The following is a 670,420-nucleotide window of genomic DNA, read 5'->3' as shown; positions in this document are numbered from 1 at the left end:
GCCGGTGCGCAGGGGGCGGGTATTCGGGTCAAGGGCGAAACCTAAGGCCCACACGGCCCCCCCCCCCCCCCAGTAGCCGATCTCGATCGGCTGACCGTCGCGGGAGAGCACAGTGCACTAGCCGCGCCCTGAGAGCAAAAAACAGTCCCCAGTAGTACTGCGCGTGTCCTGAAACCTCAGTCGTCACTGTTGCCTCGGTATCGCGCCGGCTTGCTGGGGGCCTGAACCACATCCTGTCCAAGTCACTAGCCGGCTAGACGTCCTCATCGACTTTGCAACTCTTTCGGTGTTATGGCCTACTAATCACGATGCACGCCGGATGCCGTAAGTCAATAGCCTTTCGGTAAGTTTCGAAGGAAACCTCTCGCGATCACCTTCGTGCGGCCGACGTCTCGTCAGCGGGTCGACGGGGAACCGGTCGCGGCCGAGCGATTACCCAGGTCAGCCCACCTAACTGACGAAGGAGCCTGCGCATGCGCATCGCCGCGTCAGGCAAGGTTGCTCTCCTGGGAGCTGCCCTGGGCGCGGTCACGGCCCGGCGTGCCAGTCCCGCCCCAGATCGCCTGGGTCGAATACGCTGCGAAGACGTCCGACCTGGCGGCCTCGACAACGCGGATGCGCGGGAATGCCGCCCGCTATCGGCTTTTCACGTAGGCCGGGACGGCGCAGCTGCCGGGCGGAAGGGGTGTGGCATGAGATCCCCGAGCGTGCACCTACGGGAGATCACCGACGACAACCGCGATGCCGTCCGTGCCCTCCGCGTCCGACGTGACCAGAAGCAATTCGTCGCCTCCGTGTCCCACTCCCTCAAGGAGGCGGCGAAGAAACCGAAGGCCAATCCCTGGTACCGCGCCGTGTACCGCGGCGATGAGCCAGTCGGCTTCGTGATGCTCTCGTGGAAACCGCCGGCCGGTCCTTACAAAGCGCGACACTTCCTCTGGCGCCTCCTCGTCGACAAGCGGTACCAGGGGCGAGGGATCGGCCGAGAGGCGCTCACGCAGGTCGCCACCCTGGTTCGCGCGGACGGCGCCACCGAGCTGCTGACCAGCTACGAGCCCGGCGACGGCGAGCCGTGGCCCTTCTACCAGAAGTTCGGCTTCGAGCCCACCGGGGAGATCGACGACGGCGAGATCGTTCTGCGACTCATCTTCCCCGCTCAGTAAGCTCGTACGGGAAACGCAGGCAGTTCGGCACGAGCCGGACTTCCTCCGCCGGCCGATTCTTAAGTCCTCGGTCATCGCGGTCTCGCCAGAGTCGGTCCACTGCTTGCCGACACTGGGACGCGTCCGGTTCAACAGTGCCGTCCCCAGCCAGCCTCAGGCAGCTTCACGTCCGCACTCGTGAGGCCCACGGCTTCAGCTGGACGCAAGGGGCCGTAGTACATGCAGGCGAGCAGGCCGACGAGTCGACGTCCACGCGCCCGGCTGTACCCACCGACGTACGAGACCACAGTCAGCAGGGACCGAGCCTGCTCGGGATTGGCGTCGCGGTGGCGCTTGACTGGGTCGTTAAGACACCACCAACCTAAGATCACAGCGAGCCCAGGCGGGCCCTCTCCATGAGATCAATGACGTAATGCACCAAATCGACCGGTATCGTAGTGGCTGCGAATATTCTTCGGTCAACACCTCTCTCGGGATCGAAATCTCCCGCATAGATCAACACCGGCGCATCGATGTTGTACTGCTCCAGCATGCGCAGCATGTTTATCCCTGCTTGCGGATCACCGTCTCGGTCGATGTCGCTGATCACGATGTCGTACGGCCTCCGGCGAAGTAGGGGTGTTGCTTCATCGGTCGAGACGACTACGTCGACATGCATTGCAGCGGCACGAAAAAGCTCCACAAGCGAGGCGATAGCATCAGGGCGATCATCGACCCAGAGAATCTTGCCTCCCCGCAGTAACTCGGCGGCATGCTCCAGCCGACCAAGTGCCGTGCGCCTAGCAATCGGGGTTACGGTCGTCTGGCTGACATCCTGGGCTCGATCCAGCAGCTCAGCAGCGAGTTCGACCTCCACACCCAGTGCTCGTACGGCAGTCAAGCGGGGAACCATGCGTTGGATGATCGTGCGCCGGAGGGTGAAGTACACCATGGCGGCGAAGGCCACCCAGAGTATGGCGGGCACCGTTCCGATGAGCTTGATCCAAAGAGCGTCAGGCATCTGAACATCATCGAGTTGGATTGCCAAGAGCGCAGCCACTTCGCGGAACGTTGTCGCGTGACAGGACGGCAGGGACTCTGAGCGATCCGTAGCTGCCGCCGGAGTCTTGAGAAATCTGCCGGATCTGTCCGGTCAGCTCGGTGTCATGGCGGCGCCGTTCCTAGGGTTCCTTCTCGGACCGGCGCAGCGGTAGTAGGTGGAGGAGGGGATGTGCAGTTCCCGGAGTACGGGCTTGACCCCCAGGTGCGGGTGCTCGTCGAGGAGCGCGGTCACCTGGGCCGGGTCGGGTCGAGCTGCGCGGCGAAAAAAACGAGGCCGTCCGCAGTACCTCGTTGGCACGACGCAGTTCCCGCACCTCGCGCCGCAGCTGGGCGATTTCTTCCTTCTCCTCAGTGGTGAGCAGGCCGTCCCGCTCGCCGGCGTCCGCCTCGGCCTGGCGGATCCAACCCCGCAGGGCCTCGTAAACACACCAAGTTCCTCGGCCATGCGACAGATCACGGCATCGGCTCGGCCTTCCAGTACATCCGCACCGCACGCTCTGCAACTCCAGCGGGTACTTCCTCGGGGCAGGCATCGTCAGGGCTCCTCTCATGAAACCCATCTGACCTGTTGTCACCTTTCCCCGCATCTCGGGGGAAGCTCAGTAACGCCAAGGCCCCTGGACACCTCCAGGGGCCTAAAGGCTTGCAGTCTTCCATCGATCGCTGGTCTATCGTTCGGCAGACAGGACCCTAGCCGGGGCACTTCTCTTGGTTGGGAACGACCTCGAAGACCACGCTGTCTTCGATCACCTCTCCCGCTACGGGAGTGGTGGTGCAAACTCGCCAGTCGTTCTCATTGTCCGTACTCCGCCCCGCCCCAGTGGCGTCCACCGCGGTTATCTCGCCAGTCAGGGCTGCCATCTGGTCCATCGCATCCATAAGATTGCGTCCGACGTAACCAGGCATCTCGTCGCCCGGCATGGCTAGGTAGCCATCAGTAGATGCAGGGCACGACTCGCCTTCTTTCACCACCGAGAAGACCACCAGGGTCTCTGGGTCTGCCTCGCCAGGCTGTGGGTCTTGCGAGCAGACGCGCCAATTACGATCCCAGAGCTGCGCTCGTCCCTGCCCCGTCGCATCCTCGGAACTGAGGTTGGTGAAGCCCGCACTTTGCGCCCGGTCTTGTGCCGTTTGGAGTTGCGAACCGACCGAGTTCGGCAGCTCCTTAGCCGACGAGCACCCGCTGACCGCCGCCAGAAGAAGTACCGTCATTGCGCCAGCGCCTGCGAGTCTTCGAGCATGCCTGCTCACCATCATGGCCCCCCCATGATCGTCGTTGCCTCGGAGCGGCGATCTTAGCCCCATCCGCGGCACTTGTGATCGCTAGGGAAGGTGGCAATCTTCGAACCATGCACGGGTCGATGGAGATCACTCGTACTCGCGCAACAGCTCCTCAATCTTGCGGTTGGCGATTTCCTGCCGTCCATCGATGCACTTGGCGTAACGGCTCAGCAGGACCTCGACGCTGTTGCCCGCGCGCTCGGCGACCTCGGTCGGGTCCACCCCAGAGTTGAGCCAGGTCGACAGGGCCGAGTGCCGGAGGTCGTACGGCCGAGCAGCGAGCGGCGAGACGACCGCGGTCGGCGGGAGCGCCAGCGCACGGGCCTCCTGCCAGACGCGGTAGTACGTGGACGACCCCACCACTCCCCCACGCTCGTTGGTGAACAGCCGCCCGTCCTCGGCGGTGCCGAAGGTGTCGAGGTGTTGCCGAAGGATGGCGACGAGCTGGGGCGGGATCGGCACGATGCGGACCTCCTCCGCCGGCCGGTTCTTCAGGCCCCGGTCGTCATGGGTCTCGCCGGAATCCGTCCACTGCTTGCCGACACTGGGACGCGTCCGATTCAGCAGGACGGTCCCCCAGCCGACCTCGGGCAGCTTCACGTCCGCACTGGTAAGGCCCACGGCCTCAGCGGGACGCAGCGCGCCGTAGTACATGCATGCGAACAGGCCGACGAGCCGACGGCCACGGGCACGACCGTACCCACCGACGTACGAAACTGCGGCCAGCAGGGAACGAGCCTGCTCGGGATTGGCTACCACCCGGGGATCGACCTCCCCGGCGACCTTCGGCTTCTTCCAGCGGATGCGCGTAACCGGGTTCTCCTTGAACTCACCGAGGTCCACCGCGTAGTGCAGCGCATTGACGAGTGTCCGACGCTTGCGCCGGACGGTCTCCGCGGCTGCCGCCGTCCCGTCAAGCTTCAGCCTGAGCGAGTCCAGGACGGCCCTGCCGATCGCGGCGTCCCCAAGGTCCGAGAGCGGGCGCGACACCTTGGCCACCCAGTGCAATACGTTCGCGACCTCGGTCGGCAATTCACGCTCGTCCGGACCGGGAAGGACAAAGGCCCAGTTGCGAAGCGCCTTCCTGAGCAGTTCCTCGGACGGCTGCCCCGGACGCTCGTCGAGAAGGGCCATCGTCACGGCAGTCAGCGCTTCATTGATCCCGTTCCGCGTGTTGGGCGCCGCGTGTGGCCACTTCATGGCGAGGTACTTCAGAGCGAAGGCGTACCAGGTCATCGAGGCCGCCTTCTCGACCATCGATTCCGGCAGCCCCGTCACCGTGTCGAACTCTTCGCCGGCATGGGTAGCGCGCAGCAGCTTGGAGCGGTAGTGGTCCGCCAGCCCTTTGGTGCGGAACTGCTCGGAGAAGACCTTTCCGGCGACCATCCACCGGACGTCATAGGACGGATTCTTGGTGTTCCGCTTTCGGACGCTCCACACCTTCACGTCGAGCGACTTCACGCCGCTGCCTCCAACTGCCGAAGCCAAGCGGCGAAGTCAGCACGCCACACGCGGAGTTCGCCGTTGGGCAGCTTGAATGCAGCTGGACCCTGGCCCAGTTCACGCCATCGGTAGAAGGTGCGGCGAGACACCCCACCAAGCTCCGCGAGGATCTGCGGGACGGTCATCAGTTCGTCGCGCCGGTGGTCCACGTCAGCGCTCCTTTCGTGTCGTCGTCTGCCTGTCCTGCAGGGGCACCAGTGCCGTGAGTGATGAGGTGTTCTGCTGCAGTTAGGCCCGTCCCGGCGAAGACCCAGTGGGAGAGGACGAGGACGGTGTCCGGGTCGGGCAGCGGGTGGCCGCCCTCGGCCGCGCGTTCGCGGGCCAGGGCTTCGTTGTGGTCGGCGCGTTCCTGGCGGAGGGCGCCGAGGGTGACGGAGTAGGCGCGGGACTTGGTGGAGAAGTGGCCGCGGAAGCCGAGCATGTGCGCCCACTTGCGGAGACGCAGAGGCTCGAGTTCGGGCAGGGCGCCGAGGTGCCAGCAGGTGAGGATCATCTGCCGGGCGTGGTCGGTGACGCCCGAGCCGATCAGGTCGGTGATCGGGTTGCGGATAGGGCGGTCCAGGGTGCCGGCGGTTTCAGCGCCCTTGGTGGCGTACTTGGCGATGTAGGCGGCCACGGCGCGGCTGGACAGTTCCGAGGTGCCCGCGAAGTCGGCCGAGCGGATGGGGCGGATGTCGAGCTGTCCGCCGAAGCGGAAGGCGTAGGTCTGGCCGTCGAGGACGGGGCCGGGTGCTTCGGCGAGGTCGACGGCGGAGCGGATCGCGTCGGTGAGTAGTTCCGTGGTGGCCCAGGCCGGCGGGGCATCGTCGGCGCCGTCCGGGCCGTCGAGGCGGATGACGGCGTGGAAGTGGACTGCGCCGCGCCGCTGGTACTCGGCGACCTTGGCATAGGAGACCTTGAGGTAGTGGCGCAGTTCCGTGCGCTTGATGCCTGCGCGGGAGGCGAGGTGCTGGCGCAGGTAGGTGGTGAAGCGGGCCCACAGTGCCCCGGCGTGCGCGTTCCACAGGACGGCCGCGCGGTAGTCGTAGCGGTCTGGGTCGAGTGGGGTGCCAAGGGCGGGGTCGTCGTCGGGGTGGAGGCGTCCGCAGCGGCACCGGCCGCCGCCGGGCCGGTTGTGGACGGGGCCGAAGGACGGGGCGGTGAAGGTGGCGAAGACTCGCGGGTGTTGGGCGACGGCCGGGCCGATGCCCTTGCCGCCGCTCAGTCCGGCGGTGACCAGGTGGAAGGTGTCTTTGCGGTAGGTCTCGGCGCAGGAGGCGCATCGGGTTGTGCGGCGGTTGTTGCAGCGGATGAGGAGCTGTCCGGCGGGGAGGTCGCGGTCGGCGATCTCGCGGACGATCTCGCCGGTGGCGGCGTGGACGTCGAGCCGGTGGCCCTCCATCCGGACGGGCCGCTCGCAGCCGCCGAGGCGCTGGATCTGGCGTGCGTAGGAGCTGAGGTCGCCGTGCTGGGCGAGTGCTGCCAGCTGGCGGATGGCTGCGGTCGGAGCCGCAGGGCGCATGTGCGGGTTCCTCCTTGCAGGGGCGGACATTCGGTACGGGCGCCCGACCTGTCGAGGGGGCTAGACAGGGAGGGCGGGCCGAGCGCGCGGAGCGATGAGGTCAGCGGCGGGTGAGGATGGAGCGGATGACGACGGCGCAGACGGCCACGGACGTGGCGGTGATGGCGACGGCGAGGAGCATGCTGACCAGGACGGCGCCGACGATCAGGACCACGGCGGTGCCGCCGCCGACGAGGGCGAGCGCGGTGCCAGGCGTGAGCCGGTTGGCCGAGCGGAACGGGGCCGGTGCTGCGGTGGCCGGCGGCGGAGCGAGCACGCCCGGCGCGATGGTGGACGGTTCGACCACGGCGGACGGGACGACGAGGCCGGTGGGCTGAGGCATGGTCGGGACCTTCGGACGGAACATGAACGGATCTCCTTCGCGGGTCACTTGAGGAAGCTGTTGATGACGGGGGCGAGCAGGCTGTCGGCGAGGAGGTAGCCGCCGAGGAGCAGGACGGCGATGAGCCACCAGGGCGGGCGGATGAGCTTGACGCCGAGGACCCCGACGACGAGCAGGGCGAGCCAGAGCGGAACGTTCATGGCAGTGGCCTCCTGTCAGGCCGGGCAGCGGTGGGTACGGGCGGCGAGTTCGGCGGCGGCGTGACTGTCGTACTCGGCGGAGAAGTCACAGCGGGGTGCGGTGCAGGCGGCCAGGTGGCGGTTGCGACCGCGGTCGACGTAGGAGGCGACGTTGACGGGGCCTATGCGGCGGACGTTGCGGAAGCGCCGGTTCACGGTGGTGCTCCTCTCAGAGGTGCGCGGCGACGGACGGGGTCATGGACGGAGGCAGGCCGAGCCGAGCGCGTACGGCGTCGGGGTCGGCCGGATGGCCCGTAGCCGAGCGGTGCTCCTCGGCCAGGGCCCGGACGCGGTCGACAAGGGCGGGCGGCAGCGAGACGGGAAGGGAGGGAGCCAGGGGCGGAGTGGTGACCGGCTCGGTGTTGGTTTCCGCAGCCGGTTCGGGCTCGGGGGAAGGCACCGGAAGTGCGTCGCGGTCGGGACCGTCGACGGCCGCCGGGGCGGGGTGCGGTTCCGCATCCGTGTGCGTCATCGAGGAGGAGGCCTGGGCCGCCGGCGCTTCCGCGACATGCGGAGCGTGGGCTAGCAGCGTTCCACCGAAGAAGGCGACGGCGGGCCAGCCCGCGACGACCACGCGAAGCGAGGCCGGTACCTGGTCCAGGTCGAGAAGCCCGGCGGTGGCGACGTTGGCGCCCAGGGATGCGGCCAGGGCCACCAGGAACCACAGCCGTGGGCTCCCTGCCGTCTGGCCCGCTTGCTGCTGCTGGCGCATCCGCCGCCAGGCTGCGACCAGCAGCAGGTCGACACTCACCGGGTAGGCCCACGCCTTCCAGCCGCCCTGTCCGGCGGCGGCGGCGAGGTCGTGCAGGTGGGAGAAGGACAGGGCGCCCGCGATGACGGCCTGGACGACCACGGCGTCCACTCGGGCCAGGTGGGCTCGCATCGGCTCGGCTTCCTTCCGGTTTCGGGCATGGGAGGGGTAGGGACGTGGCGCGAGGCAGTCACGCCGGCCGTGGGAGAGGGAGCGCGGTTACTCGGTCACCGGGCGAGTGGTGGGCGCGATGGGTGCGGCCAGGGAAGGACCGGCGAGCTCTTTGGCGGCGACGGGCCGGAAGGAGTCGAGCCGGGGCAGTTCCGGCACCAGGCCCGAAGTGTCGCGGCAGACGGCCGCCGCGTCGTTGAGGGTGAGGTAGGGCGAGCGGACGCGGGACCAGCCGCCGGAGGAGTCGCCGACGACCGCGACGCCGGGCCGTTCGGCCGGGATGGAGGTAGCGGCAAGCGCCGCTTCGGGTGCGATGTCGCCGAGTGCCATGTTGGCGGAGGTCTCGTCGTTGACACGGTGGCAGACCCGCCCGGTGAGCTGGGCGCGGAGCATAGTGGCGCCCTTGCCGAGTTCGGCGCCGAAGCGCTGTCCGCACACCTCCAGGTAGATGCCGGCTGCCCGGCCGAGCTGGGCGAGGCGGATGAGCTTGGTGACCATGGCGTCTCGCCGCTTCTCGTCGTCCTTGCTCGCGGCGAGGAAGAGTTCGGCGACCTCGTCGACGACGACCACGAGCGGCACCGGCCGCACTTTCTCCGGCAGGCCCCACACGTCCGAGGTGAGAACGGTGTCCGGACCAGCCCCGCCCGTCATGCCGATCAGATGGAACCGCGCTTCCATCTCCTCCACCAGGACGTCCAGGAGGCCGTTCGCACGGTCGGGCGTATCGGCGAGCGCCGACAGACGGGGCGCGAACGGGGCCAGTTCGACGCCCCACTTGCAGTCGATGCCGACGAGCGCAACGGGCTGCCGGGCCAGCCCACACAGCAGGTTGCGCAAGTACACGGACTTGCCCGACTGCGTGGCGCCGAGGATGAGTTCGTGCGGCACGGTGCGGAAATCCCGGACGTGCCAGTGTCCGTCCTCACGCAGCGCCAGCGGCAGGGACAGCGGTCCGGTCTGCAGCCACCGACGAGCGGGCCGGACATCGGCGAGGACGTCCCAGCCGACGAGCCGCAGTTCCAGCCGCCCTGGCTTGGTGGGGCGGACGTGCACGGCGTGCGCGCCCCAGGCGTGCCGCAATCGGTCGGCCGAGGCGGTGAAGTCCTCGGGTGCCTGCCCGGCCGCCATGCGCAGCCGCATCACGAGCCCGGACCCGGTCGGCCGGGGCAACGACCGGCGCGGTGGTACTGGGGCCGCCTGCCGCCCCATCATCCGGGCGGTGGCCTGGCGAACTGCTGAGGCCGGCACCGTCAGGCCGCAGGCATCCATGGTGGCCCGGTACGAGGTGAGCACCCGCAGTGTGACGACCGGATACCCAACCAGCCACCAGAACAGGACCGGCAGCCGACGGCGCACCGCGACCAGCACGGCCGCCGCCAGCAGTAACAGCATCAGAACCCACAGGGCATCGGTCATGGCACTCAGCCCCGCGCCGCCGCCGGGGTACCGACCATGACGGCGTCAGCCCGGTAGGCGATGCCGTGCCGGGCGCGGCCGCCGAACTCGCTCTCCCACGGCCGTGCCACCAGGCCGGACAGGAAGACCGGCGAACCCATGACCAGGCCCTCACCGATGCCCTTTTCGGGAACGGTGACCTTGATCATGTCCGAACCGCCCTCTGCGATGAACACCAGCTCCAGGACCATGAGCCGGTCGTTGGTCACCGGGTCCACGGCCACCTCACCGGTCTGCCGGTCCTTGACCTTGACCTCGGGCAGCTTCGTGACGAGCAGAGTGGCGGCCGAAGTGTCGACGGGGATGACGCGCATGGAGTGAACCTCACTTGGGTCGGGCGCCCTTTAGGGTGCCGAGCCGGGTTGGATACCCCCCTAGACAGCGAGGGGTGATCCCGCTGAACTGTCTAGGGGGGTTGACGACTACCGTAACCGACGCCCCGTCAACTGTCTAGGGGGGTATACGAGCGTGTCTCGAAGGTGCCCGGCGCGCTAGGACATGACCCAGTGCAGCGCGGTCGCGTCATCGCAGGTCTTCCCTCGCGGCCAGCGCCGACCGTTGGGATCGTCGGCCTCGGCTGCGCGAACGCAGCGGATCAACCCATCCGGCCCTGAGGAGTTGAGGATGGCCAACGCCTCTTTCCAGTCGGCGAGTTCGAAGCTGTCGACGAGGCGTGTCGCGCCATCGCTGAGCAGCGTTACGGAGGCGAGTGAATCGAGCGGCACCGTCCCCGTCAGGGCATGCTCGGCCGCTCGCGGGTCGGGGCCGGCGATCCAGAAACCGCCTGGCCGGTTACGCAGGCTGGTGAGTGCGTCCCGGTATTGCGCGAGGGCAGCGGAGTGTTCGGGTGAGCCGGTGGGCAATGTGTCGACCGGTCCACGCAGCCGCTTGCCCACGCAGTCCAAGCGCTGGTCGGTGATGGCGGCCGTACTCCCGTCCGTCTCGGCGAGGAGGAGGGTCGAGTCACCGAGGACGAGGTACTCCAGAGCTCCCGCCTCGGCCCGGACAGCGACGACCGTGCTGGTCGGACTGGCCCGATAAGCCAGGTCGCATGTGTTCTCATGCAGGGAGCGGACCGTTCGGATCGAGTCGGCGAGACAGTCGGCGAGCGGCCGGGCGGGGTGCGCCGCGATGTCAGCCAACAGCAGCCCGCCCAGCGTGTAGGAGAACCAGGCGACGCCGTGCACGCATCCGGTCTCCGCCCCGGCCACGCCAGCTCCGTCGAGGAGAACGGCCGCGCCGAAAGAGGCGGCGGCGAAGTCTTCGTTCTCCCGTCCCAAGTCGGCCGGCTGCGAGCCGAGGACGACGTTCACGCCGTCGCCTCCTCGTCGTGCAGGTAGAGGGGGCAGAGCAGTTCCACGGATTGCGGCTCGTCGGTCTCGGGGTCGTACTCGACGCTCACCAGCGTGGAGTAGTGACGCTCGCCCACCTGCCCCCAAAGCGTGTTGAGGTCCGAGGTGAGCAGGTGGACCACGCCGAGGGAGCCTGCCGTATGGATGCCGGCAATGGCGAGCACCGAACCGTTGCCGTCCGGTCGGGGAAGCCTGCCGAGGTACCCGACGTCATGCGGGCGGTGCGGCTCGATGTCCGCTCCGGCGTGGTACTTGGCGCCGGTGCGCCGATCGACCAGCGCCCAGGGTTCACCCTCCGTACGCTCCCACCCGAGTACCGGGTCCTGGGCGTACAGGTCGCTCATGGCCTGGGACATAGCCGGCCCGCAGACGACGATCAGGCCGTCACGGTTCAGGTCGATCTCACCACTCACCAGCACGTGACCGGAGCTGACGGCAAGCCCGTAGGACTTGGCCAGCTCCTCCAGTCGCTTCCCGGAGTTCATATCGGCCATGGCGACGACCGGACGCTTCTTCTCGCCGTCCCACCGGAGCGGAGTCACAACGGTGACGGCGCCCACCCCCAGGAACGCCCCCTCCGGTGCCGGGCCGGTGTGCCGGATCTGATGGATCCGCCCACGGCTCAGGCCCGCCTTCTCCGCGATCTGCGCATAGGAGAGCCCTTGCGCGTGGAGGTCCTGGACCACACGGCGGCGGAGCCGGGCAAGCTCGGTCACCTCCTGCTGAGCGTCGGCCAGCCTCTTCGTGACCTCACGCAGCAGCAGGTACGGATCATCGATCGCGGTGATCCTTTGCAGCTCGTCCGACATGACCGCACCTCCTAGAAGTAACCAGGAGTCTAGGGCCCTAGACGGAATGGGTGGGAGGTGCCGTCCTGTACGAACGCCGATCACGAAGAACCGGGACCGCCGCCGAGGCACACCACGAGGGCTCACCCACCACCGCCCGCGGGGAGACCGCCGACCGCCGCCGAACAGAGCACTATCACGCACCCTCCCGCGCCAGCTCGGCCCACACCGAACGGCCATCCGGCCAGGTCTTCACGCCCCAGTCCTTCGCGCAGGATGCGATCAGCAGCAGCCCGCGCCCGCCCTCTTCTTGACTGGTCACGTCACACAGATGCGGCACGCGTTCGCCGCCCTGGTCCACCACCTCGATACGCACGAGATCTCCGCCACCGAAGCAGACGACCACGAGGAACCAGCCGCCGGCCGAACCACTCAGCGAGTGCCGCACAGCATTAGTCGCAAGCTCGCTCACGACCAGGACGGCATCCTCGACGGGGCCGTGCCCGTCGAGCAGGGCAGCGACGAAGTGACGGGCATGCGCCACCTCTTCAGCCACACCAGGAAAGGCACGGCACCACTTGGACCGCATAGGAGACTCCTCCACCATCGTCTAGGGGACTAGACAGCGCAGCGGCAGAGTATTCCCACGAACGGCTCGCAGGCCAGGCATCTAGAGGAATTATTCCTCTAAGGGGTGAGGGTGTCTCCCAAGTCGCGGAACTCCTTCATCACCTGCAACAGCAGTTCCCGCACCTCACCGCCGAAGACCGCAACCTCCTCGAAGCGGCCGAACGTCTCCTCGTACGAGGCCACCTCGGCGGAGTCGGCCGATACCCGCTCAGCGCCGAACGTCTCGACCACGACCGCTCGCCGGTCGCACAACGTGAACCCATGGCGAGGCAGGACCGGCACCGGCCGACGCCAAGGGATGACCCCGAGCCGCACGGTGCTCAGACTCTCGACGGCCAGCAAGCGGTCTAGTTGAGCGAGCATCAGCGCCGGGGTCCCCGGCCACGTCCGCAGCACAGCTTCGGTCAGCACGAACACCGACTCCCGCCCCGGTTCGTACAGCACGCTCTGACGCTCCACACGGGCAGCAACAGCCCGGCCGACCGACTCAGCCGTCGCGTTCGGCGCACTCTCGAAGACGTGCCGGGCGTACTCCGCGCTCTGGAGCATGGCCGGCAGAACGACGCACTGGAACGAGCGCACGAGCCGTGCGGAGCGAATCTCATCATCAACGGCGGCACCAGCCGGGATCGCGCTGTCTGCCAGTTGATCGGAGTCGGCAGCTGCCTCCACCGCGGCCAGGAGGTCACGCACCTCACGGGCGGTCGACTCATCGAGGCCGAGGGCAAGCGAGAGCCGATCCAGCACATCGAGGCTCGGAACCATGCGCCCGGTCTCGACCTTGGACACCGTCGGCTGCCCCACATGGGCCCGCTGTGCCAGCACAGCACCCGTCAGGCCGGCCTCTGCACGAAGCGCACGAAGCCGCGTCCCAAGCACCCTCATCCGCTCTCGCCGTTCACTCCCCATGCCCAGGGTTCTACACCACGAGCCAGCAGACACCGGGACCACCAGCAGCAACAGCCAGCAGTCCGAGTGTCTAGTCCCAGGTGATGCCTGACGTTCTGGTCCCAGGTGATGCTTGACGGTGGGCCTAGACAACATCGGAAACTTCACGGGGCCTGTTCGCTTTCACGTTGCGGACCGGGACGTCGGTCGTGCGCCGGATGACCCGGACCTGGCCGTCCAGCTCGACGGTGAGCGTCGTGTCCGAGACGTGCACGGTCACGGTCTGGCCTGCGTAGGGGCGGCCGAGGGAGACGACCTGCCGGCAGACCATGACCGTGCCCACCGCGCTGATCCGCCGCTGCACTCGCACGGGCTCGACTCCGGGCCGTGGCGGCGGTCCGGCTGGCCGCAGGCCCCGCAGCCTCCGGACTTCCTCGCTGGTCAGCGGGTTGGGCCGCACCCGCAGCAGTTCCCGCGAGGACGGATCGAAGAACGACAGCGTCTCCTCATCGATGCGGACACCCACCTGGCGGCCGCCGAGGATCTCCGCCGCCAGCACCTGGTGCCCGCCCAGGCCCACCAGGCCGCTGTTGTTCACGACCCGGTCCACCTCGAACGCGGCCCCGTCACCGGCCGGCAGCGGGGCCGGTCCCGCCGCACGTCCGCCCCGGGCCGCCAGCCGTCCCAGATCCGCCGCCGACAGGTGGGACCGCACGGTCTTGATCCGCGTCCCGGCGATCAGCAGATGGATCACCTGCGTGTCGGCCCAGAACGTCACCGTCAGTCCTGAGCGGGCCGGACCCAGCCAGAACTGCTTGCCCGCCACCTGCAGATTCCCACTCGCAGGCACCACCCGCTCGAACTCCACCGGCCCACCGGACTCCACCGGCACCACCGCCGGCACCTCAGGCAAGGCGGCAGGAACCTCGCAGGCTTCGGTCGCAGCCGGCTCCGGATCCTCTCGGGGTGTCCGCTGCTGCGGCACCAGCGCCAGCACTCCAGGGATCTTCAGGCCCAGTACGTCCCGCTCCTGCTCGGCAACCGGGGTGAACCGGTCTCCCGGAGACTGCATGTCCAGGGCCTGATGCGGCCGCGAGGAGTTGTACTCCTCCACCCACGCATCCAGTGCCGCCTGAGCCGCCTCGATGCTCTCGAACGCCCCACAGTCGTCGAGGAGTTCACGCCGCAGTGTCTGATGGAACCGCTCGACCTTGCCCGTCGTGGTCGGCGACGCCGGCTGGGTGAGGCGGTGCGCGATCCCGTTCTCCCGGCAGATCCGGTCGAACAGCACCTCACCACCCTGCCCGAACCGGTCGGTGAACTGCTTGCCGTTGTCGGTCAGCACCTCCTCCGGCACCCCGAACCTCTGCAAGGCCCGGACGAAGGCCGCGCAGACCGCACGTCCGGTCGCCCGCTCGACCACCGACGCGATCACGCAGTACCGGGAATGGTCATCCACACCGGTCACGACCTTCGCCTCGGTCAGCTCGCCGGTGACCGGGTCGACGAGCATCACGCCGCCGACGATGTCCATCTGCCACAGCTGCATCGGGCGGTCCCGCTGCCAGCGCTTGTAATCCGACCGCTTCCGACGCCGCACCCCCGGCTCCACCAACCCGTGACGGACCAGGATCCGATACACGGTCATCCGTGATGGCACCGGGCTCACCGTCCCGGACCGCTCCAGCACATGAGCGATCCGCCGCGGACCCCACTTCGGGTGCTTGCGCCGCAGCTCACACACGGCCGCCTCGACCTCGGCAGAGGCCTGATGCGGACACGACGCCGGCCTGCGCGAACGATCCGCCAACCCCGCCAGACCCGAAGCCTCATACCTCGACTTCCAGCCGCTGACCGTCTGCCGCGACACCCCCAGCGACGCGGCGACCTCGGTCACCGTCGCACCCGCCAGCACCGCCAAGACAGCCCGGTATCTCTGCTCGACAACCGACAACTCCACCAGCGCCAATCCCGGCCTCCCCACACGCACCGCAATGACGCGCACAGAAAAGCCGATCACGGCCACTGTCAACCATCAGCTGGGACCGAAGTGTCAAGCATCTCCCGGGACCGGACAAGGCCGCGGGGACCTGTCGAGTAACAACTTCCGTCACGGGTTCAAGGCGGCTCGCTCCGCTCACCGCGCGCGGCCCGGCCCCCGGCCGGGCCTGCGCTCCTGTCTCCGCCCCGCTCCAGCCCGGCCGGCGCCCGGGCCGCGCTCAGAACAATCAGCCACTTGAGGTGAGAGAAGAAGTACGTCGTGGCTGGGGCGGTCGGCTCCACGGCTCTACGGAGCCACTTTGGCGCGAGCCTCGAACATCATGGCCCCCAACGTCGTGCTTCACCAGGCAGGTCCACAGACTGCCCGACACGCCGGAAGCTTACGGGGCCATGATCGCTCGCGCCAAAGCAGCGCCACCCCAAAGCCGTTCCCCCGACCGCTGCCTCATCCTGTCGTCTTTGATCGGACATAAGCGCTTCCCGCCGCGTGCCCTCACAACGTTCATGCCCCGAGCACGAACGACCGGGAGTAGCATCGGCACCGCAGGATCACGTGAGGTGGGGGTAAATGAACGGGTCCCAACGTCCCTATTTTCTTTTGATCGGGACAGATAATAGGGAATTCTCCGATAGTAAGCTGAAGGTATCTGGGGCTCGCTACCGTCGGAAGAGCCTCTACTCCGATGCCGCGAACTGGGAAAAGATCATCGAGATCCTTGAGGATCCCAGCTTGACTGCCGTGATCGGAAAGCTGACAGGTAACATCTTCAATATGATGGCGGCGCTCCGATATCGCGATGTCGCCGCGCGCCTCTTCGCCGCCATTGGAAAGAAACCTAATCTAATCATGGTTCACAAGCAGGTCCTAGAAGGGGAGGAGGTGATCCCGGAACCTCTCGTGGTAGCGATAGACGATGATCTAACCTTTAATTCCTCCGAAGAATTCCGCCGCGCGTTCCTCGCCGTGCCGAGCCCGGAGGTCCGCACACTCGTCCTGCAAATGATTTCCGCTGCTGGCGTTTCACTGCTCCCGTATACGACCAATGCAGAAATGGCCACTCTATCCGGGTCTTTCATAGATGACCATGAGAACAATTTGTTGTTTCGAATCTACGTTCCGACGGGACGCCTCTACGCATCAGAAGCGGATCGACTTCTATCGCTCTTCCATGATTGGTTGACGCAAGTGGGCCGCCACTCCGTGAGGCAAGACGGCTACAGCACCGCTTCAGGGCACGTCTATGAATTCTATGGCGATGAATCTCTCTTGCCCCAGGAGATGTCTCGCCAGTTCAGTGATTTTTCCGCTTTCCTCGATCTCTGCGCGAAGGACCCTGACACAGCAGAAGATGAGCTACGGGCGAAGGGCATCGAGAGGGTTTCAGCCTCTAGCATCGTTACGCGATACGGAAAGTCGGTGCGAAGGATTAATACGGACCTGCGTCACGAGCGTGAATCTCGAATGCTGGCCATCCGCCACCGCCTAGAATCGGAACTCCTAGAGCTTTCAGAAGATGGAGCAGTAAGCTCCAGCGATGTTGAAGCTTGGGTTGATTCCCTCACTCCGGTGGCTTCAGCTACCATTCCAATGGGAGCTATTTCGAGTATTCCGGCAGCTCGGGTATCGAATGGTACCGTCGTGACGATAAACCAACAAATCTTTCATGGTCTCCAAGGGTCTGTCGTTCAGAATATTCAGGGGACTGTCAACCTGGGGGCAGAGGCTAAGGAGCTTCTTGAGTTGATTTCCACCCACGGGGGTGACAATGCAGCATCACTTGAAACGTCCGTGCATGAGCTTGAGGACCCGGATGCGCGTCAAGCGGATCGGCTCAGTGCCAGGGCGAAGCTAAGTGCCTTCCTGTTGCGGTTGGGTGGAGCAATCGAATCGGCAAGTATCGCCGCTCTGCAAAAATACGTGGAATCAAAGCTGGGAGTGTGACTCGGCAGCAGCCTGGTGATCGCCCGAGCACAACAGTGAGGTGCAAGAGCCAGGGGGCTACTGAGCGGGCTGCGCACCACATCCGCACCGTAAGCAGCGGCTAGCTACCCGTGGGCTTTCTCCTTGTAGTGCGCGCTCGCGTTCGTGTGGCGCTTCGCATGCTCGGCGCCGACCTGTCGTCCAGCCCGGCCGGCGCCCGGGCCGCACCCTTGTCCTGCTAGCGGGTAGCTATGATCAATGCAATCAAGGCCAAGCAGACTAGACCTATACGCAGAGCTCGGATTGCATGGTTAGCCCATAGGTACTTCCTATTCGCGACGAGAGAGTTCGCGTGAACCTGACGAGCGATGTGATCAGTGATCTCTCGGTCGTTGCCCGTAAGCGCGGCCAACACCTGCGCGTATGTCGGTGCATCGTGCTCGTATAGACGCTTAACGTCGCCGTAGAACAGCAGGTTCGTGGGGCTGCGCTCAGCCTCAGACTGTACGGACTCGGTCTCACCTTCGCTAGGAGGCGTATGTCGCCCCGCCCACAAACCGCGCAATTTCGTGCGCAGCTCACCACTCAGAGGAGGTTTCAGCTGGGGCGCAAGAGCTGCCATGGCAAGCAATCCGGCAATGAAGATTGCCAGACAGCCAACAACCGCAACGAGGTCAAGGATGATTCCGGGGTTGCTCTGGTCCTTGAGCAGGTTGTAGGCGACCCCTCCGGCGACACCAGCAGCGGCCAGTGTCGCAACGCTCTTAGTCTCGGCGTGTTTCACCCAATCGTTGACCAGGCTTAGCGCCTTCCACGCGTGCTCCGGTTGGAGGGTACTCGGGGCAGAGGTGCCTTGCTCAGCCTCTCCGCCAGATGGGGGGCCTTGCCGCGGCATCACGAGGTGAATCCGGCACGTCGCGCTCGGAGCGCCTCGCGTTCGTGTTGCGCCTTCGTCCAGATTGCCTCACGCATTCGCGCTGAAGCGGCCGCCTTTTTCAAGTGACCGACATCGTCACGCTTTTTCTCACCTCGCAGGACGGCGGCGCAGTACTCCTCTCCATGGATCGCGCACCAAGAGGAGCTCAATACGCGCCCCTGAGCCTCCGGATCTCCGTCAGGGAGCCGATCAATGGTGTGGTCTACCCAGAGCGTGTCGGACGGACCCTCACCGCACGGACAGGTGTAAGCCAGGTAATCGTTCTTCTCGACACGGTCCCACACGCTGCCGGTAACGGCCATGAGGTGCCGATCGACCGACTGTGCCGCTTTGGCCGCATAGTTGACAGCCTTGCCTGCCCAGACCGGCTCTTGCTGATTGACGTTGCGCGGCGTACCGACCCGCTTGACTAGGAGACGACTGGAGGCGATGCCGACTTTGAATCCCGTGCTCGGCAAAGCGGAGTCGTTCGGCCACCGAGCTTCAAGCCGCTTTACCAAGTCAAGACTAAATCTCTTGACCGTGATTCCGGCGGTCAGCGCGCGCTCGTACCGGCGGTCCCCCCAGAAGAGGGCAAAGGCTCCGTCACCCTGAATCGCCAGGAAGTCGGCCTCGAACTCGTCAAAGATTCTGACGACTCCACCTGTGCTGGCTTCGTAGATGCTGGCGGTGCTTGCAGCCCATTTCCCGGTGCCCAACTTCGTCGAGCCCTTCAAGTCCGCCACGACGGCAACCGCGTCGGTGACCTTGTGCCATTTCCGAGCGGTGATCGGCAGCGCCGACACATCAAGGCTGTGCCCCTTGTCCACCACTTCCGGGGTGGACGCGAACTCGTCCTTCGCCTTCTGGTCGAGCTCCTCGATCAGGTCCTCGAGCTTTACGTCAGTCACGGGCGTCCCCTCCCACTCGGTCCTACGGCTTCTACGGTACGGGAGGGGTATGACAAAGCCTGGTGAGTGCGAACCAGCCCGTCTCAACCAGCCATGGACCAGGAGGCCACGGCCCACTACGTCATTGGCCGGCCGTCGTGGCTTGCTCTGGTCGACGGCACCGCAGCGTGGCTGAGGCTGGTGGGGGTGCAGCGAGGCACACGCGCGCCAGGTCGGTCGGCGCCCTCGCCGTCGTGGCTAACTGTCGTCGGCTGAGGCTCAGACGGGCGCATCGGAGGTGCCGACCGTACGTCGAGCCGCCGAAGCTGGGCCGTCCGAGGTCGCTCAACAGTGGCCAAGGACGACCAACGACAACCTGCAGCCGGTCAAGCACGCCACTCCTAATGGGACGCATACGGGCCGGAGGAGAGACTGCGGTCCGCAGCCGCCGGCAGGTGAGCACTACCTGCTCCGGAGCCGTTCGAGCTCTGCTGTCAGACCGTGCCCCTGCTGGTCGGCCGGGAGGCCGTGACTGTCCGATGAGATGGCGTTGCCCGCCGGGTTGTTGGGCGTGAGCACTGGATCCATTAGGGCGCGAGCCGTGTCTGACAGCAAAACCCCGGCTTCCTAAGATCCCCGACAAGACCCAAGGCAAGAAGAAGTAGCCAGCCCGACCCTGCCTCCTGACTACAGCGTTCGCGTAGGCAGGAGGCTAGAAGGGTCCTGCGCGAGCCTCAGCACGCCGAATCAACCAGTCGGCGAGTTGAGCCGATTTCGCGTCCTCGTTGTCCCTGAGCCGCCGGCCAATCGCGGGTCGGCTCAGGCTAGCCCTCTGGCCGGCTGCGCGTAATACCAGTGCTTTGGCATTCGCTCACGCCCGGCTGGTCAGAAGTCGTCGTCCTCGACCCGAACGCGTGCACCTGCCTGTTGTGCCTTCTGCTCGATAGCCCCCTGGGCGCCCTCAGACGTAATTAGCGTGACGCTCAGACTAATGAGCTGGTGGTTAGTTCCAGGTGCATCAATGACCTTGCTCAGTTCCTTGAGGAGTTGCCAGACCTGCTCACGAGAATCCGGAGCGGTGATGCTGCGGTTGGTCAGGTCGATGATGTACCGCTTAAAGGAGGTGAGCTCCGGGTTGCTCGGAGCGGCATCTTCGGTGCTGGCCTCGCTCGCCTGTCCCGTCGTGGCCCGGTACTCCTGGTCGTCGACGCCAAACAGCTTGCTGGGCTCTCCGCCGCTGACTGGCCCGGCTGGCTGCCTAGGGATCGAGATCGTCGTGGTGCTCTTGGACGCACCACCGGCTGCGGGCACGGTCTCGGCCACTTTGACCGCGCGGCGAAGATTCTGGCTAATGGAGCCGATCGAGATATGTTCCGGAGAGGCGATGGCGAGCTTGTTGCCGTCGGAGTCTGCCAGTTCCCAGCCGTTGCGAAGCAGAGCAAAGATTGCCTGGCGTATCTCGTCGGTCGCGGCAACCAGGGGGAACATGGGGTTCTTGTAGAAGGACTGGACGACTTCGCGCGGCGTAAGGGTGCGCTCGAAAGTGTCCAGCAGGGCTGCCAGATAGTCCGCCGAGAGGCCTGCCGTGTTCGTTGCGCGACCAGCCTCGATGAGTGCTGCCCACACCTGGTCCCCGCGCAGGGATGACTTGCTGTCGTCGTCGAACCGCTTGAACTCCACATGCAGCCCGTCCGAGGCGCGGACGAGGTAGGCGTAGTGCTGGAAGGCCTTCTCGATGTCCTTCTTGAGTTTGTCCTCAGCCTCGGTCACCTTGGTGGTGGCCTCGCGGAACTCGTCGACGTCCTCGGGGTTGATCTGCTTAAGGACACTGCGCCAGGCAAGGACCTCCCTGGCGCGCTTGCGCGCCACGTCCCGCCGCTGTGTGTTCACGCAGGCCACGACACAGCTGGCGGCATTATCCACGCGCAGCGCGTCGGGTCCGAGCCCGAGCAGAGCTGTAATCTCAGCGCGGCTAAGGGTGTCCTTGCCGTTGAGCAAGGTCCAGCGACGCGAGTCGAGCACGACGAGGCGGGTGACGGCCGAATCCACTCCGTCGAACGTGCGCTGGAGGTCGATATCCCCGGTCGCGGACGGCGCGTCAATAAAGCGAATCTCGTCGAAGATACCGCGCCGAGCGAGTCTCTGCGTCTGCTCCCAGACCAGCTTTCCGCAAGAGGGTGGGTCCACGAGCGCGAGGGAGGCCGTGAAGTACATCCTGAGCGTCTGCCTGATGGACAGGTAGTAGCGCCCGGGTGCGTTGGTCGGCTGAGTGATCTCAAGAGCGCCGAGCCCGTCCTCGCCAGTAAGGGCGTTGAAAATCTCCTCGGCATCGGTGTAGGGGGTACCGGGGGCCGGAGTCGGCTCGAAGATGGCCGCAAGCATCTCGGCCTTTGTCGCCCCCCGACCGCCGCGCGGGCGGGCGACCATCGAGTAGCAGAACAGGGCGGTGGCCATACGCACGCCCGCGTGGTCCTGGCCGGCGGTGACACCGGCAGCGCGCAGCCGCTGGTCGATGGCAACGGCGCGTCCTGCAGACCCGTCGGTGCTGGTGATGTCCGTGGTGGCGACGGAGCGATAGCCCTGGATGGCCCGGTCGTTGCCCATGAAGAGACCAGAGGACAGCAACTGCTCAAGGGCGGTAGTGAGGGGGATGTCGCCGACGCCGATGAGGGCCGGCGCCCAGCGCCCGGCTTGGTGCTCGGTGACCCAGTGCAGCGCGGTCCGTGCGAAGATCGCGACCGTGGAACGAACACGCTGGAAGTTCTGGACCTGGGACCACTCCTCTCGCACGAGTCGCATGAGCTCGGGGTGGAAGGGGTAACTTGCCTCGACTCGCTCGGCGAAGCCGGTCAGCGCGCGGTTCGGACCGAGCTTGTCAAGCACCTTGTCTCGCCAGGCCGTATCGCTCGCCGTGTCGTACCGCCTGGCCACGTCCGACGCTGCAGCGCCCACGTTGGCCGGCTCGAACAGACGGCGCTGGATGATCGAGGCGAAGTCGTGGGACTCAGTCACCGCGACTCTGCCGTCCGGGCCGTTACGCACGAGCCGGTCGGAGACATAGCTGCGGAAGTCATCAGCTAGCGGTGGGTAACCACGCTCATCGAGCTCGCTGCGTATCATGACCACGACACATACGACGCGGGGAACGTCGTCGCAGGCGTCCATGAGGGCGTTGAGGAACGCCTTCTCGTTGGGCATGCGGTCGACGTTGGTCGCGTCCGCGAGCTGCAGCACGTAATCCATCAGCTCGTCGAGCAGGATGAGTACCGGCCGTCCCGCGTCACTGAGCGCCTGCTGCAGCGTCCCCTTATTTGGGCCGCTCTTGACGTAGCGCTTATAACGGTCCATGTCGCCGCCGGTCAGCGACCAGAGGAACCGCTCGAACAGGTTCGTGGCCGGGCCGAATGTCTCGCTGGGCCTGCCCGGGCTGAAGTAGTCGGCCGTGAGGACAACGGCTTGGGCACCGGTGAGGTCTACATCGCGGCCGCCCTGCCCCGCTTCAGTGCGGACCTTACGGCCTAGCTCCGTGGCGAAGAACTCTTGCGGCGAGTTGGCCATGTGGTAGAGCCCGACGAGGGCATGGCTCTTGCCTCCGCCCATGCCTTGGTCCAGGTGGAACAGCGCTGTGGTCTCGGCGTCGGTACCCAGCCGACGGGCGACACGGCTAAAGAAGCCGACGAGGTTCGGGGTGGGCTGGGTGATGTCGCCGTAGTAGTCAACCTTGCGGTAAGGCACTTCAACGGTCTGGTAGACGGCCTTGTGCAGGCTCATCTGCAGCTCGCCCACTGAGCCGTCGGACGCAGTGACCTCGGGCCGGAGCGTGAGGACGTCGGCCCAGTGCGAAGCGGTGCCGGTCGACATGCTCAGGACTCCTTAATGGTGAACGGAAGGGTGGGCTGGTCAACGCGCTCGCTGGCGGCGAGCTCGGTGGCGACGCGGTGCGCAAGGTTGGCGATGGTGCCAGCGTTGCGCTGAACGGCTGTGAGAGCCTTGGCCACTGTGTCGCTGGGAGGCAACTGCGCGAGGATCTCCCCGACGACGGCCCACAGGTGCGCGTCAGTGGGCTGCCGGTCAGACTCAGCGACGACAGCGGCAACGCCTTCGGTGGCGCCCTGGTCCCAGGCGGCGGCCATAGCCCGGACCACCTCGAACGTCGAGGACTTGTCGCTGATAGCGCTCGGGGCGTCGAGACGCAACTTGAAGCCACTCTTGCTCTCCGTGAGCAGCGCGCCGCGCAGATCCTCCAGGCGCAGGTTATCCGCCTGCGCCTGAAATCGGGCCTCACCCTTGGGAACGTCCGAGCGTGCGAAGAGCCGCTGCCAGAAGACCGCGAAGCGGGTGGGCGCGTCGAATGTCTCAAGCGGCAACTCGTCCAGCTTGAGCGCTGTTGCGTCGCGGACCGCGGTGCGCGCCAACTTGAGGTAGCGGTCGAGTTCGGCCTGGCTGCCGTCGGGCTTGAGAATTTTGGCGTAGCGGCCGTAGACCTCCATCGCCGGTCCGTAGGCTGCCATGAGCTGGTCAGTGAGGGCCAGGCCGTCACGGTCCCATTCCCGTACGGCGGTCTTGACCCGCTCGGCAACCTCACGGTCGACCTGAGCGGCGGTTGCGACTGGCCGGTTCGAGGCGGCAACGCGGCAGCCGATCGCGACTGTGACCTTGATGCTCGCCACCCCGGTCGAGGACGTCTCGGTCCTCGACGGCCAGGAGCTGGTCACCACGAAGCCGGCATCGCGCAGGGCTCCAAGTAGCCGTCGCCACGCGTCAGGGTCGGAGTGCCCGAACACAACGACAAGGTGGCCATCCGCGCGCAGCACGCGCCGTGCCTCGCCGAACGCACGGCTAAGCATCTGCTCGTAGAAGTCGCGAGTCCGGTGCTCACCTGGGGCGTTGCCGCGCTTGACGATGATCTCGTCGGCCTTGTCCTGCAACCCTGGAACATCGAAAAGATCGGGGAACACGTCGAAAAGGCAGCGCTTCAGCCAGACGTGAAAAAGATCCGACGCGTCGGCGTAGTCGATCATGTTGTAGTACGGCGGGTCAGTTACGACCGCATCCACCGACCCGTCGCGGAAGGGGAGGGCTATCGCGGAAGCTCGACGGAATCGGCCCGGTCGTCCTGCATCACTTCCCTGGATGACCTTCTTGAGCGCCTGCAGGCCGCTGTCAGTGACGCTGTCCCAGGTACCCGGCCCGGTGCCCGGCCCGGCCTCAAGGTAGTCGAACTGGAAAGACACCTTACTCTCGTCCGCGAAGATGTCGTGGACCTGGACCCACGTGCCCTTGCGCGAGGCGTTGCCACCGAATGCGGCGAGCTTTGCACCTCGAGTCGAGCGCCGGAGTCGTCGCTGCATGTTCGCTGCAGCGTAGGCCGTGAGCGCGTCCGCGTAGTCGGTGGTGAGTCGCGCAGCCAAAAGGTCGGTGCGAATACCGCGGATGGCGCGGACTGTCTCTACGAAGAGAAGGGCCTGTCGGTCGTTCATAAGAGCGCCGTAGGTGCGGTATCCGTAGCCACTGGCCCGGATTGTGTCTTGATTGCCAGGCGGGATCGCCTCGTCCGGAACAGCAGTGAAAGGGCCGAAGCCGTCGAGCCGGGCAAGGTCGACGGACTTGGCGGCTGTAATCTCGTCAGCCGTCGGGGCGCGGAATGTCTTGCCGACCCCCTCGTTCTCCTCACCAACGGCAATGATTTCGTCCTCATATTGGCCGGCGAAACCCTTCGCCTTGACGGTGTCGAGCGTGTGGACGTGTCCGCAGGACGGAAACGGGCAGCGGGCGCTCTTACCCTTGCGGCCCGCCGCGGCTGAGAACGTCGGCTGCTGGGCGGGGTCCCCGTCCACCACCTGGGAACGCCATCGGTCCCCGTCGATGACGAGCTCGAGCGACTGCCCGAAGTCCCCCTCACGCCCGGAAGGAAACTGCAGCCGCATGCTGCCGATGAGCGGGAAGCGCCGACGGCACTGGTCACAGGGGATGCTGACGGCCCACAGATAGGCCCAGGGCACCTTGCCGCGGCTATTTGCCGGGTAGTAGGGCGCGACAGCCTTGGCCACACGCTTGTTCACTTCAGCGAGTACGGCGCGGACGTCGCGCAGCAGTCGAGGCTCATCGTCGCTGAAGAGTGTCTCTTCCGACTCAGCTCCGCTGGCGAAAGGAACGGCAGCCTCGGTCGACCAGTCGCGCAGCGGGTAGTCGGCCAGGAGGCGCCCACCCATTGTTGCGACCGGGCTGAGGTCCGTTCCGACCGCGGTCACGCCGAGGCGCGCTGCTTCGAGGGGGATGATGCCTCGGCCACTGAAGATATCGAGTACGACTGGGCGACCGGTGGGGTACTCCTCCGCGATGGCTTCGCGCAGACGACGCAGCGCAGTGGGGTTGCCCGCTTCGATGGCCGATCGGACATCTGCGTGAAGATCTTCGCGGTCAGGCAGCAGGGTGGTCAGAACGGCGGCGCGGGCCTGCGCGATGGGACGAGAGGCAAACCAGGTGAAGAGTGCCTTTTCGCTGCGGCCGGATCCCGCGGTGGTACCGACGGAGGCGTCGACCGATGAGCACGGGAACCAGTGGTCGATGAGGCGGCTGTGCACGTCACTGACGCGATCCGAGGTGGCCGCTGTGTCCGTCGACGGCGCCTTGGTGGTTGTGGTCACCGCTGCTCTCCCATCAGCCGACGCAGGTCGGCAACCTTGATCTGGAACCGCTCGATGCGCCGTGGCCCGGTGGCTAGAAGCTTGGCTGGGTCCTGGGCGCGGACGAGGACTGTCGGGGATGTGGCGCAGTCGGCCACGACGTAGAGCCAGTAATCTCGACCGCGCTGCTGCGCCTGAGCCCACTCGTGCTGCTCCAGCCACACCGGTTCCAAGCCCGCATGGAAACCCTTGACCTCGACAAGGCGTTGCTCTCGGGTCGTGCGGTGCCGGGCAAGCAGGTCGTAGCCGATACCAGCGGACTGTCGGTCGTCCACGTCGAAACCGAGCCGGTCAAGCTCGGCCAAGACTGTGGCCACCGCGACTGCTTCGCTGTCGGGGTCGTAGCCAAGCTGGTCGACGAGGGCCTCACCGACAACGTGTGCCCAACCGACCAAGCGGGGAGCGCTCTGCCCGATCTTGCTGATGTCTTCAAGCTGGGCGAGACGGTGGCGCTTAAGCTCCTCGAAGCGGGACATCCGCTCACGCCGTTCCGTGGCTGGCAGCTCTTCGAGCTCGTCCATATATCGGTACTCGACCTGGTCGAGCTGCTGGCGCGCCTTGTCGACCCACGCCTCCCGCTCCGCGCGGGCGCGGGCGACCTCCCGTGTAAGCGCCGCCCGGGCTTCCAGCGCACTGTCGTGCCGCAGCGCCGGAGATAGGGGCGGCGCGACATGGCTGGAACCGGTGGGCCTGAGCAACATTAGGGACTCCCAGGCGCTCTCGAATGCCCCGGCGCCGGAGTACCGAATGAGGACCGGGGACTTGCGCCGCTGCCGGCGGATGCCGTCATGTACCTCGACCTCGGCGTCGTAGACCAAGACGGTGTAATTCGTCAGCGACGCGGGGTCGCTGAGGACCGTGCCCCGAATGAGCTCGCTCTCGCCAGTACGCAGGGCGAGGTCGGTCAGTTCGGCGAACGACTCCTCGGTAGGCCCAAGCACAACGACGTCATCCAGCCCCTGAGAGCCGTCGTTGATCGCCTGCCTAACAGAGGCACCGTCAGCAGCAACGAGCGCCTCGTGCGCACCGCCGAGTGTCGGCGGTAGCAGCCGGGCCGAGGTGACGCGGCGGATGCCCTTGGCCGGCCCCGGACCGAGACGCCACTGCTCTGCACGGGCGAGCTGGTCGACGAAGCCATCGACGATGACCGGGTTGATCGCTTCCAGGCGGTCGCTACGGAACCGGTCGAGGGCGGCCTCGGTGTTGGCGGGCGTGTGGAGCCGATCCTCGTCGCTCACCAACTCTCGTGCTTTGGACAGCAACTCGGCTGTGCCCGGAACGGTGACGGCCTGACCGGCTTGAGCGTCGATGAGCGCGCGGGTGTAGTCGAAGCCAGCTCGGGCGGCGGTTGCGTCGAGCAGGTCGAAGATCCGTCCGTCGAGCGCCTCTCCGGCGGCTTCCAGGTTGCCGAGCATGACCTCCTGGACCCGGCCCTCACGGGTATCGGGCGCAACGAGGTGGTAGATATGCACCGGCTTGGTCTGGCCGATGCGGTGCAATCGGCCCATGCGCTGTTCGAGGCGGACCAGGGACCACGGAATGTCCCAGTTGATCATGACGTGGGCAGATTGCAGGTCGATGCCCTCGCCGCCGGCGTCGGTCGAGACCAGAACCTGGAACTCACCGGCAAGGAAACGCTGCTGAAGCTGGTCGCGCTCATGGTGCCTGACTGCACCCTCGAGGGTCTCGACGCTGTACCCGGCGTGCGTGAACTGACTGGCGAGCCAGCGGGCAGTGTCGGCGAACTCGGTAAAGATGAGCAACTGACCCTGGCCCGGCACGATGCCATGCTGGGTGAGGAGCTTCTGGCTGCGTAGCCACTTCGTGGACGGGCCAACAGTAGTGGCAAGTCGAATGGCGTCGATGACCCCGTCGATCGCCGTGAGCTCCTCGCTCTTGCTGCGGCTGCGGGCGTTGACGACGATCCCCTCGGCGCGCTCCCACACCTCGTCGTCCTCGACGGCAAGGTTGACCGACCCGTCGCCCTGCGTGAACTCGTCAGGTATGGGGCCATCGACCCGGCTGGACGCCGGCCCCTTGAGGGCCTCGTGCCGTCGCGTGATCGTAGCGGCGGCAGCCACCAGTGCAGAGGCAGCCCGCTTGCCGTAAATCGAGCGGGCCAGGGTCGCATTCTCGCCGTAGTACGTGTCGACGTAGTCCATCACCGCGGTGTAGGCCGCGAGTTCGTGGCCACTAAGGTCGACGGACACCGTCTCGGCGTACCGAGGCGGGAAGAGATCATTGCCGTCGAAGTCCTTCAGTTCCTCCTTCATCCTCCGCAGGAAGGACAGAGTCGAAGGCCTCAGCGCAGTGTCGTACTCGGTCTTCCGCGGGTCCCAGGGGTACAGCGTGGGATCCAGGAGGCTCAGCAGGCCACGGAAGAAGTGCTCCTTACCTCGGTGCGGCGTAGCGGTGAGCAGCAACAAGTGGTGGGTGCGGTTCGCCACTTCCCGTGCGGCGCCGAGGTATTGGGACGTAGGCGTCAGCCGGTGCGCTTCATCGAAGACCGTTAGCGACCACGACGCCCGGGCCCCAGAAATCTTGCGCCTAACGTCCGGGTTGTAGGTGTACAGATCCACGCTCACGACCCACACGCTGACGCGCGGATCGAGGTCACGCGGGTCTCTGGCGACGTCAGGAGTGACTGTGGCCGCCTCGATCGCGAAATAGCGACGCAAGTCCCGCTTCCACTTCTCCACGAGGTGCGCAGGCACGATGATCACGGTCCTGCCAGGTATCAAACCTCGCCGCGTACCCTCGGCGATGTACATACCTGTCATGATCGTCTTGCCGGTGCCTGGTTCATCAGCGAGCAGGAACCGCAGGCGTGGCTGGGCCAGCATGTGGCTGAACACCGCCTCGTCCTGGTGCGCGTAAGGCCGCAGCGGGCGTGTGGCGAGGACAGCGGACCGGATGCGGGGGACGGCGTACTGCATCCACCGCCCCCACAGTGCGGCGAGCGCCCGGGCAGGATCACCACCGGCGTCGTTGACAGGCACAACAGCCGCATGCAACTCAACGAGGCTCAGAGCAACGTCAGTGAGCGTGCCGTCACTGCGGCGCACGACGAGGTCGGCTCCATCGCCAGCGCCGGTAGCCGCGACGACGGTAGCCATCCCGCCGTCGATGAAGAGTTGGCTACCAGGGGACGGTAGATCGTTCAAGTCCGTCCCGCTCATAACTAACCCCGCTCGCGACTTACAATCCCACCCGACAACACACCTGCTAGAAGTCCCTCGCGGCGCTCACTACCCCCTGAACACCAGAGAAAATCGTACCGAACTGTACGTGTTCCTGGGAGAGTTGGTGACCACAGACCTCTGGACCGCCGCCCTTGAGCATGTCGCCGACGTACCCAGCGGCGACGAACATCGCTGGTGAGCGGTTATGTGGATCATCATGCACGCCGTGGAGGTCTCGTGGTGATCACGTGATCAAAGTGTAATCTACATGAAGCAGCATCACGAGAACGACGGACCTGCACTCGTGAGCATTCGTCAGCACGGATGCCCCGGCGACAACGAGTGCACCTGCGGGTCTCTGAACGTGAGCTGCCAGCCCTCCCGGTATCGGCTTGGACTGGCCGACACCGTCGAACCTGGAACCCCAGTAGCTGGCGCTGACCAACTCGGTCGTCCGTGGACCATCCGTGGACGGGAGCAGGTCATAGCGAACTCTGAACAGCTGTGACCAGCACAGATACTGTGGAATCAATCGCCCTCCGGAGCCGTGTGCGCAGGTTCGAATCCTGCCGGGGGCACCCAGCATGAGGTGCCCAAAGACCCCGTCACCAGCGGAAACGCTGAGGCCGGGGTCTTCGCGTATGTGCCGGCGGTAGGCCGCCTGCAGCAGCCGTGTGCCGAGGTTTCCAGGTGGAGGGTGGACGGGATCTTGATTCATTGCCTCAGGTGACACCCTTCAAGTGCGACAACCAATCCCTCGAGTGCCAAGCCCGGTCGCCACCGCCGCATCTGTCGTGCCGTCTTCTGTCCGCACACTGCCACGATGCGCGCGCCGGGAACGCCGGAGGGGCGGTGCCGACCGCCTCCCCCATTCAGCGAGACTGGTGGTCCGGTGCTCAGCGCACCAGCCATGGCACCTGCCTGCGACGCTGACTACCGGTAGAAGACAGCTACGCCGCCGTGATGCGAGCAGGCCCCCTGATGGTGAGCGGCGTACGAATACGTACCGTCGTTGCACAGAGCCGTCGCACCGCCGCCCGCGGAATTGGTGCCGCCCGACGAGCTGGACCCGCCGCTGGACGACGATCCGCCGGACGTTGAACTGCCACCCGTTCCCGACCCTGCGGCGGCGTGCGCGGTGACGGTCACCTTCACCTTGACCTTGACCGTCTTCGTCACTGTCGGCGCCGGCTTCGGCTTCGCGGTCTCCGTCGCCGTGGCTGTCGCGGTGACCGTGGCCGTGGCCGTCGGGCGCGCCTTGTGGTCAGCCACCGTCTTCGTCGCGTTCGGGTTCTGACCGTCGGCGCCGGCGCTGCCCACGCCGATGATGAACGCAAGGCCCAGAGCAGGCAGTACGAATCGCTTGCGCGCCCACTTGGGTGCGGGACGGACGGCCGGCGGTCCGGGCGGAGGCTGGAACGGCGGCGGCGGTTGAGGTTGGTAGTAGCTCACGGGGCCCCCCGGGTTGAGTACGTGAGGGTCGAAACTACTTGCGCCGCCGCTCCAAATGTGAGGGATCAGTGAAGAAGGTGGCCTAGTTGTGACATCGCAGCTCCCGATTTGCCCCGCAGGTCACCAATTCGGGGATGAGGGGCAGCCGTTCATCTCGGCCCTGAACCGGTCATCGGTCCCATTTATCCGCCCCATGTAGAGATAGTTGGGGAGCCGGGACGCCAAGTCAGTCGATGGCAAGCCTAGGAGAATTGATGGTGCACAGATTGCGGTGATAGCCGATGTGCGCCTCGTCTATCGGATGCCTTGGGTCGCGACGGAGCGGGCGGGGCTCTCTGCTGTTTCTCGTCCCCCTGACCAGGCCGTCAGGGTCGACATAGATCTCCAAGCCGTCGAAGAGAACGTGGCAGTTGGCGCACAGACACAGGAGGTTCTGCAGTTCGTCGGGGCCGTGGTGGGGTCTGCCCAGGCCTCTTATGTGAGCCGCTTCGCTGTACGGGCGGTTCAGGTAGCGGAGCACCGTGCCGCAGATCTGACACCGATCGCCCTCGAGTTCCTTGACCTTCCTGGCCAGTGCTTCGTCGCGGACGATGACGGAACGGATCTCATCACGGCGCGAAGCGGGGCCGGTCGCCCGCCCGTACTCGTCCACACCGCCGCCGCTGCTCGCGTCATCCGACGGGCTCAACAGACCACCGGCTGTGGTGTATCCGCCCAGGCCCACGCGCTCGAACAGGGTCTGGCGGTCGAGGTCCTCGAGATAGGTGTCGCAGATGGTGGCGATGGCGTCGAGGCGGACCACCGGGTCCCGGAGGAGATCAGCGGTCTTTTTCGTCAAGCCTGCCTGCGGGTGGTGCGCGTCGAGAATGCTCTTCTTCGGCATCGCCTGGGCCGACTCTGTCGGCACGCCCTGGACCTCCCACAGTCCGCTGCTGCGGAGATGCCAGAAGGGGTACTCCGGTGTGGCCTTCGCGTTGGGAAGGCCGAACTCGACGAGAAGGGGCCCCACCACGTCTCGGAACTGGGGCCACGGGGTCATGCGGGGCTGCTCGTCGGCTTGGCGGGATATCGCCCACAGGAGGCTCAACGGCTGGTGTCGGCTGGGGGCTGGGTTTCCCGGGCCGCGGGAAACCCGGAGTGCCCTGAGGCGCTCCAGCAGAGCTGCGCGGTTCCGGGACGTCTCCCCGGTCTCCCCGGTCTCCACCACGAAGCCGAGCTCGCGCAGGCGTCGTGCCACCGTGGCCGCGCCGCCACTGAAGTCCCCCGCGCTCAGAAAATGGCCGGTGGCATGCCCGTGGGCGACACCGGCTATCGCCTTCGAGTCGTATCGAAAACCGTCCAGGACCAGCTCATACGACTTGGCCCGCCCGAAGCCGTAGGTTTGCAGGAAGTTGTCCCGGCCCAGATGGCGGAACTCCTCGGTCGCCGCGACTATGTCTTCGTACTTGATGTCGCCAAGCCCCATGCTCCGAAGATTAGTCGGACAGTACGACAAGACACACGCGCACGCCACGCTCAGCGACGTCCCTGACGGGCCGTGAACCCCGTCGAGCGCCAGCCGAGACGGCCAGAGGCTTCTACAACCCCCACTACAGCCCGTGAGTCTCATCCCGTGACGGGGTGTGGAGGCGTAGATGGATGAGCGCGGATCCGTGCTGGGCGGCGGCCGGGGCGAGTACGGCTCTCAAGTGGGGTGGGGGGTCCTCGCGGGCGGCGTGGCCGTCGTGGTGTGGGTGGTCTTCGGGCCGCTCGGGTCCCTGTGGCTCTATGTTCTCGGCTGGGCGGCCGCGCTGGCTGCAGTGGACGGTGTTTTCAGGCTGGTGCGACCCCAGGGCCTGGCCGTTCCGCCGCCGGGGCGGCTGGTGGCCGGGCTGCTGCGGCTCGGGCCGGAGTCCTGGCTGGTGGCGCCCCGCTGGGCCAAGGTCCGGTTGGCCGCCGGGGGTTTCCTGGTGTTCTCCACCATTGCTGGAGTCATGGGGTGGCAGGCCGCTCAGGAGTACCAGGTGCTGGCTGGTCTCCGGGCCCAGGGCCTCAGGACCGACGCGATCGTGGTCGAGATCACCGGCCGGTCGGAGGAAGGCTGGGTGACCTCCGTAACCGTGCGCTTCAGTACACCTTCCGGTTCCGTGCGCGCGGATGTCGATGTCCCGTCTGGCTCGGCGGACGCCGCGAAGCCAGGGGCGTACATACCCCTCGCGTACAACCCGGCTCACCCCACCGAGGCGCGCGACGTTGCTTACCTCGACGGACGTGAGGCCGACGGAGCACGGCAGGGGGCGATCGTGATCGGGTCGGTCGCCGCGGGTTTTCTGGTGGGGACGGCCATGGAGGTGTTCCGTGTCAGGCGGCGAACGGGGGAGGTGCAGGACACCGGGGCCGGGGTCGCTGAATAGTCCTCGTCACTCCGGCCGCGGCGGCCTTCTGCCGCCGTCCGGGCAGTTCGCGCGACTGTCCGCGAGGCCTCGACGCCCACGCGCTCGGACGTGACCGCGCGGACCTGGCCGAGGCTCGCTCCTTGGCCGGTTGGTGGGCCGGCAGCACGGCTCCGCCGAACCCGAGGGCGAGGTCAGGCGGGCTGCCACAGTTCGATGCGGTTGCCCTCGGGGTCGGTGACCCAGCCGAAGCGGCCGACGCCTTCCATGTCCTGCGTCTCGTCGGACACGTCGGCACCGCCGGCGCGTAGTTGGGCGAGCATGGCGTCCAGGTCGCGGACGCGGAAGTTGAGCATGGTTCGCTGAGCGCGGGAGCCGAAGTAGTCGGTGCCGGACTCGAAGGTCGCGAACACCGTTGGGCCGGCTTCCTGTCGCCACATGCCGTGCTCATCCGCGTCCAGGCCCAGGCAGTCGCGATACCAGGCGCTCAGGGCCGCTGGGTCGGCGGCCCGCAGGAAGTAGCCACCGATTCCAAGTACACGTTCCATGGCGTCATCTTGCCAGGACGGCGATCGAGCACGGGCCGTATCTGATCGGCCTCCCCTCCCGGTCGGCCTCCTCGTGCGTGTCTCCATCAGCTCGGGAGGCCGTCTTCTCGTGTCGGTGGTCGGTGGTCGGCGGTCCGTACGCGGCGCAGACGAGGCCCCGGTCGGTGCCCGGGGCCTCGTGGCATCGGCCGGGGTGCCCGGCCTCAGTTCGTCGTGGCCGGTTCCCTGGTCGGGGCTCGGCGGGGTGCCGGGCGGTCCAGGTGGATCATCACGGACTTGTGGAAGCGGTGTACCGCTTCGTCGACGCTGCGGATGAAGCCGGTCTCGGCGTTGCCGCGGCCGCTTCCCATGCCCTTGAGCAGGGTCAGGCGGAAGCCGGTGATGCGGGTGCCGCTGTCCTTGGGGAGGAGGTCCGCGGGCTCGGGGCGGAGGCGTTCCAGGGTGCCGCGGGGGCCGCCGGTCTCGCCCTCGACGAGGGTTTCGATGTGGAGGTCCGCGGGGGCTTCGGCCAGGCGGCGTACGAGCCGCTTCGCCCATGACAGGGGGTAGCCCTGCTCCGGCGCCGGTACGTCGATGGAGGTACGCAGTTTGCCTGTGCGGAGGTCCGCGCTGACCGCCAGGACGCCGGGCGTTGCGTCGATGCGCAGTTCCGCGTCGAGCCTGCCGTCCTGGCAGAGCTGGTCGGCGAGGCGGCCGCGGCGTTCGCCCGGGTCCGTTCCCCGCCTGGCGCGCTGGACGGGCAGGACCTTCTGGCCCAGTTCGCCGCCCAGACCGAGACACACCTGCCGGATGAGCCGCTCCCAGCTCTCGACGACCTCCAGGGCGCGCGCGTCTCCGTGGCACAGGGTCTCGTCGTCGATTCCGTTGCGTACGGGGACCCAGGCGGGCCCCATGTTCTGGAATCCGTGGCAGCCGGAGTTGTCGTGCTGGAGGTAGTGCAGCAGTTCCTGGAGGAGCCAGGCGTGTGCGGCGTTGCCGACGCCCTCGTGGCGGATCAGCATCTGGGCCTGGTGGGTGACCTCCGCCCAGGAGAGGTGCCAGAGCGCCACCTTGTGCTTGCGCCGTCGGTCGATCTTGACGTCGACGAGCGGGCTGCCCTCCAGCGCGACGTCGTTCGAGAGGGTGATCACGGCTTCGTACCCGCGGCGGGCGGCGATGTCCATGTACGCCTGCACCTGATCGGCCCTGAGGGCGTTGCCGTTGGTCTTCGTCTCGACCAGGGCCGTCCACAGCTTGCCGGCCCGCTCGACGCGAATGACTCCGTCGGGGCGCCGCGGTGAGTCGCCGTGCGGCAGGGTGACCTCGGCGAAGGTCTCCCTGCGGCCGGCCGGCGCTCCGAACGCGGCGGTCAGTCTCCGGCCGAATTCCGGCACCTGTGCCATCACCGACAGCAGCACCGAGGTGGCTCGCATCTCCCGGTCCCGGTCGCTCTTGAGCGCCGACACCGGGAAGAGCCGTGCCTCTCTCCAGGACTCGTTCTCCGCCAGCGTCTTCCTGGCCACCTTGGGCAGGGTGATCTTCTTCTTGGCGGTACGCGGACGGGTGGCCGGTTTCCGTGACTCGTCGGCTTCGGCCGGCCGGCGGGGAGGCGGGACGGCTTCCGGCGTGCTTCGCGGGCCCGGTTCGTCGGCGGGGGCCGGGGCGGTCATGGCCTCCTGGTCGTCGGCCGCCGCGTCGTCCTGTGCCTCGACCGCTTCCGCGTCGTCCTCGATGTCGACGCCGAAGTCCGTTGCCAGGCCGGCGAGACCGGCGTCGTAGCCCTGGCCCACAGCGCGGAACTTCCACTCCTCTCCGCGCCGGTACAGCTCGCCGAAGATGATCGCGCTCATCGAGTCGACGTCGTCGATGGGAAAGTGCAGGAGGTCGTCTCCGGCCCCGTCGGCCAATGACAGGTGGACGTCCTCGAGTTCGCCGAAGCGCGCCGCGTTGTAGCGGCTGGCGGCGACGACCATGCGGTCCACGTCTGCCGGGACCGCGGTGAGGTCGAAGCTGATCCGGTCCTCGTTCCCGTCCGCCGTCGGCGTTTTGCCCAGTAGCTGCACGCTCCCGTCGGCGGCGACCGGGTTGTTGTAGAAGTAGAAGTCGGTGTCGCTGCGGACCTTGCCGTTCACGTCCAGCAGCAGGACGGAGACATCCGCGTCGCCTTCGCCGGTCGGGCTCCCCCAGCCCAGACTGACGATGACCGATCCGACGTTCTCGCTCAGAGATGCAAGAGCCACGTTCGAGCCCTTGATCATTTCATTCATACTGCCCCCAACCGGCGCGAGTCAGGCGCGAAGGTGGCTGGCCCCAACCGCCCGACGCACGACACAACGTGACGTGTCGCACACATGTAACTGTAGTGCCCATGGAGTCGGCGGACTTCTGGTCTTCGAAACTCGGTCACGGCAACTCAAAGGCCCCGGACCGGTGACGGTGCGGGGCCTTTGGTCTCCACCTTGAGATGAGAATCTCTGCCACAGATCGGTGGAGTGGGCGTGGGCTTTGTCAGCCAGGTGCCCGGACCTATTCGGGTGCGCTTGGAGGTGGTCTTACCAGCCTCCGCAGTCGGAGCCGACGTCGGTCCACTGGCCGCCCGGGCTGCCCTCGCCGTTGATGAAGTTGCCGAGCACGCCGTTGCCGACGCCCACGTTGCCGAGGATGTCGAGGTTGAAGTCGTGGGACCTGCAACCGCCGCCATGGCCTCCTCCCATGGGCAGGGCGGTGGCGGGGGCGGCTCCCATGAAGCCGACGCCACCGATGAGGGCGGCCGCCGCAACGGCCGTTCGGAGCTTGCGCATCTGTCGTCCTCCTTCGAATCGGAAGAGCGCACCATCGGAAGATCCACTCGGCGCTCGTTTCGAAGCTAGATCGACTTTCCGCGCGGCGCTCATCGGGGAAGCCATCCGGGGGGTCCGGGAGTTCTCTCGGCTCCCGTCATCGGCTCCCGTCATCGGCCCTGGAGGGACTCCTCGTCGTCGTTGGTGGCGTACGGGTGGACGTGGCTCTCGGCGTCGAAGGGGGCGAACCAGTTCTCCACTCCGGGCGGGGCGTGGTCGAGGGGGTCGTGGGTGGGGTCCTCGGCGAGGGTGTCCGTGAGGGTCTCGAAGGCTGTGGTGACCTCGTCGGTGAGGAGGTCGTAGAGGTCGGCCGCGACCTCGGCCTGGGTGAGCAGGACTCTCAGCAGGATGTCCTCGGCCACGCAGTGGGGGCCGGTGAAGTGGGGCTGGGTGAGGCGGGCCGTCAGGGTGACCGCCGTGACGGTGAGGCGGCGGGCGAAGAGCACGGTGTACTCGTCGGCGTACTGCGAGGGCAGGTCGTCCAGGAGCATGAAGGTGGCGTCGCTCTCGGCCACCGTGGGGCCGTCCTCCTCCAGGCCGGCCAGGTCGGTGAAGAGTTCGTCCACCAGGAGGTCGATGGCGAAGACGAGGGCGCCCGCGGCGATTTCGGCCGCTTCACGGGACACGGTGCGCTCGTTCTCGTCGTCGGAGAAGCCGAAGTGGTCGAGGGGGAAGGCCCTCAGGGCCGGCGCCAGGGTGCGGAGTCTGGTGCGCATGGCCTCGACCTCGGCCCGGTCGAGACGGCCCTGCGCCGGTGCGGGTTCGGCCGCGGCGTGACGGCGGGCGCGTTCCGCCGGGTCGGCGGGCGGGGCGTCGGGGCCGTCGGCGGCGTCGAGGCTCTCCTGCAGGAGCGCGGAGTTCAGTTCCACCGCGCATCGGGTGATCTGCCAGTCGGCGAGCGGTTCGGTGCGTTCCAGGAGTTCCGCCACGACCTCGCGCGCGGCGTCCTCGGCGAACTCCAGCGCCGGTGCGTCCACGAAGAGTTTGAGCAGGGCACCTCCGGGATGGGCGGCTATGACGTCGTCCATCAGCTCGATCTCCATGCCGTCCGGTCCCTCGACCGCTTCGAGCGAGTCGAACCCTTTCCGCAGCAGGAAGATGACGCCCTCCCGCTGCAGCGCGTCGAGTTCCGGAGCGCCCTTGGCAGGGGCCATGGTCACGGTCACCACGTAAGTCACGCCCACATCGTGCCCGAGTCGTCCCACATCAGGGGAGGGAATACCGGTCCATCCCCTGCCCAGGGCCCGCTCCGGGCCTGCTCCGGCCCCGCGCCCGGCCCGCCGTCAGGCCGAGCGCTTGCGGGAGGCCGTCTTCTTCGCCGGTGTCTTCTTCGCCGTCTGCTTGGCCGAAGTGGCGTTCTTGGGTGTGGACTTGGCGGCGGTCTTGGCGGTGGTCCCGGCAGTGGATTCGGGCCCGGAATCGGCGGGGGGCTCGGACGTCGTCCTCGCGGGCGTGCTCTTCTTCGCGCTCCGGGTGGTCTTGGCCGTCGATTTCTTCGAGTCCGCGGTCTTCTTGGCGGGGGCCTTCTTCGCGGTCGTGACGGTGGACTTCTTGCCGCCCGTCTCCTTCGGTGCGGAGCGGCGGCGGGTGAGGGGCCTGACCTCGGCCTCCTCGGCCTCCTCCTTCTCCTCGGTGGCCGGGCGCCCGCCCCGGGACTCGCGGGCGGCGCGGACGCTGTTCTCCAGGGCCGCCATCAGGTCCAGCACCTTGCCGCCCTCGGCGGGCTCGGGGGCCTCGGGCGGGGTCTCGCCGGCCGCCTTGGCCGCGATGACCTCCTCCAGCGCCTCGCGGTACTCGTCGTGCAGGTCCTCCAGGTCGACCTCGCCCAGGGTGTCCATCAGGGCGTCCGCGAGGTCGAGTTCCTTGTCCCGGACGGTGACGTCGTCGTCCGGGGCGACACCCTCGGGGGCGCGTACCTCGTCCGGCCAGAGCAGTCCGTGCATGGCGATGGCGTCGCCGACCACGCGCAGCATCCCCAGCCGTTCCCGGCCGCGCAGGGCGTACTTGGCGATGGCGACCTTGTTGCTGCGCTTCAGCGCCTCGCGCAGCAGGGTGTACGGCTTGGCGGCCGGGGCTCCGCTCGCGGCGAGGTAGTACGCCGCGTCCATCTGGAGCGGGTCGATCCGGTCCGCCGACACGAAGGCGACGATCTCGATCGCCCGGGCGGTCGGGATCGGGAGGTGGGACAGGTCCTCGTCGGAGATCGGGATGATCGTGCCGTCGGCGTCCTCGTACGCCTTGCCGATCTCCGCCTGGCTGACCTCACGGTCCTCCAGCTCGCACACCTTGCGGTAGCGGATGCGGCCGCTGTCCTCGGTGTGGATCTGGCGGAAGGAGATCGAGTGGCTCTCGGTGGCGTTCATCAGCTTGATCGGGATGCTGACGAGTCCGAAGGAGATGGCGCCGTTCCAGATGGATCGCACGTGCCGCGGCCTCCGTTCCGATCGGGCGTTATGCGTGCTGCACAGCTATATGCGGCTACCTGTCTGGGATTGTCATCTTATGACTCCAATCACAGAGGTGGAGGGCCGCAGGGTCCCGCTCAGCAACCTGGAGAAGGTGCTGTATCCGGAGACCGGCTTCACCAAGGGGGAGCTGCTGCACTACTACGCGACCGTCGCGGAGGTGATGCTGCCGCATCTGCGGGACCGGGCGGTGTCCCTGCTGCGCTACCCGGACGGGCCGGACGGGCAGGTGTTCTTCACCAAGAACGTGCCGCCGGGTACGCCCGACTGGGTCATGACCGCCGAGGTGCCCCGGTCGGAGGGACCGGCGCGGATGGTGGTGGTGCGGGATCTGCCGAGCCTGGTGTGGGCGGCGAACCTGGTCGCCGAGTTCCATACGCACCAGTGGCTGGTGCAGTCGCCCGAGGAGGCCGACCGGCTGGTCTTCGACCTGGATCCGGGGGCGCCGGCGACGATCGTCCAGTGCTGCGAGGTCGCGCTGTGGCTGCGGGACCGGCTGGCGGCGGACGGGATCGAGGCGTACGCGAAGACGGCCGGGTCGAAGGGGCTGCATCTGCTGGCGGCGGTGCGGGGCAGCTCGTCGGAGCGGACGAGTGAGTACGCGAAGGCGCTGGCGGTGGAGGCGGAGCGGGCCATGCCGCGGCTGGTGGTGCACCGGATGGCGAAGAGTCTGCGGCCGGGGAAGGTGTTCGTGGACTGGAGCCAGAACGCGGGGCGGAAGACGACGGCGGCGCCGTACACCGTGCGGGCGCGGGTCGCTCCGCTGGTTTCCGCGCCGGTGACGTGGGAGGAGGTCGAGGGGTGCCGGGGGGCGGAGGACCTGGAGTTCTTGGCGGGGGATGTCGTGGCGCGGGTGCGGGAGTCGGGGGATCTGATGAGGGGGCTTGTGGAGGGGCGAGGGGCCGGGTTGCCTTAGGGGCGGTGCCCAGGAAACGAGGGGGAACTGTGCGGGGGTGGCTTCAGGGCTTCTTTCGCCCGCGCCGCCCCTTCCCGCCCCTTCCCGCCCCTGGGAGGGACTCCGTCCCCTGTGACCCCTGCTGGGGGCTGCCGCCCCCAGGCCCCCGCTTCGGCCCTGCGGGCCTCGTCCTCAAACGCCGGACCGGCTGATGATGCCGGCCCCGGTGCTCAGACGGAGGACCGGCTGATGATGTCGGCCCCCGTCCTCAAGGCACCGGTCGGGCTGGTCCGGCCCACGCCGCCTACAGCCTCGCCCACGTTCTCCTGTCGCGGGCCATCGCGTGGAGGGCCTCGGCGTCCGCCGGCTTCAGTACGGCGCCCAGGCGGGCCAGGGTCGGGAGGTCCTCGGTGCGGAGGATGCGGACGCCCCGGAGTGGGGCGGGGGTGCGTATGTCGGTGGGGTCCAGGAGGGCCAGGACGGGGTGGACCTCCGCGGTCAGGGCGTAGGAGGCGCGGTCGGCGTCGGCGCGGAGGCGGCGGAGGACGGGCTCGGGGTCGTGGCGGCCCAGAGTGATCATCGGGTCGGCGACCAGGACCCGCTGCTTGCGGGCGTACAGGGCGTGTACGGCGAAGAGGCCGCCGGGGCCGACGAGCAGATGGTGGATGCGGTCGCCGCCGGGGAGCGGGACGGAGTGCAGGGTGTGCCAGCCTGCGCCTTCCAGGCGGTCCAGGGCCTCGCCGGTGGTCTGCTCGGCGGTCAGGGCGCGGCGGCGCGGGTCGGGGCGGAGCCGGCGGGCGGGGGCGGGGTCGCGGTCCAGGGCGACGAGCAGGGCCTCGCCGGGGCGGTTGGGGGCGAGGTCGTCGTCGGGGTGGAGGGTGAGCCGGGCCAGTTCGGCGGGGGTGGGCACCGGGGGCGGGCCCACGGTCACCGGGCCGGTCAGGAACGGCTTGAGGGCGTCCATCACGTCCGCCTCGCGGTCCGCCGCGATCAGGTTCACCCGGCCGGTGTCACGGTCGTACCAGGCGGCGTTCGCTCCGTCCGGTCCGCACACGTACAGGCGTTCGTGGCCCTGCCGCCGGGCCGGCACCACGCGCAGTCCGTTCATGCCGCCCTCGCCGCCCATGCCGCTCGTGCCGCTCATGCGTGCGTCACCCCCTGAACCATGGGAACAGGCGGGCGCGGTGACGGCAAGAACAAGGTCGGCCTCGGCGGGCAGGGCCTGGGCGGGCGGGTGAGAAGGCCGCGGTCCCGGTGGCGAGCGGCATCCGCGGCCGGCCGGGGCTCCGGTGCACACAGCCGGGGCTTCGGCGCACAGAGCCGGGCCTCGGGTGCGCGGAGCCTGGGGCTCGGGGCCTCCGGTGCACAAAAAGGACTTTCCTACGAGTTGCGCATAGGGTGTACCGGCCTCGGCCGACGCCGTCGCCCTCACTGTCCCCTGAAGCACCAGGAGCCCCGTGTCAGCCCGCAGGCCAGCCCGTCGCAGCGCCCGCGCCGCGGCCGTCGTCGCCCTTCTGTCGGTGGCGGGGGTGGGCTGCGGGGACCGGGGCGGGCTCGAGGGCGCCGGGGCGACGCCGACGGCGGTCGGCCCGGCCCGGCTCTGGCCGGATCTGCGGCCGGCGTCCAGCCCCGCGTACCCGTACGCCGTGGCGACCCGGGAGACCGTCAAGGGCGTCACGGTGCCCGGCGACGACGTCCGGAAGGTCGATCCGGTGGACGTCGTACTGGCGGAGATCGCCGCGCACCTGGACGACTACGGGTCGAAAGGGGCGTACCACGCGACCGTGGACCGGGTGCGCGAGTGCGCGCCGGGCGGGGTGCGGGCGCGGTGTCCGCTGCTCAGTGCGTACTACCGGGATCTGACCGGGGACGGCCGGGACGACATGACGCTCGGTTTCCGGCTGTACCCGACCAACCAGACGGCGGTACGGGTCTACACGGTCGAGAAGCACCGGCTGGTGCGGGTGCTGGCCGACAACGACGCGATCATCGGGGTGGAGCTGGCCGGGCGGGCCCTGATCGAGCGCTCTCCGGCCGGGATCGCCGGGTACGAGTACCGGACCACCTGGATCTGGGATCCGGACCGGCGCGCCATGGTGTTCTCCCGGGACGAGTTCCTGCGCACGGGCAGGGTCCCGCACGGCCGCAAGCCGTCCCCGTCGGCGTCCGCGGCCCCGCCGGCATCCGTATCCGCAGCCCCGCCGGCATCCGTATCCGCGACCCCGTCGGCATCCGCGACGGCGTCCCCCGGCGCGTCCGCGAGCGGCTCATGAGGCTCGCGCTGCCCCGGTGGGCCGGGGCGCTGGCGGTGAAGGCGGCCGCGTTCATCACGGTGATGAGCTGCGCGCTGGCCGCGCTGCTCGGGGTGCTGGTGCATGTGTCGGTCACCAACCAGACGGTCGGCAGGGCCCGCGACCTGGCGCTGTCCCGGCTGGACGACGCCACCGCCGCGTACGAGGCCGGGGACGCGCTGCTGCCGGGTGCGGGCCTGGACCCCGAGGGGCTGCCCGGGCGGCTGCGGGCGCTGGCGGTGGCCGGGAAGCGCGGCACGACGGTCTCCTCGCACCAGGGGCGGCCGACGATGTGGGCGGCGGGTCCGGCCGACGGGCACCGGGCGCTCGCGGTGGAGGTCGACTACTCGCAGCAGGCGCGGACGATCGCCGGGCTCGACCGGTCGATCCTGTGGTCGTCGGCGCTGGCGATCGGGGCGACGGTGCTGGTCGGCGCGTTCGCGGTGACCCGGGTGACGCGGCGGCTGAACGGCACCGCGCGGGTGGCCCGGCGGATCAGCGCGGGTGATCTGGACGCCCGGGTGAACGACCCGCGGACCAAGGATCCGACGCGGCCGCAGGACGAGGTGGCCGTGGTCGCCGCCGCACTGGACTCCATGGCGTCGTCGCTGCAGGGCAAGCTGCTGAGCGAGCAGCGGTTCACCGCGGACGTGGCGCACGAGCTGCGCACGCCGCTGACCGGGCTGCACGCGGCGGCGGAGCTGCTGCCGCCGGGCCGGCCGACCGAGCTGGTCCGGGACCGGGTGGCGGCGCTGCGCACGCTCACCGAGGACCTGCTGGAGATCTCCCGCCTGGACACCCGGCGGGAGCGTCGCGAGCTGGACTTCGAGGAGCTGGGCTCGCTGGCCCAGCGGGTGGTGCGGGCCTCGGGGACGGACACCGAGGTACGGATCGTGCGCGACGCCCGGGTGGAGACGGACCGGCGGCGTCTGGAGCGGGTGCTGGGCAACCTGGTGGCGAACGCGCACAAGCACGGGCGGGGGCCGGTGGTGCTGACGGTGGACGGTCCGGTGGTGACGGTGCGGGACCACGGGGACGGCTATCCGGAGTACCTGGTGGCGCACGGCCCGCAGCGGTTCCGGACCGAGGGCGGTGCCAAGGGCCACGGGCTGGGGCTGACGATCGCGGCCGGACAGGCGGAGGTGCTGGGCGCCCGGCTGACGTTCGGCAACGCGGTGGACGGGGGCGCGGTGGCCGTTCTCACCCTGCCCTGAGCTCTCACCCTGCCCTGAGCGAGGGAGGTGAAGGCCGGCGCGTGCCCGGTTCCGCCCGACGGTCGCCCGCTGACGCGCCCCGCTGGGGCGCCTGCCCGGCCGGACTGTCCTGTTTGGGTAAGTTCCGGACATGACGAAGGCCGGAACCGCCGTGGCCGAGCCGCGGGCCCCCGCGCACGGCCCACGCCTGCCCCGGCGCCGTGGCGTCGAGCTCGCGCTGATCGTGCTGGCCGTCCTGCTGTCCGTGTACGGCTACTGCGCGGTCGGTCTGGCCAGGAGCGGCAGGGTTCCGCCGGGGGCCGCCGGTTACGGTGCCGGGCTCGGGGTGCTCGCCCTGTTCGCGCACTTCGTGGTCCGCAAGCGGGCGCCGTACGCCGATCCGCTGCCGCTGCCCATCGGTGTGCTGCTCAACGGGCTCGGCCTGGTGCTGATCTACCGGCTGGACCTGGAGACCCCGGGCGACCGGGCGGCGCCGGCCCAGCTGGTGTGGTCGACGCTCGGGGTGGGGCTGTTCATCCTCGTGGTGCTGATGCTGCGCGACCACCGGGTGCTGCAGCGCTACTCCTACGTGTGCGTGGTCGCCGCCCTCGTCGCGCTGCTGCTGCCGATCCTGTTCCCCGCGGTGAACGGCGCGCGCATCTGGATCAGGATCGGCGGATTCTCCATCCAGCCGGGCGAGTTCGCGAAGGTGCTGCTCGCGGTGTTCTTCGCCGCCCATCTGGCCGCGAACCGCAACGCGCTCGCCTACACGGGCCGGCGGCTGTGGCGGCTGCAGTTCCCGACCGGGCGGGTGCTCGGCCCGATCGTGGCGATCTGGCTGCTGAGCGTCGGCGTGCTGATCCTGGAGCGGGACCTCGGTACCTCGCTGCTCTTCTTCGGTCTGTTCGTCGTCCTGCTGTACGTCGCCACCGGACGCACCGGCTGGATCGCGGTGGGCCTGCTGCTCGCCGTGCTCGGCGCGGTCGCCGTGGGCCGCCTCGAACCGCATGTGGGCGGCCGGATCGAGGACTGGCTGCACCCGTTCGCCACCATCGAGGCCGGGCAGGGCCCCAACCAGCTCTCCCAGTCCCTGTTCGCCTTCGCCGCGGGCGGGGTCCTCGGCACCGGGCTGGGGCTCGGCCACTCCGTGCTCATCGGCTTCGCCGTCAAGTCGGACTTCATCCTGGCGACGGCCGGGGAGGAGCTGGGCCTCGCCGGCCTCGCCGCTGTCTTCCTGCTGTACGCCCTGCTCGTGGAGCGCGGCTTCCGGGCCGGTCTCGCCCTGCGCGAGCCGTTCGGGCGGCTCCTCGCGGTCGGGCTGGCCTCGATCCTGGCGCTCCAGGTGTTCGTGATCGCGGGCGGGGTCACCGGGCTGATCCCGCTGACCGGCATGGCGATGCCGTTCCTCGCGCAGGGCGGCTCCTCGGTCGTCACCAACTGGGCGATCGTGGCGCTCCTGATCCGGGTCAGCGACTCGGCCCGCAGCCAGTACGACGGGCGGGAGGCGTCGTGAGCGAGTACGGCGGCGGGCTGGTCATGACGCGGTACATCCGGCACGCCTCCGCGTTCTGCGCCCTGCTGCTGGCGGCGCTGCTGGTCAACGCCGCCCGGGTGCAGGTGTTCCAGGCCGGTGCGTACGAGTCCAACCCGGCCAATCGCCGTGCCACCATCGCCCGTTACCAGCAGCCGCGCGGTGACATCCTGGTCGGCGGCGAGCCGGTCACCGGTTCCACGGACACCGGTGAGCAGCTGCGCTACGAACGCACCTACCGGGACGGCCCGTTGTACGCCCCGGTCACCGGGCACGCCTCGCAGCTCTACGGCACCACCTTCCTGGAGGACGCGGAGGACGGGGTGCTCTCCGGCGCCGACCCGATGCTGGCGCCGCTGCCGCTGTGGAACGACGTGACGCGGGGCGCCGGTCCGGGCGGCAACGTCACCACCACCCTCGACCGGAACGCGCAGCGGGCCGCGTACGACGGGCTGCACGGACGCAAGGGCGCGGTCGCCGCCATCGAGCCGGCCACGGGCCGCGTCCTGGCGCTGGTGTCGACGCCGTCGTACGACCCCGCGGAGCTGTCCGGCAACAGCGAGGCGGCGGCCTCGGCGTGGGCCCGGCTCAACCACGACCCGGAGAAGCCGATGCTCAACCGGGCGGTACGGCAGACCTATCCGCCGGGGTCGACGTTCAAGGTGGTCACCGCGGCGGCGGCGCTGGACGCCGGGGTGGTCCGGGACCTGGACGCGCTCACCCGCTCCCCCGACCCCTACCGGCTGCCCGGCACCAGGACCCGGCTGACCAACGAGGGCGACGGCTGCAAGGACGCCTCGTTGCGGGAGGCGTTCAAGTGGTCGTGCAACACGGTGTTCGCCAAGCTGGGCGTGGACGTCGGGGTGTCGGGCATGTCTGCCACGGCGCAGGCGTTCGGCTTCAACGACACCCGGCTGCGGGTCCCCTTCGCCGTCTCCCCCAGCACCTTCGACACGCGTGTGGACAGGGCGCAGCTGGCGCTGTCCTCGATCGGCCAGTACAACACCCGGGCGACGCCACTGCAGATGGCGATGGTGGCGGCGGCCGTCGCCAACGGCGGCCGGCTGCGGACGCCGTATCTGGTGGAGTCGACCACCCGCCGGGGCGGTGAGACGCTCACGGGCGGCGGGATGCGGCCGGACCGTCAGGTGATGCGCCCGTCGACGGCCGCGCGGCTGAAGGAACTGATGACCGACGTGGTCCGGGCGGGCACCGGCACCAACGCGGCCATTCCCGGCGCCACGGTGGGCGGCAAGACGGGCACCGCCCAGCACGGCCTCGGCAACGCCGGTGTGCCGTACGCCTGGTTCGTCTCCTGGGCGCAGGGCGACGACGACCTGGAACCGAAGGTGGCGGTCGCCGTGGTGGTCGAGAACGCCTCGGCGGACCGGGGTGAGATCAGCGGCGGCGGGGACGCGGCTCCGATCGCGAAGGACGTGATGCGGGCGGTTCTCGGCCTGTGAGACGGGGGTACCGGGAGCGTCGCCGGTCGACCTAACGTCCGGTCATGACGGATTCGGAGCCCGTGCACCACCTCGCCCAGGTGAACATCGCCCGCCTCAAGTACCCACTCGACTCGCCCCGGTTGAAGGACTTCGTCGACGGCCTCGATCCGGTTAACGCGGTGGCGGACGCCTCGGACGGCTTCGTCTGGCGGCTGCAGAGCGACTCCGGCAACGCCACCGACATCGCCTTCCTCGGCGACGCCTGGCTGATCGTCAACATGTCGGTGTGGCGGCACCTCGACGCGCTCACCGCGTTCATGTACCGGGGACGGCACCGGGAGTTGCTGGCGCGGCGCCGGGAGTGGTTCGAGCGCCCCGAGGACGCGGTGACCGCCCTGTGGTGGGTGCCGGCGGGGCACCGGCCCGAGGTCGCCGAGGCGGAGGAGCGGCTGCTGCACCTGAGGGCGCACGGCCCGACGCCGTACGCCTTCACGCTGCGGACCTCGTTCCCCGCTCAGGAGGGGGTGGCGGTCAGCCGATCGGTTTGATCATCTCGGAGCGGATCTTCAGGGCGTTGCGCGCGGCGGTGTCGAGGTCGATGTCGGCGGAGCCCTTCCGCTGCAGGTCGACCTCGCCCACCACGGCCGCCGTGTTGCCGTCCGCCCAGGTGCAGACCGGGTAGGTGATCGTGACCAGGGCCTGCTTCTGGGTGAGCACCTCGCAGGAGACGGTGACGTCCGCGCCCGCCGGGGTGACGTCCCGCGCGGGCTGGGCGACCGTCACGCCCTCGGCCTCGCCGGCGCCCTTGAGCATGCCGCTGCGGACGTCCGCCTCGTTCTTGAACCGGCCGTACATGCCGGAGACCAGCAGCATGCCCTTGGTGTCGTCGCCGCCCGGGCTGTAGCGGCCGACCACGGCATGGATGTCCTTGGCGTCCCAGGCGCCGTCGGCCTCGTCCTCGACCTTCTGCCCCTCGGTGTCGGAGAGGTCCTCGGCGAGTTCGTATTTCTCGTCCATCAGCTTGTGGGGCAGGGCCAGTTCGTTCTCGGCGGCGGGGAAGCCGCTCTGGAGCACCGCCCCTACGCCGATGGAGCCGAGCACGACCAGACCGATGACCCCGCCGACGATGCCCAGCGCCAGACCGGGCCCGCGCTTCTTCGGGGGCGGACCCATCGGCGGCACGCCCCAGCCGGGGTACGGCTGCTGGGGGTTGGGCTGCGGCGGGTACGGCTGCGCTTGCGGGTACGGGGAGCCGTACGGGCCCGGGGCCGGGACCGGCGGAGTCTGCGGGCCGTAGGGTCCCGGGGACTGCTGACCGTAGGGCCCGGGCGGCTGCTGGCCGTACGGGTACTGCGGCTGCTGAGGGGGCGGAGGCATGGACACGCCAGAACCGTACTGCACCCGAGACGGGGCTCAGGCCTCGGCCGCCCCCGACTCGATCGCCTCCCCCACCTCGGCCACCCTTTCCCGTTCCTCCGCGGCGAAGCGCTCCGCGTCCAGCCGCTCGGCGATCTCCTCGTCCTGTGCCATCAGCAGGTCCAGGCTCGAGTCGCCCATCTCGAGGACGCCCATGTCGACATAGGCCCGCTGGAGCCGGACGCCCCACAGGCCGATGTCCTTCACACAGGGCACGATGCGGCTGAACAGCAGCTTGCGGAAGAGCCGGAGGAACTCGGAGTCCTCGCTGATCCGCTCGGCCTCCGCGCGCGGGATGCCGAAGTTCTCCAGCACCTCGACGCCGCGCAGCCGGTCCCGCATGAGGTAGCAGCCCTCGATGACGAACCCCTCGCGTTCGCGCAGTTCGGCGTCGGTGAGCTGCTTGTAGTAGTCCCGCAGGGCCATGCGGCCGAAGGCCACGTGCCGGGCCTCGTCCTGCATGACGTAGGCGAGGATCTGCTTGGGCAGCGGCTTGTCCGTGGTGTCCCGGATCATGCCGAAGGCGGCGAGCGCCAGCCCCTCGATCAGAACCTGCATGCCGAGGTAGGGCATGTCCCAGCGGCTGTCGCGGAGGGTGTCGCCGAGCAGGGCCTGGAGGTTGTCGTTGATCGGGTAGAGCATCCCGATCTTCTCGTGCAGGAAGCGGCCGTAGATCTCGGCGTGCCGGGCCTCGTCCATGGTCTGGGTCGCCGAGTAGAACTTGGCGTCCATGTCGGGCACCGACTCGACGATGCGCGCCGCGCAGATCATCGCGCCCTGCTCGCCGTGCAGGAACTGGCTGAACTGCCAGGAGGTGTAGTGCTTGCGCAGTTCGCCCTTGTCCCGGTCGGTGAGCTTGGCCCAGTAAGGGGTGCCGTAGAGCGACATCGCCTCGTCGGGGGTGCCGAGCGGGTCGTACGGATCCACCTCCAGCTCCCAGTCGATGCGCCGCTGCCCGTCCCACTGCTTGTCCTTGCCCTTCTGGTACAGGGCGAGCAGGCGGTCACGGCCCTCGTCGTACTCCCAGCTGAACCTGGCCGCCCCGCTCGCGGGCACCTGCCAGGGGGAGTTTCCCGGCTCGTCGGTGTACAGGTCATGCGTCGGCATACTTCGCAGGCTCACACGTAGACGCCGAGTCAACAAGTCTTGCGCGAGGGATTGACTGGCTTGCTGACAGGCAGTCTCATAAGAAGCGGAACGTACCCCCGGGTAACGAGGTGAGGGAGCCATGACGACCCTGACGGAAGCGGACGCGCTGGACGGACTGCGCGACGCGCTCGGCCTGCTCAAGGACCGTGAACAGGTGGCCGAACGGCTGCTCGTCTCTTCCGCCAAGCACTCCTTCGACCCGGACAAGGAGCTGGACTGGGACGCGCCCTTCGAGGAGGGCAAGTGGTTCTGGCCGCCCGAGCTCGTCTCGCTCTACGGCACGCCGATGTGGAAGCGGATGAGCGAGGAGCAGCGGATCCTGCTCTCCCAGCACGAGGCCGCGGCGCTGGCCTCGCTCGGCATCTGGTTCGAGCTGATCCTGATGCAGCTCCTCGTCCGGCACATCTACGACAAGGCGGCGACGAGCGCGCACGTGCGGTACGCCCTCACCGAGATCGAGGACGAGTGCCGGCACTCGAAGATGTTCGCGCGGCTGATCTCGCACGGCGGCACGCCCTGGTACCCGGTGAGCCGGGTCCACCAGAACCTGGGCCGGCTGTTCAAGACCATCTCCACCACGCCCGGCTCCTTCACGGCCACACTGCTCGGCGAGGAGGTGCTGGACTGGATGCAGCGGCTGACCTTCCCCGACGAGCGGGTGCAGCCGCTGATCCGGGGCGTCACCCGCATCCACGTGGTGGAGGAGGCCCGGCACGTGCGGTACGCGCGTGAGGAGCTGAGGCGCCAGATGCTGACGGCGCCGAAGTGGTCGCAGGAGTTCACCCGGGTCACGTCCGGCGAGTTCGCCCGGGTGTTCTCGGTGGCGTTCATCAACCCCGAGGTCTACACGAACGTGGGACTGGACAAGCGGGAGGCGATGGCGCAGGTGAAGGCGAGCGGCCACCGCCGGGAGGTCATGCAGACCGGAGCCAAGCGGCTCACCGACTTCCTCGACGACATCGGCGTGCTGCGGGGCGTGGGCCGCCGGCTGTGGAAGTCCTCCGGGCTGCTGGCCTAGGCGGGAACCGGCCGCGCCCGCACCCCGCGCCCGTTCGCGCGCGGGGTGCGGGCGCGGCCGGGTGTGGCCGTGCCTGCGCGGCTTCTTCACGGTCCGATTACGCTGCTTGGCATGACCCCGCAGGCCGCCACCCCCGCCTATCGTCGTCTCAGTGTCGAGGAACGGCGCAGCCAGCTCCTCGACGCCGCTCTCTCGCTCTTCGCACACCGGGCGCCGGAGGACGTGTCGCTGGACGACGTGGCCGAGGCGGCCGGGGTCTCCCGTCCGCTGGTGTACCGGTACTTCCCCGGCGGCAAGCAGCAGCTGTACGAGGCCGCGCTCAGGTCGGCCGGCGAGGAGCTCCAGCAGTGCTTCGACGAGCCCCGGCTCGGTCCCCTGCTGCCCCGTCTGTCCCGCGCGCTCGACCGCTATCTGGCCTTCGTCGACCAGCACGACACCGGCTTCAGCGCGCTGCTGCAGGGCGGCAGCGTGGTGGAGACCTCCCGTACGACGGCCATCGTGGACGGCGTACGGCGGGCCGCGGCCGAGCACATCTACAGCCACCTCGGCGTCTCCGCGCCGGGGCCGCGCCTGCGCATGACCGTCCGGACGTGGATCACGGCGGTGGAGGCCGCGTCGCTGATCTGGCTGGACGAGGACAAGCAGCCGCCCGTCGAGGAGCTGCGCGACTGGCTGGTCGAGCAGTTCGTGGCCGTCCTGACGGTGACCGCCGGGCGTGATCCGCAGACGGCGGACGTGGTCGGCGCGCTCGCCGAGGAAGGCTGAGGGCCGGACCGGTGAAGAGTGAGGACACCCCGTTCGAGGGCGGGCCCCTGGACGGACGCGTGCTGCCGGTGCTGCTGGGCCTGACCGGCCATCCCCCGAAGACGTACAGCGTGCCGGTGCCGGACGCGGGCGGCGGCCCGCCCACCGTGCACGTCTACCGGCGCGTGCCGAGGGGGCACAGCAAGCGGCTCGGTCTGGTGCGGGGCTGGAAGTACCGGTACGACCCGGAGGGCGGGCCCGGTGAGCGGCTCAGGTGGCCCTGGTCCAAGCCGGACAGCGCGCCGTCCCGCGAGCCGGGTGACCCGACCGGGTGAGAGCGTTGGGCCGTCTCGCCCACAATCGGCACACAAGCCCATGAACACGTCTGAATATCACCGTGCGGATGCGGACGGAGGGACCGTCCGCCCCGCACCGGAGGTGATGACGTGCCGGCAGTACTCCTGCGCCTGGCCTGTGCGGCCGCGGTGGCGGCCCAGGCCGTCCTCGTGCCCGTGCCCGCGGCGGCCGAGCCCGCACCGCCGCGGTCCGTCTCCCAGCTGCTGACGGACCTTCAGCGGCTGTACCGGCAGACCGAGGAGGCCACCGAGTCCTACAACGCGACCGTGGAGCGGCTGAAGCGGCAGCGTGCCGAGGTGACCCGCCTCGACGGCGAACTGGCCCGCGCCCGGCTCGCGCTCCAGGGCGGCAGGAGCGACGCCGGGCGCCTGGCCCGGCAGCAGTACCAGAACAGCAGCGACCTCTCCCCCTACGTCCGTCTGCTGCTCGCCCGCGACCCGCAGCACGCTCTGGACGAGGGCCATGTCATCGGCCGGCTCGCCCATGAGCGCGCCGAGACCGTGGACCGGCTCACCGGTGCCGAGCGGAAGCGGGACGCGCTCGCCAGGGCGGCCCGCAAGGCCCTGGACGAGCAGCTCACCCTCACCGGGAAGCAGCGGAAACAGCGCGACGACGTCACGGCCGGGCTCGGCGACATCGAGCGGCTCCTCGCCCGGCTGACCCCGCGGCAGCTCGCCGCGGTGGCGGCGCTGGAGCGGACCGGGACCGCCGAGGCCCAGCAGCGGCTCACGGCCTCCGGCGCCCTCGGCGACGACAAGCCCCCGTCCGGCGAGGGCGACCGGGCCGTCCGCTACGCCCTGTCCCAGGTCGGCAAGCCGTACCGGTGGGGAGCGCAGGGCCCGGCGTCGTACGACTGCTCGGGGCTCACCTCGCAGGCGTGGGACCACGCCGGCACCCCGATCCCGCGCACCAGCCAGGAGCAGTGGGCCCGGTTGCCGAAGGTCCCGCTGAACGGGCTGCGCCCCGGTGACCTGGTCGTCTACTTCCCCGGGGCGACCCATGTGGCGTTGTACGTCGGCGGCGGCCGGGTCGTGCAGGCACCGAGGCCCGGCCGGCGGATCGAGGTCTCCCCGCTGGCGTCCGCCCCCGTCCTCGGCGCCGTACGTCCGGACGGCCCCCTGCGGGATCAGGTGACCGAGGCCGGGTAGGCCCACGCCTGCCGGTGCGCCATGAGTCGGTCACCGCATGGAGCGGCCCACGGCCTGGACGATGGTCGCGGACGCCGCCCCCTCCGGAACAACGCGGAGACCACCCGTCCGGCCGGGGTGGTCTCCGCGTTCCAGGGCCTGTCCGACGGGTCGCGTCACCGATCCCGCACCCGACCGCACTGTCACCCGAATGGCCCAACGTGACGTGCCACCCATATGGGTGAAGATCAAGCTGGTTAATGCCCCAACCGAGGCAATCCGTGAAAGGCGAACCACATGCGCATTCGACGAATCCTCGCCGCCGGCATAGCCACGGCAGCCCTCGCCGGACTCGGCCTCACAGGCGCCGCCACCGCCACCGCCGCCACCGCACCGGGTGCCCCATCCGTGGTCACCCCTTCTGAGTGCAAGCAGGGCGGCGGGATGCCCGATCTGACGGACAACGTCTGCAAGGGCGGTATGCACGACGGGGAGCAGGTCGACTGAACCCCACAAGGCGCCCCGCGGCCACGCGCCGCGGGGCGCTGACGTGTCCGTCGGACTCCCGCCGCCGAGGCACGAGTTTCGACAGCGGGCGGAGGCTGTGCCGACGTGGGACAGACCGTCGTGTCCGTTCGATTACGAGGACTCCGGGTTTCGGGGTCGAAGTTGCCGTTGCGGCAGCTTCTACCGTCGTGACCAGGGCCGGAGCGACCGGCCCGGCGACACATACGTGCGGGAGTGGTGATGGACCGGCCGATCGCGGAGGTGGCCCGGATGTCGGGCGTGACCGCCCGGACACTGCGCCACTACGACGAGACCGGCCTGTTGCCCCCGGCCCGGATCGGCACCAACGGTCACCGCTACTACGGGGAACGCCAGCTCCTGCGACTCCAGCAGATCCTCGTACTGCGGGCGCTGGGTGTCGGGCTGCCGGAGATCGGCCGGATCCTGTCCGAGCAGGTCGACGAGGTGGACGCCCTGCGAAGCCACCACCGGCGCTCCTCGCGGAGCGGGACCGGATCGACGTCCTGGCCGGCACCGTCTCCCGCACGATCGCCGAACTGGAGCAGTCCAGGAAGGACGACCGTCCCATGACCATCAACCGCCTGGAGAACCTCTTCGAGGGCGTGACGCCCTCCCACTACGAGGGCAACATGCGCGACTACCCCGAACTCGCCCACGAGGTCGGACAGCGTGCCGCCACCATGAGCCAGGCCGACGCCGACGCCGCGCACCGTGAGCGCACGGCGCAGATGATCCGGCTGGCCGAACTCATGGCCGCGGGCCACCCGGCCGACGCCGCCCCCGTCCAGGCCGAGATCGACGCCCAGTACCAGGCCCTGACCGAACTGCGCGCTGTCTCGGCCGAGGACTACCGGGCCCTCGCACGCTCCATCGTCGCCAACGAGACCTGGCGCGCCGCATACGAGGCCATCACGCCGGGGCTCGCCGTGTACCAACGCGACGCCATGGTGGCCTACGCCACCACCCGGCTGAACTGAACCACCAACTGGACGCTCCAGCCGAAAGTCCGTCTCCACCTGGCGAAGGCGCCGCCAACTCACCATGACACCCTGGATCAGAGACGGCCCCGGTGCGGCCGGGGCCGTCTGTGGGCCGTCCGAGGGCCGTCCGAGGGCGGCCGACGTCGACCAACAACGACAGACGACGACGGCCGGAGCCCAGGTCAGAGGCCCGTCAGGCTCCGGCGACCGAGGCCAGGTAGGCGTTCGTCTTCTCCGGCTCGTAGAAGAAGTTCTCGAAGTCGGCCGGGTCGTTGAAGGCGTTGGCGAACCGGTCGGCGACGGGCTGGAGCTGGCCGGCCGCGCCGATGAGGTTCAGAATGTGCTCCGGCGGCGGCGCCAGCATGGCGTTCGTCCACTTGGTGACGTGCTGGGCCGTGGCCCAGTACCGGTCGAAGGTGGCCCGCATCCAGTCCTCGTCGAACGGCTTGTCGCCCTGTTCGAGGATCGAGGCGAGGTACGCGGCGGCGCACTTGGACGCCGAGTTGGACCCCTGGCCGGTGATCGGGTCGTTGGCCACGACCACGTCGGCGACGCCGAGGACCAGTCCGCCCGAGGGGAGGCGCCCGATGGGGTTGCGCACGGTCGGGGCGTAGCGGCCGGCGAGGGTGCCGCCCGCGTCCGTCAGCTCGACCTTCGTCGCGCGCGCGTACTCCCAGGGCGTGAACTTCTCCATGAGCCGCAGGGTCAGGGAGAGGTGCTCGGCCGGGTCCTTGACGCCGTTGAAGACGTCCAGCGGGCCGCCGGGGATGCCCTCCCAGAACAGGATGTCGGCGCGGCCCGAGGTGGTGTAGGTCGGCATGATGAACAGCTCGCCGACCCCGGGGACGAGGTTGCAGCGGACCGCGTCGAAGTCCGGGTGCTCCGGGCGCGGGCCGAGTCCGTGCACGTAGGCCACCGCGAGGGCGCGCTGCGGCTCGCTGTACGGGGAGCGCTCGGGGTCACGGGCGAACATCGACACCAGCTCGCCCTTGCCGGCGGAGACCAGCACGAGGTCGTAGGCGCGGGAGAAGTAGTCGAGGTCGCCGACGGCCGCGCCGTGGATGACGAGCTGGCCGCCGCGCTGGGCGAAGGTCTCCATCCAGCCGGCCATCTTCACCCGCTGGTCGACGGACTGCGCGTACCCGTTCAGCTTGCCCACCCAGTCGATCGCGCGCTGGGAGGGACCCGGGTCGAAGGAGCCGGGGGCCGCGACCGAGACACCGAGGCCCTCGATCTTCGGAGCCTGTGACTCCCAGAAGTTGAGCTGGAGGTCGCGCTCGTGTCCCAGGGCCGTGTCGAACATGCACTGCGTCGACATGACCCGGCCGGAGCGGATCTCGTCCGCGGTCCGGTTCGACATCAGGGTGACCTCGTAGCCGTGCGACTGCAGGCCGAGGGCGAGCTGGAGTCCGGACTGGCCGGCTCCGACGACGAGTATCTTCCGCATGCGGGTGGTGCTCCTAGGTCGGGACTACTCGGGGGTTTCGTCCAGCGCGTGGCCCACGAGGGCCAGCAGGGTCTCGATCGCCGAGATCCGGCGCCGCGCGTCCATGATCATGACAGGGATGTGCGCGGGTATGGTCAGCGCCTCGCGTACGTCCTCCGGCTCGAACAGCTCGCTGTCGTCGAAGTGGTTGACCGCGACGACGTACGGCAGTCCGCAGCTCTCGAAGTAGTCCAGTGCGGGGAAACAGTCCTTCAGACGGCGGGTGTCGGCCAGCACGACGGCGCCTATCGCGCCGCGCACCAGGTCGTCCCACATGAACCAGAACCGCTGCTGGCCCGGCGTGCCGAACAGGTAGAGCACCAGGTCGTCGTCGAGCGTGAGGCGGCCGAAGTCCATGGCCACGGTGGTGGTCGACTTGCCCGGCGTGGCGGTGAGGTCGTCGGTGCCCTCGCTCGCCTCGGTCATCAGCGCCTCGGTCTGCAGCGGCGTGATCTCCGAGACGGCCGTGACCAGCGTGGTCTTGCCGACGCCGAAGCCGCCCGCCACCACTATCTTCGTGGCTATGGGGGCCTGCGTGCGGTCCTGCTGCCAGGCCTTCAGGTCCTCGTCGGGTTCGCTGAACCCGGCGACGAGGGGGGCGACGCCAGTGGCGTCAGAGACGGCGGAGTCCACTCAGCACCCTTTCCAGCAGAACGCGGTCCGGGCGGCCGGTGCCGTGACCGGTTCCGGTGCCGTACACACGGATCTTTCCCTGGTCCGCGAGGTCGCTCAGCAGCACGCGGACCACGCCGAGCGGCATCTTCAGCAGCGCGGCGATCTCGGCCACCGTGCGCATACGGCGGCACAGTTCGACGATGGCCCGCAGTTCGGGCATGACCCGGGTGGTGAGGGAACCATTCGTCAGTTCCTTGCGCTCCTCGGGGGCCTCCAGCGCGGCCACGAAGGTCTCCACGAGGAGGACGTGGCCGAAGCGGGTGCGGCCGCCGGTGAGCGAGTAGGGGCGGACGCGGGCGGGTTTGCGCTCGCCGCCGCGCACGGGAAGTTTCTTCGGTGTGCCGCTCATCGGGCGCTCCCCGTCGACTCGGCTTCCAGTGATTTGCGCAGCTCGCTGCGGAGTTCGGGGGTCAGGACATGGCCGGCCCGGCCGACGAAGAGCGCCATGTGGTACGACACGACGCTCATGTCGCACTCCGCGGAGCCGTGCACGCCGAGCAGCGAGCCGTCGCTGATGGACATCACGAACAGGCTGCCCTCGTCCATCGCGACCATCGTGTGCTTGACCCCGCCGAACTGCATCAGCTTGGCGGCGCCGATGGTGAGGCTGCCGATGCCGGAGACGATGGTCGCGAGGTCGGCGGCGGAGCCCCGGGGGCCCTTCACCGGGCGGGTCCTGCGGGACTGCTCGGCGTGGCCGGGGTCGGACGACAGGAGCAGCAGCCCGTCCGAGGAGACCACGGCGACGGACTGGATGCCGGGGACCTCCTCGACCAGGTTGGTCAGCAGCCAGTGCAGGTTGCGGGCCTCACTGCTCAGTCCGAAGGTACTGGGCGCGGTCAACTGCTTGCCTCCTCGACGGTGCCCCCCGTGCTGTCTTCGGTACGTTGCGCGATCTCCGCCTCTACGTCCCGGTAGCCGGCCTGCGCTCCCTGGCGGAAGCCGCCGAGCCTGCGGCGCAGGGCGTCGGCGTCGACGGACGTGCCGCGCCGGCGGGGCTGTGCGGCGGCGGGAGCGGTGATCCTGGGTGTGCGCTTGGGCAGGCCCTTGCTGGTGAGCCGGTCCTCCGCCTCGTCGGCCGCGCGGTCGTGCACCGCCTCGGCTTCGCCTTCGGCGGGCCGGCTCCCGACCGCACCGCCCGTGCGGCTCTCGTCGTCGGGTGCGGACGGCGCCTGCGGGGTGTCCTCGCCGTCGGCGGCCGCGGGATCCGTCGCGAGCTCCGGCAGCAGGAGCTCCATCGTCGTCTCGGCCGGCGTCTCCGCGTCCGGCCGCTCCGCCCCCGCCGGACCGGCCCCGGCCTCGGCCTCGGCCTCCCGGGCCGCCTTTTCGGCGAGGGCGACCAGGGGGTCGGTGTCCTTGGTGCGGGCGTGCAGGACGTTGGAGTTGACCTCGGCGTCGGCGCCGGGGAGGGAGAAGCTCTGGGTGTCCGAGAGGCCGGCCGGGCGCGGGGCCGCTGCCGCGGGTGCCTCGGCGAGCAGGGTCCGGGGCAGGACGACGACCGCCGCCACGCCGCCCTGCTTCTGCTCGCGCAGTTGCACGCGGATGCCGTGGCGGTGGGCGAGGCGGGCCACGACGTACAGGCCGAGACCGAGGCCGTCCTCGCCCTCCTGGTCGTACGCCGACTCGGGGTCGAACTCGGCGAGGCGGGCGTTGAGGCGGTCCAGGCGGTCGGTGGTCATGCCGATGCCCCCGTCCTGGACGGACAGCATCACCTCGCCGGACTCCAGCAGCCAGCCGGAGACCTCGACGGGCAGGTCCGGCGGGGAGAACGAGGCGGCGTTCTCCAAGAGTTCGGCGAGCAGGTGGGACAGGTCGTCGGCGACGAAGCCGACCACGTGGGCGTGCGGGGGCAGGGCGGCGATGCCGACGCGCTCGTAGCGCTCGATCTCGCTGACCGCGGCGCGGACCACGTCGACCAGCGGGACCGGGCCGTGGGACTGCTGGACGTGCTCGGTGCCGGCCAGGACCAGCAGGTTCTCGCTGTGCCGGCGCATGACCGTGGCGAAGTGGTCGAGCTTGAAGAGGGTGGCGAGCCGGTCGGGGTCCTGCTCGCGCTCCTCCAGGCCCTCGATCACGGCCAGTTGCCGCTCGACCAGGCCGAGGGTGCGCAGGGCGAGGCTGACGAAGGTGCCGCCGATGCTGGTGCGCAGCCGCTCCAGCTGGGCGGCGGAGGCGTCGAGTTCGGCGCTCAGTTCCTCGCGGGCGTCGGCCATCTTCTGTCGCTGGCCGACCAGGTGCTTGCGGTCGGCCTCCAGGGTGGCCACCCGCTCCTGCAGGGCGGCGGCGCGCGCGTGCAGGGCGTTGACCGAGCGGACGACCTGGGCGAACTCGTCGTTGCGGCCGGTGAAGGCGATCGGCTCCTGGCCGACCGGGTCCTCCGCCTCGGCCAGCCGCGCGGAGCCGCGGCGCAGCACCGACAGCGGGCGGGTGAGGGTGCGGGCCATGGCGGTGGCGATGCCGACGGCGAGGATCATCAGCGCGCCGAGGACGGCGATGCGGATCTCCAGGGCGGTGACGTCGTCGTCCCGGAGCTGCTCGAGGTCCTTGGTGCGGTGGTCGTAGAGGGCCGACTCGGCGCCGCGCATCAGGTCCACCCGGGCGGACAGGGCCGCGTCCAGCTTCCTGGAGTTGGTGGCGGGGTCGCTGCCGGTGAAGGTGGGCTGGTCGGTGAGGGTGGCGAGGTACTTGTCGGCGGAGTTGACCTCGGGGCCGGTGACCGTGGAGTCGTAGGAGGCGACGGACGCCTTGGGGGCGCCGGCCCGGAAGTCGGCGAGGGCCGCGTCGGCGCGCAGCCGGGCCTGCTGGGCGGCGGCGGTGAGCGCGTCGCGCTGCTTGCGGCCCTCCTCGGTGGGCTCGCTGGTGGTGCTGGGCAGGCCGGTGGCGGGGTCGATCACCGTCCGCGTGGTGGACGGGATGCCGAGCGCGGCCAGCAGCAGGCCCCGGGCGGCGGCCGACTGCTGGACGGCGGAGTCCAGTTCGGCGAGCGCGTGGCCGCCGGAGCCGGCCCGCGGCGGCATCAGCTCGGCCAGTTCTCCGGCGAGCCGGTGCAGTTCCATGATGGTCCCCGAGTACGCCTGGTGCGTCTCGAGCGCGTCGGACTTGCCGGTGAGCGCGGCGTGCCGGACGGCGGCGATCCGGTCGAGGGCGGTGCGCAGGGCGGCCGGGGTGTCGGGGTCGGCGCGCAGGTCCTCGGCCTGGCGGTCGACGCGGGCGCTGCGCTGCTCGGTGGGCGCCTTGGACTTGGGACGGCCCGCGGCTATGTAGGCGGTGACCTCGTCGCGTTCGTCGGCCAGCGAGTGGGCGAGCGCGAGGGCGTCCTGGGTGCGGGCGGACAGGGTGACCAGTTCCTGGGAGTCACTGACGTCCTGGGAGGCGGTGAGCAGCGAGGGTGCTCCCGCTCCGGCGATGGCGGCGGCCACCACGGCCACGGCCACGATCAGCCGGGTCCGCACGTGACGGGGGCGGCCCGCGCCCACGGGGGTCTGTTCGACGCCTCCTTCGGGAGCCGTCCGCCTGCCTGTGCGCCGAGGCCACTTCTTCTGCACCGGTGCTCGCATTCCTGAACTCGTCTGCTCAAGGGCCCGGGTGGCGCCCCGTCGTCTCGGGGCCAAGTGGTGCGTACACCCGGTTCATACGGTTCCCGACCCTCCCAGCGCCGGTGGGCAGGGGTCGCGCATCACCTGACCCGCCACTCGAAGGAGTGAACATCGGAGGGGAGTTGGCGGGCAAGTTCCGGCGGCGCGTGCACCACGCGGGCGCGGCGGGCCGGTTGGACGCGCGCGGCAGGCTTTGGCAGTATTCGCCACCACGCGTTGCCGGAGTACGTCATTTACCCTCAAAGCAGGCACCTGACCTGCGGGCCCGTGCCAATTCGGCGGCGGTTGCCAGCCTTTGGCGGAGGCTGTGAAGGGCTGGTGCAGACTGGCCGGATGCGAACCGATCTCGTTTCGGAACCCGGCGACGCGAACCGCCCCAATGAGGACTTCGCGGGCATCGGACTACCCGCCTCCGGTCAGGGTGGTTGTGTGATCTTGCTGGACGGAGTGACGCCGCCGCGCGGCGCCACGGGTTGTACACACTCCGTTCCCTGGTTCACGTCACGGCTCGGCGGCGCGCTGACCGAACTGGCCGTTTCGGGCCGAGATCTGACGCTGCCGGAGGTCCTGTCACGGGGTATCGCCCGGACGGCCGGGGCCCACGCGGGCACTTGTGACCTTTCTCACCCGCGCACTCCGCAGGCAACCGTGGCCCTGGCACGCTGGTCCGCCGACCTGGTGGAGTACCTGGTGCTGTCCGACGCGGCCCTGCTCCTGCGGGCCCCCGACGGCACGGTCACCGCGGTGCTGGACGACCGGCTGGCACGGCTGCCCCGCTCCGCCCTGGCCACCGACGCGCTGGTCGACGCCAATCTCCGCAACCGGGAGGGCGGCTTCTTCACGGCCGCAGCCGACCCCTCGGTCGCCGGCCGGGCGGTCGCGGGCACCCTCCCGCGCGGCCGGGTCCGTGCGCTGGCCGCGCTGTCGGACGGCGCGACCCGCTGGACGGAGCGGTTCCGGCAGGGCGACTGGGCGGACCTGTTCGCCCTCGTGGCCGAGGAGGGCGCCCGCGCCCTGGTGGACCGGGTGCGCGGGCTGGAGTCGGCGGACCGGGAGGAGCGGGCGTTCCTGGGCCGCGGCAAGACGCACGACGACGCGACGGTGGTGTACGCCGAGCTGTGAGCGCGGGCGCTCAGCGCTCCATGACGCCGTTCAGCTCGTGCAGGAGCCTCGCCAGTTCCGCCACCTCGCGGCGGTCCCAGTGGGCGAGCTGGCTGACGTAGCGGGCGCGGCGGGCCTCGCGGACCGTGCCGACGCGGCCGCGGCCCTCGTCGGTGAGGGTGACCAGCCAGGCGCGGCCGTCGGCCGGGTCGGGCTCCCGGGCGATCAGCCCCAGTTCCTCCAGGGCGCGCAGCTGGCGGGACATGGTGGCCTTGCCGACGCCGATGTAGGCGGCGAGTTCGGTGGCGCGCTGGCCGCCGTGCTCGTCGAGGCGGATGAGCAGACCGTACGCGGAGGACTCCAGATCGGGGTGGACCTCGCGGGCCATCTCTCCCTGGTTGGCCCGCGCCCGCCTGAGCAGCACGGTCAACTCGCGTTCCAGTGACAGGAATTCCTGGTCTGCACCACTGGGCGTCACCTGTCCGGTGACACGGCGTACGTCGCCGTTTGCGTCCTCGTGCACGTCAGCACCCCTGCTCGGTTTCGCCGTCCTGAAAGTTTCTGCCAACCGCCGTCATAGCCGCAGCTCTTCAAGTATTTCGCAGGCTTAGACCAACGGCAGCATCCGGATCCCCTTCCCACGGTGTCATCTACGTGCGTAGCTTCTTTATCAGGCCAGCAATGACATGCCCACGCCAGTGGTCAAGCGGTCACCCCACGATCCCCCCACCCCTCTCCCCGGAGGCACGTCATGCCCGTGCACAGACCTGGTTCTCTTCGTCCGCGCCCGCTCGCCGTCCTCGTCACGGCGCTGCTCACGGCGCTCGGCCTCGCCCTTCCGCTCACCTCCGCCCAGGCGGCGACCACCCCCAGCCGCGGCTCGGCGTCCATGGGCATGGGGGTGGCCGCCCACGACGGGCAGCACGGCACCCCCAGCACCGGTGACGCCACCCAGACCGAGGGCGTCGACGTCTCCGGCCACCAGGGCAACGTCGCCTGGTCCACCCTCTGGAACAGCGGCGTCCGCTGGGCCTACACCAAGGCCACGGAGGGCACGTACTACACGAACCCGTACTTCGCCCAGCAGTACAACGGCTCGTACAACGTCGGCATGATCCGCGGCGCGTACCACTTCGCCACCCCCGACACCACGAGCGGCGCGACCCAGGCCAACTACTTCGTCGACCACGGCGGCGGCTGGTCGCGGGACGGCAAGACCCTGCCCGGCGTGCTCGACATCGAGTGGAACCCGTACGGCGCCGCCTGCTACGGCAAGACCGCGAGCGGGATGGTCAGCTGGATCGCCGACTTCCTGAACACCTACAAGGCGCGCACCGGCCGGGACGCCGTGATCTACACGGCGACGAGCTGGTGGACCGACTGCACCGGCAACTACGGCGGCTTCGCCGCCAACAACCCGCTGTGGATCGCCCGCTACGCCTCGACCGTGGGGACGCTGCCGGCGGGATGGTCTTACTACACGATGTGGCAGTACACCTCGTCCGGCCCGACGGTCGGGGACCACGACAAGTTCAACGGCGCACTGGACCGGGTGCAGGCACTGGCCAACGGCTGATCCACACCCGTGTTCCGAGACGGCGGCCGTCCCCGCGGACGGCCGCCGTCCCGCTGCGTTGGTGCTCCGCGCCGCCCGGGATCATGCTGGTCAGGGAGAGCCTGCCGGACAAGGGCGAGATGAGCGGCGATGGAGCGACAGTCGACGTACACGGCCACGGCCACCATCGATGAGCAGGGCATCCTCACCGGCTGGAGCGAGGGTGCCCGCCGGCTGCTCGGCTACGAGGCGGCGGCCGTCGTCGGACGGCCGGCCGCCGCGCTGCTCGCCGCCGCGGACGGGCCGGCGGTCCGGCACACCCTGGCCGGCCGGGACCGCTGGCACGGCACGGTTCCGCTGCGGCACCAGGACGGCCGGCGACTGGAACAGTGGCTGCTCGTCCACCGCCGGCCCCCGCGCGCCGGGGAGTCCGACTGGCTCGTGGTCACCGCCGTGGCGGACCGGCCGCAGCCGCGCGGAGAGCCGCTGGAGGAGTGGACCTTCATCCAGTCCCCCTTCCCGCTGGCGATCTTCGACACCGAACTGCGGCTGATCCGCGCCAACCGGCGTCTGGAACGGGCGCTGTCCCTGCCCGAGACGGCGATGCGCGGGCTGCGGCTGACGCACATCGCGCCCGGGCCGGCGCGGGACGAGGCCGAGCGGACCATGCGCCAGGTGCTGGAGACCGGCGAGACGCGCGAGGTGCAGTCCGTCCTCGGCCCCGACCTCGACCGGCCCACCGTCCTCACCCCGCTCAAGGACGGGACCGGCGCGGTGCGCGCGGTCTGTCTCGCGACCCACCGGAACGCCCCCGGCCCCGCCGCCCGGCAGCGCGCCCCGGACGAGACCACCGCGCGCGATCCCATCGCCCCCGGCCTGCAGCGCACCGCGCGGGAACTCGCCGACGCCACGGTCCCCCGGCTCGCGGACTTCATGGCCGTGGACCTCTTCGACTCCCCGCACGACCCCGGCGGGGCGGAGGACACGCCCGGCACCGGCACCCGCCCGGTCGTCCTGCGCCGCGCCGCGGTACGGGCCGAGTCCGACAACGGCGGCCACCCGGCCGGGCCCGGCGTGGGCGGTACGGTCGCCTACGAGCCGGGGACGCCTCCCGCCGAGTCCCTGGCCACCGGCCGGTCCGTGCTGCACGACGCCCCGGACCCGGTGATCTCGGGGTGGGCGGCCGTGGACCCGGGCGCCGCGTGGCTGAGCGCGTCCGGGACGCACTCGCTGATCGTGGTGCCGCTGCTCGCCGAGGGCAGCACGCTCGGCGTCGCCCTCTTCGGCCGCGACCGGCGCGCGGAGCCGTTCGGCCCGGAGGACCTGCGGCTCGCCGAGGAGCTGACCGCCCGGGCGGCCACCGGCCTGCACAACGAGCGGCGGTACTCCCGCACGCACGTCACCACCATGAACGCGCAGCGCGGCCTGCTGCCGCACCCGCTGCCCGACCAGGCGGCACTGGACATCGCCGGCCGTTATCTGCCCGCGGCCACCCCGGCCGGGGTGGGCGGCGACTGGTTCGACGTGATCCCGTTGTCCGGGGCACGGGTCGCCCTGGTCGTCGGCGACGTCGTCGGGCACGGGACGCGCGCCTCCGCCACCATGGGCCGGCTGCGCACGGCGGTGCGCACCCTGGCCGACGTCGACCTCCCGGCGGACGAACTGCTCACCCATCTCGACGACCTCGTACTGCGGCTGGCCGCGGACGAGGGCGGTTCGGACCCGGGCGCCGAGACGGCGGGAGGCATCGGGACCACCTGTCTGTACGCGGTCTACGATCCGGTCTCGCGCCACTGCGCCCTCGCCAGGGCCGGCCACCCCCCGCCCGCCGTGGTCACCCCGGACGGCGCCGTCCGCTTTCTCGACGTGCCCGCCGGCCCGCCGCTCGGCCTCGGCGGACTGCCCTTCGAGGCCCTGGAGACCGAGCTGCCCGAGGGCAGCCTGCTCGCGTTCTACACCGACGGCCTGCTCGAGGCCCGCGACCACGACATCGACGAGGCGCTGGACAAGATGTTCGACGCGCTCGGCCGGCCCGCGCCGACCCTTGAGGCGGTCTGCGACCGGGTCCTGACCGAACTGCTCAGCCACCGCCCCGACGACGACGTCGCCCTGCTCGTCGCCCGCACCCGGGCGCTGCGCCACGACCGGGTGGCCTCCTGGGAGCTGACGAGTGATCCCACGGTGGTGGCCCGGGCCCGCAGGCACGCGAGCGACCAGCTCTCCGCGTGGCGGCTGGAGGACGCCGTGTTCACCACCGAGCTGATGGTCAGCGAGCTGGTCACCAACGCCATCCGCTACGGCCGGCCACCCATCCGGCTGCGGCTGATCCACCAGGACGCCACCCTGATCTGCGAGGTCTACGACGCCAGCGGCTCCACCCCGCACATGCGGCGCGCCCGGATCTACGACGAGGGGGGCCGGGGGCTGCTGCTGGTGGCCCAGCTCTCCGAACGCTGGGGCACCCGGCACGACAGGGTGGGCAAGACGGTGTGGGCGGAGCAGTCGCTCACCGCGGGCCCATGACGGCGCCGCCCCGCCGCCGGACGCGGTGAGGGCCCGGGCCCCGCACGGGGACCCGGGCCCTCCCTCATCCGGGGGCGTCCGTCACGCCGCCACCGGAACCTCCGGCTCCGCGCCGTTCGCGGCGGGCGCGAGGGCCAGCTCCAGGACCTGGCGGACGTCGGTCACGGTGTGGACGTCGAGCCGGTCCAGCACCTCGGCCGGGACGTCGTCCAGGTCGGGCTCGTTGCGCTTGGGGATGATCACGGTGGTCACCCCGGCGCGATGGGCGGCGAGCAGCTTCTGCTTCACCCCGCCGATGGGCAGCACCCGGCCGGTCAGCGAGACCTCTCCGGTCATCGCCACGTCGGTGCGGACCAGCCGGCCGGAGAGCAGGGACGCGAGGGCGGTGGTCATGGTGACGCCCGCGCTCGGCCCGTCCTTCGGGACCGCGCCCGCCGGGAAGTGGATGTGCACGCCCCGGTCCTTCAGATCGCCCACCGGCAGCTCCAGTTCGGCGCCGTGACTGCGCAGGAAGCTCAGCGCGATCTGCGCCGACTCCTTCATCACGTCGCCGAGCTGGCCGGTCAGGGTCAGCCCGGCCGCGCCGGTCTCCGGGTCGGCGAGGGACGCCTCCACGAAGAGCACGTCGCCGCCGGCACCGGTGACCGCGAGGCCGGTCGCCACGCCCGGGACGGAGGTACGGCGCTCGGCCGGGTCCTGGGCGGACTCGGGCACGTGGTGCGGGCGCCCGATCAGCGCGCGCAGGTCCTCGTCCCGGACGGTGAACGGCAGCTCGCGCTCGCCGAGTTCGTGCTGGGCCGCGACCTTGCGCAGCAGCCGTGCCAGGGACCGTTCGAGGGTCCGTACGCCCGCCTCGCGGGTGTACTCGCCGGCGAGCCTGCGCAGCGCGCCCTCGTCGATCGTGACCTCGTCCCGGTCCAGGCCGGCCCGCTCGAGCTGGCGCGGGAGCAGGTGGTCGCGGGCGATGACGACCTTCTCGTCCTCGGTGTAGCCGTCCAGGCGGACGATCTCCATACGGTCCGCGAGCGCCTCCGGGATGGCCTCCAGGACGTTCGCGGTGGCGAGGAAGACGACGTCGGACAGGTCGAGTTCGACCTCCAGGTAGTGGTCCCGGAAGGTGTGGTTCTGCGCGGGGTCGAGGACCTCCAGCAGGGCCGCCGCCGGGTCGCCCCGGAAGTCGGAACCCACCTTGTCGATCTCGTCGAGCAGCACCACCGGGTTCATGGACCCGGCATCCTTGACGGCGCGGACGATCCGGCCGGGCAGCGCGCCGACGTACGTGCGCCGGTGGCCGCGGACCTCGGCCTCGTCCCGTACGCCACCGAGGGCGACCCGGACGAACTTGCGTCCCATGGCGTGCGCGACGGACTCGCCGAGGCTGGTCTTGCCGACGCCGGGCGGGCCCACGAGCGCCAGCACGGCACCCCCGCGCCGCCCGCCGATCACGCCCAGGCCGCGCTCACCGCGCCGCTTGCGCACGGCCAGGTACTCGGTGATGCGTTCCTTGACGTCCTCGAGCCCCGCGTGCTCGGCGTCGAGCACGGCCTTGGCGCCCTGGATGTCGTAGGCGTCCTCGGTGCGCTCGTTCCACGGCATCTCCAGGACCGTGTCCAGCCAGGTCCTGATCCACGAGCCCTCGGGCGACTGGTCGCTGGACCGCTCCAGCTTGTCGACCTCCTTCAGGGCGGCCTCACGGACCTTCTCCGGCAGGTCGGCGGCCTCGACGCGGGCCCGGTAGTCGTCCGACTCCTCGCCGTCGCTCTCGCCGTTCAGCTCGCGCAGCTCCTTGCGGACGGCCTCGAGCTGGCGGCGGAGCAGGAACTCGCGCTGCTGCTTGTCGACGCCCTCCTGGACGTCCTTGGCGATGGTCTCGGCGACGTCCTGCTCGGCGAGGTGGTCGCGCAGCTGCTGGGTGGCGAGCTTGAGCCGGGCCACCGGGTCGGCGGTCTCCAGCAGCTCGACCTTCTGCTCGGTGGTCAGGAAGGGCGAGTAGCCGGAGTTGTCGGCGAGCGCGGAGACGTCGTCGATGGCCTGGACCCGGTCCACGACCTGCCACGCGCCGCGCTTGCGCAGCCACGCGGTGGCCAGGGCCTTGTACTCCTTGACCAGGTCGGCGACCTGGGCGGGCAGGGGGTCCGGCACGGTCTCGTCGATCCGCGCGCCCTCGACCCACAGGGCCGCGCCCGGACCCGTCGTACCGGCGCCGATGCGCACCCGGCCGCGGCCCCGGATCAGCGCGCCCGGGTCGCCGTCGGCCAGCCGGCCGACCTGCTCGACGGTACCGAGCACACCGGTCTTCGCGTAGGTGCCGTCGACGCGCGGCACCAGCAGGACCCTGGGCTTGCCGGGCTCCGAGCGGGCGGCGGCCTGCGCCGCCTCCACCGCGGCGCGCACCTCGGCGTCGCTCAGATCCAGCGGGACCACCATGCCGGGCAGCACGACCTCGTCGTCGAGCGGCAGCACCGGCAGTACGAGCGTGAACGCCGTGGACTCAGCAGCCATGATCTCCCCTTAGGCAGTCAACTTGAGCTATGCCGACTCAATGTCCGACGCCCCGCCGTTGTTCCCGGCTCGCCGTTCGCTGTGAGCGATCACCGAAATCGCGGTGCTCCTGACGCCGGATCAGAGCAGGATGGGCACATGACTGCCGTGTACGACTCCCCCGTGGTCCTGGACCGTCGCGAAGGCCCCTACGGCGAGGTGGTGCTGCGCAGGCACGGCGCGCTGCTGCAGATCATCGCCAACGGCTGCTTCCTGATGGACACCTCCGACGGCCGCTCGGAGCGGCTGCTGGTGGACGCCGCGTACGACGCGCTGGACGGGCGTCCGGCGCCCGGGGTGCTGATCGGCGGGCTGGGCGTGGGCTTCTCGCTCGCGCACGCCGCGGCCGACGGACGGTGGGGGCGGATCACCGTCGCCGAACGGGAGCCGGCCGTCATCGACTGGCATCGCGACGGGCCCCTGGCGGAGCTGTCCGCCGAGGCGCTCGCCGATCCGCGCACCCGGATCGTCGAGGCGGATCTCCTCACTTACCTCAAGGAGACATCGGACACGTTCGACGCCCTGTGCCTCGACATCGACAACGGGCCGGGCTGGACCGTGACCGAGGACAACGGCGGCCTCTACTCCCCGGCCGGACTCGCCGCGTGCGCGCGGGTGTTGAAGCCGGACGGGGTGTTTGCAGTATGGTCGGCCGAGCCCTCTCCGGAATTTGAAGGAACCTTGCGGAATGCCGGATTCCGTCAGGTGCGTACCGAAGAGGTCCCCGTTGCCCGGGGCGTTCCGGACGCTGTACACCTCGCCGTCCGCCCTGGATAGCGACGGCGCGGCCTGTCCCCGTAATGTGCTGCCCTGGCGCGGATCATTCAAGCGTCAATCGCAGTCATGGGATCACCCCACTGATTCCGGAAAGCAACAGGGGCGGGCGATGGAGCAGACACACACCTCCCAGACCGGCGCGGCCACGACCACCCCCGGCGCACAGCGCCGGGTGCTGGTGGTCGAGGACGATCCCACGATCGTCGACGCCATCGCGGCCCGGCTTCGCGCCGAGGGATTCCTCGTGCAGACCGCGGCCGACGGGCCGGCCGCGGTGGACACGGCCGAGGCCTGGCAGCCCGACCTGCTGATCCTCGACATCATGCTGCCCGGCTTCGACGGCCTGGAGGTCTGCCGGCGCGTGCAGGCCCAGCGCCCGGTGCCGGTGCTGATGCTCACCGCGCGCGACGACGAGACCGACATGCTGGTCGGACTCGGGGTCGGCGCCGACGACTACATGACCAAGCCGTTCTCGATGCGGGAGCTGGCCGCGCGGGTGCACGTCCTGCTGCGGCGGGTGGAGCGGGCGGCCGTCGCCGCCTCCACGCCCCGCTCGGGCATCCTGCGGCTCGGCGAACTGGAGATCGACCACGCCCAGCGCCGGGTGCGGGTGCGGTCCGAGGACGTCCACCTCACGCCCACCGAGTTCGACCTGCTGGTGTGCCTGGCGAACACCCCGCGCGCGGTGCTCTCCCGGGAGCAGCTGCTGGCCGAGGTGTGGGACTGGGCGGACGCCTCCGGCACCCGGACCGTGGACAGCCACATCAAGGCGCTGCGCCGGAAGATCGGCGCCGAGCGGATCCGCACGGTGCACGGCGTCGGGTACGCGCTGGAGACGCCGACGCCATGAGCGAAGGGCGGGAGGCCGCACGGAGGAGCCCCGGGAACCTCACGGAGGAGCCCTGGGGCGGCGTACGCCCGTTCTCGATCAAGACCAAGCTGGGCGCGCTGGTCGTCATCTCGGTGCTGATCACCACCGGTCTGTCGATGATCGCGGTGCACACCAAGACGGAGCTGCGCTTCATCACGGTCTTCTCGATGATCGCCACACTGCTGATAACGCAGTTCGTGGCCCATTCGCTCACCGCTCCGCTGGACGAGATGAACACGGTCGCCCGCTCGATCGCGCAGGGTGACTACACCCGCCGGGTGAGTGAGGGACGCCGGGACGAGCTGGGCGACCTCGCCGTGACGATCAACGTCATGGCGGACGAGCTGGAGGCCCAGGACCGCCAGCGCAAGGAGTTGGTGGCGAACGTCTCGCACGAGCTGCGCACCCCGATCGCGGGCCTGCGCGCGGTGCTGGAGAACATCGTCGACGGGGTCACCCAGGCCGATCCGGAGACCATGCGGACGGCCCTGAAGCAGACCGAGCGGCTCGGCCGGCTCGTGGAGACCCTGCTGGACCTCTCCCGGCTCGACAACGGCGTCGTACCGCTGAAGACGCGACGCTTCGAGGTGTGGCCGTACCTGTCCGGCGTGCTGAAGGAGGCCAACATGGTCGCCTCCGCGCGCGCGGGCATCGCCTCGGGCTCCGGCAGCCACACCCGGACGGACGTCCATCTGCACCTCGACGTCTCCCCGCCGGAGCTGACCGCCCACGCGGACCCCGAGCGCATCCACCAGGTGGTCGCCAACCTGATCGACAACGCGGTCAAGCACAGCCCCCCGCACGGGCGGGTGACCGTGAAGGCGCGGTGCGGGCCGCAGCCGGACTCGCTGGAGCTGGAGGTCCTGGACGAGGGGCCGGGCATCCCGCGGTCGGAATGGCACCGCGTGTTCGAGCGGTTCAACCGCGGCGCGGTGACCCGGCCGCACGGCCCGGGCAGCGACGGCGGCACGGGCCTCGGCCTGGCGATCGCCCGCTGGGCCGTCGATCTCCACGGCGGCCGGATCGGCGTGGCCGAATCCGAGCGGGGCTGCCGGATTATCGTCACTCTTCCGGGAGAGACTTCCATCTGGAGTTGACGTAGGGTCCGAACCGGAACCTCAAGATCCACGAGCGTCCGCGCAGCGGGACACGTGTGATCAGGGGCGGGCCCCGAAGACGCGCGCGGGACGGCGCCGCCGGGCCCCGCTCGACGATCCCGCATATCCACTCGCGCATCCGGAACCACACTTGTTTCCCGCCATATCAAGCCCTGAAACAAGATTTCTGATGTGACTTTCGCGACGATGGACGGGCCCGACCTGACCTTCACGGTCTTGGAGGCGTAGCCTTTATTCCCGCTGTCCATCACCTTGTGAAGCGGAAGAGGGCGGTTGCCGCCGTGTCGCCACAGTCCCCCAGTAACTCGAGCATCTCGACCGACACCGACCAAGCCGGGAAGAACCCCGCGGCCGCGTTCGGTCCCAACGAGTGGCTCGTCGACGAGATCTATCAGCAGTACCTCCAGGACCCGAATTCGGTAGACCGTGCCTGGTGGGACTTCTTCGCCGACTACAAGCCGGGCGCGCCTGCCGCGTCGGCTCCGGCGGGTACTGCGGCCGCGGGGGCCGCAGGGACCACCACTCCGGCTCCCCAGGCCCAGCCGGCCGCTCCCGCCCAGGCCGCTCCCGCGCCGGCGCCGGCGGCCGCTCCGAAGCCCGCCGCGGGCCCCGCCGCCGCTCCGGCTCCCACGCCCGCCCCCGCGGCGAAGGCGCCGGCCCCCGCTCCGGCCAGGCCGGCGACGCCCGCACAGGCGCCGGCCCAGCCGAAGCCCAAGGCCGCCCCGGCCGCGGAGGCCCCCGAGGGCCCGGAGTACGTGACGCTGCGCGGTCCGTCCGCCGCCGTCGCGAAGAACATGAACGCCTCGCTGGAGCTGCCGACGGCCACCTCGGTCCGCGCGGTCCCGGTGAAGCTGCTGTTCGACAACCGGATCGTCATCAACAACCACCTGAAGCGCGCCCGGGGCGGGAAGATCTCCTTCACGCACCTGATCGGCTTCGCGATGGTGCAGGCCATCAAGGCCATGCCGTCGATGAACTACGCGTTCGGCGAGAAGGACGGCAAGCCGACCCTCATCAAGCCGCCGCACGTCAACCTCGGCCTGGCCATCGACCTGGTGAAGCCCAACGGCGACCGCCAGCTCGTCGTGGCCGCCATCAAGAAGGCCGAGACGCTGAACTTCTTCGAGTTCTGGCAGGCCTACGAGGACATCGTCCGCCGCGCCCGTGACGGCAAGCTCACGATGGACGACTTCACCGGTGTGACGGTCTCCCTGACCAACCCCGGCGGTCTCGGCACCGTCCACTCCGTGCCGCGTCTGATGCCCGGCCAGGCCGTGATCATGGGCGTCGGCTCCATGGACTACCCGGCCGAGTTCCAGGGCACGAGCCAGGACACGCTGAACAAGCTCGGCATCTCGAAGGTCATGACGCTCACGTCGACCTACGACCACCGGGTGATCCAGGGCGCCGCCTCCGGCGAGTTCCTCCGCCAGGTCGCGAACCTGCTGCTCGGCGAGAACGGCTTCTACGACGACATCTTCGAGGCGCTGCGCATCCCCTACGAGCCGGTCCGCTGGCTCAAGGACATCGACGCCTCGCACGACGACGACGTCACCAAGGCCGCCCGGGTCTTCGAGCTGATCCACTCCTACCGGGTGCGCGGCCACGTCATGGCCGACACCGACCCGCTGGAGTACCAGCAGCGCAAGCACCCCGACCTGGACATCACCGAGCACGGCCTCACCCTGTGGGACCTGGAGCGCGAGTTCGCCGTCGGCGGCTTCGCCGGCAAGTCGATGATGAAGCTGCGCGACATCCTCGGCGTGCTGCGCGACTCGTACTGCCGCACCACCGGCATCGAGTTCATGCACATCCAGGACCCCAAGCAGCGCAAGTGGATCCAGGACCGCGTCGAGCGCCCGCACTCCAAGCCGGAGCGCGAGGAGCAGCTGCGCATCCTGCGCCGCCTGAACGCGGCGGAGGCCTTCGAGACCTTCCTGCAGACGAAGTACGTCGGCCAGAAGCGCTTCTCGCTGGAGGGCGGCGAGTCCGTCATCCCGCTGCTCGACGCGGTCATCGACTCGGCGGCCGAGTCCCGCCTGGACGAGGTCGTCATCGGCATGGCCCACCGCGGCCGCCTGAACGTCCTCGCCAACATCGTCGGCAAGTCGTACGCGCAGATCTTCCGCGAGTTCGAGGGCAACCTCGACCCGAAGTCGATGCACGGCTCCGGCGACGTGAAGTACCACCTGGGCGCCGAGGGCACCTTCACCGGCCTGGACGGCGAGCAGATCAAGGTGTCGCTGGTCGCGAACCCCTCGCACCTGGAGGCCGTCGACCCGGTCCTCGAGGGCGTCGCCCGCGCCAAGCAGGACATCATCAACAAGGGCGGCACGGACTTCACCGTGCTGCCGGTGGCGATCCACGGCGACGCGGCCTTCGCGGGCCAGGGCGTGGTGGCCGAGACCCTAAACATGTCGCAGCTGCGCGGCTACCGCACCGGCGGCACGGTCCACATCGTCATCAACAACCAGGTCGGCTTCACCGCGGCCCCCGAGTCCTCGCGTTCCTCCATGTACGCGACGGACGTGGCCCGCATGATCGAGGCCCCGATCTTCCACGTGAACGGCGACGACCCGGAGGCCGTCGTGCGCGTGGCGCGGCTCGCCTTCGAGTTCCGCCAGGCGTTCAACAAGGACGTGGTGATCGACCTCATCTGCTACCGCCGCCGCGGTCACAACGAGTCGGACAACCCGGCCTTCACCCAGCCGCTGATGTACGACCTGATCGACAAGAAGCGCTCGGTGCGCAAGCTCTACACCGAGTCCCTGATCGGTCGCGGCGACATCACCCTGGAAGAGGCCGAGCAGGCGCTGCAGGACTACCAGGGCCAGCTCGAGAAGGTCTTCACCGAGGTCCGCGAGGCCACCTCGCAGCCGGCCGCCGGTGACACCCAGGCGCCGCAGGACGGCTTCCCGGTCGCGGTCCCGACCGCGATCTCCTCGGAGGTCGTGAAGCGGATCGCGGAGTCCCAGGTCAACGTCCCCGACCACATCACCGTGCACCCGCGTCTGCAGCCGCAGCTGCAGCGCCGGGCGGCGATGGTCGAGGACGGCACGATCGACTGGGGCATGGGCGAGACCCTCGCCGTCGGCTCGCTGCTGCTGGAGGGCACCCCGGTCCGCCTCGCGGGCCAGGACTCCCAGCGCGGCACCTTCGGCCAGCGCCACGCGGTCCTGATCGACCGCAGCACCGGCGAGGAGTACACGCCGCTGCAGTACCTCTCCGAGGACCAGGCCCGCCTGAACGTCTACAACTCGCTGCTCTCCGAGTACGCGGCGATGGGCTTCGAGTACGGCTACTCGCTGGCCCGTCCCGACGCGCTGGTGATGTGGGAGGCCCAGTTCGGCGACTTCGTCAACGGCGCCCAGACGGTCGTGGACGAGTTCATCTCCTCGGCCGAGCAGAAGTGGGGCCAGACCTCCGGCGTCACCCTGCTGCTGCCGCACGGCTACGAGGGCCAGGGCCCGGACCACTCCTCGGCCCGCCCGGAGCGGTTCCTGCAGCTCTGCGCGCAGAACAACATGACGGTCGCGATGCCGACCTCGCCGGCGAACTACTTCCACCTCCTGCGGTGGCAGGTGCACAACCCGCACCACAAGCCGCTGGTCGTCTTCACCCCGAAGTCGATGCTGCGCCTGAAGGCGGCGGCCTCGAAGGCGGAGGAGTTCACCTCGGGCGAGTTCCGTCCGGTCATCGGCGACAGCTCGGTCGACCCGGCGGCGGTCCGCAAGGTCGTCTTCTGCACCGGCAAGGTCTACTACGACCTGGAGGCCGAGCGGCACAAGCGCGGTGCCACGGACACGGCGATCATCCGCATCGAGCGCCTGTACCCGCTGCCGGGCGCGGAGCTCCAGGCGGAGGTCAACAAGTACCCGAACGCCGAGAAGTACCTGTGGACGCAGGAGGAGCCGGCGAACCAGGGTGCGTGGCCGTTCATCGCGCTCAACCTGATCGACCACCTGGACCTGGCGGTCGGCGCGGACATCCCGGCCGGCGAGCGGCTGCGGCGTATCTCGCGTCCGCACGGCTCGTCCCCGGCGGTGGGCTCCGCCAAGCGTCACCAGGCCGAGCAGGAGCAGCTGATGCGTGAGGTGTTCGAGGCGTAGGCCTCCGGCGGTTCAGCCGAATGCCGGGCCCGGCTCCGAGTTCTTGTGGACTCGGAGCCGGGCCCTTCGCCTATTGGGTGGGGTTGTCGGGAGTGTGTGCGACTGCGGGGGGCGTGGGGGTTGTTCGCGCGGTTCCCCGCGCCCCTTCGGGCGCTCAGCCCAGGTAGGGCTCGAAGTCCCAGTAGGGGCGGGTTCGCTGGCGGGCCGAGATGGTGTGGGGGTGTTGGGCGCCCAGGGTGCGGGTGAGGCCGAGCAGGCCGTCCTCCTCCAGCTTTCCGGCCTCCTCGTGCTCCCGCGCGGCCCGCAGGTCGGCGGCCAGCGCCACCTGGCTGGAGAGCGTGAGCGGATGCTCGTGCCCCAGCGTGTGCCGGGCCCGGCGCAGGGTCTCCCGGCTCAGCTCCACGGCGTCGGTGATCCGGTCGGCCAGGTTGCGGGCGCTGGCCGCGTTGAGGGCGCAGCCGAGGACCCATGGGTGGTCGGCGCCGAGGGTGGCGGTGAGGCCCGCGAAGGACGCCTCGAACATGGACAGGGCCTCGGCGCGTTCACCGGCGGCCTGCATGACGAGACCGGTGTTGGAGAGCATGCCGGTGGCGACCGGATGGGCCGGGCCGAGCAGCGCCCGGTAGCCGGCCTCGGCCTGGTCGATCAGCTCCCGGGCCTGCGAGAGGTCGCCGTGCTCCCGCAGGTAGTTGCCGTAGTTGGTGGTGAAGGCCAGGGTGCGGTAGTGCTCACGGCCGTGCACCTGCGCCAGTTGCTCGAGCAGGTTCGCCATCTCCGGCCCCAGGTCCTGGGTGTGGCCGCCTTCCCGGCGGCGGCACATGACCAGCTGGCCGCGGGCCGAGAGGGTCTGCGGATGCCGTGCGCCGAGCACCTGCAGGCTCAGCCGGACCACGGTCTCCTGACGGGCCAGCGCGTCCCGATACCGGCCCAGCATCCGCAGGTCGTGGGCGACGGCGCCGCCCGAGTTGAGGGTGCTGATGTGCCGGGCGCGCAGTACGTTGTCCCGTCTGGCGAGCGTGTCCAGGTCGAGTTCGTACGCCTCCTGGTAGCGGCCGAGCAGCCGCAGGCCGACGCCGTGGTTGTGCCGGGCGATCAGGGCGGGGCCCTCGTCCGGGCCGAGCAGTCTGCCGTAGCCGTCGAGGACTTCGCTCTGCAGCTCGTGCGCCTCGTCGTAGCGGCCCAGGTGGCGCAGGCTGGCGGCCATGGCGCCCTTGGTGGACAGCTCGGCCAGCTCGGAGCGCGACCCGGCGGCGCCGAGGCGCTGGTGGACGGCGCGGTCGAGCTCGTAGGCGTCGCGGAACCGGCCGCTGGCCCGCAGGATGTTGCTCTCCTGGGTGGTGAGGTCGAGCATGGGCTGGGCCAGCGGGTCCATGATCCGGGACCAGTGGTCGCGGATCCGCCGGGCCAGGTCGAGACCGCCCTTGTACTCGCCGCTGCGGTAGCAGTAGCGCAGACAGTTCAGCACGGTCTCCTGGACGCGCGGCTGGGCGCTGCTGAGGGCGCCCGAGGGCTCCAGGTGGGGCAGCAGTTCCGCGTACCGGGGCCAGTTGCGGCTGTCCAGCGGGTTGCCGGGGTCGGCCTGGGCCAGCAGGGTGCGGACCGCCTGGCGGTGCACGACCCGGCTGTCCTCGCTGGTCAGCTTGGAGACGATGTCGTGGACCAGCCGGTGCATGTGGACCGACTCCTGGTGCGGGCCCATCTCGACGCCCACCGGGCCGCGGGTCTCCCGGGTCAGCACCGAGTAGTTGACGAGCGTGTCCAGGGCCCTGGTCCAGGCGGTCAGGTCGCCGGACATCCAGCGCAGTTGCTCGGGCAGGTCGGCGTGCGGGTAGGCGCGGATGAGACCGAGCGGGATGCGTCCGGGGGCGAACGAGGTGCACAGGCCCAGGATGTCGATGGTCTGCGGCTGGGCGCCGCGCAGCCGGTTGAGCAGTATCGACCAGGACGTCATGGACGACCGCGGGAAGCCCTCGCCGGTGGCGGGCTCGTCCACGGTGGACAGCCGGCGCTCACGGACCATGCGCAGGTACTCGGGCACCTCCATGCGTGACTCGCCGAGCCAGGAGGCGGCCTGGACGAGCGGCAGTGCCACGTCGCCGAACTCGGCGGCGACCTCGTCGGCCTCGGCGGAGCTGATGTGGGGTGCGCGGCGCAGCAGGTAGGCGGTGGACTCGGCGCGCAGGAAGGCGGGGATCTCGAGGATGTCGGTGTGCTCGCCCCAGCCGCGGTTGCGGGAGGTGACGAGGACGTGGCCGGCGCCCTGCGGGAGCAGCGTGTCGATGCCCTCGGTGTCGTCCCAGCCGTCGAAGATCAGCAGCCAGCGGCCGTAGGGCTCGCCGCGGCGCAGTGCCTCCCGGACGGCCCGGATGCGCTCGCCGGGCTCGTCGCCGACCCGCAGGCCGAGCTCCACGGCGAGTTCGCCGAGCCGGTCGCGCTGGATGTTGCGGTCGTCGGAGTTGACCCACCACACCACGTCGTAGTCGGTGCTGAACCGGTGCGCGTACTCGGCGGCGAGCTGGGTCTTGCCGATGCCGGACATGCCGAGCAGCGTGCAGACGGCGGCGCCCCGGTCGGCGTCGGCGAGTTGCTGGTGGAGGCTGGTGAGCAGGTCGTCGCGGCCGGTGAAGCGGGGGTTGCGGCGCGGGGTCTCGCCCCAGATCTCGCACCGGTTCTCGGGGTAGCGGGCGCGGTGGGCGGTGAGCCGCGGGACCCGGCGGCGCTCCAGGCCCAGCCGGCGCAGCAGCCGCTCCTCGGCGGCCTCCTCGCTCAGGCCCCACAGGCTGGCCGGTTCGAGGACCGCGGTGGCCGGCAGCAGTGAGCGGTTGGTGAGGTTGACGGCGGCGAACCGGTCGGCGTTCGCCGCGACGAAGCCGCGCAGCGCGTCGTTCCACTCCCCCGCCGGGCGCGGTCCGAGTTCGAAGAACCAGTCGTCCAGGACGAGCAGCACCGGGCCGGAGGCCAGCAGCAGGTCGGCGAGGGAGTCCTCCAGCGGGGTCTCGCGCGGGGGGTCCCAGCGTTGCAGCGTGGCCTGATGCCCGTGGCTCTCCAGGCACTGGGCGATCCAGGCCGCCCAGGCCCGGTGGTAGCCGGGGAAGACCACCAGGACCCGGTCGGATGCCGGGGCCCCGTCACCGCCCGACCGCCGCTGTTCCGCCATCGCACGCTCCCTGTTCCCGCCACCGCACCACCACGGCACACGTTAACGCACAGAAATTACCCCTCTGCGGAGCGTCACAGAGCATTTTTGGCCGTCATGCCGAGACCGGCGTGGTGGCGCCGCATGCCTTGGACGAACTCCCGCCCCGCTGGAGTCAGTTCATCGGATTCCAGGAGCAGGGACAAGGCCTGACCCACCTCCTCCCGGAACAGCTCGAACCGCTCACCGGCCCGCCGCCGCCACGCCGGTGCGGCCCCGGCGCCGGCGCGCACCCTCGACCACAGGTCGGTGAGGGCCAGATGGGCGTACGCGCCCTGCAGCACGGCCGGTGCCGGTCGGGGGTCCGGGCGCCACCCGACCCGGTGCACCGCGCTCCCGCCGGGTCCGCACAGCGGGACCAGCTCGTCCAGGGCCGCCAGCTTGGTGTGGTGGGTCTCGTGCACCAGTGACTCGGCGAGTTCCCGCGCCGTTCCCGGGAGCTGGAGCAGCGCGGCACCGGGCGCGGACCTGAGCGTGGCTCCCACCGGGGTGGCCCCGGTGCCCGCGGCGGACAGCGGTACGACGGCGCGCAGCACGGCCCCGGTCTCGGCGGCGCGCCGTCCGTCGACCGCGGTCAGCAGCTCGCGGGCGCGGCGCCAGCGGCCGGTCCAGGTCTCCCAGGGGCAGTCGGGGCGCTCCGCGGTGCGCAGTGTCTCCGGGGCGGTGCCGGGTGGGGGCGCCCGGTACGGGTCGAGATCGTCGAGGCTGACGGTGCCGCCGGGCAGCGTCCGCAGCGCGCTCCAGCCGGCTCCGCCGGCGGCCCGCCCGGACGCGCCGGACCCGGGTCGCCCCGCCGGGTGCGGCAGGACCACCGCTGTGTGCCCGCCCCGGTCCTCGATCCGCGTCCCGTCCGGTCCGCCGTCCAGCCGGACCCGGCCCGACGGGCAGCGCAGCACACCGAGGCCGGGCAGCACCAGCAGACCGGTGGGCACCGCCAGGTCCGCGGTCGCCGGGTGGCCCGCGCGGACGGCCGCCGCGACGGCCACACCGGCCAGCTGGGCCAGTTGACGTTCGAACGCGGCGCCCTGGGGCGCGGCGAGCGCGGCGGCCAGCCAGGCGCCGGTCATCGGGTAGTCGAGCACGTCGTGGACCGCGGCGGGGGCGGTCCTCTCCGCGGCCGCCAGCAGCGCCCAGGCCCGCTCGAAGTCTCGGCTCGCGGCGGGGCCGAGGAGATGGCGCTGCCGGTCGGCGCGCACCAGGAGGGACTTCAGGAGCAGCATGCGACGCGCGTGGACCGCGGCACGCAGTGTCGCGGTACCCCGGGGTGTGGGGCGGGTGCCGGCGATCGCCGTGAAGACGTCGGCGGGTATCGGCGCCGAGGTCATCCCCGCTCGTCCGGGGACCGGCCGGGCTCGGCGAGTCCGGCCGAAAACGTATGCCCGGCGGACGGCTGTACCTCGCCCTCGGTGGTGCTGAACCAGACCTGCTGGCACTCGGTGGCATCACGGAGGACGAGGTCGACGGCGGCGGTCAGGGCGGGATCATCGAGAAAGCGCAGGGTACGCAGGTCCACGCCGCCAAGGTCGGGCAGAGGCGCGGCGCGCCCGGCGTCCCGGCCGGGGACGGCCACCCCGCTCAACTGCTTCGCCACACTCGACTCCTCCCTGCCGGCGAACGGCCCGCTCCATCGCCATGGCTGCCGAGTTCTTCCCGGCAGCCCGGAAGTGAAACCCTTACCAGATCAACTTCGGTCAAATTCCGACCAGTTCGCCCACTCTCCGGTCCACGGCCACCAGGGCGGAGCGATCCGCTCCCATTCCTCGTCCGGCAGCCCTCGTACCGCACGCGCCGGCCCCTCCCCCGTCGCCGGCTCCGCCGCGGCCCGCCGGGTCAGCTCGACGTCCGCCCAGTCGACCTGGCGCAGCGCCCCGGCCAGCCGCTGCCACTGCTCCCGGGCCGCCCGGTAGGCGCCGCGCGCCGCTGCGGGCCGGCCCATCAGGGCCAGCACCACCCCGCTGCCGTGCCGCGCCCGGGCGGAGGTCACCGACCCCGGGTCCTCCCCGTGCGCGGCCCGCGCCTCCCGTTCCGCGTTCTCGTACGCCTGCAGGGCGTCCGCCAGCACCGGTGCCCCGGCGCGGCGCCAGCCCTCCAGCCGCACCCGTCCCAACTGCAGCCATACTTCGGCCCGTACGGCCGCGTCGGCGGCCGCGCGCGCCGCCTGGCCGAGCAGGTGCCGGCTCTCGAACAGGTCGGGAAGGAAGCCGAGGTGGCGGAAGCGCTGGGCGAGCGCGCTGCCGACCAGGCCCTGCAGCCGTCCGCGGTGCGCGGACCGGGCGGGCAGCGCCTGCAGCGCCTCGCGCAGTACGTACTCGGCCCGGTCCACGATCCTCGCGCCGTCCCGTGCCGAGGCCCGCCGCAGCAGCGACTCGCCCCAGGAGGTGAGGAGTTGGCCGCGCAGGGCTCCGTCGCCGGGGGCGAGCAGCGCGGCCCGCTCGTAGGCCTCGTCGGCTTCCGGGGCCTCGCCCGCCGTGTCGTGGAAGGCGGCCAGCGCGGCCAGGCTGGGCAGCAGCAGACCGGGGTCGTCCCCGGCGGCCCGCCGGGCCCGCAGCAGCGCCCGCCGGGTCTCGCCGTCCTCGGCCCCGGCCTCCCGCAGCGCCCGCGCCAGGTCGAGCAGGGCGGGCCCGCGTACGGCGTCGGGGGCCCGTTCCAGGTCCAGCGTCGCGCAGGCCTCGCGGAGTTCGCCGACGGCGGCGGCGGGGCGCCGCAGGTCGAGCAGGATCCGGCCGCGCAGCAGCAGCCGGGAGCGGTGGGCGGTGACGGGCCAGGGTGCCTGGCCCGTCCCTGCCGGCACGCGGTGCGGTGCCTCGGTTTCGCCGCGCGTCGTCTCGTCCCCGTCCGCCGGGGCAGCCGGGTCCGTCCCGCCGGGCGTCCCGTCCCCCGGGCCCGGGCCGGCCCCGGCGTCCTCCCCGGTGCCGTCGGACCGCGCGGAGGCGTCGTGGTCGTCCCGGTGCCCGGCGCCGGACCAGGCCCGTGCCCGTTCGGTCAGGAGCGGCCAGGGAGCGGTCTCGGCGTCGAGGACGTCCAGGGCGTCGCCGAGCTGGCCGCCCTCCCCCGTCAGGCGCCACAACTCACGACGGCAGGAAGCGAGTTCCAGGGCTGCGTCGGCGCGTTCGCGGCTGCCGGCACCGGCCGCGGCGTGCGCGGCGGCGAGTTCGGCCACCGCCTCGCGCAGCAGCTCGGCGCGGCGTCCCGCCGTGCGCGCGGCCGCCGTGCCCGCCTCGGCGCGCAGGATGCGGCCGAGGACCAGGTGGGGCCGGACGGCGGCACCGGCGCCCGGAAGGACCGTGGGGGCCGGGGCGGTCGCCGCGCGGGCCTGTTCACGGGCGCGGCGCAGCACCTCCGGATCGGCCAGGTGGTGCCACTGGTCGAGCAGGCGCTCGGCCTCGGTGAGCGGGTCGGGCGTGACGAGGTCCGGAAGGTAGAAGCGCAGGACGCGGGCCGGGATGCGGGCGAACAGCTCGGCCTCGACGCTGCCGCCGTCCTCCGGCGGGACGCCGTCCGGCGCGAGGCGGCCGGCGCCGGCGGACGGGTCGTGGTCGGCGAGCCGGGCCGCGGCGAGGGCGGCGAAGTTGCGGGTGCCCCGGCCGAAGTGCCGTTCCACATAGGCCGAGCAGTGTTTCAGGACGAGCCCGGCGGTGTCCTGGTCGAGGGAGGACAGCAGCAGGTTCTGCACCCGTCCCGAGTAGGCGAAGCAGGGCTGCTCCCCGGTGCCCGGAAGCTGTCTGAGCAGTCCGCCGAGCAGCACCTCGGCCAGTTCCATGGGCCCGGTGTCCGGCAGCATCGCCCGCTGGACCAGTTGCATCACGGGCAGGGTGAGCGGGGCCGCGGCCAGGTAGACCGCCAGCCGTACCGCGCCGGGCGAGGCTCCGGCGCGGAAGGCCCGCAGCAGTTCGTCGTCGCTGTGCGGCTCCTCGTGGACGTGCGATCGGCCGTCGTGGACGTACGACCGGTCGTCGCCCTGCGGATCGCCGTCGCCGTCCGGTCGGCCGTCGCCGTACGGGGCCGCGCCGGCGAAGGCCGTGGCTGCCGGGGCCGTACCCGGGCGGGTGAGCGCCGCCCAGGCCCGCTCGCGGACGGGGCCGCTGCCGCCGAGCAGCCGGGCGAAGGCCTCGAAGGCCTCCGGGGTGGGCTGCAGCACCGGTACCGGCCGGGCGTGCGGCGCCGGTTCCTCCCAGGGCTCGTCGTCGGGCTCGAAGTTCAGCCGTCCGCCCACCCCGGCGGGGCGCTCCAGCAGGCCCGGCTCGGCGGGCAGCTCGGTACGGCCCCACAGCCGGGGCGGCAGTGGCTGGACGACGGCCAGCGGGGCGGTGCGCGGCCACTGGTGCAGCAGCCGCTGCGCGCTGCCGTTCTGCCACAGCGGACCCACGCAGTCGCTGATGACGAAGGTGAGCCCGCGGCCGGTGGGATCGTGCAGCTCGTCGGCCGGGCGCAGCCTGGTGCGACGTCCGGGACCGGCGGTCGTACCGACGAGGAGGGCGCCGGAGTCGTCGGCGTACAGGTGGTGGACGCGGACGGAGGCGAACGCACCGGACTGCTGGCAGGCCTGCCGCAGTTCCTCGACCAGTTGTCCCCAGACGGCCATGTTGGGCCCGGTGTCCATGAGCAGCTGGACGTCGCAGCGCCGGCGGCGGCCGGGCCGGACGACCGGGAGCAGGATGCCGCTGGCGGCGGCCTGCTCGGCGGTGGCCTCCTCGTCGATCCGCTCGTCCCGGGGCGGGGCGGCGGCGACCTGGTAGCCGCCGAGGGCGCGCAGCGCCTTCTCCAGGCCGAGCAGCCCGGGCAGGGCGCCGGCGGCGGGCGCTCGGACGGGAACGGCGGTGGGGGTGCCGGCGTCACCGTGCGGGCGCGCCGGAAGGCCGGGGGTGAGCAGAGGCACCGGGGCGGCGGGGGCGTCCGCCCGGGGCCGGGGCGGTTCGGCGGCGGTCGTCGCCGCGTCGGCACCGGCGGGTGATGCGTCCGGTCCGGTGGCGGGCGGGTCCGCCGGACCGGTGCCGGGCTGCCGGGCGGGTGCGTCGCGGGGCGGGGCCGCGCCGAACCGCCGGGCCAGCCAGACCGCGTCGGCCACGTCCTCCGCGGTGAGGTCGAGCCCGCCCTGGCGCAGCTTGCCGATCAGCTCGTCCAGGCGCATCCCGGGCATCCGTCCCTCACCTCGTACGGTCGAGCGGCTGCATGAGCATCTCGGCGATCCGCTCCCGGGTGAGGCTCTGCGCGCGCGGGTCGTGGCGGGTGAGGAAGAGGGCGTTGAGGAGCTGGTCGGCGGCGAGCACCTCGCCGGGTTCGCGCTCCAGGAACCTGCGGATGAGATCGGCCCCGCCGGCGACACCGTCCGCGCCGAGGTGCGCCTCGACCATCGCGGTGAGCTGCTCCTCACCGGGCGGGTCGAGTTCGAGCTGGACGCAGCGCCGCAGCAGCGGAGCGGGGAAGTCGCGCTCCCCGTTGGAGGTCAGGACGATCACCGGGAAGGCGGTGCAGGCGATCCGCCCGCCGTGCACGGCGACCCGGTCGCCGTCGTGGGTGAGCACCTCGACGACGGGTTCGCGGTCGGCCAGCCGCTCCAGCTCGGGGATCGAGAACTCGCCTTCCTCCAGGGTGTTGAGCAGGTCGTTGGGCAGGTCCAGGTCGCTCTTGTCGAGTTCGTCGATGAGCAGTACGCGGGGCTGCTCGGCGGGCAGCAGGGCGGTGCCGAGCGGGCCGAGCCGGATGTAGGACCCGATGCCGGGCGCGGCCGTGCCGCCCTCACCCCCGCGGGCCCGCTCGAGCTGGACGTCCTGGAGGCGGCCTATGGCGTCGTACCGGTACAGCCCGTCCTGGAGGCTGGTACGGCTGACGATGGGCCAGCGCAGCACCTTGCCGAGCCCGAGTTCATGGGCGATGGCGTACGCCAGGGTCGACTTGCCCGTGCCCGGGTTGCCGGTGACCAGCAGCGGCCGGCGTAGATACAGGGCCGCGTTGACCGCGTCCACCTCGGCCGGCCGGGGCGCGTAGCTCTCCACCAGACGGCGGCGGACACCGAGCCGGCGGGCGCTGCTGGGGTCCTCGGGGCCGGCCTCCGCGTCATCGCCCCGGGAGGCCGTGAAGTCACGCCAGGGCGGCGGGGGCGGCAACCGCCGCATGCCGTCGTGCGGCTGACCCACTCCGCAGTAGATCCGCCAGTCGTTCACCTTGGGCTCCTCCCAAATTTGGTGATCATGCAGCGGGCCCGGCCATTTGACCTACGAGGCTACCGTCAGGCGGCCGTGTCTGCCGAGGTTCGAGCGGCCCGGCGTTCACTTCCGGACCTCCGAACAGCCGTGTTGCGGACGGGGTTTGACGGGTGGTCCGGGCGTGCCGGGCGGATCGGGTGCGGGGCGGTCGCCGGAACGGCCATCGGATCGGGGGTCGGCCCGGCCGTAGGACCTTTCGCCGGGCCGTCCGCCGGGCCGTCCCCCGGATCAGCCGTCGGGAGCGGCCAGTGGCGGCGGCCGCATCGTTCCGGCGGCGCGCGGTGGGCGGTCCGGCGGGTCGAACAGCACGGCCAGTTTCCCGCGCAGGCCCCGGGCCCGGGCCGACTCGGGGTCGTACAGGCGGATGCGCAGGTCACGCACCGGTTCGTGCAGGTCCTCGGCGTGCCGGGCAGCGCCCACCGCATGGGCGGCCTGCTCGTGGAAGGCCTTGCACTCGTCGTGGTCGTGCCGGTCCCGGCGCCACAGCACCACCGGATGGCCCGCCATCAGCGCGTCCCTCATCGCCGCCTGCCCCTCCCCGCTCGCCACGGGGCCGCAATAGACAAGAACACAGGTGTCGTCCAGCGCCGACAGGGTGCCGTAGTACAGGTAGCGGCTCCCGGAGCGGGACGGGGCGGCATGGCCGTCGGCCGGGGCCCGGCCGTGCAGCGGCTCGTGCGTGAGCGGCCCGCGGGCCACGCCCCGCCAGCGCCTGCGCCACTCCGGAGAGGGCGGCCGCTCGCTGCGCCGCAGGTCCCGGATGACGACGGTCCGGCGCATGCCGAGCGGCATGGACCGCTCGTCCACGAAGTCGTCGTCCTCGTCGTCCTCGTGGGCTTCGCCGTCCCAGTCGCCGGGGCCGCGGCCGTCGCCATGGCCGCGGTCGTCGTGGTCGTCGCGGAAGGCGCCCGGGTGGTCGGGCAGCAACTGCCATTCGTCCACCGGCAGGTCGAACAGCTTGCGGGGCAGGAAGACCTCGATCCCGGCCAGATGCTCTCCGTGGTCCCCGAGGTCCAGCGCACGGTCCAGCGGGCCGCGCAGCACCGCCGCGAGCCGGTCGACGCGCACCCCCCGGTCGTCGGCGGCGACCGGGGTGACGTCGAGGCCGTCGTGGATCAGCTCCACGCTCCAGGGGTGCAGCCCGCCGTACATGGCCGCGCCGACCCTGACGAGGACGTCGGTACGGCCGGTGGTCACCGCCTCGGCGGTCACGGCCGTCGGCCCGGGGGCGCCCCGGGGGTCGGGGATGAACGGGGGTTCGGGCGCGGACCGGAGCTCGGACGTGGCCGGGAGCACGGGCGAGAGGTGGGACGCGGGCGGGGCCTGGAGCTCGGAGGCGGGCGGAGCCACGGTCACCCGGGCGGGCGCGGCCGTGGTCGCGGCAGCGGTCAGGGGCGTGATCGCGGCGGTACGGCCGGCGGCCGGCCCTCCCTCGATCGCTCCGTCCGGCCCTTCGTCCGGTCCCCCGTCCGGCCCGCGGCCGTCGATCCCGTTCAGCAGTCCCCGGATGGCCCCGCTCACCGCCCAGTGCCGATGCCGCCCGGCCTGCGCGCCGAGCCATTCGGTGAACGCGCCGAGCCGGGCCGGGTCGATCTCGCCGGAGCGCTCGCGCGCGGTCTTCCGCACCACCTTCGCCGCGTACAGCAGGACGGCGTCGAGATCGACCAGCGTCCCGCCGCCCTCCGTGTCCAGGGTGCGCAGTCCGTACAGCAGGGCCGCGCCCTCACGCCAGGTCCGCACGTTCCGCGGCACCAGCGAGCGCAGCCGTTCGCCGCGCACCCGCTCCTTGACCTCCTCCACCAGGTGGACGATCTCGCCCGCTCCGGCGGGCGGCGGCAGCTCGGCGAGATGGCCGTAGAGCCGGGCGCGCAGTTCGGCGGTGATCCCGGAGACGGGCGGCGCCAGGGCGGGCAGCCCGGCCTGCAGCGTGGTCCAGTTGGCGTACGGCGACGGGTCGTCCAGGAGGCGGAGATGGTGCCGGTCGTGTGCGCGCAGTACCTGGCGCAGGACGCCGGACGTGTCGCGCCGGTCCAGCAGCTCGTGCAGCGCGGTGACCGGGACGGCGACGCCCTCCTCCCGCCGGCGGCCCTTGATGACACCGACGACCGAGCCGTGCCGCAGGTCGAGCACGGGTCCGCCGGACAGTCCGCCGATCGGCAGGCTGCCGCCGAGCAGCAGCGCGCGGGCGTCGGAACCCGCGAGTTCACCGGTGCCGTGCCGGACGCCCAGCTCGCCGGTCTGCAGGGACCAGCCGTACAGCCCGATCGGGGCGCGGGCCCCGGGCTCCCGGTCGCCCAGCCAGAGGCACCGCGCGTCGTCCGCGCCCTCGACCCGGACGAGCGCCAGGTCGGGGAACGGCCAGGGGTCACGGAGCGTCTCCGGCTCCTCGGGCCGGGGTGCCAGGAGTACGGCGGTCCCGGTGCCGGAGCGTTCCTCCCAGGCGTCGGTGGCGGCGGGTTCGGTGGTGCGTTCCTGCCAGGTCACGCGTAAGGCGCTCTCCCCTCGGCACACCGCGGCTCCCCCCTTCCCCACGACATGGGCGCAGGTCAACAGCCAGCCCGGGGCTATGAAGAACCCCGATCCCCAGTACGGGTCACGGTCCGTTGCATACCCGTCACCCGCTGCGCCGATGCGCGCGAGAGAGGGGCGCACCATCTCGTCGAAGGCGCTCATGCGGAGCCGGGGGCCGGCGAGCGGGGCGGTGCGACTCCGCCCCCGGATGCCGCGGGATCCGCGCCGTCCCCGGCCGTCGCCGGTTCGGTCCAGGTCAGGGACACCGTCAGGGAGGACGTGCCGCCGCCCTGCGCTATGGCGCTCACGATCCTGCCCGACTGCGCCGTCAGTTCGATTCCGAAGCTGACGGACACCTCGACCGCGGCGGGCGTGTCCAGACCGGCGCGCAAGGAGCGCACGACACCACCGACCGTGCCGGCCAGCCCGCCCGCCATGTCGACGACGCGGTCACCGAGCCCCGTGTCCCAGTAACCGCCCTCGTCGAGCGCCTCCTGGTCACGCCCGCCGATCCTGGCCCAGACGACCGTTCCGTCGTCGAGCCGTACGCGTTCGACTCCTCCACCCATGACGCCCCCGTTCACCGAATGGGAGAAGAAGGCTAACTCCGGTGACAGGTGAGAGGGAGGGGCAATGGACGATACGGCCGACTCGACTTGCCGCTCGCCCTACTCGTCCTACTCGTCGTCCTCGTCGTCGAGCCGGGCGAGCCAGGTCGCGAGCCGCTCGACGGGCACCTCGAAGTCCGGGTTGAGATCGACGAACGTGCGCAGTTGCTCGGCGAGCCACTCGAAGGTGACCTCTTCCTCGCCGCGCCGCTTCTCCAGCTCCTCGATCCCGCGGTCGGTGAAGTACATGAACTGCCTCTCCTGCGAATCCACCCGGCCCCTGTGGGCCCGCCTACAGCCTATGCCTTGACTTTCCGCATCCACGATATATCGTGTTTCACAGAAGACGCGATATGGCGTGTCCGCGCCCCGGCCTAGGAGGCCCCATGTCCGAGTGGTCCATCGCCGACCCCCAGAAGCTGACCTTCGACACCCCGGTACGCGACCTGCACGTCCGCATCGTCAACGGAACGGTGAACGTCGTCGGTACGGACGAAGGTTCCGCCCGCCTGGAGGTCACGGACATCGAGGGCCCACCCCTGATCGTCACCCACCAGGGCGGCACCCTCACCGTCGCCTACGACGACCTGCCGTGGAAGGGCTTCCTCAAGTGGCTCGACCGCAAGGGCTGGCGCCGCAGCGCGGTCGTCTCCCTCGCGGTCCCCGCGGACACGCGCGTGGAGGTGGGCGTGGTCGGTGCCGGCGCGGTCGTCTCCGGGATAAGCGGCGCCTCGGTGATCAAGGGCGTCACCGGTGACACCACCCTCGTCGGCCTCTCCGGGCAGGTCCGCGCCGACACCGTGTCCGGCAACCTGGAGGCCCAGGCCGTCACGGGCGACCTGCGGTTCCACTCCGTCTCCGGTGACCTGACCGTGGTCGAGGGCTCGGGCCCCTCCGTCCGGGCCGACTCGGTCAGCGGCTCCATGATCATCGACCTGGACCCGGACGGCCCCACCGACGTCGGCCTGACCAGCGTCTCCGGCGAGATCGCGATCCGCCTGCCGCACCCGGCGGACGCGGAGGTGGAGGCCAACACCGCGAGCGGCACGATCTCCAACGCCTTCGACGGACTGCGCGTGCACGGCCAGTGGGGTGCCCACAAGATCACCGGCCGGCTCGGCGCGGGCAACGGCAAGCTCCGGGCCACGACGGTGTCCGGCTCCATCGCCCTGCTGCGCCGCCCGCCGGGTGAGGACGAGCCCGACACCCCCCGCGACGCCGGCACCGGCTCGCCCGCCGACGGCACGACCGACGGCACGACCGACAAGAAGGTGCTCTGACATGCCTCCCGTCTTCGCCCACGGCCGCCTGCGTCTGTACCTGCTCAAGCTGCTCGACGAGGCCCCCCGCCACGGCTACGAGGTGATCAGGCTCCTCGAGGAGCGCTTCCAGGGCCTGTACGCCCCTTCGGCGGGCACGGTCTACCCCCGGCTGGCCAAGCTGGAGGCCGAGGGCCTGGTCACGCACACCACGGAGGGCGGCCGCAAGGTCTACGCCATCACGGACGCCGGCCGCGCCGAACTCGCCGACAGAAGCGGCGAGCTGGCCGATCTGGAGCTGGAGATCCGCGAGTCCGTGGCGGAACTCGCCGCCGAGATACAGGCCGACGTGCGCGGCGCGGCCGGCGATCTGCGGCGCGAGGTGCGCGCCGCCGCGTCCGAGGCCCGCCGGGGCTCGGGGAAGAACGGCGGCGATGCGGGGCCCCTCGGGGAGAGCGGCGACCTCGGGGACAAGGAGGCCTGGCGGGCCGCCAAGGAGGAGATGCGCCGGGTCAAGCAGGAGTGGAAGGAGCAGGCCCGCCGCGCCAAGGACGAGAGCCGCCGGGCCCGCGAGGAGGCCCAGCGCGCCCGCCACCAGGCCCAGGAGGCCCAGGCACGGGCACGGGCCCAGGCGCAGGAGGAGATGCAGCGCATCGCGCACCGGGTCCAGGAGCGCGTGCAGGACCACTTCACGCGCGGCGACTGGCCGACCGGCGTACGCGAGGGCCTGACCGAACTCGCCAAGGAGTTCGGCGAGTTCGGGAAGGAGTACGGCAAGGAGTTCGGCAAGGACCGGGGCTTCGGCCGCACCGGGGACGGATCGGGCGCCGGCTCGCGCAAGTCGGCCCCCGCGACGCCGGAGTACTCCGCACCCCCGGAGGACTTCCCGGCCGAGTACGAGCCGTCCTGGGCGCACGAGGCCCCCACCGGCGAACCGGCCCGCGACCTGGACCGCCTGCTGGACCGCTTCCGCGACGACATCCGCGACGCGGCCCGCGACCACGGCGTCAGCGCCGACCAGCTCAGGGACGCCCGCGGGCACCTGTCGGCGGCGGCGGCCCACATCGGCGCGATACTGCGCCGCCCGAGGGTCTGACCCATCGGCGGCCGGGGCCCGCACGGCGGCGTGACCCCGGCCCTCACCTGGGACACGCCGCGACGGGCACGGTCACTCGTTCGTCAGGACGATCTTCCCGAACTGCTCGCCGGACGCCAGCCGTTCGAAGCCCTCACGGGCCCGGTCCAGCGGCAGGACCTCGTCGATGACGGGGCGTACGCCGGTGGCGGCGCAGAAGGAGAGCAGGTCCTCCAGCTCGTCCTTGGTGCCCATGGTGGAGCCGACGACCTTCAGCTCGAGGAAGAAGATCCGGGTCAGTTCGGCGTGCGAGGGCCGGTCACCGCTGGTGGCGCCGGAGATCACGAGCGTGCCCCCGGGCCGCAGGGACTTCACCGAGTGGGACCAGGTGGCGGCGCCCACGGTCTCGATGACGGCGTCCACGCGCTGCGGCAGCCGGGCCCCCGACTCCACCGCCTCGACCGCGCCGAGTTCCAGCGCCCGCTTCCGCTTGGCCTCGTCCCTGCTGGTCGCGAAGACCCGCAGTCCGGCCGCCTTGCCCAGCACGATCGCGGCGGTGGCGACACCACCGCCGGCGCCCTGGACGAGGACCGAGTCACCGGGCCGCACCCCGGCGTTGGTGAACAGCATCCGGTAGGCCGTCAGCCAGGCCGTCGGCAGACACGCGGCCTCGGCGAAGGACAGCTCCTTCGGTTTGGGCAGGATGTTCCAGGCCGGCACGGCGACCTGCTCGGCGAACGTGCCCTGGTAGCGCTCGGTGAGGATGGAGCGGGGCTCCTTGGGGCCGACCCCGTGGCCGCTCTGTCCGATGACGGAGTGCAGGACGACCTCGTTGCCGTCCTCGTCGATCCCGGCGGCATCGCACCCGAGGATCATCGGCAGCTTGTCCTCGGAGAGGCCCACACCGCGCAGGGACCAGAGGTCGTGGTGGTTCAGGGAGGCGGCGCGGACGTTCACCGTGCTCCAGCCCGGCCGGGCCTCGGGGGCCGGACGCTCCCCCAACTCGAGTCCGGTGAGCGGCTGGTCGCGGTCGATTCGGGCGGCGTAGGCAGCGAACATGGGCTCGACGATAGGTGCGTCGTGCAGCCGGCGGAACCGCGGGGGGCTGTGACACATGCCCTCTTGCGCAAGGGCACCCGAGCGGAGCAGCCCGGCGCGCGGCCACGGGCGGCCCACCGGCACCGCCGCGGAGAACACCCGGGACGGACGGGCGGCTGGGCGGCCGGACAGAAGAAGGGCCCCGCCCGAACGGGCGGGGCCGTCCTGCGCGACGTCAGCGACGGGCGACGCCCTCGGCCCGGGCGGCTGCCGCCACCGCCGCCGTCACCGCGGGAGCGACCCGCTCGTCGAACGGCGACGGGATGACGTAGTCGGCGGCGAGGTCATCGCCCACGACGGCGGCCAGCGCCTCCGCGGCGGCGATCTTCATGCCCTCGGTGATCCGCGAGGCCCGCACCTGCAGCGCGCCCGCGAAGATCCCGGGGAAGGCCAGCACGTTGTTGATCTGGTTCGGGAAGTCCGAGCGCCCGGTCGCGACGACCGCCGCGTACTTGTGCGCCACCTCCGGGTGCACCTCCGGGTTGGGGTTGGCCATCGCGAAGACGAAGGCACCCTCGGCCATGGAGGCGACCGCCGCCTCCGCGACCGTACCGCCGGAGACGCCGATGAACACGTCCGCACCCGCCAGGGCGTCCTCCAGCGACCCGCTGATGCCGGCCTTGTTGGTGAAGGAGGCGACCTCGCGCTTGACCGGCGTCAGGTCCTCCCGGCCGGCCGACACGACGCCCTTGCGGTCCGCCACCGCCACGTCCCCGATGCCGGCCTCGATCAGCATCTTGGCGATGGCGACACCGGCCGCGCCGGCGCCCGAGATGACGGCCCGGAGCTGCCCGATCTCGCGGCCGCTCAGCCGGGCCGCGTTCCGCAGCGCCGCGAGCGTCACGACGGCCGTGCCGTGCTGGTCGTCGTGGAAGACGGGGATGTCCAGACGCTCCTGCAGCCGGCGCTCGATCTCGAAGCACCGGGGCGCCGAGATGTCCTCCAGGTTCACCCCGCCGAAGGAGGGAGCGAGCCGGACCACGGTCTCGACGATGTCGTCGACGTCCGTGCAGGCGAGCGCGATGGGCACCGCGTCGACTCCGCCGAACTGCTTGAACAGGATGGCCTTGCCCTCCATCACGGGGAGGGAGGCCTCGGGTCCGATGTCCCCGAGTCCCAGCACGGCCGTGCCGTCGGTCACGACGGCGACCACCGAGGACTTCCATGTGTAGTCGTTGACCAGGTCCGGCTGCTCCGCGATCGCGGTGCACACGCGCGCGACGCCGGGCGTGTACGCGAGGGACAGGTCGTCCTTGTCGCGGACCGGAACGGTGGCCTGCACGGCCATCTTGCCGCCGCGATGGAGCGCGAACGCCGGATCGAAGGAATCCAAGGGCTCGGCCCCGTCCTGATCCGTTGTGTTGTCGCTGCGAGGATTGACGATCTCCGCTGCCACTTTGTCTTACCCCTTAGGTATGCATGGTTTGAGGGTCGACCACTCCTGGTGAGGGGTGGGCGGGCACCGCGCAGGCCCGGTTACCGATACGTACGAGCGGCTGCGCGACGGGCGCGCCGCACACGCGCCCTGAGCCCCGGATGAGGGGTGTAAAGAACCTTCTTACCGGACGGACGGCGCTGACGACGAGTCCATTAGGTGCAAGGTCACATCTGGGAACCAGAAAGCCACACAGGGGTGACACGCGGCTGACAGGACGGTCACGCGGTTGGCAAGGCCCCTGCTGGATGGGAAGGACCACGATCTTCACCGACCACATGGTGAGACGGGTAGAAGTTTTTACGGCTGAAGGCCGGGATCACCGCAGATGGTCCGGGGTGCGGTGCCGGGCAGGGGCCGTCCTGACGTGGTTGGGGGATCACCCGTTATCCGATTTTGACATTGCGACTCCCCTGAATGGGCGAACCCGAATGGCAAGATGCCGTAAACCCACGAGGTCGCGACACCCGAAGGTGTGTGTTTCCGTCGACCCATCGGCACCTCTTTCCACCCGCCGGAGGAACCACCATGACCGCAAGCTCCACCCGTCGTACTCCCGCCCGCGCCCGGACTGCAGCGGTCGGTGCGATCGCGGTCGCCGGCGCCCTGATCCTCACCGGTTGCGGTGACCAGACCAAGGACAGCGGCAACGACTCCGGCAGCTCGTCCGCCGGCAGCGCCCCGCTGGCCGGCAAGCTTCCCAAGGACATCCGCAGCAGCGGCGTCGTCCGGGTCGGGTCGGACATCGCGTACGCCCCGGTCGAGTACAAGGACAACTCCGGCAACGTCGTGGGTCTCGACCCCGACCTGGCGGCGGCCCTGGGCAAGCAGCTCGGGGTGAAGTTCCAGTTCGAGAACGGCACCTTCGACGGCCTGCTCACCGGTCTGCGCTCGGACCGCTACGACATCGCGATGTCGGCGATGACGGACAACAAGAACCGCCAGGAGGGCGTCGACCCGGACACCGGCAAGAAGGTCGGCGAGGGCGTCGACTTCGTCGACTACCTGACCGCCGGTGTCTCCATCTACACCCGCAAGGGCGACACCAAGGGCATCACCACCTGGGAAGACCTCTGCGGCAAGAAGCTCGCCGTGCAGCGCGGCACCACTTCGGAGGACCTGGCCAAGGAGCAGGCCAAGAAGTGTCCGAGCGGCAAGAAGCTCGCCATCGAGGCCTTCGACGACAACCAGCAGGCCCAGACCCGGCTGCGCTCGGGCGGCGCGGACGCCGTGTCCGCCGACTTCCCGGTCGCCGCCTACGCGGTGAAGACCTCCGGCGGCGGCAAGGACTTCGAGGTCGTCGGCGACCAGGTCGAGGCCGCGCCGTACGGCATCGCCGTGGCCAAGAAGGACACCCAGCTCCGGGACGCCCTCCAGGCCGCGATGGACGCCGTCATCAAGAGCGGCGAGTACGGCAAGATCCTGGAGAAGTGGGGCGCGCAGGACGGCGCCGTCAAGCAGTCCGTGATCAACGGCGGTAAGTGACCCGCGGACCCGAAGCGGCCACTGAGAGGCAACACCCGTGACTGACATCGACAAGTCGGCGGCCGGGGAGCAGAGCACTCCCCCGGGCGGCCCGGAAGCCATCAAGGCGATCCCGGTCCGGCACTACGGGCGGTACGTCACCGCCGTCATCGCCATCGCGATCCTCGTCGCGATCATCTACGCGTTCGGCCAGGGCCAGATCAACTGGCACGCGGTACCGGACTACTTCTTCGACGACCGGATCATGAAGGGTGTCGGCAAGACCCTTCTGCTGACGGTCCTGTCGATGCTGATCGGCATCGTGGGCGGCATCGTCCTCGCCGTGATGCGGCTGTCGAAGAACCCGGTGACCTCGTCGATCGCCTGGTTCTACATCTGGTTCTTCCGCGGCACCCCGGTCCTGGTCCAGCTCTTCCTCTGGTTCAACCTGGGCCTGGTCTTCGAGTACATCAACCTGATGCCGTTCTACAAGGACCACTGGTCGAACTTCATGACGCCGCTGCTGACGGCGCTGCTCGGCCTGGGTCTGAACGAGGCGGCGTACATGGCGGAGATCTGCCGGGCCGGCCTGCTCGCGGTGGACGAGGGCCAGACCGAGGCGGCGCACGCCCTCGGTATGAGCCACAGCAAGACCCTGCGGCGGATCGTCATCCCCCAGGCGATGCGCGTGATCGTGCCGCCCACGGGCAACGAAGTGATCAACATGCTGAAGACGACCTCGCTCGTGGCGGCCGTCCAGTATCCCGAGCTGTTCCGCTTCGCCCAGGACATCGGCCAGAACTCCGGTGCCCCGGTGGAGATGTACTTCCTGGCCGCGGCCTGGTACCTGATCATGACCTCGGTGCTGAGCGTGGGCCAGTACTACATCGAGCGCTACTACGCCCGCGGCTCCAGCCGCCAACTGCCGCCGACGCCGTGGCAGAAGGTGAAGGCGAACGTGCTGTCGCTGGGTGGCCCGAGGGGAGCGGTGGGCGCATGACCGACAAGCTGAGCAAGAGCGACGCCGTCCCCACGGGAACGGCCCCGATGGTCAAGGCGGAGGGCGTTCACAAGTCCTTCGGCCACGTCCAGGTGCTCAAGGGCATCGACCTGGAGGTCAAGCAGGGTGAGGTGTTCTGCCTCATCGGCCCCTCCGGCTCCGGCAAGTCCACCTTCCTGAGGTGCATCAACCACCTGGAGAAGGTCAACGCCGGCCGTCTCTACGTGGACGGCGAGCTGGTCGGTTACCGCCAGAAGGGCGAGAAGCTCTACGAGCTCAAGGACAGCGAGGTCGCGCTCAAGCGCCGGGACATCGGCATGGTCTTCCAGCGCTTCAACCTGTTCCCGCACATGACGGCCGCGGAGAACGTCGTCGAGGCGCCGGTCCAGGTCAAGGGCGTCAGCAGGGCCCAGGCCAAGGAGCGGGCGATGCAGCTCCTGGAGCGGGTGGGCCTCGCCGACAAGGCGGGGAACTACCCCTCGCAGCTCTCCGGTGGCCAGCAGCAGCGGGTGGCGATCGCCCGGGCCCTGGCGATGGACCCGAAGCTGATGCTGTTCGACGAGCCGACCTCGGCCCTCGACCCGGAGCTGGTCGGTGACGTCCTGGACGTCATGCGCGACCTGGCCGAGTCCGGCATGACGATGGTCGTCGTCACCCACGAGATGGGCTTCGCCCGCGAGGTCGGCGACAGCCTGGTCTTCATGGACGGTGGCGTGGTGGTCGAATCCGGCCATCCGCGTGAAGTCCTGACGAATCCGCAGCACGAGCGGACGCAGTCGTTCCTGTCCAAGGTGCTCTGAGACTCCGCGGAGCCTCGACCGGAAGAGGGGCGGTGCGGGATTCTCCGTACCGCCCCTCTTCCGTCGTCCCGCGTCGGCTCACTTCACCGCGAGCAGCAGCGTGTCCGAGGGCGAGCACCACACCGGCCGTGCCTCCTCGAAGCCCTTCTCGCGCAGTGCGCGCGCGTGCCAGGCCGGGGCCGGCATGTCACCGTCGGCGTGCTCGCCGTAGATCTCGAAGCGGCGGGCCGTCGGCTCGGCAAGGACCGGGTCCTCGGCGGCCACCCGCCACCACTCGGCCCAGTCCAGCGCGCCGTCCCGTCTGGCCTGATCCATGCGGGCGTGCCGCTGGGCGCGCTCCGCCGCGTTGATCCTCGGGGTGCTCTCGTCGATCATGTGGTCCGCGTTCATGAACACACCGCCGGCGCGCACCAGTTCCGCGAGCCGTCCGTAGAGTGCCGCGAGGGGTTCGCTGTGCAGCCAGTGCAGGGCGGTGGCGGTCAGCACCGCGTCGTAGGAGCCGTACGGCAGCCGCGCCGGCCAGTCGGGGTCCTTGAGGTCGGCGGTGACGAAGGAGACGCGGTCGTCGCCCTCGAAGGTGCCGCGGGCGATGGTGAGCAGGGCCGGGTCGAGGTCGACCCCGGTGCTGGTGGCGTCGGGGAAGCGGGCCAGCAGCCGGGCGGTGATGGTGCCGGTGCCGCAGGCGAGGTCGAGTACACGCGGTGCCGTGCCGACGAGCGCCTCGACCATGTCGAGCATGATCCTGAACCGCTCCTCGCGGTCCGGCATGTACCACTCCTGCTGCCGGTCCCAGCTCTCCTGCCAGGCGGCCCAGTCGGTTCCGGTGCTGGTACTGGTGGTCATGGAAAACCCCGTCTCCTCACGCACGCGTAATACCCTGGATGCACGACCGGCTGTTACCCGACCGCAGACACGACCATAGAGCGCCTCGGTAAGGACTACAAGTGGAACTGGCCTATTACTCGGATTACGCCGTGCGCCTCGTCAACAGCGAGGAGCCGGTCCGGGGCAAGGACTCCCTGACCTCGGTCGAGGCCGTCCGCGACCTCTTCGGCGCCAACGCCTCGGCGGCCCGCCGCGCCGCCGACGCCGACGTGACCCGCTTCCGCTCGGTGCGGTCCCGGCTGCGTTCGGTCTTCGAGGCGGCCGACAGGGGCGACGAGACCCTCGCCGTCGATCTCCTCAACTCACTGCTGCTGGAGTTCCCGGTCAGCCCGCAGATCTCCGGCCACGACCACCGCGACGAGGACGGCCGCCCGCTGTGGCACATGCACCTGGCCGACCACCCCTCCAACGCCACCGCCGGCTACGCGGCCATCGCGGCGATGGGCCTGGCCTTCCACCTGACCGAGTACGGCGTCGACCGGCTGGGCCTGTGCCAGGCGGCCCCGTGCCGCAACGCCTACCTCGACACGTCCACGAACCGCTCCCGGCGCTACTGCTCCGACCGCTGCGCGACCCGTGCCAACGTGGCCGCCTACCGGGCCCGCAAACGTCTGGAGGCCGACCGGTCGGTGAGCAGCGGTCTCGCCGCGGAGAACACCCAGCGCGCGAGCGCCAGCGGCGAACGCTGACCGGGCCGCGGCGGCCGGTAGCGCAGCCGCGCCCTTCCCAGGACCAACTCGTCGGGCACCACCCCGTAGTCGGTGCTGTCACCGCCGGCGTACGGGTTGTCCCCGAGCACCCACCAGCCGCCCTCCCGCCGCTCCACCGCACGCTTGACGACGAGCAGGTCCTGCTGGAAGGGATGCCGCAGCACCACGATGTCCCCCGGCCGGACCGCGGCGCCGTACTGCAGGAGCAGTAGGTCCCCGTGGTGCAGGGTGGGCACCATGGAGGGACCCGTCACCTCGGCCAGACCGAAGGGCGCCCCGGTTCTCCCCCGCTCGCTCTCCTGCGACAGCTCCGGCATCCCGGCACCTCCCCGGTCCGTTCCTCCACCAGTCCCAGTGTGACCCTGGACTTTTGTCCTAAGCCCTAGGGGGCACTCACGAAAACAGGTCCGTCAGGGAGTAATGTCGCACCTGAGAAGACGATCACGAGGAAGGAATGCTCCATGCTTTCCCGCCTGTTTGCCCCCAAGGTCAAGGTCAGCGCGCACTGCGACCTGCCCTGCGGCGTGTACGACCCGGCCCAGGCCCGCATCGAGGCGGAGTCGGTGAAGGCCGTCCAGGAGAAGATGGCCGGCAATGACGACCCGCACTTCCAGGCGCGTGCCACCGTCATCAAGGAGCAGCGCGCCGAGCTGGCCAAGCACCACGTCTCCGTGCTGTGGAGCGACTACTTCAAGCCCCCGCACTTCGAGAAGTACCCGGAGCTGCACCAGCTGGTCAACGACACCCTGAAGGCCCTCTCGGCCGCCAAGGCGTCCACCGACCCGGCGACGGGCCAGAAGGCGCTGGACTACATCGCGCAGATCGACAAGATCTTCTGGGAGACCAAGAAGGCCTGATCTCACGATCACGCCCTGTGACCCGTTTTTCCAGGTCGCCAGGTCCGCCTCCCCGCACCCGGATCGTCAGCATGCCCGCGAGGGCGTCCTGACGGTCCGGGTGCGGTCTTTGGCGCGCCTTTTCCGCGCCGGTCGCGCCGGTCAGACGGCGGGTGCCGGGTCCTCGCCGAAGACCCAGGGCGCCAGCACGACCTGCCAGCCGTCCGGGTCCTCGAAGAGGACGGCGCCGCGTTCGGTCCAGTAGGGGTTCGCGGCGGGGACCGGGCTGTGCCCGTGGCCGGCTAGCCGGCGGGCGGCGACGGTGACGGCCTCGGGGCCGCGCAGATAGAGCACCAGCTGGTTCTCGGGGTGCGGCTCGGGGATGCGGGGCGGGTCGCCGTGCTGGAGGAGTTCCATGTGCACCGGGGTGCCGGGCAGACCGAGGACGATGCCGTCGTAGCCCGCGTGGCCGCGCCACTGGGCGAGCACGGGCAGACCGAGGACGTCGCGGTAGAAGACCACGACGTCGTCGTAGTGCGCGGTCGGCCGGGCGAACCGGACCGCTCCCACATCGAGGTGACCGGGCCAGGAATGCGTCATGGGACGAGGCTGGCACGCGCCGGCGGGAGACGGATCGGGCCGCGGACCTACAGCGGGAGACCGATGCCGCCGGGCGGGCGCACCATGAACACGTCGACCGGGTCCTGGGCTTCCAGTACGAAGCCGTGGCGCTCGTAGAGCCTGCGGGCGGCGCTGCCCCGCAGGACGTTCAGGGCGACGGTCGCCCCCTGGGCGTCGGCGCGCTCCAGCAGGGTGCGCAGGACGGCGGAACCGAGCCCCCGGCCCTGATGGCGCGGGTCGAGGTAGAAGTGCTCCAGCCACTGCCTGTCCCCGGCGCCGGGCCGGACCGTGACGCAGCCGGCGAATTCGCCGCCGCTCAGCACGATGGACGTGTACCGGGTGGAGAAGGAGTCCCGCAGCCGCTGCCGTACCCGGTGCTCGTCGTAGCGTCCGAGGCGTTCCAGGTCCGGGCGCATCACCTCGGCCCGCAGCTCGGCGATCGTCTCGATGTCCGCGGTCGTCGCGGCCCGCGTCGACCACTGCGCGGCGCTCGCCCGCTCGGCCGGGTCCGTCCGCCGGCCGCCCGCTGTCGTCCCCGTGTTCATGGCTGGAGTATCGCAGCCGCGCCGTGCCAAGCTGTCGGGATGAGCCTGGAGGACCTGGTACGGCTGCGGCGGGTGCGCGACCGCATGGACCGCGAGTACGCCGAGCCGCTCGACATGACCGAGCTGGCCAGGGGCGCCCACATGTCGCCCGGCCACTTCCAGCGCAGCTTCCGCAAGGCGTACGGGGAGACGCCGTACAGCTATCTGATGACCCGTCGGGTGGAACGGGCCAAGGCGCTGCTGCGGCGCGGCGATCTGACGGTGACCGAGGTGTGCTTCGCCGTCGGCTGCACCTCCCTCGGCTCCTTCAGCTCCCGGTTCACCGAGCTGGTCGGCCTGACGCCCAGTGCCTACCGGGCCGGCTCCCACGAGGAGAGCGCGGTGATCCCGTCCTGCGTGGCCCGCTCGCTCACCCGGCCGCGCCGCCGGCCGTACTGAACGGTTCCGGCCCGCACCTCCGCGATCGCTCCGGCCGGGAGTTTCCGCGCACGGCGGCCCGGCTGCGCCTAGCGTGAGGCCATGGACCTGAAACTCAAGCAGTGCTTCATCGCCGTGGACGACCACGACAAGGCGCTCCACTTCTACTGTGACGTGCTCGGCATGGAGGTCCGCAACGATGTGGGCTTCGAGGGGATGCGGTGGGTCACCGTGGGCTCGCCGCTGCAGCCGGATGTGGAGATCGTGCTGGAGCCGCCGGGTGCCAGCCCGGACATCTCGGCGGCCGACAAGCAGGCGATCGCCGAACTGCTCGCCAAGGGGCTGCTGCGCGGCGTCATCTTCACCACCGCCGACTGCGACGCGCTGTACGAGCGGGTACGGGAGGCCGGCGGCGACGTGCTGCAGGAGCCGACGGACCAGCCGTACGGGGTGCGGGACTGCGCGTTCCGCGACCCGGCCGGGAACATGCTGCGGTTCCTCCAGCGGCCCGCGGAACCGGACACGGGTCGCTGGCCCGTGGACCCGGAGTCGGGCTGAGACTCCGCGCGCTCGACGCGGCCGGCGCCCTACGATCCCGGCCATGGACACCATCCGCTGGACGTATGCCTTCGCCGACCGCCCCTTCGGCCGTCTCGCCGAGGCCCATGCCTTCTGGACGGCGGTCACGGGCACCCGGCTCTCCGGATTCCGGGGCGAGCGGCAGGAGTTCGTGACGCTGCTGCCGGACGGCGCGGATCCCTGCCTGAAGCTGCAAGGGGTCCTCGACGGGGGCGGCGGGGCCCATCTCGACTTCTTCGTCGACGACGTGCGGGCGTTCATGGCGGCGGCCACCGGACTCGGCGCTGTGACGGTCGCCGATCACTCGGACTGGGCCGTGCTGCGCTCGCCGGGCGGGCAGCCGTTCTGCGCCGGGCTCTGGCAGGGGGAGAAGGTACGGCCGCCGGTCGTCGACGGCAGCCGCCTGGACCAGGTGTGCCTGGACATCCCGCCCGCCGGTTTCGACGCCGAGAGCGCCTTCTGGGCGGCGCTGACCGGCTGGGACCTGCTGACGGGGTCCAGGCCGGAGTTCCGGGTGCTCAGGCCGCCGGCCGGTCAGCCGGTGCGGATCCTGCTGCAGCGGCTCGACGACGACCGTCCGGCCTCCGCCCACCTGGACCTCGCCTGCGCGGACATCGGGGCGGTCCGGACCCGGCACGAGCGGCTGGGCGCCACCCATGTCCAGGACGGGCCGCACTGGACGGTGATGCGTGACCCGGCCGGCGGCACCTACTGCCTGACCGGCCGCGACCCCGGCACGGGCGCGCTGCCGACGGCGGTCGGGGAGCCGTAGTCGGGTACGCGCGGACGGACCTCCCCACACGGTCCGGCGTCGACGGCGCGCGCCCTCCTGCCGGTCACCCCCAGGGCTCGACGTCCACCACGGCGTCGACCGGGACGGGCCCGTACACGTGCGGGAACTCCTCGCCGTTCGGCGGCATGGCCTCGTACCTCACCGGCACGCCGAGCAGGGCCGGGTCCACGACCAGCACGACCAGCTCGTCCGGACCCTCGTACCCGCCGTACAGGAAGGCCGCGATGCGCGGGAGCTGCTCGCGGGTGGAGAAGTGGACGAACCCCTCCTCCTGGAGGGTGCGGCCACGGGTGGACACCTCGTAGGTGCCGCGTGCGCGGGCTTCGTCCCACAGCGCGCGTTCGGTGATGTGGACGATGTGCGGAAGCTTCGGCATGCGGCCACGCTACGGCCCCGGCCGGGCCGCGCACACCGGCGAGAAGCGGCCGGTGCGCGGGCTCGGCACGGGTTCAGGACTGTCGCGCGGTGGACCCACCGGGCCGTGACGGCTCGGTCCCGCTGTCCGGGGCGGCCGGTACGGCGGGCTCGGTGTGCTCCGCGCGGGACGCGCAGTCAGGGTTGTGGCAGGGGCCGGGGCCCCACTTCGGCACCCACGCGCCCAGCGTCTTGTGCCGGCCGACGACGGTTTCGACGGGCTGCCCGCAGACGGGACAGACACTGCTCTCGCTGCCCATGTCCTCAGGGTAGGGCGGGCGAGGACTCAGCGCTCCCTGCAGTACGTCCGCACGATCACTCCGTTGCCGAAGGTGCGGGCCGAGTCCAGGGCGAACTGGGTGATCCCCTGGCTGGTGCCGAACATCGGCATGCCGGTGCCGTAGACGATCGGGTAGCTCTTGACGACGAGTTCGTCGATCTCGTCGAGCAGGGTTCCGGCGAGCCGCGAGCCCCCGCACAGGTAGATGTCCAGGCCGCCCTGCTCCGCCTTCAGTTCGCGCACGCGGCCGACCACGTCGTCGGCGACGATCTCGACGTTCGGATCGGGCGAGGTGCCGAGGGTGCGCGAGGCGACGAACTCGCGCATGTGGGCGTAGGGGCTGGTGATGCCCTCCTTCAGCGCCAGTTCATAGCTGCCGCGGCCCTGGATGACCGTGTCGAACCGCCGGTTCTCCAGGTGGTCGAGGCCGAGGTGCACCCGGCCCTGACTGGCCAGGGTCTCCGGGAACTCCTCCCGGAGGAAGCCGAGATATTCCTCGTCGAGGAAGCGGAACATCGCGGTGGCATCGCCCTGTTCGTCGCCGATGAAGCCGTCGAGCGAGCAGGCGACGAAGTACGTGAGCTTTCGCAAGCGGGTCTCTCTTCTCAGGTTGCGGAGCGGCGAGTTGACCACTGCGCTTGTAGTGCTCCATTTGTAGTACTCCAGTCGTAGTGACTGCAAGGCGTTTCCGGGACGGAGTGCGGTCCGGGACCAAGTGGGAGAAGAGGTTCCGCATGGCGGGCGATCAGGAGCGGCGCGCGGCGCCTGGTGCTGGAACGGGCAAACGGCGGGTCCCGCGCACGGTGGGGGTGCGCGGGGCCCGCCCGGGGCCGGAGCCCCGGTGACCGCGCGGGGTCAGGAACCGCACGGTCCCGGTGGCTCCGGGGTCCTCGGCCGGCCGTCGGGCGACGGCCTGCTCAGCTGCTGCGCCGGGTCACGAACTCGGCCAGGGCCAGCAGTCCGCCCGCCGTCTCCGGGGCGGGGACGGCGCGGGCCAGTTCCTGCACCGCCCGGGCCATCCGGTCGGCCGCCTCGGCCTGTGCCCAGTCCCGGCCGCCGGCCCGCTCGACCGCCAGGGCCGTGCGCGCGATCTCCCCGCTGTCCCCCTCCTCCCCGTCGGCGTACGGCCTTCCGTACAGCGCGGCGAGTTCGGTTCCCGCGGAGGTGCCGGAGGTCAGCGCCGCCACCACCGGCAGGGACTTCTTGCGGGCGGCGAGATCCGCACCGGCCGGCTTGCCGGTGCGCAGCGGGTCGCCCCATATGCCGATCACGTCGTCGATCAGCTGGAAGGCGAGCCCGGCTTGGCGCCCGAAGCCGTCCAGCGCCGCCACGTCCTCCTTCCCGGCACCCGCGTACAGCGCACCCAGCGCACAGGCGCAGCCCAGCAGTGCGCCGGTCTTCGCCTCGGCCATGGCGAGCACCTCGTCCAGGGCCACCTCCTCGGGAGCGCGCCGCTCCAGTGCCGTGTCGGTGTGCTGCCCGGCGCACAACTCGACGACACAGTCGGCGAGCCGGACGACGGACGGTCCGGAAGCCGGGTGCGGATCCGCGGCGAGCAGCCGCAGCGCCAGTGCCTGCATCGCGTCCCCGGCGAGGATCGCGTCGGCGTCGCCGAAGACGGTCCAGGCCGTGGGACGGTGTCTTCGGGTGGTGTCCCGGTCCATCACGTCGTCGTGCAACAGCGTGAAATTGTGGACCAGTTCGACCGCGACGGCGGCCCGGACGGCCGCCGTCCTCGCTCCCGGGCCACCGAGTGCCGCGGCCGCGGCCAGGACGAGCGCCGGCCTGATCGCCTTGCCCGCGTTGCCCGCCGCCGCGGTGCCGTCGGCGTGCTCCCAGCCGAAGTGGTAGCGGGCGATCCGGCGCATCGGACCGGGCAACGAGTCGACGGCCGCGCGCAGTTCCGGGTCCACGACGGCCCGGGTCCGCTCCAGCAGCACCGCGGCCTCCTGCCCGTCCGGCGGGCCGGCCGCGGCGCCACCGGTGGACTCGCGCGGCTCACGCGGTCCGGGTGCGCGCTGTCTGGTCTCCGTCATGAAATCGGCCATGGCTCCCCCTCGCGATGCCCGCGGACGGCGGCGCTCCCGCCCCGGGTGAACGCATACCCCGAGGATGTACCCGCCCCGGAGGGCGGGGACACGGCGGCGCGGTGCGCGGACGTCACCTCCACCGGCCGATCTCGACGTTCTCCAGCACGCCGAGCGCGTCGGGCACCAGGACCGCGGCCGAGTAGTACGCCGTCACCAGGTACTTGATGACCGCCTGTTCGTTGATGCCCATGAACCGGACGGACAGGCTCGGCTCGATCTCGTCCGGGATACCGGACTGCCTCAGCCCGACGACGCCCTGGTCGGCCTCGCCGGTACGCATGGCGATGATCGAGGTCGTGCGCTCCGCGGTGACGGGGATCTTGCTGCACGGGTAGATCGGCACACCCCGCCAGGTGGGGATGCGGTTGCCGCCGATGTCGATGGTCTCCGGAACCAGTCCGCGCTTGTTCAGCTCACGCCCGAACGCGGCGATCGCGCGCGGGTGGGCGAGGAACAGCTTGGTGCCCCGCCGGCGGCTGAGCAGCTCGTCCATGTCGTCCGGGCCGGGTACGCCGTCGTGCGGCTGGATCCGCTGGTCGTACTCGCAGTTGTGCAGCAGCCCGAAGTCCCGGTTGTTGACCAGCTCGTGCTCCTGGCGCTCCTTCAGCGCCTCGACCGTCAGCCGCAACTGCTGCTCGGTCTGGTTCATCGGCTGGTTGTACAGGTCGGCCACGCGCGAGTGGATGCGCAGCACGGTCTGGGCGATGCTCAGTTCGTACTCGCGCGGCCGGGCCTCGTAGTCGACGAAGGTGTGCGGGATGTCCGGCTCGCCGCTGTGGCCGGCGGCCAGCTCGACCTCCTTCTCGCCGAACTTGTTGGTCCGCTGCTCGGGGATGGAGCGCAGCCGCCGGAGGTGTTCGCGCAGCGAGTCGGAGCGCTCGGCCACCTGCTCGAAGTCCTCGCGGCCGAGAACCAGCACCGTGCACGCGGTGTCCGCGCGGGCGGTGTACTCCCAGATGGAGTCCGGGTCCAGCAGCGCTGCCTCGCCGAAGTAGGCGCCGTCGGCGAGGACGCCGAGGACCGCGTCGTCGCCGTACGGACCCGAGCCGATCTTCTCGACCCTGCCGTGGGCCAGCAGGTAGACCTTCTCGGTCCGGGCGCCGAAGGAGGCGATGACCTCTCCCGGCGCGAAGTTCCGCTGGCGGCAGCGCCGGGCCAGTTCGGTGAGGACCTCGTCGTCCTCGTACGAGCGCAGCGCGGGCAGCTCGCCGAGTTCGGCCGGGACGACCTCCACCTGGTCCCCGGTCTTCACGAACGTGATGCGGCCGTCGCCGACGGCGTACGTCAGCCGCCGGTTGACCCGGTACGTGCCACCCTGGACGTCCACCCAGGGCAGCGTGCGCAGCAGCCAGCGGGAGCTGATCTCCTGCATCTGCGGAACGGACTTGGTGGTGGTGGCCAGGTTCCGCGCTGCCGCCGTGCCGAGAGACTGCTGCGGCTTGCCCTGCTCCGTGCGGACCTCTTCGCCTACCGACATATGGGGATGCCCTCTCATGTATGCCCGGCGCCGAATCGCACACCGGTCTCACGAGCAAGCTTCCATTACGTAACGTGTCCGTGCCATTACCCGAAAGAGCGGGAATGGATCATCGCACTACTGGGCAGAAAGTGGGATCTTGTCCAGCGGCACCCGGGATGCGCCACCTGTCCGGATCGGCTCGCACGGCGTGCGAAGGAGGTGGTCCGGGACGTCCGGTTTCGATAGAAGCAGCCTTACGAGTGGGCCGCGACCGGCGGCCGACCGGGCACAGCACGAAGGAGGCGGTCATGGCCCCACCCATGTCCGCGAGCGCGTTTCTGGCCGCACTGCGAGCGGAGGGCGCGACGGTCGTCGAGGTCGGCGACTGGCGGCACCACAACCGCAATCACAAGGGCCCCTGGGGCCCGGTCCACGGCGTGGTGATCCACCACACGGTGACCCGTGGCAGCGCCCACACCGTCGAGGTCTGCCGCGACGGGCACGCGGCGCTCCCCGGCCCGTTGTGCCACGGCGTGATCACCAAGGACGGAAGGATCCACCTGGTCGGCTACGGCCGCGCCAACCACGCCGGGCTCGGTGACGACGAGGTGCTGCGGGCCGTGATCGCCGAGAAGCGGCTGCCGCCGGACAACGAGGCGAACACCGACGGCAACCGGCACTTCTACGGCTTCGAGTGCGAGAACCTGGGCGACGGCGACGACCCGTGGCCCGAGGCGCAGCTGGAGGCGATCGCGCGGGCCGCGGCGGCCGTGTGCCGCCACCACGGCTGGACGGAACGGTCGGTGATCGGCCACCTGGAGTGGCAGCCGGGCAAGGTGGACCCGCGCGGCTTCTCGATGGCGTGGCTGCGGGAACGGGTGAGGGATCGCCTGAAGTCGTAGCCGTCCGCGGCCCACGCCGGGCGACAATGGGGGCGTGACCAGCACCGACCCGCTCGCCCCGCGCCTGCCCTCGCCCCTGCGGGAGGTACGGGACGACCGGTTCGGCCGGCGCGGCCTGCGCCTGCTCCTCAAGCGGGACGACCTGATCCACCCGGAGCTGATCGGCAACAAGTGGCGCAAACTGGCGCCCAACATCGAGGCGGCACGGGGACGGGCGCTGGTCACCTTCGGCGGCGCCTACTCCAACCATCTGCGCGCGACGGCGGCGGCGGGCCGGCTGCTGGGGCTGCCCACCACCGGCGTGGTCCGGGGCCAGGAGCTGGCCGGGCGGCCGCTCAACCCGTCGCTGGCCCGGTGCGTGGCCGACGGCATGCGACTGCACTTCATCGACAGATCGACATACCGTCACAAGCACGAGCCGGAGACCCTGGCCGCGATCCTGCGCGCGGCCGGAGCCGAGGACGCGTACGTCGTCCCCGAGGGCGGCAGCAACGCCGCGGCCGTGCGCGGCTGCCGGGCCCTGGGCGAGGAGCTGGGCGGACGGGCCGATGTCGTCGCGGTGGCCTGCGGCACCGGCGGCACGCTCGCCGGACTCGCCGCCGGGCTGCCCCCCGACAGCCGGGCGCTCGGCATACCGGTGCTCAAGGGCGGCTTCCTGGCCGCCGACGTACAGGCCCTGCAGGAAGACGCCTTCGGCGCCCGCAGCGGGAACTGGTCCGTGGACGACCGCTTCCACTTCGGCGGCTACGCCCGCACGACGCCCGCACTCGACGCCTTCGCACAGGACTTCGAGCAGCGCCATTCCCTGCCCGTGGAGCGGCTGTATGTCGCCAAGATGCTCCACGGACTCGTCTCCCTGGCCGAGGAGGGCGCCTTCGCGCGCGGGACGACGGTCACGGCGGTGGTCACCGGACGGCCCTTCCCGTAGCCCCGCCCCCCCCACCAGCCGGTCGAGTCGCCCTACGCGGCCTCCCGGTAGGCGGCCGCCTCCTCCAGGTCGAGCCTGCGCAGCAGCGCGCGCAGCATCTCGTCGTCGATGTAGCGGTGGTCGCGGAGCCTGACGAACACCTCGCGCTCGGCGCTGATCATGTCGCGGGACAGGCGGCGGTAGGTGTCGTCGACGGACTCGCCGGTGACCGGGTTGACCTGGCCGAGCCGCTCCCAGACGGCGTTGCGACGGCGTTCCAGCACCAAGCGCAGGCGGTCGGCGAGCGGCGGCGGCAGCGCGTTGCGCTCGTCGGAGAGGAGTTCCTCGAGGCGGCTCTCCGCGGCCCGGGAGGCCTGCGCCTGGGCGTTGGCCTCTGCCAGCGTCTCGGCCCGCCGGTCACGGCTGGGGAATTTCAGCAGGCGGATCAGCGGCGGCAGGGTCACCCCCTGGAGGACCAGCGTGCCGATGACCGTGGTGAAGGTCAGGAAGAGGATCAGGTTGCGCTGCGGGAACGGATGGCCCCCGTGCACGGTCAGCGGGATGGAGAAGGCGATGGCGAGGGAGACCACTCCGCGCATCCCGGCCCACGAGGTGACCATCGCCCCCCTCCAGGTCGGGTTCTCCTCACGCGTCCTGATCCGCTCCGACAGCAGGCGGGGCACGAAGGCCGCCGGGTAGACCCAGATGAACCGGGCCAGCACGACGACCACGAAGACCGCGATCGCGTACCAGGCGGCCGTCACGCCCTCGTACTCACCGAGGCCCTTCAAAACGACCGGCAGCTGGAGGCCGATCAGGGCGAAGACCGCGGACTCCAGGATGAAGGCGACCATCTTCCACACCGCGTCCTCCTGGAGCCGGGTGGCGAAGTCGACCTCCCACGCGCGGTGCCCGAGGTAGAGGGCGACGACCACGACCGCGAGGACGCCGGAGGCGTGCACCTGCTCGGCGACGCTGTAGGCGACGAACGGGATCAGCAGGGACAGCGTGTTCTGCAGCAGCGGTTCCTTCAGGTGCGTGCGCAGCCAGTGCAGGGGCGCCATGAGCAGGAGGCCGACACCGACACCGCCGACGGCCGCGATCAGGAACTCCTCGATGCCGCCCGCCCAGGTGGCGCCCTCGCCGATGGCGGCGGCCAGCGCCACCTTGTAGGCGGTGATCGCGGTGGCGTCGTTCAGCAGGGACTCCCCCTGCAGGATCGTGGTGATCCGGGACGGCAGCCCGACCCGGCGGGCGACCGCCGTGGCGGCGACCGCGTCGGGCGGCGCCACCACCGCGCCCAGCACCAGGGCGGCGGGCAGCGGCATCCCGGGGATGACCAGATAGGCGGCCCAGCCGACGACGACGGTCGCGAACAGCACGTACCCCACCGACAGCAGCGCCACCGGCCTGAACTGGGCCCGCAGGTCGAGGTAGGAGCTGTCGCTCGCCGAGGTGTACAGCAGCGGGGGCAGTACGAGCGGCAGGACCACCTCGGGGTCGAGCCGGTAGTCCGGCACCCCCGGGATGTAGGAGACCGCCAGGCCGACCGCGACCAGCAGCAGGGGCGCCGGCAGCGGGGTGCGCCGGGCCGCCCCCGCGACCGCGGCACTCCCCGCCACCAGCAGAAGCAGCGGCATCACGTCCATGGTCCTCGCCCACCCTCGTTTTTCCGCGCGGCCACCCGCACGCCCGTCGTAACCTGGCAATCATGAAACAGTGCACGCACTCCGACGCGCTGCCGCACCCTCAACCCGAGCCGCTCACCGAGACGTGCCCGGAGTGTCTCGCGCAGGGCACACATCCCGTTCAGCTGCGGCTCTGCCTGACCTGTGGCCACATCGGCTGCTGCGACTCCTCGCCGGGACGGCACGCCACGGGGCACCACACGGAGACCGGCCACCCGGTGATGCGGACGTTCGAGCCCGGCGAGGACTGGCGCTGGTGCTTCGTCGACCACGTACTCGTGTGACACTTCAGGGAGCGGCCACCGCCGACGGTTCGGGCGTGTGACGCCGGGGTACGTCAACCCGGCGCGCGCTCTTCCCTTTTGGGCCCGCAAACCCCCTAGACACGGAGCGTGTCCGCAGCTTTACTGTGAGTGACGCCAGGGGGTTGGGGCCCCGGGGACAGAAACGTTCGGAGCGCGATAGCGTCACCGCGGAACCACGTATGCGTTAGCCCGGGGGGCGACCCTCGGCCCCGTAAAGCTTGTACCACCATGGAGGTGAGGGTGTCCCAGATCGCAGGCGAGCCCGCGACCCAGGACTTCGTGGAAGTCCGGCTGCCGGCTGCGGGTGCCTACCTGTCGGTGCTGCGGACGGCCACGGCCGGTCTCGCGGCCCGCTTGGACTTCACCCTGGACGAGATCGAGGATCTGCGGATCGCCGTGGACGAGGCCTGCGCGATCCTGCTGCAGCAGGCCGTGCCCGGCTCCGTGCTCAGCTGTGTCTTCCGCCTCGTCGACGACTCGCTCGAGGTCACGGTGTCGGCGCCGACCACCGACGGCCACGCCCCCTCGCGGGACACCTTCGCCTGGACGGTGCTCTCGGCACTGGCGGGGAAGGTCTCGTCCGCCGTCGACGAGGACAAGACCGTGTCGATCAGCCTCTACAAACAGCGCGGCGCGGGCCCCGGGCCGGCGTGAGGAACGGGGACGGGCCGGTGCGGGACGAAGAGCGCGGCACACGGGAGCTGCCGGCGGAGGGCCGAGGCCCCACGGACGGCGCCCGACGCATGGCGGACGGCATCGACGGCATCCCCGAGCAGGCCAGGCCGCACCCGGAGGACGACTCCGCTGAGGCCGCCGGCGACGGTGCCGTGCAGAGCGCGCCTCCGAAGGCACGCGGCGGATCCGGGTCCGCCGCCCGCGCGGAGGCGGCTCGGGGAAGGGCTACGGGCGGGACGATGAGCGAGCACGAGCGAAACGCGGAGGACGACGCGGTGGGCGCCGAGGCCGTGCACGCCACCCATCACGATCCCCAGGACCGCAGCGGGGCCCGTGCGATGTTCCTCGAACTGCGCCGGCTGAACGCGGGGGGCGCGGAGTACGCGGAACTGCGCAACCAGCTCGTCCGTATGCACCTGCCGCTCGTCGAGCATCTCGCGCGCCGCTTCCGCAACCGGGGCGAGCCACTGGACGACCTCACCCAGGTCGCCACGATCGGCCTGATCAAGTCCGTCGACCGCTTCGACCCGGAGCGCGGCGTGGAGTTCTCCACGTACGCCACCCCGACCGTCGTCGGCGAGATCAAGCGGCACTTCCGCGACAAGGGCTGGGCGGTCCGGGTGCCGCGCCGGCTGCAGGAGCTGCGCCTGGCGCTGACGACGGCCACGGCCGAGCTGTCCCAGCTGCACGGCCGCTCGCCCACGGTCCACGAGCTGGCCGAGAAGCTGGCCATCTCCGAGGAGGAGGTCCTGGAGGGTCTGGAGTCCGCCAACGCGTACTCCACACTGTCGCTGGACGTCCCCGACACCGACGACGAGTCCCCCGCGGTGGCCGACACCCTCGGCGCCGAGGACGAGGCGCTGGAGGGCGTGGAGTACCGGGAGTCCCTCAAGCCCCTGCTGGAGGACCTGCCGCCCCGCGAGAAGCGGATCCTGCTGCTGCGTTTCTTCGGGAACATGACCCAGTCGCAGATCGCGCAGGAGGTCGGCATCTCCCAGATGCATGTGTCCCGGCTGCTGGCCCGGACCCTGGCCCAGCTGCGGGAGAAGCTGCTGGTGGAGGAGTGAGCGGACCGGAGCGGGCCGCCTACTCGGCCCGGCCCGGCCCCTTGATCCCGAGCGCCCGGGTCGTCGCGGGGCTCACCAGGAGCACCAGGGCGACGACCGCCACGACGGCGAGGGCGATACCGCCCGGAATGGCCATGCTGTCGGCCTGGAGCAGGTTGTAGGCCACCGGCAGGGCCATGAGCTGGGTGATCACCGCCGGCCCGCGGCTCCAGCCGCGCCGCAGCAGCAGGCCGCGCGCGGCGAGCAGCGGCAGCAGCGCCAGTACCAGCAGGGTGATCCCGCCGGTCACGGCCTGCTGACGGTCGTCCGGGTCGCCGGTGAGCCCGAGGACCAGGATCCACACGCCGCCGATCACGAGGGCGGCACCCTCCAGCGCGGCCAGCGCCGCCGCGTACGTCAGCCGGCGCGGGCGCGGTCCGGGAGTCGCGGGGGCTTCGGCGGTGTCCGGGGCGGGGTTCTGCTCACTGCTCACCCCTGAAGGGTATCCGCCGGACGTCCGGGGCAGCCGCGGGGAGGTGCAGCGCGCGGACCGCCGTGCCGGGGCCCCGTGGGCAGGCTCACGTCCTCTCCTCTTACCGGATCCCTACCTCGGTCTGGGCCGGGTACCCCCCAGTAGGTACGCTGCCATCCATGCGTGCACTTCTCGTGGTCAATCCGGCGGCAACCACCACAAGCGCACGCAGGCGTGACGTTTTGATCCACGCGCTGGCGAGCGAGATGAAGCTCGAGGCGGTCACCACCGAGTACCGCGGCCACGCCCGCGACCTGGGCCGGCAGGCCGCGCAGAGCTCGGACATCGACATGGTCGTGGCCCTCGGCGGCGACGGCACCGTCAACGAGGTGGTCAACGGCCTGCTCCACGCGGGCCCCGACCCGGACCGCCTGCCCGGTCTCGCCGTGGTGCCGGGCGGTTCCACCAATGTCTTCGCCCGAGCGCTCGGTCTGCCCAACGATCCGGTCGAGGCCACCGGCGCCCTGCTGGACGCCCTGCGCGAGAACAGCGAGCGGGTCGTCGGCCTGGGCCTGACCTCGGGCACGCCCGGCACCGAGGACGAGTCGGTGCCGTCGCGCTGGTTCACCTTCAACGCGGGTCTGGGCTTCGACGCGGGCGTGGTCGGCCGGGTGGAACAGCAGCGCGAGCGCGGGAAGAAGTCGACGCACGCGCTGTACGTACGTCAGGTGATGCGCCAGTTCCTCGGCGAGCAGCACCGCCGGCACGGCACGATCACGCTCGAACGGGCCGGCGAGGACCCGGTCACCGATCTCGTGGTCGCCATAGCCTCGAACACGTCCCCGTGGACGTATCTCGGCAATCGCCCGATGTACACGTCACCTAAGGCCTCGTTCGACACGGGCCTCGACGTACTCGGTCTCAGCCGCCTGTCCACGGCCGCGGTTGCCCGGTATGGCACCCAGTTGCTCACTTCGTCCCCCGAGCGGGGACCCCATGGGAAGCATGCCGTCTCACTCCATGATCTGGACCGCTTCACCTTGCATTCGAAGGTGCCGCTGCCCCTTCAGATGGACGGTGACCACCTGGGGCTGCGAACCAGCGTGACGTTCACAGGCGTACGCCGCGCACTGCGTGTGATTGTGTGAGCGGAAGAGGCGAAAGTCCTTTCACTCGAACGTTTAGGCCAGGATCCACCCCATGGAAGTACGGCTGTGACCCAGTCGACACCGAGGAATCAAAAAAAACTTTCCGGAAGGGGTTGTATCCGCCGCTGAGGTTTGCGAGTCTCTACGTGGCGATCGGGACGGCCCGCAACACCGGCCTCCACTGATCACCGGAACCCCTCTTCAAACCAAAGGACCACGCCGGGGAAGACTCGGCGCTCGGCCCTTCACTTGTTGAGGGATTCGTGAAAGCGTTCACATTCACAAGCAACTTGCACGTAATACCAAGGAGAGGTAGCAGCCATGGACTGGCGTCACAACGCCGTTTGCCGCGAGGAAGACCCCGAGCTCTTCTTCCCCATCGGCAACACCGGTCCTGCGCTGCTGCAGATCGAGGAAGCCAAGGCCGTCTGCCGTCGCTGCCCCGTTATGGATCAGTGTCTGCAGTGGGCGCTCGAGTCCGGTCAGGACTCCGGCGTCTGGGGTGGTCTCAGCGAGGACGAGCGCCGCGCCATGAAGCGCCGCGCCGCCCGCAACCGGGCTCGTCAGGCCTCCGCCTGACATCCCCACCCCGATGACAGCCTGAGCTTGGCGGCGCGTACACCGCGTACGCATCTCCCGCCCCCGAGCCGCAGCGCGCAGTACCCCCGATGCGCATAGCTTCGAGCTTCAGCCCCGGATCACCAAGTGGTCCGGGGCTCAATGCTGTTCGGGCCCGGACGGGCTCACTTCTGCGCGAGCACCGGGATGTCGAGGATCACCCGGGTCCCCCGCTCCGGCGCCGGGACCATGTCGAAGGTGCCGCCCAACTCGCCCTCCACCAGCGTCCGTACGATCTGCAGGCCGAGGTTGCCCGAGCGGTGCGGGTCGAATCCCTCGGGCAGTCCGACGCCGTCGTCCTGGACGGTGACCAGCAGGCGGGCCTCCTTGCTGGTGCCGCCGCGGATCGCGGAGACCTCGACCGTGCCGGTGTCGCCCTCGCGGAAGCCGTGTTCCAGGGCGTTCTGCAGCACCTCGGTGAGCACCATCGACAGCGGGGTGGCGACCTCGGCGTCGAGTACGCCGAAGCGCCCGCTGCGCCGGCCGGCCACCTTGCCCGGTGAGATCTCGGCGACCATCGCGAGCACGCGGTCGGCGATGTCGTCGAACTCCACGCGCTCGTCGAGGTTCTGGGAGAGCGTCTCGTGCACGATCGCGATCGAGCCGACCCGGCGGACGGCCTCCTCCAGGGCCTCCCGGCCACGGTCGGAACCGATGCGCCGCGCCTGCAGCCTGAGCAGGGCCGCGACCGTCTGCAGGTTGTTCTTCACCCGGTGGTGGATCTCCCGGATCGTCGCGTCCTTGGTAATCAACTCACGTTCGCGGCGACGGAGTTCGGTGACGTCCCGGCACAGCACCAGCGAACCGATGCGGGTGCCCTTGGGTTTGAGCGGAATGGCCCGGAACTGGATGACCCCGTCGTTCCCCTCGATCTCGAACTCACGCGGCGCCCAGCCGCTCGCCACCTTGGCGAGCGCCTCGTCCACCGGGCCCCTGGTGGGTGCGAGTTCGGCGGTGGTCCGCCCCAGGTGGTGGCCGACCAGGTCGGCGGCGAGGCCGAGCCGGTGGTAGGCGGACAGGGCGTTCGGTGAGGCGTACTGGACGGTGCCGTCCGCGTCCAGCCGGATCAGTCCGTCGCCGACCCGCGGCGAGGCGTCCATGTCGACCTGCTGGTCGGGGAAGGGGAAGGAGCCGGCCGCGATCATCTGCGCGAGGTCCGAGGCGCTCTGCAGATAGGTCAGCTCGAGCCGGCTCGGGGTGCGGACCGTGAGCAGGTTGGTGTTGCGGGCGATGACGCCGAGGACCCGGCCGGCGCGGCGTACGGGGATGGACTCGACCCGGACGGGCACCTCCTCGCGCCACTCCGGGTCGCCCTCGCGCACGATCCGGCCCTCGTCCAGCGCCGCGTCCAGCATGGGCCGCCGGCCGCGCGGGACCAGATGGCCCACCATATCGTCCTGGTAAGAGGTCGGGCCGGTGTTGGGGCGCATCTGGGCGACCGAGACGTACCGGGTGCCGTCACTGGTCGGGACCCACAGGACCAGGTCGGCGAAGGAGAGGTCGGAGAGCAGCTGCCACTCCGAGACCAGCAGGTGGAGCCACTCGAGGTCGGAGTCGTCGAGGGCCGTGTGCTGGCGTACGAGTTCGTTCATGGAGGGCACGATGCGAGCGTACCCGGGGCCGCACGGGTGACCGAAAAACACCCGCGGGCCGCGGCGCCTGGAAGGGACCCTCAGCCCTTCCGGCACCGCAGCCCGGAGCATCATCGGCCGCGGGGTGTGCGGTCCCGGTCGGCCGAAGGCCGAGGAGCCGGGGCAGTCAGGGCAGAGAGCGCCGGGTCCTCGGTCCGCCTTCCTGTGCGGGGAAGACGGAAGCTGTTCATTTTTCCCTACGGGATCCCCTTACGCATTGTGGACTAGACCACGAGGGCGTGTCCATGCGCGCGGGAGCATGCGTCGATACGGCACACGATGCCACGCAGCCTAGCCCGCCCGGCTCAGCCGCGGGGCCAGATGGCCATGGCAATTTCGGCGAGCGCCTCCAGCTCCGTCCGCGTCGCACCGTCCCGGGCCTGCTGGGACATGCCGTGGAGCACCGCGGTCGCGTGCCGGGCGAGGGCCGCGGCGTCGGTACCGGCGGGCAGCGCACCGGCCGCCGCGTCGGCCCTGATCCGGGACTCCAGGGCGGCCAGGGACGCGTCGCGCCGGTCCCGCAGCAGCCGCTCGACCTCGGGACTCGTGCAGTTGGTGGCCGCGTGCGCGACCAGGCAGCCGTAGGGGTGCTCGGGATCGGTGTACCGGGCGGCGGCCTCGCGCAGTGTGCGCTCTACGGCGGCCCGGGCGGTGGACTCCTCGGCCAGGGCCCGGTCGGCGAAGGCGCCGTGGGTGCCGACATAGACCCCGACGACCTCCTCGAACAGGGTCCGCTTGTCACCGAAGGCCGCGTAGAGGCTCGGGGCGCCGATACCCATGATCCGGGTGAGGTCGGAGACCGAGGTCGCCTCGTAGCCGTGCCGCCAGAAGGCCGTCAGCGCCTTCTCCAGGGCGGTCGCCCGGTCGAAGGAGCGTGGGCGTCCACGTGATTTCGACGGCCTGGCCTGCGCGTTCGTCCCCTGACCGGTCTCCATGGCGGGCATTCTATAGCGATCCCTAAAGAAATGTCGGCTTGGCGTAGTACAGTTTTAATGTAGCGATCGCTAGAAAACAAGGGTGAGGGGACCCCGAACCACTGCCACCGGCCGTCCATTCTGTTAGATTGGTCTAAACCACATGGCGCGTTTCACAGACTTCAAGCCCTCTTGAGAACGGCAGGCCCAGCGTGGAAGTTGTCATCGTTCCGGACGCCGCGGCGGGCGGCGAGCTGATCGCCGAGGCCATGGCCGGGCTGCTGCGACGCAAGCCCGACGCGCTGCTCGGTGTGGCCACCGGTTCCACTCCGCTGCCCGTCTACCAGGCACTGGCCCTCAAGTGGCGCTCCGGTGCGGTGGACACCTCCGGAGCCCGCATAGCCCAGCTCGACGAATACGTGGGGCTGCCCGCCGACCACCCCGAGTCCTACCGCTCGGTGCTGCGCCGGGAGGTGCTGGAGCCGCTCGGCATCGGAATGGGAGCCTTCCTCGGACCCGACGGCACCGCCGAGGACGTCCAGGCGGCCTGCGAGGCCTACGACCGCGCGCTCGCCGAGGCCGGCGGTGTGGACCTGCAACTGCTCGGGATCGGGACGGACGGGCACATCGGGTTCAACGAGCCGTGCTCCTCGCTCGCCTCGCGCACCCGGATCAAGACGCTGACCGAGCAGACCCGGATCGACAACGCGCGCTTCTTCGACGGTGACATCGAACAGGTGCCGCACCACGTGATCACCCAGGGCATCGGCACCATCCTGGAAGCCCGCCACCTGGTGCTGCTCGCCACCGGCGAGGGCAAGGCGGACGCGGTCGCCGCCACCGTCGAGGGGCCGGTCGCGGCCGTCTGCCCGGCCTCGGCGCTCCAGCTGCACCCGCACGCCACGGTGGTCGTCGACGAGGCCGCCGCGTCCAAGCTCAAGCTGGCCGACTACTTCCGCCACACCTACGCCAACAAGCCGGACTGGCAGGGCGTATAGGGGGCGTCCGGCGCGTCCGCCCCGGCGTGCCAGGGGGTGGAGCCGGGGTCTCTGGACTAGACCAGCAGAGGGTGCGCCGGTATACAGAGGAGATCACGGAGCGTGCGGGTGGAGCCCGCCACACGAAGCCGTGCCACGATGTGAGCCGTGGCCGACGGTCGGTCGGTCGCTTTCGGCATCCGGAGCCGGGAAGGCAGAGCATGAGCACCGACGTCAGCAGCGCGGAGCACGAGACCGGCACGACGGTCCGCACCGCGCGCGTGCCCAAGTACTACCGCTTGAAGAAGCACCTGCTCGACATGACGGAGACGCAGGCGCCGGGCACGCCGGTCCCGCCGGAGCGCACGCTGGCGGCCGAGTTCGACACCTCCCGCACGACCGTCCGGCAGGCCCTGCAGGAGCTCGTCGTCGAGGGCCGGCTCGAGCGCATCCAGGGCAAGGGCACCTTCGTCGCCAAGCCGAAGGTGTCCCAGGCGCTGCAACTGACCTCCTACACCGAGGACATGCGCGCCCAGGGCCTGGAGCCCACCTCGCAGCTGCTGGACATCGGGTACATCACCGCCGACGACCGGCTCGCCGAGCTGCTCGACATAACGGCCGGCGGCCGGGTGCTGCGCATCGAGCGGCTGCGCATGGCCAACGCCGAGCCCATGGCCATCGAGACCACCCATCTGTCGGCCAAGCGCTTCCCCGCGCTACGGCGTTCGCTGGTGAAGTACACGTCCCTGTACACCGCGCTCGCCGAGGTCTACGACGTCCATCTCGCCGAGGCCGAGGAGACCATCGAGACCTCCCTGGCCACCCCGCGCGAGGCGGGTCTGCTCGGCACCGACGTCGGTCTGCCGATGCTGATGCTGTCCCGCCACTCCCTGGACCAGGCCGGCCGGCCGGTGGAGTGGGTGCGGTCCGTCTACCGGGGTGACCGGTACAAGTTCGTCGCCCGCCTGAAGCGCCCCCAGGACTGACCATCGCCCAAGACCTTCACGCTCCGCACGCGAAATCGATATGCCGATATGCGGACGAGGTCTTCCGCTGCCGTGACGGCGTCACCTAGATTGCCTGCGCATTACACAGGTGATCAGCGAGGGGACGGAGCCGTGGCATGTCCGAAACGCAAGAAGTGAGACCACCGGTGGTGACACCGGTCCGGGTGGTCATCGGCCTGTGTCTCGCCGCACCCTTCGTGGCGATGCTGTGGGTCGGCTCGTACGCCAAGACGGACCCCGCGTTCATCGGGATCCCGTTCTTCTACTGGTACCAGATGCTGTGGGTGGTCATCTCCACCGCGCTCACGATGCTGGCGTACAAGCTGTGGCAGCGTGACCAGCGCGCCCGTGGTGCCCGGAACGGGGGTGCGACGAAGTGAACGACGGCGTCAACGGCGTCGCGCTCGGCGTCTTCATCTTCTTCTTCCTGGCCGTCACGGTCATGGGCTTCCTGGCCGCACGCTGGCGCAAGGCCGACAACGAGCACTCCCTGGACGAATGGGGCCTGGGCGGACGGTCGTTCGGCACCTGGATCACGTGGTTCCTGCTCGGCGGCGACCTGTACACGGCGTACACCTTCGTCGCCGTACCGGCGGCGATCTACGCGGCGGGCGCGGCCGGCTTCTTCGCGGTCCCGTACACGATCCTCGTCTACCCGCTGATCTTCACGTTCCTGCCCCGCCTGTGGTCGGTCTCGCACCGCCACGGCTACGTCACCACCTCGGACTTCGTACGCGGGCGGTTCGGCTCCAAGGGCCTGTCGCTGGCCGTGGCGGTCACCGGCATCCTCGCGACGATGCCGTACATCGCGCTCCAGCTCGTCGGCATCCAGGCGGTGCTGGACGTGATGGGCGTCGGCGGCGGCGAGAGCACCAACTGGTTCGTGAAGGACCTGCCGCTGCTGATCGCCTTCGGCGTACTGGCCGCGTACACCTACTCGTCCGGTCTGCGTGCCCCCGCCCTGATCGCGTTCGTGAAGGACACGCTGATCTACATCGTCATCGCGGTGGCGATCATCTACATCCCGATCAAACTGGGCGGGTTCGACGACGTCTTCGCCAAGGCGGGCGACGCCTTCAGCCAGGTCAACCCGGCGACCGGCAAGCCGCGCGGCGCGCTCGCACCGCCGGAGGCGGGCCAGTGGACGTACGCCACCCTGGCGCTCGGTTCCGCGCTCGCCCTGTTCATGTACCCGCACTCGATCACCGCGACCCTGTCGTCCAAGAGCCGTGAGGTGATCCGCCGCAACACCACCCTCCTGCCGCTGTACTCGCTGATGCTGGGTCTGCTGGCCCTGCTGGGCTTCATGGCGATCGCGGCCGGGGTGAAGGTCACCAACGGCCAGCTGGCGATCCCGCAGCTGTTCGAGGACATGTTCCCGGACTGGTTCGCGGGTGTGGCCTTCGCGGCGATCGGCATCGGCGCCCTGGTGCCCGCGGCCATCATGTCCATCGCGGCGGCGAACCTGTTCACCCGCAACATCTACAAGGACTTCATCAAGCCGGACGCCACGCCGAAGGAGGAGACCCGGGTCTCCAAGATCGTGTCGCTGCTGGTGAAGGTGGGCGCGCTGGTCTTCGTCCTGACGATGGACAAGACGGTCGCCATCAACTTCCAGCTGCTGGGCGGCATCTGGATCCTGCAGACCTTCCCGGCCCTGGTCGGCGGCCTGTTCACCCGCTGGTTCCACCGCTGGGCGCTGCTCGCCGGCTGGGCGGTCGGCATGGTGTACGGCACGCTCGCCGCGTACGGGGTGGCCTCGCCGACCCAGAAGCACTTCGGCGGCTCCGCGAAGGAGATCCCGGGCATCGGGGAGATCGGCTACATCGGTCTCACCGCGTTCGTGCTCAACGTCGTGGTCACCGTGGTGCTCACGTTCGTCCTGAAGGCCGTGAAGGCCCCGGAGGGCCTCGACGAGACCCGGCCGGAGGACTACACGGCGGACGCGGGCGACCCGGGGGTCGAGGTGGAACTCCCGCCCGCCACCGCGGGCAGCGCCCACTAGCGCGAGCCGGCCACGAACCACCCCACAGCGGGCCGCCGAGGGCACCACCCACGGCGGCCCGCTGTCATGCGAGTTGACCCTGCGGAGCCACCACAACACGCAACAGGCACAACATGTGGGGGTGACACGACAGCCCGGCACTAGATGTATGCTCATGCTCGCTGTCGCCGCAGGGGAATCCGGTGCGAATCCGGAACTGTCCCGCAACGGTGTACTTGCGTGTTTCCGCACGCCTGTTTCAGTCCGAGGACCTGTCGGCAGCGCGCGCCCGGCCGTCCGGTCCGGGTGCTCATCGACGTCCGGGCCTCGTGGAATGGGCCGGGGACGCGACGCCGTGCGCGCTCGCGCTGACCCCTGCCCTCCGCAAGGCCCCGTGCCGAGCGAGGGAGAGCCCCACGTGACCATCGCGCCAGCCGACCCGGCTTCAGCCATCCCGGCGAGCGGAGCCCCGGTGGAGACCGACGGTCCCGGTACCGCGCTGCTGCGGACCCTGACCGAGCTGACCGCCGACCTCCCCGACGCCGATCCCGGCCGAGTCGCCGCGGCCGCGCTGCGCGGCCGGTCCGCCCGGGCCGACGAGGCGGAGTTGCGCGAGCTGGCCACGGAGGCGGCCGCCGGACTGATCTCCGAGGATCCCGCCTACTCCCGGCTGGCCGCCCGGCTGCTGACCGTCTCCGTCCGCGCCGAGGCCGCCTCGCAGGGCGTCACGTCCTTCACCGGGTCCGTCGCCGTGGGCCACCGGGAGGGTCTCATCGCCGACCGCACGGCGGAGTTCGTACGGCTGCACGCCGAACGGCTCGACGCGCTGGTCGACCCGGCGGCCGACGACCGCTTCGGCTACTTCGGCCTGCGCACGCTGCACAGCCGGTACCTGCTGCGCCACCCCATCACCCGCCAGGTGATCGAGACGCCCCAGCACTTCATGCTGCGCGTCGCCGCCGGGCTGGCCGAGGACGACACCGCCCGCTCCGTGGACGAAGTCGCCGCGCTCTACGGGCTGATGAGCCGCCTCGACTACCTGCCCTCCTCCCCCACTCTCTTCAACTCCGGCACCCGGCATCCGCAGATGTCGTCCTGCTACCTCCTCGACTCCCCGCTGGACGAGCTGGACTCCATCTACGACCGCTACCACCAGGTCGCCCGCCTCTCCAAGCACGCCGGCGGCATCGGCCTGTCGTACTCCCGTGTCCGCAGCCGCGGTTCGCTGATCCGGGGCACCAACGGGCACTCCAACGGCATCGTGCCGTTCCTGAAGACGCTGGACGCCTCGGTGGCCGCGGTGAACCAGGGCGGCCGGCGCAAGGGCGCCGCCGCCGTGTACCTGGAGACCTGGCACTCCGACATCGAGGAGTTCCTCGAGCTGCGCGACAACACCGGTGAGGACGCCCGCCGTACGCACAACCTGAACCTCGCGCACTGGATCCCGGACGAGTTCATGCGCCGGGTCGACGCCGACGAGCGGTGGTCGCTGTTCTCCCCGGCTGACGTGCCGGAGCTGGTGGACCTGTGGGGCGAGGAGTTCGACGCCGCGTACCGCAGGGCGGAGGCCGCCGGGCTCGCGAAGAAGACGATGCCCGCCCGGGACCTGTACGGCCGCATGATGCGCACCCTCGCGCAGACCGGCAACGGCTGGATGACCTTCAAGGACGCCGCCAACCGCACCGCCAACCAGACGGCGACCGCCGGCCACGTCGTGCACTCCTCGAACCTGTGCACCGAGATCCTGGAGGTCACGGACGACGGCGAGACCGCGGTCTGCAACCTGGGGTCGGTCAACCTAGGCGCCTTCGTGGACACGGCGGCCGGCGGCCTCGACTGGGAGCGGCTCGACGAGACGGTCCGCACGGCCGTCACCTTCCTCGACCGCGTGGTCGACATCAACTTCTACCCGACCGAGCAGGCGGGCCGGTCGAACGCCAACTGGCGTCCGGTGGGCCTGGGCGCGATGGGCCTGCAGGACGTCTTCTTCAAGCTGCGGCTGCCCTTCGACTCCCCCGAGGCCAAGGCCCTGTCCTCCCGGATCGCCGAGCGGATCATGCTCGCCGCGTACGAGGCCTCCGCGGACCTCGCCGAGCGCAACGGCCCGCTGCCGGCCTGGCGGAAGACCCGTACCGCGCAGGGCGTCCTGCACCCCGATCACTACGGCGTCGAGTTCACCTGGCCGGAGCGCTGGGCGGCCCTGCGGGCACGGATCGCCGAGGTCGGCATGCGCAACTCGCTGCTCCTGGCCATCGCGCCCACGGCCACGATCGCGTCCATCGCGGGCGTGTACGAGTGCATCGAGCCGCAGGTGTCCAACCTGTTCAAGCGCGAGACGCTGTCCGGCGAGTTCCTTCAGGTCAACTCGTACCTGGTCAGGGAGCTGAAGGAGCTGGGCGTGTGGGACGCCCGCACCCGCGAGGCGCTGCGCGACGCCAACGGATCCGTGCAGGACTTCGCCTGGATCCCGGCGGACGTACGGGCCCTGTACCGCACGGCGTGGGAGATCCCGCAGCGCGGTCTGATCGACATGGCGGCGGCGCGGACCCCGTTCCTCGACCAGGCGCAGTCGCTGAACCTGTTCCTGGAGACGCCGACCATCGGCAAGCTGTCCTCGATGTACGCGTACGCCTGGAAGTCGGGCCTGAAGACGACGTACTACCTGCGCTCGCGCCCGGCGACCCGGATCGCCCGCGCCGCCCGGGCGCAGACCCAGACCCCCATCCCCGTGCAGCAGGCCGCCGACCCCGACGCCGTCGCCTGCTCCCTTGAGAACCCCGAGTCCTGCGAGGCCTGCCAGTGACGACCAACGAAGCCAAGCCTGTGCCGTCCAAGAACCTGCTCGACCCCGGCTTCGAGCTGACTCTCCGCCCGATGCGCTACCCGGACTTCTACGAGCGCTACCGGGACGCCATCAAGAACACCTGGACCGTCGAGGAGATCGACCTCCACTCGGACGTCGCCGACCTCGCGAAGCTGACGCCGGCCGAGCAGCATCTGATCGGCCGTCTGGTCGCCTTCTTCGCGACGGGCGACTCGATCGTCGCGAACAACCTGGTGCTGACCCTCTACAAGCACATCAACTCCCCCGAGGCCCGGCTCTATCTGAGCCGCCAGCTCTTCGAGGAGGCCGTCCACGTCCAGTTCTACCTGACGCTGCTGGACACCTATCTGCCCGACCCGGACGACCGGGCGGCGGCGTTCGCGGCGGTGGAGAACATCCCCTCCATCCGGGAGAAGGCCGGGTTCTGCTTCAAGTGGATCAACGAGGTCGAGAGGCTGGACCGGCTGGAGTCCAGGGCCGACCGCCGCCGCTTCCTGCTGAACCTCATCTGCTTCGCCGCGTGCATCGAGGGCCTGTTCTTCTACGGCGCCTTCGCGTACGTCTACTGGTTCCGCAGCCGGGGTCTGCTGCACGGTCTGGCCACCGGCACCAACTGGGTGTTCCGCGACGAGACGATGCACATGTCGTTCGCCTTCGACGTGGTCGACACCGTCCGCAAGGAGGAGCCGGACCTGTTCGACGACGAGCTGCGCGGGCAGGTCACGGACATGCTGCGGGAGGCCGTCGAGGCCGAGCTGCAGTTCGCGCGCGACCTGTGCGGTGACGGCCTCCCGGGCATGAACACCGAGTCGATGCGGCAGTACCTGGAGTGCGTCGCCGACCAGCGCCTGACGCGCCTGGGCTTCGCCCCGGTGTACGGCTCGGAGAACCCCTTCTCCTTCATGGAGCTGCAGGGCGTTCAGGAGCTGACGAACTTCTTCGAGCGCCGCCCGTCGGCGTACCAGGTGGCCGTGGAGGGCACGGTCGACCTGGACGAGGACTTCTGAACCTCCTTCTCCCGGCTCTTCGCACCCCGGGCCTCCTGAGCCTCCCTGAGCTGTCGGTCGACGCGCCTTTCGCGGGCGATGCCGAGGACGGACGGGAGGATCAGGAGGACCAGGATGCCCAGGGTGGTGAGCATTCCGATCAGGCCTTCGATCTGGTTTCCGGTCATGACACCACTGTCGCGCCGCATGCTCCTTACCGACAGTGGCAGGACTGCCGCACACCCTCGATTTACTGCCAGCTTCGGGGCACACTGGCAGCATGCTGAGGAACGTGGCGGCAGTGCTGCTGGACGGCGTGCATCCCTTCGAGCTGGGGGTGGTGTGCGAGGTGTTCGGCATCGACCGCAGTGACGAGGGGCTGCCGGTGTACGACTTCGCCGTGGTCTCGGCGGAGGGCCCGGCGCTGAGCACCCATGTCGGCGGGCTCACCGTCTCGACGCCGTACGGTCTGGAACGGCTGGAGGAGGCCGACCTGATCGCGGTGCCGGCCGGGAGCGAGTACGTGACCCGGGAGTATCCGCCGGCCCTGCTCGACGCCCTGGTGCGGGCCGTGGAGCGGGGCACCCGGGTGCTCAGCGTGTGCTCGGGCGTGTTCGTGCTCGGCGCCGCCGGACTCCTCGACGGGCGGCGGTGCAGCGTGCACTGGCGGCAGGCGAGGGAGCTGGCACTGCGCAATCCCCGGGCGATCATCGAACCGGACGTCCTCTACGTCGACGAGGACCCGGTGATCACCTCCGCCGGCACCGCGGCCGGTATCGACGCCTGTCTGCACCTCGTGCGCAAGGAGCAGGGACCGGAGGTCGCGAAGAAGATCGCCCGGCGGATGGTGGTGCCGCCGCACCGGGACGGCGGACAGGCGCAGTACATCGAGCGGCCGCTGCCCGAGACCCCGTGCGACACGGTCGGCGAGGTGCTGGCGTGGATGGAGGGGCACCTCGACCAGGAGGTGACCGTGGAACAGCTCGCCGCCCGCGCCCACATGGCCCCGCGCACCTTCGCCCGCCGCTTCCAGCAGGAGACGGGGACGACCCCCTACCGCTGGCTCCTGCGCCAGCGGGTGCTGCTGGCGCAGGAGTTGCTGGAGGGCACGGACGAGACCATGGACGCGATCGCCTCCCGCACCGGCTTCGGTACGGCGGCGGCGCTGCGCCACCAGTTCGTCCGCGCCCTCGGCACGACCCCCAACGCCTACCGGCGCGCGTTCCGCGGCCCCGAGGCCGCCTGAGCGCACCGGCGGCGGCCTACCAGGGCACCGGCCTCAGCAGCAGCTTCTGCGGCCGGAGCGTGATGCCCACCCGGGTGGTGTCGTTCGACCCGCCGACCTGCTCGAAGCGGTACTTCGCCGAGACCGCCGCGGTGATCAGGGTCAGCTGGGCCATGGAGAAGTGGTCGCTCGGGCACTTGCGGTTGCCGACGCTGAAGGGGCTCATCGCGTACTTCGGCACCTCCTTGGCCCGCTCCGGCAGCCAGCGGTCGGGGTCGAAGCCGAGGTGGTCGCCGTAGGAGCGGGCGTCGCGCTGGATGGCGTACGGGCTGTAGACGATGTCCGCGCCCTCCGGAATGCGATAACCGCCGAGCGTGGTGTCGGTGATCGCGCGCCGCGTCAGAATCCATACGGCGGGCCGCAGCCGCATGGCCTCGACGACGACATTGTTGGTGTGCGTGAGCCGGCGGACGTGCTCGAATCCGACGGGTTGCCCCCCGGTCACGGATTCGACCTCGGTGCGCACCTTCTCCGCGTGTTCCGGATGTTCCGCGAGCACCTGGAGCAGCCACATGATCGTGGAGGCGACGGTTTCACTGCCCGGGGTGACTATCGCCACCACCTGGTCGTGGATCTCCTGTTCCCCGATGGGCTCACCATTGTCGTCCTTCGCCTCCAGCAATGCCGTCAGCAAATCGTCCGGCTTTTGACCAGATGCCCTCCGCTCGGCGACGATCTCGTCGACCAGGAGATGCAAATCGGCCAGTGCCCGGTTGAATTCACGGTTGGCCGGGAACGGCAGCCGGTACAGCGGTCCGAGCGGAACGACCATCCTGCGGTACATACCGCGGAAGACGGTGGCGAGGTCGGTGCTCAACCGCTCGGCGCGCTCGTCCATGTACTCGCCGCGCAGCAGGCAGCGGGCGGCGACGCGCACCGCGACCCGGAAGGACTCCGAGGTGCAGTCGACGGTCTCGCCGGGCCGCCAGCGCTCGGTCAGCGCGTGCGCCTCCTCCTCCATGACCGGCCCGTACGCGGGGATCGCGTCGAGCCGGAACGCGGGCTGGATGGTGCGCCGCTGACGCCGGTGCCGGGGGCCGTTGGCGGTGGCCACGCCCTCCTTGCCGAGCAGGCCCTCCAGGGACTCCCACAGCGGCCCGTCGATGCGGTAGTCGGTGCTGAGCGCGAGCGCGCCGGTGAGCTCTGGGGTGGTGACGGCGTAGACCGTCTTGGGGCCGAGCCTCAGGCGCACCACGTCACCGTGCGCGCGCAGCCCGGACATGAAGGCGAGCGGGTCGCGGACCAGTTTCAGGCCGTGGCCGAGGACCGGGACGGCGCCGCCGGCCAGGGGTGCCTCGCGCGGTTCCGCCGTCTGGGCTGTCTGGGCGGTCTGGGGCTTCACGGACTCGACGGTCATTTCTCACCTGCCGCTTCGTTGTTGACGTACGGGGGTGTGGACCGGTCCTCCCAGCTGTCGACCATGTACCGGCCCGACTCGTGGTGGAACCAGTAGACGGAGCTGAACCAGTTCCGCATGTTGCCGACACAGGCGCGGACGGCGGTGCCGAGTTCCTTTCCCGATACCGTGCCGTCGTCGGCGAGTTCGTCGGCGAACCGCAGCGCCTCGCGTTCGGCGCCGACGAATTCGCCGACGCATTCCTCGACGCGCCGCCGGATTTCCTCGACCGCCTCCTCGAGGGTCAGGCCCTGATGCGTGACGAGACTGATTCCGAGATTGTGCACCTCGTCGCCCGCGATTTCCTTGGGCAGTGAACAGAGGTCGTTGTACCAGGCGGCGAATTCCTGGCTCAGCAGTGCCGGACGGCGATAGGCCGGGTTTCTCCGTACGGCGTCCGGGAGTTCACGTCCGGCGCTCGGTTCCAGGAGGTCCGTCCATATCCAGTGGGCGAAGGTGAGCCGCCGCAGGGCGAGGTACTCCTCGACCTGCGGGACGTAACCCCGGGTGCGGTTGTGGAACTCGCGGTCGTAGGCGTCGATCACCGCGTGGAAGTGCCGGGTGAACCGCTGGTTCCAGGTGTGCGGCAGGAACGAGAACAGCCGCAGCGCGCTGTCCGCGAGCCCCGCGACCACCGGGTCGGGATGGCCCAGGTGCTGCCGGGGCGCGTCGAGGGCCACGTGCAGCCGGTGGCGCAGGCGCCGCCAGTCGGCGGCCCGGCCGTGGACGATGTCACGGTCGTGGCGGTCGTCCCAGACGAAGAACCAGGCGCTGTAGTCGGCGATGGCCTGCAGGACCTCGTCGGGGGCGTCGGTGTAGTACCCCGCCATGAGGTCGGTGTAGCACAGTCCGTCGGCATGTTCCCGCACCTTGTCCGCCGGCATGAGCCGCTTTTCGAGCAGCCACTGCCGTGTCTTCTCCTGGAGCTTCGGCCAGTACGGGTGGAGTTGTCGTGGAAAGGAGTCCTCGATCACCGGAAGTGCGAGAGACGGCGGTACCGCCACCGAGGTCGTCGATGTGGTGCCGTGTGAGAAAGCGTGCACGAACTGTCCCCTCTCAGCCGCCAGGCGCGCACGGCCCTCCTTGTCGTGCCGGGCGTGCGCCGTTGCGTATCCCCGCACTTCCCATTCAGCACCACAACTGACCGTCGGGGGAACGGATTTGCTTCAATCACCACCCCAGGTTGCCGGGATTCACGTGACGAACAAATGAACGACGCCCGGCCGGGACGGATCCCGGACGGGCGTCGTGACGGACGTCGTCGCTGCTCTGTGCGGTGGCCGGGGTTCCGGCCCGGCGGCTCAGTCGTTGGCGACCACGGGGTAGCGGGGCTCGTTCTCGGCCATCTGCCGCAGCGCGTCCTTGCGGTCGCGCTTGGACAGGCGGTCGATGTAGAGGTAGCCGTAGAGGTGATCGGTCTCGTGCTGCAAACAGCGTGCGAAGTAGCCGGTGCCACGGACCTTGATCGGGTTGCCCTTCTCGTCCTGGCCGGTCACCTCGGCGTAGTCGGGACGCGCGAGCGGCGCGTACGCCGTGGGCACGGACAGGCAGCCCTCGTTGCTGTCGTCCAGCCTGCGCCGGTCGGCGGGCAGGTCGACCAGCTTCGGGTTGCACACCACGCCGACGTGCCGGACGCCCTCGTCGTCCTGGCAGTCGTAGACGAAGACCTTCAGGTCGACGCCGATCTGGTTGGCGGCCAGGCCCACGCCCTCGGCGGTGCGCTGGCTGGCGAACATGTCGGCGACCAGCTGGTCCAGCTCCGCGCCGAACTCGGTGACGTCCTTGCACTCCTTGTGCAGCACCGGGTTGCCGACGACCGTGATCGGCCGTGAGGTGCCGCGCTCGCGCCAGGTCCCCTCGCGCTCCTCGCAGTCCCCCGTGTCGACGACGTAGCCCTCGTCGTCGACGGGGAGCACGCCCGCGTGCTGCTGATCGGTGTCCTGCTGCGCCATGACCGACGTATGCCTTCCTGCAAGCCTTGGAAATCTCGGGTACAGCCTAAAGGTGGCCGGTCACCGGTGGTCAGCAGACCTCTTCGAGATCACGCCAGTCCCTGGAGTCCGGGCTGTCCGCGACCCAGCCGTCGAGCAGCCCCCGGACCAGCGACGCCGGCGCGGCGACCCCGCACTCCCGCTCCGGCACCCAGAGCTGCCCGTCGGTACGGTGCCCGAGGGGTCCGGGGTGACCGGGTTCACTGTGGTCGTGGGGGTCGAGGTGCTCTCCGTCGCCCTCGTCCGACGGCATCCGCGACTCCGAGCACATCCGGCACAGCAGCCGCACCGAGGAGGACCAGTCCTCCGCGGCGAACCCGGCGTCCGCCGCGAGCTGCTCCAGGGCGTCCCGGTCGGCCTCCGTGGCCGCCTCCAGCAGCACCACCCAGGTCGGCACGGGTGAGGGCGCCCACAGCTCGATCTCGTCGAACACCGGGAAGGAGTGCCCGGCGGACGTGGTGCGCTCGCCGTGCGGGACGCCGTCGTGCAGCACGACCTCCCCCCAGCGCCGGCCGGACGAGGGCAGCGGAATGGACAGCACCTCGATCCGCGCCGGGTCCAGCCTGCGGCCCCACACCACCTCGGCCTCGCCCTCCGGCGAGAGCCGTACGGCCGCGCTGCCCAGATCCATGCCGAGGGGCTCGCCGGCGGCCGTGGCGCCCCCGGGCACCCGCAGCCCGTAGGCCTGCCAGGCGCGCCGGGCCAGCGGCCAGTCCTGCAGTGCGGTGGCGGCGATGCCGACGTTCCACCAGTCGGGGGCGCCGGTCTCCCGGTCCAGCAGCGCGACCGCCCGCAGACCGGCGGCGCGGGCCTGCTCCCAGTCGTGCCGGAACTTGTGCAGCAGAGCGAGGTTGAACCAGGACTCCGCCAGCCAGGGTTCCAGGTCGGCGGCGCGTGTCAGCAGCTCGCCCGCGTCCTCGTACCGGCCGTCTCCGATGAGCGTGAACGCCCGGTCGGTGGCCTGCCGCCAGGAGGCGGAGGGCCGGTGTCGTCCCTTTCCGAAGATCCTCACGATTCCCGCCTGCCAGTTCCATTTCCGCACAGTGGGCTGGCTTGTGCCCCCGGACACCCTCTCCCTCGCATCCAACCACGTACGGCCTCAAAGGCGCTCATTACCCATGGGTTACCCCATCACCCGCAGGGTCAGACAGCGCCTGGGAGAGTACCCGGGCAAGGGATTCGACAACCTCGGGAGCGTAGTCCCCGGCGGTGGCCAGGCGCAGCTCCTCCAGGGCCATGAGCGGCCCCTCGGGTCCGGCGTCGCGGGCCTTCTCCTCGTAGGCGTTCACGGCCCGCACGATCCGCGCGGCGAGCGGCTGCTCCGGGTACGGGTCGGCCTGCCGCTCCACGACCGTGGCGACCCGCGCGTCCACCCCGGTCTGCCGCACGACGGCGCCGCCGAGCAGCGCGATGCGCCGCTGCTCCTCGCCGGGCAGTGCGGCGGTGGCTCCGGCCGGGACCGGGTCGACGAGGCTGAGCTGGCCGATGTCGTGCATCAGCGCCGCGTACTCGAGCACGGTCAGCTCGGGCCGGGACAGGCCCAGGTCGCGGCCGACGGCCCGGCTGAGGGCGGCGACCCGGCGGGCGTGCCCGGCGGGGGTGCAGCCGGCCACCTCGGTGGCCCGGGCCAGGGAGGCGATGGTCTGCCGGTAGGTGGCCCGCACGGCGGCGTAGCGGCGGACCGACAACTGGGTGAGCAGCAGCGGCAGACAGAACACGGGCAGCGCCCACAGCCCGGCGACGGCGACCGCGAGCGCCATGACCGCGCCGGTCGCGCACACGGCGGAGCCGATGCCGAGCAGTCCGCGCAGTTCCTCGCGCAGCAGCGGGCCGAAGCGCCAGCGGGTGCGGGAGTGGGCGAGGGCGGCGGCGAGGACGGCGTCGCAGAGCGCGGTGAGGACGAGCAGTGCGACGAGCAGCAGGGCGTAGGCGGGGCCGTCCCAGCTGCGGAAGACGCCTCGATTGAAGAGGGGCTGGAAGCAGACGGCGGCGAAGCCGGCGGTGAGGACGCGGCGGGCGAGGTGGTCGAGGGTGGGGGTGCGGCCGCACCAGATGTGCGGGACACCGCCGAGCAGGGACGCGGCGAGGACGACGGTGACGACCTGCGCGGCGCTGTGCCCGGTGGGATGCCCGGCGTCGGGCCCCAGCAGGGCGTACGACAGCGATCCGGCGGTGCCCAGCGGCGCGGTGCGGCGCGCTCCGGTGCCGGACCAGCGGGTCAGCTCGCCGACGGCTATGAGCAAGCCGAAGGCGAGCGCGACGCCCGGGTCGTCGACACCGCTCCACAGGGTGAGGGCGAGACAGACGGTGGCGGTGAGGGCGGCGCAGCCGTGGATGAACCTGAGGGCGGTCACCGGTGCGCCCCGCTGCGGCGGCCGGCGGCCGGCTGGGCCGGGACCGTGCGCGGGGCGTCGTCGGCGGTGACGGCCGGGTGCCAGCCGTGCCGGCCCAGCGCCCGGACGAGTGCCGTGACCATGCGCGGGTCGAAGTGGGTGCCCGCGCAGCGCTCCAGCTCCTTGACCGCCGCCTCCACCGGGCGGGCCCTGCTGTAGGACCGGGTGGAGGTCATCGCGTCGAAGGCGTCGGCGACGGCGACCACGCGGGCGCACTCCGGGATCTGACCGCCCGCCAGCCCGTACGGGTAGCCGCTGCCGTCGAGCCGTTCGTGGTGGTGCAGGATCGCCGCGCGGGCCTCACCGAGGAAGGAGATGCCGCGGACCATCTCGTGGCCGTACTCCGGGTGCAGTTCGATGATCCGCCGCTCCTCGGGGGTCAGCGGGCCGTCCTTGCGCAGCAGCCGGGTGGGGACGCCGAGTTTGCCGACGTCGTGCAGGATGCCGGCGAAGCGCAGCACCTCGACGCGTTCGTCGTCCAGGCCGAGTTCGCGGGCGATCAGCACCGAGGCCCGGCCGACCCGCTCGCTGTGGCCGCGGGTGTAGCCGTCCTTGATGTCGACGGCCTGCACCAGGGCGCGGATGGTGGCCTGGTGGGCGGCCCGCTCCCGGTGGTACTGGGCGAAGACCCAGCAGGAGACGCCCATCGGCAGCAGCACGAGCAGCGCGGAGACGGGGCCGTACCGGCTGCGCCACAGCACGGCCATCATCAGCCCGGCGAGCCCGTGCACCGCGACCGGCGCCAGCGAGCGGGACAGCAGCCCGCGCCAGGGCCTGCGCGCCGGCACCCGCCTCCACTGCCTGACGGGCGTGGGCGGTACCCCCACGCCCGCGGCGAGGATCCCGCCGTCGAGCACGGTGAGCACCACGCAGAACGCGAGCACGGCCGCCCCCGCGGGTACGAGGGCGTAGGGGAAGGCGTGGGCCACGACGGCGTCCCGGCCGCCGAGCGCCCAGTGGACCTGGGCCGCGGCCCACACGGCGAGCGCCGGCTGCGCGGCCCGCCAGACGCGCCGGGGCAGCACCGGCCCGTGCTCGACGTGGGCGAGCAGGGCGGCCGGCAGCGGGACCAGCGCGGCGGCGGGCGGCGGCAGCAGGAAGGCGCCGGCGAGCAGCACCGGATAGAACGTTCCCCCGAAGCGGCGCCGCACGACGTGCTCGCAGGCCGCGTACAGCGCGGCGAGCAGGGCCAGCGCCCACCAGGGCGTGCGGGTGGTGTGCAGGGGCAGGACACAGAGCGCGGCGAGGAGGGCGACACAGGCCACATAGCCTTGCGCTCTCGCCGGAACCGCCGCCTCCATCGCGCCCTCCCCCGACCGTGCCGGTGCAGGCTCGGAGCCTAGGGCGGGGTTCGGGGGGTCCGGGGGCCCATGTCCCGAGGATTAGCACGTTCGGGTGACAGGGGCGGCCGGCCGGAGGGCGCGGGTCAGGACTCCTGCGGTGTCACCGGGGTGGCGGGGGCCTTGGTGACGTCGTGCTCGGGGACGGTCTGCCCGGAGCGGATCAGGTCGATCCGCCCCATGACCTTGGCGCGCAGGTCGGCGGGCACGTCGTCATGGCCGCAGCAGCGCTTGACGAGCTTCTTCACGGCCTGCTCCAGGCCGTACTTCTCCAGGCACGGCGAGCATTCCTCGAAGTGGTGCTGGAACTTGTCGCGGTCGACGTCCGGCATCTCGCTGTCGAGGAACTCGTAGAGGTGGTCGAGGACCTCACTGCAGTCCGTCTCGTGCGGCTCTCCGCAGCTCATGAGCCCGAGCCTTTCGCTTCGTTCGACTCTCCGGCGCCCGCCGGGACCAGTCCGCGTTCGCGGGCGTAGTCCTCCAGCATGCCGCGCAGTTGACGGCGGCCCCGGTGCAGCCGGGACATCACCGTACCGATGGGTGTCCCCATGATGTCCGCGATCTCCTTGTACGCAAAGCCCTCTACGTCCGCGAGGTAGACGGCGATGCGGAACTCCTCGGGGATCGCCTGCAGCGCTTCCTTGACGTCCGAGTCGGGCAGGTGGTCGAGCGCCTGCGACTCGGCGGAGCGCAGACCCGTCGACATGTGCGACTCGGCGCGGGCGAGCTGCCAGTCCTCGATCTCCTCGGCCGCGCTGCGCTGGGGTTCGCGCTGCTTCTTGCGGTACGAGTTGATGAAGGTGTTGGTCAGGATCCGGTACAGCCACGCCTTGAGGTTGGTGCCCTCGCGGAACTGGTGGAAGGACCCGTACGCCTTGGCGTAGGTCTCCTGCACCAGGTCCTCGGCGTCGGCCGGGTTGCGCGTCATGCGCAGGGCGGCCGAGTACATCTGGTCGAGGAATTCGAGCGCGTCCCGCTCGAAGCGCGCGCTGCGCTCCGCGGTCGACTCGGAGCCGGTCTCCGTGTCCGCGCTCATGCCCTGGCCCTCGGGCTGCTCCGCCTGGCCGTTGTCGGTCCCTGCGTCGGTACCGGTGACCGGACCCACCTCCTCAAGTTCCCGGACGGGACCGAGACCGGTCCCTCCTGTTTCGGAGGATAGAACACGACCCGTACCCGCCGCCGCTCGAATAGGAGCGGTCCTGGCCGCGTGCAGCACCGTCCAGTCCAGGTCAGCACGGCTGCTGCGGCTCGGGCAGTACGTCGAACCCATGCGGCGGACTTCCTTTCCCACGACGTCGGCGCTGATCCCTCAGCACTTCTGTCCGCCTCAACAGCGCCCCGCCGCCGGGCATTCCCGGGTCACCCGAGTGAACCGGCCCACTCCACGACACCGTCGGTGACGATCTCCAGCGCCCGCTCCTGGGTGATCTCCGCGCGCTTGGCGACGGCGAACCCGTGATCGCCGCAGGGCACCTCGATCAGCCGGTGGGTTCCCTCGGGGAACTCCGCCGGCCTGCCGAAGGGGTCGTTCCCGCCCTGCACGACCAGCGTGGGCACCCCGGCGCCGAGCAGTTCCGCGGCGCGGGACTTCTCCGGTCTGCCCGGCGGGTGCAGCGGGAAGCTCAGCGCGAGCACGGCGTGCGCGCCCAGCTCGGCGGCGGTGCGGCAGGCGACCCGGGCGCCCGCGCTGCGGCCGCCGGAGACGACGGGCAGTCCTGGCGCCGCCAGCGCGGGCCACAGGCCGCGCCAGCCGGTGTCCAGGGTCTTCGGTGCGGGCGCGAGCTTCTTGCCGGCCACCCGCCAGGGCTGCTCGACGAGGGCCACGGTCACCCCGTGCGCGGGGAGCACCCGGGCGAGCGCCTGGAGGTCGCGCGCCTCGATGCCGCCCCCCGCGCCATGGCTCACCGCGAGGACGAGCCGGGCCCCGTCCGCCCGGTGCCAGGTGATCCGGGCGTCGCCGGTGTCCGTCGGGACGGTCTGTGTGGTCATGGTGGTCACGTCAGAAGAGTGTGCCGACTTCCGGGGCGTCCAGCTCCTTCAGCAGTTCCGGGCCGCCGTTGCGGACGTTGCTGACGGCGGTGGATACCGGGTAGGCGCGCATCAGGCCGTGCGGCGGCGGGTCGAGCAGCTCGCGCAGGCCGTCCGGGTCGGTGCTGGACGGGTCGAGCCAGGCGTCCCAGCGCTCCGGGGTGAGCATGAGCGGCATGCGGGGGTGGATGTCGGCCAGGGAGTGCGGTCCCTCGGCGGGCGCGACGGCCAGCGGGGTTCGCTCCGCCTCCGTGGTGATCACCGAGCAGGTGACCCACCAGGCGCCCGGGTGGTCGTCGGGCAGGGTCCGGTCCCGCCAGAACTCGTACAGGCCGGCCATCGCGAAGACCGAGCCGTCGGCGGGCAGTACGAAGTACGGCTGTTTGCGCGGCCGCTTCTTCTTCCCCTCGGCCTCCAGCGCGCGCTCCTCGGTGCCGGTGACCCACTCGTAGTAGCCGTCGGCGGGCAGGATGCAGCGCCGGGTGGCGAAGGCGCGGCGGTAGGCGGGCTTCTCGTGCACGGTCTCGGCGCGCGCGTTGATCATCCGGGCGCCGCCCTCGGGCGTCTTGGACCAGGACGGCACCAGGCCCCACTTCAGCCTGCGCAGCTGCCGAACCGGACGCGGGTCCGCGGCGTCTTTCAACGGACGGTCCAGGACGGCGTAGACCTCCTTGGTGGGAGCCACGTTGTAGTCCGGCTCCAGGGTCTCCTCCGGCTCCCACTTCTCGATCTCAAAGACTCCTGCGAGATCCTCGGGCCTACGACTGGATGCATACCGTCCGCACATACGTGCCACACTGCCAGACTCCGTACGAGGACAGGGAGCTACTCGGTACATGGAAAGCCTCACCGCCGGTCTCTGGGACCGGCTCACCGGCACCCAGCCCGATCCGGACCTGTGGGTGGTGCTGGCCACCGGGGTCGCCGCGCTCGCCGTCGTCGTACCGCACAGCCTGTGGCGCATAGCCCGCAACGCCATCACCATCGCGCACGAGGGCGGGCACGGTCTGGTGGCGCTGCTCACCGGCCGGCAGCTCACCGGCATCCGCCTGCACTCCGACACCAGCGGCCTCACGGTCAGCCGGGGCAAGCCCTACGGCCTCGGCATGATCCTCACCGCGGCGGCGGGATACACGGCACCCTCGCTGCTGGGTCTGGGCGGTGCCGCGCTGCTGGCCGCCGGCCGGCTCACCCTGCTGCTGTGGGCGGCGACCGCCCTGCTGGTCGTCATGCTGGTGATGATCCGCAACGCTTACGGGGTACTGACCGTGGTGCTGACCGGCGGCGCCTTCCTGCTGGTGTCGTGGCTCACCGGGCCGCAGGTGCAGGCGGCGTTCGCGTACGCGGTGGTGTGGTTCCTGCTGCTCGGCGGGGTGCGGCCGCCGTTCGAGCTGCAGGCCAAGCGGATGCGGGGAGGCGCGGGGGACTCCGACGCGGACCAGCTGTCCCGTCTGACGCACGTCCCCGCGGGCCTGTGGCTGTTCCTGTTCCACGCGGTGTCCCTGTGCTCCTTGATCGGCGGCGGCCGCTGGCTGCTGGAAGGTTGATACCGGGCCCTCCTTATAAAGTGGCCCCATGGCCCCGAACACCGCCCACCCCGCCCTCTGGCCCGCCCCGCACGCGAGCGGAGCCGTCGACGCGACGGTCCACGTGCCCGGGTCCAAATCCGTGACCAACCGAGCCCTCGTGCTGGCCGCCCTCGCCTCCGAGCCCGGCTGGCTGCGCCGTCCGCTGCGCTCCCGCGACACCCTGCTGATGGCCGGCGCCCTGCGGGCCATGGGCGTGGAGATCGAGGAGACCGTGTCGTCCAGCTCATCCGGCGCGGGCGGCCCCGACGGCTCGGGGGAGGCCTGGCGCGTTCTGCCCACCGGCCTGCACGGTCCGGCCACGGTCGACGTCGGCAACGCCGGCACGGTGATGCGCTTCCTGCCGCCGGTGGCCGCGCTGGCCGACGGCCCGATCCGGTTCGACGGGGACCCGCGGTCGTACGAGCGTCCCCTCAACGGCGTGATCGACGCGCTGCGGGTGCTCGGCGCCCGGATCGACGACGACGGCCGGGGCGCGCTGCCGCTGACCGTGCAGGGCGCCGGGGCGCTGGACGGCGGTCCGGTGTCGATCGACGCCTCCTCGTCGTCCCAGTTCGTCTCGGCACTGCTGCTGTCCGGCCCGCGCTTCAACCAGGGTGTCGAGGTCCGGCACACCGGGGCCTCCCTGCCCTCCATGCCGCACATCCGGATGACCGTGGACATGCTGCGCGCGGTCGGCGCCCAGGTGGACACCCCGGAGTCGGGCGGCGAGCCGAACGTGTGGCGGGTGACGCCGGGTGCGCTGCTCGGCCGGGACCTGACGATCGAGCCGGACCTGTCCAACGCCCAGCCGTTCCTGGCGGCGGCCCTGGTCACCGGCGGCAAGGTGCTGATTCCGGACTGGCCGGAGCGGACCACACAGCCGGGTGACCGGCTGCGCGAGATCTTCACCGAGATGGGCGGCTCCTGCGAGCTGACCGAGTTCGGGCTGGTGTTCACCGGCTCGGGCGCCGTGCACGGCATCGACGTCGACCTGAGCGACGTCGGCGAACTGACCCCGGGCATCGCCGCGGTCGCCGCGCTCGCCGACTCCCCCTCGACCCTGCGGGGCGTGGCCCATCTGCGGCTGCACGAGACGGACCGGCTGGCCGCGCTCACCAAGGAGATCAACGAACTCGGCGGCGACGTCACCGAGACCGCCGACGGCCTGCACATCCGCCCGCGCCCGCTGCACGGCGGGGTGTTCCACACCTACGAGGACCACCGCATGGCCACCGCCGGCGCCATCATCGGCCTGGCGGTCGAGGGTGTGCGGATCGAGAACGTGGCGACGACGGCGAAGACCCTGCCGGACTTCCCCGAGCTGTGGACCGGGATGCTGGGGAACTGACGGGCGGACTGGGATCATGCGCCGTTACGGCAAGCACACCGACGAGGACGACATCCGCAGCCGCCCCAACCGCAAGGGCAACCGGCCGCGCACCCACATCCGGCCCAAGCACGAGGACGCGGCCGAGGGCATGGTCCTCACCGTCGACCGGGGCCGGCTGACCTGCCTGGTCGAGGGCCGGACCGTGCTGGCGATGAAGGCCCGGGAGCTGGGCCGCAAGGCGGCCGTCGTGGGCGACCGGGTGGCCCTGGTCGGCGATCTGTCGGGCAAGAAGGACACCCTCGCGCGGATCGTGCGCATCGAGGAGCGCACCTCGGTGCTGCGCCGCACCGCGGACGACGACGACCCCTACGAGCGGGTGGTCGTCGCCAACGCCGACCAGCTGGCGATCGTCACGGCCCTCGCCGACCCCGAGCCGCGCCCGCGCCTGATCGACCGCTGCCTGGTGGCGGCCTACGACGGCGGTCTCGAGCCGCTGCTGGTGATGACGAAGTCCGACCTGGCGTCGCCGGACAAGCTGCTGGAGCTGTACGGCGCGCTCGACATCCCGTACGTCGTCACCAGCCGGGAGGAACTGGAGAACGACGACGCCGCCGACCGGGTGCGCGAGTATCTGGACGGCCGGATCACCGCGTTCGTGGGCCACTCGGGGGTGGGCAAGACGACCCTGGTCAACGCCCTCGTCCCGGCGGACCTGCGGCGTACGACCGGCCGTGTCAACGCGGTGACGGGCCGCGGCCGCCACACCACCACCTCCGCCCTCGCGCTGCCCCTCTCCGGGGCGGCCGACTGGGTCATCGACACCCCGGGCGTGCGCTCCTTCGGCCTGGCGCACATCGATCCCTCCCGGGTGATCCACGCCTTCCCGGACCTGGAGCCGGGCACCGAGGGCTGTCCGCGCGCGTGCAGCCACGACGAGCCGGACTGCGCCCTCGACGCGTACGTGGAGGAGGGCCACGCCGACCCGGCGCGGCTGTACTCGCTGCGCCGGCTGCTGGCCACGCGGGACCGCACGGAGGGCGACTGAGAGCCGCGGGGTTTGCCGGGGGTCGCGTTCGGTAAGTGCATAATCGCACCGAGCCGGAGATCCGGACCTACGGGAGGACCGCACATGGCGTGGCTGCTGGTCATAGTGGCCGGGATTCTGGAGACCGGTTTCGCCGTGTGCCTCAAGCTCTCGCACGGGTTCACCCGGCTGTGGCCGACGATCGCCTTCGCGTCCTTCGCCCTCGGCAGCTTCGGCCTGCTGACCCTGTCCCTGAAGAAGCTCGACGTCGGTCCCGCGTACGCGGTGTGGACCGGGATCGGCGCGGCGGGCACCGCGATCTACGGCATGGTCTTCCTCGGCGACCTGGTGTCGACCCTGAAGATCGTCTCGATCTCCTTCGTCATCATCGGCGTGATCGGCCTCCAGCTGTCGGGCTCGGCACACTAGGACCTGTTCGGAGCCGGCTCACGGCTCAGACCAGGTGCCGGACCAGGACGCCGCGCACCAGTTCCGCCACGCCGTCCTCCCCCGGTGGTGCCGCGACGCAGGACAGGGCGAGGCGTACGGCCAGTTCGCAGGAGCGGGTCAGGTCGGCGGTGTCCTCCGTGGCCGCGGCGGCCAGCACGGTCACCGCCCGGTCCCGCACGAGCCGCACGAAGTCGCCGGGCGAGGGCAGCGGCCCGTCCGCCCGGCGCTGCGCGGGTACGGCGGAGGAGGACCGCACCGCGGCGAGCGCCGGCGCCGGGAGGCGCTCGTTCCAGCAGCCGGTGAGCATGGCCCGGACCAGCGCGCTGTCCCGGGCCGCCGACGCCATCCACTCGGCGGTGGCGGTGAGGCGGTCGCGCGGGTCGGTGTGCGCGGCGAGGGCCCGTTCCACCCCGGCGAGATATCCGTCGGCCTCCCGCCGTACCAGGGCCCTGGCCAGCCCCTCCTTGCTGCCGAACTCGTTGTACAGCGTCTGCCGGGACACCCCGGCCGCCGCGGCCACGTCGACCATCCGCACCGCGGACCACGGCCGGCGCGCGAGCGCCGAGGCGGCGGCGTCCAGTAGGGATTCCCGGGCCGCAGGCATCATCGCCTCCCTGGAACGGACAACTCTGCGCCCAGATTTGACGCGCTCCCCCGCACTGTCAAGGGTGCGCGGGCCACCGTTCCGCCCCACCCGGTCCTGCCCCTTGTGGCCCCGCGGCGTCCATGGCAGATACGGTTCAAGGCATGCCGGACTACCTTGACGACCTCCGCCTCGCCCACGTACTCGCGGACGCGGCCGACGCCACCACCATGGACCGTTTCAAGGCGCTCGACCTGAAGGTGGAGACGAAGCCGGACATGACCCCGGTGAGCGAGGCGGACAAGGCGGCGGAGGAGCTCATCCGCAACCACCTCAAGCGCGCCCGGCCACGGGACGCGGTCCTCGGGGAGGAGTACGGCGTCGAGGGCACGGGGCCCCGCCGCTGGGTGATCGACCCGATCGACGGCACCAAGAACTACGTCCGGGGCGTCCCGGTCTGGGCCACCCTGATCTCGCTGATGGAGGCGGGCGAGGGCGGCTACCACCCGGTCGTCGGCCTCGTCTCCGCCCCCGCGCTCGGCCGCCGCTGGTGGGCCGCGAAGGGCCACGGCGCCTTCACCGGCCGCAGTCTGACCTCCGCGTCCCGCATCCACGTCTCGCACGTCGGCGAGCCGGCGGACGCGTCCTTCGCGTACTCCTCGCTCTCCGGCTGGGAGGAGCAGGGCCGCCTGGACGGCTTCCTCGACCTGACCCGCCAGGTGTGGCGCACGCGCGCGTACGGCGACTTCTGGCCGTACATGATGGTCGCGGAGGGCTCCGTCGACATCTGCGCCGAACCGGAGCTGTCCCTGTGGGACATGGCGGCGAACGCGATCATCGTCACCGAGGCCGGCGGCACCTTCACCGGGCTCGACGGCCGTCCGGGCCCGCACAGCGGCAACGCGGCGGCCTCCAACGGCCTGCTGCACGACGTCCTGCTGGACCATCTGGACCGGCGCCGGCGCCCCTGAGTATCCGGCGAGTTCCGCGCACGCCCTCAACTGGCCGCGCGCGCCCTCTTGTTGACTCGCTCTTTACCGGGCACTCTGAGGTCGACCCCCACTTGTGAATTTGTGAATCCATGCACAACGTCATGGATTCCTAGGAGGTGGCCTCATCCCATGCTCGTCCAAGACGCCATGAGCACGGTGGTCCTCACCGTCGGCCCCGCCCACACCCTCCGTCAGGCAGCCGCCCTGATGTCCGCCCGCCACGTCGGCGCCGCCGTGGTGCTCGACCCCGACGCCGGCGGGGTCGGCATCCTCACCGAACGCGACATCCTCAACTCCGTGGGCCTCGGCCAGAACCCGGACACGGAACGCACCCACGCCCACACCACCACCGACGTCGTCTTCGCCACCCCGACCTGGACCCTCCAGGAGGCGGCCCGGGCCATGACCCGCGGCGGCTTCCGGCACCTGGTGGTCCTCGACCGGGGCGAGCCCGTCGGCATCGTGTCGGTCCGCGACATCATCCGCTGCTGGGTCCCGGCCCGGGAGCCCGCACCGGCGCTCTGAACACACAGGGGCGGGCCGGACCCCCTCGGGGGCCCGGCCCGTCCTGGCGGGCGGCCGAGCCGGCACAGGCGACCCGGCCGGCGCGGCTCAGCCGCGCAGCGCCCGCACCGCGGCCTCCAGCCGCTTGCCGAAGTCGGCGTCGGCGTCGCGGAAGTTGCCGATCGCGCGCTCGGCGATGTCCTCGCGCGAGACCTGGGAGATCGCCCCGGCCAGGTTGGCGACCAGGCGCTCCTTCTCCTCCTCCGACATCAGCCGGTAGAGGTTGCCCGCCTGCACGAAGTCGTCGTCCTCGGCGTGCAGCGGCGTCGGGTGGCCGCCGGTGCCGGCGCGGAAGCCGTCGAACGGCTCCCACAGCGGCCGGCCGGTCTGCGCCGGACCCCCGAAGCTGTTCGGCTCGTAGTTCTTCGCGCCGCCGTGCCGGCCGTCGTAGAGGTGGCCGTCGCGGGAGTTGGTGCGCGCCTCGGCGGCGTGCGGGCGGTTCACCAGCAGGTGGTCGGCGTTGATGCCGACGCGGTAGCGGTGCGCGTCACCGTAGGCGAACAGACGGCCCTGGAGCATCTTGTCGGGCGAGGGGCCGATACCGGGCACGAAGTGCGCGGGGCTGAAGATCGACTGCTCGACCTCGGCGAAGACGTTTTGCGGGTTGCGGTTCAGCTCCAGCCTGCCGATCTCCATGACCGGGTAGTCCGCGTGCGGCCACACCTTGGTCAGGTCGAACGGGTTGAAGCGGTACGTCGCCGCGTCCGCCGCCGACATGATCTGCACGCCCACGGTCCAGCTCGGGAACTCGCCGCGCTCGATCGCCTCGCGCAGGTCGCGCTGGTGGGAGTCGGGGTCCTTGCCCGCCAGGACCCCGGCCTCCTCGGCGGTGAGGTTCCTGATGCCCTGGTCGGTCTTGAAGTGGTACTTGACCCAGAAGACCTCGCCGGCCTCGTTGCTCCACTGGTAGGTGTGCGAGCCGAAGCCGTCCATGTGCCGGTACGACGCCGGGATGCCGCGGTCACCGAACAGCCAGGTGACCTGGTGGGTGCTCTCCGGGCTCAGGCTCCAGCAGTCCCAGACGTTGTCCGCCTCCGTGGAACCGGTGTAAGGGTCGCGCTTCTGGGTGTGGATGAAGTCCGGGAACTTGATCGCGTCACGGATGAAGAACACCGGGGTGTTGTTGCCGACGAGGTCGTAGTTGCCCTCCTCGGTGTAGAACTTCAGCGCGAAGCCGCGCGGGTCACGTACCGCGTCCGCCGCGCCCAGGTTGCCGGCCACGGTCGAGAAGCGCAGGAAGGTCTCGGTCTCCTTGCCGACCTCGGAGAGGAAGGCGGCGCGCGTGTACGGGGTGACGTCCGCGGTCACCGTGAAGGTGCCGTACGCCCCCGCGCCCCGGGCGTGCACGACGCGCTCCGGGATGCGCTCGCGGTTGAAGTGGGCCAGCTTCTCCAGGAGCAGCTGGTCCTGAACGAGCACCGGGCCACCGACGCCTGCGGTCTCGCTGTTCTGGTTGTCGGCCACCGGTGCACCGGCCTCCGTGGTGAGCGGTCCCTGCGTCACGTACGCCTCCTGCGTCATTACCGACCAGTCCTGTCCATTGGTCAAAGCCCGACTTCGATCCTACATTGGACTTTGTCCAAGTCAAACATCGTTCCAAAGTCACACCTGTTCGGGATCTGGTCCTCTTGCTGTTACGCTGCTTCCATGAGCGACCTACTGGAACGGCTGCGCGGACGCGGATGGCGGATGACCGCACAGCGACGCGTGGTGGCCGAGGTTCTCGACGGCGAGCACGTCCATATGACGGCCGACGAGGTCCATGCGCGGGCCGTCACGAAGCTGCCGGAGATCTCCCGGGCGACCGTCTACAACACGCTGGGCGAGCTGGTGACCCTCGGCGAGGTGATCGAGGTCACGACGGACAAGCGCGCCAAGCGGTACGACCCGAACGCGCACCAGCCGCATCACCATCTGGTCTGCGCCCGGTGCGGAGCGATCCGGGACGTGCACCCCACGGGCAACCCGCTCGCCGACCTCCCGGACACCGAGCGTTTCGGCTTCACGGTGTCGGACGTCGAGGTGACGTACCGGGGACTGTGCCCGAACTGCGCGGGTGCGTGACCCGGGGCATGTGACGCGGGGCATGGAGGAGAGGGGCCGCGGCCCCTCTCTTTTCGCGCGCTCGCGTCCGGGAAGCGGAAACGACCGAGGGCCGGAACCCATTGCTGGATTCCGGCCCTCGGCCTTCAGTAGCGGGGACAGGATTTGAACCTGCGACCTCTGGGTTATGAGCCCAGCGAGCTACCGAGCTGCTCCACCCCGCGTCGGTGAACACGACACTACGGGAGGGAAGCCCGCGGAAGCAAATCCATTGCCGGTGAGTGACGGGGTCACGCCGAAAGCTCTTCCCGCAGGGCGTCCCGCAGCCGGCCCGCCCGCTCGGACACCTCCGCCGGCCCCAGCGCCACCGCGCGGTCGGCCCATCTCTGGCCTTCCGCCAGCTCACCGCGACGCGCGTAGACCAGGGCCAGCCGGAGCGCCGCCCGGCCGTGCCCGGCGTCGGCGGCCCGCGTCCACCACACCGCCGCCTCGGGCTCGCTGCCCTCCCGGGCCAGCAGCAGGCCGAGGTTGAACGCCCCGTTGCGCGATCCGGCCTCGGCCGCCGCCCGGTACCACCGTGCGGCCTCGACCACGTCGCCCCGGGCCGCGGCGAGCATGCCGACCCGCACCTGGGCACGGCGGTGTCCCTGGGAGGCCGCCCGCTCGTACCACTCCTCGCACTCGGTCTTCTCGTGCACGATCTCGCCGAGCTCATGGGCCGGATCCGGGGGCCGGCGCGCGTCCAGCAGGGTCGCGAGCCGGTACGCCGCCTCCGGGTTGCCGCCGCCGGCCGCGCAGCGCAGGTGCCGCTCGGCCTCCTGCTCGTCGCCCTCGCGCAGCCGGGCGATGCCGACCTGCAGCGCGGCCTCGGTGTGCCCGGCGGCGGCCGCCCGCTCGTACCAGCGCAGCGCGATCCCGGCGTCCTCCCCGGTGCCGCGCCCGGCGTGCAGGATGCCGAGGTTGAACGCGGCGTCCACACTGCCGGCCTCGGCCGCCTTGGAGAACCAGGGCTCCGCACCGGCCGGGTCGTCGCCCTGGAGCAGCAGGATGGCCAGCGCGTTCGCGGCCTCCCGGTGCCCGGCGTACGCCGCCCGCCGGTACCACTGCTCGGCCTGCGCGGTCCGGCCCTGCTCGGCGCAGAGCAGCCCGAGGTTGTAGGCCCCGTTGTCGTCCCCGGCGTCCAGCGCGGCCCGGTACCAGCGCTCGGCGGTCTGGGTCTCGCCGCGCTCGGCGTGCAGCGCGCCCAGGGCGTTGGCCGCGTTGCCGTCGCCGTCCTGGGCGGCCCTGAGCCACCACACGGCGGCGCTCTCGGTGTCCCCGGCGTCGCGCAGCAGGAACCCCAGCGCGCACGCGGCGCGGGCCTCCCCGTCCTTGGCGGAGGTCAGGTACCAGCGGCCGGCCTCCTTGAGCTCCCCGCGCTTCTCCAGGATCGCCCCGAGGTGCAGCGCGGCCCGCCGGTGACCGCGCGCGGCGGCCTGCCGGTACCACTGCTCGGTCTCCTCGACAGCGTTGTCCGGCCCGGCCTCGTCCTCGGCACCGGCCTTCCGGTCGAGCGCGCGCGCCAGCCGGTAGGCGGCCTCACGGTGCCCGCGTTCGGCGGCGGCCCGCATCCAGTCCCCGGCCGTGGCGTCCCCGCGGTGCTCCAGCAGGTCGGCGAGCGCGTAGGCGCCCAGGGCGTGGCCCTGCTCGGCGGACTGGCGCAGCCAGTACTCGGCGGCGGGCTCGTCCCCGCGCTCACGGTGGTGGCGGCCCAGCGCGTGTGCGGCGGCGGCCGAGCCGGCCACTGCGGCGATCCGCCACCAGCCGGCGGCCTCCTCGGCATAGCCGCGCTGGTGCAGGAGGACACCCAGGTTGTTGGCGGCGGCGCGGTCGCCGGCCGCGGTGGCGGCACGCAGGTGGGGCTCGGCTCCGTCGAGGTCTCCGCTGCGCAGGAGCATGGCACCGAGGACGCTCATCGCCTCGGTGTCGCCGGTCCGCGCGGCGAGCCGGAGGCGTACGTCCTCGGCCGCATCCCCCGTGTCGCCCATTTCGTCCCGGGTCGGCCCCTCACCCGGAGACTGCACAAATCGCCCTGTCTCGAACAGAGTTGCCTTGTCCCCCATAACGTCCATCGTCGCACCACCCGCAACCTGGGTACACCCGGTATACCGCAGCCCGTAAGGTCACTTCAGCGTTTTGTCGACATGCCCACAGAGAGATAAGTCAAACACAGATAGCCCAACTCCCCACGGCGGCGCGGCCGTCCCCCCCGATCTGTACATGAGTTCGCACACCACGAAGGCCCGGATCCCTGTAAGGAATCCGGGCCTTCGTTTTCAGTAGCGGGGACAGGATTTGAACCTGCGACCTCTGGGTTATGAGCCCAGCGAGCTACCGAGCTGCTCCACCCCGCGCCGTTGTTCACAACCGTATCACGGCGCGGGGCGGTCTTGATCAGCCCTTGTCGCCGCCCGCGGGCTTGTCCCCGCCCGCGGCCTTGTCCGCCTTGGCCTGGGCGTCCTCGGCCCGCTTCAGCGCGGCCTCGAGATCGTCCTGCGCCTTGGCGTACGCGGACCAGTCCGGCTTCGGCTTCTGCAGGGCCTCCTGCCCGGCCTCGAACGCCTTCTGGGCGTCGTCGAGCGCCTGCCTGACCGTCGGGTTGGTGGTGTCCGGCGGGTTGTTCCCCGTCTTCGGCGGTGTGGTCGAACCCTGTACGCCGAACACCTTGTTGAGCGCTTCGTCCAGGGTGTCCTCGAAGGCGGTCCGGCCTTCGTAGGTGACCAGCACCTTGCGCAGCAAGGGGTACTTCAGCGAACCACCACGGACGTAGACCGGCTCCGCGTAGAGCAGTCCTCCGTCCAGGGGCACGGTCAGCAGGTTGCCGTACTCGACCTTGGAGTGGCCTCTGCTCAGCAGGCTGATGGTCTCGGCGATGTCCGACTCGGAGTTGAACTGGCTCTGGACCTGCTTGGGGCCGTAGACAGTGGTGCTCGCCGGCAGTTTCAGGACTCTGATCTTGCCGTAGTCGCTCGTGCCCGGGTCGGAGTCGACGGCCATGAAGGCGCTGAGGTTGTCCCGCCCGTTCGGCGTGAACGTCGTCGTGAGCGAGAACGCCTGGGCGCTCTGGTCCGGCATCTTCATACTCAGGTAGTACGGCGGCACCGCGTTGCCCGAGTCGTTGGACGGGTCGTCGGGCACCTCCCACACCTCGCTGCCGCTGAGGAAGGTCTGCGCGTCGGTCACGTGGTAGCGGGTCAGCAGCTCGCGCTGGACCTTGAACAGGTCCTGCGGGTAGCGCAGATGCTCCATCAGGTCCGCGGAGATGTCCGCGCGCGGCTGGACCGTGCCGGGGAAGGCCTTCATCCAGGTCTTCAGCACGGGGTCCGCGCTGTCCCACTGGTAGAGCTTGACCTCGCCGGTGTACGCGTCGACGGTCGCCTTCACCGAGTTGCGGATGTAGTTGACCTGGTTCTGCTGTGCCACCACCGCGCGGGAGTTGTTCGTCGCGGTCAGCGAGTCGGCCGTCGTGTCACCGAGCGTCGTGCGGGAGGCGTACGGATAGCCGTTGGTGGTCGTGTACGCGTCGACGATCCACTGGATGCGGTGGTTCACGACGGCCGGATAGGCGTCGCCGTCGATGGTCAGCCAGGGGGCGACCGCCTCGACGCGCTCCTTGGGGGTGCGGTTGTACAGGATCCGCGACCCCTTGCCGATCGCACCGGAGTAGAGGATCTGCGGCTCGTTGAACGCCACCGCGTACGCCGCCCGGTTGACCGGGCTGTCGAGGTTGACCCCGCTCTTGCCCTGGTAGCTGGTGGTCTTCTCGCGCTCGTTGTCGGAGTAGTCGACCTCCTTCTGGGGGCCGCCGACGATCGAGTACGTGGTGGTCTTCTCGCCGTAGTAGATCTGCTGCTGGTAGCTGCCGAGGGCGCCCTCGGACGGCAGGTTCTTCTCGGTGAAGACCGGGCGGCCCTCGGCGTCGGCCTCGGTGCCCTTGGCGGCGACCGCGCCGTAACCGTGCGTGTAGCGGAAGTGGTCGTTGATCCAGTTGTTCTTCGGGATGCCGCCCAGGTTCAGCTCGCGCAGGCCGATGACGGTGTCCTGCTCCTTGCCGTCCTTGGCGTACCGGTCGACGTCGAGGTTCGCCGGGAACCCGTAGTAGCCCTTGATCTGCTGCAGTTGCTGGAACGTCGGCGAGACGACGTTCGGGTCCATGATGCGGATGCTGGCCGTGTCGCCGACCTGGTCACGCAGCTTGGTCTTGTCCGTGGTGGCGGACTTGCCGGCGTACTCGGTGACCTTGGTGTCGTCGATGCCGTACGCCTCGCGGGTCGCCTTGAGGTTCTTCTGGACGTACGGGGCTTCCTTGGCCTGCTCGTTGGGCTGCACCTGGAACTTCTGCACGATGGCCGGGTACAGGCCGCCGATCAGGATCGCGGAGAGGACCATCAGCCCGAAGCCGATGACGGGAAGCTGCCAGGTGCGCCGCCACAGGGTGGCGAAGAACAGCAGCGCGCAGATGACGGCGATGCAGAACAGGATCGTCTTGGCCGGCAGGTAGGCGTTGGCGTCGACGTAGCGCAGGCCGGTCCAGTTGCCGGTCGCCTTGAAGTCGCTGGACTTGACGGCGAGCCCGTACCGGTCGAGCCAGTAGGCGACCGCCTTCAGCGCCACGAAGACGCCGAGGAGCACCGACAGGTGCCCGGTCGCGGCGGCGGTGGCGCGCGCTCCCGGGCTGGTGACACGCAGTCCGCCGTACAGGTAGTGGGTGAGCGCGGCGGCGATCAGGCACAGGATCGCGGTGGCGAAGCCGAAGCCCAGCAGGAACCGGTACCAGGGCAGGTCGAAGGCGTAGAAGGAGACGTCGAGGTGGAACTGCGGGTCCTTCTGGTGGAAGGGCACGCCGTTGACCCACATCAGCCAGGTACGCCACTGGCCGGCCGCGGAGGCGCCGGCGATCAGACCGACGAGGCAGGCCACGGCGAGCAGGAGCCAGGTCTTGTAGGGCGCGATGCCCATCCGGTAGCGGTCCAGGCTCTGCTGCTCCATGGACATGGCGCTCAGCGGCGGCCGCAGCCGGTGTGCCAGCCAGATGTTGAGGCCGACGGCGACGGCCATCAGCAGACCGAAGACGAAGAACAGCCCGATCTTGGTCCACAGCATGGTGGTGAACACGGACGAGTAGTGCACCGACCGGTACCACAGCCAGTCCGTCCAGAAGCCCGCGAACATGGTGAACACCATGCCGAGGACGGCGAGGACCCCCAGTGTCATGAGCAGGGCCCGGGCCCGCCGGGACGGGCGTCCCGCTCTGATCCGTGGCCCCGTCGGGCCTCCGCCGCGGTCCGGCATCTGGAAAGCCAAGGTGCGCACCTCGAAGTTCGCTGTCGATACGTCAGGCCCCCGATTTCACGGGCCGGCCGAGGCCCCCCGTGATCGCGGGCCACACCTATGCAACTTACTCACGGTTCACTCGGTTCCCGATTCCGCCCGGGAACGAGGCAGGATTGTGACCATGTCCAACACTCCCATGGCAGCGAACCCGCTCACCCGGGCCGTACTCGAGATCGACGAGTACGCCTCCGGCCTCGGCTGGGACCAGCCCGCCCGCCTCTTCGCCCTCGTAGACACCGCACGACTGCGGGCCCAGGAACCCTCGCTCGCCACCCAGCTCGGCCTCGACGACGAGTCCGAGACGGTCGGCCTCACCCCCATCGAGCAGGACGAGGTTCCGACGGACAAGGCACTCGACGAGTTCCTCGGCACCATCGCCTGGCCGGACGCGGTGGTGGGCTGCGCGCTCACCGTGGAGCGCCTGATGCTGCCGCCGTCCGCCGAGGCGCAGGTACCGCAGGGCCTGAGCGAGGCCAAGCTGGCGAAGTGGGTGGCGGAGCACCCCGAGCGCCAGGAGGTCCGCATGACGGTCGCGGTGCTGCGCGACGGCGGCCGCGAGTCGGCGCTGCGCCTGCGCGAGAAGGACTCCGCGACGGAGGTCCTGACGGGGCCGGAGCTGGTGCCGGGCCTGGCCGAGGCACTGGCGGCGACCTTCGCGGACTGATTCCCTCCGGTACGGCGATGGGGGCGCTCCCGGTGATCGGGAGCGCCCCCAGCCGCGTTCTCGAGGACCGCCGGTCAGCTCTTGGTGGTGCACTTCGGCAGGGCGGCGGTGTCTCCGCCGCGGATGTCCTTCAGGGCGTCGAGCGCGTCACCGATGGTCTTCACCTTGACGAGCGTGAGCCCGCTCGGGGTGTCCTTGGCGGCCGCCGCGCAGTTGTCGGCGGGGGTGAGGAAGTACCGGGCGCCCTTGTCGTGCGCGCCGACGGTCTTCATCTCGATGCCGCCGATCGGCCCGACCGTCCCCTTGTCGTCGATGGTGCCGGTGCCGGCGACGAAGTTGCCGCCGGTGAGGCTGCCCGGGGTGAGCTTGTCGTAGATGCCGAGCGCGAACATCAGCCCGGCGCTGGGCCCACCGACGTCGGCGAGCTTGATGTCGATGTTGAACGGGAAGGTGTGGTCGGTCCCGGCGGAGATCCCGACGATGGCGCGCCGGGCGCCGCTGTCGTGGGAGGTCGCCGTCGTGATGGCGACCTCCCGGGTCTTCGTCGCCGTTTCGTGCCGCTTCGCCGCCGCGGCCTGCTCCTTGACCGGGACGACGGTGAAGACGACCTTCTGGCCGGGCTTGTGCCGGGTGACGAACTCGGCGACATCGGACGGCTGCTTGACGGCCGTACCGTCCACGGCCTTGATCACGTCCCCCGCGTGGAGCCTGCCCTCGGCCGGGGAGCCCTTGACGACGGTGGAGACGATCACCCAGGACTTCACCGGGACGCCCAGCTCCTTCAGGGCGGCGACCTTGGCGCTCTCCTGGGACTGGCTGAACTCCTCGGCGTTCTCCTGGGTGGACTGCTCCTCGGTCTTGCCGTCCGGGTAGAGGGTGTCGTGCGGCACGATCTTGCTGTCGTGCGCCAGCCAGCCGTAGACGGCCTCCACCAGGTTCATCCGGAAGTCGGCGCTGGTGACCCGGACGGTGGTCATGTTCAGGTGACCGTCCGTCGCGTACGTCTTGTGGCCGGAGATCTGCAGCACCGGCTCGCCCTCGTGCTCCCCGAGCGTGTTCACGGTCGGCCCGGGGGACATCTCCGCGTACGGCACGGGGATGAGCACACCCGCGCACAGGAGCGCGATCAGCATCAGGGTGGAGGCGAGCATCGTCGCGGTGCGGCGTGGCATGCCACGACATTACGGGACGCCTCTGTCAGCGCACCGTCAGGGCACCTCTCCTCAGGCGCCGGGGGCGCCCGAGTGGGACTTCTTCTCCATGGCCTCGCGGAACCGGGCGTAGCCGTCCAGCTCGGGACCGTCGCTGCGGATCCTTCGGGTCCGATTGGCCCAACCGCCCCACAGTCCGGCCGCGACCGCGGCAACCAGCGGAATCAGCAACCAGGCGAGCGCCGCCATGCCGACCTCCCAACCCCATGAGCGTCCGCGACTGACTGATCAGCAGATTAACCATTCGCACTGACAACGCTCACGCGAGGGGGGTGGTTACGCAACCGGACGGGCCGGTGCGCCGGCGGTGACGCCGGTCAGCAGGCGCCGACCCATTCCTCGGTCCCGTCGGAGAACCGCTGGTGCTTCCAGATGGGCACCTCGTGCTTCAGGTCGTCGATGAGCCTGCGGCAGGCCTCGAACGCCTCACCCCGATGGGGGCACGACACGCCGACGACGACGGCGAGGTCCCCGACCCGGAGGTCCCCCACCCGGTGGACGGCGGCCAGTGCCCGCACCGGGAACTCGGCGGCGACCTTCTCGGCGATCCGCCGCATCTCCGCCTCGGCGCTGGGGTGGCAGGAGTAGCCGAGGGCGCCGACGTCGGCGCCGCCGTCGTGATTGCGCACCGTCCCCACGAAGAGGGCGACGCCGCCGGCCGCGTCGTCCCCGACGGCGGCGAACACCTCGTCCACGGAGAGCGGGGTCTCCCGGACGCCGATCAGCTTGATGGGGTCCTGCGCCGCCTGCTCACCGGGGTGATCGTTCGTGGGTGCCATGCCCCCCATCGTGCCGCACACCTCCGGCATCCCGGAATACGACTTTCACCAGGCACGCGCGCGGGACGCCTTGGAGCCTCCTACAGGTGCGCGGAGCGCGGCCGCTCGCGCAGGCCCTCGACGCAGCCCCTCGCGTCACCTCCGGCGGGCCTTGCGGGCCCGCCGCACCACCGCGGCGGCGCCCAGCAGCGCCACCGTCGCGCCCGCCGCGCCCGCGGCCGTGGCGTCCTTGCGTCCCAGCCGGCGTCCGGCGACGGTGTGCCGCCCCGCGACCTCCTCCAGCAGCTCCGCCAGCACCTCCTCGTTGGTCCAGCGGGGCCGCCATCCGGCGTCGTGCAGTCGGCTCCCGCTGACCACCCAGGGGTACATCGTGTACGCCAGGTCCCCCGCCGGGGACGGGGTGAGGCCGATCCGGTGCAGCCGGGCGGCGGCGCCCAGTGCGACCGCCGACGGCAGTTCCATCCGCCGGATCCCGGTCAGCTCCTCGACCTCCTCCTGCTCCAGCCATCCGTCGCAGCCGACGGCCAGTTCCCCGTCGACCTTCTCCAGGACGGCGTACTCCAGAGCGGCACACAGGTCCTCGACGTGGCAGAACTGCCAGGCGGGCCGCGAACCGGCGGCCACGAGCAGCCGGGGCGACTCGAAGTACCTGGTCAGCGCGGTGTCGGTACCTCCCACCAGCACCGCGGGCCGCACCACGGTCACGTTCAGCCCCGGGTGCGCGCGGGGGGCGCGCCGGGCCAGCCGCTCGATCTCCAGCAGGTCCCCGACGCCGGTGGCCTCGGCCGTCGCCCGCAGCTCGGCGTCCTCCGACAGGGGAAGCTCGTTGTCCGGCAGTGCCCCGTAGACCATCGCGGAGGTGCACAGCACCACCCGGTGCACTCCGGCCGCCGCGGCGGCGGTCAGCACGGTCTGCGTCCCCCGGACGTTGTAGGCGGTGCGGGCCGCCGGATCGGTCTCCAGGTCGAGGTCGAGCGCGAGGTGCACCACCACGTCCGCGCCCCGCAGCTTGTCCGCGATCGCCGGGTCGCGCACGTCCAGGATGTGCCACTGCGCGGCGGCACACTCCCCGCGCCGCTCGTCTATGGCGATGACCTGCTTGATCTCCTCGGCGGCCGCGAGCCGCTCGGTGAGCATCGCGCCGACCCCGGCGGCCGCGCCGGTGACCGCGACGACGGGCCCGCGCACGCCGGTCGTGCCGTCGGCGCGCAGCGCCGTGGTCGAGGGGCGGTGGTCGGGCGACGGGCGGTCTGTATGGTTTCGCGCTGCGCGAACCTGCGGATCTGGGGAACTCACCGGGCGTCTCCAGTGGTTGTCTTCGGTACGGGCGCGAGTGAGGCGCACGTACCAGGTGCATCCATCCTGCCGCAGGCTTTCCGTGGGCGAAGCACCGAGGCCCGATCGGGTCCGGGTGTCTACGCTGGGTGGTGATGTCGGGCAGCCGCGCCGCCGGAGAGAACCGGTGGCCTTACCAGCCGAGGAATCCCGTGAGTGACACCCCATTCGGATTCGGCCTTCCGCCGGAGGAGCCGGAAGACGGCGACGAGGGCAAGAAGAAGGACCAGCAGAGCGGTGGTGAGCAGGGACCGGCCAACCCGTTCGGTTTCGGGCTGCCCGGAGCCGGAGGCTTTGGCGGCCCCGGCGCCGACAACCCGCTCGCAGCGATGTTCGGATCCCTGAACCCCACCGACCTGGGCGCCGCGTTCCAGCAGCTGGGCCAGATGCTCTCCTACGAGGGCGGCCCGGTGAACTGGGACATGGCCAAGCAGATCGCCCGCCAGACGGTCTCGCAGGGCACCCCGGACGGCGTGAAGGACGCGAGCATCGGCGGCGCCGAGCGCTCCGCGGTCCAGGAGGCCGTCCGTCTGGCCGATCTGTGGCTGGACGACGCGACGTCCCTGCCGTCGGGCGCGGCCTCGGCGGTGGCCTGGTCCCGCGCGGAGTGGGTCGAGGCGACCCTGCCCGCGTGGCAGGAGCTGGTCGACCCGGTCGCCGAGCGGGTCGGCGCGGCGATGGGTGACGTCCTGCCCGAGGAGATGCAGGCCATGGCGGGCCCGCTGATCGGCATGATGCGCTCGATGGGCGGCGCCATGTTCGGCACGCAGATCGGACAGGCCGTGGGCGTGCTCGCGGGCGAGGTCGTCGGTTCCACCGACATCGGCCTGCCGCTGGGCCCGGCCGGCAAGGCCGCGCTGCTCCCGGCCAACGTGGAGGCGTTCGGCAAGGACCTCGGCGTGCCGCAGGAGGAGGTCCGGCTCTACCTGGCCCTGCGCGAGGCGGCCCATCAGCGCCTGTTCGCGCACGTGCCGTGGCTGCGCTCGCACCTGTTCGGCGCGGTCGAGGGCTACGCGCGCGGCATCAAGGTCGACACGGCCAAGCTGGAGGACGTGGTCGGGCAGTTCGACCCGCAGAATCCCGAGCAGCTTCAGGACGCCCTCCAGCAGGGCATGTTCCAGCCGGAGGACACGCCCGAGCAGAAGGCGGCGCTGGCCCGCCTGGAGACCGCTCTGGCGCTCGTCGAGGGCTGGGTGGACGCGGTGGTGCACGCGGCCGCGAAACCGCGCCTGTCGTCCGCCGACGCCCTGCGCGAGACCCTGCGCCGCCGCCGCGCCACCGGCGGCCCGGCGGAGCAGACGTTCGCCACGCTGATCGGCCTGGAGCTGCGCCCGCGCCGGCTGCGTGACGCCTCCCGGCTGTGGGCCTCGCTCACGGACGCGCGCGGAGTGGACGGCCGGGACGCCCTGTGGGCCCACCCGGACATGCTGCCGACCGCCACCGACCTGGACGACCCCGACGGCTTCGTGCACCGCGAGCAGCTGGACTTCTCCGAGCTGGACAAGATGCTCGGCGAGGCGGCGGGCGGCGCCGGCGAGAAGCCGAACCTGAAGAAGGACGACGAGGCCGAGGGCGACGACACCGAGTGAGCCTGTACGACGACGCGGTCCTCGTGCTCAAGGAGTACGAGGACCAGGCCGATCTGCGCCAGGCCTACCTGGACCATCTGGCGGCGCACCCGGACGGCATGTGGAAGGCGTGCGGGGACGGTCACCTCACGGCGAGCGCGCTGGTGATCGATCCCGAACGCGACCGGGTCCTGCTCACCCTGCACCGGAAGCTGCGCATGTGGCTGCAGATGGGCGGCCACTGCGAGCCCGGCGACGCCACCCTGCGGGACGCCGCCCTCAGGGAGGCCACGGAGGAGTCGGGGATCGCGGGGCTGTCCCTGGTGCCCGGCGGCCCGGTCCGCCTGGACCGGCATCCGATCCCGCCGCCCTGCCACTGCCACTTCGACGTCCAGTACGCGGTGCTGGCCCCGCCCGGAGCCGTCCAGGAGATCAGCGACGAGTCCCTGGACCTGCGCTGGTTCGGGTACGACGAGGTGGCCGGCGTGGCCGACGAGTCCGTCGTACGCCTGCTGGAGGCGGCGCGCGCCCGGCTCTGAACGCACGAGGGGGTGACCGCCCGGGCGGTCACCCCCTCGTCGGTTCGCCCGCGCTCAGCTCCAGACGTTGCCCTGGTTCTGTCCGCGCGCCCCCTGCTGCCCCATGCCGAACTGCGCGGCGACCCCCTGCCCGATCTGCGCGTTCTGCGGCGGCAGCAGCTCACTGGGCTGGACCAGCGCGAAGCCGGAGCCCATGAAGCTCAGCTCCCAGCCCTCGCCGGTGCTGCCGCGGCGCCGCCAGACGCCGGAGGAGTGCGTCTGGGCCTGCATCTGCACCCGCAGCCCGGTGGACCAGGCCACGATCGCGTCGGCGTCGCAGTTGACGTACTTGTCGGGCGTGACCTGCATCAGCAGCGGCGCGCCCGAGGTCATCAGGGCGACCTTGCCGCGCCCGGTGATGTTGAGCTGGTACTTCCCGGAGCCGGAGATGCCGTACAGGCTGTCGACCGCGATGACCTCGTGGTGGAGTGAGGAGTCCATGGCGAGGACGTAGGAGCTGTCGACGGTCAGCCCGTCCTGCTCGACGTCCATGACGTGCACGTACTGGGCGAGGTTGGCGAGGTAGACGGTGCCCTGTCCGTGACAGCGCATCAGGTCCAGGCCCTCGCCGGTGTGCCTGCGCGCGCGTGCCTGGCCGTTGCTGCGGTACTCGGCGTCGAACTCGACCAGGCCCTGGTAGGCGACCATGGCCCCCTTGCGGGCGAGGAGGTCGTCGTGGCCCTCCAGGGTGACGCGGAGCATCTGCTTGTTCTGCAGGCTCCAGCGCTCCTGGGTCTGCTGGTCGTTGTGGGCGAAAAGCGGGCTCTGCATGATGTTCTGACTCCCCCTCAGCCCCGGAACCGAAGGCGGTCGGTGCTGTCCTCGCTGGGCTGGACGACGACGATGCCCTGGCCGGAGAAGGCCATCTGGTAGGCCTCGCCGCTGCCCCGGCCGATCAGCGACTGCGCCTTGAAGCTGCGCTTGCCCTTCACCTTCAGGTTCGGGGACCAGGCGACGAGCGCGTCCGGGTCGACGTACGTCTCGTCCTCGCCGCCGCCGCAGTCGACCACGATCGGCTTGCCCCGGGAGGTCAGCGCGACCCAGCCCTGCCCGGAGATCTTGGTGTTCCACAGGCCCTGTCCGGCGAACTTGGCGAGCCCCTTCACCCGCTCCACGCCCCAGCTGAGGTGGGCGTCGAAGGCGAGCAGGTTGGTGGCGTTGACCGAGATGCCGTCGCCGTTGAGGTTGATCACGACGACGTCGGCGCCGTAGTCGGCGAGGTAGAGCAGTCCGTCGCCGGAGCACTTCATCAGGGGTGCGCCCTCACCGGTCATCCAGTCGCGGGCGATCTGGCGGACGGCCGGCGGATTGGGCTCGTACTGGATGAAGCCCTCGTAGGCGACCATCGACCCCACGCGCGCGAGGAGGTCGCTGCCGGTCTGCATGGCGACCTTCAGCATGTGGCTGCCGTGGTTCTCCATGCGGGCGGTGACGGGTGCGGGGGCGTAGCCCGCGAGCGGCTGGTTCATGACGGGCTCCCTCAGACCTCGTACGGCTGGACGACGATGAAGTTGCCGGGAGCGCCCCGGAACTGCAGGTTGACGCTCTCGCCGGTGTCGCCCGGGTAGGCGTTGCGGCGCATCCGGACCTGGCTGGAGACGATCACCTGGGAGGCCGCCGACCAGGCGACCACCGCGTGGCAGTCGGCGAACGTCGTCGGTGTCACCGGCAGCACCACGGGGGTGCCGTGCGTCTTGACGACGATCGTGCCGGTGCCCTGGAACTGCATCGTGAACAGCGCGCCGCCGGGGATGCCGTGACCCTCGATGCGCCGGACCTCGTACTGGAGGCTCTCGTCGAAGGCGAGGACGTTCTCCGCCGAGACGCAGATCGCGTCGCCCTGGAGCTCGACGGGGTGCACGTGGGTGGAGTTCTCGGCGAGGAACACCTGGCCCTGGCCGGTGCAGCGCATCAGCTGCATCTCCTGGCCGGTCGCGTTGCCCACGATCCGCCCGGCGAACCCGGCGCCCTTGTAGCTGAAGTCGACCTTGCCCTGGTAGAGCACCATGCTGCCCTGCCGGGCCAGCACGGGCTGGCCGCCGACGCCGAGGTCGACGCGGATGAGCTTGGAGTTCTGCGGCGTCCAGCGCTGCCCGGTGGGCGTCTCCCTGAACTTCTGCAGCGCGGCCGTCACTCCGGCACCGCCCTGAGGGGCGCCCTGCGGGACGCCGTAACCGGCGGCCTGCTGGCCGGGGACCTGGCCGTACGGCGGCTGCTGCCCGTAACCCGGGGGCATGGGCGCGCCGGGCTGCCCGCCGTGGGAGGGCTGCTGGCCGTAGCCCGGAGGCATCGGGGCGCTGGGCTGACCCCCGTAAGGGGGTTGCGGCGGCTGACCGTAGGGCGCGGGAGCCGGGGCCGGGGGCGGGACGGTGCCGCCGGGGGGCGGGGTCAGGGGCGCGATGACCGTCGGCGCGCCGTGCACGTTCGGGGCGGGCGCCGGGGCCGGGGGCGGGGTGAAGCCCTGCAGGGCCGGAGGGGGCGTGGGCGCGGGTGCCGGCGCGGCGGGGGCGCCGAACGCGGGCGGGGCGGCTGCCTGGGCGGGCGGGGCGAAGCCGGGCGCGGCCATGGGCTGCGGCTGCTGCGAGGCGGCCGGCGCCTCCTCCTCCAGCACCTCGCCGCCGAAGTTCTTCAGCAGCGCGTCGAGACCGCCGTCGAAGCCCTGTCCGACCGCCGCGAACCGCCAGACGTCCTTGAAGTAGAAGTCGCCGAGCATGACGGCCCGCTCCGTGGAGAACTCCGAGCCGTCGAAGGAGTACCGCGCGACCTCCTCGCCACCGGCCACGATGCGCAGGTATCCGGGGCCGATCTGCGACATCTGCCCGGCACCGTCGACGGTCGCCGTGAAGGACAGCTTCCGGATGTCCGCCGGGACGCGGTCCAGGGTGACCCGGAACGACTCCGTGTCACCCGCCTGGGCGCCCAGCAGCTGGACGGACTCCTCCGGGGTCTTCGGCTGGTTGAAGAAGATGAAGTACCGGTCGTCCGAGAGGCGCTCGTCGGCGTCCAGACCGAAGCAGCTGATGTCGAAGGTCAGTCCGGGGGCGGAGATCTGCACGCCTACGTACAGATCGGTGCCCGTCGTCAGGTCACTGATCCTGGCCTTGTGGCCGCGTTGGAATTCCCTGGCCATGCGTTACGACCGTCCCCCATCCCGAATGCGAGTGCGTCGCGCCAGGCTAACCGCAAATTTCGGCAAAGGACGCGGCCGGTGCGAGTCGGTACAGACCCGGTACACAACCGGCCGCGCGCCCCGCGCGCGGTCCGGTCACTCGCCTCGCGCGCCGGGCACGTGCGGCAGCCGTCCGGCCGCCACCACCCCTTCGAGGTAGCCGCGGGCCCGCTCGGTACGCGGGTAGGACTCCAGCAGCCGCCAGAAGTCGGCCCCGTGACCGGGCACCAGCAGATGCGCCAGTTCATGGCAGAGGACGTAGTCGATGACGTACTCCGGCATCCCCTGCAGCCGGTGCGAGAGGCGGATGCTGCCCTCGGCCGGAGTGCACGAGCCCCAGCGCGTGTTCTGGTTGGTGACCCAGCGCACGGACGCGGGACGCGCCCGGCCGTCGAAGTACTGGGCCGACAGCCGCTCGGCACGCTCGGTCAGCTCGGCGTCGCCCAGCACCCGTTTGCTCTCCTGGGCGGCGAGCTTGGCGAGCATGAGGGTCACCCAGCGCTGCTCCTCCGCCTCGGACATCCGGGCGGGGATCAGCACGACGGTGCGATCGCCCTCGCGGTACGCGGAGACCGTCCGGCGGCGCCGGGTACTCCTGCGGACCTCGATCGCGCTCGCCCCCGAGCCGCTCGGCGGCTGGCTCGTCGTGCTGCGCTGTGGTTTTCCGGCGCTGTGCAGGGGGTCGGCGGGCACGCCCCGACGTTACCCGCTGGGACGGGCCGAAGTCCCGGCTCCGGGGCGCCCGGATACCGGTGGCCCACCATGTGTTTGATTTGTACGACCGATATGTCCGAGTGGCACCGCCGATCAGTACGACTAACACCCCCAGCCTGTGGACAACTTCGGACACCACTTCGGCACGGCCCGGCATGCTGGCGGGGGTCGGCGGAGCGTGACCGGCGCCACCGGCCCACGGGACACGGCCCGACCCGACCTGGCTGCGGGACGCTTGCCCACACGAGGAACAATTCAGGAGAATACGACGGACACGGGGGCTGTCATGCATCCGATGGTGAAACCCGCGCTGCGGCGCGGCTGGCGCGACCTCAACACCGTGCAGTTCGGGATGACCCCGGCGCACGCGATGACACTGGGACCGATGGACACGGCGACCGGCAGCTTCCTGGACCTGCTCAACGGCACCCGCGGCCTGCCCCTGCTGCGGGACGAGGGCCGGCGCATGGACCTGCCGGACGGCCAGGTCGACGCGCTGCTCGAGCGGCTGGCCCGGGCGGGCCTGCTCGACGACACACGCGGCGGCGGGCCGGCCGCCGACACCCTGCGGGAGCGGACGGACGTCCTGGAGCGGCTGCGCCCCGACCTCGCCTCGCTGTCCCTGACCACTCCGGAACCGGGCGGCGCGGTCGGCCGGCTCGCCGCCCGCGGCTCGCTGCGCGTGCAGGTGCGGGGTGCGGGGCGGGTCGGGGCCGTGCTGGCGTCGGTGCTGTCCGGGGCCGGGGTCGGGGAGGTCGACGTGCGCGATGTGGGACGCGTCGAACCGTGGGACGTGACCCCGGGCGGGCTCCCCGCCGACTCACTGCGCGAACGCCGGCAGGACGCGGCACGGGCGGCGGTCCGCCGTGCGGCCCCGGGCCGGCCCGCGCGCCGCACCCGCTCCGCCCGCGCAGCGGCCACCGGAACCGACGATCCCGGCCTCTCCCTCGTGATCCTCGCCCCACGGGACGACGTCGCCGTGCACGCGCCGGACCCGTTCGCCGCCGAACCGCTCATGGCCTCCGGCACTCCTCATCTCTACGCGGGGGTCGTGGAAGGGACGGGCGTCGTCGGGCCCCTCGTCCTGCCGGGCGGGACGAGCTGCGCGGGCTGTCTGCACCAGGACCGCACGGACCGCGACGAGGCCTGGCCCCGGCTGGTCGCCCAGTGGCGCTCCGGCAACGCCCGCCGGGTGGGGGCGTGTGACATGGCTCTCGCCACGGCCGTCGCCGGACTGGCCGCGGCCCACGCCCTCGCCTTCCTCGACGGGGAGTCGCCGTCCAGCGCGGGCACCCGCTGGGAGGCATCCCTACCGGGTCTGACCTGGCACTCCCGGCCGATCTGGCCGCACCCGGCATGCGGATGCGGGGCAGTGGAGAGAGGTGTGGGCAAGCACTCCTCCACGGACGGGGAGCCGCGCGAGACAATGGTGGTGCGACGGCCGTCGCCGGAGCAACGACGCGAGGCAGGCGCGTTGCGGCCGACTGGGACTTGGAGGGCGCATGTCTGATCTTCCGCGCAAGGCGGTCACCCGTACCGCCAAGCTCGCCGCGCTCCCGCTCGGCTTCGCCGGCCGGGCGACCTGGGGGCTGGGCAAGCGGATCGTGGGCGAGTCCGCGGAGATCGTCGGCCGGGAACTGCAACAGCGCACGGCTGAGCAGTTGTTCAAGGTCCTCGGCGAGCTCAAGGGCGGGGCCATGAAGTTCGGGCAGGCGATGTCCGTCTTCGAGTCCGCCCTGCCCGAGGAGATCGCCGGCCCCTACCGCGCGGCGCTCACCAAGCTCCAGGACGCGGCGCCGCCGATGCCGACCCGCACGGTCCACGCGGTGCTCGAGGAACGCCTGGGCGCGGAGTGGCGCGAGCTGTTCCTGGAGTTCGAGGACAAGCCGGCCGCCGCGGCCTCCATCGGGCAGGTCCACCGCGCGGTGTGGCACGACGGCCGCGAGGTGGCGGTCAAGGTGCAGTACCCGGGCGCGGGCGAGGCCCTGCTGTCCGATCTGACCCAACTCAGCCGCTTCGCTCGGCTGCTGGGGCCGCTGATCCCAGGCATGGACATCAAGCCCCTGATCGCGGAGATGCGGGACCGGGTCTCCGAGGAGCTGGACTACGCGCTGGAGGCGCAGGCCCAGCAGGCACACGCGGAGGAGTTCGCGGACGATCCGGACGTCGTGGTCCCGGCAGTGGTGCACCAGTGCGATCAGATCCTGGTCACGGAGTGGATCGACGGGATCCCGCTGTCGGAGATCATCAACGGCGGCACCGAGGAGCAGCGCGACCGGGCCGGCCAGCTCCTGGCCCGCTTCCTCTTCTCCGGCCCGGCCCGCACCGGTCTGCTGCATGCCGATCCGCACCCGGGCAACTTCCGTCTGCTGCCCGGCGGCCCGGACGGTGACGGCGAGTGGCGCCTGGGCGTGCTGGACTTCGGCACCGTGGACCGGCTCCCGGGCGGCCTGCCGGAGCCGATAGGCGTCTCGCTGCGGATGACCCTGGACGGCGAGGCGGACCCCGTCTACGAACTGCTGTGCACGGAGGGGTTCGTCAAGGAGTCCATAGAGCTGGACCCCGACGCGGTTCTCGACTACCTGATGCCGATCATCGAACCGGCCCGGGTCGAGGCGTTCACCTTCACCCGCTCGTGGATGCGCAGCCAGGCCGCCCGCATCGCCGACGTCCGCTCCCCCGCCTACCAGCTGGGCAAGCAGCTCAACCTGCCACCGGCCTACCTGCTGATCCACCGGGTGACGCTGAGCACCATCGGTGTGCTCTGCCAGCTCGGAGCCACGGTGCGGCTGCGTGAGGAGCTGGAGGAGTGGCTGCCCGGCTTCGTCCCCGCGGACGAACTGGACGAGGAGGAGCCGGCGGCGGAGGCGTGACGGCCGCAACGCACGGCGGGGGCCGGTCCGTTCGGACGGACCGGCCCCCGAGGTGAAGGTTTCGCCTCCCTGTGCCGGGAGGCCACCGCTTCAGGTGTGCTGGATCACTGCATGACGGCCATGGCCAGCGCACGGCGGGCGCGCATCGAGGCGCGCTCCGCCCGGCGCTGCATGCGGCGAGCGGTCGCCAGGCGCGCGGCCCGGCGTTCCTGCTCGGCGTCGTGCAGCATGTCGTGCATATGCGCACGAGCCAGGGCTTCTGGGATGAGTTGCATCTCTCGGGTCCTGTTCTGACGCGAGTCGGTCGCGCCGGTGGTGGTGAAGTCTGGGGTCGCGGAGCCTGCGGGCTCGCTGGTGGACGGCTTCATCGGGGCCTGCTTCTTGGGGTCGTGCGTGAGGGGACGGTCGATGGTTCCTGTGGTGTTCATGCTGTGACCGGGTTCTTGCGCGGGCGGCCACGCGGCCGCTTCCGGGCGACGACGACACCCTGGACGAACAGCTCGCCACCCCAGACGCCCCAGGGCTCACGCCGCTCCTTCGCCCCGGCGAGGCACGCCTCCATCAGCGGGCAGGTGCGGCAGAGGGACTTGGCGTACTCGACGTCGGCCGGCGACTCGGCGAAGAAGACCTCGGGGTCGTAGGAACGGCAGGGGACGGGTACGCCGAGGTTCTCGATGGCGTCGTCGAGCGCGGTGAGCGCGGTGAGCGGGATCAAGGTGGAGTCCTCCGTGAGGCCGGGCGGGGGGATCGTTCGTGAAGGCGGTACGGACGGGGCGTGCGCTTCGAGTTGCACGGTTCGGTCTTCCTCGTCTGGTCGTTCCGGCCTGTTGACCGGGCGTCGGCTTGGTACCGGGTTCTTTTCCTGTCCCGAGGCCCCTTCGCTCCGTCGTCCCCGTTCGGGGAAAACAGAAGGGCCGCGGATCCCGGGTGGGGTTCCGCGGCCCTGAAGGCGCCGGCCTGATCGACGATCAGGCTGGATCACTCCAGGGTTCTGGCCCACGGAAGGCCCACATCAGGTGGTGCTGCGTCGTCTGCTTCCGGAATCCGGCACCGGCCGCCGCAAAGGCATAGGCATGTGCCTGTGCCGCTACCGCTTCCAGTGCCTTCGTCGGTCGCTCATTGCGCTCACGGACGGGAAGGACCGCGAGAGCAGGGGAGGACGCCGGACGGACGGCACGAATGCCGGACAGACCGGTGCCCTGGTTCGAGGCGCCGAGCATGCACGTGGAGACGGCCGAGCGATCGGTCAGTTTGGCCGTGCTGATGATGGTCTCGATGCTGATCACTGGACTCGCCTCCTCTCGGCGTCTGGGGGGACCGGGGTGAACCGATCCGTTCGGATATGCAAGTACAACACGGAGTCAGGACCTTGGAGAAGGCCGCCGCTTCCGTGCCTAGAACCTATGGGGATTGCCGGGGCATGCGCAAACTATTTTTTCGACGAGTTGGCGTCAGTCGCGCCCGTCGCCCGACTCAATCTCCTGACCTGCGCAGATGGCCAGAACATCGGCTCCATAACGCTGCAGCTTGCGGGCACGGACACCAGGGATGCGGGAGAGCCCCGCGGGATCCTCCGGCCGCGCCTCGGCGATGGCCATCAGGGTGCGGTCGGTGAAGACGCAGAAGTCCGGCTGCCCGCTGCGTTGCGCCTGGACCGCACGCCACGCGCGCAGCCGCTCGTAGAGGCCCTCGTCCATGTCGGAGGGGCAGTCCTCGCAGCGCATCAGCTTCATCTCACCGGCGTCGGTGAGGGTGCGGCCGCAGACCCGGCACCGGGCCACGGTGCGCTGGGTGCGCCGGGGGACGGCCGGGGTGCTGACCGCCGCGCCGCGCTCGACGCCACCGCCGGCGGCGATGCCGGCGCGGCCGGCGGTGGCGGCGGTCCCGGGGCGCAGGCCGTCGAGGAAGCGGCTGGGCCTTCGGCTGGGGCGTCCGCCCGGTGCGCGGGACAGGGCCCAGGAGAGGTGGAGCCGCTCTCTGGCACGGGTCACACCGACGTAGAGGAGGCGGCGCTCCTCCTCGATCTGTTCGTCGGTCTTGGCGTAGGTGATCGGCACCATGCCCTCGGCGATGCCGACGAGGAAGACCACGTCCCACTCCAGGCCCTTGGCCGCGTGCAGGGAAGCCAGGGTGACGCCCTGGACGGTCGGGGCGTGCTGGGCGCCTGCTCGCTCGTCCAGTTCGGCGACGAAGTCGCCGAGGGTGGCACCGGGGCGGGCGACGGAGAGGTCGTGGGCGAGGTTGACCAGGGCGGCCAGGGACTCCCATCGCTCCCGGACGGCGCCGGAGCCGGCCGGGGGTGTGCTGGTCCAGCCCTCTCCGGACAGCACGGCGCGTACCTGCGAGGGCAGGTCGTCGACGTCGTCCAGCAGGGCGTCGTTGCCGCCGAAGCGGGCCGCGCCGCGCAGGGCCACGCTCGCCTTGCGGACCTCGGGCCGGTCGAAGAAGCGTTCGGCGCCACGCAGCTGGTAGGGGACTCCGGCGTCGGCGAGAGCCTGCTCGTAGGTCTCGGACTGGGAGTTGGTCCGGAACAGGACGGCGATCTCGGAGGCCGGGACACCGGCGTCGATGAGCCCCCGGATACGCCGGGCGGCGCCTTCGGCCTCGGCGGGCTCGTCGGTGTACTCGCTGTAGACGGGCTCGGGTCCGGGCGCGCGCTGGGAGACCAGTTCCAGCCGGTGGTCGGCGGCGCGGCCGTGGGCCTGCGTCAGCAGGCCGTTGGCGAGGTGGACGACCTGCGGGGTGGAGCGGTAGTCGCGGATCAGCTTGACGACCGTGGCACGTGGATGACGGGCGCGGAAGTCGAGGAGGTGGTCGGGCGTTGCTCCGGTGAACGAGTAGATCGTCTGGCTGGCGTCCCCGACGACGCAGAGGCTGTCGCGCTCGCCGAGCCAGAGTTCCAGGAGCCGCTGCTGGAGCGGGCTGACGTCCTGGTACTCGTCGACCACGAAGTGCTGGTACTGGGCGCGTACCTGTTCGGCGATGTCGTGCCGGTCCTGGAGGACGGCGACGGTCAGCAGCAGCACGTCCTCGAAGTCGATGACCGCGCGGTTCCGCTTGAGGTCCTCGTAGGCCGCGTAGACATGGGCGATCTCCGCCCGGTCGCGCGGCGCCTCCCGGCCGGCCTTCGCAGCCGCGTACGCGTAGTCGGCGGGGACGGTCTGGGTGACCTTGGACCATTCGATCTCGGCGGTGACGTCCCGCAGCTCGCCGCGGTCGAGGCGGAGGTTGCAGGCGGCGGCCGCGTCGGCGACGAGCTGGATCTTGCGGTCGACGAGCCGGGGCATCGAGCCGCCGACTGCTTTCGGCCAGAAGTACTGGAGCTGCCGCAGCGCCGCGGAGTGGAAGGTGCGGGCTTGGACACCCTGCGCGCCGAGCTGGCGCAGGCGTCCGCGCATCTCCCCGGCGGCACGGTTGGTGAAGGTGACGGCGAGCACGCTGGACGGCTGGAGGACGCCTGCCCGCACCCCGTAGGCGATGCGGTGGGTGATCGCGCGGGTCTTGCCGGTGCCCGCTCCGGCCAGGACGCACACCGGGCCGTGCAGGGCGGTGGCCACTTCGCGCTGCTCGGGGTCAAGGCCTTCGAGCACCGCGTCGGCCGTGTCCGGTACCTGCGGGAAGAGGGTGGAGTGCGTTGCTGCTGTCACATGGCCATGCTGCCAGGTCGCCCGGGACCGCTGTGCCGGTTGTCCACAGGCGGGGGCTCGCGGTCGTACTAATGCGGCAGGCATCACAGAGGCGGACGTGAGCGGCGGCACCCGGCGCACCGCGGCCCGGACCCGGGGCTGGGGAATGCCCGCCCCATCCCTTACGTTCTTCCCCTGGACGACCTTCCCCGAGCTGCCTGAGGAGCGCGAGAGACATGCAGGGCACTGTGACGATGTACAGCACGACTTGGTGTGGCTACTGCCGTCGGCTGAAGAGCCAGCTGGACCGCGAGGGCATCGCTTACACCGAGATCAACATCGAGCAGGACCCCGAGTCCGCCGCCTTCGTGGAGAAGGCGAACGGCGGAAATCAGACGGTCCCGACCGTCCGGGTGCTTCCCACCTCCGGTGGCAACGAGGTCGTGATGACGAACCCGAGCCTCGCCCAGGTCAAGCAGGCCCTCACCGCCTGACCCTCGCGCCGCACGACCCCCGACGGCCTCGATGGCCGGTCGGGGGTTTTGTGTGCCGCCCGACTCTCCGCTCGGCCGCGTCGATTCGCCGCCGAGCACGGTCACGACGCGCTCAGGGACGAGTTCTTCGAGGCCGCGAGGGAGGAGCGTCCCCCGCTCCCCCAGGAAGACGGGACCCCGCCTGCCTCGGCCGGCTGACGGGGTCATGGACGGTGGACCGCCCCGTGTCTCAGATGACGCTCCGCGTCGGCAGCGGCTTGCCGTACCACATCTCGATCAGGCGGGCGGCGATGGAGATGCCGTAGGGCGGCAGCACCTCGCCGGTCTCGAAGGCCGTGCACAGGTCCTCGCGGGAGAACCAGCGGGCCTCGTGGATCTCGTCGCCGTCGACGGTGATCTCGGTGGAGGTGGCACGGGCCATGAAGCCGAGCATGAGGCTGGACGGGAAGGGCCAGGGCTGGCTGGCCACGTACTCGACCGGACCGACGTGGACGCCGGCCTCCTCGAAGACCTCGCGGCGCACGGACTGCTCGATGGACTCGCCGGGCTCGACGAAACCGGCGAGCGTGGAGAAACGGCCCTCGGGCCAGTGGACCTGCCGGCCGAGCAGGATCCGGTCGTCCTCGTCGGTGACGGCCATGATCACGGCCGGGTCGGTGCGCGGGTAGTGCTCGGCGCCGCAGGCCGGGCAGCGGCGGATGTGGCCGGCGGCGGCGATGACCGTGCGCTCGCCGCAGCGGGAGCAGAAGCGGTGGGTGCGCTGCCAGTTCTCCAGGCCGACGGCGTGCACCATGAGGCCCGCGTCCCGCGGCGACAGCAGCAGTCCGGCCTCGCGCAGGCCCGCCGGGCGCGCGGACTGGTCGATACGACCGGGCAGGGCGTCCTTCTGGAGCGCGAAGTAGCTGACGCCTTCCTCGTCGTTGCCGAGGAAGTAGCGGTGGGCTTCGGTGAGCGGCGCCTCGAAGGAGGGGGTCATGACGAGTTCGGTACGGCCGTCGGGCGTCTCGTCGATGAGCACCTGGCCGCCGGAGACCACGAAGCAGCGGGTCGTGGGGTGGCTCCACGCCGCCGCGAGCCAGGCTTCGTCGAGCCGGTGGTGGGCGGCGCGGTCGATGCCGCTCGGGGCGGTCAGCGAGATGGGGCGGTCGGCGGTCTGGTCGGTCCAGGTGGTCACAGGTGCTTCCAACTCCCCCAGTGCAAGGTGCAACGGTTCGTTTCGGCGGGTGGTTCGGCGGACGTGGGGCGTGAGGGCACCGGGCCGGGCGCGGGCGGGGCGAGCGGGCGGTTCTTCCAGTGTGCCCCGCGCGCGGTGCCGTCCCGTACGGCGCTTGCCGGTCAGGGGGCGTGCCGCCAGTTCCCGGCGAGGTCGCCCCACAGGTAGGCGCTGGTCTCGACCCCCTTGAGGAGAAGGTCGAGCTCGACCTTCTCGTTGGGGGCGTGCCAGCCGTCGGAGGGGACGGAGATGCCGAGGAAGAGGACGGGGGCGCCGAGGACCTCCTGGAGGTCGGCGGCGGGGCCGGAGCCGCCCTCGCGGGTGTAGCGGACGGGCCCCTGGAAGGCGCGGCTCATGGCGCGGGCCACGGACTGCAGTGCGGGGTGGTCGAGGGGGGTCAGGCAGGGGCGGGTGGCGGAGCCGAAGTCGATCTCGTGCCGGATGCCCGCGGGCACCTGCTCGGAAGCCCAGGCGCGGACGGCCTTCTCGATGTGGTCGGGGTCCTGGCCGGCGACCAGGCGGAAGGAGAGCTTCACCGTGGCGGAGGACGGGATGATCGTCTTGCTGCCGGGGCCCTGGTAGCCGCCGCCGATGCCGTTGACCTCGGCGGTGGGGCGGGCCCAGATGCGTTCCAGGGTGGTGTGTCCGGCCTCGCCGTGGGCGGCGCGCGACTTGGCGGTGCGCAGCCACGTCGCCTCGTCGAAGGGGAGCTGGGCGAACAGCTCGCGTTCGCGGTCGGTCAGCTCGACGATGCCGTCGTAGAAGCCGGGGACGGCCACGCGCGCGTGCTCGTCGTGCAGTGCGGCGACCAGGCGGGCCGCGGCGGTGGCGGGGTTGGGTACGGCACCGCCGAAGGAGCCGGAGTGGATGTCCTGGTCGGGGCCGTACAGGCGGATCTCGCACTCGGCGAGGCCGCGCATGCCGGTGCAGACGGTCGGGGTGTCCTCGGACCACATGCCGGTGTCGGAGACGATGACGGCGTCGGCGGCGAGCCGTTCGGCGTGCTCCTCCACGAGGCCGCGGAAGTGCGGGGAGCCGGACTCCTCCTCGCCCTCGATCAGGAGTTTGAGGTTGACCGCGGGGGCGGTGCGGCCGGTGGCGGCGAGGTGGGCACGGACACCGAGTGTGTGGAAGAACACCTGGCCCTTGTCGTCGGCGGCCCCGCGCGCGTGGAGGCGGTTCCCGCGGACGACGGGCTCGAAGGGCTCGCTGTCCCAGCCGTCCTCGAGGGCGGCGGGCTGCACGTCGTGGTGGCCGTAGACGAGGACCGTGGGTGCCTGGGGGTCACCGGAGGGCCATTCGGCGAAGACGGCCGGGGCGCCCGGGGTCGGCCAGACCTCGGCGGTCGGGAAGCCGGTCTCCCTGAGCTTGGCGGCGAGCCAGTCGGCGCTGCGCCGTACATCGGGTGCGTGCTCGGGCTGGGCCGACACGGAGGGGATGCGCAGCCATGCGGTGAGGTCGTCGAGGAAGGCGGCGCTGTGCTCTTCGATGTACGTACGGACGGCGCTGTCCGGGGTCTGGCTCATGCTCACGAGCCTATCGGCCCGCGGGGGCATCCTCGGCGGGCGGTTCGTCACACTCGGGTGCCCTCGGCCGCCTCTCGCGGGTGGTCCGGGTGATCGTCGGTGAGCAGTCGTTCCAGGGCGGCGCGGTCCGGCAGGGCCTCGGGGCGTACCACCTCGCCGGTGCGTACGTACAGGAAGGCGGCCGTGACCGAGTCGGGCGGTACGCCCTGCTGCTCGGCCCAGGCGAGCCGGTACACGGCGAGCTGGAGGGGGTCGGCGGTGTGGGCGCGGTGGGTCTTCCAGTCGAGGATCTCGTAGGTGGCCCGGTCGCCGTCGCCGTTCTTGTAGACGGCGTCGATGCGGCCGCGTACGACCCGGCCGGCGAGGGTGAGCTGGAAGGGGGCCTCGATCCGCCAGGGGGTGCGGTGGGCGTACTCGGTGCGTTCGAAGGCCTCCTTGAGGGCTTCGAGGTCGCGTTCGTCGGTGATCTCGGCCTCGCTGCCGGGCAGCTCGTCCGGTTCGAGCATGGGCAGGGTGAGTTCCTCGAAGCGGGCTTCGACCCAGGCGTGGAAGCGGGTGCCCCGGCGCGCGGCGGGTTGCGGAGGCTGTGGCATGGGGCGCGCGAGTTCCTGTGCGAGCCCGTCGGGGTCCTGGGCGAGGCGCATCAGCTGGGACGCGGTGAGGGTGGCCGGCAGGGGGACGTCGGTGATGCCGCGGCGGGCGCGCAGCAGCTCGCCGGTGAGCGCGTCGAGGTCGCGGTCCCAGGAGGCGATGGCGCGGGCCTCCTCGGGTGTGACAGGGGTCTCGTCCGGGGGGTGGGGTGCGGGGAGCGCGGGCCCTGCGGGGCGGGTGTGCTCTCGGCGGTGGGTCCGCTCGTCGGGGGCGGGCGCCTGGTGGGGGACGGCCGGCCGGCCGGCGGTCCAGGAGTCCCAGCCGCCGGGCTCCTCCGGGGAGGGCGCGTGCTCGTCGTACGCGGATTCCGCCTCGCGGGGCATCTCGTCGCCGTGGGGGTCCTCGCCGTACGGGTCGTCGTGCAGGAAGTCCTCGTCGTACGGGAAGTCCTCGTCGTCCGGCGGTGTCGGCCAGTCCGGGTCGTCGAGGGTGCCGGGGCCGTGGTCGTCGGGCGGCCGGGTGTGCTGCCGGGCGGCCAGGGCGTCCAGGTGGGCGCGGACGGTGCCGGCGGCCGCGCGGCGCCGGGCCAGGGCGGTGTCGTCCAGCGGCAGCGGCCACGCCTGTTCGGCGCCGGCCGTGTGGAGCGCCGGGTTCTCCTCGTCCTCGGCCGGTTCGTCGGCCCAGGCCTCGATATCGCCGTGGCCGGCGGCGCAGTGGTCGTGCAGGGCCCGGAGGAAGTCGGAGGGCCCGCGCGGCTTCTTCTGGCTGGGCCCCCACCAGTGGCCGGAGCCGATGAGCAGGGAGCGGGGGCGGGTGAAGGTGACGTATCCGAGGCGGAGTTCCTCGGTGTGCTGGTGTTCCTTCATGGCCTCGTGGAAGGCCTTCATGCCCCGGGAGTCCCAGGAGCCGATGTCGGGCAGGGTGTCGGTGTCGCCGCGCAGGGCGTGCGGCAGCACCTTGGCCTGCGCGGTCCACTTCTCGCGGCCCTGGGCGCTCGGGAAGGTGCCGTTCACCAGTCCGGGGACCACCACGACGTCCCACTCCAGTCCTTTGGACTTGTGCGCGGTGAGCACCTTGACGGTGTTCTCGCCGCCGGGCAGGGCGTTGTCGAGGCCTTTCTCGTACTGGGCGGCGGTGCGCAGGTAGCCGAGGAAGGCCAGCAGGGTTGCCTCGCCGTCGCCGGCCGCGAAGGAGGCGGCGATGTCGAGGAAGTTGGACAGGGTCTCGCGGCGGCGCGCGGCGAGCGCGTGCGGGGAGGCGGACAGCTCCACTTCCAGGCCGGTGACGGCGAGGACGCGGTGCAGGACGTCCATGAGCGGGTCGGACAGGGAGCGGCGCAGGTCACGAAGTTCTCTGGCGAGGTAGGCGAAGCGCACGCGCGCGTCCGGGGAGAACGGCAGTGTGTCGTCGTCCCGCTCGTCCTCGTGCAGAGGTGACTCCAGGAACGTGTCCAGGGCGTCAGCGAGCGATATCACCTCGGAGGGGTCGGTTCCCTCGACGGCCTCGGCGAGCCTGCGGTCGGGGTCGTCGGTGCCGTCCGCGCGCGCGTGGGCGACCAGCCGGCGGGCGCGGCGGCCGAGGAGGGCGAGGTCGCGGGGGCCGATCCGCCAGCGGGGGCCGGTGAGCAGGCGGACCAGGGATGCGTTGGCTCCGGGGTCCTGGAGGACTTCGCAGACGGCGACGAGGTCGGCGATCTCGGGCAGGTGCAGCAGCCCGGAGAGACCGACCACCTCGACGGGGATGTCACGGGCGACGAGGGCGCCCTGGATCTCGGCGAAGTCGGTGGCCGTGCGGCACAGCACGGCGATCTCGCCGGGCGCCCTGCCGGTGCGGACGAGGTGGGCGATGGAGTCGGCGATCCATTCGGTCTCCTCGGCGTGGGTGCGCAGCAGGGCGCAGCGGACCGTGCCGTCGTGCTCGGCGCCGGGGGCGGGGCGGAGGGCCTCCACGCCCGCGTGCATGGCGCGCAGTGGTTCGGCGAGGCCGTTGGCGAGGTCGAGGAGGCGGCCGCCGCTGCGGCGGTTCTCGCTGAGCGCCTGGCGGGTGGCGGGGTGGCCGTCGCGGCGGGCGAAGTGCTCGGGGAAGTCGTCGAGGTTGGCGACCGAGGCGCCGCGCCAGCCGTAGATGGCCTGGCAGGGGTCGCCGACGGCGGTCACGGGGTGGCCGGTGCCGCCGCCGAACAGGCCCGACAGCAGGACGCGCTGGGCGACGGAGGTGTCCTGGTACTCGTCCAGGAGCACGACGCGGAACTCCTCGCGCAGCAGGCGGCCCACCTCGGGGACGCCGGCGAGGCGGGCGGACAGTGCGATCTGGTCGCCGAAGTCGAGCAGGTCGCGTTCGCGTTTGGCGGCCCGGTAGCGCAGGACCAGGCCGGCCAGTTCGCGGCGGGCGGCCGCGGTTTCGGGGACCTTGCGCAGATCGGCGTTGGTGAGCTTGGCGTCGGCCAGGGTGTGCAGCAGGCCGGCGTCCCAGGCGCGCAGTTCCCCGGGTTCGACGAGGTGTTCGGCGAGTTCGGAGTCGAGGGTGAGCAGGTCGCTGACGAGGTCGGCGAACGAGCGGGTGAGCGCGGGGTAGGTGCCGGGGGCTTCGCGCAGTACGCGCGCGGCGAGCTGGTAGCGGGTGGCGTCGGCGAGCAGCCGGGTGGTGGGTTCGAGCCCGATGCGCAGACCGTGGTCGGTCAGCAGCCGGCCGGCGAAGGCGTGGTAGGTCGAGATGACCGGCTCGCCCGGCGGGTTGTCCGGGTCCGGCCACGCGGGATCGGCGGACGGCGCCGTCGGCGAGGGGTGCCGGCCGGGCGACGGGAGGGCGTCGGGGTCGGTGACGCCGGCTTTGATCAGCGCCGTGCGGACGCGTTCTGCGAGTTCGCCCGCGGCCTTGTTGGTGAAGGTCAGGCCGAGCACCTGTTCGGGGGCGACCTGGCCGGTGCCGACCAGCCAGACCACGCGGGCCGCCATCACCGTGGTCTTGCCCGAGCCGGCTCCGGCCACGATCACCTGCGGGGCGGGCGGCGCGGTGATGCAGGCCGTCTGCTCCGGGGTGAACGGGATACCGAGGAGCTCTTTGAGCTGTTCGGGGTCGGTGATACGGGCGGGCATGTCGTCAGAGGCTAGCGCCGGGCACTGACAACCGGGGACGCGTCGGCCGCCCGGGCAGGAGGAACCGCAGGTCAGCGTATGTGGTGCCGTGCGTCACGGTGCCTCGTGGGAGGTCATTCGACCACGTGCCGCCCCTCCGGCCGGGCGCTGCACGAGGCGCGGAACGCGCAGTGGGCGCAGTGCTGGCCGGTGGTGGGCGTGAAGCGTTCGTCGAGGACCTTCCCGGCGGCGGTGGCGAGCAGCTCGCCGACCCACTCCCCCGCGGGCGGCTCCTGGGTCTGCACCTTGGGCAGGGTCTCCCCGCCGTCGCGTTTGGCCGCGCCCTGTCGCAGGTGCACCAGTTCCGCGCCGCCGGCCTCGGGACGGGCGCCGTCGAAGGCGTCGTCGGCGGCGCCCTCGCGGACGGCGAGCTGATAGACGGCGAGCTGCGGGTGGCGGGCCACCTCGGCGGCGCTGGGTGCCTGCTTGCCGGTCTTGAAGTCCACGACGTAGGCGCGGCCGTCGCCGTCCGTCTCGATCCGGTCCATCTGGCCGCGGATGCGGACCTGGTAGTCGCCCGCCGCGATGGTGACGTCGAAGTCCTGTTCGCTCGCCATCGGGGTGCGGCCGGTGCGGTCCAGGACGTGCCAGTTCAGGAAGCGTTCGAGGGCCGCGCGCGCGTTGTCCTTCTCCTGGTCCGACTTCCAGGGCGCGTCGAAGGCGAGCGCGTTCCACACCGAGTCCAGGCGTTCCATCAGGACGTCGAGGTCGGCGGGGCTGCGGCCGGAGGCGACCTCGTCGGCGAGGACGTGGACGACGTTGCCGAAGCCCTGGGCGGCGGTGGCGGGTGCGTCGGCCTTCACCTCACGGCCCAGGAACCACTGCAGGGCGCAGGTGTTGGCGAGCTGGTCGAGAGCGCTGCCGGAGAGCACCACGGGCTGGCCGCGGTCGCGCAGCGGCACCTTGCTCTCGGTCGGCTCGTACATGCCCCACCAGCGGTCGGGGTGGGCGGACGGCACCAGGGGCCGCCCGTCCTCGTCGGTCAGGGCGGCGAGCCTGGCAAGGCGGCGTGCGGCCGCTTCCCGCAGCGCGGCGGAGGCGCCCGGGTCGACGGTGGTGGCGCGCAGCTCGGCGACCAGCGCGGCCACGGCCAGCGGCCGGCGGGGGCGGCCGGTGACGTCCCGCGGTTCGACGCCCAGCTCGGTCAGGAAGCGGGAGGGCTGGTCGCCGTCGTCGGCCGGTGCCTTCACGGCGGTGACGACGAGACGTTCACGCGCGCGCGTGGCGGCCACATAGAACAGGCGGCGTTCCTCGGCGAGCAGCGCGCCCGGGGTCAGCGGTTCGGCGAGTCCGTCGCGGCCGATGCGGTCGGCCTCCAGCAGGGAGCCGCGGCGGCGCAGATCGGGCCACAGTCCCTCCTGGACGCCCGCCACGACGACGAGCCGCCACTCCAGGCCCTTGGCGCGGTGGGCGGTCATCAGGCGGACGGCGTCGGGGCGTACGGCCCGGCGGGTGAGGGTGTCGGCGGCGATGTCCTGGGCCTCGATCTCCTCCAGGAAGTTCAGGGCGCCGCGGCCGCCGATGCGTTCCTCCGCGCGTGCGGCGGTGGCGAACAGCGCGCACACCGCGTCCAGGTCACGGTCGGCGTTGCGGCCGGCCGCGCCGCCGCGCCGGGCGGCGCGTTCCAGCCGGCCGGGCCAGGGCGTGCCCTGCCACAGGTCCCACAGCGCCTCCTCGGCGGTGCCGCCGGCGGCGAGGCGCTCGCGAGCCGTGCGGAGCAGTGCGCCCAGACGCTGTGCCCCGCGCGCGTAGGCCGGGTCGTGGACGACGAGACGCTCGGGTTCGGCGAGAGCGCGCGCGAGCAGTTCGTCGGAGGGCGCCGGCAGCGGGTTCCCGGCGGCCCGTTCCTCCTCGCGCAGGGCGCGCCCGAGGCGGCGCAGGTCGGCGGTGTCCATGCCGGCGAGCGGGGAGGCGAGCAGGGTGAGCGCGGTCTCGGCGTCGAGCCAGGAGACGTCGTGCTCCTCGCCGTCCGTTTCCTCTCCCGGAGGCCGTGACTCGGTCGTCTCCCCCACGCGGCCTTGCCGTGACTCGGTCGTCTCCCCCGCAGGGCCTTGCCGTGACTCTGCTTCGGCCACCGTCCGGAGGGCGGTGAGCAGAGGGGCCACCGCCGGCTCGTGGCGCAGCGGCAGGTCGTCGCCGTCGATGTCCAGGGGGACGCCGGCCGCGGTGAGGGCCCGGCGGAGCGTCGGGATGCTCCTGGAGCCGGCACGCACCAGGACGGCCATGTCGTTCCAGGGGACGCCGTCCTCCAGGTGCGCGCGGCGCAGGATGTCGGCGATGTTCTCCGTCTCCGTGCCGGGTGTCGGGTAGGTGTGCACCTCGACCCGGCCGCCGTCGCGTACGGCCTCGGGCTCCCGGTGGGCGCGCACCTTCTCGGCGGGCAGCCGGGTCAGCGGCATGCGCCGGGTGATCAGGCGGGTGGCGGCCAGCAGGGCGGCGCCGGAGCGGCGGGCGGTGCGCAGCACCTCGACGGGCGCGGGCCGGCCGTCGGGGCGCGGGAAGGCCGCCGGGAAGTCGAGGATGCCGTTCACGTCGGCGCCGCGGAACGTGTAGATCGACTGGTCGGGGTCGCCGAAGGCCACCAGGGTGCGGCCGCCGCCGGCCAGGGCGTGCAGGAGCCGTACCTGGGCCGGGTCGGTGTCCTGGTACTCGTCGACGTACACGGCGTCGTACTGGGCGGCGAGCCGGGCCGCGACCTCGGGGCGGTGGGCCAGCAGGACCGCGCGGTGGACGAGTTCGGCGTAGTCGATGACGCCCTGGAGGTCGAGGACGTCGAGGTACTCGGCGAGGAAGGCGGCGGCGGCACGCCAGTCGGGGCGGCCGATGCGGCGGGCGAAGGCGTCCAGGGCGCCGGGGCCGAGGCCCAGCTCACGGCTGCGGGCGAGGACGGCGCGGACCTCGTCGGCGAAGCCGCGGGTGGTCAGGCAGGCGCGCAGCTCGTCGGGCCAGCGCACGTGGTTGAGGCCGAGCCGCTCCAGGTCGGGCTGCCCGGCGAGCAGCCCGCGGACGGTGACGTCCTGCTCGGGTCCGGACAGCAGGCGCAGCGGCTCCGCGAACAGATCGCTGTCCTGGTGGGCGCGGAGCAGGGCGTAGCAGTACGAGTGGAAGGTGGTCGCCCGGGGCGCGCGGGCCGCGCCGATGCGCAGGGCCATGCGGTCGCGCAGATCGACGGCGGCCCTGCGGCTGAACGTCAGCACCAGGATGCGTTCGGGGTCGGCGCCGCGGGCGATGCGCGCGGCCACGGACTCGACCAGGGTGGTGGTTTTCCCGGTGCCGGGACCGGCGAGGACGAGCAGCGGTCCGGTGCCGTGGTCAACCACGGCGCGCTGGGCGGCGTCCAGTCGAGGGGGATCGGGCTCCGCGGGCGGGGTACGCACCAGGCGGTAGGCGCCACGGTCCCCCTGCCGCACCGGAGGGTGCGGCAGACGGCTGGTGGTGGAGGAGGAGCTCACGTGGTTCGCCGGTCCTGGTGGTTGTGCTGGTGGGCGGGCGGTCACGCGTGCGAGGCGGTGGCCGCGGGGTGAGGGGGGCACGTGCAGCCGACGCTACGCCGCCGCATCGGACGGAAGCAGGGCTTCCGCTTCTTCCCTCACGGCTCCTGGACCCCTCGGGGCCCCGGCGTCACGCGCATCCCTCGGCTAACGAACGTACGTCATGCAACGGACGTCCCCCGTGTCCCTCGTACGGGCCACCGATTCCCCTCGGGGGCATCCGATGGCGGAAGCTGTCAGGTGTGACCGTCCGTGCCCGTGCCGCCGTCCCATCGCGCCCGCCTCATGTCGAGTCGCGGCTGATGGCCCTCGGCGCTCCTGCCCGCCGCCTTGAGCGGGGTGCCCTCCGCCCGGTAGTGGGCGAGCGCGCCGAGCTCGTGGCCGGGCAGCAGCACGCCGTCGGCGCGGACCACGCGCCACCACGGGACGGTGCCCCCGTAAAGGGACATCACCCGGCCGACCTGGCGCGGTCCTCCCTCCTCGAGCCACTCGGCGACGTCGCCGTACGTCATGACCCGCCCGGGCGGGATCAGCTCGGCGACCTCGAGGACCCGCTCCGCGTACTCCGGCAGCGCGTCCTCGCATCCGTCACGGGTGTCCTCGGCAGGGCTCCGCTCGCTCATTCGCCCCATCCTGCCGCACCCCACCGACAACGCGGCGCGGAAGCCCGGGGGCGGGCCCCTCGCCCTCGGGCGGCGCTTGCGGCAGACTGTCCGACCCCGCATCTGCACCCTGCTGCCCGCGAGTGCCGGTGGGGCATGCCACCATCGTGCGGGCGGTGACCGGTGATACGAGACCAAGAAGAGACGATGAAGCAGCAGGGTGTGCACCCCGAAGGCGCGGCGGGCACCCCTGACGCGTCCGCGCGTCCCGACGCCGCCACCTCCGGCCAGGAGGGGACCCGCGCGGCGGCCCGGGACGGCGGCGCCGTGACCGGCGAGGGCGCGCGCGAGGACTCCACGCGCGCGCGTGAAACCGACGCGGACGCCGCCGAAGGGGCGCCCCCCGGCACCCTGCGGCCGGGCGAGGGACCCGGTGACGGGACTCACCCGGAGGAGGTGGAGGGTGACGAACCGCTGCTTCCCGCGCGCGTGCACCGTCCCTCCGACCTCATGCGGCTGCTCGTGGGCGTACTCGCCGTCGTCGTACTGCTCGCGGTGGCCGCGTTCGCGCACGGCACCACCTCGGGCCTCGAACAGGACATCAACAAGGGCACCGGGCAGGCCCCCGACCTGCTGATCAAGATCGCGGGACTCGCCTCCAGCATCGCGATCCTGCTGGTGCCGGTCGCCTTCGCGATCGAACGGCTGATCAAACGGGACGGGCTGCGGATCGCCGACGGCGTGCTCGCGGCCGTACTCGCGCACGGAGTGACCCTCGCCACCGACCTGTGGGTGGCCCGGGCCGCACCCGGCTCCATCCAGGAGGCGCTCACCCAGCCCTCGCCGGGCGACATCCACGCCCTGACCGACCCGGTGCACGGCTATCTGGCGCCCGTCATCGCCTATATGACGGCCGTCGGGATGTCCCGCAGACCCAGATGGCGCGCGGTGCTGTGGATCGTGCTGCTGCTCGACGCGTTCTCGATGCTCGTCACCGGCTACACGACGCCCTTCTCGATCATCCTGACCGTGCTGATCGGCTGGACCGTCGCCTACGGCACGCTGTACGCGGTCGGCTCGCCGAACGTCCGCCCCACCGGGCAGACGCTGATGGCGGGCCTCAGGCACGTCGGCTTCCACCCGGTCGCCGCGGCCCGCGAGGAGACCGTCGAGTCGGAGAACGGCGACCGCGGCCGGCGCTACTTCGTCACCCTGGAGGACGGCCGGCCGCTGGACGTCACGGTCGTCGACCGGGAGCAGCAGGCCCAGGGCTTCTTCTACCGGGCCTGGCGCAACCTGACCCTGCGCGGCTTCGCCACCCGCTCCAGCCTGCAGTCGCTGCGCCAGGCCCTGGAGCAGGAGGCGCTGCTGGCATACGCGGCGATCGCGGCCGGCGCCAACGCGCCCAAGCTGATCGCCACCTCCGAGCTCGGTCCGGACGCGGTCATGCTCGTCTACGAGCACACCGGCGGGCGCACGCTGGACTCCCTGGCGGACGAGGAGATCACCGACGAACTGCTGCGCAACGCCTGGCGTCAGGCGCAGGCCCTGCAGTCCCGGCGGATCGCACACCGCAGGCTGGCCGGTGACGCGATTCTGGTGGATCGTTCCGGCAAGGTGATCCTCACCGAGCTGCGCGGCGGCGAGATCGCGGCCGGTGACCTGCTGCTGCGCATGGACGTCGCCCAGCTGGTCACCACGCTCGGCCTGCGGGCGGGCGCCGAGCGGGCGGTGGCCTCGGCCGTCCGTGTGCTCGGCCCGGACGCGGTCGCGGACTGCCTGCCGATGCTGCAGCCCATCGCCCTGACGCGCTCCACGCGCGCGACGCTGCGCCGCCTCGGCCGGGAGCGGGCCGAGCGCGAACGCGAGGCGGTGCTCGAGGCCTCCCGGCAGGCCAAGCAGGCCCGGGCGGAGGAGGCCGCCTCCGCGACGGCCGGTGCCGCGCCCGGAAAGCCCGACAAGAAGACGGTCCGGGCCGAACAGCGGGCCGAGAAGCGGGCCATCGACGAGGCCCTGGACGAGGCCCGCGAGGAGGACCTGCTCACCCAGATCCGGCACGAGGTGCTGCGGATCAGGCCCCAGGCACCGGTGGAACCGGCCCGCCTGGAACGGGTGCGGCCGCGCACGCTGATCAGTTTCATCGCCGGCGCGATCGGCGCGTACTTCCTGCTGACGCAGCTCACCCACATCGAGTTCGGTCCGCTGGTCGCCAACGCCCAGTGGGGCTGGGTGCTGGCGGCGGTGCTCTTCTCCGCGCTCAGCTACGTGGCCGCCGCGATGGCGCTGCTGGGATTCGTACCGGAGCGGGTGCCGTTCCCGAGGACCGTGGGGGCCCAGGTCGCCGGGTCGTTCGTGAAGATCGTGGCACCCGCGGCGGTCGGCGGCGTGGCCCTCAACACGCGCTTCCTGCAGCGCGCCGGAGTGCGCCCGGGGCTCGCGGTCGCCAGCGTCGGCGCCTCGCAGCTGTTCGGGCTCGGCTGCCACATCCTGATGCTGCTGTCCTTCGGCTACCTGACGGGCACCGAGAAGACGCCGTCGCTGTCACCGTCCCGCACGGTCATCGCCGGCCTGCTGACGGTGGCGGTGCTGGTGCTGGTGGTGACGTCGGTGCCGTTCCTGCGGAAGTTCGTCGTCACGCGCGTGAGGTCGCTGTTCGCCGGTGTCGTGCCGCGCATGCTCGACGTGCTCCAGCGGCCGCAGAAGCTCGTCACCGGCATCGGCGGGATGCTGCTGCTGACCGCCTGCTTCGTGATGTGCCTGGACGCCTCCATCCGCGCCTTCGGCGACGGAACGACCTCGCTGAGCATCGCCAGCGTGGCCGTGGTCTTCCTCGCCGGCAACGCGCTCGGCTCCGCGGCGCCCACCCCGGGCGGTGTCGGCGCGGTCGAGGCGAGCCTCACGCTCGGCCTGATCGCCGTCGGCCTCCCCAAGGAGGTCGCCGCACCGGCCGTCCTGCTGTTCCGGCTGCTCACGCTGTGGCTGCCGGTGCTGCCCGGCTGGCTCGCCTTCAACCAGCTCACCCGCAAGGGCGCCCTGTAGGCACTCCACCCGGACCGGGGCCCGGGCATCGCTCGTACGGCCCGTGCCCCGCGCGCCCCGGCCCGCACGCGCGCACGATGGGAACATGGCGAACCCCTCCAGGCTGCGTGCCGCTGCCCTGACCACCAGCGCCGTGCTGCTGGCCGCCCTGTTGGCCGGGTGCGGCGACGGTGCCGGGAACGGGGATCTGACGGCACAGAAACTGGACTGGAAGGACTGCCCCGCCCCGTCCGCGGCGGAGGGCGGTGGCTCCTCCCCCTCGCCGCTGCCGGACGGCACCCAGTGGCAGTGCGCCACCATGAAGGCGCCCGTGGACTGGAGCAAGCCGAAAGGCGACACCCTCGATCTCGCCCTGATCCGCGCCAGGGCGAGCGGCGACGCGAACAAGCGGATCGGCTCGCTGATCTTCAACTTCGGCGGTCCCGGCGGCAGCGGCGTCACCACGCTCCCCGCGTTCGGCCAGGACTACGCCACCCTGAACACCCGGTACGACCTGGTGAGCTTCGACCCGCGCGGAGTCGGCCGGAGCGTCCCGGTGGAGTGCGAGAGCGACGCCCGGCTCGACCAGTACTTCCAGCAGGACGCCACACCCGACGACAGCGCCGAGCAGACCCAGCTCGTCGACCGCACCAAGGAGTTCAACGCGAACTGCGAGAAGCACTCCAAGAAGATCCTGCCGCACGTGCGCACCACCGACGCGGCCCGCGACATGGACCTGATGCGCCAGGTACTCGGCGACGACAAGCTCTACTACTTCGGCATCTCCTACGGCACCGAACTCGGCGGCGTCTACGCCCACCTGTTCCCGGGGCACGTCGGCCGCGCGGTCCTGGACGCGGTCGTCGACCCCACCAAGGACCCCGCGCAGAGCGCGCTCGGCCAGGCCCAGGGGTTCCAGCTGGCGCTCGACAACTTCGCCGAGGACTGCACGTCGAAAACCGAGGACTGCCCGATCGGCGACACCGCGCAGGACGTCAAGGGCCGCATCGCCAAACTGCTCAAGGACCTGGAGAAGAAGCCGATCCCCGGTGCCTTCCCGCGGCAGCTCACCCAGACCGCGGCGACCAACGGCATCGCGCAGGCCCTGTACTCGAAGGACTTCTGGGAGTACCTCACCGAGGGGCTGCAGCAGGCGTACGAGGGCGACGGCAAGATCCTGATGCTGCTCTCCGACTCGATGAACGGGCGCAGTGAGAACGGCGAGTACAGCAACATCACCGCGGCGAACATCGCCATCAACTGCGCCGACGAGAAACCGCGCTACACCGCGGCCGAGGTCCGGCGCAGCCTTCCGCAGTTCCGGGCCGTCTCCCCGCTGTTCGGGGACTACCTGGCCTGGGGCATGCTCAGCTGCACCGACTGGGCGGTGCCGGGCGCCGGAGACCATCCCGACGTCAGCGCACCGGGATCGGCACCGATCCTCGTCGTCGGCAACACCGGCGACCCGGCCACGCCGTACGAGGGCGCGAAGAAGATGGTGGACGCGCTCGGCAAGGGCGTCGGCGTCGAGCTGACGTACAAGGGCCAGGGACACGGGGCGTACGACAGCAAGAACAAGTGCGTGCAGAGCGCGGTGAACGGATACCTGCTGGACGGGAAGGTGCCGAAGGCCGGCACGGTCTGTTCCTGAAGAACCCGCACCCTTCGGCGAATATGCAGGTCAGACGGTTATCCACAGCCCGTCACGGGCTTGCGCGCCGCCACCTACCATGACGTGAACGCCTGCCGCGGCACGACGCGGGGGGGGCCTGCGAGGGGGGTGCGCATGCTTCGGGTTCTGCGGTGGACGGCCGGGGTGGCCGCGGCGCTGCTGGTGGCCGGGTGCGGTGGCGGTGGCTCGGGCGGGAGCCCTGACGAGGGCAAGGCAACGGGCCCGGCCGGACGGAGCGGCCCGGCTTCCACACCGGCGGCGCCGACCCCGGCGGACCCGCCCTCCTCGCTCACCTCGCAACAGCTCGACTGGCACCGGTGCGGGGCCACCGAGGGCTCCGCGGCCCCGGGCGACGAATGGCGGTGCGCCACGCTCAAGGTGCCGCTGGACTGGTCGGACCCCGCTGGTCGGACGATCGGCGTCGCCCTCATCCGGGCACGGGCGACCGGAAACGACCGGATCGGTTCCCTGCTTTTCAACTTCGGCGGCCCCGGCGGCTCGGGCGTGTCGACGATGCCGTACTACGGCGCCACCGTCACCACGCTGCGCGAGCGCTACGACCTGGTGAGCTTCGATCCGCGCGGGGTCGGCGCCAGTGAGGGCGTGCGCTGCCGCGGCGACCGGGACATCGAGGCCGCCGAGGCCGTGGACGCCACGCCGGACGATCCGGCCGAGGAGAAGGCGTACTTCCAGGACGCCGCCGACTTCGGGAAGGGATGTGAACGGGCCGCGGGCCGGCTGCTGGCGCACGTCTCGACCACCGACACCGCGCGTGACATGGATCTGCTGCGGCAGGTGCTCGGCGACCGGACCATGCACTACTTCGGCATCTCCTACGGCACCGAACTGGGCGGCGTCTACGCCCACCTGTTCCCCCGGCGCGTCGGCCGGATGATCCTCGACGCGGTGGTGGATCCGACCGCGGACACGGTGGGCCACGCGAAGAACCAGACGCGGGGCTTCCAGCGGGCACTGGAGGACTATCTGAGATCCACCGGCCAGGACCCGGAACGGGGCACGCGGAAGATCGCGGCGCTGCTGAAGAGCATCGACGCCAGGCCCCTGCCGACCGCGTCCGGACGGAAGCTGACCCAGACGCTCGCCCTCACCGGCATCATCCTGCCGCTGTACAGCGAGGCCGGCTGGCCCAGGCTGACCAGCGCGCTGAAGGCGGCCGAGCAGGGCGACGGCTCGAAGCTCCTCGCGCTCGCGGACCAGTACAACGAACGGAGCTCTTCCGGACGTTACGGCACCCGGGCCCACGCCCAGCGGGCCATATCGTGCCTGGACGACAAGCAGCGGCCCACACTCGCCCGGACGAAGCGGCTGCTGCCCGAGTTCCAGCGGATATCGCCGGTGTTCGGGGACTACCTCGGCTGGGACACGGCCGGCTGGTGCCACGACTGGCCGGTGGCCGGGCAGTTCGACACCCCGGGGGTCAGCGCACCGGGTGCGGCGCCGGTCCTGCTCGTCGGCAACACCGGGGACCCGGCGACCCCCTACGAGGGCGCCCGCAGGATGGCCGACGAACTGGGCAAGGGCGTGGGCGTCGAACTCACCTGGAAGGGCGAGGGACACGGCGCGTACGGCAACGGCAGCGACTGCGTCGACTCGGCGGTGAACGCCTACCTGCTCGACGGAACGGTGCCGAAGGACGGCAAGGTCTGCTCCTGACGACGGCCGGCGGAGCGGGGAGGAGGCGTTCCGGCATGGGACACGGCCGTGCCGGAGGGGACTAGTCCGATCGGTCGGGGTCGTTCCTGTTACTCACTTTCGGGTGACACCGGCTCGGCGGGGCAGGACGGCGGGCCGGCATCGCGAGCCGCACAGGCCAGTACTGAAGCGGCTGTTTCCCTGACGAACGTTCAATTCGGCGTGTTGGAGTCATACATGGACGATGCAGCAGAGAGTCACAGGAATATGTTCAACCCGTAATGGCGCGCACATCTCCCCCACAAACCGGGCGCACGGCTTGCACAGTGTGAGTGCGCGGCCAGCCGGCCGCCGCTCGTACAACGCACCACCACTGGCCTGCGGCGTTCTTCGCTCCGCAGATCCGTAAGGGGGGTGCCATGGACTCCTGTAGGGGGATCCTCGTGACCGTTTCCGCATCCGTGCGCCGCATGACCGCTGTCGCCGCCGTGGCGGCCGCCGCCGTGGGAGCCGTGGCCCTGCCGGCCTCGGCCGCCGACCACCACCCCGGCCGTCACCACCGCGACACCGTCTACATCAGCAGCGTGCGGTACGACGCCCCGGGACGCGACGACCGCTCCAACCGCGCCCTGAACCGGGAGTGGGTCGACATCACCAACAACTCGCGACGCCCGGTCAACCTCAACGGCTGGACCCTGGCCGACAGGGACGGCCACACCTACACCTTCCACCACTACCGGCTGGCCGGACGCGGCACCGTCCGCGTCCACACCGGCTACGGCCACGACACCCGCGGCGACCTGTTCCAGGACCGCAACCGGTCCGTCTGGGACCGCTCCGACACGGCGACCCTGCGCAACGACCGCGGCCGCTTCGTCGACGACGCCTCCTGGGGCCGCGGCGACCGCGATCACCGGGGCGACCGTGACCACCGCGGCGACCGCGGCCACCGCGACGGTGACCACCGCACCCGCCACTGACCACACCCCCGAGCCGGTGAACGCTGACACGCGTTCCCGCTGACCAGGTGGGCGTGGCACTCACCCGGGAGCCACGCCCACCACACGCCACTCGAATCCCCGAAGCCCACGGCTCTGAGCTGGTCAGAGCCGTGGGCTTCGGGCGTGGTCGCCGGTCGGCGAAGAAGGTGCGTGTACACCGGCGGCGCCACGGGAGCCGCCGACGCGCCGCCCGCCGACCGTCAGTAGCGGTGGCCGGGCCAGTGCGGATCCGTGTAGCGGTCGTCACCGGTGAGTCCGAGCAGCCGTATCCGGTGCCGCAGCTCCGCCGAAGCGCCCGACTCGCGAAGCCGCACCGCGGCGGGGCCGAGGAGCCAGGCGACCAGTTCGACGCGCATCTCCTCCTCGTCGTGCTCGTACCAGCCGACGCGCCACGGCAGACCGTCTCCCAGGAGCTCGTACTCCCATTCCGCGGCCGCCTCGGCGAGACGTCGGTCGCTGAGGGGTCCGCTCTCCTTCTCCCAGTCGGCCAGCCAGGGGCCGACCGTTCCGGAGGCCTCGGCGCACACCGCGAAGACCTGGTGCGCCGGCACGGCCGCATCGGCGTCGGTGAGGCTCTGCACCCACCAGGCATGCAGGAACTCCCGTACCGGATCGGCGTGCTCGTCAGGCCACCGCTGCCAGCGGGCGCGGGCGAAGGAGCTCCCCGCCTCTTCCAGATCGGACAGGGTCTCCGCGCGACCGGCGGCCAGGGCAGTGGCGAACTGCGGCAGGATGCGGCGCAGCACAGCCGCGTGGTCGAGCCAGTCGACGGCCTGCCAGGTCCGGCGCAAGAGGTCCGGCTCCAGTTCCACGTCCGGCGTCTTCAGCAGGGAGAGCTCCTCCGGACTGCCCCAGTGACATTCGCAGTTGCTCTCGTCCGGACGGGCGGTCATGCCACGGAAGGTGACCGAGAGACTGTCCAGGGCAGCGCTGAGGCGGCGGCGTGCGGGATGGTCGGCGACATGCATGGTCTACCCGGCCTTCGAGGACTCCGTACGGCTTCCGCCGGCCGAAGATCGACACGTTACCCGGTGAGGCGGAGCCCTTGCCATCGACATCCGACGACGTGAACCGGTGGCCCAGTGCTTGACGGCCGGCCCGGGCAGCGTGACTTACGGTCCGTCATGACGGATCGTTTCGCCGAGATCACCTCCGTGGAGGAGTTCATCAGGCTGCGACAGGGCGAGGACCCGGAGGAGTCCAACCGCTCGGCACGGGCGGCCTTGCCACTGGCAGTCTGATGGGATCTGGTGCGCGACCATCCCGGCATGCTTTTCTGGGCCGCACACAACAGGACGGCGCCGCCGGAGATCCTGGCCGAGCTGATCAAGGATTCCGCACGACTCGGTGCGGAGGCTCGTCGCGGGCCACCGACGCTCGCCGCGCTCGGCGATCACGCGTTCGGCCGACGACCCGTGGCCGGTCATCGCGCAGGAGGCCCACGCCCGCCTGGCGCATTGGCCGAACTGACGAAGCCCACCGCATCCGAGCTGTTCAGAGCCGTGGGCTTCGTCGGTTTCGCTGGTCAGCCGGAGCGCTGATCAGTACACCGGCGAGTCAGGGCGCGCGCTGGCCCTGCGGTGCGGTGGCTTTTGGGCGCCCTTGCCAGACGTGTACCAGGCCGTTTGGTGGCCCCGCCCGTTCACGGGCCGGCCACCGCGCTATGGAGCAGGCTGGAAGGTCACAGTGCTGCCGGGGCATGCTTCCGCGAGTTGTGTGAGTGCTTCGAGCTCGACGGCGTCGACGGTGAGCCCCCAGCGCAGCTTGGTTGCGATCCACTCCGAGGTGTATCGGCAGGTGACGTCGACGGCCGGTGGCAGCCACTCGGCCGGGTCCTGGTCGGCTTTGCTTCGGTTCGAGGCCGCGGAGACGGCGACCAGGGAGGTTGGGACGGCGAGGTCGTTGGCGTACGCCTCACGCCGCTGGGCAGTCCATTGCGATGCCCCGGAATCCCAGGCCTCGGCCAGGGGCACCATGTGGTCGACGTCCAAGGCGGCCGCGGGGGTCAGCCACTTGGCGTCGTAGTACGACCACCATCGCCCCCCTGAGAGCTTGCAGCCCGGGAGGATCTCTGGCGGTTCGACGGCCTCGGAGATGAGCACCTCCGCTCGTGTGTTGCATCCGTCGGTGGAGTTCTGGCCCGCGTTCCAGTGCTTGAAGCTGGTGCGCTGGTAGCCGTCCCGCACCTCCGCCGCAAGGGGGAGGACAAGGACCGCGGTCGACATCGGGAGTGTGTAGCTCGGGATGGACAGGTCACGCGCGTGGGCCGGCGTGGGTGCCACGAGAGGCACGGCGACAAGTGCGGCCGCAATCGCGGCGCGCCTGAGGTTGCTGATCACGCACCGCAGGATTGACCGAAAGTACTTCAATCATGAGATCCGACTCGAACGAATGAGCCGAACAGGTGCATGCGTTCACCGGGCAGGTGCGCCACCTGGCACCGTGGAGGAGAGCGTGTGTCGAAGCAGTCGCCGCACGGCCCACGACGCCGACCGCCAACGACAGAAGCCCACGGCATCTGAGCTGCTCAGAGCCGTGGGCTTCGTCAGGTCCGCCGGTGGGCGGGAGCGGTGATCAGTACACCGGCTTGTCCGGTTCGATCTGGTTGACCCAGCCGATCACACCGCCGCCGACGTGTACCGCGTCGGAGAAGCCCGCGGACTTCAGGACCGCGAGGACTTCCGCACTGCGGACACCCGTCTTGCAGTGCAGGACGATCTTCTTGTCCTGCGGGAGGCCCTCCAGGGCGGTGCCCATGAGGAACTCGTTCTTCGGGATCAGACGGGCGCCGGGGATCGAGACGATCTCGTACTCGTTCGGCTCGCGGACGTCGATGATCTCGATGCTCTCGCCGTCGTCGATCCACTCCTTGAGCTGCTTGGGAGTGATCGTGGAGTCGGCGGCCGCCGCCTGGGCCTCCTCGGAGACGACGCCGCAGAAGGCCTCGTAGTCGATGAGCTCGGTGACGGTCGGGTTCTCGCCGCAGACCGCGCAGTCCGGGTCCTTGCGGACCTTGACCTGGCGGTACTGCATCTCCAGGGCGTCGTAGATCATCAGTCGGCCGACCAGCGGCTCACCGATGCCGGCGAGCAGCTTGATGGCCTCGTTGACCTGGATGGAGCCGATGGACGCGCACAGCACGCCCAGCACGCCGCCCTCGGCGCAGGAGGGGACCATGCCGGGCGGCGGGGGCTCCGGGTAGAGGCAGCGGTAGCAGGGGCCGTGCTCGGACCAGAAGACGGACGCCTGGCCGTCGAAGCGGTAGATCGAACCCCACACGTACGGCTTATTCAGCAGCACGCACGCGTCGTTGACCAGGTAGCGGGTCGCGAAGTTGTCCGTGCCGTCGACGATCAGGTCGTACTGGCTGAAGATCTCCATCACGTTGTCGGCCTCGAGCCGCTCCTCGTGAAGGATCACGTTCACGTACGGGTTGATGCCCTTGACGCTGTCACGCGCGGACTCGGCCTTGGAGCGGCCGATGTCGGACTGGCTGTGGATGATCTGGCGCTGCAGGTTCGACTCGTCGACCTCGTCGAACTCCACGATGCCGAGCGTGCCGACGCCCGCGGCGGCCAGGTACATCAGCGCCGGCGAGCCCAGGCCGCCGGCGCCCACACAGAGCACCTTGGCGTTCTTCAGCCGCTTCTGCCCGTCCATCCCCACGTCGGGGATGATCAGGTGGCGGGAGTACCGGCGGACCTCGTCTACGGTGAGCTCAGGGGCTGGCTCGACCAGGGGTGGCAGCGACACGGGGACTCCGTTGGTCGGTCGATCACTACGGTTGTTCTCCCTGTAACACTGCCACGGGCTTCTTCATTCCGAGACACCTGTTCCGATCCGCGAGACGATCTCGTCCCAGTAGCCGGGCATCGTCTCCCAGGGGTCGGCCCGGCCGCCCCGGTCGGTGCGATCGGTGAGGTAGATCGTGCCCGCGCCCTGCCAGCGGGCGATGCGCAGCGCCTCCTCCAGGTGGCCGCGCGGCACGCCGTGCACGAAGTGGCAGAAACGGTCGGGCGGATAGTCGGCGGTCCACTCGGCGGCCTGCGAGAAGCGGTAGTCGGACCAGGGGCCCGCGAACGTCACCAGTTGGTCGGCGTTCTCCGCGTATCCCGGGTGCGGGTGGCCGCCGTGGCCCAGGACGATGTGGGCGGTGTCACTGATCGCCCGCAGGGTGGTGACCGCCCGGCGGACCGCGGGCAGCGCGCCGCGCTCGGTGGGGCACCGGTCGAGGAGGAAGCCGTCGACGCGGTACCACTCGAGGTGGCGGTGCGCGTCGGAGAGCAGGTCGCCGAAGGAGCGGGCGCCGTGGGCGAGGTCCAGGTGACCGAGGACCCGCACGCCCCCGTTGCGCAGCCGGCCCGCGGCTTCCAGGCAGTGCGGGTCCGGACGGCTGCCGGGCCCGGCGGCGACGTTGAGCACCACCCAGTCGAGGGGTGTGCCGGGGCGGGTGAGTCCGGCCCACTGGTCGGGGGCGACCAGCGGATGGGCGTAGCCGGGGATGCCGAGGCCGGTACGGACGCCGGTGCCGGTGGTGCTCGCTGTGGTGCTGGTCAGATGCGGCATGCCGCCTCCATCCAGATGTCCGCGAGGGATTCCTCGAGGTTGATGCGGGGGCGCCAGCCGAGCCGGTCGCGGGCGGTGCGCACATCGGCCTGCTGCCAGCTGCCGCAGCCGTCCGGGTACGGGTAGGCGACCGGGGCCGCGTGCTCGGAGTCGGCGCGGGGGTGGCCGATGGTGCTGCGCAGCGGCCCGGGGGGCGCGTCGAGTTCGTGCAGGGCGCCGCCGTATCCGGCGACCCGGGCGAGGACGGCGGCGGCGTCGCGGAGGCGGACGGCGCGGCCGGAGCCGATGTTGATGACGCCCTGCGCGGCGGAGAGGGAGGCGGCGTGCACGGCGCGTGCGACGTCGCGGACGTCGATGAAGTCGCGCTGGACGCCGAGTCCGGCGAGCTTGAGTTCGCCGTCGCCGGACTGCATGGCGCGGCGCATGGCCTCGGCGAGCCGGCCGAGCGGGGAGCCGGCCGGGGTACCGGGTCCGGCGGGCGAGAAGACGCGGAGCACCACGGCGTCGAGGCCGGAGCCGAGGACCAGTTCGGTGGCGGCCAGTTTGCTGACGCCGTAGGGGCCGCCGGGCCGGGGCACGGCGTCCTCGGCCGTGGAGGAGCCGGGCTGGCTGGGGCCGTACTCGGAGCCGCAGCCGACCTGCACCAGCCGGGCCCCGCAGCCGCTGCGGCGCAGGGCCTCGCAGACGGTGGCGACGGCGACGGTGTTGTGCCGGACGAGGTCGCGGGCACCGCCCCGGGTGGCGCCGGCGCAGTTGACGACCACTCCGGGGTGGACCGCGTCGAGGAAGCGGGTGAGCGCTCCGGGGCTGCCCGAGGCGAGGTCGAAGCGGACGTCGGCGTCGTCGCCGCGGCCGAGCGCGGTGAGCTGGACGGCCGGGTCGGCGAGCAGGCGGTCGGCGACGAAGCGGCCGATGTATCCGTTGGCTCCGATCAGCAGGACCCTCATCGGGCAGCTCCCGGGGTGTGCGCTCCGGCGGCTCCCAAGGCTCCGGACGCTCCGGGCGCTCCGTGTCGGGAGGTGGTCATCTGGTCTTCTCCTTCGAAGGGGTGATGCGGTGGCCTGCGGTGGGGGGCCGGACGCCGTTTGCGTTGCCGGGTGCCGCCGCGCGCTCGGGACGAGTGGGGGCGGACGCGGCCGGGGACGGTGGCGGAAGGTTCACTCAGGTGCTCCCGCCGGGGCGTGGGCCGAGGCCCGGGTCAGGGTGCGCAGCGCGTGGACCAGCAGGGCGAGTGCGGCGGCGCCGCACACGAGCGTCGGCACGGCGGCCGGGCCCCAGGCGTCCACCACGGTCTGGACGGGCGCGGCGAGGAAGGCGCAGCCGGGCAGCCGGGCGGCCAGCAGCAGGGCGAGCGCCGCCGCCTCGGTGACCGCGGCGGCTCCCAGGGCGAACTCGGGGGCGCGCCGCCGGCGGTGCGCGACAAGGAGGCGGGCGAGCAGCAGGAGGGCGCCGAGGGCGAGTCCCTGCGGGAGGGCCGCGCTCTCGTGCAGCGCCGTGCCGCACAGGGCGAGCAGGCCGGTGAGGGCGCCCAGGAACAGGACGAGGACACCGGCCAGCAGGGGCCGGGCGGCGCTGGTGAAGTCCTCGAGACCCCGGCTGCCGGCGAGCCTGCGGCGGGCCCCGGCGGCCAGGAGGTGAGCGCACCAGGCGGCCGGGGCGCAGGCCAGGGTGAGCGCCAGGGCGGGTGCGGCGGTCATCGGCCAGGGGCCGTCGGGAGCACCGGTGGGCAGGGCGTCGGGGCCGCCGGCGACGACGGCCTCCAGCAGTCCGTCGCCGAGCAGCGCGTAACCGAGCAGCCAGAGGGTCCACGCGCGGGTGGCGGCCGCCGTGCGCCACGGGACCCGGCCCGGCACCGCGGCCAAGGGGCCCCGGCGCAGGGCGGCGCGCGTCGCGGCGGCCAGGGCGAGGAGGCCGACGGCGGCCACCAGCGGGCGGGACCGGCCGTGGGTGAGGCGCAGTACGGTCAGGGCGGCCGCGGCGAGCGCTCCGGGCAGGAGGGTGAGCAGGACCCAGCCGGCCCGGACGCGAGGTCCCCGCCCGGGTTCGGGACGGGTGTTCGGTGCGCCGTCGCGGGGCACGCGCGCGTACAGCTCCTCGGCGAGCGAGAAGACGTCGCGGTGGCGGAACCGGGCGGCGGTCCGGTCGGTGACGCCGTGCGCCTCCAGTCCGGCGGCGATCTCCAGCGGGTCCACGGCGCGCTCGCACAGGTCACGGTGACGGTGCAGCAGGGTCTTGACGGGGTCGGCGGTTCCGCGCCGGAACGGGGTCGTACGGGTCCCGCCGGGCGCGGCGTCCGGGCCCGGCCGGGCCGGGGGCGCGGAGTCTGCGGCGCCCGCGTCCGCATGGCCCTCGGCGGCCGGTCCGGCGTGCGCCACGGCACCGGTGAGCCATTCCCGCGACCGCTCGTCCCAGGCCGTGGCACCGGCCGGCATCCCCGGGTGGTCGCGATCGCTCAGCCGGTCCACGGTGTTCGGCGCGTCCGTGCCGTTCACCGCGTCCGAACCGCTCGGCGCGCCCGTGCCGGGCGACTCGCGCGGGACGTCCCTGTCACCGTCGACGCCCTCCACCCGGCCGGAACCGCTCGGGGCGCCGCCCTCCGTCCTGTTCACAGCGCACCCTCCGATGCCGCTCCCGAGGTCGCGCGGACCGGTTCGCCGGGTGCCCGGCAGGACGCCTCCCGGGTGCGTTCCCGGGCCGTGGGGCCGGTCCAGTGGACGGGGACATGGGTCTCCGCCGGAGCGGCGAACGGCAGCGGGTCACCGGCCTCGTCGACGACGACCCGGCGCACCGGGCAGCGCGAGACGATCTCCAGATAGATGCCGTTGAACGCCGCGATGTTCTGCTCGACGGTGAACAGCTCCAGCGCGCGGGCCCGTGCGGCGGCACCGAGGCGCTCACGGCGCTCGGGGTCGCGCAGCAGCGCCACGCACGCCTCGGCGAGCGCCCGGGGGTTGCGCGGCGGCACGACCAGGCCGGTGCCGCCGATCACCTCCACCACCGCGCCGACGTCGGTGGACACCGTGGCGCGGCCGCTGAACATGGCCTCCACCAGGGTGTTCGGGAAGCCCTCCACGACGCTGGAGAGGAGGACGACGGCGTCGCCGGCGTACGCGTCGGGCAGGGTCGGCACCTCGGGGCCGCCGATCTCCTCGAACGAGACCGGGTTGTCCCCGACCGCGTGCACGCCCTCCGCCTCGTCCGGGAAGAGCTGCGCGGCGAGCACCCGGCAGTGGCCCAGGTACGCCTCGCCCTCCGGGCCCACGGGCGTGCCGACGATCCGCAGCCGGGCCTTCGGCTCCTCCCTGCGGACCTCGGCGAAGGCGTGCAGCAGCGACACGAGGTCCTTGGCGGGTTCGACGCGCCCCACCCAGCCGAGCGTGTACGGATCGGCGCGGTCCGGGGATTCGCCGACCTCGGTGAAGCAGGAGGCGTCCATGCCGGGGTGCACGGTGCGGATCCGGGCGCGGTCGGCACCGCACCGTTCCTGCCAGCGGCGGGCGTGCGCGTTGCCCGGTGTGAGGAGGGTGGCGCGCCGGTAGACCTCGGTGGCGAGCAGGCCGTGGAAGGCGGCGAGCAGGGCGCGTACGGCGGGGGCGGCGTCGTCGGGGCCCAGGGCCAGGTAGTGCGAGCGGAGCTGCACGCCGTACTCGGTGACCAGCAGGGGCACTTCGCACAGGTGCCGGGCGAGCAGTCCGGGCAGGGCGGCCGTGCCGCCGGCGGTGGCGTGGCAGAGGTCGGCGGCGCCGAGGCCGTCGTCGCCGTACCAGTCCAGGGAGAGGGGACGCAGGGCGCGTTCGAGGTGGGCGGTGACCGTGAGCAGGTCGGCCACGCGTGCCTCGCGCGCCGTGCGCGGCGCGCCGGGGGCGCGGCAGGCGCGTTCGAGGGTGCGCAGGGCGGTGTCGGAGCGGAGTGCGCCGACCAGTCCGCCCTCGTCCCGGGCGAGTTCGGCGAGACCGTACAGTGCGCTGCCGAAACGGTCCGCCTCGTGAGCGGGCCCGGTTCCGGCGGTTGGGCCGGAGGCGGCGCCGGGCCCGCCGCTCAGGGCCTCGACCAGCTCGCCGTAGCACTCGGTGAAGCGCCGGCGCGCACGCCGGCCATGGGTGACCCCGTCGTGCTCGGCCGTCCACAGCGGAGCGGTACGCACCTGGCCGACCTGCGGCGGAAGCGGGACCCGGCCCGCGTCCTCCTGCTGCCGGTCGCGGCTGAGCGCGTAGACGTCGAACTCGTGCTGGGCGAGCCCGCGCACGAGCCGGTCGCACCAGAGCCCGGCGTCACCATCCACATACGGGTAGCCACCCTCCGTAAGCAGTCCGATGCGCACGTGTGCACCCCCGATCTCCGTGAGTGGGAAGCCGCCTTCGTCCCGGCGGTTCGCAGCGGCACGAAGGTATGCGGACACAGCGGTGGCGCGATGGACGGTTGTCCATCGCGCCACCAAAAGGGGTGAACGGGCGTAACTTTCGGGTGCGGGTCGCGTTCCGTCGCGCTAGGACTGCGGAAGGTGATCGTCCGAGCGTGAAACGTTACGCCGCGGCCAGCTCCCGCCGGGCCGCCCGCCGCCGGGCCGCGAGCTGCGGATCGAGGGCGGGCACGGCGGCCAGGAGCTGCTTCGTGTACGCCTCGCGCGGGGCGTCGTAGACCTCGTCCACGGGACCGGACTCCACGATCCGTCCGCGGCGCATCACCGCGACCCGGTCGCTGACCTGGCGGACCACGGCGAGGTCGTGCGCGATGAACACCAGCGCGAGGCCGAGTTCCCGCTGCAGCTCGCCGAGGAGCGCGACCACCTGGGCCTGCGTGGTGACGTCGAGCGCGGAGACCGGCTCGTCCAGGACGATGACGCGCGGGTCCGCGGCGAGCGCCCGGGCGATGCCGACGCGCTGGCGCTGGCCGCCGCTGAACTCGTGCGGGTAGCGGTCGTAGTGCGCCGCCTCGAGCCCCACGCGCTCCAGCAGGTCACCCACCCGCGCCCGGATGCGCCGCTCGTCCCGCTCCCCGCGCGCGCGGAGCGGGTCCGCGATGGACTCGCCCACGCCGCGGCGGGGGTTGAGGGAGGAGACCGGGTCCTGGAAGACCATCTGGACGGCCGGGTCCACGCCGGTGTGCGGGCGTCCCGCGTGGCGGATCCCGCCGGCGGTCGGCTCCAGCAGCCCTACCAGCATGCGGCCCAGCGTCGTCTTGCCGCTGCCGCTCTCCCCCACGACGCCCAGGGTCTCGCCCCGGCGGACGGTCAGCGAGACGTCGTCCACGGCCGTGAACGCGCCTTTGCCACGCCCGAACTCGCGCCGCAGGCCGGTGGCCTCCAGCACGACCTCCCCGGACGCCCGCGCGGCGGCCCGTGGCGCGTCCACGCGCGGGACGGCGTCGAGCAGCTCGCGGGTGTAGGCCTGCCCGGGCGACGCCAGGACCGCGCCGACCGGGCCGTGTTCGACGGCCCTGCCGTGCCGCATGACCAGCACCTCGTCGACGCTCTCGGCCGCGACCCCGACGTCGTGGGTGACGAGCAGCAGGCCCATGCCGGTCTCCTCGCGCAGCGTGTGCAGCAGGTCGAGGATCTGGGCCTGGACGGTGACATCGAGGGCCGTGGTGGGCTCGTCGGCGATCAGCAGGTCCGGCTCGCAGGCGAGCGCCATGGCGATCAGGGCGCGCTGGCGCATGCCGCCGCTGAACTCGTGCGGACGGGAACGGGCCCGCCGTACCGCGTCCGGGATGCCGACCCGGTCCAGTACCTCGACGGCACGCGCGCGTGCGGCGCGGCGCGACACGCGCGTGTGCACGCGGTGCACCTCGGCGATCTGGTCGCCGATCGCGTAGTACGGGTCGAGCGAGGACAGCGGGTCCTGGAAGACCATGGCCGCCTTGGCGCCGCGCAGCTCGCGCAGCTCCTCGTCCGAGGCCTGCCGCACATCGGTACCCGCGACGCGGACCGAGCCGCCGACCCGCGCCCCGGTGCCCCGGTGCAGGCCCAGCAGGGCACCGGCGACGGTGGACTTGCCGGAACCGGACTCGCCGACCAGCGCGAGGGCCTCGCCCCGCGCCAGCCGGAAGGAGAGGCCGTCCACGGCGCGCAGGGACCCGAACTCCACGGTCAGGTCCGTGACTTCGACCAGGCTCATGCGAGTACCACCCGTCGGTCGGCCACCGCGTACAGGACGTCCGCGACGGCGTTGGCGATGACCACGAAGAAGCCGATGACCAGGACCATGCCGACGACGACCGGCAGGTCGACCACCTTGACCGCGTGGACCAGTTCCTGCCCGATGCCGGGGAGGCCGAAGAGGGTCTCGGTGAGGACGGCCCCGCCGACGGCTCCGCCGAAGTTGTTGGCGTTCAGCGCGATGACCGGCGCGAGCGCCCCGCGCAGGGCGTGCCGTCCGACGACCGAGCGTTCGGAGACCCCGTAGGCGCGGAACGTCCGTACGTGGTCCTCGGCGAGGGTCTCCAGCATGGCCGCCCGGGTCAGCCGGGCGAACGCCGCCGCCTCGATGAGGGCGAGCGAGAGCCAGGGCAGCAGCAGGTTCCACGCCCACTGCTCGGGATCGTCGGTGAGCTTCACGTACTGGGGGAAGGGCAGCAGCCGCAGCTCCCCGCAGACCACGATCATGAGGACCAGACCGATGACGAAGACCGGCGTGGCCGTGCCCGCGAGAGTGAGCGCGGTCAGCGCCCGCTCGGTGAACCGGCCGCGCCGCCAGGCGGAGAGCACTCCGGTGCCGACGCCGAGGACCAGCCAGATCACCATCGCGCCGGACACCAGCGACAGGCTGACCGGGAGCTTGGTCAGGATGATGTCCGTCACCTGCCGGTCGCTCTGGTAGGAGAGCCCGAGGCAGGGCGCCGGGCAGTGCGCCACCGAGGTGCCGGTCGAGTAGTCCTGGCCGACGAACAGGCCCTGCAGGAAGTGCCAGTAGCGCAGGTACAGCGGGTCGTCCAGGTGGAGCTGCTGGGCGACCTGGTGGACTTGGACCGGCGAGCAACGCGGGCCGCAGCTGATCTGGGCGACGTTGCCGGGGGTGACGTAGAAGACGACGTAGATGATCACCGAGATGGCGAACAGGGTGACCAGGACGCCGACGGCGCGGCGCAGCACGAAACCGCCGAACCCGCTCATGCGGCGTCCTCCTTGCCGGCTCCGGCCGCTCCGCCGTCGACCTTGCCGGCCTCGGCCGCCCTGCCCTCGCCCTTGGCGCCCGTACCGACACGCAGCCGCGAGGCCGCGCGCGGGTCAAGGGCGGTGCGCACACCGTCGCCGAGGACGGTCAGCGCGACGACGGTGACGAAGAGGGCTCCGGCGGGCAGCAGCAGGTACTGCGGCGCCGCCTGGTACCAGACGTCGGCGGCGGTGAGCATCTGCCCCCAGGACGGCGTGGGGGGCTTCACGCCCACACCGAGGAACGACAGGGCCGCCTCGACCGAGATGTTGATGGGGACGAGCAGGGCCGCGTAGGTGATGACGGGCGCGGCGAGCCCGGGCAGCAGTTCACGGCGGGCGATCCGCCAGGTGCCCCAGCCGCTGAGCCGGGCGGCGGCCACGTGGTCGAGCCCCTTGAGGGTGAGCGTCTGCGCGCGCGTGATCTTGGCGATGTTGCCCCAGGCGATCAGGCCGATCACGAAGGTGACCAGGACGGGCCGGGGGAAGCTCGTCGGCACGATGGCGAGCAGCGCCAGCGCCATGATCATCAGGGGCAGGGCGACGATGATGTCCGTGAACCGGCTCAACAGTTGGTCGACGAACCGGCTGCCGAGCGCCGAGGCGACCCCGATCAGCACACCGAGGGTCACCTGGAGCACGGTCGCGGCCAGCGCGACCCCCAGCGACACCCGCGCCCCGAACACCAGCCGGGCGAACAGGTCGCGCCCGGTCTGCGGCTCGACGCCCAGCCAGTGGGCGCCGCCGGCGCCGCCGAACGAGCCGATCGGCACGCCCCCGCGCGCGGAGTCGATCAGGGACGGGTGGTAGGTGGTGGGGTCCTGGCCCTCCAGGGCGGTGAGCAGCGGCGCGGCGAGCGCCACCAGGACGAGCAGCGCGACGACGGCCGCGGCGACCAGGGCGGCGCGCTGCGCCCGCAGCCGCCGCCAGAACTGACGGGCCCCCGAGGCCCCCGGGACGGTGGTGTCCGTCCCGGGGGCCTGGGTGGCGACAAGTGCCTCGCTCACGGCCTTACTTCACCGCGACCTGGGAGATGTCGAGGACGCCGGTCCAGTCGCTGATGACGATGTTCCGCACCTCCTCGCCGTACAGGCGCTTGTAGACCGGGTGGAACAGCGGCACCACGAGGGCCTGCTCGCCGATCTTCTTGTCCAGCGCGCCCCACCGCTTCGCGGCCGCGTCGAGGTCGGTCAGCTTGTTGATCGCGTCGATCTCGCCGTTGACCGACTTGTCGTCGAGCAGGGCGGTGTTGAAGTTCGCGCCGTCCTTGACGATCTGCCGGCCGTCGAAGATCGGGGCGAGGAAGGGACCGCCGGAGGGCCAGTCGGCACCCCAGTGGGCGAGGAAGAAGCCCGGCTCGGTCCTCACGCTGTGGATCTTGTCCGCGTAGTCGTTCTCCTCCAGGCCCTGCAGCTTGACCGTGACACCGGCCTTCTTGAGGGCGTCCTGGATCGCGGTCGCGATCTCGGGGCTGGTCTCGAAGTCCTTGCTGTTGGAGTGGGTCAGCGTGACGGTGAGGCCGTTCTTGTGGCCGGCCTGCGCCAGCAGTTCCCTGGCCTTGGCCGCGTTGCCGGACCTGCCCGCCGGGAACGGGTCGGAGGGCGTGTACCCGAAGGACTTCTGGTCGGGCAGGAACGTGGTGGCGGGCTCGGCGAGCGCGCTGCCGCCGGCCGCGTTGACCACGGAGGACCGGTCGATGGCGTAGGAGATCGCCTGCCGCACCTTCGGGTCGTCGAACGGCTTCACCTTCGGGTTGAAGGCGATGTAGTTCGTGTAGCCGAAGTGGCCGGTGCCCACGCGCGCGGCCAGTTCCTTGTCACCGGTGACCTTGGCGAGTTCGGCCGGGCCGAGGTTGGTGTCCGTGGTGACCGCGGCGGCGTCCGTTCCCTGGGACGCGGAAAGCCGCTGGTTGATCACGGAGGAGTCGAGGCCGGAGCGGACGTCGATGGTGTCCGGGTAGGCCTTGCGCTCGGCGTCGACCGCCGTGGACCAGTACGTGTTGCGCTTCAGGACGAGGTGCTCGCCGTCGTTCTCGTTGCTGACGACCTTGTAGGGGCCGGACGAGACCGGGTGCTCCTCGTACTTCGTGCCCGTGTCCTTGGCCTTGGGCACGGGCGTGAACTGGGTCTGGGTGGCAAGGTACGGGAACTCGCCCTCGGGCTTGTTCAAGTGGAAGACGATGGTCCGCTCGTCCGGCGTCTCGATCGCCGACAGGCCATTCTTGTCCTTGTAGGGGCCCTGGTAGTCGGCGGCCCCGACCAGCCAGTCCCGCAGGTAGGGGGCGCCGCCCGACAGTTCGGGCGCGAAGGAGCGCTCGATGCCGTACTTGACGTCGGCGGAGGTGATCGGGGTGCCGTCCTCGTACTTGAGGCCCTTGCGCAGGGTGTACGTCCATACGGTCGCGTTCTTGCTGGGACGCCCGGTGTCGGTGGCGAGGTCGGGGACGACCTCGGCGCCGGCCGCGCCGTTCTCACGGTTGCGGGTCGTGAGGGTGCGGAAGACGAGCGAGGGGACGTTGCCGCCGCCGGAGGTGTACAGGCGGGCGGGGTCGAAGTCCGCCTGCGGGTTGGAGTTCAGCACCGTGAGCGTGCCGCCCTTGTGCGGCGCGGAGTCGCCGGCTGAGCCCTTGGCATCGTTGTCCTGCGGACCGCAGGCGGCGGCGCCCGCTGCCACGACCAGGCTGACGGATGCCGCTGCCACGCGGCGCGCTATGACGGACGGTTGACGCATCGGAATGACGACCTCTCGGGGCTGATCGAGAATTTCTCGACAAGTGAGACAGATGAACGAGGAGCGAGACGGCTGCGGGCAGACGTCGGCCCCGGCGTCGGGTCGTCGAAGACACCCGTGACACGGTCACGGACGGAAAAAAGGGAAGTAGTCGCGACGCGAACGCCAGGGAGGCGGCGTCAGCGACAGTGGATGTCGGCCACGCAGAGCGCGGTCACACCGAACAGCGCCAGCTCGATGGCTGCGCTGTGCGAGACGGTATGACGGGACCACATGCCGAGAAATATGAACGAACATGCGACTCATGTCAATCTGACATAAGCGCCACCTGTCAACTCCTGGGATACGGCCAGGGGTTGGGTCGGCAGTGGATTCCGTCGTGGTCGAGGAACTTGGTCTGCTGCTGCATGACCGGGGCGAGTTCACCGTCCCTGTCACAGGTCACATGGCCGTGACCGAGCCGGTGCCCCACTTCGTGATTGATCAGCATCTGCCGGTAAGCATGAATTTTGTCCCCGTATGTCTCACTTCCCTGTGCCCACCGGTAGGCGTTGATCATCACGCGTTCGGTGGACGCCGAGTCGCAGGAGACGTTGTCCTCCGCGGTGTCCAGGCCGGACTTGGCACACCATGTGGCGGTGGTGCCCGGACTGGCGAGCGTGATCACGAAGTCCGGCTTGCCGGAGGAGATCCGCTCGAAGGTACGGGCGCCGTCATGGGCCCAACTGCGGTCGTCGTTCAGCGTCTTCTGCACGGCCTCGGCGAACAGCTCACCGTCCAGCCCGAGTCCCTGCTCGACATCCACCCGGTAGGTGTACTTCTGTCCCCCGCCGGGCGCCTTGTCGAGGCCCGGGACCGCGTCGAACTTCCCGGAGCCCTTCAGTCCGGCACTGAGCTGGTACGTCCGGGCCATCTTCTGGTCGTACGTCAGCGCCGCCACGCTCGGCGCGGCGGCGGGCGCGTTGCCGCCGGGGGCGCGGGCGTCGCCCGCCTGTCCGGTGGCGGACCGGGCCTGGAGGCCGCTGCCGTCGTGGCCGTCGGCGACCTGTCCGGCGACGACGATCGCCAGGGCGGTGGTCACGGCGGCGGCCGCGATACCGGTGAAGGCCCGGCTCCTGCCGCCGGAGCGCTGTGCGGGCACGGCGGCCTCGGACCCGTCGCCGCCGGGCCCGGAACCCACTCCGGCAACCGGCTCCGCGTCGGGGTCGTGCGGCCCCTGCCGGCCGTCCGGTCCGGGGCGGCGGCCGGGGCGGGGGTCGAAGACGTCGATGTCCTCGTCGAAGGCGTCCAGGTAGTCCTGCCGGGGGCCGCCCTGCCGCCGCCGCTGCCGCGGGAGGGCCGTGCCGGGGCCGCCCGCGCCCTGCCTGGCACCGGCAGTCGCCGGTCCCCCGGGCATCCCGGTGCCACCGGGAGCCGTCCCGGCGCCGCCGGCCGCCCCCTTGAACTCGCCCCAGCCGCCCCCGGCTTCACGCTGCTCGGGATGCCCGCCGCGGGCCCGGGAGACACCGCCACCGACCCGCGGCGTCCCCTGCGCGGGCGTGCCGTCGGGCAGTCGCGGAACGCCGTGAGCGGGCGTGCCGTCGGGAAGCCTGGGCACCCCTCGGGCCGGCGTGCCGTCCGCGGGACGCGGAACACCACGAGCGGGAGTGCCGTCCGGAAGCCTGGGTGCCACACGGACAGGGGTGCCCTCCGGAAGGCGCGGCACTCCATGCGCGGGCGTGCCGTCCGGGAAGCGCGGCACTCCACGGGCCGGCGTGCCGGGCGGGAAGCCGGGCACCCCCGGCGCCGGGCGCGGTCCCGTCCCCTGGGCGCCCGGGGCGCCCGCCGGGGCCTGCCGCTGGCCGGGCAGCCAGAGCTCGCGTCCGGCGCCCTCGCCTGCGGCGCCGGGGGCCGCGCCCCGCGCCTCTCCCTGTGCCTTTATGGCCGCGGAGTCGCCCTTGGGGGCCGCTCCGCGGCGACTGTGGCGTCCCACCAGCCCTCAGCTCTCCGTGTCCGTGTCCGTCTCCGCGGCCGGATCGCCGCCCGGTGTCCCGGCCTGTGCGAGGAGGTCCCGGAACGCCCCCGCCACCACCTCCGGGTACTCCATCATCGCCACGTGCCCCGCCTCCGGCAGCGACAGCAGACGCGAGTCGCGGAAGGAGCGGGCGGCCTTGCGGGCCATGCGGAAGCCGACCAGTTGGTCGCGACCACCGTAGATCAGGAGGGTGGGGGCGAGCACACGCTCGGCCTGGCGCCACAGCCCGTGCTGTCCGCCCAGGGTGTAGGCGTTGACGATACCGCGCGCGGAGCGTGCCATCGCGTCCCAGAAGTAAGGCAGTTGCTGCCGCCGTTCCAGTTCCTCGACGGCGTGCCCGAACGCCTCGGTGGACACGCGTCCCGGATCGCCGTAGCAGAGCGCCATGACGCCGCGCACCCGCTGTTCGGCCGTCCACTCCCGGGTGAGCCGGGTGAACAGCGCGGCGATGCCGGGCACGCCCAGCAGCCCCGTCGGCACCGCGGTCCGCTGGATCCGCAGCTCCGGCAGGGCGGGCGACACCAGGGTGAGCGTCCGGACGAGATCCGGCCGTACGGCGGCCACGCGCGTGGCGACCGCGCCACCGAGGGAGTTGCCGAAGAGGTGCACCGGGCCGCGATCGGCGGCGTCCAGACAGCGGATGACCGCGCGCGCGTGCCCGGTGATGGAGTAGTCACCGTCGTCCGGGGGCGGGGAGTCGCCGAAGCCGGGCAGGTCCACCGCCTCGCCGTCGACGACGCCGTCCAGTTCCGCCATCAGCGACGACCAGTTCTGCGAGGAACCGCCGAGTCCGTGGACGAAGAACGCGGGCGGCAGCCCCTCACGCGCGGGCGGCCGCGAACGCAGCGACAGAGTGACCCCCGGCAGCCCCACCGACCTCAGCCGCTCGCCCTCGCCGACCCGGACGGGCGCGACCCTGGGAAGGACACTCGCGGCCGGTACGGAAGGCGACTCGGTCGAAGACATGCGGCAATGTTACGAGACGATCACATAGCGGCTCATGTGTTCGCCGTCACAGATTGCACCCGTGCGTCACGGACACAGGACCGGGAACGCGGCGCGGACCGGACGGGGCGACGCCCCTCCATGACCCGCGCGACCACACGGCCGACGGACGTCCATGGCATGGCACCGGAATCAGGTGTCTCCTAGGCTCATACAGAGGGCACCCGGATCTGGCCCCTGCTGGTTCCAGGGACGTTCGTAGGAAGGGAGCCCACCATGACCCACGACTCCATCGAGGACCCCATCGAGCCCGACGCGATCGAGGACCGGGAGAACGACAGCCTCCCGGAGATCGACGTCGAGGCCCCCGAGGTGGACTCCGCCGAGCAGCACACGGACGTCACCCCGGAGCGCGACGACCCCCTGACGGACGTGGACCCGGCCCGTGGCAACGAGGCCGACCTCGTCGAACAGCGGCGCGTCGTCGCCCTCGACGAGGACGACTACCGCTGACCTCGCGGCCACCCCGCGGGACCCGTTCGGCCGCGCCAGGGGGGCGTCAACCGCTTTCATCGCCGTCCGGTACGTGAAATTCTGCGCTCGCACCGCGCACAGCACGGTTACCGAAAAGTACGATGGCCGCGCGGCCTACGCCGCACGTGGACGACATTGGGAGGCGGCGTGACAGCCATCGAGCAGACTGAGGCGGCACGCCCGCGTGGCACACGGCTGCCACGCCGAGCCCGACGGAACCAGTTGCTGGGCGCCGCCCAGGAGGTCTTCGTCGCTCAGGGCTATCACTCCGCCGCGATGGACGACATCGCCGAGCGGGCCGGCGTCAGCAAGCCGGTGCTCTACCAGCACTTCCCCGGCAAGCTGGATCTCTACCTCGCGCTGCTGGACCAGCACTGCGAGGCGCTGATCCAGTCGGTGCGCAACGCGCTGGCGTCGACGACCGACAACAAGCAGCGCGTCCGCGCCACCATGGACGCCTATTTCGCCTACGTGGAGGACGACGGCGGCGCCTTCCGCCTGGTCTTCGAGTCCGACCTGACGAACGAGCCCGCGGTGCGCGAGCGCGTCGACAAGGTCACCAACGAATGCGCCGAGGCGATCTGCGACGTCATCGCCGAGGACACCGGTCTCTCGCGCGCGGAGTCGATGCTGCTCGCCTCCGGGCTCGGCGGTCTCGCCCAGGTGGTGGCGCGCTCCTGGCTGCACAGCGACCGCAGCGTGCCGCGTGACCAGGCGGTGCAGCTGCTGACCTCGCTGGCCTGGCGGGGCATCGCCGGCTTCCCGCTGCACGGCATCGACCACCACTGACGGTCATTTGTTCCCCCGCGGTGTTCGCTGATGGCGTTCCGGCCCGCAGCGTGTACGTCCCCTCACCGGGCTAATGTGTGCTGGTACGGCGCGGAAGATCGCGCACAGCACTGACCGTCGGAGGGACATAGCCGTGGAGGTCAAGATCGGCGTGCAGCACGCGCCCCGCGAGATCGTTCTGGAGAGCGGTCAGAGCGTCGCCGAGGTCGAGCGCGTGGTGGCTGAGGCCCTGGCCGGAAAGACGCCGCTGCTCAGCCTCGAGGATGAGAAGGGCCGCAAGATCCTGGTGCCGGCGGACCGTCTGGCGTACGTGGAGATCGGCGAGCCGACCGTCCGCAAGGTCGGCTTCGGCACTCTGTAGGTCCCGTTCAGCGGAAGGGGCCCGGCGGCACTGTGCCGCCGGGCCCCTTCCGTCTTGCGGTGCCCGCGCCGTCGGGGTACCCGTGCCGGCCTGGTACCCGTGCCGACGTGGTGTTCGTGGCGGCGCGGTGTTCGTGGCGGCCGCGCACAGACGGAGCACAAGTCGTTCACAGAGGAGGGTTGTACTCCGCAGGTCACGGGTAGGACGGGCTACAACCGTGAAGCACCGGCCGGCCTTGGGAGGGACCCCGACATGATCCTGGAAGCACTCGGATCCGCATTGGTCGGTCTGCTCCTCGCCTGGGCGGCGACGCAGCGGCTGGCACACCGCCTGCCCGCCCCCGCCCTGGTCTTCGCGACGGGCGTCGCCGGTGCCCTCTTCGGTGACTTCGTCACCCACAGCGCGCTCGGTCCCGGGACGGCCCTGCTGAGCCTGCTGGGCGCCGCGGTCGTCTCGGCGGCCTCCCTGTCCCTGCTCCTGCGCCCGGCCGGCCGCCGGCTGCGCCGACGATCGATCCCGGCGTAGCGAGCGACGCCGTCGCGGGGGGCGCGTACCGCCCCCCGAACGCCGGGCCCGGTCTCAGGCCGCGAGGCCCAGCGCGGCCATCCGCTTGGTGTGCGCCTCGGTGATACGGGAGAACATCCGGCCCACCTCGGCGAGGTCGAACCCGTCGGCCACGCCGCCCACGAGCATCGTGGACAGCGCGTCCCGGTCGGCGACCACGCGCTGCGACTGCGACAGCGCCTCGCCCATCAGCCGCCGCGCCCACAGCGCCAGCCGCCCGCCCACGCGCGGGTCCGCGTCGATCGCCGCGCGCACCTTCTCCACCGCGAAACCGGCGTGCCCGGTGTCGTCGAGAACGGCCAGGACCAGCTCGCGCGTGTCGGAGTCCAGGCGGGCCGCGACCTCCCGGTAGAAGTCACTGGCGATCGAGTCGCCGACGTACGCCTTGACCAGGCCCTCCAGCCAGTCCGAGGGGGCCGTCTGCTTGTGGAAGCCGTCCAGGGCCGCGACGAACGGCTCCATCGCGGCGGTCGGCTCCTCGCCGATCTCGGTGAGCCGGTCGCGCAGCCGCTCGAAGTGGTGGAACTCGGCCGAGGCCATCTTGGCCAGCTCCGCCTTGTCCGCGAGCGTCGGCGCCAGCTTGGCGTCCTCCGCGAGCCGTTCGAACGCCGCGAGCTCGCCGTACGCGAGCGCTCCGAGCAGGTCCACCACCGCGGCGCGGTACTGCGGGTCGGCGGAGGCCCGGGTCCAGTCCTGGGCGGCGACGCCGGTGGGTCCGGCAGCGGCGGCGGGCGCGTTCTCAGGCTTGTCAGAGCTAGTCATGAGGCGCACAATAGTCCGCTCGCCCTGCCCCGGAAGCCCCTGGCCAACCAGTGTGACCACGACTACGTGAGCAAATCGGCCATCGCATGTGCGCGAATCCGGGGTATGGTGGTAATGCGCCTGGCTGAGTGCGTCGACGATGTTCGACGCGTCCCGACAGGCCGCACGCATGAGGATGCCCGGTCGGTGGCCCGATCGGCTCCGACCCGACAGCCCTCCCCGGCCGTACGGCACATACGTACGTCGACCGGAGGGACACCCTCAGCGGTACGAGCGCTAGAGCGTCGGCAGAGGTCCCGTGCTTTACGGCTGACCCGAGTGGTTCGCCCGTATGGCAGCCGACGTCCCCGGCACGGTCCGTCAAAGACCCCCGCGCTCGCCTCGCGCCGCGCCACACAGAAGAGGCAGCATCCTGACTACGACGTTTCGTGACCTCGGAATCCTTCCCGAGACGGCCGAGGCCCTGGAGGCCGTCGGCATCGTCACCCCCTTCCCCATCCAGGAGATGACGCTCCCCGTCGCCCTTTCCGGCACGGATGTCATCGGCCAGGCCAAGACCGGCACCGGCAAGACGCTGGGCTTCGGCCTCCCGCTCCTCGAGCGGGTGACGGTCCCCGCCGACGTGGAGGCCGGCCGCGCCGCCCCCGAGGCGCTGACCGAGGCCCCGCAGGCGCTCGTCGTCGTCCCCACGCGCGAGCTGTGCCAGCAGGTCACCAACGACCTGCTGACCGCCGGCAAGGTGCGCAACGTGCGCGTCACCGCGATCTACGGCGGCCGGGCGTACGAGCCCCAGGTCGAGATCCTGAAGAAGGGCGTCGACGTGGTCGTCGGCACCCCGGGCCGGCTGCTCGACCTCGCGGGCCAGAAGAAGCTGGACCTGAAGCACGTCAAGTGCCTGGTCCTCGACGAGGCCGACGAGATGCTCGACCTGGGCTTCCTGCCCGACGTCGAGAAGATCGTCGCCATGCTCCCGGTGAAGCGCCAGACCATGCTGTTCTCGGCGACCATGCCGGGCGCGGTCATCGGTCTCGCGCGCCGCTACATGTCGCGGCCCACGCACATCCGTGCCACCGCGCCGGACGACGAGGGCGCGACGGTCGCGAACATCAAGCAGTTCGTCTACCGCGCGCACTCGATGGACAAGCCGGAGATGGTTTCCCGCATCCTGCAGGCCGACGGCCGCGGGCTCGCGATGATCTTCTGCCGCACCAAGCGCACCGCCGCCGACATCGCCGAGCAGCTCGAGCGTCGCGGCTTCGCCTCCGGCGCGGTCCACGGCGACCTGGGCCAGGGCGCCCGCGAGCAGGCTCTGCGAGCCTTCCGCAACGGCAAGGTCGACGTCCTCGTCTGCACCGACGTCGCCGCGCGCGGCATCGACGTCGAGGGCGTGACCCACGTCATCAACTACCAGTCCCCCGAAGACGAGAAGACGTACCTGCACCGCGTCGGCCGCACCGGCCGCGCGGGCGCCAAGGGCACGGCGATCACGTTCGTCGACTGGGACGACATCCCGCGCTGGCAGCTCATCAACAAGGCGCTGGAGCTGGGCTTCAACGACCCGGCGGAGACGTACTCGAGCTCTCCGCACCTGTTCTCCGACCTCGGCATCCCCGAGGGCACGAAGGGCATACTGCCGCGCTCGGAGCGGACCCGCGCCGGGCTCGACGCGGAGGAGCTCGAGGACCTGGGCGAGACCGGCGGTCGCGGAGCACGTGGCCGTGACCGGGGCGGCCGTGGTGGCCGCGCCGAGTCCGGTGCCGCCCCGTCGGCCGAGCGTGAGCGCGCGGCCCGCACCCCGCGCCGTCGCCGCCGCACGCGCAGCGGGGCCCCGACGGACGCCTCCACCGCCCCGGCGCCGGTCGCCGAGTCCGGCACCGCCGAGGAGTCCACGGGGGCCCGTACCCCGCGCCGTCGCCGCCGTACGCGCGGCGGGAGCGCGGCCGAGCCGGTGACGGCCGCTGCCGCGCCCGCGACCGTCGAGTCGGCCGCCGTCGAGACGGTGGACACGGCGGAGGGCCCGGCCGCCCTGGACGCTCCGGAGAAGCCGCGCCGCCGCCGCACGCGGAAGGCCGCCGAGCCGGCCGGGACCGCCGTGGCCGAGGCACCGGTGACCGAGGCACCCGTGGCCGAGCCCGCCCCCGTGGCGGCCGCGCCCGAGGCCGTGACCGAGGCCGCCGAGCCGAAGCCGCGCCGACGGACCCGCAAGACGGCCGAACCGGCCGCCGAGGCAGCCGTCGACACCGTGGAAGCCGCGGAGACCAAGCCGCGTCGCGCCCGCAAGGCCGCCGCCGCTCCGGAAGCCGCGGAGTCGGAGGCCGAGGCCAAGCCGCGCCGCACCCGCAAGGCCGCTGCCGCCGCCGAAGCCGCCGTGGACACCGCGGAAGCCACCGAGGCCAAGCCCCGCCGCACCCGCAAGAAGGCGGTCGCCGCACCGGAGACCGCCGAGGCACCCGAGGCACCCGTGGCACCCGTGGCACCCGAGGCCGAGGCCAAGCCGCGCCGCACCCGCAAGACCGCTGCCGCCGCCGAAGCCGCCGTGGACACCGCGGAAGCCACCGAGGCCAAGCCCCGCCGCACCCGCAAGAAGGCGGTCGCCGCACCGGAGACCGCCGAGGCACCCGTGGCACCCGAGGCCGAGGCCAAGCCGCGCCGCACCCGCAAGACCGCTGCCGCCGCCGAAGCCGCCGTGGACGGTGCCGAGGTGGTCGCGCCCAAGGCACGGCGGACCCGTAAGGCCGTCGCCGAGGCAGCCGTCCCGGAGATTCCGGCGCAGGCCACCGAGGAGCCGGAGGCCAAGCCGCGCCGCCGGACCACCCGCAAGGCGACGGCGCCCGCCGCCGAGGCCGCGGAGGCGGCTCCGAAGGCGCGCCGCACCCGCAAGGCGACGGCGGCCGCGGAGGCTACCGAAGCCTGACCGGCGCGCCGGCGTACCAGCCGGAACAGCGCGACGGCGTCGACCTGATGGCCCGGCCCACCTCGGTGGGCCGGGCCATCGGGCGTTCCCTCCCCGCCTCCGCCCGGCACACGGCCCGTCACCCGCCGCACGGCAACGCCCGATAGCCTCTTCCCATGAGCAGGCCTGCCACCTTCGTCCCGCCCGCCGGTGCCCGTGCGTACTCCCTGCGGACCGCGCGCGGTGAGTTCGCCGTGGTCGACGCGCCCGTCGCCGACGGGGTCGAGCCCAGAGGGGTCGCGCTGCTGCTGCCGGGGTTCACCGGCAGCAAGGAGGACTTCAACCCGCTGCATGTGCCGCTGGCCGAGCGCGGGTACCGGACCCTGGCCGTGGACGGGCGCGGCCAGTTCGAGTCGGACGGCCCCGAGCACGACGAATCCGCCTACGCCCAGGAGGAGTTGGCCAGGGACGTGCTCGCGCAGGTGGCGGCCGTCGAAACGGCACCGGTGCATCTGATGGGGCACTCGCTGGGCGGGCAGGTCTCGCGCGCGGCCGTGCTGCTCGACCACTCCCCCTTCGCTTCGCTCACCCTGATGGCCTCGGGCCCCGCGCAGATCTCGGCCTCTCAGCAGCAGCGCGTGAAGCTGCTGCGCGACGCGCTCGCGGTGATGACGATGGCCGAGGTGTGGGACGCGATCCAGGCGATGGAGGCGCCCGAGGAGACCGCCACCGGCGGGCTGGACGGCGGCCTCGACAACCGGGCCGACCTGCGGCGCCGCTGGATGGGCAACAAGCCCGCCCAACTCCTCGCCGCCGGGCGTCAGTTGTGCTCGGAACCGGACCGCGTCGCCGAACTCGCAGCCGTGCCACTGCCCTTCCACGTGCTGTCGGGCGCGCTGGACGACACCTGGCCGCTGGCGCTGCTCGACGACATGGCGGCGCGGCTGGGGGCCCGGCGGACGGTCGTCGAGGGCGCCGAGCACTCCCCCAACACCGACCGTCCCCTCGCCACGGCCCAGGCCCTCGCCGACTTCTGGGACGCCCACCCCACGCCCAGCGGCTGACGGGCAAGGTGTCTCCCCGGGCGGAGCAGGAAGGGTGGGACGCTGACCCGATGGACGGGTCAACTGCCGCCTGGATCAACACCACCCACGACTGGGCCGCCGCTGTCGACCTGCGTCATCTCGCCCGGATCCGCCGGGATCCGGCGGAGTTCGCCCCCGGCGGCCCGGTGCACCTGGTCCTCGAGGTCGTCGCCTATGCCGCCGACGAGGCTTCGTCCCGAGCGGGGGGACGCTGCCTGATCACCCTGCACGGCGACGGCTCCGTGTCGGTGGCGGACGACGGCCGGGGCACCGACACCCGCGTGGCCGGTCACGGCCGGCTCGTGAAGAAGCCGGTGATGGCGACGAGGGACCTGCGGTTCTTCGACCACCCGGATGCGGAGCGGCTTCCGGACGGGCATCCGCGTCGCGGCATGTCCGTCGTCTCGGCGCTCAGCGAGTGGCTCGTGCACACCAATCGCCGTCTCGACGGGGCCTGGACCCAGCGCTATGAGCGAGGCGTGCCGGTGACCGGTCTGGAGCCTCTTCGGCCCGACGGAAGCACGGGGACGACCGTCCGTTTCGCGCCGGCCGGGTCGCTCCGCCGGCTGGGGCCGTTGGACGCGCACGACTTGACGCGGTGGACCGCGCACTGGCCGGACCTGGAGGTCCGCCTCGACGACCGCCGCGACACCGGGGATCGACCGGCCCGGTAGGGGCCGCGCCGCGGACCGGCCGGGCCGGCGGGCCCCCTCACCCGGCGCGGACCTGAGGCCGCGGCCCCGGCCTAGTACTGCGTCTGCAGGTGCTCCCAGAAGCCGTCCCTGAGGGCGCGGCGGAGGTCGGCCTGGCCGCGCAGGGAGTACTGGAGCATGCCCTCGGCCTCGACCAGCAGGTCCTGGTCGACGGAGCCGGGGAGGTAGGGGTGGCCGGGCAGCAGCTCGACCAGGGCTTCGCGGCCCCGCGCGGAGAGCCACTTGGCCGCGATCTGGGCGCCGACGAAGCGGACGCCCTCCCGGGTGGGCCGGGCCCCGGCGGCGGGCTCGTAGGCGGCGGCCGTGCGCCGCGAGACGTAGGGCTTGAAGAACTCCAGGTCGAGGGTGCGCTGGCTGTCGACCTCCCAGAGCAGTGGCTCGGCCTGGTTGCGTCCCTCGGCCGCCTCGATGCCCCAGAGATGGACGCGGGCGCCGTAGCCCTGGGCCGCCTCCACCGCCGACACCAGGTCCTCGTCGCCGCCGAGCAGGGCCGCGTCGCTGATGGCGCGGTGCCGCGCCAGTGACTCCAGGTCGCTGCGGATCAGGGAGTCGACGCCCTTCTGCTGGTTGTTGGCGTTGAGGTTGCCGAGGCGGACCTTGACGTCGGGCAGTTCGGCGATGGTCTGCTGCTCGGCGGTGTGGATGCGGCGGCGGGCGCCGTCGTACCAGTAGACGCGCAGCAGCCGGCTGTCGGCGAAGATGGTGCGGGCCCGGTCGATGAGGGCGTCGATCAGGCCCTCGGCGTCGAGGTCGAAGGCGCGCCGGTCCTCCGTCCCGGCGACGAGCCGGCCCGCGGCCGCGTAGAGGTATCCCGCGTCGACGAAGATCGCGTGGGTCGAGGGCGTCTTCGCCACCTCGGCGAGCATGCGCTGCAGCAGCTCGTTGGTGTGGTCGATGCGGGCGGCGAGGGCCGCCAGGTCGTCGTTCATCGCCTCCATTGTCCTGGCGATCACGCTGCGAACACAACCGCTCTCGGTCAGTCCTCCGTACGCCGCTTACCGGTCAGTAATTAGACGTTCGAAAAATTTATTTAGCGTAGGGAATGTTTGTAACACGCAGCTCGTTGGATACCTACGACAGCACGTCACACCAGTAGTTCTCCGCAGGAGGATGACCAGACGAAGGGAGAAGCCCTTGCGCTTCGAAATCATGCGACTCGACGAGGTCGACGGCACCACCGTGGACAGCACCGTCGTGGACGCCGCCTCCGTCAACCGGATCGTTCAGCAGGCCGCAGCCGTAGGACAGCGCCTCTGGATCCGCCCGGCCGAGAGCCCGGCCTCGTAACACCCGGCGCTCACTCAAGCTTTCCGGGGGAGCCGAGGCCCGCTTCTCAGCTCCCCCGGATCACCTGAGTGACACCGTTGATGATCTGCTGCACGGCGATCGCGGAGAGCATCATGCCCGCGAGCCGCGTCACCAGGACCACGCCGCCGTCCTTGATGACCCGGATGATCAGCAGCGAGTAACGCATCACCAGCCACAGCACGACATGGATCGCGAGGATCGCGGCCCACACCGAGGCCTGCGTGGCCACACTGCCGGCCTTCTGTACGGCGAGGATCACGGACACGATGGCGCCGGGCCCCGCCAGCAGCGGCATGCCCAGCGGCACGAGGGCGACGTTCACGTCCTTGGTCTGCTTCGGCTCGTCGGTCTTTCCGGTGAGCAGGTCCAGCGCGATCAGAAGCAGCAGCAGGCCGCCCGCGATCATCAGCGCGGGGACGGAGACGTGCAGGTAGTCGAGGATCTGGTGGCCCAGGACGCCGAAGGTGGCGATGACTCCGCCCGCCACGCACACGGCCTGGAAGGCCATGCGCTTCTGCACCTTGGCCGGACGGCCGGCGGTCAGGGCGAGGAAGATCGGGGTGATCCCAGGGGGATCCATGATGACAAAAAGGGTCAGGAACAGGGAGCCGAAGACGGCGAGGTCGAACATGGTGGTGCTACAGGCCTTGCTGAAGAGAGATACAGGGACGATCGGGTGAGGCGGGCCGGCCGCCTCAGGCCCCGCCGGTCCCCGGCACCGGGAACGCCCCGGTGGCCCGCCGGGTGATCTCGCCGTAGACCTCGGGGTCGGTCGTGTACTCGCCCAGCGAGACGGTCTTGCGGCTGCCGTGGTAGTCCGAGGACCCCGTGACCAGCAGCCCCAGCTCCTCGGCGAGGCCGCGCAGCCGCGTCCGCGCGTCGGCGTCGTGGTCCATGTGGTCGACCTCGATGCCGTCCAGACCGGCGGCCGCCAGTTCGGCGATCACGGACTCCGGCACCGTGCGGCCACGCTTGGCGGCGGCCGGGTGCGCGAAGACGGCGACTCCGCCCGCACCCTTGACCAGCCGGATCGCCTCGAAGGGGTCGGTCTCGTGCTTCTCCACGTAGGCCCGGCCGCCGTCGGCGAGCCACTCCTCGGTGAACGCGTCACCGACGGTGGGCACGACGCCCAGCTCGACCAGCGCGGTGGCGACGTGCGGCCGCCCCACGGAACCGCCGGCGGCGATCCGCTCCACCTGCTCCCAGGTGACCGGCACGCCCAGCTCGTTCAGCTTGGCGACCATGCCACGGGCCCTCGGCACCCGGTCGTCCCGGACCAGCTCGCGCTCGGCGAGCAGAGCGGGCTCCTCGGGGTCGAAGAGGTAGGCCAGCATGTGCATGGAGATGCCGTCGACACGGCAGGACAGCTCGGCGCCGGTGACCAGGGTGAGCCCCTCGGGCAGCGCGGCGATCGCCTCGGCGTACCCACGGGTGGTGTCGTGGTCGGTCAGCGCGACGACGTCCAGGCCGGCCGCGGCGGCGCCCAGCACCAGCTCGGCCGGGGTGTCCGTGCCGTCGGAGGCCGTGGAGTGACAGTGCAGGTCGATGCGCACGGCTGCTCCAGGCGGTGACGGGACGGGCGGGGACACCTAAGGATAGCGGCAGGAACCGGATGCCCTGTCACACCCGCAACCCCTGAGCGCCCCCTACAGCAGGCGCTCAGGGTTTCAACAGTCTCGGCGACAGCGCGCCGCACGGCACCAGGTCTATCTCGGCGCCCGCGTCCCGCAGATCGGCCAGCACCAGTTCGTCGTACATGAGCAGGCCGGACTGCTCGGGCCACACCACCGCCCACAGCCACAGCCCCAGCGCCTCGCCCGCGAAGACCGCGCGGTCGTCGGGACCGCCGGAGACATGCCAGAGCGGGGTGGGGCGCCCGGCGGCCAGGACCTTGGCCTGGGGCGGCTTCTCGACGTTCATGTAAGGACCCGGGTCCGGGCCGTCGATGCCCGCGTAGTGCGCGCCGAGACCGACACCCAACTCCTCGGCGACGAGGATCAGCTCGCCCATGCCGCCCAGCGGACCGGGACCGGAGCACGCCACGGCGGTGGCACGGCCGCCGCTGCGGTCGTCCCCCGCGTAGGTCACGCCCGTGAACAGCCACCCGACCGGCAGCGGCCACGGCATCCACACCGGGACCTGCGTGCGGTGCACGACGACGTTGAGCGCCTCGACGCTGGGCGGGATCACGGGCTGCAGCGGATACACCGTCCCGTGCGCGTCGCACTGCCAGGAATCGGCGAAAAGGCCGGGAGCCCTGACCCGGCCACCACACTTCGGGCAACTGGGTTCGCCCCTCATAGGGCTCCACGGTCCTACCCCGACCGGCCCGCGTCAAGGACGATCACCCGTCCGGGCGGAAGCGGCGCGGCCCGCCCGACCAGGGAAAATTAGATGCATCTTGCATTAATTAGCCCGGCTAACTTACTGTGTGCATAAACCAACTATTCAGCCGGGACGGGAGAAGCACATGGACCCCTTCGACGCGGGAGCCGGCGGCATCCTGCGACAGCCCAAGGCGGTGTGGGCCACGGCCGGCGCCTCCGTCGTCGCCTTCATGGGCATCGGTCTGGTCGACCCGATCCTGCCGTCCATCGCGCAGGGCCTGCGTGCCACACCCAGCCAGGTGTCCCTGCTCTTCACCTCGTACTTCCTGATCACCGCGGTGGCGATGCTGCTGACCGGCTTCGTCTCCAGCCGCATCGGCGGCCGCAGGACCCTGCTGCTCGGCCTCGCGTTCGTGGTCGTCTTCGCGGGCCTGGCCGGCACCTCGGGATCGGTCGGCGAGCTCGTCGGTTTCCGCGCGGGCTGGGGCCTCGGCAACGCACTGTTCGTCTCGACCGCCCTCGCGGTGATCGTGGGCGCGGCGGCCGGGGGCAGCGCGGCGGCGATCCTGCTCTACGAGTCCGCCCTCGGTCTCGGCATGGCCTGCGGTCCGCTGCTCGGCGCGCTCCTCGGCAACGCGAGCTGGCGCTACCCCTTCTTCGGCACGGCCACGCTGATGGCGATCGGCTTCCTGTGCATCACGGCGTTCCTGAAGGAGCAGCCGAGGCCCGCCCGGAAGACCTCGATACTGGACCCGCTCAAGGCGCTCGGCCACGGCGGCCTGGCCTCGGCGGCCGTCTCGGCGTTCTTCTACAACTACACGTTCTTCACGGTGCTGGCCTTCACGCCGTTCGTGCTGAACATGACCCCCTACCGCTCCGGCGCGGTGTTCTTCGCCTGGGGCCTGCTGCTCGCGGTCTTCTCGGTGATCGTGGCCCCGCGCACGCAGAAGCGGTTCGGTTCGCTGAAGGTGCTCGGCGGCTCGCTGGTGCTGCTCGCGGCGGACGTGCTCGTGCTCGGCTACGGCGACCACACCACGGCCGTCGTCTGCACGATCCTGTCCGGCGCCTTCATCGGCGTGAACAACACGGTCTACACCGAACTGGCCCTCGGCGTGTCGGACGCGCCGCGCCCGGTGGCGAGCGCGGGCTACAACTTCGTCCGCTGGTTCGCGGCCGCGGCCGCGCCCTACTTCGCGCCGAAGATCGAGGAGTGGACCGACATCCACGTCCCGTTCGTGGTCGCGGCGGTCACCGCCGTGCTCGGCGCGGTCGTGGTCCTCGTACGGCGCAAGGCCCTCACGCTCCCCCACTCTCGGCTTCGCTCGAGCGGGGGGACCCCCATGGCGGAGGAGCTCGAGCCGCGGCACGCCACCGAGGACGGGGTCGGCGCCTTCGCCAACTGACCGGTCAGGAAAGGGCCTTGGTGAGCTTGCTCACTCGGCCCCGGCGTCCAGTGGGACGGATCTGCGGGCGGGATCCCTCAGGTCCGTCCCGTTCGCCAGCCAGCGCTCCTGGAGGGCCGCGGCGCCGTGCACCCGCTTCCAGGCGGCCTCGTTGGGGGTCATCGGCAGCAGCGGCAGGAACCGCACCGGGTCCATCGGGTCGTCCAGCGCCAGATCCTCGACGAGCCCGCCCGGCTCGCCCACCAGCACAGAGCTGAACGGGGCGCCGGGCCACAGCGGTTCACCGACGTCCAGGGAGGCGCCGGGTGCCACGACCACACCTTCCACCTGCGGGGACGCGGCGAGCACGGCGAGCGGGCGGAGCACCTTGTCGGTGTCGGCGCTACCGGCGCGGACCGACAGGACCAGTTCGGCGCGCGGGCCCTTGACGGGGTCGGCGAGCATCGCCGTGGGGTCGGCCATGGGGTGCGCGGACATGCCGAGCGAGGCGTAACGGACCACGTCCCCCTCGTGGAACCGGAGCACCTCGATGCGGTCGGTACCGAGGAAGGTGACCGCGGCGCGCGCGTCCGGTTCGCCCAGCGCGGTGCTCAACCGTGCCTCGACCAGAGGAAGAACATCAACCATGCGGTGAGCATAGAACTCGTCAGCACCGGGCAAAGCGGCGCCTTGACACCACACGCTGCTGCTACGCTGAGCCGGCGGTTCGGGGCAGCGCGCCTGGGGGTGCCCCCAGGTCCTTCAGACACTGGGGGAGTCGCTATCGAGTCCCGACGCTGAGACTCCCTTACGAGGGACCGGCCGGAGGAGGTGGGGCTGTCATGGATCGAAGTCGACCGTGCAGTACCACTCGCTCTTCCGGCTGCTGATCTAGTTACCGGCTGGCCGCCGCCTTCCCTTTCGCGTCGTCGTTCGGAAGAGCACTTCGTCTCGCTTTGCCTGATCTGTCTGACCTGAATCAGTTCTGCATCAGTAGCGAAGTCGCCACCGCGACGGTGCGGTGCTCCCCGCTTTGTGGACGTGCCAAACATCCTTCCCCGCCCCGGGCCGGGAAGACTTCCGCCGGACGTCCCCATTCCGGGTAGTTCCACCCGTCGACGCGCGCTTTCGCTGCCCGCCCGCGAAGGAGCCTGCCCATGTCGATGATCCGCGACCTGCGCGCCGTGGTCCGCCCGTCGTCCCGTGTCTCGCCGCGCAAGGAGCAGAGCGCGCCGTACGACACCACGCGGGACCCCGCGACGCCCTCGGCCGTCGTCGACTGCGCCGTCTACCGCGACGGCGCCCGGGTGCGCAGTGCGGAGCCGCTGAGCCCGCAGGAGGCGATGCGGCTGGTGCGCCGCGACGGCGGGTTCGTGTGGATGGGCCTGCACGAGCCCACCGAGTCGGAATTCGCCGGTATCGCCCGCGAGTTCGGGCTGCACCCGCTGGCCGTGGAGGACGCGGTGCAGGCCCACCAGCGGCCCAAGCTGGAGCGGTACGACGACTCGCTGTTCACCGTCTTCAAGACCATCCACTACGTCGAGCACGACCGGCTCACCGCGACCAGCGAGGTGGTGGAGACCGGCGAGGTCATGTGCTTCACCGGCCGGGACTTCTTCATCACCGTCCGGCACGGCGGCCAGGGCTCGCTGCGGGCGCTGCGGCACCGGCTGCAGGACGACCCCGAACTGCTCGCCAAGGGCCCCTCGGCCGTGCTGCACGCGATCGCCGACCACGTGGTGGACGGCTACATCGCGGTGGCCGACGCGGTGCAGGTCGACATCGACGAGGTCGAGACCGAGGTCTTCTCGCCGGGCCGGCGGGGCGGTGTCTCGCGTGGTGTGGACTCGGCGCGGATCTACCAGCTCAAGCGCGAGGTGCTGGAGTTCAAGCGGGCGGTGGCCCCGCTGCTGCGGCCCATGCAGCTGCTGAGCGAGCGGCCGATGCGGCTGGTCGACCCGGACATCCAGAAGTACTTCCGGGACGTCGCCGACCACCTCGCCCGCGTCCAGGAGCAGGTGCTGGCCTTCGACGAACTGCTCAACTCCATCCTCCAGGCCAATCTGGCGCAGGCGTCCGTCGCGCAGAACGAGGACATGCGCAAGATCACCGCCTGGGCCGCGATCATCGCCGTACCGACGATGGTGTGCGGGGTGTACGGCATGAACTTCAAGTACATGCCCGAGCTGCACTGGCGGTACGGCTACCCGGTGATCATGGGTGTCACGGTCGCCCTGTGTCTGGGCATCCACCGCACCCTGAAGCGCAACGGCTGGCTGTGAGCACCCCTGGTTAGGCTGGGCGCATGACAAGCGAGCTGCTCGATCAGGCCCTCGTCGAGGAGGCCACCAAGAAGTCCGGCCTCATCTGGGTCAGGGGCGCCGATGCCCCGGCGGCACGTGCGCTGTGGCACGTGTGGCACGAGGGCGCGGTGTGCCTGGTCGGCGACGGGCCCGGGGAGCAGCCGCTGACCGGCCTCGCCGACGGCGGCTCGGCCGAGGTGACCGTGCGCAGCAAGGACAAGGGCGGACGGCTGGTGACCTGGCGGGCCACCGTGTCCGAGCCGGCCCCCGGCTCACCGGAGTGGGAGACCGCGGTGGCCGAGCTGAAGGGCAAGCGGCTGAACGCCCCCGACGGTGAGGAGATGCCCGCGCGGTGGGCCCGCGAGTGCAGGGTGCTCCGTCTGGTGCCGGCCGGGACCTCGCTTCCGCTGCCCGCCGGGAGTCTGGCAGAGCGTCCGGTGCCCTCCCCGGCGACGACGCGCCGGGCGGTCCCGGCCGCTCTGCCCCGGCTGCTGGCCGGGCGCCGGAGGAAGAAGTAGCGCAGGGCCGGCTACGACGTCGGGAGCTGCTTGCCGTAGTCGACCGTCTCGCCCTTCGCGGGCCGGGCGACGGTGAAGTCCTTGCCCCAGTCCGAGAAGGTGAGCGTGCCGGCGGAACCGGCGCGCTCCAGGCGGAGCGGGTACGGCTTGCCCTCCAGGGAGACCTCCAGGGTGCCGCCGTCGCCGTCGTCGCCGGTGATCCGGATGGTGCGGGTACCCGCCGTCTCGTGGTGGCCGTCGGTCGCCAGCGGACCGTGCAGGGTCAGCAGACCGTCGAGGAGGAGGTCCTTGTCCGTGAAGCCGCTGAACTTCTTGTACGCGGGGTCCGCTTGCGGCACCTTCACGTACTTGCCGTCGAGCTTGCCCGCCGCGGACTTGTCGCCGCCGTTCCAGAACTCCGCGTCGGCCTTCAGATACAGCTGTTCGCCGATCCGCAGCAGCCCGAAGGTGGCGCCCTGGGAGGTGACCGAGCCGGTGCCGCCGTCGTCCTTCAGCCGCATGTCCAGCCGGTACGTACGGCCGCTGGTGACCACGGTCCCGGCCAGCCGCACCGCGGGAGCGGCGTCGGCGGCGGCACGGGTCTTCGCCTGGATCCGGTCGGCGGGCAGCTTGCCCACCCCGTTGGTCCCGGCGTCCGGATCGTCGCCGCACCCCGTCAGCACCGTCGCTCCCGTCACGGCCAGTGCGCATGTCGCGGTCACCAGCGCGGCCCGGCGGACACGGCCCAGGGGCATCGCAGTCACAGGTGGGGCTGCCTTTCTGACGGGTGCTGAGCGGCGTACGGCAGCGTACCGGGGCCCCGCCCGCCCGGCGGAGCCAGTCCGTCCGGACCGCCCACCAGGGCGTATCGGATCGGTACGGGCTAGCCTGAAGCGCACGCGAGCGGGCAGAGAACAGCAATCCCACGCAAGGCGAGCAAAGGAAGCACAGCCATGGCAGCCGGCGCCCCCCGGATCTTCGTCTCGCACCTCTCCGGGGTCCCCGTCTTCGACCCGGCCGGCGACCAGGTGGGTCGCGTACGCGACCTGGTGGTCATGCTGCGCGTCGGGCGACGGCCCCCGCGCGTCCTCGGTCTGGTCGTCGAGCTGTCGACCCGGCGCCGGATCTTCCTGCCCATGACCCGGGTGACCGGTATCGAGTCCGGCCAGGTCATCACCACCGGTGTGCTCAACGTGCGCCGCTTCGAGCAGCGGCCCACCGAGCGGCTGGTCTTCGGCGAGCTGCTGGACCGTCGGGTGCGGCTGGTGGAGAGCGACGAGGAGGTCACCGTCCTCGACCTGTCCGTGCAGCAGCTGCCCGCCCGCCGGGACTGGGAGATCGACCGCGTCTTCGTCCGCAGGGGGAGGAAGGGCGGTGCCTTCCGCCGGGCCAAGGGCGAGACCCTGACCGTCGAGTGGTCGTCCGTCACCGGCTTCTCCCTGGAGGAGCACGGACAGGGAGCCGAGAACCTGCTCGCCACGTTCGAGCAGCTGCGCCCCGCGGACCTCGCCAACGTGCTGCACCATCTCTCCGCCAAGCGCCGCGCCGAGGTCGCCGCGGCCCTGGACGACGACCGTCTCGCCGACGTCCTGGAGGAGCTGCCGGAGGACGACCAGATCGAGATCCTCGGCAAGCTGGCCGAGGAGCGCGCGGCCGACGTCCTGGAGGCCATGGACCCGGACGACGCGGCCGACCTGCTGGCCGAACTGCCGGAGGCGGACAAGGAACGGCTGCTGAGCCTGATGAAGCCCGCCGACGCGGCCGACATGCGGCGCCTGATGTCGTACGAGGAGCACACCGCGGGCGGCCTGATGACCACGGAGCCGATCGTGCTGCGCCCGGACGCCACCGTCGCCGACGCGCTCGCCCGGGTCCGCAACCAGGACCTCTCCCCCGCGCTCGCCGCCCAGGTCTACGTCTGCCGCCCGCCCGACGAGACCCCGACCGGCAAGTACCTGGGCACCGTCCACTTCCAGCGGCTGCTGCGCGACCCTCCGTACACCCTGGTCAGCTCGATGGTCGACGACGATCTGCAGACCCTGGACCCGGACGCCGCCCTGCCGGTCGTCGCCGGGTTCTTCGCCGCGTACGACATGGTGGCCGCCCCCGTGGTGGACGAGTCCGGCTCGCTGCTCGGCGCGGTGACCGTGGACGACGTCCTCGACCACATGCTGCCCGACGACTGGCGCGAGACGGAGTTCCACCTGGACGAGGGAGAGGAGGCGGCCACTCATGGCTCCTGAGCGCGACACCGCGACCCGCGAGCGCAACCCGGTGGGCGCCACGGCCGCCACCCGGCCCCGCGCCCCGCGTCTGGACCAGCCGCGCCCGCCGCGGCGCCGGATCCTGCCCGAGTGGGACCCGGAGGCGTTCGGCCGGCTGTCGGAGCGGATCGCCCGCTTCCTCGGCACAGGACGCTTCATCGTCTGGATGACGGTCGTCATCATCCTGTGGGTGCTGTGGAACATCGCCGCGCCGGCGGGGCTGCGCTTCGACCAGTACCCGTTCATCTTCCTGACCCTGATGCTGTCCCTGCAGGCCTCCTACGCGGCCCCGCTGATCCTGCTGGCGCAGAACAGGCAGGACGACCGCGACCGGGTCAATCTCGAGCAGGACCGCAAGCAGAACGAGCGGTCCATCGCCGACACCGAGTACCTGACCCGGGAGGTCGCCGCGCTGCGCACCGGTCTCGGCGAGGTGGCCACCCGCGACTGGATCCGCTCGGAGCTGCAGGACCTGGTGAAGGAACTGGAGGAACGGCGGCGCCACGACGGGCATGTCGTATTCCCGGCAGAGCGGGCGGAACGGTCGCCCGGACGTGACGCAGACGACCGCTGAGGGGCTACCCGCACGCCCCTCGGGGCGCCGTACCATCGTCTCTATGGCTACGGAAGACGCGGTGCGCGAGGCACTGGCGACGGTGAACGACCCCGAGATCAACCGACCCATCACCGAGCTGGGGATGGTCAAATCGGTGGAGATCGGGGAGGACGGCGCGGTCGCGGTCACCGTGTACCTGACGGTCTCCGGCTGCCCGATGCGCGAGACGATCACTCAGCGGGTGACCGAGGCGGTCTCCCGGGTCGAGGGCGTCACCCGTGTCGACGTGGCGCTGGACGTGATGAGCGACGAGCAGCGCAAGGAGCTGGCGAACGCACTGCGCGGCGGCCAGGCCGAGCGTGAGGTCCCGTTCGCCAAGCCGGGCAGCCTCACCCGGGTCTACGCGGTCGCCTCCGGCAAGGGCGGCGTCGGCAAGTCCTCGGTGACGGTGAACCTGGCCGCGGCGATGGCTGCCGACGGTCTGAAGGTCGGTGTCGTGGACGCCGACATCTACGGCCACAGCGTGCCGCGCATGCTGGGCGCTGACGGCCGTCCGACCCAGGTCGAGAACATGATCATGCCGCCGTCGGCGAACGGCGTGAAGGTCATCTCCATCGGCATGTTCACCCCGGGCAACGCGCCGGTCGTCTGGCGTGGCCCGATGCTGCACCGCGCGCTGCAGCAGTTCCTCGCGGACGTGTACTGGGGCGACCTGGACGTCCTGCTGCTGGACCTGCCGCCCGGCACCGGTGACATCGCCATCTCGGTCGCGCAGCTCGTGCCGAACGCCGAGATCCTGGTCGTGACGACGCCTCAGCAGGCGGCGGCCGAGGTCGCCGAGCGGGCCGGCTCCATCGCCGTGCAGACCCACCAGAAGATCGTCGGTGTGGTGGAGAACATGTCCGGCCTGCCCTGCCCGCACTGCGGCGAGATGGTCGACGTCTTCGGCACGGGCGGCGGCCAGCGGGTCGCGGACGGCCTCACCCGTACCACCGGCGCGTCGGTCCCGGTGCTCGGCAGCATCCCGATCGACGTCCGGCTGCGCGAGGGCGGCGACGAGGGCAAGCCGGTGGTCCTGACCGACCCGGACTCCCCGGCGGGTTCCGCGCTGCGGGCGATCGCGGGGAAGCTGGGCGGCCGTCAGCGCGGCCTGTCGGGCCTGTCGCTGGGGCTGACCCCCAGGAACAAGTTCTGAGGGCTCTCGCGGCCGTACGGCCCGGGACGGAGGGGCGCCGGGAGGTACTGGCGCCCCTTTCCCATGCCTCCGGGGCCCGCCGGGCGTACGCGGCGATTCCCCGTGCGTACGCCGCCGGGGTCCCTCAGGCGTACGCGGCGACGTCCTTGACGACCGCGAAGCCGAGTCCGTACGCGCTCATCCCCCGCCCGTAGGCGCCGACGTGCACGCCGGACCCGGTGGAGCCGGCCAGCACCCAGCCGAACTCGGACTCCCGGTAGTAGAAGGGCACGGGCACCCCGTCCACCGGCAGCGAGAGCCGGGACCACTCCGGTCCCTCGAGATCGTCGGCCAGCGCCCAGGCGGTCTCGGTCTGCTGGTCCAGCCAGTCGTCGCGCAGGCTGTGGTCCATCTGCCCGGGCCAGGTGAAGGACAGCAGTCCCACGCCCGCCAGCCAGGCCGCCGAGGAGACCGACGTCGCCTCCAGCAGTCCCGTGCCGTCGGCGCTCCGGCGGGACGGGTTCGCGGCGACGGTGACGACGACCGCGAACTTCTCCCGCGGCTCGTCCGTGGCCGCGGCCATGTGCTCGTTGCGCACGGAGGGCTCGTCGCCGTGGCCGATCGAACCGTGCTCGACGGCGCCGTCGGCCGCCGTACCGACCTGCATCAGCCAGCGCGGCCCCGTGAAGGCCTCGTCGAGGCCGTACCAGGGGAAGGGTGCCCGCAGGTACCCGTCGATGGCGCGCGGGGCGGAGGGGGCCGGTTGTCCGCCCTCCGCGGCCGGCGTCTGTGCGCCCACCCGACTTGTCGTCTCCATCTGCCCGGACGCCTCCTCGCTCTCGTCGGACCGGGAGGCCCGCCCCCCTTCGGGCGTACTCGTCCGGTCCGCACAACAACTCGGCAGCATATCCACATGCATGAGGGCAGCAGGGAAACCGCCCGGCGCGTGGGTCGCGCGGACCGCCCGGGTGGGGCCTGTACGACGTGAACGGGCTGTGAGGTGCGTCACTGCGGCCCGGTTCGGATCAGGTGGCGTCCGCGTCGAACGGCGGGGGGCCGTCCTTGCCGGAGTCCTCGGGCTTCTTGGTCATGTCGATGCGCCCGCCCGACGAGGAGGACGAGGCGTCGCTGTCGCGGCTGTGGACCGCGTCCGTGACCTCGGCCATCTCCTTCTTCAGGTCGAAGCCGTTGCGGATCTCCTTCAGCCCCAGGTCCTCGTTGTCCAACTGCTTGCGGATGAAGGTCTTGGGGTTGAGGTCCTCGAAGTCGAAGTCCTTGAACTCCGGGCCCAGCTCGGTGCGGATGTCCTGCTTGGCGCTCTCCGAGAACTCGCGGATCTTCCGGATCGTCCGCGTCACGTCCTGGATGAACTTGGGGAGCTTGTCCGGACCGAAGACGAGCACGGCGAGAACAATGATGGTCACCAGCTCGAGTGGGCCTATGTCATTGAACACCTGACGCTCCTCTTGCGATCCTCGGTCGCCCAACGGTACCCGGCCCGCCTGTCGGACGGGTACCGCCCGGTGGTGAGACTTGGGTCAGTTCCGCCCGGACGGGTTCGCGGGGGCGGCAGAGGGGGCGCCGGAGGCCGGGGGCGTGTCGGGGACGGGGGCGGACAGTGTGTCCGGACCCTTCGGCCCGGGCGTGGCGGGCCAGGAGGTCAGGGGCAGCGGTGAGATGTCGTCCAGCGGGCGTATCAGCGGGGAGACCGCGGCCGCGCCGGCCATCACCGGCGCCGTCAGGTCGCGCATGACGTCCTGGACCTGCCCGGTGAGGGGCGGCTGGGAGCCGGGCAGCAGCGGGGCCGACAGGGAGGTCGGCGCCGCCGGGCCCGGGCCGAGCAGGCTGCTGCCCTGGGCGAGCAGCGGCCCCACCGGACGGCGGCGCTGCGTGTCCGGTGTCGCCGCACCCGGGACCGAGCCCGCGCCCGCACCGGCCGAGCGGGCCGGGACCACGTTGCCCGTGCCGGAGCCGCCGCGGGTGTCCGCGGCGAGGTCGCCGGGGATGGCGGTGGTGACGCCGCCGAGGGCGACCGCGGCCAGCGACACCGCCCCGGCGGCGGCGGCCGCGAACCGCAGTCCGCGCGAGGCGGAGCGGTCGGCGTCCGGGCGGCCGACGGGATGGATGCGGAAACCGCGCTCCTCGGAAGCGGGGGCCGCCGCGTGGGCGGACGCGGCCGGGACGTAGCCGAACTCGAAGCGCTCCTCGCGCCGCACCCCGAAGATCCCGGTGTCGGAGCCCCGGCCGAGGAAGCCTCCGCCGGGCGCCGGCGGGCCGCCGCCGTCGAGGTCGCCTCCCCCGGGAAGGCCCTGCAGACGGGCCAGGAAGCTCTCGGAGGGGGGCGGCGGGGCCGCCTCGGCGAACACGTTCTTCAGCCGGCGCTGGGCGTCCGCCTCCGCCTTGCACCGGGCGCAGGTGGCCAGGTGGGCGAGGACGCGCTCGCGCGACTCATGACCGAGCTCCCCGTCCACCAGGGCGGAGAGCCGGTCTCCCAGGTGCTGCTCCGCGAGGTGCGGCTGAGCGGGTTTCGGACGGGATCCGTTCACGCGGTCGCGCCCCCTCCCCCCAGAGCGGGGACACGGGCCACGAAGGAGCGCCGCTCGGCCCGGCGGGCCTCGGGCGACCGGTGGGCGAGGGCCTTGCGGAGCTGGGAGCGGCCGCGGTGGATACGGGAGCGGACCGTGCCGAGCTTCACGCCGAGGGTCGCGGCGATCTCCTCGTACGACAGCCCCTCGATGTCGCACAGCACGACGGCGGCGCGGAACTCGGGCGCGAGGGTGTCGAGCGCCTGCTGCACGTCGGCGTCGAAGTGCGCGTCGTTGAAGACCTGCTGCGGGGTCGGCTCCTTGCTGGGCAGGCGCTCGGCCGCGTCCTCGCCGAGGGCGTCGAAGCGGATGCGCTGCTTGCGCCGGACCATGTCCAGGAACAGGTTGGTGGTGATGCGGTGCAGCCAGCCCTCGAAGGTGCCGGGCGAGTACGTCGACAGGGAACGGAAGACACGGACGAAGACCTCCTGGGTGAGGTCCTCGGCGTCGTGCTGGTTGCCCGTGAGGCGGTAGGCCAGGCGGTAGACCCGTCCGCTGTGCGTGCTGACGATCTCCTCCCAGGTGGGCGGAGTCCACGCCTGCCCGTCCGCGTCGGTGGAGAAGGTCGCGGTCTGGGCCTCGCCGGCGGCGCCGGCGGTCCGGCTGTGGTCAGCAGCAGTGTCGGTCACGGATTTCGGCTTCCCCGACGACCCGAGAAGACGCCTCAGCATCCCTCTGCGGTCAACAGGCGCAGCCGCACCTCCCCTGTCAGCTCTGGTGGTGTCCAGTGGAGCCCCTACCATAGCCACCTCGCCCGTTAGGACCGGATAAGCGGTTTTACGAGAAATTGATCTGGGCTGATACGGCTCATACGGCTGCGTCAGCATGTGCTCGGCGTCCCGATCCACCGCTCGCCCCCCATCGCGTCCGGGCCCTTCGTCTCAACCCTGTAAACGCGCGGTCCCATCTGCGGGTTCCCGACGCCAACGGATACAGTCACGCCCAGGCACCCACGGGGACAGGAGAGCGTCATTACCGGCAACCGGCAGACTAGCTGGGCGTTCGCCGACGCCTATGTCGCCGAGGACGAAGCGCTGCGCTGGGCCCGCGACCGGGCCCGCGAGGCAGGGCTGCGCTCGGTGTCGCCCGGCACGGGTGCCGCGCTCCGGCTGCTCGCCGCCTCCGTGGACGCGAAGGCGGTCGCGGAGATCGGCACCGGCTGCGGGGTGTCCGGAATCCATCTGCTGCACGGCATGCGCCCGGACGGGGTGCTCACCACGGTCGATCCGGAGCCGGAGCACCAGCAGTTCGCCCGGCAGGCCTTCCGCGCCTGCGGCTTCGCCAGCAACCGGGCCCGGTTCATCCCGGGCCGCGCGCTGGACGTGCTGCCCCGGCTCGCGGACGCCGGCTACGACCTCGTCTTCTGCGACGGGGACCGGCAGGAGTACTCGGACTACCTGGGTGAATCGTTGCGCCTGCTGCGTCCGGGCGGCCTGGTGGTCTTCGAGGGCGTCTTCGCCAACGGCCGCACGGTCGACTCCGGACCGCAGCCCTCGGAGGTGCTGCGGCTGCGTGAGCTGCTGCGCACGGTGCGGGAGAGCCAGGAACTGGTGACGTCGCTGCTGCCGGTGGGCGACGGGCTGCTGTGCGCCGTCAAGCGGTGAGAAGGGCACCCGGGGGCCCCGGACACACGTCCGCCCCGGCACCGCTTACGATGCCGGGGCGGACGGAAGGACAGGATCGCCGGCTCGTCAGACGACGACCTTCTTGAGGGCGTCGCCGAGCGCCTCGGCCTCGTCAGGGGTCAGCTCGACGACGAGTCGACCGCCGCCTTCGAGCGGAACGCGCATGACGATGCCCCGCCCCTCCTTGGTCACCTCGAGCGGGCCATCACCCGTCCGCGGCTTCATGGCCGCCATGCTCGTTCCCCTTCCTGAAACCAGGCTCATCGTCTGCCGAAGCCCCACGAAGGGCACCCCGCGGTCCTCGTACCGGACACGCGACACCGGCATCGAACACATTGCTTCCAGGCCATTATCCCGCATCGCAGGACCCGATGACCAACATCAGTCGGCATCGCTTGCGCAACGCGCGCGAGCAAAACCACCCAATTCGGCGATGTGGCTGCGATACTGCGCCCCCGCGCGGACGCCCGGGGAGCGGCCCCGCTCCGTTTCTGTTTGACGCAGGTCACACGTCCGGTCCGGCCCCCGGGCGGCGATCTCCGCCATGCTGTCCTTCGGACCGTGGCGTACTGAGCGGTACGTCACCACTTCTGACCGGAGGGGATGCCCCATGGCCGACACCGTTCTCTACGAGGTGACCGAGGGACTCGCGACGATCACGCTGAACCGCCCGGAGGCGATGAACGCGCTGAACATCGCGACCAAGGTCGCCCTCCGGGAGGCGGCGGAGTCCGCGGCCGGGGACAGCGCCGTCCGGGCGATCCTGCTGACCGCGGCCGGGGACCGGGCGTTCTGCGTGGGCCAGGACCTCAAGGAGCACATCGGGCTGCTGGTGTCGGACCGCGAGACCGGTTCGGGGCAGACCATGACCACGGTCAGGGAGCACTACAACCCGATCGTGCGGGCGCTGACCGGAGCGGCGAAGCCGGTGGTCGCCGCGGTGAACGGGGTCGCCGCCGGGGCCGGTTTCGGTTTCGCGCTGGCCGCCGACTACCGGGTGGTGGCCGACACGGCGGCCTTCAACACCTCGTTCGCGGGCGTCGCGCTCACCGCCGACTCCGGCATCTCCTGGACGCTGCCCCGGGTTGTCGGCCCGGGCCGCGCCGCCGACCTGCTGCTCTTCCCGCGCAACATCAGCGCGCAGGACGCCCTGGAACTGGGCATCGCCAACCGGCTCGTGCCCGCCGCCGAACTGCGGGCCGAGGCCGAGAAGGTGGCCCGGGCCCTGGCCGAGGGCCCGACGGTGGCGTACTCGGCGATCAAGGAAGCGGTGGCCTACGGCCTGACGCACTCCCTCGCCGAGACCCTGGACAAGGAGGACGAGCTGCAGACCCGCGCGGGCAGCTCCGAGGACCACGCGATCGCCGTCCAGGCCTTCGTGAACAAGGAGAAGCCGAAGTACCTGGGCCGCTGAGCTACCGGGCCTGCGGGCGGGTGCGGCTCACGCACCCCTCCAGGTGGTCGTCGACCAGCCCGCAGGCCTGCATCAGCGCGTACGCCGTCGTGGGGCCGACGAACTTCAGGCCCCGCTTCTTCAGCGCCTTGGACAGGGCCGTGGACTCGGGGGTGACGGCGGCGACGTCGGCCAGGGTCCGCGGCACCGGGCGGCCCGCCGGGTCGGGGGCGTGCGACCAGATCAGCCCGTCCAGTTCGCCCTCGGCCCAGCCGGCGAGCACGCGCGCGTTGGAGAGCGTCGCGTCGATCTTGGCGCGGTTGCGGATGATGCCCGGGTCGGCCAGCAGCCGCTCGCGGTCCTCGTCCGTGAACGCGGCGACCTTCTCGATGTGGAAGCCCGCGAACGCGGCGCGGAAGCCCGGGCGGCGGCGCAGGATCGTGATCCAGGACAGGCCCGACTGGAAGGCCTCCAGGCTGACCCGCTCGAAGAGGGCGTCGTCGCCGTGGACCGGCCGGCCCCACTCCTCGTCGTGGTACGAGACGTAGTCCTCGGCGGACAGCGCCCACGGGCAGCGCGCCCTGCCGTCGGGCCCGGCGAGGGCGGCTCCGGCGCTCATCGCTGGTCCTCCTGGCCCGGCTTGTCCAGCCGGGCGTGCGCGGCGGCGCGGGCGCCGGCCAGCGCGGACTCCAGGTCGGCGATACGGGCGTCCCGCTCGGCGAGTTCGGCGGCGAGCCGGCCGAGGGCGTCGTCCACGTCGGACATGCGGTAGCCGCGCGGCGCGAGCGGGAAGCGCAGGTTCTCCACGTCCTGGCCGCCGACCGGCCGGTCCGGGGGCAGCGGGTCCCGCAGCCGCTCCGGGGCGGCCTCCGGCAACGGGCCGCGCTCACCGCCGCTGACCACGGCGAGTGTCACCGCGGCCACCACGACGGCCAGGGCGACGACCAGGAACAAGAACATCAGCATCGCCAGGGGTCCCCACGCTCGGTACCGGACGCTGTGCCGGAAGACGAATCTGTCAGGCTCCGATCGTGCCATGCGAGCCGGGCGGTTAGGGTCGCAGGCGGCTGTACCGAGGGACGTTCTAGGAGAGGTCACAGCGGATGCTCAGGCTGGGCAAGCGGGAATTCGGGTCGCACGAGCCCGTGATCATGGCGATCGTGAACCGGACCCCGGACTCCTTCTACGACCAGGGGGCCACCTTCCACGACGAGGCGGCCCTCGCGCGCGTGGAGCGGGCGGTGGCCGAGGGCGCCGCGATCGTCGACATCGGCGGGGTGAAGGCGGGACCCGGCGAGGAGGTCACGGCGGAGGAGGAGGCACGGCGGACGGTGGGCTTCGTCGCCGAGGTACGCCGCCGCTTCCCGGATGTGATCATCAGCGTGGACACCTGGCGGGCCGAGGTCGGCGAGGCGGTGTGCGAGGCGGGCGCGGACCTGCTGAACGACGCCTGGGGCGGCGTCGACCCCGCCCTCGCCGAGGTGGCCGCGCGGCACGGCGCGGGGCTGGTGTGCACGCACGCGGGCGGGGCCGAGCCCCGGACCCGTCCGCACCGGGTGACCTACGACGACGTCGTCGCCGACATCCTGGAGGTGACCCTGGGGCTGGCGGAGCGCGCCGTCGCCCTGGGGGTGCCGCGGGAGTCGGTGCTGATCGATCCCGGGCACGACTTCGGCAAGAACACGCGGCACAGCCTGGAGGCGACGCGGCGGCTGGACGAGATGGTCGCCACGGGGTGGCCCGTGCTGGTGTCGCTGTCCAACAAGGACTTCGTGGGCGAGACGCTGGACCGGCCGGTGAAGGAACGGCTGATCGGCACGCTGGCGACGACCGCGGTGTCTGCGTGGCTGGGGGCCCAGGTGTACCGCGTGCACGAGGTCGCCGAGACCCGCCAGGTCCTGGACATGGTCGCCTCCATCGCCGGCCACCGCCCCCCTGCGGTCGCCCGCCGCGGCCTGGCGTAGACGAGGGCCTGGGGTGGACGAGGCCGGCGAAGGGGCCTTGCAAACCCCCGAGACGGGCGGGCGGGTGGGAAAAAAGGAGGCCGGGGCGAAGCCCCAGGCCCCGCCCCGCCCAGGCACAGCGCCTAACGCCCCGCCTCCTTGGACACCAGCGCCACCGCTTCCTCGACGTCGTCGGTCACGTGGAACAGCAGCAGGTCCTTCTCCGTCGCCTTCCCCTGGGCCACCAGCGTGTTCTTCAGCCAGGACACCAGACCGCCCCAGTACTCGGTGCCGAACAGGACGATCGGGAAGCGGGTCACCTTCTGGGTCTGGACCAGGGTGAGGGCCTCGAAGAGCTCGTCCAGGGTGCCGAGGCCGCCCGGCAGCACCACGAACCCCTGCGCGTACTTGACGAACATCATCTTGCGGACGAAGAAGTAGCGGAAGTTGAGGCCGATGTCGACGTAGGGGTTCAGCCCCTGCTCGAAGGGCAGCTCGATGCCGAGCCCGACCGAGGTGCCGCCGGCCTCGCACGCGCCCTTGTTGGCCGCCTCCATGGCCCCCGGGCCACCGCCGGTGATCACGGCCCAGCCGGCTTCGACCAGCCCCCGGCCGAGCCGCACGCCCGCGTCGTACTCCGCGGAGTCCACCGGTGTCCGCGCGGAGCCGAAGACACTGATCGCGGGCGGGAGTTCGGCCAGCGTGCCGAAGCCCTCGACGAACTCCGACTGGATCCGCAGCACCCGCCAGGGATCGGTGTGCACCCAGTCGGCGGGGGCACGCTCGTCCAGCAGCCGCTGGTCGGTCGTACTGGGCGTCACCTTGTCCCGCCGCCGGAGGACCGGTCCGAGCCGCTGCTCGTCCGGCGGCTGCTTCTTCCCCAGGGGGTTGCCGGTCGCCATGTGCGCTCCCTCCGCTTGCGGGTAGTACGGACTCAGCCTAGATCCACGCGGGTTTCGGACGGGGGACGTGAGCATGTCCGGCGTGCGGCGCCCGGTGGCCTCCGCTACGCGGTCAGCCAGGAACGCAGCCGCTCCTCACCCGCGAGGATCTTGGCCACTTCTACCCGCTCGTCCCGCTTGTGTGCCAGGTGCGGGTTGCCGGGGCCGTAGTTGACGGCGGGCACGCCGAGCGCGGAGAAACGGGAGACGTCCGTCCAGCCGTACTTGGGCTGCGGGGTGCCGCCCACCGCCTCGATGAAGGCCGCCGCGGCCGGGTGGGAGAGGCCGGGCAGCGCGCCGGGGCTGTGGTCGTCGATCACGAACTCCGCCACCCCGCAGTCCGCGAACACCTCACGGACATGCGCGATCGCCTCCTCCTCGGTGCGGTCGGGGGCGTAGCGGAAGTTGACCGTCACCACGCACTCGTCGGGGATGACGTTGCCCGCCACTCCTCCGGAGATCCCCACGGCGTTCAGGCCCTCGCGGTACTCCAGGCCGTCGATGACCGGCCACCGGGGCTCGTAGGAGGCGAGCCGGGCCAGGATCGGGGCGGCCGTGTGGATGGCGTTGGAGCCCATCCAGCCGCGCGCCGAGTGCGCCCGCTCGCCCCGGGTCTTCAGCAGCACCCGCAGCGTGCCCTGGCAGCCGCCCTCGACCTGGGCGTCGGAGGGCTCCAGCAGGACCGCGAAGTCACCGCGCAGCCAGTCCGGGTGGGCCTCGGCGACATGCCGCAGGCCGTTGAGGTCGGCGGCGACCTCCTCGTTGTCGTAGAAGACGAACGTCAGGTCGCGGTTGGGGGCGGGGACCGTCGCCGCGATGCGGAGCTGCACCGCGACGCCCGACTTCATGTCGCAGGTGCCGCAGCCCCACAGCACGCCGTCCTCGTCCAGCCGGGAAGGCACGTTGCCGGCGATCGGGACGGTGTCGATGTGGCCGGCCAGCACGACCCGTTCCGCGCGGCCCAGGTCGGTGCGGGCGATCACGTTGTTGCCGTGTCGGTCGACCGTCAGGTGCGGCAGCGCGCGCAGTGCGGCCTCGATCGCGTCCGCGAGGGGCTTCTCGGTGCCGCTCTCGGAGGGGAAGTCCACGAGCCGGGCGGTGAGCTCGGCGGCGTCCAGCGTGAGGTCAAGGGAGGTGTCGGCCATGGCCTCGACCCTAGGCCATGACGTTGTGGCGGGTCCGCGCCGCGCTGCGCGGACCCGCCGCCCGGGGCGGGAGGCCCTCCAGTACCTTGTACGCGTGCCAGAGCCGTCCCCCACCCGTCCCAAGCGTCGCGGCCGCCTCCTGCGTTTCGGGGCGGCCCTGTTGGTCCTGTGCGGCGTCGCCGCCTACCTCGTGGTGCAGTACGTCACCGGTGGCCCGGGCGCCCGCGGCTGCAAGGTGGTCGCCGGCGGCGACGGGGCGTCCTACGAGTTCACGCCCGAGCAGGCGGTGAACGCGGCGACGATCGCCGCCGTGGGCACCGGGCGGAACATGCCCGAGCGGGCCATAACGATCGCGCTGGCGACCGCCCTCCAGGAGTCGGGGCTGCGCAACCTCGAACACGGCGACCGGGACTCCATCGGCCTGTTCCAGCAGCGGCCCTCGCAGGGCTGGGGCACCGAACGGCAGATCATGGACCCGGCCTACGCGGCGGGCATCTTCTACGCCCACCTGGCCAAGGTGCCGGACTACGCCGGCCTGCCGCTGACGGTGGCCGCGCAGCGGGTGCAGCGCAGCGGCTACCCGGAGGCGTACGCCAAGCACGAGCCGGACGCCGAGCTGCTGGCGGCCGCGCTGACCGGCCGCGCGGCGGCCTCGCTGACCTGCGCCGGGCGCCCGGAACGCACCGCGCGGGCGACGGGCCCGGACGCGGTACGGACGGCGTTGGTACGGGACTTCGGGCGGGACGCGCTGCAGGAGACGAACGCCGTGGTGGGCGGTACGCCGGTGCCCTCGCCGTCGCCATCGCCGAGCGTGACCGCGACCGCGCACGGGCGGACGGTGACCGTGCCGGTGTCCGAGGGCGCGCGCGGGGCAGTGGACGCGACGGGCGAGCGGGAGCGTGAGCGGGGCTGGCAGCTGGCGCACTGGGCGGTGGCCAACTCCTCGGCGCTGCACATCCAGCGGGTGTTCTACGCGGACCGGGAGTGGACCGCGAGGGACGGCGGCGGCACCTGGCACCGGGTCGGCGCGGACGGTGCCGGCGGTGCGGAGAAGTCCGCCGGGTCGGTCCGGATCGTGGCCGGACAGTAGTACGGGGACTCACCCGGCCGGGTTGCGCGGCCGCAGTGCGGGCGCGTCTCCGGCTGGGGGCGGAAGACACTGCTACAGCCCTTGGGAATCAAGGGCTGTAAGGATTCTGCACCACCCCCGGCGGACTCCCTTTGCCCGTTTTTATCCACAAACGATTATGCGATGCGTTGCCCATTCTTTACCTTCGGCGTCCGCAACCTTCATCGGCCTCGAGCGGTAAGCACGGCGTCCGGGCCCGGACACACCACCGTTCCTCCCGTCGAATGGAGCACCATGTCCCTCCCCCTGACCCGCCGGATCGCCCGTGCCGCGCTGCTCGTCGCAGCGGGGGCGGCCGCCGGGGTCGGTGCGGCCGGCTCTGCCGGCGCGGCCACGAACCTGCCGGTGGCCACCCCGGAGCTGGGCGGCCTGACCGCGCTGGACAGCGCGGCCAACGTCGGCAGCACCGTCGACGGTGCGACGCAGCACGTCACCGGTATCGCCGGCAGCACGGGCGGCAAGGCGGCCAAGAAGGCGGGCCCGTCCGCGGCCAGGACGGGCGCCGGCACCGTGAAGAAGGCGGCCCCCGCGGCGAAGAACGCGGCCGGGAACGCGGCCCGTACGGCCGGCGGTGTCATCGGGCGCACCGCGACCGGCGCCGCGGGCGGGCTGACCACCGGCTCGCTCACCCAGGGCGGGCTGCCGACGTCGTCCCTGCCGGCCGCTCAGCTCCCGCTCGGCGGCTGAGTTCCGCCGTCACCGGTGAACGGCCGACGGGGTCCGGGGAACACTCCCCGGACCCCGTTCACGTGTCCGGAGCCGCTACGCGCCCAGGCGCTCCACCGCCGCGCGCACCCGCTCGTCCGTCGCGGTCAGGGCCACGCGCACGAACCGGTCGCCGGCCTCGCCGTAGAAGTCGCCGGGCGCGACCAGGATGCCCAGGGCGGCCAGGTGGGCGACGGTGTCCCAGCAGGACTCGTCGCGGGTGGCCCACAGGTAGAGGCTGGCCTCGCTGTGCTCGATGCGGAAGCCGTGGCCGAGCAGGGCCTCGCGCAGCAGCGCGCGGCGGGCGGCGTAGCGCTCGCGCTGGACGCGGACGTGCTCGTCGTCGCCCAGGGCCGCCACCACCGCGGCCTGCGTCGGCGCCGAGGTCATCATGCCGCCGTGCTTGCGGATCTCCAGCAGCGGGCCCAGGACGGCCGGGTCGCCCGCCAGGAAGGCGGCGCGGTAGCCGGCCAGGTTGGACCGCTTGGAGAGCGAGTGGACGGCCACGATGCCGTCGTAGGAGCCGCCGTTGACGTCCGGGTGCAGGACCGAGACCGGGTCGGCCTCCCAGCCCAGTTCGAGGTAGCACTCGTCGGAGACGAGCAGCACGCCGTGGGCGCGGGCCCAGGCGACGATCCCCGTCAGCTCGTCCTTGGACAGGACCTTGCCGGTCGGGTTCGACGGGGAGTTGAGCCACAGGAGCCTGAGGTTCGCCGGGTCCAGGTCGCGCGGGTCGTCGTAGACCTCGTACCCGGCGCGGGCCAGGCGGGCGCCGACCTCGTACGTCGGGTAGGCCAGGCGCGGGTACGCGACCTTGTCGCCGGGGCCGAGACCGAGCTGGGTGGGGAGCCAGGCCACCAGTTCCTTGGAGCCGACGATCGGCAGGACGTGCCGGTGGGTGACGTCCCGGGCGCCGAGGCGGCGCTCCAGCCAGCCGGTGATCGCGTCGCGCAGCGCCGGGGTGCCCCAGACCGTCGGATAGCCCGGCGAGTCGGCCGCGTCGACCAGCGCCTTCTGGATCAGTTCGGGGACCGGGTCGACCGGGGTGCCGACGGACAGGTCGACGATGCCGCCGGAGTGGGCCGCGGCCGTCTTCTTGTACGGCTCCAGCTTGTCCCAGGGGAAGGTCGGAAGCCGGTCGGAGACTGCGGACACGGGTGCTGGCTCACTTTCTGCTTCGGCGAACACCACGGTCCCGCACGGCGCTGATCGAGGCGATCGGCCGTACGGGACCGGGGCGGCGCGCTGCGGGCCGCTGGGCCGCCGCCCAGCGGGTCACTAGGCCTGCGGCGGCAGCGCGGCGATGAAGGGGTGGTCCCGCTCGATCAGGCCCAGCTTGCTGGCCCCGCCGGGGGAGCCCAGCTCGTCGAAGAACTCGACGTTCGCCTTGTAGTAGTCCTTCCACTCCTCCGGAGTGTCGTCCTCGTAGAAGATCGCCTCGACCGGGCAGACCGGCTCACAGGCACCACAGTCGACGCATTCGTCCGGGTGGATGTACAAGGACCGCTGGCCCTCGTAGATGCAGTCGACCGGGCACTCCTCGATGCACGCCTTGTCCTTCACGTCGACACAAGGCTGCGCGATGACGTAGGTCACGCTGTCGTTCCTCCTCGATAGGGCGCTGGCGGGCCTGTCGTAGGCTCCGCCGCCTGGCGCGCGGGAGCGCGGCGTCGTCGATGCCCGCCCCTAGTATCTCCGTTCTGGGGCAAGATCCGAACAGGAGGGGTGAACTGACCGGTGGAAATCTCGGCGCACGGACGCCTCGAGGTCCGTATCACCGCTGCTGACGTGGGCAAACGCGTCTCCGTAAGGCGCTTGAGCGAGCCCGGGTCGGGGCCGGAGAAGTTCACCGACACGGTCGGTGTTCTCACATCATGGGACAACGGCGTGCTCATGATCACATCGCGGGACGGGCGCGCCGTCCGGATCGCGGAGTCCGCGCTGGTCGCGGGGAAGGTGATCCCGGCCGCGCCGGCCCGCCGTCGGGGCCCGGTCGCCACTTACGCGGAGCTGGCCCGGGTCGCCGCACGGGCGTGGCGGCCGGTGGAGAGCGAGCGGCTGGGCGAGTGGGAGCTGCGCGCGGCCCAGGGGTTCACCCGGCGCGCCAACAGCGTGCTGCCGCTCGGCGATCCGGGGCTCGGTCTCGACGCCGCCCTGGAGGCCGTACGGCGCTGGTACGGCGAGCGGGGCCTGCCCGCCTACGTGCAGACCGCCACCGGCGCCGAGGGCACGCAGGAACTGCTGTGCGCGGAGCTGGAGCGGCGCGGCTGGGTGCGCGAGGTGACCGCCGAGCTGTGGACCGGTGCGCCGGCGCCGCTCGCGGACGCCGCCGAGGGCGCCGGGGTGGTGCTGTCCCGGGAGGCGGACGAGGAGTGGCTCGCCCGGTACCGGCGCAAGGGGGTGAGCGAGGTGGCCCTGCGGGTGCTGGGCGGTGGCCCCTCGGTGTGGTTCGCGACCGTGCCCGGTGCCGCCGGCGAGGCTCCGGCGGCGATCGGGCGGTGCGTGGTGGACGGGCGCTGGGCCGGGTTCGCCGCCGTGGAGGTCGATCCCGCCCGCCGCCGGCAGGGCCTTGCCACCGAGGTGATGGCCGCGCTGGCCCGGCGGGCCCTGGACGAGGGCGCCTCGGCGGCCTGGCTGCAGGTGGAGAGCGACAACGAGGGGGCCCGGGGACTGTACGCCCGGCTGGGCTTCGCGCCCCACCACGCGTACCACCACTACCGGCTGCCGGACACCGGTGGCGCCGGAGGGTCGTAGCGATCGCCGTGGGAGGGCATGACCCAGGCATGCGGCACCCTCGACTCCCGCCCCCGTACCCGCCTCCGCCGGAGCGGTCGGCGGCGTTGCGGCGGCGGTTCGACGCCGAGGCCCGGTCCGAGCGGCCGGACCTGTCGGCGCTGTGCCTGCTGATCGGCGCCGAGGCGGACGGCTCGCTGGACGAGGACGGCATCGACGCGGCCCAGCAGGAGCTGGACGGGCTGGCCGGGCGGCTGCCGTACCGGCCGGGCGGGCCGCGGGCGTGGGCGGAGGCGGTGCGCCGGCTCCTGGGCGAGGACGAGGCGTTCCACGGCGTCCCCGCCGACTACCAGCGGCTGGAGTCCTCGCTGCTGCACGAGGTGCTGCGGCGGCGGCGCGGGCTGCCGATCCTGCTGTCGGTGGTGTGGCTGGAGGTCGCCCGGCGGGCGGGAGCGCCGGTGTGCGGGGTCGCGCTGCCGGGGCACTTCGTGGTCGGGTTCGGGGCGGCGCCTGAGCAGGTGCTGGCCGATCCGTTCGACGGCGGGCGGGTGCTGACCGGTACGGATGCCGAGCTGCTCGTGGCCGGGGCCACCGGGGCGCCGTTGCAGCCGTCGATGCTGGAGCCCGCGACACCGCTGGAGGTCGTGCAGCGCATCCTCAACAACGTCCGGGCGTGGGCCTCGGCCCGTCCCGAGCGGTCGGACGTCGCGCTGTGGGCCCTGGAGCTGAGCCTGCTGCTGCCCGCGCATCCGGCCCGGCTGCGCTATGAGCGCGGTCAACTTCTGGTGCAGCGCGGCGAGTTCGAGGACGGCGCCATGGAGCTGGACGCTTACGCGCATCTGATCGAGGTGGTCGACGAACCGGCCGCCGACCGGGTGCGCCGGCAGGCCCGGACCGCCCGGTCGATGCTCAACTAGGCAGCCGGGTCCGGCCCGGAACGCGGGCCGCGCCCGGCCGGAACCTCAGAGCCAGCCCTTCTCACGGGCTGTGCGGACCGCCTCCGCCCGGTTGCGGACCGCGAGCTTCTGGATGGCCGTGGAGAGGTAGTTGCGGACCGTGCCCTGGGACAGGTGCAGGGCCGCCGCCAGTTCCGCGTTGGTGGAGCCGTCGGCCGCCGCGCGCAGGATCTCGCGTTCGCGGTCGGTGAGGGGGTTGGCGCCCTCCGCGAGGGCCGCCGCGGCCAGGGTGGGGTCGATGACCCGCTCCCCGGCGAGCACCTTGCGCACCGCGGCGGCGAGTTGTGCGGCCGGCGCGTCCTTGACCAGGAAGGCGTCGGCGCCGGCCTCCATCGCGCTGCGCAGATAGCCGGGACGGCCGAAGGTGGTGAGCACGACGAGCTTCACCTCGGGGTACTCCCGGCGCACCCGGGCCGCCGCCTCGATGCCGGTGCATCCGGGCATCTCGATGTCGAGCAGCGCCACGTCCACGCCGTGCGCGCCGACGGCCGCCTGCACCTCGTCGCCGCGCGCCACCTGGGCGACGACCTCGATGTCGTCCTCGAGGCCGAGCAGGGCGGCCAGCGCCTCACGGACCATCGACTGGTCCTCGGCGAGGAGGACCTTGATCGGGCTGCTCATGCCCGGGATCCTACGTGCCGTCAGGGCGTCAGCGGCACCCGGGCGACCAGCCGGAAGCCCCGCCCGGCGCGCCCGGCCTCGAGCATGCCGCCGGCCTTCTCCAGCCGCTCGGTCAGGCCGGTCAGGCCGTTGCCGGGGGCGCCGCCGGGGCCGCCGGCGCCGTCGTCCTCCACGGAGAGTTCGAGCACGGGGCCGTCCAGGGTCTGTCGGTGCAGGAGCTGGACGACGCAGCGGCGGGCGCCGCTGTGCCGGACCACGTTGGTGACGGCCTCGCGCAGCGCCCAGGCGAGCGCGGCCTCGCTGTCCTCGCCGGCGCCCGCGAGGTCCGGCTCGGCGGGCAGTTCGGCGTTCACCCCGGCCGCGGTCAGCGCGACCTGGGCGCCCGCCAGCTCGGCGGACAGGCGGGGGCGCCGGTATCCGGTGACGGCCTCCCTGACGTCCACCAGGGCCTGGCGGCTGACCTGTTCGATGTCGGCGACCTGCTGGGCCGCCTTGTCGGGGTGCCCGGGCAGCATCCGCCCGGCCAGCTCGCTCTTCAGCGTGATCAGGGAGAGCGAGTGGCCGAGGAGGTCGTGCAGGTCCCGGGCGAGGCGCAGCCGCTCCTCGTTGGCGGCGAGATGGGCGACGGTGGCCCGGGCCTCGCGCAGCTCGACCGTGGTGCGGATGAGCTGGACGACACCCGTCATCGCGAACCCGATGAGCACCACCACCAGCACCAGGTTCCACGCCGTCGTCACGTCGGTCGCCAGGCCGACCAGCATCATCACCACGCCGGTCGCCGGGACGGCCCAGTAGGCGGCCCGGAGCGGCAGGGCCGCCCCGCAGGCGACGGAGACGTAGCAGAACAGGCCGAGCCAGGCGGCGCCGAGCGTGAGGCACAGCACGACGGCCAGCAGGCAGAGGACGACGATGAGGCCGACGACCAGGGACCGGCGCATCGGATGCCCCATGTTCCGGAAGACCAGCAGCAGGTAGACCCCGGCGAACACCGTCAGGCCCAGCCAGCCGGCCGCCGTGCCGGAGGGCGTGTGGTGACCGGCGGCCAGGTCGTGGACCGGGGAGCTCATGAAGACCAGCCAGACGGCGACCCAGACGAGCTTGCGCAGCAGCTCCCGGCGGTTGCGGGGCGGCTGCCCCAGGCCCGTGGGGCGCTCCGGGCCGCACGGTCGGTCCTCGGTCGTCATGGCGCTCACGCCTTCAGCGTGTCCTTCCGGTACAGCCAGGCCGCACCGCCCGCGAAGAGGACGAAGTAGACGGCGAGGACGGCGATGTCCGACGAGTGCGGGGCCTGGCTCTGTTCGATCGCCCGCCCCAGTGCAGCGTACGCGTGCGTCGGGAGCCACTCGGCGATGTCCTGCAGGATCCGCGGGAAGGTGGTGGAGGGCATCCACAGGCCGCCGAGGATCGACAGACCGAAGTAGACGATCATCGTGATCGGGCGGACCGCGTCACCCGAGGCGACGTAGCCGATGGCGACGCCGAGCGCGGCGAAGACCAGACTGCCCGCCCAGATGACCCCGGTGAGGGCGAGCCACTGCCAGGTGTCCAGACGCACGTCCTTGAAGGCGGCGGCGACGACGAACACCACGACGATGGACGGCAGGCTCACCACGGCGGCGCTCGCGGTCTTGGCGAGGACGTAGCCGCGGCCGGGCAGCGGGGTCAGCCGGAGCTGCCGCACCCAGCCGCTCTCGCGCTCCTTGGCGATGCGCTCGCTGTTGCCCATGAGGACGGCGGTCAGGGCACCGAAGGACGCCATGGAGACCATCAGGTAGGTGGCGACCGTCAGGCCGGTCTCGTCGACCTTCTCGCCGGAGCCGGCGCTGCTGGAGAAGATCAGGTAGATGAACGAGGGGTAGAGCACCGAGAAGAACAGGAACTTCTTGTTCCGCAGGGAGCGGGCCAGTTCCAGCTTGATGAGGGAGTTCACGACTGCTTGGCCTCCTCGGCCTCCGTGATGGCGACGAAGGCCTGCTCCAGACCGAGCCCGGCGACTTCGAGGTTGCGGGGGTAGACACCGAGGCCGTACAGGGCGTGGACGGTGGCGTCGGCGTCGGAGGACTGGATGCGGACGGTCTGCCCCGAGACGTCGAACGACGTGAGGAACGGAAGGTCGCGCAGGGCCGCCTCCTCGATGCTCCCCTCCAGGTCGAAGGAGATCCGGCGGGCTCCGGCGCGGGCCTTGATCTCGGCGGCGGTGCCGTCCGCGAGGAGCCGGCCCCGGTGCAGCACCAGCACCCGGTCGGCGATGGCGTCGGCCTCTTCGAGGTAGTGGGTTGCGAAGAGGACCGTTCGGCCCTGGTCGGCCTGCTCGCGCATGGTGGCCCAGAAGGCCTGGCGGGCAGAGACGTCCATGCCGGTGGTGGGCTCGTCCAGGACGATCAGGTCGCTGTCGCCGGCGGTGGCGAGGGCGAAGCGGACGCGCTGGGCCTGGCCGCCGGAGAGCTTGTTGACCTTGCGGTCGGCGATCTGCGTGATGCCCGCGCGGGCGAGGACGTCCGCGGCCTTGTACGGCTTCGGATGCAGCGAGCAGACCAGCTTCACCAGTTCGGCGACGGTGACCTCGTCCATCAGCCCGCCGCTCTGCAGCATGGCCCCGACCCGCCCGGCGACGATGGCCTCGCGCGGGCTGGTGCCGAACACGCCGACCGTGCCGCTGTCGGGGTGCTTGAGCCCGAGCAGGAGGTCGAGCGTGGTGGACTTGCCGGCGCCGTTCGGGCCGAGCAGTGCGACGGTCTCCCCCGGGTACAGCCGGAGCGAGAGGCCGTCGACGGCCCGCACGCTCCCGTACGTCCTGGTCACCTGGTCGAACCCGACCACCGGGGTGGTGGTGGCCGGTGCCGCTGTCGTTGTCATGTCCCCATGCTGGCCGGGCGGGGCGGGGGCCCGGCAGTGTCGGCGGTCCTCAGTGCCGGATGACAGATGTCATGCGGTTCCGGTGACATGACGAAAAGGGGGCCGTCCGGCCCGCGGACGCCCCCCTTCCCGGACTCGTTCCCGGTCTCGCTAGCTCGGGTTCGTGTCGATGACCGCGACCCGGTTCGTCCCGCTCGTCAGCGCCTGGCGCAGGGCGACGTACACGTCCTGGGGCGTGACCGCCGTCTTCTTGCCGGTGCCCCGGGTGATGAGCACGCCGTCGAAGGTCTGGCCGTAGAGCTGCTTCAGGGCGGCCAGGTCGGGCTTGTCGGTGAGCTTGCCGTCGGGCGTGGCCTCGACCCGGAGGAACTTCCACAGGGACTTCTGCGGGCTCATCTCGATCGAGTGCACGGCGTCGGTCCGCACCGTCACGTTGGCCGACATCGCCGGCTCCGCGAACTCCTTCATCTCGCGGTCGACCTCGGCCTTGGAGACCGTCGGCTGCCGGGTGGCGGTCGGGACCGCGACGGGGGCGGCGGTGCCGGTCTCCACCAGCGTGCGGTAGGCCTGTTCGACGGCCCGGGTGGAGCCGGCCGCGTCGATGGCCTTGCCCTCCTTGCCGTAGACGGCGACTGCCTTGCCGGCGCGGAACTCGACACCGCCCTCGACCACGGAGCCGGAGCCGCCACCGGCCTGCTGGAGGGCCGCCTGCAGCTTCTCCTCGTCCACCGGCATGACCGGCTCGACCTCGCGCTTCTGCCCGAAGAGGGAGCCGATCACGGAGACCGGGTTGTAGTCGCTCTGCGCGGCGTCGCTCACCGTGGCCGCGAAGTCGAACTGCAGGCCCGCGTTGTCCGGCTCGACGGAGACGGTCTTGCCGCCCACGGCCAGCTTCAGCGGCTTGTTCACCCGCCCGCCGAAGGCGTCGTCGAGCTTCTTGACGGCCTCGTCGCGGGTGCCGCCGCCGATGTCGACGCCGAGCACGGTGGTGCCCTTGGGCACGTCGGTGTGGTTCATCAGCAGCCCGGCGCCGTAGGCACCGGCCGCGACGACGACCACGCCGACGGCGAGCAGCACCAGCTTGCTGCGGCCCTTCTTCTTCGGCCGGGCCGCCGCCTTGGGCTGCGGGGCCGGGTCGGGCAGCTTGGGTGCCTGGTGCGGCACCGGGCCGTCACCGGGAGTGCCGGGGCCGAACGGTGAGTTCCCGGCGGACGGGACGACCGGGATGCCGCTGGTGACGGTATGGCCGGAGACGTTGCCGGCGGCGCGGTATCCGGGCGTGCCCGGTTCGGGGGCCGGCTTCTGCGGGGTGAGGATCGCGGTGTCGTCGCTGAGGCCGCCGCCGGGGCCGGGGAAGGCTCCTGGGGCCAGCGGACCGCCCTGGCGGCCCTGGCCGCTCGCGCCGCCGGGGAGCGAGTGGCTGCCGGTGTCCCCGGGCAGCGGATGGCTGCCGGTGTCGCCGGGCAGCTGGTGACTGCCGGTGTCGCCGTAGCCGCCGAAGGACTCGCCCAGATCCCGGTCCAGGTCGCTGAGCGAGCTGCGGGGAGCGGCCGGCGGGATCCTCGGACCGTCGCCGGTGACCGGTCCGCTCGTCGGGCCCGCGGGGCCCTTGGGGCCGCGGGCCCCCTGGCCGTTCTGTCCGTTGAAGCCGCTGGGGCCGCCCGGGCCGCCGAGTCCGCCGGCTCCGCCCGCGGGGCCGCCGCCGGGGCCGTCGAACCCGCTCGGTCCGCCATCGGAGAAGAACGGCAGGTCGTCGCGGCTCGGCTCGTCGCCGCCGGAACGGGCGCCGCCGCGCGGGCCCGCGGCCAGCGCCTCGGTCACGTCGAAGGAGCCGGTGCCGCCGCCGTGGCCCGGGGCCACGGGGCCGCCGGTGGCGCCGGGCAGGCCGGCTCCGTTGGTGCCGCCGGGGCGGGAACCGCCCGGTGCGCCCATGGCGCCGACGACACCGCCGGGGCGGCCGGCGCCCGGGCGGGCGCCGGTGGCACCCGGCCGCGGGGACGGTGCGGCGGGCGCGGACGGTGCCGCCGCCGAACCGCCGGGCTGTCCGGAGCCGTTCGTGCCGCCGCCGCCCGGACCGCCCTTGGGCGCGGACGACTTGCGGGGCGCGAACCAGTCGCTGGTCTTCTCCTCGGCCTGCGGCGCGGGCTCGGCGGGCGTCTCGGCGGCCGCGGGCGCCGGGGCGGCCGGAGCGGGCCGCGGGTCGGACCCCGCGTCGTCCTTGGCGGCCTCGGCGTCGCCGACGGGCTTGCGCACCACGACCGGCGGGATGGGCCGCGACCCGGGGATGTTGATCCGGATCCGGGTCGTCAGCGTGGTCTCGGTCTTGCGTTCCTCCGGCTGCGCGGCCGAACGGCCCGCGTCCGCACCGGTTTCGGAGGCGACGGGGGTTCCGTACGGAGGCGTCCCGGAGGGGTATGCGGCTCCGCCGCGCCCGTTGGGCCCGGAGGACGGAGTGTCAGTTTCACGACTCAAGGCAGGTTCTCCCGGTTGGCTCCACCGCCCGTTACGACCTCAGCGGGCAGTTCGGCGGCGCGCACCACCATACTGGCCACTTCTGGCGCGTATCCCATGACCGCTGAGGAAATGCACACCGGACTCGCACGTGCGCCGTACGGCGAAGTGGTACGTCACTTGCCAAGTCGGGCAGCGTCGCCGCCGGGTTGCCGCCCCGCACCAAGGGTGGCGCAGATCACAGCCACCGCCATGCCGCCGAACAGGAAGAGGTAGGAGCCCAGTCCGGCGCCGAACAGGAAGTCGCCCTCCGGGCGGCTGGCGGTGAGCAGGATGACGGCGATGATCCAGCCGGCCACCGGCGCCACCGCCCCGCCCCGGCCGCGCAGCACGTAGGCGCCGCCGAGGAACAGCCCGGCCGCGCCCGCGAGGGCGAGCAGCAGGCCTCCGGGGAACCAGGCACCCTGGACCAGGGCCCCGGCGAGGGCGACGACCGCACCGAGCACGAACAGCCCGGCGTAGGCGGCCATCCGCCCGGCCGAGGGGCGCCGCAACGGCTGGGCCAGCGCGGATCCGCGTCCGGCGGTGCTCATGACGCTTCCTCGGCGTCGCCGGTGACACCGGCGAACAGGTCGGTCTCCCCGGGCTCGGCGGTACCGCGCACCAACTCGTAGTACTCGGTGGTGAACAGTGGCTGCGCAAGCTCGTTGGAGAGCGCGAAGCAGGGCTCGGCCACCTCGATCTGGGTGGCGTGGGCGCGCATCGCGGCGGCCTTGGCCGAGGCGTGGACGGTGCCGTCGACGGTGGTGGTGATCCGCTCGTCGTCGACCACTCCGGGCACGTCGTCCAGGGAGGCGCCCTTGGCGAACGGCAGCGCGGGCAGCTCGTCCTGGAGGCGGGCGAAGGCGGCCTCGGCGACGGAGCGTGGGACGCGGTTCCAGTAGACCTTCTCGATCCGGTGACCCTGTTCGGCCGCCAGTTCGACGGCGCGCATGGCGACGCGGTGGGCCTGGATGTGGTCCGGGTGGCCGTAGCCGCCGTCGTCGTCGTAGGTGACCAGGACCTGCGGGCGGATCTCCAGGATCACCTCGACGAGCGACCCGGCGGCGGTGTCCGGGTCGGCCTGCCAGAAGCAGCCGGGGTCCTCGTTGTCGGGGGTGCCCATCATCCCGGAGTCGCCGTAGCGGCCGGCGCCGCCGAGCAGTCGGAAGTCCGTCACGCCCAGCTCACCGAGGGCCGCGGCCAGCTCGCCGCGGCGGTGCGCGCCCAGCGCGGCGCCGGTCAGATGCCGCAGCTCGGGCGGGATGACCTCGCCCCGCTCACCGAGGGTGCAGGTGACCAGGGTCACATGGGCGCCCTCGGCCGCGTACCGGGCCATGGTCGCGCCGTTGTTGATCGACTCGTCGTCCGGGTGCGCGTGCACCAGCAGCAGACGCCGGTCGGGCAGTTCCGTCATGGGACCACCCTACGAGGCGCCGCGCGGCGGCGTCCGGAACCGGGCTCCCTCATCGGCGATCTCCCGATTTTCCCGATTCACGCACCCTGGAGCGCCCGGCCGCCCCACTCTTGATGAGTGATCGCGCTGTCGCGCAGGGTCACTGGGAACTACGGAGGGGCGCGGATGTCGGTGGACGGTGAGGCGGTGCGGGTCCGGACCGGGGCGGCACAGACCGATGAGCCCGGGTGGGAGGTGGATCCGGACGACGACTGGGCGCTCGCCGTGGTGGCCACCGTGGGCAGGCAGTTGCGGCTCCGCCGGGAGGCGGCCGGGATGCGGGCCGGGGAGTTCGCGGCGGCGGTCGGCTACGGCGAGGATCTCGTCTACAAGATCGAGGCCGGCAAGCGGATCCCCCGGCCCGAGTTCCTGGACACGGCGGACGAGGTGCTGGACGCCGGGGGCCTCATCGCGGCGATGAAGGAGGACGTGAAGAAGGTCCGGTATCCGAAGAAGGTGCGGGATCTGGCGGAGATGGAGGCGCGGGCGGTCGAGATCGGAGTCTACGAGTGCAGCAGCATCGCGGGGCTGCTGCAGACACCCGAGCACGCACGGGCGCTGCTGGAGTGCTGGCTGCCCGCCTACTCGCCGGAGGATCTGGAACGGCGGGTGGCCGCCCGCATGGCCAGGCAGTCCGTGTTCGACCGGTCCCCGGCCCCTTTCCTCAGCTTCGTCCTGGAGGAGTCGGTCCTCCTCCGCCGGGTCGGGGGCACAATGGTGCGCAAGCAGCAATTCGAACGCCTGCTGGACGTGGGACGGTTGAACAACGTCTCGCTCCAGGTCATGCCCATGGGCAGCGTGGCTCACCCCGGTATGAGCGGCAGGATCGAACTCCTGAAGTTCGAGGACGGGACAGCGGTGGGACGCTCGGACGGCGCCTTCAGCGGCCGCCCGGCCTCCGGGCTGAGGCAACTGCGCATTCTCGAACTGCGATATGGCACGATCCGAGCCCAGGCTCTCCCGCCCGGGGAGTCACTGGCCCTCATCGAGCGACTGCTTGGAGAGACATGACCCACAAGGTTTCCACCTGGGACACCTCTGACCTGGCGTGGTTCAAGAGCAGCTACAGCAGCGGCCCCGACGGCGACTCCTGCGTCGAGATCGCGACAGCCCCCCGCACCGTGCACGTCCGTGACTCGAAGGACGTCGAGGGGCCGCGCCTCGCCTTCGCCCCCGCCGCGTGGTCCCGCTTCGTGCCGTACGCGGTCGAGGGCTGAGCCGGCTGCCGCCGCCGTCCGGCGTCGGCAGCCCTCAGAACTTGATGCTGCCGATCATGCTGGCGACGTTGGTCGTCAGCTCGCTGATCGTGGGGGCCACGGTGGAGGAGGCGAGGTAGAACCCGAGCAGCATGCAGACGACCGCATGACCGCCCTTCAGTCCCGACTTCTTGATCAGCAAGAAGACGACGATCGCCAGCAGCACCACCGCCGAAATCGAGAGTGCCACGGCGGCTCACCTCCAAAAATCCCAGGGACGCGGGGGGTTCGGACTATGGGGGTTGTGACCCGGTCGTATGCCGGGCGTCGATCTGTACGGCAAGTCCATGCGGACGCCAGCGGGTTCATACCCACTCAGCGGTAGTGATCATAACTATCCGTACTCGCGCATCGCTCGGCGCACGGCCGCACAAGGGGGCGCATGGCCAATATGGTCGGGGTATGACGACCGAGGCTCACTCCTTCCCCCGTCGGCACGCCCGCACGCAGCGGTTCACGCTCGGCGCGCCGCGCGCGTTCGCGGTGGCACCCGACGGTTCGCGTGTCGCGTTCCTGCGTTCCAACTCCGGTACCGACCGGGCCAACTCGCTCTGGGTCCTGGACCCGGCGGACGGCTCGGAACGCCTGGCGGCCGATCCGGGCGCCCTGCTGCAGGGCGCCTCTGAGGAGCTGCCGCCCGAGGAGCGGGCGCGCCGGGAGCGCAGCCGGGAGGGCGGGGCCGGCATCGTCGGCCACGCCACTGACGCCGCCGTGGAGTTGGCGGCTTTCGCCTTGTCAGGGCGGCTTTTCACGGCCGAGCTGCGGGCCGGTACGGCTCGCGAACTCCGGGTCCCGGGGCCGGTCATCGACCCGCGCCCGTCGCCGGACGGACGGCACATCGCGTACGTGGCGCGGGGCGCGCTGCGGGTGACGGGCGCCGAGGGCGAGGGCGACCGGGCGCTGGCGGAGCCCGAGAGCGAGCAGGTGACCTACGGGCTCGCGGAGTTCATCGCGGCCGAGGAGATGAGCCGCAACCGGGGTTTCTGGTGGGCACCGGGGTCGGACCGGCTGCTGGTGGCGCGGGTGGACGACACGCCGGTGCGGCGCTGGTGGATCGCCGACCCGGCCCACCCCGAACGTGACCCGAACCACGTCGCGTACCCGGCGGCGGGGACTCCCAACGCGGAAGTACGCCTGTTCGTCCTCGGCCTCGACGGAGGGCGCACGGAGGTCGCGTGGGACCGGGCGCGCTATCCGTATCTGGCGCGAGTGCACTGGTCGGACGCGGGGGCGCCGCTGATCCTGGTGCAGGCCAGGGACCAGCGCAGCCAGCTCTTCCTGGCGGTGGACCCGGACACCGGTGCCACCCGGATGGTGCATGCCGACGAAGATCCAACATGGCTGGAACTCTTCGCCGGGGTGCCCTGCTGGAGCCCGTCCGGACAGCTTGTCCGGATCGCGGACGAGGGCGGCGCGCGGGTGCTGACGGTGGGCGAACGGCCCTTGACCGGAACGCAGTTGCACATCCGTTCGGTGCTGGATGTGACGGCCGACGACGTGCTGGTCACGGCGTCCGCGGGCGAGGAGGCCGCGTCGCCGGAGATCGGCGAGATCCATGTGTACCGGGTGAACGAGCTGGGCGTGGAGCGCGTGTCGCAGGAGCCCGGCGTGCACTCGGCGGTGCGGGCGGGCGGCGTGACGGTGCTGGTGTCCGCCACGTTGGACAGTCCGGGGGCCCGTGTCCAGGTGCTGCGTGACGGAAAGCGGACGGCGACTGTCACCTCGTACGCCGAGGATCCCGGTATGTCCCCTCGCGTGACGCTCACCCAGGGGGGCGCACGCCGAATTCCGTGCGCCGTGCTTATGCCTACGGACTACCCCGGTGACACTCCCCTCCCCGTGCTCATGGACCCCTACGGCGGCCCGCACGGCCAGCGGGTGGTCGCCGCGCACAACGCGCACCTGACCTCGCAGTGGTTCGCCGATCAGGGGTTCGCGGTGATCGTGGCCGACGGGCGGGGCACACCGGGGCGCTCGCCGGCGTGGGAGAAGGAGATCCGGGACGACCTCGCGGCCGTCGTGCTCCAGGACCAGGTCGACGCGCTGCACGCCCTGGCCCGGGACTTCCCGCTCGACCTCGGCCGGGTGGCCGTCCGGGGCTGGTCCTTCGGCGGCTATCTGGCCGCGCTGGCGGTACTGCGCCGCCCGGACGTCTTCCACGCCGCGGTGGTGGGCGCGCCCGTCACCGATCTGCGGCTGTACGACACCCACTACCAGGAGCGCTACCTCGGCCTGCCGGACGAGCAGCCGGAGGTCTACCGCCGCAACTCGCTGATCGACGACGCGGGCCTGGTCGACGCGGCCGAGCCGCACCGGCCCATGATGGTCATCCACGGCCTGGCGGACGACAACGTGGTCGTGGCCCACTCCCTGCGCCTGTCCTCCGCCCTGCTGGCCGCGGGCCGCCCGCACGAGGTCCTGCCGCTGTCCGGGGTGACCCACATGACCCCGCAGGAGAACGTCGCGGAGAACCTGCTGCGCCTGCAGCTCGACTTCCTCCGCCGTTCGCTGCCCCAGCCCGGCGAATCCGCGTGAACTGCCTTAACAAACAGGCAACTTCACGGAAGCGGTACCGATATACGGACGCGCGAGGCTGAACAGCGTACGGCCGTGCGGGTGCCGTGAGCGGGCCGGGATGCGCCATGTCATCCCGGCCCGCTGCCGTTGCCGGCGGGCTCACCCGCCGCCTCCGCCCGGCCGGGCCCGGAGCGGCCCGCGGGCAGGGTCTCGGCGAAGTGGCAGGCCGAGTCGTGGGCCGCCGGGCCCCGGTTCCCGCGGAAGACGGCCGGGACCGCCAGGGCCGGGACCTCCCGGGCGCACCGCTCCTGGGCCTTCCAGCAGCGGGTGCGGAAGCGGCAGCCGGAGGGGATGTCCGTGGGCGACGGCACGTCGCCGGACAGGATGATCCGCTCGCGGTCCTCCCTGGTCTCCGGGTCGGGCACCGGGACCGCCGAGAGCAGCGCCTGGGTGTACGGGTGGGTCGGATGGTCGTAGATCTCGGTGTCCGTGCCGGTCTCCACGATGCGCCCGAGGTACATCACCCCGACCCGGTCCGAGATGTGCCGGACGATCGACAGGTCGTGCGCGATGAACACGTAGGAGAGGTCGAACTCCGACTGGAGACGGTCCATCAGGTTGATCACCTGGGCCTGCACGGAGACGTCAAGGGCGGAGACCGGTTCGTCGGCGACGATCACCTCCGGGCGCAGCGCCAGGCCCCGCGCGATACCGATGCGCTGGCGCTGCCCGCCGGAGAACTGGTGCGGGTAGCGGTTGATGTGCTCCGGGTTGAGACCCACGACGTCCAGCAGCTCCCGGACCTTGCGCCGGCGCTCGCCCTTGGGGGCCGCCTCCGGGTGGATCTCGTACGGCTCCCCGATGATGTCCCCCACCGTCATACGGGGGTTGAGCGAGGTGTACGGGTCCTGGAAGACCATCTGGATGTTGCGGCGGACGGCCTTCAGGGCCCGGCCCGACAGCCCGGTGATGTCCTCGCCCTTGAACCGGATCGAGCCCGCCGTCGGCCGTTCCAGGTTGCACAGCATCTTCGCGACCGTCGACTTGCCGCAGCCCGACTCCCCGACGATGCCCAGGGTCTCGCCCCGGCCCAGGTGGAAGTCGACGCCGTCGACCGCCTTGACCGCGCCGACCTGTTTCCGGAAGACGATGCCCCGGGTCAGCGGGTAGTGCTTGACGAGGCCGCCGACCTCCAGGACGGGCTCAGTGGTCGCGGTCATCCAGGCACTCCCTCCAGAAGTGGCAGGCGCTGCCGCGCTCCTCGGAGACCGCGTACAGCGGGGGTACGTCGGTGCGGCAGACGTCCCGGGCCATCGGGCAGCGGGGGTGGAAGGCGCAGCCGGGCGGGATGTGCGTCAGGCTCGGCGGCAGGCCCTTGATGGCGTACAGCTCCCGGCCCTTCAGGTCCAGGCGCGGGATGGAGTCCAGCAGGCCGCGGGTGTAGGGGTGCGCGGGCGCCTTGTAGATGTCGTGCACGGGGGCCGACTCCACGATCCGTCCCGCGTACATCACCGCGATGCGGTCGGCCACGTCCGCGACGACCCCGAGGTCGTGGGTGATCAGGATCAGGCCCATCCGGTACTCGCGCCGCAGCTCGGCCAGCAGCTCCATGACCTGAGCCTGCACGGTGACGTCCAGGGCGGTGGTGGGCTCGTCGGCGATGATGAGCGCGGGCTCCAGGGCCAGCGCCATGGCGATCATGATGCGCTGGCGCATACCGCCGGAGAACTGGTGCGGGTAGTCCCGCACCCGCTGCGCCGCGGCCGGGATGCGCACCCGGTCCATCAGCTCGACCGCCCTGGCCCGGGCGTCCTTCTTCGACATGCCCCGGTGCACCACGAACATCTCGCCGAGCTGGTCGCCCACGCTGAGCACGGGGTTGAGGGCGGACAGCGCGTCCTGGAAGATCATCGCCATCCCGGAGCCCCGGACGGCGCGCCGCTCCTCCTCCTTCAGCCGCAGCAGGTCCTGGCCCCGGAAGAGGATCTCCCCGTCCGTGATCCGGCCCGGGGGCATGTCGAGGATGCCCATCACGGCCTGCGCGGTCACCGACTTCCCCGAGCCCGACTCGCCGAGCACCGCCAGGGTCTCCCCCGCGTCGACGGCGTACGACACCCCGTTGACGGCCTTGGCGACCCCCTCCCGGGTACGGAACTCCACGTGCAGGTCGCGCACTTCGAGCAGCATGCCGTCCGTCACCTCAGCTTGGGGTCGAGGGCGTCGCGCACCGCGTCGCCGAGCATGATGAAGGCCAGGACCGTGACGGCGAGGGCGCCCGCGGGCCACAGCAGCGCGTGCGGGGCGTTGCGGACGTAGGGCGAGGCGGCGGAGATGTCGATGCCCCAGGAGACGCTGGGCGGCTTGAGGCCGACCCCGAGGTAGGACAGGGTCGCCTCCAGCGCGATGTACGTGCCGAGCGCGATGGTCGCGACGACGATCACCGGGGCGACGGCGTTCGGGGCGATGTGCCGCAGCAGGATCCGGGAATGGGAGGCGCCGAGGGCGCGGGCCGCCTGGACGTAGTCGTTCTGCTGGACGGTGATGACCGAGCCGCGCGCGATCCGGGAGATCTGTGGCCAGCCCAGCAGCACCATGAACCCGATGACCGGCCAGACCGTGTTGCTGGTGACCACCGAGAGCAGGACCAGACCGCCGAGGACGACCGGGATGGCGAAGAAGATGTCGGTGCCCCGGGAGAGCACCGAGTCCCACACACCGCCGTAGAACCCGGCCAGGGCGCCCAGCACCGACCCGAGCAGCGCGACCCCGAGCGTGGCGCAGAAGCCGACCGTGACGGACGTACGGGCGCCGTACACGGTCCGGGTGTAGACGTTGCAGCCCTGGCCGTCGTACCCGAAGGGGGCGCCGGGGCCGGGGCCGTCCTGGGCCTTGGCCAGGTCGCAGCTCAGGGGGCTGCCGGGGGCGATGGCGGACGGCCACAGGGAGATGAAGACCAGGAAGAGGATGACGAGGGCGGAGACCAGGAAGACCGGGTTGCGGCGCAGGTCCCGCCAGGCGTCGGACCACAGCGAGCGCGGCCTGCCGGTGTCCTTCGTGCCCCCGGGTCCGGGGCCGCCCGGGGTCCGTTCGAGTGTCGTCGCCTCACTGGCCGCGAAGTCCATGGCGCCTCCCATGCCGGTCCCGGCGATCGCACCGTCCTGCTCCCGTGGCCGTTCAGGCATAGCGGATCCTCGGGTCGAGTACGGCGTACAGGAGGTCCACGAGCAGGTTGGCGGCCAGGAAGACCAGTACGAGCACGGTCACGAAGCCGACGACCGTCTGGGTGTTCTGCCGCAGGATGCCCTGGTAGAGCTGGTAGCCGACGCCGTGGATGTTGAAGATCCGCTCGGTGACGATGGCGCCGCCCATCAGCGCGCCGATGTCGGTGCCGATGAAGGTGACCACGGGGATCAGGGAGTTGCGCAGCAGGTGCCGGGTGATGACCCGGTGCCGGGGCAGGCCCTTGGCGACGGCCGTGCGCACGTAGTCGGCCCGCTTGTTCTCGGCGATGGAGGTGCGGGTCAGCCGGGTGACGTAGGCGAGCGAGACGGAGGCGAGGACCAGGCCGGGCACGATCAGCTCGTCGAAGGTCGCGGCCGGGGAGACGGAGGGCTTGATCCAGCCCCACTCGACGCCCAGCAGCAACTGGAGCAGCAGGCCGGTGACGAAGGTGGGCACGGCGATGACCACGAGGGTGACGACGAGCACCGAGGTGTCGACGGGCCGGCCGCGCCGCAGCCCCGTGACCACGCCCAGGGCGATGCCGACGACGATCTCGAAGAGGATCGCCACGATCGTCAGCCGGATGGTGACCGGGAACGCCGCCGCCATCAGCTCGGTGACCGGCTGGCCGTTGAACGCCGTCCCGAAGTCCCCGGTGAAGACGTTCCCCATGTAGGTCAGGTACTGCTGCCACAGGGGCTTGTCGAGGCCGAACTCCTTGCTGAGCTGGGCCGCCGTCGCCGGGTCGCAGCTCCGCTCGCCGCACAGGCCGGCGATGGGGTCGCCCATGACGTTCACCATCAGGAAGATCAGCAGCGTGGCCCCGATGAACACCGGGACCATCTGCAGCAGCCGCCTCACCACATAGCGCCCCATGACGGCTCAGCCGACCTTGATCTCGTTGTAGACCGGGACGCTGAAGGGGTTGAGCGCGACGTGCGACAGGCGGGCGGAGTAGCCGGCGCTGCCGTTCTGGTACCACAGGGGGATGGCGGCCATGTTGTCCCGCACCACACCCTCGGCCTGCTGGAAGAGCGCGACCGAGCGGGCGGTGTCGGTCTCGGCGTTGGCCCGGTCGACGAGACGGTCGAACTGCTTGTTCGACCACGTGCCGTCGTTTGAGGAGGCTCCCGTGTAGTACAGCGGCTGCAGGAAGTTCTGGATCAACGGGTAGTCCATCTGCCAGCCGGCCCGGAAGGGACCGGGCATCTTGTGCCGGGAGATCTGGCTGCGGAAGTCGGCGAAGGTGCCGATCGGGTTGCCGACGCAGGCCCGGTCGTCGCCGAGGGCGTTGTTGATGGAGTTGCACACGGCGTCCACCCACTGCTTGTGTGAGCCGGAGTCCGCGTTGTAGGTGATCTTCAGCCGCCCGCCGGGGATCCCGCCGCCCTCCTGGATCAGCTTCCTGGCGCCGCCGGGGTCGTAGTCGCAGGCGTGGCCGCACAGGCCGGACTGGTAGCCGCCCTTCGCGCCGAGGACCGGGGAGGTCCAGTCGGTGGCCGGGGTGCGGGTGCCGCGGAAGAGGGTCCGGGTGATCTGCGCGCGGTTGATCGCCATGGACAGGCCGGTGCGCACCTTGCGGGCTCCGTCGGTGTTCCACTTGGGGTCGTAGAACGGGAAGGCGAGGGTCTGCAGGATGCCGGCCGGGGTGTTGATGTAGCGGCCGTCGAGGTCGGTCCGCACGTTCTTGAGCTGGGTGGCGGGCACGTCGTCGACCAGGTCGAGGTTGCCGGCCAGCACGTCGGTGTACGCGGTGTTGTTGTCGGTGTAGACCAGCAGGCTGACGCCCTCGTTGCGGGCCCGGTCCCGGCCCGGGTAGGCGTCCCACTTCTCCAGGGCCATCGCGGAGCCCTTGATGTACGACCGGACCCGGTACGGCCCGTTGCCGACCGGCTTGCTCACCCAGGCCGCGTGGTCGGTGAAGAACGCCCTCGGGAGCGGCGCGAAGGCGACGTAGCCGAGGGTGTCGGGGAAGCTGGAGAACTTCTGGTTGAGCCTGACCGTGAAGGTCAGGGGGCCGGTGACCCGGAGCCCCGACAGGGTGTCCGCGGTCTGCTTGCCGCTGTCGGGGTGGACCTTGTCGTAGCCCTCGATGTAGCCGAAGAAATACGCGTTCTTCTGGTTGTGGCGCAGGCTCGCCCCGTAGTTCCAGGCGTCGACGAAGGATCTGGCGGTCACCTTCTCCCCGTTGGAGAAGGTCCAGCCGTCCCTGACCCTGACGCGGAAGTTCGTGGAGTCCGTGGTCTCGATGCTCTCGGCGAGCATGTCCTTCGCCTGGCCGGTCCTGGAGTCGTACCGCTTCAGGCCCCGGAAGATCATGTCGAGCACCTTGCCGCCCTGCACCTCGTTGGTGTTGGCCGGCTCCAGCGGGTTCTGCGGGTCGCCCCAGGAGGAGGACAGGAATCCGGCGCCGCCCGCGCCGCCGGCGCCGCTTCCGCAGGCCGTCGCGGCGGCGAAGGCCAGCACCACCGCGCCCGCGGCCCGTCGGGCGCGCCCGGCTCCGCGCATCGGCACCTCCTCCTGATACGTACTCAGACATATCACGCGAAAAGGCATATAAAACTCACAGCTCGCGGCGGATTCCCCGATCCCCTTACTGATCGACGGATCAGCAGGCAGACTCACGGCATGGTCGATCGCGCATTCGCCGACATGGAACTCGCCTCGCTGTACGACAGGTTGAACGCCTGGGGCCCCTCCGACGACTTCTACCTGGGGCTCGTCATGGAGGCGGAGACGGTCCTGGACGTCGGCTGCGGGACCGGCCGGCTGCTGCGCGCCGCCCGGGACGCGGGCCACCAGGGACGGCTCACCGGCCTGGATCCGGCCGCCGCCATGCTCGTACAGGCGCGGCGGGCCGAGCCGGCCGTCGAATGGGTGCTCGGGGACTTCGCGACGCACCGCTGGGAGGGGGCGTTCGACCTGGTCGTGATGACCGGTCACGCCTTCCAGGAGCTGCTCGGCGACGAGGACGTGCGCGGCTGTCTGCGCGGGGTCCGGCGGGCGCTCGCCGACGGCGGCCGGTTCGTCTTCGAGACGCGGAATCCGGCGGCCCGCGCCTGGGAGCGCTGGACGCCGGAGACGGTGTACGAGATCCCCGACGGGGACGGAGGCCTGGTGAAGGTGTGGCACGACGCCGAGCCGGCCCCCGTCGGGGACCGGCTCGGGTTCACCGAGACCTACGCGGGCGCACGGTGGGACCGGCCGCTGGTGTGCCGCAGCACCCTGCGCTTCCTCGGCACCGACGCCCTGGACGGCTTCCTCGGCGAGGCCGGGCTGGCCGTCGCCGAGCGCTACGGGAACTGGCGGCGGGGGCCACTGACCCCCGCCGGCCCCGAGATCATCACCGTGGCCCGGGCGGCTTCCTAGGCCGCGTCCGGATCAGGCCTCCGGGGTCTCGCCCTCCTCCAGCGCCACCAGCGCCGGGTCCATGACGATGTCCTCGTCACGGGCCTCGGTCGTCGGGTCCTCCGGGAAGTGGCAGGCCGTCAGGTGGCCCGCACGGTTGCCGGAGATCTGCACCAGCGGCGGCTCCTCCGTCGCGCACTTGTCCTGTGCCTTCCAGCAGCGGGTGCGGAAGCGGCAGCCGGACGGCGGGTGGATCGGCGACGGGACGTCGCCGGAGAGCCGGATGCGCTCCCGGTCCGCGGTCTCCGTGTCGACGCCGACCTCCGGCACGGCCGACAGCAGGGCGTGCGTGTAGGGGTGACGCGGCCGGTTGTAGATCGACTCGCGGTCACCGACCTCGACGATCTTGCCGAGGTACATCACCGCGACGCGCTGCGAGAAGTGCCGCACCACGGCGAGGTCGTGGGCGATGAACAGGAAGGCGATGCCCAGTTCCCGCTGGACCTCCTGGAGCAGGTTCACCACCTGCGCCTGGATGGACACGTCGAGCGCGGAGACCGGCTCGTCCGCCACGATCAGCTTCGGGTTCAGGGCCAGCGCGCGGGCGACGCCGATGCGCTGACGCTGACCGCCGGAGAACTCGTGCGGGAAGCGGTTGTAGTGCTCCGGGTTCAGGCCGACGAGCTCCAGCAGCTCCCGGACCTTCTTCTCCCGGCCGCCCTCCGGCTCGATCCCGTTGACCTCCATCGGCGACTTGATGATCGAGCCGACGGTCTGCCGCGGGTTCAGCGAGGAGTACGGGTCCTGGAAGATCATCTGGATCTCGGACCGCACGGGCGCGATCTGCCGGCGCGAGGCGTGCGTGATGTCCTGCCCCGCGTAGGTGACCGAGCCGGCGGTCGGCTCCAGCAGCCGGGTGATGAGCCGGCCCGTGGTCGACTTGCCGCAGCCGGACTCGCCGACCAGGCCGACGCTCTCGCCGACGCCGACCGTGAGGTCGATGCCGTCGACGGCCTGCACCGCGCCGACCCGCCGCTTGATCGGGAAGCCGCCGTAGATCGGGAAGTGCTTCGTGAGGCCCTTGACCTCGAGCAGCGTCTCCGCCGGCGTGCCGGAGGCGTCCTGCTGTGCGGGGAGGGTGAGGTTGTCGCTCATGTCTCAGTTCTCCCTAGCGCAGCCGGGGCTGGATCTTGTCGATGAAGATGGTCTGCTTCTGCTCGGCCGTGAGGTGGCACGCGGCCGCGCGACCCTCGCCCAGCGGCGGCCGCACCTCCGAGCAGAGGTTGCCCTGCACCTCTTCCTTGAACGCGCAGCGCGGGTGGAAGCGGCACCCGGCGGGCGGGTTGAGCAGCGAGGGCGGGCTGCCGGGGATCGGCGTCAGGTGCTGGTCGAGGTCGCTGTCCAGGCGCGGCATCGAGCTGAGCAGGCCCCAGGTGTAGGGGTGCTTCGGCTCGTGCAGCACCTCGCGGACGCTGCCGCGCTCCACGGCCCGGCCCGCGTACATCACCAGCAGGTCGTCCGCCATGTGGGAGATGACGCCGAGGTCGTGGGTGATGAAGATGATCGCGGAGCCGAACTCCTGCTGGAGGTCCTTCAGCAGGTCGAGGATCTGCGCCTGCACCGTCACGTCGAGCGCGGTGGTCGGCTCGTCCGCGATCAGCAGCTCGGGGTCGCACATCAGCGCCATGGCGATCATCGCGCGCTGGCGCATACCGCCGGAGAACTGGTGCGGGTAGTCGTCGAAGCGGACCTTGGGCTGCGGGATGCCGACCTTCTCCAGCATCTGGATGGCCCGGTCCTTGGCCTCCTTCTTGGAGGCGCCGCGGTGCTTCATGTACGGCTCGGACAGCTGGCGGCCCACCGTGTAGAACGGCGACAGCGCGGTCAGCGGGTCCTGGAAGATCATCGCCATCTTGTTGCCGCGGAGCCGCTCGAGCTCACGCTCGCCGGCGGTGACGAGTTCCTTGCCGTCGAGGACGATCTCGCCGTCGATGGTGGAGGTCCGCGGGTTGTGCAGGCCCAGGACCGTCAGGTTGGTGACGGACTTGCCGGAGCCGGACTCGCCGACGATGCCCAGGGTCTTGCCGCGCTCGACGTCGAAGGAGAGGCCGTCGACCGCCTTGACGATGCCGTCCTCGGTGGAGAACTGCACCTTCAGATCGCGCACCGAGAGGAAGCTCTCCGGACCGGTCGGGGCCGACGCGTCCTCGGTCTTGGTCAGTGTGGTCACGGTGGTTCGTTCTTCCTAGGAGAGCCGGACGCGCGGGTCGATCCAGGCGTACGCGATGTCGGTGAGGATGTTGAAGATCAGGATGAAGAAGGCACCGAACAGCATGACGCCCATGGTCATGGGGAGGTCCTTGTGGATCGCGCCGTCCACGGCCAGGCGACCGATGCCCTGCAGGGAGAAGGTCAGCTCGGTGACGACGGCACCGCCGAGCATGCTGCTCAGGTCGATGCCGAGGACGGTGACGATCGGGATGAGCGCGCCACGCCAGGCGTAGCGGAAGAAGACGTACTTGCGCGACATGCCCTTGGCGCGAGCGGTGCGCACGTGCTCCTCGGCGAGCTGCTCGATCATCGAGGAACGCGCCATACGGGTGTACTGCGCGGTGAAGATCGTGGCCATCACCAGCGTCGGCAGCAGCATGCCGACGAACCAGCCCCAGGGGTCCTGCGTGATGGGGACGTACGCGGGGTTCTCCATCCAGCCGGTGCTGTAGACGAAGATCCACAGGACGATCGGGCCGAGGAGGTAGATCTGGAACGAGCTGAGCACCATCGAGGCGCCGGTGGCGGCCTTGTCGACGAAGGAGCCGCGCTTGTACGCGGCGACCATGCCGGCTCCCACACCGACCACGAGGAAGACGACCGCACCGCCGGCGGTGAGCGTCAGCGTCGTCGGGAAGCGGTCCATGATCGTCGACCAGACCATGTCGCCCGAGTAGAACGACTGGCCGAGGCACGGAGCGGTGCAGTGACCGGTCGGGAAGTCACGGCCGACGAAGATGCCGGACATGAAGTCCCAGAACTGCTGGGTGATGGGGAGGTTGAGACCGAGGGCCTGGCGGATGTCCTCCAGCCGCTGAGGAGAGCAGTCCTTGCCACAGGCCAGAGAGGCGTAGTCGGAGGGCGCGGCTACGAACAGGAAGAACGTGACGGCACCGATGAGGAACAGAGTGACGACGGCACCGACCGTGCGCCGGAGGATGAACTGAAGCATGGCGGGAGGGCTGCTCTCTGCGGAGACGAAAGGGAGGTTTCACGGAGGTGCGGGGACGCGCTCCGCCTGGTGCGCGTCCCCGCGTTCAGCCGTAGAGAGTTACGACTTCTTCAGGTACAGCTGGTTGATGTCGATGAGGCTCGACACCGACCCGTAGCGGGCGCCGCCCACGTTGGAGCCCGAGAGCTGGAACTGCTTGGTGTACCACAGCGGAGCGGCCGGGACGAGGTCCTCCAGCATGTAGTGCTGGGCTTCCTTCCACGTGGCCGCGGCCTCGGTCGGCTTCTGCGACAGAGCCTTCTGGATGAGGCCGTCGAGCTTCGCGTCCTTCACGTGCGAGTAGTTCGGCGAACCGTCGGCGACCTGCGTGCCGTCGTAGACCGGGGTGATGACGGTCGAGGCGCTCGGCCAGTCCTGGCCCCAGCCCGTGACGTACATGTCGTACGGGTTGTCGAGCTTGCCGATCTGCTCGTAGTAGCTCGCCGCGTCGACCTCCTTGGAGACGACGTTGAAGCCGACCTTGGAGAGGGCGTCCTCGATGGCGACCTTGCGCTTCTGGCCGTTCTCGCTGTTGCCGTAGGCGAAGACGACCTTCTTGTCGGCCGCCGGGACGCCCTTGAGGAGCTCCTTGGCCTTCTCGAGGTTGCCCTGCGGCGTCTTCAGACGGCCGTACGGGTCGTACTTGGCCTCGTAGCCCGGCAGGGTCGGGGCGAAGTAGTTCGGGGCCACGTCACCGCCGTAGACACCACCCTCACCGGCGATGAGCGACTTCGAGTTGACGGCGTAGGTGATGGCCTTGCGGACCTTCACGTTCTTCACGCGGTCCAGGTTGAACGACAGCTGCATCACGTAGGGCTGGTAGCCCTTGACCGTGCGCTTGCTGACGGCCGGGGTCTTGATGACGTCCTGGATCTGCGTGGCCTCGACACCGCCGGTGAGCTGGATGGCGTTCTTGTCGTTGCCCTGGTCGGCGATCAGACGCTTGGTCTGGGTCGACTCGGTCACGCCGAACTGGAAGTTCCAGCCGTCGACGTACTGGTGACGCACGGAGTCGGTCTTCGGGTCCCAGTTGGTGTTCTTGACGAGCACCAGGGACTTGCCGTTCTTGTACGACTGGATCTTGTACGGGCCGGTGGCGACCGGGGCCGTGTCGTACTTCTCCTTCGTGTCGTCCTTCTTGGGGACGATCGCGTAGCCGGCCATGGCCAGCGTCTGCGGCAGGTCCGGGCGGGCCTGGTCGAAGTGGAAGACGACGGTCTTGTCGTCCGGGGTGTCCAGGACGGACTTCGGCAGGTGCTTGCCGTCGAAGCCGCCGCCGGGCAGCAGCTCACGGTACTTGCCCGTGTACTTCTTGCCGGCCAGCCAGTCGTGCAGGTAGGGCGGGCCGTCGAAGATGAACTTGGCGAACTGGCGCTCGACGGTGTGGCGGACGTCGCCGGACGTGATGGCGTTGCCCTTCGAGTCCTTGATGCCGTCCTTGAGGGTGAACGTCCAGGTCTTGCCGCCGTCCGACATCTTGCCCGCGTCGGTCGCGAGGTCACCCACGACCGAGACGCCGCCCTTGCCGTCCTCCTTGAACTGGGTCAGGCGACGGAACAGCAGGTTGGCGACCTGACCGGCGTCGGAGACGTAGATCTGACCCGGGTCCAGGTGCGAGAGGCCCGCCTCCTGGTAGACCGTGATGGTGCCGCCGCTCTGGGCACCGGCGACGTCCTCGGCCGGACCGGTCGAGCCGGCGGCGTCGGCGTAGGTGACCGCCTTGGACTGGACCGAGGCCTGCTGCTGGTCCTTCTTCGAGTCCTGCCCGGAGTTGCCCCCCTTGTTCTCGGAGCACCCGGTGAGCACGAGGGAGCCGGCCGCTATCGCGACGACGATGGCCTGCGCTCTGCGCGAGCTGAACGACTTCATGAGGCGAATGCACCTACCTGTCGGTTTGATATTCCTGAGTACTGCCTTACGCGGCTGGTAGGCCGACTCCGGGGGTGGCAGTCATCCCCCCACAAGTGGACGATCTACCGCCCGGACTTGGGGTCGAACGCGTCCCGTACCGAGTCTCCGAGGAGGTTGAAGGCAAGGACGAAGATCACCAAGGCGAGACCGGGGAAGAAGAGGAACGCCGGGTCCTGCTCGGTGTACTTGGCACCGTTGGCGAACAGCTTGCCCCAGTCCGGGGTCGGCTCGACGAAGCCGACACCGGCGAAGGACAGGAACGCGATGGTGAGGATGGTGCTCGGCAGCGTGTACGTGAACTGCACCAGGATGGGCGTCACCACGTTCGGAAGGATCTCCTTGCGGACGATCCGCCAGGGCGAGGCGCCGGAGACCTTGGCGGCCTCCACGAACTCCCGCTCACGCAGGGACAGCACGGTCGAGCGCACCAGGCGCGCCATGCCCATCCAGCCGAGGAGCCAGAGCACGATGAGCATCGCGACGGCACGGAGGTACGTGGGCGTCTCCTCGCGCGGGTCCACGAAGAACGCGGTCACCACGGGCATGAAGGCGATGAAGAACAGCTGCTGCGGGAAGGCGAGGAAGAAGTCGGTGACGCGGCCGATCCAGTAGTCGGTCCTGCCGCCGAAGTAGCCGCCGATCAGCCCGAGGATGACACCGGTCACCATCATCAGGACCGTGATGCCCACGGCCATGAACAGCGAGGTGCGCATGCCGTACACCAGCATCGCGAACACGTCGCGGCCGTACTGCGGCTCGACGCCGAACCAGTGCGACCCGGACAGACCGCCGAAGTAGCCGAGCGGCAGACCGAACTCGTCGAGGACCGGGGAATCCTGGTAGGTCGGGTCCTGGCCGTACAGCGTGTACGGGTCCGTCCCGCTGAGCTGCGTCAGCAGCGGCGCCGCCAGACCGATGACGAAGTACAAAATCACTATCACCGCACAGATGACACCGGTACGGTCACGCTTGAAGCGCTGCCACATCAACTGGCCGGGAGAGCGACCCTCGAGCTTGGCCTCGCCCTTGGCGGGCACAGGAGCCGGCTCGAGTTCGGGCTCCAGGGCAACCGACGGCCCGGAGCCTTCAGCCTTGGCAGGACTGGACATGTGAGTTCTTCCCCCGGGGGGTTGGAGAGCTGAGCGCAGCGCAGATACCGGAGAGTTCTGCGGTTTGGGGGAACTTTCGCCAATGCGTTCAACGCGCGTCAAGGGCGGAAGACATAGGGATCTCCCTACCGTCATTATTTTGAGCAAAAATTGCAGAGATCGACACCTGTGCGCGCTTGACACGACCAAGGGGTTCTCGGCAAATCGGACAGCTCGTTACTTTTTTTTCGTTACATGTCCGAAACTTGACGCGCTGTTCCCCGGTATCCGAACACTCGGTACCGGGGGCTGTCCGGGCGAACCGGTCACGGAGTCGCTACCCGTGCGGCGTCCGGACATACACGCCGAAAGCCCGGCCCTCCTGACGGCGGAGGACCGGGTTCTGCGGGCTTCGGGCGCCGGCGTCAGCCGTGCTTGGCGCGGCTCGCGGCGCGGGCGCGCTCGCGGGCGTCCAGGTTCACCTTGCGGATGCGAACCGCCTCCGGGGTCACCTCGACGCACTCGTCGTCGCGGCAGAACTCCAGGGACTGCTCCAGGGAGAGCTTGCGCGGCGGCACGATCGCCTCGAACGAGTCGGCCGACGAGGACCGCATGTTCGTGAGCTTCTTCTCCTTGGTGATGTTCACGTCCATGTCGTCGGAGCGCGAGTTCTCACCGACGATCATGCCCTCGTACACCTCGGTGCCCGGCTCGGTGAAGAGCACGCCGCGCTCCTGCAGGTTCGTCATCGCGAAGGCGGTGACGGCGCCGGAGCGGTCGGCGACCAGGGAGCCGTTGTTGCGGGTCGTCAGCGTGCCGAACCAGGGCTCGAAGCCCTCGTGGATGGAGTGGCCGATGCCCGTGCCGCGGGTCTGGGTGAGGAACTCGGTCCGGAACCCGATGAGACCGCGGGACGGCACGACGAACTCCATGCGGACCCAGCCCGAGCCGTGGTTGGACATGTTGTCCATCCGGCCCTTGCGGACGCCCATGAGCTGCGTGACGGCGCCCATGTGCTCCTCGGGCACGTCGATCGTCATGCGCTCGACCGGCTCGTAGGTCTTGCCGTCGACGTCCCTGGTGACGACCTGCGGCTTGCCGACGGTCAGCTCGTAACCCTCGCGGCGCATCTGCTCGACCAGGATGGCGAGCGCCAGCTCACCACGGCCCTGGACCTCCCAGGCGTCCGGGCGCTCGGTGTCCAGCACCCGCAGCGAGACGTTGCCGATCAGCTCGCGGTCCAGGCGGTCCTTGACCTGGCGGGCGGTGACCTTGCGGTCCTTGACGGCCGCCTTCGCGTCGGCGCCCTTGCCGGTGCCGCCCCGGCCGACCAGCGGCGAGGTGTTCGTACCGATCGTCATCGAGATCGCGGGCTCGTCCACCGTGATCAGCGGCAGCGGGATCGGGTTCTCGGTGTCGGCCAGCGTCTCGCCGATCATGATGTCGGGGATGCCGGCGACGGCGCAGATGTCACCCGGGCCGGCCTTCTCGGCGGGCTTGCGGGTGAGCGCCTCGGTCATCATCAGCTCGGTGATGCGGACGTTGCCGATGGACCCGTCGCGCTTGATCCAGGCGACCGTCTGGCCCTTGCGCAGCTCGCCCTGCTCGACGCGGAGCAGCGCGATACGGCCGAGGAAGTTGTCGGCGTCGAGGTTGGTGACGTGGGCCTGGAGCGGGGCCTCCTCGTCGTAGGTGGGGGCCGGGATGTGCTCCAGGATCGTGGAGAAGAAGGGCTCCAGGCTGTCGCTGTCGGCCGGGACCGTGCCGTCGTCCGGCTTGGTCAGCGAGGCGACGCCGTCACGGCCGCAGGCGTAGACGATCGGGAACTCGATCTGGTCCTCGTCCGCGTCCAGGTCCAGGAACAGGTCGTACGTCTCGTTGACGACCTCGTCGATCCGGGAGTCCGGGCGGTCCGTCTTGTTGATGCACAGGATGACGGGCAGGCGCTGCTGGAGGGCCTTGCGCAGCACGAAGCGGGTCTGCGGCAGCGGGCCCTCGGAGGCGTCGACGAGGAGCACCACGCCGTCGACCATCGACAGACCGCGCTCGACCTCACCACCGAAGTCGGCGTGGCCGGGGGTGTCGATGATGTTGATGGTGATCGGGTCCCCACCGGCCTTCGGGTGGTACTTCACCGCCGTGTTCTTGGCGAGGATCGTGATGCCCTTCTCACGCTCCAGGTCGTTCGAGTCCATGACCCGGTCGTCGACCTGGTCGAGCTGGTGAGCGGCGAACGCGCCGGCCTGCTTCAGCATGCCGTCGACGATGGTGGTCTTGCCGTGGTCGACGTGGGCGACGATGGCGACGTTGCGGATGTCGTGACGCGTTGCAGTCACAGCCATGGTGCGGCGTACTCCCGGAGTATGAGGATTGCCCTGCGCGGACGTCTTCTGATGCGCGGGCCCTGCCGGGCTGGACACGCCACGGCCTCACCCCATGGTACGTGGCCCTGCGGGTGAAGGCCTCCGCAGGGCCACGGGGCCGGGTGCCGGACGGCCCGGGTTCACGTTCCGGACGGGCTCCGGTTCACGGGCCGGACAGGCCGGGTCTCACTTCGTGGCGGTCGGGCCGGGTGCGATCTTCGCGCCCTTCTTCAGGAAGCCCATGTCCTCGTAGACCGGCGTCCGGAAGCCGAACGCGCCCGCGTTGACCACGTCCTTGCGCACGCCGACCAGCTCGGGCCGCTGGTAGAGCGGGATGGACGCGGCCGCGGCCCAGATCCGGGAGTCCGCCTTGCGGATCAGGTCGCGCGCCTCGCCCTCGTCCAGCGTCGTCGCGGCCTGGTCGAAGAGCTGGTCGACCTGGTCGGTGCCGACCCGGGTGTAGTTCTGCTCGATGTTCACCGAGCCGTCGGCGGCCGGGATCGGCTTGCCGTAGATCGGCCGGGCGTCGGTGGCGGGGAAGGCGGAGGAGGGCCACGAGTACAGGGCGAGGTCGTAGTCGCCGGAGGCGATGTGGTCCTTGAAGTAGCTCTCGTCCGAGACCTTGGTGACCGTCGTGCGGATGCCGACCTTCGCCAGCATCGCCGAGATCCGGGCGGCGACGGTGTCCAGCGTCGCGGATCCCGGCCCCGAGGGAAGCACGAAGCGCAGGTCGAGCGCCTTGCCGTTCTTGGCCAGCGGCGCGGTCACGGCGCCGGCCGGGGCGGCGGTGCCCTGCGGGGCGTAGGCGCCCGGCGCGCCGCCGGTGTACTGCCTGCCGTCCTGGGCGAGGTGCTTGCCGCCCTCGTCGCCCTTCTCGCCCCGCTCCTCGGCCGACTCGTGCTGCTTGGCCTTGTCGTCCTCGCCGACGATGTACTCGCCGTCCTTGCCGCCGTCGGACTTCTTCTCCTTGTCGCCCTTGCCGCGCTCGGCGCCGGCCGCCTTCTCGCCCTGCTTCTGCTCCTTCACCGGGCCGCCGGCCACCCAGCCGGCGTCCGTGAGCAGCGCCTGCGCCTCCTTGACGTCCGGGCCGCCCAGGGCGCCGCTGCCGTCGGCGTAGGCGTCCTGCCCGGACAGGGCCAGGTGGCTGCCGACCGGCACGGCGGGCAGGCCGAGCGGGGTCAGCACGGCCTTGGCCAGTTCCTCGCGGTCCAGGGCCCGCGCGACGCCCCGGCGGACCCGCTCGTCGGCGAGCATGCCCCCGGCGCCGTTGAGGGCGAGCTGGGTGTAAGCGGGCTCCAGCGACTTGCGGACGCCGAAGGCGCGCAGTTCCTGCTGCTGTTCCAGGTACCGGGTGATCGCCTTGCGCAGCTTCTTCTTCCCGGCCTTCACCTGTTCGGCGTCGAAGCCGTGCGCCAGCGCCCAGGACCGCAGCTTGCTCGCGGAGGTCTTGCCGCCGCCCCGCAGCGGGGAGCCGCCCGAGCCGGAGGCCGCCTTGATCCGCTCGGCGTCGGCGGAGTCGATGTCGGCGATCTGCACGGTGCCGTCGGCGAGCGCCGACACCCGCTTGTCGCGGTCCACCGCGTGCAGCACGAGTTCGTTCAGCTTGGCGGGGCTGCCCCACCAGCGGGGGTTGCGGGTGAGGACGACGTCCTTCTTGGCGGTGTCGACCTTCTCGACCTTGAAGGGGCCCGCGGTGACGGCGAGCTTCCGGCGGGCGCCGTCGTTGAAGGCGTCCGGGGTGCCCATGACGTCCTTCGGGTACAGCGGGGAGAACAGCGACTTCCAGTCGGCGTAGGGGCGGGAGAAGGTGACCCGGACCTGGAGGTCGCCGGAGCCGCGCTCGATCTTCTCGATGCGGTCGTAGCCGGCGTTGCGGGCGGTCCAGTAGGCGCTGTCCTTGCCGGACAGGGCGCGCCACTGGGCGGCGAAGTCGGCGGCGCCGATCTCCCGGCCGTCGCTCCACACCGCCTGCTGGTTCAGCTTGTACAGCACCACCTGGCGCGGTTCGGTCTCGATGACCTTGGCGGACTCCAGATAGGCGGGGTTCGCCACCGGCCGGCCGTTGGCGTCGGACCGGAACATCGACGGCAGCACCGCCTGTGCGACACGGGTGGTGCCCGCGTCGGCGTCGGCCTGGTAGGTGTTCAGGGTCTCCGGTACGGCGTCCACGGCCCACTTCAGGGTGCCGCCCTCGGTGACCTTGTCGCGGGCCACGAGGCCGATGTCCTGCCCGGCCAGGGGGCGGCTCGCCTCCTCGTCGGAGCCACAGCCGGCCAGGAGCGGCACCGCTAGGGCGCCCGCGGTGAGGAAGACGGCCGGGCGCAGGACCGCGCGCAGGCCGACGCCGTGGTGGGACATCTCTGCTACCTCCGGGAAGCCGCGGGCGTTATGATCACTTTTGGCGGTATATGGAGCTGATCAGATCTATCCACCCACTGAAGAGGAAAGGATCCGGCAAGAGCGGGCGACACGGCGGCAACGGACACGAACCCCACCCGTGCGGCGCAATACACCGAAAGTGCATCCGTACGCCTCGGCCAATCGGTGCACATCTCTTCACAGCACCAGGTGTGACGCGCAACACTCCAAGGCGCATGAACGTCGCCGCTCAAGGCCCGCAGACCCGCGGAAGTGAGGGCAAGTCATGTCCGTGCACGACGAACTGACATCCGTCCAGCGCTGCCTGGACGACCTGCACCGGTCGATCGGACGCCTGGAGCAGCAGCTCGGCAGCGGTGGCCTGGAGATGCGCCGGGTCCGGATGGACGCCGACCATCTGCGCGACAGCCTGCGGCTGCTGCGCGAGGCGGCGAACCACGCGGCCGCCCCGAACCGGCCCGACCTCGTCACCATCTCCGACACGCCGTACGACATCAGCCTGTGGACGGACTCGGACGACGAGGGTCTGGGCGCCCGCGACCGGCACGCTCCCTGAACCCCGAACCGACCGGAGTCCCGTCTTGGCTACTGGTACGGAATCCCAACAGGACAGCGGTGGCGTGCGCGGCGGTACCCGCGCCGCGATCGCCGCACCGCATCTGCGGACCGACCGCTGGTGGCTGGCGCCCGCCGTCACCGCGGCCGGTCTGCTCGCCTTCGTCGTCTACTCGACCTGGCGGGCGTTCTCGAACGCGGACTACTACGCGGCGCCGTACGTCTCCCCGTTCTACTCGCCCTGCCTGGCGGAGAACTGCCACGCCATGCGCGCCGGGCCGAACGCGGAGGTCTTCGGGAGCTGGTGGGGCGTCTCGCCGGCGATCATCATCCTGATCTTCCCGCTCGGCTTCCGCCTGACCTGCTACTACTACCGCAAGGCGTACTACCGCAGCTTCTGGGCGTCCCCGCCCGCCTGCGCGGTGGCCGAGCCGCACCGCGGGTACACCGGCGAGACCCGCTTCCCGCTGCTCCTGCAGAACGTCCACCGCTACTTCTTCTACGCCGCCCTGCTGGTCGCCGGCGTGCTGACCTACGACACCGTGCTGTCCTTCCGGGACCCGCACTACCACTGGGGTCACATGGGCCTGGGCACCCTGGTCTTCCTGGCCAACATCGTGCTGATCTGGGCGTACACGATCTCCTGCCACTCCTGCCGGCACATCGTCGGCGGCAAGCTCAAGCACTTCTCCCGGCACCCCGTGCGCTACCGCGCGTGGCAGTTCGTCGGGCGGCTGAACGCCCATCACATGCCGCTCGCCTGGGCGTCCCTGGTGAGCGTGGCGCTCGCCGACTTCTACGTCTATCTCGTCGCGTCCGGCGTCTTCGACGATCCGCGCTTCTTCTAGTGACTCCAGTGAGGGACTGATTGATGTCCGTGGTCGACCGGCAGGAGTGGGACGTCGTCGTGGTCGGTGCCGGGGGCGCCGGGCTGCGCGCCGCCATCGAGGCGCGCGAGCGGGGCGCCCGTACGGCGGTGATCTGCAAGTCGCTGTTCGGCAAGGCGCACACGGTGATGGCCGAGGGCGGCATCGCGGCGGCGATGGCCAACGCCAACGAGCACGACACCTGGCAGGTCCACTTCCGCGACACCATGCGCGGCGGGAAGTTCCTCAACCAGTGGCGGATGGCCGAACTGCACGCCCGGGAGGCCCCGGACCGGGTGTGGGAGCTGGAGACCTGGGGCGCCCTGTTCGACCGGACGAAGGACGGCCGGATCTCGCAGCGCAACTTCGGCGGCCACGAGTACCCGCGGCTCGCGCACGTCGGCGACCGCACGGGCCTGGAGCTGATCCGCACCCTCCAGCAGAAGATCGTCTCGCTCCAGCAGGAGGACGCCAGGGAGACCGGGGACCACGAGTCGCGGCTGAAGGTGTTCCAGGAGTGCACGGTCACCCGGATCCTCAAGGACGGCGATCAGGTCTGCGGCGTCTTCGGCTACGAGCGGGAGACCGGGCGGTTCCTCGTCCTGGAGGCGCCCGCCGTGGTCGTCGCGACCGGCGGGATCGGCAAGTCGTTCAAGGTCACCTCGAACTCGTGGGAGTACACCGGTGACGGGCACGCCCTCGCGCTGCTGGCCGGGGCGCCGCTGCTGAACATGGAGTTCGTGCAGTTCCATCCGACGGGCATGGTCTGGCCGCCGTCGGTCAAGGGCATCCTCGTGACCGAGTCGGTGCGCGGGGACGGCGGCGTGCTGCGCAACTCCGAGAACAAGCGGTTCATGTTCGACTACATCCCGGACGTGTTCAAGGAGAAGTACGCCGAGTCGGAGGAGGAGGCCGACCGGTGGTACGACGACCCCGAGCACAACCGCCGGCCTCCCGAGCTGCTGCCCCGCGACGAGGTGGCCCGGGCGATCAACTCCGAGGTGAAGGAGGGCCGCGGCTCGCCGCACGGCGGGGTCTTCCTGGACGTGTCCACGCGGATGCCCGCCGAGGTCGTCCGGCGCCGGCTGCCGTCGATGTACCACCAGTTCAAGGAGCTGGCGGACGTCGACATCACGGCGGAGGCGATGGAGGTCGGGCCGACCTGTCACTACGTGATGGGCGGCATCGCCGTCGAGTCCGACACGGCCGCGGCGCGCGGGGTGCCGGGGCTGTTCGCGGCCGGTGAGGTCGCCGGCGGCATGCACGGCTCCAACCGGCTCGGCGGCAACTCGCTCTCCGACCTGCTGGTGTTCGGGCGCCGCGCGGGCCGGCACGCGGCGGAGCACGCGCGGGGACTGGCGGACCGGCGTCCGCGGGTCGACGACGCCCAGGTCAACACGGCGTCAGCGGAGGCCCTGCGCCCGTTCTCCGCGCAGACGGAGGGCGAGGCGGGCCCGCCGGAGAACCCGTACACCCTGCACCAGGAGCTCCAGCAGACGATGAACGACCTGGTCGGCATCATCCGCCGGGAGGACGAGATGGAGCAGGCCCTGCACAAGCTGGCCGAGCTGCGGGTACGGGCCCGGCGGGCCGGTGTCGAGGGGCACCGCCAGTTCAACCCGGGCTGGCACCTGGCCCTCGACCTCAGGAACATGCTGCTGGTCAGCGAGTGCGTGGCGCGGGCCGCGCTGGAGCGCACCGAGTCGCGCGGCGGGCACACCCGTGAGGACCACCCCGCGATGGACCGCGGCTGGCGCAACGTGAACCTGCTGTGCGCGCTCGCCGACCCCGGCGGCACCCTCGCCGGCACCGATCCCGCCCGGGGCCAGATCCGGCTCACCCGGGAGACCACCGAACCCGTCCGCCCGGACCTGCTCGCCCTCTTCGAGAAGGAGGAGCTGGTCAAGTACCTCGCCGAAGAGGAGCTGTACGAGTGAGCAGCTACGAGGCCCGCTTCAAGGTGTGGCGGGGCGATGTGAGCGGCGGGGGCCTCGCGGACTTCGCGGTCGAGGTCAACGACGGCGAGGTGGTGCTCGACATCGTGCACCGGCTCCAGGCCACCCAGGCCCCGGATCTCGCGGTGCGCTGGAACTGCAAGGCGGGCAAGTGCGGTTCCTGCTCGGCGGAGATCAACGGGCGACCCCGGCTGATGTGCATGACCCGCATGTCGGTGTTCGACCGGGACGAGACGATCACCATCACCCCGCTGCGGGCCTTCCCGGTGGTCCGGGACCTGGTGACGGACGTCGGCTACAACTACCGCAAGGCCAGGGAGGTCCCGGCGTTCGTGCCGCCGGCCGGTCTCGGCCCCGGCGAGTATCGCATGTCGCAGGAGGACGTGGAGCGCTCGCAGGAGTTCCGCAAGTGCATCGAGTGCTTCCTGTGCCAGGACGTCTGTCACGTCGTGCGCGACCACGAGGAGAACAAGGAGGCGTACGCCGGCCCGCGCTTCCTGATGCGCATCGCGGAGCTGGACATGCACCCGCTGGACGCGGCGGCCGAGAAGGGCCTGGACCGGGGGCGCACGGCCCAGGACGAGCACGGCCTCGGCTACTGCAACATCACCAAGTGCTGCACGGAGGTCTGCCCCGAGGGCATCCGGATCACCGACAACGCCCTGATCCCGCTGAAGGAACGCGCCGTCGACCGCAAGTACGACCCGCTGGTGTGGCTGGGGTCGAAGATCAGGAGACGTTCCACGTAGCGGACGGCACTACGGCCGCACCCAGTCCCTCCGGTACGCCCTCCAGTCGTCCTCGGTGGCCGCGAAGTCGACGTACAGGGCGACGCCGAAGCGGGTGCGGCCGGCGTCGGTGCGGGACAGGCCGAGGCGGACGCCGCGGACGGCGGCCGGGACGGTCTCCGCGTGGGCCCAGTGGCCGAAACGGTTCTCGTGGTAGAAGGGCAGGCCCATGAGCAGGTCGGTGGTCCTGGGCGTGACCTCCAGGGCGAGGCTGGTCTGCTGGGCCACATAGCCGCCGTACAGGCTCTGCAGCGGCTGCATGGTGTCGTACGACATCACGGCGATCTGGTCCACGCGGCGGGCCACCTGCCCGAAGTAGGCCTGCGACCACCACTTGGGGTGGCCGGTGGTCGTGCCCCAGAAGGAGTGGAACCCGGGCACCGGGTCGATCTGGTGGGCGGCGACGGAGAGCAGGGCGTGGTGGGCACGCGTGAGGGCGCGCAGGTCGTCGAGGAGGGAGAGGTAGTCCCGGTCACCGGAGTGGAGGGGCTCCAGGTCGAAGTGGGCGCCCTCGAAGCCGGCCGCGAGGACGCCGCGGGTCGATTCGACGATCGCCTCACGGGTGGCGGCGCGTTCCAGGCGCAGGCCGTCGGGGCCCTCGCCGGCCAGCACGTCGCCGAGCCAGGCCTGGACCCGGACGCCGGGGAGTTCCCGGTGCACGGCCGCCGTGAGCCAACCCGCCCTCTTGTAGGCCGACTTCGGGAGCGTGCCGTCGTGCTCCAGGGGTCCGGAGTGGACGTAGAGGTCGCGGATGCCGGTGTCCCGGAGGCGGTCGGCGAGGGCCTTCACGTCCGCGTCGGTCTTGCGCCCGTCCACCCAGGCGTGGCCCAGCCAGAGAGCGTCCTTGTGGCGGGTGAGGGTGCCGGGCGCCGGGGTGCCGGTGTAGTTGACGCGCAGGGCCGTCTCGGCGGTGAGGACGGGCAGGGTCAGGGCCAGGAGGACCGCGACCAGGGCGCGGCGCAGGCGGCGGCGCCCGGGGCGTCTGCCGTCGGCGGGTGGAAGCTGCTCGTCGGCGGGCGAGGGCTGCTCGTCGGCGGGTGCGGGCGCGGCCTCGGGGGCCTGCCCTTGCGGTGTCTCCCGCTCCGGTTCCGTTTCCCGCTCCGTTTCCCGCTCCGGCTCCGCCTTCCGGTCCGGTTCCGTCTCCCGGTCGTGCCGTTCCGTGTCCATCCCGCCCCCCTGTCATCGCGTTCCCCCAGCCGCGTCCGCCCCACTCGCGCGGGCGCCTACCTGCCCATACGCTCCGAAATGTGACGTCCTCCCGGATCCGTGGCCGGCCCCGGCGCGCCCGCGCGCCCATACGGGTGCGCCTGGCGCTCGCCGCGGCCGGTGCGCTCGTGGGCACCGGGTGGCTGGTGTTGCCGGTGATGACGGCGGGGGGCGGTGATCCGGTTCCCGCCGCCCCGGCCGGACCGGTCGCCGGCTCCGCCGCACCACGGCAGGACGAGACCTCCACGACCGACCTCGTACTGCCGCTCGCGGCCCTCGGCGCGGCCGGGGTGCTCGCCGGCTACGGGTATCTGCGGCGCACCCGGCGGGCCCGGACCCGCACCACACCGGGCGTGGTGCCGGCGGCGCCGCCCGTGCCCACCGCGGCCGAGAGCGAGCGGCAGGCCCGCGCCGCGCTGGTCCTGGCGGACGACTGCGTGCGCGGCAGCGAGGAGGAACTCTCCTACGTCGCGGAGCTGTTCGGGGCGGAGGCGGTCGAGCCGTTCACGCACGCCCTGCGGGCCGCGGAGACCGAGCTGTCGGCCGCGTTCGCGATATGGCGGCGGTACGAGGAGGGGGTTCCGGTGGACGCGGCGGCCCGGCGGCAGGCACTGGTGGGGGTCGTCGGACGGTGTGCGGAGGCAGGGCGGCGGCTGGACGCCGAGGCGGCGGAGCTGGACCGGCTGCGCGGGCTGGAACAGGGAGTGACCGCGGCCCTGGAGGTCGCGGAAGCGCGGTTCCGTGAGCTGGCCGGGCGGACGGCGGCGGCGCAGACGACGGCGGCCGGACTGCGGGAGCGGTACGCGCCCTCGGCGGCCGCACCCGTCACCGGCTACGTCGAACAGGCCAAGGACCGGCTGGTGTTCGCCACCGAACGGCTCAACGAGGCGCGGCAGGCAACCGATTCGGGCGAGCTGTCGCGGGCCGCCCGCCAGTTGCGCGCCGCCGAGGGCGGTGTCACCCAGGCCGGTGTCCTGGTGGGCGGCGTGGAACGGCTCGCGGCCCGGCTGCGGGAGGCGGCCGCGCTGGTGCCGGCCGCGCTGACCGGCGCGGAGGCGGAGATCGCCGGGGTGCGGAAGGAGGGCGGGCGCACCTCCCTGACCGGCGGTGAGCTGCGGGCCCGGCTCGCGCACGCGGACGCCGCGCCGGCCGCCGTGCGCGCCGAGCTGACCGGCGGCCCGTACGACCCGCTGGACGCGCTGCGGCGGATCACGCGGGCCGTGGAACGCCTGGAGGCGGGGCGGTCCGGGGTACTGGAGGCCGCCGCGCTGCTCGTGTCGCGCGCCTCGGTCGACACCACGGAGGACTTCGTCGCCGTGCACCGGGGGGCGGTTGGCGCACCGGCGCGCGCCCGGCTGGCGCAGGCGGTACGGGCCCTGGGCTCGGGCGCCGAGGCGGACCTGCTCGCCGGGCAGGCCCGGGAGCTGGCCGAGCTGGATGTGCGCGCCCACGGGAACCCGTTCGCCGACGGCCACGCCAGCGGCCTCACCGGCGCCGTCCTCGGCGGCATCCTCCTGGCCGAGGACCCGGACGGCGGCCCCCCGGCAAGCTTCGGCGGCCCGCGGACCCGCTCCCGCCGCCACCTGCCGTGACCCGCCCGCCCCGGACCTCCGGCGCAGGCCGGCTCCGGCCACGGGGCGACGCCCTCGGGCGCTCAGAACAGGCTGAGCAGGGCCTCCGCCGGGTCGGTCAGGCCGGTTTCGCCGCCGGGGAGGGGGAGTTCGAACCACACCGTCTTGCCGCGCGGCGTGCGCCGCGATCCCCAGGCCGCGCTGAGCAGCCCGACGAGTTGCAGGCCCCGGCCGCCCTCGTCCGTGTCCCGGGCCCGGCGTCGCCGCGGCTGCACGAGACCGGAGTCCCACACCTCGCACACCAGGGTCCGGTCCAGCAGCAGCCGCAGCCTGATCTCACCCTCCCCGTAGCGCAGCGCGTTCGTCACCAGCTCGCTGACCAGCAGCTCGGTCGTGTCGACCAGCGGTTCGAGGCCCCAGTCGACCAACTGCGTCCGGGCGTACTCACGGGCCCGCCCCACGCTGCGCGGCTCGCGCGGCAGCGTCCGGTCGCCGACGGACTCGACGGGCAGCCCCTGGACCCGGGCCATCAGCAGCGCGATGTCGTCCTCGCCGTGATGGGTGTCGAGGGCGTTCAGGACGTGGTCGCAGACGTCCTCCAGGGGCCGGGAGGGATCGGTGAGCGCGCCCACGAAGGCCTGGAGGCCCTCGTCGAGGGGGTGGTCGCGGGACTCGACCAGGCCGTCCGTGTAGAGGGCGAGCAGCGCGCCCTCCGGGAGTTCGACCTCGACCTCCTCGAACGGCTCGCCGCCCACGCCGAGCGGCATCCCGGGCGGCACGTCGAGCATCAGGGCCGCCTCACCGGGCTCCACCAGCACCGGCGGCAGGTGCCCGGCGTTGGCGAACGTACAGCGCCTGGTGACGGAGTCGTAGACGGCGTACACACAGGTCGCGAGGTAGACCTCGGAGAGGTCGGCGTCGCGGGGCTGGCGGGCGGCGCGAGTGGCCTGCTGGACGCCCCCGGGGGTGCCGAGGCCGCGGGCGATCTCGTCCAGCGCGGAGAGCACCTCGGCCGGTTCGAGGTCCAGCAGCGCCAGGGTGCGTACGGCCGTACGCAGTTCGCCCATCGCGACCGCCGCGCGCAGTCCGCGCCCCATGACGTCGCCGACGACCAGCGCGGTGCGGTGACCGGGGAGTTCTATGACGTCGAACCAGTCGCCGCCGACCTCGGTGGCCGCGTTTCCGGGCAGGTAGCGGCAGGCGATGTCGAGCCCGGAGGCCTCGGGGTCGCCGGGCGGGAGCAGGGAGCGCTGGAGTATCAGCGCCCGCTCGTGCTCGCGGCGGTACAGGCGGGCGTTGTCGATGCAGACGGCGGCGCGCGCGGCCAGTTCGACCGCGAGGTCCCGGTCCCGGTCGCCGAACGGCTCGCTGCCCTTCGTACGGGCGAAACGCGCGAGTCCGACGACGGTGTCGTGGGCGACCATCGGCACGGCCAGCGTGGACTGCACGAGCCCCCCGTCCTCCGGCGGCACATGCTGCGGCCGGGCGGTGCGCAGGGCGTCCGCGCAGGGCGAGTTGAAGGGGAAGTGGTGGACCGCGCCGACCGCGACGGCGTCACCCGAGCCGGTGAGGGGCGCGTCGGAGACGGCGCTGGCGAAGGCGACGCGGCGCAGTTCCGCACTGCCGTCGGCGAGGCCGGGCGGGGTCTCGTCGCCGATGAGCAGTCCCTGGTAGAGGTCCACGGTGGCGAGGTCGCAGAAGCCGGGGACGACGACGTCCAGGAGTTCGCGGGCCGTGGTCTCGAGGTCGAGGGAGTTGCCTATGCGGGCGCCGGCCTCGTTGAGCAGGGCGAGGTTGCGCCGGGCCGCCGCCGCCTCCCGGGCGGCCGCGCGGCGGGCGGTGATGTCGGTGCCGAGCCAGGCGATGCCGATGGGACGGCCGCTGCCGCTGTGCACCCGGTAGAGGTTGATGGACCAGTGCCGGCGCTCCTCGGAGCCCGGGACGAACCCGGTCACATGCATGTCGGTGATGGAGTCACCGGTCTCCAGCACCCGCCGCAGCGTGGCCGAAACCCGATCCGCCTCGGCACGCGGCAGATAGTCGTGGACCCCCTTGCCACGGTGGTCGTCCGGCGTTCCGCCGAAGATGGAGGCGAAACGCATGTTGGCCCGACGGACTCTCAGATCCGTGTCGATCAGCAGGAACCCGAACGGGGACTGACCGAAAATCGCCTGCGAGGCGGCGAGGTCCGTCTCGATGCTGCGCAGGGTGCGGACGTCCACCACGATGCAGACGGCGGCCCGCTCGCCCTCGGCGGTCCGGGTGGGCATGACGTAGACCTCGGCGAGACCTTCCTCGCCCCGGGCCCCGTCCGGCCCGTCCGGCATCCGGAAGGGCACCGCACCGGTCCACTCCCGCCCGTCGAGGATCTCGGCCATCTTGCGCTGGCTGCGCTCGCGCAGGTCCGAGTCGACGAAGGCGTCGATCGGGTCCATCCCGACGGCGCGTTCGGCGGGGATGCCGAAGAGCTGCTCGGCGCGCATGCTCCACTGGTCGACCAGCCCGCCGGGACCGATGGAGAAGGACGCGACCCTGATGTAGTCGTAGATGGAGCCGGGCGGACTGCTCTGCCACATGGCGTCGCCCGGCCCGCCCGCGTTGCGTGCGGCCTGGTCACTAGCGCCGTCCGACGGGTCCTCGGACTCCGTGGCCTTCGCTGGTATCTCGCTCACGCGAACCGTCCCCTCCAGCTCACCGCACCCGGCACCGGTCACCGGGGGCGGCTGCCCGCAGTATCCAGCACTACGGCGCCGCACAACACGGTGTTCACGATCACAGCTCGGTCGAGGTGCTTTTCGGACCGGGCCGCGACAACACTTCCAGTCTTCTAACCAGGTAACACGGCCTCGAATCACGCACTCCCGCACCGGTCGCCGGGCGGCCCCGCACGATGGACGGCGCGCGCCGGGATGTACACCGCGCTCAGCGCCGGGATGTACACCGCGCTCAGCCGGGCACCGCCAGCTCGAACCAGACGGTCTTTCCACCACCGCCGGGCCGGGTTCCCCAGCGGCGCGCGGCGCCGGCCACCAGCTGCAGGCCGCGTCCGCTCTCGTCCTCGGGCTGGGCGACACGCTCGCGCGGCGGGTCGGGGAGCGGGTCGGAGACCTCGACCAGCAGCGTGTCACCGAGCCGCGCGGGGCGCACCAGCCGTACGCCGATGGGGCCGGTGGCGTGCCGCAGGGAGTTGGTGACCAGCTCGCTCACCAGCAGCGCGGCGAGGTCGGCGACACAGTCGAGGTCCCAGCCGCGCAGTTGGCCGCGGACCGCGCCGCGGGCGGTGCGCACGACGCCCGGCTCCGCCGGGAAAATCCACTCGGCGCAGTCGCCATCGGTGTCGATCACGCCGATCACTTCCCAGGCCAGCGAGCCCACTCATGTCCGTTTTCATGGGGTTAATGGGCACATACCCGGTATCCAGCGGGCAGTACCGCGCGGGACGGCGCGCTGTGGTGCGAACGGCGTAGGGGGCCCGTTCCGCCGCATGCCGCCCGGCGGTCGCGGGCTCCGCTCAGCGCGTTCCGGCGCCGAGACGGGCGGCGACCTCGCGGACCGCGGGTACGTCCTGGTCGAGCCAGGGCACCTCCCAGAGCCGGTCGGGGGTGAGCCAGCGCAGTTCGTCGTGGTCCTGGAGGGGCCGGGGCTCGGCGGAGCCGGCGCGCAGCCGGGCGGTCCACACCCGCAGCACGTACGGGGACTTCAGCGGCCACTCCCCCGGTACGCGCTCGACGGGCTCGGCGTCGACGCCGAGTTCCTCGGCCAGTTCACGCGTCAGGGCGTCCTCGGGCCGCTCGCCCGGCTCGACCTTGCCACCGGGCAGTTCCCAGCGTCCGGCCAGCTCGGGGGGTGCGCTGCGGCGCGCGGCGAGCAACCGGCCGGCGTCGAGGAGGGCGGCTCCCACCACCACGGTCCGGTCCGTCATGGGGCGATCCGTCATGGGACGGAGCCTACGGGAAGGCGGAGAAGGTCAGTTGTGGGCGCCGTTGCCGTTCTGACCGATGCGCTCGACCCAGTAGAGCTGCTTGTGTCCGTGGGCGTCGAGGCTGTCGGCGATCTTCTGGGCCTCGGCCCGGGTCGCGTACCGCCCCACGCGGTAGCGATTGCCGTTGTCGTCCTGCCGTATCACGATCCAGGGCAGGGAGACCCCCGTGCCCTCACTCATGGCTCCCACCGTTCCTTCTCGCACCGCCCCGCCCTCCCTCGCACTCGGGCGCCCGCCGAGCCCCGCCCAAGGAAACCGCAGTCCGCATATGCCCGAGCGTACGCCCAACCTTCACGGAGCGAATACGCCTTTTCACAAAGAGGTACGCAACCAGCCAGAACGCAGGGGGCGCGCGACCGCGAACGCGCCGCCCCCCGTGCCGTTGTCGTGGGTCGGGGGCACTTCGGCCGTAACCGCGATCACCTGGGAGAACGGCCGGATTGCAGCGGCGGGTACGGCACCGGGTGCCAGGGGGTGCGACGGATCGCCGGCCCGCGGCGCGTGCCGGGGTGTGCGCTACTTCACGGGCAGGTGGTACGCGGCCCGGTAGCGGTCGGCCGGGATCACGACGTCGGCGGTCTCCACCGGGCGGCCGGAGGCGAAGTAGGTGCGCTGGATGACGATGACCACATGACCGGGGACGCCGCCGAGCACGTGCAGTTCCTCGGCGAGGCCGGGGCGGGCGCCGACCTCCTCGGTGACGTTGTCCACGATGACGTCGATGGCCCGCATCCGCTCGACCACGCCCATGCCGCCGAGCGGCCCCTCCTCGGGCAGCATCACCGGGGTGCGCCCGGTGACGGCGAGGGGTTCCCAGGAGGTGGAGAGCATCATGGGCTCCCCCGCCTCCCGGAACAGGTACTTCGTACGCATGACGCGCGCGCCGGGCTCGACACCGAGCCGCTCGGCGATGACGGCCCCGGCCGTGCTCTGCGCGCTGCTTGACTCCCAGGTGCCGCGCACCGAGGCGTCGGACTGCTCCTGCCGGAAGGGCGTGGCGCCCGAGGACGGACGGTAGCCGGAGCGGGCCACGCTCCTGGGTACCGGCCGCTCGCGCACGTACGTCCCCGAGCCGGAGCGCCCCTCCACCAGGCCCTCGGCCATCAGGACCTTGCGGGCCTCCAGCGCGACGGTGTCCGAGACGCCGTACTCCTCGCGGATGCGGGCCTGGGAGGGGAGCCGGGTATGGGGAGGCAGTGAACCGTCGACGATCTTCTTGCGGAGATCACCCGCGACACGCAAGTACGCCGGCTGCTCACCGAAAGTCACTGGCCACTCCCATCGGGTTGTACAGACAGCAACAGCCTGGCAACCGTGGGTTGTCCGGTGCAAGCGAAGGCCAGAGAATCACTCGATGTGATGACAGTGGGCCGGGGAGGGCTTTACCCAGGCACTTTCTCCCCGCTATGGCCGCGGCCACACCTGCGCGCGATCATCACGTCCGCGGCACGCCTCAGACCGCCATGCCGCTGTCGCCGTCGGAGCCGCCGTCCCCGGTGCCACCCCTGGCACGAACGCCCCCGGCCGGCGGGGTGGTCTCCAGAGCCAGGGCCCTCCGCACGGGAACCCCCGCCTTCGGGTCGAGCAGTCGAAGGCCGGTGTCGTAGTGCCGGTAGAACGCGTCGGCGTCCGCCGCCTTCGCGGCCTTCGCCCACTCGGCCCGCGCCCGGTCCAGATCGGCGGCCAGGGCGGTGACCGGCTTCCGGGCACCGGCGGGCCACTCGTGTCCGCGCAGCGACCGGGCCTGCCCGTCCAGGGCCGTGGAGATCCGCCCGGCCCACGCCTTGTGCCCCGGCAGGTCGTCCTCGACGTACCTCTCGTCCGGGGCCGACTCCACGGCCGCGTTCAGGATGTGAGCGGCCTTCAGATAGGCGACCTGGTCGGCGTCGAGGACGGTCGCGTCGTTGCGCAGCGAGCCGGTGAGGTCCGCGCCCTCGGTCACGTTGCCGAAGACGCAGGTGACCTCCCGGTCCCCGGCCGACCAACTGCGTTCCGTGGGCGTGAGGTAGTAGACGTCCACGTCGTCGGGGACGGCCCAGGCGTCCATCGCGTAGGTGTCCCGCAGTCCGTAGCAGCGCCCGTCGGCGGTACCGGTCACCGAGTCGTCGCCGGGATAGCCGCCGTCCCGCAGCCGGAACGAGGCGAACACCTCGCCGTCGTGCGCCCCGGAGCAGGGCACCCCGGTCACGACGCCGGTCCCGCCGCTCAGCAGTCCGCCGGGTGCGTCGAAGCACTCCCCCTTCACCAGCGAGGAGTTCGCGCCGTCGCGCACCCCTTCCCGCACTCCCTCCCAGAAGCCGGCCGCGCCGCCCGTGGCCAGTATCAGCGCCCACAACCCCAGCCCGATCCCGGACAGCACCGAGCCGCCCACCGCGAGCCCCGTCCCGCGCTCACCCCGCCGCCGGATCTGCCGCAGCGCGATCAGCCCCAGCACCAGCCCGACGCCCGGCAGACAGCACAGCGCGCCGAACACCAGTGAGGTGATGGCGAGGCCGTTGACGGGGGCGGGCCGGTTGACGGGGCTGTAGCCCTGTGCCCACGGCTGGTACGCCGGCCCCTGCGGATGCACCGGCGGCCCGTACGGCCCCTGCGGGTACGGTGGCTGGGGCGGCTGATACGGCCCGTGCGGCTGCTGGGGGCCGGGGGGCGGGGGTATGGACACCGGTACCGTGCTCCTGGTTCGGGCGGCGGCAGCGCAGGCCCGGCAGGCAGCCGGCTGCCGGGCTGATGTGACTGCGCGCATGGTAAGCCGCGCCGGGCCGGCCCCGGCCGGTGCGGTCGCTCGATTCCGCGTCCGCCGCCGAGCGGTCACGCGCAGTCCGGGACCTTCTCGTCGACGTCGTGGGAGTAGGGGCCCTCGGGCGGATCGCCGTTGAGGAACGTGTTGGCGACCGCGTAGTAGGTGTCGGACCACGGGGGTGAGGCGATGCGGTACCAGTAGCCCCCCGGCATGGCGCTCCCGATCGAGGGGTCGTAGACCTTGCAGCTGACTTCGACGGACGTCAGGTGGTCGAGGTGCCTGCCGGGACCACTCGCGGAGTGGTGATCGCTGAAGGTGTCCGCGCCGTGGGCGTTGCCCTGGATCTCCGTCCGGACCGCCGGGGTGGTGGGGGAACCCGTCGCGGGGCCGCCGCCGTTGCCTCCCCCCGTTCCCCCTCCGGTTCCGCCTCCGGTCCCGCCTCCGTTTCCGCCGCCGCTGCCTCCCCCGGTGCCGCCACCGGTCCCGCCGCCGGGAACGCCGTTCGTCCCGCCGCCGGGCGGTTCCATGGTGCCGCCGCCGGTGTGGGGACCGGCGGTGCCGGAGCCGGTGTGACGCGGGCGGGTGGTCGGACTGCCGCTCGTGCGGGCGGAGGGCCCGGGCGTCCGCCGCGCGCCGCCGGACGACGAGGACGAGGGCGACGGATCCGCGCTGGTCGACGGCATGGTGGACCGGGTCGGCCGGACGGCGGTGGGCGACGGTGAGAGGGGACGCCCGTGGAAGGGCGCATGAGTCCGGCTCCGCTGACCGGGCCCGCTGTCCGTGAACGCGGCGGTGACGGCGAGCGCCACGGCGAGCACTCCGGCCGCACCGGCGGCCACCCAGGCCGTGACCGCCCGTCGGCCGGGCCGCCGGACGTCCGGGCCGCGGCCGCGGGTGCCGCCGGGACGGATGCGGACGACACCGAGGTCCATCGGTGCCGCCGGGTCACTGACCGGCGGCGATACGGCGGCCTCGGTGACGCGGTCGCCGGAGTGTGATCGCCGGAAGCGGTGCTTCATGTGTCTCCTCCGGTCGCCGGGCCGCGCCCGGTGCCGGCCTGCGGAGTACCGCCGGCCGGGGCGGGCGCGGACGAGACGGCTCAGCAGACGGGAACGGACGAGTCCGTGTTGTGGGTGTAGGGCCGGTGGCCGGGAACGTCGCCGTTCCAGAACGTGTTGGCGACGGCGTAGTAGGCGTTGTTCCAGGGGCTCGAGGCAATGCGGTACCACCAGCCGTCCGGGTTCGCGCTGGCGATCTGCGGGGCGTACACCCGGCAGCTGACGTCGACCGTCGTCATCGCCGCGATCCTCGGCCCCGCTCCCGAGGCGTTGTACGGATCGGTGAAGGTCGGCGAGCCATGGCTGCCCGACTGCTCCGCGCGCGACCTGGGCGACGAGGCCGACGGCGGGGCCGCCGGCGCCGACGACCGCGGGGGGTCCGCGGGCGTTTCGGGCGACGCGGTGGCCGCAGGCGCGGTCGGGGGCGTCGTCACCGGTGCCGGAGGCGGCACAGCCGCGGACGCCGAAGCCGCATGGGGTTCGGGCGTGCCGGGGGTCACGGATGCCGCGGGTCGCGGTCCCTGCCCCGGTCCGGCCGGGGGAACGCATTCGGGCGTCCTGATCTGATGGGTGACGTAGGCCGCGTTGACGAACCCGTACCGGTGCTCCGGCCCGGTGTGCGCGTCGACGTAGAACCACTTGTCGGTGGTCAGGTGGGCCCAGGAGGGGTGAGAACTGCTGAGCCAGCACTTCATGGTCACGCCGGTGCCGTTCGGCAGGTAGCCGGCGATGCCGCACTGCGCGGAGCCGGCCACGGTGCCGCAGTTGCGGAACGTGGTGGGTCCCGAGTCACCGGAATCGGTCGTGCTCACGCGGTTGTTGGACCACAGAGGGCGGCCGTCGGCGTCGTGGACGACGACGTCGGCGTCGGACCGCACCTCCAGTCGTGCGCCCGGATGCCCCTCGGTGCCACTGGCCCAGAGCACGCCGCCATCGGCCGAGTAGACCACCAGGTTGCCGTCGTCCTGCATGATCGCCCGCGCTCCGGGGTGCCCCGCCGTGCCGGTTTCCCACAGCAGCTGCCCGTCGTCGCCGACGAGGATGCCGTTCTCGGCGTTGCCACCACCGAAGTAGGCGTTGCCGTACAGGTCGTCGACCTCCTGGTAGATCGGTGAGACTCCGTGGAGGGAGTACTCCACGAGGTTGCCGTCGTCCTTCATGACCAGTTCGTAGTCCCCGTCGTCGGAAACGGCCGACTGACCGGCCCCCAGCACCCGGCCGGCGGGCAGGCCCGTGCCGGCGGCGTCGGCCGTGCGCAGCTCGGCGGTGACGGCCGCCGCGGCGAGGAGAACCGTGGCACCGCACACCACGGCGAAGCGGGGAAGGCGCCGGCGGGCGGCGGGCTTTGTGGTGTCCGGCGATCGCCGGGCGGGATCGGTGGGCATGGCCGGGGCTCCCGGTGGGTCGGGCACGGGTCGTGCGACCGGATGGTGGAGGGCGGGTCGAGAGGAGCGCGGGTCACGTCTCGGAGCATCGCGGGACGGCCACGTCGATGGTGTGGGTGCCGCCCTGTTCCCCCACCGGATCCCCGTTGGCGAAGGTGTTCGCCGGTGCGTAGAGGCCCTTCCAGGGGCCGTCCGCGATCACGTACCAGGCGTTGACGCTGGCCATGCCGGACCTGTTGACCGCCACGCAGGACACCGGGACCTCGGTGCCGAGCGGGATGCGGTTCCTGCCCTCGGCGTTCGCGCCGGACGCCGAGGAGAAGACCGGGACGCCGTCGTTGCGGTCGGCGATCTCCTTCCAGGTGCGCCGGGCGGATTCGGTGGAAGTGCCGGTGGGCGAGACGCCGGCGGAGCCGGGTCCGGAAGGGTTCGCGGAGCCGGTGTGGGGGGCGGCGGCGCTCGGGCTCTCCCCGGCCGGGGACTTGGCCTCGTCGTCGGAGAGCGCCGAGGGCAGTACCGCGGCGAGGATCGCGCCGATGGCGCCGATCAGGGCCACCACCACGGCGGGGAGCCAGCCCGGTCGCCTGCCGGTCCCTCTCCGGTCGTCCGGCTCGCCGCCGGGCCGCGGGACGTCCGGCGCGACGGGCTCGTCCGCGGTGCGCCGATTTCCGCCGCCCTCCGCGGAGGCCGCCGGTCGCGGGGCCGGAGGGGAGCCGGACGGATCTCGCGGGGGCGGCTCTCCGCTCGCGCGGTTGTCCCGCTCGTGCTGGGACGGAGGGCCGGACAGACGGTCCGCCAGGTCGGCCGTGCCGTCGGGGCCGAGGCCGGGCACGGTGAGCCAGGCGGTCTCCTCGAAGCCCTTGGCCGTGTCCTCCACCAGCACCTTCACCCACTCGGCGGGGTCGCTGCCGACGAGCTGCTCCTGGATCACGCCGGTGTACACACCGTGATCCACGATCACCACCAACGGGCAGTGGGGCGGCGCCAGTTCGAGAGCCTTGCGGCACAGGACGGAGTCGACCAGGCGCACCGCGCGGACCGGTGCCGTCCCGACGAGGACCCCGTCCGCGGTGAGCTCCGAATAGCCGTCGACCACGGCGAGGCGCAGCTGGATCTGTGCGTCGGCGGACCTGTCGCCGTTCGTCTTCCGCAGGCTGTCGAGCAGGGCGAGCGGGTACCGCGTCACGACCTGCTGCGCCGTGGCTCCCTCCGCCAGCCGCAGCAGCTCACCATCGCCTCGCGACTGGACGACCGCGGCGTCGCGCTCCAGATCCGCCTCTACGGCGGCACGCTTGCGGAGAATGCCGGTGACGCTGGTGACGTCCAATTGCTGATGGCTGCTTCTGCCGCTGAACCGGCGCAGGTCGTCGACGACGTGCCAGCGGCGTATGGGTCGGTAGTCCGGTCGCATGTTCACGGTCCCTCCCGCGGAGCGCGGACGCTTCCCGCGCCGGCGCGGCGCAGGGGCTCCTGGTGGGCAGCAGTATGGGCAGGGGTGACGGATGTGAGGGGTTCGCCCGTCAAATGAGGGACCGCCGGGGCGGCTTCGGGCTCTCGCCGGGGAGCGCCAGGGCACGCAGCGCCGCCATGTCCCGGACGGTGATACGCCCCGCACCGGCGGCGACGATCTCGTTGTCCCGCAGTTCACGGAGCGCCCGCTCGACCGAGGAGGCCTTCACGCCGATGAGGGTGCCCCACTCCAGTTGCGTGAGGTCCACGCCGATGACCACCGAGCCGCCGTAGGTGACATGGCCGTAGTCGTCGGCCATCTCCAGCAGGACACGGGCCAGGCGGGTCGGCGTGGTGAAGGAGGTGTAGTCGACGCGGCGCCGGGTCGAGGCACGCAGCTTCCGGCTGACGGACGCCGCCAGCGCGAAGGCTCCCGCCGGACAGCCGGACAGGATGCGCTCGAACTCCGCGCGTGCCAGGCGAACGGCAAGGACCGGGCTGAGCCCGCAGGCCACCACGCTCGCCGACCGCAGCCCGCCGTCCAGCGCGGCCTGCTCGCCCACCACGTCTCCGCCGACCCGGACCGCCAGCAGGGCGTGGCCGCCCTGCGGCAGCGTCGAGACGACCTTCACGCACGAGGAGAGCAGTAGCAGGACGTCCGTGTCCGAGTCGCCCTGCCGGATGAGCGGCTGCGCCCTGCGGTAGGCGGTGAGTTCACCGGCGTCGACAAGGGCGTCCAGGACAGGGCGTTCCAGTCCCGCGAGGAAGCTCTGCGTGGGCCATGTGCTGCTGTTGCCCCGGACGATGGACTTCGCGTCTCCAGGCACGGCATCGCGTCCCATATGCCCCCCGATCTCACCCCGACCCCCGTACACGACCATTGTCCGGATACGATCTTGAGATTTCCGAGGTTTTCCGGGAGGCGGGTCGGCGAGGCGGGTCGGCGGACATACCGTCCGCCGCCGAGCGGAGGAACGCGGAAGGGCCGGGCTCTGTGGAGCCCGGCCCTCTTGGTGCGCTGAGACAGCTCGGCGGCGACTCAGACGGCCTGCTGCTGCTGCTGTTGTTGCTGTTGTTGCTGCTGCTGCTGCTGTTGCTGCTGCTGCTGCTGCTGTTGCTGCTGCTGCTGCTGTTGTTGCTGCTGCTGCTGCTGTTGTTGCTGCTGCTGCTGCTGCTGCTGCTGCTGCTGCTGTTGCTGCTGCTGCTGCTGCTGCTGGCCCGGCTGCTGCTGTTGCTGCTGTTGCTGCTGTTGCTGTTGCTGTTGCTGTTGCTGTTGCTGCTGCTGTTGCTGCTGCTGTTGCTGTTGCTGTTGCTGCTGCTGCTGCTGTTGCTGTTGCTGCTGCTGCTGCTGTTGCTGCTGCTGTTGCTGTTGCTGTTGTTGCTGTTGCTGCTGTTGCTGCTGCTGGCCGCGCTGCTGCTGCTGTTGTTGTTGCTGCTGCTGCTGCTGCTGCTGCTGCTGCTGCTGCTGCTGCTGCTGCTGCTGTTGCTGCTGTTGCTGCTGCTGTTGCTGCTGTTGCTGCTGTTGCTGCTGTTGCTGCTGCTGCTGCTGTTGCTGCTGCTGCTGTTGCTGCTGCTGTTGCTGCTGCTGGCCCCGCTGCTGCTGTTGCTGCTGCTGTTGCTGCTGCCGGGCCTGCTGGACCCGGCCCCGCTGCTGCTGCTGTTGCTGTTGCTGCCGCACTACCGGCTTGCACGGGCGCTGCTTGCACGGGCGCTGCCGGGCGAGGTCCGTGGTCGCGGGCGCCTTCTGGTGGGTCGATGCCACCACAGCGGCTGGAGGTGCAGCGCCGACCGCTTCTCCGGCGAAGCCCGCCGGAAACGCCAGAGCAGCAGCGATGAGCGCTGGGCTGAGCCGGGTGAGGTACCGCTTGCCACGCATGACCTTTCTCCCTTCGACCCGCGGAACGAAAGACAGCCGTTCCCCCGTGACCGGCACCTGCGATCAGCACCAGGCAACGGTCGAACGCCGCCTTTAGCAGGATCACACGCGTCACAACACCCATCAAGAAACCGCTCATCCTAGGACTCGGGGTTATCGGCAACAGCCGTCCGCAAAAAGCCCCCGAGCGGCGGGACGGCGACGGAATGAGCTCAACAACGCCCCCATATGCAGCTCTTGAGGAGCCACGCGCACTGACACCGCGGCAACCGGGGCCGGATTTCCGGACGCCGCCCCCAGCAGGCCCTTCGGACGCGCGAAACACAGAAACCGACTATCCTAGGAGCAGGGGTATTTGGATGGAGAAGAATCCGCACCAGTCGCCCACCAGGGGGAACGCCGGATGAATGACGAACCACGGCGAGCGGAGCTCGCGGACTTCCTCAGGACACGACGACTGGCCCTCCAACCGGAAGAGGTCGGCCTTCCCCCACGCCCCTCGCGGCGAACACCCGGCCTGAGACGGGAAGATGTCGCCGACCTGGCGGGCATCAGCTCGTGCTGGTACTCCCAGCTCGAACAGGCGCGCAAGATCCGGGTCTCCGACCAGGTCCTCAACTCGCTCGCCGGGGCCCTCAGGCTCAACGGCGAAGAACACGACTATCTGTTGACGCTGGCGACCAGGGACGCCCGTTCCAGCGCGACCGTACCCGCGAATGGGGTAACGGCGACGCTCCAACGCATCCTCGACAGCCAAATCCCGCATCCCGCATTCGCCCTCGGCCCCCGGTTCGACATTCTCGCCTGGAACCAGGCACGAACCGACGTTTATGGCGATCCGGCCGCGACAAGGCCGGCCCACCGCCATCTGCTATGGCTCTTTTTCAGCGACCACATGCGCGAACTGATGCAGAACTGGGAGCCGAGCGCCCGCTCGATACTCGCCGAGTTCCGTTCGGCGACCGGACTTTATGTGCACGAGCCGTGGTTCACCACTCTGGTCCGCGAACTGAGCGAAAGCAGCGCTGATTTCCGCGCCTGGTGGCGGTGGCACGAAATCGGCAAGCAGCGCGTCACCACCCGCGAGGTCAGACATCCTCTGGTGGGGCCCATGACGCTGGAGGAGACCACGCTCGTCGTCGACGATCGTTCGGGGCGGCGGGTCATTCTGGAGACTCCGCAGCCCGGCACCGGTACCGAGGACAAACTGACGGCGCTCGCCTGGCGCTACGACCGGGTGCAGGCCCCGTCCCAGCGCGCGCTGGGACAGGCCTGGAGGTGAGACCGGAAGCCCGTGCAACAAAACGGCCGTTCACGCCGTCGCCGCGAGGGCGAAGCCCCATAGCCGTAAAGCCCAGTTCGGTCCCGGTTCGCCGAGCCCGGTGATCACGACGATCACCACGGCGAGGAACGCCCACAGGGCGATACCGGCGACGTCCGATCCGGCGTTCCTGGCGGCCGACGAGCGCGGCGAGCCGCGGGCGCCCAGGGACCAGACCTGCCAGGGGTCGCGGCGCCGCACCCACTCCCCCGGCAGCACGGCCGGCCAGGTGAGCCAGAGACCGATCCGGATGACGGCCGCCCGGTCCAGCGCGACGGGGCCGCCGGTGACACGTTCCAGACCCTGCCGGACAACACCGTTGCCTGCGCGGAAGTGGCTTCGGACATCGCGGAGTTGCCGCTGCCGCGCCACACCGCCGTGATCATCGGGCCCGGGCATGACGTTGTGGTTTCTGGGTCATCATGATCATCCTCGCGGACGTGAGCGTCCCGCCGCCCTGCCGCTGCCACGGCGCGGCCCACATACCCTCGACGCGGTTTCTTCCCGTTGCGACGAACACCGCTCGCCCCGTCGTCGGCCCGGACGAGCAGGGGAAGAACGACCGGAATCTTGTGCGACGGACCTGGCCCCACGGTGAACTGCTTCCAGGCGGACTCTCGATCGAGTCGGTCGCCGGCCGGTCCGCAGGCGGTCCACTTACGAATCTACGTCGTTTCCGGTGATGTTCAACTCGGCGGCGCCTCGGCCCGCCGCCGGGCGGAGAACGAGGAGGGGCCGGACTCTCCCGAGCCCGGCCCCTCCTCGTGCGCGATCAGACGTTGAAGCGGAACTCCACGACGTCGCCGTCCTGCATCACATAGTCCTTGCCCTCCATGCGGGCCTTGCCCTTGGCGCGGGCCTCGGCGACCGAGCCCGTCTCGACCAGGTCACCGAAGGAGATGACCTCGGCCTTGATGAAGCCCTTCTGGAAGTCGGTGTGGATCACACCGGCCGCCTCGGGGGCCGTGGCGCCCTTCTTGATCGTCCAGGCCCGGGACTCCTTGGGGCCTGCCGTGAGGTAGGTCTGCAGACCGAGCGTGTTGAAACCGACGCGGGCGAGGGTGGCGAGGCCCGGCTCCTCGGCGCCGACCGACTCCAGGAGCTCCAGCGCGTCCTCCTCGTCCAGCTCGGCGAGGTCCTGCTCCAGCTTGGCGTTGAGGAAGATCGCCTCGGCGGGGGCGACCAGCGCGCGCTGCTCGTTCTTGAAGTCCTCGTCGACCAGCTCGTCCTCGTCGACGTTGAAGACGTAGAGGAACGGCTTGGTGGTGAGCAGGTGCAGGTCGTGCAGGAGCTCGTTGCGCTCGGTGCCCTGGACGATGCCGTGCGCGAAGAGCGTGTCGCCCTTCTCCAGGATCTCCTTGGCCTCCTCGACGGCCTTGACCTTGGGAGCGATGTCCTTCTTGATCCGCGACTCCTTCTGGAGCCGGGGCAGGACCTTCTCGATGGTCTGGAGATCGGCGAGGATCAACTCGGTGTTGATCGTCTCGATGTCGTCCTTCGGCGATACCTTGCCGTCGACGTGGACGACGTTCTCGTCCTTGAAGGCACGGATGACCTGGCAGATCGCGTCGGACTCACGGATGTTCGCGAGGAACTTGTTGCCCAGGCCCTCGCCCTCGGACGCACCGCGCACGATGCCGGCGATGTCGACGAAGTCCACCGTGGCCGGAAGAATGCGCTCGGACTTGAAGATCGACGCCAGCTTGGCGAGGCGGCCGTCAGGGACACCGACCACGCCGACGTTCGGCTCGATCGTGGCGAACGGGTAGTTGGCCGCCAGCACGTCGTTCTTGGTCAGGGCGTTGAACAGGGTCGACTTGCCGACATTGGGCAGGCCGACGATTCCGATCGTGAGCGACACGTTGCGACTTCCCGTAGATGAGAGGGGCCAGGGGCTGCCAGGGGCCAGAGACACTGGCCGATCCACCAGTCTACGGCGTCCGCGACGGCGGGCTCGCGGGAGCGCGGGACGTCCGGCCGAGCCGCGCCCACCGGCGTGTCTGAGGGCCGATTGAGCACATAAGCAGACCTAAGTTGGTCCAATGGAGCAGCGCAGAAGCCGACCCCCGAACAACGGACGGCGACGCGGCACACCGCCCGCGTCGCTGCCGCCGCAGGTACGCCGGCCGGTGCCGCGCGGGGCGCGGCCCGCGGACGGACGGCCGGCGAGTGCCGGGGGGCCGGACGGGCAGCCGGCGGGGCTGCGGCTCACCGGGCTCGGCGGGGGACTGTTCTGCACGGCCGTGATGATCCTGCTCGGTCTGCTGGACCAGCTCATGTTCGGTGCGTCCCTGACGCTGTACGGCGTGCTGTTCCTGCCGGTGTGCGTGCTGACCGCGCTGTGGGTCCGCGGCGGCGACCTGCTCACCGCCCCGGTCGTCGTGCCGATCGCCTTCGCGGCGGGCCTGTTCCCCGTCGCGGACGGCACCGGGGGACTGCTCGGGCGGCTGATGGGGCTGGTCACCGGGCTCGCCACTCAGGCGGGCTGGCTGTACGGGGGGACGCTGCTCGCGGGGGTCATCGTGCTGGTACGCCGGGTGCTGTGGGTGCGGGCCCGCCGGAGCCGTGCCTGACCGGCGGGTCCCGCGCCGTCCTTCCCGGGCCCGAGCCCGTGGCCGGTCAGCCCCCGAGCCGCGCCTGTGCCTGCGCCGCGTGCATCGCCGCCCCGACGATGCCGGCGTTGTTCTGGAGCTGGGCCGGCACGATCTCCGCCTTCACGCCCTCGATGAGGTGCAGGAACTTGTCCGCCTTGCGGCTGACCCCGCCGCCGACGATGAACAGCTCGGGCGAAAAAAGCATCTCGACGTGGGCGAGGTACTTCCCGACCCTGCGCGCCCACTGCTCCCAGCTCAGGTCGTGGTCCTCCTTGGCCTTGCTGGAGGCCCGCTTCTCGGCCTCGTGGCCGTTCAGTTCGAGGTGGCCCAGCTCGGTGTTGGGGACCAGGACGCCGTCCACGAAGACGGCGCTGCCGATACCGGTGCCGAAGGTGAGCAGGATGACCGTGCCCCGCCGGTCCCGGCCGGCGCCGAACTGCATCTCGGCGACGCCCGCCGCGTCCGCGTCGTTCACCACGGTCACCGGCAGGCCGCCCAGCCGGCCGCCGAACAACGCGCGCGCGTCCGTGTCGACCCAACCCTTGTCGACGTTGGCCGCCGTACGGACCGTGGCCCCGCCCGTGACCACTCCGGGGAAGGTGAGACCCACCGGGCCGGTCCAGCCGAAGTGGTCGATGACCTGCTTCACCCCGTCGGCGACGCCGTCGGGCGTCGCCGGGTGCGGGGTGAGCACCTTGCAGCGCTCCTGGGCCAGGTCCCCCTTGTCCAGGTCCACAGGGGCGCCCTTGATCCCGGATCCACCGATGTCCACGCCGAAGATCTGCATGGCACCACGTTACGACGTGCGACCGACGGTCACGCCACGGAGATGCCGGTCACGGCCCGGACGTGCAGGTCACGCCCCGGAGGAGCCGGTCCCGCCGCGCTCGGCGGCCAGGGTCGCCGCCTCGTCGCGCAGGTCGCGGCGCAGCTCCTTGGGCAGCGAGAAGGTGATGGACTCCTCGGCGGCCTTGACGATCTCCACGTCTCCGTAGCCGCGCTCGCCGAGCCACTCCAGGACCTGCTCGACCAGCACCTCGGGGACGGAGGCGCCGGAGGTGACACCGACGGTCGTCACGCCCTCCAGCCAGGCCTCGTCGATCTCGTCGGCGAAGTCCACCAGGTAGGCGGCGCGGGAACCGGCGAGCTTGGCGACCTCGACCAGCCGCTTGGAGTTCGAGGAGTTGCGCGAGCCGACCACGATGACCAGTTCGGCCTCGGCGCCCATCTGCTTCACGGCGAGCTGGCGGTTCTGCGTGGCGTAGCAGATGTCGTCGCTCGGCGGGGAGACGAGGCCCGGGAACTTCGTCTTCAGGGCGTCGACGGTCTCCATGGTCTCGTCCACGGACAGGGTGGTCTGGGACAGCCAGACGACCTTGGAGGGGTCGCGGACCTCGACCTTGGCGACGTCCTCGGGGCCGTCGACGAGCTGGATGTGCTCGGGGGCCTCGCCGGAGGTGCCGATGACCTCCTCGTGGCCCTCGTGCCCGATCAGGAGGATGTCGTAGTCCTCCTTGGCGTACCGCACGGCCTCCTTGTGGACCTTGGTGACCAGCGGGCAGGTCGCGTCGATCGTGGCCAGCCGGCCTCGCTCGGCCTCCTCGTGCACGACCGGGGCGACGCCGTGCGCGGAGAACATCACGATGTTGCCGGGCGGCACCTCCTCCGTCCGCTCGACGAAGACGGCGCCCTTCCTCTCCAGGGTCTGCACGACGTACTTGTTGTGGACGATCTCGTGCCGGACGTAGATCGGGGCCCCGTACTGCTCCAGGGCCTTCTCGACGGCGATCACGGCGCGGTCGACACCGGCGCAGTAGCCCCGGGGGGCGGCGAGCAGGACACGGCGGCCAGACGAAGCGGTCATGGGACCCATCGTAAGGGTGTGTTCACGGGCTCCGGGATCGCGTGCCCGCGCGGCCGGTCCTACGGGTCCCGCGCGGGCGCGCGTGCGGGCGGGGCCTTTTGTCGGTGCCCGCCGTTACGCTCGCGGCATGGCTGTGAACACGTCGCCCGAGACGCCTCTGCCCGTCGGTGAGGTCTCGCGGCTCATCGGGAGGTGGATCGACCGGCTGGGCGCGGTGTGGGTCGAGGGGCAGATCACGCAGCTCTCGCGGCGGCCGGGCGCCGGGGTGGTGTTCCTGACCCTGCGGGACCCCTCGCACGACATCTCGGTCAGCGTGACGTGCTACCGGCAGGTGTTCGACGCCGTGGCCGACGTGGTCGGTGAGGGCGCCCGGGTCGTCGTCCTGGCGAAGCCGGAGTGGTACGCGCCGCGCGGGCAGCTCTCGCTGCGGGCCGCCGAGATACGGCCCGTGGGCGTCGGTGAGCTGCTGGCCCGGCTGGAGCGGCTCAAGAAGGCGCTGGCGGCCGAGGGGCTGTTCGCGCCGGAGCGCAAGAAGCCGCTGCCGTTCCTGCCGCAGCTCATCGGGCTGGTCTGCGGGCGGGCCTCCGCCGCGGAGCGGGACGTGCTGGAGAACGCCCGGCACCGCTGGCCCGCCGTCCGCTTCGAGGTGCGCAACGTGGCCGTGCAGGGTGTGCACGCCGTTCCGCAGGTCGTGCAGGCGGTCAAGGAGCTGGACGGGCTGGACGACGTGGACGTCATCGTCGTGGCCCGCGGCGGCGGCAGCGTGGAGGACCTGCTGCCCTTCTCCGACGAGCAGCTCGTGCGCGCGGTGGCCCAGTGCCGTACGCCCGTGGTGTCCGCCATCGGGCACGAGCCGGACAACCCGCTGCTGGACCACGTGGCCGACCTGCGCGCCTCCACCCCGACCGACGCCGCCAAGAAGGTCGTGCCGGACGTGGGCGAGGAGTTCGAGCGGGTGCGGATGCTGCGGGACCGGGCCCGGCGGTGCGTGTCGGCGGCCGTGGAGCGGGAGGAACGGGGGCTGGCGCACGCGCTGGCGCGGCCCGCGATGGAGGATCCGCACCGGATGGTCGACGAGCGCGCCGACCATGTGGCGTCGCTGCTGGACCGCGGCCGGCGCACGCTCGGTCACCTCCTGGACCGTGCCGACTCCGAGCTGACGCACACGCACGCGCGCGTGGTGGCCCTGTCCCCGGCCGCCACCCTCAGGCGTGGCTACGCGGTGCTGCAGCGGGCGGACGGGCACGTGGTGCGCGACCCGGAGGAAGTGACCGGGGGCGAGGTGCTGCGGGCGCGGGTCGCCGAGGGCGAGTTCGGTGTCCGCGTCGATGCCGATGTCGATGTCTAGGGTGGGTGGATGACCAGCAAGGTGGACGAGGCGCTGTCGTACGAGCAGGCCCGGGACGAGTTGATCGAGGTCGTACGGCGGCTGGAGACGGGCGGTACGACGCTCGAGGAGTCCCTGGCGCTGTGGGAGCGGGGCGAGGAGCTGGCCAAGGTGTGCCGGCGCTGGCTGGAGGGGGCGCGGGCCCGGCTGGACGCGGCCCTGGCCGAGGAGACCGAGGAGGAGGACGCCGAGTAGGGCGTCGGGACGGCACGCGGCGCTGTGCCGGGTGTCACCACGCCATCGGTTTGGTTGAAGGTTGAACTTTGCCGTAGGGTCGTACGCGTCAGCCGGCCCGGCACCCCGGACCGGACGCGAACCCGAGGAAGTCACGCATGTCTCTCGTTCTTGACCCCGCCGCCCAGGACCTGCTGTTCCGCGAGGCCCGCACCGCGAACACCTTCACCGACGAGCCGGTGACCGAGGAGCAGGTCCAGGCGATCTACGACCTGGTCAAGTACGGCCCCACCGCCTTCAACCAGACCCCGCTGCGCATCACCCTGGTCCGCTCCCCCGAGGCCCGCGAGCGCCTGGTGAAGCACATGTCCGAGGGCAACCAGGCCAAGACCGCCGCCGCCCCGCTGGTCGCGATCCTCTCCGCGGACAACGAGTTCCACGAGGAGCTGCCGGCCCTGTTCCCGGCCTTCCCGCAGGCCAAGGACCTCTTCTTCGCCGAGCGCCCGGTCCGCGAGGGCTCCGCCGCGATGAACGCCGCCCTCCAGGCCGGCTACTTCATCGTCGGCGTCCGCGCCGCCGGCCTCGCCGCCGGCCCGATGACCGGCTTCGACTTCGAGGGCGTCCGCAAGGAGTTCCTGGACGACGACCACACCCCGCTGATGGTCGTCAACATCGGCCGGCCGGGCCCGGACGCCTGGTACCCGCGCTCGCCGCGCCTGGCGTACGAGGACGTCATCACGACCGTCTGACCTCCCGAGCACGCGAAGAGGCCCCCGGCAGCACCGGGGGCCTCTTCGCGTGCTCGGGCAGGGCGCTCAGGACATCCTCAGGGCCGCCGCCATCTTCGTCAGCCGGTCGAAGGGGGCCGTGCCGGCCACCACCGTGGTGGAGCCGGGAGTGTCCTCCAGGACCAGGGCGTCGTAGCGGCCGCCGGTGTACCGCGTCCACGTACGGTCGCCGATCCGCTCGGTCCGCTTCGTCGCCTTCGAGCCCTGGCTGGCCTGGTGGATGAAGTCGGACCGCTTCTGAGCCGACTGCTCGACCTGTACGTACTGACCCTCGGGATCCTGGAAGCCCAGGTGCCAGCGGTCGGAGTTCTCGCCCTGGAAGCGCACCGAGGTCGCCTTCCAGGCACCGGGCAGGCCCTCGGGGGCGGCCACCGGGTAGCTCGCGGCACGACGCGCCGTCTCCAGCTCGACCCGGTAGTCGACCCGCTTGATGTCGGGAGCGTGATCGTCGTGCGGGACGAAGACGTAGATGACCGCCGCCGCGATCCCGATGAGGCCCAGGGAGAGGATCATGTCCCGGACCGTCTTCTGCTTGCCGTTGGTACCTGCCACGCCCTCTATCGTCGCAGGTGCCGGGGGCGCTCATCCGTGGGGTCCCCTGCTCATTTTGTCCGCTCAACGATAGAGTCGGGACCAACACCCTCATCCGGCCGTCGTCGTATCAGAAAGGTGCGCTCCGATGACCGAGAATCATCATCTGCCGTCCGAGCTCGATGTGCCCTCCGAGGCACCCGACCGCAACCTCGCCCTGGAGCTCGTCCGGGTGACCGAAGCCGCCGCCATGGCCGCCGGCCGCTGGGTCGGGCGGGGCGACAAGAACGGCGCCGACGGCGCCGCGGTGCGCGCCATGCGAACCCTCGTCTCGACCGTCTCGATGAACGGCGTCGTCGTCATCGGTGAGGGCGAGAAGGACGAGGCCCCGATGCTCTTCAACGGGGAGCACGTGGGCGACGGCACCGGCCCCGAGGTGGACATCGCCGTCGACCCGATCGACGGCACCACCCTCACCGCCAAGGGCATGCCCAACGCGATCGCGGTCCTCGCCGCCGCCGAGCGCGGGGCCATGTTCGACCCGTCCGCCGTGTTCTACATGGACAAGCTGGTCACCGGCCCCGAGGCCGCCGACTTCGTCGACATCAACGCGCCCGTGTCGGTCAACATCCGCCGGGTCGCCAAGGCCAAGCGCCGCACGCCCGAGGACGTCACGGTCGTCATCCTCGACCGGCCCCGGCACGAAGGCATCATCAAGGAGATCCGCGACACCGGCGCGCGCATCAAGCTGATCTCCGACGGTGACGTCGCCGGCTCCATCCTCGCCCTGCGCGAGGGCACCGGCATCGACCTGCTGCTCGGTATCGGCGGCACCCCGGAGGGCATCATCTCGGCCTGCGCCGTGAAATGCCTCGGCGGGACCATCCAGGGCAAGCTGTGGCCCAAGGACGACGAGGAGCGCGCGCGGGCCGTCGACGCCGGGCACGACCTGGACCGCGTTCTGACCACGGAGGACCTGGTCACCGGCGAGAACGTGTTCTTCGTCGCCACCGGCATCACCGACGGCGAACTGATGCGCGGGGTGCGGTACCGGTCGGAGACCGCCACCACCGACTCCATCGTGATGCGGTCGAAGTCCGGCACCGTGCGGCGGATCGACTCCGAGCACCGGCTGAGCAAGCTGCGGGCCTACAGCGCGATCGACTTCGACCGGGCGAAGTGACCCGACCCGGGTGAGCCCCGCTCCCCCGCGAACCGGTGGGCGCCCTCTGTGCGGAGAGGGCGCCCGTTCCCACAGCTAGCCGGCTATGCGGTCCGCCGTCGCCCGTGCCGCCTTCTTCAGCTCCACCTCGCGCCGACGGCGGCGCGCCAGCACCACACGGCGTTCGGCCGCCGTCAAGCCGCCCCAGACGCCGTACGGCTCGGGCTGGAGCAGAGCGTGCTCGCGGCACTCGACCATGACGGGGCAGCGCGCGCAGACGCGCTTGGCCGCCTCCTCGCGGGACAGCCGGGCGGCCGTCGGCTCCTTGGACGGGGCGAAGAACAGGCCGGCCTCGTCACGCCGGCACACCGCCTCGGTGTGCCAGGGGGCGTCTTGGTCCCTGTCTCGCACTGGCACCCGCTGGGCCGGAACGGCAGCGACCTGCAGGGACGAATGCGGCGGTTGCAGCACGGTCTACTCCTGACGACGGCTTCGCGAGCGAGCGACGATGCAGCAAGGCCTACCCGCTGTGCGCGCGCCTATGCACAGCGTTCCCAACCGCGGGCGCACGCCGTCCTGTTCACGCCCCCACGCCCCCGCCGCCGGCCGGACGGCACGCTTCCGGCCGCGGCGGATGCGCGGGCGTCAGCGGTCCAGGTGTTTGCGCAGCTTCCGGTCGACCTTGTTCTGGACACGGTCGAGGATGTCCGCCACCAGCCTGCCGCGCTTGGGCCGCGCCTCCACGTTGCCGAGAACGGCCCAGCCGTCGACGTAGATCACGGGCGCCTCCGGCTCGGCCGAATCGAGCGGAGCCACCTCGAAGTTGCCCAGCACACCGCCCCCCGTGCCGCGCAGCGAGACGTTCTCCGGCACGCGGATCTGCACGTCACCGAAGACCGAGACGGCCTTGATGACGACCTGCTGGTACTCGAAGATCGCCTCGCTCAGGTCGATCTCGACGCTGCCGAACACCGCGTAGACGTGCAGCCGGCGCCCGGCCCGCCAGCGCCCCCGCCGCATGACGCTGCTGAAGACGGCCACCACATTGGCGTCCGCCTCGGTCGGTATCGCGCCGGGAGCCGGACGGGGCGGCACCGAAGCGTGGGCGGGCGCCGCGGGCCCGTGATGGGCCGCGGGAAGGTCGCGGATGAAGACCTCCAGCTCGCCGACCGTCTTGGCGTGCAGCACCCCCTCCACGCGCTCGGCGTGCTCGTCCGCGGTCAGCCTGCCCTCGGCCAGGGCCTCGCGGAGGATGTCGGCGACGCGGTCGCGGTCGGCGTCCGAGGCGCGCAGGTCGGCGGGGGCCAGGGCCCCTTCCCGGGCTTGGGCGTGCTTCTGAAGGTCCACGGCAGCAGCGTACCGAAACGCGATAGATCGCGACTAGGGGTGTGGACGACCCCGGGCGTGTCGAACTGAGCCCCACCTCACAGGTTCCGCGCCGATGGCAGGTTCTACGCTGGTGGGGCCCGCCAACGTCGGCGGGCAGCCGTCCGTCAGAGTGAGGAATGGGCTGAGATGCCTGAGTTCGCGTACACCGATCTGCTTCCCCAGGGCGAGGACACCACCCCGTACCGGCTGGTGACCTCGGAAGGCGTGTCCACCGTCGAGGGGCCGGACGGGCGGACGTTCCTCAAGGTGGAGCCGGAGGCGCTGCGCAAGCTCGCCGAAGAGGCCATCCACGACATCCAGCACTACCTGCGCCCGGCCCACCTCGCCCAGCTGCGCCGCATCATCGACGACCCCGAGGCCTCGAGCAACGACAAGTTCGTCGCCCTGGACCTGCTGAAGAACGCGAACATCGCGGCGGCCGGCGTGCTCCCGATGTGCCAGGACACCGGCACCGCGATCGTCATGGGCAAGCGCGGCCAGAACGTCCTCACCGAGGGCCAGGACGAGAAGGCCCTCTCCCACGGCATCTACGACGCCTACACGAAGCTGAACCTGCGCTACTCGCAGATGGCTCCGCTCACCATGTGGGAGGAGAAGAACACCGGCTCCAACCTCCCCGCGCAGATCGAGCTGTACGCCACCGACGGCGGCGCCTACAAGTTCCTCTTCATGGCCAAGGGCGGCGGCTCCGCCAACAAGTCCTTCCTCTACCAGGAGACGAAGGCCGTCCTGAACGAGGCCTCCATGATGAAGTTCCTGGAGGAGAAGATCCGCTCGCTCGGCACGGCCGCCTGCCCGCCGTACCACCTGGCGATCGTCGTCGGCGGCACGAGCGCCGAGTACGCGCTGAAGACCGCCAAGTACGCCTCCGCGCACTACCTGGACAACGTGCCGGCCGAGGGCTCGCCGCTCGGCCACGGCTTCCGGGACAAGGAGCTGGAGGACAAGGTCTTCGAGCTGACCCAGCGGATCGGCATCGGCGCGCAGTTCGGCGGCAAGTACTTCTGCCACGACGTGCGTGTGGTGCGGCTGCCGCGGCACGGCGCGTCCTGCCCGGTCGCGATCGCCGTCTCCTGCTCGGCGGACCGCCAGGCCGTCGCCAAGATCACCGCCGAGGGCGTCTTCCTGGAGCAGCTCGAGACGGACCCGGCGCGGTTCCTGCCGGAGACCACGGACGAGCACCTGGAGCAGGACGGGGACGTCGTCACCATCGACCTGAACCAGCCGATGGACGAGATCCTCGCCGAGCTGACCAAGTACCCGGTCAAGACGCGGCTCTCCCTCACCGGCCCGCTGGTCGTCGCCCGCGACATCGCGCACGCCAAGATCAAGGAGCGGCTGGACGCGGGCGAGGACATGCCGCAGTACCTGAAGGACCATCCGGTGTACTACGCGGGCCCGGCGAAGACGCCCGAGGGCTACGCGTCCGGCTCCTTCGGCCCGACGACGGCCGGCCGCATGGACTCCTACGTGGCGCAGTTCCAGGCGGCGGGCGGCTCCAAGGTGATGCTCGCCAAGGGCAACCGCAGCAAGCAGGTCACCGACGCGTGCGACGCGCACGGCGGCTTCTACCTCGGCTCCATCGGCGGCCCGGCCGCCCGCCTCGCCCAGGACTGCATCAAGAAGGTCGAGGTGCTGGAGTACGAGGAGCTGGGAATGGAGGCCGTCTGGAAGATCGAGGTGGAGGACTTCCCGGCGTTCATCGTCGTCGACGACAAGGGCAACGACTTCTTCCAGGACCCGGCTCCGCAGCCGACGTTCACCAGCATCCCGGTGCGGGGGCCGGGCCTGGGCTGATCCGGCGGCGACACCCGTGGAGAGCCCCTGGCGCGTCGCCGGGGGCTCTGCCGTTCTCCCGGCACGGGACGACCGCGTCGAGATCCGGGATCACCGCGTCAGGAGGGTCGGCGAACCGGACTCGCCGTGGAGCAGCGCCGCCCCCGCGGCCGTGACCGGGCCGCGAGTCAGTGCGGCACGCAGCCGAACCAGTTCACCGTGGCGCCGTCGGCGGTGAAGCCCATGCACCTGATGGTCCTGTCGTGCAGCTTCTCGGTCCGGTCGACCGGGCCGTTCAGATAGTCCGTCGTGTGGTGGGCCTCCACCAGGTCGTCGACCTCGACGCGGTACCAGCGGCGTTCGCCGGACGGCAGGCTGCATCCGTGGGCCGTCAGATTGCGGCTGGGGTCGCCGCTCCAGATGGGCCGTTCGGCGCGGTCGCAGTGGACTCTGCCCGCGGCGCCGGCGGTGCCGGCTCCCGCGCCCAGCAGGGTCGCCGCGCCTATGGACACCGCCGTGATGGCGCCGAGCAGACCCTTGGGAGTGAGATGCATCGATCGGTCCTCCTGCCAGCCGTGGTACGGCGGGAATCACCCACCGCCTTGGGCTGATAGTCACACTTATCCGTGATGTCCCGCCCGGCGGCCGGGAGCCAGGTCCCCCGACCCGGTGACGCCGGTGGTGCCAATGGACCCACGGTCCGGAACAACCACCGCGCCCCGTTCGCTGACAAGGGCATGAGCAACTACCGCATCGAGCACGACTCCATGGGTGAGGTCCGGGTGCCCGCCCATGCCAAGTGGCGGGCGCAGACGCAGCGTGCCGTCGAGAACTTCCCGGTGTCCGGGCAGCGGATCGAGCGGGCGCACATCGAGGCGCTGGCGCGGATCAAGGGCGCCGCGGCGAAGGTGAACGCCGGACTGGGCGTGCTGGACAAGGACGTCGCGGAGGCGATCCAGGAGGCGGCCCGGGAGGTCGCCGAGGGGAAGTGGGACGAGCACTTCCCGGTGGACGTGTTCCAGACCGGGTCCGGGACCTCGTCCAACATGAACACCAACGAGGTCATCGCCACCCTGGCCGGTGAGCGGCTCGGCCGGGACGTGCACCCCAACGACCACGTCAACGCCTCGCAGTCCTCGAATGACGTCTTCCCCTCGTCCCTGCACATCGCCGCCACCGCCGCCGTCACGCACGACCTGATCCCGGCGCTGGAGCACCTCGCCGCCGCCCTCGGGCGCAAGGCCGAGGAGTTCGCGGACGTCGTCAAGGCCGGGCGGACGCATCTGATGGACGCGACGCCGGTGACCCTGGGGCAGGAGTTCGGCGGGTACGCGGCCCAGGTGCGGTACGGCGTGGAGCGGCTGCGGGCCTCGCTGCCCCGGCTGGCGGAGCTGCCGCTGGGCGGGACGGCGGTCGGCACCGGGATCAACACGCCGCCCGGGTTCTCCGCCGCGGTGATCGAGGAGGTCGCCCGGGCCACCGGGCTGCCGCTGACCGAGGCCCGGGACCACTTCGAGGCGCAGGGCGCCCGGGACGCGGTGGTGGAGACCAGCGGGCAGCTGCGGACCATCGCGGTGGGGCTGACGAAGATCGCGAACGATCTGCGCTGGATGGCGTCCGGGCCGCGCACCGGGCTGGCCGAGATCCGGCTTCCCGATCTGCAGCCGGGCTCCTCGATCATGCCGGGGAAGGTCAACCCGGTCATCCCGGAGGCCGTGCTCATGGTCGCCGCCCAGGTGATCGGCAACGACGCGACCATCGCCTCCGCCGGCGCCGCCGGGAACTTCGAGCTGAACGTGATGCTCCCGGTCATGGCCAAGAACGTGCTGGAGTCGGTACGGCTGCTCGCGAACGTCTCCCGGCTGCTGGCCGACCGGACCGTGGACGGCGTCACCGCGGACCGTGAACGGGCCCGCGAGTACGCCGAGTCCTCGCCCTCGGTGGTGACGCCGCTGAACAAGTACATCGGCTACGAGGAGGCCGCGAAGGTCGCGAAGAGGTCGCTGGCCGAGCGCAGGACCATCCGCGAGGTCGTGCTGGAGGGCGGCTACGTGGAGCGCGGCGACCTCACGCTGGAGCAGCTCGACGAGGCGCTGGACGTCCTGCGGATGACACGGCCGTGACGACCGGCCCCGCCGCGTAGAACCGTGACGCGTACCGCAGCGTCGTATGTGTACGGCACCTAATATCTGTTCATGGCGGACAACGGAGCGGTGAGACGAGTGGCGGCGGGGCCTGCGACCTACTGGACGCCCGGGAGCCAGATCCTGTGGCGGTACCGGGAGAACGCCGGCGCGCGCTTCCACATCGCGCGGCCCGTCACCGTGGTCCGGGACGACGCGGAACTGCTCGCCGTGTGGATGGCGCCCGGTACCGAGTGCGTGAAGCCGGTGATCGCCGACGGTACGCCGGTGCACGTGGAGCCGCTGGAGACCCGCTACACCAGGCCGCGTTCGGTGCAGCGGGACCGGTGGTTCGGCACGGGTGTGCTGAAGCTGGCGCGGCCCGCCGAGCCCTGGTCGGTGTGGCTGTTCTGGGACCCGGGCTGGCAGTTCAAGAACTGGTACGTCAACCTTGAGCATCCGCTGACCCGTTGGGCGGGCGGAGTGGACTCCGAGGATCACTTCCTGGACATCTCCGTCCATCCGGACCGCAGTTGGCACTGGCGGGACGAGGACGAGTTCGCGCAGGCTCAGCGGGACGGGCTGATGGACGAGGGGACCGCCGAGCGGGTGCGGGCGGCCGGCCGGGCCGCGGTGGAGGTGATCGACGCCTGGGGTCCGCCGTTCTCCGACGGCTGGCAGCACTGGCGCCCTGATCCGTCCTGGGCGGTACCGTCACTCCCCGAGGACTGGGACCGTACGCCCGCGCACGTGTCCTCATGAGACCCTTGATGCGCCCCCGGCCCACAACCGTAGGATCGTCCTCCGCAAGAATCCGCAAGGCAACTACCGGGGCGCGAGCCGGGTCTGACCAGACGTCACCGAGGGGCGGCAGGAGTGAGCGAGGGGTACGAGGGCAAGACCACGGCGGGCCCGGCAGGGTTCACCGGCGGCACAGGCACGACCTCTGACCACGCGGGAATTCCGTTCCTGGGGCACGTATTCCGGGTATCGGACTTTCGGCGGGACCATGTGCGCGCCCGGCGCGCAGCCCCGGACGGATGGATTCGACGCGCGTGACGGAGCACCCCACGTCCTACGAACGCCCGCAGTCGGGCGTCGACCCCGCGGAGTCCCGCGGGGCGCTCCTGCGTACCCCGGAGCAGCCCGGCAGTCCGGCCTTACCGGCACGGGCCCTGGCCGACGGACCGCCCTCCGCACCGGGGGCCACCGCGCCCCGCGGCAAGGGGAACAAGGGGAAGGAGCCCCCAGTCAACGGCCCCGAGCACTCCCAGCCCGCCACCGCGCCGACGGACACGGGTCGCCCGCGTCCGGTGCCGGAGGCCATTCCGCCGCAGCCGGGCGCCGAGCAGGAGCGGGGGCCCGGCGGCCCGGACCGCCGTACCGGGCGGGGGCTGCCACCGGGGCGGCCGATGCCGATGCGGCGCGACGGGGACCGGCTCAGGTTCGTGGGCGCGGCGACCCGGCGGATCGCGCGCGGCCTCGATCTGGACGAGATCGTGATGGGGCTGTGCCGGGCCACCGTGCCGACGTTCTCCGACGCGATCCTGGTCTATCTGCGCGATCCGCTGCCGGTGGGTGACGAGCGCCCGACCGGTCCTGTGGTGCTGCGGCTGCGCCGTACGGACCGGATTCCGGACGAGCGGGACACGGAGGGTCTGGCGCTGCCGCCGTTTCCGGAGCCGGAGCCGGAGGCTTCGGCCCTCACCGAGCTGTCGTCGCTGACCACCGAGTTGTGCGAGGTGCGTCCCGGCGGTGCCCTGAACGAGGTGCTGCGCGGGGTGCGGCCGGTGTTCGCCGACGCTCCCGCGGCCCGGGCTGCGCTGCCCGAGCTGCTCGGCGAGGGCGGGGAGGCGGCGGTGCCGGGCGGACGGCACGCGATTCTCGCGCCGCTGCGCGGCCGGCGCCGGGTGATCGGCGCCGCGCTGTTCCTGCGGCGTCCGGAGCGGCCGGCGTTCGAGGCGGACGACCTGCTGGTGGCGGCGCAGCTGGCCACGCACAGCGCGCTCGGCATCGACAAGGCGGTGCTGTACGGCCGGGAGGCGTACATCGCCGACGAGTTGCAGCGCACCATGCTGCCGGAGACGCTGCCCCGGCCGACCGGGGTGCGGCTGGCGTCGCGTTATCTGCCGGCGGCGGAGACGGCGCGGGTGGGCGGCGACTGGTACGACGCGATTCCGCTGCCGGGCAGCCGGGTGGCGCTGGTGGTCGGTGATGTCATGGGGCACTCCATGACCTCGGCGGCGATCATGGGTCAATTGCGGACGACGGCGCAGACGCTGGCCGGTCTCGATCTGCCTCCGCAGGAGGTGCTGCACCATTTGGACGAGCAGGCGCAGCGGCTGGGCACCGACCGTATGGCGACCTGTCTGTACGCGGTGTACGACCCGGTGACGCATCGCATCACCATCGCCAACGCGGGTCATCCGCCGCCCGTGCTGCTGCATCTGGGCGGCCGGGCGGAGGTGCTGCGGGTGCCGCCGGGCGCGCCGATCGGTGTGGGCGGGGTGGATTTCGAGGCGGTGGAGCTGGACGCGCCGGCCGGGGCCACGCTGCTGCTGTACACCGACGGGCTGGTGGAGTCCCGGCTGCGGGACGTGTGGACCGGTATAGAGCAGTTGCGCGAGAAGCTCGCCGCGACCGCGCGGCTGACCGGGCCGGACCATCCGCCGCCGCTCGAGGCGCTGTGCGACGAGGTGCTGGACATGCTCGGCCCGGGTGACCGGGACGACGACATCGCGCTGCTCGCGGCCCGTTTCGACGGGATCGCGCCGAGCGATGTGGCGTACTGGACGCTGGAGCCGGAGGTCGCGGCGCCGCGTGAGGCGCGTCGGCTGGCGCGGCGGGCGCTGGCCCGGTGGGGTCTGGAGGAGCTGACGGATTCGGTGGAGCTGCTGGTCAGCGAGGTGGTCACGAACGCCGTGCGCTACGCCACCCGTCCGGTGACGCTGCGTCTGCTGCGCACGGAGGTGCTGCGCTGCGAGGTCGGCGACGACGTGCCCCAGTTGCCGCGGCTGTGCCAGGCGCGGGCCACGGACGAGGGCGGCCGCGGGCTGTACCTGGTCAACAGGCTGGCCCGGCGCTGGGGCGCGACGCGGCTGAGCACCGGCAAGGTGGTCTGGTTCGAGCTGAACCGGGTGTGAGTACACGGCAGGAGGGGCGCCCGGGTCGGTCCGGGCGCCCCTCCTGTCGTGTGCCTACTGGCCGAAGTCGTCGGCCGGGTCGAGCGGATCCTCCGAGACGGGTGCCGACGGCGGTCCGCTGGACGGGCTCTGGGACGGCGACTGGGAGGGTGACTGGCTCGGCGACCTCGACGGGGTCTGGGACGGCGTCTGCGACGGCGACTCGGACACCGGCGGTTCGCTGCTCGGTGAGCTGGACGGGGTGTCGGACGGCGACTCGCTGACCGTCGGGGTGTCCGTCGGCTCGACGGCCGCGCCCTGGGTGGTGTCCAGGTCGAACGCGGACTCGTCGGTGACGCCGAAGGTGTAGGCCGCCCAGATCTCCGCCGGCGGGCCGCCGCCGTTGACCCGGCCGCCGCCCATGGCGCCGCTGAGCGTGACGTGGTCGTTCTTCTTGACCGGCTTGCCGTCGCAGCCGGTGCCGCCGGACTTGGCCGCCTCGCCGAACAGGCCGACGGAGGTGACGAGGTCGGGGGTGTAGCCGGTGAACCAGGCGGAGCGGTTGCAGTCGGAGGTACCGGTCTTGCCCGCGACCTGCTGGCCGTTGCGCAGCGGATTGCTCGCCACGGACGTGCGGGCGGTGCCGTCGTCGACCACGCCGGTGAGCACCGAGGTCACGCTGTCGGCGACCGTGCGGCTGATCACCTGGTCGCCGATGGCGTCGGGCATCTCGACCGAGCGGCCCTTGTTCTCGGCCGACTTGACGATGCTGGGCGTCACTTCACGGCCGTGGTTGTCGAAGGTGGCGTAGATGCCGGCCATCTCCAGCGGGCTGGCGCCCATGGAGCCCAGGGTCTGCGCGGGCACGGCCTGCATGCCCTCGGTGTCCATGCCGAGCTGTTTGGCGGTGCGCATGACCTGGTCCATGCCCACGTCGACGCCCATCTGGGCGAAGACGGAGTTGACGGACTGGTTCATCGCCTGCTGGACGGTGATGGGCCCGTAGTTGCGGTTGTCCTCGTTGGGCGGTGCGAAGCCGACCTTGGCGCCGTGGTCGACGGCCTGGCGGCGGCTGGTGCCGTCGTAGACCGTGTTCGCGGCGATCGGCTTGCCTTCCTGCGTGGTGGCGTTCTGCGCCAGCGCCGCGGCGAGGATGATCGGCTTGAACGTGGACGCGGGCTGGTAGTCCCGGCGGGTGGCGTTGCTGGTCCAGTGGTCGAAGTAGTTCTCGCCGCCGTACATCGCGACGATCCTGCCGGTCTTCGGGTCGACCGACACGGCGCCGGCCTGGACGTCGTTGTCGACCTTGCGCTTCTTCGGTTCCAGCTTGCCGGTCAGCCGCTCCTTGACCGCCTTCTCCAGCGCGGCCTGCTTCTTGCGGCTGACGTTCAGGGTGATGGTCCAGCCCTGGCTGTCGACCTTGGCCGCCGCGTCGGACCTGGACAGGCCCTCGTCGCGCATCAGCTTCTGGGCGAGCTGGGCGTTGGCGAGCGTGACCAGGTAGCCCTTCTGGCCCTCCATGCCCGGGGCGCCCTTGGGTTCCTTGGGCACCGGGAACGTCATGGCGTCGCGCTTGGCCTTGGGCAGCCAGTTCTCCTCGACCATGTTGTCCAGGACGTAGTTCCAGCGTGCCTTGACCAGCCGCTTGCCGGTGGGGGTCGCGGCCGCCCAGTCGTACTGGCTGGGTGCCTGGAGCAGGGCGGCGAGGTAGGCGCCCTGCTGCACGTTGAGGTCCTGGGCGTCGACGCGGTAGTAGGCCTGGGCGGCGGCCTGGATGCCGTAGGCGTTGCGGCCGTAGTAGGAGGTGTTGATGTAGCCGGCGAGGATGGCGTCCTTGGACTTCTCGCGCTCCACCTTGAGCGAGATGACCAGTTCCTTCAGCTTGCGCGAGACGGTCTGGTCCTGGTTCAGGTAGTAGTTCTTGACGTACTGCTGGGTGATCGTGGAGCCGCCCTGTTTGCCCCGCCCGGACAGGGTGTTGATCAGGCCTCGGGCGGTGCCCTTGAGGTCCACTCCGGGGTCGGTGTAGAAGGACTTGTTCTCGGCCGCCACGAAGGTCCGCTGGACGCCCTTGGGCACCTTGTCCAGGTCCACGATCTCGCGGTTGACCTTGCCGTCGCGGGCCAGGATGCTGCCGTCGCTGTACTTGTAGACGTTGCTCTGCCGCTGGGCGGCGATGTTGCCGACTGGCACGTCGACCGCCATGTACAGCGCGATGAAGGCGCCGATGGACAGCAGGCACAGTCCGAAGAACGTGCCGAGGATCCTCTTCCAGGTGAACAGCCTGCGTATTCGGCCCTTGGCGGGCTTGCCGCCGGGCGCCGCCGCCGCGGATTCGGCCGTGGGCTGTGAGCGGTGGCGCGTGGGCGCCGCGCGGCGACCACCACGCTGTCGCGCTCGTCTCTCTTCCGCTCGTCCCATGAGTCCTACGCTCCCGCTTCCGTCTCAGTGGTCAGCTCCGAAAGCTAACACCCGTCTATATGACAAAGGGCGTCCGATCCGCTCTTTTACGGACGTGAGAATCAGCACCCACCTCAAGGGAACCGACGACTGACACTGGCGTCGGGTTGCCCGAAAGCCTAAAGTGATATCACTTAGCTAGAAGGAAGCTAGACGTCCGGGGAGTCCGGACGTCTTCGAGAACGGGGGACCCTCCATGTCCGCACACGACACGTCCGGGCTCGACACGGCCGCGGCCGCCGACATACCCGAGATGCCCGCGCCGCGCGTGCGCGAGTTCCAGGCCCACAGCATCGGCGGCGGTCTCGCCCTGCTCCTCGGCCTGCTGGGGCTCGCCGCGGCCGCGGCCCTGTTCGCGGCCGCCTCGGCGGTGACCGCGGACGGCACCAAGGGCGGGCTCGTCGTCTGCGGTGTGCTCGTCCTCCTCGCCGCGGTGATCGCGATGCGCGGCCTGAACACGGTCGCGCCCGGCGAGGCCCGCGTGGTCCAGCTCTTCGGCCGCTACCGGGGCACGATCCGGCAGGACGGCCTGCGCTGGGTGAACCCCTTCACCTCACGCACCCGCATCTCGACCCGCGTGCGCAACCACGAGACCGCCGTACTGAAGGTCAACGACGCCTACGGCAACCCGATCGAGCTGGCCGCGGTCGTGGTCTGGAAGGTCCAGGACACCGCGCAGGCCACGTTCGAGGTGGACGACTACGCCGAGTTCGTCGCCACCCAGACCGAGACGGCCGTACGGCACATCGCCATCGAGTACCCCTACGACGCCCACGAGGAGGACGGCCTCTCGCTGCGCGGCAACGCCGAGGAGATCACCGAGAAGCTGGCCGTCGAACTCCAGGCGCGGGTGGAGGCGGCCGGGGTGCGGGTCATCGAGTCGCGCTTCACGCATCTCGCGTACGCTCCCGAGATCGCCTCGGCGATGCTCCAGCGCCAGCAGGCCGGCGCGGTCGTCGCGGCCCGGCGGCAGATCGTGGACGGCGCGGTCGGCATGGTGGAGGCGGCGCTCTCCCGGATCGCGGAGCAGGACATCGTGGAGCTGGACGAGGAACGGAAGGCGGCGATGGTGTCCAACCTGATGGTGGTGCTGTGCGGGGACCGTGCACCGCAGCCCGTGCTCAACACCGGGACCCTCTACCAGTGACGGATCCGTCGGAGGAGACGCCCAGGCGACGGCCCCAGCAGCGCAAGCAGGTGCTGCTGAGGCTGGACCCCTCCGTGTACGACGCCCTCGCGCGCTGGGCGGGGGACGAACTGCGGTCGGCCAACGCGCAGATCGAGTTCCTGCTGCGCAAGGCGCTGTCGGAGGCGGGACGCCTGCCGCGGGACACCGGTCCGCTGCCCCGCCGCGGACGGCCGCCGGGCGGTCCGGCCGCCGGGCCGCCGGCGCCCTGAGGACGGACGCGCCCCGGCCGGCCCGCCCCCGCGCACAGGGGGGCGGGCCGCTGTCGTTACCGAACCAGGACAATCGGCTCCCACCTGCGCCGCGACACTGCCCGCCAGGCACTGGACACTCCGCGTATACACCCGACGTATACACCGTGTGTAGAGTGCTCGCATGTCCATCGGTCACACCCTCCTAGGACTCCTGGAGTCCGGCCCCCGACACGGCTACGACCTGAAGCGGGCCTTTGACGAGAAGTTCGGTCACGACCGGCCGCTGCACTACGGCCAGGTCTACTCGACGATGTCCCGGCTGCTGAAGAACGGGCTGGTGGAAGTCGACGGGATCGAGTCGGGTGGCGGGCCCGAGCGCAAGCGGTACGCCATCACCGACGCCGGCGTCACCGACGTCGAGCAGTGGCTCGCGACCCCGGAGAAGCCGGAGGAGTACCTCCAGTCGACCCTCTACACCAAGGTCGTCCTCGCGCTGCTGACCCACCGGGACGCGGCGGACATCCTGGACACCCAGCGTGCCGAGCACCTGCGCAGCATGCGCATCCTCACCGACCGCAAGCGCAAGGGCGACCTCGCGGACCAGCTCATCTGCGACCACGCCCTGTTCCACCTGGAGGCCGACCTGCGCTGGCTGGAACTGACCGCCGCCCGGCTGGACAAGCTCCGTGCGGAGGTGGCCCGGTGACCCCTCCCCCCGGCTCCCTGCTCGCCGCCGAGGACCTGCGCAAGGCCTACGGCCCGACGCTCGCCCTGGACGGCGCCGCGTTCTCCATCCACCCCGGCGAGGTCGTCGCGGTGATGGGCCCCTCCGGGTCCGGCAAGTCCACGCTGCTGCACTGCCTCGCCGGGATCGTGCCGCCCGACTCGGGCTCGATCACGTACGCCGGGCGGGAGCTCGCCACCATGAGCGACGTCGAGCGCAGCGCGCTGCGCCGCAGCGACTTCGGATTCGTGTTCCAGTTCGGGCAGTTGGTGCCGGAGCTGACCTGCGTGGAGAACGTGGCGCTTCCGCTGCGGCTGAACGGCACCTCCCGCAAGGAGGCCGAACGGGCCGCGCTGGGCTGGATGGAGAGGCTCGAGGTGGACGACCTCAGGGGCAAGCGGCCCGGCGAGGTCTCCGGCGGTCAGGGGCAGCGGGTCGCGGTGGCCCGGGCGCTGGTCACCGGCCCCCGGGTGCTGTTCGCCGACGAGCCGACCGGCGCGCTGGACTCCCTCAACGGGGAGCGCGTGATGGAGCTGCTCACCGACGCGGCCCGCTCCACCAACGCGGCCGTGGTGCTGGTCACGCACGAGGCCCGGGTGGCCGCGTACTCGGACCGCGAGATCGTCGTGCGCGACGGCAGGTCCCGGGACATGGAGCGGGCCATATGAAGCCCCGGACGGGGGACCTCCCGCGCGAGCGGAGCCGGGCGCGGGGGACGTTCAGGGATCTCACCATGGGCGCCCGGTTCGCCGTCACCGGCGGGCGTGAGGGCTGGGTCCGGATGACACTGACGGCGGTCGGCGTCGGTCTGGGCGTCGCCCTGCTGCTGCTGACCACCGCGCTGCCGAACGTGTTCACCGCCCGCCACCGGGTCGAGGAGGCCCGCTACGACTACACGTTCTCCAGCACCACCCGCCCCAGGGCCGACAACACCGTGCTGGTCGCCGCGACCGACACCCAGTGGCACTCGAAGAACGTCCGGGGCCGGCTCCTCGAACCCGAGGGCTCGCGGGCGCCGCTGCCGCCCGGCCTCGGGCGCTTCCCGGCCAAGGGCGAGATGGTCGTCTCCCCCGCCCTGCGGGAACTGCTCGCCTCGGACGGCGCCCGGCTGCTGCGCGAGCGGCTGCCCTACCGGGTCGTCGGGACGATCGGCGAGAGCGGGCTGATCGGCTCGCAGGAGCTGGCCTACTACGCGGGCGCCAGGGGCCTGGACCCCGACGCGGGCGGCGGCGTACGGGTGGACCGGCTGGTCCGCTTCGGCGATCCGCACCCGACCACCGAGAAAACCGACCCGGTGCTGCTGCTGATGGTGCTGGTCGTGTTCGTGGTGCTGCTGATGCCGGTCGCCGTGTTCATCGCCGCGGCCGTGCGCTTCGGTGGCGAGCGGCGCGACCGCCGGCTGGCCGCGCTGCGGCTGGTGGGCTCCGACAGTGGCATGACCCGGCGGATCGCCGCGGGCGAGGCACTGGCCGGAGCCCTGCTCGGCCTGGCCGTCGGTACGGTCTTCTTCCTGATCGGACGCCAGATCGCGGGCTCGGTGGAGGTGCTGGGCGAGAGTGTGTTCCCCGGCTACCTCGACCCCTCCCCCGCGCTCGTCGCGCTGGTCGCGGTCGCGGTGCCGGCGTCCGCGGTGCTGGTGACACTGCTCGCGATGCGCGGGGTGGTCGTGGAGCCGCTCGGCGTGGTGCGGACGGCCAGGCCGGCCCGGCGCCGCCTGTGGTGGCGGCTGCTGCTGCCGCTGGCGGGCCTGGCGCTGCTGTATCCGATGGTCGGCAAGGGCCGGGACAACGGCGGCTTCAACCAGTACCTGGTGACCGGCGGCGTCCTGCTGCTGCTGGTCGGCGTGACCGCGCTGCTGCCGTGGTTCGTGGAGCGGGTCGTCGCCCGGCTCGGCGCCGGTCCGGTCTCCTGGCAACTGGCGGTCCGGCGGCTGCAGTTGAGCAGCGGTACGGCGGCCCGCATGGTCAACGGCATCGCGGTGGCGGTGGCCGGCGCGATCGCGCTGCAGATGCTGTTCGCGGGCGTGCAGAGCCAGTACACCAAGGACACCGGCCGGGACCCGGGCCGGGCGTCGATGGAGGTCACGCTGCCGGACAGCGGGAACGCCACCGCCGTCGGCGAGGCGTTCCGGCGGACCGAGGGCGTGCGGGTGTCGGTGGTGCTGTCCAGCACGTCCGCCGGGGACAAGCGCCGGGAGCCGGAGAACCTGATCGACCTCACGGTCGGTGACTGCGCCGCCCTGCGGGAGGTGGCCCGGCTGTCCTCCTGCCGGGACGGTGACGTGTTCAAGCTGCGCAACCCGCACTACGACGCCGCGTACAACGCCTCCGTCGGAGCCGTCGTACGGCCCGGCCGGGAGCTCTACCTCGACCCGGGCTACTCCGACGAACCCGGCCTTCAGGTGCCCTGGAAGCTGCCGGCCGGTCTCCGGCAGGTGCCCTACCGCGAGGACTCGCTGCAGAGCGCGGCCAACGGCCTGCTGGTCACGCCGTCCGCGCTGCCCGCGAAGGCGCGGCCCGCGCTGCGCGGCCACGTCTTCGTCCGCACCGACGAGTCCGTGCCGGACGCGGCGGAGCACGTGCGCAACACGGCCGCCCGGGTGGACGCGGCCGCGGACGTGTTCACCTGGACGGCGACCGAGGAGTCCACGAAGTACACCTCGCTGCGCACTGGCCTGTTCGTCGGCGCGGTCTGCGTGCTGGCGCTGATCGGCGCAAGCCTGCTGGTCTCGCAGCTGGAGCAGCTCCGCGAGCGGCGCAAGCTGCTGTCCTCGCTGGTCGCCTTCGGCACCCGGCGCCGCACGCTGGGCCTGTCGGTGCTGTGGCAGACGGCGGTCCCGATCGTCCTCGGGCTGCTGCTGTCCTCGGTGGTCGGCCTGACCCTCGGCGCGGTGCTGCTGAAGATGACGGCGACCCCGGTGACGGTCGACTGGGCGAGCGTGCTGTCCATGACCGGTGCCGGCGCCGCGGTGGTGCTCGCGGTGACCCTGCTCAGCCTGCCGCCCCTGCTGAGGCTGATGCGGCCGGACGGGCTGCGCACCGAGTAGGCGCACCGAGTGCCCGTGCGGGGCGCCGCCGGGCCCCCGGCAGGGCGGTCAGGCGTCCAGCACCCGCACGGGCAGGGGCCGCAGCTCCTCGCGCAGGGCCGCCGCCAGTTCCTCGTACTCCGCTCCCCTGGCGGCGCCGGTGCGCATGGCGAAGGCGATCCGGCGGCTGGGGGCGGGGGCGGCGAAGTAGCCGGTCAGGAGCCGGCTGCCGCGGGTCGTCTCGACCTTCAGGGCCGTGCGCGGCAGCAGGGTGCAGCCGAGGCCGCCCGCGACGAGCTGCACCAGGGTGGACAGCCCGGCGGCCGTGGTGGTGACCGGCGCGTCCTCCCGCCCGGCCTCCCGGCAGATGTCCAGGGCCTGGTCGCGCAGGCAGTGGCCCTCGTCCAGCAGCAGCAGGTTGAGTTCGCGCAGCGCCTCGCGGGGGATGCCGTCGCGGCCGCCGAGCCGGTGGTCGGGCGGGGTGACGAGCGCGAAGTCCTCGTCGAACAGCGGAAGTTCGCTCACGCCGGGGACACCGAGCGGGACGGCCAGCAACAGCAGGTCGAGGCGGCCGGACTGCAGGCCCTCGACGAGGCTGGCGGTCTGCTCCTCGTGCACCTGGAGGTCGAGGTGCGGGTACCGCTCGTGGACCAGGCCCAGCACGGTGGGCAGCAGATACGGCGCGACGGTCGGGATCACCCCGAGCCGCAGCACGCCGGTGAACGGCGCCCGGACCGCCTCGGCCTCCTGAAGCAGCGCCCCGACCTCGTCCAGCACCGCCCTCGCCCGTACCGCCAGCCGCTCACCCGCGGGCGAGAGCAGTACCTTGCGGGTCGTACGCTCGAGGAGGGTCACCCCCAGGATCTCCTCCAGCGCCGAGACCGCGCCGGACAGGGCGGGCTGGCTCATCCCGATCGCCGCGGCCGCGTCCCGGAAGTGCAGATGCTCGGCCACGGCCGCGAAGGCACGGAGCTGGGACAGGCTGGGCTGGCGCCGCTTGCCGCTCGCGCTACTGACGGTCACTGATAGATACCTCCGATCAACACGACCGAGTGTAGCTATTTCTCGCATCAATGCACCCTGTGCCAACATCGACAAAGTCCAACCCATGGGTAGTGCCCGCGATCCGGGCGCTGCCTCGCTGCAAGGAGAGCGTGTGCTCACTGTCGGTGACAAGTTCCCCGAGTTCGAACTGACCGCCTGCGTCTCGCTGGAGAAGGGCGCGGAGTTCGACACGATCAACCACAAGACCTACGAGGGCAAGTGGAAGATCGTCTTCGCCTGGCCCAAGGACTTCACCTTCGTGTGCCCGACCGAGATCGCCGCGTTCGGCAAGCTGAACGACGAGTTCGCCGACCGCGACGCCCAGATCCTCGGCTTCTCCGGTGACTCCGAGTTCGTCCACCACGCCTGGCGCAAGGACCACGACGACCTGCGTGACCTGCCCTTCCCGATGATGGCCGACTCCAAGCACGAGCTGATGCGCGAGCTGGGCATCGAGGGCGAGGACGGCTTCGCCAAGCGCGCCGTCTTCATCGTCGACCAGAACAACGAGATCCAGTTCTCCATGGTGACCGCCGGTTCCGTCGGCCGTAACCCCAAGGAGGTCCTGCGGGTCCTCGACGCCCTGCAGACGGACGAGCTGTGCCCCTGCAACTGGAGCAAGGGCGACGAGACGCTCGACCCGGTCGCGCTGCTGGCCGGTGAGTGACCCATGTCGCTCGACTCGCTGAAGTCCCGCGTCCCGGACTACGCCAAGGACCTGAAGCTCAACCTGGGTTCGGTCATCGGCAACTCCGACCTGCCCGCCCAGCAGCTGTGGGGCACGGTGCTGGCGACCGCCATCGCCTCGCGTTCCCCGATCGTGCTGCGTGAGCTGGAGCCGGAGGCGAAGGCGAACCTGTCGCCGGAGGCGTACACGGCCGCCAAGGCCGCCGCCGCGGTGATGGCGATGAACAACGTCTTCTACCGCACCCGGCACCTGCTGTCCGACCACGAGTACGGCACCCTGCGCGCCGGTCTGCGGATGAACGTCATCGGCAACCCGGGCGTGGAGAAGGTCGACTTCGAGCTGTGGTCGTTCGCGGTCTCCGCGATCAACGGCTGCGGCATGTGCCTCGACTCGCACGAGCAGGTGCTGCGCAAGGCCGGCGTCGAGCGCGACGTCGTCCAGGAGGCGTTCAAGATCGCGTCCGTGGTCCAGGCCGTCGGCGTGACCCTCGACGCCGAGGCGGCCCTGGCCGAGGCGGCCGAGTAACCGCTTCGGAACATCACGGCCCCCGCCCATCCGATGGGCGGGGGCCGTCGTGCGTCCGGCGATGTGACAAGAACTACTCCCTCCGCTCCGGGCCGGAAACCATGAGTGAACACGCCGCCGAACGATGCCCGGTTCACCCCTCCATGCGAAGAAGCTCCGCACGCCCAGAGTCATAACGGAATTCAAATCTCCACTTTGCTTCCGAATTACTTTCGACAGTCGCAAAGAGGATCTGATTAGCTCCCCGGGACCACATTTATGCCGCCGACCGCTTTTCCGGCGGCAGCTCAAATGCAGCTCAAATGCATTCCATGGGGGAACGCATGTCCATTCGAATCCGTGCCTCGGCGAGGACCGCGGTCGCCGCGGCCGCGGCCGGCCTGGGCCTCCTCGGCGTGACCGCGCCGCAGGTCGCCGCCGCCGACCGGCCGGTACCCGCCGTCTCCGTCAAGGCCGACCGGCACACGACCGCGATCGCCGCGGCGCAGCCCACCGCCGCCGCCGCGGGCGCCACCGTCTGCGGTACGGGATACAAGCTCTACAAGGCGGACATCCTGCCCGACGAGTCCCGCAAGGCGACTCTCTTCGTCTACGTCAAGGGCAGTAACCCCGCGAGCAACGACGCTCCCACCTGCGCCATCCTCGACAACAACATGTCGGGCGCGAAGTGGATGAAGATCAAGCTCTGCTCGAACTACACGGCGGAGGGCTGTGCGAGCGACGCGGGCACCTACTCCGAGTACGCCGGCCCCGTCTACCGCAACCACGGCGGCTGCGGCACGGTCACCTCGCTGATGAAGACCAGCTCCAGCTCGAGCACGTACATCGTCAACAACGTCCAGGACAGCACCAACTGCAACTAGCAGACGCTGCCCGAACGGTGCGCCGGGACTTCACGCGTCACCCGCGTGAAGTCCCGGCTGACTGAATTCGAATTCCCGCTCCCGTCCGTCCCGCAGGACTGTCCCGTCCCGGGCGGAGGGGCGTTTCGCCGTGCCCGGAAAGGCACGGAAACAACTCAATGAAATACGGGGAAAGCTCCTTTGCGCTCCAAGAGACGAACTCGCGCGCCCCTGGTGGCCCTCCTGGCCTGCGCCGCTGTGACCGGCGGACTGCTCCAGGCTGCGCCCGCCGACGCCACTCCGGCGTCCCGTCCCCCAGCCCGTGCCACCACACCACCGCCCGCACCCTCCGGCGGGGTACGCAACCCGGGCGAGAAGCTCGGCAGAGGCTGGCAGAACAGTCCCGACCGCGCGGTCACCGCCGCCGCCGACGCGGACGGCCTGCGGATCCTCGTCGCCGACAGCTCCAAGGCCTACGCGTGGAAGACCGTCGCACTGCTGTCGGAGCCGGGCATGCCGGCGGACTCGTGGATCGGCAACCAGTGCCTGATGGACCGCTCGCACGCGGCCGTCGTCTACGCGCCTCGCGGATTCACCAACAAACCCGACCTGATGCAGGGCGGCGCCTTCGCCGCCGTCGTCGACCTGACGTCCGGCAAGGTGACCAAGCTGCCCTTCACCGCGTCGCTGGCCTACTTCGACCCGTCCTGCAACACGGCCACGCACAGGGCCGCGTTCACCGGCTTCCGGGACATGAACGACGCGGCGAGCACACGGACCCGTGTGATCACCGTGGACGTGTCCGGGAGGACGACGGGCACGGCGGCGGCACGCGGTGAGATCACCAGCGCCGTTCCGGTGAAGGACGGCGCGGTCGCCGCGCTCGGCAGCCGCCTGGTCCACCTCGACCGCTCCGGCAAGGTGAAGAACCTCGCGGACGCGGACAGTGCCCCGTTCGACATCCGGCCCGCCGCCGACGGCCGGATCGCCTTCCTCGACCGGGAGAGCGGGTCCACGGCGCACGCCAAGCTGTACACCGGCCACGGCAAGCTGAAGAGCATCGCCTCCGGCAGGCTGGGCGATCTCGACCTCATGCCGGGCGACGCCGGCCGGATCTTCCTCACCGGCCGGCCCAAGGGCTCTCCCGCCACCGCGGGAACCGGCGTCACCCGCCTGAACGCCCCGGCCGGCACCGAGGTGTCCTCGCGGGGCGGGCTCGCCGTCGAGCCCGTGCTGACGCCCGGTGTCCGCGCCGGCCTCACGCAGATCAAGGGCGCGGGCAAGGGCTTCACGAAGTCCGCGGAACCCGACTCGCGGACGGCGACACCCGCCGACGAGGGCGACAAGGCGCTGACGGTCACCAGCACCGCCACCACCACCGGGGCGAAGCTGACCCAGAGCGTGGGGCACGACGCCGTCAACGGCTCGGGGAACAACCCCTCCCCGGCCCTGGCCGCGGCCACCGGGAGCCACCGGACGCGGGGCGCCTCCCCCAAGGCGGGCCTGACCGCCGGCTCCCCGACGGACGACGACCGCTGGTGCGCCGTGTCCCGCAACGACATGAAGGCGCAGGCGCTGCAGCCGACGCCGAACCAGGTCGAGTGGGCCGCCGACATGGCGGTGCGCGGTGATCTGAGCGCGAGCTACATCCGCCAGGGCGGATACCGCGGCCAGGCCGGTCTCGGCACCGTCGACCCGCAGTCCCTGTTCCCGCTGCCGAAGCTGACCGGAGGCGGCCGGATCCCGGTCAACGTGCTCCTCGGCATCATGGCCCAGGAGTCGAACCTCTGGCAGGCCGAGGGCGGTTCGGTCCCCGGCCAGATGGGCAACCCGCTGGCCGCCGTCGACGGCTACTACGGCCACAAGGCCGACCCCCACGACCCGGCCGCCTACTGGCAGATCAACTGGGACAAGTCCGACTGCGGCTACGGCGTCGGCCAGGTGACCGACGGCATGCGGCTGGCCGGTCACGCGAAGCCGGGCGAGACCAGCCTGTCGCCGAACCTGCAGAAGCTGATCGCGGTCGACTACGCGACCAACATCGCCGCCTCGCTGAAGATCCTCGCCGACAAGTGGAACGAGGTCCACAAGGACGGCCAGAAGATCACCGTCAACAACGACGACCCCTCCTACGTGGAGAACTGGTTCACCGCGGTGTGGAACTACAACCTCGGCTTCAACCCTCCCTCGGAGGCCGGGAAGCACGCGGGGCACTGGGGGCTGGGCTGGTACAACAACCCCGCCAACCCGATCTACGCCAAGGGCTGGGGCCATCCGTTCATGAACACCGACGTGGACCCGTACGCCGTCAAGGACGCGGCGCATCCCCAGGACTGGCCGTACGAGGTCAAGGTGATGGGCTGGGCCGCCTGGTCCATCGACTCCGGCTACTCCTACGCCACCTCGGGCCGCCAGGACTGGCCGGGCGAGTCCGGCTTCTCCTCGGCCGGCTTCCGCCCCGCCTACTGGAACGGAACGGACCTGCCCTACCTGTACGAGGGCAGCGCGCGGTACAACCGGGTGCACGTCACGCCGTCGCTCGACGCGTTCTGCAACTCCAAGAACAACTGCGACCCCGACACGCCGCCGAAGTGCCCGGACGCCGAGTGCTACGCGCAGTACTGGTGGAACCAGCCCAATGTGACCTGGAAGAGCGACTGCGCCGCCACCTGCGGGCACGAGAACATCAAGTACCAGTCCCTGGTACAGGAACCGGGACGCGGTACCCGTCTGCAGAACGGCACGCCGGTGTGCTCCGGCGCTCCGGCCGGTGCCAAGGTCGTCGCCTCCGTGCCGAACGGAACGCCGTCCTGGAGCGATCAGAGCGACTGCGCGACGATCTCGTCCGCGGGAAGCTTCCAGTTCGCCTTCAACCCGGGCGCGGAAGGCCGTTACGAGGCCAGGGCCGACCTGCACTCGGTGGGCGGCGGCTACGGCGGCCACTTCTGGTACACCCGCACCCGTGACGCCGCCCACTTCGGCGGCCCCGACGGTGACATGACCATCGACGGCACCTGGACGCTGGGCCAGAGCCTGAACTGGGCACGCGTCCTGGTGCACCTTCCCGACACCGGGGCGCAGACCCGGCAGGCCAAGTACGACGTGCTCGGCACGGACAGCCAGAGCCACAAGCGGGTCGTGCTCCAGCGGGCCGGCGGCTGGGCCAGCCTGGGCGTGTTCCACTTCACCGGCACCCCCAGGGTCGAGCTGTCCAACGCGACCAAGGACGGAACCGCCGACGAGGACATCGCCTGGGGCGCGGTCGCCTTCCAGCCGCTCGCGGCCAAGCCGGCCGACTTCGTCGTCGCGATGGGTGACTCCTACTCCTCCGGCGAGGCGGTGACCGGGGCGAACGGTTCCGACCTGTACCCGGAGACCGACCACCCGGACAAGCAGAACGACAAGGAGATCGACAAGTGCCACCGCTCCAAGCTGGCCTGGTCGAGGCAGGCGACCCTGCCCGGCCGCTCCAGTTCCATCGGGGCCCTGGCCGACAGCCTCGACCCGAAGATGGACTACCACTTCGTGGCCTGCTCCGGAGCCCGCACCTACAACGTGCTCAACCAGCCCCTGTCGGGTGAGCTGCCACAGCTCGAGACCGGTTACCTGGACCAGAACACCACACTGGTGACGCTCAGCGTCGGCGGCAACGACGCCCGCTTCAGCGACGTCATGGGCAAGTGCATCGACCTTCCGGTGCCGTCGACGACCACCTGCCCGTACTCGGAGATGGAGAACGTCGACCCGGCGACCGGTGAGAAGACGGGCGGCTCCACCGGCGCCCTCAAGGACTGGGCGCCGAAGTGGCTGCACGACTCCGTGCGGCCGCAGATCGCCCTGACGCTGAACGCCATCCACGCCCAGGCCCCGAACGCGAAGGTCGTCCTCATGGGCTACCCCCGTCTGGTGGAGAAGGACCACAGCTGTTTCCCCGGCGCCTACGAGACCGTCGAGAACGACTGGGTCCGGACCGTGGCCGACACGCTCGCGACCGAGATGAAGGGCGCCGCCGAGCAGGACGGCGGAACGTGGGCGGCCTTCGCCGACCCGCGGGCCAACTTCGACGGCAAGGCCGCCTGCGGCAGCCCGGAGACCATCAACGCCATCGTGGAGAACGGTCGGGAGAAGGCCGACAACGACGGCCCGAAGCCATCCATGCAGACCCTGCACCCCAAGATCGCCGGTGCCCGTATCTACGCGGACACCCTGGAACAGACCCTTCGGAAGCTGTGACCGGCAACTGAACCGGGGGCCTGAGTACCGGTACTCAGGCCCCCGTCCCTTGCGTACGGAAGGCTGCAGGACATGACCACCCCCCGCACGGAACCGGCGTCCGCCCTGCCGCGGCTGCTGGGCGCCGCCGTCACCGGAGCGGTGCTGGCCACCGGTGCCCTGGCCTATCTCTCCTGGGTGGGCCGGCGCAGCGACCGGATCTGCCGGACGACCGACGGCCTCTGCTTCACCGGCTGGAACCTGACCGCCGTCCCGCTCCTGTTCGCGGTCTCCCTCACCGTGCTGCTCGCCGTGTACAAGCGGCTCGGCATCGGGCCGCGGCTCGCCGTCGTCCCGCCGACGCTTCTGCTGGCGCCGATCGTCCTCTCGGCGGCGCACGCGGCGGCCGGCTGGTGGGCCGTCGCCCTCACGGGCGGGGCGTGGTCATACTCCGTCGCGCTCGCCGCTTGGCACCGCTACCGGTTCTGGGCCCTCGCCGCCTCGGCCGGGCTGCTCCTCGCCGCCCTGGTCGTCCTCTACGGCTGACGGTCCGCCCTGGTCCGCGGCCACCTCCGCCGAGTACGAGCGCAGATACCCCACCACCGTGTTCGTCACCGCCACCAGCGGTACGGCCACCACCGCGCCGCCGATGCCGGCCACCATGCCGCCGGCCGCCACCGTGAGGACGACGGCGAGCGGGTGGACCCGGACCGCGCGGCCCAGGATGAAGGGCTGCAGGACGTGGCCCTCGATCTGCTGCACGGCGAGGACGACCACCAGGGTCATCAGCGCGGTGAAGACGCCCTGTGTCACCAGGGCCACGATCACCGCCAGCGCTCCGGAGGCGACGGCGCCCACCAGGGGGATGAACGAGAACAGGAAGATGAAGACGGCCAGCGGGACGGCCATCGGCACGTTGAGGAAGTAGATGCCGATGCCGATGAAGATGGCGTCGATGAGGGCCACCAGCACCGTGCCCCGGACGTAGGCCGTCAGGGTGCGCCAGGCGCGCGGGCCGGCGCCGGCCACGCCCGGCCGGGCCGCGGCGGGCACCAGCCTCAGGAACCACTGCCAGATGCGCTTGCCGTCGTAGAGCAGGAACAGCGTCGAGAAGAACACCAGCAGGATGCCGGTCAGCGCCTCGACGACGACCTGAACTCCTTCAAGCCCTGCGGACGTTATCTGGTCGGTGTTCGCGCCGATGGCCTCGCGGAGGTTCTTGGCGATCTGGTTGATCTGCTTGTCGGTGACGTGGAAGGGGCTCTTCAGCAGCCAGTTGCGCAGGTCGTCGATGCCGCTCTGGATCTGGTTGGAGAGGGTGTCGATGTTCTCCATGACCTGCCAGGTCACGAACCAGCCCATCAGGCCGATGACGACGAAGCCGAGGATCGCGGTCAGCGCGGTGGCCGGGCCGCGCGGCACCCCGTGCCGCATCAGCCGGGCGACCGTCGGCTGGAGCAGCGCGGTGACCAGCAGGGCGATGACGAAGGTGAAGACGACGAGCTGGATGGCGCTGATGACCCGCATCAGGACCCACACGGTGCCGGCCAGGACCAGCAGGCGCCAGCCCGCCTCCGCCGCGACCCGCACGCCCCAGGGCACCGCCTGGGCCGGGTCGGGCCGTGGTCCGGCCGGACGGGGTGCGGGCGCCGCGGCCGACCGGGGAGCGGGCGGTACCGGGTCGGCGGGCCGGTCGGCCCTCCGGCCGGCGCCGGGCTCGGACCCGGTGTCCTTCTCCACTTCGGCGCGGCGCTCGTCCAACCGCTCACTCATCTCGGTCAGTCCGGCACCCAGCCGGCCCAGCCACCCTGGCACTCGCGACATGATCCGTCCTCTTCCCCCGCCTCCCGGGTGTACGCCACCGCTCACCCGGGAGCCGTTCGCGTACGACCGTACAGTGCGAAAGCCCCTCCCCGTAGGACGGGGAGGGGCTGCGCGGGGTCGAGCGGGGGCCGGGCCACTGCCGGGGACCGGCCGCCGGCCTAGTACCAGCTGTTGGCCTGCCAGAACGACCAGGCCCCACAGGGGCTGTGGTACCGCTCGTTCATGTAGTTGAGGCCCCACTTGATCTGGGTCGCCGGGTTGGTCCGCCAGTCGGCACCGGCGGAGGCGTACTTGCCGGCGGGCAGGGCCTGGAAGAGACCGTAGGCACCGGACGAGGCGTTGACCGCCTGGTAGTTCCAGCTCGACTCGTGGTTCACGATGTTGCTGAAGCACTGGAACTGGTCGGCCGCCACCATCTGACGTGCCATCGCCTGGATCTGCGCCACGCTGTAGCTGCTCTGCACCGGGAAGCTGGAGGAGTCCCGGGTCGAGCGGGTGGCCGCGGCCTTGGCCTCGGCGCGCTCCTTGGCGGCTGCCTCGGCGGCCTTCTGGGCGGCCGCCTTCTTGGCGACCGCCGTATCGGCGGCTGCCTTGCGGGCGGCTGCCTCGGCGTCCTTCTTGGCACTCGCGTCAGCGGCGATGGCCTGCGCGTCCGCCTGCTGCGTCAGGGACGCGGTCTGCACCTGGGCCTGCTGACCCGCGGGTATGTCCGCGAGGAGCGTGGTGTCGGCTGCCGTCGCCTCGGCGTCGTTGTTCTGCGCGGTGCTGCCCGAGGCAACACCGACGACGCTTCCGACGGCGGTGACCGCGGTGGCCGAGGCCACTGCGAATCCCCGGACCGAAATCCGGCTCACACGGTTTCCTTCCAGCATCGCCCGCTTCGGTGACCCTGGCGGACGCAATCGTGCCCCTGGCACAGGCCTCCCAACTGCGGGGTCACGGGAGGCGCGGGCCCGGTGGGCAACTCCCTTGCGGGGAGCGCCGCGTGGTGCGCGGGCGGCATACGACGACGCTATGGAGTTGGAACGATGCTTCTGTGGTGCCGTACCGCTGGGGGTACAGGTGTGTCGTATGCGGGGCCTGACAGGAGTGAGACTCTGCCGTAACCAGACACCGGGTGGCAATTCCGAGTTGCGTGTGAAAGCTCACACCTCGTTTGGCCCAGGGTTTTTCAGGAAACCCCCACACGCGAAGGCGCCGCCCGGCTAGGCTCTTGGCCTTTGCCGGACGGCGCCTACGGGACTACTCCCGTCAGATATGGCCCTCTTCGAGCATTTCGGTCACAAGGGCCGCGATCTGAGACCTCTCGGACCGGGTCAGCGTGACATGGGCGAAGAGCGGATGCCCCTTCAGCTTCTCGACCACGGCCACGACACCGTCGTAGCGGCCGACCCGCAGATTGTCCCGCTGGGCGACGTCATGGGTCAGAACGACCCGGGAATTGGCGCCGATCCGGGACAGAACGGTCAGCAGTACGTTCCGTTCCAGGGACTGCGCCTCGTCCACGATCACGAAGGCGTCGTGGAGGGAACGGCCCCGGATGTGGGTCAGGGGCAGGACCTCCAGCATGCCCCGGGCGGTGACCTCCTCGATGACCTCGCGGCTGGTGACGGCGGAGAGCGTGTCGAAGACGGCCTGGGCCCACGGGCTCATCTTCTCGGCCTCGGAGCCCGGCAGATAGCCGAGCTCCTGCCCGCCGACCGCGTACAGCGGCCGGAAGACCATCACCTTCTGGTGCTGACGGCGCTCCAGGACCGCCTCCAGGCCCGCGCACAGCGCGAGCGCCGACTTGCCGGTGCCGGCCCGGCCGCCCATCGAGACGATGCCGACGTCCGGGTCGAGCAGCAGGTCGAGCGCGATGCGCTGCTCGGCGCTGCGGCCCTTGATGCCGAACGCCTCCCGGTCGCCGCGCACCAGCCGGACGTTGCCCTCGGCGGTGACCCGGCCGAGCGCCTTTCCGCGCTCGGACTGGATGGTCAGACCGGTGTGCACGGGGAGACCGGAGGCCTCCGGGACGTACACGTGCCCTTCCTCGAAGAGGAGGTCCACCTGTTCACCCGGAAGGGTCAGTTCGGACATTCCGGTCCAGCCGGAGTTCTCCGTGATGGCGAGCTCGGCCCGGTACTCCTCGGCCAGCAGGCCGACCGAGGAGGCCTTGATCCTGAGCGGCAGGTCCTTCGAGACGACGGTGACGTCGTACCCCTCGGCCTGCAGGTTGCGGGCCACCGCGAGGATGCGTGAGTCGTTGTCCCCCAGGCGGTAGCCGGTGGGCAGCACGCTGGGGTCCGAGTGGTTGAGCTCGACACGGATGGTTCCGCCCAGTTCACCGATCGGGATGGGGGCGTCGAGGCGACCGTGCTTCACCCGGTAGTCGTCCAGCAGGCGCAGGGCCTGACGGGCGAAGTACCCGAGTTCGGGATGGTGCCGCTTGGCCTCCAGTTCCGTGACCACGACCACGGGGAGCACGACCTCGTGCTCCTCGAAGCGGGTCAGGGCGTTGGGGTCGGCCAGCAGGACGCTGGTGTCGAGAACATAAGTGCGCCGATCTGGCTTGTGGCGCTTTGTGCTGGTCACCACGGAAGGACGTACCCCCTCGGATGAGGTCGGGGAGCGACGAAGCGGAAGCCGGGCCGGGAGGGCGGGAGCATTGCGACCGGTCCCCGGCCCCCGCGCAGGACGGGCCGGACACCGGACCTCCGCGGCTGCTTCCGTGCGGTGACCGCACGGTCGGGCTGGTGCAAAGGGCCTCCCGGGCGGACGGCCCCGTGCCGCCCGCTGAGATCCGACACCCGTGGTTCGGGCGTCGACCTGCTTGCCTTATGCCCTGCGAAAAGCGCCGCCATGCAGAAGTGGCCGACAGCGCACCGGTGAACTCCTTGTTACTTCCCACCCAACCGGGGTATACGGGACGCCCCGCCGGGGTGGTGGCCGGCGGGGCGTGAGGTGTGGGCGGTGTGCGGCGTCAGCCGCCGTAACGGCGGTGACGTGCGGCGTAGTCGCGCAGCGCACGCAGGAAGTCCACCTTGCGGAAGGCCGGCCAGAAGACCTCGCAGAAGTAGTACTCGGAGTGGGCGGTCTGCCAGAGCATGAATCCGGACAGCCGCTGCTCACCACTGGTGCGGATGACGAGGTCCGGATCGGGCTGGTCGCCCGTGTAGAGGTGACGGCCGATCATGTCGACGTCGACGGACTCCGCGAGGCTCTCCAGCGACGCGCCCTTGTCCTGGGCGTCGAGGAGCATGGAGCGCACGGCGTCGGCGATCTCCTGACGGCCGCCGTAACCGATGGCCACGTTGACCACTATCCCGTCCACATGGGCGGTGGTCTCCTCGGCCTCCTTGAGGACGCTCTGCATCCCGGCCGGCAGCAGGTCGCGGGTGCCGACGTGGTGCACCCGCCAGCGGCCGTCGGCGGCGAGGGTGCGCACGACGTCCTCGATGATGCCGAGGAGCGGGACCAGTTCCTCCTGCGGACGGTCGAAGTTGTCGGTGGACAGCAGCCACAGGGTGACGACCCCGACATCGGTCTCGCTGCACCAGCCGAGGAACTCCTCGATCTTCTCGGCACCGGCCCGGTGGCCGTGGACCGTGGTGGAACCGGCCGCCTTCGCCCAGCGGCGGTTGCCGTCCATGATGACGCCGATGTGCTTGGGCACCTGAGCGTGGTCCAGGTGACCTTCCACCCGGCGCGCGTAGAGCCCGACGAGCAGGCCACGCAGCTTGTCGCGCAGGTTCACGGGAGAAGACCCTTCGGGGTTCGGGCGGGTTTCGAGGGTACCGCTGCCGGCGGCTCGCCCCCCGGGGTGGGGACGCCGGCCCTCGGCCGGGTGGTTCCCGAAGAAAAAACGGGCCGGTCCGTGGGGGGGAGACGGACCGGCCCGAGGGGGGGTTTCCACCATAACCCTTCGTGAGGGCGGGCGCGTGCATCGGCGCCCCACAACTACTCTCCGGAATCGACCGGCGACGCCGGGGTGTGCGCGGAACGCTGGATTCAGGGGTTCCCCATGGTCGGTTCACAGCGGATTCCCAGGGAAATCGGGGGGTGATCGGCGAAATCCAGAGGGTTTGGGCCGTCTTGGTGAACGCTCGGCGAGTTGTCCCGGGGTCCCTCCGACGGACTACCGGGCGAGCGAACGGCGGCTTGACGGTTGCGCCGTTGATCTGCGGGGCATCGCGGCACCGCGCAGCCCCCTCCACTGCGCGGTGCCGCCCGCGCGGCTTTGCTGACGCGAATTACCTTGGCCTGAACCTACGTGACGGATGAGACGGATGTGAACCGTCCCCGATAACGATGTGGAAACCCCCGGGGAACCGCGGGTGAACCAAGGGCCGGAGAACCCGCTTTCCCCCTCCTGGAGGTCGGCTTCCGGACATCGAAGAGATGCCGCGCGCTGTGCGCCACGAACGGCCCCTCCTTCCAGATCCGCTCGTGCAGGGCACGGAGTCGGGGCTCGTACGCCTCGACGGTGAAGCCCGGGACCATCCAGACCACCTTGCGCAGGAAGTGCACGACGGCGGCGATGTCGTGGAACTCCATCCGCAGCCGCTCCGCCCGCAGATCCACGACCTCGAGCCCGGCCGCCTCGGCGTCCTTCCGCTCGCCCTCGGGATCACGGCCCCGGCGCACCGACTCCGGCTGGGGCCCGAGGAAGTACTCGACCAGCTCGAACACGCTGCTGGGCCCGACATGCTGGGCGAAGTACGTGCCGCCCGGCCGCAGCACCCGCGCGATCTCCGCCCAGTGCGGGGTCACCGGGTGCCGGCTGAGCACCAGTTCGAAGGACTCGTCGGCGAACGGCAGCGGCTCGTCGTCCGGGGCGGCGACGACCACCACGCCACGCGGCCGCAGCAGGGCGGTGGCCTTGGCGACGTTCGGCGGCCATCCCTCCGTGGCGGCGACGAGACGCGGCCGGTTCGCCCCCGCCCGGCCCAGGGCGAAGTCGAGCACCTCCCCGCCCCCGGTCTGGACGTCCAGCGCGGACTCGGCCCGCCCCAGCCGCTCCCCCGTCGAACGGGCATACCCCCAGGAGGGCCGCGCCTCACTGGCCCGCCCCTCGAACCAGGAGAAGTCCCAGCCCTCGGTGGGCACGGCGGTGCCCTCGGCCACGAGGTCCTCAAAGGAGCGGTTGTCTGTCATGAACGCCATCGTCACAGCCCCGTCGTCATAGCGTCCTGCTAATTTCCGCGTCCATGACGAACTCACCTGCCGGCAGCACCGCGGAAGAGAAGGACATCCTGCGCGCGAGCCTGGACCGCCATCGGGACACCGTGCTCTGGAAGCTCGACGGCCTGGACGACGAACAACTGCGCCGCCCCATGACACCGACCGGGACCACCCTGCTCGGCCTCGTGAAACATCTGGCCTCGGTCGAGTACGGCTGGTTCGTCGAGACGTTCGGCGGCGAGGCGGAACCCCTGTGGTTCGACCCGTACGAGGGCGAGGACATGCGGATCGCCCCGGACGAGACGACGGACCGAATCGTCGCCTTCTACGGCCGCGCCCGCGCCGCCGCCGACCGGATGATCGCCGGTCTGCCCCTGGACGCCCTCGGCCGCCCCTCCTGGCGCGACCAGTCCGTCTCCCTGCGCTGGACCCTCGTCCACATGACCACGGAAACGGCCCGGCACGCCGGCCACATGGACATCCTGCGCGAACTGATCGACGGGGCCACCGGCGCCCACCGCCCGGCGGGCGGCTGACCGCCGGCGGCCGGCGCGGTGTCCGTCACCGGCCTTCCGCGGGAGGGTGCCGGAGGGCGAGCACGGCGAACACGTCGTCGCCGTCCCGGTCCGTGCCCACGTGTTCGAAGCCGTGCTTCTCGAGCAGGCGGACCGAGGCGGTGTTGCCCGAGAAGGGGTCGGCGTACAGGGGGCGTACCCGCTCCAGCGCCAGGAAGAGGCCCAGGGCACGGGTTCCCACGCCACGCGCCCAGTACCGGCGGCCGAGCCAGTAGCCGACGAATCTGCGCCCGTCCTTCGCGGTCCAGGAGACGACGCTGCCGGCCACCTCGCCGTCGACGGTGACCGCGCGCACCAGGCTGTCGGGGTCGCGGAGGATCCGCTCCCGCCAGTGCTCGAGGAAGGCGTCCAGCGGCCGGGGAGTGAACCTCGACCGCCGGACGGCCTCCGGGTCGTTCTCGTAGTCATGGAGAATGTGGAGGTCGTCGTCCCTGACTTCACGCAGACGCACATCATCGTGTTCGTCGGTCATGCGGTGCAGTGTGGCAGCCGCCGCTGACAACGCCGCCCTCCTCCCGCGGCTCCGCTACGGCACGAGGGGCCGGACCTCCCGCGCGGCGAAGCGCACGAAGCCCTCGGGGTCCGGTTCGCCGCCCGTCGGCTGCAGGACGACGGTGTCGGCTCCGGCCTCGGCCAGCCGGCGCACCGCGGCGGCCACGGCCGCCGCGTCCCCCGCGATCCCGAGGTCCGGTACGGACTCCAGCCCCTCGGCGACGAGTTCGGCGCGCAGCCGTGCGGCGGCGTCCGGGCCGGTGGCTGCGAGGAGGTTCACGACGAGCCGGTACGGTCCGCCGAGACCCGCCTCCCGGCGCGCCTCGTCGATGATCCGCCGGGCCTGCCGTACACCGTCCGGCGGGGTGGAGGCGGTGAGGAGGACGCCGTCGGCCTTCTGCCCCGCGAGACGCAGCGTGCGGGGGCCGGTGGCGCCGGCCAGTACGCCGAGCGGCCGCTCCGGGGGCCAGTCGAGAGCGACGTCGTCCAGCCGGACGTACCGGCCGCTCACACTGACCCGTTCGCCGCGCAGCAGGGCGCGCAGGGCGTCGAGATGCTCACCCAGCAGGGTGAGGGGCGAGGCGGCCCGTGCGCCGACCTGCCCCATCCAGTCCTGAACGCCGTGCCCCACGGTCAGGACGGCCCGGCCGGGGAACATCCGCTCAAGCGAGGCGGCCTCCATGGCGGTGACGGCCACGTTCCTGAGCGGCACGGGGAGCAGCCCGATCCCGACCCGCAACCGCTCGGTCCAGGCGAGCGCGGCGGCGGCCGTCGACACACCTCCCTCCAGGAAGCAGTCCTCCCACAACCACAGCTCCTCGAGCCCTGACTCCTCCGCGGCCCGGGCCACTTCACGAAGCCGCTCGGGAGGAAGCTGAGGTCGGAACACCGCGCCTAGTCCAGTCATGGGGCCTTCCTAGTGGGCGGCGGCACACGGGACAACTCCTTTACAGACGCGCCCTGCAGCACTCCTCCCTCCCTCTCCTCGGGTACGGTCACCGCGGAGGTGGGCTCGGGATGACGCGTTGGCGGAACGGGCGGGGACAGTTGCTGATCCGGCCGGGCGGGGGCGGAGCGGAGGTCGCCGTCCCGCTGGAGATGGCGACGTCCTACCGGGCGCGCACGAGGGGTCTGCTGGGCCGCGACTCGCTCGCCGGGGCAATGCTGCTGTCCCCCGCGAGCAGCGTGCACACCTTCCGCATGCGCTTCCCCATCGACGTCGCCTACCTGGACCGCGACCTCACCGTCCTGGCCGTCCACACGATGCACCCCGGCCGCCTGGGCCTGCCCCGGCTCCGGTCCCGCCATGTGCTGGAGGCGGAGGCGGGGGCGATGGCGGAGTGGGGGCTGGTGGCGGGGGCGCGGGTCGGGATCGAGGCCGAGCCGGCGTAGGCACCGGACCTCGCGCGGCGGCCCGGGTGGGTTCTCCTCAGTTCTCCGTGCGCGGGAAGGAGACCTCCACACGGCGGTTCTTCTTCCTGCCCGCCTCCGTCGAGTTGTCGGCGATCGGGTACTGCTCGCCGTAGCCGCGCACCTCGAAGGTGACGTTCGGGTCGTTCAGGTCCTGGTCGAGGACGGCCTGTACGGCGTTGGCGCGCTGCCTGGACAGGACGTCGCCGTGGGCGGAGGAACCGAGGTCGTCGGTGAAGCCGAAGACGCGGACCCGGGTCGCGTTCTGCTTCTTGATCTCATCGCCGATGGTCGCGATACGGGCCTTGGCCTCGCCGCTCAGCTTGGCGCTGTCCTTGCCGAAGAGGACTTCGGCCTGGAGGGCGAAGGTGACATCGGCGTTGGTGTCCTCCCGCCGCTCGTCCCCGCTCTGGTCCTCGACGACCGACTTGATGTCCAGCACCTTGGCCTCGGCGAGGGTCGCCCCCTCGGGAAGCTTGAGGTCCGGGTCGGTGGGGTCGACTTTCACGGGGGCGGTGGCGGAGGGTTCCGTGCCAGGGGGGTCGCTGGGGGAGGTGTCGTCGGCGTGGGCCACGGAGAGGTTGGCTGCCGCGAGGAGGACGGCTGTGGTGAGGGTGAGGGTGAGGCGGGGTGTGGTGGTCACTTTGGCCTCACCCGGAGATCTGGATGGTGCCGCTGGAGAAGGTCGGCAACTGGAAGCTGACCTGGGCCGTGCCCGCAGGTGGTGCCGGGAACTGCATGAAGATGGGTACGGTGTCGCCCGTCTTGACGGTCTGCACGCCGGTGGTGGTCAGCGGACGTCCTTCCGTGTCTCGGAGCACGTAGTAGCGCTTCCTGCCCTTGGAGTCCACGAGGGTGGCTCCGCCGAAGGACTGCCCGTTCTTCATGATCTCGGTTTCGTTGCCGCTGAGTTGTGAAGAGAGAACCGCGTCCTTACTGCCGTCGTTCTTGAGTTGCGCGTTGATGGTGACGAAGCCTCCGGCGTCACGCTCCGCCGACGTGATCGCCAGGGTCAGGCCGTCCGGACCGCGTAGCTCGGCCAACGGCTCGGCGGACTGCCCCTCCTGAGCACTCGGCCTGGAACCGCCGCTCTTCGAAGCGGATGTCGACGCATCCGGCTTGGCATCGTCGCCACTGCCACCGCAGGCGGCCGCACCGAGCACCAGACCGGTCGACAGGGTGAGCGCGAACAGCCCCCTGCGGGCCTGCGCAGCGAACCGAATGCTCATGACTCTGCTTCCTTCTTGATCGTCGTGCGCTTGTCAGTCGGCCAGGTGAACATCGAAAAGGTCTTCGGGTTTCGGCAGCCCTGCCCGGTCGTCCGGATCCGGTTCCCAGACCTTCCCGCCCTTGCAGGTGAGTTGTGGCAGCGCCTCAGTCGTGGCGTCCTCGCCGGGAGGATCGAACTCACAAAGAGACTCGATGACAGCCGTCGCGGACTCGGTCGACCTGATGTTCTCGGTCCCGGGTACGACGGAGTCTCCGACCGACTTGTCGGTCTGGACTTCGACCGCGTATCTGAGAAGTTCGGTTTTGCATGAGTTGAGGTGGGCGTCGTTCTCCGCGGCCAGTTCTTCCGCTCGCCAGCACGGATCGTCGGCACCCTTGCCCTCGAAGATGTCGGTCCACTTGGCGGGGTCGGACAGTGCGTCCACCCACAGACCGGCGAGCTGGTCGCGCGCTTCCTGAGCCGCTGCGAGCGCTGCCGCGTCGGCCGCGGTCTGGGCGCCGCCCCGGTTCACCGCGGCCTGGCCGACCGCCAGGTAGGCGAACGCAAGAAAGAGCAGGCCCGCCACCACCGTGATGTAGATGGGGAAGGCCTGCCCGGAGTCGCCGTGGACTCGCCGGTTGATCAGGTGATTTCCGTGATCTTGGTCTTGATCTTGTCGAGAATCGTCTTGCCGATATCCGTACCGGTGATCGCCAAGACGATCGCGACCACGACCGCGATGATGCCCAGGTACTCGACGGCCGTCTGCCCCTGGTCCCCCGCCCGTCGCTGAATCGCTGCGACCGTCGTGTTCTTCCAGCCATTCACGCGCACTTTGGTCGCCACAGCCGTTTTCAGCAACAGATCGCTCACGGTGCTTCCCTCCGCCTTCACTTCCGATCCCGGAAACGTAAGCCCCGACAAGATGCCCCTCTAAGGGCCCCAGGACCCATTCCCGGGCCCAGCCCCTCCCCCGGTCGGCCATTTCAGGCCACCCCCAGCCACTTGGCCGCCGCCTGGGACCTAGTCGTGCTGTGGAGCTTGGCGAAGATGCGGTTGATGTGGTTCTTGACGGTCTTCTCGCTGATGAAGCAGGCGGCAGCGATCTGCTGGTTCGTCATGCCGGACGCGATGAGGTTCATGATCTCCGCCTCCCTGCCGCTCAGTTGGAACCGCGACCGATACGACTGTCCCACATCTGATTGCAGTTGCGAAAGGTTTTGGGGTGGAATCAGGCCCAGAACAGGCGGGGGTTCAGGCTCCGCATGTGCAGGTGCACTCTCCCGCAGCCCGTTCACCAACGCCCGCGCCGCTCCCGGCGTCACGTGCGGCCGTCCCTCCCGTACGTCACGCACCGCCCTCACCAGCTGCTCCGTCGTGAACTCACCGTGCACCAGGTAACCCCCCGCCCCCAGCCGCAGCGCCTCCCGTACGGTCTCCGTCTCGTGGCTGTACGTCAGCATCATGACCGGGGCCAGGCGTACCAGGTGGGGCAATGCCGAGATTCCGTCGACGCCGGGCATGCGGACGTCGAGGAGGACGACGTCGGGGCGGTGGAGCAGTGCCGCCTCGTACGCCTCGCGGCCGTCCGCCGCCTGCGCCACCACCGTGGTGTCCTCGCGGTCGGAGAGGAGGGCGGTGAGGCCCGCGCGGATGACCGGGTTGTCGTCGGCCACCACGAGGCGGAGGGGGACCGTGACGGTGGCCGGCGGGAAGTCCGGGCCGGGGTTCAGGTGCTGCATCGGGTGCCTCCTCTCGGGCTCAACTTCTCAGGGGGGGGGCAAGGGGTCGGGGTCTCAGGAACTCAAGGGTTCAGGGTTCAGGGCCAGGGTTCATCGGGCGGGGTGCCGGTTCGGGCGGGCTGTGCGGACCGCAGGGGCAGTTCCACCCGGACCTCCGTGCCGCGTGCGTTGCCACCCCGGCCGATGCGGATGCGGGCCCCCGCCGCGGCGGCGCGTTCGACCATGCCGAGCAGGCCGAAGTGGCCGGAGCGGCGCAGGCTGTCCAGCGTCGTACCGGGAGGCAGGCCGGTGCCGTCGTCATGGACGGACAGGCGGAGCAGGTCGCCCTCCACCCCCGCGGTCAGCTCCACCCGGGTCGCGGACGCGTGGCGGTGGGCGTTCTCCAGCGCCTCCGTGGTGATGGCGAGGAGGTGGCGGGCGAGGGGCGGGGGGAGGGACGGGAACGGGGCCCGGGGATCGTCCGTGCGCCGGCATGTCACCGGTAGGCCCGTGCGGGTGCTGAAGTCGGCGGCGCGGGACGTCGCTTCCGGCCAGAGGTCCGTGTGCGGCGCCGCCACCGGGGAGTCCTCGCGGCGCAGGTCCTCCAGGAGTTCCCGGGACTCCGCCGCCGCCCTGCGGGCCGAGCGGGACACCAGGTCGGCCTGGCGGCGGACCCGGGCCGGGTCCGGGGCGTCGGCCGAGGCGGTCGCCGCCAGACCGTCGGCCGCCAGGGCCACGCCGTACAGGGTCTTGGCCACCGAGTCGTGCATCTCGCGGGCCAGCCGGGCCCGTTCCGCGTGTACCGCCTCCGTCGCCGCCAGGCGGGCCTGTACCGCCGTGAGCGCCTGCGTCGCGGCGCCGTAGCGGAGCATCAGGTTGCGCAGGGTCGAGCCCATCGCGCCGGTGACGACGCACAGGCCGGGCAGCAGCAGCGACTCGGCGACGCCCGCCCGCTGGTCGGCCTCCAGGGTGGCGTGGACCAGCAGCAGGATCAGGGACTGGAGCGAGGCGAAGCAGGCCGCGCCCCGCCAGCCGTAGACCAGGCCGGCGAGCAGCGGGGTGCAGACGCTGACGTAGGCGAGGGTGGTGTCCGGGCCCGCGGAGATCAGCGGGAGGGAGCCGAAGAGGGTGTCGGCGGCCAGCAGGCTGGGGTGGCGCAGCAGGAGGGGGCCGAAGCGTTCCCAGTCGCGGAACAGCACGTAGGACACCATGAAGGTGACGACGACGGCCGCGCCGACCAGGCGGACGCCCAGGCCGGGGGACGCGTTGAGCAGCGCTGCCGGAGCCGCGAGCACGATCATGGCGAGGCGGAACCCGAAGACCTGCCGGCACATCGCCTGCAGGGCACGGATCTGGAGCTTCTCGGGGTCGGGCGGAGGAGGGTGGGCCCGGCCCGGCACCGGGTTCGCGTCGCCGCCGGCGCCATCAGCGGGGCCACGGCCGGTAGGACCGTCCGGCGCGGGCCGTCCGGCACCGGGGCCCGCCCCCGCCCGGCCACGCCAGTGCCGGCGGCCCGTGGTCCCCCTCGCCGGCGTCATGGTCGTCACCCCGCCCCCGCCTACTCGCCCGTCAGGGAGCCGAAGTCGACGCCGGAGCCCAGCAGCAGCCCCGCGCCGAGCAGCAGCATCGTCGCCGGGACCATGAACGTGGTGATCATCAGCGTGGCCTTGGGGACCGCGCGCGCGGCCTTGCGGCGGGCGTTCTGGGCGTCCGTGCGGCGCATGTCCTTGGCGAGGGAGACGAGGGTGTCGACGATCGGCGCGCCCAGTTCCTCGCCCTGCTGCAGTGCCGTCACGAACATCGCCACCTGTTCGGAGTCGTTGCGGCGCCGCAGTTCCGCGAAGGCCTGGCGGCGGCTCATGCCGAGGTCCATCTGGCGCAGGGTGATGCGCAGTTCGTCCGCCCAGGGGCCCTCGTAGCGGGTGGCCACCCGGTCCAGCGCCTGCCGGAAGCCGAGCCCCGCGCTCACCACCACCGCGAGCACGTCCAGGAAGTCCGGCAGGGTCCGCTCGATGACGTCCTTGCGGACGCGGATCGCCGACCAGATGCCGACCTCCGTCCAGAACGCCCCGAACAGCAGCAGGAGCAGGGCCACGAACCACTGGCCGCGCAGCAGGAAGACCAGGAAGCCGACGCCGCCGAGCGCGCCGTACACCGCGCGCCGGGCCGCGTAGCGGTCGATGGTGAGGCCGCCGGGGTTGCCCGCGAGGTCGATCCTGCGGCGGTACCGGGCGACCAGGCGCGGGCCCATCAGGCGGAGCACCGCCGGGGCGTAGCGCATGCCCATGCGGTCGATCACGGAGTCCACCGCGCCGGTGCGGGTGGCGCCGACCTCCAGGGCGAGCGCGAGGTCACCGGGGAGTTTCGCGTCCGCGCGGTACATCCGGATGCCGGCGAAGGCGCCCCAGACGCCGAGGCCCATCAGCAGGGCCAGCAGGTATGCCATCAGGTCAGCCCCCTCACACGTCGATCCGGCTCATCCGGCGGATGAGGACGAACCCGACGGCGTACATGGCGAACGCGATGATCACGCAGGCCTGGCCGACCGGTGAGCCGGTCATGCGGTCGAGGGCGCCGTCCTTGACCCCGTTCATCAGGAACAGCGCGCCGATGCCGAGGACGGGGACGGCGTACGACGTCATCGTCACCTGGGAGAGCTGGGTGCGGATCTCGCGCCGGGTCTCCTTGCGTTCCTCGAGGGTCTCGGTGAGGTTGCGCAGGGCCGAGACGACCTGTCCGCCCGCCCGGTTGGACAGCACCAGCGTCGTGACGAGCACGACGAGTTCGCGGGAGGGGAGCCGGTCGGCGAGTTCGCCGAGCGCGTCGTCGAGCGAGTGGCCGACAGCGAGCTGGTCGGAGACCTTGGCCAGTTCCTCGCCGGCGGGTGCCTCCAGTTCCTCCGCCGCCATGCCGATCGCGGTGCGCAGCGCGAGGCCGGCCTGGGTGGCGTTGGCCAGGATGCGGGCCAGTTCGGGGAGCTGGTTGATGAAGCGCTCGATGCGTTTCTGCCGCTGCCAGTTGAGGAACTGGAGGGCCGCCCAGATGCCGGTCAGTCCGGCGATCGGGCCGAAGAAGGGGGCCAGGGTGGCCTGTCCGATGAGCCAGAGCGCGGCGACCGCGGCGAGCATGCAGGCGAAGAACTCGCCCGGGGTGACGTCCAGTCCGGTGGCCGCCAGCCGCAGCTCGAGTTTCCTGCCGAGCGCGGTGCGGCGCAGCCGGCGGTCCAGGGTGCGGAAGCGGCGCCGGCGGCCGGTTCCGGAGTCGGCTCCGCTGTGCGCGAGCCGGTCGATGAGGGCGGCGCGCTGGGCGCGGCCCGCGGCGTAGGCGTGGATGCCGGCGACGGCCAGGACGCAGGTCAGCAGGGCGACACCGGTGGTGAGCTGTACGAGCGTATGGAGTTCCATGGGCGGTCCTACCTGGCTTCTCGGGTGGCGAGCTGTTCCGCGAAGTGGGCGACGCCGAAGGCCTGGGGGACGGGCTGGCCCGCCATGTGGAGGCGGTCGGCGGTGCGGCGCGGCAGCGGGTGGTACTCGAAGGCGCCGTACACCTGGCCGTCGCCGGTCATGGGCCGGGCGTGGAAGCGGGCGGCGGTGGCGAGCCGGTACGGATCGCCACCGTGGCTGTCGAGCAGGGCGATCTCGGTGATGCGGCGGGCGCCGTCGGCGAACCGGGTGAGCTGGACGATGACGTCGACGGCGCTGTTGATCTGGTCGTGCAGCGCCACGAACGGCACCTCGACGTCGGACATGGAGGCGAGGGTCTGCAGCCGGGTGAGGGCGTCCTCGGCGCTGTTGGCGTGCACGGTGGCGAGGGAGCCGTCGTGGCCGGTGGACATGGCCTGGAGCATGTCGAGGGACTCGCCGCCGCGGACCTCGCCGACCACGATCCGGTCGGGCCGCATGCGCAGGGAGTTGCGCACCAGGTCCCGGATGGTGACCTGGCCCTTGCCCTCGACGTTCGGCGGGCGTGACTCCAGCCGGACCACGTGGGTCTGCTGGAGCTGGAGTTCGGCGGAGTCCTCGATGGTGATGATGCGCTCGTGCGCCGGGATGAGCCCGGACAGGGCGTTGAGCAAGGTGGTCTTGCCGGTGCCCGTGGCCCCGGAGACGATGATGTTGAACTTCGCCTGCACCAGCCCGGCCAGCAGATACACCATGGGCTCGTCGAGCGAGCCGAAGCCGATCAGCTCCTGGAGGGTGAAGGAGCGCGGGAAGCGGCGGATGGTGAGGGTGGGGCCGGTCAGGGACAGCGGCGGGATGATGACGTTGACCCGCTCACCGGAGGGGAGCCGGGCGTCCACCATCGGGTTGGACTCGTCCACCCGGCGGTTGACCGTCGACACGATCCGCTCGATGGTCTGCATCAGCTGGTCCGCGGAGGCGAAGCGCAGCGGCAACTGCTCCACACGGCCGCCGCGTTCGACGAAGATCGCGTCCGGGCCGTTCACCATGATCTCGGTGATGGAGGCGTCCTCCAGCAGGGGCTCCAGGATGCCGAGGCCGAGTGCCTCGTCCACCACCCGCCGGATGAGCTGGGAGCGTTCGGCGGTGGAGAGCACCGGGCCCTCGCGGCTGATGATGTGCCCCAGCACCCGTTCGAGGCGCGCCCTGCGCTCGGCGGCGGCCAGCGAGCTCATCTCGGCGAGGTCGATCTCCTCCAGCAGCTTGGCCCGGTAGGAGGCGACCAGATGCGCGTCCTCACCCCGCGTGCCCTGCTCCTCGGGGGAGTTGATGCGTGCCCGCAGGCTCATGGGTTCGCCTCTCCTCGGTCAGTGGTCGCGGGGCATGGTGGCGGACTTCTCGGCGGGGTCGAAGTGCCAGCCCGGGACGATCGAGGGGATGGAGACGGAGGCCGTGACGGTGACCGAGTCGGCACCTCCCCCGCTCGCGCCGCACGTCACGGTCAGCCCGCCGCTGACGGCCTGCGCGCACGCCTGCTGGGCGGACTGCCCCAGCGACTCGGCCCGCGCCCCGGCCCGGGCGGCCGTGCCGGCCTGCTCGGCGGCGTAGGCGACGGCCCCGATCTGGAAGCCGGCGAGACCGACGATCAGCAGGACCGGGATGAACCCGAGGTACTCGATGGCCACCTGGCCGCGGTCGCGTCCCCTGCGTGGCATGTCAGTCCTTCACCTCCTCGACGGCTCCGGCGTGACCGTGCACGGTGACGGGGAAGTCGATGGATCCGGGGAAGAGGACGGGGACCTTCAGCGACACGTCTGCGGTCACATAGCCCTCCCCACCGCACCGCGTCACCTCGGCACCCTCCCGCCAGGACCCCGAGAGGTGCTTCAGCGCCGCCTGTTCGCACGCGCCGAAACGCTCTCCCCGGTGTGCCGCCGTCCCCGCCCGCACACCCTCGTCGGCAGCATTCCCCGCGAGTGTGTAGGCGTACCCCACGAGCACGCACTGCCACATCAGCACCAGCGTGAGCACGATCAGCGGGGTCATCCCCAGGAACTCGACGGCGACCTGGCCCCGGTCGTCACCGCGCAGGCGTCTCATCGGCCCCTCACTCCTTCCGTCGCCGGAAGCTCACCGGCCCCCGGTCACCGCGCGGCCGGCCGGCGCCCCGGTGGGAGGTGCCCTCGGGCGCCTTCGCCAGGCCCAGTTCCCCGGCGAGTGCCCACAGGGCCTGCTTGACGGTGCTTCTGCCGTCGAGTTCGTGGACCCGTCCCGCGTCCACAACGGCCTGCAGTTCCTTGAAGTTGGCGGGTACGGCCGTGCGTGCCACCGCCGTGCCGGTGATGCGCTGCACCAGCGGGGGCTGGATCTCCGTGCTCCGCGTGTGGCGGTTGACGACGACCGTGGTCTCCTCGGCCTTGCGGATCTGCAGCCGGTCCCACATGCGCACGGTCCGCTTGGCCGCGCGTACGGCGACCACGTCGGGCGTGGCCACCAGCAGCGCGGTGTCGGCCGTCTCCACGGCCGCCGCGCTCGCCCCGCCGAGCTGGGCGCCGCAGTCCACGACGACGACCTCGTAGCGGGAGCGCAGGGCGCCGATGATCTGGCGGGCGGCGCGGTCGGTGACCTCCTCGCCGCGTTCGCCCTCGGCGGGGGCGAGGAGCAGGGCGAGTCCGGTGTCGTGGCGGAAGACGGCGTCGGCGAGGACGCGCGGGGAGATGTCGTTGATGGCGGCCAGGTCCACGACCGAGCGGCGGAACTGGACGTCCAGGTAGGAGGCGATGTCGCCGGTCTGCAGGTCGAGGTCGACCAGGGCGGTGGGCCGGCCGGAGGCCTGGGCGGCGAGCGCGAGCTGGATGGCGGTCAGGGTGGCGCCGACGCCTCCCTTGGCGCCGCTGACGGTGACGACGGTGCCGCCGGCGCCGCCGAACGTCTCGGCGCCGTGCCCGAGATGGCGGCGTACGCCCGTCGACCACTGTGCGACGGCCTGGACGCGGCTGGCGAGTTCCTCGTACGACAGCGGGAGCGGGACCAGGCCGCGGGCGCCGGAGTCCATGGCGGCGGCGAACAGGCCGGGGCTCGCGTCGGTGGTGACGAGGATGACGCCGACGGCGGGGAAGCGCAGGGCGACCTCGCGGATCAGGTCCAGCGCGGGTACCGGGCCGATGCGTTCGTGGACGACGACGACCTCGGGCAGTTCGTCGACCGACTCGGCGGCGAGCCGCGCGAGGACGTCGACGAGCTGGGTGGAGTCGGTGACGGGCGGCTGCGGCTCGGCGTCGGGAAGCTGGCTGAGCAGCGCGACGAGGGAGCGGACGGCGTCGGGGTCGGCGCCGGCCGGGAGGATCCTGGTGGGCATGCGGACCGCCTCTCACTTGTCCGTCGCGAGTTCGTACGTGCGGTCCTTGTCCGGGACGCCGGTCTGGCCGCCGGGCGCCACCAGGGCGAGCCGGACCCGCTGGGCGAAGGACTCGGCGTAGGTGATCCGCTGGGCGTCGAGGGTGGACAGCGCGAAGGTGATCGGGACGCCCTCGGTGGGCTCCCGGCGGTCCTTGCCGGTGTCGGGTTCGAGGGCGGTGATCCGGCCGACGTCGAGGACCCGGGCGTTGGTCACGATGATCTTCGACTGGTCGGGGTCGCCCTCCTTCTTTCCCTCGAAGGTGGCATAGACGTTGACGCGCGATCCGGGGGTGATCTTGCCCGCGACCCCGGTCGCCGCGTCGATCATGATGGCGACCTCCTGCTGGCCCGGCTGGAGGGCGGGACGGTCGACGATCATGTCGGTCTGGAGCAGGGAGCCGGCCCGCAGGGTGGTCACGGCGATCTTGCCCCGGAGCTGCCGCAGATCGGTGACGGCGTTGCCGGACAGCCACCGCTCGGGCATCTCGGTCTTCTCGAACTGGCCGGTGTTCAGCGCGGTGTACGGCTTCACGTCGGACTTGACCCGGTAGGCGGTGACCTCGGGCCCGACCTTGGAGTTCACGTCGTGGACGACGGAGAGCACGCCGGCGAACGCGCCGAGAGCGCACAGGACCGAAAGGATCAGGAGTATCACGCCGCGGCGCTGACGGGAGTTCATGAACCGTGCAACCTCATTGGGGGAATCGGTCGAGCGGGATGTGATCTGGTGTTCGCGCTGGTCAGGCGGGCGTTCGCTGTTCCAGGGCGCGCGGCGCGGGCGGCTCGTGGACGGGCGGGGTGGCGGAGCAGAACACGCAGCGGTCGCCGATGACGTCGAGGCCGCACCAGTGGCAGGTGGACTGCCGCACCGAGGTCACCAGTTGGTAGAGGACGGACAGGTCGGCGAGGTAGCTGCAGAACTCGATCACCCGGCCCGTACCCCACCAGCGCGGCGACTCGACGGGCAGCGGGGTCTCGCGCAGCGCGTGCGCGGTCCACTCCTTGGCGAGCCCGGCGAGCCAGTCGCTCTGCAACTGCCCCTTGGCGACGAGCATCCAGGTGCCGAACTCGGGACCCTTGAGCCTGGCGCCGGGGGCGACCCGGACGAGCTGCGGCTCGGGATGGGCGACGACGGCGAACTGGCTGCCCGGCACCCAGGACTTGGCGTGCGCCTTGAGCCCGACCGGCACCCGGTCGAGCCGGGCGACCGAGCCGAGGACGGCACCGGCGTGGATGTAGTGGGTGAGCAGCCGGCCGGCCGAGGCGAGCACGCCCGGGCTGAGGTCGCAGGAGGCGAGCTGTCTGAGCTGCCGGGCGAGCGCGGCGATGCCGAGCGGCGGCAGCTCGGGCCGGAAGACGGCGACGCGGTCGCTCTCCAGCAGCGAGCGGAGGGTGTGCAGCCGTCGTACGACGGGCTCCGGGGTGGCCTGCGAGCACACGACGACCAGGTACCCGTGCTGCTCGGTCAGCGCGTGCAGTTCGGTGAGGGTGTGCTCCAGCGGGCGCCGGTCGAGGTCGCGCAGCACGACGGCCGGCATGGTCCGTTCGTCCTGCGCCGGCAGTGCCATGTCGGCACTGGTCACGGCAATGGCAGTTGGCACGCGCAGCTCCCCGCTCCTTCACGCCCACGGCTCGCCGGTGTTACTCCAGCGCGCCGGGACGACTTCATTGCGTGACTACCTGAGCACTGTATCCACGCCCCAATGACCGGAGAACAGCGTTTGTGTAGCTCGTGTGGAACTCATCGGGCACAAGTGGCGCCAAAACCGGACAGGTTGAGCGCTCGACCAGAGATGGTTTTGGTCTGGACCTCTTGACAGCCGGATTGGCCTAGACCAACTTGTACGCCAACGGTGGCCACCGTCCCCCGCCCCACCCTCCCCACCGACTCCCCCACCGGAGGCCCCTGTGGACCGTGCATCAGCCATGCCGTCGGACCGGACCGGACGCAGACGCCGGACTCGCGTCGGCACCTGGTCCGCCGCCACCGCCCTCGCCCTCGCGGTCGCGGGCCTGGCCGCGACCCCCGCCTCGGCCGCGGACGTCAACAACGCCCGTAACGCGGGCTTCGAGTCGGGTCTGGGCAACTGGACCTGTACGGCCGCGAGCGGCACGACGGTCTCCTCCCCCGTCCACTCCGGCTCCTCGGCCCTGAAGGCCACCCCGGCCGGCCAGGACAACGCCCAGTGCACCCAGTCGGTGGCGGTGAAGCCCAACTCGACCTACTCGCTGAGCGGATGGGTACAGGGCGGCTACACCTACCTGGGCGTCACCGGCACGGGCACGACGGACGTCTCGACCTGGACCCCCGACACCGCGTCCTGGAAGCAGCTCTCCACGACGTTCACCACGGGCGCGTCGACGACGTCCGTCACGGTGTACACGCACGGCTGGTACGGCCAGGCCGCTTACTACGCAGACGACATCTCCGTCTACGGCCCCGACGGCGGCGGTGGCGGCGACCCGGCCCCCACCGTTCCCGCCGCGCCCACCGGACTGACGGCCTCCGGCACGACGTCCTCCTCCGTCTCACTGTCCTGGTCGGCCGTGTCCGGCGCCACCGGCTACAACGTCTACCGCAACGGCACCAAGGTGACGGCGGTGACGGGCACCTCGGCGACGATCAGCGGCCTCACCGCGTCGACCTCGTACTCCTTCCAGGTGACGGCGACCAACTCGGCCGGCGAGTCCGCGAAGTCGGGCACGGTGACGGCGACGACGGCGGCCACCGGCGGAGGCGGGGGCGGGGGCGGCGGTTCGCTGCCCAAGCACGCCGTGACCGGCTACTGGCAGAACTTCAACAACGGGGCGAAGGTCCAGAAGATCTCCGACGTCCCGTCGGCCTACGACATCATCGCGGTCGCCTTCGCCGACGCCACCACCACGCCGGGCGCGGTCTCCTTCAGCCTGGACTCGGCCGGCCTCGGCGGCTACACCGTCGACCAGTTCAAGGCCGACATCAAGGCCAAGCAGGCGGCCGGCAAGAAGGTCATCATCTCCATCGGCGGCCAGAACGGCACGGTGTCGATCAGCGACTCGGCCTCGGCGGCGAACTTCGCGAACTCCGTCTACTCCCTGATGCAGACGTACGGCTTCGACGGCGTCGACATCGACCTGGAGAACGGCCTCAACGCCACGTACATGACGCAGGCGCTGCGCTCCCTCTCCTCGAAGGCGGGCTCGTCGCTGATCATCACGATGGCACCCCAGACGATCGACATGCAGTCGACGTCGAACTCCTACTTCCAGACGGCCCTGAACATCAAGGACATCCTCACGGTCGTCAACATGCAGTACTACAACAGCGGTTCGATGCTGGGCTGCGACGGCAAGGTCTACAGCCAGGGCTCGGTGGACTTCCTGACGGCCCTCGCCTGCATCCAACTCCAGGGCGGCCTCTCCCCGTCCCAGGTCGGCCTGGGCCTGCCGGCGTCGACGAGCGGCGCGGGCAGCGGCTACGTGTCCCCGGCGGTCGTGAACAACGCGCTGGACTGCCTGAGCAAGGGCACGGGCTGCGGCACCTTCAAGCCCTCGAAGACCTACCCCGACCTGCGCGGCGCGATGACCTGGTCCACCAACTGGGACGCCTCGTCCGGCAACGCGTGGTCGAACGCGGTGGGGGCGCATGTGCACGCCATGCCGTGACATGAGCCTCGGCTGAGCGGAAGCCCGGGTCCGGGGGGCCCGGGCTTCCGCGTGTCCATACTCGGCCATGACGTTCAACCTCCTCACCCTGGAGCCCCTGACTCCCGACCGTGTGACGCTCGCACTGTCGCAGTGCTTGCACGTACGCCTGCGAGATGTGGACGTCGCCGACGAGGCCACCGATCAGGATCTCCGTAACTGGGACGCGCTGGTGCTGTGCGAGACGGCCACGGTTCTCGGTGACGTGTCCACGTCCCTCGACATCTACGTCCAGAAGTCAGTGCGGTCACAGCCGAACGAGCGCGAGCTGGCCGCCGCTCTCGCCCGGGTGATCCACTCGGCCGTTCTCTTCCCTGCCGAGGAAGCCCTGCCGAGCGCTTACTGGCTGGCGACGGAGGACGGGGTGATCACGCGGACACGGCTGAACTCGTCCGACGACGAAGAGCCCCGCTACACGATCGACGTGGTGGAGACCCCGGTGGCTCAGCTGCCCCACGTTTCTGTCGAGCGCATCACCGAGGTGGTGCCCGAGCAGCAGGTCACGACGCCTGTGAGCGCCGCTATTGCCGCACACGTTCAGCGCATGTTCCCGGAGGAGAGCAAGAGCCCCGGGACGCCCCACTGGTGCGCGAGCAATCGACTGGGCGCCTGGGAAAAGCTCATCCGGCAGATGGAAGCCGGTTGGGCGCCGAGCGGTTGGTATCCGTCCGACCTGTACCTCGAACGTCTCGAGGCGAGGGACGAACTGGTCCAGGCAAGCGACCGGCTCCCCGAAGCGGTCACCGCGCTGCTCGGGAACGCTCTTGCGCCCTTGGACACCCTCTTCACGCAGATGACGGTGGAGGACACCGACCAGCTGTGCAGAGAACTTGCTCGCGCGCGGGGCATCGTGCCGGGACACGGCTGGTGGTGGGATCGCCGGCCTGATCCGCTGCCTTGGTGAGCGTCCCGATGGGCTCGGGCTCCGGTCGGTCCGCGCCGGTGGCCCGCCAGGGCGGGCGATTTCTGTCATATGCCTGTGTCTGCGCCTCCTCCGATAGTACGGTCTGATCAGTCGTCAGCCGGAGCTTTGGGGTGGGAGCGGGATGACAGGGGTGGAGATCGCGATCGGCTGCCTGTTCGCATGGGCGGCTCGCAAGGCGCGTCGGGTGGGGGCCCGGGCCGACCAGGAGACGGACCGCGCTCTGGACGCGGCGATGGACCGGGTGCACGAGGTGGTCAGCGAGAAGCTCGGGCAGGAGACCGCCCTGGCCCGCCTGGGCGAGGAGGCCTCGGCCGGTCGTGACGAACCCACGCCCGAGACCCGCCAGTGGCTCCAGATCGTCCTGAAGGACGCGGTCGACCACGACGAGGCCTTCGCGGATGCGCTCCGGAAGGCGCTGGACCAGCTGCCGCCCCGGCCCGAATACGTCGCCCAGGGCGGGAATGTCGTGCAAGGCAATGTCTTCCACGACAGCACGTCCGTCCAGATCGGACACAACAGCCACCAGGTCAACAACTTCGGGACGCAGGAATGACCGACCCCGGACAAGGCGGGGAAGGTGCCGGCAGATTCGACCACAACAACCTTCACGGGCCTTCCGGCGTGCAGGTCGGGCCGAACGGCCAACAGTTCAACGCCAACCCCAACATCAACATCCGGCAATCGGGATTCCTGCTGCCGGCCGTCTGCGTCGCCGCGCTGGTCGGTGGGGCCGTCTTCGCGGTCATGGCGCTCGCGCCCTGGAAGGGGAGCTCGCAGGGCGCCGCACCGCCGCCGGACTCGGTCGCGAGCAGGGGCCCCGACGTCACCGCCCCGGCACAGGACTCCCCGTCCGAGCAGGCTGCCGTCTCCTCACCGACGACAGCGGCGGCTGCCGCCGGCCCGGTCCGTTGGCAGGGGGAGATCAACATCGGCATGACGGGGGTGGACCTCGACTCCCTCCCCCCGTCCCAGAGCACAGACGATTCCTACGACGCCGCGCTGTACAGCAGCAGCGACGCACTGATGACGAATCAATCCGGCGCTCCCGACGTGGCGGCGTGGCCCGGCCCCGGTACGCCGAGCAGAAAGCAGTGCGCCGATCAGCTCGCCACTCACGGCGGCTTCATGGCCCAGGCGGCGGACGAGAGCGTGCTGTGCGTCAGGACGCGCACCGGGCGCGTCGCCGCCCTGACGATCACCTCCATGGGCGATGTGTTCACCGCCGGCACGGCCAAGGTGATCGTCTGGGAGGCGAAAGACCAGTAGTGCTCGGCCAGGCTCACTCGCCGATGAGGGCGACGTGGACCCGGGACCACTGAGACGCCTCGTCCAGCAACGCGTAGCCGGCGCGGAGGGACGCAACGCACGCGATGCCGTTATGTGAAGCCTCCGCTGAACGGGCACCTGGATCCGGGGGGATCCGGGCGTTCGTGTGTCCGCATCGCCGCATGTCCACCGCCGGACACATTCGGCCAGAGCCTTTCAACGTGACGGGTGCCGCGTTGCGTTCGGCAATGGGCTGGTGTGATGATCCCGGGCATGGCTGATCACGGGGGTGACGGCGGCCGGGCGGGGGACATACGCAGGTCGTCGCTTTCTGAGTACGCGGAGACGACGGGTGCGGAGGCATCCGACGACGGCTCGCGCGACGAGCGTTCCGTACCTGCCCCGGAAGCCGTCGACGTGCGGCGCAGGCGCCGGGAGTTCGCCGCTCTGCTGGGTGAGTTCCGTCGTACGGCGGTCCTGGTCCCCTTGGACGCGGACGAGAACCCGCTGACCGCCGACCAGGAGGGCGTCCGCTGGATCCTGGCCTTCTCGAACGAGCCGGCGCTGGCCCGGTTCGCGATCGCGAGGGGTGAGGGCGAGCGGGAGTGGGCGTACCGGCGGGTGCTGGGCGCCAGGCTGCTGGACGCAGGGGTCCCGGCCGTCGAGGCGCCGTGCGGGGTGGCTCTGGACGCGGCCGACGGGGACGAGGGCGTGCTGTTCCCGCCGGTCTCGGGGATCGTGCCGGACGCGGTGGCCGTGGACCTGGCCGCCGGGGCGACCTATGAGGAGGCACCGCGGTGAGCGGGGGCAAGGGCGGCAAGGACATCAAGGCCGCGGGGCTGGACGAGATAGCGAAGGGCATCACGCTCACCTTGGCCGAACTCAAGGAGTTGGGCATCGACAGCCTGGCCGGTGTGGGCCGAGGTTTCTCGAACCTGGAACTCTCCGGCATCCAGTTGGGCCACGAGGATCTGACCGCCAAGTTCAAGTCGTTCTGCGAGCGCTGGGAGTGGGGCGTACGGGGCCTGGTGGCGGAGGGCAACAAGTTCGCCCAGGACGTGGGCCTGTCGGCGGGCACCCTGCATGAGACAGACCAGTACGTCGACGGCGCCATGAAGGTCGCGTACAACGCGGGGGTGGGTAATCCGTACGCCTCCGAGGACGACGTCACCAAGATGGGCTGGGACGAGCTGCGCCGAAGCAGTGTCGACGCCGTCACCGACCCCGACTACAGCGGGAAGTCGTTCGACGAGGCCTGGCAAGAGTCCAAGCAGAGCTTCAAGGACGCCGGACGGGACGCCATGACCGGATCACTTGGCCTGCCCCCGGGCATCACGATGGACCGCGTCAGCCAGGCGGCCGGGACCGGCGACGACTACAACCGCGTGCTCGACGACATGTGGGGCCCCTCCCCCGAGGAACGCGCGACGGCGGCCGGACAGGACGGTGAGGGCTGATGGGCATCCTCGGCGATATCGGCGATGGCATCAACAGCGGCCTGAGGTACGGCAAGAACGTCTACGACGCGGGCAAGAAGAAGGTCGGGGAGGGCATCGACAAGGGCAGCGACGTCACCGCCGACGCGCTCGACAAGGTCGGTGCCCACGGCTGGGCGGACAAGGTCCACCACTACGGCGACCGGGCCGCCTCCGCCCTGGGCGCCACCCCGGGCGAGCAACAGCTCGGCGAGACCGACGAACCGACCGACCTGATCCACGGTGACGCGGGGGACATCCGGTCCACCGCCAAGCACCTGAAGGACTTCCACACCGCCTTCGACCGGGTCGGCCAGGGCATGCGCAAGCTGGACTCCTCACAGTGGCAGGGCGAGGCGGCCGACGCGTTCCGCAAGAAGTTCGAGATGCACCCGGTGAACTGGCTGCACGCGGCGGACGCCTGCGCCAAGGCGGCGACGGCACTGGAGACCTACGCCGAGACTGTCGTCTGGGCGCAGCAGAAGGCCCGTGACGCGATCGACCTGTACAAGAAGGGCAAGGAGGCCTCGGCGACGGCGAAGGACGCGTACGACAAGCGCGTCACCGCCTACAAGGACGCCGTGAAGTCGGGCGACAAGGAGCCGGGCCCGGACCCCGGCGACTTCGACGACCCTGGTGCGGCACTCGTCAAGGAGGCCGAGGAGCTTCTCCACGACGCCCGCAAGCAGCGCAACGAGGCCGCCGGCGCCGCCGCGAAGGCCGTCGAGTCGGCCATGGCCCATGCCCCGGCCGAACCGCCCCCGCTGGCCCAGCTGAAGGTGGACGCGGTCGACGGTTACGGCGCCTTCAACACCGAGATGCTCCATGTCGGCGGGGGCATGATCAAGGGCACGGCGGGCCTGTACAGCATGGTCCGCGGCGCCAACCCTCTCGACCCGTACAACCTGACCCACCCCGCCGAGGCACTGCAGCACCAGGCCATGACCCTGGCCGGCCTGGTGTCCAGCGCGACGCACCCCGAGCGGACGCTCAAGCAGACGCTCCAGGACTTCGCCAAGGACCCCGCCGAGTTCGGCGGCCGCTTCGCGCCCCAGGTGCTCCTGACCGACGGAGTGGGGCTTGAGGTGAACGGGGTACGGGCCGCCGCCGCCGAGAGACTCGCGATGCGGGACTCGTTGAAGGCCGCTGAGCGGGAGGGGGCGGGGGCGGGGGCCGAGGGCGCGGCCGGAAGAAGTGCTCGGGATGATGTGAGTGACGGTCCACACGAGCGCTCACGTACCGACGAGGCCGTGAAGAAGTGCGGCGACCCGGTCGACGTCGCGTCGGGCAAGATGTTCCTTCCGCAGACCGACGTCACCCTGCCCGGCGTACTGCCCCTGGTCCTGAAACGGCGTGTCGAGTCCGGTTACTCCTTGGGTCGTTGGTTCGGCCCGTCCTGGTCCTCGACGCTGGACCAGCGCTTGGAGATCGATGCCGAGGGAGTCGTCCTCATCACGGAAGACGGCCTGCTTCTGGCCTACCCGCACCCGGCCCCCGGCCTCCCCACACTCGCCGGCCACGGCCCGCGCTGGCCCTTGGACCGGGTGGACGGCGGCTACACAGTCACGGACCCGCAGACCCGCCGCACCTGGCACTTCGCCGACCGGGGCGAGAACCTGGCGGTGCTGGAGCAGATCGACGACCGCAACGGCAACTGGATCACCTTCGAGTACGACGCGGAGGGCACTCCGCTGGCCGTGGTCTCCAACGGCGGCCAAGGCGTACGCATCACGACGGAATCCGGTCGCGTCACGGCCCTCCACCTCGCCACGACCGGCGAGGAACTGAAGCGCTACGGCTACACGGACGGCAATCTGACGGAGGTCGTCAACTCCTCCGGACTGCCTCTCCGCTTCACGTACGACGAGGCGGGACGGGTCACGTCCTGGACCGACACGAACGACCGCAGCTACGCCTACGAATACGACGACAAGAGCCGCTGCACAGCCCAGGCCGGCTCCGCCGGACATGTGACCATGCGCCTGTCATACGGGGACCCGGACCCGTCGACCGGCCTCCGGACCACGACCACCACGACCGGCGAGGGCCACACGTGGCGGTACCTGATCAACGACGCGCTCCAAGTGGTGGCGGAGACGGACCCGCTCGGTGCGACGACCCGGTACAGCCGTGACCGTTACAACCGTCTGCTCTCCCAGGCGGACCCGCTGGGTCACAGGACGACGTTCCGCTACGACGACGAAGGAAACCTGACCTCGGCCGTCCGCGCGGACGGCCGTGAGGCGACGGCGGAGTACGACGGGCTCGGCCTGCCGGTGAAGGTGGTCAACCCGGATGGCACGGTGGTCCGCCAGACGTACGACGAGCGCGGCAACCGCACGTCGGTGACGGACCCGGCGGGCCGGACCACGCATTTCACGTACACCGAGGCCGGCCATCTATCCACGGTGACCGACTCGCTCGGCAACACGACACGGGTCGTCTGCGACCGCGCCGGCCTCCCGCTGCAAATCACGGATCCAGTGGGTGCGACCACCCACTACGAACGCGACGCTCTGGGCCGCCCCACCGCCATCACGGACCCGACCGGCGCGACCACACGACTGCAGTGGTCGGTCGAGGGCCACCTGACCCGCCGCACGGCGCCCGACGGCACGACGGAGACGTGGACGTACGACGGCGAGGGCAACTGCACGAGCCACATCGATCAGATGGGCGGCATATCCCGCTTCGAGTACACCCACTTCGACCTGCTGACGGCGCGGACCGGTCCGGACGGGGTGCGTTACGAGTTCGACCACGACATGGAACTGCGCCTGACGAGGGTCACGAACCCGCAGGGCCTGACGTGGAGGTACGAATACGACACGGCGGGCCGACTGGTCACGGAGACGGACTTCGACGACCGCACCCTCACGTACGAGTACGACCTGGCCGGCCGCCTCACCGCACGCAGAAACGCTCTCGGCGAGAGGCTGACCTTCGAACGCAACGAACTCGGGCAGGTACTCCGTAAGGATGCGGCCGGCCGGGTCACGACCTACGCCTACGACTTCACGGACCAACTCGCCCAGGCAACAGGACCGGACGGCACCACACTCACCCTGCTGCGCGACCGCCATGGCCGCCTGCACTCCGAGACGGTCGACGGCCGCGCCCTGACCTACACCTACGATGCTCTGGGCCGCCGCACGGGCCGGACGACCCCGACCGGCGCCACGACAACCTGGTCCTACGACGCCGCGGGCCGCCGCACCGGCATGGTGGCTTCGGGCCACGCCATCGACTTCACCTACGACGAGGCAGGCCGCGAACTGTCCCGCCATATCGGCGGCACGATCACCCTTGACCACACCTTCGACTCCCTGGGCCGCCTGACGGCACAGTCGGTGACCGGCGTCGGGGACCGGACGGTGCAGCACCGGACGTACAGCTACCGAGCCGACGGCAACCTGATCGGCATCGACGACCACCTGTCCGGCTCCCGCCGCTTCGACCTCGACGCGGCAGGCCGGGTGACCACCGTGCACGCGGCCGGATGGACGGAGCGCTACGCCTACGACGAAGCGGGCAACCAGACCCAGGCCGAGTGGCCGACGAACCACCCCGGCGGCGAAGCGACCGGCCCACGCACCTACGTGGGCACCCGCATCACCAGGGCGGGCAACGTCCGCTACGAACACGACGCCCTGGGCCGCATCACCCTCCGCCAGAAGACCCGCCTGTCCCGCAAGGCGGACACCTGGCGCTACGAATGGGACCCCGAGGACCGCCTGACAGCGGTGACCACCCCCGACGGCACCTGCTGGCGCTACACCTACGACCCCCTGGGCCGCCGCACAGCGAAACTCCGCCTGGCCGAGGACGGCGAGACGGTGCTGGAACGGGTGGACTTCACCTGGGACGGCACCACCCTCTGCGAGCAGACCACCACGTCCGCAGACCTCCCCAACCCGGTCACCCTCACCTGGGACCACCAGGGCCTGCGCCCCCTGGCCCAGACGGAACGCATCACAGCGGCCGACGCCGCCCAGGACGAAGTCGACTCCCGCTTCTTCGCCATCGTCACCGACCTCGTCGGCACCCCCAGCGAACTCATCGACGAAACCGGCGACATCGCCTGGCGCACCCGAAGCACCCTATGGGGCACTACGGCCTGGGCAGCCAACAGCACCGCCTATACACCACTACGCTTCCCCGGTCAGTACTACGACCCGGAAACCGGCCTTCACTACAACTACTTCCGCCACTACGACCCCGAGACCGCCCGGTACCTGACCACTGACCCCCTCGGCCTAATACCCACGCCCAACCCAGCGACATACATTCACAATCCGCTTACACTGACCGATCACCTCGGACTCTCACCGGATTGCCCCCCGAAGGGCGAAAAAGTGAATCCGTTCGCCAGCCGAGAAGAGGCTGAGCGCGCGGCATTCGAGGTGGCGGGTGTGCCATATGGCACAATCCCAGACGCCGAGTGGACCGTAATGGGAGAAAAGGAGCTGATGCACAACCCGGGACTCATCTATTCACCAGAACGAACACACTGGGGTCACTTTCGGCAGTTCGAGACGGAGAACGGATCCCGGGTCATCGTCGAGCACACCCACGATCCGGCAGGCCTGCATTTCCATGCGGGCGCCCCAAAGGGGTTCACTCCAGAGGAGCGCGCGAGGAACGGGGTGAATTTCGGTTGGGATAACAGCAAGGAAGGGTACGGAACGAGGGAGCGGTACCGAGCATTGGATAAACCTGGTGGAGATCACCACTTCTTTTTCAACGAGTAGGACAACTCAGGGGCAGCCGTGAACAAGGAAATTGAGTCTCGACTCCAAAGGGCAAACCTGGAGATCATTGGACCCCATGCAGGAAATGGGTTGAGCGTGACTGACGCATTTCGACGCGTAGTACATATCGACGTCAAACCCGTGGAAAAGATTGCCCGCAATTCTCCCGATGTAGCCAAACGTGTGGACGAAACATGGGAGGCACACGCGCGAGAATTTGGAGTGATTGCCGAGGATGATTCTTTTCTCGCGGCCGGCAGTATGCAGCATGGGTGGCTCCATGTGCGACTAACCACGACCACTAGCATTTTCGCCACACAGGACTCAGAGGGTGAACTACTCTTCGTAGCCCGATCACTAAGCAACAACCGAGTGTGCGCGGTGAGCAGGGAGGGCGGAGAGTACTGGATCCTTGAGGAAGAAATCCCATAAATCAGGGCGCTTCGAGGCCGGCATGACCAGAGAGGCACACGATGACGTTTGGTCCGCCACCTGCAGGTTTCGGAACTGCGGTGCCAGCTTCCTGGACACCGCCGACGGAGATCGAGCAGGCCTTGTTCGAGGCCAAGTCACGGGAGGAATGGGCTGCCTATTTCGATACGCTCGCGTTGAATCATCTGTACTTCGAGATACGGCGCGACAAGTCAGACACCGAAGACAGTATTTACTCGGCGTTCCCGTACGATGCACGCGCCGGCGGCCCCGTCTGGGCCGTGTACACCGTTGGAATGCTCCCCGCCCCCGACCCGTACCGGGTGTTCCACCGCGGCAGTCTCGGCTGGATCGCCAAGGATTGGAAACCGGGCCGTCCGCCGTGGGTAGTCGTCAATCCGGGCAGCCCGTGCGAGGCATACCTCCCGTCGGCACCGCCGCACTCCCACGCGTGGGCTCAGCATTACCGAACCGATGGTCCGCTGCCGCTCACACGGCGGCTGCTCACTCTGCGGGTCGGCGGCCCACTTCACGGACCCGTTGCCCACGGTCTGGCCTGCGGCGCACTGCTCTGCGTCAGCAACGGCTCCGTTTGGAACGCCATGGGCTGGCACGGTGCCGGCTATAGAGGCGAACGCACACGGCTTCGCGAGTGGTGGGGCATCACGACACGTGAGGCGTGGCAGCACTATCTCCGTGACCTCCTTGCCTGCGAACAGCACAGCTCGGTGTGGGACCTCGCCCTCGGCCTGCGTCGCACCATCGCACGCGACTTCGGTGGCCACGTTGACGTCGCCTACTGGCGACAGGCGGCCGCCCGGGTCATTCGCGCGAACTCCGGCGCCACGGTCGTGGTCAGCGAGGACGGCGTCACGAAGTCCGAGCCTCGGCCCGAGTCCGAGACCGAGGCTCGTATCGAAGGGGTCCAACGGCTGATCGGACGCATCACCCGCTATGAGGCCCGGCTGCGTGCGGATGGCGTACTCGGCGACGGGCGATACGTCTCGTCCGTCGACGCCTGGGACCTGGGACGGGCCTCGAAGATGGCCCGGTGGGGGCTTGGAGCGCGGTTCGGCACGCTGGCCGAAGCCGAAGCCGCCGTGGTTCAGGCGGGGCGAGCGGCTTCCCTGTCGTACAAGTCGTGGCAGGACTTCTCCGCCGCATACATCCTCGGGCGGTGCCTCCACTTCGATGAGGAGGAGTTCGGGGACTGGTACCAGGACATGGTCGAGGCCCATCGCATCCTGATGTCCGACCCCGGCAGCCCCTGGCTGAATATCCCCTTCCGGTGACGTTTCGGGTTACGCCGCCGCGAGTTCGCACCACACGTACTTTCCCCGGTTCCCGAACCTGGCCGACGGCTGCCAGCCCCAGAAGTCCGCGCACGCCCTGACCAGAGCCAGGCCCCGGCCCCCCTCCCCCAGCTCGGCCACCTCCGCCAGCGGCCGGAACGGCTCCGGCGGACCGGGGTCCGTGTCCCACGCCCCGATCCACACCACCCCCGCCACCGAACGGCGCACCCGCAACGCGGCCGGCCCCTTCGTGTGCCGCACCGCGTTCGACACCAGCTCCGTCGCCAGGAGTTCGGCCGTCTCGACCAGGCCGATCAGACCGTGCATCGTCAGAATCAGACGCAGGGTGCGGCGGGAGATCGTCACCGCTCTGAGGTCGTTGGGGATGTAGAGCGTGTAGTCCCAGGTTTCGGGCATGACTCATCGACTCCGGTGAGGTGAGAGGTTCAAGGCGTGCGGTGGCAATGCCGCAGTCGTCATGGCAGGACGATGCGGTGCACTTCCGCTGCGTGTGCGTTGCATCACCGACGGTAGGGCCACATTTTGGGACGCTGCAAGTCGTTGCCGTAATCTACCCCTCGAACGAGGCACGGCCGCATAGCAGTTGAAGCGACGGAGGAAGCCATGCCGCGCAGGCAGCAGCCCACCGCACGACAAGAACGCCTGGGCGCTGAGCTGCGGAAACTGCGCGAAGCCGCAGGGCTGAAGGGACGCGAGGCAGCCGCGCTGCTCGGCACCGACTCGGCGCAGATGAGTCAGATCGAGGCCGGCACCGCCGGTGTGAGCGAGGAGCGGGTACGACGGCTCGCCGCTCAGTACGCCTGCACGGATGAGGGACTGATCGAGGCCCTGGTCGGGATGGCGACCGACCGGACGCGTGGCTGGTGGGAGGACTACCGGGGTCACCTGCCGACACCCTTCATGGACTTGCCCGAGCTGGAGCACCATGCCAACTACCGCTGGGACGTCGAGTTCCTGCATGTCCCGGGCCTTCTGCAGACCGCTGCATATGCCCGGTCCCTCTTCGCCTACGTCAATCCGGAGTTCCCGGACAGTGACGTCGAGCGCTGGGTGGAGCATCGGATGAAGCGCAGGGTCGTCATCGATCGCGCGGATCCGGTTCCCTACGCAGCGGTGGTCCATGAGGCGGCGCTGCGCATCAGGGTCGGGGACCGAGTCGCAGCACGCGAGCAGCTCACCCGCGTTCTTGAACTCTCCGAGGCCGACCATGTGACAGTGCGCGTCGTCCCCTTCGATGTCGACGGCTTCGGCGGCGCAGGCAGCGCCATGGTGTACGCGGGTGGTCCCGTGCCCAGGCTGGACACCGTCGTTCGCGACGGCCCCAACGGTCCGGTCTTCGTCGATGCCGAAGCCCAACTCAACAGATATCGAACGCTCTTCCGTAGGGTGGAGGCGGTGTCACTCGACCCCCACCGGTCGCGTGACTTCATCCACCGGCTGGCGAAGGAGCTGTGAGCATGCTGACCCCCGAGACATGGCGGAAGTCGTCCTTCTCGGGCGGGGGCCAGGGAGACGCCTGCGTCGAGATCGCCGAGTGCCCCACCCACATATCCGTCCGTGACTCCAAAGCCCCCGCCCGGGCCACCCTCACCTTCGCCGCCCAGGCGTTCACCCCCTTCATCGACGCCCTGAAGACCCCGGACTCCACCGCCGTTACGGTCCACTAGCTCCGCGGAAACCCACAACTCGAGAGAGGCACACCCATGTCGTTCGGTCCGCCGCCCGCGGGTTTCGGGCCTGCCGCGCCGCCTGTCTGGACGCCGCCGACGGAGATCGAGCAGGCCCTGATGGAGGCCAAGGCGCGGGAGGACTGGGCGGCGTACTTCGACACCCTCGCGGACAGCCGGCTGTACTTCGAGGTACGGCGGGACGGGGCGGACGCGGAGCCGAGCAGGACGATTCCCGTCTTCGGGCACGATCCCCGGGTGGCCGGCGGGCGGGTGTGGGCCGTGTACACGGAGGGGATGCTGCCCGCGCCCGATCCGCACCGGGTGCTCGACTGGCAGAAGCTCGGGTGGTTCGCCAAGGTGTGGGCGCCGACCGATCCGGCGATGATCGTGGTCAACCCGGGGACTCCCTGCGAGGCGTTCCTGCCCTCCGCGCCGCCGCACTCCGCCGCGTGGGCCCAGTACGGCGCGCGGGAGCGGGCCCCGCTGGACCGGGCGCGGGTGCTCACGCTGCGGATGGGCGGTCCGAAGGACGGGCCCGTCGCGCGGGGGCTGGCGTGCGGGGCGCTGCTGATCGTGCGGGACGGGCTGGCCTGGAACGCCATGGCGTATCACGGGAACGGCTACACCTCGGAGCGGCGGCTGCTGCGCGAGTGGTGGGGGGTCGGGAGCCGGGAGGAGTGGCAGTCGCAGCAGCGGGCACTGCTCGATCCCGACGGCGCCAATCCCGTCTGGGAGTTCGCCCTCAACCTGCGGCGGACCATCGCGCGCGACTTCGGCGGGCATGTCGACACCGGCTACTGGCGGGACGCGGTCGCCCGGGTGCTGCGCGCGCGGGGCGGCGGGGAGACCGTCCTCACTCCGGACGGGGTGACCACCACGCCCACCGTTCCGGAGGCGGAGACGGAGGCGCGCATCAAGGGGGTGCAGCACCTCATCGGCCGTATCACCCGGTACGAGGCCCGCTTCCGGGCCGACGGGATCCTGGACGGGAACCGGTACGTCGGTTCCGTCGACGCCTGGAACTTCGGGCGGGCCTCCGGCATGGCCCGCTGGGGGCTGGGGTCGCGGTACTGCTCGCTGCCGGAGGCCGAGGCCGCCGTAGTGGAGGCGGGCCGGGCCGCCGCGCGGTCGTACAAGTCGTGGCAGGACTTCGCCGCCGGGTACATCCTCGGGCGCTGTCTGCACTTCGACGAAGAGGAGTTCGGGAACTGGTACACGGACATGGTGGACGTCCACCGGGTCCTGATGTCCGACCCAGAGAGCCCCTGGCTCACCGTCTCCTTCAGATGAGGCCGCGACGCACGGCTCCGGCGAGTTTCGGACGGAGCCCGCGTCACCCTCGGCCATGTCTTGACCTGATCATGCCAACGCCGGACCATGAGCGCCAGCCCCGCACAGCGGACTCACAGCTACCGGCTTCCCGTGTCCGCACCCGCACGTCGCACTGAGGCACCTCAGCTCCCAGCTCCACTCCCCCACTTCCGGCGACCCCGGAATTCCTGGAGACCCAAGGAGAGTTCATGCGACTTCGCATCCGCGGCTCCGGCGCGCGCGGCGGCAGGCGTACCGCCGCACTCGGCGCGCTGCTGGCCCTCGCCCTCGCCGCACCCGTCTCGGCCACCGCGACCCACGCCACCGCCGAGAGCGCCCGGAAGGCCGCCCCGGCGGCCGCTGAGGACATCCGGCAGTACGAGATCCATCAGAGTACGAACCCCGTGACGCGCACGGCCATCCAGGCCACCGGTGTCACCGTCGACGAGGCCGACGAGGAGACCGTGGTCGTCTCCGGCCGGGCCGACCAGATCCGGCGGCTGCGCCGGCTCGGGTACGAGGTCACACCCCTGGGGGCCGCTCCCGACCGGGCCGGCGCCCGGGGCGAGCAGCGGCTGTACGACTTCCCAGGCGCCGACTCGAAGTACCACAACTACGCCGAGGCGAACGCCGAGATCGACCAGCGGATCGCCGCCCACCCGGACATCATGAGCAAGCGGGTGATCGGGAAGTCGTACCAGGGCCGGGACATCGTCGCCGTCAAGGTCAGCGACCACGTGGGCACCGACGAGGACGAGCCCGAGGTGCTGCTCACCTTCCACCAGCACGCCCGCGAGCACCTGACCGTGGAGATGGCCCTGTACCTGCTGCGCGAGTTCGCCGCCGGGTACGGGAGCGACTCCCGGATCACGAACCTCGTCAACGGCCGGGAGATCTGGCTCGTCCCCGACCTCAACCCCGACGGCGGTGAGTACGACATCGCGACCGGGTCGTACCGGTCGTGGCGCAAGAACCGGCAGCCCAACTCCGGTTCCTCGTACGTCGGGACGGACCTCAACCGGAACTGGGACTACAAGTGGGGCTGCTGCGGCGGCTCGTCGGGGACGAAGTCGTCCGAGACCTACCGCGGCTCCGCCGCCGAGTCCGCGCCCGAGGTGAAGGTCGTGGCCGACTTCGTGCGCGGCCGGGTCGTCGGGGGCAAGCAGCAGATCACGGCCGGCATCGACTTCCACACCTACAGCGAACTGGTGCTGTGGCCGTTCGGGTACACGTACTCGGACACCGCGGCCGGGATGACGGCGGACGACGCCGCCGCGTTCAAGGCCGTGGGCCAGAAGATGGCCGCGAGCAACGGCTACACACCGGAGCAGTCGAGCGATCTCTACATCACCGACGGGTCGATCGACGACTATCTGTGGGGCACTCAGAAGATCTTCGACTACACCTTCGAGATGTATCCGACGTCCAGCTGGGACGGGGGGTTCTACCCGCCCGACGAGGTCATCGAGCGGGAGACCTCCCGCAACAGGGACGCGGTGCTGCAACTGCTGGAGAACGCGGACTGCATGTACCGGTCCATCGGGAAGGCCGCCCAGTACTGCGGCCAGTGAGCTGAATCGGAGATTCGTCGGCGTAGGTGGCGACTTTGTCGAGGATCTCGTCGGCGGTCTTCGTCCAGGCGAAGGGTCGGGGGTGGTCGTTCCAGTCCGCGAGCCAGCTGCGGATGTCACGTTCGAGGGCCTGGACAGAGCGCTGGACGCCCCGCTTGAGCTTCCTGGGTGAGCTCGGCGAGACAGGCCGTCCAGGCCCCGCTCGAGGAAACGCCGCCGCCAGATGCTGACCGTGTCCGGCGTGATCCGCAGCCGGCGTGACACCTTCGTGATCGTCGGTCACGCGGGGGGAGCCTGCCAAGACGTCGTCACAAGTGGTGTGCGGCGAGTTCCTGCCTGCCTGAGCGGGGCGGGGCGGGATGTCAGACTCGGGCCGTAGAGTCCATGCGTTCTTCAGGGACAACGCATTGGAGATGCTGGTGAGCCGTCGTACCCCACCCCGCCCAGTGGCCGTAGAACGGCTGTTTCCCGAGCTGGGGCCGTTGCGCCGGGAGACGGTACGGCTTCATCCTCGGGCGGGTCGTCCGTCCTGTCACGACAGTTCGGTCGGGGGACCGTTGCTGTGGCCGGAAGATGAGCCCTGGCCTGTGTGCGCTGAGGAGCACTACGACATCGGCAGCAACACGCCTCATGAGGCCGAGGTGTCTCTCGTGCCCATTGTGCAGGTCTATCGGGCGGATGCACCCAGCGTCCCGTTCCGGCCGGGGTGTGACCTCCTGCAAGTTCTGTGGTGCCCGTTCGACCACGGGGAGTTCTGCTACCCCTTGCCGCAGGTCCACTGGCGAGACTCCCGGGCGGTTGGCCCGGTGAAGGCCACTCCTGTCGCACCCACCGGCGCGCCCAAGGACTACGTGCCCAGCCCTTGTGTGGTCCACCCCGAGCAGGTAACGGAGTACCCCAGTTGGGATCTGCCGGAGGACCTTCACAGCAAGCTACGAGACCGATTCGATCAGTTGGAGCGGGAGACCGGCTGGCTGTACTGGTACCACCTCGCCGACGCCCCCGGCATCAAACTCGGCGGCTATCCGGGCTGGACCCAGGAACCGGTCTGGCCGGACTGCGCGGCCTGTGGACGGCGTATGGAGCACCTGCTCACCGTGGCCAGCTGGGAGTATGACGGGGAGTCGTGGCGCACGTGGCTCCCGGTTGAGGACCGTGGGACCGTCGACGGCCAGGAGCCGCATCGCAGTGAGGAAGGTCTCGCAGCCCACGACGCGGCGGGCCTGATGCTGGGCGATGCGGGCGGGGTGTACATATTCGAGTGCCGGTCATGCCCTGATCGTCCGATCGGCCACTGGTTCGACTGTTCCTGAGCGCGAAACTCAACCCGCGGAGCCGGCGAGAGCAGATCAAGGCGGGGCGATGCCGGCGAAAGCCAGGAAGTGTTCGGCCTTGCGCTCATGACGCCGGCGCAGGCGGTGGCAGCCGGACAGCCACGCCAACGTGCCACGAACGTCACGACATTCTGAGACCTCCGGTAGATCACGGGCGCCCCGCCGTATTCCGGCGGGGCACCGACGCGTCTGTGCGGGGCCCGTTCAGCATTGCCACAGAAGCTTCGCGTGGCCACACGGCTCGCAGGCGAACGCGTAGGCGCTGCCGCAGCCGCCGAAGTTCATGGCGGTGCTGTGGTCAGGGCCTTCCTCGAGCTGGACGATCAGCGGCATGGGCAAGGCGCATGACGGGCAGGACGGGGTTTCGTCGTCCTGAATCCAGGCAGGTTCTCCGCCCAGCTGTCCGAGGACGGATGAGCTGGCACGGTCGCTTCTCGCTGCCCACTCTTCGCCGGCCTGGTCATAATCGGGCTGGTCCACCTGCACCAAGGTGACCGCTCGAACGGAACCGAGCAGAAGCAGTGCCTCATCGACACCGTTGGCGGGCTGGGCCAACGGCTCAAGGCCGTCCGCCGGGAAGAGCAAAGCCTGGTTCCCGCCGGAGTCCGGCTCCCAGTCGCCGCACATTCCCGGATCGTTCTGGCATGCGAACAGGGCGAGGAATCCTCGGTGTTCAAGCCCCTTCTGAAGGTCGTCCAGGACCACCTGGGCGAGGAACTGCATCGGGCCGCTGCACGAAGCACAGCAAGGCCAGAGAGTCTCGGCCGGCGCCAGAGGCACACCACCGGTCCGCGTCACTGGAGCAGTCGGCGAAACCGCACCTGCGTCGATCATGAGAGTCGTCACGGTCCGGACTTTAGAGCAGAGCAACTCATGCCCGACCAACGACAAACCTCTGACTCAGGTCACTAGGCGCTCGCGTGGGCGGGGGCGCCGGCTCCTTCCGGCGCCCCCCGTCCCACATGGTCCTAGGCCTCTTCGAAGTACGCGTCGAGCACCGCGTCCAGTTGGGACTCCCACTCCTTGAAGCGGGACCTGGACGTCGCCTCGATCTCGATCGGGTACCAGCGGCGGTCCGGGGTGTGCACCGTGATGGTGAAACGCTTGCCGAAGCGGGCGGACTCGGTTTCGACCGCGGCGATCTCGTCCCAGTGGAACTCGCAGTCCTCCTCGTCCAGTCGGAGGCGGACGCCGCGGTGGTCGGCCGCGAACCGGGCCCGGCGGTCGGAGGCTTCGAAGACGGGGGCGCCGTCCTCGGGTGCGCTCTCCTGCGCCGGTTCCTCCTCCGGACCGCCGTCCGCCGGTTCGGCGGACGCCTCGGCGGACTCCGGGGACGCCGGCTTCGCGTCCTCGGCGTCGGTCTCGGCCGTCGGCCCGGCGTCCGCCGGTTCCGGTTCCGTCGCCGGTGCGGTGATCCCCGGGATGAAGGCCGGGTCGAAACCGGCGCCCTTGACGGGCTCGCCCTTCAGGGGCTGGCTGCTCGATCCTATGCGCTGGTCCACGGCGGCAGTATGGACGACATTCCTGTGCCGGAACCAGTCAGCTCACTCTTCACGTCGGTTCACACAGGTCACACTTGCACAAACAGGCTCACCACCCCGGCCACCGCGAACCCGGCGACCGACAGCACCGATTCCAGCACCGTCCAGGTCCGCAGCGTGTCCCGCTCGGTGATGCCGAAGTACTTGGCGACCATCCAGAAGCCGCCGTCGTTCACGTGCGAGGCGAAGATGGAGCCGGCCGACACGGCCATGATGACGAGGGCGACGAAGGCCTGGGAGTGGTGGCCCTCGGTCAGCAGCGGGGCCACGATGCCGGCCGTGGTGACGATGGCCACCGTGGCCGAGCCCTGGGCCACCCGCAGCACCACCGAGATCAGGTACGACAGCACGATCACCGGCAGACCCACGCCGTTGAAGGTGTCCGACAGCGCCTGCGCCACCCCGCTCGCCTTGAGGACCGCGCCGAAGATCCCGCCCGCGCCGACCACCAGCAGGATGTTGCCGACCGGCTTGAGCGACGAAGTGGACACCCGCTCCAGGGACTTGCGGGACCAGCCGCGCCGGATGCCGAGCAGGTAGTAGGCGAGCAGCAGGGCGAGGGTGAGGGCGACGAAGGGGCTGCCGGCGAACTCCAGCACCGAGCGGCCCGCGGAGGGGTCGAGGGCGATGGAGGAGAAGGTGGCGGCGAGGATCAGCACCAGCGGCGTACCGATGACGGCGAGGACCGTGCCGAGCGGCACCGGTTCCTCCTGCGGCCGCACGCCCTGCGCGCGCTGCTCGGCGAGGACCGCCTGCCGGGCCTCCTCGGCGGCCTCGACCATGTCCTGCGGTACGGCGACGAAGATCCGCCTGCCGATCCAGGCGGAGTACGCCCAGGCGGCCAGGACGGCGGGGACGCCGCAGACGACGCCCATGAGGACGACCCAGCCGAGCTGGACGTGCAGCAGTCCGGCGGCGGCGACCGGGCCGGGGTGCGGCGGCAGGAACGCGTGCGTCATGGACAGCCCGGCGAGCAGCGGCAGGCAGTACAGGAGGATCGACCGGCCGCTGCGCTTGGCGGCCGCGTAGACGATCGGGGCGAGCACGAAGATGCCGACGTCGAAGAAGACCGGGATGCCGAAGATGAGGCCGGTCAGGCCCATCGCGAGGGGTGCGCGGCGTTCGCCGAACAGGTGCAGCAGGCGGGATGCCAGCACCTCGGCGCCGCCGCTGACCTCGAGGATCGCGCCCAGCATCGTGCCGAGACCGATGATGATCGCGACATGGCCGAGGATGCCGCCCATGCCGGACTCGATGGTGGAGACGGCGTCGGAGCGCTGGACGGTGCCGAAGAGTTCGGTGACCGACAGGCCGGCGAGCAGGCCGACGGTTATGGACACGGCGAGCAGGGCGACGAACGGCTGCAGCCGGACCTTGATGATCAGGAAGAGCAGCAGGGCTATGCCGATGGCTGCGACGGTGAGAAGCCCGGCGGTGCCGTCGACGAGGAGGAGCAGGCCTCCGGTGTGGGGTGGGGCGGCGGGCGCTGGAGCGGCTGCGGCGAGCGAATGGGACATCAGGGGGTCCTCTTCGTAAATGCATACTGCTTTCGGGCAGGGGGGATCGCGGCACGGCACCGCGAGTGCGGTGCCGCGCCGTGTGCCGTGCGCGTGCTGGTGGGGCGAAGGGGGTGGCGTGAACGGGCGCCCGTTGGAGGGGCGGCGCCGCGGAGAGAGGAGTGCGGGCCGTCGTCAGCCCAGGACGGCGAGGGCGTCGATCTCGATGAGGAGGCCGGGCGGCAGGCCGACGTAGACCGTGGTCCGGGCGGCGGGCGGCTGGGTGAGGCCCTGCTCGCCGAAGTAGGTGTTGTAGATGTCGTTCATCTCGGCGAAGTGGTCCACATCGGTGAGGTAGACGCGGATCATCATCACGTCGTCCCAGCTCGCGCCGCCCTCCTCGAGGATCGCCTTGACGTTGGCGAGGGTCTGGAGGGTCTGCTCGCGCAGCGTCGGACCGGCGGGCGTCGGGGCCTTGCCCTCCTCGGCGGGCAGGAAGCCGACCTGGCCGGCGACCTGGAGGATGTTGCCCTTGCGCACCCCGTGGGAGAACCTCGCGGGCGGGGTGGTGTGGGTCTTCGGGGTGAGCGCGGTCTTGTCGGTCATACGGGGGTGCCCTTCACTGGCGTTCTTCCGGAGTACTCGCCGCTGATCGCGTCCGCGGTACGGCGCACCTGCGGGAGCAGGGTGAGGAGTTCCTCGGCGGTGACGACGACGTTGGGCGCGGACACCGACATGGCGGCGACGACCCGGCCGTCGGCGCCGCGGACGGGGGCCGCGACGCAGTTGATGGACTCCTCGTGGCCACCGAGGTCGGTGGCCCAGCCCTGTTCGCGCACCTGCTCCAGCTCCCGCAGGAACGCCGCGGCGTTGGGGGTGGAACGGGGCGTGTAGAGGGGGTAGTCGAGCTGGTCCGCGAGGGCGCGGCGCTCGGCTTCGGGGAGGTCGGCGAGGAGGAGTTTCGCCACGGCCGCGACGGTGATGGCCACGGGCTTGCCGATCCGCGAGTACATCCGGACCGGGTAACGGCTCTCCACCTTGTCGATGTAGAGCACCTCGTTCTCCTCGTGGACGGCGAGGTGCACGGTGTGGCCGCAGGCCTCGTTGAGCCGGACCAGGTGGGGATGGGCGATCTCGCGGATGTCGAGGTTCTCCATCGCCTCCTGGGCGAGGGCGAAGAGCCGCGCGCCGAGCCGGTAGCGCTGGTCGGACTGGCGGTAGACCAGGCCGTGCTCGTGCAGGGTGCGCAGGAGGCGGAGCGCGGTCGATTTGTGCACGCCGAGGCGGTCGGCCACCTGTCCGAGGTCGGCGGGGCCCTCGGCGAGCAGCGGCAGGATGCTGAGGGCGCGGTCGACGGTCTGACTCATGGGGTGTTCGCCTCCTCCGGGGCCCGGTCGGCCTGTGTCCAGCCGGGGCCGAGTCGAAGTCTCCCCCATGCCTCGCCGTCCAGGGCGGCGAGGCGGTCGGCGTGGCCGCGGGCGGGCGGGTCGGCGAGGTCGGCGGGGGTGGTGAGGGCGGCCGCGGCCGCCAGGTGGCCGTGGCGGAGGCGTCGTTCCACCGGCAGGCCGCGGAGGGTGGCGGAGAGGAACCCGGCGGCGAAGGCGTCGCCGGCGCCGATGGGGGCGACGACGTCCACGTACGGGGCCGGTTCGAAGGCGGGCGGGGCTGTGGTGGGCCGGGGGGCCGTCGCGTGGCCCGGCGCCGGACCGGCCCCCGCGCCCGGCCCGGCGGCACGGGGGCCCGCAGCGGGACGGAGGGCCTCTCCCGCGTCGTCGTGCGCGAACGCCGTCGCGCCCTTGGCCGCCTGTTTGACGATCAGCAGGGCCGGCTCGGGAAGCAGGGCGCGGATCGCGGCCGGGCCGCCCGTGACGCCCCAGGTGTGTTCCGCCTCGTCCTCGCCCACGAACACGATGTCGGCGGCCCGGGCCAGCTCCAGCAGCACGTCGGCCCCGTCGGCGCCGGGCCACAGGTTCCGGCGGTGGTTCACGTCGAAGGAGAGCAGGGGGCGCCCGGCGGTGGGCCGCGCCAGGTGCCGTACGAGGCCGAGGCACTCCGCGGAGAGCGCCGCCGTGATGCCCGACAGGTGGAGTACGCGGCCGGCGCGGGCCGCGGTCAGGTCCGTGTTGGTCACGGACATCGCGGAGGCCGCCGAGCCGGCCCGGTAGTACGCCACCTCGTGGGCGGCGGTGGCCCGGTCGGCCGCCGTGCGGAAGTAGACGCCGGTGGGCCGGGAAGGGTCGGTGCGGACGGCGCGGACGTCGACGCCGTACCCCGCGATCCGCTCCACAAGGTGTTTGCCGAAGCCGTCCGCGCCCACTCTGCTCACCCACCGCGTGGAGTGGCCGAGGGCGGCCAGTACGCAGGCCACGTTGGACTCGGCGCCGCCGATGCCCCGTTCGAAGGAGGGGACGTCGGCGAGGCGGCCCGGCCGGGTGGGCAGGAAGGTGACCATGGACTCGCCGAGCGTGACGACATCCACGACGTTCACGATGGTGGCACTCCTCGTCATCCTGGGGTGAGCGGCTTTCGTTGACCCTGTGTCGGCCGAGATGCTAGACAGCAGTGAGCGACATACGCAATGGGTGTTGCATATAGTGCAACGCACCGGATCAGGAGGGTCACATGCCCCGCGAAACCGGCACCGAAGCGCTCGCCCGCCTCGCCGAGGAACGGGTGGACCACCGTTTCAAGGGCCTCCCGCCGGACGCCGAGGGCCTGACCGTCGCGGAGCTGGCCGCCCAGCGCCGCAACCTCTTCACCGGCGGGTTCAGCACGCCCGTCCTCGCCCTCTCCGCCGAGCGGCTGGAGCACAATCTGGCGCTCATGGAGACCTACGCGGAGCGGCACGGCCTCGCCTTCGCGCCGCACGGCAAGACCTCGATGGCCCCGCGGCTCTTCCAGCGGCAGATCGAGCACGGCGCCTGGGGCATCACGCTCGCGGTGCCGCACCAGGTGTGGGTGGCCCGGGCGTTCGGTGTCGAGCGGATCTTCCTGGCCAACGAACTGGTGGACCCGGCCGCGCTGCGCCGCGTCGCCGCCGACCTGGCGGCCGACCCGGCGTTCCGATTCGTCTGCTACGTCGACTCCGTGCGCGGGGTCGAGCTGATGGACGCGGCCCTGCGCGGCGCCGCCCGACCGGTGGACGTCGTGGTGGAGCTGGCCGCGGGAGAGGGCGCCCGCACCGGGGTGCGCACGGAGGCGGAGTGCGCGGCCGTCGCCGACGCCGTGGCCGCCGTACCGACGCTGCGGCTGGTCGGGGTCGCGGGGTACGAGGGCGAGGTGCCGCAGGCCGACACCGGGCGGGTGACGGCCTATCTGCGGCGGCTGACGGCGCTGGCCGCCGACTTCGACAAGAGCGGCCGGTTCGCCGGGGTGGACGAGATCGTGGTGAGCGCCGGCGGCAGCGCCTGGTTCGACGCGGTGGCCGACGTGTTCGCGGAGATCCCCGAACTGTCCGTGCCCGTCCTGAAGTTGCTGCGCTCGGGGGCCTACGTCTCGCACGACGACGGGCACTACCGCAGGCTCACGCCCTTCACCCGCGTCCCCCAGGAGGGCGCGCTGGAGCCCGCGTTCCGGCTGTGGGCGCAGGTCGTCTCCCGGCCCTCGCCCGAGCAGGCCTTCGTCAACGCGGGCAAGCGGGACGCGGCCCACGACCTGGACCTGCCCGAGGCCCAGGTGGTACGCCGGGACGGCACCGAGCGCCCGGCCGACGGGGTCACCGTGACCGGTCTGTCCGACCAGCACGCCTGGCTGCGCACCGCCGGGGACGCGGACCTGGAGGTCGGCGACTGGGTCGGCTTCGGCCTGTCCCACCCCTGCACGTCCTTCGACAAGTGGCAGCTCATCCCGCTCGCCGAGGCGGACGGCACGGTCGTCGACTACATCCGCACGTTCTTCTAGGGGGCACCGTGGAGGAGCTGGTCATCCGGGACGCCGACGTCGTCGACGGCAGCGGCGCGGACTCCTACCGCGCCGACGTGGTGGTCGACGGCGGCCGGATCGTCTCCATCGTCAAGGAGGCCGCGGCGGCGGGCTGTCAGCGGCCCGGGGCGCGGCGGGAGCTGGACGCCGAGGGGCTCGTGCTGTCCCCCGGCTTCATCGACATGCACGCCCACTCCGACCTGGCCCTGCTGCGCGACCCGGAGCACAGCGCGAAACTCGCCCAGGGGGTCACGCTTGAGGTCGTCGGGCAGGACGGGCTGTCGTACGCGCCGGTGGACGACCGGACGCTGGAGGAGGTCCGCCGGGCCATCACCGGCTGGAACGGGTACGGCGACGACGTCGACCTCGACTGGCGCACGGTCGGCGAGTACCTGGACCGCCTCGACCGCGGGATCGCCGTGAACGCGGCCTATCTGATCCCGCAGGGCACGGTCCGCGCGATGGCCGTCGGCTGGGAGGACCGCCCGGCGACCGGCCGGGAGCTGGAACGTATGCGGCAGTTGGTCGCGGAGGGCCTGGAGCAGGGCGCGGTCGGCCTCTCCTCCGGACTCACCTACACGCCCGGCATGTACGCGGACGACGCCGAACTCACCGAGCTGTGCCGGGTGGTGGCCGCGTACGGCGGCTACTACTGCCCGCACCACCGGTCCTACGGCGCCGGCGCCCTGGAGGCGTACGCCGAGATGGTGGAGCTGACCCGGCGGGCGGGCTGCCCGCTGCACCTGGCCCACGCGACGATGAACTTCGGCGTGAACGAGGGACGCGCGCCCGAACTCCTCGCCCTGCTCGACCGGGCGCTGGACTCCGGCGCCGACATCACCCTGGACAGCTACCCCTACACCCCCGGCTGCACCACCCTCGCCGCGCTGCTGCCGAGCTGGGCGGGCGAGGGCGGCCCGGAGGGGATCCTGGCCCGGCTCGCCGATCCGGTGGCCGCCGAGCGCATCCGGCACGACCTGGAGGTCACCGGCTCGGACGGCTGCCACGGCGTGCCGGTGGAGTGGGACACGATCGAGATCTCCGGCGTGACCGGACCGGCCCTGGCGGACCATGTCGGGCGGACCGTGCGGGAGTCGGCGGACGCGCGCGGCGAGAGCCCTTGGACGACCGCCCGCCGGCTGCTGGTCGAGGACCGGCTCGGCACGACGATCCTCCAGCACGTCGGGCACGAGGAGAACGTCCGCACGATCATGCGGCACCGCGCCCACACCGGCGGCTCCGACGGCATCCTGCGGGGCGCGAAGCCGCATCCGCGCGCCTACGGCACCTTCCCCCGCTATCTCGGGCACTACGTGCGGGAGGCGGGGGTGCTGGCGCTGGAGGAATGCGTCGCCCATCTCACCGCGCGGCCCGCGGCCCGGCTGCGGCTGCCCGACCGGGGCCTTGTGCGCGAGGGCTACCGTGCCGACCTGGTGCTGTTCGACCCGGACACCGTCGCGTCCGGTGCCACCTTCGCCGAGCCCCGCGTGCTCCCGGCCGGGATTCCGTACGTCCTGGTCGACGGCCGTCTCGCGATCGAGGACGGCCGCCGCACGGACGTACTGGCGGGGCGGGCGGTCCGCCGGACACCGGTGTGACCGCCCGGGCCCGGGCTACGGCTCGAACAGGAGTTGCGGCAACCGGAGTTACGGCTTGGGCAGGGTGCAGCCGGACGCGCTCAGGTTCAGCTTGTTGCCGGTGGTGAAGCAGGCCGGGATGTTGTAGGTCTCCTCGGCGTAGTTGATGCCCTGGCGGACGGTGACGTTGCCGCTCTGGTCGACCTCGCAGGGGTTGTTCTCGGTGCAGCGCTGGCCGTCCTCGTTGCCCGTGTTGTTGACGGCGACGACCTTGCCGGTGGCGGTGTCGATCACCGGCGAGCCCGAGGTGCCGCCGATGGTGTTGCAGGCGGAGGTGTAGCGGACCGAGTCCTTCCAGGTCCAGTCGCCCTCCTTCAGGCGGTACACGAAGCCGTCGATGTTGCAGCTGTAGATGCGCTTCCAGTAGCCGGAGACGACCTTGATGGCGGTGCCGGCGACCGGGTGGGTGTCCTGCATGGTGAGCGGGCTGATGCCGTACGAGCTCTTGATCGCCGCGTAGGTGGTGGTGGTGCGGTAGATCGTGACGTCGGTGTCCGTCATGGTCGAGTAGACGACCTGGTTGGCGCGGAGCGTGGCCACCTTGCTGCCGGAGGAGTTCAGCAGGCCGAAGGTGCGGCTGGAGGACTGGCCGGTGATGACCTGGCCGGGCGCCGGGAAGCCGGTCTCCAGGCAGTGGCCGTTGGTCAGCACGAGCGCCGGGTCGGTGTCCGCGGAGTTGGGGAAGCGGATGACCGAGCCGGAGCAGTTGCTGAGCGAGACGGTCCCGGCGAAGTTGACGGCCACCGCGTTGGCCGCCTTGGCCTGCGGTGCGGCGACCGCCGGGGTCGCGCCCAGCCCGGCGATGGCCAGGGAGGAGAGCGCGGCCAGGAGAGGCTTGTTCATGTGGGGGTCCCCTCTTACGACTTGGGCGACCGGAGATCTTCCGGTCGCCTCGCGTTTTGTCATGAGCATTCTCATGAGAGGGGCGTGCGGGGGCAAGCGGTTGTATGCGACGGCGTGGCCGCCCGGGGCATACGCGGGCTTTTGTCGGGTGGCGGACCGCAACTCGCGTCGGATCACTACCCACTTGGCGGCGCGTTACGGCCGCCTCCGGCTACCGGGGCCGCTTCGTCGCGCCGTGCCCGTGGCCCCGGCCGCCGCCCGGCGTGTCCGAGCCGGAGCTCGTCGGCGTGGCGGACGTGGGCCCCGGTACGGGGGTGGCGGGAACGGCGGAGGCCGTGGCGGCCGGAGAGCCGGACGTGCGGGAGGCCGTGGGGCGGCTCGTGGCGGTGGCCGCCGGGCCGTCCGCGGCGGGCGCGGACGCGGTGGGCGACGATGTCACGGGAAGGCCGGACCCGGCGCCGGGCGTGCCCGCCGCGGGGGCGGAGGAGTCCGCGCGGGAGGTCGCGGCGCCGGGGACGCGGGCGGGTGCGTCGCTCGCCGGGCGCGTTCCGGACGGAGCGCCGTCCGGCCAGGCGAGCACCGCGATCACCGCGACCGCGCCGGCCGCGCCGAGTCCGCCGGCGAGGACCGCCGTCCGGCGGCGGGCGCCCGCCCGCCGCCTACGGCGCCGGTCACGGCGGCCGCCGTCCGGCCCGCCCCCGGCAGGGGCGTACGGCTCGGCGGGCCCGGACGGCCCGGACGGCCCGGGCGGCCCGGAGAGCGCGGGCAGCTCGCGGGTCTCGTCGTAGGCGTTCTGCCAGCCATGGGCGGCGGCAGGATCGGCGTACTCCTCGTAGGAGGGGGCCGCGGCCGTCTGCGGGTGGTACACGTTCGGCTGAACCTCCGGCTCGCCGCCACCACCGTGCGCCTCGTACAACCCCACCCTCCCCTTGCCCGGCCGTCCTCACGCCGCCCCCTGTCGCACCAGGCACATCAGCGGCCTCGGCGCACCGGCACCGCGGCGCATTCTAGGGACGCGAGTGACTCCTGAGACAGCTACCGCCGATAACGAGGCAAACCGCACCGTCTCAAGTGGCGGAAGACACCACCCATGAGCCGTTACCGGGTCGTAAGCTCGCGGACATGCAGGTGATCCAGTCGACCAAGCTCGCCAACGTCTGTTACGAGATCCGGGGCCCGGTTCTCGAGGAGGCGATGCGCCTGGAGGCGGCCGGGCACCGCATCCTGAAGCTCAACACGGGCAATCCGGCCGCGTTCGGCTTCGAGTGCCCGCCGGAGATCCTCGAGGACATCCTGCGCAACGTCTCCGGCGCGCACGGCTACGGCGACGCCAAGGGCCTGCTGGCCGCCCGGCGCGCGGTCGTCATGCACAACCAGACCATCGGCATCGAGACGGACGTCGAGCACGTCTACATCGGCAACGGCGTCTCCGAGCTGATCGTGATGGCGATGCAGGGCCTGCTGGACGACGGCGACGAGGTGCTCGTGCCGGCGCCGGACTACCCGCTGTGGACGGCGGCGGTCTCCCTCTCCGGGGGCACGGCCGTGCACTACCGCTGCGACGAGCAGTCCGACTGGATGCCCGATCTCGCCGACATCGAGCGCAAGGTCTCCGACCGCACCAAGGCGATCGTCATCATCAACCCGAACAACCCCACGGGCGCGGTGTACGACGAGGCGGTGCTCAAGGGCCTGACCGACATCGCCCGCCGGCACAACCTGCTGGTCTGCTCGGACGAGATCTACGACAAGATCCTCTACGACGGCGCCACGCACACCCCGACCGCGAAGGTCGCCCCGGACCTGCTGACCCTCACCTTCAACGGCATGTCCAAGGCCTACCGGGTGGCCGGCTACCGCGTCGGCTGGATGTCGATCTCCGGCCCGCGCGCCCACGCCGACTCCTACATCGAGGGCCTGACGATCCTGGCGAACATGCGCCTGTGCGCGAACATGCCGGGCCAGCACGGGGTCGTGGCCGCGCTCAGCGGCCGGCAGACGATCAACGACCTGGTACTGCCGGGCGGGCGGCTGAAGGAGCAGATGGACGTCGCCTACGAGCTGCTGACCCAGATCCCGGGCGTCAGCTGCGTAAGGCCCAAGGGCGCGCTGTATCTCTTCCCGCGCCTGGACCCGCAGGTGTTCAAGATCAAGGACGACCGGCGGATGGTGCTGGACCTGCTGCGCGAGGAGAAGATCATGGTCGTCCAGGGCACCGGGTTCAACTGGCCCGAGCCGGACCACTTCCGGGTGGTGACCCTGCCCAGCGCCGGTGATCTCCGGGACGCGGTGACCCGGATCGGGACCTTCCTGGACGGCTACGGCCAGCCCTGAGGGCTGCTCGCGGGCGCCCCCGGGTTCTGCCGACGGTAGCCGGAGGGCCGCGATCCGTGACCCGACTCAACTTTAGACGAAATCCAAGCTAGGATGGTTTCCTGTCAGAGCACAGGAGGCCATCCCCATGTACGAACCGATCCGCACCAAGTCGGTCCACAGCACGATGGCCGGCGACCCTTCCGACTTCCCCCACCGCTCACGCGAGGAGGAGCTGGACATCCAGCTCGCCGGGCACCTCGCCGCCCTGCTCGCCGTCACCGACGACCTGCGCGCCCTGACCCCCTCCGCCGATCTGGAGGCGGCCGCCGAGCGGCTGGCGGCCCAGGTGGCCCGGCTGCGCGGAGGGCGGGCACCGCTGCGCGCCCAGCCGTCCGCCGCCGGTGAGCCGGCGGGCCTGCACCGGCGGGCGCACGCCCTCGCGGGCCGCGCGCTGGTGGTCGCCGCCTCCCGCGCCGACACCGCCGCGGCGATCCTGTCGGCCGAGCGGATGGACGCGCACGCCGCCGCCCTGGCCGGGCCGAGGGAACTCAGCTCGGCCCGCTGACCCCGCCCGGGGTCCCCGAACGGCCCCGGTCCGCGCGCACCCTGCAGCGACGCGCGGACCGGGTGCCACACATCCGGCCGGTCTCAGCGGCGGACGTACACCGTCGCCGACGCCGTCGCGCCCTCGTGCAGGGCGTCACCCGCCCAGGCGACCGTGTAGGTCGTGTCGCGGCGGGTGCGCGGCAGGTCGTCGATGGTGAAGGTGCCGTCGGCGGCGACGGTGACCGACGACAGGGTGCCGGTGCCGAGCCGGTCCGCGCGCCTCACGGTGAGCGTGGCCCGCTCGGGCAGCGCCTTGCCCTGGGCAGCGAACGTGCCGGTGATGTGCACGCCCCCGCTCATGGTGGCCTCCTCCGGCGCGGCGAGCGCGATCGAGCTGGACGCCCTGCCGACCGTGACGGTGTGGGTGACGTCGGTGGCCGGGCGGTGCGTCAGGTCGCCGAGGAAGGACACCGTGTACGTGGCCTCGCCGACCAGGTCGGGCTCGTCGAGGACGGCGAAGGTGCCGTCGTCCTTGACGGTCGCGGTCCCGAGCTGGTGCGTGCCGTCGGCGTCCTGGCGTACGGCGGTCACCTTCAGCGGCCCGGCGGGCGCGGGCCCGTCCCACTGGAGCCGGCCGCGCACCGCCAGCGGCTCACCGGCCACCGCCCCGGAGGGACTGTGGGTGAGGCCGCCGGTGAAGCCGGTGTCGTACTGGACGGCCGGGGGCTGGATGACGTGCAGCCAGAACTGGCTGCCGGCCGCGTTGGTGGTCACCGCGAACAGCCGGGAGCCGTCGGCCGCCCACTCCATGCCGCGCGGGGCGACCCGGTCGCCGTCGAGGCTGCCCTCGAAGACGAACTCCAGCGGGGCCGTCGCGTCGGTGGGGTCGGCGGGCTGGAGGAGCAGGTCGGGCGTGGCGCCGGTGGCCGCGGCGCCGCGCGCCAGGTACTTGCCGTCACCGCTGAAGGCGACCGAGCTGGCGGTGGCGCCGGCCGGGAGGGCCGGGTAGGAACCGTCCGCGTCGGAGAGGTCGCCGGTGTTGAGCAGCCGGGTGCCGTAGGCCGCGTCGGCGAGGGCGACCTTGCTTCCGTCGGCGGAGAACGCCATGTCCTTCAGGTCGAGCGCGCCGTTGCCCGCGCTGTCGGCGAAGCGGCGCGCGGCGTTGCGGACCAGGGAGTCGCCGCCGGTGTCGTAGACCGTGACGAAGGGGTCGGCCGCCTTCGTGCTGCGCGGCTGGCCCATCAGCATCCGGTTGCCCGGACCCGCCTCGAGCTGGAGCTTGCCGTAGTCGTTCCAGCCGGTGCGGGTGTGTACGCCGTTGACCACGCCGTCCAGGTAGGTCTGGGCGGTGGAGCACTCGCCGACGTACTGGGAGTACGGAGTGGTGAAGTACAACTGCCCGCCGGAGAAGGCGAGATCGCGGCCGCAGGTGTCGGTGTAGGTAGCGGTCAGGAGGGCCGGCTCGAGGGTGGTGGTGTCATAGGTCTGGATCTGCTCGCGCAGGCCGGCGTAGAGCTTGGAGCTGTCGGCGCTGAGGGCCAGACCGGAGACATGGGCCGGCGTCTGGAGAGTGGCGACCCGCTCGCCCTGGAAGTCGTAGACGGCGATGGTGCCCTTGTTGAGGTAGTAGCTCGTGTTGCTGTCGGCGACGAACACACGCTGGTGGACGGAGTCGACGGCGATCGCGGAGTACGAGGAGATCGGCAGCTTGACCACGGCGTCCGAGGCCGCCGCGTAGGCGGCGGGCGCGCCGGCGACGGTCAGGCCGGTCCCGGCGAGAGCGGCGGTCAGCAGTGTGGCCGCGAGCCGTCTGGATCGGTGTGCAGTATTCAACTGGGCCCCCCACAGGCTTGGTTGGGCGCTCCACCGGTACCGGTGAGACGCCTGTAGACGCCATGAAACCGGTGTGAAGATCCGGTAGCAAGGGGGCGCGCGACGGGGCCCCGCACGCCTTTGTGCGGGGCCCCGTCGGGGTTGTCACCACGGCCGGCCGTGACGATCGCTGGTCAGGGCATCCGGACCGGCCGTGGAGTCATGGGGTGCGGGTCTCAGCCCAGGCGCTGCACCAGCGCGCGGTACTGGTCCCACAGTTCCTTCGGGGTGTGGTCGCCGAAGGTGTTGAGGTGCTCGGGGACCAGGGCGGCCTCCTCGCGCCAGACCTCCTTGTCGACCGTGAGCAGGAAGTCCAGGTCGGCGTCGGACAGGTCGAGGCCCTTGGTGTCCAGCGCCTCCTTGGTCGGCAGGATGCCGATCGGGGTCTCGACGCCCTCGGCCCTGCCGTCCAGCCGGTCCACGATCCACTTCAGGACGCGGCTGTTCTCGCCGAAGCCCGGCCAGACGAACTTGCCCTCGTCGTTCTTGCGGAACCAGTTGACGTAGTAGATCTTCGGCAGCTTGGACTGGTCCTTGTCCTTGGCCACGTCGACCCAGTGACCCATGTAGTCGCCCATGTTGTAGCCGCAGAACGGCAGCATGGCGAACGGGTCGCGGCGCAGCTCGCCGACCTTGCCCTCGGCGGCGGCGGTCTTCTCGGAGGCCACGTTGGCGCCCAGGAAGACACCGTGGTTCCAGTCGAAGGACTCCGTCACCAGCGGCACCGCGCTGGCCCGGCGGCCGCCGAAGAGGATCGCCGAGATCGGCACGCCCTTGGGGTCCTCCCACTCCGGCGCGATGATCGGGCACTGCGAGGCCGGGGTGGTGAAGCGGGCGTTGGGGTGCGCGGCGGGCGTACCGGACTCGGGAGTCCAGGAGTTGCCCTTCCAGTCGGTGAGGTGCGCCGGGGTCTCCTCCGTCATCCCCTCCCACCACACGTCGTTGTCGTCCGTCAGCGCCACGTTGGTGAAGACCGAGTTGCCCCACAGCGTCTTCATCGCGTTGGCGTTGGTGTGCTCACCGGTGCCGGGGGCGACGCCGAAGAAGCCGGCCTCGGGGTTGATCGCGTACAGCTGGCCGTCCTCGCCGAAGCGCATCCAGGCGATGTCGTCGCCGATGGTCTCCACGGTCCAGCCGGAGACCGTCGGCTCCAGCATGGCGAGGTTGGTCTTGCCGCAGGCGCTCGGGAAGGCGGCGGCGACGTACTTGGACTCACCCTGCGGCGGGGTGAGCTTGAGGATCAGCATGTGCTCGGCCAGCCAGCCCTCGTCACGGGCCATGACGGAGGCGATGCGCAGCGCGTAGCACTTCTTGCCGAGCAGGGCGTTGCCGCCGTAGCCGGAGCCGTAGGACCAGATCTCGCGGTCCTCGGGGAAGTGGGAGATGTACTTGGTGGAGTTGCACGGCCAAGGGACGTCCTCCTGGCCCTGCTCCAGCGGGGCGCCGACGGTGTGCACGGCCTTGACGAAGAAGCCGCTGTCACCGAGCTCGTCGAGGACCGGCTGTCCCATACGGGTCATGGTGCGCATGGAGACCGCGACGTAGGCGGAGTCGGTGATCTCGACGCCGATCGCGGAGAGCGGGGAGCCCAGCGGGCCCATGCAGAACGGGACGACGTACATCGTCCGGCCCTTCATCGAGCCGCGGAAGACTCCGCCCTCGCCGCCGGAGCCCTGGAAGATCTCCCGCATCTCGGCCGGGGCCTTCCAGTGGTTGGTCGGGCCGGCGTCCTCCTCCTTGGCGGAGCAGATGAAGGTCCGGTCCTCGACGCGTGCGACGTCGGTGGGGTCGGAGGCCGCGTAGTAGGAGTTGGGGCGCTTGATCGGGTCGAGCTTGCGGAAGGTGCCCTTCTGGACGAGCTCCTCGCACAGCCGCTCGTACTCGGCCTCGGATCCGTCACACCAGACCACGCTGTCCGGCTGCGTCAGTTCGACGATCTCGTTGACCCACGAGATCAGTTCCTGGTGGTTGGTGGGGACGCCGGTGGGAGCCGCGATGTCGCGCGCCACGATTGCTCCTAAATGAGGGATTTTATGTCTTGTCGCCCCGTGGGGGCCTCGACCCGGACGCTTCGTAGCCGCTCATCCGGTGCCGACCGCACTCATTTGATCATCCGATTCTAGTGCCCATCTGTCCAGAGGGCATCACAGGTGAGCAACGTGAGGAACGCCACGGTTACCGCGGTTCTTTGCGTACACATGAAGTTCGACAGAAGGACTTTTTGCGTTGGGGCCCTCACGGGGGTGCCCTGACGCGCGACTTACGGAGCCGTAGGTACGATGCCCCGCATGACTGCGCCCGTCCCCGACGCGCCCCAGGACACGCCGGCCGCCGGCCGCGGTCCTGTGACGCTCTCCCTTCCGCACCCGGTCAAGCCCCGGCTGCGCGGCTGGCTGCACCTCGGAATGTTCCCGGCCGTGCTCGTCGCGGGCCTCGTGCTCACCGCCCTGGCCGACTCCAGCAGAGGCCGGCTCGCGTGCGGGATCTACGTCCTGACGGCATGCCTGCTCTTCGGCGTCAGCGCGCTCTACCACCGGGGCAACTGGAGCCCGCGGATGGACGGCGTCCTGCGCCGCCTGGACCACGCCAACATCTTCCTGATCATCGCGGGCACCTACACGCCGCTGACCATGCTGCTCCTGCCGGGCGCCAAGGGTCAGTGGCTGCTGTGGGGCATCTGGGCCGCGGCCGCCGCGGGCATCGTCTTCCGCGTCTTCTGGGTCGGCGCCCCGCGCTGGCTCTACACGCCCTGCTACATCGCGATGGGCTGGGCGGCCGTCTTCTTCCTGCCCGACTTCATGCGCAGCGGCGGCATCGCCGTCCTGGTGCTGGTCGTCGTCGGCGGCCTGCTGTACAGCGCCGGGGGCGTGGTCTACGGCATCAAGCGGCCGAACCCCTCACCGCGCTGGTTCGGCTTCCACGAGGTCTTCCACCTGCTCACCCTCGCCGCCTTCGTCGTGCACTACGTCGGCATCTCCCTGGTGGCGTACCAGCACGCGTAAGCGCCCGCGCGCACCCCCTGGCCACGGCTCGTCAGCCGTGGCCATTTTCGTGCGCCCGAAAGTGGGTGCCGATTGACAGCGAGCATATTTTGATAGCTACTGTCATTTCATGGTTACTGTCATCGGTGTGGAAGAGACGCGGCGCGATCCCCGCCGCTGGTGGGCCCTCGGGGCCCTGGTCGCGAGCATGCTGACGCTCGGCTTCGACATGACGATCCTCAATGTGGCCCTGCCGACCATGGCCGAGCGGCTCGGCGCCACCACCGGTCAGCAGCAGTGGATGGCGGACGCGTACGTCGTCGTCTTCGCGGCGCTGATGCTGCCCGCCGGGCTGCTCGGCGACCGCTTCGGACGGCGGCGGATGCTGATCACCGGCCTCGGGATCTTCCTGGCCGGTTCGCTCGTGGGCGCCCTGGCCGGGGACGTGAACCGGGTGATCGCCGCACGAGCCGTCATGGGCGTCGGCGCCGCGCTGATCACCCCGCTGGCGATGTCGGTGCTGCCGTCGCTGTTCACGCCCGACGAGCAGGGCAAGGCCATCGGCTTGGTCTCCACCGGCTCCGCGCTGGGCCTGCCGCTGGGCCCGATCATCGGCGGCTGGCTGCTGGACCACTTCTGGTGGGGCTCGGTCTTCCTGATCAACGTCCCCATGGTCGCGATCGGCATCGCCGCCTGCGTCCTGCTGCTCCCCGAGACCCGCGACCCCTCGTCCCCCCGGGTCGACACGCGCTCCACCGCTTTCACCGCGGCGGGTCTGGGCGCCCTGATCTACGCGATCATCGAGGCACCCGAGCGGGGCTGGGGCGACCCGCTGATCCTCGGGATGCTCGCCGGCTGTGCCGTCCTGCTCACCGGACTGGTCCTGCGCGAGCGCCGGATGGAGCGCCCCCTGCTCGACATGACGCTGCTGACCCGCCGCGGCTTCCTGCTCAACACGATCGCGGCCACCCTGGTGATGTTCGTCCTGTCCGGCCTGCTGTTCGTGCTGCCGCCCTACCTCCGGGCCGTCCTCGGCAACGGCACCCTGGGCACCGGCGTCCGGCTGCTGCCGATGGTGCTCGGCCTGTCCGTCGCCGCGAAGCTCGCCCCGCCGGTCACCACCCGCTTCGGAGCCCGCGCCACGGTCGCCGCGGGCCTGGTGGTCCTCGCCTTCGCCGGCCTCCTCGGCAGCCGCACGACGGCCGGGTCCGGCTACGGGTTCACCGCGCTGTGGCTCTCCGTCGCCGGTCTGGGGTCGGGCTTCGCGCTCGTGCCGTCGATGACCGGCGCGCTGGCCACCCTGCCCCGCGACCGCGCCGGCAGCGGCTCCGGACTGCTGCTGACGATGCGCCAGGTCGGCTCGGCGATCGGCATCGCCCTGCTCGGCAGCCTGCTGTCCGGCGTCTTCCGCGACCGGCTGGACGTCACCGGCCTGCCCGCGGGGGCCGCCGGCACCGCCGGTGACTCCGTGGTCGCCGCGCACCTGATCGCCGCACGAACCGGCTCGGCCCGGCTCGCGGCCTCCGCGAACAGCGCGTACGCGCACGGCATGGGTGTGGTCCTGCTGGTCTGCGCGCTGGCCGCCCTGGTCTCCGCGCTGCTGGCGGCGGCGTTCCTGCCCGGCACCGGGCCCGCCGCGCGCGGCACCTCGCGTGCCGCTCCGGAGATGGTCACCTCCGGGCCGGATGCCGGACAATGACCGCATGACGGCAGCACCCTCCCCCCTCTCCCCCGCCGACCGCCCCCGGCTGGGCCTGCGTGAACGCAAGAAGATCAAGACCCGCGAGGCGATCCGCTCCGCCACGTACGCGCTGGTCCAGGAACAGGGGTACGACGCCACGACGATCGAGCAGATCGCCGAGCGGGCCGAGGTGTCGCCGTCGACCGTCTTCCGGTACTTCCCGACCAAGGAGGACATCGTCCTCACGGACGAGTACGACCCGCTGATGGTGCAGGAGTTGCGCTCCCGGCCGGCCGGCGAGTCGTGGATGGACTCGCTGCGGTACGTGATGGACAAGGCCATCGACGCGATGGACCGGGAGGACGCCGAGGTGCTGCGGATGCGGGCGCACCTCGGCGTCCAGATCCCCGCCGTCCGCTCCCGGATGGTGGAGAGCATGTCGGAGACCGGTCGCCTGCTGCGCGGCGCCCTCGCCGAACGGGCCGGGCTCGACCCGGACGCCCTGGAAGTGCGCGTCTACGCGATGTCCCTGGTGGGCGGCATGATGGAGGTCTACATGGCCTGGGCGGAGAACGACTTCGAGGGCGATCTGCGCGACCTGGTGCGGCGGGCCCTGGACGTCCTGGAGCACGGTCTGCCCACCGGAAATCCCTGAGCCCGGCGCCCCGCGGCGTGTCATCCTGGCCGGGTGAACGGTCCCGAGATCCACGTCGAGTTCGCCCCCGGCCTGGCCCTGTTCGTCCCGAGCGGACGGCGCCGTGGGCCCACCGCCCTCACCACCGACGGCGTCTCGACCCTCGGCCACGTCGTCGAGTCGGCGGGCGTCCCGCTGACCGAGGTCGGAGCCCTGTGGGTCGACGGCCGTGAGGTGCCCACCTCGTACGTCCCCGTCGCGGGCGACTCGGTGGAGGTCCGCTCCGTCGTACGCCCCCAGCGGGTCCCCGGCGCCCCGCTCCGCTTCCTCCTCGACGTGCACCTCGGCACTCTGGCCCGCCGGCTGCGCCTGCTCGGCGTGGACACGGCGTACGAGTCGACCGACATCGGCGACCCGGCGCTGGCCGCTCGTTCGGCCGTCGAGAAGCGCGTCATGCTCAGCCGGGACCGGGGCCTGCTGCGCCGCCGCGAGCTGTGGGCCGGAGCGTACGTCTACAGCACCCGCCCCGAGGACCAGCTCCGCGACGTCCTCGAGCGCTTCGCCCCCGAGCTGCGCCCCTGGACCCGCTGCACCGCCTGCAACGGCCTGCTGGCGGAGGCCACCAAGGAGGAGGTCGCCGACCAGCTCGAGCACGGCACCCGGCACACCTACGACGTGTTCGCCCGCTGCGGCGACTGCGGCCGTGCCTACTGGAAGGGCGCGCACCACGACCAGCTCGAGGCCATCGTGGAGCGCGCCCTGGCGCAGTTCAGCGGGCGGGGCTGACGCCTCCCGCCGCTCAGGTGGTGTTCAGCGCCCGGCCCAGCCGCTCCGCATCCGTCGTCGGGGCGTCGCAGGTGAAGTTCCGGCAGACGTAGGCCGCCGGCCGGCCGTCCACGAGCGGACGGTCGGCGAGCAGCGGGAACTCCTCGCCGCCGGGGATCCCGGCCGCGACCACCGCGCCCGGCGCGGTGCCGAGAAGTGCCGTGCGGTGCAGGGCCGTTGTCTCCTCGTCGGTGAGCGAAGGGCCGACCACCGCCACTTCCCGTGGCCCGTCGAGCAGCGCTTCGGCGACGGCGAGACCCCAGCCGATGAACCGGGGCACCCGCGGTCCCAGCGCCTTCACGACACCGAGCGCCCCCTCGGCCGCGGTGCGGTGGGCCTCGGAGCCCGTGTGGGCGGCGTAGCTCAGCAGGGCACCCGCCGCGGCGCTCCACCCGGAGGGGGTGGCGTTGTCGGTGGGGTCCTGCGGCCGGCGGATGAGCTGCTCGGCGTCGGCGGCGGTGTCGTACAGGGCGCCGCCCTCGGGGTCGCCGAAACGGACCGGTACCTGGTCGAGGAGCAGTCCGGCGAAGTCCAGCCACACGCCCTCCCCGGTCACGGACGCGAGCGCGAGGAAGCCCTCGGCGACGTCGGCGTAGTCCTCCAGCACCCCGGCGTTGGGCCCCACGAGGCCGTCCCGGCTGGTCCGGGCGAGGTGGGCGTGCTCGTCCAGGTGCACCCGGACCAGGAGATCGGCGGCCGCGACGGCGGCCCGGACGAGGTCCGGCCGGTGGAAGTAGGCGCCGGTCTCGGCGAGCGCGGCGATCGCGAGCCCGTTCCAGGCGGCGACGACCTTGTCGTCCCGGCCGGGGGCGGGGCGCAGCGCCCGCCGGGCCAGCAGGCGCTCCTTGACGGACGCCACCTGCTCCGCGTCGAAGACGCCCTCGGTCTGCGGCAGTTGCAGCACCGACCGGCCGTGCTCGAAGGTGCCCTCGGCCGTCACCCCGAAGTACTGGGCGGCGAGTTCGGCCTCCTCGCCGAGGGCCTCGTGCAGCTCCTGCGGCGTCCAGACGTAGTAGGCACCCTCCACATGGCGCCCCGTGCCGTCGTCGCTGTCCGCGTCGAGGGCCGAGGCGAACCCGCCCTCTCCGGTGCCCAGTTCGCGGACCATGAAGTCGGCGGTCTCCAGTGCGACCCGCCGGGCGAGCTCGGAGCCGGTCGCCCGCCACAGGTGCGCGTACACCCGGCACAGCAGGGCGTTGTCGTACAGCATCTTCTCGAAGTGGGGCACGACCCAGTCGCGGTCGACGGAGTAGCGGGCGAAGCCACCGCCGAGCTGGTCATAGATCCCGCCCCGGGCCATCCGCTCACAGGTGTCGGACGCCATCTGCAGGGCGCCCTCGGCGCCGGTGCGCGCGTGGTGCCGCAGCAGGAACTCCAGCACCATCGACGGCGGGAACTTCGGCGCCCCGCCGAATCCGCCGCGCTGCGGGTCGTACTCCCGGGTGAGCGCGAGCAGCGCCTGGGCGAGTTCCTGCTCTCCGGGCGGCTCGGTGGCCTGGTGGCCCAGCTCCCGCTGGGAGAGGTCCCGCACGATCTTGCCGGCGACCTCGGCCACCTCGCCCCGCCGGTCGGCCCAGGCCTGCTGGACGCCCTCCAGCACCTGCCGGAAGGAGGGCATGCCGTGCCGGGGCTCGGGCGGGAAGTAGGTGCCGAAGTAGAAGGGCGCGGCGTCCGGGGTGAGGAACACGGTCATGGGCCAGCCGCCCTGACCGGTGGCCGCCTGCACGGCCTCCATGTATACGGCGTCGACGTCGGGGCGTTCCTCGCGGTCGACCTTGATGCTGACGTAGTGCTCGTTGAGGTAGTCGGCCGTGGCCTGGTCCTCGAACGATTCACCGGCCATGACATGGCACCAGTGATCAGCCGGCTAAGTGGCACGACGAGTAACCCACCGAAAGAAGGATGGGAACGTCGCGCCTCTTGGCCTCTTGCATCGCCTCCTCTCCCCATGGCCACCAATCCACTGGATTGCCGGCGTGCTGGAGGAGATACGGCGACTGGGAGTGAGCCAGTCGATTCATGTCTGGCATCGTCGCACGATCCGGAGCGTCCGGCCCTGCAATCGAGGGCCGGATCCACGGGTAATCCGGTGCACACGAGAAGTGACCACGGGCGTCCATGCGCCCGCGGCGACGACGCGGGCGCCGAGCCGTCAGGCGGGCTGGACGGTGACTCGTGCGGCAGCGGACGGTCAGGTGTGCGGTTCGAGCCGCGGGGGCGCAGCGGCGGACGATCATCCGCCACTGCATGGCGGTCGGTTCCTGCGCCTCGTCGACGACGACGTGCCCGTACGTCCGCTCGGGCGGGCCGTCGACCAGGCGGGACCAGTCCCTTCCCGGCACCCTCCAGCCGGCCGATCTCCCTGGCCGGCCCCTCGGTGGCGATCTCTCTTCCGTATGCCTCACCGGCGCTTTCCGCAGGGGCCTTCAGCACACTCGCTCGCTGTACTCGCGCCTCGGAAATCCGCTCGGTGAGCACCTCGTACAAGGAGGACGCGAAATCCTGCTCCGGTGCGACCGCACACAGCGGGATCATTGATTTTGGCAACAGGGGTCTCCTTCGGTTCGGGCCGCACATGCAGTCAGAGCTCCCTGAAGAATCAAGCCATTACTCCCTTGGCGAATTATTCCGCCGCCGCACCGGTGGATGCCGAAGAAATGGCGTTTGCGGTTGCCCGGCGGGCATGACCAGTGCGGCGCCGGCCCCCTCGCGGCCCGGGCGGCGAGCAGCCACCGGCAGGCGTCGCCTGCGTCGGCCGGGCCGACGGCCGGTCCGGGGACCGGGTAGGCAAGGGTCTCCAGGGTGGTGCCGAGGACGGTGCGGCCCAGCCGAATCAGCAGCGAACGCACCAGCAGAACGGCAAGAACTGGCGGCCGCCTGAAATTCGGCAACGCTGGAGGCGCGGCCATGAACACCTTCGTATGTCGATCGGCGGGAACTTGACCGACTGGAATACAAGCAAGCGCCACAACGCTGTCGAGCTTGGAATTTTCCGCCAAAACCATTGCGGCCGAACGAACCCCATGTCTCTGCCGAATTCGCGGGCTGAGCGGTTTTGTGCCCCTGGTGGATTTGCGCCCGGTGATCGTGCCGCGCACACCGGCCGGTGCCCGCTCGACCACGCCGGGGCCGGTTCGCGGGTGCCGTCCGTCACCGGTCCCCCGCGGGCGGGCCGGCCGACGGCGGCTCCGCGATGCCCGCCGAGATCGCCGCCGTCACCGCCGCCGCATGAGAGTCGGGGTGGAAGTGGCCGCCCTCGTACACCTCGGGCGGGAAGCCGCCGACCGTGTGCTCGCTCCAGGCCTTCGCCTCGTCGAGCGTCACCTGGGGGTCGTCGTCTCCGGTGAGGGCGACGACGGGGCGGTCCAGCGGAGCTCCCGGAACGTGGCGGTACGGCTCCACCGCCAAGAGTCGGCCCCTGCGGCCGGGAGGACACCCGCGGCGCCTCCGGGGCACCCAGGATCCGGGAGTCGGTCCCGCCGAGCCTGCCGAGCTCGTCGACAGGCCGTCGTCGTCGCGCCGGGTTCCCGCACGCCCCCCGTCCCGCGGTCTTGCGTTCGGGCGTCGTCCGCCGCGGCGTACCGGTCGAATCGCCCCTTCTCCCCACGCCCGTCGATCCACCGGATCGACGGTGCGCCGGAGAAGATACGGATACCGGGAAGGAGATTTTCCGCCGCACCGGGCGAGCGAAACGGAGACCTACCGGAAAAGGGAAACTCGAAATGGACCCGGGCGCCCGGGCCGGCGAACTCGCATGTGAAGACAGATGTAATGCAGACCTCACATGTCCGCATTTCCCCGTATGGTCGCGCCGGCCACCCCCGTGTCGCCTGCTTGCAGATCCAGTGACTTGATCTTGCATGGTGAGACGGCAACTGTCAACCAAATCAAGCCGGATGGGATCGCGGAGTCCGGCCGAGCCACACCCCGACGAATCAGACATACGACCGCCAAATGCGGCAACATTCATGGTTGACAGGGGGTCACTTTGGACTACGCTCAGGCGAGTTCGTGGTCGTCTCAATGTCCGAGACTGCATTAGAGATTCTTCCGACGGTGTTCCGCCCGGACGGGAATGCCCTTGATGCTCCGACGCTCTGATGCTATTGCACCGTTTCCTTGGGGGTAGCTATTTCTACGCGCGTTATTGGCTTCAATCTGAGCCATGACAGCAGTGTGTGCTTGGTGGAAGACGGTGTGATTCGCTTCGCGCTGGCCCTCGAGCGCACCACCCGCGTCAAGCGCGGCACCGTCCCGTTGCACGCCTATGCGGCAGCCATGTCCGATCTGACCAACGAGATCCTCTCCGTCGCGGGTCTCACCGCCGGCGAGATCGACGGCTGGATCGCGACCTCGACCGAGTCCCGCGACCAGCGGGACGAGGCCAAGCTGCTCGGTGTGCTGGGGCTGGTCGCCCCGCAGGAACGTTGCCTCGCCCTGCCGCACCCCGGCCACCACCTGGCCCACGCCAGCGCCGCCTTCTACTCGTCGGGCTACGACGAGGCCGCGGCCCTGGTCATGGACTCCTACGGCTCCCGGATCGCCGGCGGCGGCCGCGAACGGGAGACGGCGTTCACCTTCCGCACCGGGCGGACGCCCGAGATCCTGCTGCGTGTCGTGCGGGACGCCGACCGCATCGCCGGCTACCGCCGCGACGGCGAGGTCTGGACCCCCGCGGCACTGTCCGGCGTCGGTGAGATCTACCGCGTGGTCACGCTCGCGCTGGGCTTCCGCGAGGCCGGCACCACGTACGACGACGCGGGCAAGACGATGGGCCTCGCCTCGTACGGCAAGCGGCTCAGCGACGACACCATGTTCTACGAGCTCGCGCCCGACGGCGGACTGCGCTTCGACCGGGCCGCCGAGTCCCTCGTCGAACTCGGCGTCGCCGTCCGCGAGGGCGACGAGCTCCGGCTGGTCCCGCGTCCGCCCCGGGCGCCCTACGAGCAGTTCCACTTCGACCTCGCGGCCCAGCTCCAGGCGGAGTTCGAGGAGGCCGTGCTGCACGTGACCCGGCATGTGCTGGCGATCGGCGGCACCCGCTCGCTGGTGACGTGCGGCGGCTCGTTCCTGAACTCGAGCCTGAACACGCGCATCATGCGCGAGACCGACGTCGAGCGGATGTTCGTCTTCCCGGCGGCGACCGACGACGGCAACGCGGCCGGCGCGGCGCTCTACGCCTACCACAACCTGATGGGGCTGCCCGCCCGGGCCACCCCGCCGATGCGGCACGTCTACCTCGGCCCGCCGCGGGTGACCGGCACCGACATCCAGGCCGTGGCGGACCGCTGGGGCCTGGAGACCCGTACGCACGAGGGCACCGAGGCGATCGCCTCCGCCGCCGCCGACGCGATCGCCCGGGGCGACATCATCGGCTGGTTCCAGGACCGGGCCGAGTTCGGTCCGCGATCGCTCGGCGCCCGGTCGATCCTGTGCCACCCGGGCATGCCCGGGATGAAGGACCGGCTGAACGCCCGGGTCAAGTTCCGCGAGGGGTTCCGCCCCTTCGCCGGCTCCGTGCTCGCCGAGCGCGCCGGCAAGTGGTTCGACATGCCCGCCGCCGAGAGCCCGTTCATGCTCATGGTGTGCCCGGTCCTCGAGGCGCAGCGGGAGCTCGTGAGCGAGGTCGTGCACGTCGACGGCACCTGCCGCGTGCAGACCGTCGCCGAGGACAACCCGGGGGCGTTCCGCGCGCTGATCGAGGCCTTCGAGGACCGGACCGGCCTGCCGATGGTCCTCAACACCTCGTTCAACCTGCGGGGCATGCCGATCGTGGAGCACCCCGACGAGGCGATGGACTGCCTGTACGGCTCGCGGCTCGACCGGCTGTTCATCGGCGGTCTCGAGGTCACCGCGCCGGACCTCACCGAGCTGCGTCCCGAGCGGCTCCAGGCGGCCGGCTCCCGCGGCTCCGTCGGGCTGCCCGCCACCGGTGAGCAGCGCGCGGCGGTGACGGTCAGGCCCGAGTGGGAGGGCGTCCTCGGCCTCGCGGACGGCACCCGTTCCATGCGGCGGATCGCCGACGAACTGGGCGCGGACGTCGAGGAACTGGTCGACTTCGCCCTGGACATGCGGCGGCACGGGCTGCTGCGCTGGGCCGGGCTGCCGCAGGCGAGTCGCCCGGTGTTCCCGCTGCCGCAGTACTCGCCGGACACCTCCGGGGGGTGAGCCGAACCGATGGGTGATCTCTCCGTGGCCGGGCCGCTGTCCTTCGCACAGCAGCGGCTCTGGTTCTTCGACCGGCTCATGCCCGGCAACCCCTTCTACAACCTCGCGTTCGCGCACCGGCTGACCGGACCGCTCGACGTGCGCGCGCTGGAGCGCGCGTTCACCGAGATCGTGGCCCGCCACGAGGCCCTGCGGACCAGGTTCACGGACGACGGCGGAGCACCGCGCCAGGTGATCGACCCGCCGTACGCGGTGACCCTGGACGTGGAGGACGCCGGGCGGGCGGAGGACCCGGTCGCGGAGGCCCACCGGCTGGCGGCCGACGAGGCGCGCGAGCCCTTCGACCTGGCGAAGGGCAGGGTGCTGCGGGTACGCCTGGTGCGCCTCGCCGAGGCCGACCACGTACTGCTGGTGACCCTGCACCACATCGCCGGCGACGGCTGGTCGCTGGGCGTCCTGCAGTCCGAGCTGAGCGCGCTCTACCGCGCGTTCGGCTCGGGCCGGCCCTCCCCGCTGCCGCCGCTGGAGATCCAGTACGCGGACTACGCGGACTGGCAGCGGTCCTATCTGTCCGGTGAGGTGCTGGCCGAGCGGCTGGAGCACTGGCGGGAGCGCCTGCTCGGCATGCCCGCCGTGCTGGAGCTGCCCGCCGACCGCGCGCGGCCCCCGATGCCCAGCCACACCGCCGGGGTGGTGCCGTTCGAGGTGCCCGCCGAGGTGGCGCACCGGCTGCGGGCGATCGGCACGGAGCGCCACGCCACGCTGTTCATGGTGCTGCTGGCCGCGTTCGACGCCGTGCTGGCCGGGTACACCGGCGGCACCGACATCGTGGTCGGCGTGCCGGTCGCGGGCCGGGACCAGGCCGAACTCGAGGATCTCGTCGGCTTCTTCGTCAACAACCTCGTGGCGCGGGTGGACTGCTCGGGCGATCCGACGTTCGGCGAGCTGGTGGAGCGGGTGCGGGCGGTGTCGCTCGACGCCTTCGACCACCAGGACCTGCCGTTCGAGCGGCTGGTGGAGGAACTCCACCCGGCGCGGGACACCAGCCGGAACCCGCTGACCCAGATCGGCTTCCAGCTCCTCCAGGAGAAGCACACCGGCCGCTCACTCGATCTCCCGGGCCTGGAGGCCGCGCCGTTCGGCGACCACGGGGCCACCATCCACCTCGACGTGGAGATGTGCTGCTGGGAGACCTCCGACGGGCTCTCGGGCGAACTCGTCTACGCGGCCGACCTGTTCGACCACTCGACCATGGAGCGGTTCGCACGGCACTTCGTCCATCTCCTGGAGCGGGTGGGCGCCGGTCTCCGGCTGTCGGAGCTGCCGCTCCTCACCGGCGAGGAGGCCCGCCGTCAGCTCGTCGAATGGAACGGCACGGAACGGGAGTTCCCGGACCTGACCGTGGTGCGGCTCTTCGAGGAGCAGGCCGCGCGGACCCCGCGGGCGGTCGCGGTGTCGTACGGGGACGCCGCGCTGACGTACGCGGAGCTGAACGCGCGGGCCAACCGGTTCGCCCGGCGGCTGCGCTCGGCCGGTGTCGGCCCCGAGGTGGTCGTCGGGCTGTGCGCGGAGCGCGGGCTGGACCTGATGGTGGGCATGCTCGCCGTCCTGAAGGCCGGCGGCGCCTATCTGCCGCTCGACCCGGAGTACCCGGCCGAGCGGATCGCCTACATGCTGGCGGACGCCCGCTGCCCGTTCGTGGTCGTGCAGCGCGGACTCGACGTCGGCGCCGGTGACGCCGAGGTCGTCCACCTCGACGCGGACGCGGACCGGGCCTGGCCGGCGCACGATCTCGGTCCGGGCACGCACCCGGACAGCCTCGCCTACGTCATCTACACCTCGGGTTCGACCGGCCGCCCGAAGGGCGTGGAGGTCCCGCACCGGGGTGTGACCAGCATGATCCGCTTCCAGAGCCGGGAGTTCGGGCTCGGTCCGCACTCCCGCGTGCTGCAGGTGGCGTCGATCTGCTTCGACGCCTCGGTGTCGGAGATCTGGATCACCTGGATCAGCGGCGGCGAACTGGTGCTCGCGCCCCGGCACCTGCTCGGCGGGGAACTCTCCGCCCTGCTCGCCGAACGGGAGATCACGCAGGTCGCGCTCGTGCCGTCGGTGCTGGCGACGCTGTCGGAGACCGAGCTGCCACGCCTGGAGACCATCCTCATCGGCGGCGAGGCCGCCACCCCGGCCGTCGTGAACCGGTGGTCGAAGGGGCGGAAGCTGTTCAACGTCTTCGGACCCACCGAGACCACGGTCAACGCCTCCTTCTTCCGCTGCGCCGGTGACGTCACCGCCGCGCTGCCGATCGGCCGGCCCGTCGACAACACGCGGCTGTACGTGCTGGACGCCCTGCTGCGCCCGGTGCCGGTCGGGGTCGCCGGTGAGATCTACGTCGGCGGTACCAACGTGGCCCGCGGCTACCTCGGCCGCCCGGAGCTCACCGCGTCGCGGTTCGTCGCCGACCCGTTCGCCGCCGACGGCTCGCGGCTCTACCGGACCGGCGACCTGGCCCGCTTCCTGCCGGACGGGAACATCGAGTTCCTCGGCCGGCTCGACGACCAGGTCAAACTCCGCGGTTTCCGGGTGGAGCTCGGAGAGGTGGAGGCAACGCTCGCCGAGCACCCCGCGGTCGGGCAGGCCGCCGTCACGGTCCGCGAGGACGGGCACGGTGACCACCGCATGTACGCCTACGTCGCCCCCGCCGAACAGGCGCGGGCCGAGTGGGCGGCGGGTGACCCGTCGGCGGCCGCCGAGCACGTCGCCGAACGGCAGCGGTTCTTCGACGAGGCCCACCGGGACGGCACGGCCGGCCGGCCGGCGAACCGGACCGCCCTGGACCGGATCGCGCCGCTGCGCCCGGACCGGCTGCTGGAGATCGGCTGCGGCGGCGGCGCGCTGCTGCGGGCGCTGTCGCCCTCGTGCGGCCAGTACGTGGCGACCGACTTCTCCTCGTCGGCGATCGACCTGCTGCGGTCCGCACCGGACCTCGCCGGCGGAACCCGGCCGACGCTGCTGCACCGGGAGGCGCCGGACTTCCGCGGTTTCCGCGACGGGTCCTTCGGGGCGGTCGTGATCGACTCCGTGCTCCGGCACTGCCCGTCGCTGGCCTACGCGGACGACGTCGTCGGTCAGGCGCTGGGTGCGCTCCGCGACGGCGGTGTCCTCGTCGTGACGGACATACCGGAGAAGCCGGCGGACGGCGAACTCGGCGTCGTACCGCGTTACTTCACGCAACTCGCCGCCCGGTGGCCCAGGGCCGCCGCGGTGGAGCTGGTCCAGGGCGACGGCGCCTTCGACGTGGTCGTCACGGCCGGCCCCGGACCGGCGACGGCGGACGGGTCCGGGCGCCCGGGCCTCGGCCGGGACCTGGCGAACGATCCGCTGGGTGCCAGGCGCGCCGAGCTGCTGGCGCGCGAGCTGCGCGAGTTCGTACGGGCCCGGCTGCCGGAGTACATGGTGCCGTCCGGGGTCCTCGTGCTGGACAGCCTGCCGCTGTCGCCGAACGGCAAGGCCGACGTACGGGCGCTGCCCGTGCCGGATGCCGGGCCGTCGTCGGGCCGGGCCCCGTCGGGGCCCGCCGAGGAGGCCCTGTGCGCTCTCTTCGCCGAGGTGCTCGGACAGGAGGCGGTCGGGCCCGACGACGCATTCTTCGACCTGGGCGGGCACTCGCTGCTGGCGCTGCGCCTGCTGAACCTCATCGGCGAGCGGCTCGGTGCGCAGATCACCCTCGGCGCGCTGTTCCAGCAGCCGACTCCCGCGGCGCTCGCCGGACTTCTCACCCACTCACGCCAGGAGGCATGACATGACCAATCCGTTCGACGACGAGGCCGGCGTGTTCTTCGTGCTGCGCAACGAGGAGGGCCAGTACTCGCTGTGGCCCGAGTCCATCGAGGTGCCGGCCGGCTGGACCGCCGTGCACGGCCCGGACGGCCGTCAGGCCTGCCTGGCGCTGATCGAGCAGGACTGGACGGACATGCGTCCGCGCAGCCTCGCTCTGGCGACGGACGCCGACCCGGCCGGCTGAGCCGGCGGGTGCGTCTCACGGAACAGGCCCGGGCCGGCCGCACGCCGCGTGGCACACGCCATCGCGTCGTGCGGCCGGCCCGTCGGCCGACACAGACACCGACGGGGGCCGCAGCGGTGGCCGGGGGAGAGACGGTATGACGGCGATCACGACCGAGGTCGCGGACGACAACGGCGGACCGGCCCACTGGAGGCGGGTACTGGCGGACGCGCCGCGGGAACTGGCCCTGCCGTTCGACCGGCCCCGGCCGCGCACCCCGGACCCGCGCACCGCGCGCGTCGCGCTGGACGTCGGGGCGGAGCTGCACGCCCGGGTCGGGGAACTGGCCGCCGCCGAGGGCGTGGCCCCGGTGACGGTGCTGCGGGCCGCGCTCGCCGCGCTGCTGTCCCGCCTGGGCGCGGGAACCGACATCCCGCTCGGCGGCCGAACCGCCGCGGGCGGCCGGATCGTGGTGCGGGCCGACCTCTCGGGCGACCCTTCCCTCACCGAGTCGCTGCGCAGGCTGCACGACGACGCGGGGACCGCCTCCCGGTACGGGGGCGCGGCCTTCGAGCGGGCCGTGGCGGAGCTCGCGCCGGAGCACTCGCCGGACGTCCGTCCGCCGTACCAGGTCGAGCTGGTCGTCGAGGAACCGGTGACGGCCGCGACCGGGACGGCGGCGGACGCGGACGCCCCCACCACCGACGAACAGCCCGTGAGTGACGGGGCGTTCCCGCCGTGCGACCTGTCCTTCCGCCTGCGGCCGCACCTCGGGGCCGACGGCGGGCCGGCCGGGCTGCGCGGCCTGCTCACCTTCGCGGCCGGCCTGTTCGACGAGGCGACGGCCGAGGCGCTCGCCCGGCGTCTCGTGCGGGTCCTGGGCCAGGCCGTGGCGCGTCCCGGCCTGCCGCTGAGCCGCGTCGAGCCGCTCGGCGAAGCCGAGTTGCACCGCCTGCTGGTGGACTGGAACGACACCGCGAGGAACGTGCCCGCGGCGACGCTGCCGGAGCTGTTCGAGGCCCAGGCGGAGCGCACCCCCGACGCCCTGGCGGTGGTCGACGGCCGGGTCCGGCTGTCGTACGGGGAACTCAACGCGCGCGCCAACCGGCTGGCGCGGCTGCTCGCCGGGCACGGTGTGGGCCCCGAGTCCCTGGTGGCGGTCTCCCTGGAGCGTTCCGCCGAGCTGGTGGTGGCCCTGCTCGCCGTCGTCAAGGCGGGCGGGTCGTACGTGCCCGTGGACCCGGCGTACCCCGCCGAGCACATCGCCTACCTGCTCGACGACGCCGGTCCCGCCTGCCTGATCACCACCGGTGCCCTGCGCACCGGCACGGTCGGCGCCCCCGGCACCACCACCGTCGTGCTGGACGACCCGCCGACCGAGGCCGCCCTGCTCGGCCACCCCGGCACCGACCTCGACCCGGCGGAGCGCACCGCCGGGCTGCGGCCGGCGCACCCCGCCTACGGCATCTACACCTCAGGCTCCACCGGCCGTCCCAAGGGCGTGCTGGTGACGCACGCGTCCGTGGACCGGCTGGTGCGCCGGACCGGCTACCTGGACATCGGCGCCGGTGACGTGGTCGGCCAGCTCGCCTCGCCGTCCTTCGACGCCACGACGCTGGAGGTGTGGGGCGCCCTGCTCAACGGGGCGGTGCTGGCGGTCGCGCCTCCGGGCGTGCTGTCGGTGGCAGAGCTGAAGGAGTTCACCGCAGGGCACGGGGTGACCGTCCTGTGGCTGACGGCGGGCCTGTTCCACCAGGTGGTGGACACCGACGTGACCGCCCTGCGGGGGCTGCGCCATCTGCTGGCGGGCGGCGACGTGCTGTCGCCCGCGATGTGCGCGGCCGTCGTCGCGGCGCTGCCCGGCGTCCGGCTCTCGAACGGGTACGGGCCGACCGAGAACACCACGTTCACCACCACGCACGACGTGCGCGGCACGGACCTCACCGCCTCGGGCACGGTGCCCATCGGCAGGCCCGTCTCCGACACCCGGGTGTACGTGCTGGACACCGCGCTGCGGCCGACGGCGCCGGGTGTGGCGGGTGAGCTGTACGTCGCGGGGGCCGGTCTGGCGCGGGGTTATCTGCGCCGCCCGGGGACGACGGCGGAGCGCTTCGTCGCGAATCCGTTCGGCGAGCCCGGCGAGCGGATGTACCGCACCGGGGACGTGGTGCGGTGGACGACCGGGGGCGTGCTGGAGTTCCTGGGCCGTGAGGACGGCCAGGTCAAGCTCCGGGGCTTCCGGATCGAACTGGGCGAGGTCGAGGCGGCGCTCGCCGGTCACCCCGGGGTGGGGCGGGCCGCCGTGGTGGTGCACGAGTCGGACTCCGGCGACAAGCGGCTGGTGGGCTACGTGGTGCCGCGCCCGGGGGCGGCGGGCGTCGAGGCGGCGCAGGTGCGGGCCTTCGTCGCGCGGCGGCTGCCGGAGTACATGGTGCCCGCCGCGGTCGTGCCGCTGGCGGAGCTTCCGCTGACGGTCAACGGCAAGCTGGACCGCCGGGCCCTGCCCGTGCCGCGGTTCGCCCCGGTGACGGCCTACCGGGCGCCGGGCTCGGTGCGGGAGAAGGCCCTGTGCGAGATCTTCGCGGACGTGCTGGACGTGGAGCGGGTCGGTCTCGACGACAACTTCTTCGAGCTGGGCGGGCATTCGCTGCACGTCACCCAGATCGTGTCCCGTGTCCGGCGGGAGCTGTCGGTGGAGCTGCGGCCGCGGGTGGTCTACGACATGCCCACGGTGGCGGGCGTGGCCGAGCGGCTCGGCGCGGCCCGGCCGGCGCCGCCGCCGATCGTCCGGCGCCGCTCCGGGTGAGAACCGGGTGGACGGGACGGCGCGCCGCCGCCCGCGTGAGGTGATCCCCACGCGGGCGGCGGCGCTCGACGTTCCCCGGGCCGCTCAGCGACCGGTGCGGTCGCCCGCTTCGGCCAGCGGCGCCGGCGCCGAGGGCTCCTCCAGCAGGTTGTGGTCCTCGGGCCCGACCAGCCGGCGCAGCAGGACGCCGGCCATGCCGGTCGTGACGACCGCCATGACGACCATCTGCGAGTAGAGGCTGTTGTCGAGCATCCCGATCTGCAGGCCGACACCGAGCACGATGAGTTCGGTCAGCCCGCGGGTGTTCATCAGGGTGGCCAGGACCGCCGAGTGCCGCGAGGTCATCCCCTGGGTCCGCGCGGCGAGGTAGGTGCCCGCGACCTTGCCGAAGACGGCGGTGAGCACGATCAGCAGCAGTTCCAGCAGTCCGCTGAAGCCCATCGTGCTGAGGTCGACCTTGAAGCCGGAGACGACGAAGTAGACAGGCAGCAGGAAGGCGGTGCCCGTGTGGGAGTGCTGCATCAGCTCCTCACGGGCCTTTTCGGTGGCCTTCCGGGGGACGACCAGACCGTACAGGAACGCCCCGAACACGAAGTGCAGACCGATCAGTTCGGTCACCGCCGCCGAGGCGAACAGGCCGGCCACCACTGTGATGAAGCGCGTCACGGTCAGCGGGACGGCCTCGCCGTCATGGGTGAGCAGCCGCTTCAGCAGCGGCCTGACGACGAAGGCGAGCAGCCCGGCGAAGGGCACCACCAGCGCGGTCGTCCAGTGGGCGGAACCGCCGCCGCCCACCATCGCCTGGACGATCGCCAGCATGGTCCAGGCGGCCAGGTCGCACGCCGCGGCGGCGGACAGCGCGATCGAGCCGACCAGCGTCCGGTTCATCCGCCGGTCCACGAGGATCCTGGCGAGGACCGGGAAGGCCGTGATCGACATCGCCACGCCGAAGAACAGCACGAAGCCGAGGTGGTGCTCGCTGTGGTGGGTGCCGGCGAGGTGCAGGGCCAGCAGGGAGCCGAGCCCGAAGGGCACCAGGGCCGCGCTGAGCGCGGTGACACCGGTCACCCGGCCGAAGCCGCGCAGCCGCCCGTAGTCGAACTCCAGGCCCACCACGAACATGAACAGGGCCAGGCCGACGTTGGCCAGGGCGCTCAGGTACGGGCGGAGGTCCGTCGGGAACAGCGTGTCGGACAGGGAGCCGTGCAGGAGCGTGGGCCCCAGGAGGATGCCGGCGACTATCTCGCCGAGCACCGCCGGCTGTCCGAGCGCGCGGGCGGCGCGGCCCGCGAGCTGGGCCACCAGGAGGATGAGAGCGAGGTCGAAGAACAGCAGCGCCACTTGGTTCTGGGTCATCTGCCCTCTCTTGGGGGGGAGTCGGTCAGAGCGAGGGCACGGCGCCGCCGTCGCACCGCAGCGCGGTGCCGGTGACGTAGGAGGCGGCCTCGCTGCACAGGAAGGCCGCGACGGCGCCGAACTCGTCCGGCTGCCCGTACCGGCGGGCCGGGATGGCCGCCTGGGCCCGCGCCGCGAACTCCTCCACGCCGATGCCCTCGCGGGCGGCCCGGTAGGTGTTCATCTGGACCGTGCGCGCGGTCTCGATGCGCCCGGGGAGCAGCATGTTGACCGTGACTCCGTCGCCCGCGACCTCGGTCGCGAGGGTCTTGAGGTATCCGCCCAGGGCGGCCCGGCCGATGTTGGACAGCGCCAGGCTGGGGATCGGGGTGACGACACCGATCGACGCGAGGGACAGGACGCGCCCCCAGCCGCGTTCCCGCATGCCCGGCAGGACCAGGGACACCAGCCGCTGGTGGGGCAGGACCAGGGACTCCATCGCCGCGACGATGTCGGTGTCACCGATGTCCTGCGAGCCGCCGGGGGGCGGTCCGGGACTGTTCAGGACCACGATGTCGGCCGGCCCGAAGGCCTCCTCGGTGGCGGCGACCAGCCGGGCGGGCCCGTCCGGCGCCACGAGGTCGATCTCGACGCCGATCGCCTCGGGGAGCTGGGCGGCGATCTCCTTGGCGACGTCCCCGCGCCGCCCGCAGACCACCACGCGGGCCCCTTCGGCGGCGAGGGCCCGTGCGGTGGCCTCACCGAGTCCGGCGGTCGAGGCGCAGACGATCGCGACGCGCCCTCGGATACCAAGGTCCATGGGTTTGATTACCTCCTGGGCATAGGTGAAGAGCCGATTCCGTGCGTAAGGCTCGGTTCGGGTACGGAAGTCGGCTCGGGGGAAGGGAAATCGGTTCCGGTCGTCCGGTCGGTACGGAAGGCGCCTCGGGCGAGGACGGGGGCCGGCGCGGTGGGAGTCCGCGTCAGCCGACGTCCATCACCACGGTCTTCGCCTCGGTGAAGAACTCACGGGAGTGGCCGCCGCCCTCGCGGCCGACGCCGGAACGGCCGAAGCCGCCGAAGGGTGAGCGCAGGTCGCGCACCCAGAAGCAGTTGACCCAGACGTTGCCCGCCCGCAGCCGTCCGGCGACCCGGTGCGCGCGTGCCAGTCGGCTGGTGAACACCATGGCGGACAGGCCGTAGGGGGTCGCGTTGGCGATGCGTACGGCCTCCTCCTCGGTGTCGAAGGGGTGGACGGTGACGACGGGTCCGAAGACCTCCTCCCGGCAGATCGCCGCGTCGGGTGCGGCGCCCACGACCACGGTCGGGGCCACCCACCAGCCGTCCCGGGGGCCTCCGGTCAGCAGTGTGGCGCCCTCCTCGGCGGCCCGGCGCAGATGCCCGGTGACCTTGGCGTGGTGCTCCTCGGAGGCGAGCGGCCCGATGTCGGTCCCCGGGTCGCGGGGGTCGCCAAGGCGCAGCTGCTGCGCCCGCTCGACCAGCGCCGCGACGACCCGGTCGTGCACGCCGCGCTGGACCAGGACGCGGGAGCCCGCGAGGCAGATCTGGCCGGCGTTGGAGAAGGCCGCGTCGGCCGCGACGGCCACGGCCCGGTCGATGTCGGCGTCGTCGAAGACGACCGAGGCGCCCTTGCCGCCGAGTTCGAAGCTGACGGCCCTGACCCCCGCGGCGGCGGATCGCATGATCGCCTCTCCGGTGCGGGTCTCCCCGGTGAAGGTGATCAGGTCGACGCCCTGGTGGGAGACCAGGGCCTCCCCCGCGCCCGCGGGTCCGAGGCCGTGCACGACGTTGAGCACGCCGGGCGGCAGACCTGCCTCCAGGGCTAGTTCGGCGAGCCGGGTGGCGGAGGCGGGGCTCTGCTCGGCGGGCTTGAGGACGACGGTGTTGCCGTAGGCGAGGGGCGGCGCGATCTTCCACGTGGCCTGCATCAGCGGGAAGTTCCAGGGGGAGACCGCGGCCACCACGCCGGCCGGTTCGTGGCGGGTGTAGATGTGGTGGCCGGGGTGGCCCGGGAACGAGGCGTCGGCGGCGAGGCGCGCGTCGTCGGCGAAGAAGCGGAAGTTGGCCGCGCCCCGCACCACGTCGTTGTCCCGCGTGGCCGTGAGCGGGCGCCCCATGTCGCGGGTGTCGAGCAGGCCCAGTTCGTCCGCGTGGGCCAGCAGCACGTCGGCGAAGGCGTGCAGGACGCGGGACCGCTCCGCCTGCGTCATCCGGGGCCATGGGCCCTCGTCGAACGCGTTACGGGCGGACGCGACCGCCCGGTCGACGTCCACCGCCGAGCCCAGGGCCACCTCGGCCCAGGCCGTACGGGTGGTGGGGTCGACCGAGACCATGGTGGCGCCGTCGGCGGAGCCGGTGGTCCTGCCGCCGATGACGTGGCCGAACCACTCGGGCCCGGTCATGACGCGCCGTTCCGGTGGGTGGGCGCCGCCGTCACGACTCGACCTGGACGATCATCTCGATCTCCACGGCGAAGTCATGGGGCAGCGCGATCGCGCCGATGGCCGAGCGCGCGTGCCGGCCCGCCTCCCCGAACAGCTCGACGAGCAGGTCGGAGGCCCCGTTGATGACCTGCGGGCCACGGTCGAAGCCGGGTTGGCAGTTGACGAATCCGAGCAGCTTCACGATCCGCTTCACGCGGTCGAGCGAGCCCAGTTCCTCCCTGACCAGGGCGAGCAGGCGCAGCGCGGCCTCGCGGGCCGCCAGCCGGGCGGTGTCCTCGTCGATGTCGACGCCGATCTTGCCCCGGATGTCGTGGCTGCCCTGTCCGGACACGAACAGCAGGTCGCCGACGCGCACGGTGCTCAGGAAGTTTCCGGTCCGCCCGGGAGCGTGCGGGAACGTCAGTCCCAGCTCCTCGAAGCGCGCCTCCGCCGATGCGGTGTCAGTACTCAATGTGGAACCTCGGTCGTGTGTGGGCGTCGCGGCCGCGGGGGCCGGGTCATGGCGGTGGTTACCGGGCTGTTGCGGTCAGCAGTGCGGAGGCGTTGCCGGACAGGATCGCCGTCTTGACGTCCTCGTCGAGCGAGGACCGTTCGACGGCGTCCCCCGGGCGCTCCTCGCCGAACGGGAAGGGGTAGTCGGTGCCGAGCACGATGTGGTCCCAGCCGATCCGGCCCGCGACGAGCCGCAGGTTGGCCTCGTCGCCGGCGAGCGAGTCGGCCCACAGCCGCCGGGCGGTCGTCCCCGGGGGTTCGGCCGCGCCGCCCCGCTTGCCGGGCCAGGTCGCCCAGCCCCGGTCGACGCGCGGCAGCAGCCAGGCGAGCGCGCCGGCCCCGTGCGCGAGCAGTACCCGCAGGGCGGGGTTCGCGCTCAGTACGCCGCCGTGCAGCAGGGCGAGCGCCGCGTACGCGGTCTCGGTGGGCATGCCGACGGTGTACATGGCGTTGTAGCGGGTCAGCCGGTCCGCGGAGCGTACGTCCCAGGGGTGGACCAGCACCGGCACGTCCAGTTCGGCGATGGCCTCGAAGACCGGCTTCAGCAGCGGGTCGTCGAGCTCGCGGCCGGCGATGTTGGTGCCGATCTCCACTCCGCGCAGGCCCAGTTCGCGCACCGCGCGCTCCAGCTCCGCGACGGCGAGGTCCGGGTCGCCCATCGGCAGGGTGGCCAGGCCGGTGAAGCGGTCCGGCGCGTACCGCACCATCTCGGCGATGCCGTCGTTGACGAGCCGGGCCATCTCCGCCGCCTGCGGGGGCGGCGCCCAGTAGCTGAACATCACCGGGGTGACGGACAGCCACTGGCTCGCGACGCCCGAGGCGTCCATCTGCTCGATCCGTGCCGCGGGGTCCCAGCAGGTGTGCGGGACCGTGCGGAAGTGCTTGCCGCTCACGAACAGGTCGGCGGTGCAGTCGTCGACCGCGCGCCGGACCGGCCAGCGGGCGTCGCCGTAGCGTTCGGCGAGGTCGAGCCAGTGCCGGGGCAGCGTGTGGGTATGGCAGTCGACCAGCCGGGGCCGGGCGCCATCCGTCATGCCGGCCCCTCCATGACGAAGGGGCCCGGCTGGGCGAGGACGTGTCCGCAGGACCGGCAGGTGCGGCGGTCCTCGGCGGCCTGGAACTCGTTGAGCAGCGGCATCAGGGACTCGATCATCTGCGACGACTCCATGGTCACCCGCTCGATGAGCGCGTCGCACCGGTCGCAGTACCACTCCACGGCCTCGGTGTCCCCGGGCTTCCTGCGGACCTCGACGACGATGCCCCAGGTGCCCTCGGGGCGCAGCGGCGAGTGGGCGGTGCCCGCGGGCACGACGAACAGCTCGCCCTCGTGCACGAGGTTGCGCCGCGGTGCGCCGCCCTGCTCCCGGGTGTCGACCCGGATGGTGCCCTCGACCTGGAGGAACAGCTCGTCGTACGGGTTGACGTGGAAGTCGTTGCGGCTGTTCGGGCCGCGTACCAGCACGACCTCGAAGTCGGACTCCGGATAGAGCGACTTGGCGGCCAGCGCGCCGGGGAAGGCCGCGCTGCCGGCTTTGCGGAGCTGCTCGACGGAGACGATGCCCGGGCGGGCGTCGGTCTGCTCGGTCATGTTGTGGGACCCCCTGTCACCCCGACCTCTGTACCGAGACCGTGGAATCGCTGGCTGTAGTAGAGGAGCGGCTCGGCCTCGCTCCCGGTCTCGTCCGCCCAGCGGATCGACTCGATGTGCCCGATGAGGAGGGCGTGCGTGCCGTGCTCCACGGACTCCGCGACCCGGCACTCGAAGGAGGCCAGGGCGGTGCCGAGCACGGGCACACCCAGCGCTCCCGGTGCCCAGTCACCGCTGCTGAATCGTTCCGCTCCGAAGGTGCCGTGCAAGCCGGCGAACATCCGAGCGACCTCGAGGTCGTCGCCGGCCAGGACGTTGACGGAGAACGCCCCGTGGTGCACGAGCCGTTCCCGGGTGCCGGCCGCGTGGTTCAGGCAGACGACCAGGCTGGGCGGCTCGGCGCACAGGGAGCACACCGCGGTCGCGGTCATGCCCCGCCAGCCGGCCGGGTCGGCGGCGGTTCCGGTGGCGATCACGCTCACCCCGCCGGCCAGCCGGCTCATGCCGAGCCGGAAGTCGGAGATGGTCACACCCGGGGTCGTCGTGGCGCTCACGACGGGGAGCCGGGCACGTCGGACGGGTGCGTGTACGAGTCCAGCAGTCCGTCCACGATGCCGTGGAAGTGGTCCCATGGGGCCTCGCGGTAGTTGTGGCCGCGCACGATGAACCCGGCACCGGCGTAGAACTTCTCGTACTGCTGGTGGCGGCCGGCGAACTCGCTGCCCACGAAGTCCCAGGCCAGCTTGTGCAGCTTCATCCGCTCGACGGCCGCGAGCTGCGGGGTGTGCCAGAACTCCTCGAAGGTCCGCCGCAGTTCGTCGTCCTCCAGTACGGAGCAGTCGGCCGGGAACTGCAGCACCCCGCCGCCGCACAGCTCGCGCAGGACGTCGATCAGCTCGGAGTAGTGCTCGACGCACCAGTTCATGGCGGCGTACATGGAGCGCCGGTTGTAGGTGACGTAGCCGTCGCCCCACGGCTCCGCGCCCCAGAGCTGGCCGTCGATGAGCCCCGCCAGCAGCGCCTCCTGCGAGGCGAGCCGGCCGAGCTTCTCCCGTACGGCGGGCACCTGGTCCGCACCCGTCGACTGCGCGACACGGCTCGCGACGCCCACCAGCAGTTCCAGCTTCGAGTGGAAGCGGACGTTGGACTGGTGGTTGCCGTAGGCGTGCGCGGGGGTGCGGAAGTACAGCTCGCGGGAGAGCGGCACGTCGTTGTGAACGAAGACGCGCTCCCACGGGATGTGCACGTGGTCGAAGAGGACCATGGCGTCGGTCTCGTCGAACCGCCGGCTCAGCGGGGCGTCGAACTCCTCGGCGGCGGCGGTGCCGAGCGGTTTGCGCGACCACAGCGACACGCCGGGCGCGTTGCACGGCACGGCCATGGTGATCGACTCGGCCTCGTTCTCCGGGGCCAGGGGCAGGATGTTGCCGATCCAGATCTCGTTGGCGAGGACCGCCCCGGTCGCCAGCATCTTCATGCCGTGCACGATCACGCCCGCGTCGTCCTCGCCGACGACCCGGAGGGTCGGAATCGGGAGGTTCTCACGCTCGTAGAATTTCGGATCTCGGGCCGCCTGAGGAGCGACGATCGCATGAGCCGCGTAGACGTCGTTGTCGCGCATATGACGCCAGTAGGCGACGACACGGTCGGCCGTGTCATTGAAGACTTCAGGCGATACGGCCATGCCCGTGACGAAGCTCGCCACGTAATCCGGGGAGCGGCCGAGCAGGCCGTAACTCAGGTCGGCAATCCGCTTGTGAGCAGCCGATCGCTTTGCCAGATCCTCACGGCTCCTCGCTCGCATGAAATACGAGCTGTGCCTTTCCCCGTCCTCCACATACGTCATTACTTCACTGTTGGCGGGATCCGCCTTCAGGTCGTAGAGATCGGAGATCGTCTGGGCCGCACGCGCGAAAGCCGGGTGTGTGGTCACATCTTCAACAAGCGTCCGGCCGATGTAGACACGACGGCCGTCACGCAGGCTCTCGAGGTGTTCCTTGCCAGTCTTCAACACCCGATGGAGCAAACCACATGTTCCAGCATGTGGCTAGACCTTGACGATCTTCATGCGAGGGCACTCGGACCGCCAACACCCCCTGGGAGCTGGGGAAATGAGTGATAGCCCATCACTCAACAACCTCCCGCGGGACGATCGGAGGGAAATGTTCCGCCCGATCCGGCCGCTTTACTCCCGTTGTTCACCAACGCATCTTGAGCCAGTCGCCACACAAAGTTCATGACCCCGGCTCAACTCGGGCACGAACCACCCGGAACCGCCTGCGGCCGGCCGTTCAAACACCGCCCACGGCGACCCATTTGCGGACGCCGACGCACACCCGGGACGCCATGGCCGAGGCACGCCTATCACAGTCAAAAGCGACAACCGGCGTCGCGCGATCTCCCTCCCGGAAGCGGACCCAGGAATGCGGAGCGGACCATTCCGTCAACACCCCGAAAGACACTTGACGTTGCCCGGGACCGCTGGTTGTATCGCATAAGCCGCCTTGGGGGGTGGCAGGTGGCATCTCGCGGTCTCAGCCGCTTCTCAACTACTCAGCGCATCTTGTACAGCGCCAACTAGGTCCAACGGGGTCGTAAGAATCACGCATGGCCCCGGTGTGCGGAATTCCGCAACATGCCGGCACGTACGAACGGGGTCTTCGAGTCAGCCATGGAATATCTCAATGGCCAGCCATTGACGGACGAAAGTCCCGCCGAATCGCGCGCCGTGGGACACGCTGCCGAGGGAACCCCGTTCGCGCGGTACGTCGGCAGCGACGCGCTGCTGTCCCTGCAGCGCGTCCGCACCGGCGCCGAGACCGAACCGTCCTTCCTGATCATCACCCAGGTGATGGAGCTGCTGTTCAAACTCGCGTACACCGAAGCCGTACGCGCGCGGGAGCAGCTCGAACGCGACGACCTTCCGGGCGCCCTGCGCACCCTGGGCCGGCTCCGCAGGACCTGTGTCTCGCTGCACGGCACCTGGGAGGCGCTCAGCTCGATGAGCCCGACCGAGTACGCCGACTTCCGTGACGCGCTCGGCGACGGCTCGGGATTCCAGTCCTACATGTACCGGCACATGGAGTTCGTACTCGGCCACAAGGCCCCGCGGATGGCCGAGCTGCACCGGGGCCACGAGCGCGTCCACCGCGACCTCCTCGCGACCCTGGACGAGATGAGCCTCTACGACGCCGCCCTGCGCCTGCTGTGGCGCCGCGGGCTGCCGGTCCCGCAGAGCAGCGTCGAACGGGACTGGAGCCTGCCGTACCCCGAGCAGGACGAGGTGGTGGCCGTCTGGCAGACCGTCTACACGGAACAGGAGAAGCACGCCGACCTGTACGTGCTGGCGGAGGCCCTGGTGGACGTCGCCTTCGAACTCGGCCGCTGGCGCGCGACCCACCTGCTGACCGTGGAACGCCTCCTCGGCTCGAAGACCGGCACCGGCGGCACCTCCGGGGTCACCTTCCTGCGTCGCGCCGCCGAACACCGCTTCTTCCCCGAGCTCTGGGCGGTCAGAGCGGACCTCTGAGCCGCCGCCAGGAACGACCCGGCGGCCGGCCCGGGCCGCGGACGGGCCCGGGCGCGACCCGCCGGGGGCCCACCCCACCGCGCCGTACACCTCCGGACCACCACGTTCGGTGCACGACTCTCCAAAGGCAGGTCTCCCAAATGATCAAGAACGTTGTCATCGTCGGTGGCGGAACCGCCGGCTGGATGACCGCCAGCTACCTCAAGGCGACCTTCGGGCCGAACGTCTCCGTGACGCTGGTCGAGTCGAAGAACATCCCGACCATCGGTGTCGGCGAGGCGACGTTCAGCACGGTCCGCCACTTCTTCCAGTACCTGGGCCTGCAGGAGCACGAGTGGATGCCGGAGTGCAGCGCCACCTACAAGCTGGCCATCCGGTTCGAGAACTGGCGTGAGCCCGGCCACCACTTCTACCACCCGTTCGAGCGCACCCGGGTCGTCGACGGCTTTCCCATCACCGACTGGTGGCTGCGCGAGAACCCGTCCGGCCGATTCGACGACGACTGCTTCGTCATCCCGGCGCTCTGCGAGCAGAAGTCCTCGCCGCGCCACCTGGGCGGCGAGATCTTCGAGCTGCGCGAGGACCGGCTCGGCAGCGGTTCGGAGCCGGTCGGCCGCAGCACCATGAGCGAGCAGCAGACGCAGTTCCCGTACGCGTACCACTTCGACACGGTGCTGCTGGCGAAGTTCCTCACCAAGTTCGGCACCGACCGCGGGGTGCGCCACATCCTCGACGACGTCACCAACGTGGCGCTCGACGAGCGGGGCTGGATCAGCCACGTCGACACCGCCGAGCACGGCGAGCTGCACGGCGACCTGTTCATCGACTGCACCGGCTGGCGCGGGATGCTGCTGAACAAGGCGCTCGAGGAGCCGTTCCTGTCCTACCAGGACACCCTGCCCAACGACCGGGCCGTGGCCCTGCGCGTGCCCGTGGACGCCGCCGAGCGCGGCATGCGCCCGTGCACCACGGCGACCGCCCAGGACGCGGGCTGGATCTGGACGATCCCGCTGTTCGACCGCATCGGCACCGGCTACGTGTACGCCGGCGACTACATCACCCCGGACGAGGCCGAGCAGGCCCTGCGCGACTTCGTCGGCCCGGAGGCGGAGGGTGTGGAGGCCAACCACATCCGGATGCGCATCGGCCGCACGCGCAACACCTGGGTGCGCAACTGCGTCGGCATCGGCCTGACCGCCGGCTTCGTGGAGCCGCTGGAGTCCACCGGCATCTTCTTCATCCAGAACGGCATCGAGCAGCTCGTCAAGCACTTCCCGGACCAGAACTGGAACGAGCAGCTCCGCGTCTCGTACAACAACCACATCGCCCGGATGATGGACGGTGTCCGCGAGTTCCTGGTCCTGCACTACTACGCGGCCCGGCGCCAGGACAACCAGTACTGGAAGGACACCAAGACCCGTCCGCTGCCGGACGGTCTGGCCGAGCGGCTCGAGCTGTGGCAGGCGAAGCTGCCCGACCGCGAGTCGGTCTTCCCGCACTACCACGGCTTCGAGCCCTACTCGTACCACGCCATGCTGCTGGGCCTCGGCGGTGTGCCGCTCCAGTCCTCGCCGGTCCTCGGCGCCATGGACCCGGCCGCCGCGGCGAAGGAGATGCAGAACATCCGCCAGGAGTCGCGGGACCTCGTCGCCAAGCTGCCCAGCCAGTACGAGTACTTCGCCCACATGCGCCAGGCGCGCTGACCGCCCTGGCCCATCCCAGCCCAGAGCAATTCCCCCCATCCCACACCGCCGCGGCCCAGCGGGCCACGGCGAAAGGACAGCAATTGACTACGGACGAGTCGCTCGCGGAGCCGGCGGCCAAGGCGCCGCCGCGCAGCCCCCTGCGCGACAGGGACTTCCGCTGGCTCATGGTCGGCAACACCGCATCCAACTTCGGCGGGCAGATCGGTGACGTCGCCATACCGCTGGTGGCCGTGCTCACCGTGGGCGCGTCCTCGTTCGACGTCGGTGTCATGCGCACCGTCGGGCAGCTGCCCTATCCGCTGTTCGTGCTCTTCGTGGGTGTCGTCGTCGACCGGTGGCGCCGCCGCAACATGCTGATCGCGGCGGACCTCGGCCGTGCGGCCGCCCTGGCACTGATCCCGCTCGCCTACTCGATGCACCAGCTCGGGCTCTCGGCGCTCTACATCACCGCGTTCCTGATCGGCACGTGCATGGTGCTGTTCGACGTGGGCTCGCAGGCCTATCTGCCCCGGGTGGTGGAGCGGGACCAGATCCCCGCGGGCAACAGCCATCTGGAGACGGCGCGTTCGGCCGCGCTGATCGCCGGACCCGCGCTCGGCGGCCTCTTCGTCGCCTGGTTCTCACCGGCCAACGCGCTGATCGCCTGCGTGGTGTTCTACCTGATCTCGGCCTCGGGAATCTGGCTGATCCGCAGGCCCGAGCCGAAGCCGACGCCGAGCACGGAGCCGGTCCAACCGCTGAAGCAGATCGGCGAGGGCTTCAAGCTGGTCTTCGGCAACGCGATCCTGCGCTCCGTCGTGCTGATCGCGGCCATGTTCAACTTCTGCTACGCCGGCTACCTCGCCATCTACCTGGTGTACATGCCCGTCGAGCTGAAGCTGTCCAGCTACGAGATCGGCCTCGCGCTCGCGGCCTCGGGCCCCGGTCTGCTGGTGGGCGCCCTGTTCTCCTCCCGGCTGCCGAAGCGGTTCGGCTACGGCCTGGTGCTGAACGCCAGCGCGATCGTGAGCTGCGTGTTCCTGCTCGGGGTGTCGCTGCTGCACGGCAACGGCTGGCTCACGGTGGGCACGCTGATCCTGCTGAACTTCGTGTACAGCGCGCTCAGCATGACGTTCGGTGTGACCCTGGCGGGCATCCGCCAGTCGATCACGCCGGACCGGATGCTCGGCCGCGTCATGGCGACCCACCGCTTCCTCGGCGTCGGCTCGGTGCCGCTCGGGTCCTTCGTCGGCGGTGTCCTCGGTGAGGAACTGGGCCTGCGCAAGGGCTTGTTCGTCATCACCATCGGGATGATCGCGGCGTCGACCCTCTTCCTCTTCTCGGCGCTGCGGAAGATCGGCCGAGAGCTTCCCGAGGCCCTGGACGCATGACGCGTCAGCGCGTCCACAGGCCCGTCTGTCCCTTCACCCGTAGAAGAACTGAGAGTGGATCATGAGTGACGACGTCCCGTACTTCGTGAACGGCGCCTTTGTCCTGGAGCCGGAGGCCATCCAGCCGGAGCGCCACGGCCGCGTGGACCTCTACGTGCCCCCGGCGGCCGAGGGTCCGCTGCCGGCGGTCGTCTTCGTGTGCGGCGGCCCGCTGCCCGCGGAGGCGGAGTGGATCAACCCGCGCGAGTGGCCGGTCTACCGCGGCTACGGCAACCTGCTGGCCGCCAACGGCCTGATCGCCGCGCCCCTGCAGCTCCCGCTGCACGAGTGGGACCAGTTCCCCGGTGCCGCCGACGCCCTTAAGGAGGCGATCGAGCAGGTCCGCGCGGACGAGCGGGTCGACTCCGACCGGATCGCGATCTGGTTCTTCTGCGGCGGCAGCCCGCTGATCTCCGACTACCTGCGCACGCCGCCGGAGTGGCTGCGCGTGCTGGCGGCGACCTACCCGGCGCTCGGCTCCCGTCCGCACATGGAGCTGGAGCCCCGCTTCGAGCCGTCCCTCGCGGTGGCCGAGCACGGTGACGTGCCGCAGATCGTGCTGACCCGCGTCGGCCTGGAGGCCCCGCTGGTCGCCGAGACCGTGGAGAAATTCGTCGCCGCCGCGGAGGAGCACCAGGTCGAGCTGACCATCATCGACGTGCCCAACGGTCACCACGGCTTCGACATCGTCGACCACACCGAGGAGTCGCGCGAGGCCGTGCACCGAGCCCTGAACCTCGTGCGCGAGGCCCTGGTCAAGTAGCCGCTTCGGGCCCTCGAGCAACAGGAAGAAAGGGACAAGGGGATGAAGGAACAGCCCGAAGGACACCTCGAAGGACACCTCGAAACGGCGCTGCGGTCCCTGGCCGCCGAGGTGGAGACCGCCCGGACCTGGAGCCGGGCCTCCCGCTCCCTGGGGCAGGAGCGCATCGTCACGGTGTTCGGCTCCGCACGCACCAAGCCCGGGGACCCGTCCTACGAGCTGGCCCGGAGCCTCGGTGCCGCGGTCGCGCAGCGTGGCTGGGCGGCCGTGACGGGCGGCGGTCCCGGCATCATGCAGGCGGTCCGGGACGGCAGCGGAGAGCTGCTGTCCAGGGCGGTCCGGATCGAGATCGCCGGGGAGGTGCCCGACACCGTGCTCGACCCCAGCCGGTCCATCACGGTGGGCACCTTCGCACTGCGCAAGCTGCTGCTCACGCACGACATCGACGCGCTGTTCGTCTTCCCCGGCGGCGTCGGAACGCTCGACGAGCTGTACGAGGTCCTGGTCCACCAGGACACCGACCAGCACCGCCCGTTCCCGGTGATCCTGATGCAGCCCGAGGGCGTCCAGCTCTGGGACGCCTGGCTGCGGTTCATGAACGAACACCTGGTGCGCACCGGCCTGGTCAGCCCTTCCATCATGTCCCAGGTCGCCATCGCGGACAGCGTCGAGGATGCCCTCGCCCTGGCGGACAAGGGCATCCCCGCCGACCGCGCGGGCGCCACCGCCTGACGTGCACCGCGGGGCGTCGGCCGGGCGACCGGTCGGCGCCCCGACACATGTCCCGGCCCCCCGCCACCGAAGCCATGAGCATCCACGAGATCGACAGGGTTGAGTATGGGTAAGTCAGTGTCCGGCCCGTTCAGTGAGCTGTCCTCCATCCAGCGGCGTCTGTGGTTCGTCGACCAGGTGCAGTCGGGCGACATCGCGTACAACATGCCGGTGGTGCTGCGGGTGCGCGGCTCGTTCGACACGGCGGCGCTGCAGACCGCGCTCGACGGCGTCGTCGCCCGGCACGGAGCGCTGCGCACCCGGTTCACCGTGGTGGGCGGGGAGCCCGTGCAGGAGGTCCTGCCGGGCGCCCGGGTGCTGGTCGACGTGGTGGACATGCGCGACCAGCCCGACGCCGAGGCGGTCGGGCGGGCCCACGCCATGGGCGAGGCGCGCCGGCCGTTCGACCTGACCACGGCGCCGCTGCTGCGGTGTTCGGTGGTACGGCTGGGCGACGAGGACCAGCTGGTCGTCTTCACCATCCACCACATCGTCTTCGACGGCTGGTCCGCCGGCGTCTTCTTCGAGGAGCTGTCGCAGCTCTTCGGCGCGGACCCGGACGCCCTGGGCGCGCCGGCCGCGCAGTACCTCGACCTGGTCGAGTGGGAGCGGACGGCGCGCGAGAGCGGCGCGCAGGACCGGCTGGTGGCCTGGTGGAAGGAGCGGCTCGCCGGGGCGCCCACGGTCCTGGAGCTGGTGACCGACCGGCCGCGCCCGGCGGTGCAGGCGCACCGGGGCGCGCGCAGGCGGCTGAGCGTGCCCCAGGACGTGGTCGCGGGCCTGGAGAAGGTGAGCCGGACCGCGGGCGCGACGATGTTCATGACCCTGCTGTCCGCCTTCGGCGTGGTGCTCGCGCGGCACGCCGGGCAGGAGGAGGTGCTGATCGGCACGCCGGTGGCGTTCCGGCCGCGCTCGGAGTTCGAGCGGGCGGTGGGCTGCTTCCTCAACACCGTGGTGATGCGCGTGGACACCGCGGGGCAGCCGTCCTTCGCCGAACTGCTCGGCCGCGTCAAGGACATGTCCCTCGAGGCCTTCGACCACCAGGAGGCGCCGTTCGAGCGCCTGGTCGCCGAACTCTCGCCGGACCACGACCTCAGCCGCAACCCGCTCGTCCAGGTCCTCGTCAACTTCGAGCCGGAGCCCCGGCTGCCCTCGTTCCCGGGCTGCGAGACCGAGCACGTGCCGAACGAGGAGGAGGCGGCCAAGTTCGACCTCACCCTCTACGTGAAGTCCGCCGCGGGCCGCCTCGACCTCGACCTGGTCTACGACGCCGACCTGTTCACCGGGACCCGGATCGGCTGGCTCCTTGACCAGACCGCCGAGCTGCTGGCCCAGGTGAGCCGCAACCCGCACCGCTCCGTCCTCGGCTACCCGCTGCTGTCGCGGGAGAGCCGCGAGCTGCTGCCCGACCCGTACGAACCGCTCACCCCCGACTGGCACGAGTCCATCGTCGAGCGCTTCACCAAGCACGTGGACTGCGCGCCGGACCGGGTCGCCATCGCGTACAAGGACGAGACCTGGACGTACCGGGAGCTGGACCGGGCGGCCAACGAACTCGCCCGTCGGCTGCGCGCCTTCGGGGTCGGGCGCGGCGACATGGTGGGCATCGTCATCAAGCGCGATCCGTCCACCCAGATCGCGATGCTGGCCGCGCTGAAGTGCGCCGCGCCGTTCGTGATCATCGACTCGACGCTGCCGCCCGGCCGTCTCGTCCAGTGCATGCGGGTCAGCGCCCCGAAGGCGCTGATGCTCACCCGGGGCTGCGACGCCCTGCCGGACGAGGTGCTGGCGGCCATGCCGGAGGGCGCGGGAACGATCCGCCTCGACGACGCCGGGGTCTGGGCCGGCCTGCCCGGCGAGCCGCCGGGCATCCAGATCTCCCCGGACGACGCCATCTACGCGGTGTTCACCTCGGGCTCCACCGGCGTGCCGAAGTGCGTGGTCACCAAGCACGACGCGGTGACTCACTTCCTCGACTGGTACGAGCGCTCGCAGAACCTCGGCCCCGAGGACCGGTTCGCCGTCCTCGCCGGCCTCGGCTACGAGGTGCTGATGCGTGACCTGCTGACCCCGATGTGGGTCGGCGGCCGGTCCTGCTTCCCGGTCCACGACCGACTCGACTTCGCGCCCACCACCCGGTGGCTCGGCGAGATCGGCGCGACCGTCGTCCACCTCACGCCGCCGTACGCCCACGAGCTGGCGGCGGCCATGCCGCCCGGCGGCACGCTGCCGGCGATGCGCCTGGTCGGCATCAACGGCGACGTGCTGCGCCGCCACACGGCCACCGCGTGGGCGGCGATGGCACCGCACTGCAGCCTGATCAACATCTACGGGGCGACCGAGACGCCGCAGGTGATCTCCTCGCTGTCGCTGCGCGACGCCGAATCCCCGGACCAGGTACGGCCGTTCCTGTCGAAGGCGCCGATCGGGCCGGGCATCACCGGTGTGCAGGTCCTGTTCGTGAACCCGGCCGGCGAGCTCTGCGCCGAGGGCGAGGTCGGCGAACTGGTGGTGCGCACGCCCTATCTCGCGAGCTATCTCAACGGGATCGTGGGCGGCTTCACCACCAGCCCGTGGACCGGCGACCCGGAGGACCGCGTCTACCACACCGGTGACCGCATCCGGTATCTCGGCGACGGATGCGCCGAGTTCGTCGGGCGCGTCGACCACCAGATCAAGCTGCGCGGCCACCGTATCGAGCCGGGTGACATCGAGGGCGTCCTGGTCGGGCACGAGAGCGTGAGCCAGGCGCTGGTGATGGTGCGCGAGGACCGCCCCGGCGACCGGCGGCTGGTGGCCTACGTGACGGCGGAGCCCGGCACGGTGACCGGGGCCGAACTGCGCACCCTGGCCGCCGCCGCGCTGCCCAAGCCCATGGTGCCCTCGGCCTTCGTCGTCCTGCCCGGCTTCCCGCTGAACGCCAACGCGAAGATCGACCGCGCGGCCCTGCCGTCCCCCAGCAACGAGTGGGAGCAGAGCGAGCACTCCCGCCCGCCGGCCACCGAGGACGAGCGCCGGATGGCCGGGCTGTGGGAGGACGTGCTGGCCCTCGTCGGAATCGGCGTCGGGGACGACTTCTTCGCCCTGGGCGGCCACTCGCTGCTGCTCACCCGGCTGCTGTCCAGGATCAAGGAGACCTACGGGGTCAGGCTGAGCCTGCGCGAGGTGTTCGAGAACCCGACCATCACCGGGTTCCTCGCCCTCGTCGAGAACGGCGTGCCCGAGCCCGCCGAGGCGGAGCCGCTGCCGGTCCCGGTGAGCGGCGATGGCTCCCACGGGCTGTCGCTGGTCCAGCGCCGCCTGTGGTTCGTGGACCAGGTGCAGCCCGGTGACGTCGCGTACAACATGTCGGCGGTGCTGCGGGTGCGCGGCGACCTCGACACGGCGGCGCTGCAGACCGCGCTCGACGGCGTCGTCGCCCGGCACGGGGCGCTGCGCACCCGGTTCACCATGGTGGACGGGGAGCCCGTGCAGGAGGTCCTGCCCGGTGCCCGGGTGCTGGTCGACGTCGTGGACCTCGGCGACCGCGCCGACGCCGAGGAGGTGGGCCTCGCCTACGCGGCCGGGGAGACGCGCCGGCCCTTCGACCTCTCCGTGGCGCCGCTGATGCGCTGCCTGGTCGTGCGCCTCGGCGCCGGGGAGCGGCTGCTCGTCCTCACCGTGCACCACATCGTCTTCGACGGCTGGTCCGCCGGTGTCTTCTTCGAGGACCTGTCGCGGATCTTCGCGGGCGGCCCCGAGGCCTGCGGGGCCCCGGCCGCCCAGTTCGCCGACCTGGTCGAGTGGGAGCGCGTCTTCCTGGACAGTGGTGAGCAGGACCGCCTGGTGGACTGGTGGAAGGAGCGGCTGGCCGGCGTCCCGACCGTGCTGGAGCTGCCCACCGACCGGCCCCGGCCCGCGGTGCAGGCGCACCGGGGTGCCCGCCGCCGTCTCACGGTGCCCGACGAGGTGGTGGCGGGCCTGGAGAAGGCGGGCCGGGAGTCCGGCGCCACCCTGTTCATGACGCTGCTGTCCGCCTTCGGCGTGGTGCTCGCGCGGCATGCCGGGGAGCGGGAGGTGCTGGTCGGCACCCCAGTGGCGTTCCGGCCCCGCTCCGACTTCGAACGGTCCGTGGGCTGCTTCCTCAACACGGTGCTGATGCGGGTGGACACCGGCGGCCGGCCCTCGTTCGCGGAACTGCTCACCCGGGTCAAGGACATGGCGCTGGCGGCCTTCGACCACCAGCAGGCGCCGTTCGAGCGGCTGGTCGCAGAGCTCGCGCCCGACCACGACCTCAGCCGCAACCCGCTCTACCAGGTGCTGTTCGCCCTGCAGAACGTTCCCGAGGTGCCGCTGCGGCTGCCCGGCCACGAGGTCGAGGCGCTCGTCAGCACCGAGGCCCGCGCCCAGTGCGACATCAGCCTGCGCTTCACCCAGGGCGACGACGGCCTGGTCGGCATGCTCGACTACGACCTCGACCTCTTCGACGAGGCCACCGTCGACCGGCTGACCGGCCATCTGCTGAACGTCCTCGCCCAGGTCGCGGCCGACCCGGCCGTCCCGCTGGACCGGCTGCGGCTGACCGGCGAGACCGAGCGGGAGCTGCTGACGCGCTGGAACGCGACGGCCACGCCGTACGACCTCGACCGCACGCTCCCCGAGATCATCGCCGAGCAGGTGCGCCGCACCCCCGGCGCGCCGGCCGTCCGGTTCGAGGACGAGGTGCTGAGCTACGCCGAACTCGACGGCCGGGCCAACCGGCTGGCGCTGCGGCTGCGCGATGCCGGGGTGGGACCGGACGTGGTCGTCGGCGTCCATCTGCACCGCTCCGTGGAGCTCATGGTGGCGCTGCTCGCCGTGCACAAGGCCGGCGGCGCCTATCTGCCGCTGGAGCCGGACCACCCGGTGGAGCGACTGCGGACGATGGTGCGCACGAGTGCGGCGCCGGTCGTCCTGACGGCCGGTCCGGCGGGCACGTTCGCCTCGGAGGGCTGCCTGGAGCTGCCCGTGGGCCGCGAGAGCGCCGAGCGGGGACCGGATCCGTCGGCCCGCCCGGACGACCTCGCGTACGTGATCTACACCTCCGGTTCGACGGGCGCGCCCAAGGGCGTCCAGATCCCGCACCGCGGCATCGTCAACCGGCTGCTGTGGATGCAGGAGTCGTACGGCCTGACGGCCCGGGACCGGGTGCTGCACAAGACGCCGATCAGCTTCGACGTCTCGGTGTGGGAGCTGTTCTGGCCGCTGATGAACGGGGCCTGCCTGGTCCTGGCCGCCCCGCGGCGGCACCGCGAGCCGGAGTACCTGGCCCGGCTGATGGCCGAGACCGGCGTGACCGTCTGCCACTTCGTGCCCGTGATGCTCCGGGCGTTCCTGGACACCCCGGAGGCGGCGCGGCCGACCGCCCTGCGGCTGGTGGTGTGCAGCGGCGAGGCGCTGCCGGCCGACGTCGCGCGGCTGGCCCTGCGCACCCTCGGCGCGCGGCTGGAGAACCTGTACGGCCCGACCGAGGCGTCCGTGGACGTCACGGCCTGGACCTGTGAGCCCGACGACGACTCGGCGCTCGTGCCCATCGGCGCGCCGATCGCCAACACCCGTGCGTACGTCCTGGACGACCGTCTCGCCCCGGCCCCGATCGGGGTGGCGGGCGAGCTGTACCTCGCGGGCGAGGGTCTGGCCCGCGGCTACCAGGGGCGGGCCGCGCTGACCGCCGAACGGTTCGTCGCCGACCCGGACGGCCCGGCCGGCGCCCGGATGTACCGCACCGGCGACCGCGCGCGGTGGCTGCCCGGCGGCCGGCTGGAGTTCCTCGGCCGGCGGGACGACCAGGTGAAGGTGCGCGGGTTCCGGATCGAGCTGGGCGAGATCGAGCAGGTGCTCGCGCGGCACGACCTGGTCGAGCAGGCGCGGGTCCTGGTCCGCGAGGACCGGCCGGGCGACCGGCGGCTGATCGCCTACGTCACCGCGCCGGCCGGCCAGGTGCCGCCGCCGGCCGCCGAACTGCTGTCGCTGGCCGCCTCGTTGCTGCCCCGGTACATGGTGCCGGTGGCCGTGGTCGCGCTCGACGCCTTCCCGCTGTCCTCCAGCGGGAAGATCGACGCGAAGGCGCTGCCCGAGCCCGTGATCGAGCGCGAGACGGCGTCGCGGGTGCCGGCCACCGAGCCGGAGCGGATGCTGGCGGCCCTGTGGGAGGAGGCCCTGGGAGTCGACGGTGTCGGTGCCGACGACGACTTCTTCCAGCTCGGCGGCGACTCCATGCATGTGATCGCGGTGGTGGGCCGGGCCCGGCAGCGTGGCTTCGGCTTCAGCGTCGAGGACATGTTCCAGACCCCCACCGTCGCGGCCCTCGCGGCGCACCACCGCGGGTCCGCCCGCGAGCAGACCGAAGACAGTCCTGTGTCCGAAAGCGTCGGCGAGTTCTCCCTCCTGTCCCAGGAGGACCTGGCCCGACTGCGTGAAGCGTGACCGGCGGGAGCTGAACACCATGGCGATTCAAGATGCTTACCCGCTCACGCGGCTGCAGTCCGGGATGCTGTACCACAGCCATCTGGACCCGGCGGGTTCCACCTACCACGATCTGTCCAGTCTGCGGATCTCCGGACCGTTCGACGAGAGCCTGCTGCGCGGCGCGCTGGCCGCGCTGCTGGCCGGTCACGACATCCTGCGCAGCAGTGTGGAGCTGACCCGGTTCAGCGAGCCGATGCAGCTCGTGCACGACACCGTCGAACCCCCGCTGACCGTCGAGGACCTGTCCGGACTGGACGCGGCGGAGCAGCGGGAACGGCAGGCCGCGTGGCGGGCGGCCGAGAAGGCCCGGCCGTTCGACCTGGCCACCGCTCCGCTGCTGCGGGTGCACGCCCAGGTGGTGAGCGGCACCGCGTTCTGGCTGCACCTGAGCTTCCACCACGCGATCCTCGACGGCTGGAGCCTGTCGCTGCTGACCTCCTCGCTGCTGACGGAGTACGACCGGGCGCTGTCCGGTCACGCGCCCCGGGTGCCCGAACTCGGCACCCGGTTCCGCGACTACGTGCTGCTGGAGCGCAAGGCGCTGGCGGACGACGCGGCCCGCGACTACTGGGCACGGCTCCTGGAGGGCACCGAGGTGCTCGAGCTGCCGCGCTGGGGCGGCGGCCGTACGGGCACCGCGGCGGAGCGGTCCGCGCGGGTGCACCGGGTGGCCTTCGGGGCCGAACTGACCGAGCGGATCAAGGGCTTCGCGGCGGACTCGCGGGTGGCGACCAAGGCCGCGCTGTACGCCGCGCACGCCGCGGTCGTCGCCCGGCTGTCGGGACAGCGCCGGGTGCTCACCGGCCGCGTCGCCAACTGCCGCCCGGAGACGGCCGACGGGGAGCGGGTGATCGGCCTGTTCCTCAACAGCACCCCGCTGGTGGTGGACACGGGCGGGACGAACTGGCGCGACCTGGCCCGGCAGGTGCACCGGGCGGAGGGCGAGGCGCTCGTCCACCGGCGCTATCCGCTGGTCCAGATGCAGCGCGACCTGAACCGGGACACGCTCTTCGAGACGCTGGTCGACTACCGGGCCATGCGGAGCTACGGCGGTATGTCGCTGACCCGTCTGACGATCGACGAGACGGACTTCTTCGAGCAGACCAACCTGTCCTTCACCGCCAACTTCGGCGCCGACCCGGACACCGGCGAACTGGGCCTGGGCATCAACCACAACGCGGCCGAGTTCTCCGCCGAGCAGATGGAGGCGATCGGCGGCTACTACACCGCGGCGCTGCGGGCCATGGTGGAGGACCCCGGCGCGTCCGTGGCGGGCACGCCGCTGCTGACCCCGGCGGAGACCACCCGGCAGCTGCGGGAGTGGAACGACACCGCTGCCGCGCTCCCCCTGGACCGGCCGCTGCCGGCGCTGCTCGCCGAGACCGCCGCCCGCCACCCCGGCCGGGTCGCGCTGCGCGCCGGGGGCCGCGAGCTGACCTACACGGAGCTGTACCGGCGGGTGAACCGGCTGGCCCGGCGGCTGCGCGAGGAGGGCGTCGGCCCCGGAGTGATCACCGGCGTGTGCATGCGGCGCTCGGCGGACCTGGTCACCGCGCTGCTGGCCGTGCTCTCGGCCGGCGGTGCCTATCTGCCGTTGGACCCGGAGTACCCGGCCGACCGGCTGGCGTACATGCTGGCCGACGCGCAGGCGCCGGTCGTGCTCGTCGACCCCGGCACGCGGCCGCCCGAGTCCGCGGCGACCGTGCTGACGATCGCGCCGGACACCCTGGACGAGGGACCGGACGACGCCGTGGACCCGGGCCTGCGGGCGGAGGACCTGGCCTATGTGATCTACACGTCCGGCTCGACGGGCCGGCCGAAGGGCGTCCAGATCCCGCACCGCGCGCTGGTGAACCTGCTGCACTCGATGATCTCCGAGACCGGCCTGACGGCCGGGGACCGCTGGCTGGCGCTCACCTCCCTGTCCTTCGACATCGCCGGACTCGAGGTGTTCGCCCCGCTGCTGACGGGCGCCGAGCTGCGCGTCCTCGAGGACGACGCCGCGCACGGGGCCGAACTCGTCGACGAGGTACGGCGGGCCACGATCGTGCAGGCCACCCCCTCGGCCTGGCGCATGCTCGTGGACGCCGGACTCGGCACCGAGCCCGGCGTCCGGGCGATCAGCGGCGGCGAGGCGCTGCCCGGGGACCTCGCGCGGCAGCTCGCCGAGCGCCTGGGTTCGGTGTGGAACGCGTACGGGCCGACGGAGACCACCATCTGGTCCTGCCTCCAGGCCGTGCGTGCCGACGAGCCGGTGACCATCGGTACGCCGCTCGCCAACACCCAGGTCTACGTCCTGGACGACACCCTGCGTCCGGTGCCGGTGGGGGTGCCGGGCGAGCTGTACATCGGCGGCGAGGGCGTGGCCCGCGGCTACCGGGGGCAGCCCGCCCTGACGTCGGTGCGCTTCGTGGCCGACCCCTTCGGCCCCGCGGGCGCCCGGCTGTTCCGCACGGGTGACACCGTGCGCTGGCGGCCGGACGGCCGGCTGGACTTCATCGGCCGCAACGACCACCAGGTCAAGATCCGCGGGTTCCGGATCGAACTCGGCGAGATCGAGTCGGTGCTCGCCACCCACCCGGCGGTCGGCCAGGTCGTCGTCACCCCGCGCCCGGACCGGCGCGGCGAACACCAGCTCGTCGCCTACCTGGTCGCCGCCCCGGGCGCCGGGGCGGCCGCCCCGCAGGAGCTGCGCGCGCTGGTGACGGCCCACGTCCCGGACTACATGGTGCCCGCCGCGTACGTGTGGCTCGACGCGTACCCGCTGACCCCGAACGGCAAGATCGACCGGGCGGCGCTGCCGGACCCGGACCGCAGCGGCACCGCCGCCGGGCGGATCGTCGAGCCCTCCACCGGGACCGAGCTGATGGTCGCCGGGCTGTGGGCGCAGGAGCTGGGGCTGGACACGGTGGGCGCCACCGACTCCTTCCGGGACCTGGGCGGGCACTCCATCGCCGCGCTCCGCATCGTCCTGCGGATCAAGGAGGCCACCGGCCACGAGGTTCCGCTGGCGAGCCTGCTCACCGGCGCCACCGTCGCCTCGCTCGCGGAGGGCATCGACGCGGGCCGCGAGGACGAGAGTTCGATCCTCGTCCCGCTGCGTGAGGCGCCGGGCTCGGACCAGCGGCCGCTGTTCCTGATCCATCCGCTGGGCGGCACGGTGTTCTGCTACGGTGCGCTGACCGACGCCCTCCCGGCGGACCAACCCGCCTACGGAATACAGGCCTTCGACCACGTGGCTCCCGACGGGCCGCGGCCCACGACCATCGAGGCCATCGCCGAGCACTACCTGGACGTGGTGCGCGCCGTGCAGCCCGAGGGGCCGTACCGCTTCGGCGGCTGGTGCATGGGCGGTGCCGTGGCCTACGCCATGGCGCGCCGGGTGCGGGAGGAGGGGGGACAGGTGGAGACGCTCGCGCTGATCGACTCCAGCATCGCCGACCCCGTACCCCCGGAGTGGGTCGACGACGACGCGGCCGCGATCCTCGGCGCGTTCGCCAACCAGCTCCCGATCACCCTGGCCGAACTCCAGCGGGTCCCCGCCGAACGGCGGCTGGCCCACGCGCTGTCGCTCGCCGAGGGCCATCTCGCACGCCCCGACGTGGGCAGCGTGGACGACCTGCGGCGCCTGGTGGACCTCTACCGCCGGCACGCCAAGGCGCTGCTGGAGTACCGCGACGGCGCGCACGACCCGTACCGGGGCGGCGCGGTGGTGATCCGGGGCGAGGACGCCCCGCACACCACGCCGGACCTGGGCTGGAGCGCCAAGGTCGAGGGTCCCCTCGTGGTGCTGACGACCCCGGGAGACCACCGCACTCTGCTCGCGGAACCGCGGGTGGGCGACCTGGCCGACCGGCTGGTGGTCGCCATGCGCGAGGGCGTCGGCGCCCTGGCGCGGTTCACCGGCGAAAGCGCCGTGCACTGATGGCGCACCGTTCGGCGGCCGTGGCCGACCGCGCCGATACTTCTTGGAGGTCCTCATGACGACACCCCCGACCGACCAGTCGCCCGGCGACATCCCCGACTGGGCCTACGGTGTCCGCCGGCTCGTGGTGTTCAGCGGGGCCGGCATCTCCACCGACTCCGGCATCCAGGACTTCCGCGGTCCCACCGGCGTCTGGACCCTGAGCCCGGGACTCCAGACGAAGCACACCTACCAGGCCTTCATGGCCGACCCCGAACTCCGGGTCAGCTACTGGAAGACGCGTTACGAGCACCCCGTGTGGGGCGCCGAGCCCAACGCCGGCCACCGCGCGGTGGCCGCGCTCGGGGAGTCGGGCATCGACACGACCGTCGTGACGCAGAACACCGACGGTCTGCACCAGCTCGCCGGCACGCCCGCCGACCGGGTCTTCGAGCTGCACGGCACGATGCGCACCACCCAGTGCGTCGCGTGCGGGCGCCGGTCGCCGACCACGGACGTGCTGGCCAGGATCGAGGCCGGCGAGGCCACTCCGCCGTGCCCGGAGTGCGGCGGCATCCAGAAGACCGCCAGCACCATGTTCGGGCAGACCATGTCCCCGGAGACGTTCGTCCGGGCCGAGGAGGCCGTCACCTCGTGCGACCTGATCCTCGCCGTGGGGACGACGCTCACCGTCGAGCCCGCGGGCTCGCTGTGCGCGAGCGCGGTGAACGCCGGGGCGACCCTGGTCATCGTCAACTGGGATCCCACGCCCTACGACGCCATCGCCACCGACATCATCCGGGACCCGCTGGGCGAGGCGCTGCCGCGCATCGCGGCGCAGCTGCGGGCCGCCGCCTCGGGTGCCGTCACCCGTGAGGAGGCCGCCGTCGGGGAGGAGGCCGCCGCGCCGGCGGCGCGTCCCAGCGTGCTGCTGCGCGCGGACGCCCGGACCGCGCGGTTCCGTTCGCGGGCCGCCGAGCTGGAGCGGCTCGCCCAGTGGTGTGCGGGCACCGGCACCCGGACCCATCTGGTGTCGGGCCCGGCCGGGAGCGGCAAGTCCCGCCTCGCCCTCGAACTCGCCGACCGGCTGGGCGGGTCGGACGAGTGGGACATCGCGTTCCCGACGCCGGAAGCGGGCCTTCCCGCCACGGAGCGGCCGCTGCTGGTGGTCGTGGAGAGCGCCGAGACCCGCGGCGAGCAGGTGGCCCGGATCCAGGCCGAGGCGTCGGCGCGTGAGACCGGCGCGCCGGTCCGCCTGCTGCTGCTGGCCCGCACGGACGGCCCCCGGCCGGCGGCGGACACCCACGAGGAGCTCGGGGCTCCCGACGCGGCGGAGCCGGACCACGCCGACGCCGTGCGCGAGGCCGCGCAGGACTACGCGGCGGCCCTCGGCGACCACTCCCCCGCGGCCGTCCGGCCCGAGGACGTACCGCCGCTGCCCGGAGCCCTCCAGGCCGCGGTGCTGGCCTCCGCGCTGGCGCCGTCCACCGGTACGGGCGGACCGGACGAGGGGCTGCTGCTCCAGCGGGAACTGGCGTACCTGCGGGCCGCCGCGGACGCGCACGGGCTGAAACTGCCGGCCGCTGTGGTGGCCGGTGCGGCCGCCACCGCCGTGCTGTGCGGCGCCGCCGACGAGGAGGCGGCCCTCGCCGCCCTCGGGCACCTGCAGGCGCTGGAGGACCCTGAGCTGCGGGTCCGGGTCGCGCGGTGGCTGTGTGAGATGTACCCGCCAATCGCCGAGGGGTCCGCCTACTGGAGCGAGTCGCTGCCCGACGCGCTGGACGAGGAGCTGGTGGCCGAGGTCGCCACGCCCCGGTTCCTGCTCGGCGCGCTGATGGAGACCACCGAGGACCAGGACCGGCGCGTGCTGACCGTGCTGGCCCGCGCCGCGGACACCCGTCCGCAGGTCCGCCGGCGTCTGACCGAGCTGCTTTCGCTGCTGCCGGGTGTCTCGCCCGCGGCGGTCGAGGTGGCGCTGACCCGCGGCTACCCGGCCCCGCTGGCCGAGGCGCTGACCGCGCTGGCCGAGAAGAACCCCGCCCTGCCCGCCGACCTGCTGGACGCCGTACCGGCGGGCGTGACGGTGTTCGGCGAGTTCCCGGTGCTGCTCGCGGAGAGCCTGGTGGACGCCTACGAGCGCCGGGCGCAGACCCAGAACGGGCTGCGCGGCCTCACCAAGACGCTCATCGAACTGGCCGAGCGCCAGGCCGACCTGGGCCGCGCCGAGCAGTCGCTGGACGCGGCCCGCCGGGCGGTGGAGATCGCCGGCGTGCTGGAGCAGCAGGACGGCCACCTGACCCGGGCCGAGCGGGCGCTGCACCGGGCCACGGAACTGAGCCGGTGACGGGAGAGGCGGCGGTGCGCTGAGGTCACGCGCCCGCCGAGGACATGAGGCCCGTCCCCGCCGACGCAGGCGGGGGCGGGCCTGCGCCTGTGCGCTCAGCCGTGCCGGTGCAGCCAGCCGTGGGTGTCCTCGGACCGGCCGGTCTGGAGGTCGAGCAGCGCCGCCCGCAGGCGCATGGTGACCTCGCCGGGCTCGCCGGTGCCGTGGGTCCACCCGGCGTCCCGGGACTTGACGGTGCCGACCGGGGTGATGACCGCCGCGGTGCCGCAGGCGAAGACCTCGGTCAGGGTGCCGTTCTCCGCGTCCCGCCGCCAGTCCTCGGTGGAGATCCGGCCCTCCTCGGCGGTGAGGCCGAGGTCGCGGGCGATGGTCAGCAGCGAGTCACGGGTGATGCCGGCCAGCATGGAGCCGGTGAGTTCGGGGGTGACGACCCGGTCGCCGTACACGAAGTACATGTTCATGGCGCCCATTTCCTCCACCCAGCGGTGCTCGGCCGCGTCCAGCCAGACCACCTGGTCGCAGTCGTGCTCGGCGGCCTCGGCCTGGGCGACCAGCGAGGCGGCGTAGTTGCCGCCGGTCTTCGCGGCGCCGGTGCCGCCCTTGGCGGCACGGACGTAGTCCTCGGAGATCCAGACGGAGACCGGCTCGACGCCACCGGGGAAGTAGGCGCCGACGGGCGAGGCGATCACGATGAAGAGGAACTCGTCGGCCGGCCGGACGCCCAGCCCGACCTCGGTGGCGATCATGAAGGGCCGCAGGTACAGGGCGGCCTCGGCGGAGCCGGGCACCCAGGCGCGGTCCTGCTGGACCAGCGCGTCGCACGCGGCGAGGAACAGCTCGGTGGGCAGCTCCGGCATGGCCATGCGGCGGGCCGAGGCCTGGAAGCGCTCCGCGTTGGCCCCGGGGCGGAAGGTGGCCACGGTGCCGTCGGGCAGGCGGTACGCCTTGAACCCCTCGAAGATCGTCTGGGAGTAGTGCAGGGTCTTGTTCGCCGGGTCGATGGTCAGCGGCGCGTACGGGACCAGCTCGGCGTCGTGCCAGCCGCGTCCCCGCGTCCACTTGACCGTCACCATGTGGTCCGTGAAGTACCGGCCGTAGCCGGGGGCGGCCAGAATCGCCTCGCGCTCCGCGTCGGACCGCGGGTTCGCGGAGGGCTTGAGCTCGATCGTGGGCGTCGTCATGAGTGCCAGTCCTTCACCGTCGTGTGTGACGGACCGCGCCCAGGCCGTGCGCCGCGGGACGTCCGAGCCTTTCCCGTATGCCGCGGCCCCCATCCGATTATCACGCAAGGCCCCGCGTACGGGTGAGGAAAGCACTCCGCCGGACCACGGAAAACATGCTGCTGACAAGGGAGTTGTCACGACATCCGCACCCATCCGCTGATCACCGCCCCCTCGCCAACCCGCCGTCCCCGAAGGACACTCGTAGGCAACGGAGTTGACGCCGACAGGGGGACGGGACATGCGGGACGGCCATCGGACCGAGGCCGAGCGGCTGCTGGCGCGCGCCGTGGACGAGGAGGTACGGCGCTCCGGCGGCCGGACCGACGGGCAGCTGCTGCTGTCGCGGGCGCGCGGCTCGCTGGACACCATGGCGCGGCAGGCCGCCGAGGAGTACGAGACCTACGTCCGCGCGCTCGACGAGGCCGACGCCGGAAGGCTCACCTTCGGCCAGCGCTACGCGCGCGAGGGTGCCGGAACGGCGCTGCTGGTGGCCGCCGTCGCCGCGGTGGCCGCCGCCGTCGCCGACCTGTCCCTGGGCACCGGCGCCGGCACGGCCGTCGGCGCGGGGATCACGGTGGGCGTGGTGGGTGCCGCCGCGACGGTGGTGAAGGTGGCCGGCTCCCATCTGCCGGCCGCCCACCACCGGGCGGGCGAGGCCGGTCAGCCCGGAGGCCCGGAGCAGCTCCGGCTGCAGTGGCTGACCGCGCTGGAGGTGCGCGGCATCCGTCCGTTCCTCGACCAGCAGCGGGTGCTCACCGCCTCCACCGGACCGAAGAAGAAGACCGGCCCGGCGCTGCGCGGCGCCGACAAGAGCGCGGCGGCCCGCCGGCGCACGGTACTGGAGCAGTCCTTCGGACAACTCCCGGAGCCGGACGGGCCGTTCGCGGGCCGCCGGCCGGAGCTGGCCCGGATCAGGCAGTGGGCGCAGGCGGCCCGGGCGGCCACCGAGACCCGGCCGACGGTGGTCGTGCTGCACGGCGAGCCCGGCTCGGGCCGCACGACGCTCGCCGTCCGCGCGGCGCACGACCTCAAGGACCACTTCCGCGGGGCGGTCGTCGTGGACCTGCGCGGCGGCAGCCGCGACGAGCCGCCACTGCCCGTCCGGGACGCGCTGCTGCATCTGCTGAACCGGCTCGGCGCGCCCCGTGAGCAGTTGCTGTTCCGCGAGCGCTCCTCCCCCGACCAGCAGGTCAAGCGGCTGTCCGAGCTGTACCACCGGCATCTGACCGGCCTTCCGGTGACGATCGTGCTGGACGACGCCTCGGACCCGGAGCAGGTGCGCGCCCTGGTGCCCGAGCACTCCGACAGCCTGGTGCTGGTCACCACCCGCACCCCGCTCGAACTGCCCGCGGAACTCGGCGCCTGGGTCCATCATCTGCCGGTGCGGGAGCTGGACGCGGCGGGCGCCGAGGAACTGCTGGCGGCGACGGCACAGGACGCCTCGGGGCCGTACGACGCGGAATCCGCGGACCTCGTGCGCCAGTTGTGCGGGGGGCTGCCGCTGGCGCTGCGCGTCGCCGGCTCCGCCCTCGGCCCGCGGTCGCCGCGGCAGCTCGCCTCCGATCTCGGCGCGTACGGCCCGGTGGAGCCGGTGGAGCGGGCGCTGTGGCTGCGCTACACCGACCAGCCGGACACCACGCGCCGGCTGCTGCGCAGGCTGGCGCTGGCCGGCCGGGCCTCGCTCGGCGCGGCGGCGGCCGCCGCCCTGCTGGCCACCGACGAGCCGGAGGCCACCCGGCATCTGGCGGCCCTCGCGGACGCCGGCCTGATCGACCATGTGCGCGGCAGCCGCTACCGGCTGCACGACCTGGTGCGGGCCTTCGCCCAGGCGCGGCTGCTGGACGAGGAGGACCCGGGCGAGCGGACGGCCGCGCAGGAGCGGCTGGTCGTGAACTACGCGGAGCTGGCCGACTCGGTGCTGCGCCTGGTCGACGGCAACATGTCGACGCGCTCGAACCAGTTCGGCGGGCACGGCTTCACCTCGCTGGACGAGGCGCTGCGCTGGCTGGACGACGAGTCCAGCTTCATCACGGCCGCGCTGCGCCACGCCGAGGGTGTGGACCAGGCCGCCGTGCAGAACCTGCTCGGCGCCCTGTGCGACTACTGCCTGCTCCGCGGCGACCTCTACCGCCTCGGTGAGATCAGCGAGCTGGCGCAGGCCGTGGACGAGGGCCTGCTGATGCGCTCCGTGCAGTGGCGCACCGGTATCGCGGCCCGGCAGCTCGGCGAGCTGGACAAGGCGCGCACCACGCTGGCCTCCGTGGTCGACCTGTACCGGGAGGCCCATCACGACGCGGGCGCGGCCCGCGCGCTGTGCTCCCTCGGGATCACCCTGCACCACCAGGGCAACCTCACCGAGGCAGCGGCCCGGCTGCAGGAGGCCCTGGACCTCCAGGCGGCCGAGGAGCTGGCGACCGACCGGGCGTGGACGATGCACGCGCTGGCGGCGGTGCAGCGCGACCGGGCCCGGCTGCCGGAGGCCCTGGACCTGCTCACCCGCTCACTGGTCCTGCACCGGCAGGGCGGCTCCCTGCACGGGGAGGCCTGGGCGCACTTCCAGCTCGGCCAGCTCGCGCTGCGCATGGGCGACGTGCCGAGGGCGGAGACGGAGCTGCGGGCCGCCCTGGAGCGCTACGGCCAGACGCACGACGCGCGCGGCGAGGCCTGGGCGCTGACCCAGCTCGCCCGGGCGCGGCTGGTCGACGGGGACGCCGTTCCCGCGGTGGAGGAGCTGCGCCGGGCGGCGGCGCGGCACCGGGAGAACGAGGACGCGCGCGGCGAGGCGTGGACGCTGTTCCATCTCGGGCAGGCGCTGGAGGAGACGGGGGAGCTGGATCTGGCGGTGCGGGAGCTCGAGCGGTCCCGGCAGATGTTCTCGCGGATGCGGGACGTCTACGGCCTGGCCTGCGCCCGGCACCACTCGGCGCGGGTCACCCGGGACCAGCGGGCCGCGCAGACCGGCTCGCTGCGCAACTCGGGCTTCGCCCGGCAGCTGCTCGTCGACGCCCGCGCCGACTTCCAGCGCATCGGCGTCGCCCACGGCGAGGCCTGGACCTGTCTGGAGCTGGCGGTGGTGGACGCGGGCAACGCCCGGATCCAGCAGGCGCTGGCGCTGTGCGACGAGGCGCTGACCCTGTTCACGTCCTACGGCGACCGCCGCGGTGAGGACTGGGCGCGGTTCCTGCGCTGCACCCTGCTGCCGTACGCGGCGCCGGGCGGGGTGGAGGTGGGCACGGCGGTGGCCCAGGAGGAGCTGGCCCAGCTCGCCCGTGCCTCGCATCCGCTGCGGGACGAGAAGCTGGACGAATGGGTGCCGGCCTACGCCCTGCTGCTGGAGCGGGGCGTGAGCCTGGAGGCGGGCTGGCAGGCGTGGCGTCTGCGCATGACCCCGGACCGCCACGCCCGGGAGGTGATGGGAGTGGCGGTACCGGCGCGGAACTGACCCTCCGGGGTCAGCCCCGCGGCGCCTTGGATTCGGTCTTCTCCTCGGCCCCGGCTTCGGGGGCCTCCTTGAAGTCGACCTTCTGCATCTGCTTGCTCATCGACTTCATCAGGCCCCACACGGCCACGGCCATCACCGCGAACACGATGAAGCCGAGGACGCCGGGGGTGACCTTGTTCTCGTCGACCTCCTTGGCGAGGGGAACGAGATGCGTCAGTGCCAGGCTTGCGCTCATGTCAGGCATTGTCCCGGATGCCCGCGAAGAGGTCGTCCTCGGGGAGGGAGGTGTCGACGAGAGACTTCGCCAGCTCGTACTCCTCCGTCGGCCAGACCTCCTTCTGCAGGTCCATCGGCACCCGGAACCAGCCGCCGTCGGGGTCGATCTGGGTGGCGTGGGCGATCAGCGCCTTGTCGCGGACCTCGAAGAAGTCCGCGCACGGAACGTGCGTGGTCAGCGTGCGCTCGACGCGCTCGAACTCCTTCCAGCGCTTGAGCCAGTCCCCGTACGGCGACTCCAGCCCGCGGTCGAGCATCGCGTGGTGCAGGGCCTCGGTGCGGGGGCGGTTGAAGCCCTGGTTGTAGTAGAGCTTTTGCGGCTGGTGGACGGGGCCGTACTCGGCCTCGGGATACTTCTCGGCGTCCGCCGCGCCCTCGAACGCCACCATCGAGATCTTGTGGGTCATGATGTGGTCGGGGTGCGGGTAGCCGCCGTTCTCGTCGTAGGTGGTGATCACCTGCGGACGGAAGGAGCGGATCTGCTTCACCAGCTCGCCGGCCGCCTTGTCGACGTCCTCCAGTGCGAAGCAGCCCTCGGGCAGCGGCGGCAGCGGGTCGCCCTCGGGCAGGCCCGAGTCGACGAAGCCCAGCCACTCCTGCCGGACGCCGAGGATCTCCCGGGCCTCGTCCATCTCCTTCTTGCGCACCTCGTGGATGTGTTCCTCGATGTAGGTGTCACCCTGCAGCTTGGGGTTGAGGATGGACCCACGCTCGCCGCCGGTGCAGGTCACCACCAGCACGTCCACCCCCTCGGCCACGTACTTCGCCATGGTGGCCGCGCCCTTGCTCGACTCGTCGTCGGGGTGCGCGTGAACGGCCATCAGTCGCAGCTGGTCAGTCAAGACTCAATCCTCGGTCAGTCGGCGCCCCGTGTCTTCGGCGCAATCGCAGGCTTCTATAGTGACGGAATCGGGGGGCGATTAATTCCGCGGAGAGGACGATCATGGGTACGGCGAGCACGCGGCTGCCCGAGGGCCGCTACGGCCGCGCCTCGGACGAGCGTGCCGACCGCAGGCTCAAGGTCGCCGGATCGCTGCTGGGTGTGGTCCTGCTCGCTCTGATCGGCTACTTCGCCTACCACTACGTCGCGCAGAACGAGATCAGCGCCCAGGTGATCACCTTCAAGGCCTCCGACGACGAGGTCCGGGTGCATCTGGAGGTGCACAAGGACTCCGGTGCCTCCGGCTACTGCACCCTGCGCTCCCAGTCGGCCGAGGGCGCCGAGGTGGGACGGGCGGACTTCCGCTTCAGCGGCGCCGCCACGCGCATCGACAAGGCCGTCACACTGCGTACGACGGCCAGGGGTACGACGGCCGAGCTGCTCGGCTGCCACGCCGACTGACCAGGTGCAGGCCGTGACCTGCGCCGATGTGATTCTGATGGCTTATGTCCTCCCCCTTCCGCCATTGAATTGTTAGGCTCGTGGTTTCGCCCATCCAAGAGGGAACATTCTTCTGGGTAGGGCGATGCTTTGTATTTCCCAGTACCGACGAGGAGCACCCTGTGACCCAGACCAGCGAGAACGTCACCTGGCTGACCCAGGAGGCGTACAACAAGCTCAAGGACGAGCTTGAGTACCTTACTGGTCCTGCGCGCACGGAGATCGCCGCCAAGATCGCCGCCGCGCGTGAGGAGGGCGACCTGCGCGAGAACGGCGGGTACCACGCGGCGAAGGAGGAGCAGGGCAAGCAGGAGCTCCGTGTGCGCCAGCTGACCCAGCTCCTCGAGAACGCCCAGGTCGGCGAGGCTCCGGCCTCCGCGGACGGTGCCGTCGCGCCGGGCATGGTCGTCACGATCGCCTTCGACGGTGACGAGGACGACACGATGACGTTTCTGCTCGCCTCCCGCGAGTACGCGAGCGCGGATGTCGAGACGTACTCGCCGCAGTCGCCGCTCGGCTCCGGCGTCATCGGCCACAAGGTCGGCGAGGACGCGGAGTACGAGCTGCCGAACGGCAAGAAGGCCTCGGTGCGGATCCTGAAGGCCGTGCCGTACTCGGGCTGATCCCACCGGACCGGATCGATGCAGCGCCCCCGGCGTCCCAGGACACCGGGGGCGTCTTCATGCCCTCATCCGGTGGCCGCCGTCACGCGGTGGCCGAGCGGTACTTGCGGACCGCCAGCGTGCGGAAGGCCACGGTGATCAGGACCGACCAGATCAGCGAGACCCACACGGAGTGCTGCATGGGCCAGGCGTCCGGGGTCCGGTAGCCCGGGGGGAAGTTGCCGAACAGCTCACGGCACGCCTGCACGGTGGCGCTGAACGGGTTCCACTCCGCGATGTGCCGGAGGAACGGCGGCATCTTGTTCGCGTCCACGAACGCGTTCGAGATGAACGTCAGCGGAAACAGCCAGATCAGACCGCCCGAGGTCGCCGCCTCGGGGGTGCGCACGGAGAGGCCGATGAGCGCGCCGATCCAGGAGAACGCGTACCCGAGCAGCAGGAGCAGCCCGAATCCGGCGAGCACCTTGCCGAGGTTCTCGTGCGTGCGCCAGCCGACCAGCACCGCCACCACGGCGAGGACGAGCAGGGTGAGCGCCGTCTGGACCAGGTCCGCCAGGGTCCGCCCGGTCAGCACCGCGCCGCGGGCCATGGGCAGGGAGCGGAAGCGGTCGATGAGGCCCTTGTGCATGTCGTCGGCGATGCCCGCGCCGGCGCCGGCCGTGGCGAACGTGACGGTCTGCGCGAAGATGCCCGCCATCAGGAACTCGCGGTAGGCCTGCGTGGAGCTGGACCCACCGACCTGGATCGAGCCGCCGAACACATAGGTGAACAGCACCACGAACATGATCGGCTGGATCAGTCCGAAGATGACCATCTCGGGGATCCGGCACATGCGGATCAGATTGCGCTTGGCGACGATCAGCGAGTCACGGACGGACCGGCCGACGGCGTTGCCGGGGGCCGCGAGGGGCGCGGCTTCGGTCACGGCACTCATTTCACGGTCTCCTTGCCCTTGGCGCCCTTGCTGTCCTTGCTGCTCTTGCCGGCCTTGCTGCCCTTGCCACCCTTGCCGGGCCGGCCGTTCCCGGCGGTTTCCTCGGCCTCGGCCACGTGCCCGGTGAGGGAGAGGAAGACGTCGTCGAGGGTGGGGCGGCGCAGTCCGATGTCGTCCATCTCGATCCCGCGGCCGTCCAGCTCCCGGATGACCTCGGCGAGCAGCTTGGCGCCGCCGGTGACGGGCACCGTGAGCTTGCGGGTGTGCTCCTCGACCGTAGTGTCGCCCTTGCCGAAGCCGCGCAGCACCTCGGCGGCGGTGGCGATGTGCTCGCGCTCGTGCACCACGACCTCGACGCGCTCGCCGCCGGTGCGGGCCTTGAGCTGGTCGGAGGTGCCCTTGGCGATGACCCGGCCGTGGTCGACGACCGCTATGTCGTGGGCCAGGTGGTCGGCCTCCTCCAGGTACTGCGTGGTCAGCAGCAGGGTCGTACCGCCGGAGACGAGCTGCTTGATGACCTCCCAGAGCTGCTGCCGGTTGCGCGGGTCGAGGCCGGTGGTCGGCTCGTCCATGAACATCACGGGCGGTGAGACCACGAGGGCGGCGGCGAGGTCGAGCCGGCGGCGCATGCCTCCGGAGTAGGTCTTGGCGGGGCGGTCGGCGGCGTCCGTGAGATGGAACTGCTCCAGCAGCTCGACCGCGCGCTGCCGGGCCGTCCTGGCCCTCATCTGGTAGAGCTGACCGACCATCTGCAGGTTCTCCCGGCCGGTCAGGTACTCGTCGACCGCCGCGAACTGCCCGGACAGGCCGATGGAGCGGCGTACGGCGTCGGGGTCCTTGAGGACGTCCACGCCCGCCACGACGGCCCGTCCGCTGTCGGGCCGCAGCAGTGTCGTCAGACAGCGGACCGCAGTCGTCTTGCCGGCGCCGTTAGGCCCGAGCAGGCCGAGGACGGTGCCCTCGGGGACATCGAGGTCTACGCCGTCCAGTGCCCTTACGTCGCCGAAGGTCTTGACCAGGCCTTCGGCATAGATGGCGCCTGGCATGTGGGTCTCCACGTCGTCGGGGATGCTTCGGAAAGGCTAGGTTCGTGTGCTCGCCGCCGCCTTCGGTTTTCCATCAGCGGTTTTCACCCCGTGGTTTTTCACTTTGGGGGGTCTCCGCATGGAGGCACCGGCGTATCGCGTGCGGCACGACACACCATAACGCGATGTATCGCGTTCGCCAATGGATTTCCCCGGACGAGTGACACCGCCCGTGACACCGCCCTCTCGCGCTCCGGCGCGGCTTCTCAGTCGATGACCGTGTAACCCGCGTGACGCAGGGCCTGGCCGACCTCGACGCAGTGCGCCGGGCCCTTCGTCTCGAGGTGCAGTTCCACCTCGGCCTCCGTGAGCCCGAGCCGGGGATCGGTCCGCACATGGCTCACGTCGAGGACGTTGGCGTCGACCACGGACAGCACCCCGAGGAGCGTCGCGAGGGCGCCCGGGCGGTCCGTGAGCCGCAGCCGGACCGCCAGATAGCGGCCCTGGGCGGCCATGCCGTGCCGCAGCACCCGCTGGAGCAGCACCGGGTCGACGTTGCCGCCGGACAGTACTGCGACGACCGGGCCGGGGAAGGCGCCGGGCTCGGACAGCAGGGCCGCGACCGGGCTGGCCCCGGCCGGCTCGACGACCAGCTTGGCGCGCTCCAGGCACAGCAGCAGCGCGGCCGACAACTGGTCCTCGCTGACCGTGCGGACCTCGTCCACCAGGTCACCGATGATCTCGAACGGCAGCAGACCGGGCCGGCCCACCTTGATGCCGTCGGCCATCGTCGCCGGGTTCTGCACCGACACCGGACGGCCGGCGGCGAGCGAGGGCGGATAGGCCGCCGCGCCCTCCGCCTGCACACCGATGATCCGGACCTCCGGCCGCAGCGCCTTCACCGCGACCGCGATGCCCGCGGCGAGCCCGCCGCCGCCGATGCCGACGACGATCGTGCGCACCTCCGGGCACTGCTCGAGGATCTCCAGGCCGACCGTGCCCTGGCCGGCGATGACATCGGGGTGGTCGAAGGGGTGGATGAACACCGCGCCCGTCGTGGCCGCGTACTCCTGGGCGGCGGCCAGGGTCTCGTCGACCACCTGACCGTGCAGCCTCACCTCCGCGCCGTACTCCCGGGTCGCGCTGATCTTCGGCAGCGGTGCGCCCTTCGGCATGAACACGGTGGAGTGCACACCGAGCAGCGAGGAGGCCAGGGCCACGCCCTGCGCGTGGTTGCCGGCGCTCGCCGCCACCACTCCGGCGGCCCGCTCCTCCGGCAGCAGCCCGGCGATCCGGACGTAGGCGCCGCGCAGCTTGAACGAGCCCGTGCGCTGGAGGTTCTCGCACTTGAGGTGCACCGGCGCGCCGGCCAGCTGGGAAAGGTGCCGGCTGCCCTCCATCGCGGTCGTCCGTGCCACGCCCGAGAGCATCTTCTGGGCCCCGCGCACGTCATCGAGGGTGACGGAGCGCAAGGAGCCGGCCGTGCGGTAGCTCATGCTCCAAGTCTCGCAGTTCACGGTCGCGCGCGACGGGTGTGACCAAGCTCCGAGACCGGGTTTGCGCAGCGCCGGTACGGCCCGCGCCCGAGCCGCGTACCCTGTCCCCCAACCCAGCAGCCCTCATGAAGCGAGCCTCCGGCCATGCCCACAACACCTGAAATGTCGATGGACATGACGACCGTCGGTGACACCGGTCTTCTCGACGCCCTCCAGCACGAGGTGGCGGTGTTCGCCCGGCGTGCCGAACAGACCCGGCTCGGCGGCGTCGGGCAGGTGCGCAACACCATGGACCGTGCCGCCTACCTGCTGCTCAACCGTCTCGACAGCGAGGGCCCGATGGGCGTCAAGGCGCTTGCCGCGAGCATGGGGATCGACTCCTCCACGGTCACCCGGCAGGTGGCCCCGCTGGTCGACACGGGCCTCGTCAAGCGCACCTCGCACCCGGAGGACGGACGGGCCGTGGTGCTCCAGCTGTCCCCGCGCGGGGCCGCCCGTCTCGAGGAAGTACGTTCGTCGAGGCGTCAGTTGATGGCCGAGCTGACACACGACTGGGCGCCGGAGGAGCGCGAGCAGTTCTGCGCGCTCCTCACGCGCTTCAATACCGCGCTCTCCTCCCGGATGGCGGTTCAGCCGGTGCCGGCCGCCGAGCGGACGCCCGCTTCCTGACGCCCTCTTCCTGACGCGCGCCCCGGACGGGTGCGGTCCCGAGTCTTGACCCCGGTCCGTCACTGGCCTCATATGAGACCGGGTCCTGCGTGGTGCGCGGTCCGCCCGTCCCGTACCGGACAGGACCCCCTCAGGGGGGAGGCGCGGTGCGTGATCGGCGGGCATCCCGCGATGCCCGCCGGGCCCGGGAGTTCGAGTCGTTCGTCGCGGGCGCGGCGGGGCGGCTGCTGCATGCCGCCACCCTGCTCACCGGCGAGGCCCCGGACGACGGCCCGCGCGCGCGGAGGCTCCTGGCACCAGCGCTGGCCCGCACCTACGCCCGCTGGGACCGGCTGCGCGGCGAGGACCCCTACGACTGCGCCCGCCAGTACCTGGCCACCCGGTTCGCGCACGAGGCCTGGCGGCACTACGGAGCCGTGGGCCGGCCCCGTCCGCATCCGCGCAGCCCGCTCGCCGAGCTGGCGCCGCAGGAGCGGCTGATCCTGGTGCTGCGGATGTTCGAGGGGGTCGCCGAGGAGCAGACGGCGGCACTGCTGGGCCTGCCCGTCGAACGGGTGCACACCATCTGCGACCGCGCCACGGCCACCGTGCTGCATCCGTCGCGCGGGACGGCACGACGCGCGGTGGGCGCCAGGACGGCGGCGCCATGAGGCGGCCACCGGGCGGGAGGCACCGGTGAACCGCGCCCAGCGGGAGGCCGCCGTGCGCCGGATCCTGGAGCAGGCCGCGGTGCCGGTGCCGCCCGATCTGCACGCCGAGGCCGTCCGCCGCGGCAGCCGTCTGCTGCGGCGCCGACTGCTCGCGCACCGCCTGCTGTGGCTGCTGCTGTGCGCGGCGGCCGTGGCGTTCACCGTGTGGGCGGTGCGGGTGCAGCCCTGGGTGGAGCCGCCGTCCCAGACGACTCCACCGCTCACCGGCTGGTGACGGGACGGCGGCCCAGCACTAGCCGAGCGCCTGCTGCAGGTCCTCGAGCAGGTCGTCGACGTTCTCGATGCCGACGGACAGGCGCACCAGGTCGGCCGGGACCTCCAGGGCGGAGCCGGCCGCGGAGGCGTGGGTCATCCGGCCGGGGTGCTCGATGAGCGACTCGACGCCGCCGAGCGACTCACCGAGGGTGAAGACCTTGGCGCGGTTGCACACCTCGACGGCGGCCTCTTCGCCGCCCTGGACCCGGAAGGACACCATGCCGCCGAACGCCTTCATCTGCTTGGCGGCCACCTCGTGCCCGGGGTGCTCGGGCAGGCCCGGGTAGAGCACGCTGCTCACGCGCGCGTGCCGGGTGAGCATGTCGGCGATCTTCGTGGCGTTCTCGCTGTGCCGGTCCATGCGCACCGCGAGGGTCTTGGTGCCGCGCAGCACCAGCCAGGAGTCGAAGGGGCCGGCGACGGCGCCCATCGCGTTCTGGTGGTAGGCCAGCTCCTCGCCCAGCGCCTGGTCGGAGGCGATCAGGGCGCCGCCGACCACGTCCGAGTGGCCGCCCATGTACTTGGTCAGCGAGTGCACCACCACGTCGGCCCCGAGCGACAGCGGCTGCTGGAGGTAGGGCGTGGCGAAGGTGTTGTCGACGACGAGCCGCGCGCCCGCGTCGTGGGCGACCTGGGCCACGGCGGCGATGTCGGTGATGCCGAGCAGCGGGTTGGAGGGGGTCTCCACCCAGACCACCTTGGTCTTCGGCGTCATCGCGGCCCGTACGGCGGCCGGGTCGCTGGTGTCGGCGACCGACCACTCCACGCCCCAGCGGGTGACGACCTTGGCGAAGAGACGGAAGGTGCCGCCGTAGGCGTCGTTGGGGATCACCACGTGGTCGCCGGGGCTGAGCAGCGTGCGCAGCAGGGTGTCCTCGGCCGCCAGGCCGGACGCGAACGCGAGACCGCGCCGGCCGCCCTCCAGCGCGGCGAGGTTCTCCTCGAGGGCCGTCCTGGTCGGGTTGGCGCTGCGGCTGTACTCGTAGCCGCCGCGCAGACCGCCCACGCCGTCCTGCTTGTAGGTCGAGACCTGGTAGATCGGCGGGACGACCGCGCCGGTGAGGGGATCCGCGGTGTTGCCCGCGTGGATCGCGAGGGTCTCGAAGTGCTGACTGATGTGCCTGTCGCTCATGTGCACCGAGCGTAGTGCGCTCGGCCGGATGGTGGCGTCCGACGGGCTCGGGGAGCCGGAGGTCCCGGGGCGCCGGCGGCGCCGGGCGGGGGTTTTCCACAGGTCCGGCGGGCGGGGTTGGCCAATTGCCGGCGGTGTCTGGTTCGCTTGAGGCATGGCGACTCTCTGGCTGCTCATGGCGCTGGTCCTGCTGTGCTTCGTGCTGCTCCCGGTCCTGCGGCGCAGGCGCGGGGCGGCCGGGCGGGCTCCGGCGGGCCTGCCGGACGGCGCGCGTGCGGCGGCCTACGGCCTCGTGCCCGAGGAGGAGCTGGACGTGCGGATGCCGGGCCCGGACAAGGATCTGCTGGACGTGCTGGACGTGGTGCGGCGCACCGGGGACTACCGGGCCGCCGCCCAGTTGCTGGCCGGCACCGAGGCGGAGGGCGAGACGCGCTGGCAGCGTGTGCAGGCCTTCGCCGGCGCGGCGGCACTGGAGCTGGCCGAGCGGCCGGGCGGGGTGCACGAGACGCCCGGCGGGCAGTGGCTGCGGGTGTGGCGGGCGGAGCGGCCCAAGGACGCCGGTGGCGCGGCCGTGCACGCCGAGTTCCTGGTGCAGCAGGCTTGGCGGACGTCCTCGCCGGGCACGGAGGACTTCCGGATCATCATGGAGGAGGCCCGGCAGGCGTGCGGCGAGGCGGCACTGCTCGCGCCCGGCGACCCGGTGCCGTACATCGTCGAGCTGTCCGTCGCCCGGGGTCTGGGCTGTCCGCGGCCGGAGTTCGAGAAGCTGTGGCTGACCGTCCTGGAGCGCGCCCCGCACCACATGGGCGCGCACCTGGCCGCGCTGCGGTACTGGTGCGAGAAGTGGCACGGTTCGCGCGAGGAGGCGTACGCCTTCGCCGAGAGCGCCGCGGCCCGCGCCCCGGAGGGCTCGCTGCTGGCCGCGCTGCCGCTCTTCGCGGTCTTCGAGCACCTCCCCGAGGTGAACCTGGTCCGCAGCTTCTACCAGAGCGAGGTGGTCACCCGGGCGATGCAGGGCGCGCTGCACGCGGTGCACACCGCCCGCCCGGACGACCCGGTGCTCGCGCACGTCCGCCATCTGCTGCTGTTCTTCCTGGTCCGGGCCGAGCGCTGGCCGGAGGCCATGGACCAGCTCGCGCACGTCGACGGGCATGTGGGCGCGCTGCCCTGGACCCTGTCCGCCGACCCGGCCGCCGCCTTCGCCGCCCATCGCGCGCTGGCGGTGGCCGGTTACGAGGCGGCCGGCGGCAGCCCGGCCGGCCTGCCCGGCTGACGGGACCCGCAGGGGTCCGCCCAGGTCACGGCCGGGATTGCCCCGCTGATCTTCGGTAGGGCATACTCCGCTTGCTTCGGCTTTGCTCACGCTTTGCCCGGAGCCGCTCCGGGCGTACCCCGGAAGTCGTCGCGAGTCCGCTCGAAGTCTGCTCCGAGTCCCCCACACTCACCGGCAGCACCGCCCGGCGGTGCGCGTCGGCCTGTTCATTTTCTCCGGGTCCTGTGGGGGGATCTGCCCGATGGGCGCAACTCTGCGCGCGCTGCGTGCTCTCGTTCTGCTGTGCGGTTTCCATCTGCTGAGCCTGCTGCTGCTCGCGGCACTGGCCGGTGTCGACGTGGCCGTGGTCACCTGGGTGCACGGCGCCGCCGGCATCAAGATCGTCGCGGTCTCGGTCCTGCTCGCCATTCCCATCGTGCGCGGCATGTTCATGCTGCGCACACCCAAGGGCGAGGGGCCGCCCGGCATCGAGGTCACCGAGGCGGACGAGCCCCGGCTGTGGGCACTGGTGCGGGAACTCGCCGCGGCGACCGGCACCCGCGCCCCCGACCGGATCGTGCTGACGGCCGACGTCAACGCGGCCGTCAGCGAGGACGCGCGCCTGCTCGGCCTGCGGCCCGGCCCGCGCCGGCTCTATCTGGGCGTCCCGCTGCTGACCGGCCTGACGGAAGCGCAACTGCGCGGTGTGCTCGCCCACGAGTACGGCCACTACACGGGCGGTGACACCCGGCTGTCCGCGCTCGTGGTGCGCGGCCGGGTGCAGATCGCCCGGGTGATCGAGCACTTCCACGAGAAGGCGGCCGGCAAGGTGGCCGCCGAGCGCGGCCGCCAGGAGAAGGCCGCCGCCAAGCGGGTCGCGAAGGGCAGGAAGGCCAAGGAGGTCGACACCGCCGGGGCCGGGGTGATGTACCGGATGATGGCGTCGGTCTACACGCTGTACGGCAACCTCTATCTGCGCGCCTCCCTGTCCACGGCCCGGGCCCAGGAGTACGCGGCCGACCGGGCCGCCGCCCGGATCGCCGGGCGCGACGCGATCGCCTCGGCCCTGCGCGAGATCCCGGCCCTGTCCGCCTCGCACGACTTCTACCTCGACTCGTACGCCACCCTGGGCCTGCCGGTGCGGCTGCTGCCGCCGCGCGGCGAGTTCTTCGGGGGCTTCGCCCGGCTGCTCGCGGCCCGCGAGGAGGAGCTGGCGGCGCTGCGCACCGAGCTGCCCACGGCACCGGTCTCGCCGTACGACTCCCATCCGCCGATCGCCGAACGGGTGCGCCGGCTGGAGGCGCTGCCCGCCGACGGGCGCGCGGCGGAGGCCGGGGGCCCGGCGCTCGCCCTGCTCACCGACGCGGAGAAGACGCTGACCGCGCTGGAGGACGCCGTCCTGTCGGAAGAGATCCTCGACCACCCGCGCGCAACCGCGTGGCATGAGCTGCTGGACGCCGCCATGACCCAGGGCATGTCCACCGCGCACACCCCGCTGCACCGGGCGCTGGCCGAGTACACCGGGCAGCCGGCCACACTGGCCGCGCTGCTGGACGTCGTCGACGACGGCAAGCTGTGGCGGCTGGCCGAGCGGCTGCCGCTGTCCGACGAGGCGGCCGCGGCGAAGGGCCGGGCCTTCCGCGAGTTCGTACGGCCGCGGCTGCGCTCGTCGCTGCGGACGATGGTGCTGGCCGAGTTCAGCGCCCGTTCACTGGTGAGCTGGGAGTTCTCCTGGTCGCACGCGGCTGTCGCGCGGCTGACCGGCCCGGGCCCGCACAGCACCCCGCACAGCACCCCGGACGGTGGCGCCGAGGCCGCGCTCGACGCGGCCGTGAACGCGGCGCTCGCCGACCACCCCGACACCGCCCCGCTGCGGGCCCTGCTGTTCCCGGCGGCGACGCCGCCCGTGTGAGCCGCGGGCACGCCGTCCGCCCCCGCACGACCACGCCACAACGGCCCGACGCCGGCTCCCCCGACCCCGGCTGTCCCGCCGCCCCGACGCCGTCCCCCGACGAACGGACCGCAACTCCCATGACCGTCCTGCTCTGGATCCTCGGCATCCTGGCCGCCCCCGCGGTGCTCTTCGCGCTCTGGCTGGCCTGGGTCTTCCTGAAGGAGTTCTTCTCCCCCAGCCCCGACGACGACGCCGACGCCGACGCCGCGGAGGCGGCCGCAGCCGCGAAGGCCGCGGAGAAGCTCGGGCTGCTGCCCGTCGAGCGGCAGAACACCGAGCACGCCGCCCCACTGCCCGCGGACTGGGCGGCGGCGCTCACCGCCGTCCGGGCCGGCGACTGGCGGCCCGCCGCCGAGCTGCTGAGCGGCATCGGCCGGGACTGGGAGCGCCGGTCGGCGGCCGGTTACCTGCTCGCCGAGCGAGCGGCCGAGGAGGACGAGTGGCTGCTGGCCTGGGAGGCGGCGCGCCCCGACGACCCCGACGCGGCCGTGGTCCGGGCGCGCAGCACGGTCATCCTCGCCTGGAAGCTGCGCGGCGCCAAGACGGGCGAGCACACCACCCGGGAGCAGGCCGAGGGCTTCCTCCGGACGCTGCGCGGCGCCCGCGAGGAGATCGCGCGGGCGGCCGCGCTGAACCCCGACGACCCGACGCCGTACATCGCGGAGATCTGGGTGGCGCTGGGACTCGGCTACCCGAACGCCGAGATGGAGAAGCTCTGGGCGCAGATCACCACCCGGGCGCCGCACCACTACGAGGCGCACTTCTCGGCGCTGCAGTACTGGTGCGCCAAGTGGCGCGGCTCCGAGCGGCTGGCGTTCGACTTCGCCGAGCGGGCCGCGGCCGAGGCGCCGACGGGCAGCCTGCTGACGGCGCTCCCGCTCATCGCGCACTTCGAGCACGACGACTCGGACGACACCGCGGCCGACAACACCCCGCGGATGCTGGCCCGGGTGGAGGCGGCCCTCGCGGACGTGGCGGCCGCCGATCCGGCCCACCCGCGCCTGCCGGAGCTGCGCCACCTGCTGGCGTTCTACCTCCATCTCCAGGACCGCGACGAGGCGGCGCTGGAGCAGTTCAAGCTGGTCGACGGCCATGTCAACGCGCTGCCCTGGCGCTACCGGGGCGACGGCATGGCACGCCACTTCTGCCAGGTGCGCGACACGGTGGCCCACAGGGTGACGGCCGCGGACTGATCCTCGCGGCGGTTTTTCGGGCGACGGCACCGGCCCCGACCCCGTACATTCGCCCCTCGCGAAGGACGAGAGGACGGGTGAGGACGTGTGGACGGGAGGGGCCGGATGGGCGGTCGTACGTTTCTGATCGGTGGCGGATGGGACCGCGCGGAGGTGTACGCGCCGTTTCTGCGGGCGGCCGCCGAGCGCGCCGCCGGTGTGCCGCGGATCGGCTGTGTCGTGATGGACGAGGGCGACGGGCGGGAACAGTTCGAGCGGTTCGCGCGGGCGCTGGACAGGAGCGGCGCCGGGTGCACACCCGTGCCGGCGCTCGTACCGCTCGGTGGGCGGTTCGAGCCGGAGGAGGCGCTTGACGGCGCCGACGGCCTGCTGGTGTGCGGTGGGCTGACGCCCGCCTATCAGGAGGCGTTCGCCGGCTGCGCCGACCGGCTGCCGCGGCTGCTCGCCGAGCGCGGAGTGCCGTACGCGGGCTTCTCCGCGGGTGCCGCCCTCGCCGCCCGGCGGGCGGTGGTCGGCGGATGGCTGGTGGACGGGGTTCCCGTCTGCCCCGAGGACACGGCGGAGGACCTGGAGGAGGTCGCGGTGCGGCCGGGCCTGGGGCTGGTGCCGTTCGCGGTGGACGTGCACGCCGCGCAGTGGGGGACGCTGGCGCGGCTGGTCGCGGTGGTGGGGCGCGGGGACGCGCCCTGCGGCGTCGCCGTCGACGAGAACACCGTGGTGGAGGTGGCCGGTCCGGCCGCCCGGGTCGCGGGGCTCGGGCGGGCGCATGTCGTACGGCCCGGCGCGGACGGCGCGGTGGCCGTGCGGTCGTACGCCGACGGGGAGAGCTTCGGCGTCGGCTGAGGCGGGGGGCCGGACGGGTCCCTGTGGGCCGTCCCGACCCCGGCCGGCGCGTTCGGCTCGCCGGCCGGGGTCGGGTTCGGCAGCCGGACCGGTCGCAGGGCCCGTCAGATGGTGGCCGCGTCGATGACGAAGCGGTAGCGGACGTCGCTGGCGACCACCCGCTCGTAGGCCTCGTTGATCTCGGCCGCGCCGATCAGCTCGATCTCCGAGCCCAGGCCGTGCTCCGCGCAGAAGTCCAGCATCTCCTGGGTCTCGGGGATGCCTCCGATGTTGGAGGTGGTCAGGTTGCGCAGGTTGCCGAAGAGCGAGGTGAGGGTCACGTGGACCGGCTCCTCGGGCAGGCCGACGTTCACCATCGAGCCGCCGGTGCGCAGCAGCGAGAGGTAGGCGCCGAAGTCCATCGGGGCCGAGACGGTGTTGAGGATGATGTCGAAGGTGCCCTTCAGGTTCTCGAAGGTCGCCGGGTCGCCGGTGGCGTAGTAGTGGTCGGCGCCCAGCCGCAGGCCGTCGTCCTTCTTGCGCAGGGTCTGGGACAGCACGGTGACCTCGGCGCCCATCGCGTGCGCGATCTTGACGCCCATGTGGCCGAGGCCGCCGAGTCCGACGACGGCGACCCGCTTGCCGGGGCCCGCGTTCCAGCGCTTGAGCGGCGAGTACGTGGTGATGCCGGCGCACAGCAGCGGGGCGGCCACGTCGAGGGACAGGCCTTCGGGGATGCGGACGACGTAGTTCTCGTCGACGACGATCTTCTCGGAGTAGCCACCGTAGGTGGGCTCGCCGTCCCTGCCGACGGAGTTGTACGTCCAGGTGGGGCCTCGGTCGCAGTACTGCTGCAGCCCGGCCTTGCAGTTGTCGCACTCGCGGCAGGAGTCGACCATGCAGCCGACGCCCACCCGGTCGCCCACGGCGAACTTCGTGACGCCGGGACCGACCTCGGACACGACGCCCGCGATCTCGTGGCCGGGGACCATCGGGAAGATCGCCTCGCCCCAGCCCTCACGGGCCTGGTGGATGTCGGAGTGGCAGATGCCGGCGAACTTGATGTCGATCAGGACGTCGGACTCGCCGACCGGACGCCGCTCGATGGTGGTGCGCTCCAGCGGAGCCTTCGCGGCGGGCGCGGCATAGGCGGCAACAGTGGTCATGGGGGGATCTCCTAGTTGACTCTCGGTGCCCGGTCGTCTTCCGGCCAGGTACGTCTTCCAGCCTGCCCCATGTCCCGCGCGTCACCCAGGTCCCGCTTTTTCGTACGACCACCGTGCCTACCACTGGCGGGGTCAGGCTCGCCGGCGTACGACCTCGCGGCACCACGGATACTTGCCGTATGGATGTACAGCCGGAAGCGGCCGCGGGACCACCCCTGGACCGGTGGGCCGAGCTGAGCGAGTTCCTGCGCAGCCGGCGGGCCCGGCTGAAGCCGGAGGACGTGGGCCTGCCCGAATTCGGCCGGCGCCGCAGGGTGCCGGGGCTGCGCCGCGAGGAGCTGGCCCAGCTCGCCGGGGTGTCGGTGGCGTACTACACGCGGCTTGAGCAGGGCAACGGCCGGAACGTCTCGGCGGAGGTGCTGGACTCCATCGCCCGGGCCCTGCGCCTGACGGACGCCGAGCACGCCCACCTGACCCACCTGGCCAAGCCGACGGCGCACAAGAAGAAGCCGGCGGCACGGCAGCAGCAGGTGCGGGCGGCGCTGCGCCAGCTGCTGGACTCGATGGAGGGCGTACCGGCGTACGTGGTCGGCCGGCGCACGGAGGTGCTCGCCTGGAACCGGATGGCGGCCGCGGTGTTCGGCGACTGGTCGGAACTCGCGCCCGCCGAGCGCAACTGGGCGCGGATGGTGTTCCTGCGCCCGGACTACCGGGACCTGTTCATCGACTGGGAGCAGAAGGCGATCGACATCGTCTGCGCCCTGCGCATGGACGCGGGCTGCTATCCGGACGACCCCCGGCTGTCCGCCCTGGTCGGCGAACTGTCGGTGAAGAGCGCGGAGTTCCGCCGTCTGTGGGCGACGCACGACGTCAAGGAGAAGAGCTACGGCGTCAAGCGCCTGCGGCATCCGCTGGTGGGTGACCTGTCGCTCGGCTTCGAGACCTTCCGGCTGGCGGACGACGGCGACCAGGCGCTGCTCACCTACCACGCCGAGCCGGACTCCCCGTCGGCGCAGTCCCTGCGGCTGCTGGCGAGCTGGGGCACGGACGCGGCGCGCGCGGTGTCCTCGGCCTGATGCGGCATGACCGGGCTCGATCCGCCCTGATCCGGACGGGCCGGCTCAGTCCTCGACGCCCAGGTCGGCCCGCATGAGCCGGCGCATCGCGGTGAGCAGGGGCTCGGCCTCCTTCAGGTCGCGCAGGGCCCCTTCGGCGCTCTCGCCCTCACGGGCCAGTCCCCGGTCGAGCCGTTTGACCACGGCGTCGATGCGGGCCAGGACCTCGTTGACGGCCCGGGAGGCGTCCAGGATCCGTTCGGGCACCACCATCTGCGCCTCGGCGTACCGGTCGCGGTAGTCCCGCCGGGCGTCCTCGAGCTGCTCCCGGTCCTGCTCGGCGTAGACGCCGTCGCGCACCCGGTGCAGGGCGTCCTTCAGCAGGGTGTGGAACTGGCGCGAGGCCCGGTTCATGGCGGTGTAGGCGCCGCGCCGCTCCTCCAGCAGCCGCCGCCGCTCGGCCTGTCCGGCCTCCTGGAGGCGCTGCCGGTCCAAGTGGCGCTGCGCGAGTACGGGCGCGAGGAGCGTGCCGAGGACACCGACGACGGCTGTGATCATGGCGGTCAGGGCGGCGGTCACGAGGGGACCCTACGTCGGCCGGGCGCGCCGGCACACGGCGAGGGGCGTACCGGAAAGCCGCTTCCGGCACGCCCCCCGTTCAGAACACTCGGGACCGCTGTCCGCCGCTCACTTGCCGTAGTAGGCGTCGTAGACGGTGATCAGCGACGTGTTGCCCTTCTTGTCGGTGATTCTGGCGCGGAACGAGACGGACTTGTTCCTCGCCGGGTTCTTCACGGTCACCTTGCCGCCGCGGACCTCGGTCCTCTTGAAGGTCTTCCCGTCGTAGGAGACGTACACCTTCAGGGACTTCAGGCCGCGGCCCGCGGCCGCGCCCTCGACGGTGACCGGGAAGGTGAGCTTCTTCCCGGCCTCGACACGGCTGTCCAGGCCGGTCCTCGCACCGAAATGGAGTGTCGACACCGGGAGCTTGGCGACGATGCCTGCCCGCTTCTTCGAGCGGAAGGTCCAGCTCGCGTCGATCCGCGAGGAGGCCCTGGCGATCGTGGCCGGGCGCCGGACCGAGGTGGTCAGCCTGTAGGCGGCGTCACCGGCCGGGACCTTGAAGGTCTCGCCACCGAACAGCGGGTCGTTGTTGGAGCCGACCTCGACGCCGTCCCGGTACAGGGTCGTGTGCGCCGAGGAGAACACCGAGTACCCGGCGTTGCCGGAGCCGTCGGCGAACAGCGGCAGCGCGCCGTAGATCTCGTCGCCGTCCCGGAAGACACCGGAATCGGCGTCGACGCGCGGGGCGAAGACGGCGGTGTTGACGGTCCTGGTGTACGTCCTGCCCGCCCCGAACGACTGCGGGCCCGTCGAGTAGGCGGCGTCGGTGACCGGGAAGCCGTCCTGGTCGACCCCGCCGTCCTGCTCGAACATCAGCATCCACTCCACGCCGCCCTTGGCGGACAGGTGCAGGGTGTGGGTACCGGGCAGCTTCTGCGGGAGGACGGTGTAGGTGCCGCTGGTGCTGCCGGGCAGCAACCCCATCGCGCCCACCGAGCCCGTCTTGCCGCTCGCGGCGGCACCCATCCTGACCTTGACCGTGGCCAGGTCGCTCGCCTTGTAGTGCTTGGTGTAGCCGGTGGCGAACTGCCCGACCGGGCCGCCCGAGGTGACGGCGTACTCCTGCGTCGCGCCCTTCGACCAGTGGCCGTCCCACTGCTGGAACAGGGTGCCGGAGGCCGGCCGCGGGCCCAGGGCGGCGGTGTGGAAGTTCTTGTACGAGTCGAGCAGCCAGCCGTAGCCGTACTGGCTGTCCCCGACGGTGACGTCGAACTCCGGCGCGGCCAGCTCGGACCGGGCACGGGACTCCGGCACGGTGATGTCCACGGGCCTGGCCTTGCGCGCGTCGACGGTGATCGTCCGCTTGCCGGTGACGGTCAGTTTCGGCTGGGCGATCCAGTCGATGCCCTTGGCCGCGTTCTCGGGGTCGGCGTAGACGGAGCTGTTGAGGATGTACGTGCCCTTGGGCGCGCGCACCTTCACCGTGCCGGACTTGTCGTACGGGTTCAGGGACCGGCCGTTCGCCAGGCCCGCCACACCGGTCAGGCCGGCGTCGTAGTACGGGGCCGGCCTGCCGTCGCGGCCGATGACCTTGAGGGTCAGTTCGTACGACTCCACCTCGCGCTGCACCACGGCGGCCGTACGGACGCTCTGCCCGCCGCCGGTCGCGGTCACGTACGCGGAGTAGGCGCCGTCGGTGGTGCCGCCCAGCCTGGTGTCGGCGGTGAGGCCGACCGAGGCCGTGCCGTGCGCCGGGACGGTCACGGTGGTCGCGGCGAGCTTGAAGAAGCCCGCCGGGGCGGCGTGGCCCTTGGGGTCGGTGGCGGTGCTGGTCAGGCCGAGCGTGACGGCCTCGTCGCCGAGGTTGCGGTACGTCAGCCGCTTGGTGACCGGACGGTCGTCGGTGTGCGGCCAGGCCTGGGTGCCGAAGCCGACCGAGACGGGCTCGGCGACGACGGACTGCTTGATCGCCCGGTCGACCGCGATCCGGCCCGAACCCTGCTGGAAGGGGGTGTACTTGCCGCCCTTGGCGGAGCCGGTGAGCGTGCCCTTCAGCTCGGCGTAACCCCAGTCCGGGTGCTCCTGCTTCAGGAGTGCGGCGGCGCCGGCGACGTGCGGGGTGGCCATCGAGGTGCCGGAGATGGTCAGGTAGCCCTCGGGCTTCTCGCCGACCTCCTTGTCGATGACGCTGCCCTTGGCCGCCGCGGCGGTGATGTCGACGCCGGGCGCGGTGACGTCCGGCTTGATGGCGCCGTCCCCGGTCCGCGGGCCGGTGGAGGAGAAGTCCGCCAGCCTGTCCTTGCCGTCGACGGCGCCGACGGTGAGCGCGGCGTCCGCGCTGCCCGGTGAACCGATCGACTGGGGGCCCTCGTTGCCCGCGGCGATCGCGAACAGGATGCCCTTTTCGGCCGAGAGCTTGTCGACCTCCGCCTCGAGCGGGTCCACCTCGGGTGTGTCGTAGCCGCCCAGGCTGAGGTTGACGACGGAGGCGCCCTGCACGGCCGCCCACTCCATGCCGGCGATGATGCCGGAGTCGTCCCCGTAGCCGGAGTCGTCCAGGACCTTGCCGTTGAGGATCCTGGCGTCCGGCGCGACGCCCTTGTACTTGCCGCCCGACCTGGCGCCGGTGCCGGCGACGATGGACGCGACGTGCGTGCCGTGACCGTAGTGGTCGGTGGCGTCGGCGGCGGTGGTGAAGTTGCGGGCGTCGATCACCCGGTCCTTGAGGTCCGGGTGGGTGGCGTCCACCCCGGTGTCCAGGACGGCGACCTTCACGCCCTTGCCGGTGTAACCGGCGGCCCACGCGGCCGGGGCACCGATCTGCGGCACGGACTTGTCCAGGGCGGCCCTGCGGACGCCGTCCAGCCAGACGTGCGCGACGCCGGAGGCGGCCCGGTCGCCGTCGGTGACCGCGGCCCACAGTTCGCTGGTCCGCCGGGCCGGGGCCTGCACGGCGTCCGCGTTCAGCGCCTTGAGGCTGCGGCGCAGGTGACCCGCGTCGCGGACGCCGGTCCTGGCGGCGGTGGCGGTGCCGCGGTAGCCGACGATGACCTTCAGGCCGTTCTTCTGGGCCTTGCGGGTGGCCGCGCGGTTCAGCTCGGTGATGTCGAACAGCCGCTGGTCCAGCGTGCCGGAGGCGACCAGGCGGGCCGCGTCGGCGGGGACGACCAGGGTGTGTCCGCCGGCCCGGCGGACCTGGAACGGTATGTGCTCGCGCCCCTCGGCCCGTTGCAGGCCGACGACCCGGCCCTTGGCGTCGAGGGACAGACGGTCACCGGTGATCAGGGTGACGTGGTGCCGGACGGTGGACGAGGAGGCGGCGGCCGGGGTCTGGCGGCCGGGCTTCGCCGACGCGGGGCTGGTCACACCCGCTGCGAGGGCGACGGCTGCGGCGGTGGCCACAGTGGCCGCAGCTGCTCTCTTCACTTGTCTGCGCAAGATCTCCCCCTGGAGATGAGGTACCGGGCGAATTCCCCGTTCACCCGGCCGGGGGAAGATTCGTACACCTGAACGTCAACTCCCCCGGGTCCCGCAGTATGGCGGGGGCCGATCGGACGTCTCAAGAGCGGGGAGAAGGGCGGGAAAGCCCCGCCCGGAACTGTTACCCGCCGGGCGGGACACCGTTACACAACCGCGAAGTCCCTTGTGTGCGGGCGGTGTTATACGCCGTCAGGCGCCCGCGTTCTCCTTGATGCCGATCTTTCCCTTGCGGATGGTGGCCAGCCGCGGGGCCTTCCGCGCGATCGAGGAGTCGTGGGTGACCATGATGAAGGTCAGCCCGTGCTCCTTCCACTGGCGTTCGAGCACGTCCATGATCTCGTCGCGCATGCCCTCGTCGAGGTTGCCGGTCGGTTCGTCGGCGAGCAGCGCCTTGGGCCGCTTGACGAGCGCGCGGGCGATGGCGACGCGCTGCTGCTGTCCGCCGGACATCTCCGAGGGCAGATGGGCCAGCCGCTCGCCGAGGCCGACGGAGTTCAGGGCCTCGGCCGCCCGTTCGCGGCGCTCCTTCACCTTCACCCCGAGCGGGACCAGGGCGGTCTCGACGTTCTCCTGGGCGGTGAGGGTGGGGATCAGGTTGAAGGACTGGAAGACGAAGCCGATGTTCTCGCTGCGGACGCGCGTCAGCCGGGCCTCGGAGAGCCTGGCCAGGTCGGTGCCGTCCAGGACCACCTCTCCGGAGGTGGGGCGGTCCAGGCCGCCGAGCATCTGCAGGAGGGTGGACTTGCCGCCGCCGGTGGGGCCCTGGATGACCAGGCGGTCGCCGTCGGGGATGGTCAGGTCTATGCCGTCGAGGGCGTGGACGGTCTCCTTGCCTCTCGTGTAGCGCTTGGTGACGTTCCTGAGTTCGTACATGGGGACTCCTGAGGGGGCGTTCGGATGGTGCGCGTCGGCGGGCGCCGCGCCTTCGTGCGGGCCGGCCGCTACTCCACGCGCCGCAGCGCGTCGGCCGGACGCAGCCGCGAGGCCCGCCAGCCGCCGAACGCGCCCGCGATCAGGCCGCCCGCCACCGCGAGGCCCACCGCCAGGACGATCGTGGTGACGCTGACCGGGGCCGTGAGGGCCACCTCCAGGGTCTTGGCGGCCTGCCGCCCGGGTCCGCCGAAGCCCCCGCCGCCGGGCCCGCCGCCGGGCCCACCGAGGCCTCCCCCGCCCGTGCCGCCGCCGAGCTGCGCCTGCAGACCGGGGCTGATCGCCGTCACGGCGTAGGCACCCGCCAGGCCGAGCGCGATGCCGAGGACACCGCCGACCAGGCCGTTGACGACGGCCTCGCCGACCACCTGCCGGGTCACCCGGCCGGACTTCCAGCCCAGGGCCTTCAGCGTGCCGAACTCGCGCACCCGGCGGGAGACCGCGGAGGAGGTGAGCAGACCGGCCACCAGGAACGCGGCCACGAGCACCACGATCGACAGCCACTTGCCGACCTTGGTGGCGAGCGAGGAGGCGGTGGACAGCGAGCCAGAGACGGTCTCGGCCAGGTCGGCGGAGGTGGTGACGGTCGTACCCGAGACGTTCTTCTGGATGGCGCCCTTGACCGAGTCGATCCGCTGGGAGTCGGCCGCCTTGACGTAGATCGTCGTGATCTTGTTCTTCTCACCGGCGAGGGTCTGTGCCCGCTTCAGCGGGACGTACAGGTTGGCCGCCGCGTCACCGCTGTCGGCGGTGGCGATGCCGATCACCTTGAACTCGGTGCCCTTGACGGTGACGGTCGAACCGACCTTGTACTTCTTCGTCTTGGCGTAGGCCGAGTCGGCCACGGCGACCTTGGCGTCGGTCTCGGTGGTCCGGAAGGCGCGGCCGCTGGTGATCTTCGAGGAGGTCAGCGGGCCGAGCGCGGTCCTGGTGACGTCGGTGCCGAAGACGGTGTACTGGTTGATGTCGAAGTTCGCGCCGCCGCCGCGGACCTCGCCCTGCGGCTGGCCGCTCCCTTCGCCGCCGGGACGGCCCGGCTGCCCGCCGGCGTCTGAATTCTGCTGGAACTGGCCGCGGGTGAACCGGCCGTCGACCTTCACCACGTTGAGGCTGAGCCCGCCGACGGCCGAGGACACCCCCCGCTGGTCCGCGACCTCGGTGACGGTCGAGGAGGCGAGGGTGGTGAAGCCCTGCACCATGACCCGGTCGCTGCTCTGCGACTTGGAGTCGTCGTTCTGCGCGTCGAACTCGAAGCGCGGACGCTGCGCGTCACCGGTGGACGCCGACGCGGCCTTGGTGACGGTCATGTCCGTGCCCAGCCCGTACAGCGACTGCAGGACCTTGTCCTGGGCCTTCCCCATGCCGCTGGACACCGAGTTGACCACGATGACGAGCGCGATGCCGAGCGCGAGACCGGAGGCGACGACGAGGGCCGCCTTTCTACGGCGGCGCAGTTCGCGCCTCAGGTAGGTGAAGAACATGCCCGCAAGCTAGGGACGGACCGTGATGACTCGATAAGGCTGAAATAAGAGATCCATGAGAAGGCTGTGCCCCACCCCAGGAGGAGCCCGGAAAACGGCCGGTGCCGCCCCTGGGACAGGGGCGGCACCGGAGCGGGTGTGCGGGGAGCGCGGGATCAGACGGCCGAACCGGCCTTCCACTGCGCCCAGTCCATGTTCCAGCCGTTGAGGCCGTTGTCCGGGGACACGGTCTTGTCGCCGGTGTGCCGGATCACCACGACGTCACCGACGAGGGAGTGGTCGTAGACCCAGGCGGCGGGGGTGCTGGGGTCCTTGGCGCCCTTGGTGTCGGACAGGCCCACGCAGCCGTGGCTGGTGTTGACGCTGCCGAAGATGGACTTCGCGCCCCAGTAGTTGCCGTGCAGGAAGGTGCCGGAGCTGGTCAGCCGGATGGCGTGCGGCACGTCCTTGATGTCGTACTCGCCCTTGCCGTCGTCGTCGGTGAAGCCCACGGTCGCGCCGTTCATACGCGTCTGCTTGAACTTCTCGGACATCACCATGATGCCCTCGTACGTCTTGTTCTCCGGCGAGCCGGCGGAGATCGGTATGGTCTTGACCGTCCTGCCGTCCTGCGTGACCTTCATCTTCTTGGTCTGCGCGTCGACGTAGGAGACCTGGTTGCGGCCGATGTGGAAGGTGACCGTCTTCTGCTGCACGCCGTAGACGCCGGAGGCACCCTCGACACCGTCGAGCGCGAGCTTCAGCGTGACGGTGGAGTTCTCCTTCCAGTACGCCTCGGGACGGAAGTCGATGCGGTTGGCGTTGAACCAGTGGCCCACGACCTCCTGACCGCTGCTGGAGGTGACCGTGATGCCCTTCTGCACGGCGGCCTTGTTGGTGATCGCCTTGTCGAAGTTGATCGACACGGGCATGCCCACGCCGACGGTCGAACCGTCCTCCGGCGTGAAGTTGCCTATGAAGCTGTTGGTCGGCGAGACCGTGGTGAAGGAGGCGTTCTCGTGGGCCACCCGGCCGGCGGAGTCCTTGGCCTCGGCGGAGAGCTTGTAGGTGGTCGACCGCTCGAGCTGGGCGCTGGGCTGCCAGCTCGTCTTGTCGGCGGACAGCGCGCCGGACACGGCCTTGCCGTCCTCGGTGGTCATGGAGACCGTGGTGAGGGTGCCCTTGGCGACCTTGACGGCGGCCGAGTTGTTGATGGAGGCGTTGTTCGAGCCGTCCTTCGGCGTGATCGTGATCTGGGCCTCGGAGGACTTCTCGGCGGCTGCCTCGTCGGCCTTGGCCTGCGAGGTGTCACCGCTGCCGGAGGCCTTGTCGTCGCCGCCCCCGGAACACCCGGTGAGTACCAGCACACCGCCGAGCAGAGCGGACGCGACCGTCAGGCCCCTGCGCCGCTTACTGTCCGTCATCACACGCTTCTCCATCGTTGCCGAAATCGCGGAAACTCCGAGTCCCCAGGGGAACCGTCCACGCTACGGGCGATTCGTCCCGCTCCACATGACCCGCGGGTGTGGGGCATCCCACGCCCGCCCGTGACGGGTGGTGCCGAGTCGTCCGTGCGCCCCCTGAGACGACAAAGCCCCGGACGGCGGTTGCCGTCCGGGGTGCACAAGTGCCCCGGGACGCTCAGCCGATGCCGTCCTCTTCTTCGTCGTCTTCCCCTCCATCATCCTCGTCCACGTCCCAGTCCAGGGAGTCGGGGTCGTGGTCGATGTGTTCGCTGGACCAGGACGCCTGCTGGAGCTCCACCCCGGGCACCTCGCTGACCAGGTCGAACGGGTCGACGAGGTAAGCAAGGGCCTCGGCGGTGTCTTCCGTCACAGCGCTCTCGGCGTGCGACCGCTCCTCCTGCGGCAGCTCCGGATCGGCGGCGAGCCGGCGCAGCGCGGCCTTGGTCAACTCGCCCTCGTTCTCCACCTCGAGGACCAATTCAACCCGAAGGCGTACAAACCTGGATGTCTCTTCCGTGTTCATGGCGGGAGCGTACGACTGAAACCTCCCGTGACTTTCCTGTGACCCGCGACTTTCACTAACATCGCCCCACACGGCCAATTCGCCAGCGTCACAAGGGGATCGATATTCCGTGTCATCCGTTCGCCGTCCGCTGCTGACCGCCACCGCCGCGGGAACGCTGCTGTGCGCCCTGTGGTTCGTCCCGTCCGCCAACGCGTCGCAGGACGACACGGCGAGAACGACGACCGAGGCGGCCTCGACGACACCGGTCACCCAGCAGGCGAAGGCCGTGAGCGAGGCCACGACGGCCGATGCCGCGGACACCACGGAGCTGGCCGACACCGGCAGCTTCGACACCACGCCGTATGTCGTCGGCGGCAGCGTGTTCCTCGCCGTGGGCGCCGGGTTCGTGGTGTATTCGGTGCGCCGCGAACGCCTCGGACTTTAATCTCGCTTGACGATCCTTTGACAGTGCACTCATAGTCCGCTCATGAAGAGATCATCGGGTGTCCGGCTGTGCGCCACCGCGGCTGTGGGCGCACTGTCGCTCGCCCTCATCACAGGCTGTTCCGACGGCGGTTCCGGGGACGGCAAGGGCGGCTCGGCGAAGGCGCTGAGCGCCGCCGAGCTGAAGGACCTGGTCATCGCCAAGGGCGAGGTGCCGGGATTCAAGGTGGGGGCCGTCAAGGGCGGCCTCCCCGACAAGAGCAAGGTCAAGGCGGAGGACTCCCGCTGCGACCCGCTGCTGCGGGCCCTGACCGCCATCGCGCCCGGCGAGCCGGCGGCGCAGGCCAGCCGCATGGCCACGGAGGACAAGAAGGACCCCACGGACGACGCCACGTCCATGGACGACCTGGCCGACGGCAAGTTCGAGGAAGCGCTCAACAAGTCCATGGACCTGGACGTCACCGTGGTCACCCTGGCCTCGTACGACGGTGACGGCGCCGAGAAGGCCCTGAAGTCGGTCTCGGACGCGGTGAAGGCGTGCTCGGGCGGCTTCGCCGGTGAGCAGGACGGCGAGAAGGGGAAGTTCACCAAGGTCGCCGAGGAGAAGTCCGCCGGCACCGGTGACGAGTCGGTGGCCTTCACGGCGACCAACGACAGCTCCGACGAGGGCGACATGCCGCTGCACGGCGAGGTAGTACGGCACGGCAACACCCTCGCGACGTACTCCACGGTCAACATCGGCGCGATGATGTCCAAGAAGCCCTACGCGGTCTCGGCGCCGGTCGTCAAGGCCCAGGCGGCCAAGCTGAAGTGACGGCCCGTCTGCGGTGAGGAGGCGGTGGGGGTGCCGGCCGACGGCACCCTCACCGGGCGGAGGTCAGGCCAGCGGCCCCGTCACGGACTCGGCGGCGGCGACGAGACGCCCGCCGCGCACGAACGCGTCGGCGGCGGCCAGGTCCGGGGCCAGGAAGCGGTCCGGGCCCGGCCCCTGCACACCGGCGGCGCGCACGGCGTCGATCACCGCGCGGGAGGCGGGCGCCGGGCTCAGGCCCTCGCGCAGCTCGATGGCGCGGGTGGCCGCGTACAGCTCGACGGCGATGATCCGGGCGAGGTTCCCGACGGCGGTGCGCAGCTTGCGCGCGGCCGACCAGCCCATGGACACGTGGTCCTCCTGCATGGCGGAGGACGGGATGGAGTCCGCGGAGGCCGGGACGGCCAGCCGCTTCATCTCGCTGACCAGCGCGGCCTGCGTGTACTGGGCGATCATCAGGCCGGAGTCGACGCCGGCGTCGTCGGCGAGGAACGGCGGCAGGCCGTGGCTGCGGTTCTTGTCCAGCAGCCGGTCGGTGCGCCGCTCGGCGATGGAGCCGAGGTCCGCGGCCGCGATGGCGACGAAGTCCAGCACGTAGGCGACGGGGGCGCCGTGGAAGTTGCCGTTGGACTCGACCCGTCCGTCGGGCAGCACCACGGGGTTGTCGACCGCGGAGGCCAGCTCCCGCTCGGCGACGAGCCGGGCGTGCGCCAGGGTGTCCCGGCCGGCGCCGGCGACCTGCGGGGCGCAGCGCACCGAGTAGGCGTCCTGGACGCGGGGGGCGTCGTCCTGGTGGTGGCCGGTGAGCTGGGAACCCTTGAGCACGGCCAGCATGTTGGCGGCGGAGGCGCCCTGGCCCGGGTGCGGGCGGATGGCGTGCAGCTCGGGGGCGAGCACCTTGTCCGTGCCGAGCAGCGCCTCCATGCTGAGGGCGGCGGTGACGTCGGCGGACTTGTACAGGGTGTCGAGGTCGGCGAGGGCCATGACCAGCATGCCGAGCATGCCGTCGGTGCCGTTGAGGAGGGCGAGCCCCTCCTTCTCGCGCAGCTCGACGGGGGCGATCCCGTGCTCGGCGAGCAGTTCGCCGGCGGGCCGGACGACGCCGTCCGGGCCCTCGGCGTCCCCCTCGCCCATCAGGGTCAGGGCGCAGTGGGAGAGCGGGGCGAGGTCGCCGGAGCAGCCCAGGGAGCCGTACTCGTGCACGACCGGGGTGATCCCGGCGTTGAGCACGTCGGCCATGGTCTGCGCGACCTCGGGCCGGACCCCGGTGTGCCCGGAGCAGACGGTCTTGAGCCGCAGGAACATCAGGGCGCGTACGACCTCACGCTCGACCCGCGGGCCCATGCCGGCGGCGTGCGAGCGGACGATGTTGCGCTGCAGTTGGGCGCGCAGTTCCTGGCTGATGTGCCGGGTCGCCAGGGCTCCGAAACCGGTGGAGACGCCGTAGACCGGGTCGGGCTTGGCCGCCAGGGCGTCCACGATCTCCCGGGCCGCCGCGAGGGCCGCCACGGCCTCGGCCGACAGCTCGATGCGGGCACCGCCGCGCGCCACGGCGAGAACGTCGGACGCCGTGACACCGGACGTCCCCACCACCACAGTGTGCATATCCATATTCAGGAGCGTACGCATTGAATGCGCATGTGTCACTAGTGGAGCGCGGGTGCGCCCCTTACCGCCTCGTGAGCTTCACCTCACACTCCCTCACGGCAGCCGGCCCCGGAAGCGGCGCCGCTCGGCCCGCTCCGGCGAGGGCTCGTCGGCGAGGCGTACGACGGGGTCGTCCGGCCCCTCCCGGCCCGCCACCACCGGCCGGTCCGCGCCCAGCGCCTTGGCCCGGTACTGCGCGGCGTCGGCCAGCCGGAAGAGCCGCCGGGCGTCGTGCACCGGCCCGATCGGATCCTCGGTCGAGGCGACGCCGCAGGCCACCCCCTCGCCCAGTTCCAGCTCCCCGGCCCGTCGGCACAGCTCGTCCGCCGCCTTGACCACATCGTCGGCGGGCGGCCCCGCCACCAGCAGACAGAACTCGTCGCCGCCGAGTCGGGCGGCGAGCGCGCCCGGCACCATCGCCCCGCACAGCGAGAGCACCGAGCCGAACCGCTCCAGCAGGCGGTCACCGACGGCGTGCCCGAGGGTGTCGTTGACCCGCTTGAGCCCGTTGAGATCGCAGACGACGAGACTGACCACGACGCCCCGTGTGCGGTGCCGCTCGACGGCCTCCTCCAGCCGCACGTCCACGGCACGGCGGTTGGCGAGACCGGTGAGGGAGTCGGTGAACGCCAGCCGGCGGGCCTCCTCCAGCCGCTCGGTCTGGGCCAGCCCGGCGGCGACGACCGCGGCCAGCACGGTGGCGAAGTCGGCGTCGGGGGGTCCGAACACCGGCGCGCTGACCGCCCGGGCCACGTACAGCTCGCCCCACGCCCGGCCGTGCAGCACGACGGGGGCGACCACACAGCAGCCCCGGCCGCGGCGGCGCAGCGCGGCCACCCGCTGGTGGAAGTAGCCGCGGTCGCCGGCGGCCGTGCCCCCGGCGGTCTCCACCCAGGCGTTCGGGCCGCCCCCGCCCACCCAGCGCTCGTGCAGGAACTCGGTGATCTCCGGGAACTGGTGCACCGGATAGGTCTCGGTCTCCGGGAACTCCTCCTCGTCCGCGCGGCGCTCCCCCACGTTCACCAGCACCCGCAGCCGGCCCAGGTCACGCTCCCACACCGACAGCGCGGCGAAGTTGCCGTCCAGCGCCCAGCACGCGCCGAGCGCGGCGGCGCGCCACGACTCCGTCGGCGCACGCGCCGCGGCCATCCCCTGAGCCAGCGCCACCACTGCGGCCAGCCGCTTGTCCTCACCCATTGCTCCAGATTAGGAAGAAAATGGGATGAACAGGAACATCAAGAGACCGTCGCTCACTCATCGTGGCGGTCCGGCCCGGCGGCACCGCGGCGGAAAATCCCGCCCGGCGGGACCCCGGCGGACATCACTTCCGGGGCGGCGCCCCCGGCGGGAAAGCCCGGACGGCGCCTCGCGGCCTCACTCCCCCGGCCACTCGGGCTTGCGCTTCTCGTTGAAGGCCGCCACGCCCTCCGCCCGGTCCCCGGAGAACGCCACCGACCGCCACGCCGCGTCCTCGACCTCGAGCCCGGCGCGCAGGTCCAGCCCGTGCCCCAGTCGCAGCGCCCGCTTGGCGGCCCGCAGCCCCACCGGCGAGTTGCCGGCGATCCGCGCCGCCAGCGCCAGCGCCTCCCCGCGGTCCCGGCCCTCCTCCACGAGCTGGTCCACCAGGCCGAGACCGGCGGCCTCCGCCGCGTCCAGCCGCCGCGCCGTGAAGATCAGCTCGGCCGCCCGGGCCGCCCCGACCCGCCGCGGCAGCAACTGCGTACCGCCGCCGCCCGGGATCACGCCCACCGACACCTCGGGCAGCCCCACCACCGCCGTCGGGTCGGCCACGATCAGGTCGCAGGAAAGCGCCAGCTCGAACCCGCCGCCCAGCGCGAAGCCGTGCACCGCCGCGATCGTCGGCATCGGCAGCTCCAGCACCCCGGTGTACGCCCCGCGCGCCACCGGCCGCTGCTTCACCAGGTCGGCGTCGCTGAAGGAGTTCCGCTCCTTCAGGTCGGCCCCGACGCAGAACGCGCGTTCGTGCGAGGAGGTCAGCACGACCACCCGCGCCTCCCGGTCGGCGGCGAGCGCCGTGCACGCGCCCGCGAGGGAGCGGGCCATCTCCGTCGAGACGGCGTTCATGGCCTTGGGCCGGTCCAGCACCAGCTCCGCCACGTGCCCGTGCCGCCGCACCAGCACGAACTCCCCGTACCGCTCCTCGCTCATGACACCCTCCGGTTAACGCGGGTTAACTCACTGCCGCCCCGATCATCGCAGCCGCACCCCGCCCCGGGAAAGAGCCGCCCGCTTGCCGCCCTACACCCGTTCGGGTGACATCCCGGCCGTCTCGGCCCACACCACCCACGGCAGCGCATAACGTGCGCTCCGCGCCACGGTGGGGAGGGGACCTCATGAGACCGACACGCGCTCAGTCCGGTACCGGAGAAACGAATCAGCGGACCGCCGCCGCGGAGACCGCCACGCTTTCCGCGCGCCGCGGCCGGCACCGCAAGCCCCGCCCCCGCAAGGTGATGCTCGCAGCGGGGGGCCTGGCACTGGCCGCCGGCGTCCTCAGCCTCGTCCGCGCCGCTCCGGAGTCCGGCGTCGGCGCCCCGGACACTGCGCTGGCCGAGCCCCGCCCGGACCCGAGCGGCGTCACCGCCCGCTCCACCGACACGGCCGCAGGCATCGGAACCGCCCGCACGACCCGGCCCTCCGCCACCTCGGCCATGGGCGGGGTGAGCGCGGCCCCGACGGCCATGACGGCCCCGGCGGAGACGGACGAGGCCGCCCCCGGTCCCTCGGCCACCCGCGTCCCGCCCCCGGGCACCACCGGCGCGCCGACCACCGCCCCACGGCGCACCGATCCGGCCACGACCGCACCGCGCTCCTCGCCGACACCTCCCACGCCCCCCGCGCCGACCCGGACCGCCCACGACCCGGCGCCGACCCCCAGCCGGGGCACGACGGCCCCGCCCACCTGGGACGACGGACTGTGCCTACCGGTGATCGGCCTCTGCGTGGACGTGCTGGGCGGTGGTCAGGACTGACCGTCGCGGCGGCCGAGCAGCCACGGCTCGACCACCCCGAGCCCACGCACCGGGCGCTGCCACATCGGCTGGAGCGCGAAGCGGTACGACGGCGGTTCCTCGCCCTCCTTCTCCGCGGCGGCCGCGGCCTCGGCGGCCTCCGCCTCCGAGGCGGGCGCCTCCTTGGTGCGGATCAGTTCCTCGGCGAAGGCGCTGTCCACCAGCACGGCGTCGCGCGGGGCTATGGAGGTCAGCCGGGAGGCGAGGTTGACGGTCGTGCCGAAGACGTCGCCCATACGCGTGGTGACCGTGCCGAACGCCATGCCGACGCGCAGCTCCGGCATCGTCTCGTCGTTGGCCATCGTCTCGACCAGCCGCAGCGCGATGTCGGCGGCCGTACCCGCGTCGTCGGCGACGTAGAGCACCTCGTCGCCGAGCGTCTTGATGAGCCGTCCGCCGCGCGCCGCGACCAGGTCGGCGGCCGTGGTCTCGAAGGCCTCGACCAGCTCGCCGAGCTCCTCCTCCTCCATCCGCCGGGTCAGCCGCGTGAACCCGACCAGGTCCGCGAAGCCGACCGCGAGCCGCCGGTCGACCATCTCCTCGTCGTCGGCGGTCTGCACGACCCGGCCGGCCGAGGCGGCGAGCTGCCGCCGCCAGACGTAGACCAGGAACTCCTCCAGCTCGGGCAGCAGCAGCTCGACGATCGGATAGGTGACCTCGGTGCGGGTCATGCCCGGCTCGGGCGGCTCGGTCAGCCCCTCCAGGAAGGAATCGATCTGCCATTCGGCCAACCGGGCGGTGGTCTGCCCCGTGGACCGGGCCACCTGCACCGCCATGGCCTCGCTCAGCAGCCCCGCCTCGACGAGACCGGCGAGCCGCCGCAGGGCCAGTACGTCGGCCTCGGTGAGCGCCTTGGCCTGCCCGATGTCGGCGAAGCCCATGGCCCGCCAGAAGCGGGACGCCAGCTCCATGGAGACACCGGCGCTGCGGGCCGCCTGGAAAGGGGTGTAGCGCCGCTCGGCGCCGAGAATGAGCTGCTCGAGGCGGAGGGCGAGGGGATCCTCGCCGGGGTCGGCGGCGTGGGGATCAACCCGCGCGTCCGCGCCGGAGCCCGTGTCGTCGACGGTCACGCCTGCTGCCCTTCCGATCTGCCACGGTCAGGTACGACCGGCCTCAACTCTACGGCAGGTGTGCGCCAGCTCACTCCGTCGGGTTGGGCCGGGGGGCGCCTCCCGGCACCGGTCGGCCGGCGCTTCTCGCCTCCGGCCGTCTCGGGGGCTTCCACCTTCCGACCCCGCGGCCGGGCCCCTTCCGGGCCCCCCGTCGTCCCAGGCCGTGGGCCCGTGGGCGCCTGGGGCCTTTCGCGCAGTTCCCCGCGCCCTTACCGGGCGCTTCCCGCCGACGGCGAAGGAAGGCCACCCCCTGCCGGGCCCAACCGCGGGCAGCGACCCACCGTCCCCGACCGACCGCCCGTGAGGGTCCTTCGCGCAGTTCCCCGCGCCCCTACCGGGTGCTTCCGGGCGACGGCGAAGGAAGGCCACCCATTGCCGGGCCCGATACCGGGCAGCGACCCACCGTCCCCGACCGACCGCCCGTGAGGGCCCTTCCCGCAGTTCCCCGCGCCCCTACCGGGCGCTTCCGGGGGAGGGCGAGAAGAAGCCCGCCCTCTGTCGGCACCGCGTCGTCACGCCTACGCGGGGCGCAGGTGGACGATGTCGCCGGCGCCCACCGGCTCCCGTACCCCCGCCTCCGTGGCGATGACCAGGCGGCCGTCGCCGTCGATCGCGATGGCCTCTCCGACCACGGAGCGGTCCCCGGGGAGTTCCGCGCGTACGGTGCGCCCCAGCGTCGCGCAGCCCGCCGCGTAGGTCTCCTGCAGTCCGCTGAGGGCGGGGTCGCCCCCGGCCGAGCGCCACCGTCCGTACCAGTCCTCCAGCGACCGCAGCACGCCCCGCAGCAGCGGGTCCCGGTCCGTGCTCACCGCGCCGGCCAGCGCCAGCGACCCCGCCTGCGGTACCGGCAGCTCCTGGGCGCGGAGGCTGACGTTGATGCCCACGCCGATGACGACCCCGTCGTCCCCGGCCCGTTCCGCGAGGATGCCGCCGGTCTTGCGCTCCTCGCCGCCGACGGTCACCAGCAGGTCGTTGGGCCACTTGAGTGCCGTGTCCACGCCGGCCGCGCGGGACAGCCCCGTCGCCACCGCGACACCGGTGAGCAGCGGCAGCCAGCCCCAGCGGGCCACCGGCACCTCGGCCGGCTTGAGCAGCACCGAGAAGAACAGGCCGGACCGCGGCGGCGCGGTCCACTGCCGGTCCAGCCGGCCCCGCCCGGCCGTCTGCTCCTCGGCGACCAGCACCGCGCCCTCGTCCGCCCGGCCGGCAGCGGCCCTGGCCACCAGGTCGGAGTTGGTGGACCCGGTCCGCCGGACCAGCTCCACCTCCGACCACAGCCCGCCCTCCCGGACCAGCCCGCGCCGCAGCGCCGCGGCGTTCAGGGGCGGACGGTCCAGATCGGACCAGCGGTTGTCGTCTGATGCATTGTGCGGCGTCATGCAAGTCACCCTAGGTGTGGGAAACGCCGCACTGCTGATGCGCAGCGGCACCACTACGCTACGGATGAGTAACCGTCCCCCCTTTTGAGCAGGCAGGGAGCCGCGATCCCGATGTCCGAGCCGGAAGAGCGCCAAGAGATCGACATCCACACGACCGCGGGCAAACTCGCGGATCTGCAGCGCCGCATCCACGAGGCGACGCATGCCGGCTCGGAGCGCGCCGTAGAGAAGCAGCACGCCAAGGGCAAGCTGACGGCGCGTGAGCGCATCGAACTCCTCCTCGACGAGGGCTCCTTCGTCGAGCTCGACGAGTTCGCCCGCCACCGCTCCACCAACTTCGGCCTGGAGAAGAACCGCCCGTACGGCGATGGCGTCGTGACCGGCTACGGCACGGTCGACGGCCGCCCGGTCGCGGTGTTCTCCCAGGACTTCACCGTCTTCGGCGGCGCCCTCGGCGAGGTCTACGGCCAGAAGATCGTCAAGGTGATGGACTTCGCGCTGAAGACCGGCTGCCCGGTCATCGGCATCAACGACTCCGGTGGCGCGCGCATCCAGGAAGGCGTGGCCTCCCTCGGCGCCTACGGCGAGATCTTCCGCCGCAACACCCACGCCTCCGGGGTGATCCCGCAGATCAGCCTGGTCGTCGGCCCGTGCGCGGGCGGTGCCGTGTACTCGCCGGCGATCACCGACTTCACGGTCATGGTCGACCAGACCTCGCACATGTTCATCACCGGCCCCGACGTCATCAAGACGGTCACCGGTGAGGACGTCGGCTTCGAGGAGCTGGGCGGCGCCCGCACCCACAACTCCGCCTCCGGTGTGGCCCACCACATGGCCGGGGACGAGAAGGACGCCATCGAGTACGTCAAGCAGCTGCTGTCGTACCTGCCGTCCAACAACCTCAGCGAGGCCCCGGTCTTCGCCGAGGAGGCGGACCTCACCGTGGGCGCCGAGGACCTGGAGCTCGACACCCTGGTCCCGGACAGCGCGAACCAGCCGTACGACATTCGCACGGTGGTCGAACACGTCCTGGACGACGCCGAGTTCTTCGAGACGCAGGCGCTGTTCGCGCCGAACATCGTCACCGGCTTCGGCCGGGTCGAGGGCCACCCGGTGGGCATCGTCGCCAACCAGCCGATGCAGTTCGCCGGCTGCCTGGACATCGACGCCTCGGAGAAGGCCGCCCGCTTCGTGCGGACCTGCGACGCCTTCAACGTCCCGGTGCTCACCTTCGTCGACGTGCCGGGCTTCCTGCCGGGCGTCGACCAGGAGCACACCGGCATCATCCGGCGCGGCGCCAAGCTGATCTTCGCGTACGCCGAGGCGACGGTCCCGCTGATCACCGTCATCACCCGCAAGGCGTTCGGCGGCGCCTACGACGTCATGGGCTCCAAGCACCTGGGCGCCGACCTCAACCTGGCCTGGCCGACCGCCCAGATCGCCGTCATGGGCGCCCAGGGAGCCGTCAACATCCTGCACCGCCGCACCATCGGCGAGGCGGAGGGCCAGGGAGACGGTGAGGCCACCCGCGCCCGGCTGATCCAGGAGTACGAGGACGCCCTCCTCAACCCCTACGTCGCGGCCGAGCGGGGCTACATCGACGCGGTGATCATGCCGTCCGACACCCGCTCCCACATCGTCCGCGGCCTGCGTCAACTGCGCACGAAGCGGGAATCCCTGCCTCCGAAGAAGCACGGCAACATCCCCCTGTAGGACCTGTGGGGCCCGTCCGGCGGACCACGGCGGACGGGCCCCCGCCCCGCGCACCCCTGGAGCGGTCATGAACATCAAGGTCGTACGAGGCAACCCGACCCCGGAGGAGCTCGCCGCCGCCCTGGCGGTGGTCCGGGCCCGCGCCGTGGCGGCCGCCGCGGCGCCGCCCGGCGCGCCCGGGACGAGGGACTCGTGGTCGGACCCGGCCCGCATCGCGTCCGCGCGCCTGCCCCAGCCGGGCCCGGCGTCCTGGACCCGCACCTACTGGCCGAGCTGAGCGCCGCGCCGGGCGCCAACTTGAGTACGGGTACTCAGGCGCCCGGCCCGAAGCCACCCGCACGCTGGAAGAATGCTGTGGTCAGACCCCGATAACGAGCCGCCCGAAGAACTGCGCGACACGCAGGAGATGCTTCGGCGGCTCGGACTCGTCCTGGCCCTGGCGATGGTGCTGGGGATGATCGTGATCGGCCTGCGGTAGCGCGGCGCCCGATCCGCGTGCGAGGGCCTAACCTGGCCGCATGACTGCCAAGCCACGCAGGCGACTCGTGCTCGCCTCCCAGTCCCCCGCCCGGCTCGGCCTGCTGCGCCAGGCGGGCCTCGCCCCCGAGGTGATCGTGAGCGGGGTCGACGAGGACGCCGTCACCGCGCCCACCCCGGCGGAGCTGGCGCTCGCCCTGGCCGAGGCCAAGGCCTCGGTGGTGGCGGCGAAGCCGGAGGTGCTGGGCGCCCTGGTGATCGGCTGCGACTCGGTGCTGGAGCTGGACGGGCAGGCGCTCGGCAAGCCCGCCGACGCCGAGGAGGCCACCGCCCGCTGGAAGGCCATGCGCGGGCGGGTCGGCACCCTGCAGACCGGCCACTGCGTCTGGGACACGACGGTGAAGCGCCACGTCTCCGCGACCGCCTCCACCGTCGTGCGCTTCGGCGAGCCCTCGGACGAGGAGATCGCCGCGTACGTCGCCTCCGGCGAACCTCTCTACGTCGCCGGGGCGTTCACCCTGGACGGCCGTTCGGCGCCGTTCATCGAGGGCATCGACGGCGACCACGGCAACGTGATCGGCATCAGCCTGCCCCTCGTTCGCCGACTGCTGGCCGAACTGGGCGTCGGCATCACGGAGTTGTGGGCACCGGCTGAGTGACCTGGGCGGGGACGGAGTCCTGCGGCTCCTCGTCCCCGTCCCGCGGCTCGCCCGTACCGCCGTGCGCCGGGCCCGCGCCCTCCGGGGACCCGGTGGCCGGTTCGTCCTCGGCCCTCGGGTCGCCGCCCGCCTTGGGGGCGCCGCCGGACACGCCCTGCTCCGGGCCGCCGTCCCGGTCGTAGGTCACCAGGAGCAGGACGACCAGGCCGAGCATCACCACCATGAAGACGAAGGCCGGCCAGCCCATCAGGCTCAGCGCGAAGGCCCCCAGCAGGCCGTGCACGACCGCCACGCTGATCAGCAGCACCCGGCCGAAGCCGGCGGGGGCCCGGTCGCGTATCGCCACCAGCAGGGCCACCAGGGCGCACAGCGCGAAGTAGAGGCCGAAGACCAGGCCGCCGATCTTCGAGGACGTCGACATGACGTCCGGGTCGAGCCCGGCCAACGACATCTTCTGGCGTTCGACGACCATCCCGAGGAACCAGTTCAGCGCCCCGATGAAGAACGCCTCGGCCAAGAGGACGATCGCCACGACCCATGCCACCGGTCTGCGCACCACCGGCCCCCACCCACTCTCCAGCCAAAACCCGGTTACTCCGGGTACGTTCGAGTCATCGCGAACGCTACTAACGGGTAAACCCTGGGACAAGGGTTCGGCCACCGGCAAAGAATCATTGGGCCATTCGTAGGGACTCGACAAAGAAACGGAGTGGGGCGCGGCACCCTCTCACAGAGACCTTGACCACATGTCGGGGCTAGGGTTGCCCGGAGGAGGCCCGCCGTACCCCAGGTGCGACATGGGCTTTCGCGGGTCGAGCGGGCCTCGAATCACGCTCCGTGTGGGCAAGCTCACCATTGGGGACGGGTCGATGAGTCGTGTCGGCAGTCCCTAAACTCGGCTTGTTTCAAGGAGGGAGCCTCAATCGTGCGCAAGGTGCTCATCGCCAACCGTGGCGAAATCGCTGTCCGCGTGGCCCGGGCCTGCCGGGACGCCGGGATCGCGAGCGTGGCCGTCTACGCCGACCCGGACCGGGACGCTCTGCATGTCCGCGCCGCGGATGAGGCGTTCGCCCTGGGCGGTGACACGCCGGCCACCAGCTATCTGGACATCGAGAAGGTGCTGAACGCCGCCCGGGAATCGGGGGCCGACGCCATCCATCCGGGCTACGGCTTCCTCTCGGAGAACGCGGAGTTCGCGCAGGCCGTGCTGGACGCGGGCCTGATCTGGATCGGCCCGCCGCCGCAGGCCATCCGCGACCTGGGTGACAAGGTCGCCGCCCGGCACATCGCCCAGCGCGCCGGCGCCCCGCTGGTCGCCGGTACGCCCGACCCCGTCTCCGGCGCGGACGAGGTCGTCGCCTTCGCCGAGCAGCACGGCCTGCCGATCGCCATCAAGGCCGCCTTCGGCGGCGGTGGCCGCGGCCTGAAGGTGGCCAGGACCCTCGAGGAGGTCCCGGAGCTGTACGACTCCGCGGTGCGCGAGGCGGTCGCCGCCTTCGGTCGCGGCGAGTGCTTCGTCGAGCGCTACCTCGACCGTCCGCGCCACGTGGAGACCCAGTGCCTGGCCGACAAGCACGGCAACGTGGTCGTCGTCTCCACCCGTGACTGCTCGCTGCAGCGCCGGCACCAGAAGCTGGTCGAGGAGGCCCCGGCGCCGTTCCTCTCCGAGGAGCAGGTCGCCGAGCTGTACCGCGCCTCGAAGGCCATCCTGAAGGAGGCCCGCTACGAGGGCGCCGGCACCTGTGAGTTCCTGGTCGGCCAGGACGGCACCATCTCCTTCCTCGAGGTCAACACCCGCCTCCAGGTGGAGCACCCGGTGACCGAGGAGGTCGCCGGCATCGACCTGGTCCGCGAGATGTTCCGCATCGCCGACGGCGAGGAACTCGGCTACGACGACCCCGCGCTTCGCGGACACTCGTTCGAGTTCCGGATCAACGGCGAGGACCCGGGCCGCAACTTCCTGCCCGCCCCCGGCACGGTCACCCGTTTCGAGGCGCCGACCGGTCCCGGTGTCCGGCTGGACGCGGGCGTGGAGGCCGGCAGTGTGATCGGCCCGGCCTGGGACTCCCTGCTGGCCAAGCTGATCGTCACCGGCCGCACCCGCAAGGAGGCCCTGGAGCGGGCCGCCCGGGCGCTGGACGAGTTCCAGGTCGAGGGCATGGCCACGGCCATCCCGTTCCACCGCGTGGTCGTCAGGGACCCGGCGTTCGCCCCCGAACTGACCGGCTCCGACGAGGCGTTCAAGGTCCACACCCGCTGGATCGAGACCGAGTTCGTCAACGAGATCAAGCCCTTCTCCGCTCCGGCCGACGCCGAGGGCGAGGAGGAGACGGGCCGCGAGACGGTCGTCGTCGAGGTCGGCGGCAAGCGCCTCGAGGTCTCCCTGCCGTCCTCCCTGGGCATGTCGCTGGCCCGCACCGGCCTCGCCGCCGGTGCCAAGCCGAAGCGTCGCGCGGCCAAGAAGTCCGGCCCGGTGGCCTCCGGTGACACCCTCGCCTCCCCCATGCAGGGCACGATCGTGAAGGTCGCCGTGGAGGAGGGCCAGGAGGTCAAGGAGGGCGACCTGGTCGTCGTCCTGGAGGCCATGAAGATGGAGCAGCCGCTCAACGCCCACCGGTCCGGCACCATCAAGGGCCTGAACTTCGAGGTGGGCGCCTCGGTCACCTCCGGCGCCGCGATCTGCGAGATCAAGGACTGACGGCAGGCATCCCCGAACACCGACGCCCGGTGGCGCCAGACAGGGCCCGCCGGGCGTCCGGTTTCCCCGGGCCGGCTCGGGGTCACGGGTCCGGGCGGGGCCGGGAGGGGTGCGAGGCAGTGCCGGTGTGCGGCTCGGCCGCGCGGACGCGTGGCCGCGCGGACGCGAGGAGCCACGGAGCACCCGCCCCCGTCCGGCGACCCGCCGTCCCATGGCGCACCGTCGAACCCGCACCCCCACGACGCCCTACGGCGAACCGAACCGGCGGCCTCTCAGCGCCCGTGACGGCCTCGGCGCCTGAGCAAGCCCCAGCGACCATGACGGCCTCGATGCCCATCCAAGCCCCAGCGACCATGACGGCCTCGATGCCCATCCAAGCCCCAGCGACCATGACGGCCTCGATGCCCATCCAAGCCTCAGCACCCGTGACGGCCTCGGTGCCCATCCAAGCCCCAGCGCCCCACCGCCTTCAGCACCGCTGCGACAGCCCCTCGGCACCCGTGACGGCCTCAGTGCCGCCGTGACAGCCCCTCGGCGCCCGTGAGGACCCTCCGCGACGCTGTGACGGCCCTCAGCCCCCCGAAGACCTCAGCGCCTGCGCAGGTCGGCGACGCGACCCCGCTCGGCCCCGGCCGGCTGGTCGCCGAGCATGCCCCGCAGCGCGCCACCGGCGACCTGCCCCCGACGGGGTCCCGGCAGTGAGGACGACCTCTGCTGCCGGGCCGTGGGCATGGGGTCACCCACCGGGTTTCCCCCCGCTCCCGCCACGGCGATCTGCACGCCCTGGTCGGCGAGGGCCTGCAGCTCCGTGCCGGCGCGGTCGTCGTGCCCGGGCGGCTCGTCGGTGACCAGGCGGGTGATGACGTCGGTCGGCACCGTCTGGAACATCGTGTCGGTGCCCAGCTTGGTGTGGTCGGCGAGGACCACTACCTCGGCGGCGGCCTGCACCAGTGCCCGGTCGACGGACGCCGAGAGCATGTTGGACGTGGACAGCCCGCGCTCCGCGGTGAGCCCGCTCCCGGACAGGAAGGCCTTGGAGACCCTGAGCCCCTGGAGGGACTGCTCGGCACCGGACCCGACGAGGGCGTAGTTGGAGCCGCGCAGGGTGCCGCCGGTCATCACCACTTCCACCCGGTTGGCATGGGCCAGCGCCTGTGCCACCAGCAGGGAGTTGGTGACGACGGTCAGCCCGGGCACCCGCGCGAGCCGGCGTGCCAGCTCCTGCGTGGTGGTGCCCGCCCCGACCACGATGGCCTCGCCCTCCTCGACGAGGCCGGCGGCGAGGTCGGCGATGGCCGTCTTCTCGGCGGTCGCGAGATGGGACTTCTGCGGAAAGCCGGACTCCCGCGTGAACCCGCCCGGCAGTACCGCACCGCCGTGCCGGCGGTCGAGGAGTCCTTCTGCCTCCAGTGCGCGCACGTCCCGCCGTACGGTCACTTCGGAGGTCTGGACGACGCGGGCGAGTTCACGGAGCGACACGGCCCCGTTCGCTCGCACCATTTCGAGGATCAATTGGCGACGTTCTGCAGCGAACACGAAACTGACAGTAACCCCAACGACCGTCTGGTTTCAGCAGTTTGCGCCGAATAACAGAAGTTGTTCGTACGGCAGGGCGGGAGGTGGTATAGGGACCTAGTCCACCCGCCTATGCCGTACGCATGCTCGACAACTCCCCGTGACCAGCGGGAAGTCGGCCTTCGCGGCTCAGGCCTCGATGCCCGCCTTGCGCGTGTGCAACTGCCGTGCCACCTCCGCGATCGACCCCGAAAGCGAGGGGTACACCGTGAACGCCTTCGCGATCTGCTCGACCGTCAGATTGTTGTCGACGGCGATCGAGATGGGATGGATCAGTTCCGAGGCGCGCGGCGCGACGACGACACCGCCGACGACGATCCCGGTGCCCGGCCGGCAGAAGATCTTGACGAAGCCGTCCCGGATGCCCTGCATCTTGGCGCGCGGGTTGCGCAGCAGGGGCAGCTTCACCACCCGGGCGTCGATCTTGCCCGCGTCCACGTCCGCCTGGGTGTAGCCGACGGTGGCGATCTCGGGGTCGGTGAAGACGTTGGAGGAGACCGTCTTCAGGTTCAGCGGGGCCACCGCGTCGCCGAGGAAGTGGTACATGGCGATGCGTCCCTGCATCGCCGCGACCGACGCGAGGGCGAAGACGCCCGTGACGTCACCGGCCGCGTACACGCCCGGGGCGGTCGTGCGCGACACCTTGTCGGTCCAGATGTGACCGGAGTCGCGCAGCCTGACGCCGGCGTCCTCCAGACCCAGGCCCGCGCTGTTGGGGATGGCGCCCACGGCCATGAGGCAGTGCGAGCCGGTGATGACCCGGCCGTCGGCCAGCGTCACCTCGACCCGGTCGCCGACGCGCTTGGCGGACTGCGCGCGGGAGCGGGCCATGACGTTCATGCCGCGGCGGCGGAAGACGTCCTCGAGGACCGCGGCGGCGTCCGGGTCCTCGCCCGGCAGCACCCGGTCCCGGGAGGAGACCAGGGTGACCTTGGAGCCCAGCGCCTGGTAGGCGCCGGCGAACTCGGCGCCGGTGACGCCGGAGCCGACCACGATCAGCTCTTCCGGCAGCTCGGTGAGGTCGTAGACCTGCGTCCAGTTGAGGATGCGCTCGCCGTCGGGCCGGGCGTCGGGGAGCTCGCGCGGGTGACCGCCGGTGGCGATGAGGACGGCGTCGGCGGTGAGGGTCTCCTCGGAGCCGTCGGCGGCGGTGACGACGACCTTGCGGGAACCGTCCAGGGCCTGCATGCCGTCGAGCCGGCCCCGGCCGCGCATGACCCGGGCGCCGGCCCGGGTCACGGACGCGGTGATGTCGTGGGACTGGGCGAGCGCGAGCCGCTTCACCCGGCGGTTGACCTTGCCGAGGTCCACGCCGACCACCCGGGCCGCCTGCTCCAGCGGCGGGGTGTCGTCGGCGACGATGATGCCGAGCTCCTCGTAGGAGGAGTCGAAGGTGGTCATCACCTCGGCCGTAGCGATAAGGGTCTTCGACGGCACGCAGTCGGTCAGCACCGACGCTCCGCCCAGACCGTCGCAGTCGACGACGGTCACCTCCGCGCCGAGCTGGGCGGCCACCAGGGCCGCTTCATATCCGCCGGGTCCGCCACCGATGATCACGATCCGAGTCACGTACCCCATTGTCCCGCACGCTTCAAGGTGCATCCGCCCCGGGGCGCCCGCCGGTGCCTCCGGTGCACGCGGGACGGGAGTTTCGGCTGCCGTACCCTTCGTGCATGTCGCTCTATGCCGCGTACGCCGGCAACCTCGACGCCCGGCTGATGTCCCGCCGCGCCCCGCACTCCCCGCAGCGCGCCGTGGGCTGGCTGAACGGCTGGCGGCTCACCTTCGGCGGCGAGCACCTGGGCTGGGAGGGGGCGCTGGCGACGATCGTCGAGGAGCCGGGGGCCCAGGTCTTCGTCGGCCTGTACGACATCGCACCGATGGACGAGGAGTCCCTCGACCGGTGGGAGGGCGTGGGTCTGGAGATCTACCGCCGCGTCCGGGTCCGCGTGCACACCCTGGACGGCGAGGAACCGGCCTGGGTGTACGCCCTCAACGGCTACGAGGGCGGACTGCCCTCGGCCCGCTACCTGGGCGAGATCGCGGACGCGGCGGAATCGGCGGGCGCGCCCCACGACTACGTGATGGAGCTGCGCAAGCGGCCGTGTTAGCGGCAGCCGCGCACCGGGCGCCCCCGGCCGGGACCGCGTCTCGTTGGAAACGACAAGACAACGATCGCCATCCCGTTGGCTCCGTCATCTACGCGCGTAGGCGAGAACCGGCTACCCTCGTCGGCGTGAACGCATCTCTTCTTCCGGACGACATCCAGGGCGATCCCTACGCCGCCGCCGACGCCGCCGCCGCGCGCCTGCGCGAACTGACCGGCGCCGAGACCCACGACGTCGCCCTCGTGATGGGCTCCGGCTGGGCTCCGGCCGTCGACGCCCTCGGCGCCCCCGACGCCGAGTTCCAGGTCACCGAGCTGCCCGGCTTCCCGCCGCCGGCCGTCGAGGGGCACGGCGGCAAGATCCGCTCGTACTCCTTCGGTGACAAGCGCGCCCTGGTCTTCCTCGGCCGCACGCACTACTACGAGGGCCGCGGGGTCGCCGCCGTCGCGCACGGTGTCCGCACGGCCGTCGCCGCCGGCTGCAAGACCGTGGTCCTCACCAACGGCTGCGGCGGTCTGCGCGAGGGCATGCGCCCCGGCCAGCCGGTGCTGATCAGCGATCACCTCAACCTGACGGCGACCTCGCCGATCGTCGGCGCCAACTTCGTCGACCTCACCGACCTCTACTCCCCGCGTCTGCGCGCCCTGTGCAAGGAGATCGACTCCAGCCTGGAGGAGGGCGTCTACGCGCAGTTCCCCGGCCCGCACTACGAGACCCCGGCGGAGATCCGCATGGCCCGCGTCATCGGCGCGGACCTGGTCGGCATGTCCACGGTGCTCGAGGCCATCGCCGCCCGCGAGGCCGGCGCCGAGGTGCTGGGCATCTCCCTGGTCACCAACCTCGCCGCGGGCATGACCGGCGAGCCGCTGAACCACGAGGAGGTCCTGCAGGCGGGCCGCGACTCGGCGGCCCGCATGGGGCAGCTGCTGACGCAGGTACTGGGCAGGATCTGAGAGACCGCCCGCCCGCCGGCCGGACCGGTGGGGCGGTGCGGAACGGGGGTCCGGGGGCGAAGCCTCCGGCAGGAACTGAGGAGAGGTTGATCCCAAGGTGCACGACGAACTCATCGCCAAGGCCAAGGCATGGCTCGCCGAGGACCCCGACCCGCGCACCCGCGAGGAACTGGCCGGGCTGATCGACGCCGGTGACGTGCCGGCCCTGTCGGACCGGTTCTCCGGCACCCTCCAGTTCGGCACCGCGGGCCTGCGCGGCGAGCTGGGCGCCGGCCCGATGCGCATGAACCGCGCGGTCGTCATCCGTGCCGCGGCCGGCCTCGCCGCGTACCTGAGGAAGAACGGGGCCTCCCACGGGGGCGAGGACGCCGGGCTGGTCGTCATCGGCTACGACGCCCGCCACATGTCCGCCGACTTCGCCCGGGACACCGCCGCCGTGGTGACCGGCGCCGGCCTGCGGGCCGCCGTGCTGCCGCGTCCCCTGCCCACCCCCGTCCTGGCGTTCGCCGTCCGGCACCTGGGCGCGGTCGCGGGCGTGGAGGTCACCGCCAGTCACAATCCGCCCCGGGACAACGGCTACAAGGTCTACCTCGGCGACGGCTCCCAGATCGTCCCGCCCGCCGACGCGGAGATCGCCGCCGAGATCGACGCGATCGCCTCGCTGAACGACGTCCCCCGTCCGGAGTCCGGCTGGGAGACGCTGGACGACTCGGTCCTGGACGCCTATCTGGCCCGTACGGACGCCGTCCTGGACGCCGGCTCGCCGCGTACCGCCCGCACGGTCTACACGGCGATGCACGGAGTCGGCCGGGACGTCCTGCTGGCCGCGTTCGCCCGCGCCGGGTTCCCGGAGCCGGTGCTGGTCGCCGAGCAGGCCGACCCGGACCCGGACTTCCCGACCGTGGCCTTCCCCAACCCGGAGGAGCCGGGCGCCATGGACCTGGCGTTCGCGCGGGCCCGCGCCACGGACCCGGACCTGGTCATCGCCAACGACCCGGACGCCGACCGCTGCGCCGTGGCCGTCAAGGACGGCGCCGACTGGCGGATGCTGCGCGGCGACGAGGTGGGCTCGCTGCTCGCCGCCCATCTGGTCGGACGCGGGGCCACCGGCACCTTCGCGGAGTCGATCGTCTCCTCCTCCCTCCTCGGCCGCATCGCCGAGAGCGCGAAGCTCCCGTACGAGGAGACCCTGACCGGCTTCAAGTGGATCGCCCGCGTGGACGGCCTGCGCTACGGCTACGAGGAGGCGCTCGGCTACTGCGTCGACCCGGAGGGCGTGCGGGACAAGGACGGCATCACGGCCGCCCTGCTGATCACCGAGCTGGCCTCGGTGCTCAAGGAGCGGGGCCGCACCCTGCTCGACCTGCTCGACGACCTGGCCGTGGAGCACGGGCTGCACGCGACCGACCAGCTCTCGGTACGCGTCGAGGACCTCTCCGTGATCTCGGACGCCATGCGCCGGCTGCGCGAGCAGCCCCCGACCGAGCTGGCGGGCCTGGCCATCACCCGCGCCGAGGACCTGACCCGGGGCACGGACCGGCTCCCACCCACCGACGGCCTGCGCTACACGCTCGACGGCGCCCGGGTCGTCGTCCGCCCCAGCGGCACCGAGCCCAAGCTGAAGTGCTACCTGGAGGTCGTCGTCCCGGCCCCGGACCACGCCGCCCTCCCGGCGGCCCGCACCAGGGCCACCGAACTCCTGACGGCCCTGAAGCGCGACCTTTCGGCGGCGGCGGGGCTCTGAGCGTCCCTTCTTCCACGATCACCGCACGCCTTCGAGCCCGGCCCCGCTACCGTGACCGATGACCCTGTGCACACAGGGCGTCACGGAGCGGGGCCGAGTCAACGGGGGCGCTATGACGGTCGACGGACAGGCGGAACGCCTCAGGACCGAGGCGGACGAGCCGGGCTGGGAGGTCGACCCGGACGACGAGTGGGGCGTCGCCGTGATCGCCACAGTCGGGCGGCAGTTGAGGCTGCGCCGCGAGGCGGCCGGGGTGCGTCCCCCGGATTTCGGCCGGGCCGTGGGCTACGGCGAGGACATGGTCTACAAGATCGAGGCCGGCAAAACGGATCCCCCGGCCCGAGTATTTGGACCGCGCCGATGAGGCACTGGGAGCGGGCGGACTGCTCGCGGCGATGAAGGAGGACGTGGCCAAGGTCCGGTACCCGAGGAAGGTGCGGGAGCTGGCCAAACTTGAGGCACAAGCCGTCGAGATCGGCGCGTACGAGTGCAACAACATTCACGGCCTGCTGCAGACCGAGAAGCACATGCGGGCGCTATTCGAGGTCTGGCTGCCCGCCTACTCCGAGGAGGAGGTTGAGCGCATGGTGGCCGCACGGATGGCTCGGCGCTCAGTCTTCGAGAGGGCGCCGGCACCAACGCTCAGCTTCGTGCAGGAAGAGGTGACGTTGCGGCGCCCGGTAGGCGGCAGGACGGTGTGGCGACAACAACTCGAGCACCTACTGGAGCTGTCACGTTCCCGGCACGTATCCGTTCAGGTCGCCCCGACCGGCAACGAGGAGCACTTCGGCACCGGGGGGATGATCGAGCTCTTGAAGTTTCCCGACGGCACCGCGGTGGGGCGCTCCAACGGCGCATTCAACAGCCGCCCCGTCTCCGAGCCAAAACACATCAGGATTCTCGAACTGCGCTATGGAATGATCCGAGCCCAGGCCCTTACCCCGCGGGAGTCGCGGGCCTTCATCGAGCAACTCCCGGGAGAGACATGATCCACGAGACCGTCCCTGGGAACTCCACGGAACCCGCGTGGTTCAAGAGCAGCTACAGCAGTAGCGGCGACGGCGAATCCTGCGTCGAGATCGCGATAGCACCCCGCACCGTCCACGTCCGCGACTCCAAGAACACCGAGGGCCCCACGCTCGCCCTCTCCTCCGCTGCCTGGACCGGCTTCCTGCCGTACGCCGTCCGCTGACCTCAGCCCACCGCCAGCAGCACCGCCAGCAGCACCGCCCCGGCCACCGCGGGGGCGATCACCTCGTAGGCCCAGCGCACCGTCACCTCACCCTGGGCCGTCTTCGCCGGCCCCCGGCGCTCCACGGCCGCCCGCAGGTCGTCGATGATCTGGTCGCTCTCCGCGCGGGTCGGCCCGTCATGGTCGCCGAGGCCCCCGAGGGCGCCGCCGAGGCCGAAGCCGCCGGACTTGCCGCCCCGGGCCGCCGCGTCCGCGCGGGCCTGCCGGCGTGCCGCCTTCTTGCGGGCGCGCAGCGAGACGGGGATGGCCCAGAGCTGGTACTTGTCGCCGGAGTTGGCGATGACCTCGTTGGTGTAGCCGGAGCGCAGGGAGGCGACCTCGCCCCAGGGCAGGGTGACCGACCGGAAGGGGTTGCGGACCCGGAGCCGGTCCTCGCCCGAGAACACCGCCGGGCGCAGCGTGAAGGCGACCACCAGCGGCACGGCGAGGATCAGCGTGGCGAGCGCCAGCCAGGGGGTGCGCCCGTGCCCGCGGACCAGCGCGTCGAAGCCCAGCCAGCAGGCGAGCGCCAGCAGCAGCACACCGGCCACGAGTGCCATGGGCGAGCGGTAGATCACGTCCTTGGCGGTGGGCCGCGGCTCGGGTGACTGGTGGTCCGGGGTCGTCATGGTGCCGATTCTGCCCGACGCCGGCGAAGCGTTCCCGCGCGCCCCGGGCCGAGCGCTCATCCGTGATCGCCGGGCAGGTGGTGAGCGCTCGGGACTTCCCTTCCGCTACGCGCGTAGATATGCTCGTCTGGTGACCATGCCCACCACTGCATCCCCCGCACAGCCTTTCGCTGACGTCACCGCGTCCGACAGCACGCTGCGCCGCTTCCTCCACGGGCTGCCCGGCGTCGACGCGGTCGGCCTGGAGGCGCGCGCCGCGTCTCTCGGCACCCGTTCCATCAAGACCACCGCGAAGGCGTACGCCATCGACCTCGCCATCTCGATGGTCGACCTGACGACGCTGGAAGGCGCGGACACCCCGGGCAAGGTCCGGGCGCTCGGCGCCAAGGCGGTCCATCCCGATCCGACGGACCGGACGACCCCCGCGACCGCGGCCGTCTGCGTCTACCCCGACATGGTGGCCACCGCCAAGGAGGCCGTCGCCGGTTCCGGCGTGAAGGTCGCCTCGGTCGCCACCGCCTTCCCGGCCGGCCGGGCCGCCCTCGGGGTGAAGCTGGCCGACGTCCGGGACGCCGTCGCCGCGGGCGCCGACGAGATCGACATGGTCATCGACCGTGGCGCGTTCCTCTCGGGCAACTACCTCAAGGTGTACGACGAGATCGTCGCCGTGAAGGAGGCCTGCGGCACGAGCGCCCGGCTGAAGGTCATCTTCGAGACCGGTGAGCTGTCGACGTACGACAACATCCGCCGGGCGAGCTGGCTGGGCATGATCGCGGGGGCCGACTTCATCAAGACGTCGACCGGCAAGGTGGCGGTGAACGCCACGCCCGCCAACACCCTGCTCATGCTGGAGGCCGTCCGCGACTTCCGCGCCCAGACCGGCGTCCAGGTCGGTGTGAAGCCGGCCGGCGGCATCCGCACCACCAAGGACGCCATCAAGTTCCTGGTCCTGGTCAACGAGACTGCGGGCGAGGACTGGCTGGACAACCACTGGTTCCGCTTCGGCGCCTCCTCGCTCCTGAACGACCTGCTGATGCAGCGTCAGAAGCTGGCCACCGGCCGCTACTCCGGCCCCGACTACGTGACGGTGGACTGATCACCATGGCATCCGCATTCGATTACGCACCGGCGCCCGAGTCCCGCGCGGTCGTCGACATCGCCCCCTCCTACGGCCTCTTCATCGACGGCGAGTTCACCGAGGCCGCCGCCGGCAAGGTCTTCAAGACGGTCTCGCCGTCGACGGAGGAGGTGCTCTCCGAGGTCGCGCAGGCCGGCGCCGAGGATGTCGACCGCGCCGTGAAGGCCGCCCGCAAGGCCTTCGAGAAGTGGTCGGCGCTGCCCGGCTCCGAGCGCGCCAAGTACCTGTTCCGTATCGCCCGCATCATCCAGGAGCGCAGCCGCGAGCTGGCGGTCCTGGAGACGCTGGACAACGGCAAGCCGATCAAGGAGACCCGGGACGCGGACCTCCCGCTGGTCGCCGCGCACTTCTTCTACTACGCGGGCTGGGCCGACAAGCTCGGCCACGCCGGGTTCGGCACGGACCCGAGGCCCCTCGGCGTCGCCGGCCAGGTGATCCCGTGGAACTTCCCGCTGCTGATGCTGGCGTGGAAGATCGCCCCGGCGCTGGCGACCGGCAACACGGTCGTGCTGAAGCCGGCCGAGACGACCCCGCTGTCGGCCCTGTTCTTCGCGGACATCTGCCGCCAGGCGGGCCTGCCCAAGGGTGTCGTCAACATCCTCCCGGGCTACGGCGACGCGGGCGCCGCGCTCGTCGCGCACCCGGACGTGAACAAGGTCGCGTTCACCGGGTCGACGAACGTCGGCAAGGAGATCGCGCGGACCGTCGCCGGCACCCGCAAGAAGCTCACCCTCGAACTGGGCGGCAAGGGCGCCAACATCGTCTTCGACGACGCGCCGATCGACCAGGCCGTCGAGGGCATCGTGAACGGCATCTTCTTCAACCAGGGCCAGGTCTGCTGCGCGGGCTCCCGGCTGCTGGTCCAGGAGTCGATCCACGACGAGCTGCTCGACTCCCTCAAGCGCCGGCTGTCCACTCTGCGGCTCGGCGACCCGCTCGACAAGAACACCGACATCGGCGCGATCAACTCCGCCGAGCAGCTCGCCCGGATCACCGCGCTCGCCGAGCAGGGCGAGGCGGAGGGTGCCGAGCGCTGGTCCCCCGCCTGCGAACTGCCGGGCTCCGGGTACTGGTTCGCCCCGACGCTCTTCACCAACGTCACCCAGGCGCACACCATCGCCCGCGACGAGATCTTCGGCCCGGTGCTGTCGGTCCTCACCTTCCGCACGCCCGACGAGGCGGTCGCCAAGGCCAACAACACCGCGTACGGCCTGTCGGCGGGCATCTGGAGCGAGAAGGGCTCCCGGATCCTGGCCGTCGCGGGCAAGCTGCGCGCCGGTGTCGTCTGGTCCAACACGTTCAACAAGTTCGACCCGACCTCGCCGTTCGGCGGCTTCAAGGAGTCGGGCTTCGGCCGCGAGGGCGGCCGCCACGGCCTGGAGGCGTACCTCGATGTCTGATCGGCTCAGTGTCTTCAAGACCTACAAGCTGTACGTCGGCGGGAAGTTCCCGCGTTCCGAGAGCGGCCGGGTGTACGAGGTGACCGACGCAAAGGGCAAGTGGCTGGCCAACGCCCCGCAGTCCTCCCGCAAGGACGCCCGTGACGCGGTGGTCGCCGCGCGCAAGGCGTTCGGCGGCTGGTCCGGCGCGACCGCCTACAACCGCGGCCAGGTCCTCTACCGCGTCGCGGAGATGCTGGAGGGCCGCCGGGAGCAGTTCGTCCGGGAGGTCGCGGACGCCGAGGGCCTGTCGAAGTCCAAGGCGGCCGCCGTCGTGGACGCCACGATCGACCGCTGGGTCTGGTACGCGGGCTGGACCGACAAGATCGCCCAGGTGGTGGGCGGCGCCAACCCGGTCGCGGGCCCGTTCTTCAACCTCTCCTCCCCCGAGCCGACCGGCGTGGTCGCCGTCCTGGCCCCGCAGGAGTCGTCGTTCCTCGGGCTGGTCTCGGTCGTTGCCCCGGTGATCGCCACCGGCAACACGGCGGTCGTGATCGCCTCCGAGAAGGCCCCGCTGCCCGCCCTGTCCCTGGGCGAGGTGCTGGCCACCTCCGACGTCCCCGGCGGTGTCGTCAACGTCCTGTCGGGCCGTACGGCGGAGATCGCCACGCCGCTGGCCGCGCACCAGGACGTCAACGCGATCGACCTCGCGGGCGCCGACGAGGCGCTGGCCAAGGAGCTGGAGATCGCGGCGGCGGACAACCTCAAGCGCGTCCTGCGTCCACAGCCTGTGGATTACTCGGAGACGCCGGGCACCGACCGCATGACGGCGTTCCTGGAGACCAAGACGGTCTGGCACCCGACGGGCTCCCTGGGCGCGTCCGGCTCGGCGTACTGAGCCGCCCCACGCCCGCACGAGCGAGCCGCGTCACCTCTCCGTCCGGGGGTGGCGCGGCTCTTCGTCGTACCGGGGCGCCGGCCGGGCGGCGCCGGTCAGCCCTGCGGGCTCATGACCTGCCCCACCACCGGCAGGCTCCCGAACGAGTCCGCCTCGGCGACCGGCCGGGTCAAGTCACGGGAGTCGACCGGCTTGAAGTCGGCGATCTGGGTGGCGACGCCGTTGTCCAGCGGGTCGACTCCGGTGCCCGCGAGCGGGTTCGGCTTGATGGCGGAGACCGGGCCGGTGGCGTGGCCGACCGTGCCGGTGACGGACGTCAGGCCCGCCGCCGGGTCGAGGTCGCCGAGCGAGGCGGGCGCGTCGGCGAGCCGGGCGCCGCCCTCCGCGTGCGCGGACGCCGCGCCCGCTCCCAGCGCCGCTCCGGCGGCCGCGAGGGCGATCAGGGCGCGCTGCACGGTGGGGTGCTGGGAGGAAGTGTGTCGGGCCATCGCCGGTGCCGCCTTCTGGTGCGCAGGGTAAACGGATCAGCACGTAGGGTAGTTGAGATGTGACGCACGCTCCAAAGCCGACCCGCGGGGTCGGCAGGAGCGCCGCCATGCGTCAAACTGGTGTTCCGTGAGCCCTCATCCGCCGTCCCCCGCCCGTGTCGTGCTGCTCTGCGGCCCCTCGGGTTCGGGCAAGTCCCTCGTCGCCGCCCGTTCCGGGCTGCCCGTGCTGCGCCTCGACGACTTCTACAAGGAAGCCGGCGACCCGACCCTGCCCCTGGTGGACGGGAGTTCGGACGTCGACTGGGACCACCCCGCGTCCTGGGACGCGGACATCGCGGTCGAGGCCATCGTCCGGCTGTGCGCCACGGGAGCGACACCCGTACCGGTGTACGACATCTCGCTGAGCGCCCGTACCGGCGAGAAGACGCTGAGCATAGGGCCCGCGCCGCTGTTCATCGCGGAGGGCATCTTCGCCGCCGAGATCGTGAAGCGCTGCCGGGAACGGGGCGTGCTGGCCGACGCGCTGTGCCTGAGCCGGGGCTCGGTCACCACCTTCCGCCGGCGCTTCCTGCGGGACCTCAGGGAAGGCCGCAAGTCGGTGCCGTTCCTGCTGCGGCGGGGCTGGCGGCTGATGCTGACCGAGCGGTCGATCGTGGCCCGTCAGGTGTCCCTGGGCGCCCACCCCTGCGACCGGGACGAGGCACTGGACCGGATGGCCACGGCGGGCGGGCGGGCTCCGCAGCGGACGGTGGCGTAGGGCCCGTCCGGCGGATCAGGGCCCAGGACGGCCGCGGGGCACGCCGAACGCGAGACGGGACTGGACGGGCCGAGGCCCGCCAGTCCCGCTCCTTTTCGCTCCCCCGTGATCCCCCGTGGGTTCCACCCCCCAGTGGTCCCCCGTTCCCCCGTTGCCCCCCCTGACCTCAGGCGACCAGCTCGCCGAAGGCGTTCTCCTCGTCACGGCCGAAGCTGAGGACCTCGTCCTCGCGCAGCCGGCGCAGGGAGCGCCAGATGCTGGACTTCACCGTGCCGACACTGATGCCGAGGATCTCCGCGATCTCCGGGTCCGTGCGGCCCTCGTAGTAGCGCAGGACCAGCATGGTGCGCTGGAGTTCGGGCAGCCGGGCCAGCGCCTGCCACAGGACCGCGCGCAGTTCGGTGCCGCGCATCGCGTCCGTGTCACCGGGCGTCTCCGGCAGTTCCTCGGTCGGGTACTCGTTGAGCTTGCGGCGCCGCCAGGCGCTGATGTGCAGGTTGGTCATGGTGCGGCGCAGATAGCCGCCGACCGCCGCCTTGTCGCTGATCCGCTCCCACGCCCGGTACGTCGAGAACAGCGCGCTCTGCAGCAGGTCCTCGGCCTCGAAGCGGTCGCCGGTCAGGTGGTAGGCGGTGGCGTACAGGGAGGCGCGGCGCTCCTGGACGTAGGCGGTGAACTCCGCCTCGGTCAGCGAGCGACGCTCCCCCGGTTCCTCCCCGTACGCGGTTCCCCCGTGGGCCTCCCCCGTGCGCGCGTCAACCACCGTCATGTAACCGGTGTGCTGACGCCCGGTACCGCGAGCGCACCCCCGCCCTCCCCCACGCTCGAACACGCTCGCGCGGGAGGTACCCCCATCAGCACCGGACTTCTCCGGTCCCCGGTGCACGTCGTGCAGACGCGTGACCACTGCGCTGGTGCTGATGCTGTGCAGCGTGTTCATCTCGCGCTCCCCGTCGTGGACTTCCGGTGCCCCGGCCTGCTCGGTCGTGCTTCCTTGCCTGTGCCGAAAAGCTTGCCGAGCGACCTTCATGGCCGTGTCCGCCGACTGTCACAGACCTGTCACAGGGGCCGGGCGGGGGCGTGTCAGAGGGGCCGCGCGGGAGAGGGCGGCACGGTCCCGCCGGGCACGGGACGGAACGGTCCGCCGGGGCGCGCCGGGGCTGCTGTGGGGGACCCGGTATCGCGATCTCCGTCCCACCGGTCGATCCGCACCCCGTCCATGGGCCAGAATGAGCCCGTGCCTTCCCTGTTGCTGATCGAGGACGACGACGCCATCCGCACGGCCCTGGAGCTCTCCCTGACGCGCCAGGGACACCGGGTGGCGACCGCTGCCAGTGGTGAGGACGGTCTGAAGCTGCTGCGCGAGCAGCGGCCGGATCTGATCGTGCTGGACGTGATGCTGCCCGGCATCGACGGGTTCGAGGTGTGCCGGCGCATCCGGCGCACCGACCAGCTTCCGATCATCCTGCTGACCGCCCGCAGCGATGACATCGACGTGGTGGTCGGACTGGAGTCCGGTGCCGACGACTACGTCGTGAAGCCCGTGCAGGGCCGGGTGCTGGACGCCCGGATCCGGGCCGTGCTGCGGCGCGGGGAGCGTGAGTCCAGCGACTCGGCGACCTTCGGCAGCCTCGTCATCGACCGCTCCGCGATGACCGTGACCAAGAACGGCGAGGACCTGCAGCTCACGCCGACCGAGCTGCGGCTGCTGCTGGAGCTGAGCCGGCGTCCCGGTCAGGCGCTCTCCCGGCAGCAGTTGCTGCGGCTGGTGTGGGAGCACGACTACCTGGGCGACTCGCGTCTGGTGGACGCGTGTGTGCAGCGGCTGCGCGCCAAGGTGGAGGACGTGCCCTCCTCCCCGACCCTGATCCGTACCGTCCGTGGTGTCGGCTACCGCCTGGACTCTCCTCAGTGACCGATACGCGAGGGGGGCCGCGCGGCTGGGCCGCGGGGCGCGGGAAAAGTGTGTCGCGGCTGCGGTTCACCAGTCTCAGGCTGCGGCTGGTCGTCGTCTTCGCGCTGGTCGCGCTCACCGCCGCGGTGTCGGCGTCGGGCATCGCGTACTGGCTGAACCGGGAGGCCGTGCTGACGCGCGCGCAGGACGCGGTGCTGCGCGACTTCCAGCAGGAGATGCAGAACCGGGCGGGCGCGCTGCCCGCGCGCCCCACCCAGGACGAACTCCAGCGCGCGGCGGGCCAGATGGCCGGCAGCAGCCAGCGTTTCAGCGTGCTGCTGGTCGCCGAGGACGCGCGCGGCAAGACGGTGTACGGCACCTCGGGCGGGATCAACGGCTTCTCGCTGGAGGACGTGCCGGCGTCGCTGCGCGCGGCGGTGAACAAGCGGCAGAAGGTGACCGACGGCAACGAGGCGCCGTACCACCTGTACTGGCAGCGGGTCGACGACCACGGCACGCCCTACCTGGTGGCCGGGGCTCGGCTGGCCGGCGGCGGGCCGACGGGCTATCTGGCCAAGTCGCTGGAGCCGGAGGCCAAGGACCTGAACTCGCTGGCCTGGTCGCTGGGGATCGCGACCGGCCTCGCCCTGATCGGCTCCGCGCTGCTCGCGCAGGCCGCCGCCACGACCGTGCTGAAGCCGGTGCACCGGCTCGGGGTGGCCGCCCGCCGGCTCGGCGAGGGCCGGCTGGACACCCGGCTCAGCGTGTCCGGCACCGACGAACTGGCCGATCTCTCGCGGACGTTCAACAACGCGGCCGAGGCGCTGGAGAAACGGGTCGCCGACATGGCCGCCCGGGACGAGTCCTCGCGCCGCTTCGTGGCGGACATGAGCCATGAGCTGCGCACCCCGCTGACCGCCATCACCGCCGTGACGGAGGTGCTGGAGGAGGAGCTGGACGCCGACGCCGGGAGCATCGACCCGATGATCGAGCCCGCCGTACGGCTCGTGGTCAGCGAGACCCGGCGGCTGAACGACCTGGTCGAGAACCTGATGGAGGTGACCCGCTTCGACGCGGGCACCGCCCGGCTGGTCCTGGACGACGTGGACATCGCCGACCAGATCACCGCCTGCATCGACGCCCGCGCCTGGCTGGACGCGGTCGAGCTGGACGCCGAGCGCGGACGCCACGCCCGGCTGGACCCGCGCCGCCTGGACGTCATACTGGCCAACCTGATCGGCAACGCCCTCAAGCACGGCGGATCGCCGGTCAGGGTGTCGGTGCGGATCGACGGCGACGATCTCGTCATCGCGGTGCGCGACCACGGTCCGGGCATCCCCGAGGACGTCCTGCCGCACGTCTTCGACCGCTTCTACAAGGCCAGCGCCTCCCGGCCGCGCTCCGAGGGCAGCGGCCTGGGCCTGTCCATCGCCATGGAGAACGCCCACATCCACGGCGGCGGCATCACCGCCGCCAACTCACCGGAGGGCGGCGCGGTGTTCACACTGCGGCTGCCACGGGACGCCTCCCGGCTGACGGCGGAGGACGACGAGGACACCAGGGACGACAAGGCCGGGAACACCACCGGGAAGGAGGGATCATGACCGCACGGACCGAACGGACCGCGCCGACGGCCCGGACCGTACGACGTCTGCTCGCGGCCTCCCTCCTGACCACGGTGCTCGCCGGGTGCGGGATCCGGCCCACCGAGGTGCCGACGGACTTCGGCGCGGCGCCCTCCCGGGTGCCGTGCTCGCTGGCCGCGCCCGATGTGACGACCCAGTCCGCGCACGGCGTGCCGGTTCAGGTGTTCCTGCTGTGCGGGTCCTCCCTGGTCGCCGTGGACCGCACGGTGCGCGTCCCGGAGGGGACCCCGGACGCGCGGCGCCGGGTCATCGTGGCCCAGGGCCTGCTGGACCAGCTCGCCGCGTCCCCCTCGGCCTCGGAGAAGTCCGCGGGCTACACCACGTACGTGCCGGGCGGCCTGGGCGTGGCGGGGCCCGCCCACAAGGACCCGGAGGACACGCTGCGGCTGAGCGCCACCCCGGCCCGGCTGACCTCCTACGCCCTGGCCCAGATCGTGTGCACCCTGTCCGACTCGGCGGCGGCGGAGGGCGACGGCTCGGTGATCCTGGGCGGCCCGGCCCCCGCCCCGCTGCGCCGCTACGAGTGCACCGACACCGTCCGCAACCGCCCGGGCCGCACGGACCCGCCGTCCAGCGAGGTCACCGCGGCCTGAGGGGCGGGCACCGCCCGGGTGTGGCGGACGCCTCACGCGCGTCCCCGTGACCGTTGCGGAACCGATTGTGCACAGGGGCGCGTCTTGGGGGGCGTGCAGCGTCAAGGCTCCATCGGCGGCAGCGCCGCGATCCGTATCCGTGTGGCGGGGGGTGTCCTCCTCGCCGCCCATCTCGGGCTCGTCGCCTGGCTGATGCTGCGACCGCTGGACGTGCCCTGGGTGATGCCCCCCAATCTGCGTCCGCTGGCCGGCCTCCGGGCCGATCTGGCGCTGGGCGGGGCCCAGGCGGCCAGACGCATCGCCGAGGGGCTGGCGCTGCTCGCGCCGCTGGGGGTGCTGCTGCCCGCGGCGCACGGCAGGCTCGCCGTGTCACCGCTCGCCTCCCTGGTCCGTACGACCGCCGCGGGCGCCCTGGTCTCCACCGGCATCGCCCTGCTGCAGACCGGCGTGCCCGGCCGGGTCGTGGACGTCGACTCGCTCCTGCTGAACACCGTGGGCGTGGCCCTGGCCCACCTGGCCGTGGTCCCGGCCGGCCGGGCCCGGCTGCGCCGGCGGGCCGCGCGGGCACCCGGTGCGCCCGGGCAGGTCACCGTCCAGGAGGACCTGGCTCAGGGGCGTACCCCGACGATTCCCAGGGTCAGGATCGCCCCGTAGAGCGACGCTTCGCCCCCTTCGTCTCCGTACTGTGGAGATCGTCGAGGCAGCCGACCGGACCGCCTCGTCCGACGTCCACGAAGGAGCCGCAGATGTCCAGCCTCGCCCGCCCCACCCACGGCCGCATGATCGGCGGAGTGTGCGCCGCGCTGGCCCGCCGCTTCGGCACCTCGGCGACGACCATGCGGGTCGTCTTCCTGGTGTCCTGCCTGCTGCCCGGCCCGCAGTTCCTGCTCTACATAGCGCTGTGGATCCTGCTCCCGGCCGAGGACAAGGCCCGCGCCGCCACCTGGTGAGCCACCGCGGGCCGGACCCCGCGCACACGAACGCCGCCTGCGCGCCCCGGGAAGGTTCCGGGGCGCGCGGACGGCGTCGTACGGCGTTGTCAGCCGATCGGCAGGCCGTTCACCGCGACACCCTGCGTGGGCATGCTCTGAAGCGGCAGTCCGCCGAGCAGCCCGGCGAGCGGCGCGGTCGGCCCCCCGGCGAGGACGTTCCCGACGACCGGCTGCGCGGCGGTGCCCCCGGTGCCGAGAGCGCCCTGCCCCTGGGCGAGCGCCTGGCCGACGTTCTGGGCCGGCAGCGCGGTGGTCACGGAGTCCAGGGCCTGCGGGGCGACCGGAGCGGCCGGAGCCGCCTCGGCGGCACCCGCACCCACGGCCGCGAAAGCGGCACCGAGGGCGGCGACACCGAGGGTCTTGGCAGCAGACTGCTTCATGTAAATGCGTCCTTGAATGCGGAGACGGGGATCCCAATAGATCTGAGCGGTCCCACGACCGTAGACATCCCGCACAGCCGGCCGCAAACACCGAAATGCGTACGGCTTGTGAAGGGGCGTTCGCATTCAGGCGGCCAATTTGCCTGCCATCAGCCTTCCGAGCCGGAAGAACCACTGGTGGAGGCGGTCTGCTGGAACAGCCATTCGGACTTCAGCTCTGCATATCCGGGCTTGATCACGTCATTGATCATCGCGAGTCGTTCATCGAAAGGAATGAACGCTGATTTCATCGCATTGACGGAGAACCACTGGATGTCGTCGAGCGTGTAACCGAACGCCTCTACGAGATGCTCGAATTCCCGGCTCATGCCGGTGTGCGACATCAGCCGGTTGTCCGTGTTCACCGTCGCCCTGAAGTGCAGCCGCCGCAGCAGCCCGATCGGGTGCTCGGCGTAGGAGGGCGCGGCCCCGGTCTGCAGGTTGGAGCTGGGGCACAGCTCCAGCGGGATGCGCTTGTCGCGGACGTAGGAGGCCAGTCGCCCGAGCCGTACCGAGCCGTCCGCCCGCACCTCGATGTCGTCGATGATCCGCACCCCGTGCCCGAGCCGGTCGGCGCCGCACCACTGCAGCGCCTGCCAGATGGAGGGCAGCCCGAAGGCCTCGCCGGCGTGGATGGTGAAGTGGTTGTTCTCCCGCTTCAGGTACTCGAAGGCGTCCAGGTGCCGGGTGGGCGGGTAGCCGGCCTCGGCACCGGCGATGTCGAAGCCGACGACGCCCATGTCCCGGTAGCGGTTGGCGAGTTCGGCGATCTCCAGGGCGCGGGCGGCGTGCCGCATGGCGGTCAGCAGGGCGCCTACCCGGATCCGGTGGCCGCTCTCCCGGGCCAGCCGCTCCCCCTGCCGGAACCCCTCGTTGACCGCCTCGACGACCTCTTCGAGGCTCAGTCCGGCGGCGAGGTGCTGCTCGGGCGCGTAGCGCACCTCGGCGTAGACGACCCCGTCCTCGGCCAGGTCCTCGGCGCACTCGCGGGCGACCCGGACCAGCGCGTCCCGGGTCTGCATCACGCCGACGGTGTGCGAGAAGGTCTCCAGGTACCGCTCCAGCGAGCCGGAGTCGGCGGCCTCACGGAACCAGAGGCCCAGCTTGTCGGGGTCGGTCTCGGGCAGATCGGAGTACCCGGACTGCTGAGCGAGTTCCACGACGGTGCCGGGGCGCAGCCCGCCGTCGAGATGGTCGTGCAGCAGAACCTTGGGCGCCCGTCGGATCTGGTCCGGCGTCGGAACGTGGGCCGGGACGGTCCCAGTCGGTGCAGTCTGGCTCGTCATTTCCGCACTCTAACTCCTACGCGCGTAGAAGGCCCCCGGTACGCAAGGAGACACTGCGGGTTTTCCGCCGATACGCAACGGTGACCGCCCGGACGGGTTTCGTACACCACGGCTTCTGACACTGTTCTGTCATGGGACAGCAAGCGACGCCGGTCCGAACGGCCGGACTGGGAAAGGCGGTCGGGCCGGAGCCGACGGCGGTGAGCGGAGCGGTGCTGCTGCTCCCCGGCGGGGAGGAGATCTCCGACCGCAGGCCGTCCCCCGTATGGGCGACGGCCTTCGTACGTTCCCTGGGCCGCCGGTTCGCCCGGGCGGGCCGGGAGGAGGGGCTGGCGGTGCACACCGTGCACTACCGGTACCGCGGCTGGAACGGCAGCGAGGCGCATCTGGCGGCGGACGCGCAGTGGGCCGCCGACGAGGTCGTACGCCGGTACGGGGACGTACCGGTGTGCCTGGTGGGCCTGGACATGGGCGGCCGGGCGGCGCTGCGGGCGGGCGGCCACGAGGCGGTGAACTCCGTCGTCGCACTCGCCCCCTGGCTGCCCGAGGAGGACGTGGCCTCGCCGGCCGAGCCGGTGAAGCAGCTCGCGGGGCGGCGGGTGCTGATCGTGCACGGCACGAACGACGAACGAACCGACCCGGAGTTGTCGTTCCGGCTGGCGGAGCGGGCGAAGAAGGCGAACCGGAACGTGTGCCGGTTCGAAGTGCACACCGACGGCCATACGTTGCACCAGTACCGCGACGAAGTGCGCTCGCTGGCGGTGGACTTCGTCATGGGCGCGCTGTTCGGGCACCCGGTGTCACGGCCGGTGGAGGACGCGCTGGCCGCCCCGCCGCCGATCGGGCTGCGGATGCCGCTGGCCGCGGGGTTCGGCAAGTCGCTGCGGCGGTAGGGCCGGGCTCCCCGAAGTTCCGTGGCTCCCCTGGGGGACCGGGGGTTCCGTGGCTCCCCCCGGGGGACCGGAGTTCCGTGGCTCCCCTAGGGGAGCAGACTGCCCCTCCTGGAGAGCAGGAACTTCTTGAAGGCCGCCACGGGTGGGGTGTCCGGGCGGTCGGCCAGCCAGGCGACGCCGATCTCCCGGGCCGCCCGCGGCGCCGTGACCGTCAGTTCCACCACTCCCGGGCGCGGCACCGTCGGGGGCGGCAGCAGGGCGACCCCGAGGCCGGCCGCCACCAGGCCCCTGAGGGTCTCCGCCTCCTCGCCCTCGAAGGCGATGCGGGGTTTGAAGCCGGCTTCGCGGCACAGGTCGTCGGTGATGCGGCGCAGGCCGTAGCCCGGCTCCAGGGTGACGAAGGTTTCCTCGGCCGCCTCGGCCAGCCGGATGCGGCGGCGGCCGGCCAGGCGGTGGTCGGCCGGCACGACCAGGCGCAGCTTCTGCTCGTCCAGGCGGCGGGCGACCAGGTCGGGGGCGTCCGGCACAGGTGAGGTCAGGCAGAGGTCCAGTTCGCCCGCGCGCAGCCGCCCCAGCATGGCCTCTCCGTAGTTCTGGAACAGGCTGAAGCGGACGCGCGGGTGGTCGGCGCGGAAGGCGTGCAGCAGGCCGGGTACGGTCTCCGCGCCCATGGTGTGCAGGAAGCCGAAGGCGACCTTGCCGGTGGCCGGGTCGGCGTCGGCGCGGACCTCCTCGGCGGCCCGCTCCACCTCGGCGAGGGCGCGCTCGACGGAGGCGAGGAAGGTGCGGCCCGCGGTGGTGAGGGAGACCGTGCGGCCGTGGCGGGCGAACAGGCCGACGCCGAGGTCCTGCTCCAGCCGGACCATCGCCCGGGAGAGCGTGGACTGGGGCACGTTCATCTCCTGCGCGGCCCGGGTGACGTGCTCGGTGCGGGCGACTCCGGCGAAGTACGCGAGGCGCGGCGCGAGCAACAGCGCCATGTCTTCCATGTCACTGAACGATGACAGCTGACCCTGTGACCTCTGCTCATGCTTCACAGGAACGATTATGGCGATTCCATGCATTGGACGGATCAGTGGGCCGTGCATAGCGTCGAAGCATGTCTCCCGCCAGTACCGGGGCGTCCGCCACCCTGGACGCCGTCACGCCCGTCCCCTCCTCCGACTCAGCGACCGACTCCCGGATGGCTCCGGGCGGCCCCGGCTACCGCCGGATGAGCCTCGCCCTCTTCCTCGCCGGGGTCGCGACCTTCGCCCTGCTCTACTCCACCCAGGCCCTGCTGCCGCTGATCTCCGGCGAGTTCGGGGTGGCGGCGAGCGAGGCGAGCTGGACGGTGGCGGCCGCGACCGGCGGTCTGGCGCTGTTCGTGCTGCCGATGAGCGCCCTGTCGGAGCGCTTCGGCCGCCGTACGGTGATGACGGCCTCGCTGGCGGTCGCGGTGGGTGTCGGCGTGCTGGTGCCCTTCGCGCCGTCGATCGGCGCGCTGGTGGTGCTGCGGGCGGTGCAGGGCGCGGCGCTGGCGGGTCTGCCCGCCTCGGCGACGGCGTACCTGGCCGAGGAGGTCCGGCCGAAGGCGCTGGTCACGGCGATCGGCCTGTTCGTGGCGGGCAACAGCGTCGGCGGGATGAGCGGCCGGGTGATCACCGGCTGGGTCGCGCAGGAGTGGGGCTGGCGGGTCGCCGTCGGTGTGATCGGCGCGGTCGCGGTGGCCTGCGCCGTGGCGTTCCGGCCGCTGCTGCCGGCCCCGAGGCACTTCTCGGCCGGCTCGCTGCGCCCGCGGGTGCTGCTGGGTACGGTGCGCGGACACCTCGCCGACCCGCTGCTGCGCCGGCTGTACGCGATCGGCGCGCTGTTCATGACGGTGTTCGGCGGCGTGTACACGGTGATCGGCTACCGGCTGACGGAGGCGCCGTTCTCCCTGCCGCAGGGCATCGTCGGCTCGATCTTCCTGGTGTACCTCGTCGGTACGGTGTCGGCGTCGACGGCGGGCCGTCTGGTGGGCCGGCTCGGCCGCCGGGGCGCGCTGTACCTGGCGGGCGGTACGACGGCGGCGGGTCTGCTGCTGTCCCTGGCGCCCTCCCTCCCGCTGGTCCTGCTGGGCCTGGTGCTCATCACGGCGGGCTTCTTCGCGGGCCACGCGGTCGCCTCCTCGGCGGTCAGCAGGACGGCCCAGCACGGCCGCGCCCAGGCCTCCGCCCTGTACCAGTCCGCGTACTACATCGGCTCCAGCGCGGGCAGCACGGTGGGCGCGACGGCGTTCCACGCCGGCGGCTGGGCGGGCACGGTCGGCGTGGGTGTCCTCGCGGTCCTCGGCGTCGTGGCCATCACCGTCCTCGGGTCCCGGGCGGCCCGGGTGGCCGCCCGGCGGGAGCCGGTGCCGGCGCACTGAGGCGACGCGTGTACGACGGGGCGGGCACCGGTCACGGTGTCCGCCCCGTCGTGTGAGGGAACCGGTCCCGGCCGGGCTTTTTCGTGCTCCGGGCGCCATTGTCAGTGGGCTGCGGTAGCTTCCGAAGTGCTGGGGCGCGAAGACGCGCAACGGGGACGGCCACAGGGGTGGGTGCGCGATGGGCAGCGGAACGGCGACGACGGACCTCGACACAGCGCTGGAGAAGCACCGGACCGAGCTGACCGGGTACTGCTACCGGATGCTCGGGTCCTCCTTCGAGGCCGAGGACGCGGTGCAGGACACGCTGGTGCGGGCCTGGCGGAGCTACGACAAGTTCGAGGGCCGCTCCTCCCTGCGCTCCTGGCTGTACCGGATCGCGACGAACGTGTGCCTGGACATGCTGACGGCGGGCAACAAGCGGGCCCGGCCGATGGACCTGACCGATTCGACACCGCTCGCGCAGGCGGCGCTCTCCCCCCGGCCGGACCACACCTGGCTGGAGCCGATGCCGGACGCGCGTGTGCTGCCGACGGTGGAGGACCCGGCGGAGGCGGCCGTCGCCAAGGAGTCGGTCCGGCTGGCGTTCATGGCGGCCCTGCAGCAGCTTCCGCCCAAGCAGCGGGCGGTGCTGATCCTGCGCGAGGTGCTGGCCTGGCGGGCGAGCGAGGTCGCCGAGCTGCTGGGCACCACGGTCGCCTCCGTCAACAGCGCCCTGCAGCGGGCCCGGGCCACGCTCGCCGAGCGGGACTCCGGGGCCTCGGCGGGGGCGGTGTCCGACCCGCTGGACGAGGAGCAGCAGAGACTGCTCGAACGCTACGTGAAGGCCTTCGAGGGCTACGACATGACGGCGCTCACGGCGCTGCTGCACGAGGACGCGGTCATGACGATGCCGCCGTTCGACCTGTGGCTGCGCGGCCCGGCCGACATCACCGGCTTCATGGCCACCCTGGGCGCGTCCTGCGCCGGCTCCCGGCTGCTGCCGGTGCGGGCGAACGGCCTGCCGGGGTTCGCGCACTACAAGCCGGACGAGGAGAAGGGCGGGTTCACTCCCTGGGCGGTGCAGGTACTGGAGGTGTCAGACGGCCGGATCACCGGTTTCCACTGCTTCCTCGACACCGCGCGCTGGTTCCCGCTCTTCGGTCTGCCCCTCCACCTGGAAGCGGAGTCCGACCAGATCGAGGAGGGCGTGTAGCGCGGGGTCGGGGTCGCGCAGCCGTATCCGTCCGCCGGCCCGGCGGGCGGCGAGCTCCAGCCGGGCCAGCAGATCCACGCTCCGGAGCCCCGGCGGCCCGAGCCCGGCCACGTCGCACACCACGACCGCGGCCCCGCCGCCCTCCAGCAGCGCCCGCACATCGGCGCAGAGCCCGGCCACCTCGGCACGGGTGAGCGGTCCGGGCAGTACGAGCACGGCGGGTGTATTGGCTTCCACGTGCGGTAGACCGGCGGCGGGGGCACAACTCATCGCGGGCCGCCCGCCGGACACGCCCGGGCGGAGATCACATTGACCCGCTGCGGCGCCCCGGCGGAGGGTGGGGGCCGTGACGGGGGTGCTGAGCGGGTTCGCGGTGATCGCGGTCGTCATCGGGGTGGGCTATGTGCTCGGGTGGCGCGGCACCCTCGGTGAGCCGGGCCGTGACGTGCTGACCCGGCTCGCCTTCTCGGTGGCCGGACCGGCCCTGCTGTTCCACACGCTGGCCCGGGCCGACCTCTCCGTGCTGTTCTCCAGCCGTCTGCTGGTGACGGCGCTGAGCACGGCCGCGGTGTCGGCTGCCTTCGTGGTGGTCGGCGCGGTGCGGCACTGGGGCGTGGGCCGCACGACGATCGGCGCCCTGTGCGCGGGATACGTCAACTCGGGCAACCTCGGCATCCCGATCGCCGCCTACGTCCTGGGCGACGCGTCCCTGGTGGCCCCGGTCCTGTTGTTCCAGGTCGTCATCGTCACGCCCGTCGCCCTGACCGTCCTGGACCTGACCGGCACCGGTGAGAAGGGCACGGTGTGGCAGCGGCTGCTGACCCCGCTGCGCAATCCGATCGCGGTGGGCTCGCTCACCGGTGTGGTGGTGTCTGCGGGGGGCTGGAAGGTCCCGGGCCCCGGCATGGAGCCGCTCACCATGATCGGCAACATGTCGGTTCCGGCGGCCCTGCTGGTCTTCGGCATGTCCCTGCGCGGCAGCGCGGCTCCCGGCCGGGGGCTCGACCGCCGGCTGGTCCTGCTGTCGGTGGCGCTGAAGTCACTGGGCCAGCCGCTGGTGGCCTGGGTACTGGCCCGCGGCGTCTTCGGCCTGCACGGCGCGCCCCTGCTTGACGTGGTCGTCACCTCGGCCCTGCCGGCCGCCCAGAACCTGTTCACCTACGCCAGCCGCTACCGGGTCGCCGAGACCCTGGCCCGCGAGTCGGTGCTGCTGTCGACGGTGGTCTCGGTCCCGGTACTGGTGGGGGTGGCGACGGTGCTGGGGTGAGGGCCGGACGCCGAACGGGACCGGCGCCGAGGCGCCGGTCCCGTTCGTCCGCAGGGCTGCTCAGGCGATGCGCTCCAGCACCACCGGCGACGCCGTGAAGGCCGTGCCCGGGGCCGCGATGTCGTACGAGCCCTCGACCGCCTGGAGCGCGTACTCGAAGCGCTCGGGGGTGTCCGTGTGGAGGGTCAGCAGCGGCTGGCCCTCGGTCACCGTGTCGCCCGGCTTGGCGTGCATCTCCACGCCCGCCGCCGCCTGCACCGGGTCCTCCTTGCGGGCGCGGCCCGCGCCGAGGCGCCAGGCGGCGACGCCGATGCCGTAGGCGTCCAGCCGGGTCAGGACGCCGGATCCGGACGCCCTGATGACGTGCTGCTCCTTGGACGTGGGCAGTACGGCGTCCGGGTCTCCGCCCTGGGCCGCGATCATCCGGCGCCACACGTCCATCGCCGAGCCGTCGGCCAGCGCCTTCGCCGGGTCGGCGTCCTTGATGCCGGCCGCGTCGAGCATCTCGCGGGCCAGGGCGACCGTCAGCTCGACCACGTCCGCCGGGCCGCCGCCCGCCAGGACCTCGACCGACTCGCGGACCTCGAGCGCGTTGCCGGCGGTGAGGCCGAGCGGGGTGGACATGTCGGTCAGCAGGGCGACCGTCCTCACCCCGTGGTCGGTGCCGAGGCCGACCATCGTGGAGGCCAGCTCACGGGCGTCCTCGATCGTCTTCATGAAGGCGCCGGAGCCGACCTTCACGTCCAGGACCAGGGAGCCGGTGCCCTCGGCGATCTTCTTGGACATGATCGAGGACGCGATCAGCGGGATCGCCTCGACCGTGCCGGTCACGTCCCGCAGGGCGTACAGCTTCTTGTCGGCCGGGGCCAGGCCGTCGCCGGCCGCGCAGATCACCGCGCCGGTGGTGTCGAGGACGTGCAGCATCTCCTCGTTGGACAGCAGCGCGCGCCAGCCGGGGATCGACTCCAGCTTGTCCAGCGTGCCGCCGGTGTGGCCGAGGCCCCGGCCGGAGAGCTGCGGGACGGCCGCGCCGCAGGCCGCCACCAGCGGGGCCAGCGGGAGGGTGATCTTGTCGCCGACGCCGCCGGTGGAGTGCTTGTCGGCCGTCGGGCGGGACAGCGAGGAGAAGTCCATGCGCTCGCCGGAGGCGATCATGGCCGCGGTCCAGCGGGCGATCTCCCGGCGGTTCATCCCGTTCAGCAGGATCGCCATCGCGAGCGACGACATCTGCTCGTCGGCGACCTCGCCGCGGGTGTACGCGTCGATGACCCAGTCGATCTGCTCGTCGGTCAGCTCACCGCGGTCCCGCTTGGCGCGGATGACGGAGATGGCGTCCATGGCCATGGCTATGGCTTCCTTCCGGGAGGTGCGAAGTGCACGGCCCCCCTGATCGGTTCAGGGGGGCCGTACGGGGAGTTACTTGGAGAGATGGCCCGGGCCGAAGGCCTGGGGCAGCATCTCGGAGAGCGGGAGGACGCCCTCGGGAGTGTCCAGCAGCAGGCCGGGGCCGCCGAACTCGTAGAGGAGCTGGCGGCAGCGGCCGCACGGCACCAGCGGGGCGCCCTCGCCGTCCACGCAGGTGAAGTGCGTGAGGCGGCCGCCGCCCGTGCGCTGGAGCTGTGAGACGAGCCCGCACTCGGCGCACAGGCCGAGGCCGTAGGAGGCGTTCTCGACGTTGCAGCCGGTGACCGTGCGCCCGTCGTCGACCAGGGCGGCCACGCCGACCGGGTAGCCCGAGTAGGGGACGTAGGCGTGGGTCATGGCCTCCCGCGCCTCGGCGCGCAGCGGCTCCCAGTCGAAGCCGGCGTCCGGCGCGGCCGTCACTTGCCCTGTCCCTTCCGGTACCGCATGCCGTCCGCCTTGGGCATGCGCAGCCGCTGAGCGGAGAGCGAGAGCACCAGCAGCGTCACGACGTACGGCGTGGCGCCCACGAAGTCGCTCGGGACCTCGTCGGTGAGCAGGTACCAGGCCAGGACGAGCCCGCCCACGATGAGGCTGATCGCGCCCTGCCAGACGGCGGAGCGGTACAGCTTCCAGCCGGCCAGGACCACGAGCAGGACGACCAGCAGGAGCAGCAGCGCGTGCACGGTCGTGCCGCCGTTGCGCAGCTGCAGCGCGTCGGAGTAGCCGAACAGGCCGGCGCCCATGGCCAGACCGCCCGGCCGCCAGTTGCCGAAGATCATCGCGGCGAGGCCGATGTAGCCGCGCCCGCCGGTCTGGCCCTCCAGGTAGGTGTGGGAGGTGACCAGGGCGAGGAACGCGCCGCCGAGGCCGGCGAGACCGCCGGAGACGGCCACGGCCATGTACTTGTACTGGTAGACGTTGACGCCGAGCGACTCGGCGGCGATCGGGTTCTCACCGCAGGAGCGCAGCCGCAGGCCGAACGGGGTCCGCCACAGCAGCCACCAGCTGCCGACGAACAGCACCACCGCCAGGATCGTCACCACCGACAGGTCGGTGATCAGACCGCCGACGATGCCCGCGAGGTCGGAGACGAGGAACCAGTGGTGGTTCTGGACCGTCTGCAGGGCGTCGGACAGGCCCGGCACGGTGACGTGGGGCAGCGAGTCCACGGGCGGGGACTGCTTGGGGTTGCCGCCCGCCTCGGCCGGCTTGCCCTCGGCGAAGAAGAGCTTGGCGAGGTACTGGGTGGCGCCGAGCGCGAGCAGGTTGACCGCGACACCGGAGACGATGTGGTCGACGCCGAAGGTGATGGTGGCGACGGCGTGCACCAGGCCGCCGAGGACACCGAAGCCGATGCCGCACAGCAGGCCCAGCCAGGGGTTGGTCTGCCAGCCGACCCAGCCGGCGCCGAAGGTGCCGAGGATCATCATGCCCTCGAGGCCGATGTTGACCACACCGGCCCGCTCGGACCACAGACCGGCCAGACCGGCGAGTCCGATGGGCACGGCGAGGCCGAGGGCGGCACCGACCTGTCCTTCGGAGGTGAGCTGGTCGGCGCCGGTGATGACGCGGACCGCGGCCACGAGGAGCAGCGCACCCGCGACGATCATGAGGATCTGGCCGAGCGACCGGCCCGAGCGCTTGCCGGCCGCGCCCTCCGCCTTGGGCGCCGCGGGCGGCGGCGCGTCGGTCATCGTGGCAGTCATCACGCCACCTCCTGCTTCTTCGTCGGAGCGGCGGCCTGGGCGGCGAGTTCTGCGCCGACCCGCTGCTGCTGGCGCTTGAGGCCGTAGCGGCGGACGACCTCGTAGGCGATCACGACGCACAGGACGATGACGCCCTGGATCACGCCGAGGATCTCCTTGTCGTAGCCCTGGAACTCCAGGTGGTTGGTGGTGCGCTCCAGGAAGCCCCACAGGAGGGCGCCGAGCGCGATGCCGATCGGGCTGTTGCGGCCGAGCAGCGCGATGGCGATGCCGGTGAAGCCGATGCCCGCCGGGAAGTCGTTGCTGAACTGGTGGCTGTCGTTGAGCAGGGTCGGCATGCCGATCAGACCGGCCACCGCACCCGAGATGATCATGCTGGTGGCGACCATCTTCTTCACCCCGACGCCGCTCGCGGCGGCGGCGGTGTCGGACTGGCCGACGGTGCGCAGGTCGAAGCCGAACCGGGTGCGGCCGAGCACGAACCAGTAGCCGATTCCGACGACCACGGCGATGACGACGAAGCCCCACAGGACGCCGGCCGGGCCGGTGTCGATGCTGAAGAAGTACGAGGACGACGGCAGCGGCTTGGTGGAGACGAGTGTGCCGGCCTGGTCGAGCTGGCCGAGCTTCCCGGGCTGCAGCAGGTAGGCGATGATCGCGGTGGCGATCGAGTTGAGCATGATCGTCGAGATGACCTCGCTGACGCCGCGGGTCACCTTGAGCACGCCGGCGATGGCCGCCCACAGGGCACCGGTCGCCATCGCGCAGATGATGATCAGGGGGATGGCGATCCAGCCGGGCACGGTCAGCGCGCCGCCGAGGACGGCCGCGATGAACGCGGCGAGCCGGTACTGGCCGTCGACACCGATGTTGAACAGGTTCATGCGGAAGCCGATGGCCACCGCGACACCCGCGAGGTAGTAGGTCGTCGCCTTGTTCAGGATGTAGACCTGGCTGTCGCTGGCGAAGCCGTAGGTCACCATGTCGCTGAAGGCGTCGCCCGGGTTCTTGCCGGTGGCGAGGATCACCAGGGTGGTGACGACGAGCGCGGCGACGATCGCCAGCAGCGGCGCCGCGATCCCGAGGAGCAGCCGCTCCTTGTCGATCCGTGAGGTCAGCTTCTTCATCGCTCGTCGTCCTCTGTGTGCTCCAGGTGGCCGGAGGCCGCACCCGTCATGGCGGAGCCCAGCTCCTCGGGGGTGATGGTGGCGGGGTCGGCGTCGGCGACCAGACGGCCCCGGTACATCACCCGCAGGGTGTCGGAGAGCCCGATGAGCTCGTCCAGGTCGGCGGAGATCAGCAGCACGGCCAGGCCCGCGCGACGGGCCTGCCGGATGTGGTCCCAGATGGCCGCCTGCGCGCCGACGTCCACACCGCGGGTGGGGTGGGCGGCGATGAGCAGCTTGGGGGCGTGGCTCATCTCGCGGCCCACGATCAGCTTCTGCTGGTTGCCGCCGGACAGCGAGGCCGCCGTCACCTCGATACCGGGCGTGCGGACGTCGTAGTCGCGGACGATCCGCTCGGTGTCGGTCCGGGCGGCCTTGATGTCGAGCAGTCCGCCGCGCGAGTTGGGCTTCTCCGTGACGTGGCCGAGGATGCGGTTCTCCCACAGCGGCGCCTCGAGGAGGAGGCCGTGGCGGTGGCGGTCCTCGGGGATGTAGCCGACGCCGGCCTCGCGACGGCGGCGGGTGGGGGTCTGGGAGATGTCGTCGCCGTCCAGCGTGACGACGCCGGCGTCCGGGCTGCGCATGCCCATGATCGCCTCGACCAGCTCGGACTGGCCGTTGCCCTCCACACCGGCGATGCCGAGGACCTCGCCCTTGTGGATGGTGAAGGAGATCTCGTCGAGGATGATCCGCTCGACGCCGTCGAGATCGGTCTGGGCCAGGTGCAGCTTGTCCACCGTGAGCATGGGGACGTCCGTGACGGTGGACTCCTCCGTCTCCGGCGTCGGCAGCTCGCTGCCGACCATCATCTCGGCGAGCTGCTTGGAGGTGGTGCTGCGCGGCTCGGCCGTGCCGACCGTGGTGCCGCGCCGGATGACGGTGATCTCGTCGGCGACGGAGAGCACCTCGCCCAGCTTGTGGGAGATGAAGATGACCGTGAGGCCCTCGGCCTTCAGCTCGCGGAGGTTGTCGAAGAGGGCGTCGACCTCCTGCGGCACGAGCACGGCGGTCGGCTCGTCCAGGATGAGGGTCCGGGCGCCGCGGTAGAGGACCTTGAGGATCTCCACGCGCTGGCGGTCGGCGACGCCGAGCGCCTCCACGAGGACGTCGGGCCGCACGCCCAGGCCGTACGCGTCGGAGATCTCCTTGATCTTCGTACGCGCCTTGCCGCCGATGCCGTACAGCTTCTCCGCGCCGAGGACGACGTTCTCGAGGACGGTGAGGTTGTCGGCGAGCATGAAGTGCTGGTGCACCATGCCGATGCCGCGGGCGATGGCGTCGCCGGGGTTGCCGAAGGTGACCGGTTCGCCGTTGACCTTGATGGTGCCCTCGTCCGGCTGCTGCATGCCGTAGAGGATCTTCATCAGGGTGGACTTGCCGGCGCCGTTCTCACCGCAGAGGGCGTGTACGGTGCCCGTGCGGACCGTGATGTCGATGTCGCGGTTGGCGACGACGCCGGGGAAACGCTTGGTGATGCCGCGCAGTTCGACGGCAGCGGGAGGGCTGGACGCGTTGATGGCGCACTCTCCTCGGGGAAAGGGGCTGCGGGGGGAGGGCAGGCGTCGGCGACGCTAGCGCGGCAACTCAATGCTACACGCGTAGAGTTGACACATTGTTATGGCTCGGCGGGGGGCTGCGGAAGCCGCCCCCGCGCCGAGCCCAGGTCCCACGGGACCCGTCAGGTCACGGGGTGGTCTTGACCTTGACGGAGCCGTCGACGATCTTCTTCTTCGCCGCGTCCAGCTTCGCCTGGATGTCGTCGATGAAGCCACCGCTGGTGGACAGCGAGACGCCGTCCTTGCTCAGCGAGTAGGTGTTGGTGCCCGTCAACGGCTTGCCGCCGTGGACGGACTTGACGAAGTCGTAGACACCGAGGTCGACGTTCTTGACCATCGAGGTCAGGATCGAGTTCTTGTACTTGGCCAGACCCGGGATGCTGTACTGGTCCGAGTCCACGCCGATCGCCCAGGCGCCCTTGACGCCGTTGACGGCCTCGATCGCGCCGTTGCCGGAGGAGCCGGCCGCCGAGTAGATCACGTCGGCGCCGTTGTCCAGCATGCCCTGCGCGGCTTCCTTGCCCTTGTCGGGGCTGGCGAAGCCGGAGGTGTCCGAGCCGTGGCTCAGGTACTGGGTGTCGACCTTGATCTTGGAGTTGGTGTCCTTGACGCCCTGGACGTAACCCGCCTCGAACTTCTTGATCAGCGGGACGTCGACACCGCCGATGAAGCCGACGTGGTCCTTCTTCGTCTTCAGCGCGGCGGCGACACCCGCCAGGTAGGAGCCCTGCTCCTCGGTGAACGTGATGCTGTCGACGTTCTTGGCGTCCACCACCGAGTCGACGATGCCGAAGCTCGTCTTGGGGTACTTCGCCGCGACCTTGGTCATCGAGGCGGCGTACGCGTAACCGACACCGATGATCGGGCTGTACCCGGCCTCGGCCATGTCCGACAGGCGCTGCTCGCGGTCGGCCTCGGTGTCCGAGGTCTTCGCGGTCAGTTCCTTGATCTCGCCGCCGAACTCCTTCTTCGCCTTGTCGGCACCGCGCGCGGCGGAGTCGTTGAAGGAGCGGTCGCCACGACCGCCGACGTCGAAGGCGAGACCGATCTTGACGCCCTTGCCGTCACCGGAGGAGGACGACGAGTTGTCGTTGTCGGAGGAGGTGCTGCCACACGCGGTGGCAGTGAGGGCGAGAGCTGCGGTGGCGACACACGCAGCGGAAAGCTTGGCTACCCGGCGCACGGGAAGGCTCCTTCACCTGACCTGAGCGCCTGTCGGCGCTTGATGTGAGCACCGGATCGGTGCTCGAGCCGAGACGCCCCGACGGCGTCGGCTTCGCGGCATCGTAACGCGCGTAGATGTCGCAAAAAACCCCCTCGCGAAGCCGTTATCTATTCGAGGCAAACACCGCCTGAACTCGGCGTACCGGACCTCTCACACCGTTGTTGCGCACAGTGCACGGTTGGCTTACGAGTGTGTTGCCCCAGGGCGGCCCGGCCGCCCCGGGCCGCCCTTCGCCGCCTCGGCCGGCTACATGTCGTCGAGCAGCGCGGCGGCCGTGAACATCTCCACGCCGACCGTGATGGCGTGCTCGTCGGCGTCGAAGTCACCCTGGTGCAGGTCCCGGACCATCCGGTCGCCGGGGGTGCGCACACCCAGGCGGGCCATGGCGCCGGGCACGTTCTCCAGGTACCAGGAGAAGTCCTCGCCGCCGAGGCTCTGCTCCGTGCTCTCGACCGACTCCAGGCCGCGCCGGGCCACCATCGACCGGCGCAGCAGCTCGGCGGACTCCCGGTCGTTGACCACCGGCGGCACGCCCCGCACGTAGTTGATCTCCGACTTGGCGCGGTGCAGCGTCGCGATCTCGTCGATGGCCGCGTGCACGATGTCCGGCGCGTCCCGCCAGGCGTCCAGGTCCAGGCAGCGCACGGTGCCGGACAGCTCGGCGTGCTGCGGTACGACGTTCGGGGCATGGCCCGACTCGATCCGGCCCCAGGTGACGGCGAGACCGGCGCGGGTGTCGACACGGCGGGCGACCAGCGCGGGCACGTCGATCGCGACGCGGGCGGCCGCCGTGACCAGGTCGGTGGTCAGATGCGGGCGGGCGGTGTGCCCGCCGGGCCCGTCGAGGGCGACTTCCAGCCGGTCGCAGGCGCTGGTGATGGGCCCGTGCCGCAGCCCGATCCGGCCGGCCTCGACCTTGGGGTCGCAGTGCACGGCGAGGATCCGGCCGACGTTGTCCAGCGCCCCGTCCCCGATCGCGACGAGCGCGCCGCCGGGCAGCACCTCCTCGGCGGGCTGGAAGACCAGCCGCACCGCGCGGGACAGCAGCCCCTTGGCCGCCAGGTCGGCGAGGACGAGACCGGCGCCGAGCACCACGGTGGTGTGCACGTCGTGACCGCAGGCGTGGGCCCGGTCGGGCACGGTGGACCGGTACGGGCAGTCGGCCTTGGTGTCCGGGATGGGCAGGGCGTCGATGTCCGCGCGCAGGGCGAGCATCGGCACGGTGGGCCGCTGCCCCTCGGGCAGACCGATGTCACAGACGAGTCCGGTTCCGGTGGCGAGGACGCGGGGCCTGAGCCCGGCCTGCTCCAGCCGCTCCTTGATCGCGGCGGTCGTACGGAACTCCTGGTTGCCCAGCTCGGGGTGCATGTGGAGGTCACGGCGGAACGCGACCAGTTCGGCGTGCAGGGACTCGCTGAGCACGCCGGGGAGCACACCCTCGGGCAGTTTGGCCTCGGACTCTCGGGACATCAATTGCTTCACCCTCTGAAGGGTAGGACGCCCGACCGGCCAACTGACTCCGGATCAACAAAAGTTCAGCCCGTTAGGGGAAGAAAATCGGACCGGCGGACGCATGGCGGCGGACTTCGATGGGTAAAATCTCTGTTTCCTTCCTCCACGCATACCACGCATCACCATCCTCACGCTCCCCCAGTCCGCCGAGCGGACGCGGTCCCGGTCGGTAGGGTGCGGCGCCGTGAGCGACTCGAACGCGGACTTCCCGCAGACCGCCGGCTCCTCCTACGACACGATCGCCAAGGACCGCGTGTCCCGTTGTCCGCACGGCCTGTCCCACCCTCTCGCGCCCACGGGCGCGGGCCTGGACCCGGTGGCAACGGCGGTCCGCGAGCCCCAGGACGAGGAGACCGCCCCCGCGCCTTCCGGCCGGCGCGCCGGCCGGGGTGAGCCCCGCTGGACTGATCGGGTCCATCGGGGCGGGCCGGCCCCGACGAAGCTCACATCTTGCTCAGAGAAGCTCCGGAGGCCCACGGTCCGCCCGCCGGCACTGCCATGATCCGGTCAGCCACCGGCCGCAATCGTGCCGCTACCTGGGAGAGCCGACATGCCCCTCCGGACCCTCGCGGGCCTGACCGTCGCGTGCACCGCGCTGCTCGTCCCGCTGACGGGCTGCACCGCGGACCACGGCGACGCGCCGAGGCAGGGTCCCGCAACGGCAGCGTCGGCGCCGGCACCGCACAGCAGCACGGTGCCGGCGCCCCAGGGACCTCCGGAACTGGACGCCGACGAGACCCTGGCCGGCCGCCAAGGGATGACCACGGGGAACGCGAGCATCGCCTTCGGCGAGGGCCGCAAGGGTGACGCCCTGATCATCGCGGTGCGCTGTCAGGGCACGGGCCGCATGAGGATCGCCGTGCGCCCCGTCCACGTCGCCTTCCCCCTGAGGTGCCGCGCCGACCGGCCCAGCACCATCTACAACCAGGTGAACGTCACCGCCGCGCGAGCCGGCGGCGTGGCCTCGGTCGAGGCTCCGCCATCCGTGCACTGGTCGATGACCATCGCCAGAGGCACGCCGCCGCAGGAGGAGCCCCCTACGGCGACGACCGGATCGCTCTGACCGGCTGCGGCGGTCAGGCGCCCTTGGGCTCGGCCTGCTGGACGACCTCGAAGGACCACAGGGTGGACCCGGAGGCGGCGGGCTTCGGCCGCTCGCCGCCCTCGCCGCCGCCCTGGTGGGCCGACTTCATCGGCCCCTCCATCCAGGCCTGGAACGACTCCTCGTCCCGCCACCGGGTGTAGACGAGGTACTGGTCGGTGCCCTCGACCGGCCGCAGCAGCTCGAACCACTCGAACCCGTCGGAGTTCTCCACGGCGTGCGCCCTCGACGCGAACCGCTTCTCCAGCGTCTCCCGCTGCTCGGTCGGGACGGACAGCACATTGATCTTCACTACGCTCATGCCGCCTATCCTGCCCCGGCCCTGCGCCCCCCGCTCACTCCCCGGCGAACAACTCCGCCGCGTCCTCGGCACGCATCGCCCGCTGGGCCCACACTTCGAGCTGGTCCAGGTCGGTGCAGGCGTTCACCCGCTCGCGTACGGCATCGGGCACCTCGATGCCGCGCCACTGCAGCATGTGGAGCACCATCTCGGCCTTGGCCTCGACCCTCCCCTCTTCGCGGCCTTCTTCGCGCACCTGCTCGGCCAGCGGGTGTCGCCAGAAGTACTGAGTCGCTGTCATCAGGTCCTCCCCGTCGACCTCTACTTCAGTCCGCGGTGAACAGCTCCGCCGCGTCCTCGGCACGCATCGCCCGCTGGGCCCACACTTCGAGCTGGTCCAGGTCGGTGCAGGCGTTCACCCGCTCGCGTACGGCATGGGGCACCTCGATGCCGCGCCACTGCAGCATGTGGAGCACCATCTCGGCCTTGGCCTCGACCCTCCCCTCTTCGCGGCCCTCTTCGCGGCCTTCTTCGCGCACCTGCTCGGCCAGCGGGTGTCGCCAGAAGTACTGAGTCGCTGTCATCAGGTCCCTCCACATCTGCTTCGCCTGGGGGTCGGCCAGGCAGGAGTCGACGAACTGCGCGAGGACCGCGGCGGTTTCCTCATCGATGGTCCGCAGGGCGGTGGCCACGGAGCCCAGTATGGCCGGGGCCTGCGGGCCACGCCCGTGTGTCATCACGGAAAGCACCGCAATGGGTACGTCCCTCGCGGCCGACTGCTCGTCCGCGATCACCGGCACGTTGTCCGGGCCCAGCACAAGCGGCCGTACCGTCAGCGAGTGCCAGTCGCGGAACCCCAGCCGGATCGGGCGCGAAGCCCACTTCGCGGTGGCACTGTTCTGCGTGACGACGATGAGCACCGGCTCACAGCGGTACTTTTCGTAAAGTCGGGTAGCCGGAGCCCATTGCTGGGCCCCGGCCCCCTCAGAACCGGACGTGCGGCTTTCACCGCATCCGGCTCAAGCAAGCCACGAGGGCTGCGCGGAAAAGCAGTTCATGCGGTCCGTTTCCCATCTCCAGCGTGGTGCTGGCGATGGCATTCGGAGTGCACGAGACGGAGGTTCTTCCTTTCATCCGAGCCACCGTCTCGCCGGTAGGTGAAGTGGTGCTTGTGCAGCGCCTTCTTCGATGCCGCGAACCAGTTGATCCACTCTCGTGGACTGTCTGGTTCGTATTCGGCGCCGGCGATGAGCGATTGCCGACAGAGCGGGCAGAGCCCTTTCTGTCTCACAGCCAGGACAAGACTCGTCTTGTCCATAGGGGGCGCCGCCTTCTTCCGACGGCGCTCCCGCCAGTAGTCCTGGAGGGAGGGGTCATCAGGAGATGCCGCACCCTGGACTACGTAGTGACGGATGATTTTCGTCCAGGAGAACTTCGGGAGGAAGGCGCCGCTGTCACGGTCCCCGAACACCCATCTGTCCTCCCTGGTCGAATGGAATCTGTCGAAGTACCGGGCCGCGACCCAGTGCCTTGACTTTCCGGGGTGACGACGTCTGGCCCATGTCCAGGTCAGTCGCCACATGTAGTTGTCCAGCGAGTTGAAGGTCTTGCTGGACGCCACCCCCCGGTAGTAGGCAGCCCATCCGCGAATAATCGGGACGAGCTTTTGCATGAGGGCTTCCGCGTTGGCCCCATTCAGGGCCTTCACTTCAGACCGCAGCCTCTCCCGGAGTCTCGCGCAGGCCGTAGCGCTTGGCTTGACAATCAGGCTTCCACATGTTCGCCGAATGGTGAATCCGAGAAAGTCAAAGCCCTTCGCGAGGTGGACGATCTGCGTCTTTTCCTCATTGAAGTGCAGCCCTCTCGGCTCCAGCCATTCTTTCAAACGCTGCTTGACCTGGCGCACTTCAGCTTCGCTGTGCCCGAGCACGACGAAGTCATCGGCGTATCTCACCAGCACCGGAGCGCCCTCCACAGAACGCAGCACGCCATTCGCACGCTGTCTGTACCGGCACCCCGCGGCCTGTTCCATCCCATGCAGAGCGATGTTCAGCAGTACGGGGCTGATCACTCCACCTTGAGGTGTCCCCTCGTCGGTCGGAGCGAACCTGCCCTTGTCGATCACGCCTGCCCTCAGCCAACCCTCGACAAGATCCCTGGCCGGGAACTGACCGAGCGAGGACATCAGATGGCCGTGGTCGATGCGGTCGAACGCTGCTGACAGATCGGCATCCAGGACCCACAACCGCTTAGGAGACGTTCCCCGCGCGGTTACGTAGATCGCTCCAATGGCGTCCTGACAGCTTCGGCCGGGCCGGAACCCGTACGACTTCGGTTCGAACCGTGCCTCCCACTCCGGCTCAAGCGCATTCTTCACTCGGGCCTGTGAGACCCGGTCACGGATGACCGGAATTCCCAGTGGGCGCTGCTTTCCATTGCTCTTCGGGATGAACACCCGCTTGACCGGCTTGGCCTGCCAAGGCTTGGACGACTGATGGATTTCAGCCGCCAACGTCCCCCGCGCTCGCGGCGTGAGGGCTCGTTCCCCGTCAATGCCAGCCGTCTTGCGGCCGCTGCTCTGCTGCGTCACCCGCTTCACGCTCACCAGCGTGTTGCTGAGACTTCGCAGCATGAGTTTCTGCAGGCTCCGGACCTTCTTCCAGTCCTCTTCCCGCGTTGCCTTGAAGATCCTCTGCCGTAGACGCCGTACGTTTTCCTCACACGAAGCCCAGTCGATGCTGTGCCAGTCGAAAGAGGAAGAAACGCCCTCCGGTCCGTTCACCAGTGACGCACAGGGACCGACCGGGGCCGATTCCATCATTTCTGCCATTGGTGTCCAACTTGCCCTTCGGTTCCATCGCCATGTACAGAGCTCTTCAAAGGCTCACCTGATCCACGTGGGCACCCTTTCGAGTCGGGTCACTCGGACCCGTATCCGACGAGTTATACCGGGAAGGTGAAGAATCTTCTCGGCTTTCCTCCGGCCTTTCGGCCCGTCGACCTTCGCTTCTTGGATCATCCTGTTCCCGCCAGGGAGTTGAGCCTTCCTTACGGTCGGCCTACCGGACATTTACCCGGACCCCGACGGGGTTTCCACGTTCCGCTCCATTGAGATGCGGCTGGGGAGGATGCTCCCTTTACCCCGGGATCGGCGGTACTCACACTCTGGACATACCACCCCAGAGCTCGCCCGGCGCATTTCAGCGCCTGATCCATTTGACCGTCGCATGCGTGCCATCGCACGGCCTTACCTTAACGAGGCGTCAACAGGAGTTCACTTGCGTTCATCCGTCCAGCCTTCCCCTCACCTGTGGCTCCCAGATGGCCAGGGCACCCTTGGGCTTGAACGCTCAGCTTCACACCCCGCCGTTACCAGCGACGCATGTGAGCGCGGGGACCGGTCCGAGTACAGACCCGAAGTTCGCCTGTTTCAACTTCCCTTCATACAGGCTCACTTACTCAAAACGGAGCGACATCGTGTCGCACGGTAGGAGAGGTAGTAGGGCCAGCTCCCCCTCTTGCGGTCGTCCACCTTCCCCTGCGACTCGATCACGAAGAGGTACGTACCCTCGTCCGTCTCCGCCCGGAGCAGCGTGTCCACACGCCGCTCGACCGGTTCGATCTCGGTCAGATCCACGTTCAGCGCCGCGATCTGCCTCGGCTCCGGAAACGGCACGTGCAACACACGCTGTAAGGCGCGGGTCAGCAGGGTCGGGTCCTTCTGGAAAATCCGGTGCAGCGCCTCGTGCGACGAGCCGACCATCGGCTCTCCCTTCTGTCTGTCGACGTGATCAACGAGCTAGGCCGCCGCAAGTTCGCACCACACGTACTTACCCCGGTTCCCGAACCTGGCCGACGGCTGCCAGCCCCAGAAGTCCGCGCACGCCCTGACCAGAGCCAGGCCCCGCCCCCCTCCCCCAGCTCGGCCACCTCCGCCAGCGGCCGGAACGGCTCCGGCGGACCGGGGTCCGTGTCCCACGCCCCGATCCACACCGCCCCCTCCACCGAACGGCGCACCCTGAGCGCGGCCGGCCCCTTCGTGTGCCGCACCGCGTTCGACACCAGCTCCGTCGCCAGGAGTTCGGCCGTCTCGACCAGGCCGATCAGACCGTGCATCGTCAGAATCAGACACAGGGTGCGGCGGGAGATCGTCACCGCTCTGAGGTCGTTGGGGATGTAGAGCGTGTAGTCCCAGGTTTCGGGCATGACTCATCGACTCCGGTGAGGTGAGAGGTTCAAGGCGTGCGGTGGCAATGCCGCAGTCGTCATGGCGGGACGATGCGGTGCACTTCCGCTGCGTGCGCGTTGCGTCACTGACGGTAGACCTTGATTTTTAAGTCTTGCAAGCCGTTCACGTAACCTGACACCCGAACTAGCGGCCTTCACGGACAGGTTGAGGGGAGAGGCCATGGCCTTGCGGAGTGAGCCGACTGCACGTCAGTCCCGGCTGGCGGTCGAGTTGCGCAGACTCCGCGACGCGGCAGGTCTCACGGCTCGCCAAGCAGCGACTCTGCTCGGGGTGAGTTCAGCGCAGATCAGCCAGATCGAGTCCGCCCTCGCGGGCGTGAGCGAAAAACGGCTACGTCGTCTCGCCACCAACTACTGCTGCTCCGATGAAGAGTTGATCGACGCCCTGGTAGCGATGGCGACGGATCGCACGAAGGGCTGGTGGGAGGAGTACCGCGAACTGCTGCCCACACCGTTCCTCGACATCGCTGAACTTGAGCACCACGCGACGTACCGACGCGACGTTGAGTTCCTGTTCGTACCTGGCCTGCTCCAGACACCCGAATACGCCCGGGCTGCGTTCTCCTCCAGAATCCCCGAACTCCCCGAAGAGGATCGCGACCTGCGCGTCCGTCATCGCATGCAGCGCAAAGCGATCATCACGGGGCCGGATCCCACTCCGTACGAGGCGATCATCCACGAGGCCGCACTGCGTATCAGACTCAGTGACCGTGCCGCCTCGCGTGCCCAACTGTTCCGCGTCATGGAACTCTCCGAAGCGGAACACGTGACCGTGCGGGTCGTTCCCTTCGATCTGGACGGCTTCGGCGGCTCCTGGGGCCCCATGATGCTGTCGGGTGGCGCCGTACCAAAGCTGGACACGGCAGTACGCGACGCGCCACACGGCACAGGTTTCATTGACTCCGAGGCCCAGCTCGAAGTGTTTCGAACGCTCTTCCATAGAGTGGAGGCAGCGTCGCTCGATCCCACGCGTTCGCGTGACTTCGTCCTCAGACTGGCCAAGGAGCTGTGAGGCCCACCGTGAACACCTCCTACAACTGGCGGAAGTCGTCATACTCCGGCGGCGGCGACGGCAACAACTGCGTGGAGATCGCCGCGTGCCCCACACGCATACTTGTCCGTGACTCCAAGAACCCGTTGACAGGCACCCTCACCTTCACGCCCGACGCCTTCAGCCCCTTCATCGAGACCGTGAAGGGTGAACGGCCCCGCTAGAGATCCCGGGCGGTCTCCCTCCGGGTGCGTTCGTACTCCGCCGGGTCGAGGATCTCCCATGCCGCCTGGCCGACGGCCAGCACGCCGCGGGCCGGCAGGGGTACGTCACCGATGCGCGGGTTCTCCGTGAGCCGGGCCGGGCGCCCGAGGTCGACACCGTCGAATACGGCGTGTGAGTCGTCGACGAAGTACATCCGCTGGGGCATGAGCGTGCCGGTGTGGCCGCTCGGCATCGTGCCGGACAGCCGGATCTCCCCCAGTCCCAGCGCGTGGGCCAGGCGCTCGCGAGCCCGCACCAGAGTCCGAGGGCGCCAGGTGGCGAGTGGCAGCGCCCCGCTGATGTCGTTGAGCAGACCGAGGAGTCGTGTCGCGGAGGCGGTGAGGGTCCAGTCCACGGCGGGGGAATCCATCGTCACCCGCAAGGTGGCGGGGCCCGTCCACGTGATCGCGATCCGGGCGTAGCCGGTGTGGTCGCAGGCGGCGCCGTAGTACCTGGGGCATGCGGTGTCCAGCCGCGGCCCGTCGACATGGATCGACCAGCTGCCGCTCGGGTCGCGGTGCCACAGTGTGCGGTAGGGGCCGAAGCAGTTCTCCGGGAAGACGCGCAGGGCGAGGACGTGCCCGGAGTCGAAGGGCAGTCCGAAGACGCCCCAGCCCTTGACGTACTCGTGACGGGGCCAAGAAGCCCGGCCCCGGCGGGGCGGGACATCGGACAGCGCGGAGGAAAGGTCGAGCATCTCCATCACCCCGGCGAGGTTGTGGCCTGCGCCTTGGTTCAAGGGTAAGAGGGCCGCGACCGGACCGGCTCGGGGAATCCGCGTCACCGGTCGAGGCCCGCCTTCCTGCCCCCGCCCCTCGCCGCACCGTCCCTGGCCGGGAGCGAACGGGTATCGGCCTACTCCACGTCGATGCCGAAGTCCCGCACGAGTTCCTCCAGGCCTCCCGTGTAGCCCTTGCCGCCCAGGACGAAGTCCCAGTCGCCGCTGGATCTGCGCCGGAACGAGCCGAGGACCAGGGCGGTCTCGTGCGGCCGCCCGTCCGAGACCTCCAGGCGGCCCAGCTCGGTCGTTCGTGGATCGAGAAGCCTGATGCGGGCGTCCGTGAAGCCGGAGAGGTCGGCGGCCGGGTCGGCACTCGGATCGATCGCGGCCACGAGTACGAACCGGTCGGCCTCGTCCGGCAGCGCGTCGAAGGAGACACAGATCGCGACCTTGTCGGGTGCGGTGGCGGGAAGAGCGCGTACCGAGCCGTCCGGCGTCCGGGGGTTGTTGAAGAAGACGAAGTGATCGTCGCTGAGGACGCTGTTGCCACGGCAGACAAGAGCGCACACGTCCAGGGCGACACTCCCGGTCCACGACATGCCCAGGACGTTGTAGTCGTCGGGCAGCCGGGTGTCCGGCCCGAGAGGCGCCGGTTGTGCCGCGGCTGACCGGTCGCCCTCGCCCAGCCGCCCGCCCAGCCCGTGGCGATGCAGCAGGTCGACGAGTTCGGGGCCCGAGACGAGCTCCAGCGGCTTGCCGTTGGCGAAGGTGTGCGAGCCGGGGCCGAACCGTGACGTCGTCACGAGGACGCCCTTGTTGGCGCCGACGTCCTGCACGGTTCCGTACAGATCACGCACGGCGGTGGGCGGCACCGTGTTCCGGTAGCGCTTCACCTGTACGACGATCTTGCCGCCCCGGATCGGTGCCGGATCCAGCGCGTCGACGTCGACGCCGCCGTCGTTGGAGCGCTGGGTGGTGACGGCCTGCATCCCCATGGCCCGGAAGAGGTCGGCGACGAGGTTCTCGAAGGCGATGGGGTCCATGGCGAACAGGTCCGGCTCCTCGTCGCCGCCGTGGGCGACCACCCGGTTCCCGACGTCCTGCGGCCGCCTGCCCGGCCGTACCGCCGCGAGCTGGTCCGGTCGGGCCGAGAGCTGCCCGCGCAGGGCGTCGCCCAGGCAACTGCACGCGTCCACCTGTGCCAGGTGCAGGTCGCCGAACGAAGCGCGGGACGCCATGACCGTCGCGAGGAAGATCTGGCCCGGCCGGCCCGTCATGGGGTCGTGCCCGTCGACGAAGCCGTTCAGGGCCACCGACTCGAGCGCGCCCAGCTCGTCGGCGGCGAAGAGCTCGTGCAGTACGAGCAGCATGCACTGGGCGAGGGCCTCCCGGTACAGAGCACGGCGCTGGCCCACCGGGCGGGGTGTCTCCTTGTCCTGGTCGGTCCCGGACACGTACCGGACGGCCTTGACCTCCGGCACGATGCCGTAGGCGGGCAGCTCCCAGTCCAGTACGAGCTGCCGGGCCGCCGGGTCGTAAGCCGCCGCCACCTGACGTGGGAGGCCCTCCGGCCATGCCGTCGAGGCGTAGAGGGCGGCGGAGAAGTACTCGATCACGGAATCGGGGTCGTGGCGTCCCACACCCTCGGTCAGCGCGACGACGCCGGCGTTGTGCCTTCGTACATCGGCCAGCTGGGCATCAGCCCACTGCTGGTACTGCAGCTGGTACGACGCCAGCTGTTGCTGCCGGTGAAGCTCCGCGGCCTGGGCGGCCTGCCAGTCGCGTTCGAAGCGCGCCCGGGCTTCGGCCTGCGCCTGGGCACGGCGGCCGGCGGTCCAGCCGCCCTGTGTCTGGTAGTGGTCGAAATGCGGCATCGGCACCGGCTGCGCCAACGGTCCTGGCGAGAAGGGCTGGATCTCCTCGGGTCGCATGAGGGAGTCGGCCCGGAAGGCCGGTGCCCGGCAGCCCGAGGCGAGAAGTCCTTGCAGCGCGGCGACCTGTGCGTCCAGTTCCTCCGTACGCCGGAGGGCCTCCGCCTGCCGGTACTCGCGGTGGCTCTGGGCGGCTCGCCGCTGGTAGGCCCGCGCCTGCTGTTCCTGCTGTCGGCGCCGTCGGGCTTCTGCCTCCAGTTGGCGCTGCTGCTGCCGTTGCATTTCAGCCCAGACACCCGCAAAACCGGTTGAGCGACGACTCATGTGCTGCAAACCCTCCCCAGGACGTCGGCAGCCGAAAGGCGCACTGGTTGTCCCCACAACCAGTTGTAACGTGAAGACTTTACTGCCGCGTCAGGCAGCGTCCGCCCCGTCGTCACGGGCCGGCAGCGGAGACATCACGGTGGGGAGGGGCGTGCCTCGTGCTCAGGCCAACCCCACCGCCGCCAGCCGGTGCACGTCCCGCGCCGTTCCGGTGACCCCCGACAGGAACCCCTGGGCGCGGGGGGAGGCGGTCTCCGTGAGCCAGGTGGGGTCGATGTCGCAGACCGCCACGCGGACGCCGGTGCCGGCCAGGGCCAACGGCAGGGTGTGGACGACGGTGGAGGGGAAGCTGAGGATGGTGCGGCCGATGGGGCCCCGGCGGGCGATGAGTTCCAGCGGGAGGTCGGGGCGGACGATCTCCAGGCCCGTGTCCGTGGCGAGGCGGTGGAGTTTGTCGGTGCTCTCGCGGCGGTGGGCGAAGTAGCGGGTGGCTCCGTGGGCCCTGGCCAGGGACTGGACGGCGGCCAGGTAGCGGTCGCCGTCGACCACGCCGGTCTCGACCAGGGACGTGCCGACCATGTCGGCGCTCGTGGTGATGCGCGGGGGGCCGAAGCGGGCGCGGGTCCAGGCGAAGTCGTTGGCGGTGACCGTGACGCCGTCCGGGGTCTCGGTCACCGGCATGGAGGAGAAGACCTCGACACGGCGGTGCTCGCTCGGGGTGAGGCGGCGGCGGGCCGAGGAGGAGACCGGGGCGAAGAGCAGGTCGCGGGGGCCGGGGCGGCCGCCCTTGCGGTGCCAGCGGACCAGGCGCTCGCCGCGGGCCAGTTGGGCGACGAACTCCATGGTCGCGGTGCCGTCGTCGACGACGACCAGATCGCGGGCCCGGGTGATGGTCAGGAGGAGTTGCACGTAGCGGGAGAAGGGGTCTCCCATGACGATGCGCTCGGCGCGCCGCAGCGGGCCGGCCAGGCCGCCGATGGTGTGGAAGGGCGCGGTCGTGCCGCCCCGCGCCTCCTCCCAGCGCACCCGGTACCCCTCGTCCCGGGCCAGGTCGGCCATGCGGCGGAGCTGGCCCCGGGTCATGGGGTCGGTCGGGGACAGCACGACGAGGGTGAGCTCCGCGCCGGCCTGTGGCGGAGCGCCGGCCGGTGACCGGCGTATCTGCGCGGGCACGGACGTCAGGGCGTCCGGTGGCGCGCCCTGCAGGCCGTGCAGGTGCGCCCACTCCAGTACGTTCAGCAGCTGTACCGGGCTCTCCACGAAGGCGAGCGTGCGGGCAGAGTGGCCGGTGTGACCGGCGCGGGGGCTCATCGGCGTACGACCGTCCCGTCTCAGGGCAACCGTTGGGCGATCGGGGTGCTCAGACCGCGACCGGCTCACCCGCGGCCGCCGCGATCTCCGCCTCGGCGACGACGCCGGTGACGCGGCGCAGCTTCTTCATCGGGCCCATCTCGGAGTCGTAGACCTTCTTGACGCCGTCGCCGAGGGACGCCTCGATGGTGCGGATGTCGCGGACCAGGCGCGTGAGGCCCTGGGGCTCGACGGAGGCGGCCTGGTCGGAGCCCCACATGGCGCGGTCGAGGGTGATGTGGCGCTCGACGAAGGTGGCGCCGAGGGCGACGGCGGCCAGCGTGGTCTGCAGGCCGGTCTCGTGGCCGGAGTAGCCGATCGGGACGTTCGGGTACTCGTCCTGCAGGGTGTTGATGACGCGGAGGTTGAGCTCCTCGGCCTTCGCCGGGTACGTCGAGGTGGCGTGGCAGAGCAGGATGTTCTCGCTGCCCAGGACCTCGACCGCGTGGCGGATCTGCTTCGGGGTCGACATGCCGGAGGACAGGATGACCGTGCGGCCGGTGGCGCGCAGGGCGCGGAGCAGCTCGTCGTCGGTGAGGGAGGCGGAGGCCACCTTGTGGGCGGGGACGTCGAACTTCTCCAGGAAGGCGACGGCCTCGGTGTCCCACGGGGAGGCGAACCAGTCGATGTTCTTGCTCTTGCAGTACTCGTCGATCTGGCGGTACTCGTCCTCGCCGAACTCGACCCGGTGGCGGTAGTCGATGTAGGTCATCCGGCCCCAGGGGGTGTCGCGCTCGATGTCCCACTGGTCGCGCGGGGTGCAGATCTCCGGGGTGCGCTTCTGGAACTTCACGGCGTCGCAGCCGGCCTCGGCGGCCACGTCGATGAGCTTGAAGGCGTTCTCCAGCTCACCGTTGTGGTTGATGCCGATCTCACCGCAGATGTATACGGGGCGGCCCGGGCCGGCCTCGCGCGTACCGAAGGTGCGGATGCGGGAGTTGGTGCTCATGGCAGGAGATGTCCTTACTTGGGGAGGGAATCGAGAGAGGGGCCGAGGATCCAGCTGGCGATCTCTCGGATCGCGCCGTCACCGCCGGGGACGGTGGTGACCGCGCGTGCGGCGCCGCGTACGACGTCGTGGGCGCTCGCGACCGCCACGGGCCAGCCGACGAGGGCGAAGCACGGGAGGTCGTTGACGTCGTTGCCGACGTAGAGCACGCGCTCCGGCGCGATGCCCTGCTCCTCGCACCACTGCTTGAGGGCGAGGTCCTTGCGGTCGATGCCGTGCAGCACCGGGAGCTTGAGCTTCCGGGCGCGGGCGGCGACCACCGGGTTCTGTTCCGTGGACAGGATCAGCATCTTCAGGCCGCTCCGGCGGAGGGCCGCGATGCCGAGTCCGTCGCCGCGGTGCACGGAGACGAACTCCCGTCCGTCGGAGTCGATCAGCACCCGGTCGTCGGTCTGGGTGCCGTCGAAGTCGAGGACTACGGCGTCGATGTCGTCGTAGGCGGGGAGGGCGCCGGGCCGGTCCGCGTCGAAGAGCGGGGCGAGGGCGCGGGCGCGGGCCAGATCGTGCGGGTCGTCGATCTCCAGCACCCGGGCCGGGTCGGTGCGGACCAGTTCGGTGTGGCCGAAGAAGCGGTGCCGGTGCTCGCGGAAGCCGGTCGCGGCCATCGCGTAGGCGGCGCCGGTCTCCAGCAGGTCCTGGGGGCGGTCCTGGCGGCGGGGGCGGAAGGACTTGTCGTGGTTGACGCCGTAACCGCCGCCGACCGTCGTGGTGCCGGAGACCGTCGTGGTGTCGACGGCCGTCAGGGCGGCGCCGACGGCGGCGGCCGGGTCGGTGCCGGCGGTGACCGGGTCGTCGGCCGCGTCCCGCCAGACGAAGCCGTGGAAGGCGGCGACGGTCACGGCGGTGTCGGCGCCGTTCTCGACGACGGCGGCGGCGACCGCGTCCACGTCCTCGCGGACCAGGAACGGGCTGGTGCACTGCACCAGCAGGACGGCGTCGACGGCCGCGCCGTGCAGGGCCTCGTGCGCGTCCATGGCGTGCAGGACGGCGGCCTCCGAGGTCGCCGTGTCCCCGGCTATGGCGGCGGGGCGGAGTACGACCTCGGCGCCGGCCTGGCGGGCCGCGGCGGCGATGGCCTGGTCGTCGGTGGAGACCACGACGTCGGTGACCAGCCGGGTCGCCCGGCACTCGCGCACCGCGCGGGTGACCAGCGGGATGCCGCCGACCGGGGCGAGGTTCTTCGCGGGCACGCCCTTGGAGCCGCCGCGGGCGGGGATCACCGCGAGCACCCGGGGCACCGAGGCGCCCGGTTCCGCTTCCGTGTGGGGCATGGGGTTCTCTCCTTGACGTGGGATCCGGCCGCTCACAGGTCCCCCATCCGTCGGATGACGGGGGCCACTCGCTGCACGCCGTGGCGGTAGGCGCCGCGGGCGGCCCGGCGCACGATCTGGCGGACGGGTCCGGGCTCCTTGTCGGCGGCGGGCGCGCCGGGCAGCGGGGCGCCGTCGGGGCCGAGGTGGTGGCGGGCGAGGATGCCGGGCAGGTAGCCGGGCGCGGTCTCGGGTGTGTAGTAGGGGTTCAGGGGCGGCAGGGCGCCGGGCCGGTCCAGCAGCTTGGTGATGCGTTCGCGGGCGGTGTCGAAGGCGGTCTCGTAGGAGCCTTCGGCCGAGACGCCCTGCCGGGCCGGCCACCGCGGGTCGACGGCCGGGCGGTGGCCGGCGTCGAGCTGGTCCCAGGAGGCGAGGCAGCCGGAGCCGGTGAAGTGGTGGTTGCCGAGCACCTCGCGCACGCCCAGGTCGGTCAGGACGACCGTGGGGATGCGCCGGTGCAGGGCTTCGAGGGCGGCCGTGGAGCTGATCGTGACCAGCAGGTCGGTGCGGTCCAGCACCTCGCCCATGTGCCCGTACACCAGGCGGAAGTTGGCGGGCGGCGCCATGCCCTGGACCAGCTTCTGGTACGGCAGTTCCTCGATGTGGGTGGTGTGTTCGCCGGGCTTGGAGCGCAGCTTCAGCAGCACCTCGCGCTCGGGGTGCCTGCGGGCGTGCTCGATGAGCCGGTTCAGCAGGTAGGTGCGGTCCCGGCGGCTGTCCGGGACGGAGGGCTGGGCCGCGAACACCACGGTGTACGGGTCGTGTTCGCCGGCGTAGGGCTCCCCGCCGAGGAAGGGCAGCGCGACCTCGGTGACCGCGGAGGCGTCGGCGCCGACCCCTTCGTAGACGGCCCGGAAGCGGTCCGCGTCGTGGGCCGAGTTGGCGAGGACGAGGTCGGCTCCGTGGCGCAGCAGCAGTCCGTCGGCGAGCTTCTCGTAGACGACACCGACGTATCCGGTGACGACGACGGGGCGCCTGCCCGAGGCCCAGGCGTTGCGCAGCCCGTGCAGCATCGCCTGCACACCGCCGCCGACCAGTGCGAGGACGAGGATGTCGTACGGCTCCTCGTCGCTGTCGCTCATCGCGCGCAGGAACTGGACGCCGGTGACCTCGCTGAGGGAGTCGGCGCGGACGCCGACCTCCCGGAGCTGGCGGGCGGTGGGGGTGGCTCGTCCGCGCAGGAGGTAGCCGTCGAGCCGGACGTCGGCACCGGTGGGGGTGAGTCGCTGCGCGGTGAGCGCGCCCCATTTCCACCGGGTGTCGGAGTCCGCCAGGACGGCGATCCGCAGGGACTTCGTTGCACTTGCTGGCACGTCGAAGACGCTAGGAAGGCATTGAGAGGTTCCGCCCAACCCGAATGCAACAAACGGTTAACAGCACATCGCCGAATGGCGAATCGGGCCGTGATCGGCGTGGAAAAAGACCTGGTTCACAGCTTCGCCACGCGTCGTTCACCCTGCATCAAGCCGGCGGTCAAGACGAATGACGGGCTTCGCCCTAACGTCCGTGACGTGGTCAAGCTCTCCGTCATCGTGCCGTTCTACAACGTGCAGCAATACGCGCCCGACACCCTGAGGAGCCTCGGTGCGAACGCGCGTGAGGACTTCGAATTCATTCTCGTCGACGACTGTTCCCGCGACGGGACACCAGAGATCCTCGCGCGCGCGGAGCGCGAGCTGCCGGGCGCGGTCCTCGTCCGGCACGAGCGGAACGGGGGGCTGGCGACCGCCCGCAACACCGGCATCGACCGGGCGCGCGGCGAGTATCTGACCTTCCTGGACGGGGACGACTGGCTCGCCCCCGGCTACTACCCGAAGCTGGTCGCCGCCATCGAGGAACTGGGCTGCGACTTCCTGCGCACCGACCATGTGCAGTGCACGGCGCGGGCCCGCGCCGTGCACCGGGTGCCGGTCGGGCGGCGGAACGTGGTGCTGGACCCGCGCGAGGCGATCCTGCCCGCCGACCGGTCGACCTCCGTGGACTACGCCTACGCCTGGGCCGGCGTCTACCACCGCCGGCTGGTGGACAAGGGGCTGCTGCACTTCACCGACGGGCTGCGCACGGCCGAGGACCGGCCGTGGATCTGGAAGCTGCACCGGGAGGCGCAGTCGTTCGCCGCGGTCGGTCTGCTCGGGGTGTTCTACCGGCGCGGGGTCGCCTCCTCACTCACCCAGATCGGTGATGTCCGTCAGCTCGATTTCATTCGCGCTTTCGACCAGGTCGTCGCGGAAACCGCCGAGGACCCGGAAGCCGGTGCGTTGCTGCCGAAGGCCGTGCGAACGTATTGCGCCATCATTTCCCATCACCTGGGATCCATCGAAAGGTTCGAGCCGGCGGTGGCGAGAAAACTGAAATCCATGAGTTCCGCCGCGCTGCGGCGCATGCCGCAGGACGTCCTGGACGACGCGCTGGACTCCATGGACCTGCAGCGCGCCACCAAGCTGCGCCGGCTGCGCCGCCGCCCCGTCGCCGCGGGAGCCGCCGCGTGACCACCCAGATCTTCCAGGCGTCGACGCTGTACGGCACGGCCACCCTGGCCGCCGCCCTGGACTCCGGCTGCTTCCGCCCCGCCGACCGGCGGATCCTGCTGGTCTGCAACAACGCGGCTACGCCCGAGACCACGCCGGGACCGGAGCTGATGCCCGGCTTCGAGCGGCTGCGCGAGCGCTTCGACGAGGTGCTGTCGTACAACGAGGCGCTCTTCCCCTTCCACCCCGGCGGCTGGGCTCCCCGGCCGGAGGACCTGCCGCTCTGGGAGCGGTATCTGCGCCACGAGTGGCGGCTCGGGGACGAGGACGTGGAGCTGGCCGTGGAGTCGATCCAGGTCAACCCGTCGCTCTCGCTCGCCCAGATCTTCACCGGCTGCCCGGTCACCGTCTACGCCGACGGCCTGATGAGCTACGGCCCCACCCGGAACAAGATCGACCCGCTGGTCGGCACCCGGGTGGACCGGGTGCTCCACCTCGACCTGGTGCCGGGCCTGGAGCCGCTGCTGCTCACCGAGTTCGGTGTCCCGGCGGAGATCGTGCCGACGCCCGCCTTCACCGGGGTCCTTGCCGAGCTGGCGCCGCCCACCGGGAATCTGCCGGACGTTGAGGAGCCGGCGCTGCTGCTCGGCCAGTACCTGTCCGCGCTGGGCATCCTCACCGCCGAGCAGGAGGAGGAGCTGCATGTGCGGATGCTGCGGGGTGCCCATCGGCTCGGGCACGGCACGGTGGTGTTCAAGCCGCACCCCACCGCCCCCGCGCGCTTCACCCGCACCCTGGAGGAGGAGGCGGAGCGGCTCGGGGTGGACCTCACCGTGCTGGACACACCAGTCCTCGCCGAGGTGCTGTACCAGCGGATGCGTCCGGCGCTGGTCGTCGGCTGCTTCTCCACCGCCCTGCTCACCGCGTCCGCGCTGTACGGCCTGCCGGTGGCCCGGGTCGGCACCGGGATGCTGCTGGAGCGCCTGACGCCGTTCGAGAACAGCAACCGCATCCCGGTCACCGTGGTCGACGCGCTGCTGCCGGACCTGGACGACCAGGCCGCGGTCCGCGAGCGGAAGCCCGGCATGGACGTGGCGGCGCTGGGCGCGCTGGTCCGCGCGGTGGGCTTCGCGATGCAGCCGAAGATCCTGCCCGGGCTGCGCGTCGAGACCGAGCGGTACCTCGCGGGCCGTCTGGACGAGCGGACCCTGCGCTACTTCAAGCGCAAGCGCCTGACCTCACTGGCGCTGCCCGGTGGGGTGCCGTCCCAGCTCGCGTTCATCCCGCGCAACGCGACGGTCCGCCGGATGGCGCGCAAGGCGCGCGGTCTGCGCCGGGTCGTACGGCGCTGATCCCCCTTTTCTCCGCCAGGGCGGGCCCTTCCCGGGCCCGCCCTTCGCGGTGTTCAGCGGCCGAGGATCGTGCGGATCCGGGCCGCGTTCTCCTGGGTGACCTTCCAGAGCAGTTCCTGCCGGTCGTGGACGTCGGCGACGGTCCGGTCGTGGTGGTCCAGGATGTCGAGGGCCCGCTCGGTGAGCACCTCGCCCAGGTTCCGCTCGTGCACCGAGACACCCCACTCGGGGCGCTCGATGTCGCTGAGGAAGTACGCCATCTTCGGGTGCGAGATCAGACTGACGACGGGCGTGCCGACCCCGAAGGGGATCATCCCGGCGTGCCCGCGCATGCCGATGACCAGCTTCGTCTTCGCGTACGTTTCGCGGATGGTGTCGTTGTCGAAGTCGTACATCGGGATGACCGGCAGCGAGATCCCGTGTTCGCGGCGCAGGTCGAAGGCGATCCGCTCGTCGTCCAGGGAGTGGGCGACGCAGCGGACCTCGGTGTGGGCGCCGATCGCGCGCACGGCCTTCGCCGTCTCGGCGAGGAAGTGCCCGTAGTCGTGCCCGAAGCGCAGGCCCGCCCGGTCGTAGGCGGCGTTCAGCAGGACGGTGTCCTCGCGGTACGCCGGGTCGGTCCAGCCGGCCACCAACTGGCGCATGACCGTGGTCGGGCAGGGCTGGAAGACGATCCGGTCGTGCAGCTCGGGCGGGAGCAGGGAGCGGACCCTGGCGATGGAGCCGTGGTTGCGCAGCCCGAAGAATGCGGACTTCTCCACCAGCAGCCGCAGGCTCTCGTTGAACCGCCGGGCGCGGTACGACTGCCCGTCGAAGGCGTTGAAGCCGACCGCGAACACCATGATCGGCACGTCGACGGCGCGCAGGTGCTCGTCCGGGACGTTCCACTGCCAGGCGCTGTTGCCGTTGGGCATGGTGTCGGGGATGAACAGTCCGCCGCCGCCGATGACCAGGCCGCGCCGGGCGTTGACCCGTTCCAGGGCGGCCTTGTCGAACAGCCGGTGGGCGTGGACGGAGGTCCAGCGGCGGGAGGTGGTGTCGGGGCCGAAGGCGAGCCGGACGGTCTCGGGCAGCAGCTTGTCGCCCGCGTTGCCCTGCCGGTCCATGTAGAAGGCGACGTGGGCGAGCTGGTCCTCGGCGGCGCCCTGTTCCTGGGCGGGGACGGCGGCGGCGCGCTGGGCCCACAGGCGGCTGGAGCGGTGGGTGGGGTCGACGGTGAGGCCGGCGGTGGCGTGCCGCAGCGCCTCGGCGTTGTCGCCGTGCACCCAGGCCATCTGGGCGAGGCGGGCGTAGGCGGTGGCGGCCCGGTTGGGGGCGGCGGTGGCCAGCAGGAGCTGGGTCTTCGCCTCCGCGTAGCGGGAGACGCTCATCAGGGCGTGCCCGAACACCTCGTGCGGCCAGGCCTCGTCCAGCGGGATGCGCACACCGCTCAGGATGTCGACGGCGTCCTGGTACTCGCCGGCCGCGATGTGCGCGGCGGCGACCTTGCGGGCGGCCTCCACGTCCCCGGTGCGCCGCACGTGCGGGGTGCCGTAGTGCACCAGCAGGTCGTGGTGGAGGGTGCCGCCGCCGCCCAGGTAGGCCGCGTGGAACTCGGCGTCGGACAGCTCGAACTCCCGCCAGCGCTCCTCGGCCCGCTGGTATCCGGCCTCGCCGCCCTGCCAGGGCTTGTGCCGGCCGGTGAAGTGCAGGATCGCGGTGTCGTCCGGGACCGGCAGGTCGCCGGACAGGCGCCGTTTGACGAAGTTGTAGCGGGTGTCCAGGCGGACGAAGTCGCCGTCGAGGACGGCGTTGAGGATGCCCTGGTCGTGCTTGTCGAGTTCGTAGCCGCCGCCGCGCCCGACCGCGTCGAGCCGCGCGCAGAACGCGTCGGAGAGGTACTCGCGCTGGATGACCAGCAGCCCGGAGTTGAGCTTGTGCTGCCCGTAGAAGAACTGCGGGACGGCCGCGAGTCCCTCGCGCAGTGCGAGCAGTTCGCCGAGGTCGCCGAGGACGACCATGTCGGTGTCCAGGGTGATGACCGTGTCGTAGTCGCGCAGCCGGAAGACGTCGAGGATGAAGTACGCCTTGCGCACCAGGTAGTTGTCCTGGTCGCCCTTGACGTAGGAGTCGTAGTGGGCGGCGTCGACGCGGCGCAGCACGATCCTCGGGTGCAGGGCGCGGATGCGGGCGACGGAGGAGGGCTTGAGGTCGTCGTGGAGGACGACGAAGTCCTCGCAGACGCCCGGGTTGGTCAGGGCGAGGCTGCGCAGCAGGACGAGGAACCCGGGCAGGTAGTTCTCGTCGACGAAGCTCGCGAAGGCGATGCGCCGCTTCTTGGTCAGGGCGTGCGCGGAGGTCTCCGGTGTTACCGGGGTGGCGGTGGTCATCGCAGGGATATCCTCAGGTCGGTCACGCTCTGGGCCCGCTCCATGACCCATGCCTTCTCGCTGGTGTATTCGTGCACGGACGTGATCGCGAGCTTCATGGCCTCCGGCACGCGGTAGGCGCCGGACTCGTAGAAGTCGAAGCCGATCAGGTCGAGGGTGGGGCTGACGTCCAGGAAGTCCAGCAGCCACAGCATGTTGAAGCCGGTGGTGGGGATGCCGGACCAGACGTCGTTGCCGAGCCGGCCGATGTTGCGGACGGGCCAGCGCAGCGACTCGTCGCCGAGGTACCGCTGGGCGCCGGGCACCAGACGGTTGCGCAGCGAGTGCTTCCAGTCGCCGGAGACGCCGCCGAAGACGAGCCGGGTGGTCACCGGCTTGTCCCAGTTGAAGCCGTGCTTGTGGATGGTGGCGTGGATGTCGGTGCGGCCGCCGGTGTGCTTCGGGTCGATCCGGTAGGAGTTGAAGCGCACGACGAGGTCGTAGTCGTCGATCCGGCCGCCGAGGCCGCTCTCGCCCACACGGCCGGAGTTGGCGATCAGGCACACGGACTTGCCGGCGATCAGGTTGCGGAACTCGCCGAGGCCGATCCAGTGCACGCCGCCGACGGTGGGGTCGGCGACCGGGCCGCGCATCCGGACCCGGCGCTGTTCGGCGTAGAGGGCGACGGCCTCGGTGAGGTCGCCGCCGGGGACGCCGGTGCGCAGTTCGAGGTACTGGCCGAGCAGTTCCTGCCGGTCGGCGACCGGGGCCTGCTCGGCGGCGAGCGCCAGCAGGGCGCCGACCAGGCGGGGTTCGGCCGCCTCCCAGTCGCCGCGGGCGTGCAGGGCGAGGCCCTCGGCCCAGACGTCGGTGGCGGGTGCGTCGGCGAAGCCGGCGGCGCGCGGGCACTGGCGCTCCAGCAGGGCGAGCAGGTCGCGCTCGCGCTCGGCGGCCCGGCGCAGCCCGGTGATCCGGGCGGCCACGCCGAAGCCGTCCTCCTCGGTCAGCTCCAGGTAGCGCTCGTACGCCTCGACGGCCTCCCGCTCCTCGCCGAGCGTCTCCAGGACGCGGGCGCGCAGCCGCCACCCGGCCCGGGAGTTGCGGCGCCGGTCGAGGACGGTGTCGCTGATCCGCAGGGCGAGGTGCAGTTCGTCGTCGTAGCCGCATTCCAGGGCCTTGCCCGCGACGGCCAGCAGCGCGTCCAGCAGGTCGTTGCTCAGGCCGCCGGCGGGTGCGGCGGGCCCTTTTACGGCCCGCTTGAGCAGCGCGGTCGCGCCGCCGGCCGGGGCGGGCGCGGGGGTGGCGGTGCCGGTGGTGCTGACCACCACGAGCAGCCTGCGCAGCTGCTCGGCCAGTTCCGTGCGCCGACGGTCGAGGCTGCCCACGAGTTTGCCGCTGTGAACGGCACAGGCGTGCAGGCAGTCCTCCAGTCCCCCTCCACGAGCGGGCGTCCGCCGGTTCTGGACCCTCGTCATAGCTCTCCTGATGTGTGCCAAGCAAAGACTGTGTATACGGCGGCATGCCATGGGTTTGCCGAAACGTGGGGGTTGATGGAGAAACTAGGAAGCCAAAACGACGCCCAGGTGAACGAATTCGGACGACACGGCGAATGGTTGGGCTGTCAACCAAGTCATTTCTGTGATTCGCCCAGGTACCGGTGATCCAGTACTTCCGCACCGGGGACTTTCACAAAAGGGATCGGGATTATCAGCGGTTTATCGACTAGGTTCTGGGGCACCATGCCTGCTTCTTCGCCTTCCCTCGCCGCCGTTCCCGCTCCCCCGGTGCCCGAGGCGGGCCAGTCCCCCGCCGCCCGCGCCGGACGGCGGGGCCGGCTGCACGCCCTCGACGGCCTGCGGCTCGTGGCCGCGCTGATGGTCTGCCTCTACCACTACGCCGGACGCGGCGGCACGGTCTCGGAGTCCTGGCACCAGAGCCCGTCACGTGTCTTCCCGACCCTGTCCCAGGTGGCGACGTACGGCTGTCTGGGCGTCCAGTTCTTCTTCGTCATCAGCGGTTTCGTCATCTGCATGAGCAGCTGGGGCCGCAGTCTCGGCGACTTCTTCCGGTCCCGGGTCGCCCGTCTCTACCCCGCCTACTGGGTGGCGCTGGTACTGGTCACCGGCGCCGCCCTGGTGCTGCCGGCCGTGGTGCGCGCGGTCCGGCCGGACGAGTTCCTGGTCAACCTGACGATGCTGCAGCAGCCCATGGGGGCGCCGCGGGTGCTGGGCGTGTGCTGGACGCTCTGGGTCGAGGTGCGCTTCTACGCGCTGTTCGCCCTGTTCGTCGTCGTACGCGGGGTCACCTACCGCCGGGTGGTGCTCTTCGCCTCCGTGTGGACGCTGGCGGCGGTGGTGTGCCGCACCAGCGGCAACGCGCTGACAAACCAGATCGTCATGCCGGAGTACGCGCCCTTCTTCGTCGGCGGCCTCGCCCTCTACCTGATCCACCGCTTCGGCAGCGACCTGCTGCTGTGGGGCATCGTGGCCGTCTCCTGGCTGCTCGGGCAGAGCACCGCCACGACCGGGCTCTGGCATCCGGGCGCGCACGGCGACTTCGTCCGCAGCCCGCTCGTGATCGTGCTGATCGTCACCCTCGCCTTCGCCGCCGTGGCGGCCGTGGCGCTGGGCTGGACCCGGCGGGCGAACTGGCCCTGGCTGGCCACGGCCGGCGCGCTGACCTACCCGTTCTACCTGGTCCACGAGCACCTGGGCTGGTTCGTCATCCGGGTGCTGCGCCGCGGCCTCGGGCTGCCCGCGTACGCGACGCTCGCGACGACCGTGCTGGGCATGCTGCTGCTGGCGTGGCTGATGCACCGGTTCGTGGAGAAACCATTCGGCCCGCGACTGAAAAGGGCACTGAAGAAAACTCGTACACCTGGAATTCCGGCGTCGTTCACCTTGCCGAAATAGGGAAAGGAAACGGCCGGCCCGGCGCCCGGTCCGGACGTTGTTCATCCGTTCACCTTTTCTTGGCTTCCGCACCGCCCCTCGGGGCAGACACCGTGATGCCTTGCCGCCCCCCACAGGCTTTCGCAGGGATCTCACAGACTGCCTATCGAGGGAGTGCATCCGCCCCATGGCCACCACCCAGGAAACGACGCGACCGCCCCACCGCCTCGACGACGTGCCCGGCTGGTTCCCGGTGCTCGACCAACTGCTCTTCGACTGGTTCCTGAACCTCCAGGAGGCCTCCGGAACCCGCGGCGACCTCCTGGAGGTCGGCGTCTACCTGGGCAAGAGCGCGATCTTCACCGGCCGGCACCGGCAGCCCGGCGAGCGGTACACGGTGTGCGACCTCTTCGAGGGCGACGCCCCGGACAACGCCAACCGGGCCGAGTCGACCAAGTCCTACGGCGCGCTGACCCGGCACGCGTTCGAGGAGAACTACCGCTCCTTCCACGACGAACTGCCCCGTGTGCTCCAGGGGCCCAGTTCCCTGGTGCGCGCGGAGGTCGCGCCGCGCTCCTGCCGGTTCGCGCACATCGACGCCTCGCATCTGTACGAGCACGTGCGCGACGACATAGGCGCGGCCCACGACCTGCTGCTGCCCGGCGGCACCGTCGTCCTCGACGACTTCCGCTCCGAGCACACCCCGGGCGTGTCCGTGGCCACCTGGGAGGCCGTGCTCAACCGGGGCCTGCGCCCCATCTGTCTGAGCACACAGAAGCTCTACGGCACCTGGGGCGATCCGGAGCCGGTCCAGGAACGGCTCATCGCCATGGCGCGGGAGCGGTCCGACTGCCACCTGAGCGTCCAGGAGGCCGCCGGGCACCGGATCGTCCGGCTGAAGTCCAGGGGTATGAAGGCGCCGGAGTTCCCGCCCTCCAGGCACGCGAGGGCGGCCGCCCCAGGGGCACCCGGACGGCCGGCGCCGGCCCCCGCGGTGCCGGCCGCACGCCACGGCGGCCGGGCCCGGCGGGTCGCGGTCGACCTGCTCCCGCCCGTCGTCACGCGGGCGATACGCAACGCGCGCGCCGCCAGGGGCTGACCGGCCGCACGCCCCCGGTGTCCCGCCGGGCCGCCCGGACGGGCGGCCCGGCGGGCCCGCGTCCTACGCGCTCGCCAGCGACAGCTTGACCGCGAAACCGAGGAACAGGGCGCCCGCCGCCGAGGTGGCCGTGGCCGACAGCCGCTTGCGGCGGCGGAAGGCGGCGGCGAGCCGGGTGCCGCCGAATATCAGCGCGCTCAGGTACAGGAAGCTGGCCGCCTGCGCGAAGGCGCCGAGGACGACGAACGAGAGGGCCGGGTAGGCGTAGCCCGGGTCGACGAACTGCATGAAGAACGTTTCAGAATCAAACTGCACGCTCGCGCCCATGACCGCTACCAAGACCTGGAGGCTCATGCGGGCGAACAGGGCCGCAGCATCGTCAAGGTGGGACACGCCAGCCCCCTACACGCTTGCCAGAGACAGCTTGACGGCGAACCCCAGGAAGAGCGCCCCGGCCGCCGAGGTGGCCCCTGCGCTGAGCGCCCTCCGGCGACGGAACGCAGCGGCTAGGCGAGATCCACCGAAGATGAGCGCAGACAGGTACAACACGCTTGCCACCTGGGCGAGTACGCCCAGAGTCACGAACCCCACGACGGGGTTGGACTCTGACACGAACTGCACGAAGAAGGCGACGAAGAACAGGATCGCCTTGGGGTTGAAGAGGCTGACGACGAGAGCGCGGCGGAACGGCCGCTCCTCGGCCGCGACGACGGCCGCGGTCTCTTCGACGGCCTTCTCCCGCCGGGTCCGCCACATCTGCCACGCGGACCGCATCATCCCGATCGCCAGCCAGGTCAGATAGCCCGCGCCGGCGTACTTCACGATGCCGAACAGCACGGCGTTGGCCTGCAGCAGCGAGGCGACCCCCGCGGCGGACAGCGTCATCAGCACGGTGTCCCCGCACCAGACCCCGGCGGCGGCGGTGTAGCCGGACCGGACGCCGCGCCGGGCGGCGACGGAGAGCACGTAGAGCGAGTTGGGACCGGGCAGCAGGACGATGAGGACGAGCCCTGCCAGATAGGTGGGGAGATCGATGACGCCGAACATGGCAAGGAGTGTCGCACGGGGGTACGACAGTGCGGCCGGGGATTTCGGAGGGCGAGACGGGCCCGGGCTCAGAAGGCGTCCGAGGGCACGTAACCGCCCCAGACCGACCGGAGGGCGTCGCACACCTCGCCCACCGTCGCCCGCGCCCGCAGCGCCTCCCGCATCGGGTACAGGACGTTGTCCTCGCCCGCCGCGGCCTTCTTGAGCGCGGTCAGCGCCGCGTCCACCGCGCCCCCGTCCCGCTCGGCCCGCAGCCGGGCCAGCCGCTCCGCCTGCCGGGCCTCGATGGCCGGGTCCACGCGCAGCGGCTCGTAGGGCTCCTCCTCGTCCAGCCGGAAGCGGTTGACTCCGACCACCACCCGCTCACCGGAGTCGGTCTCCTGCGCGATGCGGTACGCGTTCCGCTCGATCTCGGCTTTCTGGAAGCCCTGTTCGATCGCCGCCTCCGCGCCGCCCAGGTCCTCGACCCTGCGCATCAGGTCCAGCGCGGCCGCCTCCACGTCGTCGGTCAGCCGCTCCACCGCGTAGGAGCCGGCGAAGGGGTCGACCGTCGCCGTCACGTCCGTCTCGTGCGCCAGCACCTGCTGGGTGCGCAGGGCCAGCCGGGCGCTCTTGTCCGTCGGCAGGGCGATCGCCTCGTCGAAGGAGTTGGTGTGCAGGGACTGCGTGCCGCCCAGGACGGCCCCGAGGGCCTGCACCGCGACCCGGACCAGGTTCACCTCCGGCTGCTGCGCGGTCAGCTGGACGCCCGCCGTCTGGGTGTGGAAGCGCAGCATCAGGGACTTGGGGTTCCGCGCGCCGAACTCCTCCCTCATCACCCGCGCCCAGATCCGGCGCGCCGCGCGGAACTTGGCGACCTCCTCCAGCAGCGTCGTGCGGGCCACGAAGAAGAAGGACAGGCGGGGCGCGAAGTCGTCCACGTCCATGCCCGCCGCCACGGCCGTGCGGACGTACTCGATGCCGTCGGCGAGGGTGAAGGCGATCTCCTGCGCGGGCGAGGCGCCCGCCTCGGCCATGTGGTAGCCGGAGATGGAGATGGTGTTCCACCTGGGGATCTCGGCGCCGCAGTACTTGAAGATGTCCGCCGTCAGGCGCAGCGAGGGCTTCGGCGGGAAGATGTACGTCCCGCGCGCGATGTACTCCTTCAGGACGTCGTTCTGGATGGTGCCGGTCAGCCGGTCCGCCGGTACGCCCTGCTCCTCCGCCACCAGTTGGTAGAGGAGCAGCAGCAGGGCCGCCGGGGCGTTGATCGTCATCGACGTGGAGACCTGGTCCAGCGGGATGCCGTCGAACAGCACCCGCATGTCCTCGATCGAGTCGATGGCCACGCCGACCTTTCCGACCTCGCCGTGCGCGAGGGGCGCGTCGGAGTCGTGGCCCATCTGGGTGGGCAGGTCGAAGGCGACGGAGAGTCCGGTGGTGCCGTGGGCGATGAGCTGCCGGTAGCGGGCGTTGGACTCCGCCGCCGTACCGAAGCCCGCGTACTGGCGCATGGTCCAGGGGCGGCCGGTGTACATCGTCGGGTACACCCCGCGCGTGTACGGGTATTCGCCCGGTTCACCGAGTCTTCCGGCCGCGTCCCAGCCGGTCAGGTCGCCGGGTCCGTAGACCGGCTCGATCGGCAGCCCCGACTCCGACTCACGTGCCATGGATGCCTCCGCAGTACGTTCCGACACCTCCTCACCATGCCCCGTAGTTCGGCGGCGGTCACGCGGGGAAGCATCTCCGGCATGAGGATCCCGGGGAGATCTGCCGCCGTACTCGCCGCACTCGTCTCGGCCGCCGCCCTCGCCGCGCTCAGCGGCTGCACCGTGCAGCAGGCAGGCGCCGACGGCAAGCACCACCTGCCGTTGCGCATCGAGCTGCCGTCCAGCCGCGCTCCCACCGCCACCCGGACGGCCGAGTCCGGCGGGTCGGGCGGGACGGCCGGGCCCGGCGGGCGTGCCGCCCCGACCCCCGCCGCCAGGACCGCCGGGCCCGCGCCCCGGGTGCTGTGGTCGCGCGGCGACAGCGGTACGGGCGTGCGCGAGCTGCAGGCGCGGCTGCGCCAGACCGACTGGCTGTTCGACGGGCCGACCGGGACGTACGACGATCTGACCCAGCGGGCCGTCAGCGGCTTCCAGGGCAAGCGCGGGCTGCCGCGGACCGGGGAACTGGACACCGTCACCTGGCAGCGGCTGCTGGGCATGACCCACCGGCCCGGCAAGTGGGAGCTGTACCTGATGGGCGGTCAGCCGGCCGACGCGCCCGACCCGCGCTGCCTGACCGGGCGGGTGCTGTGCGTCAGCAAGAACAGCCGGACCCTGCGCTGGATGGTCGACGGGCGCACGCTCGAGACGATGTCGGTCCGCTTCGGCAGCCAGTACACACCGACCCGCGAGGGTGTGTTCCACGTCTACTGGAAGTCACGGCACCATGTGTCGACGCTCTACGACTCCCCCATGCCGTACGCGCTGTTCTTCAGCGGCGGCCAGGCGGTGCACTACTCGTACGACTTCGCGGCCCGGGGCTACGCGGGCGGCTCGCACGGATGCGTCAACGTGCGGGACGAGGCGGCGATCGCCGCGCTGTTCGCTCAGGTGCGGGTGGGCGACAAGGTCGTCGTCCACTGGTGAGGGATTCGGGGCGCGGGCGGGACCGGGGGAACGTGTCCCGCCCGCGCCATATGCACGAGCCGTAGGTACGGGGGGAACCCCGGCTCAGTGCGACGGCCGATGACCAGTCGGCTCACTCATTACTGCGTCGGGCGGTCCGGAAACGTCACACCTCTCGCGAAAAAAATTTCGCGATCGATAAAACCGCAGGTCACAGGGGCGAAGAGGGCCGAGGGTAGCGGTCAGAGGGCGGAGTACGTGGGGCTCGGCGAGGGGAGCGGAGCGGTGCCGCTCCGGCCGGGGGCCAGGGGCGTGCGGGCCGACGGAGAGGGGGGCGCGGCCGCGCCCCGGTGCCGGCCGCCGTGATGACCGCGCCCTCGGCCGTCCTCGTCGCCGCCCTGGCCGTTCTCGTCACCCTTGCCGGTGCCGCCCTTGTCCTTGCCTTTGCCCTTGCCCTTGCCGCCGTTCTCGCCCTTGCCCGAGTCGTCGCCCGAGTCGTCGTCGGCGTTGTCGTCCCCGCCGGTGGAGAGCCGTCCCGCCAGGACGGAGTCGCAGTACTTGCCGACCCGGGCGGCACCACCCGCCAGGCCCTCCAGCGCCCGCTTGCGGCTGTTGCCCAGGCCCTTGCCGTCCCGGATGTCACGGCAGGCCGTGGTGGCGTCCCGCCACCAGCCGCCGGTGGTCCCGCCGGACGCGCCGGGGCCGGGCGTGTTGCCCTTGTCGGTGCCGGTGGTGGACCCGCCCGAGAGGGCGCCGCCGGCGGACGCGCCGGGGCCGCCGCCCGGGGTGCCGGTGCCGTTGCCGGGGCCCTGCGGGATCCGGGCGGAGGGTGAGACGCGTGGCTGTCCGTGCGTCTCGTCCGCGGAGACGGAGGCGGCGGGAGCCGGGCGGTCCTCCTGGAACGGGATGGGCAGCACCCCGCTGCCGGCCGCCATGGCGACCCCGCCGAGCGTGCCGGCGGCCACCGCGGCGGCGAGCGTCAGGCGGACCGGCCGGGCCCAGCGCGGGCGGCGGGAGCGGCTTCCGGAACGGGCCGGGGCACCGATGCGGACCAGGCCCTCGCCGGTGCCGCCCGCGAGGGGTGCGGCTTTCCCGCCGGGGGCGCCGTCGGCGAAGGCCGCGGCGGTACGCTCGGCCTCGGCCGCCTCGCGGGCCTTGCGGAACGCGGCCAGCGCGGCTTCCTCACCGCGCAGTTCGCCGCTCGCGTCGGCCGCCGGGACGGAGAGCGCGCTCAGCGTTTCGGCGAGCCGTTCGGCCTGGTCACGGACCGCGGGGTCGAGGAATTCGAGCGACTCGCCGCGCAGCAGACGTTCCGCCGTTTCCCCGGTGAGCCACTCGCCAGGGGCCCGGGGGTCGTCCCCCGGAGAATCACAGCGCTCGTCGGCCATCACATGTCCTTCTGCGTCCGCGGACGCGTATGCGTCACAGTGGCGGACGTCACCGCGCGGCCACGCGGTTCTCGCTGGGGCGGCAGCGCGTCGAGCACACCCGCCGATTCCGGATCGCCGCCGAGCAGTTCCGCGAGCCGTTTCAGACCCCGGTGGGCGGCGGTGCGTACGGCGCCCGCGCGTTTGCCGAGCGTCTCGGCGGCGGACTTGGCGTCGAGGCCCATCACCACGCGCAGCACGACCGCTTCGGCCTGGTCCTGCGGGAGCCGCGCGATGAGCGAGAGGGTGCTGTCGGTGGCCAGGGCCTCGATGGCCTCACCGGCCGTGTCGGAGTCGGCGGCCCGGCCGGTCAGTTCCGTTTCGTCGCCGCCGATGGCGGGTCGGCGGCCGCGCATCCGTATGTGGTCCAGCGCGCGGTTGCGGGCGATCCGGGCGGCCCAGCCGCGGAAGCGGTCGGCGTCGCCGCTGAACCGGTCGAGGTCCCGGGCGATCTGGAGCCACGCCTCGGACGCGACGTCCTCCGCGTCCGGGTCTCCGACCAGCGTGCGCACGTATCCCAGCAGTCTCGGCTGCACCGCGCGGTACACCGTCCGGAACGCGGTCTCGTCCCCGTCCTGTGCCGCACGCACCGCGGTGGTCAGCTCCGCGTCGTCCCCCAGCACCGCACTCCCTTTACGCCATGTCTTCGGTCCGGCGCGAAAGGCACGTTACGGCGAGAAACCCGCCCACGTCCATGTCTGTAGAAGATGCAACTAACTCGTGACACGTCAGGGCGCGACGGGGTGTGACAGAAAACGCACTCTTGGCGCTGAAGAAAGTACGGGCCGCCGCGCGGCCCGTGAAGCGCGACGGCCGGGGCCTCTCCTGTGGGGGGTGGCGGCCCCGGCCGTTGCCCTGGCCCCGGACTCACGCCCGGAGCGGGGTCACTTCGACTCGCCGGCCCGCTTCGAGCCGGCCGCGCTCTGGCCGGAACCGCCGCTGTTGCGCGCGTTGTCGCCCGTGCCGCCGGCCGAGCCGTTGCCGGTCCCATCGCCCGAACCGTTGCCCGAACCGCCGCCCGTGCCGTTGTCCGGGTGACTCGGCTGCGCGGGTGACGTCGTCCGCGCCGGGCGCGCCGGGCGCGCCGACTGCGCGGCGCAGTAGTCGGCGACGTCGTCCTCGCCGCCCGCGGCCACGACGAGCCGCTGCCAGGCCGTCGAGTCCAGCGCCTTGCCCCGGCCCCGGACCTGCTCGTAGGCGCGGCAGTGCGCGCGCAGGTCCTGGGCGGTGGCGGGGTGGTGCGGACGGGCCGAGGGGGCCGCGGACGCGGTGCCGGCCGGCTCGGCGGCCCGCTGCCCGGGCGCGCTGCTCACCGGCGGCCGCGTACGGCGCGGGCCGGTGCCGTCGTCGTCGGGCCCGGCGAGGCCGGGGGAACCCATCGTCGCGAAGGCGACGCCGCCCAGCGTGAGGCTCGCGAGGAACACGGAGAGCGTGGTCCGCACCGAGAGCCTCGCGCGGCGCGGCCGCCCGGGCCGCCAGTCGTCCCGGCGCCGGGTCCGCGCCGGCCGCTGCCCGGAGTCCCGGGCGGTGCGGAAGGCGGCCACGGCGCGCCGCTCGGCCTCGGGGTCGACGCCGTCCGTGCCGTCCGCGCGGAGCGCGGCGGCGATGCGGGCCTCGAACCCGGCGTCGGGACCGGCCGGCGCGGTGCCCAGGACGGTACCGGCGGGGTGCCCGCGCCGGCGGGCGGGCAGCCCCTCGCCGCTCAGCCGTTCACCCATGCCTGTTCCCGTCCCTGGTACGGCCCGCCGGATCGCCCGGGGAGCCTCGTGCCACTGCCTCTGCCGGCTCCGCTGCCGATGCCGCTACTGCCTGATCTATACGGCCGTCGGCCGTCGGCGTTCACTTCGACTCCCCCAGCGTCCGGGGGCCGCCATCCGTCACACCCTCGTCCGCCGCGCCCGGCCCGCCGAGCTGACGGGCGAGCCGCTTGAGTCCGCGGTACGCGGCGGTGCGGACCGCGCCGGGGCGCTTGCCGAGGACCCGCGCCACGGAGGGGCCGTCGAGGCCGACGACCACCCGGAGCAGGACGGCCTCGGCCTGGTCGCGGGGCAGGGCGCGGACCAGTTCGAGGGCCCGCTGGGTGGAGAGGGACTCCAGCGCCTGGTCGTACGTGCTGTGCGGACCGGGCAGGTCCAGTACGTCCTGTTCGAGCACCGTCGCCGCCCGGGGCCGTACCCGCTGTCTGCGCAGGTGGTCCAGTGCCCGGTGGCGGGCGATGGTCGCGGTCCAGCCGCGGAACCCGGCGCCGTCGCCCTTGAACCGTCCGAGGTCGCGGGCTATCTCCAGCCAGGCGTCGGAGGCGACGTCCTCCGCGTCCTCGCCGACCAGACCGCGCAGGTAGCCGAGCAGACCCGGCTGCACCATCCGGTACGCCACCGCGAACGCGGTCTCGTCCCCGTCCTGGGCCCGCGCGACGGCGGCGCCCAGTTCCCCGTCGTACGCCTGTACGCGGCGGGGTTCGCCTCGCTGGCCCAAGAACCGTCCTCGTCCGTACCGGGCACGGGCCGTCCCCGAGCCCCAAGGTCATCAGCGCCGCGGCTCACAGATTTGTCACAGTCCCGCGGCGCCTTCACCGAAAGCCGTCAGGCGGCCACCCTGCGCGCCCGGCCGTGCAGGGTCAGGTAGAAGGTCTGCAGGGACTCCTCGGGGCCGCCGGCCTCGAAGCGGTTGACGACCTTGCCGAGCGGGTTCCAGACCCGGCCGTCCCCCATGCGGACGCCGGCCGGCTGCCCGAAGTACGCCCGCTGGCCGGCGTCGAAGTCCACCCACACCGCCCCCGCGCGGCGCACCAGCACCTCACCGACGTACGCCCCGAGCCCGAGCAGCGTCCCGTGGACCCGTTCCCGGTCGGTGCCGCCCTTGCGCAGTCCGTCGATCAGGAAGTCGACGAGCCGCAGGCTGCGCTCGGAGTAATCCAGCGGCAGCCGGTTGCGGGCGGTGACCCGCGTGACGAAGGCGGCCGCGCACGCCCGCATCTCCTCGGCGCACGGCAGGCGTTCGCACACTTCACGCATGGGACGGTTCCCCCTCGGCTCGGCAGTGGGAGAACACCGGTCCGGATTCCCCCGGTTGCTCAAGCGGAGGCACCCCCGCGAACATCACGGGTAACGGAAGTGTCGATCACCACACAGGAAAGTCACAGGTGGCGTACAACCTTCGGAGCCGTTCGCGCATCGTGCCCGGCGACCGGAGCCGCGGCGTTCAGTGCTTCGGCGGGACGGGATCGACGCAGTCCACGAGCACCGCGCGGTGTGCCGTGTCGACGTGGAAGGAACCGGTGTAGCGCCCTTGGGTGATGGACCGGTCGAGCCGGTCGCTGTGCCGCCATCGGGCGTCGCCGGGAAGGGACTTCACGATCTCGTCGGGCAGCCCCTGCGGAGCCTTTGCGACCGGGTCCGCCCCCAGGTCCTCGACGATCCCGGCGAAGGCCGCGGGCGTGAGTTCGACGACACCGACGAGCCGCACGTCCGTCGGCCCGGGCACGCGTCCGTCGCCGGCGTTCAGGACCACACCGCACCAGTGCGCCCGCTCCGGCGTCCCGAAGACGGGGAAGCGCTTCTCGATCGGCGCCGGGTCGGAGCGCACGGAACACCGGCCCTGCCCGTCCCCGCCGTCGTCCGGCGCGGCGCACGAGGTGAGCGGGGTGAGTGAGGCGAACACCACGATTCCCACGATGAGTTCGCGAATGTGCCCCACTGCCGACCGCCCGCTCCGCTCGTCCGTGCCGGACCCCTGGTGTCACCGGGTGTCCGGGCGACCGTCCGGACCGACCGTACCGCGACCCGCCGTGCGGGGAGCGGCCGTTCGGGCGCGCGACCGGGGCCCGGGCCGGGGCCGGGCCAGGGTGACGTTCCGCGGGGGCTGCGCGCTGAAACAGGTGTCACCTGTGTGGCAGGTGATGTCTCCGTGTTCATTCTCTAGGGGTGGGACAGTTGAGTCCTCGCAGGACCCATGCGTACAAACCGCTCAGTCTCAAGCGACGGGCGTGGCTGACGCTCGGCGCCGTGGTGCTGGGCGGTGCCGGGGCCGTCACCTACGCGGTCGCGGACCCGGGTGCGCACAACGACGGCAAGGGGGCGGGCCGCAAAGCCTCCGTGCACACAGTGAAGCTGGCGGACCAGGGCGGGGGCCGCCGCGGGCTGGGCAAGAGGGACACCGAGCGGTTCAGCGCCGCGCTGCTCACCTGGGACAACGAGCGGGCCGGGCTGAAGGGCACACCGGAGCTCCGCTACCGCTCGAAGGAGACCGGGAAGTGGTCGGACTGGGCGAAGCTGCCCGACGACCCGTTCTCCGCCGACGGCGCCGAGGGCGCGCGGGCCGAGGCACGCGGCGGCACGGGGTCCATGTGGACGGGCGACGCGGACGGCGTCGCGGTCCGGGTGGTGAACGCCGACGGCACCACGACGGCCGGGCTCCCGGCGGGGATGGACGTCAAGCTGCTCGACCCGGGCACGGACCCGGCGGGCAGCCCGCAGCCGGCCGCGTTCGCCGCGGACACCACGTCACCGGCGCCGTCCGACCCGTCGTCACCGACGGATTCCCCGGCGCCCAGTGACTCGGTGTCGGCCCCGGACACGTCGGCCCCCTCGCCGTCGGTGTCCGACTCCACCGGCGCGTCCGCCTCGCCGTCGGTGTCCGACTCGGTCTCCCCGTCACCGTCGAGCACCGTCCCGGAGCCGCGACCCTCCACGGTCGTCAAGCCTCCGGTCATCACGCAGGCCGAGTGGGGCGCCTCCACGGACTACGACGGCACGCCGAGCTACGGCACGGAGATCAAGGCCGCCGTCATCCACCACACCGGTGTCGACAGCGACAACACGGTGTCCTGCGCCGACTCGCGGGCCCGGATGCGCACGATCCAGCAGGAGCACTTCTCCCGCGGGTACTTCGACATCGGCTACAACTTCGTCGTCGACCGCTGCGGCCAGATCTTCGAGGGCCGCAGCGGCGGCATGGACCTGCCGGTGGTGGGCGCACACGACATCGGGTTCAACACGAACACGGTCGGCATCTCCTACATCGGCAACTACGTGTCGGCGAAGCCGGCCCGGGCCGCGCTCGACTCGATCGCCCGGATCGTGGCGTGGAAGTTCGGGATGTACGGCATCGACCCGACCGGCAAGGTCACGCTGACCTCCGGCAGCCCCAAGGGCCAGGACGGCAACCTGATCGACAAGGGCCAGGACATCACCCTGCCCCGGGTCTTCGGGCACCGTGACACCAACGCCACCGCCTGCCCCGGCGACAACCTCTACAGCAAGCTGTCCCTGATCGCCGCCCTGGCGAAGACCCCGGGCATCTCGCACGCGCTGCCGACCTCCGACCGCGACCGGGACGGTCTGGCCGACCTGGTGGCGGGCACCCCGAAGGCGAACTCGGTGACGGTCGTGCCGGGCGGGGTGGACGGTCCGGTCCCCACGAAGAAGCTCACGCTCACCCAGAGCAGCCCGGGCGTCCCCGGCTCCTCCGAGTCCGGTGACAGCTTCGGCGCCGCCACCGCCTGGGGCGACGTCAACGGCGACGGCTTCGCCGACCTCGCGATCGGCGTGCCCGGCGAGGACGACACCACCGGCCACGCCGACCGGGGCGCGGTCACCGTCATGTACGGCCCCGCTCTCGACAGCGGTTTCTCCTACGCCACGTCGGGCAGCGTCACGGCGACCGGCGCCAAGCTCGGCTCCGCCGTCGCGGTCGGCGACTTCAACGCCGACGGCAAGGCGGACGTCTTCTCGGCAGGCACCGGCACGGGCGGCAACTGGAACGTCCGGCTGACCGGCGGCGCCACCACCTCCGGCACGCTGACCACCGCCACCGGCTCCGTCGCCTACCTGGACGCCGCGACCGGCGACTTCAACCGGGACGGCTACGCCGACGTCGCCCTCAACTACCGGGACGCGGGCGGCATCGGCCGTGTCCTGCGGTTCGCCGGCTCGGCGACGGGCCTGACCAAGGCGGGCGTCATCTCGGTCAAGGGCGGCCGGTCGATCGCCGCCGGCGACGTGAACGGCAACGGCTACGACGACATCGTCATCGGCCAGCCGTACACGAGCGAGTCCGGGGGCAAGTCGGGCGGCCAGGTCACCCTGGTGCCGGGCTCCTCGACCGGGTTCACCACCACCGGCATGGTCACCGTCCACCAGGACACCACGGGCGTCCCCGGCGGCAACGAGTCCGGTGACGCGATGGGCGCCTCCGTCTCGGTCGGCGACTACAACGGCGACGGCTACCCGGACGTCCTGACCGGTCTGCCCGGCGAGGACATCACGCGCGGCGGCGTCAACCAGGCCGACGCGGGCTCGGCGCTGCTCATCAAGGGCGGCGCCTCGGGCCTCACCGGCTCCGGCGCGGTCGCGGTCTCGCAGGACACCTCGGGCGTGCCGGGCAACACCGAGAGCGGTGACAAGGCCGGCTCGTCGGTCTCCCTGACCGACCTGTCCGGGTACGGCCGCGCCGACCTCACGCTCGGCGTGGCGGGCGAGGACAGCGGCAACGGCATCCTGATGTACCTGCCGAGCAACAGCTCGGGTCTCGGCTACAGCCAGACGGCCGTGCTGAGCAGGACGATGCTCGGCACCCCGGAGGGCGCCGGGCTGGGCGTGACGCTGACGCCGTAGCACCCGTGCGGCGCGCCGGCCGGGATTCCGCCTCGCGGCGGGTCCCGGCCGGTGCGCGTCCGGGGCCGGTCCGCGGCCCCGTGCTCCGGTGTCAGCCGGCCGGTCCGCTCGTGGCGTCCCGGCACAGCAGACGCAGTGAGCCGTGGCCGGCGTAGGCGCGGCGGGCCTCGTCGAGGGGGTCCCACAGGCGGCCGTCGGGCGTGCGGATCCAGTGCTCGCCGCCGGACGACCACCACTCGGCGCCGGTCCGGCGGACGACGACCTCGCCGGCGTAGGCGCCGAAGCCGCGCAACGCGTGCTCGACCGCCGGGTACGGCGGCCCCTCACGGCGGATGCCGTCGATCATCCGGTCCACCCGCCACAGGCTCTGCACCGAGTAGTCGAGCCTGAGCCGCGCGCCCTCGCGCATGGCCGCCACCGTGTCCGCGGCCCAGCGTGCGGGCTTGGCCGCGGCGTGCGGCCGGGTCTCCTGCTGTGCTGTCACGTAGTGCGCTGTCACATAGGGAAGAGCGGGCCCCGCGGGGCATCCGTCACAGCGATCCGGCGGGTTCCCGCAAACGGCGCAGGACCGCCCCACCGCCACCGCAGGACGGACACAGGACTCGCCCAGCGGCGGGGTTTACCGTGCGTCCGTCCCCTATGCGGCGGTTCGGCCGGAGGCCGGCGGGCGCCGGTCCGGTGCGGGCCGGTCAGCCGCGGCCGCGGGCCCGTCGGGACACCACGGCGCTCAGGACCCGGCGGCCCTCGACCGACACGTCCAGGGCCCGGCGCAGGCCGTTGGTGCCGTGCTCGGCGAGGAGTTCCAGGACGACGGTCTGGCGGCGCAGTTCGGCGGCGACGAGCGGGGGCAGTCCCTCGGCGTCGCCGGTGCGGCCGGCCTCCACGTCGCCGGTGTCGTCCGGGCCGTCGGCGGCCGGGTCGAGGAGCCGGTGGATCCGCAGGGAGGCGACGGAGCAGGCGTCCGCCCAGGCCCGTACCGCCTCGGGGGTGCGGTCGGCCGGGGCCTCGTCCAGCATGCGGTGGGCGAGCCGCGCGGCCTCGTCCTCGTCGGAGTCCTCCGGGCCGAGCGCGCCGCGCGCCTTCTCCAGGCCGCCGGCCCAGTCCGAGCCCTCGGCGACGCTCGCCCACAGCGGGCGCAGCACCTCGTCGTCACCGCCCAGCAGGGGAACGCACCGGTCCAAACAAGCCAGCCCGCTCACGGCCAGCCCCCGTTCGCCGGCTTGCGCGATCAGTTCCACCAGGCTCATGGAAGCCTCCCTCGCCAGGGCGCCGCCTTTACGGAGCCCGCACTTCCCCTTACTGCGTGCAACGGCCCGAGGGTGTCACAGCCGAAGCTTTTCAGCCAAGAGCCGTGACGAAGACGGGACCGGCGAGAGCCCTCTCCCGCTGCATCCGGGTCACCCTGAGGACCACCAGCACGGCGAGGACGGCGGCCGCGGCGTCGAGGGCGTCGGAGACCAGCATCAGGCGGAGGGCCTCGCGCCAGCCCACCGCGCCCCGGGCGGTGTCGTACCGCCACTCCGTCGCCCGGTCGGCGAGGAGCGAGACGATCCACAGCGTCCACCAGGAGTTGACCAGGCCGTGGCCGGGCCGGTCGGCCCAGCGGGCGCCGGCGTCCCAGACGTCGAGGGCGACGCGGCGCGGGAACCACAGGTTCACGACCGGGCAGAACCAGCCCCAGACCGCCCAGCCGCGCGCCTTGCTGTGCCGGGCGGGGTCGAAGACCTCCGCGTTGACCCGGACGCGGTGGAACCAGCACAGGAACACGGCCGCCGTCGCGAGCAGGGCGAGGGTCTGGGCGACACCGGACGCCTCGTGGAGGAGATGGGACCGCTCGCCGCGGCGGAGCGCGGCATCGTCGTTGATCCCGTTCAGGATGTCGCCGGCGACGCGGATCTCGAGCACGCCGGTCCACATGGCGAACAGGTCGGCGGCGACGACCAGCCCGAGCAGCGCGACGGTGGCGCGGCCGAGGCCCAGTGGTGAGCGCAGGCGTGCTTCGGACATGATCGAGACCCCCCGTGTCCCCTGTGATGCGGCACGCGGAAGATACCGTGCCCGGCGGGCGCTCAGCCCAGCCGGTCCGCCAGCGCCTTGAACTCGGCCCAGGACAGCGCCGGCTTCCCCGGGTCCCACAGCTTCTGCACGGTGGCCCTGAGCGGCATCCGGATGCCGGCGGCGACCTGCGCCTCGGTCTGGGCGCTCGGGATGTCGCTCCACACGGCGAACGAGCCGCCCGGGATCTGCCCGTCGTAGCTCGACGGCACGGCGGTGGTGCCGCGCAGCACACGCGGGTTCCACTGCTCGTAGATCCGCTGCCCGGTCGGGTAGACGAAGGTCTGCGGCTGGCCGAGGACGTAGTACATGAACTCGTCGTTGTAGTTGAGGACCTTGCGGCCGTCGCGCAGGTACTCCACCGGCTGCCGGGCGCCGATCTCCTTGCCGGTCCAGTAGGCGACCTGGAGGTCCTTCGCGGGCCGCACGGAGGTGTTCCGGAAGAAGCCGTCGTTCCAGGCCCGCGTGGTCCGGTGGTGGGCCCGGACGGTGGCGGCGCGGTCGTTGAGCCAGCCGGTGGCGAGGTCGGCGACGGTGGCGCCGGAGCCGTACTTCTGCCGGGCGGCGGCCGCGAGCTGCGGGTAGGAGGCCTGCGGGTCCGACACCACCAGCGCCTGGTACTCGTCGCCGCCGAGGTGCCACTGGTTGCCCGGGAAGACCCCGGCGTACTCGTTCAGCAGGTCGTCGACGATCTTCGCGGAGCCGGCCTTGGAGATGTCGATCGCGCCCCGCGTGGGGACCCCGTTGGCATTGCGCAGTTGCAGGTCGGGGTGGGCGGCGATGACCGCGCCGAGGTGGCCCGGTGAGTCGATCTCGGGCACGACCGTGATGTGCCGGCCCTTCGCCAGGTCCACGATCCGCTTGACCTGTGCCTTGGTCAGATGGTCCTTGGATACGATCTCGGGATGGCTGCTGGACTCGATCCGGAAGGCCTGGTCGTCGGAGAAGTGCAGTCCCAGCTCGTTGAACTTCAGGTCGCCCAGCTCACGTATCCGGTCCTCGATCCAGGACGCGCTGTACGGCTTGCGGGCGATGTCCAGGTTGAAGCCGCGCACCGGCTTCGCGGGCTGGTCGCGCACGACGCCCTCCGGTGCCGTGCCGCCGCCGTGGACCTCCTGCTTGAGGGTGCGGGTGCCGTAGAACACGCCGCTCTCGGCCGGCCCGTTGATGTCGACCCGGCCGTCACGGACGGTCATGGTGTACGACTCCGGGTTGCCGCCGCGCTTGCCCAGCGCGAGCCGGACGTCCCCGGCCCGCTTGTCGTTCTTCTCCCCGGCGTAGGTCAGCCCCAGCTCACCGGCCGTCAGCCGGCCCTCGTCGGCCAGCGACGGATCGCTCACGACCACCCGCTCGCCCTTCTTCGGGCGCCAGCCGGGGCCGTGCGCCGCGGTGTGGGAGCTGACCGCCGGTATGGTGCGCGGCGCCTGGGAGAGCGGATAGGAGCGGCTGGGCGACGGACTGGCCGGAGCCCGGCCCGACGGGGCCTGCGCCACGTCCTCGGCCGGTCTTCCGCCGCTGTCCGCCGAGGCCCACATGCCGACGCCCACACCGAGCGCGACGGTCCCCGCGAAAGCCACGGTGACCACCGCCCGCTTCCGCCTCACCTGCTGCGCCGACGCCCGGCGCCTGTGCTGGGTCACTCAGCCAACGTACGACCGATCGGCCCGTCACTCGTCATCGAGGTGTTCCGAAACTCTTCCGTACGGGTGAAATTCAGATACCCGTCGGACACAGTGTGACCACTCTCGATAACGTAGCGACACAGCCTTCACAAGATCCCCTGCCACACCACATGTGACGCGAGGACCCACGCTGCCTGCGCACCGTCTCCCGTACCTCCCTACGCCGCTGGACGCCTTCAACGCCGCCCCCGCCGACGAGACGGGCGCGATGCTGTTGCGCTGCCTGCGCAATCCGCGCTGGTCAAGGCGCATCGCCGAGCACCGCCCCTACCCCGACCTGGACGCCCTGCTGGCGGCGGCGGACGAGGCGACGTACGACCTGCCCGCCGCCGATCTCGCCAGGGCCCTGGCGGGCGAGCCGCTGCCCGAGCTGCCGGAGGACACCTACCAGGCGGCGCACATGGCGCTGAGCGCGGCACACGCGGCCTACGAGGCGAAATTCGGACACACGTTCGTCATCTATCTGGGCGACACCCCGGTGTACGAGGTCATCGACCGCATCCTGGAGGGCATCCGGTCACGATTGGCGAACGATCCGGAGGAGGAGCGGGTCGTGGCCGCGGAGGAGCTGCGGCGCCTGGCGAAGCACCGGCTGGCGACGTACCTGGCGGGCCCGGCGCCCCGCCCGCCGAGCGGCGCGACCAGCCACAACACGCCCGCTTCCGGGATATGACCGCAACCACCACCCGAATGCCGCACCCCTAGCCCGTCCGGTGCCACTTTGATCACACAAGTAGGCCCCCCGTAAGCCACGCCGCGCCACATGGATACGATGCTGAGGGCCGGTGGACCGTACCCGGCCGGGCCCGACCGACCGTGAAGCCGGCGCGGCCCTAGTCCCCGCTCCCGGAGGGTTCTTCCGTGCCGGCTGGAACGCTGTACCGCGGACGGGAAGGAATGTGGTCCTGGGTGGCTCACCGAGTCACCGGCGTCCTCATCTTCTTCTTCCTGTTCGTGCATGTGCTGGACACCGCACTCGTCCGTGTCTCCCCCGAGGCCTACGACAAGGTCGTGGCGACCTACAAGACGCCTATCGTCGCGCTGCTGGAGTACGGCCTCGTCGCCGCCATCCTCTTCCACGCGCTCAACGGCCTGCGCGTCATCGCCGTCGACTTCTGGTCGAAGGGCCCGCGCTACCAGAAGCAGATGTTCTGGACCGTGATGGGCGTCTGGATCGTCCTGATGATCGGCGCGCTCTACCCGGTCCTCGGCCACGCCGTTCGTGCCCTGTTCGGGAGCTGACACTCATGTCCACGACTGAAACCCCCGCGTCCGGAGTCGGCCCCGTCGAGGGCGCCCCCGTGTACTCCGTCGACAACCCGGCCCCGCTGATCGAGGCGCCGCGCAGGCGGACCAAGAAGAGCCCCAAGTCCACCCGGGGCAACTTCGAGCTGGCCGCCTGGCTGTTCATGCGCCTGTCCGGCATCGTGCTGGTCGTCCTGGTCATCGGCCACCTGCTGATCCAGCTCGTCCTGGACGGCGGCGTCTCCAAGATCGGCTTCGCCTTCGTGGCCGGCCGCTGGGCGTCCCCGTTCTGGCAGGTCTGGGACCTGCTGATGCTGTGGCTCGCGATGCTGCACGGCGCCAACGGCCTGCGCACGGTCATCAACGACTACGCCGAGCGCGCGAACACCCGGCTGTGGCTGAAGGCTCTGCTCTACACCGCCACGGTGTTCACCATCCTGCTCGGCACGCTGGTGATCTTCACCTTCGACCCGAACATCCGCTAGGCACGGGGCTGCGAGAAACATGAAGATCCACAAGTACGACACAGTCATCGTCGGCGCCGGCGGCGCCGGCATGCGCGCGGCCATCGAGTCGACGAAGCGCAGCCGCACCGCGGTCCTGACCAAGCTCTACCCCACCCGCTCCCACACGGGCGCCGCGCAGGGCGGCATGGCCGCCGCGCTGGCCAACGTGGAGGAGGACAACTGGGAGTGGCACACCTTCGACACGGTCAAGGGCGGTGACTACCTGGTCGACCAGGACGCCGCTGAGATCCTGGCGAAGGAGGCCATCGACGCCGTCCTCGACCTGGAGAAGATGGGCCTGCCGTTCAACCGGACGCCCGACGGGACGATCGACCAGCGCCGCTTCGGCGGTCACTCCCGCAACCACGGCGAGGCCCCGGTCCGCCGGTCCTGCTACGCCGCGGACCGCACCGGCCACATGATCCTCCAGACGCTGTACCAGAACTGCGTCAAGGAGGGCGTGGAGTTCTTCAACGAGTTCTACGTCCTGGACCAGCTCATCACCGAGGTCGACGGCGTCAAGAAGTCGGCCGGCGTGGTGGCGTACGAGCTGGCCACCGGCGAGATCCACCTCTTCCAGGCGAAGGCCGTGATCTACGCCTCCGGCGGCACCGGCAAGTTCTTCCGGGTGACCTCCAACGCGCACACCCTCACCGGTGACGGCCAGGCCGCCGTCTACCGCCGGGGCCTGCCGCTGGAGGACATGGAGTTCTTCCAGTTCCACCCGACCGGCATCTGGCGCATGGGCATCCTCCTCACCGAGGGCGCGCGCGGCGAGGGCGGCATCCTCCGCAACAAGGACGGCGAGCGCTTCATGGAGAAGTACGCGCCGGTCATGAAGGACCTCGCGTCCCGTGACGTCGTCTCCCGCTCCATCTACACGGAGATCCGTGAGGGCCGCGGCTGCGGTCCCGAGGGCGACCACGTCTACCTGGACCTCACCCACCTGCCGCCGGAGCAGCTCGACGCCAAGCTCCCGGACATCACCGAGTTCGCGCGGACGTACCTCGGCATCGAGCCCTACACGGACCCGATCCCGATCCAGCCGACCGCGCACTACGCCATGGGCGGCATCCCGACGAACGTCCAGGGCGAGGTCCTGGCGGACAACACCACCGTCGTCCCGGGCCTGTACGCGGCCGGCGAGGTGGCCTGCGTGTCGGTGCACGGCGCCAACCGCCTGGGCACCAACTCGCTGCTGGACATCAACGTGTTCGGCCGCCGCGCGGGCATCGCCGCCGCCGAGTACTCGGCGAAGGTCGACTTCGTCGAGCTGCCGGAGAACCCGGAGTCGCTCGTCGTCGAGCAGATCGAGCGGCTGCGCAACTCCACCGGCAGCGAGCGGGTGGCCACCATCCGCCGTGAGCTGCAGGAGACCATGGACGCCAACGTCATGGTGTTCCGCACCGAGCAGACGATCAAGACGGCCGTCGAGAAGATCGCCGAGCTGCGCGAGCGCTACAGGAACGTGGCGATCCAGGACAAGGGCAAGCGGTTCAACACCGACCTCCTCGAGGCGATCGAGCTGGGCAACCTGCTCGAGCTGGCCGAGGTCATGGCGGTCTCCGCGCTCGCCCGCAAGGAGTCCCGCGGCGGTCACTACCGCGAGGACTACCCCAACCGCGACGACGTCAACTTCATGCGGCACACCATGGCGTACCGCGAGGTCGGCGCGGACGGCTCCGAAACCGTCCGTCTCGACTACAAGCCGGTCGTCCAGACCCGCTACCAGCCGATGGAGCGTAAGTACTGATGGCTACCCCTGTTCTGGACAAGGCGGACGCGGCCGGCCAGCCCGAGCCCGGCTTCGCCGACTCCCCCTACATCACCGTCACCTTCCGGATCCGCCGCTTCAACCCGGAGGTCTCGGCGGAGGCGACCTGGGAAGACTTCCAGCTGGAGATCGACCCCAAGGAGCGCGTCCTCGACGGTCTGCACAAGATCAAGTGGGACATCGACGGCACCCTGACCTTCCGCCGTTCCTGCGCCCACGGCATCTGCGGCTCCGACGCCATGCGGATCAACGGCAAGAACCGCCTGGCGTGCAAGACGCTGATCAAGGACATCAACCCCGAGAAGCCGATCACGGTCGAGCCCATCAAGGGCCTCACGGTCCTGAAGGACCTGGTCGTGGACATGGAGCCGTTCTTCCAGGCGTACCGGGACGTCATGCCCTTCCTCGTCACGAAGGACACGAACGAGCCGACGCGCGAGCGTCTGCAGTCCGCCGAGGACCGCGAGCGCTTCGACGACACCACGAAGTGCATCCTCTGCGCCGCGTGCACGTCGTCCTGCCCGGTGTTCTGGAACGACGGCCAGTACTTCGGCCCGGCCGCGATCGTGAACGCCCACCGCTTCATCTTCGACAGCCGTGACGAGGCGGGCGAGCAGCGCCTGGAGATCCTCAACGACCGCGACGGCGTGTGGCGCTGCCGCACGACCTTCAACTGCACGGACGCCTGCCCGCGCGGTATCGAGGTCACCAAGGCGATCCAGGAAGTCAAGCGCGCGCTGATCACGCGCCGCTACTGAGGTCGTCCGCAGTACCCCTCCGAGGGCCCCGTTCCCACTGGGAGCGGGGCCCTCGGGCGTGCGGAGAACGAGCCCCGCCGGATCCGCTCCGGTGGGGCTTCTCGCGTATGGTCGGGTTTGAGCCCTAATGTGACGACATGTCAGACAAAGGGTCGTACGAACTGCTCGGGTTCGACAACGCGCTGTTTCCCGTCGGCGACCTCGGCGAGGCCGTCGACTTCTACGAGCGGGCCGGGTTCACCGTAGGGTTCCGGCTCGACGAGGCCGGGATCGCCCTGCTGAAGGTCGGCGGCGAGGTGCCCGGGATCCTGCTGCGCGCCGAGGAGGCACTGGGGCACCGGCCGCCGCCGTGGCCCTCGCCGCGGCTGTGGCTCGAGGTGCCGGACGCGCGGGCGGCGGCGCGGGAGCTGGCCGCCACGGGGATCGTGTCGCTGGACGAGCCCTTCCCGGGGGCCACCGGCTGGACCGTCGAGATCGCCGACCCCTGGGGGAACGTCCTCGGGTTCACCGACTACAGCAAGCGCCCGGAGCTGGGCCGCCGGAGCTGACGCGCGCAGCCGGCGCGATCCGCCGCGCCCTTGAGTTGAACATGTTCAAAAGCAGGGCTAGAGTCATCTCTGTCAGCGTTTTGAACGCGTTCAAGAAGGGGTGGGGCATGGACCGCACCGTCATCGCCTACGTCATCTACCTGGTGGTCAGCATCGCGCTGACCGTCTGGGTGGCCCGCACGCTCAGCCGCAACGGCCGGGTCTTCCTGTCCGACGTGCTGCGCGGCAACGAGAAGCTCGCCGACGCCGTCAACCACCTCCTGGTGGTCGGCTTCTACCTCGTCAACCTGGGCTTCGTGGCGCTGTACCTGAACGACAGCGGCGACATAGACGACACCCGGGGCATCTTCGAGGCCCTGTCGGCCAAGCTCGGCGTGGTGCTTCTGGTGCTCGGTGTGATGCACCTGGGCAACGTGTACGTGCTCAACAGGATCCGGCGGCGCGGGCTGATGGAGCGGGAGCAGCAGCCCCCGGTGGCCCCGCAGGCCTGGGTCCCGCCGACGGCGGGGGCGTGAGCGCGGTGACCTCCGCGCGGGACCGGGACGCCGGGTCCGTCCCGGTCCGCGGGCTCACCGTCCTCTACGACGCCGAGTGCGCCCTGTGCACGCACCTGCGCGACTGGCTCGTACGGCAGCCGAAGCTGGTGCCGCTGGAGCTGGTCCCGGCCGGCTCGGACGAGGCCCGCCGGCGCTACCCGGGACTCGACCACGCCGCCACCCTGGAGGAGGTCACCGTGATCGGCGACTCCGGGCAGGTGTACCAGGCCTCCCGCGCCTGGATCGTCGTCCTGTGGGCCCTGCGCGAACACCGCCCGCTCGCCCACCGGCTGAGCACCCCGGCCGGGGCCAGGCTGGCCCGGGGCGCGGTGCTGGCGGCCGCCAAGTGGCGGGGCGCGCAGTGGGGCGGGCAGGCCTACCCGCGGGCCGACGGATGGTCGTACGACCCGCGCGCGGGCTGGACCTACAACCCGCCGACCTGTTCCGGCGGCGCCTGCCCGACTGGTTAGGCTCATGCCGTGCCCGCGAAGAACGAAGGCCCCGAAGCGGCCGGCCCCCAGACCAAGTCCGAGCAGACCCGCGCGCTCATCCTGGAGACCGCGATGCGGCTCTTCCAGGAGCGCGGCTACGACAAGACGACCATGCGGGCCATCGCCAAGGAGGCCGGCGTCTCCGTCGGCAACGCCTACTACTACTTCGCGGGCAAGGAGCACCTGATCCAGGGCTTCTACGACCGGATCGCCGCCGAGCACCAGGTGGCGGTCCGGGAGGTCCTGGACCGGGAGACCGATCTGGAGGCCCGGCTCGCGGGCGTGCTGACCGCGTGGCTGGACATCGCCAGGCCCTACCACGAGTTCGCGGTCCAGTTCTTCAAGAACGCCGCCGACCCCGACAGCCCGCTCAGCCCGTTCTCCCCGGAGAGCGAGCACGCGCGGGAGCAGGCCATCAGCGTCCACCGGGAGCTGCTGGCCGGCTCGAAGTCCAAGGTGGCGCCCGAACTGCGGGACGTGCTGCCGGAGCTGATGTGGCTGTCCCAGATGGGTCTCGTCCTGTACTGGGTCTTCGACCGGACCGAGGGCCGCGAGCGCAGCTACCGGCTGGCGCGGCGCGGCGCACGGCTGACCGCCCGCGGGGTGGCCCTGGCCAGGTTCCGGGTGCTGCGCCCCCTGGTCCTGGAGGTCCACGAGCTGTTCACGGACTTCCTGCCGGGGATGACGAGGGCGCTGCCGGACCCGGCGGCCAGGGCCGCCCGCGAGGGCGCCGGCGCGGACGAGGACGGGGCCGGGGACTGACCCCTCACCCGCCCGGCGTCAGATCCACTGCAGGCGCCACAGGCGGAACACGCCCGTGCCGTCCGAGAGGTACTGGCCGCCGCCGACGTCCTCGGTGCTGACCACGTACTCCTTGCGCTGCCACAGCGGGATCAGCGGCACGTCGGCCGCCACGTCCCCCTGGATGTCGCGGAAGTCGTTCGAGGCCCGCGCGCGGTCGGCGTACTGCTGGCTGTTCCGGATGAGTGCGTCGACGGCCTTGCTGCTGTAGCCGGTGCTCATGGTGGAGCCGGTGCCGACCAGCGGGGAGCCGAAGGTGTCCGGGTCGGGGTAGTCGGCCACCCAGCCGACCGCCCAGGCGTCCATCTTCCCGGCGGCCCAGCGCTTCTGGAAGTCGGTCCACTCGTAGCCCCGGACGTCCACCTTGAACAGGCCGCCCTTCTCGAGCTGCCGCTTCAGCTCCGCCGCCTCCTCCGCGCCCGCGCCCCGGCCCTTGCCGTAGCCGAGGGTGAAGCGCACCGGCAGGGTCACCCCGGCCTGGGTGAGCAGCTCCCGCGCCTTCGCGGTGCTCTGCGTCGGGTAGGTGTCGAAGAAGGACGTGGTGTGGCCGATGATGCCGGTCGGGATCAGCGAGTACAGCGGGTCGACGGTGCCGTCGTACACCTTGGCGGCCAGTTGCTCGCGGTTGACCAGCCAGGCCATGGCGCGGCGCACCCGCGCGTCGTGCAGCGGGGACTTCGCGCGGGTGTTGAGGTAGAGGTTGCGGGTCTCGGAGCTGTCCGACTCGGTGACGCGCTGGGTGGGGTCGCTCGGGTTCAGCTCGGACAGGACCTGCGGCGGCAGCGTCCGGGTGGCGACGTCGAGCTGCTTGTGCTCCCAGGCGCTCTGCAGCTTCTGGGAGTTGGCGTAGTAGCGCAGCTCGATGGGGCGGCCGGTGCCGCCGAGGTAGCCCTGGTACTGCCCGTAGGGCGCGAGGACGGCCTTCTGGTCCTTGGTGTACGAGGTCAGCGTGTACGGGCCGGTGCCGTCGACACCGGTGTCGGTGCGCAGGGCCTTGGCCGGGTACGTGTCCTTGTCCACGATGGAGCCGGCGCCGGTGGCGACCTTCAGCGGGAAGGTGGCGTCCGGGGACGACAGGTGGAAGGTGACGGTGCCAGCGCTGTCGGCGGTCACCGAGCCGAGGGTGGAGAACAGGGACGCCGGACCGACGTCCGAGTTGATCCTCTTGACCCGCTCGAAGGAGTACTTCACGTCCGCGGCGGTGAGCTCGCGCCCGCTCGGGAAGGTGATGTCGTCACGCAGCGAGCACCGGTACGTCTTCAGCCCGCCGCCCTCGAAGGCGCAGCTCTTCGCCGCGTCGGGGACGGGCTTGGCCCCGCCCGGCTCGAAGGTCAGCAGGGTCTGGAAGACATTGCTGAACAGGGCCCAGGATCCGGCGTCGTAGGCGCCGGCCGGGTCGAGTGAGGTGACCGCGTCGGTCGTGCCGACGGTGATCGTCCGGTTCTTGTCGTCCTGCGACGGCAGCAACTGCCAGCCGCCGATTCCCACGACCGCGAGTACGAGCAGCGTCACGAGAATACGCATGCGAACAGATCGCATGGTGGTGCCCCTCCCAGGCCTGCCAGGGCCCTACCCCTGGCCCAGCACAAAAAAAACGGCCACTCCCCTAGTGGCGCGGCTCACCTAATCACACCTGTTTCAGCGGGGGGAAGAGCTTTCGGCCCGAATGAGGGAGAACTTACCGAGGCGTTGTTTCCGCCGAATTTCACAGCCCCTTCACAGGGAGGTGGAAGCGGTTTCCGCCAAGTGCGACCGCGGCCCGGTCAGGCGCGCGTGGCGGCCAGCTCGATCACCGTCACGTCCGAGGGCGCGTCGACCCGGGTGGGCGGTCCCCAGGCGCCGGCGCCCCTGCTGACGTACAACTGCGTGTCGCCGTAGCGTTCGAGACCGGCCACGGTGGGGTTGGCGGCGGCCGCGATCAGATTGCCGGGCCAGAGCTGGCCGCCGTGGGTGTGGCCGGAGAGCTGGAGGTCCACGCCGTGCCGGACCGCCTCGTGGATCTGCACCGGCTGGTGGGCGAGCAGCACACAGGCGCGGGCCGGGTCCCGGTCCCCGAGCGCCTTCTCGAAGTCCGGGCCCCGGCCCTCGCTCTCGCCCTGGAGGTCGTTCACCCCGGCCAGGTCGAAGTATGGAAGTTCGGTGCGGGCGTTCTCCAGCGGGTGCAGGCCGAGGGTGCGCACCTCGGCGACCCACTGCTCGGCGCCGGAGAAGTACTCGTGGTTGCCGGTGACGAAGTACGCCCCGTGCCGCGCGCTGAGTTGGGCCAGCGGCGCGGCGGCCGGGCCGAGGTCCTTCACGCTGCCGTCCACCAGGTCGCCGACGACCGCGATCAGGTCGGGCCGGGTGGCGTTCACGGTGTCGACGACCCGCTGCGCGAAGCCGCGGCCGAGGACGGGCCCGAGGTGGATGTCGCTGACGACGGCGATCCGGAACCCGTGCGCGGCGCGCGGCAGCCGGGCGAGCGGCACGGTGACGCGCTTGACCCGCGGCCCGCGCAGCACACCGTGGGTGCCGTGACCGACGGTTCCGACGGCGGCGGCCACGGCGGCCCCGCCCACGACCCGGGAGACGAACAGCCGCCGGGAAGGGGCGCTCGTGCCGCGCGGCGCCTCCTCGGCGGACTCCGGCTCGTCCTGCCCGGCGGGCTCCGGCCCCTCCGGCACCGGCCGCGCTGCCGCCGGCACGGTCTCCGGCTCCCGTGCGAGGGTCTCGGCGGTCCGCGCCCGGCGTGCCAGGAGCCGTCCCAGCAGCGGCCGTACGACCTCGCCGGCCACCACCGCCACCAGCAGGTACAGCGCCAGCGCCATCCACAGGAAGCCGGGCCAGGCGAGGGTGCGCTGGAGCCAGAAGGGGGCGCCGGAGCGTTCGGCGACCAGGGCGCCGACCATCAGCAGCGGGCCGGCGACGAACACCGCCGTGCCGGCGCGGCGGGCCGGGCCCGGGCCGCGGGTGGTGTCGCGGACCAGACGGCGCCACACGTACCAGTGCCCGAGCACCAGCACGGCCAGGACGGCCGCCGCGAGGAGGACGAAGACGATGACCACGCTGCAGTGTCTCCCGCTATGACTTCGGGCGCAGTGCGCGCAGTCCGCGCAACCCGATGAGCCCGATGACCGTCCCCAATACGAAGGAGACGATCGCCAGCAGCAGATGCACCCAGAAGTACGCGGTCGGGTGGCCGTCGTCGAAGGCGAGTCCGCTGCCGTCCTCGACCAGGTTCTTGACGAAAGTGATCCAGATGACCCAGCTCCACACCCCGAAGGCGAGCAGGAACCAGGAGACCGGGCGGCTGAGTTTCACGGAGACTGACCTTTCGACACGATGCCGGGGCCGGGCGACCGGCCGGGGGTCCGGGGGTTGTCCCCCGGATGAGCACGGCATGCGTTCAGTATCGCTGTGCGGGCTCCCGTTCCGTGGCCGGGGTGGGGTGCCGGGCGGGACTTCGGTGTCCATGGCAGGTACGTTTCCGACCGTGCCCGCACCGAAGAAGACCTTCAGGCGATCCCTGCTGGTCACCTCCGCCACGTTGCTGTCCCTTTCCGCCACCGCTCCCGCGGCGCTCGCGGCCCCGACGCCCTCCACGAGCCCGTCGGCCACTCCCCCGGCGGTCATGTCGCGGGTGGGCGGCGCCCGGCTCGGTCAGCCCGGGACCCAGGTGAACCTCGCGGCCGGGGTGCCCGTGCTTCCCAAGGACCTCACCGCACGGTCCTGGATCGTCTCCGACGCGGAGTCCGGCGAGATCCTCGCCGCGCACGACGCGCACTGGCCGCTGCCTCCGGCGAGCACCCTGAAGATGCTGTTCGCGGACACCCTGCTGCCCCGGTTCCCGAAGACCATGGAACACAAGGTGGTCCCGTCCGACCTCGCGGGCATGGGCGCCGGTTCGAGCGTGGTCGGGATAAAGGAGAGCCACACCTACTCCGTGCACGACCTGTGGCTCGGGGTCTTCCTGCGCTCGGGCAACGACGCCGTGCACGTGCTCTCCGCGATGAACGGCGGGGTGGACCGGACCGTCCAGGACATGCAGGACCACGCGGACGAGCTGCAGGCCCTGGACACCCACGTGGTCAGCCCGGACGGGTACGACGCGCCCAGGCAGCGTTCGTCGGCGTACGACCTGACGCTGTTCGCCCGCTCCGGGCTGCAGAAGAAGGACTTCCGCGAGTACTGCTCCACCGTGTCGGCGAAGTTCGAGTCCGGCGAGATCCGCAACACCAACCGGCTGCTGAGCGGCGACACGGACGTGCCCGTCTACCAGGGCATCGCCGGGGTGAAGAACGGCAACACCACCGACGCGGGCGCCACCTTCACCGGTGTCGCCGAACGCGACGGCAAGGTGCTGCTGGTCACGGTGATGAACCCGGAGAAGCACGAGCACAACGAGGTCTACAAGGAGGCCGCGAAGCTGTTCGACTGGGGCTTCCGGGCGGCCGGCAAGGTGGAGCCGGTGGGCGAGCTGGTGCCGCCGAAGGGCGCGCAGTCCACGTCCCAGCCGGGCGCCACCTCCTCCGCCGGCCCGGCGCACCGGACCGGCGGGTCCGGCACGCGGCCGGCGGCGAGCGCCTCGGGGAGGATCGGCTCCACCGGCGTCGGAACCGCCCTGGCCGTCGCCGGCGGGCTGCTGGTGCTGCTCGGGGGCGGGGTGTTCCTGATCAATCGCCGTTGGCCGCTGCCGGATCTGATGCGCCGTCGGACGCGTTCGTGATCTCGGCGTCCTTGCTCGGCGTCGCGGTCCAGGAGGCGCAGAACAGGACGAGCTTCGCGGTGAAGTTGATCCACAGCAGCAGGGCCACGGGAACGCCGAACGCGCCGTACATGCTCTTCGAGGCGACTCCCTGGATGTAGCCGCTGAGCAGCAGCTTCAGCAGTTCGAAGCCGACCGCCCCGGTCAGCGCGGCCACGAGCAGCCGGCGGCGCGGGGGTTCGGTGCCGGGCAGCAGGGTCAGCACGTAGAGCAGCAGCAGGAAGTCGGCGAGCACGGCCACGGCGAACGCGATGATCTGCAGCAGCACATGCCCCCAGCCGGCCCGGTCGAGGCCGAGGCTGTCGCTGAGCCGGCCCACCATCGCCGAGGCCACGGTGGAGATGGCGAGGGTGGCGACGACCGCGCCGCCGAGACCGACCAGGATGCCCGCGTCCTTGGCCTTGGCGAGGAACGGGTTCTCCTCGCTGTCGGGCAGCTCCCACACCGCGCGCAGGCAGTCGCGCACCTGGCCGACCCAGCCCATGCCGGTGAACAGCAGCAGGGCACCGGCGATCACCCCGACGGTGCCGGCGTTCTCCACCAGGGAGTTGATGTCGAGCTGGTCGGAGATGCCGGGGATCTGCTCGGCGATCTTGTTCTGCAGGTTCCGCTGCTGCGACTGGCTGAGCGTGGCGGCGGCGACGGTGGCGGCCAGCGTCAGCAGCGGGAACAGTGCGACGAAGCTGACGAAGGTCATCGCGGCGGCCAGCCTCGTCCACTTCACCCGGTCCAGGCGCTCGTAGGAACGCCAGGCGTGCGTGGTCATCAGACGGGTGACGATCGGCCCGATCCCGGGGAGCTTCTTCAGCCAGTCCATGCTGCGTCTCTGCCCGCGCCACCGAGACCCGATGTGCGGGTGACGGCGACACTATTGAGTGACATCCCATTAATCACCCGTTGCGCCGAGCGGAGTTATGTTCTGCGGTCACTCGCCCATAAAGGGGCGATACGGTCACCGGCATGGCCGACCTCGAACCCCTCCCCCGGTCCCTGCTCGTCCTCGGCGGCACCTCCGAGATCGCGCTCGCCACCGTGCGCCGCCTGATCGCCCGCGGCGCCCGGACCGTCCGGCTGGCGGGTCGCCCCTCGCCCGGTCTGGAGCAGGCGGCCGAGAGCCTGCGCGCGCTCGGCGCCGACGTCCGCACCTTCGCCTTCGACGCCCTCGACCCCGAGTCCCACGAGCCGGTCCTGGGCAAGGTGTTCGCCGAGGGCGACATCGATCTGGTGCTGCTGGCCTTCGGCATCCTCGGCGACCAGGCCCACGACGAGCGCGACCCGCTGCGCGCCGTCCAGGTCGCGCAGACCAACTACACCGGAGCCGTGTCGGCGGGCCTGGTGGCGGCCCGCGCGCTGCAGACCCAGGGCCACGGCTCGCTGGTGGTCCTCTCCTCGATCGCCGGCGAGCGCGCCCGCCGGGTGGACTTCATCTACGGCTCCAGCAAGGCCGGGCTCGACACCTTTGCGCAGGGCCTCGGCGACGCGCTGTACGGCACCGGCGTGCACGTCATGGTCGTACGCCCCGGCTTCGTCGTCACGCGCAGGACGGCGGGCCTGCCCCGGGCGCCCTTCGCCACCACCCCCGAGGCGGTCGCCACGGCCGTCGAACTGGGCCTGCGCCGCCGCTCGGCGACGGTGTGGGTGCCGGGCTTCCTGCGCCTGGTGATGGCGGTGCTGCGGTACGCGCCGCGGACGGTGTTCCGCAGACTGCCCCTCTGAGGAGGCGGCCGCTACCGGCGGGCGATCGTGCCGCGGTCCATGTGGCCCGCCTGCGGCGGCACCACGGATCCGCCGAACGGGTACTCCCGGAGCTTGCGCCACACACCGTCGGCGCCCTGCTCGTGCAGCGCGAACCCGGTGCACGGCCACTCGGCCTCGAACCCGGCCAGCTCCGCGAAGGCGCGGTCCATCGCCGCCTCGTCGATGCCGTGCGCGACCGTGACGTGCGGGTGGTACGGGAACTGCAGCTCCCGCGGCACCGGCCCGGAGGAGTCGCGGACTCGCTCCTGCAGCCAGGAGCAGTCCTCGGCGCCTTGGACGACGCACACGTAGACGACCGGCGACAGCGGCCGGAAGGTACCGGTCCCGGACAGCCGCATCGGGAACGGCCGCCCGGCCGCCGCGACCCCTCGCAGATGGGCGTCCACCGCCGGCAGGTCGGCCTCGTCCACCTCGGTCGGCGGCAGCAGGGTGACATGCGAGGGGATGCCGTGAGCCGCGGCGTCGCCGAAGCCCGCGCGCCGCTCCTGGAGCAGGCTGCCGTGAGGCTCCGGGACCGCGATCGACACGCCGATCGTTACGGTCCCCACGTCGTCTCCCCTCGTCGTGTCTGTTTTCTTCTCACCCGTCGGTTATCGACTGTACGGCCACGGCTGTCCCGTGGGCAGGCGCGGCGGCCGTGATGTGCAGCGCTCCGCCCGCTCGGGTGCGCGTGCGGCCGTACGCCCGGCGCCGCTCAGTGCTTCGCCGGCAGGAAGCCCACCCGGTCGTACGCCTGCGCGAGCGTCTCCGCGGCCACGGCCCGCGCCTTCTCCGCGCCCTTGGCCAGGACCGAGTCGAGCGTCTCGGGGTCCTCCAGGTACTGCTGGGTGCGCTCCCGGAACGGCGTCACGAACTCCACCATGACGTCGGCGAGGTCCGTCTTGAGCGCGCCGTACATCTTGCCCTCGTAGTCCTTCTCCAGCTCCTCGATCGAGCGGCCGGTGAGGGTGGAGAAGATGGTGAGCAGGTTGGAGACGCCCGGCTTGTTCTCGGTGTCGTAGCGGATCACCGTGTCGGTGTCGGTGACCGCGCTCTTGACCTTCTTCGCCGTCGCCTTCGGCTCGTCCAGCAGGTTGATCAGGCCCTTGGGGGTGGACGCCGACTTGCTCATCTTGACCGTCGGGTCCTGCAGGTCGTAGATCTTCGCCGTCTCCTTGAGGATGTACGGCTTCGGGACGGTGAAGGTCTGGCCGAACCGCCCGTTGAACCGCTCGGCGAGGTCGCGGGTCAGCTCGATGTGCTGACGCTGGTCCTCGCCGACCGGCACCTCGTTGGCCTGGTACAGCAGGATGTCCGCGACCTGCAGGACCGGGTACGTGAACAGGCCGACGGAGGCCCGGTCGGCGCCCTGCTTGGCGGACTTGTCCTTGAACTGGGTCATGCGGGAGGCCTCGCCGAAGCCGGTGAGGCAGTTCATGACCCAGGCGAGCTGGGCGTGCTCGGGGACGTGGCTCTGCACGAAGAGGGTGCACCGGTCCGGGTCGAGACCCGCGGCCAGCAACTGCGCGGCGGCCAGCCGGGTGTTGGCCCGGAGCTGCGCCGGTTCCTGCGGAATGGTGATCGCGTGCAGGTCGACGACCATGTAGAACGCGTCGTGGGACTCCTGCAGGGCCACCCACTGGCGGACGGCGCCGAGGTAGTTGCCGAGGTGGAACGAGCCTGCGGTGGGCTGGATTCCGGAGAGCACACGCGGAGGACGCTGCATGGCGGAGCCATTCCCCTGAGGGTGGTGGTGGGCGACGGGTGGGCGGTCGTTGGCCATGTTCACCATTCTCTCAGGTAACGGGCGGGGATCCGGAACGGGTGGGGCACAGGCGGGGCGCGATCCGGTCCGCGGGATGTAACAAGGAGGGACACACCGGAGGGGGAGTTCATGGGCGCGCGGGGGACATGGCCGCGGCGGGCGCGGGCCGCTCGGGCGACGGTGGTCGCGGTAGCGCTCGCCCTGGGCGGGGCGCCGGGGGCCGCGCGGGCGGCGGACGCCGATCCACCCGATGTGCTGATGATCATTCCGAGCGGCGGCGGCACGCCGAGGGCGGTGGCGTCCGGCGAGCCGTCCTTCGACGGGCTCCGGGAGCTGCTGCGGCCGGAGTACACCGGGACCCGGCCGGTGCCCCGGGCCTGGACCCGGGGGCGGTACCCGCGGGTCCGGGTCACCGTGGTGTGGGGCCTGACCGGCGTGGGCGGCTGGCCGCAGACCAGCCGGGCGCCGGGCGGGGACACGGCCGTCGAGCGGGTGGACCAGCTCTTCCTCGCCGGGGACGGCACACCCTGGGTGCGCACGGACCCCGCGCCGGACGTGGAGGACGACGACATCCGGTGGCACCGGGCGCGGCGGGACCTCTACGACCGGCTGGACCGCGCGGGGCTCCTCGGCGCGCCGGTGCCCGCCGCCCCGGACCGGAGCGGGTACCGGTCCGCCGTCCCGCTGTGGTGGGCGGCCGCCGGCGGGCTCGCCGCCGGGGCCGCCGGCACCTTCCTGGCCTGCCGCGCGGCGGACCGGCGTCGTACCGGGCCGCCGCGCGGGGAGCCTCGTCAGGAGCTGATCGACCTCTGAGGATCAGCCGAGGTCGACCTCGGGGTACAGCGGGAAGCCCGCGACCAGGTCGGTCGCGCGGTGGGAGATCTCGTCCGCGATCTTGGGGTCGAGTACGTGCTGGGCCTTGGAGGGGGCGCCGGACTTGGTGGTGCCGGCCTCGGTGGTGGTGAGGACGCGGTCGATGAGGCCGGCGACCTCGTCCATCTCTGCGGTGCCCAGGCCCCGGGTGGTCAGGGCGGGGGTGCCGACGCGGATGCCGGAGGTGTACCAGGCGCCGTTCGGGTCGGCCGGGATGGCGTTGCGGTTGGTGACGATGCCGGAGTCCAGCAGGGCCGCCTCGGCCTGGCGTCCGGTGAGGCCGTAGGAGCCGGCCACGTCGATCAGGTTGAGGTGGTTGTCCGTGCCGCCGGTGACCAGGGTGGCGCCGCGGCGCGTCAGCCCCTCGGCCAGGGCGCGGGAGTTGTCGACGATGCGCCGGGCGTAGTCCTGGAAGGAGGGCTGCCGGGCCTCGGCGAGGGCGACGGCCTTGGCGGCCATCACGTGCGGCAGCGGGCCGCCGAGCACCATCGGGCAGCCGCGGTCGACCTGGTCCTTCAGGGAGTCGTCGCACAGGACCATGCCGCCGCGCGGGCCGCGCAGGGACTTGTGGGTGGTCGTGGTGACGATCTGGGCGTGCGGGACCGGGTCGAAGTCGCCGGTCAGGACCTTGCCGGCGACCAGGCCCGCGAAGTGGGCCATGTCGACCATCAGGGTCGCCCCGACCTCGTCGGCGATCTCGCGCATGATCCGGAAGTTCACCAGGCGCGGGTAGGCGGAGTAGCCGGCCACGATGATCAGCGGCTTGAACTCGCGGGCCTGTGCGCGCAGCGCCTCGTAGTCGATGAGGCCGGTGGCCGGGTCGGTGCCGTAGGAGCGCTGGTCGAACATCTTGCCGGAGATGTTCGGGCGGAAGCCGTGGGTGAGGTGGCCGCCGGCGTCCAGGGACATGCCGAGCATGCGCTGGTTGCCGAAGGCCTGGCGCAACTCGGCCCAGTCGGCCTCGGTGAGGTCGTTGACCTGGCGGGCGCCGGTCTTCGCCAGGAACGGCACCTCGACACGGTCGGCGAGGACGGCCCAGAAGGCGACGAGGTTGGCGTCGATGCCGGAGTGCGGCTGGACGTAGGCGTGCCGGGCGCCGAACAGCTCGCGGGCGTGCTCGGCGGCCAGCGACTCGACGGTGTCGACGTTGCGGCAGCCGGCGTAGAAGCGGCGGCCGACGGTGCCCTCGGCGTACTTGTCGCTGAACCAGTTGCCCATCGCCAGCAGGGTCGCCGGGGAGGCGTAGTTCTCGGAGGCGATCAGCTTGAGCATCGCGCGCTGGTCGGTGACCTCCTGGCCGATGGCGTCGGCGACCCGCGGTTCGACCGTGCGGATGACGTCGAGTGCGGCGCGGAAGGCGGTGGACTCGGTGGAGAGGGACTTCTGCTCTGGCATGGGGACCTCCGGACGGCGTGCGTTCAGCGTTCACGTTCGGCCCAGGCGCACGGCACTGTCTTCCGTCGGGCCGCTCCCCGATGGTCCGTCCCATCCCTGCGCGCCAGTCACGACCCGCTGATCAGCCTACCGGGCGCGCCGTGACGGGGAGGTCCCGCGTCCACCATGCGAGCGAGGATAGGAAGGGGGCCATCGTCGTGTCCGGGAGAGTCACCGTCGTCATCCGGGAGAGGCCGTGCCCACTGCTGAAGACCTCATCGCCGCCGCCGACGCGCACAGCGCGCCCACCTACCATCCGCTGCCGGTCGTCGTGGCCACGGCCGAGGGCGCGTGGCTGACCGACGTGGCGGGGCGCCGCTATCTGGACCTGCTGGCCGGGTATTCGGCGCTGAACTTCGGGCACGGCAACCCTCGGCTGGTCGAGGCGGCCCGGCGGCAGCTCGAGCGGGTGACGCTGACGTCCCGCGCCTTCCACCACGACCGCTTCGCGGCCTTCTGCACCGAGCTGGCCGAGCTGTGCGGCATGGAGATGGTGCTGCCCATGAACACCGGCACGGAGGCCGTGGAGAGCGCGGTGAAGACGGCCCGGAAGTGGGGCTACCGGGTGAAGGGGGTGCCCGCGGAGATGGCCAAGGTGGTGGTCGCGGGCGGCAACTTCCACGGACGTACGACGACGGTGATCAGCTTCTCGACCGATCCGGAGGCCCGGGCGGACTTCGGTCCGTACACGCCGGGGTTCGAGATCGTGCCGTACGGCGATCTGACCGCGATGCGGGGGGCGCTCACCGAGAACACGGTCGCCGTGCTGCTGGAGCCGATCCAGGGCGAGTCGGGTGTGATCGTGCCGCCGGCCGGCTATCTGGCCGGGGTGCGGGAGCTGACCCGCGAGCGGAACGTGCTCTTCGTCGCCGACGAGATCCAGTCGGGTCTCGGGCGGACCGGGCGGACCTTCGCGTGCGAGCACGAGGGGGTGGTGCCGGACGTGTACGTGCTGGGCAAGGCGCTGGGCGGCGGGATCCTGCCGGTGTCGGCGGTGGTGTCGAGCGCGGAGGTGCTGGGTGTGTTCCGGCCGGGCGAGCACGGGTCGACGTTCGGCGGGAACCCGCTGGCCTGCGCGGTGGCGCTGGAGGTGATCGCGATGCTGCGGACCGGCGAGTACCAGGCGCGGGCGGCCGAGCTGGGCGAGCGGCTGCACGGGCGGCTGCGCGGGCTGCTCGGCGCGGGCCCGGTGACGGCCGTGCGGGGGCGCGGGCTGTGGGCGGGCGTGGACATCGCGCCGCGGGCCGGCACCGCGCGTCAGGTGTCGGAGCGGCTGATGGAACGGGGTGTGCTGGTGAAGGACACCCACGGCTCGACCGTCCGGATCGCGCCGCCGCTGGTCATCGGCGAGGAGGACCTGGACTGGGGCGTCGAGCAGCTGGAGGCCGTACTGGGCGGCTAGGGGCCGTCCGGCGGGTCCTCCGGTGCGGCCCTCCTAGAGGATCACGTGCGGCAGGAAGCGGGCGTATCCGTCCGTGACCAGGCCCGAGGACTCGCGGATGCCGAGCCCGGCCGGCTCGTCCCGGACGGTCCAGGCGCCGAGGACGACATGGTTGCCGTCGAAGGCGGGCAGCGGGGCCAGCTGCTGGTAACAGCAGGTTTCGTCGCGTACGGCCGCGGGCGCGCCCGGCTCGTGCACGGTGACGCCCTCGCCCTCGCGGCCCAGCAGGGGCTTTGCCACGTAGCCGGTGGTCCGGGCCAGTTCCCGCGGGCCGTCGAGGTAAGCGGGGAGCAGGTTCGGATGGCCGGGGTACAGCTCCCAGAGGACGGCCAGCAGGGCCTTGTTGCTCAGCAGCATCTTCCAGGCGGGCTCGATCCACAGGGTGCTGCCGCTGCCGCCGCCGTTGTCGAGGGTGTCGAGGACGTGCCCGGCGAACGCGTCGGTGGTGAGCCACTCCCACGGGTAGAGCTTGAAGACGGCGCGGATGAAACGGAGTCCGTTGTCCACGAACCGGCCGGAGAGGGTGTCCCAGCCGATCTCCTCCATGGAGATCCAGTCGGTGGCGAGCCCGGCCTGCTCGGCGGTCTCCTTCAGATAGGCGACCGTCATCAGGTCCTCGCCGAGTTCGTCGGCCGAGGAGTGCGCGAAGTGCAGCGGGCTGCCCGGCGGGAGCAGCGCGGCCTGCTCGCGCCAGGCGTCGACCAGGCGCTCGTGCAGGGAGTTCCACTGGTCGGCGCCGGGGAAGCGCTCCTCCATCCAGAACCACTGGGGGGACGCGGCCTCGACCAGCGAGGTGGGGGTGTCGGCGTTGTACTCCAGCAGTTTCGCCGGACCGGTGCCGTCGTAGCGCAGGTCGAACCTGCCGTAGACGGAGGGAAGTTCGGCGCGGCGGTGCCAGGCCTCGGTGACGGCCGCGACGACCCGCGGATCGGTGATGCCGAGGTCGGCGAAACGATCCTTCGCCACGATGTGCCCGGCGGCCGCCAGGCACATGCGGTGCAGTTCCCCGACGGTCTCCTCCAGCGCCTCGACCTCGTCCAGGGTGAAGACGTAGCAGGCGCTCTCGTCCCAGTACGGGCGCAGGGCGCCGTCGGGGTGGCGGGTGAGCGGGTAGATGAGCCCCTGCTCCTCCACGGTCCGCTGCCAGTCGGGGCGGGGGGTGATGGTTCGGCGTTCCATGGTGTGTGGCGGTCAGCCGCCCGAGCCGCCCTTGCCGCCGCCGAACCCGCCGCGGTGCACTCCGCTGCCGCCCGAGGAGCCGCCCGAACCCTTGCTCGGCCTGGTGAAGGAACCGTCGGTGACCCAGGAGCCCTTCTTCTTGCCGCCGTAGTACCAGGAGCCGTTCACCGCGGTCTTGGCGGACTTGCAGTTCTTGTCGGAGACGACCTGGTAGCCCTTGGCCAGGCGGTAGCTGTCCCGGTCGACGCAGCGCTTGTCCGGGTCGGAGGAGCAGGCGGTCAGGGCGGCGGCGAGCAGGCCCATGCCGCCCAGGACGACCGTGGTGGAGCGCAGTTGCGCGCGCGTGTTCGCCATGTGGTGTCTCCCCCGTCTGCTGTGCGGTGTGCGGCGGTCAGCCTAGGCGGGCGTGCTCGGCTTCCCGCAGGGGGCCCCGCCATCCCGCCCTCGCCTAGAGTCGGTTCGTGCTGTTTGGAATGGTGTGCGCGCTCGGCGCGGCGGTCTGCTTCGGTACCGCGACGGTGTTGCAGGCGATGGCCGCCCGGGAGGCGGGTACGGGCGGGGGCGGCGAGGTCGCCCTGCTGCTGCGGGCCCTGCGGCAGTGGCGGTACCTGGCCGGTCTCGCGCTGGACGGACTGGGCTTCCTGTTCCAGATCGCGGCGCTGCGCTCGATCCCGATCTACGCGGTGAGCGCGGCGCTGGCCTCGAGCCTGGCGGTGACGGCGGTGGTCGCGGCGCGCCTGCTGAGGGTGCGGCTCAGCGGCACGGAGTGGGGCGCGGTGGGCGTGGTGTGCGCCGGCCTCGCGATGCTGGGCCTGGCGTCGGGGCCGGAGGGCGAGGAGGGCGGTTCGGACGCCCTGAAGTGGGCGATGCTGGCGACGGCGGCCGGCATGGCGGTGCTCGCTCTGCTGGGCGGGCGGCTGTCGGGACGGATGCGGGCCCTCGTGCTGGGTCTCGGGGCGGGTTTCGGGTTCGGGGTGGTGGAGGTGGCGGTCCGGCTGATCGACTCCCTGCGGCCGGCCCATCTGCTCACCGATCCGGCGTTCTACGCCCTCCTGATCGGCGGCGGCGCCGCCTTCGTGCTGCTGACCTCGGCCCTGCAACGCGGCTCGGTGACGACCGCGACGGCCGGCATGGTGATCGGCGAGACGATCGGTCCGGCGGCGGTGGGCGTCGTCTGGCTCGGCGACCGCACCCGGGAGGGCCTGGGCTGGCTGGCCGCGCTCGGGTTCGCGGTGGCGGTGGCGGGTGCGCTGGCCCTGGCTCGGTTCGGGGAGGCGCCGGCCGTGGCGGTGGAGGAGGGGTGAGCTTGCTGCGGACCGGGAGCGGGAGCGGGGTGAACCCGCTCCCGGTCCCGGGACCGGGGCGAGCTCGCTCCGGACGAGGAAGCCCTCGTTTCACGGCAGCGCCCGGCACAGTGCCTCCAGCGCGCCCGCCCAGGCGCTGTCCGGTGGGGTGCCGTAGCCGACGACCAGGGCGTCGGCCGGTTCGGCGAGGGCTCCGGGGTGCCGGTGGTGGGACAGGCCGTGCAGGGCCAGGCCCTGCCAGGTCGCGGCCTGCACCACCGACTGTTCGCTGCCGGGCGGCAGCCGCAGCACCGCGTGCAGGCCGGCCGCGATCCCGGTGACCCGGACACCGGGCGCGCGCTCGGCCACGGCGGCGGCGAGGGCGTCACGGCGGCGCCGGTAGCGCAGCCGGGCGGAGCGGACGTGCCGGTCGTAGGCGCCGGAGGTGAGGAACTCGGCCAGGGTGAGCTGGTCCAGCACGCCCACGGTGTCGATCCGGCCCTTGGCCGCGGCCGCCTCCTCCACCAGCGAGGGCGGCAGGACCATCCAGCCCAGCCTGAGACCGGGGGCGAGGGACTTGCTGGTGGTGCCGAGGTGGACGACCCGGCCGGGGTCCAGGCCCTGGAGGGCCCCGACGGGCTGGCGGTCGTAGCGGAACTCGCCGTCGTAGTCGTCCTCCAGGACCAGGGCGCCGGTGCGCCGCGCCCACTCCACCGCCACCGAGCGCACCCCGCGGGCCCGCAGCAGCGTGCCGAGGACGCGCAGGGCGTGCGAGAAGCCGGCGGTGATCATGATCGTCCCGGGGTCGGCGCGGACGCCCCGGACGCGGGCCAGGTAGCCGGCGAGGGCGGTGCGCAGTTCGGGACGGCCGCGCGGGTCGCCGTAGCCGAGGGCGTCGAAGGGGGCGGTGGCCAGGGCGCGGCGGGCGGCCTTGAGCCACTCGGTGCGCGGGAAGGCGGCGAGGTCGGGGGTGCCGGGGACGAGGCTGTACGCCGGGCGGCCCGGCGGCCGGCGGCGGGGCGCGTCCACCGCGGGCGGGATCACCGCACGCTCCGCCACCCGGGTGCCGGAGCCCTGTCGGGCGGTGAGCCAGCCCTCGGCGACCAGGTCGGCGTAGGCCTCGGCGACGGTGTTGCGGGCGATGCCGAGGTCACCGGCGAGGGAGCGGGAGGACGGCAGCCGGGTGCCGGGGGCCAGGCGGCCGGTGCGGACCGCGTCCCGCAGCGCGTCGGTCAGGCCGCGGCGCAGGCCACCGGTCCCGGCCGGTTCCAGATGGAGGTCCACGCCCAGATTGGCCCAGGGATTCGCCATGGAAATGGACCATACTCCTGGGCTGCCCGACTCCTAGGGTCGAACCATGAGCAGCGCACAGGAAACCGTCGAGTACGCCACCGAACACGCCCCGCGCCTGGAGTGGGCCCGGCACGCGCCCGAGGTCTACAAGGCGATGGTCCGCCTGGACACCGCCGCCAGGCAGGGCCTCGACCCCAAGCTGTACGAGCTGGTGAAGATCCGCGCCTCCCAGCTCAACCACTGCGCCTTCTGCCTCGACATGCACACCAAGGACGCCCTCGCCGCGGGCGAGAGCGTGGAGCGGATCGTGCAGCTCAGCGCCTGGGAGGAGTCCCGGCACTTCTACACGGAGAAGGAGCTGGCGGCGATCGAGCTGACCGAGGCGGTCACCGTGCTGACCGAGGGCTTCGTGCCGGACGAGGTGTACGACCGGGCCGCCAAGCGGTTCGAGGAGGCCGAGCTGGCGCGGCTGATCGCCGCGATCACGGTGATCAACGCCTGGAACCGCTTCGGTGTGACGACCCGGATGGCACCCGGCCACTACCAGCCGGGGCACCACGGATGAGCCGCCCCGCCGGGGAGTCGCCGGCCGTGAGCGGGGCGGACCTGTTCCGCGCGCTGCACCGCCGGCGCCCCCAGGGCGATCCTCTGGTGCTGCCCGGCCCGTGGGACGCGGCGAGCGCCCGGGCGTGCGTGGATGCCGGGTTCCCGGCGCTGGCCACTCCCAGCGCCGGGGTCGCCGCCTCCCTCGGCTACGAGGACGGCGAGACCCCCGCCGACGAGATGTTCGCGGCGGTCGCCCGGATCGCCCGGGCGGTGGACGTGCCGGTGTCGGCGGACGTCGAGAGCGGGTACGGGCTCGCGCCGAAGGAGCTGGTGGAGCGGCTGCTGGAAGCGGGCGTGGTGGGCTGCAACCTCGAGGACTCGGGAACGGGGGGTGTCCTCAAGGACCCGCACGAGCACGCCGAGTACCTCGCCGAGGTCCGCTCGGCCGCCGCCGACCGGCTGTTCGTCAACGCCCGCGTCGACACCTTCGTCCACGGCGACGGCGACCCGGAACAGGCCATCGCACGTGCCGCGCTGTACGTGGCGGCGGGCGCGGACTGCGTGTACCCGATCCTCGCGCCGCCGGATGTGCTGCCCCTGCTGCGGTCGGGCATCCAGGGCCCGCTCAACATGGTGGCCCGGCTGGACGGCGAGGGCCCCTCGCCCGCCCTGCTCGGCGAACTCGGGGCCACTCGCGTCACGTTCGGTCCGGGACTCCAGCGACGGGCCGCGGCCGCGCTGGGCGAGATCGTCGCCGGACTGCGCTGAGCCGGCTCAGGACAGCCACTTCTTCCAGACGGACGGGTGGCTGTCCACCCACTTCTTCGCCGCGTCCTGCGGGCTCAGCTTCTGGTCGGCGATCATCAGGGAAACCTCGTTCTGGTCCTCGGTCGTCCACTTGAACTTCTTCAGGAAGGCCGCCGCCCCGCCACCGGACTTCGCGAAGCCGGAGTTGAGGTACTTCTGCAGCGGGGTGTGCGGATAGGCGCAGGTGATCCTGGCCGTGTCCGCGTCGCAGCCCTCCTTGTACGGCGGCAGCTTCACCTCCGTCATGGGGACCTTCCTGAACAGCCACTGCGGCGCGTACCAGTACGTCAGGAAGGGCTTCTTCTCCTTGGCGAACTGCTTCATCTGGGTGATCTGCGCCGCCTCGGAACCGGCGAAGACGACCTGGTAGTCGAGCTTCAGGTTGTTCACCAGCGCCTTGTCGTTGGTGACGTAGGACGGGGAGCCGTCCATCAGCTGGCCCTTGCCGCCGCTCTCCGCGGTGCGGAAGAGGGAGGCGTACTTGTTCAGGTTGTGCCAGTCGGTGATGTCCGGGTGCTGCTTGACCAGGTAGGTGGGGACGTACCAGCCGATGTGCCCGGTCACCCCGAGGCCGCCGCCGGGCGCGATCGTCCTCTTGTCCTCGACGTACCGCTTCTCCTGGTCCGGGTGGCCCCAGTCCTCCAGGATGGCGTCGACCCGGCCCTGGCTGAGCGCGTCCCACGCGGGGACCTCGTCGACCTGGACGGTGTCGACGCGGTAGCCCAGCTTGTGCTCCAGCAGGTACTGGGCGACGGCCACGTTGGACTGGGCGCCCACCCAGGACTGCACGGACAGGGTGACGGTCTTCGAGCCCCGCGCGTTGGCGAAGGGGCTGGCCTGCTTGGTCATGTCGGCGGCGCCGCAGCCGGTGAGCAGCGCGAGCGCGGACACACCCGCGGCCACCGTGAGAGTCGTACGGAATCGCATGTCACGCTCCCTTCTTCGCGCGCCGCTCGGTGGGCTGGGTCACCCGGTCGAGCATCAGGCCGAGGCAGACGATGGCCGCGCCGGCCACCAGACCGGTCGCCAGGTCGCCCTGGGCGAGGCCGAAGGCGACGTCGTAGCCGAGGGCGCCACCGCCGACCAGGCCGCCGATGATGACGACGGCGAGGACCAGGACCACGCCCTGGTTGACGGCGAGCAGCAACGAACGGCGGGCCAGCGGGAGCTGCACCTGCCAGAGCTGCTGGCGGCCGGTCGCGCCGAGCGAGCGCGCGGACTCCAGGGCGGCCGGGTCGACCTGGCGCAGGCCCTGGGCGGTGATCCGGACGACGGCCGGCAGCGCGTACACGACGGCCGCGGCGACGGCCGGGGCGCGGCCGACGCCGAACAGGGCGACGACCGGGATGAGGTACACGAACTGCGGCATCGTCTGGAAGACGTCGAGCACGGGACGCAGGGCGCGTTCGACGCGGTCGCTGCGGGCCGCGGCGATGCCGGTGGCGAAGCCCAGGACGAGGGTGACGGCGACGGCGGCGAGCACCTGGGAGAGGGTGTCGAGGGACGGCTTCCACACCCCGAGCACACCGATCGCGGCCATGGCGAGGACGGCGGTCAGGGCGGTGCGCCAGGTGCCGATCAGCCAGGCCAGCGCGGCGACGAGCAGCAGCACCGCCCACCAGGGCAGCCACTGCAGTCCGTCACGGACCGGGTCGAGCACCCAGGTGGTGAAGTGGCCCGCCCAGTCGGCGGTGCCGCCGACCACCGGGACACCGGAGTACAGGTGGGCCGTCATCCAGTCGACGGCGCGGTTGACCGGCTCGGCGATCGGCAGGGTCCAGCCGCCGGGCCAGTCCAGGGCGCCGAGGAGGCGGGTGGCCAGGGCGACGGCCACGGTGACGGCGAGGGCGTAGGGCCAGCCGATGGTGCGGGGGCGGCCGGCCGCCGGCGTGCCGTTGCCGGCCGCCGCGGTGACGCGGTCCAGGACGACGGCGAGCAGCACGATCGGGATGCCCGCGGCGAGGGCCGCGCCCACGTCGACGGAGGCGAGGGCCTGGTAGACGCGGTCGCCGAGACCGCCGGCGCCGATGACGGAGGCGATGACGGCCATGGACAGGGCCATCATGATCGTCTGGTTGAGGCCGAGCAGGAGTTCCTTGCGGGCCAGCGGGATACGGGCCGTCAGCAGCCGCTGGCGGGCGGTGGCGCCGAGCGACTCCACGGCCTCCAGGACCTCGGGGTCGGCACCGCGCAGACCGAGCGCGGTGAGCCGGGCCATCGGCGGGGCGGCGTAGACGACGGTGGCGAGCACGGCAGCGGGCACGCCGATGCCGAAGACCAGGACGACGGGGAGGAGGTAGGCGAACGCCGGGAGCACCTGCATGGTGTCCAGCACCGGGCGCAGCGCGCGGTTCAGGCGGTCGGAGAGGCCGGCGGCCAGACCGAGCAGGGCGCCCACGGCCACGGAGGCGAGGACCGCGACCACCATGAGGGCCAGGGTCTGCATGGTCGGCACCCACATGCCGAGCACTCCGCAGGCCAGCAGGGCGGCGGCCGTGCCGGCGGCCAGCCGGATCCCGGCGACACGCCAGGCGACCAGGGCTCCCAAGGCGGTGACGCCCGCCCAGCCCGCGGCGAGCAGGGTGAGGTAGACGCCGCGTACGGACAGAACGACCGCGTTGCTGACGTAGCCGAAGAAGTAGAGGAACAGCGGGTGGCTGTCGCGGTTGTCGATCACCCAGTCGCTGGCACCGGCCAGGGGCTTGGAGAGGTCGACGGTGAGGGCGCCGGGCCAGGACGCGCTGCCCCAGCGGCTGTCGACCAGGGGCACGACGACCGCGGCGGCCACGGCCAGCAGGAGGAGCTTGGCCGCGGCGCGGTGTCTCAGGACGCCGGGGAGGTGCGTGCGGGGGGCTGTCGCGGTGACCGTTGCCATCAGACGCCCTCCGTGCTGGTGCTGAGGGCGGGCGGGGTCGCCTCTCCGCCCTGGGCGGGTACTGCGGCGTCCGCGCCGTCGCCGGCGGCCGGCGAGGGACCGGTGCCGGCGACCACGTTCAGCAGTTGCTCGTGGCCGACCACTCCGACGCACTTGCCCTCGTTCATCACACGGGCCGGGGCGCCGGCGCGGGCCACCGCCTCGATGGCCTCGGCGACGGTGGCCTCCGGGCGGACGGCGGGGCCGTTGCCGGCCTCCTCCAGGGACGCGGGGCGCATGGCGCTGCGGCAGGTCACCACCTGCTCGCGCGGCACGTCCCGGACGAACTCGCGGACGTAGTCGTCGGCCGGGGCGGAGACGATCTCCTCGGGGGTGCCGAGCTGGACGACGCGGCCGTCGCGCATCAGGGCGATGCGGTCGCCGAGCTTCAGCGCCTCGGAGAGGTCGTGGGTGATGAAGACCATGGTGCGGCCCTCCTCGCTGTGCAGGCGGGCCACCTCCTCCTGCATGTCGCGCCGGATCAGCGGGTCGAGGGCGCTGAACGGCTCGTCGAAGAGGAGGACCTCGGGATCCACGGCGAGTGCGCGGGCGAGTCCGACGCGCTGGCGCTGGCCGCCGGAGAGCTGGGCGGGGCGGCGCTTCTCCATGCCTTCGAGGCCGACCTTGGCGACCACCTCGGCGGCCCGCTCGCGCCGCTCGGACCGGCCGACGCCCTGGATCTCCAGACCGTAGGCGACGTTGTCGAGGACCGTGCGGTGCGGGAGCAGGCCGAAGTGCTGGAAGACCATCGCGGCGCGGTGGCGGCGCAGTTCGCGCAGGCGGGTGCGGTCCATGGCGCGCACGTCCTCGCCGTCGATGGCGATGGTTCCGGCGGTGGGCTCGATGAGCCGGGTCAGACAGCGCACGAGGGTGGACTTGCCGGACCCGGACAGGCCCATCACCACGAACACCTCGCCCTTGCGGACGTCGAAGGAGACGTCCCGGACGGCGGCCGTGCAGCCGGTGCGGGAGCGCAGCTCGGCGGGGCCGAGGGCGCTCAGCTCCGGGTCGCCCGGGACGCGGCCGGCCTTGGGGCCGAACACCTTCCACAGTCCGTCGACCGAGAAGACGGGGGCGTCGGTGGTGGGCGGCTTACGGGTGGGAACGGTGAGCGTCATCGCGCGTCACCTCCGATCAGATCGACGGCTTTCTCCCCGACCATGAGCACCCCGATCATGGGGTTGACCGCCGTCATGGTCGGGAAGACGGAGGCGTCGGCGATACGGATGCCGTCGAGGCCGCGCACGCGCAGCTCGGGGTCGACGACGGCGAGCGGGTCCTCGGCGGAGCCCATCCGGCAGGTGCCGGCCGGGTGGTAGACGGTGTGCGCGACCTTGCGGGCGTACTCGCTCAGTTCGGCGTCGTCCTGGACCTCCGGTCCGGGGCAGACCTCGCGCTTGAGCCAGCCGGCCAGCGGCTCGGCCTTGGCGATCTCGCGGGCGATGCGGATGCCGTCGACTAGGGTCCGCGCGTCGTAGTCGTCCTCGTCGGTGAAGTAGCGGAAGTCCAGTGCGGGTTTCACGGACGGGTCGGCGCTGGTGAGGTAGAGGCGGCCGCGGCTCTTCGGCTTGGGGATGTTCGGGGTCATCGAGACGCCGAACTCCGGCCGCTGGTAGCCCAGTCGCTCCGGGTTGTCGGTGAACGGGATCTGGTAGAAGTGGAACATCAGGTCAGGGCCCTGGTGTTCGGGGTCGCGGCGCACGAAGAGGCCCGCGTCGGAGTCCATCGCGGAGTTCTCCGGGATCGGTCCGTTCGTCTCCCAGACGATCACCGACTCGGGGTGGTCCAGCAGGTTCTCGCCGACGCCGGGCAGGTCGTGCGCGACGGGGATGCCGAGCGCCTCCAGGTCCTCGCGCGGGCCGATGCCGGAGTGCATCAGCAGGCGGGGCGAGTCGACGGCGCCCGCGCACAGCACGACCTCGTTGCGGGCCCGTATCAGCAGTTCCTCGCCGTCCTTGGTGCGCACGTGCACGCCCTCGGCGCGGGTGCCGTCCAGCTCCAGCTTGTACGCCCAGGTCTCCAGCAGGACGTGGAGGTTGGGGCGCCCGTCCATGACGGGGTGCAGATAGGCCACCGACGCGGAGGAGCGCTTGTTGTTCTCGGGGTGGTAGGCGAGGTCGAAGAAGCCGACGCCCTCGGTGAACGGCTGCTTGTTGAAGCCCTCGACGCGCGGGACGTCGAGCGCGGTCTGCGCGGCGTCGACGAAGTCGCGTGCGATGGCGTTGCGGTCCTTCTCGTCGACGGAGACGATGTTGTTCTTCAGGCGGGCGAAGTACGCCTCCATGGGCACGGCGCCCCAGCCCTTGGCGCCGGCCTCCTCCCACTCGTCCCAGTCGGACGGGAGCGGTTTGAAGGAGATGAGGGTGTTGTGGGAGGAGCAGCCGCCCAGCACCCGGGCCCGGCTGTGCCGGATGTGCGAGTTGCCGCGGGGCTGTTCGGTGGTCGGGTAGTCGTAGTCGAGTTCACCGCCGAGCAGGCCCATCCAGCGGCGCAGCGTCAGCACGTCGTCGCGGCCGACGTCGCTGGGCCCGCCCTCGATGACGGCGACGGTCACGTCCGGGTTCTCCGTCAGCCGCGAGGCGATGACGGAACCGGCCGTTCCGCCGCCGATGACGACGTAGTCGAATTCGTGGGTGTGATCGGGCATCGGGTGGTTACTCCTGGGGGGTGGGAGGAAGTTCAGGGTGCGAGAAGCGGTTCGCCGGCGGGGCTGGTGGGGGCTCAGCCGGCGAACCAGCGCACCGGCTTCGGCGCCAGGTTCTGGTAGACGTGCTTGGTCTCGCGGTACTCGGCGAGGCCGGCGGGGCCGAGTTCACGCCCGGTGCCGCTCTTGCCGAACCCGCCCCATTCCGCCTGCGGCAGGTAGGGGTGGAAGTCGTTGATCCAGACGGTGCCGTGGCGCAGCCGTCCCGCGACGCGCCGGGCGCGGCCCGCGTCGGCGGTCCAGACGGCGCCCGCGAGCCCGTACTCGGTGTCGTTGGCGAGGAACACCGCCTCCTCCTCGGTGCGGAAGGTCTCGACGGTGAGGACCGGGCCGAAGACCTCCTCGCGTACGACCCGCATCTCGCGGTGACAGGCGTCGAGGACGGTCGGCTCGTAGAAGTAGCCGCCCTCCGGACGGGTTTCGGACGGCTCGGGACGCCTGCCGCCGCAGCGCAGCACCGCGCCCTCCTCGAGCGCGGAGGCGACGTACGACTCGACCTTGGCGCGCTGCTGGGCGGAGACGAGCGGGCCGCACTCGACGCCGTCCTCGGTGCCCCGGCCGAGCCTGATCCGCTGGGCGCGGCGGGCGAGTTCGGTGACGAAGCGGTCCCGGACCGACTCCTCGACGATCAGCCGGCCACCCGCCGAGCAGACCTGGCCGCTGTGGATGAAGGCGGCGTTGAGGGCCTGGTCGACGGCGGTGTCGAAGCCCTCCTCGGTGGCGCAGGCGTCGGCGAAGACCACGTTGGGGTTCTTGCCGCCGAGTTCGAGGGCGACCTTCTTGACGGTGGGGGCGGCGGCCTGGGCGACCTTGGTGCCGCTGACCAGACCGCCGGTGAAGGAGACCAGGTCGACGTCGGGGTGCTCGGCGAGCCGGGCGCCCACGGTGTGGCCGGGGCCGGTGACCAGGTTGGCGACGCCGGCGGGCAGACCGGCCTCGAGGAGCAGGTCGATCAGCGCGATGGTCGTCATCGGGGTGATCTCGCTGGGCTTGATCACGAAGGTGTTGCCGGCCGCGAGCGCGGGGGCGATCTTCCAGCTCGCCTGGAGCAGCGGGTAGTTCCAGGGGGTGATCAGGGCGCAGACGCCGACCGGTTCGTGGACGACGACGCTGTGGATGTCCGGTGAGCCCGCGTCGACCACCCGGCCGGGAGCCTCGCCCGCGACCAGGTCGGCGAAGTAGCGGAAGGCGTCGGCGACGCAGTCGATGTCGACGCGGCCCTCCTCGACGGTCTTGCCCGCGTCCCGGCTCTCCAGCAGGCCGAGTTCCTCGCGGTCGCGCACGAGGAGGCCGGCGACGCGGCGCAGCAGCGCGGCGCGCTCGGCGACCGGCGTGCCGGGCCAGGGTCCGTGGTCGAACGCCTGCCGGGCGGCGGCCACCGCCCGTTCCGCGTCCTTCTCGTCACCCTCCGCGACCAGGGCGAACCGCCGGGCGTCCGCGGGGTCGAGGATCTCGCGCGTCGCGCCGGAGGCCGCTGCCAGCCATTCCCCTGCCGCGTGGATCGTCGCCTGGTCCTGTCGTTCCGTTCTGTCCGCCATGATCGGTATTGCCTTCCGTTCCTGTTCGGTGCCCTTGTGTCACGCAGGGGGCGTGCTCAGGGACCGTCGCCGCCTGCCCACGACTGCGGGCCCGCATGCCGAATCAGTGGCCCACAGTGCGCGGCGTCACTGAAAATTCGTGCGAAAACGGACAGAAACGGGTTATCTGCGGCGCGGCGCTCAGTCCATCGGTGGGTCACAGCCCGTGTCGGGCGGGCAGAAGCCGCTCAGTGCGGTGTCGAGCAGCTTCAGCTCGTCGTCGCCGCCGTTCTTGTCGGAGCCGTAGGCGGCGATGGCGTAGATCCGCCCGTCCACGGCGATGAAGCGCTCGTCGTAGACGTGCCAGACGCCGACGTCCGGTTCGCCTTTGATGCTGTCGGCCAGGTATTCCATGCGTGAGCCGACGAAGTCGCCCTCGTCGAGGTTGAGCAGGGAGAGCTTCTGGAATCCCGGCGGCTTGGCGGTCGTGTCGGACAGGTACGTCTCGAACGACTCGTCCGGGGACCCCTCCGCCACCTGGTAGATCTGCAGCCGCTGCTTCTGGTCCGGGCTGCGGTAGTTGACGATCCTGATGCCGTAGGAGGAGGGGAGCGTCGACCGCGACCAGCCCTTGGGACGTGCGATCCGGAAGCCCTCGCCGTCGTCGTACGACTCCCAGTCCGCGGGCAGCGGGCTCGCCGAGGGAGAGGGCGTGGTGACGTCCTCCGTGGCGGAGGCGGAGCCGGACGGGCCGTCGGACGGCACCGGGGAGTCCGTGACCGCGGAGGCGCTCGGCGAGCCGGCCGCCGGTGCGGACCGGTCGTGATCATCGGACCCGACCAGGAAGGTCAGGACGAGGCTCGCGGCGACACCGACCACGGCGGCGCCCGCGACGACGGTCCAGACCGTTCTCCGGCTGGGCCCGCCGGTGCGCGCGGGCGCCGGTCCGGGCGGCACGGGCCACTCGGGCGAGGACCAGCCCGCCCCGCCGCCCGCTTCGGTGCCGCTCGGTCCGCCCGGCGCGCCGGCGGAGGCGCCCGGCCAGGGGCCTTGCGCGACGCCGGACGAGTCCGGCCACGACGACGCCGGCGCGGGCGGTGCCTGCCGGGGCACCGCGGGCGCCGGAGGCGTGGACGGCACCGACTGCGTCGGCTCGGGCACCGGCGGAACGGATTCCGGGAGGACGGAGTCCGGCGGGACGGACGCGCCCTCGGCGGCCGTCGGTGGTCCGGCCGGGGGCCACACGGGCGCCCGGTCCGGCATGGCCGGCGGTGGTGATGTCACCTGTGCGCCGGCCTGCCCCGGCTCGCTGTCCTCCCAGCGCTGGGTCTCCTCGTTCCAGTACCGCGCTCCCCCGCTCATGGCCTCCGCCTCACAGCCCCACCAGGCCGGCCAGCGTGCCCGCCGAGGCGAGCAGGCCGACCAGCGCCTGGGAGTCGTCGAGCAGCCGGCGCAGGCGCTCGCGGCGGGAGGGGGCGGCCTGGCCGGTGCGGGTGATCTCGTCCTCCGTGTCCGCGAGGGCGGCGTCGAGTTCCGCCGTCCGGTCGTCGGCCCGCACCCTTGCCAGATCGGCGCGCAGCTCGCGCACGGCCAGCAGCAGCTCCTCGGCCGCAGCGTCGCGCGGCGCGGCCGTGCCGTGGTGGCTCTCGGCGTGCGCGCGCTCGCCGATGGCGAAGGTGCTGTGCGACACATCGCCGATGCTGACCCTCGGCTCATCCGTTGTCATCTGCGTCGGCTCCCTTCTGCGGCTCGCCGCCGCCGTGCGTCGAGGAGGCGGAGGCGTTGTCGCCGACGGCGAAGGTGCTGCCCTCGACCCTGCCGATGTGCACGCCCCCGTTGCTGATGTTGTTGATCTGCTGGACGAACTCGCCGGTCTGATAGCCGGCTTCGGCGAGCGCGGCGCGCACCCCGTTCGCCACCCGGTCCTGGATGCTCTTCAGGTAGCGGGAGGCGTCCATGCCCTGGAACTGCGAACCGGCCTCGGCCGAGCCCAGTTCCCGGACGGAGAGCGCGGGCCCGTCCGGCAGCGCGTTCGCGTACCCGCCCGTGAGCTGCCGCCAGCCGTACGCCACGGCCCTGCCGAGGACGATCAGGGATCCGGCCGCGGAGCCCGGTACCCGGGTGACGGCCCAGACCGCCTTGCCCAGCGCGTTGTTGTGCTGGTACCGGTGGGCCGTACGGTCGGCCTCCTTGAAGACCGGGCGCACCGGCGGCAGCACGTGCGGGGCGATCTCCAGCATGAGCATCCGGCCCTGGGTGTGGACGCGCACGAAGACCGTGACGACCAGTTCCTCCTCCCAGCCGCCGACGCGGACGCGCAGGAAGTGCCGGCGCTTCTCCGCGCCCTCCTCGACCGCGTGCGCCCGGTGCTCCTCGAAGGCCTGCGGCAGGTACGGCGCGTCCTCGCGGCGCAGCAGACCCTCCGCGGGCAGGAACACGCACTCGTCGATCTCCAGCCAGCGCAGCCGGTCACGCACCCCGGGCCCCGCGTACTCCGCGGGCAGCCGGAGCCGCTCCACCAGCGGCCGGATCTTCTCCAGCACCAGCCGGTTGCTGATCGGCTGCTGTTTCTTCAGCGCGTCGGGCTTCAGCTCGACGGCCAGCACCCAGTCCTCCTGTGCCACACCGGCCCCGCAGAACGGACGCGCCTCGTGGTACATGATCAGCGGCGCGTGCTGCTCCGTGCGAATACGGTGCTTGAGCCACTGGAACCGACGGTTCTCGCCCTGCTCGGCGGGGTCGTTCGCGGCGTCGGGGAAGCTCTGCGGGGACAGCTCGGCGGTCATGACGCGGGCGAACTGGCCGCGCTGGGCCGCCAGGCACACGGCGACGAGCACGAGGACGACCAGGGCGGCCCAGGCCTGCCAGGCCTTGAAATGAGCCCCGGAATCACCGGAGCCCGGCAGGAAGACATCGCTCAGGCTCGGCGAGTCGGAGCTCCCGTACGAGTCGTACGAGTCGTACGAGCCGCCGTAGGAGTCGTACGAGGTGCCGCCGTCGCCCCCGCCGCCGAACGCGGCGACCAGGGTGAACCCCAGCATCAACGCGAGCAGGATGCGGCCCCACCAGCGGAACAGGAAGGCGGGCACCACGCGGTACAGAGGGGCCACCGGCGAGCGGCCCCTGATCCGGACGCCGATCGCGAGGTACAGGCTGGGCAGCAGGTAGAGGGCCAGCAGCCCCCGGGTCAGCGCCGCCCCCACCAGCCACAGGCCGATGACCGCCCCGGCCCACTGGAGCTCCCGCCGGCGGGCGCGCAGTGCGTGCGCGAGGACGCGGGCGGCGTCGAGACCGAGCGAGGGCGCCACGAACCGCTGCTCGTTGAGGTGCAGTTCGCCTATCACCCGGTCCCGGTAACCGGGATCCAGGTACGTGCCCGCGCACAGCAGCCGGGTGGCCTCGCTGGCGTGCGGTGGGGTGGGCGGCGCTGCGGATGGTGCCGCCGCAGGCGTCGGCTGCGGTTGCTGCGGCACGAATGCGGTGTTCACGCGATTCCCCCGAGGCGTGGTGAGTCACTCGTTGAAGAGGTGAGTTGACGAACCATCAGCATAGGGCAACGGTGTGACACCGGGCGGGCCCGCGCCCGCATGCGAGCGGGCCCCGCTCCGGAGGAACCGGAGCGGGGCCCGCTCATGTGCACGGCGTCACCGCCGCGGGTGTCTCAGATGAGGCCGAGGCCGCGGACCGCCTCGCGCTCCTCCTCGAGCTCCTTGACGGAGGCGTCGATGCGGGCGCGGGAGAACTCGTTGATGTCCAGGCCCTGGACGATCTCGTACTTGCCGTCCTTGGCGGTGACCGGGAAGGAGGAGATCAGGCCCTCCGGGACGCCGTAGGAGCCGTCCGACGGGATGCCCATGGAGGTCCAGTTGCCCTCGGCGGTGCCGTTGACCCACGTGTACACGTGGTCGATGGCGGCGTTGGCGGCGGAGGCGGCTGACGAGGCGCCACGGGCCTCGATGATCGCGGCGCCGCGCTTGGCGACGGTCGGGATGAAGTCCTCGGCCAGCCACTTCTCGTCGTTCACGACCTCGGCGGCGTTCTTGCCGGCGACCGTGGCGTGGAAGATGTCCGGGTACTGGGTGGCGGAGTGGTTGCCCCAGATGGTCAGGCGCTTGATGTCGGCGACCGTCGAGCCCGTCTTCTTCGCGAGCTGGGTCAGCGCGCGGTTGTGGTCGAGGCGGGTCATCGCGGTGAAGCGCTCGGCCGGTACGTCCGGCGCGGCGGCCTGGGCGATCAGCGCGTTGGTGTTGGCCGGGTTGCCGACGACCAGGACCTTGATGTCGTCCGCGGCGTGGTCGTTGATGGCCTTGCCCTGCGGCTTGAAGATGCCGCCGTTGGCCTGGAGCAGGTCGCCGCGCTCCATGCCCTTGGTGCGGGGGCGGGCGCCGACGAGCAGGGCCACGTTGGCGCCGTCGAAGGCGACGTTCGGGTCGTCGCTGATCTCGATGCCCTGAAGGAGCGGGAAGGCGCAGTCGTCCAGCTCCATGGCCGTGCCCTCGGCGGCCTTCAGCGCGGGCGTGATCTCCAGGAGGCGCAGCTTGACCGGCACATCCGCGCCGAGCAGCTGGCCGGAGGCGATGCGGAAGAGCAGGGCGTAACCGATCTGGCCGGCCGCGCCGGTGACGGTGACGTTCACGGGAGTGCGGGTCATGGCGTTCTCCGTATGACAGCTGGCGGTGGGGCGGCACGGCCCCGGATGATCGATCTCTTGGCATCAAGAGAATCCAGCGGTCAGGCTATCGCGCATCCGCCATGCGAGACGTCCGGGGCCCTGTGGCCCAGCCCACAAGCCGTGCCGCCGGGTCGTGGGGCGGGTCGACGGGAGTACGGGCGAGGCGGCCGCCCGTCCGGGAGAGGAGGACGGAGACGGCCGCCGGTGGGGGTACCGGACCGCCGGACTCCCGTGGGGGTACGGTTCGCGTGCCCAGGTTCCCGGGGCCCATGCGCCCCGTCAGGGAAATCCACCCGAACGGGCCCTTCCACTTGCCGTCCCGCCCGCGGCCGCTTCCTTCGCCCCGCCCGCCGGCCCGCCGCTTCGCGCGGTCCGCTACTTCGTGCAGCCCGTCTGCCCGGAGGCGAGGGTCGCGCAGGCCTCCGCCTCGGCCGCGTCCTTCACGGCGACCATCGGCGTATAGGCGATGGTGTCCCCGGCGGTGGTGATGTCGCCCCGCCGGCGCGCCTTGCCGGCCGAGACCTGGACCTGGTCGCCCTGGACGCCGCCGGTTATCCGTCCCCAGGCCGCGCCGCAGGTCCGGCTGTAGCGCACCTCGAGGGTGGCCGCGCCGACGGTGGCCGTCTTCGCGGTGGTCACCAGGCTGCCGCTGCAGCCCATCGTCTCCGCGTCCTTGCCGGTGCAGGCCGAGCCGGCGCACTTGACCCCGGCGGGCAGGCTGGGGCGGGTACTGGCGGTCGGGGAGGGCGACTTCGTGGCGCCCTCGTTCTTGCCGCCGCCCCGGTTCGTGAGCAGGAAGACGGCCGCGACGACGACCAGAACGGCGCCGGCACCCGCGAGGAACATCGTCAGCCGCCGCTTGCCGCCCGGCCCCTTGGCGGAACGGCTGCCCGCGGCGCCCTCCGGCTGCTGCGGCCCGCCGTACGGGGGCGGCGGAACCGGCGGGTGGCCCGCGCCGTCCGGCACGGGCACGGGACGCGTGCCCGGGCGGCCGCTCGCCCGCGACGGGCCCTCGTAGCCCGCGAGACCCCAGGAGTTGACCTCGGGAGCCGGGCCGCGGCCCGCCCGCTCGCGGTCGTCGGCGTCGGACGCGGTCGGCTGGGCCGGCACCCGGGGCGGGGCGCCGGCGGGGCCGGCACCCGGGGCCGCGGTGGCGCCGGTGCCCCGGTGGGCCGTCCGCGTACCGCCCGTCCCCTGGGCCTCGACCTCGGCCGCCCCGAACTCCCCGAGCGCGGCGCGCGCCTGGGAGATACGAATCTGCTCCATGGTCCGGTCGTGCCGCATCTCCGCACGGCTCCAGGCCCGCTCGGCCAGCTCCCACATCGTGGTGAGGTGGACCGGGTGGGTACCGGTGACCTCGGCGAGCGCCACGATCGCGCCCTTGGGCGCGAGGAGCCGGCCGCCCAGGTAACGCTCCCAGGACGTCTTGCTGTAGCCGGTCCGGTCCGCCAGCGCCGCGATGCTCAGGCCGCTGCGGTCCACGAGCGCCCGCAACTGGCTCGTGAACTCCTTGATCTGCGGATCCAGCTCGTCCGGCAAGGCTTTCCATCGAGGCATCGCGCTTCCCCCTCTTCCCCCCGGTTGGTGCTGTTGGTTCCCCACGCCGTTCCCCGCGCGTGACCCTCGCGCCGGTCCGGTCCGTTCCCGGCGCGACATCGTTCTGGCCTACCCACAGGGATGTGCCGACCAAGGATCCCAGTTCCCGGAGCGGGGGCGCGCGGGAGCACCGGTTCCACCGGCCGCGCGCCCGCCTCCACGGAGCCTTCGTAACGTAGCGCCGATTCCCCGGGACAGCGACACGGCCCGCACACATGTGGCAGTGCGCGGACACCGTAGCGGAACGGTCACTTCCGTGCCACAGCGCGCGGACAGCCGTTGAACTGGCCGTTCACGGCAGGGAAGGCTTACGTCCTGACGGCGGTCCGTCCTTGCTCGGGGGAGGGGACGGGCCGCCGTTCACGGCACCGGCCACCGGACGGCCCGTCAGGAGCCGTGCCGGTGGCGCTACTTGGTCAGCGTGAAGTGCAGTACGTCTTTCAGGAACGGAATGCTCAGCCAGGGGTTGGGCTGGACCGTCATCGCCAGCAGCACGATGGCGAGACCCAGGACGCCGTAGGTGACGATGTCCGTGAACCGCGAACGGACGGCGAGCATGCCGACGCCCGGCAGCGCCCAGCGCAGGGCCGCGCCGGCCAGCAGCGCGGCGCCGATCAGCAGGGTGCCGTAGCGGAACACGTCGAGCGCGGTCAGCAGCAGGCCGAGCGCCACGGCGGACAGCACGACGAGCATCGGCCACTGCCGGGCGGGTGCCGGAGCGTCACCCGGGGCGGCCCGGCCGCCGCCCTCCGGGCGGGCGGTGTCCCTGGTGAACAGCGGGAAGCGGCGCGTGACACGCCGCGGGCGCCCCTCCGCGTCGGGGGCGCTGATCGCGTCGCGGGCCGTCGGTCCGGTCGCCGTACGGTCGTCCTCAGCCGGCACTGCGCTCCGCCGCCTCGACCACGTTGACCAGCAGCTGCGCCCGGGTCATGGGGCCCACACCGCCCGGATTCGGGGAGATCCAGCCGGCCACCTCCATCACGTCCGGGTGGACGTCGCCGACGATCTTGCCCTCGGCGTTGCGGGAGACACCGACGTCCAGCACGGCCACGCCCGGCTTGACGTCCTCGGCGCGGATCAGGTGCGGGAAGCCGGCCGCCGCGATGATGATGTCGGCCCGCTTGAGGTGGGCGGACAGATCACGGGTGCCGGTGTGGCACTGGGTCACGGTGGCGTTCTCGCTGCGGCGGGTGAGCAGCAGCGGCATCGGGCGGCCGATGGTCACACCGCGGCCGACGACCACGACCTCGGCGCCCTTGATCTCGACGCCGTGGGCCCGCAGGAGGCTGATGATGCCGTTGGGGGTGCAGGGCAGCGGCGCCGGCTCGTTCAGCACGAGCCGGCCGAGGTTCATCGGGTGCAGGCCGTCGGCGTCCTTGGCCGGGTCCATCAGCTCCAGGATGCGGTTCTCGTCGATGCCCTTGGGCAGCGGGAGCTGCACGATGTAGCCGGTGCAGGCCGGGTCGTCGTTCAGCTCCCGGACGACCGCCTCGATCTCCTCCTGGGTGGCGGTGGCGGGCAGCTCGCGCTGGATGGAGGCGATGCCGACCTGGGCGCAGTCACGGTGCTTGCCGGCGACGTACTTCTGGCTGCCGGGGTCCTCCCCGACCAGGATCGTGCCGAGGCCGGGCGTGACGCCCCTCTCCTTCAGCGCCGCCACGCGGGCGGTCAGATCGGACTTGATCGCGGCTGCGGTGGCCTTGCCATCGAGAATCTGGGCGGTCATGCCCCCCATCCTCGCGGATGACCGGCCCCCGGTTCCAATCCGGGTCCCCGCCGTCCAGCACCTGGGACGCCCCGGCGGTGGTCCTGGATGTCCGGACATGATCGACGATGTTGCACTTGCACAACGCATCGCGAATCCGGCTGGACAAGAACTCGCCTCCCCGACGACGATGAACGGCGCAGTATCGCGGTCCGGTTGGGGGGCAAACCGCTCAGATCCTGACGTACCTCCGTTCCTTCCGCGTCGTCCCCGCAGATCAAACGGAGGAATTCCGCCATGAGTTTCGGCTCGCCCAACCCCTATGGTCAGCCGCAGGATCCGCAGCAGGGTTACGGTCAACCGCAGCAGCCGGGTTACCCGCAGGCTCCGCAGGGCGTGCCGCCGCAGCAGGGCTACGGCTACCCCCAGCAGCCCGGTTACCCGCAGGCTCCGCAGGGCGTGCCGCCGCAGCAGGGCTACGGCTACCCCCAGCAGCCCGGTTACCCGGGTTACCCGCAGCAGGGCGGGTACGGGATGCAGCCGCAGTACGCGAACTGGGGCCAGCGGTTCCTCAGCAAGCTGATCGACATGATCATCTACATGGTCGCCTACGTCCCCCTCGCCGTCATCGGTGCCAAGGCGGGCGCCCCGCTGCTGACGCTGGTCGGTTTCCTGCTCGGCATCGGCGTCCTCGTCTGGCAGGTGATCCAGGAGGGCAAGACCGGCCAGACCGTCGGCAAGAAGGCGCTCGGCATCCGCACGCTCAAGGAGGACACCGGTCAGCCGCTCGGCGGCGGCATGGCGTTCGTGCGCCAGCTCGCCCACATCATCGACGGTCTGCCCTGCTACCTCGGTTACCTGTGGCCCGCGTGGGACTCCAAGCGCCAGACGTTCGCCGACAAGATCTGCGGCTCGATCGTGATCCGCAACCCGTGAGCTGAGCACCCGCACGACGAAGCGGCCTCCGGCCCCCGCGAAGGGGGGCCGGAGGCCGCTTCTCGTCGCCCCGCGGGCTCAGTGGAAGAAGTGGCGCGTACCGGTGAAGTACATGGTCACGCCCGCCTTCTTGGCCGCCTCCACGACCTGCTCGTCACGGATCGAACCGCCCGGCTGGACGATCGCCCGGACACCGGCGCCGATGAGGATCTCGGGGCCGTCGGGGAAGGGGAAGAAGGCGTCGGAGGCCGCGTAGGCGCCACGGGCCCGCTCCTCACCGGCCCGCTCGACGGCCAGCTTGCAGGAGTCGACGCGGTTGACCTGGCCCATGCCGACGCCGACCGAGGCTCCACCCTTGGCGAGCAGGATCGCGTTGGACTTCACCGCGCGGCAGGCCTTCCAGGCGAAGGCCAGCTCGGCCAGCTCGCTCTCGCCCAGGGCCTCGCCGCTGGCGAGCGTCCAGTTGGCCGGGTCGTCGCCCTCGGCCTGCAGCCGGTCGGTCACCTGGAGCAGCACGCCGCCGTCGACCGCCTTGACCTCGACCGGGTCGGCCGGGCCGTTCGGGGCCCTCAGGACCCGGATGTTCTTCTTCTTGGCGAGGGCCTCCAGGGCCCCCTCCTCGTAGCCGGGCGCGACGATGACCTCGGTGAAGATCTCCGCGACCTGCTCGGCCATCTCCTTGCTGACCGGCCGGTTCACGGCGATGACGCCGCCGTACGCGGAGACCGGGTCGCAGGCGTGCGCCTTGCGGTGCGCCTCGGCGACGTCCGCGCCGACCGCGATGCCGCAGGGGTTGGCGTGCTTGATGATCGCGACGCAGGGCTCGTCGTGGTCGTACGCGGCACGGCGGGCGGCGTCCGTGTCCGTGTAGTTGTTGTACGACATCTCCTTGCCGTGCAGCTGCTCGGCCTGCGCGAGGCCGGCGCCGCCGGCCTCGACGTAGAGGGCGGCCGGCTGGTGCGGGTTCTCGCCGTAGCGCAGGGTGTGCGCGCGCTCCCAGGTGGCGCCGAGGAAGTCGGGGAACGACGACTCGTCGACGGGGGCGTAGGAGGAGGCGAACCAGGAGGCGACGGCCACGTCGTAGGCGGCCGTGTGCTGGAAGGCCTCGGCGGCGAGCCGCTTGCGGGTGGCGAGGTCGAAGCCGCCGGCCGCCGCGGCGGCGAGGACGTCGGCGTACCGCTCCGGGCTGGTCACCACGGCCACCGACGGGTGGTTCTTGGCGGCGGCGCGCACCATCGACGGGCCACCGATGTCGATCTGCTCCACGCACTCGTCCTCGGAGGCGCCGGAGGCGACGGTCTCGCGGAACGGGTAGAGGTTGACGACGACCAGGTCGAACGGCTCCACGCCCAGCTCGGCGAGCTGCTCGCGGTGGCTGTCGAGACGCAGGTCGGCGAGGATGCCCGCGTGCACCTTGGGGTGCAGCGTCTTGACCCGGCCGTCCAGGCACTCGGGGAAGCCGGTCAGCTCCTCGACCTTGGTGACGGGGACACCGGCGGCGGCGATACGGCCGGCCGTGGAGCCGGTGGAGACCAGCTCGACACCGGCCTCGTGCAGGCCGCGCGCGAGGTCTTCCAGGCCGGTCTTGTCGTAGACGCTGACGAGCGCCCGGCGAATGGGCCGCTTGGTGCTCTCGGCGGTGGCGGTCACTGGATAACTACCTTTCGTCCCTCAATGCGATAGCCGTTGCGGGCGAGCCGCCCCACGACCTCGACGAGCAGCCTTCGCTCGACTTCCTTGATGCGCTCGTGCAGCGCGTTCTCGTCGTCCTCGTCCCGGACCTCGACCACGCCCTGGGCGATGATCGGCCCGGTGTCGACGCCGTCGTCGACGAAGTGGACGGTGCAGCCGGTGACCCTGGCGCCGTAGGCGAGCGCGTCGCGCACGCCGTGGGCCCCGGGAAAACTGGGCAGAAGGGCCGGGTGGGTGTTGACGAACCGCCCGCCGAACCGTGCGAGGAACTCCTTGCCGACGATCTTCATGAAGCCGGCGGAGACCACGAGGTCGGGCCGGTGCGCGGCCACGGCCCCGGCGAGGGCCGCGTCCCACTCCTCCCTGGTCTCGTGGTCCTTCACCCGGCACACGAAGGTCGGCAGTCCGGCCCGTTCGGCGCGGGCGAGCCCCTCGACACCTGCGCGGTCGGCCCCGACGGCCACGATCCGCGCGCCGTACTCCTGCGCTCCGGTGCGCTCGATCTCGTCCAGGAGCGCCTGGAGGTTGGTGCCGGATCCGGAGACCAGCACGACGAGTCGCTTGACCGCTCGGCCAGCGGGGGTGGCGGCCACGGCGGGGCCCTTTCTCGGTGAGCGACATGTCCGGCCGGCGGTTTGTGCGTTCGCACCAATGCTTCGCGCCCCGGGATACGGGGAAGTCTACGAAGCGGCCGACCGTCAGCAACGATACCGGCACTCCGGAAGGCCCCCTCGGGACGGGGGCGTGGCCGGAAGGTAGCGTTCGGAGGGAATCACTAAGGAGCAACCCCGGGAACGCGGTCGCCGTGCGGTGCGTTCACGGGGTGGAAGCTCAACGCGGACAGCCGCGCTCACCTAGGGGAAGACGCTCTTTTGATGCCCGATCGCAGCCTGCGACTCCTCACGTTCCCGCCGCTTCGGGCCCAGCGAGGCGAGCGTGCCGGCGTGCTGCTCCGGGAGCGGCCGGCCTCGCCGCCCGAGGCGCCGTCGGACGGCCGGGACGGCGACGGGCACGGTGGCGAGCGGCAGGACGACAACCCGTTCGCGCCACCGCCGGAGGGCACCCCGGACCAGCCGTGGCGGCCCCGCCGTCCCGAGGGGTCCGCGGGCCCCGAGGGCGGGGCCCCGTGGGGCAGCCAGTGGAGCGACCGCCAGCCCGGCCGCTCCCCCGGCGGCTTCGGTGAGCGTCCCGGCAGCCGGCCCGAGGGCCCCGGACCGGGCGGCCCGTCCGGCCCCGGCATGCGCTGGGATCCGACGGACCCGGCCCAGCGCCGCGCGCGCTACGCCCTGCTGTCCGGCATGTGGGCCGTCTTCTTCGCCCTGTTCAGCTGGCCGTACGTGGCGCTGCTGCTGGGCGCGCTGGCCCTGTACTGGGGCATCAGCGCCCTGCGCGCCAAGCCCCGCGATCCCGGCCCGGACGCCCCCGCCGCCGCCCAGGCCCCCGCTCCGGCGCCGGGCTCCCGCCCGCAGACCACGGCGGCGATCAGCGGCCTGGTCACGGCCGGCCTGGCCCTGCTCCTGGTGGGCATGACCTTCACGGTCCAGCTCGTCTACAGCGACTACTACACCTGCGTCAGCGACGCCCTGACCCACCAGGCCAAACAGTCCTGCGACCAGCACCTGCCGAAGGAGCTGCGCGGGGTGCTGGGGGTCGGCGACGGCTGAGGCCTCCGGCGCGGGCCGGTGAGCGGCCACGCGGCTACTCGTCGGCCGGCGGCTCGGGCGGACCGGGTGTGTCCGTCGGGGCCGCCGGGTGCGGCAGGGGCGGCCGGGCGGGCTGGGAGGGTGTCTCCGCGGCGGGCGCCGATGACGCGCCGGGTCCGTCGACCTGACCGGGTGGGTCGCCGGGAGTCGGACCACCGGCGGGCCGAGGCGCGTCCGTCACCGGGGACGGGGGCGGCAGGGGTGGCCATTCCGGGTTCGGCGGGGGCGTGGCGGCCGCTCGCAGGGCTTCCCAGCGGGAGGCCCGGGCGAGGTCGTCGTGCTGCCGGGCCGGGGCGTAGGGGCCGTCGGTGGGCAGGAAGTCGTACAGCTCGTCCTCGAGCTGTCCCCCGCCTGGCGTCTTGGTCGTCTGTCCGGCCTGCCCGGTCTTCGCCGGCTTCGGCGCCGTGTCCCTCGGGGGCTCCTCGGCGGTGGCCCTGGGTGCGGCCTGCCCGGCCCCCGTGTCCTTCGCCGCCGGCCCGGCCGGCTCCGCGTCCCGGGCCCGGCCTCTCCACAGCCGCCAGGCCCGTGAGATCAGCGTCACCGGCAGACCGGTCACCGTGATCCACAGCGCGGCCACCGGACCGCCCTGCCACCACACCGGGCCGAAGTCCGCCAGCGCGGCCGCGCCCAGGCGGCCGCCGGACAGCGCGGCGAGGAGCGCCACGGCCGCCCCGCACAGCAGCGCCGCCACGACCAGCGCCCCGGCCGTCCGCACGGCGGACCAGGATGCCGCCCGCTGCCCGGCCTCCCCGGCCCCCGTCCGTCCCCGCAGGCCCGCGGCCGCGCGCGCCAGGAACCAGGCCACCGTCACCCCGGCCGCCACCGGCACCACGCCCGCGCCCCAGCTCAGCCGGGTCCCGGGCCCCGCGTCCGGCACCGCCGCGAGCAGCGGGAACGGCGGCAGCAGCGGGGCGGGGTCGGAGGCGAAGGGGTGCACCAGGTGCCCGGTGCCGAGGACGAAGCCGGGGCCGAGGGCGTAGGACGCCGACCACACCGCCGCGTTCGGGATGAGCGCGACGCCGAGCAGCAGCACGGCGAACCGGCCGGTCCAGCCCGCCGTGAGCTGGAGGAACGACGCGCGCGCCACATCGCCGTGCAGCACCAGCGCCACCCCGAGCAGCAGCGCCCCGCCCCCGGCGAGTACCGCCGTCCCTGCCGCGGCGGCCCGTACCGCCGCGTCCAGCCGGGCCCACGCGTCCGCCCCGGTCAGCAGCCGTCGCACCGGCCCGGGCAGCAGGGGCAGCAGAGCGCGCAGAGGCCCGCGCGGGCAGCCGTGCGCCGTCCACACCCCGGCCGCCGCGGGCACCGCGGCGACCAGCGGCAGGCACACCGCCACCCAGCCCCACTGGGGCCGCAGGGCGCCGCCGGAGCAGTACAGCGCGGCGGCGACGCCGACGCCGAGGTAGCCGAGGACCACGCCCGTCCACGCCGTACGCGCCGGGACGGGGGGCGGGCCGTCGGGCTCGGGGGAGGCGTCCGTGGCGTCCCGCGCCGCCCGGTACACCAGCCACACCGGCAGCGCGAGGAGGAGCAGCGGCGTCACGCCCACCGGCTGGGCCGCGCCGGACAGCGTCTCGGTGCGGACCAGTTCGACGCCGTGTCCCAGCAGCCACAGGGCGGCGGCGACGTGGAGCGCGCCGTCGGGTCCGCTGTCGGGGTACGGCGAGCTGATCCACAGCGCCAGCACGAGGACGGCGAGCGAGCCGAGCCCGAGCGCGGCGGCGACCGCGCCGCCCAGCAGGCCGGCGCCCAGTCCGGGCGATCGGTCGCGCATTCCGTGCAGCAGCGGCGGCAACGACGGTCGGCGATCGGTCATCAGCGTCACGCCCGCCATGCTCCCAACGACACGCGCTTTCCCGTCGTAACAGCGGAACTCCCGATGTGTCGCTCAATATATGTTTATGTACTTTTTCGGCTGAAGGAGTGTTCTGTGACAGAAAGCCCGGCCAGCCAGTTGCCACCACCGAAGGAACGCCGACGCCTGCGGGAGTCCGGGTCGCTGACACAGGCTCAGCTCGCCGCGCGCGTCGGCGTCGGCCGTGCCACGGTCCGCGCCTGGGAGCGCGGCCACAGCACTCCGAGCGGCCAGGAGGGCGAGGCGTACGCCCGCCTGCTGGCCGCCCTCGCCGAACCCGCGTCCGGCCGGACGGGATCGTCCGCGCTGACGCCCGCCCAGGCCTTCGACGCGCTGTACGCGTTCTGCGCCCCCGCCCTCGCCCGGCAGGCCTACCTGCTCACCGGGCGCCGCGAGCTGGCCCGGGAGGCCGTGGAGCACGCCTTCCAGCTCGCCTGGCAGCGCTGGCCGGAGGTGGCCCAGGACCGGGACCCGGCGGGCTGGGTGCGGGCGGTGGCGTACGAGTGGGCCCTCTCCCCCTGGCACCGCTTCCGCCCCCGTCACCGCTCCCCCGAGCCCCCGCCGGCCGACCCCGCCGACCGCGCGCTGCTGAACGCCCTGCTCGAACTGCCGCCCTCCTACCGGCGCACCCTCGTGCTGTACGACGGCGTCGGCCTCGACCTGCCCGAGACGGCGGCGGAGACGGAGGCCAGCACACCCGCCGCGGCCGGGAGGCTGATCCGCGCCCGGGAAGCCGTGGCGGCCCAGGTCCCGCACCTGGCCGACCCCGCCGAACTGCACCGGAGGCTGGTCGAGCTCGCCTCCTCGGAGCGGCTGCAGCCGCCGCGACCGACGACGGTACGGACGACCGGCGAACGCCGGAACGTGTTCTGGACGCGCGCGGCCATCGCCTTCACGGTCGCGATCATCGGCTCCACGGCACTGACCCTGCGCACGGCGCCGACCCACTACGAACCGCCCATCGCCCCGGCCCAGGCGGTGCAGGGGGTGCCGCCACCGGCCGCCATGGGCCCCCTGTCCCGCGGGGAACAGGCACTGCGCGACAAGCTCCGCCACTCGCGGACGAGCGGCCCTGAACGTCTGACGCCCGTGGCCGGGTGACACCGCCGCGCCCACCGGCGCGGCGGGCGGAAAAGCCGGCAGGCCCGTCCCCCTGCGGGGACGGGCCTGCCGGCGCTCAGCTGGGAAAATCAGGCGCTCAGGATCTCCCGAGCCAGCTTCGCCGTCTCGGTCGGCGTCTTGCCGACCTTGACGCCGGCGGCCTCGAGGGCCTCCTTCTTCGCCTGGGCGGTGCCGGACGAACCGGAGACGATGGCGCCGGCGTGGCCCATGGTCTTGCCCTCGGGCGCGGTGAAGCCCGCGACGTAGCCGACGACCGGCTTGGTCACGTTCTCCGCGATGAACGCGGCCGCGCGCTCCTCGGCGTCGCCACCGATCTCACCGATCATCACGATCAGGTCGGTGTCGGGGTCGTCCTGGAACGCGGCCAGGGCGTCGATGTGGGTGGTGCCGATGATCGGGTCGCCACCGATGCCGACGGCCGTCGAGAAGCCGATGTCACGCAGCTCGTACATCATCTGGTACGTCAGCGTGCCGGACTTCGAGACCAGGCCGATGCGGCCCGGCTTGGTGATGTCGCCCGGGATGATGCCGACGTTCGACTGGCCCGGGGTGATGATGCCGGGGCAGTTCGGGCCGATGATCCGGGTCTTGTTGCCCTTCTTGCCGGCGTACGCCCAGAAGGCGGCCGTGTCGTGCACGGCGATGCCCTCGGTGATCACGACGGCCAGCGGGATCTCGGCGTCGATGGCCTCGACGACCGCGTCCTTGGTGAACTTCTCCGGCACGAAGATGACGGAGACGTTGGCGCCGGTCTTCTCGATGGCCTCCTTGACGGTGCCGAAGACCGGTACCTCGGTGCCTTCGAAGTCCACGGTCTGACCCGCCTTGCGCGGGTTCACGCCGCCCACGACGTTGGTGCCGTCGCCGAGCATGAGCTTGGTGTGCTTCATACCCGTGGAGCCGGTCATGCCCTGGACGATGACCTTGCTGTCCTTGTTGAGCCAGATAGCCATGGTGTGTTGTGTCCTCGTCCTGAGTGCTTACTTGGCGGCGTGGGCCAGCTCGGCGGCCTTGTCGGCCGCGCCGTCCATGGTGTCGACGCGCTGGACCAGCGGGTGGTTGGCGTCGGTGAGGATCTGCCGGCCCAGCTCGGCGTTGTTGCCGTCCAGACGGACGACCAGCGGCTTGCTGACGTTCTCGCCGCGGTCCTCGAGGAGCTTCAGGGCCTGCACGATGCCGTTGGCGACCTCGTCGCAGGCGGTGATGCCGCCGAAGACGTTGACGAAGACCGACTTGACGTCGGGGTCGCCGAGGATGATCTCCAGGCCGTTCGCCATCACCTGGGCGGAGGCGCCACCGCCGATGTCCAGGAAGTTGGCGGGCTTGACGTTGCCGTGCTTCTCACCGGCGTAGGCGACGACGTCCAGGGTGCTCATGACGAGACCCGCGCCGTTGCCGATGATGCCGACCTCGCCCTCGAGCTTGACGTAGTTGAGGTTCTTCTCCTTGGCGGCGGCCTCCAGCGGGTTGGCCGCGGCCTTGTCGTGGAGCTCCTCGTACTCGGGGTGGCGGAACTCGGCGTTCTCGTCGAGCGACACCTTGCCGTCGAGGGCGATGACCTCGCCGGAGACGACCTTCGCCAGCGGGTTGACCTCGACCAGGAGGGCGTCCGACTTGATGAAGGTGTCCCACAGCTTGATCAGGACGTTGACGACCTTGTCCGCGACCTCGGCCGGGAACTTGGCGGCCTCGACGATCTCGCGGGCCTTGGCCTCGTCCACACCGTCGATGGCGTCGATCGCGATCTTGGCGACGGCCTCCGGGCGGGTGGCCGCGACCTCCTCGATCTCCATGCCGCCCTCGACGGAGGCGATGGAGAGGAAGGTGCGGTTGGCACGGTCGAGGAGGAAGGAGACGTAGTACTCCTCGACGATCTCCGGAGCGGTCTCGGCGATCATGACCTTGTGGACCGTGTGGCCCTTGATGTCCATGCCGAGAATGTCCGTCGCCCGGGCGACGGCCTCGTCCGCGGAGGCGGCCAGCTTGACGCCACCGGCCTTGCCGCGACCACCGACCTTCACCTGCGCCTTGACGACGGACTTGCCGCCAAGACGCTCGGTGATCTCGCGCGCCGCCTCAGGCGTGTCGATGACTTCACCGGCCAGCACCGGTACATCGTGCTTGGCGAAGAGGTCCCTCGCCTGGTACTCGAACAGGTCCACGCGCTTCCGTCCCTATCAGTGATCTCGCGGTTCGTTGGATGCGTGGGCGTGCCGCGAAGGGCAACGTGACGTCCGCTGTGTCACAAGGGAAGCGCACACGGTGTCCGAGCGCGCGGCATGTCCGTCTCGCAGGTTATCGCCGCTTGCCGAGGGTCCCTAAATCGAGGGTCACACCTGAGCGGTGATACCTGTCACATGATGCCGGTTTTGCTGGCACGGCGTGCCGACCATGGGGGGATGCGCGCGGCCTCACCGGGCTGGGGTGGGCCCGGTGAGGCCCCCGAACGGGCCGCTGTGGCCCTGGACGGGTGGTCCCCACCCCAATGGGAACCACCCGCCCCGTGCCGCGGAGGTACGGCCGGACGGGCCGACGGGATTCGGCCGTCCGGGTCCGGTCCCCCCACGGAGTCGGTCGCGGACCGTCAGGCCCGCACCCCGTAGTGCTCCGTCAGGCCGTGCGCATACCCCGGAGCGGCGGTCTCAGCGGACCGCGCGGCGCCGTCCACGGCATGGGCGGCCAGCGGCCCGGCGGTGACCCGCGCGGTCCAGCCGAGGTCCCGGGCGAACGGGCCCACCTGCCGCGTGACGGGCCCGGTCGCGCCGACGACGCCGTCCGCGAACGGCACCGCCTCGCCGGCCACGCCGTACGCCAGCCCGCTCGCGCTGCCGCCGGCGCCGTCCACGACCGGCCGTACCGTCCCGGTGACCTGGTCCACGACCGGCCGCACGGCACCGGTGACACCGGCCGCGAACGGCGGCACATGCCCGGTCACGCCCTGCGCGAAGGCGCCGGCCTGCCCGGTCACCTCCTGGACGGCCGGCGGCACGGCGCCCACGACACCGGCCGCGAAGGGCGCCACGGCACCGGTCACGCCGTACGCGAGCGTCCCCGCGTCCGTGACGGCCTGCCCGGCGACCGGCACGACCTCGTGCACGACGGCCCCGGCGACCGGCGGCAGCACGGCGTCCGTGGTGCCGTGGACGACCTGGCCGGCCAGCCCGGTGGCGTACGGCGGCACACCGGCGACGGCCCCGCCGGCGACGGGAAGCACGTCGGCCAGGGCACCGCCGGCGGTGCCGTCCACTCCGGCCACGGCGGACCCGGCGGCACCGTGCACGCCGCCCACCGCGCCCGTCGCGGTGCCGTCGACGCCGGTCACGGCTCCGCCGGTGACGCCGCGCACGTCGGCCGTGGCGTCCGCGGCGAGCCCGCGCACATGTGCCACGGCGTCCGCGGCGGTGCCGCCGACGCCCTCGACCGCGTAGCCGGCGGTGGGCAGTACGCCCGACACGGCGCCCGTCGCGGTGCCCTGGACGCCCGTCACCGCGCCCACGGCGGTGCCGTGCACGCCCCCGACCGCGTGCCCGGCGGCCGGCACGACTCCCGCCACGGCCTGCCCGGCGACCGGCAGCACGCCGTCCACCGCGGCGGAGGCCACCGGCGGGACCGCGGCGGCGGTCGTCTCGTCCACGACCGGCGCGGCCGTGCCCGGCACCGCCCGCACGGTGCCCACGACACAGCGCTGAGCACCGGCGACCGTGCCGGTGACGTGCGCGGGCACGCCGGCGGCGGTGGTCCCGGCCCTGAGGCGGGCGTCCGTCGTGGTGGTCCGGAGCCCGGTCTGCGCGGCGGCCAGCGCCTCCTCCAGCTCGGGGGCGAAGGAGGAGAGCGGGCCGAAGAGGTAGTCGATCCCGCCCTGGGGGGTGGGGGCCGAGAGCGGGGTGACCACCTCGGCCGTCCGGGCGGCCGGGGTGACCACCTCGGCCGTCCGGGCGGCCCTGGCGGTGGTCCCGCCGAGGAGCCCGTCGCCCGCCTCCCGCAGGGTCTGGGCGTGCTGTGCGGTCCGCGCGTGCGCCTCGGCCCGGTCCTGGCCGGCGCGGGCGGCCTGCGCGCCCTTGATGGCCTGGTCGCCCCTGATCCGCTTGGCGGCCGGGGTGCCGGCGCCGGTGTCGGCCTGGTGGCGGGCCCGGTCGGCCGTGCCGGTGGCGGCCCCGGCCGTCTCGCGCGCCCCGGCCGCCGTGTCGGTGACGGTGTCGGTGGCCGTGTTCGTCAGCCGGGAGACGGTGCCGGTGACACCGGTGGCGCCGGCGACATCGGTGACGTCGGTGAGGACGCCGTCGACCGTGTCGGTGAGCGTGCCGGTCAGGGTGCCGGTGCCGCCGTCGGTGTCCGGTACGGAGACCGACGGGGAGGACAGCTCGTCGGCGCTGGCGGCGGCCGAGCCCAGCGCCCAGGCGCCGGTGACACCGGCGGCGATCACGATGGAGCGGCGGATGTTCTTGTTCATGCGTGCGTCAGTCCTTCGGAAACGGCTAGGGGTTTCCGTCCGGGGATCGCCGAGAGGATCGGGAAAGGGGGGCCCGGACGGGCGGGCAGACCTGTTGCGCCCCGCGCGACAGGTCGGTGGCGGGGAGGTCGGCCCTGGGGCCTAGCCGGGGAAGAGAGGGATGTCCCGGTGCCGTTCCCGGGTCCCTGGCGCGTCTACGCGCGCGGTGGCGCCGGGCAGGAGCCGCAGGGGCGCCCGGCCGTCGAGGGCGGTGGCGTGCGCGTCGCCGTGCCGGGACGCCGTGCCGTCGGCGGCCTGCTTGCCGAGGGCGCCGTCCGGGTCTCCGGGCGCCGTGGGCTGCTGGGCCGGGGCGCCGGACGGGGCGGTGGCATGGCGGGCCGGAATGTGTGCCGGGGCCTGCGCGGTGGCGGGCCCGGCGTCCGGTCCGTAGGTGGCGGCCTCAGGGCGCGCGGGGGCCGCGGCGCGGTCGCCGGGGCTCTTGGCGCTCTCGGCGCCGGGCCGGTCGGCCGGTCCGGCGGCCGGTGCCGCGCCGCCGTGCCGGTCCGGCCGGGGTTCGGGGATGACCGGTGCGGGCGGCTGGTGCACGGGCAGCCGCTCGGAGACTTCGGGGATTTCCGGCACGGGCAGCGAGGACGATCCGGGCAGCGCCGTGGCCCGTGCCTTGTCGAGGGTGCCGGCCGTCTCGCGCACGACGGTGCGCACGGGCGTGACGACGCGTTCGGTGACCGCCTCCACCGAGGTGACGGCCTGTTCGGCGACGGTCCCGTCGGTGACCCCTCGCACGGAGGTGACGACCCGTTCGGTGACGCTTCCCGCCGTGAGGGACCTCGCCGTGGCGGAACTTGTCGTGGCAGTCGGTGCCGTGACGGTTCCTGCCCTGGCGGTCGCTGCCGCGAGGGGCTTTGCCGTCGCGGCCGGTGCGGCGACGGCCCCGGCCCCGGCGGTCGGCGCGTCCTCGTGCCCGGTCCGCGGCAGTACCGAACTCACCGGGGTCGCGGGCGTGCCCTCGGCCGCGTGGGCCTGCTCCCCGCAGAGGAAGCCGAGTGCGAGCAGTCCGCCCAGCAGCAGCACCAGTTGGAGCGCACGCCGCCCGGCCGCGGTACGCATCGTGCGCACAGCGGTCCCGAACGGAGCTGCTGTCAGGGTCAAGAGGCGAGAGCTTCCTCGGGTCGGCGGGTGAAGGCGGCGTAGATACTCGCACGCACGGCCCGAGGTAGCGCAAGCCCCCTGTTACCAATGAGTAGCCAAGTCCCTTTTGTCGCGCCACATCAGGCGGTGTCCGGTATCGGCAGCGGCCGCTTCTCGATCGCCGCCGCCATCACCTCCGGGAACAGATCGGGTGTGCAGGCGAACGCCGGTGCGCCGAGCGCCGCGAGCGCCGCCGCGTGGTCCCGGTCGTACGCCGGTGCTCCTTCGTCCGACAGTGCGAGCAGGGTGACGAACTGGACCCCGGACGCCTTCATCGCGGCGACCCGCTTGAGCATCTCGGCGCGTATGCCGCCCTCGTACAGGTCGCTGATGAGCACGACCACCGTCTCGGCGGGCCGGGTGATCCGCTCCTGGCAGTAGGCGAGCGCCCGGTTGATGTCCGTGCCGCCGCCGAGCTGGGTGCCGAAGAGCACGTCGACCGGGTCGTCCAGCTGGTCGGTGAGGTCCACGACCGCCGTGTCGAAGACGACCAGCCGGGTGTCGATCGACCGCATCGAGGCCAGCACCGCCCCGAAGACGGACGCGTAGACCACGGACGCCGCCATCGAGCCCGACTGGTCGATGCAGAGGACGACCTCCTTCTTCACGGACTGCGCGGCCCGCCCGTATCCGATGAGCCGTTCCGGCACGATCGTGCGGTACTCGGGCAGGTAGTGCTTGAGGTTGGCCGCGATGGTGCGGTTCCAGTCGATGTCGTGGTGGCGCGGCCGGCTGACGCGCGCGCTGCGGTCGAGCGCGCCGGTGAGGGTGGCGCGGGTGCGGGCGGCGAGCCGCTTCTCCAGGTCCTCGACCACCTTGCGCACCACCGCCCGCGCCGTCTCCTTCGTCGTCTCCGGCATGGCCTTGTTGAGCGAGAGCAGGGTGCCGACCAGATGCACGTCGGCCTCGACCGCCTCCAGCATCTCCGGCTCCAGCAGCAGCGACGCGAGTCCCAGCCGGTCGATGGCGTCGCGCTGCATGACCTGGACGACGGAGGAGGGGAAGTAGGTGCGGATGTCGCCGAGCCAGCGGGCCACGGACGGCGCCGAGGCACCCAGGCCCGCCGAACGGTCCCGCCCGCCCCGCGGTCTGTCGCCCTTGCCGTACAGCGCCGCGAGCGTCCCGTCCATCGCCGCGTCCCGGCCGGACAGCGCGCACCCGGTGCCGTCGGCCTGGTCGCCGCCGAGCACCAGCCGCCAGCGCCGCAGCCGCTCCCGCGCCGGGTCGGCGGATTCCGTCAGCGGGGATTCGCCGGTCATGCGCCCACTCCCGTCAGGCAGTCGTCGTCGGTCCTCGTGGTGCAGCTGTCCGGGTCCGTGCCGAGCAGCAGCCGCAGCACCGGCAGCACGGCGTCGGCACGCGCGGTGTCCGGCTCGGCGGCGAAGCCGGGGACGGCCGCGGTCCGGGCGGTGCGGGCGGTGTCCGCTCCGGGTCCGCGGCGCACCAGTTCCCCGAGGGTTCTGCGCACGCCGGGCTCGTACGCCGAGAACGTGCGCCGCAGCAGCGGGAGCACGTCGGTGAAGGCGTCCGCGGGGACCCCGGTCAGCCAGGTGTCGACCAGGCCGAGCAGCCGTTCGTCGTGGACCAGCAGCATGCCCCCGCCGCCCCCGGCGAAGCCCTCGATCCAGGCCGCCGCGTCGGCGGGCGGGGTGCCCGGGGAGAGCACCAGGCCCATCAGCCGGGCCGCCTCCCCGGGCTCCAGCTCGCCGTCGTCCAGCAGCAGCCGCACGGCCCGCCCGCGGACGACGCCGGGCACGGTGTCCCGCGTGGCCAGCGTCCGCAGCACGGCGCGCCACCGGCCGCGCAGGTCCCCGTGTCCGGCGTCCGGCGTGCCGGCCAGGGTCTCCACGAGGAGGCCCACGGCCGTGTGCACGGCGTCCACATGGCCGCGCATCTCCTGAGCCGCGTCCGCGTCCAGGGCGGCGCAGGCCGGCGGCAGGCCGACGAACACCCGCTCCGCGAGGCCCGCGGCGACGCCGGCCAGGGCTCCGGTGCCGGTGCCGCGCACGTCGCCGTAGCGCAGGGAGCGGACCAGGGCCGGCAGGGCCTGGGCGAGATGGCCGACGTCCGTGTCGAGGGCCGCGCGGTCGGCGAGCGCCCGCATCACCACGGGCAGCGCGTCCGGCAGCCCGGCGAGCAGGCACTGCCCGGCGAGGGCGGTGACGTCGGCGAGGGCCCGCGCGGCGAGCGCGTCGGCCTCCGCCTTCGCCGTGGCCGCGGCGAGCACGGTCGTGCCCCACACCCCCGCCTCGGCGACCCGGACCGACAGCTCCGGCTCCCACCGCAGCCGCCAGGTCTCCCGGAAGGTTCCGGTGCTGCCCCGGGACTCGGCCGGCTCGCCCCAGCCGACCCCGAGCAGGCGCAGCCGGTGCAGCAGCCTGCCGCGGCCGGCGTCGGTGTCCTTGCGCAGGTCGAGCTCCAGCTCCCGCTCCAGCGCCTCCGGCTTCAGCCGCAGCCTGCGCTGCTCCCGGGCGAGGTCGCGCTGCAGGGGCACCGCGGGCGCCGCATCCGGCACCTCGCCCAGCAGGTCGCCGACCACCAGCCGGTCGTGCACCAGCGCCAGCGGTACGTCGGACCCGTCGCACATCACCGCGCGGACGGCGTCGGTGGTCTCGCTCAGGCCCGGCAGCGGGCGGCCGCGCATCGCCGCGAGGGTGACGGCCAGCCGTACCGCCTCGATGACGTGCGCGGAGGACACCATCCGGTCCTCCTCGCGCAGCAGCCCCGCCACCTTGGTCAGCCAGCGCTCGACCGGCCGGTCCGGTGCCCGGAACAGATGCCCGTACCAGCCCGGCGAGTCGATTCCGGCGCCGTAGCCGCTCGACCGGGCCAGCCGGCGGTGCGTCCACGGCACCCAGGTCAGGTCGGCCCTGACCTTGGGCAGGCCCTTGAGCAGTGCCCGGTCGGCGGTGACGGTGGTCCGCTCCCGCAGCGCGGGCACGTGCCACGCGCCGCACACGACGGCCACCGCGGGGCCGAACTCCTTGCGCGCGGCCCGCATCCGGAGCCGCATGTGGGCCTCCCGCACCAGGTCACGCGGTCTGCCCCCGACGCCGTACCGCTCCCGCAGCGCGGCCATGGCCTCCTCCAGGGCGGCGAACGGCGTGAAGGGATCGCGGGGCCCGGCACCCCGGTGCTCGACGACGTCCTCCCACCAGCGCTCGGGATCGTCGTGACCGGCGGCCCCGGCGAGCACCGCGAGCGGGTCGACGCGCGGGTCGAGCTCCGCGCCCTCCCCACCCCCGGCGCCGGCCGGGGTGTCCGCCTCGGCGTCCCAGGCCAGCGTGTGCGCGGCCGGCAGGTCGATGAAGCGGGCCGGGACGCCGTGCTCGAGGGCCCAGCGGATCGCCACCCACTCGGGGCTGAACTCCGCCATGGGCCAGAACGCCGAGCGGCCGGGCTCGTCCACGGCGTGGGCGAGCAGGGCGACCGGGGGCCGCAGGTCCGGATCGGCGGCCAGCTCGATCAGCGGGTCGGCCTCGGGCGGCCCCTCGACGAGTACCGCGCCGGGCCGGGCGGCGTCCAGGGCGGCCCGCACCGCGCGCGCCGATCCGGGCCCGTGGTGCCGCACGCCCAGCAGCAGCGGCCCGGAGCCGTACGCGCCGTCCCGGTCGGCGGTGTCGCTCACGCGCTCACCTCCCGGCAGGCCCGGTAGAAGTCCTTCCAGCCGTCGCGCTCGCGCACGACCGTCTCCAGGTACTCCTGCCAGATCACCCGGTCGGCCGCGGGGTCGCGGACGACGGCGCCGAGGATGCCGGCGGCGACATCGCCCGCGCGCAGCACACCGTCACCGAAATGGGCCGCAAGAGCCAGGCCGTTGGTCACGACGGAGATCGCCTCGGCCGTGGACAGCGTGCCGCTCGGCGACTTCAGCTTCGTGCGGCCGTCGGCGGTCACGCCGTCGCGCAGCTCACGGAAGACGGTCACCACCCGGCGGATCTCGTCGATGCCGTCGGGCGCGGCGGGCAGGTCGAGGGAGCGGCCGATCTGGTCCACGCGCCGGCTGACGATGTCGACCTCGGCGTCGGCGCTCTCCGGCAGCGGCAGCACCACGGTGTTGAAGCGGCGGCGCAGGGCGCTGGAGAGGTCGTTGACGCCGCGGTCGCGGTCGTTGGCGGTGGCGATGAGGTTGAAGCCGCGGACCGCCTGCACCTCCTGGCCCAGCTCCGGGATCGGCAGCGTCTTCTCGGACAGGATCGTGATCAGGGTGTCCTGGACGTCGGCCGGGATACGGGTCAGCTCCTCCACCCGGGCCGTCGTCCCCTCGGCCATCGCCCGCATGACGGGGCTGGGCACGAGGGCGTCCCGGCTGGGGCCGTGGGCGAGGAGCCGCGCGTAGTTCCAGCCGTAGCGGATGGCCTCCTCGGGCGTGCCCGCCGTGCCCTGCACCAGCAGGGTCGAGTCGCCGCTCACGGCCGCCGCGAGATGCTCCGACACCCAGGTCTTGGCCGTGCCGGGCACGCCGAGCAGGAGCAGGGCGCGGTCGGTGGCGAGGGTGGTGACGGCGACCTCGACGATGCGGCGCGGGCCCACGTACTTCGGCGTGATCACGGCGCCGTCCGGCAGGGTGCCGCCGAGCAGGTAGGTCGCCACCGCCCACGGCGACAGTTTCCAGCGGGCCGGGCGCGGGCGGTCGTCCTGGGCGGCGAGCGCGGCGAGTTCGGCGGCGAAGGCGTGCTCGGCATGCGGTCGCAACGCCTGCTCGTCCTGGTCTCCGCTCGCGTCGACGGACATCGGTTCCACGGACACAGACATGGCTGAGGCCCCCTCCAGCTCGGCCGGTTCGGATCTGGGACCAACCGTGCACCACGCCACTGACAATCGCTCTGACCTGTACGAACGCGCTCGCGGGGCCGATTGTCAGTGGGGGGACCTACCGTCGTTTCCATGACTGAGCAGGGGGTGCGCTGGACCGCGGACCAGGTGCTGGCTCTGGCGTCTGACGCCGCGTCACGCAAGGCGGGGAGCAGACTGGGCACGGCCGGACCGTGGTCCGGTGCGGGGAGCGGAGAGGGGACGGTGTGGGGGCTGTGCAAGGGCAGCGGCAGCAGGCCGTACCAGACGGTGGTGGACCTCGCGGACGCCACCGGCCCCGGATACAGGTGCAGTTGTCCGAGCCGTAAGTTCCCGTGCAAGCACGCCCTCGGCCTGCTCCTGCTGTGGGCGGAGGGGGACGGCTCGGTACCGGTGGCGGCCGAGCCGCCGGACTGGGCCGGGCAGTGGCTCTCGGGGCGGCGCGAGCGCGCGGAGGGAAGACGCGCCGGGGGGGACGGTGGTGCCGCGTCCGGGTCCGCCGATCCGGAGGCGGCGCGTCGGCGGGCGGAGCGCCGCGCCGAGCGGGTCACGGCGGGCACGACCGAACTGGAGCAGCGCCTGGCGGACCTGCTGCGCGGCGGTCTTGCCGCGGCCGAGCAGGCGGGGTACGGCCTGTGGGACGAGACGGCGGCCCGCATGGTCGACGCACAGGCACCGGGACTCGCGGCGCGCGTACGGGAGTTGGGGGCGATACCGGCCTCCGGTCCGGGCTGGCCGGCGCGGTTGCTGGAGGAGAGTGCCCTGCTGCACCTCCTCGACCAGGGCTGGCTGCGCCGTGACCGGCTGCCGGACGCCCTCGCGGCCACGGTCCGCTCCCGGCTCGGTCTGCCCGCGGCACCGGACGGCCCGCCGCTGCGCGACCGCTGGCTGGTTCTGGCGCAGTACGACACGTCCGACGCGAAACTGACGACGCGCCGGATATGGCTGCACGGCGCCGACTCGGGCCTGACCCGGCTGTTGCTCTCCTACGGCGCGGCCGGCCGGGCACCGGAGCTGTCGCTGCCGGTCGGTCTCGCGCTGGACGCGGACCTGTCCCGATTCCCCGGCGCCGGTCAGGTACGGGCGGCCCTGGGCGAGCAGTACGCCCCGCCCGCCCCCACCGCGCTGCGCCCGTCCGGTGGGACCACCGCCGAGGCCGCGGCGCACTACGGCGAGGCCCTGCGCGGGGACCCCTGGCTGGATTCGGTCCCGGTCACGCTGGACCGGGTCGTACCCGCCCAGGACCCGGAGTCGGGCGGCGCCTGGCAGCTGGCCGACGCGGAGGACGACTCGGCGCTGCCGCTCACCGAGGCGTTCCGTACCCGCCCGGGCCTGTGGCGCCTGGTCGCCCTGTCCGGCGGCGCCCCCGTGCGGGTCTTCGGCGAGTGCGGCCACCGCGGCTTCACCCCGCTGACGGCGTGGCCCGAGGGCCCGGGCGAGCCGGTGACGCTGTGCTGACCGGACCCGACGGCCCGGGAAAGAACGGGGCGGCGCCCTCAGCGATGGAAGGGGAAGGAGACGTCATGGACGGAACGCCGGCCACGCGGAACGGCGAGGTGCCCTGGGAGGAACTGGTCACCACCGCCCTGCTCGGCACCGACCGGCGGCCCCCGGCGGCCGCCGCCGGGCGGGAGGCCCCGGTAGCACTGCTGGACGCCGCCGCCGTGGCGACCGTGCGGCGCCGGGCGGGTCTGCGGCCCGGGCGGGCCGCGCGGCGGCCGGAGCCCGCCCCGGAGGACCTGCGTCCGGCGCTGCCGGCGGCCGCGGCCCGCAGGCTCGCCGCGCTGCTGGCCGACCGCTCCGGCGGCGCGGGCGGCGGCCGGCGGGGCAGTTCGCCGGACCTCATGGAACTGCTCCCGCAGTGGCTGGCGGCGGCGGGCGCCCACGGCTACGCGGCCCCGGCCCAGGCACTGCCCGCGCTGCTGGACGCCGCCCGGGGCCGCACCGACCTGCGCCCGGCGGCGCTGGCGTTCGCCGGACCGCGGGCGCTGTGGCTGGCCCGGTTCAACCCCGACTGGCGGTTCGCCCTGCGCGCGGCGCCGGGCGGCGGGACGGCGCTGCCCGACGCCGGGGACGGTGAGGCGGTGCGACGGCTCTGGCAGGAGGGTCTGTTCGCCGAGCGGGTCGCGCTGCTGGGCGCGCTGCGGGCCGGTACGCCCGCCGTCGCACGGGAGCTGCTGGAGGGGACCTGGCCGACGGAGCGGGCGGAGGACCGTCTGATGTTCCTCGACTCGCTGCGCGCGGGCCTGTCGGCCGAGGACGAGCCGTTCCTCGAGCGGGCGCTGGGCGACCGCAGCCGCAATGTCCGGGCGACGGCGGCGGAACTGCTGTCGTCGCTGCCCGGTTCGGCGCTCGCCGGGCGCATGGCGGGGCGGGCCGCGGCATGTGTGGCCGTGGACCGCACGGCTGACTCGCCCACGCTCGTCGTGGAGGCGCCGCACGAGTGCGACCCGGGCATGGAGCGGGACGGTGTGGCGGCCAAGCCCCCCACCGGTAGGGGGGAACGGTCCTGGTGGCTGGCCCAGTTGGTGGAGGCGGCCCCGCTGGGGACCTGGCCGGGGCGGCTCGGCGGCCGCACTCCGGAGCAGATCGTGGCGCTGCCGGTGGCCGACGGCTGGCAGGGCGAGCTGCACGCCGCGTGGTGCCGGGCTGCGGTACGGCAGCGGGACGCCGAGTGGTCCAGGGCGCTGCTCGGCTCACCGTCGGCGCCCGAGGCCGGCGGGCCCGGGGCGGTGTCCCTGGCCGAGCGGGCAAAGCTGCTGGCCGCGCTCGACGCCGGTGAACGGGCCGAGTGGGTGGCGGGATTCATCGCGACACACGGCCTGTCGGAGGCGTTCCAGTTGCTCGGGGTGTGCGCGGTGCCCTGGGCCGCCCCGCTCGGCCGGGCCGTGGTGGACGCCCTCGACATCGCGCGGGACGCGGGCAGTTATCCCTGGAGCTTCAGCGGGGTCATGGGACTGGCCGAGCGGTGCCTGGATCCGGCGGAGGCCGCCCGCCTCGACGGCCTGCTGGCGATACCCGACGAGCGGGAGGACGCCGCACCGGGCGCCGGCGGGTACTGGGCGGAGGCGTTCCAGCGGCTCGTCACCACCCTGCGGCTGCGGGCGGCGATGGCCGGGGAACTGGCGCCGGACGGACCGCCGGGGCCGCCCGGGGTCTGAGACCAGGAGCCATTCACATGCGAAAGGCTCCGGGGACGACACCCCGGAGCCGTATGACACCCGCGTCCGCGGCGGCTCCGGCTCAGGAAGCGGCCGGCTGTCGCACGTTCTCCCGTACCCACTCCACGATCGCCCCGGTCGTCGCTCCCGGCGTGAAGATCCCCGCGACGCCCTTCTCCTTCAGCGGCGCGATGTCCTCCTCCGGGATGATGCCGCCGCCGAAGACGAGGATGTCCTCGGCGTCGCGCTCCTTGAGGAGATCGATGACGGCGGCGAAGAGGGTGTTGTGGGCACCCGAGAGGATCGACAGGCCGATCGCGTCGGCGTCCTCCTGGATCGCGGTGTCGACGATCTGCTCCGGCGTCTGGTGGAGTCCGGTGTAGATGACCTCCATGCCGGCGTCGCGCAGCGCACGCGCGATGACCTTGGCCCCGCGATCGTGGCCGTCGAGCCCCGGCTTGGCCACAACCACGCGGATCGGACCGGCTGCCACACCCATCACTGCCTCCATCAGACGACCCCGGAAGCGATCGCTTCCGTCCGTAACGACAAGTACCGCACTTTTGGCGCGTTCCGCCACCCGTCGCGAAGTGAACGAACGTTATCTCCAGCATCCCGCAACCGGCAGTTTTACGGTGCGCGGGGAGGGGGAAATCACATGGTGGGACATGAGGGCACGCGGGGGACCGAGCCGCCCCCCACGTGCCGACTGGAGGTCGGCCAATGAAGGTCACCGGGGTACTGCCGCTCGTCCTCCCGCTCTACCGGCGCCTGTGGCCCGGCAGACTGGTCGATCTCTCCATGACCCTGCTCAAGGCGACCGCACTGGAAGCGGCCATCCTGGCCGGGCATCTGCTGCTGTACCCGACCGGCCTCACCCAGGAGCGCCGCGGCCCCGCGCCCTCCGCCCAGGCCCAGGACGGCACCGCCCGGCTGCCGGACAGGCCCGGACCGCCGGTCGTGCTGCTGCACGGCTTCATCGACAACCGCTCCGTCTTCGTCCTGCTGCGCCGCAGCCTCGCGCGCAGCGGCCGCCAGCGCGTGGAGTCGCTCAACTACTCTCCGTTGACCTGCGACATACGTATCGCCGCCGAACTGCTGGGCCGGCATGTCGAGGAGATCTGCGAGCGCACCGGCAGCACCCAGGTCGACATCGTGGGCCACAGCCTCGGCGGCCTCATCGCGCGCTACTACGCACAGTGCCTGGGCGGTGACACAAGGGTGCGCACGCTGGTCACCCTCGGCACCCCGCACTGCGGGACCCGGGCCGTACCCCTGGCGAGCGCGCACCCGATCGTGCGGCAGATGCGGCCCGGCTCCGAGGTGATCGAGGAGCTGACCAGGCCGGCACCCGGCTGCCGCACCCGGTTCGTCAGCTTCTGGAGCGACCTGGACTCCGTGATGGACCCCCTGGAATCCGCCTGTATCGACCACCCTGACCTGGAGGTCCGCAACGTCCGGGTGACGGGCATCGGGCATCTCGCGCTGCCGGTGCACCCCGCCGTGGCGTCCGGGATACGCGAGGCCCTCGAGGCCACGCCCGTCGGGAACCCGCTCACCGACGGCGTGACGGTGGCGTGAGGGAGGCCGTCCGGAGGGGTGGTCCGGGGCCGCGCACGGGCGTGACACAGCCGCTCCACAGGTGACACAGCGTCATCCGACATCGAACAACTCTCGAACACAAAGCCAAACTCGCGTCCACGGTCCCCCGAATCACGGCCGAATGCCCGTTTCCGGCCCACGCGAAACCGGCCGACGATTGTCGCGCCCGCGTACCGCCGGGTACAGTCACCGCACTGCTCTGGCAGCCACCGTTGTCGAGGCGAAAGAGAAGTTGGTGAACGATCGTCACCCGTCGGGGACCATGACCACCCCGGCCCCGGCTTCCGACGCCTCCACCGGGCACTACGCGTACGGAACGCAGGAAGCCCAGTACGACGACCTCACCACGTACGGCGGCTACGACGCCACGGGTTTCACGGTCGGTACCGGCGAGACCGGCGCTTTCGCCGCCGACCCGCTCTTCGGCAGCCTCCCGGGCGACGGGCAGCACACCGGCGCCTACGACAGCACGCAGTGGCAGACCGGTACGGGCCAGTTCACGCAGTACGACCCGTACGCGGCCCAGCACCACACGGCCTACGACACGGGTGGGTACGACACCACCGCCTGGACGGTTCCGGCGCAGGCCACGGGCAACGACGTCAGCGGCCAGTGGGACGCGAACACCTGGCTGCAGCACGACCAGTCCGCCGGCGCCGACCACACCCAGCAGTGGCAGTGGGGCACCCAGACCTATGACACCGGCGTGTACGACGCCACGCAGTGGAACTCCGACGGCACACCCGTGCGGCACGACCCGCTCGCGGCACCGCACGACCAGCCGGCCGAGTCCTTCGACCAGGTCTCCGGGACGGCCGAGTACGGCGAGTACGGCGAGGGCGTCGACTACACCGAGGCCGGCGAATACGGCGGTGCCGCCGAGTTCGGTGAGTACGCCGAGCCCGTCGGGTCCGGGGACGCCGCCGCCGAGGACCACGGGACCGGCGACACGGGCGAGCTGCCCGCCGCAGGGGTTCTGCTCGACGACCAGGAGGAGTCCGTTCCGGTCCCGGCCCCCCGCTCGGGCTCCCGCGGCGCGGCGCGTTCCCGGCGCCGTACTCCCCCCAAGCGCTCCGCGCTGCTGACCATCGCCGTGCCGTCGGCCTGTGTGATGGGGGTCGCCGGCATCGCCGCCGCCTCCGTCGGCGGCCTGACCGACGACGGCAAGGAGACCTCCGCCACCGCGTCGGACGCGCAGTCGGTGAAGCCGTCCGTCGCCAACAGCAAGCTGGACTCCCAGCTCCGGACCCTCTCCGCCGGTGCCGACGACTTCGCCGACCGGGCCAGCCGTACGCAGGAACGCATCGACCTCAAGAACCAGCAGGAACTGCAGAAGAAGAAGGCCGCCGCCGAGGCCGCGCTCAAGGAGCGGCTGCGGCCCAAGTTCGCGATCCCGGTCATGCAGAAGGGGCTCAGCGCCTACTTCGGTCAGGCCGGTGTGAACTGGATGTCCGTGCACACGGGCATCGACTTCCCGGTTTCGTACGGCACCACGGTGATGGCCGCGACCGACGGCGTCGTCTCCACCAAGTGGAACAGCGCCTACGGCAACATGATGATCGTGACGGCGAAGGACGGCACGGAGACCTGGTACTGCCACCTCTCCAGCTACCGTGTCGCCTCCGGTACGGCCGTCAAGGCCGGCCAGCCGGTCGCCTACTCCGGCAACTCCGGCAACTCCACCGGCCCACACCTGCACTTCGAGGTCCGGCCGGCCGGCGGGGCGGCCATAGACCCACTGCCGTGGCTGCGAAGCCACGGGCTGGACCCGAGCTGAGACTCGAAGAGACGGACGAACGACAGGAGCCCCGCCCGACCGGCGGGGCTCCTGTCCGTCCGGGGGCTGCCCGGCGGGTCGTCCAGAGCTGCGTCTAGAGCTTCTCGACGGGCGCGTACCGCAGCAGCAGCCGCTTCGGCTTGGTGTCCCCGAAGTCGATCGTCGCCTCTGCGTTGCCGCCGGTGCCCTTGACCGCGACGACCGTGCCGAGACCGAACTGATCGTGCGTGACCCGGTCCCCGACGGCCAGTGCGACCACCGGCTTCTCGGCCGAGCGCCGGGTGGCGAACCCGGACGCGCCCGACGCCGCGGAGCGGGAGCGGGAGGAGGACAGCGACGCCGCCACCCCGGCGGCGGGCCCGGAGGACACCGGCGCCATCGCTCCGGTCCGCTTCCACTCCAGGTGGGTGGCCGGGATCTCCTCCAGGAAGCGCGAGGGCGGGTTGTACGACGGCTGGCCCCAGGCGCTGCGCATCGCGGACCGCGTGAGGTACAGCCGCTCCCGCGCGCGGGTGATGCCCACGTACGCCAGGCGCCGTTCCTCCTCCAGCTCCTTGGTCTGGCCGAGGGCGCGCATGTGCGGGAAGACGCCGTCCTCCATGCCGGTCAGGAAGACGACCGGGAACTCCAGGCCCTTGGCGGTGTGGAGGGTCATCAGGGTGATGACGCCGTCGCCGTCCTCCTCGTCCGGGATCTGGTCGGAGTCGGCGACCAGCGCGACCTGCTCCAGGAAGTCGGCGAGCGTGCCCGCCTCGCCCTCCGCTCGCTCCTGCTCGAACTCCAGGGCCACGGCCGCGAGTTCCTGGAGGTTCTCGATGCGGGTCTCGTCCTGGGGGTCGGTGGAGTTCTGCAACTCGGCCAGATAACCCGTGCGTTCGAGTATGGCCTCCAGCACGGTCGCCGGTCCGGCACCGGACTCCACGATGGTCCGCAGGTCCTCCATCAGCGTGTTGAACCGCTTGACCGCGTTGGTGGAGCGCGCGGCCATGCCGTAGGCCTCGTCCACGCGCTTGAGCGCCTGCGGGAAGCTGATCTTCTCGCGCTGCGACAGGGCGTCGATCATCGCCTCGGCACGCTCGCCGATGCCGCGCTTGGGCACGTTGAGGATCCGGCGCAGCGGCACCGAGTCCTCGGGGTTGGCGAGGACACGCAGGTAGGCGAGGACGTCCCGGACTTCCTTGCGCTCGTAGAAGCGGACGCCGCCGACGACCTTGTACGGCAGGCCGACGCGGATGAAGACCTCTTCGAAGACTCGGGACTGGGCGTTGGTGCGGTAGAAGACGGCGACGTCTCCGGCCTTCGCCTCGCGCGCGTCGGTGAGGCGGTCTATCTCGTCGGCGACGAACTGAGCCTCGTCGTGCTCGGTGTCGGCGACGTATCCGGTGATCCGCGCGCCCTGGCCGGCGTTGGTCCACAGGTTCTTCGGGCGGCGGGACTCGTTGCGCTCGATGACCGCGTTGGCGGCGGACAGGATGGTCTGCGTGGAGCGGTAGTTCTGCTCCAGCAGGATCGTCGTCGCGTTCGGGTAGTCCTCCTCGAACTGGAGGATGTTGCGGATCGTCGCACCCCGGAAGGCGTAGATCGACTGGTCCGCGTCACCCACCACGCAGAGTTCGGCGGGCGGCAGGTCGGACTCGCCGGGCGGTACGTCCTCGTCATGCTGCCCGGTGCCCACCAGTTCTCGTACGAGGGCGTACTGGGCGTGGTTGGTGTCCTGGTACTCGTCGACCATGACGTGCCGGAACCGGCGGCGGTAGTGCTCGGCGACGTCCGGGAAGGCGCGCAGCAGGTTGACCGTCGTCATGATCAGGTCGTCGAAGTCCAGCGCGTTGGCCTCGCGCAGCCGTGACTGGTAGAGCGCGTAGGCCTGGGCGAGGGTCTTCTCGAAGCCGTCGGTGGCCTGGGCGGCGAAGTCCTCCTCGTCGATCAGCTCGTTCTTCAGGTTGCTGATCTTGGCGCTGAAGGACTTCGGCGGGAAGCGCTTGGGGTCGAGGTCTAGGTCGCGGCAGACCAGGGACATCAGGCGCTTGGAGTCGGCGGCGTCGTAGATCGAGAACGACGACGTGAAGCCGAGCCTCTTGGACTCGCGCCGCAGGATGCGCACGCACGCGCTGTGGAAGGTCATCACCCACATCGCGCCGGCGCGCGGGCCGACGAGCTGCTCGACCCGCTCCTTCATCTCGCCCGCGGCCTTGTTGGTGAAGGTGATCGCGAGGATCTGGCCCGGGTGCACGTTCCGCGCGGCGAGGAGGTGGGCGATGCGGTGGGTGAGCACGCGGGTCTTCCCGGAGCCCGCGCCGGCCACGATGAGCAGCGGCGAGTCGGCGTGGACGACCGCGGCGCGCTGGTTGTCGTTCAGCCCCCGCAGCAGCGCGTCCGGGTCGATCACGGGACGCGGGGCGCCGTCGCGGTAGTGGGTGTCCCGGTCCGGCGGCACGTCGAACTTCCCGCCGAACAGATCGTCCGGAAGGGGCTCCGGAGCGTGATCGTCCTCGGGCGGCGGCGGGGGCTCCTCCGCGTGCCCGCGAGGGGCCTGGAGGTCCGCCAGGAAGCTGTCGTCAAAGAGGCTGCTCATCGCTCTACGAGTTTAGGGGCCCGCACCGACAACCGGTCCCGGCACCGGAAAGTCGGCACCCGTGAGGTCCGCGACACGACACGGCAGCGGCGCGTCGGCCATCGCGCCACGGCTGCGGCCGAACTCCTCACACTGCGAAAGCACCTTGTCACGCCCGTATGAAACTGGCCCCGGGTCACGGAAATGTATCGGACATATGGCACAGCAACCTTCACAGGAGTCACACGAGTTGGCTAGGTTGCCGTCAGGCCGCACGACCCCTACCGGCGAACCTCGCCGGGCCGCGCGGCCTCCGCCGAGTCCGGTGCGCCCCTTCGCGGCGACCGGAGCCGGGGACCCACCGATCCTGGGGTGAATCGGCCGACTCCCGCCCGGGACGACGCCGTAGGGCAACCCTTCCGAACCACCCGCCCGAACCCGACAGCTAACCCGGTAGGCGGCACGTTGGAAGGAGTCGCCACCCTTGGCGTCGCACCGCAAGCCGGGTCCCCCGGGAACCCGCGGGACGGGCATCCGCACCCCCGTCCTGGCCACTGCCGCACTCACCTCCGTGGCCGTCCTGTCCCAGACGGCCGGGGCCGCTTCGGCCTCCGCCTCCTCCGCGGGCGACGGCAGGCCGAGCGTGGAGGAGGTCGAGAAGAAGATCGACGAGCTGTACCGCAGGGCGGACCCGGAGGAGGAAGCCGCGGCCGCGCAGCGGGCTCGCGCCGAGGCCCCGCGCGCGGAGGCCGTCCGGCGTCCGGGCCTGTTCACGAAGGCCCGCGAGGGGCTGGCCCCGTTCGCCGCCGCTCCCGAGACGGCCGGCTCGCTGCTCGCGGAGTACCCGGACGACCACTTCGCCCAGAACCGGCTGATGAACCGGCTGGCCTCCCGGGTGAAGGGCGCGGCCGGGCGCGGGAAGACTCCCAGGGCCCCCGAGGCGCCGGCCGCCGCACAGTACGACGTGAAGACGGCCAAGGCGGCCGTCCAGCACAAGCTCACAACCGCGCGCGAGCTGCTGTACCGGCTGACGGCTCCGGTCCCGGATCAGGCTCCGCCTCCTGCTCCGGTCCCGGTCGTGGATCCGGCTTCGGCTTCGCTCCTTGCCCCGGACCCGGCTCTGACTTCGGTCCCGGCTCCGCCCTCGGCCGTGGCCCCGCACTCGGTCCTGGCCCCGCACTCGGCTCCGGCTCCGTCTTCGGTCCCGGCCCGGGCCCCGGAGCGGCCGCGGTCCGCGGCGCGGCCGGTGAGCGTGCCGCCCGTCGCCCCGCCGGCCCCCGTCACCAAGGCCGAGAAGGCGATCGCCTTCGCCCGCGCCCAGATCGGCAAGCCGTACGTCTCAGGTGCCAGCGGGCCAGGCTCCTACGACTGCTCCGGCCTCACCCAGGCCGCCTGGAAGGCCGCCGGCGTCACCCTGCCGCGTGCCGCGCGTGACCAGGCCGGCATGGGCGCCGCGATCCCGCTCGCCGAGGCGCGCCCAGGTGACCTGGTCTTCTTCCACGACGACAGCAGCCACGTGGGCCTGTGCACGGGAGCAGGGACGATGATCCATGCCCCGCGCCCCGGTGCGTATGTGCGCGAGGAGCCGGTCCACCTGGCGGGCGAGTCGGTCGTTCACCGGGTGGTGCGGCCGGCCTGACGGTGCTCTTTTCGGGCTCCACGCGCGCGTGCCCCGCGAGCGCCGGCGCCGCCGCTCCCTAGCATCGGGCGCATGCCCATGCCCGGCTTCTCCGGTCTGCGTACGTGGTGGGCGGGGCGTCCGCCGGCGGCGGGGGCCGCCGTCATGGCGAGCGGCATCGTGTCGGTTGGCCTGCATCTGACCGGTCCCGAGACGGTGTCGCTCGTCTTCCTGTGGCTGGCCTGCCTCGCCTGGCTGGCGCTCGCCGCCGACTTCGCCGTACGGCTGGTGACGCAGCGGCCGCGTTGGCTGGCCGAGGCGAAGAGCCCCGGCGCGCTCTCCGCGGTCGCCGCCACGACGGTGGTCGGCACCCGGTTCTCGCTGCTCGGCCGGCAGACCCTGGCCGAGGCCGCCCTGGCACTGGCGGTCCTGCTGTGGCCGGTGCTGCTGCTTCTCGTCGTACGCCACTGGGGGCGGCGCATGCCGGGGGCGGTGTTCCTGTGTTGTGTGGCCACACAGGGGCTCGCGGTGCTGGCGGCCACCCTGGCCGCGGCGGAGACGACGGCATGGCTCGCGCGCGCCGCGCTGCTGCTGTTCTGGCTGGGCCTGGTCCTCTACGGCCTGGCGCTCGCGCGCTTCGATCCCCGTCAGGTGCTGGAGGGTGCCGGGGACCACTGGATCGCGGGCGGGGCGCTCGCCATCTCGGCGCTGGCCGGGGCGAAACTGCTCGCCGCCGACAGTGCGCGGCTGTATCTGTGGAACGACGACGACCGGGGCGTGCTGCGCGATGTCACGGTCACGCTGCTGGCGCTGGACCTGGCGTGCTGCGTGGTCCTGCTGGCCGCCGAGGTGGCCCGGCCGCGGCTGCGCTTCGACGTGCGGCGCTGGTCGACGGTGTTCCCGCTGGGTATGACGGCGTCGTCGACCCTGTCGGTCGCGGCGGTCCTGAACATCGGGTGGCTGCGGAGTCCGGGCCAGGTACTTGTGTGGCTGGCGGTGGCGGTGTGGCTGGCGGTCGCGGCCGGCGCGGTGCTCGCGGCCCGCGCCGGCCTCGTCAGGGCGCGTCAGGGCGCGCTGAGCCTCAGGTCCACAGCACGGCGATGAAGATGTTCGCCATGGTCAGCGCTCCGACGAGTCCGAAGACGCGCTTGTCCACCTTCTCCTCGTCGCGCTGGACGTAGACCAGTCCGAGGATGACGATCAGCAGGGCCAGCTTCACGCCGATCTTGAAGGTGTTGACGTGGTGGCCGTCGGCCTCGTTGAGCCCGACGAGGGCCACGCCGGTGACCAGCATGGTGAACGCGCCGTGCAGCATCCCGGGGACGAACCGGGCCGTGCCCTGGCCCATCGCCTTCATCTGGGTGAGGAAACCGCCAAGCAGCGCGGCGATACCGATGATGTGCAGGCCGACGAGGAGATGGATGAGTACGTCCATGACCAGGAGCCTATGAGGGAGTCCCGGACGGCCGGTCACCGGGCCCGCCCCACGGCGCCGCCCCTCGCGGGGGATCTTGCATATATGCGCCGCATAGCACCACACGGCCCCCGCGGGCCCCTCAATGCACGCTTCGGTCACTACGCAGCGTGAAGGCGGCAGCCATGGCCCGGCAATGCGATCACAGAGGCGTACGTCCCGGTCCGTCTCGGCCACTTCCGTACAGTGCGTTACCAACCTGTCACAGTCCGGCCTAGCGTCCTCCCCCAGGTGACCGGCTTCCCACCGCCGCCCGGGCCAGGGGCGGCCGCCGGCCACCTCCGCCGAGAAAGGTCCGGCGGCGGCCCGTTCCCCTGTGCGGGCCGCCGCCGGACACCCCTACCGCTCGGCCGCAGAGGTCCCATGGAAGGACGTGACGGTCCAGGTGGCAGCCCACCGCAAGCCCCGACAGCGCTCGCTCGGCGGCAACACGGCCCGCACGGCCGTCACCCTCGCCCTGGCGGGCGCGGCCACCGCGACGGCCTTCGAGGGGACGGGCAACGCCGAACCGCAGCTGACGCCGACCCAGGTGAAGGCCAAGGTCGACAAGCTGTACCAGGAGGCGGAGAGCGCCACCGAGAAGTACAACGGGTCGAAGGAGCGGGCGGACGCGGCCCAGCGGCGGCTGAACTCGCTGCGGGACGAGGCCGCCCGCAGGCAGCAGAAGCTCAACACGGCACGTGACGCGCTCGGTTCGCTGGCGGCGGCGCAGTACCGCGACGGCGCCATCGACCCCTCCTGGCAGCTGGCGCTGTCCAGCGCCCCGGACCGGTACCTGGACGGAGCCGCGTTCGCGGAGCGGGCGAGCGACCGGCAGGCCGGGACGGTGGCCCGGGTGCGGGAACAGCTCCGCCAGATCGAGCAGTTGCGCGGCGCCGCCCGCGTCGAGCTGAAGTCACTGCGGTCGCGGCAGGCGGAGGTACGACGGCACAAGCAGACCGTCACCGCGAAGCTCGGGGAGGCGCGCAGGCTGCTGGCCCGGCTCACTCCCCCGGAGCGGTCACGGATCGCCGCTGACGGCACCGCCGCCGGGCACGCCTCGCGCTCCGCCTCGGACACCCGGGCGGCCCTGGAGCAAGCGGGGTCCGCCGCCGCCTCCGGCTCCCGTGCGGCCGCGGCCGTCGCCTACGCCTACCAGAAGCTCGGCAGCCCCTACGTGTGGGGCGCTACGGGGCCCAGCGCCTTCGACTGCTCGGGGCTGGTGCAGGCCGCCTACCGCTCCGCGGGCGTCTCCCTGCCCCGCACCACCTACGCGCAGATCAACGCGGGCCGGCGAGTGCCCCGGTCCCAGCTCCAACCCGGCGACCTGGTCTTCTTCTACTCCGGCATCAGCCATGTCGGCATCTACATCGGCAACGGCCGGATGATCCACGCCCCGAACCCGTCGGCACCGGTCCGGGTGGCCCCCGTCGACGAGATGCCGTTCGCGGGGGCGACCCGGGTGGGGTGAGGGCGCCGCGGCGGGTCAGACCAGCCGGCGTGCCGTGGCCCAGCGGGTCAGCTCGTGGCGGTTGGAGAGCTGGAGCTTGCGCAGGACCGCCGAGACATGGGACTCGACCGTCTTGACCGAGATGAAGAGCTGCTTGGCGATCTCCTTGTAGGCGTAGCCGCGGGCGATCAGGCGCAGTACCTCCCGTTCGCGCTGGGTGAGGCGGTCCAGATCCTCGTCGACCGGCGGGGCGTCGGTGGAGGCGAAGGCGTCCAGGACGAACCCGGCAAGGCGGGGCGAGAAGACGGCGTCGCCCTCCTGCACCCGGAAGACCGAGTCGACCAGGTCGGTGCCGGTGATGGTCTTGGTGACGTAGCCGCGGGCGCCGCCGCGGATCACGCCGATCACGTCCTCCGCGGCGTCGGAGACGGACAGCGCGAGGAAGCGGACGGGCCGCTCGGCGTCCGCCATCAACGCGGCGCACCGGCGCAGCACTTCGACACCACCACCGCCCGGCAGGTGGACGTCGAGCAGGACCACCTCGGGCCGGGTGGCGGTGATGACCGAGACCGCCTGGTCGACGTCGGCGGCCTCGCCGACCACCTCGACCCCGGTCTCGGCGGTCTGCCCGATCTCGGCCTGCACGCCGGTGCGGAACATACGGTGGTCGTCCACGAGCACCACGCGCACATGCCGCTTCCCGGCCGGGCCGGACCCGGCCGGCTCCGCCGCTCCCGCCGTACCGTTCGCCTCGGTCGCGTCGCTCATGACGTCTTCTCCGCCCTCTCCATCTCCAGTTCGACCTCCGTGCCGCCGTCCGGCACCGCCCGCAGCCGGGCCGTGCCGCCGTTGCGCTCCATGCGGCCGATGATCGATTCTCTGACACCCATGCGGTCGGCGGGTATCGAGTCGAGGTCGAAACCCGGGCCGCGGTCGCGGACCGACACGAACACCGTCCTCCCCTCGACCTCGGCGTAGACCTGCACGGCGCCGCCCTCGCCACCGTACTTGGCGGCGTTGACCATCGCCTCGCGCGCGGCCTGCATCTGCGCCCCGGTCCGTTCGTCGAGCGGGCAGTCGCCGACCACGACGACCTCTATGGGCACGCCGTGCTTGTCCTCCACCTCGGCGGCGCTGCGCCGCACCGCCTCGGCGACCGTGTCGGGCTCGTCCGCCTCGTCCTTGCCGGTGCCCTCGGGCTTGTACAGCCAGGTGCGCAGGTCGCGTTCCTGGGCCCGGGCCAGGCGGCGCACCTCGCCGGCGTTGTCGGCGTTGCGCTGGATCAGGGTGAGGGTGTGCAGCACGGAGTCGTGGACGTGGGCGGCGACTTCGGCCCGCTCCTGGGCGCGGATACGCATCAGGCGTTCCTCGGACAGGTCCTGGGTCATCCGGACCAGGTAGGGGCCGGCGAGCAGGGTGATGCCGACGAGGACGGCGAGCGCGGCCTGGAGGACCGCGCCGAGGTGGGCGGCCGAGCCCTGCATGACGAAGATGGCGGAGACGCCGGCGGTGACCAGCAGGACGCCGACGCCCGCGCGGAGCAGGGTGAGCGTGCGCCGGCGGCTGCCGACCTCGACCCAGCGGGCCCGCCGGGCGTTGTCCGCCTGGCGCCAGACGAGGGCGACACCGGCCGCGACCAGCACGGCGGGCAGCAGGTACGCCTTGGCCCCGTTGGTCAGGTTGACGCTGCCCACGAAGACCATGGACACGATGACCATGAGGAGCAGGGCGACGATCTGCCCCTTGTCCGGCTTGCGGGCCACCAGTCTGCGGCGGCCCTCCGGCGAGGTCTCGGTGCCGACCAGCGGCGGCTTGTGGCCGCCGACGCCGCCCACCCCGAGCGGGACGAAGAACCAGAACGCGGCGTACAGCAACGCGCCCAGTCCGTTGGCCATGAACAGGCCGACGAAGGCGAGCCGGACCCAGATGACCGGCAGGCCGAGATGCCCGGCGAGGCCCCGCGCCACTCCGCCGAGCCAGCGGCCGTCGCTGCTGCGGTAGAGCTTGCGCGGTGGCCGCGGGTCGTCGAGGGGCAGTGCTGCGGCTTCCGGCATGCCATCGATATTCACACGGGTGCGGGGGCGGAGCATCAGGGTCCGCCCCCTAGACTCCCCTGATCTCCGGGCCGGCGGTCCGCGGCGGCCTGCCGGCCCGTGCCGAACGCCTCCCCGCGATCTCTCCGGGCCGATCTCAGGGTTCGCCCAGGGTCATCCCGACTGCCCTCGCGGCGGACGGACCGTCACCATGGACACATGACGGATCACGAGCACGCCGCGACGGGTCCGGGACCCGGTCCCGGCCCGCGCCCGGCCCCGGGCACCGGGCCGGCGGATGCCGCGCCCGCCGCGACGGGAGGGACTGGAGCGACCGGAGCGGACGGAGCCACCGGCACCGGCACCGCGGGGCGGACGACGACAGCGGAGCGGAAGACGGAGCGGAGGGCGGAGGAGCAGGACACCGCCGAGGCCCCCGGCCGCCTCCGGCGCGACCGCCGGCACAAGGTGATCGCGGGTGTGTGCGCGGGGCTCGGACGGCAGGCCGACATGGACCCCGTGATCTTCCGGATCACCCTGGCCGTGCTCTCCGCGACCGGCGGCATCGGTCTCATCTTCTACGGCTTCGCCTGGCTGCTCGTGCCGTACGAGGAGGAAGAGGAGAACGAGGTCCGCAAGCTGCTGACCGGACGGGTCGACGGACAGGCGCTGGCCGCCGTGCTGTTCGCCCTGGTCGGCTGCGGGATCTTCCTGACCATGCTGAAGAACGGCGGGGTACTCGCCTTCGCCGTGGTGCTCTCCCTGCTGCTGGCCGGCGCCGGGTACTGGTCACGGCACCGCGGTGCCCCCGACCCCGATCCGCTCGCCGCGCAGGCCGCGGCCGACGCCCCGCCGGAGGCCAAGGCGCCGCCGGTCATCGCCATTCACCACGCCTCCTGGTGGCGGGACCCGATCGTCAAGGACGGCACCCATGTCGGCGGCACCGGGTATCTGTGGGGCCCTCCCGACGCCCGCGACCGGGACATCGCCCCCGTCGACCTGGGCATCGGCCTCCCCTGGACCCACCCCGGCGCCTCACAGCCGACGCGGACGGAGCCGCCGAGACCACGCGGCCCGCGCTGGATCGGCGGCTGGGTGTTCCTGTCCGCCCTGCTGGCCGGCGGACTGGGCACCGGGCTGACCTGGGACACGCGCCCACTGGGCACCAGCCTCCAGACCGGCCTGGCCTGGGCGCTGGTGGCCTTCGGCCTCGGCATCGCGGTCAGCGCGTTCCTGGGCCGGACGGGGGCCGGGTCGATGTTCCTGGCGATCGTCACCGCGGGGCTGCTGGCGGGCGCCACGGCCCTGCCGAAGGACATAGCGACCCACTGGAACCGGACGTCCTGGAGACCGGCCGCGACGGCGGACGTGCGGCCCGCCTACTCCGTGGGCACCGGTGTCGGCACCCTGGACCTGACCCGCGTGCACCCCGGCAGGGGGCGGACGGTGACCACCGACGCGCAGGTGGGCGCCGGGCAGCTGAAGGTGATCGTGCCGCGGGACACGACCGTGAAGATGAGCATCGACGTGGGCGTGGGCGACATCCGGTTGCCCGGTGACAGCAGGAAGGACGTGGACGTGAAGCCGGGCAGGCACCAGGAGGTGACCCTGTCACCGGTCGGCTCCGGAAAGAAGGCCGGCACGCTCGAGCTGGATCTCCGGGTGGGCGTCGGACAGGTGGAGGTCAGCGATGCTGCGTCATGAGTTCCAGCCGGGGAAGCTGGTCGCCGGTCTCTTCCTCGCCGCCGCCGGCGGGCTCTACGCCGGCGACGCGGCCGGACTGTGGGACACCCAGTGGTTCCTGATCGTCCCGCTGGTGGTGGGCGGACTCTGCCTGGCCGGCGCCGGTACGGCGGCGGCGCGGGGCGTACGCAGACGGCAGGCCGCGCGCAGTGGTCAGCGGTAGCCGCCCGCCCTGGCTCGTCGGCGCGACCTGAGGGCCGCGTCGAGGGAGAGGTAGGGCGCACCGGCGAGGACGAGGGGCAGCCAGGCCATCAGGTAGGCGAGGTCGTTGCCGTAGTAGTACGGCGTCGAGGCCCAGCTCACGGTCAGCCACAGGCTGAGCGAGATCAGCGCGCCGCCGAGGGCCGCCAGCCGGCCGAGCAGTCCGAGCAGGGTGCCGATGCCGACGGCGAGCTCGCCGAGGGCGATGGCGAAGCCGAAGCCGACCGGGTTCTTGAGTGCCAGGTCGATCAGGGCCGGAAGGGCGGCGGAGCCGCGGGCGGCGCGCATGGTGTCGCCGATCGACCCGGCGCCGCCGGACTTGAGGAAGGCGCTGTCGGTGATCTTGTTCAGGCCGGCGTAGACGAAGGTCACGCCGAGGAAGACGCGAAGCGGAAGGAGGGCGTACCGGGTGGCCGTGTCCCGCCAGCCGCGCATGCCGTTCAGATCGGAGGTGTATGTGTCCGTCCGAATACCCTGAGTCATCGCTGCCAGCCGCCTTTCACCCGCCGTGCCGGACCCCTCAATCGACGATACGTATGACAAGCGGGAACCGTTCAATCCTCTGCGGGACGCTTTCACCGCTTTTACCGACTTCCGACCTTCGGATTAGAGCGGATGGCCGGGCCGGACGAAGGGAGGGGCCCGCCGGTCCGCTCCTAGCTCGGCCCGTCCCTCACTCGGTGATCTGGACGACGCACCGGTTGGTCGCCGTGCCGCCCGCGGTGATCACCTGCACCTCCACCGCGCCGGGTTCCACCTCGACCGGTACCGGGACGGTCAGGACGGCGTCGGTGGGGTTGCGGAAGCCGCCGGTGACGGGGACCAGGGGCACGTGGACGTCGACGGCACCGATGCGGACGACCGTGCGGGAGAGGCGGTCGGCGCTGTGGGCGCCGGGAGGGACGAAGCCGGTGCCGCGGATCTCGATGTCGTCGCCGGTGCGGATCGGGCCGTCCAGGTCACCGGGCTCGCGGGCGCGGACCACGGAGAGGATCACCGGTCGGCCGCCCTCCGCGTACTTGCCCGCCAGGTAGGTCGCGGCGGAGACCAGTACCAGGACCGCGAGTCCCCAGGGCAGGTCGGGGAGCTGGTCGGGGCGGCGGGCCAGCCGGACGGCGGCGAACAGCAGGGCGACGGTGTTCACGGCGACGTACTGGATGTCGGCGAAGGCGCCCCGGCCGGAGTCGTCGGTCAGCAGGTCGGCCGCGCGCGGCCGGTGGGCCGGTACCTTCTGCAGCCGCTGGGCGAGGATGCGCAGGCCGACGACCCGGCGGACCAGTACGGCGATGCCGCACAGCACGCCGAGCACCGTCGCCAGGCCCGCGCCGCGCGCGAGGTCCAGGCCGGTGAGCAGCGCGTCGCGTTCGGTGTGACCGGAGGCGGCGGCCAGCCGGCCCGCGAGCAGCAGGACGGCGTAGGTCACGAGGAGGATCCAGCCGGCGGCCACGGTGCGGGAGGTGGACATGCGGTTGTCCTCGCCGATCAGCGGGGCGAGCACCCCGCCGCGCGCCCGGTGCCACCAGGAGGCGGCGGCCAGCACGCCCCCGACGGCGAAGGCGGCGAGCAGGGCGGCGGTGCGGGCACTGCTCCAGCCCGCGCCGATCGCGGTGAGCGACTCGGCGAGCAGCAGGGCGAGGACGGCCCCGCCCACCACACACACCGTCCGCAGCCACAGCCGCGCGAGCCATGCCTGGCCCTCGGCTCGGCCGCGCTCGGCGACCTCCTCGGCGCGCTGGGTCAGCTCCTCGGAGACCCACTGGCGGGAGGCGGAGGCCGAGTGGGCCACGGCCGGCGGCAGGCCCTGTCCGGCCGCGAACTCGTCACGGACGCGCAGGAACGCCGCGACGGCCCGCCGGTGCCCCCGCCGGGCCCCGTGCGGGCAGTCCCCGCACGCGCAGCCGCCCTCGTGGGCGCCGTCGGCACCCGTGCTCTGTCTGGCCTCTTGCACCGCCACGCCCGACGCCCGCCTTCCCCACGACCTCTCGACACGACCGAAGCCACTCAAAGTGCGCATTTCCGGCCGCGAACTCCCCTGCGACGAAAGCGAATTGTGCCCTACCCCGGGCGGCCCGGGCCCGCCGGTCCGGGTCACGGCGGGTGAACTTCAAAACGCCGTGTTGACGCCGCCCCCAGCGCACCCGGGGTCAGTCCAGCAGGTCGGGTTCGCTGCGGCTGACGTCCTGCCACAGGGGCTGGTAGTTGATCCAGGCCACCAGGTCGCCGCCGAGCTGTTCACGGGTGGCCACGGCCAGCTTGTGGTCGATCAGGACCGGCCGGCCGGCCGCCCTGGCCATCAGCTGCACCTGGCAGGACCGTTCCAGGGACAGGAACCACCAGGCCGCCGCGTCGACCGAGTTCCCCACGGTCAGCAGCCCGTGGTTGCGCAGCACCAGCGCCTTGCGGGGCCCCAGCACCCCGGCGATGCGACGGCCCTCCTCGGCGTCGACGTTGACGCCGGTGTAGGCGTCGTACAGCGCCAGGTCCTCGTAGAAGGCGCAGCTCTCCTGGGTGATGGGGTCGATCAGGTCACCGAGCGCGGCGACGGCCCGGCCGTGCACGGAGTGGCAGTGCGCGACGGCGACGACGTCGGGCCGGGCGGCGTGCACCTGGGCGTGCACGGTGAACGCGGCCTGGTTGACGTGGTAGCGGCCCTCGACGACCTGCCCCTCCTGGTTGACGAGGACGAGGTCGCCGACGGTGACGTGCTTGAACGGCATCCCGAACGGGTTGACCCAGAAGCAGTCGCTGTACTCCGGGTCGCGCGCGGTGATGTGCCCGGACACCCCGTCCTCGAGTCCGGCGCGCCCGAAGATCCGCAGGGCACCCGCGAGCCGCTCCTTGCGGTGCCGTCGTTCGTCCTCGACCGAGTCGTGCATCGGCGGCATCGCGAACTTCAGCTGATCGGTGGGCAGCGGAGGGGGCGGCGTGGGCCCGTGCATGGGTCCTCCAGCGTGGGGGTTTGCGGTACGGGCGGGAAGTTACCGCCGGTCAGCGCAAAAGGGCAGCGCTGGTTGGTAAAGATGAGGTGCGCCACGGATATCCGACAGAAGGTGTCCGGTTTGCCGGTGAGACTGGCCGGCATGAACTGGGCAGCCTTCACCACCGCCGCACCGGAGCTGGCGGCGATCACCGAGCAGCGCTTCGGCGCCTTCCGTCATCATGTGCTCGCCACCGTGCGCCGGGACGGCTCCCCGCGCACCTCGGGCCTGGAGGCCGATTTCCGGGGCGGTGAGCTGTGGCTGGGCATGATGGCCGGCTCGCTGAAGGCCCTCGATCTGCGCCGCGATCCACGCTTCACGCTGCAGGCGAACCCGGGCGAGGGCACCGGGATGGGCGGCGGGGACGTGCGGGTCGCGGGGCGGGCGTACGAGGTCGGGGAGGGCGAGGCCAGGGCCGCGTACGTGAAAGAGGTGGAACCGCCGCAGCCGTTCCACCTCTTCCGCACCGAGTTGACGGAGGTCGTGCGGACCTTCGTCGAGGACGACACGTATCTGGTCGTCCAGGTCTGGCGGCCCGGCGCGCCGGTGCGCACGCTCAGGCGGACCTGATCCTCAGCGGGAGAGGATCACTCCCACTCGATGGTGCCCGGCGGCTTCGAGGTCACGTCGAGGACGACGCGGTTGACGTCCCGGACCTCGTTGGTGATCCGGGTCGAGATGCGGGCGAGGACGTCGTACGGCAGCCGCGACCAGTCGGCGGTCATGGCGTCCTCGGAGGAGACCGGGCGCAGCACGATCGGGTGACCGTAGGTGCGGCCGTCGCCCTGGACGCCCACGCTGCGGACGTCCGCGAGCAGGACCACCGGGCACTGCCAGATGTCCCGGTCCAGTCCGGCCGCGGTCAGCTCCTCGCGGGCGATGGCGTCGGCGTCCCGGAGCAGGTCGAGGCGCTCCTTGGTGACCTCGCCGACGATGCGGATGCCGAGGCCGGGGCCCGGGAAGGGCTGGCGCTGGACGATCTCCTCCGGCAGGCCCAGCTCCTGGCCGACCATCCGGACCTCGTCCTTGAACAGCTTGCGCAGCGGCTCGATCAGCTTGAACTCGAGGTCCTCGGGCAGACCGCCGACGTTGTGGTGCGACTTGATGTTGGCGGTGCCGGTGCCGCCGCCGGACTCGACCACGTCCGGGTACAGGGTGCCCTGGACCAGGAACTCCACGGCCGGGCCCTCGTCGGCGATGATCTCGGCCTGAGCCTGCTCGAAGACGCGGATGAACTCGCGGCCGATGATCTTGCGCTTCTCCTCCGGGTCGGAGACGCCCTTGAGGGCGGTCAGGAAGCGCTCCTCGGCGTCCACGACGACCAGCTTGACGCCGGTCGCGGCCACGAAGTCCTTCTCGACCTGCTCGGTCTCGCCCTTGCGCATCAGACCGTGGTCGACGTAGACGCAGGTGAGCTGGTCGCCGATGGCCCGTGCGACGAGCGCGGCGGCGACGGCGGAGTCCACGCCACCGGACAGGCCGCAGATGGCGCGCTTGTCGCCGACCTGCTCGCGGATCGCGGTGACCTGCTCCTCGATCACGTTGCCGGTGGTCCAGGACGGGGTCAGGCCCGCCCCCCGGTACAAGAAGTGCTCCAGCACCTGCTGGCCGTGCGTGGAGTGCATGACCTCGGGGTGGTACTGGACGCCGTACAGCTTCTTCTCGTCGTTCTCGAAAGCGGCCACCGGGACGACGTCGGTGGACGCGGTGACGGCGAAGCCCTCGGGGGCGGCGGAGCAGGCGTCGCCGTGCGACATCCACACGTGCTGCTCGTCCGGGGTGCCCTCGAAGAGGGTGGAGCCGGACCTGGAGACGTGCAGGTCGGTGCGGCCGTACTCACGGGCGCCGGTGTTGTCGACGGTGCCGCCGAGGACCTGCGACATGAGCTGGAAGCCGTAGCACATGCCGAAGACGGGGACGCCGGCCTCGAAGAGCGCGCGGTCGAGCCGGGGGGCGCCCTCCTCGTACACGGACGAGGGGCCGCCGGAGAGGATGATCGCCGCGGGGTTCTTGGCGAGCATCTCCTGGACCGGCATGGTGCTCGGCACGATCTCGCTGTAGACCCGCGCCTCGCGGACGCGACGGGCGATGAGCTGGGCGTACTGCGCGCCGAAGTCGACGACCAGGACGGTGTCGGGGGAGGCGGCAGTTGAAGTCGCTGATGACACGGGGTGCCTTCTGGTGGTCGGGCGGGGTCTGTGCTAACGAGTCTAACGGTGTGGGCAGGCAGGCCTCCCCCGGACGGGACCGTGGCATACTGGCCGCATGCTCGCGCACTCGACCTTCCTCTTTACCTATGGCACCCGGCCCGCCGGCTGCCATGGTCGTGCTGCTTGAGCGAACCGCCAAGCGACTTACCAGGCGCCCCGGGCCGACAAGGCCCGGGGCGCCTGTCGTTTTCCCGGGTTCTGCCGTTCCGGGGCCTCCACCAGCCACCACCACGAGGAGCCCCGACATGACCACCCTCACCGCGGAACAGACCATCGACGACGCCCGCACCCGCATCGACGCGCTCGACGACCGGATCATCGGGCTCATCCAGGAGCGGATGGCCGTGTCCACCGTCGTCCAGGAGACCCGGATCGCCTCCGGCGGCCGGCGGGTGAACCTGTCCCGCGAGATGGAGATCCTCGGCCGCTACCGCGAGGCGCTCGGCAAGCCGGGCACCGCGCTGGCGATGACCATGCTGGAGCTGTGCCGGGGTCGTATCTGAGTTCGGTCCGGGTCTCACCCGTACGGCGCGTGACCGGCCCCCGCACCGCTTCGTTGAACCCGTTGTCCGTGCCAGCCAGGGGCGGGCCCGACAGAACCACGCGTGGCTCACCGGAGCGATGAGGCGTAGACGGGTCGTGCCGTACGCCGTGGGACCTCGTTCCGGAGAAGTGACCGGACGGCAGGGGACAGCAGCCCGGTCATCCAAGAGAACGGCCGGCTCCGGGGACGCCCGGGGCCGGCCGGCGGAAGCACCAGGTCAGGACCACAGAGCAGGCGGCGCGACCCCCCGGCGCCGCTCCCGGGCACCGGCGCGCCCTTGCGCCGGTGCCGGCGAAAAGAGGGCCCCGCGGCTCGAGTCCCGCGGGGCCCTTCGCCGTGCCCGATCCGAGTCCCGCGGGGCCCTTCGCCGTGCCTGATCCCGGCCCATGTCGAATGTGACCCATGCCACACAGAATTCGGTGAATCCGGAAGCAACCATTCACCGGCCTCATGGATCAAACCTGCTGCCGGATCAAGAAGACGGTAAGAGACGAGGGACCTGCGTTCGGAGGGGGATGCAGGTCCCTCGTCGTCCTCCTCGTCGTCTTCGGGTCCGGCTACTTCTTCGGCGGTACCGCCGGGATGCCCAGGAACGGCAGCCTGAGCGCGCCGAACGCGTCCGCCGGGACCGCCGGCTCGCGCGGCTCCACCGGCTTCAGCCGCTCGTACACCGCTCCCTGTGCGGGGCGCGGGTCCTCCTCGCCCTTGTTCGGCCAGTACGACATGGCCCGCTCGGCCTGCGCGGTGATCGTCAGCGACGGGTTGACGCCCAGGTTGGCGGAGACGGCGGCGCCGTCCACCACCGAGATGCCGGAGTGGCCGTAGAGCCGGTGGTAGGGGTCGATCACACCCGTCTCCGGGGAGTCGCCGATGGGGCAGCCGCCGAGGAAGTGGGCGGTCAGCGGGGTGCCCATGAGTTCGCCGACGTTGCTGCCCGGGAAGCCGTTGATCTCCTCGGCGAGCACGGTGGCGGCCTCGGAGGCGGCCTTGATCTGCTTGGGGTTCGGTGCGCCGTGCCCCTGCCGGGCGGTGAGCAGGCCCTTGCCGACCCCGCCGGGCTTCAGATAGGTCGTCAGCGAGTTGTCCAGCGACTGCATCACCAGCCCGATGATGGTCCGCTCCGACCAGCGCCGGTTGGACAGCGAGCGGGCGACGAGCAGGGGGTGGCGGGCGGCGTTGGCCAGCCAGGCCAGGACGCGCGAGGAACCCTCGGCGTAGGGGACCTGGAGGATGGACAGACCGCCCATCGAGTTGGAGCCCTTGCCGTAGCGGACGGGTTCGATGTGGGTGCTGTCGTCGGGGTGGATCGAGGACGTGATGGCGACCCCGCGTGTGAAGTCGGCCCGCTGCTCCCCGGTCGCCTTGCGGTAGCGGCGGTTGTCGGTCTGCGCGCCGACCAGGGCCTCGGAGTTGGTGCGGGTCAGATCACCCAGCCGGGCGGAGATCCGAGGCAGCTGGCCGCCCGCCTTCATGCGGTGCAGCAGGGTCTGGGTGCCGTACGTGCCGGCCGCGACCACGACCTTCCGCGCGCTGAACAGCCGCCCCTCGCCCTTCTTCTTCTCGTCCGTCGGCAGCGTCGCGATCGCGTACCCGCCGCGCGAGTCGTCCGTGACGGACACCACCGTCGTCATCGGGTGGACCACCGCGCCGGCCTTCTCGGCGAGGTACAGGTAGTTCTCGTTGAGGGTGTTCTTCGCGCCGTGCCGGCAGCCGGTCATGCACTCGCCGCACTCGGTGCAGGCGTTGCGGGCGGGCCCGGCGCCACCGAAGTACGGGTCGTCCACCTGCTCGCCGGGCCTGCCCTGCGCCGCGCCGTCGGCGTCCTTGCCGTCACCGAAGAACACGCCGACCGGCGCGAGGTGGAAGGTGTCGCCGACGCCCATCCGCTCGGCCGCCGCCTTCAGGTGCACGTCGGACGGGGTCATGGTCGGGTTGAGCCGCACGCCGAGCATGCGCTGCGCCTGGTCGTAGTACGGCTTCAGCTCCTGCTGCCAGTCGGTGATGCCGCGCCACTGGGGGTCGTCGAAGAAGGCCTTCGGCGGGACGTAGAGGGTGTTGGCGTAGTTCAGCGAACCGCCGCCCACGCCCGCGCCGGCCAGCACCATCACATTGCCCAGCAGGTGGATGCGCTGGATGCCGTACATGCCGAGCCGCGGGGCCCAGAGGTAGTTCTTCAGGTCCCAGGAGTTCCTGGGCAGGGAGTCGCGGGTGAAGCGGCGGCCGGCCTCCAGCACGCCCACCCGGTAGCCCTTCTCGGTGAGGCGCAGGGCGGAGACCGAGCCGCCGAACCCCGAACCGATCACGATGACGTCGTAGTCGTACCCGTCCTCGTCCCGGGTCTGGACAGACTTCTCCTGCGACACGTGCTCTCCTCGTCGAGAACGGGGGTTGGTGGCTGTGGGGTCGGGGGTGGGCTAGCGGAGGCGGAAGGCCTTCATCAGGCGGAGGCTGCGGCTCATGAACTGGGCGTACTGCGCGTCGTCCATCCCCAGCGACGGCGCCATCGGCAGCAGCCGCTGCCGGGCCACCGTCTGGGCCTCGGTGTACTTGAGGATGCCCTCGGAGCCGTGGCGGCGGCCGAGGCCGGAGTCCTTCATGCCGCCCATCGGGGACTGGACGCTGCCGTAGGCGGGCGCGTAGCCCTCGTTGACGTTGACGGTGCCGGTGCGCAGCCGGGAGGCGACGTCCAGGCCGCGCCGGGCGGACTTCGTCCACACGGACGCGTTCAGGCCGTACGGCGTGGAGTTGGCGCGCTCGACCGCCTCGTCCTCGGTCTTGAAGCGGTACAGCGAGACGACCGGACCGAAGGTCTCCTCCTCGCAGACGGCCATGGAGTCCTCGACGCCGTCGAGGATGGTCGGCTCGAAGAAGTACGGGCCGATGTCCGGGCGGGCCACGCCGCCCGCGACCACCTCGGCGCCCTTGGCGACGGCCTCCTGGACGTGCCGTTCCACGGTCTTGAGCTGCCGCTCCCCGACCAGCGAGCCCATGTCGGCGCCGTAGGCGAGGGAGTTGCCGAGCCGCATGGCCCGGGTGCGGGCGGCGAAGCGCTCCAGGAAGGCGTCGGCGACGGACTCGTGGACGTACAGCCGCTCGATGGAGATGCAGAGCTGGCCGGCCGAGGAGAAGCAGGCCCGGACGGCGCCCGCGGCGGCCTTCTCGATGTCGGCGTCCTCCAGGACCAGCATGGCGTTCTTGCCGCCGAGTTCGAGGGAGACGCCGACCAGGCGGGCAGCGGCGCCCTGCGCGACCTCGCGGCCGGTGCGGGTGGAGCCGGTGAAGGAGACGTAGTCGGCGTGCTTGACCAGTTCGGGTCCGACGACCGGGCCCTCGCCGAGCACGACCTGGAAGACGCCCTCGGGCAGCCCGGCCTCGATGAGCAGGTCACGGGCCCAGAGCGCGGTGAGGCAGGTCTCGGTGTCCGGCTTCATGACGACCGCGTTGCCGGCGGCGAAGGCGGGCAGCGCGTCGCCTACGGACAGCTCCAGGGGGTAGTTCCAGGGGGCGATCTGGCCGACGACCCCGCGAGGGTGCCGCAGTTCGGTGACCTTCGTCAGGGTGGGCACGGCGCCGGTGTGCCGCTTGGCCCGCAGGTAACCGGGGGCCTTGCGGCCGTAGTGGCGGGCCGCGACGGCGACGGCCTGCACCTCCTCGTGCGCGTGCAGCCGGGCCTTGCCGGTCTCGAGCTGGATGAGGTCGAGCACCTCGGCCTGGCGCTGGAGCACCAGGTCGTGGAAGCGGAGCAGGACGGCGGCGCGCTGCCGCACCGGGGTCTTCTCCCATACGGCCTGGGCGGCGCGGGCGGCCTCGAAGGCCTGTCGCACGTCCTCGGGCGTGGACTCGGGCAGGTCGGCCAGCTTCTCGCCGGTGAAGGGGGTGTGGTTGGCGGTACGGCCGGAGCCGACGACACCCTTGGTGAGCTGGGCCACCAGCGTCGGGGTGACCACGTCGGCGGCGGTGCGCACGCCCTCGGGGGCGGGCGCGAGCGGGTTGGTACCAGTGATGTCCGGGGCCTGCGAGTCCGTCATGACGCGCAGGGTATGCCGCGGCGGAGGCTTTGGGTACCCGTCGGTAACGGGGATTCACCGACTGCTCACATGGCGCCAGTGATCACTGGCAGCAAATGCGCTGATCAGCGCGTTGTCGAGTGACGATCATGGCGGGCCGGGTTTTTTCCGGCGCGGGGACGGCCGAAGTGGCGTCGGTGCGGTACCGCTCGGGTCAGGGGCGCGGCTCGGGTGCCAGGGTTCGCGGTCGCTCCGGGGGCGCCGGGCGGGCGGTGGGCATGGCCGCGCAGGCCTCCAGGGCCGCCGAGGCCTCCTCCGCGGTCGGCCTCGCGCCCGGGTCCGGGGCGTGCAGGCGGGTCATCAGCGGTCGCAGCGGGCCGGCCTCGCCGCCCTCCACCGCGGTGGCGAGCAGCGCACCGAGGGACCACAGGTCGGAGGCGGGCCCGGCGCCGGGCCCCGAGGCCCGCTCCGGGGCGGCGAACCCGGCGGGGACGTCCGCGGCGGGCCCGTCCCCGATCCCGAAGTCGGTGACGACGACCCGCCCGGTACGGGACTCGATCAGGACGTTGGCGGGCTTGAGGTCCCGGTGCACGATCCCCACGGCGTGCGCGGCCCTGAGCGCCCCGAGGACGGCGAGCCCGACACGGGCGGCCTCGGCGGGCGGCAGCGGCCCACGCCGCACTATCTCCCGCAGCGACTCGCCCTCCACCAACTCCATGACGATGCACGGCAGTTCGTCGTCCAGGACGACATCGTGCAGGACGACGGCCGAGGGATGGCGTACCCGGGCGGCGGTCCGCGCCTCCCGGTGGAGCCGGTGCGCGATCCGGCGGCTCTCCTCGTCGTCGGCCGGACGCCCGGGCAGTACGGGCTCCTTGACGGCGACGTCCCGCTGCTCCTGCTCGTCCCGGGCCCGCCATACGGTCCCGGACGGCCCGGCGCCCAGGCGCGCCAGAAGCCGGTAGCGTCCACCGATCAGCCGTGCGCCGGGCGGGAGTTCGCCGTCTTCACTCATGTCACATGAGTATCGTGCGCACCACGCCCTTGTGAAGCGGGGCCGGAGGCCGATGAGTCCGGCCCGTTGTCCCTCAGGGCTTCTTGATCTCCAGGTTCGCGATCGCCGCCCTGGCGACCTCCTGGCCCCGCGCGGTGAAGTCACCCTTGCCCGGGTAGCCGATGGTGAGCCGGTACAGGTCACCGGAGCCGGTGCGGTAGTAGAAGATCCGCAGCTCGCGCGGGCGCGGGTACTGGGAGTCGTCGGTCGTGTACTCGACGGTGTTCGTGGCGGCCTGTCTGCCGTGGTACTTGGTGCTGTCGTCCGGGTGGGTCCGCGCACCCTTGGGCATGTCGAGGCTGTACTCGCCCTCGTTCTTGAACTTCTCGTCGTCGGCGTGCATCTGGGCCACCGCGTTGCTCTTGATCGTGTTGAGGGAGTCCTCCGACTTCCGGGTCAGGTCCAGCACGACCGAGATGGCACCGCTCGGGTCCGTGTACGACACCCAGCTCCGGTCGGAGTCGTTCTTGTCCGGGTGCCCTGCCTCGTAGGACGCGGGGACGGCGAGGGTGGCGCCGAGACCGGCGTCGGTCCGCTTCGCCCAGCCGTCCGGCAGCGGCCCGGCGAAGGGATCGGCGAGGACGAGGTATCCGGCCACCGCCGCCACGACCACGGCGGCCCCCACACCCAGCCACGCCTTGCGGCCCGGGCGCGGGGTGCGGCCGGCCGGCGCGGCGACCGTGACGCGCTGGGTGGGCTCCGGCGCCGGGGGGTCGGCGGCCGCCTCCAGCAGCACCCGGACCTGGGCCGCCGTCGGACGGCGGGAAGGCTCCTTCCGCAGCAGGCTGTTGACGGCCTCCGCCAGCGGGCCGCGCGCGGCGGCGGGCGCGGCCGGGGTGGCGTTGAGGACGGACTGCAGGGTGGCCGGGGTGTTGCTGCGGCGGAACGGGGAGACGCCCTCGGTGGCGGTGTAGAGGACGACACCCAGGGACCACAGGTCGCTCGCCGGACCGGGACGCTGCCCCAGCACCCGCTCCGGCGCGATGTACTCGGGCGAGCCGACGAAGCCGCCGGTGTCGGTCAGGTTCGTCTCGCCCTCGATCTGCGCGATGCCGAAGTCCGTGAGGACGACGCGGCCGTACCGGCCGAGCAGCACGTTGTCCGGCTTGACGTCCCGGTGCAGGACGCCCGCCGCGTGCGCGGCCTCCAGCGCGCCGAGCACCTCCAGGCCGATCCGCGCCGCCTCCCGGGCGTCCAGCGTGCCCTCCTGGAGCGCGCTGCCCAGCGAGCGGCCGTGCACCAGCTCCATCACGATCCACGGCCGGCCGTCCACCACCGCGACGTCGTACACGTTGACCACGGCGGGATGGTCGAGCCGGGCCGCCGCACGGGCCTCGCGGCGCATCCGCTCGAAGGCGTTGGCTCGTTCGCGCTCGGGAAGGTGGTCCGGCACGCGGGGCTCCTTCACCGCGACCTCGCGGTCCACCATCTCGTCCTTGGCCCGCCACACGGTGCCCATGCCGCCGTGGCCGAGCTTGGCGAGCAGCCGGTACCGGCCGGCGATCAGCCGCCCGGTGCCAGGCTCCTGAGCGGCGGGGGCCGGGCCGGGGTGCTGGCTCCGCTGGACCGCCTGCTGTTCCGCCTGCCGGGGCGCCGCACCGGGCCGTGCGCCCGGCACCGGGTTCTGCACCGGGTTCGGCGGTTGCAGAACAAAACTCGTCGTGTCGTCGGCCGTACGGCCGGCTCCCCCGTCACTGCTCATGGAACATCCATATCGCGCCACCGCCGTCCGCCACCACAGGGAACACGAACCGGTCACGAAGCCGTGACCGGGCGGGAATCAACGTTCCGTGACCGAGAAGGTGTCCACGGCCACGTCGAAGTACTCCCGGGCCTCCCGGACCCGTCCGACCGGCGCCGACACCCACACGTCGTACATCCGGCCGTCCTCCTCCCAGCACAGGTCGTAGGTGTGGCGCGGCCCTTCGGCGGCGCTGAAGCCGTCCCAGGTGAACTCCCAGAGCGCGGCCGGGTGTCCGGCGTGCGTGGTCCCGACCACCCGGCCGTCGTGGTAGCCGGGGTTGGTGTCGGCGCCCCCCGCGGCCGCCCGGCTCATCACCGCGGCGGGGCCGCCGGCGTCGGGCGGGGAGACCTTGACGCCGAGGCGGAAGGTCTGCCCCGGGGACAGGTAGAAGACGCGCTCGCCCTGCCGTTCTCGGGTGAAGTCCTCCGGCACGGCGAGCGAGAAGCCGTCCGGGTCCCGGGCGGTGCGGTATCCGGAGGGGGCGGTGTGGGGCCGGGAGGCCGCGGGCGCGCTGCTCGCGGTGACCGCGGGCGACGGCGAGGCGCTGCCGTCCGGCGGGGACGCGGAGTTGCTGGTCGGCGCCGCCGGGCTGCTCGTCGTACCGCCGGGCCTGCCGCCGCCCTCGCCCTGGTGCAGCAGCAGTGCCGCCGCCGAGACGCCCGCCCCGGCCACCGCGGCGACCAGCAGGGCGGCGATCAGCACCCCGCGCGAGGACTGCCGTGCGGGCGGGAGCTGTTCGGGCGTCGGCTGGTCGGCGGGCGTCCCCGGCCCGTCGGGCTCGGTCGTCGGGTGACCGGCTCCGGCCGCACGGGCCGCGAGGGCGACGAGCCTGGGGGTGCGGCCCGTCGCCGGCGGTTCCGGGGCGGCCGGTGTGCGGCCCGTCTCCAGGAACGTACGCAGCATCCGCTCGGCGTCCGCCGCGTCCAGCCGCCGGTCGGGGTCCCGCTCCAGCAGGCCCCGTACGACGGGCAGCAGCGGCTCGGCCTCGGCGGGTGGCCGGATCTCGGCGGCGACGACGGCGTGCAGGATGCCGCCGAGCGAGTCCCGCCGGAACGGGGACTCACCGCTGAGCACCGTGCACAGCAGCGCGCCCAGCGACCACAGGTCGGACTCGGGCCCGGTCCGGGTCCCCGCCATCCGCTCCGGCGCGGTGTACTCGGGCGAGCCGACGAAGGAGCCGGTCTCGGTCAGCGTGGTGGCACCCGCGACCTGCGCGATGCCGAAGTCGGTGAGCACCACCCGGCCGGTCCCGGACTCCAGCAGCACGTTCGCGGGCTTGATGTCGCGGTGCAGCACGCCGGCCTCGTGCGCGACGCGCAGCGCGCTCAGCAGATCGGCGCCGATCCGGGCGGCCTCGGCGGCGTCGACCGGACCGTGCCTGGTGATGCGGTCGGCGAGGGAGCCGCCGTCGATCAACTCCATGACTAGGTAAGGACGTTCGTCCTGCTCGATGACGTCGTGCACGACGATGATGTGCGGGTGCCGCAACTGCGCGACCGCCCGCGCCTCACGGAAGGTGCGGTCGCGCCGGCGGCGGGCGTCGTCGTCCGGGAGGGAGTCGTCGGCCGCCAGCTCCTTGACCGCCACCAGCCGGCCCAGCACCTGATCGCTCGCCCGCCAGACGACGCCCATGCCGCCGCGCCCGATCCGCTCCTGGAGGCGGTAACGGTCCGCGATCACGCGGAAGTCGTCCCCGTCGGATCCCATGAGGCCCATCATGCCGCACCGGCCGCACCCGTTCGGGTCGGTGACCGGCCAAGTGCCGCGCCCGAGCCGGTCAGCCGGCGCTCGGCGGCTGCCAGCTCCGCAGCACCCACTGGAACTGCTTGCTCGTCCGCGGCCAGTCGGCCTCGGGCGTCGACATGTAGATCACGTACTCGGTGCCCTCGCGCGAGAAGTACGTCTCCTCGATGGCGTGCCGGGGCCCGGCCACATAGGGCGGGTCCTTCGCCAGCGCGTCCCAGGTCATCTCCCACAGCGAGCCCTCGCGGTCGCGGTAGGTGTTCGCCTTCATGGTCACCCGGTGGTAGTTGACCAGCGAGTGGAACTGGAGCTGCTGCTCCAGGTCCTTCTGGTGCTCCAGGGCGTTGGCGAAGTCCGAGCTGGTGTCGATGGCGACGCGCAGGAAGTGCTTACCGCCGTCGGGCGTGTAGTCGACCTGCCGAAGGTCGGGGTCGGCATCGACCCCCTGCGCCTCCACGATCCTGCGCGACCAGCCCTTGGGCAGGTACACGGTGAAGCCCCACGGGTCGTGGTACGCCTGCCAGGAGGCGGGCACGACTCCGCCGGGGCGGGGTGTGGCGCTGCTGTCGCCGCTGCCGCTGGCGGAGGGCGACGGCGGGAGCCGGTTCGTGCCCCCGCTCGCGCCGGTGCCGCGCTCCGATCCGCCCCACTGCTGGAAGACGACGGCCGCGCCGCCTCCGAGCACGGCCGCGGCGGCGACGACCAGCGCGAGGGCGCGCAGCCGGCGCCGGGGCCGGGTCGGCATGCCCACGGGTGCGGGGGCCACGGCCGTCGACCCGGTCATGGCACGGCTCCCGGCCGTCGGTGCGCCGGGGACGTGACCGCGTGTGGTTCCTCCGGAGTGGTAACCGGCGTGACCGTATCCGGTGTTGCCCGTCCCGCCGTCGTGCGTGCCCGTGCCCTGCGCCGGTACGAACGCCTGCGTGGTGTGCGGTCGGCGGCCCTGCGCAGCCTCGGCGAGCATGCGCTCGGCTTCCTCCGCGCCCGGCCGCTGGGCCGGTTCCTTGTGCAGCAGGGCGGCGATGACGGGGGTGAGCGGACCGGCGTTGCGGGGCTGCTCCGCCTCCTCCTCGACGACCGCCTGCATGGTGCTCAGCGGCGAGGTGCGGCGGAACGGCGAGCGTCCCTCGACCGCCGTGTACAGCGTGGCCCCGAGCGCCCACAGGTCCGAGGACGGGCCCGGGTCGTGGCCGCGCACCCGCTCGGGCGCGAGGTAGTCGACCGAGCCGACGACCTCACCGGTGCGGGTGATGGTGGAGTCGCCCTCGATCTGGGCTATGCCGAAGTCGGTGAGCAGGACCCGGCCGTCCCGGCCGAGGAGGACGTTGCCGGGCTTGATGTCCCGGTGCAGTACGCCGGCCGAGTGCGCGGCGCGCAGGGCCCGCAGCACCCACAGGCCGATCCGCGCGGCCTCGGAGGGTTCGAGACGGCCGCGCTCCTTGACCGCGTCGGCCAGCGAGTGGCCCTCGACCAGCTCCATCACGATCCACGGGCGGCCGTCGTGCTCCAGCACGTCGTGGACGGTGACGACGGCGGAGTGGTTGATGCGTGCGGCGGCCCGCGCCTCGGCCCGGGTGCGGGCCAGCAGGACGGCCCGGTCGCTGTCGGAGACGTAGAGCGCCGCGGTCAGCTCCTTGACGGCCACCTGCCGGTGCAGCACCTCGTCGTGGGCGCGCCACACCCGGCCCATGCCGCCGCTGCCGATGGATTCGGCGAGCCGGTAGCGGCCCGCTATGAGCAGGCCCTGCATCTGATTCACGTTGCCCCGCAATGCTATTGACAGGGTCAGACTAAGGACCGACCCTCCCCCTGGGAACACGAGGGGTACCAAGGTGACAGTCCTGTGACGGTTGCCGTATCCGGCGCGCGGGCGGTGCCCAACCACGTTTCACACAGGCGGTATACGGGGCGCTCAACCTGTGTAGCGGTACGTCGCGGTAGCTTGCTCGTACAGCCGTGTCACCTCGTCGCGTTCGGCCTCCGGGCCCCGGACCTGGACGATGTGGTAGCGGCCGTTCAGCAGGATCGCCATGTTGCGCACGTACCGGTCGCGGCCCTGTCCGTCGGTCCAGGTGAACTGGCCCTCGGCCATGGTCCGTCCGCCCACCTCGATGGTCCGCAGGCCGGTGGCCGTGGCCCAGCTCGAGTCCCGGTACGGCTGGAGCTCGCGCTCCTTGTCCCGCTGGTAGATCATCGGATCGCTGCCGTAGGTGCCCGTGCCGTCCCGTCCGGGCACGACGAGCAACTCGAAGTTGCCGTGGGTGTATACGGTTTGGCCGCTGCCGTTCTTCGGCGTGCGGTCCCAGCCCTTGGCTACGGCGATGCGGAAGCCGTCCGGATCCTTGCGCAGGGTGAAACCGTCGGCGACGGAGGGGTCGCCGCCGGTCTGGGTCTCGGCGGCGGGTGCGGACGCCGAGGGGCCGGGGTCGGACGGCCGCCCGGAGGACGGCCGCTCGGAGGGCGAGGGGGCGGAACTCGCCTGACCGGCGCTGCCGGTGCGGTCGCCGCCCGTCGCGCCGCTCTCGCCCTGCTTGGGCATGAACAGCATCGCGTACGCCACGGCGCCGGCCAGCAGGAGCAGGATGAGCAGGAGCAGCAGCCGGCCGAGGCTGCGGGGCGAACGGGCCTGTTCCGAGGCGCGCTTGTGCCGGCCGTGCGGGTGGGCCGCGGGCACCCGGGCACGCCGCCGCCGTACCAGTTCGCCCCGCCGCCGGACGATCGGCAGCCGCTTGGGGTCCGCGGGCGGCACGGGCACCACATGCGTACCGGCGTCCGGCTCGGGCGCCGAGCGCACCAGGGAGCGCAGCCAGCCGCTCAGCTCCTCGAAGTCCGGCCGGTCGGTGGGGTCCTGACGCAGCAACGACTCCACGACAGGGCGCAGCGGGCCGCACTCCTCGGCGAAGGCGGGCGGCTCCGCGCACACGAGCTGCACCAGCTCTGCGGTGGACTCCTCGGGGTAGGGGGCGTGCCCCTGGACGGCGCGGAAGAGCAGCGCGCCCAGCGCCCAGAGGTCGGTGGCGGGTCCGATCGGCGCGGCAAGCTGCCAGTTCTCGTGCACGGGGCCCGCCTGCTCCGGCGCCCAGCGTTCGGTGACCGGCCCCACCACGGTCATCCGCACCTGCCTGGCCCGCTCGGCGGCAAGCGCGGTACCGGGGCCACGGCGCACGGCACCGCTCCCGGCGCCGGGGTCGTCCCAACGGGATCCCGCGGCGGAGGGGTCGGCGGATGTCTCCGAGGCGGCGCCGAGACCGGAAGCGGACGCCTGGCCCGGGACCATGGCGCCGTGGCCGGGACCGGAAGCCGCGTAACCGGGCGCGGGCGCCTGCCCGGGGCCGGAAGCTCCGTATCCGGGTGCGGGCGCCTGCCCGGGAGCGGGCGTCCAGCCCGGGACCACGCCGGGACCGGAAGCGTCGTAGGCAGGCGCGGGTGACCGGCCGGGCACGGGCAGGCGCCCTGACCCGGCGGTCGTGTCGTCGCCGCCGGGCGGCAGACCCGGTCGCGGCGGGTCGCCGGCCGGGCCGGTGCGCGGTGCGGCACCGTGCCAGGCGGTGCCGGGCGCGCCATGGGGTTCGGCCGTCCGGCCGGGCGGGACGGCGGTCCGGTCGGCGGAGTACGGCGGCCGCCCCGCGCCCGCGGCACCGGTGTCGCCCTCGGCGGGCGGACGGGCGCCGGGCAGGGCGGCGCGGCCGTTCTGCTGGGCTTCCTGCACCCGCGCCGCGGCCCGCGTCCCGGCACGGTAGGCGGCTATGGCCCCGGCGCGGGCGGCACGGACGTCGTCCCCGGTCTCCAGGGCCCTGCGCCCGGACGGCGGAACAGGGACGGTCCCGGGGGGAGCGCCCCCCGGCACCGGCATTCCGCCGGCCGCCCGCGCCTGGATCGCGGCCCGCCGCGCGGCCTCGGGATCGGCGTCGGGGGACGGAACGGCCGCGGCGGGTCCGAGCGCGCCGCCGAACCCCTGGCTCCCGGAGCTGCCGGGCACAGCCGGGCCGCCGCGAGCACCGGGGGCGCCGGGCGACTGTCCACCGAGGGCCCGGGCGTCCATGCCGCCGCCGTCACCGGCCGGCCCGTACGGGTCGTGCGGCCCGTCCTGGGCCGGCACCGGGTCGTATCCGCACAGCGCCTCCTCCGCCGCGCCGACCGCGAGTCCGGTCAGCATCACCCGGCCGTCGTCACAGACGAGGACCGTGCGGGCGGTGATGTTGCGGTGCGTCCAGCCGTGGGCGTGCAGCACGCGCAGCGCCATCAGAACGTCGGAGGCGACCTCGGCCGCCCGGTACGGCGCCAGCGGCTGCTCGGCCAGCAGCGCGGACAGCGGCCGGGCCGCCACCCACTCGCTGACGATCCACAGCGAGCCGCCCTCGGCGAACACGTCGAAGACCTGGTCCAGGCGCGGATGATCCGGGATGCGGGCCGCCGCCTGCGCGGCCTCGACGGCGCGCCGCACCGCGGGATCCGAAGGGCGTCGGGTGGCCGTACGGGCGGCGGATGAGCGGCGGGTGCCGCGGTCCCGGGCGGTGAAGCCCTCGGGCAGCCCCTCGGAGTCGAGCACCTCGGCCTCGACGACCTCGGGCAGCGGCACCTGACGGACCAGCACCTCCTGGCCGCTGTAGGTGTCGAACGCCCGGGTCTCGGTCAGCTCGTACTCGTCGGACGGCAGCAGCGGCAGGCGGTAGCGGTCGGCGAGCACCCGGCCCGCGTAGTCGTCCACGTTGCCTCCCCCGGCCGCCTGGTCGTTCAGATCCGTTCCCCTACGGTCCGTTCCGCATCCGCATCCGGCTCCGTACGGTCCGCAACCATTCACGATACGTGCCGGAGGCAACCCGCATTGAGGGGATGACGGATTCTCACGTATCCGAACCGGGCCGGGTCATGTCACGACTTGGGCTCGAAGGACTTCGTCAGCGTCCGCCAGGTGTCCTCGCGCAGGTCGCCGTGCCACTTCGCGGCCTTGGCGGTGTACATCAGCGCGTGACCGAGATGCCCGTTCACCACGAACCCCCGGTCGATCGTGCGGTACTTGGTGCCGCCCTCGGAGTAGGTGAACTCCCAGTCGGCGGTGTTCCAGCCGCGGTAGTCGACCTGCTCTATGCGGATCTTCTGGTACTGGGAACGCACCATGCCACGCTCCTGGTTCTTCCAGTCCGCCACCGGGTCGTTCTTGGGCGTGCTGGTCCAGGCGACGAGCAACTTCTGTCCGTCGGGCCCGGTGTAGCGGTCGCCGGCGGCACCGGTCGACTGGTACTTCCAGCCCTTGGGCAGCCCTATCGAGTATCCCTGGCCGCCCTTGTGGGTCGACTCGACGGGCGCGCTGCCGCCGTCCTTGGAGCCGGACGAGCCGGAGTCCTCGTCGCCGGAGGCGCTCGCGCTCGCCGCGTCGTCCGACGACGAGCCCGTCGAGGCGGAGGCCGAGGCGTCCCCGTCGGTCTTCGTGCCGTCGCCGGGGCTGCTCTTGCCGCCCGTGTCCTTGTCCTCCTTGACGGAGGCACTTGCGCTCGGCGCGGCCTTGGCACCGCTTCCGCGGTCGTCGCCCTTGTTGTCGCCGCCGCCGAAGACGAGGGCCAGCACCGTGCCGATCACCGCCAGCGCGACCACGACCGCGATGATCACCAGGGTCCGCCTGGGCACCACGTCGGTGAGCGGCGCCCTGGGCACCGTCCGCGACGGCAGGTCCAGGTCCGGCGGCGGCACCACGGGCCACCCGGAGCTCGGCTTGGTCGCGGCGGAGTTCGGCACGGCCGGGGAGCCCTGGGCGGGACCCGCCTGCCGTCCCCGCGAACCGGCGCCGGCAGCGGCGCCGGGGGCCTGCCCGCGCTCCGCGGCGCCCGCACCGCCCTCGGCAACCGGACCGCCGGTACCCGAAGCGGCCGTTCCGCCGTTGTTCTTCGCCCGCACGGCCGCCGCCGCGGTGGCCGCCCCGGCCGCCTTGCGGACCGAGCGCAGCGCCCCGCGCAGCTTCTCCCCGGCCTCCTCGCCCCGCTTGCCCTCCGGCCCGCCGGGCTGGGCCGGCAGCGGAACGACACGGGTGGCGTCCATCGACTCCGGCCCGGGCGCGTGGATCACCGCGTTGAGCATGGTGCGGGCGCCCGCGTCGTCGAGACGCTGCGCCGGGTCCTTGGTGAGCAGACCGTAGATGACGTCCCGGAGCGGGCCCGCGTTCTTGGGCTCCTCCAGGGGCTCGGTCATCACCGCGGTGAGCGTGGCGATCGCCGAACCCTTGTCGTACGGCGGCAGCCCCTCGACCGACGCGTACAGCAGGCCGCCCAGGGACCACAGGTCGGCCGCGGGACCGGGCTTGTGCCCGCGGGCGCGCTCCGGGGAGATGTAGGAGGGGGCGCCGACCAGCATGCCGGTGGACGTGATGGACGGGTCGCCCTCGACCTGCGCGATGCCGAAGTCGGTGAGCACGACCCGGCCGTCCTCGGCGATCAGCACGTTTGACGGCTTCACGTCCCGGTGCAGGATGCCTTCGCGGTGCGCGGAGCGCAGCACGTCGAGGACGGCGAGACCCACCTCGGCGGCGCGCTTGGGCTCCAGCAGGCCGTCCTCACGGATGACCTCGGCCAGGGACTTGCCCTCGACCAGTTCCATGACGATCCACGGCCGGTCGTCCTCCTCGACCACGTCGAAGACCGTCACCGCGCTGTTGTTGCGGATCCGGGCGATCGCCTTGGCCTCGCGCAGAGTGCGCGTGATCAGGCGCCGCTTCTCCTCCTCGTCGATGTTCGACGGGAACCGCAGCTCCTTGACGGCGACCGTACGGCCGAGGGTCTCGTCCTCGGCGCGCCAGACCGTTCCCATACCACCGCGGCCCAGCACGTCTCCCAGCCGGTACCGCCCGGCGAGGAGACGCCGCTCGTTCTTGCCCTGACGAGTCTCCTGACGGGATGTTCCCGCCCGCTCCGCCTCCGACATGCGTCCCCTCATGCAACCCGCCCTGACAGAACCTCCATTGTCTCTCACCCGACAAGTGGCCGACGCCCAGGGTGCCCCCTGCCGCGCCGGGGCCGCACACACCGGAACACCCGTCGCACCGTCCCCTTGAGCCCGCGTCAGACCATGCGCCCCTTTCCCCCGCCGAGCACCCGCCGGACGCGGCTCCCGAGCCGCCCGGAACCCGCCCCGCCTTCGCCGGATTCGCCCTCTCACCGGGTACAACGGCCGGGCTCCCGGTGGAGATCCCGGCCCGGGTCACCCGTCCGGGTGGTTCCGACTACGGCGGTTCCGGCTACAGCGGCACGATGTCCGGCGCCCCCAGCCGGGCGGCGTCCGCCGTCAGGTCGTCCGGCTGGAGCTGGGACTCCCGCTCGGCCTCCACCCGCTTCTCGTAGTGCTCCACCTCGCGCTCGATCTGGCCCTTGTCCCAGCCGAGGACGGGCGCCATCAGCTCGGCGGCCTCGCGGGCGCTGCGGGTGCCCCGGTCGAAGGTCTCGATGGAGATACGGGTGCGGCGGGTGAGCACGTCGTCCAGGTGCCGGGCGCCCTCGTGCGAGGCGGCGTACACGACCTCGGCGCGCAGATAGTCGTCGGCGGCCTGCAGCGGCTCGCCCAGAGTGGGGTCGGCGGCGACGAGGTCCAGGATCTCCTCCGCCATGGAGCCGTACCGGTTCAGCAGGTGCTCCACCCGGACCACGTGCAGGCCGGTGCGAGCGGCTATCCGCGCCCGGGCGTTCCACATGGCCCGGTAGCCCTCGGCGCCGAGCAGCGGGATCTCCTCGGTGACGCAGTCGGCGACGCGCATGTCGAGCCCGTGCACGGCCTCGTCGACGGCGTCCTTCGCCATCACCCGGTACGTCGTGTACTTGCCGCCCGCCACGACCACAAGACCCGGCGCCGGATGCGCCACGGTGTGCTCGCGGGACAGCTTGCTGGTGGCGTCCGACTCACCGGCCAGCAGCGGGCGCAGTCCGGCGTACACGCCCTGCACGTCGTCGCGGCGCAGCGGCACGGCGAGCACCGAGTTGACGTGCTCCAGCAGGTAGTCGATGTCGGCGCTGGAGGCGGCCGGGTGGGCCTTGTCGAGGTCCCAGCCGGTGTCCGTGGTGCCGACGATCCAGTGCCGGCCCCAGGGGATGACGAACAGGACCGACTTCTCGGTGCGCAGGATCAGGCCGGTGGTGGAGTGGATGCGGTCCTTCGGCACGACCAGGTGGATGCCCTTGGAGGCACGGACGTGGAACTGGCCCCGCTCCCCCACCATGGCCTGGGTGTCGTCGGTCCACACACCGGTGGCGTTGACGACCTGCTTGGCGCGGATCTCGTACTCGCCGCCGCCCTCCACGTCCCGCACCCGGGCGCCGACGACCCGCTCGCCCTCGCGCAGGAACCCGGTCACGCGCGCCCGGTTGGCGACCCGCGCGCCGTAGGACACCGCCGTGCGCACCAGATTGGTGACGAAGCGGGCGTCGTCCATCTGGGCGTCGTAGTACTGCAGCGCGCCGACCAGTGCGTCCTTCTTCAGACAGGGCGCGACGCGCAGGGCGTGACGGCGGGTCAGGTGCCGGTGCAGGGGCAGGCCACGGCCGTGCCCGCGGGCCATCGACATCGCGTCGTAGAGCGCGACGCCCGACCCGGCGTACACCCGCTCCCAGCCCTTGTGCTGGAGGGGGTAGAGGAACGGCACCGGTTTGACCAGGTGCGGGGCGAGCCGTTCCAGCAGCAGGCCGCGCTCCTTCAGCGCCTCGCGGACGAGGGCGAAGTCGAGCATCTCCAGATAGCGCAGGCCGCCGTGGACGAGCTTGCTGGACCTGCTGGAGGTGCCGGACGCCCAGTCACGGGCCTCGACCAGGCCGGTGGACAGACCGCGGGTGACGGCGTCCAGCGCGGTGCCGGCGCCCACCACTCCGCCGCCGACCACCAGCACGTCCAGCTCGCGTTCCGCCATCGCCGCCAGTGCCTCGGCGCGCTGCTCCGGGCCCAGAGTCGCTGTCCTCACCGCTGCCTCCCGCTGTCGAACGTCTCGCTCGCGTCGGCCGCACCCGCGGTGGGGCGAAGCCCGTTCATCCCCTCCTCATGCCCAAATTCTGACCGGCTCGCCCTGTGCCGGCCACCACGCGCCCACGACCTGTGGACAACGTGCGCGGAACCACCCGGGAGACACACGAACACAATCCCACATCACGGTCATATTTACTCCTAGTGTGACAGTGCGCTCGTACATGCTGCCCACAGCGGTTGCGCACCTGTCCCGCTTCGGCTACTGGGAAGGACGGCCCACGCCCCATGCCCGCAGACCTCGCCGTGATCGGACTCGGTCCGTACGGCCTGCCGCTCGCCCAGGCCGCCGTCGCCGCAGGCATCCCGACCATCGGGTTCGCCACCGGCCCCGAGGCCGGCTCGCTCAGCCCCGCCGAGCTGCGCCGGATGCGCTCCACCGGCTTCCGCCCCGGCACCGACCCGGCGCAGCTCGGCCGGGTGCGCACCGCGGTCATCTGCGCGCCCACTCCGCGCGGTGCCGACGGCGGGATCGACCTCGGCCAGGTGGAGGGCGCCGCCCGCACGCTCGCCGAACGGCTCCGCCCGCACACCACGGTCATCCTGGAGTCACCCGTGCTGCCCGGGACCACCGACGGGTTCCTGCGCCCCCTGCTGGAGGAGGGCTCCGGACTCCGCGCCGGGCGCGACTTCCACCTCGCCTACTCGCCCAGCCGGGTCGACCCCGGCAACCGCGACCGCAACCCCGCGAACACACCCAAGGTCATCGGGGGCCTCACCCCGGCCTGCACCGAGTCGGCCGCCGCCTTCTACGGGCGGCTGACCGACAAGGTGGTCCGCGCGCGCGGGCTGCGCGAGGCGGAGACGGTGCAGTTGCTGGAGACGAACTACCGGCACGTCAACATCGCGCTGGTCAACGAGATGGCCGTGCTCTGCCACGAGCTGGGCGTCGACCTGTGGGACGTCGTCCGCTGCGCGGAGACCAAGCCGTTCGGCTTCCAGGCCTTCCGGCCGGGCCCGGGCGTCGGCGGCCACGGTCTCCCCCAGGACCTGACCGGCCACGCCACCCGCACCCTGCGCATGGTGGAACTCGCCCAGCAGGTCAACCACCGCATGCCCGAGTACGTCGTCCGGCGCGCCGCCACCCTCCTCAACGAGCACGGCAAGTCCGCGCGCGGGGCGCGCGTTCTGCTGCTCGGCGTCACCTACAAACCCGACATCGCCGACCTCCAGGGCACGCCCGCGCGCGAGATCGCTGTGCGGCTGACCGAGCTGGGCGCGTCCGTGAGCTTCCACGACCCGTACGTGCACGCATGGAGCGTCCTCGACCGCCCGGTCCCCCGGGCCGACGCCCTGTACGAGGCGGTCTCCGACGCCGACCTGACGATCCTGCTCCAGCACCACCGCACGTACGACCTGCAGGGCCTGTCGGTGAAGGCGCAGCTCCTCCTGGACACCCGGGGCGCGGCCCCCACGGGGGCGGCGCACCGGTTGTGAAGGGGGCGCGTGGACGCGCCGGCCGGCGGTGCCGGTGGCGTGAGAGGGGAAACCACGGCTACCGTACGGAGCGGTGGAGCCCACCGCAGGGGTCACTGCGGCAGGCTCCTGAGCGAGGTACGGAGTGTCCACCCCTGGTTGCTGTAGGGGTGGCCGCTCATCGCCCGTAAATCCGCAAGATCCACCTCCTCCGGCACTTCACGAGCCGAAGCCGGACACGGTCCCATCGGTTGGGCTTGCGGTGGCGTCCCATGGGCGCCTCCTTCCACGAGCCGCCCAGAGACCGGGTAGGCGGACCGCATGGAATTCGGGCCGGGCCCCGAGGGCGGGGTCCGGCCCTTGTCCTTGGAAGGAGGCGCCCAGGACAACTGGGGCGCGCCGACCACGGACATTACCGCCCTGCTTCATCCATTCGGCCCGCATTCACCCCGAACGCAACCACGCGCCCCCCTCGACCCGATGCGCCCCCGCACAAGCGAAGTTGGGCACACGGAAGGGCCGGTCATCCTTCCGGATGACCGGCCCTTCCGATGTGTCGAAGGCTCAGCGGCGGTGCTGGCTGTCCGCGACCGTCACCTCGACCCGCTGGAACTCCTTCAGCTCGCTGTAGCCGGTGGTGGCCATGGCGCGGCGCAGGGCGCCGAAGAAGTTCATGGAGCCGTCGGGGGTGTGGGACGGGCCGGTGAGGATCTCCTCGATGGTGCCGACCGTGCCCAGGTCGACCTTCTGGCCGCGGGGCAGCTCCTCGTTGACGGCCTCCATGCCCCAGTGGTGACCCTTGCCGGGCGCGTCCGTGCCGCGGGCCAGCGGGGAGCCCATCATGACGGAGTCGGCGCCGCAGGCGATCGCCTTGGGCAGGTCGCCGGACCAGCCGACGCCGCCGTCCGCGATCACGTGCACGTACCGGCCGCCGGACTCGTCCATGTAGTCGCGGCGGGCCGCGGCCACGTCGGCGACCGCCGTCGCCATCGGGACCTGGATGCCGAGCACGTTGCGCGTGGTGTGCGCGGCGCCGCCGCCGAAGCCCACCAGCACGCCCGCCGCGCCGGTGCGCATCAGGTGCAGGGCCGCGGTGTAGGTGGCGCAGCCGCCCACGATCACCGGCACGTCGAGCTCGTAGATGAACTGCTTGAGGTTCAGCGGCTCGTGCGAGGAGGACACGTGCTCCGCGGAGACCGTCGTACCGCGGATGACGAAGATGTCCACGCCCGCGTCCACGACCGCCTTGGAGAACTGGGCGGTGCGCTGCGGGGAGAGCGCGGCCGCCGTGACCACGCCGGAGTCGCGCACCTCCTTGATGCGGGCGCCGATCAGCTCCTCCTTGATGGGAGCCGCGTAGATCTCCTGGAGGCGGCGGGTCGCCTGCTCGGCGGGCAGCTCGGCGATCTCGTCGAGCAGCGGCTGCGGGTCCTCGTGCCGCGTCCACAGGCCCTCGAGGTTCAGTACGCCCAGACCGCCCAGCTCACCGATGCGGATCGCGGTGGCCGGGGAGACGACCGAGTCCATGGGTGCGGCCAGGAACGGCAGCTCGAACCGGTAGGCGTCGATCTGCCAGGCGATCGAGACCTCCTTCGGGTCCCGCGTACGGCGGCTGGGGACGACGGCGATGTCGTCGAAGGCGTACGCCCGGCGGCCGCGCTTGCCGCGCCCGATCTCGATCTCAGTCACGTCTTGGCCTTTCCCTGATGCGTTCAGCGTCTTCCAGTATCGCCGACCGGCACGGCAACGGCGGCCCCGTAGGTTCCGGGGCCGCCGCCGATACCCGTCACGCGCGCGCGTGCGTCACTTCTTGTTGCTGTAGTTCGGTGCCTCGACCGTCATCTGGATGTCGTGCGGGTGGCTCTCCTTCAGGCCCGCCGAGGTGATCCGCACGAAGCGGCCCTTGGACTCCATCTCCTCGATGGTGGCGGCGCCCACGTAACCCATGGTCTGGCGCAGGCCGCCGACGAGCTGGTGCAGCACGTTGGCGAGCGGGCCGCGGTAGGGCACCTGGCCCTCGACGCCCTCGGGCACGAGCTTCTCGTCGGCGGAGACGTCGGCCTGGAAGTAGCGGTCCTTGGAGTACGACCTGCCCTGGCCGCGGGACTGCATGGCGCCCAGCGAGCCCATACCGCGGTACGACTTGAACTGCTTGCCGTTGATGAAGAGCAGCTCGCCCGGGGACTCCTCGCAGCCGGCGAGGAGGCTGCCCAGCATCACCGTGTCGGCGCCGGCGGCCAGCGCCTTGCCGATGTCGCCGGAGTACTGCAGGCCGCCGTCGCCGATCAGCGGGACACCCGCGGAACGGGCCGCGAGGGACGCCTCGTAGATGGCGGTGACCTGCGGGACGCCGATGCCGGCGACGACGCGGGTGGTGCAGATGGAGCCCGGGCCCACGCCCACCTTGATGCCGTCCACACCGGCGTCGATCAGCGCCTGGGCACCGTCGCGGGTGGCCACGTTGCCGCCGACCACGTCGACGTCCACGCTCGACTTGATCTTGGACATCCAGCTCAGGGCGTTGCTGTTGTGGCCGTGCGAGGTGTCGACGACCAGGAAGTCCGCACCGGCCCCGGCGAGCGCCTGGGCGCGCTCCAGCGCCTCGGGGCTGGCACCGACCGCGGCACCGACGAGCAGCCGGCCCTCGGCGTCCTTCGCGGCGTTGGGGTACTTCTCGGCCTTGACGAAGTCCTTGACCGTGATCAGGCCCTTGAGGACGCCCTCGTCGTCCACCAGCGGCAGCTTCTCGATCTTGTGCTTCCGCAGCAGCTCCATGGCCTCGGGGCCGGAGATGCCGACCTTGCCGGTGACCAGCGGCATCGGGGTCATGACCTCGTGCACGCGGCGGCCGCGGTCGCTCTCGAAGGCCATGTCGCGGTTGGTCACGATGCCGAGCAGCTTGCCGTCGGGGTTGGTGACCGGGACACCGCTGATGCGGAACTTGGCGCACAGCGCGTCCGCCTCGGCGAGCGTGGCCTCGGGGTGCACCGTGATCGGGTCGGTGACCATGCCGGACTCGGACCGCTTCACCAGGTCGACCTGGTTGACCTGGTCCTCGACGGAGAGATTGCGGTGCAGCACGCCGACGCCGCCCAGCCGGGCCATCGCGATCGCCATGCGGGACTCGGTCACCTTGTCCATCGCCGCCGAGAGCAGCGGGATGTTCACCCGGACGTTGCGGGAGATGCGGGACGAGGTGTCGACCGCGTTGGGGAGCACCTCGGATGCGCCCGGCAGCAGCAGCACGTCGTCGTAGGTCAGCCCGAGTGTCGCGAATTTTCCGGGCACTCCGTCGACGTTTGCAGTCATGACACCTTCCCCAAATGGCCTTGATCGGTGCGGATGTCCATGCTAACGGCAAGCTTCGCTAGCAAATTCCACGTCAGGGCGCCGCTTCAGGCTTCGTATGTTCGTACGGGAACGGGGACGTGCCCGTTCATCGGAGAGAGCCCGCAGGCTCCGTCCAGGGGGTTACTGCTCGGCCAGTGCGCGCAGGCGGCTCAGCGCCCGGTGCTGGGCGACCCGGACCGCGCCGGGTGACATTCCCAACATCTGCCCCGTCTCCTCGGCGGTCAAGCCCACAGCGATACGCAGCAGGAGCAGCTCCCGCTGGTTCTCGGGCAGGTTGGCCAGCAGTTTCTTGGCCCACTCGGCGTCGCTGCTGAGCAGGGCGCGCTCCTCGGGGCCGAGGGAGTCGTCGGGGCGCTCCGGCATCTCGTCCGAGGGGATGGCCGTGGAGCCCGGGTGGCGCATCGCGGCGCGCTGGAGGTCGGCCACCTTGTGCGAGGCGATGGCGAAGACGAAGGCCTCGAAGGGGCGGCCGGTGTCCCGGTAGCGGGGCAGGGCGAGCAGCACCGCCACGCAGACCTCCTGGGCGAGGTCCTCCACGAAGTGGCGCGCGTCGCCGGGCAGCCGGGACAGCCGGGTGCGGCAGTAGCGCAGCGCCAGGGGGTGGACGTGGGCGAGCAGGTCGTGCGTGGCCTGCGCGTCGCCGTCGACGGCGCGATGCACGAGCGCACCGAAAGCCCCAGGGGCCGTGCCCGCCTCGTCGTCGCGCATCGGTCCATGGTGCCCTGCGGCCGTCCGGTCCGTCGCATCGTGCCCGTGGTTGTGCACCGAAGCGTTATGAGTAGGTGCGCCGGCACTCATCCCCTGCGCCCTCCCCTTCCGCTCGACCGACTCGTCCCCGAGAGACTCCACATCTCAAGGATGCGGCATCCGCGCCGAAACGAGCAGCGGGCGTCCGCGGACCGCCCCGCCCGGCCCGGTCCGCGCGGCTCCCCGCGCCCACCGACAGCCCGTGCCCTTCGCGCTCGGCACCCCGACGGACGGGTGGACGGGCGAGTGGCGGAGCCGTTGCGCCGGACGACGGCCGAGCGGCCGATCACCGGGGAGGTGACCGGGGCGGCCGGGTGACCGAAGACGCCGGGCCTGCCGGCACCGTCACCCACAGTCACCGCGCGCGCGACCGGACCGCAGACCCACTCGAACATGCGCACACCCGTCGACCGCATGAACACGAGGCCATGGACACGGACCGCGGACACCGGCTGCCGACGATCGCCGGCCGACCACCAAGCCGCACCCGCGCCCATCCGTCGCCCCGCCACCGGACCGCCGTCCCGGCCATACTCCGCCCCGTCCGCCCGCACGGCAGGCGGAGACCGCCGGGAAACCGGCCGCGGACGGGCGCCGCGGCACACGTCCTACCGGACCAGTCCCCAGCGGAAGCCGAGCGCCACCGCGTGGGCCCGGTCCGAGGCGCCGAGCTTCTTGAACAGGCGGCGGGCGTGCGTCTTGACGGTGTCCTCGGAGAGGAACAGCTCACGGCCGATCTCGGCGTTGGAGCGGCCGTGGCTCATACCCTCGAGCACCTGGATCTCGCGTGCGGTGAGGGTGGGCGCGGCGCCCATCTCCGCCGAGCGCAGACGGCGCGGCGCCAGCCGCCAGGTGGGGTCGGCGAGGGCCTGCGTCACCGTGGCGCGCAGCTCCGCGCGCGAGGCGTCCTTGTGCAGGTAGCCCCGGGCGCCGGCGGCCACCGCGAGGGCCACGCCGTCGAGGTCCTCGGCCACGGTCAGCATGATGATGCGCGCGCCCGGGTCCGCGGACAGCAGGCGGCGCACGGTCTCGACGCCGCCCAGTCCGGGCATGCGCACGTCCATCAGGATCAGGTCGGAGCGGTCGGCGCCCCAGCGGCGGAGGACTTCCTCGCCGTTGGCCGCCGTGGTCACGCGCTCGACGCCGGGCACGGTCGCCACCGCGCGGCGCAGCGCCTCTCGGGCAAGCGGGGAGTCGTCGCAGACGAGGACGGAAGTCATGACCGCCCTCCGCAGCTGATGCGCGTCACCTTGAGCCTCCAGGCTGGTACGGAATCGTCACCTGTGCGGTCGACCGCCTCGGACGCCTGCCCGAGCGCTTGTGTTTTCAACCGCCTCCGCACTCTCAACGACGGTCACTCGAAAGAGTTACGGGGCTACATGCCGTCTTCGGCACTCTACGTGAGGGTCTCGACACGGTGCAGACATGCCCAACAGACTCTCAACTTTTCATCACAACCTATGCCCCATTTAGTCGCTTTTGCTCCCGTTTCTCGGTGTCTGGAGCTAGATTCGCAATGAGTCATATTTTCATCTCCTTAGACCGGAGATGTACGGTCGTTGGCACCGGATCCGCCCAGAACGGCTACAAGGGGTCACGTAATGGCAGATTTCTCCCGCCTTCCCGGACCGAACGCGGACCTATGGGACTGGCAGCTGCTGGCTGCCTGCCGCGGAGTGGACAGCTCGCTCTTCTTTCACCCTGAGGGCGAGCGCGGGGCGGCTCGGAGCGCTCGAGAGAACTCGGCCAAGGAGGTCTGCATGAGGTGCCCGGTCCGTGCGGAGTGCGCCGCGCATGCGCTGGCGGTGCGCGAGCCGTACGGAGTCTGGGGCGGCCTGACCGAGGACGAGCGTGAGGAGTTGATGGGGCGGGCACGCAACCGCCTGGTGGCGGCCTCGACCACCAGCGGTGACACCGCTCCTCATCACTGAAGGAAACGTTTCTGCACCCACAGACCACCGGGTGCTTCCCATCCCCCACCGGGCACGCCGACCGCGTGCCCGTGACTCTGCCGCCGAACCGCTACTCCCGCCCGGCCGCCCGCGCGAGCTGCTCCAGCGTCGCCGCCACGGCCGGCACCTGTGCCAGGTCGGGCAGGGTGAGGGCGACGATCTGCCGCCGGACCACCGGTTCCAGACCCACCGTGCGCACCCCTCTCGGCCGTACCGACTCCACCGCGAGCTGCGGCAGTACGGCGACCCCGAGTCCCGCGCCCACCAGGCCGACCACCGCCGGGTAGTCGTCGGTGGCGAAGTCGATGCGGGGCGTGAAGCCGGCGCTTTCACACACCTCCACCAACTGGCCGCGGCAGCGCGGGCAGCCCGCGATCCACGGCTCCCGGGCCAGCTCCCCGATGGCGACGGACTCCGCGCGCGCGAGCGGGTGCCGTTCGGGTACCAGGGCGACCAGGCGGTCCACCAGCAGGGGGCGTACGACGAGGTCGTCCCAGTCCTCGGCGACGGCCGCCCCCTCGTAACGGAAGGCGAGAGCCAGGTCGCAGTCGCCCTCGCGCAGCAGCTCCACGGACCTCGGGGGCTCGGCCTCCTGGAGGGAGACACGGGTGCCGGGGTGTGCGGCGCGGAGGGCGGCCAGGGCGGTGGGCACGAGGGTGGAGCTGCCGCTGGGGAAGGAGACGAGCCGGACCCGGCCGGCGCGCAGGCCCGCGATGGCGGCGACCTCCTCCTCGGCCGCGGTGAGCCCGGCGAGGATGCCGGAGGCGTGCCGGACCAGGGCCTCGCCGGCCTCGGTCAGCCGCATCGCGCGGCCGCTGCGGACCAGCAGCGGGGTGCCGACCGAGGTCTCCAGGGCCTTCATCTGCTGGCTGACGGCGGGCTGGGTGCAGCCCAGCTCACGCCCCGCGGCGGAGAAGGAGCCGGTGGTGGCGACGGCGCGCAGGACGCGGAGATGACGGGCCTCGATCACCTCTGAAGCATAAGCCGGACTTGGATGCGGCGCCCGATATTGCGTCGACGCTTTGGGGCCCGCTCCCGTACCGTGCGGGCATGAAGCTTCTCTCGGTCAACCTGGGCCGCCCGCAGCCGGTGCCGTACACGGACCAGCCGCAGGGTGTGACGGGCATCGACAAGCGGCCCACCGACGGGCCGGTCCGGGTGGCGGCGCCCGGCCCCAAGGGGACCGGCGCGAGCGGTGTCGCCGGGGACGCGGTGTGCGACACCCGCCACCACGGCGGTGACGACCAGGCGGTCTACGCCTTCGCGCGCGAGGACCTCGACGACTGGGAGCGCGAGCTGGGCCGGACGCTGGCCAACGGCTGCTTCGGCGAGAACCTCACGACGGACGGGCTGGACGTGTCCGGGGCGCTGATCGGCGAGCGCTGGCGGATCGGTTCCGGGGTCGTACTGCAGGTCACGTCCGGCCGCATCCCGTGCCGCACCTTCCAGGGCCATCTGGCCGAACAGGGATGGGTCAAGAGATTCACCCGGAAGGGCGCGACCGGCGCCTACCTGCGGGTGATCGAACCGGGGGAGATACGGGCGGGTGACTCCATCGAGATCCTGCACCGGCCGGACCACGGGGTGACGGTGGCGACGCAGTTCCGCGCGGTCACCACCGAGCGGGAACTGCTGCCCGGCCTGCTCGTGGCCGGCGAGGCGCTGGACACCGAGACCCTGGCCGCGGCGCGCAAGTACGTCGCCGCCCGGGCCCGCTGAGAGGCTGTCACCGCCGGCGGACGCTGTCGCTCCGGGTCACTACCCTTGGGCCATGACAACGGCTCTGATTACGGGATCGACCGCGGGAATCGGTGCCGCGTTCGCGCGGCGCCTGGCGGCTGACGGGCATGACCTCGTCCTGGTGGCGCGGGACACCAAGCGGCTGCGCGAGCAGGCGACCGAGCTGCACGACCGGCATGGTGTCGAGGTGGAGGTGCTCACCGCCGACCTCGCCGAGGACAAGGGCATCGAGACGGTGGCCGACCGGCTCGGCGACCGGCGCAACCCGGTCGACCTGCTGATCAACAACGCCGGCTTCGGCAACAAGGGCCGCTTCCTGGACGTGTCCATGGCCGACGAGCTGAGGATGCTCAAGGTGCACTGCGAGGCGGTGCTGCGGCTGACCTCGGCGGCCACCGGGGCGATGCGGGAGCGCGGCCGGGGAGGTGTGGTCAACGTGGCGTCGGTGGCCGCCTTCCTGCCCCGGGGCACCTACGGTGCCTCGAAGGCGTGGGTCGTGCAGTTCACCCAGGGCGTGGCGAAGGACCTGGCCGGCAGCGGGGTCCGGCTGATGGCGCTGTGCCCCGGCTTCGTGCGCACCGAGTTCCACGAGCGGGCCGGCATGGGCACGGACAACATCCCCGGCTGGATGTGGCTGGACGCGGACAAGCTGGTCGCGGCGGCGCTGGCCGACCTCGCGCGCGGCAGGTCGGTGTCCATCCCGGACCCGCGCTACAAGGCGCTGATGGGACTGGTGAAGGTCACCCCCCGCGGTCTGCTGGGCGGGATCAGCTCGCGGACGGGCCGCAAGTACGGGCCTCAGTAGCACGGGTGGCCCCGCCGTTCCGGTGGGAAGATGGTCGGGTCGGTACCGGACCAGGGGGGCCGGAGGCGGTGGCATGACCTTCGTACAGCTCATCGAGTGCAGGACGAGCCGGCTGGACGAGATGAACCGGCTCTTGGACGACTGGGTCACCCAGAGCAAGGGGAAGCGTACGGCGACGCACGCGGTGGTCGGCAAGGACCGCTCGGACGCGTCGCACATCGTCGAGGTGGTGGAGTTCCCGTCGTACGAGGAGGCGATGCGGAACTCGGACCTCCCGGAGACCGGCAGGATCTTCCGGGACATGGTCGCCCTGTGCGACGAGACGCCGACGTTCACGGACCTGGACGTCGTCAGGGACGAGCAGTTGGGCCTCGACGCCGTACGGCGGCTCTTCGCGGCCCTCGAGAGCGAGGGCGAGCTGCCACCGCTCAACGATCTGCTGGACGAGGACATCCACAGTCACGACCCGGTGAACCCGCAGGACACCATCGGGCTGGACAGCGTCCGCGCCGAGTACCGGATGTGGCGCGCCGCCTTCGACTTCGCCTTCACGGTCGACGACGTGCTGGCCCAGGGCGACCAGGCCTGCGCGCGCTGGACCTGGCACGCGACCCACAAGGGCGACTTCCTGGGCATCCCGGCGACCGGCCGCCAGGTCACCATGACCGGCATGACCCTCTTCCGCTTCGGCGCCCACGGCAAGATCACCGAGACCTGGTGGCAGCACGACCAGCTGGGGCTGATGCAGCAGCTGGGGGCGCTGGACGAGCTGGAGCAGTAGGCGGGGGCCGGCAGGAAGCCTCCGCACCCGGTGGGCAGCGGGGGCTTCGCTGTGGGCGTCACCAGTCGACGTGATCAGGTGTGGCGCAGCGCCGGCCGGCTGCGTGTTCCGCGACTACATGCCCGGCTACGTGTTCAACACGGCCAAGGCTCCGGCCGCCGCCGCACACGCGTGGCTGATCAACTCCAAGATCCGCAAAGGGGCGCCGCTGAACTATCTCCCCGACCGCCGGGGGAAGGACGGTGAACACGGAGAACGCAACACCTACGGCCGCGACCCGGACGCCAACCGGAAGGTGATCTGCCCGGACGGCTGGGCCGCCAAGAGCGGCAACCCGGACACGACTCCGGTGACCGACATCTACGCCGGGGACAAACCGAGTTGCGACGAGTTCACCTTCGCCTCCAGCTACAACAGCGGTGGCATGCCGAAGGAGATGGAGGGCACCAACCCGGTATCCTCCGGCGACAAGTGCGTGCAGACGTACGCCACGAAGGCCGGGACGACCTGGCACCTGTACGACGACATACGCACGACGGGGCCGACGTGGAAGGAGGTCTGCGGTCGATCCGCCATGTCCGGGTGGGTCAACTCCGCCTCCATGCAGCGGTTCCCCACGTTCGCGCGACAGCTGCGTCTCCTCGACCAGGACCTGTACTTCGTCAGGACGCCCGGCTTCGAGAAGTGCGACGCCGACAAGGCTGTCGTGACCTGTGACATCAGGTGACCTGACCTGACGGACAACGAGGCGGCGCCGGAGAGCACACCTCCGGCGCCGCCTTCTCCCCGCTAGGAGGAGAAGCGGTATGAGCGACAGCATCGTGTGGATCTCCCGGACCGACATCACCTGGCTCGGGTACTGCGTCGTCCTGGCGCGCGGCATCGGTCCCGAAGAGCTGGTGCGACGCCTGGCGCAGGGCGCGGATCCGGTGTTCCTGGGTCCGTACACCCGCGGGGATCTGGAGGACCACGTCAACGACATCGACCGTGAGTGGCACCCGCGCGGAGCCACGTCCTGCGTGCGGTACGGGGCGGCCGGGGACCTGGCGTTCGCGGTGGCGGCCGGTGACTGGACCGGAGGACTCGGCCCCGGTTACACCGGTGACATCTCGCAGGACGGTGCGCACGTCTTCTGGCTCAGGCACGAGACGGAGAACCCGACGATCCCCGCTCCGGTCTTCACCTACCAGCACGACGGACGGTACGTGTGCGGGTTCGAGATGGCCGTCCGTGACTCCGCCGAGATCACGGGCATGCATCCCGAGCTGGTCCGGGACAGGGTGCTGGCCGCCGGAATCGCGGGAGAGGAGGACCGGGACGCCGCCGAGGAGAAGTCCCTTGCCGTCGTGCAGGAGGTTTTCGGTCTCACGCTCCCCCGAGAAGAGGTCCTCCACGGGGCGCTGCCCGCCGCCTTGGTGAAGGGACGCATGATCGGCTAGACGGAGCGGCGGCCGGCTGGACCGGAGGGCCGTCCCGGGGTGTGACAACCCCCGGAGGGCCGGCCCCCACCGCTACAGCGGCCGGCCGTAGGACCGTCCCCCTTGGTCAGAGCAGAGTCGGGAGAGGCGAGGAGGACGGCGGGGGGGGCTCCTCCTGGTCCCGGACCCACTGTGCCGCCCTTGCCGCAACTCACCCGCGCACGCAACCGGTCAGCCCGGGCCGCGCACGCCACCCACCCTGCGGGAGCCCGTCGTCACATGAGTTCCCGTCGCCAGAGGTCCCTGGCAGCATGCTCGCCGTGGGAGCGAGCACCTCCTATCCCGTCCCCTAGAACCAGACAGGCAGCGATGACACCGGTGGACGACCGCTTCCAGGAACTACGTCAGCTTCTTCGGGCGTACGAACAGCCCGGTCACACCTTCGACGACACATTGGAGGCGACCGGTACGGCCCTGAGCGCATATCTCAGGACGGCCGCCTGGGCGCCGGAACGTGCGGCCGAAGCAGCGCGGGAGATCGAGGACCTCCTGTCATTCGGACTCTTCAACGAAGAGATCGCCGACGATGTCGATCTACTCCCTCACATTGCGCCGCCCCTGGGCGCCGGCGTGGAGGACTGTCTTCGCGTCGTCCTGCACCATCTGGAGCGCTTCCTCGCCTCTCCACCAGCTCCCGACCGCTCGGCGCGCCCCGGGATCGCGTGGGAATGGCGAGAGCGATTTCCGGCGCTGGCCCATCTACTCGGAGCGTACTTCTACCAGGACAGCCTGGAACTTGAGTACCAGTCTCACGCCGAGGCCGTGGATGACTACCTTTCCGGCGAACCGGGTGACGACGTAAGGCGATCCGCGTCCGCCATCACGGACTTCCTGGCTTTGAACCCGTCAGAGGACGAGCTCCGAGAGGCGACAGCAGCACTCGGTCTCCGCGAGTCCCCGCCTGCGGGCGTCTCACTGCGCCAGTGGCTCACCGACATCCAGGGCATCCTCACGCACCGCCTACGCGGCGACGGGTCCTGACAGCCGACGCAACCTGGGACTTCTGGTGGCCTTCCTGGGTACCGGGGTCCCCGCACCCTCACCGCCCAATCACCGTCTCCCGCCCGATCCGCCCCAGCTTCTCCGGGTTGCGGACCGCGTAGAGGCCTGTGACGAGGCCGGCGTCGAGGCGGAGGGCGATGACGGTGTCGAGTTCGTCGCCGCGGTGGAGGAGCAGGGCGGGGTGGCCGTTGATGTGGGCCGGTCGCAGGGAGACCGCGGGGCCGATCCTGCTCAGGACCTGGACGACCTCGGCGGCGCCCACCACGGGCCGCAGGGCGGCCCGGACGACTCCGCCGCCGTCGGTCAGCAGGACGACGTCCGGTGCGATCAGGTCGAGCAGGCCCTGCGGGTCCCCTGTTTCGACGGCCCGCTGGAACGCCGCGAGCGCGGCGCGGGTCTGGGCCGGGGAGACCGCCTCGCGGGGGCGGCGGGCCGCCACGTGGGCCCGTGCCCGGTGGGCGATCTGGCGGACCGCGGCCGGGTTCTTGTCGACGGCCTCCGCGATCTCGTCGTACCCCAGGCCGAACACCTCGCGCAGGACGAACACCGCGCGCTCGGTCGGTGCCAGGGTCTCCAGTACCAGCAGCATCGCCATGGATACGCTGTCGGCCAGCTCGACGTCCTCGGCCACGTCGGGCGCGGTCAGCAGCGGCTCGGGGAGCCAGGGGCCGACGTAGGACTCCTTGCGGCGGCGGAGCGTACGCAGCCGGGTCAGCGCCTGGCGGGTGGTGACGCGGACCAGGTAGGCACGCCGGTCCCGCACCGCGGCGAGGTCGACGCCGGCCCAGCGCAGCCAGGTCTCCTGAAGGACGTCCTCGGCGTCGGCGGCCGAGCCGAGCATCTCGTAGGCGACGGTGAACAACAGATTGCGGTGGGCGACGAAGGCCTCCGTGGCGGGGTCCGGGCCGGCGGGCGGCCCGGTGGTCTCGTCCCTGCGCGCGCTCTGCTCGGTCATGGCCGGCCCCCCTGTTGGCTCTCGTCCGTGTCACGCACAAGACGCCGCAGCGGGCCGGAATGTGACACCACGACGGGTGGGCCGCGTCACACACCGGGGCTGTCACACGGTCCGGGCGGGCGGCGTCTCGTGGTCGTCAGGACGCCGCGAACGATGTGCGCGGCGGTACCGCACGAGTGAGGACAAGGTCATGGAACCCCGTTTCAACCTGTTCGACAGCCCGACCGCCGCGAAGGTCGCCAAGCGGTTCTACAGCACCTCGCCGGCCCTGGACGAGTCGGCGCTGCCGAAGGCCCTGCGGGAGCTGGTGGAGCTGAGGGTCGGTCAGCTCAACGGCTGCGGCTTCTGCGTCGACATCCACACCAAGGAGGCCGCGGCCGCCGGTGAGTCCGCGCTCCGGCTCAACCTGGTCGCCGCCTGGCGCCATTCCACCGTGTTCACCGAGGCCGAGCGGGCCGCGCTGGCGCTCGCCGAGGAGGGCACCCGGCTCGGCGACCGGGGCGTGACCGACGAGACGTGGGCCGAGGTGCGCAAGCACTTCGACGACGACCAGGTCGGTGCGCTGGTCTGCGTGGTCTCCCTGATCAACGCGGCCACCCGGATGAACGTGATCGTGCACAACCCGGGGGGTTCGTACGAGCCGGGGATGTTCGACCGCCTGTCGAGCTGACCGGCGGGCGGTTCAGGGAGAACGCGGGAGGCCCGGCACCCCGAAGGGTGCCGGGCCTCCTCGCTGAGGTGCCTCAGTGGGCGTGGCCGTGGCCGTGGCCCGCCGCGGCCGGCTCCTCCTCTTCCTTCTTCTCAACGACCAGGGTCTCGGTCGTGAGCAGGAGGGAGGCGATGGAGGCGGCGTTCTCCAGGGCGGAGCGGGTGACCTTCACCGGGTCGATGACGCCGGCCTTGATCAGGTCGCCGTACTCGCCGGAGGCGGCGTTGAAGCCCTGGCCCTTGTCGAGCTCGGCGACCTTGGAGGTGATGACGTAACCCTCCAGGCCGGCGTTCTCCGCGATCCAGCGCAGCGGCTCGACGGCGGCGCGGCGGACGACCGCTACACCGGTGGCCTCGTCGCCGGTCTTGCCGAGGTTGCCCTCGAGGATCTTGACGGCGTGGACCAGCGCGGAGCCACCACCGGAGACGATGCCCTCCTCGACCGCGGCGCGGGTCGCGGAGATGGCGTCCTCCAGACGGTGCTTCTTCTCCTTGAGCTCCACCTCGGTGGCGGCGCCGACCTTGATCACGCACACGCCGCCGGCCAGCTTCGCGAGGCGCTCCTGGAGCTTCTCGCGGTCCCAGTCGGAGTCGGTGTTCTCGATCTCGGCCTTGATCTGCGCGACGCGGCCCGCGACGTCGCCGGAGTTGCCGCCGCCGTCGACGATCGTGGTGTCGTCCTTGGTGATGGTCACGCGGCGGGCGGAGCCCAGCACGTCCAGACCGACCTGGTCGAGCTTGAGGCCGACCTCCTCGGAGATGACGGTGCCGCCGGTGAGGGTGGCGATGTCCTGGAGCATGGCCTTGCGGCGGTCGCCGAAGCCCGGGGCCTTCACCGCGACGGCGTTGAAGGTGCCGCGGATCTTGTTGACGACCAGGGTCGACAGGGCCTCGCCGTCGACGTCCTCGGCGATGATCAGCAGCGGCTTGGAGGCACCCGACTGGATGACCTTCTCCAGCAGCGGCAGCAGGTCCTGGATGGAGCTGATCTTGCCCTGGTTGATCAGGATGTACGGGTCGTCGAGGACGGCCTCCATACGCTCCTGGTCGGTGACGAAGTACGGCGACAGGTAGCCCTTGTCGAAGGCCATGCCCTCGGTGAAGTCCAGCTCCAGACCGAAGGTGTTGGACTCCTCGACGGTGATGACACCGTCCTTGCCGACCTTGTCCATGGCCTCGGCGATCAGCTCGCCGACCTGCTGGTCCTGGGCGGACAGCGCGGCGACGGCGGCGATGTCGGACTTCTCGTCGATCGGGCGGGCCGAGGCGAGCAGGTCGTCGGAGACGGCCTTGACCGCGGCGTCGATGCCCTTCTTGAGCAGCGCCGGGGAGGCACCGGCGGCGACGTTGCGCAGACCTTCGCGCACCAGCGCCTGGGCCAGCACGGTGGCGGTGGTGGTGCCGTCACCAGCGATGTCGTTGGTCTTGGTCGCCACCTCCTTCACCAGCTGGGCGCCGAGGTTCTCGTACGGGTCCTCGATCTCGACCTCACGGGCGATCGTGACACCGTCGTTGGTGATGGTGGGCGCGCCGAACTTCTTGTCGATGACGACGTTGCGGCCCTTGGGGCCGATCGTCACCTTCACCGTGTCGGCAAGCTTGTTGACGCCGCGCTCGAGGGCGCGACGGGCGTCCTCGTCGAACTTCAGGATCTTCGCCATGACAGCGGGAGCCCTCTCGGAAATCTGTGGGTGAAAAAGGCACTGCGCCCCGGGCGCCCGGCTTCTTATGTGGTCGCGGGGGCCAGGGGCGCAGCGTCAAGCATCAAAAGTGCTCGAGGTGTCTTACTTCTCGATGATCGCGAGGACGTCGCGAGCCGAGAGGACGAGGAACTCCTCGCCGTTGTACTTCACCTCGGTGCCGCCGTACTTGCTGTACAGGACGACGTCGCCGACCTTGACGTCGAGCGGCAGGCGCTCGCCGTTCTCGAAGCGACCCGGGCCCACGGCGAGGACGGCGCCCTCCTGGGGCTTCTCCTTCGCGGTGTCCGGGATGACCAGGCCAGAGGCGGTGGTCTGCTCGGCGTCGAGCGGCTGGACCACGATGCGGTCCTCGAGCGGCTTGATGGCAACCTTGGAGCTGGTGGTCGTCACGGTCCGACCTCCCCCTTCGGAGATCTCACGGGGTTAACTGTCTGGGGTGGCGACCAGGTGGATCCGTCGTCGCGGGTGCCGGACCTGCCCGTCGCGTGGTTGGCACTCTCAACTGCCGAGTGCCAGAGCCGAGACTATGACCGCGATTAGCACTCGGTCAAGCGGAGTGCCAATGGCGGTGCGGCGCGTCGGCCGGCCCGGGGCCCGCGGAGGGTGCCCCTGGTGGGCGCGGTCAGGCCAGGTAGTCCTCGAGGCGGGCCACCGTCAGGCCCTGGCTCTGGGCGTGGCGCAGCAGGCGGACGGTGCGTTCCGTCAGGGTGGGGCCGGTGTCCTCGCCCGGGCTCACGAGGACGATGTCGCCCGGGGCCAGATGCCGTGCGCCCCTCCGGTGGACGAGGCCGTCGGGGCCGAGGGCGGCGCGCCACAGGACGAGGGCGGAGACGCCGCAGTCGGCGGCGGCGCGCAGGGTGGTGGCGTCGTAGGCGCCGTGCGGCGGCCGGAGGAGGCGGGGGCGGACGCCGAAGCGGGAGCGGAGTGCGTCCCGCTGGCCGCAGATCTCGGCGCGCTGCCCGGCGTACGGCAGTCCGGGCAGCGCCGGGTGGTCGAGGGTGTGGTTCTCGATCGCGGCGCCGACCGCGCGCAGCCGGGCGAAGCGGCCGTAGCCGGGGCCCGTGACGCTGTCGGTGAGGAAGAGGCTGACCGGCAGCCGGAGTTCACGGACCATGTCGGCGAAGCGCGGGTCCCGCTCCGCGCCGTCGTCGTAGGTGAGGAAGACGACCCGGTCGGTGGTGTCGACGTGGTCCACGACCGGGGGCTGCGAGCCGGCCGGCCGGCGGGTGCCGAGGGGCCGGGCCGGGTGGCTCGGCGGGGCGGCGAGCGGGGCGGCCAGGCCCCAGCGGCGGTGCGCCGCACCGGCGGCCGGGCTCGACGGCCGGACTCCTTGGGCCGCCCGCTTGCCCAGCCGCTCGATGGGGTCGACGGACTGGGCGCAGCCGGCGAGCAGGAGGGCCGCGGCGAGCGCGGCCGCCGGAGCGGTCCGCACGCGAAACGGCCCGCCCGCCGGCTGCCCCCGGCGCCTCACAGGTAGTCCTCCAGGCGCGCCACGGCGTACCCCTCGCGCGTGACCTTGTCGAGGAACCTGCGCATGTCGTCGACCATCGTGCCGTCCCAGTCGTCGCGGCCGCGGAAGTGGGTGAGCACGATGTCGCCGGGGTGCAGGCTGCGGTCCCAGTCGCGGTACTCCCAGTGGTCGACGAAGACCTCCTCGTCCCAGATCGGCGCGTACTTGATCCCGCAGGACTTGGCGGCGCGCAGGGTGTCGCCGTTGTAGTTGCCGTAGGGCGGCCGGAAGATCGTGGGCGCCTTGCCGAACTGCTTCTTCATGATGTCCTGCATGCCGCAGATCTCGTCCCGCTGCTGCTCGTAGGAGAGGCCGGGCAGGTACGGGTGGGTGAGGGTGTGGTTGTTGAGGGTGTGGCCCTCGGACTGCATCCGGCGGAAGTAGCCGTAGTCGTCCTTCACCAGGTAGTTGCTGAGGAAGGCCGAGTAGGGGATCTTCAGGTCGCTCATCATGCGCAGGAACGCCGGGTCCTTCTCGGCGCCGTCGTCGATGGTGAGGAAGACGACCTTCTCGCCGGTGGGGACGGTGGTGAAGACCGGGGGCAGGTTCTCCTCCTCCTGGCCGTCCACCTCGAAGCCGTCACGCGGGGTGATCTTCGGCTTGACGGCGGGCGGCGCCGGGGGCGTGAGCGGCACCCGGGCCAGCTTCCAGCGCTGGGCGGCGGCGACCAGCCGGGCCTGTTCGGCGGCGCGGCGGGCCTCGGGGCTCAGCGCCTGGGCGGGACCGCCCTGGCCGGAGTTGTGGCCGGGGCCGGAGTGGGCGCCGGAGCCCGGGTCCGGGGAGCCGCAGCCGGAGACGAGGGCGGCCGAGACGAGTGCGGCCACCCCGCAGCGGAGGGCGACTGCCGGAAGACCCGAACGCCTCCCGCAGGCCCGCTTTTTATCGTTTTGTACTACTTCTCGCATGGCGTCGGATCCTCGCAGGCCCCGGCGCCGAACCCGGCCCGACACCGCCGCCGGAGGCGCACCATCCACCGACTGGCCCACAATGACCCGGTGAACGACCTCGACCCCCTCCTCACCCCCGAAGGCCGCGCCCTGCTCGACGAGGTGCGCGACACCGACCCCGCGCACGAGCTGGCCGTCGCCACCCGGCTGCGCCGGGACCACCCCGCCGAGCTGGTGTCGGCGGCGCTCGGGCAGGCGCGGCTGCGGCAGCGGGCGGTGGTGAAGTTCGGGGCCGAGGACGCGGCGCGGATGTTCTTCACCCCGAACGGGGTCGAGCAGTCGACCCGCGCGAGCGTGGCCGCGTACCGCGCCGAGCGGATGAGGGGGCTGGGGGTGATCTCGGTCGCCGACCTGTGCTGCGGGATCGGCGGCGACGCGATCGCGCTGGCGCGGGCCGGGATCCGGGTGCTCGCGGTGGACCGCGATCCGTTGACGGCGGCCGTGGCCCGGGCCAACGCCGAGGCGCTGGGGCTCAGCGGGCTGATCGAGGTGCGGGAGGCGGACGTGACCGACGTGGACACGGACGGCTGTGACGCCGTGTTCGTGGACCCCGCCCGGCGCGGCGGCCGGGGTCGCGTCTTCGACCCCGAGGCCTACTCACCGCCGCTGTCGTGGGCCGTCGGAGCGGCCCTGAAGGCACCCCGGGCCGCCCTGAAGATCGCGCCCGGCATCCCGCACGAGGCGATCCCGGCCGAGGCGGAGGCCGAGTGGATCTCGGACGGCGGTGACGTGAAGGAGGCGGTGCTCTGGTTCGGCACCGGGGCGCCGGGCACCGTACGGGCCACCCTGCTGCCGGGCCCGCGCTCGCTGCCCGGCCGTGGCCTGCCCGACCCCGAAGTGCGTTCCGTGGGACGGTACTTGTACGAGCCCGACGGCGCCGTGATCCGCGCCCACCTGGTCGCCGAGGTGGCCGAGGAGGTCGGCGGCGGCCTCGTCGACCCGACCATCGCCTACGTCACCGCCGACGCCCTGCGCCCGACGCCGTACGCCACCGCCTACGAGATCACCGACCGGCTCCCCTTCAACGTCAAGAAGCTGAAGGCCCTGCTGCGCGAGCGCGAGGTCGGCATCCTGACCGTGAAGAAGCGGGGCTCGGCGGTCGAACCCGAGGAACTGCGCAGGAAGGTCAAGCCCCAGGGCCCGCACTCCGCCACGGTGTTCCTCACCCGGGTGGCGGGGGCGCCGACGATGCTGGTCGGCCGGCCGGCGCGCTGACACGCCCTCTCAGGAGGCGACGATCGCCTTGCCGACGGCGAAGCCCTTGGCCGGCCCCTCGGGGATCACCGCGTCGGTGCCGTAGGGGACGCGGTGCTCGTCGGTGTACTTGGCCTTCCTGGAGTCGGGAGACGTCAGGACGACGACGGCTCCCCTCGTCGTCGAAGTCGTCGAAGTCGTCGACGATCACATACACCGGGATACCCGCCCTGGCGTACTCGCGCCGCTTCCGCGCCCGGTCACGCTGGAGGTTCCGGTGCCCGGGCGAGGTGACCTCGACGACCATCTTCACGCCGCCGGCGTCGACGCCGAGCCCCTCCTCGTCGGGGATCTCCTCGAGATCGAGGGGGGCGACGAAGAGGTGGGGGACCCAGACTTTGTTGCGGTGGATGACGTTGATGTCCTGGTGTGCTGCATACCCGCTGCGTGACAGGTAAGCGTCAAGCGTCCGCCGGAGGCGGTTGACGAGCGCACCATGACGGCGGCGTCCGGTAGGCGACACCTCGATGGCCCCCTCGATGATCTCGGCGCGGTAGCCCTCGGGGAGATCCATGGCCTTCCACGCCTGCCACAGGACCTCGTCCAGATCGGAACCCGGCTCGGGAACCGGCTCGTCTGCCACCACCTGGGCCACCTCTTCTGCGAGAGCGGTCATCGTGAAGCACCTCCTCCTTCAAGAGTGGGCGGGAGCGCCACTACGGCACAAGCGACAGGCGTGACGCTACGGAGCCGCCCGGGGTCGCACGCCCTTACGCCTGCTGATCATCCGAAGGAGTGATCTCGCCGTGTTCGCCGGGACGTGTCCCGGCGGCCCGGCGCAGCAGCAGGGCGCGTTCGCGTTCGTTGCGGGTGAGGGAGGCCGCGCGTTCGAACTCCGCGCGGGCCTCCGCCGTGCGGCCGAGGCGGGACAGCAGGTCGGCGCGGACGCTGGGCAGCAGGTGGTACTCGCGCAGGACGGGTTCGACGGCCAGGGCGTCGACGAGTGCGAGCGCTTCGGCCGGGCCCTCGGCCATCGACACGGCGACCGCCCGGTTCAGTTCGACGACAGGCGACGGGGAGCGGGCGGCGAGCAGGGCGTAGAGGGTGGCGATGGTCCGCCAGTCGGTCTCCGCGTAGGAGTACGCGTGCGCGTGGCAGGCGGCGATGGCCGCCTGGAGGGCGTAGGGGCCGGGTGCGCCGGTGGCGCAGGCGTCGGCGCGGGCGAGTGCGCGGATGCCGCGGGCGATGAGCAGGCGGTTCCAGCGGCGCCGGTTCTGGCCCTTCAGCAGCACCACGGTGCCGTCGGGCGCGGTGCGGGCGGCGGTGCGCGAGGCCTGGAACTCCAGCAGCGCGGTGAGGCCGTGCACCTCCGGTTCCTTCGGCATCAGCCCGGACAGCAGCCGGGCCAGCCGCAGGGCGTCCTCGCACAGCCCGGGGCGCAGCAGGTCGTCGCCGGCGGTGGCCGCGTAACCCTCGTTGAAGATCAGGTAGATGACGTCCAGGACCGAGCCGAGGCGGGCCTCCCGGTCGGGCCCGTACGGCACCTCGAAGGCGACGTCCCGTGTGGCGAGGGTGCGTTTGGCGCGGACGATGCGCTGGGCGACCGTCGGTTCCGGGACCAGATGGGCGCGGGCGATCTCCGCCGTGCTGAGACCCCCCAGCAGGCGCAGGGTGAGGGCGATGCGGGCCTCGGGGGACAGCACCGGATGGCAGGTGGTGAAGACCAGCCGCAGCAGGTCGTCGTCGATGTCGTGCGGGTCGGCGGGTTCCGGCGGCGGGGCCGTGTCCGGGAGGCTGCGGCCGATCTCCGCGAGCTTGCGGGCATAGGTCTCGCGGCGCCGGACCAGGTCGACGGCACGGTGCCGGGCGGTGGCCATGAGCCAGGCGCCGGGGTTGTCGGGCACACCGTCCCGGGGCCACCGCTCCAGGGCGGCGACCAGCGCGTCCTGCGCCAGTTCCTCGGCGATGCCGATGTCCCGCACGATCCGGGCGACGCCGGCGACGACCCGCGGGGACTCCAGCCGGAAGACGGTCTCGATGGCGTGTGCCGCGGTGGGCTGTGCTTCCACAGCCCACCATGCAACACCCCCGGACCGCCGTGAGCCAAGGAGGGCTCAGCCCTCGGCGATCTCCCGGACCTCGCAGGTGACGGTCCAGAACTCCTCGTGGGTCTTCAGGAACCGCTTGGTCCACTCCAGCGCCTCGGCCATGTCCTTGCACTGCATGAGCGCGTAGCCGCCGACGACCTCCTTGGACTCGGTGAAGGGCCCGTCGGTGACGGAGATCTTCCCGCCCTCCCAGCGCACCCGGGCGCCCTGGGCGGAGGGGGTGAGCCCGGCGGTGTCGAGCATGACGCCGGCCTTGGTGATCTCCTCGATCAGCTCGCCCATCCGCTGCATCAGTTCCTCGCTGGGGCCCTCGGCGGGGGCGGAGGCCTCGTCGATGCGCACGAGCGACAGGTAGCGGGGCATGGTGACTCCTCGGTCCGGGCGGCGGGGCCGTTCCCCGCCGCTCACCCATGCGTCGAACGGGAGACGGCCGGATCGACAGCCGCGCGGAGATTTCCTGGAAATTCTTTTTTTCCGGCCGTCCGGACCGGGCCCGCCGCTCAGCGCAGCGACGCCCACAGCAGGCCGGCGGCCCTCACTACGCCCGGCCGCCGGCCCCTCCTTCTGCCTTCGTCGCCGTTCTCGTCGTGTCCGGTCACGGCAGGAACGTAGGACCGGATTATTGGACGACTGTTAGCGGAAGCCCTCGGAGTCGGTCGGGAGATTCCCATCCGAGGCTCACCATGGGCACCGGATTGCCGCCGTTCCAGGAGGCGTTGAACCCGAAGGTCACCGAACCGCCGTCGGGCACCGCGCCGTTGTACGAGGCGTTCGCGCACGACACCGCCGCGCCCGACTGGGTGCAGGTGGCGTTCCAGGCCTGGGTGATCCGCTGGCCGGCGCCGTACGTCCAGTTCACCTTCCAGGAGGACAGCGAGGCACCGGAGCAGGAGATCTTCACCTGGCCGGTGAAGCCGCCGTTCCACTGGCTGGTCACGCTGTAGGCGGCCGAGCAGGCACCGGCCGGCGGCGGTTCGCCGGTGCCGCCCCCGCCGCCCAGCGCCTCGGCGATGCCGCGGTACGCCGGTTTCGGCTGGTAGTTCTCGTCGTACGGCGTCGCCGCCCCGTAGCCGGGGAAGGTGCTCGGCACCCATGAGTCGGAGTCGGTGAAGCCCCACACCGTGACGTTGACGCACCGGGTCACGGCCGCGCAGGCGGCCGTCACGGACTTGAAGTCGGCCGCCTGCTGGTCCAGTTTCGCGCTGTCGGCCGGCAGTGACATCCGGACGTCCAGCTCGGTGACGGCCACGTCCACGTCGAGGTCGGCGAAGCGCTGGATGTTCTGCTGGAGCGTGGGCGGCACCTGGCCGAGGATCAGATGTGCCTGGAGGCCGACGCCGTCGATCGGCACGCCCTGCTGCTTGAGGGACCTGACCAGGTTGTACAGAGCGGTGGACTTCGCGTTCACGCCCTCGACGTTGTAGTCGTTGATGTACAGCTTGGCGTCCGGGTCGGCCGCGTGCGCCCAGGTCAGGGCGTTGGCGATATAGCCGGAGCCGAGGCCGTCGTACCAGATCGTCGAGCGGTAGGTGCCGTCCTCGTTGAAGGGCTCGTTGACCACGTCCCAGACGGACACCTTGCCCTTGTAGCGGCCGACCTCGGTGTCGATGTGGTCCCGCAGCAGGGTGCCGAGCTGGGCCGGGGTCCAGCTCCCGCCGGTCAGCCAGCTCGGGTTCTGGCTGTGCCAGACCAGGGTGTGGCCGCGCACCTGCTGGCCGTGGGCCTGGGCGAAGGCCACGATCTGATCGGCCTCGCTCCAGTTGAAGCTGCCCCGGGTGGGCTCGACCGAGCCCCACTTCATGGCGTTGCCCGGGGTGAGCGAGCCGAACTGCGTCCCGGCGATGTCCGCGTAGGCGCCGGTGAGCTTGGAGCCGGTGACCGCGGTGCCGATGACCTTGCCCTTCGCCGCGGCGAGGTCGCGCAGCGGCGGGTCGGCCGCACGGGCGGTGCCGGTACCGGCCGCGAGCAGGGCCGCGGCGGCGGCCAGGGCGGCCAGACACGCGCGTAAGGGAGTTCTGGAGGTTCTCATGGCGGGGGACCTCCGAAAGTTTCGGTCGTGCAACCGATTGGCTTCGGAGGAGTGTGGGGGCGCACGCCCCACCCGTCAATACGTCAACTTCCGGCCACTCACGTCACCCGGCGGCCGGGGCCGCCGTACTGCTGCGCACCACCAGGCTGGTCGCCAGCTCCACCCGGGTGGCCGCCCGCTCGTCGTCCGCGCGGCCCAGCTCCAGCACCAGGCGGGCCGCGGCCTCGGCCATCTCGGTCAGCGGCTGGCGCACGGTCGTCAGCGGCGGTCCCACCCAGCGGGCCACCGGCAGATCGTCGAAGCCCACCACACTGAGGTCCTCCGGGATGCGCAGCCCCAGTTCCCGCGCGGCCTCGAACAGGCCGAGCGCCTGCAGGTCGTTGCCCGCGAAGACGGCGGTGGGCCGGTCCGGGCGGCGCAGCAGCTCCAGGCCGAGCCGGTAGCCGGCGTCGTGGTGGAAGTCGCCGGTCACGACGAGCGAGGGGTCGACCGGAAGCCCCGCCGTCTCCAGAGCGGCCCGGTAGCCGTCGACGCGGGCCCGGCTGCACATCATCCGGGAGGGCCCGCTGATGGCACCGATCCGGGTGTGGCCGAGCTCCACCAGGTGGCGGGTGGCGGCGAGGCCGCCCTGCCAGTTGGTGGCGCCGATCGAGGGCACGTCCGGACCCGGGTCGCCCGCCGGGTCCATCACCACGAACGGGATGGACCGGCTGGTCAGCAGCGCGCGCTGGGACTCGTCGAGGCCGGACAGCACCAGGACCACGCCGTGCGGGCGGCGGGCGGCGACCTGGTCGGCCCAGGTGCGGCCCGGGGTGAGCCGCCCGGCCGACTCGGACAGCACCACGCTCAGGCCCGCGTCCCGGGCCACGTTCTCCACGCCCCGGATGACCTCCATCGCCCAGGCGCTCTCCAGCTCGTGGAAGACCAGGTCGATCAGCGGGGAACGGGAGGCCTCGGCGCGCCGGCGCCGGTAGCCGTAGGCGCGCAGCAGCTCCTCGACACGGGTGCGGGTCGCCGGGGCCACATCGGCGCGGCCGTTGAGGACCTTCGAAACAGTCGGAGCGGAGACCCCGGCCTCCCGGGCGATTTCGGCGAGGGTCGCCGTCTGCGTTTCTGCGGGCTTCGAAGGCTTCATGCCCGCGATCGTATCCCTGCGGGACCTCTTGACGAAGGTGTTGTCGCGCCATAGGTTTCCGGAACATTCGACGTATTGCCCGAAACATTCGTGAGCGGAGTCGAGAGTCCGACCGCCCGAGAGCCCGAGAGTGTGCCGACGAACGGGGTACCGCCCGGCGTCCCGACCCTTCCGACGGGAGTTCCATGACCACCGCTCCTTGGCGCGACCCCGCCCTGCCCGCCGCCGCGCGCGTCGACGACCTGCTCTCCCGCATGACCGTCGAGGAGAAGACCGCTCAGCTCTACGGAGTGTGGGTGGGCGCCGCCACCGACGGCGACGGGGTCGCCCCGCTGCAGCGCGAGATGACCGCCGACTACGACTGGGACGAGCTGATCACCCGTGGTCTCGGCCAGTTGACCCGCTCCTTCGGCACCGCACCCGTGGACCCGGCGCTGGGCGCGCAGGCGCTGGCCCGCGCCCAGCGCCGCATCGCCGGGGCGAGCCGCTTCGGCATCCCGGCGGTCGCCCACGAGGAGTGCCTCGCGGGCTTCACGGCCTGGGGTGCGACCGCGTACCCGGTGCCGCTGGCCTGGGGCGCGGCCTTCGACCCGGCGCTCGTCGCCGAGCTGGGCCGGCACATCGGCCGTGACCTGCGCTCGGTCGGCGTCCACCAGGGCCTCGCCCCCGTGCTGGACGTGGTCCGCGACCCCCGCTGGGGCCGGGTGGAGGAGACCATCGGCGAGGACCCCTACCTCGTCGGCACGATCGGCGCGGCCTATGTGCGCGGTCTGGAGTCGGCCGGGGTCGTCGCCACGCTCAAGCACTTCGCCGGGTACGCCTCCTCGGTGGGCGCCCGCAACCTCGCCCCCGTACGGGCGGGCGTGCGGGAGTTCGCGGACGTGACCCTGCCGCCGTTCGAGATGGCGCTGCGCGAGGGCGGGGCGCGCTCGGTGATGGCCTCCTACACCGAGACCGACGGCGTACCCGTCTCCGCCGACCCCCGGCTGCTCGACGAACTCCTGCGCGGTGAGTGGGGGTTCACCGGCACGGTGGTCGCCGACTACTTCGGCATCGGCTTCCTGCGCAGTCAGCACCGGGTAGCGGAGGACGACGCCGGCGCGGCGCACCTGGCCCTCGCGGCGGGCATCGACGTCGAACTGCCGACCCTGAAGTGCTACGGCACCCCGCTCGTCACCGCCGTACGGACGGGCCGTGTCCCGGAGTCGCTGGTGGACCGCGCGGCCCGCCGGGTCCTGCTGCAGAAGTGCGAGCTGGGCCTGCTGGACGAGGACTGGCGGCCGGAGCCGGACGGCCCCGTCGACCTGGACTCGGCCGCCAACCGGGCCCTGGCCGGCCGGCTGGCGGAGGAGTCGGTGGTCCTGCTCGACAACCCCGACGGGCTGCTCCCACTGGCCCCCGACACCCGGATCGCGGTGGTGGGCCCCCGCGCGGCGGACGCCCTGGCGATGCTCGGCTGCTACTCCTTCCCCTCCCATGTGCTCCCCCACCACCCCGAGGTCCCGCTCGGCGTCTCGATCCCGACGGTCCTGGACGCGCTGCGCACCGAACTCCCCGACGCCAAGGTGACGTTCGCCGAGGGCTGCGGAGTCTCCGGCCCGGACACCGCGGGCTTCGCCGAGGCGGTGGCCCGGGCGGCGGAGGCGGATGTGTGCGTGGCGGTCCTCGGCGACCGCGCGGGCCTGTTCGGCCGGGGCACCTCCGGCGAGGGCTGCGATGTGGCGGACCTGCGACTGCCGGGCGTCCAGGGCGAGTTGCTGGACGCGCTGGTCGCCACCGGCGTGCCGGTCGTCCTGGTCCTGCTCACCGGCCGCCCCTACGCGCTGGGCCGCTGGCACGGCCGGCTGGGCGCGGCCGTCCAGGCCTTCTTCCCGGGCGAGGAGGGCGGCCCGGCCCTCGCGGGCGTCCTGTCCGGCCGGGTGAACCCCTCGGGCCGTCTCCCGGTGAGCGTCCCGCGTGCGCCCGGCGGCCAGCCCTGGACCTATCTCCAGCCCCCGCTGGGCCTGGCCGGCGAGGTCAGCAACCTGGACCCGACCCCGCTGTACCCCTTCGGCCACGGCCGCTCGTACACGACGTTCGCCTGGGAGGACTTCACCGGCGGCGACGGCGACGGTGTCACGGAGATCGGCACGGACGGCTCGTACGACCTCTCGCTGACCGTCCGCAACACCGGTGACCGCGCGGGCGCCGAGGTCGTCCAGCTCTATCTGCACGACCCGGTGGCGTCGGTGACCCGCCCGGACGTCCGGCTGACTGGCTACCGGCGGCTGGAGCTGTCCCCCGGCGAGTCCCGCCGGCTGACCTTCCGCTTCCACGCCGACCTGTCGTCCTTCACCGACCGCACGGGCGCCCGTGTGGTGGAGCCGGGCGCGCTGGAGCTGCGGCTCGGGCCGTCCAGCGCGGAGGTACGGCACACCGCCCGGCTGCGGCTGACCGGGCCGGTGCGGGTGGTCGGGCCCGAGCGGACGCTGCGCTGCGAGGTGACGGTGACCGAGGCGGGGTGAACGCGAACACCCCGCCACCGGAAATCCGGTGGCGGGGTGTTCGATGGAGCGCCGGGCAGGCCTTGCACCTGCATCTCCCCACAGGAAGTGGGGCGTCTTTCCTTGGACCACCAACGCACTGCGTTCGAACCGTTGTTTGGCCGTTCGCGTGTGATGATCATAGCGCGAGAACGGGTCCGCGCGCCACCTCAGCGTTCCGCTTCCGCGTCCACCGCCTCGAACCGCCACCGGTGGACAGCCCGCGTCACCAGGGTGCCGTCCGGTTCGGGCAGTTCCGGGAGCTCGGCGTCGTACGGCGCGTCCCACCAGGTGATGACCAGGACCCGGTCCTGCGGAGCCCGGAAGGTCTCCCGGCGCAGCGGCTCGCGGGCGAGGTCCTGCGCACGCGCCCAGTCCAGCAGTTCCGCGCCCCGGCCGGCGACGGCCCGGGCCTCCCACATCAGGGCGACCGTCACGAGTAGAGGTTCTCCTCGCCGACCTCGTGCACATGGTCGTGGTTCTGCCCGGGCACGTGCGGGTCGGTCACCGGCAGCGAGGAGTCGGCGGACAGGTCCCAGTCGGAGGCGGCGCGGTTGCGGGAGACCATCTCGGCGCCGAGGGCCGCGACCATCGCGCCGTTGTCCGTGCACAGCTTGGGACGCGGGACGCGCAGCCGAATCCCGGCCGCCTCGCAGCGCTCCTGGGCGAGGACGCGCAGCCGGGAGTTGGCCGCGACACCGCCGCCGATCATCAGGTGGTCGACCCTCTGGTCCTTGCAGGCGCGGACGGCCTTGCGGGTCAGCACGTCGACCACGGCCTCCTGGAAGGACGCGGCCACGTCACGGACCGGGACCTCCTCGCCGGCCGCGCGCCTGGCCTCGATCCAGCGGGCCACGGCGGTCTTCAGACCGGAGAAGGAGAAGTCGTAGGCGGGGTCGCGCGGGCCGGTCAGACCACGCGGGAAGGCGATCGCCGCCGGGTCGCCCTCACGGGCGTAGCGGTCGATGACCGGGCCGCCGGGGAAGCCCAGGTTCAGCACCCGCGCGATCTTGTCGAAGGCCTCGCCGGCCGCGTCGTCGATGGTGGCGCCCATGGGTCGGACGTCGGAGGTGATGTCCTCGGACAGCAGCAGGGAGGAGTGGCCGCCGGAGACCAGCAGGGCCATGGTCGGCTCGGGCAGCGGGCCGTGCTCCAGCTGGTCCACGCAGATGTGCGAGGCCAGGTGGTTGACGCCGTACAGGGGCTTGCCGAGGGCGTAGGCGTAGGCCTTGGCCGCCGAGACGCCGACGAGCAGGGCGCCGGCGAGTCCCGGGCCCGCGGTGACCGCGATGCCGTCGAGGTCCTTCGCGGTGACGCCCGCCTCCTTCAGCGCGCGGTCGATGGTCGGGACCATCGCCTCCAGGTGCGCCCGGGAGGCCACCTCGGGCACGACGCCGCCGAAGCGGGCGTGCTCGTCGACGCTGGAGGCGACGGCGTCCGCCAGCAGGGTGGTGCCGCGGACGATGCCGACGCCGGTCTCGTCGCAGGAGGTCTCGATGCCGAGGACGAGAGGTTCGTCAGCCATTGATCTCGGTTCCTTGTACTGGGGGGTCCGCGGCGGGGCCGCTGTCGGGTGCTGTGGTCAGGCGCATCACCAGGGCGTCGACGTTGCCCGGCTGGTAGTAGCCGCGTCTGAAGCCGATGGGCACGAAGCCGAAGCGCTCGTAGAGCTTCTGGGCGGCGACGTTGTCGACCCGGCACTCGAGCATGACCTCGGCGCACTCGAAGGCGGTGGCCGCCTTCAGCAGCTCGGTCAGCAGCCGGCCGCCGAGGCCGGTGCCCTGGTGGGAGCGGGCGACGGCGATGGTCTGGACGTCGCCCAGGTCGCCGGCGGCGGCGAGGCCCGCGTACCCGACGATCCGGCCGTCCCCCTCGGCCACCAGGTACCGTCGGTTGGCCTCGGCGCCCCGGGAGTGGGCCAGCTCGGACCAGAACATGCCCCTCGACCAGGCGTCATCGGGGAACAGCTCCCGCTCGAGACCGAGGACCGGGTCGATGTCCCACCAGCGCATCTCACGCAGTCGAGGCTCCGTCACTTCGGGGTGACCACCTTGTAGTTCTTGGGGACCTGCGCGTCGGGGCGGCGCAGGTACAGCGGGCGCGGCGCGGGCAGTTCCTCGCCCGCGGCCAGCTTCTCGGCGGCCAGCGCGGCGAGGGCGGCGGCGGACACGTGCTCCGGCTCGTGGGCGCTCGGGAACGTGTCCGGGTAGAGGAGCGCGCCGGCGCCGACCGCGGGCAGCCCGGCGACCCGCTCGGCGATGTCGGCCGGGCGGTCGACGGCCGGGTCGGTCAGGCGGGTGCGGGAGTCGGCGTAGGTCGCCCAGTAGACCTCCTTGCGCCGGGCGTCGGTCGCCACGACGAAGGGGCCCTTCTCGATGTCGGCGGCGTAGGCGAGGCCGTCCAGGGTGCACACGCCGTGCACCGGGACGCCGAGCGCGAGGCCGAAGGTGTCGGCGGTCATCAGGCCGACCCGCAGACCGGTGTAGGGGCCGGGCCCGGCACCGACGACGATCCCGGTGACGGCCTCCAGCTTGAGCCCGGCCTCGGCGAGCACCCGGTCGACGGCCGGCAGCAGCAGCTCTCCGTGCCGGCGGGCGTCCACCTGGCTCGACGACGCGATGACGTGCGTTCCGTCGTGCAGCGCGACGGTGACGGCGGGGGTGGCGGTATCCAGAGCGAGCAAGAGCACGCGAACAGCCTACGGCGCCCGCGCCGCTCGCATCGCCGTCCCGGTGCGACGGTGACCGGCTGCTACGGTTCGTACGAAGTACGACATATGGCGCGAAACAGAGGTGGGCGTTCGTGGCAGGGACCAGCTCGGGGATCGTGGCCGGCCTCACCGCGGTGGCCATCGGCGTCGTCGGATACCTCACCTACCAGGCACAGGCGACCGTTCCGCCGAGTCTGAGCGGCAGGCCGGGGCCGAACGCGGCGTCCGCCTCGGCGACCGGGAAAGCGCCGCGTGACCGGCTCCACCCGGGCGCCCTGCCGAGCGGTTCCGGGACGGGTGAACGGGTCGTGTACTCGGTGGACGACGACCGGGTCTGGCTGGTCGACGACCACAACCGGGTGCAGCGCAGCTTCGGGGTGAACCCCGGCACCGTGGACCCGCCGGCGGGCAGGTACTGGGTCACGTCCCGCTCGAACGCGGTCACCGGGACGGACGGCCTGCCCATCGAGCACGTCGTGCGGTTCACCAGCGTGGACGGGGTGGTGATCGGCTTCAGCGCGGCGGTGCGCGGCGGGGACCCCGTCACGGGGGACGGGGTGAAGACCGGCGGCATCCGGGAGCGGCGCGAGGACGGCGACGCGATGTGGAAGTTCGCCACGATCGGCGTACCGGTGGTGGTGATCCGCTGACGTTCGCGGGGTGGAGCGGATCGGCCACGACGGAACGCCCCTCACGCGGCCTGGCGTCGCTCCGGCCCCGCCGGGTGCTCCGGCCTGGACGGCGCCGGTTCGCACGGCGGCCGGGAGACCGCGCGGGCGGCCTCGCACGACGCCAGCAGCTCACGCATCGACACCCCGCCGAACACGGGCGGCTCGGCCGGCGGCTCCGTGGACCGAGAAGCGGACATGGACGCCTCCTGAAGTGCGGGGGCGGGCGCGTTAGGTATGCCTAACCGCGAGCGGGACACCATGTGACCACGCCCGGGACATCCTGCGCAATATGTTACCGACGCCTTGTCGGAAAGTGGCTCCGGTCAGGCCGCGAGCGTGCCCAGATCCGCGCTCGCCCACCGCTCCCCGCGCCCGGTGACCGTCACCTGACGGACCTCGTCGGTGGTGTCGCCGACGGCCCGGTGGATGACGACCTGGAGCCGGTCCTCGGTCAGCTCCTCGACCTTGCCCTCGCCCCACTCCACGACGATCACCGAGTCGGACAGGGAGACGTCGAGGTCGAGGTCCTCCATCTCGTCGAGGCCGCCGGAGAGCCGGTAGGCGTCCACGTGGACGAGCGGCGGCCCGTCGCCGAGGGAGGGGTGCACCCGGGCGATCACGAACGTCGGCGAGGTGACCGCGCCGCGCACGTCGAGCCCCTCACCGAGCCCCCGGGTCAGCGTCGTCTTGCCCGCGCCCAGCTCGCCGCTGAGCATCACCAGGTCACCCGAGCGCAGCAGCTTGGCCAGGCGGCGGCCCAGCTCCCGCATCTGCTCGGGAGAGGTGATGGTCAGCCGGATCTCAGCGGGGTCGTGCGGTACTGCTGGTGCTGCTGGCTGTTCCATAGCCACTTACCGTAGCCCCTGCCGGCACGGCGCCCGCGCGGGTGAGCAGGTCGGCCAGCCGGTCGGTGACCACTTCGGGGTGCTCCAGCATCACCAGGTGCCCGGCGTCCGGCACGAGCACCAGTTCGGCGTCCGGGAGGAGGTCGGCGATGGCCTCGCTGTGCTCGCTGGGCGTGACCAGGTCCTGCACCCCGGCCAGCACCAGCACCGGGAAGTCCCGGAAGCAGAGGAGTGCCTCGGTCTTGTCGTGCTCGGTGAAGGCCGGATAGAACTCGGCGACCACGTCGATCGGCGTCGACTCGATCATCCGTTCGGCGAACCGCTCCACGGCGGGGTCGACGTCCCGGGACGCGAACGAGTACCGCTTGATGACCCCGGCGAACAGATCGGCGGTGGCCCGGCGCCCCTTCTCCACCAGTTCCGCCTGCTGCCCGAGCGCCCTCAGCACTCCCGGGAGTATCCGGCGCACCGCGTTGACGCCCGCCACCGGCAGCCCGAAGTTCACCTCGCCGAGCCGCCCGGAGGAGGTACCGATGAGCGCGGTGGCCACGACCCGGTCGCGGATCAGCTCCGGGAAGTGGGCGGCCAGCGCCATGATGGTCATCCCGCCCATGGAGTGCCCGACCAGCACGATCGGCCCGTCCGGCACGGCCGCGTCGAGGACGGCCTTCAGATCGCGGCCGAGCTGGTCGATGGTGAGGGGCACGCCGTCCTGGGTCTGGGCCACCCCGCGTCCGGACCGGCCGTGGCTGCGCTGGTCCCAGTGCACGGTGCGCACGACCCCGCGCAGCGCCGCCCGCTGGAAGTGCCAGGAGTCCTGGCTGAGGCAGTAGCCGTGGCAGAAGACGACGGTGACGGGGGCAGGGGCCTTGCGGCCGAAGAGCCTGCGGCGGCGCGGGGAGACGTTCGGACCCGGGTCCGGGTCCACGTCGTCGACCTCGTAGTACAGCTCGGTCCCGTCGTCGGCGTACGCCTTGCCCGGGGTGCCGCGCAGCGTGCCGTAGGGGCCGGCCGAGTCGAGCACGAGCCGGGCCCGGCGGCGCATCCCGCGGCCCACGGTCATCCGCTCGACGGCCACCCCGGCGGCCGCGCCCGCGGCCAGGACGCCTATCGCGGCACCGGCGATGCCGGTCGTCCTGCGCCAGTTGCCGGCCGCCCCCGCTGCGGAGGTGGCGGCGGCCGCCGAGGCGACGGCTTCCACCAGGGCCTCCGCACTGCTCTCGCTCACTTCCGCTCCTCTTCGCCGTACTGCAGTTCGCTGGGTGGGTGAAACGGGTGGTGCCGGGATGGTACGGGTGGTGCCGATGTTGTCCGTGTTACCAGTGGCGGTAGGAGTAACCGGGCATGGGTGACCGCCCCCTGAAGGGGTTACCCCTCCTGGTGCCCGTTCACATGGACGCGGGGGACACGCGTTCCGATCCGGGTGACGATCTCGTACGCGATCGTGCCGCACGCCTGCGCCCAGTCCTCGGCGGTGGGCTCACCGCGGTCACCGGGGCCGAACAGCACCGCCTGCGCACCGGCCTCGGGCTCGTCCCCCCCGAGGTCCACCACGAACTGGTCCATGGCCACCCGCCCCGCGACGGTCCGCCACTTGCCGTCCACCAGCACCGGTCCGGTGCCGGAGGCGTGCCGGGGGATGCCGTCCGCGTAGCCGACGGGGACCAGGCCGAGGGTGGTCGCGCCCGGGGTGACGTAGTGGTGGCCGTAGCTGACGCCGTGTCCGGCCGGGACGTGCTTGACCAGCGCCAGCGAAGCGCTCAGCGTCATCACCGGGCGCAGGCCGAAGTCCGCCGGGGTGCCGATCTCCGGGCTGGGCGAGATGCCGTACATGGCGATGCCCGGCCGGACGAGGTCGAAGTGGGTCTCCGGAAGGGTCAGCGTGGCCGGGGAGTTGGCGATGTGCCGCACCTCGGGGCGCACGCCCTGCCCCTCGGCGTACGCCACCATCTCCCGGAACCGGGTGAGCTGGGCGGCGATGGACGGATGCCCGGGCTCGTCGGCGCAGGCGAAGTGCGACCACAGACCGGTGACGCGGAGCAGGCCCGCGCGTTCGGCCCGCAGGGCCTCGCCGACCAGTTCGGGCCAGTCGGCGGGCTGACAGCCGTTGCGCCCGAGCCCGGTGTCGGCCTTGAGCTGCACACGCGCGGGCCGGCCCGCCTGCCGGGCGGCCTCGGTGACCTCGCGCAGCGCCCACATCCCGCTGAGGGAGACGTCGATGTCCGCCTCCACCGCCTGCCGCCAGGGACCGCCGGGCACCCAGAGCCAGCACAGGACGCGGGTGTCCAGACCGGCGGCGCGCAGCGCGAGCGCCTCCTCCGGTGTGGCCGTGCCGAGCCAGGTCGCGCCCGCCTCGACGGCCGCGCGGGCGCACGGCAGCGCCCCGTGGCCGTACGCGTCGGACTTGACGACGGCCATCAGGGCCGCGCCCTTCGCCCGGGCCCGCAGGGCCCGCACATTGGCGCGCAGGGCGGCCAGATCGATCTCGGCCCGGGCCCGCAGAGGCGCGGTCGGCTCAGCAACAGTCTCACTCATGGCGCCCCCAGTGTCTCAGAGGACCACGGCGGCCCCCGGGCGCACCGGCCGAAGGCCGCCGAAGGGTGCCCGCGCGGACGTCGCGGCGAAGGCACGGCGACCGCGTGGAGGTTGCCGCACGAGTCTTGCGGCGCCCACGGCGGCAGGTGTAGCAATGGCGCACGGAAAACTTGAACATTGTTCAAGTTCCTGCCGTGTTCGTCACTTCGCGTTCGTACCCCCCCACCGAGCCGAGGAGCAGCAGATGTCCACGGAACGCCCCGACCGCAGCCGGCGCACCGTCCTGGCGGCGGGAGCCCTCACCGGCCTCGGCCTGGCGGGCGCCCAGTTGGCCGGCCCGGGCCCGGCCGGCGCCGCGACCGCCGGCGGCACGTCGTCCGCGGCTGACACGCCCTCCGGTGGTGATACCGCCTACCTCGTCGGGCGGGGCGTCGCCGACGCCACCGGTGAGGTCGCCGAGGTCGGCATGATGGGCTACGGCCGGTTCGACCAGCAGGCCGCCGGACTGCACACCCGGCTGCGGGCCCGCGGGTTCGTGGTGGTGGACCGGGCCTCCGGCCGTCGCGTCATGCTGATCGTCGCGGACTCGCCGATGATCTTCGAGAGCGTGCACCAGGAGGTGCTGCGGCGACTCGCCGCGCGGTACGGCGACCTCTACACCGAGCAGAACGTGCTCATCACCGCCACCCACACCCACGCCGGTCCCGGCGGCTACTCGCACCATCTGCTGTACAACGCGACCACGTTCGGGTTCCACCGCAAGACCTTCGAGGCCGTGGCGGACGGTCTCGTCGAGGCCGCCCGGCGTGCCCACGACGACCTGGCACCGTCCGGCCTGGTCCTCAGCCACGGGACCCTGACCGGGGCCAGCGCCAACCGCTCCCGGGTGGCCTTCGACCGCAACCCGAAGGCCGACCGCGACCACTTCCCGGACGCCGTCGACCCGCACACCACGCTGCTGCGGGTGGAGCGGGCCGGCCGGGCGGTGGGCGCCATCAACTGGTTCCCGGTGCACGGCACCAGCATGTCCGGGGACAACCGTCTGATCAGCGCGGACAACAAGGGGTTCGCCGCCTACCACTGGGAGCGGGAGGTCAGCGGCGTCGACTACCTGGCCGACGCCTCCCCGGCGTTCGTCTCGGCGTTCGCCCAGACCAACAGCGGCGACATGTCCCCCAATCTCGACCTGAAGCCGCCGACCACACCGGAGGACTTCGCCCACACCCACGCCGGCGGGCTCCGGCAGTACGAGGCCGCCGCGGCGCAGCTGCACCAGCCGGGCGTCGGACTGTCCGGCCCGGTGGACTCCCGGCTGGTGTACATCGACCTGTCCGACGTCACGGTGCGCCCCGAGTTCACCGGCGACGGGCGGACCCACCGCACCTCGAAGCCCTGCATCGGCGCCTCCATGGCCGCCGGGAGCATGGAGGACGGGCCGGCCTTCCCCGGTTTCGAGGAGGGCGAGAACCCCTTCTGGGACGCGGTGTCCGACTCCGTGATCTACACCGTCTCGCCGGAGCTGCGGGAGGCGCAGGCGCCGAAGGACGTCTTCGTGCCCATCGGGGAGATGAACCGCGTCTACCCGTGGGCGCAGGAACGGGTGCCGGTGATGCTGGTGCGCATCGGCCGGCTGTACCTCGTGGGCATCCCGGGCGAGGTCACCATCTGCGCGGGCCTGCGGCTGCGGCGCACGGTCGCCGGAATCGTCGGCGCCGACCTCGACGACGTACTGGTCGCCGGATACGCCAACTCCTACTTCCACTACCTGACCACCCCCGAGGAGTACGACTCCCAGCAGTACGAGGGCGGCAGCACCCTGTTCGGCCGCTGGCAGCTCCCGGCGCTGCAGCAGACGGCGGCCGCCCTCGCCACCGCGCTGCGCGACGGCACCCAGGTGCCCCTCGGCCCCAAGGCACCGGACCTGTCCGGCAAGGCGCTCTCCCTGCAGCCCGGGGTGGTGCTGGACGCGCCGCCGGTCCTCAAGTCGTTCGGGGACGTGCTGGAGACGCCCCAGGACGGCTACCGGGCCGGCGACCGGGCCCGGGCCGTCTTCGCGGGCGCCCACCCGGGCAACGACCTGCACCGGGGCGGCACATACCTGGAGATCCAGCGCCAGGACTCCGGCGGGACCTGGCACCGGGTCGCCGACGACGGCGACTGGGTGACCAGGTTCCACTGGGAGCGCTACGGCGTCGCCGCCTCCAAGGTCACCATCACCTGGGACATCCCGCAGGACACCACCCCCGGTACGTACCGGATCGTGTACCACGGCGACGCCCGGAACCTGCTCGGCACCATCACCCCGATCACCGGCGAGTCACCCGCTTTCACGGTGCGTTGACCCGGAGGCCGGCGAGGGCCCGGCGCGCCTCCCCCACGGCGCGCCGCCCCCTCGTCTCCCTCACGGTGCTCAGCCCAGGGCGTCCCGGACGTCCCGCCACGCCTCGGGCAGCCGCTCCGCGATGTCGTGCGCCCCGGCCGGCGCCCCCGAAGCGGCGAACCGTCCGGCCAGCCCGTGCAGATACGCCGCCGCGCTCCCCGCGTCCAGCGCGTGCAGCCCGGAGGCCAGCAGCGAACCGGCGAGCCCCGACAGCACGTCACCGCTCCCGGCGGTGGCCAGCCAGCCCGTGCCCGTGGCGTTCACCCGCACCGCGCCGCCCCGCGGGTCGGCGACCAGCGTCGTCGAACCCTTCAGCAGCACGGTCGCCCGGTACACCGCCGCCAGCTCCCGCACCGCGGCCAGCCGGGCCCCCTCGACCTCCTCCCGGCGCACCCCGAGCAGCGCCGCCGCCTCCCCCGCGTGCGGGGTCATCAGCGTCGGCGCCGTACGTCCGCGCACCGCGTCCCGCTCCGCCAGCCGCAGCCCGTCGGCGTCGAGCAGCACCGGCACATCGGTGTCCAGCACCTCCGCCACGGTCGCCGCGTCGTCCCCGGCACCGGGCCCCACGACCCACGCCTGCACCCGGCCGGCCTTCGCCGGGCCCTGCTCGGACACGAGCGTCTCGGGAAACCGGGCGATCACCGCGTCCGCGGCGGGCCCGACGTACCGCACGGCACCGGCCCCGCCGCGCAGCGCCCCGGAGACGGCCAGCACGGCGGCCCCCGGATAGCGCGCCGACCCGGCGGCGATCCCGACCACGCCCCGCCGGTACTTGTCGCTCTCCGCCGCCGGGCGCGGCAACAGCATTGCCACGTCCGCGTGTTGCAGCGCCTCCAGCTCGGCTACGGGCGGCAGGACGAGACCGATGCCGACCAGCCGCACGGTTCCGGCGTACTCGCGCGCCGGGTCGATCAGCAGCCCCGGCTTGTGCGTGCCGAAGGTGACGGTGAGGTCGGCCCGGACCGCCGCGCCCCGCACCTCCCCGGTGTCGGCCTCCACCCCGCTCGGCAGGTCCACCGCGACGACGGCGGCCCCCGACCGCCCGACCGCGTCGGCCAGTGCCTCGGCCTCCGGCCGCAGCCCGCCCTTGCCGCCGATACCGACGACGCCGTCCACCACGAGGTCGGCCCGCGCGATCCACTCCTCGGCGCGGCCGGGCACCGTGACGGAGCCGCCCGCCCGGCGCAGCGCCGCGAGACCGCCCGGGTGGGTGCGCTCGGGCGGCGCCAGCAGTACGGCCGTGACACCCGCGCCCCGCCGCGCCAGCCGGGCGCCCGCGTACAACGCGTCGCCGCCGTTGTCCCCGCTGCCGACGAGCAGCACCACCCGCCGCCCGTACACCCGCCCGAGCAGGTCGGCGCAGGCGGCGGCCAGCCCGGCGGCGGCCCGCTGCATCAGCGCCCCCTCCGGCAGCCGTGCCATCAGCTCCCGCTCGGCCGCCCTCACCGTCTCCACGCTGTACGCAGTACGCATGGCTTGGAGTCTGCCCCGGAAAGGCCGTCCGCCACACCCGGGGCCTCCCGGAGCCACCCGCGACGCTCAGCCCTCGGCGACCACCACGGCCGAGGCGATCCCGGCGTCGTGGCTGAGCGACACGTGCCAGGAGCGCACGCCGAGTTCCGCCGCCTTCGCGGCGACGGTCCCCTTCACCCGCAGCCGCGGCTGCCCGCTGTCCTCGACGTACACCTCGGCGTCGGTCCAGTGCAGCCCCGGGGGCGCGCCCAGCGCCTTGGCCAGCGCCTCCTTGGCCGCGAACCGGGCCGCGAGGGACGCGATGCCACGCCGCTCCCCGCTGGGCAGCAGCAACTCACTGTCGACGAACAGCCGATCGGCCAGCTGAGGCGTCCGATCCAGCGACGCCCGGAACCGATCGATCTCGGCGACGTCGATACCGACCCCGATGATGCTCATGGGCAGACCCTATGGGGCGCGGGTGCGCGGCCGTGGGCAGGTCACTCCACCGTGACGGACTTCGCCAGGTTCCGCGGCTGGTCGACCTCGTTGCCCCGGGCCGTGGCCAGCTCGCAGGCGAAGACCTGGAGCGGCACCGTGGCCACCAGCGGCTGCAGCAGGGTGGGCGTGGCCGGGATGCGGATCAGATGGTCGGCGTAGGGGACCACCGCCTGGTCACCCTCCTCCGCGATCACGATCGTCCGTGCCCCGCGCGCCCGGATCTCCTGGATGTTGGAGACGATCTTGTCGTAGAGGACCGACCGGCCGCGCGGCGACGGCACGACCACCACGACGGGCAGGTCCTCCTCGATCAGGGCGATCGGGCCGTGCTTCAGCTCGCCCGCCGCGAAGCCCTCGGCGTGCATGTAGGCGAGTTCCTTGAGCTTGAGCGCGCCCTCCAGGGCGACCGGATAGCCCACGTGCCGGCCCAGGAACAGCACCGTGTTCTTGTCGGCCAGCGACCGCGCGAGCGCCCGTACCGGCTCCATGGTCTCCAGCACCCGGTCCACGGCGCCGGCGATGTGGGACAGGTCCTTGATGACGGCGCTGATCTCGTCGCCCCACTTGGTGCCGCGCACCTGGCCCAGGTACAGGGCCACCAGGTAGCACGCCACCAGCTGGGTCAGGAACGCCTTGGTGGAGGCGACGGCCACCTCCGGCCCTGCGTGGGTGTACAGCACCGCGTCCGACTCGCGCGGGATCGTCGAGCCGTTGGTGTTGCAGATCGCCAGCACCTTGGAGCCCTGCTCGCGGGCGTGCCGCAACGCCATCAGGGTGTCCATGGTCTCGCCGGACTGGGAGATGGCGATGACCAGGGAGCGCCCGTCGAGGATGGGGTCCCGGTAGCGGAACTCGCTCGCCAGCTCCACCTCGCACGGGATGCGCGTCCAGTGCTCGATGGCGTACTTGGCGATCAGGCCGGCGTGGAAGGCCGTACCGCAGGCGACGATGACGACCTTGTCCACCTCGCGCAGCTCCGACGGCGTGATCCGGACCTCGTCCAGCGTCAGGGAGCCGGCCGCGTCGATGCGCCCGAGCAGGGTGTCGGCGACCGCCTTGGGCTGCTCGGCGATCTCCTTGAGCATGAAGTAGTCGTAGCCGCCCTTCTCGGCGGCCGACGCGTCCCAGTCCACGTGGTACGAACGCACCTCGGCGGGACGGCCGTCGAAGCCGGTCACCGTGACCCCGTCCCGGCGCAGCTCCACCACCTGGTCCTGGCCCAGCTCGATCGCGGAGCGGGTGTGCTCGATGAACGCGGCGACGTCGGAGGCCAGGAACGCCTCGCCCTCACCGACGCCCACCACCAGGGGCGAGTTGCGGCGGGCACCCACGACCACGTCCGGCGCGTCGGCGTGCACCGCGACCAGCGTGAACGCGCCGTCCAGGCGCCGGCACACCAGCCGCATGGCCTCGGCGAGATCGGCGCTGGACGAGAACTCCTCCGCCAGCAGGTGCGCGACGACCTCGGTGTCCGTCTCGGACGCGAGCCCGTGCCCGCGCTCGGCCAGTTCGGCCCGCAGCGCCGCGAAGTTCTCGATGATGCCGTTGTGCACGACGGCGACCCGGCCCGCGTTGTCGAGGTGCGGGTGGGCGTTGGCGTCCGTGGGCCCGCCGTGCGTGGCCCAGCGCGTGTGGCCGATACCCGTCGTCCCCGCCGGCAGCGGCCGGTCGACGAGCTCCTTCTCCAGGTTGACCAGCTTCCCGGCCTTCTTCCCCGCGGCCAGCCCGCCGTCCGCGAGCACGGCGACACCCGCCGAGTCGTAGCCCCGGTACTCCAGCCGCTTCAGCCCGGCCATCACGACATCGAGCGCCGACTGCGACCCCACGTATCCCACGATTCCGCACATGTGCCGCAGCCTACGGGCGACCGGCCTCCCGAAAGAGCCGCCGCGTGCCCGAAATCAGAAATTCCCACCGGAGCACGAAGGGGTCGCCCGGGGTGGCGGCCCTGATCCCAGAGGGCGAATTCAAGCCGTCTTCCGTCCCAGAACCCGACCTGCTGGAACACCGGACACCCACAGAAAGAACACAGAGTCTTCTAGAGACGTCGGGCTTCCAGGGCCGGGGCCGCGGCCGGCCCGGGGTCGGCGGATTTCACGCCAAGACCCGCTCCGCGGACCAGAACACCTGTACGGCCGGAGCCGCCTGCGCCTATCGTGTCGCCGCGCGTGCGGAACCTGACCATTCCATGCGCGCACATCACTCAGCGACCGGGGGAACGCCGTCGCTACGGGGAGAGGTTGCATCGCCATGCCGTTTCACCGGCACATCGCGTGGGTCAAGCCTGCGGGCCTGTCCAGGATCTGAACACACCTCAGGCCTTGGGGCCCGAGCTCTTCCGCCGCCCTGGCGCGCACCCCACTCGAACGCAGAAAGGGATGCTCCTTGCCTCCCAGACCCTGGTTCCGCCTGCCCGGAACCCGAAGAGCACAACTGCTCACACCTCTCCTCACCTCCACCGTCGCCGCCGCGGTGCTCGGCGCCCTGGTCGTCCAGCCCGATCCACTGCACCGGCACGACGGCACCACAGTCGCGGCCGACAGCTACGACGGCTTCGACACCAAGGCCGCCGAGCAACTGCGGCAGGACCAGTGCCTGATGGCGGGCGTCGCGCGGCTGGGCGGACCGACGATGTCCGGCATCGCGCGCGACGCCCTGAACCAGGCGCCGGACGCGCTGCACACCACGGCGAACCGGGAGTACTGGAACGACACGCCGCTGTCCAAGGCGTTCGAGCAGGACAGGGCCCTGCTCGACAAGGACTCCGAGGTCCGAGGCAAGCGCCGTGACGCGTGGAAGGCCCCGCTCAGCGGCCTGGCGACGCCCGGCGGATTCACGGTCACGGGATTCGAGTGGCCGCCGTCGTCCCCCGAGGAGGGCGGCGACTTCTTCGACCGCACCGGCCTGCCCCAGTGGTCCGGTGAGCAGTGGTGGCGCAGCGAGGGCACCTTCTACGACGACCCGACCGCGAAGGCCGACGAGGCCACCGTGAAGGCCGTCAAGGAGCTCGGCACGCCCCTGTACGGCAAGGATCCGGACGCCACCCTGCCCGGCTGGAACCGGAACTACGAAGAGCACCAGGCGTGGGACCACCTGGTCAACTGGTCCATGGAGCCCACGAGCGCGGACAACGCCCGCCTCTTCCTGAGCTCGGGCGGGTTCGCCCGCACCGCGCCCGAACCCGACAGCCTCGAGTTCCGGCTGGCCGTCGAGGACCTGAAGTCCCGCTTCGCCACGTGCGCCTGGCGCGGTCCGGTGGACCCGAACCGGGTACTGGGCAAGGAGGTGGCCGCGGCGTCGGGCGAGTGGCAGCAGGAGATCGCCTCCCAGGCGACGCAGCGCAGCCAGATCCTGAACGCGAACAAGGACGCCACCAAGGCGCTGACCGCCGGCGCCACGGCCATGGGAGAGCTGCTCGCCCAGTCCTGGACCGCCGACCACCTCACCCGTTGGCAGGACTACTGGAGCCCGGGCGGCATCGGTTACATCGGTGACGCCCCGCTGGAGATCCAGGTGCCGGGCGCCACGGGCAAGTGCCTCGACGTCCAGGGCGCCGGGAAGACCAACGGCACCCCGGTCCAGATCTACACCTGCAACGACGGCAGCGCCCAGCGGTGGCAGCTGTGGGCGTCCTACGACGACGGCTACACCCTGCGCAACGTCAACTCGGGCAAGTGCCTGGAGGTGCTGAACGGCAGCAGTGCCGACGGCACGAAGATCCAGATCCGGGACTGCGGCAGCGGCAAGGCGCAGCAGTGGAAGTTCGACGTCCGCTCGGCGAGCGAGCTGCGCAACGCCGCCACCGGCAAGTGCCTGAACCTGCCGTCGTTCGACAACAGCAAGGACGCTGCGCTGCTGGGCTGCAACGGCTCCAAGGGGCAGAAGTTCCGCCTCGTCCCGCAGGGCCACACCGGCGACGGCAAGCAGGGCTACCCGGACAAGGCGCAGTTCGACAAGGCCAAGAAGGGCATGACGGCCGCCCAGACGGCCGCGAAGACACAGCTCGCCGCCCTCAAGGCGCAGCTTGCGTCGGCGCAGAAGGCCGCGCCCGCGTCGGACACCGCGATGCAGGCCGCCTACGGCATCGCGGACGCCAACGGCGCGCCGCGGGGCCGTGGTCTGCTGGTCGGGCAGCAGAAGGACCAGGTGACCAAGGGTTCGGTCGCCGCGCTGCAGGCGATGGTGAAGGCCGGTGAGACCGCCGAGGCCGCCACCCGCGCCTCCGCCGGGGACAGCGAGACCATCGCGCAGCG

At 71.6% G+C, this 670,420-nt stretch carries 583 protein-coding genes, 2 tRNA genes, 9 pseudogenes and 3 riboswitches; of the genes and pseudogenes, 241 read left to right on the top strand and 353 right to left on the bottom strand.

The genetic code is table 11. The features are described 5' to 3' along the window. Positions 1-692: 692 nt before the first annotated feature. Positions 693-1,163 (top strand): GNAT family N-acetyltransferase, encoded by a 471-nt coding sequence (locus ABZ478_RS06615; protein WP_359545862.1) that lies wholly within the window; start codon positions 693-695, stop codon positions 1,161-1,163. Positions 1,164-1,188: 25 nt separating this feature from the next. Here ABZ478_RS06615 and ABZ478_RS06610 read toward each other — a convergent pair. The 17 genes and pseudogenes from ABZ478_RS06610 to ABZ478_RS06530 form a co-directional block, all read right to left on the bottom strand. Next, a pseudogene (locus tag ABZ478_RS06610) lies at positions 1,189-1,483 on the bottom strand (site-specific integrase); the annotation flags it as partial. Positions 1,484-1,530: 47 nt separating this feature from the next. After that, positions 1,531-2,202 carry a response regulator gene (locus tag ABZ478_RS06605; protein WP_359545860.1) on the bottom strand — a complete coding sequence of 224 codons (672 nt, stop codon included), beginning with the start codon at positions 2,200-2,202 and terminating at the stop codon, positions 1,531-1,533. 692 nt (positions 2,203-2,894) lie between these two features. Further along, complete coding sequence (locus ABZ478_RS06600) at positions 2,895-3,416, bottom strand: hypothetical protein (protein WP_359545858.1); 522 nt, start codon at positions 3,414-3,416, stop codon at positions 2,895-2,897. 156 nt (positions 3,417-3,572) lie between these two features. After that, positions 3,573-4,946 (bottom strand): tyrosine-type recombinase/integrase, encoded by a 1,374-nt coding sequence (locus tag ABZ478_RS06595; RefSeq protein WP_359545856.1) that lies wholly within the window; start codon positions 4,944-4,946, stop codon positions 3,573-3,575. Beyond that, the gene (locus ABZ478_RS06590; protein ID WP_135790125.1) at positions 4,943-5,113 is read right to left on the bottom strand and encodes a helix-turn-helix domain-containing protein; all 171 of its coding nucleotides are present in this window, start codon (positions 5,111-5,113) and stop codon (positions 4,943-4,945) included. Before ABZ478_RS06590 ends, ABZ478_RS06595 begins: the two co-directional genes overlap by 4 nt. Then, a complete protein-coding gene (locus tag ABZ478_RS06585; protein ID WP_359545854.1) occupies positions 5,113-6,489 on the bottom strand; it encodes a replication initiator in 1,377 nt (458 codons plus the stop codon). Before ABZ478_RS06585 ends, ABZ478_RS06590 begins: the two co-directional genes overlap by 1 nt. A 100-nt stretch (positions 6,490-6,589) precedes the next feature. After that, positions 6,590-6,895, bottom strand: coding sequence for a SpdD-like protein (locus tag ABZ478_RS06580; protein ID WP_359545852.1), 306 nt, complete (start codon positions 6,893-6,895; stop codon positions 6,590-6,592). Positions 6,896-6,915: 20 nt separating this feature from the next. After that, complete coding sequence (locus ABZ478_RS06575; RefSeq protein WP_107119057.1) at positions 6,916-7,071, bottom strand: hypothetical protein; 156 nt, start codon at positions 7,069-7,071, stop codon at positions 6,916-6,918. 15 nt (positions 7,072-7,086) lie between these two features. After that, positions 7,087-7,266, bottom strand: a complete 180-nt coding sequence (locus tag ABZ478_RS06570; RefSeq protein WP_359545849.1) for a mobile element transfer protein — start codon at positions 7,264-7,266, stop codon at positions 7,087-7,089. Between the two features lie 13 nt (positions 7,267-7,279). Continuing rightward, positions 7,280-7,993 (bottom strand): DUF2637 domain-containing protein, encoded by a 714-nt coding sequence (locus tag ABZ478_RS06565; RefSeq protein WP_359545847.1) that lies wholly within the window; start codon positions 7,991-7,993, stop codon positions 7,280-7,282. An 87-nt stretch (positions 7,994-8,080) separates the two neighbouring features. Next, entirely contained in the window at positions 8,081-9,448 is a 1,368-nt protein-coding gene (locus ABZ478_RS06560; protein ID WP_359545846.1) for an FtsK/SpoIIIE domain-containing protein, read from the bottom strand. 5 nt (positions 9,449-9,453) lie between these two features. Next, complete coding sequence (locus ABZ478_RS06555) at positions 9,454-9,801, bottom strand: hypothetical protein (protein ID WP_199210907.1); 348 nt, start codon at positions 9,799-9,801, stop codon at positions 9,454-9,456. A gap of 177 nt (positions 9,802-9,978) precedes the next feature. Further along, positions 9,979-10,800, bottom strand: a complete 822-nt coding sequence (locus tag ABZ478_RS06550; RefSeq protein WP_359545844.1) for an integrase — start codon at positions 10,798-10,800, stop codon at positions 9,979-9,981. After that, on the bottom strand, positions 10,797-11,648 hold the full coding sequence (locus ABZ478_RS06545) for a sigma factor-like helix-turn-helix DNA-binding protein (RefSeq protein ID WP_359545842.1): 852 nt from the start codon (positions 11,646-11,648) through the stop codon (positions 10,797-10,799). The genes ABZ478_RS06550 and ABZ478_RS06545 overlap by 4 nt, the downstream gene beginning before the upstream one ends. 175 nt (positions 11,649-11,823) lie before the next feature. Beyond that, a complete protein-coding gene (locus ABZ478_RS06540; RefSeq protein ID WP_359545841.1) occupies positions 11,824-12,216 on the bottom strand; it encodes an ATP-binding protein in 393 nt (130 codons plus the stop codon). A 98-nt stretch (positions 12,217-12,314) separates the two neighbouring features. Next, positions 12,315-13,166: a helix-turn-helix transcriptional regulator gene (locus tag ABZ478_RS06535; RefSeq protein ID WP_359545839.1), complete on the bottom strand. Its 852-nt coding sequence runs from the start codon at positions 13,164-13,166 to the stop codon at positions 12,315-12,317. Between the two features lie 124 nt (positions 13,167-13,290). Then, positions 13,291-15,114 carry an IS481 family transposase gene (locus ABZ478_RS06530; RefSeq protein ID WP_359545922.1) on the bottom strand — a complete coding sequence of 608 codons (1,824 nt, stop codon included), beginning with the start codon at positions 15,112-15,114 and terminating at the stop codon, positions 13,291-13,293. A 600-nt stretch (positions 15,115-15,714) separates the two neighbouring features. Between ABZ478_RS06530 and ABZ478_RS06525 the strand changes: the two genes are divergently transcribed. Then, a complete protein-coding gene (locus ABZ478_RS06525) occupies positions 15,715-17,088 on the top strand; it encodes a hypothetical protein (protein ID WP_359545837.1) in 1,374 nt (457 codons plus the stop codon). A 217-nt stretch (positions 17,089-17,305) separates the two neighbouring features. Here ABZ478_RS06525 and ABZ478_RS06520 read toward each other — a convergent pair whose 3' ends face one another. The 6 genes from ABZ478_RS06520 to ABZ478_RS06495 all read right to left on the bottom strand — a co-directional run bounded on the left by ABZ478_RS06520 (position 17,306) and on the right by ABZ478_RS06495 (position 29,890). Beyond that, positions 17,306-17,851, bottom strand: a complete 546-nt coding sequence (locus ABZ478_RS06520) for a Pycsar system effector family protein (RefSeq protein WP_359545835.1) — start codon at positions 17,849-17,851, stop codon at positions 17,306-17,308. Between the two features lie 110 nt (positions 17,852-17,961). After that, the gene (locus ABZ478_RS06515) at positions 17,962-18,894 is read right to left on the bottom strand and encodes a hypothetical protein (RefSeq protein ID WP_359545833.1); all 933 of its coding nucleotides are present in this window, start codon (positions 18,892-18,894) and stop codon (positions 17,962-17,964) included. Positions 18,895-19,758: 864 nt separating this feature from the next. Next, a complete protein-coding gene (locus tag ABZ478_RS06510; protein ID WP_359545832.1) occupies positions 19,759-22,734 on the bottom strand; it encodes a DUF499 domain-containing protein in 2,976 nt (991 codons plus the stop codon). Positions 22,735-22,736: 2 nt separating this feature from the next. Then, a complete protein-coding gene (locus tag ABZ478_RS06505; protein ID WP_359545831.1) occupies positions 22,737-25,520 on the bottom strand; it encodes a DUF1156 domain-containing protein in 2,784 nt (927 codons plus the stop codon). Beyond that, positions 25,517-28,675 (bottom strand): helicase-related protein, encoded by a 3,159-nt coding sequence (locus tag ABZ478_RS06500; protein WP_359545830.1) that lies wholly within the window; start codon positions 28,673-28,675, stop codon positions 25,517-25,519. Before ABZ478_RS06500 ends, ABZ478_RS06505 begins: the two co-directional genes overlap by 4 nt. A gap of 999 nt (positions 28,676-29,674) precedes the next feature. Then, complete coding sequence (locus tag ABZ478_RS06495; protein ID WP_359545920.1) at positions 29,675-29,890, bottom strand: DUF3761 domain-containing protein; 216 nt, start codon at positions 29,888-29,890, stop codon at positions 29,675-29,677. On the opposite strand from ABZ478_RS06495, the gene ABZ478_RS06490 reads away from it, so the two are divergent. Then, positions 29,790-30,038, top strand: coding sequence for a hypothetical protein (locus tag ABZ478_RS06490; RefSeq protein ID WP_359545924.1), 249 nt, complete (start codon positions 29,790-29,792; stop codon positions 30,036-30,038). The two genes, ABZ478_RS06495 and ABZ478_RS06490, sit on opposite strands and share 101 nt — an antisense overlap. A 381-nt stretch (positions 30,039-30,419) precedes the next feature. Here ABZ478_RS06490 and ABZ478_RS06485 read toward each other — a convergent pair whose 3' ends face one another. Further along, complete coding sequence (locus ABZ478_RS06485; RefSeq protein ID WP_359545828.1) at positions 30,420-31,658, bottom strand: HNH endonuclease; 1,239 nt, start codon at positions 31,656-31,658, stop codon at positions 30,420-30,422. Between the two features lie 169 nt (positions 31,659-31,827). Between ABZ478_RS06485 and ABZ478_RS06480 the strand changes: the two genes are divergently transcribed. After that, positions 31,828-32,586 (top strand): DUF3592 domain-containing protein, encoded by a 759-nt coding sequence (locus ABZ478_RS06480; protein ID WP_359545826.1) that lies wholly within the window; start codon positions 31,828-31,830, stop codon positions 32,584-32,586. A gap of 173 nt (positions 32,587-32,759) precedes the next feature. Here the strand turns inward: ABZ478_RS06480 and ABZ478_RS06475 are convergent, their stop codons facing one another. The 5 genes from ABZ478_RS06475 to ABZ478_RS06455 all read right to left on the bottom strand — a co-directional run bounded on the left by ABZ478_RS06475 (position 32,760) and on the right by ABZ478_RS06455 (position 38,355). Continuing rightward, positions 32,760-33,113, bottom strand: coding sequence for a VOC family protein (locus ABZ478_RS06475; RefSeq protein ID WP_359545824.1), 354 nt, complete (start codon positions 33,111-33,113; stop codon positions 32,760-32,762). A gap of 203 nt (positions 33,114-33,316) precedes the next feature. Beyond that, entirely contained in the window at positions 33,317-35,359 is a 2,043-nt protein-coding gene (locus tag ABZ478_RS06470) for a TerD family protein (RefSeq protein WP_359545822.1), read from the bottom strand. A gap of 285 nt (positions 35,360-35,644) precedes the next feature. Then, positions 35,645-35,893 carry a hypothetical protein gene (locus tag ABZ478_RS06465; RefSeq protein ID WP_359545820.1) on the bottom strand — a complete coding sequence of 83 codons (249 nt, stop codon included), beginning with the start codon at positions 35,891-35,893 and terminating at the stop codon, positions 35,645-35,647. A 149-nt stretch (positions 35,894-36,042) separates the two neighbouring features. Next, entirely contained in the window at positions 36,043-37,110 is a 1,068-nt protein-coding gene (locus ABZ478_RS06460) for a hypothetical protein (protein ID WP_359545818.1), read from the bottom strand. 105 nt (positions 37,111-37,215) lie between these two features. Next, positions 37,216-38,355, bottom strand: coding sequence for a Ku protein (locus ABZ478_RS06455; RefSeq protein ID WP_359545816.1), 1,140 nt, complete (start codon positions 38,353-38,355; stop codon positions 37,216-37,218). A gap of 79 nt (positions 38,356-38,434) precedes the next feature. Here ABZ478_RS06455 and ligD point away from each other — a divergent pair, with 79 nt between their 5' ends. After that, on the top strand, positions 38,435-39,313 hold the full coding sequence (gene ligD / locus ABZ478_RS06450; protein ID WP_359545814.1) for a non-homologous end-joining DNA ligase: 879 nt from the start codon (positions 38,435-38,437) through the stop codon (positions 39,311-39,313). 283 nt (positions 39,314-39,596) lie between these two features. Here ligD and ABZ478_RS06445 read toward each other — a convergent pair whose 3' ends face one another. Then, positions 39,597-40,400, bottom strand: coding sequence for a nuclease-related domain-containing protein (locus ABZ478_RS06445; RefSeq protein ID WP_359545918.1), 804 nt, complete (start codon positions 40,398-40,400; stop codon positions 39,597-39,599). 349 nt (positions 40,401-40,749) lie between these two features. Between ABZ478_RS06445 and ABZ478_RS06440 the strand changes: the two genes are divergently transcribed. The 5 genes from ABZ478_RS06440 (at position 40,750) to ABZ478_RS06420 (ending at position 46,300) form a co-directional block, all read left to right on the top strand. Next, positions 40,750-41,565, top strand: coding sequence for a hypothetical protein (locus tag ABZ478_RS06440; RefSeq protein ID WP_359545813.1), 816 nt, complete (start codon positions 40,750-40,752; stop codon positions 41,563-41,565). Continuing rightward, positions 41,562-42,797, top strand: a complete 1,236-nt coding sequence (locus ABZ478_RS06435) for an ATP-binding protein (RefSeq protein ID WP_359545811.1) — start codon at positions 41,562-41,564, stop codon at positions 42,795-42,797. Before ABZ478_RS06440 ends, ABZ478_RS06435 begins: the two co-directional genes overlap by 4 nt. A gap of 130 nt (positions 42,798-42,927) precedes the next feature. After that, positions 42,928-44,289 carry an FtsW/RodA/SpoVE family cell cycle protein gene (locus ABZ478_RS06430; RefSeq protein WP_359545809.1) on the top strand — a complete coding sequence of 454 codons (1,362 nt, stop codon included), beginning with the start codon at positions 42,928-42,930 and terminating at the stop codon, positions 44,287-44,289. Between the two features lie 23 nt (positions 44,290-44,312). Beyond that, positions 44,313-45,770: a penicillin-binding transpeptidase domain-containing protein gene (locus ABZ478_RS06425; protein WP_359545916.1), complete on the top strand. Its 1,458-nt coding sequence runs from the start codon at positions 44,313-44,315 to the stop codon at positions 45,768-45,770. Between the two features lie 44 nt (positions 45,771-45,814). Next, positions 45,815-46,300, top strand: coding sequence for a DUF3291 domain-containing protein (locus tag ABZ478_RS06420; protein ID WP_359545807.1), 486 nt, complete (start codon positions 45,815-45,817; stop codon positions 46,298-46,300). Here the strand turns inward: ABZ478_RS06420 and ABZ478_RS06415 are convergent. Together ABZ478_RS06415 and ABZ478_RS06410 are read right to left on the bottom strand one after the other, a co-directional pair. Further along, positions 46,284-47,129: a hypothetical protein gene (locus tag ABZ478_RS06415; protein WP_359545915.1), complete on the bottom strand. Its 846-nt coding sequence runs from the start codon at positions 47,127-47,129 to the stop codon at positions 46,284-46,286. The two genes, ABZ478_RS06420 and ABZ478_RS06415, sit on opposite strands and share 17 nt — an antisense overlap. Positions 47,130-47,165: 36 nt before the next feature. Continuing rightward, on the bottom strand, positions 47,166-48,275 hold the full coding sequence (locus ABZ478_RS06410) for a ferritin-like domain-containing protein (RefSeq protein ID WP_359545805.1): 1,110 nt from the start codon (positions 48,273-48,275) through the stop codon (positions 47,166-47,168). 121 nt (positions 48,276-48,396) lie between these two features. Here ABZ478_RS06410 and ABZ478_RS06405 point away from each other — a divergent pair, with 121 nt between their 5' ends. From ABZ478_RS06405 to ABZ478_RS06380, 6 genes and pseudogenes are all read left to right on the top strand, one after another. Beyond that, entirely contained in the window at positions 48,397-49,335 is a 939-nt protein-coding gene (locus ABZ478_RS06405) for a diiron oxygenase (RefSeq protein WP_359545803.1), read from the top strand. Between the two features lie 111 nt (positions 49,336-49,446). Continuing rightward, positions 49,447-50,100 (top strand): TetR/AcrR family transcriptional regulator, encoded by a 654-nt coding sequence (locus ABZ478_RS06400; protein ID WP_358939632.1) that lies wholly within the window; start codon positions 49,447-49,449, stop codon positions 50,098-50,100. Between the two features lie 11 nt (positions 50,101-50,111). Further along, a complete protein-coding gene (locus ABZ478_RS06395) occupies positions 50,112-50,414 on the top strand; it encodes a hypothetical protein (RefSeq protein ID WP_358939634.1) in 303 nt (100 codons plus the stop codon). A gap of 111 nt (positions 50,415-50,525) precedes the next feature. Further along, positions 50,526-51,584, top strand: coding sequence for an NlpC/P60 family protein (locus tag ABZ478_RS06390; protein WP_359545801.1), 1,059 nt, complete (start codon positions 50,526-50,528; stop codon positions 51,582-51,584). Positions 51,585-51,860: 276 nt separating this feature from the next. Further along, the gene (locus ABZ478_RS06385; RefSeq protein WP_359545799.1) at positions 51,861-52,070 is read left to right on the top strand and encodes a hypothetical protein; all 210 of its coding nucleotides are present in this window, start codon (positions 51,861-51,863) and stop codon (positions 52,068-52,070) included. A 240-nt stretch (positions 52,071-52,310) separates the two neighbouring features. Then, positions 52,311-53,068: pseudogene (locus ABZ478_RS06380) on the top strand (MerR family transcriptional regulator). 196 nt (positions 53,069-53,264) lie between these two features. On the opposite strand, the gene ABZ478_RS06375 reads toward ABZ478_RS06380, so the two are convergent. From ABZ478_RS06375 to ABZ478_RS06355, 5 genes are read right to left on the bottom strand one after another with little or no spacing between them, the layout of a single operon-like run. Next, on the bottom strand, positions 53,265-54,518 hold the full coding sequence (locus tag ABZ478_RS06375) for a styrene monooxygenase/indole monooxygenase family protein (protein WP_359545797.1): 1,254 nt from the start codon (positions 54,516-54,518) through the stop codon (positions 53,265-53,267). A gap of 24 nt (positions 54,519-54,542) precedes the next feature. Then, the gene (locus ABZ478_RS06370; protein ID WP_143626995.1) at positions 54,543-55,190 is read right to left on the bottom strand and encodes an ATP/GTP-binding protein; all 648 of its coding nucleotides are present in this window, start codon (positions 55,188-55,190) and stop codon (positions 54,543-54,545) included. Continuing rightward, positions 55,171-55,581 (bottom strand): DUF742 domain-containing protein, encoded by a 411-nt coding sequence (locus ABZ478_RS06365; RefSeq protein WP_359545795.1) that lies wholly within the window; start codon positions 55,579-55,581, stop codon positions 55,171-55,173. The genes ABZ478_RS06370 and ABZ478_RS06365 overlap by 20 nt, the downstream gene beginning before the upstream one ends. Next, on the bottom strand, positions 55,578-56,075 hold the full coding sequence (locus ABZ478_RS06360) for a roadblock/LC7 domain-containing protein (protein ID WP_359545793.1): 498 nt from the start codon (positions 56,073-56,075) through the stop codon (positions 55,578-55,580). Before ABZ478_RS06360 ends, ABZ478_RS06365 begins: the two co-directional genes overlap by 4 nt. Further along, a complete protein-coding gene (locus ABZ478_RS06355; protein WP_359545791.1) occupies positions 56,072-58,777 on the bottom strand; it encodes a nitrate- and nitrite sensing domain-containing protein in 2,706 nt (901 codons plus the stop codon). The genes ABZ478_RS06360 and ABZ478_RS06355 overlap by 4 nt, the downstream gene beginning before the upstream one ends. A gap of 384 nt (positions 58,778-59,161) precedes the next feature. Here ABZ478_RS06355 and ABZ478_RS06350 point away from each other — a divergent pair, with 384 nt between their 5' ends. Continuing rightward, the gene (locus ABZ478_RS06350; RefSeq protein WP_359545789.1) at positions 59,162-59,950 is read left to right on the top strand and encodes a hypothetical protein; all 789 of its coding nucleotides are present in this window, start codon (positions 59,162-59,164) and stop codon (positions 59,948-59,950) included. Positions 59,951-59,960: 10 nt separating this feature from the next. Here ABZ478_RS06350 and ABZ478_RS06345 read toward each other — a convergent pair whose 3' ends face one another. Beyond that, entirely contained in the window at positions 59,961-60,452 is a 492-nt protein-coding gene (locus ABZ478_RS06345) for a MarR family transcriptional regulator (protein ID WP_359545787.1), read from the bottom strand. 228 nt (positions 60,453-60,680) lie between these two features. On the opposite strand from ABZ478_RS06345, the gene ABZ478_RS06340 reads away from it, so the two are divergent. Together ABZ478_RS06340 and ABZ478_RS06335 are read left to right on the top strand one after the other, a co-directional pair. Beyond that, positions 60,681-61,505, top strand: coding sequence for a lysozyme (locus ABZ478_RS06340; protein ID WP_358927606.1), 825 nt, complete (start codon positions 60,681-60,683; stop codon positions 61,503-61,505). Positions 61,506-61,634: 129 nt separating this feature from the next. Next, positions 61,635-64,007, top strand: coding sequence for a SpoIIE family protein phosphatase (locus ABZ478_RS06335; protein WP_359545785.1), 2,373 nt, complete (start codon positions 61,635-61,637; stop codon positions 64,005-64,007). Between the two features lie 81 nt (positions 64,008-64,088). Here ABZ478_RS06335 and lon read toward each other — a convergent pair whose 3' ends face one another. Next, the gene (lon, locus tag ABZ478_RS06330; RefSeq protein ID WP_359545783.1) at positions 64,089-66,509 is read right to left on the bottom strand and encodes an endopeptidase La; all 2,421 of its coding nucleotides are present in this window, start codon (positions 66,507-66,509) and stop codon (positions 64,089-64,091) included. 138 nt (positions 66,510-66,647) lie between these two features. On the opposite strand from lon, the gene ABZ478_RS06325 reads away from it, so the two are divergent. From ABZ478_RS06325 to ABZ478_RS06310, 4 genes are all read left to right on the top strand, one after another. Further along, positions 66,648-67,325 carry a spermidine synthase gene (locus tag ABZ478_RS06325; RefSeq protein WP_359545782.1) on the top strand — a complete coding sequence of 226 codons (678 nt, stop codon included), beginning with the start codon at positions 66,648-66,650 and terminating at the stop codon, positions 67,323-67,325. Positions 67,326-67,434: 109 nt separating this feature from the next. Next, entirely contained in the window at positions 67,435-68,175 is a 741-nt protein-coding gene (locus ABZ478_RS06320) for a response regulator transcription factor (RefSeq protein WP_351662751.1), read from the top strand. After that, a complete protein-coding gene (locus ABZ478_RS06315; RefSeq protein ID WP_359545780.1) occupies positions 68,172-69,293 on the top strand; it encodes a HAMP domain-containing sensor histidine kinase in 1,122 nt (373 codons plus the stop codon). Before ABZ478_RS06320 ends, ABZ478_RS06315 begins: the two co-directional genes overlap by 4 nt. 302 nt (positions 69,294-69,595) lie before the next feature. Continuing rightward, a complete protein-coding gene (locus ABZ478_RS06310; protein ID WP_359545779.1) occupies positions 69,596-73,423 on the top strand; it encodes a multifunctional oxoglutarate decarboxylase/oxoglutarate dehydrogenase thiamine pyrophosphate-binding subunit/dihydrolipoyllysine-residue succinyltransferase subunit in 3,828 nt (1,275 codons plus the stop codon). A gap of 154 nt (positions 73,424-73,577) precedes the next feature. Here ABZ478_RS06310 and fxsT read toward each other — a convergent pair whose 3' ends face one another. The 8 genes from fxsT to ABZ478_RS06270 form a co-directional block, all read right to left on the bottom strand. Further along, on the bottom strand, positions 73,578-76,580 hold the full coding sequence (gene fxsT / locus ABZ478_RS06305) for an FxSxx-COOH system tetratricopeptide repeat protein (RefSeq protein ID WP_359545777.1): 3,003 nt from the start codon (positions 76,578-76,580) through the stop codon (positions 73,578-73,580). A 74-nt stretch (positions 76,581-76,654) separates the two neighbouring features. Further along, positions 76,655-77,944: an HEXXH motif-containing putative peptide modification protein gene (locus tag ABZ478_RS06300; RefSeq protein WP_359545775.1), complete on the bottom strand. Its 1,290-nt coding sequence runs from the start codon at positions 77,942-77,944 to the stop codon at positions 76,655-76,657. Beyond that, a complete protein-coding gene (locus tag ABZ478_RS06295) occupies positions 77,941-78,210 on the bottom strand; it encodes a hypothetical protein (protein ID WP_359545773.1) in 270 nt (89 codons plus the stop codon). The genes ABZ478_RS06300 and ABZ478_RS06295 overlap by 4 nt, the downstream gene beginning before the upstream one ends. A 90-nt stretch (positions 78,211-78,300) precedes the next feature. Beyond that, positions 78,301-81,756 carry an SAV_2336 N-terminal domain-related protein gene (locus ABZ478_RS06290; protein ID WP_359545771.1) on the bottom strand — a complete coding sequence of 1,152 codons (3,456 nt, stop codon included), beginning with the start codon at positions 81,754-81,756 and terminating at the stop codon, positions 78,301-78,303. 7 nt (positions 81,757-81,763) lie between these two features. Further along, positions 81,764-82,780, bottom strand: a complete 1,017-nt coding sequence (locus ABZ478_RS06285; protein ID WP_358927595.1) for a MoxR family ATPase — start codon at positions 82,778-82,780, stop codon at positions 81,764-81,766. A gap of 270 nt (positions 82,781-83,050) precedes the next feature. Then, the gene (locus ABZ478_RS06280; RefSeq protein ID WP_359545913.1) at positions 83,051-85,477 is read right to left on the bottom strand and encodes a trypsin-like peptidase domain-containing protein; all 2,427 of its coding nucleotides are present in this window, start codon (positions 85,475-85,477) and stop codon (positions 83,051-83,053) included. Positions 85,478-85,491: 14 nt separating this feature from the next. After that, positions 85,492-85,902, bottom strand: a complete 411-nt coding sequence (locus tag ABZ478_RS06275) for a CU044_2847 family protein (protein WP_358927594.1) — start codon at positions 85,900-85,902, stop codon at positions 85,492-85,494. A 108-nt stretch (positions 85,903-86,010) separates the two neighbouring features. After that, complete coding sequence (locus ABZ478_RS06270) at positions 86,011-86,190, bottom strand: DUF6104 family protein (RefSeq protein ID WP_003992906.1); 180 nt, start codon at positions 86,188-86,190, stop codon at positions 86,011-86,013. 137 nt (positions 86,191-86,327) lie between these two features. Between ABZ478_RS06270 and ABZ478_RS06265 the strand changes: the two genes are divergently transcribed. Both ABZ478_RS06265 and ABZ478_RS06260 read left to right on the top strand, forming a co-directional pair. Beyond that, a complete protein-coding gene (locus tag ABZ478_RS06265) occupies positions 86,328-87,221 on the top strand; it encodes a DUF4097 family beta strand repeat-containing protein (RefSeq protein WP_359545769.1) in 894 nt (297 codons plus the stop codon). 1 nt (position 87,222) lies between these two features. Continuing rightward, positions 87,223-88,296 carry a PadR family transcriptional regulator gene (locus ABZ478_RS06260; RefSeq protein ID WP_359545767.1) on the top strand — a complete coding sequence of 358 codons (1,074 nt, stop codon included), beginning with the start codon at positions 87,223-87,225 and terminating at the stop codon, positions 88,294-88,296. 72 nt (positions 88,297-88,368) lie between these two features. Here the strand turns inward: ABZ478_RS06260 and ABZ478_RS06255 are convergent, their stop codons facing one another. Together ABZ478_RS06255 and ABZ478_RS06250 are read right to left on the bottom strand one after the other, a co-directional pair. Next, the gene (locus ABZ478_RS06255; RefSeq protein ID WP_359545765.1) at positions 88,369-89,334 is read right to left on the bottom strand and encodes a zinc-binding dehydrogenase; all 966 of its coding nucleotides are present in this window, start codon (positions 89,332-89,334) and stop codon (positions 88,369-88,371) included. Positions 89,335-89,548: 214 nt separating this feature from the next. Beyond that, on the bottom strand, positions 89,549-90,769 hold the full coding sequence (locus ABZ478_RS06250; RefSeq protein WP_359545763.1) for an NADP-dependent malic enzyme: 1,221 nt from the start codon (positions 90,767-90,769) through the stop codon (positions 89,549-89,551). A gap of 567 nt (positions 90,770-91,336) precedes the next feature. Here ABZ478_RS06250 and ABZ478_RS06245 point away from each other — a divergent pair. Genes ABZ478_RS06245 through ABZ478_RS06235 form a run of 3 tightly spaced genes read left to right on the top strand, consistent with a single transcriptional unit; the run spans position 91,337 to position 94,072 of the window. Further along, positions 91,337-92,293 carry an ABC transporter substrate-binding protein gene (locus ABZ478_RS06245; RefSeq protein ID WP_359545761.1) on the top strand — a complete coding sequence of 319 codons (957 nt, stop codon included), beginning with the start codon at positions 91,337-91,339 and terminating at the stop codon, positions 92,291-92,293. 37 nt (positions 92,294-92,330) lie between these two features. Next, complete coding sequence (locus tag ABZ478_RS06240; RefSeq protein ID WP_359545759.1) at positions 92,331-93,272, top strand: amino acid ABC transporter permease; 942 nt, start codon at positions 92,331-92,333, stop codon at positions 93,270-93,272. Next, positions 93,269-94,072 (top strand): amino acid ABC transporter ATP-binding protein, encoded by an 804-nt coding sequence (locus tag ABZ478_RS06235; RefSeq protein ID WP_359545758.1) that lies wholly within the window; start codon positions 93,269-93,271, stop codon positions 94,070-94,072. The genes ABZ478_RS06240 and ABZ478_RS06235 overlap by 4 nt, the downstream gene beginning before the upstream one ends. A gap of 78 nt (positions 94,073-94,150) precedes the next feature. On the opposite strand, the gene ABZ478_RS06230 is transcribed toward ABZ478_RS06235, so the two are convergent. After that, complete coding sequence (locus tag ABZ478_RS06230) at positions 94,151-94,915, bottom strand: class I SAM-dependent methyltransferase (RefSeq protein WP_359545757.1); 765 nt, start codon at positions 94,913-94,915, stop codon at positions 94,151-94,153. Between the two features lie 101 nt (positions 94,916-95,016). On the opposite strand from ABZ478_RS06230, the gene ABZ478_RS06225 reads away from it, so the two are divergent. Beyond that, on the top strand, positions 95,017-95,646 hold the full coding sequence (locus ABZ478_RS06225) for a CGNR zinc finger domain-containing protein (RefSeq protein WP_358927583.1): 630 nt from the start codon (positions 95,017-95,019) through the stop codon (positions 95,644-95,646). Here ABZ478_RS06225 and sodX read toward each other — a convergent pair. Next, entirely contained in the window at positions 95,550-95,984 is a 435-nt protein-coding gene (gene sodX / locus ABZ478_RS06220; RefSeq protein ID WP_359545755.1) for a nickel-type superoxide dismutase maturation protease, read from the bottom strand. The two genes, ABZ478_RS06225 and sodX, sit on opposite strands and share 97 nt — an antisense overlap. A gap of 144 nt (positions 95,985-96,128) precedes the next feature. On the opposite strand from sodX, the gene sodN reads away from it, so the two are divergent. Next, complete coding sequence (gene sodN / locus ABZ478_RS06215) at positions 96,129-96,524, top strand: superoxide dismutase, Ni (RefSeq protein WP_004983535.1); 396 nt, start codon at positions 96,129-96,131, stop codon at positions 96,522-96,524. A gap of 141 nt (positions 96,525-96,665) precedes the next feature. Here sodN and ABZ478_RS06210 read toward each other — a convergent pair whose 3' ends face one another. Beyond that, a complete protein-coding gene (locus tag ABZ478_RS06210; RefSeq protein WP_359545753.1) occupies positions 96,666-97,103 on the bottom strand; it encodes a VOC family protein in 438 nt (145 codons plus the stop codon). Positions 97,104-97,150: 47 nt separating this feature from the next. Beyond that, a complete protein-coding gene (locus ABZ478_RS06205; protein ID WP_359545751.1) occupies positions 97,151-97,669 on the bottom strand; it encodes a GNAT family N-acetyltransferase in 519 nt (172 codons plus the stop codon). A 39-nt stretch (positions 97,670-97,708) separates the two neighbouring features. Between ABZ478_RS06205 and ABZ478_RS06200 the strand changes: the two genes are divergently transcribed. The 3 genes from ABZ478_RS06200 (at position 97,709) to ABZ478_RS06190 (ending at position 99,437) form a co-directional block, all read left to right on the top strand. Next, positions 97,709-98,107, top strand: a complete 399-nt coding sequence (locus ABZ478_RS06200) for a helix-turn-helix transcriptional regulator (protein WP_358927580.1) — start codon at positions 97,709-97,711, stop codon at positions 98,105-98,107. A gap of 81 nt (positions 98,108-98,188) precedes the next feature. After that, positions 98,189-98,644, top strand: coding sequence for a VOC family protein (locus ABZ478_RS06195; protein WP_358927579.1), 456 nt, complete (start codon positions 98,189-98,191; stop codon positions 98,642-98,644). 43 nt (positions 98,645-98,687) lie between these two features. Further along, on the top strand, positions 98,688-99,437 hold the full coding sequence (locus ABZ478_RS06190; protein ID WP_359545749.1) for a VOC family protein: 750 nt from the start codon (positions 98,688-98,690) through the stop codon (positions 99,435-99,437). Between the two features lie 64 nt (positions 99,438-99,501). On the opposite strand, the gene ABZ478_RS06185 is transcribed toward ABZ478_RS06190, so the two are convergent. The 5 genes from ABZ478_RS06185 to ABZ478_RS06165 form a co-directional block, all read right to left on the bottom strand. Continuing rightward, on the bottom strand, positions 99,502-99,834 hold the full coding sequence (locus ABZ478_RS06185) for a DUF952 domain-containing protein (RefSeq protein WP_359545747.1): 333 nt from the start codon (positions 99,832-99,834) through the stop codon (positions 99,502-99,504). A 73-nt stretch (positions 99,835-99,907) separates the two neighbouring features. Continuing rightward, on the bottom strand, positions 99,908-100,132 hold the full coding sequence (locus ABZ478_RS06180; protein WP_359545745.1) for a hypothetical protein: 225 nt from the start codon (positions 100,130-100,132) through the stop codon (positions 99,908-99,910). Between the two features lie 26 nt (positions 100,133-100,158). Continuing rightward, positions 100,159-100,743, bottom strand: coding sequence for a dihydrofolate reductase family protein (locus tag ABZ478_RS06175; protein ID WP_359545743.1), 585 nt, complete (start codon positions 100,741-100,743; stop codon positions 100,159-100,161). Positions 100,744-101,069: 326 nt separating this feature from the next. Further along, on the bottom strand, positions 101,070-102,200 hold the full coding sequence (locus ABZ478_RS06170) for a family 2 encapsulin nanocompartment cargo protein polyprenyl transferase (protein WP_359545741.1): 1,131 nt from the start codon (positions 102,198-102,200) through the stop codon (positions 101,070-101,072). Positions 102,201-102,312: 112 nt separating this feature from the next. Next, complete coding sequence (locus ABZ478_RS06165) at positions 102,313-103,719, bottom strand: family 2B encapsulin nanocompartment shell protein (protein ID WP_359545739.1); 1,407 nt, start codon at positions 103,717-103,719, stop codon at positions 102,313-102,315. Between the two features lie 290 nt (positions 103,720-104,009). Between ABZ478_RS06165 and ABZ478_RS06160 the strand changes: the two genes are divergently transcribed. Both ABZ478_RS06160 and ABZ478_RS06155 read left to right on the top strand, forming a co-directional pair. Further along, entirely contained in the window at positions 104,010-104,603 is a 594-nt protein-coding gene (locus ABZ478_RS06160; RefSeq protein WP_359545737.1) for an N-acetylmuramoyl-L-alanine amidase, read from the top strand. A gap of 34 nt (positions 104,604-104,637) precedes the next feature. Continuing rightward, complete coding sequence (locus tag ABZ478_RS06155) at positions 104,638-105,531, top strand: pyridoxal-phosphate dependent enzyme (RefSeq protein ID WP_359545736.1); 894 nt, start codon at positions 104,638-104,640, stop codon at positions 105,529-105,531. Between the two features lie 32 nt (positions 105,532-105,563). Here ABZ478_RS06155 and ABZ478_RS06150 read toward each other — a convergent pair whose 3' ends face one another. Beyond that, on the bottom strand, positions 105,564-107,159 hold the full coding sequence (locus ABZ478_RS06150; RefSeq protein WP_359545734.1) for a Na+/H+ antiporter: 1,596 nt from the start codon (positions 107,157-107,159) through the stop codon (positions 105,564-105,566). 62 nt (positions 107,160-107,221) lie between these two features. On the opposite strand from ABZ478_RS06150, the gene ABZ478_RS06145 reads away from it, so the two are divergent. From ABZ478_RS06145 to ABZ478_RS06135, 3 genes are all read left to right on the top strand, one after another. Continuing rightward, positions 107,222-107,482: a UBP-type zinc finger domain-containing protein gene (locus ABZ478_RS06145; RefSeq protein ID WP_199211950.1), complete on the top strand. Its 261-nt coding sequence runs from the start codon at positions 107,222-107,224 to the stop codon at positions 107,480-107,482. A gap of 261 nt (positions 107,483-107,743) precedes the next feature. Next, positions 107,744-108,157, top strand: coding sequence for an anti-sigma regulatory factor (locus ABZ478_RS06140; protein WP_004925829.1), 414 nt, complete (start codon positions 107,744-107,746; stop codon positions 108,155-108,157). Between the two features lie 17 nt (positions 108,158-108,174). Continuing rightward, positions 108,175-109,245, top strand: a complete 1,071-nt coding sequence (locus tag ABZ478_RS06135) for an RNA polymerase sigma factor SigF (protein WP_359545732.1) — start codon at positions 108,175-108,177, stop codon at positions 109,243-109,245. Positions 109,246-109,264: 19 nt separating this feature from the next. On the opposite strand, the gene ABZ478_RS06130 is transcribed toward ABZ478_RS06135, so the two are convergent. Beyond that, positions 109,265-109,717, bottom strand: a complete 453-nt coding sequence (locus ABZ478_RS06130) for a hypothetical protein (protein WP_359545730.1) — start codon at positions 109,715-109,717, stop codon at positions 109,265-109,267. 158 nt (positions 109,718-109,875) lie between these two features. On the opposite strand from ABZ478_RS06130, the gene ABZ478_RS06125 reads away from it, so the two are divergent. Next, positions 109,876-110,844, top strand: coding sequence for a diacylglycerol kinase family protein (locus tag ABZ478_RS06125; protein ID WP_358927567.1), 969 nt, complete (start codon positions 109,876-109,878; stop codon positions 110,842-110,844). Positions 110,845-111,165: 321 nt separating this feature from the next. After that, a complete protein-coding gene (locus ABZ478_RS06120) occupies positions 111,166-111,423 on the top strand; it encodes a WhiB family transcriptional regulator (protein WP_006142322.1) in 258 nt (85 codons plus the stop codon). A 164-nt stretch (positions 111,424-111,587) separates the two neighbouring features. On the opposite strand, the gene ABZ478_RS06115 is transcribed toward ABZ478_RS06120, so the two are convergent. Beyond that, the gene (locus tag ABZ478_RS06115; RefSeq protein WP_359545911.1) at positions 111,588-113,054 is read right to left on the bottom strand and encodes a PAS domain-containing sensor histidine kinase; all 1,467 of its coding nucleotides are present in this window, start codon (positions 113,052-113,054) and stop codon (positions 111,588-111,590) included. Positions 113,055-113,398: 344 nt separating this feature from the next. Next, the gene (locus ABZ478_RS06110) at positions 113,399-114,037 is read right to left on the bottom strand and encodes a TetR/AcrR family transcriptional regulator (RefSeq protein ID WP_359545728.1); all 639 of its coding nucleotides are present in this window, start codon (positions 114,035-114,037) and stop codon (positions 113,399-113,401) included. Between the two features lie 182 nt (positions 114,038-114,219). On the opposite strand from ABZ478_RS06110, the gene nagB reads away from it, so the two are divergent. The 6 genes from nagB to ABZ478_RS06080 all read left to right on the top strand — a co-directional run bounded on the left by nagB (position 114,220) and on the right by ABZ478_RS06080 (position 121,806). Next, positions 114,220-115,005: a glucosamine-6-phosphate deaminase gene (gene nagB / locus ABZ478_RS06105; RefSeq protein ID WP_359545727.1), complete on the top strand. Its 786-nt coding sequence runs from the start codon at positions 114,220-114,222 to the stop codon at positions 115,003-115,005. A gap of 200 nt (positions 115,006-115,205) precedes the next feature. Continuing rightward, positions 115,206-115,970, top strand: a complete 765-nt coding sequence (locus ABZ478_RS06100) for a GntR family transcriptional regulator (RefSeq protein ID WP_359545725.1) — start codon at positions 115,206-115,208, stop codon at positions 115,968-115,970. A gap of 137 nt (positions 115,971-116,107) precedes the next feature. Next, positions 116,108-116,371, top strand: coding sequence for a DUF3311 domain-containing protein (locus tag ABZ478_RS06095; RefSeq protein ID WP_359545724.1), 264 nt, complete (start codon positions 116,108-116,110; stop codon positions 116,369-116,371). Then, positions 116,368-117,996: a monocarboxylate uptake permease MctP gene (gene mctP, locus ABZ478_RS06090; RefSeq protein WP_359545722.1), complete on the top strand. Its 1,629-nt coding sequence runs from the start codon at positions 116,368-116,370 to the stop codon at positions 117,994-117,996. Before ABZ478_RS06095 ends, mctP begins: the two co-directional genes overlap by 4 nt. A gap of 135 nt (positions 117,997-118,131) precedes the next feature. Then, a riboswitch (cobalamin riboswitch) is annotated at positions 118,132-118,270 on the top strand. A 123-nt stretch (positions 118,271-118,393) separates the two neighbouring features. After that, positions 118,394-120,778, top strand: a complete 2,385-nt coding sequence (locus tag ABZ478_RS06085; protein ID WP_359545720.1) for a ribonucleoside-diphosphate reductase subunit alpha — start codon at positions 118,394-118,396, stop codon at positions 120,776-120,778. 71 nt (positions 120,779-120,849) lie between these two features. Then, entirely contained in the window at positions 120,850-121,806 is a 957-nt protein-coding gene (locus tag ABZ478_RS06080; protein ID WP_359545909.1) for a ribonucleotide-diphosphate reductase subunit beta, read from the top strand. Here ABZ478_RS06080 and ABZ478_RS06075 read toward each other — a convergent pair. Beyond that, positions 121,719-121,973: a hypothetical protein gene (locus tag ABZ478_RS06075; RefSeq protein WP_358927559.1), complete on the bottom strand. Its 255-nt coding sequence runs from the start codon at positions 121,971-121,973 to the stop codon at positions 121,719-121,721. The two genes, ABZ478_RS06080 and ABZ478_RS06075, sit on opposite strands and share 88 nt — an antisense overlap. Before the next feature lie 92 nt (positions 121,974-122,065). Between ABZ478_RS06075 and ABZ478_RS06070 the strand changes: the two genes are divergently transcribed. Continuing rightward, entirely contained in the window at positions 122,066-123,031 is a 966-nt protein-coding gene (locus ABZ478_RS06070; protein ID WP_359545718.1) for a helix-turn-helix domain-containing protein, read from the top strand. A 16-nt stretch (positions 123,032-123,047) separates the two neighbouring features. On the opposite strand, the gene ABZ478_RS06065 is transcribed toward ABZ478_RS06070, so the two are convergent. The 10 genes from ABZ478_RS06065 to ABZ478_RS06020 form a co-directional block, all read right to left on the bottom strand. After that, the gene (locus ABZ478_RS06065; RefSeq protein WP_359545716.1) at positions 123,048-124,427 is read right to left on the bottom strand and encodes a cytochrome P450; all 1,380 of its coding nucleotides are present in this window, start codon (positions 124,425-124,427) and stop codon (positions 123,048-123,050) included. Further along, the gene (gene cyc1, locus ABZ478_RS06060; protein WP_359545714.1) at positions 124,424-125,509 is read right to left on the bottom strand and encodes an epi-isozizaene synthase; all 1,086 of its coding nucleotides are present in this window, start codon (positions 125,507-125,509) and stop codon (positions 124,424-124,426) included. Before cyc1 ends, ABZ478_RS06065 begins: the two co-directional genes overlap by 4 nt. A 258-nt stretch (positions 125,510-125,767) precedes the next feature. Further along, positions 125,768-126,418 (bottom strand): peptide deformylase, encoded by a 651-nt coding sequence (def, locus tag ABZ478_RS06055; protein ID WP_359545712.1) that lies wholly within the window; start codon positions 126,416-126,418, stop codon positions 125,768-125,770. Between the two features lie 70 nt (positions 126,419-126,488). Further along, positions 126,489-127,469: a hypothetical protein gene (locus tag ABZ478_RS06050; RefSeq protein ID WP_143627102.1), complete on the bottom strand. Its 981-nt coding sequence runs from the start codon at positions 127,467-127,469 to the stop codon at positions 126,489-126,491. Positions 127,470-127,569: 100 nt separating this feature from the next. Further along, complete coding sequence (locus ABZ478_RS06045; protein WP_359545710.1) at positions 127,570-128,811, bottom strand: HD domain-containing protein; 1,242 nt, start codon at positions 128,809-128,811, stop codon at positions 127,570-127,572. Then, positions 128,808-130,151: an HD-GYP domain-containing protein gene (locus ABZ478_RS06040; protein WP_359545708.1), complete on the bottom strand. Its 1,344-nt coding sequence runs from the start codon at positions 130,149-130,151 to the stop codon at positions 128,808-128,810. The genes ABZ478_RS06045 and ABZ478_RS06040 overlap by 4 nt, the downstream gene beginning before the upstream one ends. Positions 130,152-130,276: 125 nt before the next feature. Next, a complete protein-coding gene (gene rsrA / locus ABZ478_RS06035; protein WP_358927552.1) occupies positions 130,277-130,597 on the bottom strand; it encodes a mycothiol system anti-sigma-R factor in 321 nt (106 codons plus the stop codon). Beyond that, entirely contained in the window at positions 130,594-131,295 is a 702-nt protein-coding gene (gene sigR / locus ABZ478_RS06030) for an RNA polymerase sigma factor SigR (protein WP_250403396.1), read from the bottom strand. Before sigR ends, rsrA begins: the two co-directional genes overlap by 4 nt. Positions 131,296-131,549: 254 nt before the next feature. Next, positions 131,550-132,179 carry an alpha/beta family hydrolase gene (locus tag ABZ478_RS06025; RefSeq protein ID WP_359545907.1) on the bottom strand — a complete coding sequence of 210 codons (630 nt, stop codon included), beginning with the start codon at positions 132,177-132,179 and terminating at the stop codon, positions 131,550-131,552. A gap of 10 nt (positions 132,180-132,189) precedes the next feature. After that, positions 132,190-133,005, bottom strand: a complete 816-nt coding sequence (locus ABZ478_RS06020; protein ID WP_359545706.1) for an SOS response-associated peptidase — start codon at positions 133,003-133,005, stop codon at positions 132,190-132,192. Between the two features lie 49 nt (positions 133,006-133,054). On the opposite strand from ABZ478_RS06020, the gene ABZ478_RS06015 reads away from it, so the two are divergent. The 4 genes from ABZ478_RS06015 to ABZ478_RS06000 all read left to right on the top strand — a co-directional run bounded on the left by ABZ478_RS06015 (position 133,055) and on the right by ABZ478_RS06000 (position 136,569). Beyond that, the gene (locus tag ABZ478_RS06015) at positions 133,055-133,765 is read left to right on the top strand and encodes a M50 family metallopeptidase (RefSeq protein ID WP_359545705.1); all 711 of its coding nucleotides are present in this window, start codon (positions 133,055-133,057) and stop codon (positions 133,763-133,765) included. A gap of 28 nt (positions 133,766-133,793) precedes the next feature. Then, positions 133,794-135,134 (top strand): 3-phosphoshikimate 1-carboxyvinyltransferase, encoded by a 1,341-nt coding sequence (gene aroA, locus ABZ478_RS06010; RefSeq protein WP_359545703.1) that lies wholly within the window; start codon positions 133,794-133,796, stop codon positions 135,132-135,134. Between the two features lie 16 nt (positions 135,135-135,150). Beyond that, a complete protein-coding gene (gene rsgA / locus ABZ478_RS06005) occupies positions 135,151-136,161 on the top strand; it encodes a ribosome small subunit-dependent GTPase A (protein ID WP_359545702.1) in 1,011 nt (336 codons plus the stop codon). Between the two features lie 84 nt (positions 136,162-136,245). After that, positions 136,246-136,569, top strand: coding sequence for a multidrug efflux SMR transporter (locus tag ABZ478_RS06000; RefSeq protein WP_358927546.1), 324 nt, complete (start codon positions 136,246-136,248; stop codon positions 136,567-136,569). A 25-nt stretch (positions 136,570-136,594) separates the two neighbouring features. On the opposite strand, the gene ABZ478_RS05995 is transcribed toward ABZ478_RS06000, so the two are convergent. Continuing rightward, the gene (locus tag ABZ478_RS05995; protein ID WP_359545700.1) at positions 136,595-137,197 is read right to left on the bottom strand and encodes a TetR family transcriptional regulator; all 603 of its coding nucleotides are present in this window, start codon (positions 137,195-137,197) and stop codon (positions 136,595-136,597) included. A 140-nt stretch (positions 137,198-137,337) separates the two neighbouring features. Between ABZ478_RS05995 and hisN the strand changes: the two genes are divergently transcribed. Together hisN and ABZ478_RS05985 are read left to right on the top strand one after the other, a co-directional pair. Beyond that, positions 137,338-138,144 carry a histidinol-phosphatase gene (gene hisN, locus ABZ478_RS05990; RefSeq protein ID WP_359545698.1) on the top strand — a complete coding sequence of 269 codons (807 nt, stop codon included), beginning with the start codon at positions 137,338-137,340 and terminating at the stop codon, positions 138,142-138,144. A 150-nt stretch (positions 138,145-138,294) separates the two neighbouring features. Then, positions 138,295-138,690 carry a CBS domain-containing protein gene (locus tag ABZ478_RS05985; protein ID WP_359545696.1) on the top strand — a complete coding sequence of 132 codons (396 nt, stop codon included), beginning with the start codon at positions 138,295-138,297 and terminating at the stop codon, positions 138,688-138,690. Positions 138,691-138,777: 87 nt separating this feature from the next. Here the strand turns inward: ABZ478_RS05985 and ABZ478_RS05980 are convergent, their stop codons facing one another. After that, the gene (locus ABZ478_RS05980; RefSeq protein ID WP_359545694.1) at positions 138,778-140,232 is read right to left on the bottom strand and encodes a catalase; all 1,455 of its coding nucleotides are present in this window, start codon (positions 140,230-140,232) and stop codon (positions 138,778-138,780) included. Between the two features lie 144 nt (positions 140,233-140,376). Between ABZ478_RS05980 and ABZ478_RS05975 the strand changes: the two genes are divergently transcribed. Beyond that, entirely contained in the window at positions 140,377-140,793 is a 417-nt protein-coding gene (locus tag ABZ478_RS05975; protein ID WP_358927541.1) for a Fur family transcriptional regulator, read from the top strand. Between the two features lie 129 nt (positions 140,794-140,922). Here the strand turns inward: ABZ478_RS05975 and ABZ478_RS05970 are convergent. From ABZ478_RS05970 to ABZ478_RS05955, 4 genes are all read right to left on the bottom strand, one after another. Next, positions 140,923-140,996: transfer RNA gene (locus ABZ478_RS05970), tRNA-Met, on the bottom strand. A gap of 66 nt (positions 140,997-141,062) precedes the next feature. Then, positions 141,063-142,883 (bottom strand): tetratricopeptide repeat protein, encoded by a 1,821-nt coding sequence (locus ABZ478_RS05965; RefSeq protein WP_359545693.1) that lies wholly within the window; start codon positions 142,881-142,883, stop codon positions 141,063-141,065. Positions 142,884-143,091: 208 nt separating this feature from the next. Then, positions 143,092-143,165, bottom strand: a tRNA-Met gene (locus ABZ478_RS05960). A gap of 40 nt (positions 143,166-143,205) precedes the next feature. Beyond that, a complete protein-coding gene (locus ABZ478_RS05955; protein ID WP_359545905.1) occupies positions 143,206-146,103 on the bottom strand; it encodes a UPF0182 family protein in 2,898 nt (965 codons plus the stop codon). 163 nt (positions 146,104-146,266) lie between these two features. Here ABZ478_RS05955 and ABZ478_RS05950 point away from each other — a divergent pair, with 163 nt between their 5' ends. Beyond that, a complete protein-coding gene (locus ABZ478_RS05950) occupies positions 146,267-146,809 on the top strand; it encodes a PPA1309 family protein (protein WP_358927539.1) in 543 nt (180 codons plus the stop codon). A gap of 74 nt (positions 146,810-146,883) precedes the next feature. Here ABZ478_RS05950 and ABZ478_RS05945 read toward each other — a convergent pair whose 3' ends face one another. The 4 genes from ABZ478_RS05945 to ABZ478_RS05930 form a co-directional block, all read right to left on the bottom strand. Beyond that, the gene (locus tag ABZ478_RS05945) at positions 146,884-147,981 is read right to left on the bottom strand and encodes a PDZ domain-containing protein (RefSeq protein ID WP_359545691.1); all 1,098 of its coding nucleotides are present in this window, start codon (positions 147,979-147,981) and stop codon (positions 146,884-146,886) included. A 51-nt stretch (positions 147,982-148,032) separates the two neighbouring features. After that, positions 148,033-148,209 carry a hypothetical protein gene (locus ABZ478_RS05940; protein WP_359545689.1) on the bottom strand — a complete coding sequence of 59 codons (177 nt, stop codon included), beginning with the start codon at positions 148,207-148,209 and terminating at the stop codon, positions 148,033-148,035. A gap of 128 nt (positions 148,210-148,337) precedes the next feature. Further along, a complete protein-coding gene (locus ABZ478_RS05935; RefSeq protein WP_359545687.1) occupies positions 148,338-148,799 on the bottom strand; it encodes a molybdenum cofactor biosynthesis protein MoaE in 462 nt (153 codons plus the stop codon). A gap of 135 nt (positions 148,800-148,934) precedes the next feature. Further along, the gene (locus ABZ478_RS05930; RefSeq protein ID WP_358927536.1) at positions 148,935-150,095 is read right to left on the bottom strand and encodes an SDR family oxidoreductase; all 1,161 of its coding nucleotides are present in this window, start codon (positions 150,093-150,095) and stop codon (positions 148,935-148,937) included. 191 nt (positions 150,096-150,286) lie between these two features. Between ABZ478_RS05930 and ABZ478_RS05925 the strand changes: the two genes are divergently transcribed. Both ABZ478_RS05925 and ABZ478_RS05920 read left to right on the top strand, forming a co-directional pair. Further along, positions 150,287-151,723: a zinc-dependent metalloprotease gene (locus tag ABZ478_RS05925; RefSeq protein WP_359545686.1), complete on the top strand. Its 1,437-nt coding sequence runs from the start codon at positions 150,287-150,289 to the stop codon at positions 151,721-151,723. After that, positions 151,720-152,241 carry an NUDIX hydrolase gene (locus ABZ478_RS05920; protein WP_359545684.1) on the top strand — a complete coding sequence of 174 codons (522 nt, stop codon included), beginning with the start codon at positions 151,720-151,722 and terminating at the stop codon, positions 152,239-152,241. The genes ABZ478_RS05925 and ABZ478_RS05920 overlap by 4 nt, the downstream gene beginning before the upstream one ends. Positions 152,242-152,295: 54 nt before the next feature. Here ABZ478_RS05920 and ABZ478_RS05915 read toward each other — a convergent pair whose 3' ends face one another. The 4 genes from ABZ478_RS05915 to ABZ478_RS05900 all read right to left on the bottom strand — a co-directional run bounded on the left by ABZ478_RS05915 (position 152,296) and on the right by ABZ478_RS05900 (position 156,142). Beyond that, a complete protein-coding gene (locus tag ABZ478_RS05915) occupies positions 152,296-153,051 on the bottom strand; it encodes an AIM24 family protein (protein WP_359545682.1) in 756 nt (251 codons plus the stop codon). A 17-nt stretch (positions 153,052-153,068) separates the two neighbouring features. After that, entirely contained in the window at positions 153,069-153,749 is a 681-nt protein-coding gene (locus tag ABZ478_RS05910) for an AIM24 family protein (RefSeq protein WP_359545680.1), read from the bottom strand. Positions 153,750-153,760: 11 nt separating this feature from the next. After that, entirely contained in the window at positions 153,761-155,410 is a 1,650-nt protein-coding gene (locus ABZ478_RS05905) for a TerD family protein (protein WP_359545678.1), read from the bottom strand. 135 nt (positions 155,411-155,545) lie between these two features. Beyond that, positions 155,546-156,142, bottom strand: a complete 597-nt coding sequence (locus tag ABZ478_RS05900; protein ID WP_358927531.1) for a M48 family metallopeptidase — start codon at positions 156,140-156,142, stop codon at positions 155,546-155,548. 307 nt (positions 156,143-156,449) lie between these two features. Between ABZ478_RS05900 and ABZ478_RS05895 the strand changes: the two genes are divergently transcribed. Beyond that, positions 156,450-157,673 carry a TOMM precursor leader peptide-binding protein gene (locus ABZ478_RS05895; protein WP_359545676.1) on the top strand — a complete coding sequence of 408 codons (1,224 nt, stop codon included), beginning with the start codon at positions 156,450-156,452 and terminating at the stop codon, positions 157,671-157,673. Further along, positions 157,666-159,036 carry an AarF/ABC1/UbiB kinase family protein gene (locus ABZ478_RS05890; RefSeq protein WP_359545674.1) on the top strand — a complete coding sequence of 457 codons (1,371 nt, stop codon included), beginning with the start codon at positions 157,666-157,668 and terminating at the stop codon, positions 159,034-159,036. The genes ABZ478_RS05895 and ABZ478_RS05890 overlap by 8 nt, the downstream gene beginning before the upstream one ends. A gap of 104 nt (positions 159,037-159,140) precedes the next feature. Here the strand turns inward: ABZ478_RS05890 and ABZ478_RS05885 are convergent, their stop codons facing one another. The 4 genes from ABZ478_RS05885 to ABZ478_RS05870 form a co-directional block, all read right to left on the bottom strand. Beyond that, on the bottom strand, positions 159,141-159,464 hold the full coding sequence (locus ABZ478_RS05885; protein ID WP_359545672.1) for a hypothetical protein: 324 nt from the start codon (positions 159,462-159,464) through the stop codon (positions 159,141-159,143). After that, positions 159,461-159,829: a WhiB family transcriptional regulator gene (locus ABZ478_RS05880; protein WP_250403421.1), complete on the bottom strand. Its 369-nt coding sequence runs from the start codon at positions 159,827-159,829 to the stop codon at positions 159,461-159,463. Before ABZ478_RS05880 ends, ABZ478_RS05885 begins: the two co-directional genes overlap by 4 nt. A 175-nt stretch (positions 159,830-160,004) precedes the next feature. Then, positions 160,005-160,322 (bottom strand): hypothetical protein, encoded by a 318-nt coding sequence (locus tag ABZ478_RS05875; protein ID WP_359545670.1) that lies wholly within the window; start codon positions 160,320-160,322, stop codon positions 160,005-160,007. Between the two features lie 165 nt (positions 160,323-160,487). Next, positions 160,488-162,683, bottom strand: a complete 2,196-nt coding sequence (locus ABZ478_RS05870; RefSeq protein WP_359545669.1) for an ATP-dependent DNA helicase UvrD2 — start codon at positions 162,681-162,683, stop codon at positions 160,488-160,490. 215 nt (positions 162,684-162,898) lie between these two features. Here ABZ478_RS05870 and ABZ478_RS05865 point away from each other — a divergent pair, with 215 nt between their 5' ends. Beyond that, positions 162,899-163,156, top strand: a complete 258-nt coding sequence (locus ABZ478_RS05865; protein WP_358927525.1) for a mycoredoxin — start codon at positions 162,899-162,901, stop codon at positions 163,154-163,156. 229 nt (positions 163,157-163,385) lie between these two features. Here the strand turns inward: ABZ478_RS05865 and nudC are convergent, their stop codons facing one another. The 5 genes from nudC to ABZ478_RS05840 form a co-directional block, all read right to left on the bottom strand. After that, positions 163,386-164,330: an NAD(+) diphosphatase gene (nudC, locus tag ABZ478_RS05860; protein ID WP_359545667.1), complete on the bottom strand. Its 945-nt coding sequence runs from the start codon at positions 164,328-164,330 to the stop codon at positions 163,386-163,388. 161 nt (positions 164,331-164,491) lie between these two features. Beyond that, on the bottom strand, positions 164,492-165,895 hold the full coding sequence (locus ABZ478_RS05855) for a dipeptidase (protein WP_359545665.1): 1,404 nt from the start codon (positions 165,893-165,895) through the stop codon (positions 164,492-164,494). Positions 165,896-165,942: 47 nt separating this feature from the next. Further along, positions 165,943-169,581: an ATP-dependent DNA helicase gene (locus ABZ478_RS05850; RefSeq protein ID WP_359545663.1), complete on the bottom strand. Its 3,639-nt coding sequence runs from the start codon at positions 169,579-169,581 to the stop codon at positions 165,943-165,945. A gap of 113 nt (positions 169,582-169,694) precedes the next feature. Next, positions 169,695-173,072 carry an ATP-dependent DNA helicase gene (locus ABZ478_RS05845; protein WP_359545661.1) on the bottom strand — a complete coding sequence of 1,126 codons (3,378 nt, stop codon included), beginning with the start codon at positions 173,070-173,072 and terminating at the stop codon, positions 169,695-169,697. Positions 173,073-173,347: 275 nt separating this feature from the next. Further along, positions 173,348-173,734: an MGMT family protein gene (locus tag ABZ478_RS05840; RefSeq protein ID WP_359545659.1), complete on the bottom strand. Its 387-nt coding sequence runs from the start codon at positions 173,732-173,734 to the stop codon at positions 173,348-173,350. A gap of 186 nt (positions 173,735-173,920) precedes the next feature. Here ABZ478_RS05840 and ABZ478_RS05835 point away from each other — a divergent pair, with 186 nt between their 5' ends. The 4 genes from ABZ478_RS05835 (at position 173,921) to ABZ478_RS05820 (ending at position 181,036) form a co-directional block, all read left to right on the top strand. Beyond that, positions 173,921-176,752, top strand: coding sequence for a lysylphosphatidylglycerol synthase transmembrane domain-containing protein (locus tag ABZ478_RS05835; RefSeq protein WP_359545657.1), 2,832 nt, complete (start codon positions 173,921-173,923; stop codon positions 176,750-176,752). 85 nt (positions 176,753-176,837) lie between these two features. After that, positions 176,838-178,382 carry an alpha/beta hydrolase gene (locus tag ABZ478_RS05830; RefSeq protein ID WP_359545656.1) on the top strand — a complete coding sequence of 515 codons (1,545 nt, stop codon included), beginning with the start codon at positions 176,838-176,840 and terminating at the stop codon, positions 178,380-178,382. Between the two features lie 135 nt (positions 178,383-178,517). Then, on the top strand, positions 178,518-180,077 hold the full coding sequence (locus ABZ478_RS05825) for an alpha/beta hydrolase (RefSeq protein WP_359545654.1): 1,560 nt from the start codon (positions 178,518-178,520) through the stop codon (positions 180,075-180,077). 449 nt (positions 180,078-180,526) lie between these two features. Next, on the top strand, positions 180,527-181,036 hold the full coding sequence (locus ABZ478_RS05820) for a lamin tail domain-containing protein (protein WP_359545903.1): 510 nt from the start codon (positions 180,527-180,529) through the stop codon (positions 181,034-181,036). Between the two features lie 221 nt (positions 181,037-181,257). Here ABZ478_RS05820 and ABZ478_RS05815 read toward each other — a convergent pair whose 3' ends face one another. Then, positions 181,258-181,950, bottom strand: coding sequence for a hypothetical protein (locus ABZ478_RS05815; protein ID WP_359545653.1), 693 nt, complete (start codon positions 181,948-181,950; stop codon positions 181,258-181,260). 375 nt (positions 181,951-182,325) lie between these two features. Between ABZ478_RS05815 and ABZ478_RS05810 the strand changes: the two genes are divergently transcribed. Further along, positions 182,326-182,598: a hypothetical protein gene (locus ABZ478_RS05810; RefSeq protein WP_359545651.1), complete on the top strand. Its 273-nt coding sequence runs from the start codon at positions 182,326-182,328 to the stop codon at positions 182,596-182,598. A 120-nt stretch (positions 182,599-182,718) separates the two neighbouring features. On the opposite strand, the gene ABZ478_RS05805 is transcribed toward ABZ478_RS05810, so the two are convergent. The 13 genes from ABZ478_RS05805 to ABZ478_RS05745 all read right to left on the bottom strand — a co-directional run bounded on the left by ABZ478_RS05805 (position 182,719) and on the right by ABZ478_RS05745 (position 198,483). Beyond that, positions 182,719-183,396 (bottom strand): HNH endonuclease family protein, encoded by a 678-nt coding sequence (locus tag ABZ478_RS05805; RefSeq protein WP_359545650.1) that lies wholly within the window; start codon positions 183,394-183,396, stop codon positions 182,719-182,721. A gap of 235 nt (positions 183,397-183,631) precedes the next feature. Further along, the gene (gene moeZ / locus ABZ478_RS05800; RefSeq protein WP_358927515.1) at positions 183,632-184,810 is read right to left on the bottom strand and encodes an adenylyltransferase/sulfurtransferase MoeZ; all 1,179 of its coding nucleotides are present in this window, start codon (positions 184,808-184,810) and stop codon (positions 183,632-183,634) included. Between the two features lie 63 nt (positions 184,811-184,873). Next, complete coding sequence (locus tag ABZ478_RS05795; RefSeq protein WP_359545648.1) at positions 184,874-185,623, bottom strand: spherulation-specific family 4 protein; 750 nt, start codon at positions 185,621-185,623, stop codon at positions 184,874-184,876. Continuing rightward, positions 185,611-186,570: an NAD-dependent epimerase/dehydratase gene (locus tag ABZ478_RS05790; RefSeq protein ID WP_358927513.1), complete on the bottom strand. Its 960-nt coding sequence runs from the start codon at positions 186,568-186,570 to the stop codon at positions 185,611-185,613. Before ABZ478_RS05790 ends, ABZ478_RS05795 begins: the two co-directional genes overlap by 13 nt. Before the next feature lie 210 nt (positions 186,571-186,780). Further along, on the bottom strand, positions 186,781-188,232 hold the full coding sequence (locus ABZ478_RS05785; RefSeq protein ID WP_359545646.1) for a hypothetical protein: 1,452 nt from the start codon (positions 188,230-188,232) through the stop codon (positions 186,781-186,783). Next, positions 188,229-189,944 (bottom strand): DUF3492 domain-containing protein, encoded by a 1,716-nt coding sequence (locus tag ABZ478_RS05780; protein ID WP_359545644.1) that lies wholly within the window; start codon positions 189,942-189,944, stop codon positions 188,229-188,231. The genes ABZ478_RS05785 and ABZ478_RS05780 overlap by 4 nt, the downstream gene beginning before the upstream one ends. A gap of 202 nt (positions 189,945-190,146) precedes the next feature. Further along, positions 190,147-191,739, bottom strand: coding sequence for an ABC transporter ATP-binding protein (locus tag ABZ478_RS05775; RefSeq protein WP_359545642.1), 1,593 nt, complete (start codon positions 191,737-191,739; stop codon positions 190,147-190,149). Further along, positions 191,736-192,734 carry an ABC transporter permease gene (locus ABZ478_RS05770; protein WP_359545641.1) on the bottom strand — a complete coding sequence of 333 codons (999 nt, stop codon included), beginning with the start codon at positions 192,732-192,734 and terminating at the stop codon, positions 191,736-191,738. Before ABZ478_RS05770 ends, ABZ478_RS05775 begins: the two co-directional genes overlap by 4 nt. Beyond that, a complete protein-coding gene (locus ABZ478_RS05765; protein ID WP_359545640.1) occupies positions 192,731-193,780 on the bottom strand; it encodes an ABC transporter permease in 1,050 nt (349 codons plus the stop codon). The genes ABZ478_RS05770 and ABZ478_RS05765 overlap by 4 nt, the downstream gene beginning before the upstream one ends. Positions 193,781-193,784: 4 nt before the next feature. After that, the gene (locus tag ABZ478_RS05760; RefSeq protein ID WP_359545638.1) at positions 193,785-195,503 is read right to left on the bottom strand and encodes an ABC transporter substrate-binding protein; all 1,719 of its coding nucleotides are present in this window, start codon (positions 195,501-195,503) and stop codon (positions 193,785-193,787) included. 179 nt (positions 195,504-195,682) lie between these two features. Next, complete coding sequence (locus ABZ478_RS05755) at positions 195,683-195,778, bottom strand: Ms4533A family Cys-rich leader peptide (RefSeq protein ID WP_358927507.1); 96 nt, start codon at positions 195,776-195,778, stop codon at positions 195,683-195,685. 56 nt (positions 195,779-195,834) lie between these two features. Beyond that, positions 195,835-197,475 carry a DUF3152 domain-containing protein gene (locus ABZ478_RS05750; protein ID WP_359545637.1) on the bottom strand — a complete coding sequence of 547 codons (1,641 nt, stop codon included), beginning with the start codon at positions 197,473-197,475 and terminating at the stop codon, positions 195,835-195,837. A gap of 6 nt (positions 197,476-197,481) precedes the next feature. After that, positions 197,482-198,483 (bottom strand): alpha/beta hydrolase, encoded by a 1,002-nt coding sequence (locus tag ABZ478_RS05745; protein WP_359545635.1) that lies wholly within the window; start codon positions 198,481-198,483, stop codon positions 197,482-197,484. Positions 198,484-198,738: 255 nt separating this feature from the next. Between ABZ478_RS05745 and ABZ478_RS05740 the strand changes: the two genes are divergently transcribed. The 4 genes from ABZ478_RS05740 to ABZ478_RS05725 all read left to right on the top strand — a co-directional run bounded on the left by ABZ478_RS05740 (position 198,739) and on the right by ABZ478_RS05725 (position 200,671). Beyond that, complete coding sequence (locus ABZ478_RS05740) at positions 198,739-198,975, top strand: hypothetical protein (protein WP_359545633.1); 237 nt, start codon at positions 198,739-198,741, stop codon at positions 198,973-198,975. A gap of 168 nt (positions 198,976-199,143) precedes the next feature. Beyond that, on the top strand, positions 199,144-199,785 hold the full coding sequence (locus ABZ478_RS05735) for a TetR/AcrR family transcriptional regulator (protein WP_358927503.1): 642 nt from the start codon (positions 199,144-199,146) through the stop codon (positions 199,783-199,785). Between the two features lie 133 nt (positions 199,786-199,918). Continuing rightward, positions 199,919-200,146: a DUF3107 family protein gene (locus ABZ478_RS05730; RefSeq protein WP_199211899.1), complete on the top strand. Its 228-nt coding sequence runs from the start codon at positions 199,919-199,921 to the stop codon at positions 200,144-200,146. Between the two features lie 252 nt (positions 200,147-200,398). Next, positions 200,399-200,671, top strand: coding sequence for a hypothetical protein (locus tag ABZ478_RS05725; RefSeq protein ID WP_351662479.1), 273 nt, complete (start codon positions 200,399-200,401; stop codon positions 200,669-200,671). A gap of 54 nt (positions 200,672-200,725) precedes the next feature. On the opposite strand, the gene ABZ478_RS05720 is transcribed toward ABZ478_RS05725, so the two are convergent. Next, a complete protein-coding gene (locus ABZ478_RS05720) occupies positions 200,726-201,472 on the bottom strand; it encodes a ferritin-like domain-containing protein (RefSeq protein ID WP_358927502.1) in 747 nt (248 codons plus the stop codon). 505 nt (positions 201,473-201,977) lie between these two features. On the opposite strand from ABZ478_RS05720, the gene ABZ478_RS05715 reads away from it, so the two are divergent. From ABZ478_RS05715 to ABZ478_RS05705, 3 genes are all read left to right on the top strand, one after another. Beyond that, complete coding sequence (locus ABZ478_RS05715) at positions 201,978-204,386, top strand: DEAD/DEAH box helicase (protein ID WP_359545631.1); 2,409 nt, start codon at positions 201,978-201,980, stop codon at positions 204,384-204,386. A gap of 155 nt (positions 204,387-204,541) precedes the next feature. Then, positions 204,542-205,429 carry an alpha/beta hydrolase gene (locus ABZ478_RS05710; RefSeq protein WP_359545629.1) on the top strand — a complete coding sequence of 296 codons (888 nt, stop codon included), beginning with the start codon at positions 204,542-204,544 and terminating at the stop codon, positions 205,427-205,429. 50 nt (positions 205,430-205,479) lie between these two features. After that, positions 205,480-206,124: an ATP-binding protein gene (locus tag ABZ478_RS05705; RefSeq protein ID WP_359545628.1), complete on the top strand. Its 645-nt coding sequence runs from the start codon at positions 205,480-205,482 to the stop codon at positions 206,122-206,124. Positions 206,125-206,195: 71 nt separating this feature from the next. Here ABZ478_RS05705 and ABZ478_RS05700 read toward each other — a convergent pair whose 3' ends face one another. Beyond that, complete coding sequence (locus ABZ478_RS05700; protein ID WP_359545626.1) at positions 206,196-207,092, bottom strand: NYN domain-containing protein; 897 nt, start codon at positions 207,090-207,092, stop codon at positions 206,196-206,198. Positions 207,093-207,297: 205 nt separating this feature from the next. On the opposite strand from ABZ478_RS05700, the gene ABZ478_RS05695 reads away from it, so the two are divergent. Further along, positions 207,298-207,450, top strand: a complete 153-nt coding sequence (locus ABZ478_RS05695) for a hypothetical protein (protein ID WP_174266095.1) — start codon at positions 207,298-207,300, stop codon at positions 207,448-207,450. A 46-nt stretch (positions 207,451-207,496) separates the two neighbouring features. On the opposite strand, the gene ABZ478_RS05690 is transcribed toward ABZ478_RS05695, so the two are convergent. The 3 genes from ABZ478_RS05690 to ABZ478_RS05680 all read right to left on the bottom strand — a co-directional run bounded on the left by ABZ478_RS05690 (position 207,497) and on the right by ABZ478_RS05680 (position 209,772). Further along, positions 207,497-208,102 (bottom strand): MarC family protein, encoded by a 606-nt coding sequence (locus tag ABZ478_RS05690; RefSeq protein ID WP_358927498.1) that lies wholly within the window; start codon positions 208,100-208,102, stop codon positions 207,497-207,499. 64 nt (positions 208,103-208,166) lie between these two features. Beyond that, the gene (locus ABZ478_RS05685) at positions 208,167-209,024 is read right to left on the bottom strand and encodes a PHP domain-containing protein (protein ID WP_359545625.1); all 858 of its coding nucleotides are present in this window, start codon (positions 209,022-209,024) and stop codon (positions 208,167-208,169) included. A gap of 106 nt (positions 209,025-209,130) precedes the next feature. After that, positions 209,131-209,772, bottom strand: coding sequence for a DUF6758 family protein (locus ABZ478_RS05680; protein ID WP_359545623.1), 642 nt, complete (start codon positions 209,770-209,772; stop codon positions 209,131-209,133). A 169-nt stretch (positions 209,773-209,941) separates the two neighbouring features. Between ABZ478_RS05680 and ABZ478_RS05675 the strand changes: the two genes are divergently transcribed. Beyond that, positions 209,942-211,201 (top strand): MFS transporter, encoded by a 1,260-nt coding sequence (locus ABZ478_RS05675; RefSeq protein WP_359545621.1) that lies wholly within the window; start codon positions 209,942-209,944, stop codon positions 211,199-211,201. A gap of 30 nt (positions 211,202-211,231) precedes the next feature. Here ABZ478_RS05675 and ABZ478_RS05670 read toward each other — a convergent pair whose 3' ends face one another. Then, positions 211,232-211,828, bottom strand: coding sequence for a suppressor of fused domain protein (locus ABZ478_RS05670; protein ID WP_359545619.1), 597 nt, complete (start codon positions 211,826-211,828; stop codon positions 211,232-211,234). A 509-nt stretch (positions 211,829-212,337) separates the two neighbouring features. Here ABZ478_RS05670 and ABZ478_RS05665 point away from each other — a divergent pair. Together ABZ478_RS05665 and ABZ478_RS05660 are read left to right on the top strand one after the other, a co-directional pair. Next, on the top strand, positions 212,338-213,462 hold the full coding sequence (locus ABZ478_RS05665) for a magnesium and cobalt transport protein CorA (protein WP_359545617.1): 1,125 nt from the start codon (positions 212,338-212,340) through the stop codon (positions 213,460-213,462). A 23-nt stretch (positions 213,463-213,485) separates the two neighbouring features. Then, positions 213,486-214,001 carry a hypothetical protein gene (locus tag ABZ478_RS05660; RefSeq protein WP_359545615.1) on the top strand — a complete coding sequence of 172 codons (516 nt, stop codon included), beginning with the start codon at positions 213,486-213,488 and terminating at the stop codon, positions 213,999-214,001. 11 nt (positions 214,002-214,012) lie between these two features. On the opposite strand, the gene ABZ478_RS05655 is transcribed toward ABZ478_RS05660, so the two are convergent. After that, on the bottom strand, positions 214,013-214,735 hold the full coding sequence (locus ABZ478_RS05655) for a hypothetical protein (RefSeq protein ID WP_359545902.1): 723 nt from the start codon (positions 214,733-214,735) through the stop codon (positions 214,013-214,015). Positions 214,736-214,933: 198 nt separating this feature from the next. Between ABZ478_RS05655 and ABZ478_RS05650 the strand changes: the two genes are divergently transcribed. Genes ABZ478_RS05650 through ABZ478_RS05640 form a run of 3 tightly spaced genes read left to right on the top strand, consistent with a single transcriptional unit; the run spans position 214,934 to position 217,995 of the window. Then, on the top strand, positions 214,934-216,223 hold the full coding sequence (locus ABZ478_RS05650) for a CBS domain-containing protein (RefSeq protein WP_359545613.1): 1,290 nt from the start codon (positions 214,934-214,936) through the stop codon (positions 216,221-216,223). Further along, on the top strand, positions 216,213-216,818 hold the full coding sequence (locus ABZ478_RS05645) for a DUF1003 domain-containing protein (protein WP_359545611.1): 606 nt from the start codon (positions 216,213-216,215) through the stop codon (positions 216,816-216,818). The genes ABZ478_RS05650 and ABZ478_RS05645 overlap by 11 nt, the downstream gene beginning before the upstream one ends. Positions 216,819-216,861: 43 nt before the next feature. After that, the gene (locus tag ABZ478_RS05640) at positions 216,862-217,995 is read left to right on the top strand and encodes an Mrp/NBP35 family ATP-binding protein (RefSeq protein WP_359545609.1); all 1,134 of its coding nucleotides are present in this window, start codon (positions 216,862-216,864) and stop codon (positions 217,993-217,995) included. A gap of 124 nt (positions 217,996-218,119) precedes the next feature. Here ABZ478_RS05640 and ABZ478_RS05635 read toward each other — a convergent pair whose 3' ends face one another. The 4 genes from ABZ478_RS05635 to sigE form a co-directional block, all read right to left on the bottom strand. Continuing rightward, entirely contained in the window at positions 218,120-218,791 is a 672-nt protein-coding gene (locus ABZ478_RS05635; protein WP_359545607.1) for a hypothetical protein, read from the bottom strand. A 208-nt stretch (positions 218,792-218,999) separates the two neighbouring features. Next, entirely contained in the window at positions 219,000-219,428 is a 429-nt protein-coding gene (locus ABZ478_RS05630; RefSeq protein WP_359545606.1) for a sec-independent translocase, read from the bottom strand. Between the two features lie 84 nt (positions 219,429-219,512). After that, positions 219,513-220,520: a zf-HC2 domain-containing protein gene (locus ABZ478_RS05625; RefSeq protein ID WP_359545604.1), complete on the bottom strand. Its 1,008-nt coding sequence runs from the start codon at positions 220,518-220,520 to the stop codon at positions 219,513-219,515. Next, positions 220,517-221,230: an RNA polymerase sigma factor SigE gene (gene sigE, locus ABZ478_RS05620; protein ID WP_359545603.1), complete on the bottom strand. Its 714-nt coding sequence runs from the start codon at positions 221,228-221,230 to the stop codon at positions 220,517-220,519. The genes ABZ478_RS05625 and sigE overlap by 4 nt, the downstream gene beginning before the upstream one ends. A 234-nt stretch (positions 221,231-221,464) precedes the next feature. Between sigE and ABZ478_RS05615 the strand changes: the two genes are divergently transcribed. Then, entirely contained in the window at positions 221,465-222,163 is a 699-nt protein-coding gene (locus tag ABZ478_RS05615) for an O-methyltransferase (RefSeq protein WP_359545900.1), read from the top strand. 87 nt (positions 222,164-222,250) lie between these two features. Here the strand turns inward: ABZ478_RS05615 and ABZ478_RS05610 are convergent, their stop codons facing one another. Beyond that, a complete protein-coding gene (locus tag ABZ478_RS05610) occupies positions 222,251-222,418 on the bottom strand; it encodes a DUF3117 domain-containing protein (RefSeq protein WP_018544333.1) in 168 nt (55 codons plus the stop codon). Between the two features lie 376 nt (positions 222,419-222,794). Between ABZ478_RS05610 and ABZ478_RS05605 the strand changes: the two genes are divergently transcribed. Continuing rightward, entirely contained in the window at positions 222,795-223,598 is an 804-nt protein-coding gene (locus tag ABZ478_RS05605; RefSeq protein ID WP_359545602.1) for an enoyl-CoA hydratase-related protein, read from the top strand. Between the two features lies 1 nt (position 223,599). Here the strand turns inward: ABZ478_RS05605 and ABZ478_RS05600 are convergent, their stop codons facing one another. Further along, positions 223,600-224,196: a DNA-3-methyladenine glycosylase I gene (locus ABZ478_RS05600; RefSeq protein ID WP_359545601.1), complete on the bottom strand. Its 597-nt coding sequence runs from the start codon at positions 224,194-224,196 to the stop codon at positions 223,600-223,602. Continuing rightward, entirely contained in the window at positions 224,193-224,543 is a 351-nt protein-coding gene (locus tag ABZ478_RS05595) for a DivIVA domain-containing protein (RefSeq protein WP_358927482.1), read from the bottom strand. Before ABZ478_RS05595 ends, ABZ478_RS05600 begins: the two co-directional genes overlap by 4 nt. Positions 224,544-224,680: 137 nt before the next feature. On the opposite strand from ABZ478_RS05595, the gene folP reads away from it, so the two are divergent. Continuing rightward, positions 224,681-225,541, top strand: coding sequence for a dihydropteroate synthase (gene folP, locus ABZ478_RS05590; RefSeq protein WP_358927481.1), 861 nt, complete (start codon positions 224,681-224,683; stop codon positions 225,539-225,541). Positions 225,542-225,663: 122 nt separating this feature from the next. On the opposite strand, the gene ABZ478_RS05585 is transcribed toward folP, so the two are convergent. Next, on the bottom strand, positions 225,664-226,422 hold the full coding sequence (locus ABZ478_RS05585) for a TIGR00730 family Rossman fold protein (RefSeq protein ID WP_359545599.1): 759 nt from the start codon (positions 226,420-226,422) through the stop codon (positions 225,664-225,666). 104 nt (positions 226,423-226,526) lie between these two features. Further along, positions 226,527-227,606, bottom strand: a complete 1,080-nt coding sequence (gene dapE, locus ABZ478_RS05580) for a succinyl-diaminopimelate desuccinylase (protein WP_358927479.1) — start codon at positions 227,604-227,606, stop codon at positions 226,527-226,529. 94 nt (positions 227,607-227,700) lie between these two features. Between dapE and ABZ478_RS05575 the strand changes: the two genes are divergently transcribed. Together ABZ478_RS05575 and ABZ478_RS05570 are read left to right on the top strand one after the other, a co-directional pair. Continuing rightward, positions 227,701-228,696 (top strand): heavy metal transporter, encoded by a 996-nt coding sequence (locus ABZ478_RS05575; RefSeq protein WP_359545597.1) that lies wholly within the window; start codon positions 227,701-227,703, stop codon positions 228,694-228,696. A 273-nt stretch (positions 228,697-228,969) separates the two neighbouring features. Beyond that, the gene (locus ABZ478_RS05570) at positions 228,970-229,422 is read left to right on the top strand and encodes an ATP-binding protein (RefSeq protein WP_359545596.1); all 453 of its coding nucleotides are present in this window, start codon (positions 228,970-228,972) and stop codon (positions 229,420-229,422) included. Between the two features lie 75 nt (positions 229,423-229,497). Here the strand turns inward: ABZ478_RS05570 and ABZ478_RS05565 are convergent, their stop codons facing one another. After that, on the bottom strand, positions 229,498-230,595 hold the full coding sequence (locus ABZ478_RS05565; protein ID WP_359545594.1) for a bifunctional succinyldiaminopimelate transaminase/glutamate-prephenate aminotransferase: 1,098 nt from the start codon (positions 230,593-230,595) through the stop codon (positions 229,498-229,500). A 123-nt stretch (positions 230,596-230,718) separates the two neighbouring features. Beyond that, positions 230,719-231,036 carry a ferredoxin gene (fdxA, locus tag ABZ478_RS05560; RefSeq protein WP_004926152.1) on the bottom strand — a complete coding sequence of 106 codons (318 nt, stop codon included), beginning with the start codon at positions 231,034-231,036 and terminating at the stop codon, positions 230,719-230,721. A gap of 141 nt (positions 231,037-231,177) precedes the next feature. Here fdxA and ABZ478_RS05555 point away from each other — a divergent pair, with 141 nt between their 5' ends. Both ABZ478_RS05555 and ABZ478_RS05550 read left to right on the top strand, forming a co-directional pair. Then, positions 231,178-232,194 carry a GNAT family N-acetyltransferase gene (locus ABZ478_RS05555; protein ID WP_359545593.1) on the top strand — a complete coding sequence of 339 codons (1,017 nt, stop codon included), beginning with the start codon at positions 231,178-231,180 and terminating at the stop codon, positions 232,192-232,194. Positions 232,195-232,223: 29 nt separating this feature from the next. Beyond that, positions 232,224-233,090 carry a transglutaminase-like domain-containing protein gene (locus ABZ478_RS05550; protein WP_359545591.1) on the top strand — a complete coding sequence of 289 codons (867 nt, stop codon included), beginning with the start codon at positions 232,224-232,226 and terminating at the stop codon, positions 233,088-233,090. A gap of 45 nt (positions 233,091-233,135) precedes the next feature. Here the strand turns inward: ABZ478_RS05550 and ABZ478_RS05545 are convergent, their stop codons facing one another. The 7 genes from ABZ478_RS05545 to mshB all read right to left on the bottom strand — a co-directional run bounded on the left by ABZ478_RS05545 (position 233,136) and on the right by mshB (position 240,513). After that, positions 233,136-233,750: a response regulator transcription factor gene (locus tag ABZ478_RS05545; protein ID WP_358927473.1), complete on the bottom strand. Its 615-nt coding sequence runs from the start codon at positions 233,748-233,750 to the stop codon at positions 233,136-233,138. Between the two features lie 20 nt (positions 233,751-233,770). Further along, a complete protein-coding gene (locus ABZ478_RS05540; protein WP_359545898.1) occupies positions 233,771-234,934 on the bottom strand; it encodes a histidine kinase in 1,164 nt (387 codons plus the stop codon). Positions 234,935-234,939: 5 nt separating this feature from the next. After that, on the bottom strand, positions 234,940-235,680 hold the full coding sequence (locus ABZ478_RS05535) for an ABC transporter permease (RefSeq protein ID WP_359545589.1): 741 nt from the start codon (positions 235,678-235,680) through the stop codon (positions 234,940-234,942). Beyond that, a complete protein-coding gene (locus ABZ478_RS05530; protein ID WP_359545587.1) occupies positions 235,677-236,606 on the bottom strand; it encodes an ABC transporter ATP-binding protein in 930 nt (309 codons plus the stop codon). Before ABZ478_RS05530 ends, ABZ478_RS05535 begins: the two co-directional genes overlap by 4 nt. A gap of 150 nt (positions 236,607-236,756) precedes the next feature. Further along, positions 236,757-239,078, bottom strand: coding sequence for a hypothetical protein (locus ABZ478_RS05525; RefSeq protein WP_359545585.1), 2,322 nt, complete (start codon positions 239,076-239,078; stop codon positions 236,757-236,759). Positions 239,079-239,233: 155 nt separating this feature from the next. After that, positions 239,234-239,650, bottom strand: coding sequence for a DUF6113 family protein (locus ABZ478_RS05520; RefSeq protein ID WP_359545584.1), 417 nt, complete (start codon positions 239,648-239,650; stop codon positions 239,234-239,236). Next, a complete protein-coding gene (mshB, locus tag ABZ478_RS05515) occupies positions 239,647-240,513 on the bottom strand; it encodes an N-acetyl-1-D-myo-inositol-2-amino-2-deoxy-alpha-D-glucopyranoside deacetylase (RefSeq protein WP_359545582.1) in 867 nt (288 codons plus the stop codon). Before mshB ends, ABZ478_RS05520 begins: the two co-directional genes overlap by 4 nt. Positions 240,514-240,678: 165 nt before the next feature. Here mshB and ABZ478_RS05510 point away from each other — a divergent pair, with 165 nt between their 5' ends. Both ABZ478_RS05510 and ABZ478_RS05505 read left to right on the top strand, forming a co-directional pair. Further along, entirely contained in the window at positions 240,679-241,563 is an 885-nt protein-coding gene (locus ABZ478_RS05510; protein ID WP_359545580.1) for a helix-turn-helix transcriptional regulator, read from the top strand. Continuing rightward, the gene (locus ABZ478_RS05505) at positions 241,560-241,769 is read left to right on the top strand and encodes a DUF397 domain-containing protein (RefSeq protein ID WP_359545579.1); all 210 of its coding nucleotides are present in this window, start codon (positions 241,560-241,562) and stop codon (positions 241,767-241,769) included. Before ABZ478_RS05510 ends, ABZ478_RS05505 begins: the two co-directional genes overlap by 4 nt. 34 nt (positions 241,770-241,803) lie before the next feature. Here the strand turns inward: ABZ478_RS05505 and ABZ478_RS05500 are convergent, their stop codons facing one another. Then, a complete protein-coding gene (locus ABZ478_RS05500) occupies positions 241,804-241,998 on the bottom strand; it encodes a hypothetical protein (protein WP_358927465.1) in 195 nt (64 codons plus the stop codon). Positions 241,999-242,210: 212 nt separating this feature from the next. Here ABZ478_RS05500 and ABZ478_RS05495 point away from each other — a divergent pair, with 212 nt between their 5' ends. After that, positions 242,211-244,343, top strand: a complete 2,133-nt coding sequence (locus tag ABZ478_RS05495; protein ID WP_359545577.1) for a prolyl oligopeptidase family serine peptidase — start codon at positions 242,211-242,213, stop codon at positions 244,341-244,343. A gap of 110 nt (positions 244,344-244,453) precedes the next feature. On the opposite strand, the gene ABZ478_RS05490 is transcribed toward ABZ478_RS05495, so the two are convergent. Genes ABZ478_RS05490 through ABZ478_RS05470 form a run of 5 tightly spaced genes read right to left on the bottom strand, consistent with a single transcriptional unit; the run spans position 244,454 to position 250,055 of the window. After that, positions 244,454-245,545 carry a dipeptide ABC transporter ATP-binding protein gene (locus ABZ478_RS05490; RefSeq protein ID WP_359545575.1) on the bottom strand — a complete coding sequence of 364 codons (1,092 nt, stop codon included), beginning with the start codon at positions 245,543-245,545 and terminating at the stop codon, positions 244,454-244,456. Beyond that, complete coding sequence (locus ABZ478_RS05485; RefSeq protein WP_359545573.1) at positions 245,529-246,512, bottom strand: ABC transporter ATP-binding protein; 984 nt, start codon at positions 246,510-246,512, stop codon at positions 245,529-245,531. The genes ABZ478_RS05490 and ABZ478_RS05485 overlap by 17 nt, the downstream gene beginning before the upstream one ends. An 8-nt stretch (positions 246,513-246,520) precedes the next feature. Continuing rightward, positions 246,521-247,507 (bottom strand): ABC transporter permease, encoded by a 987-nt coding sequence (locus ABZ478_RS05480; protein WP_359545571.1) that lies wholly within the window; start codon positions 247,505-247,507, stop codon positions 246,521-246,523. Next, positions 247,500-248,423 carry an ABC transporter permease gene (locus tag ABZ478_RS05475; protein WP_359545570.1) on the bottom strand — a complete coding sequence of 308 codons (924 nt, stop codon included), beginning with the start codon at positions 248,421-248,423 and terminating at the stop codon, positions 247,500-247,502. The genes ABZ478_RS05480 and ABZ478_RS05475 overlap by 8 nt, the downstream gene beginning before the upstream one ends. A gap of 6 nt (positions 248,424-248,429) precedes the next feature. Further along, positions 248,430-250,055: an ABC transporter substrate-binding protein gene (locus tag ABZ478_RS05470; protein WP_359545568.1), complete on the bottom strand. Its 1,626-nt coding sequence runs from the start codon at positions 250,053-250,055 to the stop codon at positions 248,430-248,432. A gap of 120 nt (positions 250,056-250,175) precedes the next feature. On the opposite strand from ABZ478_RS05470, the gene ABZ478_RS05465 reads away from it, so the two are divergent. Further along, a complete protein-coding gene (locus tag ABZ478_RS05465) occupies positions 250,176-250,916 on the top strand; it encodes a class I SAM-dependent methyltransferase (protein ID WP_359545566.1) in 741 nt (246 codons plus the stop codon). Positions 250,917-250,928: 12 nt separating this feature from the next. Here the strand turns inward: ABZ478_RS05465 and ABZ478_RS05460 are convergent, their stop codons facing one another. From ABZ478_RS05460 to ABZ478_RS05430, 7 genes are all read right to left on the bottom strand, one after another. Continuing rightward, positions 250,929-252,050, bottom strand: a complete 1,122-nt coding sequence (locus ABZ478_RS05460; protein WP_359545565.1) for a dipeptide ABC transporter ATP-binding protein — start codon at positions 252,048-252,050, stop codon at positions 250,929-250,931. A gap of 13 nt (positions 252,051-252,063) precedes the next feature. After that, a complete protein-coding gene (locus ABZ478_RS05455) occupies positions 252,064-253,125 on the bottom strand; it encodes an ABC transporter ATP-binding protein (protein WP_359545563.1) in 1,062 nt (353 codons plus the stop codon). 15 nt (positions 253,126-253,140) lie between these two features. Beyond that, entirely contained in the window at positions 253,141-254,118 is a 978-nt protein-coding gene (locus tag ABZ478_RS05450; protein ID WP_359545561.1) for an ABC transporter permease, read from the bottom strand. A gap of 99 nt (positions 254,119-254,217) precedes the next feature. Further along, positions 254,218-256,026: an ABC transporter substrate-binding protein gene (locus ABZ478_RS05445; protein WP_359545559.1), complete on the bottom strand. Its 1,809-nt coding sequence runs from the start codon at positions 256,024-256,026 to the stop codon at positions 254,218-254,220. Between the two features lie 104 nt (positions 256,027-256,130). Beyond that, positions 256,131-257,177, bottom strand: a complete 1,047-nt coding sequence (locus tag ABZ478_RS05440) for an ABC transporter permease (RefSeq protein WP_359545557.1) — start codon at positions 257,175-257,177, stop codon at positions 256,131-256,133. Between the two features lie 404 nt (positions 257,178-257,581). After that, entirely contained in the window at positions 257,582-259,498 is a 1,917-nt protein-coding gene (typA, locus tag ABZ478_RS05435; RefSeq protein WP_359545556.1) for a translational GTPase TypA, read from the bottom strand. 207 nt (positions 259,499-259,705) lie between these two features. Continuing rightward, complete coding sequence (locus tag ABZ478_RS05430; RefSeq protein ID WP_359545554.1) at positions 259,706-261,877, bottom strand: ABC transporter family substrate-binding protein; 2,172 nt, start codon at positions 261,875-261,877, stop codon at positions 259,706-259,708. Between the two features lie 286 nt (positions 261,878-262,163). Between ABZ478_RS05430 and ABZ478_RS05425 the strand changes: the two genes are divergently transcribed. Genes ABZ478_RS05425 through ABZ478_RS05410 form a run of 4 tightly spaced genes read left to right on the top strand, consistent with a single transcriptional unit; the run spans position 262,164 to position 266,023 of the window. Further along, on the top strand, positions 262,164-262,454 hold the full coding sequence (locus tag ABZ478_RS05425; protein ID WP_199211871.1) for a hypothetical protein: 291 nt from the start codon (positions 262,164-262,166) through the stop codon (positions 262,452-262,454). Between the two features lie 25 nt (positions 262,455-262,479). Continuing rightward, a complete protein-coding gene (locus ABZ478_RS05420; RefSeq protein WP_359545553.1) occupies positions 262,480-263,301 on the top strand; it encodes a hypothetical protein in 822 nt (273 codons plus the stop codon). 23 nt (positions 263,302-263,324) lie between these two features. Continuing rightward, the gene (locus ABZ478_RS05415) at positions 263,325-265,256 is read left to right on the top strand and encodes a fumarate reductase/succinate dehydrogenase flavoprotein subunit (protein WP_359545551.1); all 1,932 of its coding nucleotides are present in this window, start codon (positions 263,325-263,327) and stop codon (positions 265,254-265,256) included. After that, positions 265,253-266,023: a succinate dehydrogenase/fumarate reductase iron-sulfur subunit gene (locus tag ABZ478_RS05410; protein ID WP_359545549.1), complete on the top strand. Its 771-nt coding sequence runs from the start codon at positions 265,253-265,255 to the stop codon at positions 266,021-266,023. The genes ABZ478_RS05415 and ABZ478_RS05410 overlap by 4 nt, the downstream gene beginning before the upstream one ends. Before the next feature lie 9 nt (positions 266,024-266,032). Here ABZ478_RS05410 and ABZ478_RS05405 read toward each other — a convergent pair whose 3' ends face one another. Further along, entirely contained in the window at positions 266,033-267,229 is a 1,197-nt protein-coding gene (locus ABZ478_RS05405) for a hypothetical protein (protein WP_359545547.1), read from the bottom strand. 80 nt (positions 267,230-267,309) lie between these two features. Here ABZ478_RS05405 and ABZ478_RS05400 point away from each other — a divergent pair, with 80 nt between their 5' ends. Continuing rightward, positions 267,310-268,860 carry a hypothetical protein gene (locus tag ABZ478_RS05400; RefSeq protein ID WP_359545545.1) on the top strand — a complete coding sequence of 517 codons (1,551 nt, stop codon included), beginning with the start codon at positions 267,310-267,312 and terminating at the stop codon, positions 268,858-268,860. A 62-nt stretch (positions 268,861-268,922) separates the two neighbouring features. Here the strand turns inward: ABZ478_RS05400 and ABZ478_RS05395 are convergent, their stop codons facing one another. The 10 genes from ABZ478_RS05395 to ABZ478_RS05350 form a co-directional block, all read right to left on the bottom strand. After that, a complete protein-coding gene (locus tag ABZ478_RS05395; RefSeq protein WP_359545543.1) occupies positions 268,923-271,511 on the bottom strand; it encodes a SpoIIE family protein phosphatase in 2,589 nt (862 codons plus the stop codon). Between the two features lie 274 nt (positions 271,512-271,785). Next, entirely contained in the window at positions 271,786-272,214 is a 429-nt protein-coding gene (locus ABZ478_RS05390) for an ATP-binding protein (protein ID WP_359545542.1), read from the bottom strand. Positions 272,215-272,350: 136 nt separating this feature from the next. Continuing rightward, entirely contained in the window at positions 272,351-272,761 is a 411-nt protein-coding gene (locus tag ABZ478_RS05385; protein ID WP_359545896.1) for a (deoxy)nucleoside triphosphate pyrophosphohydrolase, read from the bottom strand. 45 nt (positions 272,762-272,806) lie between these two features. After that, complete coding sequence (locus ABZ478_RS05380) at positions 272,807-273,001, bottom strand: SPOR domain-containing protein (protein ID WP_359545540.1); 195 nt, start codon at positions 272,999-273,001, stop codon at positions 272,807-272,809. A gap of 336 nt (positions 273,002-273,337) precedes the next feature. Further along, positions 273,338-274,090, bottom strand: coding sequence for a GntR family transcriptional regulator (locus ABZ478_RS05375; protein ID WP_359545538.1), 753 nt, complete (start codon positions 274,088-274,090; stop codon positions 273,338-273,340). Positions 274,091-274,274: 184 nt separating this feature from the next. Next, positions 274,275-275,483 (bottom strand): DUF4190 domain-containing protein, encoded by a 1,209-nt coding sequence (locus ABZ478_RS05370; protein WP_359545537.1) that lies wholly within the window; start codon positions 275,481-275,483, stop codon positions 274,275-274,277. 146 nt (positions 275,484-275,629) lie between these two features. Next, positions 275,630-276,580, bottom strand: coding sequence for a hypothetical protein (locus ABZ478_RS05365; protein WP_359545535.1), 951 nt, complete (start codon positions 276,578-276,580; stop codon positions 275,630-275,632). Between the two features lie 80 nt (positions 276,581-276,660). Further along, positions 276,661-278,004 carry a hypothetical protein gene (locus ABZ478_RS05360; RefSeq protein WP_359545533.1) on the bottom strand — a complete coding sequence of 448 codons (1,344 nt, stop codon included), beginning with the start codon at positions 278,002-278,004 and terminating at the stop codon, positions 276,661-276,663. Between the two features lie 73 nt (positions 278,005-278,077). Next, the gene (locus ABZ478_RS05355) at positions 278,078-279,421 is read right to left on the bottom strand and encodes a hypothetical protein (RefSeq protein ID WP_359545531.1); all 1,344 of its coding nucleotides are present in this window, start codon (positions 279,419-279,421) and stop codon (positions 278,078-278,080) included. A 103-nt stretch (positions 279,422-279,524) separates the two neighbouring features. Further along, positions 279,525-280,280 carry a Crp/Fnr family transcriptional regulator gene (locus ABZ478_RS05350; RefSeq protein WP_359545529.1) on the bottom strand — a complete coding sequence of 252 codons (756 nt, stop codon included), beginning with the start codon at positions 280,278-280,280 and terminating at the stop codon, positions 279,525-279,527. A 167-nt stretch (positions 280,281-280,447) separates the two neighbouring features. Between ABZ478_RS05350 and ABZ478_RS05345 the strand changes: the two genes are divergently transcribed. Together ABZ478_RS05345 and ABZ478_RS05340 are read left to right on the top strand one after the other, a co-directional pair. Then, complete coding sequence (locus tag ABZ478_RS05345) at positions 280,448-281,473, top strand: hypothetical protein (protein WP_359545527.1); 1,026 nt, start codon at positions 280,448-280,450, stop codon at positions 281,471-281,473. A gap of 259 nt (positions 281,474-281,732) precedes the next feature. Beyond that, positions 281,733-282,611: a helix-turn-helix transcriptional regulator gene (locus tag ABZ478_RS05340; protein ID WP_359545525.1), complete on the top strand. Its 879-nt coding sequence runs from the start codon at positions 281,733-281,735 to the stop codon at positions 282,609-282,611. Between the two features lie 30 nt (positions 282,612-282,641). Here ABZ478_RS05340 and ABZ478_RS05335 read toward each other — a convergent pair whose 3' ends face one another. Together ABZ478_RS05335 and ychF are read right to left on the bottom strand one after the other, a co-directional pair. Further along, on the bottom strand, positions 282,642-283,049 hold the full coding sequence (locus ABZ478_RS05335) for a hypothetical protein (protein WP_359545523.1): 408 nt from the start codon (positions 283,047-283,049) through the stop codon (positions 282,642-282,644). Between the two features lie 373 nt (positions 283,050-283,422). Continuing rightward, the gene (gene ychF, locus ABZ478_RS05330) at positions 283,423-284,511 is read right to left on the bottom strand and encodes a redox-regulated ATPase YchF (RefSeq protein WP_184968237.1); all 1,089 of its coding nucleotides are present in this window, start codon (positions 284,509-284,511) and stop codon (positions 283,423-283,425) included. Positions 284,512-284,692: 181 nt separating this feature from the next. Between ychF and ABZ478_RS05325 the strand changes: the two genes are divergently transcribed. Beyond that, the gene (locus ABZ478_RS05325; protein WP_359545521.1) at positions 284,693-285,223 is read left to right on the top strand and encodes a DUF6542 domain-containing protein; all 531 of its coding nucleotides are present in this window, start codon (positions 284,693-284,695) and stop codon (positions 285,221-285,223) included. Positions 285,224-285,269: 46 nt separating this feature from the next. On the opposite strand, the gene ppgK is transcribed toward ABZ478_RS05325, so the two are convergent. Both ppgK and ABZ478_RS05315 read right to left on the bottom strand, forming a co-directional pair. Continuing rightward, positions 285,270-286,031: a polyphosphate--glucose phosphotransferase gene (ppgK, locus tag ABZ478_RS05320; protein WP_359545519.1), complete on the bottom strand. Its 762-nt coding sequence runs from the start codon at positions 286,029-286,031 to the stop codon at positions 285,270-285,272. Positions 286,032-286,100: 69 nt separating this feature from the next. Then, positions 286,101-287,117 (bottom strand): 4-hydroxy-3-methylbut-2-enyl diphosphate reductase, encoded by a 1,017-nt coding sequence (locus tag ABZ478_RS05315; protein ID WP_359545517.1) that lies wholly within the window; start codon positions 287,115-287,117, stop codon positions 286,101-286,103. A 118-nt stretch (positions 287,118-287,235) separates the two neighbouring features. Between ABZ478_RS05315 and xseA the strand changes: the two genes are divergently transcribed. From xseA to ABZ478_RS05300, 3 genes are all read left to right on the top strand, one after another. After that, complete coding sequence (gene xseA, locus ABZ478_RS05310; RefSeq protein WP_359545516.1) at positions 287,236-288,456, top strand: exodeoxyribonuclease VII large subunit; 1,221 nt, start codon at positions 287,236-287,238, stop codon at positions 288,454-288,456. Positions 288,457-288,465: 9 nt separating this feature from the next. Next, positions 288,466-288,690 (top strand): exodeoxyribonuclease VII small subunit, encoded by a 225-nt coding sequence (locus ABZ478_RS05305; protein ID WP_358927429.1) that lies wholly within the window; start codon positions 288,466-288,468, stop codon positions 288,688-288,690. 137 nt (positions 288,691-288,827) lie between these two features. Next, a complete protein-coding gene (locus ABZ478_RS05300) occupies positions 288,828-289,418 on the top strand; it encodes a malonic semialdehyde reductase (RefSeq protein ID WP_359545514.1) in 591 nt (196 codons plus the stop codon). A 66-nt stretch (positions 289,419-289,484) separates the two neighbouring features. Here ABZ478_RS05300 and ABZ478_RS05295 read toward each other — a convergent pair whose 3' ends face one another. Continuing rightward, positions 289,485-290,009 carry a DUF4245 domain-containing protein gene (locus ABZ478_RS05295; RefSeq protein ID WP_359545512.1) on the bottom strand — a complete coding sequence of 175 codons (525 nt, stop codon included), beginning with the start codon at positions 290,007-290,009 and terminating at the stop codon, positions 289,485-289,487. A gap of 127 nt (positions 290,010-290,136) precedes the next feature. Between ABZ478_RS05295 and glpX the strand changes: the two genes are divergently transcribed. Then, positions 290,137-291,171 carry a class II fructose-bisphosphatase gene (gene glpX, locus ABZ478_RS05290; protein WP_143627361.1) on the top strand — a complete coding sequence of 345 codons (1,035 nt, stop codon included), beginning with the start codon at positions 290,137-290,139 and terminating at the stop codon, positions 291,169-291,171. A gap of 75 nt (positions 291,172-291,246) precedes the next feature. Here the strand turns inward: glpX and ABZ478_RS05285 are convergent, their stop codons facing one another. Together ABZ478_RS05285 and ABZ478_RS05280 are read right to left on the bottom strand one after the other, a co-directional pair. Beyond that, positions 291,247-291,621: a WhiB family transcriptional regulator gene (locus tag ABZ478_RS05285; RefSeq protein ID WP_358927426.1), complete on the bottom strand. Its 375-nt coding sequence runs from the start codon at positions 291,619-291,621 to the stop codon at positions 291,247-291,249. A gap of 174 nt (positions 291,622-291,795) precedes the next feature. Next, positions 291,796-292,497, bottom strand: coding sequence for a DUF1707 domain-containing protein (locus ABZ478_RS05280; RefSeq protein WP_359545511.1), 702 nt, complete (start codon positions 292,495-292,497; stop codon positions 291,796-291,798). Positions 292,498-292,665: 168 nt separating this feature from the next. On the opposite strand from ABZ478_RS05280, the gene ABZ478_RS05275 reads away from it, so the two are divergent. Further along, on the top strand, positions 292,666-294,336 hold the full coding sequence (locus ABZ478_RS05275) for a fumarate hydratase (protein WP_359545509.1): 1,671 nt from the start codon (positions 292,666-292,668) through the stop codon (positions 294,334-294,336). A gap of 167 nt (positions 294,337-294,503) precedes the next feature. Here the strand turns inward: ABZ478_RS05275 and ABZ478_RS05270 are convergent, their stop codons facing one another. After that, positions 294,504-294,869: a hypothetical protein gene (locus tag ABZ478_RS05270; protein WP_359545507.1), complete on the bottom strand. Its 366-nt coding sequence runs from the start codon at positions 294,867-294,869 to the stop codon at positions 294,504-294,506. 183 nt (positions 294,870-295,052) lie between these two features. Here ABZ478_RS05270 and ABZ478_RS05265 point away from each other — a divergent pair, with 183 nt between their 5' ends. The 3 genes from ABZ478_RS05265 to ABZ478_RS05255 all read left to right on the top strand — a co-directional run bounded on the left by ABZ478_RS05265 (position 295,053) and on the right by ABZ478_RS05255 (position 299,581). Continuing rightward, positions 295,053-296,438, top strand: a complete 1,386-nt coding sequence (locus ABZ478_RS05265; RefSeq protein WP_359545506.1) for a class II fumarate hydratase — start codon at positions 295,053-295,055, stop codon at positions 296,436-296,438. A 72-nt stretch (positions 296,439-296,510) separates the two neighbouring features. After that, complete coding sequence (locus tag ABZ478_RS05260; RefSeq protein ID WP_359545505.1) at positions 296,511-297,200, top strand: DUF402 domain-containing protein; 690 nt, start codon at positions 296,511-296,513, stop codon at positions 297,198-297,200. A gap of 293 nt (positions 297,201-297,493) precedes the next feature. Next, the gene (locus ABZ478_RS05255; RefSeq protein ID WP_359545503.1) at positions 297,494-299,581 is read left to right on the top strand and encodes a SpoIIE family protein phosphatase; all 2,088 of its coding nucleotides are present in this window, start codon (positions 297,494-297,496) and stop codon (positions 299,579-299,581) included. Positions 299,582-299,635: 54 nt separating this feature from the next. Here ABZ478_RS05255 and ABZ478_RS05250 read toward each other — a convergent pair whose 3' ends face one another. Next, complete coding sequence (locus tag ABZ478_RS05250; protein WP_359545501.1) at positions 299,636-301,981, bottom strand: transglycosylase domain-containing protein; 2,346 nt, start codon at positions 301,979-301,981, stop codon at positions 299,636-299,638. Positions 301,982-302,216: 235 nt separating this feature from the next. Here ABZ478_RS05250 and ABZ478_RS05245 point away from each other — a divergent pair, with 235 nt between their 5' ends. The 5 genes from ABZ478_RS05245 (at position 302,217) to ABZ478_RS05225 (ending at position 307,170) form a co-directional block, all read left to right on the top strand. Further along, positions 302,217-303,167, top strand: coding sequence for an SPFH domain-containing protein (locus tag ABZ478_RS05245; RefSeq protein WP_359545500.1), 951 nt, complete (start codon positions 302,217-302,219; stop codon positions 303,165-303,167). Continuing rightward, positions 303,164-303,418: a hypothetical protein gene (locus ABZ478_RS05240; protein WP_359545499.1), complete on the top strand. Its 255-nt coding sequence runs from the start codon at positions 303,164-303,166 to the stop codon at positions 303,416-303,418. Before ABZ478_RS05245 ends, ABZ478_RS05240 begins: the two co-directional genes overlap by 4 nt. A gap of 163 nt (positions 303,419-303,581) precedes the next feature. After that, on the top strand, positions 303,582-304,106 hold the full coding sequence (locus tag ABZ478_RS05235; protein WP_358927417.1) for a PadR family transcriptional regulator: 525 nt from the start codon (positions 303,582-303,584) through the stop codon (positions 304,104-304,106). Then, entirely contained in the window at positions 304,103-304,792 is a 690-nt protein-coding gene (locus tag ABZ478_RS05230) for an ABC transporter ATP-binding protein (RefSeq protein ID WP_358927416.1), read from the top strand. Before ABZ478_RS05235 ends, ABZ478_RS05230 begins: the two co-directional genes overlap by 4 nt. Then, complete coding sequence (locus ABZ478_RS05225) at positions 304,789-307,170, top strand: FtsX-like permease family protein (protein ID WP_359545498.1); 2,382 nt, start codon at positions 304,789-304,791, stop codon at positions 307,168-307,170. The genes ABZ478_RS05230 and ABZ478_RS05225 overlap by 4 nt, the downstream gene beginning before the upstream one ends. Before the next feature lie 48 nt (positions 307,171-307,218). On the opposite strand, the gene ABZ478_RS05220 is transcribed toward ABZ478_RS05225, so the two are convergent. After that, entirely contained in the window at positions 307,219-308,172 is a 954-nt protein-coding gene (locus ABZ478_RS05220; RefSeq protein WP_359545497.1) for a LysR substrate-binding domain-containing protein, read from the bottom strand. 133 nt (positions 308,173-308,305) lie between these two features. On the opposite strand from ABZ478_RS05220, the gene ABZ478_RS05215 reads away from it, so the two are divergent. From ABZ478_RS05215 to ABZ478_RS05195, 5 genes are all read left to right on the top strand, one after another. Further along, positions 308,306-308,860, top strand: a complete 555-nt coding sequence (locus tag ABZ478_RS05215) for a peroxiredoxin (protein WP_359545496.1) — start codon at positions 308,306-308,308, stop codon at positions 308,858-308,860. Between the two features lie 3 nt (positions 308,861-308,863). Then, on the top strand, positions 308,864-309,406 hold the full coding sequence (locus tag ABZ478_RS05210) for an alkyl hydroperoxide reductase (RefSeq protein WP_358927412.1): 543 nt from the start codon (positions 308,864-308,866) through the stop codon (positions 309,404-309,406). Between the two features lie 323 nt (positions 309,407-309,729). Further along, positions 309,730-310,269 carry a hypothetical protein gene (locus ABZ478_RS05205; protein ID WP_359545494.1) on the top strand — a complete coding sequence of 180 codons (540 nt, stop codon included), beginning with the start codon at positions 309,730-309,732 and terminating at the stop codon, positions 310,267-310,269. 180 nt (positions 310,270-310,449) lie between these two features. Further along, positions 310,450-314,481 carry an SGNH/GDSL hydrolase family protein gene (locus tag ABZ478_RS05200; protein ID WP_359545492.1) on the top strand — a complete coding sequence of 1,344 codons (4,032 nt, stop codon included), beginning with the start codon at positions 310,450-310,452 and terminating at the stop codon, positions 314,479-314,481. 72 nt (positions 314,482-314,553) lie between these two features. Then, the gene (locus ABZ478_RS05195; protein WP_359545490.1) at positions 314,554-315,006 is read left to right on the top strand and encodes a hypothetical protein; all 453 of its coding nucleotides are present in this window, start codon (positions 314,554-314,556) and stop codon (positions 315,004-315,006) included. Here the strand turns inward: ABZ478_RS05195 and ABZ478_RS05190 are convergent. The 5 genes from ABZ478_RS05190 to ABZ478_RS05170 all read right to left on the bottom strand — a co-directional run bounded on the left by ABZ478_RS05190 (position 314,905) and on the right by ABZ478_RS05170 (position 321,420). Next, the gene (locus tag ABZ478_RS05190; protein ID WP_359545488.1) at positions 314,905-316,284 is read right to left on the bottom strand and encodes an AI-2E family transporter; all 1,380 of its coding nucleotides are present in this window, start codon (positions 316,282-316,284) and stop codon (positions 314,905-314,907) included. The two genes, ABZ478_RS05195 and ABZ478_RS05190, sit on opposite strands and share 102 nt — an antisense overlap. A 158-nt stretch (positions 316,285-316,442) precedes the next feature. Beyond that, positions 316,443-317,138 carry a transglycosylase SLT domain-containing protein gene (locus tag ABZ478_RS05185; protein WP_359545486.1) on the bottom strand — a complete coding sequence of 232 codons (696 nt, stop codon included), beginning with the start codon at positions 317,136-317,138 and terminating at the stop codon, positions 316,443-316,445. A 397-nt stretch (positions 317,139-317,535) separates the two neighbouring features. Further along, positions 317,536-318,861, bottom strand: coding sequence for a PhoH family protein (locus ABZ478_RS05180; RefSeq protein WP_359545484.1), 1,326 nt, complete (start codon positions 318,859-318,861; stop codon positions 317,536-317,538). A 385-nt stretch (positions 318,862-319,246) separates the two neighbouring features. Next, positions 319,247-320,020 carry an isoprenyl transferase gene (locus ABZ478_RS05175; RefSeq protein ID WP_359545483.1) on the bottom strand — a complete coding sequence of 258 codons (774 nt, stop codon included), beginning with the start codon at positions 320,018-320,020 and terminating at the stop codon, positions 319,247-319,249. Positions 320,021-320,532: 512 nt separating this feature from the next. Then, positions 320,533-321,420 carry a class I SAM-dependent methyltransferase gene (locus ABZ478_RS05170; protein WP_359545481.1) on the bottom strand — a complete coding sequence of 296 codons (888 nt, stop codon included), beginning with the start codon at positions 321,418-321,420 and terminating at the stop codon, positions 320,533-320,535. Positions 321,421-321,473: 53 nt separating this feature from the next. Between ABZ478_RS05170 and ABZ478_RS05165 the strand changes: the two genes are divergently transcribed. Continuing rightward, entirely contained in the window at positions 321,474-321,983 is a 510-nt protein-coding gene (locus tag ABZ478_RS05165; RefSeq protein ID WP_359545479.1) for a DinB family protein, read from the top strand. 25 nt (positions 321,984-322,008) lie between these two features. Here ABZ478_RS05165 and ABZ478_RS05160 read toward each other — a convergent pair whose 3' ends face one another. Together ABZ478_RS05160 and ABZ478_RS05155 are read right to left on the bottom strand one after the other, a co-directional pair. Then, entirely contained in the window at positions 322,009-322,494 is a 486-nt protein-coding gene (locus ABZ478_RS05160) for a GNAT family protein (RefSeq protein WP_359545477.1), read from the bottom strand. A gap of 54 nt (positions 322,495-322,548) precedes the next feature. Then, positions 322,549-323,421, bottom strand: coding sequence for an LLM class flavin-dependent oxidoreductase (locus ABZ478_RS05155; protein WP_359545476.1), 873 nt, complete (start codon positions 323,419-323,421; stop codon positions 322,549-322,551). A 110-nt stretch (positions 323,422-323,531) separates the two neighbouring features. Here ABZ478_RS05155 and ABZ478_RS05150 point away from each other — a divergent pair, with 110 nt between their 5' ends. Further along, on the top strand, positions 323,532-323,906 hold the full coding sequence (locus ABZ478_RS05150) for a DUF192 domain-containing protein (protein ID WP_359545475.1): 375 nt from the start codon (positions 323,532-323,534) through the stop codon (positions 323,904-323,906). Between the two features lie 37 nt (positions 323,907-323,943). Here ABZ478_RS05150 and ABZ478_RS05145 read toward each other — a convergent pair whose 3' ends face one another. From ABZ478_RS05145 to ABZ478_RS05080, 14 genes are all read right to left on the bottom strand, one after another. Beyond that, positions 323,944-324,567, bottom strand: a complete 624-nt coding sequence (locus ABZ478_RS05145) for an OmpA family protein (RefSeq protein ID WP_359545473.1) — start codon at positions 324,565-324,567, stop codon at positions 323,944-323,946. A gap of 7 nt (positions 324,568-324,574) precedes the next feature. After that, positions 324,575-325,153 carry a hypothetical protein gene (locus tag ABZ478_RS05140; protein WP_359545471.1) on the bottom strand — a complete coding sequence of 193 codons (579 nt, stop codon included), beginning with the start codon at positions 325,151-325,153 and terminating at the stop codon, positions 324,575-324,577. Between the two features lie 33 nt (positions 325,154-325,186). Then, positions 325,187-325,780, bottom strand: coding sequence for a pilus assembly protein TadG-related protein (locus ABZ478_RS05135; protein WP_359545894.1), 594 nt, complete (start codon positions 325,778-325,780; stop codon positions 325,187-325,189). Further along, positions 325,777-326,007 (bottom strand): hypothetical protein, encoded by a 231-nt coding sequence (locus tag ABZ478_RS05130; RefSeq protein WP_359545469.1) that lies wholly within the window; start codon positions 326,005-326,007, stop codon positions 325,777-325,779. Before ABZ478_RS05130 ends, ABZ478_RS05135 begins: the two co-directional genes overlap by 4 nt. Positions 326,008-326,120: 113 nt before the next feature. Next, the gene (locus ABZ478_RS05125; RefSeq protein WP_359545468.1) at positions 326,121-326,876 is read right to left on the bottom strand and encodes a response regulator transcription factor; all 756 of its coding nucleotides are present in this window, start codon (positions 326,874-326,876) and stop codon (positions 326,121-326,123) included. Between the two features lie 77 nt (positions 326,877-326,953). After that, the gene (locus ABZ478_RS05120; protein ID WP_359545892.1) at positions 326,954-328,189 is read right to left on the bottom strand and encodes a histidine kinase; all 1,236 of its coding nucleotides are present in this window, start codon (positions 328,187-328,189) and stop codon (positions 326,954-326,956) included. Between the two features lie 224 nt (positions 328,190-328,413). Further along, entirely contained in the window at positions 328,414-329,301 is an 888-nt protein-coding gene (locus ABZ478_RS05115) for a DUF5936 domain-containing protein (protein WP_359545467.1), read from the bottom strand. A gap of 13 nt (positions 329,302-329,314) precedes the next feature. After that, complete coding sequence (locus ABZ478_RS05110; protein ID WP_359545466.1) at positions 329,315-330,259, bottom strand: type II secretion system F family protein; 945 nt, start codon at positions 330,257-330,259, stop codon at positions 329,315-329,317. Between the two features lie 8 nt (positions 330,260-330,267). After that, positions 330,268-331,605, bottom strand: a complete 1,338-nt coding sequence (locus tag ABZ478_RS05105; protein WP_359545465.1) for a CpaF family protein — start codon at positions 331,603-331,605, stop codon at positions 330,268-330,270. Between the two features lie 18 nt (positions 331,606-331,623). Continuing rightward, a complete protein-coding gene (locus ABZ478_RS05100; protein ID WP_359545464.1) occupies positions 331,624-331,971 on the bottom strand; it encodes a TadE/TadG family type IV pilus assembly protein in 348 nt (115 codons plus the stop codon). Between the two features lies 1 nt (position 331,972). Then, positions 331,973-332,356 (bottom strand): TadE family protein, encoded by a 384-nt coding sequence (locus ABZ478_RS05095; RefSeq protein ID WP_359545463.1) that lies wholly within the window; start codon positions 332,354-332,356, stop codon positions 331,973-331,975. Positions 332,357-332,363: 7 nt separating this feature from the next. Next, the gene (locus ABZ478_RS05090; protein WP_359545461.1) at positions 332,364-333,614 is read right to left on the bottom strand and encodes an AAA family ATPase; all 1,251 of its coding nucleotides are present in this window, start codon (positions 333,612-333,614) and stop codon (positions 332,364-332,366) included. Positions 333,615-333,626: 12 nt separating this feature from the next. After that, complete coding sequence (gene cpaB / locus ABZ478_RS05085; RefSeq protein ID WP_359545459.1) at positions 333,627-334,334, bottom strand: Flp pilus assembly protein CpaB; 708 nt, start codon at positions 334,332-334,334, stop codon at positions 333,627-333,629. Positions 334,335-334,395: 61 nt separating this feature from the next. Further along, the gene (locus tag ABZ478_RS05080) at positions 334,396-335,223 is read right to left on the bottom strand and encodes a hypothetical protein (RefSeq protein ID WP_359545890.1); all 828 of its coding nucleotides are present in this window, start codon (positions 335,221-335,223) and stop codon (positions 334,396-334,398) included. A 358-nt stretch (positions 335,224-335,581) separates the two neighbouring features. On the opposite strand from ABZ478_RS05080, the gene ABZ478_RS05075 reads away from it, so the two are divergent. The 8 genes from ABZ478_RS05075 (at position 335,582) to ABZ478_RS05040 (ending at position 347,480) form a co-directional block, all read left to right on the top strand. After that, the gene (locus tag ABZ478_RS05075) at positions 335,582-337,300 is read left to right on the top strand and encodes a glycoside hydrolase family 18 protein (RefSeq protein ID WP_359545888.1); all 1,719 of its coding nucleotides are present in this window, start codon (positions 335,582-335,584) and stop codon (positions 337,298-337,300) included. A gap of 67 nt (positions 337,301-337,367) precedes the next feature. Next, positions 337,368-338,243, top strand: coding sequence for a hypothetical protein (locus ABZ478_RS05070; RefSeq protein ID WP_359545457.1), 876 nt, complete (start codon positions 337,368-337,370; stop codon positions 338,241-338,243). Between the two features lie 142 nt (positions 338,244-338,385). Continuing rightward, positions 338,386-338,817 carry a hypothetical protein gene (locus ABZ478_RS05065; protein WP_359545455.1) on the top strand — a complete coding sequence of 144 codons (432 nt, stop codon included), beginning with the start codon at positions 338,386-338,388 and terminating at the stop codon, positions 338,815-338,817. Continuing rightward, a complete protein-coding gene (locus tag ABZ478_RS05060; protein WP_359545453.1) occupies positions 338,814-339,530 on the top strand; it encodes a hypothetical protein in 717 nt (238 codons plus the stop codon). Before ABZ478_RS05065 ends, ABZ478_RS05060 begins: the two co-directional genes overlap by 4 nt. A 273-nt stretch (positions 339,531-339,803) precedes the next feature. Continuing rightward, entirely contained in the window at positions 339,804-340,331 is a 528-nt protein-coding gene (locus tag ABZ478_RS05055; protein ID WP_359545451.1) for a hypothetical protein, read from the top strand. Further along, complete coding sequence (locus ABZ478_RS05050) at positions 340,328-340,987, top strand: hypothetical protein (protein ID WP_359545450.1); 660 nt, start codon at positions 340,328-340,330, stop codon at positions 340,985-340,987. The genes ABZ478_RS05055 and ABZ478_RS05050 overlap by 4 nt, the downstream gene beginning before the upstream one ends. Beyond that, positions 340,987-345,756 (top strand): putative T7SS-secreted protein, encoded by a 4,770-nt coding sequence (locus tag ABZ478_RS05045; RefSeq protein ID WP_359545448.1) that lies wholly within the window; start codon positions 340,987-340,989, stop codon positions 345,754-345,756. The genes ABZ478_RS05050 and ABZ478_RS05045 overlap by 1 nt, the downstream gene beginning before the upstream one ends. Positions 345,757-346,310: 554 nt before the next feature. Then, entirely contained in the window at positions 346,311-347,480 is a 1,170-nt protein-coding gene (locus ABZ478_RS05040; RefSeq protein WP_359545446.1) for a DUF1266 domain-containing protein, read from the top strand. A gap of 9 nt (positions 347,481-347,489) precedes the next feature. Here the strand turns inward: ABZ478_RS05040 and ABZ478_RS05035 are convergent, their stop codons facing one another. Then, positions 347,490-347,897, bottom strand: a complete 408-nt coding sequence (locus tag ABZ478_RS05035; RefSeq protein ID WP_359545444.1) for an ATP-binding protein — start codon at positions 347,895-347,897, stop codon at positions 347,490-347,492. Between the two features lie 207 nt (positions 347,898-348,104). Between ABZ478_RS05035 and ABZ478_RS05030 the strand changes: the two genes are divergently transcribed. From ABZ478_RS05030 to ABZ478_RS05015, 4 genes are all read left to right on the top strand, one after another. Then, complete coding sequence (locus ABZ478_RS05030; RefSeq protein WP_359545443.1) at positions 348,105-348,956, top strand: helix-turn-helix transcriptional regulator; 852 nt, start codon at positions 348,105-348,107, stop codon at positions 348,954-348,956. Positions 348,957-348,958: 2 nt separating this feature from the next. Further along, the gene (locus ABZ478_RS05025; protein ID WP_359545441.1) at positions 348,959-349,168 is read left to right on the top strand and encodes a DUF397 domain-containing protein; all 210 of its coding nucleotides are present in this window, start codon (positions 348,959-348,961) and stop codon (positions 349,166-349,168) included. 36 nt (positions 349,169-349,204) lie between these two features. Next, positions 349,205-350,461: a DUF1266 domain-containing protein gene (locus ABZ478_RS05020; RefSeq protein ID WP_359545439.1), complete on the top strand. Its 1,257-nt coding sequence runs from the start codon at positions 349,205-349,207 to the stop codon at positions 350,459-350,461. 230 nt (positions 350,462-350,691) lie between these two features. Further along, positions 350,692-352,053 (top strand): M14 family metallopeptidase, encoded by a 1,362-nt coding sequence (locus ABZ478_RS05015; RefSeq protein WP_359545437.1) that lies wholly within the window; start codon positions 350,692-350,694, stop codon positions 352,051-352,053. A 195-nt stretch (positions 352,054-352,248) separates the two neighbouring features. On the opposite strand, the pseudogene ABZ478_RS05010 reads toward ABZ478_RS05015, so the two are convergent. Then, positions 352,249-352,317: pseudogene (locus ABZ478_RS05010) on the bottom strand (hypothetical protein); the annotation flags it as partial. 386 nt (positions 352,318-352,703) lie between these two features. Between ABZ478_RS05010 and ABZ478_RS05005 the strand changes: the two are divergent. Then, entirely contained in the window at positions 352,704-353,366 is a 663-nt protein-coding gene (locus ABZ478_RS05005) for a DUF1963 domain-containing protein (protein WP_359545435.1), read from the top strand. 19 nt (positions 353,367-353,385) lie between these two features. On the opposite strand, the pseudogene ABZ478_RS05000 reads toward ABZ478_RS05005, so the two are convergent. The 7 genes and pseudogenes from ABZ478_RS05000 to ABZ478_RS04970 all read right to left on the bottom strand — a co-directional run. Then, positions 353,386-353,498: pseudogene (locus ABZ478_RS05000) on the bottom strand (IS5/IS1182 family transposase); the annotation flags it as partial. Positions 353,499-353,591: 93 nt separating this feature from the next. Next, entirely contained in the window at positions 353,592-354,221 is a 630-nt protein-coding gene (locus ABZ478_RS04995; RefSeq protein WP_359545886.1) for a DUF1963 domain-containing protein, read from the bottom strand. A gap of 134 nt (positions 354,222-354,355) precedes the next feature. Beyond that, a complete protein-coding gene (locus ABZ478_RS04990) occupies positions 354,356-354,889 on the bottom strand; it encodes a hypothetical protein (protein ID WP_359545433.1) in 534 nt (177 codons plus the stop codon). A 68-nt stretch (positions 354,890-354,957) separates the two neighbouring features. Further along, positions 354,958-356,445 (bottom strand): gluconate:H+ symporter, encoded by a 1,488-nt coding sequence (locus ABZ478_RS04985; protein WP_359545431.1) that lies wholly within the window; start codon positions 356,443-356,445, stop codon positions 354,958-354,960. A gap of 174 nt (positions 356,446-356,619) precedes the next feature. After that, positions 356,620-357,030, bottom strand: a complete 411-nt coding sequence (locus ABZ478_RS04980) for a RidA family protein (RefSeq protein WP_358936428.1) — start codon at positions 357,028-357,030, stop codon at positions 356,620-356,622. Beyond that, positions 357,027-357,791: an IclR family transcriptional regulator gene (locus tag ABZ478_RS04975; RefSeq protein WP_359545430.1), complete on the bottom strand. Its 765-nt coding sequence runs from the start codon at positions 357,789-357,791 to the stop codon at positions 357,027-357,029. The genes ABZ478_RS04980 and ABZ478_RS04975 overlap by 4 nt, the downstream gene beginning before the upstream one ends. Continuing rightward, positions 357,788-358,903: a sugar kinase gene (locus ABZ478_RS04970; protein WP_359545884.1), complete on the bottom strand. Its 1,116-nt coding sequence runs from the start codon at positions 358,901-358,903 to the stop codon at positions 357,788-357,790. Before ABZ478_RS04970 ends, ABZ478_RS04975 begins: the two co-directional genes overlap by 4 nt. Before the next feature lie 143 nt (positions 358,904-359,046). Between ABZ478_RS04970 and ABZ478_RS04965 the strand changes: the two genes are divergently transcribed. Together ABZ478_RS04965 and ABZ478_RS04960 are read left to right on the top strand one after the other, a co-directional pair. Continuing rightward, positions 359,047-360,324 (top strand): amino acid deaminase, encoded by a 1,278-nt coding sequence (locus tag ABZ478_RS04965; RefSeq protein WP_359545428.1) that lies wholly within the window; start codon positions 359,047-359,049, stop codon positions 360,322-360,324. A gap of 8 nt (positions 360,325-360,332) precedes the next feature. Next, positions 360,333-361,943 (top strand): D-aminoacylase, encoded by a 1,611-nt coding sequence (locus tag ABZ478_RS04960; RefSeq protein ID WP_359545427.1) that lies wholly within the window; start codon positions 360,333-360,335, stop codon positions 361,941-361,943. A gap of 48 nt (positions 361,944-361,991) precedes the next feature. On the opposite strand, the gene ABZ478_RS04955 is transcribed toward ABZ478_RS04960, so the two are convergent. Further along, on the bottom strand, positions 361,992-362,825 hold the full coding sequence (locus ABZ478_RS04955; protein ID WP_359545426.1) for a serine protease: 834 nt from the start codon (positions 362,823-362,825) through the stop codon (positions 361,992-361,994). Between the two features lie 211 nt (positions 362,826-363,036). After that, positions 363,037-363,741 carry a hypothetical protein gene (locus ABZ478_RS04950; RefSeq protein WP_359545425.1) on the bottom strand — a complete coding sequence of 235 codons (705 nt, stop codon included), beginning with the start codon at positions 363,739-363,741 and terminating at the stop codon, positions 363,037-363,039. 206 nt (positions 363,742-363,947) lie between these two features. Between ABZ478_RS04950 and ABZ478_RS04945 the strand changes: the two genes are divergently transcribed. Both ABZ478_RS04945 and ABZ478_RS04940 read left to right on the top strand, forming a co-directional pair. Continuing rightward, positions 363,948-365,159 carry a pyridoxal phosphate-dependent aminotransferase gene (locus ABZ478_RS04945; RefSeq protein WP_359545424.1) on the top strand — a complete coding sequence of 404 codons (1,212 nt, stop codon included), beginning with the start codon at positions 363,948-363,950 and terminating at the stop codon, positions 365,157-365,159. A 127-nt stretch (positions 365,160-365,286) separates the two neighbouring features. Next, complete coding sequence (locus ABZ478_RS04940) at positions 365,287-365,706, top strand: hypothetical protein (RefSeq protein WP_359545422.1); 420 nt, start codon at positions 365,287-365,289, stop codon at positions 365,704-365,706. An 83-nt stretch (positions 365,707-365,789) separates the two neighbouring features. Here the strand turns inward: ABZ478_RS04940 and ABZ478_RS04935 are convergent, their stop codons facing one another. Both ABZ478_RS04935 and ABZ478_RS04930 read right to left on the bottom strand, forming a co-directional pair. Beyond that, on the bottom strand, positions 365,790-367,520 hold the full coding sequence (locus tag ABZ478_RS04935; protein ID WP_359545421.1) for an Ig-like domain repeat protein: 1,731 nt from the start codon (positions 367,518-367,520) through the stop codon (positions 365,790-365,792). A gap of 215 nt (positions 367,521-367,735) precedes the next feature. After that, the gene (locus tag ABZ478_RS04930; RefSeq protein WP_359545420.1) at positions 367,736-369,568 is read right to left on the bottom strand and encodes a phosphoenolpyruvate carboxykinase (GTP); all 1,833 of its coding nucleotides are present in this window, start codon (positions 369,566-369,568) and stop codon (positions 367,736-367,738) included. A 279-nt stretch (positions 369,569-369,847) separates the two neighbouring features. Here ABZ478_RS04930 and ABZ478_RS04925 point away from each other — a divergent pair, with 279 nt between their 5' ends. The 4 genes from ABZ478_RS04925 to ABZ478_RS04910 all read left to right on the top strand — a co-directional run bounded on the left by ABZ478_RS04925 (position 369,848) and on the right by ABZ478_RS04910 (position 373,641). Next, positions 369,848-370,561 (top strand): hemolysin III family protein, encoded by a 714-nt coding sequence (locus ABZ478_RS04925; RefSeq protein WP_358936408.1) that lies wholly within the window; start codon positions 369,848-369,850, stop codon positions 370,559-370,561. 109 nt (positions 370,562-370,670) lie between these two features. Further along, positions 370,671-372,239 carry an MFS transporter gene (locus ABZ478_RS04920; RefSeq protein ID WP_359545419.1) on the top strand — a complete coding sequence of 523 codons (1,569 nt, stop codon included), beginning with the start codon at positions 370,671-370,673 and terminating at the stop codon, positions 372,237-372,239. A gap of 4 nt (positions 372,240-372,243) precedes the next feature. Then, positions 372,244-372,876, top strand: coding sequence for a TetR family transcriptional regulator (locus ABZ478_RS04915; RefSeq protein ID WP_359545417.1), 633 nt, complete (start codon positions 372,244-372,246; stop codon positions 372,874-372,876). Between the two features lie 33 nt (positions 372,877-372,909). Further along, positions 372,910-373,641, top strand: a complete 732-nt coding sequence (locus tag ABZ478_RS04910) for a Mut7-C RNAse domain-containing protein (protein ID WP_359545415.1) — start codon at positions 372,910-372,912, stop codon at positions 373,639-373,641. Positions 373,642-373,654: 13 nt separating this feature from the next. On the opposite strand, the pseudogene ABZ478_RS04905 reads toward ABZ478_RS04910, so the two are convergent. The 3 genes and pseudogenes from ABZ478_RS04905 to ABZ478_RS04895 form a co-directional block, all read right to left on the bottom strand. Next, positions 373,655-375,710, bottom strand: a pseudogene (locus ABZ478_RS04905) (thioredoxin domain-containing protein). A 501-nt stretch (positions 375,711-376,211) separates the two neighbouring features. Continuing rightward, a complete protein-coding gene (locus ABZ478_RS04900; RefSeq protein ID WP_359545413.1) occupies positions 376,212-376,802 on the bottom strand; it encodes a hypothetical protein in 591 nt (196 codons plus the stop codon). Positions 376,803-376,830: 28 nt separating this feature from the next. Beyond that, positions 376,831-377,088 (bottom strand): hypothetical protein, encoded by a 258-nt coding sequence (locus ABZ478_RS04895; protein ID WP_359545412.1) that lies wholly within the window; start codon positions 377,086-377,088, stop codon positions 376,831-376,833. Positions 377,089-377,877: 789 nt separating this feature from the next. Between ABZ478_RS04895 and ABZ478_RS04890 the strand changes: the two genes are divergently transcribed. The 4 genes from ABZ478_RS04890 (at position 377,878) to ABZ478_RS04875 (ending at position 386,654) form a co-directional block, all read left to right on the top strand. Next, positions 377,878-379,848 (top strand): carbamoyltransferase C-terminal domain-containing protein, encoded by a 1,971-nt coding sequence (locus ABZ478_RS04890; RefSeq protein ID WP_359545410.1) that lies wholly within the window; start codon positions 377,878-377,880, stop codon positions 379,846-379,848. Positions 379,849-379,857: 9 nt separating this feature from the next. Next, on the top strand, positions 379,858-383,646 hold the full coding sequence (locus ABZ478_RS04885; RefSeq protein WP_359545408.1) for an amino acid adenylation domain-containing protein: 3,789 nt from the start codon (positions 379,858-379,860) through the stop codon (positions 383,644-383,646). Between the two features lies 1 nt (position 383,647). Next, the gene (locus ABZ478_RS04880) at positions 383,648-383,869 is read left to right on the top strand and encodes an MbtH family protein (protein WP_359545406.1); all 222 of its coding nucleotides are present in this window, start codon (positions 383,648-383,650) and stop codon (positions 383,867-383,869) included. A 136-nt stretch (positions 383,870-384,005) separates the two neighbouring features. Beyond that, a complete protein-coding gene (locus ABZ478_RS04875) occupies positions 384,006-386,654 on the top strand; it encodes an amino acid adenylation domain-containing protein (protein ID WP_359545404.1) in 2,649 nt (882 codons plus the stop codon). Positions 386,655-386,738: 84 nt separating this feature from the next. On the opposite strand, the gene ABZ478_RS04870 is transcribed toward ABZ478_RS04875, so the two are convergent. From ABZ478_RS04870 to ABZ478_RS04835, 8 genes are all read right to left on the bottom strand, one after another. Continuing rightward, positions 386,739-388,010, bottom strand: a complete 1,272-nt coding sequence (locus ABZ478_RS04870; protein ID WP_359545403.1) for a cation:proton antiporter — start codon at positions 388,008-388,010, stop codon at positions 386,739-386,741. Between the two features lie 25 nt (positions 388,011-388,035). Next, positions 388,036-388,809: an SDR family oxidoreductase gene (locus ABZ478_RS04865; protein ID WP_359545401.1), complete on the bottom strand. Its 774-nt coding sequence runs from the start codon at positions 388,807-388,809 to the stop codon at positions 388,036-388,038. 163 nt (positions 388,810-388,972) lie between these two features. Next, a complete protein-coding gene (locus tag ABZ478_RS04860; protein WP_359545399.1) occupies positions 388,973-390,412 on the bottom strand; it encodes an aldehyde dehydrogenase in 1,440 nt (479 codons plus the stop codon). Positions 390,413-390,443: 31 nt separating this feature from the next. Next, complete coding sequence (locus tag ABZ478_RS04855; protein WP_359545397.1) at positions 390,444-390,905, bottom strand: RidA family protein; 462 nt, start codon at positions 390,903-390,905, stop codon at positions 390,444-390,446. Positions 390,906-390,963: 58 nt separating this feature from the next. After that, positions 390,964-391,980, bottom strand: a complete 1,017-nt coding sequence (locus ABZ478_RS04850) for an amidohydrolase family protein (protein ID WP_359545395.1) — start codon at positions 391,978-391,980, stop codon at positions 390,964-390,966. After that, positions 391,977-392,534 carry a 3-hydroxyanthranilate 3,4-dioxygenase gene (locus tag ABZ478_RS04845; RefSeq protein ID WP_359545393.1) on the bottom strand — a complete coding sequence of 186 codons (558 nt, stop codon included), beginning with the start codon at positions 392,532-392,534 and terminating at the stop codon, positions 391,977-391,979. Before ABZ478_RS04845 ends, ABZ478_RS04850 begins: the two co-directional genes overlap by 4 nt. Continuing rightward, positions 392,531-393,088, bottom strand: a complete 558-nt coding sequence (locus ABZ478_RS04840) for a flavin reductase family protein (protein WP_359545392.1) — start codon at positions 393,086-393,088, stop codon at positions 392,531-392,533. The genes ABZ478_RS04845 and ABZ478_RS04840 overlap by 4 nt, the downstream gene beginning before the upstream one ends. After that, positions 393,085-394,548 (bottom strand): 4-hydroxyphenylacetate 3-hydroxylase N-terminal domain-containing protein, encoded by a 1,464-nt coding sequence (locus ABZ478_RS04835; RefSeq protein ID WP_359545390.1) that lies wholly within the window; start codon positions 394,546-394,548, stop codon positions 393,085-393,087. The genes ABZ478_RS04840 and ABZ478_RS04835 overlap by 4 nt, the downstream gene beginning before the upstream one ends. Before the next feature lie 714 nt (positions 394,549-395,262). Here ABZ478_RS04835 and ABZ478_RS04830 point away from each other — a divergent pair. The 8 genes from ABZ478_RS04830 (at position 395,263) to ABZ478_RS04795 (ending at position 413,446) form a co-directional block, all read left to right on the top strand. Continuing rightward, positions 395,263-396,063: a tryptophan 2,3-dioxygenase family protein gene (locus tag ABZ478_RS04830; RefSeq protein ID WP_359545388.1), complete on the top strand. Its 801-nt coding sequence runs from the start codon at positions 395,263-395,265 to the stop codon at positions 396,061-396,063. Positions 396,064-396,203: 140 nt separating this feature from the next. Further along, a complete protein-coding gene (locus ABZ478_RS04825; protein ID WP_359545386.1) occupies positions 396,204-397,766 on the top strand; it encodes a tryptophan halogenase family protein in 1,563 nt (520 codons plus the stop codon). Positions 397,767-397,849: 83 nt separating this feature from the next. Beyond that, complete coding sequence (locus ABZ478_RS04820) at positions 397,850-399,139, top strand: MFS transporter (protein ID WP_359545384.1); 1,290 nt, start codon at positions 397,850-397,852, stop codon at positions 399,137-399,139. Between the two features lie 61 nt (positions 399,140-399,200). Next, positions 399,201-399,941: a dienelactone hydrolase family protein gene (locus ABZ478_RS04815; RefSeq protein ID WP_359545383.1), complete on the top strand. Its 741-nt coding sequence runs from the start codon at positions 399,201-399,203 to the stop codon at positions 399,939-399,941. A gap of 42 nt (positions 399,942-399,983) precedes the next feature. Next, positions 399,984-400,673, top strand: coding sequence for a TIGR00730 family Rossman fold protein (locus tag ABZ478_RS04810; protein WP_359545381.1), 690 nt, complete (start codon positions 399,984-399,986; stop codon positions 400,671-400,673). Positions 400,674-400,778: 105 nt separating this feature from the next. Then, complete coding sequence (locus ABZ478_RS04805; protein WP_359545379.1) at positions 400,779-407,156, top strand: amino acid adenylation domain-containing protein; 6,378 nt, start codon at positions 400,779-400,781, stop codon at positions 407,154-407,156. Positions 407,157-407,175: 19 nt separating this feature from the next. Continuing rightward, positions 407,176-411,123, top strand: coding sequence for an amino acid adenylation domain-containing protein (locus ABZ478_RS04800; RefSeq protein ID WP_359545377.1), 3,948 nt, complete (start codon positions 407,176-407,178; stop codon positions 411,121-411,123). Positions 411,124-411,178: 55 nt separating this feature from the next. Next, a complete protein-coding gene (locus tag ABZ478_RS04795; RefSeq protein ID WP_359545375.1) occupies positions 411,179-413,446 on the top strand; it encodes a Sir2 family NAD-dependent protein deacetylase in 2,268 nt (755 codons plus the stop codon). Positions 413,447-413,541: 95 nt separating this feature from the next. On the opposite strand, the gene ABZ478_RS04790 is transcribed toward ABZ478_RS04795, so the two are convergent. Next, on the bottom strand, positions 413,542-414,627 hold the full coding sequence (locus tag ABZ478_RS04790; protein WP_359545373.1) for a branched-chain amino acid aminotransferase: 1,086 nt from the start codon (positions 414,625-414,627) through the stop codon (positions 413,542-413,544). A 280-nt stretch (positions 414,628-414,907) separates the two neighbouring features. Between ABZ478_RS04790 and ABZ478_RS04785 the strand changes: the two genes are divergently transcribed. Further along, positions 414,908-418,111 (top strand): tetratricopeptide repeat protein, encoded by a 3,204-nt coding sequence (locus ABZ478_RS04785; protein WP_359545371.1) that lies wholly within the window; start codon positions 414,908-414,910, stop codon positions 418,109-418,111. A 10-nt stretch (positions 418,112-418,121) separates the two neighbouring features. On the opposite strand, the gene ABZ478_RS04780 is transcribed toward ABZ478_RS04785, so the two are convergent. Both ABZ478_RS04780 and mca read right to left on the bottom strand, forming a co-directional pair. Then, on the bottom strand, positions 418,122-418,355 hold the full coding sequence (locus ABZ478_RS04780) for a hypothetical protein (protein WP_359545369.1): 234 nt from the start codon (positions 418,353-418,355) through the stop codon (positions 418,122-418,124). Continuing rightward, on the bottom strand, positions 418,348-419,208 hold the full coding sequence (mca, locus tag ABZ478_RS04775) for a mycothiol conjugate amidase Mca (protein ID WP_359545882.1): 861 nt from the start codon (positions 419,206-419,208) through the stop codon (positions 418,348-418,350). Before mca ends, ABZ478_RS04780 begins: the two co-directional genes overlap by 8 nt. A 122-nt stretch (positions 419,209-419,330) precedes the next feature. Between mca and ABZ478_RS04770 the strand changes: the two genes are divergently transcribed. Together ABZ478_RS04770 and greA are read left to right on the top strand one after the other, a co-directional pair. Next, positions 419,331-419,729: a DUF4307 domain-containing protein gene (locus ABZ478_RS04770; protein ID WP_359545368.1), complete on the top strand. Its 399-nt coding sequence runs from the start codon at positions 419,331-419,333 to the stop codon at positions 419,727-419,729. Between the two features lie 161 nt (positions 419,730-419,890). Continuing rightward, positions 419,891-420,391 carry a transcription elongation factor GreA gene (greA, locus tag ABZ478_RS04765; protein ID WP_359545366.1) on the top strand — a complete coding sequence of 167 codons (501 nt, stop codon included), beginning with the start codon at positions 419,891-419,893 and terminating at the stop codon, positions 420,389-420,391. A gap of 82 nt (positions 420,392-420,473) precedes the next feature. Here greA and ABZ478_RS04760 read toward each other — a convergent pair whose 3' ends face one another. The 3 genes from ABZ478_RS04760 to ilvA form a co-directional block, all read right to left on the bottom strand. Next, a complete protein-coding gene (locus tag ABZ478_RS04760) occupies positions 420,474-421,325 on the bottom strand; it encodes an ABC transporter permease (protein WP_359545365.1) in 852 nt (283 codons plus the stop codon). Further along, the gene (locus tag ABZ478_RS04755; RefSeq protein ID WP_359545363.1) at positions 421,322-422,371 is read right to left on the bottom strand and encodes an ATP-binding cassette domain-containing protein; all 1,050 of its coding nucleotides are present in this window, start codon (positions 422,369-422,371) and stop codon (positions 421,322-421,324) included. Before ABZ478_RS04755 ends, ABZ478_RS04760 begins: the two co-directional genes overlap by 4 nt. Before the next feature lie 245 nt (positions 422,372-422,616). Continuing rightward, positions 422,617-423,846 carry a threonine ammonia-lyase gene (ilvA, locus tag ABZ478_RS04750; RefSeq protein ID WP_359545361.1) on the bottom strand — a complete coding sequence of 410 codons (1,230 nt, stop codon included), beginning with the start codon at positions 423,844-423,846 and terminating at the stop codon, positions 422,617-422,619. 162 nt (positions 423,847-424,008) lie between these two features. On the opposite strand from ilvA, the gene ABZ478_RS04745 reads away from it, so the two are divergent. The 3 genes from ABZ478_RS04745 to ABZ478_RS04735 all read left to right on the top strand — a co-directional run bounded on the left by ABZ478_RS04745 (position 424,009) and on the right by ABZ478_RS04735 (position 425,439). Then, positions 424,009-424,515, top strand: a complete 507-nt coding sequence (locus ABZ478_RS04745) for a MarR family transcriptional regulator (protein WP_359545881.1) — start codon at positions 424,009-424,011, stop codon at positions 424,513-424,515. A 146-nt stretch (positions 424,516-424,661) separates the two neighbouring features. Beyond that, entirely contained in the window at positions 424,662-425,165 is a 504-nt protein-coding gene (locus ABZ478_RS04740) for a sigma factor-like helix-turn-helix DNA-binding protein (protein WP_359545359.1), read from the top strand. Positions 425,166-425,190: 25 nt separating this feature from the next. Further along, a complete protein-coding gene (locus ABZ478_RS04735; RefSeq protein WP_358936381.1) occupies positions 425,191-425,439 on the top strand; it encodes a hypothetical protein in 249 nt (82 codons plus the stop codon). An 18-nt stretch (positions 425,440-425,457) separates the two neighbouring features. Here ABZ478_RS04735 and ABZ478_RS04730 read toward each other — a convergent pair whose 3' ends face one another. Next, on the bottom strand, positions 425,458-426,612 hold the full coding sequence (locus ABZ478_RS04730) for a cystathionine gamma-synthase (RefSeq protein WP_359545356.1): 1,155 nt from the start codon (positions 426,610-426,612) through the stop codon (positions 425,458-425,460). A gap of 154 nt (positions 426,613-426,766) precedes the next feature. Here ABZ478_RS04730 and ABZ478_RS04725 point away from each other — a divergent pair, with 154 nt between their 5' ends. The 4 genes from ABZ478_RS04725 to ABZ478_RS04710 all read left to right on the top strand — a co-directional run bounded on the left by ABZ478_RS04725 (position 426,767) and on the right by ABZ478_RS04710 (position 431,854). Further along, positions 426,767-427,885 carry a hypothetical protein gene (locus tag ABZ478_RS04725; RefSeq protein WP_359545355.1) on the top strand — a complete coding sequence of 373 codons (1,119 nt, stop codon included), beginning with the start codon at positions 426,767-426,769 and terminating at the stop codon, positions 427,883-427,885. Between the two features lie 241 nt (positions 427,886-428,126). Next, positions 428,127-429,776 carry a M48 family metallopeptidase gene (locus ABZ478_RS04720; RefSeq protein WP_359545353.1) on the top strand — a complete coding sequence of 550 codons (1,650 nt, stop codon included), beginning with the start codon at positions 428,127-428,129 and terminating at the stop codon, positions 429,774-429,776. A gap of 119 nt (positions 429,777-429,895) precedes the next feature. Continuing rightward, a complete protein-coding gene (locus ABZ478_RS04715) occupies positions 429,896-431,011 on the top strand; it encodes a hypothetical protein (protein WP_359545351.1) in 1,116 nt (371 codons plus the stop codon). Positions 431,012-431,116: 105 nt separating this feature from the next. Then, positions 431,117-431,854, top strand: coding sequence for a hypothetical protein (locus ABZ478_RS04710; protein WP_359545349.1), 738 nt, complete (start codon positions 431,117-431,119; stop codon positions 431,852-431,854). 104 nt (positions 431,855-431,958) lie between these two features. On the opposite strand, the gene ABZ478_RS04705 is transcribed toward ABZ478_RS04710, so the two are convergent. Beyond that, positions 431,959-432,999 (bottom strand): NAD(P)-dependent alcohol dehydrogenase, encoded by a 1,041-nt coding sequence (locus ABZ478_RS04705; RefSeq protein ID WP_359545347.1) that lies wholly within the window; start codon positions 432,997-432,999, stop codon positions 431,959-431,961. A 179-nt stretch (positions 433,000-433,178) separates the two neighbouring features. On the opposite strand from ABZ478_RS04705, the gene ABZ478_RS04700 reads away from it, so the two are divergent. Beyond that, positions 433,179-434,075, top strand: a complete 897-nt coding sequence (locus tag ABZ478_RS04700; RefSeq protein WP_359545345.1) for a helix-turn-helix transcriptional regulator — start codon at positions 433,179-433,181, stop codon at positions 434,073-434,075. A 45-nt stretch (positions 434,076-434,120) separates the two neighbouring features. Here ABZ478_RS04700 and ABZ478_RS04695 read toward each other — a convergent pair whose 3' ends face one another. From ABZ478_RS04695 to ABZ478_RS04670, 6 genes are all read right to left on the bottom strand, one after another. Next, entirely contained in the window at positions 434,121-434,633 is a 513-nt protein-coding gene (locus ABZ478_RS04695) for a hypothetical protein (protein ID WP_359545343.1), read from the bottom strand. A gap of 108 nt (positions 434,634-434,741) precedes the next feature. Then, a complete protein-coding gene (locus ABZ478_RS04690; protein ID WP_359545341.1) occupies positions 434,742-438,044 on the bottom strand; it encodes a S8 family serine peptidase in 3,303 nt (1,100 codons plus the stop codon). Positions 438,045-438,287: 243 nt separating this feature from the next. Beyond that, on the bottom strand, positions 438,288-438,971 hold the full coding sequence (locus tag ABZ478_RS04685; RefSeq protein WP_359545339.1) for an ABC transporter ATP-binding protein: 684 nt from the start codon (positions 438,969-438,971) through the stop codon (positions 438,288-438,290). 68 nt (positions 438,972-439,039) lie between these two features. Beyond that, a complete protein-coding gene (locus tag ABZ478_RS04680; RefSeq protein ID WP_359545336.1) occupies positions 439,040-440,509 on the bottom strand; it encodes an ABC transporter permease in 1,470 nt (489 codons plus the stop codon). Positions 440,510-440,664: 155 nt separating this feature from the next. Further along, positions 440,665-441,927: an Ig-like domain-containing protein gene (locus tag ABZ478_RS04675; RefSeq protein WP_359545334.1), complete on the bottom strand. Its 1,263-nt coding sequence runs from the start codon at positions 441,925-441,927 to the stop codon at positions 440,665-440,667. A 202-nt stretch (positions 441,928-442,129) separates the two neighbouring features. Beyond that, positions 442,130-442,477, bottom strand: a complete 348-nt coding sequence (locus ABZ478_RS04670; RefSeq protein WP_359545332.1) for a hypothetical protein — start codon at positions 442,475-442,477, stop codon at positions 442,130-442,132. A 109-nt stretch (positions 442,478-442,586) separates the two neighbouring features. On the opposite strand from ABZ478_RS04670, the gene ABZ478_RS04665 reads away from it, so the two are divergent. Together ABZ478_RS04665 and ABZ478_RS04660 are read left to right on the top strand one after the other, a co-directional pair. Then, on the top strand, positions 442,587-442,904 hold the full coding sequence (locus ABZ478_RS04665; protein WP_359545330.1) for an LAETG motif-containing sortase-dependent surface protein: 318 nt from the start codon (positions 442,587-442,589) through the stop codon (positions 442,902-442,904). Between the two features lie 42 nt (positions 442,905-442,946). Continuing rightward, the gene (locus ABZ478_RS04660) at positions 442,947-443,717 is read left to right on the top strand and encodes a hypothetical protein (protein WP_359545328.1); all 771 of its coding nucleotides are present in this window, start codon (positions 442,947-442,949) and stop codon (positions 443,715-443,717) included. 63 nt (positions 443,718-443,780) lie between these two features. Here ABZ478_RS04660 and hutH read toward each other — a convergent pair whose 3' ends face one another. The 3 genes from hutH to ABZ478_RS04645 all read right to left on the bottom strand — a co-directional run bounded on the left by hutH (position 443,781) and on the right by ABZ478_RS04645 (position 447,530). Next, positions 443,781-445,319 carry a histidine ammonia-lyase gene (gene hutH, locus ABZ478_RS04655; RefSeq protein ID WP_359545879.1) on the bottom strand — a complete coding sequence of 513 codons (1,539 nt, stop codon included), beginning with the start codon at positions 445,317-445,319 and terminating at the stop codon, positions 443,781-443,783. A 96-nt stretch (positions 445,320-445,415) separates the two neighbouring features. Then, positions 445,416-446,558: a GGDEF domain-containing protein gene (locus tag ABZ478_RS04650; protein WP_359545326.1), complete on the bottom strand. Its 1,143-nt coding sequence runs from the start codon at positions 446,556-446,558 to the stop codon at positions 445,416-445,418. 177 nt (positions 446,559-446,735) lie between these two features. Next, entirely contained in the window at positions 446,736-447,530 is a 795-nt protein-coding gene (locus ABZ478_RS04645) for an enoyl-CoA hydratase-related protein (RefSeq protein WP_359545324.1), read from the bottom strand. Positions 447,531-447,715: 185 nt separating this feature from the next. Here ABZ478_RS04645 and ABZ478_RS04640 point away from each other — a divergent pair, with 185 nt between their 5' ends. Continuing rightward, positions 447,716-448,354 carry a hypothetical protein gene (locus ABZ478_RS04640; RefSeq protein WP_359545322.1) on the top strand — a complete coding sequence of 213 codons (639 nt, stop codon included), beginning with the start codon at positions 447,716-447,718 and terminating at the stop codon, positions 448,352-448,354. Here the strand turns inward: ABZ478_RS04640 and ABZ478_RS04635 are convergent. Together ABZ478_RS04635 and ABZ478_RS04630 are read right to left on the bottom strand one after the other, a co-directional pair. Further along, positions 448,345-449,463 (bottom strand): adenylate/guanylate cyclase domain-containing protein, encoded by a 1,119-nt coding sequence (locus ABZ478_RS04635; protein ID WP_359545320.1) that lies wholly within the window; start codon positions 449,461-449,463, stop codon positions 448,345-448,347. The two genes, ABZ478_RS04640 and ABZ478_RS04635, sit on opposite strands and share 10 nt — an antisense overlap. Positions 449,464-450,023: 560 nt before the next feature. Then, complete coding sequence (locus tag ABZ478_RS04630; RefSeq protein WP_359545318.1) at positions 450,024-450,884, bottom strand: biotin--[acetyl-CoA-carboxylase] ligase; 861 nt, start codon at positions 450,882-450,884, stop codon at positions 450,024-450,026. A gap of 111 nt (positions 450,885-450,995) precedes the next feature. Between ABZ478_RS04630 and ABZ478_RS04625 the strand changes: the two genes are divergently transcribed. The 4 genes from ABZ478_RS04625 to ABZ478_RS04610 all read left to right on the top strand — a co-directional run bounded on the left by ABZ478_RS04625 (position 450,996) and on the right by ABZ478_RS04610 (position 453,733). Then, the gene (locus ABZ478_RS04625; protein ID WP_359545317.1) at positions 450,996-452,597 is read left to right on the top strand and encodes an acyl-CoA carboxylase subunit beta; all 1,602 of its coding nucleotides are present in this window, start codon (positions 450,996-450,998) and stop codon (positions 452,595-452,597) included. 67 nt (positions 452,598-452,664) lie between these two features. Beyond that, positions 452,665-452,874: an acyl-CoA carboxylase epsilon subunit gene (locus tag ABZ478_RS04620; RefSeq protein ID WP_250402483.1), complete on the top strand. Its 210-nt coding sequence runs from the start codon at positions 452,665-452,667 to the stop codon at positions 452,872-452,874. 72 nt (positions 452,875-452,946) lie between these two features. After that, a complete protein-coding gene (locus tag ABZ478_RS04615) occupies positions 452,947-453,075 on the top strand; it encodes a hypothetical protein (RefSeq protein WP_359545315.1) in 129 nt (42 codons plus the stop codon). Positions 453,076-453,115: 40 nt separating this feature from the next. Beyond that, positions 453,116-453,733, top strand: coding sequence for a nucleoside triphosphate pyrophosphatase (locus tag ABZ478_RS04610; RefSeq protein ID WP_359545313.1), 618 nt, complete (start codon positions 453,116-453,118; stop codon positions 453,731-453,733). Here ABZ478_RS04610 and ABZ478_RS04605 read toward each other — a convergent pair. After that, complete coding sequence (locus tag ABZ478_RS04605) at positions 453,705-454,292, bottom strand: hypothetical protein (protein WP_359545311.1); 588 nt, start codon at positions 454,290-454,292, stop codon at positions 453,705-453,707. The genes ABZ478_RS04610 and ABZ478_RS04605 overlap by 29 nt on opposite strands. A 366-nt stretch (positions 454,293-454,658) precedes the next feature. On the opposite strand from ABZ478_RS04605, the gene ABZ478_RS04600 reads away from it, so the two are divergent. After that, positions 454,659-456,431 carry a biotin carboxylase N-terminal domain-containing protein gene (locus tag ABZ478_RS04600; RefSeq protein WP_359545309.1) on the top strand — a complete coding sequence of 591 codons (1,773 nt, stop codon included), beginning with the start codon at positions 454,659-454,661 and terminating at the stop codon, positions 456,429-456,431. Positions 456,432-457,019: 588 nt separating this feature from the next. Here the strand turns inward: ABZ478_RS04600 and ABZ478_RS04595 are convergent. Then, positions 457,020-457,967 (bottom strand): DeoR/GlpR family DNA-binding transcription regulator, encoded by a 948-nt coding sequence (locus ABZ478_RS04595; RefSeq protein ID WP_359545307.1) that lies wholly within the window; start codon positions 457,965-457,967, stop codon positions 457,020-457,022. Between the two features lie 168 nt (positions 457,968-458,135). After that, positions 458,136-459,584: an NAD(P)H-quinone dehydrogenase gene (locus ABZ478_RS04590; protein ID WP_359545305.1), complete on the bottom strand. Its 1,449-nt coding sequence runs from the start codon at positions 459,582-459,584 to the stop codon at positions 458,136-458,138. Positions 459,585-459,679: 95 nt separating this feature from the next. Between ABZ478_RS04590 and ABZ478_RS04585 the strand changes: the two genes are divergently transcribed. The 5 genes and pseudogenes from ABZ478_RS04585 (at position 459,680) to ABZ478_RS04565 (ending at position 464,003) form a co-directional block, all read left to right on the top strand. Beyond that, positions 459,680-460,117 (top strand): gamma-glutamylcyclotransferase, encoded by a 438-nt coding sequence (locus ABZ478_RS04585; protein ID WP_358936326.1) that lies wholly within the window; start codon positions 459,680-459,682, stop codon positions 460,115-460,117. 125 nt (positions 460,118-460,242) lie between these two features. Then, positions 460,243-461,067: a purine-nucleoside phosphorylase gene (locus tag ABZ478_RS04580; protein WP_359545303.1), complete on the top strand. Its 825-nt coding sequence runs from the start codon at positions 460,243-460,245 to the stop codon at positions 461,065-461,067. 97 nt (positions 461,068-461,164) lie between these two features. Continuing rightward, the gene (locus ABZ478_RS04575; RefSeq protein ID WP_359545301.1) at positions 461,165-462,811 is read left to right on the top strand and encodes a phospho-sugar mutase; all 1,647 of its coding nucleotides are present in this window, start codon (positions 461,165-461,167) and stop codon (positions 462,809-462,811) included. 112 nt (positions 462,812-462,923) lie between these two features. Beyond that, a pseudogene (locus ABZ478_RS04570) lies at positions 462,924-463,800 on the top strand (helix-turn-helix transcriptional regulator). Beyond that, positions 463,797-464,003 (top strand): DUF397 domain-containing protein, encoded by a 207-nt coding sequence (locus tag ABZ478_RS04565; RefSeq protein ID WP_359545299.1) that lies wholly within the window; start codon positions 463,797-463,799, stop codon positions 464,001-464,003. The pseudogene ABZ478_RS04570 and the gene ABZ478_RS04565 overlap by 4 nt, the downstream one beginning before the upstream one ends. Positions 464,004-464,005: 2 nt before the next feature. Here the strand turns inward: ABZ478_RS04565 and ABZ478_RS04560 are convergent, their stop codons facing one another. Then, positions 464,006-464,671: a PH domain-containing protein gene (locus tag ABZ478_RS04560; RefSeq protein ID WP_359545297.1), complete on the bottom strand. Its 666-nt coding sequence runs from the start codon at positions 464,669-464,671 to the stop codon at positions 464,006-464,008. 136 nt (positions 464,672-464,807) lie between these two features. On the opposite strand from ABZ478_RS04560, the gene deoC reads away from it, so the two are divergent. The 3 genes from deoC to ABZ478_RS04545 are packed head-to-tail and all read left to right on the top strand — an operon-like array spanning position 464,808 to position 468,086. Beyond that, a complete protein-coding gene (deoC, locus tag ABZ478_RS04555; RefSeq protein ID WP_358936315.1) occupies positions 464,808-465,767 on the top strand; it encodes a deoxyribose-phosphate aldolase in 960 nt (319 codons plus the stop codon). Positions 465,768-465,772: 5 nt separating this feature from the next. Continuing rightward, complete coding sequence (locus tag ABZ478_RS04550) at positions 465,773-467,209, top strand: aldehyde dehydrogenase family protein (RefSeq protein ID WP_358936313.1); 1,437 nt, start codon at positions 465,773-465,775, stop codon at positions 467,207-467,209. Further along, entirely contained in the window at positions 467,202-468,086 is an 885-nt protein-coding gene (locus tag ABZ478_RS04545; protein ID WP_359545295.1) for an aldehyde dehydrogenase family protein, read from the top strand. The genes ABZ478_RS04550 and ABZ478_RS04545 overlap by 8 nt, the downstream gene beginning before the upstream one ends. 95 nt (positions 468,087-468,181) lie before the next feature. Here ABZ478_RS04545 and ABZ478_RS04540 read toward each other — a convergent pair whose 3' ends face one another. Next, positions 468,182-468,574 carry a hypothetical protein gene (locus ABZ478_RS04540; RefSeq protein ID WP_359545293.1) on the bottom strand — a complete coding sequence of 131 codons (393 nt, stop codon included), beginning with the start codon at positions 468,572-468,574 and terminating at the stop codon, positions 468,182-468,184. A gap of 127 nt (positions 468,575-468,701) precedes the next feature. Here ABZ478_RS04540 and ABZ478_RS04535 point away from each other — a divergent pair, with 127 nt between their 5' ends. Then, positions 468,702-469,331 (top strand): uridine kinase, encoded by a 630-nt coding sequence (locus ABZ478_RS04535; RefSeq protein ID WP_359545292.1) that lies wholly within the window; start codon positions 468,702-468,704, stop codon positions 469,329-469,331. Between the two features lie 166 nt (positions 469,332-469,497). Here the strand turns inward: ABZ478_RS04535 and ABZ478_RS04530 are convergent, their stop codons facing one another. Continuing rightward, positions 469,498-470,271, bottom strand: coding sequence for a SigE family RNA polymerase sigma factor (locus ABZ478_RS04530; protein WP_358936305.1), 774 nt, complete (start codon positions 470,269-470,271; stop codon positions 469,498-469,500). Positions 470,272-470,568: 297 nt separating this feature from the next. Here ABZ478_RS04530 and afsQ1 point away from each other — a divergent pair, with 297 nt between their 5' ends. From afsQ1 to ABZ478_RS04505, 5 genes are all read left to right on the top strand, one after another. Next, on the top strand, positions 470,569-471,246 hold the full coding sequence (gene afsQ1, locus ABZ478_RS04525) for a two-component system response regulator AfsQ1 (RefSeq protein ID WP_199211724.1): 678 nt from the start codon (positions 470,569-470,571) through the stop codon (positions 471,244-471,246). After that, entirely contained in the window at positions 471,243-472,829 is a 1,587-nt protein-coding gene (locus ABZ478_RS04520) for a HAMP domain-containing sensor histidine kinase (RefSeq protein ID WP_359545290.1), read from the top strand. The genes afsQ1 and ABZ478_RS04520 overlap by 4 nt, the downstream gene beginning before the upstream one ends. Next, positions 472,826-473,464 carry a hypothetical protein gene (locus ABZ478_RS04515; protein ID WP_359545287.1) on the top strand — a complete coding sequence of 213 codons (639 nt, stop codon included), beginning with the start codon at positions 472,826-472,828 and terminating at the stop codon, positions 473,462-473,464. The genes ABZ478_RS04520 and ABZ478_RS04515 overlap by 4 nt, the downstream gene beginning before the upstream one ends. A gap of 93 nt (positions 473,465-473,557) precedes the next feature. After that, positions 473,558-474,118, top strand: a complete 561-nt coding sequence (locus tag ABZ478_RS04510) for a VanZ family protein (protein ID WP_359545285.1) — start codon at positions 473,558-473,560, stop codon at positions 474,116-474,118. A 92-nt stretch (positions 474,119-474,210) separates the two neighbouring features. Further along, positions 474,211-474,414, top strand: coding sequence for a PspC domain-containing protein (locus ABZ478_RS04505; RefSeq protein WP_199213633.1), 204 nt, complete (start codon positions 474,211-474,213; stop codon positions 474,412-474,414). An 89-nt stretch (positions 474,415-474,503) separates the two neighbouring features. On the opposite strand, the gene ABZ478_RS04500 is transcribed toward ABZ478_RS04505, so the two are convergent. Together ABZ478_RS04500 and ABZ478_RS04495 are read right to left on the bottom strand one after the other, a co-directional pair. Beyond that, complete coding sequence (locus ABZ478_RS04500; RefSeq protein WP_359545283.1) at positions 474,504-474,836, bottom strand: ATP-binding protein; 333 nt, start codon at positions 474,834-474,836, stop codon at positions 474,504-474,506. A 149-nt stretch (positions 474,837-474,985) separates the two neighbouring features. After that, complete coding sequence (locus ABZ478_RS04495; RefSeq protein ID WP_359545282.1) at positions 474,986-476,161, bottom strand: adenosine deaminase; 1,176 nt, start codon at positions 476,159-476,161, stop codon at positions 474,986-474,988. Positions 476,162-476,292: 131 nt separating this feature from the next. Here ABZ478_RS04495 and ABZ478_RS04490 point away from each other — a divergent pair, with 131 nt between their 5' ends. Next, on the top strand, positions 476,293-477,054 hold the full coding sequence (locus tag ABZ478_RS04490) for an alpha/beta fold hydrolase (RefSeq protein WP_359545280.1): 762 nt from the start codon (positions 476,293-476,295) through the stop codon (positions 477,052-477,054). Positions 477,055-477,140: 86 nt separating this feature from the next. Here ABZ478_RS04490 and ABZ478_RS04485 read toward each other — a convergent pair whose 3' ends face one another. Beyond that, positions 477,141-478,034: a LysR family transcriptional regulator gene (locus ABZ478_RS04485; protein WP_359545877.1), complete on the bottom strand. Its 894-nt coding sequence runs from the start codon at positions 478,032-478,034 to the stop codon at positions 477,141-477,143. Between the two features lie 119 nt (positions 478,035-478,153). Here ABZ478_RS04485 and ABZ478_RS04480 point away from each other — a divergent pair, with 119 nt between their 5' ends. Beyond that, positions 478,154-479,443, top strand: coding sequence for an MFS transporter (locus ABZ478_RS04480; protein WP_359545278.1), 1,290 nt, complete (start codon positions 478,154-478,156; stop codon positions 479,441-479,443). Between the two features lie 178 nt (positions 479,444-479,621). After that, a complete protein-coding gene (locus tag ABZ478_RS04475; protein ID WP_359545276.1) occupies positions 479,622-480,635 on the top strand; it encodes a sigma-70 family RNA polymerase sigma factor in 1,014 nt (337 codons plus the stop codon). Here the strand turns inward: ABZ478_RS04475 and ABZ478_RS04470 are convergent. Beyond that, positions 480,519-480,905 carry an STAS domain-containing protein gene (locus ABZ478_RS04470; RefSeq protein ID WP_359545274.1) on the bottom strand — a complete coding sequence of 129 codons (387 nt, stop codon included), beginning with the start codon at positions 480,903-480,905 and terminating at the stop codon, positions 480,519-480,521. The two genes, ABZ478_RS04475 and ABZ478_RS04470, sit on opposite strands and share 117 nt — an antisense overlap. A gap of 76 nt (positions 480,906-480,981) precedes the next feature. Between ABZ478_RS04470 and ABZ478_RS04465 the strand changes: the two genes are divergently transcribed. Next, positions 480,982-481,902, top strand: a complete 921-nt coding sequence (locus ABZ478_RS04465) for an AEC family transporter (RefSeq protein ID WP_359545273.1) — start codon at positions 480,982-480,984, stop codon at positions 481,900-481,902. Between the two features lie 60 nt (positions 481,903-481,962). Here the strand turns inward: ABZ478_RS04465 and ABZ478_RS04460 are convergent, their stop codons facing one another. From ABZ478_RS04460 to ABZ478_RS04430, 7 genes are all read right to left on the bottom strand, one after another. After that, positions 481,963-483,240, bottom strand: a complete 1,278-nt coding sequence (locus ABZ478_RS04460) for a thymidine phosphorylase (RefSeq protein ID WP_359545875.1) — start codon at positions 483,238-483,240, stop codon at positions 481,963-481,965. A 78-nt stretch (positions 483,241-483,318) separates the two neighbouring features. Next, positions 483,319-483,726, bottom strand: coding sequence for a cytidine deaminase (locus tag ABZ478_RS04455; RefSeq protein ID WP_358936279.1), 408 nt, complete (start codon positions 483,724-483,726; stop codon positions 483,319-483,321). After that, the gene (locus tag ABZ478_RS04450) at positions 483,723-485,012 is read right to left on the bottom strand and encodes an ABC transporter permease (RefSeq protein ID WP_359545271.1); all 1,290 of its coding nucleotides are present in this window, start codon (positions 485,010-485,012) and stop codon (positions 483,723-483,725) included. Before ABZ478_RS04450 ends, ABZ478_RS04455 begins: the two co-directional genes overlap by 4 nt. Beyond that, complete coding sequence (locus ABZ478_RS04445; RefSeq protein ID WP_359545269.1) at positions 485,012-486,139, bottom strand: ABC transporter permease; 1,128 nt, start codon at positions 486,137-486,139, stop codon at positions 485,012-485,014. Before ABZ478_RS04445 ends, ABZ478_RS04450 begins: the two co-directional genes overlap by 1 nt. Further along, on the bottom strand, positions 486,136-487,662 hold the full coding sequence (locus ABZ478_RS04440) for an ABC transporter ATP-binding protein (protein ID WP_359545873.1): 1,527 nt from the start codon (positions 487,660-487,662) through the stop codon (positions 486,136-486,138). The genes ABZ478_RS04445 and ABZ478_RS04440 overlap by 4 nt, the downstream gene beginning before the upstream one ends. Positions 487,663-487,861: 199 nt before the next feature. Further along, on the bottom strand, positions 487,862-488,917 hold the full coding sequence (locus ABZ478_RS04435) for a BMP family ABC transporter substrate-binding protein (protein ID WP_359545267.1): 1,056 nt from the start codon (positions 488,915-488,917) through the stop codon (positions 487,862-487,864). Positions 488,918-489,205: 288 nt separating this feature from the next. After that, the gene (locus tag ABZ478_RS04430) at positions 489,206-490,429 is read right to left on the bottom strand and encodes an amidohydrolase (protein WP_359545266.1); all 1,224 of its coding nucleotides are present in this window, start codon (positions 490,427-490,429) and stop codon (positions 489,206-489,208) included. Positions 490,430-491,021: 592 nt separating this feature from the next. Between ABZ478_RS04430 and ABZ478_RS04425 the strand changes: the two genes are divergently transcribed. After that, entirely contained in the window at positions 491,022-491,534 is a 513-nt protein-coding gene (locus tag ABZ478_RS04425) for a hypothetical protein (RefSeq protein WP_359545264.1), read from the top strand. A 13-nt stretch (positions 491,535-491,547) separates the two neighbouring features. Here the strand turns inward: ABZ478_RS04425 and ABZ478_RS04420 are convergent, their stop codons facing one another. From ABZ478_RS04420 to ABZ478_RS04395, 6 genes and pseudogenes are all read right to left on the bottom strand, one after another. After that, positions 491,548-491,874 (bottom strand): antibiotic biosynthesis monooxygenase, encoded by a 327-nt coding sequence (locus tag ABZ478_RS04420; RefSeq protein WP_359545263.1) that lies wholly within the window; start codon positions 491,872-491,874, stop codon positions 491,548-491,550. Between the two features lie 34 nt (positions 491,875-491,908). Further along, positions 491,909-492,154 (bottom strand): hypothetical protein, encoded by a 246-nt coding sequence (locus ABZ478_RS04415; protein ID WP_359545261.1) that lies wholly within the window; start codon positions 492,152-492,154, stop codon positions 491,909-491,911. A gap of 25 nt (positions 492,155-492,179) precedes the next feature. Then, positions 492,180-492,800: pseudogene (locus ABZ478_RS04410) on the bottom strand (hypothetical protein); the annotation flags it as partial. 107 nt (positions 492,801-492,907) lie between these two features. Beyond that, positions 492,908-494,683, bottom strand: a complete 1,776-nt coding sequence (gene ltrA, locus ABZ478_RS04405; RefSeq protein WP_359545259.1) for a group II intron reverse transcriptase/maturase — start codon at positions 494,681-494,683, stop codon at positions 492,908-492,910. 660 nt (positions 494,684-495,343) lie between these two features. After that, positions 495,344-495,616: pseudogene (locus tag ABZ478_RS04400) on the bottom strand (hypothetical protein); the annotation flags it as partial. Positions 495,617-495,652: 36 nt separating this feature from the next. After that, a pseudogene (locus ABZ478_RS04395) lies at positions 495,653-496,059 on the bottom strand (ATP-binding protein). Between the two features lie 202 nt (positions 496,060-496,261). Between ABZ478_RS04395 and ABZ478_RS04390 the strand changes: the two are divergent. Then, positions 496,262-497,113: a helix-turn-helix transcriptional regulator gene (locus ABZ478_RS04390; RefSeq protein ID WP_359545257.1), complete on the top strand. Its 852-nt coding sequence runs from the start codon at positions 496,262-496,264 to the stop codon at positions 497,111-497,113. Next, positions 497,110-497,316 (top strand): DUF397 domain-containing protein, encoded by a 207-nt coding sequence (locus tag ABZ478_RS04385; protein ID WP_359545255.1) that lies wholly within the window; start codon positions 497,110-497,112, stop codon positions 497,314-497,316. The genes ABZ478_RS04390 and ABZ478_RS04385 overlap by 4 nt, the downstream gene beginning before the upstream one ends. Here ABZ478_RS04385 and ABZ478_RS04380 read toward each other — a convergent pair. From ABZ478_RS04380 to ABZ478_RS04355, 6 genes are all read right to left on the bottom strand, one after another. Further along, complete coding sequence (locus ABZ478_RS04380) at positions 497,313-498,095, bottom strand: hypothetical protein (protein WP_359545253.1); 783 nt, start codon at positions 498,093-498,095, stop codon at positions 497,313-497,315. The two genes, ABZ478_RS04385 and ABZ478_RS04380, sit on opposite strands and share 4 nt — an antisense overlap. A gap of 116 nt (positions 498,096-498,211) precedes the next feature. After that, entirely contained in the window at positions 498,212-500,272 is a 2,061-nt protein-coding gene (locus ABZ478_RS04375) for a restriction endonuclease (protein WP_359545251.1), read from the bottom strand. Positions 500,273-500,434: 162 nt separating this feature from the next. Continuing rightward, the gene (locus ABZ478_RS04370) at positions 500,435-501,583 is read right to left on the bottom strand and encodes a hypothetical protein (protein ID WP_359545250.1); all 1,149 of its coding nucleotides are present in this window, start codon (positions 501,581-501,583) and stop codon (positions 500,435-500,437) included. Between the two features lie 49 nt (positions 501,584-501,632). Further along, a complete protein-coding gene (locus ABZ478_RS04365; RefSeq protein ID WP_359545248.1) occupies positions 501,633-502,571 on the bottom strand; it encodes an N-acetylneuraminate synthase family protein in 939 nt (312 codons plus the stop codon). A 14-nt stretch (positions 502,572-502,585) separates the two neighbouring features. Next, positions 502,586-503,902: an N-acylneuraminate cytidylyltransferase gene (locus tag ABZ478_RS04360; RefSeq protein WP_359545246.1), complete on the bottom strand. Its 1,317-nt coding sequence runs from the start codon at positions 503,900-503,902 to the stop codon at positions 502,586-502,588. Positions 503,903-503,934: 32 nt separating this feature from the next. After that, entirely contained in the window at positions 503,935-505,254 is a 1,320-nt protein-coding gene (locus ABZ478_RS04355; RefSeq protein WP_359545245.1) for a DUF6716 putative glycosyltransferase, read from the bottom strand. 198 nt (positions 505,255-505,452) lie between these two features. On the opposite strand from ABZ478_RS04355, the gene ABZ478_RS04350 reads away from it, so the two are divergent. Beyond that, on the top strand, positions 505,453-506,430 hold the full coding sequence (locus ABZ478_RS04350; protein WP_359545871.1) for a glycosyltransferase family 2 protein: 978 nt from the start codon (positions 505,453-505,455) through the stop codon (positions 506,428-506,430). Then, positions 506,427-507,761 (top strand): polysialyltransferase family glycosyltransferase, encoded by a 1,335-nt coding sequence (locus ABZ478_RS04345; RefSeq protein ID WP_359545243.1) that lies wholly within the window; start codon positions 506,427-506,429, stop codon positions 507,759-507,761. The genes ABZ478_RS04350 and ABZ478_RS04345 overlap by 4 nt, the downstream gene beginning before the upstream one ends. A 53-nt stretch (positions 507,762-507,814) precedes the next feature. On the opposite strand, the gene ABZ478_RS04340 is transcribed toward ABZ478_RS04345, so the two are convergent. Together ABZ478_RS04340 and ABZ478_RS04335 are read right to left on the bottom strand one after the other, a co-directional pair. After that, the gene (locus ABZ478_RS04340; RefSeq protein ID WP_359545241.1) at positions 507,815-510,130 is read right to left on the bottom strand and encodes a glycosyltransferase; all 2,316 of its coding nucleotides are present in this window, start codon (positions 510,128-510,130) and stop codon (positions 507,815-507,817) included. Continuing rightward, positions 510,127-511,584, bottom strand: coding sequence for a hypothetical protein (locus ABZ478_RS04335; protein ID WP_359545239.1), 1,458 nt, complete (start codon positions 511,582-511,584; stop codon positions 510,127-510,129). The genes ABZ478_RS04340 and ABZ478_RS04335 overlap by 4 nt, the downstream gene beginning before the upstream one ends. Positions 511,585-511,848: 264 nt before the next feature. Between ABZ478_RS04335 and ABZ478_RS04330 the strand changes: the two genes are divergently transcribed. Continuing rightward, positions 511,849-513,021: an acyltransferase gene (locus ABZ478_RS04330; protein ID WP_359545238.1), complete on the top strand. Its 1,173-nt coding sequence runs from the start codon at positions 511,849-511,851 to the stop codon at positions 513,019-513,021. Between the two features lie 166 nt (positions 513,022-513,187). Beyond that, the gene (locus ABZ478_RS04325; protein ID WP_359545236.1) at positions 513,188-514,099 is read left to right on the top strand and encodes a class I SAM-dependent methyltransferase; all 912 of its coding nucleotides are present in this window, start codon (positions 513,188-513,190) and stop codon (positions 514,097-514,099) included. Positions 514,100-514,162: 63 nt separating this feature from the next. Here ABZ478_RS04325 and ABZ478_RS04320 read toward each other — a convergent pair whose 3' ends face one another. The 3 genes from ABZ478_RS04320 to ABZ478_RS04310 form a co-directional block, all read right to left on the bottom strand. Beyond that, positions 514,163-514,492 carry a LysE family transporter gene (locus ABZ478_RS04320; protein WP_359545234.1) on the bottom strand — a complete coding sequence of 110 codons (330 nt, stop codon included), beginning with the start codon at positions 514,490-514,492 and terminating at the stop codon, positions 514,163-514,165. 9 nt (positions 514,493-514,501) lie between these two features. Beyond that, positions 514,502-515,146, bottom strand: a complete 645-nt coding sequence (gene leuE, locus ABZ478_RS04315) for a leucine efflux protein LeuE (RefSeq protein ID WP_359545233.1) — start codon at positions 515,144-515,146, stop codon at positions 514,502-514,504. Between the two features lie 68 nt (positions 515,147-515,214). Continuing rightward, complete coding sequence (locus ABZ478_RS04310) at positions 515,215-516,795, bottom strand: methylmalonyl-CoA mutase family protein (protein WP_359545232.1); 1,581 nt, start codon at positions 516,793-516,795, stop codon at positions 515,215-515,217. 81 nt (positions 516,796-516,876) lie between these two features. Between ABZ478_RS04310 and ABZ478_RS04305 the strand changes: the two genes are divergently transcribed. After that, positions 516,877-517,761, top strand: a complete 885-nt coding sequence (locus ABZ478_RS04305; protein ID WP_359545230.1) for a L,D-transpeptidase family protein — start codon at positions 516,877-516,879, stop codon at positions 517,759-517,761. Between the two features lie 221 nt (positions 517,762-517,982). Here the strand turns inward: ABZ478_RS04305 and ABZ478_RS04300 are convergent, their stop codons facing one another. The 6 genes from ABZ478_RS04300 to ABZ478_RS04275 form a co-directional block, all read right to left on the bottom strand. Then, positions 517,983-519,128, bottom strand: a complete 1,146-nt coding sequence (locus ABZ478_RS04300) for a hypothetical protein (protein WP_359545228.1) — start codon at positions 519,126-519,128, stop codon at positions 517,983-517,985. Next, positions 519,128-519,790: an RNA polymerase sigma factor gene (locus tag ABZ478_RS04295; protein WP_358937973.1), complete on the bottom strand. Its 663-nt coding sequence runs from the start codon at positions 519,788-519,790 to the stop codon at positions 519,128-519,130. Before ABZ478_RS04295 ends, ABZ478_RS04300 begins: the two co-directional genes overlap by 1 nt. 261 nt (positions 519,791-520,051) lie before the next feature. Further along, positions 520,052-520,885 carry a hypothetical protein gene (locus ABZ478_RS04290; protein WP_359545226.1) on the bottom strand — a complete coding sequence of 278 codons (834 nt, stop codon included), beginning with the start codon at positions 520,883-520,885 and terminating at the stop codon, positions 520,052-520,054. A 121-nt stretch (positions 520,886-521,006) separates the two neighbouring features. Then, positions 521,007-521,642: an RNA polymerase sigma factor gene (locus ABZ478_RS04285; RefSeq protein ID WP_359545224.1), complete on the bottom strand. Its 636-nt coding sequence runs from the start codon at positions 521,640-521,642 to the stop codon at positions 521,007-521,009. Positions 521,643-521,749: 107 nt separating this feature from the next. Further along, positions 521,750-522,181 (bottom strand): hypothetical protein, encoded by a 432-nt coding sequence (locus tag ABZ478_RS04280; RefSeq protein WP_359545222.1) that lies wholly within the window; start codon positions 522,179-522,181, stop codon positions 521,750-521,752. Between the two features lie 187 nt (positions 522,182-522,368). Then, positions 522,369-522,830, bottom strand: a complete 462-nt coding sequence (locus ABZ478_RS04275; protein WP_359545220.1) for a hypothetical protein — start codon at positions 522,828-522,830, stop codon at positions 522,369-522,371. A 269-nt stretch (positions 522,831-523,099) separates the two neighbouring features. On the opposite strand from ABZ478_RS04275, the gene ABZ478_RS04270 reads away from it, so the two are divergent. Continuing rightward, positions 523,100-525,781 carry an FG-GAP-like repeat-containing protein gene (locus tag ABZ478_RS04270; protein WP_359545218.1) on the top strand — a complete coding sequence of 894 codons (2,682 nt, stop codon included), beginning with the start codon at positions 523,100-523,102 and terminating at the stop codon, positions 525,779-525,781. 91 nt (positions 525,782-525,872) lie between these two features. Here ABZ478_RS04270 and ABZ478_RS04265 read toward each other — a convergent pair whose 3' ends face one another. The 4 genes from ABZ478_RS04265 to ABZ478_RS04250 all read right to left on the bottom strand — a co-directional run bounded on the left by ABZ478_RS04265 (position 525,873) and on the right by ABZ478_RS04250 (position 529,476). Next, positions 525,873-526,265 (bottom strand): hypothetical protein, encoded by a 393-nt coding sequence (locus ABZ478_RS04265; RefSeq protein WP_359545216.1) that lies wholly within the window; start codon positions 526,263-526,265, stop codon positions 525,873-525,875. Positions 526,266-526,470: 205 nt separating this feature from the next. After that, entirely contained in the window at positions 526,471-527,028 is a 558-nt protein-coding gene (locus tag ABZ478_RS04260; RefSeq protein ID WP_359545214.1) for a hypothetical protein, read from the bottom strand. Positions 527,029-527,119: 91 nt separating this feature from the next. Beyond that, a complete protein-coding gene (locus ABZ478_RS04255) occupies positions 527,120-527,788 on the bottom strand; it encodes a DUF4328 domain-containing protein (RefSeq protein ID WP_359545213.1) in 669 nt (222 codons plus the stop codon). Positions 527,789-527,850: 62 nt separating this feature from the next. Next, the gene (locus tag ABZ478_RS04250; RefSeq protein ID WP_359545212.1) at positions 527,851-529,476 is read right to left on the bottom strand and encodes a glycoside hydrolase family 20 protein; all 1,626 of its coding nucleotides are present in this window, start codon (positions 529,474-529,476) and stop codon (positions 527,851-527,853) included. 154 nt (positions 529,477-529,630) lie between these two features. Between ABZ478_RS04250 and ABZ478_RS04245 the strand changes: the two genes are divergently transcribed. The 9 genes from ABZ478_RS04245 to ABZ478_RS04205 all read left to right on the top strand — a co-directional run bounded on the left by ABZ478_RS04245 (position 529,631) and on the right by ABZ478_RS04205 (position 536,138). Then, the gene (locus ABZ478_RS04245; protein WP_359545211.1) at positions 529,631-530,191 is read left to right on the top strand and encodes a 2-oxo-4-hydroxy-4-carboxy-5-ureidoimidazoline decarboxylase; all 561 of its coding nucleotides are present in this window, start codon (positions 529,631-529,633) and stop codon (positions 530,189-530,191) included. Between the two features lie 188 nt (positions 530,192-530,379). Further along, positions 530,380-530,760: a succinate dehydrogenase, cytochrome b556 subunit gene (gene sdhC / locus ABZ478_RS04240; RefSeq protein WP_358937993.1), complete on the top strand. Its 381-nt coding sequence runs from the start codon at positions 530,380-530,382 to the stop codon at positions 530,758-530,760. A 5-nt stretch (positions 530,761-530,765) separates the two neighbouring features. Beyond that, positions 530,766-531,248: a succinate dehydrogenase hydrophobic membrane anchor subunit gene (locus ABZ478_RS04235; RefSeq protein WP_358937995.1), complete on the top strand. Its 483-nt coding sequence runs from the start codon at positions 530,766-530,768 to the stop codon at positions 531,246-531,248. Between the two features lie 19 nt (positions 531,249-531,267). Further along, a complete protein-coding gene (sdhA, locus tag ABZ478_RS04230) occupies positions 531,268-533,022 on the top strand; it encodes a succinate dehydrogenase flavoprotein subunit (RefSeq protein WP_359545210.1) in 1,755 nt (584 codons plus the stop codon). Then, complete coding sequence (locus tag ABZ478_RS04225) at positions 533,022-533,801, top strand: succinate dehydrogenase iron-sulfur subunit (RefSeq protein ID WP_359545208.1); 780 nt, start codon at positions 533,022-533,024, stop codon at positions 533,799-533,801. Before sdhA ends, ABZ478_RS04225 begins: the two co-directional genes overlap by 1 nt. A 137-nt stretch (positions 533,802-533,938) precedes the next feature. Next, positions 533,939-534,349 (top strand): VOC family protein, encoded by a 411-nt coding sequence (locus tag ABZ478_RS04220; protein ID WP_359545206.1) that lies wholly within the window; start codon positions 533,939-533,941, stop codon positions 534,347-534,349. A 107-nt stretch (positions 534,350-534,456) separates the two neighbouring features. Continuing rightward, positions 534,457-534,864, top strand: coding sequence for a hypothetical protein (locus tag ABZ478_RS04215; RefSeq protein WP_359545204.1), 408 nt, complete (start codon positions 534,457-534,459; stop codon positions 534,862-534,864). Next, entirely contained in the window at positions 534,861-535,355 is a 495-nt protein-coding gene (locus tag ABZ478_RS04210; protein ID WP_359545202.1) for a DCC1-like thiol-disulfide oxidoreductase family protein, read from the top strand. Before ABZ478_RS04215 ends, ABZ478_RS04210 begins: the two co-directional genes overlap by 4 nt. A gap of 9 nt (positions 535,356-535,364) precedes the next feature. Next, positions 535,365-536,138: a TetR family transcriptional regulator gene (locus ABZ478_RS04205; protein ID WP_359545200.1), complete on the top strand. Its 774-nt coding sequence runs from the start codon at positions 535,365-535,367 to the stop codon at positions 536,136-536,138. 18 nt (positions 536,139-536,156) lie between these two features. Here the strand turns inward: ABZ478_RS04205 and ABZ478_RS04200 are convergent, their stop codons facing one another. The 3 genes from ABZ478_RS04200 to ABZ478_RS04190 form a co-directional block, all read right to left on the bottom strand. Beyond that, positions 536,157-537,701, bottom strand: coding sequence for an ABC transporter substrate-binding protein (locus ABZ478_RS04200; protein ID WP_359545199.1), 1,545 nt, complete (start codon positions 537,699-537,701; stop codon positions 536,157-536,159). A 239-nt stretch (positions 537,702-537,940) separates the two neighbouring features. Then, positions 537,941-539,221, bottom strand: a complete 1,281-nt coding sequence (locus ABZ478_RS04195; protein WP_359545197.1) for a metallophosphoesterase — start codon at positions 539,219-539,221, stop codon at positions 537,941-537,943. 16 nt (positions 539,222-539,237) lie between these two features. Further along, positions 539,238-539,477 carry a hypothetical protein gene (locus tag ABZ478_RS04190; protein WP_359545194.1) on the bottom strand — a complete coding sequence of 80 codons (240 nt, stop codon included), beginning with the start codon at positions 539,475-539,477 and terminating at the stop codon, positions 539,238-539,240. A 172-nt stretch (positions 539,478-539,649) separates the two neighbouring features. Between ABZ478_RS04190 and ABZ478_RS04185 the strand changes: the two genes are divergently transcribed. Further along, entirely contained in the window at positions 539,650-540,882 is a 1,233-nt protein-coding gene (locus tag ABZ478_RS04185) for a D-alanyl-D-alanine carboxypeptidase (protein WP_359545193.1), read from the top strand. Here ABZ478_RS04185 and ABZ478_RS04180 read toward each other — a convergent pair. Next, complete coding sequence (locus tag ABZ478_RS04180; RefSeq protein WP_359545191.1) at positions 540,830-541,738, bottom strand: YihY/virulence factor BrkB family protein; 909 nt, start codon at positions 541,736-541,738, stop codon at positions 540,830-540,832. The two genes, ABZ478_RS04185 and ABZ478_RS04180, sit on opposite strands and share 53 nt — an antisense overlap. Before the next feature lie 143 nt (positions 541,739-541,881). Between ABZ478_RS04180 and ABZ478_RS04175 the strand changes: the two genes are divergently transcribed. Continuing rightward, on the top strand, positions 541,882-542,637 hold the full coding sequence (locus ABZ478_RS04175) for a decaprenylphospho-beta-D-erythro-pentofuranosid-2-ulose 2-reductase (protein ID WP_359545189.1): 756 nt from the start codon (positions 541,882-541,884) through the stop codon (positions 542,635-542,637). An 11-nt stretch (positions 542,638-542,648) separates the two neighbouring features. Here the strand turns inward: ABZ478_RS04175 and ABZ478_RS04170 are convergent, their stop codons facing one another. Further along, positions 542,649-543,227 carry a 2'-5' RNA ligase family protein gene (locus ABZ478_RS04170; protein WP_359545187.1) on the bottom strand — a complete coding sequence of 193 codons (579 nt, stop codon included), beginning with the start codon at positions 543,225-543,227 and terminating at the stop codon, positions 542,649-542,651. Positions 543,228-543,373: 146 nt separating this feature from the next. Continuing rightward, positions 543,374-544,384 (bottom strand): tryptophan--tRNA ligase, encoded by a 1,011-nt coding sequence (gene trpS, locus ABZ478_RS04165; RefSeq protein WP_359545186.1) that lies wholly within the window; start codon positions 544,382-544,384, stop codon positions 543,374-543,376. 168 nt (positions 544,385-544,552) lie between these two features. On the opposite strand from trpS, the gene ABZ478_RS04160 reads away from it, so the two are divergent. Next, positions 544,553-545,236 (top strand): hypothetical protein, encoded by a 684-nt coding sequence (locus ABZ478_RS04160; protein ID WP_359545184.1) that lies wholly within the window; start codon positions 544,553-544,555, stop codon positions 545,234-545,236. Positions 545,237-545,239: 3 nt separating this feature from the next. On the opposite strand, the gene ABZ478_RS04155 is transcribed toward ABZ478_RS04160, so the two are convergent. Further along, the gene (locus ABZ478_RS04155; protein WP_359545183.1) at positions 545,240-546,691 is read right to left on the bottom strand and encodes a glycine hydroxymethyltransferase; all 1,452 of its coding nucleotides are present in this window, start codon (positions 546,689-546,691) and stop codon (positions 545,240-545,242) included. Between the two features lie 32 nt (positions 546,692-546,723). Next, positions 546,724-546,812: riboswitch (ZMP/ZTP riboswitch) on the bottom strand. Positions 546,813-546,926: 114 nt separating this feature from the next. Here ABZ478_RS04155 and rocD point away from each other — a divergent pair. After that, a complete protein-coding gene (gene rocD, locus ABZ478_RS04150) occupies positions 546,927-548,132 on the top strand; it encodes an ornithine--oxo-acid transaminase (protein WP_359545181.1) in 1,206 nt (401 codons plus the stop codon). 33 nt (positions 548,133-548,165) lie between these two features. Here the strand turns inward: rocD and ABZ478_RS04145 are convergent, their stop codons facing one another. Both ABZ478_RS04145 and ABZ478_RS04140 read right to left on the bottom strand, forming a co-directional pair. Next, on the bottom strand, positions 548,166-549,350 hold the full coding sequence (locus ABZ478_RS04145) for a glutathionylspermidine synthase family protein (protein ID WP_359545180.1): 1,185 nt from the start codon (positions 549,348-549,350) through the stop codon (positions 548,166-548,168). A gap of 12 nt (positions 549,351-549,362) precedes the next feature. Further along, complete coding sequence (locus ABZ478_RS04140) at positions 549,363-549,704, bottom strand: hypothetical protein (protein ID WP_359545178.1); 342 nt, start codon at positions 549,702-549,704, stop codon at positions 549,363-549,365. A gap of 119 nt (positions 549,705-549,823) precedes the next feature. On the opposite strand from ABZ478_RS04140, the gene ABZ478_RS04135 reads away from it, so the two are divergent. Beyond that, a complete protein-coding gene (locus tag ABZ478_RS04135) occupies positions 549,824-550,654 on the top strand; it encodes a DMT family transporter (RefSeq protein ID WP_359545869.1) in 831 nt (276 codons plus the stop codon). A gap of 90 nt (positions 550,655-550,744) precedes the next feature. Here the strand turns inward: ABZ478_RS04135 and ABZ478_RS04130 are convergent, their stop codons facing one another. Further along, a complete protein-coding gene (locus ABZ478_RS04130; RefSeq protein ID WP_359545176.1) occupies positions 550,745-551,944 on the bottom strand; it encodes a PLP-dependent aminotransferase family protein in 1,200 nt (399 codons plus the stop codon). Between the two features lie 46 nt (positions 551,945-551,990). On the opposite strand from ABZ478_RS04130, the gene ABZ478_RS04125 reads away from it, so the two are divergent. Together ABZ478_RS04125 and ABZ478_RS04120 are read left to right on the top strand one after the other, a co-directional pair. After that, entirely contained in the window at positions 551,991-552,491 is a 501-nt protein-coding gene (locus ABZ478_RS04125; RefSeq protein ID WP_359545175.1) for a carboxymuconolactone decarboxylase family protein, read from the top strand. Positions 552,492-552,517: 26 nt separating this feature from the next. Continuing rightward, the gene (locus ABZ478_RS04120) at positions 552,518-553,240 is read left to right on the top strand and encodes an isocitrate lyase/phosphoenolpyruvate mutase family protein (RefSeq protein WP_359545173.1); all 723 of its coding nucleotides are present in this window, start codon (positions 552,518-552,520) and stop codon (positions 553,238-553,240) included. Between the two features lie 6 nt (positions 553,241-553,246). Here the strand turns inward: ABZ478_RS04120 and ABZ478_RS04115 are convergent, their stop codons facing one another. From ABZ478_RS04115 to ABZ478_RS04060, 12 genes are all read right to left on the bottom strand, one after another. Continuing rightward, on the bottom strand, positions 553,247-554,206 hold the full coding sequence (locus ABZ478_RS04115) for an ABC transporter substrate-binding protein (RefSeq protein ID WP_359545172.1): 960 nt from the start codon (positions 554,204-554,206) through the stop codon (positions 553,247-553,249). A 1-nt stretch (position 554,207) separates the two neighbouring features. Next, positions 554,208-556,154, bottom strand: a complete 1,947-nt coding sequence (locus ABZ478_RS04110; RefSeq protein ID WP_359545170.1) for an ABC transporter permease subunit — start codon at positions 556,152-556,154, stop codon at positions 554,208-554,210. Next, positions 556,154-557,311: a glycine betaine/L-proline ABC transporter ATP-binding protein gene (locus tag ABZ478_RS04105; protein ID WP_359545169.1), complete on the bottom strand. Its 1,158-nt coding sequence runs from the start codon at positions 557,309-557,311 to the stop codon at positions 556,154-556,156. The genes ABZ478_RS04110 and ABZ478_RS04105 overlap by 1 nt, the downstream gene beginning before the upstream one ends. Next, the gene (locus ABZ478_RS04100; RefSeq protein WP_359545167.1) at positions 557,308-558,840 is read right to left on the bottom strand and encodes a GMC oxidoreductase; all 1,533 of its coding nucleotides are present in this window, start codon (positions 558,838-558,840) and stop codon (positions 557,308-557,310) included. Before ABZ478_RS04100 ends, ABZ478_RS04105 begins: the two co-directional genes overlap by 4 nt. Before the next feature lie 74 nt (positions 558,841-558,914). Then, complete coding sequence (locus ABZ478_RS04095) at positions 558,915-560,435, bottom strand: aldehyde dehydrogenase family protein (protein WP_359545166.1); 1,521 nt, start codon at positions 560,433-560,435, stop codon at positions 558,915-558,917. A 180-nt stretch (positions 560,436-560,615) separates the two neighbouring features. After that, a complete protein-coding gene (locus tag ABZ478_RS04090) occupies positions 560,616-561,776 on the bottom strand; it encodes a hypothetical protein (RefSeq protein ID WP_359545164.1) in 1,161 nt (386 codons plus the stop codon). Between the two features lie 10 nt (positions 561,777-561,786). Beyond that, entirely contained in the window at positions 561,787-562,140 is a 354-nt protein-coding gene (locus ABZ478_RS04085; RefSeq protein WP_359545163.1) for a hypothetical protein, read from the bottom strand. Beyond that, entirely contained in the window at positions 562,127-563,902 is a 1,776-nt protein-coding gene (locus ABZ478_RS04080) for a hypothetical protein (protein ID WP_359545161.1), read from the bottom strand. Before ABZ478_RS04080 ends, ABZ478_RS04085 begins: the two co-directional genes overlap by 14 nt. Positions 563,903-564,075: 173 nt before the next feature. Beyond that, positions 564,076-565,065 carry a malate dehydrogenase gene (locus tag ABZ478_RS04075; RefSeq protein WP_359545159.1) on the bottom strand — a complete coding sequence of 330 codons (990 nt, stop codon included), beginning with the start codon at positions 565,063-565,065 and terminating at the stop codon, positions 564,076-564,078. Between the two features lie 396 nt (positions 565,066-565,461). Continuing rightward, on the bottom strand, positions 565,462-566,643 hold the full coding sequence (locus ABZ478_RS04070; RefSeq protein WP_359545158.1) for a DUF2690 domain-containing protein: 1,182 nt from the start codon (positions 566,641-566,643) through the stop codon (positions 565,462-565,464). A gap of 447 nt (positions 566,644-567,090) precedes the next feature. Continuing rightward, positions 567,091-567,564: a DUF3017 domain-containing protein gene (locus ABZ478_RS04065; RefSeq protein ID WP_359545156.1), complete on the bottom strand. Its 474-nt coding sequence runs from the start codon at positions 567,562-567,564 to the stop codon at positions 567,091-567,093. Continuing rightward, entirely contained in the window at positions 567,554-568,408 is an 855-nt protein-coding gene (locus ABZ478_RS04060) for a bifunctional methylenetetrahydrofolate dehydrogenase/methenyltetrahydrofolate cyclohydrolase (protein ID WP_358938060.1), read from the bottom strand. The genes ABZ478_RS04065 and ABZ478_RS04060 overlap by 11 nt, the downstream gene beginning before the upstream one ends. A gap of 276 nt (positions 568,409-568,684) precedes the next feature. Here ABZ478_RS04060 and ABZ478_RS04055 point away from each other — a divergent pair, with 276 nt between their 5' ends. After that, positions 568,685-569,323 (top strand): RDD family protein, encoded by a 639-nt coding sequence (locus ABZ478_RS04055; protein WP_359545155.1) that lies wholly within the window; start codon positions 568,685-568,687, stop codon positions 569,321-569,323. A 78-nt stretch (positions 569,324-569,401) separates the two neighbouring features. Here ABZ478_RS04055 and purH read toward each other — a convergent pair whose 3' ends face one another. Together purH and purN are read right to left on the bottom strand one after the other, a co-directional pair. After that, a complete protein-coding gene (gene purH / locus ABZ478_RS04050) occupies positions 569,402-570,973 on the bottom strand; it encodes a bifunctional phosphoribosylaminoimidazolecarboxamide formyltransferase/IMP cyclohydrolase (RefSeq protein ID WP_359545153.1) in 1,572 nt (523 codons plus the stop codon). After that, a complete protein-coding gene (purN, locus tag ABZ478_RS04045; RefSeq protein WP_359545152.1) occupies positions 570,970-571,608 on the bottom strand; it encodes a phosphoribosylglycinamide formyltransferase in 639 nt (212 codons plus the stop codon). Before purN ends, purH begins: the two co-directional genes overlap by 4 nt. A gap of 282 nt (positions 571,609-571,890) precedes the next feature. On the opposite strand from purN, the gene ABZ478_RS04040 reads away from it, so the two are divergent. Further along, positions 571,891-572,679: a hypothetical protein gene (locus ABZ478_RS04040; protein WP_359545149.1), complete on the top strand. Its 789-nt coding sequence runs from the start codon at positions 571,891-571,893 to the stop codon at positions 572,677-572,679. 34 nt (positions 572,680-572,713) lie between these two features. Here ABZ478_RS04040 and ABZ478_RS04035 read toward each other — a convergent pair whose 3' ends face one another. After that, positions 572,714-574,492: a DUF6350 family protein gene (locus ABZ478_RS04035; protein ID WP_359545147.1), complete on the bottom strand. Its 1,779-nt coding sequence runs from the start codon at positions 574,490-574,492 to the stop codon at positions 572,714-572,716. 156 nt (positions 574,493-574,648) lie between these two features. On the opposite strand from ABZ478_RS04035, the gene ABZ478_RS04030 reads away from it, so the two are divergent. Then, positions 574,649-575,674 carry a helix-turn-helix domain-containing protein gene (locus ABZ478_RS04030; protein WP_359545145.1) on the top strand — a complete coding sequence of 342 codons (1,026 nt, stop codon included), beginning with the start codon at positions 574,649-574,651 and terminating at the stop codon, positions 575,672-575,674. Between the two features lie 89 nt (positions 575,675-575,763). On the opposite strand, the gene sucD is transcribed toward ABZ478_RS04030, so the two are convergent. The 7 genes from sucD to ABZ478_RS03995 all read right to left on the bottom strand — a co-directional run bounded on the left by sucD (position 575,764) and on the right by ABZ478_RS03995 (position 586,088). Further along, complete coding sequence (gene sucD, locus ABZ478_RS04025) at positions 575,764-576,648, bottom strand: succinate--CoA ligase subunit alpha (protein WP_358935306.1); 885 nt, start codon at positions 576,646-576,648, stop codon at positions 575,764-575,766. 27 nt (positions 576,649-576,675) lie between these two features. Further along, entirely contained in the window at positions 576,676-577,857 is a 1,182-nt protein-coding gene (gene sucC / locus ABZ478_RS04020; protein WP_359545143.1) for an ADP-forming succinate--CoA ligase subunit beta, read from the bottom strand. Positions 577,858-578,279: 422 nt separating this feature from the next. Then, on the bottom strand, positions 578,280-580,145 hold the full coding sequence (locus ABZ478_RS04015; RefSeq protein ID WP_359545141.1) for a hypothetical protein: 1,866 nt from the start codon (positions 580,143-580,145) through the stop codon (positions 578,280-578,282). Positions 580,146-580,286: 141 nt separating this feature from the next. After that, a complete protein-coding gene (locus tag ABZ478_RS04010; protein WP_359545139.1) occupies positions 580,287-581,294 on the bottom strand; it encodes a hypothetical protein in 1,008 nt (335 codons plus the stop codon). Between the two features lie 119 nt (positions 581,295-581,413). Beyond that, positions 581,414-582,592, bottom strand: a complete 1,179-nt coding sequence (locus ABZ478_RS04005; protein WP_359545137.1) for a VWA domain-containing protein — start codon at positions 582,590-582,592, stop codon at positions 581,414-581,416. After that, positions 582,589-584,961, bottom strand: a complete 2,373-nt coding sequence (locus tag ABZ478_RS04000; protein ID WP_359545136.1) for a DUF5682 family protein — start codon at positions 584,959-584,961, stop codon at positions 582,589-582,591. The genes ABZ478_RS04005 and ABZ478_RS04000 overlap by 4 nt, the downstream gene beginning before the upstream one ends. After that, complete coding sequence (locus ABZ478_RS03995) at positions 584,958-586,088, bottom strand: AAA family ATPase (protein ID WP_359545133.1); 1,131 nt, start codon at positions 586,086-586,088, stop codon at positions 584,958-584,960. Before ABZ478_RS03995 ends, ABZ478_RS04000 begins: the two co-directional genes overlap by 4 nt. Positions 586,089-586,220: 132 nt before the next feature. Here ABZ478_RS03995 and ABZ478_RS03990 point away from each other — a divergent pair, with 132 nt between their 5' ends. Together ABZ478_RS03990 and ABZ478_RS03985 are read left to right on the top strand one after the other, a co-directional pair. Beyond that, positions 586,221-587,585, top strand: coding sequence for an SWIM zinc finger family protein (locus tag ABZ478_RS03990; protein WP_359545132.1), 1,365 nt, complete (start codon positions 586,221-586,223; stop codon positions 587,583-587,585). A gap of 65 nt (positions 587,586-587,650) precedes the next feature. Beyond that, positions 587,651-589,288 (top strand): DUF5691 domain-containing protein, encoded by a 1,638-nt coding sequence (locus ABZ478_RS03985; protein ID WP_359545130.1) that lies wholly within the window; start codon positions 587,651-587,653, stop codon positions 589,286-589,288. Between the two features lie 82 nt (positions 589,289-589,370). On the opposite strand, the gene ABZ478_RS03980 is transcribed toward ABZ478_RS03985, so the two are convergent. After that, the gene (locus ABZ478_RS03980) at positions 589,371-589,787 is read right to left on the bottom strand and encodes a cobalamin B12-binding domain-containing protein (RefSeq protein WP_358935494.1); all 417 of its coding nucleotides are present in this window, start codon (positions 589,785-589,787) and stop codon (positions 589,371-589,373) included. A 224-nt stretch (positions 589,788-590,011) separates the two neighbouring features. Between ABZ478_RS03980 and ABZ478_RS03975 the strand changes: the two genes are divergently transcribed. Continuing rightward, positions 590,012-590,869, top strand: a complete 858-nt coding sequence (locus ABZ478_RS03975) for an alpha/beta fold hydrolase (protein WP_359545129.1) — start codon at positions 590,012-590,014, stop codon at positions 590,867-590,869. Positions 590,870-591,125: 256 nt separating this feature from the next. Next, positions 591,126-592,667, top strand: a complete 1,542-nt coding sequence (locus ABZ478_RS03970) for a M23 family metallopeptidase (protein ID WP_359545127.1) — start codon at positions 591,126-591,128, stop codon at positions 592,665-592,667. 94 nt (positions 592,668-592,761) lie between these two features. On the opposite strand, the gene pcrA is transcribed toward ABZ478_RS03970, so the two are convergent. Continuing rightward, a complete protein-coding gene (gene pcrA, locus ABZ478_RS03965) occupies positions 592,762-595,242 on the bottom strand; it encodes a DNA helicase PcrA (RefSeq protein ID WP_359545125.1) in 2,481 nt (826 codons plus the stop codon). Between the two features lie 283 nt (positions 595,243-595,525). Beyond that, positions 595,526-595,698, top strand: a riboswitch (cyclic di-AMP (ydaO/yuaA leader). A gap of 7 nt (positions 595,699-595,705) precedes the next feature. Between pcrA and ABZ478_RS03960 the strand changes: the two genes are divergently transcribed. Both ABZ478_RS03960 and ABZ478_RS03955 read left to right on the top strand, forming a co-directional pair. Further along, entirely contained in the window at positions 595,706-596,860 is a 1,155-nt protein-coding gene (locus ABZ478_RS03960) for a C40 family peptidase (protein ID WP_359545123.1), read from the top strand. Between the two features lie 78 nt (positions 596,861-596,938). Beyond that, positions 596,939-597,943 (top strand): hypothetical protein, encoded by a 1,005-nt coding sequence (locus ABZ478_RS03955; RefSeq protein ID WP_359545868.1) that lies wholly within the window; start codon positions 596,939-596,941, stop codon positions 597,941-597,943. Here ABZ478_RS03955 and ABZ478_RS03950 read toward each other — a convergent pair. After that, positions 597,921-598,274 carry a hypothetical protein gene (locus ABZ478_RS03950; protein ID WP_358935334.1) on the bottom strand — a complete coding sequence of 118 codons (354 nt, stop codon included), beginning with the start codon at positions 598,272-598,274 and terminating at the stop codon, positions 597,921-597,923. The genes ABZ478_RS03955 and ABZ478_RS03950 overlap by 23 nt on opposite strands. A gap of 424 nt (positions 598,275-598,698) precedes the next feature. On the opposite strand from ABZ478_RS03950, the gene ABZ478_RS03945 reads away from it, so the two are divergent. After that, positions 598,699-599,763 carry an NlpC/P60 family protein gene (locus tag ABZ478_RS03945; protein WP_359545866.1) on the top strand — a complete coding sequence of 355 codons (1,065 nt, stop codon included), beginning with the start codon at positions 598,699-598,701 and terminating at the stop codon, positions 599,761-599,763. Positions 599,764-599,778: 15 nt separating this feature from the next. Here the strand turns inward: ABZ478_RS03945 and ABZ478_RS03940 are convergent, their stop codons facing one another. Both ABZ478_RS03940 and ABZ478_RS03935 read right to left on the bottom strand, forming a co-directional pair. Next, entirely contained in the window at positions 599,779-600,510 is a 732-nt protein-coding gene (locus ABZ478_RS03940) for a response regulator transcription factor (RefSeq protein WP_359545122.1), read from the bottom strand. Next, positions 600,507-601,796 (bottom strand): PspC domain-containing protein, encoded by a 1,290-nt coding sequence (locus ABZ478_RS03935; protein ID WP_359545120.1) that lies wholly within the window; start codon positions 601,794-601,796, stop codon positions 600,507-600,509. The genes ABZ478_RS03940 and ABZ478_RS03935 overlap by 4 nt, the downstream gene beginning before the upstream one ends. 198 nt (positions 601,797-601,994) lie before the next feature. Here ABZ478_RS03935 and ABZ478_RS03930 point away from each other — a divergent pair, with 198 nt between their 5' ends. Both ABZ478_RS03930 and ABZ478_RS03925 read left to right on the top strand, forming a co-directional pair. Next, a complete protein-coding gene (locus ABZ478_RS03930; protein ID WP_359545118.1) occupies positions 601,995-603,479 on the top strand; it encodes a PspC domain-containing protein in 1,485 nt (494 codons plus the stop codon). Then, positions 603,466-603,681: a hypothetical protein gene (locus ABZ478_RS03925; RefSeq protein WP_359545116.1), complete on the top strand. Its 216-nt coding sequence runs from the start codon at positions 603,466-603,468 to the stop codon at positions 603,679-603,681. The genes ABZ478_RS03930 and ABZ478_RS03925 overlap by 14 nt, the downstream gene beginning before the upstream one ends. Here the strand turns inward: ABZ478_RS03925 and ABZ478_RS03920 are convergent. The 3 genes from ABZ478_RS03920 to ABZ478_RS03910 all read right to left on the bottom strand — a co-directional run bounded on the left by ABZ478_RS03920 (position 603,672) and on the right by ABZ478_RS03910 (position 606,658). After that, entirely contained in the window at positions 603,672-604,202 is a 531-nt protein-coding gene (locus ABZ478_RS03920; protein WP_358935344.1) for a TQO small subunit DoxD, read from the bottom strand. The genes ABZ478_RS03925 and ABZ478_RS03920 overlap by 10 nt on opposite strands. 190 nt (positions 604,203-604,392) lie before the next feature. Then, on the bottom strand, positions 604,393-605,673 hold the full coding sequence (locus ABZ478_RS03915; protein WP_359545114.1) for a hypothetical protein: 1,281 nt from the start codon (positions 605,671-605,673) through the stop codon (positions 604,393-604,395). A gap of 190 nt (positions 605,674-605,863) precedes the next feature. Next, a complete protein-coding gene (locus tag ABZ478_RS03910) occupies positions 605,864-606,658 on the bottom strand; it encodes a class II aldolase/adducin family protein (protein WP_359545113.1) in 795 nt (264 codons plus the stop codon). 141 nt (positions 606,659-606,799) lie between these two features. On the opposite strand from ABZ478_RS03910, the gene ABZ478_RS03905 reads away from it, so the two are divergent. Continuing rightward, positions 606,800-607,267 (top strand): pyridoxamine 5'-phosphate oxidase family protein, encoded by a 468-nt coding sequence (locus tag ABZ478_RS03905; RefSeq protein ID WP_359545111.1) that lies wholly within the window; start codon positions 606,800-606,802, stop codon positions 607,265-607,267. 17 nt (positions 607,268-607,284) lie between these two features. On the opposite strand, the gene guaA is transcribed toward ABZ478_RS03905, so the two are convergent. Then, positions 607,285-608,865, bottom strand: coding sequence for a glutamine-hydrolyzing GMP synthase (gene guaA / locus ABZ478_RS03900; protein WP_359545110.1), 1,581 nt, complete (start codon positions 608,863-608,865; stop codon positions 607,285-607,287). A 287-nt stretch (positions 608,866-609,152) separates the two neighbouring features. On the opposite strand from guaA, the gene ABZ478_RS03895 reads away from it, so the two are divergent. Then, complete coding sequence (locus tag ABZ478_RS03895) at positions 609,153-609,410, top strand: chorismate mutase (protein ID WP_199211648.1); 258 nt, start codon at positions 609,153-609,155, stop codon at positions 609,408-609,410. A gap of 598 nt (positions 609,411-610,008) precedes the next feature. On the opposite strand, the gene ABZ478_RS03890 is transcribed toward ABZ478_RS03895, so the two are convergent. The 9 genes from ABZ478_RS03890 to ABZ478_RS03850 all read right to left on the bottom strand — a co-directional run bounded on the left by ABZ478_RS03890 (position 610,009) and on the right by ABZ478_RS03850 (position 626,931). Beyond that, positions 610,009-611,814, bottom strand: a complete 1,806-nt coding sequence (locus ABZ478_RS03890) for a GMC family oxidoreductase (protein ID WP_359545108.1) — start codon at positions 611,812-611,814, stop codon at positions 610,009-610,011. Positions 611,815-611,865: 51 nt separating this feature from the next. Next, entirely contained in the window at positions 611,866-613,479 is a 1,614-nt protein-coding gene (locus ABZ478_RS03885; RefSeq protein ID WP_359545107.1) for a succinic semialdehyde dehydrogenase, read from the bottom strand. Between the two features lie 193 nt (positions 613,480-613,672). Continuing rightward, the gene (locus tag ABZ478_RS03880; protein ID WP_359545105.1) at positions 613,673-614,473 is read right to left on the bottom strand and encodes a serine/threonine-protein kinase; all 801 of its coding nucleotides are present in this window, start codon (positions 614,471-614,473) and stop codon (positions 613,673-613,675) included. A 73-nt stretch (positions 614,474-614,546) separates the two neighbouring features. Beyond that, positions 614,547-616,214, bottom strand: coding sequence for a serine/threonine-protein kinase (locus tag ABZ478_RS03875; RefSeq protein ID WP_359545103.1), 1,668 nt, complete (start codon positions 616,212-616,214; stop codon positions 614,547-614,549). A gap of 78 nt (positions 616,215-616,292) precedes the next feature. Next, positions 616,293-617,963, bottom strand: coding sequence for a protein kinase (locus ABZ478_RS03870; RefSeq protein WP_359545102.1), 1,671 nt, complete (start codon positions 617,961-617,963; stop codon positions 616,293-616,295). Positions 617,964-618,033: 70 nt separating this feature from the next. Then, on the bottom strand, positions 618,034-619,749 hold the full coding sequence (locus ABZ478_RS03865; protein ID WP_359545100.1) for a serine/threonine-protein kinase: 1,716 nt from the start codon (positions 619,747-619,749) through the stop codon (positions 618,034-618,036). Positions 619,750-619,911: 162 nt separating this feature from the next. Then, the gene (locus ABZ478_RS03860; RefSeq protein ID WP_359545098.1) at positions 619,912-622,707 is read right to left on the bottom strand and encodes a protein kinase; all 2,796 of its coding nucleotides are present in this window, start codon (positions 622,705-622,707) and stop codon (positions 619,912-619,914) included. A gap of 164 nt (positions 622,708-622,871) precedes the next feature. Further along, a complete protein-coding gene (locus tag ABZ478_RS03855; RefSeq protein WP_359545097.1) occupies positions 622,872-624,911 on the bottom strand; it encodes a serine/threonine-protein kinase in 2,040 nt (679 codons plus the stop codon). Between the two features lie 313 nt (positions 624,912-625,224). Further along, positions 625,225-626,931 (bottom strand): glycerol-3-phosphate dehydrogenase/oxidase, encoded by a 1,707-nt coding sequence (locus ABZ478_RS03850; protein ID WP_359545095.1) that lies wholly within the window; start codon positions 626,929-626,931, stop codon positions 625,225-625,227. Positions 626,932-627,218: 287 nt separating this feature from the next. Here ABZ478_RS03850 and ABZ478_RS03845 point away from each other — a divergent pair, with 287 nt between their 5' ends. Then, entirely contained in the window at positions 627,219-628,427 is a 1,209-nt protein-coding gene (locus ABZ478_RS03845) for a nucleotide sugar dehydrogenase (protein WP_359545093.1), read from the top strand. A gap of 543 nt (positions 628,428-628,970) precedes the next feature. On the opposite strand, the gene ABZ478_RS03840 is transcribed toward ABZ478_RS03845, so the two are convergent. From ABZ478_RS03840 to ABZ478_RS03825, 4 genes are all read right to left on the bottom strand, one after another. Then, on the bottom strand, positions 628,971-630,095 hold the full coding sequence (locus tag ABZ478_RS03840; RefSeq protein WP_143627805.1) for a GuaB3 family IMP dehydrogenase-related protein: 1,125 nt from the start codon (positions 630,093-630,095) through the stop codon (positions 628,971-628,973). 114 nt (positions 630,096-630,209) lie between these two features. Next, positions 630,210-631,715 carry an IMP dehydrogenase gene (gene guaB, locus ABZ478_RS03835; RefSeq protein ID WP_359545091.1) on the bottom strand — a complete coding sequence of 502 codons (1,506 nt, stop codon included), beginning with the start codon at positions 631,713-631,715 and terminating at the stop codon, positions 630,210-630,212. A 162-nt stretch (positions 631,716-631,877) separates the two neighbouring features. Further along, the gene (locus ABZ478_RS03830; RefSeq protein WP_358935379.1) at positions 631,878-632,465 is read right to left on the bottom strand and encodes a sigma-70 family RNA polymerase sigma factor; all 588 of its coding nucleotides are present in this window, start codon (positions 632,463-632,465) and stop codon (positions 631,878-631,880) included. A gap of 647 nt (positions 632,466-633,112) precedes the next feature. Beyond that, positions 633,113-633,724 carry a response regulator transcription factor gene (locus ABZ478_RS03825; protein ID WP_003948568.1) on the bottom strand — a complete coding sequence of 204 codons (612 nt, stop codon included), beginning with the start codon at positions 633,722-633,724 and terminating at the stop codon, positions 633,113-633,115. 381 nt (positions 633,725-634,105) lie between these two features. Here ABZ478_RS03825 and ABZ478_RS03820 point away from each other — a divergent pair, with 381 nt between their 5' ends. Next, entirely contained in the window at positions 634,106-634,435 is a 330-nt protein-coding gene (locus ABZ478_RS03820; protein ID WP_199211640.1) for a WhiB family transcriptional regulator, read from the top strand. 91 nt (positions 634,436-634,526) lie between these two features. On the opposite strand, the gene ABZ478_RS03815 is transcribed toward ABZ478_RS03820, so the two are convergent. Next, on the bottom strand, positions 634,527-635,426 hold the full coding sequence (locus ABZ478_RS03815) for a LysR family transcriptional regulator (RefSeq protein WP_359545089.1): 900 nt from the start codon (positions 635,424-635,426) through the stop codon (positions 634,527-634,529). An 80-nt stretch (positions 635,427-635,506) separates the two neighbouring features. Here ABZ478_RS03815 and ABZ478_RS03810 point away from each other — a divergent pair, with 80 nt between their 5' ends. From ABZ478_RS03810 to ABZ478_RS03785, 6 genes are all read left to right on the top strand, one after another. After that, complete coding sequence (locus tag ABZ478_RS03810; RefSeq protein WP_359545088.1) at positions 635,507-636,175, top strand: MOSC domain-containing protein; 669 nt, start codon at positions 635,507-635,509, stop codon at positions 636,173-636,175. A 52-nt stretch (positions 636,176-636,227) separates the two neighbouring features. Further along, positions 636,228-637,001: an SDR family oxidoreductase gene (locus tag ABZ478_RS03805; RefSeq protein ID WP_359545087.1), complete on the top strand. Its 774-nt coding sequence runs from the start codon at positions 636,228-636,230 to the stop codon at positions 636,999-637,001. 73 nt (positions 637,002-637,074) lie between these two features. Then, a complete protein-coding gene (locus ABZ478_RS03800) occupies positions 637,075-637,782 on the top strand; it encodes an ester cyclase (RefSeq protein ID WP_359545086.1) in 708 nt (235 codons plus the stop codon). 103 nt (positions 637,783-637,885) lie between these two features. Next, complete coding sequence (locus tag ABZ478_RS03795; RefSeq protein ID WP_359545084.1) at positions 637,886-638,509, top strand: hypothetical protein; 624 nt, start codon at positions 637,886-637,888, stop codon at positions 638,507-638,509. A 79-nt stretch (positions 638,510-638,588) separates the two neighbouring features. Next, entirely contained in the window at positions 638,589-639,221 is a 633-nt protein-coding gene (locus tag ABZ478_RS03790) for a DUF6461 domain-containing protein (protein ID WP_359545083.1), read from the top strand. A gap of 348 nt (positions 639,222-639,569) precedes the next feature. Next, entirely contained in the window at positions 639,570-640,241 is a 672-nt protein-coding gene (locus ABZ478_RS03785; RefSeq protein ID WP_359545081.1) for a contact-dependent growth inhibition system immunity protein, read from the top strand. A gap of 58 nt (positions 640,242-640,299) precedes the next feature. Here ABZ478_RS03785 and ABZ478_RS03780 read toward each other — a convergent pair whose 3' ends face one another. Continuing rightward, positions 640,300-641,217 (bottom strand): RNA polymerase sigma-70 factor, encoded by a 918-nt coding sequence (locus ABZ478_RS03780; protein ID WP_359545079.1) that lies wholly within the window; start codon positions 641,215-641,217, stop codon positions 640,300-640,302. Positions 641,218-641,407: 190 nt separating this feature from the next. Between ABZ478_RS03780 and ABZ478_RS03775 the strand changes: the two genes are divergently transcribed. Beyond that, a complete protein-coding gene (locus ABZ478_RS03775) occupies positions 641,408-641,887 on the top strand; it encodes a carboxymuconolactone decarboxylase family protein (protein WP_359545077.1) in 480 nt (159 codons plus the stop codon). Positions 641,888-641,960: 73 nt separating this feature from the next. Here ABZ478_RS03775 and groL read toward each other — a convergent pair whose 3' ends face one another. The 4 genes from groL to ABZ478_RS03755 all read right to left on the bottom strand — a co-directional run bounded on the left by groL (position 641,961) and on the right by ABZ478_RS03755 (position 646,043). Next, a complete protein-coding gene (groL, locus tag ABZ478_RS03770) occupies positions 641,961-643,586 on the bottom strand; it encodes a chaperonin GroEL (RefSeq protein ID WP_359545075.1) in 1,626 nt (541 codons plus the stop codon). 123 nt (positions 643,587-643,709) lie between these two features. Beyond that, complete coding sequence (groES, locus tag ABZ478_RS03765) at positions 643,710-644,018, bottom strand: co-chaperone GroES (RefSeq protein WP_057584642.1); 309 nt, start codon at positions 644,016-644,018, stop codon at positions 643,710-643,712. Positions 644,019-644,250: 232 nt separating this feature from the next. Beyond that, the gene (locus ABZ478_RS03760; protein ID WP_359545073.1) at positions 644,251-645,060 is read right to left on the bottom strand and encodes a polysaccharide deacetylase family protein; all 810 of its coding nucleotides are present in this window, start codon (positions 645,058-645,060) and stop codon (positions 644,251-644,253) included. Between the two features lie 35 nt (positions 645,061-645,095). Further along, positions 645,096-646,043 carry a polysaccharide deacetylase family protein gene (locus tag ABZ478_RS03755; RefSeq protein WP_359545071.1) on the bottom strand — a complete coding sequence of 316 codons (948 nt, stop codon included), beginning with the start codon at positions 646,041-646,043 and terminating at the stop codon, positions 645,096-645,098. A gap of 90 nt (positions 646,044-646,133) precedes the next feature. Between ABZ478_RS03755 and ABZ478_RS03750 the strand changes: the two genes are divergently transcribed. Continuing rightward, complete coding sequence (locus tag ABZ478_RS03750) at positions 646,134-647,300, top strand: methyltransferase domain-containing protein (RefSeq protein ID WP_359545069.1); 1,167 nt, start codon at positions 646,134-646,136, stop codon at positions 647,298-647,300. Here the strand turns inward: ABZ478_RS03750 and ABZ478_RS03745 are convergent. The 5 genes from ABZ478_RS03745 to ABZ478_RS03725 all read right to left on the bottom strand — a co-directional run bounded on the left by ABZ478_RS03745 (position 647,248) and on the right by ABZ478_RS03725 (position 652,551). After that, positions 647,248-647,955 (bottom strand): Uma2 family endonuclease, encoded by a 708-nt coding sequence (locus ABZ478_RS03745; protein ID WP_359545067.1) that lies wholly within the window; start codon positions 647,953-647,955, stop codon positions 647,248-647,250. The genes ABZ478_RS03750 and ABZ478_RS03745 overlap by 53 nt on opposite strands. Before the next feature lie 94 nt (positions 647,956-648,049). After that, positions 648,050-649,348, bottom strand: coding sequence for an RNA polymerase sigma factor (locus ABZ478_RS03740; protein WP_359545065.1), 1,299 nt, complete (start codon positions 649,346-649,348; stop codon positions 648,050-648,052). A gap of 45 nt (positions 649,349-649,393) precedes the next feature. Beyond that, the gene (locus ABZ478_RS03735; RefSeq protein ID WP_358935446.1) at positions 649,394-649,750 is read right to left on the bottom strand and encodes a YciI family protein; all 357 of its coding nucleotides are present in this window, start codon (positions 649,748-649,750) and stop codon (positions 649,394-649,396) included. Positions 649,751-650,006: 256 nt separating this feature from the next. Next, complete coding sequence (locus ABZ478_RS03730; protein ID WP_359545063.1) at positions 650,007-651,416, bottom strand: endo-1,4-beta-xylanase; 1,410 nt, start codon at positions 651,414-651,416, stop codon at positions 650,007-650,009. Positions 651,417-651,519: 103 nt separating this feature from the next. Next, complete coding sequence (locus ABZ478_RS03725) at positions 651,520-652,551, bottom strand: LacI family DNA-binding transcriptional regulator (RefSeq protein ID WP_359545061.1); 1,032 nt, start codon at positions 652,549-652,551, stop codon at positions 651,520-651,522. A 185-nt stretch (positions 652,552-652,736) separates the two neighbouring features. Between ABZ478_RS03725 and ABZ478_RS03720 the strand changes: the two genes are divergently transcribed. Continuing rightward, positions 652,737-655,055, top strand: a complete 2,319-nt coding sequence (locus ABZ478_RS03720; protein WP_359545059.1) for a glycoside hydrolase family 3 N-terminal domain-containing protein — start codon at positions 652,737-652,739, stop codon at positions 655,053-655,055. A 188-nt stretch (positions 655,056-655,243) separates the two neighbouring features. On the opposite strand, the gene ABZ478_RS03715 is transcribed toward ABZ478_RS03720, so the two are convergent. Genes ABZ478_RS03715 through tsaB form a run of 4 tightly spaced genes read right to left on the bottom strand, consistent with a single transcriptional unit; the run spans position 655,244 to position 657,762 of the window. Next, positions 655,244-655,510 carry a hypothetical protein gene (locus ABZ478_RS03715; RefSeq protein ID WP_359545057.1) on the bottom strand — a complete coding sequence of 89 codons (267 nt, stop codon included), beginning with the start codon at positions 655,508-655,510 and terminating at the stop codon, positions 655,244-655,246. Continuing rightward, positions 655,507-656,598, bottom strand: coding sequence for a tRNA (adenosine(37)-N6)-threonylcarbamoyltransferase complex transferase subunit TsaD (gene tsaD / locus ABZ478_RS03710; RefSeq protein WP_359545055.1), 1,092 nt, complete (start codon positions 656,596-656,598; stop codon positions 655,507-655,509). The genes ABZ478_RS03715 and tsaD overlap by 4 nt, the downstream gene beginning before the upstream one ends. Further along, positions 656,591-657,085 carry a ribosomal protein S18-alanine N-acetyltransferase gene (gene rimI / locus ABZ478_RS03705; protein ID WP_359545864.1) on the bottom strand — a complete coding sequence of 165 codons (495 nt, stop codon included), beginning with the start codon at positions 657,083-657,085 and terminating at the stop codon, positions 656,591-656,593. Before rimI ends, tsaD begins: the two co-directional genes overlap by 8 nt. Before the next feature lie 20 nt (positions 657,086-657,105). Further along, the gene (gene tsaB / locus ABZ478_RS03700) at positions 657,106-657,762 is read right to left on the bottom strand and encodes a tRNA (adenosine(37)-N6)-threonylcarbamoyltransferase complex dimerization subunit type 1 TsaB (protein WP_359545053.1); all 657 of its coding nucleotides are present in this window, start codon (positions 657,760-657,762) and stop codon (positions 657,106-657,108) included. 113 nt (positions 657,763-657,875) lie between these two features. Between tsaB and ABZ478_RS03695 the strand changes: the two genes are divergently transcribed. Then, a complete protein-coding gene (locus ABZ478_RS03695) occupies positions 657,876-658,433 on the top strand; it encodes a hypothetical protein (RefSeq protein WP_358935461.1) in 558 nt (185 codons plus the stop codon). A gap of 41 nt (positions 658,434-658,474) precedes the next feature. On the opposite strand, the gene ABZ478_RS03690 is transcribed toward ABZ478_RS03695, so the two are convergent. From ABZ478_RS03690 to alr, 4 genes are all read right to left on the bottom strand, one after another. Beyond that, positions 658,475-658,651, bottom strand: a complete 177-nt coding sequence (locus ABZ478_RS03690) for a hypothetical protein (RefSeq protein WP_359545051.1) — start codon at positions 658,649-658,651, stop codon at positions 658,475-658,477. 126 nt (positions 658,652-658,777) lie between these two features. Continuing rightward, a complete protein-coding gene (tsaE, locus tag ABZ478_RS03685; protein ID WP_359545049.1) occupies positions 658,778-659,299 on the bottom strand; it encodes a tRNA (adenosine(37)-N6)-threonylcarbamoyltransferase complex ATPase subunit type 1 TsaE in 522 nt (173 codons plus the stop codon). Next, a complete protein-coding gene (locus tag ABZ478_RS03680; protein ID WP_359545047.1) occupies positions 659,256-660,527 on the bottom strand; it encodes an alpha/beta hydrolase in 1,272 nt (423 codons plus the stop codon). Before ABZ478_RS03680 ends, tsaE begins: the two co-directional genes overlap by 44 nt. Before the next feature lie 140 nt (positions 660,528-660,667). Next, entirely contained in the window at positions 660,668-661,834 is a 1,167-nt protein-coding gene (gene alr / locus ABZ478_RS03675; RefSeq protein ID WP_359545045.1) for an alanine racemase, read from the bottom strand. A 244-nt stretch (positions 661,835-662,078) separates the two neighbouring features. Between alr and ABZ478_RS03670 the strand changes: the two genes are divergently transcribed. Then, a complete protein-coding gene (locus ABZ478_RS03670) occupies positions 662,079-664,175 on the top strand; it encodes a neutral/alkaline ceramidase (protein ID WP_359545043.1) in 2,097 nt (698 codons plus the stop codon). Between the two features lie 69 nt (positions 664,176-664,244). On the opposite strand, the gene ABZ478_RS03665 is transcribed toward ABZ478_RS03670, so the two are convergent. From ABZ478_RS03665 to glmS, 3 genes are all read right to left on the bottom strand, one after another. Continuing rightward, the gene (locus tag ABZ478_RS03665) at positions 664,245-665,687 is read right to left on the bottom strand and encodes an NAD(P)H-hydrate dehydratase (protein WP_359545041.1); all 1,443 of its coding nucleotides are present in this window, start codon (positions 665,685-665,687) and stop codon (positions 664,245-664,247) included. Between the two features lie 66 nt (positions 665,688-665,753). After that, positions 665,754-666,125: a holo-ACP synthase gene (locus ABZ478_RS03660; RefSeq protein ID WP_359545039.1), complete on the bottom strand. Its 372-nt coding sequence runs from the start codon at positions 666,123-666,125 to the stop codon at positions 665,754-665,756. A 41-nt stretch (positions 666,126-666,166) separates the two neighbouring features. Next, positions 666,167-668,014: a glutamine--fructose-6-phosphate transaminase (isomerizing) gene (gene glmS, locus ABZ478_RS03655; RefSeq protein WP_359545036.1), complete on the bottom strand. Its 1,848-nt coding sequence runs from the start codon at positions 668,012-668,014 to the stop codon at positions 666,167-666,169. 538 nt (positions 668,015-668,552) lie between these two features. Between glmS and ABZ478_RS03650 the strand changes: the two genes are divergently transcribed. Next, a partial coding sequence (locus tag ABZ478_RS03650) for an RICIN domain-containing protein (RefSeq protein WP_359545035.1) occupies positions 668,553-670,420 on the top strand: 1,868 nt, incomplete at its 3' end.

It is taken from the genome of Streptomyces sp. NPDC005706 (assembly GCF_040631045.1).
Classification (GTDB): Bacteria; Actinomycetota; Actinomycetes; order Streptomycetales; family Streptomycetaceae; genus Streptomyces.
The sequence above is the reverse complement of the archived record's forward strand: the minus strand, read 5'-3'. Positions and strand labels throughout refer to the sequence as shown.

What these genes read in the sequence shown, in the direction of transcription:
- ABZ478_RS05365 (WP_359545535.1), bottom strand. Translation starts at nt 276,580, where the DNA reads ATGAAGCACCGCTTCCGGCGATCACACTCCGGCGACCGCGTCACCGAG.
- ABZ478_RS04725 (WP_359545355.1), top strand. Translation starts at nt 426,767, where the DNA reads ATGGCGACTCTCTGGCTGCTCATGGCGCTGGTCCTGCTGTGCTTCGTG.
- ABZ478_RS04490 (WP_359545280.1), top strand. Translation starts at nt 476,293, where the DNA reads ATGGGACAGCAAGCGACGCCGGTCCGAACGGCCGGACTGGGAAAGGCG.
- ABZ478_RS05975 (WP_358927541.1), top strand. Translation starts at nt 140,377, where the DNA reads ATGAGCGACCTACTGGAACGGCTGCGCGGACGCGGATGGCGGATGACC.
- ABZ478_RS04060 (WP_358938060.1), bottom strand. Translation starts at nt 568,408, where the DNA reads ATGACCGCCCAGATTCTCGATGGCAAGGCCACCGCAGCCGCGATCAAG.
- ABZ478_RS03845 (WP_359545093.1), top strand. Translation starts at nt 627,219, where the DNA reads ATGCCCGCAGACCTCGCCGTGATCGGACTCGGTCCGTACGGCCTGCCG.
- ABZ478_RS06245 (WP_359545761.1), top strand. Translation starts at nt 91,337, where the DNA reads ATGACCGCAAGCTCCACCCGTCGTACTCCCGCCCGCGCCCGGACTGCA.
- ABZ478_RS04545 (WP_359545295.1), top strand. Translation starts at nt 467,202, where the DNA reads ATGTCTGATCGGCTCAGTGTCTTCAAGACCTACAAGCTGTACGTCGGC.
- ABZ478_RS05965 (WP_359545693.1), bottom strand. Translation starts at nt 142,883, where the DNA reads ATGGACGTTATGGGGGACAAGGCAACTCTGTTCGAGACAGGGCGATTT.
- cpaB (WP_359545459.1), bottom strand. Translation starts at nt 334,334, where the DNA reads ATGAACTCCCGTCAGCGCCGCGGCGTGATACTCCTGATCCTTTCGGTC.
- ABZ478_RS05825 (WP_359545654.1), top strand. Translation starts at nt 178,518, where the DNA reads ATGCTTCGGGTTCTGCGGTGGACGGCCGGGGTGGCCGCGGCGCTGCTG.
- ABZ478_RS05755 (WP_358927507.1), bottom strand. Translation starts at nt 195,778, where the DNA reads ATGTGGTCCCGTCATACCGTCTCGCACAGCGCAGCCATCGAGCTGGCG.
- ABZ478_RS05675 (WP_359545621.1), top strand. Translation starts at nt 209,942, where the DNA reads ATGGACCCCTTCGACGCGGGAGCCGGCGGCATCCTGCGACAGCCCAAG.
- alr (WP_359545045.1), bottom strand. Translation starts at nt 661,834, where the DNA reads ATGAGTGAGACTGTTGCTGAGCCGACCGCGCCTCTGCGGGCCCGGGCC.
- ABZ478_RS05680 (WP_359545623.1), bottom strand. Translation starts at nt 209,772, where the DNA reads ATGAGGGGCGAACCCAGTTGCCCGAAGTGTGGTGGCCGGGTCAGGGCT.
- ABZ478_RS04615 (WP_359545315.1), top strand. Translation starts at nt 452,947, where the DNA reads ATGCTGTGGTCAGACCCCGATAACGAGCCGCCCGAAGAACTGCGCGAC.
- ABZ478_RS04760 (WP_359545365.1), bottom strand. Translation starts at nt 421,325, where the DNA reads ATGAGTGCCGTGACCGAAGCCGCGCCCCTCGCGGCCCCCGGCAACGCC.
- folP (WP_358927481.1), top strand. Translation starts at nt 224,681, where the DNA reads ATGCTCAGGCTGGGCAAGCGGGAATTCGGGTCGCACGAGCCCGTGATC.
- ABZ478_RS04225 (WP_359545208.1), top strand. Translation starts at nt 533,022, where the DNA reads ATGGCTACCCCTGTTCTGGACAAGGCGGACGCGGCCGGCCAGCCCGAG.
- ABZ478_RS03980 (WP_358935494.1), bottom strand. Translation starts at nt 589,787, where the DNA reads ATGGGTGTGGCAGCCGGTCCGATCCGCGTGGTTGTGGCCAAGCCGGGG.
- ABZ478_RS05610 (WP_018544333.1), bottom strand. Translation starts at nt 222,418, where the DNA reads ATGGCGGCCATGAAGCCGCGGACGGGTGATGGCCCGCTCGAGGTGACC.
- ABZ478_RS04495 (WP_359545282.1), bottom strand. Translation starts at nt 476,161, where the DNA reads ATGACGAGCCAGACTGCACCGACTGGGACCGTCCCGGCCCACGTTCCG.
- ABZ478_RS06125 (WP_358927567.1), top strand. Translation starts at nt 109,876, where the DNA reads ATGCGTGCACTTCTCGTGGTCAATCCGGCGGCAACCACCACAAGCGCA.
- ABZ478_RS05985 (WP_359545696.1), top strand. Translation starts at nt 138,295, where the DNA reads ATGCTCGTCCAAGACGCCATGAGCACGGTGGTCCTCACCGTCGGCCCC.
- ABZ478_RS05895 (WP_359545676.1), top strand. Translation starts at nt 156,450, where the DNA reads ATGCATCCGATGGTGAAACCCGCGCTGCGGCGCGGCTGGCGCGACCTC.
- ABZ478_RS05450 (WP_359545561.1), bottom strand. Translation starts at nt 254,118, where the DNA reads ATGCTTCAGTTCATCCTCCGGCGCACGGTCGGTGCCGTCGTCACTCTG.
- ABZ478_RS06145 (WP_199211950.1), top strand. Translation starts at nt 107,222, where the DNA reads ATGAAACAGTGCACGCACTCCGACGCGCTGCCGCACCCTCAACCCGAG.
- ABZ478_RS06545 (WP_359545842.1), bottom strand. Translation starts at nt 11,648, where the DNA reads ATGTCGGACGAGCTGCAAAGGATCACCGCGATCGATGATCCGTACCTG.
- ABZ478_RS04680 (WP_359545336.1), bottom strand. Translation starts at nt 440,509, where the DNA reads ATGTTCTTCACCTACCTGAGGCGCGAACTGCGCCGCCGTAGAAAGGCG.
- ABZ478_RS05160 (WP_359545477.1), bottom strand. Translation starts at nt 322,494, where the DNA reads ATGACCGACGAACACGATGATGTGCGTCTGCGTGAAGTCAGGGACGAC.
- ABZ478_RS03790 (WP_359545083.1), top strand. Translation starts at nt 638,589, where the DNA reads ATGAGCGACAGCATCGTGTGGATCTCCCGGACCGACATCACCTGGCTC.
- ABZ478_RS06070 (WP_359545718.1), top strand. Translation starts at nt 122,066, where the DNA reads ATGCTGAGGAACGTGGCGGCAGTGCTGCTGGACGGCGTGCATCCCTTC.
- ABZ478_RS05060 (WP_359545453.1), top strand. Translation starts at nt 338,814, where the DNA reads ATGACCGACCCCGGACAAGGCGGGGAAGGTGCCGGCAGATTCGACCAC.
- ABZ478_RS05605 (WP_359545602.1), top strand. Translation starts at nt 222,795, where the DNA reads ATGGCCGACACCGTTCTCTACGAGGTGACCGAGGGACTCGCGACGATC.
- ABZ478_RS04375 (WP_359545251.1), bottom strand. Translation starts at nt 500,272, where the DNA reads ATGAGTCGTCGCTCAACCGGTTTTGCGGGTGTCTGGGCTGAAATGCAA.
- ABZ478_RS06445 (WP_359545918.1), bottom strand. Translation starts at nt 40,400, where the DNA reads ATGAACGGACTGCGCGTGGTGCCGGCCCGGCGGCAGGGCCACGAACGC.
- ABZ478_RS03905 (WP_359545111.1), top strand. Translation starts at nt 606,800, where the DNA reads ATGAACTGGGCAGCCTTCACCACCGCCGCACCGGAGCTGGCGGCGATC.
- ABZ478_RS06025 (WP_359545907.1), bottom strand. Translation starts at nt 132,179, where the DNA reads ATGACCACACAGACCGTCCCGACGGACACCGGCGACGCCCGGATCACC.
- ABZ478_RS05850 (WP_359545663.1), bottom strand. Translation starts at nt 169,581, where the DNA reads ATGCCCGCCCGTATCACCGACCCCGAACAGCTCAAAGAGCTCCTCGGT.
- ABZ478_RS05140 (WP_359545471.1), bottom strand. Translation starts at nt 325,153, where the DNA reads ATGAGCATTCGGTTCGCTGCGCAGGCCCGCAGGGGGCTGTTCGCGCTC.
- ABZ478_RS05090 (WP_359545461.1), bottom strand. Translation starts at nt 333,614, where the DNA reads ATGCCCACCAGGATCCTCCCGGCCGGCGCCGACCCCGACGCCGTCCGC.
- ABZ478_RS05465 (WP_359545566.1), top strand. Translation starts at nt 250,176, where the DNA reads ATGGTCGATCGCGCATTCGCCGACATGGAACTCGCCTCGCTGTACGAC.
- ABZ478_RS04470 (WP_359545274.1), bottom strand. Translation starts at nt 480,905, where the DNA reads ATGAGTTGTGCCCCCGCCGCCGGTCTACCGCACGTGGAAGCCAATACA.
- ABZ478_RS06065 (WP_359545716.1), bottom strand. Translation starts at nt 124,427, where the DNA reads ATGACCGTCGAGTCCGTGAAGCCCCAGACCGCCCAGACAGCCCAGACG.
- ABZ478_RS04685 (WP_359545339.1), bottom strand. Translation starts at nt 438,971, where the DNA reads ATGTACGAACTCAGGAACGTCACCAAGCGCTACACGAGAGGCAAGGAG.
- ABZ478_RS04280 (WP_359545222.1), bottom strand. Translation starts at nt 522,181, where the DNA reads ATGCGTGAAGTGTGCGAACGCCTGCCGTGCGCCGAGGAGATGCGGGCG.
- ABZ478_RS05635 (WP_359545607.1), bottom strand. Translation starts at nt 218,791, where the DNA reads ATGGAGACGACAAGTCGGGTGGGCGCACAGACGCCGGCCGCGGAGGGC.
- ABZ478_RS05415 (WP_359545551.1), top strand. Translation starts at nt 263,325, where the DNA reads ATGTCCGTGGTCGACCGGCAGGAGTGGGACGTCGTCGTGGTCGGTGCC.
- ABZ478_RS05120 (WP_359545892.1), bottom strand. Translation starts at nt 328,189, where the DNA reads ATGTGCCGGCAGGTCTTCGGGTTCCGCCTCGCCATGATCGTGCTCGCG.
- ABZ478_RS05660 (WP_359545615.1), top strand. Translation starts at nt 213,486, where the DNA reads ATGACAAGCGAGCTGCTCGATCAGGCCCTCGTCGAGGAGGCCACCAAG.
- ABZ478_RS04110 (WP_359545170.1), bottom strand. Translation starts at nt 556,154, where the DNA reads ATGGCAACGGTCACCGCGACAGCCCCCCGCACGCACCTCCCCGGCGTC.
- ABZ478_RS05470 (WP_359545568.1), bottom strand. Translation starts at nt 250,055, where the DNA reads ATGCGCGGAGCCGGGCGCGCCCGACGGGCCGCGGGCGCGGTGGTGCTG.
- ABZ478_RS05100 (WP_359545464.1), bottom strand. Translation starts at nt 331,971, where the DNA reads ATGCCACGCAGGGGACGCGACCGCGGCCAGGTGGCCATCGAGTACCTC.
- ABZ478_RS05225 (WP_359545498.1), top strand. Translation starts at nt 304,789, where the DNA reads ATGAAGCCCCGGACGGGGGACCTCCCGCGCGAGCGGAGCCGGGCGCGG.
- ABZ478_RS04975 (WP_359545430.1), bottom strand. Translation starts at nt 357,791, where the DNA reads ATGAGTCAGACCGTCGACCGCGCCCTCAGCATCCTGCCGCTGCTCGCC.
- ABZ478_RS04475 (WP_359545276.1), top strand. Translation starts at nt 479,622, where the DNA reads ATGGGCAGCGGAACGGCGACGACGGACCTCGACACAGCGCTGGAGAAG.
- ABZ478_RS05910 (WP_359545680.1), bottom strand. Translation starts at nt 153,749, where the DNA reads ATGAACCAGCCGCTCGCGGGCTACGCCCCCGCACCCGTCACCGCCCGC.
- ABZ478_RS05655 (WP_359545902.1), bottom strand. Translation starts at nt 214,735, where the DNA reads ATGCCCCTGGGCCGTGTCCGCCGGGCCGCGCTGGTGACCGCGACATGC.
- ABZ478_RS04565 (WP_359545299.1), top strand. Translation starts at nt 463,797, where the DNA reads ATGATCCACGAGACCGTCCCTGGGAACTCCACGGAACCCGCGTGGTTC.
- ABZ478_RS04255 (WP_359545213.1), bottom strand. Translation starts at nt 527,788, where the DNA reads ATGTCCGAAGCACGCCTGCGCTCACCACTGGGCCTCGGCCGCGCCACC.
- ABZ478_RS05520 (WP_359545584.1), bottom strand. Translation starts at nt 239,650, where the DNA reads ATGAGCACCGCCGGACGCGGATCCGCGCTGGCCCAGCCGTTGCGGCGC.
- ABZ478_RS05195 (WP_359545490.1), top strand. Translation starts at nt 314,554, where the DNA reads ATGACCACCCCCCGCACGGAACCGGCGTCCGCCCTGCCGCGGCTGCTG.
- deoC (WP_358936315.1), top strand. Translation starts at nt 464,808, where the DNA reads ATGCCCACCACTGCATCCCCCGCACAGCCTTTCGCTGACGTCACCGCG.
- ABZ478_RS04040 (WP_359545149.1), top strand. Translation starts at nt 571,891, where the DNA reads ATGCCCGATCGCAGCCTGCGACTCCTCACGTTCCCGCCGCTTCGGGCC.
- ABZ478_RS06255 (WP_359545765.1), bottom strand. Translation starts at nt 89,334, where the DNA reads ATGTTCGCTGCCTACGCCGCCCGAATCGACCGCGACCAGCCGCTCACC.
- ABZ478_RS04100 (WP_359545167.1), bottom strand. Translation starts at nt 558,840, where the DNA reads ATGCCCGATCACACCCACGAATTCGACTACGTCGTCATCGGCGGCGGA.
- ABZ478_RS05645 (WP_359545611.1), top strand. Translation starts at nt 216,213, where the DNA reads ATGGCTCCTGAGCGCGACACCGCGACCCGCGAGCGCAACCCGGTGGGC.
- ABZ478_RS05190 (WP_359545488.1), bottom strand. Translation starts at nt 316,284, where the DNA reads ATGTCGCGAGTGCCAGGGTGGCTGGGCCGGCTGGGTGCCGGACTGACC.
- ABZ478_RS03810 (WP_359545088.1), top strand. Translation starts at nt 635,507, where the DNA reads ATGAAGCTTCTCTCGGTCAACCTGGGCCGCCCGCAGCCGGTGCCGTAC.
- ABZ478_RS04780 (WP_359545369.1), bottom strand. Translation starts at nt 418,355, where the DNA reads ATGCCTGACATGAGCGCAAGCCTGGCACTGACGCATCTCGTTCCCCTC.
- ABZ478_RS05830 (WP_359545656.1), top strand. Translation starts at nt 176,838, where the DNA reads ATGGCGAACCCCTCCAGGCTGCGTGCCGCTGCCCTGACCACCAGCGCC.
- ABZ478_RS04800 (WP_359545377.1), top strand. Translation starts at nt 407,176, where the DNA reads ATGGCGATTCAAGATGCTTACCCGCTCACGCGGCTGCAGTCCGGGATG.
- ABZ478_RS04530 (WP_358936305.1), bottom strand. Translation starts at nt 470,271, where the DNA reads ATGAACACGCTGCACAGCATCAGCACCAGCGCAGTGGTCACGCGTCTG.
- ABZ478_RS05485 (WP_359545573.1), bottom strand. Translation starts at nt 246,512, where the DNA reads ATGCTGCTCGAAGTGCGCGACCTGCACGTGGAGTTCCGTACCCGGGAG.
- ABZ478_RS04620 (WP_250402483.1), top strand. Translation starts at nt 452,665, where the DNA reads ATGAACATCAAGGTCGTACGAGGCAACCCGACCCCGGAGGAGCTCGCC.
- ABZ478_RS03670 (WP_359545043.1), top strand. Translation starts at nt 662,079, where the DNA reads ATGTCCACGGAACGCCCCGACCGCAGCCGGCGCACCGTCCTGGCGGCG.
- ABZ478_RS04180 (WP_359545191.1), bottom strand. Translation starts at nt 541,738, where the DNA reads ATGGACTGGCTGAAGAAGCTCCCCGGGATCGGGCCGATCGTCACCCGT.
- ABZ478_RS06535 (WP_359545839.1), bottom strand. Translation starts at nt 13,166, where the DNA reads ATGGGGAGTGAACGGCGAGAGCGGATGAGGGTGCTTGGGACGCGGCTT.
- ABZ478_RS04945 (WP_359545424.1), top strand. Translation starts at nt 363,948, where the DNA reads ATGCAGGTGATCCAGTCGACCAAGCTCGCCAACGTCTGTTACGAGATC.
- ABZ478_RS04480 (WP_359545278.1), top strand. Translation starts at nt 478,154, where the DNA reads ATGTCTCCCGCCAGTACCGGGGCGTCCGCCACCCTGGACGCCGTCACG.
- ppgK (WP_359545519.1), bottom strand. Translation starts at nt 286,031, where the DNA reads ATGCAGATCTTCGGCGTGGACATCGGTGGATCCGGGATCAAGGGCGCC.
- glmS (WP_359545036.1), bottom strand. Translation starts at nt 668,014, where the DNA reads ATGTGCGGAATCGTGGGATACGTGGGGTCGCAGTCGGCGCTCGATGTC.
- ABZ478_RS04715 (WP_359545351.1), top strand. Translation starts at nt 429,896, where the DNA reads ATGACCGTCCTGCTCTGGATCCTCGGCATCCTGGCCGCCCCCGCGGTG.
- ABZ478_RS06560 (WP_359545846.1), bottom strand. Translation starts at nt 9,448, where the DNA reads ATGACCGATGCCCTGTGGGTTCTGATGCTGTTACTGCTGGCGGCGGCC.
- ABZ478_RS05820 (WP_359545903.1), top strand. Translation starts at nt 180,527, where the DNA reads ATGACCGCTGTCGCCGCCGTGGCGGCCGCCGCCGTGGGAGCCGTGGCC.
- ABZ478_RS03950 (WP_358935334.1), bottom strand. Translation starts at nt 598,274, where the DNA reads ATGGACGTACTCATCCATCTCCTCGTCGGCCTGCACATCATCGGTATC.
- ABZ478_RS06110 (WP_359545728.1), bottom strand. Translation starts at nt 114,037, where the DNA reads ATGCCCGCCATGGAGACCGGTCAGGGGACGAACGCGCAGGCCAGGCCG.
- ABZ478_RS06565 (WP_359545847.1), bottom strand. Translation starts at nt 7,993, where the DNA reads ATGCGAGCCCACCTGGCCCGAGTGGACGCCGTGGTCGTCCAGGCCGTC.
- groL (WP_359545075.1), bottom strand. Translation starts at nt 643,586, where the DNA reads ATGGCGAAGATCCTGAAGTTCGACGAGGACGCCCGTCGCGCCCTCGAG.
- pcrA (WP_359545125.1), bottom strand. Translation starts at nt 595,242, where the DNA reads ATGAGCAGCCTCTTTGACGACAGCTTCCTGGCGGACCTCCAGGCCCCT.
- ABZ478_RS04370 (WP_359545250.1), bottom strand. Translation starts at nt 501,583, where the DNA reads ATGAGCCCCCGCGCCGGTCACACCGGCCACTCTGCCCGCACGCTCGCC.
- ABZ478_RS04920 (WP_359545419.1), top strand. Translation starts at nt 370,671, where the DNA reads ATGGTTACTGTCATCGGTGTGGAAGAGACGCGGCGCGATCCCCGCCGC.
- ABZ478_RS05095 (WP_359545463.1), bottom strand. Translation starts at nt 332,356, where the DNA reads ATGAGACGCCTGCGCGGTGACGACCGGGGCCAGGTCGCCGTCGAGTTC.
- ABZ478_RS03800 (WP_359545086.1), top strand. Translation starts at nt 637,075, where the DNA reads ATGACCTTCGTACAGCTCATCGAGTGCAGGACGAGCCGGCTGGACGAG.
- ABZ478_RS04540 (WP_359545293.1), bottom strand. Translation starts at nt 468,574, where the DNA reads ATGGCCCGACACACTTCCTCCCAGCACCCCACCGTGCAGCGCGCCCTG.
- ABZ478_RS03730 (WP_359545063.1), bottom strand. Translation starts at nt 651,416, where the DNA reads ATGAGAACCTCCAGAACTCCCTTACGCGCGTGTCTGGCCGCCCTGGCC.
- ABZ478_RS05715 (WP_359545631.1), top strand. Translation starts at nt 201,978, where the DNA reads ATGACGCTCCCCGTCGCCCTTTCCGGCACGGATGTCATCGGCCAGGCC.
- ABZ478_RS06160 (WP_359545737.1), top strand. Translation starts at nt 104,010, where the DNA reads ATGGCCCCACCCATGTCCGCGAGCGCGTTTCTGGCCGCACTGCGAGCG.
- ABZ478_RS05705 (WP_359545628.1), top strand. Translation starts at nt 205,480, where the DNA reads ATGGACGGGTCAACTGCCGCCTGGATCAACACCACCCACGACTGGGCC.
- ABZ478_RS04500 (WP_359545283.1), bottom strand. Translation starts at nt 474,836, where the DNA reads ATGAAGCAGTCTGCTGCCAAGACCCTCGGTGTCGCCGCCCTCGGTGCC.
- ABZ478_RS05475 (WP_359545570.1), bottom strand. Translation starts at nt 248,423, where the DNA reads ATGGGGCGCTATGTGGTGAGGCGGCTGCTGCAGATGGTCCCGGTGTTC.
- ABZ478_RS04675 (WP_359545334.1), bottom strand. Translation starts at nt 441,927, where the DNA reads ATGGAGAAGCGTGTGATGACGGACAGTAAGCGGCGCAGGGGCCTGACG.
- ABZ478_RS06320 (WP_351662751.1), top strand. Translation starts at nt 67,435, where the DNA reads ATGGAGCAGACACACACCTCCCAGACCGGCGCGGCCACGACCACCCCC.
- ABZ478_RS03935 (WP_359545120.1), bottom strand. Translation starts at nt 601,796, where the DNA reads ATGCCGGAAGCCGCAGCACTGCCCCTCGACGACCCGCGGCCACCGCGC.
- ABZ478_RS04590 (WP_359545305.1), bottom strand. Translation starts at nt 459,584, where the DNA reads ATGGGGTACGTGACTCGGATCGTGATCATCGGTGGCGGACCCGGCGGA.
- ABZ478_RS05795 (WP_359545648.1), bottom strand. Translation starts at nt 185,623, where the DNA reads ATGCCGCATCTGACCAGCACCACAGCGAGCACCACCGGCACCGGCGTC.
- ABZ478_RS03895 (WP_199211648.1), top strand. Translation starts at nt 609,153, where the DNA reads ATGACCACCCTCACCGCGGAACAGACCATCGACGACGCCCGCACCCGC.
- ABZ478_RS04125 (WP_359545175.1), top strand. Translation starts at nt 551,991, where the DNA reads ATGAGCAGCGCACAGGAAACCGTCGAGTACGCCACCGAACACGCCCCG.
- lon (WP_359545783.1), bottom strand. Translation starts at nt 66,509, where the DNA reads ATGGCTGCTGAGTCCACGGCGTTCACGCTCGTACTGCCGGTGCTGCCG.
- ABZ478_RS06410 (WP_359545805.1), bottom strand. Translation starts at nt 48,275, where the DNA reads ATGCCGACGCATGACCTGTACACCGACGAGCCGGGAAACTCCCCCTGG.
- ABZ478_RS05270 (WP_359545507.1), bottom strand. Translation starts at nt 294,869, where the DNA reads ATGCATCTCACTCCCAAGGGTCTGCTCGGCGCCATCACGGCGGTGTCC.
- ABZ478_RS05505 (WP_359545579.1), top strand. Translation starts at nt 241,560, where the DNA reads ATGACCCACAAGGTTTCCACCTGGGACACCTCTGACCTGGCGTGGTTC.
- ABZ478_RS04875 (WP_359545404.1), top strand. Translation starts at nt 384,006, where the DNA reads ATGACGGCGATCACGACCGAGGTCGCGGACGACAACGGCGGACCGGCC.
- ABZ478_RS06315 (WP_359545780.1), top strand. Translation starts at nt 68,172, where the DNA reads ATGAGCGAAGGGCGGGAGGCCGCACGGAGGAGCCCCGGGAACCTCACG.
- ABZ478_RS06585 (WP_359545854.1), bottom strand. Translation starts at nt 6,489, where the DNA reads ATGCGCCCTGCGGCTCCGACCGCAGCCATCCGCCAGCTGGCAGCACTC.
- ABZ478_RS05020 (WP_359545439.1), top strand. Translation starts at nt 349,205, where the DNA reads ATGTCGTTCGGTCCGCCGCCCGCGGGTTTCGGGCCTGCCGCGCCGCCT.
- ABZ478_RS06435 (WP_359545811.1), top strand. Translation starts at nt 41,562, where the DNA reads ATGAGGCTCGCGCTGCCCCGGTGGGCCGGGGCGCTGGCGGTGAAGGCG.
- ABZ478_RS05385 (WP_359545896.1), bottom strand. Translation starts at nt 272,761, where the DNA reads ATGACGGACCGGACCGTGGTGGTGGGAGCCGCCCTCCTCGACGCCGGC.
- ABZ478_RS04625 (WP_359545317.1), top strand. Translation starts at nt 450,996, where the DNA reads ATGTCCGAGCCGGAAGAGCGCCAAGAGATCGACATCCACACGACCGCG.
- ABZ478_RS04310 (WP_359545232.1), bottom strand. Translation starts at nt 516,795, where the DNA reads ATGGCACGTGAGTCGGAGTCGGGGCTGCCGATCGAGCCGGTCTACGGA.
- ABZ478_RS03825 (WP_003948568.1), bottom strand. Translation starts at nt 633,724, where the DNA reads ATGACTTCCGTCCTCGTCTGCGACGACTCCCCGCTTGCCCGAGAGGCG.
- ABZ478_RS05495 (WP_359545577.1), top strand. Translation starts at nt 242,211, where the DNA reads ATGACGACCGAGGCTCACTCCTTCCCCCGTCGGCACGCCCGCACGCAG.
- ABZ478_RS05035 (WP_359545444.1), bottom strand. Translation starts at nt 347,897, where the DNA reads ATGCCCGAAACCTGGGACTACACGCTCTACATCCCCAACGACCTCAGA.
- ABZ478_RS03990 (WP_359545132.1), top strand. Translation starts at nt 586,221, where the DNA reads ATGACTGAGCAGGGGGTGCGCTGGACCGCGGACCAGGTGCTGGCTCTG.
- ABZ478_RS05595 (WP_358927482.1), bottom strand. Translation starts at nt 224,543, where the DNA reads ATGCTGATGTTCTTGTTCCTGGTCGTCGCCCTGGCCGTCGTGGTGGCC.
- ABZ478_RS04505 (WP_199213633.1), top strand. Translation starts at nt 474,211, where the DNA reads ATGTCCAGCCTCGCCCGCCCCACCCACGGCCGCATGATCGGCGGAGTG.
- ABZ478_RS05115 (WP_359545467.1), bottom strand. Translation starts at nt 329,301, where the DNA reads ATGGCATACCTGCTGGCCCTGCTGATGGGCCTCGGCGTCTGGGGCGCC.
- ABZ478_RS05125 (WP_359545468.1), bottom strand. Translation starts at nt 326,876, where the DNA reads ATGCAGCACCTGAACCCCGGCCCGGACTTCCCGCCGGCCACCGTCACG.
- ABZ478_RS05480 (WP_359545571.1), bottom strand. Translation starts at nt 247,507, where the DNA reads ATGCCTGAACGGCCACGGGAGCAGGACGGTGCGATCGCCGGGACCGGC.
- ABZ478_RS06020 (WP_359545706.1), bottom strand. Translation starts at nt 133,005, where the DNA reads ATGTGCGGACGGTATGCATCCAGTCGTAGGCCCGAGGATCTCGCAGGA.
- ABZ478_RS04745 (WP_359545881.1), top strand. Translation starts at nt 424,009, where the DNA reads ATGTCGATGGACATGACGACCGTCGGTGACACCGGTCTTCTCGACGCC.
- ABZ478_RS04260 (WP_359545214.1), bottom strand. Translation starts at nt 527,028, where the DNA reads ATGAGCCTGGTGGAACTGATCGCGCAAGCCGGCGAACGGGGGCTGGCC.
- hisN (WP_359545698.1), top strand. Translation starts at nt 137,338, where the DNA reads ATGCCGGACTACCTTGACGACCTCCGCCTCGCCCACGTACTCGCGGAC.
- ABZ478_RS04360 (WP_359545246.1), bottom strand. Translation starts at nt 503,902, where the DNA reads ATGCCCCACACGGAAGCGGAACCGGGCGCCTCGGTGCCCCGGGTGCTC.
- ABZ478_RS04365 (WP_359545248.1), bottom strand. Translation starts at nt 502,571, where the DNA reads ATGAGCACCAACTCCCGCATCCGCACCTTCGGTACGCGCGAGGCCGGC.
- ligD (WP_359545814.1), top strand. Translation starts at nt 38,435, where the DNA reads ATGACTCCAATCACAGAGGTGGAGGGCCGCAGGGTCCCGCTCAGCAAC.
- sodX (WP_359545755.1), bottom strand. Translation starts at nt 95,984, where the DNA reads ATGCCGGAGCTGTCGCAGGAGAGCGAGCGGGGGAGAACCGGGGCGCCC.
- ABZ478_RS05045 (WP_359545448.1), top strand. Translation starts at nt 340,987, where the DNA reads ATGGGCATCCTCGGCGATATCGGCGATGGCATCAACAGCGGCCTGAGG.
- ABZ478_RS04460 (WP_359545875.1), bottom strand. Translation starts at nt 483,240, where the DNA reads ATGGACGCCATCTCCGTCATCCGCGCCAAGCGGGACCGCGGTGAGCTG.
- ABZ478_RS05905 (WP_359545678.1), bottom strand. Translation starts at nt 155,410, where the DNA reads ATGGCCAGGGAATTCCAACGCGGCCACAAGGCCAGGATCAGTGACCTG.
- ABZ478_RS04215 (WP_359545204.1), top strand. Translation starts at nt 534,457, where the DNA reads ATGGACCGCACCGTCATCGCCTACGTCATCTACCTGGTGGTCAGCATC.
- ABZ478_RS04985 (WP_359545431.1), bottom strand. Translation starts at nt 356,445, where the DNA reads ATGTCCCATTCGCTCGCCGCAGCCGCTCCAGCGCCCGCCGCCCCACCC.
- sdhA (WP_359545210.1), top strand. Translation starts at nt 531,268, where the DNA reads ATGAAGATCCACAAGTACGACACAGTCATCGTCGGCGCCGGCGGCGCC.
- ABZ478_RS06205 (WP_359545751.1), bottom strand. Translation starts at nt 97,669, where the DNA reads ATGAACACGGGGACGACAGCGGGCGGCCGGCGGACGGACCCGGCCGAG.
- ABZ478_RS05700 (WP_359545626.1), bottom strand. Translation starts at nt 207,092, where the DNA reads ATGAACGACGACCTGGCGGCCCTCGCCGCCCGCATCGACCACACCAAC.
- ABZ478_RS05210 (WP_358927412.1), top strand. Translation starts at nt 308,864, where the DNA reads ATGTCGCTCGACTCGCTGAAGTCCCGCGTCCCGGACTACGCCAAGGAC.
- ABZ478_RS04005 (WP_359545137.1), bottom strand. Translation starts at nt 582,592, where the DNA reads ATGACCGGCGAATCCCCGCTGACGGAATCCGCCGACCCGGCGCGGGAG.
- ABZ478_RS03735 (WP_358935446.1), bottom strand. Translation starts at nt 649,750, where the DNA reads ATGCCCCGCTACCTGTCGCTCGTGCGCATCGACGAGGCCTCCGCCCCC.
- ABZ478_RS05055 (WP_359545451.1), top strand. Translation starts at nt 339,804, where the DNA reads ATGGCTGATCACGGGGGTGACGGCGGCCGGGCGGGGGACATACGCAGG.
- def (WP_359545712.1), bottom strand. Translation starts at nt 126,418, where the DNA reads ATGGCGCAGCAGGACACCGATCAGCAGCACGCGGGCGTGCTCCCCGTC.
- ABZ478_RS05545 (WP_358927473.1), bottom strand. Translation starts at nt 233,750, where the DNA reads ATGAGCAGCCCGATCAAGGTCCTCCTCGCCGAGGACCAGTCGATGGTC.
- ABZ478_RS05815 (WP_359545653.1), bottom strand. Translation starts at nt 181,950, where the DNA reads ATGACCGCCCGTCCGGACGAGAGCAACTGCGAATGTCACTGGGGCAGT.
- ABZ478_RS05275 (WP_359545509.1), top strand. Translation starts at nt 292,666, where the DNA reads ATGCCTGAGTTCGCGTACACCGATCTGCTTCCCCAGGGCGAGGACACC.
- ABZ478_RS05810 (WP_359545651.1), top strand. Translation starts at nt 182,326, where the DNA reads ATGCTTTTCTGGGCCGCACACAACAGGACGGCGCCGCCGGAGATCCTG.
- ABZ478_RS03830 (WP_358935379.1), bottom strand. Translation starts at nt 632,465, where the DNA reads ATGCGCGACGACGAGGCGGGCACGGCCCCTGGGGCTTTCGGTGCGCTC.
- ABZ478_RS06100 (WP_359545725.1), top strand. Translation starts at nt 115,206, where the DNA reads ATGAGCACCGACGTCAGCAGCGCGGAGCACGAGACCGGCACGACGGTC.
- ABZ478_RS03920 (WP_358935344.1), bottom strand. Translation starts at nt 604,202, where the DNA reads ATGACTCAGGGTATTCGGACGGACACATACACCTCCGATCTGAACGGC.
- ABZ478_RS06475 (WP_359545824.1), bottom strand. Translation starts at nt 33,113, where the DNA reads ATGGAACGTGTACTTGGAATCGGTGGCTACTTCCTGCGGGCCGCCGAC.
- sucD (WP_358935306.1), bottom strand. Translation starts at nt 576,648, where the DNA reads ATGGCTATCTGGCTCAACAAGGACAGCAAGGTCATCGTCCAGGGCATG.
- ABZ478_RS04860 (WP_359545399.1), bottom strand. Translation starts at nt 390,412, where the DNA reads ATGACCGGGCCCGAGTGGTTCGGCCACGTCATCGGCGGCAGGACCACC.
- ABZ478_RS05600 (WP_359545601.1), bottom strand. Translation starts at nt 224,196, where the DNA reads ATGAGCGCCGGAGCCGCCCTCGCCGGGCCCGACGGCAGGGCGCGCTGC.
- ABZ478_RS04115 (WP_359545172.1), bottom strand. Translation starts at nt 554,206, where the DNA reads ATGCGATTCCGTACGACTCTCACGGTGGCCGCGGGTGTGTCCGCGCTC.
- ABZ478_RS06405 (WP_359545803.1), top strand. Translation starts at nt 48,397, where the DNA reads ATGACGACCCTGACGGAAGCGGACGCGCTGGACGGACTGCGCGACGCG.
- ABZ478_RS04055 (WP_359545155.1), top strand. Translation starts at nt 568,685, where the DNA reads ATGAGTTTCGGCTCGCCCAACCCCTATGGTCAGCCGCAGGATCCGCAG.
- ABZ478_RS03875 (WP_359545103.1), bottom strand. Translation starts at nt 616,214, where the DNA reads ATGAGCAGTGACGGGGGAGCCGGCCGTACGGCCGACGACACGACGAGT.
- ABZ478_RS06000 (WP_358927546.1), top strand. Translation starts at nt 136,246, where the DNA reads ATGGCGTGGCTGCTGGTCATAGTGGCCGGGATTCTGGAGACCGGTTTC.
- ABZ478_RS03780 (WP_359545079.1), bottom strand. Translation starts at nt 641,217, where the DNA reads ATGACCGAGCAGAGCGCGCGCAGGGACGAGACCACCGGGCCGCCCGCC.
- ABZ478_RS06195 (WP_358927579.1), top strand. Translation starts at nt 98,189, where the DNA reads ATGGACCTGAAACTCAAGCAGTGCTTCATCGCCGTGGACGACCACGAC.
- ABZ478_RS05865 (WP_358927525.1), top strand. Translation starts at nt 162,899, where the DNA reads ATGCAGGGCACTGTGACGATGTACAGCACGACTTGGTGTGGCTACTGC.
- ABZ478_RS06080 (WP_359545909.1), top strand. Translation starts at nt 120,850, where the DNA reads ATGCGCTACCCGGACTTCTACGAGCGCTACCGGGACGCCATCAAGAAC.
- ABZ478_RS03940 (WP_359545122.1), bottom strand. Translation starts at nt 600,510, where the DNA reads ATGAGCGACGCGACCGAGGCGAACGGTACGGCGGGAGCGGCGGAGCCG.
- ABZ478_RS04070 (WP_359545158.1), bottom strand. Translation starts at nt 566,643, where the DNA reads ATGCCTCGATGGAAAGCCTTGCCGGACGAGCTGGATCCGCAGATCAAG.
- ABZ478_RS05155 (WP_359545476.1), bottom strand. Translation starts at nt 323,421, where the DNA reads ATGACTGGACTAGGCGCGGTGTTCCGACCTCAGCTTCCTCCCGAGCGG.
- ABZ478_RS05665 (WP_359545617.1), top strand. Translation starts at nt 212,338, where the DNA reads ATGTCGATGATCCGCGACCTGCGCGCCGTGGTCCGCCCGTCGTCCCGT.
- ABZ478_RS05890 (WP_359545674.1), top strand. Translation starts at nt 157,666, where the DNA reads ATGTCTGATCTTCCGCGCAAGGCGGTCACCCGTACCGCCAAGCTCGCC.
- ABZ478_RS04585 (WP_358936326.1), top strand. Translation starts at nt 459,680, where the DNA reads ATGTCGCTCTATGCCGCGTACGCCGGCAACCTCGACGCCCGGCTGATG.
- ABZ478_RS05030 (WP_359545443.1), top strand. Translation starts at nt 348,105, where the DNA reads ATGCCGCGCAGGCAGCAGCCCACCGCACGACAAGAACGCCTGGGCGCT.
- ABZ478_RS04130 (WP_359545176.1), bottom strand. Translation starts at nt 551,944, where the DNA reads ATGGCGAATCCCTGGGCCAATCTGGGCGTGGACCTCCATCTGGAACCG.
- ABZ478_RS05335 (WP_359545523.1), bottom strand. Translation starts at nt 283,049, where the DNA reads ATGCCCGGGCCCGATGATCACGGCGGTGTGGCGCGGCAGCGGCAACTC.
- ABZ478_RS05305 (WP_358927429.1), top strand. Translation starts at nt 288,466, where the DNA reads ATGACCAGCAAGGTGGACGAGGCGCTGTCGTACGAGCAGGCCCGGGAC.
- ABZ478_RS06615 (WP_359545862.1), top strand. Translation starts at nt 693, where the DNA reads ATGAGATCCCCGAGCGTGCACCTACGGGAGATCACCGACGACAACCGC.
- ABZ478_RS03690 (WP_359545051.1), bottom strand. Translation starts at nt 658,651, where the DNA reads ATGTCCGCTTCTCGGTCCACGGAGCCGCCGGCCGAGCCGCCCGTGTTC.
- ABZ478_RS03955 (WP_359545868.1), top strand. Translation starts at nt 596,939, where the DNA reads ATGCCCGGCTTCTCCGGTCTGCGTACGTGGTGGGCGGGGCGTCCGCCG.
- ABZ478_RS03930 (WP_359545118.1), top strand. Translation starts at nt 601,995, where the DNA reads ATGACGGATCACGAGCACGCCGCGACGGGTCCGGGACCCGGTCCCGGC.
- ABZ478_RS05770 (WP_359545641.1), bottom strand. Translation starts at nt 192,734, where the DNA reads ATGAGCGGGTTCGGCGGTTTCGTGCTGCGCCGCGCCGTCGGCGTCCTG.
- ABZ478_RS04885 (WP_359545408.1), top strand. Translation starts at nt 379,858, where the DNA reads ATGGGTGATCTCTCCGTGGCCGGGCCGCTGTCCTTCGCACAGCAGCGG.
- ABZ478_RS04925 (WP_358936408.1), top strand. Translation starts at nt 369,848, where the DNA reads ATGACTGCGCCCGTCCCCGACGCGCCCCAGGACACGCCGGCCGCCGGC.
- ABZ478_RS06425 (WP_359545916.1), top strand. Translation starts at nt 44,313, where the DNA reads ATGACGCGGTACATCCGGCACGCCTCCGCGTTCTGCGCCCTGCTGCTG.
- mshB (WP_359545582.1), bottom strand. Translation starts at nt 240,513, where the DNA reads ATGACGGAACTGCCCGACCGGCGTCTGCTGCTGGTGCACGCGCACCCG.
- ABZ478_RS05015 (WP_359545437.1), top strand. Translation starts at nt 350,692, where the DNA reads ATGCGACTTCGCATCCGCGGCTCCGGCGCGCGCGGCGGCAGGCGTACC.
- ABZ478_RS03785 (WP_359545081.1), top strand. Translation starts at nt 639,570, where the DNA reads ATGACACCGGTGGACGACCGCTTCCAGGAACTACGTCAGCTTCTTCGG.
- ABZ478_RS05025 (WP_359545441.1), top strand. Translation starts at nt 348,959, where the DNA reads ATGCTGACCCCCGAGACATGGCGGAAGTCGTCCTTCTCGGGCGGGGGC.
- sodN (WP_004983535.1), top strand. Translation starts at nt 96,129, where the DNA reads ATGCTTTCCCGCCTGTTTGCCCCCAAGGTCAAGGTCAGCGCGCACTGC.
- ABZ478_RS04160 (WP_359545184.1), top strand. Translation starts at nt 544,553, where the DNA reads ATGGGCGCGCGGGGGACATGGCCGCGGCGGGCGCGGGCCGCTCGGGCG.
- ABZ478_RS04720 (WP_359545353.1), top strand. Translation starts at nt 428,127, where the DNA reads ATGGGCGCAACTCTGCGCGCGCTGCGTGCTCTCGTTCTGCTGTGCGGT.
- trpS (WP_359545186.1), bottom strand. Translation starts at nt 544,384, where the DNA reads ATGCAGCGTCCTCCGCGTGTGCTCTCCGGAATCCAGCCCACCGCAGGC.
- ABZ478_RS06280 (WP_359545913.1), bottom strand. Translation starts at nt 85,477, where the DNA reads ATGGTGCGCCCCTCTCTCGCGCGCATCGGCGCAGCGGGTGACGGGTAT.
- ABZ478_RS04430 (WP_359545266.1), bottom strand. Translation starts at nt 490,429, where the DNA reads ATGTCCCGAGAGTCCGAGGCCAAACTGCCCGAGGGTGTGCTCCCCGGC.
- ABZ478_RS05070 (WP_359545457.1), top strand. Translation starts at nt 337,368, where the DNA reads ATGACGTTCAACCTCCTCACCCTGGAGCCCCTGACTCCCGACCGTGTG.
- ABZ478_RS04785 (WP_359545371.1), top strand. Translation starts at nt 414,908, where the DNA reads ATGCGGGACGGCCATCGGACCGAGGCCGAGCGGCTGCTGGCGCGCGCC.
- ABZ478_RS03820 (WP_199211640.1), top strand. Translation starts at nt 634,106, where the DNA reads ATGGCAGATTTCTCCCGCCTTCCCGGACCGAACGCGGACCTATGGGAC.
- ABZ478_RS05725 (WP_351662479.1), top strand. Translation starts at nt 200,399, where the DNA reads ATGATCCTGGAAGCACTCGGATCCGCATTGGTCGGTCTGCTCCTCGCC.
- ABZ478_RS04420 (WP_359545263.1), bottom strand. Translation starts at nt 491,874, where the DNA reads ATGAGCGTAGTGAAGATCAATGTGCTGTCCGTCCCGACCGAGCAGCGG.
- ABZ478_RS06290 (WP_359545771.1), bottom strand. Translation starts at nt 81,756, where the DNA reads ATGCCCGGGATGCGCCTGGACGAGCTGATCGGCAAGCTGCGCCAGGGC.
- ABZ478_RS06350 (WP_359545789.1), top strand. Translation starts at nt 59,162, where the DNA reads ATGCGAACCGATCTCGTTTCGGAACCCGGCGACGCGAACCGCCCCAAT.
- ABZ478_RS06335 (WP_359545785.1), top strand. Translation starts at nt 61,635, where the DNA reads ATGGAGCGACAGTCGACGTACACGGCCACGGCCACCATCGATGAGCAG.
- ABZ478_RS05790 (WP_358927513.1), bottom strand. Translation starts at nt 186,570, where the DNA reads ATGAGGGTCCTGCTGATCGGAGCCAACGGATACATCGGCCGCTTCGTC.
- ABZ478_RS05490 (WP_359545575.1), bottom strand. Translation starts at nt 245,545, where the DNA reads ATGACCGCGACCACTGAGCCCGTCCTGGAGGTCGGCGGCCTCGTCAAG.
- ABZ478_RS04015 (WP_359545141.1), bottom strand. Translation starts at nt 580,145, where the DNA reads ATGAACAAGAACATCCGCCGCTCCATCGTGATCGCCGCCGGTGTCACC.
- ABZ478_RS04710 (WP_359545349.1), top strand. Translation starts at nt 431,117, where the DNA reads ATGGGCGGTCGTACGTTTCTGATCGGTGGCGGATGGGACCGCGCGGAG.
- ABZ478_RS06400 (WP_358939632.1), top strand. Translation starts at nt 49,447, where the DNA reads ATGACCCCGCAGGCCGCCACCCCCGCCTATCGTCGTCTCAGTGTCGAG.
- ABZ478_RS06040 (WP_359545708.1), bottom strand. Translation starts at nt 130,151, where the DNA reads ATGGAGGCGGCGGTTCCGGCGAGAGCGCAAGGCTATGTGGCCTGTGTC.
- ABZ478_RS04090 (WP_359545164.1), bottom strand. Translation starts at nt 561,776, where the DNA reads ATGAGCGGGGGAGCGCGGTACTGGAACGAGGAGACCCAGCGCTGGGAG.
- ilvA (WP_359545361.1), bottom strand. Translation starts at nt 423,846, where the DNA reads ATGAGCTACCGCACGGCCGGCTCCTTGCGCTCCGTCACCCTCGATGAC.
- ABZ478_RS05065 (WP_359545455.1), top strand. Translation starts at nt 338,386, where the DNA reads ATGACAGGGGTGGAGATCGCGATCGGCTGCCTGTTCGCATGGGCGGCT.
- ABZ478_RS04880 (WP_359545406.1), top strand. Translation starts at nt 383,648, where the DNA reads ATGACCAATCCGTTCGACGACGAGGCCGGCGTGTTCTTCGTGCTGCGC.
- ABZ478_RS04075 (WP_359545159.1), bottom strand. Translation starts at nt 565,065, where the DNA reads ATGACCCGCACTCCCGTGAACGTCACCGTCACCGGCGCGGCCGGCCAG.
- ABZ478_RS05775 (WP_359545642.1), bottom strand. Translation starts at nt 191,739, where the DNA reads ATGAGCCTGGTCGAAGTCACGGACCTGACCGTGGAGTTCGGGTCCCTG.
- typA (WP_359545556.1), bottom strand. Translation starts at nt 259,498, where the DNA reads ATGGCTGTGACTGCAACGCGTCACGACATCCGCAACGTCGCCATCGTC.
- sigE (WP_359545603.1), bottom strand. Translation starts at nt 221,230, where the DNA reads ATGCTGAGGCGTCTTCTCGGGTCGTCGGGGAAGCCGAAATCCGTGACC.
- ABZ478_RS04095 (WP_359545166.1), bottom strand. Translation starts at nt 560,435, where the DNA reads ATGGCGGACAGAACGGAACGACAGGACCAGGCGACGATCCACGCGGCA.
- ABZ478_RS06180 (WP_359545745.1), bottom strand. Translation starts at nt 100,132, where the DNA reads ATGGGCAGCGAGAGCAGTGTCTGTCCCGTCTGCGGGCAGCCCGTCGAA.
- ABZ478_RS04560 (WP_359545297.1), bottom strand. Translation starts at nt 464,671, where the DNA reads ATGACGACCCCGGACCACCAGTCACCCGAGCCGCGGCCCACCGCCAAG.
- ltrA (WP_359545259.1), bottom strand. Translation starts at nt 494,683, where the DNA reads ATGGCAGAAATGATGGAATCGGCCCCGGTCGGTCCCTGTGCGTCACTG.
- ABZ478_RS06300 (WP_359545775.1), bottom strand. Translation starts at nt 77,944, where the DNA reads ATGACCTCGGCGCCGATACCCGCCGACGTCTTCACGGCGATCGCCGGC.
- ABZ478_RS03665 (WP_359545041.1), bottom strand. Translation starts at nt 665,687, where the DNA reads ATGCGTACTGCGTACAGCGTGGAGACGGTGAGGGCGGCCGAGCGGGAG.
- ABZ478_RS05265 (WP_359545506.1), top strand. Translation starts at nt 295,053, where the DNA reads ATGAGCAACTACCGCATCGAGCACGACTCCATGGGTGAGGTCCGGGTG.
- ABZ478_RS05840 (WP_359545659.1), bottom strand. Translation starts at nt 173,734, where the DNA reads ATGAGCGAGCGGAGCCCTGCCGAGGACACCCGTGACGGATGCGAGGAC.
- ABZ478_RS05075 (WP_359545888.1), top strand. Translation starts at nt 335,582, where the DNA reads ATGCCGTCGGACCGGACCGGACGCAGACGCCGGACTCGCGTCGGCACC.
- rsgA (WP_359545702.1), top strand. Translation starts at nt 135,151, where the DNA reads ATGCGCCGTTACGGCAAGCACACCGACGAGGACGACATCCGCAGCCGC.
- ABZ478_RS05530 (WP_359545587.1), bottom strand. Translation starts at nt 236,606, where the DNA reads ATGACAACGACAGCGGCACCGGCCACCACCACCCCGGTGGTCGGGTTC.
- ABZ478_RS05745 (WP_359545635.1), bottom strand. Translation starts at nt 198,483, where the DNA reads ATGTCTTCGACCGAGTCGCCTTCCGTACCGGCCGCGAGTGTCCTTCCC.
- ABZ478_RS06200 (WP_358927580.1), top strand. Translation starts at nt 97,709, where the DNA reads ATGAGCCTGGAGGACCTGGTACGGCTGCGGCGGGTGCGCGACCGCATG.
- ABZ478_RS03995 (WP_359545133.1), bottom strand. Translation starts at nt 586,088, where the DNA reads ATGTCTGTGTCCGTGGAACCGATGTCCGTCGACGCGAGCGGAGACCAG.
- ABZ478_RS06590 (WP_135790125.1), bottom strand. Translation starts at nt 5,113, where the DNA reads ATGACCGTCCCGCAGATCCTCGCGGAGCTTGGTGGGGTGTCTCGCCGC.
- ABZ478_RS05720 (WP_358927502.1), bottom strand. Translation starts at nt 201,472, where the DNA reads ATGACTAGCTCTGACAAGCCTGAGAACGCGCCCGCCGCCGCTGCCGGA.
- ABZ478_RS05235 (WP_358927417.1), top strand. Translation starts at nt 303,582, where the DNA reads ATGTCCATCGGTCACACCCTCCTAGGACTCCTGGAGTCCGGCCCCCGA.
- ABZ478_RS05380 (WP_359545540.1), bottom strand. Translation starts at nt 273,001, where the DNA reads ATGAGTGAGGGCACGGGGGTCTCCCTGCCCTGGATCGTGATACGGCAG.
- ABZ478_RS06265 (WP_359545769.1), top strand. Translation starts at nt 86,328, where the DNA reads ATGTCCGAGTGGTCCATCGCCGACCCCCAGAAGCTGACCTTCGACACC.
- fxsT (WP_359545777.1), bottom strand. Translation starts at nt 76,580, where the DNA reads ATGGCGGAACAGCGGCGGTCGGGCGGTGACGGGGCCCCGGCATCCGAC.
- ABZ478_RS06375 (WP_359545797.1), bottom strand. Translation starts at nt 54,518, where the DNA reads ATGCGGAAGATACTCGTCGTCGGAGCCGGCCAGTCCGGACTCCAGCTC.
- glpX (WP_143627361.1), top strand. Translation starts at nt 290,137, where the DNA reads ATGACCGAGAATCATCATCTGCCGTCCGAGCTCGATGTGCCCTCCGAG.
- ABZ478_RS05445 (WP_359545559.1), bottom strand. Translation starts at nt 256,026, where the DNA reads ATGAAGTCGTTCAGCTCGCGCAGAGCGCAGGCCATCGTCGTCGCGATA.
- ABZ478_RS06385 (WP_359545799.1), top strand. Translation starts at nt 51,861, where the DNA reads ATGCGCATTCGACGAATCCTCGCCGCCGGCATAGCCACGGCAGCCCTC.
- ABZ478_RS05205 (WP_359545494.1), top strand. Translation starts at nt 309,730, where the DNA reads ATGTCCATTCGAATCCGTGCCTCGGCGAGGACCGCGGTCGCCGCGGCC.
- ABZ478_RS05170 (WP_359545481.1), bottom strand. Translation starts at nt 321,420, where the DNA reads ATGACAGACAACCGCTCCTTTGAGGACCTCGTGGCCGAGGGCACCGCC.
- ABZ478_RS04235 (WP_358937995.1), top strand. Translation starts at nt 530,766, where the DNA reads ATGTCCACGACTGAAACCCCCGCGTCCGGAGTCGGCCCCGTCGAGGGC.
- xseA (WP_359545516.1), top strand. Translation starts at nt 287,236, where the DNA reads ATGGCTGTGAACACGTCGCCCGAGACGCCTCTGCCCGTCGGTGAGGTC.
- ABZ478_RS06095 (WP_359545724.1), top strand. Translation starts at nt 116,108, where the DNA reads ATGTCCGAAACGCAAGAAGTGAGACCACCGGTGGTGACACCGGTCCGG.
- ABZ478_RS06165 (WP_359545739.1), bottom strand. Translation starts at nt 103,719, where the DNA reads ATGTCGGTAGGCGAAGAGGTCCGCACGGAGCAGGGCAAGCCGCAGCAG.
- ABZ478_RS06580 (WP_359545852.1), bottom strand. Translation starts at nt 6,895, where the DNA reads ATGTTCCGTCCGAAGGTCCCGACCATGCCTCAGCCCACCGGCCTCGTC.
- ABZ478_RS06275 (WP_358927594.1), bottom strand. Translation starts at nt 85,902, where the DNA reads ATGGGTGGAGGAGTCGAACGCGTACGGCTCGACGACGGAACGGTCGTC.
- ABZ478_RS03865 (WP_359545100.1), bottom strand. Translation starts at nt 619,749, where the DNA reads ATGCAGGGCCTGCTCATAGCGGGCCGCTACCGGCTCGCCGAATCCATC.
- ABZ478_RS05935 (WP_359545687.1), bottom strand. Translation starts at nt 148,799, where the DNA reads ATGGCACCCACGAACGATCACCCCGGTGAGCAGGCGGCGCAGGACCCC.
- ABZ478_RS03720 (WP_359545059.1), top strand. Translation starts at nt 652,737, where the DNA reads ATGACCACCGCTCCTTGGCGCGACCCCGCCCTGCCCGCCGCCGCGCGC.
- ABZ478_RS03975 (WP_359545129.1), top strand. Translation starts at nt 590,012, where the DNA reads ATGAAGGTCACCGGGGTACTGCCGCTCGTCCTCCCGCTCTACCGGCGC.
- ABZ478_RS06430 (WP_359545809.1), top strand. Translation starts at nt 42,928, where the DNA reads ATGACGAAGGCCGGAACCGCCGTGGCCGAGCCGCGGGCCCCCGCGCAC.
- ABZ478_RS04965 (WP_359545428.1), top strand. Translation starts at nt 359,047, where the DNA reads ATGCCCCGCGAAACCGGCACCGAAGCGCTCGCCCGCCTCGCCGAGGAA.
- ABZ478_RS05950 (WP_358927539.1), top strand. Translation starts at nt 146,267, where the DNA reads ATGTCCAACACTCCCATGGCAGCGAACCCGCTCACCCGGGCCGTACTC.
- ABZ478_RS05245 (WP_359545500.1), top strand. Translation starts at nt 302,217, where the DNA reads ATGTCCGCACACGACACGTCCGGGCTCGACACGGCCGCGGCCGCCGAC.
- ABZ478_RS04865 (WP_359545401.1), bottom strand. Translation starts at nt 388,809, where the DNA reads ATGGACCTTGGTATCCGAGGGCGCGTCGCGATCGTCTGCGCCTCGACC.
- ABZ478_RS04175 (WP_359545189.1), top strand. Translation starts at nt 541,882, where the DNA reads ATGGCCGACCTCGAACCCCTCCCCCGGTCCCTGCTCGTCCTCGGCGGC.
- ABZ478_RS05430 (WP_359545554.1), bottom strand. Translation starts at nt 261,877, where the DNA reads ATGTCCCACCACGGCGTCGGCCTGCGCGCGGTCCTGCGCCCGGCCGTC.
- ABZ478_RS04415 (WP_359545261.1), bottom strand. Translation starts at nt 492,154, where the DNA reads ATGACAGCGACTCAGTACTTCTGGCGACACCCGCTGGCCGAGCAGGTG.
- ABZ478_RS05150 (WP_359545475.1), top strand. Translation starts at nt 323,532, where the DNA reads ATGACGCGTTGGCGGAACGGGCGGGGACAGTTGCTGATCCGGCCGGGC.
- ABZ478_RS05425 (WP_199211871.1), top strand. Translation starts at nt 262,164, where the DNA reads ATGTCCGTGCACGACGAACTGACATCCGTCCAGCGCTGCCTGGACGAC.
- ABZ478_RS06210 (WP_359545753.1), bottom strand. Translation starts at nt 97,103, where the DNA reads ATGACGCATTCCTGGCCCGGTCACCTCGATGTGGGAGCGGTCCGGTTC.
- ABZ478_RS04145 (WP_359545180.1), bottom strand. Translation starts at nt 549,350, where the DNA reads ATGGAACGCCGAACCATCACCCCCCGCCCCGACTGGCAGCGGACCGTG.
- ABZ478_RS06480 (WP_359545826.1), top strand. Translation starts at nt 31,828, where the DNA reads ATGGATGAGCGCGGATCCGTGCTGGGCGGCGGCCGGGGCGAGTACGGC.
- ABZ478_RS06555 (WP_199210907.1), bottom strand. Translation starts at nt 9,801, where the DNA reads ATGCGCGTCATCCCCGTCGACACTTCGGCCGCCACTCTGCTCGTCACG.
- ABZ478_RS06420 (WP_359545807.1), top strand. Translation starts at nt 45,815, where the DNA reads ATGACGGATTCGGAGCCCGTGCACCACCTCGCCCAGGTGAACATCGCC.
- ABZ478_RS03910 (WP_359545113.1), bottom strand. Translation starts at nt 606,658, where the DNA reads ATGCACGGGCCCACGCCGCCCCCTCCGCTGCCCACCGATCAGCTGAAG.
- ABZ478_RS03925 (WP_359545116.1), top strand. Translation starts at nt 603,466, where the DNA reads ATGCTGCGTCATGAGTTCCAGCCGGGGAAGCTGGTCGCCGGTCTCTTC.
- ABZ478_RS04550 (WP_358936313.1), top strand. Translation starts at nt 465,773, where the DNA reads ATGGCATCCGCATTCGATTACGCACCGGCGCCCGAGTCCCGCGCGGTC.
- ABZ478_RS04290 (WP_359545226.1), bottom strand. Translation starts at nt 520,885, where the DNA reads ATGGGTGAACGGCTGAGCGGCGAGGGGCTGCCCGCCCGCCGGCGCGGG.
- ABZ478_RS04640 (WP_359545322.1), top strand. Translation starts at nt 447,716, where the DNA reads ATGAGACCGACACGCGCTCAGTCCGGTACCGGAGAAACGAATCAGCGG.
- ABZ478_RS04755 (WP_359545363.1), bottom strand. Translation starts at nt 422,371, where the DNA reads ATGCCAGGCGCCATCTATGCCGAAGGCCTGGTCAAGACCTTCGGCGAC.
- ABZ478_RS05995 (WP_359545700.1), bottom strand. Translation starts at nt 137,197, where the DNA reads ATGATGCCTGCGGCCCGGGAATCCCTACTGGACGCCGCCGCCTCGGCG.
- ABZ478_RS04305 (WP_359545230.1), top strand. Translation starts at nt 516,877, where the DNA reads ATGAGGATCCCGGGGAGATCTGCCGCCGTACTCGCCGCACTCGTCTCG.
- ABZ478_RS03660 (WP_359545039.1), bottom strand. Translation starts at nt 666,125, where the DNA reads ATGAGCATCATCGGGGTCGGTATCGACGTCGCCGAGATCGATCGGTTC.
- ABZ478_RS06260 (WP_359545767.1), top strand. Translation starts at nt 87,223, where the DNA reads ATGCCTCCCGTCTTCGCCCACGGCCGCCTGCGTCTGTACCTGCTCAAG.
- ABZ478_RS06470 (WP_359545822.1), bottom strand. Translation starts at nt 35,359, where the DNA reads ATGAATGAAATGATCAAGGGCTCGAACGTGGCTCTTGCATCTCTGAGC.
- ABZ478_RS06325 (WP_359545782.1), top strand. Translation starts at nt 66,648, where the DNA reads ATGACTGCCGTGTACGACTCCCCCGTGGTCCTGGACCGTCGCGAAGGC.
- ABZ478_RS04445 (WP_359545269.1), bottom strand. Translation starts at nt 486,139, where the DNA reads ATGAAGAAGCTGACCTCACGGATCGACAAGGAGCGGCTGCTCCTCGGG.
- ABZ478_RS04870 (WP_359545403.1), bottom strand. Translation starts at nt 388,010, where the DNA reads ATGACCCAGAACCAAGTGGCGCTGCTGTTCTTCGACCTCGCTCTCATC.
- ABZ478_RS04425 (WP_359545264.1), top strand. Translation starts at nt 491,022, where the DNA reads ATGCCCCTCCGGACCCTCGCGGGCCTGACCGTCGCGTGCACCGCGCTG.
- ABZ478_RS05570 (WP_359545596.1), top strand. Translation starts at nt 228,970, where the DNA reads ATGTCCCTCCCCCTGACCCGCCGGATCGCCCGTGCCGCGCTGCTCGTC.
- ABZ478_RS05650 (WP_359545613.1), top strand. Translation starts at nt 214,934, where the DNA reads ATGGCAGCCGGCGCCCCCCGGATCTTCGTCTCGCACCTCTCCGGGGTC.
- ABZ478_RS05165 (WP_359545479.1), top strand. Translation starts at nt 321,474, where the DNA reads ATGACGAACTCACCTGCCGGCAGCACCGCGGAAGAGAAGGACATCCTG.
- ABZ478_RS05550 (WP_359545591.1), top strand. Translation starts at nt 232,224, where the DNA reads ATGCGGCACCCTCGACTCCCGCCCCCGTACCCGCCTCCGCCGGAGCGG.
- ABZ478_RS04325 (WP_359545236.1), top strand. Translation starts at nt 513,188, where the DNA reads ATGGCCACCACCCAGGAAACGACGCGACCGCCCCACCGCCTCGACGAC.
- ABZ478_RS04815 (WP_359545383.1), top strand. Translation starts at nt 399,201, where the DNA reads ATGAGTGACGACGTCCCGTACTTCGTGAACGGCGCCTTTGTCCTGGAG.
- ABZ478_RS04645 (WP_359545324.1), bottom strand. Translation starts at nt 447,530, where the DNA reads ATGAGCGAGGAGCGGTACGGGGAGTTCGTGCTGGTGCGGCGGCACGGG.
- ABZ478_RS06525 (WP_359545837.1), top strand. Translation starts at nt 15,715, where the DNA reads ATGAACGGGTCCCAACGTCCCTATTTTCTTTTGATCGGGACAGATAAT.
- ABZ478_RS06465 (WP_359545820.1), bottom strand. Translation starts at nt 35,893, where the DNA reads ATGCGCAAGCTCCGAACGGCCGTTGCGGCGGCCGCCCTCATCGGTGGC.
- ABZ478_RS04770 (WP_359545368.1), top strand. Translation starts at nt 419,331, where the DNA reads ATGGGTACGGCGAGCACGCGGCTGCCCGAGGGCCGCTACGGCCGCGCC.
- ABZ478_RS04610 (WP_359545313.1), top strand. Translation starts at nt 453,116, where the DNA reads ATGACTGCCAAGCCACGCAGGCGACTCGTGCTCGCCTCCCAGTCCCCC.
- ABZ478_RS06500 (WP_359545830.1), bottom strand. Translation starts at nt 28,675, where the DNA reads ATGGCTACCGTCGTCGCGGCTACCGGCGCTGGCGATGGAGCCGACCTC.
- ABZ478_RS05250 (WP_359545501.1), bottom strand. Translation starts at nt 301,981, where the DNA reads ATGGGACGAGCGGAAGAGAGACGAGCGCGACAGCGTGGTGGTCGCCGC.
- ABZ478_RS04450 (WP_359545271.1), bottom strand. Translation starts at nt 485,012, where the DNA reads ATGACTGCCACGATGACCGACGCGCCGCCGCCCGCGGCGCCCAAGGCG.
- ABZ478_RS04330 (WP_359545238.1), top strand. Translation starts at nt 511,849, where the DNA reads ATGCCTGCTTCTTCGCCTTCCCTCGCCGCCGTTCCCGCTCCCCCGGTG.
- ABZ478_RS05110 (WP_359545466.1), bottom strand. Translation starts at nt 330,259, where the DNA reads ATGGAACTCCATACGCTCGTACAGCTCACCACCGGTGTCGCCCTGCTG.
- ABZ478_RS06150 (WP_359545734.1), bottom strand. Translation starts at nt 107,159, where the DNA reads ATGGACGTGATGCCGCTGCTTCTGCTGGTGGCGGGGAGTGCCGCGGTC.
- ABZ478_RS05670 (WP_359545619.1), bottom strand. Translation starts at nt 211,828, where the DNA reads ATGGTTGATGTTCTTCCTCTGGTCGAGGCACGGTTGAGCACCGCGCTG.
- ABZ478_RS06270 (WP_003992906.1), bottom strand. Translation starts at nt 86,190, where the DNA reads ATGTACTTCACCGACCGCGGGATCGAGGAGCTGGAGAAGCGGCGCGGC.
- ABZ478_RS04790 (WP_359545373.1), bottom strand. Translation starts at nt 414,627, where the DNA reads ATGACGACGCCCACGATCGAGCTCAAGCCCTCCGCGAACCCGCGGTCC.
- ABZ478_RS06485 (WP_359545828.1), bottom strand. Translation starts at nt 31,658, where the DNA reads ATGGGGCTTGGCGACATCAAGTACGAAGACATAGTCGCGGCGACCGAG.
- ABZ478_RS05710 (WP_359545629.1), top strand. Translation starts at nt 204,542, where the DNA reads ATGAGCAGGCCTGCCACCTTCGTCCCGCCCGCCGGTGCCCGTGCGTAC.
- ABZ478_RS04995 (WP_359545886.1), bottom strand. Translation starts at nt 354,221, where the DNA reads ATGATCGACGCAGGTGCGGTTTCGCCGACTGCTCCAGTGACGCGGACC.
- ABZ478_RS04135 (WP_359545869.1), top strand. Translation starts at nt 549,824, where the DNA reads ATGGTGTGCGCGCTCGGCGCGGCGGTCTGCTTCGGTACCGCGACGGTG.
- ABZ478_RS06015 (WP_359545705.1), top strand. Translation starts at nt 133,055, where the DNA reads ATGGAAAGCCTCACCGCCGGTCTCTGGGACCGGCTCACCGGCACCCAG.
- ABZ478_RS03985 (WP_359545130.1), top strand. Translation starts at nt 587,651, where the DNA reads ATGGACGGAACGCCGGCCACGCGGAACGGCGAGGTGCCCTGGGAGGAA.
- ABZ478_RS04105 (WP_359545169.1), bottom strand. Translation starts at nt 557,311, where the DNA reads ATGACGCTCACCGTTCCCACCCGTAAGCCGCCCACCACCGACGCCCCC.
- rsrA (WP_358927552.1), bottom strand. Translation starts at nt 130,597, where the DNA reads ATGAGCTGCGGAGAGCCGCACGAGACGGACTGCAGTGAGGTCCTCGAC.
- ABZ478_RS03880 (WP_359545105.1), bottom strand. Translation starts at nt 614,473, where the DNA reads ATGAGTGAAGACGGCGAACTCCCGCCCGGCGCACGGCTGATCGGTGGA.
- ABZ478_RS05440 (WP_359545557.1), bottom strand. Translation starts at nt 257,177, where the DNA reads ATGTCCAGTCCTGCCAAGGCTGAAGGCTCCGGGCCGTCGGTTGCCCTG.
- ABZ478_RS04670 (WP_359545332.1), bottom strand. Translation starts at nt 442,477, where the DNA reads ATGAACACGGAAGAGACATCCAGGTTTGTACGCCTTCGGGTTGAATTG.
- ABZ478_RS04630 (WP_359545318.1), bottom strand. Translation starts at nt 450,884, where the DNA reads ATGACGCCGCACAATGCATCAGACGACAACCGCTGGTCCGATCTGGAC.
- ABZ478_RS03725 (WP_359545061.1), bottom strand. Translation starts at nt 652,551, where the DNA reads ATGAAGCCTTCGAAGCCCGCAGAAACGCAGACGGCGACCCTCGCCGAA.
- ABZ478_RS04485 (WP_359545877.1), bottom strand. Translation starts at nt 478,034, where the DNA reads ATGGCGCTGTTGCTCGCGCCGCGCCTCGCGTACTTCGCCGGAGTCGCC.
- ABZ478_RS05835 (WP_359545657.1), top strand. Translation starts at nt 173,921, where the DNA reads ATGAAGCAGCAGGGTGTGCACCCCGAAGGCGCGGCGGGCACCCCTGAC.
- ABZ478_RS05740 (WP_359545633.1), top strand. Translation starts at nt 198,739, where the DNA reads ATGACCCACGACTCCATCGAGGACCCCATCGAGCCCGACGCGATCGAG.
- ABZ478_RS04660 (WP_359545328.1), top strand. Translation starts at nt 442,947, where the DNA reads ATGAAGAGATCATCGGGTGTCCGGCTGTGCGCCACCGCGGCTGTGGGC.
- ABZ478_RS04730 (WP_359545356.1), bottom strand. Translation starts at nt 426,612, where the DNA reads ATGAGCGACAGGCACATCAGTCAGCACTTCGAGACCCTCGCGATCCAC.
- guaB (WP_359545091.1), bottom strand. Translation starts at nt 631,715, where the DNA reads ATGACTGCAAACGTCGACGGAGTGCCCGGAAAATTCGCGACACTCGGG.
- ABZ478_RS04340 (WP_359545241.1), bottom strand. Translation starts at nt 510,130, where the DNA reads ATGACCACCGCCACCCCGGTAACACCGGAGACCTCCGCGCACGCCCTG.
- ABZ478_RS05885 (WP_359545672.1), bottom strand. Translation starts at nt 159,464, where the DNA reads ATGAACACCACAGGAACCATCGACCGTCCCCTCACGCACGACCCCAAG.
- ABZ478_RS06600 (WP_359545858.1), bottom strand. Translation starts at nt 3,416, where the DNA reads ATGACGGTACTTCTTCTGGCGGCGGTCAGCGGGTGCTCGTCGGCTAAG.
- ABZ478_RS04700 (WP_359545345.1), top strand. Translation starts at nt 433,179, where the DNA reads ATGGATGTACAGCCGGAAGCGGCCGCGGGACCACCCCTGGACCGGTGG.
- ABZ478_RS05915 (WP_359545682.1), bottom strand. Translation starts at nt 153,051, where the DNA reads ATGCAGAGCCCGCTTTTCGCCCACAACGACCAGCAGACCCAGGAGCGC.
- ABZ478_RS04220 (WP_359545206.1), top strand. Translation starts at nt 533,939, where the DNA reads ATGTCAGACAAAGGGTCGTACGAACTGCTCGGGTTCGACAACGCGCTG.
- tsaD (WP_359545055.1), bottom strand. Translation starts at nt 656,598, where the DNA reads ATGGCTGACGAACCTCTCGTCCTCGGCATCGAGACCTCCTGCGACGAG.
- ABZ478_RS04825 (WP_359545386.1), top strand. Translation starts at nt 396,204, where the DNA reads ATGATCAAGAACGTTGTCATCGTCGGTGGCGGAACCGCCGGCTGGATG.
- ABZ478_RS04805 (WP_359545379.1), top strand. Translation starts at nt 400,779, where the DNA reads ATGGGTAAGTCAGTGTCCGGCCCGTTCAGTGAGCTGTCCTCCATCCAG.
- ABZ478_RS04940 (WP_359545422.1), top strand. Translation starts at nt 365,287, where the DNA reads ATGTACGAACCGATCCGCACCAAGTCGGTCCACAGCACGATGGCCGGC.
- ABZ478_RS06185 (WP_359545747.1), bottom strand. Translation starts at nt 99,834, where the DNA reads ATGCCGAAGCTTCCGCACATCGTCCACATCACCGAACGCGCGCTGTGG.
- ABZ478_RS05360 (WP_359545533.1), bottom strand. Translation starts at nt 278,004, where the DNA reads ATGCCCACCGATCCCGCCCGGCGATCGCCGGACACCACAAAGCCCGCC.
- ABZ478_RS04810 (WP_359545381.1), top strand. Translation starts at nt 399,984, where the DNA reads ATGAAGGAACAGCCCGAAGGACACCTCGAAGGACACCTCGAAACGGCG.
- ABZ478_RS04845 (WP_359545393.1), bottom strand. Translation starts at nt 392,534, where the DNA reads ATGACCGAGCAGACCGACGCCCGCCCGGGCATCGTCTCCGTCGAGCAG.
- tsaE (WP_359545049.1), bottom strand. Translation starts at nt 659,299, where the DNA reads ATGGAACAGCCAGCAGCACCAGCAGTACCGCACGACCCCGCTGAGATC.
- aroA (WP_359545703.1), top strand. Translation starts at nt 133,794, where the DNA reads ATGGCCCCGAACACCGCCCACCCCGCCCTCTGGCCCGCCCCGCACGCG.
- ABZ478_RS05955 (WP_359545905.1), bottom strand. Translation starts at nt 146,103, where the DNA reads ATGCCGGACCGCGGCGGAGGCCCGACGGGGCCACGGATCAGAGCGGGA.
- ABZ478_RS04650 (WP_359545326.1), bottom strand. Translation starts at nt 446,558, where the DNA reads ATGGGTGAGGACAAGCGGCTGGCCGCAGTGGTGGCGCTGGCTCAGGGG.
- ABZ478_RS06235 (WP_359545758.1), top strand. Translation starts at nt 93,269, where the DNA reads ATGACCGACAAGCTGAGCAAGAGCGACGCCGTCCCCACGGGAACGGCC.
- ABZ478_RS06415 (WP_359545915.1), bottom strand. Translation starts at nt 47,129, where the DNA reads ATGCCTCCGCCCCCTCAGCAGCCGCAGTACCCGTACGGCCAGCAGCCG.
- ABZ478_RS05405 (WP_359545547.1), bottom strand. Translation starts at nt 267,229, where the DNA reads ATGGACACGGAACGGCACGACCGGGAGACGGAACCGGACCGGAAGGCG.
- ABZ478_RS04980 (WP_358936428.1), bottom strand. Translation starts at nt 357,030, where the DNA reads ATGACCGACAAGACCGCGCTCACCCCGAAGACCCACACCACCCCGCCC.
- ABZ478_RS06075 (WP_358927559.1), bottom strand. Translation starts at nt 121,973, where the DNA reads ATGACCGGAAACCAGATCGAAGGCCTGATCGGAATGCTCACCACCCTG.
- ABZ478_RS03745 (WP_359545067.1), bottom strand. Translation starts at nt 647,955, where the DNA reads ATGACCGCTCTCGCAGAAGAGGTGGCCCAGGTGGTGGCAGACGAGCCG.
- hutH (WP_359545879.1), bottom strand. Translation starts at nt 445,319, where the DNA reads ATGCACACTGTGGTGGTGGGGACGTCCGGTGTCACGGCGTCCGACGTT.
- ABZ478_RS05760 (WP_359545638.1), bottom strand. Translation starts at nt 195,503, where the DNA reads ATGCGTCAACCGTCCGTCATAGCGCGCCGCGTGGCAGCGGCATCCGTC.
- ABZ478_RS06120 (WP_006142322.1), top strand. Translation starts at nt 111,166, where the DNA reads ATGGACTGGCGTCACAACGCCGTTTGCCGCGAGGAAGACCCCGAGCTC.
- ABZ478_RS06230 (WP_359545757.1), bottom strand. Translation starts at nt 94,915, where the DNA reads ATGACCACCAGTACCAGCACCGGAACCGACTGGGCCGCCTGGCAGGAG.
- dapE (WP_358927479.1), bottom strand. Translation starts at nt 227,606, where the DNA reads ATGGCCGACACCTCCCTTGACCTCACGCTGGACGCCGCCGAGCTCACC.
- ABZ478_RS06190 (WP_359545749.1), top strand. Translation starts at nt 98,688, where the DNA reads ATGGACACCATCCGCTGGACGTATGCCTTCGCCGACCGCCCCTTCGGC.
- ABZ478_RS05940 (WP_359545689.1), bottom strand. Translation starts at nt 148,209, where the DNA reads ATGGCGGCGCTCGCCTGGTTGCTGATTCCGCTGGTTGCCGCGGTCGCG.
- ABZ478_RS05510 (WP_359545580.1), top strand. Translation starts at nt 240,679, where the DNA reads ATGTCGGTGGACGGTGAGGCGGTGCGGGTCCGGACCGGGGCGGCACAG.
- ABZ478_RS05945 (WP_359545691.1), bottom strand. Translation starts at nt 147,981, where the DNA reads ATGCCACGCCGCACCGCGACGATGCTCGCCTCCACCCTGATGCTGATC.
- ABZ478_RS04035 (WP_359545147.1), bottom strand. Translation starts at nt 574,492, where the DNA reads ATGCGCGACCGATCGCCCGGACTGGGCGCCGGCCTGCTGGGCGGCGCG.
- ABZ478_RS06115 (WP_359545911.1), bottom strand. Translation starts at nt 113,054, where the DNA reads ATGAACGAACTCGTACGCCAGCACACGGCCCTCGACGACTCCGACCTC.
- ABZ478_RS04705 (WP_359545347.1), bottom strand. Translation starts at nt 432,999, where the DNA reads ATGACCACTGTTGCCGCCTATGCCGCGCCCGCCGCGAAGGCTCCGCTG.
- ABZ478_RS04155 (WP_359545183.1), bottom strand. Translation starts at nt 546,691, where the DNA reads ATGCCAGAGCAGAAGTCCCTCTCCACCGAGTCCACCGCCTTCCGCGCC.
- ABZ478_RS03775 (WP_359545077.1), top strand. Translation starts at nt 641,408, where the DNA reads ATGGAACCCCGTTTCAACCTGTTCGACAGCCCGACCGCCGCGAAGGTC.
- ABZ478_RS04515 (WP_359545287.1), top strand. Translation starts at nt 472,826, where the DNA reads ATGACCGCACGGACCGAACGGACCGCGCCGACGGCCCGGACCGTACGA.
- ABZ478_RS06510 (WP_359545832.1), bottom strand. Translation starts at nt 22,734, where the DNA reads ATGTCGACCGGCACCGCTTCGCACTGGGCCGACGTCCTCACGCTCCGG.
- ABZ478_RS04955 (WP_359545426.1), bottom strand. Translation starts at nt 362,825, where the DNA reads ATGAACAAGCCTCTCCTGGCCGCGCTCTCCTCCCTGGCCATCGCCGGG.
- ABZ478_RS05080 (WP_359545890.1), bottom strand. Translation starts at nt 335,223, where the DNA reads ATGGCACTGCCGGCGCAGGACGAACGGACCATGCCGGCCGTCGTGCTG.
- ABZ478_RS04850 (WP_359545395.1), bottom strand. Translation starts at nt 391,980, where the DNA reads ATGACGGATGGCGCCCGGCCCCGGCTGGTCGACTGCCATACCCACACG.
- ABZ478_RS03870 (WP_359545102.1), bottom strand. Translation starts at nt 617,963, where the DNA reads ATGGGATCCGACGGGGACGACTTCCGCGTGATCGCGGACCGTTACCGC.
- rimI (WP_359545864.1), bottom strand. Translation starts at nt 657,085, where the DNA reads ATGCGCTGGTGGGACATCGACCCGGTCCTCGGTCTCGAGCGGGAGCTG.
- ABZ478_RS05300 (WP_359545514.1), top strand. Translation starts at nt 288,828, where the DNA reads ATGTCTCTCGTTCTTGACCCCGCCGCCCAGGACCTGCTGTTCCGCGAG.
- ABZ478_RS05690 (WP_358927498.1), bottom strand. Translation starts at nt 208,102, where the DNA reads ATGTTCGACCTCGCCGTCTTCGGCTCCCTGTTCCTGACCCTTTTTGTC.
- ABZ478_RS04390 (WP_359545257.1), top strand. Translation starts at nt 496,262, where the DNA reads ATGGCCTTGCGGAGTGAGCCGACTGCACGTCAGTCCCGGCTGGCGGTC.
- ABZ478_RS05585 (WP_359545599.1), bottom strand. Translation starts at nt 226,422, where the DNA reads ATGGCGACCGGCAACCCCCTGGGGAAGAAGCAGCCGCCGGACGAGCAG.
- ABZ478_RS03885 (WP_359545107.1), bottom strand. Translation starts at nt 613,479, where the DNA reads ATGACGGACTCGCAGGCCCCGGACATCACTGGTACCAACCCGCTCGCG.
- ABZ478_RS05325 (WP_359545521.1), top strand. Translation starts at nt 284,693, where the DNA reads ATGGAGCAGCGCAGAAGCCGACCCCCGAACAACGGACGGCGACGCGGC.
- ABZ478_RS03755 (WP_359545071.1), bottom strand. Translation starts at nt 646,043, where the DNA reads ATGCGAGAAGTAGTACAAAACGATAAAAAGCGGGCCTGCGGGAGGCGT.
- ABZ478_RS04085 (WP_359545163.1), bottom strand. Translation starts at nt 562,140, where the DNA reads ATGACAACGGATGAGCCGAGGGTCAGCATCGGCGATGTGTCGCACAGC.
- ABZ478_RS05315 (WP_359545517.1), bottom strand. Translation starts at nt 287,117, where the DNA reads ATGGGTCCCATGACCGCTTCGTCTGGCCGCCGTGTCCTGCTCGCCGCC.
- ABZ478_RS05105 (WP_359545465.1), bottom strand. Translation starts at nt 331,605, where the DNA reads ATGAGCCTGCGGGCACGCATCAACTCCCCCGAGGAGCAGGGCACGCGG.
- ABZ478_RS06340 (WP_358927606.1), top strand. Translation starts at nt 60,681, where the DNA reads ATGCCCGTGCACAGACCTGGTTCTCTTCGTCCGCGCCCGCTCGCCGTC.
- ABZ478_RS04915 (WP_359545417.1), top strand. Translation starts at nt 372,244, where the DNA reads ATGACGGCAGCACCCTCCCCCCTCTCCCCCGCCGACCGCCCCCGGCTG.
- ABZ478_RS04335 (WP_359545239.1), bottom strand. Translation starts at nt 511,584, where the DNA reads ATGACGAGGGTCCAGAACCGGCGGACGCCCGCTCGTGGAGGGGGACTG.
- ABZ478_RS04140 (WP_359545178.1), bottom strand. Translation starts at nt 549,704, where the DNA reads ATGGCGAACACGCGCGCGCAACTGCGCTCCACCACGGTCGTCCTGGGC.
- ABZ478_RS05460 (WP_359545565.1), bottom strand. Translation starts at nt 252,050, where the DNA reads ATGAGCGACAACCTCACCCTCCCCGCACAGCAGGACGCCTCCGGCACG.
- ABZ478_RS06575 (WP_107119057.1), bottom strand. Translation starts at nt 7,071, where the DNA reads ATGAACGTTCCGCTCTGGCTCGCCCTGCTCGTCGTCGGGGTCCTCGGC.
- ABZ478_RS04200 (WP_359545199.1), bottom strand. Translation starts at nt 537,701, where the DNA reads ATGCGTATTCTCGTGACGCTGCTCGTACTCGCGGTCGTGGGAATCGGC.
- ABZ478_RS05260 (WP_359545505.1), top strand. Translation starts at nt 296,511, where the DNA reads ATGGCGGACAACGGAGCGGTGAGACGAGTGGCGGCGGGGCCTGCGACC.
- ABZ478_RS05340 (WP_359545525.1), top strand. Translation starts at nt 281,733, where the DNA reads ATGAATGACGAACCACGGCGAGCGGAGCTCGCGGACTTCCTCAGGACA.
- ABZ478_RS06540 (WP_359545841.1), bottom strand. Translation starts at nt 12,216, where the DNA reads ATGCGGTCCAAGTGGTGCCGTGCCTTTCCTGGTGTGGCTGAAGAGGTG.
- ABZ478_RS06170 (WP_359545741.1), bottom strand. Translation starts at nt 102,200, where the DNA reads ATGGCCGATTTCATGACGGAGACCAGACAGCGCGCACCCGGACCGCGT.
- ABZ478_RS04795 (WP_359545375.1), top strand. Translation starts at nt 411,179, where the DNA reads ATGACGACACCCCCGACCGACCAGTCGCCCGGCGACATCCCCGACTGG.
- ABZ478_RS03855 (WP_359545097.1), bottom strand. Translation starts at nt 624,911, where the DNA reads ATGTCGGAGGCGGAGCGGGCGGGAACATCCCGTCAGGAGACTCGTCAG.
- ABZ478_RS03805 (WP_359545087.1), top strand. Translation starts at nt 636,228, where the DNA reads ATGACAACGGCTCTGATTACGGGATCGACCGCGGGAATCGGTGCCGCG.
- ABZ478_RS05540 (WP_359545898.1), bottom strand. Translation starts at nt 234,934, where the DNA reads ATGACGACCGAGGACCGACCGTGCGGCCCGGAGCGCCCCACGGGCCTG.
- leuE (WP_359545233.1), bottom strand. Translation starts at nt 515,146, where the DNA reads ATGTTCGGCGTCATCGATCTCCCCACCTATCTGGCAGGGCTCGTCCTC.
- ABZ478_RS06365 (WP_359545795.1), bottom strand. Translation starts at nt 55,581, where the DNA reads ATGAGCGGCACACCGAAGAAACTTCCCGTGCGCGGCGGCGAGCGCAAA.
- ABZ478_RS05640 (WP_359545609.1), top strand. Translation starts at nt 216,862, where the DNA reads ATGGCTACGGAAGACGCGGTGCGCGAGGCACTGGCGACGGTGAACGAC.
- ABZ478_RS05855 (WP_359545665.1), bottom strand. Translation starts at nt 165,895, where the DNA reads ATGAGCCAGACCCCGGACAGCGCCGTCCGTACGTACATCGAAGAGCAC.
- mca (WP_359545882.1), bottom strand. Translation starts at nt 419,208, where the DNA reads ATGGCCGTTCACGCGCACCCCGACGACGAGTCGAGCAAGGGCGCGGCC.
- ABZ478_RS04300 (WP_359545228.1), bottom strand. Translation starts at nt 519,128, where the DNA reads ATGGCCGACGAGCGCTGTGATTCTCCGGGGGACGACCCCCGGGCCCCT.